At 52.1% G+C, this 922746-nt stretch carries 830 protein-coding genes, 18 tRNA genes, 3 rRNA genes, 3 other RNA genes, 31 pseudogenes and 1 other annotated feature (2 of these 886 only partly in view); of the genes and pseudogenes, 359 read left to right on the top strand and 526 right to left on the bottom strand.

Annotated elements, in window-relative coordinates:
• From ackA to yfcC, 3 genes are all read left to right on the top strand, one after another.
• Positions 1-865, top strand: the 3' portion of a protein-coding gene (gene ackA / locus I6L54_RS09190; protein ID WP_005129491.1) for an acetate kinase. The gene continues 338 nt to the left of window position 1, outside the view; 865 of the gene's 1203 nt are visible here — the last part of the coding sequence; its start codon lies off the left edge, out of view; its stop codon occupies positions 863-865.
• 76 nt (positions 866-941) lie between these two features.
• Complete coding sequence (gene pta, locus I6L54_RS09185) at positions 942-3083, top strand: phosphate acetyltransferase (protein ID WP_005129493.1); 2142 nt, start codon at positions 942-944, stop codon at positions 3081-3083.
• Between the two features lie 201 nt (positions 3084-3284).
• Positions 3285-4805, top strand: coding sequence for a putative basic amino acid antiporter YfcC (gene yfcC / locus I6L54_RS09180; protein ID WP_040230135.1), 1521 nt, complete (start codon positions 3285-3287; stop codon positions 4803-4805).
• 56 nt (positions 4806-4861) lie between these two features.
• On the opposite strand, the gene yfcD is transcribed toward yfcC, so the two are convergent.
• The 3 genes from yfcD to yfcF are packed head-to-tail and all read right to left on the bottom strand — an operon-like array spanning position 4862 to position 6724.
• On the bottom strand, positions 4862-5416 hold the full coding sequence (gene yfcD / locus I6L54_RS09175) for an NUDIX hydrolase YfcD (protein ID WP_040230136.1): 555 nt from the start codon (positions 5414-5416) through the stop codon (positions 4862-4864).
• A 56-nt stretch (positions 5417-5472) separates the two neighbouring features.
• Positions 5473-6024 (bottom strand): phosphodiesterase, encoded by a 552-nt coding sequence (gene yfcE, locus I6L54_RS09170; protein WP_005129499.1) that lies wholly within the window; start codon positions 6022-6024, stop codon positions 5473-5475.
• 55 nt (positions 6025-6079) lie between these two features.
• Positions 6080-6724, bottom strand: a complete 645-nt coding sequence (gene yfcF / locus I6L54_RS09165) for a glutathione transferase (RefSeq protein ID WP_005129502.1) — start codon at positions 6722-6724, stop codon at positions 6080-6082.
• Positions 6725-6858: 134 nt separating this feature from the next.
• Here yfcF and yfcG point away from each other — a divergent pair, with 134 nt between their 5' ends.
• The 4 genes from yfcG to I6L54_RS09145 all read left to right on the top strand — a co-directional run bounded on the left by yfcG (position 6859) and on the right by I6L54_RS09145 (position 9402).
• Positions 6859-7494, top strand: coding sequence for a GSH-dependent disulfide bond oxidoreductase (yfcG, locus tag I6L54_RS09160; protein WP_005129504.1), 636 nt, complete (start codon positions 6859-6861; stop codon positions 7492-7494).
• Positions 7495-7548: 54 nt separating this feature from the next.
• Positions 7549-7911: a dihydroneopterin triphosphate 2'-epimerase gene (gene folX, locus I6L54_RS09155; RefSeq protein ID WP_005129505.1), complete on the top strand. Its 363-nt coding sequence runs from the start codon at positions 7549-7551 to the stop codon at positions 7909-7911.
• Between the two features lie 19 nt (positions 7912-7930).
• Positions 7931-8824, top strand: coding sequence for a TIGR01777 family oxidoreductase (locus tag I6L54_RS09150; protein WP_040230138.1), 894 nt, complete (start codon positions 7931-7933; stop codon positions 8822-8824).
• 71 nt (positions 8825-8895) lie between these two features.
• Entirely contained in the window at positions 8896-9402 is a 507-nt protein-coding gene (locus tag I6L54_RS09145; protein WP_072041406.1) for a GNAT family N-acetyltransferase, read from the top strand.
• Between the two features lie 42 nt (positions 9403-9444).
• On the opposite strand, the gene hisP is transcribed toward I6L54_RS09145, so the two are convergent.
• The 10 genes from hisP to dokD form a co-directional block, all read right to left on the bottom strand.
• Positions 9445-10218: a histidine ABC transporter ATP-binding protein HisP gene (hisP, locus tag I6L54_RS09140; RefSeq protein WP_005129511.1), complete on the bottom strand. Its 774-nt coding sequence runs from the start codon at positions 10216-10218 to the stop codon at positions 9445-9447.
• Positions 10219-10231: 13 nt separating this feature from the next.
• Positions 10232-10939, bottom strand: a complete 708-nt coding sequence (gene hisM, locus I6L54_RS09135; protein ID WP_005129513.1) for a histidine ABC transporter permease HisM — start codon at positions 10937-10939, stop codon at positions 10232-10234.
• On the bottom strand, positions 10936-11622 hold the full coding sequence (locus I6L54_RS09130; RefSeq protein WP_005120213.1) for a histidine ABC transporter permease HisQ: 687 nt from the start codon (positions 11620-11622) through the stop codon (positions 10936-10938). The genes hisM and I6L54_RS09130 overlap by 4 nt, the downstream gene beginning before the upstream one ends.
• A 186-nt stretch (positions 11623-11808) precedes the next feature.
• The gene (gene hisJ / locus I6L54_RS09125) at positions 11809-12591 is read right to left on the bottom strand and encodes a histidine ABC transporter substrate-binding protein HisJ (RefSeq protein WP_003028120.1); all 783 of its coding nucleotides are present in this window, start codon (positions 12589-12591) and stop codon (positions 11809-11811) included.
• A gap of 247 nt (positions 12592-12838) precedes the next feature.
• Positions 12839-13621: a lysine/arginine/ornithine ABC transporter substrate-binding protein ArgT gene (gene argT, locus I6L54_RS09120; RefSeq protein ID WP_040231361.1), complete on the bottom strand. Its 783-nt coding sequence runs from the start codon at positions 13619-13621 to the stop codon at positions 12839-12841.
• Positions 13622-13908: 287 nt separating this feature from the next.
• A complete protein-coding gene (locus I6L54_RS09115; protein ID WP_005120208.1) occupies positions 13909-14478 on the bottom strand; it encodes a UbiX family flavin prenyltransferase in 570 nt (189 codons plus the stop codon).
• On the bottom strand, positions 14475-15941 hold the full coding sequence (locus I6L54_RS09110) for an amino acid permease (RefSeq protein WP_075551357.1): 1467 nt from the start codon (positions 15939-15941) through the stop codon (positions 14475-14477). Before I6L54_RS09110 ends, I6L54_RS09115 begins: the two co-directional genes overlap by 4 nt.
• Positions 15942-16007: 66 nt before the next feature.
• Complete coding sequence (locus tag I6L54_RS09105; protein WP_005120206.1) at positions 16008-17111, bottom strand: alanine/ornithine racemase family PLP-dependent enzyme; 1104 nt, start codon at positions 17109-17111, stop codon at positions 16008-16010.
• A gap of 1 nt (position 17112) precedes the next feature.
• Entirely contained in the window at positions 17113-18534 is a 1422-nt protein-coding gene (locus I6L54_RS09100) for an APC family permease (protein ID WP_040231362.1), read from the bottom strand.
• 94 nt (positions 18535-18628) lie between these two features.
• Positions 18629-20026 carry an ornithine/lysine decarboxylase DokD gene (gene dokD / locus I6L54_RS09095; protein ID WP_005129673.1) on the bottom strand — a complete coding sequence of 466 codons (1398 nt, stop codon included), beginning with the start codon at positions 20024-20026 and terminating at the stop codon, positions 18629-18631.
• A 213-nt stretch (positions 20027-20239) separates the two neighbouring features.
• Between dokD and I6L54_RS09090 the strand changes: the two genes are divergently transcribed.
• A complete protein-coding gene (locus tag I6L54_RS09090; protein WP_005129674.1) occupies positions 20240-21667 on the top strand; it encodes a sigma-54 interaction domain-containing protein in 1428 nt (475 codons plus the stop codon).
• A 35-nt stretch (positions 21668-21702) separates the two neighbouring features.
• Here I6L54_RS09090 and purF read toward each other — a convergent pair whose 3' ends face one another.
• The 9 genes from purF to pdxB all read right to left on the bottom strand — a co-directional run bounded on the left by purF (position 21703) and on the right by pdxB (position 30845).
• On the bottom strand, positions 21703-23220 hold the full coding sequence (gene purF, locus I6L54_RS09085) for an amidophosphoribosyltransferase (protein WP_040231365.1): 1518 nt from the start codon (positions 23218-23220) through the stop codon (positions 21703-21705).
• Between the two features lie 33 nt (positions 23221-23253).
• Positions 23254-23742 carry a colicin V production protein gene (gene cvpA, locus I6L54_RS09080; RefSeq protein WP_005129678.1) on the bottom strand — a complete coding sequence of 163 codons (489 nt, stop codon included), beginning with the start codon at positions 23740-23742 and terminating at the stop codon, positions 23254-23256.
• Between the two features lie 200 nt (positions 23743-23942).
• A complete protein-coding gene (gene dedD, locus I6L54_RS09075; protein ID WP_040231367.1) occupies positions 23943-24617 on the bottom strand; it encodes a cell division protein DedD in 675 nt (224 codons plus the stop codon).
• Complete coding sequence (gene folC / locus I6L54_RS09070; RefSeq protein ID WP_005129680.1) at positions 24607-25875, bottom strand: bifunctional tetrahydrofolate synthase/dihydrofolate synthase; 1269 nt, start codon at positions 25873-25875, stop codon at positions 24607-24609. The genes dedD and folC overlap by 11 nt, the downstream gene beginning before the upstream one ends.
• A 192-nt stretch (positions 25876-26067) precedes the next feature.
• A complete protein-coding gene (gene accD, locus I6L54_RS09065; RefSeq protein ID WP_005129681.1) occupies positions 26068-26982 on the bottom strand; it encodes an acetyl-CoA carboxylase, carboxyltransferase subunit beta in 915 nt (304 codons plus the stop codon).
• Between the two features lie 149 nt (positions 26983-27131).
• Positions 27132-27791 carry a DedA family protein gene (locus tag I6L54_RS09060; protein ID WP_040231369.1) on the bottom strand — a complete coding sequence of 220 codons (660 nt, stop codon included), beginning with the start codon at positions 27789-27791 and terminating at the stop codon, positions 27132-27134.
• A 24-nt stretch (positions 27792-27815) separates the two neighbouring features.
• Positions 27816-28628 (bottom strand): tRNA pseudouridine(38-40) synthase TruA, encoded by an 813-nt coding sequence (gene truA / locus I6L54_RS09055; RefSeq protein ID WP_005129692.1) that lies wholly within the window; start codon positions 28626-28628, stop codon positions 27816-27818.
• On the bottom strand, positions 28628-29641 hold the full coding sequence (locus I6L54_RS09050; RefSeq protein ID WP_040231370.1) for an aspartate-semialdehyde dehydrogenase: 1014 nt from the start codon (positions 29639-29641) through the stop codon (positions 28628-28630). The genes truA and I6L54_RS09050 overlap by 1 nt, the downstream gene beginning before the upstream one ends.
• A 67-nt stretch (positions 29642-29708) precedes the next feature.
• On the bottom strand, positions 29709-30845 hold the full coding sequence (pdxB, locus tag I6L54_RS09045; RefSeq protein ID WP_005129701.1) for a 4-phosphoerythronate dehydrogenase PdxB: 1137 nt from the start codon (positions 30843-30845) through the stop codon (positions 29709-29711).
• Between the two features lie 108 nt (positions 30846-30953).
• Between pdxB and flk the strand changes: the two genes are divergently transcribed.
• Complete coding sequence (flk, locus tag I6L54_RS09040) at positions 30954-31961, top strand: flagella biosynthesis regulator Flk (protein WP_040231473.1); 1008 nt, start codon at positions 30954-30956, stop codon at positions 31959-31961.
• On the opposite strand, the gene I6L54_RS09035 is transcribed toward flk, so the two are convergent.
• Both I6L54_RS09035 and I6L54_RS09030 read right to left on the bottom strand, forming a co-directional pair.
• Positions 31958-33136, bottom strand: coding sequence for an MFS transporter (locus I6L54_RS09035; protein ID WP_040231372.1), 1179 nt, complete (start codon positions 33134-33136; stop codon positions 31958-31960). The two genes, flk and I6L54_RS09035, sit on opposite strands and share 4 nt — an antisense overlap.
• Before the next feature lie 179 nt (positions 33137-33315).
• Positions 33316-33690 (bottom strand): MerR family transcriptional regulator, encoded by a 375-nt coding sequence (locus tag I6L54_RS09030; protein WP_040231475.1) that lies wholly within the window; start codon positions 33688-33690, stop codon positions 33316-33318.
• Positions 33691-33862: 172 nt separating this feature from the next.
• Here I6L54_RS09030 and I6L54_RS09025 point away from each other — a divergent pair, with 172 nt between their 5' ends.
• From I6L54_RS09025 to I6L54_RS09015, 3 genes are all read left to right on the top strand, one after another.
• On the top strand, positions 33863-34120 hold the full coding sequence (locus tag I6L54_RS09025; RefSeq protein WP_005129710.1) for a helix-turn-helix domain-containing protein: 258 nt from the start codon (positions 33863-33865) through the stop codon (positions 34118-34120).
• Between the two features lie 150 nt (positions 34121-34270).
• Positions 34271-34639, top strand: a complete 369-nt coding sequence (locus I6L54_RS09020) for an NlpC/P60 family protein (protein ID WP_040231374.1) — start codon at positions 34271-34273, stop codon at positions 34637-34639.
• The gene (locus I6L54_RS09015) at positions 34639-35157 is read left to right on the top strand and encodes a YqhG/Tai3 family protein (RefSeq protein ID WP_005129713.1); all 519 of its coding nucleotides are present in this window, start codon (positions 34639-34641) and stop codon (positions 35155-35157) included. Before I6L54_RS09020 ends, I6L54_RS09015 begins: the two co-directional genes overlap by 1 nt.
• 47 nt (positions 35158-35204) lie before the next feature.
• On the opposite strand, the gene fabB is transcribed toward I6L54_RS09015, so the two are convergent.
• Positions 35205-36425 carry a beta-ketoacyl-ACP synthase I gene (gene fabB / locus I6L54_RS09010; RefSeq protein ID WP_005129715.1) on the bottom strand — a complete coding sequence of 407 codons (1221 nt, stop codon included), beginning with the start codon at positions 36423-36425 and terminating at the stop codon, positions 35205-35207.
• Positions 36426-36584: 159 nt separating this feature from the next.
• Here fabB and mnmC point away from each other — a divergent pair, with 159 nt between their 5' ends.
• Positions 36585-38585: a bifunctional tRNA (5-methylaminomethyl-2-thiouridine)(34)-methyltransferase MnmC2/FAD-dependent 5-carboxymethylaminomethyl-2-thiouridine(34) oxidoreductase MnmC1 gene (gene mnmC, locus I6L54_RS09005; protein WP_040231375.1), complete on the top strand. Its 2001-nt coding sequence runs from the start codon at positions 36585-36587 to the stop codon at positions 38583-38585.
• Between the two features lie 123 nt (positions 38586-38708).
• On the opposite strand, the gene I6L54_RS09000 is transcribed toward mnmC, so the two are convergent.
• The 6 genes from I6L54_RS09000 to prmB are packed head-to-tail and all read right to left on the bottom strand — an operon-like array spanning position 38709 to position 43263.
• Positions 38709-38984 carry a YfcL family protein gene (locus tag I6L54_RS09000; protein WP_005129722.1) on the bottom strand — a complete coding sequence of 92 codons (276 nt, stop codon included), beginning with the start codon at positions 38982-38984 and terminating at the stop codon, positions 38709-38711.
• A gap of 32 nt (positions 38985-39016) precedes the next feature.
• Entirely contained in the window at positions 39017-39565 is a 549-nt protein-coding gene (locus tag I6L54_RS08995) for an elongation factor P hydroxylase (RefSeq protein ID WP_005129723.1), read from the bottom strand.
• On the bottom strand, positions 39565-40374 hold the full coding sequence (locus I6L54_RS08990) for a sulfite exporter TauE/SafE family protein (RefSeq protein ID WP_040231377.1): 810 nt from the start codon (positions 40372-40374) through the stop codon (positions 39565-39567). Before I6L54_RS08990 ends, I6L54_RS08995 begins: the two co-directional genes overlap by 1 nt.
• Entirely contained in the window at positions 40374-41198 is an 825-nt protein-coding gene (gene mepA, locus I6L54_RS08985) for a penicillin-insensitive murein endopeptidase (RefSeq protein WP_005129730.1), read from the bottom strand. Before mepA ends, I6L54_RS08990 begins: the two co-directional genes overlap by 1 nt.
• A gap of 3 nt (positions 41199-41201) precedes the next feature.
• On the bottom strand, positions 41202-42287 hold the full coding sequence (gene aroC, locus I6L54_RS08980) for a chorismate synthase (protein ID WP_040231378.1): 1086 nt from the start codon (positions 42285-42287) through the stop codon (positions 41202-41204).
• Between the two features lie 43 nt (positions 42288-42330).
• Positions 42331-43263: a 50S ribosomal protein L3 N(5)-glutamine methyltransferase gene (gene prmB / locus I6L54_RS08975; RefSeq protein WP_005129736.1), complete on the bottom strand. Its 933-nt coding sequence runs from the start codon at positions 43261-43263 to the stop codon at positions 42331-42333.
• A 166-nt stretch (positions 43264-43429) separates the two neighbouring features.
• Here prmB and smrB point away from each other — a divergent pair, with 166 nt between their 5' ends.
• Positions 43430-43981 (top strand): endonuclease SmrB, encoded by a 552-nt coding sequence (gene smrB / locus I6L54_RS08970; protein WP_040231380.1) that lies wholly within the window; start codon positions 43430-43432, stop codon positions 43979-43981.
• A gap of 79 nt (positions 43982-44060) precedes the next feature.
• Here smrB and sixA read toward each other — a convergent pair whose 3' ends face one another.
• From sixA to I6L54_RS08950, 4 genes are all read right to left on the bottom strand, one after another.
• Complete coding sequence (sixA, locus tag I6L54_RS08965) at positions 44061-44546, bottom strand: phosphohistidine phosphatase SixA (RefSeq protein WP_040231381.1); 486 nt, start codon at positions 44544-44546, stop codon at positions 44061-44063.
• A 208-nt stretch (positions 44547-44754) separates the two neighbouring features.
• A complete protein-coding gene (gene fadJ, locus I6L54_RS08960) occupies positions 44755-46902 on the bottom strand; it encodes a fatty acid oxidation complex subunit alpha FadJ (RefSeq protein ID WP_040231382.1) in 2148 nt (715 codons plus the stop codon).
• Positions 46902-48212 carry an acetyl-CoA C-acyltransferase FadI gene (fadI, locus tag I6L54_RS08955; protein ID WP_040231385.1) on the bottom strand — a complete coding sequence of 437 codons (1311 nt, stop codon included), beginning with the start codon at positions 48210-48212 and terminating at the stop codon, positions 46902-46904. Before fadI ends, fadJ begins: the two co-directional genes overlap by 1 nt.
• 176 nt (positions 48213-48388) lie before the next feature.
• Complete coding sequence (locus I6L54_RS08950; RefSeq protein ID WP_005129756.1) at positions 48389-48673, bottom strand: YfcZ/YiiS family protein; 285 nt, start codon at positions 48671-48673, stop codon at positions 48389-48391.
• Positions 48674-49044: 371 nt separating this feature from the next.
• Between I6L54_RS08950 and fadL the strand changes: the two genes are divergently transcribed.
• Positions 49045-50376: a long-chain fatty acid transporter FadL gene (gene fadL, locus I6L54_RS08945; protein ID WP_005129763.1), complete on the top strand. Its 1332-nt coding sequence runs from the start codon at positions 49045-49047 to the stop codon at positions 50374-50376.
• 60 nt (positions 50377-50436) lie between these two features.
• On the opposite strand, the gene mlaA is transcribed toward fadL, so the two are convergent.
• Positions 50437-51192, bottom strand: coding sequence for a phospholipid-binding lipoprotein MlaA (gene mlaA, locus I6L54_RS08940; RefSeq protein WP_005129765.1), 756 nt, complete (start codon positions 51190-51192; stop codon positions 50437-50439).
• A 286-nt stretch (positions 51193-51478) separates the two neighbouring features.
• On the opposite strand from mlaA, the gene I6L54_RS08935 reads away from it, so the two are divergent.
• The 3 genes from I6L54_RS08935 to I6L54_RS08925 all read left to right on the top strand — a co-directional run bounded on the left by I6L54_RS08935 (position 51479) and on the right by I6L54_RS08925 (position 53861).
• Complete coding sequence (locus tag I6L54_RS08935) at positions 51479-52420, top strand: formate/nitrite transporter family protein (protein WP_005129767.1); 942 nt, start codon at positions 51479-51481, stop codon at positions 52418-52420.
• A gap of 75 nt (positions 52421-52495) precedes the next feature.
• A tRNA-Arg gene (locus I6L54_RS08930) sits at positions 52496-52567 on the top strand.
• Between the two features lie 166 nt (positions 52568-52733).
• A complete protein-coding gene (locus I6L54_RS08925) occupies positions 52734-53861 on the top strand; it encodes a tyrosine-type recombinase/integrase (protein ID WP_082031731.1) in 1128 nt (375 codons plus the stop codon).
• 705 nt (positions 53862-54566) lie between these two features.
• On the opposite strand, the gene I6L54_RS08920 is transcribed toward I6L54_RS08925, so the two are convergent.
• Positions 54567-54800, bottom strand: coding sequence for a pyocin activator PrtN family protein (locus I6L54_RS08920; protein WP_343216778.1), 234 nt, complete (start codon positions 54798-54800; stop codon positions 54567-54569).
• 172 nt (positions 54801-54972) lie between these two features.
• On the opposite strand from I6L54_RS08920, the gene I6L54_RS08915 reads away from it, so the two are divergent.
• The 4 genes and pseudogenes from I6L54_RS08915 to I6L54_RS24670 form a co-directional block, all read left to right on the top strand.
• Entirely contained in the window at positions 54973-55545 is a 573-nt protein-coding gene (locus I6L54_RS08915) for a recombinase family protein (protein ID WP_040231387.1), read from the top strand.
• 35 nt (positions 55546-55580) lie between these two features.
• Positions 55581-56468 (top strand): hypothetical protein, encoded by an 888-nt coding sequence (locus tag I6L54_RS08910; RefSeq protein WP_217124639.1) that lies wholly within the window; start codon positions 55581-55583, stop codon positions 56466-56468.
• The gene (locus I6L54_RS08905) at positions 56465-57199 is read left to right on the top strand and encodes a DUF2971 domain-containing protein (protein ID WP_040231390.1); all 735 of its coding nucleotides are present in this window, start codon (positions 56465-56467) and stop codon (positions 57197-57199) included. The genes I6L54_RS08910 and I6L54_RS08905 overlap by 4 nt, the downstream gene beginning before the upstream one ends.
• A 309-nt stretch (positions 57200-57508) precedes the next feature.
• A pseudogene (locus I6L54_RS24670) lies at positions 57509-57580 on the top strand (Arm DNA-binding domain-containing protein); the annotation flags it as partial.
• Positions 57581-57608: 28 nt separating this feature from the next.
• On the opposite strand, the pseudogene tnpC reads toward I6L54_RS24670, so the two are convergent.
• The 29 genes and pseudogenes from tnpC to I6L54_RS08765 all read right to left on the bottom strand — a co-directional run bounded on the left by tnpC (position 57609) and on the right by I6L54_RS08765 (position 91441).
• A pseudogene (gene tnpC / locus I6L54_RS08900) lies at positions 57609-58752 on the bottom strand (IS66 family transposase).
• A 29-nt stretch (positions 58753-58781) separates the two neighbouring features.
• Positions 58782-59139: pseudogene (gene tnpB, locus I6L54_RS08895) on the bottom strand (IS66 family insertion sequence element accessory protein TnpB).
• On the bottom strand, positions 59136-59552 hold the full coding sequence (locus tag I6L54_RS08890; protein WP_040231392.1) for a transposase: 417 nt from the start codon (positions 59550-59552) through the stop codon (positions 59136-59138). Before I6L54_RS08890 ends, tnpB begins: the two are co-directional and overlap by 4 nt.
• 31 nt (positions 59553-59583) lie before the next feature.
• Positions 59584-59922 carry a hypothetical protein gene (locus I6L54_RS08885; RefSeq protein ID WP_040231394.1) on the bottom strand — a complete coding sequence of 113 codons (339 nt, stop codon included), beginning with the start codon at positions 59920-59922 and terminating at the stop codon, positions 59584-59586.
• A gap of 3 nt (positions 59923-59925) precedes the next feature.
• Positions 59926-60168 carry a hypothetical protein gene (locus I6L54_RS08880; RefSeq protein ID WP_052463756.1) on the bottom strand — a complete coding sequence of 81 codons (243 nt, stop codon included), beginning with the start codon at positions 60166-60168 and terminating at the stop codon, positions 59926-59928.
• Positions 60169-60185: 17 nt separating this feature from the next.
• Positions 60186-61446, bottom strand: a pseudogene (locus I6L54_RS08875) (VasL domain-containing protein).
• Between the two features lie 100 nt (positions 61447-61546).
• Positions 61547-61876 carry a ricin-type beta-trefoil lectin domain protein gene (locus I6L54_RS08870; protein ID WP_245163436.1) on the bottom strand — a complete coding sequence of 110 codons (330 nt, stop codon included), beginning with the start codon at positions 61874-61876 and terminating at the stop codon, positions 61547-61549.
• A gap of 3 nt (positions 61877-61879) precedes the next feature.
• Positions 61880-62017, bottom strand: coding sequence for a hypothetical protein (locus I6L54_RS24270; protein ID WP_245163437.1), 138 nt, complete (start codon positions 62015-62017; stop codon positions 61880-61882).
• Between the two features lie 14 nt (positions 62018-62031).
• On the bottom strand, positions 62032-62487 hold the full coding sequence (gene tssE, locus I6L54_RS08865) for a type VI secretion system baseplate subunit TssE (protein WP_040231395.1): 456 nt from the start codon (positions 62485-62487) through the stop codon (positions 62032-62034).
• Positions 62487-63023 carry a type VI secretion system lipoprotein TssJ gene (gene tssJ / locus I6L54_RS08860; protein ID WP_040231396.1) on the bottom strand — a complete coding sequence of 179 codons (537 nt, stop codon included), beginning with the start codon at positions 63021-63023 and terminating at the stop codon, positions 62487-62489. The genes tssE (I6L54_RS08865) and tssJ (I6L54_RS08860) overlap by 1 nt, the downstream gene beginning before the upstream one ends.
• Positions 63001-64086 (bottom strand): type VI secretion system baseplate subunit TssG, encoded by a 1086-nt coding sequence (gene tssG, locus I6L54_RS08855; protein ID WP_040231398.1) that lies wholly within the window; start codon positions 64084-64086, stop codon positions 63001-63003. Before tssG (I6L54_RS08855) ends, tssJ (I6L54_RS08860) begins: the two co-directional genes overlap by 23 nt.
• Complete coding sequence (tssF, locus tag I6L54_RS08850) at positions 64050-65804, bottom strand: type VI secretion system baseplate subunit TssF (RefSeq protein WP_040231400.1); 1755 nt, start codon at positions 65802-65804, stop codon at positions 64050-64052. The genes tssG (I6L54_RS08855) and tssF (I6L54_RS08850) overlap by 37 nt, the downstream gene beginning before the upstream one ends.
• 217 nt (positions 65805-66021) lie before the next feature.
• Positions 66022-66447 carry a DUF1240 domain-containing protein gene (locus I6L54_RS08845; protein ID WP_040231401.1) on the bottom strand — a complete coding sequence of 142 codons (426 nt, stop codon included), beginning with the start codon at positions 66445-66447 and terminating at the stop codon, positions 66022-66024.
• On the bottom strand, positions 66444-67721 hold the full coding sequence (locus tag I6L54_RS08840; RefSeq protein WP_040231402.1) for a PAAR domain-containing protein: 1278 nt from the start codon (positions 67719-67721) through the stop codon (positions 66444-66446). The genes I6L54_RS08845 and I6L54_RS08840 overlap by 4 nt, the downstream gene beginning before the upstream one ends.
• A 31-nt stretch (positions 67722-67752) precedes the next feature.
• A pseudogene (locus I6L54_RS08835) lies at positions 67753-69257 on the bottom strand (TssA family type VI secretion system protein).
• Positions 69258-69261: 4 nt separating this feature from the next.
• A complete protein-coding gene (locus I6L54_RS08830) occupies positions 69262-72735 on the bottom strand; it encodes an ImcF-related family protein (protein WP_040231479.1) in 3474 nt (1157 codons plus the stop codon).
• Positions 72736-72737: 2 nt separating this feature from the next.
• Positions 72738-73946, bottom strand: a complete 1209-nt coding sequence (locus tag I6L54_RS08825; protein ID WP_040231403.1) for a KPHS_23130 family T6SS system protein — start codon at positions 73944-73946, stop codon at positions 72738-72740.
• A 31-nt stretch (positions 73947-73977) separates the two neighbouring features.
• Positions 73978-74724: a hypothetical protein gene (locus tag I6L54_RS08820; RefSeq protein ID WP_137378521.1), complete on the bottom strand. Its 747-nt coding sequence runs from the start codon at positions 74722-74724 to the stop codon at positions 73978-73980.
• Positions 74725-74986: 262 nt separating this feature from the next.
• Entirely contained in the window at positions 74987-75754 is a 768-nt protein-coding gene (locus I6L54_RS08815) for a LamG domain-containing protein (RefSeq protein WP_040231408.1), read from the bottom strand.
• Positions 75744-77939: a M23 family metallopeptidase gene (locus I6L54_RS08810; RefSeq protein WP_040231410.1), complete on the bottom strand. Its 2196-nt coding sequence runs from the start codon at positions 77937-77939 to the stop codon at positions 75744-75746. Before I6L54_RS08810 ends, I6L54_RS08815 begins: the two co-directional genes overlap by 11 nt.
• Positions 77940-77953: 14 nt before the next feature.
• Positions 77954-80305: a type VI secretion system Vgr family protein gene (locus I6L54_RS08805; RefSeq protein WP_040231412.1), complete on the bottom strand. Its 2352-nt coding sequence runs from the start codon at positions 80303-80305 to the stop codon at positions 77954-77956.
• A complete protein-coding gene (gene tssH, locus I6L54_RS08800; RefSeq protein WP_040231413.1) occupies positions 80302-82965 on the bottom strand; it encodes a type VI secretion system ATPase TssH in 2664 nt (887 codons plus the stop codon). Before tssH (I6L54_RS08800) ends, I6L54_RS08805 begins: the two co-directional genes overlap by 4 nt.
• 177 nt (positions 82966-83142) lie before the next feature.
• Positions 83143-83634, bottom strand: coding sequence for a type VI secretion system effector Hcp (hcp, locus tag I6L54_RS08795; RefSeq protein WP_040231414.1), 492 nt, complete (start codon positions 83632-83634; stop codon positions 83143-83145).
• A 5-nt stretch (positions 83635-83639) separates the two neighbouring features.
• Positions 83640-85349: an OmpA family protein gene (locus tag I6L54_RS08790; protein WP_040231416.1), complete on the bottom strand. Its 1710-nt coding sequence runs from the start codon at positions 85347-85349 to the stop codon at positions 83640-83642.
• Positions 85346-86035, bottom strand: coding sequence for a type VI secretion system protein TssL, short form (gene tssL / locus I6L54_RS08785; RefSeq protein ID WP_040231418.1), 690 nt, complete (start codon positions 86033-86035; stop codon positions 85346-85348). Before tssL (I6L54_RS08785) ends, I6L54_RS08790 begins: the two co-directional genes overlap by 4 nt.
• Positions 86032-87372 carry a type VI secretion system baseplate subunit TssK gene (gene tssK / locus I6L54_RS08780; protein ID WP_040231420.1) on the bottom strand — a complete coding sequence of 447 codons (1341 nt, stop codon included), beginning with the start codon at positions 87370-87372 and terminating at the stop codon, positions 86032-86034. The genes tssL (I6L54_RS08785) and tssK (I6L54_RS08780) overlap by 4 nt, the downstream gene beginning before the upstream one ends.
• 16 nt (positions 87373-87388) lie before the next feature.
• Positions 87389-88936, bottom strand: coding sequence for a type VI secretion system contractile sheath large subunit (gene tssC / locus I6L54_RS08775; protein ID WP_040231421.1), 1548 nt, complete (start codon positions 88934-88936; stop codon positions 87389-87391).
• Positions 88937-88969: 33 nt separating this feature from the next.
• Positions 88970-89470 carry a type VI secretion system contractile sheath small subunit gene (tssB, locus tag I6L54_RS08770; RefSeq protein ID WP_040231423.1) on the bottom strand — a complete coding sequence of 167 codons (501 nt, stop codon included), beginning with the start codon at positions 89468-89470 and terminating at the stop codon, positions 88970-88972.
• A 793-nt stretch (positions 89471-90263) separates the two neighbouring features.
• A protein-coding gene (locus I6L54_RS08765) for an IS3 family transposase (RefSeq protein ID WP_167335597.1) occupies positions 90264-91441 on the bottom strand; the annotation gives its coding sequence in 2 pieces (ribosomal slippage) (positions 90264-91183 and positions 91183-91441; 1179 coding nt in all).
• Between the two features lie 155 nt (positions 91442-91596).
• On the opposite strand from I6L54_RS08765, the gene I6L54_RS08760 reads away from it, so the two are divergent.
• Positions 91597-92136 (top strand): DUF2058 domain-containing protein, encoded by a 540-nt coding sequence (locus I6L54_RS08760; RefSeq protein ID WP_040231426.1) that lies wholly within the window; start codon positions 91597-91599, stop codon positions 92134-92136.
• A 100-nt stretch (positions 92137-92236) separates the two neighbouring features.
• Here the strand turns inward: I6L54_RS08760 and pgtA are convergent, their stop codons facing one another.
• The 3 genes from pgtA to pgtC are packed head-to-tail and all read right to left on the bottom strand — an operon-like array spanning position 92237 to position 96679.
• Complete coding sequence (gene pgtA / locus I6L54_RS08755; RefSeq protein ID WP_040231427.1) at positions 92237-93484, bottom strand: two-component system response regulator PgtA; 1248 nt, start codon at positions 93482-93484, stop codon at positions 92237-92239.
• On the bottom strand, positions 93474-95483 hold the full coding sequence (gene pgtB / locus I6L54_RS08750; RefSeq protein WP_040231429.1) for a two-component system sensor histidine kinase PgtB: 2010 nt from the start codon (positions 95481-95483) through the stop codon (positions 93474-93476). Before pgtB ends, pgtA begins: the two co-directional genes overlap by 11 nt.
• Positions 95480-96679, bottom strand: a complete 1200-nt coding sequence (pgtC, locus tag I6L54_RS08745) for a phosphoglycerate transport regulator PgtC (protein ID WP_137378438.1) — start codon at positions 96677-96679, stop codon at positions 95480-95482. Before pgtC ends, pgtB begins: the two co-directional genes overlap by 4 nt.
• A gap of 415 nt (positions 96680-97094) precedes the next feature.
• On the opposite strand from pgtC, the gene pgtP reads away from it, so the two are divergent.
• On the top strand, positions 97095-98486 hold the full coding sequence (gene pgtP / locus I6L54_RS08740; RefSeq protein ID WP_040231431.1) for a phosphoglycerate transporter PgtP: 1392 nt from the start codon (positions 97095-97097) through the stop codon (positions 98484-98486).
• Between the two features lie 115 nt (positions 98487-98601).
• Here pgtP and I6L54_RS08735 read toward each other — a convergent pair whose 3' ends face one another.
• Positions 98602-98844, bottom strand: a complete 243-nt coding sequence (locus I6L54_RS08735) for a YfdY family protein (RefSeq protein ID WP_005129778.1) — start codon at positions 98842-98844, stop codon at positions 98602-98604.
• A gap of 440 nt (positions 98845-99284) precedes the next feature.
• On the opposite strand from I6L54_RS08735, the gene lpxP reads away from it, so the two are divergent.
• Positions 99285-100205, top strand: a complete 921-nt coding sequence (lpxP, locus tag I6L54_RS08730; RefSeq protein WP_005129779.1) for a kdo(2)-lipid IV(A) palmitoleoyltransferase — start codon at positions 99285-99287, stop codon at positions 100203-100205.
• Positions 100206-100246: 41 nt separating this feature from the next.
• Here the strand turns inward: lpxP and I6L54_RS08725 are convergent, their stop codons facing one another.
• Entirely contained in the window at positions 100247-100861 is a 615-nt protein-coding gene (locus tag I6L54_RS08725; protein WP_040231432.1) for a lysozyme inhibitor LprI family protein, read from the bottom strand.
• Between the two features lie 344 nt (positions 100862-101205).
• Between I6L54_RS08725 and ypdK the strand changes: the two genes are divergently transcribed.
• On the top strand, positions 101206-101277 hold the full coding sequence (gene ypdK, locus I6L54_RS08720; protein ID WP_010723117.1) for a membrane protein YpdK: 72 nt from the start codon (positions 101206-101208) through the stop codon (positions 101275-101277).
• A 68-nt stretch (positions 101278-101345) separates the two neighbouring features.
• Here ypdK and alaC read toward each other — a convergent pair whose 3' ends face one another.
• A complete protein-coding gene (gene alaC, locus I6L54_RS08715; protein WP_005129786.1) occupies positions 101346-102584 on the bottom strand; it encodes an alanine transaminase in 1239 nt (412 codons plus the stop codon).
• Between the two features lie 387 nt (positions 102585-102971).
• On the opposite strand from alaC, the gene I6L54_RS08710 reads away from it, so the two are divergent.
• From I6L54_RS08710 to I6L54_RS08695, 4 genes are read left to right on the top strand one after another with little or no spacing between them, the layout of a single operon-like run.
• Positions 102972-104669, top strand: coding sequence for a sensor histidine kinase (locus tag I6L54_RS08710; protein ID WP_086523807.1), 1698 nt, complete (start codon positions 102972-102974; stop codon positions 104667-104669).
• A 14-nt stretch (positions 104670-104683) separates the two neighbouring features.
• Positions 104684-105415, top strand: coding sequence for a two-component system response regulator YpdB (ypdB, locus tag I6L54_RS08705; protein WP_040231434.1), 732 nt, complete (start codon positions 104684-104686; stop codon positions 105413-105415).
• Between the two features lie 15 nt (positions 105416-105430).
• Positions 105431-106294, top strand: coding sequence for an AraC family transcriptional regulator (locus I6L54_RS08700; RefSeq protein ID WP_040231435.1), 864 nt, complete (start codon positions 105431-105433; stop codon positions 106292-106294).
• Between the two features lie 59 nt (positions 106295-106353).
• A complete protein-coding gene (locus tag I6L54_RS08695) occupies positions 106354-106533 on the top strand; it encodes a hypothetical protein (protein WP_040231437.1) in 180 nt (59 codons plus the stop codon).
• A gap of 42 nt (positions 106534-106575) precedes the next feature.
• Here I6L54_RS08695 and ptsP (I6L54_RS08690) read toward each other — a convergent pair whose 3' ends face one another.
• The 6 genes from ptsP (I6L54_RS08690) to glk form a co-directional block, all read right to left on the bottom strand.
• Complete coding sequence (gene ptsP, locus I6L54_RS08690; protein WP_040231439.1) at positions 106576-109071, bottom strand: phosphoenolpyruvate--protein phosphotransferase; 2496 nt, start codon at positions 109069-109071, stop codon at positions 106576-106578.
• Between the two features lie 23 nt (positions 109072-109094).
• Positions 109095-110135: an aminopeptidase gene (gene ypdE / locus I6L54_RS08685; RefSeq protein ID WP_040231440.1), complete on the bottom strand. Its 1041-nt coding sequence runs from the start codon at positions 110133-110135 to the stop codon at positions 109095-109097.
• Complete coding sequence (gene ypdF, locus I6L54_RS08680; RefSeq protein ID WP_040231441.1) at positions 110135-111220, bottom strand: aminopeptidase; 1086 nt, start codon at positions 111218-111220, stop codon at positions 110135-110137. Before ypdF ends, ypdE begins: the two co-directional genes overlap by 1 nt.
• Positions 111221-111237: 17 nt before the next feature.
• Positions 111238-112485, bottom strand: coding sequence for a PTS fructose transporter subunit IIC (locus I6L54_RS08675; RefSeq protein WP_003834874.1), 1248 nt, complete (start codon positions 112483-112485; stop codon positions 111238-111240).
• 20 nt (positions 112486-112505) lie between these two features.
• The gene (locus I6L54_RS08670; RefSeq protein WP_003028254.1) at positions 112506-112832 is read right to left on the bottom strand and encodes a PTS fructose transporter subunit IIB; all 327 of its coding nucleotides are present in this window, start codon (positions 112830-112832) and stop codon (positions 112506-112508) included.
• A gap of 191 nt (positions 112833-113023) precedes the next feature.
• A complete protein-coding gene (glk, locus tag I6L54_RS08665) occupies positions 113024-113989 on the bottom strand; it encodes a glucokinase (RefSeq protein WP_040231443.1) in 966 nt (321 codons plus the stop codon).
• Between the two features lie 204 nt (positions 113990-114193).
• Here glk and I6L54_RS08660 point away from each other — a divergent pair, with 204 nt between their 5' ends.
• Entirely contained in the window at positions 114194-115429 is a 1236-nt protein-coding gene (locus tag I6L54_RS08660) for an ion channel protein (protein WP_005122370.1), read from the top strand.
• Here I6L54_RS08660 and I6L54_RS08655 read toward each other — a convergent pair whose 3' ends face one another.
• On the bottom strand, positions 115430-117082 hold the full coding sequence (locus I6L54_RS08655) for an alpha-keto acid decarboxylase family protein (RefSeq protein WP_040231445.1): 1653 nt from the start codon (positions 117080-117082) through the stop codon (positions 115430-115432).
• 183 nt (positions 117083-117265) lie between these two features.
• On the opposite strand from I6L54_RS08655, the gene mgrA reads away from it, so the two are divergent.
• From mgrA to I6L54_RS08625, 6 genes are all read left to right on the top strand, one after another.
• A complete protein-coding gene (gene mgrA / locus I6L54_RS08650; protein ID WP_040231446.1) occupies positions 117266-118255 on the top strand; it encodes an L-glyceraldehyde 3-phosphate reductase in 990 nt (329 codons plus the stop codon).
• Between the two features lie 137 nt (positions 118256-118392).
• Entirely contained in the window at positions 118393-118719 is a 327-nt protein-coding gene (gene ypeC / locus I6L54_RS08645) for a DUF2502 domain-containing protein YpeC (RefSeq protein WP_005122377.1), read from the top strand.
• 277 nt (positions 118720-118996) lie between these two features.
• Positions 118997-120202, top strand: a complete 1206-nt coding sequence (locus tag I6L54_RS08640; RefSeq protein ID WP_040231447.1) for a PfkB family carbohydrate kinase — start codon at positions 118997-118999, stop codon at positions 120200-120202.
• Between the two features lie 45 nt (positions 120203-120247).
• Positions 120248-121210 (top strand): sugar ABC transporter substrate-binding protein, encoded by a 963-nt coding sequence (locus I6L54_RS08635; protein WP_040231449.1) that lies wholly within the window; start codon positions 120248-120250, stop codon positions 121208-121210.
• Between the two features lie 73 nt (positions 121211-121283).
• Complete coding sequence (locus tag I6L54_RS08630; RefSeq protein WP_040231451.1) at positions 121284-122810, top strand: sugar ABC transporter ATP-binding protein; 1527 nt, start codon at positions 121284-121286, stop codon at positions 122808-122810.
• Between the two features lie 13 nt (positions 122811-122823).
• Complete coding sequence (locus tag I6L54_RS08625) at positions 122824-123816, top strand: ABC transporter permease (protein WP_040231452.1); 993 nt, start codon at positions 122824-122826, stop codon at positions 123814-123816.
• 51 nt (positions 123817-123867) lie between these two features.
• On the opposite strand, the gene I6L54_RS08620 is transcribed toward I6L54_RS08625, so the two are convergent.
• On the bottom strand, positions 123868-125106 hold the full coding sequence (locus I6L54_RS08620; RefSeq protein WP_005130002.1) for an Nramp family divalent metal transporter: 1239 nt from the start codon (positions 125104-125106) through the stop codon (positions 123868-123870).
• Positions 125103-125177, bottom strand: coding sequence for a hypothetical protein (locus tag I6L54_RS24555; protein ID WP_420808581.1), 75 nt, complete (start codon positions 125175-125177; stop codon positions 125103-125105). Before I6L54_RS24555 ends, I6L54_RS08620 begins: the two co-directional genes overlap by 4 nt.
• 273 nt (positions 125178-125450) lie before the next feature.
• Here I6L54_RS24555 and nupC point away from each other — a divergent pair, with 273 nt between their 5' ends.
• The gene (gene nupC, locus I6L54_RS08615) at positions 125451-126653 is read left to right on the top strand and encodes a nucleoside permease NupC (protein ID WP_040231453.1); all 1203 of its coding nucleotides are present in this window, start codon (positions 125451-125453) and stop codon (positions 126651-126653) included.
• 147 nt (positions 126654-126800) lie between these two features.
• Here the strand turns inward: nupC and I6L54_RS08610 are convergent.
• Positions 126801-126876 (bottom strand) — tRNA-Ala (locus tag I6L54_RS08610).
• A gap of 38 nt (positions 126877-126914) precedes the next feature.
• Positions 126915-126990 (bottom strand) — tRNA-Ala (locus I6L54_RS08605).
• Between the two features lie 221 nt (positions 126991-127211).
• Here I6L54_RS08605 and I6L54_RS08600 point away from each other — a divergent pair.
• Positions 127212-127574: a YfeC-like transcriptional regulator gene (locus tag I6L54_RS08600; protein WP_003028277.1), complete on the top strand. Its 363-nt coding sequence runs from the start codon at positions 127212-127214 to the stop codon at positions 127572-127574.
• A 1-nt stretch (position 127575) separates the two neighbouring features.
• Positions 127576-127968, top strand: coding sequence for a MerR family transcriptional regulator (locus I6L54_RS08595; RefSeq protein ID WP_040231455.1), 393 nt, complete (start codon positions 127576-127578; stop codon positions 127966-127968).
• Between the two features lie 56 nt (positions 127969-128024).
• On the opposite strand, the gene gltX is transcribed toward I6L54_RS08595, so the two are convergent.
• A complete protein-coding gene (gene gltX / locus I6L54_RS08590) occupies positions 128025-129440 on the bottom strand; it encodes a glutamate--tRNA ligase (protein ID WP_005130009.1) in 1416 nt (471 codons plus the stop codon).
• A 258-nt stretch (positions 129441-129698) separates the two neighbouring features.
• On the opposite strand from gltX, the gene I6L54_RS08585 reads away from it, so the two are divergent.
• From I6L54_RS08585 to I6L54_RS08565, 5 genes are all read left to right on the top strand, one after another.
• Positions 129699-129774, top strand: a tRNA-Val gene (locus I6L54_RS08585).
• Between the two features lie 46 nt (positions 129775-129820).
• A tRNA-Val gene (locus I6L54_RS08580) sits at positions 129821-129896 on the top strand.
• 47 nt (positions 129897-129943) lie between these two features.
• Positions 129944-130019 (top strand) — tRNA-Val (locus tag I6L54_RS08575).
• Between the two features lie 4 nt (positions 130020-130023).
• Positions 130024-130099: transfer RNA gene (locus tag I6L54_RS08570), tRNA-Lys, on the top strand.
• A gap of 29 nt (positions 130100-130128) precedes the next feature.
• Positions 130129-130255: non-coding RNA, RtT sRNA (locus I6L54_RS08565), on the top strand.
• Between the two features lie 52 nt (positions 130256-130307).
• On the opposite strand, the gene I6L54_RS08560 is transcribed toward I6L54_RS08565, so the two are convergent.
• Genes I6L54_RS08560 through xapA form a run of 4 tightly spaced genes read right to left on the bottom strand, consistent with a single transcriptional unit; the run spans position 130308 to position 133595 of the window.
• On the bottom strand, positions 130308-131192 hold the full coding sequence (locus tag I6L54_RS08560) for a LysR family transcriptional regulator (RefSeq protein ID WP_040231456.1): 885 nt from the start codon (positions 131190-131192) through the stop codon (positions 130308-130310).
• A 41-nt stretch (positions 131193-131233) separates the two neighbouring features.
• Complete coding sequence (locus tag I6L54_RS08555; protein WP_005121292.1) at positions 131234-131392, bottom strand: XapX domain-containing protein; 159 nt, start codon at positions 131390-131392, stop codon at positions 131234-131236.
• 54 nt (positions 131393-131446) lie between these two features.
• On the bottom strand, positions 131447-132703 hold the full coding sequence (locus I6L54_RS08550; protein ID WP_040231457.1) for a nucleoside permease: 1257 nt from the start codon (positions 132701-132703) through the stop codon (positions 131447-131449).
• A gap of 58 nt (positions 132704-132761) precedes the next feature.
• Positions 132762-133595 carry a xanthosine phosphorylase gene (gene xapA / locus I6L54_RS08545; protein ID WP_005121289.1) on the bottom strand — a complete coding sequence of 278 codons (834 nt, stop codon included), beginning with the start codon at positions 133593-133595 and terminating at the stop codon, positions 132762-132764.
• Between the two features lie 256 nt (positions 133596-133851).
• Between xapA and I6L54_RS08540 the strand changes: the two genes are divergently transcribed.
• Positions 133852-134616, top strand: a complete 765-nt coding sequence (locus I6L54_RS08540; protein WP_005121288.1) for a nucleoside-specific channel-forming Tsx family protein — start codon at positions 133852-133854, stop codon at positions 134614-134616.
• Between the two features lie 21 nt (positions 134617-134637).
• On the opposite strand, the gene I6L54_RS08535 is transcribed toward I6L54_RS08540, so the two are convergent.
• Positions 134638-135564 (bottom strand): LysR family transcriptional regulator, encoded by a 927-nt coding sequence (locus I6L54_RS08535; protein ID WP_040231458.1) that lies wholly within the window; start codon positions 135562-135564, stop codon positions 134638-134640.
• 89 nt (positions 135565-135653) lie between these two features.
• Between I6L54_RS08535 and I6L54_RS08530 the strand changes: the two genes are divergently transcribed.
• Positions 135654-136655, top strand: a complete 1002-nt coding sequence (locus I6L54_RS08530) for a bile acid:sodium symporter family protein (protein ID WP_005121286.1) — start codon at positions 135654-135656, stop codon at positions 136653-136655.
• On the opposite strand, the gene I6L54_RS08525 is transcribed toward I6L54_RS08530, so the two are convergent.
• From I6L54_RS08525 to zipA, 3 genes are all read right to left on the bottom strand, one after another.
• Positions 136652-136870: a DUF3820 family protein gene (locus I6L54_RS08525; protein WP_003038102.1), complete on the bottom strand. Its 219-nt coding sequence runs from the start codon at positions 136868-136870 to the stop codon at positions 136652-136654. The two genes, I6L54_RS08530 and I6L54_RS08525, sit on opposite strands and share 4 nt — an antisense overlap.
• 1 nt (position 136871) lies before the next feature.
• The gene (gene ligA / locus I6L54_RS08520) at positions 136872-138887 is read right to left on the bottom strand and encodes an NAD-dependent DNA ligase LigA (protein WP_040231460.1); all 2016 of its coding nucleotides are present in this window, start codon (positions 138885-138887) and stop codon (positions 136872-136874) included.
• A gap of 71 nt (positions 138888-138958) precedes the next feature.
• Complete coding sequence (zipA, locus tag I6L54_RS08515) at positions 138959-139969, bottom strand: cell division protein ZipA (RefSeq protein WP_040231463.1); 1011 nt, start codon at positions 139967-139969, stop codon at positions 138959-138961.
• 230 nt (positions 139970-140199) lie between these two features.
• On the opposite strand from zipA, the gene cysZ reads away from it, so the two are divergent.
• From cysZ to crr, 5 genes are all read left to right on the top strand, one after another.
• Positions 140200-140961: a sulfate transporter CysZ gene (gene cysZ / locus I6L54_RS08510; RefSeq protein ID WP_005121960.1), complete on the top strand. Its 762-nt coding sequence runs from the start codon at positions 140200-140202 to the stop codon at positions 140959-140961.
• Between the two features lie 164 nt (positions 140962-141125).
• A complete protein-coding gene (cysK, locus tag I6L54_RS08505; RefSeq protein WP_005121957.1) occupies positions 141126-142097 on the top strand; it encodes a cysteine synthase A in 972 nt (323 codons plus the stop codon).
• A 383-nt stretch (positions 142098-142480) separates the two neighbouring features.
• Positions 142481-142738: a phosphocarrier protein Hpr gene (ptsH, locus tag I6L54_RS08500; RefSeq protein WP_002913505.1), complete on the top strand. Its 258-nt coding sequence runs from the start codon at positions 142481-142483 to the stop codon at positions 142736-142738.
• Between the two features lie 45 nt (positions 142739-142783).
• Positions 142784-144511, top strand: coding sequence for a phosphoenolpyruvate-protein phosphotransferase PtsI (ptsI, locus tag I6L54_RS08495; RefSeq protein ID WP_040231467.1), 1728 nt, complete (start codon positions 142784-142786; stop codon positions 144509-144511).
• Positions 144512-144551: 40 nt separating this feature from the next.
• On the top strand, positions 144552-145061 hold the full coding sequence (gene crr, locus I6L54_RS08490; RefSeq protein ID WP_000522253.1) for a PTS glucose transporter subunit IIA: 510 nt from the start codon (positions 144552-144554) through the stop codon (positions 145059-145061).
• A 134-nt stretch (positions 145062-145195) separates the two neighbouring features.
• Here the strand turns inward: crr and I6L54_RS08485 are convergent, their stop codons facing one another.
• Together I6L54_RS08485 and pdxK are read right to left on the bottom strand one after the other, a co-directional pair.
• Positions 145196-145435 (bottom strand): hypothetical protein, encoded by a 240-nt coding sequence (locus I6L54_RS08485; protein ID WP_005121950.1) that lies wholly within the window; start codon positions 145433-145435, stop codon positions 145196-145198.
• A pseudogene (pdxK, locus tag I6L54_RS08480) lies at positions 145432-146311 on the bottom strand (pyridoxine/pyridoxal/pyridoxamine kinase). Before pdxK ends, I6L54_RS08485 begins: the two are co-directional and overlap by 4 nt.
• A gap of 82 nt (positions 146312-146393) precedes the next feature.
• Here pdxK and ptsJ point away from each other — a divergent pair.
• Positions 146394-147686 carry a MocR-like B6 salvage transcription factor PtsJ gene (ptsJ, locus tag I6L54_RS08475; RefSeq protein WP_040233517.1) on the top strand — a complete coding sequence of 431 codons (1293 nt, stop codon included), beginning with the start codon at positions 146394-146396 and terminating at the stop codon, positions 147684-147686.
• A 13-nt stretch (positions 147687-147699) separates the two neighbouring features.
• A complete protein-coding gene (locus I6L54_RS08470; RefSeq protein WP_040233515.1) occupies positions 147700-148434 on the top strand; it encodes a type 1 glutamine amidotransferase in 735 nt (244 codons plus the stop codon).
• Positions 148435-148506: 72 nt separating this feature from the next.
• Here I6L54_RS08470 and cysM read toward each other — a convergent pair whose 3' ends face one another.
• The 10 genes from cysM to I6L54_RS08420 form a co-directional block, all read right to left on the bottom strand.
• On the bottom strand, positions 148507-149418 hold the full coding sequence (gene cysM, locus I6L54_RS08465) for a cysteine synthase CysM (protein ID WP_040233513.1): 912 nt from the start codon (positions 149416-149418) through the stop codon (positions 148507-148509).
• 119 nt (positions 149419-149537) lie between these two features.
• Entirely contained in the window at positions 149538-150635 is a 1098-nt protein-coding gene (gene cysA / locus I6L54_RS08460) for a sulfate/thiosulfate ABC transporter ATP-binding protein CysA (protein WP_005121940.1), read from the bottom strand.
• Positions 150625-151500 carry a sulfate/thiosulfate ABC transporter permease CysW gene (cysW, locus tag I6L54_RS08455; RefSeq protein ID WP_005121938.1) on the bottom strand — a complete coding sequence of 292 codons (876 nt, stop codon included), beginning with the start codon at positions 151498-151500 and terminating at the stop codon, positions 150625-150627. Before cysW ends, cysA begins: the two co-directional genes overlap by 11 nt.
• Positions 151500-152333 carry a sulfate/thiosulfate ABC transporter permease CysT gene (gene cysT, locus I6L54_RS08450; RefSeq protein WP_003038061.1) on the bottom strand — a complete coding sequence of 278 codons (834 nt, stop codon included), beginning with the start codon at positions 152331-152333 and terminating at the stop codon, positions 151500-151502. The genes cysW and cysT overlap by 1 nt, the downstream gene beginning before the upstream one ends.
• Positions 152334-153350, bottom strand: a complete 1017-nt coding sequence (cysP, locus tag I6L54_RS08445) for a thiosulfate/sulfate ABC transporter substrate-binding protein CysP (protein WP_005121936.1) — start codon at positions 153348-153350, stop codon at positions 152334-152336.
• A gap of 159 nt (positions 153351-153509) precedes the next feature.
• Complete coding sequence (gene ucpA / locus I6L54_RS08440) at positions 153510-154301, bottom strand: SDR family oxidoreductase UcpA (protein ID WP_005121934.1); 792 nt, start codon at positions 154299-154301, stop codon at positions 153510-153512.
• Between the two features lie 205 nt (positions 154302-154506).
• Positions 154507-155406, bottom strand: a complete 900-nt coding sequence (yfeX, locus tag I6L54_RS08435) for a porphyrinogen peroxidase (protein WP_003838547.1) — start codon at positions 155404-155406, stop codon at positions 154507-154509.
• A gap of 93 nt (positions 155407-155499) precedes the next feature.
• Positions 155500-156075 carry an RpoE-regulated lipoprotein gene (locus I6L54_RS08430; RefSeq protein WP_005121928.1) on the bottom strand — a complete coding sequence of 192 codons (576 nt, stop codon included), beginning with the start codon at positions 156073-156075 and terminating at the stop codon, positions 155500-155502.
• A gap of 59 nt (positions 156076-156134) precedes the next feature.
• Positions 156135-156584, bottom strand: coding sequence for a DUF2919 domain-containing protein (locus I6L54_RS08425; protein WP_005121926.1), 450 nt, complete (start codon positions 156582-156584; stop codon positions 156135-156137).
• Positions 156571-156996: a GNAT family acetyltransferase gene (locus tag I6L54_RS08420; RefSeq protein WP_003038048.1), complete on the bottom strand. Its 426-nt coding sequence runs from the start codon at positions 156994-156996 to the stop codon at positions 156571-156573. Before I6L54_RS08420 ends, I6L54_RS08425 begins: the two co-directional genes overlap by 14 nt.
• A gap of 211 nt (positions 156997-157207) precedes the next feature.
• Between I6L54_RS08420 and amiA the strand changes: the two genes are divergently transcribed.
• The gene (gene amiA, locus I6L54_RS08415; RefSeq protein WP_005121924.1) at positions 157208-158077 is read left to right on the top strand and encodes an N-acetylmuramoyl-L-alanine amidase AmiA; all 870 of its coding nucleotides are present in this window, start codon (positions 157208-157210) and stop codon (positions 158075-158077) included.
• A 2-nt stretch (positions 158078-158079) separates the two neighbouring features.
• Positions 158080-158979, top strand: a complete 900-nt coding sequence (gene hemF / locus I6L54_RS08410) for an oxygen-dependent coproporphyrinogen oxidase (RefSeq protein ID WP_005121922.1) — start codon at positions 158080-158082, stop codon at positions 158977-158979.
• 122 nt (positions 158980-159101) lie between these two features.
• Here the strand turns inward: hemF and eutR are convergent, their stop codons facing one another.
• The 18 genes from eutR to maeB all read right to left on the bottom strand — a co-directional run bounded on the left by eutR (position 159102) and on the right by maeB (position 176442).
• Positions 159102-160154, bottom strand: coding sequence for an HTH-type transcriptional regulator EutR (eutR, locus tag I6L54_RS08405; RefSeq protein ID WP_005121920.1), 1053 nt, complete (start codon positions 160152-160154; stop codon positions 159102-159104).
• A 48-nt stretch (positions 160155-160202) separates the two neighbouring features.
• On the bottom strand, positions 160203-160748 hold the full coding sequence (locus I6L54_RS08400) for an ethanolamine utilization microcompartment protein EutK (protein ID WP_005121919.1): 546 nt from the start codon (positions 160746-160748) through the stop codon (positions 160203-160205).
• Between the two features lie 11 nt (positions 160749-160759).
• Positions 160760-161419, bottom strand: a complete 660-nt coding sequence (gene eutL, locus I6L54_RS08395; RefSeq protein WP_040233508.1) for an ethanolamine utilization microcompartment protein EutL — start codon at positions 161417-161419, stop codon at positions 160760-160762.
• 9 nt (positions 161420-161428) lie between these two features.
• Positions 161429-162325 carry an ethanolamine ammonia-lyase subunit EutC gene (gene eutC / locus I6L54_RS08390; RefSeq protein ID WP_005121916.1) on the bottom strand — a complete coding sequence of 299 codons (897 nt, stop codon included), beginning with the start codon at positions 162323-162325 and terminating at the stop codon, positions 161429-161431.
• Between the two features lie 20 nt (positions 162326-162345).
• Positions 162346-163707 carry an ethanolamine ammonia-lyase subunit alpha gene (gene eutB / locus I6L54_RS08385; protein ID WP_005121914.1) on the bottom strand — a complete coding sequence of 454 codons (1362 nt, stop codon included), beginning with the start codon at positions 163705-163707 and terminating at the stop codon, positions 162346-162348.
• 11 nt (positions 163708-163718) lie between these two features.
• Complete coding sequence (gene eutA, locus I6L54_RS08380; protein WP_005121913.1) at positions 163719-165122, bottom strand: ethanolamine ammonia-lyase reactivating factor EutA; 1404 nt, start codon at positions 165120-165122, stop codon at positions 163719-163721.
• Positions 165119-166351: an ethanolamine utilization protein EutH gene (gene eutH / locus I6L54_RS08375; RefSeq protein WP_003038023.1), complete on the bottom strand. Its 1233-nt coding sequence runs from the start codon at positions 166349-166351 to the stop codon at positions 165119-165121. The genes eutA and eutH overlap by 4 nt, the downstream gene beginning before the upstream one ends.
• Positions 166352-166470: 119 nt before the next feature.
• A complete protein-coding gene (gene eutG, locus I6L54_RS08370; RefSeq protein WP_005121912.1) occupies positions 166471-167658 on the bottom strand; it encodes an ethanolamine utilization ethanol dehydrogenase EutG in 1188 nt (395 codons plus the stop codon).
• Positions 167648-168487: an ethanolamine utilization protein EutJ gene (eutJ, locus tag I6L54_RS08365; protein WP_005121911.1), complete on the bottom strand. Its 840-nt coding sequence runs from the start codon at positions 168485-168487 to the stop codon at positions 167648-167650. The genes eutG and eutJ overlap by 11 nt, the downstream gene beginning before the upstream one ends.
• Positions 168488-168499: 12 nt before the next feature.
• The gene (locus I6L54_RS08360; protein ID WP_005121910.1) at positions 168500-169903 is read right to left on the bottom strand and encodes an aldehyde dehydrogenase family protein; all 1404 of its coding nucleotides are present in this window, start codon (positions 169901-169903) and stop codon (positions 168500-168502) included.
• A gap of 11 nt (positions 169904-169914) precedes the next feature.
• On the bottom strand, positions 169915-170202 hold the full coding sequence (gene eutN / locus I6L54_RS08355) for an ethanolamine utilization microcompartment protein EutN (RefSeq protein ID WP_005121909.1): 288 nt from the start codon (positions 170200-170202) through the stop codon (positions 169915-169917).
• A gap of 121 nt (positions 170203-170323) precedes the next feature.
• Positions 170324-170617 (bottom strand): ethanolamine utilization microcompartment protein EutM, encoded by a 294-nt coding sequence (gene eutM, locus I6L54_RS08350; protein WP_005121908.1) that lies wholly within the window; start codon positions 170615-170617, stop codon positions 170324-170326.
• Between the two features lie 41 nt (positions 170618-170658).
• A complete protein-coding gene (gene pta, locus I6L54_RS08345) occupies positions 170659-171675 on the bottom strand; it encodes a phosphate acetyltransferase (protein WP_005121907.1) in 1017 nt (338 codons plus the stop codon).
• A complete protein-coding gene (gene eutT / locus I6L54_RS08340) occupies positions 171672-172475 on the bottom strand; it encodes an ethanolamine utilization cob(I)yrinic acid a,c-diamide adenosyltransferase EutT (protein WP_005121906.1) in 804 nt (267 codons plus the stop codon). The genes pta (I6L54_RS08345) and eutT overlap by 4 nt, the downstream gene beginning before the upstream one ends.
• A 9-nt stretch (positions 172476-172484) precedes the next feature.
• Positions 172485-173198: an ethanolamine utilization acetate kinase EutQ gene (gene eutQ, locus I6L54_RS08335; protein ID WP_005121905.1), complete on the bottom strand. Its 714-nt coding sequence runs from the start codon at positions 173196-173198 to the stop codon at positions 172485-172487.
• Positions 173176-173655, bottom strand: coding sequence for an ethanolamine utilization acetate kinase EutP (gene eutP / locus I6L54_RS08330; protein ID WP_005121904.1), 480 nt, complete (start codon positions 173653-173655; stop codon positions 173176-173178). The genes eutQ and eutP overlap by 23 nt, the downstream gene beginning before the upstream one ends.
• 12 nt (positions 173656-173667) lie before the next feature.
• Positions 173668-174003, bottom strand: coding sequence for an ethanolamine utilization microcompartment protein EutS (eutS, locus tag I6L54_RS08325; protein ID WP_003037995.1), 336 nt, complete (start codon positions 174001-174003; stop codon positions 173668-173670).
• A gap of 159 nt (positions 174004-174162) precedes the next feature.
• Positions 174163-176442, bottom strand: coding sequence for an NADP-dependent oxaloacetate-decarboxylating malate dehydrogenase (gene maeB, locus I6L54_RS08320; protein ID WP_005121903.1), 2280 nt, complete (start codon positions 176440-176442; stop codon positions 174163-174165).
• Between the two features lie 279 nt (positions 176443-176721).
• Here maeB and tkt (I6L54_RS08315) point away from each other — a divergent pair, with 279 nt between their 5' ends.
• Positions 176722-178716, top strand: coding sequence for a transketolase (tkt, locus tag I6L54_RS08315; RefSeq protein ID WP_040233504.1), 1995 nt, complete (start codon positions 176722-176724; stop codon positions 178714-178716).
• 82 nt (positions 178717-178798) lie between these two features.
• Here tkt (I6L54_RS08315) and I6L54_RS08310 read toward each other — a convergent pair whose 3' ends face one another.
• From I6L54_RS08310 to aegA, 3 genes are all read right to left on the bottom strand, one after another.
• Complete coding sequence (locus tag I6L54_RS08310; RefSeq protein WP_040233524.1) at positions 178799-179842, bottom strand: DUF1176 domain-containing protein; 1044 nt, start codon at positions 179840-179842, stop codon at positions 178799-178801.
• Positions 179843-179966: 124 nt separating this feature from the next.
• Positions 179967-180542, bottom strand: a complete 576-nt coding sequence (nudK, locus tag I6L54_RS08305) for a GDP-mannose pyrophosphatase NudK (protein WP_005121900.1) — start codon at positions 180540-180542, stop codon at positions 179967-179969.
• A gap of 164 nt (positions 180543-180706) precedes the next feature.
• Entirely contained in the window at positions 180707-182686 is a 1980-nt protein-coding gene (aegA, locus tag I6L54_RS08300) for a formate-dependent uric acid utilization protein AegA (RefSeq protein WP_040233503.1), read from the bottom strand.
• A gap of 260 nt (positions 182687-182946) precedes the next feature.
• Between aegA and narQ the strand changes: the two genes are divergently transcribed.
• Entirely contained in the window at positions 182947-184644 is a 1698-nt protein-coding gene (gene narQ / locus I6L54_RS08295) for a nitrate/nitrite two-component system sensor histidine kinase NarQ (protein WP_005121896.1), read from the top strand.
• A gap of 184 nt (positions 184645-184828) precedes the next feature.
• The gene (gene acrD, locus I6L54_RS08290; protein ID WP_040233500.1) at positions 184829-187942 is read left to right on the top strand and encodes a multidrug efflux RND transporter permease AcrD; all 3114 of its coding nucleotides are present in this window, start codon (positions 184829-184831) and stop codon (positions 187940-187942) included.
• A gap of 75 nt (positions 187943-188017) precedes the next feature.
• Here acrD and ypfM read toward each other — a convergent pair whose 3' ends face one another.
• On the bottom strand, positions 188018-188077 hold the full coding sequence (ypfM, locus tag I6L54_RS08285; protein ID WP_001386977.1) for a protein YpfM: 60 nt from the start codon (positions 188075-188077) through the stop codon (positions 188018-188020).
• A 386-nt stretch (positions 188078-188463) separates the two neighbouring features.
• Between ypfM and I6L54_RS08280 the strand changes: the two genes are divergently transcribed.
• Genes I6L54_RS08280 through I6L54_RS08270 form a run of 3 tightly spaced genes read left to right on the top strand, consistent with a single transcriptional unit; the run spans position 188464 to position 190179 of the window.
• Positions 188464-188820 carry an ArsC family reductase gene (locus I6L54_RS08280; RefSeq protein WP_040233499.1) on the top strand — a complete coding sequence of 119 codons (357 nt, stop codon included), beginning with the start codon at positions 188464-188466 and terminating at the stop codon, positions 188818-188820.
• 3 nt (positions 188821-188823) lie between these two features.
• Complete coding sequence (gene dapE, locus I6L54_RS08275) at positions 188824-189951, top strand: succinyl-diaminopimelate desuccinylase (RefSeq protein ID WP_005121892.1); 1128 nt, start codon at positions 188824-188826, stop codon at positions 189949-189951.
• Between the two features lie 27 nt (positions 189952-189978).
• The gene (locus tag I6L54_RS08270; RefSeq protein ID WP_003037974.1) at positions 189979-190179 is read left to right on the top strand and encodes a membrane protein; all 201 of its coding nucleotides are present in this window, start codon (positions 189979-189981) and stop codon (positions 190177-190179) included.
• A gap of 104 nt (positions 190180-190283) precedes the next feature.
• On the opposite strand, the gene ypfH is transcribed toward I6L54_RS08270, so the two are convergent.
• The 6 genes from ypfH to dapA all read right to left on the bottom strand — a co-directional run bounded on the left by ypfH (position 190284) and on the right by dapA (position 196837).
• The gene (gene ypfH, locus I6L54_RS08265) at positions 190284-190982 is read right to left on the bottom strand and encodes an esterase (protein ID WP_005121890.1); all 699 of its coding nucleotides are present in this window, start codon (positions 190980-190982) and stop codon (positions 190284-190286) included.
• 73 nt (positions 190983-191055) lie between these two features.
• Positions 191056-193071 (bottom strand): tRNA(Met) cytidine acetyltransferase TmcA, encoded by a 2016-nt coding sequence (locus I6L54_RS08260; protein ID WP_005121888.1) that lies wholly within the window; start codon positions 193069-193071, stop codon positions 191056-191058.
• Positions 193072-193086: 15 nt separating this feature from the next.
• Positions 193087-193953, bottom strand: coding sequence for a KPN_02809 family neutral zinc metallopeptidase (ypfJ, locus tag I6L54_RS08255; protein WP_005121887.1), 867 nt, complete (start codon positions 193951-193953; stop codon positions 193087-193089).
• Positions 193954-194082: 129 nt separating this feature from the next.
• On the bottom strand, positions 194083-194796 hold the full coding sequence (gene purC / locus I6L54_RS08250) for a phosphoribosylaminoimidazolesuccinocarboxamide synthase (protein WP_003835086.1): 714 nt from the start codon (positions 194794-194796) through the stop codon (positions 194083-194085).
• 111 nt (positions 194797-194907) lie between these two features.
• Positions 194908-195942, bottom strand: coding sequence for an outer membrane protein assembly factor BamC (gene bamC, locus I6L54_RS08245; protein WP_005121886.1), 1035 nt, complete (start codon positions 195940-195942; stop codon positions 194908-194910).
• 16 nt (positions 195943-195958) lie between these two features.
• Complete coding sequence (dapA, locus tag I6L54_RS08240; protein ID WP_005121885.1) at positions 195959-196837, bottom strand: 4-hydroxy-tetrahydrodipicolinate synthase; 879 nt, start codon at positions 196835-196837, stop codon at positions 195959-195961.
• 145 nt (positions 196838-196982) lie between these two features.
• Between dapA and I6L54_RS08235 the strand changes: the two genes are divergently transcribed.
• Both I6L54_RS08235 and bcp read left to right on the top strand, forming a co-directional pair.
• Entirely contained in the window at positions 196983-197555 is a 573-nt protein-coding gene (locus I6L54_RS08235; RefSeq protein WP_005121884.1) for a glycine cleavage system transcriptional repressor, read from the top strand.
• Complete coding sequence (gene bcp / locus I6L54_RS08230) at positions 197555-198025, top strand: thioredoxin-dependent thiol peroxidase (RefSeq protein ID WP_005121883.1); 471 nt, start codon at positions 197555-197557, stop codon at positions 198023-198025. The genes I6L54_RS08235 and bcp overlap by 1 nt, the downstream gene beginning before the upstream one ends.
• A 153-nt stretch (positions 198026-198178) precedes the next feature.
• Here the strand turns inward: bcp and iadA are convergent, their stop codons facing one another.
• From iadA to I6L54_RS08210, 4 genes are all read right to left on the bottom strand, one after another.
• Positions 198179-199342, bottom strand: a complete 1164-nt coding sequence (iadA, locus tag I6L54_RS08225) for a beta-aspartyl-peptidase (RefSeq protein WP_040233493.1) — start codon at positions 199340-199342, stop codon at positions 198179-198181.
• Positions 199343-199353: 11 nt separating this feature from the next.
• Positions 199354-199815 (bottom strand): YjiG family protein, encoded by a 462-nt coding sequence (locus tag I6L54_RS08220; protein WP_005121881.1) that lies wholly within the window; start codon positions 199813-199815, stop codon positions 199354-199356.
• Position 199816: 1 nt separating this feature from the next.
• Entirely contained in the window at positions 199817-200476 is a 660-nt protein-coding gene (locus tag I6L54_RS08215; protein WP_040233492.1) for a nucleoside recognition domain-containing protein, read from the bottom strand.
• A gap of 166 nt (positions 200477-200642) precedes the next feature.
• A complete protein-coding gene (locus tag I6L54_RS08210; RefSeq protein ID WP_005121878.1) occupies positions 200643-201707 on the bottom strand; it encodes an AI-2E family transporter in 1065 nt (354 codons plus the stop codon).
• A 226-nt stretch (positions 201708-201933) separates the two neighbouring features.
• Between I6L54_RS08210 and bepA the strand changes: the two genes are divergently transcribed.
• Together bepA and arsC (I6L54_RS08200) are read left to right on the top strand one after the other, a co-directional pair.
• Complete coding sequence (gene bepA, locus I6L54_RS08205) at positions 201934-203397, top strand: beta-barrel assembly-enhancing protease (protein WP_040233490.1); 1464 nt, start codon at positions 201934-201936, stop codon at positions 203395-203397.
• 122 nt (positions 203398-203519) lie between these two features.
• Positions 203520-203879, top strand: coding sequence for an arsenate reductase (glutaredoxin) (arsC, locus tag I6L54_RS08200; RefSeq protein WP_040233488.1), 360 nt, complete (start codon positions 203520-203522; stop codon positions 203877-203879).
• Between the two features lie 34 nt (positions 203880-203913).
• Here arsC (I6L54_RS08200) and I6L54_RS08195 read toward each other — a convergent pair whose 3' ends face one another.
• From I6L54_RS08195 to I6L54_RS08180, 4 genes are all read right to left on the bottom strand, one after another.
• The gene (locus I6L54_RS08195; RefSeq protein ID WP_211924219.1) at positions 203914-204615 is read right to left on the bottom strand and encodes a DnaA inactivator Hda; all 702 of its coding nucleotides are present in this window, start codon (positions 204613-204615) and stop codon (positions 203914-203916) included.
• A gap of 95 nt (positions 204616-204710) precedes the next feature.
• Positions 204711-206000, bottom strand: coding sequence for a uracil permease (gene uraA, locus I6L54_RS08190; protein WP_005121873.1), 1290 nt, complete (start codon positions 205998-206000; stop codon positions 204711-204713).
• A 96-nt stretch (positions 206001-206096) separates the two neighbouring features.
• A complete protein-coding gene (gene upp, locus I6L54_RS08185) occupies positions 206097-206723 on the bottom strand; it encodes a uracil phosphoribosyltransferase (RefSeq protein WP_003037929.1) in 627 nt (208 codons plus the stop codon).
• Between the two features lie 182 nt (positions 206724-206905).
• A complete protein-coding gene (locus I6L54_RS08180; protein WP_040233486.1) occupies positions 206906-208336 on the bottom strand; it encodes a 6-phospho-beta-glucosidase in 1431 nt (476 codons plus the stop codon).
• A 295-nt stretch (positions 208337-208631) separates the two neighbouring features.
• Here I6L54_RS08180 and purM point away from each other — a divergent pair, with 295 nt between their 5' ends.
• The 4 genes from purM (at position 208632) to ppx (ending at position 214134) form a co-directional block, all read left to right on the top strand.
• The gene (gene purM, locus I6L54_RS08175) at positions 208632-209669 is read left to right on the top strand and encodes a phosphoribosylformylglycinamidine cyclo-ligase (RefSeq protein ID WP_040233483.1); all 1038 of its coding nucleotides are present in this window, start codon (positions 208632-208634) and stop codon (positions 209667-209669) included.
• On the top strand, positions 209666-210307 hold the full coding sequence (gene purN / locus I6L54_RS08170) for a phosphoribosylglycinamide formyltransferase (RefSeq protein WP_040233482.1): 642 nt from the start codon (positions 209666-209668) through the stop codon (positions 210305-210307). Before purM ends, purN begins: the two co-directional genes overlap by 4 nt.
• 214 nt (positions 210308-210521) lie before the next feature.
• A complete protein-coding gene (ppk1, locus tag I6L54_RS08165) occupies positions 210522-212588 on the top strand; it encodes a polyphosphate kinase 1 (RefSeq protein WP_005121867.1) in 2067 nt (688 codons plus the stop codon).
• 4 nt (positions 212589-212592) lie between these two features.
• Positions 212593-214134 (top strand): exopolyphosphatase, encoded by a 1542-nt coding sequence (ppx, locus tag I6L54_RS08160; protein WP_040233481.1) that lies wholly within the window; start codon positions 212593-212595, stop codon positions 214132-214134.
• On the opposite strand, the gene I6L54_RS08155 is transcribed toward ppx, so the two are convergent.
• Positions 214114-216384, bottom strand: a complete 2271-nt coding sequence (locus tag I6L54_RS08155) for a sensor domain-containing phosphodiesterase (protein ID WP_040233480.1) — start codon at positions 216382-216384, stop codon at positions 214114-214116. The two genes, ppx and I6L54_RS08155, sit on opposite strands and share 21 nt — an antisense overlap.
• A gap of 350 nt (positions 216385-216734) precedes the next feature.
• On the opposite strand from I6L54_RS08155, the gene I6L54_RS08150 reads away from it, so the two are divergent.
• The gene (locus I6L54_RS08150) at positions 216735-216938 is read left to right on the top strand and encodes a YfgG family protein (protein WP_072033354.1); all 204 of its coding nucleotides are present in this window, start codon (positions 216735-216737) and stop codon (positions 216936-216938) included.
• A 365-nt stretch (positions 216939-217303) separates the two neighbouring features.
• Entirely contained in the window at positions 217304-218182 is an 879-nt protein-coding gene (gene mscS, locus I6L54_RS08145) for a small-conductance mechanosensitive channel MscS (protein ID WP_040233477.1), read from the top strand.
• A 93-nt stretch (positions 218183-218275) separates the two neighbouring features.
• Here mscS and guaA read toward each other — a convergent pair whose 3' ends face one another.
• Positions 218276-219853, bottom strand: coding sequence for a glutamine-hydrolyzing GMP synthase (guaA, locus tag I6L54_RS08140; protein WP_005120440.1), 1578 nt, complete (start codon positions 219851-219853; stop codon positions 218276-218278).
• 63 nt (positions 219854-219916) lie between these two features.
• The gene (gene guaB, locus I6L54_RS08135) at positions 219917-221383 is read right to left on the bottom strand and encodes an IMP dehydrogenase (RefSeq protein WP_040233522.1); all 1467 of its coding nucleotides are present in this window, start codon (positions 221381-221383) and stop codon (positions 219917-219919) included.
• Positions 221384-221543: 160 nt separating this feature from the next.
• On the opposite strand from guaB, the gene xseA reads away from it, so the two are divergent.
• Positions 221544-222917 carry an exodeoxyribonuclease VII large subunit gene (gene xseA / locus I6L54_RS08130; RefSeq protein ID WP_040233476.1) on the top strand — a complete coding sequence of 458 codons (1374 nt, stop codon included), beginning with the start codon at positions 221544-221546 and terminating at the stop codon, positions 222915-222917.
• Here xseA and I6L54_RS08125 read toward each other — a convergent pair.
• The 13 genes from I6L54_RS08125 to I6L54_RS08065 form a co-directional block, all read right to left on the bottom strand.
• A complete protein-coding gene (locus I6L54_RS08125; protein ID WP_005120435.1) occupies positions 222914-223129 on the bottom strand; it encodes a zinc ribbon domain-containing protein in 216 nt (71 codons plus the stop codon). The genes xseA and I6L54_RS08125 overlap by 4 nt on opposite strands.
• Positions 223130-223181: 52 nt before the next feature.
• Positions 223182-224264: a Gfo/Idh/MocA family oxidoreductase gene (locus I6L54_RS08120; RefSeq protein ID WP_040233475.1), complete on the bottom strand. Its 1083-nt coding sequence runs from the start codon at positions 224262-224264 to the stop codon at positions 223182-223184.
• Between the two features lie 63 nt (positions 224265-224327).
• Positions 224328-225869, bottom strand: coding sequence for a peptide MFS transporter (locus I6L54_RS08115; protein ID WP_040233473.1), 1542 nt, complete (start codon positions 225867-225869; stop codon positions 224328-224330).
• A gap of 288 nt (positions 225870-226157) precedes the next feature.
• Positions 226158-227630: a ribosome biogenesis GTPase Der gene (gene der, locus I6L54_RS08110; protein ID WP_005120431.1), complete on the bottom strand. Its 1473-nt coding sequence runs from the start codon at positions 227628-227630 to the stop codon at positions 226158-226160.
• Between the two features lie 118 nt (positions 227631-227748).
• A complete protein-coding gene (gene bamB, locus I6L54_RS08105; protein WP_005120430.1) occupies positions 227749-228927 on the bottom strand; it encodes an outer membrane protein assembly factor BamB in 1179 nt (392 codons plus the stop codon).
• A 10-nt stretch (positions 228928-228937) separates the two neighbouring features.
• On the bottom strand, positions 228938-229558 hold the full coding sequence (locus tag I6L54_RS08100) for a YfgM family protein (RefSeq protein ID WP_005120429.1): 621 nt from the start codon (positions 229556-229558) through the stop codon (positions 228938-228940).
• Positions 229559-229571: 13 nt separating this feature from the next.
• On the bottom strand, positions 229572-230846 hold the full coding sequence (hisS, locus tag I6L54_RS08095) for a histidine--tRNA ligase (protein ID WP_005120428.1): 1275 nt from the start codon (positions 230844-230846) through the stop codon (positions 229572-229574).
• Between the two features lie 110 nt (positions 230847-230956).
• Positions 230957-232075, bottom strand: coding sequence for a flavodoxin-dependent (E)-4-hydroxy-3-methylbut-2-enyl-diphosphate synthase (gene ispG, locus I6L54_RS08090; RefSeq protein ID WP_040233471.1), 1119 nt, complete (start codon positions 232073-232075; stop codon positions 230957-230959).
• A 26-nt stretch (positions 232076-232101) separates the two neighbouring features.
• Positions 232102-233091 carry a cytoskeleton protein RodZ gene (gene rodZ / locus I6L54_RS08085; RefSeq protein ID WP_040233469.1) on the bottom strand — a complete coding sequence of 330 codons (990 nt, stop codon included), beginning with the start codon at positions 233089-233091 and terminating at the stop codon, positions 232102-232104.
• Between the two features lie 284 nt (positions 233092-233375).
• Entirely contained in the window at positions 233376-234542 is a 1167-nt protein-coding gene (gene rlmN / locus I6L54_RS08080) for a dual-specificity RNA methyltransferase RlmN (protein WP_003037713.1), read from the bottom strand.
• 252 nt (positions 234543-234794) lie between these two features.
• Positions 234795-235226 (bottom strand): nucleoside-diphosphate kinase, encoded by a 432-nt coding sequence (gene ndk, locus I6L54_RS08075; protein WP_003037710.1) that lies wholly within the window; start codon positions 235224-235226, stop codon positions 234795-234797.
• 137 nt (positions 235227-235363) lie between these two features.
• Positions 235364-237676 (bottom strand): peptidoglycan glycosyltransferase PbpC, encoded by a 2313-nt coding sequence (gene pbpC, locus I6L54_RS08070; protein WP_040233466.1) that lies wholly within the window; start codon positions 237674-237676, stop codon positions 235364-235366.
• Positions 237677-242608: an alpha-2-macroglobulin family protein gene (locus tag I6L54_RS08065; protein WP_040233465.1), complete on the bottom strand. Its 4932-nt coding sequence runs from the start codon at positions 242606-242608 to the stop codon at positions 237677-237679.
• A 206-nt stretch (positions 242609-242814) separates the two neighbouring features.
• On the opposite strand from I6L54_RS08065, the gene sseA reads away from it, so the two are divergent.
• The gene (sseA, locus tag I6L54_RS08060; RefSeq protein WP_040233464.1) at positions 242815-243666 is read left to right on the top strand and encodes a 3-mercaptopyruvate sulfurtransferase; all 852 of its coding nucleotides are present in this window, start codon (positions 242815-242817) and stop codon (positions 243664-243666) included.
• Positions 243667-244004: 338 nt separating this feature from the next.
• Complete coding sequence (gene timP / locus I6L54_RS24265) at positions 244005-244133, top strand: small toxic inner membrane protein TimP (protein ID WP_342446913.1); 129 nt, start codon at positions 244005-244007, stop codon at positions 244131-244133.
• A 36-nt stretch (positions 244134-244169) separates the two neighbouring features.
• Here the strand turns inward: timP and sseB are convergent, their stop codons facing one another.
• The 11 genes from sseB to trmJ form a co-directional block, all read right to left on the bottom strand.
• Positions 244170-244946, bottom strand: coding sequence for an enhanced serine sensitivity protein SseB (gene sseB, locus I6L54_RS08055; RefSeq protein ID WP_005120414.1), 777 nt, complete (start codon positions 244944-244946; stop codon positions 244170-244172).
• 111 nt (positions 244947-245057) lie between these two features.
• Positions 245058-246341, bottom strand: a complete 1284-nt coding sequence (gene pepB / locus I6L54_RS08050; protein WP_040233462.1) for an aminopeptidase PepB — start codon at positions 246339-246341, stop codon at positions 245058-245060.
• A gap of 61 nt (positions 246342-246402) precedes the next feature.
• Entirely contained in the window at positions 246403-246603 is a 201-nt protein-coding gene (gene iscX, locus I6L54_RS08045) for a Fe-S cluster assembly protein IscX (RefSeq protein ID WP_003037694.1), read from the bottom strand.
• An 11-nt stretch (positions 246604-246614) separates the two neighbouring features.
• On the bottom strand, positions 246615-246950 hold the full coding sequence (gene fdx, locus I6L54_RS08040; protein ID WP_003037690.1) for an ISC system 2Fe-2S type ferredoxin: 336 nt from the start codon (positions 246948-246950) through the stop codon (positions 246615-246617).
• Position 246951: 1 nt separating this feature from the next.
• Complete coding sequence (gene hscA, locus I6L54_RS08035; RefSeq protein WP_005120411.1) at positions 246952-248802, bottom strand: Fe-S protein assembly chaperone HscA; 1851 nt, start codon at positions 248800-248802, stop codon at positions 246952-246954.
• Positions 248803-248817: 15 nt separating this feature from the next.
• Positions 248818-249333, bottom strand: a complete 516-nt coding sequence (gene hscB / locus I6L54_RS08030) for a co-chaperone HscB (protein WP_005120410.1) — start codon at positions 249331-249333, stop codon at positions 248818-248820.
• A gap of 75 nt (positions 249334-249408) precedes the next feature.
• Positions 249409-249732: an iron-sulfur cluster assembly protein IscA gene (gene iscA / locus I6L54_RS08025; RefSeq protein WP_003037681.1), complete on the bottom strand. Its 324-nt coding sequence runs from the start codon at positions 249730-249732 to the stop codon at positions 249409-249411.
• A gap of 20 nt (positions 249733-249752) precedes the next feature.
• Positions 249753-250139 (bottom strand): Fe-S cluster assembly scaffold IscU, encoded by a 387-nt coding sequence (gene iscU / locus I6L54_RS08020; protein ID WP_002913991.1) that lies wholly within the window; start codon positions 250137-250139, stop codon positions 249753-249755.
• Between the two features lie 25 nt (positions 250140-250164).
• Positions 250165-251379 carry a cysteine desulfurase gene (iscS, locus tag I6L54_RS08015; RefSeq protein ID WP_040233460.1) on the bottom strand — a complete coding sequence of 405 codons (1215 nt, stop codon included), beginning with the start codon at positions 251377-251379 and terminating at the stop codon, positions 250165-250167.
• 242 nt (positions 251380-251621) lie between these two features.
• Positions 251622-252113 carry a Fe-S cluster assembly transcriptional regulator IscR gene (gene iscR, locus I6L54_RS08010; RefSeq protein ID WP_040233457.1) on the bottom strand — a complete coding sequence of 164 codons (492 nt, stop codon included), beginning with the start codon at positions 252111-252113 and terminating at the stop codon, positions 251622-251624.
• A 239-nt stretch (positions 252114-252352) separates the two neighbouring features.
• Positions 252353-253090, bottom strand: coding sequence for a tRNA (cytosine(32)/uridine(32)-2'-O)-methyltransferase TrmJ (trmJ, locus tag I6L54_RS08005; protein ID WP_005120404.1), 738 nt, complete (start codon positions 253088-253090; stop codon positions 252353-252355).
• Positions 253091-253208: 118 nt separating this feature from the next.
• Here trmJ and suhB point away from each other — a divergent pair, with 118 nt between their 5' ends.
• Positions 253209-254012, top strand: a complete 804-nt coding sequence (suhB, locus tag I6L54_RS08000; RefSeq protein WP_003037670.1) for an inositol-1-monophosphatase — start codon at positions 253209-253211, stop codon at positions 254010-254012.
• Between the two features lie 104 nt (positions 254013-254116).
• Here the strand turns inward: suhB and I6L54_RS07995 are convergent, their stop codons facing one another.
• Positions 254117-255097: a nickel/cobalt transporter gene (locus I6L54_RS07995; RefSeq protein WP_040233456.1), complete on the bottom strand. Its 981-nt coding sequence runs from the start codon at positions 255095-255097 to the stop codon at positions 254117-254119.
• Positions 255088-255726: a DUF1007 family protein gene (locus I6L54_RS07990; RefSeq protein WP_040233453.1), complete on the bottom strand. Its 639-nt coding sequence runs from the start codon at positions 255724-255726 to the stop codon at positions 255088-255090. The genes I6L54_RS07995 and I6L54_RS07990 overlap by 10 nt, the downstream gene beginning before the upstream one ends.
• 420 nt (positions 255727-256146) lie before the next feature.
• Between I6L54_RS07990 and I6L54_RS07985 the strand changes: the two genes are divergently transcribed.
• The 7 genes from I6L54_RS07985 (at position 256147) to csiE (ending at position 264956) form a co-directional block, all read left to right on the top strand.
• Positions 256147-257130 carry an autoinducer 2 ABC transporter substrate-binding protein gene (locus I6L54_RS07985; RefSeq protein ID WP_032949791.1) on the top strand — a complete coding sequence of 328 codons (984 nt, stop codon included), beginning with the start codon at positions 256147-256149 and terminating at the stop codon, positions 257128-257130.
• A 104-nt stretch (positions 257131-257234) separates the two neighbouring features.
• A complete protein-coding gene (locus I6L54_RS07980) occupies positions 257235-258743 on the top strand; it encodes a sugar ABC transporter ATP-binding protein (RefSeq protein ID WP_040233452.1) in 1509 nt (502 codons plus the stop codon).
• Complete coding sequence (locus I6L54_RS07975; RefSeq protein ID WP_040233450.1) at positions 258736-259725, top strand: ABC transporter permease; 990 nt, start codon at positions 258736-258738, stop codon at positions 259723-259725. The genes I6L54_RS07980 and I6L54_RS07975 overlap by 8 nt, the downstream gene beginning before the upstream one ends.
• Before the next feature lies 1 nt (position 259726).
• A complete protein-coding gene (locus tag I6L54_RS07970; RefSeq protein ID WP_005130284.1) occupies positions 259727-260680 on the top strand; it encodes an ABC transporter permease in 954 nt (317 codons plus the stop codon).
• A gap of 17 nt (positions 260681-260697) precedes the next feature.
• On the top strand, positions 260698-262335 hold the full coding sequence (locus tag I6L54_RS07965) for an FGGY-family carbohydrate kinase (RefSeq protein ID WP_005130285.1): 1638 nt from the start codon (positions 260698-260700) through the stop codon (positions 262333-262335).
• Positions 262332-262931 (top strand): KpsF/GutQ family sugar-phosphate isomerase, encoded by a 600-nt coding sequence (locus I6L54_RS07960; protein WP_005130287.1) that lies wholly within the window; start codon positions 262332-262334, stop codon positions 262929-262931. The genes I6L54_RS07965 and I6L54_RS07960 overlap by 4 nt, the downstream gene beginning before the upstream one ends.
• A 747-nt stretch (positions 262932-263678) precedes the next feature.
• Positions 263679-264956, top strand: coding sequence for a stationary phase inducible protein CsiE (csiE, locus tag I6L54_RS07955; RefSeq protein WP_003037652.1), 1278 nt, complete (start codon positions 263679-263681; stop codon positions 264954-264956).
• Here csiE and I6L54_RS07950 read toward each other — a convergent pair.
• From I6L54_RS07950 to I6L54_RS07935, 4 genes are all read right to left on the bottom strand, one after another.
• Positions 264951-266099: a 3-phenylpropionate MFS transporter gene (locus I6L54_RS07950; RefSeq protein WP_005130290.1), complete on the bottom strand. Its 1149-nt coding sequence runs from the start codon at positions 266097-266099 to the stop codon at positions 264951-264953. The genes csiE and I6L54_RS07950 overlap by 6 nt on opposite strands.
• 88 nt (positions 266100-266187) lie before the next feature.
• Positions 266188-267030, bottom strand: coding sequence for an aldose 1-epimerase (locus I6L54_RS07945; RefSeq protein ID WP_005130292.1), 843 nt, complete (start codon positions 267028-267030; stop codon positions 266188-266190).
• Positions 267030-268469 (bottom strand): sugar porter family MFS transporter, encoded by a 1440-nt coding sequence (locus I6L54_RS07940; protein ID WP_040233448.1) that lies wholly within the window; start codon positions 268467-268469, stop codon positions 267030-267032. Before I6L54_RS07940 ends, I6L54_RS07945 begins: the two co-directional genes overlap by 1 nt.
• Before the next feature lie 72 nt (positions 268470-268541).
• Positions 268542-271808 carry a DUF5107 domain-containing protein gene (locus I6L54_RS07935; RefSeq protein WP_040233446.1) on the bottom strand — a complete coding sequence of 1089 codons (3267 nt, stop codon included), beginning with the start codon at positions 271806-271808 and terminating at the stop codon, positions 268542-268544.
• A 114-nt stretch (positions 271809-271922) separates the two neighbouring features.
• Here I6L54_RS07935 and I6L54_RS07930 point away from each other — a divergent pair, with 114 nt between their 5' ends.
• Positions 271923-273116, top strand: coding sequence for an ROK family transcriptional regulator (locus I6L54_RS07930; protein WP_040233445.1), 1194 nt, complete (start codon positions 271923-271925; stop codon positions 273114-273116).
• Positions 273117-273119: 3 nt separating this feature from the next.
• On the opposite strand, the gene hcaR is transcribed toward I6L54_RS07930, so the two are convergent.
• Positions 273120-274013: a DNA-binding transcriptional regulator HcaR gene (gene hcaR, locus I6L54_RS07925; protein ID WP_040233442.1), complete on the bottom strand. Its 894-nt coding sequence runs from the start codon at positions 274011-274013 to the stop codon at positions 273120-273122.
• A gap of 135 nt (positions 274014-274148) precedes the next feature.
• On the opposite strand from hcaR, the gene hcaE reads away from it, so the two are divergent.
• Genes hcaE through hcaD form a run of 5 tightly spaced genes read left to right on the top strand, consistent with a single transcriptional unit; the run spans position 274149 to position 278366 of the window.
• Positions 274149-275510, top strand: a complete 1362-nt coding sequence (hcaE, locus tag I6L54_RS07920; RefSeq protein WP_003847087.1) for a 3-phenylpropionate/cinnamic acid dioxygenase subunit alpha — start codon at positions 274149-274151, stop codon at positions 275508-275510.
• The gene (gene hcaF, locus I6L54_RS07915; protein ID WP_003847085.1) at positions 275507-276025 is read left to right on the top strand and encodes a 3-phenylpropionate/cinnamic acid dioxygenase subunit beta; all 519 of its coding nucleotides are present in this window, start codon (positions 275507-275509) and stop codon (positions 276023-276025) included. Before hcaE ends, hcaF begins: the two co-directional genes overlap by 4 nt.
• Positions 276025-276345, top strand: coding sequence for a 3-phenylpropionate/cinnamic acid dioxygenase ferredoxin subunit (hcaC, locus tag I6L54_RS07910; protein WP_005130299.1), 321 nt, complete (start codon positions 276025-276027; stop codon positions 276343-276345). Before hcaF ends, hcaC begins: the two co-directional genes overlap by 1 nt.
• Complete coding sequence (hcaB, locus tag I6L54_RS07905; RefSeq protein WP_040233439.1) at positions 276342-277154, top strand: 3-phenylpropionate-dihydrodiol/cinnamic acid-dihydrodiol dehydrogenase; 813 nt, start codon at positions 276342-276344, stop codon at positions 277152-277154. The genes hcaC and hcaB overlap by 4 nt, the downstream gene beginning before the upstream one ends.
• Before the next feature lie 9 nt (positions 277155-277163).
• Positions 277164-278366, top strand: a complete 1203-nt coding sequence (hcaD, locus tag I6L54_RS07900) for a phenylpropionate dioxygenase ferredoxin reductase subunit (protein WP_040233436.1) — start codon at positions 277164-277166, stop codon at positions 278364-278366.
• 92 nt (positions 278367-278458) lie between these two features.
• On the opposite strand, the gene glyA is transcribed toward hcaD, so the two are convergent.
• A complete protein-coding gene (gene glyA / locus I6L54_RS07895) occupies positions 278459-279712 on the bottom strand; it encodes a serine hydroxymethyltransferase (protein WP_003037627.1) in 1254 nt (417 codons plus the stop codon).
• A 325-nt stretch (positions 279713-280037) separates the two neighbouring features.
• Between glyA and hmpA the strand changes: the two genes are divergently transcribed.
• Positions 280038-281228, top strand: coding sequence for an NO-inducible flavohemoprotein (hmpA, locus tag I6L54_RS07890; RefSeq protein ID WP_005130303.1), 1191 nt, complete (start codon positions 280038-280040; stop codon positions 281226-281228).
• A gap of 101 nt (positions 281229-281329) precedes the next feature.
• On the opposite strand, the gene glnB is transcribed toward hmpA, so the two are convergent.
• The 5 genes from glnB to purL all read right to left on the bottom strand — a co-directional run bounded on the left by glnB (position 281330) and on the right by purL (position 289782).
• On the bottom strand, positions 281330-281668 hold the full coding sequence (glnB, locus tag I6L54_RS07885; RefSeq protein WP_002914032.1) for a nitrogen regulatory protein P-II: 339 nt from the start codon (positions 281666-281668) through the stop codon (positions 281330-281332).
• A 60-nt stretch (positions 281669-281728) separates the two neighbouring features.
• Positions 281729-283063 carry a two-component system response regulator GlrR gene (glrR, locus tag I6L54_RS07880; RefSeq protein ID WP_305764162.1) on the bottom strand — a complete coding sequence of 445 codons (1335 nt, stop codon included), beginning with the start codon at positions 283061-283063 and terminating at the stop codon, positions 281729-281731.
• Positions 283063-283806: a two-component system QseEF-associated lipoprotein QseG gene (qseG, locus tag I6L54_RS07875; RefSeq protein WP_040233432.1), complete on the bottom strand. Its 744-nt coding sequence runs from the start codon at positions 283804-283806 to the stop codon at positions 283063-283065. Before qseG ends, glrR begins: the two co-directional genes overlap by 1 nt.
• A gap of 22 nt (positions 283807-283828) precedes the next feature.
• Positions 283829-285259, bottom strand: coding sequence for a two component system sensor histidine kinase QseE/GlrK (qseE, locus tag I6L54_RS07870; protein ID WP_137378424.1), 1431 nt, complete (start codon positions 285257-285259; stop codon positions 283829-283831).
• A 635-nt stretch (positions 285260-285894) separates the two neighbouring features.
• A complete protein-coding gene (gene purL / locus I6L54_RS07865) occupies positions 285895-289782 on the bottom strand; it encodes a phosphoribosylformylglycinamidine synthase (protein ID WP_040233430.1) in 3888 nt (1295 codons plus the stop codon).
• 257 nt (positions 289783-290039) lie between these two features.
• Here purL and mltF point away from each other — a divergent pair, with 257 nt between their 5' ends.
• Positions 290040-291590 (top strand): membrane-bound lytic murein transglycosylase MltF, encoded by a 1551-nt coding sequence (mltF, locus tag I6L54_RS07860; RefSeq protein WP_040233426.1) that lies wholly within the window; start codon positions 290040-290042, stop codon positions 291588-291590.
• Positions 291591-291602: 12 nt separating this feature from the next.
• Here mltF and tadA read toward each other — a convergent pair whose 3' ends face one another.
• The 4 genes from tadA to murQ form a co-directional block, all read right to left on the bottom strand.
• Positions 291603-292067, bottom strand: a complete 465-nt coding sequence (tadA, locus tag I6L54_RS07855) for a tRNA adenosine(34) deaminase TadA (protein ID WP_229235875.1) — start codon at positions 292065-292067, stop codon at positions 291603-291605.
• Positions 292068-292156: 89 nt separating this feature from the next.
• Positions 292157-292792, bottom strand: a complete 636-nt coding sequence (gene yfhb, locus I6L54_RS07850; RefSeq protein WP_040233423.1) for a phosphatidylglycerophosphatase C — start codon at positions 292790-292792, stop codon at positions 292157-292159.
• 3 nt (positions 292793-292795) lie between these two features.
• Entirely contained in the window at positions 292796-294160 is a 1365-nt protein-coding gene (locus I6L54_RS07845) for a PTS transporter subunit EIIC (protein ID WP_040233421.1), read from the bottom strand.
• A gap of 9 nt (positions 294161-294169) precedes the next feature.
• Positions 294170-295063, bottom strand: a complete 894-nt coding sequence (murQ, locus tag I6L54_RS07840) for an N-acetylmuramic acid 6-phosphate etherase (protein ID WP_040233419.1) — start codon at positions 295061-295063, stop codon at positions 294170-294172.
• A 117-nt stretch (positions 295064-295180) separates the two neighbouring features.
• Between murQ and I6L54_RS07835 the strand changes: the two genes are divergently transcribed.
• A complete protein-coding gene (locus I6L54_RS07835) occupies positions 295181-296029 on the top strand; it encodes a MurR/RpiR family transcriptional regulator (RefSeq protein ID WP_005130317.1) in 849 nt (282 codons plus the stop codon).
• 55 nt (positions 296030-296084) lie between these two features.
• Complete coding sequence (locus I6L54_RS07830; protein WP_003037590.1) at positions 296085-296345, top strand: YfhL family 4Fe-4S dicluster ferredoxin; 261 nt, start codon at positions 296085-296087, stop codon at positions 296343-296345.
• Between the two features lie 129 nt (positions 296346-296474).
• Here I6L54_RS07830 and acpS read toward each other — a convergent pair whose 3' ends face one another.
• The 12 genes from acpS to rseD all read right to left on the bottom strand — a co-directional run bounded on the left by acpS (position 296475) and on the right by rseD (position 306070).
• Positions 296475-296855 carry a holo-ACP synthase gene (acpS, locus tag I6L54_RS07825; RefSeq protein WP_005130319.1) on the bottom strand — a complete coding sequence of 127 codons (381 nt, stop codon included), beginning with the start codon at positions 296853-296855 and terminating at the stop codon, positions 296475-296477.
• Entirely contained in the window at positions 296855-297586 is a 732-nt protein-coding gene (pdxJ, locus tag I6L54_RS07820) for a pyridoxine 5'-phosphate synthase (protein ID WP_040233418.1), read from the bottom strand. The genes acpS and pdxJ overlap by 1 nt, the downstream gene beginning before the upstream one ends.
• An 11-nt stretch (positions 297587-297597) precedes the next feature.
• Complete coding sequence (gene recO, locus I6L54_RS07815) at positions 297598-298326, bottom strand: DNA repair protein RecO (RefSeq protein ID WP_040233414.1); 729 nt, start codon at positions 298324-298326, stop codon at positions 297598-297600.
• Between the two features lie 27 nt (positions 298327-298353).
• Entirely contained in the window at positions 298354-299259 is a 906-nt protein-coding gene (gene era, locus I6L54_RS07810) for a GTPase Era (RefSeq protein WP_005130325.1), read from the bottom strand.
• A complete protein-coding gene (gene rnc, locus I6L54_RS07805; RefSeq protein ID WP_003037579.1) occupies positions 299256-299936 on the bottom strand; it encodes a ribonuclease III in 681 nt (226 codons plus the stop codon). The genes era and rnc overlap by 4 nt, the downstream gene beginning before the upstream one ends.
• Before the next feature lie 238 nt (positions 299937-300174).
• On the bottom strand, positions 300175-301149 hold the full coding sequence (gene lepB / locus I6L54_RS07800; RefSeq protein WP_040233412.1) for a signal peptidase I: 975 nt from the start codon (positions 301147-301149) through the stop codon (positions 300175-300177).
• A gap of 15 nt (positions 301150-301164) precedes the next feature.
• Positions 301165-302964, bottom strand: a complete 1800-nt coding sequence (gene lepA / locus I6L54_RS07795; protein WP_005130327.1) for a translation elongation factor 4 — start codon at positions 302962-302964, stop codon at positions 301165-301167.
• A 270-nt stretch (positions 302965-303234) separates the two neighbouring features.
• Positions 303235-303699: a SoxR-reducing system protein RseC gene (gene rseC, locus I6L54_RS07790; RefSeq protein WP_005130330.1), complete on the bottom strand. Its 465-nt coding sequence runs from the start codon at positions 303697-303699 to the stop codon at positions 303235-303237.
• A complete protein-coding gene (gene rseB / locus I6L54_RS07785; protein WP_005130331.1) occupies positions 303696-304652 on the bottom strand; it encodes a sigma-E factor regulatory protein RseB in 957 nt (318 codons plus the stop codon). The genes rseC and rseB overlap by 4 nt, the downstream gene beginning before the upstream one ends.
• Positions 304652-305302: an anti-sigma-E factor RseA gene (rseA, locus tag I6L54_RS07780; RefSeq protein WP_005130332.1), complete on the bottom strand. Its 651-nt coding sequence runs from the start codon at positions 305300-305302 to the stop codon at positions 304652-304654. Before rseA ends, rseB begins: the two co-directional genes overlap by 1 nt.
• A 31-nt stretch (positions 305303-305333) precedes the next feature.
• Entirely contained in the window at positions 305334-305909 is a 576-nt protein-coding gene (rpoE, locus tag I6L54_RS07775; protein WP_003037573.1) for an RNA polymerase sigma factor RpoE, read from the bottom strand.
• Positions 305906-306070, bottom strand: coding sequence for a rpoE leader peptide RseD (rseD, locus tag I6L54_RS07770; protein WP_124022090.1), 165 nt, complete (start codon positions 306068-306070; stop codon positions 305906-305908). Before rseD ends, rpoE begins: the two co-directional genes overlap by 4 nt.
• Before the next feature lie 263 nt (positions 306071-306333).
• Between rseD and nadB the strand changes: the two genes are divergently transcribed.
• On the top strand, positions 306334-307956 hold the full coding sequence (gene nadB / locus I6L54_RS07765) for an L-aspartate oxidase (RefSeq protein WP_040233409.1): 1623 nt from the start codon (positions 306334-306336) through the stop codon (positions 307954-307956).
• On the opposite strand, the gene trmN is transcribed toward nadB, so the two are convergent.
• Positions 307941-308678: a tRNA(1)(Val) (adenine(37)-N(6))-methyltransferase TrmN gene (gene trmN, locus I6L54_RS07760; protein ID WP_040233407.1), complete on the bottom strand. Its 738-nt coding sequence runs from the start codon at positions 308676-308678 to the stop codon at positions 307941-307943. The two genes, nadB and trmN, sit on opposite strands and share 16 nt — an antisense overlap.
• Before the next feature lie 130 nt (positions 308679-308808).
• Between trmN and srmB the strand changes: the two genes are divergently transcribed.
• Entirely contained in the window at positions 308809-310137 is a 1329-nt protein-coding gene (gene srmB, locus I6L54_RS07755; protein WP_003037569.1) for an ATP-dependent RNA helicase SrmB, read from the top strand.
• Between the two features lie 17 nt (positions 310138-310154).
• Here srmB and I6L54_RS07750 read toward each other — a convergent pair whose 3' ends face one another.
• A complete protein-coding gene (locus I6L54_RS07750; protein WP_137378420.1) occupies positions 310155-311051 on the bottom strand; it encodes a LysR family transcriptional regulator in 897 nt (298 codons plus the stop codon).
• 102 nt (positions 311052-311153) lie between these two features.
• On the opposite strand from I6L54_RS07750, the gene eamB (I6L54_RS07745) reads away from it, so the two are divergent.
• Positions 311154-311741, top strand: a complete 588-nt coding sequence (gene eamB, locus I6L54_RS07745; protein ID WP_040233404.1) for a cysteine/O-acetylserine transporter — start codon at positions 311154-311156, stop codon at positions 311739-311741.
• A 79-nt stretch (positions 311742-311820) separates the two neighbouring features.
• Here eamB (I6L54_RS07745) and grcA read toward each other — a convergent pair whose 3' ends face one another.
• Positions 311821-312204 carry an autonomous glycyl radical cofactor GrcA gene (grcA, locus tag I6L54_RS07740; RefSeq protein WP_005121223.1) on the bottom strand — a complete coding sequence of 128 codons (384 nt, stop codon included), beginning with the start codon at positions 312202-312204 and terminating at the stop codon, positions 311821-311823.
• Positions 312205-312521: 317 nt separating this feature from the next.
• On the opposite strand from grcA, the gene ung reads away from it, so the two are divergent.
• Positions 312522-313211 (top strand): uracil-DNA glycosylase, encoded by a 690-nt coding sequence (gene ung, locus I6L54_RS07735; RefSeq protein WP_003037561.1) that lies wholly within the window; start codon positions 312522-312524, stop codon positions 313209-313211.
• Between the two features lie 33 nt (positions 313212-313244).
• Here the strand turns inward: ung and I6L54_RS07730 are convergent, their stop codons facing one another.
• On the bottom strand, positions 313245-314324 hold the full coding sequence (locus I6L54_RS07730) for a tRNA/rRNA methyltransferase (protein WP_005121221.1): 1080 nt from the start codon (positions 314322-314324) through the stop codon (positions 313245-313247).
• A gap of 207 nt (positions 314325-314531) precedes the next feature.
• On the opposite strand from I6L54_RS07730, the gene trxC reads away from it, so the two are divergent.
• The 5 genes from trxC to I6L54_RS07700 all read left to right on the top strand — a co-directional run bounded on the left by trxC (position 314532) and on the right by I6L54_RS07700 (position 320254).
• Entirely contained in the window at positions 314532-314951 is a 420-nt protein-coding gene (gene trxC / locus I6L54_RS07725; RefSeq protein WP_003037559.1) for a thioredoxin TrxC, read from the top strand.
• Between the two features lie 69 nt (positions 314952-315020).
• Positions 315021-315719 (top strand): tRNA-uridine aminocarboxypropyltransferase, encoded by a 699-nt coding sequence (gene tapT / locus I6L54_RS07720; RefSeq protein WP_005121220.1) that lies wholly within the window; start codon positions 315021-315023, stop codon positions 315717-315719.
• Positions 315720-315755: 36 nt separating this feature from the next.
• A complete protein-coding gene (locus I6L54_RS07715; protein WP_040233403.1) occupies positions 315756-318416 on the top strand; it encodes a bifunctional acetate--CoA ligase family protein/GNAT family N-acetyltransferase in 2661 nt (886 codons plus the stop codon).
• Positions 318417-318530: 114 nt separating this feature from the next.
• Positions 318531-319886: a CDP-diacylglycerol--serine O-phosphatidyltransferase gene (gene pssA / locus I6L54_RS07705; protein ID WP_005121216.1), complete on the top strand. Its 1356-nt coding sequence runs from the start codon at positions 318531-318533 to the stop codon at positions 319884-319886.
• Between the two features lie 44 nt (positions 319887-319930).
• Positions 319931-320254: a YfiM family lipoprotein gene (locus tag I6L54_RS07700; RefSeq protein ID WP_040233521.1), complete on the top strand. Its 324-nt coding sequence runs from the start codon at positions 319931-319933 to the stop codon at positions 320252-320254.
• Here I6L54_RS07700 and I6L54_RS07695 read toward each other — a convergent pair.
• The 8 genes from I6L54_RS07695 to rluD all read right to left on the bottom strand — a co-directional run bounded on the left by I6L54_RS07695 (position 320251) and on the right by rluD (position 331860).
• Positions 320251-321549 (bottom strand): MFS transporter, encoded by a 1299-nt coding sequence (locus I6L54_RS07695; RefSeq protein WP_040233401.1) that lies wholly within the window; start codon positions 321547-321549, stop codon positions 320251-320253. The genes I6L54_RS07700 and I6L54_RS07695 overlap by 4 nt on opposite strands.
• Positions 321550-321875: 326 nt before the next feature.
• A 5S ribosomal RNA gene (gene rrf / locus I6L54_RS07690) occupies positions 321876-321991 on the bottom strand.
• A 198-nt stretch (positions 321992-322189) separates the two neighbouring features.
• Positions 322190-325096: ribosomal RNA gene (locus I6L54_RS07685) — 23S ribosomal RNA — on the bottom strand.
• A 211-nt stretch (positions 325097-325307) separates the two neighbouring features.
• Positions 325308-325383 (bottom strand) — tRNA-Glu (locus I6L54_RS07680).
• Positions 325384-325468: 85 nt separating this feature from the next.
• Positions 325469-327010, bottom strand: a 16S ribosomal RNA gene (locus I6L54_RS07675).
• Together the 16S, 23S and 5S rRNA genes with 1 tRNA gene alongside form the textbook arrangement of a ribosomal RNA operon.
• 438 nt (positions 327011-327448) lie before the next feature.
• Positions 327449-330022, bottom strand: coding sequence for an ATP-dependent chaperone ClpB (gene clpB, locus I6L54_RS07670; protein ID WP_040234074.1), 2574 nt, complete (start codon positions 330020-330022; stop codon positions 327449-327451).
• Between the two features lie 129 nt (positions 330023-330151).
• The gene (gene yfiH / locus I6L54_RS07665) at positions 330152-330883 is read right to left on the bottom strand and encodes a purine nucleoside phosphorylase YfiH (RefSeq protein WP_005130413.1); all 732 of its coding nucleotides are present in this window, start codon (positions 330881-330883) and stop codon (positions 330152-330154) included.
• A complete protein-coding gene (gene rluD, locus I6L54_RS07660) occupies positions 330880-331860 on the bottom strand; it encodes a 23S rRNA pseudouridine(1911/1915/1917) synthase RluD (RefSeq protein ID WP_005130415.1) in 981 nt (326 codons plus the stop codon). Before rluD ends, yfiH begins: the two co-directional genes overlap by 4 nt.
• Before the next feature lie 131 nt (positions 331861-331991).
• Here rluD and bamD point away from each other — a divergent pair, with 131 nt between their 5' ends.
• From bamD to pheA, 4 genes are all read left to right on the top strand, one after another.
• A complete protein-coding gene (gene bamD / locus I6L54_RS07655) occupies positions 331992-332729 on the top strand; it encodes an outer membrane protein assembly factor BamD (RefSeq protein ID WP_005130417.1) in 738 nt (245 codons plus the stop codon).
• A gap of 270 nt (positions 332730-332999) precedes the next feature.
• Positions 333000-333338 (top strand): ribosome-associated translation inhibitor RaiA, encoded by a 339-nt coding sequence (raiA, locus tag I6L54_RS07650; RefSeq protein WP_005130418.1) that lies wholly within the window; start codon positions 333000-333002, stop codon positions 333336-333338.
• 102 nt (positions 333339-333440) lie between these two features.
• Positions 333441-333566: a sequence feature (Phe leader region), on the top strand.
• Complete coding sequence (gene pheL / locus I6L54_RS07645) at positions 333442-333489, top strand: pheA operon leader peptide PheL (RefSeq protein WP_100250063.1); 48 nt, start codon at positions 333442-333444, stop codon at positions 333487-333489. (Overlaps the previous feature by 48 nt.)
• 22 nt (positions 333567-333588) lie before the next feature.
• Entirely contained in the window at positions 333589-334749 is a 1161-nt protein-coding gene (gene pheA, locus I6L54_RS07640) for a bifunctional chorismate mutase/prephenate dehydratase (RefSeq protein WP_005130419.1), read from the top strand.
• A 95-nt stretch (positions 334750-334844) separates the two neighbouring features.
• Here the strand turns inward: pheA and tyrA are convergent, their stop codons facing one another.
• Together tyrA and aroF are read right to left on the bottom strand one after the other, a co-directional pair.
• The gene (tyrA, locus tag I6L54_RS07635) at positions 334845-335966 is read right to left on the bottom strand and encodes a bifunctional chorismate mutase/prephenate dehydrogenase (RefSeq protein ID WP_040234072.1); all 1122 of its coding nucleotides are present in this window, start codon (positions 335964-335966) and stop codon (positions 334845-334847) included.
• A 10-nt stretch (positions 335967-335976) separates the two neighbouring features.
• On the bottom strand, positions 335977-337047 hold the full coding sequence (gene aroF / locus I6L54_RS07630) for a 3-deoxy-7-phosphoheptulonate synthase AroF (RefSeq protein ID WP_040234071.1): 1071 nt from the start codon (positions 337045-337047) through the stop codon (positions 335977-335979).
• Between the two features lie 214 nt (positions 337048-337261).
• On the opposite strand from aroF, the gene I6L54_RS07625 reads away from it, so the two are divergent.
• From I6L54_RS07625 to I6L54_RS07610, 4 genes are all read left to right on the top strand, one after another.
• Positions 337262-337636: a DUF2799 domain-containing protein gene (locus tag I6L54_RS07625; RefSeq protein WP_040234070.1), complete on the top strand. Its 375-nt coding sequence runs from the start codon at positions 337262-337264 to the stop codon at positions 337634-337636.
• A 158-nt stretch (positions 337637-337794) separates the two neighbouring features.
• Positions 337795-338313: a regulatory sequestration protein YfiR gene (gene yfiR, locus I6L54_RS07620; RefSeq protein ID WP_040234078.1), complete on the top strand. Its 519-nt coding sequence runs from the start codon at positions 337795-337797 to the stop codon at positions 338311-338313.
• Complete coding sequence (dgcN, locus tag I6L54_RS07615; protein ID WP_005130426.1) at positions 338306-339532, top strand: diguanylate cyclase DgcN/YfiN; 1227 nt, start codon at positions 338306-338308, stop codon at positions 339530-339532. Before yfiR ends, dgcN begins: the two co-directional genes overlap by 8 nt.
• 12 nt (positions 339533-339544) lie before the next feature.
• Positions 339545-340027, top strand: a complete 483-nt coding sequence (locus I6L54_RS07610; protein ID WP_005130427.1) for an OmpA family protein — start codon at positions 339545-339547, stop codon at positions 340025-340027.
• Positions 340028-340152: 125 nt separating this feature from the next.
• Here the strand turns inward: I6L54_RS07610 and rplS are convergent, their stop codons facing one another.
• The 5 genes from rplS to ffh all read right to left on the bottom strand — a co-directional run bounded on the left by rplS (position 340153) and on the right by ffh (position 343777).
• The gene (gene rplS / locus I6L54_RS07605) at positions 340153-340500 is read right to left on the bottom strand and encodes a 50S ribosomal protein L19 (protein WP_002914145.1); all 348 of its coding nucleotides are present in this window, start codon (positions 340498-340500) and stop codon (positions 340153-340155) included.
• Positions 340501-340540: 40 nt separating this feature from the next.
• Entirely contained in the window at positions 340541-341308 is a 768-nt protein-coding gene (gene trmD / locus I6L54_RS07600) for a tRNA (guanosine(37)-N1)-methyltransferase TrmD (RefSeq protein WP_005130430.1), read from the bottom strand.
• A gap of 44 nt (positions 341309-341352) precedes the next feature.
• Positions 341353-341901, bottom strand: coding sequence for a ribosome maturation factor RimM (gene rimM, locus I6L54_RS07595; protein WP_003031230.1), 549 nt, complete (start codon positions 341899-341901; stop codon positions 341353-341355).
• 18 nt (positions 341902-341919) lie between these two features.
• Positions 341920-342168, bottom strand: coding sequence for a 30S ribosomal protein S16 (rpsP, locus tag I6L54_RS07590; RefSeq protein ID WP_003031228.1), 249 nt, complete (start codon positions 342166-342168; stop codon positions 341920-341922).
• Positions 342169-342415: 247 nt separating this feature from the next.
• Positions 342416-343777 (bottom strand): signal recognition particle protein, encoded by a 1362-nt coding sequence (gene ffh, locus I6L54_RS07585; protein ID WP_005130432.1) that lies wholly within the window; start codon positions 343775-343777, stop codon positions 342416-342418.
• Between the two features lie 165 nt (positions 343778-343942).
• Here ffh and I6L54_RS07580 point away from each other — a divergent pair, with 165 nt between their 5' ends.
• Positions 343943-344734 carry a cytochrome C assembly family protein gene (locus I6L54_RS07580; protein ID WP_040234068.1) on the top strand — a complete coding sequence of 264 codons (792 nt, stop codon included), beginning with the start codon at positions 343943-343945 and terminating at the stop codon, positions 344732-344734.
• Positions 344735-344752: 18 nt separating this feature from the next.
• Positions 344753-346042: an HlyC/CorC family transporter gene (locus I6L54_RS07575; protein ID WP_005130434.1), complete on the top strand. Its 1290-nt coding sequence runs from the start codon at positions 344753-344755 to the stop codon at positions 346040-346042.
• A gap of 49 nt (positions 346043-346091) precedes the next feature.
• Here the strand turns inward: I6L54_RS07575 and grpE are convergent, their stop codons facing one another.
• A complete protein-coding gene (gene grpE / locus I6L54_RS07570; protein ID WP_005130435.1) occupies positions 346092-346685 on the bottom strand; it encodes a nucleotide exchange factor GrpE in 594 nt (197 codons plus the stop codon).
• A 122-nt stretch (positions 346686-346807) separates the two neighbouring features.
• On the opposite strand from grpE, the gene nadK reads away from it, so the two are divergent.
• The 3 genes from nadK (at position 346808) to bamE (ending at position 349927) form a co-directional block, all read left to right on the top strand.
• The gene (gene nadK / locus I6L54_RS07565; protein WP_005130436.1) at positions 346808-347686 is read left to right on the top strand and encodes an NAD(+) kinase; all 879 of its coding nucleotides are present in this window, start codon (positions 346808-346810) and stop codon (positions 347684-347686) included.
• A gap of 85 nt (positions 347687-347771) precedes the next feature.
• On the top strand, positions 347772-349433 hold the full coding sequence (recN, locus tag I6L54_RS07560) for a DNA repair protein RecN (protein ID WP_040234065.1): 1662 nt from the start codon (positions 347772-347774) through the stop codon (positions 349431-349433).
• A gap of 149 nt (positions 349434-349582) precedes the next feature.
• Positions 349583-349927, top strand: a complete 345-nt coding sequence (gene bamE, locus I6L54_RS07555; protein ID WP_003826401.1) for an outer membrane protein assembly factor BamE — start codon at positions 349583-349585, stop codon at positions 349925-349927.
• A gap of 50 nt (positions 349928-349977) precedes the next feature.
• On the opposite strand, the gene I6L54_RS07550 is transcribed toward bamE, so the two are convergent.
• Both I6L54_RS07550 and ratA read right to left on the bottom strand, forming a co-directional pair.
• Entirely contained in the window at positions 349978-350274 is a 297-nt protein-coding gene (locus tag I6L54_RS07550; RefSeq protein ID WP_003839823.1) for an RnfH family protein, read from the bottom strand.
• Complete coding sequence (ratA, locus tag I6L54_RS07545) at positions 350258-350701, bottom strand: type II toxin-antitoxin system toxin RatA (RefSeq protein WP_040234063.1); 444 nt, start codon at positions 350699-350701, stop codon at positions 350258-350260. Before ratA ends, I6L54_RS07550 begins: the two co-directional genes overlap by 17 nt.
• A 154-nt stretch (positions 350702-350855) precedes the next feature.
• Here ratA and smpB point away from each other — a divergent pair, with 154 nt between their 5' ends.
• The 7 genes from smpB to I6L54_RS07510 all read left to right on the top strand — a co-directional run bounded on the left by smpB (position 350856) and on the right by I6L54_RS07510 (position 368765).
• Positions 350856-351338 carry an SsrA-binding protein SmpB gene (gene smpB / locus I6L54_RS07540; RefSeq protein ID WP_003031211.1) on the top strand — a complete coding sequence of 161 codons (483 nt, stop codon included), beginning with the start codon at positions 350856-350858 and terminating at the stop codon, positions 351336-351338.
• Positions 351339-351919: 581 nt separating this feature from the next.
• On the top strand, positions 351920-362857 hold the full coding sequence (locus tag I6L54_RS07535) for a BapA/Bap/LapF family large adhesin (RefSeq protein ID WP_040234061.1): 10938 nt from the start codon (positions 351920-351922) through the stop codon (positions 362855-362857).
• A gap of 101 nt (positions 362858-362958) precedes the next feature.
• The gene (locus tag I6L54_RS07530) at positions 362959-364368 is read left to right on the top strand and encodes a TolC family outer membrane protein (RefSeq protein ID WP_040234060.1); all 1410 of its coding nucleotides are present in this window, start codon (positions 362959-362961) and stop codon (positions 364366-364368) included.
• Complete coding sequence (locus I6L54_RS07525) at positions 364365-366551, top strand: type I secretion system permease/ATPase (protein ID WP_040234059.1); 2187 nt, start codon at positions 364365-364367, stop codon at positions 366549-366551. The genes I6L54_RS07530 and I6L54_RS07525 overlap by 4 nt, the downstream gene beginning before the upstream one ends.
• A gap of 7 nt (positions 366552-366558) precedes the next feature.
• Positions 366559-367722 carry a beta-barrel domain-containing protein gene (locus tag I6L54_RS07520; protein ID WP_137378404.1) on the top strand — a complete coding sequence of 388 codons (1164 nt, stop codon included), beginning with the start codon at positions 366559-366561 and terminating at the stop codon, positions 367720-367722.
• Positions 367723-367794: 72 nt separating this feature from the next.
• Positions 367795-368158: a transfer-messenger RNA gene (ssrA, locus tag I6L54_RS07515) on the top strand.
• Between the two features lie 124 nt (positions 368159-368282).
• Positions 368283-368765: a BRCT domain-containing protein gene (locus I6L54_RS07510; protein ID WP_040234076.1), complete on the top strand. Its 483-nt coding sequence runs from the start codon at positions 368283-368285 to the stop codon at positions 368763-368765.
• Between the two features lie 26 nt (positions 368766-368791).
• Here I6L54_RS07510 and I6L54_RS07505 read toward each other — a convergent pair whose 3' ends face one another.
• From I6L54_RS07505 to I6L54_RS07465, 9 genes are all read right to left on the bottom strand, one after another.
• On the bottom strand, positions 368792-369010 hold the full coding sequence (locus tag I6L54_RS07505; RefSeq protein WP_023184674.1) for an ogr/Delta-like zinc finger family protein: 219 nt from the start codon (positions 369008-369010) through the stop codon (positions 368792-368794).
• Between the two features lie 66 nt (positions 369011-369076).
• Positions 369077-370174, bottom strand: a complete 1098-nt coding sequence (locus I6L54_RS07500) for a phage late control D family protein (protein ID WP_040234056.1) — start codon at positions 370172-370174, stop codon at positions 369077-369079.
• On the bottom strand, positions 370171-370656 hold the full coding sequence (locus tag I6L54_RS07495) for a phage tail protein (RefSeq protein ID WP_040234055.1): 486 nt from the start codon (positions 370654-370656) through the stop codon (positions 370171-370173). Before I6L54_RS07495 ends, I6L54_RS07500 begins: the two co-directional genes overlap by 4 nt.
• Entirely contained in the window at positions 370653-373448 is a 2796-nt protein-coding gene (locus tag I6L54_RS07490; protein ID WP_040234054.1) for a phage tail tape measure protein, read from the bottom strand. Before I6L54_RS07490 ends, I6L54_RS07495 begins: the two co-directional genes overlap by 4 nt.
• Positions 373438-373560 carry a GpE family phage tail protein gene (locus tag I6L54_RS07485; RefSeq protein ID WP_032300013.1) on the bottom strand — a complete coding sequence of 41 codons (123 nt, stop codon included), beginning with the start codon at positions 373558-373560 and terminating at the stop codon, positions 373438-373440. Before I6L54_RS07485 ends, I6L54_RS07490 begins: the two co-directional genes overlap by 11 nt.
• A gap of 14 nt (positions 373561-373574) precedes the next feature.
• Positions 373575-373877 carry a phage tail assembly protein gene (locus tag I6L54_RS07480; RefSeq protein ID WP_040234052.1) on the bottom strand — a complete coding sequence of 101 codons (303 nt, stop codon included), beginning with the start codon at positions 373875-373877 and terminating at the stop codon, positions 373575-373577.
• A gap of 54 nt (positions 373878-373931) precedes the next feature.
• Complete coding sequence (locus I6L54_RS07475; protein ID WP_040234050.1) at positions 373932-374447, bottom strand: phage major tail tube protein; 516 nt, start codon at positions 374445-374447, stop codon at positions 373932-373934.
• Between the two features lie 9 nt (positions 374448-374456).
• Positions 374457-375629, bottom strand: a complete 1173-nt coding sequence (locus tag I6L54_RS07470) for a phage tail sheath protein (protein ID WP_040234048.1) — start codon at positions 375627-375629, stop codon at positions 374457-374459.
• Positions 375630-375731: 102 nt separating this feature from the next.
• Positions 375732-376289, bottom strand: coding sequence for a recombinase family protein (locus I6L54_RS07465; RefSeq protein WP_040234046.1), 558 nt, complete (start codon positions 376287-376289; stop codon positions 375732-375734).
• A 53-nt stretch (positions 376290-376342) separates the two neighbouring features.
• On the opposite strand from I6L54_RS07465, the gene I6L54_RS24550 reads away from it, so the two are divergent.
• On the top strand, positions 376343-376660 hold the full coding sequence (locus I6L54_RS24550; protein WP_425514912.1) for a gp53-like domain-containing protein: 318 nt from the start codon (positions 376343-376345) through the stop codon (positions 376658-376660).
• Positions 376657-377055 carry a tail fiber assembly protein gene (locus tag I6L54_RS07460; RefSeq protein WP_082031729.1) on the top strand — a complete coding sequence of 133 codons (399 nt, stop codon included), beginning with the start codon at positions 376657-376659 and terminating at the stop codon, positions 377053-377055. Before I6L54_RS24550 ends, I6L54_RS07460 begins: the two co-directional genes overlap by 4 nt.
• Before the next feature lie 202 nt (positions 377056-377257).
• Here the strand turns inward: I6L54_RS07460 and I6L54_RS07455 are convergent, their stop codons facing one another.
• From I6L54_RS07455 to I6L54_RS07380, 17 genes are all read right to left on the bottom strand, one after another.
• Positions 377258-378433 carry a phage tail protein gene (locus I6L54_RS07455; protein ID WP_425514904.1) on the bottom strand — a complete coding sequence of 392 codons (1176 nt, stop codon included), beginning with the start codon at positions 378431-378433 and terminating at the stop codon, positions 377258-377260.
• Complete coding sequence (locus tag I6L54_RS07450) at positions 378430-379035, bottom strand: phage tail protein I (protein ID WP_040233390.1); 606 nt, start codon at positions 379033-379035, stop codon at positions 378430-378432. Before I6L54_RS07450 ends, I6L54_RS07455 begins: the two co-directional genes overlap by 4 nt.
• Complete coding sequence (locus I6L54_RS07445; RefSeq protein ID WP_040233388.1) at positions 379028-379936, bottom strand: baseplate assembly protein; 909 nt, start codon at positions 379934-379936, stop codon at positions 379028-379030. The genes I6L54_RS07450 and I6L54_RS07445 overlap by 8 nt, the downstream gene beginning before the upstream one ends.
• On the bottom strand, positions 379923-380282 hold the full coding sequence (locus tag I6L54_RS07440) for a GPW/gp25 family protein (RefSeq protein ID WP_040233387.1): 360 nt from the start codon (positions 380280-380282) through the stop codon (positions 379923-379925). Before I6L54_RS07440 ends, I6L54_RS07445 begins: the two co-directional genes overlap by 14 nt.
• Positions 380279-380857, bottom strand: a complete 579-nt coding sequence (locus tag I6L54_RS07435) for a phage baseplate assembly protein V (RefSeq protein WP_040233386.1) — start codon at positions 380855-380857, stop codon at positions 380279-380281. Before I6L54_RS07435 ends, I6L54_RS07440 begins: the two co-directional genes overlap by 4 nt.
• 68 nt (positions 380858-380925) lie before the next feature.
• Positions 380926-381372, bottom strand: coding sequence for a phage virion morphogenesis protein (locus I6L54_RS07430; RefSeq protein WP_040233382.1), 447 nt, complete (start codon positions 381370-381372; stop codon positions 380926-380928).
• Positions 381365-381796 (bottom strand): phage tail protein, encoded by a 432-nt coding sequence (locus I6L54_RS07425; RefSeq protein ID WP_040233380.1) that lies wholly within the window; start codon positions 381794-381796, stop codon positions 381365-381367. Before I6L54_RS07425 ends, I6L54_RS07430 begins: the two co-directional genes overlap by 8 nt.
• The gene (gene lysC / locus I6L54_RS07420; protein ID WP_226794656.1) at positions 381759-382007 is read right to left on the bottom strand and encodes an Rz1-like lysis system protein LysC; all 249 of its coding nucleotides are present in this window, start codon (positions 382005-382007) and stop codon (positions 381759-381761) included. Before lysC ends, I6L54_RS07425 begins: the two co-directional genes overlap by 38 nt.
• Positions 381892-382320 (bottom strand): Rz-like lysis system protein LysB, encoded by a 429-nt coding sequence (gene lysB, locus I6L54_RS24260; protein ID WP_040233379.1) that lies wholly within the window; start codon positions 382318-382320, stop codon positions 381892-381894. Before lysB ends, lysC begins: the two co-directional genes overlap by 116 nt.
• Entirely contained in the window at positions 382317-382691 is a 375-nt protein-coding gene (locus I6L54_RS07415; RefSeq protein WP_040233376.1) for a DNZ54_00345 family protein, read from the bottom strand. Before I6L54_RS07415 ends, lysB begins: the two co-directional genes overlap by 4 nt.
• A 1-nt stretch (position 382692) precedes the next feature.
• Positions 382693-383205 carry a lysozyme gene (locus I6L54_RS07410; protein ID WP_040233372.1) on the bottom strand — a complete coding sequence of 171 codons (513 nt, stop codon included), beginning with the start codon at positions 383203-383205 and terminating at the stop codon, positions 382693-382695.
• Positions 383186-383401, bottom strand: coding sequence for an HP1 family phage holin (locus I6L54_RS07405; protein ID WP_040233371.1), 216 nt, complete (start codon positions 383399-383401; stop codon positions 383186-383188). The genes I6L54_RS07410 and I6L54_RS07405 overlap by 20 nt, the downstream gene beginning before the upstream one ends.
• Positions 383402-383404: 3 nt before the next feature.
• Positions 383405-383608: a tail protein X gene (locus tag I6L54_RS07400; RefSeq protein WP_001397651.1), complete on the bottom strand. Its 204-nt coding sequence runs from the start codon at positions 383606-383608 to the stop codon at positions 383405-383407.
• A complete protein-coding gene (locus I6L54_RS07395; RefSeq protein ID WP_040233370.1) occupies positions 383608-384072 on the bottom strand; it encodes a head completion/stabilization protein in 465 nt (154 codons plus the stop codon). Before I6L54_RS07395 ends, I6L54_RS07400 begins: the two co-directional genes overlap by 1 nt.
• Positions 384073-384165: 93 nt before the next feature.
• Complete coding sequence (gene gpM / locus I6L54_RS07390; protein WP_024552863.1) at positions 384166-384816, bottom strand: phage terminase small subunit; 651 nt, start codon at positions 384814-384816, stop codon at positions 384166-384168.
• A 3-nt stretch (positions 384817-384819) separates the two neighbouring features.
• On the bottom strand, positions 384820-385884 hold the full coding sequence (locus I6L54_RS07385) for a phage major capsid protein, P2 family (RefSeq protein WP_040233366.1): 1065 nt from the start codon (positions 385882-385884) through the stop codon (positions 384820-384822).
• A gap of 16 nt (positions 385885-385900) precedes the next feature.
• Positions 385901-386734: a GPO family capsid scaffolding protein gene (locus tag I6L54_RS07380; protein WP_040233365.1), complete on the bottom strand. Its 834-nt coding sequence runs from the start codon at positions 386732-386734 to the stop codon at positions 385901-385903.
• Positions 386735-386876: 142 nt separating this feature from the next.
• Here I6L54_RS07380 and I6L54_RS07375 point away from each other — a divergent pair, with 142 nt between their 5' ends.
• Both I6L54_RS07375 and I6L54_RS07370 read left to right on the top strand, forming a co-directional pair.
• Positions 386877-388643 (top strand): terminase ATPase subunit family protein, encoded by a 1767-nt coding sequence (locus I6L54_RS07375; RefSeq protein ID WP_040233363.1) that lies wholly within the window; start codon positions 386877-386879, stop codon positions 388641-388643.
• On the top strand, positions 388643-389683 hold the full coding sequence (locus tag I6L54_RS07370; RefSeq protein ID WP_040233361.1) for a phage portal protein: 1041 nt from the start codon (positions 388643-388645) through the stop codon (positions 389681-389683). Before I6L54_RS07375 ends, I6L54_RS07370 begins: the two co-directional genes overlap by 1 nt.
• Positions 389684-389731: 48 nt before the next feature.
• Here the strand turns inward: I6L54_RS07370 and I6L54_RS07365 are convergent, their stop codons facing one another.
• Genes I6L54_RS07365 through I6L54_RS07355 form a run of 3 tightly spaced genes read right to left on the bottom strand, consistent with a single transcriptional unit; the run spans position 389732 to position 392047 of the window.
• A complete protein-coding gene (locus tag I6L54_RS07365) occupies positions 389732-390571 on the bottom strand; it encodes a hypothetical protein (protein ID WP_040233360.1) in 840 nt (279 codons plus the stop codon).
• Positions 390572-390581: 10 nt separating this feature from the next.
• The gene (locus I6L54_RS07360; protein ID WP_052463784.1) at positions 390582-391223 is read right to left on the bottom strand and encodes a helix-turn-helix domain-containing protein; all 642 of its coding nucleotides are present in this window, start codon (positions 391221-391223) and stop codon (positions 390582-390584) included.
• A 17-nt stretch (positions 391224-391240) separates the two neighbouring features.
• Positions 391241-392047 (bottom strand): TIGR04255 family protein, encoded by an 807-nt coding sequence (locus tag I6L54_RS07355; RefSeq protein ID WP_040233359.1) that lies wholly within the window; start codon positions 392045-392047, stop codon positions 391241-391243.
• A gap of 547 nt (positions 392048-392594) precedes the next feature.
• Here I6L54_RS07355 and I6L54_RS07350 point away from each other — a divergent pair.
• Both I6L54_RS07350 and I6L54_RS07345 read left to right on the top strand, forming a co-directional pair.
• The gene (locus I6L54_RS07350; protein ID WP_040233356.1) at positions 392595-393083 is read left to right on the top strand and encodes a helix-turn-helix domain-containing protein; all 489 of its coding nucleotides are present in this window, start codon (positions 392595-392597) and stop codon (positions 393081-393083) included.
• A 124-nt stretch (positions 393084-393207) separates the two neighbouring features.
• A complete protein-coding gene (locus I6L54_RS07345; protein WP_209442488.1) occupies positions 393208-393852 on the top strand; it encodes an Abi family protein in 645 nt (214 codons plus the stop codon).
• A 392-nt stretch (positions 393853-394244) separates the two neighbouring features.
• Here I6L54_RS07345 and I6L54_RS07340 read toward each other — a convergent pair whose 3' ends face one another.
• The 10 genes from I6L54_RS07340 to I6L54_RS07295 all read right to left on the bottom strand — a co-directional run bounded on the left by I6L54_RS07340 (position 394245) and on the right by I6L54_RS07295 (position 399915).
• Entirely contained in the window at positions 394245-394478 is a 234-nt protein-coding gene (locus I6L54_RS07340) for a DinI family protein (RefSeq protein ID WP_019077494.1), read from the bottom strand.
• Between the two features lie 11 nt (positions 394479-394489).
• The gene (locus I6L54_RS07335; RefSeq protein WP_001154444.1) at positions 394490-394678 is read right to left on the bottom strand and encodes a hypothetical protein; all 189 of its coding nucleotides are present in this window, start codon (positions 394676-394678) and stop codon (positions 394490-394492) included.
• Between the two features lie 158 nt (positions 394679-394836).
• Complete coding sequence (locus tag I6L54_RS07330; protein ID WP_040233353.1) at positions 394837-397245, bottom strand: replication endonuclease; 2409 nt, start codon at positions 397243-397245, stop codon at positions 394837-394839.
• Positions 397236-398093, bottom strand: a complete 858-nt coding sequence (locus I6L54_RS07325) for a DNA adenine methylase (protein WP_040233352.1) — start codon at positions 398091-398093, stop codon at positions 397236-397238. The genes I6L54_RS07330 and I6L54_RS07325 overlap by 10 nt, the downstream gene beginning before the upstream one ends.
• Entirely contained in the window at positions 398090-398317 is a 228-nt protein-coding gene (locus tag I6L54_RS07320) for a TraR/DksA family transcriptional regulator (protein ID WP_016150819.1), read from the bottom strand. Before I6L54_RS07320 ends, I6L54_RS07325 begins: the two co-directional genes overlap by 4 nt.
• Complete coding sequence (locus I6L54_RS07315) at positions 398317-398550, bottom strand: DUF2732 family protein (RefSeq protein WP_040233350.1); 234 nt, start codon at positions 398548-398550, stop codon at positions 398317-398319. The genes I6L54_RS07320 and I6L54_RS07315 overlap by 1 nt, the downstream gene beginning before the upstream one ends.
• A gap of 67 nt (positions 398551-398617) precedes the next feature.
• Entirely contained in the window at positions 398618-398959 is a 342-nt protein-coding gene (locus I6L54_RS07310) for a DUF5347 family protein (protein WP_040233349.1), read from the bottom strand.
• On the bottom strand, positions 398935-399123 hold the full coding sequence (locus I6L54_RS07305; protein ID WP_072041498.1) for a phage filamentation protein Fil family protein: 189 nt from the start codon (positions 399121-399123) through the stop codon (positions 398935-398937). Before I6L54_RS07305 ends, I6L54_RS07310 begins: the two co-directional genes overlap by 25 nt.
• Positions 399124-399130: 7 nt before the next feature.
• Complete coding sequence (locus I6L54_RS07300; protein ID WP_040233348.1) at positions 399131-399640, bottom strand: phage regulatory CII family protein; 510 nt, start codon at positions 399638-399640, stop codon at positions 399131-399133.
• Between the two features lie 32 nt (positions 399641-399672).
• On the bottom strand, positions 399673-399915 hold the full coding sequence (locus I6L54_RS07295) for a Rha family transcriptional regulator (RefSeq protein WP_000102106.1): 243 nt from the start codon (positions 399913-399915) through the stop codon (positions 399673-399675).
• Between the two features lie 119 nt (positions 399916-400034).
• On the opposite strand from I6L54_RS07295, the gene I6L54_RS07290 reads away from it, so the two are divergent.
• Genes I6L54_RS07290 through I6L54_RS07280 form a run of 3 tightly spaced genes read left to right on the top strand, consistent with a single transcriptional unit; the run spans position 400035 to position 402964 of the window.
• Positions 400035-400667 (top strand): phage repressor protein CI, encoded by a 633-nt coding sequence (locus I6L54_RS07290; RefSeq protein ID WP_040233347.1) that lies wholly within the window; start codon positions 400035-400037, stop codon positions 400665-400667.
• Between the two features lies 1 nt (position 400668).
• Entirely contained in the window at positions 400669-401688 is a 1020-nt protein-coding gene (locus tag I6L54_RS07285) for a site-specific integrase (protein ID WP_040233345.1), read from the top strand.
• 1 nt (position 401689) lies between these two features.
• Positions 401690-402964 (top strand): hypothetical protein, encoded by a 1275-nt coding sequence (locus tag I6L54_RS07280; protein WP_040233343.1) that lies wholly within the window; start codon positions 401690-401692, stop codon positions 402962-402964.
• Positions 402965-403250: 286 nt separating this feature from the next.
• On the opposite strand, the pseudogene I6L54_RS07275 reads toward I6L54_RS07280, so the two are convergent.
• Positions 403251-403403 (bottom strand): annotated as a pseudogene (locus tag I6L54_RS07275) (phage polarity suppression protein); the annotation flags it as partial.
• Between the two features lie 415 nt (positions 403404-403818).
• Between I6L54_RS07275 and I6L54_RS07270 the strand changes: the two are divergent.
• Entirely contained in the window at positions 403819-405240 is a 1422-nt protein-coding gene (locus tag I6L54_RS07270) for a DUF262 domain-containing protein (RefSeq protein WP_040233339.1), read from the top strand.
• A complete protein-coding gene (locus I6L54_RS07265) occupies positions 405233-407272 on the top strand; it encodes a DUF262 domain-containing protein (protein WP_040233338.1) in 2040 nt (679 codons plus the stop codon). The genes I6L54_RS07270 and I6L54_RS07265 overlap by 8 nt, the downstream gene beginning before the upstream one ends.
• A 73-nt stretch (positions 407273-407345) precedes the next feature.
• Here I6L54_RS07265 and I6L54_RS07260 read toward each other — a convergent pair whose 3' ends face one another.
• Both I6L54_RS07260 and pdxR (I6L54_RS07255) read right to left on the bottom strand, forming a co-directional pair.
• Entirely contained in the window at positions 407346-408071 is a 726-nt protein-coding gene (locus tag I6L54_RS07260) for a GNAT family N-acetyltransferase (protein WP_005123004.1), read from the bottom strand.
• Between the two features lie 237 nt (positions 408072-408308).
• Entirely contained in the window at positions 408309-409778 is a 1470-nt protein-coding gene (gene pdxR / locus I6L54_RS07255; RefSeq protein ID WP_005123002.1) for a MocR-like pyridoxine biosynthesis transcription factor PdxR, read from the bottom strand.
• A 126-nt stretch (positions 409779-409904) separates the two neighbouring features.
• On the opposite strand from pdxR (I6L54_RS07255), the gene I6L54_RS07250 reads away from it, so the two are divergent.
• Positions 409905-410363 (top strand): GNAT family N-acetyltransferase, encoded by a 459-nt coding sequence (locus I6L54_RS07250; protein ID WP_005123001.1) that lies wholly within the window; start codon positions 409905-409907, stop codon positions 410361-410363.
• A 635-nt stretch (positions 410364-410998) separates the two neighbouring features.
• On the opposite strand, the gene I6L54_RS07245 is transcribed toward I6L54_RS07250, so the two are convergent.
• From I6L54_RS07245 to dpaL, 4 genes are all read right to left on the bottom strand, one after another.
• Complete coding sequence (locus I6L54_RS07245) at positions 410999-412285, bottom strand: MFS transporter (RefSeq protein WP_005123000.1); 1287 nt, start codon at positions 412283-412285, stop codon at positions 410999-411001.
• A gap of 78 nt (positions 412286-412363) precedes the next feature.
• Complete coding sequence (locus tag I6L54_RS07240; RefSeq protein WP_005122999.1) at positions 412364-413956, bottom strand: N-acyl-D-amino-acid deacylase family protein; 1593 nt, start codon at positions 413954-413956, stop codon at positions 412364-412366.
• 68 nt (positions 413957-414024) lie between these two features.
• Positions 414025-415209 (bottom strand): YgeY family selenium metabolism-linked hydrolase, encoded by a 1185-nt coding sequence (locus tag I6L54_RS07235; protein WP_005122998.1) that lies wholly within the window; start codon positions 415207-415209, stop codon positions 414025-414027.
• A gap of 33 nt (positions 415210-415242) precedes the next feature.
• Positions 415243-416457, bottom strand: coding sequence for a diaminopropionate ammonia-lyase (gene dpaL, locus I6L54_RS07230; RefSeq protein WP_040233393.1), 1215 nt, complete (start codon positions 416455-416457; stop codon positions 415243-415245).
• A gap of 380 nt (positions 416458-416837) precedes the next feature.
• Here dpaL and I6L54_RS07225 point away from each other — a divergent pair, with 380 nt between their 5' ends.
• Positions 416838-418586: a sigma-54 interaction domain-containing protein gene (locus tag I6L54_RS07225; protein ID WP_005122995.1), complete on the top strand. Its 1749-nt coding sequence runs from the start codon at positions 416838-416840 to the stop codon at positions 418584-418586.
• A 128-nt stretch (positions 418587-418714) separates the two neighbouring features.
• Here I6L54_RS07225 and I6L54_RS07220 read toward each other — a convergent pair whose 3' ends face one another.
• Positions 418715-419188, bottom strand: coding sequence for an anti-virulence regulator CigR family protein (locus tag I6L54_RS07220; RefSeq protein ID WP_040233336.1), 474 nt, complete (start codon positions 419186-419188; stop codon positions 418715-418717).
• Between the two features lie 241 nt (positions 419189-419429).
• Here I6L54_RS07220 and I6L54_RS24250 point away from each other — a divergent pair, with 241 nt between their 5' ends.
• The 5 genes from I6L54_RS24250 (at position 419430) to galE (ending at position 423088) form a co-directional block, all read left to right on the top strand.
• Positions 419430-419696 carry an aminotransferase class I/II-fold pyridoxal phosphate-dependent enzyme gene (locus tag I6L54_RS24250; protein WP_005122992.1) on the top strand — a complete coding sequence of 89 codons (267 nt, stop codon included), beginning with the start codon at positions 419430-419432 and terminating at the stop codon, positions 419694-419696.
• Between the two features lie 142 nt (positions 419697-419838).
• Positions 419839-420123, top strand: coding sequence for a beta C-S lyase family protein (locus I6L54_RS24245; RefSeq protein ID WP_223237016.1), 285 nt, complete (start codon positions 419839-419841; stop codon positions 420121-420123).
• A 155-nt stretch (positions 420124-420278) separates the two neighbouring features.
• The gene (locus tag I6L54_RS07210; RefSeq protein WP_005122990.1) at positions 420279-420914 is read left to right on the top strand and encodes a carbonic anhydrase; all 636 of its coding nucleotides are present in this window, start codon (positions 420279-420281) and stop codon (positions 420912-420914) included.
• Positions 420915-421067: 153 nt separating this feature from the next.
• Entirely contained in the window at positions 421068-422006 is a 939-nt protein-coding gene (locus I6L54_RS07205; RefSeq protein ID WP_040233332.1) for a glucosamine inositolphosphorylceramide transferase family protein, read from the top strand.
• 65 nt (positions 422007-422071) lie between these two features.
• Entirely contained in the window at positions 422072-423088 is a 1017-nt protein-coding gene (gene galE, locus I6L54_RS07200) for a UDP-glucose 4-epimerase GalE (protein WP_005122986.1), read from the top strand.
• A 47-nt stretch (positions 423089-423135) separates the two neighbouring features.
• On the opposite strand, the gene I6L54_RS07195 is transcribed toward galE, so the two are convergent.
• The 13 genes and pseudogenes from I6L54_RS07195 to I6L54_RS07135 all read right to left on the bottom strand — a co-directional run.
• Positions 423136-424527, bottom strand: coding sequence for a DUF4832 domain-containing protein (locus tag I6L54_RS07195; RefSeq protein WP_040233331.1), 1392 nt, complete (start codon positions 424525-424527; stop codon positions 423136-423138).
• Between the two features lie 31 nt (positions 424528-424558).
• On the bottom strand, positions 424559-424966 hold the full coding sequence (locus I6L54_RS07190) for a membrane protein (RefSeq protein ID WP_040233329.1): 408 nt from the start codon (positions 424964-424966) through the stop codon (positions 424559-424561).
• Positions 424967-424968: 2 nt separating this feature from the next.
• Complete coding sequence (locus tag I6L54_RS07185) at positions 424969-426081, bottom strand: glycosyltransferase family 4 protein (RefSeq protein WP_040233326.1); 1113 nt, start codon at positions 426079-426081, stop codon at positions 424969-424971.
• Between the two features lies 1 nt (position 426082).
• Positions 426083-427294 (bottom strand): glycosyltransferase family 4 protein, encoded by a 1212-nt coding sequence (locus I6L54_RS07180; RefSeq protein WP_040233325.1) that lies wholly within the window; start codon positions 427292-427294, stop codon positions 426083-426085.
• Between the two features lie 14 nt (positions 427295-427308).
• Positions 427309-428298: a glycosyltransferase family 2 protein gene (locus I6L54_RS07175; RefSeq protein ID WP_040233324.1), complete on the bottom strand. Its 990-nt coding sequence runs from the start codon at positions 428296-428298 to the stop codon at positions 427309-427311.
• Positions 428288-429673 carry a hypothetical protein gene (locus I6L54_RS07170; protein WP_005122979.1) on the bottom strand — a complete coding sequence of 462 codons (1386 nt, stop codon included), beginning with the start codon at positions 429671-429673 and terminating at the stop codon, positions 428288-428290. Before I6L54_RS07170 ends, I6L54_RS07175 begins: the two co-directional genes overlap by 11 nt.
• Positions 429670-430881: a lipopolysaccharide biosynthesis protein gene (locus tag I6L54_RS07165; protein WP_040233323.1), complete on the bottom strand. Its 1212-nt coding sequence runs from the start codon at positions 430879-430881 to the stop codon at positions 429670-429672. Before I6L54_RS07165 ends, I6L54_RS07170 begins: the two co-directional genes overlap by 4 nt.
• Positions 430878-432995 carry a GumC family protein gene (locus I6L54_RS07160; protein WP_040233321.1) on the bottom strand — a complete coding sequence of 706 codons (2118 nt, stop codon included), beginning with the start codon at positions 432993-432995 and terminating at the stop codon, positions 430878-430880. The genes I6L54_RS07165 and I6L54_RS07160 overlap by 4 nt, the downstream gene beginning before the upstream one ends.
• A 2-nt stretch (positions 432996-432997) precedes the next feature.
• Positions 432998-433555 carry a polysaccharide biosynthesis/export family protein gene (locus I6L54_RS07155; protein WP_040233320.1) on the bottom strand — a complete coding sequence of 186 codons (558 nt, stop codon included), beginning with the start codon at positions 433553-433555 and terminating at the stop codon, positions 432998-433000.
• A 1-nt stretch (position 433556) separates the two neighbouring features.
• Positions 433557-434843: an outer membrane beta-barrel protein gene (locus I6L54_RS07150; protein WP_040233319.1), complete on the bottom strand. Its 1287-nt coding sequence runs from the start codon at positions 434841-434843 to the stop codon at positions 433557-433559.
• On the bottom strand, positions 434833-436248 hold the full coding sequence (locus tag I6L54_RS07145; RefSeq protein WP_040233318.1) for an undecaprenyl-phosphate glucose phosphotransferase: 1416 nt from the start codon (positions 436246-436248) through the stop codon (positions 434833-434835). Before I6L54_RS07145 ends, I6L54_RS07150 begins: the two co-directional genes overlap by 11 nt.
• A 451-nt stretch (positions 436249-436699) precedes the next feature.
• Positions 436700-438034: a sensor histidine kinase gene (locus I6L54_RS07140; RefSeq protein WP_040233316.1), complete on the bottom strand. Its 1335-nt coding sequence runs from the start codon at positions 438032-438034 to the stop codon at positions 436700-436702.
• Positions 437994-438359, bottom strand: a pseudogene (locus tag I6L54_RS07135) (response regulator); the annotation flags it as partial. The gene I6L54_RS07140 and the pseudogene I6L54_RS07135, both read right to left, overlap by 41 nt.
• Positions 438360-438511: 152 nt before the next feature.
• Here I6L54_RS07135 and I6L54_RS07130 point away from each other — a divergent pair.
• Genes I6L54_RS07130 through I6L54_RS07120 form a run of 3 tightly spaced genes read left to right on the top strand, consistent with a single transcriptional unit; the run spans position 438512 to position 441463 of the window.
• The gene (locus tag I6L54_RS07130; RefSeq protein WP_040233315.1) at positions 438512-439489 is read left to right on the top strand and encodes a Bug family tripartite tricarboxylate transporter substrate binding protein; all 978 of its coding nucleotides are present in this window, start codon (positions 438512-438514) and stop codon (positions 439487-439489) included.
• A 14-nt stretch (positions 439490-439503) separates the two neighbouring features.
• Complete coding sequence (locus tag I6L54_RS07125; RefSeq protein ID WP_137378462.1) at positions 439504-439938, top strand: tripartite tricarboxylate transporter TctB family protein; 435 nt, start codon at positions 439504-439506, stop codon at positions 439936-439938.
• Positions 439939-439948: 10 nt separating this feature from the next.
• Positions 439949-441463, top strand: a complete 1515-nt coding sequence (locus I6L54_RS07120; protein WP_040233312.1) for a tripartite tricarboxylate transporter permease — start codon at positions 439949-439951, stop codon at positions 441461-441463.
• Between the two features lie 48 nt (positions 441464-441511).
• Here I6L54_RS07120 and I6L54_RS07115 read toward each other — a convergent pair whose 3' ends face one another.
• Entirely contained in the window at positions 441512-442396 is an 885-nt protein-coding gene (locus I6L54_RS07115; RefSeq protein WP_040233309.1) for a LysR substrate-binding domain-containing protein, read from the bottom strand.
• Between the two features lie 98 nt (positions 442397-442494).
• On the opposite strand from I6L54_RS07115, the gene I6L54_RS07110 reads away from it, so the two are divergent.
• The 7 genes from I6L54_RS07110 to csiR all read left to right on the top strand — a co-directional run bounded on the left by I6L54_RS07110 (position 442495) and on the right by csiR (position 450722).
• Positions 442495-443097 (top strand): short chain dehydrogenase, encoded by a 603-nt coding sequence (locus I6L54_RS07110; protein WP_005122963.1) that lies wholly within the window; start codon positions 442495-442497, stop codon positions 443095-443097.
• Between the two features lie 260 nt (positions 443098-443357).
• A complete protein-coding gene (gene glaH, locus I6L54_RS07105; protein WP_040233308.1) occupies positions 443358-444335 on the top strand; it encodes a glutarate dioxygenase GlaH in 978 nt (325 codons plus the stop codon).
• Between the two features lie 19 nt (positions 444336-444354).
• A complete protein-coding gene (gene lhgO / locus I6L54_RS07100; RefSeq protein WP_040233307.1) occupies positions 444355-445623 on the top strand; it encodes an L-2-hydroxyglutarate dehydrogenase in 1269 nt (422 codons plus the stop codon).
• Between the two features lie 23 nt (positions 445624-445646).
• Positions 445647-447095 (top strand): NADP-dependent succinate-semialdehyde dehydrogenase, encoded by a 1449-nt coding sequence (gene gabD / locus I6L54_RS07095; protein ID WP_040233304.1) that lies wholly within the window; start codon positions 445647-445649, stop codon positions 447093-447095.
• Positions 447096-447120: 25 nt separating this feature from the next.
• Entirely contained in the window at positions 447121-448404 is a 1284-nt protein-coding gene (gene gabT / locus I6L54_RS07090; RefSeq protein ID WP_040233302.1) for a 4-aminobutyrate--2-oxoglutarate transaminase, read from the top strand.
• Positions 448405-448589: 185 nt separating this feature from the next.
• Positions 448590-449990, top strand: coding sequence for a GABA permease (gene gabP, locus I6L54_RS07085; RefSeq protein ID WP_040233301.1), 1401 nt, complete (start codon positions 448590-448592; stop codon positions 449988-449990).
• 45 nt (positions 449991-450035) lie between these two features.
• The gene (gene csiR / locus I6L54_RS07080; RefSeq protein WP_005122955.1) at positions 450036-450722 is read left to right on the top strand and encodes a DNA-binding transcriptional regulator CsiR; all 687 of its coding nucleotides are present in this window, start codon (positions 450036-450038) and stop codon (positions 450720-450722) included.
• 12 nt (positions 450723-450734) lie between these two features.
• Here csiR and lysM read toward each other — a convergent pair whose 3' ends face one another.
• Positions 450735-451184 (bottom strand): peptidoglycan-binding protein LysM, encoded by a 450-nt coding sequence (gene lysM / locus I6L54_RS07075; RefSeq protein WP_005122954.1) that lies wholly within the window; start codon positions 451182-451184, stop codon positions 450735-450737.
• Positions 451185-451279: 95 nt separating this feature from the next.
• Entirely contained in the window at positions 451280-451438 is a 159-nt protein-coding gene (locus I6L54_RS07070) for a YqaE/Pmp3 family membrane protein (RefSeq protein ID WP_003037242.1), read from the bottom strand.
• A 182-nt stretch (positions 451439-451620) separates the two neighbouring features.
• Here I6L54_RS07070 and I6L54_RS07065 point away from each other — a divergent pair, with 182 nt between their 5' ends.
• From I6L54_RS07065 to I6L54_RS07055, 3 genes are all read left to right on the top strand, one after another.
• The gene (locus tag I6L54_RS07065) at positions 451621-451920 is read left to right on the top strand and encodes an ArsR/SmtB family transcription factor (RefSeq protein ID WP_005122952.1); all 300 of its coding nucleotides are present in this window, start codon (positions 451621-451623) and stop codon (positions 451918-451920) included.
• A gap of 9 nt (positions 451921-451929) precedes the next feature.
• Complete coding sequence (locus I6L54_RS07060; RefSeq protein WP_005122951.1) at positions 451930-452457, top strand: rhodanese family protein; 528 nt, start codon at positions 451930-451932, stop codon at positions 452455-452457.
• 80 nt (positions 452458-452537) lie between these two features.
• A complete protein-coding gene (locus I6L54_RS07055; protein WP_005122950.1) occupies positions 452538-452717 on the top strand; it encodes a GDFGVC terminal motif YodC-like protein in 180 nt (59 codons plus the stop codon).
• A 35-nt stretch (positions 452718-452752) separates the two neighbouring features.
• Here I6L54_RS07055 and stpA read toward each other — a convergent pair whose 3' ends face one another.
• The gene (gene stpA / locus I6L54_RS07050; RefSeq protein WP_040233298.1) at positions 452753-453154 is read right to left on the bottom strand and encodes a DNA-binding protein StpA; all 402 of its coding nucleotides are present in this window, start codon (positions 453152-453154) and stop codon (positions 452753-452755) included.
• Between the two features lie 556 nt (positions 453155-453710).
• Here stpA and alaE point away from each other — a divergent pair.
• Positions 453711-454160, top strand: coding sequence for an L-alanine exporter AlaE (alaE, locus tag I6L54_RS07045; protein WP_005122945.1), 450 nt, complete (start codon positions 453711-453713; stop codon positions 454158-454160).
• A gap of 37 nt (positions 454161-454197) precedes the next feature.
• On the opposite strand, the gene I6L54_RS07040 is transcribed toward alaE, so the two are convergent.
• Both I6L54_RS07040 and pdxR (I6L54_RS07035) read right to left on the bottom strand, forming a co-directional pair.
• On the bottom strand, positions 454198-454548 hold the full coding sequence (locus I6L54_RS07040; RefSeq protein ID WP_005122944.1) for a DUF2002 family protein: 351 nt from the start codon (positions 454546-454548) through the stop codon (positions 454198-454200).
• Positions 454549-454671: 123 nt separating this feature from the next.
• Positions 454672-456006: a MocR-like pyridoxine biosynthesis transcription factor PdxR gene (pdxR, locus tag I6L54_RS07035; protein ID WP_040233296.1), complete on the bottom strand. Its 1335-nt coding sequence runs from the start codon at positions 456004-456006 to the stop codon at positions 454672-454674.
• 90 nt (positions 456007-456096) lie between these two features.
• Between pdxR (I6L54_RS07035) and I6L54_RS07030 the strand changes: the two genes are divergently transcribed.
• The 14 genes from I6L54_RS07030 (at position 456097) to emrB (ending at position 470290) form a co-directional block, all read left to right on the top strand.
• Positions 456097-456528 carry a carboxymuconolactone decarboxylase family protein gene (locus tag I6L54_RS07030; RefSeq protein ID WP_005122942.1) on the top strand — a complete coding sequence of 144 codons (432 nt, stop codon included), beginning with the start codon at positions 456097-456099 and terminating at the stop codon, positions 456526-456528.
• Between the two features lie 279 nt (positions 456529-456807).
• A complete protein-coding gene (nrdH, locus tag I6L54_RS07025) occupies positions 456808-457053 on the top strand; it encodes a glutaredoxin-like protein NrdH (protein ID WP_040233295.1) in 246 nt (81 codons plus the stop codon).
• Entirely contained in the window at positions 457050-457460 is a 411-nt protein-coding gene (gene nrdI, locus I6L54_RS07020) for a class Ib ribonucleoside-diphosphate reductase assembly flavoprotein NrdI (RefSeq protein WP_040233293.1), read from the top strand. Before nrdH ends, nrdI begins: the two co-directional genes overlap by 4 nt.
• Entirely contained in the window at positions 457433-459577 is a 2145-nt protein-coding gene (nrdE, locus tag I6L54_RS07015) for a class 1b ribonucleoside-diphosphate reductase subunit alpha (RefSeq protein WP_040233291.1), read from the top strand. The genes nrdI and nrdE overlap by 28 nt, the downstream gene beginning before the upstream one ends.
• A 10-nt stretch (positions 459578-459587) precedes the next feature.
• Positions 459588-460547, top strand: a complete 960-nt coding sequence (gene nrdF, locus I6L54_RS07010) for a class 1b ribonucleoside-diphosphate reductase subunit beta (protein ID WP_040233290.1) — start codon at positions 459588-459590, stop codon at positions 460545-460547.
• 354 nt (positions 460548-460901) lie between these two features.
• Complete coding sequence (proV, locus tag I6L54_RS07005) at positions 460902-462104, top strand: glycine betaine/L-proline ABC transporter ATP-binding protein ProV (RefSeq protein ID WP_003037282.1); 1203 nt, start codon at positions 460902-460904, stop codon at positions 462102-462104.
• Entirely contained in the window at positions 462097-463161 is a 1065-nt protein-coding gene (gene proW, locus I6L54_RS07000) for a glycine betaine/L-proline ABC transporter permease ProW (protein WP_040233289.1), read from the top strand. The genes proV and proW overlap by 8 nt, the downstream gene beginning before the upstream one ends.
• 93 nt (positions 463162-463254) lie before the next feature.
• Positions 463255-464250 carry a glycine betaine/L-proline ABC transporter substrate-binding protein ProX gene (gene proX / locus I6L54_RS06995; RefSeq protein ID WP_005122935.1) on the top strand — a complete coding sequence of 332 codons (996 nt, stop codon included), beginning with the start codon at positions 463255-463257 and terminating at the stop codon, positions 464248-464250.
• A gap of 191 nt (positions 464251-464441) precedes the next feature.
• Positions 464442-465626: an MFS transporter gene (locus tag I6L54_RS06990; protein ID WP_040233287.1), complete on the top strand. Its 1185-nt coding sequence runs from the start codon at positions 464442-464444 to the stop codon at positions 465624-465626.
• A 122-nt stretch (positions 465627-465748) separates the two neighbouring features.
• Positions 465749-466486, top strand: a complete 738-nt coding sequence (locus I6L54_RS06985; protein ID WP_005122932.1) for an AzlC family ABC transporter permease — start codon at positions 465749-465751, stop codon at positions 466484-466486.
• Positions 466476-466811, top strand: coding sequence for an L-valine transporter subunit YgaH (gene ygaH, locus I6L54_RS06980; RefSeq protein WP_040233284.1), 336 nt, complete (start codon positions 466476-466478; stop codon positions 466809-466811). The genes I6L54_RS06985 and ygaH overlap by 11 nt, the downstream gene beginning before the upstream one ends.
• A 90-nt stretch (positions 466812-466901) precedes the next feature.
• Positions 466902-467432: a transcriptional repressor MprA gene (gene mprA / locus I6L54_RS06975; protein ID WP_005122929.1), complete on the top strand. Its 531-nt coding sequence runs from the start codon at positions 466902-466904 to the stop codon at positions 467430-467432.
• Between the two features lie 130 nt (positions 467433-467562).
• Entirely contained in the window at positions 467563-468735 is a 1173-nt protein-coding gene (emrA, locus tag I6L54_RS06970; RefSeq protein WP_040233282.1) for a multidrug efflux MFS transporter periplasmic adaptor subunit EmrA, read from the top strand.
• 16 nt (positions 468736-468751) lie between these two features.
• Positions 468752-470290, top strand: a complete 1539-nt coding sequence (gene emrB / locus I6L54_RS06965; RefSeq protein WP_005122927.1) for a multidrug efflux MFS transporter permease subunit EmrB — start codon at positions 468752-468754, stop codon at positions 470288-470290.
• A gap of 98 nt (positions 470291-470388) precedes the next feature.
• Here the strand turns inward: emrB and I6L54_RS06960 are convergent, their stop codons facing one another.
• Both I6L54_RS06960 and I6L54_RS06955 read right to left on the bottom strand, forming a co-directional pair.
• Positions 470389-474144, bottom strand: a complete 3756-nt coding sequence (locus I6L54_RS06960; RefSeq protein WP_217124638.1) for a hypothetical protein — start codon at positions 474142-474144, stop codon at positions 470389-470391.
• Between the two features lie 662 nt (positions 474145-474806).
• Entirely contained in the window at positions 474807-475163 is a 357-nt protein-coding gene (locus tag I6L54_RS06955) for a YuaE family lipoprotein (RefSeq protein WP_137378392.1), read from the bottom strand.
• Between the two features lie 293 nt (positions 475164-475456).
• Here I6L54_RS06955 and I6L54_RS06950 point away from each other — a divergent pair.
• The 4 genes and pseudogenes from I6L54_RS06950 to I6L54_RS06940 all read left to right on the top strand — a co-directional run.
• Positions 475457-476017 (top strand): annotated as a pseudogene (locus I6L54_RS06950) (IS4 family transposase); the annotation flags it as partial.
• Between the two features lie 51 nt (positions 476018-476068).
• Positions 476069-476204, top strand: a pseudogene (locus I6L54_RS24240) (hypothetical protein); the annotation flags it as partial.
• A 178-nt stretch (positions 476205-476382) separates the two neighbouring features.
• Complete coding sequence (locus I6L54_RS06945; protein ID WP_052463766.1) at positions 476383-477411, top strand: pentapeptide repeat-containing protein; 1029 nt, start codon at positions 476383-476385, stop codon at positions 477409-477411.
• 188 nt (positions 477412-477599) lie between these two features.
• Positions 477600-477740, top strand: coding sequence for a hypothetical protein (locus tag I6L54_RS06940; RefSeq protein ID WP_188232192.1), 141 nt, complete (start codon positions 477600-477602; stop codon positions 477738-477740).
• 175 nt (positions 477741-477915) lie between these two features.
• Here the strand turns inward: I6L54_RS06940 and luxS are convergent, their stop codons facing one another.
• From luxS to mltB, 15 genes are all read right to left on the bottom strand, one after another.
• A complete protein-coding gene (gene luxS, locus I6L54_RS06935; protein ID WP_005130532.1) occupies positions 477916-478431 on the bottom strand; it encodes an S-ribosylhomocysteine lyase in 516 nt (171 codons plus the stop codon).
• 149 nt (positions 478432-478580) lie between these two features.
• Complete coding sequence (gene gshA, locus I6L54_RS06930; RefSeq protein WP_005130535.1) at positions 478581-480140, bottom strand: glutamate--cysteine ligase; 1560 nt, start codon at positions 480138-480140, stop codon at positions 478581-478583.
• Positions 480141-480217: 77 nt separating this feature from the next.
• On the bottom strand, positions 480218-480646 hold the full coding sequence (locus I6L54_RS06925; protein WP_072041465.1) for a YqaA family protein: 429 nt from the start codon (positions 480644-480646) through the stop codon (positions 480218-480220).
• Positions 480643-481209 carry a fructose-1-phosphate/6-phosphogluconate phosphatase gene (gene yqaB / locus I6L54_RS06920; RefSeq protein WP_040232255.1) on the bottom strand — a complete coding sequence of 189 codons (567 nt, stop codon included), beginning with the start codon at positions 481207-481209 and terminating at the stop codon, positions 480643-480645. Before yqaB ends, I6L54_RS06925 begins: the two co-directional genes overlap by 4 nt.
• A 114-nt stretch (positions 481210-481323) precedes the next feature.
• Positions 481324-481400, bottom strand: a tRNA-Arg gene (locus I6L54_RS06915).
• Positions 481401-481591: 191 nt separating this feature from the next.
• Positions 481592-481668, bottom strand: a tRNA-Arg gene (locus I6L54_RS06910).
• A gap of 192 nt (positions 481669-481860) precedes the next feature.
• A tRNA-Arg gene (locus I6L54_RS06905) sits at positions 481861-481937 on the bottom strand.
• Positions 481938-481997: 60 nt separating this feature from the next.
• Positions 481998-482074 (bottom strand) — tRNA-Arg (locus I6L54_RS06900).
• A gap of 3 nt (positions 482075-482077) precedes the next feature.
• Positions 482078-482170, bottom strand: a tRNA-Ser gene (locus I6L54_RS06895).
• A gap of 346 nt (positions 482171-482516) precedes the next feature.
• Positions 482517-482702 (bottom strand): carbon storage regulator CsrA, encoded by a 186-nt coding sequence (gene csrA, locus I6L54_RS06890; RefSeq protein WP_000906486.1) that lies wholly within the window; start codon positions 482700-482702, stop codon positions 482517-482519.
• A gap of 238 nt (positions 482703-482940) precedes the next feature.
• The gene (gene alaS / locus I6L54_RS06885; RefSeq protein ID WP_040232253.1) at positions 482941-485568 is read right to left on the bottom strand and encodes an alanine--tRNA ligase; all 2628 of its coding nucleotides are present in this window, start codon (positions 485566-485568) and stop codon (positions 482941-482943) included.
• 128 nt (positions 485569-485696) lie between these two features.
• On the bottom strand, positions 485697-486197 hold the full coding sequence (gene recX / locus I6L54_RS06880; RefSeq protein ID WP_040232251.1) for a recombination regulator RecX: 501 nt from the start codon (positions 486195-486197) through the stop codon (positions 485697-485699).
• Positions 486198-486266: 69 nt separating this feature from the next.
• Positions 486267-487331 (bottom strand): recombinase RecA, encoded by a 1065-nt coding sequence (gene recA / locus I6L54_RS06875; protein WP_005130545.1) that lies wholly within the window; start codon positions 487329-487331, stop codon positions 486267-486269.
• A 92-nt stretch (positions 487332-487423) separates the two neighbouring features.
• Positions 487424-487921, bottom strand: coding sequence for a nicotinamide-nucleotide amidase (pncC, locus tag I6L54_RS06870; protein ID WP_005130547.1), 498 nt, complete (start codon positions 487919-487921; stop codon positions 487424-487426).
• Between the two features lie 194 nt (positions 487922-488115).
• Entirely contained in the window at positions 488116-489195 is a 1080-nt protein-coding gene (gene mltB, locus I6L54_RS06865) for a lytic murein transglycosylase B (RefSeq protein ID WP_005130548.1), read from the bottom strand.
• A 265-nt stretch (positions 489196-489460) separates the two neighbouring features.
• On the opposite strand from mltB, the gene srlA reads away from it, so the two are divergent.
• The 7 genes from srlA (at position 489461) to gutQ (ending at position 494449) form a co-directional block, all read left to right on the top strand.
• Entirely contained in the window at positions 489461-490024 is a 564-nt protein-coding gene (gene srlA, locus I6L54_RS06860) for a PTS glucitol/sorbitol transporter subunit IIC (RefSeq protein ID WP_003037339.1), read from the top strand.
• Positions 490021-490992, top strand: a complete 972-nt coding sequence (gene srlE, locus I6L54_RS06855) for a PTS glucitol/sorbitol transporter subunit IIB (protein WP_040232249.1) — start codon at positions 490021-490023, stop codon at positions 490990-490992. Before srlA ends, srlE begins: the two co-directional genes overlap by 4 nt.
• A gap of 13 nt (positions 490993-491005) precedes the next feature.
• The gene (srlB, locus tag I6L54_RS06850; protein WP_005130554.1) at positions 491006-491368 is read left to right on the top strand and encodes a PTS glucitol/sorbitol transporter subunit IIA; all 363 of its coding nucleotides are present in this window, start codon (positions 491006-491008) and stop codon (positions 491366-491368) included.
• 17 nt (positions 491369-491385) lie between these two features.
• Positions 491386-492165: a sorbitol-6-phosphate dehydrogenase gene (gene srlD / locus I6L54_RS06845; protein WP_005130555.1), complete on the top strand. Its 780-nt coding sequence runs from the start codon at positions 491386-491388 to the stop codon at positions 492163-492165.
• Between the two features lie 55 nt (positions 492166-492220).
• Positions 492221-492580, top strand: coding sequence for a transcriptional regulator GutM (gene gutM / locus I6L54_RS06840; RefSeq protein WP_005130557.1), 360 nt, complete (start codon positions 492221-492223; stop codon positions 492578-492580).
• A 137-nt stretch (positions 492581-492717) separates the two neighbouring features.
• Entirely contained in the window at positions 492718-493491 is a 774-nt protein-coding gene (srlR, locus tag I6L54_RS06835) for a glucitol operon DNA-binding transcriptional repressor SrlR (RefSeq protein WP_005130558.1), read from the top strand.
• Positions 493484-494449: an arabinose-5-phosphate isomerase GutQ gene (gene gutQ, locus I6L54_RS06830; protein ID WP_040232248.1), complete on the top strand. Its 966-nt coding sequence runs from the start codon at positions 493484-493486 to the stop codon at positions 494447-494449. Before srlR ends, gutQ begins: the two co-directional genes overlap by 8 nt.
• On the opposite strand, the gene norR is transcribed toward gutQ, so the two are convergent.
• Positions 494446-495963 (bottom strand): nitric oxide reductase transcriptional regulator NorR, encoded by a 1518-nt coding sequence (gene norR, locus I6L54_RS06825; RefSeq protein ID WP_040232246.1) that lies wholly within the window; start codon positions 495961-495963, stop codon positions 494446-494448. The genes gutQ and norR overlap by 4 nt on opposite strands.
• 187 nt (positions 495964-496150) lie before the next feature.
• Here norR and norV point away from each other — a divergent pair, with 187 nt between their 5' ends.
• Both norV and norW read left to right on the top strand, forming a co-directional pair.
• Positions 496151-497599: an anaerobic nitric oxide reductase flavorubredoxin gene (gene norV / locus I6L54_RS06820; RefSeq protein ID WP_040232245.1), complete on the top strand. Its 1449-nt coding sequence runs from the start codon at positions 496151-496153 to the stop codon at positions 497597-497599.
• On the top strand, positions 497596-498729 hold the full coding sequence (gene norW, locus I6L54_RS06815) for an NADH:flavorubredoxin reductase NorW (protein ID WP_040232244.1): 1134 nt from the start codon (positions 497596-497598) through the stop codon (positions 498727-498729). Before norV ends, norW begins: the two co-directional genes overlap by 4 nt.
• A 96-nt stretch (positions 498730-498825) precedes the next feature.
• On the opposite strand, the gene hypF is transcribed toward norW, so the two are convergent.
• The 3 genes from hypF to I6L54_RS06800 form a co-directional block, all read right to left on the bottom strand.
• Complete coding sequence (hypF, locus tag I6L54_RS06810; RefSeq protein WP_040232242.1) at positions 498826-501066, bottom strand: carbamoyltransferase HypF; 2241 nt, start codon at positions 501064-501066, stop codon at positions 498826-498828.
• 143 nt (positions 501067-501209) lie between these two features.
• Positions 501210-501755 carry an electron transport protein HydN gene (gene hydN / locus I6L54_RS06805; RefSeq protein ID WP_003037366.1) on the bottom strand — a complete coding sequence of 182 codons (546 nt, stop codon included), beginning with the start codon at positions 501753-501755 and terminating at the stop codon, positions 501210-501212.
• 145 nt (positions 501756-501900) lie between these two features.
• Positions 501901-502914, bottom strand: coding sequence for a LacI family DNA-binding transcriptional regulator (locus tag I6L54_RS06800; protein ID WP_040232241.1), 1014 nt, complete (start codon positions 502912-502914; stop codon positions 501901-501903).
• A gap of 264 nt (positions 502915-503178) precedes the next feature.
• Between I6L54_RS06800 and ascF the strand changes: the two genes are divergently transcribed.
• The 3 genes from ascF to I6L54_RS06785 all read left to right on the top strand — a co-directional run bounded on the left by ascF (position 503179) and on the right by I6L54_RS06785 (position 506492).
• Positions 503179-504633 (top strand): PTS cellobiose/arbutin/salicin transporter subunit IIBC, encoded by a 1455-nt coding sequence (gene ascF / locus I6L54_RS06795; protein WP_040232239.1) that lies wholly within the window; start codon positions 503179-503181, stop codon positions 504631-504633.
• Between the two features lie 22 nt (positions 504634-504655).
• Positions 504656-506080: a 6-phospho-beta-glucosidase gene (locus I6L54_RS06790; protein WP_040232279.1), complete on the top strand. Its 1425-nt coding sequence runs from the start codon at positions 504656-504658 to the stop codon at positions 506078-506080.
• Between the two features lie 172 nt (positions 506081-506252).
• Positions 506253-506492, top strand: coding sequence for a SymE family type I addiction module toxin (locus tag I6L54_RS06785; RefSeq protein WP_005130577.1), 240 nt, complete (start codon positions 506253-506255; stop codon positions 506490-506492).
• 53 nt (positions 506493-506545) lie between these two features.
• Here the strand turns inward: I6L54_RS06785 and hycI are convergent, their stop codons facing one another.
• The 9 genes from hycI to hycA form a co-directional block, all read right to left on the bottom strand.
• Positions 506546-507016 (bottom strand): hydrogenase maturation peptidase HycI, encoded by a 471-nt coding sequence (gene hycI, locus I6L54_RS06780; RefSeq protein ID WP_005130581.1) that lies wholly within the window; start codon positions 507014-507016, stop codon positions 506546-506548.
• Positions 507009-507419: a formate hydrogenlyase maturation HycH family protein gene (locus I6L54_RS06775; RefSeq protein WP_005130585.1), complete on the bottom strand. Its 411-nt coding sequence runs from the start codon at positions 507417-507419 to the stop codon at positions 507009-507011. The genes hycI and I6L54_RS06775 overlap by 8 nt, the downstream gene beginning before the upstream one ends.
• Positions 507416-508183: a formate hydrogenlyase subunit HycG gene (gene hycG, locus I6L54_RS06770; RefSeq protein WP_005130587.1), complete on the bottom strand. Its 768-nt coding sequence runs from the start codon at positions 508181-508183 to the stop codon at positions 507416-507418. Before hycG ends, I6L54_RS06775 begins: the two co-directional genes overlap by 4 nt.
• Positions 508183-508725 (bottom strand): formate hydrogenlyase complex iron-sulfur subunit, encoded by a 543-nt coding sequence (locus I6L54_RS06765; protein WP_005130589.1) that lies wholly within the window; start codon positions 508723-508725, stop codon positions 508183-508185. The genes hycG and I6L54_RS06765 overlap by 1 nt, the downstream gene beginning before the upstream one ends.
• 9 nt (positions 508726-508734) lie before the next feature.
• Entirely contained in the window at positions 508735-510444 is a 1710-nt protein-coding gene (gene hycE / locus I6L54_RS06760) for a formate hydrogenlyase subunit HycE (protein WP_005130590.1), read from the bottom strand.
• A 17-nt stretch (positions 510445-510461) separates the two neighbouring features.
• Positions 510462-511385 carry a respiratory chain complex I subunit 1 family protein gene (locus tag I6L54_RS06755; protein WP_005130594.1) on the bottom strand — a complete coding sequence of 308 codons (924 nt, stop codon included), beginning with the start codon at positions 511383-511385 and terminating at the stop codon, positions 510462-510464.
• 2 nt (positions 511386-511387) lie between these two features.
• On the bottom strand, positions 511388-513214 hold the full coding sequence (hycC, locus tag I6L54_RS06750) for a formate hydrogenlyase subunit 3 (protein WP_005130598.1): 1827 nt from the start codon (positions 513212-513214) through the stop codon (positions 511388-511390).
• Positions 513211-513822, bottom strand: a complete 612-nt coding sequence (hycB, locus tag I6L54_RS06745) for a formate hydrogenlyase subunit HycB (protein WP_005130602.1) — start codon at positions 513820-513822, stop codon at positions 513211-513213. Before hycB ends, hycC begins: the two co-directional genes overlap by 4 nt.
• Before the next feature lie 143 nt (positions 513823-513965).
• Positions 513966-514424: a formate hydrogenlyase regulator HycA gene (gene hycA / locus I6L54_RS06740; protein ID WP_005130603.1), complete on the bottom strand. Its 459-nt coding sequence runs from the start codon at positions 514422-514424 to the stop codon at positions 513966-513968.
• Between the two features lie 198 nt (positions 514425-514622).
• Here hycA and hypA (I6L54_RS06735) point away from each other — a divergent pair, with 198 nt between their 5' ends.
• The 7 genes from hypA (I6L54_RS06735) (at position 514623) to I6L54_RS06705 (ending at position 521132) form a co-directional block, all read left to right on the top strand.
• Positions 514623-514994 carry a hydrogenase maturation nickel metallochaperone HypA gene (gene hypA, locus I6L54_RS06735; RefSeq protein ID WP_005130604.1) on the top strand — a complete coding sequence of 124 codons (372 nt, stop codon included), beginning with the start codon at positions 514623-514625 and terminating at the stop codon, positions 514992-514994.
• A gap of 103 nt (positions 514995-515097) precedes the next feature.
• On the top strand, positions 515098-515970 hold the full coding sequence (gene hypB / locus I6L54_RS06730; RefSeq protein ID WP_005130606.1) for a hydrogenase nickel incorporation protein HypB: 873 nt from the start codon (positions 515098-515100) through the stop codon (positions 515968-515970).
• Positions 515961-516233: a hydrogenase 3 maturation protein HypC gene (gene hypC, locus I6L54_RS06725; protein ID WP_003037411.1), complete on the top strand. Its 273-nt coding sequence runs from the start codon at positions 515961-515963 to the stop codon at positions 516231-516233. The genes hypB and hypC overlap by 10 nt, the downstream gene beginning before the upstream one ends.
• Entirely contained in the window at positions 516233-517354 is a 1122-nt protein-coding gene (gene hypD / locus I6L54_RS06720; RefSeq protein ID WP_005130611.1) for a hydrogenase formation protein HypD, read from the top strand. Before hypC ends, hypD begins: the two co-directional genes overlap by 1 nt.
• Complete coding sequence (hypE, locus tag I6L54_RS06715) at positions 517351-518361, top strand: hydrogenase maturation carbamoyl dehydratase HypE (RefSeq protein ID WP_005130612.1); 1011 nt, start codon at positions 517351-517353, stop codon at positions 518359-518361. The genes hypD and hypE overlap by 4 nt, the downstream gene beginning before the upstream one ends.
• 219 nt (positions 518362-518580) lie before the next feature.
• Positions 518581-520659, top strand: coding sequence for a formate hydrogenlyase transcriptional activator FlhA (gene flhA, locus I6L54_RS06710; protein WP_005130613.1), 2079 nt, complete (start codon positions 518581-518583; stop codon positions 520657-520659).
• A 44-nt stretch (positions 520660-520703) separates the two neighbouring features.
• Positions 520704-521132 carry a TOBE domain-containing protein gene (locus I6L54_RS06705; protein ID WP_005130615.1) on the top strand — a complete coding sequence of 143 codons (429 nt, stop codon included), beginning with the start codon at positions 520704-520706 and terminating at the stop codon, positions 521130-521132.
• Between the two features lie 118 nt (positions 521133-521250).
• Here the strand turns inward: I6L54_RS06705 and I6L54_RS06700 are convergent, their stop codons facing one another.
• The gene (locus I6L54_RS06700) at positions 521251-521595 is read right to left on the bottom strand and encodes a nitrous oxide-stimulated promoter family protein (RefSeq protein WP_005130616.1); all 345 of its coding nucleotides are present in this window, start codon (positions 521593-521595) and stop codon (positions 521251-521253) included.
• Between the two features lie 184 nt (positions 521596-521779).
• Between I6L54_RS06700 and sitA the strand changes: the two genes are divergently transcribed.
• The 15 genes and pseudogenes from sitA (at position 521780) to mutS (ending at position 539372) form a co-directional block, all read left to right on the top strand.
• Positions 521780-522697: an iron/manganese ABC transporter substrate-binding protein SitA gene (sitA, locus tag I6L54_RS06695; protein WP_040232237.1), complete on the top strand. Its 918-nt coding sequence runs from the start codon at positions 521780-521782 to the stop codon at positions 522695-522697.
• Positions 522694-523509 (top strand): iron/manganese ABC transporter ATP-binding protein SitB, encoded by an 816-nt coding sequence (gene sitB, locus I6L54_RS06690; RefSeq protein ID WP_040232236.1) that lies wholly within the window; start codon positions 522694-522696, stop codon positions 523507-523509. Before sitA ends, sitB begins: the two co-directional genes overlap by 4 nt.
• 2 nt (positions 523510-523511) lie before the next feature.
• Positions 523512-524369 carry an iron/manganese ABC transporter permease subunit SitC gene (gene sitC / locus I6L54_RS06685; protein WP_040232234.1) on the top strand — a complete coding sequence of 286 codons (858 nt, stop codon included), beginning with the start codon at positions 523512-523514 and terminating at the stop codon, positions 524367-524369.
• The gene (gene sitD / locus I6L54_RS06680) at positions 524366-525217 is read left to right on the top strand and encodes an iron/manganese ABC transporter permease subunit SitD (RefSeq protein ID WP_040232233.1); all 852 of its coding nucleotides are present in this window, start codon (positions 524366-524368) and stop codon (positions 525215-525217) included. The genes sitC and sitD overlap by 4 nt, the downstream gene beginning before the upstream one ends.
• A gap of 768 nt (positions 525218-525985) precedes the next feature.
• A complete protein-coding gene (locus I6L54_RS06675; RefSeq protein ID WP_245163444.1) occupies positions 525986-526315 on the top strand; it encodes a DMT family transporter in 330 nt (109 codons plus the stop codon).
• Positions 526312-526641: a DMT family transporter gene (locus I6L54_RS06670; RefSeq protein ID WP_040232230.1), complete on the top strand. Its 330-nt coding sequence runs from the start codon at positions 526312-526314 to the stop codon at positions 526639-526641. Before I6L54_RS06675 ends, I6L54_RS06670 begins: the two co-directional genes overlap by 4 nt.
• A 13-nt stretch (positions 526642-526654) precedes the next feature.
• Positions 526655-526819 carry a hypothetical protein gene (locus I6L54_RS24235; protein WP_245163443.1) on the top strand — a complete coding sequence of 55 codons (165 nt, stop codon included), beginning with the start codon at positions 526655-526657 and terminating at the stop codon, positions 526817-526819.
• 15 nt (positions 526820-526834) lie between these two features.
• Positions 526835-529033, top strand: a pseudogene (gene cutC, locus I6L54_RS06665) (choline trimethylamine-lyase); the annotation flags it as partial.
• Positions 528996-529970, top strand: a complete 975-nt coding sequence (locus I6L54_RS06660; protein WP_040232229.1) for a glycyl-radical enzyme activating protein — start codon at positions 528996-528998, stop codon at positions 529968-529970. The pseudogene cutC and the gene I6L54_RS06660, both read left to right, overlap by 38 nt.
• Positions 529971-530254: 284 nt before the next feature.
• Entirely contained in the window at positions 530255-531022 is a 768-nt protein-coding gene (locus I6L54_RS06655) for a winged helix-turn-helix domain-containing protein (protein ID WP_040232227.1), read from the top strand.
• Positions 531019-531498 (top strand): FidL-like protein, encoded by a 480-nt coding sequence (locus I6L54_RS06650; protein ID WP_040232226.1) that lies wholly within the window; start codon positions 531019-531021, stop codon positions 531496-531498. The genes I6L54_RS06655 and I6L54_RS06650 overlap by 4 nt, the downstream gene beginning before the upstream one ends.
• A gap of 418 nt (positions 531499-531916) precedes the next feature.
• Positions 531917-533002: an efflux RND transporter periplasmic adaptor subunit gene (locus I6L54_RS06645; RefSeq protein ID WP_040232224.1), complete on the top strand. Its 1086-nt coding sequence runs from the start codon at positions 531917-531919 to the stop codon at positions 533000-533002.
• A complete protein-coding gene (locus tag I6L54_RS06640; protein ID WP_040232223.1) occupies positions 533002-536055 on the top strand; it encodes an efflux RND transporter permease subunit in 3054 nt (1017 codons plus the stop codon). The genes I6L54_RS06645 and I6L54_RS06640 overlap by 1 nt, the downstream gene beginning before the upstream one ends.
• A 41-nt stretch (positions 536056-536096) precedes the next feature.
• A pseudogene (locus tag I6L54_RS06635) lies at positions 536097-536483 on the top strand (AI-2E family transporter); the annotation flags it as partial.
• A 327-nt stretch (positions 536484-536810) separates the two neighbouring features.
• The gene (gene mutS / locus I6L54_RS06630) at positions 536811-539372 is read left to right on the top strand and encodes a DNA mismatch repair protein MutS (protein WP_040232222.1); all 2562 of its coding nucleotides are present in this window, start codon (positions 536811-536813) and stop codon (positions 539370-539372) included.
• A gap of 109 nt (positions 539373-539481) precedes the next feature.
• On the opposite strand, the gene I6L54_RS06625 is transcribed toward mutS, so the two are convergent.
• From I6L54_RS06625 to I6L54_RS06610, 4 genes are all read right to left on the bottom strand, one after another.
• Complete coding sequence (locus I6L54_RS06625) at positions 539482-539634, bottom strand: Hok/Gef family protein (RefSeq protein ID WP_003034202.1); 153 nt, start codon at positions 539632-539634, stop codon at positions 539482-539484.
• Positions 539635-539973: 339 nt separating this feature from the next.
• On the bottom strand, positions 539974-540210 hold the full coding sequence (locus I6L54_RS06620; protein ID WP_005130838.1) for a non-oxidative hydroxyarylic acid decarboxylases subunit D: 237 nt from the start codon (positions 540208-540210) through the stop codon (positions 539974-539976).
• Positions 540211-540220: 10 nt separating this feature from the next.
• The gene (locus I6L54_RS06615) at positions 540221-541648 is read right to left on the bottom strand and encodes a non-oxidative hydroxyarylic acid decarboxylases subunit C (RefSeq protein ID WP_040232221.1); all 1428 of its coding nucleotides are present in this window, start codon (positions 541646-541648) and stop codon (positions 540221-540223) included.
• Positions 541648-542241, bottom strand: a complete 594-nt coding sequence (locus I6L54_RS06610) for a non-oxidative hydroxyarylic acid decarboxylases subunit B (protein ID WP_040232219.1) — start codon at positions 542239-542241, stop codon at positions 541648-541650. The genes I6L54_RS06615 and I6L54_RS06610 overlap by 1 nt, the downstream gene beginning before the upstream one ends.
• 158 nt (positions 542242-542399) lie before the next feature.
• On the opposite strand from I6L54_RS06610, the gene I6L54_RS06605 reads away from it, so the two are divergent.
• Positions 542400-542804: a MarR family winged helix-turn-helix transcriptional regulator gene (locus tag I6L54_RS06605; RefSeq protein WP_005130843.1), complete on the top strand. Its 405-nt coding sequence runs from the start codon at positions 542400-542402 to the stop codon at positions 542802-542804.
• A gap of 142 nt (positions 542805-542946) precedes the next feature.
• Here the strand turns inward: I6L54_RS06605 and rpoS are convergent, their stop codons facing one another.
• The 12 genes from rpoS to cysD form a co-directional block, all read right to left on the bottom strand.
• On the bottom strand, positions 542947-543939 hold the full coding sequence (gene rpoS, locus I6L54_RS06600; RefSeq protein WP_000081498.1) for an RNA polymerase sigma factor RpoS: 993 nt from the start codon (positions 543937-543939) through the stop codon (positions 542947-542949).
• Positions 543940-544000: 61 nt separating this feature from the next.
• Entirely contained in the window at positions 544001-545083 is a 1083-nt protein-coding gene (gene nlpD, locus I6L54_RS06595) for a murein hydrolase activator NlpD (RefSeq protein WP_338079053.1), read from the bottom strand.
• 186 nt (positions 545084-545269) lie between these two features.
• Entirely contained in the window at positions 545270-545896 is a 627-nt protein-coding gene (locus I6L54_RS06590; RefSeq protein ID WP_005130872.1) for a protein-L-isoaspartate(D-aspartate) O-methyltransferase, read from the bottom strand.
• Entirely contained in the window at positions 545890-546651 is a 762-nt protein-coding gene (surE, locus tag I6L54_RS06585) for a 5'/3'-nucleotidase SurE (protein WP_040232216.1), read from the bottom strand. The genes I6L54_RS06590 and surE overlap by 7 nt, the downstream gene beginning before the upstream one ends.
• On the bottom strand, positions 546632-547681 hold the full coding sequence (gene truD / locus I6L54_RS06580; protein ID WP_040232214.1) for a tRNA pseudouridine(13) synthase TruD: 1050 nt from the start codon (positions 547679-547681) through the stop codon (positions 546632-546634). The genes surE and truD overlap by 20 nt, the downstream gene beginning before the upstream one ends.
• Entirely contained in the window at positions 547678-548157 is a 480-nt protein-coding gene (gene ispF, locus I6L54_RS06575; RefSeq protein ID WP_005130881.1) for a 2-C-methyl-D-erythritol 2,4-cyclodiphosphate synthase, read from the bottom strand. Before ispF ends, truD begins: the two co-directional genes overlap by 4 nt.
• 139 nt (positions 548158-548296) lie before the next feature.
• On the bottom strand, positions 548297-548992 hold the full coding sequence (gene ispD, locus I6L54_RS06570) for a 2-C-methyl-D-erythritol 4-phosphate cytidylyltransferase (RefSeq protein WP_005130882.1): 696 nt from the start codon (positions 548990-548992) through the stop codon (positions 548297-548299).
• An 18-nt stretch (positions 548993-549010) separates the two neighbouring features.
• Positions 549011-549322 (bottom strand): cell division protein FtsB, encoded by a 312-nt coding sequence (ftsB, locus tag I6L54_RS06565; RefSeq protein ID WP_003034163.1) that lies wholly within the window; start codon positions 549320-549322, stop codon positions 549011-549013.
• Positions 549323-549537: 215 nt separating this feature from the next.
• Positions 549538-549861 (bottom strand): DUF3561 family protein, encoded by a 324-nt coding sequence (locus I6L54_RS06560; protein WP_040232213.1) that lies wholly within the window; start codon positions 549859-549861, stop codon positions 549538-549540.
• Between the two features lie 47 nt (positions 549862-549908).
• Entirely contained in the window at positions 549909-550514 is a 606-nt protein-coding gene (cysC, locus tag I6L54_RS06555; protein ID WP_005130888.1) for an adenylyl-sulfate kinase, read from the bottom strand.
• Positions 550514-551941, bottom strand: coding sequence for a sulfate adenylyltransferase subunit CysN (gene cysN, locus I6L54_RS06550; protein ID WP_040232211.1), 1428 nt, complete (start codon positions 551939-551941; stop codon positions 550514-550516). Before cysN ends, cysC begins: the two co-directional genes overlap by 1 nt.
• A 9-nt stretch (positions 551942-551950) precedes the next feature.
• Positions 551951-552859: a sulfate adenylyltransferase subunit CysD gene (gene cysD, locus I6L54_RS06545; protein WP_040232210.1), complete on the bottom strand. Its 909-nt coding sequence runs from the start codon at positions 552857-552859 to the stop codon at positions 551951-551953.
• 254 nt (positions 552860-553113) lie between these two features.
• Between cysD and I6L54_RS06540 the strand changes: the two genes are divergently transcribed.
• Positions 553114-554157, top strand: a complete 1044-nt coding sequence (locus I6L54_RS06540) for an aminopeptidase (RefSeq protein WP_005130892.1) — start codon at positions 553114-553116, stop codon at positions 554155-554157.
• A 44-nt stretch (positions 554158-554201) separates the two neighbouring features.
• On the opposite strand, the gene cysH is transcribed toward I6L54_RS06540, so the two are convergent.
• The 3 genes from cysH to cysJ form a co-directional block, all read right to left on the bottom strand.
• Positions 554202-554936, bottom strand: a complete 735-nt coding sequence (gene cysH, locus I6L54_RS06535; RefSeq protein WP_040232208.1) for a phosphoadenosine phosphosulfate reductase — start codon at positions 554934-554936, stop codon at positions 554202-554204.
• Positions 554937-555037: 101 nt separating this feature from the next.
• Positions 555038-556750 (bottom strand): assimilatory sulfite reductase (NADPH) hemoprotein subunit, encoded by a 1713-nt coding sequence (gene cysI / locus I6L54_RS06530; protein WP_040232207.1) that lies wholly within the window; start codon positions 556748-556750, stop codon positions 555038-555040.
• A complete protein-coding gene (gene cysJ / locus I6L54_RS06525) occupies positions 556750-558549 on the bottom strand; it encodes an NADPH-dependent assimilatory sulfite reductase flavoprotein subunit (protein ID WP_040232205.1) in 1800 nt (599 codons plus the stop codon). The genes cysI and cysJ overlap by 1 nt, the downstream gene beginning before the upstream one ends.
• 304 nt (positions 558550-558853) lie before the next feature.
• On the opposite strand from cysJ, the gene queD reads away from it, so the two are divergent.
• A complete protein-coding gene (queD, locus tag I6L54_RS06520) occupies positions 558854-559216 on the top strand; it encodes a 6-carboxytetrahydropterin synthase QueD (RefSeq protein WP_005130904.1) in 363 nt (120 codons plus the stop codon).
• A 96-nt stretch (positions 559217-559312) separates the two neighbouring features.
• On the opposite strand, the gene queE is transcribed toward queD, so the two are convergent.
• Positions 559313-559984, bottom strand: a complete 672-nt coding sequence (gene queE, locus I6L54_RS06515; RefSeq protein WP_040232204.1) for a 7-carboxy-7-deazaguanine synthase QueE — start codon at positions 559982-559984, stop codon at positions 559313-559315.
• Between the two features lie 428 nt (positions 559985-560412).
• Between queE and I6L54_RS06510 the strand changes: the two genes are divergently transcribed.
• The gene (locus I6L54_RS06510) at positions 560413-561522 is read left to right on the top strand and encodes an SDR family oxidoreductase (protein ID WP_005130908.1); all 1110 of its coding nucleotides are present in this window, start codon (positions 560413-560415) and stop codon (positions 561520-561522) included.
• 69 nt (positions 561523-561591) lie between these two features.
• Here I6L54_RS06510 and eno read toward each other — a convergent pair whose 3' ends face one another.
• From eno to rlmD, 5 genes are all read right to left on the bottom strand, one after another.
• Positions 561592-562890 carry a phosphopyruvate hydratase gene (eno, locus tag I6L54_RS06505; RefSeq protein ID WP_005130911.1) on the bottom strand — a complete coding sequence of 433 codons (1299 nt, stop codon included), beginning with the start codon at positions 562888-562890 and terminating at the stop codon, positions 561592-561594.
• An 86-nt stretch (positions 562891-562976) separates the two neighbouring features.
• Entirely contained in the window at positions 562977-564614 is a 1638-nt protein-coding gene (gene pyrG / locus I6L54_RS06500) for a glutamine hydrolyzing CTP synthase (RefSeq protein ID WP_005130912.1), read from the bottom strand.
• A 224-nt stretch (positions 564615-564838) separates the two neighbouring features.
• Positions 564839-565630 carry a nucleoside triphosphate pyrophosphohydrolase gene (gene mazG / locus I6L54_RS06495; RefSeq protein WP_005130914.1) on the bottom strand — a complete coding sequence of 264 codons (792 nt, stop codon included), beginning with the start codon at positions 565628-565630 and terminating at the stop codon, positions 564839-564841.
• Positions 565631-565734: 104 nt separating this feature from the next.
• Positions 565735-567969, bottom strand: a complete 2235-nt coding sequence (relA, locus tag I6L54_RS06490) for a GTP diphosphokinase (RefSeq protein ID WP_005130916.1) — start codon at positions 567967-567969, stop codon at positions 565735-565737.
• Between the two features lie 100 nt (positions 567970-568069).
• Positions 568070-569368, bottom strand: coding sequence for a 23S rRNA (uracil(1939)-C(5))-methyltransferase RlmD (gene rlmD / locus I6L54_RS06485; protein WP_040232202.1), 1299 nt, complete (start codon positions 569366-569368; stop codon positions 568070-568072).
• A gap of 57 nt (positions 569369-569425) precedes the next feature.
• On the opposite strand from rlmD, the gene barA reads away from it, so the two are divergent.
• A complete protein-coding gene (barA, locus tag I6L54_RS06480; protein WP_040232201.1) occupies positions 569426-572182 on the top strand; it encodes a two-component sensor histidine kinase BarA in 2757 nt (918 codons plus the stop codon).
• Positions 572183-572310: 128 nt separating this feature from the next.
• Here barA and I6L54_RS06475 read toward each other — a convergent pair whose 3' ends face one another.
• The 8 genes from I6L54_RS06475 to syd form a co-directional block, all read right to left on the bottom strand.
• A complete protein-coding gene (locus I6L54_RS06475; protein ID WP_005130920.1) occupies positions 572311-573453 on the bottom strand; it encodes a glycerate kinase in 1143 nt (380 codons plus the stop codon).
• A 78-nt stretch (positions 573454-573531) separates the two neighbouring features.
• On the bottom strand, positions 573532-574872 hold the full coding sequence (gudD, locus tag I6L54_RS06470; RefSeq protein ID WP_040232200.1) for a glucarate dehydratase: 1341 nt from the start codon (positions 574870-574872) through the stop codon (positions 573532-573534).
• 20 nt (positions 574873-574892) lie between these two features.
• Positions 574893-576233, bottom strand: a complete 1341-nt coding sequence (locus I6L54_RS06465) for an enolase C-terminal domain-like protein (protein WP_040232199.1) — start codon at positions 576231-576233, stop codon at positions 574893-574895.
• Positions 576234-576235: 2 nt separating this feature from the next.
• Entirely contained in the window at positions 576236-577588 is a 1353-nt protein-coding gene (gene gudP / locus I6L54_RS06460; protein WP_040232198.1) for a galactarate/glucarate/glycerate transporter GudP, read from the bottom strand.
• A gap of 352 nt (positions 577589-577940) precedes the next feature.
• Positions 577941-578390, bottom strand: coding sequence for a flavodoxin (locus I6L54_RS06455; RefSeq protein WP_003034096.1), 450 nt, complete (start codon positions 578388-578390; stop codon positions 577941-577943).
• 19 nt (positions 578391-578409) lie between these two features.
• The gene (gene truC, locus I6L54_RS06450; RefSeq protein ID WP_040232197.1) at positions 578410-579192 is read right to left on the bottom strand and encodes a tRNA pseudouridine(65) synthase TruC; all 783 of its coding nucleotides are present in this window, start codon (positions 579190-579192) and stop codon (positions 578410-578412) included.
• Positions 579192-579521 carry a YqcC family protein gene (locus I6L54_RS06445; RefSeq protein WP_005130936.1) on the bottom strand — a complete coding sequence of 110 codons (330 nt, stop codon included), beginning with the start codon at positions 579519-579521 and terminating at the stop codon, positions 579192-579194. The genes truC and I6L54_RS06445 overlap by 1 nt, the downstream gene beginning before the upstream one ends.
• Before the next feature lie 633 nt (positions 579522-580154).
• Entirely contained in the window at positions 580155-580700 is a 546-nt protein-coding gene (gene syd, locus I6L54_RS06440; protein WP_005130939.1) for a SecY-interacting protein, read from the bottom strand.
• Positions 580701-580768: 68 nt separating this feature from the next.
• On the opposite strand from syd, the gene queF reads away from it, so the two are divergent.
• From queF to xni, 5 genes are all read left to right on the top strand, one after another.
• On the top strand, positions 580769-581617 hold the full coding sequence (gene queF / locus I6L54_RS06435) for an NADPH-dependent 7-cyano-7-deazaguanine reductase QueF (protein WP_005130940.1): 849 nt from the start codon (positions 580769-580771) through the stop codon (positions 581615-581617).
• A 113-nt stretch (positions 581618-581730) separates the two neighbouring features.
• Positions 581731-583095, top strand: a complete 1365-nt coding sequence (gene ppnN, locus I6L54_RS06430; protein WP_005130941.1) for a nucleotide 5'-monophosphate nucleosidase PpnN — start codon at positions 581731-581733, stop codon at positions 583093-583095.
• A gap of 560 nt (positions 583096-583655) precedes the next feature.
• Complete coding sequence (locus tag I6L54_RS06425; RefSeq protein ID WP_005130942.1) at positions 583656-584945, top strand: HAAAP family serine/threonine permease; 1290 nt, start codon at positions 583656-583658, stop codon at positions 584943-584945.
• Between the two features lie 53 nt (positions 584946-584998).
• Positions 584999-586366: an L-serine ammonia-lyase gene (locus tag I6L54_RS06420; protein ID WP_005130943.1), complete on the top strand. Its 1368-nt coding sequence runs from the start codon at positions 584999-585001 to the stop codon at positions 586364-586366.
• Positions 586367-586536: 170 nt separating this feature from the next.
• The gene (gene xni, locus I6L54_RS06415) at positions 586537-587292 is read left to right on the top strand and encodes a flap endonuclease Xni (protein ID WP_005130944.1); all 756 of its coding nucleotides are present in this window, start codon (positions 586537-586539) and stop codon (positions 587290-587292) included.
• 76 nt (positions 587293-587368) lie between these two features.
• Here xni and fucO read toward each other — a convergent pair whose 3' ends face one another.
• The 7 genes from fucO to I6L54_RS06380 all read right to left on the bottom strand — a co-directional run bounded on the left by fucO (position 587369) and on the right by I6L54_RS06380 (position 595544).
• Positions 587369-588517: a lactaldehyde reductase gene (fucO, locus tag I6L54_RS06410; protein WP_005130945.1), complete on the bottom strand. Its 1149-nt coding sequence runs from the start codon at positions 588515-588517 to the stop codon at positions 587369-587371.
• Positions 588518-588544: 27 nt separating this feature from the next.
• Positions 588545-589192 (bottom strand): L-fuculose-phosphate aldolase, encoded by a 648-nt coding sequence (gene fucA / locus I6L54_RS06405; protein ID WP_040232194.1) that lies wholly within the window; start codon positions 589190-589192, stop codon positions 588545-588547.
• 142 nt (positions 589193-589334) lie between these two features.
• Positions 589335-590333 carry a LacI family DNA-binding transcriptional regulator gene (locus I6L54_RS06400; protein WP_005130949.1) on the bottom strand — a complete coding sequence of 333 codons (999 nt, stop codon included), beginning with the start codon at positions 590331-590333 and terminating at the stop codon, positions 589335-589337.
• Positions 590334-590399: 66 nt separating this feature from the next.
• A complete protein-coding gene (locus I6L54_RS06395) occupies positions 590400-591980 on the bottom strand; it encodes an FGGY-family carbohydrate kinase (RefSeq protein ID WP_040232193.1) in 1581 nt (526 codons plus the stop codon).
• A gap of 53 nt (positions 591981-592033) precedes the next feature.
• Positions 592034-592984 (bottom strand): ABC transporter substrate-binding protein, encoded by a 951-nt coding sequence (locus tag I6L54_RS06390; protein WP_005130953.1) that lies wholly within the window; start codon positions 592982-592984, stop codon positions 592034-592036.
• Between the two features lie 73 nt (positions 592985-593057).
• The gene (locus tag I6L54_RS06385) at positions 593058-594041 is read right to left on the bottom strand and encodes an ABC transporter permease (protein WP_003034055.1); all 984 of its coding nucleotides are present in this window, start codon (positions 594039-594041) and stop codon (positions 593058-593060) included.
• A gap of 3 nt (positions 594042-594044) precedes the next feature.
• Complete coding sequence (locus tag I6L54_RS06380) at positions 594045-595544, bottom strand: sugar ABC transporter ATP-binding protein (RefSeq protein ID WP_040232191.1); 1500 nt, start codon at positions 595542-595544, stop codon at positions 594045-594047.
• A 464-nt stretch (positions 595545-596008) separates the two neighbouring features.
• Here I6L54_RS06380 and fucI point away from each other — a divergent pair, with 464 nt between their 5' ends.
• The 4 genes from fucI (at position 596009) to fucR (ending at position 600536) form a co-directional block, all read left to right on the top strand.
• Positions 596009-597784 carry an L-fucose isomerase gene (fucI, locus tag I6L54_RS06375; RefSeq protein WP_040232190.1) on the top strand — a complete coding sequence of 592 codons (1776 nt, stop codon included), beginning with the start codon at positions 596009-596011 and terminating at the stop codon, positions 597782-597784.
• Between the two features lie 122 nt (positions 597785-597906).
• A complete protein-coding gene (gene fucK / locus I6L54_RS06370; RefSeq protein ID WP_040232188.1) occupies positions 597907-599325 on the top strand; it encodes an L-fuculokinase in 1419 nt (472 codons plus the stop codon).
• Position 599326: 1 nt separating this feature from the next.
• On the top strand, positions 599327-599749 hold the full coding sequence (gene fucU, locus I6L54_RS06365) for an L-fucose mutarotase (protein ID WP_005130966.1): 423 nt from the start codon (positions 599327-599329) through the stop codon (positions 599747-599749).
• A gap of 58 nt (positions 599750-599807) precedes the next feature.
• On the top strand, positions 599808-600536 hold the full coding sequence (gene fucR / locus I6L54_RS06360) for an L-fucose operon activator (RefSeq protein ID WP_005130967.1): 729 nt from the start codon (positions 599808-599810) through the stop codon (positions 600534-600536).
• A 31-nt stretch (positions 600537-600567) separates the two neighbouring features.
• Here fucR and rlmM read toward each other — a convergent pair whose 3' ends face one another.
• From rlmM to I6L54_RS06340, 4 genes are all read right to left on the bottom strand, one after another.
• On the bottom strand, positions 600568-601668 hold the full coding sequence (gene rlmM / locus I6L54_RS06355; protein WP_040232187.1) for a 23S rRNA (cytidine(2498)-2'-O)-methyltransferase RlmM: 1101 nt from the start codon (positions 601666-601668) through the stop codon (positions 600568-600570).
• Positions 601661-602056 (bottom strand): DUF423 domain-containing protein, encoded by a 396-nt coding sequence (locus tag I6L54_RS06350; protein ID WP_005130969.1) that lies wholly within the window; start codon positions 602054-602056, stop codon positions 601661-601663. Before I6L54_RS06350 ends, rlmM begins: the two co-directional genes overlap by 8 nt.
• An 18-nt stretch (positions 602057-602074) precedes the next feature.
• On the bottom strand, positions 602075-602992 hold the full coding sequence (gene gcvA / locus I6L54_RS06345; RefSeq protein ID WP_005130970.1) for a glycine cleavage system transcriptional regulator GcvA: 918 nt from the start codon (positions 602990-602992) through the stop codon (positions 602075-602077).
• Between the two features lie 362 nt (positions 602993-603354).
• Positions 603355-603582 carry a YgdI/YgdR family lipoprotein gene (locus I6L54_RS06340; RefSeq protein ID WP_005130971.1) on the bottom strand — a complete coding sequence of 76 codons (228 nt, stop codon included), beginning with the start codon at positions 603580-603582 and terminating at the stop codon, positions 603355-603357.
• Between the two features lie 192 nt (positions 603583-603774).
• On the opposite strand from I6L54_RS06340, the gene csdA reads away from it, so the two are divergent.
• Together csdA and csdE are read left to right on the top strand one after the other, a co-directional pair.
• Positions 603775-604980 (top strand): cysteine desulfurase CsdA, encoded by a 1206-nt coding sequence (csdA, locus tag I6L54_RS06335; protein WP_040232184.1) that lies wholly within the window; start codon positions 603775-603777, stop codon positions 604978-604980.
• Positions 604980-605426, top strand: a complete 447-nt coding sequence (gene csdE, locus I6L54_RS06330) for a cysteine desulfurase sulfur acceptor subunit CsdE (protein WP_005121982.1) — start codon at positions 604980-604982, stop codon at positions 605424-605426. The genes csdA and csdE overlap by 1 nt, the downstream gene beginning before the upstream one ends.
• A 77-nt stretch (positions 605427-605503) precedes the next feature.
• On the opposite strand, the gene tcdA is transcribed toward csdE, so the two are convergent.
• Both tcdA and mltA read right to left on the bottom strand, forming a co-directional pair.
• Positions 605504-606310, bottom strand: coding sequence for a tRNA cyclic N6-threonylcarbamoyladenosine(37) synthase TcdA (gene tcdA, locus I6L54_RS06325; protein ID WP_005121979.1), 807 nt, complete (start codon positions 606308-606310; stop codon positions 605504-605506).
• A 108-nt stretch (positions 606311-606418) separates the two neighbouring features.
• Positions 606419-607516: a murein transglycosylase A gene (gene mltA / locus I6L54_RS06320; RefSeq protein WP_003034021.1), complete on the bottom strand. Its 1098-nt coding sequence runs from the start codon at positions 607514-607516 to the stop codon at positions 606419-606421.
• 205 nt (positions 607517-607721) lie between these two features.
• On the opposite strand from mltA, the gene I6L54_RS06315 reads away from it, so the two are divergent.
• From I6L54_RS06315 to I6L54_RS06305, 3 genes are all read left to right on the top strand, one after another.
• Positions 607722-607798, top strand: a tRNA-Met gene (locus I6L54_RS06315).
• A gap of 48 nt (positions 607799-607846) precedes the next feature.
• Positions 607847-607923 (top strand) — tRNA-Met (locus tag I6L54_RS06310).
• Between the two features lie 58 nt (positions 607924-607981).
• Positions 607982-608058: transfer RNA gene (locus I6L54_RS06305), tRNA-Met, on the top strand.
• Positions 608059-608132: 74 nt separating this feature from the next.
• Here the strand turns inward: I6L54_RS06305 and amiC are convergent.
• Positions 608133-609386, bottom strand: a complete 1254-nt coding sequence (gene amiC / locus I6L54_RS06300) for an N-acetylmuramoyl-L-alanine amidase AmiC (protein WP_040232182.1) — start codon at positions 609384-609386, stop codon at positions 608133-608135.
• Positions 609387-609620: 234 nt separating this feature from the next.
• On the opposite strand from amiC, the gene argA reads away from it, so the two are divergent.
• Complete coding sequence (gene argA / locus I6L54_RS06295) at positions 609621-610952, top strand: amino-acid N-acetyltransferase (protein ID WP_040232180.1); 1332 nt, start codon at positions 609621-609623, stop codon at positions 610950-610952.
• A gap of 124 nt (positions 610953-611076) precedes the next feature.
• On the opposite strand, the gene recD is transcribed toward argA, so the two are convergent.
• The 12 genes from recD to rppH all read right to left on the bottom strand — a co-directional run bounded on the left by recD (position 611077) and on the right by rppH (position 629466).
• Positions 611077-612906 (bottom strand): exodeoxyribonuclease V subunit alpha, encoded by a 1830-nt coding sequence (gene recD, locus I6L54_RS06290; RefSeq protein ID WP_040232178.1) that lies wholly within the window; start codon positions 612904-612906, stop codon positions 611077-611079.
• Positions 612903-616448, bottom strand: coding sequence for an exodeoxyribonuclease V subunit beta (recB, locus tag I6L54_RS06285; protein WP_040232177.1), 3546 nt, complete (start codon positions 616446-616448; stop codon positions 612903-612905). The genes recD and recB overlap by 4 nt, the downstream gene beginning before the upstream one ends.
• Entirely contained in the window at positions 616441-619329 is a 2889-nt protein-coding gene (gene ptrA, locus I6L54_RS06280; protein WP_040232175.1) for a pitrilysin, read from the bottom strand. The genes recB and ptrA overlap by 8 nt, the downstream gene beginning before the upstream one ends.
• A gap of 178 nt (positions 619330-619507) precedes the next feature.
• Positions 619508-622876 carry an exodeoxyribonuclease V subunit gamma gene (gene recC / locus I6L54_RS06275; protein WP_040232174.1) on the bottom strand — a complete coding sequence of 1123 codons (3369 nt, stop codon included), beginning with the start codon at positions 622874-622876 and terminating at the stop codon, positions 619508-619510.
• Positions 622877-622888: 12 nt separating this feature from the next.
• Positions 622889-623212, bottom strand: coding sequence for a prepilin-type N-terminal cleavage/methylation domain-containing protein (locus tag I6L54_RS06270; RefSeq protein WP_005123424.1), 324 nt, complete (start codon positions 623210-623212; stop codon positions 622889-622891).
• Positions 623197-623604, bottom strand: a complete 408-nt coding sequence (locus I6L54_RS06265; protein ID WP_040232173.1) for a DUF2509 family protein — start codon at positions 623602-623604, stop codon at positions 623197-623199. The genes I6L54_RS06270 and I6L54_RS06265 overlap by 16 nt, the downstream gene beginning before the upstream one ends.
• On the bottom strand, positions 623601-624164 hold the full coding sequence (locus I6L54_RS06260; protein ID WP_040232171.1) for a prepilin peptidase-dependent protein: 564 nt from the start codon (positions 624162-624164) through the stop codon (positions 623601-623603). Before I6L54_RS06260 ends, I6L54_RS06265 begins: the two co-directional genes overlap by 4 nt.
• Entirely contained in the window at positions 624155-624625 is a 471-nt protein-coding gene (locus I6L54_RS06255; protein WP_040232170.1) for a prepilin peptidase-dependent protein, read from the bottom strand. Before I6L54_RS06255 ends, I6L54_RS06260 begins: the two co-directional genes overlap by 10 nt.
• 184 nt (positions 624626-624809) lie before the next feature.
• Positions 624810-625604: a thymidylate synthase gene (gene thyA, locus I6L54_RS06250; protein WP_005123418.1), complete on the bottom strand. Its 795-nt coding sequence runs from the start codon at positions 625602-625604 to the stop codon at positions 624810-624812.
• A 6-nt stretch (positions 625605-625610) separates the two neighbouring features.
• Positions 625611-626486, bottom strand: coding sequence for a prolipoprotein diacylglyceryl transferase (lgt, locus tag I6L54_RS06245; RefSeq protein WP_005123417.1), 876 nt, complete (start codon positions 626484-626486; stop codon positions 625611-625613).
• A 190-nt stretch (positions 626487-626676) separates the two neighbouring features.
• A complete protein-coding gene (gene ptsP, locus I6L54_RS06240; protein ID WP_005123415.1) occupies positions 626677-628923 on the bottom strand; it encodes a phosphoenolpyruvate--protein phosphotransferase in 2247 nt (748 codons plus the stop codon).
• A gap of 12 nt (positions 628924-628935) precedes the next feature.
• Entirely contained in the window at positions 628936-629466 is a 531-nt protein-coding gene (rppH, locus tag I6L54_RS06235; protein ID WP_003825602.1) for an RNA pyrophosphohydrolase, read from the bottom strand.
• A 684-nt stretch (positions 629467-630150) separates the two neighbouring features.
• Here rppH and mutH point away from each other — a divergent pair.
• The 4 genes from mutH (at position 630151) to I6L54_RS06215 (ending at position 633146) form a co-directional block, all read left to right on the top strand.
• Positions 630151-630846, top strand: coding sequence for a DNA mismatch repair endonuclease MutH (gene mutH, locus I6L54_RS06230; protein ID WP_005123413.1), 696 nt, complete (start codon positions 630151-630153; stop codon positions 630844-630846).
• Positions 630847-630920: 74 nt separating this feature from the next.
• Positions 630921-631634 (top strand): TerC family protein, encoded by a 714-nt coding sequence (locus I6L54_RS06225; protein ID WP_040232169.1) that lies wholly within the window; start codon positions 630921-630923, stop codon positions 631632-631634.
• A 145-nt stretch (positions 631635-631779) separates the two neighbouring features.
• Complete coding sequence (ygdR, locus tag I6L54_RS06220; protein ID WP_005123410.1) at positions 631780-631998, top strand: lipoprotein YgdR; 219 nt, start codon at positions 631780-631782, stop codon at positions 631996-631998.
• A 107-nt stretch (positions 631999-632105) separates the two neighbouring features.
• The gene (locus I6L54_RS06215) at positions 632106-633146 is read left to right on the top strand and encodes an NADP(H)-dependent aldo-keto reductase (protein WP_040232167.1); all 1041 of its coding nucleotides are present in this window, start codon (positions 632106-632108) and stop codon (positions 633144-633146) included.
• 91 nt (positions 633147-633237) lie between these two features.
• On the opposite strand, the gene lplT is transcribed toward I6L54_RS06215, so the two are convergent.
• A complete protein-coding gene (gene lplT, locus I6L54_RS06210; protein WP_040232166.1) occupies positions 633238-634431 on the bottom strand; it encodes a lysophospholipid transporter LplT in 1194 nt (397 codons plus the stop codon).
• The gene (gene aas / locus I6L54_RS06205) at positions 634424-636583 is read right to left on the bottom strand and encodes a bifunctional acyl-ACP--phospholipid O-acyltransferase/long-chain-fatty-acid--ACP ligase (protein WP_040232164.1); all 2160 of its coding nucleotides are present in this window, start codon (positions 636581-636583) and stop codon (positions 634424-634426) included. The genes lplT and aas overlap by 8 nt, the downstream gene beginning before the upstream one ends.
• Positions 636584-636773: 190 nt before the next feature.
• On the opposite strand from aas, the gene I6L54_RS24225 reads away from it, so the two are divergent.
• The 3 genes from I6L54_RS24225 to I6L54_RS06190 are packed head-to-tail and all read left to right on the top strand — an operon-like array spanning position 636774 to position 639232.
• Positions 636774-637154: a hypothetical protein gene (locus I6L54_RS24225; protein WP_245163442.1), complete on the top strand. Its 381-nt coding sequence runs from the start codon at positions 636774-636776 to the stop codon at positions 637152-637154.
• A gap of 25 nt (positions 637155-637179) precedes the next feature.
• Entirely contained in the window at positions 637180-638208 is a 1029-nt protein-coding gene (gene galR / locus I6L54_RS06195) for an HTH-type transcriptional regulator GalR (RefSeq protein WP_040232163.1), read from the top strand.
• Positions 638209-638221: 13 nt separating this feature from the next.
• Positions 638222-639232 (top strand): LacI family DNA-binding transcriptional regulator, encoded by a 1011-nt coding sequence (locus tag I6L54_RS06190; RefSeq protein ID WP_040232162.1) that lies wholly within the window; start codon positions 638222-638224, stop codon positions 639230-639232.
• Between the two features lie 100 nt (positions 639233-639332).
• On the opposite strand, the gene lysA is transcribed toward I6L54_RS06190, so the two are convergent.
• On the bottom strand, positions 639333-640589 hold the full coding sequence (gene lysA, locus I6L54_RS06185) for a diaminopimelate decarboxylase (RefSeq protein WP_005123401.1): 1257 nt from the start codon (positions 640587-640589) through the stop codon (positions 639333-639335).
• Between the two features lie 117 nt (positions 640590-640706).
• Between lysA and I6L54_RS06180 the strand changes: the two genes are divergently transcribed.
• A complete protein-coding gene (locus I6L54_RS06180; protein WP_040232160.1) occupies positions 640707-641642 on the top strand; it encodes a LysR family transcriptional regulator in 936 nt (311 codons plus the stop codon).
• Here I6L54_RS06180 and I6L54_RS06175 read toward each other — a convergent pair.
• Positions 641614-642321 carry an aspartate/glutamate racemase gene (locus I6L54_RS06175; RefSeq protein WP_005123397.1) on the bottom strand — a complete coding sequence of 236 codons (708 nt, stop codon included), beginning with the start codon at positions 642319-642321 and terminating at the stop codon, positions 641614-641616. The two genes, I6L54_RS06180 and I6L54_RS06175, sit on opposite strands and share 29 nt — an antisense overlap.
• A gap of 141 nt (positions 642322-642462) precedes the next feature.
• Between I6L54_RS06175 and I6L54_RS06170 the strand changes: the two genes are divergently transcribed.
• Positions 642463-642789: a cupin domain-containing protein gene (locus I6L54_RS06170; RefSeq protein ID WP_005123396.1), complete on the top strand. Its 327-nt coding sequence runs from the start codon at positions 642463-642465 to the stop codon at positions 642787-642789.
• A gap of 96 nt (positions 642790-642885) precedes the next feature.
• On the opposite strand, the gene araE is transcribed toward I6L54_RS06170, so the two are convergent.
• The gene (gene araE, locus I6L54_RS06165) at positions 642886-644304 is read right to left on the bottom strand and encodes an arabinose-proton symporter AraE (RefSeq protein ID WP_005123395.1); all 1419 of its coding nucleotides are present in this window, start codon (positions 644302-644304) and stop codon (positions 642886-642888) included.
• A gap of 85 nt (positions 644305-644389) precedes the next feature.
• Here araE and I6L54_RS06160 point away from each other — a divergent pair, with 85 nt between their 5' ends.
• Positions 644390-644536 carry a hypothetical protein gene (locus I6L54_RS06160; RefSeq protein ID WP_156135321.1) on the top strand — a complete coding sequence of 49 codons (147 nt, stop codon included), beginning with the start codon at positions 644390-644392 and terminating at the stop codon, positions 644534-644536.
• Positions 644537-644622: 86 nt separating this feature from the next.
• Here the strand turns inward: I6L54_RS06160 and kduD are convergent, their stop codons facing one another.
• The 4 genes from kduD to I6L54_RS06140 all read right to left on the bottom strand — a co-directional run bounded on the left by kduD (position 644623) and on the right by I6L54_RS06140 (position 648914).
• Positions 644623-645384, bottom strand: coding sequence for a 2-dehydro-3-deoxy-D-gluconate 5-dehydrogenase KduD (gene kduD, locus I6L54_RS06155; protein ID WP_005123393.1), 762 nt, complete (start codon positions 645382-645384; stop codon positions 644623-644625).
• A gap of 57 nt (positions 645385-645441) precedes the next feature.
• Positions 645442-646278 (bottom strand): 5-dehydro-4-deoxy-D-glucuronate isomerase, encoded by an 837-nt coding sequence (gene kduI / locus I6L54_RS06150; protein ID WP_005123391.1) that lies wholly within the window; start codon positions 646276-646278, stop codon positions 645442-645444.
• Positions 646279-646748: 470 nt separating this feature from the next.
• On the bottom strand, positions 646749-647927 hold the full coding sequence (locus I6L54_RS06145) for an acetyl-CoA C-acetyltransferase (protein ID WP_005123390.1): 1179 nt from the start codon (positions 647925-647927) through the stop codon (positions 646749-646751).
• 102 nt (positions 647928-648029) lie between these two features.
• Positions 648030-648914 (bottom strand): LysR family transcriptional regulator, encoded by an 885-nt coding sequence (locus I6L54_RS06140; protein WP_005123388.1) that lies wholly within the window; start codon positions 648912-648914, stop codon positions 648030-648032.
• 100 nt (positions 648915-649014) lie between these two features.
• Here I6L54_RS06140 and I6L54_RS06135 point away from each other — a divergent pair, with 100 nt between their 5' ends.
• On the top strand, positions 649015-649470 hold the full coding sequence (locus I6L54_RS06135) for a multidrug/biocide efflux PACE transporter (protein ID WP_040232158.1): 456 nt from the start codon (positions 649015-649017) through the stop codon (positions 649468-649470).
• 142 nt (positions 649471-649612) lie between these two features.
• Positions 649613-650842: an amino acid permease gene (locus tag I6L54_RS06130; protein ID WP_040232157.1), complete on the top strand. Its 1230-nt coding sequence runs from the start codon at positions 649613-649615 to the stop codon at positions 650840-650842.
• A 52-nt stretch (positions 650843-650894) separates the two neighbouring features.
• Here the strand turns inward: I6L54_RS06130 and rcnR are convergent, their stop codons facing one another.
• Positions 650895-651167, bottom strand: a complete 273-nt coding sequence (gene rcnR / locus I6L54_RS06125) for a Ni(II)/Co(II)-binding transcriptional repressor RcnR (protein WP_005123385.1) — start codon at positions 651165-651167, stop codon at positions 650895-650897.
• 121 nt (positions 651168-651288) lie between these two features.
• Between rcnR and I6L54_RS06120 the strand changes: the two genes are divergently transcribed.
• Entirely contained in the window at positions 651289-652149 is an 861-nt protein-coding gene (locus I6L54_RS06120; protein WP_040232155.1) for a nickel/cobalt efflux protein RcnA, read from the top strand.
• A gap of 53 nt (positions 652150-652202) precedes the next feature.
• Here the strand turns inward: I6L54_RS06120 and I6L54_RS06115 are convergent, their stop codons facing one another.
• The 7 genes from I6L54_RS06115 to I6L54_RS06085 form a co-directional block, all read right to left on the bottom strand.
• Complete coding sequence (locus tag I6L54_RS06115) at positions 652203-653585, bottom strand: amidohydrolase family protein (protein WP_040232154.1); 1383 nt, start codon at positions 653583-653585, stop codon at positions 652203-652205.
• Positions 653586-653597: 12 nt separating this feature from the next.
• The gene (locus I6L54_RS06110; RefSeq protein WP_005123380.1) at positions 653598-654548 is read right to left on the bottom strand and encodes a carbamate kinase family protein; all 951 of its coding nucleotides are present in this window, start codon (positions 654546-654548) and stop codon (positions 653598-653600) included.
• Positions 654549-654574: 26 nt separating this feature from the next.
• Complete coding sequence (locus tag I6L54_RS06105) at positions 654575-656125, bottom strand: hypothetical protein (RefSeq protein WP_040232153.1); 1551 nt, start codon at positions 656123-656125, stop codon at positions 654575-654577.
• 117 nt (positions 656126-656242) lie between these two features.
• A complete protein-coding gene (locus I6L54_RS06100; RefSeq protein WP_040232151.1) occupies positions 656243-657661 on the bottom strand; it encodes a YlbE family protein in 1419 nt (472 codons plus the stop codon).
• Positions 657661-659208 carry an acyl-CoA synthetase FdrA gene (fdrA, locus tag I6L54_RS06095; protein WP_040232148.1) on the bottom strand — a complete coding sequence of 516 codons (1548 nt, stop codon included), beginning with the start codon at positions 659206-659208 and terminating at the stop codon, positions 657661-657663. Before fdrA ends, I6L54_RS06100 begins: the two co-directional genes overlap by 1 nt.
• Positions 659186-659983 carry an oxamate carbamoyltransferase subunit AllH family protein gene (locus tag I6L54_RS06090; RefSeq protein WP_040232146.1) on the bottom strand — a complete coding sequence of 266 codons (798 nt, stop codon included), beginning with the start codon at positions 659981-659983 and terminating at the stop codon, positions 659186-659188. The genes fdrA and I6L54_RS06090 overlap by 23 nt, the downstream gene beginning before the upstream one ends.
• 117 nt (positions 659984-660100) lie before the next feature.
• Positions 660101-660706 carry an ankyrin repeat domain-containing protein gene (locus tag I6L54_RS06085; RefSeq protein ID WP_005123373.1) on the bottom strand — a complete coding sequence of 202 codons (606 nt, stop codon included), beginning with the start codon at positions 660704-660706 and terminating at the stop codon, positions 660101-660103.
• A 392-nt stretch (positions 660707-661098) separates the two neighbouring features.
• On the opposite strand from I6L54_RS06085, the gene I6L54_RS06080 reads away from it, so the two are divergent.
• Positions 661099-662028, top strand: coding sequence for a LysR substrate-binding domain-containing protein (locus I6L54_RS06080; RefSeq protein WP_005123372.1), 930 nt, complete (start codon positions 661099-661101; stop codon positions 662026-662028).
• Between the two features lie 35 nt (positions 662029-662063).
• On the opposite strand, the gene I6L54_RS06075 is transcribed toward I6L54_RS06080, so the two are convergent.
• From I6L54_RS06075 to pgaA, 6 genes are all read right to left on the bottom strand, one after another.
• On the bottom strand, positions 662064-662336 hold the full coding sequence (locus I6L54_RS06075; RefSeq protein ID WP_005123370.1) for a GNAT family N-acetyltransferase: 273 nt from the start codon (positions 662334-662336) through the stop codon (positions 662064-662066).
• Positions 662337-662347: 11 nt separating this feature from the next.
• Positions 662348-662578, bottom strand: a complete 231-nt coding sequence (gene yjdI / locus I6L54_RS06070) for a 4Fe-4S mono-cluster protein YjdI (protein WP_005123368.1) — start codon at positions 662576-662578, stop codon at positions 662348-662350.
• Positions 662579-662660: 82 nt separating this feature from the next.
• On the bottom strand, positions 662661-663167 hold the full coding sequence (pgaD, locus tag I6L54_RS06065; protein ID WP_005123367.1) for a poly-beta-1,6-N-acetyl-D-glucosamine biosynthesis protein PgaD: 507 nt from the start codon (positions 663165-663167) through the stop codon (positions 662661-662663).
• Entirely contained in the window at positions 663164-664498 is a 1335-nt protein-coding gene (pgaC, locus tag I6L54_RS06060) for a poly-beta-1,6-N-acetyl-D-glucosamine synthase (RefSeq protein WP_040232145.1), read from the bottom strand. Before pgaC ends, pgaD begins: the two co-directional genes overlap by 4 nt.
• Complete coding sequence (pgaB, locus tag I6L54_RS06055) at positions 664495-666516, bottom strand: poly-beta-1,6-N-acetyl-D-glucosamine N-deacetylase PgaB (protein WP_040232143.1); 2022 nt, start codon at positions 666514-666516, stop codon at positions 664495-664497. Before pgaB ends, pgaC begins: the two co-directional genes overlap by 4 nt.
• Positions 666517-666525: 9 nt before the next feature.
• Positions 666526-668988 (bottom strand): poly-beta-1,6 N-acetyl-D-glucosamine export porin PgaA, encoded by a 2463-nt coding sequence (pgaA, locus tag I6L54_RS06050; protein WP_040232142.1) that lies wholly within the window; start codon positions 668986-668988, stop codon positions 666526-666528.
• A gap of 848 nt (positions 668989-669836) precedes the next feature.
• On the opposite strand from pgaA, the gene I6L54_RS06045 reads away from it, so the two are divergent.
• Together I6L54_RS06045 and I6L54_RS06040 are read left to right on the top strand one after the other, a co-directional pair.
• Positions 669837-670373: a GNAT family N-acetyltransferase gene (locus I6L54_RS06045; RefSeq protein WP_005123363.1), complete on the top strand. Its 537-nt coding sequence runs from the start codon at positions 669837-669839 to the stop codon at positions 670371-670373.
• Positions 670374-670814: 441 nt separating this feature from the next.
• Positions 670815-670958, top strand: a complete 144-nt coding sequence (locus I6L54_RS06040) for a hypothetical protein (RefSeq protein ID WP_338079054.1) — start codon at positions 670815-670817, stop codon at positions 670956-670958.
• Positions 670959-670975: 17 nt separating this feature from the next.
• Here I6L54_RS06040 and I6L54_RS06035 read toward each other — a convergent pair whose 3' ends face one another.
• The 4 genes and pseudogenes from I6L54_RS06035 to I6L54_RS24220 form a co-directional block, all read right to left on the bottom strand.
• Entirely contained in the window at positions 670976-671371 is a 396-nt protein-coding gene (locus tag I6L54_RS06035; RefSeq protein WP_082031738.1) for a superinfection immunity protein, read from the bottom strand.
• 447 nt (positions 671372-671818) lie between these two features.
• Positions 671819-671892, bottom strand: a tRNA-Gly gene (locus I6L54_RS06030).
• A gap of 80 nt (positions 671893-671972) precedes the next feature.
• Complete coding sequence (gene actS / locus I6L54_RS06025) at positions 671973-672695, bottom strand: amidase activator ActS (protein ID WP_040232139.1); 723 nt, start codon at positions 672693-672695, stop codon at positions 671973-671975.
• 89 nt (positions 672696-672784) lie between these two features.
• A pseudogene (locus I6L54_RS24220) lies at positions 672785-673043 on the bottom strand (LysR family transcriptional regulator); the annotation flags it as partial.
• Between the two features lie 2 nt (positions 673044-673045).
• Between I6L54_RS24220 and I6L54_RS06020 the strand changes: the two are divergent.
• A pseudogene (locus tag I6L54_RS06020) lies at positions 673046-673272 on the top strand (DUF554 family protein); the annotation flags it as partial.
• A gap of 53 nt (positions 673273-673325) precedes the next feature.
• A complete protein-coding gene (gene idi, locus I6L54_RS06015) occupies positions 673326-673874 on the top strand; it encodes an isopentenyl-diphosphate Delta-isomerase (protein WP_005123358.1) in 549 nt (182 codons plus the stop codon).
• A 100-nt stretch (positions 673875-673974) separates the two neighbouring features.
• Here the strand turns inward: idi and lysS are convergent, their stop codons facing one another.
• The 5 genes from lysS to xerD all read right to left on the bottom strand — a co-directional run bounded on the left by lysS (position 673975) and on the right by xerD (position 680064).
• Positions 673975-675492, bottom strand: a complete 1518-nt coding sequence (gene lysS, locus I6L54_RS06010) for a lysine--tRNA ligase (RefSeq protein WP_005123357.1) — start codon at positions 675490-675492, stop codon at positions 673975-673977.
• A gap of 9 nt (positions 675493-675501) precedes the next feature.
• A protein-coding gene (prfB, locus tag I6L54_RS06005) for a peptide chain release factor 2 (RefSeq protein ID WP_096878465.1) occupies positions 675502-676600 on the bottom strand; the annotation gives its coding sequence in 2 pieces (ribosomal slippage) (positions 675502-676524 and positions 676526-676600; 1098 coding nt in all).
• A 91-nt stretch (positions 676601-676691) separates the two neighbouring features.
• On the bottom strand, positions 676692-678425 hold the full coding sequence (recJ, locus tag I6L54_RS06000; RefSeq protein ID WP_005123356.1) for a single-stranded-DNA-specific exonuclease RecJ: 1734 nt from the start codon (positions 678423-678425) through the stop codon (positions 676692-676694).
• A 5-nt stretch (positions 678426-678430) separates the two neighbouring features.
• Positions 678431-679144, bottom strand: coding sequence for a bifunctional protein-disulfide isomerase/oxidoreductase DsbC (gene dsbC, locus I6L54_RS05995; RefSeq protein ID WP_040232137.1), 714 nt, complete (start codon positions 679142-679144; stop codon positions 678431-678433).
• Between the two features lie 23 nt (positions 679145-679167).
• Positions 679168-680064: a site-specific tyrosine recombinase XerD gene (gene xerD / locus I6L54_RS05990; RefSeq protein WP_005123354.1), complete on the bottom strand. Its 897-nt coding sequence runs from the start codon at positions 680062-680064 to the stop codon at positions 679168-679170.
• Between the two features lie 113 nt (positions 680065-680177).
• On the opposite strand from xerD, the gene fldB reads away from it, so the two are divergent.
• The gene (gene fldB / locus I6L54_RS05985) at positions 680178-680699 is read left to right on the top strand and encodes a flavodoxin FldB (protein WP_040232135.1); all 522 of its coding nucleotides are present in this window, start codon (positions 680178-680180) and stop codon (positions 680697-680699) included.
• 91 nt (positions 680700-680790) lie between these two features.
• Here the strand turns inward: fldB and I6L54_RS05980 are convergent, their stop codons facing one another.
• Entirely contained in the window at positions 680791-681198 is a 408-nt protein-coding gene (locus I6L54_RS05980; RefSeq protein ID WP_005123352.1) for a protein YgfX, read from the bottom strand.
• Positions 681179-681445, bottom strand: coding sequence for an FAD assembly factor SdhE (gene sdhE / locus I6L54_RS05975; protein ID WP_005123351.1), 267 nt, complete (start codon positions 681443-681445; stop codon positions 681179-681181). The genes I6L54_RS05980 and sdhE overlap by 20 nt, the downstream gene beginning before the upstream one ends.
• Positions 681446-681700: 255 nt before the next feature.
• Here sdhE and ygfZ point away from each other — a divergent pair, with 255 nt between their 5' ends.
• Complete coding sequence (ygfZ, locus tag I6L54_RS05970; protein WP_005123350.1) at positions 681701-682681, top strand: tRNA-modifying protein YgfZ; 981 nt, start codon at positions 681701-681703, stop codon at positions 682679-682681.
• Between the two features lie 91 nt (positions 682682-682772).
• Here the strand turns inward: ygfZ and trhA are convergent, their stop codons facing one another.
• Both trhA and yqfB read right to left on the bottom strand, forming a co-directional pair.
• The gene (gene trhA, locus I6L54_RS05965) at positions 682773-683432 is read right to left on the bottom strand and encodes a PAQR family membrane homeostasis protein TrhA (RefSeq protein ID WP_003838267.1); all 660 of its coding nucleotides are present in this window, start codon (positions 683430-683432) and stop codon (positions 682773-682775) included.
• A 163-nt stretch (positions 683433-683595) separates the two neighbouring features.
• On the bottom strand, positions 683596-683907 hold the full coding sequence (gene yqfB / locus I6L54_RS05960) for a N(4)-acetylcytidine aminohydrolase (RefSeq protein WP_040232132.1): 312 nt from the start codon (positions 683905-683907) through the stop codon (positions 683596-683598).
• A gap of 52 nt (positions 683908-683959) precedes the next feature.
• Here yqfB and I6L54_RS05955 point away from each other — a divergent pair, with 52 nt between their 5' ends.
• Together I6L54_RS05955 and bglA are read left to right on the top strand one after the other, a co-directional pair.
• Positions 683960-684688 (top strand): MurR/RpiR family transcriptional regulator, encoded by a 729-nt coding sequence (locus I6L54_RS05955; protein ID WP_003838265.1) that lies wholly within the window; start codon positions 683960-683962, stop codon positions 684686-684688.
• Positions 684689-684808: 120 nt separating this feature from the next.
• Positions 684809-686242 carry a 6-phospho-beta-glucosidase BglA gene (bglA, locus tag I6L54_RS05950; protein ID WP_040232131.1) on the top strand — a complete coding sequence of 478 codons (1434 nt, stop codon included), beginning with the start codon at positions 684809-684811 and terminating at the stop codon, positions 686240-686242.
• 94 nt (positions 686243-686336) lie between these two features.
• On the opposite strand, the gene I6L54_RS05945 is transcribed toward bglA, so the two are convergent.
• The 8 genes from I6L54_RS05945 to I6L54_RS05910 form a co-directional block, all read right to left on the bottom strand.
• The gene (locus I6L54_RS05945) at positions 686337-687080 is read right to left on the bottom strand and encodes an SDR family oxidoreductase (protein WP_040232130.1); all 744 of its coding nucleotides are present in this window, start codon (positions 687078-687080) and stop codon (positions 686337-686339) included.
• A gap of 61 nt (positions 687081-687141) precedes the next feature.
• Positions 687142-690015, bottom strand: coding sequence for an aminomethyl-transferring glycine dehydrogenase (gene gcvP / locus I6L54_RS05940; RefSeq protein WP_040232129.1), 2874 nt, complete (start codon positions 690013-690015; stop codon positions 687142-687144).
• Between the two features lie 131 nt (positions 690016-690146).
• Positions 690147-690536: a glycine cleavage system protein GcvH gene (gcvH, locus tag I6L54_RS05935; protein WP_005123344.1), complete on the bottom strand. Its 390-nt coding sequence runs from the start codon at positions 690534-690536 to the stop codon at positions 690147-690149.
• Between the two features lie 25 nt (positions 690537-690561).
• The gene (gcvT, locus tag I6L54_RS05930; RefSeq protein ID WP_040232126.1) at positions 690562-691656 is read right to left on the bottom strand and encodes a glycine cleavage system aminomethyltransferase GcvT; all 1095 of its coding nucleotides are present in this window, start codon (positions 691654-691656) and stop codon (positions 690562-690564) included.
• Positions 691657-692108: 452 nt separating this feature from the next.
• Positions 692109-693311 (bottom strand): FAD-dependent 2-octaprenylphenol hydroxylase, encoded by a 1203-nt coding sequence (ubiI, locus tag I6L54_RS05925; RefSeq protein ID WP_005123341.1) that lies wholly within the window; start codon positions 693309-693311, stop codon positions 692109-692111.
• A gap of 115 nt (positions 693312-693426) precedes the next feature.
• Complete coding sequence (gene ubiH / locus I6L54_RS05920; RefSeq protein WP_005123340.1) at positions 693427-694605, bottom strand: 2-octaprenyl-6-methoxyphenyl hydroxylase; 1179 nt, start codon at positions 694603-694605, stop codon at positions 693427-693429.
• Complete coding sequence (gene pepP, locus I6L54_RS05915) at positions 694602-695927, bottom strand: Xaa-Pro aminopeptidase (protein ID WP_040232124.1); 1326 nt, start codon at positions 695925-695927, stop codon at positions 694602-694604. The genes ubiH and pepP overlap by 4 nt, the downstream gene beginning before the upstream one ends.
• Positions 695928-695951: 24 nt before the next feature.
• Positions 695952-696530 carry a YecA/YgfB family protein gene (locus tag I6L54_RS05910; RefSeq protein WP_003026978.1) on the bottom strand — a complete coding sequence of 193 codons (579 nt, stop codon included), beginning with the start codon at positions 696528-696530 and terminating at the stop codon, positions 695952-695954.
• A 166-nt stretch (positions 696531-696696) separates the two neighbouring features.
• On the opposite strand from I6L54_RS05910, the gene zapA reads away from it, so the two are divergent.
• The 3 genes from zapA to I6L54_RS05895 all read left to right on the top strand — a co-directional run bounded on the left by zapA (position 696697) and on the right by I6L54_RS05895 (position 697867).
• On the top strand, positions 696697-697026 hold the full coding sequence (gene zapA, locus I6L54_RS05905; protein ID WP_003026980.1) for a cell division protein ZapA: 330 nt from the start codon (positions 696697-696699) through the stop codon (positions 697024-697026).
• A 41-nt stretch (positions 697027-697067) separates the two neighbouring features.
• Positions 697068-697251: non-coding RNA, 6S RNA (gene ssrS, locus I6L54_RS05900), on the top strand.
• 19 nt (positions 697252-697270) lie between these two features.
• Positions 697271-697867, top strand: coding sequence for a 5-formyltetrahydrofolate cyclo-ligase (locus I6L54_RS05895; RefSeq protein ID WP_040232121.1), 597 nt, complete (start codon positions 697271-697273; stop codon positions 697865-697867).
• A gap of 379 nt (positions 697868-698246) precedes the next feature.
• Here I6L54_RS05895 and serA read toward each other — a convergent pair whose 3' ends face one another.
• Positions 698247-699479, bottom strand: a complete 1233-nt coding sequence (gene serA / locus I6L54_RS05890; protein ID WP_005123335.1) for a phosphoglycerate dehydrogenase — start codon at positions 699477-699479, stop codon at positions 698247-698249.
• 270 nt (positions 699480-699749) lie between these two features.
• Positions 699750-700409: a ribose-5-phosphate isomerase RpiA gene (rpiA, locus tag I6L54_RS05885; protein WP_003026986.1), complete on the bottom strand. Its 660-nt coding sequence runs from the start codon at positions 700407-700409 to the stop codon at positions 699750-699752.
• A 170-nt stretch (positions 700410-700579) separates the two neighbouring features.
• Between rpiA and argP the strand changes: the two genes are divergently transcribed.
• The 5 genes from argP to scpC all read left to right on the top strand — a co-directional run bounded on the left by argP (position 700580) and on the right by scpC (position 707114).
• On the top strand, positions 700580-701473 hold the full coding sequence (argP, locus tag I6L54_RS05880; protein ID WP_003026988.1) for a DNA-binding transcriptional regulator ArgP: 894 nt from the start codon (positions 700580-700582) through the stop codon (positions 701471-701473).
• 221 nt (positions 701474-701694) lie between these two features.
• On the top strand, positions 701695-703839 hold the full coding sequence (scpA, locus tag I6L54_RS05875) for a methylmalonyl-CoA mutase (protein WP_005123334.1): 2145 nt from the start codon (positions 701695-701697) through the stop codon (positions 703837-703839).
• Positions 703832-704827, top strand: coding sequence for a methylmalonyl Co-A mutase-associated GTPase MeaB (gene meaB / locus I6L54_RS05870; protein WP_005123333.1), 996 nt, complete (start codon positions 703832-703834; stop codon positions 704825-704827). The genes scpA and meaB overlap by 8 nt, the downstream gene beginning before the upstream one ends.
• A 10-nt stretch (positions 704828-704837) precedes the next feature.
• Positions 704838-705623 carry a methylmalonyl-CoA decarboxylase gene (gene scpB / locus I6L54_RS05865; RefSeq protein ID WP_005123332.1) on the top strand — a complete coding sequence of 262 codons (786 nt, stop codon included), beginning with the start codon at positions 704838-704840 and terminating at the stop codon, positions 705621-705623.
• A 24-nt stretch (positions 705624-705647) separates the two neighbouring features.
• Positions 705648-707114, top strand: a complete 1467-nt coding sequence (gene scpC / locus I6L54_RS05860) for a succinyl-CoA:acetate CoA-transferase ScpC (RefSeq protein WP_040232117.1) — start codon at positions 705648-705650, stop codon at positions 707112-707114.
• Here the strand turns inward: scpC and srsR are convergent.
• The 7 genes from srsR to epd form a co-directional block, all read right to left on the bottom strand.
• On the bottom strand, positions 707111-708007 hold the full coding sequence (gene srsR, locus I6L54_RS05855; protein WP_040232116.1) for a LysR family transcriptional regulator SrsR: 897 nt from the start codon (positions 708005-708007) through the stop codon (positions 707111-707113). The genes scpC and srsR overlap by 4 nt on opposite strands.
• Before the next feature lie 123 nt (positions 708008-708130).
• Positions 708131-708877: an oxidative stress defense protein gene (locus I6L54_RS05850; protein WP_005123328.1), complete on the bottom strand. Its 747-nt coding sequence runs from the start codon at positions 708875-708877 to the stop codon at positions 708131-708133.
• A gap of 93 nt (positions 708878-708970) precedes the next feature.
• Positions 708971-709606 carry an arginine exporter ArgO gene (gene argO / locus I6L54_RS05845; RefSeq protein ID WP_040232272.1) on the bottom strand — a complete coding sequence of 212 codons (636 nt, stop codon included), beginning with the start codon at positions 709604-709606 and terminating at the stop codon, positions 708971-708973.
• 149 nt (positions 709607-709755) lie between these two features.
• Positions 709756-710616 carry a small-conductance mechanosensitive channel MscS gene (locus tag I6L54_RS05840; RefSeq protein WP_040232115.1) on the bottom strand — a complete coding sequence of 287 codons (861 nt, stop codon included), beginning with the start codon at positions 710614-710616 and terminating at the stop codon, positions 709756-709758.
• Positions 710617-710807: 191 nt separating this feature from the next.
• On the bottom strand, positions 710808-711887 hold the full coding sequence (fbaA, locus tag I6L54_RS05835) for a class II fructose-bisphosphate aldolase (protein WP_003027029.1): 1080 nt from the start codon (positions 711885-711887) through the stop codon (positions 710808-710810).
• A gap of 88 nt (positions 711888-711975) precedes the next feature.
• Positions 711976-713139 (bottom strand): phosphoglycerate kinase, encoded by a 1164-nt coding sequence (gene pgk, locus I6L54_RS05830; RefSeq protein WP_003027032.1) that lies wholly within the window; start codon positions 713137-713139, stop codon positions 711976-711978.
• A gap of 39 nt (positions 713140-713178) precedes the next feature.
• Positions 713179-714207 carry an erythrose-4-phosphate dehydrogenase gene (epd, locus tag I6L54_RS05825; RefSeq protein ID WP_003027035.1) on the bottom strand — a complete coding sequence of 343 codons (1029 nt, stop codon included), beginning with the start codon at positions 714205-714207 and terminating at the stop codon, positions 713179-713181.
• A 374-nt stretch (positions 714208-714581) separates the two neighbouring features.
• Between epd and I6L54_RS05820 the strand changes: the two genes are divergently transcribed.
• From I6L54_RS05820 to I6L54_RS05800, 5 genes are read left to right on the top strand one after another with little or no spacing between them, the layout of a single operon-like run.
• Positions 714582-715007 carry a PPC domain-containing DNA-binding protein gene (locus I6L54_RS05820; protein ID WP_005123323.1) on the top strand — a complete coding sequence of 142 codons (426 nt, stop codon included), beginning with the start codon at positions 714582-714584 and terminating at the stop codon, positions 715005-715007.
• 24 nt (positions 715008-715031) lie between these two features.
• Positions 715032-715610 carry an ECF transporter S component gene (locus tag I6L54_RS05815; protein ID WP_005123322.1) on the top strand — a complete coding sequence of 193 codons (579 nt, stop codon included), beginning with the start codon at positions 715032-715034 and terminating at the stop codon, positions 715608-715610.
• Positions 715611-716318, top strand: coding sequence for an energy-coupling factor transporter transmembrane component T (locus I6L54_RS05810; RefSeq protein ID WP_040232113.1), 708 nt, complete (start codon positions 715611-715613; stop codon positions 716316-716318). It abuts the gene before it with no gap.
• Positions 716306-716983 (top strand): ABC transporter ATP-binding protein, encoded by a 678-nt coding sequence (locus I6L54_RS05805; protein WP_040232112.1) that lies wholly within the window; start codon positions 716306-716308, stop codon positions 716981-716983. Before I6L54_RS05810 ends, I6L54_RS05805 begins: the two co-directional genes overlap by 13 nt.
• Positions 716977-717660: an ABC transporter ATP-binding protein gene (locus I6L54_RS05800; protein WP_040232111.1), complete on the top strand. Its 684-nt coding sequence runs from the start codon at positions 716977-716979 to the stop codon at positions 717658-717660. The genes I6L54_RS05805 and I6L54_RS05800 overlap by 7 nt, the downstream gene beginning before the upstream one ends.
• On the opposite strand, the gene I6L54_RS05795 is transcribed toward I6L54_RS05800, so the two are convergent.
• The 7 genes from I6L54_RS05795 to tkt (I6L54_RS05765) form a co-directional block, all read right to left on the bottom strand.
• Positions 717617-718327 (bottom strand): nucleoside/nucleotide kinase family protein, encoded by a 711-nt coding sequence (locus I6L54_RS05795; protein ID WP_040232110.1) that lies wholly within the window; start codon positions 718325-718327, stop codon positions 717617-717619. The genes I6L54_RS05800 and I6L54_RS05795 overlap by 44 nt on opposite strands.
• Entirely contained in the window at positions 718324-718833 is a 510-nt protein-coding gene (locus I6L54_RS05790; RefSeq protein ID WP_040232109.1) for an MltR family transcriptional regulator, read from the bottom strand. Before I6L54_RS05790 ends, I6L54_RS05795 begins: the two co-directional genes overlap by 4 nt.
• Positions 718834-718848: 15 nt before the next feature.
• Entirely contained in the window at positions 718849-719820 is a 972-nt protein-coding gene (gene glpX / locus I6L54_RS05785; protein WP_040232106.1) for a class II fructose-bisphosphatase, read from the bottom strand.
• A complete protein-coding gene (locus tag I6L54_RS05780; protein ID WP_040232104.1) occupies positions 719817-721094 on the bottom strand; it encodes a zinc-binding dehydrogenase in 1278 nt (425 codons plus the stop codon). The genes glpX and I6L54_RS05780 overlap by 4 nt, the downstream gene beginning before the upstream one ends.
• Positions 721095-721118: 24 nt before the next feature.
• Positions 721119-722498, bottom strand: a complete 1380-nt coding sequence (locus I6L54_RS05775; protein WP_040232102.1) for a PTS mannitol transporter subunit IIBC — start codon at positions 722496-722498, stop codon at positions 721119-721121.
• A 27-nt stretch (positions 722499-722525) separates the two neighbouring features.
• On the bottom strand, positions 722526-722969 hold the full coding sequence (gene cmtB / locus I6L54_RS05770; protein WP_040232101.1) for a PTS mannitol transporter subunit IIA: 444 nt from the start codon (positions 722967-722969) through the stop codon (positions 722526-722528).
• Positions 722970-723284: 315 nt separating this feature from the next.
• A complete protein-coding gene (gene tkt / locus I6L54_RS05765) occupies positions 723285-725276 on the bottom strand; it encodes a transketolase (protein ID WP_040232100.1) in 1992 nt (663 codons plus the stop codon).
• Between the two features lie 279 nt (positions 725277-725555).
• Here tkt (I6L54_RS05765) and loiP point away from each other — a divergent pair, with 279 nt between their 5' ends.
• Complete coding sequence (loiP, locus tag I6L54_RS05760; protein ID WP_005123315.1) at positions 725556-726314, top strand: metalloprotease LoiP; 759 nt, start codon at positions 725556-725558, stop codon at positions 726312-726314.
• A gap of 102 nt (positions 726315-726416) precedes the next feature.
• Here loiP and speB read toward each other — a convergent pair whose 3' ends face one another.
• From speB to I6L54_RS24460, 4 genes are all read right to left on the bottom strand, one after another.
• Positions 726417-727337: an agmatinase gene (gene speB, locus I6L54_RS05755; protein WP_005123314.1), complete on the bottom strand. Its 921-nt coding sequence runs from the start codon at positions 727335-727337 to the stop codon at positions 726417-726419.
• A gap of 142 nt (positions 727338-727479) precedes the next feature.
• Positions 727480-729456, bottom strand: a complete 1977-nt coding sequence (speA, locus tag I6L54_RS05750) for a biosynthetic arginine decarboxylase (protein ID WP_072041463.1) — start codon at positions 729454-729456, stop codon at positions 727480-727482.
• Positions 729449-729595: an acid stress response protein YqgB gene (yqgB, locus tag I6L54_RS05745; RefSeq protein WP_005123310.1), complete on the bottom strand. Its 147-nt coding sequence runs from the start codon at positions 729593-729595 to the stop codon at positions 729449-729451. The genes speA and yqgB overlap by 8 nt, the downstream gene beginning before the upstream one ends.
• Positions 729596-729686: 91 nt before the next feature.
• On the bottom strand, positions 729687-729824 hold the full coding sequence (locus I6L54_RS24460) for a small protein YqgG (protein WP_269149342.1): 138 nt from the start codon (positions 729822-729824) through the stop codon (positions 729687-729689).
• Between the two features lie 540 nt (positions 729825-730364).
• Between I6L54_RS24460 and metK the strand changes: the two genes are divergently transcribed.
• From metK to ruvX, 8 genes are all read left to right on the top strand, one after another.
• The gene (gene metK, locus I6L54_RS05735; RefSeq protein ID WP_040232098.1) at positions 730365-731519 is read left to right on the top strand and encodes a methionine adenosyltransferase; all 1155 of its coding nucleotides are present in this window, start codon (positions 730365-730367) and stop codon (positions 731517-731519) included.
• Positions 731520-731920: 401 nt separating this feature from the next.
• Positions 731921-733315: a galactose/proton symporter gene (galP, locus tag I6L54_RS05730; protein ID WP_005123305.1), complete on the top strand. Its 1395-nt coding sequence runs from the start codon at positions 731921-731923 to the stop codon at positions 733313-733315.
• A 77-nt stretch (positions 733316-733392) separates the two neighbouring features.
• Positions 733393-733890, top strand: a complete 498-nt coding sequence (locus tag I6L54_RS05725; protein WP_040232095.1) for a SprT family zinc-dependent metalloprotease — start codon at positions 733393-733395, stop codon at positions 733888-733890.
• 94 nt (positions 733891-733984) lie between these two features.
• A complete protein-coding gene (gene endA, locus I6L54_RS05720; RefSeq protein WP_005123302.1) occupies positions 733985-734692 on the top strand; it encodes a deoxyribonuclease I in 708 nt (235 codons plus the stop codon).
• Positions 734693-734766: 74 nt separating this feature from the next.
• Positions 734767-735498 (top strand): 16S rRNA (uracil(1498)-N(3))-methyltransferase, encoded by a 732-nt coding sequence (gene rsmE, locus I6L54_RS05715; RefSeq protein WP_040232093.1) that lies wholly within the window; start codon positions 734767-734769, stop codon positions 735496-735498.
• A 19-nt stretch (positions 735499-735517) separates the two neighbouring features.
• Positions 735518-736465: a glutathione synthase gene (gene gshB, locus I6L54_RS05710; protein WP_005123297.1), complete on the top strand. Its 948-nt coding sequence runs from the start codon at positions 735518-735520 to the stop codon at positions 736463-736465.
• A gap of 175 nt (positions 736466-736640) precedes the next feature.
• Entirely contained in the window at positions 736641-737204 is a 564-nt protein-coding gene (locus I6L54_RS05705) for a YqgE/AlgH family protein (RefSeq protein WP_003027086.1), read from the top strand.
• Complete coding sequence (gene ruvX, locus I6L54_RS05700) at positions 737204-737620, top strand: Holliday junction resolvase RuvX (RefSeq protein ID WP_006686843.1); 417 nt, start codon at positions 737204-737206, stop codon at positions 737618-737620. Before I6L54_RS05705 ends, ruvX begins: the two co-directional genes overlap by 1 nt.
• Here ruvX and I6L54_RS05695 read toward each other — a convergent pair.
• A complete protein-coding gene (locus I6L54_RS05695; RefSeq protein WP_040232091.1) occupies positions 737617-738597 on the bottom strand; it encodes a type IV pilus twitching motility protein PilT in 981 nt (326 codons plus the stop codon). The two genes, ruvX and I6L54_RS05695, sit on opposite strands and share 4 nt — an antisense overlap.
• A gap of 17 nt (positions 738598-738614) precedes the next feature.
• Between I6L54_RS05695 and I6L54_RS05690 the strand changes: the two genes are divergently transcribed.
• From I6L54_RS05690 to hemW, 5 genes are read left to right on the top strand one after another with little or no spacing between them, the layout of a single operon-like run.
• Positions 738615-739319 carry a YggS family pyridoxal phosphate-dependent enzyme gene (locus tag I6L54_RS05690; protein ID WP_005123290.1) on the top strand — a complete coding sequence of 235 codons (705 nt, stop codon included), beginning with the start codon at positions 738615-738617 and terminating at the stop codon, positions 739317-739319.
• 18 nt (positions 739320-739337) lie between these two features.
• On the top strand, positions 739338-739904 hold the full coding sequence (locus tag I6L54_RS05685) for a YggT family protein (RefSeq protein WP_003825417.1): 567 nt from the start codon (positions 739338-739340) through the stop codon (positions 739902-739904).
• The gene (yggU, locus tag I6L54_RS05680) at positions 739901-740191 is read left to right on the top strand and encodes a DUF167 family protein YggU (protein WP_040232087.1); all 291 of its coding nucleotides are present in this window, start codon (positions 739901-739903) and stop codon (positions 740189-740191) included. The genes I6L54_RS05685 and yggU overlap by 4 nt, the downstream gene beginning before the upstream one ends.
• A gap of 7 nt (positions 740192-740198) precedes the next feature.
• The gene (locus I6L54_RS05675; RefSeq protein WP_005123283.1) at positions 740199-740792 is read left to right on the top strand and encodes an XTP/dITP diphosphatase; all 594 of its coding nucleotides are present in this window, start codon (positions 740199-740201) and stop codon (positions 740790-740792) included.
• The gene (gene hemW, locus I6L54_RS05670; protein WP_040232085.1) at positions 740785-741921 is read left to right on the top strand and encodes a radical SAM family heme chaperone HemW; all 1137 of its coding nucleotides are present in this window, start codon (positions 740785-740787) and stop codon (positions 741919-741921) included. Before I6L54_RS05675 ends, hemW begins: the two co-directional genes overlap by 8 nt.
• Before the next feature lie 114 nt (positions 741922-742035).
• Here the strand turns inward: hemW and ansB are convergent, their stop codons facing one another.
• The 4 genes from ansB to trmB form a co-directional block, all read right to left on the bottom strand.
• On the bottom strand, positions 742036-743082 hold the full coding sequence (gene ansB / locus I6L54_RS05665; protein WP_040232083.1) for an L-asparaginase 2: 1047 nt from the start codon (positions 743080-743082) through the stop codon (positions 742036-742038).
• Between the two features lie 189 nt (positions 743083-743271).
• A complete protein-coding gene (locus tag I6L54_RS05660; RefSeq protein WP_005123277.1) occupies positions 743272-743991 on the bottom strand; it encodes a YggN family protein in 720 nt (239 codons plus the stop codon).
• A gap of 49 nt (positions 743992-744040) precedes the next feature.
• Positions 744041-744367 carry a YggL family protein gene (locus I6L54_RS05655; protein ID WP_040232081.1) on the bottom strand — a complete coding sequence of 109 codons (327 nt, stop codon included), beginning with the start codon at positions 744365-744367 and terminating at the stop codon, positions 744041-744043.
• On the bottom strand, positions 744367-745086 hold the full coding sequence (gene trmB, locus I6L54_RS05650; protein ID WP_003027117.1) for a tRNA (guanosine(46)-N7)-methyltransferase TrmB: 720 nt from the start codon (positions 745084-745086) through the stop codon (positions 744367-744369). The genes I6L54_RS05655 and trmB overlap by 1 nt, the downstream gene beginning before the upstream one ends.
• A gap of 160 nt (positions 745087-745246) precedes the next feature.
• On the opposite strand from trmB, the gene mutY reads away from it, so the two are divergent.
• From mutY to I6L54_RS05630, 4 genes are all read left to right on the top strand, one after another.
• Positions 745247-746299 (top strand): A/G-specific adenine glycosylase, encoded by a 1053-nt coding sequence (gene mutY / locus I6L54_RS05645; protein WP_040232270.1) that lies wholly within the window; start codon positions 745247-745249, stop codon positions 746297-746299.
• Between the two features lie 27 nt (positions 746300-746326).
• Positions 746327-746596, top strand: a complete 270-nt coding sequence (locus I6L54_RS05640) for an oxidative damage protection protein (RefSeq protein ID WP_040232080.1) — start codon at positions 746327-746329, stop codon at positions 746594-746596.
• A gap of 86 nt (positions 746597-746682) precedes the next feature.
• Positions 746683-747768 carry a membrane-bound lytic murein transglycosylase MltC gene (gene mltC, locus I6L54_RS05635; protein ID WP_049001609.1) on the top strand — a complete coding sequence of 362 codons (1086 nt, stop codon included), beginning with the start codon at positions 746683-746685 and terminating at the stop codon, positions 747766-747768.
• Between the two features lie 210 nt (positions 747769-747978).
• On the top strand, positions 747979-749235 hold the full coding sequence (locus tag I6L54_RS05630) for a nucleoside permease (RefSeq protein WP_005123262.1): 1257 nt from the start codon (positions 747979-747981) through the stop codon (positions 749233-749235).
• A 52-nt stretch (positions 749236-749287) separates the two neighbouring features.
• Here I6L54_RS05630 and I6L54_RS05625 read toward each other — a convergent pair whose 3' ends face one another.
• Positions 749288-751423, bottom strand: coding sequence for an ornithine decarboxylase (locus tag I6L54_RS05625; protein ID WP_040232269.1), 2136 nt, complete (start codon positions 751421-751423; stop codon positions 749288-749290).
• A gap of 468 nt (positions 751424-751891) precedes the next feature.
• On the opposite strand from I6L54_RS05625, the gene I6L54_RS05620 reads away from it, so the two are divergent.
• From I6L54_RS05620 to I6L54_RS05540, 17 genes are all read left to right on the top strand, one after another.
• Positions 751892-752599, top strand: coding sequence for a DUF554 domain-containing protein (locus tag I6L54_RS05620; protein ID WP_040232079.1), 708 nt, complete (start codon positions 751892-751894; stop codon positions 752597-752599).
• A 105-nt stretch (positions 752600-752704) separates the two neighbouring features.
• Positions 752705-752780 (top strand) — tRNA-Phe (locus I6L54_RS05615).
• Positions 752781-752975: 195 nt separating this feature from the next.
• Positions 752976-754229 (top strand): tyrosine-type recombinase/integrase, encoded by a 1254-nt coding sequence (locus tag I6L54_RS05610; protein ID WP_040232077.1) that lies wholly within the window; start codon positions 752976-752978, stop codon positions 754227-754229.
• 206 nt (positions 754230-754435) lie between these two features.
• Complete coding sequence (locus I6L54_RS05605; RefSeq protein WP_040232076.1) at positions 754436-755497, top strand: nucleoid-associated protein; 1062 nt, start codon at positions 754436-754438, stop codon at positions 755495-755497.
• The gene (locus I6L54_RS05600) at positions 755469-756953 is read left to right on the top strand and encodes a hypothetical protein (protein WP_040232075.1); all 1485 of its coding nucleotides are present in this window, start codon (positions 755469-755471) and stop codon (positions 756951-756953) included. The genes I6L54_RS05605 and I6L54_RS05600 overlap by 29 nt, the downstream gene beginning before the upstream one ends.
• Positions 756954-758247: 1294 nt before the next feature.
• Positions 758248-758985: a coiled-coil domain-containing protein gene (locus I6L54_RS05595; protein WP_040232073.1), complete on the top strand. Its 738-nt coding sequence runs from the start codon at positions 758248-758250 to the stop codon at positions 758983-758985.
• A 79-nt stretch (positions 758986-759064) separates the two neighbouring features.
• On the top strand, positions 759065-759547 hold the full coding sequence (locus I6L54_RS05590; RefSeq protein ID WP_023288353.1) for a hypothetical protein: 483 nt from the start codon (positions 759065-759067) through the stop codon (positions 759545-759547).
• An 81-nt stretch (positions 759548-759628) separates the two neighbouring features.
• Positions 759629-760741 carry a tellurite resistance domain protein gene (locus I6L54_RS05585; RefSeq protein ID WP_073970863.1) on the top strand — a complete coding sequence of 371 codons (1113 nt, stop codon included), beginning with the start codon at positions 759629-759631 and terminating at the stop codon, positions 760739-760741.
• Positions 760742-760790: 49 nt separating this feature from the next.
• Entirely contained in the window at positions 760791-762236 is a 1446-nt protein-coding gene (locus I6L54_RS05580) for an SrfA family protein (RefSeq protein ID WP_040232068.1), read from the top strand.
• Between the two features lie 17 nt (positions 762237-762253).
• Positions 762254-765322: a virulence factor SrfB gene (locus I6L54_RS05575; protein ID WP_040232067.1), complete on the top strand. Its 3069-nt coding sequence runs from the start codon at positions 762254-762256 to the stop codon at positions 765320-765322.
• Complete coding sequence (locus I6L54_RS05570) at positions 765322-768036, top strand: putative virulence factor (RefSeq protein ID WP_040232065.1); 2715 nt, start codon at positions 765322-765324, stop codon at positions 768034-768036. The genes I6L54_RS05575 and I6L54_RS05570 overlap by 1 nt, the downstream gene beginning before the upstream one ends.
• Positions 768030-769049 (top strand): hypothetical protein, encoded by a 1020-nt coding sequence (locus I6L54_RS05565; protein WP_040232063.1) that lies wholly within the window; start codon positions 768030-768032, stop codon positions 769047-769049. The genes I6L54_RS05570 and I6L54_RS05565 overlap by 7 nt, the downstream gene beginning before the upstream one ends.
• Complete coding sequence (locus I6L54_RS05560) at positions 769046-771013, top strand: vWA domain-containing protein (protein WP_040232062.1); 1968 nt, start codon at positions 769046-769048, stop codon at positions 771011-771013. Before I6L54_RS05565 ends, I6L54_RS05560 begins: the two co-directional genes overlap by 4 nt.
• On the top strand, positions 771013-771738 hold the full coding sequence (locus I6L54_RS05555) for an ABC transporter ATP-binding protein (RefSeq protein ID WP_040232060.1): 726 nt from the start codon (positions 771013-771015) through the stop codon (positions 771736-771738). The genes I6L54_RS05560 and I6L54_RS05555 overlap by 1 nt, the downstream gene beginning before the upstream one ends.
• Positions 771728-772942 carry an ABC transporter permease gene (locus tag I6L54_RS05550; protein ID WP_040232058.1) on the top strand — a complete coding sequence of 405 codons (1215 nt, stop codon included), beginning with the start codon at positions 771728-771730 and terminating at the stop codon, positions 772940-772942. The genes I6L54_RS05555 and I6L54_RS05550 overlap by 11 nt, the downstream gene beginning before the upstream one ends.
• A 50-nt stretch (positions 772943-772992) precedes the next feature.
• Positions 772993-774561: a formylglycine-generating enzyme family protein gene (locus tag I6L54_RS05545; protein WP_040232056.1), complete on the top strand. Its 1569-nt coding sequence runs from the start codon at positions 772993-772995 to the stop codon at positions 774559-774561.
• Between the two features lie 35 nt (positions 774562-774596).
• A complete protein-coding gene (locus tag I6L54_RS05540; RefSeq protein ID WP_040232055.1) occupies positions 774597-775100 on the top strand; it encodes a hypothetical protein in 504 nt (167 codons plus the stop codon).
• A gap of 59 nt (positions 775101-775159) precedes the next feature.
• Here I6L54_RS05540 and I6L54_RS05535 read toward each other — a convergent pair whose 3' ends face one another.
• Positions 775160-775615, bottom strand: coding sequence for an IrmA family protein (locus tag I6L54_RS05535; RefSeq protein ID WP_047363966.1), 456 nt, complete (start codon positions 775613-775615; stop codon positions 775160-775162).
• Positions 775616-776148: 533 nt separating this feature from the next.
• Here I6L54_RS05535 and I6L54_RS05530 point away from each other — a divergent pair.
• Positions 776149-776397 (top strand): annotated as a pseudogene (locus I6L54_RS05530) (transposase); the annotation flags it as partial.
• Between the two features lie 9 nt (positions 776398-776406).
• On the opposite strand, the gene I6L54_RS05525 reads toward I6L54_RS05530, so the two are convergent.
• The gene (locus I6L54_RS05525) at positions 776407-777558 is read right to left on the bottom strand and encodes an IS30 family transposase (protein ID WP_040063370.1); all 1152 of its coding nucleotides are present in this window, start codon (positions 777556-777558) and stop codon (positions 776407-776409) included.
• 64 nt (positions 777559-777622) lie between these two features.
• Here I6L54_RS05525 and I6L54_RS05520 point away from each other — a divergent pair.
• A pseudogene (locus tag I6L54_RS05520) lies at positions 777623-778227 on the top strand (IS3 family transposase); the annotation flags it as partial.
• Between the two features lie 165 nt (positions 778228-778392).
• Here the strand turns inward: I6L54_RS05520 and I6L54_RS05515 are convergent.
• From I6L54_RS05515 to I6L54_RS05490, 6 genes and pseudogenes are all read right to left on the bottom strand, one after another.
• Positions 778393-779397, bottom strand: coding sequence for a LacI family DNA-binding transcriptional regulator (locus I6L54_RS05515; protein WP_003029591.1), 1005 nt, complete (start codon positions 779395-779397; stop codon positions 778393-778395).
• Positions 779398-779426: 29 nt separating this feature from the next.
• Positions 779427-780827 carry a sucrose-6-phosphate hydrolase gene (locus I6L54_RS05510; protein WP_040232051.1) on the bottom strand — a complete coding sequence of 467 codons (1401 nt, stop codon included), beginning with the start codon at positions 780825-780827 and terminating at the stop codon, positions 779427-779429.
• On the bottom strand, positions 780827-782197 hold the full coding sequence (locus I6L54_RS05505) for a sucrose-specific PTS transporter subunit IIBC (protein WP_040232049.1): 1371 nt from the start codon (positions 782195-782197) through the stop codon (positions 780827-780829). The genes I6L54_RS05510 and I6L54_RS05505 overlap by 1 nt, the downstream gene beginning before the upstream one ends.
• A 137-nt stretch (positions 782198-782334) precedes the next feature.
• The gene (locus I6L54_RS05500) at positions 782335-783852 is read right to left on the bottom strand and encodes a carbohydrate porin (protein WP_040232047.1); all 1518 of its coding nucleotides are present in this window, start codon (positions 783850-783852) and stop codon (positions 782335-782337) included.
• Positions 783853-784017: 165 nt separating this feature from the next.
• Positions 784018-784941 (bottom strand): fructokinase, encoded by a 924-nt coding sequence (locus tag I6L54_RS05495; RefSeq protein ID WP_040232046.1) that lies wholly within the window; start codon positions 784939-784941, stop codon positions 784018-784020.
• Positions 784942-785190: 249 nt separating this feature from the next.
• Positions 785191-785637: pseudogene (locus I6L54_RS05490) on the bottom strand (IS3 family transposase); the annotation flags it as partial.
• 80 nt (positions 785638-785717) lie between these two features.
• Here I6L54_RS05490 and I6L54_RS05485 point away from each other — a divergent pair.
• From I6L54_RS05485 to I6L54_RS05445, 9 genes and pseudogenes are all read left to right on the top strand, one after another.
• Positions 785718-786828, top strand: a pseudogene (locus I6L54_RS05485) (IS3 family transposase).
• Between the two features lie 210 nt (positions 786829-787038).
• Positions 787039-787389, top strand: coding sequence for an As(III)-sensing metalloregulatory transcriptional repressor ArsR (gene arsR, locus I6L54_RS05480; RefSeq protein WP_000060257.1), 351 nt, complete (start codon positions 787039-787041; stop codon positions 787387-787389).
• Between the two features lie 47 nt (positions 787390-787436).
• Positions 787437-787661, top strand: a pseudogene (gene arsD, locus I6L54_RS05475) (arsenite efflux transporter metallochaperone ArsD); the annotation flags it as partial.
• Between the two features lie 121 nt (positions 787662-787782).
• Positions 787783-789072, top strand: coding sequence for an arsenite efflux transporter membrane subunit ArsB (gene arsB / locus I6L54_RS05470; protein WP_040232041.1), 1290 nt, complete (start codon positions 787783-787785; stop codon positions 789070-789072).
• Positions 789073-789084: 12 nt separating this feature from the next.
• Positions 789085-789510 (top strand): glutaredoxin-dependent arsenate reductase, encoded by a 426-nt coding sequence (arsC, locus tag I6L54_RS05465; protein WP_040232040.1) that lies wholly within the window; start codon positions 789085-789087, stop codon positions 789508-789510.
• Between the two features lie 300 nt (positions 789511-789810).
• Entirely contained in the window at positions 789811-790626 is an 816-nt protein-coding gene (locus I6L54_RS05460; RefSeq protein ID WP_040232038.1) for an SDR family NAD(P)-dependent oxidoreductase, read from the top strand.
• A gap of 29 nt (positions 790627-790655) precedes the next feature.
• A complete protein-coding gene (locus tag I6L54_RS05455; protein WP_040232036.1) occupies positions 790656-791417 on the top strand; it encodes an SDR family oxidoreductase in 762 nt (253 codons plus the stop codon).
• A gap of 42 nt (positions 791418-791459) precedes the next feature.
• The gene (locus tag I6L54_RS05450; RefSeq protein WP_040232035.1) at positions 791460-792659 is read left to right on the top strand and encodes an MFS transporter; all 1200 of its coding nucleotides are present in this window, start codon (positions 791460-791462) and stop codon (positions 792657-792659) included.
• A 10-nt stretch (positions 792660-792669) separates the two neighbouring features.
• Positions 792670-793605, top strand: coding sequence for a GlxA family transcriptional regulator (locus I6L54_RS05445; protein WP_040232034.1), 936 nt, complete (start codon positions 792670-792672; stop codon positions 793603-793605).
• Between the two features lie 18 nt (positions 793606-793623).
• Here the strand turns inward: I6L54_RS05445 and I6L54_RS05440 are convergent, their stop codons facing one another.
• Positions 793624-794532: an AraC family transcriptional regulator gene (locus tag I6L54_RS05440; RefSeq protein WP_040232032.1), complete on the bottom strand. Its 909-nt coding sequence runs from the start codon at positions 794530-794532 to the stop codon at positions 793624-793626.
• 121 nt (positions 794533-794653) lie between these two features.
• On the opposite strand from I6L54_RS05440, the gene I6L54_RS05435 reads away from it, so the two are divergent.
• Positions 794654-795187, top strand: coding sequence for a carboxymuconolactone decarboxylase family protein (locus I6L54_RS05435; RefSeq protein WP_040232031.1), 534 nt, complete (start codon positions 794654-794656; stop codon positions 795185-795187).
• 239 nt (positions 795188-795426) lie between these two features.
• On the opposite strand, the gene I6L54_RS05430 is transcribed toward I6L54_RS05435, so the two are convergent.
• Complete coding sequence (locus I6L54_RS05430) at positions 795427-796815, bottom strand: MFS transporter (protein WP_052463763.1); 1389 nt, start codon at positions 796813-796815, stop codon at positions 795427-795429.
• Between the two features lie 237 nt (positions 796816-797052).
• On the opposite strand from I6L54_RS05430, the gene I6L54_RS05425 reads away from it, so the two are divergent.
• Positions 797053-797454 carry a MarR family winged helix-turn-helix transcriptional regulator gene (locus I6L54_RS05425; protein WP_024906927.1) on the top strand — a complete coding sequence of 134 codons (402 nt, stop codon included), beginning with the start codon at positions 797053-797055 and terminating at the stop codon, positions 797452-797454.
• Positions 797455-797564: 110 nt separating this feature from the next.
• On the top strand, positions 797565-798575 hold the full coding sequence (locus I6L54_RS05420) for an aldo/keto reductase (RefSeq protein ID WP_024906928.1): 1011 nt from the start codon (positions 797565-797567) through the stop codon (positions 798573-798575).
• 99 nt (positions 798576-798674) lie between these two features.
• Here I6L54_RS05420 and eamB (I6L54_RS05415) read toward each other — a convergent pair whose 3' ends face one another.
• A complete protein-coding gene (gene eamB, locus I6L54_RS05415) occupies positions 798675-799262 on the bottom strand; it encodes a cysteine/O-acetylserine transporter (RefSeq protein ID WP_024906929.1) in 588 nt (195 codons plus the stop codon).
• A 104-nt stretch (positions 799263-799366) separates the two neighbouring features.
• Between eamB (I6L54_RS05415) and I6L54_RS05410 the strand changes: the two genes are divergently transcribed.
• Complete coding sequence (locus I6L54_RS05410) at positions 799367-800245, top strand: LysR family transcriptional regulator (RefSeq protein ID WP_040232029.1); 879 nt, start codon at positions 799367-799369, stop codon at positions 800243-800245.
• 84 nt (positions 800246-800329) lie between these two features.
• Here I6L54_RS05410 and I6L54_RS05405 read toward each other — a convergent pair whose 3' ends face one another.
• Complete coding sequence (locus tag I6L54_RS05405; protein ID WP_137378403.1) at positions 800330-801211, bottom strand: AraC family transcriptional regulator; 882 nt, start codon at positions 801209-801211, stop codon at positions 800330-800332.
• A 233-nt stretch (positions 801212-801444) separates the two neighbouring features.
• Here I6L54_RS05405 and I6L54_RS05400 point away from each other — a divergent pair, with 233 nt between their 5' ends.
• The 8 genes and pseudogenes from I6L54_RS05400 to I6L54_RS05365 all read left to right on the top strand — a co-directional run bounded on the left by I6L54_RS05400 (position 801445) and on the right by I6L54_RS05365 (position 808637).
• Positions 801445-802047: a DUF6448 family protein gene (locus I6L54_RS05400; RefSeq protein ID WP_050489007.1), complete on the top strand. Its 603-nt coding sequence runs from the start codon at positions 801445-801447 to the stop codon at positions 802045-802047.
• A gap of 203 nt (positions 802048-802250) precedes the next feature.
• Positions 802251-802676 (top strand): annotated as a pseudogene (locus I6L54_RS05395) (IS6-like element IS26 family transposase); the annotation flags it as partial.
• A gap of 54 nt (positions 802677-802730) precedes the next feature.
• Positions 802731-803428, top strand: a pseudogene (locus I6L54_RS05390) (IS1-like element IS1B family transposase).
• 188 nt (positions 803429-803616) lie between these two features.
• Positions 803617-806058, top strand: a complete 2442-nt coding sequence (locus I6L54_RS05385; protein WP_044268523.1) for a DMSO/selenate family reductase complex A subunit — start codon at positions 803617-803619, stop codon at positions 806056-806058.
• A gap of 13 nt (positions 806059-806071) precedes the next feature.
• Entirely contained in the window at positions 806072-806698 is a 627-nt protein-coding gene (locus I6L54_RS05380; RefSeq protein WP_023063502.1) for a DMSO/selenate family reductase complex B subunit, read from the top strand.
• Positions 806691-807464, top strand: a complete 774-nt coding sequence (locus I6L54_RS05375) for a dimethyl sulfoxide reductase anchor subunit family protein (protein ID WP_023063503.1) — start codon at positions 806691-806693, stop codon at positions 807462-807464. The genes I6L54_RS05380 and I6L54_RS05375 overlap by 8 nt, the downstream gene beginning before the upstream one ends.
• A 43-nt stretch (positions 807465-807507) precedes the next feature.
• On the top strand, positions 807508-808104 hold the full coding sequence (locus tag I6L54_RS05370) for a molecular chaperone TorD family protein (protein WP_040229970.1): 597 nt from the start codon (positions 807508-807510) through the stop codon (positions 808102-808104).
• A 29-nt stretch (positions 808105-808133) separates the two neighbouring features.
• A complete protein-coding gene (locus I6L54_RS05365) occupies positions 808134-808637 on the top strand; it encodes a 4Fe-4S binding protein (RefSeq protein WP_226792351.1) in 504 nt (167 codons plus the stop codon).
• Positions 808638-808850: 213 nt separating this feature from the next.
• On the opposite strand, the gene I6L54_RS05360 is transcribed toward I6L54_RS05365, so the two are convergent.
• Both I6L54_RS05360 and I6L54_RS05355 read right to left on the bottom strand, forming a co-directional pair.
• Positions 808851-810056: a MalY/PatB family protein gene (locus tag I6L54_RS05360; protein ID WP_023063506.1), complete on the bottom strand. Its 1206-nt coding sequence runs from the start codon at positions 810054-810056 to the stop codon at positions 808851-808853.
• A 31-nt stretch (positions 810057-810087) separates the two neighbouring features.
• Positions 810088-811395 carry an aromatic amino acid transport family protein gene (locus I6L54_RS05355; RefSeq protein ID WP_040229971.1) on the bottom strand — a complete coding sequence of 436 codons (1308 nt, stop codon included), beginning with the start codon at positions 811393-811395 and terminating at the stop codon, positions 810088-810090.
• A 208-nt stretch (positions 811396-811603) separates the two neighbouring features.
• Here I6L54_RS05355 and I6L54_RS05350 point away from each other — a divergent pair, with 208 nt between their 5' ends.
• Complete coding sequence (locus I6L54_RS05350; RefSeq protein ID WP_040229972.1) at positions 811604-812065, top strand: Lrp/AsnC family transcriptional regulator; 462 nt, start codon at positions 811604-811606, stop codon at positions 812063-812065.
• Positions 812066-812076: 11 nt separating this feature from the next.
• Here I6L54_RS05350 and I6L54_RS05345 read toward each other — a convergent pair.
• A pseudogene (locus I6L54_RS05345) lies at positions 812077-812202 on the bottom strand (IS3 family transposase); the annotation flags it as partial.
• A 62-nt stretch (positions 812203-812264) separates the two neighbouring features.
• Between I6L54_RS05345 and I6L54_RS05340 the strand changes: the two are divergent.
• Positions 812265-812962, top strand: a pseudogene (locus tag I6L54_RS05340) (IS1-like element IS1B family transposase).
• A 167-nt stretch (positions 812963-813129) separates the two neighbouring features.
• On the opposite strand, the gene I6L54_RS05335 reads toward I6L54_RS05340, so the two are convergent.
• The 4 genes and pseudogenes from I6L54_RS05335 to I6L54_RS05320 all read right to left on the bottom strand — a co-directional run bounded on the left by I6L54_RS05335 (position 813130) and on the right by I6L54_RS05320 (position 819415).
• Entirely contained in the window at positions 813130-813270 is a 141-nt protein-coding gene (locus I6L54_RS05335; RefSeq protein ID WP_193145862.1) for a hypothetical protein, read from the bottom strand.
• A gap of 113 nt (positions 813271-813383) precedes the next feature.
• Positions 813384-814279, bottom strand: a pseudogene (locus I6L54_RS05330) (DUF1281 domain-containing protein).
• Positions 814280-814316: 37 nt separating this feature from the next.
• A pseudogene (locus I6L54_RS05325) lies at positions 814317-816347 on the bottom strand (Tn3 family transposase); the annotation flags it as partial.
• Between the two features lie 83 nt (positions 816348-816430).
• On the bottom strand, positions 816431-819415 hold the full coding sequence (locus I6L54_RS05320; RefSeq protein WP_040233163.1) for a Tn3 family transposase: 2985 nt from the start codon (positions 819413-819415) through the stop codon (positions 816431-816433).
• A 159-nt stretch (positions 819416-819574) separates the two neighbouring features.
• On the opposite strand from I6L54_RS05320, the gene I6L54_RS05315 reads away from it, so the two are divergent.
• The 4 genes from I6L54_RS05315 (at position 819575) to I6L54_RS05300 (ending at position 821967) form a co-directional block, all read left to right on the top strand.
• Positions 819575-820159, top strand: a complete 585-nt coding sequence (locus I6L54_RS05315; RefSeq protein WP_012695450.1) for a recombinase family protein — start codon at positions 819575-819577, stop codon at positions 820157-820159.
• A gap of 184 nt (positions 820160-820343) precedes the next feature.
• On the top strand, positions 820344-820901 hold the full coding sequence (locus tag I6L54_RS05310) for an OsmC family protein (protein WP_000108589.1): 558 nt from the start codon (positions 820344-820346) through the stop codon (positions 820899-820901).
• Between the two features lie 141 nt (positions 820902-821042).
• Positions 821043-821624, top strand: a complete 582-nt coding sequence (locus tag I6L54_RS05305; RefSeq protein WP_000210409.1) for a TetR/AcrR family transcriptional regulator — start codon at positions 821043-821045, stop codon at positions 821622-821624.
• Between the two features lie 4 nt (positions 821625-821628).
• Positions 821629-821967: a carboxymuconolactone decarboxylase family protein gene (locus I6L54_RS05300; RefSeq protein WP_000888080.1), complete on the top strand. Its 339-nt coding sequence runs from the start codon at positions 821629-821631 to the stop codon at positions 821965-821967.
• Positions 821968-821996: 29 nt separating this feature from the next.
• Here I6L54_RS05300 and I6L54_RS05295 read toward each other — a convergent pair whose 3' ends face one another.
• Positions 821997-822326, bottom strand: a complete 330-nt coding sequence (locus I6L54_RS05295; RefSeq protein WP_002431133.1) for a thioredoxin family protein — start codon at positions 822324-822326, stop codon at positions 821997-821999.
• A gap of 213 nt (positions 822327-822539) precedes the next feature.
• Between I6L54_RS05295 and I6L54_RS05290 the strand changes: the two genes are divergently transcribed.
• The 3 genes from I6L54_RS05290 to I6L54_RS05280 all read left to right on the top strand — a co-directional run bounded on the left by I6L54_RS05290 (position 822540) and on the right by I6L54_RS05280 (position 825252).
• On the top strand, positions 822540-823646 hold the full coding sequence (locus I6L54_RS05290; RefSeq protein WP_006687059.1) for an alkene reductase: 1107 nt from the start codon (positions 822540-822542) through the stop codon (positions 823644-823646).
• A 65-nt stretch (positions 823647-823711) separates the two neighbouring features.
• Positions 823712-824413: a DsbA family oxidoreductase gene (locus I6L54_RS05285; protein WP_001194072.1), complete on the top strand. Its 702-nt coding sequence runs from the start codon at positions 823712-823714 to the stop codon at positions 824411-824413.
• 65 nt (positions 824414-824478) lie between these two features.
• Positions 824479-825252 carry an SDR family NAD(P)-dependent oxidoreductase gene (locus tag I6L54_RS05280; protein ID WP_004729618.1) on the top strand — a complete coding sequence of 258 codons (774 nt, stop codon included), beginning with the start codon at positions 824479-824481 and terminating at the stop codon, positions 825250-825252.
• Positions 825253-825437: 185 nt separating this feature from the next.
• On the opposite strand, the gene I6L54_RS05275 is transcribed toward I6L54_RS05280, so the two are convergent.
• Together I6L54_RS05275 and I6L54_RS05270 are read right to left on the bottom strand one after the other, a co-directional pair.
• Entirely contained in the window at positions 825438-826661 is a 1224-nt protein-coding gene (locus tag I6L54_RS05275; RefSeq protein WP_023287190.1) for a MalY/PatB family protein, read from the bottom strand.
• A 133-nt stretch (positions 826662-826794) separates the two neighbouring features.
• Positions 826795-827664: pseudogene (locus I6L54_RS05270) on the bottom strand (DMT family transporter).
• Between the two features lie 240 nt (positions 827665-827904).
• On the opposite strand from I6L54_RS05270, the gene I6L54_RS05265 reads away from it, so the two are divergent.
• The gene (locus tag I6L54_RS05265; RefSeq protein ID WP_040233173.1) at positions 827905-828648 is read left to right on the top strand and encodes an alpha/beta hydrolase family protein; all 744 of its coding nucleotides are present in this window, start codon (positions 827905-827907) and stop codon (positions 828646-828648) included.
• 10 nt (positions 828649-828658) lie between these two features.
• On the opposite strand, the pseudogene I6L54_RS05260 reads toward I6L54_RS05265, so the two are convergent.
• Positions 828659-829356, bottom strand: a pseudogene (locus tag I6L54_RS05260) (IS1-like element IS1B family transposase).
• Positions 829357-829613: 257 nt separating this feature from the next.
• Complete coding sequence (locus I6L54_RS05255; protein WP_000545262.1) at positions 829614-831167, bottom strand: L-lactate permease; 1554 nt, start codon at positions 831165-831167, stop codon at positions 829614-829616.
• 436 nt (positions 831168-831603) lie between these two features.
• Here I6L54_RS05255 and dld point away from each other — a divergent pair, with 436 nt between their 5' ends.
• From dld to I6L54_RS05235, 4 genes are all read left to right on the top strand, one after another.
• Positions 831604-833301, top strand: coding sequence for a D-lactate dehydrogenase (dld, locus tag I6L54_RS05250; protein WP_040229899.1), 1698 nt, complete (start codon positions 831604-831606; stop codon positions 833299-833301).
• 74 nt (positions 833302-833375) lie between these two features.
• Positions 833376-834095, top strand: a complete 720-nt coding sequence (locus I6L54_RS05245; RefSeq protein ID WP_001102107.1) for a (Fe-S)-binding protein — start codon at positions 833376-833378, stop codon at positions 834093-834095.
• Between the two features lie 10 nt (positions 834096-834105).
• Positions 834106-835533, top strand: a complete 1428-nt coding sequence (locus I6L54_RS05240; RefSeq protein WP_003830092.1) for a LutB/LldF family L-lactate oxidation iron-sulfur protein — start codon at positions 834106-834108, stop codon at positions 835531-835533.
• A complete protein-coding gene (locus I6L54_RS05235) occupies positions 835526-836221 on the top strand; it encodes a LutC/YkgG family protein (RefSeq protein WP_040229902.1) in 696 nt (231 codons plus the stop codon). The genes I6L54_RS05240 and I6L54_RS05235 overlap by 8 nt, the downstream gene beginning before the upstream one ends.
• A 49-nt stretch (positions 836222-836270) precedes the next feature.
• On the opposite strand, the pseudogene I6L54_RS05230 reads toward I6L54_RS05235, so the two are convergent.
• From I6L54_RS05230 to I6L54_RS05220, 3 genes and pseudogenes are all read right to left on the bottom strand, one after another.
• Positions 836271-836684: pseudogene (locus I6L54_RS05230) on the bottom strand (GntT/GntP/DsdX family permease); the annotation flags it as partial.
• Between the two features lie 236 nt (positions 836685-836920).
• The gene (locus I6L54_RS05225) at positions 836921-838177 is read right to left on the bottom strand and encodes a GTPase (protein ID WP_040229904.1); all 1257 of its coding nucleotides are present in this window, start codon (positions 838175-838177) and stop codon (positions 836921-836923) included.
• Between the two features lie 61 nt (positions 838178-838238).
• Positions 838239-838604: a hypothetical protein gene (locus I6L54_RS05220; RefSeq protein WP_040229907.1), complete on the bottom strand. Its 366-nt coding sequence runs from the start codon at positions 838602-838604 to the stop codon at positions 838239-838241.
• 130 nt (positions 838605-838734) lie between these two features.
• Between I6L54_RS05220 and I6L54_RS05215 the strand changes: the two genes are divergently transcribed.
• Positions 838735-840438, top strand: coding sequence for a sigma 54-interacting transcriptional regulator (locus I6L54_RS05215; protein WP_040229908.1), 1704 nt, complete (start codon positions 838735-838737; stop codon positions 840436-840438).
• Between the two features lie 110 nt (positions 840439-840548).
• Here I6L54_RS05215 and I6L54_RS05210 read toward each other — a convergent pair whose 3' ends face one another.
• From I6L54_RS05210 to I6L54_RS05195, 4 genes and pseudogenes are all read right to left on the bottom strand, one after another.
• Entirely contained in the window at positions 840549-840935 is a 387-nt protein-coding gene (locus I6L54_RS05210) for a putative zinc ribbon protein (RefSeq protein WP_040229910.1), read from the bottom strand.
• 63 nt (positions 840936-840998) lie between these two features.
• Positions 840999-841348 (bottom strand): annotated as a pseudogene (locus I6L54_RS24665) (DUF7828 domain-containing protein); the annotation flags it as partial.
• A 117-nt stretch (positions 841349-841465) separates the two neighbouring features.
• Positions 841466-841672 (bottom strand): helix-turn-helix transcriptional regulator, encoded by a 207-nt coding sequence (locus I6L54_RS05200; protein WP_040229911.1) that lies wholly within the window; start codon positions 841670-841672, stop codon positions 841466-841468.
• 102 nt (positions 841673-841774) lie between these two features.
• Positions 841775-842350 carry an inovirus-type Gp2 protein gene (locus I6L54_RS05195; protein WP_040229913.1) on the bottom strand — a complete coding sequence of 192 codons (576 nt, stop codon included), beginning with the start codon at positions 842348-842350 and terminating at the stop codon, positions 841775-841777.
• A gap of 1195 nt (positions 842351-843545) precedes the next feature.
• On the opposite strand from I6L54_RS05195, the gene I6L54_RS05190 reads away from it, so the two are divergent.
• The 15 genes and pseudogenes from I6L54_RS05190 to I6L54_RS05120 all read left to right on the top strand — a co-directional run bounded on the left by I6L54_RS05190 (position 843546) and on the right by I6L54_RS05120 (position 852205).
• A complete protein-coding gene (locus I6L54_RS05190; RefSeq protein WP_040229915.1) occupies positions 843546-844649 on the top strand; it encodes a hypothetical protein in 1104 nt (367 codons plus the stop codon).
• 166 nt (positions 844650-844815) lie between these two features.
• Positions 844816-845703: a GTPase family protein gene (locus tag I6L54_RS05185; protein WP_040229917.1), complete on the top strand. Its 888-nt coding sequence runs from the start codon at positions 844816-844818 to the stop codon at positions 845701-845703.
• A 205-nt stretch (positions 845704-845908) separates the two neighbouring features.
• Positions 845909-846310 (top strand): hypothetical protein, encoded by a 402-nt coding sequence (locus I6L54_RS05180; RefSeq protein ID WP_000819262.1) that lies wholly within the window; start codon positions 845909-845911, stop codon positions 846308-846310.
• A gap of 96 nt (positions 846311-846406) precedes the next feature.
• The gene (locus I6L54_RS05175; RefSeq protein ID WP_000727137.1) at positions 846407-846874 is read left to right on the top strand and encodes a YfjT/YkfB family phage-associated protein; all 468 of its coding nucleotides are present in this window, start codon (positions 846407-846409) and stop codon (positions 846872-846874) included.
• A 190-nt stretch (positions 846875-847064) separates the two neighbouring features.
• A pseudogene (locus tag I6L54_RS05170) lies at positions 847065-847315 on the top strand (DUF905 family protein).
• Between the two features lie 115 nt (positions 847316-847430).
• A complete protein-coding gene (locus I6L54_RS05165; RefSeq protein ID WP_040229920.1) occupies positions 847431-848249 on the top strand; it encodes a DUF932 domain-containing protein in 819 nt (272 codons plus the stop codon).
• The gene (locus tag I6L54_RS05160; RefSeq protein ID WP_001149870.1) at positions 848249-848512 is read left to right on the top strand and encodes a hypothetical protein; all 264 of its coding nucleotides are present in this window, start codon (positions 848249-848251) and stop codon (positions 848510-848512) included. Before I6L54_RS05165 ends, I6L54_RS05160 begins: the two co-directional genes overlap by 1 nt.
• 77 nt (positions 848513-848589) lie before the next feature.
• Entirely contained in the window at positions 848590-848985 is a 396-nt protein-coding gene (locus I6L54_RS05155) for an antirestriction protein (protein WP_044268460.1), read from the top strand.
• Positions 848986-849037: 52 nt separating this feature from the next.
• Entirely contained in the window at positions 849038-849523 is a 486-nt protein-coding gene (gene radC, locus I6L54_RS05150) for a RadC family protein (protein ID WP_040229951.1), read from the top strand.
• A gap of 11 nt (positions 849524-849534) precedes the next feature.
• Complete coding sequence (locus I6L54_RS05145; protein ID WP_038633763.1) at positions 849535-849756, top strand: DUF987 domain-containing protein; 222 nt, start codon at positions 849535-849537, stop codon at positions 849754-849756.
• 22 nt (positions 849757-849778) lie between these two features.
• Entirely contained in the window at positions 849779-850138 is a 360-nt protein-coding gene (locus I6L54_RS05140) for a type IV toxin-antitoxin system YeeU family antitoxin (RefSeq protein ID WP_038633768.1), read from the top strand.
• A gap of 48 nt (positions 850139-850186) precedes the next feature.
• Positions 850187-850564: a TA system toxin CbtA family protein gene (locus I6L54_RS05135; protein WP_040063377.1), complete on the top strand. Its 378-nt coding sequence runs from the start codon at positions 850187-850189 to the stop codon at positions 850562-850564.
• A complete protein-coding gene (locus I6L54_RS05130; RefSeq protein ID WP_040063379.1) occupies positions 850561-851052 on the top strand; it encodes a DUF5983 family protein in 492 nt (163 codons plus the stop codon). The genes I6L54_RS05135 and I6L54_RS05130 overlap by 4 nt, the downstream gene beginning before the upstream one ends.
• Positions 851053-851081: 29 nt before the next feature.
• Complete coding sequence (locus I6L54_RS05125; protein ID WP_038633777.1) at positions 851082-851276, top strand: DUF957 domain-containing protein; 195 nt, start codon at positions 851082-851084, stop codon at positions 851274-851276.
• An 80-nt stretch (positions 851277-851356) separates the two neighbouring features.
• Complete coding sequence (locus I6L54_RS05120; protein ID WP_040229927.1) at positions 851357-852205, top strand: DUF4942 domain-containing protein; 849 nt, start codon at positions 851357-851359, stop codon at positions 852203-852205.
• A gap of 414 nt (positions 852206-852619) precedes the next feature.
• Here I6L54_RS05120 and I6L54_RS05115 read toward each other — a convergent pair whose 3' ends face one another.
• The 5 genes from I6L54_RS05115 to I6L54_RS05090 all read right to left on the bottom strand — a co-directional run bounded on the left by I6L54_RS05115 (position 852620) and on the right by I6L54_RS05090 (position 857384).
• Positions 852620-852841, bottom strand: coding sequence for a helix-turn-helix domain-containing protein (locus tag I6L54_RS05115; protein WP_040229952.1), 222 nt, complete (start codon positions 852839-852841; stop codon positions 852620-852622).
• A 2-nt stretch (positions 852842-852843) separates the two neighbouring features.
• Complete coding sequence (locus I6L54_RS05110) at positions 852844-853305, bottom strand: hypothetical protein (protein WP_040229929.1); 462 nt, start codon at positions 853303-853305, stop codon at positions 852844-852846.
• Between the two features lie 394 nt (positions 853306-853699).
• Entirely contained in the window at positions 853700-855676 is a 1977-nt protein-coding gene (locus tag I6L54_RS05100) for an AAA family ATPase (protein WP_040229931.1), read from the bottom strand.
• Positions 855673-856182 (bottom strand): ABC-three component system middle component 4, encoded by a 510-nt coding sequence (locus tag I6L54_RS05095; protein WP_040229932.1) that lies wholly within the window; start codon positions 856180-856182, stop codon positions 855673-855675. Before I6L54_RS05095 ends, I6L54_RS05100 begins: the two co-directional genes overlap by 4 nt.
• A complete protein-coding gene (locus tag I6L54_RS05090) occupies positions 856179-857384 on the bottom strand; it encodes an ABC-three component system protein (protein ID WP_040229934.1) in 1206 nt (401 codons plus the stop codon). The genes I6L54_RS05095 and I6L54_RS05090 overlap by 4 nt, the downstream gene beginning before the upstream one ends.
• 230 nt (positions 857385-857614) lie before the next feature.
• Between I6L54_RS05090 and I6L54_RS05085 the strand changes: the two genes are divergently transcribed.
• Complete coding sequence (locus tag I6L54_RS05085) at positions 857615-858397, top strand: type IV toxin-antitoxin system AbiEi family antitoxin domain-containing protein (protein WP_040229937.1); 783 nt, start codon at positions 857615-857617, stop codon at positions 858395-858397.
• Complete coding sequence (locus I6L54_RS05080) at positions 858384-859313, top strand: nucleotidyl transferase AbiEii/AbiGii toxin family protein (protein ID WP_040229939.1); 930 nt, start codon at positions 858384-858386, stop codon at positions 859311-859313. Before I6L54_RS05085 ends, I6L54_RS05080 begins: the two co-directional genes overlap by 14 nt.
• Before the next feature lie 488 nt (positions 859314-859801).
• Here I6L54_RS05080 and I6L54_RS05075 read toward each other — a convergent pair whose 3' ends face one another.
• The 31 genes and pseudogenes from I6L54_RS05075 to I6L54_RS04925 all read right to left on the bottom strand — a co-directional run bounded on the left by I6L54_RS05075 (position 859802) and on the right by I6L54_RS04925 (position 902888).
• Positions 859802-861142 carry an ImpA domain-containing protein gene (locus I6L54_RS05075; protein ID WP_040229940.1) on the bottom strand — a complete coding sequence of 447 codons (1341 nt, stop codon included), beginning with the start codon at positions 861140-861142 and terminating at the stop codon, positions 859802-859804.
• A 1-nt stretch (position 861143) separates the two neighbouring features.
• Entirely contained in the window at positions 861144-861587 is a 444-nt protein-coding gene (tssE, locus tag I6L54_RS05070) for a type VI secretion system baseplate subunit TssE (RefSeq protein ID WP_040229942.1), read from the bottom strand.
• Positions 861584-862120 carry a type VI secretion system lipoprotein TssJ gene (gene tssJ, locus I6L54_RS05065; RefSeq protein WP_040229943.1) on the bottom strand — a complete coding sequence of 179 codons (537 nt, stop codon included), beginning with the start codon at positions 862118-862120 and terminating at the stop codon, positions 861584-861586. Before tssJ (I6L54_RS05065) ends, tssE (I6L54_RS05070) begins: the two co-directional genes overlap by 4 nt.
• Positions 862095-863183, bottom strand: coding sequence for a type VI secretion system baseplate subunit TssG (gene tssG / locus I6L54_RS05060; protein WP_040229944.1), 1089 nt, complete (start codon positions 863181-863183; stop codon positions 862095-862097). The genes tssJ (I6L54_RS05065) and tssG (I6L54_RS05060) overlap by 26 nt, the downstream gene beginning before the upstream one ends.
• Positions 863144-864910 (bottom strand): type VI secretion system baseplate subunit TssF, encoded by a 1767-nt coding sequence (gene tssF / locus I6L54_RS05055; protein ID WP_040229946.1) that lies wholly within the window; start codon positions 864908-864910, stop codon positions 863144-863146. Before tssF (I6L54_RS05055) ends, tssG (I6L54_RS05060) begins: the two co-directional genes overlap by 40 nt.
• Before the next feature lie 22 nt (positions 864911-864932).
• Positions 864933-866531 carry a type VI secretion system protein TssA gene (tssA, locus tag I6L54_RS05050; RefSeq protein WP_040229947.1) on the bottom strand — a complete coding sequence of 533 codons (1599 nt, stop codon included), beginning with the start codon at positions 866529-866531 and terminating at the stop codon, positions 864933-864935.
• Complete coding sequence (locus I6L54_RS05045) at positions 866528-869944, bottom strand: ImcF-related family protein (protein ID WP_040229948.1); 3417 nt, start codon at positions 869942-869944, stop codon at positions 866528-866530. The genes tssA and I6L54_RS05045 overlap by 4 nt, the downstream gene beginning before the upstream one ends.
• A gap of 4 nt (positions 869945-869948) precedes the next feature.
• Entirely contained in the window at positions 869949-871100 is a 1152-nt protein-coding gene (locus I6L54_RS05040; protein ID WP_040229949.1) for a KPHS_23130 family T6SS system protein, read from the bottom strand.
• Positions 871101-871106: 6 nt separating this feature from the next.
• Positions 871107-871373, bottom strand: a complete 267-nt coding sequence (locus I6L54_RS05035; RefSeq protein ID WP_008321243.1) for a PAAR domain-containing protein — start codon at positions 871371-871373, stop codon at positions 871107-871109.
• Between the two features lie 146 nt (positions 871374-871519).
• Positions 871520-872581, bottom strand: coding sequence for a putative type VI secretion system effector (locus tag I6L54_RS05030; RefSeq protein ID WP_246600990.1), 1062 nt, complete (start codon positions 872579-872581; stop codon positions 871520-871522).
• Positions 872560-873576 carry a putative type VI secretion system effector gene (locus I6L54_RS05025; RefSeq protein ID WP_040232922.1) on the bottom strand — a complete coding sequence of 339 codons (1017 nt, stop codon included), beginning with the start codon at positions 873574-873576 and terminating at the stop codon, positions 872560-872562. The genes I6L54_RS05030 and I6L54_RS05025 overlap by 22 nt, the downstream gene beginning before the upstream one ends.
• Before the next feature lie 23 nt (positions 873577-873599).
• Positions 873600-874616 carry a putative type VI secretion system effector gene (locus I6L54_RS05020; RefSeq protein WP_040232920.1) on the bottom strand — a complete coding sequence of 339 codons (1017 nt, stop codon included), beginning with the start codon at positions 874614-874616 and terminating at the stop codon, positions 873600-873602.
• 20 nt (positions 874617-874636) lie between these two features.
• Positions 874637-877420, bottom strand: a complete 2784-nt coding sequence (locus tag I6L54_RS05015; RefSeq protein ID WP_217124637.1) for a T6SS effector BTH_I2691 family protein — start codon at positions 877418-877420, stop codon at positions 874637-874639.
• A 38-nt stretch (positions 877421-877458) separates the two neighbouring features.
• Positions 877459-878493 (bottom strand): putative type VI secretion system effector, encoded by a 1035-nt coding sequence (locus I6L54_RS05010; RefSeq protein ID WP_217124636.1) that lies wholly within the window; start codon positions 878491-878493, stop codon positions 877459-877461.
• A gap of 38 nt (positions 878494-878531) precedes the next feature.
• On the bottom strand, positions 878532-879563 hold the full coding sequence (locus tag I6L54_RS05005) for a putative type VI secretion system effector (protein WP_137378480.1): 1032 nt from the start codon (positions 879561-879563) through the stop codon (positions 878532-878534).
• A 38-nt stretch (positions 879564-879601) separates the two neighbouring features.
• Positions 879602-880636 carry a putative type VI secretion system effector gene (locus I6L54_RS05000; protein ID WP_217124635.1) on the bottom strand — a complete coding sequence of 345 codons (1035 nt, stop codon included), beginning with the start codon at positions 880634-880636 and terminating at the stop codon, positions 879602-879604.
• 38 nt (positions 880637-880674) lie between these two features.
• Positions 880675-881709: a putative type VI secretion system effector gene (locus tag I6L54_RS04995; RefSeq protein WP_052463714.1), complete on the bottom strand. Its 1035-nt coding sequence runs from the start codon at positions 881707-881709 to the stop codon at positions 880675-880677.
• 76 nt (positions 881710-881785) lie between these two features.
• On the bottom strand, positions 881786-884467 hold the full coding sequence (locus I6L54_RS04990) for a T6SS effector BTH_I2691 family protein (RefSeq protein ID WP_217124634.1): 2682 nt from the start codon (positions 884465-884467) through the stop codon (positions 881786-881788).
• Positions 884468-884529: 62 nt separating this feature from the next.
• Positions 884530-885504 carry a DUF4123 domain-containing protein gene (locus tag I6L54_RS04985; protein WP_040234002.1) on the bottom strand — a complete coding sequence of 325 codons (975 nt, stop codon included), beginning with the start codon at positions 885502-885504 and terminating at the stop codon, positions 884530-884532.
• Positions 885505-885517: 13 nt separating this feature from the next.
• Positions 885518-887910 (bottom strand): annotated as a pseudogene (locus I6L54_RS04980) (type VI secretion system Vgr family protein).
• 54 nt (positions 887911-887964) lie between these two features.
• On the bottom strand, positions 887965-888366 hold the full coding sequence (locus tag I6L54_RS04975) for a hypothetical protein (RefSeq protein ID WP_052463797.1): 402 nt from the start codon (positions 888364-888366) through the stop codon (positions 887965-887967).
• Positions 888367-888372: 6 nt separating this feature from the next.
• A complete protein-coding gene (locus I6L54_RS04970; protein ID WP_040234000.1) occupies positions 888373-889065 on the bottom strand; it encodes a hypothetical protein in 693 nt (230 codons plus the stop codon).
• Positions 889058-891682 carry a type VI secretion system ATPase TssH gene (gene tssH, locus I6L54_RS04965; RefSeq protein ID WP_040233998.1) on the bottom strand — a complete coding sequence of 875 codons (2625 nt, stop codon included), beginning with the start codon at positions 891680-891682 and terminating at the stop codon, positions 889058-889060. The genes I6L54_RS04970 and tssH (I6L54_RS04965) overlap by 8 nt, the downstream gene beginning before the upstream one ends.
• A gap of 162 nt (positions 891683-891844) precedes the next feature.
• Positions 891845-892336, bottom strand: a complete 492-nt coding sequence (tssD, locus tag I6L54_RS04960) for a type VI secretion system tube protein TssD (protein ID WP_040233996.1) — start codon at positions 892334-892336, stop codon at positions 891845-891847.
• A 16-nt stretch (positions 892337-892352) separates the two neighbouring features.
• On the bottom strand, positions 892353-894017 hold the full coding sequence (locus I6L54_RS04955) for an OmpA family protein (RefSeq protein ID WP_040233995.1): 1665 nt from the start codon (positions 894015-894017) through the stop codon (positions 892353-892355).
• Positions 894018-894020: 3 nt separating this feature from the next.
• Entirely contained in the window at positions 894021-894662 is a 642-nt protein-coding gene (tssL, locus tag I6L54_RS04950; RefSeq protein WP_040233993.1) for a type VI secretion system protein TssL, short form, read from the bottom strand.
• 1 nt (position 894663) lies between these two features.
• Complete coding sequence (gene tssK, locus I6L54_RS04945; RefSeq protein WP_040233991.1) at positions 894664-896001, bottom strand: type VI secretion system baseplate subunit TssK; 1338 nt, start codon at positions 895999-896001, stop codon at positions 894664-894666.
• A gap of 23 nt (positions 896002-896024) precedes the next feature.
• Positions 896025-897554, bottom strand: a complete 1530-nt coding sequence (gene tssC / locus I6L54_RS04940) for a type VI secretion system contractile sheath large subunit (protein WP_040233990.1) — start codon at positions 897552-897554, stop codon at positions 896025-896027.
• A gap of 65 nt (positions 897555-897619) precedes the next feature.
• On the bottom strand, positions 897620-898117 hold the full coding sequence (gene tssB / locus I6L54_RS04935) for a type VI secretion system contractile sheath small subunit (RefSeq protein ID WP_040233988.1): 498 nt from the start codon (positions 898115-898117) through the stop codon (positions 897620-897622).
• A 466-nt stretch (positions 898118-898583) separates the two neighbouring features.
• Entirely contained in the window at positions 898584-900446 is a 1863-nt protein-coding gene (gene gss / locus I6L54_RS04930; protein ID WP_040233986.1) for a bifunctional glutathionylspermidine amidase/synthase, read from the bottom strand.
• Between the two features lie 153 nt (positions 900447-900599).
• On the bottom strand, positions 900600-902888 hold the full coding sequence (locus tag I6L54_RS04925; RefSeq protein ID WP_005123153.1) for an FdhF/YdeP family oxidoreductase: 2289 nt from the start codon (positions 902886-902888) through the stop codon (positions 900600-900602).
• Positions 902889-903105: 217 nt separating this feature from the next.
• Here I6L54_RS04925 and yghU point away from each other — a divergent pair, with 217 nt between their 5' ends.
• On the top strand, positions 903106-903972 hold the full coding sequence (gene yghU / locus I6L54_RS04920) for a glutathione-dependent disulfide-bond oxidoreductase (protein ID WP_005123150.1): 867 nt from the start codon (positions 903106-903108) through the stop codon (positions 903970-903972).
• A gap of 95 nt (positions 903973-904067) precedes the next feature.
• Here yghU and hybG read toward each other — a convergent pair whose 3' ends face one another.
• From hybG to yghX, 11 genes are all read right to left on the bottom strand, one after another.
• On the bottom strand, positions 904068-904316 hold the full coding sequence (gene hybG, locus I6L54_RS04915) for a hydrogenase maturation factor HybG (protein ID WP_005123149.1): 249 nt from the start codon (positions 904314-904316) through the stop codon (positions 904068-904070).
• A gap of 30 nt (positions 904317-904346) precedes the next feature.
• Entirely contained in the window at positions 904347-904688 is a 342-nt protein-coding gene (gene hypA, locus I6L54_RS04910) for a hydrogenase maturation nickel metallochaperone HypA (protein ID WP_003024462.1), read from the bottom strand.
• On the bottom strand, positions 904681-905169 hold the full coding sequence (gene hybE, locus I6L54_RS04905; RefSeq protein WP_005123148.1) for a hydrogenase-2 assembly chaperone: 489 nt from the start codon (positions 905167-905169) through the stop codon (positions 904681-904683). The genes hypA (I6L54_RS04910) and hybE overlap by 8 nt, the downstream gene beginning before the upstream one ends.
• Positions 905162-905656: a HyaD/HybD family hydrogenase maturation endopeptidase gene (locus I6L54_RS04900; RefSeq protein ID WP_005123147.1), complete on the bottom strand. Its 495-nt coding sequence runs from the start codon at positions 905654-905656 to the stop codon at positions 905162-905164. Before I6L54_RS04900 ends, hybE begins: the two co-directional genes overlap by 8 nt.
• Complete coding sequence (gene hybC, locus I6L54_RS04895) at positions 905656-907359, bottom strand: hydrogenase 2 large subunit (RefSeq protein ID WP_005123146.1); 1704 nt, start codon at positions 907357-907359, stop codon at positions 905656-905658. Before hybC ends, I6L54_RS04900 begins: the two co-directional genes overlap by 1 nt.
• Complete coding sequence (hybB, locus tag I6L54_RS04890) at positions 907356-908534, bottom strand: Ni/Fe-hydrogenase cytochrome b subunit (protein WP_005123144.1); 1179 nt, start codon at positions 908532-908534, stop codon at positions 907356-907358. Before hybB ends, hybC begins: the two co-directional genes overlap by 4 nt.
• Positions 908524-909510, bottom strand: coding sequence for a hydrogenase 2 operon protein HybA (gene hybA, locus I6L54_RS04885; protein WP_005123143.1), 987 nt, complete (start codon positions 909508-909510; stop codon positions 908524-908526). The genes hybB and hybA overlap by 11 nt, the downstream gene beginning before the upstream one ends.
• Positions 909511-909512: 2 nt before the next feature.
• Positions 909513-910631 carry a hydrogenase 2 small subunit gene (hybO, locus tag I6L54_RS04880; RefSeq protein WP_040233985.1) on the bottom strand — a complete coding sequence of 373 codons (1119 nt, stop codon included), beginning with the start codon at positions 910629-910631 and terminating at the stop codon, positions 909513-909515.
• A gap of 188 nt (positions 910632-910819) precedes the next feature.
• Positions 910820-911107, bottom strand: coding sequence for a DUF2623 family protein (locus I6L54_RS04875; protein WP_003024490.1), 288 nt, complete (start codon positions 911105-911107; stop codon positions 910820-910822).
• An 85-nt stretch (positions 911108-911192) separates the two neighbouring features.
• Positions 911193-912833 (bottom strand): methyl-accepting chemotaxis protein, encoded by a 1641-nt coding sequence (locus I6L54_RS04870; RefSeq protein WP_005123140.1) that lies wholly within the window; start codon positions 912831-912833, stop codon positions 911193-911195.
• Positions 912834-913048: 215 nt separating this feature from the next.
• Complete coding sequence (gene yghX / locus I6L54_RS04865) at positions 913049-913936, bottom strand: YghX family hydrolase (protein WP_040233983.1); 888 nt, start codon at positions 913934-913936, stop codon at positions 913049-913051.
• A gap of 155 nt (positions 913937-914091) precedes the next feature.
• On the opposite strand from yghX, the gene I6L54_RS04860 reads away from it, so the two are divergent.
• On the top strand, positions 914092-915132 hold the full coding sequence (locus tag I6L54_RS04860; RefSeq protein WP_005123138.1) for an aldo/keto reductase: 1041 nt from the start codon (positions 914092-914094) through the stop codon (positions 915130-915132).
• 77 nt (positions 915133-915209) lie between these two features.
• Here the strand turns inward: I6L54_RS04860 and I6L54_RS04855 are convergent, their stop codons facing one another.
• On the bottom strand, positions 915210-915713 hold the full coding sequence (locus I6L54_RS04855) for an ESA_00282 family adhesion-associated protein (protein WP_005123136.1): 504 nt from the start codon (positions 915711-915713) through the stop codon (positions 915210-915212).
• Between the two features lie 103 nt (positions 915714-915816).
• Here I6L54_RS04855 and I6L54_RS04850 point away from each other — a divergent pair, with 103 nt between their 5' ends.
• On the top strand, positions 915817-916221 hold the full coding sequence (locus I6L54_RS04850) for a hypothetical protein (RefSeq protein ID WP_040233982.1): 405 nt from the start codon (positions 915817-915819) through the stop codon (positions 916219-916221).
• Position 916222: 1 nt separating this feature from the next.
• A complete protein-coding gene (locus I6L54_RS04845) occupies positions 916223-916630 on the top strand; it encodes a hypothetical protein (RefSeq protein WP_005123132.1) in 408 nt (135 codons plus the stop codon).
• Positions 916631-916705: 75 nt separating this feature from the next.
• Here I6L54_RS04845 and exbD read toward each other — a convergent pair whose 3' ends face one another.
• Positions 916706-917131: a TonB system transport protein ExbD gene (gene exbD / locus I6L54_RS04840; RefSeq protein ID WP_005123131.1), complete on the bottom strand. Its 426-nt coding sequence runs from the start codon at positions 917129-917131 to the stop codon at positions 916706-916708.
• A gap of 6 nt (positions 917132-917137) precedes the next feature.
• Complete coding sequence (gene exbB / locus I6L54_RS04835; RefSeq protein WP_040233981.1) at positions 917138-917872, bottom strand: tol-pal system-associated acyl-CoA thioesterase; 735 nt, start codon at positions 917870-917872, stop codon at positions 917138-917140.
• Positions 917873-918123: 251 nt separating this feature from the next.
• Here exbB and metC point away from each other — a divergent pair, with 251 nt between their 5' ends.
• Both metC and yghB read left to right on the top strand, forming a co-directional pair.
• On the top strand, positions 918124-919311 hold the full coding sequence (gene metC / locus I6L54_RS04830) for a cystathionine beta-lyase (RefSeq protein ID WP_040234005.1): 1188 nt from the start codon (positions 918124-918126) through the stop codon (positions 919309-919311).
• Between the two features lie 131 nt (positions 919312-919442).
• Positions 919443-920102 carry a DedA family general envelope maintenance protein YghB gene (gene yghB, locus I6L54_RS04825; RefSeq protein ID WP_003024510.1) on the top strand — a complete coding sequence of 220 codons (660 nt, stop codon included), beginning with the start codon at positions 919443-919445 and terminating at the stop codon, positions 920100-920102.
• 90 nt (positions 920103-920192) lie between these two features.
• Here the strand turns inward: yghB and I6L54_RS04820 are convergent, their stop codons facing one another.
• A complete protein-coding gene (locus I6L54_RS04820; RefSeq protein ID WP_005123124.1) occupies positions 920193-921092 on the bottom strand; it encodes an AraC family transcriptional regulator in 900 nt (299 codons plus the stop codon).
• Between the two features lie 193 nt (positions 921093-921285).
• Between I6L54_RS04820 and yqhD the strand changes: the two genes are divergently transcribed.
• Both yqhD and dkgA read left to right on the top strand, forming a co-directional pair.
• Positions 921286-922449 carry an alcohol dehydrogenase gene (gene yqhD / locus I6L54_RS04815; protein WP_005123120.1) on the top strand — a complete coding sequence of 388 codons (1164 nt, stop codon included), beginning with the start codon at positions 921286-921288 and terminating at the stop codon, positions 922447-922449.
• 224 nt (positions 922450-922673) lie between these two features.
• Positions 922674-922746, top strand: partial view of a 2,5-didehydrogluconate reductase DkgA gene (gene dkgA / locus I6L54_RS04810; RefSeq protein WP_040233977.1) — the 5' end (the start) only. It continues 755 nt past the right edge of the window; only the first 73 of its 828 coding nucleotides appear in the window; it begins with the start codon at positions 922674-922676; the stop codon falls past the right edge of the window.

Here is a 922746-nt window from a genome sequence, read left to right as displayed (position 1 = left end):
CAAAGATGCAGCCTCTTTTGCACCGCTGCACAACCCTGCACACCTGATCGGTATCGCAGAAGCGCTGAAATCCTTCCCGCATCTGAAAGACAAAAACGTGGCCGTATTCGACACCGCGTTCCATCAGACTATGCCGGAAGAATCTTACCTCTATGCTCTGCCGTACAGCCTGTACAAAGAACACGGTGTACGTCGTTACGGCGCACACGGTACCAGCCACTTCTTCGTCACGCAGGAAGCGGCTAAAGTGCTGAACAAACCGGTTGATGAGCTGAACATCATCACTTGCCACCTGGGCAACGGCGGTTCTGTATCTGCTATCCGTAACGGTAAATGTGTTGATACCTCCATGGGTCTGACCCCGCTGGAAGGTCTGGTGATGGGTACGCGTTCCGGTGACATCGACCCGGCGATCATCTTCCACCTGCACGACACCCTGGGCATGAGCGTTGACCAGATCAACAAAATGCTGACTAAAGAGTCTGGCCTGCTGGGTCTGACCGAAGTCACCAGCGACTGCCGTTATGTTGAAGATAACTATGCGACTAAAGAAGACGCTAAACGTGCAATGGACGTTTACTGCCACCGTCTGGCGAAATATATCGGTTCTTACACTGCGCTGATGGATGGTCGTCTGGATGCCGTTGTCTTCACCGGTGGTATCGGTGAAAACGCCGCGATGGTTCGTGAACTGTCTCTGGGCAAACTGGGCGTTCTGGGCTTTGAAGTTGACCATGAACGTAACCTGGCCGCACGTTTCGGCAAATCTGGTTTCATCAACAAAGAAGGTACCCGTCCTGCGGTGGTTATCCCAACCAACGAAGAACTGGTTATCGCGCAAGACGCGAGCCGTCTGACCGCCTGATTTCACACCGCCAGCCTAGCTGGCGGTGCTGTTTTGTAACCCGCCTGAAACGGGCGGTAACGAAAGAGGATAAACCGTGTCCCGTATTATTATGCTGATCCCTACCGGAACCAGCGTCGGTCTGACCAGCGTCAGCCTTGGCGTGATCCGCGCAATGGAACGCAAAGGCGTTCGTCTGAGCGTCTTCAAGCCGATCGCTCAACCGCGTGCCGGTGGCGATGCGCCAGACCAGACTACCAGCATCGTGCGTGCTAACTCTTCTCTGCCAGCCGCTGAGCCGCTGAAGATGAGCCACGTTGAATCTCTGCTGTCCAGCAATCAGAAAGATGTGCTGATGGAAGAGATCATCGCGAACTACCACGCGAACACTAAAGACGCTGAAGTTGTACTGGTTGAAGGCCTGGTCCCAACCCGTAAACATCAGTTCGCGCAGTCTCTGAACTACGAAATCGCGAAAACGCTGAACGCGGAAATCGTCTTCGTTATGTCTCAGGGTACCGATACACCGGAACAGCTGAACGAGCGTATTGAACTGACTCGCAGCAGCTTCGGCGGCGCGAAAAACACCAACATCACTGGCGTAATCGTTAATAAACTGAACGCACCGGTTGATGAGCAGGGCCGTACTCGCCCGGATCTGTCTGAAATTTTCGACGACTCTTCCAAAGCGAAAGTGATCAAAGTTGATCCGGCTAAACTGCAGGAATCCAGCCCGCTGCCGGTTCTGGGCGCGGTGCCATGGAGCTTCGATCTGATCGCCACCCGTGCAATCGATATGGCGCGTCACCTGAACGCCACCATCGTAAACGAAGGCGATATCAATACCCGCCGCGTGAAGTCTGTGACTTTCTGCGCACGCAGCATTCCGCACATGCTGGAACACTTCCGCGCAGGTTCTCTGCTGGTGACTTCCGCTGACCGTCCGGACGTGCTGGTTGCTGCATGCCTGGCAGCGATGAACGGCGTAGAAATTGGCGCCCTGCTGCTGACCGGCGGCTACGAAATGGACGCGCGCATTACCAAACTGTGCGAACGTGCATTCGAAACCGGCCTGCCGGTATTCATGGTAAACACCAACACCTGGCAGACCTCTCTGAGCCTGCAGAGCTTCAACCTGGAAGTTCCGGTTGACGACCACGAGCGTATCGAAAAAGTTCAGGAATACGTTGCTAACTTCATCAACGCTGACTGGATTGAATCTCTGACCGCAACGTCTGAGCGCAGCCGCCGTCTGTCTCCACCAGCGTTCCGTTATCAGTTGACCGAGCTAGCGCGTAAAGCGGGCAAACGCGTTGTTCTGCCAGAAGGCGACGAACCGCGTACCGTTAAAGCTGCGGCTATCTGTGCTGAACGTGGTATCGCAACCTGCGTACTGTTGGGTAACCCGGATGAGATCACCCGCGTTGCGGCCTCTCAGGGCGTTGAACTGGGCGCTGGCGTAGAAATCGTTGACCCGGATGTGGTTCGCGAAAGCTATGTTGCTCGCCTGGTCGAACTGCGTAAAAACAAAGGTATGACCGAAACCGTTGCCCGCGAACAGCTGGAAGACAACGTGGTTCTCGGTACCCTGATGCTGGAACAGGACGACGTTGACGGCCTGGTTTCTGGTGCAGTTCACACCACCGCGAATACCATTCGTCCGCCGCTGCAGCTGATCAAAACTGCACCGGGCAGTTCACTGGTATCTTCCGTGTTCTTCATGCTGCTGCCGGATCAGGTTTACGTCTACGGCGACTGCGCGATCAACCCGGATCCAACCGCAGAGCAGCTGGCAGAGATCGCGATTCAGTCCGCTGATTCCGCAACGGCTTTCGGTATCGAACCGCGCGTAGCAATGCTCTCCTACTCCACCGGTACTTCTGGTGCAGGTAGCGACGTAGAGAAAGTTCGCGAAGCGACTCGTCTGGCGCAGGAAAAACGTCCTGACCTGATGATCGACGGTCCGCTGCAGTATGACGCCGCCGTTATGGCTGACGTAGCAAAATCTAAAGCGCCAAACTCTCCGGTTGCCGGCCGCGCTACCGTGTTCATCTTCCCGGATCTGAACACCGGTAACACCACCTACAAAGCGGTACAGCGTTCTGCCGACCTGATCTCCATCGGGCCGATGCTGCAGGGTATGCGCAAGCCGGTGAACGACCTGTCTCGTGGCGCGCTGGTAGACGATATCGTCTACACCATCGCTCTGACCGCGATCCAGTCTTCCCAGCAGCAGTAATTTGCTGCGTGTGCCGGATACTTTATCCGGCAACACATCCTGCTTATCAAACCGGAAATAGCTAATATTTCCGGTTTTTTTATCTCTGTTTTTCCCGTTTGCATAATCTGAAACATTTGCCAGGATGCGCTGCATCAATGAATAACTATTCTCCTGTTTGCATACTTACTCTCTTTTGCATTGCAACAGGGATAGTCTTTCATGTCAGCAGTAACAGAAACACGGCCAGCCAAAAAGTGGGCTATGCCCGACACGCTGGTGATTATTTTTTTCGTCGCCATTTTAACCAGCCTGGCAACCTGGGTTGTTCCCGTCGGGATGTTCGACAGCCAGGAAGTACAGTATCAGGTTGATGGGCAAACCAAGACTCGTAAGGTCGTTGATCCCCACTCTTTCCGTATTCTGACCAATGAAGCCGGTGAAGAGCAGTATCACCCGGTTAAGTTCTTTACCACCGGTGATGAAAGTCCTGGTCTGATGAACTTCCCGTTCGAAGGCTTAACCTCCGGCTCCAAATTTGGCACCGCTGTCGGCATCATCATGTTTATGCTGGTCATTGGCGGTGCATTCGGCATCGTAATGCGCACCGGAACCATTGACAACGGCATCCTGGCGCTCATCCGCCATACCCGGGGTAACGAAGTCTTATTTATCCCGGTGCTGTTTATTCTCTTCTCATTGGGTGGTGCGGTATTTGGCATGGGGGAAGAGGCTGTCGCCTTTGCGATAATCATCGCACCGCTGATGGTACGCTTAGGTTACGACAGCATTACTACCGTGCTGGTGACCTACATTGCCACCCAAATCGGTTTTGCCAGTTCGTGGATGAATCCGTTCTGCGTGGTTGTCGCACAGGGCATTGCGGGCGTTCCGGTGCTCTCCGGCTCCGGTTTGCGTATCGTGGTGTGGGTCGTTGCCACGATGATTGGCCTGACCTTCACGCTGGCCTACGCGGCACGCATCAAAAAGAATCCGCTGCTTTCGCGCGTGCATGAATCAGACCGTTTCTTCCGCGAACAGCAAGATGAGGTCATTGAGCGCCGCTTCACGCTCGGCGACTGGCTGGTACTGATGGTGCTGACGGGCGTGATCGTGTGGGTCATTTGGGGCGTTATCGTTCACGCATGGTTTATTCCTGAGATTGCCAGCCAATTCTTCACTATGGGTTTGCTGATAGGCATTATCGGCGTCGTCTTTCGGCTCAACGGCATGACGGTCAACATCATGGCGTCCTCATTTACTGAGGGGGCGCGCATGATGATTGCCCCTGCCCTGCTGGTTGGTTTTGCCAAGGGGATATTGCTGCTGGTAGGCAATGGTGAGTCGGGCGATGCCAGCGTGCTGAATACCCTGCTGCACAGCATCGCCAACGGTATCAGCGGTCTGGATAACGCCATCGCGGCATGGTTTATGCTGCTGTTCCAGGCCGTGTTTAATTTCTTTGTTACTTCCGGCTCCGGTCAGGCTGCGTTGACCATGCCGCTGCTGGCACCGTTGGGCGATCTGGTTGGCGTAAACCGCCAGGTCACTGTTCTGGCTTTCCAGTTTGGTGACGGATTCAGCCATATTATCTATCCTACGTCGGCATCACTGATGGCGACATTAGGCGTTTGCCGGGTCGATTTCCGCAACTGGCTGAAGGTGGGAGCAACCTTGCTGGGACTGCTGTTTATTATGTCCAGCGTGGTGGTGATTGGCGCGCAGATAATGGGATACCATTAAGAATAGATTGCCCGGCCTACACGATTTCTTGACGCTGTAGGCCGGATGAGCCGATTTTATTCAGCTTCTTCCTGCTTTTCGGCTTTCGCCCCTTCATTCTTGGCGTTGCGTGTCATCCACAGCGCCAGGGCTTTCAGTGAGTCCGGTGTAAATTCATCACAGCGCGCGGTGATTTCTTCAGGCGTCAGCCAGCACACTTCACTAATCTCTTCTTCCTGCAGCGCAAACGGTCCGTGGGAAACACAGCTAAACAGCCCACCCCAGACGCGACAGTTCTGGTCTTCAAAATAAAACTGACCATGCTCGGCAAACGGGACACCGGCAATGCCCAATTCTTCTTCCGCTTCACGACGCGCGGAGTCCAGAAGCTGCTCATCAGCCTGCACAACCCCCCCCGCGGTAGCATCCAGCATACCGGGCATAAAGTCCTTTGTCTCAGTGCGACGCTGAACCAAAATTTTACCCATACCATCGTGTACAACGATATACGTTGCACGGTGGCGCAAGCATTGTGCCCGCATTTGTTCCCGGCTGGATTGTGCGATGACTTCATTGTCTTCATTCACAATATCCACCCATTCAGTACTTGCCAAACGACGCTGTTCCACCATCAGGAAACCTTCTTTTTTCTAGCGCTCTTACGGCGCGTTTACGTTTGTGGGGTAACTTACGGATTAATCTCGACCTGTGCAATAACACTTTGATCATTGAGTGCCATCACGCTGAGAACATTATCATCCAGAATCCCGTAACTTGCCGTAAATCCCCCTTTCGGGATGCTTACCGAACCGGGGTTAAACTGGTAGATATCCCCACGTCGCTCGGCCACCGGCAGATGCGTATGCCCATAAACCAGCACATCACCGGCGTTTAGCGCTGGTAAGTTATCCGGACCAAAAAGATGTCCGTGCGTCAGAAAGAGTCGCTGGCTGTCAGTCAGAATTTGCTGCCACGGCGCGGTTATTGGAAAATGCAGGAGCATCTGATCCACTTCGCTGTCGCAATTACCGCGTACTGCAATTATCCTCGACGCCTGCTCATTCAAACGCTCGGCGACCTGCGCTGGCGCGTAGCCCTCTGGCAGCGCATTACGCGGCCCATGATTCAATACATCGCCCAGTATCACCAGCCATTGCGCACCGCTTTGGGCAAACCGTTCAAGTACGCATTCTGTAGCCGGCAACGAACCATGAATGTCCGATGCGAACATCAGTTTCATCACACACCCCTCGTTGAAAAATACCTTTCAATGATACTGGATTACGCCCCTACTTTCAGCAGGAACGCTTCGCTGAAAGCGCGATAAAACGTTGTACCGAAGCGCGCTGCCACTGGAAGGTGGCATACTCCGCGAGCTGTTCTGGTACATCATCGCCATTCAGAACCAGGCGATTAAGCATTAGCGCTAAATCGCTGTCTGCGATACACCATTCACCAAACAAATTCTGCTTACCGTGCGCCAGTAAACTGCCCGCTGTAGCAAACAATTTTTCCGCACTGGCCCTTCCAGCTTTCGTCAACGGACCTTTCTGCACGCCAGCAAAAACCACATCCGTCGAACGCTCTTCCCGGATAGGCATCAGATCGCTACGGAGCCAGGCCTGAACCTGGCGGGCGCGAGCCCGTTTTTGTAGATCGTGCGGGTAAATGCGCTCCCATTGCGGCGGAGCGAAACGCTCTTCCAGAAATTCGGCAATCGCCGAAGATTCACTCAGTTCAAAACCGTCAATGTCCAGAACCGGTACGCGCCGCGTCAGCGCATAGCCTTGCCATGAAGGTTGCAAGTGTTCACCACTATTGAGGTCGACAGTTTTCAGCGTAAAAGGTAGCCCTTTCTCTTGCAGAGCGACATAAACAGACAGCACATAAGGGGAGAAAAAGTTGGCATCTGACCACAGCGTAATTGCAGGTTTGCTCATAATGTCCTCTGAGGTGTATTGGCTTGCTTTCAAAATATAGAGTCTTTCTCTCACTGTCACTTGATGAAAACTCACGCACGTCGGCAGCTTCTATACTTGTAGTGACCCGGTTCATGACAAAACGGACGCTGAAAATGATCGACCTCTACTACACCCCATCGCCAAACGGGCACAAAATCACGCTGTTTCTCGAAGAGGCGCAGTTAAAATACCGTCTGATTCATGTAGATATCAGCAGAGGTAGCCAGTTCCGCCCTGACTTTTTGCTAATTTCACCGAATAATAAAATCCCGGCCATCATCGACTGCGCCCCGGTGGATGGCGGAAAACCCATTAGCCTGTTTGAGTCTGGCGAGATTTTACTCTACCTGGCGGAAAAGAGCGGAAAGCTACTCAGCGGCGAATTACGCGAGCGCCACACCACGCTGCAGTGGCTCTTCTGGCAGGTTAGCGGACTTGGGCCAATGCTGGGACAAAATCATCACTTCAGCCACTTCGCACCGCAGACGATTCCCTACGCCATTGAACGGTATCAGGTGGAAACCCAGCGACTGTACAACGTCATGAATAAACGCCTGGAAATATCACCCTGGCTGGGTGGCGATCATTACAGCATTGCCGACATTGCCTGTTGGCCGTGGATTAATCTCCACCAGCGCCAGCGTATCGACCTCGACAACTATCCGGCGGTCAATAACTGGTATGAACGTATCCGTACTCGTCCCGCAACAGAACGGGCGATGCAGCAAGCACAAAGCGAGAAAAGTTAACGCGATTCAGTTCTCGTGTATCATGAAAAGGTTCATACATGGAGGAAACCTGCAATGTCACAACCTGACGCAATTATTCGTATAAAAAACCTTCGTCTGCGCACTTTTATCGGCATCAAAGAAGAGGAGATCCTTAACCGACAGGATATCGTCATCAATATTGCCATTCACTATCCAGCAGACAAAGCCCGGACCAGTGAAGATATCAACGACGCGCTGAATTATCGCACCATCACCAAGAGCATCATTTCGCACGTTGAGAGTAACCGCTTCTCATTGTTGGAAAAATTAACGCAAGATGTGCTCGATATCGCACGCGAACATCACTGGGTCACTTATGCTGAAGTGGAGATCGATAAACTTCACGCATTGCGTTACGCCGACTCCGTTTCCATGACATTGAGCTGGCAGCGCTAAATGTAACCCGGGAGGCGACATGCAGATTCTGATTACCGGCGGTACTGGCCTGATTGGACGTCATTTGATCCCCTGCCTGCTGGAACTGGGGCATCAGATTACCGTAGTGACACGTACTCCTGATAAGGCTCGTCAGATTCTGGGCTCCCGGGTCACGCTATGGAAAGGGCTGGAAGAGCAGCAAAACCTTGATGGCATTAATGCTGTCATCAACCTTGCCGGAGAGCCTATCGCTGACAAACGCTGGAGCGCTGAGCAAAAAGAGCGTTTGTGCCAGAGCCGCTGGGGGATTACGCAGAAACTGGTCGATTTAATCAAGGTCAGCGACACGCCGCCTGCCGTACTCATCTCCGGTTCCGCTACGGGATACTACGGCGATTTGGGCGAGGTTGTAGTCACGGAAGAAGAGCCGCCGCATAATGAATTCACCCATAAGTTGTGCGCCCGGTGGGAACAGATCGCCAGCGCTGCGCAAGGCGACAGAACGCGCGTATGTTTGCTGCGTACTGGCGTTGTATTGGCCTCTACAGGCGGGATCCTCGCAAAGATGGTTCCACCGTTTCGTCTGGGGCTTGGCGGTCCTATCGGCAATGGGCGTCAATACCTGGCCTGGATCCATGTTGACGATATGGTCAACGGGATTATCTGGCTGCTGGATAACGATCTGCGCGGTCCCTTCAATATGGTTTCGCCATACCCGGTTCGCAATGAACAGTTTGCCCATGCGCTGGGTCATGCCCTAAACCGCCCGGCAATCCTGCGCGTTCCGGCGGCCGCTATGCGACTGCTGATGGGCGAATCCTCGGTGCTGGTTCTCGGGGGGCAGCGCGCGTTGCCCAAGCGACTGGAGGCGGCCGGTTTTGCATTTCGTTGGTACGATTTGGAAGAAGCGCTGGCCGATGTCATCAGATAATGTCTGATATCCCTTCACTGTTGCCATTGTGGTGGTATGGTTAAAAAACCGAATACCACAATGGCGACGTTATGGCGATAATATCAACACCCCGACTTACCCTCTCTTTGTACCAACTCGCTGACTGGCCTTTTTTCCAGCGGCTACGAGAAAATCCAGACGTCATGCGTTTCATGGGCGATATCGCCCCAACCAAAGATACTCGCCTGCTCTTCGCCAGACGCCTTTCCGCTCGACATACCTTTGTTATCCGGGAGCACAACAACACGGTGCAACTGGGCGATATTGGCTTACAGATAAGCCATCTTTATCCTCAGGAAGCTGATATTGGCTATGCCATCACGCCGCGGGCGCAGGGAAAAGGTATTGCCAGCGAAGCCGTACGTGCCGTGTGTGATTATGCTTTTCAACAGGCTGGCGTAACGGCGATAAATGCCTATGTATTAGCCGGGAATACCGGGTCGATACGCGTTCTGGAAAAAACAGGGTTTATACGCACTCAGGTGCTTGAAAAAGCCTATGAAGTGAACGGTATAGCGCATGATGACTGGGTTTATCGTCTGGAGTACAGCGCGTGAAAGCGGTAGGCCCGGAAAGCGTGGCGCCTCCGGGCAACTAAATTACTTCAGTGATCCTTTAAGGAACTGCTGTAAACGCGGGCTTTGTGGGTTCCCAAACACCTGCTCCGGATTGCCCTCTTCTTCGATTTTTCCCTGATGCAGGAAAATAACGTGTGAGGAAACGTGGCGGGCAAACCCCATTTCATGCGTCACGACCACCATGGTTTTCCCTTCCTCAGCCAGCTGTTGCATGATGCGCAGCACTTCGCCCACCAACTCCGGATCAAGCGCCGAGGTTGGCTCATCAAACAGTAAAACCTCCGGCTCCATCGCCAGCGCACGGGCAATTGACACACGCTGCTGCTGACCACCGGACAGGTGCACCGGATATTTACCCTGCGCACGCTCATCAATACCCACTTTAGCCAGATACTTCACCGCACGCTCGCGGGCTTCATGCTTGCTCAGCCCCAGCACCTGAATCGGCGCTTCCATGACGTTTTCCAGCACCGTCATGTGACTCCACAGGTTGAAGTGCTGAAAAACCATCGTCAGCCTCGTACGTAACAGACGCAGCTGATTTTTATCTGCAACCTTCAACTGACCGTCTTTGTCGCGCACCAGGCCAATATTCTGGCCGCTAACCACAATCGTTCCAGCGCTCGGCTTTTCCAGAAAGTTTATGCAGCGCAGGAAGGTACTTTTACCCGAACCTGACGAACCAATAATGCTGATAACATCACCCGCGTTGGCCTGCAGCGATACCCCTTTCAGCACTTCATGTTCGCCGTAGTGCTTATGTAAATCGATAACGTTTAATTTATTTTCAGACATCGTGTTACTCGAATCATTTAGAGGATACATGCTGCAACCAGCGTTTTTCCGCTTTACGGAACAAGCTAATCAGGACATACGAAATAATCAAATACAGAACAGCGGCAATACCGAAGGCGGTAAACGGCTGATACGTTGCCGAGTTGATATCGCGGGCGATCTTCAACAAATCAGGCACCGTGGCGGTAAATGCCAGCGCCGTGGAGTGCAGCATTAAAATCACTTCATTGCTGTATGCCGGCAGCGCAATACGCAGCGCGGAAGGTAAAATAATGCATCGATACAGTTTAAACGACGAGAAACCGTAAGCCCGCGCGGCTTCAATCTCACCATGGGGTACGGAACGAATAGCCCCGGCGAAAATCTCCGTGGTATAGGCGCAGGTATTCAGCGTCAATGCCAGCACGGTACAATTCAGCCCGCTGCGGAAAAACGCGTTGAGGAAATCGGTTCCTTTCACGATCTCCAGCGTATACATCCCGGAATAAAACACCAGCAGTTGAACGTACAGCGGCGTGCCACGAAAAATATAGGTAAACAGCCAGATGGGAAACTGGATAAATTTATTATTGGAAACGCGACCAATCGCCAAAAACAGCGCCAGTATCCCGCCCATCACCACCGACGAAATCAGCAACCACAATGTGATCGCCACGCCGGTGTAGCGATAGCCGTCGGTCCACAGCAGGGACTTCCAGTACTCCTGAATAATCTCAATCACAGGTCAGCCCTCTTCACACCCACGGAGTAGCGGCGCTCAAGGTACAGCAGCACACCATTAGACACAGTGGTAAACACCAGATAGATGACCCCGCACACCACGGCAAAATAGAACGGCTCCCAGGTACTCTTCCCGGCAAGCTGAGTGGCTTTCACTACGTCTTCAAGTCCGAGCAACGACACCAGCGCCGTGGCCTTCAGAATCACCTGCCAGTTATTGCCAATCCCCGGCAAGGCAAAACGCATCATTGCCGGAAACATAATGCGACGAAATATTTGTGAGCTGGTAAAGCCAAATGCCGTCGCGGCCTCAATATGACCTTTCGGTACCGCCATAAACGCACCACGGAACGTTTCGGTAAAATAGGCCCCGTAGATAAATCCAAGCGTAATAATCCCTGCGACCATCGGATCGATATCAATCTGGCCGATACCGATTGCATCGGTAATGGTATTCAGCGCGATTTGTAACCCGTAGAAGATGAGCAGCATTAAGACCAGATCGGGAACCCCGCGGATAAGCGTGGTGTACCCTTCGAAAATAAGCTCCATTGCCCGGTTTTGCGAAAGCTTCGCTGCCGCGCCGACAAGGCCTATCAGGACCGCCAGCACTACCGAGCTGAGAGCCAGCTCCAGCGTAACAATCGCGCCCTGTAAAATAACACCTGAAAAGCCATACAACATGCTGCCTGTCCTGTCGTGTGTGGTGGAGTAATAAGCCTCTTTTGATTTCAGACTAACCGTTAAATGCCGGATGGCGGCTTTGCCTTATCCGGCCTACAAAATCACCGTAGGCCTGATAAGCGCAGCGCCATCAAGCATAAATTCAACGCGTCAAAAATCTACGGGCTTTATCAGCACCTGCGGTGATTAACCGCCGTAAACATCAAAATCGAAATACTTTTTCGCCAGCTTCTCGTAAGTACCGTCAGCACGCATCTCTGCAAATGCTTTATTCAGTGCTTCACGCAGTTCGTTATCGTCCTTGCGCAGCCCCATACCGGTACCGACGCCAAACAGTTTCTCGTCTTTCACTGACGGGCCGCCGAATTTGTAATCTTTACCTACTGGCTGCTTCAGGAAGCCTTCGCTGGCCGCGACTTCATCCTGGAATGCGGCGTCAATACGCCCGGCAGTCAGGTCAGAATAGATATTGTCTTGCCCCTGATAAGAGACGATTTCAATGCCTTTTGGCGCCCAATGTTCGTTGCCGAACGTTTCCTGAGTCGTGCCCTGTAGCACACCGACACGTTTACCTTTCAGAGACTCAATGGTCGGCTGAATAGCGGAATCTTTAGCAACCACCAGACGAGAGTCGGCTGCATAAAGCTTGTCGGTAAAGGCAATCTCTTGCTGACGTTTTTCAGTAATGGAAAGCGACGACATGATGGCATCGATCTTCTTCGCTTTTAACGAAGGGATCAGCGCATCCAACGGGTTTTCCACGAAGGTACATTGTGTATTGATGCGTTTGCAGAGTTCTTTAGCCAGATCGATATCAAAACCGACCAATTCACCCTGCGCATTTTTCGATTCGAACGGCGCATAAGTAGGATCGGTACCGATACGAATTTTTTGCGGGATGGCTGCAAATGCTGCGGTAGCACTGGAGAAAGCCAGAACCAGAGAAAGAGACAACACCAGTTTTTTCATAACTATCCTCAACAGACTGTCTTTTATAGGGGATCTTTACAGGACCAGGTGCAGTTATCGTGCCATTAATCAGGCCGACAAGGCAAAGCATTCTACCCTGTCGGCGGTATTTATTTGCATGAAAAGCGCTTAAGTATGCAATCATACCTATTAAAGCCACGATAAAAGCACCAAAACAGTGCACTGAAATCATTATGCACCGTAATGGTTAACCCCTATGGTGCAGTCAATTCCCCGCTGCGACGTATTAATCGCCGTAGACATTGAAGTTAAAATACTTACTCGCCATTTTGTCGTAGGTGCCATCTTTACGCAGTTCGCCCAACGCTTTATCAAACGCCGCTTTCAGCTCGACATCGTCTTTGCGTAAGCCAATCCCGGTTCCGTCGCCAAAGTATTTTTTATCTTTTACCGAAGGACCTGCAAAGTCGTAGTCCTTACCGGCAGGCTGCTTCAGGAAGCCTTCGCTGGCCGCGACTTCATCCTGCAATGCCGCATCCAGACGGCCCGCCGTCAGGTCAGAATAGATCAGATCCTGGTTCGCATAAGCCACCACATCCACGCCTTTGCTACGCCAGTTGTCATTGGCATAGGCTTCCTGCGTCGAACCTTGCAGTACGCCAACATGTTTACCCTTGAGTGAATCCAGGGTCGGTTGAATTGGGGAGCCTTTCGCCGCGATCAGACGTGAGTCTGCTGCGTAAAGTTTGTCTGAGAACGCAATCTCTTGCTGACGCTTCTCGGTGATAGAAAGCGAGGAGATAATGGCATCAATTTTTTTCGCTTTCAGCGACGGGATCAGCGCATCAAAGTCGCTGGCAACCCAGGTACATTTGATCTGCATGCGCTTACACATCTCATTTCCCAGATCGATATCAAAACCGACAAAATCGCCTTTGGCATCTTTAGAGGAAAAAGGTGCATACGTGGTGTCCGTACCGATACGAACTGTCTGCGGAAGTGCTGCGTAGCTGGCCGCGGTGGCACAGAGTCCTACCAGCAAAGACAAAGCAAGAACCGTCTTCTTCATACATAACCCTCAAGTGGCGTAATTTTATTATGTTTTACGTTGTGTTGTGTGTTTGCAGACTTTTTCATGCAGGTCTTATGCCATTTTCGCATCGATGAGGATATTCGACGTTAAATATGTTAATAAAACGTTGCAATATTGTCCTGATTTTGAAGATAGCAGGTCTGACGGTTGAACCGCAGCGTTTCGTTGCGTTTTAACGAATTAAATGTTGAGGATATGATCGCGGTTACAAAATTGCCCTGAAACAGGGCAACGAATGTTTATTTGCACGTTGATGGAACGACTTATGCGCCCTGCCAGCGAGTGAACAGATCCTGCGGAAGGGTGATATCAAACTGGTCAAGTACGCGATTAACCGTTTGATTAATCACATCATCAAGCGTCTGTGGCCGATGATAGAAGGCGGGAACGGGTGGCATAATCACCGCGCCAATTTCTGCCGCCTGCGTCATCAGACGCAAGTGTCCGAGATGCAGCGGCGTTTCGCGCACGCACAGCACCAGCGGGCGGCGTTCTTTCAACACCACATCTGCCGCACGGGTAAGCAACCCATCGGTGTAGCTGTGAACAATACCTGAAAGCGTTTTAATTGAGCATGGCAGGATAACCATTCCCGCCGTCTGGAAAGAGCCAGATGAAATACTGGCGGCAATATCACGCGTATCGTGTGTCACATTCGCCAGCGCCTGCACATCGCGCACGGAGAGATCCGTTTCCAGCGCCAGCGTCTGCCGGGCCGCGGCACTCATCACCAGATGGGTTTCCACATCGGTAACGTCACGCAAAACCTGCAGCAGGCGCACGCCGTAAATTGCCCCGCTTGCGCCGCTAATCCCTACAATGAGTCGTTTCATTTTATCTTTCCATCACTTGATGGGCTAACTGTGCCGTATTTCTTTACCACAGACAACCTGGAATCACCCACCTCTTCAGTCCGCAAAGCAGGTTTGAGCACAAACCATGAAATCAGAATACAAACCATAAAGGCCAGTTCTACCAGCATAATCACGCCCCCTTTTTCACTGAACCAGGTTCCCACCATAATGGCAACGTTAGTGACGATAACAAACCTGGCTATCCAGGGAAAAAACGGTGAACGATAGCGCAGTAAATCAGGGGAATACTTCCCGTCATTCACAGCCTTGCGAAACCGATACTGACACCAGCCAATGGTTATCCATGCCAGACAGCCCACCTGCCCGGTACTGGCAATCAACAAAATATAGAATTTCTGTGCAGGAATATATCGGGTCAGCATCGATACCAGAGCCAGAATCACCGTTATCAGAATAGCGTAAACAGGCACGCCGCTGGCGTTAGTCCTGGCGAAAAAACGAGGGGCGAAACGGTCGCCAGACATTGACCATAGCATGCGTGAACTGGCATAGATTGCGGAATTCGCTGCTGACACAGCAGCAGAGAAGATGACTAGCGTCATCAGTAAATCTGCGCCAGGCATACCGACACGTGAGAATACCCACACGAAGGGGCTGGTTCCATCAGGTATCTTTCCCTGCGGATAAACCAGCGCCAGAACGGCAATCGCCAGACCGTAAAACAGAATAATACGCAGACCGATACCCAGAATCACCCTGGGTAAGACGATGTGTGGCGACTCCGTTTCGCCTGCCGCATTGCCAACCAGCTCAACGCCCTGGAACGAATAGATGACGATTGTCATACAAACCAGAATTTGCTCCCATCCGTGAGGAAACCACAACCCTGCACTTTTTAACGTTGGATGCCAGCTCGTGTCTCCTGACAGCGAGAAGATCATTACCCCGCCCGCCGCGATAAAAAGCACTATCGCGAAAACCTTTATCGCAGATAACCAGTATTCACATTCGCCGAAACTTTTCGCCGAACAGAGATTGATAAGCATTAGCACGACAAGAATGATAAGGCAGAAGAAGTGGACGGGAATAACGGGGAAAAATTGATGGGCAATGAAGCCCGCGGCAGTCAGATCCGCCGCCAGGGAAAACACCCAACTCAGCCAATACAGCCAGCCAATGGTATAGCTCCAGATGGGATTGGGCAGGAACATCAACGCATAATGTTGAAAAGAGCCCGAGTGGGGAAATGCGCAGGACAGTTCGCCAAGGCACATCATGGTAGCCAGCATAATCGCGCCAGCAAACAAATAAGCCAGCAATGTTCCCGCTGGCCCAACACTATTCAGCGGTTCGGCAATGCCGATAAACAAACCCGTGCCAATGGTCCCGCCGAGCGACATCATCAGCAAATGGCGCTTTTTAAGGTTTCGTCGTAGCCCATTTTCGGGTTCGGCGGGGGATTGCGCTTGCAGGGTACTCATGGTCACTCCCTGTCTCAGAAAGGGTCAGAGACGCCGCCACAGACGCATCACTGTGGCGGCAGTGGCTTAACGAATAAACCGCGTGGCAACGCCCTTCGTCTGACAGGCCATCAGAAGCCCTGTGTAGTCGAGTTCAAAGCGGATGACATCCCCGACTTTCAGCGGCTGCTCGCATGCTTCAATATCCACCAGCGTATGATCGCTGGTCTGTCCCAGGATGGTGATATTGTCGTCGCAGGGCACGCAGTTATCGGAAGGGACGTCCTGTCGACCAAACGCCAACAACGCCCGCTTGCGAGTACCATGATCAACAAAGGTTTTTGTTTGCAGGAAGGCGTCTACACCAAGCTCTCCAACGGGTATTGTCGGCTTGCTGTTCAGCTCAATAATCTCTGCCTCAAGGACATACATATCGGAACAGGCTTTTTCCACCGGCTTTGCAGAGTGATGAAATTCGTTCAGATACTTCATCTCGACATATTCAATGCCGAACTCATGTAGCCCCCCGATCCGCAGGTGGTTTAACCCCTTAGGCCAAATGCCTTTATCCAGTAAATGGTAGCTGGTGCAATTACCGGCAGAGAGTCGGCGAACTGCCACACCGCTGTCCTGCTCGACTCGTGCGGCCAGTGCCAGAAAATCTTCACCATTTTTCACCGTCGGCAGGACGGTGCCATAGCAGTTGAAGTTGGTTCCCAGACCATACAGTTCCAGGCAAGGCAATTCCTGAATGAGTCGGATGGTGCTGAGAATGTGTGAATACTCGGTGAACCAGATACCTTCGCGTAAATCCCCCATATCAACCATCAGCAATACCTGATGCGTTTTCCCCTGGCGTTGGGCTTCCTGCGATAATGCCTGCAAAATGATGGGTTCGCTGTTCAGACTGATATCGGCATAGCGGATAACATCTTCAATCTCACTCAGACAAGGACTGCGGAGCAGACAGGTTGTACAGCCGATTTCACGGATTTTTTTCAGGTTATAGGTCCGCGATTCTGCAATCACCTTAATGCCGCCATCAAATACCGCCTGTGCGGTTTCAACACAACCATCAAAAACTTTATTGACAGCCATGACCTCAATCCCACTGCTGGCTAACAGCGCTTTTTCCGTTCGGGCATTTTCTTCCAGCTTGCGTAAATTGATTTCCAGGATTGGCATATACATTTTATTTCCCTCCTGCCACGCTCAGACGAGCATTACGTTTCTGGGCCCGGTGATAGATACATTCAGCAACGATAACGGCCAGCAACGCGCCACCGACGATCTTGCCGGCGTACTGGAAATAGCCTCCCATATCAATTTGTGAAGGCGGGATAAACAGCAGCGCGACAGCAAAAGCGATGGAGATAAATCCAAGTGCAGGCAGTACGGCAGGTAAGATTTTCCCTGGGATTTTGAAGCTTCTTGGCGTATCCGGTTGCGTCTGACGCAAACGCCAGAATGCCGGGAACATCACCAGATAAGGAATGAAATAGGTGATGGTCGTCAGGGCAGTCAACATCCAGTACGCCGCGGCGACACTCGGGGAAATAAAGGTTGAGAAACACAGTACCGTGACGATTATTGCCTGCACGATCAGCGCAAAGGCTGGCGTTTTCCAGACCGGATGCAACCGGGCAATTTTATCCCCTAACAGATTATCCTCACGTGAGGCTTCCTGAAGCATGTAGATAGGACCTACCAGCCAGGAATTGATCTGACCTAACGCGCCAAAAAACATACAGATTGCCATTACCGGGATCAGCCAGGGCATATGTAACGTATCCGCCGCGGCATGCATGGCCTGCATCACGCCCGCCACAATATCGGTTTTTCCCGCAGGCAACAGGGTGTTCAGCGCCCAGGTACCGACCATATAAATCCCAACAATAACGGCTGCAGAAACCGCCATCGCGCGCGGGAAATCACGTTGCGGATTGCGCGTACGTCCGGCAATCATCGGCGCGACTTCCAGCCCGGCGAAAGCAAACATCATGCTCGACAGAAAGACGATAGTATCCCAATGGCTCAGATCGGGAACCCAGTTCGCCGCCGTCGCATAATCGGTTTGCATCTCATGCCCGGTCGCCAACCACACAATAGCCAGGATAATCAAAATGGCGGATGGAATGAACACGCCGCACCAGGCGCTGACGCTGTTAATAATTTTGGTCCACTCCATGCCGCGAATATTCATTAGCGTCAGCAACCAAAAAATCACCGCCGAACCAATACCAATAAAGGCTTTATTCTCCGCGAGGCCCCCGCCTATCATGTAACCCAACGCCGTAAAACCGAACTGCAGCATCAAAGGGAAAAACAACACGCAGGAAAAGAGGAAGCACACCACCACTATCCACGCGATACGTTTCCCAAACGCCTCTTTAATCCAGACGAATATCCCACCATCTTTCGGCCATCCGGTCGACAGCTCGCCGCACACCATCGCCAGCGGAAAGAACAGACAGAATGCAGCTATCACCCACAGCAACATTGCTGAAGCGCCGTAGGGCGCGACATTGGGTATTTGCCGCAAACTCAGAATGGCAATGACATTCATAAAGACAATGTCTTTGATGCCAAGTAAGCCAGAACTATTGTTACTCATGGCCATCTCCTGTTATGCACTCAGGGGCATCACTGCCCTCTTCGAATCACCTGACTCACGGACTCCAGCCGATGCCGGAGTCCACAAATGAGATTTAATAAATGTCGTACTTGACCATGTCTTCGTAACTGTCTTCCCGACGGATTAAGCGGTCTTTACCCTCTTTGTCTATCATCACAACAGCTGAGCGTGGGCGGTTGTTATAGACGGTTTGGCTTTCGATGGTATAAGCGCCCGCATCCAGAAACGCGACGATATCGCCGATTTGCGTGTTCTGCGGCATCAGGAATTCTTCCCCCTTCACCCCCATATGGAAGTAATCGCCGCCATCACACAGTGGTCCGGCGAGTTTGATCCACGCATCGTGCGAATCAGTCATTCTGGAGGCGTTGTAGACGTAGAAGAACCAGTCAAAATGCTGGCTGTCTGACAGCACGCTGTATCCGGCATCAACAAATTTCCATTCAACATGGCATTCGACATTGCCGTTCAGGTCGTAGTTTGTTTTACGTTTTTCACAGGCAACTTCGGTTAACAGGACAGCAGCCGAGCCGGTCACTTTACGCCCAGGCTCAATGCAGATCTCCACATCCGTACGCCATTTATGAACTTCACGAATAACCGCATCAGCAAAGTCCTGCGCCGTTATCCCGGCATACATGTTGTCTTTCAGCGGATCGCCATTCTCTTCGTCATATTTGTAGGGTACTGGAATACCGCCGCCTACATTGATGAGATCAAATTTAATGCCCAGAACCTCTTCCAGACGCCGGGATTCATCCACCAGTACTTTGGTCGCTTTGGCAAAAGGTTCCGATTCCGGCACCTGGTCACCCACATGCATGTGCAATCCGCGCAGATGGACATAAGGCATTTCCAGGATCCGCCGACAGGTTTCTTCCGCTTGCTCCAGATCCAGTCCCGATTTAGCGTGAAAGGCCGTCACCAGCTCTGCGTGCGTCGCAGAAGGAACGTTTGGTTCCACGCGAACACAGACATTGGCGACTTTCTTCAATTTACGGGAGATCGCGTCGATATGATCCAGTTCATACAGGCTGTCAACGTTGATCAGGTACAGATCGTTGGCAATGGCATATTCCAGATCTGCAGGTTTTTTCACTACGCCGTTAAAAACGATCTGATCGCCACGAAAGCCAATTTCCAGACATTTACGCACTTCGTACTGTGAATTTGCCTCTGCACAAATTCCTGCGTCACGAATGGCCTGAAGAACGCCCATTACTGAACAGGTTTTAGAAGCAAAAAAGGTTTTGGTGTTTTGGTGGGCAGCGAACGCCTGCTGGATTTCGTTGATATTACGAATGATCTCTGACTCAGAGAACACATAAAACGGGGTTGGATACTTGCGTGCTAACGCATCCAGATCCACGCCATCAAAACACAAGTGCCCCTCTTTTTGTTGGAAACGGCGATCGTTCTCTATCACCTGCTCACGTACCCGGTTGTAGTTTTGAATAATCGAATCAGTCATAACATCCTCTGCTTATTTTCATTGTAAGAGTCCACATTCTTTTAATGGATATATAGCAACAGGCATGCCATGTTTTTATTGATTAAAAATCAACTAGTTATAAATAATCGCGAATTATATTTTTTGTCATTTAGCGAGTTATTCATCACAACGACGAAAATTCGTCATATTTATAATGATGCAGCGAAAAACAGGAAAAGAAGGAATCTGGCTATGGCTTCAACCAACGAAGAGCTGGCTGCGGCACTTAAAATGTTCTCCCGCTTCTTCGACCTCATCCATCAACCCCTGGCGGTGATCAATGAACGTGGCGAGTATGTCTACTACAACCAGGAAAGCGCGGATCTGGATGGATACAGCATTGAGCAGGCATTGGGAAAACATATGCTGGATGTCTATCCGAGCATGAAAGAGACGCAAAGCACCATGCTTTCATCATTGAAAAAGGGCGTGGAGTATATCGGTCACTACCAGATTTACTATAACGCACGCGGCCAGGCGGTGGATTATCAACATACCACCGCCCCACTCTGGTCAAGCGATGGCAGCATGATTGGCGTGATTGAGATTGGCAGAAATATGTCCGGCGTCAGGCGACTGCAGGAGCAGGTTGTTGAACTTAACCATCTACTCTATGCCGATCGCCATGAAAAACACCACGCTATCATCACTGAGAATGCGGAAATGCTGCACAACATTGCGAAGGCAAAACGCCTGGCAGCCAGCAATATTCCCGTGACCATCGTTGGAGAAACAGGAACCGGTAAAGAGCTTTTTTCTCGCCTCATTCATCAATGCAGTAAACGCGCTGATAAGCCTTTCATTGCCCTGAACTGTGGCGCACTCCCGCCGACACTCATTGAAAGTACACTTTTCGGTACTGTCCGCGGTGCGTACACCGGAGCAGAAAATAGTCAGGGGTATCTGGAACTGGCCAACGGAGGAACGCTCTTTCTGGATGAACTAAACGCGATGCCCATTGAGATGCAAAGTAAGCTCCTGCGTTTTCTCCAGGATAAAACGTTCTGGCGGCTGGGCGGTCAACAGCAGATCCATTCTGATGTACGTATCGTTGCAGCAATGAATGAAACGCCCGCACGGCTGATCCAAACAGGTAAACTACGCGCAGATCTGTTTTATCGTCTGAATGTGGGCATGCTCACCCTTCCGCCTTTACGCAAACGTCCGGAAGATATTGCGCTACTGGCTAATTATTTCATCGATAAATACCGTAATGATGTGCCGCAAGATATTCATGGATTGAGCGAAGCCGCACGCATTGCCTTGCTTCATCATACCTGGCCCGGCAATGTCAGGATGCTGGAAAATGCCATCGTGCGCAGCATGATTATGCAGGAAAACGACGGAATGCTAAAAAAGATTGTCTTCGAAGAGGAGGAATTAAGCTTAGGCGTTACGGATATCCCAACCGTTGTCAGCCGCCCAGTAAGCGCGGAGTCGGAGGGAGATGGATCCCTCGACGTGCAGGTAGCCAGGTTCGAAAAAAGCCTGATTGAAACGGCACTAAATACCTGTCAGGGAAATATTGCCGCTGCGGCACGCAGTCTCAATATTTCCCGAACGACGCTGCAATACAAGGTACAGAAATACGCCATTCGCTTCGGCGTGGTTAGTGACTGATGAAAGCCAGCGACATTTTGCCGCTGGCGATATCATTAACCTTCGTTGTGCATCTCAAGGTTTTCCGCTTCGTTCTGGCGCAAAATCGCTTTGGCGTCGTCATTACGCAGGGAGTCGAGGAAATCGAGATACTGCTGGTCGACGTCTTTAGTGACGTATACGCCGTTAAACACTGAACATTCAAACTGCTGAATATCCGGGTTCTCAGCGCGGACGGCTTCAATCAGATCGTTCAGATCCTGGAAGATAAGACCATCTGCGCCAATTATCTGGCGAATCTCGTCCACTTCGCGACCATGAGCAATCAGTTCCGTCGCCGTAGGCATATCGATACCATAAACGTTCGGGAAGCGAATTTCCGGGGCAGCAGAGGCCAGATACACCTTCTTCGCTCCGGCTTCACGCGCCATCTCGATAATCTGTTCTGAGGTGGTACCGCGCACGATAGAATCATCCACCAGCAGCACGTTTTTATCACGAAATTCCGCACGGTTGGCGTTCAGCTTGCGACGCACGGATTTACGGCGCAGCTGCTGGCCTGGCATGATAAAGGTACGGCCCACGTAGCGGTTTTTCACAAAACCCTGACGGTACGGCTTACCGAGAATACGGGCAATTTCCAGCGCGATATCACAGGAGGTTTCCGGAATCGGGATCACCACGTCGATGTCCAGCTCTTCCCACTCACGAGCAATTTTTTCGCCAAGCTTGGTACCCATGTTTACACGGGCGCTATAGACGGAAATCTTGTCGATAAAGGAGTCAGGACGTGCGAAGTAAACGTATTCAAACAGGCACGGATTGCTGACCGGGTTATCGGCACACTGGCGGGTAAACAACTGACCTTTTTCGGTGATATAGACCGCTTCACCAGGGGCAACGTCGCGCAGGAATTCAAAGCCCAGCGTATCCAGCGCTACGCTCTCAGAGGCCACCATGTATTCGGTACGACCATCGCCAATATCACGTTTACCCAGCACCAGCGGGCGGATGCCGTTAGGGTCGCGGAAGGCAACCATACCGTGACCGATAATCATCGCCACGCAGGCATAGGCGCCGCGGATCTGGCGGTTGGTTGCGGCAATAGCAGCAAAAATATTGTCGGCTTCCAGCGGATAGTGGCGGAAATTATCCAGCTCGCTGGCGAAAATATTCAGCAGAATTTCAGAATCTGAAGTGGTATTGATGTGGCGGCGCTTTTCTTCGAACAGCTTTTTACGCAGCTCATGCGCGTTGGTCAGGTTGCCGTTGTGGGCAAGCGTGATGCCATACGGTGAGTTGACGTAGAAAGGTTGGGCCTCAGAGGCGCTGGAGCTGCCAGCCGTTGGGTAACGCACATGACCAATGCCCATGTTGCCCTGCAAACGCTGCATGTGGCGCGCTTCAAAAATGTCGCTCACCATTCCGTTCGCTTTACGCAAGCGGAAGCAGTTGTTGGCATCAATGGTGATGATGCCAGCGGCATCCTGGCCACGATGCTGGAGCACCGTTAACGCGTCATAAATCGACTGGTTTACCGGCATAACACCGGCGATACCGACAATACCGCACATACGTCTTTTCCTCGTTCAGCAACAACCCAAAGTTTATACTTTGGGCAAGAAACTTGACGAGCTTTGCAGATAGTCAAAGAACCATCTGATGATGAAACTGAACTGCGGGATCAGCTGCGACTTACTCCAGTCTTCACTTTTCGACAGACCGGTAAACGTATCGAGAAAGAACAGTATGGCGGCGACGATCAGCGCCCCTCTCAGGGCACCGAAGCAGATCCCCAACACCCTGTCAGTACCCGACAGGCCTGTTTTCTCCACCAGCTGGCCTATCACGAAGTTAACGATAGCGCCGACGATAAGTGTCGCGATAAACAGTATCGCGATAGCAATCCCATTCCGAACCAGTTCGTCTTCAAAGCCCGTAAACCAGACAGACAGGTAAGTGTAGTAATGGCTGGCGACAAAGAAAGCACAACCCCAAGTCACCAACGATAATGCTTCACGTACAAAGCCACGGATCAGGCTAACCAGACAGGAAAAACCAATCACCGCGATAATGGCGTAATCAATCCAGACCATAAGTGTCCCACGATTTTACGCCCTGTCGTCCTGTTCGGGGCGCATTCTAACAGAAAAAGAAAACGTTTGCGTAGGGATTTCCTTTCCACGCGTAAATAAAAATGGCGCTGAAAAAATCTTCAACGCCATACCGTTTTATGCCTCTTCGGGCACTGCCGGACAGCGGTGTTTACCGTATCCGGCCTACATGAGCCCCCCCTTTAATTAGGGGTATATCCCATCACAACCCCACTCAGACCGGAGATTTTTTGCAGTTCTCCCAGCGAGTTTTTCAGCTTATCTCTGGACGCATCAGGCCCAACGAGAATGCGGGTTATTTTACCCTGTACCGGCGTTGACGGGGAAGTATATACCCGGAAGCCCGCACCACGTAACTTACCGACGATCTCATTGACCTTATCCGCATTTTTCAACGCACCAAGCTGCACAACGTAGGCTTTCCCGGTTGGTGCCGGCGCGTCTTCGACGACCGGTTTCGGTGCTGGTGCAGGAACGGGCGTCGGCGCCGGAGCAGCGGCAACAGGTTGCGGCTTCGGTTTAGGTTTAGGTTTTGGCGGCTCCACAGGCGCAGGGATAGGATCGAACTCTGCGTTGTTTGCCGTCGTCAAACGTGAAGGATCCAACGATGGCGCGGCAGCATCACCGGCACGCACTTCTTCTGCGGCACCTTCCGGTGGTTGCGTCGGCAGTGCCTGCGTCGCCGCAGGCATCATGTCCGGTTCATCGCGATCGCCGGGTTTCGGCACCAGCGGGATCGCCGCAAACTCATCCTGATAATGCTTTTTCTGCCCGTCAAGCAGCCCGGGGAGCACAATCACCCCCAGCGCGACCAGCACAATTGTGCCGACTAATCGATTCTGAAACTTACTCGCCACCGCTTCTCCCCACGTCTATTACTTCCATGACATGTGCGACAGTGTGAAACGATCCACACACCAACACGGTATCTTCTGGCTTCGCCTCAGCCAGGGCCGCAGACCATGCCTGCGCCACGCTGTCGTAGGCTTCGCCATTACCCAAGTGCTCCAGCAGTTGTTCTGCCGTTGCACCACGCGGGCCTTCCAGAGGCGCACAATACCAGTCGTCAACCACGCTTTTCAACCAGGCTAACGTACCGGCAATGTCTTTATCATGTAGCATACCGATAACGGCAAGTACGCGCCCTCTTTTCACTAACTTTTTCAGACGTTCAGTCAAATATTCCGCCGCATGCGGATTATGAGCAACATCAAAAATCACCCGCGGTGACTCGCTCACAATCTGAAAACGCCCCGGTAAAATCGCGTGTTCGATGCCGTCACGAATCGCCTGCTCACTGACGTTAAGCCCGCTGGCGCGCAGCGCGGCCAGTGCGGTAGCAGCGTTAGGTTGGGGAACCTGCGGCAACGGCAGTTGGGTCAGCGTACCGTGGCTATCGGTGAATGACCAGTCGTTCTCCGTAACCGAATAGCGCCAGTCCACACCACGGCGCTGCAGTATCGCCCCAGTCTCTTGCGCCACATCCGCGATGGTATAGGGCATTTCCGGCTCACCGACGACGGCCGGTTTCTCTGCACGAAAGATCCCCGCCTTCTCGCGGCCAATGCTTTCACGATCGGGCCCCAGCCAGTCAGTATGGTCAAGCGCAATGCTGGTGACCACCGCGACATCGGCATCGACGATATTGGTGGCGTCAAGACGCCCGCCCAGCCCCACTTCCAGAATCACCACATCAAGCTGCGCCTGTTTAAACAGCCATAATGCTGACAGCGTGCCGTATTCAAAGTAGGTCAGGGAAATATCACCACGCGCCGCTTCAATCTCAGCAAATGAGGCGGTATGCGCAGATTCCGGCAACTCCCCCCCCTGCACGCGGACACGTTCCGTGTAGCGCACCAGATGGGGAGAACTGTATACACCGACTTTATATCCTGCTGCGGTCAACACAGATTCCAGCGTACGGCAGGTCGTGCCTTTTCCGTTGGTTCCCGCGACGGTGAAAACAAACGGCGCAGGTTTTAATACGCCCAGTTTTTGCGCCACCAGACTCACGCGTTCAAGACCTAAATCAATGGTTTTACTGTGCAGGTTTTCCAGATAAGAAAGCCACGAGGCCAGGGGCGACGTGGCTTGGGGAATACGTTTATTGTCCATGTTGCCTGTAGATTCGTTATGTTGAGAAAAGCAAAAAGGCAGCGCCAACCGGCCTGCCCTTTTGTACTCGTCATCATTCAAGTTGCAGGTGTGTTGGCTGCGCTCGCTCACCCGAATCAATTAGCAGCGTAAACTCATCGGGATGAATTCTCTTGCCACTGGCCTGCAACCCGAAATCCATAGAGTAAACTATCAGACCTCTGATTCCTGATCAGCTGCCGGAGGCACCACCTCGCCTTCACGCGGCTCATCCGGATTCGGCGCAGGAAGATTCATCAGCTTCGCCAGAACGCTTGCCAGTTTCAGACGCATTTCCGGACGGCGGACGATCATATCGATAGCGCCTTTTTCAATCAGGAACTCGCTGCGCTGGAATCCCGGCGGCAGTTTCTCACGTACGGTCTGCTCGATCACACGCGGCCCCGCAAAGCCAATCAGTGCTTTCGGTTCGGCAATGTTGAGATCGCCCAGCATCGCGAAGCTTGCGGAAACACCGCCCATCGTTGGGTCAGTCAGTACAGAAATATACGGTAAACCGCGTTCCTGCATTTTCGCCAGCGCGGCAGAGGTTTTCGCCATCTGCATCAGAGACATCAGCGCTTCCTGCATACGCGCTCCGCCAGAAGCGGAGAAGCAGATCAGCGGACAGTTATCTTCCAGCGCCTGTTCAACGGCACGGACAAAACGCGCGCCGACGACAGAGCCCATGGAGCCGCCCATAAACGCGAACTCGAATGCCGCAGCAACAACCGGCATACCATGCAGCGTGCCTTTCATTACTACCAACGCGTCTTTCTCACCGGTCTCTTTTTGCGCAGAAGCCAGTCTGTCTTTGTATTTTTTGGAATCACGAAACTTCAGCACATCTTTCGGCTCAAGCTCGCTACCCAGTTCCACAAGAGAACCTTCATCTAACAGGCTATGCAGGCGATTACGCGCCGACATGCGCATGTGATGGTCACACTTCGGACAGACCTCAAGATTACGTTCCAGCTCAGCACGGTATAAAACCTGACCGCAGCTATCACACTTGGTCCACACCCCTTCAGGAATGCTTGCCTTGCGGGTGGGAGTAATGTTGCTTTTAATTCGTTCAATCCAGCTCATTGGTGACCTTTCTGCCTGAACCCTAGTCAGCTTTGTTATAAGGGGCGCATAATGCCATTTTTGCCCCTAACAGACCATGAATGTTGCACATTAAAACATAACAGCCCGAAACTTTGGATAAAAAAGTGGTCGAACCGCTGAGTTACTTTCTATTTTGCAGCCCGTGACGCAGCACGCTTATGGCGAATCACTTCAATCACTCCCGGCAATACGGAAAGAATGATAATCGCCACAATCAATAATTTCAGGTTTTCCTGAACGATCGGCAGATCGCCGAACAGGTAGCCTGCGTAGGTGAATAACAATACCCACAGCAGAGCGCCGACGACGTTATACATCGCAAAATGACGGTAGGACATGTGTCCCATCCCGGCAACAAACGGCGCAAATGTACGCACGATAGGCACGAAACGCGCAAGAATAATGGTTTTACCGCCATGACGCTCATAGAACGCATGGGTTTTATCCAGATAGCTGCGGCGAAAAATTTTGGAATTGGGGTTGCTGAACAGCTTCTCGCCAAACAATCGCCCGATGGTGTAATTCACCGCATCGCCCACAATCGCCGCCACTATCATTAACGCCACCATCAGATGGACATTAAGATCGTTCGTTGGCAGCGCAGAAAGCGCACCAGCAACAAACAGCAGCGAATCTCCTGGCAGGAACGGCGTGACCACCAGTCCCGTTTCACAGAACAGAATCAAAAACAGAATAGCGTATACCCAGATACCGTATTCCGCGACCAGCTCCGCCAGGTGCACATCAATGTGCAGGATAAAATCGATGAGGAAGTAAATCAGATCCATAATTTTGCCTTTATACGACTCAAATTAGTCCGCCAGAAATAGCGGGCCCATTGGCGGTTTTGGCAGGTCGAACCGATCCGGGTAATCTACTGCAACCAGATACAGTCCTTCCGCTTTCGCCGTTGCCGCTGCCAGCGTTCTGTCCTTCGCCGCTAACAGTTCTGCTATCCAGCTCTCCGGCTGGTTGTGGGTGCCTACTTCCATCAGGCTGCCGACAATATTCCTGACCATATGATGTACAAAGGCATTCGCTTTAATATCCACCACCACATACGCACCGAAACGTTCGACGTTAATGTGCATCACGTTACGCCACGGTGTGCGCGACTGACACTGCACCGCCCGAAACGAGGTAAAATCATTTTCGCCAATCAGACACTGGGCCGCACGATGCATACGCTCAGCGTCCAGCGGCTCATAGTAATGGGTTACCCCTTTACCTAAAACCGCAGGGCGCAACCGATGATTGTAGATGATGTAGCGATAACGGCGAGCCGTGGCGCTGAATCGGGCGTGAAAATCATCGGGTACAGCTTTCACCCAACGTACGGCGATGTCACCAGGTAAATTCGCATTTACCCCCAATGTCCAGGCCGCATCTTTACGCTGGGCAGTCGTTTCAAAGTGCACAACCTGCCCTGTGCCATGAACGCCCGCATCCGTGCGTCCCGCACAAAAGACATTAATGCGTTCATTCGCCACCTGAGAGAGCGCTTTTTCCAGTTTTTCCTGAACACTACGCACTTCGTTCTGGCGCTGCCAGCCATAATATTTGCTGCCGTCGTACTCGATGCCCAGCGCAATTTTATGGGTTGACGGCTGTTGCAGGTCAGACATTAGTACAGGTACTCCTGCACCAGTTTTTCCGCAATTTTCACCGCCATCAATGCCCCGCCAAAGCGTACGTTGTCTGCCACTGACCAGAACTGAACCTGCTCCGGCATGCCGTAATCGTTATGCACGCAGCCAATGGAAAGGTGCGGAGAGCCTGACGCATCGCCAACCTGAGTCGGGAAATCGGTCTCTTCTGACAACACCACATCTTCACCGCGTGAAAACGCGTCACGTGCTTCTTCCGCCGCCAACGGACGCAGGGCTTCAAAATTCACCATCTGCGCATGACCGTAGAATACCGGTGACTGCACGATGCTGGCTGAAATTAACAGGCCATCATCCTGCATAATTTTACGGACTTCATCGACGATACGACGTTCTTCGCGCACACTGCCTTCGCGATCGGGCAACAGCGGTAGCATATTGAACGCCAGTTGGCGGCCAAAGAAGTCATCCTCGTCAATCGGGATGCCATTAAGCAATTTCGCACTCTGTCCGGCCAGTGCGTCTACGGCTTTTTTACCGTGAGCGGAAGCCGAGATAATGTTGGTTACCGTAATACGTGAGAGGCCACCGTCATCGATCAGCGGTTTCAGCGCGGAAAGCAGTTGACTGGTCAGGCTGTTTGGCACCGCGATAACGTTACGATTGCGGTAATCCGCCAGTACAAATGGGTTAACGTCCGGGACGACCAGCGGAACGTCAGGCTCGAGCGCAAACAGACCACTGCTGTCAATCACCAGACAACCGGCATTGGTTGCTTCTTCCGCCCATGCGGCAGTGGCTTCAACGCCCGCGACAAAAAATGCCAGTTGAGCCTGGGTCCAGTCAAAGTCAGCAACATCCTGGACAATGACCGATTTACCGTTAAAACGCAGGTGTTCACCGGCGCTTTCATTGCGTGCCAGCGCATAGATTTCACCGACCGGGAACTGGCGTTCAGCCAGCGTATCGAGCAGGGCTTCGCCTACGGCGCCCGTTGCGCCCAGAATGGCAATATTCCAGCCTTCAGACATGGTGATTTACTCCAGAAATACATAAGCGTCCCTGTCGTATTATTCGACAGGGAGCATTAAGAAGACATTAATGTGCCGGATGATGAACGGCGTTAAAACCCAGCTTACACAGCAGGGCTGCGGCAGCAGCATCGTCACACATTACGTATAAAGACGACCATTCGCGACGTTCAAGATAATTCTTGCGCAGTTTATCAAATTCACCCGGAATTCCAGCAACTTTGCGCAGCGGCGCATCATCGCGGCGCACATCATACACTAAATGAACCAGCCTTTTCAGTGTTGGCTGATCTAACGGGCCATGCAGGGTGATACGACCAAATTCCGGCGCGGGCAACAGGGTACTGAGCGCAACGTGCTGCTCGTGACCAATAAACTTACTATAGGCCTCAAAGACCTGCGTGGTGCCACGCGCTTTCCCTTCCAGGGTATACCCGGCAATGTGCGCCGTGCCGATATCGGCTTTCTCCAGCAACGCCACGTTGAGATCCGGCTCTCCTTCCCAGACATCCAGCACAACGCTCAGCGGCTGCCCGGCATTCAATCGGTTCAGCAATGCCGTATTATCCACGACCGGCCCGCGGCAGGCATTAATCAGAATGGTGCCCGGTTTCAGGCGGCTAATCAGCGCCTCATCGGCCAGGTGCAACGTTTTGTAGGATCCGTCTTTAAACAACGGCGTGTGGAAGGTCAACACGTCTGCTTGCTCAACCAGATCCTCCAGCGCGCGGAAATCGCCCTCGTCACCGCGATCGGCACGCGGCGGATCGCACAGCAAGGTGCGGATCCCTAATGCTTCCAGGCGCGCCTGTAAACGCCCCCCCACATTACCTACGCCAACAATACCGACCGTACGGTCACGTAAGGTAAAACCGTCGCGCTCAGCCAGCATCAGCAGCGCAGAGAAGACATATTCCACTACCGCAATCGCATTGCAGCCGGGAGCAGCAGAAAAACCAATGCCTGACTGCGCAAGCCAGGCATCATCCACATGATCAGTGCCTGCCGTTGCCGTACCAACAAACTTTACCGGTTTTCCACTGAGTAGCGATGCGTTTACTTTCGTCACCGAACGCACCATTAGAGCATCCGCATCATCCAGTTCTGTGACGGGAATCGGGCGACCGGGAACCGCTTTGACCTCCCCCAAACGACTGAACAGTTCGCGGGCATAGGGCATATTTTCATCAACGAGGATTTTCACGTCTTTCGCACCTGTTTGAGAACGAGAGTTAACCGGGCAAGTGTGCCATAATCTCGCCGCCAGGCATACTGCGAGACCTGGTTAGCACAGATTTAAGGAACAGAGATGATGCAGCCCATTTCAGGTACGCCCGCCCGCCCTCCCGGCGAAGGCCAAAATGCCCCTTCCGCTGCGGGTGAACAACCGTTATCCACGCAACAACGTACCGTACTGGAACGACTGATTACCCGTTTGATTTCGCTTACCCAACAGCAAAGCGCTGAGGTGTGGGCCGGAATGAAGCACGATCTGGGCGTCAAAAGTGATACGCCATTGCAGTCACGTCACTTTCCTGCCGCGGAGCAAAACCTGAACCAGCGACTGGAGGTTGCTCAGCAAAATCATGCCAATCGTCAGGTGCTGTCACAGCTCACGGAATTACTGAGTCAGGGAAATAACCGCCAGGCGGTGAGTGATTTTATCCGTCAGCAGTTTGGGCAAACGGCGCTCAGCCAGCTCACGCCAGAGCAGTTGAAGAACGTGCTCACGCTGTTGCAGCAGGGGCAGCTTTCGATACCGCAACCGCAGCAGCGGCCGGCCACCGACCGTCCGCTATTACCTGCAGAGCACAATACGCTGAACCAGTTGGTGACTAAACTGGCGGCGGCTACCGGAGAATCCGGCAAGATGATCTGGCAGTCGATGCTGGAGCTGTCTGGTGTAAAAAGCGGCGAGCTGATCCCCGCCAAACAGTTTACGCATCTGGTGACATGGCTGCAGGCGCGTCAGACCCTCAGTCAGCAAAATGCGCCGACGCTGCAAACGTTGCAGGCGGCGCTAAAACAGCCGCTGGAGCCAAATGAGCTAACGGTCATAAAAGAGTATGCGCAGCAAACGTACCAGATCCAGCCGCAAACGATCCTGACAGCGGTACAAGTGCAGGACTTGCTGAATCAAATCTTCCTGCGCCGCGTGGAACGTGACCGGGAGCAGGAATTAAACGATCCGCGTCATCTTCAACCCATTTTCAGCCCGTTCGCACCGGTGATTGAAACGGTAAAAACACTGTCGGCACGACCGGGGCTGATGTTTGTCGCCTTGCTGATCGCATTAGCCCTGTTCTGGTTGCTTGCTTAACCTTTCCGCAGGGTCAGCAGCGTCACGAAAATGCCCACCACCGCGGAAATCGCCCCGGCAAGGAATACCGAGGAGTAACCGTATGCAGTGGCCAGAACCCCGGCGACAGGGCCGCTTATGCCGTAGGAGATATCCTGAAATGCGGCGTAACCGCCTAGCGCCGTACCACGAACCTGGGCAGGCACTCGCTTCACGACCTCCACGCCCAGCGCCGGGAAGATCAGCGAACACCCGGCCCCGGTTAATGCCGCTCCCAGCAACGCAATCCAGGCAGAGGGAGCCTGCCACAGCAAAATCAGACCCGCGGTTTCAACCAGCAACGAAACAACAGCAACCTTCACACCGCCAAACCTGTCCGGCATCCAGCCAAACAGAATGCGCATCAGCACAAATGTCCCGCCAAATGCGGTCAGAGTGAAACCCGCCATCGTCCAGCCGTTGCTGACAAAATAGAGCGAAATAAAGGTACCGATTACCGCAAAGCCCACGCCCTGCAGCGCCAGGCCCAGACCCGGTTTCCAGATAAGCCCTACCACACTCCATAACGAAGGGCGTTCTCCTGCATGTGCAGGCACTTTGCGCACGGTGCCATTGAATGCCCATGCCAGCAGCGGTAATACCATTGTGGTTCCTGCCAGCGCCGCAAAGCCAAAGTGGCCGTGGATCAAAAGCCCCAGCGGCGCCCCCGCGGCCAGCGCGCCGTAAATCGCCATTCCGTTCCACGACATCACCTTACCGGAACGCGTTGGCCCAACCAGCCCCAGCCCCCAGGTCAGCGTTCCGGTGAGCAACTGGCTTTCGCCAAAACCAAGGATCAAACGCCCGACAATCAACAACGCAAACTTCACCGGAACGGAAACGGGCAATAGCGCGGCTAACAGCCACGCCGCGCCCGCCAGCGCACAGGCAAACATCCCCTGTAGCGCCGAACGTTTAGCACCATATTGATCGGCTAAGCGCCCGGCGTAGCCGCGCGTTAATACCGTTGCCAGAAACTGTACGCCTACGGCGATACCGACCATGGTGTTGCCATAGCCCAGCTCCTGATGCACAAACAGAGGAATGACGGGCAGAGGTAAACCGACCGTCATATAGGTCAGGAAAACCGCAAAAGCGATACGAAACAGCGAAAAATTCGCCGAAGATGTTTTTTCTTGTTGGGTTACAACTGTCATGCGTTACTCCAAAATGCAGAGTAAGGCGAGGAATGTCCACGCCCCCTCTACCTGACTATCAGGATTAAGGTGCGTTGGATAACGTTAAACGCTTACGCATTATCAAGAGGATAATGTTGAAGCTGGAGTCTGCCTGCGAGTGGCCCTGGCTGTCAACTGTGAAAGCATAGCAGTGCGTTTCAAAGCGATGACTTCTCTACGAACAAAAAGGGAAATACCGCATCAATGCCTTTCGCTCTGAATCGCCCGGTTACCTGTTCACGCTGCTGCGGCGTCAGGAGCAGGAACATCATATCCCAAATCTCTTTGGGTCCTGCTTCCTGCACGATGTTGCGATCTGATGCTTCTGTTTTCTCATTTTCATTCAGATACGAGCGTACATACAGTGGGAACACAGAAATATGAAATTCCTCGGCCTTAGATTTCGCACGCTTACGCTTAACGCCCTCTTTCCCTGCACTGTAGGTATTTAAGCGCAGGCGTACAGCGGGTGCGCTTCCAGGAAACCCCGGTAATTCAAGACACTCCTTTACCGTGAACCACTCTTTTACCATCAGTTTCTTTCCTTTCTGCTGATGAAATAAAAATATTTTTTCTTTTTCGCGAAATTTCAAATTAATTCTGGCAATATTCCTACGACAAAAAAGAAAGTAACGTTCTTTTGTCTTTCTAATTTTCAACCTGAAAAATATCGGTGCCGATAACACATCTTCTTAGGATTACAGAATGGAACAAAAAAGCCAAGACTGGCATCGTGCAGATATTAAAAGTGCACTGGAAAAAAGAGGCATTACACTAAGAGAGTTGTCACGTGCGGCGGGCTTATCTCCTGACTCGCTGCGTAATGTATTTACCCGCAGTTGGCCCCGGGCAGAACAGCTCATCGCACAGGCGCTGGAAACCACGCCGGACGTAATTTGGCCGTCACGCTATCTCTCAAAATCAGCCAAAAAAGCCGTTACAAAGAATAATCACCAATTATAAATACATTAGCCATAATTTACCCAGCAGATTAATTAATATCTCAATCAAATATATTTACGATATTAATAGCACTATCGGCTATTTCCATCAGATTAAATCCTGTTAAAGCAATACACGAACTTATTACATATTCCATTAACAGGAGTCATGATGAGCTGGAATAAAACAACAGCAGTTAATCACGCTAAATCACACGCGGGTTCACATTCTCAAGGACGCTGCGCGGAATTTACCCGCAAAGCCATTCAGGCTGGAGGTATCACTCTTGGGAATACCTATCATGCTAAAGATTATGGCCCCATGCTAAAAAATGCCGGTTTCAGCCCCATCGGCACATTTGAACAACCCCGGGAAGGAGATGTCGTCATCATTCAGCCTTATGAAGGAGGAAACCCAAGCGGGCATATGGCGATATTTGACGGTCAGGCGTGGTACTCCGATTTTAGACAACGTGATATGTGGGCGGGGCCTGGCTATCGGGCGGCAAAACCGTCATACACTATTTACAGGAAACCGTAATGAAAGCGTTCTCGTTGATTGCTGTGGTTTTGTTACTTTGTGGCTGTTCTTCATCCCACCGTGACAGCACTCAGGATGTTCAACAATTCTATCTCGCGTGGATGTCCGCATACACACAAGATCGGGATACGTCCGCGCTCATGCAACGCTATGTAGCGAAAGACGTTATCAATCGTCTGGCGCTGATTGCTAGTCTTTACGAGCAGGAAATACTGGATTCTGACTACTTTATGTACGTGCAGGATTACGACCCAGAATGGATCCCGCTGCTACGGGTTGGAGCGGCTCAACCCTTTCTCGGTGGCGAAAAGGTGGAAGTACAATTAGGTGGGCCGACAGGCGAAACCCCCATGCTGCTGGAAGTGTATACGCGTTGGGAAGACAGGCGCTGGAAAATTTATCGCGTTCGCAATATTAGCGATCATTATGAACAGCCCATCTACAGTGCCGGGGATATTACCCGTGCGAAAGCATGGTCTGCGGAGATCTCACCGGAGTATGAAAAGATGAATAAGTAAAAAAGGGAGCCTGACGGCTCCCTTTCGTGTGCTGCATGAGCCGAGACTTATGCTTTCAGCTTACGCATAACCAGCGTGGCGTTGGTGCCGCCAAAACCGAAGCTGTTAGACATAACAGTCGTCAACGCTTGCTCGGTCGGTTTAGTCACGATATTCAGACCTGCAGCCTGCTCGTCCAGCTCTTCAATGTTGATGCTTGGCGCGATAAAACCGTGTTCCAGCATCAGCAGAGAGTAGATAGCTTCCTGAACGCCAGCCGCACCCAGTGAGTGACCGGTCATGGCTTTGGTTGCAGAAATGGCCGGGCTGTTATCGCCAAAGACTTCGCGGATTGCGCCCAGTTCCTTCACGTCGCCTACCGGAGTAGAAGTACCGTGGGAGTTCAGGTAGTCAATCGGGGTATCAACACCGTGCATCGCCATCTGCATGCAGCGAACTGCACCTTCACCTGACGGAGCAACCATGTCTGCGCCATCAGACGTTGCGCCGTAACCGACGATTTCCGCATAGATGTGCGCGCCACGAGCCAGAGCGTGTTCCAGTTCTTCGACAACAACCATACCGCCGCCGCCTGCGATAACAAAACCGTCACGGTGTGCATCATAAGTACGGGAAGCTTGAGACGGGTTGTCGTTATATTTGGTAGACAGCGCGCCCATTGCGTCGAACTCGCACGCCATTTCCCAGCACAACTCTTCGCCGCCGCCTGCAAAAACGATGTCCTGCTTGCCCAACTGAATTTGTTCAACAGCGTTGCCGATACAGTGTGCAGAAGTTGCACAGGCAGAGCTGATGGAGTAGTTGACGCCGTGGATTTTGAACGGTGTCGCGAGGCAGGCAGAAACGCCGGACGCCATCGCTTTGGTGACCACATACGGGCCAACCGCTTTCAGACCGCGCGGGCTGCGCATTGCGTCAGCGCCGAATACCTGAAAACGCGGGGAGCCGCCGCCGGAACCTGCAATCAGGCCAACGCGCGGATTGTTCTGGTAATCTTCTGCAGCCAGGCCGGCATCAGCCACTGCCTGCTCCATAGAAAGGAAAGCATAGATGGATGCGTCGCTCATAAAGCGCACTACTTTGCGGTCAATGAGGCCAGTGGTATCCAGTTTTACGTTGCCCCAAACGTGGCTACGCATGCCGGAGTCCTTCAGCTCCTGAGAGAAAGTGATCCCTGAACGTCCTTCACGCAGAGATGCCAGGACTTCCTGCTGGTTATTACCGATGCTGGAAACGATGCCCAAGCCAGTAATCACTGCACGTTTCATTCAATACCTCTGTAAGTCGCACTATTTTAAAGTTTCGAGTGGCACAATAGCGTACACTTGTACGCCGAACAAGTCCGATCAGCCATTTAATGTGGAAATTTGCGCAGCCAGGCACTCCTCGTTAAGATCGGGGCACAGCCTGCCAGACGAGTAACTTACGTGAAACAATACGCAATACAACCTGCCAACCTTGAATTCAACGCTGAGGGTACACCTGTTTCCCGAGATTTTGACGATGTCTATTTTTCCAATGATAACGGGCTGGAAGAGACACGTTACGTCTTCCTTGGCGGCAACCACCTCGCCGAACGTTTTCCTGTGCACCCACGCCCGGTGTTCGTGGTGGCAGAAAGTGGCTTTGGCACCGGACTTAACTTCCTCACGCTCTGGCAGGCATTCGCCGCCTTTCGCGCTACCCACCCTGAAGCTATCCTGGAAAGATTACATTTCATCAGTTTTGAAAAATTTCCGCTGACGCGTGAGGATCTGACATTAGCGCATCAGCGCTGGCCGGAACTGGCGTCGTGGGCAGAGCAACTCCAGGCACAGTGGCCACTGCCGCTGGCGGGTTGCCATCGTCTACTGCTTGATGAGGGGCGGGTTACTCTGGATCTGTGGTTCGGCGACATCAACGAACTCACCGATAAGCTGGACGAGTCCCTGAACCAACAGGTTGATGCCTGGTTCCTGGACGGCTTCGCCCCGGCAAAAAATCCGGATATGTGGACGCCAACACTCTTTAACGCCATGGCCAGACTAGCCCGACCAGGTGGTACGCTGGCAACTTTCACTTCGGCTGGTTTTGTACGCCGGGGATTGCAGGAAGCCGGATTTACAATGCAGAAGTGCAAAGGTTTTGGTCGTAAACGTGAAATGCTGTGTGGCGTGATGGAACAGACGATGACGCCCCCTTCATCAGCCCCGTGGTTTTTGCGTACAGGAACGGAGAAACGTGAAGCGGCCATTATTGGCGGTGGTATTGCCAGTGCATTACTGTCTCTGGCGCTACTGCGTAGAGGCTGGCAGGTCACGCTCTACTGCGCTGACGATAAACCTGCGCAGGGTGCTTCCGGCAATCGTCAGGGCGCACTCTATCCGTTGCTCAGTAAACATGATGTGGCGATTACGCTTTTCTTCCCTACCGCATTTACCTTTGCTCGTCGCCTGTACGACGCACTACCCGTTAATTTTGCCCATGACTGGTGTGGCGTAACACAGCTCGCCTGGGATGAGAAAAGCCAGCAGAAAATCAGCCAAATGCTATCACTTGAACTCCCCAGGGCGCTCGCCGTCGGGGTAGACGCAGATCAAATTTTGCAAACAACAGGCGTAGCAACCGAATGTGATGGCATCCAGTACCCGGCCGGCGGATGGCTGTGTCCGGCACAGCTTACCACTGCCGTTCTTGACTATGCGACAACGCTTGGGTTACGTACCCACTACCAACACACACTGACCTCACTTGCTCATCAAACCGCCAGCTGGCAGCTGCAGTTCGCCAGTGGAAAAACGGCAACACATGAGGTCGTGGTTCTGGCAAATGGGCATTGTATTCACCGTTTTGAACAGACTCAGTCACTACCGGTGTATTCCGTTGGCGGTCAGGTAAGTCACATTCCCACGACGCCTTCGCTTTCCGCGCTGCGTCAGGTACTGTGCTACGACGGCTACCTTACCCCGCAAAACCCGGAAAATCAGCAGCACTGTATTGGCGCCAGCTATCATCGGGGTTCTGAAGAGACGTCGTTCCGTCATGATGACCAGCGACAAAACCGTCAACGTTTGATCGACTGCTTGCCGGCTGCGGCATGGGCAAAAGAAGTGAATGTCAGTGATAATGCTGCCCGTTGCGGCGTCCGTTGTGCCACGCGCGATCATTTACCGATGGTCGGTAATGTGCCGGACTATAACACCACACTCGATCAGTATGCCCGGCTTGCAGAAGACAAAGAGCATGCTTTAAGCGCACCGGTATACCCGGATTTGTTCATGTTGGGCGCGCTGGGGTCACGTGGGCTATGTTCTGCCCCGCTATGTGCAGAAATTCTGGCCGCGCAAATGAGCGATGAACCTATTCCCATGGATGCCAGCACGCTGGCGGCGCTGAATCCGAATCGTCTGTGGGTACGGAAGTTATTGAAGGGTAAAACGGTGAAATAAAAGGATGGGGGGTCATCCGATCATTGCCTGATGGCGCTACGCTTATCAGGCCTACAAACACCCGCCCACGTGGGCCGGATAAGACACCTCCGTGTCGCCATCCGGCACAATCTCCTGCAATTATTATTTTGTCGCCTTCTGGAACAAAGTGTCCCACATCTCTTTCACTAACGCCTGGTCACGCGGCGAGAGTTCGCCCGCGCTGATGGCTTTCTCCAGACTGCTGGTCACATTGGCGTACAATGCCTCAGCGGAATGGTCCTCACCACCGTCCAGTTCAGCAACGGCCAGCGTCAGGTGCCCACGCAAATAACCACTGGCAAACAACTCATCATCGCTGGCGTGCTCTACCATATCGTCGATTAATGCCAGAATGCGTGATTCAAACTCCGCGATCATCTTCTTTCCTCATTGTAAACGTGGCATAGGCGTCAGTTGAGCGCTTCGGGCCACGGGAATTGTTCCGCCTTAAGTTCAGGCGTGTGATAATAATTCTGTAGTGCGTTAATGAAACGCGCCGGGCGTTCGGGGATCCCCTTATCCAGATACTCCATCACCTGGGCATGAACACGGCGCTGGAATACCACGCGATCCGGTTCAAAGTCCCCTTCCAGGTTGTCGCAACTGACGTTAAACGGGTAGCCCGCCGCCATGCAAAACAGCCAGTCAAACGCCTGCGGCTTCACTTCCACATCTTCAAACTGGCATTGCGTCTTCGCGTCGCGCCCATCGGGGCAGTACCAGTAACCGAAATCGACCAGCTCACGACGCGCCTTACCGGCGATGCACCAGTGTGAGATTTCGTGTAACGCGCTGGCGTAATAACCATGCGCAAAAACGATACGGTGATACGGTAATTCCGCATCAGCAGGAAGATAGATCGGTTCGTCGTCGCCTTTAATCAGACGGGTATTAAATTCATCGGCAAAACAGCCGTTAAAAATCTCAATTAACTGTTCGTAGTGATGGGTATTATTCATTAGTTCATCCCCAGCCAGTGGAGAATCTCCTGTCCATGATTATCATAAAGTAGCTTGGCGCTCATCACGGCGGAGACGATGACAATCATTGGCCGAATGAGTTTTTGTCCTTTGCTGAGCACCAGCCGTGAGCCCATCCGTGCGCCAATAAACTGGCCAATGAGCATCACAAATCCGGTCGCCCAAATCACTTTGCCGCCGAGAGCAAACAACAGCAGCCCACCGATATTCGAAGTGGCATTTAATACTTTGGCGTGGGCCGTCGATTTCGCCAGGTTATAGCCACACAGCATGACAAAGGCCAGCGCGTAGAACGACCCCGCCGCCGGGCCAAAAAAGCCATCGTAAAAGCCGACGCAGCCCCCGGCCACCAGCGCGAAAGGCAATCCGTGCAGTCGACGCTGCCGATCTTCTTCGCCCACTTTCGGCATTAACAGAAAGTAAAGGCCAATACAGATAACCAGTATTGGCAGGATCTGGCGCAAAATGTCTGACTGCACGTGCTGAACCAATAGCGCGCCGCTCATTGATCCGACAAACGTCATGAAGATATTGAGCTTCTGATCCGCCAGATTAACCACTCCCCGGCGAATGAAATAGAGGGAGGAAGAGATAGACCCCCCGCAGGCCTGCAATTTATTGGTGGCCAGAGCTTGCGCAGGTGGCATCCCGGCCGCCATCAATGCCGGGATGGTGAGTAAACCACCGCCTCCGGCCAGAGAATCAATAAAACCTGCCAGCATCGCCACAAAAAAAAGCACACCTAACAGCAGTGGCGTCACCATAAACAGAGAGGCAAAATGATCCATTAGAGTACATGCTCGTCCAGTAGCGCCTGGCAGGAAGGCGGCAACGGCGGCGGTGTCTTCTTCTCAGGCTTGGTGGTTCCAGGTTTTGGAGGTTCGAACCAGCTTTGCAGCTCTGCGCCACAGCCGTCACCCGGTGGCGGTAACGGTTGATCTTCGCACTCAAGACTGTCGGCAGGACAACGTAACCGGACGTGCATATGCGCACGGTGCTGGAACCACGGCCGCACTTTACGCAACCAGTCCCTGTCGGTCCCTGCATCCAGACAAAGTTGTTGCTTAATCGCCGGATTCACGAAAATACGCGTTACTTCATTATCTTTTGCCGCCAGCCTTACCAGGCTGAAAATCTCCGGTTTCCACAGTGATGGCACAACACGTTTGCCGTCCTGTGAGACCAGATCTAACGCCTGCGGCCGCAGCAGTTGTGACTGGGTCCAGCGCGTTTTCGGCAGTTGCAGGAAAATATCCACATCCAGTCCCGTCTGGTGGCTGGCGTGACCGCCATTGAATCGCCCACCGGCTGGCATGCCCATATCACCAATTAACACCGTGCCCAGCCCCTGACTATTAGCCTGATTACTCAGACGCTGGATAAACCTCACCAGGTCCGGATGGCCAAAGTAACGACGCTGATCGGTGCGCATCACCTGATAATATTCTGACTGTACAGGCAGCGTATCTGCGCCAACAATACAGCCATTGGAAAACGCGCCGATAGACTGCGCGCTGCCTGCAACCGGGTGGGTAATTTTCTGCCAGGGCGTCGCCGCCAGACAGGCGGTACTGGCAAACAGAGCCAGCGCCGCAAGTGCCGTTTTTTTCATCTCTTACCAGCGTGGAATATCGGTCTTCACATCCGCATTTTGCGCCCGCTGACGCAACAGGTGATCCATCAACACGATCGCCAGCATTGCTTCAGCGATCGGTACGGCGCGGATCCCAACACACGGATCGTGACGACCTTTAGTGATCATGTCGACTTCTTCACCAAAGCGGTTAATGGTGCGCCCTGGAACGGTAATACTGGACGTCGGTTTCAGCGCCATATGAGCAATGATTTGTTGCCCGCTGCTGATCCCGCCCAGAATGCCGCCCGCATGGTTGCTCTGAAAACCTTCTTTGGTGATCTCATCGCGGTTCTGACTGCCGCGCAGCGCAACAACGTCAAAACCGTCGCCAATCTCAACGCCCTTAACGGCGTTAATACTCATCAGCGCATGGGCGATGTCGGCATCCAGACGGTCGAATACAGGTTCGCCGAGACCCGCCGGTACGCCGCTTGCAACAACGGTCACTTTTGCCCCGATGGAGTCGCCCTCTTTCTTCAGCCCGCGCATCAGTTCGTCCAGCGCTTCGAGTTTATCCGGGTCCGGACAAAAGAACGGGTTAAGTTCCACCTGGGACCAGTCTTTGATCTCCAGCGGAATATCACCCATCTGCGTCAGACAGCCGCGAATTTCAACGCCGAATTTTTCCGCCAGATATTTTTTGGCAATCGCGCCAGCCGCAACGCGCATCGCCGTTTCACGCGCGGATGAACGTCCGCCGCCACGGTAGTCGCGCAGGCCATATTTCTGCTCATAGGTATAGTCAGCGTGTCCTGGACGGAAAACATCCTTGATGGCGCCATAATCCTGTGAACGTTGATCGGTATTTTCGATCAGCAGGCCAATACTCGTACCGGTAGTGACGCCCTCGAACACGCCGGAGAGGATCTTCACCTGATCCGGCTCACGGCGCTGCGTAGTGTAACGTGAAGTACCAGGACGACGTCTGTCGAGATCGTGCTGCAGGTCAGCTTCTGTCAGAGAAATGCCCGGCGGAACACCATCGACAATACAACCGAGCGCCAGCCCGTGTGATTCGCCGAAAGTGGTTACGCGAAAGAGTTGCCCAATTGTGTTTCCTGCCATCACGGCTCCGTTATGCGTGTTGTGTATGTGCGTGCGCGTGTAGTTAGTCTTTATAAATGCTGAAGTGCTCACGAGCAGCAACTAACTGCTCTTTGGTCAGCATGAATACACCGTCTCCACCATTGTCGAATTCCAGCCAGGTAAACGGCACATCAGGGTATTGCTCTATCAGATGTACCATGCTGTTTCCGACTTCACAAATCAGAATACCGTTATCTGACAGGTAGTCCGGGGCGTTACCCAAAATGCGGCGAGTCAGCTTCAGTCCATCACTACCGGATGCCAGACCCAGTTCAGGCTCATGACGGTATTCATTCGGCAGGTCCGACATGTCTTCCGCATCAACATACGGCGGGTTAGTGACAATCAGGTCATACTGGATTTTCACCAGATCGCGGAACAGGTCGGAACGGATTGGCGTGACGTGATGAATCAGGCCGTGCTCTTCAATATTGTGTTCGGTCACCGCCAGCGCGTCAGTGGAGATATCCACCGCATCAACTTCGGCTTCCGGGAAGGCATACGCGCAGGCGATAGCAATACAGCCGCTGCCGGTGCACATATCGAGGATATGCTGCGGCTGCTCATTAATCAGGCCCGCAAAGCGGTTATTGATAAGCTCGCCAATCGGTGAACGCGGAACCAGCACGCGCTCATCAACATAGAATTCATGCCCGCAGAACCAGGCTTTGTTGGTCAAGTAAGCCACCGGAATACGCTCGTTGACGCGGCGAATCACGCGTTCAACAATACGATGGCGCTCGCTGGAGGTCAGACGCGCAGTGCGCATATCTTCTGGGATATCCAGCGGCAAATAAAGCGACGGCAGCACCAGCTGTACGGCCTCGTCCCATGGGTTATCCGTGCCATGCCCATACCAGATATTCGCCGCGCTAAAACGGCTGACCGCCCAACGCAACATGTCCTGAATGGTATGCAGTTCACTCACGGCTTCATCGACGAAAATTTTATCCACGTATTTCTCCAGGGCATGCTCGCATTAAATTCGGCGGCTAGTTTGCCACGAAGACGGCGATAAATCAGCATTCACGCGGAGCCTGAGCGCGAAAATTGCGTTTTAAGCGATCGGATGCCCGTCGAGTCGGGTTAAACTAAGGGAAAATAAAAGATGAGACACTCGAATGAAAAAGAAAACATCGCTCAGCGAGGAGGATCAGACGCTGTTTCGCCAGCTGATGACCGGCACCCGGCAAATTAAGCAGGACACTATTGTTCATCGGCCGCCACGTAAAAAAATTGCCGAGGTTCCGGTTAAAAGACTGCTACAGGAGCAGGCTGATGCCAGCCACTATTTCTCGGATGAGTTTCAGCCGCTGCTGAATACGGACGGCCCGGTAAGATACCTGCGTGCCGACGTCAGCCATTTCGAACTGAAGAAAATGCGCCGTGGTGATTACTCCCCGGAGCTGTTTCTCGATCTGCATGGGCTGACCCAGCAGCAGGCCAAACAGGAGTTAGGCGCGCTGATTGCCGCCTGTCGTCGTGAGCATGTGTTTTGCGCCTGCGTAATGCATGGCCACGGGAAGCATATTCTTAAGCAGCAAACACCGCTCTGGCTGGCACAACATCCGCATGTGATGGCCTTCCATCAGGCACCGAAAGAGTACGGTGGTGATGCCGCGCTGCTGGTACTGATCGAAGTGGAAGAGTGGTTGCCGCCTGAACTCCCCTGATGCAGGAAACAGAAAGAGCCGCATTTGCGGCTCTTTGATTTTCCGGATGGCAGCTGTGCCTTATCCGATACCAACCTTTTCAAATCGCTTTTGCCATTTTCAGGTTACACGGGCTCATCTGCCAGTTAAAAGTACCCTTCCCGCTCTCATCAAGCGTTACGCTGGCAATCGCTGATGTGGTAAACATCGGCGGTGTTTCACCTGGGCAAAGCTCAGACACCAGATACCCCACTAAAGGCAAGTGAGAGATAACCAGTGCCGTGGCGATACCTTCATTGGCCAGAGCCTGTAAATAGGCACTGACCAGACCGACATCGCCGCAGGGAGTCAGCTCCGGCAAAACATCCACACCGGCTGGCAGGTTCATACACTCTCCCACCACGTCCAGCGTCTGTTCGGCTCGTAGGAACGGGCTCACCAGAACACGTTCGATATCCACTTTTTGACCTTTAAGCCAGTTCGCCATCAGGCGAGATTCGTCACAACCACAAGAGGTTAAAGGACGAACCGAATCACTGGCGGCATCGAGGGCCGCGTCGCCGTGACGCATGATAAAAACTTGCATATTGCACCGCTTTTGTTAACCAGAATCACCAACACCTTTATTCACAGCCCCTATTGACCGTGGTAACGATGTGGTGGCCGGCATTGTGCCTTATCCATTCACCGAATGAAACGCTGTTTTTTACCTCAACGGCGTAAGTATAGTCAATCTCTGTTTACATTTTGAGCGCGACCCATACATTCAGTGCGGATTCATCCTACCTTTGACCTCATGAATTCAGGTCAGTTTCCCCGATATCCCAGAATCTTTCACCACGTTCCGCCATCTGCAATAACTGTTCACACGGTGTAAACCGTGAACCATATTGCGTGGACAGTCGTTGCAGAACAGCAACCACTTCACCCGCACCGAGAGAATCCATATACCGGAACGGGCCGCCGAGGAATGGCGGAAAACCAATACCAAATACAGCGCCGATATCACCATCACGTGCGCTGCGGACGACCTGCTCACCAAAACAGCGTGCTGCTTCGTTAAGCATTAACATGACACACCGCTCTGCAATTTGCTGGGCTGCGAGTTGGCCCTGACCCTGGACGCCAATAAGCGTATAAATTGCGGGGTCGACCTGTTTTTTGCTTTTACGCCCTTTCGCGCCATAAAGATAGAAACCCCGACCATTTTTTCTGCCTTTGCGATCGTCATTCAAAATTGAAGCAACAACATTTGCAGGCGCGCTAAAACGTTCTCCATAGGCGGCCTCAAGCACTGGTATAATTTTAGTGCCCGTATCAATTCCGACCTCATCCAAAAGTTGGATTGGCCCTACCGGAAAACCAAACTTAACCAGCGCGGCATCAATCGTGTCGACACGTTCGCCTTCAGTCAGCATGCGAATCGCTTCGTTGATGTAAGGCGCTAAAATACGGTTAACGTAAAAGCCAGCCTTATCCTGGACAACAATCGGCGTTTTGCCTTGTTTTTTCGCTAACTTAACGGTTGTGGCAATCGTCTGCTCAGAGGTTGTTGCATGCGGAATCACTTCCACAAGTGGCATTTTTTCTACCGGGCTAAAGAAGTGCAGACCAATTACCTGTTCAGGTCTGGCTGCGTTCGCCGCAATATCGCCAATTGGCAAAGACGAGGTGTTAGACGCAAAAATGGTATGAGTGGCACAGTTCTGCTCAATTTCTGCCACCATCTGTTGTTTTAATGACAGATCTTCGAATACCGCTTCAATAATCAGATCGCGATGAGCAAAACCGCGATAATCGGTGGTTCCCGAAATCAGCGCCAGCTGTTTATCACGCTCGCTCGCTTTAATATGACGGCGGCGAACCTTCGTTTCAAGCTGCTCCCAGCTGTACTTCAGCGCGTGGTTGATTCCCTTAGCGTTAATATCTTTGATGCGCACCGGCAAGCCACCTTTACAGGCCGTGACGTAAGCAATACCGCCGCCCATCAGGCCACCGCCCAAAATACCGACGCTATTCAGCGGGCCGGGCTTCGCTTCGCTACCGGGATCTTTTTTCACGTCGGTGTTGGCAAAAAAGATGTTCCGTAGCGCCTTAGACTGCGAAGTCATCGCCAGCTCGCCAAACGCGCGGGCTTCCGCCTCATAGCCGCTGCTGCTGCCCTGCGCGAGACCGGTTTCGATGACCTCAAGAATACGATCCGTCGCAGGGTAGTTGCCCAGCGTTTTTTGCGCCGTCTTTTTACTGACCATACGAAACAGCAGCGCACGTCCCAGCGGCCCCGCCAACACGCGTTCACGTACGGGCAGAACCCGGTGCGCCGAACTGTCTTTTTTGGCCAGTTCTACAGCCGCTTCCAGCAAAATGGTCTGTGGTACTACTTCATCCACCAACCCCACTTTTAGCGCCTGTTTTGCCCGGAGCTGTTTTCCTGTCAGGATCATATCCAGTGCAGTACTGACACCAATAAGGCGGGGCAATCGCTGGGTGCCACCGGAACCGGGAAGCAGGCCTAACTGCACTTCCGGTAAACCCAGCACGGTTTTAGCATCATCGGTACAAATACGGTTGTGGCACGCCAGTGCCATTTCCAGGCCACCGCCCAGACAGGCACCATGAATAGCGGCAACAACCGGGATCGGCAATGCATTAATTTCCGCCATGATCTGCTGCCCCTGACGGGCCAGCGTTTCAGCTTCCTGTGCGCTGCGACAACTACCAATCATGTTGATATCCGCCCCGGCGATAAAGTTATCGGGTTTCGCCGAAATAAACACCACGCCGCGCAATGCTTTGTTGTCGCGAATTTGTTTCAGAATGGCCCGAACCTGGGAAGCGAACTCCGCTTTCAGGGTATTCATTTTCTCGCCGGGCACATCAATGGAGACAACGGCGACGTTATCCAGACGCACGTTGAGCGTAAAAGCCGATGTCATTTCCATTATTCTGCCTCCAGAACCATTGCCGCACCCAGACCACCCGCCGCACAGGCTGTCACTAAACCAAACCCACCGCCACGACGGCGTAGTTCATGGAGGGTTTGAGTGATCATGCGTGCACCGGTGGCGGCGAATGGGTGCCCATAGGCAATTGAGCCACCCAGCACGTTAAATTTACTGTCATCGACTTCGCCAGTGGCGTGGGAGCGCCCAAGCACTTCGCGGGCAAAACGCTCGCTGCCCAGCAACTGGAGGTTCGCCAGCGTTTGTGCGGCAAAGGCTTCATGCATATCAATAAGCGTTAAATCCGCCATGGTTAACCCTGCGCGCTCCAGGGCAAGCGGTGTCGACCACGCCGGCCCCAGCAGCATGTCCTGCCAGACATCGATGCCGGTGAAGGCAAAACTACGCAGGTATCCCAGCGGCACCAGCCCCAGTTCTTTCGCGCGCGACTCCGTCATCATAATCACGGCGGCTGCGCCATCCGTCAGCGGGGTGCTGTTGGCCGCGGTAACGGTACCGTGTTTTCTGTCAAATGCCGGACGCAGTTTGGCGTAATCCGCCAGCGTAGAGTTACCACGAATATTGTTATCTTCTGAAAAAGGATCTTTAAAGGGGGGGATGTAGGTCGTCATCACCTCATCTGCCAGTTTTCCTTCAGCCCACGCCTGAGCTGCTCGCTGATGAGAACGGTGCGCCAGCGCATCCTGCTGCTCACGCGTGATGCCATAAGTTTTAGCCATTTGCTCGGCGGTATCTCCCATGCGTAAACCGGTGGAATATTCAGCCACTGCAGGTGGCACAGGCATCAGGTCGCGCAAGCGTAGCCGGGCAAAGAGCTTCAGACGTTGCCCGGTTGTGCGGGCTTTATTGACATCCACCAGTACTCGCGCCAGCTTTTTGCTGACGCCAATAGGCAGAACGGAAGAGGAGTCTGCGCCACCGGCAATCCCAGCTCGAATAGTACCGACCATCAGGCTTTCAGCGACATTCGCCACGGCCTGAAAGCTGGTTGCACAAGCCCGGCTTACGCTGTAAGCATCTGTATGCACATTCATCCCGGTTCCCAGAACGATTTCCCGGGCAATGTTGGGGGCTTCCGGCATTTGCACCACCTGGCCAAAAACCAGCTGTTCAATCACATCAGCAGGTATTTCGCTGCGGGCCAGCAATTCACCAACAACCATTTTTCCCAAATCAACGGCGGGAATGCCATGAAACGCGGTAGCCTGACGAGCAAATGGCGTACGCAATCCGCTCACGATGGCGATACGGTCGCCCTGGCGGGTAACCAGCGGTAAAGCCTGACTCATAACACTCCCCTGTAAAAAATAATAATAAGTGGTCTGACCTGATCACAGTCTTAACCAATTTTTTACATTTAGCCAAGCGGGGAGAAAAGAAAGTGAGAGCTATGACACAGTGAATAGTCACTGACTGTTACGAAAATGCCCTTGCCACCAGGTGGCAAGGGCATGAGCAGAAGGGATTAACGCAGGCCCAGCTGGAAAATCAGCGTTTCAGCTTCACAGGCAAAAACAAAATCGATATCCAGACGCACACCCTCTGACTCTTCAGTGAAAGTCGGGGTGATTTTGCAAGGTTCAGATTCCACGCTACGTGCCTTCTCAGTCAGAGCGGCCAGCGTTTCTTCTGCCTCTGCGCGATTCGCGAACACGCGGCTGTAGGAAGCGGTGCAATCGGAGTTGTCCATGATGGTGCCAACATCCATACAGCAGCAAACCGGGGTTTCATCAGCACTGCATTTACTCATTGTAGATTTCCTCTGTATTCGCACCCGAGGTGCCAGATAAACGATAGGGACATTTTACGCTCCCATTATTCGCCTCTCCAGTCGTTAATTGTGCGAAATGAGATAAGTGACAGAAATCACACTTAAAAATGATCTAAAACAAAAATCGCCCAAACAGGTGAGTGCGTACACCCGCAATTTTGCCAGCTGGATCGCGTTTCTTAGATCAGAATTGAAAATATTTATAAACATACTTGCAACATTCTGGCTGGTCAGACCTATACTCTCGCCACTGGTCTGATTTCTATGTGGTACCTCAGACCCTACACTTCGCGCTCCTGTTACGGCATGTAACATAGTTTGTATAAAAATAAATCTATGAGGTTATGGTCATGAGCCAGAAAACCCTGTTTACAAAGTCTGCTCTCGCAGTCGCAGTGGCAATTATCTCCACACAGGCCTGGTCTGCAGGCTTTCAGTTAAACGAATTTTCTTCCTCTGGCCTTGGCCGGGCATATTCGGGTGAAGGCGCTATTGCAGATGATGCTGGTAACGCCAGTCGTAACCCCGCGTTGATCATGATGTTTGATCGCCCTACTTTCTCTGCGGGTGCGATTTTCGTTGACCCGGATGTCGATATTTCCGGGCGTTCGCGCATTGGTAATGACGCCAGCCAGGATAATATCGCCCCAACCGCCTGGATACCGAACGTGCACTTTGTTGCCCCGATTAACGATCAGTTTGGTTGGGGGGCGTCAGTTACCTCTAATTATGGTCTGGCAACGGAGTTTAACAATAATTATGCAGCCGGCTCGATGGGCGGAAAAACCGATCTGGAAACGCTGAACTTAAACCTGAGCGGCGCCTACCGTCTGAATAATCATTTTAGCTTCGGCCTCGGTTTTAACGCCGTCTATGCCAAAGCGAAGCTTGAGCGTTATGCGGGCGATCTGCCGCAGCAGATCGTTGCAGGCTCTGGTGGCCGGGTTCCTCCCGCACTGGCCGCACAATACCCGGCAGATACGCAGATTGCGCGCCTGAAGGGTGACGAATGGGGCTTCGGCTGGAACGCCGGTATTCTTTATGAAGTGGATAAAGATAACCGTTACGGTTTCACCTACCGTTCGGAAGTAAAAGTTGACTTCGACGGTGATTACCGCAGCAGCCTGCCATCAATGGACCGTATTCCTGCGCAGTTGCGCCCGGTGTTCGCTAGCCTGCCTGCTGGCACTAACGGCAACACAATCGACGGATCACTTGATCTGAATCTGCCAGAAATGTGGGAGTTCTCAGGTTATAACCGCGTTGCACCACAGTGGGCGGTTCACTACAGCATGGCATATACCAGTTGGAGTCAGTTCCAGGAACTTAAAGCGAAAGGCAGCAACGGCCAGACGCTGTTCTATAAAGAAGAAGGTTTCAAAGACTCTTACCGCATCGCGCTGGGTACTACCTACTACTACGATGATACCTGGACATTCCGTACCGGTATCGCCTTCGATGATAGCCCGGTTCCAGCTAACCGCCGTTCCATCTCTATTCCGGATCAGGATCGCTTCTGGCTGAGTGCGGGTACAACCTACGCGTTTAATAAAGATGCTTCATTGGATGTCGGCATTTCTTATATGCACGGTCAGAAAGTGAAATTCGAAGAAGGCCCATACTCCTTCGAATCAGAAGGGAAAGCCTGGCTGTACGGTATGAACCTGAACTACGCATTCTGATTTTCATCAAACGTAAAAAAGGTGAGCTTTTTAGCTCACCTTTTTATTTGCTTCAATTCCTTACTCAGAATCGATCTCTTTTAACTCATCCTGAATATCTTTTGCGTTCGGGTTTTCTTCTGGTTTGAGTTTACCGCCATTCGCAATAAAGTCATGGCGCTGGAAGTAAGCTTCACGCACCATGATGTAAGGATCTGAAGATTGACGCAGCAGACCGTCAGAATCGAGCAGTTGCGCACGCGTTTCAATTCCTTCAACCGTCCATTTACCTATCGACAACGGCCAGGTTAACCAGGACAGAACCGGATACAGCGTATCCACCATATCGCCGCCATCATCACGCAGCGTGAAGCTGCCGTAGAACGGAAGCTGCATATATGGACCGTAACCGACATCATAATGGCCTAATGTGCTGCCGAAGCGGTGTGGTTCAACACGCTGCAACTTCGGATTCGCCATCCCCGCCACATCAATAAACCCGCCCATACCTAACAAGGTGTTGAGGAAGAAACGGGTAAAATGCACCATCCCCTGATAGGGATCGCCTTGCAGAAAATAGTTAACCATGACAGCCGGTTCTTCAAGGTTGCCAGTAAAGTTGCTCAAACCATTACGGGCCGGCTGCGGAACATAATCACGCCAGGCTACAGCCACCGGGCGAACAACGTATGGATCCAACACATTAAAGTTGAAGTTGTACATGGTGCGGTTGAACCCTTCAAATGGGTCCGAACGCCCCTGCTGTTCAGTACCGGAGCTCGCACACCCCACCAAAAGTGTGGTTCCCAGCGCAAGCGCCGACAGGCGAAGCTTCATAAGTGTCTCCCTGTGTATTATGGCTATCGCTGATTGCCATCCATGACGGAACGATGATGTATCCGCCTGATTAGATGTGAGCGATTGTAACAGCACGTCAATCGATGTCTATATGCCCTAACTTACTGATTTGATCATAGCCTGGTAATACAGGCACAGTGATGGTTCATTTTAACGAAGCCAATAAAAACATGCGTTACCATTTTTGCGATTTCAAGCTTTATCCACCAGCCTTCAAATAAAAACCGCTACGCTTTAGCAATACGTGCTTATTCAGGATCCAGGTATGAATGACATCGAAAAAGAGAAGATTGATCGCCACAGCGACGAGCTCCAGGTGGAAAGCGAAGAAAAGCGGAGCGGAAAAAAGATAGAGCTCAATGAGGACAGGCTCCCCTCACGTGCAATGGCGATCCACGAGCATATCCGCCAGGACGGAGAAAAAGAGATGGAACGTGACGCGATGGCGCTATTGTGGTCAGCCATCGCTGCCGGACTGTCAATGGGTGCATCGTTGCTGGCAAAGGGAATCTTTCACGTACAGCTGGAGGGTGTTCCCGGCGGATTTTTGCTGGAGAATCTTGGTTATACCTTCGGCTTTATTATTGTGATTATGGCCCGCCAACAGCTCTTTACGGAAAATACCGTCACCGCCGTCTTACCCGTTATGCAAAACCCTACCCTCGGCAATTTTGGTCTGTTGATGCGTCTGTGGAGCGTAGTACTACTGGGTAATATTCTCGGCACCGGGATTGCGGCATGGGCGTTTGAATACATGCCGATTTTTGATGAGGCGACCCGCGACGCTTTCGTCAAAATAGGCATGGATGTTATGAAAAATAGCCCGACGGAGATGTTTGCCAATGCCATTGTCTCCGGCTGGTTGATTGCCACAATGGTCTGGATGTTTCCCGCCGCCGGAGCCGCAAAGATTGTCGTCATTGTCCTGATGACCTGGCTGATTGCCTTAGGCGATACCACACATATCGTCGTGGGTTCAGTTGAAATTCTCTATCTGGTCTTTACTGGCACACTGCACTGGGGCGACTTTTTCTGGCCTTTTGCCTTGCCGACACTGGCCGGGAATATCTGTGGCGGGACGTTTATCTTTGCGCTGATGAGCCACGCGCAGATCCGCAACGATATGAGCAATAAACGCAAGGAAGAAGCCCGGTTGCAAGCAAAGCGGGAAGCACAACCGCAGAAAAACCAGAAAAAACAGACCTGAGTGGCGACTGTTTGAGCAGTCAGGCAGCCTGAGACTTACCGTTGGGAGTAAAAAACGCTATACTCGTGCCGCTTCGTCCCCTTAGTTAAATGGATATAACGAGCCCCTCCTAAGGGCTAGTTGCAGGTTCGATTCCTGCAGGGGACATTATGACCATTTTTTACCACCTCCAACAAACCCCACTAAACCCGCGCCACACAAGGCTTAGAGCCATAATTTATATCCAACCATTTCCACCAAATAGCATCCATAAACACAACTAAAAGTGTCCCCGTAATGTACCCTCCCGCTATTAGATCTCCGGGAGGTACACGTGCCACTGACCAACGTCGAAATAAAGAACGCCCAGCCCAAAGACCGGGAATACATCATGTCCGACAGTGGCGGCTTGGTAATACTCATCAAGCCATCTGGGGCTAAACTATGGCGTTACCGTTATTCCATCAATGCCAAAAAACAAAAGCTGTCGTTAGGTTCTTATCCTGAAATATCACTTGCTCAGGCTCGCATCCGCGCCGCTGATGCAAGGGCCAAAGTAGCCCAAGGTATCAGTCCAGTTACCGAGCGCCGAGAAAAGAAAGAAGCCAACAAGGTGACGAACTCATTCGAGGGTGTCTGCCTTGAATGGCAGGCAACCCGTTTACCTCAATGGTCAGAAGTTTACGCCGCCGATACCAAGCGCCTGTTTGAGCGTGATGTATTCCCCGTTCTGGGTAAGCGCCCTATTGGTGACATTCAACCACTGGAGCTGTTAGAGCTGCTGCGCAAGATAGAGGATCGCGGCGCAAACGAACTTGCCACCAAGGTTCGCCGCCGCTGTGGTGAGGTGTACGCCTACGCCATTGTGACCGGGAGAGCTAAATATAACCCTGCGCGTGATCTCGCCACTGCTATGCAACGTTTCCAACGCGGGCATTACGCTTCCCTTGATGCTTCGGAGCTGCCTGCATTCCTGACAGCACTGGAGACAACCACTGGAAACATCATGGTTAACTTTGCTGTTCGTCTGCTGATGCTGACCGGATTACGTCCTGGCGAGCTGCGCAAAGGCGAATGGCGTGAAATCGATTTCGATAACGCCTTGTGGGAAATACCCGCAGAACGCATGAAAGCACGCCGTCCGCATCTTGTCCCGCTGTCGAAACAGGCTATCGAGCTGCTTCGTTCCGTTCACGCCATTAGCGGCAACTACGGGCTGATGTTTCCTGGAAGGAATGACGTTACCCGTCCAATGTCCAATATGGCAATGAATCAGCTTATTAATCGATGCGGATACGGAGAGAAACTTACCGGGCATGGATTCCGGCACATGATGAGCACCATCTTGCACGAAAAGGGTTTTAATAGCGCGTGGATACAGGTATGGGTAAAAAATGGAGGGGCTAGCACAAGAACCAGACTCATAAAAATATCAGCCCCAGAGGAAATACCAGGGGTTTAACCATCTGTCTTGTAAGCAAGCTCCCCTAACAACCTCACCTCTATAAAACACCCAAAAGAAAAATACAGCCCTAACGGAATGGGGCTGTATTTTCGCGCTGCGCCACACCCATATCTGAACGGTTTGCTAAAAAATATTTTTTTCGGTCACTCTATGTACAAAATAGTGAACGGTGCTGTTCATTTGATAAGCACTTGTCTCCAAATTCAAGAATTTGTCTCCGCAATGTCTCCGCAAAAAAACACATAACATGATGTTTTATATATATATACATGGTAACGGAGACAAAGAGACAACGGAGACATGTGTTTTTCCGTGTGCGAGAAAACACGACGCACGCACGCTGTGCGTGTTTAATACAGCGCCACGGCATCGTGTGTACGTATATAGGTATTTTTTGTTGTCTCCGTTGTCTCTTTGTCTCCAAGTGGAAATGCCTGTGATTCAAAAGATCTCTCTGGAAATCATTTCTCGGAGACAAAACAGCCATCTACGGAGACAAATATGTAAATTCTGAGACAAAAGCCGGATTAGTCGCACACACTTGCGATCATCTAGAGGCATGGCGACTCCGCAGCGACGATGGCAAAACCAATAACCCAGCCTGTTAACCCGGCTCTGATTAACCCGCCCCTTTCCGTCATCGCAACTGAGTTAACGTGTAATCGTGGCGTTGAGTTTCGGCGCTGTGCTCGGGTGTGAGGATTACCGATGCATATATTCAAGAAACTCTTTTGCCTCTTTCCTCTTCCGGTCAATCAGTTCGGCTAAATCCTGTAGGTGAACCAATCGGGGCGACTTCTGACTCTCTCCAAGCCTGAATGTAGGTAGGGATAGCTGACCGAGTGACGCTTTGCTCTCCGCTGTAGATGGTTTTATGCCGAGATACTTCTCGCAGATCTCTGAAAGTGGAACCGCTGGCGTTTCGTATTCAGCCATGAGTAAAAACATTGTGTTCATAGAACCTCGCTTGGTGGATTTTTAATTGTTCGCAAAGGAACCCCTTTACGAACAGCACAATAACATTCGAATGATACGTTCAAAAAGGTTGTTTTATGATTTATGAACACATACAATTTACGGAATGACTTTATGAACAAAAGGCACCGAAATGGCTGTTATCTCCTATCTGCGCGTATCCACTGACGAGCAAAACGCAAAAAACCAGATCCAACAAATAGAAGCTGCGGGTTACGCAGTCGAGAAAGATTTTCAATTCTGCGATGAGGGGATAAGCGGTAGCGTTCCTGCCAGCAAGCGCCATGCCCTAAATGACGCGATGAAAATGGCGCGTAAAGGTGATGTGTTCGTGGTGGTTGCAATTGACCGCCTCGGGCGTGATGCCGTTGACGTGCTGACAACGGTCAAGACGTTGGCAGATAAGGGCGTGAAAGTTGTTAGCCTCCGCGAAGGTTTCGATCTCAGTACGCCAGCCGGAAAGATGATGCTTCACATGATGGCTGGTTTTGCTGAGATGGAAAAAAGTATCATTGCAGAACGCCGTGATGCAGGGATCGCTCGCGCGAAGGCCGAGGGGGTTCATTGTGGTCGGCCTCAATTCGAACATGGTGACTTAATTGCTTCTCTTTGGGCTGATGGCCTGAGCTATCAGCAAATCGTTTCCGAGCTGTCGTCCAAAGGCATTAAAGCAGGTAAGACTACCATTTACCGCTTTAAGAATTGAACGCCCTTTCCCGTTACCGCCAAGGAATTACCAGGTTGACTAATAACCCCCAATATATGACCGATACTAAATTCACTAACACTGCTCAAAAACTTAACGCCGCTATGCGGCGCCTCCGCGAACATCAGGATGAGAGTCGGATGTTTGCCGTACCCGAAGAGTTTGATCCTTCACCAACAAACGCGCTGGGTTTTCGCGCCCACGCAATCAAAAAATTTTACAGCAACCTACCAACTGAAATGCTAACCGGATACCTTCAAGGGTTGGGTTACGTCAGAAAGCAGCTTATTACTGCGCGTGACGTCCTTAACACTGATGGTAAAAAGAAATACGAGGCCTACATCAAAAACTCCGTAGAAACGCTACCAGCAAGATTCTATGGCCTAAGGCCGTATTATCTCGGCATTCTTACCGGCTTGATGGCGATCCCCTTCAGGAGAAGCGCAGAGAAGGACAGGAGAGAGATTTCGGATTCACTATGCCTGATTGCCAACTGTATTGAGAAATACCGCTATAAAGGCGCAAACGAACAATATAGAGATTATGCGCAGACTATTATTACTGGCATTGACACTGAACAGCTTCCACCAATGATTGCCGGACTGATAATTCAGGAGTTAACCTCGTTGGTATCCGTAGCTTGCGCCACGAACATTATGTCATATACCAAATCTGGCATAACCCATGAGGAGCTCTGGAGATACCATAATCCAAACGAGTATAACGAAGTATACCAAGACGGCAACATTCCTAAAGGTGCCTCCCCACTCGAAGCACTCGATATTTACCCGCCGCATGAAGGAATCGCGCGGCAATCTCTTTGGTGGGGACTGGATGATGAAGTGGATTGTTTTATAACATCTCTTACTGGCGGCTTACTCATAAACAACCTCAAACAAATCAGTATGGATACATTAAGATGAAATCTCTCATGCCAAGAAGTAGGATCCTTTTCAAATATCGTAAATTTGATAAAAGCTGCTTAGAGCTACTCCTGAACCGAGAGCTTTGGTTCGCTTCTCCAGCAACTTTAAACGACCCATTTGAAGCACAATCATCACTCGATGAAGTTCTAGATGCGGTATGGGCTCGTTATCCCTTGCCGCAAACAGAGCGTGAGACTTACGAAGACTACCTCCAAAAAAAACTAAGCTCAGCGGGTATCTGTTCGTTCAGCAGGGCTCGAAAAAATCAGTTAATGTGGGCTCATTATGCTGATGAACATAAAGGGGTATGCATAGGATTCAAAGAACACAAAATCAGGCCTGAAGGCTCACATATCTTCCCTTTAGACGTAACTTACCAGGATAATTATCCCTTTGACGGCATCATTGAGCGCTTCAACCACTTTGAGCATGAGCCTGGCATGAACGACTGGAATACCATAACTGGCGATATTCTTTACTCTGTCCTCGGAACTAAGTACACAAGTTGGAATTATGAACGAGAGCGGAGATTGCTCTTTTTCACGTCAGGTGCTCAAAAATTTGAAACAGAAGCAGTTAACTCTATTGCTTTTGGGCTCAGAACCAGTGAGAGGGATAAACAGACATTGCGAACTTTGTTAGCTGGAGCAGAATGGGAGCATGTAAAATGGTTTCAAGCAGTTAAGTCTCCTACGAAGTACTCACTAGAATTCGAGCGTATAAAGTAATCATTCCTTCGCTTAAGACATCTTTGAGGGAAAAGGAAAAGTATATCCCTCAAAGTATCCCTTTCTATGTAGTACAAAATGTATATAAATTAAAATCAATAAATTATCATCAAACATGATTCCTGCAGGGGACATATACGCTTCTCCTGATATCTACCAAATTCAATAAAACCCCCTTATAATCAGTGATAAACCCTCTGCTCTGGCTATATGACGTCAACTGATGTTTACCCATTTCAACGTGAATCAATAAACGTTTGGGGGCCTTAGTGGGGTTTATCTTGTTCAATTAAAAATGAGGCCCCCAAAATGCCCTTAAATGCGCGTCAGGTCGAGACTTCAAAGCCCAGAGACAAAGCCTATAAGCTCGCTGACGGCGGTAAGCGTTAAGTGAGCGCCGTATTGACGGCTATTTATTGGTGAGATCCACGTTCCATGGCAGGAGTTCTGCCACTTTGTTCGACGGCCACTCCGGCAACACGCTAAGGGTATATATGAGGTAGGCTTCCGGATCGATACCGTTCAGCCTGCATGTTCCGATCAGACCGTACAGCAGCGCACCACGCTCACCACCATGATCGCTGCCGAAGAAGATGTAATTCTTTTTACCCAGGCATACCGCCCGTAACGCCCGTTCTGCTGCGTTGTTATCAGGTTCTGCCAGACCGTCATCACAGTAGTAACACAGGGCATTCCACTGATTGAGTACATAAGCGAACGCTTCCCCCAGCCGGGATTTTTTCGACAGTGCCGCGCTTTTCTCCATCAACCACTCATGCAACGAAGCCAGTAGCGGTTTGCTCCGGGATTGCCTGACTGCCAGACGCTCTGCCACTGGCATGCCACGTATTTCCTCTTCCACCGCGTACAGCTCACCGATACGTTTCAGGGCTTCCTCTACTGTCGCAGTCTGAGTACTTATATAGACGTCGTGGATTTTGCGGCGCGCGTGGGCCCAACATGCGGCTTCTGTTAACGGACCACCATCACGCTCTGCGCTGAACAACCGATCGTAGCCTGCGAAGGCATCCGCCTGCAGCACACCATGATAGTGGCGAAGGTGTTGCTGAGGATGTTTCCCCTGCCGGTCCGGCGAGAAGGCGAACCACGCTGACTTCGCCGAGGTATTCCATTCCGTTGCCGCATTCCGGACAACGGGTTTCCGCTGGCTCCAGCCGATGTATCTCACGGGGAAGGTGTTCCGGTAAGGGGCGACGATGGCGTGACTGACGAAGCTGGCGGGGAACCTGCGGATCGTTATCCCGGCCGTTGTAACGATCGCTTTGCTGTTCCTGTTGTTTGAGCAGCGCTTCGGCCTCTTCAACCTGGCGACGCAGCTTTTCAGAGCGTGTACCGAACAGCATGCGGCGTAGTTTTTCCAGCTGTGCCCGCAGATGTTCTATTTCGCGTTCTTCATTCTCGATTTTCTCTTCAGCGCGGGCCAGCGCCGAACGCAGGAACGACTCAGTCTCTGCAACGAGGCTGAGTTGATTATCTTTCTGACAGAGCGCGTCTTCCAGCGCGGCGATACGGGCGAGATAGTCCTGACTCATGACCACACTTATAATGCGGTTATGTTTTTTTACAACATTGTCAGTGAGTTAAAACGGGCTGCTTTTTGCTGACGCCAGTCCAGCTTATCGAGAAGCATGGCGAGTTGTGAACGGGTAATACCCACTTTTCCGTCGCGGACGGCGGGCCAGAGGAACTGGCCATCTTCCAGTCGTTTGGTAAACAGGCACAGACCGTCTGTATCCGCCCAGAGTATTTTCACCGTATCGCCGCGACGTCCGCGGAAGATGAACAGATGACCGGAGAACGGAGAACGGATTATCATCAAGAACATGCTGGACCAGCTCGCCCAGACGATTGAAGGATTTACGCATATCGGTGACCCCGGCAACGAGCCAGATACGGGCACCTGATGGAAGGTTAATCATCCTGGTGCTCTCCCGGTCAGCTCACGCAACAACACGGCAAGCAGCTCCGGCGAGGGATTTTCGAGGCTTATTTTACCGTGGCGGAACTCAACACAGCAGGAGGTGGCATTCAACACCGGGAACTGGCCCGGGTCTGTATTCGTCCCACCTTTTGGCGTTGGGTCAGGTATCACCTCAACTGGCAGCATCATCGGTGGTGGTGGAGATTTAACGGTTGCTGGAAGGCGACGCGATATGCGGCCTTCTTCCTGCCAGAGCCGCAGCCATTTGAAGATGACGTTATCATTGACGCCATTTTCACGGGCAATCTGAGCAACGCAGGCTCCGGGACGGGAAGCCAGTATAACCATATGGAGCTTGAAGTCATTCGAATAATTCTTACGGGGTTCTTTTCGCCAGGATTGGGATTCCATACTTAGATGTCCGTCTGTATCAGGTGGGCGTCTAAGTTACCAGCACTGGCTTAATGGCTACATACGGCGCTGGCTTTACGCTTACCGTCATGCCGTCAATTCCTTTTTTATAATGTACCCTCATCAGAGCCAGCTCCGCCTCCGTCCAGGGGACGTTATGCCCTGTTCCAAGGTCAAATTTGACCACTGCCGCCCTCACCGCACTGATGCTTCTGCCCAGTCTGGTGACAATTTCTTTTGTAGGCAGATTTCCGTAATGCTTTTCCAGAAAGGCCTTATCTTCACGGCTCCAGCCACTGCGACTAGTGAGCCCGGCAAGGGACGCCTGCTGGCAGATAGCTTTGCGTGAACGCCCAGGTAACAGTGACATGACTTACTCTATACCTTCTGTATAGTGGGTCCGGAGCAATACCAGTTCCTCTTCCGACCTGGGTGGCGGCATACCCCGGGACAGACCGGAAAGCTGAGCAATCCGGGCCACCCCATTGGCAGACCGGCCAAGCCGCTCCCCAATTTCACGGGCAAACAGCTGATCATAGTGTTGTTCCACAAACGTAATTTCATCGACCGTCCACTGTACCCAGTGATTTCGGAGGGCTCCCTTTTTATCTGACATGCCCGACATCCCTGCTGTCAGTCACGCTTTTTTTCCTGTGCCAGAGTAGATATTTGCGCCCGGAGTCGCTGCTCAGCCTGTTGGACCTGCTGCTGACGATGCAACGAGTCTTCAGGGAGCAGCTTCAACTGCCGTAGCTGTTCTTCCACCGGCACGGTCTGCCGGAAGCTTGTCAGCATGCCAAAGACCTGCGATTTAAGTTCACTGACGGTAATGTATTTTCCTCTCTGACCATCAAGCGCATTCAGTTTATCGGCAAGTGCCTGAAGCTGCGTCATACCTTCATGCCAGCCGTTCATTGTATCGACAGGAAGTACTGAGACATTAATCTGCTGCCGCCACTGTTGTACCAGGGGCCTAGCCTGTTCCGGCCACAGCGCCTGAGCCTGTTCTGTAAGTTTTCTGGCGTAAGTTATATTCCAGTCAGGCGGCAACCTATCCAACTGGGCAAGTTTCTGCTTTGTCCGGGTGATAAGGTCCTCCGGTAACGGAGTCTGCTGACGCAACATCCCCAGTTGTTCAGGCGAGAGCGTTGCCGGGAACGGAGCCAGTGAAGCAGTAAGCTGAGTCTGTAGCGGGTCTGGCCGGTGGAGATACTGCCTGCTCCACACTGCGATGGCGCTTACTATCAGCATGGTGCACATTCCGGCGGCAAAGGATTTCCACTTTTTAACCGGAGCAGGCATTACCGCCAGCACCTCCACGTTCGGCTGCGATTCCGGTTGCGCAACGTAAACCCACTTCACAGCACTCTCTGGCGTATCTTCAGCAGGGCTACCAGTAAGGTCTCTCGCGGATGCTGTAGCCTCATTCATCACGGAGGCAGGCAACACAATACCAGGCTGAATGTTCGATCTGGTGCTGGTTGTGTTATCACTGTTTTCCAGCCGGACAGCACTGTTGTGCATCAAAGTACGCAGGGCATCGAACTGGCTGAGATGTTTAAGCTCCAGGCACTGTAGCACCTCTCCCAGACCGGTAAGCAGTTGCTGCGCCCGGTACAACTGGCTGAGGTCGCTGTAATTAAGCGGCAGCGAGCGCATCCGTTGCTGCAGACGCTGACTCAGACTGCTGAGGATTTCCACGCGGGCATGGACTAGCTGTGGCCACAGCACTCCCCACTGATGGCTTATCAAAGCCACCAGAATCGCCAGACCTTCATTGAGGCCGAACAGCCCGGCAAGTTGCATTCGGGCAAGCGTATACCAGGGCGGCATAATCCGGCAGCGCCCTGGGGTCGCCACCGGTTTTAATTTTTCGTGGGTTGATGTCATTCATGACCAGTCGTCCATTTGGCGTATCAGGAACTATTGAAAGTTATCGTTTAGCAGCTTCGCTTTCTGCATATTCAGGGAGACAGGTACTGCAATACCCGCAACTATGGCAGAAGCGCCAGGATCAAACTAAAAAATGTACTTTCATCAAAACACTGCCCAAGGAGAGATAATGTACCTGGAGGAGTAAAGGTCCAGTTGTTCGCGGTACCTGACCGCATGAATAAACGCCCCAGTGACGTCACATTCCCTCCATCATGAAAAGTCACCTCCACACACCCGGTCACGCCCTGACCGTACAAAAATACCGGCATAAACTTTACGGCCCGGTCGTCGACACGCAGGACGATACCGGAAATATCAAAAGTCCTCCCCTCCACCAGCAGGTCCGTGACGGATGCCGTGAACGTCTCCACACTCAGTCCGGTATCCACCAGCTACGTGTCCATCTGTTCCTGAAGTTGCGTTATTCGCAGGCGAAATTCTGCGATATCGGCCTGAGTCTTGCTGGCAAACGAGACCGGGGCAGACTGTCTGGCCTGCAGTTTTTTGAGGAACTGTGATTTTACTGACATGGTGTTCTCTGGCCTTACAGACGGGTTGTCGTGTCAAGATACTGCTGTTGCTTAAGATGTCGCAGGAGAACCCGCCCTTCCGGCATAAACTCGGTGCCATAACGCACGAGGCCAATGCCCTTCAGCTCAGCATCAATGGCATAACGCAGCTCGCCGGGAACGTTCTGCTCCAGCAAGACAACGATTATTTTCTTCAGGCGTGGCTCATATTTGAGCAGAACAGCGGACAGGGTGCCCATCAGCTCATGGGCGGTACCCGGCATGCCCTGCAAAATTTTAGTCATATCGGGCAGGCCAAAGTCCGGCAAATGCGCCAGTGTGCCGGCGCGGCAGTTAAGGATACGCTGCATGTTATCGAGCACAGACAGAATAACCTGGTTCTGCTCACTGACCTGTGACAGCGGAAGACCGCCGGTAAAATGGCCGGTGAGCATTTCATACAGCGAGGGTGTGTTGTGTCCCTGGGGCATCAGTCATCCTTAAGAGGTTGCAGCGTCAGGTGGTTGTTGCCCGCTTCGAGAATGCGCGGCTTATCCGGATCCAGGTCGTCACGCTGAATAACCTGCTTCCAGGTGTTATTCACCATATCCGGATGGCGGAACAGTCCCACCACAGCCACGAACTGAGCGTCTTCTTCCATTGGCATATTGAGGTTTGCGTCACCGCCGGGCTTCACCACCACGTCACGACGGGCCAGCAGGTCAGCTTTCAGAACGGTCTCACCATCTTTGAGCAACTGCTGATAGACCGTTTTGTCAAAGGTCTTGCGGTCTTTGAGCTGGTAGACACGGACCACAACGGATTCGGATAACGAGTTGCTTTCCCGGGCATCGGTGTTCAGCGCTTCACGGGCGGTAAAATCCAGATGCAGCACCTTAATCTTCTTGTGGAAAATGGCAGTGTAAGCTGATTTGGTGCCATCGGAGATGCCCTGCGTGACACCACAACCGGTCAGGCTTAATGCCAGCAGGCAGCATGCAGATTTAATCAAACTTGTACGTAACACGTCGGTTTCCTTGTTGTGGGGTGGCGGGCTCCAGCCCCGTGTAATAACCCAGCTCGGTGGTAAAGGTCTGCGGAATATCTTCCGCCAGCTCTCCTTCTTCCGCGCCCAGCACGCCATTCATGCCAAGCCAGAACGGCCCTTCGCCCAGCGGCGGAACGGCCAACAGGCGGGTGCTGGTTGTCAGGGTGATTTTTGCCTTGAAGCGCCAGCCCAGATAAACCCGCAGCATCACCAGAAAATCCTGGTACAGCAGGCCGTCCGGCTTCCAGCCCTGCGATTCCTTCTCATCGTTAGTGGTCAGCGCAATCAACAGCTGGCTGTTGGCGTCCATCGCCTCATCGCCAAGCGGTGTGTTGCCGTCCAGAAGAAAATCTTCCTCGCCGTAAAAACCCAGCGGCTGGCTAATTTCCACCGGGCGCAGGCAGTACGGGCTGACCTGTACCCGGGTATGCGGTGCCAGCAGGCTGACCAGTGCCTGCATGCCCTGCTGGGTTTTTCCGGGCTGTTGCAGAACACCAAGCAGCGCCAGAAATCGCGAGACGGGTGTGGCGATATTCTTAGCCGTTCCGGGAATGCCCAGCCCCACCAGTCCCAGCAGCGACTGAGATATGCTGTCCGAGCCGCCGGGCTCGAAGCTTGCCGGGTAAGAGTATTTACGCCAGATGCGGTAAAACTGGGTCAGTATGCGGTGGCTGAAAATATCGAGAAAACCCTGCAGCGCTTCATGTCCGTCAGCCCGCAGCGTGATGTCATCGAGATACGCTGTCGGTAATGGCGAATCAACGCCGTACATGCCCAGAAAGGTGGTGCGGATAACCGGCGGTTTACGATCATCATCCTCGTCGTATTCGACGGCCTTCATCTCACTGGCCGGAAAGCCCATCCCCGGATGCGGAGCAAAGCGCACCGGATCATCAGCCGGATGGCTGGTTGAGCCCATCAGCGGTTTATCCGGATTCAGTTTCTCCAGCAGCTGACACAAGCGGTAAAAGTTAATGCGGTGCAGGTCGGCTTCCAGCCGCGGGGTCAGCCGGGAATGCGGCGATTGTGCTTCTCTTCCCATTCCAGGCGCTCTCCGGTCGGTTGCAGAATGATAATCAGGCGATTAAACAGATAGATGTCGGTGTAGAGCGCAAAGAAGCGGCTCAGCATTTCCCCAAACAAGCAGATATCGCCACGCCCGGCAAAGCCATGGCTGTCGAGCGTCACTTCAATCTGCACGCCACGCACCAGGTAGCCCTGCTCAAAACGCTCGGTTTCGCTGTGCTTCACCTCGATGATGGCTTCCAGTCGACGCCGGTTCATCTCGCTGTTGGTCCATTCATACAGGGCCAGGGTACCGCGCAGCACTTCGGCGTTGTCCATCATCGAGAGAAAACTGCTGCCAAGATGGCTCAGCACACGCCAGTGGAAACGGTCCTGAGCTGGCGGATAACAGGGCAACGTCGGGGCGCAAAGATTACGCACGGTAATACTGGTGGAGGTGGTTTTCATCACCGTATCCAGCACCGTGCTTTGCAGAGCGCGACGCGGCAGCTGACCGTTAGTGCCGGTCAGCGTCAGCGACAGGTGTTCATCTTCCGGGACGGTGTGGTTATCAAAGGTTTCACCGCCCAGGATAAGCCAGGTGTTATGCAGCCCCGACGGGCCCCGCCGCACGCGGGTGTGATAGTAATACTCGGGGGCTTCGTGACGCATCATACCGCCTTTGTGGCGGAAGCTTGAGAACGGCACGTAGGCATGCTGGCCTGAAGACATCACTGAATCCACAGCGTAAATCTCGGTATGGCCATCCTGTACTCGCATCGGACGCAGCATGTACTCTGTCTGCAACGAGTTCAGCGTCAGCGGATCTGATTCCAGCGGGAACAGGTTAATCACCGGCACGCAGTTCATGCGCAGATGTTTTTCCGTAAAGCTGAAGTCATGCTCCCAGCGCTCCGCCAGTACCACGTCGATTTCAAACCAGGGGAGCTCAGCCGGGAAGGCCACGGCCTCCAGACCACACAGCCCGGTGAACATAAATTTCTCGCGAAACGTAAAGTACTCCAGCAGCAGCTGATAGCCAATGAAACTACTGTTTCCCGTCGGCCACAGCGCATCGTCATCACCAAACCCGAGCGCAGTAAAGTGGCCGTCAAACGGTCTTCTGTCCACATCTCCGGGAAGTCGCAGCCACATCCGTGCCACGTTCATGGTAAAGGCTTCGTGCATGGCACAGGCCAGGGGTGCATCAGCGTTGAGATAGAGCGGAATATGGCTGAGGTCAACACGGCTCCAGTCCGCAAGGTTGCTGCAACTGAAACGCAGCGTCACGACTGAGCGGCCATTCGGATCGGTTGCCAGACTCGCCCTCGCAAGCGACAGCGGCTGGAGGTTGATTTCTTTTGTGGTGGTATAGCGGCAGCACGTGCCCTTCTCACCAATCGGCCGGGAATGGACCTCGAAGCCTTTGGCTACCCGCATCGGCTCCTTCATCTGGATCCAGTCCGGGGAGAATTCGACCACGGACAAGGACGGGATGGTACGCAGATAATGCGGCCACAGCAGACTGACCAGCCCTTCAGTCAGTTCCGGCAGATCGTCGTCGAGCTTCTCACGAAGCCGCCCCATCAGGAAGGCAAAGCCCTCGAACAGACGTTCGACATACGGGTCGCGCGCACCCGCTTTATCAAGATTGAGCATTGCTGCCTGCTCAGGGTGTGCCTGAGCAAATTCTTCACCCGCTTCGAGCAGGTAGCGCATTTCGGCGTCGTAATAACGCAGGGTTAAGTCGTCCATAATTACCTGAATGTTATTTTGTTTTAGCTCTGGTGCATGCGTTCGCACGCCATCATCCGCACAGTACTGCGCTTTTTGCCGGATCGAGTGTGATAAGGCCGGTCAGAGGTTGACTAACCTCTGACCGGAACTGGAGTTTATCGGTTCCACTTCGAGTGGCTTTCATACACAGCAGCCGCAAGAAAAATCAACTGGCTAGAAAGCATTGTGACAAAGTTCAATCATTCAACATCCCGCATGTCATGGGAGGGAGGACATATTCTGTTGCCATTCCAGGCATCCACCCATCAGGGCGTTGGGTACATTTCTGATATCCTTTCCCCTCCAGAACGGAGGTATATGCAAATGTAAACGCAATAGCGCCAATGAAAAAAACACCAATAAGGCCTATAAACCCTCGGTAGATGTTTTTACATCTGAGGACCGCCATTTTTTCCCCATGTCTCATAGCCATAAACCAGTAAATACAGGGAAAGAGCAAAACTACTGGGAGCATAATCAGAGCAGAAGCGAATGGCGAAAATGTTATATTCATTCCAAATGCAAAATATTCACCAAATATCTCCTTGGCGAACCATATTGAACCTAGTGAAAAAATACACCATATAACTAATGTTCCGAAAAACCTACGTTTCGCACTCATAATTTAATTACCTGAGAAGTAAGATCACCAATATATTTTTTTACATACTGCTTTATTTCCGACTCAACAACCTGGCGCCCCTTTCTTAGCACACCATCCATATACATAGCTCCGAGGTCAAGAATATCATTCGAAACCTCTCTCGATTTTTCAACAAATTCTTGCTGAGCTGATTCTATATACGGCGAAATGAAATCAACTAAACTATCCGTCACGTGATATTTCTTATCAAGATAGTTAAGTACAACGGCAATACCGACTCCTGCAATAACTACTATAGCCAGATTCAGCACAACGAATGACGTCATTGTGTACAAGCCCACGCCATAAAGCGCTGCCGATGAAATCCCTACCTTTGCAAGATCGGTTGCTAGTGTTCCAATAAATTGTGAAAGTGAGGTTTCATCATTCAATATGAAATCAATCGTATCGATAACAGATACATACACAAAACCTAGGATCGTGCCTTCGACGATGGATTTCTGCAACCCAAATTTACCTATCCCTGCCTCGATGATTTTTGGGTTCATCTCTGCAAAGACTGGGGCGTTTAGCGTTTTCCTGATTGCTGCATAACCACTAATTTTTATCAGACGTGTTCCTTTGTGGTTAACAAACACCGTCGCGGTAATACCTATACTTCCTAGTTTATAAACCATCGTAGAAGCGCTGGCTGCATCATTGATATTCGTTGCATATGTTTTGACAGTATTTCCGACCGGATTTGTTGTAGCGTTTTTCCATGTTTTTTTAACAAAATCCCAGCCATCAATAATCCGCCGGCATTCCTCCAGCGTCAGCAAGAGGAAATCATGCCTGTTACGTCTTAGCATCCCTCGAACGTTGTCATCCGGAACGGTATGAGTATTGATCAATTGTGGATAGCCAGGAGCCAACATTGTGTCGCTCTGAGAGCCAGCAAGGAATGCCATGGAAAGAGCATCAGCGACAGGTGTTTTTTCTGTTTCGGGAGTATCTGAACTAGATGCCCCTGAACTCTTCTCATATGTATCATTCCACATCGACGGAATAAATTTTGCTTTGCAGGGGCAGGTGCTGTAACTGTCGAGGGTGCCAGCCATACGCCGGTCGTGAATGGTGTCGTTATCGATGCCGCCGGCAATTTTATAAAGCCCGGGATGCTGACCGCAGGTCACACTGTCCTGCTCCCTGGCAACGGGTTTATCAAAAAGGGTGTGATCCTCTGCACCCGTCGTTATTCTCCCGCCACAGGTGGTTTTATCACCCTGTACCAGATAGTTACCTTCTGCCATGAGTGGCTCTCCTTGATAAATTCAGTCCTGATTATCCGCACAGTACCGCGCTGCTTGCCGGGTCGAGCGCAATAAGACCCGCCAGAAGCAGATCCATCTCCGGCAGTAGTCGTGATTTGTCGGTTTCACTGCGGGTGGCTTTCATACGCAGCAGCCGGAGGCGACGTGATTTGACCTCAAACAGCAACTCAGGCGTCCACTGTGTCAGGGTGATGGACTGTGCAGCCCCATCGAGTTCACCCAGCAGATGCAGGGCCAGTTCATTCTTCCCCTTCTGCTCGGCCACGCGGGCCATCAGCAGGCGCAGCAGCCATTTATCACGGATGCTGTCTGTACCCGGGCGGGTCTGAAGCCACTGCAGTGTGACATCAAGGCCTTCACTGTCCGCTTTCTCCAGCGCTTCCGGCTCCAGGGCCAGAATATCGTTGTCCATGGCACTGACGGCGGTGACGGGCTCATCTTTCCAGCCCGGCATATCGTCCAGCACGCTTTCGTTTATCCAGTTCAGCGTGACTTCATCGGCAAACGGCGTCCCGTCATTAAAGGCCAGGGTTTCCAGCCCGGTGAGACGACGAAGCAGCCCTTTCAGGTCGGCCACGATAATCTCTGCGAGGACGTTCTGCCCGGATTTGAATACCATTGCAGATCCAGCCAGAGATGGTTGGCACCACGGGAAAAGGCACTGTCTGCCTGTTCCAGCATTTCTGACCAGCTTTTCTGCAGATACAGGCGCTTGAGCATGGCCCGTTGATCGGCGCGCGGCGGTTCGATGCACGTTTTCCCTTCCGCGTCCGGAGCCGGGATCGCCCCCAGCGTGTCATGACGCAGGCTTTTCATCAGCCGGTGGGCGGCAAGCCAGCCATCAGGCTGTTCACGCAGGTAGCCCGTCAGCGTGCGGGCCTGTGCCAGCAGATCCTGCCCGGACGTGATGCGGGTCAGCACGGGAGCCGTGCTCCCTGTCGTGTCAGGTGCGGATGCTGGCGTGCTGCTGGCGTGCTGCGGGACAACCGCATCCACGCCGCCAGCTTTTATCAGACAGGATCCCAGTGCGCTGTAAAGCGCATTCAGCTCTGGCCGGGAGGCTTCCGGATACAGCGACAGGCTGTCGAGCACGCGGGAGCCCGCCAGCCACTCCAGGGCGGCCTTACGACTTCGGTCGCGCTGCGGATACAGCTGCGTGCCAAAGTGTTGCAGCATCCCGGCCAGCAGCTCCAGCCCTTCGGCGAACCCGGACTCACCCTCCTGATGCAGCCGCGCCCAGCAGTAATAGGTGGCAACACGAATGTCCTGGGCCGTGGTGGTGAGAAGCTTTTCCGCCAGTTGGCAAATCAGTGCAGTATCGATGCCGGAGAGTTTATTGACCTCTTCCCGGATGCGCTGGAAATCATCGTCGTATCCGGGATCTTCACCGGTTGGTTGACTGTCGCTGACGGGGGCAGTCCAGTGATGCCAGCTTTCCGTTCGCGCCTGTGCCTGTTGCTTCAGTTGGGTTTCATCAGCCTGACAGGCCGTCACAAGGTTTTGCAGTGCGCTCATTGTGTTATTCCACTCCGTCCATGTCACTGTTTCCTGAACTCATCAGTGCCTGCGCCGTGGCGGCGCTGTCCACACTGAAAATCTGGTCCGGTAAGGTGAATCCCCGAAGATCAAGCAACGCCAGCGGGCCTTTGCCCAGTTGGGAACGCAGCACCCACTGCAGTGTGCGACCGTCTGGTGCAGTAAAGCTCATCATCCACTGACTGCGGTCAAGTTGCTGACGTTTACCCTGTTCCAGCCAGCGGATGAAGCCCCAGGTCCCGCTGTAATCCCCGAACAGCCGCGCACCAGCGCTGGTTGAGGTCCAGGTCAGCATGGTGCCCGGTTTATAGGTCTCGCCCGGCCAGCGGAAGGTCTGCCAGTCGGTCATCTGGTTAAAGTAGTGCAGCTGCTGGCCGTCAATGGTCAGTTGGGTTTCCACCACCTGCGGCACAGGCCGGGCCTGCAGTTCGAAACTGATGCCCTGGCTGCCGTCGGTAAACAGAATATCCGACAGCTGACTCAGCTGGTTGATGGCTTTGAGGAACGCAGGGTTAAAAGTCAGTCCCTGGCTGTTCACTTTATCCGGCACCCATTGACTACCCTCTTTGTGCAGCACCCCACTGAGCTCCGTGGTCAGGAAGCGCTCAATACGTCCGCTGTCCTTACGTAAAAATTCGGCGATCATCGGCAACGAGGCTTCGCTTTTACTGGCGGCAAACGGATAGCGACCATCAAAGGCCGTGTGCCAGTTGGCCACCACTGAACGACTCCACTTGTCATTGAGGCTCGCCGCAGACGGTTGCAGAACCGTTTCCCAGGCCTGGGTCAGCGGCTGCACGAACATCGTGCTGCCAAAGCCACTCCATTCTTCACCGAGGCTGGCAGAAATCAGGCTACCGTACTGCTGAGTATCGGTCAGGTCGACACTTTTGCCCTGGAACACCGTCTGGGCCAGGGTCTGCATCATCTCCTGCGGGTCAGAGGCGCTGGCGACCTGCTGCAGACGCAGGCGAACACGGGTAATGCGCGTCAGATAAGTCTGCAGGCTGAGCGATGTATCAGCCGACATCACGTTGCTGCCGGTGTTTTTGCCCATCAGGGTCAGCAGCGGACCAAAGGTTTCATCCATCGGCCCCTGTTGACCGGATGCCGTCTGGTCAATGGCAGGCTTCTCACTTCCGCCCACCAGGTCTTTGGCTGACCTGATGATGGAGTCGGACAGCCCTTCACTTTTCTGGCCGGTCTGCCCCTGCCAGGCAATGGTGTTCATCAGCGCAATCAGCGGGGACTGGCGCACATCGCTCATCAGGGTGAGCTGGTCGGTAACATCCGCGATATTGTTCGCCGGATTAAGCCGCAGGTTGTTGAGGAAACTCAGCCAACTGTCGGCAAAGTCGGTGAAATAGCGTTGCGTCAGACGCGCTTTCAGGGCTTCCGGCGACAGGTCAGCAGACACGGCCTTATGACTGTCACTCAGCACCCAGTCGATTTCATCCCGGCGGGAAGTTGCTGCTTTCTCAATCGCCTGCTGAATGCCACCTTCCCAGGCCTGGCGGGTGAACATGCCAGGCACCACTTCTTCAGTGGTGAAAAGACGGCGGGCATCGGTGCCGCTGGTCATGTCTTCAAGTGTTACATCCCCAAAGTTGCGGCGAACGGATTTCAGCATGTTTTCATACAGCGTGCTTTCAGCGTTACGGCGGCCAATCTGCTGGAGCAGCACCTGACGGCTCTGGCTGACCAGCTGCGCGTCCGGGGTGATTTTCCACTGCGGCTGTTTCGGCAGTTCGTAGAGATAGAAGGCCCACAAATCCGGTGACAGGCTCTGCCACAATCCGGTGGAAATCCCGGTACGGGTCGGCTGCACGGATTTCATCGTTTCGGCATAGAACACGCCGTCAACCTTATCCAGACGTGACATCATCAGCCAGGCCTTGAGCTGGCCATACCCCGGCTTTGCCAGTTGCGCGCGCTGGTCACTGTTCGGTGCCGAGTTTGCGAGCGCACTGAGCTTCTGCTGCAGAGCCTGGTTCGCCGGGTCCAGAATAAGGCGGTTATTCGCTATGCCGTACCACGGCAGCATGGCATTGAGTAATGGCTGATTATGGTCGAGGCCAAAACGCTGGTACCACGGCGAACCTTCGCTGATGTTATGCTTCAGGCGGCCCGCATGGTTACGCAGGGTATGCAGAGCGGTCAGCTGATAATCAGAAACGGAAGGGTGTTCCACCAGGGCATGAGCCTGTTCAGCAACAGACACAATCTGCAGGCGGTTTACCGCAAACGACAGCAGCGTTCCCGCACCCCAAACGCCGATGACAGCCATCAGCGACCAGGCCAGCGTCTGCTCCCAGGCCATCCCGACCCGGCGACCGCGTACCCGGGTACAGTCGTCCACAATCCCCTGCCAGGTGGCTGGCAGCGTCAGGGCATGGCGCTGTGATGCCGGAATGTACTTCTCTTCTCCGGCAGTCACCGGTGTGGCTCCCTCCGGGTCTTCTGCAGGCTGGCTCTGTGGCAGACTAAACATCAGGCCACGTAACGGGATGCGTTGCTGAGTGGTATACATCCAGGGGGCCAGTTGCTCTGCCCAGCGACGGATACCATCAGCCTTCAGGGACTGGCCCAGACGCAGCAGAAAGTCGTTTTGCCGGTGTTGAGCAATCTGACTCACGCCCTGTACCCTTAGCCCGGAGAGCATCGACTCCAGCTGATGGGTCACATCGTCAGTCCTGGCACGCAGCGGGAACGACGCCCCCACGGCCTGTTCGGTGCGGTTCATTTGCGACCAGTCACTGTCGCACAGCTTCCATATCCAGACGGGAGCCGAATAGCGCAACAGCTCGCTGATTTTTTCCAGCCCACGCAGGTCGTTGTCACTGATTTGTGGCGTGAGATTCAGCGTCTGTGGCAGTACCCGGACAATACCGTCCAGAGGGCGGCCCCGGCGCAGTTTGCGCAGGGCGGTATATTTTTCTTTGTCGTGTTCGGCGGTCAGACTGCCACCATAAATCAGCACCGTGCGGTTCCCCTCCAGCCACTGATTTTCCTGCAGGCCGGGGACCAGTTGCTCAATGGCTTCTTCGTTACCCGTGACCAGCAACAGGCGGACCTTACGGCGCCAGAAAAGGCCAAAACGTGAATGCAAATGGCGGCGAAGAGCGTTGCACATCGCTACGGCCGGATGAACAGCAACCTTCTCAGTTTCTCTTTTCTTTTTTTCATCATCGCCGTTTGTGCCATCCACCAGGTCATCAAATTCAGCCTTCCCGGCACTGCGAACTGCGACCAAAAGCAACAGTGAAGCAAGCAATGCACATCCTGTGACACAGCCTCCGGCAATCAGCCAGTAAGTCTGTTGCTCGCTGCCAGGGTGAAGACCTGCCATGTCCGGGTGTTTCCAGATGATAAATGTCATGGCCGCCAGCAGGACTAAGAAGAACACGGCGACAGCAAGGTAGCGACCTTCCGTTGTTTTCGGTAATAAAGCTTTCAGCCTCACGCGTCCATCTCCTGTCGGGAAGCAATCGGGGTAACGAGGGTGCTCCACAGCACATCCTGTGTGGTGTCACCGCTGATGATCATCTGCGGTAATTGAGTTTGCCGGGCAATTTCTGTGGCTGCCGCGATGGCCAGCCAGGGAGCGGCTGCACCTGCATGTCCCATTGATACGTCAAGGTTTGCTACAGCGTCGTCTTCAACGGACTGAGCAGGATGCTTGTTCTGGCTCTCGACCACTTCTGCGCGTTGCTCTTTCGTTAATCCGGCAAGCCACAGGTGTTTTACGATATTTTCTTTGAGCGGGACGTTATAGGCGGCCATTCGCATCCCAGCATCCAGCCCTCCTGGTGGGGCGGGGTCCGGCCTATGCAGCAGTGCAACAGGCTCGAGAGCCTCCTGTGTCAGGCGATTGCCGAGAAGAATGACCACTGCCGCTTCAGCAGAGTTATTTGAAACCACTGGTGCAATCTGCAGTGATACGATAAGCAGCATTGCAGACTCTTTAAAACGATTATTCATCCAGCTATCAATGACGCCGGAACCTGAACCGTCGAGATACTCAACAGCGCACGCTATGCCACTTTCCTGCCATTCCTGCTGCCAGATATCACGAACAGCACCGAGCGACACTGATGATGAAATATCAAGAACAACAACCAGTGAGGCATGTTCCGGGAACTGATCAACAGGCAGACCGGTAATCAATTCTGAAAACAGGCGTGAGATAAGCGACTCAGGTGTATCCTCAGGCTCTACTACAATGCGGCTCACCCTTTTACTTTTTTCTCCCTTCCAGTCAGCCTGGGAGGCGATGATGCTTTGATTGTTCAACATCGCGGCAGCGGCGATATCCTTATCCATTTCGGTATGTGCAGTTATAAAGGTTGTGTTCAGTATCTGAAGCGCGCGCCGTGCCCTTTGGGTTTCGCGTAGAATCCATTGTTCCCGACGTCTGTCAAAACCATTCGCTTTACTGTCCTGTAATGACCAGACCCACATTCGAATAACGAAACTCACAGTCCATGCAGCTATGGGTGTGCCAATAGCAATTAACCAGAAGTGCCTGTTATCGATGTAGCGTCCAAATATACGCATGAGGATCACACTAATGACCAGCATTAACGCCAGAACAGCAAACCACCGGAATGTCTTTGGTGGGGCTGGTCGAGGGTAACGTTCAGGAAGATGCTTAAGGGAATACGGCATTCAAACTCTCATATCTCAATATTTATAAAAATCAACTAAAATAGAAAGATCGTTTGGTTTTCTCGGGGTATCTATCAAAGAGCACCTTATCTTTTTTAAAATCTCTATTTTTAATTTCAATAAATGCCACATCACCATTCCGATCATAAATCACATGAACGCCTTCCTCTACATAGTTCCCTTTTATGTAAACATAATTAATCTCTTCATTAAGACGGCCTTTCTCAATGCCTGACTCAAAATATCTTCGGCATTTCATTGTTTTACCATCAAGTGAACAAACGCCAAATTTCGCAAATGCAACCCCATTCTTTTCAAATGTATAAATAATGGTTACATCTCCCTTGTAGAAGAAAAATTTATTTTCTAAGCGGGGGGGATAATCATAACCCAAATATAATTTATTGCTTTTGTCATTATCTATACCTGCTGGAGGCATACCATATCCAGCCCTGTCAATTTTTGAAAAGTAAATTTCACCTATTTCTTTCTGTCTTGAGCAAGTTTTTTCATTCACAAATTCAACTTTTGTTATCCCGCGAATGTATTCTTCATTCTCAGATTTATAAGACATACATGCGCATGAGTATTTTTTCGACATTAACCGTTTATCTTTCATTCCTGTTTCGAATTCTTTAACACCATTCTTATCATAAAATAATAATGTATCGCCTCCAGAGTTGATAAGTACCCCACATGATCTTTTCAGATTGCCTGCTGCAAAAGTTGACCAAGAAATAACCAAGAATAAAAGTAAACCTAAACTTTTAACATTCATACCCTATCCCCAAATACGACCAATAAAAAACACCATCCAATTCAGATACCTATGGATTGTTAACGATAATTAATCGGTCAGAGAATTGGCCAAATGTTCATGGTGAAGATTAGCTGTTTCTTGCTGAAAATATAAAAGAGTAAATTTACTGAGGATTGATAATCCATAGCTTACATCTCTTGAAAAAGTAAGATTGTGATCAATTACTGATGACTCACAAGAAAATTGATGCCCTGATAATAAATAGCCATTTGTAATAGCATCATTTCGTATTGATAAGCTTCCCATCCAACTCATCAAGTGTTTTATCACCCGAAAAAAGCTTTTTGCATTTACTGTCAATCACAGCATAATCTTTATCATCAGGGAATGTCACCTTCATTTTTTTGATTATATCCCACACACCAGGAAAAGAATCTACAGAACAATCAAGATCGTTAGGAGCAACGTACATTCCATTAGCTGATATTTTCCCGATGTAAAAGTCATCGGTTACAGGAAATGTATCATCCGAAATATTCACATCCTTTACACGTGGATTCCAAAAACCTTTCCCAGAGATAACATTCTTTTTCCCATCAAAACTTGATATTATCGCTTGATGCGCTCCTGATTGGGCATCAATGGGAATTAAAGCGAGAATCAGTTTTTTATCGAAATTAACATCGACAAGAGTAGATAATTTTTGGTCTAAATAATCTACGCTATATAAATTTACGGATTTGTTATTACAATCCTCCAACTCCTTTGTTTTTAAAAACATATTGCTTCCAGCAACAATCACACCAACCTTATCGCTTGTTAAAGAGAGTATTCCAGCCCCTAAATAGTACTTGCCATTCCAATTTTTAATTTTACATGAAGCGGAAACTTTCGAGGCGTCACTATGTACATCAACCACCCCTTGGTTATTTTTATTGAGACCAATCATATAACCATCAACTTTAATGGTATTGTAATATGCCCCCCAAGAGCTAAACGTAGCCATAAAGTACATCATTGAAGTTAAAAATGCTTTATTAAACGTCATCACCAATCACCTCCTTAGCTCTTTTCGTAAAGATTTTTCTCTCTGCAAGACCTTTGTCAGCACCATTTATTGCAGAGGTAACATTTTCAATAACCTGATCATCATCTGCTTTGCCATTTTTATCCCCATCCATTATTTTCACCGTTTTACCTTTAAACCCAACGATGAAGAAACCGCCAGTATCAATGCAATTATAACTACTTTCTGTTATTTTTTGTGGTGAGTCTATCTGAGGACTACGTTTTTTCATTTTTGCTGCATTTTTCTTTTTGTATTGAGGGTCATCCCACCAATATCGATCAAAGTCACTTACTGAGAGCCACCCTCGATATACCCAATAGCTAGAATAAGTATCGAGCCCAGTGAGCATTTTAAAACCACGCCCTCTGTATTTCTGGGCATCAACATCACCACAATTCCCATTAATCCAGCTGTAGGACCCTGTGATAACATTCCCTTTTGAATTGTATTTTTCACCAGAAAAATAATCGTCTTTTTCTTCTGTCAACTCTCCATACCAATGCCCGAGCTCCGCTTCATTTTTGGTTGATAGGTCAACAATTCCACCACCTTTGTGGACACCGTTCTCTATCAGTTGTTGCTGACTAACCTCCTGCATTGACAGCAAACTTCCGGATTCAACAGCCCCCTGCCCAAGAAAATGACATTTTCTATTGGCACTATAAAGATTGTATTTATTAAGTATGGCATTTATATCACCGTAATATTCAGTTACCTTCTTACTTATCTTACTGATTTGCAACTTTGCCGTTGGCTTAGTATTTGCCACCATTATTTTTTCAATTACTTCACTATCAAGCCAGCCACATTTTCTAAATTGCCGAATAAATGCCTTTGGCTCAAAGTGCCACAAACGCCCCGATGCCAAAGAACCAGAATCAAAGCACAGCGATTCAGCGTGAGCCTTAAACCTCGCATAATTCTCTTCAGACATCAGATCATGCTCATCACTGCCGGTCTTTAGCCATGAGAACCGGGCATCTACGGTGCTTATTTCCCACTCAAACGGGAAATGACATATCAATTTTCCGCACTGATTGTCATAGTCGCCATTTTCATTCAGTGCAGCAATCGCTGCGGAATTACACTGGCTATTGGAGTCCGTGTCATCGTCAACCAGCTGCCAGCCAGTCCAGTGGGGAAAATCTGCGTCACTGAACTTCTTGATATTCGGATCCGCGAGGTTAACCACTCCTTGCCCGCCCGGATAATTGACCGTCATCCACAGTGGCGCATCTGCTGGCACCAGAGTCTCATGGTCGGTATTGATGACCCGCCCAAAACGAAGCAGTTCAAATCCCGCGCTAGGGCTGTCCTGGTATTTGGCCATGGCGGTTTTATAGAGGTTGTACTCGTAATCCTTTCCATCCGCATCAACTAAAGGTTCTCCCACCAGGAGGTATTTTCCTTCAATTTGAGCATCCTTCTGTCGGGTCACCATGGTGCAGCTTCCCTTCTCAAGGGTCATACTGGCATACAGGTGAACAGTGCTGATACATCGCTCAGTCAGCCCGTCAGTGGACGTGCCGTTATGTGCCGGGGCTTTGTCGTAAAATTTAGTTCCGGATGGAAGATAAAAATGAATATCCCCGTATACGGCATCGGTTCGGCCATCTTTCGACACTTCAAGCTCACGGGTCTTCCTGCCCGTCAATTTGCTGATGTTGTCATCGTCGCAGAATATCTGGAAATGGAAGGCATTCACCGCATCAACCATCCCGGAAGTACCGAGCGGATCTTTCCGGTACACCTTCTCGCCGGCTTTCACTGTCGATTCAAGCGACTTCAGGTGCATGTAAAGCGAATAAAAGACCACTTTCGCCTCGTCACCACTGCCGATCTCCGTTTCGTGCTTCAGCAGCACATAACCGTCATCGCTGCCTTTAACACCTGGCTTATCTGCATTGAGGTTCAATGGTGCCAGGTCTCGTTTAGCGATACCCGAGCTTTGACGCAAGGACACGACTGAGCCATCGGCTATTGCCCGCACGCTTTCTGCAGGCCTGCCGCCATCGGTGTGTCGGATATGGATCCCACCATGCCATGAACCATGTGCGTTGGTTGGAAAACCGCGGCGTTCAGCCACAGTCATTACTCTTTCAATCCACGTCGCATCGGTTTCAGTCGCGTCTTTCGCTTTCAGGAGCGGAGGGCTGATAATCATGTTAGGACTCCTTGTCAGGAAAAGCTGAAGGTGTTGGTCGGTTCAGTGGTTTCAGGGGCGACACTCGGGAATTGTGCGGTATTGTTGGCTTTATCTTTGCGGCCGTAATGCCCGGCCCTGGTCCTGTACTCACCAAGTGTGGCGGATTCAATCCCGTTGGCATCCAGGTTGATGTAGCTCCCGCCGCCATTGATCACCACGCGCTTATTTGCCGTAATGTGGATCTCATTCTCAGTACTGGTAATGCTCAGCTCGCCGCGCGCGACCAGTTCCATCAGGTCATTTTGCGCCTGAATTTTTACTGGTCCCTGATTAGCAATGAGCTTTATACCGAGCTTACGCACAAACACGCTGAGCGCATTACCAACACCCACAAACAAATTCTTCACCACGCTGACGTCCGCATTCTTACCGGCTGTGGCGATCAGGTTCTGACTGGCGGAGAGCTGCAGATGCTCTCCGCTGGTCAGCGCGATGCCGTCCGGCGCGCTCATCAGCAGCACCGATTTCCTGAGCTCCGCTAATTGCTGCTCCAGCAGTTTGATTTGTGCCTGCAGGTCAGCGGGATTCGCCGTTGCTTTCTGCGCATCCTCTGAGATGGACGTCATCTGCTCCCGGGCATCGTCCAGATTGCTGACAGCTGGCTGCATCTCCAGCACCTGGCCCTGCGCCTTCGCCTGGCCGTCTGCCGTAATGAATATCCCTTTCTGCGCACGTATCGCGCCCCAGCTGTCGCTTCTGAGCTCAAAGCCTTCCCCACGCTTCTGACGCTCAGCGTCCACGAGATGGCCAAGGTTCAGCTGGCTCTTGCCGCCATACTCTGTTGAGAGCTTGATATGTTCCTGATTTTCCGAGTCATCCAGGCGGAGTTTGTTGTTTTTTGGGGTACGCAGGACGTTGCGTTTGTAGTTCTGGATGGTGACGTGGTCGCCGTGCGCCGAATCGTGCAGCACGCCAGAGATATACGGCCGGTCAGGGTTGCCATCTTCAAAACCGATGGCCACTTCAGTGCCTGCCAGCAGCGGCAGGTGCAGACCATAGGTATCACCGGCATACGGGCGGGACTGGCGCACCCACAGGCTTTCAAAACCGGTCTCCCAGTTATCGCGGTCGAACAGCATGTTGACGCGGTAGCGGCCATCACGGTCGATGTGCCCGTAGGTATCGTTCTCTTTGGTACTGGTGACGCGCGCCGGTAGTGTGCCGGCCATCACCGGGCGGTCACCGGGCTCAGGACGAAAACCAAAATCGGGGCTGTCCGGGATACCTTCAAAATTCACACCAAAATCTTCGTCACGACGGGCGTGAGTGTGCATCGTCGTGATGGCCACACCATGCGCAAACACCTCTGCCACCTCATAGCCGCCGGTGACCTTTAACAGCATCCCCGGAAAGAGCGTCGGACAGCTGGTGATGGCGCGGGTTTGTGTCTGACCATTCAGGTAACGTTCGTGGCGAATACGGGCATAGAACGCCCCGGATTCCGGTGCAGGATGACGGTCATATTTACTGCCCGGTGTCAGGTAATTGTCGGCATAGTGATAGGCATCACCGTAGGTGGTGGCGTCCCCCCGGGTCGCATCGACCTGGGTGTTCATATCTTCGTTTGCCGTGCGGTAGTTGTAATCGCGGGTGCTGACCTGCTTTTGCACCACAGCGTGGTGGCATTCCATGCCCCAGACGGAGTCCACCCCTTTTGAGTGCTGGCCGGACGGCGGCACCGATGGCAGGGTCAGCCCTTTCTCATAGCCCTGCTGGCTGTCGTAAAATTCCACCACATCGATATTGAGGCGCGTGTCGGTGGTAAAGCGGAACCAGATGCCCACTTCGCCCAGCAGGCGGGTGATGAACTTCAGGTCATTCTCACCGTACTGCATGACCTGCTCACGGCGCGGATACTCCTGAGTCAGTGAGAACAGAAAATCCTGGCCGCGCATATTGTGGCGCTCGCGCAGGATTTTTTCCACAATCTGCGGCACCGACATGTCCTGATAGATAGCGTTCTGGTGTGAACGGCTGAGCAACGCCAGACGTGGGGTCAGCGTCAGGGCATAGTGCGTTTCATCTTTTGAGGTACTGAGACGTTCAAAACCGCTGACGACCCCCTGAATAACGCGAACGGCCTGTTGCACCTTGATGCCGTAGCCCTGATCCACCGGTGCCTGCAGCGTCAGGGAAGCGGCTTTCATCAGCATCATTTCTTTGCTGATGGCATGATCGCCACTGGTAAACTCAATACGGTAGCTGAACGGTTTGCTCAGGGCTTCGTGCCCCTCAAAGGCCAGAACGTCCAGCCCGGACTCACAGCCTTTTACCGCCAACAGGTGGTGATTGTGGCTGAAGCGGATTTTAAGATTCGTGCTCATGCGTCAGTTCCTTCTGGTTCAGTGGCTGGGGTATCAAACTCCAGCACAATGCCCTCATCGTCGGTCCACTCCAGGGTCAGTAATTTGGGCTTCTGCTTGGCGGCCATATGGGTCAGCAACTGCTGACTCAGCACCGGCAGGATTTGCTGGTTGAGCAGACTGTCAACGTTGCGCGCGCCAGTATCGGGTAACAGGCAGGCAGCAGTCAGCGTGTCATACAGGCTGTCACCAATCTGCGTGGTCAGGCCGTAGTGACGCTTCAGACGCTGGCTCACCTGACTGAGCTTCATCTCCACGATGGTGCGCATGGCAGATTCTGCCAGTGGGCGATAAATCACCGTCTGGAAACGGGCCAGCAGTGCGGGCTGGAAGTGGTCACGCAGGATCGGACGCAGCAGTTCGTGCAGGTCGGTTTCGCTGGCGTCTGGTTGTTCCTCCAGCAACTGCATGAGGTGGTCGCTGCCGAGGTTAGAGGTCATCAGGATGACGGTGTTACGGAAGTCGATTTCACGCCCCTCGCCGTCGCGCATAAAGCCGCGGTCGAAGACCTGATAGAACAGGTTCATCACGTCACGGTGGGCTTTTTCCACTTCATCGAGCAGCACCACGCTGTACGGACGCTTGCGCACCGCTTCGGTCAGAATACCACCCTGGCCGTAACCGACGTAACCCGGAGGGGAACCCTTCAGTTGGGAAACGGTGTGCGGCTCCTGGTATTCGGACAGGTTGACGGTGATAAGGGATTTCTCGCCACCATAGAGCACATCGGCCAGCGCCAGCGCGGTCTCGGTTTTACCGACACCACTCGGGCCGACCAGAAGGAACACGCCCTGAGGGCCGTTCTCAGACGTCAGACCGGTTTTCGCCGCGCGCAGACGCTGGGCAATGGCATTCAGGGACATGTCCTGACCCACCACGCGCTTACCGATTTCAGCTTCCAGGGTCAGCAGTTCAGTCTGCTCATCCTTCATCAGCGAGGAGAGCGGCACGCCGGTCCAGTCGGCAATCACGTTGGCCACAGTGCGGGTGTCCACATCCATAGAGAGCAGCGGCGTGCTGCCCTGCAACGCGGAGAGCTGATTCTGCAGATTGTTGATATCGGTCTGTCGGCTGATATCCTGGCGCACTTCAAGCAGCTGTTCCGTCAGGCTCAGCTCGTGGCCATACTGGCTTTCCAGCACATCGAGTTCGACAATCAGGTCGTTTTGCTGCTGTTCAATCGCTGCCAGGCGTTCGCCGTGACGATGGTTGCCCAGCGCGATATCTTCCAGTAGCGCCTGCTTCTCAATGTCCAGCGCGGTGAGCTGCGCGCGATACTGCGTCAGTGCTTCGGGCACGGTGTCGAGACTCATGCGCACACGGGCAGAGGCCGTATCGAGCAGATCAACGGCTTTATCCGGCAGCTGACGTCCGGTCAGGTAGCGGCGGGAAAGCGTGACGGCAGCACGAACTGCGTCGTCGGTGATGTGCACGCCGTGGTGTTCGGCGTAGCGGGATTTCAGGCCTCTGAGCATCAGACAGGCTGTGTCGTCGTCAGGTTCATCCACTTTTACCATCTGGAAACGACGCTCCAGAGCCGCATCACGCTCAAAATACTGCTTGTACTCGCTCCAGGTAGTGGCCGCGATGGTTCGCAGTTCGCCACGCGCCAGCGCCGGTTTCAGCAGATTGGCCGCATCCGCACCCCCGGCTGAATTCCCCGCGCCGATGATGGTATGCGCTTCATCGATAAACAGCAGGACAGGCACCGGCGACTGTTGCACGGCATCGATGACATTTTTCAGGCGCTGTTCGAACTCGCCCTTTACGCCCGCGCCCGCCTGCAGGAGGCCGAGATCGAGGGTACGCAGAACGACTGTTTTCAGGCTTTCCGGCACGTTGCCCTCATGAATGCGCTGCGCCAGCCCTTCCACCAGGGCCGTTTTTCCGACACCCGGCTCGCCAACCAGGAGCGGGTTGTTTTTACGGCGACGGGAGAGGATGTCCACCATCTGGCGAATTTCGGTATCACGACCAAACACCGGGTCGATTTTGCCGTCTTTCGCTTTGGCGGTGACATCGAGGGTGAATTTATCCAGCGCGTTCTGCAGCGCAGGCGACAACTCGCCTTCTTTGACCTCAGAAACGCTGACCGGGCGACCCACGAACTCAACCGCATCGCTTTTCGCTAATTCTTCACCCAGCTGCCTGGCCGGACACTCGTCAGACTGCGTATCCAGCAACGGACGCAGTCGCTCAAGCTGGCTCTGGCCCAGCGTCAGCAATGGCCACAGGCCATCGCAGCGCGCCAGTTTTGGCTGAGCAACCAGCGCCATCAGCAGATGGACACTGCGGATCTGTTCTTCCCCGGCAAGGGATGCCAGTATCCAGGCTTCCTGCAGGAGGGTCTGAATGCTGGCGGACAGCTGTGGACGCTGATGAACTGAGCGGGGCTGATTATCCAGCCAGGCAAGCATGTCCTGCCACAGCGCATCGATATCCCACTCATAACGGCGGGCCAGCACCGTCAGGTCACCTTCACCCTGCTCAAGCAGCTTCAGCAGCCAGTGCTCAGGCAAAATTTCTGCATGCGCCCGGGTCTGGCAGAGCGAAGCCGCCCCTTCCATCGCTCGGGCACAGTAAGGGTTCAGACGTCGCAGCAGAATGGCTGGATTTTCCATGACTTTCTCTCTTTGTCGTTTCCTGGACACGCTACCGCCCATCGCTGTTTCCCGGGAAGGGGACCAAAGCGCATACGGTCAGGCTGGCAGTTTGTGGGGTTCTTTGCTCAACGCCCGCACGGGCAGACGTTCAGCAAAAACAAAAAAGCGGGCAGGATGCGCTGCCCGCTTCTGGTCTTACGCGGTGGCGCGTTCGTTCCAGGAATCGGAATGAATGATGTTGCCGTCTTTGTAGGTCCAGGTGATTTTTTCGTAGCGCAGTTCAATGCGCTCAAGGTGGTTGTGCTTCTCTTTAGACGGATCCTTGATGTCGTACATTTCAGGATTCACCTTCACCACTTTCACGTTCTCAAGCTTGGTGTTGAAGTACTCGACTTCCTGACCCGCGTCGTTGATTTTGTACCACTTGAATTCCGCAGACTTCAGGGTCTGACCGGTGGTCACCGCCTTGTACAGGTACGGACTGGAGGAGTCGATCTCCTTGGTGAACAGGAACGGGGTGTGGATACGGGTACCGGTCAGCTTGCCGGTGTTGTTGTCGGTCGGGATGTACAGGCAGTGTTGCTGTGCCACCACTTCGATGCTGCCTTCGCGATCCTGAACGTCCACAGACCCTTTGATGTCCGCGCCGCCGTCGTCTTTCAGCCAAAGATAAACAGGAATTGCCATGTGATTTACTCCATTACAGTTTTATCTGCGCCATCATCCGATGACGCCTGGGGATTGCCCGGTATCTGACAGGCGTCTGCCTGCGGAACCAGACTGATTTCGACACGACGGTTAAGTGCGCGCCCTTCCGGAGTGTCGTTCGTTGCGACCGGGCGACTTGCGCCATAGCCCTGCACCGCAAAACAGCTTTCCGGTACATCACCGGTATCACGCATCCAGTTGCGTACCGCTTCGGCACGCCTCAGGGACAGCGTCTGATTCAGTTGGGGGTTGCCGGTGTTATCGGTGTGACCACTGACCACAATCAGCCAGCCCGGTTTGGCTTTGATGCCCACCAGGGAGGTCACCAGCATTTTGGTGGAGCCCGATTTCAGTTCAGATTTACCGGAATCGAACAGCGACATGCTGTCGAGGCGAACGATTTTCGGAACCGGTTTGGGTTTCGGCTGCGGTTTGGGCGGCGGCGGCGGAGGCACATACGAGCGGATCGCTTCCAGCACCGGCATGCGCAGATGCCCGCCCTGATACAGTCCCAGACTCATGTTCAGCGGTTCACCGTTACGCGACCAGTTATCCAGCAAGGCGCCGTCCTGACGCAGCACCTTCACGGCCTCTGCCTTCAGGTCGTAATCATCCATCGAAATGCGGTCATAGTGGGCGATGTCGAAGGCCACACGCTGCAGCAGTTGATGATTGTTCCAGCCACTGCTGAGCAGTGCCGCCATCGTCGCCAGGGTGAACATCCCGAGAGCACAACGCAACGTTCTGCCCCGCGGTGTCAGCCCCTGGCCTTCTGGCAGTAGCGGCAGAACAAAGTCCGGAAACAGTGACATCACCGTGCTGTCGGTGCCGACAGGCTGCCATCCGGTGACGTGTTGCATCGCGGTGTGGCGGGATAATGAGGCAGTCCAGAGGGATGAGGCCAGGCTGCCGGCCAGAATGGGCCCTGTTCCCCACAGTACGGCGGTCGGGACAATGGCCGGGATATCCGGATCCTTATCCATAAAGACGGATTTAACGTGGCGGTGAAACCAACTCATCAGGCTGTTCATCAGCACCTGTTGCTGCATCGCCATCGCACCACAGGTGGTGACCCAACTGGCAACCGAGCAGGGCGCCGACGATCCTCGCCAGACGCTGACTCCCTCCCCGGGTATTGCCGCCTGCCAGAGCATGTCGTTCATCATGGCGCTGCCCGCCTGACCGTTCAGAACCAGCGGGATGGAATGACAACTCTCCTTACGCAGCTGGCTGATTTGCCAGCGCAGGGCCAGCAGGCGACTGGTAAGGCGCTCGACGTCCGCATGCTTCTGCGGGCAGACGCTAACCATCACCGACAGCTGACGCCCCCAGTCCGGACGAAGCCATAACAGCTGACGTGCCACCTGCTCCAGGTCCTGATGGTCTTCCACCCGGATCCAGCATCCCTGGGTGACGGTCAGAACCTGAGACGGCTGTGACCAGGCCTGTGGCAGATCGCCGCAGACCAGCACCACCGGCTGGCGGTAAGTGGCGTCAGGCAGGTCATCCAGATTCAGAGTATTGCCCTGCTTCTGGCGACGGATTGCCACAATCCAGCACGCCAGGATACCCCCTAGCGTTGCCAGCAGGATAAGCATGGAGACCAGCCGGGAGAACGGCAGAAACGCCAGGCACACCACGGCACTCAGTAGCGCAGCCCACAATGCCAGCCCACGCTGTTGTGCAGGACTCATTTCACCGCTCCCGGCAACAGGGCTTTCAGGGTCTGGTCAAGCCAGCAGTCCAGCCCCCACCAGAGCGCCACCACCACGAGCAGGCTCAGGCCGATACGCACCGGCCAGGAGGCCAGCCCCCCCCCCATGCCCCGTCCGGCACGACTTTCTGCCAGTACCGGGTGGGTCTGCGGATAGCTGAAGGGGGCGACGTGTTCATTGAGCGCACTGACGAGGGACTGCCGCGCCGGATCGTTCAGAGAGCGGTAGCTGCCGAGGAACCCCAGCATCATCACCCGCTGAAAACAGGTCAGTACTGCCGCATCGGGGGCGGGTTCACGCAGCACATCACGCATCCGATCGCAAAGCGTATCGCCTGCATCCATGGTCCCCAGGAAATGCCCCTGCAGCGGAATGTTGTACCACTGCACGCAGGCGTCATCCTCCACGCCCCGACCTTTCACCGCCTCATCGAGCAGGGCACACTGCGCGGCAAGAATGTGCTGACAACCCGCCTCGTCCAGCTCACGCGCTTTCAGCTCTTGCCGGACCCGCTCCACATCGGCAATACAGCGCACCCACAGGACCCGCCCCTCACCGTCCTGAAACGTCGGGCCGTGGCGCAGGCTGATGACCTGCAGCCAGGTATCCTGCAGCAGGTCATCAATATCGATGGACGCGGCCGTACCGCGTTTATGCTCACTCATGTTCTCAGTACCGCAAAGAGTTCAAGTTCAGGCTCGCCGAGCATCCCCGGGACATAAAATATGCAGCTGCCGCTTTGCAGCATCTCGGTGGCCAGTGGGTGTGTCACATCGAGGCTGAAATACTGATTTTCCAGGCGCAGCGGAATGGCGGCCGGCACATGACGCAGTGGCGTCAGCGGCACCCCCACGCGGGAGGAGTTGACGATACTGCGAACGTGATCAGGACTGCCGACCTTGCACTGGCGCGGGAACTGCTCCTGCAGCTGTGCCACCGACATCGGCGAACGAACGGAGAGGTAATAATCGGCCCCTTCGCGCAGACGCGGATCGTGCAGACGGGCCTGCCAGAAATGCAGACGCGGATCGTAATCCAGTTCAATGGACACCACCCGCGACGGCAGACTGGCTTCCAGCAGATCGCCCAGCAAATCAAACAGCGGCGGGAAGACGTTATTCAGCTGTTCATGCTGCCAGGCCGGAATGGCACTGACCTGGTGCTCCAGCGAGAAGGTCAGCAGGCTGCCCGCGAGCCGTGCCAGCTCTGGATACAGACGCTCAGGCGGACTTTGCGGGTGACGCTGGAACTGCCCCAGTACCGGCTCAGCACTGTTCAGCGCATTGAGCAACCAGAACAGGGACACATCGGCCACGGCAAAATCGGCCATCCGCTCATTGCTTTCACGGCGCATGGCCATCAGACGAATCAGACGCGCGCGCAGTTGCGTCATCAGCTGGTCCAGTTGGGTGACCAGCCAGCGGCTGCCCTGCAGCGCTAACAGAGGAGGAAGAAAGGCCTCATCGGGTGCCCAGTTGCCCTGAGAATCCTGCTGCAGGCGGGCAACCGGACAGGTCAGGTAATCGCTGTTGTTCTGATGGGCAAAGCGCAGCGTCAGTTCAGGCTGAATGACCGCAATCTGGCGGGTATCTTCACCAAAGCGGTTGCGGACATCCCGCCAGCGCTGGCGGAAACGTACCGGGCGTTCAGCCACTTCATCAGGCTTCAGGCAGTTGCCACCATTGGCCCGCAGCAGCGGCAGGGCGAGCACCACCGTCACGGCCTGCGACTCGCTCTCAAGCGACAGCACCGGTGGCAGGTCGTCCGCATTATCCGTATCGATAAGCGTCCCGTCAGGGAAGCGGATATGCAGATGACGGGCCTGCAGACGGCCCAGCTTCAGTGCATCCGGCTCAAACGTGGCCTCGATCATTCCCCAGGGCTGGGCAAGACCCAGCCGGGCGATACATTCCGCAGACCAGGCCGCATACGCGGCCTGTTGCTGGAAGTGCTGGGGCGAGACCATCTGGCCTCTGCCCCATAACGGTTGTTCCGTTTTCATGGGCTTCCTGCCTTACTTAGGATTTCGCCTTCGGCATCTGGGAAACCAGTGACAGGTTGACGTCCATGCCTTCCACCTGGAAGTGCGGTACCGCATACAGCTTCACACGGAAGAAGCCCGGGTTATCTTCGATATCTTCCACCACCACTTTGGCATCGCGCAGCGGGTGCGACGCCTGCAGCTCGTCGCCCGGATCGGTCATTTCCGTCACCAGACTTTTCACCCAGGTGTTGAGCTCGAGCTCCAGCAAACGGCGGTCCTTGGTGGTGCCGATGTTTTCACGCTGGATAAGCTTCAGGTAGTGCGCAATACGGGACAGCAGGAAGATGTACGGCAGACGGGCATTGATGCGGCTGTTTGCCGTGGCATCCGCGGTATCGTAAATCGCCGGTTTCTGGGTGGAGTTGGCACTGAAGAAACAGGAATAATCTCTGTTCTTATAATAACTTAGTGGAATAAATCCCAGGTTCGCAAACTCAAACTCACGGGTTTCCGGGATCATCACTTCTGACGGGATCTTCACCTGGTTGCCGGTACCCAGGTCATACAGATGAATAGGCAGGTCCTGAACGGCACCACCGGCCTGTGGGCCACGGATTTGCACACACCAGCCGTTGTTAATGAAGCTCCGTACCATGTTGGATGCAAAGGCAAACGAGGCGTTGGTCCACAGGTATTTATCGTGATCGGGGCCTTTCACTTCTTCCACGTAGTTGAAGCTACGAACCGGCACAGTATCCGGGCCATACGGCAGGCGACCCAGCACGCGCGGCATCACCAGACCGATATAACGGGCATCGTCCGTCTCACGGAAGGATTTCCACTTGATGTACTCCGCACGGTCGAAGTAGTTACCAATGTCCTTGATGGCCGCCACTTCCTCCATCGAATCCTTGAGAAAAAATTTCGGGCCGGCAGAGCCGATAAACGGCATATGCGCTGCGGCAGACACTTTTGAAATGTTGCGCAGCAGAGCAACATCCTGCGCAGACGCATCAAACTCGTAGGCAGAAATCAGCGCGGCAATCGACTCTCCACCCGGTGTATCATACTCATCGATATATGTATGTTTATACAGCCCACTCTGGATGATTTCCGGGCTGTCTTCGAAGTCCTGACGCAGGTCTTCTTTGGACATATCCAGCAGCTCAACCTTCACGTTCTGGCGAAAATCGGTTTTGTCAACCAGGGACTTAACACCACGCCACAGGCTCTCCACCGCCTGGAATTCTTCGCTATGCATGACCGCATCCAGTTGACGGCTAATCTGGTAGTCCAGCTCCGCGATATGGTAGTCAATCAGGTTTTTGTCGAGTTTTTCAACTTTTGCGCCTGCTTTCGTCAGACACTCCAGGAACACCTGCATCCCCGCCGTTAAACGTTCATCCGCAGTCGCATCCGACATCGCCTGTGCGTCCTGCCAGATGTCCAGCGCGCTCAACTCGGATACCGGGTTCAGGTTGATTTTTTCAAACAGGGATGCATAAACCCCACCTGCCGCTGGACGCTCCAGCAACACGCTTTCGCCACCAGCCGCATTCTCATTTTTTACAGACATCAGCATCTTCCTTTTTAATCCGTTAAATCATCGTGACCGTTATGGCTGTTTAGGTGCGAGAGCAGACAGCTCTGAGCGGAGTTCTGCGCTTAATGCCGGGTCGAGCAGAATTTTTTCCAGTTCCTTTCGGAATGCCTGGTTATCCAGAAGGTTGGCCTTGAGATCACGGAGTAAATTGCGCATGGAAAGCATGGCCTTCAGCTGAGGGATTTGCCGGGAGACCTGCTCCGGGGTGAAATCCTTCATGCTCCGGAAGGTCAGGCTGATGTTGTCTGCGCTGCCGTCATCAGCAAGCGTGTTTTTAACGGTCAGATTGACGTTTGGGGAATATTCGGACAGCACAGAATCAAAATTATTTTTATTCAAATCAACTTTTTTGCGCTCAGACAGGGAGGCAGACTCCTGGCCATTACTGAAGTCGCCTGCTACGAGCAATTTCAGGGGGAGCTCCGTTTTCTTGCTCGCGCCACCAGTGTGCAAATCAAGTTTTAAATTAATACGCGCTTTAGGGATTTCGGACTGAAAGGAAGAGTTAGACATGGCTGTCCCTGTTCTTAATGGAATAATAGAAACGGTCAATGCCAGTGAGAAATAAATAAGAAAAAATTACCCTGCCAGAACAACTTTCCGGTTCGCGTCATCCGACGTAAATAAAAATACCGGAACTAAAAAGCGGGCGCATTCCATCCACCAGCATGCCGACACTGTACTTTGAGTATTTGTCTGAAATGAAAAAATTTCGGATAAGACCCGATAGCCGGAGTGTAGGAACGTTCCCTGCCAGATCGGAAACAAAAAAATGTAACAACACCTTACATGTTCAGCTTTTAATAATAAAAGATCATCATTCTGATTTATAAGGATTTTCTTACATAACCCCTTCAAGCCTTATGGGATAAGGGTGTGCAACAAATGATCAATTTAGCTTAGGGAGTGGATCTGTACGAAATACCACCAATCACGTGAAATATCTGATTTTGTACTTTTATCAAAAATGAGAAGCAGGATGTGACTGAGCCAGTGAAAGATTGACGACATTTCCAAGTTTTCATCATTTCTTATTTTTCATTTAAGCAGGGCTTATTTGTTTTCGTCAGAAGAAAGGAAATTTCACGACAGCCCTTTACACATGCTTCAATACCAGGAGGTGAGCACGATCTGGATACCTGCCATTCAGGGAATTTCAGATTAACTGATGCGTTGAGAATATTTGTCCTATTGCTCAGGTTGTAATGCGATCCGGTTCGATGCCATCATGACAGACGGGAGGAGATGGGCCTGAAAAACCTCTGTACATGCTGACAGGTTGCCCGTCACCAGAAACTCGTAGTGGTCAAGTAATATTGGCCACGGTTTTACAGTAAAAATGGTACCTGTTCTCGGACTCTTCCGGCGTCAACCCTCCGTTATAATGGTGAGGTCTGACGCTATTGTAGTAGTTCAGTATGTAATCATTAATTTGCTGTCTTGCCTCGTCCCTACCTGCGTAACCCTCCGTCGGCACCCATTCTGTTTTCAGACTGCGGAAGAAGCGTTCCATCGGGCCATTATCCCAGCAGTTTCCCCTCCGACTGACGCTTTGCTTTATTCTGTGACGCCAGAGAAGTTGTTGATATTTCAGGCCTGTATACTGGCTACCCTGGTCGCTATGGAACATGACATCTCGCGGTTGACCACGCGTTTCACAGGCCATCCGCAGGGCGCTGCTTATCAGTGCGGTATCGGCATCCGCTGACAGACTCCAGCCGATAACCCTGCGGGCAAAAAGATCCATAACGACCGCCAGATAGCACCAGCGATTTCCTGCCCAGATATACGTAATGTCTCCGCACCATACCCGGTCTGGCTCGGGCACAGCGAACTGACGCTCAAGCAGGTTCGGCAGGCAGGTATGCGCCTGACGGGCATTTTTGTACTGATGTTTTCCGGGCTGACAACTGCTCAGGTTCAGATATTTCATCAGACGCCCGGCACGGTAACGGCTCATCGGGACGCCATTTTGGACCAGCATCTCAGCTATAGTGCGCGCCCCCGCAGAGCCCCGGCTCTGGTTCCACGCCCGTCGTATTTCGCTGTACAGCCTGACACGCGCCGGATTAACCGTATCGCGTCGTTTTAGCCAGTACCGGTAACTGCTGCGGTGTATTCCCAGAGCAGAACAAAGGTTGACAACCGTATGGCTGTCACTCAGTCTGGCGGCTATCGTGAACCGTTCAGCGAGTCGGACATCAAGAGTGCGGTAGCCTTTTTTAATATCGTATTCTGTCCCTCCAGGCGGCGAACCTGCTTTTCCAGCTCGCGGATACGTTGCTGCTCTGCAGTAATGGGGGTTGCAGTGGGCGTAATCCCCTGGCGCTCTCGCCTGAGCTGGCGCACCCAGCTCTCAAGCGTGGTAGAACCGACATTCATCGCTTCACTGGCTTGTCGATATGAGTAGCCCTTATCAACAATCAGTTGTGCACATTCCAGCCTGAACTCAGGGGTGAATGTACGTTTGGTTTTCTTGTTCATTAAGTCACCTGTTTTGTGTTGAGATGAGAATGTCACCTTAAATCAGGTGGCCAAATTTACTGTGCCACTACAGTTTGGCAAACCCCGTATTCTGGCATCCCGTTGGACGTTAAGGTTATAATCCTGACAACGATTTTATTGGATCAGATGCAAAAATGACAAAACTCACCCTACAAGAACAGATGCTGAAAGCTGGCTTAGTCTCCAGCAAAAAAATGGCGAAAGTGCAGAGAACAGCGAAAAAATCACGCGTTCAGGCCCGTGAAGCCAGAGAAGCGGTTGAAGAGAATAAAAAAGCACAAATTGAACGGGATAAGCAGTTAAGCGATCAACAGAAACAAGCGACGCTGTCGAAAGAATACAAAGCGCAGATTAAGCAGCTTATTGAAATGAACAAAATCACCATTTCCAAAGGTGATATTGGGTATAACTTCACCGATAATAATCTGATTAAAAAAATCTACGTGGATAAGGTGACACAGGCGCAATTGATTAAAGGGCGTCTGGCTATTGCCCGGCTGACTGCAGAAAGCGACCGTGACAGCGAATATGCTATTATCCCAGCCGTCGTTGCCGATAAAATTGCACAGCGCGACGACAGCTACATCGTCTTAAATTGCGAGCTGAGTCAGGAAGCGAAAGACGAAGACGATCCGTATGCTGACTTCGTCGTACCTGACGATTTAATGTGGTAAGCGAAAAATGCCGGATAATAAGTCCGGCATTTTTTCTAATAATGAGGTGACGACTCAGATGTTCATTCAATTACCCTTATCATAACCGCACCTCATCTCTCTAGAACTTATAATGCTCTTTACTTAGCCCGTATTTTCTCATCCGCAAATACAGTTTTTTACGCGGAATTTGCAGATATTCTGCCACTTCATTAATACGCCCTTGATGAATATTTAGCGCTTCGGTAATGATTTGCCGCTCATACTCTTCAACCCGGCGATCCAACGGTGTCGGTTCCGGCATGTGCAACTGCGGATTAGCGGTCTCCGCCAATGGCAGCAACCCAACGGCAAAAAGCTCTGCGGCGTTTGCCAGCTCTCGCACATTACTTAACCACACACGACGTCGCATGCCTTTTAGCAATTCCCCGTCGACCTCCGGAATGGGGTGGTTCAGACGCAGACAGGCTTTTTGCAGGTAATGGCGAAATAGCGGTTCAATATCGTCCGGGCGCATGGATAGAGGCTGGCAGGCGATTTGTGTCATGGCGAAACAGTAATAGAGTTCGGCCACGATCTGGTTTGTTGCCGCCAGCTCCACCAGCGATGTCGTGCCAACACCAATTAACCGAAAAGGACGCCGCTCCTGACTTTGCAGGTGAACCAACTTGTGCTGCTGCTCGCGCGTCAAACACGCTATATGGCTTAATACCAGCGTCCCACCTTGCGCTTGAGCAATCAGCTCATCGAGCTGAGCCGTGTTCCCGGCGGTGAGTTCTGCGCGGATAAACGGCCCCTGGGCGCTACGTCCCAGCTGATGCAAATAACGGGCTCCCGTCATACGTCCCGTCCCGGGTTCCCCATAAAACCAGACGGCAAGATCCGTTTCTGCCAGTTGCTGCAGCCGTTGACGGTACTGATTTATCCAGTCGCTGTAGCCAACCAGTTCAACCTGCAGCTTTTGCTGGCAGTAATGACGACGGGCAATCACAGATTTTCGCTGCTGCAACGCCTGTGCAACCAGCAACAGCAGCTTACCGGGATCGACCGGTTTTTGCAGAAAATCCCATGCCCCTTTTTTCACCGCATCCACCGCCATCGGCACATCACCATGTCCGGTAATCAGCAGGATCGGCAGCTGGCTATCATCCTGATGAAAAAGAGCCATCAGTTCGATACCGTTACAGCCAGGCATACACACGTCACTCAGGACGATACCGGGCCAGTCAGCCTGTAGCCAATTTCGGGCATCGTAGGGGTTATTGCACGCGCATACCCGATAGCCTGCCTGCTCAAGCAACAAGGTGTAAGCATCAAGGACATCGGTATCATCATCAATCAGCAGAACAGAATATTCATCACTCAACATCTTCTACATCCGTCAGGTTGAATTGCAGTACCACGCAGGCATTGCGCCCCAGCGTCGACGCCAGGCGTAGCTCGCCGTTCATCTGCGTCATTAATGAGACACAAATTGATAGCCCAATACCGAGACCAACATCCTTACTGGTGGTAAACGGTTTTAATAGCGACGGTAGCAGCGCACCAGGCCAGCCGGGGCCATTATCGCTGACAAATACACACACCGTGCTGCCCTCAACCTGCCAGTGAACGTCAATCTTCGCGGCAACCGGGCAGGCATCCAGCGCATTTGCCAGTATGTTTACCAGAACTTGCTGAATTCTCACCTCATCGCCCGTAACCCACACGCGCTCAATTGGCAGCGAAAGCGTACCCTGCTGCGGTTTATGCCGCATAGCCAATAGTTCCCAGGCCGCGCTGAAGGTCTGCCGTAAATCGACCGGATGCAGCGGTGCCCCTGGCTCGGCTCGGCGTGCAAACTGTCGCAATGAGCGGATAATGGCATCGATACGGGTAATGAGTCCTTCGGCTTTGGTTAACGTGCTTCTGGCCTGCGCCAACTGCTCTTGTTCAATTGCTCTGCCCGCAGTAAACAGATACATCGACAACGCATTCAGTGGTTGATTGATTTCGTGGGCCAGCGTGGTCATGGTCTGTCCGACCACCGCCAATTTCGCCGTCTGAATCAATTCGCCCTGGGTCGCTCGCAGATCGGCCTCAATCTCCTTACGCTCTGCCACTTCCTGTTCAAGCTGACTTTTTTGCGTATTGAGCTGACCCAGCGTATGGCGCAGTAACCCTGCAATGCGCCCTAGCTCATCACGACCATAAACCGGGATCGAGGCATCGGTTCTGCCAAGACCAATTTGCACCACGGCCTGGTTGAGCGCGGTAAAACGCTTCACCAACCGTGAACGGATAAAGTAGTGGTTGAGTCCCCAGGCAAGAAGCAGCGCCAACAGCGTCGCCAGCAGAATAAGCCCACCGCTGACGCGAACAATCTGCTCCAGTCGCTGGTTAAACATCTGCATTTGTTGATGGCTACTTCCCAACTGAGCCTCAAGCAACGTTCGGAAACGTCCAAGTGTAGCTTCTCTGGCATGGCTGGCATCAACCAGCGCTTTTTGCGCCGCGACATAATCACGCATCGTATCGGGCATTTTGTTTTTCATCATCCCGATTTCCAGCAATTCGTCGATGGTTTGTCGCAACGTGATAGTACTGGGCCAGTCGTCCAGGGTGCGGATATTTTCATCCGCCGTTTTCTTCAGATTTTCCAGATAGCGAATATGATTCTCGACCAGCATGCCGTCGTCGCTACCTGACTTCAGTTCATTCAACCTGTCGCGTAAATCATCGACAATCTGGTTTTCAATTCTTGCCAGCGTGTACACCTGTTGCTGCTCATTCTGCACCTCCCTGGCGCGTTTCAGGTACAACGCCGCGTCGCCATTTTTCGCTTCAATTTGATCCAACAACGTTCCCTGCTGCCAGGTGAAATCCTGCACCAGAGAGTTCAGTTCGGTCGTGAAATCATCATGTAACCAGTCGATTCGCGCGGAAAGTTCGCTGACTTTTTCGCGTACCAGGAACATGTTGTAGAGCACCCGGTCCAGCTCGGTCATCAATGCCCGACTATCCTGCAAAATCACCGCCAGCTGTTGTTGTTCCGCGGGTTGCAATCCCCGGCTCAGCAGTTCAATTTTGTCCAGATGTTCTATGATCTGATTGCGCAATTGCAGCCGTACGGTCGTATTGGGGGCAAGCAGGAATTCATTAAGCTGATCGACAACCAGATTAAGATTCCCTTCAATCAAAAAAGCGGAATGCACGCGCGGGAAATAGTCATCGAGCGAATAGCGGATTTGCGAGCTTTGCTCATGCCAGGAATACAAACTGACACAGCTCACGCTCAGCGTCAGTAAAGCCCCCGTCAGAAAAGCCCCCCGCAAACTGCTGCTGATGCTGAGCTGACGAAGACGTTGCCATAGCGAACCGCCTTTCATTGTAGTTCTTCCAGTTTTGATATCGCCAGCCGCTGGTTTTTAAGAAACCAGAGTTGCCACTCCATCATTTGCTGTTCAGCAAAACTTTTGTTATCGAATTGAGCAAGCCAGGCTTCATCTTCGCTGCTCCTGGCGTCGATTGGGACCTGGGTTAACAGCGCTCTGATTTCGGGTAACGGGTGTTTCAGACGAGCTTCCGCACTGTACAGCGCTCGCCAGGCATCCTTAAGCTGCGCGAGGCGGAAACTGATGGCCGTATCAAACATTCGCTGGACCAGCTGTTGACGCTTCAGGATCAGACGGTAATTAAGCGGTGGCTGTTTCATCAAAATGGCCTGTTGGGCTGCACGCGGGTTATCTGCTGCCAGCGACGTTACCGGATATTTACCGGTATTCGCATCTGCAAGGATCCGCTGCCCTTCCGGGCTCAATAAATAGCGGATAAAACGTTGTGCTTCATTGGCACGCGGGCTGTTTTTCAGCACGGCTACGTAGGTCGGCGAGACCGCAGAGTGTGGAAAGTAATTAAAGGTCAGATTGGGGTCATTGAGCAGCAGATTGGCATAGTTATCAATAACCGGTCCCGCAACGCCCAATCCGCTCTTAATTTTGTCCGCAACACCAAAGCTGCGTGATGAAATGGTCACCAGGTTCCCGGCACTGGCCAGCAATGTCGCCCAACCTTCTTGCCATCCTTTTTGTTGCAGCAATGATTCAACCATCAGGTGATTGGTATCGGAGCGCGATGGGCTACTCATCAGCAGGGCATTTTGATATTTAGGATGCGTTAAATCCCCCCAGTCCGTCGGTGGAGGCAGATGTCGCGCCGTCAGTGCTGAACGATTAATCAGTAGACCAAATCCCGAGATCGCCACGGCTACAGACGTCGACCGTATTGACTCAGGCACCAGACGCTGGCTTTCCGGCAATGCATTATCAAAAGGAGCAAGTTTCTGATGCTCCTGAAGATGCTGCAGTAGCATCGGCGAAGAGGTCAAAATCAGGTCAACGTTTTCCGCATTCGCGGTATCGAGCAGTTGTTCGAGAGAAGAACTGGTGCGGTTTAGCGTGCGGATCATCACTGACCCCGGCTCCGTTTGCCAGCGCTGAATAATCCAGGCCGTTGCCCCCGGGGAAAACGTCGTCGCCATCACCAGTTCCTTCCCCTGTGCCAGACAGGTCGCCGACAGCGACATAAAACACAGTGAGAGCGCCAACAAACTACCCCGACAGAAAAGTCTGTTTGTGATCCTGCTCATAAATACCAACATCTTCAAAAAATAATATTGAGACAAAATTTACCCGTTTATCGCGACACATGGAAAAGATAAAACTGCTATCAAAATAACCAGACGGAATACGATAACAGAGATAAAGAATACCTGAAAATGTCGTTTGAATTTGTTAATACCCGCACATGCTGATGATAAAAACGCATTAAGAATAATAGCTCTGGCCTCACCATAATTCAAAAGAGTCAAAGTCAGCCCCATTTTCAGCAAATTGAGTCAATAGTGACACATTTCTTCAATTTGAATTTCTTAGCCATCTATTTCACTCTTCTCTGCGAAAAATCCTGATATTCACATCAATATAAATTTAGGTGATGATATGTTATCAATATTTAAGACAGGGCCATCGGCAAATAAAGTCCCGGAAGAGAAAATTCAGGAGACTTATGGTCGATACCGCATTCAGGCGTTACTTAGCGTATTTCTTGGCTATCTTGCGTATTATATTGTACGTAATAACTTCACCCTCTCTACCCCGTACCTGAAAGAACATCTGGATCTCAGCGCAACACAGATTGGTTTACTCAGCAGTTGTATGCTAATTGCCTATGGGATCAGTAAAGGCATCATGAGCAGCCTGGCAGACAAAGCCAGCCCGAAAGTCTTTATGGCTTGCGGCCTGATCCTGTGCGCTATCGTCAACGTTGGCTTAGGGTTCAGCACCGGATTCTGGATTTTTGCCGCACTGGTGGTCTTCAACGGACTATTCCAGGGGATGGGCGTCGGTCCCTCGTTTATTACCATCGCCAACTGGTTCCCACGCAAAGAGCGCGGACGCGTTGGCGCATTCTGGAATATCTCACACAACGTCGGCGGCGGTATTGTCGCCCCTATTGTTGGCGCCGCTTTTGCAATTCTCGGCAGCGAACACTGGCAAAGCGCCAGCTATATCGTCCCAGCCTGTGTTGCGGTGCTGTTTGCTTTTATTGTTCTGATGTTGGGGAAAGGCTCACCGCGCGAAGAAGGCTTGCCTGCTCTGGAACAGATGATGCCGGAAGAAAAAGTCGTGTTGAATGCCCGGCACGTAACCCAGGCGCCGGAAAACATGAGCGCCTTTCAAATTTTTTGCACCTACGTGCTGCGTAACAAAAATGCCTGGTATGTTTCATTGGTAGATGTTTTTGTCTATATGGTGCGTTTTGGCATGATCAGTTGGTTACCGATTTATCTGTTAACTGAAAAACATTTCTCGAAAGAACAAATGAGTGTGGCGTTCCTGTTTTTCGAATGGGCCGCAATTCCTTCCACACTGCTGGCGGGCTGGTTGACCGATAAACTGTTTAAAGGTCGTCGCATGCCGTTGGCCATGATTTGTATGGCGCTGATCTTCGTCTGCCTGATCGGTTACTGGAAAAGTGAATCCCTGCTGATGGTCACTATTTTTGCCGCCATCGTCGGGTGCCTGATCTATGTGCCCCAGTTCCTGGCGTCTGTTCAGACCATGGAAATCGTCCCCAGCTTTGCCGTCGGTTCGGCGGTCGGATTACGCGGTTTTATGAGCTACATTTTTGGTGCATCGCTGGGAACCAGTCTGTTTGGTGTCATGGTCGATAAAATGGGATGGCATGGCGGTTTCTATCTGCTGATGGGCGGGATTGTCTGCTGCATACTGTTCTGCTATCTGTCCCACCGCGGAGCGCTGGAACTCGAACAACAACGAAAAAATGCCCAACAACAGGACACGGAGCTGCAGCTTGCTGATGCCAGGTAATCGGCTTTAGAGAGAAAAAAGTGCCAGCGATGCTGGCACTTTAGTTTGTCCAGATGGAAGCCAGAAAATCAGTCAATGTGGTACACAATTGCGTTTTCCGTTATGAACCTGTGATTTAATTCTTATTGTCCCCTACCATAAAGCGAATGATCAATCCGCATGCCGGGGCAAGAAAAAGAAACAGTCCCGTTACCATTTCGTTTCCGTCAGTCAACCGTATGGTAAAGAAATAAATTAATGCCGTAAGGATAGCCATGCCGAAAAAAGAACTAATTGACGCGGCAGCGCCCATTACCTGCCAAATATAGCAACTAACGCACAGAATGCTCAATGCGAGGAAAGTCCAAAAATAGAACATAGCGTTACCTCCTGTCTGCCGTAAAAATCGACGTAAGTCCTTACACTTCCTTGATTTTATAGTCTAAGACAATTCCTATCCGTTCGCAATTCAAGCAACATTTTCGCTACAATAACTGTTCATCTTCTGAACTGCACATTCTCCGTTGACCTTTATTTAATCGTCATAAAAACAACAAATTATCTATAAGTCTATTCTTGCTTTTTATCGACCAAAAAACATTTACGAAACTTGAGGAATTATTTCTGGATGACATTAATCTTCGGGTGTACATTGAGCGTCCGATCATTCATACCCCTCGTGGTTTGTCCTGACTCAGTTTTACACTCTTTACAGGAACCATTGTCGCTAATAGTGACCTAACTGTTCAGTGTCAGAGAGTAACGCTGTAGGCAAAGAATCTTCGCGATACATTATTTTCGTACCAACAACAGGTGCTTATGTTCCCCCAATGTAAATTTTCACGCGCGTTTTTGCATCCGCGCTACTGGCTCACATGGTTCGGTGTCGGTGTGCTCTGGTTACTGGTGCAGCTCCCTTATCCTGTTTTATGTTTTCTGGGCACCCGTACAGGTACGCTGGCGCGCCCATTTTTAAAGCGCCGGGAATCCATTGCCCATAAAAATCTCGAACTCTGTTTCCCGAATCTGTCACAAGAAGAAAGAAACAAACTGGTCGACGAGAACTTCCGCTCACTCGGCATGGCACTGCTTGAAACCGGTATGGCCTGGTTCTGGCCAGATCGCCGGGTGCGCAAATGGTTTGATGTTGAAGGTCTGGACAACCTGCAACGCGCTCAGGCACATAACCGTGGCGTAATGGTAGTCGGCGTGCATTTTATGTCGCTGGAACTGGGGGGCCGCGTGATGGGTCTTTGCCAGCCAATGATGGCAACCTACCGCCCGCACAACAACAAATTAATGGAGTGGATACAAACCCGCGGCCGTATGCGCTCGAACAAAGCCATGATCGGCAGAAATAATCTGCGCGGCATTGTCGGCGCACTGAAAAAAGGGGAAGCCGTATGGTTTGCACCCGATCAGGATTATGGCCGTAAAGGCAGTTCATTTGCGCCATTCTTCGCCGTCAAAGATGTTGCGACAACCAACGGCACCTACGTGCTGTCACGCTTGTCGGGGGCGAAAATGCTGACCGTCACCATGGTGAGAAAATCTGATAACTCCGGCTACCGTCTGTTTATCACGCCAGAAATGGAAGGTTACCCGGAAGATGAAAACCAGGCCGCGGCCTATATGAACAAAATTATTGAGAAAGAGATCATGCGGGCACCCGAGCAGTATCTCTGGATCCATCGTCGTTTCAAAACCCGCCCGATGGGTGAAGCCTCGCTATATGTCTAAAAAGAAAGGCCGAATGGCCTTTCTTTATTTCTGCGCTTGAATTACTTAACCCCCCACTTGTTCTGTAGTTCAGTCATTCGTTCGCTATATTCTCTGCCAAGGCAGGCGGGTTTATCCTGCTCTTTCCAGCATTCATTACGTCCTTTGATCCAACCTCGTTGCTCTGCTTTTAGCGTCGGGTCATTTTTCGATTTAGCCAGCGCCTGTTTGTAGACCTCGTTCAATCGTAAATCCATTGCGGAGAGCGATGGGCTCAGACAGATAATCTCTTCCATGCTTCCCTTTTCCACTGCAGAACAGGAGAATGATGGGCCAGCATGAGTCGATTTTTTCGCCACAGAGAAATCAACATTATCTTCAGGCTGACAAATCCTATGCTTGCGGTTTGGGCCAGCCCAGGACACTTCCGGGTTTCCGTCATCTTTTCTGGAAATTGAGACGGTATTTTTACCGCTCTTTGCCTCCCAGTAATTTTCATTGAAGGTCTTAATGGTCGCTTTTGTGCCATTAATCCATACATTGCCTTTACCATCACTATTCACACCACCAATACTTGCGCAACTGAAATTGAACGCTTGTGGTGCAGCCGCCATCGACGCCAATGGCGCAAGAACAAGTGCTAACATCATTAATCTGGTCATTTTTAACCTTTTCATTATCAAATTCCGCGAGGAAATTAACCGCATTAACCTCAAGGTAATATGAGAATTCTCTGAGTAACAGCCACGTCGCTCAATAGCAATTTATTACCGTCGGAAATTAAACTGTCGCCGAATCACGACACTTGTAAGTTACTAAAATTAAATAAAAAAACGCCTCTTGTTTCACCTCATTTTTAGGCGTACATTAGCGCCGTCTGGAGCATTAAAGCTCAGAATTCTGGGGTGATGCAGCCAAGCAAACGCGGGGTATTCTCCCTTTCGTTTATGCTCGCATCAGCTCTCTGTCAGGTAAGCAGATGTTCATTTAGGCGTACTCATCGTATGCGGAGAGATGAAAAGTGAAATATTTCTTTATGGGCATTTCTTTTATGGTCATCGTGTGGGCCGGTACTTTTGCCCTGATGATCTAAATTGAAAGATGCAGCAAAAAAACAGGAGCCATTTGGCTCCTGTTTGCATGTGTGAGGTGAAGGTTTTGTTAGTCGGTACTTTCAGTGGCTGATTTCGGACTGGCCGGCAGTAAACCATCTGCGCGGAACATGGCTTTGATTCCGCGGATTGCCTGGCGGGTACGGTCGCGGTTCTCAATCAACGCAAAACGCACGTGTGTATCACCATAGTCCCCAAAGCCAATCCCCGGCGAAACACAGACCTTCGCCTCATTCAGCAATTTTTTGGCAAATTCAAGCGACCCCATTGCGGCGTACTGCTCCGGAATTTTTGCCCACACGTACATCGACGCTTTTGGCATTTCAACCATCCAGCCCGCTTCATGCAGCCCCTTGACCAGCACATCGCGACGGCGTTTATATTGCTCCGCAATATCTCGCACGCACTGCTGATCGCCTTCCAGCGCTGCAATAGCGGCTACCTGCAGCGGTGTAAACGTTCCGTAATCGTGATAGCTCTTAATGCGCGCCAGTGCGTTTACCAGCGTTTTATTGCCAACCATAAAGCCAATGCGCCACCCCGCCATGTTATAGCTTTTCGACAAGGTGAAAAATTCAACGGCAACATCACGGGCACCCGGAACCTGCATAATCGATGGCGCTTTCCAGCCATCGTAGACAATATCGGCATAGGCCAGGTCATGAACCACCAGCACGTCGTAGCGTTTAGCCAGTGCGACGACCTTTTCGAAAAACGCCAGCTCGACACACTGTGCCGTCGGGTTGGACGGGAAGCCTAAGATCATCATCTTCGGTTTCGGGTAGCTTTCGCGAATCGCACGCTCCAGTTCATTAAAGAAGTCGACCCCTTCCACCAGCGGCACGGAACGCACCTGTGCACCGGCGATAACGGCACCATAAATATGGATGGGGTAACTGGGATTCGGCACCAGGACCGTGTCGCCGTGATCCAATGTCGCCAACATCAGGTGAGCCAGCCCCTCTTTGGAGCCAATCGTTACAATCGCTTCGGATTCAGGATCGATCTCGACGTCATAGCGTTCCTGATACCAGCGAGAAATCGCCCGACGTAAACGAGGAATACCGCGCGACGTTGAATAACCGTGGGTATCCGGGCGCTGCGCCACGGTACACAGTTTTTCGACAATGTGAGGAGGCGTGGCACCATCCGGATTCCCCATGCTGAAATCGATAATATCTTCGCCGCGCCGACGCGCAGCCATCTTCAGTTCAGCGGTAATGTTAAAAACGTAAGGGGGAAGACGATCAATACGCGTAAAACGACGTTCAGGGCGGGAATCAGCCATAATATCCTCAGATGTACGTTAGCGCCCGGACCGTCCGAGCGACGCTGCCACGATGGTGGCACGTTTAGAAAATAGCCTGATTAATTTCCTTCTGTCGAGAGGTACAGCAAAATATTTTTTATCGGCATAAAAGAGGAACAACGTTTCTAAAACGGGAAATTCATGAATATCCACTCCTTATGAAATCACCAATTTTTAACATTTTGTTATTAAATACATTACGTTGAAGTTCGCCTTCTCTGGAGAGGTATTGTAAATACAACAATCATGCAACAATCCCCTTTTAATATTGTGGTTTTTCCTCATTAGCCCATGCTGACAGGGATGCTGGTCATCCTGCCTCGGGTTACCTATCATAGAGGTTTAACCCCTTCGCAAGAGTCACCTGTGCACGAAATATTCAATATGCTGCTGGCGGTCTTTGATCGGGCAGCGCTGATGCTTTTTTGTCTGTTTTTCCTGATTCGTATCCGCCTGTTCCGCGAACTGTTGCACAAGTCAGCTCACTCGGTGAAAGAGCTGCTCGCCGTTACTGCCATTTTCTCCATGTTTGCCCTGTTCAGCACCTGGTCTGGTGTACCGGTAGAAGGCTCACTGGTGAACGTGCGAATTATCGCCGTGATGTCAGGAGGAATTCTGTTCGGCCCATGGGTCGGTATCATTACCGGACTCATCGCGGGCACACACCGTTATCTGATTGATATTGGGGGTGTTACCGCCCTTCCCTGTTTTATTACCAGTATCCTTGCTGGCTGTATTGCGGGTTGGATCAACCGAAAAATCCCTAAGGCGCAACACTGGCGCGCCGGTATTTTAGGCGGGATGCTGTGCGAGTCATTGACCATGATTCTGGTGGTCGCCTGGGCCCCCACTACCGAACTGGGGCTGGATATTGTCTCGAAAATCGGTATCCCAATGATCCTTGGCAGCGTCTGTATCGGCTTTATCGTCATGCTGGTACAAAGCGTGGAAGGAGAGAAAGAAGCCAGTGCGGCAAAACAGGCTAAACTGGCGCTGGATATCGCTAACAAAACCCTGCCGCTTTTTCGTCAGGTCAATAGCGAGTCGCTACGCCAGGTGTGCGAAATTATTCGCCATGATATTCATGCCGATGCCGTCGCGATCACCAATACCCAGCACGTTCTGGCCTATGTCGGCGTTGGCGAACTGAACTACCGCGATAACGATGATTTCGTTAGCCCTACCACCCAGCAGGCGATAAATTACGGAAAAATCATCATAAAGAACAATGATGAAGCACATCGCACGCCGGAAATACACTCCATGCTGGTAATACCGTTGTGGGAAAAAGGTGTGGTCACCGGTACGCTGAAAATCTACTACTGCCATGCCCACCAGATCACCTCTTCATTACAAGAAATGGCTATCGGTCTGTCACAAATTATCTCGACTCAGCTTGAGGTTTCCCGCGCCGAGCAGCTACGTGAAATGGCAAATAAGGCAGAGTTGCGGGCACTACAAAGTAAAATAAATCCCCATTTCCTGTTTAATGCGTTAAACGCGATCTCATCGTCAGTGCGGCTAAACCCGGACACTGCACGCCAGCTCATTTTTAATTTATCTCGCTATCTTCGCTATAATATTGAATTAAAAGATGATGAGCAGATCGATATCAAGAAAGAGCTGTATCAAATTAAGGATTACATTGCCATTGAGCAGGCCCGTTTTGGCGATAAATTGACGGTTATTTATGATATTGATGAAGAGGTCAGCTGTTTTATTCCCAGCCTGCTGATTCAGCCATTGGTTGAAAATGCCATCGTCCATGGGATCCAACCCTGCAAAGGGAAAGGTGTGGTCACTATCAGCGTGGCGGAATGTGGTAATCGGGTACGCATTGCCGTCAGAGATACCGGTCATGGTATCGATCCGAAAGTCATTGAACGCGTTGAGTCCAATGAAATGCCGGGCAATAAAATTGGCCTGTTGAATGTGCATCACCGCGTTAAACTCCTGTACGGCGAAGGGCTACATATCCGCCGTCTTGAGCCTGGCACAGAGATTGCCTTTTACGTGCCAAACCAGCACTCACCTGCAGCAGCCCCGGCCACATTATTGCTTTAACCAGGAGTTAAGTTGTGAAAGTCATCATTGTTGAAGATGAATTCCTAGCCCAACAGGAACTTAGCTGGCTGATAAAAGAGCACAGCCAGATGGAGATTGTCGGCACATTTGACGACGGTCTGGATGTACTTAAATACCTGCAGCACAACCGCGTTGACGCTATTTTTCTGGATATTAATATTCCGTCACTGGATGGTGTGCTGCTGGCGCAAAACATCAGTCAGTTCGCGCATAAACCCTTTATTGTGTTTATTACTGCCTGGAAAGAACACGCTGTTGAAGCCTTTGAACTGGAAGCGTTTGACTACATTCTGAAACCGTACCAGGAATCACGGATTGTCGGCATGTTGCAAAAACTGGAGGCGGCCTGGCAGCAGCAAACAGGAACCCCCCTTACCAGCCAGGTGACGCGTGAAAACGATACGATCAACCTGATCAAAGACGAGCGGATCATCGTTACGCCAATCAACGATATTTACTACGCTGAAGCCCATGAAAAGATGACCTTCGTCTACACGCGACGCGAATCGTATGTCATGCCGATGAACATCACCGAATTTTGCAGTAAACTGCCTGCCTCACATTTTTTCCGCTGCCACCGCTCATTCTGCGTAAACCTGAACAAAATCCGCGAGATCGAACCATGGTTTAACAACACCTATATTTTACGATTAAAAGATCTGGAATTTGAAATCCCGGTTAGCCGGAGTAAAGTGAAAGAGTTCAGACAGTTAATGCATTTATAGCGCAGAGAAAGAGCGATGAAAGAGCCAGGCCTACCCGCAGACCAACAGTTTTTCGCCGATCTGTTCAGCGGCCTGGTATTAAACCCGCAGCGCCTGGGGCGCGTATGGTTCGCGACCCAGCCCACCACGCTACCAGGCGGTAGTTTATGTATTGATCTTCCACGCCTCGATATCGTTTTGCGTGGCGAATACAGCAATCGGCTGGAAACCAAGCAGCATAGTCTGCCAGAAGGCGACATGCTGTTTATCCCGGCGAAAGCGGCAAATCTACCCGGCAGCGACAAGCCCGTGATGCTGCTGAGCCTGGTGTTTTCTCCGGCCTGGCTGGGGCTCTCATTTTACGATAACCGAACCGCATCGCTGTTGCGCCCGCTGCGCCGCATTGAGTTACCGCATCCGCAGCGCGGCGAAGGTGAGGCGATGCTGACCGCATTAACGCATTTAAGCCGCTCTCCTCAGGCTCAGGATATCATTCAGCCGTTGGTGCTTAGTCTGCTGCATCTGTGTCGTAGCGTGGTGAATACGCGCCCTGAGACAGAGCGCCCGCGCACTGAATTTCTCTATCACAGTATGTGTAATTGGGTACAGGATAACTATGCCCAACCGCTGACCCGGGAAAGCGTAGCGCAGTTTTTTAATATCACCCCCAATCACCTGTCAAAAGTGTTTGCCCAGCACGGCACTATGGGGTTTGTCGAGTATCTGCGGTGGGTCAGAATGGCGAAAGCGCGCATCATCTTACAGAAATACCATCTGTCTATTAGCGAGGTCGCGCAGCGGTGTGGGTATCAGGACAGTGATTATTTCTGCCGCCTGTTCCGGCGTCAGTTTGGTCTGACGCCGGGAGAGTACGGCGCACGTTTTCAGTCTGCACGTTGATTGAGACAGCATCAACGGGTTTAATACCCCACAGGCTTACTCAATAAAGTGAATATACGATGAAAAACAGACGTGCACTCTCCCTGATGTGTTTTCAGATGCTGGAATCAGGTGCGGATCGTCGGACCGTGAAAAAGGCTCTCACCACCCACCGTGTAAAGGGACGCGAAGCGGTGGTGCTGCTCTGCAAACAAGAGATGACGTTGTTGAGGGCCGGGAAACTACCGTTGTCTGATTGATAATTTCCCTTCTGACCCTCTTATCCACTCTTGCTGTCAAACTTAAAACGTCAGTTCCGCCTCCAGCAGCGCCAGAATACTGTCAGCATTTTCAGCGGCAAACAGCGACTGGCGGAACTGCTTGTTCACCAGCTTGCGCGCCAGCTGTGAGAAGACCTTCACGTGGTTAATGCCTTCATCGGCACCCAGCGTCAGCATGATCACCAGTTCCACGTCCCCCATCTCAGACTGCCAGTCAACAGGCTGCAGAAGCCGGGCAATGCTGATGCTGGAGTGGCTGATCCACTGGGATTTGGTGTGCGGGATAGCCACGCCAAAGCCGACGGCGGTGGTGACGATCTCTTCGCGCTGCCAGACATCTTCTTCCAGCTCAAACGGATGTTCAGTCCGCCCATTAACGCCAAGATTGCCGCACAGAAACTGAATCACCTGCTCTTTGTTGGTCAGTGGCTCGCCAACGAAAATATTCTCCAGCGCCAGCAGCGGACGCACATCTTTCTGCGGCGCAAACAGGTTGAGCAGATCTTCTATCTCCTGAGCGCTACGACACTCGCAGGCGCGCATGGCAAGTTCACGGCATGCGTGACTGTCCAGTTGACGAAGCTGACTTTTCACCGCCGGAATACGCGGACTGCTCATGCTCAGCTCGTCGAGTCCTAAACCCAGCAGCAGCGGTAAATAGCGACCTTCCCCGCCCAGTTCCCCACAAATGCCCACCCATTTACCGCGTTCGTGCGCCACGCGGACAATCTGCTGCAACATACGCAGAAACGACGGCGTAATCGGGTTGTACAGCGGCGAAACGCGCGGATTATTACGATCGACGGCGTACAGATACTGGGTCATATCGTTTGAGCCAATACTGAAGAAATCCACCTCATCGCAGAAATGGTCGATGATGTAACACACCGACGGCACTTCAACCATAATCCCCAGCGGGATAGTTGAGGCATTGCGTAAACCGTCGGTGTTTAGCTCAACCATCGCCTTCTGCAGTTCGCTTTTTACCCACAAAATCTGGTCGAGACTGTGTACCATCGGGATCATCAGTTGCGCATTACCGAAGGTCGCCGCACGTAAAATGGCGCGTAACTGCGTGCGAAACAGTCCGGCAAACTCCGGATAAATCCGCACCGCACGATAGCCCAGGAACGGGTTTTCTTCCTGCGGAATATTGAGATAGCGAATGTTCTTATCGCCGCCGATATCCATGGTGCGAAAGATAACCGGCTTGTCCCCCGCGGCTAATAAGACCTGCTGATAGGCTTCAAACTGTTCCTGCTCATCAGGCGCGCTGTCGCGGTCCATAAACAGCATTTCAGTACGAAACAGGCCAATCCCTTCCGCGCCATTGGCAAACGCTCCCGGCGCTTCCAGCGCGGTACCGATATTCGCCGCAACGTCAATACGCTGATTATCTTTGGTCAGCGCGGGCTGGGCGGCATCAAGCGCCTGCTGCCGCTGGCATTCATCGGCCAGCCTCTGCGCAATCGCGTAATAGCCGCGAACCGCATCATCCGGATTGATGGCCAGAACCCCACAGCGGGCATCCAGCACCGCCTGCTGTCCAGCATACCGGCTGATAGCTTCCAGCGGCAAGCCGCTAAGCACCGGAATAGCCGACGCGCGAGCGAGGATCAGGGTATGCGAGGTGCGCCCTGTTTTCTCGAGGATCATGCCAGACAGATGTTGCAAATCGAGGCTTAAAAACTGGCTGGGCGTCAAGTCCTCAGCAACCAGAATCGTCGATTTATTCAGCACCAGCGCATTACGCGGTCGTCTTTCAGGCCAGGTGATGTGCAGCAGCTGTTCGCTGATATCACGAATATCGCTGACGCGCTCGCGCAGATAATCGCTACCGGAGGCCGACAGCTTGTCGCACACCTGTTCCATATTGGCGATAATCGCCGTGCCTAGCCCCAGATGGTGCTCCAGCATTAAGCGGCGAATATTCCCGGCAAACTCGTCGTCCTGAATCAGAGACAGATGCGCGCTAAGGATGGCTTTACTCTGTCCATCGCGCTCGCGCAGCTGCTGATTGAGCTGTTCGGCAAGCGTCGCCAGACTGTGCTCCAGCCGGGTATTATCTTCCGCACTCGCCTCAATCGCGCGATAGCTTTCCAGATTATCGCTCTGCCACAGCGTGAGCTGACCTGCCCCCACGCCGCCTGCCAGCACGGTGCCATAAAGAAGGTCTGGGTTGAGGCGAATCAACGAACGCGGCAACGGATGCGCCGCCAGTTCCGCCTGCGTCGGCTGAACGCTGTCGCTGTCAATAAACTGGTGCTGGAGATACTCCTCCAGCGCTCGCCGGGCCTGTTCTTCATCACGACCGCTAATAGTCAGGCTACAGCTGTCGTTAAACAGCGTCCCGGTACCGATCAGCGCCAGCGAGCTTTTCGCATCCGCCCTCGCATTCTGGCGATGGTTAATCAATATCACCTCACTTTGCCACTGGCTGCACTGCTCTTTCAGCTCCCACGCAGGGCGCGCATGCAGGCCATTGGGTAACGGGCAAAGAAATTGAATCGTTAGCATAACAACTCCTGATTAGCGCGAAATCAGCACCTGAAATCCGTCAGATGAGCCACGGTTTCGCACGTAAGATGTGAAATAAGAGCCGACAATAACTGCTGCGTCTGAATGATGTCACGACAGTCGGCAATCGACGCCGCGCAGTGCCCATGACGCGTGGCAGGTCCCATAACAACCGTTGGGATCCCTGTGCCGCTGACGTGCACCGCCCCACCGTCGGTGCCGCCATTACTGAACATATCGAGCTGCAGGGAAATGCCCGCGTCAGCGGCCACGCTTTCAACCCAAGCCGTCAGCTTTGGCGGTGCAATCAGCGATTTATCACTTAACACCAGCATCGGACCTTTACCGAGCTGCCGATGGTTGGCCGTACCATAATCAAAGTTTTTGGCCCAGCAGGCGGTATCCAGCACGATCGCCACATCCGGCGCGACCGCGCGTGCTGCCGTTTGTCCTCCGCGCAGCCCCACTTCTTCGCTGGAGCTGGCTACCAGCCAAACCTCACAAGGGAGAGTGGCGTCATGCCATTCGCGCAGCAGCGCCACCAGCAAATAACATCCAAGCCGGTCATCAAAGGCTTTGCCCATCACTCGTTGGTGCGGCAAAACCTGAAAGGTGGTATCAAAGGTGACGCGATCGCCCGGGCGCACACCGGCCTGAAGCACCTCTTCATAAGAGCGCGCGCCAATGTCCACCCGCAGCGCGCCGACCTCGTTGCCGTTACGCTCTCCGTCAAGCAGACCGGGGATTTTGCTCTCTTCGCGGGTGGTGATCCGCACCGGCTGCAGTTGTCTGGCCGCCATGCGCACATTTCCCACCGGTAAGACATCAATCGCCCCTTCGCTGGAAATACTGCGCACGATAAATCCCACTTCATCCATGTGCGCGCAAATCATTACCTTCGGACCGGTTGATTCATTCAGACGGATCAGCACCGATCCCAGACCATCAAAGCGCACTTCTTTGTGCAGACGATCCGCTTCCTCAAGCAAGATCTGCCGCACATCCTGTTCTGCAGAGGCGATCGCGTCCGCCTCGCTCAGCGCCTTTAGTAACGATAAATCCATTACGCCTCTCCCGTGTGTAGCAATGTTTTCGCCATGGTATAGAGCACCTCGCCGCCGTCAGGCGTCACCAGCACCACATCCTCAATCCGCACGCCGCCCTGCCCCGGCAGATAAATACCCGGCTCAACGGTGAGCAGCATGCCAGCCGCCAGAGGAGTCGCGTCAGAGGGAGAAAAACGGGGATTTTCATGCACCTCAATGCCGATTGCGTGTCCGGTATTGTGGCCGAAATTATCGCCGTAGCCTGCCTGCGCAATCACCCGGCGAGCAGCCTCGTCCACTTCATGACAGCGCCGCCCGGGTCGAATTGCCGCCACCGCCGCACGCTGCGCCGCCAACACAATCTGATACACGGCAAACAGAGGGCTCTCTTCCGCGGGCTGGCTGGCGTCCGGGATGCGAAAGGTTCGCGTCATATCCGAACAATAGCCCTGATACTGTGCGCCAAAATCCAGCGTGATGAACTCACCCGCCTCGACACGCTTGTCGCTGGCTTTTCCGTGCGGCAGCGCACCGCGCCAGCCGCTGGCGACAATGGTGTCAAAAGACGCTTTTTCCGCGCCACGCGTACGCATATACCACTCCAGTTCGGCGGCGATTTCGCGCTCACTGAGACCGGGTTGAATAAAGCGGCGAATATGTTCAGCGCTAAGGTCCGCAATTCGGCAGGCCTCGCGAATGCAGGCTATCTCCTGCACCGTTTTCACCTGCCGGAGCACATCCGGTACGGCGCTCACCAACCGGGCACACAGTTTGCCTGACCAGGCTTGCGCCGTTGCCCAGCTAACCTGCTCGCCTTCGAACCCTATCGTTTGCAGCTTTTCGTCGGCAATGATGTGATTTACCTGCGAATACAGCGTCTGCGTTCCATCGAGCCGATGGATCTGATAGCCACGCGTGCGCGTTGAAACATCCGTGTAGTAACGGGAATCAACCAGGATGTGCGCGCTGTTATGGCTGATAAACACATACCCGGAACTGCTGGAGATCCCCATATACGACTGTTTATTCTGCCGCGATGACAGCAGCATCGCGTCGAGGTGTTGTACCGTTAGCCAGTCACGCAGTGAGGCAAGTAAGCTCATGGTCACAATCCTTTTAATCAGAGGCTTTCAATCAGCAATTTGCCTTTGCGATACATCATGTTACGTAGGAACACCACCATCAGAGCCGTAATCACCGCGCCTAACAGGATCCCCGCCATATAGACGCCGAGGTTAGTCACCAGCGGCCATGCCCAGATAGCCGATTCCGGGAACCACTGCACTGCCCCCAGCCAGACGGCAGCCGTCGATCCGACAATGGCGCCAACCATATACGAAGGAATTGCCGTGATGGGGCTTTCCAGCGCAAACGGGATCGCCCCTTCGCTGATGCCCATGAACGCGAGGAACATTGCTGTTTTTCCCTGCGGGTAGAGCTGTGCGCTGAACAGGCGTTTGCCGGTTAAGCGACGGTCAATAAGCGTGGCCAGCCCGAGGCCAATCGGGGGGATCACAATCGCAATAGAGCGCGCGGTGACCGGCAGAACGTGATCGGTGGTAAAGCTAAAGGCGACGAATCCTGCTGCCTTATTGATAGGACCGCCGAGGTCAATCGCCGTTGCTGCGGAAATACCCATTGCATACATCAGCGTGCCTTTCTCCCCGGCCGCCGTTAGCAGAGTACGAATTCCGCCGTTAATCCAGCCGCCAAACGGCGTTATCACGTAATACATCGCCAGCATGACGAAGATGGCGGAAAGAATGGGCAGTAAAAAGGTGGTTTTGAACGCCAACAGGAAATCAGGTAGCTGGATTTTTTGGTTCATCCACTTCACCAGATACCCGGCGACAATCGAGATAATCAGCGCGCCAATAAAGGTTGACGGAACGGGAGCACTGGTTGCCCATTGCAGCGTCGCTGGGTCAAAATTCAGTATCTGCGTGGGCTGGGTGGACATCAGACCACCGATGAACCCCGCCGGAAATGCCAGCTTGCCGCCGATAGAGTTGGCGACGAACGCGGCAAACATCGGGATAGCAAAGCCAAACAGCACGCCGCCAAAAGATTGCGACAGCCAGGCAAATTTCAGTAATGAGAGATTAAAACCGGTGAATTTTCCGCTGTTCAGCGCATCCATGATGCCGGTGTCAGCAGGTATATCGAGCCAGCTATAAGCGATCAGTTGCGAGAAGGCGAGAATGACCCCGCCCATAATTAACGTCGGCACCATGCGTGAAATACCCGACATCACATGTTGCGGAAGTTCGCCCCAGAAGCTATTGCGGGAGGCCGGTGGATTTTTTATTGCCGCTGCCGCACCAGATGCGCCAGGCACAACGGTTGCACTGCGTTTTTTAATGGCCATACGTGATTCCCTGTCGATGATTATTGTTGTTCAGCGGCAACCATCTCTTCGATCTCTTTAATGATGCCAGCCGCATTTTTTATCGCGTCCTGTAACGTAATTTCGTAGACGTCACGCGACTCGAAACGCTCGTTATCTTCCGGGGTGACGGCGACAGAATGGATGATTAACGTCGCCTCCGCGATATCCTGCGCCGTCAGACGATTTTGAATTCCGTCCGCGCCCTGGGTTTCAATTTTCACTTCATAACCCGCTTCAACCGCCGCTTCTTCCAGCGCCTGAGCCGCCATAAAGGTGTGGGCCAGGCCCATCGGACATGCACAAACAGCAATCAGTTTTTTGCTCATATTAATTTCCTCGTAATAGTTAACGAGTGAAATTATGGTCTGAGGAAAGGAACAACCGTTACCAGAGAAATGATGCTTTTACTGGACAAATAATCCCGCAATCAGGAAGTGTGACGAAAGTCGGAAAGGCGGGCAGCAGGCATAAAAAAACCGCGTGATATACGCGGTTTTGCAGATTTTTTGCGATACAATTACAAAATATGCCCCAGTGTCTGGCGCATATGTGCGCCGGAACCCAGCAGACCTGGATTATCATGCACAATCAGATATACCGGGATATCCTGCACATAGGCTTTAAAACGCCCTTTATCCTCAAAACCACCGCGAAAACCCGACGCTTTAAAGAATTCCAGGAAGCGCGGCACTATGCCTCCGGCAATGTACACCCCGCCAAACGTCCCCAGCGTTAATGCCAGATCGCCGCCAAACCGCCCCATGATGACGCAGAACAGCGACAGTGCACGACGACAGTCAATACAGGAATCGGCCAGGGCGCGTTCCGTAATATCTTTCGGTTGCAGATTTTCCGGCAAACGTCCGTCGGATTTCACAATCGCGCGATACAGATTTACCAGCCCAGGACCGGACAGCACGCGCTCCGCCGAAACGTGACCAATCTCAGCCCGCAGCACTTCCAGGATAATCGCTTCTTCCTCGCTGTTCGGCGCAAAATCTACATGCCCCCCCTCGCCTGGCAGGCTCACCCAGCGTTTATCCACATGTACCAGATGCGCCACGCCGAGACCGGTGCCTGCGCCATAGACCGCAATGGGTTTGCCCTCGACAGGCTCAGCGCCGCCAAACTGGATCAAATGCTCTTTTTTCAGCATTGGGATTGCCATTGATACGGCTGTGAAATCATTGATAATTTCCAGATGGCTAAAGCCCAGATTCTTTTTCATCTCGGCAATAGAGAATGCCCAGGTATGGTTGGTCATGGCCACCCAGTCGCCGGTTATTGGACAGGCAATGGCGATACAGCCATCTTTGACGCTAACGCTATGCTCATCCAGGTATACGCGCACAACGGCCTCAAGGCTTGGGTAATCCAGTCCTGAATAGGTTTTCGCCTGCGAAATCTCGCCACTGGCAATATCGCACAGAGCAAGACGCGCATTGGTGCCGCCAACATCACCTACTAAAGCATATTTTGTCATTCTTTCACGGCTCCGCTAAAGTCAGAATAAATCTTTGCCACACTGTAAATTCATGGGGGCATAACAACAACGCCCTGAAGGCTGATGCCCGTGGAATATCGATCCAGGTCACAGAATTACTTTATCGTTTCAGCACCTTTTGCAGCGATGCTGTTAGGCAGGCTGTGCAAACTACGTCTATGACTCTGTATTAAGGAATAGAAAATGCTCCATCCGCGAGCCAGAACAATGCTCTTGCTATCAATGCCTGCGCTGCTGATTGGTGTAGCGTCCAGTCTGGTGCTGATTGCTGTGATGAAAGTTGCTTCCGTTTTACAGCAATTTTTGTGGGAACGTCTGCCCATAAGCATCGGTATTGCCCAGGATTCTCCATTCTGGATTATTGCTATGCTCACGCTTACCGGGGGCATGGTCGGGCTCATCATCCGCTACAGTCATGGTCATGCTGGCCCTGACCCAGCCTGCGAACCCTTAATCGGTATGCCCGTCTCGACGTCTGCGTTGCCAGGACTGCTGGCCGCCCTGATTGTTGGCCTCGCGGGTGGCGTCAGTTTGGGTCCAGAGCACCCCATCATGACCGTTAACATTGCGCTGGCAGTGGCGATTGGTAGCCGCATGTTTCCGCGAATTGCAAAGCTGGACTGGACCATCCTCGCCTCTGCTGGCACCATCGGGGCGCTATTTGGTACCCCGGTTGCCGCTGCGCTGGTCTTTTCGCAAACGCTGAACAGCTCCAACGATGCCCCCCTATGGGATCGTCTGTTCGCACCGTTAATGGCCGCCGCGGCAGGTTCACTCACCACCAGCCTGTTCTTTCATCCCCACTTTTCATTGCCTATCGCGCACTATACGCAGATGCATCTGGTCGATATCTTCAGCGGCGCGGTCGTTGCTGCCATTGCTATCGCGGCGGGGATGGTGGCCGTATGGTGCCTGCCTCGTTTGCACCATCTGATGCATCGCCTGAAACACCCGGTGCTGATCCTCGGCGTTGGAGGCTTTATCCTCGGTATTCTGGGTGTTATCGGGGGACCACTAACCCTGTTTAAGGGCCTGGATGAGATGCAACAAATGGCATTTAGCCAGACGCTGGGAGCCTCGGACTATTTCATGCTGGCGGTGATAAAGCTGGCAGCGCTGGTCGTGGCTGCAGCGAGTGGTTTTCGCGGTGGGCGGATTTTCCCCGCGGTATTCGTTGGCGTCGCGCTGGGGCTGATGCTGCACGCCCATGTCGAAGCCGTTCCTGCCGCGATTACGGTCTCCTGCGCCATTCTGGGATTGGTACTGGTCGTCACTCGTGATGCATGGCTGAGCCTGTTTATGGCGGCAGTGGTGGTGCCGGACACCACCCTACTACCGCTGTTGTGCATCGTTATGCTTCCGGCCTGGCTGCTATTAGCCGGAAAACCAATGATGATTGCTGACCGTCCCGATAAGTAGCTATCCCCCATTGCGGGATTCCAGCGCACGGGTCACCGTGCGCAAGAGTTCTGGAAGGTCAGCCTTCGGCAACACCACTTCTATCAACGAGAGGCGTTGCGGTTTTGCCAGACGAGCCAGAACCTCTTCCAGTTGGACAGCCTGCTTCACGCGCCAGCATTCCGCCTGACATTCACGACTTAACGCCTGTGGCACCAGCGTCCAGCTCCATCCGGCTATATCATTGTATCGTTGGTTCGCACCATGAATGGCACGTTCCACGGTATAACCGTCATTATTGAGCAGTAAAATAACTGGAGTTTGCCCGTCTCTCAGCATGGTTCCCAATTCCTGAATGGTGAGCTGTGCCGCACCATCGCCAATAATCAGGATCACCCTACGGTGCGGGAAGGCTGTTTGCGCCCCGAATGCAGCAGGCAAAGCGTAACCGATTGACCCCCACAGCGGCTGGACCAGTACCTCCGCCCCGGCAGGAAGTGACAGCGCAGCTGCGCCAAATGCTGCGGTGCCCTGATCGACAAGAATAATGTCGTTGGGGGCCAGATACTGTTGCATCGTATGCCAGAAATTTTCCTGCGTCAGAGGGCCTTTCTCAACCTGCAGACGCCCGGCATAAGGACGTTCAGGCGGCAGTGAAAACGACATTTCCAGGCACAGTTCCCGTAGCGTAGTAACCGCTTGTTCCATAGGGATGTTAAACCAGCTTCCCCCAACCCGCGACGCATGGGGTTGAACCTCAATAGTTCGCTCGAGAGGCAAGTTTTGCGTAAACCCGGCGGTCAGCGTGTCAACAAACCGGGTGCCGACGCAAATAATCGTACCGGCATCCTCTATCGCCTGGCGCACATAATCACTGCTCGCCCCCGCACTGTATGTGCCCACAAACGCAGGATGTCGTTCGTCAAACAATCCTTTGCCCATCAACAGCGTGGCATGAGCCATCGGCGTTTCCGTCATCCAGCGTTGTAAAACGGGCTGCAAGCCAAAGCGTAGCGCGAGAAAATCGGCTAATAGCGACACGCGCGAACTGTCCAGCAACTGCTCACGCGCATGATAGCGAAACGCAGCAGCTACACTACTTTCCGGCTCGCTCAAGGGAACAATGAGTATGTCACTCGGTGGTGTAGCAGGTTGCTTCGCAACATCAGCAGGTAGCATCAGGTAACCCGGTCGTCTTTCGGTTAACATCGCCTGCAACACGCGGTCAATTTCATAGCAGGCATTTTGTTCATCCAGCACTGCACTGGCGACCGTCACTGACTGTTGCATACGGTAGAAATGCTGAAAGTCACCGTCGCCGAGGGTGTGATGCATTAACTCGCCACGACGCTGAGCGCTGCGACATGGGGCCCCGACAATATGCAGGACAGGAACGTATTCCGCGTAACTTCCTGCAATACCATTAATTGCGCTTAACTCGCCCACACCAAAAGTGGTAAGCAGCGCTCCCGCTCCGGCTACCCGGGCATAGCCATCCGCGGCATACGCTGCATTCAATTCATTCGCACACCCGACCCAACGCACGCTTGAGTGGTCAATGACGTGGTCAAGAAACTGCAAATTGTAATCGCCCGGCACACCAAACAGATGGTCAATGCCACAGCCTGCCAGCCTGTCCAGCAGATAATCAGCAACGGAATACGGGGTTTGCATGACAGCTATCCTTCTGACGGTAACCTCATGTTGAGTATCGAAGAACTGCGATGACTGTCCAGGAATGTCGCTGCGAAGGAGGTGGAAAGCAGGATGTACAGTTTTGGCGATTTAAATTTCCTTGAAGAATCGATTGTGTAACCGTATACACTGAAAGGCACATATGTTCTGGAAGGAGGCGACATGGTTTATCAGGCTAACGAAAATCGCTATCACACAATGGAATACCGCCGCTGCGGTCAGAGTGGGCTCAAACTACCGATTGTCTCTCTGGGCCTGTGGCACAATTTTGGTGATACCACGCAGGTCGAAAACAGTCGGGCATTGTTACAGCGCGCATTCGATCTGGGGATCAACCATTTTGATCTGGCGAATAATTACGGCCCGCCGCCGGGTTCGGCTGAACGCAACTTCGGTCGCATCCTGCAGGAAGATTTTTTATCGTACCGGGATGAACTGATAATCTCGACCAAAGCGGGCTATACCATGTGGGAAGGTCCCTACGGTGATTGGGGATCGCGCAAGTACCTGATTGCCAGCCTCGATCAAAGCCTGAAACGTATAGGGCTGGAGTATGTTGATATCTTCTATCATCACCGCCTCGATCCCCAAACACCGCTCAGAGAGACCATGAACGCGCTGGATCATATTGTGCGTCAGGGGAAAGCGTTGTACGTAGGACTCTCTAACTATCCGACTGATCTCGCCAGGCAGGCGATCGAAATACTCGATGATTTAGGGACGCCATGTCTCATCCACCAGCCAAAATATTCCATGTTTGAGCGCGAGGTTGAGAGGGGCCTGCTATCACTCTTGCAGGAAAAAGGGGTTGGCAGTATCGCCTTTTCCCCACTGGCTGGCGGGCAATTAACTGACCGTTATCTGAACGGTATTCCGGCGGATTCGCGGGCAGCGAGCGCCAGTCGTTTTCTCAACCCAGACCAGATCACCCCACAAAAACTGGAAAAAGTCCGTGCCCTTAATGCGCTGGCCGGGCGCCGGGGACAAAAACTGTCCCAGATGGCGTTAGCCTGGGTTCTCCGCGATGATAAGGTGACGTCAGTACTGATTGGCGCCAGCAAACCTGCGCAAATTGAAGATGCCGTTGGCATGCTGGCAAACCGTCATTTCTCTCCCGAAGAGTGTGCGGAGATCGACGCCATCCTGGGTTGATGGAAATAAAGACACATTTATTAACAAAAAGTGCGCTCTCTGACGATTTAAGAGTTAAGGCGATGAAACGGGGCTTTACTGCCCCGTAATATTGCGTTAACAGGCCGGCTACGGCTCGATCGTGAAGGAGAGAAAGAATGTTCAGGTCACTGATTCTGGCGGCTGTGTTATTGGCTTTTGCACCGCTGGCCGCAAACGCTGGCGAAATCACCCTGCTGCCGTCAATTAAATTACAAATTGGCGATCGCGATAACTACGGCAACTACTGGGACGGTGGGCGCTGGCGTGACCGGGATTACTGGCACCATAATTATGAATGGCGTAAAAATCGTTGGTGGCGTCATGACAACGGCTATCATCGCGGCTGGGATAAGCGCAAAGCTTATGAGCGTGGCTATCGTGAAGGCTGGAACGATCGCGATGACCATCGCGGGCGTGGACGTGGCCACGGGCACCGCCATTAATGTAACAAATCCCCATCATGCGGGGAGTACTGTTCACACAAATCATCGAGTTACTCAGGGCCTGTGTCTATACCCAGGCCCTTTTTGCATTACGCTTCGCCAATCGCCAGATGACGAGCAGTCACATCCGCTCCCCCCTGTTTTCCCGTAAATTTCCTGTTCATTTCACAAATTCGCAAAATCGGAAAAAAAAATTCCGATTTATCGTGTTTTTTTTGAACTTTGCGCGATAAATATTAACATTAATTTAATACTATAAAACCTGGGGTGAGCGCTAATGAAAAAACAAGAAAGACAAAAGGCCATTCGGGTTAAGTTAGTAACCGATAAAAAGGTTTATGTTAGCGAATTAGCAAAGGAATTGTCTGTCACAACTCGCACGATCCGTAATGACTTAAATGAATTAAGTCAGAATAGTCTTTTCTCGTTATTCCATGGTGGTGCACAATTAAAAAGCGCACCTGATGAATCATTATTTGAGCAGTCTTTCACCAACACAATATTGAATGGGTTCAAAAGCCACAAAGAAATTACATCGATTTCTGCTCATGCCAGGCAAAACAGCTATATTGATGATAGCATTTACATACTTGGTTCATTTAATATAGATATTGTTTCTGAAACGACGACATTTCCTCAGATTGGCCAGACTATCCGGGCGTCTGCAACCCGTTTTTATGCCGGAGGAAAAGGCACAAACCAGGCCGTTGCCGCGGCTAAAATCAATAATAATGTTCATCTTACCGTTAAGTTAGGAGCCGATGAGTTTTCAAAAAAAGCCAAAAGATATTTAACCAATACTGAAATTTCTTCTTTTTCTTTTTTTGAAAATGAAATGTCATCCACGGGCATTGCGATGGTATGGGTTTCAGGTGCCACGGGTGACAATATGATCAGTATCGATCTTGGAGCCAATGAAACATTTACCCAGGAAGATATTCTATTGGATATTGATACCATCCGTAATTGCAAAGTTTTTTTAACTCAGCTGGAGAATAATTTTCCGATCACACGCTTCGCTATCATGCAGGCAAAACTGGGAAAATCGCTGGTTGTCCTGAACCCGGCGCCTTATGTTTCAGAGATCAAAGAAATATTGCATTTAATTGACATTATTACGCCGAACAAAATTGAAGCTGAGGCGTTATCTGGTATCAACATTGTTGATATCTATTCGGCCAAAAATGCCGCCAGGAGCATTTATGTGCAAGGCGCAAAATGCGTCATTATCACGTTAGGTAGCGACGGTTGTCTGATCTTTGATGGCACAGTTTTCACTCATATTCCTGCCTATAAATCAGCCGTTGTCGATACCAGTGGAGCAGGCGATGCCTTTACCGGGGCACTGGCTGCATGCATTGCAAACGGTAAAGGACTCATCAATGCGGCGCAGTACGCTTCTGCGTTTGCCTCGTTGAAAGTTGAACGTAAAGGTGCATCAAACATGCCCAACAATTCACTCGTTTATCATCGTATGCAGTAGCTGTTTAGAGCATCATTCAGCCCCCTACACCTATAGGATAATTTCATGAAAAATAAAATGTTTTATCGTTTTATCGGTGCCACAGTCGGTTTAGCGCTTTCCGCCACTTTCACCGCCCCCGCTTTTGCCGCCGATACTCAGACGCATAAACCTAAAGTCGCGCTGGTGATGAAGTCACTGGCAAATGAGTTTTTCCTGACCATGGAAAACGGAGCAAAAGAGTATCAGAAAAAAAATGCCGACAAGTTTGATTTGATTTCTAACGGCATCAAAAACGAGACAGATACGGCAAATCAAATCCAGATCGTTGAACAAATGATTGTCTCGAAAGCCGATGCGATTATCATTGCGCCATCAGACTCGAAAGCCCTTGTACCGGTCATTAAGAAGGCAATTGATGCAGGTATTATTGTCATCAATATTGATAACAAATTTGATGACGGTGTACTTAAAGATAAAAATCTGAATATTCCTTTTGTTGGCCCGGATAACCAAAAAGGTGCAAAAGAAATTGGCGATTATTTAGCGAAGCATCTTAAGGCCGGCGATCAGGTTGGCATTATTGAAGGCATCCCTACCTCCAGCAACTCTCAGCAACGTACTCTGGGCTTCCAAAATGCAATGGCGCAGGGCGGCATGAAAGTCGTTTCTGTTCAATCTGGCCAGTGGGAAATTAACAACGCCAATGCGGTCGCGGCGGCAATGTTAAGTGAGTATCCTGATATCAAAGCACTGTTAGCCGATAACGATAATATGGCATTAGGTGCCGTTTCCGCCATCCGCTCTGCCGGGAAAAAAGGACAGGTTCTGGTTGTCGGGTATGACAATATCGAAGCGATTAAGCCTATGTTAAATGACGGCCGTGTTTTAGCAACTGCGGACCAATTTGCCTCTCAACAAGCTGTATTTGGTATTGATGCCGCCCTTGATGCCTTAAAAAATGGCAAAAAACAGAGTGAGCTCTCCAGCAACGTAGAAACGCCAATAAAACTGATCGTCAAACAATAAGCGGAAAACAGTGCGCCGCTGTGGTACTGCCATCAGTTGAGTATCAGAGCGGCTTACCGGATAAGGCCAGAATATGAAAAGTAGGCAAGAAATCCTCTCAATACAGGGGGTAGGTAAAACCTACAGTGAACCTGTTCTGGTGGATGTGACGCTAGCATTATATCCAGGAAAAGTCCTGGCCCTGACGGGAGAAAACGGTGCAGGGAAAAGTACGTTATCAAAAATTATTGGCGGGTTAACCAACGCAACGACCGGGAAAATGGTTTATCAGGGGCAGCCTTACGCACCTGCGAGCCGAAAAGAGGCGGAAAAGCTGGGTGTTCGCATGGTTATGCAAGAACTCAATTTACTGCCTACGTTGTCGGTTGCAGAAAACTTATTTCTCGAACAACTTCCGCATCGATTCGGCTGGATCGATCGAAAAAAGCTAGCAGAAATGGCCCGTCCGGTGATGGCAATGGTTGGGCTGCAATCAGTCGATCCAAATACGCTGGTGGGCGAATTGGGTATTGGTCACCAACAGATGATCGAAATCGCCAGAAACCTGATTGGTGAAAGCCGGGTACTGATTCTGGATGAACCAACGGCCATGCTCAGTAGCCGTGAGGTCGAACTGCTGTTTAAACAAATAGCGCTCTTCAAAGCCCGAGGCGTTTCAATAATTTATATTTCTCACCGACTGGATGAGCTTGCGATGATTGCTGATGACATCGCGGTGCTACGTGATGGTCATTTGGTTTGCGTGGACGATATTAAACGCTATACCCGCGATCAACTTGTTTCGTTGATGGTCGGCCGCGATTTAGAAAGTTCATTTGATTTAAGTGGACGCCAGGCAGGTCAACCCATTCTGAAAGTGGAAAATTTTAAGCGTGGGAAAATCATTCGGGACACGTCGTTTACCTTGCACAGTGGCGAAGTGCTCGGCATTAGTGGCCTTGTTGGCTCTGGCAGAACAGAGCTGCTACGCGCTATTTTTGGCGCAGACAAAATAGACAGTGGCACATTACTGATTGGTACTCCACTTAAACCGGTGGTGATCCGTTCGCCTGCACAGGCTATCCGACACGGTATTGCATTAGTCACGGAGGATCGTAAAGGTGAAGGGCTTCTGTTACCACAGTCGGTTGCCGCAAATATCTCGTTGGGTAACAGCGACAAAATTAGCCATTTGTCGGTCGTTAACACATTGAGTGAAACCACATTAGCGAATAAACACATTAAAAGTTTAGGCGTTCGTACAACGAACACTTCACAGGCCGTGGAAAGCCTGTCAGGTGGTAATCAGCAGAAAGTTCTCATTAGCCGGTGGCTGGAACGAGACTGTGAAGTCGTCTTATTTGATGAGCCGACTCGCGGTATTGATGTGGGTGCCAAGCAAGATATTTATCAATTGCTGAATACGTTAACAGCTAAGGGAAAAGGCGTTGTTGTCGTTTCCAGTGACCTACGTGAACTGATGCTGGTTTGCGATCGTATTGCGGTCATTTCCGATGGCAAGTTAGTGAACACATTTACACGTGATAACTGGAGCCAGGATCGCATTTTAGCGGCTGCATTTTCAGCCTATCAGCATTCAGAAGAGACTGTCAGCGAGTAGCCGGGGATAAAAAATGAAAAACAATTTTGCGACAAAACAAACGGCAGCAGAGAAAAGAAATACACCGACGTCATGGAAAGGGCTAAGTAGCTATATCGGGTTGCTCGGGGCGTTAGCCGCAATGATCGTCCTATTTTCATGCCTCAGTTCTCATTTCTGGAGCATGAACACTTTCAGCACTATTGCGAATCAGATCCCCGATTTAATCGTCATGTCGGTGGGGATGACATTTATCTTAATCATTGCTGGCATCGATCTTTCCGTTGGATCGTTGCTGGCGCTTGCTGCTGCAGTCGTCAGCGTCACCTATTTAAATTTTCATTGGACGCCCTGGCTGGCCGCGCTTTCAGGCGTAGCACTCGCCACATTTGTTGGGGCGCTAACAGGCCTGATTACCGTTGCCTGGCGTATCCCGGCGTTTATCGTCTCACTGGGCGTACTGGAAATGGCCCGCGGAGCAGCGTATCAGTTAACTGACTCGCGGACCGCGTATCTCGGTTCTATTTATGATTATTTAGCCGACCCCATTCTCTTTGGCGTCTCCCCATCTTTTATTATCGCGATCGTTGTCATTGTTGCCGGGCATCTGGTGCTGACGCGAACCGTATTTGGCCGCCATTTGATCGGTATTGGCACCAATGAAGAAGCCGTTCGATTATCAGGTATAAATCCAGGTCCTTATAAGATCGCAGTCTTTGCCTTGATGGGGGGATTATCCGGTCTGGCGTCGCTGTTTCAGGTTGCCCGCCTTGAAGCCGCAGACCCCAATAGCGGCGTTGGCATGGAACTACAGGTGATTGCCGCAGTTGTGATTGGTGGCACGAGCCTGATGGGAGGACGTGGCTCTATTATCTGTACGTTTCTTGGCGCGTTGATTATTTCCGTTCTGGCTGCGGGACTGGCGCAAGTTGGCGCGAGCGAACCGACAAAACGTTTTATAACTGGAGCCGTGATAATCGTTGCAGTGGTACTTGATACATACCGTAGCCACTTAAATAAAAAATAATCATGAGGGTTACCCGGTTTGACCGGGTAACCACAACAGATGAAAGCCTTGCTACAATCCGAGCGCGGTCCCGACCAGCAGCCAGATATTCAGTGCCACGACCAGCACCACAATCACCCAACCAACCTGTTTCACCCAACGGCTATTAACTAAATCCCCCATCAGTTGGCTGTTGCTGGTAAAAATCAGTAGTGGTACCAGCGCCAGGGCGATACCAAAGCTGAGTAATACCTGACTCATCACCAGTATCCGGGTGGGATCAAGCCCCATTAAAATCACAATAAATGACGGCATCATGGTGACGCTACGGCGCACCCAGAGCGGGATATGAAAGCGGATAAACCCTTGCATAACCACCTGCCCCGCCAGCGTACCAACCACGGTAGAGGAAAGCCCGGCCGCCACCAGGCTTAAACCAAACACGGTTGCAGCAGCATGACTCAGCAGCGGTTCAAGCGTCAGATAGGCCTGGTCCAGGTCTGCGATACCGGTATGCCCGCTAAAGTGAAACGCGGCTGCTGCGGTCGCCATCATTGCCAGATTCACAAATCCGGCAATCGTCATAGCGATAGCCACATCCCATTTCGTCGCTGCGTAACGCTGCTGGCGCGTACCACCGTGCAAATGCTGGGTTAAGGAGGAGTGCAGATAAATGACGTGCGGCATGATGGTGGCACCAAGCACACCGGCCGCCAGGAACACCGCTTCAGAATTGGGCAGGCTCGGTATAACCATCCCTTTGCTAAGCTGCGCAAGGTTCGGTTGGGAAAAAATCAGCTCGACAATATATGCCGCTGCCACGAACAACAACAAACCGCCGATCACTTTTTCCAGGGGTTTCTGTCCGCGACGCTGCAGCATCAGAATTAAAAATGTCGCAATACCAGTGAGCACAGCCCCCTGCAGCAGCGAAACGCCAAGGATGAGTTTAAAGCCAATCGCAGCGCCAATAAATTCTGCAAGATCGGTCGCCATCGCAATAATTTCGGCCTGTACCCAGTAAAACCAAACTACTGGACGAGGATAGTGATCACGGATCTGTTCCGCCAGGTTTTTGCCGGTGGCAATACCAAGCTTGGCCGACAGCACCTGAATCAGCATCGCCATCAGGTTTGCCCAGACCACTACCCACAACAGTTTGTAGCCAAAGCTAGCCCCTGCCTGAATATTCGTAGCAAAGTTACCGGGATCGATATATCCGATTGCCGCGATGAACGCAGGTCCCATTAATGCGAGCTTCAACTTGCGCGCTGCCCGTCCACTGCTACTCTCAACGCGATCGTTAGTCATTTTAGTGCCTCAGAAACATAGCCTTTGCTATGTTTCAAGCTACGCTTATTGAGAATGATTATCAAATTCATTTTAATGGGTGAAGTTGATTTCTCTGATAGCGTTTGTCTATGGAACGGTAAGAAATTTAGAAATGCCGCTAAGATGTTTGATTATTGTTATGAGATTAGCACAGTGACATAACTTTTCACTTCCATACTAAACATAACGGAAGTGTATCACCGATCACTAATTTTGAATCTCGTCACAGGTCCTTATTATAGTGTGTGTTTGATCTCGTTTTCTTTACTGTTGTTACATAGAATGTGCACGAAAACTAAATCTGCCTCAAATTTGGAGCAAATATGGATCGTGTCCTTCACTTTGTCCTGGCCCTTGCCGTGGTTGCGGTACTCGCACTGCTGGTAAGCAGTGACCGTAAAAAAATCCGCATTCGTTATGTTATTCAATTGCTTGTTATCGAAGTGTTACTGGCATGGTTCTTCCTGAACTCTGATGTCGGCCTGGGCTTTGTAAGAGGCTTCTCCGAGATGTTTGAGAAACTGCTCGGATTCGCTAATGAAGGGACTAACTTTGTCTTCGGCAGCATGAACGATAAAGGCCTGGCATTCTTCTTCCTGAAAGTGCTGTGCCCTATCGTCTTTATCTCCGCCCTGATCGGTATTCTTCAGCATATCCGTGTGCTGCCGGTTATCATCCGCGCAATTGGCTTCCTGCTTTCCAAAGTGAACGGTATGGGCAAGCTGGAATCCTTCAACGCCGTCAGCTCTCTGATCCTGGGTCAGTCCGAGAACTTTATCGCCTATAAAGATATCCTCGGTAAAATGTCTCGCAACCGCATGTACACCATGGCAGCAACGGCGATGTCTACCGTTTCCATGTCTATCGTCGGCGCGTACATGACCATGCTGGAGCCGAAGTACGTTGTTGCGGCGCTGGTTCTGAACATGTTCAGCACCTTTATCGTTCTGTCACTGATCAACCCTTATACCGTTGATGCCAGCGAAGAAAATATTCAGATGTCCAATCTGCACGAAGGTCAGAGCTTCTTCGAAATGTTGGGTGAATACATTCTGGCAGGTTTCAAAGTTGCGATTATCGTTGCTGCAATGCTGATTGGTTTCATCGCGCTGATCGCTGCCCTGAACGCCCTGTTCGCTACCGTTACCGGTTGGTTTGGCTACAGCATTTCCTTCCAGGGCATCCTGGGTTACATCTTCTACCCGATTGCGTGGGTGATGGGTGTGCCGTCCAGCGAAGCGCTGCAGGTGGGCAGTATCATGGCAACCAAACTGGTTTCCAACGAATTCGTCGCAATGATGGACCTGCAGAAAATCGCCGCTACGCTCTCTCCGCGTGCTGAAGGCATTATCTCTGTGTTCCTGGTTTCCTTCGCGAACTTCTCTTCCATCGGTATCATTGCAGGTGCAATTAAAGGCCTGAACGAAGAGCAAGGTAACGTGGTTTCCCGCTTTGGTCTGAAACTGGTATACGGTTCTACGCTGGTCAGCGTACTGTCTGCTTCCATTGCAGCACTGGTGCTGTAAGACGACATCAATACAGCCGTTACCAAACCGGGGAGATTCTCCCCGGTTTTTTTATGTCTGTTATCCAGCAATCTAAGCAAATAAACGAGAAACGCAGGCAGGAACCAAATGCAAAAAACCCCCGCTTTTCAGCGAGGGTTTCAATTTTGGTGGAGCTAAGCGGGATCGAACCGCTGACCTCTTGCATGCCATGCAAGCGCTCTCCCAGCTGAGCTATAGCCCCACGATGCGTTTACGTACCAAATTCATTGGGATTAAATTTGGTGGAGCTAAGCGGGATCGAACCGCTGACCTCTTGCATGCCATGCAAGCGCTCTCCCAGCTGAGCTATAGCCCCGTCACGTAAAGCTTGTCGAGTTGACGGGCGGCATCATATGAATTCCCTTCGCGTGTGTCAACGGCAAAATTAACTCATAGAATTCAATCGCTGAAAAAGCAGGCAAATGAAGAACATTGCGCAACAACTCGCATTCAGTAGTTAAACGCGTCACGGTTTCTACTAAAATGGTGCTATAAAATGAGCCACTAATTAACCCCACGACCATTCAGGGAATCGTTATGTTCAAGGAACGGATGACGCCAGAAGAACTTGCTAATCTGACCGGATACAGCCGACAGACCATCAATAAATGGGTGCGCAAGGAAGGTTGGGCTACCTCACCCAAACCCGGTGTTCAGGGCGGTAAAGCCCGTCTGGTTCACGTTACCGAACAAGTTCGTGAATACATTCGCAGCGCTGAGCGTTCAGCGGAAGGCTTATCAGATAATTTATCTTTATCCGGTGACACCTCCATCGAAGCTCTACTGATAAGGCTCGCCAAAGAAATGACGCCATCAGAACAGAAAATGTTTACGTCGCTGATCCTACGTGAAGGCATTACGGGTTTGTTACAACGCTTAGGGATTCGCGACAACAAATAATATGAAAAAATTACGCAGTAAAATGACCACCGAAGAGCTGGCTGAATGCCTCGGGGTCGCCAAACAAACCGTCAATCGTTGGATCAGAGAGCAAAACTGGACAACCGAAAAGTTTCCCGGTGTTAAAGGTGGTCGCGCAAGGCTTATTCATATTGATGCCGGCGTCCGAGAGTTTCTTCTCAATATTCCAGCTTTTCGCAAGGTGCCGGAATTTTATCAGGTAGAAGAACCGCTTGCCGAGTATACACACGTGGTTCGCAGTCACGCCTGCCGTCAGATAATCAGCGCACTGGATAACATGTCGCCAACAGAACAGGAAAAGCTGGCGATGTATATATCGCGCGAAGGTATTCGCACTTTCCTGACCCGTCTGGGCATTGATGAGTCTGAATAAATGCCAAAAAAAACGGCAGGGTATGCGCCTGCCGTTTTATCATATCTTAACCCGTCTTACTGCTGACTTTCACGCTCAGCAATGAACGCGAGCGCCTTGTTAATACGTTCAATGCTGCGAGATTTACCAATCGCATGCACAGTAACGTCTAACGCCGGAGACTGACCCGCACCGGTTACGGCTACGCGCAGCGGCATCCCGACTTTACCCATCCCCACTTCCAGCTCATCTGCGGTTGCCTGAATCGCGTGGTGCACGTTTTCTGCCGTCCACTCGCTAATCGCAGCCAGTTTGTCGCGAACCACTTCCAGCGGCTGACGCGCAACCGGACGCAGGTGTTTTTTCGCGGCGTCAGCATCAAACTCAGCAAAGTCTTCGTAGAAGTAGCGGCAGCTCTGCGCCATCTCTTTCAGCGTTTTGCAGCGCTCACCCAGCAGCTTGACCAGCTCTGACAGCTGCGGCCCAACGCGGGTATCAATATTTTCCTGCTCAATGTGCCATTGCAGATGCGTCGCCACATATTCTGGCGCCAGCGCATTAATGTAGTGATGGTTCAGCCACTGCAGTTTTTCAGTGTTGAACGCACTCGCAGACTTGCTCACCGCCCCCAGAGAGAACAGTTTGATCATCTCTTCACGGGTGAAGATCTCCTGATCGCCGCTGGACCAACCCAGACGTACCAGATAGTTCAGCAGCGCTTCCGGCAGGTAGCCGTCGTCGCGATACTGCATAACGCTGACCGCACCGTGACGTTTGGAGAGTTTTTTGCCGTCGTCGCCGTTGATCATCGATACGTGAGCATAAACCGGGACCGGTGCGTTCAACGCTTTCAGGATGTTGATCTGACGCGGGGTGTTGTTGATATGGTCTTCACCACGAATAACGTGGGTGATTTCCATATCCCAGTCATCAACAACGACACAGAAGTTGTAGGTCGGGGAACCGTCGGTACGGCGGATGATCAGGTCGTCCAGCTCCTGGTTGCTGAATTCGATCGGCCCACGGATCTGGTCATCAAAAATAACGGAACCGTCCTGTGGGTTGGCAAAACGCACCACGCAAGGTTCATCAGCAGCGTGATGTTCGTGGCCGTGACGGCAGCGCCCGTCGTAACGCGGTTTCTCGCCATTGGCCATCTGCTCTTCGCGCAGCGCGTCCAGACGCTCTTTGGAGCAGTAGCATTTATACGCGGTACCCGCTTCCAGCATCTCATCAATCACCGCATTGTAGCGATCAAAACGTTTGGTCTGAAAGTATGGGCCTTCATCCCATTCCAGATTCAGCCAGTTCATGCCATCCATAATGGCTTCAATAGCTTCCGGAGTGGAGCGTTCGAGATCGGTGTCTTCAATACGCAGCACAAACTCACCGCCATGGTTGCGTGCAAAAAGCCAGGAATAAAGAGCAGTACGCGCACCGCCGACGTGCAGGTAGCCTGTCGGGCTTGGCGCGAAGCGAGTTTTGATTTTCATGAAATGGCCTTACGTTTATAAAGATGCCGACAACCGGCAAATCCTGGGAAGATTATCAGGCTGGTATTCTATCACCGTGGTCTGATTCCTCAATGTTGTTCAGGCTGGAACATCACGCTTTGCCATTTTCGTATACAAATCATGCGGCATGGATTGTTTTGCGATCGTTTTGCTTAAATTTACGACGAACGAACAATTTCTTTAGAAAATGCGTTGACTCATTTTCAACTCTCCCTATAATGCGACTCCACACAGCGGGGGTGATTAGCTCAGCTGGGAGAGCACCTCCCTTACAAGGAGGGGGTCGGCGGTTCGAACCCGTCATCACCCACCAACTACTTTATGTAGTCTCCGCCGTGTAGAGTAAGAAATTGAGAAGTGGGTGATTAGCTCAGCTGGGAGAGCACCTCCCTTACAAGGAGGGGGTCGGCGGTTCGATCCCGTCATCACCCACCACTTTCTCGCCAGCTGGATTTCTTACAATAAAATTGAAGTACCGAAGTGGGTGATTAGCTCAGCTGGGAGAGCACCTCCCTTACAAGGAGGGGGTCGGCGGTTCGATCCCGTCATCACCCACCACTTCGGGTCGTTAGCTCAGTTGGTAGAGCAGTTGACTTTTAATCAATTGGTCGCAGGTTCGAATCCTGCACGACCCACCAATGTAAAAAAGCGCCCTAAAGGCGCTTTTTTGCTATCTGCAATTTGTAAGATTCGAACCTGCCGCAGGTTCGGTGTTGAGCGCAGCGAAACAACGGAGCCGTTTACGGCGACGGCCCGAGGGGCGAGCAAAGCGAGTCATCCTGCACGACCCACCAATGCAAAAAAGGGCGCTGGCGGCGCTTTTTTGCTATCTGCGATTTATACAAATCATGTTGTTAATGCTGTAACCAGTCTATTCAACGCCGGTGTAGCCTGCTGCTGCTCATAGACAATATACAAATCTGCCGGAATACGTTCCTCTAATGGCCGGAATACCACGCCAGGCCAGTTCATTTGCGCATAACCATCAGCCATCAGCGTAATGCCAATCCCCATACTGATCATCGCCAGCACCGTCTGCGGTTCGACCACTTCACGTGCTATCATCGGTGAAAATCCAGCCTGCTGACAAATTCGCTGTAAAAAAGCCCAATCTGAATGCACGGAAGGTAATGTGACAAAATATTCATTGCGCAGCGCCGCCAGTGGCACAGCCTGACATGCAGCCAGGTGATGCTCTTGTGGCACTGCGACTAAAAATGACGATTCGTGCAAACGCAGGCTGGCAAACCCCTCGGAGGGTTCAATCGCCATTCGCCAAATCCCGGCATCAAGTTCCCGACGCTCTAACAGCGCCATCTGCATACCTGGAGATTTCTCGCGAAACAGTACCTCAACATTGGGGTTTGCTTTCAAAAAATGGTGCATTGCAGGGCGCATTCTGCCCCACAGCGCCGTACCGACTACGCCGAGTTCAATGCGCCCAGCTTCACCGCGACCAATCTGCTCCACCCGCGCCAGCGCTTGATTTGCACTGGCCAGCAAACGGCGCGACTCCTCCATCAAAACTTTCCCCGCATGGGTTAACGCCACGCTGCGAGAATGGCGAATAAAAAGCAATGTACCCAGTTGGTTTTCCAGTTCCTTAATGTGAACACTAAGCGGTGGCTGAGACATATTCAGACGCGCTGCAGCGCGCCCAAAATGGAGTTCTTCCGCTACGGCAAGAAAATAACGTAACAACTTAAGGTCTGTTCGATATACACGTTCTATGGTTAAGCACTCCGCAGCGGTGATAAGGGTCCATCACGTTATCATGGCATAAAGTACTTCACCACCAGATAACCTATATACATAAATACAATTGATAATATTCCCGGTAATACATTTGGAGCAGGAATAGGTAATCGTAATAATGTAAAAATGGCCCCAATGCCAAAACCAACACCCGAAGAGAAAAATATTTCTTTCACGCACTATCCTTTATAATTTAAAGCAGCCCTGACAACCAGAGCTGCTAATCCTTTTTAATGTGCAACCGCACGATTCGCTATTTTATCCGGGTCATGTTTGTATCTAAACCCGAAGAAAAATAGCACAGCGAGAAATAATGCATACCCCGCAAATACCAGCCAGATAGTTTGCCAATCCTTGACGCCATCGACAGAAAAATAGTCCACCGCCATCCCGCTCAGGATTGACCCCACCCACGCACCAACGCCGTTTACCATGGTCATAAACAGCCCCTGAGCGCTGGCGCGAATGCTGGAGTCCACTTCCTGCTCAACAAACACTGACCCCGAGATATTGAAAAAGTCAAATGCACAACCGTAGACAATCATCGACATAAGCAGCAGGATGAAACCGATTGGTGACGGGTCGCCAAAAGCAAAGAAACCAAAGCGCAGCGTCCATGCCAGCATGCTCATCAGCATCACCGTTTTAATACCAAACCGCTTCAGGAAGAACGGGATGGTAAGAATAAATCCGACCTCAGCCATTTGCGAAACGGACAGTAAAATAGACGGATATTTCACCACAAAGCTGTTGGCAAACTCAGGGTTACGGGCAAAATCATGTAAGAACGGATTGCCAAAGACGTTGGTGATTTGCAATACCGCGCCCAGCATCATGGCAAAGAGAAAGAAAATGGCCATACGCGGATTTTTAAATAATACAAACGCATCCAGCCCGAGTTTACTGGCAAGCGTTGCAGTGGCTTTTTTCTCTACTACCGGAATTTTTGGTAACGTCAACGCATAACCCGCCAGCACTAACGAGGCCCCGGAGGCAATATAAAGTTGCAGGTTACTCAGCTCAAGATGCAGCAGACTGACCGACCACATAGCAATGATAAAGCCTATCGTGCCAAACACGCGGATGGGGGGAAAACGAGTCACCGGGTCAAGACCCGCCTGCGCGAGGCAGGAGTAAGAGACGCTATTGGATAAGGCAATGGTTGGCATAAAGGCCATCGCATTGATAAGCATCACCCAAAACATCATATCGGCGTCGGTGACCGAGGCGGAGTAGAAAAGTACGCCAGCACAAACCAAATGGCAGAGCATATAAGCGCGCTCCGCTCTGAGCCATTTATCAGCAATAATCCCCATAATACCGGGCATAATAATCGCCGCGATACCTTTGGAGCTATACACCATACCAACGTCTGCACCGGTAAAACTCAGGGTATTAATCATGTAAGATCCGAGGGTCGTCAGCCAACTTCCCCAGATAAAATATTGCAAAAAGGACATTACCTTTAAGCGAGAAGTGATGCTCATCATCGTTTCCTTATCGCATCAATAGACCTCATCTCCGAGGTCTTTTATGTTGTTTTTATCAGGCAATTTTGCGCAGAAAGCCGCAAATAAGATTGATAAAGTTCTGTCGCGAAAGTTCCGCCGCAGCCAGCGTTTGCGCATGGGAGAGTTTTACATCGCCCAGTCCTTCCGCCAGGTTGGTAATCGCGGATACGGCAACGACTTTAAGACCGCAATGACGAGCAGTTATCACTTCCGGCACAACGGACATCCCTACCACGTCGCCACCAATAATCTGCATCATGCGAATTTCTGCCGCCGTTTCAAAATTTGGCCCCGGATAAGAGACAAATACGCCTTCGCTCAGCGGGAAACCTTCTTCTGCGGCAACGGTTTGCAGGATTGCACGATAGTCAGCATCATAGGCATTCGCCAGCGAAAAGAATCGCTCGCCAAAACGATCATCATTCGCACCTACCATCGGCGTACCTGGCATGGTGTTGATATGATCGTGTAACGCCACCAGACTCCCCGGACCGACTTCTGGACGCAAAGACCCCGCCGCATTGGTGCAGAACAGCACTTCACAACCCAGCAATTTTAAAGTACGAATCGCGTCGGTCATGATGGTCATACCCCGGCCTTCATAGAAATGACCACGACCTTTCATACAGGCAACAGGCACACCGGCCAGATGACCGAGCACCAGCTCTCCTGCGTGTCCGTGGACGGTGCTGACAGGAAAGCCAGGTAGTTTTTCATAGGAAATGGCGACCGCATTCTCAATTTGCTCCGCCAGCGCACCAAGCCCGGAACCTAAAATAAACGCCACCCGAGGGGTAAAACCCAGTTTGTACGCGCGAATAATATCAACACAATACTCAGGATTATGAGAAAAGAGAGCGTGAGGCATAAATATCCTTTTTCTATCAGGTTAAATTTGACTCCTTTTTATAACGACGTTCACACCATGCTGACCAATACACTTTTCGTACCTTATCAATAGTCATTCGATATCGGTGGATTTAGATCCATCCTGTATTAATACCCGGACAAAACAGTATTGGTGGTTGTTTGTTTTCCGCATTAACAATATGCCGATTTTATTCTTATAAATTACTCACTTGTTCGTTAAACCATTAATAAAAATCGGCATAGGAAAATATGCGATGAAAAAACAGCTTCTCACTCTGGCACTCTCTTCTTTACTCATTATTCCCGCACTATCCCATGCGGAATTTAAAGGCGGATTCGCCGATATTGGCCTGCATTACCTCGACTGGACCTCAGAGACTACAGAAAAAACCAGTAAAAAATCACACAAAGATGATTTTGGTTATCTGGAACTTGAAGGCGGTGCAAACTTTAGCTGGGGGGAAATGTACGGATTCTTCGACTGGGAGAATTTCTACAATGCTCGTCACGCAAAACCCGGTAGCGAACAACGCTACACCTTCAAAAATACCAACCGTATCTATCTGGGGGATACGGGGCTAAACCTCTATCTCCATGCCTACGGAACTTACGGCTCACCGAATCGCGCTAACTTTCATGATGATATGTTTCTCTATGGTTTGGGCTATAACTTCACAGGTAACGGCTACTGGTTTAAACCCTTCTTTGCCAAGCGCTATACCGACCAGACCTATTACACAGGGGATAACGGTTATGTGATGGGTTGGGTGGCTGGATATAGCTTCTTGCTGGGCAGTGAGAAATTCAGTGTGACGAACTGGAATGAGTACGAATTTGATCGCGATGCAACCTACGCCGCAGGTAATGGTGGTAAAGACGGCATTAATGGCGCGGTCGCATTCTGGTGGAACGCCACCCCGCATCTGACCGCCGGCATTCAATACCGCTACGCCGATAATAAACTGGGGGAATCCTTCTTGCAGGACGGTATTATTTACTCCATCAAATACCTGTTTTAACGCATTACATCAGCCAGATAGTTAGATTTGATACAACGGATCGCGGGCACGACCAGCGGTTAATTCACTGGCCTGCATGCGCACCACGTCCCACAGCGCCTGAGCAGCGGTTGATAAAGAGCGGTTCTTACGTCGAGCCAGCATCAGTTGTCGTTCCACAACCGGCGTCAGGCGCTTAACCTGCAAGTGGCTACCCTGCGGTAAGGGGAGCGCCAGTGCGGGTAACACGCTGATGCCAATCCCCGCTTCAACCATCGGGAACAGCGTGGCGGGATGACCAATCTCCTGAACAATATTGGCATCAATGGAAAAATGGGCCAACGCTGCATCGATCAGCGGTTGGCTACCGGAGGCATAATCCTGCAAAACCAGGCGCTCATGCTGCAGATCCTGCCAGTTAATCCATTCCCGATGAGCGAGCGGGTGATCCTGACGACACAACAACAAAAACGGCTCCGATAGCACCGCTTCACACTGCAGATCGGTCACGGCTCCCGGGTCAATCACAATGCCAAAATCCACCTCTCCCTGACGAATACTCTCCAGTACCCATTGTTGTGGCCTGTCGTGCAGGACAAAATCGATTGCCGGATAAAGCTGGTTGCTCTGCGCAATACACTGCGGAATGAGATGCGCGGAAATCGTCTGGCTGGCAGCCACACGCACCGTACCGGTTAACTGCGTACCAACCTGACCGGCTTCGCGCAGCGTACCGTGCAGTTCATCCAGAATGCGTTCCAGCCGTGCCGCCAGTTGCTGTCCGGCTTCCGTCAGCACCACCTCGCGCGTTGTACGATCCAGTAACCGGACCCCCGTCTGCCCTTCCAGCTCTTTTACACTATGACTAACCGCCGACTGGCTTAAGCCGATGATATCCCCCGCCCGGCTAAAACTTTTGGCCTGAGCGACGGTGACAAAGATGCGTAATTGGCGCAAAGAATAATTCATCGATTCGATTCATATATAGATGCAATAAATCAATTTTATTTCTCAAATGGAAAAACGCAAAATGTGAGTACCGAATTTCAGGAGCTTTTATGAAACTTTTTCGTATCCTTGATCCGTTCACGATTACGCTGATTACCGTCGTTTTGCTGGCGTCATTTTTCCCGGCCGAGGGCGGCTTTGTTCCTTTCTTTGAAGGCCTAACCACCGCCGCTATTGCGCTGCTCTTTTTTATGCACGGCGCAAAGCTCTCGCGTGAAGCCATTATTGCCGGCGGTAGCCACTGGCGTTTACATCTGTGGGTCATGTGCAGCACCTTTGTGGTCTTCCCCGTGCTGGGCGTCCTGTTTGCCTGGTGGGCACCGGTCAACGTTGATCCGATGCTCTACACGGGTTTCTTGTACCTGTGCATTTTGCCTGCCACGGTGCAATCGGCAATTGCCTTTACGTCACTGGCGGGCGGTAACGTTGCCGCCGCCGTGTGCTCCGCCTCTGCCTCCAGCCTGTTGGGTATTTTCCTCTCGCCGCTGTTGGTCGGACTGGTGATGAATATGCATGGTGCAGAGGGCAGCCTGGAGCAGGTAGGGAAAATCATGCTGCAACTGCTGCTGCCGTTCGTACTCGGGCATCTTTCACGTCCATGGATTGGCGACTGGGTATCGCGCCATAAAAAATGGATCGCCAAAACGGACCAGTCATCCATTCTGCTGGTGGTTTACTCCGCTTTCAGTGAGGCGGTCGTGAACGGGATCTGGCACAAAGTTGGGGTCGGTTCACTGCTGTTTATTGTGATTGTGAGCCTTGTATTACTGGCCATCGTAATTGGTATCAACGTCTTTGTGGCGCGTAAATGCGGCTTCAACACAGCCGATGAAATTACCATTGTCTTCTGTGGGTCGAAAAAGAGCCTGGCGAACGGGATCCCCATGGCCAATATTCTGTTCCCGACTTCGGTGATTGGTATGATGGTGCTGCCGTTGATGATCTTCCATCAAATTCAGCTGATGGTCTGTGCGGTTCTGGCGCGTCGTTATAAGCGCCAGACGGACGCATTACAGGCGGCGCAGCAGAATACCCGCGCCGCGAAGGCTTAAAGCGGGCGTTTCAGGGGCTGTACCAACTGTGTCAGCCCCTCGGTTTTAATCAGCAGCGTGATTTGCATTAGCTCACCCAGTTTGCCCGGTGGAAATTCATCTTTACGGGCAAACCACAGCAGATACTCTTCCGGCACGTCAATCAGCCGACGCCCCTTATATTTTCCAAAAGGCATCACGGTATTGGCGATTTCAACCAGCTGCTCTTTTTCCATCTCAAGCACCCAGCAAGCGGATCATTTCAGCTTCGTCGATCACGGCAATGCCCAACTCCTGCGCTTTTGCCAGTTTAGAGCCCGCCGCTTCCCCCGCAATCACCAGATCGGTTTTCTTCGACACGCTCCCCGCCACTTTCGCACCCAGCTCGATCAGACGCGCTTTGGCATCATCGCGCGACATCAGACTCAGGCTACCGGTCAGCACAATCGTTTTACCGGCAAACGGGCTGTCGATTTCTTCAGCGTTGATAACCACCGGCGCTGGCCAGTGAATACCCTGCGCCAGTAACTGAACGATCACCTCGCGGTTGCTCTCTTCGGCAAAGAAGTTAAACACGTGAGTGGCCACTACAATGCCCACATCCGGTACTTTTTGCAGCTCTTCAATGGAAGCCGCTTCCAGCGCATCCAGCGTACCGAAGTATGCAGCCAGACCTGCAGCCGTCGCTTCGCCGACTTCACGAATACCCAGCGCGTAGAGGAAACGGGCAAACGTGGTCTCTTTCGCTTTTTCTAGCGCATTCACTACGTTTTGCGCCGACTTCGGCCCCATTCGATCAAGGCCGGTCAGCTTACCTGCAGTCAACGTGAACAGATCCGCTGGTGTGTGCACGTACTCTTTCTCGACCAGTTGATCGATAATTTTGTCGCCCATGCCGTCAACGTCCAGCGCACGACGGGAAACGAAGTGTTTGAGCGACTCTTTACGCTGCGCACCACAGATTAAACCGCCAGTGCAGCGAGTAACGGCTTCGCCTTCCACGCGTTCAACGTCAGAGTTACACACCGGACAATGAGTGGGGAACTCGATTTCACACGTATCTTCCGGGCGTTCGGAAAGTACAACGTTCACCACCTGCGGGATGACATCACCCGCACGGCGAATAACGACTTTGTCGCCAATCCGCAAACCCAGCCGCTCGATTTCGTCAGCGTTATGCAGCGTTGCGTTACTAACAAGCACGCCAGCCACCTGCACCGGCTCAAGGCGGGCGACGGGCGTAATCGCGCCGGTACGACCGACCTGAAACTCAACGTCACGAACAAAAGTCATCTGTTCCTGCGCCGGGAACTTAAAGGCTACCGCCCAGCGCGGTGCGCGGGCAACAAAGCCCAGTTGCTCCTGCAGCGCCATGGAGTTGACTTTGACAACCACGCCGTCAATATCGAATCCCAGCGTCGGTCGGTCTTCTTCAACCTTATGATAGTAAGCAAGTACTTCCTCCGGAGAGTCGCAAAGCGCCACTCTGTCGCTCACCGGCAGCCCCCACGCTTTAAATTGCAGCAGGCGACCCAGATGGGTATCAGGCAACTCGCCGCCTTCCAGTACGCCGACGCCATAGCAGAAGAAAGTAAGCGGTCGCTTCGCTGTAATACGTGGATCGAGCTGACGCAGTGACCCGGCCGCCGCGTTACGCGGGTTAGCAAACACTTTGTTGCCAGTGCGGCGTGCTTCTTCGTTGATTTTTTCAAACCCGGCCTGTGGCATAAACACTTCGCCGCGCACTTCCAGGCGAGCCGGAATATTATCTCCGCGCAGCTTCAGCGGAATGGCACGAATAGTGCGGACGTTCGAAGTGATGTCTTCGCCGGTGGTGCCGTCACCGCGCGTCGCGGCGCTGACGAACATACCGTTTTCATACAGGATACTGACCGCCAGGCCGTCCAGCTTAAGCTCGCAGCACCAGGTCAGTTTATCCGTGCTCTTCAGTCTGTCCTGAACGCGCTTGTTAAAAGCAAGGAAGCTCTCTTCGTCAAAAACGTTGTCCAACGACAGCATCGGCACTTCATGGCGAATCTGGCTGAACGCCGCCAGCGGCTCGGCACCTACGCGCTGGGTGGGTGAATCGGGCGTGACAAGTTCAGGATGCTGCACTTCCAGTTCACGCAGTTCACGCATCAGGCGGTCATACTCCGCGTCCGGCAGTTCCGGGGCATCTAAAACATGATACAGATATTCATGATGGCGAAGCGTCGCTCGCAGTTCATTCAGTTGTTGTTCTATAGATTGCATATCACACCATCAATGATAAAAAACCCCCGACAGGCGGGGGTTCAGAAAGGAGAGGTCACGCCAGAGGAAAATCAGGCGTGAGATTCTTTAACTTCGCGGATGCGGTCCTGATACTCGCGCAGTTTCTGCGGCGTCATCATACGACGTTGATCGTCGAGCACCACACCGCCCACTTCATCGGCAATGTGCTGTGCGGACTGCAGCATCAGCTTGAAGTTTTGCAACTCGTCGCCATAGGACGGAACCTGCATAAAGATAGTGACGCCCGGCGTGCTGAAATCGCCGGTCATCTCAGGGTCAAACGTCCCTGGGTTAACCATATTGGCAAGACTGAACAGCGACGGGCCACTACCATCCGGGCTGAGATGACGATGGAAAATGTTCATATCGCCAAATTTAAAACCAGCCTGCTGAATGCTGTTGAGCAACACTTCACCGTTGAGCTCGCTGCCATGATGCGCCGCAACGTTCATAATGATGACCGCTTCTTTACGCTGCGGTTTTTCAGCAACGGGCGCTTCTTCAACAACCGGTTCAGGCTGCAGTTGATGTTCAACGGCAGGCTCTGCGGGCTGGAAGGTCTGTGGCGCAGATTGCGGTGCTTGCTGCACGGGCTGCTGAACCTGCGGGGCGACGGGCTGATGTTGCATCGGCTGCTGCGCAGGTTGCTGCTGAACAGGCTGATGTTGCACTGGCTGCTGCGGTTGTACGGGCTGCTGCGGCTGCTGAACATGCGGCGGTACCGGCGCTTGTGCAGGCTGCTGCGCGTGTTGACGCGGCTGAGCAGACGCATAAGGCGGCTGGTACTGGTGTTGCGGCGACTGAGGAGGAACACCATGTTCCTGCACGTTACCGGGAGCATGATTCACACGATGCACGCGGACTTCGCCCACGCCTTCGTCTTCCTCGACGTTGTCGTCGTAGGAGTCCTCGTCATCACGTTTAGACTTCATGCGTTTCAGTGGGCGATCGCGGAATATAGAAGACCGCTCTTTACGGCTAGTCCAAAAACCATGTACCAGTAAAGCGATTATGGCGATCGCGCCAACAATGATTAATATCAGACGCAAATCCTGCATCATTATATTCTCTGTTGTTCTAACACCTTGCCACCACGGCAAACATTTACTCACTAAGAGTATTTGTCGATTACGCCAAGTGCAAGTGTACTCTTGGCTTTCACAGCATAAAGATGAACAAAATTGTGCTTTTTGCTGTTTTTTCGAACATTTCCGAACAGCTTAACGCTCAACAACCCGGTAAGATACGCAAAGTTTACCAGAGCTTATATAACAAGGAGTATGTCCTGACCATGGTTTCATCATCTGCAGTTGTACCTCGCAGCGGTTTTTACTACTTTTCTCAGGGATGGAAACTCATCACTCAACCGGGAATTCGTCGCTTTGTTATCCTGCCTTTACTGGTGAATATTCTGCTGATGGGCGGCGCATTCTGGTGGCTGTTTACGCAACTTGACAGTTGGATCCCCGCGCTGATGAGCCACGTCCCGAACTGGCTACAGTGGCTTAGCTATTTGCTCTGGCCGATTGTCACGATCTCCGTGCTACTGGTGTTTGGCTACCTGTTCTCTACCATCGCCAACTGGATTGCCGCACCGTTTAACGGCTTATTGGCAGAACAACTCGAAGCCCGCCTGACAGGCGCGACGCCGCCTGACACTGGCGTTCTTGGCATCATGAAAGACGTGCCGCGTATTATGAAGCGCGAATGGCAAAAGCTGGCGTGGTATCTCCCGCGCGCCTTTGTGTTACTGCTCCTCTATTTTATCCCCGGCGTGGGGCAGACCGTCGCACCTGTACTGTGGTTCCTGTTCAGCGCGTGGATGCTGGCTATTCAATATTGTGATTATCCGTTCGACAACCACAAAGTGCCCTTTAAAGAGATGCGTATCGCCCTGCGCACACACAAAGTCACCAACATGCAGTTCGGTGCGCTAACCAGTCTGTTTACGATGATCCCGGTGCTCAATCTGTTCATCATGCCAGTCGCGGTTTGTGGTGCCACGGCGATGTGGGTAGACTGCTACCGTGCTAAACACGCGTTATGGAAGTAATGCAAAAATGTGTAAAACAGGGGGGGGCTTATGCCGTCCCTTATTCCATACTGACGTCGAATATTTCCTTTCTGAATATAGATATGCTAAATCCTTACTTCCCCATACTTTCTCAACAGGTATGCTGAAGCGGTATCCCAATTTCATACAGTTAAGGACAGGCCATGAGTAAGATTTTTGAAGACAACTCGCTGACTATCGGTCATACGCCGCTGGTTCGACTGAACCGTATCGGTAACGGACGCATTCTGGCGAAGGTGGAGTCACGTAACCCGAGCTTCAGCGTCAAATGCCGTATCGGTGCCAATATGATTTGGGATGCCGAAAAACGTGGTGTACTGAAGCCGGGCGTTGAGTTGGTCGAACCGACCAGCGGTAACACCGGGATCGCGCTGGCCTACGTTGCTGCCGCCCGTGGTTACAAACTCACCCTGACGATGCCTGAAACCATGAGCATTGAGCGCCGCAAGTTGCTGAAGGCATTGGGTGCAAACCTGGTGCTGACCGAAGGCGCGAAAGGCATGAAGGGCGCGATTCAAAAGGCAGAAGAGATTGTTGCCAGCGACCCAGAAAAATTCCTGCTGCTGCAGCAGTTCAGCAACCCGGCTAACCCGGAAATCCACGAGAAAACCACCGGCCCGGAAATCTGGGAAGATACTGATGGTCAGGTTGATGTGTTTATCTCAGGCGTAGGTACCGGCGGTACGCTGACCGGGGTGACTCGCTACATTAAAGGAACCAAGGGCAAAACGGACCTCATCACCGTTGCCGTTGAGCCGACAGATTCTCCGGTTATAGCCCAGGCGCTGGCGGGCGAAGAGCTGAAACCGGGTCCGCACAAAATTCAGGGCATTGGCGCAGGCTTCATTCCTGGTAACCTTGACCTGAAGCTTATCGATAAAGTGGTTGCCATCACCAATGATGAAGCGATTTCCACGGCGCGCCGCCTGATGGAAGAAGAAGGTATTCTGGCAGGTATCTCTTCAGGTGCTGCGGTTGCTGCCGCGCTTAAGCTCCAGGAAGATGAATCCTTTACCAATAAGAATATAGTGGTTATTCTACCGTCATCGGGTGAGCGTTATCTGAGCACAGCACTGTTTGCCGATCTCTTCACTGAGAAAGAACTGCAACAGTAATGCCAGCATGTTAAAAAGGCGTAAAAAAGCACCCTTTTGGGTGCTTTTTTGTGGCCTGCTTCAAAGTTTCAATCCACCTGGCATTGATTCAACCCGCCGGAACTGGTATTTAACCAAACTAATTATTTTGATGCGCGAAATTAATCGTTACAGGAAAAGCGCTAGCTGAATCGATTTTATGATTTGGTTCAACTCTTCCTTTCGCGGCATAATGTTTAATGACGAACGAAACGTCAGCGGCAAGAAGTTGCCAGCAACGGATTGCACCGAACTCCTTTTGTGTCGCGTCCTGTTTACGTCGGCGCTAACAATACAGGCTAAAGTTGAACCGCCAGGCTAGACTTTAGTTCCACAACACTAAACCTATAAGTTGGGGAAATATAATGTTCCAGCAAGAAGTTACCATTACCGCTCCGAACGGTCTGCATACTCGCCCTGCTGCTCAATTTGTTAAAGAAGCAAAAGGCTTTACATCTGAAATCACTGTGACTTCCAACGGCAAAAGCGCTAGCGCAAAAAGCCTGTTTAAGCTGCAGACTCTGGGCCTGACTCAGGGCACCGTTGTTACCCTTTCCGCAGAAGGCGAAGACGAGCAGAAAGCAGTTGAGCATCTGGTTAAACTGATGGCTGAACTCGAGTAAGTTCAACGAGTTCTTTTAAATATCAGTCACAAGTAAGGTAGGGTTATGATTTCAGGCATTTTAGCATCCCCGGGTATCGCTTTCGGCAAGGCACTGCTGCTGAAAGAAGACGAAATCGTCATTGACCGGAAAAAAATTTCTGCCGACAAGGTTGATCAGGAAGTTGAACGTTTTCTGAGCGGTCGTGCCAAGGCATCTGCGCAACTGGAAGCGATCAAAACCAAAGCTGGTGAAACATTCGGTGAAGAAAAAGAAGCCATCTTTGAAGGGCATATCATGCTGCTCGAAGATGAGGAGCTGGAGCAGGAAATCATAGCCCTGATTAAAGATAAGCACATGACGGCTGACGCAGCTGCACATGAGATTATCGAAGGTCAGGCCACAGCCCTGGAAGAGCTGGATGATGAATACCTGAAAGAACGTGCGGCTGACGTACGTGACATCGGTAAACGCCTGCTGCGTAACATCCTGGGTCTGGCAATTATCGACCTGAGCGCTATCCAGGAAGAAGTTATCCTGGTTGCCGCTGACTTGACCCCGTCAGAAACCGCACAGCTGAACCTCGAAAAGGTGCTGGGTTTCATTACTGACGCAGGTGGACGTACCTCTCATACCTCAATTATGGCGCGTTCTTTGGAACTGCCTGCCATCGTCGGTACCGGTAGCGTCACCTCTCAGGTGAAAAACGACGACTATCTGATTCTGGATGCCGTAAACAATCAGGTTTACGTCAATCCGACCAACGACGTTATCGAACAACTGCGTACCGTTCAGGAGCAGGTTGCTACCGAGAAAGCGGAACTCGCTAAGCTGAAAGATCTGCCGGCTATCACGCTGGACGGTCACCAGGTTGAAGTGTGTGCCAACATCGGTACCGTTCGTGACGTTGAAGGCGCTGAGCGTAATGGCGCTGAAGGCGTAGGTCTGTATCGCACCGAATTCCTGTTCATGGATCGTGAATCGCTGCCGACTGAAGAAGAACAGTTTGCTGCGTATAAAGCCGTGGCTGAAGCCTGTGGCTCTCAGGCGGTCATCGTCCGTACCATGGACATCGGCGGCGATAAAGAGCTGCCGTACATGAACTTCCCGAAAGAAGAGAACCCGTTCCTGGGCTGGCGTGCCGTACGTATCGCCATGGATCGTAAAGAGATCCTGCGTGACCAGGTTCGCGCTATCCTGCGTGCCTCTGCTTTCGGCAAACTGCGCATCATGTTCCCAATGATCATCTCTGTTGAAGAAGTGCGCGCACTGCGCAAAGAGATCGAAATCTACAAACAGGAACTGCGCGACGAAGGTAAAGCATTTGACGAAAGCATTGAGATTGGCGTGATGGTGGAAACACCGGCTGCGGCAACCATTGCGCGTCACTTAGCCAAAGAAGTTGATTTCTTTAGTATCGGCACCAATGATTTAACGCAGTACACCCTGGCAGTTGACCGTGGTAATGATATGATTTCACACCTTTACCAACCAATGTCGCCATCTGTGCTGACGCTGATCAAGCAAGTTATTGATGCTTCTCATGCTGAAGGCAAATGGACTGGCATGTGTGGTGAGCTTGCAGGCGACGAACGTGCTACACTTCTGTTGCTGGGGATGGGTCTGGACGAATTCTCTATGAGCGCCATTTCTATCCCGCGCATTAAGAAGATTATCCGTAACACGAACTTCGAAGATGCGAAGGTGTTAGCAGAGCAGGCTCTTGCTCAACCGACAACGGACGAGTTAATGACGCTGGTTAACAAGTTCATTGAAGAAAAAACAATCTGCTAATCCACGAGATGCGGCCCAATTTACTGCTTAGGAGAAGATCATGGGTTTGTTCGATAAACTGAAATCTCTGGTTTCTGATGATAAGAAAGACACCGGAACTATTGAGATTGTTGCTCCGCTCTCTGGCGAGATCGTCAACATCGAAGACGTGCCGGATGTAGTTTTTGCTGAAAAAATCGTTGGTGATGGCATCGCTATCAAACCAACCGGTAACAAAATGGTTGCTCCTGTTGACGGCACCATCGGCAAAATCTTTGAAACCAACCACGCTTTCTCTATCGAATCCGACAGCGGCATTGAGCTGTTTGTTCACTTCGGTATTGATACCGTTGAACTAAAAGGCGAAGGCTTTAAGCGTATCGCTGAAGAAGGTCAGCGCGTGAAAGTGGGCGACCCGGTTATTGAATTCGATCTGCCGCTGCTGGAAGAAAAAGCCAAGTCTACCCTGACTCCGGTTGTTATCTCCAACATGGACGAAATCAAAGAACTGATCAAACTGTCCGGTAGCGTGACCGTGGGTGAAACCCCGGTTATCCGCATCAAGAAGTAATTCTTGCGTAGGCCGGATAAGGCGTTTACGCCGCCATCCGGCAATCAGGCAATACCTTGCCGGATGGCGCTACGCTTATCCGGCCTACAAAGAATCTCGTATCGTAGGCCGGATAAGCGTAGCGCCATCCGCCATTAAATGTGCGCGGTCATCGGTCGATAATACGCCTCACGCATCAGGATTTTCATGCCCTCCGGCCCGCTCTCCAGCATCCGCCGTTCCGAATCCGCCACCAACAACTCACAGTCGTAACCACCTGCAATACCAAACATGGCTCGCGCCACGCAGATATCTTCCAGCGCCGTTGTCCCGCTGGTGTCAAAATGTCCAACCATACGCCCATTCTGGCGAACCACCAGCCGGTAACTCTTCATCGCGCCTCCCCTGCCGGTGGCAGAATTAACTCATCACAACCGCACTGGTTGGTCCACGTCATCACTTCCAGCACGCGCTGTGCAGCATCGTGCGTGGCAGCAGTAAGTGATTTTCCCAACACGATACCGCTCACCAGTTCAGCGCAGAACAGATCGCCGGTCCCCTTCAGGTCTGTTTTTCAGGTCTGTTTTCACCCGCGGATGGGCTAGCACCTCAACCGTTTCAGCTGTCACGACGGCAACCTGAATGACCTCCTCGGTTTCTCCCGGTGCGCTGGTGATTACCACCCATTTCAGCGTATCGGTGAGCAGCGATTTGGCTGCCGATATCGCTTCATCCAGCGTGCGACAAGGTTTACCGCTCAATATCTGCAGCTCAAACACGTTTGGCGTCAGTCCCTGTGCCAGCGGTAGCAGATGCTTGCGATACGCCTGCGGTATTTCGGCCTTTACGTACATGCCGCTGTCCGTATCGCCAATCACCGGATCGACCAGAATACACAGTTCCGGATGCGTGGCCCGAACGGTCTCCAGCCACTGTGCCAGCAGAGCGATTTGTTCCGCACTTCCCATATACCCCGTGGTCACCGCTTTTAACTCACGTAACGCATCGCGTTCATTTAAGGCGCGAAGATAGCCGCTAAACCAGTCGGCCGGGATAACACCACCATAAAAGGTCTCATAATGCGGTGTATTGCTGAACAGTACCGTTGGGATCGCAGTGACGCGTAATCCCTGCGCTTTGATGGCTGGGACGGCGATACTGTTGCCTACGCTGCCATACACCACCTGTGACTGGACGGCGACGATATCGGTTTGTAACGCCCGATGCTTGTCGTCGAAGAGCACTGACTGTATTTCACTCTCCTGCTGCATAAACTTCTCCTCTCGCTGGACAGCGGGCTATCGCCTCACTATTATCGTCATATGCTAAAATTCATTTTGTCATAGGTCAATAATGATCGACGGAAAAACCGCTAACGAAATTTTTGACAGTATTCGTCAACATGTCGCTACAGGCACGTTGGCAGCAGGAGAAACGTTGCCGCCGGTGCGTGAACTAGCAACAGCATTGAACGTTAACCGTAATACTGTCGCGGCGGCTTATAAACGCCTTGTCACCTCCGGACTGGCGCAGAGCCTCGGACGCAATGGCACAGTGATCAAAGAAATATCTGCCCCCGGTGCGCTGGAAGGTGGCAATCCGGATACCGCGCTCGTCGATCTTTCCGGCGGTAATCCAGCGCCTTCGCGTCTTCCAGACCTCAGCCGTTATTTCGTGCAAATAAATAAGAATCCGCGTTTATACGGCGATGCCGCCGTATCACCCGGTCTTAAAGCGTGGGCCGCGCAATGGATGCAGGACGCAATGCCAGGCAAGGGAGAAATCGATATCACCAGCGGCGCTATTGACGCCATTGAACGTCTGCTATGCGCCCATTTACTGCCTGGCGATAGCGTTGTCGTAGAAGATCCGTGCTTTTTGAGCAGCATCAATATGCTGCGGTATGCCGGATTCTCAGCAAATCCTGTCAACGTTGACCACGAAGGCATGCAGCCAGAGATGCTGGAAATTGCGCTACAAAAAGGTGCGCGGGCGGTGATTATGACGCCGCGCGCCCATAACCCGACGGGATGCAGCCTGAGCGCATCCCGCGCGGCGCAATTGCAGGAAATCCTGGCCCGTTATCCGCAAACGCTGGTTATTGTCGACGACCACTTTGCGCTGCTGTCCGCTTGCCGCTGGTATCCGGTGATAGCAAAAGAAACCACCCACTGGGCCGTCATCCGTTCGATGTCTAAAACATTAGGCCCGGACTTACGCCTTGCCATCGTTGCCAGCGATCCGGTTACTTCAGCAAAACTGCGGTTGCGACTCAACTCCGGCAGTCAGTGGGTCAGCCATCTGCTTCAGGATTTAGCCTGCGCCTGCCTGAGCGACGAAGAATATCAACATAAGCTGGTGCAGACTCAGCAGTTTTACGCAACACAGCAGCAAAAACTGACCACCGCTCTCAGAGGATATGGCATTGATCTGCCCGTCGCTGATGGTCTGAATCTGTGGCTGCCTCTGTCGCACCACAGTCAATCACTTGCTTTTGCCCTGGCAAAATCCGGTTGGCTGGTACGCGAAGGTGAGGTGTTTGGTGTGAATACACCATCGCACGGTCTGCGCATTACGCTGTCGACCTTAAACGACAGCGATATTCATAAGCTGGCGGCTGATATTCATCAGGCGCAAAAGCGCTAACAGGAGAGAAAAAGTGCGAGTTCATTTTGTTATTCATGAGTCTTTTGAATCTGCTGGCGCGTATCTGCCGTGGGCAGAACAACGTGGCTATACCATCAGTTGGTCACAGGTTTACGCCGGAGAATCGGTTCCCGCCAATGCCGATGGCTTCGATATGCTGGTCGTCTTTGGCGGTCCGCAGTCTCCACGCACCACGCTGGCAGAGTGCCCGTATTTTGACTCTCAGGCTGAACAGCACCTGATCAATCAGGCGATTTCAGCACGCAAAATTGTGGTGGGGATCTGTTTGGGGTCGCAGTTAATCGGTGAAGCGCTGGGTGCGAAAGTATGCCAGAGCCCGGAAAAAGAGATTGGCCACTACCCGATCGCTCTGACCGAAGCAGGCCAACAGCATCCGTTGTTCAGCCATTTTGGTTCACCGCTTACCGTCGGTCACTGGCACAACGATATGCCGGGATTAACCGATCAGGCGACAATTCTTGCCGCCAGCGAGGGCTGCCCGCGACAAATCGTACAATACGGTAATTTCGTTTATGGTTTTCAGTGTCATATGGAATTCACCGCCGAAGCAATCGAGGGGCTGATTCAGCATTCAGAACAAGAGTTAGCAGAGGCCAAAGGAAAACGTTTTATCCGCTCTGTCGCTGAAATGCGCGAATGGGATTACCAGCAGATGAATGAAAAACTGTGGCAGTTCCTGGATAAACTGGTAGAGAACCGTAACGATTCATCATTGAAGGCCGGATAAAACACGTAACGTCTTATCCGGTGATCGTGTCGTATGTTTGCCTGATGGCGCTACGCTTATCAGGCAAACAAATTAGATCCCTGCGCCCTGGTTAAAGTGCTCCTCGCCAAAAACGCCGGTCGAAAGGTAGCGATCGCCGCGATCGCAGATGATCGCCACCACCACGGCTCCAGGTGTAGCACGTGCCACGCGTAACGCCCCCGCCACCGCGCCGCCAGAGCTGACACCGCAGAAAATGCCTTCACGAACGGCCAGCTCACGCATAGTGTTTTCCGCATCGTTCTGATGAATATCCAGCACTTCATCCACCAGCGAGGCGTTAAAAATGCCTGGCATATACTCCGCTGGCCAGCGGCGAATTCCCGGAATACTGCTGCCCTCTTCCGGCTGCAGACCCACGATTGTGACCGATTTTTCCTGTTCACGCAGAAAACGCGACACGCCGGTAATGGTGCCCGTTGTTCCCATACTGGAAACGAAATGGGTAACGCGGCCTGACGTCTGCTGCCAGATTTCCGGGCCGGTTGTGGTGTAATGCGCGTATGGGTTATCCGGGTTGTTGAACTGGTCCAGAAGTTTTCCTTCGCCGCGTTGCGCCATTTCCAGAGCTAAATCACGCGCTCCTTCCATCCCCTGCTCTTTGGTCACCAGAACCAGTTCAGCCCCGTAGGCACGCATCGCCGCACGGCGTTCCTGACTCATGTTGTCCGGCATTAACAGCTTCATGCGATAGCCTTTCAGCGCGGCGATCATCGCCAGCGCAATCCCGGTGTTGCCGCTGGTTGCCTCGATCAGCACATCACCCGGCTGAATTTCTCCACGCTTTTCCGCTTCGACGATCATCGACAGCGCGGCGCGGTCTTTCACCGAACCCGCAGGATTATTGCCTTCCAGCTTGACCCAAATTTCACTGCCGTTATCCGGCGTCAGACGTTGTAATTTCACCAGAGGCGTATTGCCAATCGTTTGTTCTAATGTGTTCATGAGTGCTGTCCAATAAAAAGCCGGGTGGCGCTGCGCTTACCCGGCCTACAAAATCACGGCATATGCGGTAGGCCCGGTAAGCATAGCGCCACCGGGCGATAAACCTGCAAATTAACCTATCAGGCAGATTCCGCCAGAGCAAGCTCCGCTTCGCGCGTTTCAATGCGCTGTTCGCCGTTATACAGACGTGCATTTTGCAGCCCAACAAACAGGCGCTCACCGCGACTCGGGGGATTATCGCCCTGCATTACTACCGTCAGCGGTTCGTTATACCACCCCAGCGGCTGCACAACTAATTGGGTGTAGTGACCTTTCGGACTGGCTTCCAGTACCTGAACAGGCAGCGGTGAATCCAGGCTGGTACGGCGGCTGACGTCCACTTCCCACGGACGCAGGAACAGATCCACCGGTCCCTGATAGCCTGGCGTATAGCCCAGCGGCCAGCGGTGTGCGCCGACGTGGAATTGTCCACCGCGAATCGTCCCTTGCAGTCGGTTAACCTCACCCATAAACTCCAGCACAAAGCGGGTAGCCGGTTCGCGCCATACCTGATCGGGCGCATCGGCCTGTTCGATATGGCCCTGGCTCATCACCACCACGCGGTCTGCGACTTCTGTCGCTTCTTCCTGATCGTGAGTAACAAACACGCTGGTGAACTTCAGCTCTTCATGCAACTGACGCAGCCAGCGACGCAACTCTTTACGTACCTGAGCATCGAGCGCGCCAAACGGCTCATCGAGCAGCAGGATCTGCGGTTCCACCGCTAACGCTCGTGCCAGCGCCACGCGCTGTTTTTGCCCACCGGAAAGTTGCGCCGGAAAGCGATCCGCCAGATGGGCAAGCTGCACCATCTCCAGCAATTTGGTGACTTTCGCTTTGATGGTCACCGCATTTGGACGCTCGCGACGCGGTAACACCGTCAGGCCAAAGGCGATGTTGTCGAAAACGGTCATATGGCGAAACAGCGCGTAGTGCTGAAATACGAAGCCAACTTTACGATCACGCGCATGTAAGCGACTGACGTCAGTACCATGAAAGCGAATATGCCCGCTGGACTGATGTTCCAGCCCGGCAATAATGCGCAGCAGCGTGGTTTTGCCCGAGCCAGATGGCCCCAGCAACGCGACCATCTGACCTGAAGGAATATCCAGCGAGATATCGTTCAGCACCTGGGTGCGACCAAAAGACTTCTTAATATTGGCAATCTCAATGCTCATGATTTTCCTCCTGCTGCGCGCGTTTCTCCTGGTTCTCCAGACGCCATTGCAACATGCTCTTCAAAAACAGGGTAATAATCGCCATCAGCGTTAACAGCGCCGCGGCGGTAAAGGAGCCGACCGTGTTGTAGTCTTGCTCCAGTAATTCAATTTGTAGCGGCAGAGACAAGGTTTCGCCGCGAATCGAGCCGGAAACCACCGACACCGCGCCAAATTCGCCAATCGCACGGGCATTAGTCAGCACCACGCCGTACAGCAACGCCCAACGAATATTCGGCAGCGTCACACGGCGGAACATCTGCCAACCGGATGCGCCAAGCAGAACCGCCGCTTCGTCTTCGTTACTGCCCTGACTCAACATCACCGGCACCAGTTCGCGCACCACAAACGGACAGGTCACGAACACCGTGACCAGCACCATTCCCGGCCAGGCAAACATAATTTGCAGATTGTGTTCATCCAGCCATCCGCCCAGCGGACCGTTAGAGCCGTAAAACAGCAGATACACCAGGCCGGCGACCACAGGCGACACAGCAAACGGAATATCCAGCAGCGTCAACAGCAACTGGCGTCCAGGGAAGTTAAAACGGGTCACCAGCCAGGCCAGCATCACGCCAAACACCAGATTCACCGGCACCGCAATCAGCGCAATCAGCACCGTTAACCAGATAGCGTGCAGCATGTCCGGGTCGGCCAGGTTCTGTAATACCGGCATTAATCCCTTGCTGAACGCCTGCACGAAGATGTAAATCATCGGCACCAGCAAAATAAACGCGGACACCAGCATGCCTGTGCCGATCAGAAACCATTTCCCCCAGTTAATACGGGGCGCGCCATAGCGTTTCAATTGGGTAATCTCTGCCATCAGTGACCTACCACGCGTCGACCAAAGCGACTTTGCAGGGTGTTAATCGAAAACAGCAGCAACAGCGACGCCCCGAGGATCACAGAGGCAATCGCACTGGCAGCCGGATAGTCAAACTCCTGCAAGCGAACAAAAATCATCAACGAGGTCACTTCCGTTTTCCATGCGATATTTCCGGCGATAAAGATAACGGCGCCAAACTCACCGAGGCTGCGGGTAAACGAAAGCGCAACCCCCGCCACCAGCGCGGGAGACAGCTCCGGTAACACCACTTTACGAAAGCTCTGCCAGCGCGTGGCACCGAGCGTTTCCGCCGCTTCTTCATATTCCGGGCCTAACTCTTCCAGCACCGGCTGCACAGTTCGCACCACAAACGGAATACTGGTAAACGCCATCGCCACCGCGATACCGAGCCAGGTGTAAGTCACCTTAATATCCAGCTTCGCCAGCCACTCGCCGTAGAAACCGTTGACCGAAAACAGCGACGCCAGCGTCAGACCCGCCACCGCCGTAGGCAGCGCGAATGGCAGATCCATCAGCGCATCCAGCAGCGTCCGACCCGGAAAACGATAGCGGGTTAAGATCCACGCCATCAGCAGGCCAAACACGCCGTTAAAAATCGATGCCACAAACGCCGACAGCAGCGTCACTTTATACGCCGCCACCACCTGCGGGTTGGTAATCACATCCCAGTATTGCGCCCAGCTCATTTGCGCCAGTTGCATCACCAGCGCGCTAAGCGGCAGCAGCAATATCAGGCAGACAAACAGTAGGCTGGTGCCCAGGCTTAAGGTGAAGCCGGGCAACACGCGTCGGGAAGAAACAGCAAACATTTACTTGCGCCCCGCCGCCAACAGCTTGTCCAGCTCACCACCGCTGACAAAGTGTGTCTTCATCACTTCAGGCCAGGAGCCGAACTTGTCTTCTACGCGGAACAATTCAGTCTGCGGGAATTTATCTTGCTGTTTGTCCATCACCTGCGGGTTATTCACGCGGTAGTAGAAATCGGTAATGATGGTTTGCGCCTGCGGGCTGTACAGCCAGTTCAGATACGCTTTAGCCGCTTTTTCAGTCCCGTTGGCCTGCACGTTTTTATCTACCCAGGCTACCGGGAATTCGGCGAGGATATTGGTTTTCGGGATAACCACTTCAAAACCCTGCGCTTCATACTGTTTGCGAATGTTGTTCACTTCTGATTCGAAGCTGATCAGCACATCGCCCAGGCCGCGCTCTGCAAAGGTGGTGGTAGCACCGCGGCCGCCGGTATCAAACACTTCGACGTTTTTCAGAAACTGGGTCATGAACTGTTCAGTTTTGGCTTTATCGCCACCGTCAGCTTTATCCGCAGCACCCCACGCCGCCAGATAGGTATAGCGCGCGTTACCGGAGGTTTTTGGGTTCGGGAAAATCAGTTTCACATCAGAACGCACAAGGTCATTCCAGTCATGAATATTCTTCGGGTTCCCCTTACGCACCAGGAAGCCCATGGTGGAATAGAACGGCGAGCTGTTATTCGGCAGACGACTTTGCCAGTCGGCCGGGATCAGCTTGCCTTTGTCATGCAGGATCTGCACATCGGTGACCTGGTTATAGGTCACCACATCGGCTTTCAGCCCTTGCAGAATCGCCAGTGCCTGTTTTGATGACCCGGCATGAGATTGTTTAATCGTCAGTTTGTCACCGCCGTTATCCTTCGCCCATTGCTGTTCAAACGGCGGATTAAGGGCGGCAAACAGCTCGCGAGACACATCGTATGAACTGTTCAGCAGTTCCGTTGCCTGCGCCTGACCCACCAGCAACAACATTGCAGCCAGCGTCAGGGTTCTTTTTTTCAGTAAGTTAACGGCCATTGCGCACCCTTATAAATTTAATGACTTTCTTATGGTCATCATATTTATAACCGGCACTAAAGGAGTAACGGTTTTATATACCGTTTGATGATTTGAAAGTTGAAAAGAGAATAAGGGGAAACCCCTCCCCAGGTTCACCGGGGAGGAGACAGGCATCAATCAGATGCCGACGCTGATGCTTTCAGGCAGGGTGCTGCCGCCATCAATCACGTTTTGCGTGCCAGTTAAATAGCTGGACTCATCCGACGCGAGGAACGCCGCCAGTTCACCCACTTCAAGCGGACAGGCCAGACGACGCATCGGGATCGCTTTCGCCATGTCGACTAATACGGATTCAGGATCGTCCGGGTTAGACTGACGCGCGATATTCTCTGCCATCGGCGTACGAACGTAGCCTGGGCAAATGGCATTTACGCGAATGCCGGACTGCGCGTATTCAACCGCCAGGGACTTGGTTAAGCCGATAATAGCGGCTTTCGACAGCGCATACGCCGTTTCGCCCGGGTCGGCTACCATATCGCCTGTTACCGATGACATCATCACGATGCGCCCGTCTTTGCGCGCAATCATCTCCGGCAGAACGGCCTTCGTCACGTTCCAGACGCCTTTAATGTTGACATCAATGTGGAAGTCGCGATCTTCATCGCTCATTTCAAGGAAGTTGCCAAGGCGACATACGCCTGCATTGTTGACCAGAATGTCGATTTTGCCTTCAATTTTCTTCGCGCGTTTTACCGCTTCCGTGACCGACGCAAAATCTCTGACGTCTGCGTGAACCGCTGTGCAGCGATGCCCGCGCCCAGCCAGTTCATCCGCCAGCTTTTCAATCTCATCGGAGATATCCAGCAGGATTAAGTTCGCGCCATGGCGGGCAAACGTTCTGGCGATCCCCTCGCCAATACCCTGAGATGCGCCCGTAATCAATGCTGTTTTGCCCGTGAGTTTTCCCATTTCAATATTCTCCTTTTGAATATGAAGCCTTCACTTCATTCACGCAGAAGATACAGCATTAACAAATTCATGCTGAGGAATAGCTCACTAAATCAGGTTAATTTCAGGTAAAAAAAATCCCCGTCGGGGCGGGGATTTTCAATTTCATGACAGATAAGAACGCGGTAGGCCTGGTAAGCGTGAGCGCAACCAGGCAACACTGGGGTTACAGCGCCATCAGTCGATCCAGCGACGGTGCAAAGTAATAGCCACCGGTGACCGGTTTGGTGAAGCGCAGCATTGCATCACGTTTGCCGTCGGTATCGCCAAACATGCTCAGCAACTGTTGTTCAATGTTGTGCAGACGGGCGCAGTAGGCGCAGAAATAGAGACCATGCGTGCCGCTGGCAGTGCCGTATGGCAGGCTCTGGCGCACAATTTTCAGCCCTTTACCGTCTTCTTTGAGGTCAACACGGCTCAGGTGGGATGTTACCGGACGATCGTCACCATCGATCTCTTCGTTGGCTTCCTTGGTGCGGCCAATCATCATTTCCTGGTCATGGATGCTCATGCGATTAAGCTGCTTCAGGTTATGTTCCCAACGCTGCACAAACACATAGCTGCCACCGGCATCCACACCATCTTTGATAACGGCGACTTCACGGCGCGTTTCTTCGCCTGCCGGGTTTTCCGTACCGTCAACAAAGCCACTGAGGTCACGCTCTTCGACCCAACGGAAACCGTGGATTTCTTCTTTGACTTCAATACAGTCGCCAAATGCTTCCATTGCCGCCTGCGCAACGGAGAAATTCACGTCATGACGCAAAGAGAGAATATGGATCAACACGTCATATTGGGTTGCTGGTGCCAGACCTTTACCGTAAGGGATAAAGTCTTTTAACTCTTCAGCACCGACGCCGCCGCTCAATGCACGCCAGGTGTTGTTGCCAAAAGCGACAACCGCGCCCAGATGCGCATCCGGGAACTTAGCTTCAAAGGTCGCCAGCTTATCGGCGAAGGTTTTGCTGGCCGCACGCAGGGCCTCAACGTCGCCTTTAACATTGGCTTCAATCCAAATCGCCGCACGGCAATGTTCTGGCAAAATGCCACTCTGAACCTGAGACATTGTTCCTCCTGAAAAAAAGATGCCACGACACCGTGGCATTGATGGGCGCTATTCTACCTCTTTTTTTAACAAGCCGATTTGTTCAGACGCAAATTAACGCCGCCAGATAATTTTGCTTACTTTCCACGCTTTCAGCGTGTCGTCAGACGGCATTATATCCTCAGGCCCGCTCCATTCACCGGAAAAAATATAGCTAATATGTTGACTTCCTTCAGCTTTACACTCAACGCCCGCGCTGTCATCGCCGGTTGCCTTTTGGCAATTACCGAAAGCTTTAGTGTAAAGGTCGCTAAACGGTGTACCGATTTCGACACCCGCGACTGACGAAATATCGTGGTCTAACACATCAATACGACTAATGGTTCCCTGGCTGCCATTGATGACTATCGCCAGCTTGTCGTCTTTCAGCGCTTCATAGAAGCGCACCACATTTCCGTTATCAGTCTTCATCCCGCTACGCAGGCGGTAATCACCGTCCAGCGCATCAGCAATGGCTTTTTCATCCAGCGGTGTCGCGCCCGTTAACACTCCGACGCCCTGCTCTGTGACCTGCGTTGAAGAACCAAACCAGTTCCACGGATTGGCGGCAGACCAGTTCACCGAGGACAACGTTGAACACCCGGTCAGTAGCAGCGGCATCGCGCATAAAGTCAAACGCAGTGATTTCATTTCACTTCCTTCCTTATTTATCAACGTTGCTTGGAGTCCGGTTTCCCCAAAAAGTGCCGTTATTCTTTCTCAAGGGAAAAACAGGCACGCAAACGTTGATTGGTTAACAGCCCGACCAGTGCGACGATATCCGCCACCAGCAGCGCCAGCCCGACACCGTTGAGCGGATCGCCTGCCAGCCACATCACCGGCTGCCAGCACAGCAGCACCAGTTGAGCGAGAATCAATAATCCGCGCAGCCTGTGCCACAAAACGGGGAACGCAAAACGCCGCCCGCTGAGTAAAAACGCCAGTACGGCGGGAACGCCGGGGAGCAAACCCAGCCAGAATGCGTCATGATCGGGATAAAACAGATTCAGCAATGTGTTGCCCTGCTCACGGGAAGAACCGGCAATCACAAACAAAACCCAGGTGCGTGCCTGCAACAACAGTACGCACCAGAAGAGAAAAGGCAGGCGCAGACGCCCATGACCGTCATAGTCGGCCGGATGAAACTCAGTACTCTTCATCTTCAATCAAACGCTTGCCCAGATTGAGTACATCCGCATGTTCATAGCCCAGACGTTCATACATGCCCTGGACGACATCGTTATCGTCACGCACCATGATTTGAATCTTCGGGCAACCGCGGGCAATGAGCTTTTTCTCCAACCGGTTGAGTAGCGCATTAGCGATACCGCGACCGCGAAACTCAGGATGCACGCCGAGATAATAGGCCGAACCGCGATGTCCGTCGTAGCCGCCCATCACTGTGCCGACAACTTCACCGTTCACTTCTGCGACCAGAAACAAGCTGACGTCATGATTGACTTTGCGTTCAATGTCCATTTCCGGGTCATTCCATGGACGCAGCAAATCACAGCGCTCCCAGAGGGTGATCACCTCTTCGAAATCTTCCTGGCGAAAAACGCGTATTTCCATGGTATTGGTTACCTTTTCAGGACGTTAAAAAGCGATTATGGCGCGAACCACTGATTTAGCCAATATCTGACGCGAAGCGGCGGAAAAAATGGCATAATACGGAATTGTCACGTATTGAAATGAAAAGTAAAACAATTCTTATCCCGATCCGTCGCAACGGACAACGCGATACGATATAACGTTTAGAACCTTTTTTTACAACTCAGGCCGTATGAGCACTTTTAAACCACTAAAAACACTCACATCGCGCCGCCAGGTGTTGAAAGCCGGGCTGGCCGCCCTGACGCTGTCAGGCATGTCGCAAGCCATCGCTAAAGAAGAAGCGCTTAAGACCAGCAATGGGCACAGCAAACCGAAAGCGAAAAAAGCCGGCGCTAAGCGCGTAGTTGTCCTCGATCCGGGTCACGGCGGGATTGATACCGGCGCAATTGGTCGCAACGGTTCGAAGGAGAAGCACGTGGTGCTGGCGATTGCCAAAAACGTGCGCTCGATTCTACGCAACCAGGGCATTGATGCGCGCCTGACCCGCTCCGGCGATACGTTTATTCCGCTGTACGATCGCGTCGAGATAGCCCACAAGCATGGCGCCGATCTGTTTATGTCAATTCACGCCGACGGCTTCACCAATCCGAGTGCGGCAGGGGCATCGGTCTTTGCGCTGTCTAATCGCGGCGCCAGTAGCGCCATGGCGAAATATCTGTCCGATCGTGAAAACCGGGCCGATGAAGTGGCCGGAAAGAAGACCACTGATAAAGACCATTTGCTGCAGCAGGTACTGTTCGATCTGGTGCAAACCGACACCATTAAAAACAGCCTGACCTTAGGGTCGCATATTCTCAAAAAGATTAAGCCGGTACACCGTCTGCACAGTCGTAGCACTGAACAGGCCGCCTTCGTGGTGCTAAAATCACCTTCGATTCCGTCGGTACTGGTCGAAACCTCGTTCATTACCAATCCGGAAGAAGAGCGACTGCTCGGCACGACGGCATTTCGTCAAAAAATCGCTACCGCTATCGCCAATGGCATCATTAGCTATTTCCACTGGTTTGATAACCAGAAAGCACACTCGAAGAAACGTTAATCATGAAGCCCGATGCACAGCGCGTAAAACAGTTCCTGCTCAGCCTGCAGGATGATATTTGTCAGCAGTTATCCGCCGTAGATGGCGCCGGGTTCGTTGAAGATAACTGGCAGCGCGAAGCGGGCGGCGGCGGGCGCAGCCGGGTGCTGCGTAACGGTGGTATTTTCGAGCAAGCGGGCGTCAACTTCTCCCACGTCTACGGCGATGCAATGCCGGCCTCGGCTACCGCCCATCGCCCGGAGCTTGCCGGGCGCAGTTTTGAGGCCATGGGCGTCTCGCTGGTGGTGCATCCGCAGAATCCTTACATTCCGACCAGCCATGCCAACGTGCGTTTTTTTATCGCGGAAAAACCGGACGCCGAGCCGGTGTGGTGGTTTGGCGGCGGCTTTGACTTAACACCCTACTACGGCTTTGATGAGGATGCGGTGCACTGGCACCGCACGGCGCGTGATCTGTGCCAGCCGTTCGGTGATGACGTGTACCCGCGTTACAAAAAATGGTGCGATGACTACTTCTTTCTCAAGCACCGTAACGAGCAGCGCGGCATCGGCGGGCTGTTTTTCGATGACTTAAATACGCCGGATTTCGATCACTGCTTCGCCTTTATGCAGGCGGTTGGCGCAGGCTACACCGACGCATATCTGCCGATCGTCGAACGCCGCAAAGCGATGATATGGGGTGAGCGCGAGCGTAACTTCCAGCTTTATCGCCGTGGGCGCTACGTGGAGTTCAACCTGGTGTGGGATCGCGGCACGCTGTTTGGCTTACAAACCGGCGGACGCACGGAATCGATTTTGATGTCGATGCCGCCGCTGGTGCGTTGGGAATATGATTACCACCCGGATGACGGCAGCCCGGAAGCCGCCCTTAGCGAGTTTATTCAGGTGCGCGACTGGGTGTAATGGCCTGATGGCGGAACAATTCGTAGGCCGGATAAGACGCAAGGCGTCGCCATCCGGCAGCGCAGCAACCACAATTGCCTGATGGCGGCGAACGCCTTATCAGGCCTACTCAAGCTATACCATCACGCCCACTGGCGCATGCGCTGATGCAGCGTCAGCGACGGTTTCTCCGCAAACAACTGCTGGTAGTCGGTCGCAAACTGCCCTAAATGCCAGAATCCCCACTGCATGGCAGCGTCTTTCACCGTGGTACTTTGCGACCACGGGCTTATCAGCTCGCGACGCACGGCGTTCAGGCGAATGCGTTTTAACCAGGCATTCGGTCCAATGCCGAGGATTGCGTGAAAAGCGTTTTGCAACGTCCGGCGGCTGACGTGCAGCTGGTTACACAGGTCGAGCACGGTCAGCGGTTCTGACATATTTTCCAGCACGTATTCGCGCGCCCGCGACAGTAGGCGGCGATAGCTCTGATGGCTGATGCTCTCAGCCGTGATTATCGGCTGCGCTTCCTCCAGCATGGTGCCCATCGCCAGCAGCAGGTTATCGCCCAACACTTTGCGCACCGCAGGCTGATGAAGATTCGCCGGATTTTCGCTGAACGTTGCCAGCGCCTGCTGCACAAAGCCCCAAAGGGCGGCTTTATGTTGTTCTTTCACCTCCAGCGCCGACTGGTTGCGCAGCATATGCAGCACCCTTTCCGGGTTATGCAGGAAGTTAGCCTGACGGGCAATCGCCTCTTCCGAAATAACGACACCCAGAATGGTGTAATCGTCCGGCGTACTCAGTTCAAACTCTGTCCCACCTGGACGGGTAGCGATTTCAGCGCTACCCAGACACTGGGTACCAATAAATCCCTGTTCGCCACGGGTGGCCGGAATACCAAACCAGAACGAGTTCGGCCAGACCAGACACGACTGACGCAGCGCCAGACCGGTGTATTCACGGAACACCTGAATATCGTCGAGCAGGATTTCCGTGAACTCGCCATGAAATTTTCCCGGATGTAATTGGTCGTAGATCTGCTGCCAGGCGGTAATCGTCAGCGCATGCTCATACACATCCGTTGTTCGCCGCTGGTGAACGTTGTCCACCTCCACTTTCGGCGTAAGTTTAACGTCTTCGGGTAATGCTTCATGATAAAGATGGTGCAGGTTTGCAGTACGGGTCTTTTTCATGATCTTTTAAGCCGGAAGCTTCAACGAAGCCCCCGGCCCTCCGACAGGTTAATTTTTTAAGCGATAGCGACTACTGCGTTTACGCAACGCTCCGTCAGAAAAGAGCTGTTCCAGCGCCTTTCTGGCTTCATCAAGTGACCAGCCAAAGTGGGCAGCCACTTCCCCTGCCGTCACTCCCTGACGGACCGATGTTAACAGCGCCAGCAATTCATCAGAGGATTCAGATGACACAGATGCTTCCTGCGTCTTCTCTGGGGCCTCATCTGACTTCACTTCAGGCTTCTGCTCTGGTTTCTTCGGTTCTGGTTTCTTCGGCTGGCGCGTAAAACCGCCGATCAGCCACTGGGTGTCATCATCCGGCCGCCCTATCTCCTTGCGGCTGACAACACGTCCTGTACGCGCTGCGGCTGCGCTTCCGGCATCCAGCGCTGCACGACACGCGGCCAGATCGCCTTCCACCACCAGAGTCAGCCTGCCAGGATCCAACACCTGGTGACTGAGCAGACGCACGTTCGCGGCTTTCAGCATGGCATCCGCCGCGTCTACGGCAGCCACCATGCCATCCACTTCCAGTAATCCCAGTGCATTGATCATTGCAACCTCTCTTACGCGCGCTGGACAGGATTACGGGCAATATCCAGAACAGCATCAGCGAAAGCATTACAGGCAGCTTTACAGGCAGCCTGGCTACCGGTTAAAAACGCCGCTGAGTAGTTGGTTTCTGACGGCGGCGGCACATAGGTGACAATCTGTACATCGGCAGATTTAAGCGCAGCATCAATACCAAATGTTGCTTCCAGCGGCGGTGCCACCAGATACGCCATCGGATCGCCAAGTCGGCATCCTGCGGTCGCCGAGAGATACGAACCGGTACGCGAAACCACGTGCGCAAGGAAGGCGGTATCTTCTGCGTCATTGGCCCACTGGAACGCCGCGCCGCTTTCGATATTGGCGACCATGGCGTCCAGGCCGGCGCGAACTTCGGCCGGGTTCGGCCCGCCGAGCATGATCAGCACTTCGCCCGAGGTTGGAGAGGGACTGTGCGCCGCGCCGGCATACAGCGAGCGGCCATAAACCACTTCCACCATCGCCTGTTTTGTCGCTTCGTCTGCGGCAATATACGCCACGTCATCAGAATCTGCTGTGATGAGTCCGAGACTACGTATATGTGGCGGTAATTTAAGTTCACGGGCAAAACCGTCATTTACCGAGGCAATCACGCGCATTGCGGTGACTGAAGGTCTAATCAAATCTAATGCTGGCATGATGCCTCCTTAACGGGTCATATTGATGCCGGACGCTTTTTGCTCCAGCATGCGCTTGGCCAAATCCACGATCACCGCCGCCGCTTCAACCGGTGGCGTACCGCCCTGGTGAATATTGGAGATACAGGTACGATCAGCTTCAACGGTCGTCGCCACGCGTGGCGAATAGACGGCATAGCAGGACAGACTTTCCGACTGGCCGAGGCCCGGACGTTCCCCAACCAGCAGGATCACTGCTTTCGCTCCGAGCAGTTCACCGATCTGATCTTCGATTTTCACGCGGCCATAGCGAACAAAGAACGGTGTCCCGACTTTTAATCCGGCCTGTTTTAAGCCTGACAACAGCGGCGGCAGGATCTCTTCGTAGTTAGCGGTGATGGCGTCGGTAGACAGACCATCAGAGATAATCACCTGCACATCCGGGTTCATTACACACTGTGATTTCAGCGCTTCAATGGCTTCTGCGCTCAGACGACGCCCCATGTCCGGGCGCGTCAGATACAGATTTTTGTCGCTGATTTCTGAGCGTACTTCCAGCAAGCCTTGCGCTTTCACCCACTCTTCCGGTACTTCTTTCAACACTGTATCTTTTGAACGCGAGTGGTCAGCCAGGAAGCGCAGCAGCGCCTGAGTGCGCGGACGCGGACCGGCACGACCGGTACATACACGCGCGGCGGTGCTGCGGCGCAGCTCGGTCAGCACTTCTGCGCGATGCGGGTTCTCAACGCCAATCCACGCTTTCGCTTCGGCTGAACCTAAGTCCATCGCACAGCTTTCACCCGTTGGTGCGGCGCACTGCGTAGTGCTGCATTTCGTTTCTGGTGACGGCGCTTGAGCCTGCGGCTGTGACTCCCCCATTGACGCCATTACACTGCGTACAATTTCTTCAATCTGTTTTTGATCCATCGTATGTCATCCCCGCGTCATCAGAAGAACAGTGACGGATCGCCCGCCCGTTTGGTCAGGCGACCGTTTGCCATAATGCCCATGGTTTCCAGCCAGCGTTCAAACTCCGGTGACGGACGCAGGTTCAGCAACTGGCGCACGGTCGCGGTGTCGTGGAAGGCGGTGGTCTGGTAGTTGAGCATGATGTCGTCACCGAGCGGCATGCCCATGATGTAGTTGCAGCCAGCGGTGGCGAGCAGAATCATCAGGTTTTCGTTGAGGTTCTGGTCAGCATCAGCATGGTTGGTGTAACAGCAGTCGCAGCCCATTGAGATGCCGCTCAGCTTGCCCATGAAGTGATCTTCTAAGCCCGCGCGAATAATCTGACGGTCGTTGTAGAGATATTCCGGCCCGATAAAGCCCACCACGGTGTTCACCAGGAACGGATCGTAGTGACGCGCCAGCCCGTAGTTACGCGCTTCCATCGTCACCTGATCGGCGCCGAAGTTAGCGCCAGCGGAGAGCGCAGACCCTTGCCCGGTTTCAAAGTACAGGCAGTTTTCCCCGGCGATACGATTGAACTCCGCGCCCACTGCACGCGCCTCATCCAGCATCGCCAGCTCAACGCCAAACTCTTTTAAGCCTTTCTCACTGCCGCAGATACTCTGGAAAATCAGCCCGCCCGGCGCACCGCGACGAATTGCTTCGATCTGGGTGGTGACGTGCGCCAGTACGCAGCCCTGGGTCGGAATATTGAACTTGTCGATAACGCCATACACGGTATCGAGCACGCGGCTTAAGTTTTCCACGTCATCCGTTACCGGGTTAACGCCGATCACCGCATCACCTGCACCGAAGGACAACCCTTCGTAGATTTGCGCGGCAATACTCTGCACGTCGTCACGGGTATCGTTCGGCTGTAAACGACAGCTGAAGGTGCCCGGCAAGCCAATGGTGGTGTTGGCTTTTTTGATCACCGGCATTTTTTTGCCACCGTAGATCAGATCCGCGTTGGAGCAAATTTTAGCCACGCCTGCGACCACTTCTGACGTTAACCCTTTGCGCATAAACGCAATGTCATCGACAGAGGTTTCATCACTCAACACGTACTCGCGCAGCTCACTGATGCTCCAGTTTTTGATGCGGTTATAGGCCGTTTCGTTGACGTCATCCTGAATCAGACGCGTGACGCAGTCCTCTTCATAGGAAATCACCGGGTTATTGCGAATATCCGCCACCGTCATTTCCGACAACACCTGTTTGGCCGCCACGCGCTCCTGCGAACTGGTTGCAGCTACCCCTGCCAGCACATCCCCCGAACGCAGTTCGTTGGCTTTTGCCAGCACCTCTTTTACATCCTTAAACTGATAAACATTGCCGAACAATGTGGTCTTTAGTTTCATAAGTCGTTCCCTCAGGAAGGAAATGCGAGTGATTTCACCGTCACCGGCACAACCGATCCGCCAAAAAGAGGCGTACCAATGTCGATATAGTCCCCCGCCCGGACAACCACCTCATCGATGACCGCCAGCGGGTGTTGCTGTAACTGTGGGCGTAACAGCATGCCCAGGGCTTTACCAAAATCCTGCTCGGCTACCACCAGCAGGGGATGCGGATTCGGATAGCGCGCGACAAAGGCCAGCAGTGCATCAATCACCGTTAACAGCGCGGCGTAGCGCACCGGTAACGAACCTGGCAGCGCCAGCACGTAGGCGTCGGTTTTCGGGTCAAGGTCGAGCTGCAGCAGCGCCTGCTGCCAGGCCGCCACCAGATCAGCCTCATCAACCGGAATCGCCACCGGCAGATTGCGCAGCGGAAGCGCCACACCCTCCAGCCAGATAGTGCTGCCCGAAAGCGACAGCGTATGCGCCCCGGCGCCAATCACCGTGGCGCGCACGGTTTGCGCCGGAAACTGCACGTTCATCTCACGCAGGCGCGGATGTTCATGCAGCGCCGTTGCTAACAGCGGCCCAATGTCGGAAAAACAGAACGGATCGGCAGGTTGGTTGCGGTAGCACTCACCCACCCCGCCGGACAACGTAATCACTTCAGGCTTCACGCCAACGGGCAGCAGACCGGTTTGCATCAGCGCCTGCGCCAGCGGTGAAAGCGTGCCATCAATCACCTCCACAATCAGCGCAGCCATCCGTCGCGCCACCTGAACAAGCTGCGCCGCATTGAGAGTTCGGGCATCAGTGCCTGGACCAAATACGTCATCAACAATCATTTGTCCTGGCTGATGCGCGTGAACCACGCGCCCCTGGCCGTCCGTTTCCAGTAGCCGTCCGCCGACGTTCAGACAGGCCGAGCCGCTGACTTTTCCCGCGTCGAACAGCACGTAGTTCGACGTCCCCCCGCCGATGTCGATATTCAGTACACGGCACAACTTCTGCTCTGACAGAGTCTGGGCACCCGCACCATGACCAGCAATCACCGATTCCAGATGTGGGCCAGCGCTTGCCACCACGAAGTCGCCCAGCGACTGGGAGAGCGTCATCACCGCCGGACGAGCATTGCGGGTTTTGGCGCTTTCTCCGGTAATGATGATCGCGCCGGAATCGACGCTCTCTGGCGCAATCCCTGCCGCCTGATACTGGGCGAGGATCAGTGCTTTCAGTTCGGCCTCTTTCAACCCGCCCTGCTTATCAACGGGGGTAAAGAACACCGGGCTTTGCCAGCTAATTTCGCGTTTGATGAATTCGTAGCGCGGCACCTGCGACACTGCCGCACGGTTAACCAGCTCAAGGCGCGAGAAGATCACCTGAGTAGTTGTGGTGCCGATATCGATACCGACGCTCAGTAGCTGGCGAGTGTTCACGATTGCGCCTCCGGATTGGTTTCTGCTGGTGCCGGAACATCTTCGTCTTTCGGTACTAACAGCATAGCCACGCCAATCGCCGTCACGCCGCCGATCAGCTTGCCGACAATCATCGGGAAGATCATGGCGTTCATGTTGGCAGCGGCGAAGCCTAAGTGGTCACCCAGAGCGAAGGCCGCTGAGACCGCGAACGCGCAGTTGATCACTTTGCCGCGGGTATCCATGTTTTTCATCATGCCGAACATTGGGATGTTGTTGGCAAGCGTTGCCACCATACCCGCAGCCGCAATGTTATTAACTTTCAACAGGTTGCCGACACTCATCAGCGGTTTTTCAAACCAGCGGGTCAGCAGCAGCACCATCGGATAGGCACCCAGCAGCACACAGGAGATAGAACCGATAACTTCGATGGCGCGCATCACTTCACCCGGCTTATCGCCTGGCGCCATGAAAATAGGATCAAGACCCGGGATCAGCTCCCAGCCGAGCAGGAATTTAATCACCGCAGCCGCCAGACCAAGGGTGATCAGCGCTACCAGGAACTTGGCGAAGATCTGGAAGCCGTTGATCATTTTTTCCGGGATGAATTTCAGTCCCAGCGCCACCAACACGGCCACGATCAGCACCGGGATCATGTTCATCAGGATCAACGCAAAGGTGAACTCCACCGGCTGACCGTTGATTTCCACGCCGGAGTACATCGCGACCAGACCACCCGCAATACAGCCAATCGGAATGGTGACGATACCGGCCAGCACGCCCAGCGCCAGATAACGACGGTCAGACGGTTCAATAATTCCCAGCGCAACCGGAATGGAGAACACCAGCGTCGGTCCCATCATCGCGCCGAGGATCAGGCCAGAGTACAGCCATGCCGCAACGTCGCCGCCCGCCAGTTCTTTCGCCAGGAAGAAGCCGCCCATATCGCACGCCAGCAGCGTTCCGGCAAACATCGACGGGTTCGCGCCCAACATTTCGTACAGCGGAATAATCACCGGCCCGAGCACATGCGCAAGTACCGGCGCCAGCGCGGTCATACCGACCATCGCCAGGCCCAGCGCGCCCATTGCCATAAAGCCTTCTTCAAACTGACCGCCCGATCCCTCAATGCTCTTACCGAACTTACCGAGGAAGCGCGCCGAACCGCCGAACTGCGACAGGATCCTGTCCACGGCGGCAATCAGCATAAAGAACATCATGATGTACATGATGATTTCGTTAATTCCCATAGCCCCTACTCCCTGTCATTTGTGATTTGTAGGCCGGATAAGACGTTTACGTCGCCTCCGGCATTAACGCCGTGTTATTGCCGGATGGCGGTGCGAGCACCTTATCCGGCCTACAGGCATTACCCGGCAGCCGCGTACAGGTCGATAATCTGTGCCTGCGTGGCGGTGCGTGGGTTACTGCGAATACAAATATCCTCCAGCGCGGCGTGTGCCCATGCGCTGTAATGCTCGGGTTTTGCCCCAACGTCAGAGAGGCGTTTGGTCTGGCCCACTTCGCTAATCAGCTCGCTGACGGCGTTGATGGCATCACGATCGTCCGACTTCTTGTTGGTTAACGCCCTGCCGATATGGCTGAAACGCTCACGACACACCATGCGGTTGAATCCCATTACCGTGGGCAGCAGCATGGCGTTAGCCTGTCCGTGCGGGATATGCAGCGTCGCACCCGGTTGGTGCGCCATCGCGTGACACAGGCCCAGCCCCGCGCTGGAAAACGCCATTCCCGCCATGCAGGACGCCAGTAACATGCTTTCCCGCGCCGCCAGATCATGGCCGTATCCGACGGCCTTCGGCAGCGATTTACCAATCATCGCAATCGCGCCAATCGCCAGGCTGTCGGTAAACGGCGTCGCGTTCAGCGCGCTGTACGCTTCAACGGCATGGGTCAGCGCGTCAATACCAGTCATTGCCGTCACGTGCGCGGGAACGCCCTCCGTTACAGCGGCATCCAGAATGGCGACGTCCGGCATCAGGGTTGCATGCGCCAGCACTTTTTTAAGTCCGGTGGCGGCGTCGATAATCACCGTAACGTTGGTGGTTTCTGACCCGGTTCCGGCGGTGGTTGGCACGGCAATCAGCGGCAGACGCGGGCGCAGCACGCTGTGCTCCGTCATGTCAGCCAGCGTTTGCGTCGGGTTGGTCACCAGCAGCGCCACTGCTTTAGCGGCATCCAGTACAGAGCCGCCGCCAAAGGCCACCACGCCGTCACATTTTGATTCGCGCAGTTGCGCGACCGCCGCGCAGACGTCCGTAATACACGGCTCGCCGACCGGACATGGCCACAGCGTCATTGCCACGCCTTTCATCGCCAGGCTACGTTCCAGAGCGGCGGTCATCCCCGCCTGATGCAGGAAGCTGTCAACCATGACGAACATATGCGTCAGTCCGCGCGTTTGCGCTTCCTGTCCGCAGGTGCTGAGCGCTCCCAGTCCGCATAATGTGACCGGTGGAACGCTGAACGTTTTTACGCGTTGCAGATTCAGGGCATCGAATGCCTGAAAGAGCGCGGTCTGCAATTCAGCTTGCATAGATTCCTTCCGCTTTTACTTTTCCGCTATTGGCAATCGCCAGCGGGGTCATAAACAGACTGTGCTGCGGTAAATGCACCTGCAGCTCCGGGAAACGCTTACGAAAAAGCTCATCAACACCCGGCTGCATACAGGACCCACCGGCCAGCCATAAATCCGTAATCCCTTGTCCGGCAATATGATGGGCGACGATTTCCGCCATCTTTTCGTAAACCGGCTTAACCACCGGCCAGATTTCTTTGCCATTGCTGCGTTTGAACTGCTCGGCTTCTTCCAGTTGAATACGACGGTTCCCGGCGAGCGTCAGGGAAATGTGGTGCCCACCGGTCGCTTCGTCAGCGGAGTAAGTCACTTTGCCCTTTTTCACAATGGCGATACCGGTCGTACCACCGCCGATATCGACGACTCCGGCGTTATCAAGCGCCAGCAGATCCGCCACGGCGGTTGGCTCATCCAGCACACGGCTCACCTCAAGCCCGGCGGACTCCAGCACGTTGATGGAGATACGCGGATCAGTGCCCGGCGGGAATGAGGTAGCCGCATGAGTAAAGCGGCAACCCAGTTGTTGCTCGAGCGTATCGAGATGGCGACGAACAATGGTCACAGCACCGAAGAAATCCCAGACGATGCCATCACGCACGACGTCAGCCCAGTCCAGACAAACCGCAACCGGCTGCCCATCGCTGTCGACAACCATCGACACTACATCACAGGTTCCCAAATCAACGCCCAGCCACAGCGGTGAATCGCTTACGGCAGGCGTCTGGTTACACAGCGATGCCGCTTTTTGCAGTCTGGGTGTGAGCCACAGTTGTTCGTCATGCGCCATCTCTTTCACTCCTTATACGATGCGAAACGCATCCACCAGCACACAGCGACGCAGGCGTACAAACGTGCGCGCACTGGTCACCCCTTCCCCGGTTGGCGTGGTAATGGTCATGGTCGTCCAGCCTTCGCCGCCAAGCCCAAGACCGGCAATGCACGGTCCGTTCTTGACGAAAATGCTGGTGTCGATGGCGTTAGCCATACGGTTCATGTTGTCGATGTTGCGTGAGTGCATCGCCGCCGTATGGTGACAACCACCTTCGAGCGTAACGGCCAGCGCAATGGCTTCGTCAACGTTAGCCACCCGCACCACCGGCAGCACCGGCATCATCAGTTCAGTCACAGCAAACGGATGCGTGGCGGAGGTTTCGACGAACAACAAGCGGGTTTGCTCCGGAACGTTCAGGCCGATCGCCGCGGCGATTTTTGCCGCATCGCGCCCGACCCAGTCACGGCTGACCGTGCCTTTACCACGCTCATCGACATTTTTCAGCAGTACCGGTTGTAGCTGTTCAGCCTGGGCGGTCGTCAGTTTGACCGCGTGCTGGCCCTCCATCAGACGCATCAGTTCATCAGCAACGCTATCCACGACGATCAGCACTTTTTCATCGGCACAGATAATGTTGTTATCAAACGACGCGCCTTTGACGATGGACTGCGCGGCGCGAGTCAGATCGGCCGTTTCATCCACCACCACCGGCGGGTTACCGGCACCTGCGGCAATCAGACGCTTGTTGGTATGCTTACGCGCAGACTCCACCACCGCTTCACCACCGGTGACGACCAGCAGTCCGATGCCCGGGTACTTGAACAAACGCTGGGCGGTTTCGATATCCGGGTTAGCAACGGTAACCAGCAGGTTCGCCGGACCACCTGCGGCGACTACCGCCTGGTTAAGCAGGCCGATCGCGCGCTGAGAAACGCCTTTTGCTGCCGGATGCGGCGCAAAGACGACGCTGTTACCCGCGGCAATCAGGCTGATGGCGTTGTTAATGACGGTCGCCGCCGGGTTGGTGGACGGCGTTACCGAAGCCACCACGCCCCACGGTGCGTTTTCAATCAGCGTCAGGCCGTTATCGCCGGTCAATACCTGTGGAGACAGGCATTCCACGCCCGGTGTGCCGCGAGCCTGCGCCACGTTTTTGGCAAATTTATCTTCAACGCGTCCCATGCCTGTTTCACTGACGGCAAATTCCGCTAATTCTCTGGCGTGTTTTTCACCCGCTTCACGAATGGCGTGAATGGCCAGTTGGCGCATAGCAACGCTTTTCAGCCCCTGCTGGGCCACTTTTGCTGCCGCCACTGCGTCATCCAGGGAGGCAAAGACGCCCATTTCTTGAACGGCACTGACGGGTTGACTGCTGTCTTTCATTTTCAGCAGCACCGCTTTCACGACCTGTTCAATATCCTGTTGATTCATGATTTTCTGCCTTATTTGTGAAATACCACTTTCCCACCTGCCACCACTTCATCGACGATGCCAATCACGCACAGATCGACAGGCGATGAGTCGTTATGGTGCGCCTGGCGGGCTGAGCTTCCACTGACCAGCAGCACCCACTCTCCGGTTCCCGCCCCGATGCTGTCTATCGCAACAGCGCACTGCCCGTCGGGATTTCCCTGGGCATCAATCATTTCCACCATCAGTAACTTGTCGTGCGCGAGCCCCTGATGGCGAACGGTACAAACAATTTGTCCTGTGACGATTGCCAGTTTCATACCCGCCTCCGTGGCATATTTCAGGTAAAACCTCCCCCTACCCTCCGCAGAAGGTAATGTGAAAAGGAGAGAGGGTGACGCCAGCTTTCTCTCAACGATCCAGTGGCGTCACATGGACGACTTACATATCGTTGCTGTCGCCTTTGAAGCTGATCGGGAACACTTCTTCCAGATCGCCATGCGGACGCGGGATAACGTGTACAGAAACCAGTTCACCGATACGCTGCGCGGCAGCAGCGCCGGCATCCGTAGCCGCTTTGCAGGCTGCCACGTCACCACGAACCATGGCAGTACACAGGCCGCCACCGATTTGCTTCACGCCAACCAGTTTCACGCGCGCCGCTTTAACCATCGCGTCAGAAGCCTCAATCAGTGCAACCAGGCCCCGGGTTTCAATCATTCCTAATGCTTCCATTGTGCTTTCCTCTTAATCAAAGGGGTCCAGAACGGGACCGTTCATTCAACCAGTGTTTGCGAGACGCTTTCACGGCTCACGTCAGTCTGGCGCGGCACAGCTGCCACCAACGCCAGTTCGATAATTTCCTGTACGCTACAGCCGCGAGAGAGGTCGTGAAGCGGTGCGGCAAGTCCCTGAATCAAGGGACCAACGGCACGATAACCTCCCAAACGCTGGGCGATTTTATAACCAATATTGCCTGCCTCCAGCGATGGGAAAACCATCACATTGGCATTGCCCTTTAACGGACTGGCGGGCGCTTTTTGCGCAGCGACATCCGGCACAAAGGCAGCATCAAACTGCAGTTCCCCATCCACGGTGAGCTGTGGGGCACGCTCACGAACGATCTCCGTAGCCTGCTGCACGTTAGCGACATTGGGATGACGAGCACTGCCGTTGCTGGAAAACGACAGCATGGCCACGCGCGGCTCTTCACCTGTGATCGCCTTCCAGGTTTCAGCGCTGGCGATGGCGATGTCCGCCAGCTGTGCCGCGGTGGGCTGCGGCACAACGCTACAGTCTGCAAATCCTAATGACGGCCCGAGATACTGCGGCAGCATCAGGAAAATTGACGACAGCGTTTTGCAGCCAGGCTGTAATCCAATAATGCGCAATCCTGCACGCAGTACGTTTGCCGTTGACGACAGGTTGCCCGCAATACATACATCGGCTTTACCCGCACTGACCATCGCGGCGGCAAACATCAGCGGATCGTTGAGCTTCTCGCGCGCATCCGGCGGCGTTTTTTCGCCCGCGCGGGCCAGCCAGCGTAGGGCAAACTCTTCACGCATCTGTACATTGCTTTGTGGATCAATAACCTGAATACCGTCCATGGCTACGCGATGGCTGAGCGCAAACTGGCGTAGCGCAAACGGGCTGGCGACGAGAATCGGGCGCGCCAGACCGTGCTGGTGCAGGTAATTAGCGGCTTTCAGCACCCGTACATCCAGCGCATCCGGGAACACCACCCGAGCCGGCTTTTGTTTAGCGAGTTGGCGAGCACGTTCAATGATCATGACTTCTCCCCCAGTCGCTGTTGGATTTGGCTGACGCTTAGCGGATGCTTCGCCACGCTCAGAATCATCATTACGTAAACCGTGCTTGAAAGACGGTTGAGCGCCTGCAGAATGTCCGGTCGCAAGACTTCAAAACTGCGGGTGATAAACACCTGAGCGGCCACCGTTTCCGTTTCGCGGACTTTAGTGCGCAGCAGATTGAGCAACGCGCAATCACGTCCGTGGCTGGCTTCCGGCACCAGATGATCGTGGTCCAGGTAACGCAGCGGCTGATGCGAGAGCCGGTGTAAATCTTCGTCGCTCAAGCCAACAATAGCTTGTGCGGCCAGCGGTTCGTCCACAGCATCAGCACGCATAATGTTGCCCAGGCGCGAGCGAATATCCGCCAGCCACGGCTGCCAGGGTTCCGCCAGTTCAATTTGTAACCACACGGCCAGACCAATGGTGCTGTCCAGCGCGGCGCGAAATCCAAGTCTGGGGTCACTTTTGGCGACCATTTTGTCCGCCGTCAGATGCGTCAGCGTGTCAGGTTTCTTCGCCACCGGTTGATGACACAGTTCACAGGTCGCCTGCGGATGTGTATCGCTGCTGGTTAAACCATGCACCGGCTGCGGCTGCTGTTCCTCGTCGTCAACAAACAAGCTTCCCTGCTCGTCGATATACTTAATGCGCAGACGACGGCTTTCCAGCAACTCCCGGGCAGACGGCGTCAGGCGGGCATCAGCGGGGAGATGAATTTCAGCCCCTTCGCTGAGCGTATGATTCGCTCTGAGCCATGCTTCGGTAATGAAATCCTTCATACATCCGCCTTAGCAGGACTGCCAGTTCGCAGGCCAGGCCACATACAGGAACTTCACTGTTGATGGCGTACCAAATTCGATGCTGGAGCCTTTCGGGATAAACATCACGTCCCCGGCTTTGGCAATCATGGTTTCGCCTTCATGGCGAACGTGTAGCTCGCCTTCCAGAATCATGTCGATTTCGTCGTAGTTCAGCGTCCATGGGAAAAAGGCGTTATCCCACTGCATAAACCCGGCGGCCATGCTGCTACCGTCCTGGTCGGTCACCAGATCGGTTAAGCCGACGCAGTGCGGTTGCGCGCCATCAAAACGGCCAAACTTCACGCTGCTGCCGTCGATGACTTTCACACCGCCTTTGCCGGTCACCGAGTTAAAACTCGGCTGCATTCCGCCCTGCTCCAGCGACTGCTTTTCCTTCATCACTTTGTCCATCAGCTGCGCGACCAGGCTTTCGGTAAACTGTCCTTCCGGCAGTTGTGCAATGATGGTTTCGCGAATACGCTGGCTTTCCGTCTTGCCGTCATCCATCGCAGCAGGCGCTGCGGTTGTGGCCGACATAGTGGCCGGAGCGGATTCATCGCATTCAGTGATAGTGACGCCGAGCAGCGCCGCAACTTCGCGCGCCTCCGGGGTGATGATGCTGGCGCGCAGAACAACCGATATGTCCTGTTCGCCGCGTGCGTGGGCCGCACGAATATCGTTAGCTGTGATGAGTTTTTTCACCTGCCCTTTCCTCCTTTTGGCTGAGCTCAGTCAGATAATCCACCAGGTGCTGCACACTGCTTGGGTCGTGGCTATTGAGCTCAAAAATCGGCTCCTGAAACCCTATCCCGCGAAGTAATTGTCGCGTTGCGGCGACATCGGCATCCGGCACATCCGTTTTGCTGATAACGGCGATTTGTCGTTTACTGGCGCCGATATCCAACAGCCCGGCAGGTAAGCGACTTTCTAGATCATTTGCCGCATGTATATAAATCAACGTATCGACATCCTGCAGCGTGGTAATTAAGGCGTGATACCAGCGCGGATGGCTAAAATATTCTCCTGGCGTATCGATATCGCCGTTTTCATTAAACTCCACGGCCTGTGTTTTTCTGGCGAGGGAGTAATTCCCCTGTAGCGCATTAAAGAGCGTTGTTTTCCCCGCCCCTACCGTGCCGACAAACGCAATACGTTTCATCGCCGCCTCTGATTAACTTTTTGTCAGGTTGCACAACGTGAAATTTAATAACCGACCCAGACCGCTTACCGTCTGTAATAACGCTTCTTCAACCGCGCCTACCGAGCCGTAGATCACCAGCGCGCCGCTGAATCTATCGAGAAAGCCGATGTGTACATCCGCCGCTTTCATCGCTAAGTCACCGGCAATCATCGCGGTTTCACCTGGCGTCAGCGTCATAATGCCGATGGCGCCCGCTTCGGGAACGCCGATCTTTTTCGCCAGTTCCTCACCGGGGTGCGCAATGAGATGCGCCAGCGTGACCTGTTTCCCCGGCACAAATTCCTGAATAATGCGTTCTTTTTCCATTGCTCACCGCCTCCGCTAAAACTGCCCTCATCGTGGCAATTTTTTGTCAGAGTAAATAACAAAATTCGGCAACCAGGTTTAAAAGGTGAAGTGGATCACTAAGAAAAGAGAAATAAAAAGGCGCGGGAGAAACCCGCGCCGGAATTAATTAAAGTGAAATTACAGCGGCTGAGTCTGTGCTTCTACAACCGCCAGCGCCACCATATTCACGATACGACGAACAGAGGCGATCGGCGTTAATACGTGAACCGGTTTCGCTACGCCCATCAGCACCGGGCCGACCGTTACGCCTTCGGAACTTGAAACGCGGAGTAAGTTGTAACTAATACGCGCGGCTTCCATATTCGGCATCACCAGAATATTGGCGGAGCCTTTCAGCGGGCTGTCCGGCATCCGATCATTACGAATACTTTCCACCAGCGCGGCGTCACCGTGCATTTCACCGTCAATCATCAGTTCTGGCGCACGCGCCTTAATCAGCGCCAGCGCTTCACGCATTTTGCTGGCCGACGGGCAGTTAGATGAACCAAAGTTGGAGTGCGACAGCAGCGCCACTTTCGGTTCGATACCAAAACGGCGCACGGTTTCTGCCGCCATAATAGCGATTTCAGCGAGTTGATCCGGCGTCGGGTCGTCGTTGACGTAGGTATCGGCGATAAAGGTATTACCGCTTGGCAGCAGCAGCGCGTTCATTGCCCCTGCCGTATGGACGCCTTCACGGTGACCAAATACCGCGTTCACCACGCTGAAATGCTCATGGTAGTCGCCGATCGTACCGCAGATCATCGCATCCGCTTCACCGCGCTGCACCATGATCGCGCCGATCACCGTGGTATTAGCAATCACCGCCCGCTGCGCCTGCTCCTGGGTGATCCCACGGCGCTTCATGATCTGGTAATACTCACTCCAGTACTCTTTAAAGCGCGGATCGGATTCATTGTTGACTATTTCAAAATCAACGCCCGCTTTGATCTGCAGACCCAGTTTCTGGATGCGCATCTCGATCACGCTCGGACGACCAATCAGGATCGGCTTCGCCAGACCTAAAGTGATCAATTCCTGGGTAGCGTGCAGCACGCGCGCCTCTTCCCCTTCCGTCAACACCACGCGCTTCGGCGCTTTGCGTGCCAGCGAGAAAATCGGCTTCATGAACAGGTTAGTTTTGTAGACGAACTCACTCAGCTTATCGATGTAAGCATCAAAGTCGGCAATCGGGCGCGTCGCCACGCCAGAGTCCATCGCCGCCTTCGCCACCGCAGGCGCAATTTTGACAATCAGGCGCGGGTCGAACGGCTTAGGAATAATGTATTCCGGGCCAAAGCTCAGGTCCTGATCGCCATAGGCAGAGGCCACAACTTCGCTCTGCTCGGCATGCGCCAGCTCCGCAATGGCATGTACCGCAGCCAGCTTCATCTCTTCGTTGATGGCGGTTGCACCGACGTCCAGCGCGCCGCGGAAGATGAACGGGAAGCACAGTACGTTATTAACCTGGTTAGGATAGTCGGAGCGGCCGGTACAGATGATGGCGTCGGGACGCACCTCTTTTGCCAGCGGCGGCAGGATTTCCGGTTCCGGGTTCGCCAGCGCCAGGATCATCGGCGCACGCGCCATTTTCTTGACCATTTCCTGGGTCAGCACTTTCGGGCCGGAGCAACCGAGGAAAATGTCTGCGCCATCAATCACGTCGTCCAGCGTGCGCTTACCGTCATCCACCACCGCGTAGGCCGCTTTGGTTTCGGCCATATTCGGTTCACGATCTTTATAAATCACGCCTTTGGAGTCGCAGACCACAATGTTGTGTTTCTGCATCCCCAGCGCCACCAGCAGGTTCATACAGGCAATCGCCGCTGCGCCTGCGCCGGACACCACCATGCGCACATCAGAGATATTTTTCTCCACCACCCGCAGACCGTTAAGAATTGCGGCGGTACTGATGATTGCCGTGCCGTGCTGATCGTCGTGGAAAACCGGAATATTCATGCGCTCACGCAGCTTTTGCTCAATGTAGAAGCATTCCGGCGCTTTGATATCTTCGAGGTTGATGCCGCCAAACGTCGGCTCAAGAGCCGCGACTACGTTGATAAATTTATCCGGATCGAGTTCATCAACTTCGATGTCAAACACGTCAATCCCGGCGAATTTCTTAAACAGAACGCCTTTCCCTTCCATCACCGGCTTGCCAGCCAGCGCGCCAATGTTGCCCAGCCCCAGCACCGCCGTACCGTTGGAAATAACCGCAACCAGATTACCGCGCGCGGTGTATTTGTAGGCGGCCAGCGGGTCTTTTTCAATTTCCAGACACGGAGCTGCAACACCGGGTGAATAGGCCAGCGCAAGGTCACGTTGAGTGGCAAGCGGTTTGGTCGGAGAAACCTGAATTTTACCTGGTACTGGAAATTCGTGGAAATCGAGGGCGCTTTGTTTTAACTGGTCATCCATCTTGTTGTTCCTTTCACGTATCGATCAAAAAAGTGTCGCAGGTAACCCTTCTATTGAGCCGCACATTATCACCTCTGTCAGCGGCGCAAACTTTGAAGGCCCCCAAACTCTCACTACTCAAAGAAAGAATTTGTTATCAATTTATAACAACCATGTTACCTGCTTAAGCCAGCAATACCATGCCTGTCTGCTATGCTTTTTGCTGACAACGCCTGCAAATTCTCCAAAAGTGTGAATTAACACACGCTCTAACGCTTTACTTTTCAAGGAGTATTTCCTATGACCCGTAAAGAGCTTGCCAATGCCATTCGTGCGCTGAGTATGGATGCCGTCCAAAAAGCCAACTCAGGCCATCCCGGCGCACCGATGGGGATGGCTGATATCGCCGAAGTGCTGTGGAACGATTTTCTCCGCCATAATCCGAGCGATCCTCACTGGTACGATCGCGATCGGTTTGTTTTGTCCAACGGCCATGCCTCAATGCTGCTTTACAGCCTGCTGCATCTTTCCGGCTATGACCTGAAGCTGGAAGAATTAAAGAACTTCCGCCAGCTGCATTCAAAAACGCCCGGCCACCCGGAGCTTGGCTACACGCCGGGCGTGGAAACCACCACCGGGCCGCTGGGCCAGGGTTTAGCCAACGCTGTCGGAATGGCGATTGCCGAACGCACACTGGCGGCGCAGTTTAACCAGCCGGACCATGAGATTGTCGACCACTTCACCTGGGTTTTTATGGGCGACGGTTGTCTGATGGAGGGGATTTCCCACGAAGTCTGTTCGCTGGCGGGCACGCTGGGGCTTGGCAAACTCATCGGCTTCTACGATCACAACGGCATCTCAATTGATGGCGAAACCGACGGCTGGTTTACCGACGATACTGCGAAACGCTTCGAGGCCTATCACTGGCATGTGATACACGACATTGACGGTCATGATCCTGAAGCGGTGAAAAAAGCGATTCAGGAAGCGCAAAGCGTTACCGACAAGCCGTCGCTGATTATCTGCCGCACGGTGATAGGTTTTGGATCGCCGAATAAAGCCGGGAAAGAGGAAGCGCACGGTGCGCCGTTAGGTGAAGAAGAAGTGGCGCTGGCCCGACAGAAACTGGGCTGGCATCATCCTGCTTTTGAGATCCCCAAAGAGATTTATCGGGCGTGGGACGCGCGTGAGAAAGGCGAAAAAGCGCAACAGGGCTGGAATGAGAAATTCGCGGCGTATCGACAAGCGCATCCAGAACTGGCGGCAGAGTTTACCCGCCGGATGAGCGGAGAACTGCCGGAAGCATGGGAAGAAACGACCCAGAAATATATTACCAACCTGCAGGCCAACCCGGCCAAAATCGCCACCCGTAAGGCCTCGCAAAATACCCTGAACGCCTACGGGCCGATACTGCCCGAACTGCTTGGCGGCTCCGCCGATCTCGCCCCCAGCAACCTGACTATCTGGAAAGGATCAACGCCCCTGAAAGACGACCCGGCAGGCAACTATATTCACTACGGCGTGCGTGAATTTGGCATGACCGCCATTGCCAACGGTATCGCGCACCACGGTGGCTTCGTGCCGTACACCGCAACATTCCTGATGTTTGTCGAATACGCCCGTAACGCCGCGCGCATGGCGGCGCTGATGAAGGCCCGACAAATCATGGTTTATACCCACGACTCGATTGGTCTGGGGGAAGATGGCCCCACGCACCAGGCCGTCGAACAGCTCGCCAGCCTGCGACTGACGCCGAATTTCAGCACCTGGCGTCCGTGCGATCAGGTTGAGGCGGCGGTGGGTTGGAAGCTGGCAGTAGAGCGGCATAACGGCCCTACGGCGCTGATCCTCTCCAGGCAGAATCTGGCGCAGATTGAACGCACGCCTGAGCAGGTAAAAGAGATTGCTCGCGGCGGCTACGTGCTGAAAGACGGCGGCGGCAAGCCGGATGTGATCCTGATTGCCACCGGGTCAGAAATGGAAATCACGCTGCTGGCGGCGGAAAAACTGACGGGGGAAGGTCGTAACGTCCGCGTAGTCTCCTTACCTTCAACGGATATTTTCGACGCTCAGGATGAGGCGTACCGGGAATCAGTCCTGCCAGCAAACGTCAGCGCGCGGGTGGCGGTCGAAGCGGGCATTGCCGACTACTGGTACAAATACGTCGGGCTGAAAGGCGCAATTGTCGGTATGACCGGCTACGGGGAATCCGCCCCTGCGGACAAGCTGTTCCCGTTCTTCGGCTTTACGGTGGAGAACATCGTCAATAAAGCGCATAAGGTGCTGAACGCCTGATGGCGACGCTCACGCGTCTTATCAGGCCTACGACATCTATCACCATCAGGCCGTATAAGGCGCAGTCGCATCCGGCATTAAATTAACGCGTGATCCACAGCGTGGGCCAGGCATCTGGCCCATGCCAGTTATCGCAGCTTGGCTCCTGGGCATAACGCACCAGACGAAAACGCTGGCCGTCAAACCGCCAGCGTGTCTGGATCCCGCAGTCCGATAAACCTCGCCCTTTGGCGAGAGTGACCAACTCCCGCGACTTCTCGTCAAACGTAGCGTTGGTCAGCTCCATGTCGGTACTGTCAGCATCGGTTTTAAATGGCAGATTCAGACGTACTGCGCGAGAGGTAAACGGTGTGGCACGAGAAACAATCCATGCCAGATCGATAGTGTTATACGCCCCGGCCTCACAACCGATCATCAGCAGCGCTTTATCATCCGTTAAGGCCGTGACGCGTATCTCGCGACGCAGCGGATCGATCGAGCAGCGAATACCGTTGATCCGCCAGTTACCGTAGTCCAGCAGTTCACTGCGCTCTTGCTGCGTGAGAGGCGTTGGCGTTGGGTTAATGACAGCCACGCCTTTTAAAGCGGGAGCCGGCGGTACGCTGAGCGGTGGCTCGTCGCCTTTTTCGATCCATGCGGTTTCGTTACCGACCCGTTTTTGCTGGGCGTCGATAAACAATAGCGCAGCTTTTAGCCCAACCAGTGACAGGGTTTGCGTCCCTTTTTGCAGGGTTATCGCCTTCGCATCCTGTACAGTCTGTAAAAATGCACTGATGGTGGCCGGATCATCGGTCATCAGTTGCCAGAGGGTAATACGCCAGTGTTCACCGGCCAGTGGGAGTGGCGCGCCGTCCAGCAGCAAGCGCGGCGCAATATCAGCCTCTTTGACATCAGGAGAATCCATACCGCCAAGTTCAATACGCAACACAGCATCGGTATGCGCCCCGGCACTGCGGCTCAGGGTCATCACCAGACCGTGATGATCTCCGGTATTGCGCGCTACGCAAAAATTTTGATTGTTGCAGGTCACCTGCCAATCAGAAAATGCCTGCTGCGCAGGCGCCGCCCACAGCAAGCGGGCCGGTAGCAGGCCGAGCAGGAATACGAAAATAATGCGATAGCGCATGGACGGTACAACCCCAAAATCAAAACACACAGCCCAGGCGGTATCTTCCTTGCGCGACTGATGAGGCTCAATAAGAATCGTCGGATTGGCCTGTATCTTTGTAAAGAAATATAAACCCTGACCGCTAATCCATAAGATGCGACGATTGCAGGTAGTTAAGTAATAGCACCGTTTTCCCGTCGCGAATCTCGCCCGTTTTGATCATCGATAGTGCCTGTTCAAAAGGCAATTCCAGTACTTCAATATCCTCATCTTCAATACCGCCACCCGCATTTGCCCGTTGGCTGTCACTGTATTGTGCGATAAAAAAATGGATAAGCTCCGTTACGCCCCCCGGCGACATGTATAACTCAAACAGTTTACGCACCTCGCCCACTTCAAAGCCGGTTTCTTCAATGGCCTCTTTGCGAATGCAAACTTCCGGCTCATCGTTGTCCAGCAACCCGGCGCAGGCTTCAATCAGTTGTCCACTTTCATTGCCGTTAACCCAGGTCGCAATACGAAACTGACGAGTCAGCACGACGGTTTTCTTCTCCGGATTATACAACAGGATAGTGGCACCGTTGCCGCGATCGTAAACCTCGCGTTTGTGACGAATCACCTCACCGTTGCTACGGGTCAGATCATAGGTGATGTTGCGCAGGATGAAGTAGTTATCGGAGAGGACTTTATCTTTGATGAGGGTGATTTTTTGTGACATACCGGCTCCACAGCAAGAAGTGAGAAATAATACTACGCCGTGAAACCGGGTTTGTCCTGGAGCAATGTAGGCCTGATAAGCAAAGCGCCATCAGGCATTCATGCGGCACATTGCCGGATGGCAACGCTAACGCGTTTTATCCGGCCTACTCGATTGAGCTCAGGCTAGTGAGATTTGGCTGATTTTACGCCCAGCCAGTCAACGATCCCCTGTGCGGCATGTCGCCCTTCCGCCATCGCCGTGACCACCAGGTCCGCACCACGAACCGCATCGCCACCGGCAAAGATTTTCGGGTTGCTGGTTTGATAACGGTATGCGCTTTCAACATCGGCGGCAATACGCCCCCAGTTATCGACCTTAACACCATGCTTCTCAAGCCACGGCATGCCGTGCGGATGAAAACCAAACGCCATGATCACCGCATCTGCTGGCATGACAAACTCACTCCCGGCGATGGGAACCGGGCGACGACGCCCCTGCGCATCAGGCTCACCGAGTTGGGTACGTAAGAAACGCACACCGCTGACGCGACCGTCGGCATTCAGCACCAGCTCCACCGGCTGGACGTTAAATTCAAAGTTTGCCCCCTCTTCCCGGGCATTCTTCACCTCTTTTTTCGAACCCGGCATGTTGGCCTCATCACGACGATAGGCGCAGGTCACCTGGCTTGCGCCGTGACGCAGCGCAGTACGTACGCAGTCCATGGCCGTGTCGCCCCCGCCCAGGACGACCACGTTCAGCCCGGCGGTGTCGATAAACGGCTCGTCAGGCAGCTCTTCCAGCCCCATCACCTGTTTGGTGTTGGCAATCAGGAATGGCAGCGCGTCATACACGCCAGGCGCGTCTTCATTCGGCAGATCCGCCTTCATGGAGCGGTAGGTTCCCACGCCCACGAACACTGCATCGTAGTCCTCGAGTAACGCGGTCAGCGCAACGTCCTTGCCGACCTCACAGTTCAGCTCGAAATGAATACCCATGGCGCTGAAGATTTCACGGCGACGCGTCAACAGCGATTTGTCCAGCTTGAAGGCCGGAATGCCGAACGTCAGCAAACCGCCGATTTCAGGGTGGCGATCGTACACGGTTGCGCTGATACCGCTGCGCGCCAGCACATCCGCGCAGGCCAGACCCGCCGGACCTGCGCCGATGATGGCAACACGTTTGTCCACTTTCTGCACATGGCTTAAGTCCGGTCGCCATCCTTTGCTTAGCGCCCGATCGGAGATGTAACGCTCAATATTACCGATAGTCACCGCGCCATGCTCGTTACGAACGGTACAGGCCCCTTCACAGAGTCGGTCCTGCGGGCACACGCGCCCGGTCACTTCCGGCAAGCAGTTGGTCTGGTGAGAAAGCTCAACCGCCGCGTCAATATTCCCGGCTTTGACCAGTTCAATCCACTGCGGAATATGGTTATGCAGTGGACAGGTCCATTCGCAAATACTGTGGTCGCCGCATTTCAGGCAGCGGGACGCTTCCCGTTTCGCCTGCACTGTGCGAAACGGCAGATAGATCTCTTCAAAACTGGTTTTACGCGCCTCAATCGGCAGTTTATCCGGCTCGCCACGCGCAGGCGTCGCCTGCATTTGTTCACGTTTGGTGGTGACATGTGGCACGAAATCGGTAGCGCTGGCATGCCAGGGCTGGCTTTCCAGACTGGCGGTACGCAACCTGCGCGCTTTTGACAGGCCGGTAAGCGAATTTTCCGTCACCAGTTGTAGCGCCTGCGCCGGACAGTTCTCTACGCAGGCGGGCCCCTGTTCACGCCCCTGGCACAGATCGCATTTGTGCGCGGTGGCTTTCACCTTCCCTTTGGCGACGGGAGTGAGTACGATCTGCATGGTGCCGAAAGGACAGGCCACAACGCACGATTTACAGCCAATGCACTTTTGCGGGTTCACCTGAACGCTGTCGTTATCATGGCTAATTGCCCCATTTGGGCAACTTCTGGCGCAGGGTGCATCTTCGCAGTGATGGCAGGTCACCGCGCTGCGCTGCTGCTGATGCTTGATGACGGTAATTCGGGGCTGAAAATGCCGTTGGCTAAGGACATGCTGTTCGCCATTGTGAGCCATGACGCAGGCGACCTCACAGGCATGGCATCCCAGGCACTGCTGGCTATTGACCATAATAAAACGATTCATGGCTTCCTTCTTTTTTGGTTGCAAAAACCTTATTCTTTATAAGAGTGTTATTAACCGACACGGAAGGAAGCGGCAATGTTCATTTGCCCAGGAAGCACAACTATTTATCCAGAACCTGTGGCAGATCAATTTATTTCATCGCATATGAAATTGTGTTTTAGTTACCATTCAGTTTCATGGCGTTTTATTAACATTTATCAAATACACCGTATCGTTCACGCTGTTTTAAGGCGCGACGTGTATTGTGTGAGGATGCACAAGTGACGGTAAAGCGTCCGGTCTCGGCCAGTCTGGCTAAAGCTTTTTTCTACATAGTGTTGCTGTCGATTCTCTCAACGGGTATTGCGCTGCTCACGCTGACCAGCAGCTTGCGGGATGCTGAAGCCATCAACGTTGCGGGCTCATTGCGCATGCAAAGCTACCGTTTGGGGTACGATCTGCAAAGCCAAAGCCCACAGCTCAACGCTCACCGCCAGCTTTTCCAGCAGGCGTTAAACTCACCCGCATTGCAAAATCTGAACGCGTGGTATGTTCCGCAAGCGGTAAAAAGCCGCTATGGACATCTGCATGCCAACTGGCTGGAAATGAACGCCCGTCTGATCGATGGCGATTTAAAATGGTACCAGGCCAATATCAATAGTTATGTCGATCAAATCGATCTCTTCGTACTGGCGCTGCAGCATTATGCCGAACGCAAAGTGATGTTAGTTTTCGGTATTTCGCTGGCAGGCGGGATCGGCATATTCACTCTCGTCTTCTTTACCTTGCGGCGTATTCGCCAGCAGGTGGTACGCCCACTGAATAAGCTGGTGATGGCCAGCCAGCACATTGAACACGGTCAGTTTGATATCCCGTCGCTGGATACCGGTTTACCCAATGAACTAGGGTTGCTGGGCAAGACCTTTAGCCAGATGTCGAGTGAGTTGCATAAGCTTTATCGCTCGCTGGAAGCCTCCGTTGCGGAGAAAACGCACGATCTCCACGAAGCTAATCGTCGCCTGGAGGTGCTGTATCAGTGTTCTCAGGCGCTGAATACCAGCCAAATTGACGTGTACTGCTTCCGCCACATTTTACAGATTGTCCGCGAACATGACGCCGCATATTTCCTGGAACTGACTGTCGGCGATAACTGGCGTATCAGCGAAGGGACGAAAAGCCCCGATCTGCCGATGCAGATCCTGCCGGTCACGATGCAGGAGACCGTTTACGGTGAACTGCACTGGCAAAGCCCGAATGTGAATGCTTCCACACCACTGCTCAACAGCGTTTCCTCAATGCTGGGACGCGGGTTGTACTTCAATCAGGCGCAAAAACATTTTCAGCAGTTGTTGTTAATGGAGGAGCGGGCGACGATTGCGCGCGAGCTGCACGACTCGCTGGCGCAGGTGCTCTCTTATTTACGCATTCAGCTTACGTTGCTGAAGCGCTCGATCCCGGAAGATAACGCCCCGGCACAAAGTATTATGGCCGATTTTTCTCAGGCGCTGAACGATGCCTACCGTCAGTTGCGCGAACTGCTCACCACCTTCCGCCTGACCTTACAGCAGGCCGATCTGCCCTCAGCTTTGCATGAAATGCTGGAAACGCTGCAAAATCAGACGTCGGCTAAACTGACGCTCGACTGCCGGTTACCTACGCTGGCGCTGGACGCGCAAATGCAGGTGCATCTGTTACAGATCGTCCGTGAAGCGGTGCTGAATGCCATTAAGCATGCCAATGCCAGCGAAATTGCCGTCAGCTGCGTCACCGCGCCGGATGGTAATCATACCGTTTATATCCGTGATAACGGTGTCGGTATCGGTGAGCCTCATGAGCCTACGGGGCACTACGGTCTGAATATCATGCGTGAGCGTGCAGAGAGACTCAGCGGCACGTTGACCTTCTCGCAACCCTCCGGAGGAGGCACGCTGGTGAGCATCAGTTTTCGTTCGGCAGAGACCGACAGCGGGCTAACGTAAAGAACCGCAAAGCGCCGTTGGGTCTGACTCCAGGCCTGACGGCGTTGGCACAAAAGGTACGCTGTAAACGGGCATGATAATTTACATTATCTTCTTTTTTTCTCCACGTTTGCCCCGTACCTTGCCGCTACAGTGAAGCAAGTCATACGCATAAATATACGCAGAAACACGAGGTCCCCTTTTAATGGCGAATTTTTTCATCGATCGCCCCATTTTTGCCTGGGTGTTAGCTATCCTGTTATGCCTGACAGGAGCCCTGGCTATTTTTTCGCTGCCCGTTGAGCAATATCCCGACCTGGCGCCACCCAACGTGCGGGTAACCGCAAACTATCCTGGCGCATCTGCACAAACGCTGGAAAATACCGTTACCCAGGTTATCGAGCAGAACATGACCGGTCTCGATAATCTGATGTATATGTCATCCCAAAGCAGCGGGACGGGCCAGGCGACGGTGACGCTGAGCTTTGTCGCCGGAACCGATCCTGACGAAGCCGTCCAGCAGGTGCAAAACCAGCTGCAATCGGCAATGCGTAAACTGCCGCAGGCGGTACAGGATCAGGGGGTCACGGTGCGAAAAACCGGGGATACCAATATTCTGACCATCGCCTTCGTCTCCACCGATGGCTCAATGGATAAGCAGGACATCGCCGACTATGTGGCGAGTAATATTCAGGACCCGCTTAGCCGTATTAACGGTGTAGGGGATATTGATGCTTACGGTTCACAGTACTCGATGCGTATCTGGCTCGATCCGGCCAAACTCAACAGCTTCCAGATGACCGCCAAAGACGTGACCGATGCTATCGAGTCACAAAATGCGCAGATAGCCGTCGGACAGCTTGGCGGTACGCCTTCGGTGGACAAACAGGCGCTAAATGCGACGATCAACGCCCAGTCCCTGCTGCAGACCCCGGATGAATTCCGTGCGATTACACTTCGCGTCAACCAGGACGGTTCAGAAGTTAAACTGGGCGACGTCGCCACGGTTGAAATGGGTGCAGAAAAGTATGACTACCTCAGCCGTTTTAACGGTAACCCGGCTTCCGGCCTGGGAGTGAAACTGGCCTCCGGCGCCAATGAAATGGCAACGGCAGAGCTGGTGCTTAACCGTCTTGACGAACTGTCACAGTATTTCCCGCACGGGCTGGAATACAAGGTCGCGTATGAAACCACCTCCTTTGTTAAAGCCTCAATTATCGACGTGGTGAAAACGCTGCTGGAAGCCATCGCGCTGGTATTCCTCGTGATGTACCTGTTCCTGCAAAACTTCCGCGCCACGCTTATCCCGACCATCGCCGTCCCGGTGGTGTTAATGGGCACCTTCTCCGTGCTTTACGCCTTTGGCTACAGCGTTAACACCTTAACAATGTTTGCGATGGTGCTGGCAATCGGTCTGCTGGTCGATGACGCCATTGTGGTGGTGGAAAACGTCGAGCGCATTATGAGTGAGGAAGGGCTCACGCCGCGTCAGGCAACGCGGAAATCGATGGGGCAAATTCAGGGCGCGCTGGTCGGTATCGCTATGGTACTGTCGGCGGTGTTTATTCCGATGGCCTTCTTCGGCGGCACGACAGGGGCTATTTACCGCCAGTTCTCAATTACCATCGTCTCCGCGATGGTGCTGTCCGTTCTGGTGGCGATGATCCTCACCCCCGCCCTGTGCGCCACCTTGCTCAAACCCCTGCATAAGGGTGAACATCACGGACAAACGGGTTTCTTCGGCTGGTTTAACCGGATGTTTAATCGCAACGCCGAGCGCTACGAAAAAGGCGTCGCCAAAATTTTGCACCGTAGTCTGCGCTGGATCCTGATCTACGGCCTGCTGCTCGGCGGTATGGTGTTCCTGTTCCTGCGCCTGCCCACCTCCTTCCTGCCGCTGGAAGATCGCGGCATGTTTACCACCTCGGTACAGTTGCCCAGCGGCTCCACGCAGCAGCAAACGTTGAAAGTGGTGCAAGAAGTGGAGAAGTATTACTTCACCCATGAGAAAGACAACATTATGTCGGTCTTTTCCACGGTTGGTTCCGGCCCGGGCGGGAACGGTCAAAACGTAGCGCGTATGTTTGTCCGCTTAAAAGACTGGGATGAGCGCGACACTACCACCGGAACCTCTTTCGCTATCATCGAACGTGCGACTAAAGCCTTTAATAAGATTAAAGAGGCCCGCGTCTTCGCCAGCAGTCCTCCGGCGATTAGCGGCCTCGGAAGCTCTGCCGGTTTCGATATGGAACTGCAGGATCACGCTGGTGCCGGTCATGACGCGTTAATGGCCGCGCGCGACAAGCTGATTGAGCTGGCCGGGAAGGACGCATCCCTGACCCGCGTTCGTCATAACGGTCTGGACGACAGTCCGCAGTTGCAAATTGATATCGATCAGCGCAAAGCCCAGGCGCTGGGTGTTTCCATTGACGATATCAACGACACATTGCAAACGGCCTGGGGCTCCAGTTACGTTAATGACTTTATGGACCGGGGTCGCGTGAAGAAGGTCTACGTGCAGGCGGCGGCAAAATATCGCATGCTCCCTGACGATATCAACCTGTGGTACGTCCGCAACAATAGCGGCGGCATGGTGCCTTTCTCTGCCTTTGCCACGTCGCGTTGGGAGACCGGTTCACCGCGTCTGGAACGCTATAACGGCTACTCCGCCGTCGAGATCGTCGGTGAAGCCGCGCCCGGCGTCAGTACTGGTACGGCAATGGACGTGATGGAGTCGCTGGTTCGCCAGTTACCAACCGGGTTTGGCCTTGAATGGACGGCGATGTCTTATCAGGAACGGCTGTCGGGATCTCAGGCTCCTGCCCTGTACGCTATTTCACTGCTGGTGGTGTTCCTTTGTCTGGCTGCGCTGTACGAGAGCTGGTCGGTTCCCTTCTCCGTTATGCTGGTCGTACCGCTGGGGGTCATTGGCGCGCTGCTCGCCACCTGGATGCGTGGTCTGGAAAACGATGTGTATTTCCAGGTCGGGTTACTCACCGTTATCGGGCTGTCGGCAAAGAACGCGATATTGATTGTTGAATTCGCCAATGAGATGAACGAGAAAGGACACGATCTGCTCGACGCCACGCTGCATGCCTGTCGCCAGCGCTTGCGTCCAATTCTGATGACGTCGCTGGCGTTTATCTTCGGGGTCCTGCCGATGACCATCAGCAGTGGCGCGGGCTCCGGCGGTCAACATGCGGTGGGGACTGGCGTAATGGGCGGGATGATTTCAGCCACTACCCTGGCGATTTACTTCGTGCCCCTGTTCTTTGTGCTGGTACGCAGACGCTTCCCGTTGAAACCACGCCCGGAATAACCGGGCACAAAAAAGGCGACTTACGTTGAGTCGCCTTTTTTTATCCTTTGCAGGATATGAATTTCTTCCAGAAAATTATTTACGAAGCATCACTTCGATAAAGTCTTTCCAGTTCCCCAGTTCACGTTCAATCATAACAACCTCTCTTATTATTATGAGCATTCTACAAAATCATCATCATCAAAAAAAGAACATTTAACCGATGGTTGTGATTACATCCTCCCGTGTTCGGGGTTTATGTAATCATGCGCCATACCCATAAATTTTATGTGACTTACTGCAATATTTTGAAATATTCATACACTATCTACTACTTTGCTAATTCTGATTGAAAAACAGGCTGATGCAAACAGGTCAATTCTGAAATACCGATCGACGTGAAATTTTGGAACTTTCAGGAATCATTATTCACCGTTGTTCAACAATGTTATATTTTTCTATAACGAATGAATGACAATATGTATTATCAGAAACACGAGAATACAAGAATAAGTATTCAAAATACGTCAATAAGGATTCACATGATCACCCTCTACGGCATTAAGAATTGCGATACAATTAAAAAGGCCCGACGCTGGCTGGAAGAAAATGGGGTCGACTACCGCTTTCATGATTATCGCGTCGATGGTCTGGACAACACGCTATTACACACTTTTATCAGCGAGTTAGGTTGGGAGGCGCTGCTCAATACGCGTGGCACGACCTGGCGTAAACTGGATGAATCCACTCGCAGTCAAATCACCGATGCGACTTCCGCCGCCGCGTTGATGATTGAAATGCCTGCAATTATCAAACGCCCATTGCTCTGCGCGCCGGGTAAGCCTATGCTGCTTGGTTTCAGTGAATCCAGTTATACTCTGTTTTTTAATGAGGTGTAATCTATGTCGTGCCCGGTTATTGAGCTGACACAGCAGCTTATTCGCCGTCCTTCTCTGAGCCCGGATGATGCCGGGTGCCAGGCGTTGATGATCGAACGTCTGCGCGCGGTAGGTTTTACCGTTGAGCGTATGGATTTTGGTGACACACAGAATTTTTGGGCATGGCGCGGTACAGGTGAGACCCTGGCATTTGCCGGTCACACTGACGTAGTGCCCGCAGGCGATGTTGATCGCTGGATCAATCCGCCGTTTGAACCGACCATTCGCGATGGCATGTTGTTCGGGCGTGGCGCTGCCGATATGAAAGGCTCGCTGGCAGCGATGGTCGTGGCCGCAGAGCGTTTTGTCGCCCAGCATCCAAACCATCAGGGCCGTCTGGCGTTTTTGATAACCTCTGACGAAGAAGCCAGCGCCAAAAACGGCACCGTGAAGGTGGTTGAAGCGCTGATGGCGCGTAACGAACGACTGGATTATTGCCTGGTCGGCGAACCGTCCAGCACCGAAATCGTTGGCGACGTGGTCAAGAATGGACGTCGTGGTTCACTGACCTGCAACCTGACCATTCACGGTGTGCAGGGCCACGTAGCCTACCCACATCTGGCCGATAATCCGGTACACCGGGCAGCGCCAATGCTCAACGAACTGGTGGCGATTGAGTGGGACCAGGGGAACGAATTCTTCCCGGCGACCAGCATGCAGATTGCCAATATTCAGGCTGGCACTGGCAGCAACAACGTTATCCCCGGCGAACTGTTTATCCAGTTCAACTTCCGTTTCAGCACAGAGCTGACCGATGAGATGATTAAAGCACGGGTTCACGCGCTGCTGGAAAAACATCAGTTGCGTTATACCGTCGACTGGTGGCTTTCCGGTCAGCCGTTCCTGACCGAACGCGGTAAACTGGTGGATGCAGTAGTGAACGCCATTGAGCACTATAATGAGATTAAACCGCAGTTACTGACTACAGGCGGGACGTCCGACGGGCGCTTTATTGCCCGCATGGGGGCACAGGTCGTCGAGCTTGGGCCGGTCAACGCCACCATTCATAAAATAAATGAATGTGTTAATGCCGCCGACCTGCAGCTGCTTGCCCGTATGTATCAACGTATCATGGAGCAACTCGTCGCCTGATGAGTACTCCTGCAAGAGGAAAAATGCATGGACTGGCTAGCAAAATATTGGTGGATTTTAGTGTTGGTGTTTTTGGTAGGCGTGTTGCTTAACGTTATCAAAGATCTCAAGCGCGTCGATCCAAAGAAATATCTGGCCAACAAGCCGGAGCTTCCCCCGCATCGCGACTTTAACGATAAATGGGACGATGATGACGATTGGCCGAACAAGGATCAACCGAAGAAATAATTTCCAGGCCGGATAAGTCCCGTAGGCCCGGTAAGCGTTAGCGCCACCGGGCATTAAGTGCCGGATGGCAACGCTTCGCGTTTTATCCGGCCTACGGTTATCAATCAGATCATCTGAATCACATCATCATCATGAGGCTTACCGCCGCTCAGCGCTTCATCAAAATAATGCTTCGGTACGGTAAAACGCAGATGATCGAGCGCAAACTGCATGCTGCGTTCATCAATGGCGTGCCCCAGGTTTTCGACGATATCCAGCGTCACATCCCCACCCGCAGCAATTAATGCTTCCTGCGCGGCAACGGCATGGGAGAGTTCTATCACCCGGTCTTCACCACCGTGAATCAAATGCACCGTCGTTGCGGTAGTTGCAACCTGCGGTAAGGTGGCATAGCGACCATTGAAGGCAATGACCCGCGATGCCAGCCCCGGCTCGGCTTTGATGCTCTCAAGCGACATAATCGAACCCTGAGAAAAGCCAATCAGCGCGGTAGCCTGCGGTGAAACGCCGCTTTGTTTTTGCCAGTAGCGAACGGTTTCGATAAACACCGGCATAATCGCGTCAATACGCGCCTGGCGGTTCTCTTCCGTTACGCCCTGTACCGAAAACCACTGACGTCCGGAAGTCGTACCGTAAGGCTCTGCCCCGCCAATGCTGACGATTAGCGCATCCGGAAACAGCGGCGCAAACCAGGAGCCAATTTCGCCCATGGCAACCGGGTTATCGCCGACGCCATGAAACAGCAACAATAGCTGTTGAGCGGGTTTATCGGGACTTTGAACAACAAAATGGTCATGTTTCATGGCGATCTCCTTAACTGATGAGAATCATTCTACGCCGCTTAACCGCAATGACCATGCCAGGAAATTGAAGAAGTTAGTGAAAAAATTGCCATTGCATAATGCGATTATGTAGCCGCTGTTCACGCTCAGCATCCAACTGATTTAAGGCCTGTGCCGCTTCAGCGCGCTGAATGACCAGCAGTGCTTTACGACCTGAGACCTTCAGCTGTTGGCACAATTCGGCATCGCTGCGTTTAGCCTGTATACGTCCGCGCAATGCCGGAAGGGGTAACTCGCTGTACTCAAGCAGACGGCTCAGACAGCCCAGTGATGTTAATAGTGGTCGATGCGCGAAGGCAAACCCAGCCAGCTCATCCCAGTCATCCTCATTAAGCGTAGTCTCTTTCAACGGGGTAAGCGGGATGCGCTCATCGATCCACTGCGCCAGGATTTCCGCATCCCGGCGCAAACGCTGATGCTCTCGCCCGGCGAGGCGCTTTCCCGCTTCGCTGATGGGTAGCAACGCCATGGCGGTATAACAACCGCTGCTGGCTTCGCGATGGTTGCCCATCCGCACCAGCACAAAACCACAGCGTTGCCAGAAACGCCAAAGTTCAGCCGTATAACCAAAACTGACGGACAGATAGTCACACTGCGTGCAATAGCGCCGGGCCTGCATAATCAGCTGTTGCCCAATACCTTCCCGTTGTCGCGCGGGGTGAACCGCAATTCGACTGACCCGTCGCCCGACGAGCGTCGCCGCCAGGGGGTCACCGCCGTGCGCCGCCAGCGACTGCGCAACAAGATTACCTCTGGGTCGGCGATATCCGGCCCAGACGGCCTGGCTTAATTCTGCGGATAATCCCCCTTCATCGACCAGCCAGACGGCTCCCGCGACCGAATCAACAGCCGAAGCCTGCAGAAAATGCTGCCCCGGCGCGTCCATCATGCGTCGCAGATCCAGCGGTGAGGTACGGTAATGCGCCCCGGAAAGCAGCTGATATACCGCTAACGGCAGCGCCGGGTTTGTATGCCAGGCGTGTTGCTCAAACGCCGGGAAGTGCAACCCCCCCGATGGGGCATGCGTAAACGTTTCGTCATCAAACACCAGTGCATCGCTGACAATTTTCTCCAGCGGACATCCCTGCGCCCAGCGCACGGGCTGTTGCAACTCATAGCGTCGCAAATTGGGAAAGCGGGCGCAGAATTTCAGCAAAAACCCTCTGCCGGTTCCTTCATAGCCCTGAACGGTTGTCGTTAACAGCGTGCGGGGAAAACGCGCCACCAGTTGTAGCAGCAGCGGCGCGGGTATCGCGGCGGCTTCATCAACAACGAGCCAGTCAGCCGTTTCAGCACTGGCTAACAGCGCGTCCGGCGCCATAAAGCAGTAGCGTTCCCCAGCAAATTGCGCCAGTACATCGGTTGCCACTTTCGCCGGAGCGGTAACGATAGCCGTCCCCGTCATACGAGAAATCAACTGCCCGGCCAGCGCGGATTTGCCCCGACCCCGTGCGGCCGTCACCGCAACCACACCGGGAGGCATAGCCAGCAAATGATTTAATATCATCGCCTGTTCTGGTTGGGGTTCGCCGGTTGCCGCGAGCCAGGCTGCGCGAGCAGGAAAGTGCGGACAGGAAACCGGCTGATGCTGCTGCCAGTGTAGAGCCTGTCTATCGAGGGAAATCACCCGTTTGAGGTGTTCAACAAAGTGCGGTGTAGGAATGGGTTCTGCACAGTCGCTCCAGCGCAGTGAGTCTGCATCAGGATGCGTGTGCCAGGTATGCCACGACGGAGTCAGCAACACCAGCCAGCTCCCGGCGATCAGCGTACCGCTTAAGGCGGCAAACGCCGCAGCGTCAAATCCCTGCCCGGCGTCGAAAACCGCATGATGAAACTCGCGCCCCAGTAACGTTTGCAGCGCCTGTGGCGTACAGTTCGGTTCAGCAGGGGCATGCGCCCCTACCCACAACCAGTCGCCGGGTAATATGTCGCGTAGTGCTAACGCCTGCCCCTGACACCAGTTCTCCTCGCCGCTAATAATCAGCAGACGACGAATACCCTCGCGAGCCATCTGTTCGGTTAACGCGCTCAGTGCTGTGTTATCAGACATCCCTGCCCCAGTATCTTAAATGCCTTTACCAAACGTATTACATTGTCCCGGATCGCCGCTGTCAAAACCGCGTTTGAACCAGGTAAAACGCTGTTCAGAAGTACCGTGGGTAAAGCTGTCCGGTACAACGCGCCCTTGCCCTTGCTGCTGCAGGCGATCATCGCCAATGGCCTGAGCGGCGTTCAGCGCTTCTTCCAGGTCACCAGACTCCAGCACGCCCTGCTGCTGCATGCTGTGGCCCCAGACGCCGGCAAAGCAGTCCGCCTGCAGTTCCATACGCACGGAAAGACGATTTACCTCAGCCTGTGAGGCATTCTGCTGCATCTGGCGAACTTTCGGTTCAATACCCAGCAGTTTCTGCACATGGTGACCCACTTCATGGGCGATAACATAACCCTGAGCAAAATCACCATCGGCACCCAGTTTGTTTTTCATGTCATCATAGAATGAGAGGTCGATATATACCGTGCCATCTGCCGGGCAATAAAACGGTCCCATCACGGACTGGCCCGCGCCGCAGCCGGTTCGCGTTGCTCCGCGATACATCACCAGCTTCGGTTGTTGGTAGGTCCGCCCCATTTTTTCAAACTGCTGTCCCCAGGTATCTTCCGTGGTGGCCAAAATTACCGAGGTAAATTTCGCTGCTTCATCATCATTTGGGCTGATGGAGTGTGATGATTGCTGTTGGGAAACAGGCTGACCGGTCATTAATCCGGTGAGATCCACGCCATAATAACCTGCGACAAGCACCACGATTAGCAGGATGATGCCGCCTTTACCACTGGGCAAACGAAAACCAGGGCCGCCCATAGAGGGGCCACCGCCGGAGCTGTTTCGTCTGTCTTCCACATTGTCACTTTCACGACGCCCTTGCCAGCGCATAATCACCTCAACTTTTTATTCATTATGATGATGATCGTAGGCGGTTCGGAACAGGATTACCATAAGAAACAGTAATCAAAATCAGCGGGATTGATGAGCCGGAGAGCGATCGCCGGCTCAGAGGGAGGATTAGTCTAACTTCACACCCAGACGATGCGCGACGGCTTCATAGGCTTCGATCAACCCGCCCAAGCTCTGGCGGAAGCGATCTTTGTCCATTTTATCCAGCGTTTCTTTGTCCCACAGACGACTGCCGTCCGGTGAGAATTCATCACCCAGCACCACTTCACCTTTATACAAACCAAACTCAAGTTTGAAGTCGACCAGAATCAGACCTGCGTCATCAAACATTTTTTTCAGCACGTCGTTAGCTTTGTAGGTCAGCTCTTTCATACGCGCCAGATTCTCTTTGCTCACCCAACCAAAGGTTTCGCAATAGGAATCGTTAATCATTGGATCGTGCATAGCATCGTTTTTCAGGAACAGATCAAACAGCGGCGGATTCAGTTCAATACCTTCCTCAACGCCTAAACGCTTAACCAGTGAGCCTGCCGCGCGGTTACGTACCACACATTCAACCGGTACCATCTCCAGTTTTTTCACCAGACATTCGGTATCAGAAAGCAGTCGCTCCATCTGGGTAGGAATGCCCGCTTCTTGCAGTTTAGTCATAATGAAATGGTTGAACTTGTTGTTCACCATGCCTTTACGGTCAAACTGTTCAATGCGCGCGCCATCCCCTGCTGACGTATCATTGCGGAATTCGAGCACCAACAGGTCCGGGTTTTCCGTGCTGTATACGGTCTTCGCTTTACCACGATACAACTCAGCTTGCTTTTGCATCTTTATTACTCCTGGGTGTGAATTAACGATAAATATTGCGTTTTTCTGCCGACGCACACGTTTGCGTATCATATCAGAAAAAAAGGGCTGGAGTTATCCAGCCCTTTTTTTTTACTTACTGAACGCTGCCTGGAAGACGGCGACCAGCGCGTCGTTCTGGCTTTGCGTCAGGGTATGCCCCTTCGGATCGATAAACTGCAAACTACTGCGGTTGTCTAAATCACCGACCTGCAGTTTGTAGTCGCCGGATACCAGACCCGGATCGCTCGCGCCCAGCTCCTGCCAGTTACTGTCTGACAGTGGTTTGTAAGTCACAGCGATGCTGCCCTGAGAACGGGTGCTGTCGGTCACTTTCATGCCCACTTTTTCCAGCGCTGCCGGCAGACGCTGCCATACCACGTTGAACGGTCCACGTACCACCAGCATCGGTAAACCGGTGTCATCGGCGGCGCTCTGAACGTCCATAGTCGCGGCAGAACGGTTCTGCGCGGCATTCGCGGCGTCAGTGGCGTTCTTATCCAGACCAGCAGAGATAACGTTCATCATCTCAGCGCTGTAACGCTGCATTGATGCCGCATCGGCTACCGGTTTACCCGCCTGCTCGAGGTTAAGCAGCTTCACCGTCACCGCCTGCTGATAGCCCTGCGGTTTAACCGAGATTTGATAACGTCCACGGTACTGTTCGTCTTCATCCAGACGGTTCCAGTCAACCCAATCGGTGGTCAGCGTTTGGCTGGCATCATCACGTTTCGCGATGGTGTAGTTTTTAGACTGAACAACGCTCACGACCTGCGGCCACAGCGTGTTGCCACGACCATTTTCGACCAACAATGTCGCTGTATCGCCCGCGATCTGAGTACGGGTGCCAGTAACTAATGCTAACGGCTGAGCCGGTGGGCGAATATCCAACGTTTTACCCACGGCACCGCTGCCGTTGGTTACCGGGATGTTATAATCACCCGACATAACCGGTAGAATCATCCCAGCTGGCGCGTGAAGCTCAGCAAGCGGTGCGGCCTCCAGATAGGATTCATCACCGCTCACCTGGCGCTTATAGCGCGAGTCAGAACTACAGGCCGCGAGCAACATAACAAGCGAAACACCCGCAACCTTGGCCAGGCGCGACTTTTGTACTGAGTAAGCCATCAAATCTCCCTAAACTTTACAGCAAACCGGCATGCTTAAGCGCCGCTTTGACGATATCACGAGCATTGTCCGTGATTGGCGTCATCGGCAAACGTAGTGTATCGGTCGCCACAAGTCCCAACTCCTTACATGCCCATTTCACTGGGATAGGATTGGGTTCGACAAATAGTTTGTTGTGTAACGGCATCAGACGTTGGTTGATCACCCGCGCCTCGGCAAAATGCCCTTCTGCCGCCAGTTTGCACATTTCGGCCATATCACGTGCCGCAACGTTAGCCGTTACGGAAATCACGCCATGACCACCAAGCTGCATGAAGTCCAGTCCGGTCGCATCATCACCGCTAAGCAGAATAAAATCGTCTGAAACCAGCTCTTTGATCTGGTGAACACGACTTAAGTTCCCTGTGGCCTCTTTGATAGCGACAATATTTTTTACCTTCGCCAGGCGACCCACGGTTTCCGGCAGCATATCGCAGCCAGTACGGGACGGCACATTATACAGAATTTGCGGCAGGTCAGTATGTTCCGCGATGGCTTTGAAATGCTGGAACAAACCTTCCTGAGTTGGGCGGTTGTAATAAGGCGTCACCGTCAGGCAGCCGACAACACCGCTGTCGTTAAAACGCTGCGTCAGACTAATGCCTTCTGCGGTCGCATTGGCGCCCGTTCCGGCAATAACCGGAATACGCCCATCGGCCAGCTCCAGCGTCATCATTACCACATCGCCATGTTCATCATGACTCAGGGTAGCGGACTCACCGGTGGTGCCAACCGAAACGATCGCCGAGGTGCCACTGGCGACATGATAATCAATCAGTTTTTTCAGGCTCGACCGGCAGACTTTACCTTTCTCATCCATCGGCGTAATAAGCGCGACAATACTTCCCGTGAACATGGGCCATCCTCTGTGCAAACAAGTGTCTCAATGGTACGTTTGGTACGACAATAAAAGCAAGCGACCATAGCCCTTCTGATTGTTGTATGCATGTTTTTTTTATGCTTTCCTTATGATTACCTCACCGCTCAAAGGAAGAACAGGTTTGACATCGCCATCGCAACACTATCTGGTCATTACTGCGCTGGGTGCTGACCGCCCGGGAATTGTGAACACTATCACCCGTCATGTCAGCAGTTGTGGCTGTAATATCGAAGACAGCCGACTGGCCATGCTGGGTGACGAGTTTACGTTTATCATGCTGTTATCCGGAACCTGGAATGCCATCACCCTGATTGAATCAACCTTGCCTTTGAAAGGCGCAGAGCTGGATTTATTGATTGTGATGAAGCGTACGACCGCGCGTCCCCGCCCGGCGATGCCCGCCACGGTATGGGTACAGGTCGATGTCCCCGACTCGCCTCATTTGATTGAGCGCTTTACCGCCCTGTTTGACAGCCACCAAATGAATATTGCGGAACTGGTTTCGCGCACACAGCCGGCTGAAAACGGCAAGGCTGCACAGTTGTTTATTCAAATTACCGCACATAGTCCTGCGTCACATGATTCGGCAAATATTGAGGATGCGTTTAAAGCACTCTGTACAGAACTCAATGCGCAAGGCAGTATTAACGTCGTCAATTACTCACAGCATGATGAACAGGATGGAGTTAAGTAATGAACCCACTGAAAGCCGGTGATATCGCACCGAAATTTAGCTTGCCGGATCAAGACGGAGAACAAGTAAATTTAACCGACTTCCAGGGACAGCGTGTTCTGGTTTATTTCTACCCGAAAGCCATGACGCCCGGCTGTACTGTACAGGCCTGTGGCTTGCGCGATAACATGGATCAGTTAAAAAAAGCCGGTGTTGAAGTGCTGGGTATAAGCACCGATAAACCAGAAAAGCTTTCCCGATTTGCGGAGAAAGAAGTGCTTAACTTCACGCTCCTGTCTGATGAAGATCATCAGGTTTGCGAGCAGTTTGGCGTCTGGGGTGAAAAGTCATTTATGGGTAAGACCTACGATGGCATCCACCGCATCAGCTTCCTGATTAATGCCGAAGGCAAAATTGAACATGTGTTTGATGATTTCAAAACCAGTAATCACCACGACGTGGTACTGAACTGGCTGAAAGAGAACGCCTGATTTACGTTTTGCTGGAAAAAGCCTGATGGCGCTTCGCTTATCAGGCCTGGGCAGTTTATTAATATTGCGAAACTTGTAGGCCGGGTAAGGCGTAGCCGCCACCCGGCATAAACATGAATCTGTACTTTTTCAGGCTGACATCCGCATAAGCGTTTATTCAAACGTCCCTTTTACGCAGGCTTTCTTCTCTCTGACCACAGCTTTTCCCTTCGCCCACAGGTGATTAACCTCCAGCGCATCGTTAAGCACCAGAATGTCCGCATCGCATCCCGCCGCCAGACGCCCCTTATGTTCGAGCCCCAAAAATTCTGCGACCGTACGCGTCAGCGGACACAGCGCCTGTTCCAGCGGCACAGCATGCACCTTCACTAACTGGCGCACCGTTTCAGCCAGAGATTCAAACCCTGCGACACCAATGCCGGTGAGATTACCAAACGTATCAAATTCCGGCTGACTTCCGTTGCCGTCCGAACTCAGGGTAATGCGTGACAATGGCACATTCTGGCGCAGCGCCGTGGCAATGGCCATGGCCGGATCGACTGGCTCATCAATGCTGCTGGTAATATCGATATAACCGCCCTGGCGGGCATACTCCAGCGCCGCCTGGAACAACGGTTGTGCACGGTTAACGTGTGTCGGCAACAGTTTGGTAATCGGGACATCACAGCACTCGAGGATGTTGTACAACGGCTCCAGCATGCGCGGGCTGTCACCCATGTGGAAAACGCTGATCCCCGGCTTGCGCCCTAACAATCCACCAACCCGCGACTGCGCCGCCATGTTCGCCAGCGCCGAGGTGTCCGGGGCAGAGGAACGATGGTCCGAAACCGCACATTTCACGCCAATAACTTTATCGATCAGCGCCACGTCGCGATCGATACTGCCGGTGATGGTCGGAGATGGCAGAGAATAGGCCCCGGTCAGCATCCATGCGCTGATGCCTTCAAACTCCAGCGCACGTGTTTTCGCCAGCAACGACTCAGGATGACGGGTAATCCCGTCCGTTCCCAATAATCCCACGACGGAAGTGATACCGGCTTCAACCAGTCGCGACAAGCGCACTTCAGGCGTACGGGTATGTGGCCCTGCCTCTCCGCCGCCGCCAATCAGATGGACGTGCTGATCGATAAACCCCGGGCACACAATCGCACCGTCAAGATGGATGCACTCGCAGCCGGGGAAGTCTTCAGGAGAAATCGACGGCGCGATGGCAACAATTGTACTGCCAGACACCAGAATATCCTGGCGGCCTAAATCTTCCGGCGCGTACACGTGTCCCTGCTGGAACAACGTCAAATTAAGAATGGAACAGTTCATAACCTTCCTTGTCAGGCAATTACCTGCATAACCCAAATAGAGAGCAGCGCATTAATAACGCATACCGCAATAATCAGCGAGTAATAACGAGGATGGACCCCCGCAGTCCCCAGACAGCGTCCCACATTTTGCACCGGATTGCCCATCAGGTAGATAGCCGGCAGCAATACAGTCGCATCATGTCCCGAAAGCGTACCAGCAACAACCAGACTGGCACAAACGCCGACGCCGCCTCCCATACTCATCACCGCCGCCAGCAGCACGGTGGCAGATTCCCCCGGTAGCCCCCACAGCGCCATCACCGGTTCGCACACCCGCCCGACAATCTCGAGCAATCCCGTCACCTTCAGCGCCTGAATAATCACAAACGCCATCACCACGTTAGGTAACAGGCTGGTTGTAGCAATTGTAAACCCGCGCCGTGCGCCATCGATAAACATATCCATGACGTTTTTACGTACCTGCGTTGTCATCTCAGACCTCCTGCTGCAGACGGCGGTTTTCCAGCTGCGCTATCCACAGACGCAGCAGATTCGCCCCCACAAATTTGAAGACAAGGATCACCGCCAGCGGCGTAATCACCGGCACGGTAACCATCGTAAACAGCGCAGCACCCGAGGAAAAATAGTTGGTAATACACGCGCTGCCGCTGGTTTGCCAGCAGGCAAATATGGCGCGTTCCTGTTCAGTAATAATGCCCTCTTCCGCCATCTCTTTGGTCATCCCTGCTGCAGCATCGGTATTTTGCAAATTCGCAATCAGCGCCAGCGAACAAACACCCGGAATACCGAGTAACGGGCGCAGGACCGGCGTCATCAACTGTTGCGCCGCGCGCAAACCGCCCAGCCCTTCAGTGACGGAGATTATCCCGAGAGAAAGAATGACGGAAGGTGCCAGCTCAAGCGCGAATAAGAAGCCGTCTTTGGCCCCCATCCCTCCAGAGCCGCGAAAAGAGACCGCCGTATCGCCTGCGGCATTAATCGACCCAAACGCGCCGTTGAGGACGGTGAAGTCAAAAACTCGCCACCATTCGGTACTTTTCGCAAACATGCCGGAAAAAAGAATAATCGTAATAAAAAAAGCGAGATAACCGCCCCATCCCGCCTTTTGCTGCGTGTGTGTGTTGTGACCCATGTTGTTCTCCTGTTGGCCTTATTCCTTGCGTGACGAAAAAACATCACGAGGGCCAAATTAAAGACAAACACGGAGAAAAACGATACCGGAGGAAATTATTCAGAAAGTGAGGATAGAGGTCAGACAAGTTCAGTTCCGACGGCATGGCGCCATCGGAACTGATGGACTAGCGATCGTCAACCGTCTGACCATCCGGCCAGGCATGCACCACGGCTTTGATTAGCGTCGCCAGCGGAATGGCAAAGAATACCCCCCAGAATCCCCACAGACCGCCGAAAATAACAACCGACAGAATAATCACCAGTGGGTGCAGGTTTACGGCTTCGGAGAAGAGTACGGGAACCAGCAGATTGCCGTCCAACGCCTGGATTATCAGGTACACGGCGAAACAGCTCCAGAACTCCGTTCCGAGTCCAAACTGAAACAACGCCACACCAACAACCGGAATCGTTACCACAAACGCGCCGATGTACGGGATTAGCACAGAGAACCCCACCAGCACCGCCAGCAGCAGAGAGTAGTTAAGGCCAAACATCAGGAAGCCCAGCCAGGTTGCAACACCGACCACCACCATCTCCAGTACTTTACCGCGGATATAGTTGGTGATTTGCTGGTTCATTTCTTTCCAGACTTGTCCTGCCAGTCCACGATTTCGCGGCAGCACCCGGCGCACAGCATTCAACATCTGGCTCTTATCCTTCACCAAAAAGAATACCATCAGTGGGACAAGCACCAGATACACCGCCAGCGTCAGTAAACCGACCAGTGAAGCCAGCGAATATTTCACCACCGAATCGCCCATGGTGAGCATTCGCGAGCGCATATTCTCCGCCATCGCATCAATGATGCCCGCATCCATCAGCGCCGGATAACGTCGCGGTAAGGTAGCGGCAAAGTCAGACAACTTGTTGAGCATGCCAGGCATATCGCGGATCAGATAGATGCCTTGCTGCCATGCGACCGGCATTACCACAAACGCCATCAGCAGTAAAATGCCGACAAACACCACCAGCACAATTGACGTCGCCCAACGCCGCGAGCAACCGATATTTTCCAGCCGGGCGGTAGGCCATTCCAGCAGATAAGCCAGCACAATCGCGACCAGCAGCGGCGCTAACAGACCACTAAAGAAGAACAGGATGCCAAAACCGGCAACCAGAATAATCAGCAAGGCAATAGCCTCAGGGTCGCTAAAGCGGCGGCGATACCATTGCGTCAACATTTCGAGCATAAAACCTTCCCTGAACCTCAATAGCGGGATTGCGATCCCGAATTGTATCGAAATGTCACAAAAAAGACTTCGCTTTTTATGGCTGATTACGCAAAGTGAAAAGACATTTTTCCTGGGTGTTCATCGTCAGGTTTCGCAGTTACACTCGCTAAGCTTGCGGAGTGTGAACGATACTTCACGGCATTGGTCAAATGGCTATCTCAAAAAAGAATACAGGACAGAGGTTATGTTCAGGCAGTTGAAAAAAAACCTGGTTGCTACCCTCATTGCTGCACTGACCGTCGGTCAGGTTGCGCCCGCATTTGCTGATACTGCGGACACCCTGCCTGATATGGGAACGTCGGCAGGCAGTACGCTTTCAATTGGACAAGAAATGCAGATGGGCGATTATTACGTTCGCCAGCTGCGCGGTAGTGCGCCGTTAATTAACGATCCGTTGCTGACCCAATACATTAATGCTCTGGGGATGCGCCTGGTTTCGCATGCAGATTCGGTAAAAACACCCTTCACTTTCTTTTTAATTAACAACGATGAAATAAACGCCTTCGCTTTTTTTGGCGGCAACGTTGTATTGCACTCCGCACTGTTCCGCTATTCCGATAACGAAAGCCAACTGGCGTCGGTAATGGCGCACGAAATTTCTCACGTCACGCAGCGCCACCTGGCGCGCGCGATGGAAGATCAGAAACGTAGCGCACCGCTGACATGGGTTGGCGCATTAGGCTCGATTTTATTAGCGATGGCCAGCCCGCAGGCAGGGATGGCGGCGCTAACCGGTACGCTGGCGGGTACGCGCCAGGGAATGATTAGCTTTACTCAGCAGAACGAACAGGAAGCAGATCGCATCGGTATTCAGGTGCTGCAACGTTCGGGATTCGATCCCCAGGCCATGCCGACGTTCCTCGAAAAACTGCTCGATCAGGCCCGTTACTCTTCGCGTCCGCCGGAAATTTTGCTGACTCACCCCCTGCCTGAAAGCCGCCTGTCGGATGCCCGTAACCGCGCCAACCAGATGCGCCCGGTCGTAGTACAATCTTCAGAAGATTTCTATTTGGCCAAAGCGCGCACCCTGGGCATGTACAATTCAGGCCGCAACCAGTTAACCAGCGATCTACTGGATAACTGGTCGAAAGGTAACGTGCGCGAACAGCGCGCTGCGCAGTATGGCCGGGCGCTGCAAGCGATGGAAGCCAGCAAATACGACGAAGCACGTAAAGCGCTACAGCCGCTGCTCGCGGCAGATCCGAATAATGCATGGTATCTCGACCTGGCAACAGATATCGATCTCGGCCAGAAGAAAACCAGCGATGCCATTAATCGCCTGAAAAACGCCCGTGACCTGCGTACCAATCCGGTACTGCAGCTCAACCTGGCGAATGCCTATTTACAGGGCGGACAAGCCAAAGAGGCGGCAACCATCCTGAATCGCTATACGTTTAATCATAAAGATGACACCAACGGCTGGGATCTGTTAGCCCAAACGGAAGCCAATCTGAATAACCGCGATCAGGAACTGGCGGCGCGCGCGGAAGGGTATGCCCTCGCCGGACGTCTTGATCAGGCGATCTCGATGCTCAGCAACGCCAGTGCTCAGGTGAAACTAGGCAGCCAGCAGCAGGCCAGATACGATGCCCGTATCGACCAACTGCGCCAACTGCAAGAGCGCTTTAAACCGTACACCAAGATGTAATTATCGAACCCTTGCCGGATGGCGACGCTGTAGCGTCTTATCCGGCCTATATCAGACGCGATTGTAGGCCGGATAAGGCCTTTAGGCCGCCATCCGGCAGTATTGTTATGCAAGGAGAAGTCATGTCAGACGCGATTAAAATCTACCATAACCCACGCTGCTCCAAGAGCCGTGAAACGCTGGAATTACTGAAGTCCAACGGCGTGGACCCGGAAGTGGTGTTGTATCTGGAAACGCCGGCTGATGCAGCAACCCTGCGTGAACTTCTGCAGATGCTGGGTATGTCCAGCGCGCGTGAGCTAATGCGCCAGAAAGAAGATCTCTATAAGTCGCTTAACCTGGCGGACAAAAATCTGAGCGAAGATGCGCTGATTCAGGCAATGGTAGAAAACCCAAAACTGATGGAGCGCCCGATTGTGGTAGCGAAAGGTCAGGCACGGATTGGTCGCCCACCTGAGCAAGTGCTGGAAATTATTGGTTAATCTTAAGACTGCCGCAGTTTTTCGGCTGCGGCACTTACAGCTTCAGTATCTCTTTTACGAACGGAATGGTCAGCTTACGCTGGGCGGTGATCGATGCGTGATCAAGCTGATCCAGCGTCATAAACAGCGTACGCATTTCCCGATCCAGACGCTTAAGCAGGAAGCGGCCCACATCTTCCGGCAGTTCAAACCCACGTAGCCTTGCGCGTAATTGCAACGCCTGCAGTTTATCTTCATCAGAAAGCGGCTGTAGCTTGTAGATTTGTCCCCAGTCCAGACGCGAAGCGAGATCTGGCAATCCCAGATTCAGCTGTCTTGGTGGACGATCGCCGGTGATCAGCAGGCGTGTTTTCCCCGACTCCAGGATACGGTTGTAGAGATCAAAGATCGCCATTTCCCACAGCGAATCACCGGCCACACATTCGATGTTATCGATGCATACCAGCGATAAATGCTCCATCCCGTCGAGCACCTCGGGGACGAACCAGGTGCGTTTGTCGAGCGGCACATAGCCTACCGCATCGCCGCGCGCGGACAGTTCCGCACAGGCTGCATGCAGCAAATGACTACGGCCAGCACCTTCACGCGACCAGAGATAAATATACCCGCTATGTTCCTGACGCAGCACGTTTTGCAGTGCAGCCAGTAAAGAGGAGTTATCCCCCGGCCAGAAACTTGCGAAAGTTTCGTCATCAGGAAGATAAAGTGGCAAAGAGAGCTGTGCCGGTGTGTTCAGAGATACCTCAACCCAGGATTTCATAAAATCGCGTTGAGTTTAACACAGAAATGCGTCGCGATAGAACCGGGCAGCATTGCTACCCGGTCAGAGACTTAGTGTTGCGGGCTGTCAGCATCTTCAGCATCGAGGACAACTTCTTCCGGGCGCAGCAGGCTGATCACTTTGAAAATCAGGCTCAGACAGACACCCACAATGGTCGCCAGCGCCATGCCTTTCAGCTCAGCAGCACCGATGTGAACTTTCGCGCCGCTGACGCCGATGATCAAAATGACCGAGGTCAGGATCAGGTTCTGTGCTTTGTTATAGTCAACTTTTGACTCGATCAACACGCGAATACCGGAAGCGCCAATCACGCCGTACAACAGCAGAGATACACCGCCCATGACCGGCAGTGGAATGATTTGGATCGCCGCCGCCAGTTTACCGACGCAGGAGAGCAGAATGGCGAAAATCGCCGCGCCGCCAATAACCCAGGTACTGTAAACGCGGGTAATCGCCATAACGCCGATGTTCTCGCCGTACGTGGTGTTCGGCGTAGAACCGAAGAAGCCGGAGATCACCGTCGACAGACCGTTAGCAAACATAGATCGATGCAGGCCAGGATCGCGAATCAAATCTTTTTTCACGATATTCGCCGTTACCACCAGGTGCCCGACGTGTTCAGCAATAACCACCAGCGCCGCAGGCAGAATGGTCAGAATAGCGACCCATTCAAAGCGCGGCGTGTAAAACGTTGGCAGAGCAAACCAGTGAGCCTGCGCTATCGGCGTGGTGTCCACAACGCCCATCACGAAGGAGAGCGCGTACCCAGCCAGCACCCCAATCAAAATCGGGATAATCGCCATAAAGCCACGGAACAGTACGGAACCAAATACCGTCACCGCCAGCGTCACCATTGAGATGATGATGGTTGTTGAGTCTGGCGCTTGTCCTTCAGCAGGCAGTAATCCCGCCATACCCGCAGCGACACCCGCCAGCTCCAGACCGATGACGGCAACGATTGCGCCCATCGCCGCAGGCGGGAACATGACATCCAGCCAACCAGTACCGGCCTTCTTAACGATGAACGAAACCAGGCAGAACAGGATGCCACACATAATGAAACCGCCCAGCGCCACTTCATATCCTAGCGGCAGCAGCAGCAGAACCGGGGAGATAAACGCAAAGCTTGAACCGAGGTAAGCCGGAATTTTACCTTTACAAATAAAGAGATACAGTAACGTACCAATGCCGTTAAACAGCAGAACGGTAGCTGGGTTGATATGAAACAGGACTGGCACCAGTACCGTTGCGCCAAACATGGCGAACAGGTGCTGCAAACTAAGCGGGATTGTCTGTAAAAGCGGCGGTCTTTCACTCACCCCGATAGCACGGCGCGTCATAGTGTTTTCCTCTGAGTGTTGTTTGTTATTAGCGATTGGGTTGTTTTATTCAAAAAAAAGCCGACTCTTAAAGTCGGCTTTTTTTTATTTATTCATTTACTTGGTACCAAAAATCTTATCGCCGGCATCGCCGAGCCCAGGAATAATGTATCCGTGCTCGTTCAGTCCCTGATCGATGGAGGCGGTGTACAGCTCGACATCCGGGTGCGCTTTTTCCAGCGCCGCGATACCTTCCGGCGCGGCAACCAGTACCAGTACTTTAATGCTGCTGCAGCCTGCTTTTTTCAGCAGGTCGATGGTAGCGATAACGGAACCGCCGGTTGCCAGCATCGGGTCAACGATCAGCGCCATACGCTCATCAATGTTAGAGACCAGCTTCTGGAAGTACGGAACCGGCTCCAGCGTCTCTTCATTGCGGTACATACCCACCACACTGATACGCGCGCTCGGAACGTTTTCCAGTACGCCTTCCATCATGCCCAGGCCCGCACGCAGGATTGGCACAACGGTGATTTTTTTGCCTTTGATTTGGTCAACTTCAACCGGACCGTTCCAGCCTTCGATGGTCACCTTTTCGGTTTCCAGACCAGCGGTTGCTTCATAAGTCAGCAGACTGCCAACTTCCGAGGCGAGTTCACGAAAGCGTTTAGTGCTGATGTCGTTTTCACGCATCAGTCCCAGCTTGTGTTTGACGAGTGGGTGTTTGACTTCCACGATCTTCATACTCTTCTCCTTTCCTCAGACGAGTGGCAACCACAAAAAAATCGCCGGATTATACCGCTTTTCGTCTCTGGCGCAACACTGGATACGCTTGATATGGATCAACCAAAATCGTTTGCGTCCGGATGATGAGTATAAAACAAGCCCCGCTATAAGTGCGGGGCTTGTTATCAATGCTATGAATTTTATAGGTTTTCAGCATTAGTTTGGATGACGTTTCGATACCAGGAAAAAGATTTCTTCGGCGAGCGTGCTAATGTCCCACTCCCGTCATTATTTTTATCAACATAGATAAAGCCGTAGCGTTTTTTCATCTCCCCCGTCCCGGCCGAGACTAAATCAATACAGCCCCACGGGGTATAGCCCATCAGATCCACGCCATCTTCCACCACCGCTTTTTTCATTTCGCGGATATGCGCGGCCATATAGTCAATACGATAGGAATCATCCACCGAGCCGTCGGCCTGCTGCACGTCAATCGCACCAAAGCCGTTTTCTACAATAAACAGCGGCAACTGATAATGGTCCCAGAACCAGTTCAGCGAATAGCGCAGACCGACGGGATCAATCTGCCAGCCCCAGTCCGATTTCTGCACGTACGGGTTAGAAACCAGACTTTTCGACTCGTCGTAATCCAGCTGTGGGTTGTCCGCCGTTGCCTGGGTCGCGAAAGACATATAATAGCTAAAGCCGATGTAATCAACGCAGCCCTCGGTCAGCGCCTGACGGTCTTCCTCGGTGATATCCAGTTCAAAGCCACGACGGGCAAAGTAATTGAGAAGATGCTGCGGGTATTTGCCGCGCACGTGTACGTCAGTGAACCAGTAGCGGCGATGCATGGCGTTCATCGCCATCATCATGTCGTTCGGCGCACAGGTCAGCGGATAAATTGGGCACATCGCAATCATGCAGCCAATTTGCAGCGTCGGGTTAATCTCGCGTGCGGCCTTTACTGCCAGCGCGCTGGCTACCAGCTCATAGTGCGCCGCCTGGTACATGACCGGTTCGCGATCTTCACCGGGCAGGTATTTCAGACCAGAGTTAGTAAAGGGCGCGAAGTCTTCGTGATAATTTGCCTGATTGTTAATCTCATTAAACGTCATCCAGTACTTCACTTTGTGCTGATAACGAGTGAAAACCACCCGGGCAAAACGGACAAAAAAGTCGATCAGCTTACGGTTGCGCCAGCCGCCATATTCCGTCACCAGATGGTAGGGCATCTCGAAGTGCGACAACGTAATCACCGGCTCAATGCCATATTTCAGGCATTCGTCGAACAGATCATCATAGAACTGCAGGCCAGCTTCATTAGGTTGCGCGTCGTCGCCTAAAGGGAAAATCCGCGTCCAGGCAATGGAAGTGCGAAAACATTTAAACCCCATTTCAGCAAACAGCTTGATGTCGTCTTTATAGCGATGATAAAAATCGATGGCATCGTGGTTAGGATAGTTTTTACCGGCAATCACACCGTCAGTAATTTCACGCGCTACGCCGTGTGCCCCCGCCGTCATGACATCGGCAACGCTAATACCTTTACCGCCCTCCCGCCAGCCACCTTCCAGTTGATGAGCGGCGACAGCTCCACCCCACATGAAATCTGCTTTAAATCCTGACATCCCCTTCCCCTATCGTGATGAGTCTGCGCAAAACACTCTCAGTGAGGTTCGTAACAGAAAACAGAAACCGGTTTCAGTACGATACTGTGCATTCGGCTGGCAGGTTTCAAGCACAAGACTGTACCCGGTTTCATTTTCGTGGCGCAGTTCAAACAAATAGATAAATGATTGTAAAATGCTGAAAAAATCAGCAGATAAAACTTGATGCAGAGCAGGCTCGCAAACGTTTGCTTTCCCTGTTAGAATTGCGCCGAATTTAACTTTTACTGCAAGTAAACATGTGGGGAAGCAGGCAGTGACCGATAAAACCTCTCTTAGCTACAAAGATGCCGGTGTTGATATTGATGCAGGTAATGCTCTGGTTGATCGAATCAAAGGCGTAGTAAAGAAAACGCGTCGTCCGGAAGTTATGGGTGGTCTGGGTGGCTTCGGTGCGCTGTGCGCATTGCCGCAAAAATATCGTGAACCGGTACTGGTTTCCGGCACTGATGGCGTTGGCACAAAACTGCGTCTGGCGATGGATCTGAAACGCCACGACACTATCGGCATTGACCTCGTCGCAATGTGCGTCAACGACCTCGTGGTTCAGGGCGCTGAGCCGCTGTTCTTCCTCGACTACTATGCAACCGGCAAACTGGATGTGGACACCGCAGCCAGCGTCATTAACGGGATTGCCGAAGGCTGCCTGCAGTCTGGCTGTGCGCTGGTCGGTGGGGAAACAGCTGAAATGCCGGGGATGTACCATGGCGAAGATTACGACGTGGCAGGTTTCTGCGTCGGCGTCGTCGAAAAATCAGAGATTATCGACGGTTCTAAAGTGGCTGACGGCGACGTACTGATTGCGCTCGGCTCCAGCGGTCCGCACTCCAACGGCTACTCTCTGGTGCGTAAAATTGTTGAAGTCAGCGGTTGTGACCCGGAAACCACCGAGCTTGCAGGCAAATCGCTGGCCGATCACTTGCTGGCTCCGACCCGCATTTACGTAAAATCCATTCTGGAACTGATCGAGAAGGTTGATGTGCATGCCATTGCCCATCTGACCGGCGGCGGCTTCTGGGAAAATATTCCACGCGTTCTGCCGGACAACACGCAGGCCGTGATCGACGAATCTTCATGGCAGTGGCCAGCCGTCTTCAACTGGCTACAAACGGCGGGTAACGTCAGCCAGCATGAAATGTATCGCACCTTTAACTGCGGCGTAGGCATGGTTATTGCCCTGCCAGCTCCGGAAGTGGACAAAGCCCTGGCTTTGCTCAATAAGAAAGGTGAAAACGCATGGAAAATCGGTATCATCAAAGCTTCTGATTCCGAACAGCGTGTGGTCATTGAATGAAAAACATTGTGGTGCTCATTTCCGGCAACGGAAGCAATTTGCAGGCGATGATCGACGCCTGCGAACAGAAAAAAATCAATGGCACCCTACGTGCAGTATTCAGTAACAAGGCCGATGCGTTCGGCCTTGAGCGTGCACGCGAAGCGAATATTCCGGCGCACTCGCTGGAAGCCGCCCAGTTTGCCAGTCGCGAAGCCTTCGACCGCCAGCTGATTCAGGAAATTGACGCTTATTCACCTGATGTCGTGGTGCTGGCCGGTTATATGCGCATCCTCAGCCCGGCGTTTGTCGCGCACTATTCTGAGCGATTGCTGAATATCCACCCGTCTTTATTGCCGAAGTATCCAGGCCTGCATACGCACCGCCAGGTGCTGGAAAATGGCGATGAAGAACATGGAACCTCCGTCCACTTCGTCACCGATGAACTGGACGGTGGGCCGGTTATTCTCCAGGCTAAGGTTCCGGTATTTGAAGGCGACAGCGAAGATGATGTCACGGCACGGGTTCAGGCCCAGGAACATACCATTTACCCGCTGGTGGTAAGCTGGTTTACCGATGGTCGCCTGAAGATGCGTGATAACGCAGCATGGCTGGACGGCGTTCGTCTGCCGCCACAAGGCTACGCCGCCGACGAATAATAAAATCCGACCTGTAAACCGGATCTCACCCTCCGGTCTACAGGCATAAATACCTTTTCCGGTTAACATCTCCGGTATTCATCTACGCTCCCCCTTTCTCTTTGCTATCAGACGGTTTATTGTCATATTTTTCTGGCACAGTTGGACATCTGAGAGCAATGCTCGCCATAATAAATCGGTAGTGTCCCGTGAATGAAACGGAGTAAAAGTGGTAATGGGTCAGGAAAAGCTATACATCGAGAAAGAACTCAGTTGGTTAGCGTTCAACGAACGCGTACTCCAGGAAGCTGCTGATAAATCAAACCCGTTGATCGAACGGATGCGTTTCTTAGGCATCTATTCCAACAACCTCGACGAATTTTACAAGGTTCGCTTTGCCGAACTGAAGCGCCGAATCATTATTAGCGAAGAACAGGGTTCAAACTCTCACTCCCGCCACCTTTTAGGCAAAATCCAGGCTCGCGTATTAAAAGCCGATCAGGAATTTGACGGCCTGTACAACGAGTTGCTGCTGGAGATGGCGCGCAACCAGATTTTCCTCATCAACGAACGTCAGCTATCGGCCAATCAACAGAGCTGGTTACGCCATTACTTCAAGCAATATCTTCGCCAGCACATTACGCCGATCCTGATTAACCGCGAGACGGATTTAGTTCAGTTCCTGAAAGACGACTACACCTATCTGGCGGTGGAAATTATCCGCGGCGATACAATCCGCTACGCGCTGCTGGAAATCCCTTCTGATAAGGTTCCCCGTTTTGTGAACCTGCCGCCGGAAACCCCGCGGCGTCGCAAACCGATGATCCTGCTGGACAACATCTTACGTTACTGCCTTGACGACATTTTCAAAGGGTTCTTTGATTACGATGCGCTGAACGCCTATTCGATGAAAATGACCCGTGACGCCGAATACGATTTGGTGCACGAGATGGAATCGAGCCTGATGGAGCTGATGTCATCCAGCCTGAAACAGCGTCTGACCGCAGAGCCTGTACGCTTCGTCTATCAGCGCGACATGCCCAATGCGCTGGTTGAGGTACTGCGTGAAAAACTGACAATTTCTCGCTACGATTCGATTGTGCCCGGCGGGCGTTATCATAACTTCAAAGACTTTATTAACTTTCCCAACGTTGGCAAAGCTAACCTGGTGAACAAACCCCTGCCGCGTCTGCGCCATATCTGGTTCGATAAAGAGAAGTTCCGTAACGGCTTTGATGCAATCCGCGAGCGCGATGTACTGCTGTATTACCCGTATCACACCTTTGAGCACGTTCTTGAACTGTTGCGTCAGGCTTCTTTCGACCCGAGCGTGCTGGCGATAAAGATCAACATCTACCGTGTGGCAAAAGACTCGCGCATCATCGACGCAATGATCCATGCCGCGCATAACGGTAAAAAAGTCACCGTAGTGGTGGAATTGCAGGCGCGCTTTGATGAAGAAGCCAACATTCACTGGGCCAAGCGTTTGACTGAAGCGGGCGTTCACGTCATCTTCTCCGCGCCGGGCCTGAAAATTCACGCCAAACTGTTCCTTATCTCGCGTAAAGAAGGTGATGAAGTCGTGCGCTATGCGCATATCGGGACGGGCAACTTCAACGAAAAAACAGCGCGCCTGTACACCGACTACTCTTTGCTGACCGCTGATTCGCGTATCACCAACGAGGTTCGTCGGGTGTTTAACTTCATCGAAAACCCGTATCGTCCGGTGACGTTCGATTATCTGCTGGTTTCTCCGCAGAACTCACGCCGTCTGCTGTACGCGATGATCGACAAAGAGATCGCCAATGCGCAGCAAGGGCAGCCTTCCGGTATCACGCTAAAACTGAACAACCTGGTCGATAAGGGCCTGGTTGATCGTCTCTATGCGGCCTCAAGCTCAGGCGTACCGGTTAATTTGTTGATTCGCGGTATGTGTTCTCTGATCCCAAATCTGGAAGGTATCAGCGACAACATTCGCGTGATAAGCATTGTCGACCGCTACCTTGAACACGACCGGGTTTATATTTTCGAAAACGGTGGCGATAAGCAGGTATACCTCTCCTCCGCAGACTGGATGACCCGCAATATCGACTATCGCATCGAAGTCGCCACCCCGCTGCTTGACCCTCGCCTCAAACAGCGCGTGCTGGATATTATCGATATCCTGTTCAGCGACACGGTGAAGGCTCGCTTCATCGATAAAGAACTCAGTAATCGCTACGTACCGCGCGGAAACCGCCGCAAAGTTCAGTCACAATTGGCGATTTACGACTACATCAAATCACTCGAGCAACCTGACTAACGCTATGCCAATACACGACAAGACTCCACGACCGCAGGAATTTGCTGCGGTCGACCTTGGTTCAAACAGTTTCCATATGGTCATTGCCCGCGTGGTTGATGGCGCAATGCAGATTATCGGACGACTGAAACAACGCGTTCATCTGGCGGATGGCCTCGGCGAAGATAACAAGCTGAGCGAAGAGGCAATGGAGCGCGGATTAAGCTGCCTGTCCCTGTTCGCCGAACGTCTGCAGGGCTTTCCCCCGTCAAGCGTATGCATCGTGGGAACCCATACTTTGCGTCAGGCGCTGAATGCGACCGATTTTCTCAAGCGAGCGGAAAAAGTCATTCCCTACCCGATTGAGATTATCTCCGGTAACGAAGAAGCCCGACTGATTTTTATGGGCGTGGAACACACTCAGCCGGAAAAAGGCCGCAAGCTGGTTATCGATATCGGCGGCGGTTCAACAGAACTGGTGATCGGCGAAGATTTCGAACCCAAGCTGGTCGAAAGCCGCCGTATGGGCTGCGTCAGTTTTGCCCAGATGTATTTCCCGGGCGGTGTCATCAGCCGGGAAAACTTTCAGCGTGCCCGCATGGCGGCAGCGCAAAAGCTCGAAACCTTAACGTGGCAGTTTCGCATTCAGGGCTGGAATGTCGCAATGGGCGCGTCAGGCACGATTAAAGCGGCACACGAAGTGCTGCTGGAGATGGGTGAAAAAGACGGTTTTATCACCCCTGAACGCCTGGACAAACTGACATCTGAAGTGCTGAAGCATGCCTCATTTGATGCGCTCAGCCTGCCGGGGCTGTCAGAAGAGCGAAAAGCGGTATTTGTTCCCGGGCTCGCGATTCTGTGCGGCGTGTTTGACGCGCTGGCGATCCGCGAACTTCGCCTTTCTGATGGCGCACTACGCGAAGGCGTACTGTACGAGATGGAAGGACGTTTTCGCCACCAGGACGTTCGCAGCCGTACCGCCAGCAGTCTGGCGAACCAGTACAACATTGACAGTGAACAGGCCCGGCGCGTGCTGGAAACAACGATGCAAATGTACGACCAGTGGCATACGCAACAGCCCAAACTGGCCAATCCTCAACTGGAAGCATTACTGCGCTGGGCAGCGATGCTGCATGAGGTTGGGCTGAACATCAACCACAGCGGCTTACATCGCCACTCTGCTTATATCTTACAAAACAGCGATTTACCGGGGTTTAATCAGGAACAACAACTGATGATGGCAACATTAGTTCGTTATCATCGCAAAGCGGTGAAACTGGATGACCTGCCTCGCTTTACGTTGTTCAAGAAAAAACAGTTTCTGCCGTTAATTCAGCTATTGCGCCTGGGCGTACTGCTGAATAATCAGCGCCAGGCGACCACCACGCCACCAACCCTGACTCTGATAACTGATGACAACCACTGGACCTTACGCTTCCCGCATGACTGGTTTAGCCAAAATGCGCTGGTGCTGCTCGATCTGGAAAAAGAGCAGCAATACTGGGAGGGCGTAACCGGCTGGCGTCTCAAAATTGAAGAAGAAAGCTCACCCGATATCGCCGCATAAACTCTCAGCAGGTGCCAGTTCAGCTGGCACCTGTTCTTCCAGCGTTTCATGCAATGGCAGGGGTTTACCAATCAAATATCCTTGCAGGTAATCAATTCCCAGCGAAATCACCGCACTGCGTATTTCTTCAGTTTCGACATACTCCGCAACCACCTGCATTCTTTTCATCCTCGCCAGGTGGCAAATAGAGGCCACAATTTGATAGTCGAGGCTGTTCGAAACGATATTGCGAATAAAGCTGCCGTCAATTTTCAGGATATCGGCACTCACATTCTTCAGTCGCGCATAGCTGGCGTATCCGGTGCCAAAATCATCAATCGCAATCTGACAGCCCATAGATTGCAGTTGCAGTAACGTTGCCTGTGCCTGTTCCGCATTGGTTAAGGCGTTGCTTTCCGTAACTTCAAAAATCAACTGCCACGCTTCAACCTTGTACTTAACCAGTAACTGATTGATATCATGTGGAAGTCGGGCGCGACATATCGACGTAGGTGATAAGTTAATGGCAAACCGACGGGCAGGCATTTTTTCCCGATTCTGCGCCATAAACTTCAGCGTGTTTTCAATCACCCACATATCGATGCTGGACGACAAGCCAAACTCATGCGCGATCGGCAAGAAGCAATCAGGAGGGATGGTTTCACCGTCATCTCCTGCAAGGCGCAGCAGGATTTCATGATAAACGTCGCCGCGTACGCCAGAAATCGGCTGCGCCATCAGGAAAAAGCGATTGTGCTCCAGCGCCTGCTGTAGACGATTCATCATCGCCACTTTATCTTTCAGATCCCGCTGCAAGTGCATTACGCCTCGGCGCTGCAAGTTCTCTGGCGCATTAGTCGCCAGAGAAAGCTCGGCAATGGTGCTTAACTCCCCCAGTAACAGATAGATATGGTTAACAGGAGAACGGACATAGCAAAAACTGATCCCCACCTGCGGCTGTAAAGGCATGCCATCCCAAATAAAACGGAACTGTTTGATATGCCTGTCCAGGGCTTCAATGCGCTCCTGATGCGACTCGGTGTTAAAACGCAAAACTAAGTCATTACCCGATAACTGATAGACATGCTCATCCTGTTCCAACAGTGGCGTTATCCACTGTGAGAGTTTTTGCTTGTACTGGATACGCAGCATAATGCCGTAATTTTTTACCAGTAGTCCCATGCCCGGAACACGCAAAAAGCAGAGCACTGACCATGGCGTTTTTTTCAAATCCCGGTTCAATGCGCGCAAATTCGGCAGATGCACCATCGGATCAAAGTATGCCAGGCGATGGTTGCGCCGGGTAACAAAGCGTTGGCGCGTTGCCAGTACGGCAATGAAGTTCACGATGAAGGAAAAAACCAGGTAACTCGACGAGGTAATGGCAAGCTGTGTGTCATAACTCGAATACCAGGGCATATAGCGCTGATAATAATGGATTGCGATAATCAGTACGACAGACCATATCAGCGAAATAAATCTAAAACCGTATCGCATTGCTCCCCATAACATGGCAGGGAGCAATAACGACAAGGTATAATTTGTGCTAAATATTGAGCTGTGCTCATCTAGTGGTAGACACAACAATGTCATTATTGTGGTCAAAACAATCAGCCAGACCGCAAACTCTATTTTGGTAACTTTGGCGTCAAACTGTTGCTTTAATTGAGAAAAATAGCCTCTGATATGCAACGGATTACGAATCGTTCGAATAATGAAGTAACACAGTGGAACCCCAACCAGATTCCCGGTCAGCATGGCCTGATAGTTGATCAACGTGCCAGTATTAAAGGGCATAACCCCCACCATAACGGATTTGCTCTCATAGACGCCGACAAACGCGGCAAACTGGAAGAGTATCAGAAACAGGGTTGCCGGACAGAAGACCTGCCAAAACATGCGCTGAAACATCAGGCGAGAGTCACCGTGAGATACGTTGTTCCGCCGGGGAGCAAATACTTTATACCCTCCCCAACTCAGCACTATCGTAACAATAAAGTGCGTAATAATTGACAGCGTTTCAAATAACCCAACCTGTGGATATTTGTAGCAGATAATGGAAATGATAATTCCCGGCAATGCCGCCCAGCTAAAAAATAGCATCAGGCTAATCATCAACGCCAAAGGCATGTAGAAAAGAATTACGGTCCCAGTACTAATATGGGCATAGGTATTGGCAGCGCTCAATATAGGCAACAGCAAAGATGGTAAGATGAGAGGTAACGCCCACCATCTATCTCTCATACCAATATAATTTTTATTGAGTTTCATAGATGCTCAGTAGAATCCCGCACATCCTGCAGGGGGTATTCAGACAGGCATCCCACCTGACTCTAAAACGGTAAAGTTAAATACATCACTATGCCTCATCGATTTTAGTTGTCAGCAAAAGGTGACGTTTGACATATATCAAAAAAAAAGCCCCTCATTAATCAATTATTACTCTTTTCATTGTTTTTTATCGTTATTTCATTATTAATGCAAATAATAATATTAATATTCATAACATATGAGGATGAAACAACTGAAGCAATTTTACATAATGAAAAATTGACCATTTCCTCACAGTATGCCTTAATGTGAGTATCGCCCTCAGTTGGGTACACTACAAGGAACCTTTTGTGAGCCAGGTTACCAGCCTACGCAAACGACACCGATTTAATAGTCGCATGATCCGGATCGTACTGCTTATCAGTTTTCTCTTCTTCTTCGGACGCTTTGTCTACTCCGCCATTGGTGCGTGGCACCACCACCAGAACAAAAAAGAATCTCAGCAGATCACCCAGCCGCAACAGGCATCTCCTGCTCAAACCGACGTGCGCTGATCGCTCGCGCCTGTGATATCTCAGCATTAAGATTCCTTACCGGATGGCTAAGTGCCAGACATTTAACCATCCGGTAAGGGATTTGAGTGATGAAACATTACGCAGTCTTACCCACCACACGCACTGAATTATCGGATAACAGACTGCGTTTTTCGCACAAATGCACAATCTTTTAATCCCACTTCACCGCACTATTCGCGCTGATTTTCACATTTCGATTTACTGGGTATAAAAAAGACACACAGTGTTCAAATAGACGTCAATTAATATCGTCAGAAAATATCACAGGCGAAAGTATTAACATTACGTATGGAATTAAATATTTATTTGAATTGTTACCATTTTAAATTCTACAGGGTAATACCATGAGTGGTTTTTCATTATTTCCGAAAATACGAAGCGGTGTTGAATGGATCTCCGGGCATAGCGACGCGGTTATTCAATTCGGCTGGAATATTGTTGCCGCCGTGATTTTACTGTTTGTCGGTAAATTTATCGCTCGCCTGCTCTCCCGTGGACTGGAAAAGTTACTGTTAAAACGTAAAGTCGACAGAACCATCATTCAATTTTTCACTGCGCTGGTACGTTACATTACCCTCGCCTTTGCCGTGGTAGCCGCATTAGGGCGCGTGGGTATTGAAACATCATCTATTATTGCCGTCATTGGCGCTGCTGGGTTGGCCATTGGCCTTGCGCTACAAGGGTCACTCTCCAACTTTGCCGCTGGCGTACTATTGGTCTCCCTGCGCCCATTCCGCGCCGGAGAAGTGGTACAAATTGGGGCAGTCACCGGAACGGTGGAAAAGGTGCATATTTTCTCCACCACCCTGCTCACCGCCGACAGCAAAGAAGTGGTCATTCCAAACGGTAAGATCATCGCTGACAATATCATTAACTATTCCCGCCACCCTTTCCGCCGTATCGATCTGGTGATTGGCGTGGGCTATCAGAGCCGGATAGCTGACGTTAAGCGCGTGATTAACCATATTATCGGGCAAGATACCCGCATCGATAAGCAACGTGGGGTGACCGTTCGTCTGGGTGAACTGGGCGCTTCAGCATTGAATTTTTACGTCCGCGTATGGGTACCCAACATCGAATACTGGAATACCTATTACGATCTGTTGGAAAACATTAAAGAAGCCCTGGACGCCAACCATATTGCCCTGCCGTATCCGCAGATGGATATCCGCGTTGAGAACGTAGCCCCCCAATCTCACCCCCAGCTACAGTTAGTTGATTAATAGGCTGTTCTTCGGTGTGAGCGCAATAAAAAACCCTCTGTTAAAGAGGGTTTGACATATTACCGTTTCAAAAACCACTAACGGAGAGAGATATTATTCCCACTCGATGGTAGCTGGCGGCTTACCGCTGATGTCATACACCACGCGGGAAATACCGTTCACTTCGTTGATGATGCGGTTAGAGACGCGGCCCAGGAAGTCATACGGCAGATGCGCCCAGTGGGCGGTCATAAAGTCGATGGTCTCAACTGCACGCAGGGAAACAACCCAGTCGTATTTACGGCCATCGCCCATGACGCCAACGGAACGTACCGGCAGGAACACGGTGAACGCCTGACTGACTTTGTTGTACAGGTCAGCTTTGTGCAGTTCTTCGATGAAGATAGCATCTGCACGACGCAACAAATCGCAGTACTCTTTCTTCACTTCGCCCAGTACGCGCACGCCCAGACCCGGCCCCGGGAACGGGTGACGGTACAGCATGTCGTACGGCAGACCCAGCTCCAGACCAATCTTACGCACTTCGTCTTTGAACAGCTCACGCAGCGGTTCAACCAGACCCATCTTCATCTCTTTCGGCAGGCCGCCCACATTGTGGTGAGATTTGATAACGTGTGCTTTACCGGTGGCGGAAGCCGCGGATTCAATCACGTCCGGATAGATAGTGCCCTGCGCCAGCCATTTAACGTCTTCCAGTTTCAGTGCTTCTTCATCGAACACTTCAACGAACACACGACCGATGATTTTACGTTTGGCTTCCGGATCGCTCTCGCCTTTCAGCGCATCCAGGAAACGCTGCTCGCCTTCAACATGAACAATATTCAGACCGAAGTGGTCACCAAACATATCCATCACCTGCTGAGCTTCATTCAGGCGCAGCAGACCGTTGTCAACGAATACACAGGTCAGATTTTTGCCGATCGCACGGTGCAACAGCATCGCGGTGACGGAGGAGTCAACGCCACCGGACAGACCGAGGATCACTTTATCGTCGCCAACCTGCTCACGGATACGTGCAACAGCGTCGTCGATGATTTTTTCCGGCGTCCACAGCGCTTCACACTGGCAGATGTCACGCACAAAGCGCTCCAGCATACGCATGCCCTGACGGGTGTGGGTTACTTCCGGGTGGAACTGTACGCCGTAGAAGCGTTTTTCTTCGTGCGCCATAATGGCGAACGGGCAGCTGTCGGTGCTGGCGACAGTGACGAAACCTTCAGGAATGGCGGTCACTTTGTCACCGTGGCTCATCCATACGTCCAGCAGCGGTTTGCCGTCGGCGGTCAGGGAGTCTTCAATACCACGCACCAGCGCACTGTCAGTCTGAACCTCTACCTGCGCATAGCCGAATTCACGTTCGTTAGACCCTTCAACGTGGCCACCGAGCTGCATTGCCATGGTCTGCATGCCGTAGCAGACGCCGAACACCGGCACACCGGCATTGAAAACGTATTCTGGCGCACGCGGGCTGTTTTCTTCAGTGGTGCTTTCCGGACCACCGGAAAGAATGATACCGCTTGGGTTGAATTCGCGAATTTGTGCTTCCGTAACATCCCATGCCCACAGTTCACAGTAGACGCCCAGTTCACGTACGCGACGTGCAACCAGCTGAGTATACTGCGATCCGAAATCGAGGATGAGAATGCGATGTTTATGAATATTGTCTGTCATTGACGCTAATTCCGAGGCAAGTGAAACAAATTCGCCCGGCATAGAGCCGGGCGCGGAAACTTATCAGGAGCCCATGCGGTAGTTAGGGGACTCTTTGGTGATGGTCACATCGTGAACGTGACTTTCCTGGATACCCGCACCGCTGATACGGACAAATTCAGCCTGAGTACGCAGCGCGTCGATAGTACCACAGCCGGTCAGCCCCATACAGGAGCGCAGGCCGCCCATCTGCTGGTGAATGATCTCTTTCAGGCGGCCTTTATACGCTACGCGGCCTTCAATACCTTCCGGGACCAGTTTGTCGGCGGCGTTATCGCTCTGGAAGTAACGGTCGGAGGAGCCTTTGGACATCGCACCCAGAGAGCCCATACCGCGGTATGATTTGTAAGAACGACCCTGGTACAGTTCGATTTCGCCCGGGGATTCTTCGGTACCCGCCAGCATGGAGCCCACCATGACTGCAGCAGCACCGGCAGCGATTGCTTTCGCGATGTCGCCAGAGAAACGAATACCGCCATCGGCGATAACCGGAATACCGGTGCCTTCCAGCGCTTCAACGGCGTCAGAAACAGCGGTGATCTGCGGAACGCCCACACCGGTAACGATACGGGTGGTACAGATGGAGCCAGGGCCGATACCCACTTTAACAGCGCTGCAGCCGGCTTCAGCCAGAGCGCGAGCGCCAGCGCCCGTTGCGACGTTACCACCGATGATCTGCAGATCCGGATATTTAGCGCGAGTTTCACGAATACGCTGCAATACGCCTTCAGAGTGACCGTGAGAGGAGTCAATCAGCAGTACATCAACGCCCGCGGCAACCAGCGCGTCAACGCGCTCTTCGTTACCAGCACCCGCGCCGACAGCAGCACCAACGCGCAGACGACCATGCTCGTCTTTACAGGCGTTAGGTTTACGTTCTGCTTTCTGAAAATCCTTAACCGTGATCATGCCGAGAAGATGGAAGCTGTCATCAACGACCAGCGCTTTCTCAACACGTTTTTCGTGCATTTTTGCAAACACAACATCACGCGCTTCGCCTTCGCGTACAGTTACCAGACGCTCTTTCGGCGTCATATAAACGCTAACCGGTTGGCTGAGGTCGGTAACAAAGCGTACGTCACGACCGGTGATGATACCGACCAGTTCGTTGTCTTCCGTTACAACCGGATAGCCTGCAAAGCCATTACGCTCGGTCAGTTCTTTCACTTCACGCAGCGTGGTGGTGGGCAGTACGGTCTGCGGATCGGTCACCACGCCAGATTCGTGTTTTTTCACACGTTTAACTTCTTCGGCCTGGCGCTCGATGGACATGTTTTTGTGGATAAAACCGATGCCGCCTTCCTGAGCCAGGGCAATTGCCAGGCGAGCTTCCGTCACGGTGTCCATAGCCGCAGAGAGCATAGGAATGTTCAGGCGAATGGTTTTCGTCAACTGGGTGCTGAGATCAGCAGTATTCGGCAGAACGGTAGAATGAGCGGGAACGAGGAGGACGTCGTCAAACGTCAGGGCTTCTTTAGCGATACGTAGCATGGGCAATATCTCACCTGGGAGGTTATTAAATATTGCCGCGGCATTATACAGAGCGTAACCGATTGCATCCACACTTTTTTGCAAAAAAACCTTGCGCTCCTCTGTGAGCATGTTACTTTCGATTGAATAACCTGCTGATTTAGAATTTGATCCCGCTCACATGTTATCCTCTCAAACCACCTCAATTTTTACCGTAAGCCGCCTGAATCAGACGGTTCGTCTGCTGCTTGAGCAGGAAATGGGACACGTGTGGATCAGCGGCGAAATTTCGAATTTCACCCAGCCCTCTTCAGGCCACTGGTATTTCACGCTTAAAGATGACACCGCCCAGGTACGTTGCGCGATGTTCCGCAACAGTAACCGCCGGGTGACCTTCCGCCCGCAGCATGGACAGCAGGTGCTGGTACGCGCCAACATTACGCTGTACGAGCCGCGCGGCGACTACCAGATAATCGTCGAGAGCATGCAGCCTGCGGGCGAAGGATTGTTGCAGCAAAAATATGAACAGCTGAAAGCCAAATTACAGGCTGAAGGTTTGTTCGATCAGCAATACAAACAACCGTTGCCCTCACCGGCCCATTGCGTCGGGGTGATCACCTCGAAAACCGGGGCTGCGCTGCACGATATCCTCCATGTTCTGAAACGTCGTGACCCTTCCCTGCCCGTGATAATTTACCCAACCGCCGTGCAGGGTGATGATGCGCCGGGGCAGATTGTTCATGCCATTGAACTGGCTAACGCACGTCAGGAGTGCGATGTTTTAATCGTCGGGCGTGGTGGTGGATCGCTGGAGGATTTATGGAGCTTTAACGACGAACGCGTGGCGCGGGCAATATTTAACAGTGCCATTCCGGTCGTTAGCGCCGTTGGCCATGAAACCGATGTCACTATTGCTGACTTCGTCGGCGACTTGCGCGCGCCTACGCCGTCTGCGGCGGCGGAAATTGTCAGCCGCAATCAACAGGAGCTGTTACGCCAGATTCAGTCTGTGCAGCAGCGTCTGGGTATGGCGATGGATTACTACATCGCGAACCGCAACCGCCGTTTCACTCAGATGTTCCACCGTCTACAACAGCAGCACCCTCAGTTGCGTCTGGCCCGTCAGCAAACAGTGCTGGAGCGGCTGCGGCAGAGAATGAACTTCGCACTTGAGAATAAGATTAAGCAAGCCAACCAGCGCCAACAGCGCGTAAGTCAACGCCTGAACCAACAAAACCCACAGTCGCACATTTATCGGGCGCAAACCCGTATTCAGCAACTGGAATATCGTCTGGCGGAGAATATCCGCGCGCGTTTAAGCGAGCAGCGAGAACGCTTTGGTAATGTGGTGACGCATCTTGAAGCCGTAAGTCCGCTTTCCACGCTGGCGCGCGGCTATAGCGTCACTACCGCGACGGACGGCAAAGTGCTGAAGCAGACCAAACAGGTGAAGGCCGGTGATGTGCTCACGACCCGACTGTCAGATGGTTGGGTAGAGAGTGAAGTGAAAGGCGTAACGGCGGCAAAGAAAACGCGTAAGAAAAAGCCGGATTAAACCGGCGCAAACTCCACGCGTTTCTTCGAAATCAACCCATGGCCATTCTGACAGAAGTAATCCACCGCTCCGCAGGCTTTTAATACCTGGAGCGGTTGATGGCACTCCGGACAGCGCGCTTCTAACGGAATATCTTTTTTGCAGTTTTCACAGTGCGCCACACCGTTTTGCAGTTCCAGTTCTGCGTGACAATCCGGGCAGTTCATTGACATGGTGACTCCTCTAAAGGGCATTCAGCTCTGCATTAATTTTACCACGATACGCTTAGTGTGGGCCACGCAGCTGTTGCTGCAAGGTGAGTAATCGTTCAACCTCCTCCAGTCTGCGCTGCGTTGTGCACCTCACCTCCTGTGGGTTGCGTTCAAACAGACTTTGCGCCCCCAGAATATGTTCCGCCAGACAATGGGCATAAATCGTACCGGGAAGCCTCCAGCGACGCACAGCATCACCGTCAATCACTTCAAGCACATCCTCGGCCCCGCGCCGGTCATGGCTGATGATACGACCATCGCTCAGATACAGGCGCAAACCTTTTTGACCGCCAGTTGGACCCGCGTATTTATTCAGCCAGATATCCAGCGGTATACTGCTAATCTGCCCCTGAAGATGAGCTTCACCCTCTGCCGTAGTCAGGTCACCGCGGGAGATATCACGCCCCAGGCGGTCTTTAGCCCGCTTCACCTGCAAAGTCATACTGTCATTGCCGCCCAGGCAACGTACCGTTTCACGCAACATTGCCAGCACGTGCGTACCGATATCCAGAATCACGCCATCCGGGTGGCGCAGCTCGCGCGCATCCGGCTCACCGGTGGCAAAGTTAAGCGCTATAGGCTCCCCTGCGGCGTTAAACCCGCTTGGCTCCTGCAAGAAACCTTCGATTTTAACAATGTCCGAAAAGTGGGAAACCAGTGTCGGTTGTGGGTTATCGCCCTGCCACTGCGCCCCGAGTTTCCCTAATGCCAGCTGCATTGCGCCATTACGCGCCATCCAATGGTCTAGCGCCAGTACGCGATCAGCGACGCCGGGTTGAACCATCAGCATTTTCAGTTTTTCAATTTGGGAAAGCGTGGCGACAATCGGTTTTTCGACCACGATACGTGCGATGGGAGCGGCCAGCGCCTGTTCCAGCACCTCAAGATGGTGCAGGGATGCGGTGGTGATAAACAGGGTATCAAGCGGTGTTGCCAGAAGTTCAGCGAGCGATGCGCAGCGTGTCACATCTGCAGGCTGTTTTGCGGGTTGCACATCAAATCCCACACAGCGGAATGAATCACCGAACATATGACGTAATGCGGGCAAGTATGCCGTTTCAACCACCGCGCCAAGCCCCACAAACCCTAACAACATACTTTTACCTCGTTGATTGAATTGCCGGAGCAGAATGCCCGCCCCGGCAATGTCGAGGTGTTATCAGGCGCTGGTAACCGGTTTAGTCTGCGCATTCTCCAGCATACGGCGTACCGGAACAATGAGGACTACCAATACCGCAGCACAGATTATCAACGCGATAGAACAACGCGCAAACAGATCCGGCAGCATATCCAACTGGTCGGCTTTCACGTGACCGCCGATCAAACCCGCGGCCAGGTTACCCAGCGCACTGGCGCAGAACCACAGACCCATCATCTGCCCACGCATTCTTTCCGGTGCCAACAGCGTCATCGTCGCCAGACCAATCGGACTCAGACACAGTTCGCCAAGCGTCAGCATCAGGATGCTTCCCACCAGCCAGAAAGGCGAAACGCCTGCACCACCATTATTCAGCACGTTTTGCGCTGCCAGCATCATCAGGCCAAAACCCGCTGCGGCACACAGAATACCGATAACAAATTTAGTAATACTGCTCGGGCGAATGTTCATGCTGGCAAGCTTCGGCCACGCCCAGCTAAAGACCGGGGCCAGCAGGATGATAAACAGCGCGTTAATCGACTGGAACCAGACTGCCGGGATTTCAAAACCGCCGATCATACGATTAGTGTAGTCGTTAGCGAACAGGTTAAACGACGTTGGTTTTTGCTCAAATGCCGACCAGAAGAAGGCAGCGGAAACCAGCAGAATAAAGCAGACCAACAGTCTGGCTCGCTCTTTACGGTTCAGCCCTGCAAAGACAAACAGGTAGATGAAGTAGAGGGCTACGGATGCCGCAATCACATACACCAACACGCTGGCTACCGCGACCGGGTTAATCACAATCACACCTTGAGCAATCAGGGTAACAATGACTGCCACACCTACCGCCAGCGCCAACAACCACGTGCCTACGCCCTTTCTTTTGACTACCGGGCTGTTCCAGGTCGAGTCCAGACCGACTTCGCTGTCGTAGCGTTTCATCGCCGGAACAGCAAATACGCGGAAGATAATCAACGCGACCAGCATCCCGATGCCACCGATTCCAAAACCCCAATGCCAGCCATGAGATTTAATCAGCCACCCGGAGATCAACGGAGCAATGAAGGAGCCCATATTGATACCCATGTAGAACAGCGAGAAACCGCCATCACGACGCGCATCGCCTTTTTTATACAGCGTACCCACCATCACCGAGATACAGGTCTTAAACAGACCAGAGCCGAGCACGATAAACATCAGGCCGATAAAGAACAGGTTGTCACCCATGATGGCCGAGAGCGCAATCGACAGGTGACCAAGCGCAATCAGGATGGAGCCATACCATACCGCTTTTTGTTGGCCGAGCCAGTTATCCGCCAGCCACCCACCCGGCAACGCAGCAAGATACATCGTACCAGCAAAGATACCGACAATCGCCGACGCATTTTCACGCGCCAGCCCCATGCCGCCGTCATAAACGGTAGCCGCCATAAACAGGATCAGTAACGGGCGAATGCCATAAAACGAGAAACGCTCCCACATCTCTGTGAAGAACAATGAGCCGAGCGGATAAGGATGACCGAAGAAAGTTCGGCTTTCTTTTTGATTAACAGAGGATTGCATAATTCTCCCGAAAAGATATGTCGTGTGCTTGTAAACACCGTGATGTACGCCGGCCAGGTACGTAGCTGGTCGATTTTTTACATACGGCGAAGAGTTATTTAACCATTTGATAACCTGACAGTAGTTTTGTCTAGTACCAACCGGGTGACTTTAAGATGAAAATTCGACAATTGTCTACTTTCTTAGATTTAAACTTGGTAAAAAGCGAATAGTCATTGACAGCAAACAGACAGGTACAGGCGAAAAAAAGCCCGCGATTTACGCGGGCCTCTATCGCCATCAGCAAACTTACTTGCTTTTTTTGATGTGCTTAATCAAACGCTTACGCTTACGCATCTGAGTTGGTGTCAGTGTATTACGTTTGTTGGCAAACGGGTTTTCCCCTTCTTTGAACTGAATACGGATTGGTGTACCCATGACTTCCAGTGATTTGCGGAAGTAGTTCATCAGATAGCGCTTGTATGAATCCGGCAGGTCTTTCACCTGGTTACCATGAATCACCACAATCGGTGGGTTATAACCACCGGCGTGTGCATACTTAAGCTTCACACGGCGACCACGTACCAGCGGCGGCTGATGATCTTCTGCCGCCATGGTCATGATGCGAGTCAGCATCGCGGTGCTGACGCGGCGGGTCGAGCTGTCATACGCTTCGCGCACGGATTCGAACAGGTTACCTACACCGCTGCCGTGCAGCGCAGAGATAAAGTGAACGCGGGCAAAGTCGATAAAGCCCAGACGGAAGTCCAGTGTCTCTTTTACCTGTTCTTTCACTTCCTGTGTCAGGCCGTCCCATTTGTTGACGACGATAACAAGTGAGCGCCCACTATTGAGGATAAAGCCCAACAGCGAGAGGTCCTGATCGGAGATCCCTTCGCGTGCGTCAATCACCAGCATCACCACGTTGGCATCTTCAATTGCCTGCAACGTTTTGATTACGGAAAATTTTTCTACCGCTTCGGTAATTTTACCGCGCTTGCGCACGCCTGCGGTATCGATGAGCACATATTCGCGTTCATCACGCTGCATTGGGATATAAATACTGTCACGCGTGGTCCCCGGCATGTCGTAAACCACCACACGATCTTCGCCAAGAATACGGTTAGTAAGCGTGGACTTACCTACGTTCGGACGACCAACAATCGCCAGTTTGATCGGCAGATCCTGCGGGTTGAAGTCGTCTTCAGGCTCTTCTTCGCCATTTTCTTTGGCTTCCAGTTGCGCCCAATATTCCGCGTCTTCGTCCACTTCTTCCTGCGGAGCGACGTCATCCATCCACGGCAGCAGAACATGCTCCAACAGGCTGAGAACACCACGACCATGGGACGCCGCGATGGGGTAAATTTCGCCCAGCCCCAGCGAGTAAAAATCAACAACCGCCTGATCCGGATCGAGTCCGTCAGTTTTGTTGGCAACGAGGAAGGTTGGTTTCTGGCGCGCACGCAGATGCTTGGCAATGGCTTCATCTGCCGGCATCAGACCAGCACGCGCATCCACCATGAACAGCACAACGTCCGCTTCTTCGATAGCCAGCAACGACTGCTCAGCCATACGGGTTTCAACACCGTCTTCGGTGCCATCAATACCGCCAGTATCAATGCAGATAAACTCGCGGCCTTCAATTTCCGCACGACCGTACTTACGGTCACGAGTCAGACCCGGGAAATCCGCAACCAGCGCATCTCGGGTGCGAGTTAGACGGTTAAATAACGTGGATTTGCCAACGTTAGGGCGCCCGACAAGCGCGACCACAGGTACCATGTTTAAAGCCTCATTTAAAAAATCATCAGACAACGGACGCTATTTTTGCGCCATTGTTAAAAACAGTAAAACGGCCCCTGCACCAGGAGCCGTTTTTCAAAGCGAGCGGCCGCGACGATTAACGCGTAATGGAGTACAGCGTACCGTCTTTCGCCTGGATCAGCAGTTTACCATCAGCAGAGACCGGCTCTGTCAGGAAACCTGAGCTGTCGACTTTCTGCTGAGCGACAAAGCGACCATCTTCAACGTTAATCCAGTGCAGGTAGCCTTCGCTATCGCCTACGACCAGGTTGCCGTTATACAGAGCCGGAGACGTCAGCAGACGGTGCAGCAGATCGCTTTGCGTCCACAGCGTCACGCCGCCGTCGGTAGTCAGCGCCAGCACACGGTCATTCTGATCAACCAGATAGATACGATTACCATCGACGATGAAATCATTCACCGAGCCGAGCTCACGTTTCCACATGATCTGGCCGCTGCGCAGATCCAGCGCCGTCAGGTTACCATTATAAGCCAGTGCGTAAACTACGCCATTGACGATAACCGGCGTGGTATCGACATCACTCAGACGATCGATTTCGGTTGGGCCAGTGGCCTGAGAAATACGCTGCTGCCAAATCATCTGGCCCTGCTGCATCAGTACGGCACTTACGCGACCATTATCGCCACCCACAATAGCTGCGCCAAAGGCGGTCGCCGGAGCGGATTCACCACGTAAGGAAAGTGATGGCATGTCGAGGTTCACGGTCCATTTGATGGCGCCGTCAGCTTCGTTCAATGCCTGCAACTGGCCGTTGCTGGTGTGGATCAACACCATGCCATCGCTAACAACCGGACGAGACAGCGCTTCGCCGGCAACTTTCGTTTGCCATGCGGTGGTCCCGTCGCTGGTGTTAAGCGCATAAACCTGTGCTTTTTCGCTGCCAATATAAACATGGCCGCCCGACACGGTGACACCGCCAGAAAGCTGTGCAGATGCACGGGAGAACCAACCGTCTTTCTCACCCAGATTAACAGACCAGACTTCTTTGCCGTCGTCTGCGTTCAGCGCTTTCACCACACCGGCGCGAGAGGCTGCATAGACCACGTTATCCGCCAGCGCAGGATGAAGGTTGGAGTAGAAATCACCAATACCGTTACCTACAGAAGTGCTCCAGGCAGTAGACGGAGTAAACTGGTTTTCAACCACCGGTAACGGGGACATCTTAACGACATCTTCTTCGCCACTAAACAGTGAACAGCCGCTCAATAGGGTAACGGAAAGCAGCCCTGGCAGAAGTAATTTACGCAATTGCATCGGGTCCCTCTCAGATGGACAAATTATTGATTTTCATCTGCATCATTTCGCTCAGAGCAGGAGAGGCATCGCTTTTCACGCCCGCTTCCCATGCGCTACGCGCACCTTGTTTATCGCCTTTGCTCAGCAACGCTTCACCACGCAGATCGGCCACAATTGCCGCCCACCCTTCACCTTTAATGGTATCGAGTGTTTTCAGCGCGGTATCAGCCTGCTTAAGCTGAACCTGAACACGAGCAAGACGCAGATTAAGCACCGCTTTGAGATTCTCATCGCTGGTGGCGGCCAGACCTTGTTGTAACTGGGCCGCGGCTTTCTCTAGTTCGTTTTGGTCAACAAACTGCTGTGCCAGTTCCATTGACGCTAATGCGCCATAGGTGTTTTTGTTTTCCGCGGCAAATTTCTCTGCAGCAGGAATGCTATCAGGCTTACCTGCGCTAACCGCAGTCACCGTATTTTGATATGCCAGAGAAGCAGAGCGTGCGGACTCCGTCTGATGACTGGTCCAGTAACGCCAGCCGACCAGCGCGCCAACCCCTAAAATTACCCCAACAACCAGCGCTTTGCCGTTTTCAGCAAAGAAGCGTTTTACCGCATCAACCTGGTCGTGTTCGTTCTCGTAAATTTCCACGCTGTCCTTCTCCTTAGCCCAGTAGAGTGCGCAAATGCGCGGCAACGCTATCCTGCGCTACTGCCGTTTGCTCACCAGAGCGCAAATCCTTCACTACAACAGTACCGTCAGCCACTTCGGACTCACCCAGTACCAGTGCAACGCGGGCGCCCCACTTATCGGCGCGAGCAAACTGTTTCTTAAAGTTGCCGCCACCGTGGTTAGTCATCAGTTTCACACCAGGAACTTCATCGCGCAGACGTTCTGCAAGCCGCATTGCCGCCGACTGCGTGTCCGCCCCTGAAGCAACCAGGTATATATCGACAACAGGGGAGGCAATAAATTCCGAATTAACTGCCTGAACTAACAAAACAAGTCGTTCCAGGCCCATAGCAAAGCCTACAGCCGGCGTTGCGCGGCCGCCAAGTTGCTCTACCAGACCGTCATAACGACCACCTGCACACACGGTACCCTGTGAGCCCAGGCTGGTGGTGACCCACTCAAATACGGTGCGGTTGTAGTAATCAAGACCACGAACCAGACGCTGATTGACGGTGTAGGCAATACCTGCGGATTCCAGCAGTTTGCACAAACCCGCAAAATGCTCGCGCGAGTCGTCATCCAGATAGTCGCCCAGCGCAGGCGCGTCGTTGAGCAGCGCCTGTACTTCCGGGTTTTTGGAGTCGAGCACGCGCAGCGGGTTGGTGTACATGCGGCGCTTACAGTCTTCGTCCAGTTTATCTTTATACTGTTCCAGATAAGCCACCAGCGCATCACGGTAGTTCGCACGAGCTTCCAGCGACCCAATGGAGTTCAGCTCAAGTCTGACATGCTGGGAAATACCCAGCGCACGCCACCAGCGGGCGGTCAGCAGAATGAGTTCAGCATCAATATCCGGGCCTTGCAGGCCAAAAACTTCGCAACCCAACTGATGGAATTGACGATAGCGTCCTTTTTGCGGACGTTCGTGGCGGAACATCGGCCCGATATACCACAGACGCTGTTCCTGATTGTACAGGAGACCATGTTCGATGCCGGCGCGTACGCAGCCCGCAGTCCCTTCAGGACGCAACGTCAGGCTGTCGCCATTGCGGTCCTCAAAGGTATACATCTCTTTTTCAACCACGTCGGTGACTTCACCGATCGCGCGTTTGAATAACGGGGTCTGCTCTACAATCGGCAAGCGGATTTCACTGTAACCATAGCTGCCGAGCACGTTTTTGAGAGTGCCTTCAATGCGCTGCCAGATGGCGGTTTCGCCAGGCAGATAATCGTTCATGCCGCGAATGGCTTGAATGTTTTTTGCCACGTTTATTCTCTTTATGAATATAAAAATGAACCCTCAGCGCTAACCCGAACAATGCGGGCGCCATGCGGGTTCAATCATACACGGGAAGCATGCCGCTTCCCATCACGTTGTTATTTTTCAAGCTGCTGCACGTCGATACGACGCGCTTCGTCCAGAATACTTGCTTTAGCACGAATGCGGGCTTCAAGCTGCGTAATCATGTCGTCGTTATCGAGTCTGTCCTTACGCACGCCGTCTTCATACAGACCGCTTTTCTTGTTACCGCCCGTCACGCCCAGCGTAGAAACCAGCGCTTCACCAGGGCCGTTTACCACGCAGCCGATGATCGATACATCCATTGGCGTAATGATATCTTCCAGGCGTTGCTCCAGCGCGTTCACTGTACCGATAACGTCAAACTCCTGACGCGAGCAGGTTGGGCAAGCGATAAAGTTGATCCCGCGCGCACGAATGCGCAGTGATTTCAGAATATCAAAGCCCACTTTGATCTCTTCCACCGGATCCGCCGCCAGAGAAACACGCAGCGTATCGCCGATCCCTTCAGATAACAGCAGGCCGAGGCCGATCGCGGACTTCACGGAACCACTACGCAGGCCACCGGCTTCGGTGATCCCCAGATGCAGCGGCTGATCGATCTGTTTCGCCAGCAGGCGATAAGATTCCACGGCGAGGAAAACGTCAGACGCTTTCACGCTGACTTTGAACTGATCGAAGTTCAGTCGATCGAGATGATCCACATGGCGCATCGCAGATTCCAGCAGCGCCTGCGGCGTCGGCTCACCGTATTTTTCCTGCAGATCTTTTTCCAGCGATCCGGCATTGACGCCGATGCGGATAGGAATATTTTTATCACGAGCGCAATCCACCACCATGCGAATACGCTCTTCATTACCGATATTACCTGGGTTGATACGCAGGCAATCAACGCCGTATTCCGCCACCTTCAGCGCGATACGATAGTCGAAGTGAATATCAGCAACCAGCGGGACGTTAACCTGCTGTTTGATAAGCTTGAACGCTTCTGCGGCATCCATTGTCGGTACAGAGACACGAACAATGTCTGCGCCTACGCGTTCCAGCGCTTTAATCTGATTAACCGTTGCTTCCACATCCGTGGTACGCGTATTGGTCATCGACTGTACGGCGATGGGCGCGCCATCGCCGATCGGCACGTTCCCAACGTAAATGCGTGTCGATTTTCTACGTTGAATTGGAGCCTGGTTATGCATTAAAAAATCTCCCGCATTGCCGTCTGTTACTGAGCCGTTGATTGTTCGGCATTAACGGTCAGACGCGCAACCTGGTTAGTTCTGATAAAACGACTTAGATCGACAGGTTTACCCTGGAACTGAATCTGCACTGCCGCCGGAGCGCCAATTTTCAGTTTATATGGCGCCTGACCGACCAGATTCAGATTGCCATCTTTACGCTGCATCCCGCTGAACAGTTTCTTGCCGGTCGCATCGGTGACTTCCAGCCAGCAGTCGGCAGTAAAGTTCATCACCAGCGCGTTAGGATCGCCAGCCGGTGTCGTGACGCCAGCCTGGTCAGTCGGCAGCGGTGCTGCAACGGCCGGTGCGGTTGCGGTATCAACGTTAGCCTGAGAAGGCGCCACAACGGCGTTCTGTTGCGCATCAGCAGCCGGAGCCTGAGTCGCGGCGGCATTTTGTTGCGCTGGCGCTGCATCCGTTACCGCGCCATTGTCAGCAGCCGACGTGGTATCCGGGCTTGCTGCAGCGCTGGTATCTAACGGTACATTCTGCGCACCCTCTTTACCGGCATTCAACTCAGCGGAGGATTGATCGGCCATGGTGGTGATCTCTTCCTGCTGCGCCTTATGGTTCTGCCACCACCAGGCGCCTGTCAGTCCGACAACGACAAACAGTACCAGCCAGGTAAAGGTCATTAACCAACCATCGCGTTTCTTACGACGCTTACCGAGCGAAAAGCTCTGCATCGGTGCGACTTTGGCAGGACGAATCGGAGCCTGTTTTTCCAACCCTGGCAACAGTTCTTCTTCAGGAATATGCACCAGACGCGCATAAGAACGGATATACCCGCGCAGAAATGTTGAAGCGAGATCGGCTGGCGCCTTATCTTCTTCAATATCGCGTACCGTGGAAACCTTCAGGCAGAGTCGTTCCGCGACCACCTGCTGGCTGAATCCGAGTTGTTCACGGGCATTGCGCAGACGAACGCCGGTGGAGAGTGCTTCATTTTTGTCGTGCGTGGCTTCAGTATTCATTCGCTACAGCTGCGTAAATTTGGGTTCTGATGCCGGCGAGCCACAATGCTCACCCACACCGCGAAACATCTGGTCAGTTAACCTTCGTCAGACAGTATAAAACGGTCAGACTATCAATGACAAAACAGCGTAAACCTGAGGGCTAAACGCTTGTTGAACCGCTACATACTGCCTTAAAGTCGACTAAAACGCACCGTTATTATTGCTCAGACGACTACAACAAAGGACCTTATGTAACTTACATTGCACTACGGTACATTATTTATACCGTAGTGCATTCGGCATCAAACGGTTTTGATATCGATAGCATCGCCTTGCATACGCTTGCGCAGAGTACGCTTAGTACGGTCAATAACGTCGCCCGCCAGCTGACCACAGGCTGCATCGATGTCATCGCCACGTGTTTTGCGCACGATGGTGGTGAAACCATAGCTCATCAGCACTTTGGAGAAACGATCGATACGGCTGTTAGAACTACGGCCATACGGCGCGCCCGGGAACGGGTTCCACGGGATCAGGTTGATCTTACACGGCGTATCTTTCAGCAGTTCAGCAAGCTGATGAGCATGCTCAGTGCCATCGTTGATGTGATCCAACATCACATACTCGATGGTTACACGACCCTGATTCGCATTGGATTTCTCCAGATAGCGGCGCACAGCCCCGAGGAACGTTTCGATATTGTACTTCTTGTTGATAGGCACAATTTCGTCACGAATTTCATCATTTGGCGCATGCAGAGAAATCGCCAGTGCGACATCAATCATATCGCCCAGTTTATCCAGCGCAGGGACAACGCCTGAGGTGGAGAGCGTAACGCGACGCTTGGACAGCCCGAACCCAAAGTCATCCAGCATGATTTCCATCGCCGGCACCACGTTGGTCAGGTTGAGCAGTGGCTCACCCATCCCCATCATCACCACGTTGGTGATAGGACGCACGCCCGTTGCTTTCACCGCGCCGACGATTTTCGCCGCACGCCAGACCTGACCAATGATTTCCGACACCCGCAGGTTACGGTTAAAGCCCTGCTGCGCCGTAGAGCAGAATTTACACTCTAATGCGCAACCGACCTGTGAAGAAACACACAAGGTGGCACGATCGTCTTCCGGGATATACACGGTTTCGACACGCTGATCGCCAACCGCGATGGCCCATTTGATCGTACCGTCAGAGGAACGCTGCTCTTCCACCACTTCCGGGGCGCGAATTTCAGCCACTTCTTTCAGCTTGTTACGCAGAACCTTATTGATGTCAGTCATGTCATCAAAGTTGTCGCTGCAATAGTGGTACATCCACTTCATGACCTGATCGGCACGAAACGGTTTTTCGCCCATTTCTTTGAAGAATTCGCGCATTTGCTGACGGTTCAGATCCAGCAGGTTAATTTTTCCATTTTTATTTGGAACCGCAGGAATGACGACTTCAGAGGTGTTAACTAATTCAGACATAATTTTTTCCGGCCTCGTTGTTACACGTTGTGGCCCGTGGAGGGTTAAAAAGAAACGCCCCGGCAAGCGATCTGCTCTTCCGGGGCGTTGCATTGTACAAAGTCTGGCGCAGGGATGCCACGTTTGCACGAAGCATTAGCGAAAATAATATGTAAAGAAAGAACGTAGGCTTGATAAGACGCCTCGCGTCGCCATCAGGCAAAGCAGTGCCGGATGCGCTAAACGCTTATCCGGCCTACAGGACGAGCTTTATTAGCGAGTGCGCGGGCAAACCTCGCCTTCACCAAAGAAATAGGCGATTTCACGCGCCGCAGACTCAACGGAGTCAGAACCATGGGTGCCGTTCTCAGTAAAGCTGTCAGCATAATCTGCGCGCAGAGTACCAGCCAGCGCATTTGCCGGGTTGGTTGCACCCAGCAGATCGCGATGGCGCTGTACGGCATTTTCGCTTTCCAGAACAGAAACAACGATTGGACCAGAGGTCATGAATTCAACCAGACCGTCAAAGAACGGCTTGCCATCATGCTCGGCGTAGAAGCCGCGCGCCTGCTCAACGGTCAGGTGCAGCATTTTAGTACCGACAATTTTGAACCCTGCTGCTTCAAAGCGCGCAAAGATGCTCCCAATAACGTTTTTTGCCACCGCGTTTGGTTTGATGATGGAAAAAGTACGTTCAATAGCCATGATTACCTCTGAAAAAGATGTTTTGTTGTGGTTTACCTGGCGCGGATTATAAAGAGCATCCCGGCAATTGACTATTGACGAAGATAACATTTCTTTAAAATAAGATGAATTTTAGCAACAAACAGTGACCAACTGGTCTACTGCAACGAAAATCTCACCGTCGCCACCTGGCCTGCGTCATCCATCACCAGCAGTTGATAATCCCCTTTGGTCGCCAACTGTAGCGTCAGACGACGTCCGCGTTCATCCAGCCGTTCACCGTTAAGAAACCACCAGCGATCGCCAGACCCGCCGCTGGTTTGTACCGGCAATGAGGCCAGCGCAGAGCCAGGTAAACGCCTCACAATCGCGCCATCGCGAACGCCTGTCAACTGCAACGGCAGGGAAGCATCCTGTCCCAGTGGCGGGCACGTGGCAGAAACCGGCGGTAGCCTTGCCCCACGGCGCTCTGACTCCGGTAACCATTGCTCCAGCGGCAAAGGCCAGACGATTAACGTTTGCTCGTGCGCCTGTGGGCAATCCGCCGCCACACGTTTGCCTTCATCGTCCAGCCAGATGGGGAAACGAATGCCACTCACGCCTTCCTGTTCGGGCAATAACAACGTTGGCGGCTGGCTACCGTCCAGTAGCCAGGTCGCTAAGCGGCGACGGCAGTTGCCGTCTCCGTCTGGCAAAAATTGCCCGCCAGGCCAGCACACTACGCCCCGACTGACCGACTCTGGTCGCGGGTCTTCCGGCTGATTTGTCCCGCGAGAGAGCAAAAGATTGTTGACCTGATTGAGCAACGGCACAGCGCTGGCAAAACCAAACTGCCCCACCACCGGCGTACCGTCGGGCCTGCCGGTCCAGATGCCAATCACATAACGGGCGTTAACGCCAATCGCCCACGCGTCGCGATAGCCATAGCTGGTACCCGTTTTCCATGCCAATGGCACCACGTGGCTCAGTGCGTTATCCGGCAGCGGCTGTGCTTCGTCAGCCATAATGCGGCGAATAATCCACGCCGCACCTGCTGACATCAACGGACGCTCCAGCAGCGGGTCGTCTGGCTGCAGGCGCAGTTTTCCCGCGTTCCCCTGGCGGGCAAAGGCGCTGTACGCTGCGGCCATATCTTCAAGTCTCGCCCCCGCGCCGCCCAAAATCAGCGACAGATTCGGCGCGGCTCCTGCGGGTAAGTACAACGGCAAGCCCACATTACGTAATTTTGCGGCAAAACGCTTCGGGCCATAGGCTTCGAGTACCTGCACGGCGGGTAAATTCAGCGAACGCACCAGCGCTTCGCTCATACTCACCGGGCCATGAAAACCACTGTCAAAATTCCCTGGTCGATAATCCCCGGTGCGACGCGGTACATCTTGCAACAATGAAGCCGGATGGATGAGTCCGTCATCCAACGCCAGACCATAGATGAACGGCTTCAGCACCGAGCCCGGCGAACGAATCGCATTCACCATATCCACATGACCAAAGCGGGAGTCGTCATTCATATCTACCGAGCCGACCCAGCCACGCACGCTCATGTCGGTGTGATCGACCACAATCATCGCCAGCGAACTGCGCGCAGGTAAGCGCCCCTTCCAGTTTTGCGCCAGCTCTTCCAGCTGGCGCTGCAATCCGGCGTCAAGGGTGGTCACGATTTTATCGCTCCGGCTTTTTCCCAGCATCATGCGCGAGAATAACGGCGCGAGCTGCGGCATTTGTCGGGGCGCCAGCCAGACCGGTTCTTCGCGTGATTCCTGCACTTGTCTGGCTGGCCAAATACCCTGCGTTGCCATGCGTTCGAGAACTTTATTTCGCGCGGCTTCGGCGCGATCCGGCCAACGATCCGGGCGCAGGCGACTCGGTGCCTGCGGCAGCACGGCCAGCAGCGCGGCATCGGAATAACTCAATTGCGCGGGTGATTTCCCAAGATAGGCCCAGCTTGCGGCTCCCACCCCTTGCAGCGTACCGCCGAACGGCGCGCGGTTAAGATACAGCGTCAGGATGTCGCGCTTGGAGAGATGCCATTCCAGCTGCAATGCGCGCCAGAGTTGGCGGAATTTGCCGCCGAAGGTGCGCGGATGGGGATCGAGCAATCGTGCGACCTGCATGGTGAGCGTGCTACCGCCCGAAACCACGCGCCCGGAGGAGAGATCCTGCCATGCCGCACGCAGCACTGAAAAAGGATTAACGCCAGGATGTTTCCAGAACCAGCGGTCTTCGTAGTTAATTAACGCCTCAAGGTACCGGGGGGACACTTCATCAATTGTCACCGGATAGCGCCAGATGCCATCCGCGTCGGCGAAGCGCCAGAGCGGCGTACCATCATAGGCCACCACGACACGCGCCGGATCGACTTCGTGCAGCGGCAGCGGCCAGATTTTATCTGCCGCCCAAACCGCCGCCGCAAGCAATAACGTAGCTGCTGCCAGCCAGAGCCAGCAGCCGTGTTTACCCAACCCACGCATCATTTACGGTCTGACAATCAACAGTCCCTCTGTCGCACCGGTCGCGCGCCACTGCGGAACGTACATTGACTCCACCTGCGGCACAGGAACCTGATACGTTCCCGGCGTTACCGCCCGCGCCAGATACACCAGCGTCACCGGCTGTCCTTCGTTGACCGCCACCGCGGCGACAAAGCGATCGTCGCGGAACTCAACGTGCTGGATATTCGCCTGCTGCATCTGATTGAGCAGATTAGCCACCTCGCTGCCGCTGTCCTGCAGGCTGGCGCTGCCGTTGGCCAGATTCTGGTTTTCCAGTTCCAGGCCCGCTGGCAGTAAGTCGACCACCAGCGCATCCGGTACGTTCTGGCTGGCTTTCACCTCCAGCCAGACCAGCACCAGTTCGCCGCTGCGCAGAGAATCCAGCGATTTGCTGTTCCCGTCGAGCCCCAGGATCTGACGCTCAATATGCAGAACGTTGCTGACAGGCGTTGGCGAGGTTTGCGGGTAACCGCTCACATCCAGACGCAACCACAGAGGCAGATTACCGGTATTGGTCACGCTCAGCGTAGACAGCGCGTCGGCATCCAGATTACGCGTCTGTGATTTCTCTGCGGCTAACGGCTGTTCAGAGAGTGACGTTTGCGCCTGCCACGAGCCAGGTAAATCCTGTAACGTACGCGCGGCAAGGAACAGCGCATTATTTTCCTGGGTAGAGAGCCAGCGCTGCCCAAAGGCCTGTTCTGACAAGGTGTTCAGCAGCGTATTCTGTACCTCAGGTTTAAGTTTGTTTTCTTCCAGCAAGGCCAGCATCAACGCGTTGTCGCGCAGCTGGCTGCCGTAATCCGCCATCCACTGCTGCGCATCGCGGCGTGGCGTATTCAACGCCAGGGTCAACGCCTGTTCACTACGGTTAGCATCGCCCATATTTTTCAGCGCAATACCCAGTTGCAATAGCGGTAAACCCGAAGCCGCCTGCGTACGGCGCTCCCAGATCTCACGCAGCGCGCCGAGCGGGGCTTTCTGCTGACGAGCCAGTACCAGCGCGGCGTAGGCCTGGACGGCAAACCGGCTCGCTGATGCGTCGTCGGTATAACGAATCGACATCATGCCCGGATCCTGCAAGTAGCGCAGAAGTCGCTCGTTGCCCCGGTTAATGACCTCTACCGGCACGCTGTAGCCCTGTTCATTCGCCCGAACGAGGAAATCCATCACATACGCGGTCAGCCAGTACTCTTCCGCTCCGTTCTTATCCCACAGCGCAAACCCGCCGTTGTCACGCTGCATTTGCAGTAAACGAGAGATACCAATCTCTACTGCCGCACGGCGTTTTTCATCGCTGTCGCCCGCGATACCCAACGCCTTCAGTTGCGCGGCGTTGGTGTATAAAGACGGGAACAACCCGCTCGCCGTTTGCTCAAGGCAACCGTAAGGATAAGCTTTCAGTTCACGGATGTAGCGCGCCAGATTCAGCGGCGGTTTACCGCTGAACAGCAGTTGTCCCTGCATTGTCGCTGGGGAGAAATTCGTCAGTTCTTCACCCGGAAGCTGCCAGGTTGCGCCCGGCTGAAGTGCGACCCCGGTGTTAACGGTTTGCGCCGGGAACGCCGGACGCACGCCAATCTTCCACTGTTTATGCTGAACAGGCAGCGTTTCACCCGGCAAAGTCAGACCGCTAATCTGCGCCTGAATTTCGCCATCGCCAAAGCCCTCCCGCGCACGCACCGGAATAAACAACGTAGTCCGTACGCCAGGCGCCAGATTTACCGGCGCGGGATCTTGTCCCATCAGCTCCAGTAAACCGCTGGCTACGAGCTTAATGTCCAGCGTTTGCGGTTTGTCAGTCAGGTTGGTCACATCCAGCGTCAGGCGCGACGTATCTCCCCCTGCCAGAAAGCGCGGCATATTCAGTTCAGCAATCACCGGCGCGGCGACAATCACTTTGCTTTCATTACTGCCAAAGTCTTCCGCCGTCCAGGCTTGCGCCATGACCCGCAGCTCACCGTTGAAATCGCCAATCGGTAACGTCACCGCCCCCTCGCCCTGCTCGTTGAGCGTGACCGGCAACGCCTGTTGCGCCACGATGTTAACATGATTGACCGGCGGTTTGCCGCCGCGTTTTAACTCATCGCCATCACCACCAAAGCGCAATGCCGCCAGACGCCCCTGACCTTCGATTACCTGGCCGTAAATATCATAAATATCCGCGCCATAGCGTTTTTGCCCGAAAAACGCCTGCCACGGATCCGGCGTGACGTAATCCGTAATATTCAGGACCCCGCTGTCAACGGCAGAGACCAGTACATTAACCTGTTTTGGCACGTCACCATTTTTAACGCTGGCTTTAATCTTGACGGTCAACGGCTGATTGGGCCGTATTTTCGCCGGACTTTCCAGCGCCAGCCCCAGACGACGGTTTTCATCACCTAACGGTAAATGCAGTAACCCGACCGCCCGTTTTGGCGTTGCTGAGCGGGATTTATCGCCAGGGCGTATCACTAAAGCGCTGAGATACAGGTCATGGCGGTTCCAGCTTTTATCGACCGGGATGGAGAGATCAAGACCCTCCGTCGGCACGTCGATCTCTTGCCACCACAGCGGACCTTCGCTGGATTCAACCATCGCATAGCCTTTGCCAGCGGCGGGCGCGGCAATGTGCAGCGTCATAGTATCGCCGGGACGGTAATTGGGTTTGTCCAGTTTCAACGTCACGCGATCGGGACGTACTGACCCGCTGCCGTCGCTGTTATCCTGCCAGCTATAACCGGCCCAGAAGCGCACGCTGCTCACCGCATCATTCGGTGCTTTCACTTCCAGGCGATAGGCGCCCCACTCAACCGGGAAACTGACTTTACCGGTTTCATCGGCCTTAAGCTCCAGGGTCTGCTCACCTTCCACCAGATCTTTTTGATCAAACTGTGATTGCCAGCCCTCGCCTTCAGACCAGTTCCAGTAATAATCACGGCGTTCACGGATCAAACGCACCTGCAAACCGGACACCGCTTTTTTCTCGCCTTGCGCATCGGCATACACAATGTCGAAAGCGGCGTTGCTGTTTTCATCAACGATAGGCTGATTCACGGTGGTATCGGTGCGGTAGTCATAAACGGCTTTTGCCGCAAACTGCGGACGAATACCCGGCAGCGTATCCGCAGGCCAGATGGCTTGTTCAACCCGACGCGTCACCGGACGGCCGCCCGACTCCAGCAGGCTGGCTTGCAGAATGACCTGTAACGGGGAATGCGTCTCCTGCCACTGGCTGTTGGTGGTCACTTCGCCGCGACCGTGGTCATCCAGCGTGAGCTGAACTTCATCGAGGCTGCGGGAAAGGTTTTCTTCGGCGATATTCCCAAACTGGAAGCCCGGCAATGCCTGAACCGCATCCCGCAATGGACGCAGATAAAGCTGTCCTTGCAGCGCATTGCCGTTGGCGGGCGCGCCGTACAGGTAGTAGCCCACCACCGAGAACTTCACTTCATCAGTTGGTGCCACTGGCCTCTTGTTTGCGGTGAGATTGAGCGCCATTCGCTCCGGCATAAAGTCTTCGACGTGGAAATCCCACATCCGCGACTGGTTATCACCGGTATTAGCCCGAATATGCCACATGCCGGTTGGCGCGCTGCTGTCCAGCGGCCAGCTAAAGCGGTACAAGCCGTTTTCCGGTTGGCTAACTACCGAGCGTAAAACCTGTCCGTCGGGTTTCACGATCTCCAGCTTCACCGGCTGGTCGGGCAACGTTTTACCATCGCTGTCGCGCAGTAATCCGTTGAGGATCACCGTTTCGCCAGGACGATAGAGATCGCGTGGGCCGAACATAAAGAACTGTTTGCTGTATCCCGGCGCGCCAGCGATATCAAATTCAGCCAGATCCAACGCCGGGAGCTTCAGATCCAGCAGCGTGGTTTGCCCGTCTTTGCGGGCCAGCAATAAGGCGGCGTCTTTATCCGTCTCGAGCTTCACGTGCCCCTGAGCGTCGCTGGTCGCCTGTGCCAGCGTCTGTCCTTTTTCATTGAGTAAGGTAACATCAATCCCCTGCTGCGCGGCGCCGTTTTCCAGACTCTGCGTAAAGACATCCAGTTGATTATGGTAACGGTGTGCAGACACACCAATATCGCTGAGCGTGAACAACGTCGCGGCATTGCTGTAGTTGTAATGTCCGGCCTGATTCATCACCGCCACGTACACGCCCGCCTGCTGCAGCGGCTTGATATCGCTCAGCGGCAGCAGCAGTTTCTCGCGGGTATTGCGCGCAGGATTGAGGTCAAAGCGCCCGGTATACACCAGTTCCGCCATTTTCAGCAGATTGTCGGACTCCCAGTTAGACAACGAATTGCGGTATTCCCACTGGCTGACAAACGCACCGAGCGACTCAGGCTTCACGCGAAAGAAGTTCACATCCACGCTATTGACGTTAAGAGCCATCACCGGCAGCCCTTCAATCACTTTTCCCGGCAGCAGCGAGCCGCGACTGGCGAAGCCTACGCTTGGCTGGACGTCGCGGGTGGTAATATTTTTTTCATAGTCGATAGCGAACGTCGCTTTATTCAGTGCCAATAAATCACGCTCAATGGTCACCACCAGCTCGCGGTTAGGTTCGAGGTGGCGTAAGCGTAGCTCTTTCAGATTTGGCGCCAGCTCCCAGGCCCCATCCACTTTGCCGCTTTTTTTATCGACAACATGCAGTACGCGAGAAAAATCTTGTTCAGGATCGAGAGGAATAGAAAAAGTCAGCACCAGCGTCGCCGCACCATCCAACTGGACTTCTGAGGCATCCAGCAGCGTCAACGGCTTGCCCTGGCTTTGCTGCATCAGCTTTTGTAATTGCCCCGGATCTTTTGCCGGCGTGGTCTGTGGGGCGGGCGTATCATTTTTTGCCGCCACCGACGGCTTATCGTTATTATCGCACCCCGCCAGCGCCAACATCAGCATACAGGCCACTACGCGTAAATGTTTCATTTTTCATCCCTGGCCTGAGTGGCCCGTTAGCTACGTAGAACAACTATTATGCGTCAGATTTCAACAGGTGGAAGTCAGTAATAGGATGTTGTTGTCTGAATTTTCGTGATTAATGTGGGTCCACCTGACAAATCAGCCTCTTTTACTTGTCGCTTTACGGTAAACAGCCGACAATTCGCCGAAACCTGGTAAAAATGGAGATGCCTATGACCACCGCCTTCTTTGTCGCTGCCGACTGGCTTATCGAACACATTGACGATCCGGAAATACAAATTCTTGATGCCCGGATGGCTCCTCCAGGACAGGAAGATCGCGATGTTGGCGAGGAGTATCGCGCGGGCCATATTCCTGGTGCAGTCTTTTTTGATATTGAAGCGCTTTCCGACCATACCTCGTCATTGCCACACATGATGCCGCGCCCGGAAGCCTTTGCCGTAGCTATGCGCGAGCTGGGGGTTCATCAGGATAAGCATCTGGTTGTCTACGATGATGGCAACCTGTTTTCTGCCCCGCGTGCCTGGTGGATGCTGCGCGCATTTGGCGTGGAAAATGTCTCCATTCTGGCAGGCGGTTTTGCGAGCTGGCAGCGTGATGCGTTACCGTTGCAGAAAGGGAACGTTGATTTGCCCGAAGGCGAGTTTCACGCCGCGTTTACGCCAGAGGCCGTAGTGCGGGTGACCGATGTCCTGCTGGCCAGCCATGAAAAAACCGCACAGATTGTCGATGCGCGACCGGCTGCGCGTTTTAACGCCGAAGTTGACGAGCCGAGGCCAGGCCTGAAGCGTGGTCATGTGCCCGGTGCGCTGAACGTACCGTGGACAGAGTTGGTTCGTGACGGTGAATTAAAAACCACCGATGAGCTGGATGCTATCTTCTTCAGCCACGGCGTGAGTTTTGACCGCCCTATTATCGCCAGTTGCGGCTCCGGCGTAACGGCTGCCGTGGTGGTGCTCGCACTTGCCACGCTGGGCGTTTCCAACGTCGCGTTGTATGACGGCGCATGGAGCGAATGGGGAGCGCGCAACGATTTACCGGTAGAACCCGCCGAGACTAAATAAAATCTGATTTACACCTCTTTTTCGCCCACAAAAAAACCGCTCATTGAGCGGTTTTTTTGTGCCAGTCCGGTTCGCGGCCTTCCCAGCAGGCTGTGTTGCCATAGCAACGCAGGCGCACCTCAGTAGCTAAATATTCCGGTTTAATAGAATAAAAGTCAAGTTAATTAACAGGGAAACTATTCAACATTTAATGTATTATTCTGAGCGGCCCTTTCCGCTGTCTCGCAAACAGGCACTGGCTTTAGGGAAGGTCATTGTATGGCCGTATACGCAGGTGCACCTCAGCGCTTGCTATCACGGCATGATCGCCAGTGGTGCTGTCGTGATGCGGTCTTCGCATGGACCGCGCAATGAAGATACGGTACTTCTGTATCGTGCTTGTTGTATCTGGAACGTTGTGTCTTCACGGGGATCGGAGTTACTCAGGTAATTCTGTACGCGTGACGCTCAGCGCCCAGGGCAAGTAAGCCAGGTAGCCGCCCTATGGGACGGCTTTCCTTTACTCAGATAATCCTGTTCTGTTTGAAATCCCGCAGGAATCCGCCCCAGCGACGCTCGTAGAAAGGCGCGATGTGTTCGGTAATAAAGTGGCTGACCCCTTTCTCACCTTTCACCACCTGGCAGATATCAATAGGTTCATCGCCCGGTAACGTGTCCGTTGCAACACTCCCCGTGGCATGAATAATCTCTTCGATATCGCCATCGGCTTCAATGCCAATCAGCAGGTTGGGTTGGGCATCCGGACTTTCTTTGATCGAGCAGAGAAACGCGCGTTTTACCGGCTTAATGGTTTTAAACAGCGTAGTCAGCGAGTCAATCATCTGCGCCGGAGGTTCAGCGACTTCAGAGAGGATCAACGATTCACCGCCTTCCAGTACTTCCTGGGTGCTGAGCGGATTCCCCTCTTCTCCCATCAGCAGGCTGATTTCACGCGGCATAAATTCTTTGCCGGTCGGCAGTTTCGCGTTGAGAAACAGCGTTTCGCCGAGCGTCATTTCAAACAATGTACGCACCGGCATGACGACAAATGCCTGCTCATCTTCAACCGCCTGCTGCAGGGCTTCCAGGGAGGTAAAGAACGGGATCACGGTGGTGCCGTCTTCCTTTTCCCAGTGCTGAAGGTCGAGGGCGCTGTCTTCAACCACCGCCTCGCCTTCTGCGGCAGTACCCGGCACCCAGACGGTAGACTCCAGTAAAGTACGGAAAAATGCCGGGCGATGCGCAGGCTCTGTCGCCGCTTGCTCCAGCAGGGTTTCTAATTCGTTTTTCGTTTCGGACATAGAGATCACAAATTATGAATATATGAGTTGTAGGCCTGATAAGACGCACCGCGTCGCCATCAGGCACAATGCCGGGTGGCACTTCGCTTACCCGGCCTACAAAAACACCTTTCAGGCAGTCAACAGATTCGCGATAGTACGCACACCTAAACCGGTTGCGCCCGCAGACCACTGCTCAACTGGCGCTTTGCGATAGGTTGCAGAGCAGTCAATATGCAGCCAGCCCTGCTGATAGTTTTCCACGAAATGGGACAGGAAGCCCGCCGCGGTGCTGGCACCCGCCGGATAGGCCGCGCTGCCGGTATTATTCAGCTCGGCAAAGTTAGACGGCAACTGGCTACGGTGGAACTCTGCCAACGGCAGACGCCAGAACGGTTCGTTTTCTTGCGCCGCACTTGCCAGCAGACGGGCAGCCAGTTGATCGTCAAAGCTAAACAGCGCGTGGTAATCGTTGCCCAGCGCCGTTTTTGCCGCGCCGGTCAGCGTGGCGGCATCAATAATCAGTTCCGGTTTCTGCGCGCTGGCGTCGATCAGGCCATCAGCCAGCACCAGACGCCCTTCGGCATCGGTATTCATTACTTCAACCTTTTTACCATTGCGATAGTGAATAATATCGCCGAGCTTAAAGGCGTTGCCGCTGATCAGGTTATCCGCGCAGCACAGATACAGCTTCACGCGCTTGTTCAGACCACGGGTGATGGCGAACGCCAGCGCGCCGGTGACCGTTGCCGCACCGCCCATATCAGACTTCATTGAGTCCATAAATGCGCTTTGCTTGATGCTGTATCCGCCGGAGTCAAAGGTAATTCCCTTGCCAACCAGACAGGCATAAACCGAGGCTTCTTTATCGCCAGTTGGATTGTAATCCAGCGCCAGCAGCACCGGAGGACGTTCGGAGCCACGACCTACGGTATGCAATCCCATGTAGTTCTGCTCGCGCAGATCTTCGCCTTTAGTGATGCGGTAAGAGACGTTATCGCAGGCAACAGAACACAGCAGGTCTACTGCGCGTTGCGCCAGCTGTTCCGGGCCCAGCTCTTCTGCCGGGGCGTTAATGGTATCGCGCACCCAGTCAATAATTTTCAGACGGTTATCCAGCTCTTTGCGCTGTGCCTCATCCAGAGCAGCCCACTCAACTTTGCGGGTGCCTTTTGGTCCTTTGTAGCCCTGCCAGAACGCCCAGCTACGTTCGGTATCCCAGCCTTCACCATCCAGTTGGACATGTTTAATACCCAGACCGTCAATTTTACGCGCAGCGCGCTGGATAAGGCCGAGGTCATCTTTTCCGTTCAGGTGCAGGGTAATGCCATCATTATTAATGCTGTATGTCGCCTTTTCACCCCAGCGGGCATCGGCAGGTTGCGTGGAAAGCGTAATTTTCATGGCTTCTGTCATTGTATTTATCCTTATTTTCGCGCATACAGGAAAACGGGCCACCCGTGGGCAGCCCGTTGACTTATTCGGCTTCGTCCAGCCAGACCAGCAAAATGGCCTCAAGGATTTTTTCGTTCGATGCCTGTGGATCATCATCGAACTCTTCCAGGTCACAGATCCACTGGTGCAGATCGGTGAAACGAACGGTCTTGGGGTCGAGATCGGGGAACGCGTCGTACAACGCCTCGCCGATTTCGCGGCTATCGGTCCACTTCAGTCCCATACTACCCTCTGTTAATGCTCACGCGCATGATTGATTGTGTAACGTGGGATTTCGACCACTAAATCGTCCTCGGTGACGCGCGCCTGACAGCTTAAACGGCTCTCCGGCTCCAGTCCCCAGGCTTTATCCAGCATGTCGTCTTCTTCTTCTGTGCTTTCCGGCAAAGAATCAAAACCTTCACGTACGATGCAGTGGCAGGTTGTGCAGGCACAGGATTTTTCACAGGCGTGTTCAATCTCGATACCGTTACGCAGGGCAACGTCAAGAATGGTTTCGCCGGTCTCAGCTTCCAGAACTGCACCATCGGGACAGAGATCCTGATGAGGCAAAATAACAATCTTTGGCATATTAAACCTCGTCCACGGAATGGCCTTTCAGCGCGCTACGGACGGACTTGTCCATGCGGCGAGCGGCGAACTCCTGGGTTTGTTTGTCTACGTTTTTAATGGCTTGTTCTATCGCGTCAACATCGTCACCCTGTGCAACCTCGCTCAAGTGCGCGGCGGCGGTGTCGATAGCCTGACGTTCTGCGGCGCTTAACAGCGCGGCATCAGCGTTCAGCGCACCGGATAAACTTTCCAGTACGCGTGCCGCTTCGACTTTCTGTTCTGCCAGCATACGGGCTTTAACGTCCTGCTCGGCAAAACTCATCGAATCCTGAATCATGGAGGCGATTTCACTGTCGGTCAGACCGTAGGACGGTTTAACCTGAATTGAGGACTCAACGCCGGTGGATTTTTCCATCGCGGTGACGCTCAGCAGGCCATCGGCGTCCACCTGGAAGGTCACGCGGATGTGTGCGCCGCCAGCTGGCAATGCCGGGATGCCGCGCAGCGCAAAACGCGCCAGTGAACGGCAGTCCTGCACCAGCTCACGCTCGCCTTGCATCACGTGAATGGACATCGCGGTTTGGCCATCTTTAAAGGTGGTAAAATCCTGCGCGCGCGCCACCGGAATCGTGGTGTTACGCGGGATCACTTTCTCCACCAGACCGCCCATCGTTTCAAGGCCGAGCGACAGCGGGATAACGTCCAGCAGCAGCATTTCGCTGTCCGGTTTGTTCCCGACCAGAATATCCGCCTGGATTGCCGCTCCGATAGCCACCACTTTATCCGGGTCGATAGAAGTCAGTGGTGTACGGCCAAAAAATTCACCGACGCGTTCACGCACCAATGGCACGCGCGTTGAACCACCGACCATCACCACTTCCAGCACATCCTGCGGCTCCACGCCCGCATCTTTCAGCGCGCGACGGCAGGCCAGCAGCGTACGCTTGACCAGTGCGGAAATGAGTTCATTAAAGGTTTCACGGGTGATTTCACCCTGCCATCCCGCCACGTTAACCGTCACAGAATCGGCATCGCTGAGCGCGATTTTCGCGGCAATCGCGGCATCCAGCAGTTCGCGCTGTACGCGGTTATCGCTACGATCGGTCACGCCAGCCTGCTGGCGAATATAATCGGCCAGCAGATGGTCAAAATCGTCGCCGCCGAGCGCGGAATCACCGCCGGTCGCCAGCACTTCAAACACGCCGCGGCTCAGGCGCAGAATAGAAATATCAAAAGTACCGCCGCCAAGATCGTAGACCGCAATCACGCCTTCCTGACCGGAGTCCAGACCATAGGCAATCGCAGCTGCGGTCGGTTCGTTCAACAGACGCAATACGTGAAGGCCCGCCAGACGCGCGGCGTCTTTGGTCCCCTGACGCTGTGCATCGTCAAAGTAAGCCGGAACGGTGATTACCACGCCGTCCAGTTCGCCGGACAGTGATTCGGTCGCCCGCGCGGCCAGCGCTTTCAGAATATCCGCGGAGACGCGCACCGGATTAAGCAAACCGGCAGCGGTTTCAATCATCGGCAAGCCGTTTTCGCTTGCCTGGAACGTATATGGCAGATGCGGGTAACGCGCCTGGATATCCGCCAGAGAGCGGCCCATCATGCGTTTTACCGAACTGACGGTGTTTGCCGTATCCAGCGCAGCATTGGCGCGGGCATCGTAACCGACAGAATAACCCTGCTGCTGATAGTGAACCACTGACGGCAACAGGTGGCGACCTTCATGGTCTGCCAACGTTTCGGCCTGGCCGCTGCGTACGGTCGCAACCAGGGAGTTGGTGGTGCCTAAATCGATACCTACCGCCAGACGACGCTGGTGCGGCGCGGCGCTCAGACCAGGCTCACTAATTTGTAATAAGGCCATTTTCGCTTCCGGAAATTAAAAATCGAGCAGTTTTTCTTCGAGTTGTTCTGCACTGCTTCGCAGTTTATCGAGAAAACGCAGCTTACGCACGGTATCTGCCGCTGCGTCCCACGTCTCGCTATCCAGCTGTTCCACCATCAGTTGATGACGAACGTTATACATTTCGCTGACGCGTTGCATAAACGTATCCAGACGTTGACTGTCCTTCGCCTGTTCAATTTCGTCCAGCTCTTCACGCAGTTCCAGTTGTTCCATCAGGAACGCGGTATCGCGCACCGTGTGCTGCTCGCTACGGATATCAAAACCGTGTAAAGACAATAAGTATTCGGCGCGCATCAAAGGATGACGCAGCGTTTGCCAGGCCTGGTTGATCGTGGCGGACTGCGAAACCGCAGCAAGTTGTTCCGCCTGAGAGCCGCTGGCAAATTTATCAGGATGATACTGACGTTGTAGATCCTGAAAACGGAGGCTCAGCGCCTGAGTATCGAGCTGATAACGGGCCGGTAAGCCAAAGAGGGTGAAGTAGTCCATAACATTCTCAGGGTAGCCTGTTAGAACAAACCCCACACGTAGCAAAGCCACGGTGGGGTTTTCGGGTGACGCGCGTTACACGTGGAAGCTTTCGCCGCATCCACATTCGTCTTTCACGTTCGGGTTAGTGAACTTAAACCCTTCGTTCAGACCTTCTTTGACGAAGTCTAACTGCGTACCGTCGAGGAATTGCAGGCTCTTACCGTCGACCACAACTTTAACGCCTTTGTCTTCAAACACGGTATCTTCAGCCGCCGGCTCGTCAACAAATTCCAGTACATAGGCCATACCTGAGCAGCCGGAGGTTCTCACGCCCAGACGCAGACCAAACCCTTTACCGCGGTTTGCCAGGAAGGTATTTACACGCGCTGCTGCACTGTCGCTTAAGGTAATCGACATAATAAAACCTCAACTCTTAATTATTTTGCTTCACGTTTGCTTTTGTAATCCGCAATCGCGGCTTTAATCGCGTCTTCAGCCAGAATAGAGCAGTGAATTTTCACCGGTGGCAGTTCAAGCTCGTCGGCGATATCGGTGTTTTTAATCGCCTGTGCTTCGTCCAGAGATTTCCCTTTTACCCATTCGGTAACCAGAGAGCTGGAAGCAATAGCGGAACCGCAGCCGTAAGTCTTGAAACGCGCGTCTTCAATGATACCTTCATTGTTGACTTTAATCTGCAACTTCATCACGTCGCCACAGGCTGGTGCACCCACCATGCCGCTGCCCACGTTCTCGTCGCTGTTGTCAAAAGAACCCACGTTACGTGGATTCTCATAATGATCGATTACTTTTTCGCTGTAAGCCATGCTGAATTCTCCTTATCGGTACCGATTAGTGATGTGACCATTCAATGCTGTTCAGATCCACGCCCTGTTTGTACATTTCCCACAGCGGAGAAAGGTCACGCAGGCGGCCGATGGAGTTGCGAACCAGATTAATGGCGTAGTCAATCTCTTCTTCGGTAGTGAAACGACCTAAAGAGAAACGAATTGAGCTGTGTGCCAGCTCGTCGGTCATCCCCAGCGCGCGCAGCACGTAGGATGGCTCCAGGCTTGCAGAAGTACATGCAGAACCGGAGGATACAGCCAGATCTTTCAGCGCCATAATCAGCGATTCGCCTTCAACATAGTTGAAGCTAACGTTGAGAATGTTCGGTGCGCCCTGCTCGAGATCGCCGTTAAGATACACTTCTTCCATATCTTTCACGCCGTCCCACAGACGGTTACGCAGACTGCGCAGGCGCGCCATCTCGGTTTCCATCTCTTCTTTGGCGATGCGATATGCTTCACCCATCCCAACGATCTGGTGCACAGGCAGCGTACCGGAACGCATGCCGCGCTCGTGACCGCCGCCGTGCATCTGGGCTTCAATACGAATACGCGGTTTACGACGCACGTACAGCGCACCGATGCCTTTCGGGCCATAGATTTTGTGACCGGAGAAGGACATCAGGTCAACTTTCAGTTGGCTCAGATCGATAGGCAGTTTGCCCACGCTCTGGGTCGCATCAACGTGATAGATGATGCCGCGCGCACGGCACATTTCGCCGATAGTCGCGATATCCTGCACCACGCCGATTTCGTTATTCACGTGCATGATGGAGACGAGGATGGTGTCGTCACGCATTGCCGCTTCAAGTTCTTTCAGGTCGATAATGCCGTTACGCTGCGGGGCGAGGTAGGTAACCTCAAACCCTTCGCGCTCCAGCTGACGACAGGTGTCCAGCACGGCTTTGTGTTCGGTTTTGCTGGTGATGATGTGCTTGCCTTTTTTCTGATAAAAGTTGGCTGCACCTTTAATCGCCAGGTTATCGGATTCAGTCGCACCGGAGGTAAAGACGATTTCACGCGGGTCGGCACCCACAAGATCGGCAATCTGGTTACGGGCGATATCTACCGCCTCTTCAGCATGCCAGCCGAAACGGTGTGAACGAGACGCTGGGTTACCAAAGTTTCCGTCCAGGGTCAGACACTGCATCATTTTCTCGGCAACACGCGGGTCCACCGGCGTGGTTGCGGAGTAGTCGAGATAGATCGGTAATTTCATTGCTCTATAAACTCCGTACATCGCTTCAATGCAAGGAATCAGGCAACCGGCTGGATGTACGACCGAGTTAACGGGGCGTCTAACACCCCGGCCTGATTCTAATATCTTATTATCTTTGCCCTAAATAGTTCGTGTTGCAGCAAGGCGGCAAACTTGAGAGTGCCCAGGAGCTTACATCAAGTAAGTGACTGGGGCGAGCAAGTGTGGCCAACGCAGTTGCGGCACGAAATATAACGGGCAAATTATGCGCGTAACTTAACGTCGATCGCGTCTTGTGCACGATTAGTGCGTGGAGCGTCATGCGTGTGCTGGCGACCAGACACATCCAGGACTTCCTGATTATTCACCAGTTCACCCAACGTAATGTTGTTGAGGAAACCGGTCAGACGATCGCTCAGATCGCGCCAAAGCGCGTGGGTCAGGCATTTATCGCCGCCCTGACAACCGCCTTTGCCCTGGCAACGGGTCGCATCTACAGACTCGTCCACAGCGCTGATGACTTCACCTACTGCGATGCTGCTGGCATCTTTACCCAGCAGATACCCGCCGCCCGGTCCACGTACGCTGGAAACCAGACCGTTTTTACGCAAACGGGAAAATAGCTGCTCCAGATATGACAGGGAAATGCCCTGACGTTCAGAAATATCAGCCAACGGTACCGGGCCCGTTTCGGAGTTGAGCGCAACGTCCAACATTGCGGTCACGGCATAACGCCCTTTTGATGTCAGTCTCATGTCTTACTTAGCCTCAAACTCGCCCCTGCCCGGGGTTTTTTATTGTAAAATGGGGGTATTGCATAGCAGGGGCAAGTCTGACATTCCCGACTAAATCAGTCAACTATTTACTTGACTAATTTAGTCAGGTATTTGACGTTCCGTGCGGTATTCGTTTGCCGGATGCGCTTCGCTTATCCGGCCTACAGGCCGCACGATTCGTAGGCCGGATAAGCGAAGCGCATCCGGCATTAGTACAGTTACTTGCTTTTATTCTGTTGCTCAATTGAAGCTAAAATTCCGCGCAAAATGTTCAGCTCCTGGCTCTCAGGACGCGCACGCGTAAACAGACGGCGCAGCTTGTTCATCACCTGTCCCGGATGCCCTTCACGGATAAAACCGGTCGACAGCAGCGTTTGTTCCAGATGACCGTAAAAACGCTCTAAATCATCGACCAGCGGGTACTCAGCTTCTTCGTATTCGTATTCTGCGGTCTTCTCGCTTTCCTGCGTTGCCAGCCAGGCCATGCGCACTTCATAAGAGATGACCTGCACCGCCATCGCCAGGTTCAGCGAACTGTATTCCGGGTTCGCAGCAATAGCGACGTGGTAATGGCACTTCTGCAGTTCTTCATTCGTCAGGCCAACGCGTTCACGACCAAACACCAGCGCTACGGGCGAATTCGTCGCTTCAGAGACGCTTTTTAAACCACATTCACGCGGATCCAGCATCGGCCACGGCAGCGTACGGGAGCGCGCGCTGGTGCCTACCACCAGGCTGCAACCTGCCAGCGCTTCATCAAGAGTATCGACGATCTGCGCGCTGCCGATTACATCACTGGCACCTGCCGCCAGAGCGATGGCCTGAGAGTCCGGTTTAACCAGAGGATTTACCAGCCACAGATTGGTTAAACCCATGGTTTTCATTGCGCGGGCTACAGAGCCCATGTTGCCAGTGTGAGAGGTTTCCACCAGCACGATTCGAATATTTTGCAGCATTGTATTTCTTCGGCTAAAGATTATTCGGGCATATTATCATAAAACGAAGACATATTCCGAACTCGCTGCTATACTCTGCGCCGTTTTCCCGTTCTTTAACATCCAGTGAGAGAGACCGATGCATCCGATGCTGACCATCGCCGTGCGCGCAGCGCGCAAGGCGGGTAATGTAATTGCCAAACACTACGAAACCCCAGACTCTGTAGAAACCAGCCAGAAAGGCAGCAATGATTTCGTGACTAACGTCGATAAAGCCGCCGAAGCGATTATTATCGAAACTATTCGCAAATCTTACCCACAGCACACCATCATCACCGAAGAAAGCGGTGAGCACGCAGGTGAAGATCAGGATGTTCAATGGGTTATCGATCCACTGGATGGCACTACCAACTTCGTAAAACGTCTGCCGCACTTCGCGGTATCTATCGCAGTACGCATTAAAGGCCGTACTGAAGTCGCCGTTGTTTACGATCCGATGCGTAACGAACTATTCACCGCAACCCGCGGCCAGGGCGCACAGCTGAACGGCTATCGTCTGCGTGGCAGCACCGCCCGCGATCTGGACGGCACCATCATCGCCACCGGTTTCCCGTTCAAAGCGAAGCAGCACGCCGCTTCTTACATGAAAATTCTTGGCAAAATGTTTACCGAGTGCGCTGACTTCCGCCGCACAGGTTCTGCTGCGCTGGATCTGGCTTACGTTGCCGCGGCGCGCGTTGACGGTTACTTCGAAATTGGTCTGAAACCTTGGGATTTCGCCGCAGGCGAGCTGATTGCGCGTGAAGCTGGCGCACTGGTTTGCGACTTCACCGGTGGTCATAACTACCTGGCGACTGGCAACATCGTTGCAGGTAACCCGCGCGTTGTTAAAGCCATGTTGGCTAACATGCGTGACGAACTGAGCGATGCGCTGAAGCGTTAATCGTTTGATGCCGGATGGCGGCTTGCGCCTTATCCGGCCTACCTGGGGAGTTCCCCGTAGGCCTGATCAGCGAAGCGCCATCAGGCATTCATCCGACAACAGTGCTAAAACGGTCTTATCCCTCGCCCTACCGGCACCGCGCTCATCCACATCACTACCGCAGCAGCAATCAGCACCGCCCCACCGGCTAATGCCAGCGTGGTCCATCCGATTTGCCGCCACAGCACCGGCGCTTTATGTCCGCTAATTCTCACCGCCAGCGAGCGAAAACTGTGTACCAGCAGAGCCAGTGACGTAATCGTCAAAGAGGTTCCTGCCGCCATCGCCATCGCCGACGCCATGCCCCAGCTAAAAACGCCAACCACTTTACTGAACAGCAGCACCATAATTGCGCCAGAGCAGGGACGCATGCCCATGGAGAGAATAATCATCAGCCGGGCGCGCCAGTCATCGCCGCTTTGCAGTTGTTCCGGGTTGGGCAAGTGCTGATGCCCGCAGCCGCAGCCTTCGTGATGTACATGGTGCGGCGTAAAGGCGGTGAATTTCGGGCGCATCAGCAGCTGGCGCAATTTCTTTAGCGCACGGACACACAATAAAACGCCCAACACGCCAACCAGCGCATAACTTCCTTTCTCCAGCCAGAAACTGCTCATATGCAGTTGTCGGGCAGGCAGTTGCAAGATGGTGAGTACCACAACCACCAGCCCTATTGCCACCAGCCCCTGCAATAGGGAAGACGCCAGCGTCAGCCCGATGCTCGACTTGAGCTTCGACGGATGCGTCGCAAGCCAGGTCGTGATGACGATTTTGCCGTGCCCCGGCCCCAATGCGTGCAATACCCCATAAATAAAGCTAAACAGCAGCAGAGATCCGCCCGCACGAGTGGGATTCGCGGCAACCGCTTTCAGCAACCCGCTCATCTGCTGGTTAACGTCACGCTGCCAGACGACACTTTGCATCATCACCTGCGGCCAGGCCTGCCATAGCCACAGCACCCCGCCTGTCGCCAGCAGCAAAAAGACCGCCAGCGGCCATAGCGTGAGCCAACGGCGTCTGGCTGCGCGTTGTTGATAAACTACTGACATTGCAGCGTCACCGTCTGTGCAAACTGTTTACCCAACTCCATATCCTCCGGCGGTGCGTCTTCTTTATCCAGCGACTGCGCAAAACTCAACATGTGTTCATTCGGCGTCGGCGTATGCATTGAAATATGGCATTGCTGGCTTATGGCCTGTGAAAGCCAGGCATCGCTGTCTTTGTCATAGCTCATATCAACGTAGTAGGTCGGGTCGAAGGTTGAAATAGTATATTTTTGACCGCTCAGCGGCTGAGCTTCGGCCAGCGGCAGAACGAACGTCAGCACTGCCTGGTGTTCCTCACGCTCCATGCCATATTCCGTCGGTCTGTTTTTAAACTTTACCTTTTTCCCTTCGTGCCACACTTCGGTGAAATAGTGCTGCCCGAGAACGTTGGCCATCACTTCCGCCGCCAGTTTTTTCCAAACTTCATCGCCAGGTTTAGCATTCCCCGCGTCGTAAAGCAGATCCGCCGACGTGATTTCATCCATCGTCCAGCGCATTTTTAGCGCGACGAACCGATCATTCTCGCTCACGACTTCGGTTTTCAGATGAATAAAGCTGTGGGGATGCGCACCTGCGCCAAAGGACAGAACAGCGAGAAACCACGTCATAATGATACGTTTAACGCCTTGCATGAGTTCTCCACGATAAAAATCAACACCGCCACAAATAATGATGCCGTATTTGGCGCAAGTATGCCGAGGATACCATTGAACGAAAAAATGTTGAGCACCGTTTTCCGGTATCGATTCAGTTCTCAATTTAGACAATTTATTGTTCATCAATGCCAGAGCAAATCCCTTTTTATCGCCAGAACTTAAGTCAAATGAAAATAAAATGTTAAATATTAGTTTCATTTTAATGGTTTTTTAACTTTTAATTCATTCAACTTATTATAAATCTGCTCAAGTTTAACCATTATTTAACCATTTATTTCCTATAAATTAACATTAACGGGCATAGATCACATTCATCAAACTTGTGATTCATTCCCTCTTCCATTCGTTGTTAACTTCACGCCGTGACATGTCCTGCCCCCTACGAAAGGTACAACTATGAAATTCAAACTCGCATTACTCAGTGCAACCCTGGTTTCTGCATGCATGTTGTCCGGCACGTCCTTTGCGGCGGAAAAATATGAAATTGCTGTGGTTGCCAAAGTCACCGGTATTCCGTGGTTTAACCGCATGGAAACCGGTGTTAACGAAGCAGCAAAAAAACTGGATGTGAACGCTTACCAGACCGGTCCGTCTACGCCGGATCCGGCACAGCAGGTCAAAGTCATTGAGGATCTGATCGCCAAAAACGTCAACGCGATCATCGTGGTACCAAACGATGCCAAGGTTCTTGAGCCAGTACTGAAAAAGGCGCGCGAGAAAGGCATTGTGGTTCTGACGCACGAATCCCCGGACGAGCAAATCGGTCAGTGGGATATCGAAACCATCGACAGTGAAAAATACGCACAGGCCAACGTTGATGAGCTGGCAAAAAACATGGGCGGCAAAGGGGGTTATGCCATCTATGTCGGTTCGCTGACGGTGCCACTGCATAACGCGTGGGCGGATTATGCAATCAAGTACCAGAAAGAAAAATATCCGGAAATGTTCGAGGTCACTTCACGTCTGCCGGTTGCGGAAAGCATCGATAAATCCTACGCCACGACGCTGGATCTGATGAAAACCTATCCGCAGATGAAGGGGATTATCGGTTTCGGCTCGCTGGGTCCAATCGGTGCGGGTCAGGCTGTACAGAAAAAACGCGCCAAAGATAAAATTGCCGTTGTCGGGATCGCCATGCCAGCACAAGCTGCGCCTTACCTGATGCGCGGTGATATCAAAAAAGCGCTGCTGTGGGATCCAAAAGATGCGGGCTATGCGCTGGTAACGGTTGCCGATCAGCTGTTGCAGGGCAAAGAAGTCAATGCCGATCTGAGTATCGACGGTTTAGGGAAAGCCGATATCGACACGGAGAAGAAAGTGATCCGCTTTAACAAGATCCTCGAAGTCACCAAAGACAACGCACAGTCACTCGGTTTCTAAGGCTTTTGCCAACACCAGGGAAACCATAACGCCGACCGTCTGGTCGGCGCTATCCACCAAACTAACACTCAGCGTCCGTCAGGACGCTCGCAGGGGTATTGTCCATGACAGACACCACCGCATTTATCACTCTTGAGAATATCAGCAAACAATTCCCGGGCGTGCTGGCGCTGGATAACGTGAATCTGACGCTGAGAAAAGGCGAAGTTCACTGTCTGGCGGGTCAAAACGGCTGTGGTAAAAGCACCATTATTAAAGTGATCTCCGGGGTATATCACCCGGAAAAAGGCGCGCAGATTTTACTCGATGGCAAACTGTTCCATCACCTGACGCCGCAGCTTTCGTCCCACTACGGCATTCAGGTTATCTACCAGGACCTGTCGCTGTTTCCTAACTTTAGCGTCGCAGAAAATATTGCGGTTAACCGCTACCTTCCCGGCGGCGATATCTGGGTGCGTCGCGGTTCCATGAAACAGCAGGCGCTGGCCGCCATGAAGCGTATTGGTGTGAACATCGATCCCGATAAAAAAGTTGAAAAACTCTCGATTGCCGACCGACAGCTGGTCGCTATTTGTCGGGCGATTGCCGCCGACGCGCGCCTGGTCATTATGGATGAACCCACCGCCTCGCTGACCCGTCAGGAGGTCAATGGCCTGCTGAAGGTGGTTAACGAACTGAAAGCGGCCGGCATTTGCGTAGTGTTTGTCAGCCATCGTCTGGATGAAGTAATGGAAGTGGCAGACCGTATCAGCGTGATGCGCGACGGCAAACTGGTGGGCACATATCCTGCCAGCGAACTGGACAGTCACGAGCTGGCTTTCCTGATGACCGGACAACGCTTCCACTACAGCCCGCTGCCGGAGAAATCATTCGACGATCGAGAGCCCCTGCTGGAACTGCGCAACCTCAGCCGCAGAGGCAAATACCAGAACATTAATCTGTCGCTGCATGGCGGCGAGATTGTCTCGATTGTCGGCCTGCTGGGCGCCGGGCGCACCGAGCTTTGCCTGAGCCTGTTCGGCATGACCCACCCGGAAAGCGGCGAGATGCGTATTAACGGTCAGCCGGTCACGCTGCGTAATAACCACGACGCCATTAAGCACGGGATCGGCTACGTCTCAGAAGATCGCCTGACGCAGGGGCTGATCATGGAGCAATCGATCTACGACAACACCATCGTCACGGTCTTTGATCAACTGCATACCGGCAGCGGCCTGCTCAATCATCATAAAGCGCAAAAGCTGGTCGCCGATTTAATCCGCGAGCTCAATATCAAGGTGTCCGATCCTCATCTCCCGGTCAAAACGCTTTCCGGCGGGAATGCCCAGCGTATCGCCATTGCCAAATGGGTGGCGACGAATCCCCGCATTCTGATCCTCGACTCGCCTACCGTAGGCGTGGATATCGCCAACAAAGAGGGTATTTACCAGATCGCCCGCGATCTGGCGGAACAGGGGATGGCGGTGCTGATGATTTGCGATGAAATTCCGGAAGCGTATTACAACAGCCACCGCGTGCTGGTGATGCGTCGCGGCAGGCTGGTGGCGGAATTTAATCCTCATCACTGCCGTGAAGAGGAGATTGCTGAAGTGGTCGAGGTAATCAATGAATAAGATGCTTCTGTCCCGTTTAATCGGGCAACATGAATTCTGGCTGGGCCTGCTGGTCGTGGCGCTGGCGGTTGGGCTAAGTGTCAGCACCGATGAGTTCCTCTCGCTCGGCAATCTGACAGATGTGGCCACCAGCTACGCGATTCTCGGCATTCTCGCCTGCGGGTTGTTTGTGGTGCTGATTTCCGGTGGGATCGATATCTCATTTCCGGCGATGACCGCGATTGCCCAGTATGCGATGGCCAGTTGGGTGATCGGCCACGGCGGCAACTTCGCTCTGGCGTTAACCATTGCGATTGCGGTGGGCCTGCTGCTTGGACTGATTAATGGCTTCCTGGTCTACTGGCTGCGCGTTCCGGCAATCATCATTACCATCGCCACGCTGAACGTCTACTACGGCCTTCTGGTTTACGCCACCAAAGGCACCTGGCTGTACGGTTTCCCTGACTGGTTTATGAACGGCATTAACTGGTTCTCCTTCACCGCGGCAGATGGCTACGACTACGGCCTCACTCTGCCCCTGCTGTGCCTGGCGGCGGTGATCATCTTTACCGCTGTGCTGATGAACTATACCCGTCTTGGCCGACAGGTTTACGCTATGGGCGGTAACCGCGACGCGGCCTCGCGTCTGGGGTTAAATCTGCTGAAACTGCATTTCTACGTGTATGGCTATATGGGCATTCTGGCAGGTGTTGCCGCCGTGGTGCAGGCGCAAATCACTCAGTCAGTTGCGCCCAATTCGCTGCTCGGCTTTGAGCTGACGGTGCTGGCGGCGGTCGTACTCGGCGGAACCAGCATGAGCGGTGGGCGCGGAACGTTGACCGGAACCCTGCTCGGCGTTGTCCTGCTGGCCTTCTTACAAAATGGTCTGACGCTACTCAGCGTCTCCTCTTACTGGCACACCGTATTCAGCGGCGCCATTATCCTGGTCAGCATCAGTGCCACGGCCTGGAACGAAAAACGCAAACTGGCAAGGGAGCTTTGAGATGAAAACAATCGCCAGATTTTTACCCGGTGATGCCATCATTCGTCTGCAATGCGTCATTATTGTGGTCGTCGCCCTGGTTTTCTCAGCCCTGCTCGGCAGCCGTTTTTTCAGCGTCGCTAACTTCCAGTCGATAGGCTCACAGTTACCGATCCTCGGCATGCTGGCCCTCGGAATGGGTATGACCATGCTGACCGGCGGCATTAACCTGTCAATTATTGCCGGGGCGAACGCCTGCTCGCTGGTGATGGCGGCGATTATCGTCACCCATCCGGATAACCCGCTGTTTCTGGCGCTGGCGCTGCTGGCGGGCGCTGCCGTGGCGGTGGCTATCGGTACGCTCAACGGCGCGCTGATTGCCTGGGTCGGCGTCTCACCGATTCTCGCCACCCTCGGCACGATGACGCTTATCTCCGGGCTGAATATTCTGCTTTCCAACGGGACAGTGATTTCGGGTTTCCCGACCGCAATTCAGTACCTTGGCAACGCCACGATTGCGGGTATTCCGGTGGCGCTGTTGCTCTTTTTCCTGGTGGCAATCCTGCTGTGGGTACTGCTGGAGCACACCACACTGGGGCGCAGCCTGTATCTCGTCGGCTCCAATGAACAGGCTACCCGCTACAGTGGTGTGAATACCGTACGGGTGCAAATTTCCGTGTACGTGATTTCAGCCCTGCTCGGCTGGGTCGCCGCCATTCTGATGATGGCGAAATTCAACTCGGCAAAAGCCGGATACGGCGAGTCCTACCTGCTGGTCACCATCCTTGCTTCCGTACTCGGCGGCATCAATCCGGATGGCGGCTTCGGACGCATTATCGGCCTGGTACTGGCGCTGATTGTGCTGCAAATGCTGGAAAGCGGCCTTAACTTGCTGGGGGTCAGCAGCTATCTGACGATGGCGCTGTGGGGCGCGGTGCTGATCCTCTTTATCGCATTACAGAATCGTAAAGCCTGATTTCAGGAGAAAAAATTATGGCAAGTTACTTTATTGGTGTGGATGTCGGAACCGGAAGCGCCCGTGCTGGCGTGTTTGATCTCAACGGCAGAATGGTCGGACAGGCCAGTCGGGCCATCGAGATTTACCGTCCGCAGGCCGATTTTGTTGAGCAGTCTTCCGATAACATCTGGCAGGCGGTGTGTAACGCGGTTCGCGATGCGATTAACCAGTCGGATATCAACCCTATCCAGGTGAAAGGTCTGGGTTTTGACGCCACCTGTTCACTGGTGGTGCTGGATAAAGAAGGTAAACCGCTGACCATCAGTTCGTCCGGGCGCAGCGAACAGAACATCATTGTGTGGATGGATCACCGCGCCATTACCCAGGCCGAACGCATCAACGCCCTGCACCACCGGGTGCTGGACTACGTTGGCGGCATTATCTCACCGGAAATGCAAACGCCAAAGCTGCTGTGGCTGAAGCAACATATGCCTAACACCTGGGCCAATGCCGGTTATTACTTTGACCTGCCCGATTTCCTGACCTGGCGCGCAACGGGCGATGACACGCGCTCATTGTGCTCGACGGTGTGTAAATGGACTTATATGGGCCATGAAGACAAGTGGGATGCCAGCTATTTCCGCCAGATTGGGCTGGAAGATCTGCTGGAACACGATGCTGCCAAAATTGGCCGTTACGTGAAAACCATGGGCGAACCGCTTGGTCATGGTCTTTCTGCGCGCGCCGCCAGCGAAATGGGGCTGATTCCGGGAACCGCTGTCAGCGTCTCTATCATCGATGCCCATGCCGGTACGCTCGGCACGCTTGGCGCCTGCGGTGTCTCCGGCGAGGTGGCTGATTTCGATCGCCGCGTCGCACTAATTGGCGGCACCTCCACCGGTCATATGGCGATTTCCAAAGAGCCGCGCTTTATCGGCGGCGTCTGGGGGCCTTACTACTCCGCCGTGCTGCCGGAGTACTGGCTCAACGAAGGTGGGCAGTCGGCAACCGGGGCGTTAATCGACCACGTTATTCAGTCCCATCCATGTTACGAAACCTTGTTGACCCAGGCGAAATCTCAAGGGCAGACCATTTATGAAGTGCTGAATGCGCTGCTGCGTAAAATGGCCGGAGAGCCGGAAGATATCGCCTTTCTGACCCGCGATATGCACATCCTGCCCTATTTCCACGGCAACCGCTCGCCGCGCGCCAACCCAACGCTCACAGGCGCTATCACTGGACTGAAGCTGTCGCGCACGCCGGAAGATATGGCGTTACAGTACCTCGCGACCATTCAGGCCATTGCGCTGGGAACCCGTCATATCATTGAAACGATGAATCAAAGCGGCTACACCATCGATACCATTATGGCCAGCGGCGGCGGGACGAAAAACCCGATCTTCGTTCAGGAGCATGCCAACGCCACCGGCTGTGCGATGCTGCTGCCTGAAGAGAGCGAAGCCATGCTGCTGGGCGGCGCCATGATGGGAACTATCGCCGCGGGCGTGTTCGATACCTTCCCGGAAGCAATGTCAGCGATGAGCCGGATTGGTAAAACGGTTACCCCGCAGACTAATCGCATTAAGCAGTACTACGATCGCAAATATCGGGTGTTCCACGAGATGTATCAGGACCATATGAAATACCGCCAGTTGATGCAGGAGGACGCATGAGTGATTCATGGTCTCAGGCCAGCGGCGTATTCCAGCTCTATAGCGATGCCCTTGCTGGTCTGGGGCAGCATCTCACCGAACCTGTCTGGCAGTTGCTGATGGCGGAGCTGCGCGGTTGTCAGGGCAAAATCGTCGTCACCGGCGTCGGTACCTCTGGCATTGCAGCGCGTAAAGTCGCGCATATGCTTGCCTGCGTGGAACGTCCGGCGATTTACCTCAACGCGACTGACGCAGCACATGGCGATTTGGGCTTCTTACGCGCTAACGATCTGGTGATTATGCTGTCGCGCGGGGGCAATTCAGACGAACTCACCCGGCTGCTGCCAGGGCTGACAGCGAGAAATGTGCCAATCCTGAGCGTGACTGAAAACGCGGATTCGGCCATCGCGAAAGCGTCGAGGCTGGTGATTTCCACCGGCGTACAGCGAGAGGCTGACCCGCTGAACATGTTGGCTACCACCTCGATTTTACTGGTGCTGGCTATCTTTGACGCCGCCTGCGCCTGTCTGATGAGCGAGAGCGGCTACTCAAAGGAGACGCTGTTGTCTGTGCATCCGGGCGGCGATGTGGGATTAACGCTGAGTCGTGAGCAGTAACGCCATCCGGCGTATTGTTACGTTCACCTTATGTTTTTCACTTCTCTGAAACGATACTGCCTGTGAACGTGTTAAGGGTACTATCGCCGTACCCTTAACAATCCCGGCTCCCGGCCTTTCGGAAACACGTCGGCAATTTTCAGCCGGACCAGCCCGCACCTGACCACCTGTATTTTTATTTGAATATATCTGAACAGCAACGCAGATTTAACTGGAAGTCAGAGCGTTGCAGCGATGACCCCGGTCCGGCTGAAAATCGATGAGGCGTTGACGGCTGACCGGGTCTGCCCGCAGGGATGCGGGCAGAGGGGACGGCCTGCAGGGACGCAGGCTCGACCCCGACCCGACAGGCAGACGGAATAAGACGAATACATCGCGTAGCGACGATTTTCCCGCCGGGAGCCTGGGTTGCAAGGGAGGCGGCGGTGAGCCTCCCTTGCACGTTCACGGGTATCAGTGCTTCAGAGAAATGACGCTGCTGAGGTGAACGGAACCCTTTCTCTGCGATAGCATGTTCATACTTCCCTCCGCCAGCATTCCCCCCTCTGGCATTTTTTTATATCTCAACAAAAAGATAAAACAGTGAAAAAGCGGATTAACGCGCTGCGTTCCACTCCCGCTATCTGTTCCGCACGTTAAAAATTCTGTGACGCTCTCCAGCATTCCTGGTGGAAAGCATTCCATTCCTCAAATCTATGAGCAAACTTTAGCTATTCTTATCAAACATACTTACGGGAGACCCTACAGATGATGTCAACGCTTGCTCCGCCATCTGTACTTTCCGCTCCCCAGCGCCGTTGCCAGGTTCTGCTGACGCTTTTCCTGCCAGGGCAAATCGCGACTACACAAACCTTCAGCAGCCTCAATGGTGTCGATGATGCCACGGTTCAGGAAGATATTATTGGCGCAGGGCTCGAAATCCAGCGCTATCACCGGCTCACGATAGCCACCGCGCAGAATGGTGGCTATGCGATCGAAGGAACCCCGCTAAATCAGCGTCTGTGTCTGTTGCAGTGGCTGCGCCGTGGCCTGCGGATTTGCCCGACTTTTATCGCTCAGCATTTCACGCCCACTTTAAAAATTGCTCTTAAACAACAAGGTATCGCACGTACTCTGTATGACGACACCAATCTGCATGCGCTCATCAATCTGTGCTCCCGGCGCTTACAGAAGCCGTTTGAATGTCGTGACATCCAGTTCCTGCGCTTGTATTTACAATATTGTCTGCTACAGCACCACGCGGGGATCACCCCGGAGTTTAATCCACTCCAGCAACGGTGGGCGCAATCCTGCGCGGAGTATCCGCTCGCCGAGGAAATTGGCCGCCACTGGCAGCGCCACGTCATGCAAAGTGCGCCGCTGGGCGAATCGCTGTTTATGGCGTTGTTATTCTCCATGATCCGCATCCCCGACCCGATCCGCGATAATCACCAGCAGGATCGCCGCCTGCGCCTTGCTATTGCGCGGCTGGTGCTGCGTTTTCGCGAGTATGGCAACGTGCGCTTCAGCGACGAGCAAGGGCTGAATGACCAGTTGTATATCCACCTGGCCCAGGCACTGAACCGCAGCGTGTTTGCCATCGGCATTGATAACACGCTACCGGAGGAGTTCAGCCGACTTTATCCCCGGCTGGTTCGAACTACCCGCGAGGCGATTCACGGCTTTGAAGCGGAATACGATGTCCAGTTTTCCGAAGAAGAGATCGGCCTGGTCGCCGTTATTTTCGGCGCCTGGCTGATGCAGGAGAAGGATTTGCACGAAAAACAGATTATCCTGCTGACCGGTAGTAACGAACAACTTGAAGCGCATATAGAACAACAGCTGCGCGAACTGACGCTGCTGCCGCTCAACGTAAAACACATGCCGATGCAGGACTTTCAAAAAGAGGGAGCGCCGCGTGGCGTAACGCTGATTATTACACCGTACACCACGCCGCTACCGCTGTTTTCTCCCCCGCTGATTCATGCGGATCTGGCGCTTACGTCTCACCAGCAGCAGCAAATCCGCAAAATCCTCGAATCATAACGTTGCAGGCTGCGCCGCCACCTTCGGACGCAGAAAGATTGCCGGAAGTGCCACCAGCGCCATCACCCAGAATACGCCGCTGCCCAGGTTCTGGTACAGATAGCCGGCGAAAACGGTCATGATGGCGATACTGCCGCCCATCGCCACCGCAGAATATACCGCCTGGAGACGAATCACCTCACTGCCCTGTCGCGCAGCAATGTAACGCATCGCCGCCAGGTGGCAGACGGTAAACGTTCCGCAATGCAGGATTTGCACCACAATCAGCCATGGTAGCGCTGTGCTCCAGCCCATCAGACCCCAACGCGCCACGCCGCAAACGGCGGAAAGCAGCAGAAGATCGCGAGCGCTAAAGCGGCGGAACAGCTTGTGGCTAAGCGCAAAAATAATCACTTCCGCCACCACGCCTAAAGACCATAAATAACCCACCGCCGAAGCGGAATACCCGGCAGACTGCCAGTAAATAGCGCTGAAACCGTAATAAGCGGCATGCGCGCCTTGCAACAGACTCACGCAAGCCAGAAAACGCCAGCTTTGGGTTATTAGCGCGCGCCAGGCGGGCCATCCCGCGCTCTCCTGCTGACGGTTCTCCCCCGCTGGCTGTACGCTTGGGCGGATCATCATCCCCAGCAGCATTGATGCCACACCAAGCGACAGCAGGACCAGGATAATCCGATAGTCAAACAGGCTCACCAGCTTGCCGGTCAACGCAGAGCCGATCACAAAGGCCACGGATCCCCACAGCCGTACCCGACCGTAGTCCATGGTTATCTGTTTTTGCCAGGTGTTGGCCAGTGCGTCGGTCAGCGGCACCAGCGGCGAGAAAAACAGGTTAAAGCCGACCATCACCACCATCAGCCACGCCACGTTAGTCCCCGCCCAGAAGGCCAGCGCAAACATCAGCGTCAACAAGGCCAGAATACGTAACGCTGAGATCAGACGAGAGGGATCGCTTACGCGCGGCGCAATCAGTAAACTGCCGAGAAAACGGGCAATCAGCCCAGTCCCCAACAGTAAACCAATCGTTTCCGGCGTCAGCCCCAGCCCTTCGAGCCAAACGCTCCAGAAAGGCAGAAAAATACCGTAGCTAAAGAAGTAGGTGAAATAACCGAGCGCCAGCCAGCGCGTGGAATGCAAAGCCATGAATCCCTCCCGTTTGGTGGCGATAGTCTGGCGACAAACGCAGGCTGGCGCAAGAGAGCATTAACAGGCAGATAACATGATATTTGCCCTATTCGACGCAAATTTGCATCGCAAAATGACAGCGTTCACCCTGCGCTAAAACCTGCAACCCCGGCTGCCCCGGCATGTGGTGGGCATTCACCGGATGCGTCTGCGGCTCCAGACACAGGAACGGCTCACCCGACATTCTGAACAGCATCAACCATGGAGTTTGCGCTAAAATCGTGACTTTCATCACATCTCGCTGAATAACGGCCCGTCCGCTCCAGCCGGAATAGCCGACGTTCAGCCAGCTATCCTCACCGTATTGCGCACGCATGAAATCCGCCGCAGGTGGAATGACACGTTGCCATTCCTGCGGCAGATGCTGTTCTCCCTCCGGCCAAAAGCCGCTGGCGGTGAACTGCGCCGTACTGCGTTTATCAAAGGCGAAAAACGGATGAAATCCACAGCCATAGATCATCGGCTGCTCACCGCAATGGGTAAGCGTCAACGAGGCGTGCAGGCTGGACGCTTCCAGTTGATAACACAGCTGCGCCGTATAGTCGTAGCCGCAGGGGTGCCAACTACGCAACTGCAGCAAACAGCCGCTTTGGGTCGCGGTAACCACCTCCCAGCGCTTCAGCCAGCCGTCGCCGTGCAGGAAGAAGGTGTCGTCTGCATCATGCTGAGGTAAAACCACCTGTTCACCACGCAGCAGGAAGCGATTGCCCACCACCCGATTAGCCAGCGGCAGCATAGGGAACATACCGCAATCATCCGGTCGCTGCCCCAGGCCTTCGCGTAAAACGGCCTGTTGATGTTGTACCGACACCAGACTCAGTAGCGAACCGCCCTGCGGATCGACGCACATCCGCAGATGTGCGTTTTGTAGCGTTAACAGACCCTCCATTAGCGGGCGCTTCGCGGTTGGGCTGATGCGACAACTTTCGTATGCTGCGCCGCCAGCTGTTCCTCCAGCGCTTCCAGCGTCACGCCTTTGGTTTCCGGTACATTACGCAGAACATAGATGAAGCCCATCGCGCAAATCACACCGTACAGCAGGAAGCTTCCCGACGCGCCCAGGCTCGCATTGAGCAGCGGGAAGGTATAGGTCAACAGGAAGCAGGCAATCCACAGCGCCAGTGTACCGAGCGACATTGCCAGCCCGCGCACGCGGTTGGGAAAAATTTCTGATAGCAGCACCCAGGTCACCGGCGCCAGCGTCAGAGCATAAATCGCGATTGCCGCCAGCACCAGAACCAGAACCGGCCAGCCCATAATGCCCAACCCGTACGCCCCGGCAATCAGTACGTAGATAACCGTCAATCCTGACGCGCCGAACAGCATCAATTTACGACGGCCAATTTTGTCCACTAACGGCAGAGCGGCAAGGGTAAAGACCAGATTGATGATCCCCGTCGCCACGATCGATTTTAACGTACCGTTGATGTCGAATCCGGCAGAGGCGAAGATCTCCTGCGCATAGTTGAAAATAACGTTGATCCCACACCACTGCTGGAACACCGCCAGCACCATGCCAATAATCACAATCGGCTTGATCTGCGGTTGTAACAGCGTTGACCACGCGACCTTGTGGTTATCTTTTTGCAGCGTATGTTCAATCTCTTTCAGCGTTTGCCCGGCATATTCCGCCGAACCAATGCGCTGCAGCATGGCACGCGCACGATCGACTTTGCCTGCTTTCACCAGCCAGCGCGGCGATTCAGGTACAAAGAACATCAGCACCAGGAAAATTACCGCAGGCACTAATTCAGCACCAAACATCCAGCGCCAGCCTGTCTGACCGTTCCAGCTTTCAACAATTGCCTGCTGCGTAGCGCCTGTGGCAACAGGTTCGGCAATCATCAGGTTGATAAGCTGCGCCGCCAGCACGCCAATGACGATGGTGAGCTGGTTAACGGCAACAAAGCGACCTCGCTTTTCAGCGGGGCTGACCTCGGCGATATACAGCGGACTTAGCGCAGACGCCAGACCAATCCCCACGCCGCCCACAATGCGATAGACAATAAACATATCGAAGTTACTGGCGACGGCAGTTCCCCATGCAGAAGCGCTAAAGAGGATCGCTGAAAGAATTAGCGGCATTTTTCGGCCAAATTTATCGGCGCACCAGCCGGAAATCAGTGCGCCAAAGATACAACCAACCAGCGCGGAACTCATCGCCCAGCCGGATTGCGCCGGATCGGTAATCGAGAAATATGCTTCATAGAAGGGTTTTGCCCCGCCGATCACCACCCAGTCATAGCCAAACAGTAAACCTCCGCAGGCCGCAACCAGGCAGATAGTCCAGACATAACCAATCTTTAAATGTGTCTGCGCGTTATTCATTATGATTCCTCTTTCAGGGAAACGCAGGGTACAGAGTGTTTTGGGTGAGGTCGCCCCCACCCGTTTAGGGTGTTACTGGAAAAGCCTTACGTTAATGGCGTGACGCAGCAGTAATGCCTTGTCATGTGCCGGATTGAGTTGCAGGAGTTCATCAAGTTCACGCTGACAGGCGGCGCTATTTCCTAGCCCCAGATGCCCAAGCGCATTGATAAACAGGCAGTGTTGCTGGTGTTTTGCTTGTGCTGAGGTATCCAGCACCACCAGATCGGGTAGCGATACGGCAAAGAAATCAACATCCGGTACGTTGTCGTGATGCGACTCAACCCATTGCAGGAAGCTGTTGAACAGAGCGTCCGCCTCTGCATCATCGCCAAGTTTTCTCTGCGCCATACCCTGCCAGAAGAGATAGTCCACTGGCTGGTCGTTGTAGTAACGTCCGGCATCCAGTGAGCTTCCGCCGCGCGTCGCACGGGAGAAGTAGCGCTGAGATTCTTCGAAATGGCCTTGCAACTGCGCGCAATACCCCAGCAAATACCAGATGTCGTTATCCGTTTGCCCTGGCAAACGGCCTTCCCCGAGGTTTTGCGGATAGTGCAGCGCCTGTTGCAGTTGCGTAATAGCAGTTTGCGGGTCGCCGGACTGCACGGCAGCCAGCGCGCGATGCAATTGATTAAGCAGGTATTGCCCGGTAGCTTTGCCTTCACCGCCTTCCCACGGATGGAACACCCGCTCACGTAACACTGCGGCGGCATCGTCATAGCGCCCCAACCCATTCCACAAGCTGAGCAGCTCCACCGTCAGATCATCACGCAGGAAGACAATCTCTTTGCTGGCTTCCAGCCGCTGCAGGCGCTGTTCAGCCGGTTGTGCCATCAGCTTGTTGAGATAGTCGAGTTCAAACAGGAAGCGGGCATTTTGCGGCTCCAGTGCAACAGCCTGCGACAGATACTGTTTCGCCTGCTGCGCATCGTGCAGTTTGTTCCAGGCGTAGATCCCCAGTAAACGATGCGCTGGAGCGAAATCCGCTTCCTGCGCAAGCGTGAACTGCCAGCAGGAAACCGCCTCGGCATAACGCCGTTTGCTGTACCAGAAACAGCCGAGTAAATAGCGAGCAAAAGCGCTTTGCTCAAGAGTTTGCAGCATCTGCACTTCATCCAGCGTATTCGGGAAACGCACGCGGTTTTGCAGACACTCACGAGCACGTTCAATGAAGGGTTGTGGATTATCGCTCAGCGAGGCGCGCCACAGCATCGGCAGCGTTTCCTGGCTGTCGAGCAGTTCCAGCACGCCACGGGCAGCATCCTTTTGCCCCAAAGAGGTCAGCCAGCCTGCCAGTTCACACGCGTTGGTCCCACGCCGCCCGGTAATCGTGATCAGCGCAAGCGCTGTCGCTTCATCCTGGCAGATAGCCCAGCGCGCATAGTGCAGGGTATAGCTCAGCGGATAATCCACCAGCTGTTGGCGAATGTAGTCCAGCGCTTGCGCATTGCGATCAAGCTTTGCCAGCGCCAGCGCTTTTAGCCCCATCGCCAGGTTGTTACTGCCGTTAAAGCGTAAGCTCTGCTCGACCTTTTCCAGTGCACCGGCGTAGTCCTGACGCTTCATCGCCAAACGCGCTAACGACCAGAAAGCCGCATCCCGGCAGTTGCCGCTCCAGCTGGCCTTATAATAATTATCCCACGCGCTGTCATCATCGCCCTGACGTTCCTGTGCGGCGGCCAGCAGCATACTCGCCTCGCCATCACGCGGGTTTTTATTGAGCTTATGCGCCCGCTCCAGCGCTTTGTCCGCGCAATGTTCTGCCAACGCCCAGTCCGCGCGGTTTAGCGCCAGCGTCCCCAGGGCCACATTATTGCGGTAATCGAGCGGGTCAACCTCCAGCCCGCGGCGATAATAATCTTCGGCATAGCGGCTGGCGTGGTTGTACTGCTCCAGATGCTGGCCAATAAAATAGAGTTCGTCGGTATTAGACAGCGCTTCTGGTCGTGCTGGCGCGACGGCCGCTGAAGGCAGTGGTAACTCTTGCGCGATGTGCTCTTTGTACTGCAAAAGCGCAGTGCCATCGGCGCCAGTGACAGTCATCGTTACCCGCGCATGGTTATTGTCAGACACATCAGCCAGCCAGCTTTGTCCGGGCTCCAGGGTCAGCGTATGCTCATAGAACGGTTGCCCATCGGCAGAAAGCGTAATCTGCACGTCGCACAGCGGCGCAATGGCATAAACGCCCACAGAAAGCTGGTTACTCTCACGTACCAGGCGCAGCGCCAGCTGCGTGCTGGCGTTTTGCACCATGCCCAGTTCGCTGTAGGGCAGGAAATTTTGTACGAAGACTTTCTCTTCATACGGCGCAAGCCAGGTGAAATCCGGCTGGTTATCGGTAAAGACCCCGGTCATCAGTTCAATATACGGACCGTTGTCATCGGTAAGGTTACGATCCCAGGCAACGCCAAAGTCGCCATAGCCCCAGGTCCACTGTTTTTTCCCCGGCGAAACGTGGTGATCGGCCACATGCAGCAGCCCGCCTCGCTCACCGTGATGCCATGCGCCAACAAAATCATAATCTGATTTTTCAGCCATGTAGGAGGTCGGTACCGGAACATTTTTGTAGCGCGAGATATCCACGCCAGCCGAGTAGTCCACTTTATAGTATGTGCCGGTGGCGATGGGAAACGCAGAAACATCGCGCTTACCGTGGTCGAATACTGCGGTCACATCTGGCGGAAACACGCTCTGGTGATCGTCGCCGCCCTTCACCGCTGGATTCGCCCACCATAAAAAATGGCGCGGCGTGGCGTTACCGTTAAACACCTTCCCGGTTATCTCGATCAGGGCGCGATCCGGATACAGCGTAAATCCGGTCATTACCTGTAAACCGCGCATAGGTTCTATCTCACCCATCCATACGGTATATTCGCCGTGTTCACCCTGTTGCTGCGTAAAATCGACCGGCATAAAAGTGGTTGGGCGATGATGCTGTGGCCAGTTAAATTCAATGCCGCCAGAGATCCACGGCCCAAGCAGGCCGACCAGAGCGGGTTTCACCACTTCGTTGTAGTAGACAAAATCGCGCTGCTGTACTTTGTCATACGCTCGATGAATACGCCCGCCTAACTCCGGCAACAGCATGACGCGAATGAAGTCATTCTCCATCCACACCGCCTTGTAGTCGCGCATTTCACGTTTGCCGGTCAGCGTATCAATCACGCCATACGGGTACACCGCGCCAGAAGATCCCTGATAAACCCTTTTCTCCAGAAACATGGGGTTAGCGTCTTCTTCACCCGCCGTCCACGTTGGGAGGGTGATCGTTTCTTGCCAGACTTTAACTGAACCGTACATGCCGCTCTCCACTCAATAAACAAAAGTAAAAATTCAACTTGATGCTATTCTGCGGCAGTTAAGTGGCGTTAAAATGCGCAATGCTCACGCAATATAGTTAAGAGAGTTAAGTGAATGCAGCGTTCGGGGTTCAACAACGCCAGGGTTCGTCAGGCGAATAAGCAGATCTTTTTGTCGCACCTGTGGCGGGAAAAGCAGCTCAGCAAGTCACAGTTGGCGCAGCTCACCAGCCTGTCGATCCCGGCGGTCAGTAATATCCTCGAAGAGCTGATGGATGAAGGGAGAATCAGTCATTCGCGAGAAACCTTAAGCCAGCGCGGTTTGAGCAGCGGCAGCTATCATTTGCCAGAAAAAGGCGCATGGACGCTATGTATCAACGTCACCCCTACCAGTATCACCAGCCAACTGGCGGACGCGCGGCTGGTTGCCATCGGCGACTGGCGTCATGAGGTCATTAAACCGGAAACCCCCAAAGCGCTGCTGTCGGCCCTGGCTGCACACTGGCGGGAATACCGTCGACAATTTCCCGAGGTCACGATTAATCTGGCGCTCGGGGTTCACGGTCAGGTTGATCCGATCACCGGCGCATCAAAAACCATGCCCCAGGCTCCGTGGAAAACACCGGTGGAGATAAAATATCTGCTGGAAGAGATGCTCGGCGTACAGGTCCGCCTGGACAATGACTGCGTAATGCTGGCGCTGGCCGAAAAATGGCAAAACCCAGCGGCTAACGGTGATTTTTGCGTGATTAACGTTGATTACGGCATTGGTTCATCGTTTGTGATTAACGACAATATCTGGCGCGGTAGTCTGTATGGCAGCGGTCAGATTGGACACACCATCATTCATCCCGATGGAGTTGCCTGTGACTGCGGTCGCTATGGCTGTCTGGAAACGGTAGCGTCATTAAGCGCGTTGAAAAAGCAGGCTCGCGTGTGGATGAAATCGCAGCCGACGCCCCTTTACGATCCGGAAACGCTCACCACCGACCAGCTTATTACTGCCTGGCAGAACGGTGATGTTCGTATTCAGGCCTGGGCCGAGCATGCCGCCAGCGCCATCGGGTTAAGTTTATATAACTTTCTGAATATACTGAATATTAACCAGATATGGTTGTACGGTCGTAGCTGCGCTTTTGGCGATAGCTGGCTCAATACCTTGGTGCAGCAAACTGGGTTTAACCCGTTTGATCACGGTGATAACCCGCGCGCCAGAGCGACTCAGATAAGCTTCGGCCAGCTCAATCGCGCCCAACAACTCATGGGAATTGGCTATCTGTATGTCGAGTCGCAGCTCAGCGAGTTGTAGCCATTACGCCGTCAGGCTCACGGCCAAACGTTCATGTACCGTGGCGATAAAATCGGTCAGTGCCGGTTTGAGCGGTCCTTTTTTCCACGCCATCAGCAACGCAATGGTTGGGGCATCGCCAACAATAGGGCGAAAAACCACCTGCCCGGTATTAAAATTATTCATATAACCGGGTATCAAAGTCACTCCCAGTCCCATACCGACCAGGTTCATCGTCACCAGAATATTGGTCGCCACCTGCACAATATTGGGCTGGCTTTTCTGCTGCTGAAACCAGTTTTTGACAATCTTCGCTAATGCGCCGGAATACGCGGGATCGGTGCTGACAAAGTTCACTCCGTGCAGTTGCTCTGCGGAGATCGCTGGCTCATTGGCTAACGGATGATTCACCGGCAACACCACCACCAACGGCTCATGAATGAGCTCCAGATAGTCCAACTCCGGGCTGTATACCGGGTGGCGCATTAAGCCAACGTCCAGCTCACCGCGCAGGATCCTCTCCTCCTGCTCGGTGGTTATCAAACTCACCAGTTCAATGTGCGTATCCGGCTGCTTTAAACGAAACAAAGGCAGCACCTTCGGTAGCAAATTCACCTCTGCGGAAGGGACAAAACCAATGGAGAAATGATTATCTTCCTGCACCGTTTTACGGGCGCGAACTTTGGCGTTTTCCGCCTGTTCGAGGATCGCCAGCGCATCCTGTAAAAAGCATTCTCCCGCCGCCGTCAGCGCAACTTTTCGCTTATCCCGCACCAGTAACGAAACGCCTACGCAGGTTTCCAGATCGCGGATCTGACTGCTTAACGACGGCTGGGAGGTATGCAATTTTTCTGCCGCTCGGGTGAAATTCAGCGCCTGCGCCACCGCCACAAAATAGCGTAAGTGCCTCAGTTCCATGCCCTGCTCCTTGTTATCGAAAAAATGTCTCAACTGGTAGAAATTTACTATTTCACAGATTGATAACTAACCAGCAACATCCTTATGGCACAAAAAATGAAGGTCAATACATCTTAGCTTTCAGGATTAAAAAATATGACCACACCCTCAAATTTAGACATCTACCAACTGATCGACACGCAAAACGGTCGCGTTACCCCACGAATTTATACCGACCCTGAAATTTACCAACTGGAGCTGGAACGCATCTTCGGGCGCTGCTGGCTGTTTCTCGCCCACGAAAGCCAAATCCCCAAACCCGGTGATTTTTTTAACACTTACATGGGCGAAGATGCCGTGGTAGTCGTCCGCCAGAAAGACGGCAGCATCAAAGCGTTTCTCAACCAGTGCCGCCACCGCGCGATGCGCGTCAGCTACGCCGACTGCGGCAATACCCGCGCCTTCACCTGCCCGTATCACGGCTGGTCTTACGGTATTAACGGCGAGCTGATCGACGTCCCGCTGGAGCCGCGCGCTTATCCGCAAGGTTTATGCAAATCCCACTGGGGGCTGAACGAAGTGCCTGGCGTAGAGAGCTACAAGGGACTGATTTTCGGTAACTGGGATACCTCCGCGCCTGCGCTTGGCGATTATCTCGGCGACATCGCCTGGTATCTCGACGGCGTACTCGATCGTCGTGAAGGCGGCACCGAAATCGTCGGTGGCGTCCAGAAGTGGACCATCGATTGTAACTGGAAATTCCCCGCCGAACAGTTTGCCAGCGACCAGTATCACGCGCTGTTCAGCCATGCCTCTGCGGTGCAGGTGCTGGGAGCGAAAGACGACGGTAGCGATAAGCGCCTCGGCGATGGTCAGACCGCCCGCCCGGTGTGGGAAACCGCCAAAGACGCGCTACAGTTCGGTCAGGACGGGCACGGCAGCGGATTTTTCTTTACTGAGAATCCTGATGCCAACGTCTGGGTCGATGGTGAGGTCTCCAGCTACTACCGCGACACCTACGCGGAAGCCGAACAACGCTTGGGCAAGGTTCGCGCCCTGCGTCTGGCCGGTCACAACAACATTTTCCCCACGCTTTCCTGGCTCAACGGTACCGCCACGCTGCGCGTCTGGCACCCGCGTGGGCCGGACCAGGTTGAGGTGTGGGCGTTCTGTATTACCGATAAAGCCGCCTCTGATGAAGTGAAAGCCGCGTTTGAAAACAGCGCCACGCGGGCTTTTGGCCCCGCCGGGTTCCTGGAGCAGGACGACTCGGAAAACTGGTGTGAAATTCAAAAACTGCTGAAAGGTCATCGCGCACGCAACACGAAATTGTGTCTGGAAATGGGGCTTGGCCAGGAGAAACGTCGTGAAGACGGCATTCCGGGGATCACCAACTACATCTTTTCGGAAACCGCCGCGCGTGGCATGTACCAACGCTGGGCCGATTTGCTCAGCAGCGAAAGCTGGCAGGAAGTGCACGAGAAAACCGCCGCTTACCAGCAGGAGGTGATGAAATGAGCACGTTAGTTTCTCTCGAACTGCATCATCGCATCAGCCAGTTTCTGTATGAAGAAGCGCGTATGCTCGACGACTGGCAGTTTCGCGACTGGCTGGCGCAACTGGATGACGACATTCGCTACACCATGCGTACCACGGTCAATGCCCAGACGCGCGACCGTCGCAAAGGCGTGCAGCCGCCGACCACCTGGATTTTCAACGACAACAAAGACCAGCTTGAGCGCCGCATCGCGCGGCTGGAAACCGGCATGGCCTGGGCAGAAGAACCGCCGTCGCGTACCCGTCATCTGATTAGTAACTTACAAATCAGCGAAACTGACGTGCCCGACGTGTTCGCGGTGCGCCTCAACTATCTGCTGTATCGCGCGCAAAAAGAGCGCGATGAAACCTTTTACGTCGGCACGCGCGTGGACAAAGTCCGTCATTTGCCCGGCGATGAGTGGCGCTTACTGGCGCGTGAGATCGTGCTGGATCAAGCGGTGATCACCTCCCATAACCTGAGTGTACTGTTCTGATGAGTCGTGTATTTGCCTGCCCTGTAGGGGATTTGCCGGAGGGTGAAGCGCTCCGGCTGGAAACCTCGCCCGTCATCGCGCTGTTCAATGTTGGCGGCGAGTTCTATGCCATTAACGATCGCTGTAGCCACGGTAACGCCTCGATGTCGGAAGGTTATCTGGAAGACGACGCTACGGTGGAATGCCCACTGCATGCCGCCAGCTTCTGCCTGAAAACCGGCAAGGCGTTATGTTTACCCGCCACCGATCCGCTGACCACCTACGCAGTATATGTGGACGGTAGCGATGTGTTTGTTGATATTCCGGAGGACGCCAGATGAGCGATTTACGCGATAACGTGGTCTTTATCACTGGCGGCGGCTCCGGCCTTGGTCTGGCGCTGGTCGAGCGTTTCATCGAAGAAGGTGCGCAGGTCGCCACGCTCGAACTGTCGCCAGCTAAAGTTGCCAGTCTGCGTCAGCGCTTTGGCGAACATGTACTGGCAATCGAAGGCAACGTCACCTGCTACGCCGACTATCAGCGTGCGGTCGATCAGATCCTCACCGCGTTTGGCAAGCTGGACTGTTTTATCGGTAATGCGGGCATATGGGATCACAACGCCTCGCTGGTCAATACGCCTGCAGACGTACTGGAGAGCGGCTTTCATGAGCTGTTTAACGTCAACGTGCTGGGTTATCTGCTGGGCGCGAAAGCCTGTGCCCCGGCACTGATCGCCAGCGAAGGCAGCATCATCTTTACTCTGTCCAACGCCGCATGGTATCCCGGCGGCGGCGGGCCGTTGTATACCGCCAGTAAGCACGCGGCCACCGGGCTGATTCGCCAGTTAGCCTACGAACTGGCGCCGAAAGTGCGGGTGAACGGCGTCGGTCCATGCGGCATGGCGACCGATCTGCGCGGCCCACAGGCGCTGGGGCAAAGCGATACCTCAATTATGCAGTCACTGACGCCGGAAAAAATCGCCGCCATTCTGCCGCTCCAGTTCTTCCCCGACCCAGCCGACTTTACCGGGCCATACGTGATGCTGGCGTCGCGTCGCAACAACCGCACATTAAGTGGCGTGATGATCAATGCCGATGCCGGGCTGGGTATTCGCGGTATTCGCCACGTCGCCGCTGGTCTGGATCTCTGAGGAGGCGTTATGAACAAAAAAACTATCGCTATCGTCGGCGGCGGTCAGGCTGCTGCTATGGCTGCCGCCGCACTGCGCCAGCAGGGATTTGACGGCGAATTACACCTGTTTTCCGATGAGCCGCATCAGCCGTACGAACGCCCGCCATTGTCCAAAGCTATGCTGCTGGACGACGCCCCGCAGCTACAGCCGGTGCTAAACACGGCCTGGTGGCAGGAAAATAATGTTCATCTGCATCTGAACGTGACTATCCAGACGCTCGGTCGCCAGACACATCAGCTAGTGCTGGCTGACGGCCAGGTTTATCCGTGGGATCAGCTACTGATTGCCACGGGAGCGGCTGCTCGTCCTCTTCCACTGCTGGATAAACTGGGCGATCGCTGCTTTACTCTGCGCCATGCTGGAGACGCCGAACGCCTGCGCGATGTGCTACAGCCGGGTAAGGCTATCGTGATCGTCGGTGCGGGCACCATTGGCCTGGAACTGGCGGCCAGTGCGACCCAGCGCGCCTGCCGGGTAACCGTGGTCGAGATGGCGTCGTCGGTGATGGGCCGCAACGCCCCTGCTCCTGTGCGCGATTACCTGCTTGCCCGCCACCAGCAGGCGGGCGTGCGGGTGTTACTTAACAGCGCCATTGAACACGCCGAAGCGGGAGAGTTTCTCTCGCTGACGCTGCAAAACGGCGAGACGCTGCTGGCCGATGCCGTAGTTTACGGCATCGGTATCGTGGCGAATGATGTACTGGCTTGCGAAGCAGGGCTGGAGACGGCTAATGGCATTATCGTTGATACCGCCTGCACCACGACCGACCCGGACATTTTCGCCGCCGGTGACGTGGCACTCACTCGCCAACCGGACGGTTCGCTACGCCGGGTGGAAAGCTGGGAAAATGCCAATAACCAGGCACAGATTGCCGCCGCCGCAATGCTAAATCTGCCGTTGCCGGAAAAGACACCAGACTGGTTCTGGACCGACCAATTTAATGACAATCTACAACTTGTTGGCGATATGCAGGGAGAAAGCTGGCTCATACGCGGTAATTCAGATGCGCATAAAGCAATATGGTTTAACCTACAGGATGGCGTGATTGTCGGCGCAGTAACGTTGAATCAGGGGCGAGAAATACGTTTATTGAGAAAATGGATTCAGGCAAAGAAAAAGCCACCAATGGCGGCTTTAGTCGATGAAACAATGTTGCTTAAGTCAATATAACTGCCGGATGGCACGTCGTTTATCTGGCCTACATGTGAGTTACCTGTAGGCCGGATAAGGTGTTTACACCGCCATCCAGCAATCAGTATGGCTTACGCGTAAACCGGGAAGCGTGCGCAGATATCCAGAACTTTACCTTTGACGCGCTCGATTACGGCTTCGTCATTGATGTTGTCCAGCACGTCACACATCCAGCCAGCCAGCTCTTTCGCTTCCGCTTCTTTGAAGCCACGGCGAGTGATTGCCGGAGAACCGATACGGATACCGGAAGTCACAAACGGGCTCTTCGGATCGTTCGGCACGCTGTTTTTGTTGACGGTGATGTTAGCGCGGCCCAGCGCGGCATCAGCTTCTTTACCGGTCAGGTTTTTATCAACCAGATCCAGCAGGAACAGGTGGTTTTCAGTACCGCCAGAAACCACTTTGTAGCCACGGTTCAGGAACACTTCCACCATCGCTTTGGCGTTTTTAGCAACCTGCTGCTGGTAAACCTTGAACTCAGGCTCCATTGCTTCTTTCAGCGCCACGGCTTTCGCCGCGATCACGTGCATCAACGGGCCGCCCTGCGCGCTTGGGAACACCGCAGAGTTGAGTTTTTTGTACAGCTCTTCATCACCGCCTTTCGCCAGGATCAGGCCGCCGCGCGGACCCGCCAGCGTTTTGTGGGTGGTGGTGGTGACAACGTGTGCGTGTGGAACCGGGTTCGGGTAAACGCCTGCGGCAATCAGACCCGCAACGTGCGCCATGTCAACGAACAGGTATGCGCCGATGCTGTCAGCAATTTCACGCATTTTGGCCCAGTCAACCACGCCAGAGTAAGCAGAGAAACCGCCGATGATCATCTTCGGCTTGTGCTCTTTGGCCTGCTTCGCCATGTCTTCGTAGTCAATTTTACCGGACTCATCAATACCGTAAGGGATGATGTTGTACAGTTTGCCGGAGAAGTTAACCGGGGAGCCGTGAGTCAGGTGGCCGCCTTGTGCCAGGTTCATACCCAGAACGGTATCGCCCGGTTGCAGCAGAGCGGTGTAAACAGCGAAGTTAGCCTGAGAACCAGAGTGCGGCTGTACGTTAGCGTAGTCAGCGCCAAACAGCTCTTTGGCACGATCGATAGCCAGTTGCTCAACGATATCAACGTACTCGCAACCGCCGTAGTAGCGCTTGCCCGGATAACCTTCAGCATATTTGTTGGTCAGCTGAGAACCCTGCGCCTGCATAACACGCGGGCTGGTGTAGTTTTCGGAGGCGATCAGTTCGATGTGCTCTTCCTGACGTACTTTTTCCTGCTCCATAGCCTGCCACAGTTCGGCATCATAATCGGCAATGTTCATTTCACGCTTTAACATCCGCATCTCCTGACTCAGCTAACAATAGAATTTCGGCCTAAAAAGGCAGTCCCTAGGACTTCGGCCAACAGTATAACCGAATCATTCTTCGATAACAGGTCTTGACAAAGGATTTTACGCAAACGATTACCTTCACGGCACGCAAGGCTTTGGAGAACAAAGGTCTGCTGAATTTCAACGGATTTCTTTTCAGGTTTGTGATGCAGATTTTTCACGATGTAACCTTTACAACGCAAAGTTACAAAGAACCATTTACAATGCAGGGGTATTTTTTATAAGATGTATTTGACATACATCATTAAAGTCTCAGATAAAGGAAGACCGTATGCTTGACGCACAAACCATCGCTACAGTGAAAGCCACCATTCCCCTGCTGGTTGAAACAGGTCCGAAGCTGACCGCCCATTTCTACGATCGCATGTTTACGCATAACCCAGAGCTGAAAGAAATTTTCAACATGAGTAACCAGCGTAATGGCGATCAGCGCGAGGCGCTGTTTAACGCGATTGCCGCGTATGCCAGCAATATCGAAAACCTGGCGGCGCTGTTGCCAGCGGTTGAGAAAATCGCGCAAAAGCATACCAGCTTCCAGATTAAACCAGAGCAGTACAACATCGTGGGTGGTCATTTGCTGGCAACGCTGGACGAAATGTTCAGCCCAGGCCAGGAAGTGCTGGATGCGTGGGGTAAAGCGTATGGTGTGCTGGCGAACGTTTTCATCAACCGTGAAGCGCAAATCTATAGCGAAAATGCCAATAAAAATGGCGGCTGGGAAGGTACTCGTCCTTTCCGCATCGTGGCAAAAACCCCACGCAGTGCACTGATCACCAGCTTTGAGTTTGAACCTGTCGATGGTGGCGCAGTAGCTGAATATCATCCGGGACAATACCTGGGCGTCTGGTTAAAGCCGGAAGGTTTCCCGCATCAGGAAATTCGTCAGTACTCACTGACCCGTAAACCTGATGGCAAAGGCTATCGTATTGCCGTTAAGCGTGAAGACGGTGGTCAGGTTTCCACCTGGCTGCACAACCATGCGAATGTTGGCGACGTTGTTCACCTGGCCGCACCTGCGGGCGATTTCTTTATGGACGTTGCGACCGACACCCCGGTATCTCTGATCTCCGCGGGCGTGGGACAAACCCCAATGCTGGCGATGCTGGACACGTTGGCAAAAGCGAAGCATACGGCGCAGGTTAACTGGTTCCACGCGGCAGAAAATGGCGATGTACATGCCTTCGCTGATGAAGTAAATGAACTCGGCAAAACGCTGCCACGCTTTAGTGCACACACCTGGTATCGTGAGCCAACCGAAGCCGATCGCGCGAAAGGTGCGTTTGATAGCGTAGGTCTGATGGATTTGAACAAGCTGGAAAGCGCAATCAGCGATCCGGCGATGCAGTTTTATCTGTGCGGTCCGGTTAGCTTTATGCAGTTTGCCGCAAAGCAGCTGGTTGGTCTGGGCGTAAAAAACGAGAACATTCATTACGAATGCTTCGGCCCGCATAAAGTCTTGTAATGTATTACGCGAGTAGGCCGGATAAGGCGTTTATGCCGCCATCCGGCAACCACCCTGCCTGATGCGTTACGCTTATCAGGCCTACAAATTAACGGCGTGGCTTAGATTGCCGCGTCGTCTTCTTCGCCGGTACGGATACGAATAACACGCGCCACATCGAAGACAAAAATCTTACCATCGCCGATCTTGCCGGTCTGGGCAGTACGAATAATGGTGTCGACGCAAGTATCGACAATATCGTCGGTAACCACAATTTCAATTTTTACCTTCGGCAGAAAATCCACCATATATTCCGCGCCACGGTACAGCTCGGTATGGCCTTTCTGACGGCCAAAGCCTTTCACTTCCGTTACCGTCATACCGGTAATGCCGACTTCGGCCAGAGCTTCGCGGACGTCGTCCAGCTTGAAGGGTTTAATAATCGCATCAATCTTTTTCATGCTATTCCTTGAAAAGGTCGCCTGTCTTTTGATCGAATAAAGCTAACATAATCCGCAGATTTATTCTTTGAAATCGTTTGCATCCAGCTCATGACGAGAGAGCAGCTTGTAGAACTCGGTGCGGTTGCGTCCCGCCATTCGCGCCGCATGGGTTACATTGCCCTTGGTGATTTGCAGCAGCTTACGCAGGTAGTTGAGTTCAAACTGGTTGCGCGCCTCAACAAAGGTCGGCAGCGCGGTATTCTCCCCTTCCAGTGCCTGCTCCACCAGCGCATCGCTGATCACTGGCGAAGAGGTCAACGCCACGCACTGCTCAATTACGTTGACCAGCTGACGCACGTTGCCCGGCCAGCTGGCGGTCATTAACCGCTTCATGGCATCGGTTGAAAAGGCGCGTACGAACGGTTTGTGCCGTTCAGCAGACTGGCGTAGCAGATGGTTTGCCAGCAGCGGAATATCTTCCGTACGTTCAGCCAGCGCCGGGATCTTCAGGCTCACTACGTTGAGGCGATAGTACAAATCCTCACGAAATTCCCCCCGCGCCATTGCTTTGGGTAAATCGCGGTGGGTCGCAGAAACGATCCGCACATCAATGTCGATATCGCGGTTACTGCCCAACGGTCTGACTTTTCGTTCCTGCAATACGCGCAGCAGTTTCACCTGTAACGGCGCAGGCATATCGCCAATCTCATCGAGAAACAGCGTGCCGCCTTCCGCGGCCTGAAACAGCCCTTCACGATTACTCACCGCGCCGGTAAAAGCGCCACGCGCATGACCAAACAGTTCAGACTCCAGCAGTTGTTCCGGCAGCGCGCCACAGTTAATGGCAATAAAGGGCTTGTGGTTGCGCGGGCTGGCGTTGTGAATAGCCTGGGCGAAAACTTCTTTCCCGGTTCCGCTTTGGCCGTTGATCAAGACACTAACATCCGATTGCGCCACCATTCGCGCCTGTTCCAGCAGACGTAGCATCAGCGGGCTGCGGGTGACAATGGACTCACGCCAACTGTCATCAGTAGCAGGCGCAGACTGTTCCAGCGCCCCGTCAATCGCGTGATATAACGCATCCTTGTCGACTGGCTTAGTGAGAAAACTGAAGACCCCTTGCTGGGTCGCCGCAACGGCATCCGGGATGGAGCCGTGAGCGGTCAGGATAATCACCGGCATGCCCGGCTGCACTTTCTGGATTTCAGTAAACAGCTGCATGCCGTCCATTTCATCCATGCGCAGATCGCTAATAACCAGATCCACTTTTTCGCGATTCAGCACCCGTAGCCCTTCCTGCCCGCTTTCCGCGGTCACGACGCTGTAGCCTTCACTGGTCAGTCGCATTCCAAGTAATTTCAACAGACCCGGGTCATCATCCACCAGCAGCAGATGCGCAGGCTTACGGCTTATCATGGCGTTACCTCATCGGCTGGCGGCGTGGCGCCATTCTCGTCATCGGGCGTGGTGAGTTTATCGTTCCCGTGCGGCGCATCAGGATTGTAGCTCCCGGCGGGTTTGCGCGTGGAAAGCTGGCGCTCAATATCGGTCAGATTCTCCAGCTTGCGGGTCGTGAGATCGAGCTGGGACTGCAAATGCTGTTGCTGTTGACGCAGCGTATCGAGATCGCTGTCTGACGACTGCTGGAGTTTACTGTAGCGCAGGCGCTCTTCGGCAAGCTGTAACTGCAACATTTGATTACGGAACCAGGCCTGATAAAGCGGTCGAACCTGAGTCGGAATTTGTGGGTTTAACGCGTCGAGACGCGTAACTACCTCCCGCCGTTCAGGCGGGGTAATACGGGCGTTATCAAGCAGGATCCCGCGTTTGAAAGCGCCCTGCCAGGAATCTGTGAGTTGAGCACTGGCTTCACTGCGCGCCTGCACCGGCATCATGCGATCGGCACAGTCCATCGCCCGCAGCCAGTACAGCGGGTTGGTTTCTGTGGACTGGCCAGACAGCGACCAGATATCCGTACAGTCGGTTGCAAGGTAGTCCGCCAGTTGATGCGGCGGAATTTTCTCCTGAGAAGGATCGCCGATGATATGATTCACCGCGTTCGGAACGCAGCCAACCAGCGCCAGACACGGCAGGCTTGCGAGGATAACGCGACGGAAAAAATGTCGTTTAAGCATTCGAACAACAACGTAAGGCATACTCACCAGACTTAGGTTTATTTTAGTGATTTTTCGCAGCAGCTAGCGGCAGCTCTATGCGAAAACAAACGTTTTGCGCATGGTCATCAACCAGATACAGTTTGCCCCGCATACGGCGGATGCAATCTCTGGCAATGCTCAGCCCCAATCCGCTTCCTTTTACCGCCCCTTTTCGCTGATGGCTTCCCTGGAAAAAAGGCTCGAAGATCATGGTCTGTTCCGCTTCTGGAATCGGTGTGCCGGTATTCATTACATCAATATATACCGTTGAGCCATGCAAACTGCTGCGGATCCAAATGTTACCGGATTCAGCGCCGTAGTGCACCGCATTGGAATAAAGATTGTCCAGCACGCTCATCAACAGCATCGGTTCCGCCAGGCAGGCGTTCACCGCAAGCGCAACATCAGTATGTATCATTTTGGCGCGAGCGGGCAGGCTATGCGCAGAAACCACGCTTTCCACCAGCGGCGCGATTTCTACACTTTCAAGCTCAACCTCATCATCCGCCAGCTTGCGGTTGTAATCGAGAAGCTGCTCAATCAGTTTTTGCAAGTTGCGGCTGCTGTCATCGAGGATGCCGACCACCTCTTTTTGCTCCGGTGTTAACGGGCCCACTACCTGATCGGCCAGCAATTCGGTACCTTCGCGCATACTCGCCAGCGGTGTTTTCAGCTCATGAGAAAGATGGCGTAAAAACTGATGCCGCTGCGACTCAAGCCAGGAAAGACGTTCGCTCAGCCAGATAATGCGCTGCCCCACGGATCGCAGCTCACGGGGCCCGGTAAATAATACGCTATCGCCCAGTGAGCGCCCTTCCCCCAGACGGTTGATCATCCGCTCGATGCCCTTCACCGGGCCGATAATCATGCGGGTAAACAGCAGCACCATCGCCAGGCTAACGAGAAACAGCAGCAGCGCCTGCCAGCCAAAGAACTGACCACGTTCGGCAATTTCTTGTTGTAACTGCTGACCACGCGAGAAAACCACGGTACGTGTGGCCTGCACCATGTCGGTATTCGCATTAGCGAAGGCTTCCAGGTGGGCTGCTGCCACGCTGTCAGGGCCGCTGTTACGACACTGCAATTGGGCGAGATCGTTGAGATCCTGCCGCAACGCCTGGTAGAGCTTGTTGTCCGGCAACACGCCCGCATGTGCATCCAGCATGTCGCTATAACGTTTACGCTGGCTCTGGTAAACCTTTGCCAGCGTCGGATCATCCAGCACACAATACTGTCGGTAGCTACGCTCCATCTCGAGGGCAGCATTGGTCATCGCTTCACTGCGTCGGGCGTCAATCAACGTAGTTCGGTTAGTCAGCGCTGCCTGCGCGCTCAGGGCATTCAGACTTTGCCACGCCTGCCAGGCCAAAACTAACAACGGCAGCAGGATCAGCAAAAATGCCAGCGTCACCAATTGACGTAAAGATCGGGGGAAAACAGACAAGCGCTTCAAGGCGTTACTCTCAATGGACGGAAATAGATTGATGCTAACTGAGGGGAACGTCAGATACAACAAAGCCGGGATTAACCCGGCTTTGTTATGGAATAAGGCGGTGCCTAACTCGACGTTTCGCCCGAAGGTTGATATGAGCTTCGCTAATATCAGATGTTGGACGGCAGGCACCTTGTTGTGCGTCATTCGAAGTTTATGTAGCACGTCCCGAAGGGGCTGACATAAGAAGGTGAATGAGCCACTGGTTAATATTATGCAGCATCTGTGCCAATATTCAAAACACTTTATTAACACAATGATAAATATAGAAAATATGATTATTTATTTGAGAAATGATTTTGACCATTTTTCACCCACACCGTCGCCAATCAGCAACACCTGTAGCATTTAAAAACAAATTCTTTATAAATCAAAAAATTAAATGTCTCTTTTTGACGACAACGCCACCTCACCTATGTCGGCATTTCCCGACACTTTACTTTTAGGTGCAAACGCTGAGTTTATTGCCGGATAGCGGCGTGAACGCCTTATCCGGCCTACAACCGCATTTCCCCGTAAGCCTGATAAGCGTAGCGTCATCAGACGGCAGACAAAAAAAAGCCCCTCACGAGAGGGGCTTGATGATCATAGGCTAATTATCCAAGCTGTTTACGCGCGTTGCGGAAGATACGCATCCACGGGCTATCCTCGCCCCAGTTTTCCGGGTGCCAGGAGTTGCTCACGGTACGGAACACGCGTTCCGGGTGTGGCATCATAATGGTGACGCGACCATTTTCAGTGGTCACAGCAGTAATACCGTTCGGCGAACCGTTCGGGTTAGCCGGGTAAGCCTCGGTCACCTTACCGAAGTTATCAACGTAGCGCAGTGCCACCAGACCTTTGCTCTCAAGCTGAGCCAGATGCGCACCGTCACGCACTTCCACACGACCTTCACCGTGAGAAACGGCAATCGGCATCATCGACCCCACCATATCGGCAAGCAGTAAAGATGGGCTTTGCGTCACTTCGACTAGGCTGAAGCGGGCTTCAAAGCGGTCGGAGTGGTTACGCACAAAGCGCGGCCACAGGTCGCTTCCGGGGATTAGCTCACGCAGGTTAGACATCATCTGGCAACCGTTACACACGCCGAGTGCCAGCGTTTGCGGGCGATGGAAGAAGGTTTCGAACTCATCACGCACACGGTTGTTGAACAGAATTGACTTCGCCCAACCTTCGCCTGCGCCAAGCACATCGCCGTAAGAGAAGCCACCACAAGCCACCAGCGCCTGGAAGTTACCCAGGCCGATGCGTCCGCCCAGCAGGTCGCTCATGTGTACATCGATGGCGTCAAAGCCCGCACGGTGGAAAGCCGCCGCCATTTCGACGTGGGAGTTAACGCCCTGCTCGCGCAGCACGGCCACTTTCGGACGCGCGCCAGTGGCGATGTACGGCGCGGCAATATCTTCGTTGATATCAAACGACAGTTTAACGTTAAGGCCTGGGTCGGCATCGTTGGTTTTAGCGTCGTGTTCCTGATCGGCACACTCCGGGTTGTCGCGCAGACGCTGCATCTGCCAGGTGGTTTCCGCCCACCACATACGCATCGTGGTGCGGCTTTCGCTGAACACCGCATGACCGTCTGCTTCAACCACAAAGCGGTCGCCCTGCACGGCTTGACCCAGATAGTGCACGCAATCGGCCAGGCCATGTTGAGCCAGCAACGCCTCAACCGCGTCACGATCGGCTGCCCGAACCTGAATCACCGCGCCCAGCTCTTCGTTAAACAGCGCCGCCAGACGATCGTCACCCAGAGAGTGAATATCAGCTTCAATACCGCAGTGACCGGTGAAAGCCATTTCCGCCAGCGTAACCAGCAGTCCGCCGTCGGAACGGTCATGGTAGGCCAGCAGCTTACGCTGTGCGACCAGCGCCTGAATGGCGTCGTAGAAGCCTTTCAGCTGCTCTACGTTACGCACATCGGCAGGCTTATCCCCCAGTTGACGGTAAACCTGCGCCAGCGCCGTCGCGCCCAACGCGTTGTGACCAAGACCAAGGTCAATCAGCAACAGGGCGTTGTCTTCAGTAGAAAGCTGCGGGGTAATCGTGTGGCGCACGTCTTCCACGCGGGCAAAGGCGGTGATCACCAGCGACAGCGGCGAGGTCATTTCACGCTGTTCGTTGCCTTCCTGCCAGCGGGTTTTCATCGACATAGAGTCTTTGCCCACCGGAATGGTCAGGCCAAGCGCCGGACATAATTCTTCCCCAACGGCTTTTACCGCTTCGTACAGTCCGGCGTCTTCGCCAGGGTGACCTGCAGCCGCCATCCAGTTGGCCGACAGTTTAATACGTTTGATATCGCCAATCTGCGTTGCCGCAATGTTGGTCAGCGCCTCACCTACAGCCAGACGCGCAGAGGCTGAGAAGTCGAGCAATGCGACTGGCGCGCGCTCGCCGAGAGACATCGCTTCGCCGTAGTAGCTATCGAGGCTTGCGGTAGTGACCGCGCAGTTGGCGACCGGGATCTGCCATGGACCAACCATCTGATCACGCGCCACCATACCGGTAACGGTACGGTCACCGATAGTCACGAGGAACGTTTTCTCCGCGACAGTTGGCAGATGCAGCACGCGGTTAACCGCATCTGCAATCGAGATTTCACTACGATTCAGGGCATCGCCTTTGGCTTTCAGCGTCTGCACATCGCGGGTCATTTTCGGTGTTTTACCCAGCAGCACATCGAGTGGCATGTCGATCGGCTGGTTGTCGAAGTGGCTGTCGCTCAAGGTCAGATGCTGTTCTTCGGTGGCTTCACCGATCACCGCGTACGGCGCGCGCTCGCGCTTACACAGTTCGTCAAACAGCGGTAGCTGATCGGCAGCAACCGCCAGCACGTAGCGCTCCTGGGATTCGTTACACCAGATTTCCAGCGGGCTCATGCCCGGCTCGTCGCTGAGGATGTCACGCAGCTGGAACTTACCGCCGCGGCCGCCATCGCTGACCAGCTCCGGCATGGCGTTAGACAGGCCACCCGCGCCAACGTCATGGATAAACAGGATCGGGTTGGCATCGCCCATCTGCCAGCAGCGGTCGATAACTTCCTGGCAACGACGTTCCATTTCCGGGTTATCACGCTGTACAGAAGCGAAATCAAGATCGGCATCAGACTGGCCAGAAGCCATAGAGGAGGCTGCCCCGCCGCCAAGGCCAATGTTCATCGCCGGGCCGCCGAGGACGATCAGCTTGGCGCCAACGACGATCTCGCCCTTCTGCACGTGATCGGCACGGATGTTACCGATCCCGCCTGCCAGCATGATCGGTTTATGGTAACCGCGCAGCTCTTCGCCGTTATGGCTGTTGACCTTTTCTTCATAGGTGCGGAAGTAGCCGGTCAGCGCCGGGCGACCAAATTCGTTGTTAAACGCCGCGCCGCCCAGCGGGCCTTCAGTCATGATGTCGAGCGCGGTGACAATACGATCCGGCTTACCAAAGTCCTCTTCCCAAGGCTGTTCAAAGCCAGGAATACGCAGGTTGGAGACGGAGAAGCCTACCAGCCCGGCTTTCGGTTTTGCACCACGACCAGTTGCACCCTCATCGCGGATTTCTCCGCCGGAGCCGGTTGCCGCACCTGGCCACGGAGAGATAGCCGTCGGGTGGTTATGAGTTTCTACCTTCATCAGGATGTGGGCTGGTTCCTGATGGAAATCGTAGCGGCCGGTTTTGTGATCGGCAAAATAGCGGCCCACTTCAGAACCTTCCATTACCGCGGCGTTGTCTTTATAGGCAGACAACACGTGGTCCGGCGTGGTTTCGAAGGTATTCTTGATCATCTTGAACAGCGACTTAGGCTGTTGTTTACCGTCGATAATCCAGTCAGCGTTAAAAATCTTGTGGCGGCAGTGCTCGGAGTTAGCCTGCGCAAACATATACAGTTCAATGTCGTTCGGGTTGCGTCCCAGTTTGGTGAACGCATCCTGCAGATAGTCGATTTCGTCTTCCGCCAGCGCCAAACCCAGACGCAGGTTAGCGTCGATCAGCGCCTGACGTCCCTCACCCAGCAGATCAACGCTTAAGACCGGTGCTGGCTGGTGATGAACAAACAGTTTTTCGGCATCGTTCAGCGCAGGGAAAACCGTTTCCATCATGCGATCGTGCAGTTCGTCGGCAACCATCTGCCACTGCTCAGCGGTCAGCGTAGAGGCCTCAACATACCAGGCAATGCCACGTTCCAGACGGCTAATCTGCTGCAGGCCACAGTTGTGGGCAATATCAGTCGCTTTAGAAGACCACGGGGAGATGGTGCCAGGGCGAGGCGTAACCAGCAGCAGTTTGCCTTCAGGGGCGTGGCTGTGAAGAGCAGGACCATATTTCAGCAGACGTGCTAGCTGCGCGTGCTCATCCTCATTCAACGGTGCATTCAGATCGGCAAAATGGACGTACTCGGCGTAAATATTGTGGACCTGGAGGTTGGCAGCCTGAAAACGTGCCAGCAGTTTGTTAATACGGAATGCAGACAGTGCAGGTGAACCACGCAGAATTTCCATCATAAGTCTCTCGTCTTCTAAGCTTTCGGTGTGCCCAAGTGGGGGAAACGGGCGTCATTATAAAGAATCTGGCGCGTCGACGAAACCGTTTGCGTCGAAATAAAATCACAACCATTTCTTATCATCAAATGCGGTCTGGTTTCTGAATAAGTTGCCAACTGGCGCAAGTTTAAGCAAAATGCCGCTCATTAATGACAACTTCACTTCTTAATCAGCACCACAGCAGGCAGAGAAAACGTACGGTTCAGAGAATTAACTAATTGAAAAAATTAAAGATTAATTATCTGTTCATCGGCATATTAACGCTGTTGTTGGCAGCGGCCCTTTGGCCATCTATCCCCTGGTTCGGTAAAGCCGACAATCGTATCGCCGCCATTCAGTCGCGGGGAGAGCTGCGCGTCAGTACCATCGACTCACCGCTCACTTATGCCACGCTTAATGGGAAAAAGTTTGGCCTGGATTACGAACTGACTAAAGCCTTCGCCAACTACCTGGGTGTGAAGCTGAAAATCACCGTACGCCAGAACATCAGCCAGCTTTTTGACGACCTGGATAACGGTAATGCCGATCTGTTAGCCGCAGGCCTGGTCTATAACAGCGAGCGCGTTAAAAATTATCAGCCGGGTCCGACCTACTATTCCGTATCGCAACAACTGGTGTATCGGGTTGGGCAATATCGCCCTCGCAGCCTTGCCAGTGTGACCGATAATCAGCTGACCATAGCCCCGGGACACGTGGTGATAAACGACCTCCAGCAGTTAAAAGAAAAAAAATACCCGGACCTGAGCTGGAACGTTGATGAGAAAAAGGGCACCACTGAACTGCTTGATGATGTTATCGCCGGAAAGCTGGATTACACCATTGCCGATTCCGTTGCCATCAGCTTATACCAGCGCGTTCATCCTGAGCTGGCCGTGGCGCTGGACGTCTCCGACGAACAGCCGGTGACCTGGTTTAGTCGTCTGGACGACGACAACACGCTATCTGCCGCGCTGTTGGATTTCTTTAATACCATGAATGAAGATGGTTCTTTGGCGCGACTGGAAGAGAAGTATCTTGGGCATGGCGATGATTTTGACTATGTCGATACCCGCACCTTTTTGCGCGCCGTAGACAGCGTATTACCGGACCTCAAGCCGCTCTTTGAGAAGTATGCGCAAGAGATAGACTGGCGACTGCTCGCGGCAATATCCTATCAGGAGTCACACTGGGACGCGCAGGCGACTTCCCCGACCGGTGTACGCGGGCTGATGATGCTGACCAAAAATACCGCCCAGAGTCTCGGGCTAACTGATCGTACCGACGCCGAACAAAGCATCAGCGGCGGCGCGCGGTATTTGCAGGACATGATGAGTAAAGTGCCGGATACCGTCCCCGAAGGAGAACGCATCTGGTTTGCACTTGCGGCCTACAACATGGGGTATGCGCACATGCTGGATGCCCGGGCGCTAACGGTGAAAACCAAAGGCAATCCGAACAGTTGGTCCGACGTAAAACAGCGGCTACCGCTGCTCAGCCAAAAGCCGTATTACAACAAGCTGACCTATGGCTATGCGCGTGGCCACGAAGCTTACGCCTATGTGGAAAACATCCGTAAATACCAGATTAGCCTGGTGGGGTATCTGCAGGAGAAAGAAAAACAGGCGCAGGAAACGCAGCAACTGGCTCAGAATTACCCTGCGGTGTCACCGACTGAGCTGTTGGGTAAAGATAAATTTCCACTTTCAGCCTTTCTGACTCAGACGTCGTCAAACTATCTGTCGCACTCCCCTTCTCTGCTGTTTTCAGCACAGAAGAAAGAGGACAAGTAGTCTGGTTGGTATTTACTGATTGGCGGATTTTTTCAGCGCTTTGATTTCCTGCCGACGCATGCGGAAAAAATCACTGAGCAGCGTGGCGCATTCATCCCGTAACACCCCTTCGGTCACCTCAACCCGATGATTCATTCCAGGGTGATGCAGCACATCCATTAATGACCCGGCAGCGCCCGTTTTCGCATCGCGTGCGCCAAAAACCACCCGGCCAATACGACTATGGACCATCGCGCCTGCACACATCACGCACGGCTCCAGAGTGACGTACAGCGTGGCATCTAACAGACGGTAGTTTTGTAGTACCAGGCCGCCCTGACGCAGCGCCATAATCTCAGCGTGAGCAGTCGGATCATGGTGGCCGATCGGACGGTTCCAGCCTTCGCCAATCACGCGGTTGTTATGCACTAATACTGCACCCACCGGGACTTCACGCTCATCCCAGGCGCGTTTAGCCAGCGTTAAGGCGTGACGCATCCAGTATTCGTGGCTAAATTCAACTTCAGACAAAGGGGTTACTCCACCAATAAAAGCGGGCGCATTATACACAGACGCTATCGTTTACTCTATTCGAGTTGTTGCAGCTCTCCGCGCGGCGTGACGCGCCAGCGATGCTGGCAAAAAGAGAGCAACGGATTGTCCTGCTTACTGTCGCTATAGCCGCTGTAAAGAGACAGCGGTGCGCCAATCTGCCGCTCCAGTTGAGTGACTTTCTCATGGCCCAGGCAGCGCAGCGTCAGTACCCACCCGCCGTATCCCCGCGCCATTTTGCTGGCGATCAAATTGACACGCGGTAGCCACGGCGTATCAAAGTAAACCTGCTCGACCAGCGACTGCGGAGAGCCGGTGATAAGCCAAATGTCAGCGTCAGAGCTTAACAGGTAGGTTGTCAGCCGCTGCTGCACGAGCGGAAAGGCCGTCACGTTACTGCGAAACCAGCGCACAAAGTTAGACTGATGCGCTTTCAGACGCGCCTCGCTGCGGCCAAAAGTGCATCCCCACAACAGCAGACTCATTGGCCAGCGGGCGGCTCGCCCTTGTATCAGCAACGCCAGCGCAATCACCGGTAGCAGAGGCAGCACCAGCAACGCGTTCAGCGGCTGGCGGCGCAGCAGATAACGTATAAAACTACCGAACATATCCTGCTGGTGTAACGTGCCATCCAAATCAAAAAAGACAACGCGGCGCTGGTGATTGGTCAAACCTTAGTCCTCTGGATCGTTGAACCCCAATAGCCAGGTAAACAGGAACCCGGCGATAACTGCTACCAAATAGCCTAACAGATAGAACATCACTTTTCCGGCAACAATCGTCAGTGCCAGCGGTAATCCAGAGATGCCAAAGGTGATAACCGTCGCCACCTTCCAGTAGCTAATCAGCGCCCCACCTACCGCTCCGCCAAGGCAGGCACCGATAAACGGTCTACCTAACGGCAGCGTGACGCCAAAAATCAGCGGCTCGCCAATGCCCAGCAACCCAACCGGCAGCGCACCTTTGATCACTTTTTTAAGCCGTGCGTTACGGGTTTTCATCAGTACGGCAATGGAAGCACCAATTTGTCCGACGCCAGCCATCGCCAGGATAGGAAAGAGCGCGTTATAACCATGCGCCTGTACCAGTTCAACGTGGATCGGCACCAACCCCTGATGAAGTCCGGTGAGCACCAACGGCAGGAAAGTCCCAGCCAGCACAGCGCCTACCAGGAAACCGCCGCGATCGATAGCCCAGGATGCGCCGTGAGCAATAGACTCAGAAATCCAGCCGCCAAGCGGTTGCAGCGCCACAATGGCGATTGTCCCGGTAATAAGGGTGGTCAGCAGTGGGTTGAGGATTAGCTCCAGCGATTCCGGCAACAGCTCGCGGAATTTGCGTTCGATCCAACACATCAACGCCACCACCAGCAGCACCGCGATCACCCCGCCGCGCCCCGGCTGCAACGCTTCGCCAAACAGCGTGATTTGCGCCAGTTGCGGACTGGAGAGGATCCCCGCCATCACCCCGCCCATCGCCAGGGAACCACCGAAAACTTTGGCGGTATTTACCCCGACCAGAATATTCATAATGGCAAACACGGCGCTGCCAAATATGCCCATCAACCCCAGCATATTCGGATAGTGGGTCGCAAAATCCCTCACGATGTCCGGGCGCTTAAGGATGTTAATAATGCCGGTAATCAAACCGGAGGCAATAAATGCCGGAATAAGAGGGATAAAGACGTTCGCCAGCTTGCGCAGCGCATCGCTCATGGGCGCTTTGTACTTCGCTTTGGCCTCTGACTTCGTGCGCTCGATATCATTCGTATCTGCACCTTCGCCACTATCGGCAATCAGAGAGCGCATAGCATCCACCACCTTGGCCGCTTTACCGGGGCCGACAATGATCTGGTGCTGCGCGCCCTGCTTCACGTAGCCGCTGACACCGGGCAGTTGCCTGAGACGAGGGATATCGAGCTGTCCATCATCCTGAACTTCCACCCTGACGCGGGTCATACAGTTTTCCAGGCGCAGAATATTTTTCTCTCCGCCAACGCCCAGCAGAATATCGCTGGCCAGCACCGCCGTCTTATCCATATACACCTCTTAGTGTTCTAACGCCGCGCGTAAAAAACCCTGGTGAGCGGCAAGCTTTTCGCGGGCGGCAGCGGCATCCAGGCCTGTGAGCGCCATTAAAATAGCCGGCTTGACGTCAAAATCAGTCTGCTTTAGCAGCGCTTGCGCCTGTTCACGCGCAATGCCCGTGGCTTCAACCACCATACGGCACGCCCGATCGACCAGTTTGACGTTGGTTGCCTGCATGTCCACCATCAGGTTCTGATAAACCTTGCCAAACTTCACCATCGCCCCGGTGGAGATCATATTGAGCACCAGCTTTTGCGCGGTACCGGATTTCAGTCGCGTTGAGCCCGTCAGCGCCTCCGGCCCCACCACCGGGGAGATGGCAATATCCGCTTCATGTGCAATAGGTGAATCCGGATTGCAGGAAATAGCCGCCGTCGTACAACCTACCGAACGCGCATATTTCAGCCCGCCAATCACATACGGCGTACGACCTGAAGCCGCCAGTCCCACCACCAGATCCTGTGCGGTAAGATTGAGCGCACGCAGATCGTCTTCACCTAGCTGTGGGTTATCTTCCGCACCCTCAACCGCCTTCAGCAGCGCGCCCGGCCCACCGGCAATCAGCCCAACCACCAGACCGTGTGGAACGCCGAAGGTCGGTGGGCATTCAGACGCATCCAGTACCCCGAGACGCCCGCTGGTCCCCGCTCCCATGTAAATAATGCGGCCACCTGCTTTTAGCGCGTTAGCTGCCGCATCGACCGCGCACGCAACTTGAGGCAGAGTTGCTTTTACTGCTTCGGCTACCAGCGTATCCTGTTGATTAAAACGATGAACCAACTCCAGCGTGGAGAGCGCATCCAGGTCCATGGTCTGTGGATTGCGGGTTTCTGAAACTAATGCACCGAGATTCATTTTTTGTTCCTTAGGAATTTTTAATTCATAATAATCTGCCATAATGGAATATTATATTCATCCAGGCGAATGAAATTTTGTTTTGTAATCGCCATCACGTTTTCGCCAGGAGACAGCATGAACTGTTTAATTCGCATTCGTCAGCGTTACCCGGACCTCGCGCAAAGCGATAAAAAATTGGCGGATTATCTCCTTGCCCAGCCGGATACTGCGCGTCATCTCAGTTCGCAGCAGTTGGCCGCGGAGGCGGGTGTCAGTCAGTCCAGCGTGGTGAAGTTCGCGCAAAAGATGGGTTTTAAAGGATTTCCGGCACTCAAACTGGCGATCAGCGAAGCGCTGGCCAGCAATCCCAACCCCCATTCCATTCCGGTGCATAATCAGATTCGCGGTGACGATCCTATGCGCCTGGTGGGGGAAAAGTTGATTCAGGAGAACGTGGCGGCGATGCATGCGACGCTGGACGTCAACAGCGAAGAGAAACTGATGGAGAGCGTCACAATGCTGCGTTCAGCCCGGCGCATTATCGTGACCGGGATTGGCGCATCGGGTCTGGTGGCGCAGAATTTTGCCTGGAAACTGCTAAAGATTGGTTTTAACGCGGTGGTTGAACGCGATATGCATGCCCTGTTGGCGGCAGTGCAGGCGCTTTCGCCCAACGATCTGCTGCTGGCCATTTCGTATACCGGCGAACGCCGTGAGCTCAACCTGGCTGCGGATGAAACGTTGCGCGCCGGAGCCAAAATTCTCGCCATCACCGGATTTACACCGAACGCCCTGCAGCAGCGCGCAAGCCATTGTCTGTACACGATTGCCGAGGAGCAGGCCACGCGTAGCGCAGCGATTTCCTCCACCCACGCGCAAATGATGCTGACTGATTTACTGTTTATGGCGCTGGTGCAGCAGGATCTTGAGCACGCCCCGGAACGCATTCGCCACAGCGAAGCACTGGTAAAAAAACTGGTCTGAGCAAAGAATGCGCGTATAATGCCCGCCCGATTTGTGATGTTTTGAGAGTTTCCTGATGGCCCTGTTAATCACTAAAAAGTGTATCAATTGCGATATGTGCGAGCCCGAATGCCCGAATGAGGCAATTTCGATGGGTGACAGCATTTACGAGATTAACAGCGACAAATGTACGGAATGCGTAGGCCATTACGACACGCCAACCTGCCAGAAGGTGTGCCCGATCCCCAATACTATTTTGAAAGATCCGGCACATGTCGAAACGGAAGAGCAGTTGTGGGATAAGTTTGTGCTGATGCACCACGCCGATAAACTTTAACCACGTCGCCATCCGGCGATGAAGCCTGATGGCGCTAATGCTTATCAGGCCTACCCAGCCCCCGCAATAATCGTATAACCCGTAGGCCGGATAAGACGCTACGCGTCGCCATCCGGCAACGTGCAGAATCTAACTCTCGATAATCACCGTAGCGCAGGCGTAGTGACGCTCATCGGCCAGCGTCACATGCATATGCGCGACACCCAGTTTTTCCGCCAGTTTTAACGCCTCGCCCCATAACCGCAAACGCGGCTTACCAAGTTCATCGTTAAAAACTTCAAACTGATTAAACGCCAGACCGTTGCGAATACCCGTCCCGAAGGCTTTTGCTGCGGCCTCTTTTACCGCAAAGCGCTTTGCCAGAAAACGCACCGGTTGCTGATGCGTTTCCCAGATGGCCCATTCATTGTCACTCAGGACCCGTCTGGCCAGGCGTTCACCGGAGCGGGAGATCACCGCCTCGATCCGCGCAATCTCCACGATATCCGTGCCTAAACCCAGAATCGCCATTAGCCACGCGCTTCCAGCATCAGGCGTTTCATTTCCACCACGGCATCTTTCAGACCGCTCATCACCGCGCGTCCGATAATGGCATGGCCAATGTTCAACTCATGCATTTCCGGGATCCGCGCAATGGCTTTAACGTTGTGGTATGTCAGGCCGTGACCCGCATTCACCTTCAGGCCAAGGCTGGCGGCAAAAGTTGCCGCTTTGGCGATACGCGCCAGTTCGCTGGCCTGCTCTGCGTCGGTTTTCGCATCGGCGTAACAGCCGGTGTGAATTTCGATATACGGCGCGCCGACTTCGGCTGCGGCCTTAATCTGTTCTTCGTCGGCATCGATAAACAGCGAAACCAGAATGCCTGCGTCCGCCAGGCGTTTGCAGGCATCGCGCATCTTGTCTCGCTGGCCGGCGACGTCCAGACCACCTTCCGTCGTGACTTCCTGACGTTTTTCCGGCACCAGGCAGCAAAAATGCGGCTTAGTCTCAACGGCAATCGCCAGCATCTCTTCGGTGACAGCCATTTCCAGATTCATGCGTGTATCCAGCGTCTGGCGCAAAATACATACGTCGCGGTCGGTGATATGACGACGGTCTTCACGCAGGTGTACGGTAATACCGTCCGCGCCCGCCTGTTCAACGATAAACGCCGCCTGAACCGGATCCGGGTATGCGGTACCGCGTGCATTACGTAACGTGGCAATGTGGTCAATATTGACGCCTAACAGTAATTCAGCCATGACAATCCTCATTAATCATTATTTGTTTTTATTGCGCGTTTTGGCATAAATTGCCGGAACAGTTCCCGGCTTTTTAACGGCTTACCACCAAGATACGGCTTTAACGCCATGCGGGTAAAGCGTTTCGCGGCGCGTAACGTATCGACATCGGGAAATTCACGCGACTCAAGCGCTTTGAGATGGCGTCCGGTAAACGTGTTGTTATCAATAACAACGCTGGCAATAAACCCTTTTTCTTCCCGGTAACGATAGGTCATGGTGTCGTCTACCGGCTCGCCGCTGCCCGCACAGTGGGTAAAATCGACGCCGTATCCCAGATGTCCAAGTAAGGCCAGCTCAAAGCGACGCAGCGCAGGCTCTGGCGAACCTGTCGCACCAGCCAGCGCCTGAATACAGTTCAGATAATCGAAAAAGAGTTCAGAAAAGCGGGTCTCGTATTCAAGGACGCGCGAGACAAGCTCGTTGATATACAAGCCGCTGTACAGCGTGATACCGCTAAGAGGGAGTGCCAGAGAAACGGCTTCAGCACTACGTAGAGTTTTGACCTCACCACGTCCACCAAAGCGAAGCAACAACGGGGTAAAAGGCTGGAGTGCGCCTTTCAGATTGGAACGTTTAGAACGTGCGCCTTTGGCGACAAGGCGCACGCGACCCGACTCTTCCGTGAAGACGTCCAGCACGAGACTGGTTTCGCTCCAGGGGCGACTATGCAAGACAAAGGCTCGTTGCCATCCTTCCATATACTCGCCGTGTTTCAGAAGATGGGTTTAGACGTCGTCGCCGTAACCGAGGCTACGCAGCGCGCGTTCGTCATCGGCCCAGCCAGATTTTACTTTCACCCACAGTTCGAGGTGAACGGGCGCTTCGAACATCTCCTGCATGTCTTTACGCGCTTCGATGCCGATGGTTTTAATTTTGGCCCCTTTGTTGCCAATAACCATCTTCTTCTGCCCTTCACGTTCAACGAGGATCAGACCGTTAATATCGTAGCCACCACGCTCGTTGGAGATAAAACGCTCAATCTCAACGGTTACGGAATACGGCAATTCAGCGCCGAGGAAACGCATCAGCTTTTCGCGGATGATTTCAGAAGCCATAAACCGCTGAGAACGGTCAGTGATGTAATCTTCCGGGAAGTGATGAATAGCTTCCGGCAGATGCTTACGTACGATGCCCGCAACGGTATCAACATTCAGGCCAGTCTCGGCAGAGATCGGGACGATATCGAGGAAGTTCATCTGGCTTGCCAGGAACTGCAGGTGCGGCAGCAGATCGGCTTTTTCCTGAACGTTGTCAACTTTGTTCACGGCCAGAATTACCGGCGCTTTACCGTCGCGCAGCTTGTTAAGCACCATTTCGTCGTCCGGCGTCCAGCGCGTGCCTTCGACAACGAAAATAACCAGTTCAACATCACCAATCGAGCTGCTCGCTGCTTTATTCATCAGGCGGTTGATGGCGCGCTTTTCTTCCATGTGCAGGCCCGGGGTATCAACATAAATCGCCTGATACGCACCTTCGGTATGAATACCGACAATGCGGTGACGTGTTGTCTGCGCCTTACGTGAGGTGATGGAAATCTTCTGCCCAAGCAGATTATTCAACAGGGTGGATTTGCCGACGTTCGGGCGACCGACGATGGCAATAAATCCGCAGTAAGTTGTATCGATGCTCATTCCAGCTCCAGTTTTTTCAACGCCTGTTCGGCGGCAGCCTGCTCAGCCTTACGACGGCTCGAACCTGTGCCAACCACCGGTTCACTCAGGCCGCTGACCTGGCAGTGGATAGTAAATTCTTGATCGTGTGCTTCACCACGAACCTGCACCACCAGATAAGACGGCAGCGGCAAGTGGCGACCCTGCAAATATTCCTGCAGGCGCGTTTTCGGATCTTTTTGTTTATCACCTGGGCTAATTTCATCCAGACGAGTCTGATACCAGTTCAGGATCAGCTGTTCAACGGTTTGAATATCGCTGTCGAGGAAGACGCCGCCGATCAACGCTTCGACGGTATCGGCCAGAATTGATTCGCGACGAAAACCGCCGCTTTTCAGCTCGCCCGGTCCCAGGCGTAAACATTCACCGAGGTCAAATTCACGGGCTAATTCAGCCAGCGTATTTCCACGCACCAGCGTGGCGCGCATGCGGCTCATGTCACCTTCGTCCACACGCGGGAAACGGTGATACAGCGCATTCGCAATAACAAAGCTCAAAATAGAGTCGCCCAGAAATTCTAAACGCTCGTTATGTTTGCTGCTGGCACTACGGTGAGTTAATGCCTGCTGCAACAGCTCCTGATGATTAAAAGTGTAGCCCAGCTTCCGTTGAAGCCGATTAATTACGATGGGATTCATGCGATACCAATAAATGAATGCGTCAACAATTCAGCACACGAAACAGACCTGATATACATCCGTCATTAGAGAAACCAACGCTGTTTCGTGTGCCGTGGCAACCTGACGGTGCCAACCTAAAACTTCGGGGGAATATTCTATACACAACGACAAGGGATGTCGTTAGTCTGAGGGAATTAATCCGAGAAATAATTCACGCTGTTGTTATTAAGACAACAGCGTGAACCATTATCAGCAATTAGTGGATGCCACCAATGCGGCTCAAACGAACGCCTGTTGGCCACTCACCTTCTTGTTTGTCGAAACTCATCCAGATAGCGGTCGCTTTACCCACCAGATTTGCTTCCGGTACAAATCCCCAATAACGGCTGTCCGCGCTGTTGTCACGGTTATCGCCCATCATGAAGTAATGCCCCGGAGGAACGATCCAGGTGGCTAACTGCTGACCCGGCTGACGGTAATACATCCCCACCTGATCCTGCGCGATTGGCACAATCAGAATGCGGTGTGTTACCTCACCCAGCGTTTCTTTACGCTCGGTCAGGCGAATACCGTTGTCTTTCGTTTCATTCAGCGGAACGTCAAAGAAACCGCTGGTCGCTTCCCCGCCGTTGCGGCGAGCAAACGTCTGTACAAAATCACTTGGCTGAACATCAGAGTACGTTACCGGCAGCGCGTTTTCACACGCCTGACCAGAACTGCATCCAGGCTGAATCGTCACCTCTTTCGCCACCGGATCATACGTCACTTTGTCTCCCGGTAAACCGACAGCGCGTTTGATGTAGTCCAGACGCGGATCTTCCGGGTATTTAAATACCACGATATCACCGCGTTTCGGATGGCCGGTTTCGATCAGCGTTTTCTGATAAATAGGATCTTTAATTCCGTAGGCAAATTTCTCTACCAGAATAAAATCACCAATCAACAGTGTTGGCATCATCGAACCCGACGGGATCTGGAACGGCTCATAAATAAATGAACGCACCACCAGCACAATAGCCAGTACCGGGAAAACAGACGCACCGGTTTCCAGCCAGCCCGGCTTAGGGGCAACTTTTTTCAGCGTTGCTTTATCCAGTGAATCGCCTGCAGCGGCCTGTGCCGCAGCCTGGCGCTCCCGGCGTTTTGGCGCGAAGACAAACTTATCTACACACCATAAAATGCCCGTCACCAGTGTGGCAATCACCAGAATCAGGGCAAACATGTTCGCCATGCCAACTCCTTAAGATTATTTGCTGTCTTTACCGACATGCAGAATAGCGAGGAAGGCTTCCTGCGGCAGTTCGACGTTACCGATCTGCTTCATTCGCTTTTTACCCTCTTTCTGTTTTTGCAGCAGCTTTTTCTTACGGCTGATATCGCCACCGTAGCACTTAGCCAGAACGTTTTTACGCAGCTGCTTCACCGTTGAACGCGCAATGATGTGCGTACCAATGGCCGCCTGAATTGCGATATCAAACTGTTGGCGAGGGATCAGATCTTTCATCTTCTCGACCAGTTCACGGCCACGGCTCTGGGAGTTATCGCGGTGGGTAATCAGTGCCAGTGCATCGACGCGTTCGTTGTTGATGAGAACATCAACGCGCACCATGTCAGACGCCTGGAAGCGTTTGAAGTTATAATCCAGCGACGCGTAACCACGAGAGGTCGACTTCAGACGATCGAAGAAGTCGAGCACCACTTCCGCCATCGGGATTTCATAGGTCAACGCAACCTGGTTACCGTGGTAAACCATGTTGGTCTGTACACCACGCTTCTCGATACACAGCGTAATAACGTTGCCGAGGTATGCCTGCGGCAGCAGCATATGACATTCAGCAATCGGCTCGCGCAGTTCGTAAATGTTATTCAGCGGCGGCAGCTTGGACGGGCTATCGACGTAGATAGTCTCTTTCGCGGTGGTTTCCACTTCGTAAACTACGGTCGGCGCAGTGGTGATCAGATCCAGATCGTATTCACGTTCCAGACGCTCCTGAATGATCTCCATGTGCAGCAGCCCCAGGAAGCCACAGCGGAAGCCGAAGCCCAGCGCGGTAGAACTCTCCGGCTCGTAGAACAGGGAAGCATCGTTGAGGCTCAGCTTACCAAGCGCATCACGGAAGTTTTCGTAGTCGTCGGAGCTGACCGGGAACAGACCCGCATATACCTGCGGCTTCACTTTTTTAAAGCCAGGCAGGGGTTTATCTGCCGGGTTACGAGCCAGCGTCAGGGTATCGCCTACCGGTGCGCCGAGGATGTCTTTAATAGCGCAAACTAACCAACCTACCTCGCCACACTTCAGTTCTGTACGGTCAACCTGCTTCGGCGTAAAGATCCCCAGGCGGTCGGCGTTGTAAACCTGCCCGGTGCTCATCACTTTAATTTTGTCGCCTTTACGCATGGTGCCGTTTTTAATACGCACCAGCGAGACCACACCGAGATAGTTGTCGAACCAGGAGTCGATAATCAGCGCTTGTAACGGGCCTTCCGGGTCGCCTTCCGGCGGCGGAATATCACGCACCAGACGTTCAAGAACGTCGGTCACGCCAACGCCGGTTTTCGCCGAGCAACGGACAGCGTCAGCCGCATCGATACCGACGATATCTTCAATCTCTTCCGCCACACGCTCTGGATCGGCGGCTGGCAGGTCAATTTTGTTCAGTACCGGCACCACTTCCAGATCCATTTCCATGGCGGTATAGCAGTTAGCCAGTGTTTGCGCTTCAACACCCTGCCCGGCATCAACGACCAACAGTGCGCCTTCACAGGCGGCAAGCGAGCGTGAAACTTCATAAGAGAAGTCAACGTGGCCCGGGGTGTCGATAAAGTTAAGCTGGTAGGTTTCACCATCAGATGCTTTAAAATCGAGCGTCACGCTCTGCGCTTTGATAGTAATACCGCGCTCACGCTCAAGATCCATCGAGTCGAGAACCTGCGCTTCCATTTCACGGTCAGACAGGCCACCGCAGATCTGGATAATACGGTCAGACAGCGTCGATTTACCGTGGTCGATGTGAGCTATGATTGAAAAGTTACGTATGTTCTTCATATAGTGTAATTATTGTGCCTTACGCCTGCCTGGGCAGGCTCTGAGAAGTCGCTGTTCTGAGCTTAACGTCTGTTTTAGTGAAACGCCGCATTCTACACTACATCGCTGAGGCGAGGAAATGTTCATAGAGCAAGGATAGCGGGAACTGGAAACAACTTTGCAAAGTCAGTGAAACTTTTGCCGGATGGCGGCATAAACGCCTTATCCGGCCTACCTCTGCATCTGAGGACGCTGTCGGCCTGATAAGCGCAGCGCCATCAGGCAAAGATATCACTGCTGGGTTTCAACACGAATCAGATCAGGCGGGAGAGCTACGTTGAGAATAACCGGTTGCCAGGCTTTGCGCTCAGCAAGCTTACGGGAATATCCTCGCGCAATCAGGAATCCCCCCACGCCGCCCAGTATCGCCCCGCTGAGTGCGGCGATATCACTGCCAAACAGCACCTGAAACAGCGCAGCAAAAATAAAGAGTCCCGCCAGCGGAGACATATAAACCAGCATCGCCGAGCCTAACAGGCTCCCTTCGGCAATACCCAGTTCAACTTTCTGCCCTGGCGTCAGCGGTTCATCGCTGGGTACCACGATAGTATGCGTTGTTTGCGGCCCCAGTTTGTTCAGCACTCGACTGCCGCATCCAGCCCGCGAGGCGCAGCTGCTACACGATGCTTTAACATCGCAGCTGACCGTTGCCAGACCATTTTGCCAGGAAACAACCGTTGCCCATTCTTTAATCATTGCGCGGCCCTGAACTTGATATTGTCTGCAATACGCTTCGCCGTTTGCGGCGGAAGCTCACCGACGATAGTGATTTCGGCATTATCCCGCACGGTAGTACTGACCGTTCGACGTCCGGTACGCAGCAGCTGATCGGCGCTGTTTTGCGACGCACGGTTCACGTTCACAGAAAAACTGAACAGGCCATCAGAATACAGGCGCGATTCAATCGGCATGTTATCCATTGTCGGCAGTGGACGTCGGCTGCTGGAGACCTCACTGAATCCTTGTGGTAACCACGATGGACTCCAGTTGAAGTTCGTTTTCTCCCCCGCAGGAACTGACAGTAACGGCGGCAGATTGGCTTTCGCCAGCGTCTGCATGCTGTCGCTGACACCGTTGTTAACAGTAAAGGCGATAACGCGGAACTGTTCCAGCGTTTCGCCATCCCGATCGAGGAGATCGACACGCATTGGCAGCTTGGTTTCGGTGTCCATCCAGACGATGTAGCTGTAACGCGTACCGTCACGCGCTACCACGCGGATAACTTCGCAGAGTCGGTCTGCAATACGCGTGCGTCCTACCGCGATAAAATCATAGTAAGGTGCAAGACGTTTAAAGTCGGTGTAAATCAGGGATGGCAGAGAATCAACGATATAGTCGCCATTCAGCGTGAACGGTTCAAGTCCTGGCTCAAAGTAACTGATTTCGTTGCCACGTTGCACCACTTCCCGGCGCGGTCCATCCATTTGCAACAGTTGCGCGAGCGGACGGTTATCCAGGCGGGCATGGCGATAACGTAGGGATTCAACACCCTGCTTATTGATGCTGACAAATGACAGCTCATAGGTGAGCGACTGGCTGGCCAGATTCATCTGCTGCAACAACGCCCCGGACGCAGGATTGGCCGAGGCGTTTACAGAGAAGAACAGGCTACCAGCCACAAGTGACATGGCAAACCAAAGTTGCTTCATTACTGCGATTGCGTTCCTAAAGTTTGAATTCCTGGCACCTGGACAGCGGCTTGCTGTGTTTGCGCCTGCTCAAACTGAAGCTGTTCGGAGTGCAGTCGACGTTGCAGTTCGTAATCCTGCAACATGGCATTAATACGACGACGCTGCTCCTGTACCTGCTGTTGCTGACCGCCGCTGGCCGTCGCGTCAGAAGGTACACCCAGGCTCACCGGACTGGCTTTACCCATCATCGGTAATGTATTAAATACCGGCGTTTCGGGCTGCTGGGACGTTTCAGATTGTCCATTATAGTGCTGGACGCCAACAATAACTGCAAGTGATACACACGCGGCCACACCCATTTGGGTAAGCTGCGCGGCCCACGGACGCATTTTCTTCCAGAATGGCATCTTCTGCCACTGATGCGGTGCTGGCTGGGCCTCAGGAATCAATGGCACCGCCTGACGTACTGGCTCATCTGCGATAGCAGCCATTACGCGGTCGGAAATATCGAAATGGAGAACGTCGGCGGTATCACCTCGCATGGAATCGCGAATCAGGTGATAACTCTCCCAGGTTTTTTGCATTTCCGGGTCATGAGCCAGCTCTTTGAGTAACTCAGTGTCCAGCGTTTCGCCATCCATTAAAGCGGAAAGTTTTTCTTTCTGCATGCCTAATACCTTTTCCAGTATCCCGCTATCGTCAACGCCTGATAAGCGGTTGAACTTTATTATCAATAGCTTCCCTCGCTCGGAAGATACGTGAACGCACCGTACCCACCGGACAATCCATGATAGCGGCTATCTCTTCATAGCTCAGGCCATCCAGCTCCCGCAAGGTTATTGCCATGCGTAAATCTTCCGGGAGGGACTCAATAGTTCGGAAAACTATCTGTCTCAGTTCTTCTGACAACATTAAGTTCTCAGGGTTCGAAATTTCTTTCAGCGCACCGCCACTTTCGTAATTTTCTGCTTCAATCGCATCTATATCACTGGACGGTGGACGACGCCCCTGAGCGACCAGGTAATTCTTCGCTGTATTGACTGCAATACGATACAGCCAGGTATAAAAAGCACTATCTCCCCGGAACGAGTCCAGCGCACGATAGGCCTTAATAAATGCTTCTTGTACAACATCGGGAACATCGCCCGATGGTACATAGCGGGAAACCAGACTCGCCACTTTATGCTGGTAGCGAACCACCAGTAAGTTAAAGGCTTTCTGATCTCCCTTCTGGACCCGTTCAACCAGGACCTGGTCCGTTAACTGCTCGCTCATCCGAGGTAAAGTCTCCCCAAACCAAATTTCCACGCGCTTTCGAAACGCCACTCCATAAGCTTCACTATGAGCAAGCAAAAGCTTAGAGTGCTCAAGTTTCGTAAAGTTCCGTTACGCATTTGTTTTTGTTTGTCATGTTGTAGACAGGTCTTATCTCTCATTATAAGTCTACATAACCCGATCAACGCACTATCTGTATAGAAATGCCCATTTCACCGCCTGCAGAGTAACCCAACAGCCACTTTATTTCACCTCATAATCTGATGCTAACGGCCTGCTTCACAAAATATTTTTGCTCTTTCACTCATCCACATGCCTTTCCTCTGTGTTTAGCCATTGCAACACGCTTAAAAATAAAACGTGCAGTGTCGCGCAATGTGGTGCTATGGTGACCAAACACTGTTTAGTAAATTAAACAAAAATCATGAATACGACTCCTGAATTATCCTGTGACGTGCTGATTATTGGCAGCGGGGCTGCCGGACTCTCACTGGCTCTGCGGCTGGCTGAAAAACATCAGGTTATTGTTCTGAGCAAGGGGCCTGTCAGTGAAGGCTCGACATTTTATGCCCAGGGCGGTATTGCCGCGGTTTTCGATGAAACCGACAGCATTGACTCCCACGTTGAAGATACGCTGATTGCCGGGGCCGGGCTGTGCGATCGCCATGCGGTGGAATTTGTCGCCAGCAATGCGCGTACCTGCGTTCAATGGCTTATCGATCAGGGCGTCTTATTTGATACGCAGGTTCAGCCCAACGGTGAAGAGAGCTATCACCTGACCCGTGAAGGCGGTCACAGCCATCGACGCATTCTGCACGCTGCGGATGCCACCGGCAAAGAAGTTGAAACCACCCTCGTCAGCCAGGCACAAAATCATCCCAACATCCGGGTTCTCGAACGCAGTAATGCCGTCGACCTGATTGTCTCCGATAAAATCGGTCTGCCGGGAACGCGTCGGGTTGTCGGCGCATGGATCTGGAATCGTAATAAAGAAGCCGTCGAAACCTGCCATGCGAAGTCGGTAGTGCTGGCCACCGGCGGCGCGTCAAAGGTGTATCAATACACCACCAATCCGGATATTTCCTCGGGTGACGGAATTGCAATGGCCTGGCGCGCAGGGTGCCGTGTCGCCAATCTGGAATTTAACCAGTTTCACCCGACGGCGCTGTATCATCCGCAGGCACGCAATTTTCTGCTGACCGAGGCGCTACGTGGCGAAGGCGCACACCTGAAGCGCCCGGACGGTTCACGCTTTATGCCCGACTTTGACAAACGCGGCGAGCTTGCCCCACGTGATATTGTCGCCCGTGCCATCGACCATGAGATGAAGCGTTTGGGTGCTGACTGCATGTTCCTCGACATCAGCCATAAGCCAGAAGAATTTGTTCGTCAGCATTTCCCGATGATTTACGAAAAATTGCTGGGACTGGGCATCGATCTGACCAAAGAGCCGGTCCCTATCGTTCCTGCCGCGCACTATACCTGCGGCGGCGTGATGGTTGATGACTTTGGTCGTACAGATGTCGACGGGCTGTATGCGATCGGCGAAGTGAGTTATACCGGCCTGCATGGCGCCAACCGCATGGCGTCGAACTCATTGCTGGAGTGCCTGGTTTACGGCTGGTCCGCGGCCGAAGATATCGACAGGCGTATGCCTTATGCACGCGGCGTCAGCACGCTCCCGGGCTGGGATGAAAGCCGGGTAGAAAACCCGGATGAGTTGGTTGTCATTCAGCATAACTGGCATGAGCTGCGGCTGTTTATGTGGGATTACGTCGGTATTGTGCGCACCACTAAACGTCTGGAACGCGCCCTGCGTCGTATCACCATGCTGCAACAGGAAATCGACGAGTATTACGCCCATTTCCGTGTGTCGAACAACCTATTGGAGCTGCGCAATCTGGTGCAGGTTGCCGAGCTGATTGTCCGCTGCGCGATGATGCGCAAAGAGAGTCGGGGCCTGCACTACACGCTGGATTATCCAGAACAACTTCCAGAGGCGGGCCCGTCAATTCTCTCGCCGCTCAGTCATCACATAAACAGATAGAACGCCTGGGTCAGCGCCGTGTAGCCTTCAGAATAACGCTGGTCTGACCCACGGATAACCAACCTGTCACTAAAGCACTCCCCGGCCTGCGGGGAGAATGCCAGCAAAACCCGATGTGGTAGACGAGCCTCGGTTTCTGCTACATCCGTGCGCAATCGCAGATGCCAGCCCATGCTAAGTGCCTGCTGGGTAAACGCGTTACCAATCTGCTCCGGTAGCACCACACAAAAAAAACCTTCTTCCGTAATGCTGTCAGCCGCCAGGGTGAGCAATGCTTCGTGATCGAGCGTGGTCGTGTAGCGCGCCTGTTCACGTTGCGGGGTTGCGCATTCCACACCCTGTTCATAATAGGGTGGATTGCTGATAATCAGGTCAAAACGTACGGTCTGGCGCGGTACCCATTGCTGAGCATCCTCTGAATGTACCCTCACACGATGCATCCACGGAGATTGCGCGATGTTATCCTGTGCCTGCTGCGCGGCGTCAACATCAAGCTCAACAGCATCAATGATGACGTTTTTATCTGTACGTTGGGCCAACATCAGCGCCAGCAGACCGCTCCCGGTACCAATATCAAGGATCCGTTTTACACCAGCCACAGGAGCCCAGGCACCCAATAAAATGCCGTCCGTTCCGACTTTCATTGCACAACGATCATGTGCCACAAAAAACTGCTTAAAAGTAAATCCATTACGCCGAAGTACGGATGTAGACTGGGGCATGAAGAACAACCTTCCTGGAAAAAAAACGATAACATAGGATAAAAACAATACCTGAGAAGGTATATCCATACAAACAGATGAAGATTGCAGCCGTAACGTCTATAATCAGCGCCCCACTCAGAGGTAGAACATGACTGTAACGACTTTTTCCGAACTTGAACTCGATGAAAGCCTTCTGGATGCCCTCCAGGAAAAAGGTTTCACTCGCCCGACCGCCATTCAGGCTGCCGCCATTCCGCCTGCGCTCGATGGCCGTGATGTACTCGGTTCTGCGCCGACAGGCACCGGTAAAACGGCGGCATATTTGCTGCCAGCGTTGCAGCACCTGCTCGACTTCCCGCGCAAGAAATCCGGTCCACCGCGCATTTTAATCCTGACACCGACGCGCGAACTGGCGATGCAGGTTGCCGAACACGCCCGTGAATTGGCCAAAAATACGCATCTGGATATCGCCACCATTACCGGTGGCGTGGCTTACATGAACCACATGGAAGTCTTTAGCGAAAACCAGGACATCGTGGTCGCCACCACTGGTCGTCTGCTGCAATACATTAAAGAAGAGAACTTCGACTGCCATGCAGTTGAAACGCTGATCCTCGATGAAGCAGACCGTATGCTGGATATGGGCTTTGCCCAGGACATCGAGCATATTGCCGGTGAAACCCGTTGGCGTAAGCAAACCATGCTGTTCTCCGCCACGCTGGAAGGCGATGCGATCAAAGATTTTGCCGAGCGTCTGCTGGAAGATCCTGTCGAAGTCTCGGCGGATCCGTCCACCCGCGAACGCAAGAAGATCCATCAGTTTTACTACCGTGCCGATGATATCGAGCACAAAACTGCCCTGCTGATCCATCTGTTAAAACAGCCGGAAGCGACCCGCTCAATTGTCTTTGTACGCAAACGCGAACGTGTGCACGAGCTGGCAGGCTGGCTGCGCCAGGCAGGCATTAATAACTGCTATCTCGAAGGCGAGATGGTGCAGAACAAACGTAACGAAGCGATCAAGCGCCTGACCGATGGTCGCGTGAACGTGCTGGTAGCAACTGACGTTGCCGCACGCGGGATCGATATTCCTGACGTCAGCCACGTATTTAACTTCGACATGCCGCGCAGTGGCGATGCCTATCTGCACCGCATTGGTCGTACCGGTCGTGCCGGGCGTAAAGGTACTGCAATCTCTTTGGTTGAAGCGCATGACCACCTGCTGCTCGGCAAAGCGAGCCGCTATATTGACGAGCCGCTGAAAGCACGCGTCATCGACGAACTGCGTCCAACCACGCGCGCGCCAAGTGAGAAATCCAACGGTAAGCCATCCAAGAAAGTGCTGGCGAAGCGCGCCGAGAAAAAAGCGAAAGAGAAAGAGAAGCCACGGGTGAAAAAACGTCACCGCGACGCCAAAAATATCGGCAAACGTCGTAAGCCAAGTGGAGCTGCTACCCAGCAGTCCGACAAAGAGTAAACCGAGTGCCGGGCCGTTTAGCCCGGCATTTTTTCATGCGCAACAAAGCTCTCTGTAATACATTCCATAAAAACCCGCATCGCCGGGCTAACGACTTTTCCGGCATGATGTGCGCACAATGCGGTAATCAGTTCCGGCTTTTCACTGAACGGCAACTCGATTAATTCTCCTGAGTGTAATTCCTTCTCAACGGTAAACCGCGGTAAAAAACTGACACCAAGATTCGCAGAGACACACTGCTTGATGCTTTCGATACTCCATAGCTCAATAGTATTTTCCAGCGTTATCTGCCGCTTACGCAGCAGACTTTCAAAACGCTGTCTAAAAATACATTGCGGTTCATTAATGATAAAACTGCAGGGAATATGCTGATTATGCTGAGTGAAATCAACATTCTGAAGAGCCGGAGAGGCGACCAGCGCCAGTGACTGTTCACCCAGTGACAGCATCTCAAGCGCCTCATCATTCCCAACCCGATAAAATACCCCCAGATCAACCTCATCACCCAGCAGAGCATCACGAATGACATAACAATTGAGCGACTGTAGGGACAACCGAACATTGGGAGCGCGCTGTTTAAAGCGCTGTAAAACCTGCGGCATTTTATAGGCCAGCAACGTTTCTCCGGTGGCGACGCGGAGATCACCGCTCGGCTGTGCATCTTGTTGCGCCGTCTGACGGATCGATGCCATCACACGAGTCAGGTCATGTATATGCGGCATCAGCCGTTTGCCCTCACTGGTGAGACACATCCGCCGGCCAATTTTTTCAAACAGCTGCACCGAGAGCTCTTGCTCAAGCTGTTGAATATGAAAGGTAACCGTTGACTGCGTACAGCAAAGTTTCTGCGACGCCCGCAGGAATGAACCTTCTTCCACCACCGTTTTTAGCGTAATAAACCGACGTAAATCCATCCGCACTAACCCATCGAAAATATCGAACTTAGAATGCAAAAACATTCATTTTTTTAAATGTTTTGTCTCGAGTACTGTCTGCTAAAACAGAGGAGATAACAAGTGACCCCCATGCTTTTAAGTGCATTCTGGACCTATACACTGATTACTGCGCTAACACCCGGCCCGAATAATATCCTCGCGCTCAGTGCCGCAACGTCACATGGCTTACGCCAAAGCACGCGTGTTCTGGCCGGAATGAGTCTGGGCTTTTTAATCGTCATGCTGCTGTGCGCCGGGATCTCGTTTTCGCTGGTCGTCCTGGATCCGGCTATTATTCATTGGCTGAGTTGGGCAGGGGCAGCCTACATTTTATGGCTGGCGCTGAAAATCGCCACCAGCCCAGCCTCAAACGATAGCCTGCAGGCGGAACCGATTAGCTTTTGGGCGAGTTTTGGTTTGCAGTTTGTGAACGTCAAAATCATTTTGTACGGCATTACCGCGTTATCCACATTTGTATTGCCGTATACCCAGGACGCGCACTGGTTGATTGGAGTGAGTATTCTGCTGGCGTTGATTGGAACCTTTGGCAATGCCTGTTGGGCGCTGGCAGGCCATCTTTTTCAGCGCGTTTTTCGTCGTTACGGTCGGCAGTTGAATATCATTCTGGCATTACTGTTGGTGTATTGTGCGGTGAGGATTTTTTACTAACGGATATAAAAAAGCGGAAGACGCACTGGCATCTTCCGCTTTTAGATTCTCTGCTGGGCGGGGTTATTCCCCGCGAGCCTTACAGGCTCTCAGTAAAGGTACGAGCAATAACGTCGCGCTGCTGTTCTGGGGTCAGAGAGTTAAAGCGCACTGCATAACCAGAAACACGGATGGTCAGTTGCGGATATTTTTCCGGGTGCTTAACTGCATCTTCCAGTGTTTCACGACGCAGAACGTTAACGTTCAGGTGCTGACCACCTTCTACACGAACTTCTGGCTGTACATCTACCGGTACTTCACGGTATTCGATTTCGCCCAGTTTGCTGACGGCAACGACGTCATCAGCATTGAAACCTGCTTTCGCAACGATGCAGCGTGCTTCGCCTTTTTCGCTGTCCAGCAGCCAGAAAGAGTTCAGCAGGTCGTCGTTTGCAGCTTTAGTAATCTGGATACCTGTAATCATGTTGATGCCTCCCCGGCAAAATTATTTGATTTCGGTTGGCCGCATCCGGCCAATTGGTAAAACCATTGTTGCTTGAGTGTATATATACCCCTCACCCACCCTTGAATCTTTGATTTAAATCAATAAAAACCACACATCAAAAGTGGTGATAGGTGGATTTTATTGTTTTACATCAACTTACGCCATACAAACAGATAAACTTTTTACATAAATTTTCAACTATCTTTAAGGGGTAGCCCCTTGAGAAACGTACAGAATTTTGCGACGTCGAAAGAAGCAGTTAAGCTAGGGGGATTGAAAATTCGCAGGAGAGCGAGATGGCCACCGAATTAACCTGGCACGATGTGCTGGCTGAAGAAAAACAGCAGCCTTATTTTGTTAACACACTGCATACTGTTGCCGGCGAGCGTCAGTCAGGAATGACAATTTATCCGCCGCAAAAAGATGTGTTTAACGCGTTTCGCTTTACCGAACTTGGCGACGTGAAAGTCGTCATTCTGGGACAAGATCCCTACCACGGTCCAGGCCAGGCACACGGTCTCGCGTTCTCTGTTCGTCCGGGGATTGCCACTCCGCCTTCGTTGCTGAACATGTACAAAGAGCTGGAAGCAACAATTCCCGGCTTCACCCGCCCAACGCACGGATATCTGGAAAGTTGGGCACGCCAGGGGGTGTTGCTACTGAACACCGTGCTCACCGTTCGGGCGGGTCAGGCGCATTCGCATGCCAGTCTGGGTTGGGAAACCTTTACCGATAAAGTCATCAGCCTGATTAACCAACATCGGGAAGGGGTTGTTTTCCTGCTTTGGGGTTCTCACGCGCAGAAGAAAGGCGCGATTATTGATGCACAGCGCCACCATGTGCTGAAAGCACCGCACCCGTCCCCTCTTTCTGCCCATCGCGGTTTCTTTGGCTGCAATCACTTTGTGCTGGCTAATGAATGGCTGGAACAACGGGGAGAAAAGCCGATCGACTGGATGCCGGTATTGCCGGCGGAGAGCGAGTAAAAAAATGCCAGCGAATCGCTGGCATTTTTATTATCAGGCTTTGTTCTGACGCCACCACTCCGCGAGCAGTACACCTGTCGCAACGGAGACGTTAAGCGTTTCTACGTTGCCAGTACCATCAATCGCAACGCACAGATCGTCTGCTGAGCAAGCTGCTTCTGGCAGAGCTTCACGTTCGCGGCCTAACACCAGCACCATTTTTTCTGGCAGCGTGGTTGTAAACAGCGGTTTGCCTTTCACGCTTGAGGTCATCACTACCGTGTAACCCGCGTTACGGAAATCATCCAGCACGTCGACAATACTGTCACCGGTAATCGGCTGAACGTGCTCTGCTCCACCTTCAGCGGTACGGATAGCCGCACCCGATTCCAGTAATGCTGCGTCCTGTACCACTACGCCTTTCACGCCGAAGTGCGCACAGCTACGCATCATACCGCCCAGGTTATGCGGGTTGGCGATATCTTCCAGCGCCAGCACACAATCCTGCGCTCCGGCCTGACCAACCCACTGCTTAACGGTGGTACCGTTACGCTTTTTGATCAGGAAGCAGACACCACCATGGTGCTCGGTACCAGATGCTTTCGCCAGTTCGGCCTCATCAACCACGTGATAGGCTTTGCGGTTTGCCGCCATCCAGCGTAATGCTTCTTTAAAGCGCGGGGTGACGCTCTGAACAAACCAGGCGCGGACAATGGCGTCCGGGCGGCTCTGGAACAACGCCTGGCACGCATTTTCGCCATAAACGCGGGTTTCTTCCGCGCGCTGACGACGCAGTACTTCAGGATCGATAAAGCTCTTACCGCTGATGCCACCATGATCGGCTTTATCCGCAGTATCATCACTCGGTGCGCGGGATACGGTACGCCACGGTGAATCTTCACGTTTACGGTCGCGTTCAACATCGCGGTCACGACCACGTTCACGACCGCGTTCGCTGTTCGGCCCCTTTCTGTCATCACGGGCAGGGCGACGACCGCCTTCGGCTCGGGAAGTACCGGGGCGACCGCCGCCTTTACCAGTACGTGGATTTTGGGTGCGTTTATCCGAGTCATCGTCACTGCGGACGTACATCACTTTGACCTTGCCGTTTTTGTTCTTCAGTTCGTCGCTCATGTTTTTCTCCACCTGCTCTGCGCGAAGCGCGCAGATTACCCGATGTGCACGTCGTTAGCCATTATTTCATTTAAAAGCTAAGGACTATTGTACTCATTGAATAAAACGCATTGTTGTTTAGAACAGACTCCCCGATAATATGTAACATAATAGAAACATACTGGCGTTACTGCCGTGAAGTCCACTCCATTCATCCAGAGGTTAGTTATGAATACCGTTTGTACCAGCTGCCAGGCTATCAACCGCATCCCCGACGATCGTGTCCAGGAAGCGGCTAAATGCGGACGCTGTGGTCACGACCTGTTTGATGGGGAGGTGATCAATGCGACCGGTGAAACACTGGATAAACTGTTAAAAGACGATCTCCCAGTGGTGGTTGATTTTTGGGCCCCCTGGTGTGGCCCATGCCGCAACTTCGCGCCAATTTTTGAAGATGTCGCGGAAGAACGTAGCGGTAAAGTACGTTTTGTTAAAGTGAATACGGAAGCCGAACGTGAGCTCAGCGCCCGCTTCGGTATCCGCAGCATCCCGACCATCATGATCTTCAGAAAAGGTGAAATCGTCGACATGCTTAATGGCGCCGTACCTAAGGCCCCGTTTGATAGCTGGCTTAACGAATCATTATAAACTCTGCGGGGCACATCTTGTGCCCCGTTTTGTCCTCTGAGACAATAGCATTTTTCAACGTGCTTCCCGATGACCAATAACGCCGTTCTCCAGTTACGTGCCGAGCGTCTTGCGCGCGCCACGCGCCCTTTTCTTGCCCGAGGTAACCGCATTCGTCGCTGTCAGCGCTGCCTGCTACCGCTGAAACTGTGCCTGTGTGAAACGCTGACGCCAGCTCAGGCGAAAAGTCGTTTTTGCCTGGTGATGTTTGATACCGAACCGATGAAACCCAGCAATACCGGGCGTTTAATTGCCGATATACTGCCTGATACCGCTGCGTTTCAGTGGTCACGTACCGAACCGCCGTCAGCATTGCTTGAGCTGGTGAAAAATCCGGATTATCAGCCGATGGTCGTATTCCCGGCATCTTATGCCGACGAGGGGCGTGAGGTCATTTTCACACCACCGGCGGGTAAACCACCGCTGTTCATTATGCTTGATGGCACCTGGCCGGAAGCACGCAAAATGTTCCGCAAAAGCCCGTACCTTGATAACCTGCCGGTGATCTCCGTCGATCTATCACGCCTCTCCGCTTACCATCTGCGCGAAGTCCATGCCGAGGGGCAATATTGCACTGCCGAAGTGGCAATCGCTTTACTGGATCTGGCAGGCGATAAGCAGGCAGCCGAAGGATTAGGTGAACACTTCACGCGCTTTAAAACACGCTACCTGGCAGGAAAAACGCAACATCAGGGAAGCGTCACAGCAGACTCGCCAGAAAGCGTGTAAAATCATTCGGTCACTGGAGTCATTAAGGAAGCCGATATGAGTCAGCGTGGTCTGGAAGCACTACTGCGACCGAAATCCATTGCTGTGATTGGGGCGTCAATGAAGCCCAATCGAGCAGGATACCTGATGATGCGTAACCTGCTGGCAGGAGGGTTCAACGGCCCCGTTTTACCAGTGACCCCCGCCTGGAAAGCGGTGTTGGGCGTACTGGCCTGGCCCAATATCAGCAGCCTGCCTTTTAGCCCCGATCTCGCCGTATTGTGCACCAATGCCAGCCGCAACCTGACGTTGCTCGAAGCGCTTGGCGAGAAAGGTTGTAAAACCTGCATTATTCTCTCGGCTCCTACGGCGCAACACGCGGAGCTGTTGGCCTGCGCATCACGCTACAACATACGTCTGCTGGGTCCCAACAGTCTGGGGCTTCTCGCTCCCTGGCAGGGGCTTAACGCCAGCTTTTCCCCCGTCCCGATTAAGCGCGGCAAGCTGGCTTTCATCTCTCAATCCGCCGCCGTATCCAATACCATACTCGACTGGGCACAGCAGAGAGAAATGGGCTTTTCTTACTTTATCGCGCTGGGTGACAGCCTGGATATCGACGTTGATGAGCTACTGGATTACCTGGCACGCGACAGTAAAACCAGCGCGATATTGCTGTATCTCGAACATTTAAGCGATGCCCGCCGCTTTGTCTCCGCCGCCCGTAGCGCCTCACGCAACAAACCCATTTTGGTGATCAAAAGTGGTCGCAGTCCGGCTGCTCAGCGCCTGCTGCATACCAGTGCTGGGATGGATCCCGCGTGGGATGCGGCTATTCAGCGCGCCGGTTTATTACGCGTACAAGACACTCACGAGCTGTTCTCAGCGGTGGAAACCCTGAGCCACATGCGCCCGCTGCGTGGCGACAGGCTGATGATCATCAGCAATGGAGCCGCACCTGCCGCACTGGCATTAGATGAGCTATGGTCAAAAAATGGCAAGCTGGCGACATTGAGTGAAGATACCTGCCAGAAATTACGCGATGCCCTACCTGAACACGTTGATATCGCCAACCCGCTGGATCTGCGGGACGACGCCAGCAGTGAGCACTATGTTAAGACACTGGATATTTTGCTCGCCAGCCAGGATTTCGACGCGCTAATGGTGATTCACTCACCCAGCGCAGCCGCCCCCGGAACCGAAAGCGCGCAAGCATTGATCGAAGCGGTAAAGCGTCATCCGCGCGGCAAGTTCGTCTCGTTGCTGACCAACTGGTGCGGCGAGTTTTCATCCCAGGAAGCACGCAGACTGTTTAGCGAAGCCGGATTACCGACTTACCGCACACCTGAAGGCACCATCACCGCCTTTATGCATATGGTGGAATATCGACGTAACCAGAAGCAACTACGGGAAACGCCTGCGCTGCCCGACTCTCTGACCACCAACACCGCCGAGGCGCATAATCTGTTACAGCAGGCGATTGCCGAAGGCGCAACGTCGCTGGATACCCATGAAGTACAGCCGATTTTACACGCCTATGGCTTACACACGCTGCCGACATGGATCGCCAGCGACAGTGCAGAAGCCGTACACATCGCAGAACAAATCGGTTACCCGGTAGCACTGAAGCTGCGCTCTCCTGATATCCCGCATAAGTCGGAAGTTCAGGGGGTTATGTTGTACCTGCGTACGGCAACAGAAGTGCAGCAGGCAGCCAATGCGATTTTTGATCGGGTAAAAATGGCCTGGCCACAGGCACGTATCCACGGTTTGTTAGTACAAAGTATGGCTAACCGCGCCGGCGCTCAGGAGCTGCGCGTCGTCGTCGAACAGGACCCGGTATTTGGCCCGTTGATTATGCTGGGCGAAGGCGGAGTTGAGTGGCGTCCTGAAGAGCAAGCTGTTGTCGCATTGCCGCCACTCAACATGAACCTGGCGCGTTATCTGGTGATCCAGGGGATCAAAAACAAAAAGATCCGCGCTCGCAGCGCACTACGTCCCTTAGATATTGCAGGCTTAAGCCAACTGTTGGTCCAGGTCTCCAACCTGATCGTCGATTGTCCGGAAATTCAGCGCCTGGATATCCACCCTCTACTGGCCTCTGCTGGGGAATTTACTGCACTGGACGTCACACTGGATATTGCCCCTTTCACGGGCGATAACGAAAGCAGGCTGGCGGTACGCCCTTATCCCCATCAGCTTGAAGAGTGGGTGGAGTTGAAAAACGGGGAGCGCTGCCTGTTCCGTCCCATTTTGCCAGAGGATGAACCTCATCTGCAGCAGTTCATATCTCAGGTAACGAAAGAAGATCTTTATTATCGCTATTTCAGTGAGATCAACGAATTCACCCATGAAGATTTAGCCAATATGACGCAGATCGACTACGATCGGGAAATGGCCTTTGTGGCGGTACGCTGTAAAGATAATCAGCAAGAGATCCTCGGCGTAACGCGAGCAATCTCGGATCCTGATAACGTTGATGCCGAGTTTGCCGTGCTGGTTCGTTCCGATCTCAAAGGGCTTGGATTGGGTCGCCGGTTGATGGAAAAATTAATCGCATATACGCGAGATCACGGACTTATACGTTTGAATGGTATTACGATGCCAAACAATCGTGGGATGGTCGCCCTGGCCCGAAAACTCGGGTTTGTCGTTGACGTCCAGCTCGAAGAGGGAATTGTTGGGCTATCGCTTAATCTGGCCCAATTCGAGGAATCGTGAGTAAGGTACTGGAAATGTTGACCACATTAATGGGGACTGGTGGTATCATTGCCCGCTTATGTCGTCTGCAAAGCACAGAGGACCCTTCAATGAACAGAGAAGAAATGCACTGTGATGTTGTCAAAATTTAAGCGTAATAAACATCAACAACACCTTGCCCAACTACCTAAGATTTCTCAGTCAGTTGATGATGTAGATTTCTTTTATGCTCCCGCTAATTTCAGGGAGACTCTGCTGGAAAAAATAGCCAGCGCGACGCGACGGATCTGCATCATTGCACTGTACCTGGAACAGGATGACGGTGGCAAAGGCATTCTCGATGCGCTCTATGCGGCAAAACGGCAGCGTCCAGAGCTAGATGTACGGGTGCTTGTCGACTGGCACCGAGCCCAGCGTGGACGTATTGGCGCCGCGGCATCGAATACCAACGCTGACTGGTATTGTCGAATGGCGCAGGAAAACCCGGGTATCGATATCCCTGTCTACGGCGTGCCAATTAACACCCGCGAAGCGCTTGGTGTTCTGCATTTTAAAGGCTTTATCATTGATGATAGCGTCCTGTATAGCGGGGCCAGTCTGAACGATGTTTACTTACACCAACATGATAAATACCGCTATGACCGCTATCAGCTGATTCGCAACGCGAAGATGGCCGATATCATGTACGATTGGGTTACGCAGAACCTGATGAATGGGCGCGGCGTTAATCGTCTCGATGATATCCATCGTCCTAAAAGCCCGGAAATTAAAAATGATATCCGCCTGTACCGTCAGGAATTGCGCGATGCATCCTTCCATTTTCAGGGTGATGCGGATAATGAACAGCTTTCGGTCACGCCGCTGGTTGGACTTGGAAAATCCAGTCTGTTAAATAAGACTATTTTCCACCTCATGCCCTGCGCGGAGCACAAGCTGACAATCTGTACCCCTTATTTCAACCTGCCCGCTATCCTGGTACGCAATATCATTCAACTACTGCGTGAAGGGAAAAAGGTCGAAATTATTGTCGGTGATAAAACCGCCAACGACTTTTTCATTCCGGAAGATGAGCCATTCAAGATCATCGGTGCGCTGCCTTATCTGTATGAAATAAATCTGCGCCGTTTCCTGAGCAGACTGCAGTATTACGTGAATACCGACCAGCTGGTCGTGCGCTTATGGAAAGATGATGACAACACTTATCATCTGAAAGGCATGTGGGTTGATGATAAATGGATGCTGCTGACTGGCAACAACCTTAACCCTCGCGCCTGGCGTCTGGATCTGGAAAACGCCATCCTTATCCACGATCCTCAGCAAGAGCTGACTCCCCAGCGCGATAAAGAGCTGGAGCTCATCCGCACGCATACCACCGTCGTGAAGCACTATCGCGACCTGCAGAGCATTGCCGACTATCCAGTCAAAGTACGTAAGCTTATCCGTCGATTACGCCGTATTCGTATCGACAGATTAATTAGCCGTATTCTGTAACCAAGACCCCGTCCAGTGACGGGGTTTTTCCTATGGAGGCCACGGTGCGTCTGTTTATTCTTACCAGTGTTTTGCTTCTTTCCGGTTGTAGCCACATGGCTAACGACAGCTGGAGTGGGCAAGACAAAGCTCAACACTTTATCGCCTCCGCCATGCTTGCCGCAGCCGGAAACGAATATGCCCAACATCAGGGCAACAGCCGCGATCGCAGTGCGGTTATCGGCCTGATGTTCTCAGTCAGCCTGGGCGCGTCAAAAGAGCTGTGGGACAGCCGCCCCGCCGGGAGCGGCTGGAGCTGGAAGGACTTCGCCTGGGATGTGGCTGGCGCGTCTACCGGCTATGCGGTCTGGCAATTGGCACATTACTAGAGGCGCAGGCCTTTCCCCTTCCCATGCAGCATCAGTGATACCAAAAATGCGACGACTGCCAGCGCTGTAACGTACCAGAAGAATGTCGTTTCCATACCGACAGACTTCAGGGATAACGCAACATATTCGGCTGAACCACCAAACAAAGCATTAGCCACCGCATAAGATAACCCAACCCCCAGAGCACGCACCTGCGCCGGGAACATTTCGGCCTTCAGAATACCGCTAATTGACGTATAGAAACTCACGATCAACAAGGCACACATCACCAGAGCAAACGCCATGTAAGGAGACGTCACGCTTTGCAACGCGGTCAAAATGGGAACAGTGAAAATCGCGGCTAACGCGCCAAAACACAGCATTGAAGTCCGTCGGCCTATTTTATCTGACAACGCACCGAACAGCGGTTGCACTAGCATAAACACGCACAATGCAGCTGTCATAATGCCGCTGGCCACGTTGGCATGCATACCAGCCGTATTAACCAGATATTTCTGCATGTAGGTCGTAAACGTATAAAAACACAGCGAGCCAGCAGCGGTGAATCCCAGTACCATAAGAAAGGCTTTGCGGTTACGCCACAGCCCTTTCAGAGAACCCGCTTCTTTCAGCGCGCGAACGTCCTGTTTCGAGGTTTCATCCAACTGGCGACGCAACCATAGCGCAACAATAGCCAGCACGGCTCCCAGCACAAAGGGAATACGCCAGCCCCACGCTCTTAGCGCTGAGTCTTCTAACGTTTGCTGTAATATGACCACAACCAGCAATGCCAGTAACTGCCCGCCGATTAACGTCACATACTGGAATGAAGCGTAAAAACCTTTCTTACCTTCAACGGCTACTTCACTCATATAGGTAGCGCTGGTTCCATATTCCCCCCCGACAGACAGTCCCTGAAATAGTCTGGCCAGCAGTAATAGCGCTGGAGCCCATGTGCCGATGGTTTCATATCCCGGAAGACAAGCGATCACCAACGATCCCATGCACATCATACAAACGGACAGCAGCATAGACTTTTTACGCCCGTGTTTATCCGCAATACGACCAAAAAGCCATCCCCCGATTGGCCGCATCAGAAATCCTGCAGCAAAAACGCCGGCAGTTTGTAAGAGTTGCGTGGTGGTGTTTCCAGATGGAAAAAAGATATGAGCAAAGTAGAGAGAGCAGAAAGAGTAAATATAGAAATCAAACCATTCGACCAGGTTCCCTGACGATGCTCCGACAATCGCCCATATACGACGACGGGTGTCGCCATCTGCCAGCGCCCCGTTCTCAGTTACACTGCTATCAGCCATTAAAATTGTACCCCTGCCAGGATCTTATGAATCTATCAATGATGTTTCGTGTCTGTTTTGGTAAATTAAATGTTATATAATTGTTATAATTTATTATGGGAGATAGATCACGATTTTAATTAGCAGGAAAAGGATTAAGAAATGTTCGAAGGAAGAGAACCAGGTTGGCTGTCAGAATTGCCTGATGCGCTGCGCTTATCAGGCCTACAAAATACGTTCAGCCCGGCGCAGGCCGGATAAGGCGGGACGCTGCATCCGGCGGTTTTTACCCCGCACAAACGCAAAAAAGCCCATCCGGCAGGATGGGCTTCTTCACTTTAATTAATGCCTGGCAGTTCCCTACTCTCGCATGGGGAGACCCCACACTACCATCGGCGCTACGGCGTTTCACTTCTGAGTTCGGCATGGGGTCAGGTGGGACCACCGCGCTACAGCCGCCAGGCAAATTCTTTGTGCTCTGTACGCAATACTTTATCGCATCCGCCGCGTTGGCTGCTTTCGCGAACCTCAGTCACATACTTCTGTATGCTCCTTCCGTCGCTTCACTTGCCGCCTTGCTGCTGCGCAAACTATTGCGTACTACAATCTGTAATCAATGCTGAAAATCGTCTCAATTCCGCCAAAACATCTTCGGCGTTGTAAGGTTAAGCCTCACGGTTCATTAGTATCGGTTAGCTCAACGTATCGCTACGCTTACACACCCGACCTATCAACGTCATCGTCTTTAACGTTCCTTCAGGAGACTTATAGTCTCAGGGAGAACTCATCTCGGGGCAAGTTTCGTGCTTAGATGCTTTCAGCACTTATCTCTTCCGCATTTAGCTACCGGGCAATGCCATTGGCATGACAACCCGAACACCAGTGATGCGTCCACTCCGGTCCTCTCGTACTAGGAGCAGCCCCCCTCAATTCTCCAGCGCCCACGGCAGATAGGGACCGAACTGTCTCACGACGTTCTAAACCCAGCTCGCGTACCACTTTAAATGGCGAACAGCCATACCCTTGGGACCTACTTCAGCCCCAGGATGTGATGAGCCGACATCGAGGTGCCAAACACCGCCGTCGATATGAACTCTTGGGCGGTATCAGCCTGTTATCCCCGGAGTACCTTTTATCCGTTGAGCGATGGCCCTTCCATTCAGAACCACCGGATCACTAAGACCTGCTTTCGCACCTGCTCGAGCCGTCACTCTCGCAGTCAAGCTAGCTTATGCCTTTGCACTAACCTCCTGATGTCCGACCAGGATTAGCTAACCTTCGTGCTCCTCCGTTACTCTTTAGGAGGAGACCGCCCCAGTCAAACTACCCACCAGACACTGTCCGCAACCCGGATTACGGGCCCACGTTAGAACACCAGCCATTAAAGGGTGGTATTTCAAGGTTGGCTCCATGCAGACTGGCGTCCACACTTCAAAGCCTCCCACCTATCCTACACATCAAGGACCAGTGTTCAGTGTCAAGCTATAGTAAAGGTTCACGGGGTCTTTCCGTCTTGCCGCGGGTACACTGCATCTTCACAGCGAGTTCAATTTCACTGAGTCTCGGGTGGAGACAGCCTGGCCATCATTACGCCATTCGTGCAGGTCGGAACTTACCCGACAAGGAATTTCGCTACCTTAGGACCGTTATAGTTACGGCCGCCGTTTACCGGGGCTTCGATCAAGAGCTTCTCCTTACGGATAACCCCATCAATTAACCTTCCGGCACCGGGCAGGCGTCACACCGTATACGTCCACTTTCGTGTTTGCACAGTGCTGTGTTTTTAATAAACAGTTGCAGCCAGCTGGTATCTTCGACTGATTTCAGCTCCATGAGTAAATCACTTCACCTACATATCAGCGTGCCTTCTCCCGAAGTTACGGCACCATTTTGCCTAGTTCCTTCACCCGAGTTCTCTCAAGCGCCTTGGTATTCTCTACCTGACCACCTGTGTCGGTTTGGGGTACGATTTCGTGTTACCTGATGCTTAGAGGCTTTTCCTGGAAGCAGGGCATTTGTTACTTCAGCACCGTAGTGCCTCGTCATCACACCTCAGCGTTAATAAGGTACCGGATTTACCTGGAACCTCCGCCTACATGCTTAAACCGGGACAACCGTCGCCCGGCTAACATAGCCTTCTCCGTCCCCCCTTCGCAGTAACACCAAGTACAGGAATATTAACCTGTTTCCCATCGACTACGCCTTTCGGCCTCGCCTTAGGGGTCGACTCACCCTGCCCCGATTAACGTTGGACAGGAACCCTTGGTCTTCCGGCGTGCGGGTTTTTCACCCGCATTATCGTTACTTATGTCAGCATTCGCACTTCTGATACCTCCAGCATGCCTCACGACACACCTTCAACGGCTTACAGAACGCTCCCCTACCCAACAACACATAGTGTCGCTGCCGCAGCTTCGGTGCACAGTTTAGCCCCGTTACATCTTCCGCGCAGGCCGACTCGACCAGTGAGCTATTACGCTTTCTTTAAATGATGGCTGCTTCTAAGCCAACATCCTGGCTGTCTGTGCCTTCCCACATCGTTTCCCACTTAACTGTGACTTTGGGACCTTAGCTGGCGGTCTGGGTTGTTTCCCTCTTCACGACGGACGTTAGCACCCGCCGTGTGTCTCCCGTGATAACATTCTTCGGTATTCGCAGTTTGCATCGGGTTGGTAAGTCGGGATGACCCCCTAGCCGAAACAGTGCTCTACCCCCGAAGATGAATTCACGAGGCGCTACCTAAATAGCTTTCGGGGAGAACCAGCTATCTCCCGGTTTGATTGGCCTTTCACCCCCAGCCACAAGTCATCCGCTAATTTTTCAACATTAGTCGGTTCGGTCCTCCAGTTAGTGTTACCCAACCTTCAACCTGCCCATGGCTAGATCACCGGGTTTCGGGTCTATACCCTGCAACTTAACGCCCAGTTAAGACTCGGTTTCCCTTCGGCTCCCCTATGCGGTTAACCTTGCTACAGAATATAAGTCGCTGACCCATTATACAAAAGGTACGCAGTCACCCCATTAAGAGGCTCCCACTGCTTGTACGTACACGGTTTCAGGTTCTTTTTCACTCCCCTCGCCGGGGTTCTTTTCGCCTTTCCCTCACGGTACTGGTTCACTATCGGTCAGTCAGGAGTATTTAGCCTTGGAGGATGGTCCCCCCATATTCAGACAGGATACCACGTGTCCCGCCCTACTCTTCGAGTTCACAGCCTGTGCATTTTGGTGTACGGGACTATCACCCTGTACCGTCGGACTTTCCAGACCGTTCCACTAACACACAAGCTGATTCAGACTCTGGGCTGCTCCCCGTTCGCTCGCCGCTACTGGGGGAATCTCGGTTGATTTCTTTTCCTCGGGGTACTTAGATGTTTCAGTTCCCCCGGTTCGCTTCATTACGCTATGTATTCACGTAATGATAGTGTGACGAATCACACTGGGTTTCCCCATTCGGAAATCGCCGGTTATAACGGTTCATATCACCTTACCGACGCTTATCGCAGATTAGCACGTCCTTCATCGCCTCTGACTGCCAGGGCATCCACCGTGTACGCTTAGTCGCTTAACCTCACAACCCGAAGATGTTTCACTTCTGATTGCGAAAATTTGAGAGACTCGAACACACCGCTTTTCATTTCTTATTACGGAGAAATGAAACAGTGTGTCGTTTCAATTTTCAGCTTGATCCAGATTTTTAAAGAGCAAATATCTCAAACGTCACCCGAAGGTAAGTTTTGAGATATTGGGGTCGGCGACTTTCACTCACACAAACCAGCAAGTGGCGTCCCCTAGGGGATTCGAACCCCTGTTACCGCCGTGAAAGGGCGGTGTCCTGGGCCTCTAGACGAAGGGGACGTGTCAGTCTCAATCGCAAGACGCCTTGCTATTTACTTTTCATCAGACAATCTGTGTGAGCACTACAAAGAACGCTTCTTTAAGGTAAGGAGGTGATCCAACCGCAGGTTCCCCTACGGTTACCTTGTTACGACTTCACCCCAGTCATGAATCACAAAGTGGTAAGCGCCCTCCCGAAGGTTAAGCTACCTACTTCTTTTGCAACCCACTCCCATGGTGTGACGGGCGGTGTGTACAAGGCCCGGGAACGTATTCACCGTGGCATTCTGATCCACGATTACTAGCGATTCCGACTTCATGGAGTCGAGTTGCAGACTCCAATCCGGACTACGACATACTTTATGAGGTCCGCTTGCTCTCGCGAGGTCGCTTCTCTTTGTATATGCCATTGTAGCACGTGTGTAGCCCTACTCGTAAGGGCCATGATGACTTGACGTCATCCCCACCTTCCTCCAGTTTATCACTGGCAGTCTCCTTTGAGTTCCCGGCCGGACCGCTGGCAACAAAGGATAAGGGTTGCGCTCGTTGCGGGACTTAACCCAACATTTCACAACACGAGCTGACGACAGCCATGCAGCACCTGTCTCACGGTTCCCGAAGGCACTAAAGCATCTCTGCTAAATTCCGTGGATGTCAAGAGTAGGTAAGGTTCTTCGCGTTGCATCGAATTAAACCACATGCTCCACCGCTTGTGCGGGCCCCCGTCAATTCATTTGAGTTTTAACCTTGCGGCCGTACTCCCCAGGCGGTCGACTTAACGCGTTAGCTCCGGAAGCCACGCCTCAAGGGCACAACCTCCAAGTCGACATCGTTTACGGCGTGGACTACCAGGGTATCTAATCCTGTTTGCTCCCCACGCTTTCGCACCTGAGCGTCAGTCTTTGTCCAGGGGGCCGCCTTCGCCACCGGTATTCCTCCAGATCTCTACGCATTTCACCGCTACACCTGGAATTCTACCCCCCTCTACAAGACTCTAGCCTGCCAGTTTCGGATGCAGTTCCCAGGTTGAGCCCGGGGATTTCACATCCGACTTGACAGACCGCCTGCGTGCGCTTTACGCCCAGTAATTCCGATTAACGCTTGCACCCTCCGTATTACCGCGGCTGCTGGCACGGAGTTAGCCGGTGCTTCTTCTGCGAGTAACGTCAATTGCTGAGGTTATTAACCTCAACACCTTCCTCCTCGCTGAAAGTACTTTACAACCCGAAGGCCTTCTTCATACACGCGGCATGGCTGCATCAGGCTTGCGCCCATTGTGCAATATTCCCCACTGCTGCCTCCCGTAGGAGTCTGGACCGTGTCTCAGTTCCAGTGTGGCTGGTCATCCTCTCAGACCAGCTAGGGATCGTCGCCTAGGTGAGCCGTTACCCCACCTACTAGCTAATCCCATCTGGGCACATCCGATGGCAAGAGGCCCGAAGGTCCCCCTCTTTGGTCTTGCGACGTTATGCGGTATTAGCTACCGTTTCCAGTAGTTATCCCCCTCCATCGGGCAGTTTCCCAGACATTACTCACCCGTCCGCCACTCGTCACCCAAGGAGCAAGCTCCTCTGTGCTACCGTTCGACTTGCATGTGTTAGGCCTGCCGCCAGCGTTCAATCTGAGCCATGATCAAACTCTTCAATTTAAGTTTGATGCTCGTGAATTAAACTTCGTAATGAATTACGTGTTCACTCAGAGACTTGGTATTCATTTTTCGTCTTGCGACGTTAAGAATCCGTATCTTCGAGTGCCCACACAGATTGTCTGATAAATTGTTAAAGAGCAGTGCCGCTTCGCTTTTTCTCAGCGGCGCGGGGTGTGCATAATACGCCATCCCGCTACGAAGTCAAGCATTTAATTTCGCTTTCTTCGCCGGAGTTCTCAGTGGAACCCCGCTGACCCGGCGGCTTGCGTGCCGTTGTTCCGTGTCAGTGGAGGCGCATTATAGGGAGTTATTTCAGACTGACAAGTTAAAAATACAAAAAACTTATCAAGCGATTACTTTTCAATCAACAACTCTATTCTTGCCTGGTTATTAAACAAAAACGAGCCCCGCAGGGCCCGTTTATTGAGGTTTTGTGACTTACTGCACTGCCACAATGCGATCGTCATTCACTTCCAGACGAATCGTTTTGCCTGGAATCAGCTCACCAGACAAGATTTGCTGTGCCAGTGGGTTTTCGATCTGCTGCTGGATAGCACGTTTCAATGGACGTGCACCATATACAGGATCATAACCATTCACACTCAGCAATTTAAGCGCCTCGTCAGAGATGTGAATTTCATAGCCACGCTCTTCCAGACGTTTATACAGACGCTGCAGCTGAATTTTGGCAATAGAGGCAATGTGTTTCTCACCCAATGGATGGAATACAACAACCTCATCTATACGGTTGATGAATTCCGGGCGGAAGTTCTGGCTCACGACACCCAGCACCATATCTTTCATATGGCTGTAATCCAGCTCACCGAAACGCTCCTGAATCAGATCAGAGCCCAGATTCGAGGTCATGATGACAACCGTATTACGGAAATCGACCGTTCTCCCCTGCCCGTCAGTCAGACGACCATCGTCAAGCACCTGCAACAGAATGTTGAAGACATCCGGATGTGCTTTTTCCACTTCATCCAGCAGAATGACCGAATAAGGACGACGACGCACCGCTTCCGTCAGGTACCCACCTTCTTCATAACCGACATATCCCGGAGGCGCACCTACCAGGCGAGATACCGAGTGTTTCTCCATAAACTCGGACATATCGATACGGACCATCGCATCGTCACTGTCGAACATAAAGTTCGCCAGTGCTTTGCACAGCTCGGTTTTACCGACACCGGTTGGCCCCAGGAACAAGAATGAACCAATCGGACGATTCGGATCAGACAATCCTGCACGGCTACGACGGATGGCGTTAGATACCGCTTCTACCGCTTCGTTCTGGCCAATCACGCGGCTGTGCAGATCCTGCTCCATCCGCAATAATTTTTCCCGCTCGCCTTCCAGCATACGAGCCACCGGGATACCGGTCCAGCGCGCCAGCACTTCAGCGATTTCTGCATCCGTCACTTTATTACGCAGCAGACGCATAGTTTTACCTTCAGACTGGGTCGCTGCTTCCAGCTGTTTTTCCAGTTCCGGAATTTTGCCGTACTGCAGTTCAGACATGCGCGCCAGATCACCGACACGACGTGCCTGTTCGATAGCGATTTTTGCCTGTTCCAGCTCTGCCTTGATAGTTTGCGTGCCGGAGAGGGACGCTTTTTCAGCTTTCCACTCTTCTTCTAACTCAGAGTACTGGCGCTCTTTGTCGTCCAGCTCTTCATTAAGCATATCAAGACGTTTTTTGCTCGCCTCATCAGACTCTTTCATTAACGCCTGCTGTTCCAGTTTGAGCTGGATAATACGACGGTCGAGTCTGTCGAGTTCCTCCGGCTTGGAGTCAATCTGCATACGAATGCTGGATGCCGCTTCGTCAATGAGGTCGATAGCTTTATCCGGCAACTGACGATCGGCAATATAGCGGTGAGACAGCGTAGCTGCCGCAACAATTGCCGGGTCAGTAATCTGTACATGGTGGTGCAGCTCGTAACGTTCTTTCAGTCCACGCAAAATGGCAATGGTGTCTTCTACTGATGGCTCAGCCACAAACACTTTCTGGAAACGACGTTCCAGCGCCGCATCTTTTTCGATGTACTGGCGGTATTCATCAAGCGTGGTGGCCCCTACGCAGTGCAGCTCCCCGCGCGCCAGCGCTGGTTTCAACATGTTGCCGGCGTCCATCGCGCCATCGGCTTTACCTGCACCGACCATTGTATGCAACTCATCGATGAACAGAATGACGTTGCCTTCCTGTTTCGAGAGATCGTTGAGCACACCTTTTAAACGTTCTTCAAATTCACCGCGATACTTCGCCCCGGCCACCAGCGCGCCCATATCCAGCGCCAGCACGCGACGACCTTTTAACCCTTCAGGTACTTCACCGTTAATGATTCGCTGTGCCAGCCCTTCGACGATAGCGGTTTTACCAACACCTGGCTCACCGATCAAAACCGGGTTATTTTTAGTACGACGTTGCAGCACCTGAATAGTGCGGCGAATTTCTTCATCACGACCAATAACCGGATCGAGTTTGCCTTGTTCGGCGCGTTCGGTCAGGTCGACGGTATATTTTTTCAAGGCCTGACGTTGGTCTTCAGCCCCCTGGTCATTCACGCTTTCACCTCCACGCATTTGTTCAATTGCCTGAGTGATATTGGCGGTTGTCGCTCCAGTTGATTTTAATAAATCGGTCAGCGTACCGCGTGACTCAAGCGCCGCCAGAACGAACAGTTCTGACGAAATGAAATTGTCTCCACGTTTTTGCGCCAGCTTGTCGCAAAGATTCAGTACACGCACCAGCTCCTGAGAAGGCTGAACATCACCACCGGTACCTTCTACCTGCGGCAAGCGGCTCAACGCCTGGTCAATCGCTGTGCGTAACTGGCCAGCATTAATGCCAGCGGACGTTAACAAAGGACGAACCGATCCCCCTTCCTGATTCAGCAAGGCGCTCATTAGATGAAGTGGTTCGATGAATTGATTGTCGTGCCCCAATGCGAGTGACTGGGCATCGGCAAGAGCAAGCTGGAATTTATTGGTAAGACGATCCAGACGCATAACTCCTCCCATAACAGGTCAAAATTGCTACTGGAGATTAAATGAGGTCATCCCTCAATTATTCAAGGTGAATGACCTGAATTATGTGAAAAGAAAATTACACGTACCGGATCGTCTTGATTCTTTAGGTTATATCAGCCAAATAAAACTTGCCATACGACCCGTGGTATTGTCGCGACGATAAGAGAAGAACGTCTCACTTTCGCTGAAGGTGCAATGGTCACCACCGTAGACGTTCTCAACCCCCACATTTGCCAGACGCTGGCGCGCAAGCTGGTAGATATCCGCCAGATATTTTTCACCACGCGGCACAAATGCACTGTCAGCGTGCGGATCTTTTGCCATAAACGCTTCGCGGACTTCTGCTCCCACTTCAAACGCGTCCGGGCCAATCGCCGGTCCTAACCAGGCAATAATGTTTTCCGGTTTATCGGCAAAGCACGCCACCGTTTCTTCCAGCACACCTTCACATAACCCGCGCCAGCCCGCATGGGCCGCCGCCACCTCTGTTCCAGCACGATTACAAAACAGCACCGGCAGACAGTCCGCCGTCATCACCGCACATACGGTGCCCGGCGTATTACTGTAGGACGCATCTGCACGTTTAGATAAGTATGGCCCGCCGCTCAATTTCAGGACGTCTTTACCGTGTACCTGTTCAAGCCAGACGGGTTTCGAAGGCAGATTGCCCGCAGCAAACAGCCGCTTGCGGTTCTCTTCCACATGCTCCGGGTTATCACCACAATGGGCACCCAGGTTAAGCGAATCATAGGGCGACAGACTGACGCCGCCAATGCGGGTAGAACTACAGGCCGCGACACCCTGAGGTATCGGCCACTGCGGGACAATTAGCTTACTCATAGCCAGGCAACATCATCCTTATGCTCTTCGAAATCAGCGCGCATCACTTCGATAAGCTCTACCATATCTTGCGGAATCGGCGCATGCCATTCCATCTCAATACCGGAAATCGGGTGATACAAACGCAACATGGTCGCGTGCAGCGCCTGACGGTCAAACTTACGCAGCACGGAGATAAACTCGTCAGAAGCGCCTTTCGGTGGGCGCGGACGACCACCGTAGACCTGGTCGCCCACCAGCGGATGGGTAATATGCGCCATGTGCACGCGGATCTGGTGCGTACGTCCGGTTTCCAGACGCAGCCGCAGACGCGTGTGCACACGGAAATGCTCCATAATGCGATAGTGAGTTACCGCAGGTTTCCCCATTGGATGCACTGACATATGCGTACGTTTGGTTGGATGACGGCTGATCGGTTCTTCGACTGTACCGCCCGCTGTCATGTGACCAATCGCCACGGCTTCATACTCACGAGTGATTTCGCGCAGCTGCAGTGACTCCACCAGACGCGTTTGCGCCGGGACAGTTTTCGCCACAACCATAAGTCCGGTTGTGTCTTTATCCAGACGGTGTACGATACCGGCACGAGGAACATCCGCGATTGGCGGGTAGTAATGCAGTAACGCATTCAATACCGTACCATCAGGATTACCTGCGCCCGGATGTACCACCAGGTCACGAGGTTTGTTGATGACAAGAATGTCGTCATCTTCATAAACGATATCCAGTGGGATATCCTGAGCTTCAAAACGAACCTCTTCATCAATTTCAGCATTGATGGAGACACGCTCTCCACCTAACACTTTTTCTTTCGGCTTATCGCAAAGATTGCCATTTACCAGTACGCGCTGGTCGAGGATCCATTCTTTTATGCGCGATCGCGAATAATCAGGGAACAATTCGGCCAAAGCCTGATCTAAGCGTTGACCAAGCTGATTTTCGGAGACTGTTGCGGTGAGTTCTACTCGTTGTGCCATAAACTGCTTCTTCGTTTAACGTTGGGTTTTACGGCTTTGCCGTTTAATATAGTGTGCTATTGTAGCTGGTCTTAACCGGGAGCAGGAACAGAGAATCTCCCGTATTACATTTTGAGGAAAGTCAAAACGTCATGACGCGCATGAAATATCTGGTGGCAGCAGCCACGTTGAGCCTGTTTTTGGCGGGTTGCTCTGGTTCAAAGGAAGAGGTGCCCGATAATCCGCCAAATGAAATCTACGCGACTGCTCAGCAAAAGCTGCAGGACGGTAACTGGAAACAGGCAATAACGCAATTGGAAGCGTTGGATAACCGCTATCCATTTGGACCGTATTCTCAGCAGGTGCAATTAGATCTCATCTACGCCTACTACAAAAACGCCGATCTGCCACTTGCTCAGGCTGCCATCGATCGTTTTATCCGTCTTAATCCGACACACCCTAATATTGATTATGTCATGTATATGCGTGGCCTGACCAATATGGCGTTGGACGATAGCGCGCTGCAAGGATTCTTTGGCGTCGATCGTAGCGATCGCGATCCACAGCATGCCCGAGCTGCGTTTAATGACTTTTCCAAACTGGTACGTGGCTATCCGAACAGCCAGTACACCACCGATGCCACGAAGCGTCTGGTGTTCCTGAAAGATCGTCTGGCGAAGTATGAATACTCTGTTGCTGAGTATTATACCGCCCGTGGCGCATGGGTTGCAGTCGTGAACCGTGTGGAAGGTATGCTGCGTGACTATCCGGATACCCAGGCAACGCGTGATGCCCTGCCGTTGATGGAAAACGCTTATCGCCAAATGCAGATGAATGCCCAGGCAGAAAAAGTAGCGAAAATCATTGCCGCTAACAGCAGCAACACCTGATTGACCTCAGAATGCACAACGGCAGCCTTTGGGCTGCCGTTTTTTTTATCCGTTAACACCACAACTGAAGCGGTTTAGCTGCGACGCATCCTATCAAATATGGCCTGCTTTCAGGTATTCCTCAAGTAAAAAATCGCCTGTTCCTGCGGTGCCTCACAAAAAGGTTTTCTTGACAAAAAGCGACAAAAATATGTGATTTAGATCACATATTTTGACATTAGGAACGGTATGCTGGAATCACCAAGACGGGAAAGACAAGAGGTAAAATTTATGACAATGAACATTACCAGTAAACAAATGGAAATTACTCCGGCAATTCGCCAGCATGTCGCAGACCGTCTCGCCAAACTGGATAAATGGCAAACTCATCTGATTAATCCACATATCATTCTGTCTAAGGAGCCACAGGGTTTCATTGCTGATGCCACCATCAATACACCGAACGGACATCTGGTCGCCAGCGCAAAACACGAGGATATGTACACCGCCATTAACGATTTGATCAACAAGCTGGAACGGCAGCTCAATAAAGTGCAGCACAAAGGCGAAGCCCGTCGTGCAACAACTTCAGTAAAAGACGCCAACTTCGTCGAAGCAGAAGAAGAGTAGTCCCTTACATTGAGTGTATCGCCAACGCGCCTTCGGGCGCGTTTTTTGTTGACAGGGTGAAAACAGTACGGGTACTTTACTGATATAGCCTAAGGAAAATTATATGAAACTTGTCCCGTTCTTCTTCGCATTCTTTTTTACCTTCCCCTGAATGGGAGGCGTTTCGTCGTGTGATAAAGAATGCGAAGACGAACAATAAGGCCTCCCACAACGGGGGGCCTTTTTTATTGATAACAAGAAAGGCAACACTATGACATCGGAAAACCCATTGCTGGCGCTGCGCGATAAGATAAGCACGCTGGATGAAAAATTACTGGCCCTGCTGGCAGAACGACGTGGTCTGGCGGTAGAGGTCGGCAAAGCCAAGTTGCTGTCTCATCGCCCAGTACGCGATATTGATCGGGAACGCGATCTGCTGGACCGTTTAATTCAGCTTGGTAAAGCGCATCACCTCGATGCCCACTACATCACGCGCCTGTTCCAACTGATTATCGAAGACTCCGTCCTGACGCAACAGGCACTGCTGCAGCAGCACCTGAACAAAATCAATCCGCACTCTGCACGCGTAGCCTTCCTGGGACCAAAAGGCTCTTACTCACACCTCGCCGCCCGTCAGTACGCCGCACGTCATTTTGAGCAGTTTATTGAAAGCGGCTGCGCGAAATTTGCCGATATCTTTAATCAGGTTGAGACCGGACAGGCAGACTACGCGGTAGTGCCTATTGAAAACACCAGCTCCGGCGGGATCAACGACGTTTACGACCTGCTACAGCACACCAGCTTGTCTATCGTTGGCGAGATGACCATCACGATTGACCACTGTGTACTGGTGTCCGGCACAACAGATCTCGAGACTATTGAAACGGTTTACAGCCATCCGCAGCCGTTCCAGCAGTGCAGCAAATTCCTGAATCGCCATCCACACTGGAAGATTGAGTACACCGAAAGCACCTCTGCAGCAATGGAAAAAGTTGCGCAGGCTAACTCGCCGCGCGTGGCGGCTCTTGGGAGCGAAGCCGGAGGCGTGCTGTATGGTTTGCAGGTTCTTGAGCACATTGAAGCTAACCAGACGCAAAACATTACCCGCTTCGTGGTACTGGCACGTAAAGCAATCAATGTTTCCGACCAGGTTCCAGCGAAAACAACGTTGCTGATGGCGACAGGGCAACAGGCCGGTGCTCTGGTAGAAGCATTGCTGGTGCTGCGTAACCATAATCTGATTATGACTAAACTGGAGTCACGCCCGATTCACGGCAATCCGTGGGAAGAGATGTTTTATCTTGATATCCAGGCCAATCTGGAATCGCCCCAAATGCAAAAAGCATTGAAAGAGCTGGGTGAGATTACGCGTTCGATGAAAGTATTGGGATGTTATCCGAGTGAAAACGTGGTGCCGGTCGATCCAAGCTAACGTTTGACAATACCGGAGGCACTACGCTTATCCGGCCTACAATTCATGCGATTTTTGTAGGCCGGATAAGGCGAAGCCGCCATCCGGCGTCTTAATTAAGGACGGCTGTCATTCGCCTGGCGCAACAGAGTGCGGCTTTCACTCTGGAAGCGCTGCGCATAATCGCCAAACCAATGTTCTACCTTACGGAAGCTGTCGATAAACGCTTGCTTATCGCCCTGCTCCAGTAAACCGATCGCCTCACCAAAACGTTGGTAGTAGCGCTTGATCAGCGCAAGGTTGCTCTCAGACGACATAATAATATCGGCATAGAGCTGAGGATCCTGGGCAAACAGACGGCCAACCATTGCCAGTTCAAGACGGTAAATAGGTGAAGAAAGAGCCAGCAACTGCTCCAGTTGCACATTCTCCTCCGCTAAATGCAGCCCATAAGCAAATGTCGCAAAGTGGCGTAGCGCCTGAATGAACGCCATATTCTGGTCGTGTTCAACGGCGCTGATCCGATGCAGCCGCGCCCCCCATACCTGAATCTGTTCCAGAAACCACTGATAGGCTTCCGGCTGCCGCCCATCACACCAGACGACGACCTGCTTGGCCAGACTGCCGCTGTCCGGACCAAACATCGGATGCAATCCCACCACCGGGCCATCGTGTGACGCCAGCATCGCCTGTAAAGGACCGTTTTTCACCGATGCCAAATCGACCAGGATACAGTCAGAAGGCAAACGCGGTAATTTGGCGATCACCTGCTCGGTGACGTGGATCGGCACACTGACGATCACCATGCCGGCATCAGAGACGATCTCCGGCGCACGCTCCCAGTCCTGTTGTTCCAGGATCCGCACCTGGTAACCTGACAGGGTGAGCATTTTCTCGAACAGGCGCCCCATCTGACCACCGCCACCGACGATTACCACCGGGCGCAGAGAAGGACAAAGCGTTTTAAACCCTTTGTCATTTTCACTGGAGTAGGACTCGCGCATCACCCGACGCAACACATCCTCAATCAGATCCGGCGGTACGCCCAGGGCTTCCGCCTCTGCCCTGCGGGAGGCCAGCATAGAGGCTTCCCGCTCCGGCACGTAGATCGGTAGCCCAAAGCGACTTTTTACTTCACCGACTTCGGCAACCAGCTCCAGACGGCGTGCCAGTAAATCCAGCAACGCCTTGTCGACTTCATCAATTTGATCGCGTAATGCGGTCAATTCAGCAACCATAACCAACCTCTTATGCTACACGCGCCGTCAGTTGGCCGTTTAAATCCAGGCTAATTTCACGCAGTAGCGCATCCGTCATTTCCCAGCTAATGCAGGCATCAGTTACGGAGACGCCGTATTTCATTTCGCTACGCGGCTGTTCGGAGGACTGGTTGCCTTCGTGAATATTACTTTCAATCATCAAGCCAATGATCGAGCGATTGCCATCTTTGATTTGTGCAATCACGGATTCAGCCACGGCTGGCTGGCGACGGTAATCTTTATTGGAATTACCATGACTGCAATCTACCATCAGAGAAGGTCGTAGTCCTGCCTGCTCCATCTCTTTTTCACACTGGGCGACATCCGCCGGGCTGTAGTTCGGCGCTTTACCGCCACGCAGGATCACGTGACCATCTGGATTACCCTGCGTTTGCAGCAGTGCAACCTGCCCGGCCTGGTTAATACCAACAAAGCGGTGCGACTGTGCCGCCGCTCGCATGGCATTAATGGCGGTTGCCAGACTCCCATCTGTACCATTCTTAAAACCAACCGGCATGGAAAGACCAGAAGCCATTTCACGATGCGTCTGTGATTCAGTGGTACGCGCACCGATAGCAGACCAGCTAAACAGATCGCCCAGGTATTGCGGGCTGTTTGGATCTAACGCTTCTGTTGCCAGCGGTAGCCCCATATTCACCAATTCAAGCAGCAACTGACGCGCAATTTTCAGACCCGCTTCAACATCAAAAGAGCCATCCATATGAGGATCGTTAATCAACCCTTTCCAGCCGACGGTGGTACGGGGCTTTTCAAAGTAGACGCGCATCACCAGGTAGAGGCTATCGCTGACCTCTGCGGCAAGGGCTTTAAATCGACGAGCGTACTCAATAGCCGCTTCAGGATCGTGAATCGAGCATGGACCACACACCACCAGCAGTCGCGGGTCGCGCCCAGAGATAATGTCTGAAATGGTTTTACGCGACTGAGCGATTTGCGCCTCCTGTGCGAGGCTCAGCGGAAATTCCGCTTTAAGCTGCTCTGGGGTCATCAGAACCTGTTCGTCGGTAATGTGTACGTTGTTCAGCGCGTCTTTTTGCATGATGGTGATCCTGTTTAGCTCGTTTGCGATAGTTTTCCTCTGCGAGGAGGTAATCACGATAACACAACGGGTAAAGATTTCAATCCACATTCCGTAAATTTTTATTTACGGAATGCCATTTTACAGCAAAAAAACCGCAAAATTCCGTACAATTAAATTTACACTCTTCTATATATGAATCCGCTATGCTTTAAAAAAACGGGGAGAACAGGCAATGAAGCAACTCATCTGTACCTTATTTGTATTATTTCTCAGCGGATGTCAGATAGATCCCTATGCTTTTACTCCTACCTGGACAGGTACCGACTGGTTTGATGCCGGGATACAGGATGCCATTTCAGGCCATGTCGTTAAAGATAACGAGACACTTGCCGACAACTACAATGACCCAGAGGTCGATCGTGCCCAATATCTTAAGGGGTACGCCGAAGGACAAAGGAAAACCTGTCAGCAGGACTTTGTTTACGCGAGAGGATTGACCGGCAAAACCTTCCCCGCCAGTTGTGACACGGTAGACAATGTCAGTCGGTTACATGAGGCATGGCAAAAAGGAGCAAACGAAGGAGCGGCCTCAACAAGGTTAAATTAAACAAGAGCTTAAATTTTATAAATTAATGAGATTTAACTTAAATACTCAATACGCTCATTCCAGGAATAATGACGCCCTGGGAAAATAATGTTATTTTGTTGCAAACAATCTTGAATGTATATCGACGCAATACGGCAAACGCTGGTAGGTACCTATTCATGAGCTTTTCTTACCGACTCATACTTCTACTGGCACTGCTTCTGACCGGATTACCTCTGTACGCTCACAGCGTCACGGAAGAGGCAAAATCTGTGCGCTCTATGGTTTCCGGTATCGTCAGTTATACACGCTGGCCAGCACTTTCAGGGCCACCAAAACTGTGTATATTCTCTTCTTCGCGCTTTTCCAGCGTGCTGGAAGATACCCGAGCAGGAGCACTACCCTATCTTCCTGTCATCATTCATACGGAACAAGAAGTTTTAGTTGCGCAGTGTGATGGTTTTTATTTTGGAAAAGAAAGCCCCACATATCAGGCTGAACTAAAGAATAAATATCCTACTAAGGCATTGTTATTAATTGCCGAACAGAATCCCGAATGCGTTATTGGCAGCGCTTTTTGCCTCATAATTAAAGATGAAGACGTGAGATTTTCCGTAAATATGGATTCCCTGTCACGCAGCGGTGTAAGGGTGAGTCCAGACGTATTGATGCTTGCGCGGAATAAAAAGCATGAATAAGGGTCCTTCTCCCATAAAACGCCCAACGTTCAAGCGGACGCTGCGGCGTATCAGCATCGTCAGCGTACTGGTAACCATGACGCTGATTTGGCTGCTGCTTAGCATTTCGTCTGTGCTGGCTTTGAAGCAATACGCACAAAAGAACCTGGATCTCACAGCAGCAACCATGACCCGCACGCTCGAAGCAGCATTAGTCTTTTCGGATAGCGTTGCAGCGTCGGAAACGCTGGCGGCACTGGGACAGCAAGGGCAATTTTCAGTTGCAGAAGTCCGCAATCAAAAGCAGAAAGTGATCGCCACCTGGCGCTATGACGCGCAGGATACTACTGACAAAATCAGCGGTATCATCAGCCACTGGCTATTCCCGCAACCGGTAACTCAGCCCATTTTGCACAATGGCGACGTTATTGGTGAAGTGCGCCTGATTGCTCGCGACAGCGTTATTAGCCATTTCATTTATTTGTCGCTGGCCGTTCTTACCGGATGCATTTTACTGGCATCGGGTATTGCATTAATGCTTACTCGTTATTTACACAATGGTGTCGTGGACGCCCTGCAAAATATTACTGAGGTGGTACATGATGTTCGTACCAATCGTAATTTCTCACGGCGCGTATCTGAAGAACGGATTGAAGAATTTCATCTGTTTGCGCAGGACTTTAATAGCCTGCTGGATGAGATGGAAGAGTGGCAACTACGTCTCCAGGCAAAGAATGCCCAACTGTTGCGTACCGCGCTACATGACCCTTTGACTGGTCTTGCGAACCGTGCCGCATTTCGTAGCAGTATTAACGCACTGATGAACGACGACGCGGCCCACAGCAGCTCTGCGTTGTTATTCCTTGATGGCGATAATTTTAAATTTATTAATGATACCTGGGGACACGCTGCGGGCGATCGAGTCCTGATTGAAGTCGCAAAAAGGCTGGCCGAATTTGGTGGTAATCGGCATCACCCATACCGACTTGGCGGCGATGAATTTGCCATGGTGCTTTACAGCGTCCATTCTGAATACGAAGTTCAACGTATCTGCACGGCGTTGTCGCAAGAGTTTAATCGACCTTTTGACCTGCATAACGGTCATCTGGCAAGCATGACACTCAGTATTGGTTTTGCGCTGACGTGGGAACATGCCTCTGCCGAGAAATTACAAGAACTTGCCGATCACAATATGTATCAGGCTAAAAATTTGCGCGCTGAGCGCATTATTAAAAAATAAGGAATTACACACATGCTAAAACGTTTATTATCCCCGTTTATTCTCATCATGCTGATTCTGGCCGGTTGTCAGGCACCTCAGGGGAAATTTACCCCAGAGCAAATTGCAGCGATGAAATCGTACGGATTCACTGAAGCTTCAGGAGACTGGTCGCTGGGTTTGTCTGACACTATCCTGTTTGACAAAAACGACTATAAACTCCGCCCTGAAAGTGAAAAGCAAATCCAGGAAATGGCGTCCAAACTGGCTGCTACCGGGTTAAACCATGCTCGTCTGGATGGTCACACCGATAACTATGGTGAGGACAGCTACAACGAAGCTCTGTCACTCAAACGCGCCAATGTGGTTGCAGACGCCTGGGCTCAGGGTGCCAATATTCCACGTACTAACCTGACAACCCAAGGGCTCGGGAAGAAATACCCGCTTGCCAGCAACCAGACTTCAAAAGGCCGTGCCGAAAACCGCCGCGTTGCAGTCGTGATCTCGACACCGTAATCAATATCCAACTGGCTGCGCGTCGCGCAGTCATCTAATAAAAAAACAAAAAATAAAGGTCGGAATAAAAAAAGGGCCAGCCTTTCGGCCAGCCCTTTTCTAACAGGATGTCGCTTGCGCGAATCTTAGTTAAGACGCTCTTTGATACGAGCAGACTTACCAGTACGCTCACGCAGGTAGTACAGTTTAGCTTTACGAACAGCACCACGACGTTTAACAGCAATGCTGTCAACTACCGGAGAGTGAGTCTGGAAGACACGCTCAACGCCTTCGCCGTTGGAAATTTTACGAACAGTGAATGCAGAGTGCAGACCGCGGTTACGAATAGCGATAACCACGCCCTCGAATGCCTGCAGACGTTTTTTGGAACCTTCAACAACCCATACTTTCACTTCCACGGTATCACCCGGACGGAAGGAAGGTACGTCCTGCTTCATCTGTTCTTGTTCAAGTTGCTTAATAATGTTGCTCATAATTTAATCTCTTATCCTGGGTAAACTGATATTGGGGGTCTCAGACCAGCCCATCATGTTTATGTTGCTGTTGTGCGTGTTCCTTTTTGAACTCCGCCAGCAACCTTGCTTGCTCTTCAGTCAGAGCCAGGTTTTCCAGAAGTTCAGGTCTTCTAAGCCAGGTCCGGCCCAGCGACTGTTTCAAACGCCAGCGACGTATCTCAGCGTGGTTTCCCGACAGTAATACCGCCGGTACCTCCATCTGCTCTAACACTTCAGGTCGGGTATAGTGTGGACAGTCCAGCAACCCGTCAGCAAACGAATCTTCGATTGCTGATGCTTCATGACCCAGAACGCCCGGAATAAACCGGGAAACGGAATCGATCAGCGTCATTGCCGGTAACTCACCACCGCTGAGGACGTAATCGCCGATTGACCATTCTTCGTCAATTTCGGTTTGAATCACGCGCTCATCTATTCCTTCATAGCGACCGCACACCAGAATCAACTTTTGATTCGTTGCCAGTTCGCTAACGCCCGCCTGATCAAGCTTGCGTCCCTGAGGTGACAGATAAATCACCTTTGCGCCTTCACCAGCCGCAGCTTTTGCTGCATGAATGGCATCCCGTAAAGGTTGCACCATCATTAACATCCCCGGTCCGCCGCCGTAAGGACGATCGTCCACGGTACGGTGCCGGTCATGCGTAAAGTCACGAGGACTCCAGCTCTGGATGTTCAGCAGGCCATTTTTTACTGCCCGGCCAGTTACCCCGTAATCGGTAATTGCACGGAACATTTCTGGAAACAGGCTAACGATACCTATAAACACAAGCCAATCCCCATAACGCCGACTTTTACCGTTTATCCGGTGGTTTAAAAACCAGGATCCCAATCTACTTCAATAGTACGAGTAGCGAGATCGACTTTCTTGATAACCTGCCCATCGAGGAACGGCACAAGACGTTCCTTGATACCAAACGCATCTTTCAGGTTTGCCTTGATGACGATAACGTCATTCGAACCGGTTTCCATCATATCGACGACTTTACCGAGATCGTAGCCCTCAGTGGTCACTACCTGGCAGCCCATAAGGTCTTTCCAGTAGTAGGAACCATCTTCCAGCGCTGGCAACTGCGAGGAATCCACGACAATTTCACAATTAGTCAGTAGATTCGCCGAATCACGATCGTCAACGCCTTTCAGCTTGATGATCAGATCCTGATTGTGGTGCTTCCAGCTTTCCAGCTGTACTTGCTGCCACTGACCCGCCTTCTGGATAAACCAGGGCTGATAGTCAAAAATGCTTTCGGCGTCTTCAGTGGAAGAAAACACTCTGAGCCAACCACGGATACCGTAAGAAGACCCCATTTTCCCCAAAACAATGGGTTCCACAGGAGCCTGTGCGGCGAGTTGCTTGCTCATCATGACCACCGTGACAGATTAAGCTGCTTTGTTTGCTGCTTTGATCAGCGTAGCTACGCGATCAGAAATAGTCGCGCCCTGGCCAACCCAGTGAGCGATGCGATCCAGATCCAGGCGAGTGCCTTCTTCTTTTTCGCTAGCGATTGGGTTAAAGAAGCCAACGCGCTCGATGAAGCGACCGTTGCGTGCATTACGGCTGTCGGTAACAACAACCTGGTAGAACGGACGCTTTTTAGCGCCGTGACGAGCTAAACGAATAGTAACCATAACATCCTCTTGTGTGAATAAAACACCGGGCCCCATCGAGGGAAGGGACCCGGTGTCATATTAAAAGCCCGAAAATTTTACTGATTTCTGGGGAAAATGCAATCAGCAGTTGATAACTCTGCTATAAAAGGTCGTCGGCGGTGCCGTCAGTTCGGTACCGGCGTGCGCGCAGCCACCGGAGCGTACACGCAGTACGTGAGGATGGCGAGCACACCCCGGTGCCGAAATGGCAAACAAGCCAGGCCTATTAGCGACCAGGAAAACCGGGCGGCATCATCCCCTTCATACCACGCATCATCTTCGCCATACCGCCCTTCTTCATTTTCTTCATCATGCGCTGCATGTCGTCGAACTGTTTCAGAAGACGGTTAACGTCCTGTACCTGCATCCCGCAGCCCAGTGCGATACGACGTTTGCGGGAGCCTTTGATGATTTCCGGCTTAGCGCGTTCTTTCATCGTCATCGAGTTGATGATGGCTTCCATACGCACCAGCACTTTATCGTCCATCTGCGATTTCACGTTGTCAGGGATTTGCCCCATGCCCGGCAGCTTGCCCATCAGGCTGGCCATGCCGCCCATGTTTTTCATCTGCTTAAGCTGTTCAAGGAAATCGTTCAGATCGAAGCCGTCGCCTTTTTTCAGCTTGCTGGCTAATTTCTCTGCCTGTGCACGGTCAACTTTGCTTTCGATATCTTCGATCAGCGACAGCACATCACCCATGCCGAGAATACGTGAGGCAATCCTGTCCGGGTGGAACGGCTCCAGCGCTTCCGTTTTCTCACCAACACCGAGGAACTTAATCGGCTTACCGGTGATATGACGAATAGACAATGCTGCACCGCCACGGGCGTCACCGTCGACTTTAGTCAGTACCACACCGGTCAGCGGCAGTGCTTCGTTAAACGCTTTCGCAGTATTCGCAGCATCCTGACCGGTCATGGCATCGACAACAAACAGCGTTTCTACCGGATTGATAGACGCGTGGACCTGTTTGATTTCGTCCATCATCGCTTCATCAACGTGCAGACGACCGGCGGTATCCACCAGTAGCACGTCGTAGAATTTGAGCTTAGCTTCTTTCAGCGCGGCATTAACGATATCAATCGGCTTCTGACCGACGTCAGAAGGGAAGAAGTCCACACCGACCTGTTCGGCCAACGTTTCCAACTGTTTGATCGCCGCCGGGCGATAGACGTCCGCAGAAACCACCAGTACTTTCTTCTTGTGCTTCTCGCGCAGGAATTTACCCAGCTTACCGACGCTCGTGGTTTTACCCGCACCCTGCAGGCCCGCCATCAGCACCACGGCCGGTGGCTGTGCCGCCAGGTTTAGCGTCTGGTTCTCTTCGCCCATCGCCGAAACCAGTTCGCTACGAACGATTTTGACGAACTCCTGACCCGGGGTCAGGCTCTTGTTAACTTCGTGACCAACCGCTTTCTCTTTTACGCGATTGATAAACTCACGCACTACCGGCAGCGCTACGTCAGCCTCCAGCAGCGCCATGCGCACTTCGCGCAGCGTCTCTTTAACGTTGTCTTCAGTAAGGCGTCCACGGCCACTGATATTGCGCAGCGTGCGCGACAAACGATCGGTTAAATTATCAAACATTGTCTCTCGCCTGGGGTGGAAACGGTCGGTCGCAACAGCGACACATCAACAGAAATTTGTCGCAGTATAACATGAAGCCGCCTTTGTTGTTATGCAACGGTTGGAGCAGCGGTCACGTAACGCTATACTGCTTTTCTTTATTACTGGCCAACTGTCGACACCCATATGCCCGTTTTTGCTCTGTTAGCCCTTGTCGCCTATTCCATCAGCCTTGCGCTGATCGTTCCCGCCCTGCTGCAAAAAAACAGCGGCTGGCGGCGTATGGCTATTCTTTCTGCGGTTATCGCGCTGGTCTGTCACGCGTTTGCCCTGGAAGCACGTATTCTGCCAGGTGGTGAAAGCGGGCAAAACCTGAGCCTGTTGAACGTCGGTTCTCTGGTTAGCCTGATGATCTGTACCGTCATGACCATTGTGGCCTCGCGTAACCGCGGCTGGCTATTGCTACCGATCGTCTATGCGTTTGCATTAATCAATCTGGCATGCGCTACGTTTATGCCCAACGAATACATCACCCACCTTGAAGCCACACCGGGCATGATGATTCACATCGGGCTATCGCTCTTATCCTATGCCACCTTGATTATTGCCGCGCTGTATGCGCTGCAGTTGGCATGGATCGATTATCAGCTCAAAAATAAAAGACTGGCGTTCAACAATGAAATGCCGCCATTGATGAGCATTGAGCGCAAAATGTTTCATATCACCCAGATAGGCGTGGTTCTGCTGACGCTGACGCTGTGTACTGGCCTGTTTTATATGCACAACCTGTTCAGCACAGAAAATATTGATAAAGCCGTTCTGTCTATTGTGGCATGGTTTGTCTATATCGTTCTGCTGTGGGGACATTACCATGAAGGCTGGCGCGGACGTCGTGTCGTCTGGTTTAACGTCGCAGGCGCAGGCATTCTGACGCTGGCCTATTTCGGTAGCCGCATCCTGCAGCAGTTTGTGAGTTAAGTCTTTTAAGGAACCTACGTGGAACACATCTCCACCACCACGCTTATTGTTACGCTTCTCATCATGGTGGTTATTTCCGCCTATTTTTCCGGTTCCGAAACCGGAATGATGACCCTGAACCGCTACCGTCTGCGACACCGGGCAAAACAGGGAAATCGTCAGGCAAAACGCGTTGAGAAATTACTCCGTAAGCCTGACCGTCTGATAAGCCTGGTCCTCATTGGCAACAACCTGGTGAATATACTGGCCTCCGCGCTCGGTACCATTGTCGGTATGCGCCTGTATGGCGATGCGGGCGTCGCTATTGCCACCGGGGTATTGACGTTTGTGGTGCTGGTTTTTGCGGAAGTGCTGCCAAAAACCATCGCCGCGCTGTATCCGGAAAAAGTCGCCTATCCAAGCAGCGTCCTGCTGGCCCCGCTGCAGATTCTGATGATGCCGCTTGTCTGGTTACTGAATACCATCACGCGTCTGCTGATGCGTATGATGGGCATCAAAACGGATATCGTGGTGAGCGGTTCGCTGAGTAAAGATGAACTACGAACGCTGGTGAATGAATCGCGCTCGCAAATCTCTCGCCGTAACCAGGATATGCTGCTGTCAGTGCTGGATCTGGAAAAAGTCAGCGTCGATGACATCATGATCCCGCGTAATGAAATTATCGGCATTGATATTAACGATGACTGGAAATCAATCGTGCGTCAGCTTTCGCACTCTCCGCACGGTCGTATTGTGCTGTATCGTGACTCGCTGGACGACGCTATCAGTATGCTACGCGTCCGTGAAGCGTGGCGACTCATGGCCGAGAAAAAGGAGTTCACCAAAGAGACCATGCTACGCGCCGCCGACGAGATCTACTTTGTCCCGGAAGGTACCCCACTCAGCACTCAGTTGATCAAATTTCAGCGTAATAAGAAGAAGGTCGGCCTGGTGGTCAACGAATATGGCGATATTCAGGGGTTGGTCACCGTTGAAGATATTCTGGAGGAGATTGTCGGTGACTTCACCACGTCAATGTCCCCGACGCTTGCCGAAGAAGTCACGCCCCAGAATGACGGCTCAGTGATTATTGATGGCAGCGCCAACGTTCGTGAAATCAATAAGGCGTTTAACTGGCATTTGCCGGAAGATGATGCGCGAACGGTAAACGGAATAATTCTTGAAGCACTGGAAGAGATCCCCGTTGCCGGCACGCGAGTGCGCATTGGTCAGTACGATATCGATATTCTCGACGTACAGGACAATATGATTAAGCAGGTACAGGTATTGCCGGTCAAACCACTTCGCGAGAGCGTATCTGACCAGTGAGGATAATCCAGACCGGGTAACGCATCAGCACTACCCGGTCTGAAGCTGATTAGCTTTTTGCTTTCGCCACAGACACCATTGCGGCGCGAATGGTACGTCCGTTCAGGGTATAACCTTTCTGCATGACCATCAGCACATTACCGGCAGCAACTTCATCAGACTCAACCATGGCAATCGCCTGGTGCACGTTCGGGTCCATCGGCACATCAATATCCGCAACCACCTGCACGCCAAACTTCGCCACGACATCCAGCATCGACTTGCGGGTCAGCTCAATACCCTCAACCATCGCCGCCATCGCGTCATTATCTTTGTCCGCCACTTCCAGCGCGCGGTCCAGGCTATCCAGCACCGGCAGCAGTTCGTTGACGAATTTTTCCAGCGCGAACTTATGCGCTTTTTCTACGTCCAGTTCGGTACGACGACGCAGGTTTTCCATTTCCGCTTTGATACGCAACACGCTGTCGCGCTCGCGAGTTTCGGCTTCAGCAAGCTGAGCTTCCAGATTCGCAATTTTTTCATCGCGCGGATCCACCTGCTCAGCAGAAGCGTCTGATTCAACCGCCTCAACTTCTTCGTGCTGATCCATGATAATTTCTTCCGGGGCTTGCCCCTCAGGCGTTTTCTGTTCTTTACTACTCATGAATTTCTCCGCGTTTTTTTCGCATTCATCTCGCTAACCTGGATTATTATGGGGATAAGATTCAGGGTTTCAAGGGAAGTACTCACATTGTCACTAATCTTCATTACAAGGACCTCGAGAAAATGAACAAACATTTCAAGTGTATTGGCATTGTGGGGCATCCACGTCACCCCACTGCACTGACCACACATGAAATGCTCTACCGCTGGCTGTGCGTCAAAGGTTATGAGGTTATCGTTGAGCAACAAATCGCCCACGAGCTGCAGTTGAAAAATGTGAAAACCGGTACGCTCGCAGAAATTGGTCAGCAGGCAGACCTCGCCGTGGTAGTCGGCGGCGATGGTAATATGCTGGGAGCTGCACGCACCCTGGCACGTTATGACATCAAAGTTATCGGGATTAACCGCGGCAATCTCGGTTTCCTGACCGATTTAGATCCGGACAATGCCCAACAGCAATTAGCTGACGTACTGGAAGGCCACTACATCAGCGAAAAGCGCTTTTTACTCGAAGCCCAGGTGTGCCAGCAGGATTGCCAGAAGCGCATTAGCACGGCCATCAATGAAGTTGTGCTGCACCCTGGTAAAGTGGCGCACATGATTGAATTTGAAGTCTATATCGATGAAATCTTTGCCTTCTCCCAGCGTTCAGACGGGCTAATCATCTCCACCCCGACCGGCTCTACCGCCTATTCGCTCTCTGCCGGAGGCCCGATTCTGACACCTTCTCTGGATGCTATTACGCTGGTACCGATGTTCCCGCATACGCTTTCCGCGCGACCGCTGGTGATCAACAGTAGCAGCACCATTCGCCTGCGCTTTTCTCATCGCCGCAACGATCTTGAGATCAGCTGTGACAGCCAGATCGCCCTGCCTATCCAGGAAGGTGAAGACGTATTGATTCGCCGCTGTGATTATCATCTGAACCTGATACACCCCAAAGATTACAGCTATTTCAATACATTAAGCACTAAATTAGGCTGGTCAAAAAAATTATTCTAATTTAACGCCAACCTCTTTACTGTATAAAAAACCAGTTTATACTGTATGCAATTACAGTTATGGTTTTTCATACAGGAAAACAGCTATGTTGGCACAACTGACCATCAGCAATTTTGCTATCGTTCGTGAACTTGAGATCGATTTTCAGAGCGGAATGACCGTTATTACCGGTGAGACCGGTGCGGGTAAGTCCATTGCCATTGATGCTCTCGGTTTATGCCTGGGCGGCAGAGCCGATGCCGACATGGTGCGTACAGATGCCACACGCGCCGATTTGTGTGCGCGTTTCTCTTTAAAAGACACCCCTGCGGCGCTACGCTGGCTGGAAGAAAACCAGCTTGAGGAAGGTCGTGAGTGTTTGCTGCGTCGCGTTATCAGCAGCGACGGCCGCACCCGAGGCTTTATTAACGGTACCGCCGTTCCGCTGTCGCAACTGCGCGAGCTGGGACAGTTGCTTATTCAAATCCACGGCCAGCACGCGCACCAACTCCTGACGAAATCTGAACACCAAAAATCGCTGCTTGATGGTTATGCCAATGAAGTGACCCTGACTCAGGAAATGGCCGCGCGCTACCGGCTTTGGCACCAAAGCTGCCGCGACCTGGCGCATCATCAGCAACAAAGCCAGGAACGTGCGGCCCGGGCGGAACTGTTGCAATATCAGTTAAAAGAGCTGAACGAATTCAACCCCCAGGCGGGCGAGTTTGAGCAAATTGATGAAGAGTACAAGCGCCTGGCTAACAGCGGGCAGTTGCTCACCACCAGCCAGCAAGCGCTGGCTATCATGGCAGACGGCGAAGACATTAACCTGCAAAGCCAGCTGTACACCGCAAAACAGCTGGTTAGTGAACTGGCGGGAATGGACGGTAAGCTCTCCGGTATTCTGGACATGCTGGAAGAGGCGACCATCCAGCTCAGTGAAGCCAGCGACGAGCTGCGCCACTATTGCGATCGTCTGGATTTAGACCCTAACCGCTTGTTCGAACTGGAACAGCGAATTTCTAAGCAAATCTCGCTGGCGCGTAAACATCATGTTGCCCCTGAAGTACTACCACAGTTCTATCAGTCATTGCTGGATGAACAACAGCAACTGGACGATCAGGCCGACTCACTCGAAACGTTAACCCTGGCGGTGAACAATCATCACCAGCAGGCGCTGGAAACGGCAAAAATGCTGCACCAGCAGCGCTGGCATTACGCTCAGGAATTGGGGAAACTCATCACAGAAAGTATGCATGCACTCTCAATGCCGCACGGTCTCTTTTGCATCGATGTGAAGTTTGATGAACACCATCTGGGCATGGACGGAGCCGATCGCGTGGAATTCAAAGTTACCACTAACCCGGGGCAGCCGTTACAACCCATTGCGAAAGTCGCTTCCGGCGGCGAGCTGTCGCGCATTGCGCTGGCTATTCAGGTTATTACCGCACGTAAAATGGAAACCCCGGCGCTGATTTTCGATGAAGTGGATGTCGGCATCAGCGGCCCGACGGCAGCGGTTGTGGGTAAACTACTGCGCCAGTTGGGTGAATCAACCCAGGTGATGTGCGTCACCCACCTGCCGCAGGTTGCTGGCTGCGGCCATCAGCATTTCTATGTCAGCAAAGAAACTGACGGTGCGATGACTGAAACACACATGCAGCCGCTTGATAAACGCGCTCGCCTGCAGGAATTAGCCCGCCTGCTTGGCGGTAGCGAAGTGACGCGCAATACCCTCGCAAATGCAAAAGAACTGCTGGCGGCATAAACTTTTTTACCTTGTGAAGGTCTGAGTTCAACATAAAATCGCCGACCGACCCGACAGCAAAAGGTTTTAAAGTGGTGAAAGGTCTATTATCATCGGCATATTACATATGAGCCGCGTACTGCTCGGGCCCGAAAAGGAATCAAATCACTATGCGCTGTAAAACGCTGACTGCTGCTGCAGCAGTACTACTGATGTTGACTGCAGGCTGTTCCACTCTGGAGCGAGTGGTTTACCGCCCTGACATCAACCAGGGAAACTATCTGACACCTACCGATGTCGCCAAAGTGCGTACAGGTATGACGCAACAGCAAGTTGCTTATGCACTGGGTACACCAATGATGTCCGATCCTTTTGGTACTAACACCTGGTTTTATGTGTTCCGTCAGCAGCCAGGGCATGAAGGCGTTACTCAGCAAACGCTGACGCTGACCTTTAACAGCAGCGGCGTATTGACCAACATTGATAACAAACCCGCTCTGACCGACAACAAGTAGGTCTAAAAGATCAAAAAAAGGTGCTCAATGAGCACCTTTTTTATTGTCTGTTATTTTTTAGCGGATTTCTCTGCTCGCTGCCTACGCAGTTCTTTCGGATCGGCAATCAGCGGCCGATAAATTTCCACCCGATCGCCGTCATGCAGAACATCAGCAAGCTTAACCGGACGGCTGTAGATGCCTACTTTATTTTTACTGAGATCGATATCGGTACGTAATTCCAGCAGCCCGGAAGCGCGGATAGCCTCTTCAACGGTTGCACCCTGCTGCAGCGTGACGCGCTGTAAATACTGTTTCTCGGGCAGCGCGTATGCTACTTCAACGACAATTTTAGCCGACGCTGACACTGTAAACCTCTTTTGCACGAACCGTGAAAGCCTGCACCATATTCGACGCCAGCTCTTTAAATATACGGCCAAATGCCAGTTCGATCAGTTTATTCGTGAACTCAAAATCAAGATGAAATTCAATGCGACACGCTTCCTGGCTCAGCGGCGTAAACTTCCAGCCGCCAATGAGTTTTTTGAACGGTCCATCGACCAGATGCATGAGGATGCTCTGGTTACTGGTCAGTTGATTACGTGTGGTGAACGTTTTGCTAATCCCTGCTTTAGAAACATCCACAGCCGCTGTCATCTGCCCCGGAGTCGACTCCAGGACACGGCTTCCGGTGCAACCCGGTAAAAACTGAGGATAGGATTTAACATCATTCACTAACTGATACATCTGTTCCGCACTGTAAGGTACTAAAGCGGTCCGGCTAATCTGAGGCATAACAATTTCCATCAATATCAATCGTGCAAATAATACCATTTATCATCCGCTAAAAAAAACGCTAAAGCCCAACTCGTGCTAAGATAGCGCCTTGCGCCCCGCTGGATGAAATGGGGTGTTTTTCAATTCCAGATTACCTATACTGAGCGGCATTATGACGAAGAAAAAAGCACACAAACCTGGCTCAGCCACAATCGCGCTCAACAAGCGCGCACGACACGAATACTTTATTGAAGAAGAGTTCGAAGCTGGGCTCGCATTACAAGGCTGGGAAGTCAAATCCCTGCGCGCAGGAAAGGCCAATATTGGCGATAGCTATGTCATTCTCAAAGACGGCGAAGCGTTCCTGTTTGGCGCCAACTTCACGCCGATGGCCGTTGCCTCAACGCACGTCGTGTGTGACCCTACTCGCACCCGTAAGCTTCTGTTAAACCAACGCGAACTTGACTCCTTATATGGACGCATGAATCGTGACGGTTACACCGTCGTGGCACTTTCGCTGTACTGGAAGAATGCCTGGTGCAAAGTCAAAATTGGCGTTGCAAAAGGGAAGAAACAGCACGACAAGCGTTCCGATGTAAAAGAACGTGAGTGGCAGTTGGACAAAGCTCGTATTATGAAAAATGCAGGCCGTTAAACACAATTTCCCTGTGACCAGTCTCTCCTCCTGAGGCTGGTTCTTATTTTTTAGTTATTGAAACCCACACAATACATTCACCAGATTTATAATTTATTTGTGCTGAATCGTTCAGGTATGAAATAAACCTCTCTAACGTTACCATAGCAGTCCATAGTCTAATAAAATAAAATCTCAAGACTATGTCGCTCATATTTTTCACTTATTTAATAACACTATTGTTACTGGTGTTTATTATATCAACGTGCATTTACAGTAAAACAAAGACATTAATATACAACAAGTTACAACAACATCAATTGTTAAAAGCATACTGAAAAGTATCTTTTTCAAATGACTAAGTATTTTTTAATATGGATAAGTTGCAGAATGCTTTCTTTCTGACTATATCATCTAATACGAAAGAACTATTCAATCCAAAGGACCCGAGCGTAATTAATCAATAAAATAACATCTGCTTGATCTAATCAATGAAATTACAAGTATAAATTCATTTTTATGATGAACGGACCCCTGTCTGCTCATTTTCCCAACGCGCTGTTGCGGATTAATACTCCCGGCATGCCATCAGGAGTGAACATATGCGTCTACTCGCCGTTGTATCAAAATTAACTGGCGTTTCCACAAATGTTGAATCCTCTGAAGTAACGCTAAGTTCGCCTTCTATCGTGAAACTGTCGGTATCGCGTGAGGAGATGAGCCAACTCGCACGCGTTAATCAGGATTTGGTTGTCACACTCCGCTCAGGTGAAACCATCACCATTAAAAACTTCTATGTCGGAAAAGGTGATGCGCAAAACCAGCTTGTCCTGGAAGACAGCAATGGCGCGCTATGGTGGGTTCAGGATACTGATGGGGCATTCCACTATCAGCATCTGGACGATCTCACCCCATTAATGGCGAGCGAAGGCAGTCATGAAGGCGGCGCAGTTTGGCCCTGGGTTCTTGGCGGGATCACCGTGGCTGGGGGAATCGGCCTCGCCGCCGGTGGTGGTGGTGGCGGTGGCGGTGGTAGCAGTAGTGGCGAAAATGGTAATAATGCTGGCAATGGCAATGGCAATGGCAATGGCAATGGCAATGGCAATGAAGGAAATGGTGCTGGCGACGGAAATGGCAACGAAGTAAATGGTGATGACGGCTCGCCACCCACGACAACGCCCACGATGCCAAGCGTACCGATTATTACCAGCGTCACTGACAATCAGGCTCCCATTACTGGCATTGTCAATCAACAGATATCCACTAATGATAATACGCCAGAACTTCAGGGCACTGGCCCCGCGAATGCCACCTTACATATTTTTGATAACGGTGTCGAAATAGGTCAGGTCCCTATCGATGCTAACGGGAACTGGACGTTTACTCCATCTTCCCCGCTCGCGGAAGGCACTCACCAGTTTACGGTCAGCGCATCAAACAATGCGGGCAGCAGCGCAATCTCAGACAGTTGGGTCATTACCGTCGATACCACCCCACCTGCCGCCGCAGTAATTTCTTCAGTGAATCAGGAAGGCACCACGGTGACGGGTAGTGCAGAGCCCGGAAGCACTGTCACCATCATTGGCAGTAACAACCAGGTTCTGGGTTCAGCCATCGCCGGTTCAGGCGGCACCTTCACTATTAGCATATCGCCCTCGCAAACACATGGTGAAACGCTGACAGCAAAGATTCAGGATGAAGCAGGCAATATCGGGCCAGATACCTCATTCAGTGCCTCAGATTCCGGTTTTCCAGGCGTACCCGTGATTGTCAGCGTTATAGATGATGTCGCGCCCTCCGTTGGGTCATTGACCAACAATCAGTCCACTAATGATGCGACCCCAACGCTTTCCGGGACAGCTGACGCTCACAGTACGGTTAAAATTTACAATTACGGGGTATATGTCGACAGCGTTGTCGCCGACAGCAACGGTAGTTGGGACTGGACCTCCAGCACAAACTTGCGGGATGACTCATACGCTTTCACCGCTACGGCAACCAACCACCTGGGTACGGGGGGAATATCGACGGTATTCAATATCAATATCGATACTCAGCCGCCGTTATCACCAGACGATCTGAATGTATCTGCCGATGGCGCTGTCGTCACTGGTACGGCTGAACCCGGCAGTACCGTGACTATAACCGACAATAATAATCATTTAATCGGCAGTGGTGTTACCGGGCCAGATGGCTCGTTTACCATCACCATAAACCCACCACAAACCAATGGCGAAACCATAACCGCTATCGCTACCGATCCAGCAGGAAACCCGAGTTTGCCAGAAACAGCACTCGCTCCCGATATCACCGCCCCGCAACCGCCCACAAACCTGACAATCAATAACGCGGGCGATCAGGTTTCCGGCATGGCAGAGCCCAACAGTACCGTACATATTCTCAATCCTGGTGGCACTATCATTGGCACGACCACCGCTGATGCAGACGGAGATTTCACCGCCACACTGGTTCCGCCACAAACGAACGGCGAACATCTTGTCGCCAACGCAACGGATGCAGCAGGTAATACCAGCGATAACACAGCAGTCACCGCGCCAGACAGCACCGCACCTGACGCACCAACAGGGGTGATTGTCGCCGGGGATGGTGGTTCAGTCAGTGGACATGCTGAAATCGGCAGCACTATCACCGTAAAAGACGGCAACGGGAATACGATTGGCGTGGGTCAGGCAGACAGCGGTGGCCACTTTGCCGTGTCGATCACCCCGTCACAAAACAAGGGTGAAACGGTAAAAGTGACTGCAACGGACAGCGCAGGCAACGAAAGTCTGCCCGCTTCCGCGCTGGCTCCGGATATTACCGCACCAGACCAACCGATTATTATTGCCGTCTTAGACGATGTTCCCGACGTCATCGGAAAAATTGATAACAACACGCTGACAAACGACGATAAACCGGAAATTAAAGGCACCGCCGAAGCGGGCTCGCAGGTAAAAATTTATGATAATGGCACCCTGCTTACCACCGTTACCGCCGATATCAATGGTAACTGGGACTACACGCCGACCACCGCGCTGAGCCAGGGCGCACACGTATTTACGGTTACGGCAACCGATGCCGCCAACAACACCAGTAGCGCCGCCAACTGGAAAATCATTGTCGATAGCGTCGCGCCGACCGTCCCGGTCATTACTCTGATTAACGATGACGTAGGAACCATCACGGGTAACATCGCGAATAACAACTGGATAACCAACGACAACACGCCGACCCTCTCCGGGACCGGCGAGCCAGGCTCGCTGGTGAACCTGTATGATAACGGTTTGCTGATAACGGTGATGCTCATCGACAAGTCAGGTACCTGGAGCTATACCGTCCCGGACAACAAGCAGCTCGCCGATCGCGACCATCATTTTACAGTATCCGCAACGGATGCCGCCGGTAACGTCGTCACCTCCCCCGTCGCGGTCACCATTACCGTTGACACCCAGCCTCCAGCGACTCCTGTCATTTCAGCCGCCACAGATGACATCGGCAATGCGCCCGTTGACTTGCCTTCTGGTAGAAGCTCAAACGATAACCTGCCGCCACTGAAGGGGACCGGAGAAGTTGGCTCCACCATCACTATCTACGATGGTGCCACACCGATTGGAACGACCACCGTTGTGGCCGGAGGAAGCTGGAGTTTCCCGGTCGCCCAGCCACTTAGTGAAGGTTCGCACACATTGTCAGCTATCGCGACAGATGCGGCGGGTAACGCCAGTACCGCCGGAAGTTTCATGCTGACTGTCGACACAACGCCCCCCGCGGCCCCGATCATCACCTCTGCGGAAGGACTTATTGGCATTGAAACTAAAGCACTGAGTAATGGCGGCAGCACGAAAAGCGACAACCCTAAACTATCCGGAACAGGTGAACCGGGTGCGACAATTACGATTTATGAGAATGGCGGCCTCGCCGGCATCACTACCGTACAGCCAGACGGCACCTGGACATTTACCCCGACCTCACTTGCCGATGGGCCGCATAAATTCACCGCCACGGCGACCGACGCTGCGGGCAACACAGGGATCCCATCGGCGGGCTTTACGTTGACGGTGGATAATCTGCCGCCAACGCAACCGCTCCCCCCCACCATTACGGACGACGTCAATCCGATAACCGGGGTCGTGACAAACGGCATGACTAACGACACCACGCCAACGTTCAGCGGCACGGGGAGTGTCGGCGATCTCATTACCCTCTATCTTAATGGCAACTCTTCGTCGCAGGGTACCGCGACGGTTGGGGCAGACGGTAGCTGGAGCTTTACACCATCAGTGCCACTTCCCCAGGATGTTTATCAGGTGACCATTACGGCGACCGATCCTGCTGGCAACGTCAGCCCGCCATCAAATGCCATCCTCCTGGAGATCGATACAACGCCCTCTGTCCCCCCTGTTATTCTTGTCGTCAATGATAATGTCGGTGGTTTCCAGGGCGATCTTGCGCCTGGCGCAATAACAGATGATACGACGCCAACTATTCACGGAACCGGCACTGACGGCGACACGATCACGCTGTACAACGGCAGTACGATTATCGGTACCACAACGGTGGTTGGCACCACCTGGAGTATTACTCCAGGGACGGCACTGGCAAACGGAAGTTATACGCTAACAGCCATTGCAACCGATGCGGCGGGGAACGCCAGTGCCCCATCAAACAGCGTCGCGTTTACGGTTAGCAGCACCGTGCTGACCTTACCGCAGGTTACGGATATTGAAGATGACGCTGGCGTCATTATCGGTTCATTGACCAACGGTAGCGTTACGGATGATACCACCCCAACAATCAGCGGAACCGGTGCGCCGGGCAGTACGGTCGTCATTTTCGATGGTGGCAATCCTATTGCCGAAACCCTCGTTGCGGCGAATGGTAGCTGGAGTATTGAGATTACGCTGACGGGAGATGGCCCGCACACGCTGACGTTCGGCGCCAGGGATGCCGCGGGCAATTCCCTGGCGGCAGGAAACCCTGTAATGTTGATACTCGATACGCAGCCTCCCGCCGCGCCAATCGTCACCAATGTTGACCCGAACGGCACGCTGGTGAGCGGGACAGCCGAGCCCGGCAGCACCGTCATCATCAGAAATGGTACCACGGTACTGGGTCAGGGTATTGCGAATAGCGTTACAGGTGTCTACACCGTCTCGATTTCACCCGCACAAACTACGGGGCAGAATCTGAATGCAATCGCCCTGGATCAGGCGGGCAATAGCAGCGACTCTACGCCGTTTAACGCGGCTACTTCCAGCATTCCGCATCCGCCAACTCTCGAAATCATTGATGATGTCTCGCCCGTTACAGGAGTGATTGGCAACGGTAAAACCACCAATGACACCTTACCGCTGTTACAAGGAACCGCCACGGCAGGAGCAACGGTTAAAATTTATCAGGATGGGAATGTAATCGGTACGGTCACCGCCGATGCAGTCTCCGGCGCATGGAGCTATCCATTATTCACCCCGCTGACAAACGGCACGACCTACAATTTCACCGTATCGCAAACTGTAAACACAGAACCCAGTGGGTTGTCGCCCAATTACGCCATTACTATCGATACTAGCGCCCCACCAGCACCCGCGATCATCAGCGTGATTGACGACGTATTACCGGGCACAGGATCGTTAGATACCGGACAAATTACCAACGATGCACGCCCGACCTTCAATGGAACCGGCGAAGTGGGTGCGACTATCACCCTTTACGATAAAGGTATCGCGATTGGCACAACAACCGTGAGTGGCAGCGGATACTGGAGCTATACCCCGACAAATGGGTTGGGAGAAGGCGAGCATATCTTTACCGCACGCGCAACGGATGCGGCTGGCAACCAGGGCGATCCCTCCAACAGCTTCCGGATTATTGTCGATACGTTAATCCCAGGCGCGCCCTCTATTGTGACGGTAACGGACGACGTCGGTACCCCGCAGTCCCTTACATCCGGACAGCTAACCAACGACAACACCCCAACGCTTGCTGGTGTCACCGAGGCCGATTCAGTGGTTACCATTAGCGATAATGGCGCGGTAATTGGCACAACCACCAGTGATGAAAACGGCAACTGGAGCTTTACGCCAACTCCAGCACTTAGTGAAGGCAATCATTCGTTAACCGCAACCATCATGGACGGTGCTGGCAATATCAGCCCGGCAAGCCCACCTTTCGTTCTGGTAGTTGATACGCTGCCGCCCGCGGCGCCGAGCATTACCTCGGTGATTGACGATCAACCCGGCAACACATCGCTGACTAACGGACAATTGACTAACGATGCACAACCCACGCTGAACGGCAAAGGAGAGATCGGCGCATCTATCACCATCCGCGATAAAGGCGTTGATATTGGTACAACCCAGGTTAATGAATCCGGCAACTGGAGCTTCACGCCAGATGCCCCACTGACTCAGGGGCAACACATCTTTACCGCCGTTGCCACCGACCTGGCGGGCAATATGGGTGGGGTATCTTCATCCTTTACCCTCGAACTGGATTCCATCGCCCCGCAGCCCCCCATCATTAGCACGGTGCTGGACAATACGGCTCCCACAACAGGCGCGATAACCAATGGGCAGACGACAAACGAAACACGCCCGGCACTGAGCGGCACGGGCGAAGTGGGAGCGACCATTACCGTTCTGAGCGATGGTCAACCCATTGGCACCACCACCGTGGGTGCGGGAGGTATCTGGAACTTTACCCCAACGGATGCACTGAGCAACGGCCCGCATACATTGACCGTCACCGCGACCGACAGTGCAGGTAACACCAGCCTTGCGTCGAACGGCTTTGGGCTCATCGTTGATACGGTATCGCCGGGTATACCCATCATTTCTCAGGTCGCAGATGATATCAGCCCGCTGACGGGCAGTCTGAACAACGGCCAGACCACAAATGATGCGCAACCCACGCTCAGTGGTAGGGCAGAAGCCAATTCCACGATCATAATTTATGACAATGGCACCTATCTCGGTACCGCTCCGGTAGACGCCAATGGAGCCTGGAACTTCACGCCAACAGGCGGACTTGGAAATGGTAACCATGCGCTCACGGTGACCGCCACGGACGCAGCCGGAAACGTCAGTCAACCATCCGCCACATTTAACATCATTGTGGATACCGTTGCCCCGCTTGCCCCCACCATTATCCAGGCCGTCGATGATGTACAGCCCGGCACCGGGACTCTGTCCAGTGGAGCCTGGACCAATGACACCCGTCCGCTGCTCAGTGGCTCAACGGAAGCGAATGCCCGGGTCGCGATTTACGATAACGGCACGTTACTGGGGACGGTAACAGCCACAATAGATGGGACGTGGGAATATCTGCCACCCACACTGAGCAACGGTCAACATACATTCACTGCCATCGCCACAGACGCCGCAGGCAATATCGGTGCCACCTCAAGCGGATTTATTATTAATGTCGATACGAACCCACCGCCAATCCCACAACTGATCTCGGTCATAGATGACATCGCAGGGGGAGTTTTCAATGCAGCGCTGAACAATGGGCAGCTAACCAACGATGCCCGCCCAACGCTCAACGGTACCGCCGAAGCCGGTAGCACTGTCAGTATCTATGACGGGAACACTCTGCTTGGTACTGCGCTGGTGCAAAGCAATAATAGCTGGACATTTACCCCGACCACGCCGCTCGCGATCGGATCCCATACCTTCACTGTGACCGCTACCGATGCGGCAGGTAATACCAGCGGCGCAACAACAGGTTTTACCGTGGTGGTGGACACCGCTGCTCCGGCACAGCCTTCAATAAGTAGCATTATTGATGATGTTGGCCCCAACACCGGTGCGATTGGCAGCAACCAGCCCACCAATGACTCACGCCCAACCCTGAACGGATCCACAGAGGCCAACGCGCGAGTCGATATTTATGATAATGGCAGTTTTGTCATCAGCGTAACGGCTGACAGCACCGGCAACTGGAGTTACACGCCGTCCTCTGCTCTGGCTCAAGGGGCACATTCTTTTACCATCACGGCGACAGATGCAGCGGGGAATACCAGTGGATTATCGTCTGCAGCAGCCATTGTGGTCGATACCATCGCCCCCGGTGTTCCAACCGGGCTGGCGGTCAATGCCAATGGAACGGCGTTAACCGGCGTGGCCGAAGCGAACAGCACGGTCATTATCACCTCCGGTAGCGGAACGGTACTCGGCACCACAACAGCGAATGCTTCCGGTAACTTCACCTTTACCCTGAATCCACCGCAAATTAGTGGGCAAACGCTGCTGGTCAGCGCACAGGATGCCGCTGGCAATACCGGCATCACAGGAAACGTGCTGGCCCCATTTACCGGTGTTCCTCCCGCACCAGTGATCTCCAGCGTATTCGATGATGTCGGCACCATCACGGGTCTGGTCACCGCCGGGAAAACCACGAATGATACCCGCCCAACACTGAGCGGAACTGCGCAGGCAAACGCCGTTATCAACCTGTATAACAACGGCACGTTGATGGGTAGCACAACCGCTGACGGGAATGGGATCTGGAGTTTTACGCCAGGCAGCGCCCTGAGCGAAGGCAACCACGCGTTTACTGCCAACGCCACAAATGCCAACGGCTCGAGCGTTTTGTCTGGCTCGTTCAGCGTCATTGTGGATACCACGCCACCGCCACCCCCTACGATTTTGATCAGCGCCGATGGCGGAACAGTGAGCGGCATCGCCGAAGCCGGCAGTACGGTTACGATATCCCTGCCTGGTGGCAGCAGCGTGACAGCGGTCGCCAACAGCAGTGGGGTCTACAGTGCCACCTTGCCTGTACGCCAGATTGAAGGTCAGTCGTTATCTGCAACGGCAACCGACGCGGCAGGCAACACGTCATCGCCTGCCAGCATCATCGCGCCGGTACTCCCCCTGCTGGCAGAAGATAATGTCACCCGTTTGCCGCTACAGACTGACGTGACAATCAGCACTGAGCATCAAAGCGATTACGGTTTCCTGCTGGTGAACGCACTGGGTAATGTCGCCAACGTGCTGGGTAACAACACAGCAAGTGTTAATTTCAGCATCCAGTCTGGCGGTAGTGGCTCCATCACCATCAACGCCGCGGCGACCGGCATTGTGCTGTCACTATTAAGCTCAATGGAGATTGTTATCCAGCGCTATGACACCTTGCTCAACACCTGGATAACCGTGGTCGATACCTCGAAACCCAATTTTGCCAGTTTGCTAACCATCGGAGCCTCTGGAGTGACGCTCAATTATGATGGGCTGACAGGTGGGGATTATCGCGTGGTTAGCTTCAACACTAACCTGCTGGCGACCGGCGCTTACACCAGCCTGGACGTTGCCGTGGTGAAAACCAACGGCGGAACCATCACCGGGGGAACCACAGAATCCGGTAACATCATCACCGATACCGATCCAACTCACGGTCAAGATAACGCCCCTTCCGGCACGCTGGTCACCACTATCACTGACGGTAACGGCAACGTCGTGAACGTCCCGGCGGGCGGCATTGATGTGCAGGGGAAATACGGCATTCTGCATATCAATCAGAATGGTAGCTACACCTATACCCTGACCAATACGTCAATCTCAGTGTATGGCCGTTCCGAAAGTTTCACTTACACGCTGACGCATGGTAGCGATCACTCCTCGGCAAAACTGGTGGTCACGCTGGGTCAGGCCCCAACCACCAGCACGGTAACGGCAGCAGACGATGTGGCTGCGCTGACTTACGGGACGCAGGCCATCGCAGTCGACAACCATCCATCACAACAAACCGGCTTCACGCTCGCCAGTGTTGGTTTGGGACAATTGCTGGATGTCAGCCTGGTCAACGGTTTGACCAACCCGATTAAATTCAACGTTGATGACGGCGCGACCCGAACGATAACGGTTCAGGCCAGCGTACTTGGCGTAACGCTGGGCGGCTTTGATCTCTATGTCTACCGCTTCAACGAGTCTATTCAGCAGTATGAGCAGTACCGGGTACAGCCGAACTGGATCACCGCCCTACTGAGCGGCAATTCACCGGCGTATACCATTACGCTGCCGGGCGGTGACTATCTGTTCCTACTAAACGCTTCCGGCGGCCTGACGCTGCTGACCAGCTATACCCTGAATATTCAGGCCGATCACACCTACGCCGTCGACAGCCTGAGCGCGGTAACCAACGGTAATATTCTGGTCAATGACTCGGCTCCGATAAACAGCGTCATCACCGAAGTGAATGGTGTTGCGATTAACGGGACGGGCACCACCAGTATTAACGGACAATACGGCACCCTGACTATTGATGCGAAGGGGAACTATACCTACACCCTGAAAAGCGGACTGGGCGCAGACGGTATCAGCACACCGGACAGTTTCGTCTATACGGTCAAAGCCCCCAATGGCGATACAGGTAGCGCCTCGCTGAACATTACGGCGACCCCGCAGGCGCTGGACGCAGTAAATGATGTCAGCAGCATGATGGCGGTGAGTACCGTTCAGGACTCTGCGGCATACGGAAGCGGCGCGCTGGGCACAGCGACGATTCCGACGCTGGGGAGCAAAGCAACTGGTTCAGGTTCGTTTGATATCGCAACAAATGACGTACTGAAAGGCGCCACGCTCAACTTCAGCATCGGCACACTTATCACCGTCGGTACGCTGGGCGTAACCTGGACAATCACCGGTCCTGACGGATTCTCGCTTTCAGGCTCTGTACCCGCCAGCTCTATCAGCCTGTTAGGCAGTTCAATTGCCGTCTCGCTGGGTAATGCCGAGCTAGCCGCTGGTCATTACAGCATCAGTTTCACAGGAACGATGGGGGGACTGGCCGTTGGCAACGTCAGCATTACGCCGAACGTCACGGGCACGACATGGCACCTCAATACCTGGGACGTTAACACCACGACGATGAATGGCAATATTTTTGATGGCAGTGATGCCGCTGGCACGCACGATCAGCTCTCAACCGTCCATACCCAGCTCACTATCACCGGCTTTAACGGCAGTACCGCCACACTCAATCTGACCGGCAGCATCAGTAGCACAACAATCCAGGGTCATTATGGTTCACTGACCATGAATCTGGATGGCTCATACATCTATACGCTGAAACCGGGTACAACCGTGGCATCGATGACCAGCAAAGAGACATTCACCTACACGCTTAACGACCAAAACGGGCATACGGACACCGCGACGCTGACCATCAATATGAATCCGCAGATGGCAAGCACCGCACAGCATGACGTGATCACCGGCTCGGTCTACGGCGATACGCTGATTTATCACCTGCTTAAGGCCAGCGATACAACGGGTGGTAACGGAACGACAGACACCTGGACCAACTTTTCACTGGCTCAGGGCGACAAAATCGACATCGGCGACCTGCTGGTAGGCTGGAACGGACAAAACGCCACGCTCGGCAACTACCTCACAGTGACCACCAGCGGTAACAACACCATCGTTTCCATTGATCGCGACGGTACAGGCAGCACGTACCACACCACTAACCTCGTAACACTGGAGAACGTCCACACCACGCTCGATGAGCTGGTGCAACAAAATCACATTGTGACCTGAAACGAACGCCATACCGCTATAACGATATAACAACAGCCCCGGATGCCATGACGTCCGGGGCAATAACAGTCGTCACGGCCCTATTTTGCAAGGGATAAACTATGAGAAATGTCGCCCCTGTCGCTGTAATGCTGGCATTAACGTTTTGTTCCGTTCGTGCGAATGCCGAAGATGAACCGCAAGTTATTACGCCGGAAGGGCTGGCAGCCAGTCAGATGCTTCCCTCTCTGGATGGTTCTGTGGCCGATCTACCGTTGAGCGTTGCCGCTCCCGGAAGCCTGACGCTTAACGACGCGGTGAGCCGCGCCGTGAGCTGGCATCCTTCTATTCGTGAATCCATTGGCAAACTGCTCTCGCAAAATGAGCAGATAGACGTGGCGAAAGCGAAATATTATCCGCAAGTTACAGCCGGAATGAACAACGGCTACAGCAATACCTACACTGACCATGGCTTCAGCCCTGCACTGGTCATTTCGGTGTCACAAATGCTGTATGACTTCGGCAAAGTCGCCAGCCAGGTGCGCGCCGAAACTGCCGGCTCGGCGCAGCAACAGGCAAACGTATTACTCAGCATCGATACTGTCGCCCACGCCACCGCCAATGCCATCGTCCAGGTTCAGACATGGCAACAGATGGTGGATGCCGCCGAAGAGCAACTGGTCGCGCTAAACGGTATTGGTCGGCTGACCAGAGAACGTAATGATGAAGGGGCGACCTCGCTGTCAGATGTAGTGCAAACCGATGCGCGTATTGAGTCTGCTCGTTCACAGCTGGCGCAATATCAGGCCAATCTCGACAGTAGCAAAGCGACATTGATGAGCTATCTCGGCTGGAACTCGCTTAACGGCATCAGCAATGAGTTTCCGGTAAAACTGGATAGCAGTTGCGATGTGGTAAAACCGGAGGATAAGTTAGTTCCCGCGGTGCTGGCGGCATGGGCGCAGGCGAACGTCGCGCAGGCCAACCTGGATTACGCCAACGCACAGATGACGCCAACCATCTCTCTGGAGCCATCGGTTCAACACTATCTCAACGACAAATACCCCAGTCATGAGGTGCTCGACAAAACGCAGTACTCAGCGTGGGTAAAAGTCGAAATGCCGCTGTATCAGGGCGGCGGTCTCACCGCCCGACGCAACGCCGCCAGCTACGCGGTAGAGTCCGCACAGTACTCTATTCAGCGCACTCGACTCGAAGTACGACAGAAATTACTGGAATCCCGCAGTCAGGCGATGAGTCTCGCGACTGCCCTGCAGATCCTGCGCCGCCAGCAGCGGCTGAGCGAACGCACTCGTGAACTGTATCAACAGCAGTATCTGGATCTCGGCTCACGCCCATTACTTGATGTTCTTAACGCCGAACAGGAGGTGTACCAGGCCCGTTTTGCCGAACTTCAGACCCAAAGCCAGCTTCGCCAGTTACAACTGAACTGCCTCTACAACACCGGAGCGTTGCGCCAGGCGTTCGCCTTAAATAACCGCAGTATTCAATCGGTGGAGATCCAGCTATGAGCGACGTCGAGCCGGTTATTGAAGATGCTATTGGCGAACCCGCCCTGAGGCAGTGGGCACAAGCAGTTACCCACATTGCCGGTCACTATCGCCTCACTTGCTCGCCTGGTGCTATTCAGGCTAACGCCCCATGGTTCGAGGGGAAAAACAGAACCCTTGCTTTGACGCAATTAGCACGCCAGGCGGGACTTTCCTTTCATACGCTGGATACCGCAAAGCAGGTACTTAACCAATGGCGTTTGCCGGTGGTGGCGGAACTGCACGACGGCCAAATCATGGTGTTAGAACATTTCAACGGTGAAGACGCACTGGATGTCTTTATTATTACCGACGAGGGACAACGCAACCGGCTGGCGGTGGCTGAGCTTCTGCCAGAAATCCATACTATCACCGCACTGCGCCCGTTATCGGCGTTAAAAGACAGTCGGGTTGATCGCTATATTTCGCGCTTTAGACCCGACTGGATACGCGAGCTGGTTTTACAAGATATCCGCCCTTACCTGCCCGTCATGATTGCCGCCTTTCTGATTAATGTCCTGTCGCTTGCCGGGATTATTTTTTCGATGCAGGTTTACGACCGGGTGATCCCCGCCCAGTCGTATCCGACACTCTATGTTCTCTCGACCGGCGTCCTGGTCGCGGTATTGTTTGGCTTTTTGCTTCGCGAAGCGCGTACCCACATTATGGATCTGCTCGGCAAACGCGCCGATATGCGCATTTCCGATCGCGTGTTTAGCCACGCATTGCGGCTGCGCAACAGCGCCGTCCCCCGCTCAACGGGGAGTTTTATTTCCCAACTCCGCGAGCTGGAGCAAATCCGGGAGATGATCACATCCTCAACCATGTCGACCATCGTCGACCTGCCGTTTTTCTTTCTGTTTATCGTGGTGCTGGCCTGTATTGCCCCGCCATTGGCGTGGATAGCCCCCGTCGCCGCCCTGCTGATGATCCTGCCTGGCTTGCTGTTACAGAAGAAGCTGGCGGTACTTGCTAACCAGGCCACGCATGAATCCACTCTGCGCAACGCGGTACTGGTCGAAAGCGTTCAGGGGCTGGAAGACATCAAGCTGATGCAGGCGGAAAACCGCTTTCTACAGCAGTGGAACAGCTACATCCGTATTACTGGCGAGTCAGGGCTGCGCACGCGCAGGCTGACTCAAGGGCTAATTGGTTGGGGCATGTCAGTGCAAAGCCTGGTCTACGCCGCCATCATTATGTTCGGCGCGCCGATGGTTATTGAAGGCACGATGACCACCGGGGCCGTGGTGGCGGCGTCGATGCTCGGTTCCAGAATGATTGCCCCAATGGCTAACCTGTGTGGTGTGCTGGCTCGCTGGCAGCAGGTCAAAGCGGCCAAAATGGGGCTGGACAGCATTATGCAACTTCCCACCGAGACGCAGCACGATAAAGACCGGGTACACCAGGAAATCTTCCGTGGCCACTATCTGTTTGAAAATGCGCACTTTCGCTACCACAGTGACGACCAGCGCGTACCGTTACGCATCTCGCGTCTGGAAGTGATGCCCGGAGAGCGGATTGCTATTCTCGGGCGTAATGGCGCGGGTAAATCAACCCTGCTACAGGCTATGGCGGGCGGCGTGGAGATTATTCAGGGAGATGTCCGACTCGATAACCTGAGCCTGGCGCAAATCGATATGGCTGATTTACGCCGTAATATCGGCTTTCTCAGCCAGAACGCACGGCTTTTTTTCGGTACGTTACGCGAGAACCTGACACTCGGCGCACCGCATGCCAGCGACACGCAGATATTCGACGCGCTGGAGGTCAGTGGCGCGTCAGCATTCGTCAAACAGCTCGCCAAAGGGTTGGCGCACCCCATTATGGAAGGCGGTAATGGACTTTCCGGCGGGCAGCGTCAGTCAATTCTGCTCGCAAGAATGTTACTGCGATCGCCCAATATCGTACTGCTCGACGAACCCAGTGCCGCGTTGGATGAACACACCGAACGGGAATTTATACAACGGTTAAACCAGTGGCTGGGCAACCGCACACTGGTTGTCGCCACGCATCGCGTTCCGGTTCTGGAGCTGGTCGAGCGCGTGGTGGTGCTCAAAGAAGGTCAACTGGTCATGGATGCCCCAAAAGCGCAGGCGCTAAATGCAAATCGAGCACCTGCACAGACTCACGGTCGGGAGTGGAAAAATGAAAACCAATCCGCATGACGCCGCCATGGACGACCTCGATATCCGCCAGGAACACCGTTTTTCCGGCGCCAGTCGCCTTATTCTGCTCAGCACACTGCTGTTTGCTGTCCTGGGGATCTGGGCGTATTTCGGCAAGCTGGATGAAGTCTCTACCGGCAGTGGGAAAGTCATCCCCAGCTCTCGCGAACAGGTATTGCAGTCGCTTGACGGAGGGATCCTCGCCGAACTCAGCGTGCACGAAGGTGATAAAGTTCAGGCCAACCAGATTGTCGCCCGCCTCGACCCAACGCGTTCTGAATCCAACGTTGGGGAAAGCGCCGCCCGATACCGTGCATCTTTAGCGTCAAGCGCCAGACTGAATGCCGAAGTCAACGATTTGCAGCTAACGTTCCCCAGCTCGCTGCAAGCCTGGCCGGATCTTATCGCCTCTGAAACGCGGCTGTATAAAAGCCGTCGCGCGCAGGTTGCTGATTCTATGGCGGAACTGCAGGATGCGCTGGTCTCGGTAAATAAAGAACTGGCCATTACCCAACGGCTGGAGAAGAGTGGTGCCGCCAGCCATGTGGAAGTGCTGCGCCTGCAACGCCAAAAAAGCGATCTGGGATTAAAAATCACCGATCTGCGCTCGCAATATTACGTGCAGGCGCGTGAAGCGCTGTCGAAGGCCAACGCCGAGGTAGATATGCTGGCGGCCATCTTAAAAGGTCGCGAAGATTCCGTCACCCGCCTGACCGTTCGCGCCCCGATGCGCGGTATCGTAAAAAACATCCAGGTCACCACGATTGGCGGCGTTATCCCTCCTAACGGCGAAATGATGGAGATTGTCCCGGTAGACGATCATTTGCTGATTGAAACCCGCCTGTCACCGCGCGATATCGCGTTTATCCACCCCGGACAGCGGGCACTGGTAAAGATTACTGCCTATGACTACGCCATTTACGGAGGGCTGGAGGGCGTGGTCGAAACCATCTCCCCAGATACCATTCAGGACAAAGTGAAGCCGGAGATCTTTTACTATCGCGTTTTCATACGAACCCATCAGGACTTTTTGCAGAACAAGCTGGGACGCCATTTTTCTATCGTACCGGGCATGATTGCTACTGTGGATATAAAAACAGGTGAAAAAACCATCGTCGACTATTTAATCAAACCATTTAATCGTGCAAAAGAAGCACTGCGCGAGCGGTAAATCCTTGCGGTTAAAGGGTTGTGGGGGCTGGTCACGCGTGTCACAAGTCTGTTATACTTGCTCTAACACATTGGGGCTGATTCTGGATTCGACGGGATTCGCGAAACCCAAGGTGCATGCCGAGGGGCGGTTGGCCTCGTAAAAAGCCGCAAAAAAATAGTCGCAAACGACGAAAACTACGCTTTAGCAGCTTAATAACCTGCTCTGAGCCCTCTCTCCCTAGCTTCCGCTCTTAAGACGGGGATCAAAGAGAGGTCAAACCCAAAAGAGATCGCGTGGATGCCCTGCCTGGGGTTGAAGCGTTAAAACTAATCAGGCTAGTCTGGTAGTGGCGTGTCTGTCCGCAGGTGCCAGGCGAATGTAAAGACTGACTAAGCATGTAGTACCGAGGATGTAGGAATTTCGGACGCGGGTTCAACTCCCGCCAGCTCCACCAAATAAAACAAGGGGTTACGTGAAAACGTAACCCCTTTTTGTTTGGCTGTGGCGGCAAAATGGCGGCAGCCAATTTGCCCACCGTTCATAACGTCTTAGCCGTTTGTGTAATAAAGGTGATTCACATGGAAGAAATGCACTTTGTTTACATCAATGCGAATGCGCGCATTGGTGCCCATTCAATAAGCAGTGTTAGCCACAGCGATAACCACATTCAGGGTATATGCCAATCAGCCCATTCAATAAGAACGTTTCGTAAAGATAGAATACTTCAAGAATGCACATCTGCTGATGAAGCACAGCAAGCCTGTCAGTCCTTCCTACCAGAAAATTACATCCATCTAACCAAGGCGACCAAGCCCAAAACCCTAACTTTTGACGTCTGTTTTACAGGTTTCAAAAAGGCAGATAAAGAGCGTTTGATTGAAGTTGCCGAGGCGCACAGCATGACAGTGAGAAGTTCCGTTACTCAAAATCTGCAGATGCTCTGTTGCGGATACAATGCCGGTCCTTCCAAAGTAAATGCTGCACGCATGAAGGGTACGATCATCATTGATGAAGAAAGTTTTGTGCATTTTATAGAAACGGGTGAAATTCCTGACGCATAAAAAACCTGCCGCAGCAGGTTCTTGTTTTAAAAATTCATGTGCCCTTGACCACCCGGTGTAGGGTGCGGCGGGGCATTATTGATTATTGTCGGGGTAACGATAAATCGTACAACCGTTTCATGGGTGACAAATGTACTGCCGCAATTAATGTTCTGGCACTGGCAGTAACGCTCCTTCGTGCTATCAGTAACCTGAAAGCTGCTCCGGGTGTGCGCCGCATGTCCACACTTTGGGCAATTCATCATTTTTTATTCTCCGCCACCATTAAAATCTCAATAATGATACACAAAGAATCAATATTGAGAACTTATTTATTCCATTTCTAAATCATCAATCTTTACTTCAAGCTCCATGCTGGTCGTAAATCCATTACCCGGGCTGACAGAATGCGTCAGGGTGGTAATGGTCCATTCTGCATCATCAATCTGCTTTTTGAACCCCTGCACCTTTACCGGCATTTCCGTATAGAGATCTGCGCGCCCTTCTGCCAGCTGCATAGAGAATGAGGCCACACCACGCTGCAGGCGCTCCCATTGCATTTTTGCGGCCCGTTCCGCGTTGCTGCGGTTCGCATAGGTCCGACTGAGTACCAGCACGTTTTCATCCGTACCGACGAGGTAATCTCCCTGTTTCTCCTCCGCCGTTTTTGTCGTTGTAGTTTTCCGCTTCCGCTTTACCTTTACCGCTTCTTTTTTTACCGGTTCCCGCGTATGCAACCAACTGGCAATAACACCGGTATAGGCACCACGATCAGCAAGGGTGAACCGATGACCGTCACCATCTTTGCGGGTAATAGTAACAACCGGCAGCGCCTTGCCGCTGGCTGTTTTGCCCTGGCCCTGGCGGAGAAACAGCAGATTGCCATCTTTCACGGACGCAATGGCGCCATACTGGCGCGCCAGCCGCATCAGGAAACTGGCGTCACTCTCATTGGTCTGGTCGATGTGATCGACGGCTTTGTCGGTCATGTCTTTACCCAGCGCCATTTTCAGGTTGTGGCGCCCGGCTATCTCCTTAACGACTTCCCCCACGGTAGTCTGGTGCCATGACTTTTCACGCCGGGTATTCAGGGTTTCCCGGAAGTCAGCGCTGCGGGCACGGATGGTCAGACGGTCAGGCGCGCCGCTGTGCTCAATCTCATCAACGGTATACCCCCCCTTTGGAAACAATGGCTGCCCTTTCCAGCCCAATGCTACCGTTATCACCGCCCCACGGCGCGGCAGCACAATCAGGCCGTCCGCGTCGTCCAGCTCCAGATCAAGCTGGTCAGCCTCAAATCCCCGGTTATCGGTCAGGGTCAGGCTCATAAGGCGCTTATCCAGCACCGTTGTAATATCCTTTCCCTCAATCGTGACGCTGAATGCAGGCGTTTTGCTGCCGGTATTCAGCAGCGCTGAATCTAAATTCATGACAGCAGCCCTCCCACTGTTCCGCTGATACTGCCAATCGCTGACGTTGCCGAATCCTGCAGGATGCCTAGTTGATCGCTCAGGCTGCCAAACATTTCAGACAGTGATTCATCCACCCTTTTCAGCGACAATGAAAACTCAATCCGGCGCGGCATCCCATCACGGAAAAACTCTGCTTTCGTCTGGTTCAGCCCCTCAATCACGTACATGCCATAAATCGTGCCACTGCCCTCGATCAGGGGCCACGCCTTGCCCAGCTCCGCCATCTGTTCCAGCGCCAGCATAGACAGCCTGCCGCCGGTAATTTCTGGCAACAGCACCCCGGATAGCGTCAGCGTGTCATTATCCGGCCCCAGAAATTGCGTGGTGGCGCGGCGGTTTACGCGGCTGTTTGTCGCATGGCGCCAGCTGCGCTGATACTGCAGCTCCTGATAAGGGACCGTGCGCAGCTCGAAAACAAATAATCCCAGCACCATCATCATGAGTCATAGCCCCCCTGATCGCTGTAGTTACTCCGGGCCTTCGCCCTGATCCGGCGGTCACGCTCATCGAGCTGCCGCGCCACCTCTCGCGCAATATCCTGCGCATTCTGTCCTGGCTGCGCCTGGATAATAATCTGCGTGGGGGCGTCCACATTGATAACCGGCTGCACGCTGGCGCCCTGGCCCATCATTGCGCCGCCTGATTTTACCGGCAGGCTAAATGGATGTAGCGGGGCCGCATCAACCGGCGCCGCAGCGGCCCCCATCATTCCTGCCACCACCGAGGCCAGCGCCGCTGTGCGTCGCCTGCTGGTCACATTTACCGGGCCGTTTACAATCTCCGGCCCGTTCTCCCCCACAATGCCAAACTGCCCGCGAGGAATGTTTCCGCCGGTATCATACATCCCCGCGTAAGCCGGGAACCCGCCTGTCGGTAACATCACACTGCCGTTACCGCTTACCGTGGCTGGCGTCTGATTTGGCAACCTGGCGCTGGCGGCCTCCTTATTGACCAGGCCCAGTTTTTCCAGCAACCAGACCACGCCTGATTTCAGAGACTCCAGCGGATGCAGCGCCATGTTCAGCCCTTCCGCCAGCATTTCACCGAACAAACGCCCCATTGATGCCGCACTCTGCAACTCTGCCGCCGTCGATTTGACCGGCGTCAGCAAATTAGTAAACCAGCCCCACAACTCCCGGACCTTATCCCCTACCCATTGAAAAATGGGCATTAACGGGGCAAAAGCTGACAGGATAGGCGCTGCCGCCGCTTTGAACCCCTCTACTACTCCGCCCAGAAAGGCGCTGATAGGCTGCCAGTATTTCCAGACCACCAGTGCCACCCCAGCCAGCGCCGCTACAACAAGACCGATCGGACTCAGCAACGCCCCAAGCAAACTCCCCACGGTGAACAGCGCCACGCGCAGCACTGCCAGCGGACCAGAAGCCAGTAAACGTAGCACCCCGCCCGTGCGGGTCGCTGCTGCTGCGGTGGAAGGTAAAACCTTAACCGACAGCATCGACAGCGCGAACCGGATCACCGCAATCGGCCCCAGCACTGCAGCCACCGCCACCGCCAGAGTACCCAGCCCGACTGTGATCGCCGCCGTCGCCGCTGCCACTTTCATCAGCGCGCCAGCCAGTACGGGATTCTGCTCAACCCAGCGCCGAAGCGCCCCGGTCACGCCTTTAACCATGCTCATGATATCCATCAGCGGCTGGCGCAGCGTTTCCCCCAGGCTACTGAAAGCGTTCTGCGCGCCCGTCTTAACCAGCAACCACTGCGCAGACAATGAATCCTTGTTGATGTCGGATTCTTTCTGCATGGAGCCATTAGCATCGCTGCCTGCAGTGAGTTTCAGCTGGCGCTGCAGCTCCGGCAGGTTGTTTGCCAGTTTTGCGGCATCATCGCCAAACTCTTTGCCAAAAATCATCGTCATTGCAGACAGGCGCTTATCCTGCGGCAGCTTGTTGACCTTCTCCAGTACGCGCTGAATAGTGCCCATGGCATCCGTGGTCATCTGCTTTTCAATCTCTTCTGGATTGAGTTTCAGCAGGTCCATACCTTCAAAAAAGCGTTTGCTTTGCATGGTGGCAATGGAAAGTTCACGCACCATGGCATTTGAAGCACTGGCGGCAATTTCAGGTGCCGCGCCCAGAGAAAGGAAGGTTGAACCCAGCGCCGCCGCTTTGCGGAAGTCGAGGCGGTCAGCCACGCCGCCCATGCGCTGCAGGACGTTGATAATATCCCCGCCCTTTGACATGGCATTATCGTCCAGGTAGTTCAGCGCATCGCCCAGCTGCTCAATATTGCGCGTCGGTACTTTATACAGCTGCGCAATTTTCCCTAACCCCTCCGCCAGCTCATCTGCAGGCAGTTCAAAAGCGGTTGCTGCTTTCGCTGCAGTTGAGGCAAAGGCCAGTAAATCGCGCTTCTGGTCCTCAAAGGGATCATCCTGATTGGTCACGCCCATGCGGGCGCCACCCTCAACCAGTGCCGCGTAGTCAATCGCTCCGTTCTCCATCGGCAGCTGCTCACTGGCAGCTTTGATGGCATCCTGCATTTCATAAAATTGCTTTGTGCGGTTGCCGTTGTCGTCACGCAGTCCGTTAACCTGTTTTGCCACACCTTTCATGGCATCTTCCATGCTGGCGTAACTCCTGACCGCAGCCACAACCGGCGCCCCCATCGCAGCACCGGCGGCTGCCGTAGTCGCCCCGGCGCCCGCAATGCGATCACGGACCTCAAGACGGCGTGAATACTGCTCACGGACAGCATTGATCCGCGCCTGCTGTTCACCCAGGCGTTTGAGTGATTTCTGCTGTCGGTCAAGCGCCTGCCTGGTTTCATCGGCATTCTGCCGCAGCACGCGCTGGGCGGAACTCAGGTTTTTAGTGTTGATACCTGCAGCACTTAATTCATCGCGTTGCCGCTGGGCTGACTGCCGCAGCCCGTCGAAGGTATCTTTTAGCTGGCTGGCCCGGCGTTTTGCCTGCTCCAGCTCCTTCGCCTGTTTTTTCGTGGGATTGCTGGCTGCAGCAAACGCATTCGCCAGTTCAGACACTTTCTGACGCGCAGCTGTAAGATCGTTTTTTGCTCCCTCAAGCTGGGTGCGAACCTTGCGGAATCCGTCGATACGGGTGGCCTGTGAATCAAACGCTTTAAGGCTGGCACGGCTTTGCTGGATTGCGGCTGCCAGCTCCTTAGAGCTGGCCTGCGCAGAACGGAATGGGCGGGTGAGTTTATCCACCGCGTTCAGAATGACCTGCAGGCGCAGGTTGTTATCGCTCATCGCTGGCTCCGCTTCTCTGTATCGCTTTATACCGCCATTCCAGCACTTCGGTCAGCGGCATAACGTCAGTGACAGAGGGCGGCCAGTGAAAAATGGTGGCAATATCTGCCACCAAATCATCTACCGTCAGGCTGTCGGTAAACCGGCAAGTACCGACTTCTTCAACAAAAAAGTGACCACCTCTACCGACAGCGAGGTGAGATCGGCGGGGTCCAGTTCTGCCATTTCCTGTGCGGTCAGCGTCGGAGTGGAGATACGCGGGATCACTGTCATCATAGCCCCCACGTCCATATCCATAATGGCCTGCAGGCGGGTGCCGCGCAGCGCACCGGACTGAGGTTTACGCAGCACAATTTCGGTAATTTGGGTTTTACCGCGCATGATGGGCGTATCCAGTTGTACGGTTTTTTCAGTCAGCTTATTGCTCATGTTCGTTTCCTGTTAATCAGATACTGGCGCGGATCACCGCGCCGTTAAGTTAAATCAGAGGCCAATGGCGTTGCGGTGCGCTTCCATCAGGTCCACGCCGTCAACAATTTCAATCATGTTGACCAGATCAACCTCATAGAGCACCTCACCGTTAATGGTCAGCTTCGCGTAGCTGTTGGTGCTGCTGACTTTGGTGGTGCTGCTCTCGCCTGTTTTCCACTCGCCGGAATCCACTTCTTTGTGACGCCCACGCACAACCAGCTCAACGGCCTGCACTTCGCCGGTATCGTCTCGCTGAATGGAGCCGGTGAAACGCAGCTGGATGCCGTCAACAGTGGCCTTGCCCATCTGCCTGAATAACAGCAATTCGGTGCCGCCAATTGAGAATTCCGTATCCAGTGCACCGTCATCCAGCCCCATATCCACATCCACCGCGCCCGGCATACCGCCGCCGCGATACTTCTCAAACTTGCGAGTGAATTTCGGCAGGGTCAGGGACTCAACGATCCCCTGCCAGTTGTTCCCGTCGTTGAACAGGTTCAGGTGTTTTAACTTGCGTGGTAATGCCATGTATCCCCCTTATGCACTGACACGGCTGGCAAAATCGACCAGGTAGCGATCGGTGATGCGCTGGCGCAGCATCAGATTTTCAAGCGGCGGCACAGGCGTGTAATCGTAGTCGATGGTGAGTTTCCCGGCTTTCAGGGTGTCTTTATCGTTCACTGACTCATCCAGCCAGCAGTCAGCCCCGATGAGGTATCCCTGATTCACCAGACTGCGCATTTTGGCGCGGATACCTTCGATAATGTCGCGGGCCAGTGATGGATTCAGCGGCTTATCAACTGCCCACATATGCGCTTCCGCCATGGTGTCAGCCAGCACCTGCGCCGTGCGGGTGTAGTTTTCAAACTGGAACAGTGGATCGTCACTGAGGCAACGGGAACCCCAGAAGCGGAAGCCATCTTTACGAATCAGAGTGGTGATATCGTTCTGGTTAAGCAGCCCCGCATCCGTTGCCGGGTCCTGCAGATCCCAGGACACATCAGCGGACAGGCCAGTGACACCATTCACACCCACGTTCGAAAGGGTTTTGTGCCAGCCAGTCTGCTGGTCGATTTTGGCGCGCATACCCAGAGCGCGAGCAGTGGCAAAAGCCGCCGCATCCGCCTGTAGCACAGTGTCAAAGTTGATGAAGTCAGGCCAAATCAACATTCCTTCACGCTGGCTGAAATTCTCACGGTAGGTGATAGCCTCAGACACCGTTTTGCAGCCATAGGCGGAAAGGTAGGCAAACCCGCGCAGACTCTGCGCCACGCTAAGCAGTTCAGTGGAAACCGCCTGCGTATCATGGCCCGGCACACCGAGGATGCGTGGCTTAACGCCCAGCTGCGACTGCGCAGACAGCAGCGCTTTGATGCCCGTTTTTTTACCGTCTGCCGTGACGCCGCCGATAATATTGGCGGTGGTTTCTGCTTCGGTTTCACCCTGGGCCACGCGGATAACCACGGTGACAGGCTTAGCCTGATCTGCAATGGCATCCAGCGAGCGGGCCAGCGTGCCGGACTCGCCTGCTTTGCCGCTGGCGGTCAGCACATCCGTCAGAAGAACCGGCTTATTGAGGGGAAATACGGACGCATCAGCATCATCGCCGGTGCAGACCATGCCCACGATGGCGGTGCTCACCGTGGCAATTGTTCGGGTGCCTTCGTCGATTTCGACAACGCGCACGCCGTGGTGGTAATCCTGAGCCATAAGGCATTATCTCCGGTTGACAGGGATGCCTTATGTTCTGGTTGATACGCACACGGCGCACGTGTTTCTGCCTGTACCATCACTGACACAATAACAGGGTTTTCAGCCTGGCTGGCTGGCGGGAAATTTCTTATACAGCGTGGAAATACCCACATCGAAAAGCAGCGCCACGCGCTGACGTGTTTCACCTGCAGCCAGTAGCCGCCCGGCCTGCGCCCATTGTTCCGGCGACAACTTTGGACGGCGCCCGCCGATTCTCCCTTGCGCCCTTGCTGCAGCCAATCCCGCACGGGTTCTTTCCACAATCAGTTCACGTTCCATTTCAGCCAGGGCGCCCATGATGTGGAAAAAAAAGCGCCCCATGGGTGTCGAGGTATCAATGCTATCCGTCAAACTGCGGAAATTAACAGCCCGCTGCCGCAACTCCTCAACGAGAACCACCAGATGCCGCATACTGCGCCCAAGTCGATCAAGCTTCCAGACAACCAGCGTGTCCCCCGGCGACAGGGTTTTAAGCAGCTTTTTTAACCCTGGACGTTCTGACGTTTTACCGCTCATTTTATCTTCAAAAATCAGCTCACATCCTGACCGTTCCAGCGCATCACGCTGCAGCGCCGTGTTTTGCTCATTTGTTGATACACGCACATACCCAACCAGCATTCACTTTCCCTTATGCAAAAGCCCAAATGATGCCAGTCAGACTGTAAAACTGCATTTTCTTAAACCTTGGTCTACGAGAAAGTGTTTCTGAGTCTGGTTTTTTCCAGCTAGGGGATTTTCAATTTGTATGGGGGCGCGGTTCAACGGGCAGCAACGGTATAGGCAATGTTCAGTTTCCACATGCTTTTGTTGGCACACCATATCTGGTTGCACCGTCAGATATTTCTTCAGGTCCTGAAGGAGTGAATGCTGTCGGGTGGGATTTATTAAATAGCACAGCAGCGGGGGCCAGAATTTTTTCTGCAGACTCTAAATCTTCTGGTATCTCTACCAGCTTTTCTTATATCGCAATCGGTAAGGGGGTTGTATGAAGTATTGCGCGTTGAATAACGGATTTTATGGCGACAATACTCCAGTTGACAAAATTCCGGGGAGTTTTGTGCATATCAGCGACGACGAAGGCCTGAGAATTTTAGACAGCCAAATTAATGGTCAGATTCAGCCCGATGATAATGGTTTTCCTGTTCTGGTGCCGTATCCAGAATTAACAAAAGATGAGCAGCAGGAGCGCGCCGAGCAGAAACGACAGACACTGAAATCAGTCGCTGATACCGAAATTTCATGGCGGCAGGATGCCGTTGATGCAGAGATCGCGACGGAAGAAGAAACCGCCGCGTTGTCTGAATGGAAGAAGTACCGGGTGCGGTTAATGCGCGTAGATACATCAAAAGCCCCCGATATCAAATGGCCTGAACTGTCCGTTTAGTTTGCCATTCCCCACATGGGTAGCCCATTGCTACCCACAACTCGCTTCATTCCCTCCGGTGGTACACCTAAAAACTCCAGTGCCATATCGTCATCGACTGGACTGGCATCCTCAGGCAAAGCGTTATTTGCACAGTATGCGTCGAGTAACACTGTCGGAAAAAATTGATTCGTTGACGCGCTATAAAAGTAAATAGTCATTATCACCACCCCCTCGCATACCAGTTACATGTCAAATTTGCCGGATTAACGCTATTACCTTCAGCGGTTGCACAACCTACTCTGAACTTTGAATTACTGACTGGGAATGCCTGACTAATCTCAGCGTAGGTCGTGTCATTAGGATCTGAGCTAATCAAAACGAACGCACAACGGTTCGGGAACGGGATAACGAAATCCCCATCACCATTTCCATAATTACCGCGCCCCCACTGCTCCAGAAAACCGTCTGGGGTCAAACGCCACCCGTAATCCGCTTTCAGCGATGTCCATTTGCTCATGTCGGGGATCTGGTTTGTCCCGGTTCCTACATCCCTTTTTGCCGCTTCTCGCAGACCAAGGTTTTTGAGAAACTCTGAAACATCAGCAATGTCTTTTCCATTGGCTGCCTTGTCCATCTTTCCGGCAAGCGCATTTGTCATGGTGGTGGCAAAATTAGGATCGTTTCCCAGCGCCGCCGCCAGTTCGTTAAGCGTATCGAGTGCAGCTGGAGAAGATGCCACCAGTGCAGCAATTGCCGCCTGCACAAAAGCCGTGTTAGCAAGTTGCGTGGAATTATTGCCTGCCGCTGCCGTCGGTGCTTTTGGCGTGCCAGTGAATGTCGGACTGTCTTTTGGCGCATATTGCGTATGTGGATCTGCAGCAGCAAGATGTTTTGCCATCAGGTCATCCACATACACCTTAAGCTCCAGCACCTTGTCATCCACATATTTGCGGGTTGCCAGAACCACAGCAGGGTCAATTTTCAGAGTGATGTTATCGGTGCTGCTGGTAATCAGCACCATGCGTACGGTCTGCGTGCGTCCGCTGCCCTCAACGAGCTGCGGCTTATAGCTTTCCGGGCAATTCCCGACGGCAATCAGTGCGCCGTTTTCATCAAACAGGCCGACTTCACGAATCCACCAACCGCCCTCAGTTTCAGGGATCACCTGCTCAGCAATAATCTGGCTGCTGTTCTGGGGATCGATATACAGCATATTCAGTGCTGCGCGGCGCTTTTCAGCCACTAACGCGGTCTGTTGTGCGCAGGGAGTGGGCAGTGCTCCACCACCGTCACCCACCGCCATATGGGTAATTTTAAGCGGGATACCGAGCGCGGCGGCGCTAGCCAGTTTCGCCGCGCCGATATCCGTCAGCAGGGTGTAAAATTTTGCGCTCATGGGTTCACTCTCATCGTGTCAATAACATGGACCGCTCCGCCCTCATAAGCGGTGCCGCCGGAAATAATGGTTTCGTTGATGTACGGGTAGATCGTGATTTCTTCACCGGTGTAGGTGGCTGCACCCACAAAATACGGGCCGCCTGTCTGCAGGTTGATGGACATGCCAACCAGATGACGGCTGCACGGTTTGGCGTCACCGATCAGGCGCTCCAGCTCCAGATAGGTTTCTTCTGTTATACCCTGGTCCTGCACGCCAATATCCAGACGGAACGTCCCCGGCGTTTCGCCGGTCTGCCACCACTCAATGATGCGGATCAGGAAGCCGAACGGCTCCACCACACGCCGCACGGCGCTGGTTGTCCCCTTGTGCTGATGGATATAAAACGCGTCCTGCACAACGCGGCGCTTGACGCTTTCTGTCCAGCTTTCATCCCAGCGGTCAACAGAAAACGCCCAGGCCAGATAAGGCAGGAACCTGATCGGGCAGGTTGCCGGGTTCCATAAATCACGCAACGATACCTGCAGATCGGAAATCCCGCTGCAGGTCTGCGCCAGTCGGCGTTCAAGCGGCGACGAACCCGGCGGCAACAGACTACTCATCCGTGCCCCCGTTGGTGACGCTCCACTCTGTGCAGGACGCTGCCTGCGTCTTATCCAGCACCACATCATCCAGCGGGGACGCCAGCTCCACACGCTGGACGCCCTCTACGTGCAACGCGGCATAAATGGCGCTGCGGCGGATATCACGTCCCAGCCGCGTCTGACTGGCGATGTATCTCTGCAGGCTGGCTTTTGCTTCTGCCATCACCGGCTCAGCCTCCGGCCCCGGATAAAGGAAGATCGTCGCATCCACGCTGTACGGAATAATTTCAGCGCTGCGCACCGTCAGGCGGTCTGCCACCGGGCGAACCTTTTCACTGTTAAGCGCCAGCTCAACCACCGCCAGCAGGTCAGCCCCTGCCGTACCGTCACCCTCGCGACTCAGCACGGTAAGCACCACCTCTGCCGGTGCCGGACTGGTTGCGCTGGCATCAGCCACGCGCCCGTCGGCGCTTCTGGCGTGGAACTCATAGGCTCCCGTCGGCCCTGCAACGGACAGCCCCTCAAATGCTGCAGGAATGCGCTGACGTAATGCTTCATCACTTTCCATCACTGCGGCGACCGGCGGCACCGCATCATTATCGGCAGGGACTACCGTCAGGCGCTTCACGTTGCAGTTGCCTGCCAGTTGCTCAAGGTCATTTCCCATGGAGTAGGCCACCATGACAGCCTGCGCAGCCTCATTAATTCGCTGGCGCAGCAGGATTTCGCGGTAAGTATTCTCCTGCAGCAGTTTGGTGACAGGTTCTGACTCCAGCGCTAACGTGCGCATAACGGCCTCCTGTTCATCAGCCGGATGGAGGGCCACAAAGGAGGCCTTGCGTTCTGCCAGCAATGCCTCAAAGTCCGGCACGTCCACAATCTGCGGCGGCGGTAGTCGGGAAAGATCAATGACTGCCATTGTCTGCTCCTGTTGATACGGAAAGGGAAACTGGCGCACCGTTATTGCTGTGTCCGGTAAGCTCAACCACCATAGAGCCGTCAAAATTGCCGTTGATGGTGATGGAGTCCAGCGTAAGGCGCGGCTCCCAACGGTTCAGCGCCACATAAACCGCAGACATAATCTGCAGGCGCAGCGCCGGGTTCTGCGGCTGGTCAATCAGGGCAGACAGCAGGGAGCCATATTCCCGGCGGGCAAGACGGCTGCCCTGCGGCGTCAGCAGAATATCCCGCACCGACTGGCGCAGATGGTCTGTATCTGAAATGGCCTGCCCGTCATTCCTGCTCATACCGATATACAACGTCATACCGGACCTCCCGTGTTATCGCCGCCTTTCAGAACACCAGTATGCTCATGGTCATCAACTACGATCCCGTTGGAACTCATCGCGCCACCGCCCTGAGTGACGCCACCATTGATCACCACCTCGCTGTTAATGCGCGTGGTGTCAGCCTCCACCACAAACTCACCGGTTTTGAGGGTGATATTGTCCACCGCTTCGATCACCATGGATTTGATGCCCCTGACATGCCACCGTCCGGTGGCAGGTTCATACTCAAACCAGCCCCCGTCCGGGTACTCCGTCACGCAGCCGTCCACAGAATCCGACGGCGGCGGAAACTGATTGGAGTAGATAGCGGGCAGCACAAAAGCGGTTTCCAGATTGCCCCCCATGCTCAGCACCACCACCTGCTCATCCGGCGACGGGCACCACCATGTACGGGCACCACCGGCACGCAGCGTCAGCCAGTTAATCCAGTTGGTTTCAAGGTCGCCCACTTTCACCCGACACAGCCACTTTTTCCGGTCCACTTCGGTCACAGTACCGGTGCGGATCAGATTGGTGATAAGGCGCATGATTTCGGTTATTTGTGCATTCATAACGAAAGGTTGCCATCAGAGGGAAAAGGTAGGCAGTTCTGGCGGTTGTACCAGCGATGAAACAAAGATCACCCCGCCAGCCAGCGCAACAGAGTGTCACGGGTAACGGTTTCCACCTCATCATTCACACCCAGCAGGCGGCGCTCAGCGTAGCGGACCTCCGGGCCTTTACGGCTGACGCGGTCACGCAGGCCGTAGTGGTGAACACGGGCAATGCGCTGCACCTTGCCTTCAAACTGCACGCTGGCAGAGTCGGCACTGGCTGCAATTTTCAGGTATTTTGTGGTGCGAAGCTTTGCAAACATCTGGCGTTTGATGCGTCCCTTCTTGCTGCGGGCTGTCACCCGGCGCGGCTCATAGCCGCTGCCGTCAGGATTACGCTGCAGCCTGATGTTCTGCTGCTGCGTCCGGCGCAGTTGTTGCGCCAGTTGCCGCATCATACGGCTGCGCGCGGCAGGCTCCAGATTCGCCAATAGCGCCGTCAGCCAGTCATCCACCCTCTGTAGCTCATCCATGTTTCACCGTCCACATTTCCTCGAATCCATCAGGCTCCGGCACCGCTTCAACGCTCGACACATTACCGTCAGTGCTGACCAGTACACGCTCCGTCAGTTGCAGATTCAGGCTGATATCGCACACATCATTGCGCAGAATATCCACTTCAAAGGTGAACAGTTTTTCGCGCAGCTCCGGGTTGTTGATGGCGTCCGGCTGGTTTTCTCTGAGCCACAGCAACACGGGAGCCATCAGCAGATTCTGGTCGCCGCTGAAATCCTCGATCACCACGTTCAGGGTGTAGCGGTATTCCCATGACATAGAGCTGGCACCGGTTGCCACCAGTGAGCCGTTATCAACGAAAAGGTGCAGCTTATCTGGGTTGTTGCGGACATACGCCACCGCTTTATTCAGGGCGCTGCGCAGGGACTGCGGTTTGTTCACTCTCTCGCTCCTGACACGCAACTATCGTGTCGACTTTGTCAGCACAGACCGCCCAGGCGGCCTCTGTTTCATCCAGCGCCGTATTCAGATCACCGTTACTGCGCGGCGCTGATCTTTCCAGGCGGCACTGCGTCACTCTGGGACAGCCATTCACGGTAAGCAACACCTCCGGCAAGGGCCGGACGTTCGCGCAGCCTGATAATGTCAGCAGGCAAAGGAGCGTCAGCCCAGCGGCGCAAATCCTCGTTTTCACGTTTCAGTTCCTCGATCCGGCGCTGGCGGCTTCGCAGCAGTGCGGTGGTCTGTTCCGCTGCCGCATAAAGCCGCGTCTGCTCCCGGCTGTTGGTTTCGGTCAGAATGGACAGGCCGATCAACTGACTGTTTTTCTTCGTCAGTTCCTGCGTTTTACTTTTCAGCGCCGCGCCCTGCGTCTCAATGGTGTGACTGGCATTGTTAAGCCGCCACGACTGCCAGCCCAGCGCCACAAGAACCAGCGCCAGCCCTAACATCAGTGCGCGATTCATTCCCGCAATGCCTTTAATTCATCCTTGATTGCCAGGCCAATGGCAACGGTAGATACATAAACCAGCCCCGTCAGTTTCCACCCGGCAAGCAACACCACAAAGGCAGTAGCCAGGCGCAGATACCAGGAGAGAGAGATTGCGTCCATCACCCTTAATACCCTGCCCAGAAGGAATCTGACCTTTAGCCGGTCATTACCTGTCAGAGTGCAAGAATAAAGCCCGGTGAAGCAGACCAGAGAAAACGCGGCAAACTCAAACCACATGATCAGCGCCAGCGGGAAAAGCGCATGGGAGGCAGGAAAAATCACATCAACCATCACAAGAAGCGCCAGAACCGAAAGCGGCAGCCAGTAACTTTTTAACCATTTCATTTCAGGACGCTCCTTTTAAGCACCAGGCCATTTCCCGCGCGCGGCGGTTCTCCAGACCTTTATTTTTCACACCGTTAACGTAAATCCAGCGCGGTAGCTGGTTGCATGCCTGCCACCACTGCTGGCGATTGATATATGACACCATGGTTGACCTGCAGATCGCGCCGGTCCCCACATTGAAGCCAATACTCACCAGCGCATCGTAGACATGTTGTGGGGGCTTAACCGTCAGGCAGGCCTCCAGCCTTTTTTCAGTCAGCAACACATTGTTTATTAACCCCTGCGCTGCCTGCCGTTCCGTGATAGCTTTCCCCGGCACCACCCCGGATGTATTGCCGATCCCGTCAGTCCAGACACCTGCGCTGCACTGATACGGCTGCAGACGACATCCCTCGTAATCGGCAATCAGTTTCAGCCCTTCAACGGAGGTTTTGAGCGACTGAAAACCGGGCAGCGTGGCGGCGACAGCCAGCACAGCCCCAACAAGGCAGCGCTTAACGATTGAAGGATTCATATTCCCCCCGTGAAATTTTGCCATCGCGCAGCAACCTGAAAGAATGGTGTTTGTAGTACCAGTTGATAGCCAGCATCAGCACACCAATCAGCACGCCGCCAACCGTTGATGCATCCTTGAGCGACAGATCACCCAGCCATGCCAGCAGCACGGCGATGCAGTAAGTAATAAAGGCGCTGATTCGTTCAAGCGTCATAATTCAGTCCCATAGCTGGACGGTCTGCGCCGTGGTTGACGCCGTAATGTCCGGCAGTTCCACCTGCAGCCCGTGCGGTAAAAATGGGCCGTACTCTGCCAGCCCCGGATTTGCCTTCAGAACCTGCTCAGTGACCCCCTGCGTGCGCCCGTAATGACGCCAGCAAAGCGCGTCCACCGTGTCATACTGATGCGCACGCACTTTCATCAGATAAGCTCCACTGTACAGTGCGGTGCATCCTGCACCCGGCTGATAGCCCATCGGGCATCACGCCACAGATCGCCGCTGGCCTCCGACAGCTCCGCCCCCCGTTTCACACCTGACGCCGTGGCGTCATAGTCCTGATAACGCTCATTGAGTACGGCACGCGTCCAGCAAAAAACGGCGTTATGGTAGTGCCGGATACGCTCGCTTTTACCGTCCAGCATGTCCGCCGGAACCTCAGCCAGTGCCCGGTAGCCCAGCAACTGCTGGCGGTTGCGGAAGTCGTACAGCTCAGCGTTAACCTCAGAAATAGCCGTCAGCACAACCTGCTTTAAACGCGGCTGCGTCACCGTGCCGTCAGTTCGCATCACACTGCGAAATTCCAACAGGTCCACATCAGGCCAGAACGGCGTATTTTTGATGACCTCCGCCTGTTCCGGTGCCTGTTCGGGCGCAACAAACTTCATGCGGCTTTCTCCTGAATAAGTGGGCGGTGGACGGAATTTTGATATGGCAGTGCCTTTCGCCATCCCGTGCCGCCCGTGCGCGGGGCACGTTCTTTAGCGGCTGTCATTGCGCAGTCTGCGCTCCAGCTGCTGCTTTTCTTTTTTCACACCGCAGCGGGGATCAAGCTGCAGCGCATGGGTAAGGTGATTCAGGGCAGACGCCGGGTTGCTTTCGCTCAGTACAGCGCCGATGGCTTTATGCAGGCGCGCCCGCGACTGGTCCGGCATATCCAGATCGGTGGTCAGGTCCAGCGTCTGCAGAAGCAGATCGGCATCAAAACCGGCAGCGGCAAGCAGAGCGCTTTGCGCCGCGTCTGCCATTTCTTCTGCCAGCACGGTCTGCACGTTACGGTTGCCCAGCGGCATCACCCAGCCATGGCGCAACGCATGGCGCCCGATTTCGAGCGCACCGGCATAATCACCGGCGTCGATACGCCACAGCATCACGTACATCAGCACGTCATCCTGCTGTGCACCTCCGGCTGCCAGCACGCCCTCCGCCCAGGCGGAATATTTCGGCAGCAGCTCCACCTTGATTTCCGCCTTTTTCACCGTGGACTGGACGCCCTTGAGGCGGCGGCGGTCTTCTGCCAGTTGCAGCAGCATCAGGTCATACCCCGACGCATGGCGAACACTGCCGCCCTCACGGGCGGCCTGTTCGGCCTGAATGCGCAGGCGGTGTTGCCGTGCGGGACTCAGGCTCATGCGTTATTCCCCACCTTCCGGTGCGGCAGGCACTCTGAAATCACCGATTTCGATGTTTTCTACCAGCGCCGCGCAGCGGTAGTCCTCGACCACATACGCCTCGTTGACGGATTCAAAGTTTTCAATCCGGTCGCGTTTCGGGTTGTCGATAACAGAACGGCGGCGGGTGTCTTCCTGCCAGTAGATGGACAGGTTATCCAGACGGGTGATCAGCAGGGCATTTGCCGGGAAGAAAGGCGCGCGCACAGCCTGCAGGCCGCCCATGCGTTTCTGGCTGATGATCAGATCGGCGGCGATTTTCTCGCTGTTGTCCTGCTCTTTGTTGACCAGCGGGAAATACTTGTCAGACAACAGTTCACGTCCGCAGACAACAACCAGCTCGTCATCATCCTGATACTCGACATCGATCAGCTCGTTGACGGTATCCATCACCACCGCGTCAAGATTTAGATACTTACCACCCGGACCTACTTTTACTGGTTCTGCAGTAGTGGTGCCGTCTTCTGCGGTTTTGCTGCCCATGACGTGATCCGGCGCGTCTTCGCGGATTTTCTGCAACCATCCTTTATTGACGTCCTGCAGCAGCGGGTTTTCAGCACGGTTGGAGGTTTTGGCGCGCTTCACGCCGTTAAAGCCGATCATGATGCGGTCCAGCGCCTGACGCTTGACGATGGCGTTGCGAATACGCACCTGGAAGTCCTGGAATTTCGCCCACAGGTCCAGTTTTGCGTAGGTCAGCACCGTATCAAAGTTGGTCTGCTCGCATTTGTATTCCACGTCTTCCATCAGCGTCGGATCGGTAGGCTCGCGCTCTTTGGTGGTGGTATCGGTGGTTCCTGCAATGGTGCTGCCCACGCCCAGCCCCAGCAACTGACCGGACTGCTCAGTGACCGGCGTGATGTTAATCAGCGTCAGGAAAGCGGCGGACTGCTGGATCTGGTCTTCCAGCGTCTGCTGCACGGACGGCTCCACGGTAAACTTGCTGGACAGTTCTTCAACTTCCACACCGTTCAGGCGCGCCAGTTGCTGCAGGTAAGCGTTAAAGGCAAAGCGGGTTTTCTTTTTCATCGGGTTTTATGCTCCATCAGCAATTGGTCAGGGTGCCTGCCGGTGCGTCACCGCCCGGCGCGCGCTGGCGGTAATCTTTGCGGCTGTCTTCACGGCTCAGCTGCTGCTGTAACTCGGCAAAGGCGGTCTGCTGCTCCTGCAGGGAGGACTCCAGCTCAGAAAGGCGCTGGTCCTGATCGGACAGGGATTTATCAGTGCGCTCGCTCAGGATCTGCTGCTCAGTAGCGACCAGCTCCACGGCTTTATGCACATCAGAGAATCGCGCATCGTCGGTCTGCTCTTTTTTGGTGAACAGCGCGGTGACGCGGGCAAAGAGGGACGGCTTTTCGTCCTGGGCTTCTTCCAGTTCAATCAGCGTTTCAACCGCTTCCGAAAACAGGTTTTCAGGGTTCAGCTTACGGTTTGCCAGCGGGTTATGTGCTGCACTGGCGCTGAAAGCCAGCATTTCGGTGCCCAGGCTCGCAGGATCGTCCGTCGCACCCAGCCCCACAAGATAGGCTTTGCCGGTGTCGGCAAACTTCGTGCTGACCTCCATGGAGGTGAAAAGCTTCTGGCCTTTTTTCACCAGTTCCACCAGGGCGTCAGTGGGTTCGATATCGGCATAAAGTGCCATCTTGCCCGCCAGCGGGCCGTCCTGGATTTCTTCTGCAACCAGCCCCGTCACCCTGCCATAGCGGTTAAAAGTGCTCTCCGGCAGATAAGACTTGATGTGCTCAAGGTTAATCAGCGCGGTATAGACCGTCGGGTTGTAGCTGGCAGCCATCTGTACCAGCCATTCACGCTGGATCTCGCGCCCGTCAGTGGTGGCACCTTCCACCCCGATACGGAAACGCTTTGCTTTCACTGTCATGAGCCATGCTCCGTTAGAAATAACTTACTGGAGCCTTATGTTTGCGGTGATGGGGGGAGTGAGACAACGCGCTGTATTTGTACGGTAAACCACACAAAACGCAGCCGGGGAAAGCCGCCATACAAGGCCGTATGTTTGGGCCATGAACACGACACTGACCCCCGCAGACCTCGATCCCCGTCGGCAGGCCATGCTGCTGTACTTTCAGGGATACCGCGTAGCCCGCATTGCTGAAATGCTGGGCGAAAAAGTTGCAACCGTTCACAGCTGGAAAAAACGCGACAAGTGGGGCGACTATGGGCCGCTGGATCAAATGCAGCTCACCACCGCCGCACGTTACTGCCAGCTCATCATGAAGGAGCAGAAAGAAGGGAAAGACTTCAAGGAAATTGACCTGCTGGCGCGCCAGTCAGAGCGCCATGCCCGGATCGGAAAATTTAACGATGGCGGGAACGAAGCTGATTTAAACCCGAAAGTTGCCAACCGTAACAAAGGTCCGCGCAGGCAGCCGGAAAAAAACGTTTTCACCGACGAACAGATCGAAAAGCTGGAAGAAGTCTTCCACGCCTCTATGTTCGACTATCAGCGTCACTGGTTTGAAGCAGGGAAAACAAACCGCATCCGCAATCTGCTCAAGTCGCGCCAGATTGGCGCCACGTTTTATTTTGCCCGTGAAGCATTGATTGACGCTCTGCTGACCGGACGCAACCAGATTTTCCTTTCTGCCAGTAAGGCACAGGCGCACGTCTTTAAGCAGTACATCATCGACTTTGCCAAAGAAGTTGAGGTGGAGCTGAAAGGCGATCCCATGGTGTTGCCCAATGGTGCAGCTTTGTACTTTCTCGGCACCAACGCCCGCACGGCGCAGAGCTACCACGGCAACCTGTATCTGGATGAATATTTCTGGATACCGAAATTCCAGGAGCTGCGCAAGGTTGCCTCCGGTATGGCCATTCACAAGAAATGGCGACAAACCTACTTTTCCACGCCGTCCAGCCTGACCCACAGCGCGTATCCGTTCTGGTCCGGCGCGCTGTTTAACCGGGGCCGCGCCAAAGCGGACAAGGTGGATATTGACCTGACCCACAGCAACCTTGCGCGCGGCCTGCTCTGCCCTGACGGACAGTACCGCCAGATCGTCACCGTGGAGGATGCGGTGCGCGGCGGCTGTAACCTGTTCGATCTCGACCAGCTGCGCATGGAGTACAGCCCGGACGAATACCAGAACCTGCTGATGTGCGAATTTATTGACGATCTGGCGTCAGTATTCCCGCTCAGCGAGCTGCAGGCGTGCATGGTGGACAGCTGGGAAGTCTGGACTGATTTTCACGCACTGGCGCTGCGACCGTTTGGCTGGCGAGAAGTCTGGATCGGCTATGACCCGGCGAAAGGTACGCAGAACGGTGACAGCGCAGGCTGCGTTGTTATGGCTCCACCCACTGTACCGGGCGGAAAGTTCCGCATTCTGGAGCGTCATCAGTGGCGTGGGATGGACTTTCGCGCCCAGGCGGACGCTATCAAAAAACTAACGCAGCAGTACAACGTGACCTATATCGGCATCGACTCGACCGGCGTCGGGCACGGTGTTTATGAGAACGTAAAAGCGTTCTTTCCCGCTGTCCGGGAGTTTGTCTACAACCCCAACGTCAAAAACGCCCTGGTGCTCAAGGCGTACGACATTATCAGCCACCGCCGTCTGGAGTTTGACGCCGGACACACCGACATTGCGCAGTCTTTCATGGCAATCCGCCGGGCCACTACCGCCAGCGGCAACCGCCCTACCTACGAAGCCAGCCGCAGCGAAGAAGCCAGCCACGCAGATTTGGCCTGGGCAACGATGCACGCACTGTTTAACGAACCGCTGCAGGGCGAATCCGCCAATACCAGCAATATTGTGGAGATTTTTTGATGAGTGAACACGACGCCCTGACCAGCACCGCGCCAGTGCAGGAGGCCGAACAGCAGAAGAATACAACTCACGCCGAAGCGTTCAGCTTTGGCGATCCGATCCCGGTACTGGACCGCCGCGGACTGCTGGACTATGTGGAATGCGTACAGATGGAGAGATGGTATGAACCTCCGGTGAGTTTTGACGGGCTGGCGCGCACCTATCGCGCCGCCGTGCATCACAGCTCACCCATTGCGGTAAAACGCAACATTCTGACCAGCACGTTTATCCCCCACCCGCTGCTCAGCCAGCAGGCATTCAGCCGGTTCGTGCAGGATTATCTGGTGTTTGGTAACGCCTATCTGGAGAAACGCACCAACCGCCTCGGCGGCATTCTGTCGCTGGAGCCGTCGCTGGCGAAATACACTCGCCGTGGCGTGGATCTGAATACCTACTGGTTTGTGCAGTATGGCATGACCACGCAGCCCTACGAGTTCACCAAAGGCAGTATCTTTCACCTGATGGAACCGGATTTAAACCAGGAGATTTACGGTCTGCCGGAATATCTGTCCGCGATTCCCTCCGCCCTGCTGAACGAGTCCGCTACACTGTTCCGCCGCAAGTACTACATCAACGGCAGCCACGCTGGCTTCATCATGTACATGACTGACGCAGCGCAGAACCAAGAGGACGTGAACAACATCCGCCAGGCCATGAAAAGCGCCAAAGGTCCGGGTAACTTCCGCAACCTGTTTATGTACTCGCCGAACGGTAAAAAGGACGGCATCCAGATCATCCCGTTATCAGAGGTTGCGGCGAAAGACGAGTTTCTGAACATCAAGAACGTCAGCCGCGATGACATGATGGCAGCGCACCGCGTACCGCCGCAGATGATGGGTATCATCCCAAACAACACTGGTGGGTTTGGTGACGTAGAAAAAGCTAGTAAAGTGTTTGTCCGAAATGAATTAATTCCGCTTCAGAAGCGACTGCAAGAAGTTAACAAGTGGGTTGGCGAAGAGGTAATTCGCTTTGAACCATACAGCCTAGATGCAGGTTAATATATGAACTGCGAGCCCAGATTGGACTCACAGCGCACATGAATCTTTTTAGATGGCTGGGTTGATATAATCACCTACGCCATCTCCTTGTAAACTAATATACTCAACTCGCCACTGATCCATTCGTCTTAATGCATACAAACTAAATTCAATGTCTGGCACTGCATTACAGGACATGAGCGCAATAAGCTCACTTTCAGCCGGATCACCGTGATACTCTGTAAATAGCGCTTGGATTTGTTCCGCCGCCTGTTCAGCTTCTTCTCTTGCCGCCGGCCCTCCAACTATAGCGTCGTAGACCAGATGAATATTCAGTTCATAAGGAACGCCTTCCTCTAAGTCATTACAGCGATCTTCACCTAAATCGAAGAAAACGCCGATCAAAAAGACTGAGTGCGCACTCACCACTTTTGCTAGTTCTTTTTCAAACCTAAATTTCCTCGTGTCGAAAGCCCTAAGCCGACTCTCAAACACATCAGGAAAAGCTGGCCGCCCATAACGAGCAGCAAGCCATTGCTTTAACCCTTGTTTTTCTTCAGCAGAGATTTCACATGCCGGATCACACTCTACACATGTGAATCGTTCTTTATCTATCCACTGCTTGTTGTCATGCTTCAATTCAATAGCATTTTGATTTGCGTCTTGCGCATGTTCAAAATGTAAGTGCAAAACTCTGGGATGTTTCGCACGTGCATAATTGCCAGCCCCCTTAATGAGAGGGCCAGCTATAAGTTCAACACGGGGTTCAGAAGAACTTTGCAAGTCACAATCATGACTGATCACGACAACCTTAACGCCGGTTTGCTCTTCGGCTAGTATACCCAAAGAAACAGCATCCTCATGCTTAAGAACCTGGCCTTGGCGCCATGCTGAAGCGATATCAACCATAAATGACTTTCTACTCCTTCATTCCTGAACCCGGTATAGAAACAGACGACATCCACCCGTCAGTCGGTGTGCTTTTGCTTCCAGTTAAATTCGCTTTGATTCCAGCATTTTTAAGCTGACGAGCTTCTTCAATTAAGAGATTTACCGACGGTTTCCAGTCATCACCTCGTTGAATCAGATCAACAATAGATAATCCATCAAACGCCTTCATTTTCGACATTAACTTAGCATTTTCGACCCCCGCTTCGTTAAAACGATCGGCTAACCTGCTAAGTTCAATGATATAGCTGGCCTTCCCTATATCATCCGGCTGACTCTCACCTGATAACCATTTATACAGAGCTTGCCTAGTAATGCCCAATTCTTTAGCCAACTCTGACATTGATGGAGAAAGAGTGTCCCGAACATTATTTAAATGCTCTGAGATCGTCCTAATATCAACAGGCTCGTTATCAGATTCACCATGAGTTTCAAGTTTAGATAACCCAAACTGAACTTTTGGTTGTACAAAACCGCGCCACTGGTTTACATCCTTTACAGAATAGCTCGCTCCAGTTCCACTCAGGAACATTGAGGTGGCAACGATTATCGCTCCAGCAAAGGGCGCTAATCCTGGAGTTTCGTAGTAACTACCTGTCATGGATTGACGCATATCACACCTCCTCGGTGTTATACCCACCTATTAATAGCATGCTCAGATACCATCTTATTAAAGGTCCCCTTAACAACGCCATGCAGTGAATTGAATTGTTGTTCAATTAAGTCTATCGCTGGCGGTAAGTTTCCTTCAACGTAATGATCCGTATCAATAATCCCATGCCATAGAGCTTTTTCGCTCCTGAACCGCTCGAGCATATCAACCCCAGTGGGCAAGATATCCGGCGGGAAACCCAGTTGACCATGCATTTTATGTAAGCGAGTTACTAAAAATCCATGATTTATCACAGGGCCAACATTTGTCTGGAAAACCATCTCATTAACCGACTGTATAGGAGATAAATCCAAGTCGACTCCATGCAAACCATTGCATAGATACTGCTCAATGGATTCCCCCTCACTAGGTATAACGGCATCCAGATACCGTAAACCAAGTCTGGTCAAAAGGGCTGGGTTAGCGTGTTGTAGAACAACTGACAACCCTTCTATCAATGCCTGAAAGAACGGACCATGTTCTTTGTAATCAGTCGTCTGGAACGTAATAAAGTCATTACCCAGGACAAAACCAGAGGTTTTATTAATGTTAGACATGTACCACTGTTGGACCGTTTCAAACGATGGTTGAGGCGGCTCACCAGGCGTACTAACATCAAACATCATTTGCATTGCTTCTTTTCTTTCAAAGAGCGGATAGCCCTTTAAACGCAATGCATCCTGAATATCATCAACATACTTTTTCATCGCCTTTATCGGCGTAAACTTAACTTGCGCCAGCGCATAGTATACGGGTGCATTGGACATGCGGTTGCTGTCGCTCATGTCGCCCTCCTAATTGTAATATCCATAAATAACGTTCTTCTTAATCTAGTTTACATCTTGGTTGACACATTAACCATCACAAAGTTCCACTAAGACATTTTTTGATAATGCCCACGATTAAACCACGACGCGCGCGCTCGTATCCCCGCCACGCCTGCCCGCTTTATGCAGTGGTTTTCATGCACCTGCATGACATAAACAAAAGCCCGCCATTCCTGGCGGGCTTCAGCTAAAACGATCCTTAAACGATCATGCAGATTCATGCGGCATAGACATGCACGTTCATTTGGTTCTGGTAAAGGAATGGGGAAAAGAATTTTTTAGCTTGCCCTGTAGACATCTACGACTAGTCCCCCAGTATATCCTCATTGGTATCTTTCCGATTATCCTGGTTTCCCGATTATCCTTATTAGGGAGACGTTTCCGCCTAGAGGATATGAGACATTTTCACCCCCTGCCCTATGGACATCTGCGACCAGTGGTAAATACTATAACTTACTGCAATAAGGGTATAAAGTGTGATTATTGAAAATCACGGAGAACTTAGATGAATATAGTTACAAGCGATAATGAAAGCAACGACGACGTTACCGTTTCAGGCAGCCCAGCCAAAGCAAAGTCTAGCCGGGTAGCCGATGAAAAATGGGGAAAAGAAGTGATGAAGGCCGGGTTCTGCATAATCCCATCGCTTTTACTACGATGCCAGCAACGCTTAGGTCTAAACCCTTCCCAACTCGCAGTTCTGTTGCAACTGGCAGATTTTTGGTGGGAGGCAGGCCGAAAGCCATATCCAAGCAAGCAAACGCTATCTGACAGATTAGGGCTAAGCACACGCCAGATTCAACGATATATGGCAGAGCTTGAGCAGGCAGGTCTACTCGTCAGGATCGTTCGTTCTGCGGATGATAATGGAAAACTCAGTAACGAATACGATCTGTCAGGATTAGTTAAGAAGCTCCGGGAACTCGCGCCCGAAGTTTTGAAAGCCAAAGAAGATACCAAGCAGGTAACACGCAAAGGTGGGTTAAAGAAATGATGGGCGTAAAAAAACCCGCAAAGCGGGTTTCTTTAGTACTGCTGTATTCTTATGTCCCGGGAGGAGGCTTTCGCCCGCAAGGCCCGTGGCTCTCAGGGAAGATAGTATACGCTTGGAGGATAGGATGTCAATTATGACTCAAGAGGACATGGAATCCGTTCGTTTCGCACTATCACATGCCCGCATGTCTACCTACGAGGCTGCAATGGCGCATGATTATATGTCAGCACTCAGATTGTACGCCTGGAATGCCCAAGTGTCCGCAGCATTGTTTGCGTCTATACAAATCTGCGAAGTGGTTATTCGCAATGCTGTATCTGATGCGCTGGAAGAGATTTACGGTCAACAGTGGGCATGGAATGCAACATTCATTAAAAGTTTACCTTTTCGCAGAAGGCAGGAATTAGAGACAGCGAGAGAAGGCTTACAAACGGTGGGCCAAGTTATACCGGAATTAAGCTTTTATTTCTGGCAGCAAATGTTCACTAGCCGACACTTTGGGCGAATCTGGGAAAACCACATTGAGCGCATTTTCCCTAATATGGATAAAAAAATGGAAAAACAGCTTAAGCGTATCCATATCCATGACGAACTTGAACATATTAGGAATCTGCGTAATCGAATAGCTCACCATGAACCGATTTTTCGGAGTGATCTTGAAGCTGACTTCCAAAGGATTGTTAACTTGGTGATGTTGAAGTGCTCCACGTCAGCACAGTGGCTGGTGCAGAACAACTTATTCACTACTATCTATTCGCAAAAACCTTAGTCGCATATGCCATGCACTGCAGGCTCAGAATCACCCATCCTAGTCTGAGCCCAGGCATTTAATCAAAGGGGGAGTAATTCGCGTCACACTCATCACTTCTCTGCTCAACCCTGGTGACCTCTATCAAAAACCCCAGGCCGTCATGCAACGAAACAGGGAAATCCAGCTCAAGTCAGAAACAATCCTCATAGATGCGGCCCAACCAAAAACCCCCGCTGCACTCCTTTGGACGCTGAAAAAAGACCCATCCGCCAGTGGTAAACCGTTCCAGCACCTTGCCCCGATAGATAATCTGGTGATTAATGTCTTTTTTACCCATGGCTAACGCCTCGCTACTCTCGTTGTTCAACCTCGCAGGCGTCACAATAAAGTTCTGACGCCTGCAACGTTTCTTAATGCAACCAGCTGTCGTCCTCCCAGACCTGCTGCATAATTTCCATCACTCGCTTTTTGTCTTCATCCAGTTTTAACCCGCTCAGTTCAACACCATTGGCACTGCCCTTACGGATACGAATTGCTGTTTTGGGATACAGAGGGCGCAAATTACGGTAAAGCTCGGATTCAAGGGCTTCCAGTGTGGCCTGGCTAATCTTCTGCTCTTTATCGATCATTATTTCAATGCGCATACAGATTCCCTTTAACTGGTAACGTCCATTGACCGGCTGTATTCATGGCTGCGAATTTTCGCCATCAACTCGTCTGTCAGTTCGGACACCCACTGGATAGCCAGCCGCTTTTCTTCGTCGCTGCACTCACTAGCCGCTACAAGCTTGATAAAAAAATCAATACGCTGGAGCTTCAATGACTCTAAAAGATAGTCCTGCATCTTCCCTCCTATCATTACACGGATACACAAATACTGTATATATACCCACTGTTTATATAAACAGTACAATAGGAAAGAAAAAATGTAAAACTCTTTTTTGTCAGTTAATTGGATGTACTGGCGCCAGTCAATAAAGCACGAAATGTTAAACAGCATTCTTAGTACCATTGACGCCATTTGTCATCTTCCTGCAGCCTCTGGTTACGGTAAAAAATACGTAAACCGGCACCGGATGGAATGCTGCCGCCACGCAGAAGCAAATCAATCTCAGATGCACTACCTTCAAACCCTCTGGCAGTCAGTTCTGCCTCAAGCTGCCGGCGCTGCTGCTCCGAAATACTCTGTATGTATGCTTTTTTCCGCTTCGGTTTTACCAGTCTCAACCAGGCTGTCAGCTCCCGCCGTTCCTTCTGGCCCATGTTGTGGAGATATTCCTGCAGCTCTTTCTCATCCATGGTTTTAATATCGGGTAAATCACCCCCTGATTTGTTCAGATTTTCAACAGGGGGACAGTTATTGCCACGAGTCCAAGGGGCGCAAGCGCCCTGGTCGGCTGCCGCCTCCTGAACGTCAACGGCCTTACGAACCTTTTTCCACTTCATCGCGTGCGTGCAAATCTTGCCCTCTACAATCGGGGACCAGATGCCATAGATACGGATACCGTGATCGCCGTAGGCGCTCGGTTCGTCGTTAAGCTCATAAGCCGTGCGGACAAGGTGATGTTTGCGGGGAACCAGTACACCGCCCTGCTTCATGATGTAAGTGGCAAAGCAACCCGCATCTGCAGCTGCCAGTACCGCATCCAGACGCGGGTTATCCAGTACCGGCGCACCCGCTTTGCGTTCGCCCTGCACTCTCGCCGCCTGACCAGCAAGCAAGCGCAGCTCGCGGTATGCCTGACGCCCAGGAATACCAAAGAAACGAAATTGCTGAACACGGTGCAGTGACGCCCAGGCGCTGACATGCTCGGCGCTGTCACGCAGTGATCTGCCGGTTTCTTTGCTGATTTCTTTAGCCAGCCCACGCCCGTCGATGTTCTTACTGATGTATTTGGCGATATAGCTAGTCGGCGTTCCCTTGCGCGGATTGATTAGCTCGGACTTGAAGCGCGGCCCGGTATTGGTGCCCAGCTCCTCGCGGTCTTCACGGATGGCAAACTTACGCAGCAGTGCGGTGATGGAACGGCGGTCTTTTTTGCGCATGAAGCACAGAAGATGCCAGTGCACGGTGCCGTCATGGTGCGGCTCTGCAACGCGGACGCCGTACCAGCGCAGCCCGGCCTTGTGCATGGCCTTGCGGAAAGCGGCGAACGTATCAACCAGATAATCACTGCTCTGCCGGACAGTGGCGCTGGTCCATTTCGGATTAGGTCTGCCATTGTTGAGGGTTGCGTGGAAGCGTGACGGGCAGGTGATGGTATAGAACACCGCGCAGTCTCCGCGCATTTCCGCGATCAGCTCCAGCCCTTTAACACAGGCCATCATTTCATTACGGCGGTGCGCCGGGTTGCTGTTGCTGGCGTTCACCACATCTTCCATATCCAGCGTGTCACCGTCTTCGTTGACCAGCTCATGCGAGCGGAAGAACTCCAGCGATTTGCGGCGCTGCTCGCGTTTGTGAATCACGGCTTCGTAGCTGACATACGGGGACGCTTTCTTGTTGACCAGGCAGACAGCACGCAGTTGCTCCTCCCGCCACTCGCAGCGCATCTGCCACAATTTGCGATACCACCAGTCCGCACACAACATGCGCGCCAGCGACGGTGGGATCAGTTCATAAGGCACCGGCTTGCGGCGGCGCTTTTTGCGGCGTAACTGCTCAAAGGCAGGCGGGATGACCTCAAGGCGCATGGCTTCTGAAGCAACCCTTTCCCATGCCTGGCGGATTTCTTCTGGTTTAACATCGTCACTGGCAAACAGATCACCGCAGGCCGCATCAAGACACATGCTCATATGCGCCGCAACCAGCGTGGAAAGGCGCTTAACCTGATCCTGATTCATTTCAGGCAGTACCAGCAGCCCCTCCAACCCTTCTTGGCTCGCCATGAACCGGAAAGACGCAGACACCTGGCTGTCACGCACGTGCTCCAGCCGCTCAAGACACGGTCTGATTGTTTCGCGCAGATAGCGGGAATAAGCTTTAGCCCTGCCCAGGCTATGGAAGTATTTAATCCGCTCCAGCAGAGGCTTGCTGATATGGGCAGGCATGGCGCTTACATCGGCAATAATCACCAAATCTGGATTAACGCGCTGCTGTTCGCGGGCCATTTTGGCATGGCTAATCAGCCGATCCTGCTCCATTTCACGCTGGACAGGATCACGGGATTCATTAAAGAAATAGCGTTCCCAAACCTCATCACTCAACGCCTCACGGCGCAGATGCCCATGCTCGTTATCCGCTGCGTACAGAGTGATGAGGTTTGAAAGCGCAGACTCCGGCGCTACTTCCGCTGGGTCCAGATACGGGTTAACCGCTTTTTTTGGGGCATTCCATGGAAAAGCCACGGCGGCCTCATTCGAGCCGCCGGTGGTTTGTGCATGATGTAATGTGAATTTACTCACTGCCACGCCCGCACCTCAGCTTCCACCGAGATATCAGGACCAGACGCCAAATCAACACCAAACCAGCATGCTGATTTTGTGGCGATGATTTCTACTGCAGTTTTACTATCACCAGCAGCCACGCCCATGCTGCGCTTAGCGGTTATACGATGGCGAGTAAAATCACGATAAAGCGAACGTGTCAGAGACGTATCGCTGTTGGACACGATAACCGGATGACCTTCTAATGACCGGCGTTCAAGAATAGACGCCAGATGGTACTGATCATCCTCTGTAAAACCAGCTGTGTGATATCCGTTAAACGTGCCGTCATATGGTGGATCGCAATAGACAACATCACCCGTTTGCAGCAGTGCCAGTGTCTCGTCATAGCTGGCGCAGATAAACGTTGCGCGTTTTGCTTTGTCTGCAAATGCGCGTATTTCGTTTTCAGGGAAGTACGGCTTTTTATAATTACCGTAAGGAACATTAAAATAACCGTCCAAGTTATAGCGACACAGTCCGCGATAACCATGGCGATTTAAATATAAGAAATACAATGCGCGTTCAATTGCGCCACCATGGCGCAAGTTAAACTCCTGTCTCGTCTTATAATATGCCTCTGGTTCATTACGGGCTTCAAAAAGATATCTGCCCTCATTGATGAAGTATTCAACATCATTCTTAATCACCTGATAGAGATTAATCAGGTCTGGATTAATATCCGCGACAAGATAATGAGGATAGTCTGTCGCCATCATTACAGCGCAGGAACCCGCGAAAGGTTCAACCAGTCGCGGGCCAGCAGGAAGGTGCTTAATCAGTTCCGGCATGATGGCGGTTTTATTTCCCGCCCATTTCAAGATAGTGCTCATACAGCACCCCCTACGTAATGTTTGCCTTTCAGCTCCGCAATCTCCTGACAAGTGACACAGCACTGCACGCCCGGAATGGCTCGGCGACGTGCTGGCGGGATCGGTGCATCGCAATCAATGCAGAGCACACGGGAAACGCCCGGTGTTCTGTTGCGGGCGGTGTGGATGTGGCGCTGACGTTCTTCTTCAACGCGTTGCTGTACAAGGTCCATTGAATCAGCCATCAGTGGATCTCCTGCGCTTCGTTCTGAATGTTTTCAGCCGCAATACGCAACAGCTCCGCCGCTTCAACGTGGTTAAGCTGACGTGACGTGATATGGCAAGCTAGGCTATCAAGACGGGCTGCCATTGCCGCGGCACGTGCCCGGCGTTCTTCCATGCGTGCATCCGTCAGCATCTGGTTAAGGCCAGCATCATCTGATCCTGTTTTGGTGATACGGGTTTCAATATTTCGCATTGTTGTTTCTCCTGAATTTGGGCAATAAGAAGCCCGGCGGGTTTACGCCTTTAATTTCGGTTGTTGGTTAATTCGGCATGGCTAGCCGATTTGGAAATAAACTCACCACTGTACGGAAATGGTTCATTGCTTTAATCAGCTCCCGCTTTTCGTCAGTCGTCAGCCCACTAACATTGACGCTATGACGTTCCGCCGGAATCTTTGCCATAAAGAATATTGCGGCTAGTGCGCGTTTATTCTGCTCATGGTTAATATCCCGTTGGTCCCGCATATCGCTAATAAAGCGCTCCAGTTCTGAATCAATATTTAAGCCAAACACTTTCGCCCTTAATTCCGCGATGTGGTTTAACCCATTAAGGCGGAGGCCAGCGCTTAGCGGAACAGTCACAGCATCGCCTTCAATAGCCATGGTTTCCCCTGCTTTTTAGTCGACAGTTCTTCCAGCAGCGCATCCTGAGAGCGGCATGGATGCCAGCGCTTGCCATCCTTCCCCATAATCCATCCATGACCGCAGTGCATTGCAGGACTTTGCTTAACGAGCAGTGATGCAAAAGATGGTTCTTTAGTCAGCATAACCACCTCAGATCAGACCGAACGAAGCGCCCAGGCCCGTCACGGTATCTACCGCGCTTGCCATCGCCGGATTCGCCTGCAAACGCGCATGTAATGAAACTGCGGTGAGTGCCATCAGGCGCGTGACAGAGTTGATGCTGTTGATAACATCGCGGCGGCCCGCACTGGTTTTTACATCACCGGAAACTGCGCCTGCAGCTACTCGCCCAATCTCCGCAGTTGCACTCATGACGTAATGCGGCAGGTTCTCTTTTGCCACTTCATTCAGTGGCACACAGGGCAGGCAATGGATTTGAGCCAGAAACCCATCAACCAGCGTTGAGTCCTCTGTGATATCAGTCAGCAGCCAGATCTCCGGCGGAGTGAGTTGATGTGGTTGGTCCGGGTTCAGTTTGTTGCGCAGAGTCTGGACGTTCATTCCTGCACGCTCTGCCAGCTTCGCCATGTTATGACGCAGCGCGAAAGCCCGGCAGGCTTCGTCAAAGTGTGGATGTTTGGAAATCTTATAATCAAACATGTGCCCCTCTCAAAAAGTTCTCATAATTGAACTTACTGACCAACAATGACGCGGAAGTTGGAATGACCGAGGGATTCACGAACCTGGTCGGTTTTGTACATCAGATAACGAAGGCTTACGCGACCTTTGTTTTTTTCTTTCTTAACCATGTACTTGGCAAGCTGACCATGGTGAATTTTCTGGTAAACAGAGCCACGGGAGATACCTTCCCATTCAGCGAACTCTGCAGGTGTAGCCATCTCTTTTGGTACACGAATTGAAATATCAGTGCTCATAGTGCAATATCTCTCGGTTAAGGTTTGGTTTACGTCGTTTTATCTTGTTTTATTTGATTCAATAATTGATACATCGAGATACTACGATCCAATATTTGATACGTCAATAGGATTAAAAAATGATACAAGTGAAAGCTGGCGAGAATACCGGGGGAAGAGAGGCTATCCATAGGCTAATGGCCGCCTATGATTTCAAGTCCAGACAGCAACTGTGTGATCACCTGGGCGCATCAAAAAGCACTATGGCAAACAGATACTTAAGAGATAGTTTTCCGGCAGAATGGGTGATTCAGTGTGCTTTGGAGACTGGGGTTTCTTTACTGTGGCTCACTACTGGACAGGGCGAGACAGGTTCAAATATCGAACACAAAAAAGATATCAATTTCGTGAACTCTAGCAAAGTTAAACCCCTTTCTGAGCTTGTTTCCCCCGAAATTGACAAGGCAACTCTCAACGGTGGCTTATTGGTCGATGCTGGAAAAGCAATCATTGATAGCAGTCTACTCCCCTCGGACTCAGGCAACCTATTGCTGGTGAATACTTCTGGAGATTCTTATTTAGTGGACCGCAGCCAAACGCCTCCAGTTAACGGTATGTGGTTGGTAGATATCGACGGAATAAAAAGCATCGTGAAGTTAACACGGCTACCAGGAAACAGATTGGTGGTCCATCAAGACGAATCATCCTTTGAGTGCAGCCTTGATGATATTGAGGTAGTAGGCCGCGCATTAAAAATAATTAAGAGCCTTTGATATGACCATCAGAAAGCAGCCAAACGGAAAATGGTTGTGTGAATGCTACCCGAACGGGCGCGACGGCAAGCGTGTGCGCAAACAATTTGCGACGAAAGGCGAAGCCGTAGCATTCGAAAACTTCACCATGGATGAAGTAAACAAAAAACCATGGCTAGGGGAAAAGGAGGATCGGCGGCATCTGTCAGAAGTGATAGAGCAATGGCACTCACTCTACGGGCAGACGCTTGCAGATCCCAAACGCCTGATGGCGAAACTTAGAATTATCTGTAATGGCCTCGGCGATCCCATCGCCTCAGAACTGACCGCCGGTGACTTTACGAAATACCGCGAAGCACGGCTAAAAGGTGAAGTGCGAAATGAAGATGGCGCGCTTATGTCGCCCGTTAAACCCCGCACTGTAAACCTTGAACAGCGCAACCTATCATCGGTTTTTGGCACACTGAAAAAGCTGGGCCACTGGTCAGCCCCCAACCCGCTTGCCGGGCTGCCAACATTTAAAATCGCAGAGGGCGAACTGGCGTTCCTGACCCCGGAAGAAATTAAACGCCTGCTTGATGCTTGCGCAGATTCTCAAAGCTCCAGCCTGTTGATGATTGCAAAAATATGCCTAGCCACCGGCGCGCGTTGGAGCGAAGCCGAAAACCTACAGGGCCACCAATTATCGAAATACCGGATCACCTACACAAAGACCAAAGGCAAGAAAAATCGAACCGTGCCAATATCTCAGGATCTGTACAACGAACTACCCAAAAACCGAGGGAAGTTATTCACGCCATGCAGAAAAGCTTTTGAGCGAGCAGTGAAGCGGGCTGGCATAGATTTACCTGAAGGCCAATGTACTCATGTGCTGCGTCACACATTTGCCAGTCATTTCATGATGAACGGCGGAAATATACTCGTTCTTAAAGAAATCCTTGGTCATGCCGATATAAAAATGACAATGGTTTACTCGCATTTCTCTCCTGACCACTTGGAAGATGCTGTTACGAAAAATCCACTTTCGACTTTAGGATATTAAAATGAAGCTAATAGATGAACTTATTGATATATACGACACCTTAAACAAACACCCTTTATTACAACCACCTTATGAACATAAAGGAAATTTGATAGATGATTTTAACGAGCGTATTGAATGTTATTTAAGAGCCATTGATGAAATAGCTTTTAACTACCCTAACAACAACTTAATAAAACAAATCAAGAGAAGAAAAATAACAATCACAACATTTTCAGAAAAAATAACAGATACTTTAACGCAGTATTTGAGAGGAAATATTAGAGAAGCATACTCAACTTTTGACCAAGCCATCACACGCACAGCAATGAATACTCACATATATAATATGACAAGACCTTTATCTAAAATAGGTAATGAAGACAATCTATTATTTCGAGTCAGAAGCAGTGACACCATATTGAAAGAGCGCAAAGAACTATTTCATATACCTTTTGAGGATAGACATAGAGTCGGTGCGATGCGCTTTTCTGTTTCTGGATTGCCGTGTCTTTATCTTGGTTCATCGATATTTGTTTGCTGGCAAGAAATGGGAAAACCTGACTTTGACAAACTTTATATTTCATCGTTTAAGACTGATGAAGAAACAGATGATTTAAGAATATTAGATCTTGGTTATAACTTAACATCAGCAGTAAGAACAAAACCATTAGATCGATTCTTCCATTATGATATCAATTATAATGAAGAGAGTGAACTAGAAGAAATCACCGATATTGAAGCCGATAATCAGGAATCAAATGGAAATTATGGCTCTTGGGGAATCAATAATATTATTTCCAAGCTGTTAGCATGGCCTTTAGTTCTCGCGTGTAACTATAGTAAATATCACACCACCGCTAACTTTCACAAAGAATACATCATTCCTAATCTTTTAATGCAGTGGATAAGCAGTGACAAAAACAAAAATATTTCGGGCATATCATATCGCTCTACAAAAATACTTAATCAAAAAAATAAAAGCATCGGTATAAACGTGATAATCCCTCCTAAAATGGAAGCGTTACCTGTTGATTTTTCAGGCCATTGCCCTGTACTCAAAAGAACATTTTTAATGACAAATCCAGTATCATGGACCGTATTCAGTACTCTGGACATCATTCCAGACAAATACAAGGGAGATAGTGCTAATACCATAGACGATGAACATCGATTGAGTTCCAACACTAAAATTGAAAGCTTAGATGAATCTTTAGTTGAACTCTATGAAAGATCAACATTCAAAAAGGTAGAGCTTCTGATAGATCAAAAAATGAACTACAAGCGGATATCCTAATGGCGACATTTTGGCGGCAGAGCATTAAAAATAGATAAAACGGTCAAAAACCACATAATACTAATTCATTGTTTTTAAACATAAATCATTGTTTTCGCTGTAACAAAAATGGTATGTAGGAATTTCGGACGCGGGTTCAACTCCCGCCAGCTCCACCAAAATTCTCCATCGGTGATTACCAGAGTCATCCGATGAAGTCCTAAGAGCCCGCATGGCGCAAGCCCTGCGGGCTTTTTTGTGCCCGTTACAGACCGAGAACATCCGGCTAAATCCAGAGAAAATTGGGCACCGCCTCATGTGAGCGGATATAGCGACCGACTGTCTGATTAATCTCCCATTTTGTCACGTCGATATTGTTGCGCAACCCTTGCATTCTGCGCAGGCTCGGTTCATCACCGGCAAGGAGCTGCTCGCGATATTTCCATTCAAGGTCGGCCAGCCCACCAAACACCGGTGACAAGCCCTTGGCGTAAGCTGAGGGCATTTTGTATCTGTTCGGTTTAACCCTAGCCCCACGAAAATTGGATTAGAACAACACCAAATTGCATCTGGACAACATATCATCTGCTTACTGTCATTCAATTGGGTGAATAAAATAGAATTAATACATCCGATTTTAATATATATATCCACAAAAAATAAAAACCGCATGGCACAATAGAAAAAAAAATCAAAACATCTAAAAAATAATGGTAAAATCCTTAGTAAATTTAATAATAAATAAGAAACCACGAGCCATAAAAATTTAGCTTTAGTCAGCCAATAACAATAAGTTAGACCATCATTGATTGCATTAATAGAACGTTTCAGGGACAATAAAAAACTGTTCTCCATTTTAAATTCATGCAGGAGGCATGATGGAGCAGCTTGATAAACAGGTCATACCCATTCGTCAATTACTTTCTGTTAAGCAATTAGCGATTCCGAGTTACCAGCGCCCTTATCGCTGGAATAGCAAAAATATAGCTGACCTTTTTTCCGATCTGGGATCACATCGTGATAAAACGGCCTATCGACTAGGCTCCGTTGTTTTCCATAAGCACTCGGAAGAAGAAAAAACGTGGCTGGATATTGTTGATGGTCAACAACGAACCCTGACCTTAATGCTGGCAGTCAAAGCATTGACAGAAACTCGCCTGCACAACCTCAAACGCAAAGACCTGGTCGAGCAACTTACCAAACTCAAACCTGATGTCGATGCTTTTATGGCACGTCAGCGTTTTACCAGTCTGGATTCACAAGCCAATCTTCGACGTAATTACCTGGAGTTACTCAGGCTTGTTGAACGCACCGAGTTCAGCGAAGAACTTATCGACTTTATGCTGAACCGCTGCGAAGTTGTCACTTTCGTGTTGAATGAAGTTTCAGAAGCATTTCAGTTCTTCGATTCACAAAATGCACGCGGTAAAGATCTGGCTCCCCACGATCTACTTAAAGCCTTCCACTTACGTGAGTTTTCCTCTGATGAAGCTGGGCTAAAAGCTAAAGCCGTCGCTCACTGGGAGAGGTTGCCTAGCGAAAGGCTGGCAACGCTCTTTGCCAATTACCTGTTCCGGGTTCGTCAGTGGGCAGAGGGTAAATCAGCCCGCTTCTTTGGCAAAGGTGAAGTTGACCTGTTTAAAGGGATCAATATTTCTCAGATCGCGCATTTCCCGTATGTGGGTTCATTGCGGATCGCCCACCACTATGTCGATGATTACAACAGTCAATACCAACGCAAAATTGACGGTCAGAGCCTAAGCTTCCCCTTCAGTCTGGATCAGATGATCATCAATGGCCGCCGTTTCTTTGAAATGGCCGAACATTATCAAAAGCAGGTCGCCGTTATTATCAACAGAGAAAAAGATGCTGATGAGAATAAGCCAATTACTCTATTGAATGAAGTGCTGGAACCCTGCGCAAGCAATATTCTATACACCCTGAACAGCTATGTCAGGCGCACCCGCACTGGCGATCGCTATGTCCGGGCGATGTTCGATTGCGCTCTGATTTTTTATATTGATAAATTCGGGACTCAGGAACTGTCTCTGGCGATAGAAAAATGCTTTATCTGGGCATATACCTGCCGTATTGGTCAGCAGGTGGTTCAATTAGCTACCGTCGATAACTATGTGCTACATAACAACCTACTACGTACTATCCGCGATGCACGTCACCCCAAAGATCTACATGCTTTCCCCCTGCGCACACTCGGCATCCAGGATAATAAAAATAATCGCAATGGAACTGAAGATGAGCTAATCATGCTATTCAGGAAGATGAGATATTATGAGTAATTCCCACGTACGGCCTTTTTTTATAAACGATTTACTTAGCGACCGCGCAAAATATTTGATTCCAATGTACCAGCGTAATTACGCCTGGGGCCAGGGCGAAATCACTCAGCTTTTACAGGATGTGCTGGATTATCAGAAAAAATCCACTTCCGCCAGGCACCCGCAGACTTATTACATCGGTACATTAGTGGTGTTTTCCCGGGGTGATGACTGCTATGAAGTTATTGACGGGCAACAACGCTTTACAACGCTCTCCCTACTTGCTAACTGGCTCAAATGCCACGCAGATAAATCTGTTGATATGCAGTGGTATCAAAAACTCAATCTCACTTTCGAAAGTCGTCCTGTCTCTACCCTCACCTTCGAAAAGTTATGGCAAGGCGTAGATGTGCAACATATGCGCGGTGACGATTATAACGAAGGTTTGATCAGAGGTTACGAAATGATCGGCAAAGCATTGGCTGAGCTTCAGCTTAAAGGCCGCGCGTTGAAGGTGTTTTGCACGTATCTGTTCAATCACGTGCAGATTTCTCGTATCGAAGTGCCAGCAGATACCGATCTTAATCATTTTTTTGAGGCGATGAACAATCGCGGCGAACAGCTCGAAAAACACGAAATCGTCAAAGCGCGTCTGATGAATGTCCTGAATGGGATTAGGAATACCAAAGAGCGGCACAAAAGTCTTGATACTCTGGCCAGGGTATGGGATGCGTGTTCGAATATGGAACGTTACATCCAATACGGTTTTACGCCAAAAGAACGTCAACAACTGTTTGGCAAAAAGCATATACATCAATTTAATCCGACCAGTTTCTCAAATTTGGTTGAATTGCTGGATCAAGCTGGCTCATTTCCAGATACCGACGCCACAGAAGCGCAACATCAACGCCAGGGGCAAACTCTGGAAGAAATATTGTGTGACACTCGTCTGGACAGTACTCTCCAGCAAGAGGAAGACAGCGCAGGCTCAGAGCGTTTTAACAGCGTGATAAATTTTTCAAATTTCCTTCTTCATGTACTCCGTCTTGTCTGCAGAGACCCGGGGACAACTGAGGGAGTGCCACTTGATGACAAGCAACTCGTTGAGCAATTTGAGTCACGCCTGCTGAAGCAGGAAAAGCCAATCGCCGCGGTAAAATCTTTCATTTATAGTTTACTGAAATGCAAATATCTTTTTGATCGCTATATTATTAAGCGAGAATTCACTCAGGGCACTGACGGATGGAGCCTGAAACGCTTGTATCAATACTCGCCCCAAAGTGTAGGTTATGTTAATACCTTTGATAATAACGAGGGAGAGTTTGATGATATAAACCGCCAGGTCCTGATGTTGCTATCAGCTTTCCATGTCTCAACGCCAACACTGGTTTATAAACACTGGCTCAATGGTGCGCTGACATATTTGTTTGATGAGCACAGTCCGGAAGATGAAATTGATGCTGGAGACTACCTGGCATATCTTGAGAACATGGCTCGCCGCTTTGTCTTTATGCGATTTTTAGCCCAGGATGAAACTGTATCATATTACAATATGATCTTTGGTGATGATGATTTTCTTCCAGAGATCATCTGCGACAAACGTTGGTCGCAGGCTATCAACGCTAAATTACGATTCGGGACTATCGAAAACAACTTTGTTTTTAACTATCTTGACTATTTACTTTGGAAAAAACAAAACACGAGTAACGATATTGCCCGCCGTTTTGAGTTTACCTTCCGAAGCTCGGTGGAACATTTTTATCCTCAGCACCCTATAGATGGCCACCCCAAAATGGATGAAGAGCAGTTACATGATTTTGGGAATCTCTGCCTGATTAGCCACAGTAAAAACTCGCGGCTAAGTAATTTCCAACCCCAGCAAAAGAGAGAACATTTTGAAGCCAGCCTGGCTCGTAAAGAGATCGACAGTCTGAAACTTCTGGCGATGCTCGAGCTGATGAAGCGCAATAAGCAGTGGAGCGAGAAAGAGATTATCAGTCATGGTAAGGAGATGGTAGCGCTGCTGGCCGAGGAAGTGGAAGAGATGTATTAATGCAGAAAGCCGCTCCCGGCAAGGTGTCGCGAGCGGATATAACGTTGTCGGCGTGTTATGGCGGTGCGGGCACCTATGCCGTCATTCTTTCATTGTTTATCAGCGTTGCCAGGCGCTTAATCTGTTGTCCTTCGCTATCAAAATTACCCTCATCAAGCCAAAGGGTGAACGCTTCGCGTAGCGCTGGGTATTCACTATCAATGATCGAATACCACGCGGTGTCCCGATTACGCTGGTGTACAACAACGGCCTGACGGAATATGCCTTCAAAGGTAAAACCAAAGCGTGTTGCTGCCGCACGAGAAGGCGCATTAAGCGCATCGCATTTCCATTCAACGCGACGATACCCCAGCCCCTCAAAAACATAATCTAACAGCAGCGACATGACCTCCGTTGAAACCCGCGAACGTTTCATGCGTGATGAATAGGTCACCCAACCCACTTCTATTACGCCATTCGATGCATCAATGCGCATAAGTGCCAGCGTGCCGACAGCCTGCATACTGGCCAAATCGATTACGGCAAAATGCATGGGGTCGGTCTGCGCCGCAATCTTCGTTAAATAGTTTAAGAAAGAATCAAAGGTCGCGAATGGCCCTGACGCGAGATAGGTCCAGTCGCGAGAGTCAGGCGTATCGCAATAGGCTTCATAAAGTGCCTTTGCGTGGCGTTCGACGTTAATACGCTCAAGTTTGCAATAATGACCGGTGATGTGCTGAGCCGCGGGAAATCGCGCACCTTGCCAGTCCGGTAACGCTAAACCAACGGGTTGCTGGAATTCATTAAACGTGGATGACATGCTATTTACCTCTCATAATAGAGTGTCAAATGACTGCAGAATAAGAGACATCTGACGGGGTAAAAAGAACCACAATGGATGTTTTTAACAGATCCACATGGCAATGCTATACCGAATACCAGCACCGTATTGCTTATGCGCAATTAAAAAATACCGGTCATGCAACTGTGGTGGAAATAAGAAACACTGCTATTAATGACATTATTATGCGCCATCGCTATCAGCATCAAAGCGACGCTACATGGCATGGGCAAGACGACGAATACCCTCAACAATAACCTCTGGTGGATGATTCGCAAAACCGATCAAAATCCCCTGTCGGGAGGTATCCCCATGATAATAATGACTCAATGATTGAATCCCCAGCCCCAGCATTCTGGCTTTCTGTTCGACCTCATCGCCAGTCAACCCGTCATGCAACCAGCAGACAATATGCACCCCAGAATCAGAAGGCTGAACGGTCATTTTATCGGCAAGATAGCATTGAATAGCATTGACCAACGCCGTTCGCCGCTCGTAGCATGCCTTACGAACCCGTCGCACATGGCTGGCGTAATGTCCTTCTTCAATAAAACTCGCCAGTACCGCCTGCTCAAGATAACTGGAGCCAATATCGGAAAAATATTTTGTCACGATAAACTGTTCTTTTAATCCTGGCGGAACAACTAAAAAACCTAAACGAAATTCTGGATACATCATTTTTGAAAATGTCCCTGAATATATTACCCGCTGATGCTGATCTAATCCCTGCAAGGCTTGCAAAGAGCGTGCGGCATAACGAAACTCACTATTGTAATCATCTTCAAATATCCATGCCCGGTTAACCCGAGCCCATTCCAGTAACTCAAGTCGTCGGGATAAACTGAGTGTTCCGCTAAGCGGGTACTGATCGGAAGGAACAACATAGGCCAGTTTCGCATGAGGGAAATGATCAATGCCGTATTGAACATTCATTCCTTTGCTATCCACCGGCACAGGTCTCACAATTGCCCCTGTTGACATAAATACCCCGCGCGCACCTTTATAACCAGGGTCGTCCAGCCAAACGTCATTTCCTTTTGTAAGTAACGCCCGGGCAGTAATATTTAACGCCTGCTGAATACCGTTTACGATAATTATCTGATCTTCACTACAGTTAACCCCTCGCGTTGTTTTCACGTAGTGAAAAATTGCTTTTCGTAAGGGATAAAAACCGCAGGGGCTGGTATGAGAGCCGAGTTGATGCCGGGATTGTCTCCAGACTCGTCCCAGTAACTTGCCCCATAATGAATGAGGAAAGAGATCAGTACAGCCCACACCGACGGCGAACAGACGGTTCATTTCACGCCCTTCAACATCACCAGACCATAGACCACGAACGGATACGATATCCGCATTTAGCTGCCCATCGGCGGGCAGTTCATCTCCTTGCTGCGATTCAGGATAGAGCCCGCTGATGCTGCGGTCAGGAAGACTTGGCGTGACAAAGGTTCCAGCGCCTTTGCGCGTTTGAATATACCCTTCGTCTAACAGTCGGTCATAACCCGCAATTACCGAGTTCCGTGAAATTGACATCATTTCGGACAGCCCCCGGGTTGAGGGTATCTTTGTCCCTGGCGGCAGACGGCCTTCTACGATTGCGTTGCGTAGCGCATGGTACACCTGTTCCTTAATAACGCCTTGCTCTAAGAAAAGCTCCTGAAATAAAGGTGCACTATTTTTTTTCATTGCACTCACTCTTACGTTAAAAGTGGATCCTGGAAATATATGCAAAGTGTCTCTTTGCGATGGCTTAAGCAATATTTAGGATAACCGTCATAGCAAACCACTCTGACTAAAATTATCAGGAGACCTATGAGTAACCAAAACACAACTACGCCGATTACCATCGAACCCGTCACCCAGCAAGACTACGCGGACTGGCTACCGCTTTGGATAAATTACCAGATTTTTTATCGTACTGAAATTTCAGACAAGGTCACACAATTAACCTGGGGCCGTTTTCTCAATCCTGTGGAGCCTGTTTTCTGTGCTGTCGCAAAATCTGACGGTAAAATTGTCGGTCTGGTGCATTATCTCTTTCATCGCTCAACCTGGGCGGAGTCTGATTATTGCTATCTGGAGGACTTATTCGTTAGTGAAGAAACCCGGGGCAAACACATCGGCAAGCAGCTTATCGAGTATGTTCAAAAACACGCCCGCAAGCGCCATGCTGCAAGATTATACTGGCACACACATGAAACAAACCTCCGCGGTCAGCGCCTTTATGACTGGGTTGCCAGCAAGAGTGGGATGATCGAGTATCGTATGTAAAATAAATAATACCCATTAAATCGGGTAGTTCTAAGTAAACATCCCCCCGTACTGTACCTTCATTTTTCAACACTTCGTCTGCGGCTCTGTTTCGCAAAGCCGCAGAATCCGAAATCGTCAGATTTCCGAGGCCAAATACCCGCTACGCTGAAAAGTGACATATTCATATATATTCTAAACTTGCCATCAATAAACAAGCATTACTTTTCAACACGTTGTACATATCTTATTACTCATGGTTTTTATTCCCACATAAAATTACCCTACACTTGTTTCTACATCTCTATATTGATGGAGCGTTCTCTAAACAAGCCGCCGGGTTGCATTTAATTGATGGAGTGCCAATGCAATTGTTCTAAATGTAGTTTATTCACCAGAGAAGTATATAAAAGAGCCAGACCATTAAATGCCGATGTTTTAAATTACCTTGACGTCTATACAAATTGTGTCCCTAATAACAATGTTATACGCACCTATCCTGAACTGGATGAAATAAATAGTAAGACATCTTATTTTTGCAGTTTAAAAAATCCGCTATTGTTTTCCTTAGAGAGAACGATTAACGGTTTAATTTAACAGCATAACTATAAATCCTGTGGCTCTGGAACAGCAGAGCCACAGACATTTGACACTAATCAGGCTTTACTGGGTATTGCACCTACGGCATGCGAACCTTTTACGGTCAACGTCACCACGGCGGAACATAACAGTGCGGCGATCATAAAGATAAATGCACTGTTGTAACTTCCGCCGCTGCTTTGGATCAGCCAGCCAATAATCGGTGCAGAAACTACCCCCGCCATCTGACCGCCAAAGTTAACGATACCGGAAGCCCGCCCCATGATATTGCTGGGGATGGTATCCATTAAAATGCCCCAAAATGTCGCCATGGCAAAAAACATAAACAGCGCAGAGATACACTGATAAACCACCGCCATATCCGCACTGCTCACGCTGAAGGTCAGATACAGGAAGCCCGCCGCAATAACCGACGTCGCGACATACAACGTCTTGCGCATCGGTTTGAATTTATCTGAGCAATATCCACCGATTAATGTCCCACCCGCGCCAAACAGGAACGGAATTGCCGCCATCACCCCCGTCTTCGCCAGTGAGAATTCACGCACCGTGATCAGGTAGCTTGGCAACCAGGTTGAAAACCCCCAGAAGGTGATATCAAACAAGAACCAGATACTGGCCATCTGCCAGAGCACCGGCATCTTGAGCACATCTTTAAACGCGATAGCGCTCGTATTTTGCAGACCCCCCTGATCGTCAGCTGCTAAATCAGCCAGATCCTGTTGCGTAATCGCAGGGTGATCTTTCGGGTTGTCACGTGTGAATAAGTAGATACCCGCAGCAATAAACAGGCCCGGGATCCCCAGCACAATAAAGACCATGTGCCAGCCAAACGCCCCGATAATACTTGCAGCAACCACCACCGCCAGTGCGGGGCCTAAGGTATTTACCGTTGACTGAATTGCTGTAGCTCGACCGCGTTCTTTCGAAGGGAAATAGGTGGAAATCATTTTCCAGGAAGCTGACGGGAAGCACCCTTCGCCAATACCGAAGAAGAAGCGAACAGCCAGCATCAACGGCAGCGTTAATACCGCACCGGTTAAGCTGGTGAAGACAGACCACCAGGCAATACCAATGGCCATAATTTTACGTGAGCCAAACTTATCCGCCAGTAAACCACCGGGGATTTGGAACGCAGCGTAACCAATGAAAAAGGCGCTAATAATTAAACCTTGTTGGGTTGTATCAAGATTTAAATCTTTGCCGATATAAGGCAACGAAACGCTCATGACCATTCTGTCGAGGAACGAGAGCAGCCATGCCAACCAGATTAATGTCAGGACGGTATATCTTGCTTTCCAGGTCTTAGGTTTACCTGAAGGTAAAGATGTTTGTAGGTTCATTGTGATGTCCTTGGGGTGTAGTGATCTACCGCGGCCATAAATGGTCGCGATAGATCCATGCGTGTTTAGCGTTATTTATTAATATTGTTTTCTGATAACAGTACCGCTACAGGCATAACTTTCCGTGCCATTAATTAAGGCTATGCGTCCATTAACCATCACGATTTCAATCCCTTCCGGATACTGATTAGGTTCAACAAATGTCCCCTTATCCGCAATAGTATTGGGATCGAACATCACAATATCCGCCGCATACCCTACCTTCAGTAACCCGCGATCCTGCAGGCCCAACACCTCAGCGGGTTTGCCTGTCATCTTGCGGATTGCCGCTTCCCAGCTCAGGCATCCTTCTTCACGCACGTATTTACCCAGCACGCGCGGGAAGGCGCCAAACACACGTGGATGTGGTTTACCCGCGCCCATCAGTCCGTCAGTGCACACGTTTTGTTCCGGCCGGCAGAGAAATTTAATGACGTGCTCTTCAGTGCCGTAGAAATCGACCATGCCAACGGCATTTTCTTCTTCAAACAACAGATCGAAGGTGGCGTTGTACGGATCTTTACCGCGCAATTCCCCCAGTTGAACAAGGTTCAGACCAACAGCATCCTGATTTTTCTCTGTCTTGACGCTGGTGACAAAAATCTGATCCAGGCCTGCAAAATCAATGAAGTTATCCCAGCCAGGAATACCCTGCTGGATATCCTCTATCATTTTGGCGCGCAAATCAGGCGAGGCCAGACGCTCAAGTAATTTGTCCGTCCCGCCAGAGTGAACCCACGGTGGCAGGATCACGCCGAGCATGGTGCTTCCCGCCACGTACGGATACTGGTCGAAAGAGATACGGATCCCCTCTTCCTGGGCCTGCTCCAGCATGCCCAACATCTGGTCAATCAGCCCCCAGTTTTTCTTCCCACAGACTTTCATATGTGAAATATGCAACCAGACGCCGGTGGCTTTAGCGATATCGATCAGTTCCTGCGTTGAACTGATGATATCGTCAGCCTCACTGCGCTGGTGTACCACAAAGATCCCGTCATATTTCGCCGTGACCTTGCACAACTCAATCATTTCAGCGGTATCACCAAAAGCACACGGCATATAGATAAGCCCGGTAGAAAGACCAAACGCGCCGGCTTTTAGCTCACGCTCAAGGACTTCACACATCTTCGCCACATCTTCACGTGTGGAAGGGCGTCCATCCAGGCCCATCGCTTCCATGCGTACGTTACCGTGTGGCACCAGATACGCCAGGTTTGTCGCCGGATGTCGGGATGCCAACAGATTGAGATAACCGTCCGTGTTTTTATATTTCCAGTCAATTTTGTCGGTATCGCCGTCCAGTCCGGCAATATTTTTACGCCATGCCGGAATATACTCCTCCGGCAATGGTGCCAGCGCTACGCCATCCTGCCCCAGCAATTCGGTAGTAATTCCCTGGCGGATTTTCGCTGACAACGCAGGATTAATAATGGCTGACAGGTCAGAGTGTGTGTGAGTATCAATAAAGCCCGGACAAATAATTTTTCCTGTTGCATCAATAACCTGTTCATTGACGCCAACATCAATTTGACCAATTTCGACAATATGCCCTTCATCAACCATTACATCAGCAATTCGGCCTGGATTACCCGTTCCATCAATCACATTTCCGTTTTTAAAAATGGTTTTCATCGTTATTCTCCATTGCGGTGCCGCGAAGCAGCGCCACCTGTAAGGTAAGAGGTATTTATCTTTATTTTTTAACGGCGATAGAGTGTCTGGATGATGCTGTAATAGCCGCGGGCCGATCCGGTCAACTGATCGATCTCAATATACTCGTCGATGGTATGCGCCAGGTTTTCACGCGACGGCCCAAATCCGATGGTTTTGATCCCCGCTTCCCCCGCGTAGTGGCTGCCGTTAGTGCAAAATGAGTACTGAGTAATCGTTGGCGAGAAACCCGCTTCACGAACGCCCGCCAGAGCGGCCTGCACGAACTCGTCGGACTCGTCATAAACCCAGCCAGGGAAGAAACGCTCACCCTCAATGGTGGCGCCGGTATAGCAAGACTCCTTGCCAACGGCGTAAGAGACGCGGGCTTTGAACTGTGGGTTCTGAGCGGTTAGCTCCGCAAGTGCATTTTCCAGTGGCGCAATAACGCTTTCTTTGGTTTCGCCCACCAGCAAGCGGCGATCGTAAGTGGCACGGCAGTAATCCGGCACCACTGATGCGCCTGGATACGGCGACGATTTAATGTCTGTCAGTTCCAGGATTCCAGGGCCAAGAACCGGGTGGGTTGGCGGAGTAATGGTGCGAATTTTGTCGATCAACTGCGCCATTTTGTACACCGCGTTAATTCCTGCCTGCGGGTTAGCAGAGTGGGCAGGTTTACCAAAGGTTTCAACCACAATTTCAGCACGCCCACGCTGGCCGATTTTCAGATTCAGTTCAGAAGCTTCGCCAATAATGACGTAATCAGGCTGATAGCGCTCACTGACCAGACGAGCGGCAATGCCTTCAAAACACTCTTCATGAACGATACAGGCGACGTAAATTTTCCCAGCGAAATTACGCTGATTATCCTGGCCGAAAAAACCTACGGCTGAGATCATCGCAGCAACAGCACCTTTCATATCGGTGGTGCCACGGCCATAAATTTTGCCATCGTCAATATCCCCGCCGTACGGGTTGCGGGTCCACTTCTCCTCGTTCACCGGCACAGTATCGATATGACCATCCAGAACCAGCGTTTTCCCCGGCTGATTTCCCACAATACCGCCGACGATATTGCCGTATTTATCAACATGGATGTCGTCGAACTGGTAATGCTGCATCATTATTTTTATGGCATTTACCACGTCCCCTTCCTGACCGGAATAACTTTTTTGCTGGATCAGCGCCTGGCAATTTTTAATAACTTCTTCAATACGGGTTGCAGATAACATGGGGTTTCTCCGTTAATACTCTCAATCAGGAAATTATTTATTGATGCCCGGGTACTGACCGCCCCAGACAATATCCAAATACTGTTGCGGGTCGGTATCACCTTCGGTACTTATCAGCAACACGCGGGAATGCTCATCCAGACCCAGTTGCTCACGGGTTTGGGCCAAATCAGGGGAGGTCATCAACAGCGCCAGAAGACCTGTCGTGACGGCCCCAGACTCACCTGAAATAATTTGTGGATCGCCCGCCAGCGGATTACCCAACATACGCATGCCCAGCGCCGCGACTTCATCAGGGCAGGAAGCAAATGCGGTGGCATAATCACGCAGTAACTTCCAGCCAATGCTGTTTGCCTCACCACAGGCCAGACCCGCCATCACGGTCTGTAAATCGCCGCCTACCGCAACAGCATCCCCCTCTTTTGCACGGGCTGAACGATAGAGACAGTCGGCAATTAACGCTTCGGCGACGATCACTTTCGGACGATTTTCGCCCCACGCGGCCGTCACCATGCCCTGCACCATTCCCGCAAATGACCCCACACCGGCCTGAACGAAAACATGCGTCGGGGCGACCTGATGGAGTTGATCAATCGCCTCCAGCATCAGCGTGCCGTAGCCCTGCATAATCCACTGCGGAATCTTTTCGTACCCTTCCCAGGCCGTGTCCTGTACAACGATCCAGCCATACTTTTGCGCCTGATCCGCGGTCATACGCACGGCATCGTCATAGTTCATATCCACGATTTCAGCGGTAGCGCCTTCATTGCGGATAGATGCCAGCCGCTGCTGTGAAGACCCTTTCGGCATGTAAACCACTGCATTTTGCTTGAGCTGGCGCGCCATCCACGCCACTCCACGCCCGTGGTTACCGTCGGTGGTGGTGGCAAACGTCACGGTCTTCAGGTCATGACGTACAGCTTCACTGGTCATGACATCAAACGGCAATTCGCTGATATCCTTCCCCACTAATTCCGCGATATGGCATGCCATCGCGTAGGCGCCGCCCAGCGCTTTGAACGCTTTCAGGCCAAAACGCTGAGACTCATCTTTGAGGTAAATATTTTTTACGCCCAGTTTTTGTGAAAGTGCCGGCAACGTATACAGCGGCGTTGGAGCGTATCCCGGAATAGACCGATGAAAATTCAACGCTTTTACCAGTTCCTGGCGACTAAAGGGTGCCAGCGGTGCGTTAGGGTGCTCGGTAAACGGCGTCTGGTTGATAAAAAATGATAAGTTTTGCTGCATCATAAAACCTCATTATCCTGGTAATTCATTCCCTGTAATCGGTGTAATACAGAGTTATTTACGCTATCGGTAATCCATAAAAGCAAAATGCTTACCAGTTTTTTAGAAAATGAGGGAAAACTTAAAAATAATTTAATAAGTTCTTTTATTTCAATGTATTAATCAATTTTCAATAATAGCAAGGTAAAAACAGCCGTCGTTAGTTTATCGCCAGATTTTGATAAATTCTCATAAATGATAAATAGTGTGATCACGAAGGATAAAATTAAAAAAACATCCAAAAACAATGCGGTAGATTGATTTTTCGCAAATCAATTTTGCAATAGTTCGCCTATTTATCATTTTCCTTGAGAAATGAGACACCTTACCGGAGAAGTATCATGATTTCAGTACTGAGCAATATCCAGGATGATATATGCAATTATGCCGACGCTATTTCCGGCATTACCGGGACTGATGTAGAAATCATTGATGAATCTTTAATGCGCATTGCTGGCACCGGTAAATACCGGCATATGCTCAATGAGAACGTGGCAAAAAATGGTTATATCTATCGGCATGTTTTGCAGGTCCGTGAGACGGTATTGATCAAAAACCCCGGTGAACATCCTCTATGTCAGCTGTGTGAAAAACACCATTACTGCTCTGAAATGCTGGATTTGAACGCCCCTATTTTTCTCAATAACCGCGTCATTGGGGTGATCGGCATTATTTGCTCAACGCAAACACAGCGTGACACTTTGCTAAGCCAGATCGATAAATTTGTCACGTTTATAGAGCAAATCGCCGTCATGATCTCCAGTAAGGTCTTTGAATGCCTGGAACGCTTACGCGCGCAGGAGACGCTCGGTGCCTTTCGTCGTCTGATTGATGCAATGGATCGCGGCGTTGTGGCCATCGATGGCAAGGGCCGCATCTGGCATGCCAACCATTCAGCAGATCGCATACTTAACCGTGAGGTTCAGGGATTACCCCTGACCATTGAAACGACCGGAGACAGTTTGTATGGCGATGAGGAAGCATGGCTGACGCTTGAAGGGCAAAAACACCATGTGCTGTGTAAACAAATCTCGCTCTCGTCACTGGATAACGACCGATTAACCATGGTTATCTTTCGCGATGCGTACGACTACCTGAGCACGATTGCCCCCTCACCCTATGAGTCTGACACACAGGTACGTCTTATTGGCCATTCCCCCTCAATGGAACAACTCAGAAGTACCATTAGCAAAATCGCCAACAGCTATGCCAGTGTACTGATCACCGGGGAAAGTGGTTCAGGTAAAGAAGTTGTGGCATTTGCTATTCATCAGAGCAGTCCGCGTAAAGCCGCCCCCTTCGTGACCATCAACTGCGCCGCTATCCCTGAACAACTCCTGGAAAGCGAACTGTTTGGCTACGTACGCGGCGCATTCAGCGGTGCCGATCCCAAAGGACGCGTGGGGAAATTTGAGCTGGCCAATGGAGGGAGTCTGTTCCTCGACGAGATTGGTGATATGCCACTGCATTTGCAGGCCAAGCTGCTCAGGGTACTGCAGGAAAAAGCCATCACCCGTGTGGGGTCTAACAACACCATCAATATTGACGTGCGGATTATTGCCGCAACCAACAAAAACATCAGCGCGATGGTCGAGAATAATCAGTTTCGTGAAGATCTTTTCTATCGCCTGAACGTGGTGCCATTGGTTCTCCCTTCCCTGCGCGAGCGACGGGCGGATATCGCCGTCCTGGCACAATATTTTGCCGATGAATTTTCGCTAAGCTACCAGCGACCGCCGCAAAAACTTCCCGATGATGTTATTAACCGCCTTTATGCCTGGCACTGGCCGGGCAACATCCGTGAACTGCGCAACGTCATCGAGTACATTTTTGTCATGCGCGGAGAAGCCGCCGGGATCAACGCCAGCCATCTGCCCCCTTACCTGCTTACCGCAGCCGATGGCAGAAAAAGCACAATGATGGCGCAACCTCGCCAGCTTGCCCACCAGGGCAAACAAGCAGAAAGAGATGCCATTGAAAACGTCATACAGCGATTTGGTTCAAGCGTTGAGGGTAAGAAACAAGCCGCGACAGAACTGGGGATCAGCATTGCGACGCTGTACCGAAAAATAAAACTGTACGGGTTATGATTTCCCCTTGCGTCCGCCACGGGCAATCAATGTCTGATGGCGCCCCGCTTATCAGGCCTACGTCTTACAAGCTTTAGTAGGCCGGATAAGGCATCAGCGCCGCCATCGGGCAGTTACGGCTAAGCTTCTTAATCAAACACACCATTAATAATGGCGGTGACGACAGCGGTGCTCAGTGCAATCAACACCAGATTGTCACCGATAACCTGCCATTCATAGCCAGGATAATACGGGAGTTGATTCAGCATAGAGGGTGGGACGCTCTTCTTCGCAATTCCAGGAGGGAGTGGTTTTCCTCGAGCCAGATTTTTTGCAATGCCCGGTGGCAGTGATTTATACCCCGTCAAACCATATCGGACAGCGTATTGCCTTGCCACGTGATAGCTGATGTCACTATCGACGTGATCAGGTTTGCCATAATTTTTACGCTGATCTGACTGCTGATTACCTTTGTGACCTGAATTTCCTTTCTGACTATTACCATGATTGCCGCTGTTACCATTCCCATTACCATTTCCGGGGTTAGCAAATGCAGGCGTGACACATATCGTCATCGCGGCAACAGCGACTAAAGCCGTTGCTAAAGTACGGAGCATGGACATGATGATTCCTTTATCAGTGGTTACCCCTAAAAATGTACGATATGGCGTGAATTTGAGCCATTGCTATAACTCCGATTTGTACACCTCTGCATGCCAGGAGTTCTGATGTCTCGCGCTTATTAGAGCGAGGTGGCGCAATCTCTATGTTCAGCTGTTTTGTGACCGTCTTCAGCGCCTTTAGTTTTGCTGACGCCATGAATTTGACTGGCAAGATTTCAGCGAGAAACTTAAACAGTGCAAAATGTTTCTTTTTCCCTCGCCACATAATCCTGGTGGAATGGTGTGGTCACGGGAAACGCTTGAAAAAATCAGTCACTATTGCCAGCAGGCCGGCGTCATCATTCTATCCGATGAAGTGCATAGCGATTTAACCCTGCCAGGTAAGCAACACCTGCCCTTTTTTACCCTCGATGACGCAGCAGGAAGTCAGTCAATCGTACTGACCTCTGTCAGCAAGACCTTCAACACGGCGGCGATCCAGGGGGGGGATAGCCATTATAAAGAATGATGAACTGCGTCACCGGTTCTATCATTTTCTCGATAACTGTTATCTTGCAGAGACTCACTCACTGCAACAGGCAACGATTTATAGCGCCTATACCCATTGCGGTGACTGGCACCGGGAATTATTGGCTTATCTGGCTGATAACGTGACATTTGTTAGAAATGAAATCGAAATTCACTGTCCGTTGATCTCAATTGTCTATGGCGGCGCATCCTATCTGCTCTTTCTGAATGCCGAAAAAATGGCGCTTAGCGAGACGCAGCTAAGCGATTTTTTTGTCCATGAAGCCAGACCAGGCCTGTCACCAGGGTCACAATATGGTCCTGGCGGAGAGGGGCACATGCGTCTGAACGTTGGCTGCCCGCGCGCCTTACTGGTAGAGGCGATGAACAGACTAAAAGCGGCATACCAGAAACGGCTGAACGCATAACGCAGGCCGCTACGCTTGCCCTGCTTCGTCAGGGCAAAATGGCCCAAAGATATTGACCGAACTGCTATAAAGTCTTTCCCTTCTGTCGGCGGGTGTTAAACTGGAAAGTGTGATCTTCATCATAACCTGCTTAAACAGAGAAAAGAGACACTGCTATGCAACATATCATTGAGGGCTTCCTCAACTTCCAAAAAGAGATTTTCCCTCAACGTAAGGAACTCTTCCGCAGCCTGGCGTCCAGCCAGAATCCTAAAGCGCTTTTCATTTCCTGTTCTGACAGCCGTCTGGTGCCAGAGTTAGTGACGCAGCAAGAGCCAGGACAGCTTTTCGTTATCCGTAACGCCGGTAATATCGTACCGTCTTTTGGCCCGGAGCCTGGCGGCGTGTCTGCTACCATTGAGTACGCGGTCGTTGCTTTAGGCGTGACTGATATCGTTATCTGTGGTCACTCCAACTGCGGCGCGATGAAAGCCATCGCAGAAAGCCAACCCCTGGATCCGATGCCTGCTGTCGCCCACTGGCTGCACTATGCCGATGCCGCAAAAGCCGTGGTTGAAAAGAAAACCTGGGCTAACGAAATCGATAAAGTGAATGCCATGGTGGAAGAAAACGTAATTGCCCAGTTGAACAACATTAAAACGCATCCTTGCGTGGCTGTTGGCCTGCGCAACAACGCGATTCGTCTGCACGGCTGGGTCTACGACATCGAAAGTGGAGAAATTCGTACTCTGGATAAGAACAGCAAAACTTACGTTTCGCTGGCCGATAATCCACACGTCCATTTCGAGTAAAACTGCACTGGAGCACGGATGCTCTGGCAATCCTCCCACTACGATTTCTGTTAGTAGACAAACACCCCTCATGCGACTAGCTTTTAAACTAGCCATCAGTGTGGCTGTCGTGGAACCCGCAATAGATTAAGCGATAAAAAGGAGCAGGTACGCATGCGAACGAAAAATAACAGACTGATTAATATGTTATTTTTTCATGAGTCGTGGGATATTATGATCCTGAAAAATAATGGTTCGCATACCTTTCCCACTAACACGCTGGAAATTCTGAACCGCACTCGGGCCCAGCAGCTCAAAAAGAAATATACCTTTCAGGCCGATCCTTTCATTATTGAAAAAGACAATAAAGTTTATGTTTTTTATGAAGCATTAAGCTTTCGTAATTCGCAAGGTATCCTGCGCTGCCGTATCCTTGATGCTAACCTGGTTGAGCTTGAGGATGTGAAACTCGACGGTTTTGATAACCTAAAATGCCATTTATCATTTCCTTTTTTATTTTACAACAACGATCAGCTTTTCATGATCCCGGAGTCTTCTGAAAGGAAAGAGGTTATCTTATTCCAGTCGATAGATTTCCCTACGCGCTGGAAACAGGTAAAAGTAATAGTGCCTGACCAGGCGCTCACCGATAACGTCGTCGTTTCGTTACATGAAAATTTTTATCTTTTATCCACCACGATGGAAGATAAGTTAGTTATCCATACGGCCAGTAATGTAACCGGGCCATGGCAAAAAATAGTGCCAACGCTTAACCTGTCTAATCAACACCCCCGAGGCGCTGGCGCACCACATTGCGTTGAGAATAGACTCTATTTTCTCACCCAGGAATGCACACCAGAGACGTACGGAAAGTCAGTTTATATCAAAGAGTTAATCACGCTTAACGCATCCAGCTTTGATGAGCGTTTGATTGCGCAGATCAATGCCAGCATCAACCAAAGCGAGGGCGTCCACACGCTGAACTTTACCGATAACTATATCGTGTATGATAGTAAGATAAGCAAATTCAGCCTGTTTTCTATACTTAAAAAAATATCTTATAAATGCAGGGTGAAATACCGGAATTATTACCTTAACCGACGCCACCAATAACGTTTATTTATGCCGGTGGCATTAATAAATTAATGATAGTTTGCAAAAATATATCTGGAGACTGTATGGCAATTTTAGTCACTGGCGGTGCTGGTTATATTGGTTCACATACCGTGCTGACGCTTCTGGAAAGAGGTGATGACGTTGTGGTCATCGATAACCTTTCCAACTCCTCACAAACATCCCTGGACAGGGTTGCGGAACTGGCCGGCAAAGCACCCATCGTTTATATTGCCGATGTGCTGAACAACGATGTTCTGAAAACGATTTTCTCTAACCATAACATCACCGACGTCATTCATTTCGCTGGATTAAAATCAGTTTCAGAATCAATAAAAGAGCCGCTTGCCTACTATGACAATAATGTCACCGGCACGCTGGTTTTACTGCGTGAGATGTTAGCTGCGGGAGTGAAGCACTTTATTTTCAGCTCTTCCGCCACGGTATACGGCAACCCGGAAAGCGTTCCATTAAGTGAACAATCGCCAACCGGTGGTACCACCAATCCGTATGGCACATCAAAATTCATGGTCGAGCAAATTCTGGCAGACTTTTCCCGCGCACAGCCCGATTTCCGAATCACCTGCCTACGCTACTTTAACCCAGTCGGCGCACATCCATCGGGCAGGATTGGCGAAGATCCGAATGGTATCCCCAACAATCTGGTACCGTATATTTCTCAGGTGGCGATTGGCAAGCTGGAAAGCGTTTCGGTCTATGGAAATGACTATCCAACCCCCGACGGTACCGGTGTGCGTGATTACATCCATGTGATGGATCTGGCAACTGGCCATTTAGCGGCACTGGATTGCCAGGAAAAAGGTGCGGCATACAAAGTCATCAATCTCGGTACCGGTATCGGGTATTCCGTACTTAACCTGATCGCAGCCTTCGAGAAAGCGGCGCAAACCCGAATTAATTATAAGATTGTGGCCAGAAGGCCCGGGGATATTGCCGAATGTTGGTCAGACCCGTCGTTAGCACGAAAAGAGTTAGGATGGCAGGCCATCTACAATCTGGATGAAATGATACGCGATACCTGGAACTGGCAAAAAAACAATCCGGATGGCTATCACGTTTAATTTTTAACGCTAAGGAGCCTGATTGCCAGGCTCCTGACTACGGCAGGCTATTTCACCGTGACCGCGGAGACGCGATACCAACCGTTGCTCTGCTTCCCTTCATTGGCAAAGTTAATTCTTGCCGCACCGGTTTTATCCACTATCGCCGCCTCAATAGCATACTTCCCTTTCGGCAGCGTCCCGGGCATCGGCATCGGGTAACTCAGTGAGTGCTTTCCGGGCAGCCAGTGGCGTATATCTTCCGGGGCATTCCCTTGTGCCACCACCTTATTGGCCTCATCAACCAGACGAAATGCCAGCGTGTAGGGCAGGTAAATCGGCGCGTTCCCCTCATTATACCAGGTGCTTGTCAGGGTGAATTCTTGTCCACCTTCCCAGACTGACTCGTGGCTCAGGGATGCTAAGCGAAACCGATAGCCCAGTTTTGTCAGTGCCTCGTCGACAATCGGACGATACTCACGAGGCACTGTTCTCGATTTCAGGTTAATCGTACTGGTATGTTGCTTCACCGCCCAGTCAAAAATCCCCTGCACTTCCTCTCGCGTATAGTGAAAAGTATTTTTCCAGTCCTGCATGTACGAGCAGATCTCAAAGCTCACTGGCGCATGTTTCCAGGCATCATTAAATCCTGAATAGCTTTTCCGTGCGGCCTGCAGCCGTTGCGGATAATCATCCGCCATATGATTCCAGGAAGCAGAAAACACGCGGAGATCGCCCAGGCAGTCCGCACGCCAGCCCGCCCCGCGCGCGACCGCATTCGCCAGACTTTGCCCACCACTCATCAACATGATTTTTGGCGTACTGGGGAAAGCAGTGAAATGCATCGTCACATAGCGGTCCAACTGCGCCGTGGTGTAGCGCTCCAGCAATGGCTTCAGCATCGGGAAGTTGCTGTTATGCCACTCTCCCCACGACCCCACCATACCGATATCGACGAAAGCCAGGTTCTCGTTACCATCATAGCGTTTACCCATCGCGTTCAGCAGGCGCTGGCTATATTCAATAAATAAGGGATCGTCTAAATCAGGGATAAAGGTTTTTTTGTCAGGCGTCCAGGTTCCCTTTACACCTTTGTTAATCAACCAGTCGGGAATTTGTGAACCGGTTTCCGGCTCAGCAAGCGCCATAAACCGCAGTCCGACGTTCATCGCCGGTCGATGCGCCGCGGCATACTTGAAAGCGTCATCAACCAGTGCAAAATTGTACTGGCCTTCGACAGGCTCAAGGTCACGCCAGTAAAAGCGCTCATATTCAAAGCCGGTGTCGGGATAATCCGCCAGTCCAAGCGTTTCACCATATCCCTGATGAAAACTGGCGATCCCGATACCTGGGTTTGTCAGTGGGCCCGTCATTGCCTTGGGGGTTACGGTCGTTACTGCGGCCAATACCGTCAGCGGACAGAACAGACACAACAGCGCAGAAAACCATTTACACTTCATCGCAGTGACGCCCTCCACAGGTTTGTTAACACTAGCGGTCTTTCAGGCTTAACCACCAGTCCCAGATACCAACGTGAAAATGTTGGAATACATCAATACCCAATGCGGACTTGATCATATACAGCGTCAGTAATACGCAGCAGGAGACAAACAGCGTGCCTAGCAGCAGCAAAAAAGTGAGTAACATGGTCGATAAGGTCGACTCCTGACGATGCCGCTGACGTAAGTCTCTGCCGAATAAAAAAACCAGATAAAAGCGTTTACCGAAAAATGGAAAACTTCTGCGAATATCGATCCGATGTCTTGATGCCAGCGTGCTGGCGACGATCGCTTTCTCGATCCCATCTTTTTGTTCCGGAGTCAGTCCCTCCGATATATGCTCATCAAGTTGCGCATAAAATCGTTCGATGACGGGGGGGCGATTCTGAGGACTGGTCAAAATTAACCTATATCTTTATCAATTGAGTGATAGACATTGACTGTTTTTCTGGCAATTTCCTGCCAGTCATAATTTTGCAAATATACACGATAGTCCACGCTATTTGCGCTGGCCCAGGCAGTTAATTTCTCAGCAAGACTGGACAATGAGCCGACCCGAAAATAGGTCTCAGACGGCAACTGCACTTCCAAATTTGCGGGAATGTCGCTCACCACCGCCGGGAGGGAATACGACATCGCCTCCAGAAGCGCAATCGGTAGCCCTTCATGGTAGGAAGGCATAACGAACAGCCTGGCCTGCGAAAACACCGCCTGAAGTTCATCTCCCCTTAAAAATCCGGTCATCACCACGCCAGGGGTATCAGCGGCAAGTTGCTTGAGTCGAATACTGTATTCCGTTGGGTGATCGGCATCGCCAATGAGCACTAGCGGCTGTTGCAAACCACTTTGTTTGTACGCGGAGATGGCATCATGCATCCCCTTTTCTTCCACAAACCGTCCGACCACCACGAAATAGTTTTTCGCCTCGAGTCCAAAGCGGGAAAGCGTGGCATGAAGGGTTTGATCTGACAACGGACGAGGCTTATTGACGCCGTTGAAAATCAAATGCGCATCATAGCGAGCATGTTTTTTCTGAATCAGTTGGTTAATGACCTCAGAAATCACTATCACCTCATTGGCATATCTCACCGCCCAGCGTTCGCCCAGCAGCAATATTTTTTTGGCGACAAATCCCCATTTTTGACGATCGTAATCAGGCCCGTGGTGGGTAAAAACCACCTTCTTACCTAACACGCGTAATAATGGGATCACCAAACCCGGCCCTATAGCATGGACATGCACAATATCAGAACGGTCGACACAGGTTCTAAACGCCGCTAAAACGGAGTGCACAATCGCTTCCAGTGACCGTTTTTTGGGTGCCCACAGCGCATAGGTCTCAACTTTCTTATAAGAAGATCGTTTGTAGCTAACATACGGCGAGCGGGCGATAACACAAATATCAACGTCAAACTGTTGTTTAATCGCCGGATAAAGATTCTGACAGTGGGTTTCCACCCCGCCCAAGACATCCGGAATACCGCGGGTACCAAAAACCGTTATTTTTTTACTCATTCTATGGCCTGCTCAGAAGTTCTTTATATAGCGCCTGTAAGGTGTCCATATGTTTGCTAAGCGCATATTTTTCACTCAGGCGCGCGCGACCCCGTAAACCCATGACACGTGCTTTATCCGGATCATCAACCAGAGCATCCATCGCCTTCGCCAGTTCCTGCGCATTACCCGGCTCAAATAAAATCCCTTCAATACCGTCGCGTATTTGTTCGGGGATCCCGCCAATGCGCGCCCCGATCACTGGTTTCGCGAAAGACATCGCCTCCAGCACCGCCATTGAGCAGTTTTCATAACATTCAGAGGGGAGGATCACCACACGGGCATGCTTAATGAGCGTATTGAGGGCATCCCCTTGTTGTACATAACCTAAAAACTCAGCTTCCGGGTATTTCGCCACTAACTCGTCATGCAACGGACCGTGCCCCACTATTTTCAGCGGAGTCGGGTTACGCATTTTCTGATGAGCGGCCAGCAACGTTGCCACCCCCTTTTCACGACTCAGGCGGCCGACGTACAGTATATAACCGTCATCGACGACCTCATCGATGGGCTGGCTATCATCAACACCATTGACGATCACATCGATCCGCGATTTCGGCAACGTTCGGAGTAACACGCCGCGTAGAAAAACGCTGGGTGAAACAATCACATCCAGAGCCTGATAATTTTGGGCAATGTATTGCCAGGTCGCTTCTAACGAGAGCAGCAAGCTTTTAGAGGCAGAGCCTTCCTGACAGCGATAGCGGAAGGCATTGAAAACGGTACCGGTGATACAGGCATCACACACCTTCCCATCGCGTAACATGGAGTATGCAGGACAGACAATCTTATAGTCGTGCGCCGTCAACACCGTTTTACAGCCAAAATTGCGCGCCACTTTAATCAACGCCGGCGTCAACTGATGGTAAATATTATGAAAGTGAACGATATCAGGGCGTTCTTTTTGTAAAAGCGCCAGCATTTTTTTGCAGGCCTGGGTGTTATGAATAAAGTTAACCGCGGTTTTGATGCCCCCCAACAGATTACTCTCTTTATGGTAATCGACATTGCTGACGAAATAATCCGCATAATCAGAGGGGAAATTTTTCTCATGCTGCATGGAAAAATCAATGACCTGGACACCAGCCTGTTTCAGCATGTCGCGTTCTTGAAAATAAACCGTTTCCGCGCCGCCTTTGATGAAAAAAAACTTGTTAACTAATAATACTTTCATGGCGCCTGCCCCGGTTATTCATGAATGATTTTACTGTTGGGCGGAGTCAGCGGATCGCGTACCGGATAAAAAATACCTTTGATCAACCCCGCTGAACGTACGATTAAATTAATAACGCTTTGCAGCCCATCTGTTAACGAGCGGTTTTGCACAATCTTCAACAAGGCAAATGCCAGTAAGGGTAGAAGCGCAACGGCAAACACATTGATATTAAAGGTAAGCAGCGCAACAAATAAGAGAATAAGGTAGAGCGCAAATACCGCCTCATTCTTCACGATATTGAATGACTGGGAAAACCAGGGTTTTCCCCAACTACAACGCAAAAGCTCACCCGGAGCCTGGTAATAACCGCTGGTCCAGCGGCGCGCCAGCATCTTAAACGTCGGCAGCGTATGTGACGTATGGCTGAAGTAAGGAATATCCAGACGTCGCAGTTTATAGCCCGCTTCGCTTAAACGCAGACCCAGCTCAGCCTCTTCATAAGCGTGCAAATTACGGTTGGTCAGATAACCAATTTTTTCAATTGCCGACCGACGATACAGTCCGCCGCCCCCCAGATGATCGCTATCGCCAAGAGGATAGATTTTATTGATCCGCTGCTTACGAGACTTAAATTCATAGTTAACGGCATCATCCATTTCGACGGTACCGGCCACCCCGGCATAGTCCGGTTCCGCCTGCAAAAAGGCAACAGCCTGGTCAATGAAGCCATCCTCCAGCTCCATATCTCCATCCATCAGTAATAAATATTCCCCTTCGCTATACAGATAGCCCAACTGATGGCCCACCCCACAACAGCGATCGCCAGGATCGGTGAGTGACACTACCGTGACGCCTTTATTGGCTGCCAACTGTTGGGTGTTATCTGTCGACAGACTGTCAGCCACAATAATTTTATGCGGATACCCGACCAACTGACGCCGAATGCTGTCGATCGTTTTCTCAATACCTTTAGATTCGTTGAGCGTCTTAATACTCACGGAAATAAATGGCTTATTGTCCATGCCAGCCCCCTGCACTGCGAAGTACGGTTCGACGAATCACTAAGCTCGCCCCCAGCGATAAATAGAATAAGAACTGTAACATCGGCGTAATCATCAATATCTGGCTGTAAGGTAAGCTGATTAAACAACTGATAGCAAAAGCGTTAAACGCTGGCGCAAAGCTCAGTAACTGCAGATCCTGTTTATCCAACTGTTCAAGCATCAATATTGGTTTTGGCTGGCATACTTTCAGAATATAAATAAACAAGCCAATAAACAGCAGCGTGCCAATAATGCCAACTTCCCACAGCAGCATACTCAGCGCAGTCGAGTCTAAAATCAGGTTATAGATAATGTTCAAAAACCCAGGAGAGACCGTACTACCACTGTTTGTGGCATTAAGCCCGTAGCCAAATAATGTGCCCGACAGTCCCCATAGATCGTTATTTTTTAACCAGAACAGAAACGTTGTGAAACGCCCCAACTCTCCGGTCGACATGATGTAGTTCGGATCAAAAATATAGCTCAATGAATCAATAAAAATGCTTAATGAGCCTTTCGTCGGATCGCTGCCAAAAGCAGAAGAGTAGTACCAGGCCAGTATCATAATCGACAGGCCGATGAGCACCAGCATTCCTGCCACAATGATAAATAACGTCTTCAGGTTTACCTTACTGACATCTTTAACATAGCTCGGCGATATCCACACCCACGCCAAAAATATCGGTGACAGCAGGATGACAAACTTGACCTCACCAATGATGCATAACCCTATTCCAAGGATGATATGCAGCGCTGCGGATTTAAACGTCGTAAGCCCATGCTTATATTCAGAGAGTTTCAGCAACATAATTAACAGGCAAAATAACCCCATCGCCGCCGTATTGCCGCCACCCATTGGATCTCCGCCGAATGTTCCGACCACGGAGTCCCATTTTTCATCTTCCCCGCGTACGGCCACACGCTGAGGAACAACCAGCAAAACCTGATAAATCATCACCGGGATTTGCGCATAGAACACCCAGTACAGATAGCGCGTCGCCCGATATATCTGCGATTCACGGCAAAAACCTAACAGCAAACAAACCATCACCAGTGATAACGCGATTTCGTTTTTGAAGGCCACAATTGCCACGGTGACCCCGCCCTGAATCAGGGTCGATGTTCCCGCCAGCACCAGAAAGGAAAAATACAGCGCAAGGATAATGGTTTCCTGTGCATCCAGACGCAGCGCCCCGTCTCGCGTCTGCATCACCAGTAATCCCACCATCAGCAATGTCAGGAAAAACGGGATCCACAACACGGACTGCATGCCGGTGAAATACTGCACCAGACCACACAGGATCAGCGTTATAAAGGTGTAGACCTGTAAATAATTTCCGGTATTCAGTGTCATGGCGTCACCGGCTTGTTTTTCAGGAGATTGGCCCGCTTGTTCATTTTCAGGTAAATGAACGCATAGCGAATAAATGTCAGTGAAGAGAACAATATTACTGATGCCGCATAATCATGGTAAAAATAGGGAACGACCACAAACGCCAGTAGCACAATCGCCAACTGTTCAAGTTGGATACGCAGAAAATAGCGGTGCGAACCAAAAATAAGCTCAATCACCGTTAAAGGACTTATCGCCAGCGCCGGGAACAAATAGGGCAGCATGTAGCGCGACGTTTCAATGGAGTTAATCCAGTCTTCGCTAAAACCCAGGCGCATCACAATGGGATAGAAAATAAAGACGCCTAAGGTACAGATAACCCCCAGCACTAGCAGCAGCATACGTACCTTCGTATACTCCTGATAATTGAAGGTGTTATTTCTGAAGTCGATGGACCATTTAGAAAAAATGGTATTGCGTACCGCGTTGCCGATAATCACTACCGGTGCCAGACAGAACCGGCTGACAACGGAAAAATACCCCGCCGTCAGCGCCGAAAACCAGAAGTTAATCAGCATAATAGGCAAGTTACTGCTCGCCATTGCCAGCACCTCAGCACTACCAACTTTGGTGATATGATGAATATTCTGTTTAAAAAATCGCAAATTACTTGCCGGGCGCAAATGCTGCGACGTCACCGAGCGAATATCAAACGAATGAAAAATACAGCTAGTGGTCAGTAATATCATGGCGCAGGCCCACGACCAGTAAAATGTCTGTACCTGGTGCGTGAGCAGTACCGAGAGCACCACCACCACGGAGACAGAAATACGCTGAAAGATTAGAAAATAAAAGTTGGCTGTCCGCAGCGATAAGTTTTCCGATATTAACGCCCACGCCGTTGAAAGCGTCAGCAAATAGAGAAACAGTATGTTCTGGTGAAACAACCACGCGGTCAGGACGGCATACGGTAACGCAATGAGCGCGCTTTGCAGCAAACAAAACACCACATTTTGCGCCAGCTCGTCATCCTGCTGTTTGGGAATCAACAGCTGGGAGGCAAAGGTACACACCTGCGCCCCCACCACCGCGATGCTGTAATTGAGCGCATACAGCCCAACCTCTGCCATATTGTACTTATGTGAGATCAACCAGATAGACAGCGCACCAATCAGCTGCGAAACGACTGATGAACTGGCTATCGTAGAAGCGCTCTTCAGTAAACTCATACACGACCTGGCGTAGTCATCAGTTGGTCAGTATTGAAGTTCAATGAGCGCAACCCCTCCTGCGTTTCAAGGTTTTTTTCCTCGACCGCATTCAACACTGCGCCAATCACCACGCCCTGATTATCCTCAATCTTATCCAGTGCGCCGGCAATATTCTCCGCAGAACCGGTCCCGGCTTTCACGATAAAGATAACCCCATCAACGGCTCGTTTGATCAGTTGGATATCCTGACTTTGATTCACCGCTGCAACGTCAATAATAATGCGTTGATACTGCGACTTCAGTTCGCGCATCACGGGTTCAACGTGCTCTGACGACAGCATCAGTAAAGAGGAAATGGTCATCTTACCGTGGGGGATGAAATCAAGATTTTCAGTGATCTTAACCCGTGCCTTTTCAAGCGGAGCCTCTCCCCGCAACAGCTCCGCCACACCAGCAGAAGTCGCTGATGCCAGTTCAGAAGACAGCCCGTTGGTATTGAAGAAATCAGCATCAATAAGCAACGTTTTCTGATCGAAGCTGAATGAACTGGCCAACAAATTCGCCAGCAGAGAGCGCCCTTCACCCTGCTCCGCCGAAGCAATAGCGACCGTTTGCAGCGGCCGATTATCCAGCATAATTCGGGTGCGAATACCGTGGATGATATCGGCATTCAGCGGGTTCTTCAGTATCATATCCCGCACCTGTGCGCGTGCCGAAGTACCGGTAAATCGACGAATTTCGCCCAATGGCTCGACATTGAGACGTTTCTTCAGACGGCTCAGGGTGCTAATTGAATTATCCATTGCCGCTTTGACGATGAAATACATGATGCTGAATACCACAACCAACATCACCACCATCACGAGCAGCAGCGATTTATTCGGCTTAGACGGCTTTAACGGAGGAACGGCTGGATCATACAGCACCGCATCCGCATTAACCCCGGACAGCGACAATTCCTGAGTCCGCTGATAAAGCGTCTTATATAGATCTTCCATTTTATCTAACGCCAATTTTTGGCTGTTCCAGGCATCCCGTTTTGATGCCATCTTCTGGAAGATCTCTTTTTGCTCAGCAACCTGCTGCTGGTAATTCTTTTCGTCGGCCAGCGCAGCCAAATACTGCTGACGTAAGCCAAGTTTTAATTCACCCAGTACCCGACCCGTTTGATTTTGGATTGATTGCACATCGGCTTCTGCTTTTAAAATATTGGCACTTTTAGGCCCATACACTTTGCGCAGTTCCGACAACGTGCGCTGCGCCTGAATCAGCGCAATGCGTAAATCCTGAATCTGCGCATGGTCAGAAACTGATGGCAGCGAAATGATATCGCCTGAAGATTTCCCTCGGCTATTTACTTCATTGTAAACAGACTCCGCGGCGACACGACGTTGGGTCGCATCGGCAAGACGGTTGGTCACAATGCTTAACTGCTCTGTTTCAAAACCATCAATACCACGGAAAGTCAGCAGCCCAGAGTTTTTCAGGTAGCTATCCATTTCCTCTTTTTGTTTCGCTATCGATTTCTGAATCTCTTCCATTTTTTCAAAGTTGAGATTGCGAGCCTGCTCTGCTTTCAGACGCTTTTGATCGACCGTGTAGTTGATAAAGGCCTGAGCGACGCCATTGGCTATCTCAGCTGAAAGTTGAGGCGAGGAAGATTCATAAGAAATAGAGGCCAGATTAGTGGTACGGATACCGATGACCTTCAGATCTTTCGACAATGTTTTCAGCGCCTGATCAACCCTCAGTTGCTGATCTTCACTGCCAGAGCCGGGCTTCACCCCGGTAAAATCCGGGTTTTTATCCAGCTTCAGATCGCGGACCGCCTGCTCGAGGATAATGCGTGACTGCATCAGCGCATATTGCGTTTCGTAATATCCACTACGCGTTGAATCAAAACCATCCACCTGTGGAAACGGCGAAACGTTATCGGCTTGTGCCTTAATCAGCACCGTTGCCGTCGAGACATATTTTGATGACATCATGCTGATCAAGGGATACGCCACTACCCCGGCAATAATGCCGGCCAGCGCGATTTTCCAGGCATTCTTTTTCAGTTCTTTGGCAAAGCGGGAGAAATCGACGGAGTTTTCTCGTTGCTTGCCGTTTTCCACTATAGATAGTTTCATCGTTAGAAGAACCCCATGCCAATAATCACGACATCCCCAGGACGAACAGAGTGCGTTAAATCAACATTCTCAAGTAGCTGATTGCTACCGGAGAGGCGAATGTTGATATCTTTGCGATCTGCACGGTCAGTAAATCCCCCCGCCTGAGCAATAGCTTTCTCTACGGTAAGTCCCGGCTCCCAGGCGAATCCATTCGGGCTTTTCACTTCCCCTGACGCGTAGAATTTGCGGAACTCGGCAATACTCACTGTCACCATGGGATTAACCATATACCCATTGCGCAAGCGTTGAGTTAATTCAATATTCACCTGTTCTGGTGTTTTATCTTTTAAACCCAGCACGCCGATATAAGGGAAGTTTATTGTTCCACTCTTATCCACGATAAACTTCATCGTCATTTCGGGTTCCCCGTAAACAACGATATTGACAGTATCCCCCGCCCCAATTCGGTAATCCTCTGCCACCGCAGCAGGATCGTCCATTAATGGTGGCCTGGACGTTGTGCATCCGACCAACAGGATACTGAGTAGCAAAAACGCGCACAGTTCTATTATTTTCATTTTAGATCTGAACCTTAGCTTTAAGCATAATCATAGAATTATCATAACCCAACGTTCTAATGACTTCCTGACTGTCGTCGGGACCGATATAAAACGAATCAGTATCCTTATTCGAATTTAAGGTATCTAATTGATATTTAATCTCAAAATTGACAGACGGCGTGTAGTCATAGCTCATGGTTACGCTAAATACACCATTTTTATCATGTCGATCCTTGTTCTGTTTTTTATAGTCTTCCGTGGTGTATGAGTAGTCCAGCAAAGTAGAAAAACGATTGCCCAGCCAGAAATGCTGATAAGAAATCCCATACTCAGTCACTAAGATATACCCCCCAACTTCCGAAGGGTCTTTAATACTTTGAGCAGAATGGGCGGTGAAGACTGACTGATTTAACGGCTTCCACTCCCCCTTTATATCCCAGTTTAGACCATTAAAATCACTCGAGTTTGCGGCATTTTCAAATGTTTTGTACAGCCATGAAATATTCATGTCGACGTTGGTTTTCCCCGTCAACTGCGATTTCAGACCGTAAAGCAAATAGTATTCATTACTGTCTTTTTCTGAGTTGTTATCATAGTGACGCTGATTAGTAATAAAACTATAGCGAAAGCGCGTTCTGGATGTGTATTGGTCAAAAACTTCAGCCACCAGACTATTTTCATGCCATTCCTGCTGCTGAATATAATTGTAAAAATCCGGGCTGGTATCCTGCACATCCGAGGTATTCCCGAACGTCAGTTTTTTATACAACAGTGCCAGTTCCGCTTTGCCGCGTCCATCTGGTGCGCCATAGCTATAGCGCAACTCACTGTTGATAAAATTATTCGTCAGCGGAGAGTTAATTCCATACTGGCGGAACTGGTTCGGCAAAAAGCCCTCTGTGATATCGCGGCCGCGAGATTCATGTCCAATTGAATCTTCCAGATTCAGGGTTAAGCCGTGCATTTGCCCGTAACGCCAGGCACCGTTAAAACGGAAAAAATGGTCGTTATAGTTATCGGCAGAATCGCTTGAGTAGTTACGATAATCACCTGAATACATTAGCAAATACTTATCCTGGCCGCGCTCACCGATCATACTAAACACAGGCGCCGCGCTCTGGAAAGCTGAACCTATCGCATCGCGGTTATGGGGCTGATAAGTCACGTTATCATCATAACCGTAATCCACAGCAGCTTGGCCCTGGAAGTCGATCCCCGCAAAGCCAATGTGTGATTTCGGCGTTAGATCAGCCCATGCGGACTGCGATATCACGATTCCGGTAATAACTATTAATTTAGTATGCATTCTTACCGACAAATCCTTTGAAAATAGTTTTAATAATAATTTTTATATCCAGCCATAACGACCAGTTCTGAATATATTCAATATCATACTGAACGCGCTTTTCCATCTTATAAAGTGCATCGATTTCCCCACGGAAACCGTTAATCTGCGCAAGCCCGGTGATCCCCGGCTTAACTTTATGGCGGATCATGTAGTTTTCGACCTGTTTGCGGTACTGTTCATTATGCGTAACCGCATGAGGTCTGGGGCCGACAATAGACATACTTCCCTGCAATACATTAATGAATTGCGGGAGTTCATCAAGAGAGGTGCGTCGCAAGAAACTACCAAATTTTGTCACGCGCGGATCATTCTTAGTGGCCTGGATAACCGTATCGGAATTCTCCATAACTCGCATCGAGCGAAACTTCCATACCTTAATTTTTTGTCCGCTCAGGCCGTATCGATCTTGTTTGAAAAACACCGGGCCACGGGAGGTAAGTTTAATACCAATAGCAATCGCTAACATCAGTGAGGAGATCATCACCATAATGATGCTACCGAGAATCAGGTCTTCCGCACGTTTAATAAATGAACCGGCTCCTTCAAACGGTGAGCTAAAGATGCCAATGGTTTGCAGATTGTGGATCGAGCGCAACTTGGACATATTGTTACTGTAGGTATAAAAATCAGGAACAATATAGGTATCTACCGTGGTATCTGACATCATGGCCAAAAAGTGACGGATACGATGTAATGCCACCATCGGCAATGCGATATAGATCTCGTCGATATTCCCTTGCTTAGCCTCTTCAACAAGATTAATGACAGGGCCGCGAAAGGGACTTTTAATCTTATCCACGATATCACCACAGCGGGACAACGCACGTTCGTCATAAAAAGCTAAATCTAATTTGATATTGGAATATTCAGCTATCAATGCATTTTCTGCTGCCACACCGTTGTCGGTCAGACCAATAATCGCCACACGAATGTTTTTTTTCGTTGAATATTTAAAAATGAAAAAACGAATAAAATAAAGAAAAGGTAAAGGAATGAAATACCAGTAAACAATAGGGGATAAAAATGACGGAGTCAGACTTGCCAGGTATCCAAGTGACTCTGGTTCGGCCACCGTCATGCTGATCACTTCGTTGAACGAGATTGCCAGCAGCGTACAGAAAAGTAGCCGTTTTTGGTTACGTATGCCGATGGTTTTTATCTTCTGCTGATACATTTTGGTGTATTCAGCAAGCAACAGGAAAAACACTGAGAAGAGGATACTCAGAATGACAATGGTCTTAAACGGCACCATATCTAACAGATGGGCGCTAAAAATTAACGTAATATTGATTACAATAAAATCGACCAGCTTTAAAAAGACTGGATATCCTTGACTGCTAATCTTTAGCGAATTTTTAAGCATATCTCAGCCCATTATTTATTGATATTTAATTATTTTTTTCTCTTTTCATGTTGCTAATTATATCACAAGTCTAAAAAACGCAATGGTACATTGTCAGTAAATGTAAAAAATAATGTTGACTAGTGTGACTATCACCCACGTTTCATTTATATCATTATGATTTTTATCATTAATTTCTGATTGGGCGTTTTATCGCCACCACCAAAAAAGATGATAATTTACAACACAACCGTTATTGACAGATAACAATTAGTAGACTATGAAAAGCCGCTATATGTATGATGAATAGCATAAAATCGTTTCTCTTTTTCCCCTAAATAGCCGTTAAAAATAATTAACTGCCCTGCAATACAAATAAAATCAATAAATCACATAGCGTTATTATTAATAATGATCAGCTTTCTTATTTGTAATTTTATTAAGAAAAATCTGCACCTGAGAAATAAATATATCAGTTCGTGATGCTTAAAAATCGTACTCGTACGCTCAGTCCCCCTAACGTATCGCTGCGCGACAACTGTGGGTGTGTACGGTGCAGACGAGCAATATCATTGACCAGCGCCAGCCCAATCCCCGCCCCGGGGACGTTGCCCACGTTTTCCAGACGATGAAACGGTAACAGCGCCTGATGCACCATTTGTTCATCAATGCCGGGCCCGCTGTCTTCAACCATCAGCACTACGGCCTCCCCTTCTCGCAATAGTCGGGCGGTCACCATCCCCCGCGCAGGCGTGTATTTCAGCGCATTATCCAGCAGATTCCCGCACAGCTCGCCGAGCAGGACATCATCCCCTTCAATCCACACCGCGTCCTGCTCCCCTTCATAGCCGAGATCGATAGCTTTGCTGCGCGCCTGCGCCAGGCGGGTAAAACAACTGGTTTGCACCACCTCAAACAGATTGACCGGTGAAAAGTGCCTTTCCCCCTGCTCTTTGCGCTTCACAGCCGAAAGTTGTAATAACCTTTCCGTCAGATGAATGGTGCTATCCAGCGTGGTACTCATGGCCTGTAAACTCTCATACCACTGCTGCGGTTGCGGGCTGGCGAGGGCGACCGCCGCCTGGGTTTTCAGCACCGCCAGCGGAGTTTTTAACTGATGAGAGGCATCAGCGCTGAAACGTTCCTGGCGCGAAATAAGCGCACGTAGCCGATCAATGTAGCGGTTGAATGCCACAATCAGCAGACGAGTCTCTGACCACGGCAGTATCTCCGGCAGCGGTGTCAGCAACCCCGGCTCGCGGCGTACCATCAGCGATGACAACTGGCGCATCGGGCGTAACACCCGGCGCAGCAGCCAGCCAACCAGCACCAGCGTGAGCAGTACCAACAGCCCTTGCGAAACCCACGAGGAAAACAGCAACTGTCGCGCCAGATAGCGACGCGATTGCAGCGTTTCGGCGACATAAATCTCCGCCATACCGACAATCCCGCCTTCATTCACCGGCTGGAGCAGACGCGCCACGCGAATGGCCTCGCCGCGATATTCGGTGTGATAAAACCACGCCAGCGCCGGGTATAATTGGGTGCGCGAAGTGGCAGGCGGCATCTGCGGTAAATCGTCATAGCCTGAAATCACTTTCCCCGCCGGGTCCACCACCTTGTAGTACAGCCTGTCGTTCATGTTCAGTTCAAAGCTGTCCAGCACCACCCACGGCACGTTGACTTCCAGGTGTTTATTGCGCACCACCAGCCGCTCGGACACCGTTCTGGCCGATGAGAGCAGCGTCCGGTCATACGCCTGCGTCGCGGCCTGTAATGCGCCGCAGCAGAGCCCGCAGCCGGGCATCAAGTTCTTCGATTTCAAATGGCTTCGCCAGATAGTCATCAGCGCCTGCGTTGAGTCCCTTCACCCGATCCGCCACCGCGCTGCGTGCCGTCAACAGCAGAACGGGGAGCGTCTGCCCACGCTTACGCAGCCGCTGAACCACCTCAAGGCCGTCCAGTCCCGGCATATTGATGTCCAGTACCGCCAGCGCGTAGGTTTCGCTATGTAAAAGGTGATCGGCTGCCAAACCGTCAAAAACGCAGTCAACGGCAAAACCGTTTTGTACCAGCGCTTTCTCCAGCCAGTGAGCAAGTTCACGGTTATCTTCCGCTAATAAGAGACGCATATCACATCCTGTAAAGTTTCTGCCGCATTGAAAGGGAATTGAAAGGTTAATGTTTTAACAATCACGCAACCGAACTGCTACACATCGGCTCACATAATCACAAAAATAATCTTCCGTACCCGAAATCCGGTCATCCGGCGTGAGGATAAATAATGAAAAAACAATTATTTCGTACCCTTACTGCAAGCATGTTACTGATGAGTACCTCTGTTCTGGCGGAACAAGCGCCCTCGCGCACCGAATGTATCGCCCCGGCGAAACCCGGCGGAGGTTTTGATCTCACCTGTAAGCTGATTCAGGTGAGCATGATGGAAACCGGCGCCATCGAAAAACCGATGCGCGTGACCTATATGCCTGGCGGCGTGGGAGCCGTGGCGTATAACGCCATCGTCGCGCAACGCCCTGCCGAAGCCGGCACCGTGGTGGCCTTCTCCGGCGGCTCGCTGCTGAACCTGTCGCAGGGCAAATTTGGCCGCTACGGCGTCGATGATGTGCGCTGGCTGGCGAGTGTGGGCACCGACTACGGCATGATTGCCGTGCGCAACGATTCCCCGTGGAAGACGCTGAAAGACCTGCTGACGGCGATGGAGAAAGATCCCAACAGCGTGGTGATTGGCGCAGGTGCCTCTATTGGCAGTCAGGACTGGATGAAGTCGGCGCTGCTGGCGCAAAAGGCCAACGTCGATCCGCACAAGATGCGTTATGTGGCGTTTGAGGGCGGCGGCGAGCCGGTCACCGCGCTGATGGGCAATCACGTGCAGGTGGTCTCCGGCGATCTCAGTGAAATGGTGCCGTATCTCAGCGGAGACAAAATCCGCGTACTGGCAGTGTTCTCCGACCAGCGCCTGCCGGGTCAGTTAGCCAATGTGCCCACCGCCAAAGAGCAGGGGTATGACCTCGTGTGGCCGATCATCCGTGGCTTCTATGTCGGACCAAAAGTTAGCGACGCCGAATATCAATGGTGGGTGGACGCCTTTAACAAACTCCAGCAGTCCGATGAGTTTAAAAAACAGCGCGATCTCCGTGGCCTGTTCGAGTTCAACATGAGCGGGAAGCAACTCGACGCCTACGTGAAGAAGCAGGTCACCGATTATCGTGAGCAGGCGAAAGCCTTCGGTCTGGCGAAATAAGCATTGAGGCAAAGATGATGAGCGATCGTATTTTTGCGGGTATCTGGCTGTTGCTCTGTATAGCCGGGCTATTCATAGCCTGGCAAATCACCAGCGAATACAGCTATGAGCCCGTTGGGCCGCGTCCCTTTCCGCTGGGCATTATCGGTCTGATGCTACTGTGCGCCGTAGCGCTGTTACTGCGCCACCCGGACACCATCAGTTGGCCCCGCCGTCACGTGCTGCAAAAGCTGCTGACGATGGTGATTATTCTGTTTATGTACGCCTGGGGTTTCGAATGGCTGGGCTTCCCCATCGCCACCGCCATTCTCACCGTGGTGATCGGCATGCTGTTTGGGGCCACCATCCCGGCTGCGGGTATTTCCGGGTCGGTTCTCGGCATTCTGTTGTGGTATGCCTTCGACCGACTGCTTGACGTCACCTTACCACTCGGCGCCTGGCTGGGTTAACGGAGAAACGATGGATACCTGGATTTATCTTTCTCAGGGTTTCGCGGTGGCGATGACGCCGGAAAACCTGGTTATTGCCTTGATCGGCTGCTTTGTCGGCACCATCGTTGGGTTGCTGCCTGGCCTGGGGCCGATCAACGGCGTGGCGATCCTGCTGCCGCTGGCCTTCGCTTTGCATCTCCCTGCGGAGTCTGCGCTGATCCTGTTGGCAACTGTTTATATCGGCTGCGAGTACGGCGGGCGCATCTCCTCTATCCTGCTCAATGTTCCTGGCGATGCGGCAGCCATTATGACCGCCCTTGACGGCTATCCAATGGCCCAACAGGGACGCGGCGGCGTGGCGCTTTCTATCTCAGCAGTCAATTCTTTCTTCGGTTCGCTTATCGCTATCGGCGGCATCATTCTGTTTGCCCCGGCGTTAGCCCAGTGGTCGCTGGCCTTCGGTCCGGCGGAATACTTTGCCTTAATGGTCTTTGCCATTGCCTGTCTCGGCAGCATGATGGCGCAGAACCCACTGAAATCATTTCTGGCAGCGCTGATCGGTCTCGGCCTTGCGACCGTCGGCGTAGACGCCAACACCGGGGTTTATCGCTTCACCTTTGACAGTGTTCATCTCTCCGACGGTGTGCAATTTATCGTAGTAGTGATTGGGCTGTTCTCTGTCTCAGAAATATTATTAATGCTGGAACATACCAGCAGTGGCCAGACGCTGGTGCGTAAAACGGGCCGTATGCTGTTCAATGCCAAAGAAGGTATGCAGTGCGTGGGCGCAACGCTGCGCTCATCGGTGATTGGCTTTTTCGTCGGCGTCCTGCCCGGCGCCGGGGCCACCATCGCCAGTGCTATCACCTACATGACCGAGAAAAAGCTCAGCGGTAACAGCGACAGCTTTGGGAAAGGGGACATTCGTGGTGTTGCCGCACCTGAGGCGGCCAACAACGCCTCGGCCTGCGGCTCGTTTATCCCAATGCTGACGCTCGGCGTGCCAGGTTCGGGCACCACGGCGGTAATGATGGGGGCGCTGACGCTGTACAACATCACGCCGGGGCCGGCAATGTTCACCGAACAACCGGATATCGTCTGGGGACTGATCGCGGCGCTGCTGATTGCCAACGTGATGCTGCTGGTGATGAACATCCCGTTAATCGGTCTGTTCACCCGCATGCTGACCATTCCGCTGTGGTTCCTGGTTCCGGCCATTGCGGCGGTTTCGGCGGTCGGTGTGTATGCCGTCCACAGCACGACCTTCGATCTGGTACTGATGGTCGGTCTCGGCGTACTGGGATACATTTTGCGTAAAATGCACTTCCCGATGTCGCCATTGATTCTGGGCTTCGTTCTGGGAGAAATGCTGGAGCAGAACCTGCGTCGTGCCCTGTCCATCAGTAATGGCAGCATGGATATTCTGTGGGCCAGCGGCGTGGCGAAAGTCCTGCTGGTGATGGCGGTCATGGTTATCGTTATCCCGCCAGTGCTGCGCCTGATCCGCAAACGCAACAATAAGCCGCAGGTGGATATCGGCTAACAAATTGCCGGATGGCGCAGTTCACAACGCCATCCGGCATTTTCATCTTCATTCCTGAAATGCACTGAGTACGTGTTCGACAAACTGCGTCAGTTTCGGCAATGGGCGTAAATCCTGGCGCCACAGCAGATGAATCGGTCGCGGCTCTGGCGTAAACCCTTCCAGCACCCGGACCAGTTTGCCGCTGGCAAGCTCTTCCGCCAGTAACACCTCTGGTTGTAACAACAAACCCGCGCCCGCCACTGCCGCCATACGCAGGCCATGACCATCATTACAGCGTAGAATCGCATCACGTTTCCACCTGACCTCACCCGCCACACCCGGCAGTTTCCATTCATTACGTGCCGTCCACACGGTATGCGACAAACACAGATGATCCACCAGATCCACGGGCGTTCGAGGAGTGCCGTATCGGGCAAGATAGTCCGGCGACGCACAGATAGCCATACGGTACGGACACAGATATTTCGCCACCACATCGGTCTGATGAATATCGCCAATGCGGATCGCCAGATCGATACCTTCATCCACCAGATCGACCATTCGGTTGGTCAGATCTAACTCAATGCGTACCTCTGGCCAGGTTTGCAAAAAATCTGCGGCCAGCGGCGAGATAACACAGGCCCCAAAGGAAGTAGGCGCGCTGATGCGCAACGTGCCCGCAGGAGCCAGCCGCAAACGCTCTACCGAGCGTTCGGCTATCGACACTTGTTCCAACACTCGCCGGGCTTCCTCAAAATAGACACGCCCGGCATCGGTCAGACTCTGACGGCGTGTGTTACGTTCCAGCAAACGCGTACCGAGCTGCGCTTCCAGCAGGGAGATATATTTCCCCACCATCACCGCAGATATCTCCAGTCGCGTAGCCGCACCGGTAAAGCTTCCACTTTCCACCACCGCGATAAACGTTTCCATGCCGCGCAGCTTATCCATATTGCAAACCTCTGGTTAGTAATCATCTAACTTTTAGCCAGTTTATCTGATTTCATTTTCATTAAAGAATAGCGGCTCACACTATTGCGGAGGTGGTTATGAAAATCGTCATTATTGGTGCCAGCGGTACAGTGGGTCGTGCAGTCACAGAGACGTTGAGCCGTAAACATGAGGTTATCCGCGTGGGCCGCACGCAGGGTGATTACCTGGTCGATATCACCTCACAAGAGAGCGTACAGGCGCTATTTGAAAAAACAGGACGCGTGGATGCAATTGTTTCCGCCACCGGCAATCTGTTCTTTGGGCCGTTGTCGACGATGACCGACGAAGACTTTAATCAGGGGTTACAGGATAAACTGTTAGGTCAGATACGCCTGGCCTTAACGGGACAGCATTTTCTCAACGATGGCGGCTCGATTACGCTGATTAGCGGCATTATCGCCCATGAGCCCATTGCCCAGGGGGCAAATGCGGCAACGATCAATGCCGGTCTGGAAGGATTTGTGCGCGCGGCTGCCTGTGAGCTGGAACGTGGTCAGCGTATTAACCTGATAAGCCCGACCGTTCTCAGTGAATCTGCTGAAGCCTACGACGGTTTCTTCCCGGGCTTTGAAAGCGTGCCAGCGGCAACTGTGGCCAACGCTTACCGCCGCAGCGTGGAAGGCATTCAAACGGGACGTATTTATAAAGTCGGTTACTAACATTTTTACTGCCGCTGTGCCCCAGCGGCGGCAGTATTATTAATCCTCTGTTTTTAAATAATATTCTCCTGTTTATCTCCCGCGCTTTTCATTTAACCCCACCCTTTATAATGTTAAATATTTGTTGCTTTTGATCACAAATAATAAACAAACAAGCTCGTTCTGTGCGCGCTTTCCAAAAATGTAGATATTTTTAATTTATGGCTACGAAACGAGCATCGCCATGTCTCCCTGACAATCTACTGAGAGGATCGATTCTGATGAACGCACTGACTGCCGTACAACCGAACGCTGAAGATCCAGCCCAGCACTACAGCGGTTTCACGTTGAAACCATCAGCCCAGTCTCCACGCTTACTGGAGCTGACTTTCTGTGCTGAAACTACGGAGCAATTTCTGCAAGCCGTCGCACAGTGGCCGGTGCAGGCACTGGAATACAAATCCTTCTTGCGCTTCAAAGTCGGCAAAATCCTCGATGACCTGTGCGGCAATCAGTTGCAGCCTCTGCTACTAAAAACCTTGCTGGAACGTGCTGAAGGCGCACTGCTGATCAATGCCGTGGGCGTGGATGATGTGGCGCAGGCGGAAGAGATGGTCAAGCTGGCGACGGCGGTAGCGCATCTTATCGGGCGCTCCAATTTTGATGCGATGAGCGGGCAATACTACGCGCGATTTGTGGTGAAAAACGTCGATAACTCCGACAGCTACCTGCGCCAGCCGCACCGCGTGATGGAGCTACACAACGACGGTACCTACCTCGAAGAGGTAACCGACTACGTACTGATGATGAAAATCGACGAGCAGAACATGACCGGCGGTAACTCGCTGCTGCTGCACCTCGACGACTGGGAACATCTGGATCAGTACTTTACCCATCCGCTGGCACGTCGTCCCATGCGCTTTGCCGCACCGCCTAGCAAAAACGTGAGCCAGGACGTGTTCCATCCGGTGTTTGACGTTGACCAGCAGGGCCGTCCGGTGATGCGTTACATCGATCAGTTCGTCCAGCCAAAAGACTATGAAGAAGGCGTCTGGCTGAGCGACCTGTCCGACGCGCTGGAAACCAGCAAGAACATTCTTTCCGTTCCGGTTTCAGTGGGTAAATTCCTGCTGATCAACAACCTGTTCTGGCTGCACGGTCGCGATCGTTTCACCTCGCATCCTGACCTGCGCCGTGAACTGATGCGTCAGCGTGGTTATTTCGCTTACGCGACAAACCACTACCAGACCCATCAGTAAGCGCGAAGGAAAAAAGCGGATGTATGATTTTGTGATTATTGGCGGCGGCATTATTGGCATGTCGACCGCCATGCAGCTGATTGATGTCTACCCGGATGCCAGAATCGCGCTACTGGAAAAAGAGTCCGGCCCGGCCTGCCACCAGACGGGCCACAACAGCGGCGTAATTCATGCCGGGGTCTATTACACTCCCGGTAGCCTGAAGGCGCAGTTTTGCCTGGCCGGAAATCGCGCCACCAAAGCCTTTTGCGACCAAAACGGCATCCGCTATGACGTTTGCGGAAAAATGCTGGTTGCCACCTCGGCGCTGGAAATGGAGCGGATGCGCGCGTTATGGGATCGCACTGCCGCTAACGGTTTAGAGCGCGAGTGGTTAAACGCCGAAGAACTGCGTGAGCGTGAGCCAAACATTACCGGACTGGGCGGTATTTTTGTCCCGTCGAGCGGGATCGTCAGCTACCGCGAAGTCACCGCCGCGATGGCGAAGATTTTCCAGGCCAGGGGCGGTGAGATTGTTTACAACGCCGAAGTCAGCGCGCTGAAAGAGCACGCGGCGGGCGTTATCGTGCAGACCCGCCAGGGCCTGGAATATGAGGGCGCAACGCTGATTACCTGCTCTGGCCTGATGGCGGATCGACTGGTGAAAATGCTTGGCATCGACCCCGGATTCATCATCTGCCCGTTCCGCGGCGAATACTTCCGCCTGGCGTCAGAACATAACCAGATAGTCAATCATCTGATCTACCCGATCCCCGATCCAGCGATGCCATTCCTTGGTGTGCATCTGACCCGGATGATTGACGGCAGCGTCACGGTCGGCCCCAACGCGGTGCTGGCATTTAAACGCGAAGGCTACCGTAAACGCGACTTCTCGCTCAGCGATACGCTGGAGATCTTCGGCTCTTCCGGCATCCGCCGCGTGCTGCAAAACAACCTGCGTTCCGGGCTTGGTGAAATGAAGAATTCGCTGTGCAAGAGCGGTTATCTGCGACTGGTGCAAAAGTACTGCCCGAGCCTGACGCAAAACGATCTGCAGCCGTGGCCTGCAGGTGTGCGGGCACAGGCGGTGTCACCGGACGGCAAACTGATCGATGATTTTCTGTTTGTCACCACGCCACGCTCAATTCATACCTGTAATGCCCCGTCTCCTGCGGCAACGTCAGCAATCCCTATCGGCGCACATATCGTCAGCAAAGTTCACGCCCTGCTGGAGAACCAGAGTAATCCCGGACGCACGCTGCGTGCGGCACGTAGCGTGGAGACATTACACGCCGCATTCACCCGTTAAAACGATGAAGACAGGAAGCAATTATGCAACTTAACGATCCCACCTTATTTCGCCAGCAGGCACTGATCGACGGCAACTGGCGTAACGCCAACAGCGGCGAGACCCTCGCGGTGACCAACCCCGCTAACGGTCAGCAATTGGGTAGCGTACCGAAAATGGGGGCGGATGAAACCCGCGAAGCCATTAACGCCGCGAATCGCGCCCTACCCGCGTGGCGGGCGCTGACCGCCAAAGAGCGGGCCAATATCCTGCGCCGCTGGTTCAACCTGATGATTGAACATCAGGACGATCTCGCCCGTCTGATGACACTGGAACAGGGCAAACCGCTGGCGGAGGCCAAAGGCGAAATCACCTACGCCGCTTCCTTTATTGAGTGGTTTGCCGAAGAGGGCAAACGCATTTATGGCGATACGATCCCTGGCCATCAGGCCGACAAACGTCTGATCGTCATCAAGCAGCCGATCGGCGTGACCGCCGCGATTACGCCGTGGAACTTCCCGGCGGCGATGATCACCCGCAAAGCCGGTCCGGCGCTGGCAGCAGGTTGCACCATGGTGCTTAAACCCGCCAGCCAGACGCCATTCTCTGCGCTGGCGCTGGCAGAGCTTGCTAATCGCGCCGGGATCCCGGCAGGCGTTTTCAGCGTGGTGACGGGGTCAGCCAGTGCTGTTGGTAATGAGCTGACCGGCAACCCGCTGGTGCGCAAGCTGTCATTTACCGGCTCCACTGAGATTGGACGCCAGCTAATGCAGCAGTGCGCCAAAGATATCAAGAAGGTGTCGCTGGAGCTGGGCGGCAATGCGCCGTTTATCGTCTTTGATGATGCCGACCTTGATAAAGCCGTGGAAGGCGCGCTGGCCTCGAAGTTTCGTAACGCCGGGCAGACCTGCGTCTGCGCCAACCGTCTGTATGTTCAGGACAGCGTGTATGAGCAGTTTGCCGACAAGCTCCAGCAGGCGGTGAACAAACTGCACCTCGGCGATGGTCTGCAACCTGACGTCACCACCGGGCCGCTGATCGATGAAAAAGCTGTCGCCAAGGTGCAGGAGCACATCGCCGATGCCCTGGATAAAGGCGCACGCATTATCACGGGCGGTAAACCTCACGCGCTCGGCGGAAATTTCTTCCAGCCCACCATTCTGGTGGATGTGCCTGCCAACGCGAAGGTCGCCAAAGAAGAGACGTTTGGCCCGCTGGCGCCGCTGTTTCGCTTTAAAGACGAAGCGGACGTCATCGCTCAGGCCAACGACACCGAGTTTGGTCTGGCAGCCTATTTCTACGCCCGTGATTTAAGCCGGGTATTCCGCGTTGGTGAAGCGCTGGAGTACGGCATTGTCGGCATTAATACCGGCATCATCTCCAACGAAGTCGCCCCGTTTGGCGGCATTAAAGCCTCTGGTCTTGGCCGCGAAGGTTCGAAGTACGGCATCGAAGACTACTTAGAAATCAAATATATGTGTATTGGCCTTTAATAAAATAAATACTGGAGAACACCTGATGAGCACCAATAAAGAACTCATGCAACGTCGCAGCAACGCCGTTCCCCGTGGCGTAGGACAGATCCACCCGATTTTTGCCGAACGCGCAGAAAACTGCCGGGTCTGGGACGTTGAAGGCCGTGAGTTCCTCGATTTTGCTGGCGGTATTGCGGTGTTGAATACCGGTCACCTGCACCCGCAGATTGTCTCTGCGGTGGAAACGCAGTTAAAAAAGCTGTCCCATACCTGTTTCCAGGTACTGGCCTATGAGCCGTACCTCGAGCTGTGCGAAATGATGAACAAGAAAGTGCCGGGCGATTTCGCCAAGAAAACCCTGCTGGTAACGACCGGCTCCGAAGCGGTGGAAAACGCGGTAAAAATCGCCCGCGCTGCCACCAGGCGAACCGGCACCATCGCCTTTAGCGGTGCCTATCATGGCCGTACCCACTACACCCTCTCATTAACCGGGAAAGTAAACCCCTACTCTGCCGGAATGGGGCTGATGCCAGGCCATGTGTATCGCGCGCTTTACCCGTGCCCGCTGCACGGCATCAGTGACGACGATGCGATTGCCAGCATTCATCGCATCTTCAAAAATGATGCCGCGCCGGAAGACGTTGCCGCCATCGTGATTGAACCCGTTCAGGGCGAGGGGGGTTTTTACGCCGCCTCGCCTGCTTTTATGCAACGGCTGCGCGCCATTTGTGATGAGCACGGCATCATGCTGATTGCCGATGAAGTACAGAGCGGCGCGGGCCGTACCGGTACATTGTTTGCCATGGAGCAGATGGGCGTTGCGCCCGATCTCACCACTTTCGCTAAATCCATCGCCGGAGGTTTCCCGCTGGCGGGCGTGACCGGACGCGCCGACGTCATGGACGCTATTCCACCGGGTGGGCTGGGCGGTACCTATGCCGGTAACCCGATTGCCTGTGCTGCCGCGCTGGCGGTACTGAACATTTTCGAGCAGGAAAATCTACTGCAAAAAGCCAACGATCTGGGGCAAACCCTGCGTGAAGGCCTGCTGGCTATTGCGGAAACCCACCGCGAGATTGGCGACGTACGCGGGCTGGGGGCGATGATTGCTATCGAACTGTTCGAAGATGGCGACCATACGAAACCAGACGCCAAACTGACCGCCGAAATTGTCGCGCGTGCACGTGACAAAGGGTTGATCCTGCTCTCCTGCGGGCCTTACTACAATGTGCTGCGCATCCTTGTTCCACTGACCATTGAAGATGCGCAAATCCGCCAGGGGTTGGACATCATCGCGCAATGTTTTGCCGAGGCGAAGCAAGGTTAACACTCCTGCATCCGAGCCGGATGGCGACGCAAATGCGTCTTATCCGGCCTACAAAAAACGCAATCCGTAGGCCGGATAAGGCGGAGCCGCCATCCGGCAAACAGATCAATAACAATAATACGCGTGCCCCGGCGCGGGAATGCCGGGGTGCTCTCCCAAGTGCAATACTTTCGAGAGGTTTAAAGATGGGGCAACTGTCACAATCACATGATTTAGGGGGCGGGCTGAAATCACGCCATGTCACCATGCTGTCTATTGCCGGCGTTATCGGCGCAAGTTTATTTGTCGGTTCAAGCGTGGCGATAGCAGAAGCCGGTCCCGCTGTACTATTAGCGTACCTGTTCGCCGGGTTACTGGTGGTGATGATTATGCGTATGCTGGCCGAAATGGCCGTCGCCACCCCGGATACCGGATCGTTTTCCACCTACGCCGATAAAGCCATCGGCCCGTGGGCAGGTTATACCATCGGTTGGTTGTACTGGTGGTTCTGGGTGTTGGTTATCCCACTGGAAGCGAATATTGCCGCCATCATTCTGCACTCCTGGGTCCCTGGCATCCCCATCTGGCTGTTTTCTTTGGTTATCACGCTGGCATTAACCGGCAGTAATTTGCTGAGCGTCAAAAATTATGGTGAGTTCGAGTTCTGGCTGGCGCTGTGCAAAGTGATTGCCATTCTGGCGTTTATCACCCTCGGCGCAGCGGCGATTAGTGGTTTCTACCCTTATGCCGACGTCAGCGGGGTTTCGCGCCTGTGGGATCATGGCGGCTTCATGCCCAACGGTTTTGGCGCTGTACTCAGCGCGATGCTAATCACCATGTTCTCCTTTATGGGCGCGGAGATTGTCACCATCGCCGCCGCCGAATCAGACACCCCGGATAAACACATCGTCCGCGCCACCAACTCGGTTATCTGGCGTATCTCCATTTTCTATCTGTGCTCTATTTTCGTGGTGGTAGCACTGATCCCGTGGAACATGCCGGGACTGAAAGAAGTGGGCTCTTACCGTTCGGTGCTGGAATTACTGCATATCCCACACGCGAAGCTGATCATGGACTGCGTCATTTTGTTGTCGGTGACCAGTTGTCTGAACTCCGCGCTGTATACCTCATCACGCATGCTCTACTCCCTGAGTCGTCGCGGCGATGCCCCCGCTTTTATGGGCAAAACAAACCGCAGTAAAACGCCTTATGTCGCGGTATTGCTGTCAACCGGCGCGGCGTTTCTCACCGTGATCGTCAACTATTACGCCCCGGCCAAGGTGTTTAAATTCCTGATCGACAGCTCCGGCGCCATCGCGTTGTTGGTTTATCTGGTGATTGCGATTTCCCAACTGCGGATGCGTAAAATCCTGCTGGCGCAAGGCGGTGAAATCAAACTGAAAATGTGGCTCTATCCGTGGCTCACCTGGGTGGTCATCGCGTTTATTATCTTTGTGCTGGTGGTGATGCTGTTTCGCCCGGCACAACAGCTGGAAGTTATCTCTACCGGGTTGTTAGCCATAGGAATTATTTGTACCGTGCCTATTATGTCGCGCTGGAAAAAACTGCTATCGTGGCAAAAAGCACCGTTGCAAAATACGCATTAAACCTGTTCCCGGCGCAGGCCGGGAAATCCTTTCTGGAGTAAGACCATGACCGCCATTCCCCAACCGACGGCCATTGATGGATACCGCTGGCTGAAGAACGACATCATCCGCGGTGTGTATCAGCCTGATGAAAAACTGCGTATGAGCCTGCTGACTTCACGTTATGAACTGGGCGTTGGGCCACTGCGTGAAGCGCTTTCGCAACTGGTTGCCGAGCGGCTGGTCACGGTGGTCAATCAGAAAGGGTATCGTGTCGCCCCAATGTCTGAGCAGGAGTTGCTCGATATTTTCGATGCCCGCGCCAATATGGAAGCCATGCTGGTCGCGCTGGCCATTGAACGCGGCGGTGACGCCTGGGAAGCAGAGATTCTGGCGCGGGCGCATATGCTCGCTAAGCTTGAAGCCGTAGATGCCAGCGAACAGATGCTCGACGAGTGGGATCTGCGCCATCAGGCGTTTCACACGGCAATTGTCGCCGGCTGCGGTTCACAATATTTACTGCAAATGCGCGAACGACTGTTCGATTTGGCGGCGCGCTACCGGTTTATCTGGCTGCGAAAAACGGTGCTGTCGGTGGAAATGCTGGAAGATAAACACGATCAGCACCAAACGCTGACCGAAGCAATTCTGGCACGCGATGCCGCGCGCGCCAGCGAGCTAATGCGCCAGCACCTGCTGACGCCAATTCCGATTATTCAACAGGCGATGTCCGGCAAATTGCTGACGCAATAAACCTGAACATCATCATTGTTGCGGAATACGTAAAACCTGCCCGGGATAAATTTTATCCGGGCTTTTAAGCATCGGTTTATTGGCTTCAAATATTTGATTATACAGATTGGCGTTACCGTAAACCTGTTTGGCAATCGCGCTCAGGGTATCCCCTGATTTCACGGTATAAAACTGGCTTTCGCTCGCTGGCGCAGAGGTTGTAACCTGATCGTCGACGCTGGCGATACCGGAGATATTACCAATCGCAATCAGGATTTTTTCTTTCGCTTCCTGACTTAATCCATCGCCAGAAACGGTGGCTTTGCCTTCGTTAATTTGGACGTCCACTTTATCCGCATCCGGAATACCGGTTTTATTCAGGTGTTCCTGCACTTTTTTTGCCAGATCGGCTGTGTCATGATTTCCAGTGACCGCATCCCACAGTTTTTCACCCGCATCTTTTACAAAATTGAAGAGTCCCATATCCACCTCGGTAATTAACAATCAACCCCAAAAGTGTAGCAGAGGAGAAAGGTGCACAACGAAAACGGCGCAAATGCGCCGTTGTAGAAGGGGAATTAGTTACGCGTCTGTATCCAGAAGGCGTGGATCAGACCAGGGATGTAGCCCAGCAGCGTCAGAACAATATTGAGGATGAACGCCCAACCGAATCCTTTACCCAGCAACACGCCGAGCGGAGGCAAAATAATAGTAAAAACGATTCTCCAGAAACCCATACACACTCCATACAAGCAAAAAAATAATCATTTCTTAGAAATCTAAGGTTAGTGAGTTTATCCAACTCTGCCTGGCTTACCCTGCGGTTTTACCCTCCTTTACGCTCTTTACGCTCTTTACGCTGGCGTACGATGCTTATTTACTTTAGAATAATCTTAACTTAGCAAACACTAAAATACATATGACTGAACTTGAACAACTGCAGGCCAGCGCAGAACAGGCTGCCGCCCTGCTCAAAGCGATGAGTAATCCAAAGCGGTTACTGATTTTGTGCATGCTCTGCGGTTCACCCGGCACCAGCGCAGGCGAGTTAGCCCGTATTACCGGCCTCAGCCCCTCCGCCACTTCGCAGCACCTGGCGCGTATGCGAGAAGAAGGCCTGATAGACAGCCAACGCGATGCCCAGCGCATCCTGTACTCCATTAAAAATACGGCCGTGAATTCGCTGATCGCCACATTAAAAACACTGTATTGCCCATAAGGAGCCATCATGACTATTGGGACGATTTCCCCGCGCGAGGCGCAGGCGCTGGTCGCGCAAGGCGCAAAACTGATTGATATCCGCGACACTGACGAGTATCTGTACGAGCATATCCCCGAGGCGCATCTGGCACCGTTATCCACCCTGGAGCAGGGTTCACTCCCCGCAAACTTACGGGCTGAGCGCATTATTTTTCACTGCCAGTCAGGCAAGCGTACACAAAACGCGGCGGCAAAATTGAATGCCGCCGCCGCGCCGGCACAGGTCTGGCTGCTGGAGGGCGGAATCGACGGCTGGAAAGCGGAAGGTCTGCCGGTTGCAAAAGATAGCTCACAACCGTTGCCGCTAATGCGTCAGGTGCAGATTGCCGCAGGCAGCCTTGCCCTGCTTGGCGTCATTCTCGGTTACGCCGTTAACAGCGGCTTCTTCTTACTTAGCGGTTTTGTCGGTGCTGGGCTGATGCTTGCGGGTGTAACTGGCTTCTGCGGTATGGCGCGACTGCTCGACAAAATGCCCTGGAACCGACGTACTCATTAAGCGGTAATAGAAGAAACAGCGCTGTACCCGCCGATTGACGTGATCTATGGTGGGCTTTGTGATTAAGAAAGGAGCGCAATATGTTTAAACCTGGCGATCTGGTGCAACCGCGTATGGGTGGACCAAAACTGAAAGTTGTCGAAGTGAAAGACGAACAAATTGTGGCGGTACAAGCCAGCAATGAAAGCGGCGAAAAATACACCCTAAAAGCGGCTGATGTCACACGATATTCTGAAGAAGGCGATTTCGGCGTCTGCTGAAAATAAGCGGTGAGGTTCCCCTCACCGCATTGATATTAGATCAAAAAATCATCGAGAGATTTACCGGCAGCCAGCGCCTGCGCAATCGGCTTTGGCGTGCGGCCTTGTCCAGTCCATGTTTTTGTTTCACCATTGGTATCCGTAAAACGATATTTCGCCGGACGTGGCTGACGTTTTTTAACCGAACGCGATGTTGCCGCCGACATGCTCAACAGTTCTTCAGGATCAATCCCATCGGCTCTCATCATCGCCAGCAGTGTATTAATTTTTTCCTGCTGTTCTGCACGTTGGCGCTGTAGCTGTTCTTCTTCGTCACGTCGTTCTTTGGTGACTACCCGGAGTTTTTCCAGCATATCTTCCAGAACCTCGACGGATAATTCACGTGCCATGACACGTAGCGATCGAATATTATTTAAGTTTTTTAACATTGAACTCATATTAATAAAACCTCTTTAACGCAAAAACAGAAATCGGTATTACGAAGCAAATTGTATGCGAGTATTTTTTCTTTTTCCAGTCTCTTTTTTGTCGCAAGATATTAAAACAACAATCGCTATTATTATTTATCTTGTCATACGGTGATCTTTAGTCAGCGATATTTTATATTTGGCCAGAAACCAGAATAAATAGACTTTGGGATATCTCGCTGCCGCACCAGATAAACCAATACCGGCATCGCGCAGGCGTTGCGGTAGATATGCGAAATTTTCGTCAACATTCGAAAAGGAGCGCAAAAAGTTCAGAAAAACAAGTCAAAATAACCTGTTGATTTTTAATGATTTTAAGTTGCATGACAACGAAAATGCCAAAACGAACAAAAAACAAACCATCACAGAGCATTTTATCGACAAAAAGGCAATAAATAAAAATTTTAAGCTAGTTGATAGTTATTATGCAGGCAGATATCCTATTAAAACGCGAAAGCGACAAGACAAATCACTAGCAGAAAAGGTATTGAAAACCTTTTTTCCCCTTTTTACAAGGAGCATTAACATGTTCTCTCCGCAGTCACGCTTGCGTCATGCTGTAGCAGACACGTTCGCGATGGTTGTTTATTGTTCTGTCGTGAACATGTTGATCGAGATATTCCTTTCAGGAATGAGTTTCGAACAGTCACTGTACTCCAGACTGGTCGCTATCCCCATCAACATCCTGATCGCCTGGCCATACGGTATGTACCGCGATTTGTTTATGCGCGCGGCACGCAAAGCCACGCAGGCAGGATGGGCAAAAAATCTGGCGGATGTGCTGGCCTATGTCACGTTCCAGTCACCGGTGTATGTGATTATTCTGCTGACGGTTGGCGCTGACTGGCACCAGATCACGGCTGCGGTAAGCTCCAACATCGTGGTCTCAATGCTGATGGGTGCAGTATATGGCTACTTCCTTGATTATTGCCGCCGCCTGTTTAAGGTCAGCAGCTACCACCAGGCTAAAGCGTAAAAACATCTCATCGCGACTGGCACCGCCAGTCGCGTTATCAGTTTGAACTCACGTCGCCAAACAATCCATTCAGATAACGTTCCAGCGCGATACGCGAGCTAAAGCCGTGTGGAATACCATAATGTTCATGCGTATCGCCGGCTAAATAAAGCGGGAATTGCTGATAGTGATCGCAGGTTTTAATATCCGTAGCCGGTTCTGCCAGTGAAGAACTACGCTCTTTTAGCGTGGGATGGATCACCAATGCGGTACGCCCCATCCGCGCTTCACGGTTTACATATACATAATTCTCACCACGTCGATAACCGTATGTTTTCTGTGTGACTACATCAACGGTAAAGCCCACTTTTTCAAGTACGCGCGCCACCTCATCAGGTCGTAAATACATATTATTTTCCTCGTTATCTTTTACTGCGGGCTTACCTTACCTGATTCAGCATTAGCAACGCTTTCAGAAAAGTCCATAAACGAGTGAACACGATGGGACGAATATCTTAAGAACCGTACAGATTTATGTCAGCGCCATCCGCAGTTGGTACGCCGCCTGTTGCGCCATTTCCGCCGAGCTGATATTGGTAAATGACAGCAATATTCCCCCCTTTCCTTCTGACGTTATTCGCCAGCGGCTTAACGCCTGAACAGCTAACCCGGCCTGATTCGCTTTACGCACCAGCGCAACATCATCTCCGTCCACACTCATCACCAGTTGAATCCCCCCTTCCTGAGGAATGACGCTAAATCCTTGTTCGGTCAGGGCGTTTTCCATCCACTGACGCCGCTCGGCATAATGCTGGCGCATGCGTTTTAAGTGCCGCCAGAAGTGGCCGTCTTGCATAAAATCCGCCAGCGTTTGCTGCCATAAAACCGGAACGCTACAGGCCGTTAGCGCCGCCTGCTGACGAAAATGTTCGACCTGAGTCAGAGGCACCACCAGCCATGCCGTGCGCAACGCCGGAAACATCGATTTGCTGAACGTGCCGGCATAAATTACCCGCTGCGGCGCATCCAGACTTTTGAGCGGTGGTAACGGTTTGCCGTGGTAACGAAACTCACTGTCGTAGTCATCTTCGATTACCCACGCCTGTGCGCGATCGGCCCATTCCAGCAACTGGTGACGGCGGGCCAGAGAAAGCGCCACGCCCAGTGGGCTTTGGTGTGCAGGTGTCAGCATGACAAAACGAGCCTGTGGAAAGTCGCGGATCCCCGCGCTGACATCAAGGCCATCGGCATCAACCGCTACAGGCATCAGCTCGATGCGTTCCTGGGTGACTACGGGCCGAATCAATGGAAAGCCGGGATCTTCAACCCACATTCCCTCGCCGGGTGTGGCCAGCGCGCGCAGGATCAACATCATCGATGCCGCATAACCCGACGTAATAAAAACCTGCTCCGGAAGACATTCAATGCTGCGCGACACGCGCAGGTAATCGACTATCGCCTGGCGTAACAGCAGTTCACCGCAAACATCCCCCACCGCAAGATCAAAACGTGTTTGGGTACGCAAACGTCGCCCCATGACCCGTGCCCAGATATCGCGCGGAAAAAGATCGAGAGCTGGCAATCCCATCTGAAAAAGCTGTGGTGTGCCGTTTTCTCCGGCGAATACAGCAGGGGTTGCAGGCGAGGTTTCCAGTCGCAATTGCTCGCTGACAAAGGTTCCCGCCTGCCCGCGTCGCGTAAGCCAGCCCTGCGCCACCAGCTCAGCATAAGCGTTTTCTACCGTAGAACGTGAAATCCCCAGTTCCTGGGACCAGGTTCGGCTGGAGGGTAATCTTGCGCCCGGCTTAAGATCGCCTTTCTCAATAGCGGTTTTTAACTGACGGGCAATTTGCTGGTAGCGCGGCATTTATGGTCTGCTTTTTAAGTAAAAATATGGCTCTCTTTAGCAGACCATTATAGTGCTACATTGCAGGTCATCCAAATGAGGAGCAATACCATGACCATGTTACGCCAGCCCTATTATGAACTCAGCCCTGAAATCTATACCGCTCTGGTTCAGGCAAGCAAAGCACTGGAGAACTGCGCGCTGGAACCTACGCTGACGGAACTGATTTACCTGCGGGTCTCGCAAATCAACGGCTGCGCCTTTTGTCTGGAAATGCACAGTAAAGCGCTGCGAAAAGCCGGTGTTGCGCAGGCTAAACTGGACGCGCTGGCAGGCTGGCGGGTGAGTCACCACTTCAGCGCGCAGGAACGTGCGGCGCTGGCGTGGGCCGAATCCGTCACCGATATCGCCAGCAGCCATGCCGGAGATGATGTTTATCTGCCGCTGCTTGACCATTTTAGCGCCAAAGAAATAAGCGACCTGACCTTCGCAATCAGCCTGATGAACTGCTTTAACCGCCTGGCTGTGGGAATGCGCATGTAATTCTGCGCTGCCGGATGGCGGCATAAATGCCTTATCCGGCCTACGTTGTGCTCTCCTGTTGCCCGTAGGCCCGATAAGCTTAGCGCCATCGGGCAATTTATAACCACCAGTAAGCCTTCCCCCGCCACGTTCATCACCCGGCCCTCATCAATCTAAAATTCCCATATCTTGTATGGTTGAATCTTTTCAAAACTACATCTAGTATCTTCTGTATCAAATGCACACAACCTGACGCTGTCTATCGCGTCACTCTTTCATCTTTTAATGGAAATACGAATCATGCGCATTGTTATTTACACTCGCAATAACTGTGTTCAGTGCCACGCCACCAAACGGGCGATGGAAAGCCGTGGTTTTGACTTTGAGATGGTAAACGTCGATTTACAGCCCGATCTGGCTGATAGCCTGCGCGAGCAAGGTTTTCGTCAGTTGCCTGTCGTGGTGGCAGGTGAAACCCGTTGGTCAGGGTTTCGCCCGGACATGATCAATCGCCTGCGCCCACAACCCCACGTGGCCAGCGCATGAGCACCCTCGTCTACTTCTCCAGCAGCTCCGAAAATACGCACCGATTTATGCAGCGTCTGGGGGTGCCTGCCATCCGCATCCCGCTTAATGAACGCGAGCGGATCCGGGTAGACGAACCTTACATTTTAATCGTGCCATCCTACGGTGGCGGCGGCACGGCTGGCGCTGTTCCGCGACAGGTGATCCGCTTTTTAAACGATACGCATAACCGGGCATTAATCCGTGGCGTAATCGCCTCCGGCAATCGCAATTTCGGTGATGCATACGGTCGCGCGGGTGATGTCATTTCACAAAAATGCGGCGTGCCGTGGCTCTATCGCTTTGAGCTGATGGGCACCCAAAGCGATATCGACAACGTTCGAAAAGGAGTGAGCGAATTTTGGCAACGACAACCGCAGAACGTGTAATGCAGCCAACGCTGGATTATCACGCCCTGAACGCCATGCTGAATCTGTACGATAAAGCCGGGCGCATTCAGTTCGACAAAGACCACCAGGCGGTGGAGGCTTTCTTTGCCGCCCACGTCCGCCCCAATTCGGTGGTGTTTGCCAGCCAGCAGGCGCGTCTCGAAACATTGGTGGATGAAGGCTATTACGATGCCAGCGTGTTAAGCCGCTACAATCGCGCGTTCGTGCTGAAGCTATTTGACCACGCCCACGCCAGCGGATTCCGTTTCCAGACGTTCCTCGGCGCATGGAAGTTCTACACCAGCTATACGCTGAAAACGTTCGATGGTAAGCGCTATCTCGAAGATTTTGAGGATCGGGTGACGATGGTGGCGCTCACGCTGGCGCAAGGCGATGAAGCACTTGCGACGCAACTGGCCGATGAAATGCTCTCCGGGCGCTTTCAACCCGCCACGCCAACCTTTTTAAACTGCGGTAAACAGCAACGCGGCGAGCTGGTCTCCTGTTTCCTGTTACGCATTGAAGACAACATGGAGTCAATTGGTCGGGCGGTAAACTCGGCGCTACAGCTTTCTAAACGCGGCGGCGGCGTGGCATTTTTGCTCTCTAACCTGCGCGAGGCAGGTGCGCCCATTAAACGCATTGAGAACCAGTCCTCTGGGGTGATCCCGGTAATGAAAATGCTGGAAGATGCGTTTTCTTATGCGAATCAACTCGGGGCACGTCAGGGCGCAGGCGCGGTGTATCTGCACGCACACCATCCGGATATTTTACGTTTTCTCGATACTAAGCGCGAAAACGCCGACGAGAAAATCCGTATCAAAACGCTCTCGCTTGGCGTGGTGATCCCGGATGTTACCTTTCGACTGGCGAAAGAAAATGCCCGGATGGCGCTGTTCTCACCTTATGACGTGGAACGGATTTACGGCAAACCGTTCGGTGATATCGCCGTGAGTGAGCGGTATGACGAATTGGTGGCCGACGAACGCGTGCGCAAAAAATACATTAACGCCCGCGAATTCTTCCAGCGGCTGGCCGAGATCCAGTTTGAGTCTGGTTATCCTTACATCATGTTTGAAGATACGGTGAATCGCGCCAATCCGATTGCCGGTCGGATCAATATGAGCAACCTGTGCTCGGAGATTTTGCAGGTTAACAGTGCCTCCACCTACGATGAAAATCTCAATTACGCGCAGACAGGACACGATATCTCCTGCAATCTCGGCTCCTTGAACATTGCCCATACCATGGATTCACCCGACTTTGGCCGCACCGTTGAAACAGCCGTGCGCGGCTTAACCGCCGTTTCGGACATGAGCCACATCCGCAGCGTGCCCTCGATTGAAGCCGGGAACAGCGCGTCGCACGCGATTGGCCTTGGACAGATGAACCTGCACGGGTATCTGGCACGGGAAGGGATTGCCTACGGTTCGCCAGAAGGGCTGGATTTCACCAATCTCTATTTCTACACCATCACCTGGCATGCGCTGAATACATCGATGAAGCTCGCCCGCGAGCGCGGTAAAACCTTTGCCGGATTCCAGCAGTCCCGCTACGCCAGCGGCGAGTATTTTAACCAGTATCTGCAGGGCGACTGGCAGCCAAAAACCGACAAGGTCCGCACACTGTTTGCCGCCAGCGGCATTACGCTGCCGACGCGCGAGATGTGGGCGCAACTGCGTGAAGATGTGATGCGCTACGGTATTTATAACCAGAATTTACAGGCGGTTCCGCCCACCGGTTCTATCTCCTACATCAACCATGCCACGTCAAGCATTCACCCGATCGTGTCGAAGGTGGAGATTCGCAAAGAGGGCAAAACCGGGCGCGTTTACTACCCTGCCCCGTTTATGACCAATGAGAATCTGGCCTTGTATCAGGATGCCTACGAGATTGGTCCGCAAAAAATCATCGATACCTACGCTGAGGCAACGCGCCATGTCGATCAAGGGCTTTCACTGACGCTCTTTTTCCCCGATACCGCCACCACTCGCGATATCAACAAAGCGCAGATTTACGCCTGGCGTAAGGGCATCAAATCGCTGTATTACATCCGACTACGTCAGCTGGCGCTGGAAGGGACTGAAATAGAAGGCTGCGTGTCATGCGCACTGTAAGGAGAACAAAATGGCATTATCACGCGTGAGCGCCATCAACTGGAACAAGATTGAGGATGATAAAGATCTCGAAGTCTGGAATCGCCTGACCAGTAACTTCTGGCTACCGGAAAAGGTTCCGCTTTCCAATGACATCCCGGCCTGGCAAACGTTGAACGCTGCCGAGCAGCAGCTCACCATCCGCGTATTTACCGGCCTGACGCTGCTCGACACCATTCAGAATATTGCCGGAGCACCAGCGTTAATGACTGATTCGTTAACGCCGCATGAAGAGGCGGTACTGTCGAATATCAGCTTTATGGAGGCGGTGCACGCCCGTTCCTATAGCTCTATTTTCTCCACCCTTTGCCAGACCAAAGATGTGGATGCAGCTTACGCCTGGAGTGAAGAAAATACCCCACTCCAGCGCAAGGCGCAGATCATTTTGGCACATTACGCCAGCGACGAACCGTTGAAGAAAAAAATAGCCAGCGTGTTTCTGGAATCCTTCCTGTTCTATTCCGGTTTCTGGTTGCCGATGTATTTTTCCAGCCGCGGCAAATTGACCAATACTGCCGATCTTATTCGTCTGATCATTCGTGATGAAGCGGTTCATGGTTATTACATTGGCTATAAATACCAAAAAGGTCTGGAGCATATTTCCGAATCCGCACGCGAGGAGTTAAAGAATTTTGCCTTCGACCTGCTGATGGAATTGTATGATAACGAAGCGCGTTATACGGAAGAATTGTATGCAGAGACCGGCTGGGTGGAGGACGTCAAAGCCTTCCTTTGCTACAACGCCAATAAGGCATTAATGAATTTGGGATATGAGGCATTATTCCCGCCAGAAATGGCGGATGTGAACCCGGCAATCCTTGCCGCGCTGTCGCCCAATGCTGACGAAAACCACGATTTTTTCTCGGGTTCAGGGTCATCTTATGTGATGGGTAAAGCCGTCGAAACAGAAGATGACGACTGGAGTTTCTAGCGCTCATTTTCGCGAAAAATACCGTACAATTTTCGCGGAAATATTTTAACAGGATCACACTTTTATCGCACAAATATAATTGTGTGATCTACACTCAATACCAGCCGCATTATTCGCCTGCATTTCATCAATTCAGGCGATTTTCCCTTGCCATTTACAAAAAATATCAGACAACTCACATTCGCGCTCAGCCCTTATATCATGGGAAATCCCGCCGCCTGGCCTTCGGCAATATTCGTGCCACAACCAAATTCAGGGTTGTCTCAGATTCTCAGTATGTTAGGGTAGAAAAAGGTCACTATTTCCATCAGGTAATATATCGATATAAACAAATAACAGGAATCATTCTATTGCATGGCAATTAAATTAGAAGTTAAAAATCTCTATAAGATATTTGGCGAGCATCCGCAGAGAGCTTTCAAATATATTGAAAAAGGACTTTCAAAAGAGCAGATTCTGGATAAAACAGGGCTATCGCTTGGCGTTAAGAACGCCAGTCTGGCCATTGAAGAAGGCGAGATATTTGTCATCATGGGATTATCCGGTTCGGGTAAATCCACAATGGTACGCCTTCTCAATCGCCTGATTGAACCCACCCGCGGACAGGTATTGATTGACGGCGTAGACATCGCCCGGATATCCGATGCCGAGCTTCGCGAGGTGCGCAGAAAAAAGATTGCGATGGTCTTCCAGTCCTTTGCCCTGATGCCGCACATGACGGTGCTGGACAATACGGCATTCGGTATGGAACTAGCCGGTGTTGGCGCCGATGAACGTCGTGAAAAAGCGTTAGATGCGCTACGTCAGGTTGGTCTGGAGAATTATGCTCACGGCTACCCGGATGAACTTTCCGGGGGGATGCGGCAGCGTGTGGGACTCGCCCGTGCGTTAGCCATTAACCCTGACATCTTATTAATGGATGAGGCTTTCTCAGCCCTCGATCCCTTAATTCGTACCGAAATGCAGGATGAGCTGGTAAAACTACAAGCGAAGCATCAGCGTACCGTGGTCTTTATTTCGCACGACCTCGACGAAGCCATGCGTATTGGCGACAGAATTGCCATTATGCAAAACGGTGAAGTGGTGCAGGTCGGTACGCCGGATGAAATTCTGAATAATCCGGCCAATGATTATGTCCGCACCTTCTTCCGCGGCGTTGATATTAGCCAGGTCTTCAGTGCGAAAGATATTTCACGCCGTAGCCCCGAAGGTTTAATTCGTAAAACGCCCGGGGTGGGTCCACGTTCGGCGCTGCAATTATTGCAGGACAAAGATCGCGAATATGGTTATGTGATCGAGCGCGGCAACAAATTCGTCGGCGTTGTTTCTATCGACTCATTAAAAACAGCGTTAAGTCAGGCGCAAGGTATTGAAGCGGCATTGATCGATGAGCCGCTAGCCGTCGATGCGCAAACTCCTCTCAGCGAGTTGCTTTCTCATGTCGGCCAGGCTCCGTGCGCGGTGCCGGTTGTTGATGAGGAACAGCAGTATGTGGGCGTCATTTCAAAACGCATGCTGTTACAGGCTTTGGATCGTGAGGGGGTAAACAATGGCTGATCAAACTAATCCGTGGGATACCACACCAGCGGCCGACAGCGCCGCACAAACTGCCGATGCCTGGGGTACGCCATCAGGTACGCCAGCCGACGGTGGTAGCGCAGACTGGCTGACCAGCGCCCCCGCGCCGGCGCCAGAGCACTTCAATATTATGGATCCGTTTCATAAGACGCTGATCCCGCTCGATAGCTGGGTCACTGAGGGGATCGACTGGGTTGTTACCCATTTCCGTCCGGTCTTCCAGGGCATTCGTGTCCCGGTTGATTACATTCTCAACGGCTTCCAGCAGCTTCTGTTAGGTATGCCTGCCCCCGTGGCGATTATCCTGTTCGCCCTGATTGCCTGGCAGATTTCTGGCGTTGGAATGGGTGTCGCTACGCTGGTTTCATTGATTGCGATCGGTGCCATCGGCGCATGGTCCCAAGCCATGATCACCCTGGCACTGGTGCTGACCGCGCTGTTGTTCTGCGTGGTGATCGGCCTGCCGATGGGGATCTGGTTAGCGCGTAGCCCTCGGGCAGCAAAAATAGTTCGCCCGCTGCTGGATGCGATGCAAACCACACCTGCGTTCGTCTATCTGGTGCCGATTGTCATGCTGTTCGGTATTGGCAACGTCCCGGGCGTGGTGGTGACGATTATCTTCGCCCTGCCGCCAATTGTGCGTCTGACCATTCTGGGGATTAATCAGGTGCCCGCCGATCTGATTGAAGCCTCGCGCTCGTTTGGTGCCAGCCCGCGTCAGATGCTGTTTAAAGTGCAGCTCCCGCTGGCGATGCCCACCATTATGGCCGGGGTGAACCAGACGCTGATGCTGGCACTCTCCATGGTGGTTATCGCATCGATGATAGCCGTCGGCGGGCTGGGTCAGATGGTTCTGCGCGGAATTGGTCGTCTGGACATGGGGCTGGCTACCGTTGGCGGTGTGGGTATCGTGATCCTCGCCATCATTCTCGACCGTCTGACGCAGGCCGTAGGCCGTGACTCGCGTAGCCGTGGTAACCGCCGCTGGTACACCACAGGTCCTGTTGGGCTTCTCACCCGCCCTTTCACTAAGTAGTTCACCCGTTGCCCGGTGGCGCTGCGCTTACCGGGCCTACAATTCATCAACTTACACAAAATCATTCAGGATGAAGTGTAATAAGGAACAACGATGCGACAGAAAGTAATTATTGCCACAGCGTTTGCCACCCTTGTCTCCACCAGCGCTTTCGCTTCTGACCTGCCGGGCAAAGGCATCACTGTACAACCTATCCAGAGCACCATCTCTGAAGAGTCCTTCCAGACGCAGTTAGTTAGCCGTGCGCTGGAGAAACTGGGCTACACCGTAAATAAGACAAGCGAAGTCGACTACAACGTCGGCTATACCTCTATTGCCTCTGGCGATGCGACGTTTACCGCCGTGAACTGGCAGCCGCTACATGATGATATGTATGCCGCTGCAGGCGGAGATAAAAAATTCTATCGCGAGGGGGTATTCGTAACAGGCGCTGCACAGGGTTATCTGATCGATAAGAAAACCGCTGAGCAGTACAAAATCACCAATATTGCCCAGCTAAAAGATCCGAAAATCGCCAAAATCTTTGATACCAACGGCGATGGTAAAGCTGACATGATGGGTTGCTCGCCGGGCTGGGGTTGTGAAGCGGTGATTAACCACCAGAACAAAGCGTTCGATCTGGAAAAAACAGTCGAGGTCAGCCACGGTAACTATGCAGCAATGATGGCTGACACCATTACCCGCTTTAAAGAAGGCAAACCGATCCTGTACTACACCTGGACACCATACTGGGTCAGTGACGTGATGAAACCGGGCAAAGATGTCGTCTGGCTACAGGTCCCGTTCTCTTCTCTGCCAGGTGAACAGAAAGATATTGATACCAAACTGCCGAACGGCGCGAACTATGGCTTCCCGGTAAACACCATGCACATCGTCGCTAATAAAGCCTGGGCGGAGAAAAACCCGGCGGCGGCGAAACTGTTTGCCATCATGAAATTACCACTGGCAGATATCAATGCGCAGAACGCAATGATGCATGATGGTAAAGCCTCAGAAGCTGACGTTCAGGGCCACGTTGACGGCTGGATCAAAGCCCACCAGCAGCAGTTCGACGGCTGGGTGAAAGAAGCGCTGGCTGCGCAGAAATAACCCACTCGCAGGCCTGATAAGCATAACGCTATCAGGCCCAGTAACCACACCAATGCCGGATGGTGGCGCGATGCGCCTTATCCGGCCTACACGCCCTTCCCTCACCGCACAATCCATCACCCAACAAATCAGCAACATTTAATCACTTCCGTTATGATTGTTTTCTGCACCCCATTATTCAGTTGAAAACAATGACCAAACCCACTCACGGGCTTAGCCCGGCACTGATTGTATTAATGTCTGTGGCGACCGGCCTCGCCGTTGCCAGTAACTATTACGCCCAGCCGCTGCTCGACACCATCGCGCGAAACTTTTCGCTGTCGGCCAGTACTGCGGGCTTTATCGTCACTGCAGCCCAGCTTGGCTACGCTGCAGGGCTCCTGTTTCTGGTACCGCTTGGCGATATGTTTGAGCGTCGGATGCTAATCGTCTCCATGACGTTGCTCGCAGCAGGCGGCATGTTGATTACCGCCAGCAGCCAGTCGCTGGGGATGCTGATCCTCGGCACTGCGCTAACCGGGTTGTTCTCAGTTGTGGCACAGATCCTGGTTCCGCTGGCGGCGACGCTCGCCACGCCTGACAAGCGCGGTAAAGTCGTTGGTACGATTATGAGCGGCCTGTTGCTGGGGATTTTGCTGGCACGAACGGTTGCAGGGTTGCTGGCGAATCTCGGCGGCTGGCGCACCGTGTTTTGGGTGGCCTCAGTACTGATGGCGTTGATGGCGATTGCCCTGTGGCGTGGTTTGCCGAAGATGAAATCAGAGACCCATCTTAACTACCCGCAGCTATTGGGTTCTGTGTTTAGCCTGTTTATCCACGATAAATTACTCCGCACCCGCGCGATGTTGGGTTGCCTGACCTTTGCCAACTTCAGTATCCTCTGGACATCAATGGCATTTTTACTCGCCGCACCACCGTTTAACTATTCAGAGGGGATGATTGGCCTGTTCGGTCTGGCCGGAGCCGCCGGTGCGTTAGGCGCTCGTCCGGCGGGCGGTTTTGCCGATAAGGGTAAATCACACCTCACGACTACCGCAGGCCTGCTGCTACTGTTGTTCTCCTGGCTGGCTATCTGGTTCGGACATACTTCAGTGCCGATGCTGATTATCGGTATTCTGGTACTGGATCTGACCGTTCAGGGGGTACATATCACCAACCAGACCGTTATCTATCGCATTCACCCGGACGCACGTAATCGCCTGACTGCCGGATACATGACCAGCTATTTCATTGGTGGTGCGGCAGGTTCACTGATTTCAGCTTCAGCCTGGCAGCATGCCAGCTGGGCTGGCGTTTGTCTGGCAGGTGTGACTGTTGCCGTACTCAACCTGCTGGTCTGGTGGCGAGGTTTTCACCGCCAGGAAGCCGTAAATTAGGCGTATAACGTCTGTTTATCTTTGATTGGGCTCCTCAGGGTGTTAAGGAGCCCATCAGTCTGCTAAGGTTATAACGCATTGAGCCAGGTTATTTTAATTTCGGTAATGAAGCCTATAATCCTATGGAAAGCCCTGTTCCCCAGTCTGAATCCCGTTCTGCAACGTTAACTGAAGGATTCAAAGACAGCCTACCGATAGTTATCAGTTATATTCCGGTCGCATTTGCATTTGGTATGAATGCGACTCGCCTGGGCTTTACTCCCGTTGAAAGCGTTTTTTTCTCCTGCATCATTTACGCCGGCGCCAGCCAGTTTGTCATCACAACCATGCTCGCCGCAGGCAGCTCACTGTGGGTCGCGGCTCTGACCGTCATGGCGATGGATGTTCGCCATGTTTTGTACGGCCCTTCTCTGCGCAGCCGTATCGCCCGACAGCTGAGCAAACCTAAAAGCGCGCTATGGGCCTTTGGCCTCACCGACGAAGTCTTTGCCGCGGCAACGGCCAAGCTGGTGCGGGATAACCGGCGCTGGAGTGAAAACTGGATGATCGGCATCGCGCTATGCTCCTGGGCTTCCTGGGTACTTGGTACGGTTATCGGCGCATTTTCCGGCACTGGTTTACTGAAGGGATTCCCGGCGGTAGAAGCGGCGCTGGGGTTTATGCTCCCGGCGCTGTTTATGAGTTTTCTGCTGGCCTCTTTCCAGCGTAATCAAACGCTATGCGTCACGGCGGCTTTAGCCGGTGCGCTGGCTGGCGTGACGCTGTTTTCTATCCCGGCAGCCATCCTCGCAGGCATAGTCTGCGGATGCCTGACCGCGCTCATTCAGTCGTTCTGGCAGGGAGGTCCTGATGAGTTATGAGGTTCTGCTGCTCGGCCTGCTGGTCGGCTGCGTCAATTACTGTTTTCGCTATTTACCACTGCGTCTGCGAATGGGGAATGTGCGCCCGACAAAACGCGGAGCCACTGGAATATTACTCGACACCATCGGTATTGCATCAATTTGCGCCCTGCTGGTGGTGTCTACTGCGCCAGAAGTGATGCACGATGCCCGTCGTTTTGTGCCTACGCTGGTGGGGTTTGTGGTACTGGGTGCAAGCTTCTATAAGACCCGCAGCATCATCATTCCGACCTTACTGAGTGCCCTGGGCTATGGATTAGCCTGGAAAATGCCGTTTGTCTTATAGATTAAAATAATCATTTTAAATAAATAATACATTTACTTTATTTGTCACTGTCGTTACTATATCGGCTGAAATTAATGAGGTTATACCCAAATGGATAGTTCGTTTACGCCCATTGAACAAATGCTAAAATTTCGCGCCAGCCGCTACGAAGAGTTCCCTTATCAGGAAGTGCTTCTGACTCGTCTTTGCATGCATATGCAGGGCAAGCTGCTGGAAAACCGCAATAAGATGCTGAAAGCTCAAGGGATTAACGAGACGTTGTTTATGGCGTTGATTACGCTGGAGTCTCAGGAAAACCACAGTATTCAGCCTTCTGAACTGAGTTGCGCACTTGGCTCGTCACGGACTAACGCCACCCGTATCGCGGATGAGTTAGAAAAGCGTGGCTGGATCGAGCGCCGCGAAAGCGATAACGATCGCCGCTGTCTGCATCTGCAATTGACCGAAAAAGGCCATGCTTTTTTGCAGGAGGTATTACCGCCTCAGCATAACTGCCTTCATCAGCTTTGGTCATCTCTCAGCACCACCGAAAAAGATCAACTTGAGCATATCACCCGTAAACTTCTGACCCGTCTTGATCAGATGGAGCAGGATGGCGCGGTGTTAGAAGCGCTGCGCTAACGCGCTGACTCGCTCAGAAATCCAGATTTATAAATGAAAAACCGACAGGCCAGCACGCATACTGCTGGCCTGTCTGATAAACAGGTCGGCTTCAGCCGATGTGAAAAAAAATAAGATCGTGGAGAACAACATGAGCGCAAATGCGGAGACTCAAACCCCGCAGCAACCGGTCAAGAAGAATGGCAAACGTAAAAGTATGCTGCTCCTGCTGACCTTGCTCTTTATTATCATTGCCGTGGCATATGGGATTTATTGGTTTTTAGTACTGCGTCATATCGAAGAGACAGACGATGCGTACGTGGCAGGGAACCAGGTTCAAATTATGGCGCAGGTATCAGGCAGCGTGACGAAAGTCTGGGCTGATAACACTGACTTTGTAAAACAGGGCGATGTCCTGGTCACTCTCGATCAGACAGATGCCAGGCAGGCATTTGAAAAAGCCAAAACTGCGCTGGCGTCCAGCGTGCGCCAGACGCACCAGTTGATGATCAACAGCAAGCAACTGCAGGCCAGCATTGAAGTGCAGAGAACTGCGCTGGCCCAGGCACAAAGCGACTTTAATCGCCGTGTCCCGCTGGGTAATGCCAACCTGATTGGCCGCGAAGAACTGCAACATGCCCGCGATGCCGTCGCCAGCGCTCAGGCTCAGCTTGATGTCGCAATCCAACAATATAATGCGAATCAGGCAATGATTCTGGGCAGCAAGCTGGAAGATCAACCTGCTGTACAACAGGCTGCCACCGAAGTGCGTAATGCCTGGCTGGCGCTGGAACGTACCAAAATTGTCAGCCCGATGACCGGCTATGTTTCCCGTCGTGCCGTGCAGCCTGGCGCGCAAATTAGCCCGACTACGCCGCTGATGGCGGTTGTTCCGGCCACTAACCTGTGGGTGGATGCCAACTTCAAAGAAACACAGCTGGCGCACATGCGTATTGGTCAACCGGCGACCGTTATCAGTGATATTTACGGCGATGACGTGAAATACACCGGGAAAGTCGTCGGCCTGGATATGGGTACGGGCAGCGCGTTCTCCCTGCTGCCGGCGCAAAACGCAACCGGTAACTGGATCAAAGTTGTCCAGCGTTTACCGGTACGTATCGAACTGGATGCGCAGCAACTGGCACAACATCCACTGCGTATTGGTTTGTCGACATTGGTTACGGTAGATACCGCTAATCGTGACGGGCAGATCCTGGCAAGCCAGGTCCGCACGACGCCAGTATCAGAAAGTAATGCACGTGAAATCAACCTTGATCCGGTCAATAAGATGATCGAAGAGATCGTGCAGGCCAACGCGGGCTAATTCAAAGGTGCGTGTGATGCAACAGCAAAAACCGCTGGAAGGCGCGCAGCTCGTCATTATGACGATTGCGCTGTCCCTGGCGACATTCATGCAGGTGCTGGACTCCACCATTGCTAACGTGGCGATCCCCACTATCGCCGGGAACCTCGGCTCTTCACTGAGCCAGGGAACCTGGGTGATCACCTCATTCGGGGTGGCGAATGCTATCTCTATTCCGATCACCGGCTGGCTGGCCAAACGCGTTGGTGAAGTAAGACTATTCATGTGGTCAACTATCGCCTTCGTCATTGCCTCATGGGCATGTGGGATGTCCACCAGCCTGAACATGCTGATTTTCTTCCGCGTCATTCAGGGTATTGTCGCCGGTCCGTTAATCCCGCTCTCGCAAAGCCTGTTACTGAATAACTATCCTCCCGCCAAACGCTCCATTGCCCTCGCGCTATGGTCGATGACGGTGATTGTTGCCCCGATATGTGGCCCCATTCTTGGGGGCTATATCAGCGACAACTATCACTGGGGCTGGATATTTTTCATCAACGTGCCAATCGGTGCTGTAGTGGTATTAATGACGTTGCAAACCCTGCGAGGTCGGGAAACCAAAACCGAGCAGCGGCGTATCGACGCCATTGGTCTGGCACTGCTGGTCATTGGTATCGGCAGTTTGCAGATTATGCTCGACCGCGGCAAAGAATTGGACTGGTTCGCCTCGCAGGAAATTATCATCCTGACGGTGGTCGCCGTGGTGGCAATCAGCTTCCTCATCGTCTGGGAGCTTACCGACGAGCACCCCATTGTCGATCTCTCGCTGTTTAAGTCGCGCAACTTTACCATCGGCTGTCTGTGTATCAGTCTGGCCTATATGCTCTACTTCGGCGCAATCGTTCTGTTGCCGCAGTTATTGCAGGAGGTGTACGGATATACGGCAACCTGGGCAGGTCTGGCGTCTGCGCCGGTTGGGGTGATTCCGGTGATCCTGTCGCCGATTATCGGCCGTTTCGCACACAAGCTGGATATGCGTCGGCTGGTCACTTTCAGCTTCATCATGTATGCCGTCTGTTTCTACTGGCGTGCGTGGACATTCGAACCCGGTATGGATTTTGGCGCATCGGCCTGGCCGCAGTTTATTCAGGGGTTCGCGGTAGCCTGCTTCTTTATGCCACTGACCACCATCACGCTATCGGGTTTACCGCCTGAACGTATGGCGGCAGCATCGAGCCTGTCTAACTTTACGCGAACGCTGGCGGGTTCTATTGGCACATCGATCACCACAACGATGTGGACTAGCCGTGAGTCGCTGCACCATGCGCAACTAACGGAGTCAGTAAACCCTTACAACCCTAATGCACAGGCGATGTATGACCAGTTGCAAGGGCTGGGAATGAGCAAGGAGCAGGCCTCCGGATGGCTGGCACAGCAAATCACCAACCAGGGGCTGATTATTTCTGCTAACGAAATCTTCTGGATGTCTGCAGGGATTTTCCTCGTGCTACTCGGCCTGGTATGGTTTGCCAAACCGCCATTCGGTGCAGGCAGTGGCGGCGGCGGCGCGCACTAATACGTTAATAATTAATTAGAGTTTATAATATAAAAAGCAGCAAAGATTATCTTTGCTGCTTTTAAGTGCCATATTACATACCCGCAAGAGGAATATGCTTATGGCTTCAAGCCAGTAACATCTACCGTTAATATTGAAACAATACCTGAAGGTGCAATATTGGGAATACCCTTACCACCATATGCTAAATCAGGCGGTATATATATTTTCACGCGCCCCTTTGTGCCTACAAGAGTAACGGCCTTACTAAGTAATTCAGGTAATTTATCAACCTTGCTGTTAATATTAACATTATTTGATATAACTGCGCCCGTACTAACCTCTTCTTTCATTACAAACTGTATATAATCTTTTTTCTTCGCTTTCCGCTTTGCGCCTTTGCTTTCCACAACATAAATAACACCATCGGATTGCTGAATAGCTCCTTTTATCGCCTTAACTGAACGCATCAATTCCTCTGACTGTTCTTTAACAGAAGGCGAAGTTATTATCGTTTGTGAGTTTTGTTGCTGTTGCAATAACGGTTTTTTGACAACCGCATTACCACCAGGTGTGGCATTCTCTGGCACGTTAGCTGCCTTTCTGGTACTCAAATTCATCTGTCGTATTGATGCTTCAAGCTCAATATTTTTTTGAGTATTTTTAGACAACTCTTGCTCAAGCACGCCAATTCGCGATGATTTTTCACCTATTGAAACATTCAATCTAGAAATCAAGGTATTAAGTTCAATATTTTTCCTTCTTTCCTCCGCAACTAACTTTGACAGAGTCTCAGAATTTCGCAATGACTCAGCCATTTTAACCATATTTGATTTTTGCTCACTATTCTGAGCGATCAAACTGACGTTCTGAGATTCCAGATATTCTTTTACTTTTTTCGTATCTTCTATTACGTTGACAAGCTTCAAAACCTGTTGAGCAAGTAATGTAGATTTTGCTGCTGCTTTAGCTTTGTCTTTCTCCAGTGCCGCCAGTTGAGCCGTCTGTTTCTCCAGTCTCGCCGCATCAGCGCTGCCGGATTTGTTCAGGTCGGCTATCTGCTTCGCCAGCACGCCCTTGTCTTTCTCCAGTGCCGCCAGCTGAGCTGTCTGTTTCTCCAGTTTCGCCGCATCAGCGCTGCCGGATTTGTTCAGGTCTGCTATCTGCTTCGTCAGCACACCCTTGTCTTTCTCCAGCGCCGCCAGCTGAGCCGTCTGTTTCTCCAGTTTCGCCGCATCAGCGCTGCCGGATTTATTCAGGTCGGCTATCTGCTTCGCCAGCGTGGCTTTGTCTTTCTCCAGCACTGCCAGCTGAGCCGTCTGTTTCTCCAGTTTCGCCGCATCAGCGCTGCCGGATTTGTTCAGGTCGGCTATCTGCTTCGCCAGCACGCCCTTGTCTTTCTCCAGTGCCGCCAGCTGAGCCGTCTGTTTCTCCAGTTTCGCCGCATCAGCGCTGCCGGATTTGTTCAGGTCTGCTATCTGCTTCGTCAGCACGCCCTTGTCTTTCTCCAGTGCCGCCAGCTGAGCCGTCTGTTTTTCCAGTCTCGCCGTATCAGCGCTGCCGGATTTATTCAGGTCGGCTACCTGCTTCGCCAGCGTGGCTTTGTCTTTCTCCAGTGCCGCCAGCTGAGCCGTCTGTTTCTCCAGTTTCGCCGCATCAGCGCTGCCGGATTTGTTCAGGTCTGCTATCTGCTTCGTCAGCACACCCTTGTCTTTCTCCAGCGCCGCCAGCTGAGCCGTCTGTTTTTCCAGTCTCGCCGTATCAGCGCTGGCGGATTTATTCAGATCGGCTATCTGCTTCGCCAGCGTGGCTTTGTCTTTCTCCAGCACGGCCAGTTGAGCCGTCTGTTTCTCCAGTTTCGCCGCATCAGCGCTGGCGGATTTGTTCAGGTCGGCTATCTGCTTCGCCAGCACGCCCTTGTCTTTCTCCAGTGCCGCCAGCTGAGCCGTCTGTTTTTCCAGTCTCGCCGTATCAGCGCTGGCGGATTTGTTCAGGTCGGCTATCTGCTTCGCCAGCGTGACTTTGTCTTTCTCCAGCACGGCCAGCTGAGCCGTCTGTTTTTCCAGTCTCGCCGCATCAGCGCTGGCGGATTTGTTCAGGTCGGCTATCTGCTTCGCCAGCACGCCCTTGTCTTTCTCCAGTGCCGCCAGCTGAGCTGTCTGTTTCTCCAGTTTCGCCGCATCAGCGCTGCCGGATTTATTCAGGTCGGCTATCTGCTTCGTCAGCGTGACTTTGTCTTTCTCCAGCGCCGCCAGCTGAGCCGTCTGTTTTTCCAGTCTCGCCGTATCAGCGCTGGCGGATTTATTCAGATCGGCTATCTGCTTCGCCAGCGTGGCTTTGTCTTTCTCCAGCGCCGCCAGCTGAGCCGTCTGTTTTTCCAGTCTCGCCGTATCAGCGCTGGCGGATTTATTCAGATCGGCTATCTGCTTCGCCAGCGTGGCTTTGTCTTTCTCCAGCACTGCCAGCTGAGCCGTCTGTTGTCCCAGCGCTAATTTCTGTTTCAACGCATCAGCGCTGCCGGATTTGTTCAGGTCGGCTATCTGCTTCGCCAGCACGCCCTTGTCTTTCTCCAGTGCCGCCAGCTGAGCCGTCTGTTTTTCCAGTCTCGCCGCATCAGCGCTGGCGGATTTGTTCAGGTCGGCTATCTGCTTCGCCAGCACGCCCTTGTCTTTCTCCAGTGCCGCCAGCTGAGCTGTCTGTTTTTCCAGTCTCGCCGTATCAGCGCTGCCGGATTTATTCAGGTCGGCTATCTGCTTCGTCAGCGTGACTTTGTCTTTCTCCAGCACTGCCAGCTGAGCCGTCTGTTTCTCCAGTTTCGCCGCATCAGCGCTGCCGGATTTGTTCAGGTCGGCTATCTGCTTCGTCAGCACGCCCTTGTCTTTCTCCAGTGCCGCCAGCTGAGCTGTCTGTTTCTCCAGTTTCGCCGCATCAGCGCTGCCGGATTTATTCAGGTCGGCTATCTGCTTCGTCAGCGTGACTTTGTCTTTCTCCAGCACTGCCAGCTGAGCCGTCTGTTTTTCCAGTCTCGCCGCATCAGCGCTGCCGGATTTGTTCAGGTCGGCTATCTGCTTCGCCAGCACGCCCTTGTCTTTCTCCAGTGCCGCCAGCTGAGCCGTCTGTTTCTCCAGTTTCGCCGCATCAGCGCTGCCGGATTTGTTCAGGTCGGCTATCTGCTTCGTCAGCACGCCCTTGTCTTTCTCCAGTGCCGCCAGCTGAGCCGTCTGTTTCTCCAGTTTCGCCGCATCAGCGCTGCCGGATTTGTTCAGGTCGGCTATCTGCTTCGCCAGCACGCCCTTGTCTTTCTCCAGTGCCGCCAGCTGAGCCGTCTGTTTTTCCAGTCTCGCCGTATCAGCGCTGGCGGATTTATTCAGATCGGCTATCTGCTTCGCCAGCGTGACTTTGTCTTTCTCCAGCACGGCCAGCTGAGCCGTCTGTTTTTCCAGTCTCGCCGTATCAGCGCTGGCGGATTTATTCAGATCGGCTATCTGCTTCGCCAGCACGCCCTTGTCTTTCTCCAGTGCCGCCAGCTGAGCCGTCTGTTTTTCCAGTCTCGCCGTATCAGCGCTGGCGGATTTATTCAGATCGGCTATCTGCTTCGCCAGCGTGACTTTGTCTTTCTCCAGCACGGCCAGCTGAGCCGTCTGTTTTTCCAGTCTCGCCGTATCAGCGCTGGCGGATTTATTCAGATCGGCTATCTGCTTCGCCAGCGTGGCTTTGTCTTTCTCCAGCACTGCCAGCTGAGCCGTCTGTTGTCCCAGCGCTAATTTCTGTTTCAACGCATCAGCGCTGCCGGATTTGTTCAGATCCGCTATCTGCTTAATCAGATCAGCTTTATCTTTCTCTAGTGCAATTTTGTCTTTTTCTAGCAATGCCAACTGAGCTATTTTTTGCTCTGAACTTACTTTCTGTTTTAAAAGTTTTGCTTTTTCCGTTTCCAAATAGCTAAGCTTTTTGGTCTGCTGTTCCAATAAAAATCTTTGTTTAGGTGCCTCTTTTGAACTCGCCGCTAATACCGTTAATTGTTTTGATAAATCATATTTTTCTTTTTCTAAAACAGCCAACTTTGCAGTCTGTTGCTCTAGTTTTTCTTTCTGGTTAGTCACATCCGCGAGTTCTTTTTCAAGACCAGAAATCTTTTTATTTAATATTATTGATTGGTTATTTAACTCACTTTTAACATCAACAGCGATAGATTTATTGGTTGTTTTTTTGTCCTGGGAATTGACACCTTCAGCAAAGGATGCTTCAAGCTTCCTCTTTAACTCCTTATTTTTTTCGAGGGCGATACGATACTGCGCCTCCCGGAGACGATTAACTCTCTCCAGAGCTGTAATTTTTCCCTGCAGGTCATTCGCGCGTATCTGTGTAGTCGGTTCTGCAATAACTACGCTATTGGGAATACCACTATTACTGATAACCTTATCCTCAGATAACTTCTCTAAAAGCATAGAGTGTTCTTTGGAAAGGAAATCTTCTGAAAAAACAGAATCAGACAGCAACATGAGGAAACATGAAGCTGCAATCAGCGATATTTTTCTCATAGTTTGTCCAATTCACTCGCCTGTTGGTTCATTACGTTAAATACAGCATTGCGCACACGAGAGCAAACTACCATTAACTTACTATTAACTTCGAGTTTAATAATTTCCGCAGATTCACTATCCAGCTGCGACTTTTGCTTATTGTAAAAGACATATAATTCATTAATTTTATCAAATTGCTTTTTATACACATCAAAAGATTTTTTATCTAACACTTTCAATGCGTTTATATTCTGATAACAACTCACCTGCCCTTGGGGTGGTTTTTTTACAACATCAGGAATATTTTTTGCACAACCTGACATTAGAAAACATGCACAAATGATAATCCTTGAAATATTCATACGTTCCATACATTAACATCCCTGATCATTATTGAATAATAAGTAAAACAGCCATCTAAAAATCTCAAGAAAAATATCATTACAAAAAAATAAAAACAAGATCACGCCTGGCAAAAAACACAAATATAAAAACAAAAAAAATAACAGATAATAAAAAAGAACGTAATCACCAAATCAATCAATCTATTAAATAACAAAGGTGAATATTATAAATATAAGCCAAATGAAAATATAATATATAAATAATATTAGTGAAAAAAGTAGGTGCCCCCGCCAGACATATGGCGGGAATCCGACTGTAGATGCTCCTTCTCAAAAAGGGAACGCAGTATAAAGAGATCAGAAAACGGGGTAAAGGCACGAAAAAAGTAGCCGGGTCTGGGAAATAAGATGACAACCAGCCTGCTGACCGCGGCGTATAAAGGAAGAGTCTGCCATCTACTGACATCGATGACGGACGCCATGCGCTACCCCGGAGGGGAAATGGCGGACCTGTATAACCATCTCAGGGAGATCGACCCAGGTTGCAGAGAGATAAAACAAACGATGCAACTGAGCTGGCTGACTCTGAGAAGTAAAAAGCCAGAGCTTTCGGAGCAGGTACTGTGGGGAGTGTTACTGGCTTATTATCTGGTGAGATATCAGATAATTAAAATGACGGAAAAGCTGAAAGGATGCTGGCCAAACCAGCTGAGCTTTTCAGAATCATGCGGAATGATAATGAGACTGCTGGTGACGCTGCAGGGCGCTTCACCGGGGCGTAGACCGGAACTGATGCGCGATCCTGAAAGTATGGGACACTGGTGAAGTTGCCAACCAGACGGGAAAGCATCTTCCAGAGGGTGGTGAAGGAGGAGCCATAGAAATACACCACAGCCCCGAAAAAGAGCCAGTCAGTTGCTTAACTGACTGGCATTACTCACCAGGGGCTGATTATTTCTGCTAACGAAATCTTCTGGATGTCTGCAAGGATTTTCCTCGTGCTACTCGGCCTGGTATCGGTTTGCCAAACCGCCATTCGGTGCAGGGAGTGGCGACGGCGCACACTAATAGCGATTTGTCGGTACTGAGAATCAAAACCCAATATAGATATTGAATCTATATTTTGCTCAATTCATTGATGCCTTCAATATAAATTAATGCCAAACCGGAGCATTTTTTGATATTTTTCGTTGTCTCTTAGTAAGAGAATCGCCTTAGCGATAAACCAATCAATAAGGAGATGTCAATGGACAACATTAATGCTTTAGCACAAAAACATATGGATATACTGGTAAACGCTGCAATGAGCCCAGGTGATAAAACTTTGCACAAAGAAGCAACTAAACTGCATGGCGTAGGCGAGTGTCTGAAGTACATTTTTACTTTGGGAATTAAAGACTCAGGAGAGAAGCGGCTTAAGTCTGTCATCAATAGTCTCTCGCGTTCTTTGGCTTCAGAGAATATATCCCCGCGAAAAACACTGAACAGTATTATTGATAACTCCGACTCCAACATGTCTATTAGATTCACTATTGATGAGTCAGAAAAATCGCTACAAGGTGAATATGAACTATGTATAACTAAGGACACGGATGGAGCATACTCACTGAAGATTAGTGAAGAAAACGTATCGGAACCATTAGAATTACAATTAAGTGAAGCGCAGTTCATATCAGGAGCCAGATATTTTAATACCATATATTTTTTGGATGAATACAACCTATCAGAAGCCAGACAAAAATATATTGATACGGGATGCCTCGATCTATCAGGGGAAGATTTAAGCGGACGTGATATGAGCGATTTGGATTTGAGTAATGCTGACCTTTCCGGGGCAAATCTAAGTAGAACAAGTATAGAAGCTGAGCAACTACTTGGTACTAGTTTAATACGTGACAATTTTAGCGAAGATAATCAGCTTGAAGCAGCAAAAAAGTTGAGTGAGATAATGTTGTTGGAAACAAATAACTTCAATAAGAATGATAAATTATTCGAATCCACTAAGAACATGGCTAAACCAGAGTGTCAACATAATCAGCTTGACGCAGCAGAAAAGTTGAGTAAGATGTTGAGTGGGATAATGTTGTCCGAAACAAATGACTTCGATAGATCCAGTAAGGATGGTAAATTATTCGAATCCATTAAACACATGGCTAAACCAGAGTGTCAACAATTGTTTAATAAGACATTGGAAGAACATGGTGTGTTCATGATGGATTCATATTCAATCGCAGGAAACATTATTCTAATGATTCAATCCTTTACAGAACAATAACTCCAGATGAATGGAATGAAGCCGTAAAATCCGGTTACTTTGATGCAGATAAAATGGCACTACTTTCGAGAGGACTCAGTACGACCACAGAGTACAAGGATTTCATCAAGGATCTAAAAGATTATCTGGAATCCCTTAACATCACTAGCCAAGAGAGTTATTGTAAAATACTGGACAAAGGTGAGATTATGATGGGAAAACATGACTATTGTACCAATGTCAGTGTAATAACCCCAGAAATCTTAGAAGACGTAGAAATCTTTGGACAATATACATCTTTTTATAGAGAGTTTGGCAAATTAATTGATGTTATTTTTAATAAAAAATAAAGATAAAATTCAATAGCGCTCACAACAACATTCTGACGATGTCATTTAAAGGTGCGATGGCCACGCGCATTGATAAAAAAAAGCCAGTTCATCTGAACTGGCTTTTTTATACCGGCTGGAGCCTATTATTTGTAGACCAGATGAGAAGCGTGACCTTCACCATCCAGCATGACAACTAAATATGCAGTTCCTGCAGTTTGTCTTTTGGCAGCGCCAGCTCTTCATTGCTGTTAACGCGAACATCACGTTCCAGAATATGACGTGCAATGTCCTGCGCTTCGCTGAGGGAGTGCATCTGATACGTACCGCACTGGTAGACGTTCAGTTCCGGGATCTGATTCTGATCCTGCACTTTCAACACATCTGCCATTGCCGCTTTCCAGGCATCAGCTACGCGTTGTTCGTCCGGCGTTCCAATCAGGCTCATGTAGAAGCCGGTACGGCAACCCATTGGCGAAATATCGATAATCTCGACACCGTTGCCATTCAGGTGGTTACGCATAAAACCAGCAAACAAGTGTTCCAGCGTATGAATACCTTTCTCAGGCATCACTTCTTTGTTCGGAATGCAGAAACGCAGATCAAACACGGTGATAGCGTCGCCATGTGGGGTGTTCATCGTTTTTGCAACCCGGACTGCAGGAGCTTCCATCCGGGTGTGATCGACAGTAAAACTATCTAACAACGGCATTTAGCCACCTCCGATAAATTTTTTTAAAATATTCTGAACTCTTTGTTCCGGGGCGAGTCTGAGTATATGAAAGACGCGCATTTGTTATCATCATCCCTGTTTTCAGAGATGAAATTTTGGCCACTCCCGAGTGGCCTTTTTCTTTTGTATCAGGCGTGCTTTTCCAGCCACACACCAAACGGCTCAGTATCTGCCGCTTCAATCTCCTGCTGACGGCGCTTAGAAGCCACACTTTCAGCAATAAATTCTTCTTCCTGCAGCAGTTCCAACGGCTCTTCGCGCAACAAGTTACGGTACGCTTCACCCAACGCTTTACCCGTGCCACCGATACCTGTATCAATCATAGACCGCAGGATCCGCGCTGAGAATGTCAGCTCAGGATTATCAAAGCAGGCAACCAGTTCGTCACATACTTTTTGATATTCCTCTCCCCCGTGAATGCCGTCCAGCGTTTGCGCCACACGTTTCAGATCACGGAACAGATCTTTACCCACTTTAGGCAATGGGAACTGAGCCGTTTCACAACCAATACCTAACGTCAGGCCTGGCTTGCGCCCTTCCAGAATAACGCGATTCCAGTTAGTACGCGTACACAGCAGCTCGTCGCTACTCATTTCCGGGGCATCAGCCAGAACGCACCAAACCATGAACAAATCGAGGAAGCGCACCTGCTGTTCATCTACGCCGATTGGCGAGAATGGGTTGATGTCGAGCGAACGCACTTCGATGTACTCAATGCCGCCGCGTAGAAGCGCATCAGACGGCGTTTCACCGCTGCGAGTCACGCGTTTCGGACGAATTGGCGCATACAGTTCATTTTCGATCTGCAAAACGTTGCTGTTGATTTGCAGGCGCTTACCGTCTTTCTCCAGACCGATCGCCGCATACTCCTCTGAAGGCGTTTTAATCGCGCGCTTCAATCCTGCCACATACTCATGCAAATCGTTAAACGTAATTCCGAGATTACTTTGCGACTTATTGGTATAACCCAGGTCACTCAGACGCAGCGACGTGGCATAAGGCAGGTAATACATACCACAATCGGTTTTTTCAAACGGCAGCGTTGTCGGCTTTCCTTGCAGGAAGGAGGAACAAATTGCGGGTGAGGCGCCAAACAGATACGGGATCACCCACCCGAAACGGTAGTAGTTGCGGATCAGACGGAAATACCCTGCTGACACTTTTTCTTTAGCGTCTTCATCGCCATCTGTTACGCCACATTTCGCCTGCCAGAAAGCCATCGGCAACGAGAAGTTGTAGTGTACGCCGGAGATAGTCTGCATCAACGCGCCGTAACGGTTTTTAAGGCCTTCACGGTAAAGGGTTTTCAGACGACCGATATTCGACGTACCGTACTGCGCCAGCTCGATATCCTGACCTTCGGCAATATAGCAAGGCATGCTCAACGGCCACATACGCTCATCGCCAAGATTCCTGGCAGTATAGCGATGCAGATCGCGCATGAACGTGAGCATTTTGTGAATGCCATCGCCCGGTGGAGTAATAAACTCCAGCAGTGTTTCGGCAAAGTCAGTGGTTATCCATTTATGCGTTAGCGCTGAGCCTAACACTTCAGGATGGCCTGTCGTTGCCAATGAACCATCAGCATTAACACGCAGCGTTTCGCGCTCGAGCCCGCGTTGAATCCCCTCTAACGCATGAGGATGTTTTTCCAGCCAGGCCAGCGCCTGTGATACGTCCGGGATCAAATTGACCTCCCGCCTGTCAAAATCGTTTTAATTAGCATAATGGTATTGGTCACCCTGAAGGTTATTCCACAACACTATTAGTGCCACCACATAATGCCTTGCGTCGTAACCGCCGCGACCACAACATAGCGCAGCGTTTTGCCAAGGCATAAGAAAAAGAGAACTGGCCCCCACGAGATGCGCATCCATCCCGCTAACAAGCACAGTAAATCACCCACAACCGGCATCCAGCTTAATAATAGTGTGACAGCGCCATAGCGCCTCAGCCAGCCAGTAGCTTTCTCTTGCCAGCGCGATGTTTTACGCAACGGAAAGAAACGCCCAAGGATAACGTTAGTTAACCCTCCAAGGCTATTACCCATTGTTGCTGTTAAAACTAAGACCCAGGGATGACTCGCTCCAGAAACCAGTAAGGCAACTAAAACAACTTCAGAATTTCCAGGTAATAGCGTGGCGCTGAGAAAGCTGCTGGCAAACAACGAGAGGAGCGACAGTCCATCACTCACAATAACCGGACATCCACGGCATCCATTCCCGCGGCACGCGCTGCCTGTAGCCCAAAATCGGCATCTTCAAACACAACGCAGCGAGCCGGAACGACGCCCATACGCTCAGCACATAACAAGAAGGTATCAGGAGCCGGTTTATGGCGTTGTACGTGATCGGCCGCCACCACGGCATCAAAATAACGACGCAGCCCAAGGTGAGTAAGCAGAGCTTCTGCAATGGCACTTTCGCTCCCTGTGCCTACTGACATAGGACGGCGACCATACCAGGCCTTCACAACATCGACCAACGGTAAAGGCTGGACGCTATCCAGCAACATGCTTTTAACCTTATCGGTTTTTTCACGCGCCAGTGCATGAGGGTCAAGATCGGCATGGTTCAGTTCAATCACCGATTGGGCAATACGCCACGTTGGGGAGCCGTTGAGAGCAACCATAGCCTGCTCATCAAAACGTAGCCCATAGCGTCCTAATACCTCATGCCACGCTTTACGGTGCGTAGGTTCGGTATCCAGGATGGTACCATCCATATCAAAAATTAAACCTGCATAACGTTCGTACATCGTCTTCTCACAAGCCGATTAACCAGACGTTATTTTATCGTAATTGATTGATTTTGTCGCTGACAGCGAATTGAGGATTGTTCAGGGAAGACAAGGAAATAATTCAGGAGAAGATGGTGCATCCGGGAGGATTCGAACCTCCGACCGCTCGGTTCGTAGCCGAGTACTCTATCCAGCTGAGCTACGGATGCATCGGAAAACTTGCTTACTGCCGATATTGATATCGTAATAAGCGATACCAAGTAAGAGATGGTGCATCCGGGAGGATTACTCGGCTGCGCCTCGCCCTGCGGGCCGTTGCTGAAGCAACGTTATCCTCCCTGGTGCTCGCGATTATCTCGCAGACCATGAAATAACAGTTTCGCTGTTATCTCGGAGAAGATGGTGCATCCGGGAGGATTCGAACCTCCGACCGCTCGGTTCGTAGCCGAGTACTCTATCCAGCTGAGCTACGGATGCATCGGAAAACTTGCTTTACTGCCGATATTGATATCGTGAGAAGCGATATCAAGTAAGAGATGGTGCATCCGGGAGGATTACTCGGCTGCGCCTCGCCCTGCGGGCCGTTGCTGAAGCAACGTTATCCTCCCTGGTGCTCGCGATTATCTCGCAGACCATGAAATAACAGTTTCGCTGTTATCTCGGAGAAGATGGTGCATCCGGGAGGATTCGAACCTCCGACCGCTCGGTTCGTAGCCGAGTACTCTATCCAGCTGAGCTACGGATGCATCAGGGAAACTTACTTTACTGCAGATTTGACGTCGCTGCTAAAGCGCTATCAAGTAATATGGTGCATCCGGGAGGATTCGAACCTCCGACCGCTCGGTTCGTAGCCGAGTACTCTATCCAGCTGAGCTACGGATGCAAATGGCGGTGAGGCGGGGATTCGAACCCCGGATGCAGCTTTTGACCGCATACTCCCTTAGCAGGGGAGCGCCTTCAGCCTCTCGGCCACCTCACCAACACGCCTCTTGCGAGTGCTTCGAAGAACTTGTTTCTGCTCATCGTCGCTGCGTGGCGCACATATTACTTTCTGGGACTTATAAGTCAAACAATTTTTCCAGAGCTTTTATCGTTTGCACATTTCACGCGCAATTAGTCTGCAAAAACGGCAAAAAGAGTGTTTTATCAACAGATAAATTGGCGATTTCCTGAAGGAGTGAACAAACGGAAACTTCGCAGGAAAAGGCATTACGCGCAGTGGAATCGAAAAAATGGGGAAGACGAAGAAGAAAAGAGAAGAAAAGAGAAGAAAAAGAGTAACTCAATCAGGTTGCGCCTCACCAGACAGGTGAGACGCGGAAACCTTAGTAACTGGACTGCTGGGATTTTTCAGCCTGGATACGCTGGTAGATCTCTTCACGATGGACAGAAACTTCTTTCGGGGCGTTGACGCCAATGCGCACCTGGTTGCCCTTCACCCCTAAAACTGTCACGGTGACCTCATCGCCTATCATGAGGGTCTCACCAACTCGACGAGTCAGAATCAGCATTCTTTGCTCCTTGAAAGATTAAAAGAGTCGGGTCTCTCTGTATCCCGGCATTATCCATCATATAACGCCAAAAAGTAAGCGATGACAAACACCTAAGTGTAAGCAGTCACGGCATCACATTCTGTTAAACCTAAGTTTAGCCGATATACACAACTTCAACCTGACTTTATCGTTGTCGATAGCGTTGATGCAAACGCTGCGGATTGAAGTCCGCAGCGTCGACTTACGCTTATAATTTTTACAGTTTTGCGCTAACCCAGCCTTTCACACTGGCTAACGCTGCCGGCAGAGCAGCAGCATCCGTACCACCGGCTTGCGCCATGTCCGGACGACCACCACCCTTGCCGCCTACCTGCTGAGCGACCATCCCAATCAGTTCCCCTGCTTTCACGCGGTCTGTCACATCCTTAGACACGCCCGCAATCAGAGAAACCTTACCTTCAGCAACTGTTGCCAGTACGACAACAGTAGAACCCAGCTGATTTTTCAGATCATCAACCATGGTACGCAGCATTTTCGGTTCAACGTCCGCAAGCTCGCTGACCAACAGCTTCACGCCGTTGATATCAACTGCTTTGCTGGAAAGGTTCGCACTTTCCTGCGCTGCGGCCTGTTCCTTCAATTGCTGCAATTCTTTTTCGAGCTGACGCGTACGTTCCAGTACGGAACGAACTTTGTCACCGATAGTCTGGCTATCACCTTTCAGCAGCTGCGCAATATCGCTTAAGCGATCGCTCTCAGCATGCACGGTATTCAGCGCGCCTTCACCGGTCACGGCTTCGATACGACGAACGCCCGCAGCGGTGCCAGACTCGGAGATAATACGGAACAGACCGATATCGCCCGTACGGCTGGCGTGAGTACCACCACACAGTTCGGTAGAGAAATCACCCATACTCAGAACACGCACGTGGTCATCGTATTTCTCACCAAACAGCGCCATTGCACCTTTGGCTTTCGCCGCCTCGAGATCCATGATGTTCGTTTCAATCGGCAGGTTGCGACGAATTTGCGCATTCACCAGATCTTCAACGGCACGGATTTCGGCAGGCTTCATCGCTTCGGTATGCGAGAAGTCGAAGCGCAGCACTTTATCGTTAACCAGTGAGCCTTTCTGCGCCACGTGCGTGCCCAGAACCTCGCGCAGCGCCGCATGCATCAGGTGCGTTGCGGAGTGATTGAGACGGATCCGCGCACGACGCGCTTCATCCACATCAGCCTGCACCGCATCGCCCACTTTCAGAGAACCCGCAGACAGTTTGCCGATGTGACCAATCGCCTGACCATATTTTTGCGTGTCATTCACGGCAAATGCAAAACCAGCACCTTTCAGTTCGCCTTTATCGCCAACCTGACCACCGGACTCTGCATAGAATGGCGTCTGGTCCAGAACAACGACAGCGTCCTGACCGGCGTTAATGGCATCTACCGCTTTACCATCAACAAACAGCGCGGTGACTTTGCCGTTCAGTTCCAGGTACTCGTAGCCTTTAAATTCAGAAGCACCATCAACGCGAATCATCGCATTGTAGTCTGCACCAAAGCCGCTGGCTTCACGCGCACGACGGCGCTGTTCTTCCATTGCAGCTTCAAAGCCAGCTTCATCAACCTTAATGTTACGCTCGCGGCAAACGTCTGCCGTCAGATCAACCGGGAAACCGTAGGTGTCATACAGACGGAATGCGGTTTCGCCGTCCAGCGTATCGCCGGACAGTTTCGCCAGTTCTTCATCCAGCAGCGCCAGACCACGCTCCAGCGTACGCGCAAACTGCTCTTCTTCGGTTTTCAGAACCTGCTCAACCATAGCCTGTTGACGCTTCAGCTCTTCGCCCGCAGACCCCATCACGTCTACCAGTGGACCAACCAACTTGTAGAAGAAGGTATCTTTCGCACCCAGCATGTTGCCATGACGTACCGCGCGACGAATGATACGACGCAGCACATAGCCACGGTTTTCATTCGACGGAACAACGCCATCGGCAATCAGGAACGCACAGGAACGGATATGGTCGGCGATAACGCGCAGTGACTTGTTGCTCAGATCGGTCGCGCCGGTGACTTTCGCCACGGACTCAATCAGTGAACGGAACAGGTCAATTTCATAGTTGGAGTTAACGTGTTGCAGCACGGCCGCAATACGCTCCAGACCCATACCGGTATCCACGGACGGTTTCGGCAGCGGTTCCATGGTGCCGTCAGCCTGACGGTTGAACTGCATGAAGACGATGTTCCAAATCTCAATGTAGCGATCGCCATCTTCTTCTGCGCTTCCCGGAGGCCCACCCCAAATGTGGTCGCCGTGGTCATAGAAAATTTCGGTGCACGGACCGCAAGGACCGGTATCACCCATCTGCCAGAAGTTGTCGGAAGCATAAGCTGCGCCTTTGTTATCACCAATGCGGATGATACGTTCGCGCGGAATACCGACTTCTTTTTCCCAGATTTCATAGGCTTCATCGTCAGTTTCATAGACGGTGACCCACAGACGTTCTTTTGGCAGGGCAAACCAGTTTTCACCGGTCAACAGTTCCCATGCGTATTGAATGGCGTCGTGTTTGAAGTAATCGCCGAAGCTGAAGTTGCCCAGCATTTCGAAAAAGGTATGGTGACGTGCAGTGTAACCGACGTTTTCCAGGTCGTTGTGCTTACCGCCCGCCCGCACGCAACGCTGCGAGGTGGTTGCGCGGGAATAATTACGCTTGTCGAGGCCAAGGAAAACATCCTTGAACTGGTTCATCCCGGCGTTGGTAAACAACAAAGTAGGGTCATTGTTCGGTACCAGGGAGCTGCTGGCAACTACCTGATGTCCTTTACTATGGAAAAAATCGAGAAACGCCTGACGGATCTCAGCGGTGCTCTTGCTCATAATTATCCTGAAGAAATCAAGCTAACGAAATGTCATTACCAGCATCGGCATGCAAACTGCGCCTCTGGCAATCGAAAAGTGGGAATAAGATAAGTTTTCTTTACTGGGAAGTAAAATCCCGTATGCGCTCAATCGTCAAAATTTCGCCATATTGCCTGAATATCTTCCATCAGATAGCCGCGATAGAGCAAAAAACGCTGGACCTTTATCTTATCTGAAAAATCCACAGGTAAAGGTTCTCCGTATTTCCGGACGGCCTGCTCACGCGCAAGCAGCGCCCAGTCAATTTCACATTCGCACATAGCACGCTCAATGGCCTCACGCGCGATCCCTTTCTGATTTAGTTCCTGGCGCACGCGGGCAGGTCCGTAGCCCTTACGGCTACGGCTGGCGATAAACTGCTGAACAAATCGGTCATCATCAAGATAACGGCTTTCAATACACCAGGCGATGACCTTGTCATAATCCTCCGGCGTAGCATCAATGTCTTCCGGTCCATTTTTTCCCATCACCGGAGCGGCCAGCTTGCGCCGCAGTTCCTGCTCGCTGTGATCGCGCATCGCAAGTATTCGCACGGCGCGGTCAAGTAATCGGGAGTAAGCAGAGCGGCGGGAAGTTGAATCTGTCATATTGAGCCTTCAGAAATGGAAAAGGGCTGCATGATATGCAGCCCTTTTGTATGCGATTGCGTCAGACTATCAGAAATCTTCGTTGGTTTCTGCTACGTCTTCACCACTGTCATCAACGGAGAAATCGGGCGTTGAATCCTGGTTATTGAGCAGTAACTCGCGTAATTTTTTCTCAATTTCTTTTGCGGCAGCCGGGTTTTCTTTCAGCCAATTGGTTGCGTTCGCTTTACCCTGACCGATTTTCTCACCGTTATAGCTGTACCATGCACCGGCTTTTTCAATCAGCTTCTCTTTCACGCCCAGGTCAACCAGTTCGCCGTAGAAGTTGATACCTTCGCCGTAAAGAATCTGGAATTCAGCCTGTTTAAACGGTGCTGCAATTTTGTTTTTCACGACCTTAACGCGGGTTTCGCTACCGACCACGTTATCGCCCTCTTTCACCGCGCCAATACGACGGATATCCAGACGGACGGAGGCGTAAAATTTCAGGGCATTACCACCGGTAGTGGTTTCCGGGTTACCGAACATAACGCCAATCTTCATACGAATCTGGTTGATGAAAATCAGCAGCGTGTTGGACTGCTTCAGGTTACCGGCCAGCTTACGCATTGCCTGGCTCATCATACGTGCCGCAAGACCCATATGAGAGTCACCGATCTCACCTTCGATTTCAGCCTTCGGCGTCAGTGCAGCAACGGAGTCAACAACGATAACGTCGACTGCGCCAGAACGCGCCAGCGCGTCACAGATTTCCAGAGCTTGTTCACCCGTATCCGGCTGAGAACACAGCAGGTTATCAATATCAACGCCAAGCTTACGCGCATAGACAGGATCCAGCGCGTGTTCTGCATCGATGAACGCACAGGTTTTACCTTCGCGCTGTGCGGCGGCAATAACCTGTAATGTCAGCGTTGTTTTACCGGAGGATTCTGGCCCGTAGATTTCGACGATACGGCCCATTGGCAAACCGCCCGCGCCCAATGCGATATCCAGAGAAAGCGAACCGGTGGAGATGGTTTCCACGTCCATGGAACGGTCTTCACCGAGGCGCATGATGGAGCCTTTACCGAATTGCTTTTCGATCTGGCCCAGCGCTGCCGCCAACGCTTTCTGTTTGTTTTCGTCGATAGCCATTAATTACTCCTGTCATGCCGCTTTCGGGTTAAACCGCGAAACGTGATAGATAAAGTTCTGTTGAGGCAATTATACTGTATGCTCATACAGTATCAAGTATTTTGTAGAAATTGTTGCCACAGGGTGTGTAACGCATACGCAGTCGCCTGACGGCGTACCGACTCACGGTCGCCGCTAAAGCATTCCCGGCGGGTAATCCCCTCGCCGCTTGCGCTGGCAAAGGCAAACCATACCGTCCCCACAGGCTTTTCTTCGCTACCGCCATCGGGTCCTGCGATACCGCTAATCGAGACGGCGAAGTCTGCACGGGCGGCTTTTAGCGCGCCAATCGCCATTTCAACGACCACCGGTTCACTCACCGCCCCATGCTGAGCCAGCGTTTCTTCGCGCACGCCAATCATCTGCGCTTTGGCTTGGTTGCTGTAAGTGACAAACCCGCGTTCAAACCAGGCGGAGCTTCCGGCAATATCCGTAATAACTTTAGCCACCCAGCCGCCGGTGCAGGATTCCGCCGTCGTCACGGTTGCACCGCGCGTTTTCAGCGCCAGGCCAACCTGCTCGCTTAACTGCATCAGTTCACTGTCGGTCATTTCAGCCTCTGTCAGTTAAAAAAATATGCCGGACAAGATAGCACTTTCATAACCAATGTGGGGATGAGGAGAACGTTTTACGAGGGGGATTCCAAAAATTGCTCCGTTGCAGAAATAAGACCTGCCGGATAGCGATGCCAGAGCATCTTATCCGGCCTGCAAGTAAAATCTTCCTGTAGGCCGGTAACGCGCGATTACTGCACACGCGCCAGCGCCACCGCCTGGCCCAATTGCCACACGGCCATTGCGTAATGCGTGCTGTGGTTGTAACGGGTGATGGTGTAGAAGTTCGGCAGTCCATACCAGTACTGGTAGCCGGTGCCAACATCCAGACGCAGCAGGCTGGCCTGCTGATGATTCCCCAACGACTGCTGCGGTGTCAGGCCAGCAGCGGCAAGCTGAGAAATGCTGTATTGGGTTTTAAAGCCATTCGCAAGACCCGGTGCCTGTCCATTTGCAGGTACTGCCACGGTATCGCCTTTCACCCAGCCGTGCCCTTTGAAATAGTTCGCCACGCTACCGATGGCATCAACCGGATCCCACAGGTTAATGTGACCATCGCCATTGAAATCAACGGCATATTGTTTATAGGAAGACGGCATAAACTGGCCGTAGCCCATTGCCCCCGCGAAAGAACCTTTCAAATCGAGCGGATCGTCGCTTTCATCCCGCGCCATCAGCAGGAAGGTTTCCAGTTCGCCAGAGAAGTATTCCGCCCGACGAGGATAGTTAAACGACAGCGTCGCCAGCGCATCCAGAATCCGCGTTTTGCCCATCACGCGGCCCCAGCGCGTTTCAACGCCGATAATGCCGACGATAATTTCTGGTGGTACTCCGTATACCTGCCACGCGCGGTTCAGGGCATCTTCATATTGGTTCCAGAACGCCACGCCATTTTGCACGTTATCCGGCGTGATGAACTGTTTGCGATAGCGCAGCCATGCGCCGTTAGGTCCGGCTGGCGGCTGCGTTGTGGGTGCCTGGCGATCCATCAGACGCAATACTGAGTCCAGGCGCTTGGCCTGCGACAGGATTTCCTGCAACTGCTGGCGGTCAAAACCATGCTTGTTCACCATTTTCTCAATGAACTGCTGCGCGTTCGGATTATTGGCAAAATCGCCGCCCGTTTGCATGACATTGTGCTGCGGCTCAAGCAGGAATCCGCCGGATGGCGTACCCGTAGTCGTTTGAGTCTCTGAAGGTTTAGGTTTGCTGCTACAGGCAGCGAGCAATACGAAAAGGGGAAGTAACGCTACATAACGACGCTTGAACATGAGACATCCATTAAACAAATTCAGCCTGGGGGAAGTATGGTAAAGCATCCTCCGTCACACAAGGAAGCAGTTGTCGCTCTCCTTCACAGAATTTCCCCCCTCTTGCACTTCCGCCCGGCACAATTGCGAGCCTTCACGCATTATCTTTCAAATTAAAATATTTATCTTTCATTTTGAGATCAAAATAACACTTTTAAATCTTTCGATCTGATTAAAATTAATTACCGTTTGGCAAGATAACTAAAAACCCCTACAGGAGAGAATAATGATCGACACCATCACACTCGGTGCTGAGTGGTTTATCGGGTTGTTCCAGAAAGGCGGAGAGGTCTTTACCGGCATGGTGACCGGTATTCTCCCCCTGCTGATCAGTTTGCTGGTCATCATGAATGCGCTGATTAACTTTATCGGTCAGCAGCGTATTGAACGTTTTGCCCAGCGCTGCGCCGGAAACCCGCTGTCCCGCTACCTGCTACTGCCGTGCATCGGCACATTCGTTTTTTGTAACCCTATGACGCTGAGCCTGGGCCGCTTTATGCCGGAAAAATACAAGCCCAGCTACTACGCCGCCGCCTCTTACAGTTGCCATTCAATGAACGGCTTGTTCCCACACATTAACCCCGGCGAACTGTTTGTTTATCTGGGGATCGCCAGCGGACTGACTACGCTGGGCCTGCCGCTCGGCCCGCTCGCGGTGAGCTATTTGCTGGTCGGTCTGGTAACCAACTTCTTCCGCGGCTGGGTAACCGATTTCACTACCACCATCTTTGAGAAAAAAATGGGCATCCAACTTGAGCAGAAAGTCCATCTGGCGGGGGCAACATCATGACGCATATTCGTATTGAAAAAGGTACCGGCGGCTGGGGCGGCCCGCTTGAACTGGATGCCGTTCCGGGCAAGAAAATTGTCTATATCACTGCCGGAACGCGCCCGGCGATTGTCGACAAACTGGCGAATCTGACCGGTTGGCAGGCCGTTGATGGCTTCAAAGAAGGTGAACCGCCGGAGAATGAAATTGGCGTGGCGATCATCGACTGCGGCGGCACGCTGCGCTGCGGGATCTATCCAAAACGTCGTATCCCGACGGTGAATATTCACGCTACGGGTAAATCCGGCCCGCTGGCTCAATACATTATCGAAGATATCTATGTCTCTGGCGTAAAAGAAGAAAACATTACCGTTGTCGGTGAAGCGTCCGCTACACCAACGCCGACAAGCAGCACTATCGGTCGCGATTACGACACCAGCAAAAAAATCACTGAACAGAGCGATGGCCTGCTGGCAAAAGTTGGGATGGGTATGGGTTCCGCCGTTGCGGTACTGTTCCAGTCCGGACGCGACACGATTGATACGGTGCTGAAAACCATTCTGCCGTTTATGGCATTCGTCTCGGCGCTGATTGGCATCATTATGGCTTCTGGTCTGGGAGACTGGATCGCCCATGGACTCGCGCCACTGGCCAGCCATCCTCTGGGACTGGTGACGCTGGCCCTGATTTGTTCTTTCCCGCTGCTGTCGCCTTTCCTCGGCCCCGGTGCGGTCATCGCCCAGGTTATCGGGGTACTGATCGGCGTGCAAATTGGTCTGGGAAATATCCCGCCACATCTGGCGCTACCGGCCCTGTTCGCCATTAACGCCCAGGCTGCATGCGACTTTATTCCTGTCGGGCTGTCGCTGGCCGAAGCGCGCCAGGACACGGTTCGCGTCGGCGTGCCATCGGTTCTGGTGAGTCGTTTTCTGACCGGCGCGCCTACCGTTCTCATCGCCTGGTTTGTTTCCGGCTTTATTTACCAATAAGAGGCACCCAAAAATGACCGTGATTTATCAGACCACCATCACCCGCATCGGCCAGAGCGCCCCGGATGCACTCAGCGACCAGATGTTGATTACCTTTCGTGAAGGCGCGCCCGCGGATATCGAGGAGTTTTGCTTCATTCATTGCCACGGCGAGCTGAACGGTTCGTTGCAAGCTGGGATCCAGTTCGAACTAGGCCAGCATCACTATCCGGTCACGGCCGTTGGCAGCGTGGCGGAACAAAACTTACGTGAACTGGGACATATCACCCTGCGTTTTGACGGACTGAGTGAAGCGGAATTCCCCGGCACCGTACACGTTGCAGGCCCCGTACCGGACGGTATCGTGCCGGGCTGTATTTTGAAGTTTGTTGCTTAAGATTGAAGGAGATAAAGATGAATCAGGTTGCCGTTGTCATTGGTGGAGGCCAGACCCTTGGCGCATTCCTTTGCCGTGGGCTTGCGACAGAAGGATACCGCGTCGCGGTGGTGGATATTCAAAGCGATAAAGCCGCCAACGTGGCGCAGGAAATTAACGCCGAATTTGGCGATGGCACCGCCTACGGTTTTGGCGCCGATGCCACCAGCGAGCAGAGCGTGCTGGCTCTGTCGCGCGGAGTGGATGAAATATTTGGCCGCGTCGATCTGCTGGTTTACAGCGCGGGTATCGCTAAAGCCGCGTTTATCAGCGACTTTCAGCTTGGGGATTTCGACCGCTCGCTGCAGGTGAATCTGGTTGGCTACTTCCTCTGCGCACGTGAGTTCTCACGCCTGATGATTCGCGATGGCGTTCAGGGACGCATTATCCAGATCAACTCCAAATCAGGGAAAGTGGGCAGTAAACACAACTCAGGCTATAGCGCGGCAAAATTTGGCGGCGTGGGCTTAACCCAGTCACTGGCGCTGGATCTGGCGGAATACGGCATTACCGTGCATTCACTGATGCTCGGCAATCTACTGAAATCACCGATGTTCCAGTCGTTATTACCGCAATATGCAACCAAGCTTGGCCTCAAGCCAGACGAAGTGGAGCAGTACTACATTGATAAAGTGCCACTCAAACGCGGCTGCGATTATCAGGACGTGCTGAACATGCTGCTGTTTTACGCCAGTCCAAAAGCCTCTTACTGCACCGGGCAGTCCATCAACGTGACCGGCGGTCAGGTGATGTTTTAATGTTGAATTGCCGGATGGCGGCTGTGCTTATCCGGCAAAATCAAAGGAGTACATTATGGTTTCAGCACTGATTACCGTCGCCGCTATCGCCTGGTGTCTGCAACTGGCGCTCGGTGGCTGGCAAATATCCCGCTTTAATCGGGCTTTCGATAAGCTCTGCCAACGGGGTCGGGTTGGCGTGGGGCGCTCCGGCGGACGTTTTAAACCCCGCGTGGTGATCGCCATTGCGTTAGATGAGCAGCAGCGGATTACCGATACGTTATTTATGAAAGGTCTTACGGTATTCGCCAGACCGGGCAAAATTGCCACAATAATGGGCAAACATCTTGATGAATTACAGCCTGATGTGATCTTTCCCCATGATCCGCTTTCGCAGAATGCACTATCATTGGCGCTTAAACTGAAACATGGGTAATTTCGTTGTGAATGCTAATAGCTTGCGAAATTATCATTTTGCAACCTATACCCTAAATAATTCGAGTTGCAGGACGGCCAACGCACATGCAACTTGAAGTATGACGGGTATATACATAAGTCAGGGTAATCACGCCTATGAAACCTCGTCAGCGTCAGGCTGCCATACTGGAGCACCTGCAAAAGCAGGGAAAATGCTCAGTTGAAGAACTGGCCCACTACTTTGACACCACCGGTACGACCATTCGCAAAGATCTGGTCACTCTGGAAAATGCCGGAACCGTCATTCGCACCTATGGCGGCGTAGTATTGAATAAAGACGAATCCGACCCGCCAATCGATCACAAAACGCTGATCAATACGCATAAAAAAGAGCAAATTGCCGAAGCCGCCGTTCGCTTTATTCACGATGGCGACTCCATTATTCTGGATGCGGGCAGTACGGTGCTGCAGATGGTGCCGATGCTCAGCCGCTTTAGCAACATCACCGTCATGACCAACAGCCTGCACATTGTCAACGCGCTTTCAGAGCTGGACAACGAGCAAACCATCCTGATGCCCGGCGGGACATTCCGTAAAAAATCTGCGTCATTTCACGGTCAGCTGGCAGAAAACGCCTTTGAGCAGTTCAGCTTTGATAAACTCTTCATGGGCACCGACGGCATCGATCTTAATGCCGGTGTGACCACATTTAATGAGGTGTTTAGCGTCAGTAAAGCGATGTGCAATGCCGCTCGCGAAGTCATTCTGATGGCTGACTCGTCAAAATTTGGGCGCAAAAGTCCCAATGTTGTGTGCAGTCTGGAAAGCGTCGACAAATTGATTACCGATGCGGGTATCGACCCTGCATTTCGTCAGGCGCTGGAAGCAAAAGGGATTGAAGTAATCATAACCGGAGAAACCAATGAGTGATGCACTACTGAACGCGGGCCGTCAGACGTTAATGCTGGAGCTACAGGAAGCCAGCCGACTACCAGAACGACTGGGCGATGATTTTGTCCGCGCTGCCAATACTATCATCCACTGTGAAGGCAAAGTGATTGTTTCCGGGATTGGCAAGTCAGGCCATATTGGCAAAAAAATCGCGGCAACCCTCGCCAGCACCGGCACACCCGCCTTTTTTGTGCATCCGGCAGAAGCGCTGCACGGCGACTTAGGCATGATTGAAAGCCGCGATGTCATGCTGTTTATCTCCTACTCCGGCGGGGCTAAAGAGCTGGATCTCATCATTCCACGCCTGGAAGACAAATCCGTCACCCTGCTGGCAATGACCGGAAAACCGACCTCGCCGCTGGGTCTGGCAGCCAAAGCGGTGCTGGATATTTCAGTAGAGCGTGAAGCCTGCCCGATGCGCCTGGCGCCAACCTCCAGCACCGTCAACACGCTGATGATGGGCGATGCGCTGGCCATCGCCGTGATGCAGGCGCGCGGGTTTAACGAAGAAGATTTCGCCCGTTCCCATCCGGCAGGTGCACTGGGCGCGCGCCTGTTAAATAAAGTGCATCACCTGATGCGCCGTGACGATGCTGTACCACAGGTAACGCTCACCACCAGCGTCATGGATGCGATGCTGGAACTTAGCCGTACGGGTCTTGGCCTGGTGGCAGTCTGCGACGATGCCTCGCTGGTAAAAGGCGTCTTTACCGACGGCGACCTGCGCCGCTGGCTGGTTGCCGGTGGGGCGCTCACCACTGAGGTTAGCGAGGCGATGACCCACAATGGCGTTACGCTGCAGGCGCAGAGCCGCGCCATTGACGCCAAAGAAGTCCTGATGAAGCGCAAAATCACCGCCGCACCAGTGGTCGATGAAAACGGTAAACTCACCGGTGCTATCAACCTGCAGGATTTCTATCAGGCCGGTATTATCTAATCCTTCAGCCCCAGACGTTTCGCCAGCCGGTGCAGGTTGGCGACGTCTGTTTCCAGCGCCCGCGCGCTCGCCGCCCAACTGTGATTATTTTGCGCCATCGCCCGGCGGATCATCTCCCGCTGGAATGACTCCGTTGCTTCACGCAAGTTATGATGCAGCGGAACCTCAGGAAGAACCTCCGGCGGCGGGACAGAACTGTCATCCTGTAAAGCAAAATGCTGCGTTTCCAGAACCACTTCACCCCCTGCCCTTGTCGCCCTTGCCAGAACCACCGCCCGGTGAATGGCATGTTCCAGTTCGCGCACGTTTCCGGGCCAGCCGTAACTCAACAGATGGCTACGCGCACCGGGGCTTAACACTACGCGGGAAAGTCCCAGCCGCAGCCGACATTGCTCGCAAAAATAGCCGGCCAGCAGCACCACATCTTCGCCGCGTTCACGCAGCGGCGGCACGAAAAGGGGAAAGACGCTCAGCCGGTGGAACAAATCCGCACGGAAATTTCCGGCCAGCACCTCTTCGCGTAAATCACGGTTGGTTGCTGCCAACACGCGTACGTCAACGCGCAGGCTGCGATCGTCACCCACGCGCTGAATATCACCGTACTGCAACACGCGCAGCAGCTTAGCCTGTAGCGCCAGCGAGAGTTCGCCAATCTCATCTAAAAACAGCGTCCCGTTGTCGGCCATTTCAAACTTACCGCTCCGATTGCTGATAGCCCCGGTAAAAGCGCCTTTTACGTGACCAAACAGTTCGCTTTCCGCTACGCTTTCCGGCAACGCCGCACAGTTCAGATACACCAGCGGATTCACCGCGCGGGGTGAACCTTCATGGATTGCTTTGGCTACCAGCTCCTTCCCGGTCCCCGTTTCACCGCTAATCAGTACGTTGAGATCGGACCCTGCCACAATCTCAATTTCTTTTTTCAGTTGCATCATATTGGGCGACAGGCCAATCATCTGCGTTTCCGTCACCTGCTCGAAAGCCGTTGACGAACCCGGCAGCATATTCTGGCTTTCCAGCTGTTCAATCAGCAGCGCATTGCTCAACGCGCCAGCCGCCAGCGCGGCAATCAGCCTGAGTTCTTCATCGCTGAAAACATCGAACTGATCCGGCTCCATGCCATCCAGCGTTAACGCACCAATCAAATTTTGACCGGCGAAAAGCGGTAAGCCAATGCAGGCGTGGACCTTCAGACTCTCCTGGCCTGGGATCAGCCCATCGTAAGGATCGGGCAAATCGCTGTCGGCAGGAAAACGTACCACGTCTCCGGCACGGGCAATCGCCTCCAGACGCGGATGCCCTTCCAGCGTAAAGCGCCTGCCGAGAACATCCTGCGCCAGCCCATCGATCGCCAGCGGAATAAACTGTCGTGATTCGTAGCGCAGCAGTGCCGACGCGTCGCACTCCAGCACCTGACGCAAGGTGGTGATCAGGCGTTGAAAACGATCCTGATGTCCAATACCGCTTTGTAATTCAATGGCGATGCCCGCCAGCACGTCTACGGAAAAGCTCATGGCTACCTCATTGTCATTTTGACAATTCATATTGTCATATTGACAATAAAATACATAGTCATTTTGACTACCACCTTATAGGCAATAAACAGTAAACACTTTAAAATCAAATAAATACAAAGTTGGCACACAACCTGCATTTAGCAAAACATCTTTTTTGAAAAACGCTGAATTAATTGAGGTTGCTATGTCTATTCTGGTTAAAAATAACATTCATTGGGTTGGCCAACGTGACTGGGAAGTGCGTGATTTCCACGGAACTGAATACAAAACACTGCGCGGCAGCAGCTACAACAGCTATCTCATCCGTGAAGAAAAAAATGTCCTGATTGATACCGTAGACCACAAGTTTAGCCGTGAATTCGTGCAGAACCTGCGCAGTGAAATTGACCTGGCAGATATCGACTACATCATCATTAACCATGCGGAAGAAGACCATGCCGGTGCGCTGACCGAGCTGATGTCCTGCATTCCGGACACGCCGATTTACTGCACCGCTAACGCCATTGACTCCATCACCGGCCACCACCACCACCCGGAATGGAACTTCAACATCGTAAAAACCGGTGACTCACTGGACATCGGCAACGGCAAACAGCTGATCTTCGTTGAAACGCCCATGCTGCACTGGCCGGACAGTATGATGACCTATATGACCGGCGATGCGGTGCTGTTCAGTAACGATGCCTTCGGCCAGCACTACTGCGACGAACGTCTGTTTAACGACGAAGTTGACCAGACCGAGCTGTTCGAACAGTGCCAGCGTTACTACGCCAATATCCTGACGCCGTTCAGCCGTCTGGTGACGCCGAAAATTACTGAGATCCTCGGCTTCAACCTGCCGGTCGATATGATTGCCACTTCCCACGGCGTGGTGTGGCGCGACAACCCGACACAAATCGTTGAGCTGTACCTGAAATGGGCGGCGGATTATCAGGAAGACCGCATCACCATTTTCTACGACACCATGTCCAATAACACCCGCATGATGGCGGACGCAATTGCCCAGGGCATCAACGAAGTCGACCCAAATGTAGCGGTGAAAATCTTTAACGTCGCCCGTAGCGACAAAAACGAAGTCCTGACCAACGTCTTCCGCTCTAAAGGCGTGCTGGTCGGTACTTCCACAATGAACAACGTGATGATGCCGAAAATCGCCGGTCTGGTGGAAGAGATGACCGGCCTGCGTTTTCGTAACAAGCGTGCCAGCGCCTTTGGTTCACACGGCTGGAGCGGCGGTGCAGTAGACCGTTTGTCCACACGTTTGCAGGATGCCGGTTTCGAGATGTCGCTGAGCCTGAAGGCCAAATGGCGTCCGGACCTCGATGCGCTGGAACTGTGCCGCCAGCATGGCCGCGAAATTGCACGTCAGTGGGCGCTTGCTCCACTGCCGGAAACGCCCGTCAAAGCCGCCTCCAAAGAGGAAGAGTGCGCCTGCGCCGCTGCGGCTGCCGCCGATCTTGGTCCAAGTATGCAGTGCAGCGTGTGCCAGTGGATTTACGATCCGGCGAAAGGCGAACCGCTGCAGGACGTTGCACCGGGTACGCCGTGGAGCGACGTACCGGACAACTTCCTGTGCCCGGAATGTTCATTAGGTAAAGACGTCTTCGACGTATTGGCAACGGAGGCAAAATGAGCCACGGAATTGTCATTATTGGTTCGGGCTTCGCCGCCCGCCAGTTAGTCAAAAATATCCGTAAGCAGGATGCGGCTGTTCCGCTGACCCTGATTGCCGCGGACAGCATGGATGAGTACAACAAGCCCGATCTCAGCCATGTTATCAGTCAGTCGCAGCGTGCAGACGACCTCACCCGCCAGTCAGCGGGGGAGTTTGCTGAACAGTTTAATTTGCGCCTGTTCCCACATACCTGGATTTCCGACATCGACGCCGATGCCCACGTAGTGAAAAGTCAGGACAAGCAGTGGCAGTACGACAAACTGGTGCTGGCGACGGGGGCTTCAGCCTTTGTACCACCGGTTAGCGGGCGTGAGTTAATGCTCACTTTGAACAGCCAACAAGAGTATCGCGCCTGTGAAACGCAGCTGCATGACGCCCAGCGAGTGCTGATTGTTGGCGGTGGCCTGATTGGCAGCGAGCTGGCGATGGATTTCTGTCGGGCCGGTAAAGCGGTGACGCTTATCGACAACGCCGCCAGCATTCTGGCCTCACTGATGCCGCCGGAAGTCAGCAGTCGATTACAGCATCGTCTGACCGATATGGGTGTCCATCTGCTGCTGAAATCTCAGCTTCAGGGGCTGGAAAAAACGGCCTCGGGTATTCGCGCCACGCTCGATCGTAGCCGCAACGTAGAAGTCGATGCGGTGATTGCCGCCACAGGCCTGCGCCCGGAAACCGCACTGGCGCGTCGCGCCGGATTGAACATCAATCGTGGCGTCTGCGTCGACAGCTACCTGCAAACCAGCCACCCGGACATTTATGCCCTCGGCGACTGTGCGGAAATTAATGGTCAGGTTCTGCCGTTCCTGCAGCCGATTCAGCTGAGCGCCATGTATCTGGCGAAGAACCTGCTCGGCGGCAATGCGCCATTAAAGCTGCCAGCGATGCTGGTAAAAGTCAAAACGCCAGAGTTGCCATTGCATCTGGCCGGGGAAACCCAGCGCCGCGATCTAAACTGGCATATTGCCGCCGAAGCGCAGGGTATGGTAGCCCGAGGGATGAACGACGAAGGTCAATTGTGTGCCTTCGTCGTCAGTGAAGACCGGATGAAAGAGGCCTTTGCGCTGCTGAAAACGTTGCCCGTGTAAGTCTGTGATGCCGGGTGGCGCCGCTTCTCGTCTTATCCGGCCTACGAGTGAGTATCTATTTGTAGGCCGGATAAGGCGCAGCCGCCATCCGGCATTCTACGCTTCACTTAACACCCGCGCTGCAGCAATCACGCCCTGCCCCAATGACAATCCACCGTCGCCCGCCGGTAAACGCTGCGGGAACAATAAGGTAAAATCATGCAGATAAAATGCCAGCCGGGATGACAATAAGCGGTTATGCATCACGCCGCCGCTGAATACTAACGTTTCAATTCCGCGCATTTCGGCCTGCTCACGCATCAGCGTGGCAAAACCGCGCGCCAGCGCATCGTGAAACGCCCACGCTCTTTCTGCAGGGGCGGTCTGCCAGGTCAGCCATTGCTGCCAAAAAACCGCTAAGTCCAGTTGATTGCCATTAAGCGGCACCGTAACAGGGTGATCAACGCCTGCACACTGCGATGCCAGCGCCTCCAGCGCGCAGGCAGCCTCACCTTCATAACTCAACGATTCCGGCGCACAACGCAGCGCGGCGGCAACCGCATCAAACAAGCGCCCGCACGACGATGCCAGTGGGGCATTGATTCCCCGCTCGATGGCGCGCGCCAGTACGTTCCAGTTTTGCCGTTGCAGCGCCGATGTTTCCGGGTAACCCTGCCAGTCAGGAACAAAGCGCAGGCACTGCGCGAGCAGATTACGCCACGGCTGCTTTGCCGCCAGATCGCCGCCCGCCAGCGCTACCGCCGGTAAGCCGCCAAGATGTTCGCATTCACGATAATTGACCCGCAGACATTCGCCGCCCCACAGCTCGCCATTTTCCCCCATGCCGATACCGTCCAGCGTCAGAGCAATCACATCGCCGCCATCGAGCGGCCAGCCGTGCTCGGCCAGACATGCCGCAGCATGCGCATGGTGATGCAGTACCGTTTCGGTTGGCAGATTCATTTCGCTGGCCCACTGGCTGGAAACATAGCCAGGGTGCGCATCATGCACGATACGCTGTGGCGTAAAATCATAAACATTCTGGATCAGGCGTAGCGCATCACGCCACTGCTGCTGAATGCCGTCATCGCTGAGATCGCCTAAATGCTGGCTGATAACCGCCTGTTCGCCACGCACCAGGCAGAAGGTATTTTTCAGATCCGCGCCTAAGCACAGCACTGGCGGCACGTCACGAAATCCCGGCGGCAGTGCTATCGCATCCGGCACGTAACCCCGGGAACGACGCAGCATTTCCCCGCTGTCACGCACCACGGAGTCATCCATCCGCTGCACAATTTCGCGGTTATGCAGCAGAAAACCATCGGCAATCTCACGTAAATCTTCCAGCGCCTGCGCATTGGTAATAGCAGGTGGCCTACCGCTAAGATTGCCGGAGGTCATTACCAGCGGACAATTCATCTCTTGTAAGAGCAGATGCTGCAACGGATTCGCGGGCAGCATGACGCCTACTTCCGTTAACCCTGGCGCAATGCCCTCGCTCAATGCAGCGACATAGCATTTCTGCACCAGCACGATTGGCGCCGCAGGCGTTGTCAGCAAACGACGCGCGGGTTCAGGTAATCCGTCATCAGCAGGCAGCATTACCGCCAGCGGTTTCGCCGGACGGTGTTTACGCAACCTGAGCAGCGCGACGGCGTCATCATTGCGCGCATCGCACACCAGATGAAACCCACCAATCCCTTTAACGGCCACAATGCCGCCTGCTTTCAGCTGTGCCACCGCCGCCTGCAGGGCGTCTTCTTTTTCAGCCCGCACGTCAGTACTGATCCATTCCAGATGCGGGCCGCATGCCGGACAGGCAACGGGCTGGGCGTGGAAGCGACGGTCATACGGATCGCGATACTCTTTGTCGCACTGCGGACAGAGCGGGAATGACGCCATCACGGTCAGCGGACGGTCATACGGCATGGCGCGGATAATGGTAAAACGTGGACCACAGTGGGTACAGTTGATAAAGGGATAACGATAGCGGCGTTCGTCGGGGGTGTTCATTTCAATCAGACATTCGGGACAGGTCGCGGCGTCCGGAACGATCTGCGTATTCATCGTACCGCCTGCGCTTTGGCGAATAGTGAAATCGGCAGGCTGTTGCGTCCAGGCGAAAGGTTCGCGCTCAACGCTATCAATGCGCGCCAGCGGCGGGCAGTGTTGGTGCAACTGCGCAATAAACTCCGCCGGATCTTCTTGTAAGCGCACAACCACACCGTCACCGTCGTTACACACGTCGCCATGTAGCTGTAACCGTTGCGCCAGTTGCCAGACGTAAGGGCGAAATCCGACGCCCTGTACCTTGCCGCGAATACGCAACTGTACGCCGGAGGGGGTGTTTATTGTCATTAGATTATTCCCGCAGTCATCAATCCCGGTTAGCCTGATGGCGCGATGCTTATCAGGCCTACGGGGATGCGAACAGTAGGCCGGATAAGGCGAAGCCGCCATCCGGCATAAGTACTACCGTATTTTACGCGGAATTTCAGATATCAGAACAGCAAAGATGCGGTGGAATCCAGCGCCGCGCGACGGCGTTTTTCAGCGCTCAGTTGCTCAAGTTTATTGCGATCCACATAAATCAGCGCGTGAGTCGGGCAGACTTCCATACAGGCAGGACCGGCCTCACGGTGGTGGCACAGATCGCACTTATTGGCTTCGGCTTTTTCTGCGCGGACGTTCAGACCTGCCCCACTATTACGTACAACCGGGCGCACAACCACTTCCATTGCGCCATAAGGGCAGGCCACAACGCAGGTTTTACAGCCAATACAGCGTTCCTGCATTACGTGGACAAAGCCTTTATCACGGCTGATTGCACCGTTCGGACAGACATTAGCGCACGGCGCGTCTTCACACTGGCGGCACAACGTCGCCGTGGAGACATTAACGCCTTTGATGACGTGAATGCGGGGTAAAAAGGTTTCAGGGGTCAGCGATGCGCAGTCCTGGTTATCCTGATGGGATACCACGCAGGCCACTTCACAGGTACGGCAACCAATGCATTTATTGGCGTCAGCAATGATGAAACGGTTCATCAATTTCTCCAGCAATGACAGATTATCTGCCGAAGCATTCATAAATCGTGCCAGCTTTTAATTTACTGTTATTAAAGGTTTTTTATTTTGATGAACACAAGGAGGACGTGTCATCGTCACTAGTGACGATGACTAATGACAGCCGTCAGGACGAAACGGGCGACGCAACAGAGTCACGTTGAATGAGTTCACCGGTGAAGGTTTTTGGCGGGGTAAACGCCCCGTCCCCTAGCATAAAAATCAGCCGTCCAATCGTTTCCTGGATCATTTCCGTCACCGGGATCTTGACGCTGGAAAGCGCAGGAATCGTATATGGCGCGAGGACGATATCATCGAAGCCAATCACCGACACCTGTAAAGGCACGCGCACACCATGGGCGTGTAACTGCTTCATCGCGCCAATCGCCATATCGTCATTGCTGGCCACCAGCGCTGTAAAATTGACCTTACGTGAAAGCAAAGCCTCAACGCCCGCAGCACCGCAGGCCGGCGTCCACTTTCCTTTAACAATCAAGTCATTATTAAGCGAAATACCATGATGCGCCAGCGCATCTTTATAGCCTGAAAGTCGCTCCACGCCGGTAGGTGAATCCATCGAGCCGGTAATAAAACCAATCTCTTTGTGCCCGGCGGCAATGAGCTGAGTAACGGCGTTAAAGCTGGTCTGCTTTTGATCGCACCACACGCAGTGGCTGGTGTTTTTCCGCAGTCGTCGGTTAAGCACCATAATCGGCTGACTATGGGCGTCGATGATATCGTCTATCTCATCCACGCTGAGAAAACGCGGATAAATCATAATCGCGTCGCAGCGTAAGTCCAGAAGGTATTGGATCGCCTGGCGTTCTTCCTCAGCGCTATGCTTACCATCAGCCAGCAACAGCTGACGTCCCTTATCCTCCGCCATGCGTGCGGTATGAAACAACAGTTCGCTGAAATAGACGCCGTGATAAAGGGTGTTCGTCACCACCAGTCCCAGCGTCTGCGTGGTTTTCGCCGCCAGACTGCGCGCCAGCAAGTTAGGGCGATAACCACTCTCTTCAATGGCCTGAAACACGCGGTCTTTGGTCTCCTGGCTGACGTAGCCGTTCCCGGAAAGCACCCGGGAAACCGTCGCTTTCGACACACCGGCACGCTTCGCCACCTCCAGCATCGTGGTCATATTACTCATCCCTTTTTTCTCAATGTGACGCAGTGTACTGCACCGTTTCGCCGCTGTCCTTGCTGCTAAATCGCAGACGCTGACATCTGGTGATCGGAGTCACAATTACAAAAAATGATCAAAATTAAATCTTGCTCATTACTCATAAATTAAACATGATTTTGTGGAACCGGTTTCCTATCTGCATTTCATAACCCAGAAAAGCGACCCAACGTAAACGGATAAAACATAACGTACCCTACTGATAAAACAGGATTAAATCCGATGTCCAAGAATTATGCAGCGCTGGCGCGCTCCGTTGTGACGGCTCTGGGAGGCGTCGACAACATCACAGCAGTGACCCACTGTATGACCCGTTTGCGTTTCGTTATCAAAGATGACTCGCAGGTCGACAGCGCGACGCTGAAGACGCTTTCTGGCGTGCTTGGCGTGGTGCGTAGCGATAACCAGTGCCAGGTGATCATCGGCAACACCGTTTCACAAGCGTATCGCGAAGTGGTCAGCCTGTTGCCTGCCAATATGCAGCCCGCTGAGCCGCAAACCAAACCCCGACTGACGCTGAAGCGGATTGGCGCGGGGATCCTTGACGCGCTGATCGGCACCATGTCCCCGTTGATCCCGGCGATTATCGGCGGATCAATGCTCAAGCTGCTGGCAATGATCCTCGAAATGACCGGCGTGCTGGAGAAAGGATCGTCCACGCTCACTATTCTGACCGTTATCGGCGACGGCGCATTTTTCTTCCTGCCGCTGATGGTCGCCGCGTCGGCAGCCATCAAATTCAAAACCAACATGTCGCTGGCAATCGCCATCGCAGGTGTATTGGTGCATCCCAGCTTCATCGATCTGATGGCGAAGGCCGCACAGGGCGAACACGTTGAGTTTGCCCTGATCCCGGTGACGGCGGTGAAATACACCTACACGGTGATCCCGGCGCTGGTGATGACCTGGTGCCTGTCATACATCGAACGTTGGGTTGATCGCATCACTCCAGCGGTAACCAAAAACTTCCTGAAACCGATGCTGATCGTGCTGATCGCCGCGCCGCTCGCCATCGTCATCATTGGCCCGATCGGCATCTGGATCGGTAGCGCAATTTCAGCGCTGGTGTATACCATTCACGGCTATCTCGGCTGGCTGTCGGTGGCCATTATGGGCGCATTGTGGCCGCTGCTGGTGATGACCGGTATGCATCGCGTCTTCACGCCAACCATTATTCAGACCATTGCCGAAACCGGAAAAGAAGGCATGGTGATGCCGTCTGAAATCGGCGCCAACTTGTCGTTAGGCGGTTCATCACTGGCAGTGGCATGGAAAACCAAAAACCCGGAACTGCGTCAGACGGCATTAGCGGCCGCCGCCTCTGCCATCATGGCGGGGATTTCCGAACCCGCGCTGTATGGCGTGGCTGTCCGCCTGAAACGACCACTGATTGCGAGTCTTATCAGCGGTTTTATCTGCGGTGCCGTTGCCGGCATGGCCGGGCTGGCGAGCCACTCCATGGCGGCTCCGGGCCTGTTTACCAGCGTACAGTTTTTCGATCCGGCCAATCCGATGACTATCGTCTGGGTGTTTGGCGTGATGGCGCTGGCGGTGGTGCTTTCCTTTGTATTAACACTGATTCTCGGCTTTGAAGATATTCCTGTCGAAGATGCCGCCGCGCAGGCCAGAAAAAACCAGGCCGCACAACCGGGCAATATCAATGGAGCCAGCATTTGACTGGTATGAACTGAGGTTAATTATGTCTGTTTTTCCGCAAGGATTTTTATGGGGCGGCGCACTGGCCGCCAACCAGTCTGAAGGGGCGTACCGGGAAGGTGGCAAAGGGCTGACCACCGTCGATATGATCCCCCATGGCACAAACCGCATGCCCGTCAAACTGGGACAGGAAAAGCGCTTTACGTTGCGGGATGACGAATTTTATCCCAGCCATCAGGCGATCGACTTTTATCATCGCTATAAAGAAGATATCGCGCTGATGGCGGAAATGGGGTTTACCGTTTTCCGTACTTCCATTGCCTGGAGCCGCCTCTACCCCAACGGTGATGAGCTGACGCCGAATGCAGAGGGTATCGCGTTTTACCGGGCGGTGTTTGCCGAGTGTAAAAAATACGGTATTGAGCCATTAGTCACGCTGTGTCACTTCGATGTGCCGATGCATCTGGTCACCGAGTACGGTTCATGGCGCAACCGTAAAATGGTGGAGTTCTTTACCCGCTACGCCCGTACCTGCTTCGAGGCCTTTGACGGGCTGGTGAAGTACTGGCTGACATTCAACGAAATCAACATCATGCTGCACAGCCCTTTTTCAGGTGCCGGACTGGTGTTTGAAGAAGGCGAAAATCAGGATCAGGTGAAATACCAGTCCGCCCACCACGAACTGGTAGCCAGCGCGCTGGCGACGAAAATTGCCCATGACGTTAATCCGCACAACCAGGTCGGATGCATGCTGGCGGGCGGTAATTTTTATCCTTATTCCTGTAAACCAGAAGATGTGTGGACCGCGCTGGAAAAAGACCGCGAAAACCTGTTCTTTATTGATGTGCAGGCGCGCGGGGCTTATCCCGCATACTCAGCCCGCGTGTTTCGCGAAAAAGGCGTTGTGATTGAAAAAGCCCCGGAAGATGACGATATCCTGAAAAACACCGTCGATTTTGTCTCGTTTAGCTATTACGCATCGCGCTGCGCCTCGGCGGAAATGAACACCGGCAATACCAGTGCTGCCAACGTGGTGAAATCGCTACGTAATCCATACATTGCCGCCAGCGAATGGGGCTGGGGCATCGATCCGCTCGGTCTGCGCATTACCATGAATATGATGTATGACCGCTACCAGAAGCCGTTGTTTCTGGTGGAAAACGGGCTGGGGGCGAAAGATGAAATTGATGCTAACGGTGAGATCAATGACGATTATCGCATCAGCTATTTACGCGAGCACATTCGCGCCATGGCCGACGCGATTGAAGATGGCGTGCCGCTGATGGGTTACACCACCTGGGGCTGTATTGATCTGGTTTCAGCCTCGACCGGTGAGATGAGTAAGCGTTACGGTTTTGTGTATGTGGATCGCGATGATGCGGGCAATGGCACACTGGCGCGCACCCGTAAGAAATCATTCTGGTGGTACAAAAAAGTGATCGCCAGTAACGGCGCCGATCTGGCGTGACGGAGCTGCCGGAGGGGTCCACTGCCCTCCGGCAGACGTGCGTATTTTCATTTCATTTATTGCATTCAAAATGTGGAATCGTCCTTCCAGTTTCAGGTTTGCCCCCACGCGTTTTTACTGGCATTTTATTCAGTAGTTTTTAATCCTGGTCGTTCACCACAAGGAAACGTGCATGTCTGATAAAAATGGCACAACAGCAGTGGCTATAACCAAACCCGTACGTCGATTGAAAGTTGGCTATGTCAGAAAACGCCATGAAGATCCCAAAACGGGTTACACGCGACGAATCAGTCGGCACGCTTCACTCACGCTGAATGGCGACTGGCTGGAACAAGCTGGGTTTCCTACCGGTACGGCAGTGAGTGTGTCAGTGATGCAGGGGAAATTAATTATTGAGCAGGTCATTGAGTAACGAGGAAGGCGGGAAACAGGCCGGATGTCACTCACATCCGGCACTGATACGGTTTACTCTTCCGGCGCTTCAAGCTCGGAGAATCCACCGTGTCCTTCCCAGTCGGCTAATCGCTGATAGACGGTATCGACCGCATCTTTGATCGGTTGTGTCATCGGGTAGTAAAAACCGACAATATCCGGCTGAATGCCAAGGAAAATCACCTCGCCAACGTCATCTCTCAGCTGATCGACCAGGTAGTTCAGCGGCATGTTGTGGGTGGTCATCATGAACATCTCGGCAATATCATCAGGATCGATAATACGGATTTCACCGGGGTTGAGGCCCATGTCGGTGGCATCCACAATCAACAGACGCTGCGGGCGCAGTTCACGGATCGCGACGATGTCGTTTTCCGGCGCGCTGCCGCCGTCAATGACCACCCAGTTGCCTTGAGGGTTTGCGGCACACATTTCGGCCAGCAGGGGACCCGCACCGTCGTCGCCCATCATGCTGTTACCCACACATAATAAAACGTCAGTCACGGTGTCTCCTCACCATCAGATAGATGGCGCTTTCCTGGTGAATGTCGTGCAGCATGCTGAGCATCAGTTTGCTCCACTCCTGCTGCTGCGGGGTCTGCACGGCACGCGCATCGTCGAACGCGCGCGCCAGCATTTGCACATGGTTGAAATCGATGACGATCTCGCCGTACTTCGGCACGCCTTCCATTTTCCGGCGGGCTTCACTGCCTTCGGCAAGCGTGGCAATCCACGCCAGATAGTCATCCCACGGACAGGTCAACGCCGCTTCCAGGCAATCGATGATCCCAAGGTGGTGACCAATCGCCAGGCTGTAATAGACAACCTGCTGCGCCTCGGCGGGCGTCGCATCGTTCTCATCAATAAACTTACGGCTCAGTTGGCTGAACACCACCGTTTCACTCATCGGATACGTGCCTCTTCAACAACATGGTTAAGATGCGTGACGATCTCGGTCAGACGCGGATCGTTTTCCGCTTCCAGCCAGCGCGTCACCTGGTGCTCGCCCTGCCCTAACTGCGTCATATAGTCATCAGCAATCTGACGACCGTAGCGATAACCCGCCAGACGGCGAGCTTCGCGATCAACCTTCACGCGCAGTGGTTGAACCATATCCGGATGCAGAATTTCGGCAGGCTGCCCATCCAGTTCACCTGGCGCTCGCGCGTGAATTTTCTGTTCCAGCAGACCCAGCGCCATGGCAAAACCGTACAGCGTGGCTGCAGGCGTTGGCGGGCAGCCAGGGATATACACATCCACCGGTACGATTTTGTCCGTGCCGCCCCATACGCAGTATAAGTCGTGGAAGATACCGCCGCTGTTGCCGCAGGCACCGTAAGAGATACAAATCTTCGGGTCTGGCGCAGACTGCCAGGCGCGCAGCGCCGGAGAACGCATGGCACGGGTTACCGCGCCGGTAAACAGCAGGATATCCGCATGGCGTGGGGACGGTACCACTTTGATGCCAAAACGTTCGGCGTCAAACAACGGAGACAGCGTGGCGAAGATTTCGATTTCGCAACCGTTGCAGCCGCCGCAGTCCACACGGTAAACGTACGCTGAACGCTTGATGCTTTTTAGCAGCGACGCTTTCATGCTGGCAATGGATTCATCCACCGTCATCGGTACCGGAATACCGTTGGCGTCACGTGGGCCTAATAAATTGCTCATCAGCTGGCCTCTTTCATATGGCGAGTCAGTTCAATACGGTCAGACGGCACCAGACATTTCTGGCGCTTACAATCCGGGCAGGTCTCAAAACTTTCACGGTGGTTTTCCGCACGGGAATCGCCGTTGTGCTTCAGCAACGCAATGGCGTAATCAATCTCTTTTTGTACCGCAAACGGGCGGTTACATACGTGACAATGACACAGCGCAAAGCGAGACTGCTGCAGGAAATCCTCTTTCTTCCACACCGCCAGCTCATATTCCTGCGACAGCTTGATTGCCGCCGTCGGGCAAACTTCTTCGCAGCGGGCGCAGAAGATGCAGCGACCGAGATTGAACTGCCACGCCAGTTCATTGGTGACCAGATCGGTTTCAACCGTCAGCGCATTCGACGGGCACGCATTCACACAGGCTGCGCAGCCAATGCACTGCTGCGGATTGTGTTCCGGTTTGCCACGGAAGTTTTTATCGACCGCAATCGGCTCCAGCGGATACGACGACGTCGGTGCCCCGGTTTTGATGACTTTTTTGATAAAGGTAAACATGGCGATTCCTTATTTCAGCGGCGAGTTTTTACGCTCGATGCTGTAGCGCTCAAGTTCTTTGTACGGCACGACTTTGCTCTTCTTCTTACGCACATCAACCACGGTCATACGGTCAGTACAGGAGTAGCAAGGATCGAGACTACCGATAATCAGCGGCGCATCGGAAACGGTATTGCCACGCAGCATGTAGCGCAGCGTCGGCCAGTTGGCGTAGGTCGCCGCACGGCAGCGCCAGCGATACAGTTTCTGGTTGTCGCCGGTCATGCTCCAGTGGATGTCATCTCCACGCGGCGCTTCAGCAAAGCCCAATGCGAAACGGTGAGGAATATAGGTAAAGCCTTCTACCATCAGCGGACCGCCCGGCAGGTTATCCAGACCAAAGTCGATCATATTCAGTGCGGTGTAGACTTCATTAATACGAACTTTCAGACGAGAAATAACGTCGCAGCCCTGTTCGCTATGAACTTCCATCGGCAGCAGACCATAGCCGACAAACGGGTGATCGGCGCGGGTATCACGCGCGTGGCCGCTGGCGCGTACCATCGGGCCGACGTTACTGAAGTCGCGGGCAATTTCCGGATCCAGACGACCAATACCGACAGTACGCTGTTCCATGTTCGGCGTGCTGAGCAGCATATCGACCAGTTCCTGCACGTCACGACGCATCTGCTGCGCCAGTTGACGGGTCTGGATCATATCTTCTTTCAGCAGATCACGACGGATACCGCCGATCAGGTTCAGACCGTAGGTTTTACGTGCCCCGGTGAGGATCTCCGCCATTTTCATCGACGTTTCACGCACGCGGAAGAACTGCATAAAGCCGGAGTCAAAACCGGTGAAATGGCAGGCCAGACCGAGGTTCAGCAGATGCGAGTGCAGACGTTCCACTTCCAGCAGAATGGCGCGGATCATCTGCGCACGCTCCGGCACCACGATGCCCATCGCATTCTCAACGGAGGTGGTATAGGCGGTGCTGTGGGCAAAGCCGCAAATGCCGCACACACGGTCGGACAGGAACGTGACTTCGTTGTAACCCATGCGGGTTTCCGCCAGTTTCTCCATGCCGCGGTGGACATAGAACAGGCGGTAATCGGCGTCGATGATGTTCTCGCCGTCAACAAACAGACGGAAGTGGCCTGGTTCATCGGAGGTGACGTGCAGCGGACCGATCGGCACCACATTGTTTTTCTTGTCGCCCAGCTCGTTGATGAACTCGTAGGTTTCCGCATCGGTGGTCGGCGCCGGACGCTGACGATAATCCATGCTGTCTTTACGCAGCGGATAGAGTTCGTCCGGCCAGTCATCCGGCAGTACCAGGCGACGCTCATCCGGCAAACCAACTGGGATCAAACCGTACATATCGCGCACTTCGCGCTCGCCCCAGACCGCAGCCGGAACGCGCGGCGTGACGGACGGGAACTCCAGTTTATTGGCATCCACTTCAACGCGGACGGTTATCCAGCACTTGGTGCCCTGCTCCATCGACATCACGTAGTAAACGGCATAATGGCCGCACAGCTGGCGCTCGTCGTTACCAAACAACACGGACAACCAGCCGCCCTGTTTGTAGTACAGGAATTCCACCACTTCCGGCAGGTAATTCACCTTGACGGTGATCGTCAGTTGATCTTTGGTCTGCCAGGCTTCATCCAGCACCACACCCGGGAAGGCCTGGTGCAGCGCAGCGAGATAGTGTTGACCTAATTTTTCTTCAGACATGCTCAAACTCTCTTAAATCACGCCACCAGCAAGGAGACGAACGCTAAAAACGCAAACCCAAAACCGGCCCAGGTCACGCGTGAAGTGGCGCAAAAACGCAGACGCGCCATGCTGTTTTCGAACAGGGCGATGACCAGCACGCCGAGAACCAGCTTGACGACGGCAATCACCAGCGCCAACAGCAGTCCACCTGCGGTAAAGGTTTCCATCTGCCCCCACGGCAAGAACACGCCGACGAACATTTGCAGAACGACCAGTTGTTTAAGGCTGATGCCCCATTTCAGCACCGCAAAACCGCTGCCACTGTATTCGGTCAATGGACCTTCCTGCAGTTCCTGCTCGGCCTCTGCCAGATCGAATGGCAGTTTACCCATTTCGATAAAGGTGGCGAAAGCACAGGCGCACAGCGCCAGAATCAGCGGGATGCTATACGCGGCAGGCCAGTGATAAACGGTATCGGCAATGTTGCTGATATGGGTCGAACCGGCAACCTGCGCCGCGACCCACAGCCCCAGCAGCAGGATAGGTTCAACCAGCACGCCGAGCATCGCTTCACGGCTGGCACCAATGGCGGTAAACGGGCTACCGGTATCCAGTCCCGCGATAGAGAAGAAGAAACGGGCAATGGCGAACAGGTAAATTAAGGTGATCAGATCGCCCAGTTGCGGCAGCGGCGAACCCACGGTCACCACCGGCAACGCGGTGGCAATAGTCAGCATCACGCCCACCATCACAAACGGCGTCAGGCGGAAGACCCAACTGGAATCCGCAGGCGCAATGCTCTGACGACCCAGCAGTTTGATAATGTCGCGGTATTCCTGCAAAACGCCCGGACCCCGGCGATTGTGCAAGCGCGCACGCGCCACACGGGTAACGCCGGACAGCAGCGGCGCAACGGCAAACAGCACCAGCGCCTGAATTAACGGATATAAAACACTCATTCTCAGGCTCCTCGTGAAACCACAATCACCACCAGCACCGCCAGCTCAATCAGCGCCAGGCGACGGAACAGCACCGGCGCAGCCGCATTCTGCCAGCCCGGAACCAGTGATACCGGATTCAGCCATTTACGCAGTTTGAGTACTGGTGCAAAGGCTTCTTTCACCGGCATGGCAAAACCGTGCGCGGTAATGACCATTGACTGCTCGTGATCGTAACCACAGACCCATGCCGCACCGCGTGAACGTGACGGCAGACGGTTGCCTTTGAAAATCGCCATGATGATGAACGGCAGTAGCGGACACGCGATCAGCAGCAGCGTGATCATCGGCTGAGAAACGGTGGTGTTCGCGGTTTCCAGCGGCAGCGGAACAGCAGAGGAGATCATCGGCAGCAGCCACGGCGCAGCGACGCCGCCAATCACGCAGCAGATAGCCAGCGCAACGACGCTCACGCCCATCAGGATTGGTGCGCAGCAGGCATTCTCAGCTTCCTTCGTACGCGGCGCGCCAAGGAACGTAACGCCATAGACTTTCGCCATACACATCACCGCCAGCGCGCCGGTAATTGCCAGCCCAACCGCCAGCAACGGCCCTAACAGACGACCGACAAACGCGCCGCTGTTACCCAGTTTGAAGAAGGATTGATAGATAACCCACTCACCGGCAAAACCGTTCAGCGGCGGCAGCGCGGCCATCGCCATCAGGCCAACCAGCATCGCCAGAGAAATCACCGGCATACGTTTACCGATCCCGCCCAGTTTTTCGATATCACGATGACCGGTACGGAACCAGATGCTGCCCGCGCCCAGGAACAGAACGCTTTTGAACAGGCTGTGGTTGACCAGATGGTACAGACCGCCGGTTAAACCCAGCGCAATCAGCGCAGGTTGATTCAGGGAAATTCCGGTCACGCCAGCCCCCAGACCCAGCAGAATAATGCCGATGTTTTCCAGGGTGTGGTACGCCAGCAGACGCTGGATGTTGTGCTCCATCAGCGCATACAGACCGCCGACAAACGCGGTGATCATGCCCAGTACCAGCAGCGTTATGCCCCACCACAGCGGCGCGTTACCGCCCAGCAGCGACAGCGACAGAATACCCAGCAGACCCACCTTCATGACGACGGTAGAGAACAGCGCCGCAGCCGGTGCGCTGGCGTTGGCGTGTGCCTGCGGCACCCATCCGTGCAGCGGAATAATTCCGGCCAGCAGGCCAAAACCCGCCACGCCCAGCAGCCAGATGTCAGCGCCGAGCGGCAACTCCTGAGTACGCAGGTCAAGCAGACGCAGCTCCAGGGTGCCGTAGCGTTGCCACACCAGGTAGCAGGCAATCGCCAACAGCAGCGTACCGATACGCCCCAGTGCAAACCACAGTTTGCCCTCTTTGCTGCAGCCGGTGAGAAACACGGCACACAGCGCCATGATTTCCGCCATCACCACCAGCGTCCCGAGGTTGCTGGCTACCACCGCACATACCGCCGCGGCCATCAGCAGATTGACCAGCAGGCCGTTAGCTAAAACCAGCGGGTGACGATGCCAGTCAATGTTGTACAGGCTGACAAACAGGCCGCACAGACCCAGCGTAATCAGCCAGATAGCGTTCAGCGGCGTCATTTGCAGACTGTGACCAATAAACGGCATCACACCACTTACCGCCAGCCCATTAATCAGCACGCTAAAACCCGCAGCCGCCGTACACAGGCTGCCGACCGCGCCGCCAACCCCGGCAATCCAACCGCTCAACGATTTATGAAACGAAAACAGAAATGCCAGAACCGCCGCCGCTGTAAACCAGGCCACGCCGCTGTTAATTAGTGAAATTGCGCTCATTTTGCATCCCCACTCTGAGCCTGCTGAAACAAGGTGAGATCGCCGAAATCGGTGTTGAAAGTCAGCTCACGCTTACGTTTGCTGGCGCGGGCGATATCCATGTTGCTCACCAGGTGCAGGGCTTTGGTTGGGCACATGCGCACGCAGGCCGGACCTTGTTCGTCAAAACTGCACAGATCGCATTTCACCGCGATGGCGCGAACGCCCGGAACCCAGTCCAGCAGCGTGCTCACGCGAGCAGGCGCTGGCGGAGCCGGAGGCGCTTTTGGCGTGTTGGCGTTTGCCGGGATATGCAGCGGACGGCTACCGGAAAACTCAATTGCACCGAATGGACAGGCAATCCCGCACAATTTACAACTGACGCACAGGCTTTCATTCAGCTGCACGGCACCGTCAACACGATTAATCGCATTAACCGGACAAACGGTGGCGCAAGGCGCATCTTCGCACTGGTGGCAAAGCTGCGGCGCGGATTCTTTTTCATTTAACATCACTTTCAGGCGCGGCATTGACTGCAGGCCATGCTGGCGATGTGTCTCTGAGCAGGCGGCTTCACAGGTGTGGCAGCCGATACAAAGAGTGGAGTCAGCAATTACAAAACGATTCACCAGGCATTCCTCAGGTGATAGTCATTTTTGACGAAAACATGTCTGCGAAATGTCATTTCGACATTTTTCGACATGCCCATTCCCTAAACTGTCGTGACGCAGAATGAAAACGCATCATGACAAAAGTGGGCGGCACCCGAGGCTTAAGCCGGGCTTTGTCCCTCAACCAGCTGGCTTAAATTCACCGGCATATTGTTCTCAACCGCGGTGTACAGGCTGTCGTAGACGGTGGCGATTTTTTCGAGGTAGTGCTCCAGCACCTGTTCACGATCGCGGTTGCTGATGCGCTCATCGACTTTACCGTCGAGGGTCAACTGTGCCTGTGCAATCAGTTGCTTATCATCACCGTCTTTCGTTTCAACGTAGTACTCGATGGTATGGCTATTGAAGCCATCTGCCAGCGTGACGTAGATAGTGAAGTGTTCAAAAAGGACGAAGCAGAGATCTTTGTCCGGTGCACAGCTCATTGCATGATGCAAACGCGCTTTCGACAGGGTGATTCCCTGAACCAGCGAGTTACAGTAAATACGCCACTGGTCCTGTAGGCGACGATGCCGTTCAGCGATGTAATCGGCTTTTTCGCTTATTTCCCAAATAGTCATGTCAGGTTACCCGTTTAGCAGAGATGAACAGCCTTAAGCACATTTCATGCCAAAATTAAAATCATTTATTTTCATATAGTTATGAATTCACAGTGCGGTGACGACATGTCATTTCGTCATCGTCGACATTGTCACGAACGTGAAAATTCAACCTGGCATGTTTATTGCTTTTAAAACGGCGACATCTTAGGAGGCGATATGCACGAAATAACCCTCTGCCAACGGGCACTGGAATTGATTGAACAACAGGCCACCCAACACGGCGCAAAGCGGGTAACTGGGGTCTGGCTCAAAATTGGCGCATTTTCTTGCGTAGAAACCAGCGCTCTCGCCTTTTGTTTTGATCTGGTATGCCGTGGCACCCTTGCAGAAGGTTGTAAACTCCACCTCGAAGAACAAGAAGCCGAATGTTGGTGCGAATCTTGTCAGCAATACGTCACCTTACTGACGCAACGTGTGCGCCGTTGTCCGCAATGTCATAGCGATATGCTGAGGATCGTGGCCGATGACGGCCTACAGATTCGACGAATTGAAATTGATAATAATCCAACGCCGGATGGCGACGCGTAAGCGTCTTATCCAGCCTACAGGAATGGTCTGAGTTGTAGGCCGGATAAGGCGAAGCCGCCATCCGGCAACAGATATACCGCAAGATAAAGATCAGGAGTGAGCGATGTGTACGACATGTGGTTGCGCTGAAGGCAACCTATATATAGAGGGTGATGAACATAACCCCCACTCGGCGTTTCGCAGCGCGCCATTTGCCCCGGCGGCTCGCCCGGCACTGAATATTACCGGTGTGAAAACCTCCAGTTTCACGCCGAGCCAGACCGAAGAAGGCGACTTGCACTACGGTCACGGTGAAGCAGGCACCCACGCGCCAGGCATGAGCCAGCGCCGCATGCTGGAAGTGGAAATTGACGTACTGGATAAAAACAACCGTCTGGCCGAACGCAACCGCGCCCGCTTTGCCGCCCGTCAGCATCTGGTACTGAACCTTGTCTCAAGCCCGGGTTCCGGTAAAACCACGCTGCTGACCGAAACGCTGATGAAGCTCAAAGACAGCGTGCCATGTGCCGTCATTGAAGGCGACCAGCAAACGGTTAACGATGCCGCACGTATTCGCGCTACGGGCACGCCCGCCATCCAGGTCAACACCGGCAAAGGTTGCCACCTCGACGCGCAAATGATTGCTGACGCCGCGCCGCGTTTGCCGCTTGAAGACAACGGCATTTTGTTCATTGAAAACGTCGGCAACCTGGTTTGCCCGGCCAGTTTCGACCTCGGCGAACGCCATAAAGTCGCCGTGCTTTCCGTCACCGAGGGTGAAGACAAACCGCTGAAATACCCGCATATGTTTGCCGCCGCCTCGCTGATGCTGCTCAACAAAGTGGATCTGCTGCCGTACCTCAATTTTGATGTAGATAAGTGCATCGCCAGCGCCCGGGAAGTGAACCCGGAAATTGAGATCATCCTGATTTCCGCCACCAGCGGCGAAGGGATGGACCAATGGCTCTCCTGGCTGGAGACGCAGCGATGTGCATAGGTGTTCCGGGTCAAATCCGCACCATTGACGGCAACCAGGCTAAAGTCGACGTTTGCGGTATTCAGCGCGACGTCGATCTAACGCTGGTCGGTAGCTGCGATGAGCATGGTCAACCCCGTTTGGGCCAGTGGGTACTGGTTCACGTCGGCTTTGCCATGAGCATCATTAATGAAGCAGAAGCGCGCGACACGCTCGATGCGCTACAAAACATGTTTGACGTTGAGCCGGATGTCGGCGCGTTGCTGTATGGCGAGGAAAAATAATGCGTTTTGTTGACGAATACCGCGCACCAGAACAGGTGATGCAGTTGATAGAGCACCTGTGTGAACGTGCTGCACTCCTCCCCTACACAGCTGAACGCCCGCTGCGCATCATGGAAGTTTGTGGGGGTCATACCCACGCAATCTTCAAGTTCGGTCTCGATCAGTTACTGCCTGAAAACGTCGAGTTTATTCATGGTCCAGGCTGCCCGGTTTGTGTGCTGCCAATGGGCAGAATCGACAGCTGTGTAGAAATTGCCAGCCATCCGGAAGTAATTTTCTGCACCTTTGGCGATGCGATGCGCGTCCCGGGTAAACAAGGTTCCCTGCTACAAGCCAAAGCGCGCGGCGCGGATGTCCGTATCGTCTATTCACCGATGGATGCGCTGAAGCTGGCGCAGGAAAACCCAACGCGTAAGGTGGTGTTCTTTGGCCTGGGTTTTGAAACCACCATGCCAACCACCGCCATCACTCTGCAGCAGGCCAAACAGCGCGATGTGCAGAACTTTTACTTTTTCTGCCAGCACATCACCTTGATCCCAACGCTGCGCAGCCTGCTGGAACAGCCGGACAACGGTATCGACGCCTTTTTGGCGCCGGGTCACGTCAGTATGGTGATTGGCACTGACGCCTATAATTTCATTGCCTCAGATTTCCATCGCCCACTGGTGGTCGCCGGTTTCGAACCGCTCGATCTCCTGCAGGGCGTGGTGATGTTGATTGAGCAGAAAATTGCCGCGCACAGCCAGGTAGAAAATCAGTATCGCCGCGTGGTACCCGACGCCGGTAACGCGCTAGCGCAGCAGGCGATCGCCGACGTGTTCTGCGTCAATGGCGACAGCGAATGGCGCGGTCTGGGCGTCATTGAATCATCAGGCGTTCACCTGACGCCTGACTATCAGCGTTTTGACGCCGAAGCGCATTTCCAGCCAGCGCCGCAGCAGGTGTATGACGATCCGCGTGCGCGTTGCGGAGAGGTATTGACCGGCAGATGCAAACCGCATCAGTGCCCGCTATTTGGCAAAACCTGTAACCCGGAGACCGCATTTGGTGCCCTGATGGTCTCCTCAGAAGGCGCATGTGCCGCCTGGTATCAGTATCGTCAGCAGGAGTGTGAAGCATGAACAGCGTACAACTCGCCCACGGTAGCGGCGGTCAGGCTATGCAGCAGTTGATCAACAGTCTGTTTATGGAGGCATTTGCGAATCCGTGGCTGGCGGAACAGGAAGATCAGGCACGTCTGGAACTGGCGCAACTGGTCGCTGAAGGCGACCGTCTGGCGTTTTCAACCGACAGCTATGTTATCGATCCGTTGTTCTTCCCGGGCGGTAATATCGGCAAGCTGGCTATCTGTGGTACAGCTAACGACGTGGCGGTCAGCGGCGCGATCCCGCGCTATCTCTCCTGCGGTTTTATCCTCGAAGAAGGTTTACCAATGGAGACGCTGAAAACCGTCGTTAACAGCATGGCGGCAACCGCGCGCGAAGCGGGAATTGCCATCGTCACCGGCGACACCAAGGTTGTACAGCGCGGCGCGGCGGACAAGCTGTTTATCAACACCGCTGGAATGGGCGCGATCCCCGCCAACATTCACTGGGGCGCACAGACCCTGAGCGTGGGCGATGTGCTGCTGGTCAGCGGTACGCTTGGCGATCATGGCGCAACTATCCTTAACCTGCGTGAACAGCTGGGGCTTGATGGCGAACTGGTCAGCGACTGCGCGGTATTGACGCCGCTTATCCAGACGCTACGTGATATCCCCGGCGTGAAGGCGCTGCGTGACGCGACCCGTGGCGGCGTGAATGCGGTAACGCATGAATTTGCCGCATCATGCGGGTTTGGCATTGAGCTGTCTGAAGCGGCCCTGCCCGTGAAGCCCGCGGTGCGTGGCGTTTGCGAACTGCTGGGTCTGGATGCGCTCAACTTTGCTAACGAAGGTAAGCTGGTGATTGCCGTTGAGCGTCAGGCAGCTGAAACGGCGCTTGCCGCACTGCGCGCGCATCCGTTAGGACGCGATGCCGCAATGATTGGCGAAGTGGTAGAACGCAAAGGTGTGCGTCTGGCCGGACTTTACGGCGTGAAACGAACTCTCGATTTACCACACGCCGAACCCTTACCTCGTATATGCTAGCAGCCAGTTGGCAGCATACTGTAGGCCGGATAAGACGCATTTGCGTCGACATCCGGCATTAACGCTGCATTATCGCCTGATGGCGCTTTGCTTATCAGGCCTACGGATTGCGTGACCAGCGAGTTCGCGGTCAGCTATCCGGCAATAATTTACGACTAATACCTATAATTCATTTACCGTTTTCGCACCGTTCTGCGGTGCTTTTCCTGGAAAAGCAATATGTCGTATACACCGATGAGTGACCTCGGGCAGCAAGGCCTGTTCGATATTACTCGTACATTATTACAGCAGCCCGATCTCCCGTCTCTCAGCGAGGCGCTTTCGCAGCTGGTCAAGCGTTCAGCGCTGGCCGACTGTGCGGCTATTGTCTTATGGCAGGCACAAACGCAGCGTGCGCGTTATTTTGCGGCGCGTGAAAATGGTAAACCCATCGATTATGAAGACGAAACGGTACTGGCCCATGGCCCGGTACGCCGTATTTTGTCTCGTCCCGATGCGCTGCACTGCAACTATCACGAGTTTACTGAAACCTGGCCACAGCTGGCCTCTGGCGGATTGTATTCTGAATTTGGCCACTACTGCCTACTGCCGCTGGCGGCGGATGGGCGTATCTTTGGCGGCTGTGAATTCATCCGTAACGAAGATCGTCCGTGGAGTGAAAAAGAGTACAACCGGCTGCAGACCTTCACCCAGATAGTCGGCGTCGTTGCTGAACAAATTCAAAGCAGGGTCAGCAACAACGTCGATTACGATCTGCTGTGTCGCGAGCGTGATAACTTTCGCATCCTGGTCGCCATCACCAATGCGGTGCTCTCCCGTCTGGACATTGACGAACTGGTCAGCGAAGTCGCCAAAGAGATCCACCACTATTTCGACATTGATGCCATCAGCATCGTGTTACGCAGCGATCACAAAAACAAGCTCAGCATTTATTCCACCCACTATCTGGATGAACATCATCCGGCGCACGAACAAAGTGAAGTGGATGAAGCGGGTACGCTTTCTGAACGCGTTTTCAAAAGCAAAGAGATGCTGCTGATTAATCTGAGCGAACGCGATACGCTCGCCCCTTACGAACGGATGCTGTTCGAAACCTGGGGCAACCACCTACAGACTCTGTGCCTGCTGCCGCTGATGTCCGGCAATACTATGCTCGGCGTCCTTAAGTTAGCGCAGTGCGAAGAGAAAGTGTTCACCACTGCCAATCTGAAACTGTTGCGCCAAATCGCCGAACGCGTGGCGATCGCCGTGGATAACGCCCTCGCCTATCAGGAAATTCACCGTCTGAAAGAGCGCCTGGTCGATGAAAACCTGGCGCTGACAGAACAACTCAACAACGTGGAGAGCGAGTTCGGTGAAATCATTGGCCGCAGCGAAGCCATGTACAGCGTGCTCAAGCAGGTCGAAATGGTGGCGCAAAGCGACAGCACCGTCCTGATTCTCGGCGAGACCGGAACCGGTAAGGAGCTGATCGCACGCGCAATCCACAACCTGAGTGGACGTAACGCCCGCCGGATGGTGAAAATGAACTGCGCGGCAATGCCTGCCGGATTACTGGAAAGCGATCTGTTTGGTCACGAGCGCGGCGCGTTTACCGGTGCCAGCACGCAGCGGATTGGTCGTTTCGAGCTGGCGGATAAAAGCTCGCTGTTCCTCGATGAAGTCGGTGACATGCCGCTGGAGCTTCAGCCCAAACTGCTGCGCGTACTGCAAGAGCAGGAGTTTGAACGTCTGGGCAGCAATAAACTGATCCAGACCGACGTTCGCTTGATCGCCGCCACTAACCGCGATCTGAAAAAGATGGTCGCCGATCGCGAGTTTCGTAACGATCTCTACTATCGACTGAACGTCTTCCCGATCCATCTGCCGCCACTGCGCGAGCGCCCGGAAGATATTCCGCTGCTGGTTAAAGCTTTCACCTTTAAAATTGCTCGTCGGATGGGGCGCAATATCGACAGCATTCCCGCCGAGGCGCTGCGTACGTTGAGCAGCATGGAGTGGCCGGGCAACGTGCGCGAACTGGAAAACGTGGTGGAGCGCGCAGTTCTGCTTACCCGAGGCAACGTGCTGCAGCTGTCCCTGCCGGATATTGCCGCGTTGACGCCGTCTGCACCACCGGTAGCCACCGAAGTTGCGCAGGATGGCGAGGACGAATACCAGTTGATCATGCGCGTTCTGAAAGAGACCAACGGCGTGGTTGCCGGTCCTAAAGGCGCGGCGCAGCGCCTGGGACTGAAGCGCACCACGTTACTCTCGCGCATGAAGCGATTGGGCATCGATAAGGATGCGCTGGTTTAGCCAGTGAGACTATACTGGGTGATAACTCAACGAAAGGAGGCAGTATGGCGGTATCAGCACGTAATCAATTAACCGGTACAGTCAGTGCAGTTGCCACTGGCGCAGTAAATGATGAAGTTGAACTGACGCTGGCTGGCGGCGCAAAACTGGTCGCAATTGTGACCCATAGCAGTCAGCAGGCACTGGGTCTGGCGAAAGGAAAAGAAGCCATTGCGCTGATCAAAGCGCCGTGGGTGACGCTGGCGACTGAAGACTGTGGCCTGAAATTCTCTGCCCGTAACCAATTTGCCGGTAGCGTTTCACAGGTAACCGAAGGCGCCGTTAACGCCACCGTACACATCGAAACTGATGCCGGTTTTGACATTGTTGCGGTCGTGACGAACGAAAGTCAGCAAGAGATGAAACTGAGCCAGGGAAGCCGCGTTATTGCGCTGATCAAAGCCTCAGCCATTCTGATTGCCACCAAAGCGTAATATCCATTCATCATCGCATGGCAAGATTGCCCGATGGCGCTACGCTTATCGGGCCTACGCACAGGTGAGCTTGCTGGCCGGATAAGGCATCGCCGCCATCCGGCACAAAATAACCAGATTACTTCTTGCGCTGATATTTCTCAGGTAATTCCGGGACAGGACGCTTGTCATCAATCAGATGGCGAACGGTCAGAACCGGGTGACGCCAGAGCATTCTCGGCCCGGCCCAACGCATAATTTGCTTCATCTCTTCGCGTTTGGCAGATTGATAGCAGTGCACCGGACACTGCTTACAGGCCGGTTTTTCCTCACCAAATACGCACTTATCGAGGCGCTTTTGCGCATAAGCAAACAACGTATCGTAATGCCCTGGCTCGTCTGAAGCTTCCGGACACTGGCTTTCGTACAGCGAGATCATCTTTTGGATCGTCATTTTTTCACGAGCAATACGTTTGCCGGACATGATGCCTCCATAGCTAAGTTGCATAAATAATACACCTTAAAAATACGCAGCACTATTACCTGAAGGTGATACATCCTCACCCCATGCAAATAAGAATTATTTTCATTTATTTATGCCATGTGCTATATAACATAGCAAAGGCTATATTCGATGATAAATTAACCATTTTGTTGTGAGGGATACTATGCCGCATCTGCCCCATCTGAAATCGTTTCTCCTTGCCAGCGTAATCACGGCGCTGACGCTGTCTCCTGCCTGGGCGAAAGATAAATTTAAGGTAATAACCACCTTTACGGTGATTGCCGATATGGCGAGCAACGTGGCTGGCGACGCAGCAGAGGTCAGTTCCATCACCAAACCCGGCGCAGAAATTCACGAATATCAGCCCACACCAGGGGATATTAAACGCGCACAGGGTGCACAACTGATCCTCTCCAACGGCCTCAATCTGGAGCTGTGGTTTACCCGCTTCTACCAACATCTGTCCGGCGTACCGGAAGTGATGGTCTCAAATGGCGTACAACCAATGGGTATCAGCGAAGGGCCGTACAACGGCAAACCGAACCCACATGCCTGGATGTCAGCGGAGAACGCACTCATCTACGTGGATAACATTCGCGATGCGCTGATGAAATACGATCCAGACAATGCCGCCACCTACCAGAAAAATGCGGAGAATTATAAAGCAAAAATCCAGCAGACCCTGGCGCCGCTGCGTGCTGAACTGGCAAAGCTCCCCGCCGATAAACGCTGGCTGGTCACCAGCGAAGGCGCATTCTCTTATCTCGCGCGTGATAACGGCCTGAAAGAGCTGTATCTGTGGCCGATCAATGCCGATCAGCAAGGTACGCCCAAACAGGTACGTAAAGTGATCGACGCGATCAGGGAGCATCATATCCCCACCGTATTTAGCGAAAGCACCGTGTCCGACAAGCCTGCGCGTCAGGTCGCCCGTGAGTCTGGCGCACATTACGGCGGCGTGCTGTATGTTGATTCGCTCAGTGCTGCCGACGGTCCGGTACCGACCTATCTGGATTTACTGCGCGTGACGACAGAAACCATCGTCAGCGGCATCAACGACGGGTTAAGGAGCCAAAAATGAGTCAATCTGCGATTACCGTGAATCAGGTTACGGTGACGTATCGCAACGGGCACACCGCACTGCGGGACGCCACTTTTCAGGTTCCGGGCGGCTCAATTGCCGCCCTGGTCGGCGTCAACGGTTCGGGGAAATCAACGCTATTTAAAGCGCTGATGGGGTTTGTCCGTCTGGCGAAGGGGGAAATATCTATTCTGCAGCAACCGGTGAATAAGGCGCTCAAACAGAATCTGATCGCCTATGTCCCCCAGTCAGAAGAGGTGGACTGGTCGTTTCCGGTACTGGTGGAAGATGTGGTGATGATGGGACGCTTTGGCCATATGGGCTGGTTGCGTCGGCCAAAACAGATCGACCACGACTGCGTGGATGCGGCGCTGGCGCGGGTTGACATGCTGGACTATCGCCACCGCCAGATTGGTGAACTCTCTGGTGGGCAGAAAAAACGCGTCTTTCTGGCGCGCGCCATTGCACAGGACGGCCAGGTTATTTTACTGGATGAACCCTTCACCGGTGTGGATGTAAAAACCGAGGCGCGTATCATCGACCTGCTGCGCGAATTGCGTGATGAGGGCCGGACGATGCTGGTCTCCACCCATAACCTGGGCTCGGTCACCGAGTTTTGTGATTACACGGTAATGATTAAAGGCACCGTGCTGGCAAGCGGCCCAACCGAAACCACCTTTACCACCGAGAACCTTGAACAGGCATTTAGCGGCGTTCTGCGTCACGTTGCCCTGAGCGGCGGCGAACAACACGTGATTACCGATGATGAACGTCCGTTTATTTCGCGACGCCCGGCAAGCGAGGGGGAATAATCATGAACTGGCTGACAGAGCCGTTTGGTTACCAGTATATGCTCAACGCCATGTGGGTCTCGGCGATGGTCGGTGGCCTGTGCGCGTTTCTCTCCTGCTATCTGATGCTTAAAGGCTGGTCGCTGATTGGCGATGCGCTATCGCACTCTATCGTGCCGGGCGTGGCCGGAGCCTATATGCTAGGGCTTCCCTTCGCGCTGGGTGCATTTCTTTCCGGTGGACTGGCTGCGGGCAGCATGCTGTTTCTCAATCAACGTTCACGCCTGAAGGAAGATGCGATTATCGGGCTGATTTTTTCGTCTTTTTTCGGTATCGGGCTTTTTATGGTGTCGCTCAATCCGATGTCGGTGAACATCCAGACCATTATTCTCGGTAATATCCTGGCAATTGCGCCGGAAGATATTCTGCAACTGGCGATCATCGGCGTGGTATCGCTGACCATCCTGCTATTGAAGTGGAAAGATTTGATGGTGGTCTTTTTTGATGAAAACCACGCCCGGTCTATCGGTCTGAATCCAGGTCGGCTGAAGCTGCTGTTTTTTACCCTGCTCTCCGTTTCAACGGTAGCCGCCCTGCAAACCGTCGGCGCCTTTCTGGTGATTTGCCTGGTAGTCACTCCCGGCGCCACAGCCTGGCTGTTGACCGATCGTTTTCCTCGCCTGCTGGCGATCGCCGTGGCTATCGGTAGCCTGACCAGCTTTTTCGGCGCCTGGCTGAGCTACTGGCTGGATGGTGCAACCGGCGGAATTATCGTCGTACTGCAAACGCTGCTGTTCCTGCTGGCGTTTGTCTTCGCCCCCAAACACGGTCTGCTGGCGAATCGCCGCCGCGCCCGCCAGGTCAATAAGGAGCTGGTATGATCTTAACAACGCTGCTGGAACCCTTTCAGTTTAGCTTTATGGTCAATGCGCTGGTCATCTCCACTATTGTGGCTATCCCCTGCGCGTTGCTATCGGTTTTTTTGGTGCTCAAGGGTTGGGCGTTGATGGGTGATGCCATGAGCCATGCGGTTTTTCCAGGGATCGTTCTGGCGTATATCGCAGGCATCCCGCTGGCAATTGGCGCATTTATCGCTGGATTGTTCTGCGCGATAGCAACCGGATACCTCGACGATAACAGCCGCATTAAGCGCGACACCATCATGGGCATTGTTTTCTCCGGGATGTTTGGTGCGGGACTGGTGCTGTATGTTTCCATTCAGTCGGAAGTGCATCTGGATCATATTCTGTTCGGCGATATGCTCGGCATATCACTGAGCGATATCGTGCAAACAACGGCGATTGCTTTGGGGATCGCGCTTATCATCGGGCTGAAGTGGAAAGATCTGCTGCTGCATGCGTTCGACCCACATCAGGCCAAGGCCAGTGGGCTTAACACCGCCCTGCTGCACTACGGCCTGTTGTGCATGATCGCCCTGACGATTGTCGCCACGCTAAAATCAGTTGGGATTATTTTGTCGATTTCTTTACTGATTGCGCCCGGCGCCATCGCGATTTTAATGACGCGAAAATTTTCTCACGCCTTGTGGCTGGCGGTGGTGATGTCGGTCATTACCTCATTTATGGGGGTGTATCTGTCATTTTTCATCGACAGCGCACCGGCTCCCACCATCGTCGTATTATTTTCCCTGCTGTTTGTGATTACTTTTATTTATGCAACCCTGCGCGATCGGCGTTTAGAGAATCAACTTCAGCTGCATGATGTATAAATAATGCTTCATGGTATGTCAGCTAATGATGTTTATGCCTCTAAAGCCTCGTTTCCACATCCTGACGGGTATTATCGTTATTCCATAACGATAAAAAGAGCAACCACGAAATGAAAGAGTAATTTGATACAAACTTCACCAGCCACACCTCAATGGTAAATTAGGGTGTGGCATTGATATTTGAATTTCACCTATTAAAGATAAAGAAAATCGACTCATTAACCGGTGTTTTATTAACCATCTAACTTTATGATCATTGTTTCGATACTCACTGAAGAAGGATAAGTTGCAGGTTTATAGATAAACCCATACAACATCGGCAAAATTCATATCACACACAAAAAAAATAATTAATAATTTCTTATTAAGCCATACTACTGGCGGGTTATGGCTCCAAAACCCTTCGCCGCCCCCCCCCCCCATAACTGAGCCGTATATGCACTCTGAGCATTCAGCCACGCTCTTTGAGCAGCCTGGACAGACATTAATCTCAAAGGTTAAATCACATCAACATCATTATTTAGCCTGCACTTCTGAAAATGATATCAGGCATAAAAGCAATGCTGAGAGGGACTCGTCCCACACCATTAAAAATTGAAATTTAACCCTTCACAATCAAACAATCAAAGAATAAAAAACTATAATAATCAATTTTTATGAATTACATGGCTAGAAAAATAAAAATACTGTTTCATATCAGTCATCCAATCCGACCTGTAACCAGGCTCATTAATCAGGAAAGTTAATATGACGTTAAGAAAGACATACATGAAACTTGCGCTGGCTATTTTGTTCGAAATATTTGCAACAACTATGCTAGTCCTTTCTGAAGGATTTACCCGCATCCTTCCTTCTGTTTTAGCCATAATAGGATATGGGCTTTGCTATTATATTCTAACTTATGTGTTTCGCAGAATGCACCTTGGCGTTGCTTATGCGATCTGGTCTGGTGTGGGTATCGTCGCAGTAAATATAATTGGCATGTTAAATTTCGGCCATTCAATAAGTGGGGGCCACTTACTGGGCATGTGGTTAATCGTTGCCGGAGTTATTGTTATTAATTTTTCCGCAAAATATAAAACGATGGAAAACACATGATTCAAATAATACTCATGAGTACAACGTGGTTATTTATTGCCATTCTTACTGAGGTTTTTGGCACTGCCATGCTACCCAAAACCCGACATTTTCAGAGACTCGTCCCAACCATATTTTGTGCGTTAAGTTACGTAGTCTGTTTTTATGCCCTGGGGCAGGCAATGAAATTAATGACACCAGGTATCGCTTACGCAATCTGGTGTGGTATGGGCACAGTATTAATTACTGTGATAAGTAGTATTTATTACGACATGCATACCAGCATATTTGAAAAAGCAGGTATTGCACTGATCCTGAGTGGCACGCTGCTGATGGGATTTGCATAAAAGGAGTTATTAAATGGAAAAGCAACTTACCGATCGTATTGACGCCCTGAAAGTCCAATATTTCAGCGCAAAGCCGTTTATCTCTGTTTCAAGGGCACAGGCGGTTACAGAAGTCTATAAAAACAACCCCGGGCTGGATCTGATTATGTTACGGGCACTGGCCTTTCGGCGCGCCTGAGAACAGGCACCTTTATGGATTGCCGAGAATGAGCTTATTATCAGCCACCCGGCAGGCGGTCCGCGCGGTGGAGAAGTATCACCAGAGCTCAGCTGGCGCTGGGTGGCTGAAGAACTGGATACCGTAAAAGAGCGTAAACAGGATCCCTATCAGATAAGTGACAGCGCAAAGCGTATTCTCAGAGAAGAAATCTTCCCTTTTTGGCGCGGTCGCTCGCTGGATGAAATCGCAGAAACGCAACTCCGTCATGCAGGCCTCTGGGAATGGTGCAATGAGTACGGCGTCTGCGACGTGACCATTAAAACCCAGAATGGCGGTGGTGATACCTGTCCGGGTTACGACACGTTATTACTGACAGAAGGTATGGGCGGTTTACGTGACAGGGCTATTCACGCAATTGAACAGCTAAGTTTAACCTGCGCAGAAGATATGGAACGCCACCAATTCTATCTGGCAATGAAAGAGACCTGCGATGCGGTGATCCATTACGCCCATCGTTACAGCGACTACGCCGCACAACTGGCTGCTGAACAAACCGATCCTCAACGCAGAGTAGAGTTGAACCGTCTCGCTGACATTTGTCGCCGTGTACCGGAACACGCGCCGCGTAATTTTTATGAGGCGCTTCAGTCCCTGTGGTTTGTACAGTCTCTGTTTTGTCTTGAAGAAAACCAGACCGGTATTTCACTGGGACGCGTCGATCAGTATCTCTGGCCATTACTGGAGCGTGACCTGGCAGAAGGGACATTGACTCATGCCCAGGCAGAAGAGTTACTGTGTTGCTGGATGATTAAAATGGCAGAGAGTTTGTGGATTTGTAGTGAGTCTACAGCAAAATATTTCGCTGGGTATCAACCATTTATCAATATGGTTGTTGGCGGGCAAAAACGTGAGGGCGGCGATGCCACCAATCCGCTGACAATGATGATTATGGCCTGCTCACGCAAGTTGAAAATTTATCAACCCAGCCTGGCTGTAAGGATACATAACCAGTCACCGTGGCACTATCTGCGCGAAATTGTGGAAGTTATCCGCGGGGGAACAGGTTTTCCGGCCTGCCATTTCGATGACGCGCATATCAAAATGATGCTGCGCAAGGGATTTGATTATGAAGATGCCCGTGATTATTGCCTGATGGGCTGTGTTGAGCCTCAAAAGTCCGGGAAAATGTATCAATGGACATCTGTAGGCTATACCACGTTTACTCGGCCGCTGGAACTGGCGTTTAGTAATGGTTATGGGCCGCAAGGTGAGCGTATCGGTCCGCAGACCGGCGAACTGACAGAGATGACCACTTACAACGATTTTGAAGCGGCAGTAAAACAGCAACTGGCGGCTATTACGGCTAAAGCGGCCCAAGCCACACTCATCATCCAGAAGTTGCACAGACAGTATGCGCCAAAACCGCTTATTTCCTGCCTGATTGAGGGATGCCTGGAAAAAGGTCGCGATGTTACCGCGGGCGGAGCGTGGTTAAACAACGGCCCCGGGCTTATCTGGACAGGTCTGGCTGATTTAGCGAATGGGTTGATGGCCATTAAAAAAGTGGTGTATGAGCAGGAGCAGGTCACTCTGACTGAGCTGAATGAAGCGTTGAAAGCCGATTTTGTTGGGCATGAAGCGCTTCGCCAGCGCTGCCTGCGAGCACCGAAATACGGCAATGATATTGCAGAAGTTGACGAACTGGCGCGTTCCCTAATTCATTACACTGAACAAGAGCATCGCCGCTATCACATGCTTTATGGCCGCTTCACGCACGGTACGCTATCTATTTCAAATAATACGCCGTTCGGACTGGCAACCGGTGCGTTGCCTGGCGGCAGACTGGCTCATAAACCTCTGGCCGACGGGATAAGCCCATCGCAGCAAACCGATATCAATGGCCCGACGGCAGTGATTAACTCGGTGAGCAGGATAAACGTTGAAGAGATGGAAATCGGCATGGTGCATAACCTCAAACTAATGCACGGTATGCTGGAAAGCGATGAAGGCATTAATCAGCTGATTAACCTGCTTCGTACCGCCAGTATGCTTGGTAATGGGCAAATGCAGTTTAGCTACGTCGATAATGAAGAGCTGAAGCGTGCGCAGGCACGCCCGGAGGAGTATCCGAATTTGATGATTCGTGTGGCCGGATACAGCGCATTTTTTGTTGAACTCAGCCGTGAGGTGCAGGATGAAATCATTAGCCGAACCGTTCAACATGAATGCTGAGCCGCTAACAGGCCGCGTCTTTAATATTCAGCGCTTCTCGTTACATGATGGCCCGGGTATTCGCAGCGTCGTATTCCTTAAAGGATGTCAGATGAGCTGTATTTGGTGCGCGAATCCCGAAGGGCTGCGACAGGATAATGACGTGCTGTGGCGTACCAGTAGTTGCCAGCACTGCGGGGCCTGCGTTGATGCCTGCCAGAACGGCATTCATCAGTGGAGTAATAAGCGTCACGTTATTGATCCCAGTATGTCGTGTGATGGCTGCCGTCTTTGTGAAGACGCTTGCCCATCCCAGGCACTTAAGATTGTCGGGCGCCAGATGTCAGCTGATGAGGTACATCAAGAGGTTGTAAAAGATGTGGCTTATTATCAGTTATCAGGAGGAGGCGTTACGCTCAGCGGCGGTGAAGTGATGCTTCAACCGGATTTTGCAGTCCAGGTACTACAAAACTTACGCCGGGAGGGTATCCATACCGCGGTGGAAACGGCAGGGTTCGCCCCCTGGTCAGCGGTTGATAAAGTCAGCACGGTGGCTGATCTGGTGCTCTATGATCTCAAGCTGGCGGATGACACACTTCATCAACGATTTACCGGGGTCAGTAATATCCGTATTTTACGCAATCTTGAAAAATTACTGACGTTGAATACTCCAGTGCGCCTGAGGATCCCAGTGATTCCCGGCGTTAACGATTCATCACATGAAATAAATAATATGCTCCAGCTTATCAGCAATCTTACTGCCGAAAAGACATCCTTTCAGGGTATTGATTTATTGCCTTACCATGCTTACGGCGTACAAAAATACTCACTGCTGGGACGCGATTACCCGGCCAGTACTATTATCAGGAAGGGTACAGAAAGTAATGGCGCAACATTCCTTCAGATTGCAAAAGACAGAGGAATCTCCGCTACGCTTTCAACCAGCCTGGTGGGTTAAAAGAACTGTGCCGCAATTGCACAACTTTGGTTTAACAACATTACTCATTTTTTCAGCAAACTGTCTGTTATCTGTAGTAATTTTGCTGATAAGCTAATAACAGAGAATATTACCACTTCGGGCTAAATTCATTAGCGACTGTTAAATTCGTTAATAATTACCAGTTATATTGATGAGAAATTTCATAAATGTAACCAATGTACGGGAGGCAATTTAGCGCATAATCACCCGGATATCTGTGTTATAATTTTCTGTAATAACGCAGGTATCTGGTAATTGCCAATATGATTTTTTTAATTGCGGAGAAAATAAAGTTTAATCCAGAGGATGGATCGCTAACCCATTGTGCCACACAGGAAACGGTAAAACTCACCCTAACGGCCAGTCGCTTGCTGGAAACCCTATTAGGGGCGTCTGAAGGGATACTATCACGTGAGAAATTATTAACTATGGTATGGGACGATTATGGCTTACAGGCGTCCAATAGCAGCCTTAATCAGTATATCAGCATCTTACGTCGCGCATTATCTGCATTCGGCTGTGAAGAACTGATAATTACTGTACCGAAGATGGGGTTCAGGCTAAATCCCGACATCACGCTTCAGTTAACCCAGACAGTGCCGTTCAGTATACCTGAACAGGTCAATTCTCAACGTGCCGGGAAACTGTTTTCTTTAAAAAATGCGTATCTCACGGTGATTATCGTTCTGACATTATTCATTTGCGGTGCGATCGTTTTTTTTAATACCGTCTCATCGGTCAGTACCAGCCACTACCCGTTGTATAAAGACAGTCTGGCGACCGGGTGCGAGGTGGTGTATATGAAAAATCTGAGTGAGCGAGATCGGGAGAAAGCCAGGCAGAATATTGCTGCCATTCTTAAGGACAATGCTGCCACCTGCGGCCCTGAACAAAAGGTGATATTTGACAGTAATGACTCCTTTACCGCGCGAAGCGCCGGGCGCACCCTTTTTTCGCTTTGCACAGCAGGAAAAAATAATCAAATTATCGCGTGTGACAACGTCTACTACCACAACTGGAAGCAATCATGAAAATTAAATGGATAGTGTGCATGGGTCTTGTCCTGATTGCTGTCTGCCTGGGTGTTTCATTTAACTATGCCCATGGTATCAGTAACTTCAAATGTACGAATCAGTCACGCTATCGTATAACAAGAAATTCAGTGGTATATGATTTCTATGTTAAGCAAACCATTCAATTATATGAAGATAATACGGGATTTATTTCATTTAATGGTAAGGTCGTGGGAGGCGCTGTAACACAAAGCGTGAGCCGTAAAATTCTTCTGCGGGATGGCCGTCAGAGAGATAACCATACTCTCCAATACCAGAATGACGGCGTTCGCAGATTACCAGCAGACCATGTTGAGGATGATATTTTTCAGATCTTACTGGCAGAAGTCGGCGGTGATGACGCAACCCTGATTTTTGAGCGTGAAAGAATTGATAACCACGCCTGGCTTATCGGTAATCCGGATGCCTGGGTTCTGACTTGTGTTGAATATTAAAACAATAAAAGCGTGACTACAGAGTTAAATAATTAAACCTGCAATGACATTAAGTCACCGCCCTTGTTTTAATATTAAATTATAGCAGTATTAAACAACATCCTGAATTTATCATACCGTGTACCAATGGCTACCCCTCATTACGGTTGCGGGTACACAGTGATATTGAATGCGGTGACTGAACTTTTACCAATAAGCATTTGAATTAACTCGTCCATGCCTCCGGAGTAAGGACCATGTTGTATCTGTTTCTTCTTGTACGACAAGAATACGTGTAACTAGCGGAAAAATAAAGGAAGTTATATACCAACCAAACTGAGTCTGCATTGTGCCAGCCTCTGGCTGGCATTCTGTTTTCGTCCGCTCACATATATAACCCTACAAAATTAATTACATCATTATCGCTGAGGATATAAAATTGTTTCGTTATTTACCCCTGATTATCTTTGCCGCTTTTTTAATTACAGCGTGCGAGCAGAAAGAAATAGATTTACCCATTCAACCTCGCACAATTAAAGTTGTGGAGGTGGGAAAGTCTGAAAAGGCCCGTCAACGTATTCTCCCCGCAAGAATTGAGTACAGCGATTCCACTGCACTATCTTTTGAACGCTCCGGCCGTATTGAATGGCTTGATATCCGCCAGGGAACTCCAGTGGCGAAAGGACAAGTGATCGCCCGACTCTCTACCGATGAAGCTCGGCAACGGGTAAAAGAACGGCAGACTACAGCCGACCTTGCACAGCGACAGTTTGAACGCTTCCAGGCATTGTCTGCGCGCCATGCCGTCTCGCGTGATGAGATGGATGTACAACGTGCCAGAAGAGATGCTGCAAACGCGGCGCTACAGATCGCTCGCGAAGAACTGAACCAAATGATACTCACCGCCCCGTTCTCCGGTATCGCTGTCAGTGTAAATGCTCGAAACCATCAGGTTGTGGCAGCCGGACAGGCTATCGCCACTCTGGCTCGCAACGACATGCTCGATGTGGCATTCAGCGTGCCGGAAAACCTGTTTACCGCAATGGACATTCGCAATATGGCCTATCGACCACTGGTGCACATCACTGCACTGCCGGGCCGCCAGTTTCAGGCTGATTACAAAGAGCACTCGGCTAGCAGCAACAATAACACGCTCACCTGGAAGATGATTTTAACCATGCCACGACCGTCTGACTTCCCTGCTGTTGCTGGGGTCAGTGGTACGGTCACCATCGATCTATCAAAACTGCCAGCCAGTACCTTGCGTGAAAAGCTGGTCGTGCCAGTTGAAGCTGTGTTTAACCCGGACAACAGCCCACTCAATCACCCCCACGTCTGGGTGGTAAAGGGCAGCGGCGAGCAGCTTACGCTGGAAGAACGCAGTGTAACCACTGGTGAACTCACCGAGGGCGGTATCGTAATAACACACGGTCTAACAAACGGTGAACGGGTGGTCGCTGCCGGGGTGAATGAAATACATGCTCAGCAGCAGGTTCGTATCTGGACACGTGAGGGGGGACTGTAATGGATATCTCCCGACAGTTTATTAATAATCCCGTCCGTGTCTGGCTGCTCATTCTGTTACTAGGTATCGGCGGTATTTTTGCACTACTTAACATCGGTCGTCTTGAAGATCCAGAGTTTGCGATTAAAAGCGCCGTGGTTGTTACCCTCTATCCTGGGGCATCCGCCGAGCAAGTAGAAGAAGAAGTAACACTGCCACTGGAAAAAGCCCTGCAGCAACTGCCCTATCTGGATAACATCAGTTCGATTTCATCCAACGGGATGTCGCAAATCACAGTGAACATCGCTTCGCACTACCACTCGGATAAATTACCCCAAATCTGGGACGAATTACGTCGTCGGGTAGGTGATGCAGGACGCGTATTTCCGCCTGGTGTCATGCAGCCCTTCGTAAACGATGATTTTGGCGATGTTTTTGGCTTTTTCTTCTCAATTTCCGGTGACAATTTCAGCAATAAAGAGCTTGCACAATATGCCGAACAGCTGCGACGTGAGCTGGTACTGGTACCTGGCGTAGGCAAGGTCATGACCGGAGGAATCATAACGTCACAGATCAATGTAGAGGTGTCACTGATAAAAATGGCTGCGCGCGGCATCACGCCGGCTCAGCTATCCGCTGCGCTGAGTCGACTGAATATTGTGTCAAACGCAGGGGTGATAAAATCTGGTACAGAATCAATCCGTATACATTCCACCGGCGAATTCGAAAATCTTGATGAACTGGGCCATCTGCTTGTTAGCCCAGCGGGTGACAGCGCCAGCACACGCCTGAAAGATATAGCCACACTCACGCGCGGTCTCGCTGATTCACCCTCCAGCATTTATCACGCCAATGGTCAACCCGCCGTGATGATGGGGGTATCATTTATACCCGGTGTTAATGTGATTGACGTGGGACAAGCGCTGAAATCTAAGTTACTACAGATGTCTGAGGAAAAACCCGCCGGTCTGCAGATCGGTGTATTTTACGACCAGTCTGCTGAAGTGGCATCTTCAGTAAATGGCTTTCTTACTAATTTTCTAATGGCGCTGACGATAGTCATCGGAATTTTGGTGATATTCATGGGTCTGCGCAGCGGCATTATTATAGCCCTGTCATTAGCGCTCAATGTGCTGGGCACGTTGTTTATTATGTATCTGTGGGGACTTGAGCTTCAGCGCATCTCCCTGGGGGCGCTGATAATCGCGCTGAGTATGCTGGTAGATAATGCGATAGTGATTGTGGAGGGATTACTCATTTCGCGTCAGCAGGGCGCGTCAGGGGTAAAAGCGCTAAACTTTATTATTCGGCGATCCGCACTTCCACTGTTGGGAGCCACAATTATTGCTATCCTGGCATTTGCTCCTATTGGCCTGTCACAGGACTCAACGGGCGAATACTGTAAATCGCTGTTTCAGGTATTGTTAATTTCACTGATGCTGAGTTGGTTCACAGCCCTAACCATTACGCCGGCACTGGTTAAATGGTGGCTATTTAAAACCGAGTCCCCTCTTAAGCAGCCATCAGGATTCGCTCTCTATAGTGGCAGTTCTTACCGACTCTATCAGCGCATCCTGAATACTCTGTTGGCACACAAAACAGTCACACTTTCAGTCATGGCAGTACTGCTGGCGTTGGCAATCTGGGGCTTTGGCTCGGTACGACAAAATTTCTTTCCTTCAGCCAGTACACCGATTTTTTTTGTGGATCTGTGGCTACCTTATGGTACAGACATCACCTCCACGGAAAAGATGGCTAGTGATATTGAAAAAATAATTAACGGTCGCCCGGGCGTGGTTTCCACGGTGTCAACGATTGGTCATGGCAGCATGCGGTTTATCCTGACTTACAACGGTCAGCGCCAGTACAGCAATTATGCACAAATCATGGTAAGAATGGACAATGAGCGCAATATTGGGGCACTGGCGAGCCAGTTGGATACCGTTATCGCGCAGGATTACCCGCAGGTCAATGCCAGTACCAATCGCGTGATGTTTGGCCCTTCGGGCAGTAGCAGTATTGAGGTACGCATCAGAGGGACAGCGCCCGATATCATGCGCCAGATTGCCAGCAAAGTAAGTACTATTCTGACCGACAATCGCGATACCAGTAGTGTAAGTAACGACTGGCAAAACCGCAGTAAAGTCATTCGCCCGCAATATAATCCAGTGCTCGGTCAAGAGTTAGGTGTGGATAAAAAAGAAGTAGATGACGCGCTGGAAATGAATTTTTCCGGCAGTCGCATCGGACTATATCGCGAAGGCACGGATATGATGCCGATAGTGGTGCGTCCGCCCGAAAACGAGCGGCATGACATTAATCATCTTAATAATGTCCAGGTCTGGAGCCAAAATCAGCAACGCTATATTCCACTCAGTAACGTGGTCGATGGGTTCGTATTGCAATGGGAAAATCCACTGATTCTGCGTCGCGATCGCAGCAGGGTTATGACCGTCATGACCAACCCTGACCCACTGAGCAATGCCACTTCCGCCGATATTCTGGCGCGCGTTCGCCCACAGATTGAACAGATTCCGTTGCCGCACGGTTACAACATTACGTGGGGAGGAGATGCGGAAAGTTCAAGCGAGGCACAGCAAGGCCTGTTCTCTACCCTGCCGTTAGGTTATCTGGTGATGTTCACCATTACCGTGTTGATGTTTAGTTCGCTGAAAAATGCTTTCGCCATCTGGCTTACCGTGCCGCTGGCATTAATTGGCGTTACAGCGGGGTTTTTACTTATCGACATTCCGTTTGGCTTTATGGCCCTGATAGGTTTGCTGAGTCTGAGTGGAATGTTGATCCGTAACGGGATTGTCCTGGTTGAGGAGATTGAGCATCAGAAACAGGTGAAGCCGCAACATGAAGCGATTATATCCGCCGCCACTTCACGTTTACGTCCTGTTCTGCTCACAACCTTCACCACTGTACTGGGTTTCGCGCCACTGCTGAGGGATGTCTTTTTTCAGAGTATGGCCGTGGTTGTTATGTTTGGTCTGGGTTTTGCGACGATCCTTACCTTAATGGTTCTGCCGGTCATCTATGACTGCCTGCACCGTGCGGAGACACCATGAAACATCACGGGGTAAATGTTAAAAATCGACAGACTGCTTGTCGGTTTGCTTTTTTCTGGGGCATGCTGATGTTTGTTTTCAATTATGTACCAGCGCTCGGCTCCTTACTTGCCGCGATTCCGCCGGTCCTTCAGACGCTGATCTTTTTCGATATACAGGCCGGCCTGTTGGTCGCCGGATTTTTCGTGATGCTAAACCTTTCTCTGAGTTCAGTGATGGAGCCACTTATACTCGGCAAACGGCTGAATTTACCACTGACGGTTCAACTACTGGCATTCCTGATCTGGCAGGCACTACCTGGCATAACTGGAACGATACTGGCCATACTCACCTTTTTACTGAAAAAAGTGTGGCGAGCATTACGTGAACTGGAATGGCGTATATCAGCAGACGAGAGAAGTCGTGGAAAGTTACCAATTTTAACCTGAACAAGTTTACCAGTCGGGGACTCGCGTAACGGTAGAAAAAAGAATTCATCCCGGTGGCACCACATGAGAGACGTAAACCACGATTTTCGCCTACGTCAGCTTCATCTTTGCCACCAGGCTTCATCATTTTTACCGCTTTAAACGAAAGTGGCTTTCCCTCTTGTTTTCCTGCCATAAAGACTCCGTTATCATGCACCTTATGCAGTCATGAATTCCTACTGTTAACTGTAGGATTTCATGATATTCGATGAGACAACGTGAAACCTAATGATAACCATAAAATTCACTAACTCATTAAAAATTAAGAAATATGGATATCACACTCCAATGAGTACAATAGAAAATCTAGACTCTCACACGCCGATGATGCAGCAGTATCTCAAGCTGAAGGCTCAGCATCCGGAAATACTGCTGTTTTACCGCATGGGCGACTTTTATGAACTGTTTTATGACGATGCGAAACGCGCGTCTCAGCTGCTTGATATCTCCCTGACCAAACGCGGTGCATCCGCAGGTGAGCCGATCCCGATGGCGGGCATTCCTCACCATGCGGTCGAGAACTACCTCGCCAAGCTGGTCAATCAGGGTGAATCTGTCGCTATTTGTGAGCAGATTGGCGATCCGGCGACCAGCAAAGGGCCGGTTGAACGCAAAGTGGTACGCATTGTCACGCCGGGTACCATCAGCGATGAAGCACTTTTACAGGAACGTCAGGACAACCTGCTGGCCGCCGTCTGGCAGGACAGTAAAGGCTTTGGCTACGCTACGCTGGACATCAGTTCCGGGCGTTTTCGCGTCAGTGAACCCGCAGACCGTGAGACAATGGCTGCGGAACTACAGCGTACCAACCCCGCCGAATTGCTGTATGCCGAGGATTTCGCTGAAACTTCACTGATTGAAGGACGCCGCGGCCTGCGTCGTCGTCCGCTGTGGGAATTTGAAATTGATACCGCCCGCCAACAGTTGAACCTGCAGTTTGGCACGCGAGATCTGATTGGCTTTGGCGTGGAAAATGCCCCGCGTGGATTATGCGCCGCCGGCTGTCTGCTGCAATACGTCAAAGATACCCAGCGCACTTCGCTGCCGCATATTCGTTCCATCACCATGGAACGTCAGCAGGACAGCATCATTATGGATGCCGCCACGCGCCGCAATCTGGAAATTACCCAGAACCTGGCGGGCGGCGTTGAAAACACGCTGGCGTCAGTACTCGACTGCACCGTGACGCCAATGGGCAGCCGTATGCTCAAGCGCTGGCTGCATATGCCTGTGCGCGACACTAAAATCCTCACCGAGCGCCAACAAACCATCGGCGCGCTGCAGGATGCCACCAGCGAATTACAACCCGTGCTGCGTCAGGTGGGCGATCTGGAACGTATTCTGGCACGTCTGGCACTGCGTACCGCGCGTCCACGCGATCTGGCACGCATGCGCCATGCCTTCCAGCAATTACCGGAACTGCGCGCGCAGCTGGAAAGCGTAGACAGTGCCCCCGTGCAAATGCTGCGCGAAAAAATGGGCGAATTTAGCGAACTACGTGAACTGCTGGAACGCGCCGTCGTCGAAGCACCACCCGTGCTTGTACGCGACGGCGGCGTCATTGCCCCGGGCTACAATGAAGAGCTGGACGAGTGGCGAGCGCTGGCTGATGGCGCAACTGACTATCTGGACAGACTGGAAATCCGTGAGCGCGAGCGCACCGGTCTGGATACGCTGAAGGTTGGGTTTAACGCCGTTCATGGCTACTACATTCAGATCAGCCGTGGGCAGAGTCATCTGGCACCGATTAACTACGTGCGTCGCCAGACGTTGAAAAACGCCGAACGCTACATTATTCCGGAACTGAAAGAGTACGAAGACAAAGTTCTGACGTCAAAAGGCAAAGCGCTGGCGCTGGAAAAACAGCTGTATGACGAGCTGTTCGACATGCTGTTGCCGCATCTGGCAGATTTACAGCAGAGCGCCAGCGCGCTGGCGGAGTTGGACGTACTGGTCAACCTGGCCGAACGCGCTTATACCCTGAACTACACCTGCCCGACCTTCACCAATAAACCCGGTATCCGTATTACTGAGGGTCGTCATCCGGTGGTTGAACAGGTGCTGAGTGAGCCGTTTATCGCCAACCCGCTCAACCTCTCGCCCCAACGACGGATGCTAATTATCACCGGGCCGAACATGGGCGGTAAAAGTACCTATATGCGCCAGACTGCGTTGATTGCGCTACTGGCCTACATCGGCAGCTACGTTCCGGCGCAGAAAGTGGAAATAGGCCCGATCGATCGGATCTTTACCCGCGTGGGCGCGGCGGATGATCTGGCATCCGGTCGTTCTACCTTTATGGTAGAAATGACCGAAACCGCCAACATTCTGCATAACGCCACCGAGAACAGCCTGGTGCTGATGGATGAGATTGGGCGCGGCACCTCCACTTATGACGGTCTGTCGCTGGCATGGGCGTGCGCGGAAAACCTGGCTAATAAAATCAAAGCATTAACCTTGTTTGCCACCCACTACTTCGAACTGACTCAGTTACCGGAAAAAATGGAGGGCGTCGCGAATGTGCATCTGGATGCGTTAGAGCACGGCGATACCATCGCCTTCATGCATAGCGTGCAGGATGGCGCGGCGAGCAAGAGCTATGGTCTGGCAGTAGCCGCCCTGGCAGGGGTGCCGAAAGAGGTTATTAAACGCGCGCGGCAAAAACTGCGCGAACTGGAAAGCATTGCGCCAAACGTTGCCGCGACCCAGGTCGATGGTACGCAGATGTCACTGCTTTCAGTGCCTGAAGAGATCTCGCCCGCCGTTGAAGCGCTGGAAAACCTCGACCCGGATTCGCTAACACCGCGCCAGGCGCTGGAGTGGATCTACCGGTTGAAAAGTCTGGTGTAACGTTGTAATGCCCGATGGCGCTTTGCTTATCGGGCCTACAGCAACGCGAGAATGGGTGCAAGAGGACGAAACCAGACCATCAAGACGCGGGGTTTCCCCCGCGTTGTTGCTACTTCTTCGGTTCGTAAGCGAGAACAGCTTTAAACTCCATACCACGTTCTTTAATACTTAACTCGCACAACGAATCTCGCACCATTAACGTGAATCCCAGCGCCGTGAAACACAGCACTACAATTGCCACAAGGGCATATTTTGTCAGCATGTCTTGCCTCCCTGCAAAGAAGAGACTAACATCCAAGTGGTCTAGGTTTGAACGCTAGCCTCAGGTTGATAGAACTATCTCCTGGGGCTTTTGTCTTTCCGGGACCTAACAAATGCTCAAACCCCAAAAAGCCTCAAGCACCCGCCGCTATTCTATTTCAGGTGTCATCTCTTCAAATAAATTAAGCCATTCGCTACGAGCTTGCTCGCAAAATAACAAGCCCCGGATATTCCGAGGCTTAATATTGGTGTGTCCTTCCCGATGGCGCTATGCTTATCGGGCCTACAAAATACCGCTATATGTAGGTCGGGTAAGGCGAAGCCGCACCCGGCGTGTTGATTAGCGCTTATCTTCTGCCAGCAGCGGTGGAATACTCGGCACCATCGGTGCGTCATCCATATCTTTTTGCGTCATACGAAACGCCTGCGGGTAGTGCTCGCGGCTGGTGCGGCGTAGCGGTTCGGTATTACGCCAGGTGTACAGACAATGCTGGCACTGATATACCGTCCAGACGCCTTTTACCGGCGAGTTCGCCATCACTTCAATATGTTCATCGGCACAACGTGGACAAATCATCTGCAACTCCTTATTTACGGTTAGCCAGCATGGCGGTCAGCTTTTCAGCCCAGGCTTTCGTTTCCGGTAAATCACATACCGGCTGGCTGTAGTGCCCACGGTTATCCGGTGCAACCGGCGTGGTGGCATCAATGATTAACTTGTCGGTAATCCCCGCCGGACTGGAACCCGGATCAAGCTCCAGCACCGACATATTCGGCAATTGCACCAGATCCCCCGCCGGATTAACTTTCGACGACAGCGCCCACATCACCTGCGGCAGATTGAACGGGTCAACGTCCTCATCAACCATAATCACCATTTTCACGTAACCCAGACCATGCGGCGTGGTCATCGCCCGCAACCCTACCGCACGGGCGAAGCCGCCGTAGCGTTTTTTGGTGGAGATAATCGCCAGCAAACCGTGGGTGTACATAGCGTTCACCGCCTGTACTTCCGGGAATTCGGCTTTCAGCTGTTGATAAAGCGGTACGCAAGTTGCTGGCCCCATCAGATAGTCGATTTCCGTCCACGGCATCCCAAGATACAGCGATTCAAAAATCGGTTTACTGCGATAAGAGACTTTATCGATACGCACGACAGTCATGTTACGTCCACCGGAGTAGTGACCGGTAAACTCGCCAAACGGCCCTTCGATTTCACGCTTACGGCTTTCAATGACGCCTTCGAGGATCACTTCTGAACCCCACGGTACGTCAAAGCCAGTGAGTGGTGCGGTAGCGATCGGATACGGGCTTTCACGCAGCGCGCCCGCCATTTCGTATTCCGACTGATCGTACTTCAGCGGCGTAGCCCCCATCAGGGTAATAATAGGATCGTTACCCAGGGTGATGGCAATCGGCAGGTCTTCACCACGCTCTTCCGCTTTATGCAGATGCAGCGCGATATCGTGCATCGGCACCGGTTGCAGGCCCAGCTTACGCTTGCCTTTTACTTCCATACGATAAATACCGACGTTCTGCTTACCAAAGTTATCCGGATCCAGCGGATCGCGCGACACCACACAGGCCTTATCGAGATAGAACCCTCCATCGCCATCGTTCAGGCGAAACAGCGGCAGAATATCAAACAGGTTGATCTCCTCACCATCAACACAGTTTTCAGCCCACGCCGGGTTAGCGCGGCGTTCTGGCGCAATCGGGAAGTGGTCCCAGCGGCGAATAAACTCATCAATCTGTTTTTTCACCGGCGTATTGGGCGGCAGGCCTAATGAAATGGCATGATTCTGCCACGAGCCGATGGTATTCATCGCCACGCGGGCGTCGGTAAAACCACGAATATTGTCAAACCACAGCGCTGGCGCACCGTCGCCAATACGTCCGGTCGCGTTAGCCGCCGCAGCCAGATCCGGCTCAGCGTTGACCTCTTCACCGATTTTCAGCAATTGCCCCTGGTCGTCCAGCGCCTGTAAAAAGCTGCGCAAATCATCAAATGCCATTATTCATTCTCCTGTGCAAAATTCTTCGCCTGTCGTAATCCCTGCCAGCGACGGGCGTTGGGGTGTTCCAGACCAAACTGATCGAGCACGCGAGCCACAATGTGTTGCGTGATGTCATCAACCGTTTGCGGGTGGTTATAAAACGCGGGCATCGGCGGGACCATCGCGACGCCCATGCGGGAAAGTGCGAGCATATTTTCCAGATGAATAGTGCTCAGCGGCATTTCACGCGGAACCAGCACCAGCTTGCGCCCTTCTTTCAGCACCACATCAGCGGCACGCCCCACCAACCCTTCCGCATAGCCTGCACGAATACCGGCCAGGGTTTTCATACTGCAGGGGATAATGATCATGCCGTCAGTACGAAACGATCCGGAGGAGATGGTCGCCGCCTGGTCAGCCGGGTTGTGGCAATAATCGGCCAGCGCTGACACATCGCGGACGTTGTACGGCGTTTCCAGTTCAATGGTGGTTTTGGCCCACTTTGACAGCACCAGATGAGTTTCCACCCCCGACATTTCCCGCAGCGCCTGCAGTAGCGACACACCAAGCGGTGCGCCAGTCGCCCCGGTCATTCCTACAATCAGTCTCATTTCATCCTCAAAATTGTTCGTATGCGAACATTTTTATTAAAATACTCCCTCAAGGCATTCCGGGCAAGGGTACCTCGCACAGATTGTTAAAGCAGCAATGGTTAAACTATGACGCATTACCCGTTAAGATAGAGACTAACAGAAATTCCGGAGCTCTCATGCCGTTACGAAATACCGCCTTCCACCTTTTACGCCAGCTTTTTCAACAGCATACGGCTCGCTGGCAACATGAATTACCGGAACTGACCAAACCGCAGTATGCGGTGATGCGCGCCATTGCCGAACAGCCTGGCATTGAGCAGGTTACCCTGACCGAGGCTGCGGTCTGTACCAAGGCGACGCTTGCGGAAATGCTGAGCCGGATGGAAAAACGCGATCTGGTCAGGCGTGAGCACGACCCGGCGGATAAGCGTCGGCGGTTTGTTTATTTGACCGCGCAAGGAGAAGCGTTACTGGCCAGCGCAACCCCGCTGGGAAATAGCGTAGATGATGAGTTTTTGGGGCGATTATCTGATGAAGAACGTGAGCAGTTCACACGTCTGGTGCGTAAGATGATGAACTAATTTGCCGGATGGCGACATAAATGTCCGATCCGACCTACAAAGTCCTGCTCCCCGTAGGCCTGATAAACGCAGTGCCATCAGGCAACAAACATAGAAAAAGGCCAGCCTCACCGAGACTGGCCTTTCTTGATAGAACTTGTGCTTACTCGCGGAACAGCGCTTCGATGTTCAGCCCCTGCGTCTGCAGGATTTCACGCAGACGACGCAGACCTTCAACCTGAATCTGACGAACACGTTCACGGGTCAGGCCAATTTCACGGCCCACATCTTCCAGTGTCGCAGCTTCGTACCCCAGCAGACCAAAACGACGTGCCAGCACCTCACGCTGTTTGGCGTTCAGTTCGAACAGCCATTTGACGATGCTCTGTTTCATATCATCGTCTTGCGTGGTGTCTTCCGGACCGTTTTCCTTTTCATCGGCCAGAATATCCAGCAACGCTTTTTCGGAATCGCCACCCAGCGGGGTGTCTACCGAGGTAATACGCTCGTTGAGTCGGAGCATACGGCTGACGTCATCAACCGGTTTATCCAGTTGTTCCGCAATCTCTTCTGCGCTCGGTTCGTGGTCCAGTTTATGCGACAACTCACGCGCGGTACGCAGATAGACGTTCAGCTCTTTTACAATGTGAATCGGCAGTCGGATCGTACGGGTTTGATTCATAATCGCCCGTTCGATCGTCTGGCGGATCCACCAGGTTGCGTATGTTGAGAAGCGGAACCCGCGCTCAGGGTCAAACTTCTCGACGGCACGGATAAGCCCCAGATTGCCCTCTTCAATCAGGTCCAGCAATGCCAGACCACGATTGCCATAACGACGAGCAATTTTCACCACCAGACGCAGGTTACTTTCAATCATGCGGCGGCGAGAAGCGACATCTCCACGCAGTGCGCGACGCGCAAAATAAACTTCTTCTTCGGCTGTTAACAGTGGCGAATAACCAATCTCACCAAGGTAAAGCTGAGTCGCGTCCAACACACGCTGTGTGGCCCCCTGCGATAACAGCTCTTCTTCAGCCAGGTCGTTATCACTGGGTTCCTCTTCACTCAAGGCTTTCTCATCAAAAGCCTCTACTCCGTTCTCATCAAATTCCGCATCTTCATTTAAATCATGAACTTTCAGCGTATTCTGACTCATAAGGTGGCTCCTACCCGTGATCCCTAACGGAACTAGCACGTGAAAGCCTGGTTCCGCCGAATTATCGCTGCGGTAAATAGCGCAGCGGGTTTACGGATTTCCCCTTGTAACGAATTTCAAAATGCAAGCGTGTAGAACTGGTTCCGGTGCTACCCATGGTAGCTATCTTCTGCCCCGCCTTGATTTCTTGTTGTTCCCGGACCAGCATTGTATCGTTATGGGCGTAGGCACTCAGGTAATCATCGTTGTGTTTGATGATAATAAGATTACCGTAACCACGCAGCGCGTTACCGGCATACACGACGCGTCCATCTGCGGTCGCGACAATAGCCTGTCCTTTGCTGCCTGCAATGTCGATCCCTTTATTGCCACCTTCGGTAGCTGCGAAGTTTTCGATCACTTTGCCGTCAGTCGGCCAGCGCCAGGTAGAAATCGGCGAACTGGTAGAAGTTGAGCTTGCAGTCGATTCGGTTGCACTAACTGCCGGAGCCGTTACAGGCGCTGTGACAACGGTCCCAGCAGGCTTGTTGTTCGGCAACATTTTGTTAGCACTTTGTTCACCTGAATCCTCAGAATACGTAATTGTTGGTTTCGAAGCAACAGCAACGGTGGAATTTTGTGCAGGGTTGGTCACAACTCCTTGCTGTGCTGCATCCGCCTGGGTGATGGCATTACCACCGGTAATCGGTGCACCCGACGCGTTGCCCACTTGCAGAGTTTGTCCGACATTCAGGCCATACGGGGCCGGAACGTTATTGCGTTGTGCGAGGTCACGGAAATCGTTCCCGGTAATCCAGGCAATATAGAAAAGCGTGTCGCCTTTCTTAACAGTATAGGTACTGCCACCCGTATAGCTACCTTTCGGAATATTCCCGTACTGACGATTGTACACAATCCGCCCGTTTTCCATCTGGACAGGCTGTTCTGCAACCGGCTGAATCTGTGTTGGCTGAGTCGCCGGGCGTTGCACCGGTTGGATCTGTGGCGTTTGTTGTACTGTCGCCGTTGATCCCATTTTTGGTGGAGGCGTAATCAGCATGCCGGAGCTGGTGTTCGATGATGCATTGCCGCCAACAGAGCTGACCGGCGCTGGCGGATTCGAGGTGTTTGAACAACCTGCCAGCCATAACGAAACCAGTGACAATGCCGCAATACGGCGAACGGTAAATTTGTGGCTTCCCGCGCTCATTTATCCCCCAGGAAAATTTGGTTAATACCCAGTGACGTAATCACCGTGCAAGGCATCGGGCTGGACACTGGAAAACGTGACCACGATACGCTTACTAATTCCAGAATATCCAGGAAAACTCCAGGTATTCAGCAGCGTTAGCTACGCCAGCTCCCCCTTGACTAAGGGAACAAAGCGTACGGCCTCCACGGTGTCGATAATAAATTCGCCTCCCCGACGACGAACCCGTTTCAAAAACTGGTGCTCATCGCCCACGGGCAAGACGAGAACGCCGCCTTCATCCAACTGCATCATCAATGCCGTTGGGATCTCAGGCGGTGCTGCCGTCACAATGATAGCGTCAAACGGCGCTCGAGCCTGCCAACCTTGCCATCCATCACCATGACGGGTCGAAACATTATGTAAATCAAGCTGTTTCAGGCGACGACGCGCCTGCCATTGCAAACCTTTAATGCGCTCAACAGAGCACACATGATGCACCAGATGCGCCAGGATAGCCGTCTGGTAGCCAGAGCCGGTACCAATTTCCAGAACCCGCGATTGCGGCGTTAGCTCCAGCAGCTCGGTCATGCGAGCCACCATATAGGGCTGTGAGATGGTCTGCCCCTGGCCAATCGGCAGGGCGATATTATCCCAGGCCTTATGTTCAAACGCCTCATCAACGAACTTTTCACGCGGCACTGCGGCGAGCGCATCCAGGACATGCTCATCTCTGATGCCCTGCGCACGTAATTGTTCAAGAAGAGTGTGTACGCGTCTGCTTACCATTGCGTGTCGACTCCCACGCTGTCTAACCAGTCAGAAACAACCTCATGCGCACCGTATGCGGTTAAATCAACATGCAGCGGCGTGATGGAAACATAACCTTCATCAACGGCAGCAAAATCCGTATCCGGACCGGCATCGCACTTTTCGCCCGGCGGGCCAATCCAATACAGCGTATTGCCACGCGGATCCTGCTGTGGAATCACCTGATCCGCAGGATGACGGCTGCCGCAGCGGGTGACGCGGACCCCTTTAATCTGATCCAGCGGTAAATCCGGCACGTTGATATTCAAAATGCGTCCGGTGCGCAGCGGTTCACGACTCAGCGCCCGTAAGATACGACAGGTTACTGCGGCAGCGGTATCGTAGTGTTTATGACCATCAAGTGAAACAGCCAGCGCAGGGAACCCGAGGTGACGACCTTCCATCGCCGCCGCCACGGTACCGGAATAGATGACATCATCACCCAGATTTGGACCCGCATTAATACCAGAAACAACAATGTCCGGACGCGGACGCATTAATGCGTTCACGCCCAGATAGACGCAGTCGGTAGGCGTACCCATTTGTATGGCAATATCGCCGTTATCATAGGTAAACGTGCGAAGCGAGGACTCCAGCGTCAGCGAATTAGACGCGCCACTGCGGTTACGATCCGGGGCAACCACCTGTACGTCAGCAAACTCACGCAGCGCTTTCGCCAGCGTTTGTATACCGGGTGCGTGGACCCCATCATCGTTACTCAGCAATATACGCATAATCACCCATTGTGTTAATAAGTTCCCTTACAACACTGGTGGCGAAGCTACCTGCCGGTAGCCAGAAGCGCAACTCAACGGTTACGTCATCCCACCAGTTCCAGCTTAATTGTTGTGGATACAGCAATATAGCGCGGCGCGATGCCTCAACTTTCTCGCGCAATAACAGAGACTGTAGCGCGGTTTCGTCAGCAATAGCGGCCTCTTCAAACGCCAGAGCATCGCGCTGAGTTCCCCACTCACCGCTGCCCGGCAATGCCGCTGTTATCATCAATTCTTTCTCATCGACGCGACGCTGTAATTCGGTCTGTTCTTCCCGTGTGGCAACAAACCAGCTTCCGCGTCCCGACAATTGTAGCGCATCGCCGTCAACAACTTGATTAAAGTCTGTTTTTTTCAGGCGTTCATTGACTATCTGATTAAACAACGCGCTACGGGCCGCCGACAACCAAAAACTGCGTTTATTGCGATCGCGCACCGGCGCATCGCTTTGCGCCCAGCGTAACGCCCCTTGCAGGTTGCTACCGCCGATACCAAAACGTTGAGCGCCAAAATAGTTCGGTACACCGCGCTCGCTAATCGCCTGTAAACGCGCTTCAACATCATCACGCTCGCTCACTTCACGCAACACCAGCGTAAACGCGTTGCCTTTCAGTGCGCCTAAACGCAGCTTACGCTTGTGGCGGGCGTACTCCAGCACTTTACAGCCTTCAAGCTCAAATTTGCTTAAATCGGGCATTGCATTGCCCGGTACGCGCGCGCACAGCCACTGTTCCGTGACCGCATGCTTATCTTTCTGCCCGGCAAAGCTGACTTCGCGGGCGTGGATTTTAAGGAATTTGGCCAGCGCGTCAGCCACAAAACGGGTGTTACAACCGTTTTTCAGAATACGCACCAGAACGTGCTCGCCTTCGCCATCCGGTTCGAAGCCTAAATCTTCGACGACGACAAAGTCTTCCGGATTGGCTTTCAGAACTCCGTGGCCGAGTGGTTTACCATGGAGATAGGTCAGATCTTCAAACGCTGTCATTTCGTTGCCTTAATGAGTAACGCCACCGCTTCACAGGCAATCCCTTCCCCACGCCCGGTAAAACCGAGTTTTTCCGTGGTGGTCGCTTTCACGTTAACATCATCCATATGGCAGCCGAGATCCTCGGCAATAAACACCCGCATTTGCGGAATGTGCGGCAGCATCTTCGGCGCCTGAGCAATAATAGTGACATCCACATTACCAAGCGTATAGCCTTTAGCCTGAATACGCCGCCAGGCCTCACGCAATAACTCGCGGCTATCGGCACCCTTGAACGCTGCATCGGTATCCGGGAAGAGTTTACCGATATCACCCAACGCCGCAGCCCCCAGCAGGGCATCGGTTAGCGCATGTAATGCCACATCGCCATCAGAATGCGCCAGCAATCCTTTTTCGTATGGGATGCGCACACCACCAATGATAATTGGGCCAACACCGCCAAAGGCGTGTACGTCAAAACCGTGTCCAATTCGCATTATGTCTTCTCCTGGTATACACATCATCCTTCAAGCTGCTTCTTTGTTGGCTACCTTTGTTCACCCCAGCCACTTACTTATGTAAGCTCCAGGGGATTCACTCAGTTGCCGCCTTGATGCAGCTTGAATGATTTTGTGTCTAGATTCTTCGGGTCAGATAAAATTCCGCCAGTGCCAGATCTTCCGGACGGGTGACTTTAATGTTGTCAGCGCGTCCTTCAACCAGCAGCGGATGAAAGCCGCAATATTCCAGTGCCGAAGCCTCATCCGTAATGGTTGCGCCTTCGTTTAGAGCTCGGGTCAGGCAATCGTGTAACAGCTCACGTGGGAAATACTGCGGTGTCAACGCATGCCATAAATCGGTGCGTTCGACCGTATGAGCAATCTCAGTCTTACCTGGCTCGGCACGTTTCATGGTGTCGCGTACGGGAGTCGCCAGGATACCGCCGATACGGCTGGTTTCACTTATTGCCAGTAAGCGGGCTAAATCATCCTGATGCAGACATGGCCGCGCGGCATCATGCACCAGTACCCACTGAGCGTCTCCAGCGGCTTGCAAACCGGCAAGGACAGAATCGGCACGCTCATCGCCGCCATCCACCACGGTAATTTGCGGATGCGCTGCAAGTGGTAGTTGGGCAAAGCGGCTGTCGCCGGGACTGATCGCGATAACGACACGCGTCACCCGGGGATGCGCCAGCAGCGCATCAACCGAGTGTTCAAGAATGGTTTTATTGCCAATTGAGAGGTACTGCTTAGGACACTCCGCCTGCATTCGGCGGCCAAATCCGGCAGCCGGCACCACGGCGCAAACGTCCAATAAAGAGGCTGCCATGTTAAATCCTTGGCTGGTTTATCGATTGTTTTGCCCTGCGGTCTGTGCGCGTTTAGACGCGTCAGGGACCAGGCGATAAAACGTTTCGCCCGGCTTAGTCATGCTGAGTTCGTTGCGTGCGCGTTCCTCGATAGCTTCCTGACCGCCATTGAGATCGTCAATTTCAGCAAAGAGCTGATCGTTACGCGCTTTAAGTTTCGCGTTTGTAGCTTGCTGCGCAGCAACATCATCGTTGACGCGACTATAGTCATGTATGCCGTTCTTACCGAACCACAGCGAATACTGCAGCCAGACTAATAAAGCCAGCAACAGCAGCGTTAGTTTACCCATCCTGCCCCCTGAAAAACGGCATTAACATCCCATAACTTCCGCAGACAACTTTACATCAACGGTCGGGAATGCCGCGACAACGCGGGCAAATGTACCACATTTGCCCGTTGTTACGTATACCTCGTGTAAGGAGAACATAATCTCATTGTTGGTTACGGTTTGAATTAGAGCTGTCGGTATGCAGCACCACTCGCCATGAAAAAAGGGAAGTAAACCTAGCCCAGCAGCCACAGGAACAATGCGCCAAACATCGACCCAACCACCAGCAGGGTAAACGTAACGCTTAGCAGCAGCCGTCCCTGCATAAGCGAATGCAGGGCAATACCCGCCACAATGGCGACGGGCAGCAACGCGAGGAAAAAAGGCCAGGTATAAAGGAAAAAAAATAGCGTATTAGGGCCATACATCAGGCATGGGAACCCCAGCGCCAGCAACCACGCAGCAAAACCGACAACGGCACCCGGTAGTGACCAGGTGGTTTCGTCGTCGGCGGCGAAGGTATCTGAGTCTGTAATGGTAATGTTATGGCTGTTACGCATATCGAATCCTGTGACCGTGACTGACCGGGCATACAAGCTCGGGTGTCTCAGGATCTGATAATATCTTCCTGCCTCAGCAGGTCTAATAATTGGGGTACCAAATTTGTTACCAATTGTTCACCATCAAGATGAATCTCTGGCGATTCAGGCGCTTCGTATACCGAGTCGATTCCGGTGAAATTGCGCAACTCCCCCGCCCGCGCTTTTTTATACAGCCCTTTTGGATCGCGTGCTTCACACGTTGCTAATGGCGTATCGACAAACACCTCTATAAAACGCCCATGACCCACACGTTCGCGAACCATCTGTCGTTCAGCACGATGAGGGGAAATAAAGGCCGTCAGTACCACCAGCCCCGCATCCACCATCAGGTTAGCCACTTCGCCAACCCGACGAATATTCTCCTTACGATCGGCATCGCTAAATCCGAGATCGCTGCACAAGCCGTGGCGCACGTTATCACCGTCCAGCAGATAAGTGCTAACCCCCTGCTTGTGCAATGCTTCTTCCAGCGCCCCTGCTACCGTGGATTTACCGGAACCAGAGAGTCCGGTAAACCACAGCACAACACCACGATGACCGTGGCGTTGTTCCCGCTGTTGCGGCGTAACAGGATGGGCATGCCAGACGACGTTTTCGTCATGCAGCGCCATTATTTTCCTCCCAGCAGATCGCGCGCACCCCAATGTGGAAAGTGGCGACGCACCAGCGCATTAAGCTCCAGTTCAAACGCGCTGAACTGGGATGCCATGGCCTGCTCCTGGACGATCGGCTCGCGTACCAGTCCAGCACCGACGGTGACGTTGGTCAGACGGTCAATGATAATCAGGCCGCCCGTCACCGGATTATGCTGATAGGTGTCCAGCACCAGCGGCTCATCAAAGGTCAGATTAACCAGACCGATGCCGTTTAGCGGCAGCGCTTCAACGTCACGTTGGGTCAGGTTATTAATATCGACCTGATACTCCACGCTATCAACACGCGCACGCGTCTTCTTGCCTGCGACTTTGATGTCGTAGCTCTGCCCTGGTGACAGCGGTTGTTCCGCCATCCACACCACATCAACGGCAGCGCGTTGCACCGTCGACAGCGTTTCCTGGGCATCAAGCAGCAGATCGCCCCGGCTGATGTCGATCTCATCTTTTAGCACCAGGGTAATGGCTTCACCTGCATGTGCTTCCTGCAAGTCGCCATCAAACGTGACAATCCGGGCGACGCTGGACTCAACGCCGGATGGCAGCACTTTGACGCGCTGTCCCACCTTCACACTACCGGAGGCCAACGTTCCGGCATAACCACGAAAATCAAGATTTGGGCGGTTCACATACTGCACCGGGAATCGCATCGGCTGAGTATCGACAACGCGCTGGATTTCAACAGTTTCAAGCACTTCCAGCAGCGTCGGGCCGCTGTACCACGGCATGCTGAAACTTTGCGACGCCACGTTGTCACCTTCCAGTGCTGAAAGCGGTACAAAACGGATATCCAGGTTGCCCGGCAACTGCTCTGCAAAGGTCAGATAATCTTCACGAATCCGGTTAAATGTCTCTTCGCTAAAATCCACCAGATCCATTTTGTTGATCGCAACGATCAGATGTTTTATTCCCAACAGCGTGGAGATAAAGCTGTGACGACGCGTCTGATCCAGCACGCCTTTACGTGCATCGATCAGCAGGATCGCCAGATCGCAGGTCGACGCGCCAGTGGCCATGTTACGGGTGTACTGCTCATGGCCGGGGGTATCCGCAATGATAAATTTACGCTTCTCGGTAGAGAAATAACGGTAGGCCACGTCGATGGTGATGCCCTGCTCGCGCTCGGCCTGCAAACCATCAACCAACAACGCCAGATCGAGCTTTTCGCCCTGGGTACCGTGACGTTTGCTGTCGTTGTGCAGCGATGAGAGCTGATCTTCGTAGATCTGTCGGGTATCATGCAACAGACGTCCAATCAGAGTACTTTTCCCATCATCCACGCTACCGCAGGTTAAAAAACGCAGCAGGCTTTTGTGTTGTTGGGCAATCATCCAGGCTTCAACGCCGCCTTCATTAGCAATTTGTTGTGCAAGTGTCGTGTTCATGGCGGCTCCTTAGAAATACCCCTGACGTTTCTTCAGCTCCATGGAGCCCGCCTGGTCGCGGTCAATCACGCGGCCCTGACGTTCACTGGTGGTTGAAACCAGCATCTCTTCGATGATTTCCGGTAGCGTCTGCGCGTCCGACTCCACCGCGCCAGTGAGCGGCCAGCAGCCGAGAGTACGGAAACGCACCATACGTTTTTTGATAACCTCACCAGGCTGCAGATCGATTCTGTCGTCATCAATCATCATCAACATGCCATCGCGCTCAAGCACCGGACGCTCTGCGGCAAGGTACAGCGGAACAATGTCGATGTTTTCCAGCCAGATGTACTGCCAGATATCCTGTTCCGTCCAGTTAGAGAGCGGGAATACGCGAATGCTTTCGCCTTTGTTAATCTGGCCGTTGTAGTTATGCCACAGTTCCGGACGCTGGTTTTTCGGGTCCCAGCGATGAAAACGATCGCGGAAGGAATAGATGCGCTCTTTCGCGCGCGATTTCTCTTCATCACGGCGTGCGCCGCCGAATGCTGCGTCAAAACTGTATTTGTTCAGCGCTTGCTTCAACCCCTCGGTTTTCATAATGTCGGTATGCTTGGCGCTACCGTGGACAAATGGGTTGATCCCCATCGCCACCCCTTCCGGGTTTTTATGCACCAGCAGTTCGCAGCCGTAGGCTTTTGCCGTGCGGTCACGAAACTCATACATCTCACTGAATTTCCAGCCGGTATCAACGTGCAGCAGAGGAAACGGCAGTGAACCAGGATAAAACGCTTTGCGCGCCAGATGCAGCATTACGCTGGAATCCTTGCCGATGGAATACATCATCACCGGATTCGAAAACTCGGCGGCCACCTCACGAATGATATGGATGCTCTCCGCTTCCAGTTGCCGCAGGTGGGTAAGTCGTTTTTGATCCATAACCGTTCCTATGTATTGCCGTTATTTTGCTAACGAAGTTCAGATAACCTGACTATAGGGAGGGCAAGAGAGCGAATGAAATTACGAATTGGAATGAGTAGTTCCTCAAAGGAATAACGATTTGGAAAAGCAAAGTTCAAAAAGTGCTTAAGCCGCCGGATTTCGGGCATTTAGGAGCAAATGAAATTGTTTTACCTCGATCACAGTTTCATACTAGCGGCTGAAAATTTCTGCTTGGTATTTAAGGACTCACTATGTTTTCCGCATTGCGCCACCTGACTACCGCCCTGGCGCTCGGCGCGTGCTTTATCCTTCCCGCACAGGCAACCTCTTCGAAGCCCGGAGATATGGCAAATACTCAGGCCCGATATATCGCAACATTCTTCCCTGGCCGCGTGACGGGCTCTCCGGCAGAAATGCTATCTGCTGATTATTTACGTCAGCAATTTCAGCAGATGGGCTATCGCAGTGATATTCGGACGTTTAATAGCCGTTATGTTTATACCGCCAAAGACAACCGTAAGAACTGGCATAACGTTACGGGCAGCACCGTCATTGCAGCGCATGAAGGCAAAGCGCCGCAGCAGATTATTATCATGGCGCACCTCGACACTTACGCCGCGCAGAGCGATGCCGATTCCGATGCTAATCTGGGCGGATTAACCTTGCAGGGCATCGACGATAACGCCGCAGGTTTGGGTGTCATGCTGGAATTGGCTGAAAAACTTAAAAATGTGCCGACACAGTATGGCATTCGGTTTATCGCCACCAGCGGCGAGGAAGAAGGCAAACTGGGTGCAGAAAATATCCTCAAGCGCATGAGTGCGGCTGAGAAGAAGAATACCCTGCTGGTTATCAACCTCGATAACCTGATCGTCGGGGATAAGCTCTACTTCAATAGTGGGAAAAGAACCCCGGAAGCCGTACGAAAACTGACGCGCGACCGGGCGCTGGCAATTGCACACAGCCGCGGTATCGTCGCCAGTACCAACCCGGGCCTGAACAAAGACTATCCGAAAGGAACCGGATGTTGTAACGATGCCGAGGTCTTCGACAAAGCGGGAATCGCCGTGCTCTCGGTAGAAGCAACCAACTGGAACCTGGGTAAAAAAGACGGCTATCAGCAACGCGCCAAAACTGCCTCTTTCCCCGCCGGTAACAGCTGGCATGATGTGCGGCTGGATAACCAACAGCATATCGATAAAGCGCTTCCAGGCCGGATTGAACATCGCAGCCGCGACGTGGTACGCATTATGCTGCCGCTGGTAAAAGAACTGGCGAAAGCAGGTAAATCCTAAAGAAGAAGCCCGGTAATATGTAAATGTTACCGGGCTTTTAGCCGTTACCCTTCGTGCAATCCGCACTCTCTTTTCAGCCCAAAGAACCGCGTCTCTTCTTCCGCCATCCCCGGCTCCCATTTGCGGGTGGTATGGGTATCGCCGACTGACAGATAGCCTTGATCCCACAGTGGATGGTATTTCAGGCCGTGTTTTTGCAGATACTGGTATACCGTACGGTTGTCCCAGTCGATAATCGGCAGCACTTTAAATACGCCACGCTGAATAGCCAATACCGGTAAATGTGCACGGCTACCGGACTGCTCGCGGCGCAGACCCGCAAACCAGGTTTGCGCGTCGAGTTCCTGTAGCGCCCGGTTCATCGGTTCGACTTTGTTGATGTCATTGTATTTCTCAATGCCTTCAACACCTTGTTCCCACAGCTTGCCGTAGCGCGCTTCCTGCCAGGCCGCGCTCTCTTTCGCCCGGTAGACCTGCAGGTTGAGTTTGAGTTTGTCCGTTAACGCATCGATAAACTGGTAGGTTTCCGGGAATAAATAGCCAGTATCGGTGAGGATCACCGGGATATCCGGGCGAACCTGGTTCACGAGATGCAGGCTGACCGCCGCCTGAATGCCAAAACTTGATGAAAGGACATATTCGCCGGGCAGGTTTTCCAGCGCCCACGCCACGCGATCCTCGGCACTCAGTTTTTCCAGTTCGGCGTTGGTTTCTGCCAGAGCTAATACGCGTTCGACTTTCGGCAGTTCATTCAGCGTGTTTAGATCGAGTTGGGACATAAGTTCCTCACTGTGTGCCTTGCCTGATGGCGCTTCGCTTATCAGGCCTACGCAGACGGTAGGCCGGATAAGGCATGTATGGCGCCATCCGGCAATTCATGTTATTCCCAGAAATCACGCGCTGGATCGAGCACCGGGCGAATGATGCCCGCACGCACCGTAAAGTCACCGAAGCCTTCACCCGCTTCGCGCTCTTTCGCCCAGCGCCCAATCAGTTCGTCAACGACGTCGAGAATTTCCGATTCCGTAATATTTTCGCGATACATACGCGGGATGCGCGTGCCCATGCGGTTACCGCCCAGATGCACGTTGTAGCGTCCCGGCGCTTTGCCCACCAGGCCCAGTTCCGCCAGCATCGCGCGGCCACAGCCGTTCGGGCAGCCGGTGACGCGCATCACGATATGTTCGTCAGGAATGCCGTGTTTTTCCAGAATCGCTTCCACTTTATCAGTGAACGATGGCAGGAAGCGTTCGGCTTCAGCCATCGCCAGCGGACAGGTCGGGAACGACACGCAGGCCATCGAGTTTTCACGCTGCGGTTTTACCGCATTCATCAGACCATGATCGCGTGCCAGCTTCTCAATCTTCGCCTTATCACTCTCCGGGACACCAGCAATGATCAGGTTCTGGTTGGCCGTGATACGGAACTCGCCTTTGTGGATCTTCGCGATCTCCAGCAAGCCGGTTTTCAGCGGACGCCCCGGATAATCCAGAATACGGCCGTTTTCAATAAACAGCGTCAGGTGCCAGTTATTGTCGATCCCCTTCACCCAACCGATCCTGTCGCCACGACCGGTGAACTCGTACGGACGGATCGGCTCAAACTTGATCCCCGCACGGCGTTCAACTTCCTCTTTAAACGTCTCGACACCTACCCGCTCCAGCGTGTATTTGGTTTTGGCGTTTTTACGATCGGTACGGTTACCCCAGTCGCGTTGGGTCGTGACCACCGCTTCCGCCACCGCCAGGGTGTGTTCCAGCGGCAGATAACCAAACTCACTCGCCGTACGGGCGTAGGTTTTCTTGTTGCCATGCTCAATCGACAAACCGCCGCCGACCAGCAGGTTAAAGCCTACCAGCTTGCCGTTTTCGGCAATCGCCACGAAGTTCATATCGTTAGCGTGCAGATCGATATCGTTCTGCGGCGGGATCACCACTGTGGTTTTAAACTTACGCGGCAGATAGGTCGCCCCGAGGATCGGCTCTTCATCCGTCGTCGCGACTTTTTCCTGATCGAGCCAGATCTCAGCATAAGCGCGAGTGCGCGGCAGCAAGTGTTCGGAGATCTTTTTCGCCCACTCGTAGGCTTCCGCATGCAGCTGCGACTCATATGGATTGGAGGTACACAGCACGTTACGGTTCATGTCGTTGGCGGTCGCCAGCGCGTCCAGCCCCACTGAATGCAGCATCTGATGCACCGGCTTCACGTTCTTCTTCAGAATGCCGTGGAACTGAAAGGTCTGACGGTTGGTCAGACGAATGCTGCCGTAAATGGTGTTGTCATGGGCGAACTTGTCGATCGCCTGCCATTGTTTGGTGGTGATGACTCCCCCTGGCAGGCGGCAGCGTAGCAGCATCGCATGACGCGGCTCCAGCTTCTGTTCCGCACGTTCGGCACGAATATCGCGGTCGTCCTGCTGGTACATACCGTGAAAACGGATCAGCAGGAAGTTGTCACCGTGGAAGCCGCCGGTCAGGCCGTCGTTCAGGTCTTCCGCGATGGTGCCGCGCAGGAAATTACTTTCACGCTTCATGCGCTCGGCGTCAGTCAGTTTGCCTTCGACCACTAAAGGCCCTGGGTATTTTTCGCTCATTAGTAGACATCTCGCTGATAACGGCGCTCAACGCGCAGCTCACTTAAAAATTCATCCGCCGCTTCGATGTCCATTGCACCGAATTCAGCAATCACTTCCAGCAGTGCCTGCTCAACGTCTTTCGCCATGCGATTGGCGTCGCCGCAGACATAAATGTGCGCACCGTCGTTAATCCAGCGCCACAGTTCCGCGCCCTGTTCGCGCAGTTTGTCTTGTACGTAGATTTTTTCTTTTTGATCGCGAGACCAGGCCAGATCGATTCGGCTCAACACGCCCTCTTTCACGTAGCGCTGCCATTCCACCTGATACAGGAAATCTTCGGTAAAGTGTGGGTTACCAAAAAACAGCCAGTTTTTCCCTTCTGCACCGTCTGCCGCACGTTGCTGCATAAAGGCGCGGAACGGCGCAATCCCCGTTCCTGGCCCGATCATAATTACCGGTGTTTGCGGATTTTCTGGCAGGCGGAAGTTGTCGTTATGTTCGATGAAGACGCGGACTTCGCCCTCTTCTTCCACGCGATCGGCAAGGAAGCCGGAGGCCCCGCCTGCACGCGCACGGCCTTCAACCTCAAAACGCACGGCACCAACGGTGATATGTACTTCGCTTTCCACTTCCGCCTGGGATGAGGCAATGGAGTACAACCGTGGCGTCAGCGGACGCAGAAGATCAACTAACGCCTGAGCGTCCAGTTGCGCCGGGGAGAAACGCACCATATCAACGATTGGCGTGGTGGCGGCGTAATGCTGTAATTGTGCTTTATCGCCTACCAACGGCAACAGCGTTTCGCTGCGCGTCAGGGTGGCATAGTTTTCCACGATATTGGCCGTATTGACGGTCAATTCGAAATGCCACTCCAGCGCGTCAGCGAGCGGCAGCGTTTTGCCCTCAACAGTGACCGGCTCAGTACCTTTCAGCCACAGCAGTTCCACAATTTCTTTGACCAGGGCTGGATCGTTCTGATACCAGACCCCCAGTGCGTCGCCTGGCTGATAGCGCAGACCAGAATCGCCGAGATCAATTTCGATATGGCGTACATCTTTTTCAGAGTCGCGACCGGTAATTTTCTGGTTCACCGCAAGTGTTGCACTCAGCGGTGCTTCTTTGGTGTAAGGACTGGTGTGCAACTCGTTCACCGCACCGCTCGCTGCCGCCTGTGCAGACGGTGCAACAGGCGCGCGAGCCTTCAGTACATCAACCAGGCGGGCACGCCATTCTGCCGCCGCCGATTGATACTCAACATCAGCATCAACGCGGTCCAGCAGGCGTTCACCACCCAACTCTGCCAGTTTCGCATCAAAGTCTTTACCTGACTGGCAGAAAAATTCATAAGACGTATCGCCAAGGCCAAATACGGCGAAGGCCGTGTTTTCAAGCTTCGGCGCTTTTTTAGAGAACAAGTATTTATGCAACGCCACGGCTTCTTCTGCCGGTTCACCTTCCCCTTGCGTTGACGCCACCACAATCAGCAACTTTTCATTGGCGATTTGTTTGAATTTATAGTCGCCAGCGTTGATCAGAGTGACGTTGAGCTTCGCAGCGATCAGATCATCGCGCAGGGCTTCCGCCACACGACGCGCATTACCGGTTTGCGAGGCGGAAATCAGCGTAATGCCTGGCATTTCAGCAGCAGGCGCAGGCGCTGCAGCATTCGTTCCTGGCTGCTGATTCAGCACGCCCCAGAAATAGCCAGAAACCCACGCGAGCTGTGCGGGAGTGAGGTCGGTCGTGGCTGCCTGAAGGCGTGCCAGTTGCTCCGGGTTTAGCGGTAGCAGAGTGGAAGGTGGGGCCTGTGTCGTCATGCGTTGTCATGTTCCAGTAAGCAAAGCGGATTTCAGCAATAAAACCCAAACTGAAGATAAGGTTAACGGTGGGGATAGTAACAATTAAAGAAGGGATGGAAATAACAAATAACCAAATGGACTAACCTGTTTTAGTTATAGTTATTAACAGCAAAAGCGATTTAATAACTGTATGATATATAAATAATTATCAAACATTCTCCTAACAAATATGTCGTTCTGGTACCCAGCGCCCTTTTAACTAATGATAAAATTTGCTCTTTACGGTACCCTACGGCGTTTTTTGCATTCTTGAGAGTAAATAATGTCCACCACCTTGTTTAAAGATTTCACCTTCGAAGCCGCTCACCACCTGCCGCACGTACCGGAAGGACACAAGTGTGGCCGTCTGCATGGTCACTCATTTATGGTGCGTCTTGAAATTACCGGTGAAGTCGATCCACATACCGGTTGGATCATGGATTTTGCCGAATTAAAAGCGGCGTTTAAGCCGACTTACGACAGGCTTGATCACTACTACCTGAACGATATCCCGGGCCTTGAAAACCCAACCAGCGAAGTCTTGTCCCGCTGGATTTGGGAACAGGTAAAACCGGTTGTTCCTCTGCTGAGCGCAGTGATGGTAAAAGAGACCTGCACAGCAGGTTGCGTTTATCGCGGAGAGTGATCCCGACCTTGCCGGATGGCGACGCACCGCGTCTGCTCCCGGCCTACCTTATTAACAAGCGTAGGCCGGGCAAGCGAAGCGCCCCGGCAAAACTTGTCAGGCAATATTCAGGTACTTATGCGTCTGCATCGACAAACGCCAGTTACGCGCAATACAGGTATCAATACACAAACGCGTCGCATCTTCTTTCTGACTGATTGGCTGCAGCGCAATAATGCGTGGTTTATCATCGCTTAACGTAGCCAGCAGTTCATCCAGCGCTTCAATATCGCGAACGCGACCCACCGGATGCTTGATTTCATTGGCTCGTTCCAGCGCCTGTGACAGTACGTCATAGCCGCCACGCATATTCACCTTCGGTGATACCGTCACCCAGGTATTCGGCGTACAGCGCACTTCGTGGGTGCCGCTGGTTTCAATCTGGCAGCTAAAGCCGTTCTTTTCCAGCAGGTCAGTCAGCGGCATCAGGTCATGAATGCAGGGCTCACCGCCGGTTATCACCACATGACGGGCGGTATAGCCCTGGCGCTGAATAACAGCCAGCAGATCTTCACTGCTCGCCGCGCCCCATTTATCACTCTCTTTCGTCTTGGCCAGGATGCTATATAAGGAGACTTCCCGATCCTCAAGCTTATCCCAGGTGTGTTTGGTATCGCACCAGGCACAGCCAACCGGGCATCCCTGTAAACGAATAAAAATGGCGGGGACGCCGGTAAAGTAACCCTCACCTTGCAGGGTCTGGAACATCTCGTTAATCGGGTACTGCATAGTCATCTCTGTTTAGGGTTATGAACGCGTATTATCGCAGATTTACACTCTCAGGTCTTGCCCCCGGCTGCGCTGTCCCGTGAGTTAAAAATCATGAAACGTGATCTCGTGTTTACGCCTGCAATGATCGAATAGCTGTGATTTAATTTCATAGCTATGAAGGCAGCGTTTTGATGTAACAAAATATTTTTGATAATAACCTTATAAAAATAGTATAAACATTTTAAAAGTAAAATATTTCAAGCATGTACAAACGGATACATGAAATTATGAATTTATTAGCATCACGCATAGTCAAATTCGATCTGCGGTATCTTTTTATATTAAAATAGGCTTAAGAAACTTAAAGTTACGCTAATTTTCCATTTAATCTCCGTTTAATTATCCGCGCCTAGAATCCAGTCCCCCCCCCTGATGAGACTGCATTCATGAATACACTATTAATTACTGGCGCAACCGGTTTTTTGGGCGGAGCCGTTTTAGAAAACATTCTGAATCAGACAAATGGATTTAATCTGCTGCTTTTAGTTCGTGGCGATAATGATGTATCTGCGCTGGAACGGATAAAGGAAAATCTGCGCAAATTCAATATTGCAGAAGAAAAACTGGCCGCACTTAGCCCGCGAAATATCCTGTTGGGTGATTTGGTGGAACCTGAAGCGTTTCTTAACGACCCGCGTCTGGACCAGGTTACTCATGTCATCAACTGTGCCGCCGTCGCCTCTTTTGGCAACAACCCGCTTATCTGGAAAGTAAATGTCGCAGGAACGCTGAAGTTCGCCCAGAAAATGGCCTGTGTCGGCAGCCTGCAGCGTTTTCTTCACGTTGGTACAGCGATGTCATGCTCCCCAGAGCCCGACTCACTGGTGGCAGAAAGTGCAGAATTTTGCGAACGTGCTGAGCACCTGGTTGAGTATACGCACTCTAAATCCACGATAGAGCGTCTGATGCAACAGGAATGCCCAACATTACCATTGGTTATCGCGCGGCCTTCGATCGTTGTTGGCCACACTCATCATGGCTGCCAACCCTCCAGCAGTATTTTCTGGGTATTCAGCATGGGTCTGATGTTACAAAAATTTATGTGTTCGATGGAAGACCGTATTGACGTGATCCCGGTTGATTACTGCGCCGATGCCTTGCTGATGTTACTGAGCTGTCCGCTCGCTCGCGGTGAAGTGGTGCACATCTCAGCCGGAGAAGAAAATAGCGTGAGGTTTGCAGATATTGATAGCGCGATGGCATCTGCGCTGGAACAAGCTCCCGTCGGTAATAAATACGCACAGGTCAGGTATGAAACGCTGGTCAAAATGCGCCGCGAACTGAAGAATATTTTTGGCCCCTGCAACGAACGGCTGATGCTGAAAGCCATGCGTCTGTACGGCGCGTTTGCTACGCTGAACGTGCGATTCAGCAATGATAAGCTGCTCAGCATGGGGATGCCGAAGCCGCCGCGTTTCACCGATTACATTGAGCGCTGTGTACAGACGACACGTGGGCTGACTATTCCACAGCAAATGGCGGTGGACTTTAAATAGGTTGCTATTGTGCAGGCAAAAAAATGCCAGCCTGAAGGCTGGCATTTTTAAATCAGAGAAAGAACAGGATTACGCCTGACCTTTGATCTCTTTACGACCATTGTACGGTGCTTGTTCACCCAGAGCTTCTTCGATACGAATCAGCTGGTTGTACTTAGCAACACGGTCAGAACGGCTCATAGAACCCGTTTTGATCTGGCCTGCAGCGGTACCAACAGCCAGGTCAGCGATGGTAGCATCTTCAGTTTCGCCAGAACGGTGAGAGATGACAGCAGTGTAGCCAGCGTCTTTCGCCATTTTGATCGCAGCCAGAGTTTCGGTCAGAGAACCGATCTGGTTGAATTTGATCAGGATGGAGTTAACGATGCCTTTTTCGATGCCTTCTTTCAGGATCTTGGTGTTGGTTACGAACAGGTCGTCACCAACCAGCTGGATTTTGTCGCCCAGTACTTTAGTCTGGTATGCGAAACCATCCCAGTCAGACTCGTCCAGACCATCTTCGATGGACACGATCGGGTACTGTTTGGTCAGTTCTTCCAGGAAGTGAGTGAATTCTTCGGAGGTGAATGCTTTGTTGCCTTCGCCAGCCAGAACGTATTTACCGTCTTTGTAGAATTCAGATGCTGCACAGTCCATCGCCAGGGTGATGTCTTTGCCCAGCTCGTAGCCAGCTGCTTTAACCGCTTCAGCGATTACAGCCAGAGCTTCAGCGTTGGAACCCAGGTTCGGCGCATAGCCGCCTTCGTCACCCACTGCAGTGTTCATACCTTTAGCTTTCAGAACTTTAGCCAGGTTGTGGAACACTTCAGAACCCATACGTACAGCTTCTTTCAGGGTTTTAGCGCCAACAGGCTGAATCATGAATTCCTGGATGTCGACGTTGTTGTCAGCGTGCTCACCACCGTTGATGATGTTCATCATCGGAACCGGCATGGAGTATTTGCCCGGAGTGCCGTTCAGTTCAGCGATGTGAGCATACAGCGGCAGGCCTTTAGCGGCAGCAGCAGCTTTAGCAGCAGCCAGAGAAACGGCCAGGATGGCGTTTGCACCGAAGTTGGATTTGTTTTCAGTACCGTCCAGATCGATCATGATCTTGTCGATGCCAGCCTGATCTTTAGCATCTTTACCCAGCAGAGCCTGAGCAATCGGGCCATTCACAGCTGCAACAGCTTTCAGTACGCCTTTACCCATGAAACGGGATTTGTCGCCATCGCGCAGTTCCAGTGCTTCGCGGGAACCAGTAGAAGCACCTGACGGAGCTGCTGCCATACCAACGAAACCACCTTCCAGGTGTACTTCGGCTTCAACAGTCGGGTTACCACGGGAGTCGATGATTTCACGACCGATGATTTTAACGATTTTGGACATTAGGTTTTCCTCAGTACAAGTTAAACTAAAACTCCAGACAAACAATGCACCCTGATGGGTGCATTGCCGTTCTAACTTTTTACTTCTTACTTCGCCTGACGCTTCTGATGTTCACTGGCGGCTTTCACAAAGCCGGCAAACAGCGGGTGCCCATCACGTGGCGTGGAAGTAAATTCCGGATGGAACTGACAGGCCACGAACCACGGATGATTCGGTACCTCAATGATCTCGACCAACTGATCATCACCGGAACGGCCTGCAACACGCAGACCCGCAGCTTCAATCTGTTTCAACAGCATATTGTTGACTTCGTAGCGGTGGCGATGGCGTTCAACAATCGTCGGTGTACCGTACAGTTGACGAACCAGACTCTCATCGCTCAGCTGACACTGTTGCGCACCAAGACGCATTGTGCCACCCAGATCGCTCTTCTCGGTACGGACTTCGACATTGCCGTCTTCATCACGCCATTCAGTAATCAGGGCCACCACTGGGTACTTACAGTCTGGCACAAATTCTGTGGAGTTGGCGTTGTCCATTCCCACGACGTTACGAGCAAACTCAATCAACGCAACCTGCATACCCAGGCAAATGCCCAGATAAGGAATATTGTTCTCACGCGCAAAGCGTGCTGTCGCGATTTTCCCTTCAACACCACGGTAGCCGAAGCCGCCGGGGATTAGGATGGCATCAAGACCTTTCAGGATCTCAACACCGCGCGTTTCAACATCTTGCGAATCAATCAGCTTGATGTTGACGGTGACACGATTCTTCAGACCACCGTGCTTCAGCGCTTCGATAACTGACTTATAGGCATCCGGCAGTTCAATGTACTTGCCAACCATACCGATAGTCACTTCGCCTGCCGGATTCGCTTCTTCGTAGATAACCTGTTCCCATTCTGACAGATTCGCTTCCGGACAGTTCAAGCTGAATCGTTTACAAATATAATCGTCAAGGCCCTGGGATTTCAACAGGCCCGGAATTTTATAGATGGAATCGACATCTTTCAGAGAAATCACCGCTTTTTCCGGAACGTTACAGAACAATGCAATTTTTGCACGTTCATTAGCCGGAACTGCGCGATCGGAGCGGCAAATCAGGATATCTGGCTGAATACCGATAGAAAGCAGCTCTTTTACAGAGTGCTGAGTCGGTTTAGTTTTGACTTCACCTGCCGCCGCCATGTACGGAACCAGCGTCAGATGCATAAACAGCGTGTGCTCGCGGCCAATTTCTACAGCCATCTGGCGAATCGCTTCAAGGAACGGCAGAGATTCGATATCCCCAACGGTTCCGCCGATCTCGACCAGAACAACATCATGACCTTCACCGCCTTCCAGAACGCGCTCTTTAATGGCATTCGTGATGTGCGGAATGACCTGAACGGTAGCGCCCAGATAGTCACCACGGCGTTCTTTACGCAGAACGTCGGAGTAGATACGACCCGTGGTGAAGTTGTTACGGCGGCTCATTTTAGTGCGGATGAAACGCTCATAGTGACCCAGGTCCAGGTCGGTTTCAGCGCCGTCTTCGGTAACGAACACTTCCCCGTGTTGGATAGGGCTCATAGTACCTGGATCGACGTTGATGTACGGATCCAGTTTCATCATGGTCACATTGAGGCCACGGGCTTCAAGAATGGCTGCCAGGGAGGCTGCGGCAATGCCTTTTCCCAGAGAGGATACGACCCCGCCGGTCACAAAAATATAGTTCGTTGTCATGCTGGACCTGAGAAGTTAGGGTGAAACGATGGAATTACCAAGACGGGAAAGTAGTATACCCGAACATGACGAGCGCCACAAACTTTCATTATTCCTCCTCTTCACCAGGCTCACATTAACATCGGGAGTGAGAAAATAGCCCCTTTGGGGTAAATGTTTTTGACGTAAATCAAGCGCTTGTTATTTAAAAAATCACACAAATCGCCCTTGACCGACGAAATCCCTTAGAGATCAATTTCCTGTCGTTTTACCTGTTGCCAGACTTCTTCCATTGTTTCCAGATCAACACCAGTCATTTCCAGGCCTCGGGCTGCCACAATTCGCTCAACCTCACGAAAACGGCGCTCGAATTTTTCATTCGCTTTCTGCAATGCCGTCTCTGCTTTTGTCCCTAAATGACGGGCCATATTGACCGTGGCAAACAGCAGATCGCCCATTTCCTCCTCCAGTTTAGCCTGATCAACGACAGCCTGCTTCGCCTCGAACATGACTTCGTCAATCTCTTCATAAACTTTGTCGACAACCGGTCCTAATGTCTTCCAGTCAAAACCAACATTGGAGCAACGTTTCTGGATTTTCTGAGCGCGCATTAGCGCCGGTAAACTACGGGGAATATCGTCCAGCGCGGAATGTTGTGACTTCTCGGCACGTTCTTCGGTTTTGATTTGTTCCCAGCGGGTTAGCACTTCGCGACTAGTGCTGGCAGAAACATCTGCAAATACATGCGGATGCCGACGTTCGAGCTTATCGCTAATCGCGGCGCAGATGTCATTAAAATCGAAGCGCCCTTCTTCCTGCGCCATCTGGGCGTAAAACACCACCTGGAACAACAGATCGCCCAGCTCTCCACGCAGGTCATCGAAGTCTTCACGCGCAATCGCGTCCAGCACTTCATAGGTTTCTTCGAGGGTGTAAGGAGCAATAGTGGTGAAAGTCTGCTCTTTATCCCACGGACAGCCGTTTTCCGGGTCGCGCAGGCGCTGCATAATACCGAGCAGCCGATCGATTTGATTCATTGGATTGTCCTGAAAAAAACAGGCCCGATGAACGGAGCGCCATCGGGCAAATAATAATGCCTGATGGCGACGCAAACGCGTCTTATCAGGCCTACAAATTGTCGTTAATTACCGTGCAAGCGACGCGCGTCGATCACATCCGGCACCTGGTTCAGTTTGCCGAGCACGCGCCCGAGCACCTGTAAGTTGTAAATTTCGATGGTCATATCGATGGTGGCAAGCTGCTGTTTGGTATCGCTACGGCTGGCAACGCCCAGCACGTTTACCTTCTCGTTGGCGAGAATGGTGGTGATATCACGTAATAAACCGCTACGATCGTTCGCCTGGACGCGAACCACCAGCGAATATCCTGCCGAGTAGCTTTCGCCCCAAACCGCGTCAACAATACGCTCCGGTGCATGCGAGCGTAGTTCATTCAGCTGTTCACAATCCGCCCGGTGCACGGAAATGCCGCGTCCCTGAGTGATAAACCCGACAATTTCATCACCTGGAATCGGCTGGCAGCAACGCGCGATGTGGTGCATCAGGTTACCCACCCCTTCTACCACCACGCGACCATCGTCTTTACGGCGACTCTGCGGAGCCTGCGTTTTCTGCTGAAGTTGTTTCAGCGCAGCGGCATCCTGTTCAGCTGCGCTGGGTTTATTAAACTGCGCTTGCAGGAAGTTGACCATCTGGTTGAGGCGGATGTCGCCGCCGCCGATCGCCGCCAGCAGCTCTTCCAGCTCATTAAAGCTGTAACGCGGAAGCAGGTGTTTTTCAGCCTCTTTCAGGCTAATACCCAGGTGCGCCAGTTCATCATCGAGGATCTGACGACCAGCCAGAATATTCTTGTCCCGGTCTTGTTTACGGAACCAGGCGTGGATCTTCGAGCGCCCCCGGCTGGTCGTCACGTAGCCCAGATTAGGATTCAGCCAGTCACGGCTTGGGTTTGGCTGTTTCTGGGTGATGATTTCAATTTGATCGCCCATCTGCAGCTGATAGGTAAACGGTACGATGCGCCCGCCAATTTTCGCGCCAATGCAACGATGCCCCACATCACTGTGGATGTGATAAGCAAAATCGAGCGGCGTTGAGCCCGCCGGTAAGTCCACAACATCGCCTTTTGGCGTAAAGACGTAAACTCTGTCGTCAAAGACCTGGCTACGCACTTCATCCAGCATTTCACCGGAATCAGCCATCTCTTCCTGCCAGGCTATCAGTTTACGCAGCCACGCAATGCGGTCTTCATGACCAGAACGCGCAGCGCCTGAAGCGGTACCTTCTTTGTACTTCCAGTGTGCGGCAACGCCCAGCTCGGCATCTTCGTGCATCTGTTTGGTACGGATCTGGATTTCAATGGTTTTACCACCAGGCCCCAGAACAACCGTATGGATTGACTGGTAACCGTTAGGCTTTGGATTGGCAACGTAGTCATCGAACTCATCAGGCAGATGGCGATAGTGGGTATGCACAATCCCCAGCGCGGCATAGCAATCCTGTAAACGCTCAGCCACGATACGCACCGCGCGCACATCGAACAGTTCGTCAAAAGCTAACTGCTTTTTCTGCATTTTGCGCCAGATACTGTAAATATGCTTCGGACGCCCGTACACCTCGGCTTTTACACCTTCGGTTTTCATCTCTGAACGCAGATGCCCCACAAACTCGTCGATATAGTGTTCCCTGTCGATACGACGTTCATGCAGCAGTTTAGCAATGCGTTTGTATTCGGCTGGGTGTAGGTAGCGGAAGCAGTAATCTTCCAGCTCCCATTTTAATTGCCCGATGCCTAATCGGTTAGCCAGCGGGGCATAGATATTGGTGCACTCTTTTGCCGCCAGTACGCGTTCATCTTCCGGCGCATCTTTCACTTCTCGCAGATGGGCAATACGTTCCGCCAGCTTGATGACCACACAGCGGAAGTCGTCGACCATTGCCAGCAGCATGCGACGAACGTTATCAACCTGCTCGGAAGAGACGGAGTCGGTATGCGTGGCTTTTAGCTGGCGTATTGCCGCCATATCACGCACACCATGGATAAGGTTAACGATTGACGTGCCTACGCTCTCGCGCAGGATGTCTTCACTCACCACATTGGCATCCGCCAGAGGGAACAGCATCGCCGCTCGTAGCGTGTCGATATCCATACTCAGCATGGAGAGTATTTCCACCATTTCGACGCCACGCCACAGCAGCAGATCCGCATCCGGATGACCCTGTGTCTGCTGCAGGCAATACGCCCAGGTTTCGGCTAAGCGTTCACACGACTGCTGGCTGGAGATCCCAAGACTCGCGATCCATTTCTTTGGATCAAACTCACCAGCTTTATTTATATGTGCACTTCTTACCGCAACCATCGTCCTCTCCTTAAGGGGCATGGCCTGTCGAAGTCGACAAGCCGTACCCATTGTCTTTCACGCTGCGTTACAACCCGAAATCCAATGGGTATAAAATTCATTACGAACGCTCAAACAGGGCCATCGATTCCAGATGTCCAGTGTGCGGGAACATATCGAGCATCGCCAGTCGCCGAACGGTATATCCTGCATTGAGTAACGCTTCGCTGTCACGAGCCAGCGTAGCAGGATTACAGGATACATAAACAACGCGCCCAGGGTTTAACTTTATAATATGTTGCATCACTCCGGCAGCCCCCGCACGCGCAGGATCGAGCAATACTTTGTCAAATCCGTTTTTTGCCCATGGTTGTTTAGTGACATCTTCTTCAAGGTTTTCATGAAAGAATGTCACATTGTGTAGTCCGTTATTCCGCGCATTTTCCCGGCCTTTTTCCACCAGCGCAGGGACACCTTCAACTCCCACAACGCTCGCTGCTCGTACGGCTAACGGCAACGTAAAATTCCCCATACCACAGAACAAATCGAGCACCCGGTCCTCTGGCTGCACATCCAGCCATTCCAGCGCACAGGAAACCATTTTTTGGTTTACCCCTTCATTGACCTGGATAAAATCACGCGGGCTGAAGGTTAAACGTAGTCCATTTGAATCATACCAGGGCGATTCTTCTGAATTTGATTCCAGTATCTCGCTTTGCGGAGCCAGAAACAAAGACAGTCCCTGAGAATGCGAAAAGCGTTCCAGTTTTTCTTTATCCGCGGCACTCAGTGGTGCAGTGTGGCGCAAAATCATCAGAGTTCCACTTCCAGCCTGCACCAATTCGACATGCCCCAAGTGACGCAACCCCTGCAGACTCTGCAGGCATGCCCGAATTTCAGGCAGCAACGCCTCAAGTTGGGGCACCAAAATAGGGCATTGTTTTACATCGATAATGTCGCTGGAGCCGGACTTGCGAAATCCGATCTGCAATTGCTGCTCTTTCGAGCGATAGTTCAGACTTAAACGCGCGCGGCGTCGATAACCCCACAGGGTATCGGCGATAACTTCTGTCACCTCACATTTCATTAAACGCGATAACGCTGCACTTTTGCTACGCTGCTGCAACGAGATGCTGGCGTGCTGCTGTTGACAGCCACCACAGACCCCAAAATGTGGACAACGTGGCACTTCACGTTCCGAGCTGTCGTTTAAACGACGTTTGACTTGCGCACGGGCAAACTGTTTTTTATCTTCAGTTATCACCACTTCTGCGCTTTCCTGAGGCAGCAATTCCGGTATAAACAGGGCTTTCCCGTTATGACGAGCAACGCCCTGACCAAAAGAATCAAGGTCATTGACGGTAACGGTTATGATCTGACGCGTCGTCACGCGTCGTTTTGCAGAGTAGAATTGCGCCATCGACGAGATATTTCTCTATTTAACAGTGTGACCCTAATTGTCCCATAACGGAACTCCATGACCAACTACAGCCTGCGCGCACGCATGATGATTCTGATCCTGGCCCCGACCGTCCTGATAGGTTTGCTGCTCAGTATCTTTTTTGTTGTGCATCGCTATAACGACTTGCAGCGTCAACTGGAAGATGCTGGTGCCAGCATCATCGAGCCACTCGCGGTTTCCAGCGAATACGGCATGAACTTGCAAAACCGGGAATCCATCGGCCAGCTTATCAGCGTGTTGCATCGTCGCCATTCCGATATTGTGCGGGCAATTTCCGTCTATGACGAAAATAACCGACTGTTCGTCACCTCTAATTTTCATCTCGATCCGTCTGAAATGCAGTTGGCGACAGGTTCACCGTTTCCCCGTAAGCTAAGCGTCACCCGGCACGGGGATATCATGATCCTGCGTACCCCGATTATATCGGAAAGCTATTCACCGGATGAATCTGCCGTTAGCGATGCCAAAAACGCCAAAAATATGTTGGGGTATGTGGCGCTTGAGTTGGATCTCAAGTCCGTGCGATTACAGCAGTACAAAGAGATCTTTATCTCCAGCGTCATGATGCTGTTTTGTATTGGCATTGCGTTAATTTTCGGCTGGCGTCTGATGCGTGACGTGACCGGACCAATTCGCAACATGGTGAATACCGTTGACCGAATACGTAGAGGTCAGCTCGATAGCCGCGTGGAAGGTTTCATGTTGGGCGAACTGGATATGCTGAAGAATGGCATCAACTCGATGGCAATGTCTCTCGCCGCCTACCATGAAGAGATGCAGCACAATATCGATCAGGCGACGTCAGATCTGCGCGAAACGCTGGAGCAGATGGAAATCCAGAACGTCGAACTGGATTTGGCGAAGAAACGCGCCCAGGAAGCGGCGCGTATTAAGTCTGAGTTTCTGGCTAACATGTCGCACGAGCTGCGTACACCCCTAAACGGTGTCATTGGCTTTACACGCCTGACACTGAAAACCGAGTTAAATACCACCCAGCGCGATCACCTGAATACGATTGAACGCTCTGCCAACAACCTGCTCGCTATCATCAATGATGTGCTCGACTTCTCTAAACTGGAAGCGGGTAAACTGATTCTGGAAAGCATACCGTTCCCACTGCGCAGCACACTGGATGACGTCGTAACGCTGTTAGCGCACTCCTCCCATGACAAAGGGCTGGAGCTAACACTGAATATTAAAAATGACGTTCCGGACAATGTGATTGGCGATCCGCTACGCCTGCAACAGGTCATTACCAACCTGGTCGGCAATGCCATCAAATTTACCGAGAGCGGCAATATCGACATTCTGGTTGAAAAACGCGCCCTCAGTAACACCAAAGTGCAGATTGAAGTACAAATCCGCGATACCGGTATTGGTATCCCGGAACGCGATCAGTCACGTCTGTTCCAGGCTTTCCGTCAGGCTGATGCCAGCATTTCGCGCCGTCACGGTGGTACCGGACTTGGCCTTGTGATCACACAAAAACTGGTCAATGAAATGGGTGGGGATATCTCGTTCCATAGCCAACCAAATCGCGGTTCCACTTTCTGGTTCCATATCAGTCTTGATCTCAATCCTAATGTTATCAGCGATCGTTCAACCACCCGCTGTCTGGCCGGTAAACGACTGGCTTACGTTGAACCAAATGCTACCGCCGCGCAATGCACGTTAGATATCTTGAGTGAAACGCCGCTGGAGGTGATTTACAGTCCGTCATTCTCTGCATTACCGGCTGAACACTACGATATCCTGCTACTTGGTGTACCCGTTACTTTCCACGAGCCACTCACCATGCAGCATGAACGTCTGGCAAGCGCAGCCGCGATGACCGATTTCCTGTTGCTGGCGCTGCCTTGCCATGCGCAGATTAACGCTGAAAAATTAAAACAAGGCGGCGCGGCGGCATGTCTGTTAAAACCGCTCACCTCAACCCGATTGCTGCCTGCGTTAACCGAATATTGCCACCTGAACCAGGGGGCAGAACTCCAGTTGCCAGATGAAAGCAAGATTGCGATGACCGTGATGGCGGTGGACGACAACCCGGCGAACCTGAAGCTTATCGGCGCATTGCTTGAAGATAAGGTTCAGCACGTCGAGCTGTGCGACAGCGGGCAGCAGGCGATGGACAGAGCCAAACAAATGCAGTTTGATCTGATCCTGATGGATATTCAGATGCCAGACATGGACGGTATTCGTGCCTGCGAACTGATCCATCAGCTTCCACACCAGCAGCAGACACCGGTTATTGCGGTAACGGCGCATGCCATGGCAGGGCAAAAAGAGAAGTTACTCAGCGCCGGAATGAATGACTACCTGGCTAAGCCAATTGAAGAAGATAAATTGCACAGTTTGCTGTTGCGCTATAAGCCCGGTACCGGCACATCAGCCCGGACTATCGTGCCGGCCCCCCCTGAACCCGTGATCAACCCGAATACGACCCTCGACTGGCAGCTGGCGTTGAGACAGGCTGCCGGTAAAAACGATCTGGCACGAGATATGCTGCAAATGCTGATCGATTTCTTGCCGGAAGTGCGCAACAAAATCGAAGAACAACTGGTGGGTGAAAATCCTGAAGGGTTGGTGGATTTGATTCATAAACTACACGGCAGCTGCGGTTACAGCGGGGTTCCCCGCATGAAAAACCTGTGTCAGCTTATTGAACAGCAGTTACGTAACGGGACCAAAGAAGAAGAGCTGGAACCAGAGTTTTTAGAGCTTCTTGATGAGATGGACAACGTCGGGCGGGAAGCGAAACGGATATTGGGGTGATATTCGCCGAATGCGGCGTAAACGCCTTATCCGGCCTACAAGTTTTGCTGTTTATCGTAGGTCCGACAGGCGTCGCGCCATCGGGCACATCGCCAGAGGCGGCGTAAGCGCCTTCTCCGACCTACAACTCAGCGTAATTGCTGCCCTGCTTTAAGCGTTGCGGCCACGTTTCGTGCCGTCATCCGCACATTTTCACTCGCATTATCCAGCGCCTCATCCAGCGTGCAAATGGTATAAATCACACTAAAAACAGCATCAATTCCATGCTCATGCACCACACCAACATCTGGCGTCAGGCTGCCTGCAATACCAATGACGGGCTTATTATATCGCTTTGCAACGTTCGCTACGCCTACCGGGACTTTGCCATGGATCGTCTGACTGTCAATACGCCCTTCCCCGGTCACAACCAGATCTGCATCCGCAACGCAGTCGTCGAGGTGTAACGCATCCGTCACGATCTCGATACCACGGCGTAACTGCGCGCCGCAAAACGCATACAGTGCAGCCCCCATGCCTCCGGCAGCGCCTCCACCGGCCAGATCCAGCACGTTAATGTCCAGATCGCGGGCAATCAGTTGCGCATAGTGCGTCAGCGCATTATCCAGACGGGTAATCATTTCTGGCGTTGCCCCTTTTTGTGGACCAAATACTGCAGAAGCGCCCTCTTTACCGGTCAGCGGATTCGTGACATCGCAGGCCACTTCGATACGACAGGTGGCAAGGCGTTTATCTAACGCTGAAATATCTATCCTGGTGAGCGCTTCCAGACCGATCCCGCCTTGCGCAATCTGGTTATTCTGCGCATCCAGCAATTTGGCGCCCAGTGCCTGCACCATACCGGCGCCACCATCATTAGTCGCGCTACCGCCAATCCCGATGATGATGTGTTCTACACCCGCATTCAGCGCATGGCGAATCAACTCTCCGGTCCCCCATGAGGTGGTTTTCAGCGGGTCGCGTAACCCTGCCGGAACCCGCTCTAACCCACTGGCGGCCGCCATCTCGATAAACGCTGAGCGCTCATCTCCCGATAACCCATAAAATGCCTGTACCTTACTTCCCAGGGGACCCGTAACATCAACATGCACAAGGTGGCCCGCCGTAGCGGCAACCATCGCCTCGACCGTTCCTTCACCACCATCAGCGACCGGTATCTTTACGTAATCCGCATCAGGCCAGATCTCACGAAAACCCTGCTCAATGGCAGTTGCCACCTCAAGCGCACTCAAACTCTCTTTATAAGAATCCGGTGCAATTACTATTTTCATAAGCCGTCCTTACGCATGTTGATTCTGTTAATCATACACCTGGAGATGTGCCGGTTCCTGTCAGAACCGGCATAACGCTTAGCGCACCATGCATGGGCGTTTATTATCGAAGGTCCAGTTCGGGATCAGGTACTGCATTCCCATCGCGTCATCACGCGCTCCCAGGCCATGTTGCTGGTACAGCTCGTGTGCTTTCATCACCTGGTCCATATCCAGTTCTACACCCAAACCCGGCTTCGCTGGTACCTGTACCATGCCGCCTTTAATATCGAACGGTTCTTTGGTCAGGCGTTGGTTACCTTCCTGCCAGATCCAGTGGGTATCAATGGCCGTAATTTTACCCGGCGCCGCCGCCGCCACATGAGTGAACATCGCCAGCGAAATATCAAAGTGATTGTTAGAGTGTGAACCCCAGGTGAGGCCAAACTCATGACACATCTGCGCCACGCGAACAGACCCCTGCATGGTCCAGAAATGCGGGTCAGCCAGCGGAATATCCACAGACTGCAATGACAGCGTGTGCCCCATCTGACGCCAGTCGGTAGCGATCATATTGGTCGCCGTCGGCAGGCCAGTAGCGCGGCGGAATTCCGCCATCACTTCACGCCCAGAGAAACCCTGCTCCGCGCCACACGGATCTTCAGCATAAGCCAGCGATCCTTTCAGATACTTACCGATCTTGATCGCTTCATTCAACGACCATGCACCATTGGGATCGAGCGTTACGCGAGCCTGCGGGAAACGCTTCGCCAACGCGACGATAGATTCCGCTTCCTCTTCCCCTGCCAGCACGCCACCTTTCAGTTTAAAGTCGTTGAAACCATACTTCTCATACGCAGCTTCCGCCAGGCGCACTACCGCATCCGGGGTCATAGCTTCTTCATGGCGCAGACGATACCAGTCGCACTTCTCATCCGGCTGACTCTGATACGGCAGCGGCGTCGCTTTACGGTTGCCAACGAAGAACAGATACCCCAACATTTCCACTTCGCTACGCTGCTGACCATCACCCAGCAGAGACGCGACATTCACCCCCAGATGCTGACCTAACAGATCCAACATGGCCGCTTCGATCCCAGTAACCACATGAATAGTGGTACGTAAATCAAAGGTCTGCAAACCGCGACCGCCCGCATCACGATCGGCAAAAGTATTGCGTACCGCATTCAGCACGTTTTTGTATTCACCTAACGTTTTGCCTACCACCAGCGGGATCGCATCTTCCAGCGTTTTGCGGATTTTTTCTCCGCCGGGAATTTCACCCACGCCGGTATGACCGGAATTATCTTTAATAATCACAATATTGCGCGTGAAGAACGGAGCATGTGCACCGCTCAGGTTCATCAGCATGCTGTCATGACCCGCAACCGGAATAACCTGCATAGAGGTAACCAATGGGGTAGAAAATTGTGCGCTCATAATTAAGTCCTTATCCAAAATTAGTGGCGGCCGAAAACGGGACGTTTACGGTCAAAAGTCCATCCAGGGATCAGATACTGCATTGGGCCTGCGTCATTACGCGCGCCGCCGGGCAGTCTCTTGTAGGCTTCATGAGCCTTGTTAACCTGATCCCAGTCCAGCTCTACGCCCAGTCCAGGCGCGTCAGGAACAGCAATTTTCCCGTTCTTAATCTCCAGCGGATTTTTGGTCAGACGGCAATCGCCCTCCTGCCAAATCCAGTGCGTATCGATGGCCGTCGGATTGCCCGGCGCTGCCGCACCGACGTGAGTAAACATTGCCAGCGAAATATCAAAGTGGTTATTGGAATGGCATCCCCAGGTCAGTCCCCAGTCATCGCATAACTGTGCCACGCGCACCGCGCCGGAAAGGGTCCAGAAGTGCGGATCGGCCAGCGGAATATCGACCGCATTCAGCATTACCGCGTGGCCCATTTCACGCCAGTTGGTGGCTATCATGTTGGTTGCTACCGGTAGACCGGTTGCGCGGCGGAACTCGGCCATCACTTCGCGGCCAGAAAAACCCTGTTCAGCGCCGCATGGATCTTCGGCGTAGGTCAGCACATCATTCAGGCCTTTACACAGGGAGATAGCTTCATCCAGCAGCCAGGCACCGTTTGGATCGACGGTAATACGCGCATCCGGGAAGCATTTTTTCAGCGCACGAGCGGTTTCGATTTCCTGCTCGCCAGGCAGTACACCGCCTTTGAGTTTGAAATCTTTAAAACCGTAGCGATCCTGCGAAGCCTGAGCCAGACGTACCACAGCCTCACTGTTCATCGCTTGCTGGTGACGCAGGTGATACCACTCATGGTTTCCCGGCGTACTTTCCAGATACGGCAAATCGGTTTTGCTGCGATCGCCTACGTAGAACAGATAGCCGAGTACGGTGACCGCATCGCGCTGCTTGCCCGGCCCTAACAGTTCACAGACCGGTACGTTGAGCGCCTTACCCAGCAGATCGAGCAGCGCAGCTTCCAGCGCCGCCACCGCATTGACGCGCAGTTCAAACGTCCAGGCGCCTTTGCCGAAGGTATCAAAATCGGCAGCCTGGTTGCCTTTATGCACCTGCTGAACCACTTTATTCAGGCGCGCGACCTCCTGACCCAATACCATCGGGATAGCGTCAACCAGCGTCTGATAAATCACTTCACCGCCCGGCGCTTCACCGACGCCTGTATTGCCGGCGTTATCGGTAAGGATCACGATATTGCGGGTAAACCAGGCGTTATGCGCGCCACCAATATTGAGCAGCATGCTGTCATGACCGGCCACCGGGATGACCTTCATGTCGGTAATAACGGGACTCGATTGTGTTGTCATCATTATTGTCCTGCGACAGGTTTCAGTTCGATACGTTTAATATCACCGACCAGCACCAGATAGCTCACCACCGCAATCAGCGCATGTACACCTACGTAAATCAACGCGCCGTTAAACGAGCCGGTGGTCCCTACGATGTAGCCGATAGCAATTGGCGTCACGATGCCGGAGATGTTGCCGAACATATTGAACAGACCGCCGCTCAAACCACTGATCTCTTTCGGCGCGGTATCGGCCATCACGGCCCAACCCAGGGCACCTATACCTTTACCGAAGAAGGCCAGCGCCATAAAACCGATGATCATCCACTCCACGTTGACGTAGTTACAGAACACCATCACCATCGACAACAGCATGCCCATGACGATCGGCGTTTTACGGGCGATATTCAGCGAACCGGTACGACGCATCAGCCAGTCGGAAATAATGCCGCCGAGCACACCGCCTGCGAATCCGCAAATGGCCGGGACCGAAGCCACAAACCCCGCTTTCAGAATCGACATACCGCGCGCCTGTACCAGATAGACCGGGAACCAGGTGATAAAGAAGTAGGTCAGCGCGTTAATACAGTACTGGCCGATGTAGATACCGATCATCATGCGGGAACCCAACAACTGTTTGATTTGTCCCCATTTCACGCTGAACGGAACTTTAGCTTTAGCTGCTGCCTGATCCATGTTGATCAGTGCGCCACCTTCGGCAATGTAGTCCAGCTCTTTTTGGTTGACGCCCGGATGCTGGTTCGGTTCGTGAATCACTTTCAGCCAGACAAAGCTGATGATGATCCCGAGTCCACCCATAAAGAAGAACACGTGCGACCAGCCCACTTCGTGGGTCAGCCAGCCCATGATTGGCGCGAAGATAACGGTGGCAAAGTACTGCGCAGAGTTAAAGATTGCGACCGCCGTGCCCCTCTCCTGTGCCGGGAACCATGCCGCAACTATCCGACTATTGCCGGGGAAGGAAGGTGCTTCAGCTAAACCGACAAGGAAGCGCAGGGTAAACAGCGCAACGATAATGCCGAAGCCGCTAAAGATATCGACGAAGCCCTGCAGCAGGGTAAACATGGACCAGATAAAGATGGACCAGAAATAAACACGTTTTGAACCGAAGCGGTCGAGCAACCAGCCGCCAGGGATCTGACCGATAACATAGGCCCATGAGAATGCGGAGAAGACGTACCCCATCCCGACGGCATCAAGGCCAATGTCTTTGGCCATCTCTGAGCCGGCAATGGATAAAGTGGCGCGGTCGCCGTAGTTGAAGGATGTGACGATAAACAACATCACCACTATCCAGTAGCGAGCGTTAGTGCGTTTTTCCGCGCTGCTCGCCGCCTGACTTAATGAACTCATTGTTGCACTCCTGAATCTTGGCTGTCGCCAGTTCATTCTGTACAGCACCTGTAGGGTGATCAGAATGAGAGGTTAGTGTGTGGCAGTTTTGGTACAGCTCAGGGCCGTTTTATTCTGACTCGCTGCCTTTTCGGGAACTGACGGGAAAAGTATATGAAGGAGTGGCTCTTACCCTCACCGTGCAAAAACACAACATTGCGAGGGGTGAATAAGGTTGTTTATGGCATAAGCCTAAGGGAATGGAAGATGCTTCACGAAATTGGCGTTTGAGGGGGTTTTATTGCCGGGCGGCGGCTTCGCCTGACCCGGCCTACGGTTCAAATGGGGGTTGTATGCCCGTGCGGGGGAGAGGTTATTTCAGCAAGGTTCCCCAGTTTTCTACCCAGGGGTTGGATTCGCTTTCCGGTTCAGGATGTTCGCTGGCGTCAATCAGCAACATTTCACCCACGCGCTGCGCGCTTTGCTCCTGTAACAGCGCATCAAACTGTTTGCCACCATTGCAGAAATTAACGTAGCTGCTGTCGCCCAGCGCAATTACCCCATAATGCAGATTTGGCTGGAAACCGAGATTATCTTTGATCCCCTGAAACAGCGGCACGATGCTATCGGGCAGATCGCCCTGCCCGGTCGTTGAGGTCACCACCAGGACATATTTGTCCTGATATGCCTGCCAGTCGCTGAGCTCGGGATCTTCAAACACCGTGGCTTTATGACCTTGTGCCGTCAAAATAGCCTCCGCCTCTTCAGCAACCAGCAGCGCGTTTCCATACATTGTGCCGACAAAAATTCCAATTTCCGCCATAACCGTAATCTCCTGGGACTTAAGAATCTATCTGCTCATCCTGACCTGACCGCTCGACGAACTCAACCCTTTCATTCTCAGGGAGAAGTCCACGCCAGCCAAATTGTGACAATGCTTGCATCCAGACGTCATCCAGCCCGGCGCGAATTACCAGCGGCTCACCGGTGAACGGATGCGTCAGCTCAAGCTGGCTGGCATGAAGCATTAATCGCTGACAGCCAAAATGCTCTGCGGCGCTGCGGTTTTGTCGCAAATCACCGTGCTTACTATCGCCAATAATCGGATGACGCAAATGCGCCAGGTGACGTCTGAGCTGATGTTTACGGCCGGTTTTAGGATCCAGCTCCACCAGCCCGTAACGGGTGGTTGGATAGCGACCGGTTGCCACGGGCATTTCTACCGTAGCCAGCCCGCGATAGTGGGTTACCGCAGGCTGTGGACCTTTGTCGTCACGGGCAAATTTATCGGCAATCTTGTCCAGCTCTTCCACCAACGGATAATCCAGCACGGCATCATCCATCAGCCAGCCACGCACAATCGCATGATAGCGTTTTTGGATTTGATGCTGCTCAAACTGCTGTGCCAGCCGTCGTCCGGCCTCGCTGGACAGTCCCATCAACAGCACACCGGAGGTCGGTCTGTCGAGTCGGTGGGCGGTAAAAACGTGCTGACCAATCTGGTCGCGCACCGTTTGCATTACCACCACTTTCTCATCGCGGTCGAGCCAGCTACGATGAACCAGCCAGCCCGAAGGTTTGTTGACTGCAACCAGCCATTGGTCTTGATAGAGAATTTCCAGCATCAGGCGTCATCACGGGTAAATAGCGCATCCAGATCCTGCAATGCAATCAGGATCACATCGCGCTGTGGATGATCGGCTGCCAGCGCCATTTCATAATATGGCGTAATAGCGAACGCTTCTGGAAGTGGCTGCGCATTATCAAGCAACGCATGCATGCGGGGAATCAACACCCACTGCAGCCATTCAACCGGTTCCATGGTATCCATACAAAAAGGCTGCGTGCTGGAAAACAGATGCGCTTCTGGCTCATCCATCCGCCAGTGATTATGTTCACGCAGCAGTGCTTCAAGCGCATGCAACTGCTCGCGCACACGGTCATGAGTCGTCATGAAATTAACCTCAATGATGAAAAATCTGGCGCGAAGAATAGCACCAGTAGAAAGGAAATAAAAAAAGGGAGCACTGTAAAAACAGTGCTCCCGGTTCGTTTCGCAGCATTCCAGCTACTTTTGGTGCTCCCTGCTCATCCGTGACAACTTTTCCTGTGGTCTTGCGACCTCGTTCATCCTGAACATTTGCATCCTGCTCACACCGCCCCCGATGTGAAAACTTCATCCTGAAGTGTCCCTGGCCATCCTGACCCGCCGAACATCCTGACCGGCTCTCGTTCTCCATCCTGGAGGTGTCCTTTAACGCATCCAGCGTTTTCCTCTTTGCTTCATCCTGAAACCTGTCCTTGCAGCACCGTCCTGGTGTGTCCTGCCGAAGCGTCATCATCCTGATGTTCACTTCGTTGTGCGACTCCTTGTCGACAGAGATAGAATCGCCTGTTTCGCATTGTCTTACAAGACACTTACAGACATACCTTAATGATTATTTTCGTATGAAAGTTGAAGATAAAACATTAACTAATTGAATTATAAATAGTTAACATTATATCGACCGATGAAGTCTTTACTGATCACCTGGCAATCTCCTACAGGGTTTGTAAGAGATCTCTCACACACCCAGGGCAAACTGGATTACAGAACAGGCTTAAGTTGAGTAAGAAATTCCGCAAGCGAGGCCGCCAGAACCGTTCGTTTACGGGTTCCCAGCGTTTCCTTGCAGACTTCCCCAGACAAGTTGCACACTGAAATAACATCAAGTTCATTGTCCAGTGTGGCAATAAAAAGCGTTGGAGAGAGCTTAAGTCGTTTTTGCGTAACCAGGTGGCCGATCTGGTTTTCCTGTACGCGTCTGAAGTCATCTTCAGACCAGGTTTGCAGAAGAGTCAGTTTCTCATCCGCAAATTGTGCGTGCATGTCCCCGGCAAACTGGGTGGTATAAAACGCATGAACAGCGGGTTGTACCACAATATCAAAGGCGCGTTCAACCGCGTTTACATTCGGCTCGCCCACAAAAGGCTGCGGTTGCCAGTACACCGCATCGTTCGTGGAGGAGATGATGCACGGAGACGGTACGCCATACAGCTCTTCACTCAGAGGCCAGCTGCCGTTTTTTTCATGCCATGCATCGCAATAACGCGTCGTAAAGGCTGTCAACGCCTGTGCTGTCAATTCGTCCACTGATTTCTCTCTTCACAAAAGCCAGGATACACTTGTCGCATAGTGTATCTGGTTTATGACGGTGAAACATGTCTTCTTATGAAAATCATCGGGCGCTTGACAGCCTGACTCTCGGAAAATCAACGGATTACCGGGATATTTACGACGCCAGCCTGCTGCAGGGTGTTCCGCGCAGCCTGAACCGCGACCCGCTGGATCTAAAGGCCGATAATCTGCCTTTTCACGGCGCGGATATCTGGACGCTGTATGAACTATCATGGCTGAATGCCAACGGCTTACCGCAGGTTGCGGTCGGCCATGTGGAGCTGGATTACACCAGCGTTAATTTGATTGAATCAAAAAGTTTTAAGCTGTATCTGAACAGTTTTAATCAGACGCGTTTTGACTCATGGGAACACGTCCGTCAGACGCTGGAACACGATCTACGCGCCTGCGCGCAAGGTGATGTCAGCGTAGCGCTTTATCGTCTTGACGAACAGGAAGGGCAGCCGATAGCCCACTTCAATGGCACCTGTATCGACAATCAGGATATCGTCATTGATAACTACCAGTTCAGCACCGACTATCTGGAAAACGCCGTGAGCGGCGACAAAGCAGTAGAAGAGACACTGGTCAGCCATCTGCTGAAATCCAACTGCCTGATCACCCACCAGCCTGACTGGGGTTCCATACAAATTCAGTATCGCGGTCGCAAAATCGACAGGGAAAAGTTGCTGCGCTATCTGGTCTCCTTCCGCCACCACAATGAATTTCACGAGCAGTGTGTGGAACGCATTTTCAATGACCTACTGCGTTTCTGTCAGCCGGAGAAACTGAGCGTATACGCACGCTATACGCGGCGCGGCGGCCTCGATATCAACCCATGGCGCACCAACACAGATTTCACCCCCGCAACAGGCAGACTGGTGCGTCAGTAATCTTTTTTCTCAATTTTGCGTGTCGGATTCCGCGCGCAAGGTTGTGAAAGGTCATAAGCCAGGGCTATTGTAATCAGTAGAGGATGATATCTCTCGTCCCGTAAGGAGTTTACTTGATTACACATATTAGCCCGCTTGGCTCAATGGACATGTTGTCGCAGCTGGAAGTCGATATGCTTAAACGCACGGCCAGCAGCGACCTGTATCAACTGTTTCGTAACTGTTCGCTTGCCGTTCTGAACTCCGGCAGTTTGACAGACAACAGCAAAGAGCTGTTGTCTCGTTTTGAAAGTTTCGACATTAACGTGCTGCGCCGTGAACGCGGTGTGAAGCTGGAACTGATCAACCCACCTGAAGACGCGTTTGTCGATGGGCGCATAATTCGCGCGCTGCAGGCCAACCTGTTTGCCGTACTGCGCGACATTCTTTTCGTCAATGGTCAGATCCATAACGCAGGTCGTTTTCAGCATCTGGATCTCGAAAGCTCGGTTCACATCACCAACCTGGTCTTCTCCATTCTGCGTAACGCCCGGGCACTTCACGTCGGTGAAGCGCCGAACATGGTCGTCTGCTGGGGCGGTCACTCCATCAACGAGAACGAATACTTGTATGCGCGTCGCGTGGGCACTCAGTTAGGTCTGCGTGAACTGAACATCTGCACCGGGTGTGGTCCGGGCGCGATGGAAGCTCCAATGAAAGGCGCCGCGGTCGGCCACGCTCAGCAGCGCTACAAAGACAGCCGCTTTATCGGTATGACCGAGCCGTCAATTATCGCGGCGGAACCACCAAACCCGCTGGTTAACGAACTGATCATCATGCCGGACATTGAAAAACGTCTGGAAGCGTTCGTGCGTATCGCTCACGGCATTATCATCTTCCCGGGCGGCGTAGGGACAGCAGAAGAGCTATTGTATCTGCTGGGTATCCTGATGAATCCGGCGAACAAAGATCAGGTTCTGCCATTGATCCTGACCGGGCCAAAAGAGAGCGCAGATTACTTCCGCGTGCTGGACGAATTTATCGTGCACACGCTGGGAGAAGAGGCGCGCCGTCACTATCGCATTATCATTGACGATGCAGCGGAAGTCGCTCGTCTGATGAAAAAAGCGATGCCGCTGGTGAAAGAGAACCGCCGGGACACTGGTGATGCCTACAGCTTTAACTGGTCAATTCGTATCGCGCCTGATTTGCAGATGCCGTTCGAACCGTCCCACGAAAACATGGCGAATCTGAAACTGTATCCAGACCAGCCTGTTGAAGTGCTGGCTGCAGACCTGCGTCGCGCATTCTCCGGTATTGTCGCGGGGAACGTGAAAGAAGTCGGCATTCGCGCCATTGAAGAGTTTGGCCCGTACAAAATCCACGGCGACCCTGAGATGATGCGCCGCATGGACGATCTCCTGCAGGGCTTTGTTGCACAACATCGTATGAAGTTGCCGGGCACTGCGTATATCCCGTGTTACGAGATCTGCGCATAACCTTCAACACCGGGTAGCTGATGCTACCTCGGTGACAGTTTTGTCCATATCAAAGCCGGATTTGGCACATCAGCCAACCGGCTTTTTTAGTGATACCAGTCACATAGCTCACGCAATAACATAAATATCAATTATCTTTCGTCTGACAAGCCCCGAAACGCAAACGATTACCCTCCAAAGGAAACCGTGATTTATCACCGCAAATTATAATTAGTCACCAGAATTCACTAAAAACAACAGTTTTTATAGCGCAACCCTCGTATCTTCGCGCCCTGCCTTTCATGCCATATGTCGTTAATGTTAGCCTTCACGCCCGTAAATTCGCTTTGACTATTTTTTAACAGATTAATGGTCCAAATTTATCCACATAAAAGGTGGATTATTGCATTTGAGATCGCGATCACTGATACATTCATTACTTAAATGTATCTTTCCGCCCGAAAATTATTACGGCGAAAAATTATATAAAAATCGCTAAACGAATTTCGTTTTACAGTCGGGTATTTTTTCATTGGATTGAACCCAAACCCGACTTTTTAAGCTTCCTCCAGGAGAAACAGATGGAAAACACGCAAACCAGCACTATCGTTACGGGCCAGACCCGCAGCGCATGGCGCAAGACAGACACCATGTGGATGCTGGGCCTTTACGGCACGGCGATTGGCGCAGGTGTATTATTCCTGCCAATTAACGCAGGCGTTGGCGGGATGATCCCGCTGATCATCATGGCCATTCTTGCCTTCCCAATGACCTTCTTTGCTCACCGTGGTCTGACCCGCTTCGTGTTGTCCGGTAAAAATCCGGGTGAAGACATCACTGAAGTTGTAGAAGAGCACTTTGGCGTTGGCGCAGGTAAACTGATTACCCTGCTCTACTTCTTCGCTATCTACCCGATTCTGTTGGTTTACAGCGTAGCAATCACCAATACCGTTGAAAGCTTCCTGACCCACCAGCTGGCGATTACGCCGCCGCCGCGCGCAATTCTGTCTCTGATCCTGATTGTTGGCATGATGACCATCGTGCGTTTCGGCGAGCAGATGATCGTGAAGGCGATGAGCATCCTGGTATTCCCGTTCGTTGCGGCTCTGATGCTGCTGGCGCTGTACCTGATCCCTCAGTGGAGCGGTGCGATTCTGGAAACCCTGTCCTTTGATTCTGCGGCAACCACCGGCAACGGCCTGCTGCTGACCCTGTGGCTGGCAATTCCGGTTATGGTGTTCTCCTTCAACCACTCCCCGATCATCTCCTCCTTCGCCGTGGCGAAGCGTGAAGAGTACGGTGATGAAGCAGAGAAGAAATGCTCCAAGATTCTGGCATTCGCTCACATCATGATGGTACTGACCGTTATGTTCTTCGTCTTCAGCTGCGTATTCAGCCTGACTCCGGCAGATCTGGCTGCAGCGAAAGAGCAGAACATCTCTATCCTGTCTTACCTGGCAAACCACTTTAACGCACCGATTATTGCCTGGATGGCACCGATCATCGCGATTATTGCTATCACCAAATCCTTCCTCGGCCACTACCTGGGCGCGCGTGAAGGTTTCAACGGTATGGTAATTAAGTCTCTGCGTGGCAAAGGCAAGTCCATCGAAATCAATAAACTGAACAAAATCACTGCACTGTTCATGCTGGTAACCACCTGGATTGTGGCGACGCTGAACCCGAGCATCCTCGGTATGATTGAAACCCTGGGTGGCCCGATCATCGCGATGATTCTGTTCCTGATGCCGATGTATGCGATTCAGAAAGTACCGGCAATGCGTAAATACAGCGGCCATATCAGCAACGTGTTCGTTGTGATTATGGGCCTGATCGCTATCTCCGCTATTTTCTACTCTCTGTTCAGTTAATTCCCTTGCGCCGCTCTTCGGGGCGGCGCACCTCGATACACAATGGACGCCTCATGATTAGCGTATTCGATATTTTCAAAATCGGCATTGGCCCTTCCAGCTCCCATACTGTTGGCCCGATGAAAGCAGGCAAACAATTCACGGATGACCTGATTGCACGCGGAATTCTCACTGACGTAACCCGCGTAGTGGTTGATGTCTATGGCTCTCTGTCCCTGACCGGGAAAGGTCACCATACCGACATCGCGATTATTATGGGCCTGGCGGGTAATCTGCCGGATACCGTAGACATTGATGCTATCCCGGCCTTTATCCAGGATGTGAATACCCATGGACGTTTGCTGCTGGCAGACGGTCAACATGAGGTCGAATTCCCGGTTGATAAGTGCATGAATTTCCATACGGATAATCTGTCACTGCATGAAAACGGGATGCGTATTACCGCGCTGGCAGGCGAAAAAGCCATTTACAGCCAGACGTACTATTCCATCGGCGGTGGATTTATCGTTGATGAAGAACACTTTGGTTTACCGAATAACAATCCGGTAAACGTGCCGTATCCGTATAAATCCGCAGCCGATTTGCAACGACACTGTCAGGAAACCGGCCTGTCACTTTCCGGCCTGATGATGCAGAACGAGCTAGCCCTGCACAGCAAAGAAGAGCTGGAACAGCACTTTGCAAACGTCTGGGAAGTGATGCGTAGTGGAATTGAACGCGGTATCACCACCGAAGGTGTATTGCCGGGCAAACTGCGCGTTCCGCGTCGTGCGGCAGCACTGCGTCGCATGCTGGTTAGCAGTGACAAAACCACGACTGACCCGATGGCAGTTGTAGACTGGATCAACATGTTTGCGCTGGCCGTGAACGAAGAGAACGCTGCCGGTGGACGTGTAGTTACCGCCCCGACGAACGGCGCATGCGGGATTGTTCCTGCAGTGCTGGCGTACTATGACAAGTTTATCCGCGAAGTGAACGCTAACTCACTGGCACGCTATATGCTGGTCGCGAGCGCCATCGGTTCCCTGTACAAGATGAATGCCTCAATTTCGGGTGCTGAAGTCGGCTGCCAGGGTGAAGTCGGCGTGGCGTGTTCTATGGCGGCAGCGGGTCTGGCAGAGCTGCTGGGCGGTAGCCCGACGCAGGTATGTATCGCCGCAGAAATCGGTATGGAACACAACCTTGGTCTGACCTGCGATCCAGTTGCCGGACAAGTTCAGGTTCCGTGCATTGAGCGTAACGCTATTGCATCGGTGAAAGCGGTTAACGCTGCTCGTATGGCGCTGCGCCGTACCAGCGAGCCTCGTGTATGCCTCGATAAAGTCATCGAGACCATGTACGAGACAGGTAAAGATATGAACGCCAAATACCGCGAAACCTCGCGTGGCGGTCTGGCGATGAAGATCGTTACCTGCGATTAATTCTCAGCACATTTTAGGATCTGTAGGCCGGATAAGGCGCTCGCTGCCATCCGGCTTTTATTGCCTGATGGCGCTTCGCTTATCAGACCTACGGATAGCGCTATTTCGCAATGCTCGCCTCCCCCCACTGTGAATGTTACCCTACAGCCTGATTTATCAGGGAGAACACCGTGGCCGTCCATCTGCTCATTGTCGATGCACTCAATCTCATTCGTCGCATTCACGCCGTCCAGGGGTCACCCTGCGTTGAGACATGCCAGCACGCACTCGATCAGCTGATTGTTCACGGCCAACCCACGCACGCCGTGGCGGTATTCGATGATGAGGCACGTAACAGCGGTTGGCGTCACCAACGGCTGCCTGACTACAAAGCAGGTCGCCCACCGATGCCCGACGAATTGCATCACGAAATGCCCGCCCTACGCGCCGCTTTTGAACAACACGGCGTCTGTTGTTGGGTCTCGAGCGGGAATGAAGCCGATGATTTAGCCGCAACGCTGGCGGTGAAAGTCATCCAGGCGGGACATCAGGCCACCATCGTTTCGACAGATAAAGGTTATTGCCAACTGCTCTCCCCAACATTACGCATTCGCGACTATTTCCAGAAGCGCTGGCTGGACGCGCCGTTCATTGAGAAAGAATTTGGCGTAATGCCTCAGCAGTTGCCAGATTATTGGGGACTGGCCGGGATCAGCAGCTCAAAAGTGCCGGGCGTTGCAGGTATTGGTCCCAAGAGCGCAACACAGCTACTCGTGCAGTTTCAGCATCTGGAAGGGATTTACGCACATCTGGAAGATGTGCCGGAAAAGTGGCGTAAGAAACTCGAAATACATAAAGAGATGGCGTTTCTGTGCCGTGATATCGCGCGGCTGCAAACGGACTTACATATTGACGGAAATCTCCAGCAGCTTCGGCTGGCACGGTAGTCTTATTGCCGGATGGCGCTGCGCCTATCCGGCCTACGCATCGTACCCTCCTGTAGGCCGGATAAACGTCAGGTGATTACCAGGCGGTGTGGTACAGCTCGACAATATCGGCAATGCTTGCTTCACGCGGATTACCGCCAGTGCAAACATCGTCAAATGCCGCCTGCGCCAGCGCAGGAATATCTTCCTTACGTACCCCCACATCACGTAAGTGCGGCGGGATCCCCACATCTCGGTTAAGCGCAAACACAGCATCTACCGCGGCCTTACGCGCCTCTTCCAGCGTCAAACCTTCCACTTTCACCCCCATAACCCGGGCGATATCGCGGAATTTCTCTCCGGTGAATTCGGCGTTGTAGTGCATCACGTGCGGTAACAAAATGGCATTGGCGACGCCGTGCGGAGTGTTATAAAAGGCCCCTAGCGGGTGCGCCATCCCATGCACGAGTCCTAGACCGACGTTTGAAAATCCCATCCCGGCAACGTACTGACCAAGCGCCATTGCCTCACCGGACTGGCTGTCACCATTAACAGAGCCGCGCAGCGCCCCGGCAATGATCTCAATGGCTTTGATGTGCAACGCGTCAGTGAGTGCCCACGCCGCCCGCGTAATATAACCTTCAATAGCATGGGTCAACGCATCGACCCCGGTCGCCGCTTTTAACGCGGCAGGCATACCGTCCATCATATCGGCATCAATAAACGCCACCTGCGGGATGTCATGCGGATCGACGCAGACAAATTTACGCCGATTTTCTTCGTCCGTGATCACGTAGTTAATGGTCACTTCCGCCGCCGTCCCTGCCGTCGTAGGGATAGCCATCACCGGTACGCTCGCAGCACGTGTTGGCGATAACCCTTCAAGGCTGCGTACATCGGCAAACTCAGGATTATTGTGGATAATGCCAATCGCTTTGCAGGTATCCTGTGGGGAGCCGCCGCCTATAGCTATCAGATAATCAGCACCACTTTGCTGAAAGACTCCCAATCCCTCCTTCACCACTGCAATTGTAGGATTTGGGATCACGCCGGAATAGATTTCCCACGGCAAACCGGCGGCATCCATACGGGATGTCACCTTATCGACAACGCCGCACTGTACCAGGTTTGCATCGGTGACAATCAAAGCCTTGCGATAACCCCGACGGATAACCTCATCCGTTAATGCCCCAACAGCTCCCCGGCCAAACCATGCCGTTTCATTCAGAATCATTCTGTTCGCCATCGTATTTCTCCTTTTCGCTATGCGAAATTACTCTTCAATTCGTAATCCGTAAGATTTGAATTTCTCCAGCACAATGGCGATCTCTTCGTCATCCAGCACAGGCACCGGGTCGACAATCGCCAGGGTGCTCAGATAAAGGCGGGCCAGGACTTCTACTTCATGCGCCAGCCATAGTGCTTTTTCCAGATTCGCTTCACAGGCAATCAACCCGTGGTGCTGCAACAACGTTGCCTTACGGCTTTTCAACGCGACGCTCACATGCTCTGACAGCTCTCGTGTACCAAACGTCGCATACGGCGCACACGGGATAGAGTTCCCCCCAGCCGCGGCAATCATGTAATGGATTGCCGGAATAGGACGGTTCAGAATCGACACGGCGGTGCAATGAATCGCATGGTTATGAACGACTGCATTGGCATCCGGGCGCGTCTGATAAGCCGCCAGGTGAAAACGCCATTCACTGGAAGGTAATTGTCCTTTATCATATTTGCCGTCGTTATCTACGAACACGATCATGTTTTCAGTGAGTCTTTCGTAAGTGATACCGCTGGGTGTGATCAGCATTCCATTTTCATAGCGCGCACTTACATTTCCTGCAGTCCCCTGATTCAACCCAAGCCGGGTCATTTCAAGGCAGGTTTCGATGATTTCACGTGATAAACGCATTCTTTCCATAATGATTCTCCGGGTACAGTTGCCCCTCGTCTTTATTGCGAAAAAATGCAGCCGCAGAGTAAGACGGGTCAGGTTTCAGGTATGAGCAGCCACTGAACATATTTATTCAGATTCAGTTGGCCGATTTAGTTAGTGCGACGAATTATTGTTGTCTTACACGCTTAATTAGTTTCATCTCAACTTTTACAGTTTCTTTAATTGGCTGGTCATCAATAGCACTCATCATCATAGCGAAGGCTTTTTCCGCCCAGACATTTTCATCCTGCTGCATTGACCAGACATTATTCGCGAGGAATCCCAGCATGGGATGTTCATCAAATGTCCCGATATTAATATCCGGTGGGATCACACCAAAACGATTGCGAATAGCAACAACGGCACCTTCCAGCACAGGTAATGATGAGGCAATAAACGCCTGCGGACAGCCCTGTTCGTTGATCAATTTATCCATCAACCGATAACCACCCTCCGGCGTATTATCCGGACCTTCACGCACCCAGTCACGATGAGAAATCCCATTATTGTTCAATGCGTTAAGATAACCTTTTAAACGATCGCCAATACTGGGCAATCCGGTATCCCCGACTAAAAACCAGATCGGAGATTTGCCTGCATCAAACAAACTTTGCGTCAGCTTTTCACCGCCTAAAATGTTATGACTTTCAACCAGCGCGTTATCGGTATACTTAAAATCCCTGTCGAGTAGCACCATCGGTTTTCTGACCTGACGCAAATGGTGTTGCTGATTCTCTAATGTTGAGGGAACAATAAAAAGACCGTCAACATTACGAGCTATTAACGCTTTCGTTAATTTGTTTTCATAATCAACATCATCGTAGGTACAACTAATCGTTAATTGATATCCAGAACGACGGCAACGTTGTTCAAGTTTCTCGGCCAGTGTGGCAAAAAAGACGTTAGATATATTGGGTACAATCAGCCCCAACGTATCTGTTTTATTCAGTTTCAGGCTGCGGGCTGAATGGTTTATGACATAACCATACCGTTCAACGTATTCATTAATACGCGTTTGGGTTTTGACACTGATACGATATTGCTCAGCCTTCCCGTTCAGCACCAGTCGCACGGTCGTCACCGATAAATTCAGATCGCTGGCTATCTGTTCTACTGTTTTAGCCATTTATATGTCCCAGTTCACATCCAAAAACGTCAATTCTCAATCATAAAAGTATTTTAAACTTTTGTCTTACTGCATAACCTGGTTAAGCGCTTGCTGTTGATCCCACATCATCAGATATACCTGGTATTTACGGTCATAGAAGTCCTGTCGTGCCGGATTCGCTTTAATCACCCCGCCTGGACGAACCATCGCCCGGCAGGCGGAGGGAACATCTGCCCACACCCCGCAGGCTACCGCACCGGTGATAGCCGCACCTAACGTCACCGCATCTTCTTCCTGGATAAGATGAATATCGCATCCGGTGGCGTCTGCATACTCTCGCAACCACAGTGGATTATGTGTTGCACCACCGCACAGCGTCAGTCGAGAAATGGTATGACCGTTGTCGCGCATCACTTCCATAATGTGTCGGGTACCGCAGGCAATCGCCTGTAATGTCGCCAGATACAGACGAGCAATCTGCTTCTCGCCTCGTTCAAGCGTCAAACCACAAACGCTGCCCCGGGCATCGGGTCGCGCACGCGGGGAACGGTTACCATGATGATCGGCCAGGACATGCAGATAACGACCAGGCTCTGACTCCTGCGCTTCCAATGCAGCCACCCATTCATTAACTAACGCTATCGGATGGCAACCCCGCGCCTCAGCCTGGTGATACAACTCAGCGCTGGCACCCGACTCCTGAAGCGTCCAGTCAACCAGCGCCCCAGCCGCGCTTTGCCCCCCTTCCGTCAGCCAGTAGCCAGGCAGCATGGCAGACCAGTACGGCCCCCATACACCCGGTGTATGAATCTCCTGCTCGCTGCACAACATATGGCAATTTGATGTTCCGCTGATCAACGCCAATGTTCCCGCAGGCTCGACACCGGCAAGCGCCACACCACCCGCATGCGCATCAATCATGCCACTGGCAACTACCACCGCTGTCGTCAGTCCCAGCGCCTGTGCCGCATCGGGGCTGAGCGTCCCAACGGCCGCGCCTGGGGGCAGGATCCGCGACGGAATTTTGTTCAGTAAATCAGTTAATTCAACCGCATCCAGCAGGGAGTGGCTAAAGCGTTGCTCATGTGCCAGATAGTTCCATTTACAGGTTAAAGTACACAGACCAGCAACATCACGAGCGGTGGCTTTCCAGACCAAAAAATCCGCCAGGTCGTAGAAGCGGTGTGCACTCTGCCAGGTCGCGGGGAAATGTTTTTTTAGCCACAACACTTTGGGTAGTTCCATTTCGACACTGACTTCACCACCGACATAACGCAACGCCGGATCCTGCGTAGCGTTGATACGCAGTGTCTCCTGCACCGCACGATGATCCATCCACATGATGATGTTGTGGTCTGACGGTTCACCAGGTGAAACCGCCAGACCCTGCCCCTGTTCATCCAGAGCCACTAACGAACAGGTGGCATCAAACCCCAACGAGCGGATCTCCTCAACGCCAACCCCGGCTGACGACACAGCCTCCTTCACGGCATGGCAAACCTGCTGCCAGATTTCGGCAGATGACTGCTCTACCCGCTCGGGTCCTGGTCGAAACTGCGAGATAGGGAATGTCGCAAAAGCCAGCCGTTTGCCACTGGCATCAAAAACACCAGCCCTGACACTGGCAGAACCGACATCCACTCCGAGGAAATATCCACTGCTCATAGTAGCTCCCTGACGCTGGCTAATAATGGGGCGAATGTACCGTCCCCGCGGTCTTATTTTTTACCGAATGGGTGCAACAGCTTGTCGATTTCCGGTGTATCAATGTTCTGCGCACTGACAAACTTCACCGGAATATCAATTTCTTTCGGCACAGACTGACCCGATACCGCTGCATTCAGCGTCTTGATGCCCTGATAGCCAATCTGATAAGCGTCCTGCACGACAAAGCCCTGAATAACCCCAGACTTCAGGAAGGCAATGATTGCCTCAGTGCTATCAAAACCAATCACCTTCACTTTGCCTTTCAGGTTCTGACTATCAATAGCGTTTGCTACGCCCAGCGTTGAACCTTCATTAGTGCCATAAATCCCCGCAATATCGGGGTTGGCCTGGATCATATCGATGGTTTTATCCATCGCTTTTTGCGGATCGCCATCACTGTACTGAACCGGCAATACTTTGATATCCGGATATTTTTCCTTCATGCGGGCAATAAACCCTTCCGAACGCTCAATCGCTGAGGAGGTCCCCGCCACGTGCGCAATAATGCCGACTTTCCCTTTGCTACCCACTTGTGCAGCGAGAGCATCTGCCGCTTCAGCCCCTGCTTTACGGTTATTCGTTGCCACAAAGCTGACAGGAATGTCAGAATTTACGCCTGAGTCAAACGTCACCACCTTGATGCCGCGTGAATTCGCTGTTTCCACTAATGGCGCAAGCGCATTGGCGTCCAATGCCGCCAACAGCAATCCATTAGGTTTTTGCGCCATTGCGTTTTCAACCAACTGAATCTGCTCGGCAATCTGAGTTTCATCGGCAGGCCCAACATAGCTGGTCTTATCGCCCAACTCTTTCGCTGCCGCTTCGGTACCCATTTTTACGGTCTGCCAGAATTCATGCTGGAAGCCTTTACTGACCACAGGAAGGTTCATATCTTTAGCCAGTGCGCTGGATGTCATGCAGGCCAGCAGGGATAACGCATAGACAAAATTCCTGGTTCTCATTGTTTTACTCCGTTCTGAGTGAGTCACCCTAAACGTCAGGGTTATGTTGTCCCGTGACTTCCGGGTGCGTAAATCAACGAATTTTTTTGCGTAAAGTATCGAGATAAACCGCGGCGATAACGACTACGCCCATGGCCACCATTTGCCAGAACTGCGAGACGCCCATCAGGTTCAGACCATTTTTCAACACGCTCATAATGAATGCGCCGATAATGGTGCCGCCAATAGTGCCAATCCCCCCCATCAGGCTGGTACCGCCAATGACCACCGCTGCAATGGCTTCCAGTTCATAGCCCACGCCGACGGTTGGCTGGCCCGAGTTCAAACGAGAGGCCAGAATGACCCCGGCAATCCCGGTCAGCAGACCACAAAATGCGTAGACGAAAATTTTCACGCGCTGGACTTTAATCCCGGAAAGATGCGCAGCAACCTCATTACTGCCCACGGCATAGACATAGCGACCAATCACCGTTTTCTTGAGGATATAGGCGGCGATCAGTGCGACAACCACGAGGTAGAAAACGGGGTAAGGCAGCACATCGAACAAGCGTCCCTGTGCCAGCATCTTGAAGGTGGGATAATCAGCAAAGTAAATTGCCCGGCCGTCAGTCATTACCATATTGATGCCTCTGACGGACATCATCAGACCCAGGGTGGCAATAAAGGGCGGAATAGTCATTTTAGTGACCAGCAAGCCATTGATATAGCCGCATAATCCACCCGCCAGCACACCCGCCAAAATACATACGGGCAGAGGTAATCCCAGCGTGGCGCTGATACCTACCGCAACACCAGAAAAGGCCACTACCGAGCCAAGAGAAAGGTCGATTCCTGAAGTGATAATGACGAAGGTAACGCCAATCGCCATGATGCCAATCACCGAGGTTTGCAGGGCAATTGTCATAATGTTTTCAGTGTTAAAGAAGAAAGGTGATCCAAAACTAAAAAATATCACCAGAATAATCAGACTCAAAAGCGGCGCCAGGCGCATTAAAAGCTCTTTGTTAATTTTTATTTTCTTATTATTGCTGTCTGAAGAGGTTACAGAGATAGTCATAAATTAGTCCTCTAACGTCGCATATTGCATGATTTTTTCTTGTGTGGCGTCATCAGAAGCTAACTCTCCGGTAATACGCCCATTACGCATAACTAAAATGCGATCGCACATACCCAGCACTTCCGGTAATTCAGAGGAAATCATGATGATTGATTTCCCTTTTGCCACCAGTCGATTCATTAATTCATAAATTTCAAGTTTGGCTCCCACATCAATACCGCGGGTAGGTTCATCAAAGATGAGAATGTCGGTGTCTTTGCATACCCATCTGGCAATAATAATTTTTTGCTGATTACCGCCACTTAAATTCAACGCAGCCTGTTCAAGATGCGGCGTCTTAATACGCAGTGCTTTCACCTGCTCTTCGCTGGTTTGCTGACAGCGTTTACTATCCACGTTGCCATATCGGTTGGAATATTCGGGGTAATTTCCTAGCATAATATTGCGTTCAACGGACAACCCTAATGCCAGCCCCTCTTTTTTTCTGTCCTCGGTTAAGTAGCTAATACCCTGCTGGATGGCATCAGGAATATCCTTGATTACCGTCTCTTTACCGTTCAACTTGATGGTTCCGCTGTCGATGGGATCGGCACCAAAGATAGCCCGTGCCAGCTCTGTTCTCCCGGCCCCCATCAGCCCGGCAAAACCTAAGATTTCCCCCTGATGCAAGGTAAAATCGATATTGTTCAGTACGCCTTTGCGCGTCAGGCCACTGACTTCCAGCACTGGTTTACGCTGGAGTTGCGGCTCCCGGCGGGGATAGATATTGCCAAGGTCACGCCCAACCATCATGGCAATCAGGTCGCTGATTTTGACCGAGTCATAATCCACTGTGGCAATAAACTGTCCATCCCGCATGACGGTAGCGCGGTCGGCGATCAGCGCCAACTCCTCCAGTCGGTGCGAGATATAAACGATGCCCGTTCCCTGTTCTTTTAGTAAACGTGTAACCCGGAATAAACTGTCAATTTCGGTTTCCGTCAACGCCGCCGTTGGCTCATCCATAATAAGAATCTTGGCATTCACCGATATCGCTTTCGCAATCTCAACCATTTGTTGCTGAGCAACAGTAAGATCGGCAACCAGCGTGTCTGGGGAGATATTCAGGTTTAATTTTTGCAAAATATCGATAGCAGCCTGCCGCTGTTGTTTCTCATCCAGACGCCAGCGATTATTTTTGCAAAACTCCCTGCCAATAAATATATTGTCTTCGACCGTCAGTTCAGGAAAAAGGTTAAACTCCTGATGAATAATGGTGATACCTACGCTTTGTGCGCTCAATGGGTTTGCAAACGAAACGGGTTGGCCCTCAAAAATAATATCCCCTTCATCAGGTTGATATACACCGGATAAAATTTTCATCAGGGTAGACTTTCCCGCGCCATTCTCCCCCAACAGCGCATGAACCTCACCTTTGCGTAAAGTAAAATCCACATTACTCAACGCTAATACGCCGGGAAAGCGTTTCGTAATATGACTCATCTGTAAAAATGTTTCAGACATTGCTGCTTTCCTCAATATACAGAAACTGTAATCAGTGAATCAGGCGAAAAACAGCGTTGCCAGGAAGCCATCGTCACCGTTAATGCGAATGTGCCTACAAGATCATATGCGTTTTATCAACAATGCTAACTCGAGTTAGCGATTGCCTTTTAAAGCTATTTTAGCTGCCAAAAATAGCCAAATCATTTGGTTTAAAATTGTGACACTGGACAGACAATTTATTTTATCTTATTAATTTAAAAAGAATTTAATTAAAAAGCCTGTATTTGTTTATTTGACGTAGATCGAATTTTAACCACTTCTCGTGAGGCTTCTCACAGTTCCATAACAAAAAAGTTGTGCAAAAAACTCTCTAATACCTAAGCTAACTCGAGTTAGCAAAAATGGGTAATTCAGCCAACTGCGACAGTGGTGTCCGACATCCGCTTTTGCAGCACGGCATAAAGTGAGATGAGGAACCTCGAATGAAAAAAAATAGTTTACCGAAAATCGGTATTCGTCCGGTGATTGATGGGCGTCGTATGGGTGTACGCGAGTCGCTCGAAGAACAAACCATGAACATGGCAAAAGCCACTGCCGCACTGATTTCCGAGAAACTTCGTCATGCCTGCGGGGCACAGATCGAGTGCGTTATCGCAGACACCTGTATTGCCGGATTGGCTGAATCTGCCGCCTGTGAAGAAAAATTCAGTAGCCTGAACGTCGGTGTGACAATTACCGTCACGCCGTGTTGGTGCTACGGCAGCGAAACTATCGACATGGATCCGATGCGCCCGAAAGCCATCTGGGGTTTCAACGGGACGGAGCGTCCAGGTGCCGTGTATCTGGCTGCCGCACTGGCTGCACATAATCAAAAAGGGCTTCCCGCCTTCTCTATTTACGGTCATGACGTGCAGGATGCAGGTGATACCACTATCCCTGCCGATGTTGAAGAAAAACTGCTGCGTTTCACTCGGGCAGGTTTAGCCGTTGCCAGCATGAAAGGTAAAAGCTATCTGTCCATCGGCGGCGTTTCAATGGGAATTGCAGGCTCTATTGTCGACCATAACTTCTTTGAATCCTGGCTGGGAATGAAGGTTCAACCTGTTGATATGACCGAATTGCGTCGTCGCATTGACCAGAAGATCTATGACGAAGCGGAGCTGGAAATTGCCCTGGCGTGGGCGGATAAACATTTCCGTTATGGCGAGGATCAGAACGCGCAACAGTATAAGCGAAATGAAGAACAGAGCCGTGCAGTGCTGAAAGAGAGCCTGCTGATGGCCATGTGCATCCGCGACATGATGCAGGGTAACCAGAAACTGGCAGAGAAAGGCCGGGTTGAAGAGTCGATGGGGTACAACGCGATTGCCGCCGGTTTCCAGGGCCAGCGCCACTGGACGGATCAATATCCGAATGGCGACACCGCCGAAGCGTTGCTGAATAGCTCATTTGACTGGAATGGCGTGCGCGAACCGTATGTCGTCGCCACCGAGAACGACAGCCTGAACGGCGTGGCGATGCTGTTCGGTCATCAACTTACCGGCACGGCGCAGGTCTTTGCTGATGTACGGACCTACTGGTCACCGGAAGCAGTAGAACGCGTCACAGGTAAACCGCTGACCGGTCTTGCGGAGCACGGCATTATTCACCTGATTAACTCCGGCTCTGCGGCACTGGATGGTTCCTGCAAACAGCGCGACGGCGAAGGGAACCCCACCATGAAGCCGCACTGGGAAATCTCGCAGAAAGAAGCGGATGATTGCCTGGCGGCAACCGAATGGTGTCCCGCAATTCACGAATACTTCCGCGGGGGCGGCTACTCTTCCCGTTTTCTTACCGAAGGTGGCGTACCGTTCACCATGACCCGCATCAATATCATCAAAGGCCTGGGCCCAGTGCTACAAATTGCGGAAGGCTGGAGTGTGGAATTACCGAAAGAGGTACATGCTCAGCTTGATGCTCGCACCAACTCTACCTGGCCAACAACCTGGTTTGCCCCGCGTTTAACCGGCAAAGGTCCGTTCAGCGATGTCTATTCCGTAATGGCTAACTGGGGTGCCAACCACGGTGTGCTGACGATTGGTCACGTCGGCGCGGACTTTATCACCCTTGCTGCCATGCTACGTATCCCGGTGTGTATGCACAACGTGGAAGAAGAGAAGATCTATCGCCCTTCCGCATGGGCTGCCCACGGTATGGACAGCGAGGGCCAGGATTATCGCGCCTGCCAAAACTACGGCCCGCTGTATAAACGTTAAACATCGAGCGATTGCCTGATGGCGACGCTTACGCATCTTATCAGGCCTACGAAGCGCACGGTTTTGTAGGCTGGATAAGGCGAAGCCGCCATCCGGCAATAGGTAATATCCCAGGAGCAATTATGAAACAAGAGGTTATCCTGGTCCTTGACTGTGGCGCGACTAACGTGCGGGCAATCGCCGTTGACCGCCAGGGAAAGATTGTCGCCCGCGCAGCGACCCCGAACGCCAGTGACATCGCCATAGAGAACGCTGGCTGGCATCAGTGGTCCCTCGACGCCATTGTGCAACGCTTTGCCGATTGCTGCCAACGACTCACAACGGAACTGACCGCCTGTAACATTCGAGGGATAACGGTCACCACATTTGGCGTTGATGGCGCGCTGGTTGATGCGTATGGCAAACTGCTTTATCCGGTTATCAGTTGGAAATGTCCACGTACTGCCGCCGTCATGGCTTCTATCAGCCAACGGATATCACCTCGGCAATTGCAGGATATATCCGGCGTCGGCGCGTTCAGCTTCAATACGCTGTACAAGCTGGTATGGCTTAAAGAGAATCACCCGCAATTGCTGGAACAGGCACACGCCTGGCTATTTATTTCATCACTGCTCAACCATCGCCTCACCGGTGAGTTCACCACAGATATCACCATGGCCGGTACCAGTCAGATGCTGGATATTCATCAGCGAGATTTCAGTGTTGATATTTTGCAGGCAACCGGGATACCACGCCGACTGTTTCCACGTTTAGTTGAAGCGGGAGAGCAGATCGGAACGTTGAAAAATGACGCGGCAAAGCAACTTGGGCTCACAGCGGGCATTCCGGTTATCTCTGCCGGCCACGACACGCAGTTTGCGCTCTTTGGCGCAGGCGCGCAGCCAGATGAACCCGTGCTCTCTTCCGGTACATGGGAAATACTGATGGTACGCAGCGCACAGGTCAATACTGCCTTACTCAGCGACTATGTGGGTTCTACCTGTGAACTGGACAGCCAGCCGGGTCTCTATAACCCCGGTATGCAGTGGCTGGCATCCGGCGTGCTTGAGTGGGTACGCAAGTTGCTGTGGACACCCGACACCCCCTGGCAAACGCTCATTGATGAAGCACAAGCCATCCCGGCGGGCGCTGAAGGGATAATCATGCACTGCGATCTGCTCGCCAGCCCACGTGCCGGCTGGCAGGGTGTCACACTCAACAGTACCCGTGGACACTTCTACCGCGCGGCGCTGGAAGGATTGACAGCCCAGCTGCAGCACAATCTACACACACTAGAAACCATCGGTCATTTCAACGCGACAGAGCTACTTCTGGTTGGAGGAGGAAGTCGTAATGCACTATGGAATCAGATAAAAGCGAACGTTCTGGGTATTCCCATCAAAGTGCTGGATGATGCCGAAACGACGGTTGCCGGTGCAGCGATGTTTGCCTGGTCCGGTATTGGCGAATTTGCCTCTCCGGAGCTGGCTCGCGCGCAGGTGGACTATCAATATCGTTACTTCTATCCACAAACGGAACCCGTATTCACAGGAGTCGAGTGACATGCTCAAAACGATTTCCCCCTTAATTTCCCCAGATCTGTTAAAGGTGCTGGCTGAAATGGGTCACGGTGATGAGATTATCTTTTCCGACGCCCACTTTCCGGCCCACAGTATGGGCCCGCAGGTTATCCGGGCCGATGGTCTGCAGGTCAGCGACCTGTTGCGGGCGATTATTCCGCTGTTTGAACTGGACAGTTACGCCCCACCACTGGTGATGATGGCCGCCGTCGAAGGAGACTCGCTCGACCTCGACGTAGAAGCGCGATATCGGCAAGCACTGTCATTACAAACACCTTGCCCGGACATCACGCGCATTGACCGTTATGCATTTTATGAACGCGCACAAAAAGTATTCGCAATCGTTATAACAGGGGAGCGGGCAAAGTACGGAAATATCCTGTTAAAAAAAGGGGTAACACCATAATCTCTTACCTGAATGCCCGGCAGGTACGGGCATTCATCGCATGATGGGGTGAGAAAACATGAAAGCAGCACGCCTGCAAGCAATTCTGGATCTGTTGAGCAACTATAAAAGTCTGACAACTGAAACCTTATCCTTACAGCTCAATGTCAGTAAAGAAACTATCCGTCGCGATCTTACGCAACTGCAGGCGCAGGGTAAGGTACTGCGTAATCACGGGCGCGCCAAAGTGATACATCGGGTAAACCAGGACTGCGGCGAGCCGTTTCATATCAGACTGAAAAGCCATTATTCCCACAAAGCAGATATCGCCAGAGACGCGTTAACGTGGATAGAGGAAGGCATGGTGATCGCGCTGGATGCCAGTTCTACTTGCTGGTACCTGGCTCGCCTGTTGCCAGACATTAACATTCACGTATTTACGAATAGCCAACCGATTTGCCTCGAATTGGGAAAACGTGAAAATATTCAGTTGATCAGTTCCGGTGGTCGACTTGAGCGTAAATACGGTTGCTACGTTAATCCATCGCTCATCTCACAGCTAAAGTCACTTGATATCGACCTGTTCATCTTTTCCTGCGAGGGGATCGACCGCGGCGGTACACTCTGGGATTCAAATGCTACCAACGCCGATTTTAAATCCATTCTGCTTAAGCGTGCGGCGCAGTCATTATTATTGATTGATAAGAGTAAATTTAATCGCTCGGGTGAGGCGCAGATTGGGCATCTGGAAAATGTAACGCATATTATTTCAGATACAGAAATGATTGAAGCAACCCACGCCGGATGAGGCGTTCACGCCACCATCCGGCATATAAGTATTATCGTTCGTCGCGACGACCACCGACGGCAGCCCACAGACGACGCACGTGCACGGTGACTTCTTCACGGTCGTGATAAAGCTGACGCGCCTGAATCTGCGCATTCACGCCATGCTCATCGAGCTGTGCCTGAATATAAGCCAGGTTTTGCGACACTTCCTCGTAGCGCTTTTTCATCGGCAGCTTAAGGTTAAAAATCGTCTCGCGGCACCAGCCGTTCACCAGCCATTGCGCCATCAGCGCAGCAACTTTGGCCGGTTTCTCCACCATATCGCAGACCATCCACGAGATGTTGTTACGATTCGGGCGATACTTAAATCCATCTTCCCGCAGCCAGGTAACCTGCCCGGTATCCATCAGGCTTTGCGCCATCGGACCATTATCCACCGAGTACACCCACATATTGCGTTTAACCAGTTGGTAGGTCCAGCCGCCAGGACATGCTCCTAAATCAACGGCATACATTCCATTGGCCAGACGCTCATCCCACTCATCGGCAGGAATAAACACATGCAGCGCCTCTTCCAGCTTCAGCGTTGAACGGCTCGGCGCATCAGCCGGGAATTTCAGTCGCGGAATCCCCATATAGAACGGCGAGTTATTATCAGGGCAGGAGTAGCCGGTGTAGCAACAGCCAGGTGCAATAAAGAAGACGTGCACTACCGGACGTTTTGGCGTTTCATGTTTTGCCAGCACACCCGCTTCACGCAGCGCGGCGCGCAGCGGTACGGTAAACTTGCGGCAAAATTTAACCAGTTCTTTGCTTTCATTGGTGTCGGCGACTTCGACACGCAAATCACCGCCTTTCTCCACCACGCCCTGCAGCATACCGACGATCGGTGTGATGCGGTCTTCCGGCGGCAAATATTGCAGTAGCTCGCCGACAACAAACATTTGGCGAGCAAAAATCAGCGAGCTGAACGGCAACTCTTTAACTAGCTTTTCCGCATCTTCCTGCTGATAGCATTCAAAGATGACATAACCCGCATTTTCTTTGACGCGGGCGAAACCAAAGATTTCGCGACGCCCTGCTTTATCCGTAATTTCTGCGGCGCACTCTTTTTCAAAACCCGGGCGACACAACAACACAACCTTATTCATGGCTAACGCCCTTACGTTTCAATCGAATAGCGCCCACTAACATCAGTGCCCAGCCTACAAGGAAGCTAAAACCACCGACAGGGGTAACAAACGCCCACAGGCGTAAATGAGAAAGCGCGAGGCAATACAGACTGCCGCTAAACAGCACGGTCCCTAATGCCAGAAACACGCTACTCCAGTAAAACCAAATACTAATACGTCGCTGCATGGCGACGGCCAGACCAAAAATAGCCAGCGTATGAAATGCCTGATACTCAAGGCCAGTCTGGATCCACCCCATTTCAACAACGCCGAGGGTTTTACTCAGAACATGTGCCCCAAAGGCTCCCAGAGCTACAAAGATAAAGCCACTGATGGCGGCAAAAATCAGCATAAAACGGCTGGTCATGTTAATACCCTACGTAAATTATTGTTCATAACGAAAGCGGAATTTTTCTTGTTCCGTGGCCGCTTTCGCCAGTATCCACTGACGGAAGGCGGCTATTTTACCCAGTTCTGCCTGACTGTCATGACAAACCAGATAAAATGCGTTTTTGCTGACCAGAACATCATTAAATGGGCAAACCAGACGTCCGGCTTCAATTTCGGACTGCGCCATAACGTTATTGGCCAACGCAACGCCCTGTCCATGGATAGCAGCCTGTAGCACCATGGCGCTATGGCTGAAGATAGGTCCCTGCTGTACGTTAATATGATTCAGCCCGAGCTGGCGTGTATAAGCTTGCCAGTCACGCCGTGACGCATCGTGCAATAACGTATGTTTTGCCAGATCCTCAGGCGTCTTCAGCGGTTTATCGCCGGTAAGTAATAGCGGCGAGCAAACCGGCAATAAATATTCTGCGTACAATTTTTCAACGCGCAGACCCGGCCAGTTGCCGCGCCCGTAGAAAATCGCCACATCAACATCATCAGCCAGTTTGTCTTCCTGACGGTCAACCGCCTGGATCCTGACATCGATTCCCGGATAAGCTGAGTTAAAGCTAGAGAGTCTGGGCACCAGCCATTGAATCGCAAAACTGGGCAATAAACTGACGGTAAGCGCGCCTTTTGCACTGCGTGCCTGAAGTTTACGCGTCGCATCGGTTAATTGCGAAAAAATCTCTTTGATGTCGAGGAAATAGCTTTGACCTTCTTCCGTCAACAACAGCGATCGATTGCGCCGACGAAACAGCTTCAGCCCCAAAAAATCCTCAAGTGACTTGATTTGGTGACTTACTGCGGCCTGCGTCACAAAAAGTTCTTCTGCTGCGCGCGTAAAGCTTAAATGGCGCGCGGCAGCATCAAAAACACGTAACGCATTTAAGGGTGGTAATCGTTTTGACATGACTTTTAGGCTTTGATGTTAAATGAATTTAACAATTACCTAACAGGCTGTAACCTATTAGTTTTTTTAATCTGAGCCATTATAAATTGTCCGTTGAGGTTCTACCAGCAAATACCTATAGTGGCGGCACTTCCTGAAGCCGGAACGAAAAGTTTTATCGGAATGCGTGTTCTGGTGGGCTTTTGGCTTACGGTTGTGATGTTGTGTTGTTGTGTTTGCAATTGGTCTGCGATTCAGACCATGGTAGCAAAGCTACCCTTTTTCACTTCCTGTACATTTACCCTGTCTGTCCATAGTGATTAATGTAGCACCGCCAAATTGCGGTGCTTTTTTTTGTCCAAGTGTCAGCCAATGACGGTCGGCTATTTCTCCAGTTCTACCATCTCTTTCACATCGGTACGGTTAATCTGCTGTTTGTTGCCGTTAGCGTCTTTATACGAAATCATCCCCGTATCATCATCGGTCTTTGGCTTACCGTCAGACACGATTGTCCTACCATCGTTGGTGTGCATCACGTAATTCGGACCGGAACAGGCGCTCAGGGCAAAAGTCAGCATACAGGCAGAGATTATGGCGGTAGTCTTTTTCATCTTCTTCTCCTCACAGCAATTTATGCCAGATAAAACGAATTCCATAACAGGCAAAATTATTCGCCTAACACTATTTAGCATAAGACACTGCACAGACTTTGCCGGGATATCCAGAGGATTCCGATGGTTAGCACAACCCTTGTGTCTGCGCCCTTTTTGCGCCACGATCCGTTTACTGAACTGAGGAATACCATGAACGCTTTTAACCCCACGCAGTTTCGCGCACAATTTCCCGCACTCAACGATGCAGGTGTCTATCTCGACAGCGCCGCGACGGCATTGAAGCCGCAGGCGGTGATTGAGGCGACCCATCAGTTTTATAGTCTGAGCGCCGGGAACGTCCATCGCAGCCAGTTTGCTGAAGCCCAGCGTCTGACCGCGCGCTACGAAGCCGCGCGGGAAAAAGTCGCACGGCTGATTAACGCGCCGGATGACAAAACAATCGTCTGGACCCGTGGCACGACGGAAGCTATCAATATGGTTGCCCAAAGTTATGCGCGTCCACGCTTACAACCGGGCGACGAGATTATCGTCAGCGTAGCGGAGCATCATGCCAACCTGGTTCCCTGGCTGATGGTGGCGGAGCAAACGGGGGCCAAAGTCATCAAGCTTCCGCTCAATGCCCATTTGCTGCCTGACACTGAGCGCCTGGCGGATCTCATCACCCCACGCAGTCGCGTTCTGGCTCTCGGTCAGATGTCGAACGTCACCGGTGGCTGCCCTGACTTAGCCCGCGCGATTACGCTTGCTCATGCAGCAGGCATGGTGGTGATGGTGGATGGCGCTCAGGGTGTTGTACATTTCCCCGCAGACGTTCAGCAGTTAGATATTGATTTCTATGCGTTCTCGGGCCACAAGCTGTATGGCCCCACCGGCATTGGCGTGCTGTACGGTAAGCCTGAATTACTGGAAGCCATGTCCCCCTGGCTCGGCGGCGGTAAGATGATTAGTGAAGTCAGTTTTGACGGTTTCACCACCCAGGCTGCGCCATGGAAGCTTGAGGCCGGTACGCCTAACGTTGCTGGCGTAATCGGACTAAGCGCAGCGCTCGAATGGCTGGATGAGGTTGATGTTGCACAGGCTGAAAACTGGAGCCGTGGTCTGGCGACGCTGGCAGAAGATGCGTTGGCGAAACGCCCCGGCTTTCGTTCCTTCCGCTGCCAGGACTCCAGTCTGTTAGCCTTTAATTTCGCAGGCGTTCACCACAGCGACATGGTGACGCTGCTGGCCGAATATGGCATTGCGTTGCGAGCGGGGCAGCACTGCGCACAACCGCTGCTGGCGGATCTGGGCGTCTCCGGGACGCTGCGCGCCTCATTTGCACCTTATAATACGCAAAGTGATGTGGATGCGTTGGTTACTGCCGTTGACCGCGCGCTGGAAATATTGGTGGATTAATGACAAGCCTTCTGCTCGCCGGACACCCGTTTGGCACAACCGTAACGGAAGAGACGTTACGCAATACCTTTATCCCACTCACCCAGTGGGAAGATAAATATCGTCAACTTATTTTACTGGGTAAGCAACTTCCGCCCCTTTCGGATGATCTGAAAGCGCAGGCAAAAGAGATTGCCGGATGTGAAAACCGCGTCTGGCTGGGGCATACCCTTCATGAGAATGGCACTCTGCATTTCTTCGGCGACAGCGAAGGTCGCATTGTGCGCGGACTGTTGGCCGTATTACTCACGGCTGTCGAAGGTAAAACGGCCGCCGAGTTACTGGCGCATTCGCCAATGGAATTATTTGACGAGCTAGGTTTACGCACGCAGCTCAGCGCCTCGCGTAGCCAGGGGCTGCATGCTCTGAACGAGGCGATTCTTGAGGCTGCTCAGAAAGCCGGATGACGACGCTGATGCGTCTTATCCGGCCTACAACACCGCACAAACCGTAGGTCGGATAAGCATAGCGCCATCCGACACAATCAATGCTGGCGCGCCGCTTTGGCCATCATCTTCTTCAAAGCGTGTGAGACGGCAACAAAACCAAAGGTCGCCGTCACCATGGTGGCAGCGCCAAACCCGGATGCGCAATCCATACGCTTCGGCCCTTCCGCCGTCGCTTTCATCGCACATACCGAGCCATCTGCCTGCGGGTACACCAGCGCTTCGGTCGAAAACACGCAGTCCACGCCCAACTTGCCTTTGCTGTTTTTCACCACCCCAAAATCACTTTTCAGCCGCTCACGTAGCTTGGCCGCCAGCGGATCCTGGATGGTTTTTGCCAAATCAACGACCTGTATCTGCGTCGGGTCGATCTGCCCGCCCGCACCACCGGTGGTCACCAGCGGAATTTTGTTACGCCGACAGTAAGCGATCAGCGCCGCTTTTGGGCGCACGCTGTCAATCGCATCAATGACATACGCATAACCCACACTCATATACTCAGCAACGTTATCCGGCGTGACAAAATCATCGACCACGTTAACCCGGCACTCCGGGTTAATCTGACGGATACGTTCAGCCATCACTTCAGCTTTTGCCAGACCGACGTTATCGCGCAGAGCATGGATCTGGCGGTTAGTATTGGTGACGCACACATCATCCATATCGATGAGCGTGATGGCACCAATGCCAGTGCGCGCCAGTGCTTCCGCCGCCCACGATCCCACGCCGCCAATCCCGACCACGCAAACGTGCGATTGGGCAAACAGTTGCAGCGCATTTTCACCATACAGACGCGCCGTACCGCCAAAACGCTGACGCCATGCATCGCTAATAACCACAGACATAACACCTCAAATTCATTAATACTGAGCAGTATGGCTGCCGGATGGCGCTTCGCTTATCCGGCCTACATTATGGACCAGGCCTAATAAGGCGCAGCCGCCATCCGAAAATTAACCGCTGAACACGTTACCCGCACCCGGCGCGGTTTTCAGTACCCACACGCGGCCGTAGTGATTATACCACCCCGCACGGTGTCCAGCGTCGGCTCCAATGCCCTGGTAGATATCGAAGTGCTGTCCTTTTATCGCCCCGCCGACATCCAACGCCACCATCAGACGTAATTCATACTGACCGGTGAATTTCCCGTTATTGTCCAGCAGCGGAACTTCCGCCAGTAACGTTGTGCCCGCAGGAATGATGCTGCGATCAGAAGCCACGGATGCGCGACCAATCAGCGGTACCGCGCTGGCCCCTTTGACCGGCGCAAAAGATTGCGGTTTAAAGAAGACAAACGATGGGTTCTGCTCCAGAAGCTCACGCACTTCAGCTTCGCTGTGCGTTTCACCCCAATGGCGAATGGCCTGCATCGACATATCTTCTTTTTTCACTTCACCACGGTCGATAAGCACCTTACCGATGCTGCGATAGGCGTGACCGTTTTTCCCGGAATAGCTAAAAAAGTTCAGCGGACTGCCATCGCCGAAATCGATGTAACCACTGCCCTGAACATCCATAATGAAGTTATCCATTAGGGAGTTGCTGTACGCCAGAATATAATTGTCGCTCAGGGCGCCCGCATAAATCTCGGCACGGCTTGGTAAGCGCCCACGTTTTGGCGGCATGCGGTAGATAGGGTACTGAAATTCGCCCTGACGCGTATGGCGCGCCTGGATAACCGGCGTGTAGTAGCCCGTAAACTGGACGTTACCGTAGTTGTCCGCCCCTTCCATTTGCCAGGCATCAATACCAAACTGGCGCATACTGCGCGTATCGCCACCCGCTCGTAACCACTGCTGGATAGCGTTGTAAACGTTGCTCTGGTTACCGTACAAACGTGGCGATGCGCTGCGAATTTGATTAACCTGCTCGGCGAAATCACCGGCATTGATTGGTGCGCCAACCGCATCAGGCTGGTTCACCAGTGAGAAAGGCTGGGTAAATTTCCCGTCTTTATACTGCTGCCCACGATCGGTGGGTTTTGAGGAACACGCGGCGAGCATCGCGACGACTGCTCCCGCCAGAAGATATTTTGCCCAACGTCCTTTCATTGTTCTCGTCTTATGTTGCCTGAATGCGAGACGAAGATAACAAACCCCCGAACCTAATGAAATGCGTATACCTACCCGAACGCAAATTTTGCGCAAAAAACAATCCAGAGTGCGTTGTTTTTGTTCATTTTCACCCTAAAAACGTGATCAAGGTGAAAAAAGGGTTGCATGAAAATGCGAGCAGAGTATAGTGCGCATCCACGGACGCGGGGTGGAGCAGCCTGGTAGCTCGTCGGGCTCATAACCCGAAGGTCGTCAGTTCAAATCTGGCCCCCGCAACCAATTAAAATCAGAAGCAGTAACGTTACTCGATGGAAGAGTAATGACGGACGCGGGGTGGAGCAGCCTGGTAGCTCGTCGGGCTCATAACCCGAAGGTCGTCGGTTCAAATCCGGCCCCCGCAACCAATTAAAATCTGATGTAATATTTTTGCAAAGTGTTTGAAATACGAAGCAAAAAGACGGACGCGGGGTGGAGCAGCCTGGTAGCTCGTCGGGCTCATAACCCGAAGGTCGTCGGTTCAAATCCGGCCCCCGCAACCAACACATTAAACACCTTAACGGGTGTTTTTTTGTATCTGCGATCCGTAAAAAAAGCGCTTTTCAGCGCTTTTTTGTTATCCCCTTCTCGCCAGCGTCGCCCCATCGGCAAAGTAGGCTTTAATCCCCGCCAGAATCGACTCTGCAACTTCCTGCTGGAAGGTCGCCGTTTTGAGTTTGCGCTCTTCCTCAACGTTACTGATAAACGCTGTTTCTACCAGAATGGACGGAATATCCGGCGCTTTTAGCACCGCAAACCCGGCTTGTTCAACCTGATTCTTATGCAGATTGTTGACTTTACCAAGCTTATTCAATACCGCTTTACCAAACTTCAGGCTGTCGGCGATGGTCAGCGACTGCACCATATCGAACATGGTATGGTCGACGTAGCGGTCGCCACTCTTGCTGACGCCACCGATGAGATCCGAGGCGTTCTGGGTCTGCGCCAGATATTTCGCTGCGGTACTGGTCGCGCCTTTGGTCGAGAGCGCAAACACCGACGAACCGCTGGGCTGTCGACTGGTAAAGGCATCGGCGTGAATAGAGACAAACAGGTCTGCGCGCTGCTTCTGCGCTTTCGCCACGCGGACTTTAAGCGGAATGAAGATATCTTCATTTCGCGTCATAAAGACCTTCATGTTGCCCTCTTTCTCTATGAGAGCTCGCAGGCGGCGGGCAATCTGCAGTACCACATCTTTTTCACGCGTCTTGTATTTCCCCACCGCACCGGAGTCTTCCCCGCCGTGGCCCGGATCCAGCATAATAACAATGGGGCGATCGCGTCCCGCTTTGCCCGGCTGTGGGCCACTCTGCGCAGGTGGTACCTGTTTATCCAGATCGCCCCTGTTGTAATCTTCCAGCAATGCCAGCAGCGGATCCTGAACATCCTGGGCATTTGCGGGATAGAGATCCATCACCAGACGTTCTTTAAAGCCCGCCACCGGCGCCAGGGCAAAAAGTTGCGGCTTCACATTCTGTTTCAGCTCGAACACCATTCGCACGGTCTGTGGATCAAACTGGCCAACGCGCGCCGACTTAATATACGGATCGTCAGGACGAATCTGCGCTCCCATGCCCTTGAGCACCGAGTTCAGATTAACGTCTTCAATATCCACAACCACACGCTCAGGATTACTCAGGGCAAACTGTTTGTATTTCAGCAGACGGTTAGATTCTACCGTGACGCGGGTATAGCTGGACGCAGGCCAGATACGTACGGCAACGACCTGACTCGCAGCAGCCAGACCAACCTGGCTGACGCTTAAAAGCCACATAGCACCCGCACCTTGCAGTAAACGGCGGCGACTGATTGCTGAGTTGGATCCCGACATGCTTCTCCCGAGCAAAAGAAATCTGTATTGAGGTAATACGTAAAACGTCCGAATTGACCGGAAACTTTAGCGAATGACGCATAATCTGTCATCTATAAAAGGGTAAACATTCTTTTTATATTCACGGTATTACTGATAAAAATCTTCGGCATGGGTAAAAATTACGCTTGCGCACAGAACAAAAACAGAATAAAAATACACAAATTACGAATAATCATGCAATGAGGGTGTGCCGTGGTGAAGGAGCGTAGAACCGAACTGGTACAGGGATTCCGCCATTCTGTTCCCTATATCAATACCCATCGGGGAAAAACGTTTGTCATTATGCTGGGCGGCGAAGCCATCGAGCATGAAAACTTTTCCAGTATCGTCAATGACATTGGTCTTCTTCATAGCCTCGGCATCCGCCTGGTCGTGGTCTATGGCGCACGACCGCAGATTGATGCCAATCTCGCGGCGCATCATCATGAACCGGTGTACCACAAAAACACACGCGTCACCGATGCGAAAACCCTGGAGCTGGTCAAACAGGCTGCGGGGCTACTTCAGCTTGATATTACCGCCCGCCTGTCGATGAGCCTGAATAATACGCCGTTGCAGGGGGCACATATCAATGTGGTCAGCGGCAATTTTATTATCTCGCAACCGTTGGGTGTGGATGACGGCGTCGATTACTGCCATAGCGGGCGTATTCGTCGTATTGATGAAGAGGCGATTCACCGCCAGTTAGACAGCGGCGCGATTGTGCTGATGGGACCGGTCGCCGTTTCCGTCACCGGTGAGAGCTTTAACCTGACGTCAGAAGAGGTCGCCACGCAGTTGGCTATCAAACTGAAGGCGGAGAAGATGATCGGCTTTTGCTCCTCTCAGGGCGTCACCAACGATGATGGCGATATTATTTCCGAGCTGTTTCCCAACGAAGCCCAGGCTCGCGTTGAATTGCAGGAAGAGAAAGGTGATTACAGCTCCGGCACGGTGCGCTTCCTACGCGGCGCAGTGAAAGCCTGTCGCAGTGGCGTACGCCGTTGCCATCTGATCAGCTATCAGGAAGATGGCGCATTACTGCAGGAACTGTTCTCCCGCGACGGGATCGGGACGCAGATCGTAATGGAAAGCGCCGAGCAGATCCGCCGCGCCACCATTAACGATATCGGTGGGATTCTGGAGCTGATCCGCCCACTGGAGCAGCAAGGCATTCTGGTCCGCCGCTCCCGCGAACAGCTGGAAATGGAGATCGACAAATTCACCATTATTCAGCGCGATAATCTGACCATCGCCTGTGCCGCTCTGTACCCTTTTCCGGAGGAGAAGATTGGCGAAATGGCGTGCGTGGCAGTGCATCCGGACTACCGTAGCTCATCACGCGGCGAAGTTTTGCTGGAGCGGATTGCTGTGCAGGCCAGACAAATGGGACTCAGCAAGCTGTTCGTGCTGACGACGCGCAGCATTCACTGGTTCCAGGAGCGCGGCTTCACGCCGGTGGATATCGACCTGCTGCCGGAAAGCAAAAAAGAGATGTACAACTATCAGCGGCGGTCAAAAGTGCTGATGGCGGATTTGGGATAGCGATCGTTGCCGGATACGGCCTACAATTCGCTGGCACATCTTTGGTATGCAGATCGTAGGCCTGATCAGACGCGATAGCGTCGCCATCAGGCACACAGCCGGATGGCGCTGACGCTTATCCGGCCTACATCATGCCATCATTAAACAACGCCGACAGCCCGCTTCGGCGTTCGGTTCGGGTGGCAATGGCGCTACTCAATATCCGTTCATCGGCATACAACGACAAACGACGGCGGGCACGGGTGACGGCGGTATAGACCAGCTCACGGGTCACCACGGGTGAGTGCTGGCTGGGCAAAATCAACGCCGCATGGTCAAACTCAGATCCCTGCGATTTGTGCACGGTCATTGCCCAGGTGGTTTCATGTTCAGGCAAGCGACTGGGCTGGACCGATTTGATAGAACCGTCCGGCAGCGCAAACCACACTCTCAGACCCTGCCCACGATCGAGGGCAATGCCAATATCACCGTTAAATAATCCCAACGAACTGTCATTGCGCGCGATCATTACCGGTCTTCCCTCATACCAGCGGCTATGCGTCGAACGGTGAATTTTGCGTTTTTGCGCCATCACCTGCTCAATGCATTCATTCACCCCCCCCACGCCAAACGGACCTTCCCGCAGGGCGCACAATAGCTGATACTCATTGAAGGCCTGAATGACAGCATCCGGCTCGGCGCGCTCGCGCAGTAAATCGAGATAGTGTCCATAACCCGCCAGCGCTTCCTCCAGCATCGCGGCGTAATCTTCGCTGTTGTGTAACGTGCGTTTTTCGATATCGCTAAATCCCTGTTGGAAGACCGTTTTTATCGCAGTTTTATCACCACGATTAATCGCCGCAGCCAACTGACCGATTCCGGAATCGCTACCGAAACGGTAACTCTTTTGCAGCAAGCATAAACTGTCACGTAAAGACGCGGCCTGAGTTCCGGTTCCCGCTGGAATGGGACTACCGGTCAGTCGACTGAGTTGTTTGGCACGTTCCGGAGTAAAGCCATCACCGACGAAAGCACAGATATCCCCCAGCACCGCCCCCGCTTCAACGGAAGCGAGCTGGTCGCGATCGCCAAGAAAAATCACCCGCCCGTGTGGCGGCAGCGCATCGATAAGGCGCGACATCATCGGCAAATCGATCATCGAGGCTTCATCCACTACCAGCACGTCCAGATGCAGCGGGTTTCCTGCATGATGTCGCAGGCGTTGGCTTCCAGGCTGAGCGCCCAATAAGCGGTGCAACGTACTGGCATCATCGGGAATGCGCTTCTTTTGCTCATCGGTCAGCGGCAGTTCTCGCAGCGCCGCGCCCAACGAGGCGGTCAGACGTGCAGCCGCTTTTCCCGTGGGTGCCGCCAGACGAATACGACAGCGTTCACCGTCCGCCATCTGAATCAACGCCGCCAGAAGCCTCGCCACCGTTGTCGTTTTTCCGGTCCCCGGCCCACCAGAGATCACCGATATACGGCGGGTCAGCGCTACGGCAGCAGCCACTTTTTGCCAGTTCACGCCCTCCGATGGTGGGAAAAGCGCTTCCAGCGTGCGGATCAACCGTGGCTCGTCCACATCAATGGCGTAGTTAACTTCACCGAAAAAACGGGCCACCGTGCGTTCGTTATGCCACATCCGGTTCAGATACAAGCGATCGCCGTACAGCACCAGCGGCGTAGGCTGCTCGCCACGGCTTACCGCCCCGGAGGCCAGCAGACACTCCGCCCAGTCTTCGGGCTCTCCCGCTTCAGCGAGCCAGGCGTTCAACAGCGGATGAGCATCTTCGCGTAAAGATAACCGGGAAAGCGGTAAGCAAACGTGCCCCTCGCCCGCCTCACGGCTAAGCAGAGCCGCCGCCAGCGTAACGGCAGGGTTGTCGTTTCCGGCAACCGCCAGCGCGAACTGGGCATCCAGAGGCCGGAACTGCTTTTGCTCAACGGCTTCCAGTAATCGTTTCTGGATTGTCATGACATCTCCTCCAGCGGCACTCCGGCAAACAACTCGTCCATCAACGCGATCAATTCCCCATCGGGTCGGGTGGCGTAAATTCCCTGCTGCGGATTGTCACTGTCAACGCCACGCAGGAAAAGATAGATAACGCCGCCAAAATGGTGTTCATAATCGTAACCAGCAATGCGATGGCGCAAGTAGCGATGCAACGCCAGGGTATAAAGTTGATACTGCAGGTCATAGCGATGCGCCTGCATGGCAGAGGCCATTGCCTGCTGGGTATACGCAGAACTGTCTTCACCCAGCCAGTTTGACTTGTAGTCGAGCAGGTAATAACGCCCCTGGTGGCGGAATACCAGGTCAATAAACCCTTTCAGCATGCCGCGCACCTGCATAAAATCCAACGCAGGGCACCCTGCCGAGAGCGGATCGTATTGGCGGATCAATGCATCAAGTTGGCTGGCCATCAGCGGCTGCGAAATAGGCAGATAAAACTCCATCTCCACCTGTTTTTCACGCGCGGAAAGCTGACTCAAACTCACGCCGGTTTCGTTGAGAGGCGCCTGCAAAATGGCATCCAGCCATGCGGTCAAAACCGGCGTCCAGTGTGCGTCATAACCGCCCAACGCCAGTTTTTCTTCGACCCAATGCGGCTCTACCGGTTGGGTGAAGTCGAGATCTTCAAACAAGCTATGCAAGAATGTACCCGGCGAAGCGCCGCGCGGGAACTGATGCGGCGTGAGTCCGGGCTCCTCAATAACCTCACCGACGCCTGCGGCATCGATGTCCAGTCGCGGGATCAGATCCTGCGCAATACCATGCCCGCGCTGTTGCAAGCCGGAATAGCTGGTCACGCGCCAGCTGTCGCCGGGCGTACGCTGCAGTATTTTCGCGCTCAGTTCTCCGCTGACGTTCTGCGCAACCTGCCAGAGTTCACCGTCAGGCTGTGCAGGCGTCTGGCAGGCAATATCATCGCAGCACAGCGCTTCAATCGCGCCACGCAAACCCGCGGCATCCATCGGCTCGCCTTTTTGCAACAGGCGGCCAAGGGCGCTCTGATGCACATCGGTATCCCCTTTCTTATCGCCCCGACGGCGCACCAACGGCGCCACGCCAAGGCTGCAGTGCCATACCGAACGGGTCAGCGCGACATAGAGCAAGCGCAAATCTTCTGCCAGACGTTCCGCTTCGGCCAGCTCAACGCTCTCCGCGGCATCGCTGAGATCCAGCACCGCTTCAAAGGAGCTGCGATCGTGGTAGAACGCCTGATCCTGGACGCGGAAATTAGTGATAAACGGCAGCCAGACCAGTGGATATTCCAGCCCTTTCGATTTATGAATAGTGACGATTTTGACCAGATGCTTATCACTTTCCAGCCTGAGCTGCTGACTGGAGGCATTGCTGTCGGGTTCAAGAATATGCTGAGATAGCCAGCGCACCAGCGCATGCTCGCTTTCCAGTTGCGATCCCGCTTCCTGGAGCAGTTCGCTGATATGTAAAATGTCAGTCAGGCGGCGTTCACCCCCCGCCGTCGCCAGCAGGTTTTCCGCAATCTGGCGGGCAGCCATCAGCGCGCGCAGCATCGGCATCACGCCGCGTTTATGCCAGATCTGACGATAACCATCGAACTCCTCGACCACCGCATCCCAGGCATTTTCGTCGTTATTTAACGCTTCAAGATCCTGCGCATTCAGCCCCATCATTGAAGTCGCCAGCGCGCTACGCAGCGTGTTCTCACGCTCCGGCGTCATCACTGCCTGCAGAACCCACAGCAGCTCCTGTGCTTCGAGCGTTTCAAACACGCTGTCACGGTTGGAGAGATAAACAGAGGGAATGGCCAGTTGCGTCAGCGCATCGCGGACCAGCGCCGCCTCCTGGCGGCTACGAACCAGTACGCTGATATCCGAGGCGCGTACCGGCCTGGACGCTTTACCGCTGACCAGTTGCGCAGCGCCAGAATGCCCGGCCTTAAGCCAGTCGCGAATTTGCGTGGCGCACACCTGCGCCATGTAGTTCTGATAGTCGCCCACGCCACAACTGTCCCCTTCCATCAGCCACATACTCATGGCAGGCTGCGTTTCACCGTGTATAACAAACCGTAGCGACTGATTTTTCTCTGCGGATCTCACCGGGCTAAAAGGAATTTCGCGGAACATAAAGGCGTCGTTCATCTGGCTGAAAATCGTATTCACGCCATTGACCATGCCAGGAGCCGAACGCCAGTTAGTATCAAGCGTATAGTGCGCGCTGACTTCGCTACGCGCCTTCATGTAGGTAAAAATATCCGCGCCGCGAAAGGCGTAAATAGCTTGTTTAGGATCGCCTATCAACAACAACGCTGTATCCGGTTGATGCTGCCAGATACGGCGGAAAATACGGTATTGCTGCGGGTCGGTATCCTGGAATTCATCAATCATTGCCACCGGGAAACGGGTACGAATAGCCGCCGCCAGCGCATCGCCGCTTTCGCTACGCAGCGCCGCGTCCAGGCGGCTGAGCATATCGTCAAAACCAAGCTCACCACGTCGGCGTTTTTCCTGTGCGACCGCCTCGCGGATTTCCGACAATGCCCGGGTGATCACCAGATCGCGGATTGTCAGCGGTTCACTCAGCAGTTCATCAATCGCGACAAACAGCGGATGTTGAGGGGTTACACCACCCGCTTTGGTGCGGTCTTCCAGAAAACGCTGAGAGAATTTCTCCAGCGCATCAGGAAGCTGGTAGCTTCGGGTTTCTTCCTGCGCCCACGCGCTGATCTTTTCGATCCACTTCCCCTGATTACCACGATTAAATTTACGTCTGTCGATCCCGGAGGCTTCCAGCAGGCCATCCAGCTCATCAACGGCATCACGCCATTGCTGCTTAATCTGGTCGATACACGCCAGAATTTTTTCGTGCCGGGCTGCCAGCGTTTCATCAGCTGGCGGTGGGGCTTTAATCACCGGGGATTCACCCTGCAGGTAGCGATCAATATCCCTTAGCAGCGCCTGTGGACCTTTCCACGTTTCAAAAACAACCTGAGCAATGTCGCGAGACAGCGGGTAACAATGTCGACGCCAGAAATCTGCGCAGGCCTGATAGCGCAACAGCGACTCATCCTCAATCAACTGCTGTTCAAACAACATGCCTGACTCAAATGCGTTGAGGCTGAGCATACGCTGACAAAAACCATGAATGGTAAACACCGCGGCTTCATCCATCTGCCTTTCAGCCAATAGCAGCCACTGGGCGGCCTGCTTTTTATCGGCAATTTCATCTAACAGACGAGCGTATAGCGGGTTGTCGGTGGTTTCACGCAGGCAGGCAATGCGCAGTTCATGGATGTTGCTACGAATACGACCGCGCAGCTCTTCAGTAGCCGCCTCGGTGAAGGTGACCACTAACAGTTCTTCGACGGTCAGCGGACGGGGAAAGGCGGCAGAGCCGCCCAGCCCAAGCAGTAAACGTAAATACAGGGCGGCGATGGTAAAGGTTTTACCGGTGCCCGCAGAGGCTTCAATCAGGCGCTCGCCCGTCAGGGGCAAGCGCAGTGGATCAAGGGACTCAGCGGCATCATTCATTCTTATCACTCATCAGGGGTAAGGTTTGCTGCAACGCGCTGACGGTCTGCCACACTTTCCAGCCTTCCGGGTGCACATATTCTGCTTTCCCGTTCTGACTGCCGGAAACCTGTGACAGTATCGCCATGCCTTGCGGCTCAACCACCGCCTGATGGAAGAAGTCGGCAAGCTTTTGCGGCGTCAGCAGTTTAATCTGAGCCACGATTTTATCACGTGAATCGAAGCGCATATTGCCGCGATCGAAATCTTTGCTTAGCTGAGAGGCTTCGGCTCCCAAAGTTTGCGGCGCCTGCAGCATTTGCGCGATGATCGCTTGCTGAATTTGTGCGAACTCATCAGCTTTCATCGCCCGCAGCTTCGCTTCCGCCGTCGGGAAAAACGCTTTATAACGTTCCCAGAGATAGGACGGTTGCTTGTCGCTGCTTTGCAACAGGAAGCCCATTCCCCACTGACGGCCAACGCTCATTGGGAAAGCAAAGACGGCATAACCTAATTGCTCTTCAGTACGCAGTTGATTGTAGAACCACGGTTGAACAATCTGTCCTAGCATTGCGCTGTAAGCCGAGCTGGTGTACTCGTCATAGCCGGTAGGTACAAATACCGCCGCCAGCGCTGAATCCGTACTGCTGCCCGCTTTTTCAAAGATGGCAGACTGCTTCTTGTCTACCACAACATCTTTGTTTCGGCACCACTGTGAGCCGTTCGCACCAAGCTGCTTCTGGATATCCCGAGCCATGGTTTTCGCCTGAGTTTCACTCATATTGCCGACCACCAGGAATTCGGGACGCGCACCGGCTTTTAAGGTGTCACGGTAGGTCATCACTTCTTTCAACGTAATAGATGGCAACATCTCACGCCGTTCATCACGTGAGAAGTACGGTACCTGAGACAGCATCTGAACCGGCATAATCGCCTGATCGTAGGCTTTGCCTTTCTCCGCAGAGTCCATCATCTGGGCGTACCAGGATTTCGCCTGTTCCAGCTGTTCATCTGTTGAGGTGTAACTGAAATAACCGCTCAGCAGCGCCTGAAAAAGCTGTGGCAAACGTTGGGTGTAGCCGTTGGCATTGAGCATCAGGCCGTTATTAGCGTTAGTAGAAAAACCAATCCCCCCCACTGCGGCCTGGTTACTTAACTGGTCGAGTGCAATACCCGCCAGATAATCGTTCAGGGCGAATAAGACCTGGTTTCTGGCACTGTCCATCGCTTTCGGGTTACGCAGTATCACGCTGACATCAACCTTTGGCTCGCTGGCAAAATATTGACTCGGGGCATACACCACGCGTAAATCAGGCTCATCAACGATCAGTTCCGGATGAGCATATTTTTTATCCGTCTTAATCAGCGTGAAATCATCTGGAATATACGGGTTCAGCTCCGGTAACGACAGAGCAATGCCCTGCGCTTTTTGCTGCCAGTCGGCGAATGTTTTCTCGCTGATTTTATCTACCTGATAAGGCGCATTGACAAAATAAGCGGTTTTATTGTGTGGCTCTTTCTCACTGATATACCAGATGCGCGCATTCTGCGGTGTCATCATCGCTAACCGTTGCTCAACGGCCTTCGCATCGTATTGATCGGCAATATTCACGGCATCCAGAGTATGCTCGACGGGAACGCGAATCATGGTATCAGCCAGCCATTCCACGTAGTCCATATCACGAGTGATGGAAGGATAACGGAAATCGAGATCCAGCACGTGCGCCAGTTCGTCAAAATAGCGTTTATCGACACCTTTCTCTCGTAACAGATTGAGATAGCTAAAGATTGCAGCAACAACTTCATCACGGTTAGCCAGACCTTTGTCGGTCAACGTCGCGGAAATGGCTAACACGCCGCTATTCCCATTAACCACCGGATCGGAGTCCGCACGAATACCTTCAACCAGCCCCTGCTTTTGCAACCAGTCAGACAATGTGCCCGGACTACGATTGCCAATCAGGTAAGTCACCAGCTCATCGGTTTTACTGCGGAACTGCGCGCTATTGTTATCAATACGAAACTCGACGCGCAGCACTTTACGCGGCATTGCCGGAACATAGTGGATAATGACGCCCTTTTGCGCGTCAGTGACTACCGGTACAGTAATTTCAGGCTTGTCGATATTTCTGTTCGGCACGCGTCCAAACGTGTCAGCCGCTATCCGCGCCAGCTCTGGCAATGGTTTATTGCTATAAATCACCGCCTTCATCAGGTTCGCGGAGTAATACTTTTCATGAAATTTTTGTAAAGCCTGCACCACCGGATTGCCCGGTTTATCGCTTAATGTCTCGAGATTTCCGCCGGAGAAACGCGAACCAGGGTGCGCCGGGTTAATGGTCTCAGCACTCACCTGCGCCATACGCATCCCGTCCCGGGTACGCGCCAGCGTCAGCTCGGAGTTAACCGCGTTACGCTCGCGATCGGCATATTTTTTATCCAGCAACGGATCGGCAATTGCATCCGCCAGACGATCTACCGCCCCGACCAGCGCGTCATTTTCGACTTCAAGATAGAAAGCGGTGCGGTAAGGCGCGGTGCTGGCATTATGGCTGCCGCCGTGCATTTTCAGGAACTCGGCCAGGCTGTCCGGCTGTGGGTATTTTTTCGACCCCATCAGACACATATGTTCAAGGTAATGTGCCAGCCCCTGATGATCGTCCGGATCTTCCAGCGAGCCGACAGGCACCACCAGTGCAGAGAGGGATTTCACAGCCTGAGGATCGGATACCAACAACACGACCATGCCATTATCAAGGCGCACGGCCTGATACTGGCGGGTATCTTTATCGCTTTTACGGATGGTTTCAGCTAAAGGCTGCCAACCGGTATCTGCCTGACTTACGGGCGCCCAAAAGGCGACGAACAACAGTAATGCGCTGAACCAGGTGCTGCGGGGCATTCACAAACCTCATCATTAACGTATTCACCTGTTCACTGCAAACAACGCATTTAGCGTGGTCTGAACAGGGCAAGACACTGTGCTGAACGCGTCAGCCTCTTCTCTTTGTAAGAATCAGTCCGTGACAGAAAGCGCATCATAGTGGAAGCCATCAAATTGCGCAATTTTTATACAATCATCACGACTGATTAAATCGAAAAATCGGTAACAGATAACGCTGAGACTGTAAAACAATGGTCTCCAGTGTTTCAGCATCCAGTTGGCGCCAAAGACGCTGATACCAGATGTCATCACCTTCACCGCGTACCATCATATTGCCTTCATAGGCCTGCAAAAACTTACTGCGCGCTTTTTGCAACGTATCATCGTCATCTAACATGGCATCATTTACGGCGTCATAACAGGTTTTTATCCACGCCCCACCACTTTCCGGTAATACCAGTAACGGCGATGACATGCCTTCCCGATATCCCTCAATAAGTTGCGACAGATACTGTAACGCCTGTTCGGCCTCCAGTGGAGGGAAACGCCACTCGCCGTCTTTGCGTAAGAACAACCGGCTTTCTCCCGTGCCGCCACTGGCACAATAGACAAGATGTTCCAGCCAAAGTTGCACGCCCTGCGCAATGCTGATCAAAGATGGGCGCCAGCGCAACAATCCGTCTTCCTGTACCTGCGGGAGCCAACCCGTAATTTGTACGCCATTACAGGTCAGGTCAATTTCCATGCTTTGGCTGGGCTGACGACAGGCAATAATGCGCTCAGCCAGCGACTGCATCTCCTGGTGTTGTGTATCCCAGAGAATTTCACCAAATGCACCATAGGGAAGCGACCCCGCAGCGCGGAAGCGGCGGAACAAACGTTCAGCATCGTGTTCTTCGACCAGCGTGTTAAGCAACTGCTGATTAAGCTGATAGCGGCTGAGCCCTTCAAGGATAAAGGGTTCAGTTTCCGGGATCTCGCTCTCTTCTGAGCGGAAATTTACCCTCAGGCGCATCTGGAAAAACGCCCGCACCGGATGAGCCCAAAAGCGTTGCAGCGTTTCCAGCGTCAGGGTTTCAGGCATTGTAAAGGGGAGCGGCTGGACAAAATCCGTGTGCGCTTTGCCTGACAGGTTTGCCGCTGGCAACCACTCGCGCGCATAACTTTGCTGCTCACCTGGCAGATAGTTTTGTGCATCAAAGGGCATCCGGGTATGTAAACGGGTAATGTACGCTTTTACTTTCGCTTCACTTTGATCGCTAGTGAGGAATTCATCGCCCGGCAAATAGTGGCTTTGCCCAATGTAATCCATAAGTTCCTGCACCAGCACCGACGGGAAGCGTTCACTGTTATCCTGGATTGAGCGGCCGATATAGCTGATATAGAGCGTTTGCTGCGCTGAGATCAATGCTTCAAGGAACAGATAGCGGTCATCATCACGGCGGCTTCGGTCACCACGCCTCGGTTTTTGGCTCATCAGATCAAAGCCCAGCGGCGCAAGCTGGCGCGGATAAACACCATCGTTCATCCCAAGCAGACACACCACCTTGAACGGAATGGAGCGCATCGGCATCAGCGTACAGATATTGACAGGCCCTGCCAGGAAACGCTGGCTGATTCGTTCCTGATCGAGTCGCTGTGCCAGCTCATCACGCAACAACGAAAGCGGAATGGCACCGTCATACTTGGCTCCCAAACCTTCGCCAATAATGGCCTGCCACTGCTGTTCAATCAGCGTCATCGCCGCTTCGGTATCCGCGTCCGGCAGGAAGAAATCATTAAGCATGTCCCGGCAAACGGGTAGCCACGCCTCCAACGGACGCTCTACTGCCAGCTCCCGGCGCCAGAGATTAAGCTGCATTAGCAGCGAGGCCAAATGCCCGACTAACTCGGCAATCAAACCGCTGGACTCATCATAGGGCAATACCGACTGCCACTCACCCTGTGCGCTTTCCATCGCATAGCCCAGCAGCATACGTGTTAAACCAAATTGCCAGGTATGCTGGCCAGTTGGAGGAAGCGCGAGTTCGCGCACGTTGTCGTCGTCAATGCCCCAGCGAATTCCAGACTCATTGACCCACAAACGAAGATAGCGCAACCCTTCTTCATTGATGTTGAAACGCGCAGCCAGCACAGGCACATCCAGTAATGCCAGCACATCCTCCGAGATAAAGCGGCTGTCCGGTAGCGAAAGCAGGCTAATAAAGGCCTGTAAGACGGGATGAGACTGACGCGCCCGGCGATCGGAAATAGCATACGGCAGGTAACGATCGGCCGGTGCGCTGCCAAAGACCGACTGAATGAATGGGCTGTAGCTGTCGATATCCGCCACCATCACGATGATGTCGCGCGGCGTCAGCGTTGGATCCGCCTCCAGCATTGCCAGCAGGCGGTCATGGAGTACTTCCACTTCGCGTTGTGGGCTATGACAGACATGGAACGTCACACTGGTGTCGTTCAGATCCAGCCTTCGTTTATTGTCGCTACGGGAATACTCCTCCAGCGTAACACCCGCCACCGCATGGTTTTCGAGCTCCAGAATATCCGCTTGAATATTATGCAAAAGGTTATCAGGGGTGATATCGACAAACGCATCCAGCTCCTGGCTGTTTTCCAGTTCCGAAAGCAGATATATGTAGTCGCGTCCTAGTTTTCCCCATGAGGCCAACATCGGATTCCCTACATCCTGCTCACCATCGCTGTTAAACAGTCCTTCAGCATTCTGACTATCGCGAAACAGCGGTAAATGTCGTTCTTCAAAGCTATGCCGACGCTGACGCGCCAACAGTTTAGCCAGATAAGCGGGGTCTTTAATATCCCCCCAGTAGTAACGACAGGGATTGGTAAAAAGCAGATGAATATCAATGTGTTTACCCAGCGCTTGCAATGCCTGCAGATACACGGGCGGTAGCGCGGAGATACCACAAATAAAGACGCGCGAGGGCAGACCTTGTGGGCAGTCAGACGTACTTTCCAGGGTCTGAATAAACCGCTGATATAAATTGGCACGATGCCAGCGTGGCTGCCCCAGTTCAGCCGTATATTCCACCAGTGCTTTCCACAATGGCGCTTGCCAGGCCTGAGCGTCTTCTAACCCCTCCACCTGCTGTCCCGCCTCCCACTGCGTCAGCCATTCTGGGCGGTAGACTAAATACTGGTCGAACAGATCCGCGGCGCGTGATGAAAGCTGAAACAGCTTACGTTTGTCTGTGTCGTCGGTGAGATAGTGGCGTAGCAGTGCGAAATCATCGTTATCCAGCAATTGGGGTAGCAGCGTCATCAGCTTCCAGCTCATGCTCTGTTTGCTGAATGCGCTCTCTTTTGGGATATCCGGCAATACGCGCACAAACATATCCCAGATAAAACTCGCTGGCAGCGGGAAATCAATGTTAGCGGCAATACCAAACTTCTGTGCCAGAGTCATTTGCAACCACTGCGCCATACCGGTGCTTTGAACCAGGATCATCTCGGGTTCAAAGGGGTCGTCCAGCCGCTCGCGCTCAACGATATATTCCATCAACGCTTCCAGCACATCCAGACGATTGGAGTGGTAGACCCTTAACATAGCGACTCCTGACTACTGACGATTTGGGCAGTGCAGTCGTGTCATCTGACCCTGCCTGCCCAGAGGGGAAGTAATTTTAACATTGATGCTGACACATCCCGCTACCGTTGTCTGCATTCGGTTAATTTGCCAGTTCAAAGGTGGTGAATACATACGCAACTGTGTTTGCTGCCAGGCGTGATGCCACAATTGTTGGTACTGGCTTCTGACTAAAAAGCTCTTCATCAGCGCCCGCTGATATCCCGAAAGCGCGGTCACGATCATAATCATCAGCACCATTGCCAGCATCACTTCCGGCAAGCTAAAACCACGCTGTCTGTTCAGGGTATCAGACATAGCTCCAGCACCTTTAACGGGCAGAAATCGCTCCAGCCATGCGCTGAGAATTCGATAGTACCCTCGATAATCATCCCCTGACGCCATAGTGATATACCTTCATATTGCGCAATAAGCAGCACAAGATCGTCGTCGAGCACACGCAGGCAGACCGTCGCACCCTGCGTGGAATAGCGTCGACACTGCGTTGCCATCTGCAAGCTCCAGGGCTGCATACGTGCCCATTCCATGGCGGATTGCACCACTGCCTGATGTTGTAGCGACTGGCTTTCCGTTGCCACCCGCGACGCAAAACTCGCCTCCTGTCGGCTCACGCCTTGCAGCAACAGACTGCCGAGTACCAGGAGTAAAAGCACCATTGCAAGCGATGAAACACCTCTCTCACTGTTCACAGGTTGAATCCTGTGACGTCATAGAATGCCTCAATGACCTTTTGAGGCTCGGCGTTGCTTCTCCCGCGCAGGTGCAACGAAAGCACAGGCGCAAATCCGCTGATATTCAGGCGCTCCACCTGAAATACCTCAATCTGAATAGAATCCGGATCGGTCATTTTATCCCAACCTTTTCCCACGCAGGTTGTTGCGCCACGCAAGGTTTCCAGCACCTTATCTTGAACACGAAACCCAACGACATCGGCCTCCTTCGCCGGAATATCGTCCCAGACACCGTTGCTGTTGGCATCCCAGCGTACAATCACACAGTCTCCCGCGGCTGATATCATCAGCCCTTCTCCGATACAGTTTCCCCGACAATAGCCAGCCCGTTGGAGATGCTTCGCCACGGTATAGATCCGCTGCCAGAGCTCATCTTCAAGCACCAGCTGACGAGTGTTATGCAAAATCTCTCGCTGCAGCGCAGGTAAAAATCGCGCAGCGCTGAGGAGTAAAATACTGCTTATCACCATAGCGATAAGCACCTCAAGCAGTGAAAAGCCACGTTCACTTACCGACATTGATCCGCCTCACTGCGTTCGCAAAGCCTGATTCGTCCCCAACCAGACACCACCACACGCCATTCACCTGCAGCATTCTTCAGGTAGATATGCCCGGCCCATGCGGTATTACGTAAGCCAAAAAAAGCCAGTGACGGTGTTATCTCTACCATCTCGACATCAGCCCAGAGCGGCGTAAAAATCAACGGTGAAACCGGCTGACACGAAGTTTGTGACGTCGCTGAGCTTGCCAGACACCATGTTCCTCCTTCGCGGAGCACGTTGATGACGTGATCACGATTACGCCAGTTAGCATCTTCGCGCAATTGCAGCAGGTAATCCCGCACCTGGCTGGCTGTTTGCCATAACCGCTGCTGTTGTTGCCAGCGCTGCCAACCGTATAACCCCGATGCGCCAAGCGCCGCGACAATCAGCATTGCAATCAGGGTTTCGAGAAGCGTGTAGCCTTGTTGTTTTTTCATGTCGCCAGTATGGCGTGAGAGAAATTAATAACGAGGGGGAAATTCAGCTTCTTCGGCAAGCTACGGAGAATATTTAGCGCATTGCATCACGTTGCAAAATTTCAGGAATCAACGCCGCAGAATGGAATGTAAGGCAAAAAAAAACCGACGCGTAAGGCGCCGGTTGTGACAGGATTAGTCTCGATCAAATAGCGACCGGTGCTTTAATGCCTGGGTGCGGATCGTAACCCTCAATTTCGAAGTCGTCGAAACGATAGTCGAAAATTGAATCTGGTTTACGCTTGATAACCAGCTTCGGCAGCGCGCGTGGCTCGCGGCTAAGCTGCAGATGTGTTTGATCCATATGGTTGCTGTACAGGTGCGTGTCACCGCCTGTCCAGACAAAATCACCGACTTCAAGATCGCACTGCTGCGCCATCATGTGAACCAGTAAGGCGTAGCTGGCGATGTTGAACGGCAGACCGAGGAATACATCGCATGAACGCTGATACAGTTGACAAGAGAGTTTGCCATCCGCCACGTAGAACTGGAAGAACGCATGACACGGCGCCAACGCCATCTTATCCAGTTCGCCTACGTTCCACGCGGAAACGATAATACGACGAGAATCCGGGTCGTTTTTCAACTGGTTCAGCACTGTCGTGATCTGGTCAATATGGCGGCCATCCGGTGTTGGCCATGCACGCCACTGTTTGCCGTAAACCGGACCTAAATTACCGTTCTCGTCAGCCCATTCATCCCAGATTGAGACATTGTTTTCATGCAGGTAGGCAACGTTGGTGTCGCCCTGCAAAAACCACAACAGCTCATGGATGATCGAGCGTAAATGGCAGCGTTTAGTCGTAACCAGCGGAAACCCTTCCTGCAGATTAAAACGCATCTGATGACCAAAAATGGAAAGCGTTCCGGTTCCGGTGCGGTCGTTTTTCTGTGTGCCTTCATCCAGCACTTTTTGCATCAGTTCTAAATACTGTTTCATGGTTCCTCAGGAAACGTGTTGCTGCGGGCTGCGACGGTACGCCCAGACCATCATAATAATACCTGCGACAATCATCGGGATAGACAGGATCTGTCCCATGCTGATGTACTGGACCCATGTGCCGGTAAACTGCGCATCCGGCTGGCGGAAGAATTCGACGATAATACGAAACGCGCCATAGCCAATCAGGAACAGACCGGAAACCGAGCCCATCGGACGAGGTTTGCGAATGTACAGGTTAAGAATGATAAACAGCACAACCCCTTCCAGCGCCATCTCATAAAGCTGTGAGGCATGGCGCGGCAACGAGCCATAGGTATCAAAAATAGACTGCCATTGCGGATTAGTTTGCAGCAATAAAATATCTTCAGTGCGGGAGCCAGGGAACAACATGGCATACTTGAAGTTCGGGTCGACGCGCCCCCACAGTTCACCGTTAATAAAGTTACCCAGGCGGCCTGCGCCCAAACCAAACGGAATCAGTGGAGCAATAAAATCAGAGACCTGGAAGAATGTACGCTTGGTGCGTTTGGCGAAGATAATCATCACCAGAATCACCCCAATAAGCCCGCCATGGAAGGACATGCCCCCATCCCAGACGCGGAACAGATATAGCGGGTTATCAAGGAACAGCGGGAAGTTATAGAACAGCACGTAGCCAATACGCCCGCCGAGGAAGACCCCGAGGAAGCCTGCATAAAGTAAGTTTTCGACTTCGTTTTTGGTCCAGCCACTGCCCGGGCGATTAGCCCGGCGCGTCGCCAGCCACATCGCGAAAATAAACCCCACCAGGTACATCATGCCGTACCAGTGAAGCGCGACGGGTCCAATTGAGAAAATGACCGGATCGAAATCCGGAAAATGCAGATAGCTACTGGTCATCTGTCACCACAAGTTCTTGTTATTTCGCTGAAGTCAGACAGCAATTGATAAGCGCGCCAGCATAATGCAGGCGCTCCAAAGGTGCGAATGATAGCACAAGGGGATCGCAGCGGATGCCGGGAAGATGTAAAAGATCTGTATAGGTAATCTTTACTCACCGTATTGCCTGATGGCGCTACGCTTATCAGGCCTACAATCCTCCGCGAATCAATCCTCCCATGCCACGGCGCTCCATAAAGGCCGCCACCTGATGGCGTACTTCTGTCGCCATCTGCGCTTCCAGGCTGCGCTGAGCCAGCGTTTGCGCCTCATCAAAATCGATGTGGCGCAGTAGATATTTAACGCGAGCCACTGAACGACCGTTCATTGATAAATGGCGAAAGCCCAGGCCAATTAGAATGGCCACGCACATCGGGTCGCCCGCCATTTCACCGCACAAGCGCAAATCGATGCCGCTTCTTTCGGCTTCCTGTGCAATCATCGCCAGTGCGCGTAACATCCCCGGATGCAGGCTGTCATAAATGCTGGCTACCCGCGTATTGTTACGATCGACAGCCAGAATGTACTGGGTGAGATCGTTGGTCCCAACCGAGATAAAATCGATCCTGTTTGCTAAATGCGGCAGCATAAACACCATCGACGGGACTTCCAGCATGATGCCAATGCGTGGTTTTGGGATCTCGTAGCCGATCATCTCTTCCACTTCGCGTCCGGCACGTTCTATCAGGCGTCGCGCTTCATCCACTTCATCAATACTGGTCACCATCGGCAGTAAAATGCTCAGGTTTCCGGTTGCCGCATTCGCGCGCAGCATGGCGCGAACCTGGATCAAAAAGATCTCCGGTTGATCGAGCGTTATACGGATCCCCCGCCAGCCAAGGCACGGGTTTTCTTCGCTGATGGGCATGTACGGCAGTTGTTTATCGGCCCCGACATCCAGCGTACGCAGAGTTACGGGCTTATCGTTAAACATCTGCAGCATTCCCTGATACTGCGCAACCTGCTCTTCTTCAGATGGAAAGCCGCTTTGCAGCATGAACGGGATTTCAGTACGATACAGCCCGATACCGTCAATTCGGCTACCCAGCTTCTCTTCATGTTCCGGGCTTAGCCCCGCGTTGAGCATCACCTTCACGCGCTCGCCGCTTTTTAACTGTGCTGGCTGGTTGACGTCATCTTCCGCCAGGCGGCTCAGTTCAACTTCTTCACTGATAAGACGCTGGTATTCCTGGATCAATACCGGTTCCGGATCGACCAACAGTTCGCCACGATAGCCATCCACCACCAACGTGCGGCGGTGCAACACAGACGGCTGGATATCAGCCCCCATTACGGTCGGGATCCCCAGCGCACGGACCATAATCGCCGCGTGAGAGTTGGCGGCACCATCCCTGACGACAACCCCTACCAACCGGTCCTGGGGAAGTTCCGCCAGCGTAGTGGCAGACAGCTCATCCGCCACCAGAACGAAACGTTCCGGCCAGGCGTTCGGTCCCTGGATCGCGTCATCAAGATGGAACAGCAGACGCTGGCCCAGCGCGCGCAAATCCCCGGCTCGCTCTTTGAGATAGTTATCGCTCAGCGCGGCGAACTGTTCGGCAAACTTTTCGATAATCGTTTTAACGGCCCACTCGGCCACCGAACCATTATCCACTTCCGCAAATAACTCGCGGCGCAAACGGGTATCGGAGAGCAGGTGCGAATAGAGATCAAAAATTGCCGCTGTCTCTTTCTGTGCCCCGGCAGCAAAACGCTTACTATAGCGGCGAAATTCATTCGCGGCTTCTTCCAGTGCGCCAGTCAGACGTTCACGCTCAAGCACCGGATCCAACGTTGAAGCCTGATACACCTGCTCCATCAGCGGCAGCGTGGCATCCTGCCAGCCTTCCGCGATCGCCACACCGGGTGCTGCAGGCAATGCGCGGATACGCGTTTGCCGGTATTGCCCAAATAGCGCGGTTAACTGCGACTGAGACAGAATAGCGGCCATTTGTGTGGCAAGCGTGACCAGAAATGATTCTTCGCTTTCGTCGTACTGGCGCAACTCACGTTGCTGTACCACCAGGACGCCTAATAACTGGCGTCGCTGGATGATCGGTACGCCTAAGAACGCACGAAAGCGTTCTTCTTTCACCGAAGGAATATATTTAAAGCTGGGGTGTTTTTGCGCATCGGCAAGGTTGATAGGTTCCGCCAGCCTGCCAACCAGGCCAACGATCCCTTCATCAAACGCCAGTGCAACAGTGCGACCGCGTGGTTTTTTCAGTCCTCGGGTCGCCATGAGGTAATAACAGCGTCGGTCGTGATCGGCCAGGTAGACCGAGCAGACCTCTGTATCCATCGCAAGACAGATGTCAGTAACCAGAATATTCAACGCCTCATTGAGACGTGGAGCACTGGCCACCTTTTCGACTATTTCGCGCAGGCGGGTGAGCATAATTTGCGTAGCTTAACCTCTTTTACGTCTGTACGCAGGTGCGCTTTGCGGCTTAGGAGTGCTCTCCTGAAGCGCCATCACAACACTTGCGAATTCTTTCATCACCCTGCGATAGACATCGCGTTTAAATGACACCACCTGTCGAACCGGATACCAGTAACTCACCCAGCGCCAGCCGTCGAACTCAGGTGTACTGCTGGTTTGCATATTGATTTCAGCATCGCTGCTGACCAACTGCAGAAGAAACCATTTTTGTTTCTGGCCGATACAAACCGGCTTTGTGTCCCAACGCACCAAACGTTTCGGTAACTTGTAACGCAACCAGTTACGAGTAGAAGCAAGGATCCGCACATCTTTACGGCTCAGACCTACTTCTTCAAAGAGTTCCCGGTACATCGCCTGCTCTGCTGTCTCTCCTGCATTTATCCCGCCTTGCGGGAATTGCCAGGAGTGCTGACCAAATCGCCGGGCCCACATGACCTGCCCCTGGCGGTTACAAATTACTATCCCTACATTCGGGCGGTAGCCATCGTCATCAATCACCGGACTACCTCAACATAAACCTTATATACAAACGATTGTTTCACACTCCAGAGGGGCGGTAAACCACTCTGTTAAGAGCGCGATATTCTAATAACAATTGAATAACTCACAGCAAAGGGCCGAGTTATAAACAGAAGATACGCTACATAGGCGATTTTATTCACCTTTTCTGTGGATATAGTTGTGAAGAAGTACGGAATTACTATGGGAAAACCCGGAACAGTCTGAATAAGACATCCGTCACAATCCAAAAATAGTCTTATATATTCATTAAGTTAAAAGTAATAACTGTAGCTAAACCTGCAGAAGTGTGATGCACATCACGCATACGATCTTCGAGCTGATGAAAGATCGACCAGCGTTGGTTTTATCCACAGATTATGCCAATAAGTTAGGCACAATTTGTGTGAAAATTCGATTTTCGTCGCACGTCAAGGCTGTAAATTGAAACAGTAGTGGGGGTTTTTCACAGTTATCCCATCTTTCTGTGGATAACATGGTGTAAGATCCTGTTCATTGTCAGTGACCAGAATTGGAAAACCCGGCTTTCTGTTGCGCAACCCTCTACATCAAAATATAAAAACCACTATAAATCATGCAATTGGATAAAATATGTGGAAAAAGATAAACTCTGTCCACACGGTGTAAAATCATTGCTCGTTTTTTAACCCAAGGGTAACCCTGATGCCAGAACTCCATCCATTGCTTTCTCCTCCAGAATCCGAAGCCCAGTTGCTGCACCAGGCACGGCAACTTTCGGGCTACACGCTGGGAGAACTGGCGGCGATGGCAGGACTCGCCACGCCAAAGGATCTGAAGCGGGACAAAGGTTGGATTGGCGTGCTGCTGGAAATTTGGCTTGGGGCCAGTGCGGGCAGTAAACCGGAGCAGGATTTTGCCGCGCTGGGCGTGGAGTTAAAAACGATCCCTGTAGATAGCCTTGGCAAACCGTTGGAAACGACCTTTGTCTGCGTAGCACCGTTAACCGGCAATACTGGCGTGACCTGGGAAACCAGCCATGTTCGACACAAGCTTAAACGCGTGTTGTGGATACCCGTAGAAGGTGAACGCAGCATCCCTGTGGCTGAACGGCGCGTTGGCTCTCCACTACTGTGGAGTCCGAATGAAGAGGAAGATCGACAGTTACGTCTGGACTGGGAAGAGTTGATGGACATGATAGTGTTAGGCCACGTCGAACGTATCACCGCCCGTCATGGTGAAGTTTTACAACTACGCCCAAAAGCCGCCAACGCCCGGGCGCTTACCGAGGCCATTGGCGCTCATGGCGAACCCATCCTCACCCTGCCCCGCGGTTTTTACCTGAAAAAGAACTTCACCCGCGCATTGCTGGAACGGCATTTTCTATTCCAGGCTCAATAACACACCCTGACCTTTCGCCCGTCGCGTTACGCGCCTATAATTACCGCTTCTTTTTTTTGGCAGGACTTTGTTCGATGTTATTTGCATGGATAACCGATCCTAACGCCTGGCTGGCGCTCGGTACGCTGACGCTGCTGGAGATCGTTCTCGGGATCGACAATATTATTTTCCTTTCTCTGGTTGTAGCAAAACTCCCAACAGCACAACGCAATCATGCCCGACGAATCGGGCTGGCGGCAGCGATGGTGATGCGTCTGGCGCTGCTGGCATCCATCGCATGGGTAACGCGGCTCACGAACCCGTTATTCGAACTGTTTGGCGAGGCGATTTCAGCGCGCGATCTGATCCTTCTGCTCGGCGGATTGTTCCTGATCTGGAAAGCGAGTAAAGAGATCCACGAGTCCATTGAGGGTGAAGAGGAAGGGCTGAAAACCCGCGTCTCTTCTTTCCTGGGCGCGATTGTGCAGATCATGCTGTTGGATATTATCTTCAGTCTGGACTCTGTAATCACCGCAGTAGGCTTGTCCGATCATCTGTTTATTATGATGGCAGCCGTCGTGATTGCCGTGGGCGTAATGATGTTTGCAGCCCGCCCAATCGGTGAGTTTGTTGATCGTCACCCTTCGGTAAAAATGCTGGCGCTCTCTTTCCTGATACTGGTTGGCTTCACGCTAATCCTGGAAAGCTTCGATGTCCATGTGCCGAAAGGATACATTTACTTCGCTATGTTCTTCTCTATCGCTGTAGAGACCCTGAACCTGTGGCGCAATAAAAAAAATCCGCTCTGACTGACACTCTCGCTCCCCGCATGGGGAGCGAATACTCCCCGCGCACCTTCCTTCTCTCACAGATTAAGATTTTACTGCTTTCGCCCTGCACAACTTCGCGTTATTACTAAACTAGTGTCAGACGCAGGCCATTGAGGATAAGCAGATGAAAAAATGGGCAGTTTTAATTTCCGCCGTCGGGCTGGCTTTTGCCGTTTCCGGATGCAGCAGCGATTATGTGATGGCAACAAAAGATGGGCGAATGATCCTGACCGATGGTAAACCAGAAATTGACGATGATACCGGTCTGGTGAGTTACCACGATCAGCAAGGCAATGCGATGCAAATTAACCGCGACGAAGTCTCTCAAATCATTGAGCGTTGATGGTTAAGGTCAGCCACGCTGCTGGCCTTAACAATTTTGCTTCCCTTTTTCCCTTCCCTCAGCCATTTTTATAATCCTTATGTCGTGATTATAAAAAGGAAACGGCTATGCAATATCACCGTATACCCCACAGCTCGCTGGAAGTCAGTACACTGGGGCTGGGCACAATGACGTTTGGTGAACAAAACAGCGAAGCCGACGCACATGCACAGCTCGACTATGCCGTTGCACAAGGCATAAATTTAATCGACGTTGCCGAGATGTATCCGGTACCGCCGCGTCCAGAAACCCAGGGACTCACCGAAACTTACGTGGGCAACTGGCTCGCCAAACACGGCAGCCGCGAAAAACTGATCGTTGCCTCTAAAGTTAGCGGCCCGGCGCGTAACAATGACAGCGGTATTCGACCGAATCAGGCGCTGGATCGTAAAAACATCCGTGAAGCACTGCACGACAGTCTGAAAAGACTGCAGACCGATTATCTCGATCTCTATCAGGTCCACTGGCCGCAGCGTCCGACAAACTGCTTTGGTAAGCTGGGATATAGCTGGGCGGATTCCGCGCCGGTCGTTTCCCTGCTGGATACGCTGGACGCGCTGGCAGAGTTTCAGCGTGCAGGTAAGATTCGTTACATCGGTGTTTCCAACGAAACGGCGTTTGGTGTAATGCGTTACCTGCACCTGGCAGACAAACATGACCTGCCGCGTATCGCCACCATCCAGAACCCGTACAGCCTGCTAAACCGCAGCTTTGAAGTTGGACTGGCCGAAGTGAGCCAGTATGAAGGCGTTGAGCTACTGGCCTACTCGTGCCTTGGTTTTGGCACCTTAACCGGTAAATACCTGAACGGTGCGAAACCTGCCGGCGCACGCAATACGTTGTTTAGCCGCTTCACGCGCTACAGCGGCGAGCAAACGCAAAAAGCCGTCGCAGCCTATGTGGATATCGCCAAACGCCATAACCTCGATCCTGCGCAGATGGCGCTGGCATTCGTGCGTCGTCAGCCGTTTGTCGCCAGCACCCTGCTGGGCGCCACGACGATGGAGCAGCTAAAAACCAACGTTGAAAGCCTGTATCTGGAGTTGAGTGAAGAAGTACTTGCAGAGATTGAAGCGGTGCATCAGGTGTATACCTATCCTGCACCATAATTTTTAGTGCCTGATGACGCAGCGTTTATCAGGCCTACAAATTGTTCGTCCTGTAGGCCGGATAAGACGCTTGCGTCGCCATCCGGCAATGTTACCGGCGGCGCTGCCAAATCCACAGCGCCGCAATCGCCAGCGCAAACAGCGCCCCAAACCCAATACCAATTGCGACCGCCGGGATCCCCACCAGCACCGCCAGTGAGTAAATACCCAGCATCAGCAACATCGCACTGTTTTCGGCCAGGTTTTGCACCGCAATCGCATTGCCCGCGCCGACGCTTTTCTTGCCCCGCTCCTGCAGTAACGCATTTAGCGGCACAACAAAGAACCCACCACACACGCCGATAAGCAGCAGCAACACGTAGGCCGGAAGCAGCGAATGTTGAAGAGAGAAAATCAGCACCACGATGCCGATCAGTATCCCCGCAGGCATACAGCGCGACACGGTTTCCAGCGTCACCAGTTTCGCAGCCGCCCCCGCGCCGACAACAATCCCGATCGCGACCATGGCATTAAGGTAGGTCGGCGTGGCGTTATCGGTGATGCCGAGCGCCACCGGAACCCACAGCACCAGCAGAAAACGCAGCGTAACACCCGCGCCCCAGAAAAGGCTGGTTCCGACCAATGAGAAACGCGTTTCACCGTTGCGCCACAGTGAGGAGGCGGCACAGAAAAAACTGCGCGTCATTTTGCCCAGATGCCACGACTGACCGGGGCGAGCCGCAGCCAGTTTCGGGATATACAGGTTAGCCACCACGGCACCAGCATAAGCCAGGGCGCAGGCGGAAAGCGCAGCAATGACATGCCAGTCGGCCAGCACACCACCAGCAACAGAACCCAACAAGATAGCGGCAATGGTTGACGCCTCCATCAGGCCATTCGCTTTCACCAGTTTATCGCCGGTCGTCAACTCACCCAGGATGCCATACTTGGCCGGAGAATAAGCCGCTGCACCAATACCCACCAGCGTATACCCCAGAAATGGGTTAACGCCAAAACAGATACTCGCCGCCCCCAGTAGCTTGAGACCGTTGGCGAACATCATCACTCTGCCTTTCGCAAAGCTATCCGCGACCTGCCCGACAAAAGGAGCAAATAGAATGTAAGCACCCACAAACACCATTTGCAGGATTGGCTGGCTCCAGTCCGGGTAGAACTGCGCCTTGAGCAAAGCCAGGGTAGCAAACAACAACGCGTTATCGCCAAACGCTGACAAAAACTGCGCGGCGATAACGGACATCATCCCTTTTGACCAGATTGAAGTGCTAGTGTGTACTGACTCACGCATGTTGTTTTTCCGGTTCATCGACCCAGTTTTTCAGTGTCACAAAATCTGGCTTACCGCTGCCGAGCAGAGGGAGTTGTTTCAGGTGGCGGATATCACGCGGTACGGCAAGCTCTGGAATGCCGTGGATGCGCGCATACTGGAGTAATTTTTCACGGGTCAGCTCGCCGTCGGTAGTAAACAGCACCAGCGCTTCCCCTTTATTGGCATCGCTCTTGATAGCCGTGGCATGCATTTTTTCAGCAGATACCGCCAGCGCCAGCTGTTCAACCATCTCCAGTGACACCATCTCACCGGCAATTTTGGCAAAGCGCTTGGCACGTCCCTGAATCTGTACAAAGCCATTTTCATCAAAGCGTACAACATCACCGGTGTCGTACCAGCCGTGTTCTATCTGACCCTGCGCATTTTCTGCGGTTGGGACTTCCAGTACACCAGGTTTTTCGACGCGCAGATAGCCGCTCATAATATTAGGGCCTTTCAACTGTAAACGCCCGCCATCTTCAATACCAGGCACCGCCAACAGTCGGGCATCCATACCAGGCAGAATGCGCCCTACCGTTCCCGATTTCGCCGCCATCGGTACGTTGATAGACACCACCGGCGCACATTCCGTCACGCCATAGCCTTCAAGGACGCGCAGGCCAAATTTCTCCTGCCACAACTGTTTCGTGCTGTCCTGCAGTTTTTCCGCTCCCGCTACCACATAGCGCAGACGGTGGAAATCGTACGGATGAGCAAACCGCGCGTAGTTGCCGAGGAACGTTGACGTACCAAACAACACGGTGCAGTTCCTGTCGTAGACCAGCTCCGGCACAATGCGGTAATGCAGCGGACTGGGGTACAAAAACACTTCAGCACCGGTCAGTAATGGCGTGAACAATCCTACCGTCAGGCCAAAAGAGTGGAACAGCGGCAGCGCCGACATAAAGCGGTCATCGGCGGTGAAATCGGCAATCGTCTTAATCTGCTCGACGTTCGCCAGAATGCTCTTATGGCTGTGTACGACACCTTTCGGGTGGCCTTCTGATCCCGAGGTAAAGAGGATCACCGCAGCCTCTTCCGGCTGCTGCTTCACCTGTGCCAGGTGTGGAGCCAGCAGATGTGAAAAAATCCACAGCTTATCGCCAAAGGTCACATCGGCCTTCAAGTCCTCCAGATACACCCAGCGCACTTGAGTAAGTTGTTCCGGTAAATGCCAGAGTTTGCCTTTATCGAGAAACTGCCGGGAAGTGAAGATCGTTTTGATTTCAGAGGCAGTAATGGCGCTGGTCAATCCCTTCACGCCCGCGGTGTAATTCATCATGGCCGGAATGCGTCGACGCGCAATGGCGCCAAAAATAACCGCCGCGCTGATTCCCGCATTTGGCAGCATCAGGCCGATTCTTTCACCCTCGGTGCTGTATTTTTCCAGAATACGCGCGACAAACAGCGTTTTCGTCAGCAGTTTGCGATAGCTGTCCGGAGTGAAATTAATATCTTCAATGCAGTTTTTGCCTGCGCCAAACCGATATTTTGCCGCCAGCAGAGACTCGTATAACGTTTCACGCGGGCGTACCGCCATACGCGCTTCCATCATAATCTGGTGCAACATTTCACCGGCGATTTTGCGGCGTTCGCGCGCGCGCGGCGCTTCCGGCATCGGCAATACCGTTGGCGGTAGAATATGGAGTCTGATTTGCGGAAAGAAGCGCTGTTTAACCAAACCTTTCAGACGGCTGAAATGGGTCAGTTCTGCACCTTCTATACGCACAGGCACCACCGTCGCCTTTGATTTTGCGGCAACGAACCCGGCACCGTCGTAGATTTTCATCAGTGAACCGGTGGTAGAAATACGTCCTTCCGGGAAAATAACCACCGGGCGCCCCTGTTCGACCAGACGAACCAGATGCTTAATCGACATCGGTTTGGTTGGGTCTAACGGCACGAAATCAATCAGCGGGGTTAGCCAGCGCATATACCATTGCTGACTAATAGAGGTGTAAACGGCAAACACAGGGCGAATCGGTAAAAAGAGCGCCAGCAGGATACCATCGATAAATGAGACATGGTTGGGCGTGATTAAGACGCGTTCTCCCCGTAGCGCGCTGACATCGCCCGTAACGCGAACACGAAACAGCACGCGAAACAGATTTCGAAAAAAGCCAAATAGCATCTCAACTCCCTGTGCCATTAATTATATAACCATCAATGGTGGGAGAGTATACGAGTTGGAGAAGGGGCGCGACAGATAACGGGTAAATAGAGTCCGAAAAAAAACCTGCGCATCCGCGCAGGTCGGTGCAAGAGACAGGTACGAAGTGCGTACCGAATAATCTCACCAATCAATACCTCTGGGATCTTGATTGTGGTCGTCACCGCGCCGTTCCGCCAGTTGGAAAACGCAAAGGAATGAACCCAAGTGCAACGAGTTGTGTAAATTATCGGTTACTGTTACAGATACGCTGGACGCAAAAAAAACCTGCGCATCTGCGCAGGCTGGTGTAAATTTTGTGATCAACCCGAAAGTTGATTTCACCTATCAATACCTCTGGGATCTCAACTCTATCAATCCGCTCTCTCACCTCACCAGCGAACAATCGCAACAGCACATCGCAAAGTGTAAGCAAAGGTTTTCATTTTCTATTTTCTGTCTTACTTCGCTCGTGTCCGCTCACATTTGCGACGTCCTGACGGGCAATCTGCTTGAACAGGCAGCCGTTTTCCGTAACACTGGCGGGATGTAAGCGTTTACCCACAACAGGTACTATCATGGCGACCATAAAGGATGTAGCCCGACTAGCTGGTGTATCAGTCGCCACCGTTTCTCGAGTGATCAATGACTCCCCCAAAGCCAGCGACGCATCGCGTCTGGCTGTAACGAGTGCAATGGAATCTCTCAGCTACCACCCCAACGCCAATGCGCGTGCGCTGGCACAACAATCCACAGAGACCATCGGTCTGGTCGTTGGTGATGTGTCCGATCCATTCTTTGGGGCAATGGTTAAAGCTGTCGAGCAGGTGGCCTATAACACCGGTAATTTTTTACTGATTGGCAACGGCTACCATAACGAACAGAAGGAACGACAGGCGATTGAACAGCTCATTCGCCACCGCTGCGCAGCCCTTGTTGTCCACGCAAAAATCATCCCGGATGCTGAGCTGGCATCACTAATGAAGCAAATCCCCGGCATGGTATTAATTAACCGAATTCTGCCAGGATTCGAACAACGCTGCGTTGCCCTTGATGACCGTTTCGGCGCATGGCTGGCGACCCGCCACCTCATTCAGCAGGGCCATACGCGCATCGGTTATCTGTGTTCCAACCACAGCATTTCAGATGCGGAAGATCGTTTGCAAGGCTATTACGACGCGCTGGCGGAAAGCAATATTCCGGTAAACGATCGACTGGTCACGTTTGGCGAGCCCGATGAAAGCGGCGGCGAGCAGGCAATGACTGAGCTGCTTGGTCGCGGCAAAAACTTCACGGCTATCGCCTGCTATAACGACTCAATGGCGGCGGGCGCTATGGGTGTGTTAAACGATAATGGCATTGATGTACCGGGCGAAATCTCGCTGATTGGTTTTGATGATGTACTGGTTTCACGCTACGTGCGTCCACGGCTGACGACGGTACGCTACCCTATCGTGACGATGGCAACCCAGGCCGCCGAACTGGCGCTGGCGCTGGCCGAAAAACGCCCGGTCCCGGAAATCACTCACGTCTTTAACCCAACGCTGGTACGCCGGCATTCCGTTTCGGCGCTGACTGAGCCGGGAAATTCTTCGTCAAACGATTAATCAGGATTGCGTCATGACAACGATGTTAGACGTTTCACGACATGCTGGCGTATCGAAAGCGACCGTTTCACGCGTACTTAATGGTACGGGGCAGGTAAAAGAAAGCACGCGCCAGAAAGTCTTCAACGCCATGCAGGCACTCGATTATCGGCCCAATTTTTTAGCGCGCTCACTGGCAAACCGCACCAGCAACAGCATTGGTCTGGTGGTATCTACATTTGATGGATTCTACTTTGGTCGTTTGCTGCAACAGGCATCGCGCCAGACGGAGTCTCACGGCAAACAGCTGATTGTCACCGACGGTCATGACACACCAGAGCGAGAGCAGGAAGCCGTTCAAATGTTGGCCGACCGACAGTGCGGCGCCATTATTCTCTACACTCGCTACATGAGCGAAAAGGCGATTATGTCGCTGATGACCCGCATTGATATGCCCTTGCTGGTCATTAACCGCGACGTCAGCCAGGCCCGCGACCGCGCGATTTTCTTTGAACAGGAAGACGCGGCGTTTCAGGCAGTCGATTACCTCATCTCGCAAGGACATCGTGATATTGCCTGCATCACCGTACCCGGCCATACGCCAACCGGTAAATCCCGGTTGATGGGATATCGTAAAGCGCTGGAAAAAAACGGTATTCCCTGGGAACCCGCCAGGGTCAAATACGGTGATTCAACGATGACCAGAGGCTATGAAGCCTGTCGTGAACTATTGGATGAAGGGGTGATATTCAGCGCGCTGTTCGCCTGTAACGATGATATGGCGTTAGGTGCATCGAAAGCATTACATCAGGCTGGACTAAAGATCCCCGAAGATGTTTCGTTGTTTGGTTTTGATGATGCGCCCAGCGCCAAATGGCTGGAGCCAGGACTCTCTACCGTCTATCTGCCGATCGATACCATGATAACCACGGCAATCGATCAGGCTATTCGTCTGGCTAATGACGAAGACGTAGAACCCATTCCGCCGTTTACGGGCACCCTGGTGTTGCGGGAATCGGTGACAACAGGGCCGTATTATAAGTAATTCTTAATCAGATGCCGGATGGCGGCTTCGCCTTATCCGGCCTAAAGACCCCACCGTTAATTTCGTAGGCCGGATAAGCGTAGCACCATCCGGCATGCAATCAGATAAGCTCCAGCGCTAACAGCTCTTCAATGGTCTGACGACGACGAATCAGTCGCGCCACGCCGTTATCAAACAGCACTTCCGGTAACAGCGGGCGGCTATTGTAGTTCGACGACATCGACGCGCCATACGCACCGGTATCATGCAATACCAGGTAATCTCCCGGCACTACCGCAGGTAATAGACGGGTTTCGACTTTACCGCCTTCCTGTTGGGTAAAAACATCGCCCGATTCGCACAGTGGACCGGCAACCACCGTCTCAATCTGCGCCGCATTATCCAGCGAGCGGCCATCCCCGGCCAATGCGGAGATATGGTGATAGCTGCCGTACATTGCTGGCCGCATCAGATCGTTAAAGCCAGCGTCGATCAACACGAAGTGGCGACTGCCCATCTCTTTCACACTGCGCACCTGCGCCACCAGCACACCCGCTTCCGCCACCAGAAAACGTCCTGGCTCAATCTCAAGCTTCACCGGATGCCCCAGATGTTTGGCTATTTGATCGCGTGCCGCGCTCCACAAACCAACGTAGTGATCGGTGTTGATCGCCTCTTCTCCTTCGCGATACGGGATCGACAAACCTCCACCCGCAGATATAGCTTCCAGATCCTGACCTAATTCAACAACCTGACGCACCATCGCGCCACACACTTGCTCCAGATGGCCGTAGTCCACACCGGAGCCGATATGCATGTGAATGCCCACCAGTTTCAGTTGATAACGCTGAATCACCTCCAGCGCCGCCGGAAGGTCGCTATACCAGATACCGTGCTTGCTGTTCTCGCCGCCGGTATTGGTTTTCTGGCTATGCCCGTGACCAAAACCCGGGTTGACGCGCAGCCATACACGATGCCCTGGCGAAACCTGGCCCAGTTGTTCCAGCATATCAACCGACCCGGCGTTTACTGGAATACGTAGCTCATGCACCCGGGCCAGCGTCGCCTGGTCAATCATATCGGCGGTAAAGACGATCTCATCATTCTCCGGCACAAAACCTGCCGCCAGCGCACGTTCAATCTCACCCAGCGAGACGGAATCCACCTTCACGCCCTGCTCACGCATCAGACGCAAAATATGAATATTCGAGCAGGCCTTTTGGGCAAAACGCACCACATCAAACTGACTCAGTTTGGCTATCTGCGCGCGGATAATCTGTGCATCGTAAACCCATACCGGACAGCCGAATTCGGCGGGCAGACGCAGTAGGTTATCTGCGGTCAGGTCAGTATCAGTGCTGTTGAGTGGACGTGGCATGGTGTGCTCCGGTATTGGCTTTTTTATGATTACGCCACAGCACGAAGAGAATAAAAAATATCGTTTTATCGCGAGTCTATGCAAAAATGATATGGGATGTTTATTTGAGGATCGCCAATGCCCGCCGTTAACTTGCGCCACATTGAAATTTTTCACGCCATTATGACAGCAGGCAACCTGACGGAAGCCGCACGGATGCTGCACACGTCGCAGCCTACCGTCAGTCGCGAGCTGGCAAGATTTGAAAAAGTTCTGGGGTTAACACTGTTCGAACGTACGCGAGGCCGGCTGCATCCTACAGTGCAAGGGCTACGCCTGTTTGAAGAGGTGCAGCGATCCTGGTATGGCCTGGACCGGATCGTCAGCGCCGCCGAAAGCCTGCGTGAATTTCGTCAGGGCGAGCTGTCGATTGTCTGCCTGCCAGTGTTCTCACAGTCCTTTTTACCGCCGTTGCTGCAACCCTTCCTCACCCGCTACCCGCAGGTTAACATTCAGATTGTGCCGCAGGAGTCGCCGCTGCTGGAAGAGTGGCTATCAGCACAACGTCACGATCTCGGGTTAACTGAGACCCTGCATACCCCCGCCGGGACTAAACGCACTGAATTACTGTCGCTGGATGAAGTTTGCGTGCTGCCGCAGGGACATCCGCTGACCGGGAAAGCAGTATTAACACCGCAGGATTTTCAGGGGGAAAACTATATCAGCCTGTCGCGCACCGACAGCTATCGCCAGTTGCTGGATACCCTGTTTAATGATCATCAGGTCAAGCGCCGAATGGTCATAGAAACGCACAGTGCCGCATCAATTTGTGCGATGGTACGTGCCGGCGTGGGGATCTCAGTAGTAAACCCGCTGACCGCCCTGGATTACGCAGGCAGCGGGATTGTAATCCGGCGTTTTAGTGTTTCGGTGCCTTTTACCGTCAGCCTGATTCATCCACTGCATCGCCCGGCATCCGCGCTGGTTGATACTTTTACAGCACATCTACAGTCCCATCTCCACCGGCTTACCGACCCGCTGGAGGCTATTTTGCAGTCTCAGGTGAAAGCATAAACGTCACGGCATCCTGCGCATGGATCGCCGCGGTATCGAAGACCGGCAACGGGCTCATTTCAGTGGGAACCAGCAGGCCAATTTCGGTGCAGCCGAAGATCACTCCTTGTGCCCCCTGACGGGCCAGTTGCTCAATCACGCTCAGGTAATAATCACGGGATGTTTCGCTAAATTCACCAAGGCACAGTTCCTCGAAAATAATCTGGTTTATTTTCTGTCGGTCGTCAGCATCAGGGATTAGCGTGCTAATGCCAAATTCCGTCTGTAAACGCCCACGATAGAAATCCTGTTCCATGGTGTAACGCGTGCCCAACAGCGCGACGTTACTCATCTTCTGCTGTTGTATGGCTCGTCCTGTTGCATCGGCAATGTGCAAAAACGGGACATCGCAGGCCGTTTCAATGGCCTCGGCCACTTTATGCATGGTGTTGGTACACAGCACAATTCCCTCAGCCCCCGCTTGCTGTAGCCCCACCGCCGCCTGCGCCAGGATCTCCCCTGCCCGCGGCCAGTCACCGTTCGACTGACACGCTTCAATCTCATGGAAATCGACGCTATGCAGCAGAATTTTCGCAGAATGCAGACCGCCCAGACTCTGCTTAACCCCTTCATTAATCAGACGATAATAGGGAATAGTGGATTCCCAGCTCATTCCGCCTAACAGACCGATCGTTTTCATCATTTGCCCTTATTCGTGGTTGTCCTCCCAGTGAACCAAAGATGTGATCAACTTTCCACATCTGTCGGCGCACATTTCCTTTTTTCATTTTCTGATATAAATTTAATGAAATAATGTTTCATTTTACTGCGGGAATACCGAATGTTTATTTTTCATAAAGAAACCGCGCTTGAAGATCTGGGTAACGGCGTTACCCGGCGTATTCTGGCTCACGATGGCAAAATGATGGCCGTGGAAGTTAATTTCGAGCAGGGCGCAGTTGGCCCAATGCACAACCATCCGCATGAACAACTCACGTACGTTTTATCGGGTGAGTTTGAATTTACGATTGGGGAAGAAAAGCATGTCGTCCATGCAGGTGACACCCTGTACAAGCAACCCAATATCATGCACGGCTGCGTCTGTTTACAGCCGGGGACATTGCTCGATACCTTCACCCCGGTGCGCGAAGACTTCCTGCAGGCGTAATCTCTCTATTCTCAAACCTTGTTATACAAAAATGCCGGGTATCGCTTACGCTTACCCGGCCTGCACAAGACGTCATCCGACACTGCGTCTCACTATTTACACCCCAATATCTCTTAACTTCTCGCCAGCCATCAGCTTACGTTCGATATGCTCAAGCGTAACGTTTTTGGTTTCAGGAATAAGCCAGAAGGTAATACCAATAAATACGACGTTCAGTGCGGTATAAAGCCAGAACGTACCCGCGGCGCCAATACTATCGAGCAGCGTCAGGAACGTTGCACCAATGATCATGTTCGACACCCAGTTGGTGGTGGTGGAGCAGGTAATACCAAAATCACGGCATTTCAGCGGCTGAATTTCCGAACACAGGATCCACACCACCGGCGCGGCGCTCATCGCATAGCCTGCAATACACATCATGGTCATGCCGACTGACAGCCAGGAAAGTCCACTGGATGCGGTGCCGTTATCAAACTGCATCAGGCAATAGCCGAGCACCAGCGTCCCAATGGCCATCACGCTGAAACCAATTTTCAGCGCCGGTTTACGCCCGGCTTTATCTACTGTAAAGACAGCGATAAAAGTCGCAAACATAAACGTTAAACCGACCACCAGTGTGGCAATCATCTGCTGCTCTGTGGTGGTAAAACCGGCCATTTTAAAAATGCGCGGCGCGTAATACATAATGATGTTCATCCCGGTGAACTGCTGCATTGCCTGCAACAACATCCCGAGGAAAACCGCGCGCCGTACGTTACGGTTAATTTTAAACAACGCCCAACCGCCCTGCTTCAGCTTCAGGCTTTCACGAATTTCATTCAGCTCATCGCGGGCTTTTTCTGACGTATCACGCAGCATACGTAATACTTCTTCGGCTTCGATGTGGCGGCCTTTCTCCGCCAGCCAGCGCGGGCTGTTAGGTAAGAAAACGACCAGAACAATCAGCAACACCGCCGGGAGCGCCAATACACCCAGCATAGCGCGCCAGTTACCGCTGTAGCTAAACGCGGTATCGGATAAAAAGGCCAGCACAATGCCCAACGTAACCATCAGTTGATACATACTGATCATCTTGCCACGCACATTCTCACTGGCCATTTCAGACAAATAGAGTGGCGCAGTGTAGGAGGCGATACCTACGGCAACGCCCAGTACCACGCGGGCAAAAATGAGCATTTCCACGCTGGAAGCAAATGCCGACCCCAGGGAACCGACGACAAACAGGATCGCCCCGGCCATCAGGCTGTATTTGCGTCCCAGTCGGAATGACAACCAGCCGTTAAACAGCGCACCAATCGCCGCGCCAAGCATCATACTGCTCACCACCCACTCCTGCAGACGGCTGGTCAATACAAAGTGATCGGTGATAAAAGGCAACGCGCCGGCAATTACGCCGATATCGAGGCCAAATAACAACCCTGCGACAGCCGCAGAGATCGAAACAAACATATTCATACGTCGCGTATCGCGCACAGTGCGCGGCGCTAAAGCAGCATCATTATTTATTGAGACCATTTTTTCCTGCCAGATACAGAGTAAGCCATGTCGATGAAAGTAAGGGATCCCTTGCAGGAAGCGTCAGGCGGGAAACGGCAAAAACATGGATAAAATTGCTGCACCACATCGTTATGTGATGGATATTCCAATTTTAAAATTTACCGCTAATTACTCAATTAAATTTAAAGCAATGATATTAAAGAATATTAAAAATAAAGAATCCATATACAGGGAAATAAATATGGAATAATTTATAACCACAATATGGATTTTAATGATCCGAATATGAAAAAAAACCCTGCCAGATGGCAGGGTTTATCGGTGCTGGAAGGCGGATTAACGCGCCAGCCAGCCGCCGTCTACCGCTACGGTATAACCGTTGATGTAGTCAGAGGCGCTGGATGCCAGGAACACGACAGGCCCCATCAGGTCACTCGGCAGCCCCCAACGACCCGCCGGGATACGATCGAGGATTTCGGCGCTACGCTGTTCATCAGCACGCAGCTGTTGAGTGTTGTTCGTCGCCATGTAACCCGGGGCGATCGCATTCACGTTGATATTATGTTTTGCCCACTCGTTGGCCATCAGACGCGTCACGCCCATTACGCCGCTTTTTGACGCGGTGTAAGACGGCACACGGATGCCGCCCTGGAAGGAGAGCATAGAGGCGATATTAATAATTTTACCGCCGTTACCCTGGGCAATGAAGTGCTTCGCCGCCGCCTGAGACATGAAGAACACGCTCTTAATGTTCAGGTTCATTACGTCGTCCCAGTCTTTTTCGCTGAAGTCGATCGCATCTTCACGACGGATAAGACCGGCGTTGTTCACCAGAATGTCGATATGACCGAATTCTGCGACCGCACGCTCCAGCAGTGCCGGAATACCATCAATTTGACGCAGATCGGCGGTCAGGCTTAAAAAACGGCGGCCCAGTGCGGTAACACGTTCGATGGTTTCAGTCGGCTCAACAATGTTGATACCCACGATATCACAACCTGCTTCCGCCAGACCCAGCGCCATCCCCTGACCCAAACCGGTGTCACAACCCGTCACAACGGCGACTTTACCTTCAAGAGAGAATGCATTCAAAATCATTGTAAATCCTTATTTTTTATAATGCCCGTCACAGACAGGCTGAGTAGCCGCCCGCGACTAGCGCAGATCTTTGACTGCAACGTGGTCCATATCATCAAAGACCTGATTTTCGCCAACCATACCCCAAATGAAGGTATAGGCTTTCGTACCAACGCCAGAATGGATAGACCAGCTCGGAGAAATTACCGCCTGCTCATTGTGCATCACAATATGACGCGTTTCCTGAGGTTGCCCCATCATGTGGAAGACACAGGTGTCTTCTTCCATATTGAAGTAGAAATAGACTTCCATACGGCGTTCATGGGTATGGCACGGCATGGTGTTCCACAGGTTGCCCGGCGCCAGTTCGGTCAGGCCCATGCTCAGTTGGCAGGTTTCCAGTACGTCCGGCACAAAATACTTGTTGATGGTACGGCGATTACTCGTGAGATCATCACCCAACGTCACTGGCGCAACGTCGGCTGGGGTCACTTTTTTGGTTGGATAAGTCATGTGTGCCGGCGCGCAGTTATAATAGAACTTGGCGGGTTTTGCTGGGTCAATGCTTGCAAAAACAACTTCTTTGGCCCCTTTACCGACATACAGCGCATCGCGATGACCAATTTCATAGCACTGGCCGTCAACAGTAATCGTGCCCGGTCCACCGATGTTGATCACGCCTAACTCACGACGCTCGAGGAAGTAGGTTACGCCCAGCTGTTTGCCAACTTCACCACCTACAGAGACGGTTTTACCCACTGGCATAATGCCGCCAACAATAATGCGGTCAATGTGGCTGTAGACCATGGTGTATTCGTCAGCAACAAACACTTCTTCTACCAAAAACTCATTACGCAGCGCCTGGGTATCCAGGGTTTTAGCATGCGCACTATGGATGCTTTGTCTTACGTCCACATTTACCTCCAGTGATAAATTGACCGTGAATTCTTGAGCGATAGCAAAACGCCGTTCCATTTTACCTAATGCGTTCATGATATCCCTCCCGGAACGGGTTTTCAATTATAACTAAAACGATGTTTCACTTTTTCCGCATCTTATTATCAAAAGTGTAAGTGCGATCACGTCAGCGCGTATAAATAGCGAAATGTGTTTAAATAAAATGATTTAATAACAATAAGATAAATTGATTCATTCATTAGAGGTGGGGATAAAAAATGAAAAATTCAGCCGAGATCATCGGCCGATAAGACACCTTTTCTAACAAAGTGCGCAGTTAATCACATGAAATGAAACAATGTTTTGATAAGTTAACGGTGTTTAGAGTGTATGTTTCTGTAACTGGCCTTGCCCTCCTGCTGGAGGGCTTTTTTACAGGTGCAGCGAAAACACTTAGAAAGGCGTTTAAGACGGTAAATCTAAGATCGTTAATCTCGTTCGATAGCGAGTGCCACACCCTGGCCACCGCCGATACACAGCGTTGCCAGGCCTTTGTGCGCCCGACGTTTCACCATTTCATGCACCAGTGAAACCAGAATCCGGCAGCCTGATGCGCCAATCGGGTGACCGAGCGCAATGGCTCCGCCGTTCACATTCACCCGCCGTTCATCCCACTCCAGCATTTTCCCAACGGATAATGCCTGCGCGGCGAAGGCTTCATTGGCTTCAATCAAATCGACATCCGCCAGTTGCCAGCCGACGCGCTCAAGGCAGCGACGCGTCGCGTACACTGGCGCAATCCCCATGAGCGCGGGGTCAACACCGACACTGGCAAAGGCGCGAATGCGCGCCAGTATGGGTAAATTCAGCGCCTGTGCTTTGGCTTCGCTCATCATCATCACCGCGGCGGCACCATCATTGATAGATGACGCGTTGCCCGCCGTAACCGAACCAAGTCTGTCGAAGGTAGGATCCAGGCGCGCCAGCCCTTCGGCGCTGGCATCGGTGCGCGGCTGCTCGTCGGTATCCACCACAAAGGATTGCCCATTACGCTGGGTCACCACCGGCACGATCTCATCTTTAAAGCGCCCGGCATCAATTGCCATCCGCGCTTTATGCTGCGAATGAAGCGCGTAGGCGTCCTGTAATTCGCGGCTGATACCATATTCCCGCGCCAGATTTTCTGCGGTGACGCCCATATGATAATCGTTGAAAGCATCCCACAGCCCATCATGCACCAGGCTGTCGACCAGTTGGCTGTTACCCAGTTGCGCCCCGGTGCGGCTGTCGGTGAGGACATGCGGCGCGCGGCTCATATTCTCTTGCCCGCCCGCAATCACAATGTCAGCTTCGCCGCACTGGATAGCCTGGGTCGCCAGATGCAGCGCTTTCAGACCCGAACCGCAAACATCGTTAATGGTGATAGCGGAAACGGTATTGGGCAACCCACCATTGATGGCGGACTGACGCGCCGGGTTCTGCCCGGCACCTGCGGTAAGCACCTGACCGAGGATCACTTCATCCACAGCGTGAACGTCCACGCCCGTGCGTTCCAGTAACGCCCTGACCACCATACTACCTAATTCAACGGCAGAGTGGCGCGCCAGTGTCCCCTGGAAGCAGCCAATCGGTGTCCTTAACGCCCCGACTATCACAACCTCTTTCATCACCACCTCAGCGCAAAATAACACCGCAATAGTAGATGATTGTTAAAAAGAGTTATCAAGGTTGTTTAAAAACGGTGATTTTTATCACAAAGGAAATTCGTATCATTTATTGGTCATCTGAACGCCACTCTGCTGTAAATGGTCGCGCAGCCAACTTCCCGCCACGCCAGGCGGGGATTTCTTATTCCACAACAGATCGATAGAGATAGCCTTTGGCCAACCGGGCAGCGTCAATGGAACCAGCGGCTTTTCTGCCGCAAATTCTTCTACCAGCGCGCAAGGCAGCGCGCACCAGCCGAATCCCTGAACCGCCATACTCAGCAGTAACAAATAGTTGGGAGCAGACCATACGGGGCCGCGCGCCACGTTGGTGCGGCTTTCCAGATAGGTATTCAGACGCAGCTCGCGCCAGGTGTGGAGCTGTTCCCACTGCAGTTTTTCCTGGCCCGCCAGCGGATGCGAAGCCGCGACATATAATCCCATCCAGGTTTGCATCGGCAGACGCGTGACGCCCATGTCGGTCGGGTAATCCTGCCGCGCTTCGATCAACCCCACCTGAGCACGTCCTTTTTGCAGCAGATCGATCACGTCCTCGTCTTCACCAATCAGACATTCAAACTCGGTATGGGGAAACTTGCGGTCAAACTGCACCATCAGTTCTTCCAGCACATCCGGATGCAGCGTATCTGACAACACGAAGGTCAGACGCGCTTCCGTTTCACCCGACAGCGAAATCGCCGCTTCGTCCAGACGATCGCTCGCCGACAGAATCGCCTGCACATAACCCAGCACCCGCTTACCTTCTTCGGTCAGCGTTGGCTGGCGTGATGAACGGTCAAACAGCGCAAAACCAAGGTCGGCTTCCAGATGCGCAATGGCCGTACTGATGGTGGACTGGCTTTTGCGCAGTCGCCGGGCCGCAGCCGAAAATGAGCCGCAGGAGACGGTCTCTACAAATGCCGTCAACGCTTCAGGAGAGTAACGCATGAACTATCTACTTTATCGATGGATACTATCTTTTAGATATCACATAAAACGATAAAATTGCCACCATTCCGTTATCCAGGCATCAAAGAAGGTTTAGGTTATGCAACACGATACAGTCCAACGTCGCTCGTTAATGGAGCGCATTTTTCATGCCGTCTGCTTTGAAGGCATTGCCACCGCGATCCTCGCACCAACCACCGCATGGTTAATGCAGCGCTCGGTGCTGGAAATGGGCGGACTGACTATTATTCTCGCTACCACGGCGATGATCTGGAATATCATTTATAACGCCCTGTTTGACCGCTTATGGCCGTCACATCTGGTGAAACGTACGGCAAAAGTCCGCGCATTCCACGCCTTAGGTTTCGAGAGTGGTTTTATCGTCATCGGGGTAAGCATCGTGGCGTATGTGCTGAACGTCAGCCTGCTTCAGGCATTCACGTTGGAAATAGGTTTCTTCCTCTTCTTCCTGCCGTACACCATGTTCTATAACTGGGCGTATGACACATTGCGCGAGCGCGTAATGAAGCGTCGTCAGCAGCGCGTTACTGCCTGATAATTCAAACAATAGTCGGAATTTTCTCAATTCCGGCTATTCATCCATTCACCAGCCCACTTGTTCACACTTCCCCCAGCCCCTCTCATTTGTGGTAAATTGCGCTTCTTTTTGTTTATTTTATAGTTGATACGTTCAAATAATGTCGAAATTTTGGTCAAAAGAAGAGACTCTCTGGAGCTTCGCACTATATGGGACTGCCGTCGGCGCAGGAACCCTCTTCCTTCCCATACAGCTGGGTTCTGCAGGCGCGGTGGTGCTGTTTATCACCGCACTCGTCGCCTGGCCTTTAACCTACTGGCCGCACAAGGCGCTGTGCCAGTTTATCCTGTCATCAAAAACCTCTGCAGGTGAAGGGATCACCGGCGCGGTCACCCACTATTACGGCAAAAAGATAGGTAGCCTGATTACCACCCTCTATTTTGTTGCTTTCTTTGTGGTGGTGCTGATCTACGCCGTGGCGATAACCAATTCACTCACCGAGCAGCTGGCAAAACATATCGCGATAGATCTTCGCGTGCGTATGCTGGTCAGTCTGGGCGTGGTGCTGGTACTGAATTTAATTTTTCTGATGGGTCGACAAGCCACCATCCGGGTGATGGGCTTTCTGGTGTTCCCGCTCATCGCGTATTTTTTATTCCTTTCGCTGTACCTGACCGGAAGCTGGCAGCCGACGCTACTCACCGGCCAGATGTCTTTCGATCAGCACACGTTACATCAGGTATGGATCTCTATCCCCGTGATGGTTTTCGCTTTTAGCCATACGCCCATTATCTCCACGTTTGCCATCGACAGACGCGAGAAATACGGCGAGCAGGCCATGGGTAAATGCAAAAAAATCATGAAGGTCGCCTACGTCATCATCTGTCTGAGCGTACTGTTTTTCGTCTTTAGCTGTCTGCTTTCGATTCCGACAAACTATATCGAGGATGCAAAGAATGAAGGCGTGACCATCCTGTCAGCACTGTCGATGATGCCAAACGCGCCGGCCTGGCTGTCAATCTCCGGGATTATTGTTGCCGTCGTGGCGATGTCAAAATCGTTCCTCGGCACCTACTTTGGCGTGATTGAAGGGGCGACAGAAGTCGTAAAAACGTCGCTGCATCAGGTGGGTGTGAAGAAAAGCCGGGCCTTTAACCGCGCCCTGTCCATTATGTTGGTCTCAAGCATCACGTTTATCATCTGCTGCATTAACCCTAATGCCATTTCAATGATTTACGCGATCAGTGGGCCGCTGATTGCCATGATTCTGTTTATCATGCCGACGTTATCGACCTATCTGATCCCGGCGCTGAAGCCGTACCGTTCAGTGGGTAACCTGATAACGTTGATTGTCGGTCTGTTGTGCGTATCCGTGATGTTTTTTGGCTAAATGACGTTATCAACGGCTCATTCATCAGCGCGTGGATGAGCCGCACTCCGCCTTACTTGATGTAAGAATCCAATACCTTCAGGACCACGTCCAAATCCTCTTCACGCTTTATTTCATCGCCCTGATGCACAATATGCTCGGTCAGATGACCTTTAATCACCTCACGCATTAATCCGTTTACCGCACCGCGGATCGCCGCAATTTGCTGCAATACAGCCGCGCATTCATGCGGTTCATCCAGCATGGTTTTCAACGCCACTACCTGGCCCTGAATCTTACTGGCACGGGCTTTGAGCTTCTGTTTGTCGCGGATCGTATGTGACATAGCATTACCTTAATTAACGTAAATCCGTAGCGACAATACCATCGACATTCTACTGGGGGGTAGTATTTGATACTGGGGGGGAGTAGAATCAGGCAAAATTAGACAACTAAGAATCATTCTCATGGGTGAATTTTCTACGCTTCTTCAGCAAGGCAACGCCTGGTTCTTCATTCCCAGTGCAATTTTATTGGGGGTGTTACACGGCCTGGAACCGGGGCATTCGAAGACAATGATGGCGGCGTTTATTATTGCCATAAAGGGGACTATCAAGCAGGCGGTGATGCTGGGGCTGGCGGCTACCCTGTCGCATACGGCCATAGTATGGCTGATTGCACTTGGCGGAATGTATATCAGTAAAGCGTTCACGGCCCAGGCCGTCGAACCCTGGCTACAGTTTGTCTCGGCGATCATTATTTTAGGCACTGCATTCTGGATGTTCTGGCGGACATGGCAAGGCGAGCAGAACTGGCTGACTCAGACACATCATGACCATGACCATGACCATGACCACGATCACAATCATCATCACGAACATGACCACAACCACGACCACGATCATAACCATGCCGCGTTGGCAGGGCTGAGCGAGGGTTCGAAAGAGTATCAGGACGCGCACGAACGCGCACATGCCAACGATATCCAGCGCCGCTTTGCGGGCAAAGAGGTCACCAACGGGCAAATTTTGCTGTTTGGTCTGACCGGTGGTCTGATCCCGTGTCCTGCGGCTATTACCGTCTTACTGATTTGTATCCAGCTCAAAGCCTTTACGCTGGGGGCAACGATGGTGCTGTGCTTTAGCCTCGGACTGGCGATAACGCTGGTAACGGTAGGGGTTGGCGCGGCTATCAGCGTACAGCAGGCGGCAAAACGCTGGAGCGGATTTAACACGCTGGCGCGTAAAGCACCCTATTTTTCCAGTGCACTCATCGGCATGGTCGGCATATATATGGGGATTCACGGCTATCTGGGGATCGCCGGTTAACAGCCAACAGAGGGAAACGCGCAGCAACCTGTGCCGCTGCGCGTGTAGCAGGACTAGCTTGCGACGCTTCCCCACACTAATTGCCCTTTGTGGAAGGTCGCGGTGCGAGGGGAAATCCTCGCGACCGCTTCCGCAGAGCAGGAGGCATCGACCAGCACAAAACTCGCGTCATCCTGTGCTTTCGGCCAGACACGTTCACCTTTATCGTTGAGCGGCAGCACATCGCCTGTGGCGAGGAACAGCGCCCGCGACAGGTTGAGTTCGTTCGGGCGAATATACAGCTGAGCATACAGATTGGCTTTCTCCAGCATATCCCCCAGGCCATACGGCGACCAGTGGTCAATCACGCTGTCGGTCCCGGTTATCACCACCACGCCTTTATCGCGCAGCTGTTTCAGCGGCATGTGCATCGTGCCAATCGGCACCGTCGAAGCAATGGTAATTTGCTGCGCCGCCATGCGGGTTGCCAGTTCATCCACCTGCTGCTCGTTCAGCGTGGACAGCGCAAACGCATGGCTGATGGTCAGCTTGCCTTTCAGTTGCGGGGTTTTCTCCACCGTTTCCACCATATAATTCACCGCCGCCACGCCCGCTGGACTGGTTTCATGTAGATGGATATCCACGCCTTTATCGTAATCCAGCGCAATCTGGAACATGGTATCGAGTGATTTTTCCATCGCCCCGTCCACGCTGGTTGGGTCCAGGCCGCCGACGTAATGCGCCCCCGCCTGCATCGCTTCGCGCATCAGCGGTTCAGACTTCGATAGCAACAGGCCATGTTGTGGAAACGCCACGATTTCGCAGGCAAAACCCGGCTGGCGACGCGCCAGTACCGCCTGCAGGTTTTCCAGGTTTTTCAGCCCGGAAACTGGCTCAATATTGCAGTGGCTGCGGGCAATCGATGTCCCTTTTGATTGCAGCAGATCGATAAGCTTTTCCGCCCGCTCCTGAGTATAAGGCTGCAGTTCGGGTAGCAGCTTTTGCTCCAGGCGGATCATATCCTGAATGGTGGTGCCCGCCGGACGGTTCAGAGAACGCCAGGGGCCACCGTAAAAGGTTTTATCCAGATGAATGTGCATATCGCGCATCGCGGGTAGCATGAGCTTTCCACCCGCATCGTAGTGCGGCAGCGTCGCATCCGGATGCTGCTTATTCTCGCGTAGCGCAACAATCTTCCCATCCTGAATTTCAACGGTTTGCAGTGCAGTACGGGTATGTACCACCACGGCATTTTCGTAATCAAATCCCGCTTCCAGCAGAACGTTATCGAGGTAGTAGTGTTTATCGTTAATCGTCATCGTGCTCTTCGACCCGCAGGTGTTCCCGACAGGATTAGCAGCATACGTGACCGGAGCCACTGCGCCAAACAGCGCAGCAGCAGTGACCATTTTTCCGCTCTGACTTAAAAACTCGCGGCGGCTGTTACTTTCCTTCATTCGCATCTCCTCTCAGGAATGGACAATGTGGGTACCCGTTTCACCGCGCAGTGCGGCGGGCAGGCATTCCGGCGTAGTGATGATCACCCGCTTACCGCCACGTGCCAGGAACGTCAGGCTGGCGATAATTTTGGGTAGCATGCTGCCCGGCGGGAAGTGACCTTCCTGCATGTAGCGGGTCATTGTCGCAATATCCACAGTATCCAGCGCCTGCTGGTTGGGCTTACCGAAGTGAATACACACTTTCTCTACGCCAGTAGTGATCACCAGAATGTCAGCGCGGATCTCCTGCGCCAGCAGCGCAGTGGAGAGATCTTTATCAATCACCGCATCCACGCTGTGATAATCCCCGTGCTCGCTACGTACAACCGGGATCCCACCGCCGCCCGCGCCAATCACCACAAAACCTTGCTGAGTCAGCGTTTTGATCGCCTCTGCTTCAACAATACGTTTTGGTTCAGGGGAGGCCACAACCCGGCGGTAGCCGCGTCCGGAATCCTCCACAAAATGCCAGCCCGGATTGACCCGCAGCAGCTCATCGCGCTGCGCTGCGCTAAAGAAGGCGCCAATCGGCTTGGTTGGATTCGCAAACCCTGGATCGTTCTTATCGACCTCTACCTGCGTGACCACCGTCACCGCCTTCTGCTCACCGCGTCGCGCCAGGCGGTTATTCAGCGCCTGTTGGATCAGGTAGCCAATACCGCCCTGAGTATCAGCGACGCAGTTTGCCAGCGGAGTGAGCGGCAAACCTTCACGTTCGTGCGCGATTTCAGCACGCCGGAGATCCAGCCCCACCTGCGGTCCGTTACCGTGTGTCAGCACAATGTTGTAGTCCGATGCCAACATCTCCAGCACCGTGTCCGCCACCGCTTTTACCGCTTCAGCCTGGTGCTCAATCGACTGGCTGGCGTTATCTTTGATAATGCTGTTGCCGCCAATGGCAACGACCACAAGTTCTTTCATAGTGTTATCTTCCGCTTACAGGCGATTCAGGTCGTTTTCGTCGGTTCCTGCTCAGGCGCAGTCACCGCTTCACGGCTATCAAGAACATGCTTGAGGACAAACATGCCGCTCATCATCAGGTAGGCCACAACAAACATCATCGAGCTGCCCTCAGCAAAGCCGACTGCCGGGGAGTGAATCACACCAAACAGCGACAGCAGTGCACCGAAGGCAGCGGCAATCACCCCACGTAACGGCTTGTTCATGATGGCGAAGATAGCGACGCAGCCCCACAGCATACTGGCCAGCGGCGCACCGCTTCCCAGATGCACCAGTCCGTCGTAATAGACACCTTTGCTGTGCAGCAGATCGCTCCCCAGTTTCCCCGCAGAGGTTCCGGCGGCCCCCATCACGCTGTTAACGATGGTCAATGCCCAGTTGGCAATCCACGGGAACAAGCAGATGAAGATAACGGGAACCTCGACTTTGGGCGTTTCTCGTACCACCTGGTTAGCGGTCACCACGCCGATAAACACCAGAATCGGCACGATCGCGGTCATCGGAATAATGGCGAGCATAAATGCGCCCAGCCCAAACAGCGGTACCAGGAACATGGTGATACCAGATGCCAGGGTATAACCGATGCTGGCGCCCATTGCTTTCCAGCCCGCATGCCCAACATACACGGTCACCGGGAAAGGGTTGCCCAGCATGCAGCCAAGCATGGAGGCAAAACCGTTCGCCATCATCACCTTACGGGTGTTGTACTCATCCCCCGCCGCGTGCGCACTTTCAATGTTCTCAAGGTCAAAAATATAGTTCGCCAGACCCAGCGGAACTGCAGAAGCCAGATACGGCAACGCATGCGGTAATCCTTGCAGGAAGCTGTCGACATGGATTTCTGGCGGGTTAAAGCCAAAAGACGACATCGACGCTTTAATGGCCTCCGGGCTTTGTAAACCGGAGATCCACGCCAGGGCCGTACCGGCAATCAGCAACAGCAAACCGGTAGGAATACGAGCAAAAATCGGCTTCTTACCGAACCAGTTGATGAAAATCAGCAACAGGACGATGAAAGAAACGGTCGGCGCTTCAAACGCCTGCAGCATGGGGTTCATCGCCAACAGCAGCAGACCCAGACCGGATAAACAGGAGAGCAGTACCGTACGCGGGATCATCTTGCGGATGGTCTCGCCCAGGAAGGAGCCGCCCACCAGGATCAACGCTTCCACAAAGCACCATACCAGTGCTATCTGGATGGCGAAGTTCGCATCTTTGGTTTGCTGATAAACCGGCATCAGCACCAGGAACGTCACGGTAAAGATTGACGGTGCGCTGGGCCCGGACGGCAGCGCCGTCACATCATTACGGCCGGTGTGTTTTGCCATCTGCAAACCAAACCAGGCGTAACAGATACTGGCCACCAGCACCGCCAGACCAAAGGCTGGCGCAATGCGGCCGTAAACTATTTCAGTCGGGATGCCGACAACAAAAATGAGCAGCCCCATCATTGTCAGCAGGTTAGTCAGGTTGTTGGTCATCAGCCCGAAGTAAGCCGCCCAGTCACCACGTTTCCATTCTAGTTTTATGCTGTTCATGGAATATCCTTCACAGGTTAAGCATCGTTTGCGATCCCAGGGATCGCCCAGCCCTGCAGGTAAGCAACGTTTTTCGCTTCGCTACTGTGGGGCTAACGGCGTTAGCCCCGGTTATTGTTATTGGCAGTAGCGGTCGCGCCAGTTGAGGATCGCCTTTTCAAAACAGGCAAACGGCGGGTGAACTATTCCGGCGCCGATCATGCCGATCCCCGCGTCTTTGTGCGCAATGGCGGTGTTAATCACTGGCAGAATACCGGTGCTGCACACGCGCGTAATATCTATCGCGGTCGGTACGCCCATAAAACCCAGCAGTGGAATGGTGACGTTGGGGTTTTCACCGAGGGTGATTTCACGCATCTGGCGAGAGAAATCGACCGCTTCTTCAACTGTTCCCCCCACCAGCGCCACGATAGCTGGTGCCGTCGCCATGGCGAAACCGCCAATGCCGTAGGTTTCGGTAATCGCGCTATCGCCGATGTCACGACCGGAATCTTCCGGCTTATAGCCCGCAAACATCGGACCTATCACCTGTTGCGCCGGACCGGTAAACCACTGACCCGGTAAGCCGCTGATGCGCAGACCAAACTCAACGCCGTTACGCGCCATCGTCGTCACCACGGTGCTGTATTCGATACCGTGGGCGGCGTCCATCGCCGCTTTACACATCGCCATCCAGGTCGGCCCGGAGAAGTAATCGCTGCTGAGGACGAATTCAAACACTTCCCGCTGTTGCTCAACCGGATAACCGGTCTGAATGATCCACGGCGTCAGCGCCTGAATCAGTAGCGCAGTCCCGGCATTGTTGCGGTTATGGCATTCATCCCCCATGTGCAGCGCCTGCGCCAACATCAGACGCAGATCGATTTCTCCCGCCAGCTTCATGGCATCGCGCAGCATTGGGCCCATCACATCACGCATCCAGTTCAGACGATCGATAACGCTTTGATCGTTCGCCCCCATGCGCAGGATCTTCGCCATCTGCTCGCTCATATTGGTATATGCGCGGTTGCCGTAGGTTTTGTTCTCAACGACGTGCATAAACATGGATGCTGACGTAACACCCGCCATCGAGCCAACGCAGTCATGCTCGTGGCACGGAGAGAAGATGATTTCGCCAGAAGCCGCCAGTTCTGCGGCTGCATCCAGATCTTTCGCCAGCCCTTCAAACACCAACGCACCGGTGACTGCGCCCTTCATTGCGCCGCACATGTTTTCCCAGCGGATCGGCGGCCCGGCATGCAGGATGGTGTTGCGGGTCATCCCCGGCACGACATTGATTGCCTGGTCATAGCCAATCAGCACCGGATGCGACTGGATAATGCGTTCCAGCGCCTGCTGATTAGCGGCAGTAATTTTGTCTGCCAGCGGAGAATCGGCAATCTGATCCAGTGCAGCAACCACCTGCATGTTGCCCTGGCCCGGCGGCGTCCAGTCGAGTTGGGTCACAGGTACGTTTTGCTTTTTCAGGTCATCGCTGAACATCGCAATGCCAACGTTAATCACATTCAGCGGCTGGTTAAACAGCGTCTGGCTCATCAGGCTTCCTCCCCTTTACAGATAAATTCACGCGCCAGCAATCCGGTGTTGGTGCTACTGCTCGCCCAGATAACCCCGGCATCGGTCAGCATCTGGCACTGTTTTTCCAGCGACGGCGTATCCTGATCGGTTCCCAGCACATAGCCGAGGATCTCCAGCGGACGCCCCTCTGCAGCGGCGATCGCTTTGGCTTCAACGATCGCGTCGAGCATCACGCCGACCGGATCTTCATGCGATCCAAAGCCGAGGACGAAATCCATCACGATCACGCCGACGTCAGGATCGCGCGCCTCCTGCAACAGACGACTAATGCGGTTGGTGGGATCGATCATCGGGTGCGGTTTACCGTTGGTGAAATCATCATCACCGAAATCGAGGAAGGTATGCGCGACGCTGCGGTTAAGATCCTGCAGGCGGAACGCCGGATCCGGATGGATGTTGCTGTACACTTCAGCATGTTTTTCCATCGCGGCAAACATCGCTTCATCGCACAGTGTGCCGCCGCAGAACAGCCCACGAATGTACTTTTGCTGTGGCGTCAGACGGGCGCGAACCTCTTCAATCAGCGGCCAGTTGAGCGGATGCAGATCCAGGCTCTCTTTTTTCACGCCGGTCAGCAGCACTGCTTTCAACGCCGCCTCTTTAGTACCGCGTGCAAACTGCAGGCCTTTTTCATCCGCAGGCGCAGCTTCACGTCCAAGGAAACACACCACAACAGGCTTATGGCAAGCGCGCGCGCGTTCCAGCACCTTGCGAGCCACCGCTGGCGCAGGCGGTTTGGAGATAAGCGCAATGATCTCGGTTTGTGGATCGGCTTCCAACATGCCAATCGCGTCAAGCATCATCAGACCACCAATTTTCTCGCTTAGATCGCGTCCACCCGTGCCGATCAGTTGGGAAACACCGCCGCCAAACTCATGAATACGCACGCTCAGTTCCTGGCTACCGGTACCGGATGCCCCCACAATACCAATGTTGCCGCGACGTACTGCATTACCAAAACACAGCGCCGCGCCGTTAATAATGGCGGTCCCGCAGTCTGGCCCCATCATCAACAGTCCTTTTTCGTGTGCCAGCTGCTTAAGCGCCAGTTCGTCCTCAAGAGAAACGTTGTCCGAGAACAGCATCACATTGAGGTTATTTTGCAGTGCCTGACGTGCCTCACGTGCGGCAAACAGACCGTTAACCGAGATAACCGCCAGGTTACTGTCAGGTACGTGCTTTTTAGCACTGGCAAGCGTGGCGTAGCGCGCTTCATGCTGGCCGCCCTGCTCTTTATGCGTGAACAGATCCTCAATCGCTACCAGCGTCTGCTCGTTCGCCGCTTCACTCGCGCCTTTAATGACAATCATCAGATCGCCACTCTTCGCGTCTTCCAGCTCAGGCGTGAGCAAGCCAAGATTCTTCAGCACGCCCTTGTTCATTTCTGTCGCCATTGCCACGAACGCCTGCTCCACACCATCGAGCTTATTTGCGCGTGTTGAAATAGACATCAGTGAGACAGAATCAAAATACGTATTCTTTTTAACAACTATCCTGATCGACATAATTCCCTCCGGACCTGTGGCTCAGGGCGCAGGCATCCGCCATGCCGTATAGCATGTCGCAGCCAGAACTTGAGCCGATATTTTTAATATCAGTTATATATTGCGTAGAAACGGGTTGTTGCTCATTAATAATATGGTTCAGCAGTCGTGCGACACTTTCCCGATAGCGCTGATGAAAAGCCTCCTCCAGCGTAATTTTACTGAGCAATGTCGTATTATTTCCGTCACGCTGCAAGGCGGCGAAAAACTCTCCCCGATATTTTCCCAGCGGGTGTCCTGGAATAAATAAGATGGTACTTAGACCCACTAAATAATCATCGGATGATGGCGTCAGCCCAATACCCAGGCCAATTAAACGGCTGACGGCAGCAGAGATATTTTCTCCTGTGTTCAGCGCCGTCATTAATGTCTGGCGACGCTGGAGTAGTTCACGGGTGATTTCCTGATAAAACGGGTTGTCACCCTGGTACAGAAATAAGGTGTCGTCGTTTTTAAGCTGTTGGCGGAGACACTCTTCCCAGCGATGCCACCGAATAGCCGCAAACGCTGTTGCATCTGGCGTCCACTGTGGCATTCGCCACGGCAGGCACCCGGAAGTCTCTATCCACTTATCCTTACCAACGACAATCCCTGATTCGGTAAAACTGACCGGCTGACCGGGATGAAACAGGTCTTCACAATGCGTCAGCGCCAGCCGACAGCTATTGGGCGCGTTATCACAGCCTTCACTCAGTAACGTCAATAATCGCTGCTGCTCGGGTATGAACAGATTCACCGCGCGGGAAAAAACCTGTTCGACTCGCCCGGTACCCCGGAATGAAAGAAACGCGCCGTCAGCGGTTAGCGCCCGAACGCATCGCCGTGATGGCGTGGCGATAGCGGCGCTCCTCTGTCAGGCTCCGGCGGCAATCAGCAGCTCGGCGATTTCGTGATACCCCTTTTCCCTCGCCAGCTCTAGCGGGGTTTTACCGTATTTATCCGTCATGTGCGGGTTCGCGCCATGGTCGAGCAGCAGCTTGACGATCTCCTGCTGCTTCGCGCCACCGTCGTTAAGTACGATAGCTTCCAGCAGCGGCGTCCAGCCAACGAAATTGGTGTGGTTGACGTTAATATCGGTACGCAGCAGCAGCTCGCGCACGATCTCTACATGACCTTTCTCACTGGCAGGCGTAATGCCGACACCGCCAAAACGGCTCAGGCGCTCAAGATCCGGGTTAGCCGGTAATACCGTGCGCAGCAGTGTTAAATCATTTGTCAGGCAGCTAATCAGAAATGGATTAAAACAGGTTTGATCTTGTTTATTAATATCAGCACCGGCAGCAATCAATAAAGAAACGCAGTCATAATGTTTATTCAGGCTGGCAATAATAATGGCAGTACGGCCCTGGCGGTTGGTGGCATTAATATCCACATTTTTTTCCAGACAGGATTTTAATCCTTCGGCGTTACCCTGTTCTGCCGCCAGCAGAAATTCAGTAATAAGTTCTTTCTCTGACATAATCACTCTCCTGCAGTTTTTTAGACTCTTCATATTTCCGATAACCTGAGAATAGCAACAGAGTTTAGAGAATAACATCCGCTTAAATTTCATTCATCGTAAGCGTGTCGATTGTTGAATCAAATTTAATAATGAGGGTAAAACGTGCTGTAGTGCAATCTTTCCCTTATGACGGAAGCCGTTTTAGCGATGAATCAGAGCCTGGGGAAATCAGGCGGTATGCAGCACGGATAGTGGGTCGCAACTAAAATACAGAAGTGTGATTGCCTTCAAATCAAATGTAACTCTAGTGTTAAATTCTGTTCAAAACTGATTGCTCTCGATAAGGATTACAAATACATTCAACAATCATCGTATCGTGGGCATCGCAGCATGGCCTGAGGGGAGAACGGATGAATTCAATTTTTACCGAGGAAAACCTGCTGGCCTTTACGATGGCAGCGCGCTATAGCAGTTTCAGCAAGGCCGCAGAGGAGCTTGGCTTAACAACGTCGGCCATCAGCTACACCATCAAACGCATGGAGATGGGGCTCGATGTGGTACTGTTTACTCGCAGTACCCGCAGCATTGAGCTCACCGAGTCCGGTCGCTACTTCTTTCGCAAAGCAACCGACCTGCTGAATGACTTCCACGCCATCAAGCGCAGCATCGATACCATCGCCCAGGGTATTGAAGCCAGGGTACGCATTTGCATTAACCAGTTGTTGTATACCCCACAGCATACTGCACGGCTGTTACAGGTACTCAAAAAGCAGTTTCCGACCTGCCAGATAACCGTCACCACCGAGGTGTATAACGGCGTCTGGGATTCGATCATCAACAACCTCGCCAACATCGCTATTGGCGCGCCCGATACCCTGCTGGACGGCGGCGGGATTGATTACACCGAAATCGGTGCGATCCGCTGGTCGTTCGCTATCGCACCGGATCACCCACTGGCGTTTATGCCTGAGCCGATTTCAGAAAGTCAGTTGCGTCTGTACCCGAACATTATGGTGGAGGACACCGCGCACACCATCAACAAGAAGGTCGGCTGGTTGCTGCACGGGCAGGAGTCGATTCTGGTTCCTGATTTTAATACCAAGTGTCAGTGCCAGATTCTGGGTGAAGGCATCGGTTTTCTGCCGGACTATATGGTGCGCGAGGCCATGGAAAAGTCGCTGCTGGTCACGCGACAGATCCATAACCCTCGTCAGGATTCACGCATGCTGTTGGCAACCCAGCACGCGGCAACCGGTCGCGTAACGCAGTGGATTAAAAAAGAGTTTGGCCCACAAGGGGTACTGACGGGGATTTATCAGGATCTGCTGCATCGGCAGTGATGTGCCGGATAAGACTATCCGGCGAAAATCAGTCTTCAGGCGCGAATATCGTCGTACTCGCGAGTTTTATCAAACTCATGCCGGGCAAACGGACACAGCGGGATCACTTTGCGGTTTTCGGCGCGCATTTTCTCCACCACCTTCGCTACCAGCAGCTTACCCACGCCCTGACCTTTCAGACTAGGGTCGACATCAGTATGCTCAATGATGCTCAGATGCTCGCCCGTCGGCACAAAAACAATCTCGGCGACCTGCCTGCCTTCAGCATCGTTAACATAAAATTTGTTGTGGCCTGCAAGAATTTCCATGGTTCCCTCACTTATTTCTGGCGATATTTCAGTGCACCACTCGGACAGGTATCAATAACCCTGATAACCGTCGCAACATCGACTTCATCCGGGATGATCCACGGTTTACGCTTCAGGTTGAAAAGTTTTGCGCTTCCTCGTACGCAATTGCCTGAATGTTGGCACATCCCCGTGTTGAAATAGACATCAATCTTCTCGCCGGTATAGGCCCGGTAACCTGCATCCAGTAGTTCCTTATCCACGACATTGCCTCACATTTTTTTATTGTCTGGGTCTAATCATAGACCGATGCGAGGCTGAAGGAAGCCGCTGAAAGCAGAAATATCACTCAGACCGTCTCTGCCACGACGGCTGCTGCTCTGGTGGCAAATACTCCAGCATCGCAGGCGTCGGTGGCGGCAGACGGTTATCGGCGATATCCCTGTCCACATCGATATGACTGATCTCACCACTTTCATGATGGTGAACCGTCAGCACCCTCGCCTTGTTCAGCTCTGTCACCAGCTCGCGGGTAATGCGTAAACTTTCCGCCAGCTCATGATCTTCCAGACCCGGTCTGCGACTGCGGCGTTCCACCCGGAAACGAAACTGGTTGTACTTAGCCCAACCAATAAGCACCAGACCATTGACCAGGGCAATAAGAATGTAAAACGTCACCGTATCCAGGGTCGTGAAAAAGGGGCGAACCCCCATATGCGGTGAATGCGCCAGTGCGACGATCAACCCTTTATAAATCAGGTATAAGAACCCAATCCAGGCAACAAGCGTCAACACGACGTCGATCACCCGCGGCAGCAGACGCCGTTCGGTAAAAATCAGCGGTTGGTTCATGATTCAATCCTCCCGATACCACGATCAGGACTGACCCAGCGTGCCCTGCCGCGTTTGCGTTTGAGCATCACTTTGGGGAACGCCACCAGCGTGGTGAACAGACTCAGCATCCAGTACACCACCGGGAACCAGATGATCCAGAACAATGAGGCCCCAATCCCTTTTTCATAGCGCCGTTCAATCATCAGGCTCACCGCGAACTGCAACAAGCAGACTACGCCGAGGATAAGCCCAGTGAAGGCTGGCGGGAACAGATGCTGAACATACAGCGTGTCTGGCATCGGGAATAGCAGCCCTAACAGGAACAGCACGATACTAACCGCATACGCAAATGCCCAGGCGGTAGAGAAACAGAACTCAAGGAACAGTGGCCACATACGGCGGAATTCCCACGACCACAGGCGGCGCATGTTAACGATAAACACCTCCGCACCACCTTGTGCCCAGCGCAGGCGCTGTTTCCACAGTCCTTTCAATGTTTCAGGCATCAGGATCCAGCACAGGGCACGCGGCTCAAAGAATACCGACCAGTGGCGCAATTGCAGCTTCCAACTGATGTCGATATCTTCGGTGATCATGTCCGGGCTCCAGTAGCCAACTTCAGCCAACGCCCGGCGACGAAACGCGGCAACAACACCTGAAACGGTAAATATCTGCCCGTAGACTCGCTGAGTTCGCTTGATCAAGCCGATAATCGACGAGAACTCGCCGACCTGTACACGGCCAATTAACGTCGAGCGGGTACGAATACGCGGGTTACCGGTCACCGCACCAACGCGCGGGAACTGGATCAACGGGGCCACGATATAGGCGACAGCATCACGATCCAGTAACGCATCCCCATCGATGCAGACCAGGTAATCACTGCGCGCTGCAGCTGCACCGGTTTTAAGAGCCAAGGCTTTCCCCTGGTTTTCCGCTAAGTGAATCACTCGCAGGCTTGGGTACTCTGTTGCCAGCTGTTCCAGAACATCGTGCGTGTCATCTGTCGAACCATCATTGATGGCAATAACTTCAATATTCTTATATCGCTGAGCCAATGCAGCCTCGATCGTCTCGCGCGCGTTGATCCCTTCGTTAAAACACGGGATCAAAATCGAGACCAGCGGATTTCCCTCCAGAGTTGGCGGCGGCGTTTCATCTCCCCATTTCCAGTGACGCTCACGGTAAAACCAGAAATAGACCCCGCCGCTTATCCACAATGCAGACATGAACAAGGGCCAGAAGAAGACAAAGTTCAACATCACTTCACCCGTGAAGACAACAGCCACGCCAAACGGCAGGCTGAACATCAGGCAAAGTATCAGGAAAGCAATTATGCGATCGGTCATTTTTGCGGGTACCAGTATGAGGAGAACGTCGAACGAATCTCTGACATCTCAGGTTTATCGCTGATGAAATCATCCGGGTAATAGCCGTAGTTGCCTGCGCCGCTTAACTTAAGCTGACGCATCCATTCGGCGAGTTGTTTACCGCTGATTTCGGCCTGTTCCCCGGATTTACGCCAGTCGCGTGCCTGCAGTTCAAACACGGTTTTATCCAGCGCGCCGGGCGTCTGTGCGACAGCATTCACCAGTCGATCAAGCCAGGCATTAGCATCATTGGCCGGAATTTTCTCCATGAATGGCATCGCCATGGGGGCTGTCCAGTCATAGGTATTCAGGAAATCATTCAGGTTTTGCGCAAACCAGGCTTCACTTTCAGGTTCCAGTACCGGCATAGCATAGATATTACGGGCGGTTTGTACCTGCGGACCGCGAATATTGCGTACCGATTGCGTCAACTGCTTAGTGAAGTCGATCAACATCTTACTTTTCAGGCGAGTCCAGCGCTCAAACGCCTGAGGGTTATTACGGATTTGCTCAATGCTTCCCGGAAGTCCTGCGGCACGGTAGGCGGCTAACGCCTCCGGCGACGCATCTTCAAAATCCGTCAGGAAGGCATCGTCATGGAACAAGATGCCTTTGAAGCTGGCGTGCTTCGCCAGGTCTTCGTAGATCTCGGTAATGCGCTGACGCGCTTCACTGCTCCAGGGTGAAAGACGGACATAGTTCTCGCGGTTGATCGCGGTACGTCCGGTTTTCGGATCCCATGCCGTTACACGCGGAATTGAGGCGTCCAGATCGAAAGCCAGCACCGGCATCCAGGCGTACACGGTAACCCCTGCACGGGTTTGTAACTGCCAGGAGATATAGTTAAACAGATCGGCGCGCATCGGCAGCCAGCGGTTAGGGAAATAGACCTCGCGAATATTCCCGTCGCCCTGCGGATCGGCATACGCCTGCAGGAAGACATGAGAGATACGCATGTCATAGACACGCTGAATCAGCTTATCGATGTTTCTCTTTTGCTGGGCGGGGTCTTTGTCATAGACGTAATCCAGATCGACATGCATCACGCGCATCGTCTGCGGCTCACGCACCTGAGCAACCTGACTGGCAAAACGCTTGAGCGATGGGTTATCAGAAATCAGTACACGCGGGATATCATCAAGGAATGCCGCATTCGCCAGCCCTTCATTGAGCGTAAACGCCATCTTATAACCTTGCTCTTTGGCCAGATTTAAGGTTGTACCGCTGGCGGCACCGTAAGGCCAGACCCACGCACGTGGCGATTTCCCCGTTACCGCTTTAATTTTATTGGTGATCAAAGAGATATCGGTATTAATACGGCGATAGTATTGCTCGTCCGTTTCGTAATTGCCGGTTTTCTTATCGTAAAGACGGTTTGCCACAGCAGGTTCTTTACTTCCTTGCGGGTTCGCCTCAGCACCGAAGTGCGAGTTCCAGGTATGCGCGCCGATTTCCACCAACGGCGATTTGCCCATTTCCTCGACCATCTTCCAGGTGGCGAATTTGTCGCGCGCCGTCATCAGGCCACCAAAATCGACTTTTTTGTCCGCAGGGGCATCCACCCAACTTCCAACAGGTGCCCAAAGGGCTGGCCAGTTGTAGGCTTTCAGCAGCGGCCAGACACGGGTATAGAAACTGCTATATCCATCATCAAAGGTGAGCAGCACCGCTTTTTCCGGCAACACGATTTTACCGTCATGAGCATCCAGAATTTGCTGAACGCTGATCGGGTTATAGCCATTATCACGGAGCCAGGCTATTTGATCGCTCAGCGCGCTGGTACGCACAGAGAGGTAGCGCTGATCGGCTGCATCATCTTCTACATCGTGATAGCCCAGAACCAAAAAACTATTTTTCGGCCACGGGTGATCAGCCGTCAGCGGCGTTCTCTCATCAGGAGGAACATAGCGAGGCGTCGTATTGTGCGCACTGCTGCACGCGGTAATCATCAACCAGCCAGCGATGAGTGCGCTAAGCCATAGGCATCTTTTCAGCATGAACAATCCTTAAAACCTGACATTCAAATCGAAAGCGAGGGAGATATTCCGCTCACGTTTACCGTCGTAGGGGCGTTTATCCCACACCAGCATCACCCCGCCATCTACGACGTTGTTCCATTTAAGCCGTTGACCGTAACCCAACTGGACGATAGCCCCCGCGTCTTCACCTTGTTGCCAGTAGCCGCCCACGCCAGCCACTCCCTGCTGTGTCCACACGGTGTCATAGTGTCGGTAAAGCACCTGCTCCGCGGTTAAGCCAGGTACCACGGAGAAATCACTTTTGGGGTTGTAATACGGCACATTCTCTTTGGTGTTGGTGCTACCGCCGATACCCGGGGTAAAGTCCAGCGTGAAGCGCGGTGTCGTCCACATACGCTCTTTTCCGCTAAGCCCGTATTCGATACGATCGTTACCATCCGAGAAATGTGAGGCTGCAAACGACAATTGATACTCTCGCCGTTCGTTTTGGTACCAGCGGACATACATATCGCCGCCGTTTGCATATACGCCGCTACGCAGCGCACGCAGTGGCGTATTGCGGGAAAGACGCTCTGCTGACCCACCCACACGCCAGTTATCATTGAAGTCATGCCAGGCTGAAAGACGGCCCCCCATTTTCTGCCCGTCGCCATAATTACGGCCAGACAGTTCCATTTCGGCCCAGTAATCACGTGAAGTCCATTCAGCACCAGCCGCCAGATCGCGGCTGATGCCTTTTCCTTCTTCAAACTCGCCGGTGGCAAAGTTGAAACCGGTAAACAGTCGCCAGTTGTCATTAATCGGCGGGCTGTAAATCGCAGTATTGATGTTAAAGTCATTCTTACCGCTGACCGGACTATCGGAGGAAATCCCCTGCGTACCGCTGATACGCAATTCCGACATTTTGTGCACATCACGAATACGCGCCAGACGCAGGGTCGCTTCATCATCCGGGCTACGGACGATGACATCATCGGTCAGCTCGTCGGCCTGCTTCCACTCCTGAAGATCCAGCGCCACATAGGCCTGCTGACGCTCCAGCTCCAGGTTGCTGGGCTCAATCACTTCCGCAAGCTTTAGCTCTTTTTCCGCCGCATGTGGCAATCCACGGGCTTCCAAAACGGAGGCATAAGTTATGCGCAGCCCCTGGTTACCGGACCCCGTTCGTGCCAGATGTTCTGAGAGTTTTTCTGCCTCTGGCAGTTCATTGGCAGCAAGATGATATTGCGTCAGCAGCGTCTGCCCGAGCAGCCAGTTATCGTTAGGCTGTGGCGTTGGCGAGCCATAGATACGGCGCAGGTACGGGCTCTCTTTGATCAAGTCATCGACTTGTTTTCTAGCGGCATCAAAGTTTTCATTATCAATATGCGCATAGAACAGATCCTGTTGATCTTCAGGACTGAGCGGCGTCACAGGGATAGGTCCGTTCGGGTAATAGATGCTCGTCAGCATTGCTTCGGTCTTTTCCGGCTGACGTTCGCTGAGCCACGCCGAAGCCACCCAACGTTTGGCATAGTTGGGCACTTTACCGTCCGCTGAAAGGGATTCGTACTCCTGAATCACGTCGGCAGTACGCTTACGCACCAGCAGGGCGCCCATGCGGTCAATTCTCGCCCGACGCACATCGCCCTGGGCTGCGGGATCATCTTTCCAGGCTGCCAGCAACTGGTCATAGCGAGCAAGCGCTTTATCCGCCACGATAAAACGCTCATCTTCATTTCGTGCAGAGGTATAAGAAGCGCGCACCTTTTCGGCTGCAGCATCAAGCGCCAGACGCCGCTTAACGGGATCAGATGTCGGAACCACTTCCGTCAGCCCCAACGCCGGTTCAGCTACACGGTTGGCTGACAGCGCTGACAACAGCGTGGATTTCGCATTTTTGTTACCCGGATCGACTTCATCCGCCTCGCTGGCGACTAACAGCGCATCCCAGTTTTTACCCTGTGAATGATACACATAGGCAAGCAGTGCATCAGATTCAGCCCCCGGATGCGCGCGTGCCCATTTATTCGCTTCAGTCAGGGCCTGCTGATTGTAACGTGCATCCGCCAGCGTCATGATCCAGCCAGTACGCACATCGGCGTTTTCAGGCTCTTCCTGTACAACGCTTTCCCAGAGGGCTAATGATTCATTCCAGCTCTTCTGATTGCGGTACGCACGTGCAGCGGCCACTTTGCCACGTGCGGGCACTTCCATCTGCCCATGATACCTTTGCCAGATATCAATGGTTGCTTTATCGTTGTTATCAACCCAACTGGATACCTGCAGCCAGCCAGCCACCTGATTTGGCGTTAACGCACTTTTCTTTCCCTGCTCCTCAAGGTAGCGCAATAGCGGTGTGCTATTACCACCTCGCGCTTCAATAATCAACGCATCATAATCTGATACTGCTGCAGAGGCTTGCATTGGGAAAAGAACGCTTGCCGTAAATAAACAGGTTACTGACTTGAAGCGTTTAATAAAGTTGGCATGTCGACGCATACTGAACATATCTGCCCTTATATCTTACATCATAGTAAAAATAAGCGTTTTCAATAAGTTATAGTCATTCCCTGACGGTTGCCGACCATGTAAAGTGCACTGCCGCTTATTTCGTAATATGGCTAAAAATCATTTAATTCTTTCGCCTTATTGACTCCCTGTGACTCGTCCACTCGTCGTTGAGAGGCTGGCGAAAGCTCAGGAATTTTATCACTCAGTGTGGGGTCTTGCTATGTTATAAGAAAACTCTTAGGCAAAAAAAGTATTTTAAACCAAATTATCCTAATACTCTTGGGATCGAATACTGGATTTAGATTAAGTTTCCGTGACGAAACCACGTAACGATGATAACTATTATCAGCAAATATAGAAACACCAGGTAACTGTTTGCCTGATAAGCATTTTGAAAATTGACAGGAAAAAACTGATAATTAACAGTAACTGATAACACTATAAATAACATCAGTTAATTTTAAACGGCTAAGTTTCAGGGTTAAATGGGCAACATGACACCAGGCAAAAAGAATTAGATAAAGATATAACAAAATGAAACTAAAGGGCTTTATGAACAGTAAGTTTATCACCTACCAAAAATGGCATTGTGGAATACCTCAATGAACGACCACAGGTAATTGTTAATTCCACTACGCCCTGGTGTATTTATCATTCCGCAAAACTGTACTTATCTATTTGTTAAATTATTGGCGATATCAACGACAATCAATTTTTACCCTTACAAAATACAAGCCTAATACTATTGAATGATGTCCATTGAACCATAAGCTTTTACGCTTACCCTTTGCGCATTCTTTCAGGTAATCTGGCAAAAGACGCCAATGGGAGCTGGGAGCTGGTCAATGAAAATCGTTAACGCAGAAGAAAAGCACATCCCCGCTATCCATACTATCTACGCACATCATGTTCTTCACGGGACGGCCAGCTTTGAGACTGACCCGCCAGATACTCGCGAAATGCTTGTTCGCCTGACTAAGATCCGCGAGCTGGGGTTGCCGTGGGTTGTGGCCCTGCAGGACGAAAAAGTCATCGGTTACTGTTATCTCACCCGCTACCGTGAACGCTATGCCTATCGTTATACGCTCGAAGACTCGATTTATATTGATCCGACAGCACAACGTCAGGGCGCGGGCAAAGCGCTACTACACCATGTTATTACATGGGCAGAAATACACGGCTACCGACAGATGATTGCCATCGTCGGCGACAGCAATAATCAGGGATCGCTGAAAGTCCACCAACAGGTCGGATTTACGGAGGTCGGCACGCTAAAGAATATTGGCTTCAAGCATGGTCGTTGGCTCGATACCGTATTGCTACAACGTAATCTGGGTGAAGGTAACAGCACACTGCCGCCCGATACTGGCGTGATACTTTGAGGGAAAACGGAGGCCCCCCCCTTAATACTTATTTCAGTCGTTTACCTGCTTTATCTACCAGCTACTCGCCATCTTCCTTTACGAAAGTGCCTTTTTGCGCATTCGGGAGGATTTCCAGCACTGAAGTGGTTTACTGAATTTGGCCACCTGAATAGAGGTGATATGCTAAATCTTCGCATTGCAGCCCACAGCCCCGCAAGAACCAGGGCTACCATGCTCTGAAACGTGGGGTAAGGGCATAGCTCACAGGCTGTTACGCTGGCATACTGCGGGATTATGGAAAAGATATTGAAGACGTATTCCAGACTATCGACTACTGATGACCGTTTACGATTTTGCTATGCAAATCGCAACGCGACTATTGAGACTACTACTTTGAAGAAAATTTTACTTTTTGTGCTGGTCCTGCTGCCGCTGGCGGCTCATGCAGGAAAAATAACCATGAGCAACCCAGACGAACAGGAATTACAGGGAGGGAAGCGTCTTTGCACTTATGAAAACAGCATTTACCTGTTTACGCTGGTGACGCGCTCGCAGTCCTGCCCGTACTCTCGCACGTTCTCCACCTCGGACAGCGAAAAGTAAATGGCACAATGCCCGACTTAGTCAGGCAGTATTACGAGAAAATCCATACCACCTTCAGAGTTTTTGTTCACTTTATCTACAGAAAATCCTTTTTCATCGATAAACTTCAATAAGCCTTCATCAGTATAAAACCCCTGAATTCGTTCTTTGGTCTCAGCACTGACTAAGAAGAATTTCTTGGCTATATTTTGAGTCTCGTTCTCCGCAACTTTTTTAGGTTGAGTATTTGATGAGAGAGACCAAACCAAACAGACTAACCAACCAAGAAAGGTCCAGCCAAGGAAGATATTTAAAGCAAAAATAGGCTTAAAGTTTCTGTGCCATCTTCTGTAAGCAATAACAGATGGGATGAGATAAAGAACCAGCAGTACAGCAAGAAACATAAATCCATTAAGCGAAGAATAATCGTTCATCCAAAAAATCTCGTCAAATTATGTTATCAAGTATTAGCTTACTTAATTTCTCTTAGTTGCAACAGCATCATTTGCTGATGATGTGGCTACAGGCTTTGAGAGGATAGTCGTGAACGTTTCAAGGGTGTGTTACGAATTTCAGGGTGTTAAGAAATGTTGTAACAGATAGATTGGATAGCAGCGTTCATGATAAACCACTCCGGCGCATCAAATCTCCTGGCAATAATTTAAGGTTTGGTATTGGACATTTTGTTACCCTCAACCATTTGCCAGATCAGACACTATGAAGAAGGTTTAAAAAGAATTTGGGGTACTGCTACCTTTTTTGAGCTGTCCAAAACTTAGGCCGGTGCGGGCGTAGAACAATGGGTAGTTTAAGTTGTACCTGCTAAGGTGGGGTAAACGTTACTAACTGATAAATCATAACTTGTTGATTTATCAGGAAATTGGAGCGGGCGAAGGGAATCGAACCCTCGTATAGAGCTTGGGAAGCTCTCGTTCTACCATTGAACTACGCCCGCGAAGAGGTGCGTGGGTCATTATAGACCTTACGCACCCTCTGACAAGCCCAAACTATGCTAACTGCTGATAAAATAGCCTTTTAGCACTTAGGTTTACTCCCCTGCGGCGGTAAATAACGCAGCGGATCAATCGCCGTTGCACGATAGCGAATCTGGAAATGCAGGCGTACAGATGCCGCATCTGTACTACCCATGGTGGCAATTTTCTGCCCAGCCTTCACGCTCTGCCCGTTGTTCACCAGTAGCGTATCATTATGCGCATAAGCGGTAATGTAATCCTCGCTGTGCTTAATCATGATGAGGTTGCCATAGCCCCGCAACTGGTTGCCGACATATACTACCTTCCCTGCCCCCGCCGCATAAACCGGTGTGCCGCGCGCAGCTGAGATATCAATACCCTTGTTGCCGCCATCCGCCGTTGAATAAGGCAGGATCACTTTTCCGCTGGCTGGCCACAACCAGCAGCGTTGTCCCACCGGCGGCCAGGATGACTGCGGTACGGAGGACGACGGTCTGACTGCCGCTGTTTTTGTGGAAGATTTTGTGGTGGTCTTGCCGGAAGTCGGGCTGGTTTTCGTGCTACCGCTAAGCTTCAGCCTTTGCCCTACTTCGATGGTATAGGGAGGAGATATATTGTTGAGACGGGCGAGATCCCTGACGCTGGTACCGGTAGAGCGCGAAATCGCGTACAGCGTGTCACCACGCTTCACGGTATACGTAGAGCCGGAATTAGATGAACTGGAACATCCTGCAACGATCAGGCTGCCCACAAACATTATCAAGATAGAAAAGCGTTTACTCATCAGACATTCTGCACTAAACACGAACGTTCACCTCCAAACCAGAGGCAATTATCATACCAGCCAGCCGGACGATCCCCAATCGCTTCGGTTCAACCTGGTGTATTAAACGGATATCCCTGCGCAATAATATCCATCAGCGCGGGTAAATCAGGCATGGACGGTAATTTCACTAGCGTCGGATAAAATATTTATGGCGAAGGGAATACATCCACCACATAGCACTGGCCGAATTTATCCGCGTCGACTTCTGAAGAGGGTAGCAATGCCGCGGCTTCCAGGCCGGACTCCAGCCAGTCGAGGATCACCCCGGCAGTGGATATGCATGATCATCCAGGCGTTCACACCAGAGTTACACGGTGATGACCATTGCTATCCCGCAAATTATTATCCAGGTCGCGCTGGCGATGCTGGCAGTGGTTATTCTGCCGATGATCGCCCCAGACATGATGGCGGATTGCTAATGGTCGCGACCGGATTGCGCATCTGCAACATTAAACTATTTCCGGTCGCCAACATGCTGCCAGGGCTTGTTTTGATAATGCCTTTGTCCCATTTATGGGCTACCCTAGTGGCCTGAGTACATGACCCGGCGGGTTTGTACCGGGTTATTTTTTCTTTTCAGGAGTTGTCATGGCCGGGGAACATGTCGTTTTGCTGGATGAGCAAGATATACCTTCAGGTATACTCGAGAAGTATGCCGCCCACACCCACAATACCCCTCTACATCTCGCGTTTTCCTGTTGGATTTTTAACGACCAGGGCCAGCTGTTAGTTACCCGTCGTTCACTGCACAAAAAAGCCTGGCCAGGTGTCTGGACAAACTCGGTGTGCGGTCATCCACAATCAGGGGAAACAACTGAAGATGCTATTATCCGTCGCGCCCGCTTCGAGTTGGGTGCTGATATTCGCGCACTCACGCCCGTATACGCGGATTTTCGCTATTGCGCAGCAGATCCGAGTGGAATTGTGGAAAATGAAGTTTGTCCGGTATATGCCGCACAGCTAATCAGCACGCTGCAGCCGAATGCGGAGGAAGTGATGGATTATCGGTGGAGCAATCTTGAGGATGTGTTATGCGGGATTGACGCTACACCGTGGGCCTTCAGCCCATGGATGGTAATGCAGGTTTCAGACGATAAGGCGCGAAAATTGTTGCGCGCATTTTCCAGCGGCCATTAATTAATTGCCGGATGACAACGCAAACGCGTTTTATCCGGCCTACGAATAGTCTTCCCCGTAGGCCGGACAAGGCATCAGCCGCCATCCGGCAGTTCACATCTTACTTAACCGGACGCATTGCCGGGAACAGGATCACATCGCGGATGGTGTGGCTGTTGGTGAACAGCATAACCATACGGTCGATACCAATACCCAGGCCCGCAGTCGGCGGTAAACCGTGTTCCAGAGCGGTAACGTAGTCTTCGTCGTAGAACATCGCTTCGTCATCACCCGCATCTTTGGCGTTAACCTGATCCTGGAAACGCTGCGCCTGATCTTCGGCATCGTTCAGCTCGCTGAAGCCGTTACCGATCTCACGTCCGCCGATGAAGAATTCGAAGCGATCGGTGATTTCCGGGTTTTCATCATTACGACGCGCCAGCGGAGAAACCTCTGCCGGATACTCGGTAATGAAGGTTGGTTGAATCAGGTGCGCTTCTGCAACTTCTTCAAAGATCTCGGTCACAATACGACCCAGACCCCAGCTCTTCTCAACTTTGATGCCGATAGATTCAGCAATCGCTTTTGCAGAGTCGAAGTTATCCAGATCGGCCATGTTGGTTTCCGGACGGTATTTCTGAATCGCTTCGCGCATGGTCAGTTTTTCAAACGGCTTACCGAAGTCGAAGACTTCTTCACCGTAAGGCACTTCAGTCGTTCCCAGAACGTTCTGCGCCAACGTACGGAACAGAGATTCAGTCAGTTCGATCAGATCTTTGTAGTCCGCATAAGCCATGTAGAGTTCCATCATGGTGAACTCTGGGTTATGGCGAACAGAGATGCCTTCATTACGGAAGTTACGGTTAATTTCAAATACGCGTTCGAAACCGCCCACCACCAGACGCTTGAGGTACAGTTCCGGCGCAATACGCAGGTACATGTCCAGATCCAGCGCGTTATGGTGGGTGATGAACGGACGTGCTGCCGCACCGCCGGGGATCACCTGCATCATCGGGGTTTCAACTTCCATAAAGCCACGGCCCACCATGAACTGACGGATACCCGCCATGATCTGTGAACGCACTTTAAAGGTGTTGCGGGATTCATCGTTAGAGATGAGATCCAGGTAACGCTGGCGATAGCGCGCTTCCTGATCCTGCAGACCATGGAATTTATCCGGCAGCGGACGCAGGGCTTTGGTCAGCAGACGCAGTTCGGTGCAGTGGATAGACAGCTCACCGGTCTTGGTCTTGAACAACTTACCTTTCGCGCCGAGGATATCGCCCAGATCCCATTTTTTGAACTGCTCGTTGTAGACGCCTTCCGGCAGGTCATCGCGAGCAACGTACAGCTGAATACGGCCGCCAACATCCTGCAGCGTAACGAATGATGCTTTACCCATAATACGACGGGTCATCATGCGGCCAGCAACGGATACCTCAATGTTCAGCGCTTCCAGCTCTTCGTTTTCTTTCGCGTCGAAGTCAGCGTGCAGTTGGTCTGAGGTATGATCGCGACGGAAATCGTTCGGGAACGGGATCCCCTGCTCACGCAGGCTCGCCAGCTTCTCACGGCGCGTTTTCAGTTCATTGTTAAGGTCGGCTACCGCGTCAGCGCCCTGTACGTGTTGTTCAGACATGTTGGTTCCTCATAACCCTGCTTTCAAACTTGCTTCGATAAATTGATCCAGGCTGCCATCCAGCACCGCCTGCGTGTTACGGGTTTCAACCCCGGTACGCAGATCTTTGATGCGGGAGTCATCAAGGACATAAGAACGAATCTGGCTACCCCAGCCGATATCTGACTTGGTGTCTTCCATCGCCTGTTTCTCGGCATTCTTCTTCTGCATTTCCAGTTCATAAAGCTTCGCTTTCATCTGCTTCATGGCCTGGTCTTTGTTCTTGTGCTGGGAACGGTCGTTCTGGCACTGCGTCACAATCCCGGTCGGGATGTGGGTAATACGCACCGCAGATTCCGTACGGTTAACGTGCTGACCGCCCGCACCCGAGGCGCGGTAAACGTCAATACGCAGATCCGCTGGGTTGATATCGATATCGATATCATCGTCAACTTCCGGATAGACAAACGCAGAACTGAACGACGTATGGCGACGGCCGCCGGAATCGAACGGGCTCTTACGTACCAGACGATGTACACCAGTTTCCGTGCGCAACCAACCGTAAGCATATTCTCCAGCGATTCTGATGGTCACGGATTTAATACCCGCCACTTCACCTTCAGACTCTTCAATAATTTCGGTCTTAAAGCCGCGCGCTTCAGCCCAACGCAGATACATACGCATCAGCATGCTGGCCCAATCCTGCGCTTCGGTACCGCCGGAGCCAGCCTGAATATCGAGATAGCAATCCGCGCTGTCATATTCACCGGAGAACATACGACGGAATTCCAGCTGGGCCAGCTTATCTTCCAGCGTATCGAGTTCTGCTACGGCTTCGTTAAAGGTTTCTTCGTCGTCGGCTTCTACAGCCAGTTCCAGCAGGCCGGAGACATCTTCCAGGCCCTGGCTCATCTGATCGAGCGTATCAACGATGGCCTCAAGGGAAGAACGTTCTTTACCCAGCGCCTGAGCGCGTTCGGGTTCGTTCCACACGTCCGGCTGTTCCAGCTCGGCGTTTACTTCTTCCAGACGCTCTTTCTTGGCATCATAGTCAAAGATACCCCCTAAGAACGTCTGAGCGCTCCGTGAGGTCCTGAATGCGGTTATTTACCGGATTAATTTCAAACATGGTCTGATTTCTTTTATTGGACTAGTCAAAATGCGGTGATAAGAGCGGGATTGTACCGGATCCCGGCTCAATTTTATACACACTAAATTCGTCAAACTGGCCAGATATTATCGATAATAATCTGCAGGCTGCGGTTGCCACGAAACTCGTTAATATCCAGTTTGTAGGCAAGCTGAACTTCGCGAACACCGTTATCCGGCCAGCAGGTGGTATCGACATTAAACGCAATTCCGTCCAGCAGTGGGCCGCCGCCAACAGGCTCCACCATCACTTTCAAGTGACGCTCACCGACCAGGCGCTGCTGAAGCAGTCGGAAGTGCCCGTCAAACAGCGGCTCCGGGAACATTTGTCCCCACGGACCGGCATCGCGCAGCATTTGCGCGACCTCCATGGTCATCTCTGCCACACTCAGCGGACCATCAGAGACTACCTCACCCTGTAATAAAGCGGGGTCAAGCCACTCGGTTACCAGTTCGCCAAAACGCTGCTGGAAATGCTCGAACTGCGCTTCTTCCAGCGACAGACCTGCTGCCATCGCATGTCCACCAAACTTAATGATCATGCCGGGATAAAGCGTGTCCAGACGCTCCAGCACATCACGCATATGCAGTCCCTGGATCGAACGTCCGGAACCTTTTAAGGTGCCATCCCCCGCAGGAGCAAAGGCGATTACCGGACGATGGAAACGCTCTTTAATACGCGATGCCAGAATGCCGACCACCCCCTGGTGCCATTCGGGATGATACATCGCCAGGCCCCCCGGGAGTGTGTCACTACTGCGCTCCAGTTTTTCACACAGGGCCAGTGCTTCTGCCTGCATACCCTGTTCAATCTCTTTTCGCGTCTGGTTGAGAGCATCCAGTTCATTGGCCAGCATACGCGCTTCACCAATGTTGTCGCACAGCAGCAGCGCCACGCCGACGGACATATCATCCAGACGACCTGCCGCGTTCAGCCGAGGGCCAAGCGCAAAACCTAAATCACTGGCGGCCAGTTTGAGCGGGTCACGATTGGAAATCTCCAGCAGCGCTTTAATGCCAGGGCGGCACTTTCCAGCACGAATGCGGCTTAAACCTTGCCACGTCAGGATACGGTTATTGGCATCCAGCGGCACCACGTCTGCTACTGTGCCCAAAGCAACCAGATCAAGCAAATCGGCCAGGTTCGGCGGTGCAATGCCGCGTTCATCAAACCAGCCTTTGTCACGCAGGAAGGTGCGCAACGCCAGCATCAGGTAGAAGGCCACACCAACGCCTGCCAGCGATTTCGACGGGAATTCACAGTCGGGCAGGTTAGGGTTGATGATAGCCTCTGCGCCCGGCAGCGTGTCACCGGGCAGGTGGTGATCGGTCACAACGACCGGGATCCCCAACGTTCGGGCATGTTCAACGCCCGCGTGGGACGAGATACCGTTGTCCACAGTAACGATCAGCTGAGCGCCCCGGGCATAGGCCTGATCCACCACTTCCGGGCTTAAACCATAGCCGTCTTCAAAACGATTAGGCACCAGGTAGTCAACGTTGCTGCAGCCCAACGCACGCATCGCCAGGATGCTCAGCGCCGTGCTGGTCGCACCATCGGCATCGAAATCCCCCACCACAATGATGCGGGTTCCTTCGCGAAAGGCGTTATAGAGGATCTCAACCGCTTTTTCGACGCCGTTCAAATGCTGCCACGGCAACATCCCTTTCACGCTACGTTCAAGCTCCTGCGCATTGCGCACGCCACGACCAGCGTACAAACGACGCAACAAGGGAGGCAAATCCGCTGGCAGTTCGGCTGTCTCGTCGGCTTCGCGCCGACGGAGTTGTATCTGTTGTTTCACGCGAATTATTTACCGCTGGTCTGTTTTTCGTGTGCGTCGAGGAATTCTTTCATCTCTTTCGGCCCCTGATAGCCCGGAACAACATAGCCGTTGCTCAGGACAATCGCCGGTGTGCCACTGACGCCAAACTGCACGCCCAGTGCATAATGATTCGCGATATCCACATCACAGGTCGCCGCTTTCACGTCTTTGCCCGCCATTGCATCGTCAAAGGCTTTGTTTTTGTCCTTCGCACACCAGATAGACTTCATGTCCTGCTCCGCCTGGCTTTCCAGCCCTTGTCGAGGGAAGGCCAGATAACGGACGGTGATCCCTAACGCATTGTAGTCTTTCATCTCTTCATGCAGCTTGTGGCAGTAGCCACAGGTGATGTCGGTGAAAACGGTGATGACGTGTTTTTCTTGCGGCGCTTTGTAGACGATCATCTCTTTTTCCAACGCATTCAGATGCTTCATCAGCAGTTGATTAGTGACATTCACCGGGCTTACGCCACTTACGTCATACATCGGCCCCTGAATAATATGCTTGCCGTCTTCAGTCACGTACAGCACACCGCTATTGGTCAGTACGGTTTTCATGCCCGCAACCGGAGCAGGTTGAATTTCGGTGCTCTGCACGCCCAGCTTCGCTAATGACTGGCGAATAGCTGCATCGTCTGCATGCACCATGCCTGAAAACGCTGTGGCCAGCAGGGTGAGCATCATAAAACGTTTCTTCATAACCTATCCTTTACTGTCAGCACTCACGCTCGTGGGTGATGCTGTTGATGTAGTTGACGCAAGCGCTCCGTTGCGACATGTGTATAAATCTGCGTAGTCGAGAGATCGCTATGCCCCAGCAGCATCTGCACCACGCGCAGGTCAGCGCCGTGATTGAGCAGATGCGTGGCAAAAGCATGCCGCAATACGTGCGGTGACAGTTTCTCGCTGTCGATCCCTGCTAACACAGCATAGTGTTTAATACGATGCCAGAAAGTCTGACGGGTCATCTGCTGCGCACGCTGGCTGGGAAACAGTACGTCAATCGATACGCCGTTGAGCAACCACGGACGACCGTGTTCCAGGTATGTTTCCAGCCAGTACACGGCTTCTTCGCCCAACGGCACAAGCCGCTCTTTGTTGCCTTTACCAATCACCCGCACAACGCCCTGGCGCAGACTAATATCGCTCATCGTCAGCCCCACCAACTCTGATACGCGCAACCCCGTAGCGTACAAAACCTCCAGCATCGCTTTGTCGCGTAGCTCAAGCGGTTGGTCAATAAGCGGAGCCTGCAGCAGCCGTTCTACCTGCGCTTCGCTGAGATCTTTTGGCAAACGCTGCGGAAGTTTAGGTGAAGCAAGCGAGGCGCTTGGATCGTCTTCGCGAAATTTTTCGCCGTAAAGATGCTGAAAAAAACGCCGCATGGCACTGAGCAAACGTGCTGAACTGGTGGCTTTATACCCGCCATCCATCCGCTCAGCCAGCAATGCCTGCAAATCATCGCTTTGCGCCGTCGCCAGTGAAATGCCACGATGGTGCAACCATTCAACAAGCATTGTCAGATCGCGACGATACGCACTTAACGTGTTCTCTGCCAGATTTCGTTCCAGCCACAGTGCATCAAGAAACTGCTCGATGCGCGCCAGATCCTGTTCCACTCGCGCCCCTTATTCCACTCTCATTTTTGATGCATTATGCCTCATTGTGCCGGGATTGCGGCGATTCTGTTACACTACCCGCAACGCTACAGCAGAATTGAGATGTTTACGTCATGAACATGGGTCTTTTTTACGGTTCCAGCACCTGCTACACCGAAATGGCAGCAGAAAAAATCCGCGATATCCTGGGTCCCGAACTGGTGACACTGCACAATCTCAAGGATGATTCCCCGGCTCTAATGGAGCAGTATGATGTGCTCATTTTGGGTATTCCAACCTGGGATTTCGGTGAAATTCAGGAAGACTGGGAAGTGGTCTGGGATCAACTGGACAACCTCAACCTGGAAGGCAAGATTGTCGCGCTTTACGGCATGGGCGATCAACTGGGGTACGGTGAGTGGTTCCTTGATGCACTGGGTATGCTGCATGATAAACTGGTCACCAAAGGCGTTAAGTTTGTCGGTTACTGGCCAACAGAAGGTTATGAATTCACCAGTGATAAACCCGTGATTGCCGATGGGCAGTTGTTTGTCGGTTTAGCACTGGATGAAACTAACCAATACGACCTCAGCGATGAACGTATCCAGGCATGGTGTGAGCAAATTCTCGGTGAAATGGCCGAACACTGGTCCTGATAACTGTGTTGCCGGATGACGGCGTGAATGCTTTCTCCGGCTTACATAGCGCGCTAAACCGTAGCTGCTCGCCATCAGTCATTTGCCGGCGTTAACCCTGCTTCGCCTGTTGCAGCATTAACCGCCGCAAATCCCGCCACTCTGCGTCATCCATGCTGTCCGCTGCCAGCCACAAATGCTGACGTTTTCCCGCATCGGAACGCAAACGCAGCATCATGCCCGTTTTAATCATCCAGGGTGTACAAACGATAGACCACTCCTGCCCCTGCCAGCGCAGGCGACCGTCCATTAACAGTCTAATATCTCCCTGACAAGCGTTAATGCGACGCTGACTGCGTACGCTATCAAACACCACCAGAGAGAGCAGAACCAACCATAATGGAGTGTAGCTCAATGGCCAGGGCATCAATAAAATGAATACCGCAACCAGCCCATGAATGAGCAGAGAGAGCCACTGTGCGCGCCATGAAACGCGTAAATCAGATTGCCACTGGACCACGTTCCCGATTCCGTGTCTGGATGAGTCGCACCATCTGCTCCAGCTGCTCATCAGCCGGTTTCCCATGATTCATCAACCAGTTAAATAAGTCTGGATCATCACATTCCAGCAGACGGATAAAGATGCGTTTTTCTTCGTCACTTAAGTTGTCATACTCATGTTCGAAAAACGGCATGATAGAGATATCCAGTTCACGCATACCGCGGCGGCATGCCCAATGAATACGTGCTTTGTTGTTAATATCCATGTTCTTTTCCCTGTCTCGCGAAAACGAAGTATCCGGCTATTGTAACGTGTTTTTCACGCTCTTTTACGGGAATATCAGTAAACGGAAGCGCGATCGCTAAATAAAACCACATTAAGTCAAAGGGTTCACTTTTTTGGATGTCTCCTCGCAAAGCTTAATATAAGGCACAAACAGGATGTTTAAACCGCTTGCAATAGCCCATAGCTCTTTTACCATTAGTCATTATTACCGCGTTAAGCAAATCAGGACATTATTATGGCTTTTACATCGTTTCCTCCTCGCCAGCCGTTTGCGTCGGCACGTTTGCCTCTGACGCTAATGACGCTCGACGACTGGGCTCTCGCCATCATTACCGGTGTCGACAGTGAAAAGTACATCCAGGGCCAGGTCACCGCTGATGTCAGCCAGATGACCGAACAGCAACACCTGCTGGCAGCTCACTGCGATGCCAAAGGTAAAATGTGGAGCAACCTGCGCCTCTTCCGTCAGGCTGATGGTTTTGCCTGGCTTGAACGCCGTAGCCTGCGTGATGCCCAATTGACCGAACTGAAAAAATACGCCGTCTTCTCGAAGGTCGTGATTGCCCCGGATGACGAGCGTGTCCTGCTGGGCGTGGCGGGCTTCCAGGCGCGTGCTGCACTAGCTAATCTCTTTAGCGAACTGCCAACCAGCGATAAGCAGGTCGTTACCCACGGCGCTTCCACCCTTCTGTGGTTCGAGCATCCATCTGAACGCTTCCTGCTGATCGTTGATGTCGCAACAGCTGAGATGATTACAGAGAAACTGCGTGGTGAAGCTGAGTTAAATAACAGCCAACAGTGGCTGGCGCTGGATATCGAAGCAGGTATCCCGGTGATCGACACCGCCAACAGCGGTCAGTTTATTCCTCAGGCCACTAACCTTCAGGCTCTGGGGGGTATTAGCTTCAAAAAAGGCTGTTACACCGGCCAGGAAATGGTTGCCCGCGCAAAATTTCGCGGTGCCAATAAGCGCGCAATGTGGACCCTGGCGGGTACTGCCAGCCGGGTACCAGAAGCGGGTGAAGATCTGGAACTAAAAATGGGTGAGAACTGGCGTCGTACCGGTACCGTTCTTGCTGCCGTGCAGCTGGCCGATGGTCAGGTGTTAGTACAGGTCGTGATGAATAACGATATGGAAGCAGACAGCGTGTTCCGCGTGCGTGATGATGCGAAAACGCTGCATATTGTGCCGCTGCCGTATTCACTGGAAGAGTAAAAGATTAACGCCGGATAGCGCTACGCTTATCCGGCCTACAGGCACATTTTGTAGGCCGGATAAGGCGTTAGCCGCCATCCGGCATCAAGGGTTACGCCTGTCCAACATACAAATAAATCGCCAGGAAGTGGCAAACGCTGCCACCCAGCACAAATCCATGCCAGATCGCGTGGTTGTAGGGAATGCGCTTACAGACGTAGAAAATTACGCCCAGCGAATACACGACGCCGCCAACGGCCAGCAACGTCACACCACCCGCCGCCAGTTTAACCGCCAGTTGATACACCACAATCAGCGATAGCCAGCCCATTGTCAGGTAGGTTACCAGCGACAGAACCTTAAAGCGGTGCGCAATAGTCAGTTTGAATAAAATACCGATTAGCGCCAGGCTCCAGATAACAATCATCAGTCCGCGTGCCAGCGGCGAATCCAGCCCCACCAGCAGAAACGGCGTGTAGGTCCCGGCAATCAGCAGATAAATCGCGCAATGGTCGAATTTTTTCAGCCAGATTTTCGCTCTCTGATGGGGGATCGCATGATACAAGGTTGAGGCAAGGAACAGCAGGATCATGCTGCCGCCGTACAGGCTATAGCTGGTAATGGCCATAGCGCTGGCGTTGGTATCCACTGCCTGAACCAGCAACAGCACCAGTCCGACAATCCCAAACACCAACCCGATACCATGGCTGATGCTGTTGGCTATTTCCTCTGCCAGCGAATATCCCTGCGCGATTAATGGCTTCTGAACCATAAGTTACTCCCCAGAAACGAACACTTTCGTTATTGCGTCTCTAGCGTAACTGAGAATAGTTCCAGTGAACACCTGTTAGCTAAAATATTTATCAAAAATAAAATAATTAATTAAAATCATATAATTATATTTTACATTTCAGCTAACAGCTGTACCTGTAAAGTTAAAGGCATTTAAAATCAATCACATAAAATTGCGTTTGATCCGGGTAAATCTCGGCAATCACCTGTTTAAGTTCTTCAAGCGTCATGTTTTCCTGCTGGGCATGTTTATCCGTTAGCGTATCCAGCGTGACGGTTGAGGTACCAACAACCTCAATCGTGCAGAAGTAACCCTCATCTTCAAAGCGTCCGACCCGCAGAATGTCCCCGGCTTTGAAGTGTGATTCGGACTCGTCACGAATGGTGATGGTTTTGCGTCCGGCCAGAATGTCATCCTGGAAACGCTGAAAAAAAGTGATGTCATTTGGCTGCATGTTATTATTCCCTGTAGATGAAGTCTGATGAGTGAGTTTTGCCATTGTGAGTATGTTCTCCCACGCTGCCATCGCCAGTCTCAACAATCTTGAGATGCTGGTCTACAACTATGTCATCAAAAACCGTGACAAAGTCATGTACATGACCATTCGCGAACTGGCTGATGCCGTGGGCGTTTCCACTACCACCGTACTGCGCTTTTGCCGCAAGCTTAAGTGTGAAGGTTACTCAGAATTTCGCGTACGCTTCAAATTATATTTAGAGCAGAATGAACCGCAACAGGCTAATTTCGGTGCCAGCGAAATTATCAGTTTCTTTAAAGGCGTCAATAACGACGAGTTCGATAAACTGCTCGATCAGGCTGTTGATATTATATTATCGTCCGAACGTATTATATTCGTCGGAGCGGGAACGTCTGGAGCGCTGGCGAAATATGGCGCACGTTTTTTCTCAAACGTCGGTAAATTCAGTAATCACATTGATGATCCTTATTTCCCGGTAACCAACGATATGGCCAGGAACGCGCTGGCGATCGTGCTTTCCGTTTCTGGTGAAACAGAAGAGATCCTGCGCTTTGCCAGTCAGTTCAGCCTGCACAACTGTAAGGTTCTGTCGGTCACCAGCCATGAACACTCTCGTCTGGCGAAGCTGGCCGACTTTAACCTCTCCTGGCACGTACCGCAAACCCGCATAGCGGGGGTCTATGATATTACCACGCAAATCCCTGTTATTTATATTCTGGAATCACTCGGCCGCAAGCTGGCGAAAAGAATAGCGTAAAAAAACAATCTGTTTTTTTGATGTAACAAATCACATTTACGCTATTTTGTTATATCGTGACATTTATCTTTCCTTTGTTAGACTCAAAATCAGATTGTATTAATTTGAGACTGAGCGCAGATGAAAAAACTTACCTTACCAAACGATTTTTTATGGGGCGGCGCGGTGGCGGCGCATCAGGTTGAAGGCGGCTGGAACAAAGGTGGCAAAGGCCCCAGCATTTGCGACGTCCTGACCGGTGGGGCACACGGCGTTCCGCGAGAAATCACTCAGGAAGTTGAGTCCGGTAAGTACTACCCCAACCACGAAGCTGTCGATTTTTACAGTCATTACAAAGAAGACATCAAGCTGTTTGCCGAGATGGGATTCAAATGCTTCCGTACCTCAATCGCCTGGACCCGTATCTTCCCCAAAGGGGACGAAACCCAACCGAATGAAGAAGGGCTAAAGTTCTACGACGACATGTTCGATGAACTGCTGAAGTACAACATTGAACCAGTCATCACCCTTTCCCACTTTGAAATGCCGCTGAACCTGGTTCAACAGTACGGTAGCTGGACCAATCGTAAAGTCGTCGATTTCTTTGTCCGTTTTGCTGAAGTCGTTTTTGAGCGCTATAAGCACAAGGTCAAATACTGGATGACCTTCAATGAGATCAACAACCAGCGTAACTGGCGCGCACCGCTGTTTGGTTATTGCTGCTCCGGCGTGGTGTATACCGAGCATAAAAACCCGGAAGAGACTATGTACCAGGTGCTGCACCACCAGTTCGTGGCCAGCGCGCTGGCGGTAAAGGCGGCACGTCGCATCAACCCGGAAATGAAAGTCGGCTGCATGCTGGCGATGGTGCCACTGTACCCGTTCTCCTGTAAGCCTGAAGATGTGATGTTCGCGCAGGAATCGATGCGTGAGCGCTACGTTTTCACTGACGTTCAGCTGCGCGGCTACTATCCATCATATGTACTGAACGAGTGGGAACGCCGCGAATTCAACATCCGAATGGAGGCCGGCGATGAGCAAATCCTGCGCGAAGGAACCTGCGACTATCTCGGCTTCAGCTATTACATGACTAACGCAGTAAAAGCAGAAGGCGGCAGCGGTGATGCGATTTCCGGCTTTGAGGGTAGCGTACCGAACCCGCACGTCAAAGCATCCGACTGGGGCTGGCAGATTGATCCTGTCGGTCTGCGCTATGCTTTATGTGAGCTGTATGAACGCTACCAGAAGCCGCTGTTTATCGTTGAAAACGGGTTTGGCGCTTATGACAAAGTGGAAGAAGACGGCAGCATCAACGACGACTATCGCATCGACTATCTGCGCGCCCACATCGAAGAAATGATGAAAGCGGTGACCTATGATGGCGTAGACCTGATGGGCTACACGCCATGGGGCTGCATCGACTGCGTATCGTTTACCACCGGTCAGTACAGCAAACGTTACGGCTTTATCTACGTGAACAAACATGACGACGGCACCGGCGATATGTCGCGTTCACGAAAGAAGAGTTTTGACTGGTACAAAGAGGTGATTGCCAGCAACGGCGAGAATCTGTGATTTTTTGCCGGATGGCGCTGCGCTGATCCGGCCTACGGAGACTTCATCTGTAGGCCGGATCAGGCGTTTACGCCGCCATCCGGCAAACAACTCATTACCTTCCGCCAGCCAGTTCCAGAAAACTCCCCGTCACGTAAGACGCTTTCTCGCTCAACAGCCAGATAATCGCCTGCGCGACCTCCTCCGGCTGTCCGCCGCGCTGCATAGGTAACAGTGATTTCACGCGATCGACTCTTCCCGGCTCGCCGCCTGACGCATGCATTTCAGTGTAGATCAGACCAGGTCGCACGCAGTTTACGCGGATCCCTTGTGCCGCAACCTCCAGCGCCAGGCCGGTGGTGAGCGTGTCCACAGCCCCTTTCGATGCGGCATAATCAACATATTCGAAAGGTGCGCCAAGCCGTGAGGCCGCTGAAGAAACATTAACAATCGCCCCACCTTGCCCCCCGTGCTTGAATGACATCCGTTTTACTGCTTCGCGACAGCACAGAAAATAGCCGGTAACATTAGTCGCCAGAACGCGATTAATTCTTTCGGCGGTTAGGCTTTCCACCGTGCTCTGTTCAAACAAAATCCCGGCATTATTCACCAGGGCAGTCAGCGGCTCGCCTTCACGGTCAATAGACTCAAACATTGCTACCACCTGGCTTTCATCGCTGATATCTGCCCGCAAAGCAAACGCTTTCCCGCCTGCAGCGACGATGCTGTTCACCACCTCCGTTGCCGCACGAATGTTGTGATGAAAGTTCACCGCGACCGTGTAGCCCTCTTGCGCCAGTTGCAGCGCGGTTGCCCGACCAATGCCACGACTGCCGCCCGTCACCAATGCGATTGCCATAACGTTTATCCCAAAAAATAAAGGCGCCGAAGCGCCTTTAAAAGATAGTTGAATCAGCAGATTACTGATATTCGCTCATCGGTACGCAGGAGCAGAACAGGTTACGGTCACCGTAAACGTCATCAAGGCGTTTCACGGTTGGCCAGTATTTGTTCGCCACACCCGCCGGGAAGACGGCGATTTCGCGGCTATAACCGTGATTCCACTCCACGACCAGCTCGTTTTGCGTGTGCGGTGAGTTAACCAGCGGGTTATCTTCCAGTGACCATTCACCGGCTTTCACGCGATCGATCTCAGCGCGGATGGCCAGCATCGCATTGATAAAGCGATCCAGTTCCACTTTGCTTTCCGATTCGGTCGGTTCAACCATCAGCGTACCCGCTACCGGGAACGACATGGTCGGCGCATGGAAACCGTAGTCAATCAGACGCTTGGCAATATCCAGTTCGCTGATGCCGGTTTCTTCTTTCAGTGGGCGAATGTCGAGAATACATTCATGCGCCACGCGACCATCACGACCGGTATACAGCACCGGATAGGCATCTTTCAGACGGCTGGCAATGTAGTTGGCATTCAGAATAGCTACCTGGCTTGCCTGCTTCAGACCTTCTGCGCCCATCATACGGATGTACATCCAGCTGATTGGCAGAATAGATGCGCTACCGAACGGAGCGGCAGAAACTGCGCCCTGACGGGTGAGCATCCCTTCAATCTGTACCACACTGTGACCCGGAACGAACGGTGCCAGATGCGATTTCACGCCGATCGGTCCCATGCCCGGGCCGCCGCCGCCGTGCGGAATGCAGAATGTTTTATGCAGGTTGAGGTGCGAGACATCCGCGCCGATAAAGCCCGGCGTAGTGATCCCAACCTGAGCGTTCATGTTCGCGCCATCAAGGTAAACCTGACCGCCAAACTGGTGCACAACGTCGCACACTTCACGGATCGTTTCTTCATACACGCCGTGGGTGGATGGGTAGGTCACCATGATGCAAGAGAGGTTGTCGGCATGTTGCTCTGCTTTTGCACGCAGATCGTCCAGGTCGATGTTGCCATTCTTATCACAGGCGACTACCACCACCTGCATCCCCGCCATTTGTGCGGAAGCCGGGTTAGTACCGTGGGCGGACGCCGGGATCAGGCAGATATCACGATGGCCTTCGTTACGGCTTTGGTGATAATGGCGAATCGCCAGCAGCCCCGCATACTCACCCTGCGCACCGGAGTTCGGCTGCATACAGACTGCGTCATAACCGGTCAGTTTAACCAGCCACTCGGAAAGTTGGCCGATCATCTGGTGATAACCTTCCGCTTGCTCAGGTGGGCAGAACGGGTGCAGTTCGGCAAATTCCGGCCAGGTGATTGGAATCATCTCAGCTGCCGCATTCAGCTTCATGGTGCAGGAGCCCAGCGGGATCATCGCCTGGTTCAGCGCCAGATCTTTACGCTCCAGCGAGTGCATATAGCGCATCATTTCGGTTTCGCTATGGTAGCGATTAAATACCGGATGGCTGAGGATTGCGTCATCACGCAGCATACTGTCCTGAATGGAACGGCTGTCGAGCGCCACATCTTTATCCAGGGTGTCGATGTTCAGGCCGTGGCTGTCACCCAGCAGAACATTGAACAATTGCACCACATTTTCACGGGTGGTGGTTTCGTCGAGAGTAATTCCTACCGCATTATGAATATCGCTACGCAGATTGATTTCTGCCGCTTCAGCACGCGCCAGTACTGCGGCTTTATCGGCCACTTCTACACACAGGGTGTCGAAGTAGTGCGCATGACGCAGCTTCAATCCTTTCTGTTGCAGACCGGCTGCCAGAATATCGGCCAGGCGGTGGATGCGGTTAGCGATGCGTTTCAGGCCTACCGGACCATGATAAACGGCATACAGGCTGGCGATGTTGGCCAGCAGAACCTGCGAGGTACAAATGTTGGAGTTCGCTTTCTCGCGGCGGATATGCTGCTCACGAGTCTGCATCGCCATACGCAGTGCGGTATTGCCCGCCGCATCTTTCGATACGCCGATAATACGGCCAGGCATAGAGCGTTTGAATTCATCTTTAGCGGCAAAGAACGCGGCATGCGGACCGCCGTAGCCCATCGGTACGCCGAAACGCTGCGCAGAGCCGAACACAATGTCTGCGCCCTGTTTACCCGGAGCGGTCAGCAGAACCAGCGCCATAAAATCAGCCGCGACACTGACCACAACTTTACGGGATTTCAGCTCGGTAATCAGTTTGCTGTAGTCATGCACTTCACCGGTGGTGCCAACCTGCTGCAACAGCACACCAAACACATCCTGGTGATCCAGTGCTTTCGCCGCGTCATCAACAATGACGTCAAAACCAAAGGTTTGTGCACGAGTACGCACAACATCCAGCGTTTGCGGATGAACATCAGCGGCCACAAAGAAGCGGTTGGCGTTTTTCAGTTTGCTGACGCGTTTTGCCATCGCCATGGCTTCAGCAGCAGCGGTAGCTTCATCCAGCAGAGAAGCGGAGGCCATGTCCAGGCCGGTCAGATCCAGCGTCACCTGCTGGAAGTTGAGCAGCGCTTCCAGGCGACCCTGAGAAACTTCTGGCTGATACGGCGTGTACGCAGTGTACCAGCCCGGGTTTTCCAGCATGTTGCGCAGGATAACCGGTGGCAACTGCACGGCGGTGTAGCCCATGCCAATGTAGGACGTGAAGCGCTTGTTACGCCCGGCGATGGCTTTTAATTCAGCCAGCGCAGCGTATTCGGTCGCCGCCTCACCCACCTGTGGCGGGGTTGCGAGCTGAATGTCTTTCGGCACAATCTGGCCGATCAGCGCATTTAACGACTCGGCGCCAACCGCATGCAGCATCTCTTGCTGCTGTGCGGCGTCCGGTCCGATGTGGCGTTCAATGAAAGCGCCGCTGTTTTCAAGCTGGCTTAACGTCTGTGTCATGGGCGATGGTTCCTGAAACGTGCAGTGAATCGTGATTGTCTCTGTTTACGAGTCCGGCAGCGCTAGCGCTTACCGGGCCTACGCATGCTTTGTAGGCCGGATAAGCGCAGCGCCATCCGGCAAAAGCGTATTTACTCGTCTTCTAACAATGCTTCATATGCGGTCGCATCCAGCAGCGATTCAATTTCGCTTTCATCGCTGGCTTTGATTTTGAAAATCCAGCCGCCCGCATACGGCTCGCTGTTGACCAGTTCCGGGGAGTCGCTGAGCGCGTCGTTAACCGCCACAATCTCACCGCCTACTGGCGCATAGATATCGGAGGCCGCTTTTACGGACTCCGCAACGGCGCAGTCATCGCCCGCGCTAACGGTTGAGCCAACTTCTGGCAGGTCAACGAAAACCATGTCACCTAACAGCTCCTGAGCGTGTTCGGTGATACCCACGGTGTAAGAGCCGTCAGCTTCTTTGCGCAGCCATTCGTGTTCTTTGCTGTATTTCAGTTCTGCAGGTACGTTGCTCATCAATCAATCTCCAAAAAAGGATGAATTACGCGACGGCTTTGCCGTTACGCACAAAAACAGGTTTAGTCACTTTTACAGGCATTTCGCGGTTACGGATCTGGACGATCGCGGTCTCACCGATGCCCTCCGGGACACGTGCCAGCGCGATGCTGTAACCCAGGGTTGGGGAGAATGTCCCGCTGGTGATAATTCCTTCCTGCTGGTTGCCGGAAGCATCGGTGAAACGCACCGGCAGTTCATTACGCAGCACGCCTTTCTCAGTCATTACCAGCCCGACCAGCTGTTCGTGGCCTTTTTCACGCTGCATTTCCAGCGCATCCCGACCGATAAAGTCGCGATCGGTCGGTTCCCACGCTATAGTCCAGCCCATGTTGGCCGCCAGCGGCGAAATGCCTTCGTCCATCTCCTGACCGTACAGGTTCATGCCTGCTTCCAGACGCAGCGTGTCACGCGCCCCCAGACCACAAGGTTTAACGCCTGCTTGTACCAGCGCATGCCAGAAATCTGCCGCCTTTTCATTCGGCATGGCAATTTCATATCCCGCTTCGCCGGTATAACCCGTGGTCGCGATAAATAAATCACCCGCCTGAACGCCGAAGAACGGTTTCATACCTTCAACAGCATGGCGTTGTTCGTCAGTAAACAGGGTGGCAGCTTTTGCCTGCGCGTTTGGTCCCTGCACCGCGATCAGTGACAGGTCATCACGAACAGTGATGTCAATGGCGTAAGGTTCAGCGTGTTGGGTAATCCAGGAGAGGTCTTTTTCACGGGTGGCGGAGTTTACAACGAGGCGGAAGAAATCTTCAGTGAAGTAATAGACAATCAGGTCATCTATCACGCCGCCCGACGCATTGAGCATGCCGGAGTAAAGGGCTTTACCCGTCTTCGTTAGCTTCGCGACGTCGTTTGCCAGCAGATAACGCAAGAACTCCCGGGTGCGGCTGCCGCGCAGGTCGACGATGGTCATATGCGACACATCAAACATACCGGCATCGGTGCGGACAGCATGGTGCTCATCGAGCTGAGAACCGTAATGCAGTGGCATCATCCAGCCATGGAAATCGACCATGCGCGCGCCACATAGCGTGTGTTGTTCGTACAAAGGAGTCTGTTGAGCCATCTTTTCCTCGTTGAATAAGCGGGGCTATCAACTCTTTCGTGGTGAAATCTTCGCCACGAAACCCAGCACCACAGCCGCTCCAGGGGCTGCGACGCAAACGTTCTCTTTGTCCTGAACTTACCACCGAAACAGACGCTAAACCATAAGGCAAAATTAACCATCACATTAGCTTATGACCAAAAACAGCCAGATCGTCGACAGAATAAAAATCCAGAACTATGGCAACAAATCAGAATAACAAATAAAGACAAGCTGAAATTAGCCGCATCAACCAACATTAAATGTGGAAAAAATGTCAAAAATGGCGTTATGAAAAAAACGTAATATAAAAAAAACTAATGCGAAAAAAGGCGTGGAATTAGATTATTTCAAATGAGAGAAGCATCCCGGCGCGCAGGCCGGGAGAGGAAAGTGTGACGGGTCTCAAACTCTTAAGATTGTCCTTACGGACGCTAGCGCAACCACTCAGGAAGATCGTTCAGTCCCATCGCCTGGCGGATGAGCTGTGGTTTTACGCCTGGCAGGGTATCGGCCAGTTTCAGACCAATATCACGCAGTAATTTCTTCGCCGGATTTTCCCCGGCAAACAGTTCACGGAACCCTTGCATTCCAGCCAGCATCAGCGCAGCACTGTGCTTACGGCTACGCTCATAACGGCGCAGATAGAGGTACTGACCGATGTCTTTCCCCTGGCGTTGCAGGCGCTTAAGTTCATCAATCAACTCCGCCGCATCCATAAAACCGAGGTTCACGCCCTGTCCTGCCAGCGGATGAATGGTATGCGCCGCATCACCCACAAGGGCCATACGATGGGCGGCAAACTGACGAGCATAGCGTCCAGTCAGCGGAAACGTCTGGCGTTCGCTTTCAAGCTGGCATAACCCCAGGCGATTATCAAAAGCGATATTCAGCGCCTGATTGAATTCGTCTACACTTACCTGCTGCATACGTTCAGCATCCTGCGGCGAGAGCGACCAGACAATAGAGCACAGGTTCGGGTCACTGAGCGGCAGAAATGCCAGGATCCCCTCACCGTGAAACACCTGACGCGCAACCGCGCCGTGGGCTTCCTGCGTACGGACAGTCGCTACCAGCGCATGATGACGGTAATCCCAGAACGTCAGCGGAATATCCGCTTTGTTGCGCAGCCACGAGTTTGCACCGTCAGCACCGACGACCAGGCGAGCGGTCAGCATAGAGCCATCTTTCAGCGTCAGGAACGCCTCGTTTTCTCCCCAGGCCACCTGCTGTAACTCAGCCGGTGCCATCAGCGCGATATCCGCTGAACGCTGCGCTTTTTGCCACAGTGCGTAGTGAATCACCGAGTTTTCGACGATATGCCCCAAATGACTGTAACCCATACTCTGGTCATCAAACGCAATTCGTCCAAAGCTGTCTTTGTCCCAGACTTCCATGCCGTGGTAGCAGCAAGCGCGACGGGCGACAATATCGGACCAGACGCCAAGACGGGTCAGCAGTTTTTCGCTGGCGGCATTAATAGCCGATACGCGAAGCTGAGGAGGTGCATCCGCCGCCAAAGGCTGCGGAACATGTTGTTCCAACACCGCAACGCGCAACCCGCTGCCCAGCAAGCCGCAGGCAACCGCCAGCCCCACCATGCCGCCACCCACAATTGCTACATCAACACTTTGCACTGTTTATACCTCGAAACCTGTAATCCGTAGGCCTGATAAGCGCAGCGCCATCAGGCATTTTTGCGGAGACCCTTGCCGGATGGCGGCGTTGCCTTATCCGGCCTACAGGTCATATTTATCGCGCAACCCAACCGAGGGTTCGCTCCGCCAACGCATCGCGCGCGGGTGTGAATAATTCCATCGCCATCAGCCCGGCATTACGCCCAACGACCAGCGGAGCCCAGCGATTGGCAAACAGATACACCAAATTGTTGGTCACGCCAATCGTCGTTTCGCGATCGCGTTCGCGGCGCTGCTGATAGCGTGCCAGCACCGCATAATCACCGACATCTTCCGCGCTGTTCTGCGCCTGGGCCAACGTTTCAGCCAGGCTCATCACATCACGCAGACCAAGGTTGAAACCTTGTCCGGCAATGGGATGCAGCGTCTGGGCTGCGTTCCCTACCAGCACGGTACGATGGGTAATCGCTTTTTGCGCCGAGGTTAACGAAAGTGGATAGGCGCTGCGTTTACCAGCATGGGTAATACGTCCCAGTCGCCAGCCAAAAGCGGTTTGTAGTTCACGGCAAAAACGTTCGTCGGACCAGGCCATAATCTCATCACGCTGCTCCAGCGGATGGCACCACACCAGCGAGCAGCGACCGTCAGACATCGGCAGCATTGCCAGCGGGCCATATTGCGTGAAGCGTTCAAACGCTCGACCCTCGTGCGCAACGGAGGTCGTGACGTTGGCAATTACCGCCAGTTGCTCATAGGGCTGTTGCAGCCAGTCAACGCCGCAGGCGGTAGCCAGTGCGGAGCGCGTACCGTCGGCGGCCACCAGCAGGCGACCATCGATCATTTCGCCATTTTCCAGCGTAACTTCTACGCGCTCCTGCGTGCGTGACACGCTGGCTACGCGGTCGGGGCAGTGCAGCGTGACGCCCGGCGCTTTACGCAGCAGCGCAAACAGACGTAGCCCCACATCATGCAGTTCTACCACCTGACCGAGCGCTGAAATATGGTATTCCTGCGCATCCAGCGTTACAAATCCGGCATGGCCACGATCGCTGACGTGAACGGTTTTGATCGCCGTTGCGCAATCGGCAATCGCCTGCCATATGCCAATTCGCGCCAGCTGTTGGCAGGTCCCTGCCGCCAGCGCGATCGCCCGGGCATCAAACCCGGGATGGCGATCATTGTCAGGCGCGCTCGCTTCTATCAGATGAACCGGCAGCGTCCCATGGCTAAGCTCGGAAATAGCCAACGCCAGCGTCGCACCAACCATACCACCACCGACGATAATCACGCTCATTGCAGTCGCGCCGTAGCCATCAGAGCTTCAATGTCATCCGCCTTCTTCACCACGCTGGCGGTCAGATTTTCATTACCGTCTTCGGTAATAAGGATGTCATCTTCAATTCGAATGCCGATACCACGGTAGGCAGGCGGTACATCGGCGTCGGGCGCGATATAGAGCCCCGGTTCAACCGTGAGCACCATTCCCGGCTCCAGAATACGCGAACGATCCTGACCATAAACGCCAACGTCATGGACATCCAGACCCAGCCAGTGGCTAAGACCATGCATAAAGAATGGGCGATGCGCATTTTCGGTAATCAGTTGATCGACCTCGCCGTGCAGAATGCCAAGCCTCACCAGACCCGTAATCATGATACGCACTACTTCGCTGGTGACTTCCTGGATGGACGTCCCGGGACGATACAGGCGCAGGCTGGTCTCTAAGGATTCCAGTACGATATCGTAGATTTCACGCTGTGCTGGGGTAAATTTACCATTTACCGGGAAGGTACGCGTAATGTCGCCCGCATAGCCTTTGTATTCGCATCCGGCATCAATCAGCACAAGATCGCCATCGCGCATTTCACTTTCATTTTCGGTGTAATGCAGGATACAGCCGTTTGCACCGCTGCCAACGATGGTGTTATAGGATGGGTAACGCGCGCCGTGGCGGGTAAATTCGTGATGAATTTCCCCTTCCAACTGGTACTCAAACATCCCCGGACGGCATTTTTCCATCGCTCGGGTATGCGCCAGCGCGGTGATCTCTCCGGCACGGCGCATGACCGCTATTTCTTCCGCTGATTTGAACAGGCGCATTTCATGCACCATAGGACGCCAGTCGATGATCGCGGCGGGCGCGTGCAGATTTTGTCTGGAACCTTTACGCAGTTTATCCAGCGCCGTACAGACAATCTCGTCTGCCCAGGCATATTCGCCCTGTGCGTGATACACCGCGTCCAGGCCATTGAGTAAAAGGTGCAGCTGTTGGTTGATTTCGCTGAAAGCCAGCGCCCGGTCAACGCCGAGTTTTGCCGGTGCGGCATCCTGGCCAAGACGGCGGCCAAACCAGATTTCCGCCGTCAGATCGCGAACCCGATTGAACAAAACGCTATGGTTATGAGTGTCATCGCTTTTAATCAGCACCAGCACGGCTTCAGGTTCGTTAAAACCGGTGAAGTACCAGAAATCACTGCTTTGGCGGTACGGGTATTCACTGTCCGCGCTGCGCGTCGCTTCAGGCGCGGCAAAAATCAGCGCGGCGCTGCCGGGCTGCATTTGTGCCAGTAAAGCCTGGCGGCGGCGCTGGAATTCTAGCTGAGATATTTCGCTCATCACACTCTCCTTGGCGTTTTGTTCTTAATGCAGAGTCGGTTTACGGACTTCAGGCGCGGTCGGCTGCTGACGCGTAAACGTGTCATGGCACAGCAAGGCGGCTACGCGCACGTATTCGATGATCTCTTCGAGCGACATTTCCAGCTCTTCCTGATCTTCGTCTTCGTCATATCCCAACTGAGCGATATTGCGCAGGTCGTCAATCGCTTCCCCGGTTTCACCTGTCACCTTGTCGAGCTTCGGTTGTGTCACACCGAGGCCCAGCAAAAAGTGGTTAACCCACCCCGCCAGCGCATCGGCGCGATCAAACACGCTAACGTCATCGCCTTCAGGCAGATAAAGCTGAAAAAGGAAGCCATCATCTTCCAGCGCATCGCTGGTGGCAGAGTGCATTTTCAGCAGCGCCTGAGCCAGCTCGTGACCGAAGGCCAGACCTTCGTTCGTCAGGTCGTGCAACAGCGGCTGCCATGAGCTGTCGTTGTTGCCACCGCAAATCATCCCGCTGATCAAACCGTGCATTTCGGCGGGGGTCAATCCGGCCCCTTGTTGGTTCAAAAACTGGCTAACTTCGTTGTAACCAGGCATTTCGTTCTGTATAGACATAAGCATTCGTCATCAAAGGGAGGATATTCATGATATGCTACCACTTTGGACCCTGGTGAACCAGAAAAGGGCTTGTATCTTGATACCAGGGTAGCTATAGTGTCGCCCCTTCGCGGACTCACGGTCTGGAGACGAAGGCAGCGCAGTCAATCAGCAGGAAGGTGGCATGTCTGCACAACCCGTCGATATCCAAATATTTGGCCGTTCACTGCGAGTGAATTGCCCGCCTGAACAAAGGGATGCGTTGAATCAGGCTGCGGACGATCTGAATCAGCGATTGCAAGATCTGAAAGTTCGCACTAGAGTCACAAATACTGAGCAGTTGGTTTTCATCGCCGCGTTGAACATCAGCTATGAATTAACTCAGGAAAAAGCGAAGACGCGTGAGTACGCGGCGAGCATGGAACAACGTATTCGGATGCTACAACAGACCATCGAACAAGCGTTGCTTGATCAGGGTCGCATAACCGAAAAAACGGGCCAAAACTTTGAATAACACTTTTCGGTTTACTGTGGTAGAGTGACCGTGAAGACAAAATTTCTCTGAGATGTTTGCAAGCGGGCCAGTCCCCTGAGCCGATATTTCATACCACAAGAATGTGGCGCTCCACGGTTGGTGAGCATGCTCGGCTCGTCCGAGAAGCCTTAAAACTGTGACGACGCATTCACCTTGAACCAAGGGTTCAAGGGTTACAGCCTGCGGCGGCATCTCGGAGATTCCCTTCTACCTGGCAACAGCCATGACACTACTTTCTGAACTCCCTTTATCCCGGCAAGAAATTCGTCAACTGATTCGTCAGCGTCGACGTGCGCTTACCTCTGAGCAGCAGCATCAGTACGGTCAGCAGGCCGCGACCCGAATGCTCAGCTTTCCCCCTGTTGTACTCGCTCATACGGTGGCAGTATTCCTCTCGTTCGATGGCGAACTCGATACCCAGCCGCTAATAGATCAGCTGTGGCGAGCGGGCAAGCGCGTTTATCTTCCGGTTCTTCATCCCTTCAGCGCCGGTAATTTGCTGTTCCTGCACTATCATCCGCATAGCGACCTGGTAACCAATCGCTTAAAGATCCAGGAACCACGACTTGATGTACGTGACGTATTACCGCTGTCACGGCTGGATGTACTGATTACGCCGTTAGTGGCGTTTGATGAATATGGGCAACGCCTGGGCATGGGCGGCGGATTTTATGACCGCACGCTACAAAACTGGCAGCAGCATAAGATCCAGCCCGTAGGCTACGCGCACGATTGTCAGCGAGTAGAAAAGCTGCCTGTTGAAGAATGGGATATCCCGCTGCCTGCGGTGGTGACGCCATCAAAAGTATGGGAATGGTAGCTTTTTTGTCGATTGACAGCGCCGTTTTTTTAAACTAGCTTTCTCGGTGAAGGGTGAGGGAGGCGAACCTCCCTCCTGCGTACTCTCTGTTAATATGCTGGCGAAGCGATGATTAACAGGATCAGCAGCATGATGACGTATCTCATCATCGTCCCTTTCCTTTTTAAAGCCCCTGCTTCGGTAGGGGCTTTCCCGTTTCAGCACGATGCTGAGCCCCTGGCGTAAATTCCTTTTATTGATGTACAACGCAGAGCGCAGCCTTTAATTACAAATTGCGGCAAGGCTCGAAAACGGAATGTATGCGTTACACAAAGAGATAGTAAGGCAGGATAATCAGAGGAAAGATGGGCAGGCCAGCAGCCTGCCCGTTAAAAGGAAATCAGTACAGCAGACGAGCGCGAATGGTTCCCGGAAGAGCTTTCATCGCCAGCAACGCTTTCTCCGCCACATCTTCATCCGCTTCAATATCAATAACCACGTAACCTACCTGTGCGGAAGTCTGCAGATACTGCGCGGCAATGTTGACGCCCTGCTCGGCAAAAATCTGGTTCAGCGCCGTCAGTACGCCGGGACGGTTTTCGTGAATGTGCATCAGACGACGACCACCATGCAGCGGCAGCGATACTTCCGGGAAGTTCACGGCAGACAGCGTAGAACCGTTGTCGGAATACTTCGTCAGCTTACCCGCTACTTCAAGGCCGATGTTTTCCTGCGCTTCCAGCGTTGAACCACCAATATGCGGCGTCAGGATCACGTTATCAAAATCACACAACGGCGAGGTGAAAGGATCGCTGTTAGAAGCTGGCTCCGTTGGGAAGACGTCGATGGCCGCTCCCGCCAGATGTTTCGTTGCCAGCGCATCACACAGCGCAGGAATATCGACAACCGTACCGCGTGCGGCGTTGATCAGCAGTGCACCTGGTTTCATCAGCGCAATCTCATGCGCACCCATCAGATTTTTGGTGGAGGCATTTTCCGGCACGTGGAGGCTAACCACATCGCTCATATTCAGCAGGTCGGAAAGATGCTGTACCTGCGTGGCGTTGCCCAGCGGTAGTTTATTTTCAATATCATAGAAGTAGACGTGCATCCCCAGCGATTCCGCCAGAATGCCCAACTGAGTACCAATGTGGCCGTAGCCGATAATCCCCAGTTTCTTGCCACGCGCTTCAAACGAGCCGGTAGCCAGTTTATTCCACACGCCGCGGTGCGCTTTGGCGTTCGCTTCGGGTACACCGCGTAGCAGTAGAAGCAGTTCGCCAATCACCAGTTCGGCAACAGAACGCGTGTTAGAGAATGGCGCGTTAAACACAGGGATCCCGCGCTTTGCCGCAGCGGTCAGATCAACCTGGTTGGTGCCGATACAGAAGCAGCCAATCGCGACCAGTTTCTCTGCGGCGTCAATCACATCTTCAGTCAGATGGGTACGGGATCGCAGGCCAATGAAGTGGGCATCACGGATGGACTCTTTCAGCTGTTCAGTGTCCAGAGCGCCTTTATGAAACTCGATGTTGGTATAACCTGCTGCACGAAGGCTTTCGAGTGCTTTTTGATGCACGCCTTCAACCAGCAGAAATTTAATCTTCTCTTTCTCCAGTGATACCTTTGCCATTTCCCCGACCCTGTCTTTTTTGTTCAAACTAATGTGTTGTGTGTGGGATTTTCATCCTCCTCTTCAACATATCAAAAAATAATATTGCGGCAATATGAACGTTTGCGTCGTCATGCTGAGGAAATGTCATTCAGCGGGAATTGTCAGAGGAAAATACTGGCGATAAGTTTTTCTTTGGAGGGATCGGCAGGACAATATTATAAACGTGACACAAGTCACCAAATTTGCCCTGCCAAAATTTTTTTAACGGGAGAAGACGCTCCCGTCAGATCATTTTACGATAGTTTTCACGCCGTCCGGTGTGCCAATCAGCGCCACATCCGCACCACGATTGGCGAACAGACCTACGGTTACTACGCCCGGAATCGCATTGATGGCGTTTTCCATGGCCACAGCGTCAAGGATCTCCAGGCCGTGCACATCGAGGATCACGTTACCGTTGTCCGTCACCACGCCCTGACGGTATTCAGGACGGCCGCCCAACTTCACCAGTTGACGCGCGACTGCGCTGCGCGCCATTGGGATCACTTCCACCGGCAGCGGGAAGTTACCAAGAATATCGACTTCTTTGGACGCATCGGCAATGCAGATAAATTTCTTCGCCACCGAAGCAATGATTTTTTCACGGGTCAGCGCTGCACCGCCGCCCTTGATCATCTGCATGTGGCCGTTGATTTCATCCGCGCCGTCAACGTATACGCCAAGGCTGTCCACCTCGTTAAGATCGAACACGTGGATACCGAGGCTTTTGAGTTTTTCGGTCGAGGCGTCCGAGCTTGACACTGCGCCTTCAATCTGACCTTTCATTGTGCCCAGCGCATCAATAAAGTGTGCGGCTGTTGAACCGGTACCTACGCCCACAATGGTGCCGGGCTGTACATACTGAAGTGCCGCCCATCCTACTGCTTTTTTCAGTTCATCCTGCGTCATGATCGTTTCGCCTGTGGTGTGAATATGGTGGAAAAATTCATGCGCATTATAGAACATTGTGCAGAAAAATGTCCCCACACCCGCTCGCAAGCGGCGGATTTCGTCTTTACCCAACCTAAATTTGTGTCATAGTGCAGAACAAGCAAAAATTTCAGGAGTGCGTCAAAGCAATGAAACGTCCGGACTACAGAACACTACAAGCACTGGATGCGGTTATTCGTGAACGGGGATTTGAGCGCGCGGCGCAAAAGCTGTGCATCACGCAATCCGCAGTTTCACAACGCATAAAACAGCTTGAGAATATGTTCGGACAACCGCTGCTGGTGCGTACCGTACCACCACGCCCTACCGAACAGGGGCAGAAACTGCTGGCACTTTTGCGTCAGGTTGAACTGCTGGAAGACGAGTGGTTGGGCGATGAACAAACCGGCTCGACGCCACTGCTGCTCTCGCTGGCGGTGAACGCCGACAGTCTGGCGACGTGGTTACTTCCGGCGCTGGCCCCGGTACTGGCCAATTCACCGATTCGCCTGAACCTGCAGGTTGAAGATGAAACGCGCACCCAGGAACGTCTGCGTCGTGGTGAAGTGGTCGGTGCGGTGAGTATTCAACATCAGGCGCTGCCAAGCTGTCTGGTGGATAAACTTGGCGCGCTGGACTACCTGTTTGTTGGCTCTAAACCATTCGCCGAGCGTTATTTCCCTAACGGCGTCACCCGCTCCGCCCTGCTGAAAGCCCCGGCGGTAGCGTTTGACCATCTTGATGATATGCATCAGGCGTTCTTACAACAAAACTTCGACCTGCCGCCGGGCAGCGTGCCGTGCCACATCGTTAACTCGTCTGAAGCTTTCGTCCAGTTGGCGCGTCAGGGCACTACCTGCTGCATGATCCCACACTTACAGATTGAGAAAGAGCTGGAAAGCGGCGAGCTGATCGACTTAACGCCAGGCCTGTTCCAGCGGCGGATGCTGTACTGGCACCGCTTTGCGCCGGAAAGCCGCATGATGCGCAACGTTACCGACGCGCTGCTGGAATACGGACACAAGGTGTTGCGTCAGGATTAATTCATCGCACGAATGCCGGATCGGCTTTGCCAATCCGGCATGTATGACTCTATCGACTTTTCATGCTATTCCCGCCACGTCTTTGAAATAAATCACAAAATAAAACACGCCACGCGGCAAAAAACGACGTCCTGTTGGCTATTTTTTGCTGGCGACAAGCCAAATGAAAAAGCACACCGTATTCGCAAAGATTCAACTTATTGCGTAATACGGAGCAGAAAATGGCAAACGTGCAGGAGTGGCAAACACTCGCCAACAAAGAACTCAGTCGACGGGAAAAAACCGTTGAGTCGCTGGAAAGACAGACGGCGGAAGGGATTGCCATCAAGCCGCTGTACACCGAAGCGGACCTCGATAATCTGGAAGTAACAGGCACCCTCCCCGGTCTGCCGCCTTACGTGCGCGGCCCACGCGCCACCATGTATACCGCGCAGCCGTGGACCATTCGCCAATACGCCGGTTTCTCTACCGCCAAAGAGTCCAACGCCTTTTACCGCCGCAACCTCGCCGCCGGGCAAAAAGGGCTTTCCGTCGCCTTTGACCTTGCCACCCATCGCGGTTATGACTCAGACAACCCGCGCGTGGCGGGTGACGTCGGCAAAGCGGGTGTGGCGATCGATACCGTCGAAGATATGAAGGTGCTGTTCGATCAGATCCCGCTGGATAAGATGTCGGTATCGATGACCATGAACGGCGCGGTGCTGCCGGTGCTGGCGTTTTATATCGTCGCTGCTGAAGAACAAGGCGTAACGCCGGAACAGCTCACCGGAACCATTCAGAACGATATTCTGAAAGAGTACCTGTGCCGCAACACCTATATTTATCCACCAAAACCCTCCATGCGCATTATCGCTGACATCATCGCCTGGTGCTCCGGCAACATGCCGCGTTTTAACACCATCAGCATCAGCGGTTACCACATGGGTGAAGCTGGGGCGAACTGCGTACAGCAGGTGGCATTTACGCTGGCAGACGGAATTGAATACATCAAGGCCGCGCTTTCCGCCGGGCTGAAAATTGATGACTTCGCCCCACGCCTGTCGTTCTTCTTCGGCATCGGTATGGATCTGTTTATGAACGTCGCCATGCTGCGCGCGGCGCGGTATTTGTGGAGCGAAGCGGTCAGCAGTTTTGGTGCGACTAACCCGAAATCTCTCGCTCTGCGTACCCATTGCCAGACGTCCGGCTGGAGTCTGACTGAGCAGGACCCGTACAACAACGTGGTGCGTACCACCATTGAAGCGCTCGGCGCCACGCTTGGTGGCACTCAGTCCCTGCATACCAACGCCTTTGATGAGGCGCTCGGTCTGCCCACCGATTTTTCCGCCCGTATTGCGCGTAATACGCAGATCATCATTCAGGAAGAGTCAGAGATCTGCCGCACTGTTGATCCGCTGGCCGGATCGTATTACGTGGAGTCTCTGACCGATCAAATCGTGAAGCAGGCGCGCACGATCATCAAGCAGATAGATGAGGCTGGCGGCATGGCGAAGGCGATCGAAGCCGGATTGCCTAAACGGATGATCGAAGAAGCCTCCGCGCGTGAACAATCGCTGATCGACCAGGGTAAACGCGTCATCGTCGGCGTGAATAAGTACAAGCTGGATAAAGAAGACGAGACGTCGGTGCTGGAGATCGACAACGTGAAGGTGCGCAACGAGCAGATTGCCTCACTGCAGCATATCCGCGCCACCCGCGACAGTGATGCCGTTAACGCCGCGCTATCCGCGCTGACCCACGCCGCGCAGCATAATGAAAACCTGCTGGCAGCCGCCGTCAACGCCGCCCGCGTTCGCGCCACGCTCGGTGAAATCTCCGACGCGCTGGAAGCCGCCTTTGATCGCTATCTGGTTCCCAGCCAGTGCGTCACCGGGGTGATTGCGCAAAGCTATCACCAGTCTGATAAATCCGCCGATGAGTTCGACGCCATTGTTGCGCAAACCGAACAGTTCCTCGCAGAAAATGGCCGCCGCCCGCGCATTCTGATCGCCAAGATGGGTCAGGATGGCCACGATCGCGGCGCAAAAGTGATCGCCAGCGCCTACTCCGATCTCGGTTTCGATGTCGACCTCAGCCCGATGTTCTCCACTCCAGAGGAAATTGCCCGTCTGGCGGTAGAAAACGATGTCCATGTGGTTGGCGCATCATCGCTGGCGGCGGGTCATAAAACATTGATCCCAGAGCTGGTCACCGCGCTCAAAAGCTGGGGACGCGAGGATATTTGCGTCATCGCCGGAGGGGTAATTCCGCCACAGGATTACGCTTTCCTGCACGAGCATGGCGTGGCCGCTATTTATGGCCCCGGCACGCCAATGCTCGACAGCGTCCGCGATGTGTTAACCCGTATCAGTCAGCATCATGATTAACGCCGCCACGCTTGAGGATACCGTCCGTCGGTTGCGACTTGGCGAACGGGCTACGCTCGCCCAGGCGATGACGCTGATCGAAAGCAGCCACCCGCGCCACCAGCCGCTCAGTACGCAATTGCTCGACGCGATTATGCCGTTCACCGGTAACGCCCTGCGTTTGGGGATAACCGGTACGCCGGGCGCGGGGAAAAGCACCTTTCTGGAAGCCTTCGGCATGCTGTTGATTCGCCAGGGGTTACGCGTGGCGGTGATCGCCGTCGATCCCAGCAGCCCGGTCAGCGGCGGCAGTATTCTCGGTGATAAAACCCGCATGACGGAACTGGCACGCGCCGAATCTGCGTTTATTCGCCCGGTACCTTCCAGCGGGCATTTAGGTGGCGCCAGCCAGCGCGCCCGCGAATTAATGCTGCTGTGCGAAGCGGCGGGCTTTGACGTGGTGATTGTGGAAACCGTCGGCGTTGGACAGTCAGAAACCGAAGTCGCAGGTATGGTGGATTGCTTTATCTCACTGCAAATCGCCGGCGGTGGTGACGATTTGCAGGGCATCAAAAAAGGCCTGATGGAAATGGCTGATCTGGTCGTCATCAACAAAGACGACGGTGATAACCATACCAACGTTGCCATCGCTCGCCATATGTACGAATCCGCCCTGCATATTCTGCGCCGCAAATATGACGAGTGGCTGCCGCAGGTTCTGACCTGTAGTGCGCTGGAAAAACGCGGTATTGAGGAAGTTTGGCAGACGATAACCGACTTTAAAACGTGCCTTACCGCCAGCGGTCGACTTGAAAAAGTCCGCCAGCAGCAGGCGGTGGACTGGTTACATCGTCAGGCTGAAGAAGAAGCACTGCATCTGCTGTTTGCCCGTACTGATTTCGACCGTTATTTCCAGCAGACGCTACAGGCCGTCAAAAATAACGATCTGTCGCCGCGTACCGGTCTGCGGCACATCAGCGAATTTATCCAGCATCATTACTTTCACTAAAGAGAACATTATGTCTTATCAATACGTCAACGTGGTCATCATCCAGAAAGTCGCGGTTATTGAGTTCAACTACGCCCGCAAGCTCAACGCCCTGAGCAAAGTGTTTATTGACGATCTGATGCAGGCGCTGAGCGACCTCAATCGTGCGGAAATTCGCTGCATTATTCTGCGCGCCCCGAGCGGGGCCAAAGTGTTCTCTGCCGGGCATGATATTCATGAACTCCCCACCGGACGCCGCGATCCGCTCTCTTATGACGATCCGCTGCGTCAGATAACCCGCATGATCCAAAAATATCCGAAGCCGGTGATCTCTATGGTCGAAGGCAGCGTTTGGGGCGGCGCATTTGAGATGATCATGAGTTCCGATCTGATCATCGCTGCTGAAACGTCCACCTTCTCGATGACCCCGGTCAACCTCGGCGTGCCGTATAACCTGGTCGGCATCCACAACCTGACCCGCGACGCCGGTTTTCACATCGTGAAAGAGCTGATTTTTACCGCTTCGCCCATCACCGCTCAACGCGCCATGGCGGTCGGGATCCTCAACCATGTTGTTCCCGCCGAGGAACTGGAAGATTTCACCCTGCAAATGGCGCACCACATCTCGGAAAAAGCGCCGCTGGCAATCGCCGTCATCAAAGAAGAACTGCGCGTGCTGGGGGAAGCTCACACCATGAACTCAGACGAATTTGAGCGCATTCAGGGTATGCGTCGCGCGGTATACGACAGCGAGGATTATCAGGAAGGGATGAACGCGTTTATGGAAAAACGTAAACCTAATTTTGTCGGCCATTAATCACGTCCGAGGAAGGAGACGGCCATGAAACGGATGAACGCCGAACAGGCGGCAGAAATTATCCAGCACGATGATATGGTGGCGTTCAGCGGCTTTACCCCCGCGGGTTCGCCAAAAGCGTTACCCAGCGCAATTGCCCAACGCGCCTGCGAGCAACATCAAACCGGGCAGCCTTTTCAGATCCGTCTGCTGACCGGGGCATCAATTGGCGCCGCCGCTGATGATGCCCTGTCTGCGGCGGATGCCGTTTCCTGGCGTGCGCCTTATCAAACATCATCTGGCCTGCGTGAGAAAATTAATCAGGGCCAGGTGAGGTTTGTCGATCTCCATTTGAGCGAGGTCGCACAGATGGTTAATTACGGCTTTTTTGGCGAGATCGACGTTGCCGTTATTGAAGCCTCCGCGATTGCGCCAGACGGCCGGATTTGGCTTTCCAGCGGCATTGGTAACGCGCCCACCTGGCTGCTGCGGGCGAAAAAAGTCATTATTGAGTTGAATCATTATCACAATCCCCGCGTGGCAGAGTTTGCCGACATCGTGATACCTGGCGCGCCACCGCGGCGTAACAGCGTACCCATTTTTCATACCATGGATCGCGTAGGTAGCCAGTGTGTGCAGATAGACCCCAGGAAAGTGGTCGCGGTGGTGGATACCGAACTGCCCGATGCCGGAAATGCGTCGGATAAAACCAATCCGGTCAGCCAACAAATTGCCGATAACGTGGTCACCTTTCTGCTGGCAGAAATGGCGCACAAACGCATTCCAGCTGAGTTTCTGCCCTTACAAAGCGGCGTGGGTAATATCAACAACGCGGTGATGGCGCGACTGGGGGAGAATCCGGATATCCCGCCCTTTATGATGTATTCGGAGGTGCTACAGGAGTCGGTGGTGCATCTGCTGGAAACGGGCAAGATAACCGGTGCCAGCGCTTCCAGTCTGACCATTTCAGCCCCGTCGCTACAGAAGATTTACGACAACATGGACTTCTTCGCCAGCCGGATTGTGCTGCGCCCGCAGGAGATCTCCAATAACCCGGAAATCATTCGTCGGTTGGGCGTCATTGCGCTCAATGTTGGTCTGGAGTTTGATATCTACGGCCATGCTAATTCCACGCACGTTGCGGGCGTCAACCTGATGAACGGCATCGGCGGTAGCGGCGATTTCGAGCGTAACGCCTATCTGTCGATTTTTATGGCTCCGTCGATTGCCAAAGGCGGGAAAATATCCACTATCGTGCCGATGTGCAGCCATGTCGATCACAGCGAGCATAGTGTGAAAGTGATCGTCACTGAACAGGGCATTGCCGATCTGCGTGGTTTATCTCCGATGCAGCGGGCGCACACGATTATCGATAACTGTGCGCATCCGCTTTACCGGGACTACCTGCACCGCTATCTGGAAAAAGCGCCCGGCGGGCATATCCATCACGATCTCAGCCATGCGTTCGATCTGCATCGCAATCTTCTCGAAACAGGCTCGATGCTCGGTTAACTTGCCGTACCGTCACGATCTTCAGCAATATGCTGGAGCATGGTGGCGGTATAGCGATGATTTTTCAGCGAATACAGAAACTCCTGCATATACATTGGGTTACCGGGCGCATCGAAATATTTCAGCGTCGACGGGTTCACCAGGCGCCAGGCGAAATACGGGATCACCGTCAAAAACTGCCCACGCTCCACCGCGCTAATCTTCGCCATAAAGCTGTACGGACGATAGATAATCGTCGGGTTGATCCCACAGGGTCGCATGTAAGCATCCAGCATCGCCTCAAAGTTGGCGCGATTCTGGAAACGCATTTGCAGCCAGGGCAGCTCGCGCAACAGATCCTGCGGCTGTTTTTCTTCGTAGCGCCGGGAAACGAGAAAGCCCAGACGCAGCGGAGGCAGTTCGCTGATCGCCATATTTTCCAGCCCCTGCACGCGGGGGGAAACGTGCTGCGGCGAGATAATAAAATCCAGTTTGCGATCGAACAGGTTATCAATCACCCCATTTTCGCTGAATTCAACGGCCTGAGCCGTCACGCCGTCATACTTATCGCCAAGGCTGATCAACTGGTCAAAAATAATCGTTGGGTAGGTATTGTCGATGCCGATGACGATTTCCCGCGAGCGGCGAGAGGTGTTATGGATTTCGTTATCAATGGCAGAAAGGCGCTGATAGACGGGAAACAGCTTCTGATACAACTCTTGTCCGGCTTTATTCAGGCTGATGTTGTTATCTTTGCGGGTAAATAACGTATAGCCGATTTGATCTTCCAGTGCGGCAATGCTTTTACCGAAAGGTGATGCGGTCATATGTATTTTTTCTGCCGCTCTGGCGATGTTATTGGTTTGCGCCAGCAGAATGAAATTACGCATCTTTTTTGAGATAAAAATATCCATAGCGTCCCCTTAAAAATCGCTATGGCCTATCCTCATTACGGCGAAAAAAAAGACCGGATGTGAAGTCTCATTTTTACAGTTGCTCACAGAAAAAACCCGGCTGGAAAGCCGGGTCTGAAAAGATTACTGCGTTTTGGCAGGCGCTGCTGCTGGCTGACCCGCCGCGGGTTCGAGCTGGAAGACCACATCAACCTGATCGTCAAACTGAATAACTGGCTGTTCGTAGGTTTCCTGAGCAGAGGCAGCAGGTGCGGCATCTGCTTTCATCATCCGAACCATCGGGCTCGGCTGATAATTGGAAACGTGGTAGCGCACGCTGTAAACGGGACCCAGTTTACTGTTAAAGCCCGCGGCCAGCTGTTCAGCCTGATGAATTGCATCATCAATTGCCGCTTTACGCGCTTTATCTTTGTAAGCATCCGGTTGGGCAACGCCCAGTGATACCGAACGGATCTCATTCAGACCCGCTTTCAGCGCGCCATCGAGCAGAGCGTTAAGTTTGTCCAGTTGGCGCAGCGTGACTTCAACGGTGCGCACTGCACGATACCCTTTGAGGATACTTTTACCATTCTGGTAGTCGTAGTCCGGTTGGGTACGCAGGTTGGCCGCGCTAATGTCTTTCTTCGCTATCTGGTTCTGTTCAAGGAAAGACAGATATTGCGCCACGCGCTCATCAGCCTGCTTCTTCGCTGACGCCGCATCCTTGGCAGCAACGTTCACTTCAATTGCCAGCGTGGCGATGTCTGGTGTCGCATCCACGCTTGCCGTTCCGGAAGTCACGATGTGCGGTCCATTTGGCAACTCATTTGCCTGTACCGATAGTGCGCTGAATCCGATTAATGCCGCCAGGGCCATTATTTTGAACTTCACGGTCGTTCCTCCATGTTTCAATAATTACCCCGAAACTCAGGGCACATGCAGGCAAGCTTAGCCGATCTCGCTGCGTTGTCCATCAGACAACACTTAGTTGAACAACGCTTGAACGTGCGCAACACCTTCTTTTGCCAGTTGAAAAGCAATAAACCACATCACTAATCCTACCAGCGTATTGATGATGCGCTGCGCTTTAGCAGTGCGCAGACGCGGAGCCAGCCAGGCCGCCAACAATGCCAGACCGAAGAACCACAGGAACGAAGCGCTGACGGTTCCTAGCGCAAACCAGCGCTTCGGCTCAACGTCCAGTTGCCCCCCCAGACTCCCCAGCACCACAAAGGTATCCAGGTAAACATGGGGATTGAGCCAGGTCACCGCCAGCATAGTAGCGATGATTTTCCAGCGCCCCTGCTTCATTACTTCAGCGCTGGCCAGTTCCAGATTGCTGCTCATCGCCGTTTTTAACGCACCAAAACCGTACCAGAGCAGAAACGCCACTCCGCCCCAGGTGACCAGCGCCATCAACCACGGCGACTGCATCAGCAAGGCGCTACCGCCAAAGATCCCGGCACAAATCAGCACTAAATCGCTGATAGCACAGAGTAAAGCAATCATGATGTGATACTGGCGGCGAATGCCCTGGTTCATCACGAAGGCGTTTTGCGGGCCAAGCGGAAGTATCATGGCTGCACCAAGCACAAGCCCTTGAAAGTAATACGATAACACGTTAATCATCCCGAACTGTTTCTCTTAGGAGCAGACTATAGCGCGGGAAAATCATTAGCGGAAATTGATAATTTTAATCGCAGATTAGGGAAATTAATGGAAAGGACGTTTTGTCGGCCCGGAAAGCGATAGCGCCTCCGGGCGCGTAATTACTCTGCCGTACTCTCTTTCACACGCTTGAAGTTCACATCCATCTGCGGATACGGGAAGCTGATGCCGTTGGCATCGAACTCACGCTTAATGCGTTCCAGTACATCCCAGTAGACACTTTGCAGATCGCTGCTGTTGCTCCAGACGCGTACGACAAAATTAATTGAGGAAGCCCCCAGTTCATTCAGGCGCACCGTCATTTCACGGTCTTTAAGAATGCGATCTTCCGACTGGATAATATCGGTGAGGATTTTTTTCACTTGATCGATATCGGAATCGTAGGCTACACCGATAATAAATTCGTTACGACGAACCGGTTCACGAGAGAAGTTAATGATGTTCCCGGCGATGATTTTACCGTTCGGGATCACGACAATCTTACCGTCAACGGTGCGCATAGTGGTGGAGAAAATCTGCACATTGAGCACGGTTCCGGCCACGCCACCGAGATCGACATACTCACCTGCACGGAACGGACGGAACATTACCAGCAGGACACCTGCGGCGAGGTTAGACAGCGAGCCTTGCAGCGCCAAACCGACGGCTAAACCTGCGGCACCGAGCACGGCGATCACGGAGGCCGTTTGCACCCCAACGCGGCCCAGAGCGGCAATCAGCGTGAAAGCGATAATACCGTAACGCACCAGTGCAGAGAGGAAGTCGGCAACGGTGGCATCAATTTTACGCGCCAGCATCAGGCGGTTAACGGTATTTGATACAATGCGCGCCACGATCATACCGATAATGACAATCGCGATGGCCGCAACGATGTTGACGGCATAGCTCAACAGCAGTTCCTGGTTACGCACCAGCCAGGTGCCCGCACCGTTTATGCTGTCGACAACATTCAAATCTTCCATTCACTATTCCTTTTTTGCTTACCCAAACGGGAGAAATAAAGCCGCCCTGACGGGACTGGCAACCTGACAAGGGTAAACAATAAACCTGGATTTTGCCAAACAGATCACAGAATTCTCTGCCAGCAGCACGTTGACATAACAATAAAAAAGGCCCGCATTTGCGGGCCTCATGTCACGTGGAACGACGTAAATTACAGAACGTCAACCGCGTTCAGTTCTTTGAAAGCCTGTTCCAGACGGGTGATCATGGTTGCCTGACCAGCACGCAGCCATACGCGCGGATCGTAGTATTTCTTGTTCGGCTGATCTTCGCCTTTCGGGTTACCCAACTGGCCCTGCAGGTAAGCTTCGTTTGCTTTGTAGTAGTTCAGAACGCCTTCCCAGGTAGCCCATTGGGTATCGGTGTCGATGTTCATTTTCACTACGCCGTAGCTTACGGAGTCTTTGATTTCCTGAGCAGTAGAACCGGAACCGCCGTGGAAGACGAAGTTCAGGCTGTTGTGCGGCAGGTTATGTTTCTTAGAAACATAGTCCTGAGAGTCGCGCAGGATGGTCGGGGTCAGAACGACGTTACCCGGCTTGTAAACGCCGTGTACGTTACCGAAGGAAGCTGCGATGGTGAAACGCGGGCTGATTTTGCTCAGCTCGGTGTATGCGTAATCAACGTCTTCCGGCTGGGTGTACAGTGCAGAAGCGTCCATGTGGCTGTTGTCCACGCCATCTTCTTCGCCACCGGTGCAACCCAGTTCGATTTCCAGAGTCATGCCCATTTTGGACATGCGCGCCAGGTATTTGGAGCAGATTTCGATGTTCTCTTCCAGAGACTCTTCAGACAGGTCGATCATGTGAGAAGAGAACAGCGGTTTGCCGGTTGCTGCGAAGTGTTTTTCACCCGCGTCCAGCAGACCGTCGATCCACGGCAGCAGTTTCTTCGCGCAGTGGTCAGTGTGCAGGATAACCGGAACACCGTAGTGTTCAGCCATCTGGTGAACGTGATGCGCGCCAGAGATAGCACCCAGGATTGCAGCGCCCTGAGGAACGTCGGACTTCACGCCTTTACCCGCGATGAAAGAAGCACCACCGTTGGAGAATTGTACGATTACCGGCGCTTTAACTTTTGCAGCAGTTTCCAAAACGGCGTTGATGGAGTCGGTACCCACGCAGTTAACAGCTGGCAGAGCAAAGTTGTTTTCTTTAGCTACCTGGAAAACTTTCTGTACGTCATCACCAGTGATTACGCCTGGTTTTACGAAATCAAAAATTTTAGACATTTTACGAGTCCTGTATCTTCGGCCTTGGAAAGGGCGCGCGCCCTAAAGCGCGCTAAAATAAGGGCAGGTTTCCCTGCCCATTAAATTCTTACTTTTTAGCACGCTCTTCGAGCATGGCTACTGCTGGCAGCACTTTGCCTTCCACGAATTCGAGGAACGCGCCGCCGCCAGTAGAGATGTAGGAGATTTTGTCAGCAATGCCGAACAGGTCGATTGCTGCCAGGGTGTCACCGCCGCCTGCGATAGAGAATGCTTCGCTGTCTGCGATGGCATTAGCAACGATTTCAGTACCTTTGCGGAAGTTCGGGAATTCGAACACGCCAACCGGGCCGTTCCACAGAATGGTTTTCGCATTCTTCAGGATGTCAGCCAGTTGCTGTGCAGAAGCGTCGCCGATATCCAGGATCTGCTCGTCTTCTTTTACATCGCTAACGGATTTCAGGGTAGCCGGTGCGGTTTCAGAGAATTCAGTCGCTACGCGAACGTCGGTCGGAACCGGGATGTCGCAAGTGGTCAGCAGACGCTTAGCTTCGTCAACGAGATCTGCTTCGTACAGGGATTTACCCACGTTGTGACCTTGAGCAGCAACGAAGGTGTTCGCGATACCACCGCCAACGATCAGCTGGTCAGCGATTTTTGACAGAGAGTCCAGAACAGTCAGTTTGGTAGAAACTTTAGAACCACCAACGATAGCAACCATCGGACGAGCAGGTTCTTTCAGCGCTTTACCCAGTGCATCCAGCTCGGCAGCGAGCAGCGGACCTGCACAAGCGACATCGGCGAATTTACCGATACCGTGAGTAGACGCCTGCGCACGGTGAGCAGTACCGAAAGCGTCCATAACGAATACGTCGCACAAAGCAGCATATTTTTTGGACAGCGCTTCGTCGTCTTTCTTCTCGCCTTTGTTGAAGCGAACGTTTTCCAGAACAACCAGTTCACCGGCAGCGACTTCAACGCCGTCCAGGTAATCTTTTACCAGGCGAACCGGCGCAGACAGTTTGTCTTTCAGGTAGTTAACAACCGGCAGCAGAGAGAATTCTTCGTTGTACTCGCCTTCGGTAGGACGACCCAGGTGGGAAGTTACCATCACTTTAGCACCCTGTTTCAGTGCCAGTTCGATGGTCGGCAGGGAAGCACGGATACGTGCATCGCTGGTTACTTTCCCTTCTTTAACTGGTACGTTCAGGTCCGCACGGATAAAAACGCGTTTACCAGCCAGATCCAGATCGGTCATCTTAATTACAGACATGGTGAATCCTCTCGTTGATTCATAAAGTTTTGTCGACGCTCAAGCGTCGAGCCTGAAACCAATAGCAGCCATCGCTAACGTCGTGTCGAGCATACGGTTAGCAAAGCCCCATTCATTATCACACCAGACCAGCGTTTTGATCAGGTGAGCGCCACTCACGCGCGTTTGCGTGCCATCAACGATGGCGCTGTGCGGGTCGTGGTTAAAATCTACTGAGACCAACGGTAATTCCGTATAGTCAACTATACCATGAAATGCACCTTGTGCTGCTTTTTGCAGCAACTGGTTGACTTCACTGGCTTTTACTGGTTTTTTCACCGTCACGCTTAAGTCGATCGCCGTCACATTTATGGTCGGTACACGCACCGCTATCGCCTCAAAACGATCGTTAAACTGCGGGAAAATTCGCGTGATGCCCGCCGCCAGTTTGGTATCAACCGGAATGATCGACTGGCTGGCCGCTCGCGTGCGACGCAGGTCAGGATGATAAGCATCAATAACCTGCTGATCGTGCATCGCGGAGTGGATCGTGGTGACGGTACCAGACTCAATGCCGTAAGCATCATCCAGCAATTTGATGACGGGTATTATGCAATTCGTGGTGCAGGAGGCATTGGAAACGATCCGGTGCTCAGCGCGCAGCTGATCCTGATTAACGCCAAACACAACGGTTGCGTCGATGTCGTGACTACCAGGATGTGAAAAGAGCACTTTCTTTGCGCCGGCGGCAATATGCGCCTCGCCGTGTTCGCGACTGCCGAAGACCCCTGTACAATCCAGCACAACGTCGACACCCAGTTCGCGCCATGGAAGCGCATCGAGCGTTCGCTCATGCAGAATGCGGATCGCGTCATCGCCAACGATGAGCTGGTCTCGTTCCTGACGAACATCCCAGGCAAAACGCCCATGGCTGGTGTCATATTTCAACAAATGCGCCATGCCTGCAGCATCCGCCAGTTCGTTGATTGCCACCACGGTGATTTCCGCCCGACGCCCGGATTCATACAAAGCACGAACCACGTTGCGTCCGATGCGACCGAAACCATTAATCGCTACGCGTACGGTCATAGGTCTCCTGCAAGGATTTCTCAGAAACGATGTGGCAGACAGAGTAATGCAGCAAATCGCTCAGGGAAACCTTACCTGTCGCAAACTGCGACTAATTGGTTAATTGTCGAACATTTAGTCTACTGAAACGCTTCAGCTAGAATAAGCGAAACGAGGAATAAAAGGAATGATTGTCCAGCAACAGAACACAGTTATCTGACTTACGTCACATTTTAATGTCCTTCAACACGACTTTTATTCCATATTCCAGAATTACGAATAACCGTAGCAAGATTATTTCGTTGCCATGTCACAAATCCTGATTAATATCAGAAAGCTCCCTAAACCGCGTCTATATTATCAGCGCAACGTCCGAGTCTCGGAGTCCCTCAACTATGGCAACATTCTATCCCCAACCATCTGAAGCTCGCTTTCATGCGCTGCGTTTATTACCGGGCCAGGAAGTCTTTTCAGCGCTACACGCGTTTATCCAGCAGCATCAACTCCAGGCAGCCTGGATAGCGGGTTGTACCGGCAGTTTGACCAATATTGCTCTGCGCTTCGCCGGACGTGAAGAAACCACACTACTTACGGGTACGTGGGAAATTATCTCTCTGAACGGCACGCTGGAACTTACCGGCGAGCATCTCCATCTGGCGGTTGCTGACCCACGCGGCGCAATGCTGGGCGGGCACATGATGCCGGGCTGTACCGTGCGAACCACGCTGGAACTGGTGATTGGCGAGTTGACGTCTCTGGCATTCAGCCGTCAGCCCTGCGCCGTTTCCGGTTATGACGAACTGGTTATTTCATCCCGCTAACGCTTCACTTATACGAGGTCTTTTATGGCGCGTCGCCAATTTTCCAGCCAGTCTCTGGTACTTATTGTCATTGCTATCGCCATCAACATGATCGGTGGGCAGCTTATCAGCATGTTGAAATTGCCTATTTTTCTCGACTCGATTGGCACGTTGATCAGCGCGGTGCTGTTAGGTCCGGTTGTGGGGATGCTAACCGGATTACTCACTAACCTGTTGTGGGGGTTACTGACCGATCCGATCGCCGCCGCCTTTGCGCCCGTCGCCATGGTTATTGGACTGGTTGCCGGTTGGCTGGCACGAGCGGGATGGTTTCGCACCTTACCCAAAGTCGTGGTCAGCGGCGTAATTATCACGCTTGCCGTGACCCTCGTTGCCGTGCCGATTCGCACGACTCTGTTTGGCGGTGTCACTGGCAGCGGCGCCGATCTTTTTGTCGCCTGGATGCACTCGGTCGGTCAGAACCTGGTGGAGTCCGTCGCCATCACCGTCATCGGTGCGAATCTGGTCGATAAAATCCTCACGGCAATCATCGTCTGGGTGCTGCTGCGACAACTTCCGCTGCGCACCACGCGCCATTTCCCTACGATGTCTGCCGTGCGCTAAATGCATCCGTTTACGTCGTTAACTCTGTGGGCGCTTGCCGCCTGCTCCACGCTCCTGCTGCCAGCCGGAGTGCCGCTGAGCTTGTACAGCGCCGCGACGTTTGTCGGTTTGCTATGTATGAAGGCTACGCGGTCGCGGGCGAAATACGTACTCTGGCTGATGATCCCCTTAGGACTGGGGCTATGGCTGGTGCACGGCGGATGGCTTACCGAGTGGATTAGCGGGCAGCCACGCGCACCAGAACGCTGGGCCGATGCCGTTACGCTCTGGCTGCGGATCCTGGCCATTGTGTCGACATCGCAGATGTGGATGCAGTACGTACCGGTTTCGCGCTTTATGCGCGCCCTGTTCGCATCTCGCCTGCCGCCAGGCGTTGCCTATTTGTTCGCAGGCCCGCTGCTGGTGGTTGAACAACTCAAACGCCAATTGGCGATTATTCACGAGGCTCAGCGCGCACGCGGCATACCGCTGGATGAGTCCTGGTACCAACGTTTACGCGCCATGCCTGCATTGATTGTGCCGCTCACCCATAATGCGCTCAATGACTTAGCCGTTCGCGGTGCAGCGCTCGATATGCGCGGATTTCGACTGCATCGCACTCGCACCACGCTGTGGGCGCCGCCAGACAGCACCCTACAACGTCTGGCCCGCTACGGTATGGTGGTTCTGATGGCAGTTGAGACAGGAGTCTGGATATGGTTACGTTAGAGCAGTTTCGCTATATTCCGACGCACGCTATGCGGCCATCCGCCTGTTACAACTTCCATTACGCCAGGCCTGGTATGGTGGCTATTTTTGGTGAGAACGGCAGCGGGAAAAGTACGCTGGCACAGCTGATGGCTGGCTGGTACCCCGATTTCCTTCCGGGAGAAATTGAGGGCGCAGGCACGCTGCTGGGTAATCCCATCGGGCGACTGTCGCTGGTCGAGCAGTCGAGTACCATCCAGCTTGTGCAGCAGTCACCTTACCTGCAGCTTTCAGGTTGTACTTTCAGCGTGGAAGAAGAAGTGGCGTTTGGCCCGGAAAACCTCTGTCTGGACGAGGCTGAAATTATGCAGCGCATAGATGCCGCCCTGACGCTGACGGAATGTCAGCCCCTGCGTCATCGTCATCCCGGCACCCTTTCCGGCGGGGAAACCCAGCGGGTAGTCATTGCCAGCGCACTCGCCATGCAGCCGAAAATATTGATTCTGGATGAAGCGTTCAGTCGCCTGACGGCGCAAGCCACGGCAATGCTGCTGGCGCGACTGCAACAGTGGGCACAGGAACAGCATGCTTTGGTAATACTTTTCGAACGCAACCCTTCACCTTTTCTCAGCTACTGCCAGCAGGCATGGCAGCAGCGCGACGGAGCATTGTCACCACTATGCTAACGCTAAACCAGGTCAGTTATCGCTGGCCGAACGCCGCCGATGACTGTTTACGCAATATTTCGCTGGAACTCCAGGAGGGGGAATGGCTGGCACTAACGGGCGATAATGGCGCAGGAAAATCCACGCTTTTGCGCATCATGGCCGGGCTACTGACGCCTTCATCCGGCACAATAACCCTGCAGAGCCGTCCGATTGCGCAACTGAAAAACCGGGAGCGTGCCAGGGTGCTCGGCGTCCTGTTTCAGGAAGCTGAAAATCAACTTTTTCACAGCAAGGTGGCAGAGGAAGTGGCTTTTGGATTACGGCTACAGAAGCATCCGGCGACTGAAATTGCGCAACGCACGATGGCGGCGCTGCGATTATGTCAATTAGAGGATGTCGCCGACGCGCACCCGCTCGATCTGCATACTGCACAGCGACGTATGGTTGCCGTCGCCAGTCTGGAAGCCCTCGAACCTGCTATTCTACTGCTGGATGAGCCCAGCCGGGACTTTGATGCGCACTGGCTTGGCGTCTTCGAAAACTGGCTGGCAGTGTGTCGTACGCGTGGCGCCAGCGTTGTAGCGATCAGTCATGACGCTGCATTTACGCAGCGCCATTTTTCGCGCGTAGTACGGCTACACAACAAAAATCTCATGCCGTCCGATATGCCCCCTCAAGCGTCATCTCCAGCATAAGGTCTGCTGGCAGGCTATCTTCCAGCACCCGACGAACATTCGGTCCGTCGGTACGCTCATAAAATGCCTCAGCGTCAACTTGTGAGAGTCCGCCAGCCAGTTTACGGCCTACCAGTCGCGTACGCAGCGCATTGGCTGGAGCGCGAATAAACAACGAGTAATCACAAAACTCAGCTAACGCTCGCCATCTTTCATCATCGCGCAATAGCCAGTTTCCCTCCACAATCACCATCGGCGCAGTCACCCGTATGGCCTCTTCGACCGGATCGTGTTTTTGCCGATCGTATTGCGGCCAGAAGCCTTCCCCTTCCCTTATCTGGCGTAGATTCTGCGCAAGCTTATCCACATCAAAGGTTTCCGGCGCACCTTTGTATGTCCGCAGATTATGGGCATCCAGCCAGTTGTTGTAGTGATGGAAGCCATCCATCGGCAGCGTCTGGATCTTCGGCAGACAAGGATCCTGAGCGCAGAGATATTCCCAGAAGGTGGTCAGCGTCGATTTACCCGTACCCGGTGGCGCGCAGAGAAAAACTATCGTACGTCGCTGCGGGTTAGCGGCCTGTATTTTTGCCAGTTGCTGTAATAACGGTTTGTGGACGTTCTCTATCTCATCATCATGGTAATGTGCTTCAACCTGGAGCCCATTCACCGTTAGTTCGATTTTCACGGCGTTAATTCCTTTAAAATCGCCGTCACCGCCAGCGTCATTGCCGTCTTGACCATTGCGCTAAAGCGCACCTCGGACCACGCAGCAAAGTCGGCAAATTTCATTGACTCCAGCGCGCCGTAGAGCGTTGCGTTGCGGGTAATACTGTTCACGTTGCTAACAAAATCCCAGGTGATGTCATCGGCAAAACCGGGGATAGTATCCTGCCCGTTTAAGTACTGATAAAACTGGGAAAAATGGGTGATATCGGCGTAAAGCCATTTATCCATTTTTCCCAGCGCATAAATCAGACGTAGCGCAACGTCGATATCGTCAAGCGGTCCACTCTGGGCGAGCAACGGCTTCACTGCATATTCCACGATCTCTTCATCGTTATTAACGAACAGCGACGGCAGAAAGCGCTTAATGCCCTGGAGCAAAATGTTATGTGCCGTCGTCATAAACGAAAGTAAATTATTTTGAGCATCCAGTTGCTCAAGCACATCGTCTTCTGTCAGCGTCGTCATTAGTTACCCGATAAATCACCATGAATGCAGAGAGTCTATTATATTACACGTTCGATCCGCGCCGCCGATCAGTAAAGTTTGCGTGCGCACACCATTCGCAACCTGTTGGATCCCTTTCACAAGATCGCCGCCCGTAACACCCGTCGCGCTGAAGAGGATCTTATTTCCCCCTACCAGTTCGTCGAGCTCATAGATACGGTTGATCTCAACGCCCATTTCCATGCAGCGCTGACGTTCCTGTGCCGCAATCAGACGATTATCTGCGCTATCACCTTTCGCCTCGCAAAAATCAATCAGTTCAGCCTGCATGTCGCCCCCCAGCGCTTTAACTGCGCAAGCTGAAATAACCCCTTCAGGTGCCCCGCCAATGGTGTACATCAGGTCATAGGGATTTTCCTGCATACAGGCCAACACGCTGGCAGCCACATCGCCATCGGGCAGCGCAAAGACTTTGACGCCCAGTCGTGTCGCTTCGGCAATCGCCGGTTGAAGACGCGGTTTATCCAGCGTCACCATCCGCAGTCGCTCCAGCGGTTTGCCCAGTGCCTCAGCCACATTGCGCAGATTGTCTGCCAACGGCAGTGCCAGATTAATCGCCCCTTTTGCATACCGATTAACAACCAGTTTTTTCATGTACATATCAGGGGCGTGTAACAAACTGCCGCGAGGGGCAAACGCCATGACAGCCAGCGCATTGCATTGCCCCATCGCCACCATTCGTGTGCCTTCAATAGGATCGACGGCGATATCGACCTCAGGTCCGGCGCCGGTTCCCACTTCCTCACCAATCCACAGCATCGGGGCACGATCAATCTCCCCTTCGCCAATGACGATTCGCCCGCGGATGGCAATACGGTTCAATGCTTCGCGCATTGCCGTCACGGCCAGACCATCTATCTTGTTTTTATCGCCGCACCCGGTTTGCGGCCAGGCTGCCAGCGCAGCCTGCTCCGTGATACGAAATAGCGGCCATGCCAGCGACATCATATCGCCGCCTCCCCGATATCAACGCCGAAGTGTGCTAGCAGGTATTTTTCTGCCTTTTCATTCCAGATGCCGTGAGTTTCCTCCACCAGCAGCGCCAGCTCTTTGAATAATGGGTCAGTTTTCCCTTTCTCGGCAAAATCAGCAATAGCGGTTAGCGGCATGGTAACGCCGTTATAAATCAGCTTTTTACCGCCGGGAATTGCCGGTAAATTCAATACGGTTTCCGGAACCGCATCAAGGCCGCCAATGTGCGTTACCATAAACGACGGCTGTAGCTGTCCGGTTGCACTGAGTGCAATAGCCTCTTTCATATCATCCGTTGATCCGCCGGAGGTCCCGACCACGTGAGTGCTGTTGTAGTGCACGTTATAAAAATTAAACGGCACTTTGAAGTTGCTGTCCGTCGGCCCGGCAAAGAAATTCAGGCAACCATCTTCCGCAAGTAAATCGTCAGCCATTTCAATGACGGCTGGCACTGCCGCATACACAAAGACATCATCAAAACCTGCGTCATTGGTAAGGGCGCGCAGCATCACGGTCGGAGAGTCCATGCCGGAGGTATTCACATAGATAAGCTCAATCCCTTTTTCTGCCGCCAGCTCAATCGGCAACAGTTTTTTAGCCTGCGCCAGTCGTGCTTCATCAATGTCAACCACCACCACGCGTGACGGCTGAATACTGCCGTTAATGGCATAATCTATTGCGCCGATACCCATCGGCCCGGCGCAGGCCAGAAGCGCAATGCTTCCCCCCGGCTTAATCCCCATGCGATGCTCATAAACGTAAGGCGTGGTATGAAAATTCGCGTTATACGCACCAATAATGCAGCACATCGGCTCTGCCAATGAGGCGGCGGCAAAATAAGAGCCGTGGTAAGGTAGAACGCATCCCAGGTTAATCGCCACTTCCGGGATAATCATATATGTCGCATTGCCGCCAAAATATTCGTAGCTGTATCCCGCGGAATATCCACTTGGCAATCCCATCGCGGGTTGCAACACAAAACGCTGACCTTTCTTATATTTATCCGTCAGGTTTTTTCCTACCTCAACAATGATACCTGCACATTCATGTCCGGTAATAACCGGATGATTTTCCAGATCGTCCGGTACGCGTTTATGATCGCTCCCCAATGCCGCCGCTTTCCAGGTGGATAAACAAACGCTATCGGATATTACGCTTACTAACAATTCATTATCTGTAATTGCAGGCAGTTCAAATTCGCGGATACGAATATCCTGCTTGCCATATATGGCAGCCACTTTCGTTTTCATACTTACTCCAAAAATAGAAGAAGGCTAGTTCGCAGTGATGCGTTTAAATAAATCGTCCAACAGTGGGTCACCAATATAGTTCTTAATCAGCACTAATGGCTTTTCACTCACTCGTTTAACACGACCTTCAAGACTGGCGTGGGTGACAATAATATCGGCATCTTGCGGAACGTTTTCGATGGCATAATGCGTGACATTAATATTCAATCCCGCTTTCTCCAGACGCTTACGAAACGTGGTTGCCCCCATCGCGCTGGAACCCATTCCCGCATCACAGACGAAAGCGACGCGTTTAATATTTTTATAAGAGAACTTTCCTTCCTGCTTCATCACTTTGACGGTTCTGGCTGATTCAGCAAAGTCATCCTCACTTTCCGTTTCTACGCTCTTTTCCATTTTCAGGATTACAGAGGTAATCACAAAAGTAACAACGGTTCCCGCTGTAACGCCTGCAATGGTCGCGAGGAAAGAACCTTTTGGCGTTAATGCCAGATAGGCGAATATTGATCCTGGGCTCGGTCCTGCAACCAACCCACCGTCCAGCAGGTGAAATACCCACGTCCCGGTCATTCCCCCGGCAATCATCCCAATCAGGGTTAAAGGCTTCATCAGCACATACGGGAAATACAGTTCATGAATACCACCGAGGAAGTGGATAATCATGGCGCCTGGCGCGGATTTTTTACTCATCCCTTTGCCAAAGATGGCAAAGCCGAGTAACAGGCCTAATCCCGGCCCCGGGTTGGATGCCACCATGAAGAAAATCGATTTTCCCGTTTCAGAGGCTTGCTGCATTCCCAACGGATAATAGACGCCCTGATCGATAGCATTATTCAGAAAGAGGATTTTCGCAGGCTCATTGATTACAGATAGCAACGGCAGATAACCTGCATGAACCAACGCTTCAATACACTCCTTCACAAAATTATTGGCAATGAGAACCGCCGGGCCAATAACTTCGAACCCCAGCAAACATAAGAGCATTCCCGCAATACCCAGGGAGAAGTTATTGATAACCATCTCGAAACCAGCGGGGATGCGTTTTTCCAGCAGGCGGTCGATATGCTTAATCACCCAGCCGCCAAGCGGCCCCATCACCATCGCGCCAAGGAACATTGGGATATCCGCGCCCACAATAACGCCAATAGAACCAATGCCTCCCATTACCGCGCCACGTTTTCCGCCAACCAGATGCCCCCCTGTGGAGCCAATCATGACGGGCAGTAAATAGGTAATCATCGGACCGACAATTTTGGCGAAATGCTCATTCGGCATCCAACCGGTAGGAATAAACAATGCGGTTATAAAACCCCAGGCAATAAAGGCACCGATATTGGGAATGACCATTGCAGTCAAAAACCCACCAAAAGCCTGGACTTTGGCACGAGCAGACCTGTTTTCCATAATAATATCCTGAAAGGAAACGATGAATTATGCGAAGGCGATAATATCCGCCAGTTGTTTTTCTGATTTAGCCGCTAACAAAGCGGTTAGCGCTTCCTCTTCACATAATAATTCGCTTAAGGCCTGAATAGCGCCAATGTGAGAGTCAGCATTTGCCGCCGACAACCCGATTAATAATTTGATACCTTCATCATCATCGGCAAATTTCACTTCCTGTTTAAAAAGCGTTAATGACATTCCGGTTTTTAACGCGCCACATTCCGGCCGAGCGTGTGGCATGGCGACGCCAGGCGCTAAAATATAATAAGGGCCATTGTTAATCGTTGAGTCTTTGATCGCCTGAATATAATCTGAATTGACATAATGATTGGCGAGTAAGGATGACATAGAAAAGTCAATTGCTTCCTGCCAGTTCTTTGCTGAATCTTTTATTGAGATAGATGATTCGGGAAAGTAATCAATCAACCGCATACATTTTCCTCATTTTATTATTAGGGTACGAGTTAGCGTTAAAAATAAAATACGCGTGCGGCAACATGAAATCAATCGAGGGGGGAAATACGTATGGTGCGGAATGTCTTTTCGTGAAGTCTTTAAAAACAATAAATTGAGACATTAAAAATAAAAAGCAACACTAATTGTGTGACTCATGCTGCAAATATCAGATAACACTAAATATCACATTTGTGATACAGATCTACAATTACAGGTTGCGCGGAGTAAATTAAATTCAATCAAATTAAAAAACGGGCCGCCTGAGCGACCCGTTTTCACCTGTAATCGAAATTACAGCAGTTCTTTTGCTTTCGCGACTACGTTGTCGACGGTGAAGCCGAACTCTTCAAACAGCAGTTCTGCCGGTGCAGACTCACCGAAGGTGGTCATCCCGACGATTGCGCCATTCAGACCCACGTATTTGAACCAGTAGTCCGCAATGCCTGCTTCGATAGCGATGCGAGCAGAGACGGCTTTCGGCAGTACGGATTCACGGTAAGCCGCATCCTGCTTGTCGAATGCATCGGTAGACGGCATGGAAACCACACGCGCTTTCACGCCTTCAGCGGTCAGTTTGTCCCACGCAACCACAGCCAGTTCAACTTCAGAACCAGTAGCGATGAAGATCAGTTCCGGCTGACCGTCGCAGTCTTTCAGCACGTAACCACCGCGAGCGATGTTTGCCAGTTGCTCGGCGGTACGTTCCTGCTGCGCCAGGTTCTGGCGAGAGAGGATCAGCGCGGTCGGGCCGTCCTGACGTTCAACGCCGTATTTCCACGCAACGGCGGATTCAACCTGGTCACACGGACGCCATGTGCTCATGTTCGGGGTCACACGCAGAGAAGCAACCTGCTCTACCGGCTGGTGAGTCGGGCCATCTTCGCCCAGACCGATGGAGTCGTGGGTATAGACCATCACCTGACGCTGTTTCATCAGCGCAGCCATACGCACCGCGTTACGGGCATATTCCACGAACATCAGGAAGGTAGAGGTGTACGGCAGGAAACCACCGTGCAGGGAAATACCGTTTGCGATAGCGGTCATACCGAATTCACGTACACCGTAATGGATGTAATTACCGGCAGTATCTTCGTTGATGGCCTTAGAACCAGACCACAGAGTCAGGTTAGAAGGTGCCAGGTCAGCGGAGCCGCCGAGGAATTCAGGCAGCAAAGGACCGAAGGCTTCAATCGCGTTCTGAGACGCTTTACGGCTGGCGATTTTCGCCGGATTAGCCTGCAGCTTAGCAATGAACTCGTTGGCTTTCGCGTCGAAGTCAGACGGCATTTCACCTTTCATACGACGGGTGAATTCAGCAGCTTCCTGCGGGAAAGCTTTGGCATAAGCAGCGAACTTCTCGTTCCATGCGGCTTCTTTTGCCTGGCCGGCTTCTTTCGCATCCCACTGTGCGTAGATTTCAGACGGGATTTCGAACGGCGCGTATTTCCAGCCCAGCTGTTCGCGGGTCAGTGCGATTTCTGCATCGCCCAGCGGCGCACCGTGAGAGTCGTGAGTACCGGCTTTGTTCGGGGAACCGAAACCGATGATGGTTTTGCACATCAGCAGGGACGGTTTGTCAGTCACTGCGCGTGCTTCTTCAACGGCGCGTTTAATCGCGTCAGCATCGTGACCATCTACGCCACGAACCACATGCCAGCCGTAAGCTTCGAAACGCTTCGCGGTGTCATCGGTGAACCAGCCTTCAACGTGACCATCGATAGAGATGCCATTGTCATCATAGAACGCAACCAGTTTACCCAGCTTCAGCGTACCGGCCAGGGAACATACCTCGTGAGAGATACCTTCCATCATGCAGCCGTCGCCCATGAACGCATAGGTGAAGTGGTCAACGATGTCGTGACCAGGACGGTTAAACTGCGCCGCCAGCGTTTTTTCAGCGATAGCCATACCCACTGCATTCGCAATGCCCTGACCCAGAGGACCGGTCGTGGTTTCAACACCCGCGGTGTAACCCACTTCAGGGTGACCCGGCGTTTTGGAGTGCAGCTGACGGAAGTTCTGCAGCTCGGACATCGGCAGATCGTAGCCGGTGAGGTGCAGCAGGCTGTAAATCAGCATTGAGCCGTGGCCGTTAGACAGCACGAAGCGGTCACGGTCAGCCCAGGACGGGTTAGTCGGGTTGTGGTTCAGGAAATCACGCCACAGGACTTCGGCAATGTCAGCCATGCCCATCGGGGCACCCGGGTGACCGGATTTGGCTTTCTGTACTGCGTCCATGCTCAGCGCACGAATAGCATTGGCAAGCTCTTTACGTGAGGACATTTTGACTCCAGATCGGATAATGAAGGCCACGCCCTAAACGACTTGACGACAGCGCGTTTTGGGCTACGCCGGAAAAAAGTGCCAACAATGTAACCCAAGCCGCGTGTCATGTACATGGAGCATCCTTTTGCCGCTTCAGAAATCTCTGGATCATGCGCGCAAGTTGCGCAATCTTCTCGCCCGCTTATTGTTCTTTTCTTTATACTTAGGCCGAGCGTCGGTTCACCTGTAAACGACGCATTTTTTAGAATAATCCTGACCTTGTGCGGAAGAGAAAAAATGAAAATTCGCGCTTTACTGCTTGCTACGAGCATGGCAGCGGCTTTGACCGGCTGCCAGAACATGGACTCAAACGGGCTACTTTCTTCGGGCGCGGAGGCTTTTCAGGCCTACAGTCTGAGCGATGCTCAGGTAAAAGCGCTGAGCGATCAGGCCTGTAAAGATATGGACAGCAAGGCTACTATCGCCCCGAGCGGCAGCGAGTATGCTACGCGCCTTGGCAAAATAGCCGCCGCGCTTGGCGATAACATTAACGGCCAGCCGGTGAACTACAAAGTGTATATGGCGAAAGATGTGAATGCCTTTGCCATGGCGAACGGCTGTATTCGTGTATACAGCGGCCTGATGGATATGATGACCGACAACGAAGTCGAAGCGGTGATCGGCCACGAAATGGGTCACGTTGCGCTGGGTCACGTGAAAAAAGGAATGCAGGTTGCGCTGGGTACGAACGCCGTGCGGGCAGCTGCGGCTTCCGCTGGCGGTATTGTCGGCAGCCTGTCGCAGTCGCAATTGGGCGATCTTGGCGAAAAACTGGTGAACTCGCAGTTCTCTCAGCGTCAGGAATCCGAAGCGGATGATTACTCGTATGATCTGTTGCGCAAACGTGGGATCAATCCGGCTGGCTTAGCCACCAGCTTTGAGAAACTGGCAAAACTGGAAGCAGGACGCCAAAGCTCAATGTTTGACGATCACCCGGCATCCGCAGAACGTGCGCAACATATTCGCGATCGCATGAGCGCAGACGGGATCAAATAATCTTAGAACAGTGTCGGATGGCGGCGCGAACGCCTTATCCGGCCTACAAATTCAGCAACAATGTAGGCCGGATAAGCGCAGCGCCATCCGGCAAAAAACAGCTTACTCGCCTTTTTTCGCCGCCTGGATATAGAGCATTTCTAATGCCAGCGTTGCCGCCGCCAGTGCGGTGATCTCTGACTGGTCGTAGGCCGGAGCCACCTCAACGACATCCATCCCGACGATGTTCAGATCTTTCAGACCACGTACCAGTTTAATCGCGCGATCGGAAGTCAGGCCGCCGATCACTGGCGTACCGGTACCTGGGGCAAACGCCGGATCCAGACAGTCGATATCAAAAGTCAGATACACCGGCATATCGCCAACGATCTGCTTAACCTGGGCGATAATGTCATCTACGCCGCGATCGTTGACCTGGCACGCATCCAGCACGGTAAAGCCGTTGTCTTTGTCGAACTCGGTACGAATACCGATCTGCACAGAGTGATTCGGATCGATCAGACCTTCGTTCGGCGCAGTGTAGAACATGGTGCCATGGTCGAATTCACAGCCGTTAGCGTAGGTGTCGGTGTGGGCATCAAAGTGCACCAGCGCCATTTTACCAAAGTGCTTCGCGTGCGCGCGCAGCAGCGGCAACGTAACAAAGTGGTCGCCGCCAAAGGAGAGCATACGCTTACCGGCAGACAGCAGCTTCTCAGCATGCGCCTGCAGTTTTTCACTCATTTCACGGGCATCGCCGAACGCATAAACCAGATCGCCGCAGTCCACCACATTCAGGCGCTCGCGCATATCGAAGTTCCACGGGAAGCGGTTGTGTTCCCAGGCCAGGTTTGTGGAAACCTGACGGATCGCCGCAGGACCATGGCGACCACCCGCGCGACCTGACGTTGCCATATCAAACGGTACGCCGGTGATCACCCAATCGGCGTCGCTGTCGTAAGGCATGAAGTTCATCGGCAGACGCAAAAAACCAAAGGCGTTAGAAACCAGGGAGTTGTCGTATTGATGACCTAAGGTGCTCATGTACTGACCTCTTATAAAATCGGTGAAAAAAAATCCCCTCCGCGTCGTTAAGCCCGACGAGGAAGGGATTGATTTACGAGACTACTTGTATGGGCGAATTATCGCCGTTAATTTGCCCAGGTTCAAGCGAACCCGAGCAGCCTTACTCGTCTTCGAGATAAGTGTATCCGTACAACCCTGCTTCGAACTCTTCGAGGAATTGCTGTTGCAGCTCAGCATCCAGATCGGTTTTTTTCACCTGGTCACGGAACTGCGTCAGCAGAGTGTTCGGATCCAACTGCACATACTGCAGCATATCCGCCACGGTATCGCCTTCATCAGAAAGCTCTACTTCCACGCTGCCGTCAGGGAAGACGAACACGTCAACCGCTTCGGTATCGCCGAACAGGTTGTGCATGTTACCGAGGATCTCCTGATACGCCCCCACCATAAAGAAGCCCAGCATCGGCGGGTTTTCCGGGTCGTATTCCGGCATCGGCATGGTCGTCGCAATCCCGTCGCCGTCAACGTAATGGTCGATAGCACCATCGGAGTCACAGGTAATGTCCAATAGCACCGCACGACGCTCTGGCACCTGATTCAGTCCTTCGAGCGGCAGTACCGGGAACAGCTGATCGATCCCCCATGCATCCGGCATCGACTGGAACAGGGAGAAGTTGACGTAGATCTTATCCGCCATACGCTCTTGCAGCTCGTCGATAATCGGACGGTGCGCGCGGTTGCTCGGGTCGAGCTGTTTCTGCACGTCATGGCACATGTTCAGATAGAGCTGCTCTGCCCACGCACGCTCCTGCAGACTGAAGGAGCCTGAAGAGTAGCCCACATGTATATCATGCAGATCCATCTGGCTGTCGTGCAGCCATTCGCGCAGCGAACGACGGGTTCCCGGCTCGTGCATCTCTTGCCAGGTTTCCCACATGCTTTGCAGGGCGCGCGGAGCATCTTCAGCCGGAGGTGTGGCTTCGGTGTGTTCGCTACGCTCAACGCCGATAATGTTCGACACCAGCACAGTATGATGCGCGGTAACCGCGCGACCAGACTCGGTGATTACCGTCGGATGCGGCAGACCATGTTCTTCACAAGCATCGCCAATGGCCCAAATGATATTGTTCGCGTATTCGTTCAGGCCGTAGTTTACGGAGCAGTCAGACTGCGAACGGGTACCTTCGTAGTCCACGCCCAGACCACCGCCAACGTCGAAGCACTGGATATTCACGCCCAGCTTGTGCAGCTCAACGTAGAAACGCGCTGATTCACGTACGCCGGTGGCAATATCACGAATGTTCGCCATCTGCGAGCCGAGGTGGAAGTGCAGCAACTGAATGCTGTCCAGACGACCGCGCTCGCGCAGAATTTCCACCAGTTGCAGCACCTGATTCGCCGCCAGGCCGAATTTTGATTTCTCGCCGCCGGAGGACTGCCACTTGCCGGACCCCTGCGATGCCAGACGCGCACGCACGCCCAGACGCGGAACCACATTCAGACGTTCAGCTTCATCCAGCACGATAGCGATTTCAGACATCTTCTCGATGACCAGATAGACCTTATGGCCCATCTTCTCGCCAATCAACGCCAGACGGATGTATTCACGGTCTTTATAGCCGTTACACACGATCACGCTACGGGTCATTCCGGCATGGGCCAAAACGGCCATCAGTTCAGCTTTGGAACCGGCTTCCAGCCCCAGCGGTTCGCCGGAGTGGATCAGCGATTCAATCACGCGACGATGCTGGTTGACCTTGATCGGGTAAACGAGGAAATAGTCGCCGTTGTAACCGTAAGATTCACGGGCGCGTTTAAACGCGGCGTTAATCGAACGCAGTCGGTGTTGCAGGATCTGCGGGAAGCAGAATAATGCAGGCAGACGCTGGCCCTGCGCTTCACGGGCTTTCACCAACTCAGCAAGGTCAACGCGCGCTTCTGGTACGTCCGGATCCGGGCACACGCTGATGTGGCCCAGCTCATTGACGTCATAGTAGTTATTACCCCACCAGGCAATATTGTAAGTACGCAGCATCTTGCTGGCTTCCTCGGAACTCATTGCAACCTCCTGCATGGAGCGTAGTACACCGTGTTCGCCTGCTGACGAAGGCGAACCCAAAGAAATGTCGTCAGACATAGCGAACCTCAATTTTATTAACAAGTGTAAAACAGTTGACTACTATCGCAATCCATAGACGCGATAACAACCCAAATACAGGCAGAATTTCCAGCAGATAGTGCTGACGCTCCGACTGTGCGACCGGTTTCTTTTTCATATCAATGTAAACACGTAACCGAACTTAATGCTGACGGTTCGGCGAAACCACGAGAAAACTCTTGTTTACCAAGAGCGCCCTTGTTCAGTTCTTAGTGACCGTTACCGGCTCTTGAGTCCTGAGAAGCGCCGAGATGGGTATAACATCGGCAGGTATGCAAGATGCAGATTGCGGGGGACATATGTACACCAGAACGGTGCGACAGATTCAGCAGAATACAACGGTTCATTATCTCGTATCACCTCCACGGTTGCTCCTGACGGAACGAACCCACAAGCCAAAGCTAAAGTGTTAACCCGGCTGGAAGTGGCAACACGATGAAAACGTCGTGTGCTTTTGTCTATCCTAAATAATTCGAGTTGTGGGAAGGCGGCAACGCAGGGAGTCCCCCGGAGCTTACATGAGTAAGTGACTGGGGCGAGCGAGGAAGCCAACGCACATGCAACTTGAAGTATGACGGATATGAGCCGCGCGCCGCGTTTTATACCGACAACAGTACGAAAATGCAAAAGATAAATACGTACATTGCCAGCACCGTCAGGAAAAATTTCCAGTTACATTTTCAGTACAATGCGACCTCAATCAAAAAAAGCTGGAAATCAGGCGAAGAACTGTCCTAAAATAGCCATCCAGATGTTAATCCATCTATACCGATTAACACTCAGACTGCCAGTGTCCGTCATCTGCAGACTCATGGTAGAATCTTCTACACATGGCTATTCCACTCGACAGTTTGAGCTAACTAAATATTCCTTAGGTGAAATTAAATATGGCAAAACACCTTTTTACGTCCGAGTCCGTATCAGAAGGGCATCCTGACAAAATCGCTGACCAAATCTCTGATGCCGTGCTGGATGCAATCCTCGAGCAGGATCCGAAAGCACGCGTAGCCTGCGAAACCTATGTCAAAACCGGTATGGTTTTAGTTGGAGGTGAGATCACTACCAGCGCCTGGGTAGATATCGAAGAGATCACGCGTAACACGGTTCGCGAAATTGGCTATGTGCATTCCGACATGGGCTTTGACGCCAACTCCTGCGCGGTTCTGAGCGCCATCGGTAAGCAGTCTCCGGATATCAACCAGGGTGTTGACCGCGCGGATCCGCTGGAACAAGGCGCTGGCGACCAGGGCCTGATGTTTGGTTATGCAACCAATGAAACCGACGTGCTGATGCCTGCGCCAATCACCTACGCGCATCGTCTGGTACAGCGTCAGGCTGAAGTACGCAAAAACGGTACTCTGCCGTGGCTGCGCCCGGATGCAAAAAGCCAGGTCACTTTCCAGTATGACGACGGTAAAATTGTAGGTATTGATGCCGTGGTTCTGTCGACTCAGCATGCTGAAGATATCGACCAGAAATCTCTGCAAGAAGCCGTCATGGAAGAGATCATCAAGCCGGTACTGCCGACTGAATGGCTGAGCGCTGCGACCAAATTCTTCATCAACCCGACGGGTCGTTTTGTGATCGGCGGCCCGATGGGCGACTGCGGTCTGACCGGTCGTAAAATCATCGTTGATACCTACGGCGGCATGGCGCGTCACGGCGGCGGTGCATTCTCTGGTAAGGATCCATCTAAAGTTGACCGTTCTGCAGCCTATGCAGCTCGTTACGTCGCGAAAAACATTGTTGCCGCTGGTCTGGCTGACCGTTGTGAGATTCAGGTTTCCTACGCCATCGGCGTGGCTGAACCGACCTCTATCATGGTAGAAACGTTCGGTACTGAAAAAGTGCCTTCTGAGCAACTGACCCTGCTGGTGCGCGAGTTCTTCGACCTGCGTCCGTATGGCCTGATTCAGATGCTGGATCTGCTGCACCCGATCTACAAAGAAACCGCAGCTTACGGTCACTTTGGCCGCGAACATTTCCCATGGGAAAAAACAGACAAGGCGCAGTTGCTGCGTGACGCTGCCGGTCTGAAGTAATTAACTGAAGACTGTCCGCTTAGTAAGACCAGCCTCGTGCTGGTCTTTTTTTATACCCCAATTTCCCCCCTACGCCTCGTCACCTGAACAATGCAGTGAAGCTTTCCTTTTAACAATAATGGAAGCGATTACATAGCTCCGTTTTTCTATCCACAACAAGTTAACATCTCTTTTCCGTCACGCTTGCGCCAATGTTACATTACTTTTCAGGATTGTCTTAATTTCAGGCAATTAACCATATTTAGTCGTATTATAAAGTGTTAATTTTCAAACAGTTAATTAATATTAGTTATGAATGCTAGTGTAACCGATTACACTAATGTGATGTGATTCGCATTTTTTTACCCCGTACTCACCTACCCTTAACATCAACAAAACTAGTTACCCAACCGGAGGGCATCATGCCTGACTATAAAAAAGCGGGGCGTTCCAACAAAGCCATGACATTCTTTGTCTGCTTCCTTGCCGCCCTGGCAGGATTACTTTTTGGCCTGGATATCGGTGTTATTGCGGGTGCTTTACCTTTCATCACCGATGAGTTCCAAATTACCGCACACACTCAGGAATGGGTGGTGAGCTCCATGATGTTTGGTGCAGCTGTCGGCGCTATCGGTAGCGGTTGGCTCTCCTTCAAACTGGGTCGTAAAAAGAGTCTGATGATCGGCGCAATCCTGTTTGTTGCCGGTTCACTGTTCTCTGCCGCGGCGCCTAACGTGGAAGTACTGCTGGTTTCTCGCGTACTGCTGGGCCTGGCTGTCGGCGTTGCGTCTTACACCGCGCCGCTGTACCTGTCTGAAATTGCCCCGGAAAAAATTCGCGGCAGCATGATCTCCATGTATCAGTTGATGATCACCATCGGTATTTTGGGTGCGTATCTTTCCGATACCGCGTTTAGCTACAGCGGCGCATGGCGCTGGATGCTGGGCGTTATCATCATACCGGCGTTATTACTGCTGGTTGGCGTTATCTTCCTGCCGGACAGCCCGCGCTGGTTTGCTGCTAAACGTCGCTTTGTCGATGCCGAGCGCGTCCTGTTGCGTCTGCGTGACACCAGCGCAGAAGCCAAACGCGAGCTGGATGAAATCCGTGAAAGCCTGCAGGTAAAACAGAGTGGCTGGGCGCTGTTTAAAGAAAACAGCAACTTCCGCCGCGCGGTGTTCCTGGGCGTACTGTTACAGGTGATGCAGCAGTTCACCGGGATGAACGTCATCATGTATTACGCACCAAAAATCTTTGAGCTGGCGGGTTACACCAACACCACCGAACAGATGTGGGGGACGGTTATTGTTGGTCTGACCAACGTGCTGGCAACCTTTATCGCCATTGGTCTGGTTGACCGCTGGGGCCGCAAACCTACACTGATCCTCGGCTTTATCGTCATGGCCGTCGGTATGGGCGTGCTGGGTACGATGATGCACGTGGGTATTCACTCGGCGGCCGCGCAATACTTCGCTGTACTGATGCTGCTGATGTTTATCGTTGGTTTCGCCATGAGTGCCGGTCCGCTGATTTGGGTACTGTGCTCTGAAATCCAACCGCTGAAAGGCCGCGATTTCGGTATCACCTGCTCTACCGCAACCAACTGGATTGCCAATATGATCGTCGGTGCAACCTTCCTGACGATGCTGAACTCGCTGGGAAGCGCCAATACTTTCTGGGTCTACGGTGGTCTGAACGTCCTGTTCATCTTCCTGACCCTGTGGCTGATTCCGGAAACAAAAAATGTCTCTCTGGAACACATTGAACGTAACCTGATGAAAGGTCGTAAACTGCGCGAAATTGGCGCACACGATTAATCACCTCATCGCTTCCTCCCGCTGGGAGGAAGCCTTCCTCTTGCAGTCCCTTCCCTGTCGCACTATCCTCTGGCGTTATGAAAACCTCCCGTCTTCCCATCGCCATCCAGCAAGCCGTTATGCGCAGCCTGCGGGAAAAACTCGCTCAGGCCAACCTCAAGCTCGAACGCAATTACCCGGAGCCAAAGCTGGTTTACCAACAGCGCGGCACCGCCGCGGGTACCGCGTGGCTACAAACCTACGAAATTCGTCTGAACCCCGTCCTGCTGATGGAGAACGTTGACGCGTTCATTAACGAAGTGGTGCCCCATGAACTGGCGCATTTACTGGTGTGGAAATACTTTGGCCGCGTGCCGCCGCACGGCAAAGAGTGGAAATGGATGATGGAGAGCGTGCTGGGCGTGCCAGCCCGACGTACGCATCAGTTCGAACTGCAATCCGTGCAGCGTAAGACCTTTACTTACCGCTGCTCGTGTCAGGAACACCAACTGACCGTTCGTCGCCATAACCGCGTGGTACGTGGCGAAGCCATCTACCGCTGCGTCCACTGCGGTGAGCCGCTGGTTGCAGAATAATCTTCAGAATTATCAGGAACTTTTCTGATCTAACTGATTGCATACAGGAATAACTTTCGCTACGTTGCGGGCTCGTTTTGACACGGAGCTCGTGATGTACCGTAATCTTTCATTTGCAGCAGCCTTGTTGGCCGCTGCGTTCTCAGGCACGGTGTTCGCCGAAGGTATCAACAGTTTTTCTCAGGCAAAAGCCGCTGGCGTCAAAGTTAACGCCGATGCGCCAGGCGATTTCTATTGTGGTTGCAAAATTAACTGGCAAGGCAAAAAAGGGGTCGTGGACCTCGAATCCTGCGGCTATAAAGTGCGAAAAAACGAAAACCGCGCCAGTCGAATTGAATGGGAACACGTTGTCCCCGCCTGGCAATTTGGCCATCAGCGCCAGTGCTGGCAGGACGGAGGGCGTAAAAACTGTGCGAAGGATCCGGTCTATCGCAAGATGGAAAGTGATATGCATAACCTGCAGCCTGCGGTAGGTGAAGTGAATGGCGATCGCGCAAACTTTATGTACAGCCAGTGGAACGGCGGCGAAGGCCAGTATGGACAGTGCGCGATGAAGGTTGATTTCAAAGAGAAAGTTGCCGAGCCGCCTGCCCGCGCCCGTGGCGCCATCGCGCGTACCTATTTTTATATGCGCGACCAGTACAACCTGACGCTCTCCCGCCAGCAAACCCAGCTTTTTAACGCCTGGAATAAGCTGTATCCGGTCACCGACTGGGAGTGTGAGCGCGACGAACGCATCGCGAAGGTACAGGGGAATCATAACCCCTATGTGCAACGCGCTTGCCAGGCGCAAAAGAGCTAACCTACACTAGCGGCAATATTTTTAACCATGCCCTGGCCTGTTGCAGCCCAGGGCCATGACGCGGATGTTTAACTATGCGCATTCCTCGCATTTATCACCCACAGCCACTCGCTTCCGGTAGCCAAATTTCACTATGTGAAGATGCTGCCAACCATATCGGCCGCGTACTACGTATGGGGCCAGGCCAGGCGCTGCAGCTATTTGACGGCAGTAATCAGGTATTTGACGCCGAAATCACCCACGCCAGTAAGAAAAGCGTGGAGGTGAAGGTGCTTAACGCTGAACCCGACGATCGGGAATCGCCGTTGCATATCCACCTGGGCCAGGTGATGTCGCGCGGTGAAAAAATGGAATTTACTATCCAGAAATCGATCGAACTGGGTGTAAGCCTCATTACGCCACTTTTTTCTGAGCGTTGCGGCGTTAAACTGGACAATGAACGCCTGAACAAGAAGCTCCAGCAGTGGCAGAAAATCGCCATTGCCGCCTGCGAACAGTGCGGTCGTAATCGGGTGCCTGAAATTCGCCCGGCAATGGATCTGGAAGCATGGTGCGCAGAACAGGACGAAGGACTGAAGCTCAATCTGCATCCTCGCGCCAGCGCCAGCATCAACACGCTGCCGCTCCCGGTGGAGCGCATCCGCTTGCTGATTGGCCCGGAAGGTGGGTTGTCGGCAGATGAAATTGCCATGACCGCACGGTATCAGTTTACTGATATTCTGTTAGGACCTCGCGTTCTGCGTACTGAGACAACTGCGCTCACCGCCATTACCGCGCTACAGGTGCGTTTTGGCGATCTGGGCTAAGGCATAAACGGAGAAGAACATGATCAAGCTCGGCATCGTGATGGATCCCATCGCAAGCATTAACATCAAGAAAGATTCCAGCTTCGCTATGCTGCTGGAAGCACAACGTCGCGGTTATGAACTTCACTATATGGAGATGGCCGATCTTTATCTTATCAACGGTGAAGCCCGCGCCCATACGCGTACCCTGAGCGTAGAGCAGAACTACGACAAATGGTATGAATTTAAGAGCGAACAGGATCTCCCGCTGGCAGACCTGGACGTTATTCTGATGCGTAAGGATCCGCCGTTTGATACCGAGTTCATCTACGCGACCTATATTCTGGAACGTGCAGAAGAGAAAGGAACGCTGATCGTCAACAAACCGCAGAGCCTGCGCGATTGCAACGAAAAGCTGTTCACCGCATGGTTTGCCGACCTGACGCCGGAAACGCTGGTCACGCGTAACAAAGCGCAACTGAAAGCCTTCTGGCAAAAACACAACGACATCATTCTCAAACCGCTGGACGGCATGGGCGGGGCCTCTATTTTCCGCGTGAAGGAAGGCGATCCAAACCTTGGCGTTATTGCGGAAACGCTGACCGAGCACGGTACCCGCTACTGCATGGCGCAGAACTATCTGCCAGCCATTAAAGACGGCGATAAACGCGTGCTGGTGGTCGATGGCGAACCTGTTCCATATTGCCTGGCGCGTATTCCACAGGGCGGAGAAACCCGTGGCAACCTGGCCGCTGGTGGTCGTGGCGAACCGCGTCCATTAACCGACAGTGACTGGGAAATTGCCCGTCGCATTGGGCCGACGCTGAAAGCGAAAGGTTTGATTTTTGTCGGTCTGGATATCATTGGCGATCGCCTGACGGAAATTAACGTCACCAGCCCAACCTGTATTCGCGAGATTGAAGCGGAGTTCCCGGTTTCGATTACCGGTATGCTGATGGACGCCATTGAGGCCCGTCTGCAGAAGTAAATACGTTGCCGGATGGCGACGACTTCGCGTCTAATCCGGCCTACAATTGCACCCCGTAGGCCGGATTAGGCAAAGCCGACATCCGGCAAGCTATTTTCAGAGGGTGACATCTTCGCACTTTGCCCACATACTGGGCGCTGTTGCTTTTTTGAACCAGGAAACAGAACCTCTGACAATGAATTTACAGCATCACTTTCTAATTGCCATGCCTGCTCTCCAGGATCCAATTTTCCGCCGTTCCGTGGTGTATATCTGCGAACACAATGAGAACGGAGCAATGGGGATTATCGTCAATAAGCCTCTGGAAAACTTACAAATTGAAGGGATTCTGGAAAAGCTGAAGATTACTCCAGAAGAACGCGATCCGGCCATTCGTCTGGATAAGCCCGTGATGCTCGGCGGCCCGCTGGCAGAAGACCGTGGATTTATTCTCCATACCCCACCGTCGCGCTTTGCGTCCAGTATTCGCATTTCTGATAACACCATCATCACAACTTCCCGCGATGTATTAGAAACGCTGGGCACGCAGGAGCAACCGTCCGAAGTGCTGGTGGCATTAGGCTATTCATCATGGGAAAAAGGCCAACTGGAACAAGAGCTACTGGATAACGCCTGGCTCACCGCCCCCGCCGATCTCAACATTTTGTTTAAAACACCGATCGCCGATCGCTGGCGCGACGCAGCCAAACTTATCGGGATAGATATTCAGACCATGCCCGGCGTGGCGGGGCATGCCTGATGAGCGGAACATTACTCTCTTTTGATTTTGGTACGAAAAGTATTGGCGTCGCCGTGGGTCAGCGCATTACCGGCACCGCCAGGCCGCTGCCTGCCATCAAAGCGCAGGACGGTACGCCAGACTGGAATCTGATTGAACGTCTGCTGAAAGAGTGGCAACCGGACGAAATCATTGTCGGCCTGCCGCTCAACATGGATGGCACCGAACAACCCCTTACCGCGCGCGCGCGTAAATTCGCCAACCGCATTCATGGTCGCTTTGGTGTAACCGTAACGCTACACGATGAACGTTTGAGCACCGTCGAAGCCCGCTCAGGCCTGTTTGAACAGGGTGGATACCGGGCGTTGAATAAAGGCAAAGTGGACTCCGCTTCTGCCGTTATTATCCTGGAAAGCTATTTCGAGCAGGGCTATTAAAGCCGCCCCTGCGCCTGGCGCTGCTGCAAACTTTGTGCAAACGTCTGCATACCTGTCTGCTGCCCGGTTTGTATCACGCCGGGTAGCTGATGCGTTTTCCCTTCGCGGATCAAATTGCCCACGGCGGGCGTGTTGACGAGCAGCTCGAATAGCGCCACGCGTCCCCCCTGCTTATCCTCCTCCAGTTTTTGCGAAATAACCGCCCGCAGGCTATCCGCCAGTTGATTACGCACGGGATCTTTTTCTGATGCCGCAAAGGTGTCTACCAGCCGCGCGATGGCCTGCGCCGCACCTCGCGTATGTAACGTTGCCAGCACCAGATGTCCGGTCTCCGCCGCCGTCAATGCCAGCCGAATGGTTTCCACGTCGCGCAGCTCGCCCAGCAAAATAACGTCGGGATCTTCGCGTAGCGCACCGCGCAAACCGGCGGCAAAAGAGGTGCAGTGTACGCCCACCTCCCGCTGTTGAATCAGACAACGTCGGCTGGTGTAGCGATATTCAATAGGATCTTCCAGCGTCAGAATATGCCCCTCAATGTGTTGATTGAGATAGTTCACCATCGCCGCCAGGGTCGTAGATTTACCGCTGCCGGTAGCGCCCGTCACCAGAATCAATCCGTTTTCACTGTGCAGCAGTTCAGGTATGACCGCGGGAGGCTGGAGATCGTCTAAAAGAGGACATTCCAGCGGTAGCAGTCTTAGCGCCAGCGACATTCCCTGTTGATGGGTAAATGCGCTGGCGCGCAGCCGTCGGGAGTCCATTAGGGTAACGGCAAAATCAATCTGCCCTTGCTCCCGCCACTGTACCTGTTGTTGCTCACTGAGCCAGCACATCAGCAGATTCTCTACGTCAGGCGCGGTAAACGGTGCGCTTTCGACTTTTCCGCGTATGCGCCAACGCGCAGGCCATGCATTGCACAGGTGTAGATCCGACACGTTATGCTTTACACTAAGGGCCACTATTTCTTCCATATTCATATGAACATCCTCGGAAAATGAACGATATCGCGCATAACCTGGCACATGTCCGGGACAAAATCTCAGCCGCCGCGACGCGTTGCGGGCGGTCTTCAGAAGAAGTTACGTTGCTTGCAGTCAGCAAAACCAAACCTGCGAGCGCCATCGAAGAAGCCATTACCGCAGGGCAGCGTGCCTTCGGTGAAAACTATGTCCAGGAAGGGGTGGATAAAATCCGCTACTTTCAGGAAAAAGGCGTCAACGATCTGCAGTGGCACTTTATCGGCCCGCTGCAGTCCAACAAAAGTCGTCTGGTCGCTGAACATTTTGACTGGTGCCATACGATTGATCGTCTGCGCATCGCTGCCCGTCTGAGCGAACAGCGCCCGGCAGACCTGCCGCCGCTGAATGTGCTGATCCAGATTAATATCAGCGATGAGAACAGTAAGTCAGGGATTCCGCTGGCAGAGCTTGATGCCCTGGCCGCTGAAGTCGCTGCGCTGCCGCGCATTACCCTGCGTGGTTTGATGGCGATTCCCGCGCCTGAGTCAGATTATGTAAGGCAGTTTGAAGTTGCCCAGCAAATGGCGGTAGCATTTGCCGGGTTGAAAACACGCAACCCAAATATCGATACGCTCTCACTGGGGATGTCTGATGATATGGATGCCGCTATCGCGGCGGGTAGCACGATGGTGCGCATCGGCACTGCCATTTTTGGTGCTCGTGATTACACTAAAAAATAAGGAAAATTAAGGAACACCATGAATACGTTGACCTTCCTGCTCTCAACGGTAATTGAGCTGTATACCATGGCGCTGCTGCTACGCGTGTGGATGCAGTGGTCTCGCTGCGATTTCTACAACCCGTTCTCGCAGTTTATTGTGAAAATCACTCAGCCCATTATTGGGCCGTTACGCCGTATTATTCCTCCGATGGGGCCCATTGACAGCGCATCAGCATTAGTCGCGCTCGTTCTCAGCTTTATCAAAGCCATCGTGCTGTTTAAGGTGGTCACGTTCCAGCCGATCATCTGGATCGCCGCCGTGCTGATTGTCCTGAAGACCATTGGACTGCTGATTTTCTGGGTGCTGCTGGTGATGGCGATTATGAGCTGGGTCAGCCAGGGTCGCAGCCCGGTGGAGTACGTGCTGATTCAACTGGCGGATCCGCTGCTGCGCCCTATCCGTCGTATTCTTCCGGGAATGGGTGGGATCGATTTCTCTCCAATGATCCTGGTTCTGCTGCTCTATGTTATCAACATGGGGATCGCGGAAGTGTTACAGGCGACAGGCAACATGCTGCTGCCGGGGCTGTGGATGGCGCTATGAGTGCCGTAACCCCCTGCGATGACGGTCTGGTTTTGCGGCTCTACATTCAGCCGAAAGCCAGCCGTGACAGTATTGTGGGTTTACATGGCGACGAGCTAAAAGTCGCCATTACCGCCCCGCCGGTTGATGGACAAGCCAACAGCCATCTGGTGAAGTTTCTCGGCAAACAGTTCCGCGTAGCGAAAAGCCATGTCGTTATTGAGAAGGGCGAGCTTGGTCGTCACAAACAGGTTAAAATTATTCATCCGCAACAGATCCCGCCCGAAATTGCGGCGCTAACTGATTAGGTATCCCATGCAAAAAGTTGTCCTCGCGACCGGCAATGCCGGTAAAGTGCGTGAACTCGCCTCTCTTCTGAGTGATTTCGGTCTTGATGTTGTTGCCCAAACGGATCTGGGTGTTGATTCCGCAGAAGAGACCGGACTGACGTTTATTGAGAACGCCATTCTGAAGGCGCGTCATGCCGCGCAAATTACAGGTTTGCCAGCCATTGCTGATGACTCCGGTCTGGCGGTTAACGCCCTTGGCGGCGCGCCGGGAATTTATTCGGCCCGCTATTCCGGTGAAGATGCGACTGACAAACAGAACCTGGAAAAACTGCTGCACACCCTGCGGGATGTCCCGGATGACCAGCGTCAGGCGCAATTCCACTGCGTGCTGGTGTATATGCGCCATGCAGACGATCCCACGCCTTTAGTGTGTCACGGAAGCTGGCCGGGTGTGATTACCCGTGAACCGGCCGGAAACGGTGGTTTTGGTTACGACCCCATCTTTTTTGTGCCGTCGGAAGGGAAAACCGCTGCTGAGCTGACCCGCGAAGAAAAAAGTGCGATTTCTCACCGCGGGCAGGCGCTGAAGCTGCTGCTGGATGCCCTGCGTAATGGTTAAGCTTCCGCCGTTAAGTCTTTATATTCACATCCCGTGGTGCGTGCAGAAATGCCCGTACTGCGACTTTAACTCGCATGCGCTCAAGGGCGAGGTTCCTCATGACGACTACGTGCAACATCTGCTGAGCGATCTGGATACCGAGGTAGCCCACGCTCAGGGACGTGAAATAAAGACGATCTTTATTGGTGGCGGTACGCCGAGCCTGCTCTCTGGCCCGGCGATGCAAACGCTGCTGGATGGCGTGCGTGCGCGCCTGAATCTGGCGGCAGATGCAGAAATCACGATGGAAGCGAACCCCGGAACTGTTGAAGCCGATCGCTTTGTCGATTATCAACGCGCCGGGGTCAACCGGATATCTATTGGTGTACAGAGCTTTAGCTCCGCCAAGCTCGAACGTCTGGGACGTATCCACGGGCCGGAAGAAGCTAAACGAGCGGCAAACCTGGCGAGCGGTCTGGGGCTACGCAGCTTTAACCTCGACCTGATGCATGGTTTACCGGATCAGACGCTGGAAGAAGCTTTGGGCGACTTACAGCAGGCCATCGCACTCAACCCGCCGCATCTTTCCTGGTATCAACTGACTATTGAACCCAACACGCTGTTCGGATCTCGTCCTCCCGTATTACCAGACGATGACGCGCTGTGGGATATTTTTGAACAAGGTCACCAGTTGCTGACCGCTGCCGGATATCAGCAGTATGAGACCTCAGCTTATGCAAAGCCGGGCTATCAATGTCAGCACAACCTGAACTACTGGCGCTTTGGTGACTATCTTGGCATTGGCTGCGGCGCACACGGTAAAGTCACCTTCCCGGACGGGCGCATCCTGCGCACCACCAAAACGCGGCATCCACGCGGCTATATGCAAGGGCGTTATCTCGAAAGCCAGCGTGATGTTGCTGAAGCCGATAAGCCGTTCGAATTCTTTATGAATCGTTTCCGGCTGCTGGAAGCCGCGCCACGCGCTGAATTCACGCAGTACACCGGGCTTCGCGAAGAGGTTATTCGTCAACAGATTGAAGAGGCTATTGCGCAGGGCTATTTGAGCGAGTGCGATGAGTACTGGCAGATTACCCAGCACGGTAAGCTGTTTTTAAACTCACTGCTGGAGCTGTTTCTGGCGGAGTAACACGCTTACGATGTAGCCGGATAAGGCCTTGAGCCGTATCCGGCAAATTGCCTGATGACGCTACGCTTATCAGGCCTACAGGGTTAGGACGATAAGCGCAGCCATCTTCAGCCATTAATACTGATTAAACATTTCCTGAATCTGCTTAGGATCTTTGGTTTCGGTCAGCGCCAGCTGCAGCAGAACACGCGCCTTTTGCGGGTTCAGCGAGCCTGACGCCACAAATCCGTATTTCGCATCATCCACTTCCGCATCCTGGGTAGTTGCCCCCGTCGGTACACGAGATGAACGTACGACTACCGTACCTTTATGCGCGGCAGTTGCCAGCGTATCAAAAATGGTTTTATACAGGTTGCCGTTACCAACACCCGCACTGACGATCCCGGCGTAACCGGCATCAACCAGCGCTTTTGCCGGCAGGTCAGAAGCATTCGCGTAGTTGTAAACAATCCCCACTTTCGGCAGCTCGGTCAGCTTAGACACATCAAACGGAGTCGATGTGGTGTGCTTACGCGCAGGCGTACGCTGGTAATCGATTTTTCCGTTATGGATATAACCCAGCGGGCCATAGTTAACGGATTTGAAGGTAGCGACATCGGTGGTATTGGTTTTGGTCACGTCGCGACCATCCATAACGGTGTCGTTCATCACCACCAGCACACCGCGGTTAGCTGAGGCTTTATCTGCGGCGGTTACCACTGCGTTATACAGGTTGAACGGGCCATCGGCGCTCATACCCGTAGACGGACGCATTGCGCCGACCAGTACCACCGGCTTGTTGCACTTGACGGTCAGGTCGAGGAAATAGGCGGTTTCTTCCATGGTATCCGTACCATGCGTTACCACGAAGCCGTCGGTTTTATCACACTCGGTATTAATCTTCTTCGCCAGCGTTAACCAGACTTCGTCATTCATATCCTGGGAGCCGATGTTCACCACCTGCTCACCTTTCACGACCGCAATGTCTTTCAGCTGAGGCACTGCATCTACCAGGTTTTCTACACCAACTTTACCCGCCGTGTAGTTAGATTTTGTCGCGGAATCACCACCGCCGGCAATCGTCCCGCCAGTCGCTAAAATGGTGATATTAGGTAATGCCAGCGCTGCACCGCTGAAACCCATAACCAGTGCTGCCAGTGCCGTTTTTCTGAAAAACTCCATGTTATTTCTCCAGTTACTTGAATTTGCTGCATTATGTCCATCCCACAGATGAATAATGTGATGCAATCCAATTAACCAGATTTATATCTCCATCAAATTGTCATTCTTAGAGATGGATATCAAAAAAGAAGATAAACACAAAATAAAACGGCACAGAAATGTTTCTGTGCCGTTAAAAAGAGGTGAAGATTATTTCAGACTACTAACCAGCGTTTTACGATCGTTTTCCAGCGTCACGACGCGGGCGCAAACATCTTTGCCAAACTGCTGGAAGTCTTGTTCCTGATTCTTCCACTCATTCTGAATTGACGTTTGCAAACCGCCCAGACTACCGAGCACACCCTGCAGCGGATTACCGCCGCCTTTGAGCACGGCTTTAGCACCCATTTCGTTAATGCTATCCTGCAAAATGCCGCCCATCGCCTGATTGACCAACTGTTGGCCATCAGCACGCACCTGATCGATTGCCTTATAATGAAAGGTCAGACCGTCTGTACGGTGCTCGATGATACGATTCATCTGCTCTTTTAATTGCGCATCAAGCTTGGTTAAGCGGCCGCGCATGTTGCTGCTTTCACCCACTTCTTTGGCGATGATTTTATCCAGCGCCACGCGTCCTTTTTCCACACGCGCTCTGGCTCCCTCATCAATCCATGGCAGACTGCTTCGCAATGCCGCCTGATAATCTTTGGCCTGCTCACGCTGTGCAGCATTCAGGGTGTACTGTTTGCCGTTGAAGGTGACGTTGCCAGCCGGCGTGATAACCAGATCGCCGTTTTCGCCTTTCACCTGCACCGTTTGCGGGCTCAAAATCACATCGTCACGTGGGGTGACGCTGCACTGATAATCTGCATGTGCGGCCATCGCCGTGAACGTGAGGACTGCCGCCAGCAGCGTTTTGCGCATCATATCTATCCCTCAATACAAATCGGGCCGGCATTTGCCGACCCTGTGCTACTTAGTCCCACCAAACATCGAAAAGTTCGCTGGTGCGCACTTCTTCGAGTTTGTGCTCTTCCAGCCACTTACGCACGATTGCCTGATGTTCTTCGGTGCATTTGCCGATTTCCTGCAGACAGATCAGACCTTCCCAGGCCAGATAGCCGCTGCCGTCAAAAGCCAGCTTGTTCGGTTCGATAACTTCATTGATAAAGTCATCAACGATTTGATCGACCTGCTCTCCAGATGTACCTTCCGGGAAACGCCATGCAACCGAAAATCCTACTTCCTGGAATTCTTCGATGTGCATCTTTTTACGCAGACGACGGCTACGGTTCTTTGCCATTATTTCACCCTCTCGAACATTAAGTCCCATACGCCGTGGCCAAGACGATGACCACGTTGTTCAAATTTGGTTACCGGGCGCGATTGTGGGCGCGGTACATAATCGTTACTCTCGGACTGGTTTTTATACCCGTCAATGGAGGACATCACTTCCAGCATATGTTCCGCATACGCTTCCCAGTCGGTTGCCATGTGGAACACTCCGCCCAGCTTCAGCTTACTTAAGATATGCTCAGCAAACGGTACCTGAACGATACGGCGTTTATTATGACGTGCTTTATGCCACGGGTCAGGGAAAAACAGCTGAACCATAGATAAAGAATTGTCAGGAATCATTTTATGCAGGACTTCAACGGCATCATGGCACATGACGCGCAGGTTCTCGACACCCTCTTCATGGGCTGAAGCCAGACACGCACCAACGCCCGGCGAGTGAACCTCAATGCCGAGGAAATTCTGTTCCGGACGCGCTTTCGCCATTGCGACCAGCGACGCACCCATACCAAAACCGATTTCCAGCGTGACTGGCGCATCACGGCCAAACAGTTCTGCGAAATTTACAGGCTCTTCGCTGAACTCAACGCCCATCACCGGCCAGTAGTTTTCCAGCGCGTGTTCCTGCCCTTTCGTCAGTCGCCCCTGGCGACGAACAAAACTACGAATCCGGCGCAGAGGGCGGCCGTTTTCATCAAATTCCGGTGAAATGACGTCGTTCTTCATAAAAGTTTAGTCTGCTGTGTTTGAGTTCTGAAAACGGGCATTATCCAAAGTTAGTTGCCGGATGCAAGTAAAGGAAGAAAGTGAGCAGCGGAAAGTTCCGGTTTACACCCCGTTGCCGCTGTGCTGCAATCTTGCCCCCGGCAATAATGAAACGGTAATCATGCAAGCGTCTCAATTCTCGGCTCAGGTTTTGAGCTGGTACGACAAATACGGGCGGAAAACGCTACCCTGGCAAATTGACAAGACGCCTTACAAAGTATGGCTCTCTGAGGTAATGCTGCAACAAACTCAGGTTGCGACCGTTATCCCTTATTTTGAGCGTTTTATGGTGCGCTTCCCAACGGTAAGCGATTTAGCTCATGCGCCGCTGGATGAAGTTCTGCATTTATGGACAGGGCTGGGCTATTACGCCCGGGCGCGTAATCTGCATAAAGCCGCACAGCAGGTTGTGACGCTGCATGGCGGCACATTCCCACAAACCTTTGATGAGGTGGCTGCTCTGCCAGGCGTAGGACGTTCAACCGCAGGCGCGATCCTTTCTCTTTCTCTGGGTCAGCATTTTCCGATTCTCGACGGTAACGTCAAACGCGTGCTGGCTCGCTGTTATGCTGTAAGCGGCTGGCCGGGTAAAAAAGAGGTCGAAAAGAAGCTGTGGGAGTTGAGCGAGCAGGTTACACCTGCCCATGGCGTTGAGCGGTTTAATCAGGCGATGATGGATTTAGGCGCCATGGTCTGTACGCGCTCAAAACCTAAATGTTCGCTGTGTCCGTTGGATAATGGCTGTGTGGCCAGCGCCAATGCAAGCTGGGCGCTGTACCCGGGTAAAAAACCCAAGCAAACGCTGCCGGAACGGACGGGCTATTTTTTACTGATGCAGCATAATGACGAAGTATTGCTCGCACAGCGACCGCCCAGCGGCTTATGGGGTGGTTTATACTGTTTTCCGCAGTTTGACGATGAAAACGGACTGCGCAACTGGCTGGCGCAACGACAAATTAACGCAGATAATCTGACCCAACTTAATGCGTTTCGCCATACCTTTAGCCATTTCCACTTAGACATTGTGCCTATGTGGCTTCCAGTGTCTTCATTCGGCTCATGCATGGATGAAGGCAACGCGCTCTGGTATAACTTAGCGCAACCGCCGTCGGTCGGACTGGCGGCTCCCGTGGAGCGTTTGTTACAGCAATTACGTGCCGGTACACACGTTTAACGTACCGGTCGAAAGAGAGGATTTTATATGAGCAGAACGATTTTTTGCACTTTCCTGCAACGCGAAGCAGAAGGCCAGGACTTCCAGCTGTACCCGGGCGAGCTGGGGAAACGCATCTACAACGAGATTTCTAAAGAAGCATGGGCGCAATGGCAGCATAAGCAAACCATGCTGATTAACGAGAAGAAGCTCAATATGATGAACGTTGAGCATCGTAAGTTACTGGAACAGGAGATGATTAACTTCCTGTTTGAAGGCAAAGATGTGCATATTGAAGGCTATACACCAGAGTCTTAAGAACCGTTGCCGGATGGCGCTGCGCTTATCCGGCCTACGATTTGATCTGGTCCTTGCAAATAACAAACACAACACGCACTCCCGGAATGATGAAAAAATTTCTCGCGCTTGCCGTTATTGCGCCGTTGCTCATCTCCTGTTCCAGTTCGACCAAAAAAGGCGATTCCTATAACGAAGCCTGGGTCAAGGATACCAACGGTTTTGATATTCTGATGGGGCAATTTGCCCATAACATTGAGAATCTGTGGGGGTTTAAGGAAGTGCTGATTGCGGGTCCGAAGGACTACGTAAAGTATACCGATCAGTATCAAACCCGCAGCCATATCAACTTTGATGACGGTACAATCACCGTCGAGACCATTGCCGGGACAGATCCCGCCGGGCACCTGCGTCGGGCGATTATCAAGACATTGCTGATGGGTGATGATCCGGGTTCTATCGACCTCTATTCCGATGTCGACGACATTAAGATTTCCAAAGAGCCGTTCCTGTACGGGCAGGTGGTCGATAATACTGGCCAGCCAATTCGTTGGGAGGGACGCGCCACCAATTTCGCTGACTATCTGCTGAAAACACGCCTGAAAAGCCGCAGCAACGGTATTCGCATCATCTATAGCGTGACCATCAACCTGGTACCGAACCACCTTGATAAGCGCGCGCATAAATACGTCGGCATGGTGCGTCAGGCTTCGCGTAAGTATGGCGTCGATGAGTCGCTGATTCTGGCCATCATGCAAACCGAATCCTCATTTAACCCGTATGCGGTCAGCCATGCCGATGCGCTGGGGTTGATGCAGGTGGTGCAACACAGCGCCGGGAAAGATGTGTTTCGTTCGCAGGGGCGCTCCGGCACGCCGAGCCGTAGCTTCCTGTTTGACCCGGCCAGCAACATTGATACCGGTACCGCTTATCTGGCAATGCTTAACAACGTCTATCTGGGCGGTATTGATAATCCAACCTCCCGTCGCTATGCGGTCATCACGGCATATAACGGCGGTGCGGGCAGCGTGCTGCGCGTTTTCTCGAACGATAAAATTCAGGCCGCGAATATTATCAACAGCATGACCCCGGGGGACGTTTATCAAACGCTGACTACCCGACATCCGTCTGCTGAATCACGCCGATACCTTTACAAGGTCAATTCCGCGCAAAAATCATATCGACGCCGCTAATATATCCCTCTTCTGTCCCGGTAAACGGGGCCCGGAAGAGGGCAAAGTGTTAACCCCGTCACTATTTTGCTTTGCAATTAGAAATTGTTTGCAAATATTTGTCACAGGTAACAAAAAAAGAGTGTCCCTCGTTGATAGAATCACATCATCAAGCCCCGGCAAATGTGCCTTTTAAAACATTCATCCGCATTACGGTGTGAGGAAATTAACATGAATCTTAAGCTGCAGCTGAAAGTGCTCTCGTTTCTGCAGTTCTGCTTATGGGGTAGTTGGCTCACTACCCTCGGCTCCTATATGTTTGTCACCCTAAAATTCGATGGTGCATCCATTGGCGCAGTGTATAGCTCGCTGGGGATCGCCGCCGTGTTTATGCCTACGCTGTTAGGGATTGTGGCCGACAAATGGATCAGTGCGAAATGGGTGTACGCCATTTGTCACCTGGTCGGCGCAGCAACACTGTTCGCCGCAGCCGAAGTCACCACCCCAGGCGCCATGTTCTTTGTGATCTTGCTTAACTCTTTGGCCTATATGCCAACGCTCGGGTTAATCAACACCATCTCTTACTATCGCCTGCAGTCAGCCGGGATGGATATTGTCACCGACTTCCCGCCAATCCGTATCTGGGGCACCATCGGCTTTATCATGGCGATGTGGGGCGTGAGCTTCTCCGGCTTCGAGCTGAGCCATATGCAGCTGTATATCGGTGCAACGCTGTCCGTTGTTTTGGCACTGTTCACGCTGACGCTGCCGCATATTCCGGTGGCTAACCAGCAGAAAAACCAGAGCTGGACATCCATGCTCGGTCTGGACGCCTTCGCGCTGTTTAAAAACAAGCGCATGGCGATTTTCTTTATCTTCTCAATGATGCTGGGCGCTGAGCTGCAGATTACCAATATGTTCGGTAATACCTTCCTGCACAGCTTCGATAACAACCCGCTGTTCTCCGGTAGCTTCATCGTTGAACACGCCTCGGTGATGATGTCGATCTCGCAGATTTCCGAGACGCTGTTTATCCTGACCATCCCGTTCTTCTTGAGCCGTTACGGTATTAAGAATGTGATGCTTATCAGTATTGTGGCGTGGATGTTGCGCTTCGGCCTGTTTGCCTACGGCGATCCAACGCCGTTCGGTACCGTGCTGCTGGTTCTGTCGATGATTGTTTACGGCTGCGCCTTCGACTTCTTCAACATCTCGGGCTCGGTGTTCGTGGAGAAAGAAGTTCGCCCTGAAATCCGCGCCAGCGCACAGGGTATGTTCCTGATGATGACCAACGGCTTCGGTTGTATTCTGGGTGGTCTGGTGAGCGGTAAAGTGGTTGAGTACTACACGCTGAACGGTATTACCGACTGGCAGACCGTGTGGCTGATCTTCGCTGGCTACTCGCTGGTACTGGCTTTTGCCTTCGTGGCGCTGTTTAAATACAAACACGTACGCGTTCCGACAGGCACGCACACTATCGCACACTAACGTTTACACAGAGAAAAGCGGGTTGCCAAAAGGTAACCCGCTTTTTTTGCGCTTACTTCACAACATATCCATACAGACGCTTAATACCGTCCGCATCAGTCTCACTGTAAACGCCCTGCAACTCCGGCGAAAAGCCCGGCAGCAGGTTTACGCCCTCTTCCAGCGCCAGGAAATAACGTTGCACCGCCCCGCCCCAGACTTCACCCGGTACCACGCACAGCACGCCCGGAGGATAAGGCAGCGCACCTTCTGCCGCAACGCGGCCAGCGGCATCACAGATCCGAACCAGCTCAACATCACCACGGATAAAGGCGCTGTTCGCATCCTGCGGGTTCATCGCCACGGCAGGCAAACTCTCCTGGCGGAACATCGCTTTTTGCAGATCCTTGACACCAAAGCTGACGTATAAATCGTGCATTTCCTGACACAGTTCACGCAGCGTGTAATCCCGGTAACGTACCGGATACTTGTTGAAGATGGAGGGCAACACGTCCGCCAGCGGCGTATCGTCCTCAATGTGCTGCTCAAACTGCGCCAGCATTGCCACCAGTTGCGCCAGTTTCTCGGTGCTTTCTGCCGGGGTCAGCAGGAACAAAATCGAGTTAAGGTCGCATTTCTCCGGAACAATGCCGTTTTCACGCAGGTAATGCGCCAGAATCGTCGCCGGAATACCAAACTCAGTATATTGCCCGGTTTGCGCATCAATGCCCGGAGTGGTTAACAACAGCTTGCAGGGATCAACGAAATACTGGTCGCGCGCGTAGCCGGAAAAACCATGCCATTTAGCACCCGGTTCAAAGCTAAAGAAGCGGCGCTCGCTGGCAATCACCGGCGTTGGATAGCTTTCCCACGGTTTGCCATCGACTACCGGGGGAATAAACGGCTGAATCATCTTACAGCGGGCAATAATCGCTTTACGGGCCTCGATCCCCAGCGCCACACACTCCGCCCATAGCCGACGACCGCTCTCGCCTTCATGGATTTTGGCGTTCACGTCCAGCGCCGCAAACAGCGGGTAAAACGGACTGGTGGAAGCATGCAGCATAAACGCATTGTTCAGACGCTTATGCGGGCAGAATCTCGCCTGCCCACGAATATGGTTATCCTTTTTGTGGATCTGCGAAGTTTGTGAGAATCCGGCCTGTTGTTTGTGTACCGACTGGGTGACAAAGATCCCCGGATCGTTAGCATTAAGCTCCAGTAGCAGCGGTGACCCATCGGCCATCATTGGGATGAATTGCTCGTAGCCAACCCAGGCAGAATCAAACAGGATGTAATCGCACAGGCTACCGATCTTGTCGATCACCTGCCGGGCGTTGTAGATCGTCCCGTCATAGGTACCGAGCTGAATGATCGCCAGACGGAAAGGACGCGGCTGGTCAGCCTTGTGCGGCGCAACTTCACGCAGTTGCTGGCGCAGATACGCCTCATCAAAGCAGTGCTCGTCAATGCCGCCAATAAAGCCAAACGGATTACGCGCCGCTTCCAGATAAACCGGCGTCGCGCCCGCCTGGATCAGCGCGCCGTGGTGGTTGGACTTATGGTTGTTGCGGTCAAACAACACCAGATCGCCACGCGTCAGCAGCGCATTGGTGACCACTTTATTCGCCGCAGAGGTCCCGTTCAGCACAAAGTAGGTTTTATCCGCGTGGAAAACTTTCGCGGCAAATTTCTGCGCATGTTTCGCTGATCCCTCATGAATCAGCAGATCGCCCAACTTAACGTCAGCGTTGCACATATCCGCGCGGAACAGGTTCTCGCCAAAGAACTCATAGAAATGTCTGCCCGCCGGATGCTTCTTAAAAAACTCACCGTGCTGGTGCCCCGGGCAGGCAAACGTGCTGTTCCCCATTTCGACATACTGGGTAAGCGTGTCATAGAACGGCGGCAGCAACTCTTCCTCATACTGACAGGCAGCAGACTCCAGCTCCAGCCAGTCCTGAGCCTGACCGCGAATCACCGCGTTAACGCCCGCAGGTACATCGACATCAGACTCTGCGAACAAAAACACCGGTATATGAAAACCAGTGCGTTTCAGCAAAGCCAGGATCCCACTGCGGCTGTCCGCAACGGTAATGACGACTGCCGCGACGTCAGTAAAATCGGTGCTGTCCAGTGACACCACCTGACGATGGCTGGAAAGACGAGAAACCAGTTCACTACTGGCGGCAATTTTCATTGATTTCATAAGCGCAATAACCCGTTTCGGGAAAATCAAAAGTCCCGGACAAAGCCACATTGCTTTGCCCACGAAATGACAGGTCAAACTGGTTACCAGCCCCGACCGCCAGACATCAGTAAAAGCAGATAGCCTCTGATTTTACTGTTATCCTGCAGTGAGCGTGCGCTGCCCTCACCGCATGGTGAGAGCGTGAAGATAAGTTGCAGAAAGGGGCAAACGTCGCGCAAAAAGGCGATGTTGAAGGCGATGTAGGGGGAGTAATATCATCCCAGGCAACCCCATTCAGACAGGAGAAAATTCGCGCAATCATGGCACCTTTCACCTACAGGCGCAAGATAAAATCCTGTGCTTAAACCTCACAGATAAACAAACATTTCGTCTGAAAATAGCGGCATAATAATGCAATCTGAAACATAATTTCACCCAGCCAATTGCCTTTAGCATCAAGACGATAATGGGTATGCAGGAGCTAACGTGGTAATCGGACCCTTTATTAATGCCAGCGCCATTTTATTCGGTGGTGTTCTCGGCGCGCTGCTCAGCCAGCACTTACCTGAACGCATTCGGATCTCCATGACCTCAATATTCGGGTTGTGCTCGTTGGGGATAGGTATTCTGTTGGTGTTGAAATGCGTTAACTTGCCGGTAATGGTTCTGGCAACGCTGGTGGGCGCATTAATTGGCGAGTTCTGCCATCTGGAAAAAGGAATCAATGCCGCGGTTGCCAAAGCGCAGCAGCTTTTCACCCGGTCAGACGCCAACGCTACGCACGAATCCTTTATTCAAAGCTATGTGGCCATCATCGTGCTGTTTTGCGCCAGCGGTACCGGGATCTTTGGCGCGATACATGAAGGGATGACCGGCGACCCGAATATTTTAATCGCCAAGTCATTTCTGGATTTCTTCACGGCCATCATTTTTGCCTGTTCATTAGGAATCGCGGTATCGGCAATTTGCGTGCCGATGCTGGCAATCCAGCTAACGCTTGCCACCTGTGCTGCACTGATTTTGCCTCTGACGACGCCCGCCATGATGGCTGATTTCAGCGCCGTAGGCGGACTGTTGCTGCTGGCAACCGGTTTGCGGATTTGCGGCATCAAAATGTTTGCGGTGGTGAATATGCTTCCGGCCCTGCTGCTGGCAATGCCGCTTTCCGCTGCGTGGATGGCATTTTTTGCCTGAGAATGCGTGCAATTGCAGCAATCTGGTGATAGATTGTGCAGTCTGCATTGATTTGAAGAAATTTCGTTGACGAAGCGAAGCGAATCGGGTTTAATGCGCCTCGTTGCCCGGATAGCTCAGTCGGTAGAGCAGGGGATTGAAAATCCCCGTGTCCTTGGTTCGATTCCGAGTCCGGGCACCAAATTCATATCAACGGACCTCCACGGAGGTCCGTTTTTGCATTCTGAACCCGCGAAAATCAACACATCCACAATACGTTAACTCCACCCAACTCAATCAAATTCAACCCGCTTCAAGTCCCTTGCGAGGGTACAACTGAGGGTATAGTCTGATTCGATAAAATTTATACCCCTTTTACTATCAGGAGACCCCACCAATGGCGCTCACTGACGCTAAAATCCGGGCAGCTAAACCGGATGAAAAACCTTATAAACTTGCTGACAGCGGCAACATGTTTTTGCTCGTTCACCCTAACGGCTCGCGTTACTGGCGACTCCGCTATCGGTTTCTGGGCAAAGAGAAAACGCTCGCTCTGGGCGTCTATCCTGAAGTCTCATTATCAGAAGCAAGGGAAAAGCGCGATGCGGCAAGGAAACAGATAACGGAGGGAATTGATCCGTGCGAACAGAAACGAGTAAAGAAAGCAGTACAGGAGGCCAGCAATACGTTCGAGCTTGTTGCACGTCAGTGGCACAAGAGCAACAAAAAATGGTCCGAAGCTCACAGCGAGAAGGTGCTCAAAAGTCTTGAGAGTCACGTATTTCCTCTTATCGGCTCACGTGATATTACCACCCTCAGAACTCCCGATTTACTTGTCCCCGTTAAAACAGCCGAATCCAAAGAGATATATGAGATTGCAGCCCGCCTTCAGCAGCGTATCACTGCCATCATGCGCTATGCTGCCCAGTCCGGCATTATCAGCTATAACCCTGCCGTGGATATGGCTGGTGCTTTAACGACGGTGAAGCGCCAGCATCGCCCTGCCCTCGCCTTAAATCGCATTTCAGAGCTGCTTGAACGACTGGACAACTACAGAGGACAACCTCTCACCCGGCTGGCAACCAAACTTACCCTGCTTATCTTCATACGTTCCAGTGAACTACGCTTTGCTAGGTGGTCTGAGATCGACTTCAAGAAAGCCATGTGGACCATTCCTCCCGAGCGGAAACCTATTGAAGGGGTCAAGTACTCGCATCGAGGCTCTAAAATGCGTACAGAGCATCTGGTCCCGCTATCAACTCAGGCACTGGATATTCTCAAACAAATCCAAGCCATCAGCGGGGAATATGAACTGATTTTCACTGGCGATCACAATCCATGGAAACCCATGAGTGAAAATACAGTGAATAACGCACTACGTCTTATGGGCTACGATACAAAGGTCGATGTCTGTGGTCACGGCTTCCGGGCAATGGCCTGTAGTTCGTTGATTGAGTCAGGATTATGGTCGAGAGATGCTGTGGAGCGCCAGATGAGCCATCAGGAACGTAATGGCGTACGTGCGGCCTACATTCATAAAGCTGAGTTCTTAGATGAACGCAAATTGATGCTGCAATGGTGGGCAGATTTTCTCGATGCGAATAGTGAAAATCCGGTCTCACCTTTCGATTACGCCAGACAACAATTATAATCTATTCTCCCGGCAGAAATGCCGGGAGAATGTTTACTTATTCTTTCCCTGTATACATTTATTCACAGAGGGGTTGATGGCAAGCTGCCGCCTGTCCTTGTGATGAACTATTTTACGTAGGTACAGGTGATTACCTATACTACCCGCTTTAAAGCATGTCACAGCAATTAACGATAAAATAAGACACGAAATAACGGGGTGTCACTATGAGTTTTTTAACGGATGAAGAAATTAATGCACTGACAATAAAACGAATGATTTTTCATGTCGTTGGTGGGGAACTGGAGATCCCAGTGCTGCTCAGCGAAATATCACCACCTGAACACGTCGATTTTTTTCTGGAACGGATTAAGTCTGCATTAAGCGGTAACATGTTCCGGTTTACGGAATTGTCCAATACCGAGCGTATTCTGCGGCTCATAAGGAACAATGCCGATACCGACGCTAGTTGCTTCACCGAACAGTCCACCTTTCTGGCAAACGATTTTCAGTCTCATCACCACACAAAAAATGCCAGCATGGGGGTATTTTTTCTTTTTGAGCTTCACACCCTCAATGATGAAAAACTGTTTGCCCTCATTAAATATGATAACGAGGACGTGGTACGTTACGTGCTGGATGCGGAGGGAGACGAGTTTCAGGTTCCCAGACTCGAACGTTTCCGCGAAAGCTTCGTCAAGAAAGCTGAAGCCATGCAGAAAATTGCTCTGGTCCGCCTGACGGCAGATGCTCAGGGTGGGCGGGTTGTCGTTCGGGATCGCAGCAAACGAACCAATATCTCCGTTTATTTTGAGCGTTTTTTACAGGTACAGCGCGTCAACAGTACAACCGATCTCAGCGACAAACTGGTTGCCGCACTCAAGGATGTCTTCAAAAAGCATCGAGACCTGTTACCGGACGACATCAGACGCAGCGGTGTTAACAAGATTTATGAAACGTTACATCACGGGGCGCAGGATTTTAACACCGATGAACCCCTTTCCCTGCTTAACCAGATTTTTGGACCAATGGAAGAAGATCATCCGCTGGTCAAATCCTTTACCCGTAAAATAAAAGACCTGGGAATTTCAGGTGAATCTTTCCGGATCACCCCTGAGAACATTCCTAAGCCACGGAAAAGAAAACTGGTAACTCTGGAAGATGTTATTGTTATCTACGATGAGGATAATGCACCGGATATCCAAACGATGGAAGACGGGCGAAAACGTATAGTGATAGTGACTGCAGGGCTGGTGACAGATGACATCGATACTGGAAAAAATCGGTAAGGCAATTGACTGCTCACGCCGCACATCTGATCTGGTGATCACTGAAGATCAGCAAACCACCACCCGGAAATTGTTCATTTCTGGAACCATGGATAATGACACCCTTCAGTTATGGGGGGAAGTAATGGATACCGATGCCGAAAATCTCAGGATCACCTTTGTTGATGATAGTCGAGATGATATCCACCCCGCACAAGGTATCCCCGGTCAGAAGCACTTTATCACCATCATCAGCGATGAACTCCCCGGAATTTTGCGCCTCTTCACCTTGGAAGGTTGGCGTTCGTTTTTACTCCAGGATCCCAGGCTCTGTCAGTATCACCGCATCTACGCCCTGTTTATCAACGAAGCATTTGAAACACAACAATGGAAGGTCGCGCCGTGGAAAAAAATGCTCCCGGATGAGAGTGAAAGCGACGTCCCAACTCAGACGGCCTCCGTCACAAAAAGCATTATCCGTTGTTTTTCAACTGACTTTCTTCCCCCAGATACCATTGCACCTTGGATCCTGATATCCGGCGATACAGTGATCGACGAATCAATGAGACTCTGGGAGTCACTCGCTTGTCGGGAGTTGTTGAAATGTTTCGTCAATGAGCTTTTTGCTGCCGAAATAAAAAAGGTCGGACTGTCAGGAAAACCGCCGCGGAAAATCCCTTTCGGGGAAGAACATGCGGCTCTGCCCGCCTTTGACGTCATTCAGGAAACAGCAAAATGGATTTTTCTGGAAGGAAACGAAACCGAGCTTAAACATACCTTTTTGTCCAGTGAACTGGCCAGAGAATGGCCTGAGGGCGTTACGTTTTGTGAAGGCATTGTGTATCGACTCTCCCCGGCACTGGAGTCAGCCCGACTTCTCTACAAGGCCCATATCCGGACAGGGGGAAAAGACACCCTGAAATCGCTGGGCGATTTGCGAAAAAGTCTGACAGAGGACACACAAAAAATTCTGCAGCAGTCGCGTGACCTGTCTTCCACGTTGTGGAAAGATATGGCCCTGGTTATCAGCACTCTGATCCTTCGCTACAGTCTGGAGGCCCTAAAGGCAAGTGGTCCGCAAAAAGTGTATGCTCTGGCATTTTGTGCACTGGCCCTGTATATCGCCATCTCATACGGGATGTCGGTCTATATCAACCGGAATGCCCTTTCACTGCTGGAACAAAACAGAATAACCTGGAGAAGTAAGTTATATGGTTTTCTGGATGAACAAGATTATCAGGAGCTTGCGGGTCTTCCCATTAATACCGCAATGTGGTCATATCGCCGGGTTGAGCGAATAACGTCGGCCATTATGCTCGTACTGGTTACGCTATTACTCACGGCAGCAGCAAGTGAATTCTGGTCGCTAAGTATGATCATGCATTCTGGATACACTTGGGTTATGAGTGCGCTGCAGTTTCTGACATCCACGGCCCTGCGAGGCCCGAACGATTTCCAGTGTGTCCTTCAAGGCTGAAATGAAACAATCAGAGATCATAGCAGGCTCTGGTAATGAGCAACTCTCATGGTTATCTGCTTTCAGGTAACTAAACAGAAATTCATTTTGCCCTGTCGGTCATCTCGCAACTGCTTTCCCCATCGCGTCATGGTAGAAAGAACCACCCCCATAGCACTGTCCGCAGTTGCAATGGTGTAGTTCTACTCAAGGACCATTTGTGCGGATTCGTATTTAAATTCAGCACTGAAATTTCTTTTTTTTCATTGGGATGCCTGTATTGTTCTGAGATGAGCGTATCACCTTTGTTCAGGTGGTAAAATTCTGTAAACCACTACAGTTATCGCTGAAGCTAATCCTGAGTAAAACGGTGGATCAATATTAGAATGTAGGTGGAGATGTAAGTGGATCACTTTTCACCCGTCGTTGACATCCTAGCCCTGTACTAAAAAGTCTTCCAATTTAATCGTGCGCGGAATCGATTCATAAAATGATTTTAACAAACATTGATGGATGAACAAAACCACATTGTATATTCCGTTAGAAAAAATTCACTACACCCTTTTTTAGATTCATAGATACTTGCATCAGATCACGGACATATAATCAAGAAGGTGATAGTAAATGAAAATTTCATGCATATTAAATTAAACCCCCCCCTATCTCCCAAAAGTATATTTCAAGGTTTCCATTAACATTCCCGCCTGCCACTTTACGTACACTCATCCTTCCACGCATACACAAAACACTGCAACTAATAAACAACTACATTAAGGTATCAAATACAGATTACATCGGCGAAAACAAGAACTGTAACCCTACCTACATCACAAGCAAAGACGGCAGCATACTTGTGATTTATCGGCATTTCTGGCATGATCTTTAGTGTGTTTAATACAGATTAATCAGTTGAATCAACATCCTAATTGTACACACTGGAAAAATGTCAGACGTTGAGATACATTCACGGAATGTATGTTTTATGTGGAGATATCCTCCCATGTTTCATGGTAAGGCCTACGAATTCGAAAATGTCGATTATTTTTAAAAAAGATGTGTTTCAGCAGCAAGGCCAACATAAAGTGATACGAAAACACAAAATTGCATAAGCTGTCAGTGCGGGATACCTACGAACACATAATAACGCATTGCAATTAATTTATTGCTTATTATTTAAATACTCTTTGAATAGCTCTTTTGACATCTTATAACTAATACAATAATCAGTAATGTCGGACAAAATCATTACTAATTCTAAATTTTTAGTTGATACAGCTTGCTTGTCGTTACTTAATTATTTTTAAGGAAAAAGATTGTGAATACATTTAACCGAACTACCACATGCATCGTGATTTCCGCAGCATTGTTACTTGGAGGCTGTGCCAATACAGGAAGCTCTCTCCTGTCTGGGACAAAGCCGGATCCTCGCCTTACCACCACAGAACAATCACAGTTCTTTAGCGCTTCTGGTGCACAAGGTTGTGGCGTAGGCGCCGTATCCGGCGCAGCTCTCGGCGCGTTAGTAGGGGCGTTAGCAGGTGACTCGAAGAAAGCGCTTGCCGGCGCTGCAATTGGTGGCGCAGCTGGCTGTGCTGCAGGTATGACCGCTAACTACTATCTTGATGGCCTGAAAAAAGATTATGCCTCTACAGCCGATCGTCTGCAGGCTATGGATAATGACATCAGCAAAGATACCGCAGCGGTTGAAAAATCGACGCTGGCGATGAAACAAGTTATTAGCGAAAACCAGGCCACCTTAACCAAAATCAGCATCCAAAAAGATAAAGCTGGATTTGATAAAGTCGGTGCGAAAACCCAGCTGGCGCAAATTGATGCCAACATCAGCAAGATGAAAGAGACCATGAAAGGCATGAAGGATAAAGAATCTGCCTATAAGGTCGCTTTACAAGGTCAAACGACCACCACAAGTGCAGAGAAAAGCAAGCTGGCAAATTTGAACAAAGAATATGCCAATCTCAATAGCAAGATTGCTGCTCTGGAACAAGAAACCAACGAGCTGTATGAACAGCGCCAGGCGATCTCCCTTGGTTAACCCTTTCGGCCGATAGCATTATCGGCCGGTTTAAGACTGCTTAAAGCAGCGTTATTCGACGCTAATGATGGATTATTTGATGAGAAAATACGCACTTCTTGCCGCCCTTGTCCTTACGGGTTGTACTACGTCCCCCCAGGACTGTGATTTACACGCACAAGATCCAAGCTTTATTACCAAACTGAGCTGCGCCACGTCGGGTGGTTATCGTCAGCAGGTTGATCAAAAAGAACAGCAGGTTCGTCTGAGCCAATATCAAAATGAATCGGCCAGGCAACAGCAGGATTATACCCAAAACAGACAGCAGACCTTAAATCAAAAGCTGGCAGATGAACAAGCAAGGCTAAATGCCGTGCGTTCGGATCTGTCGCAGACTCTCGCAAAACTGAAATCAAGCAAGATTCAAAGCCGCGAACGCCAGCAGGAAATTGCCAAATTGCAGGAGCTGCAGCGCCAGTCACAAACGGCAACGAGCGCCAGCGAAATTTCAGCGATTGAGAAAAAGGTCGCCGAAGCCAAGCACAAAATTAAAGTTCTCGAAGAAGCAAATACGCTCCGCTAAAAGCGCAGAAAACGTTCCGGCTGTCTGAGATGCGATGATACACATCTCATGCATATCATCCACAACAATAATGATTTGCTTATGCAACGATTAACAACTGCCGCGCCGATTGATGAAGCAACGCTGACAACCTATGAAGAGACGGTCGGTATCATACATCGTCATCTTCCTCCTTCACTGGCGCTGCTGTATGCCACCGCGCGTCGCAATGCTGAAGGACGCCTGGAGTGGTGGACAGCACGTCAGGGGCTGGCTAAACCTTTTTCCGCACTGAATGACGCCGAACGGCTGACTGTTGAGAATAAACGTCAGCAATATCAGGACATTCTGGCGGGGTTAATCAGCCAGCTGGCCGCGCGCGGCGAAGATAAGTCAGCACATGCGTTGCAAACGCTGCTCACCCAATCGCACCACCTCGACGGCTATAGCGTCGGCGGCGAACCGGTGTTGGTCAATTGGGCCACAGCCAGCACAGCGGCCCCCCTCCATACAGTAGTGGTTATCCCCTGGTGGCGCGGTTTTCTTCCTTGGCTGGCATTATTGCTACTGCTGCTCCTGCTCGTCGGTGTCTGGTGGTGGTTTACACATCGCCCGGCCGTGAAGCTCCCCGTTGTTACACCAACCCATACCGAATTAACTGACACCAATCCCAGCGTGAAGCTTGAGAAACGTCAGGATTTTGGCCGGATAAAAATCAATCTGCAGTGGAAGCAGGGGGACCACAAAGAGCCTGTCGATCTCGATATTGCCGCCTTTGTGCGCTTAAAAAACGGTGAAATCAGCGGCGCTGAGGCGCTGAGTCATTTGCCCGGCAACTATGACCAGCCACCGTATCTGCTGCTGCAGGAAGATCTGCGTGAAGGCAATGACGTGGATGGCGAATGGCTTTTCGTCAACGGCAGCCACTGGCAGGACATTGATGAGGTGTTGATTTATAGCTTCATTTACGCTGGCACCGATAACTGGCAAGGGACAAACGCCTCCGTCACCCTCTATGTCCCCGAACAGCAGCCGATTACATCCATGCTCACGGATAGCGACCAGCGTAATAATGTCGCCGCCATCGCCAGGCTCAAAAATGTCGATGGCAATATTCAGGTTGAACGCCTTGACCGTTTCTTCCCCGACCGCGAGTCGATGGATAAGCACTATGGCTGGGGTTTCAAATGGACGCCCGGCGCGACCAAAAATTAGCCTGTACCACTGTGGCTTTAGTCAAATTACAGCCTTTAAGGGTTAGATAATGCGAAATTCGATTCAGGGACCACTACTTCGTACCGGAAATAACTCTTCATTCAAGGCGCTGGGTGAAACGGGCTATCCTGTTTTCAAGATGGCCTTCCAGCTACGCGAAGCCATCTATCGTCTTGATGCAGGGCGCGATCTGGCCCGTCATCTGGCTATCCCGCAAAACGATCAGGGCGGTGACAGAACCGACTGGTACAGCAGTTTTCCCGGCGATGTTATCCCGTGGAGCGGCGCAAGCGAAGCGGAGCGAGAATCGGCGCGCCAGCAATTTAATGCGTTTCAAATGGCAGTGCAGTCACTAAGCGAACAGCTGCTCAACGCGGAGCAAAGCGGAACCGGCGGCGATCGTCGGGTCTTTGCCCAGTTGCTTAAATCTGTGACCCATTTCCCCGATTATGAGTTTGTCTATCTCGTTAATGGAACGCTGGTGATCACCTTTTGGGGGTTTGTCCACCCGGAAGGGGAACAACGTCACCCGATGCATTGGCTGAGTTCATCGTCCGTTCCCGCCGCCGCCCTCGCGGCCGTTCCGCCGCAGGCCAGCGCCACGGAAAAAACCGTCGAACCCGCTCCCGCGCCCTTTGTTGATATTCGAACGCGCCGCTGGCGCTGGCGTTGGTTGCTATGGCTACTTTTGGCGTTACTGCTGCTGGCGCTGCTGTTAGGGCTGCTCCGCGGCTGCGCTCCTTCTCTTTCCCTGCCGGGCCTCCCTGGTCTTTCTGCGGATAAAACCACGGTCACCGCTGAAACTGTGGCTACGCACCCGGCCGCCAGCACCCATGACGTGGCGATCAGGGGGTCAGAAACCGCCGTTGGCGCTCGCGCCGTACCCGGCATTGTGGAAGGGTCAACCGCGGACGCGCATCCTGCGCTGGATTCAACGGTGCCCGCGATGCCTGCCGACACATCTGACAGAGCGGTAGACGGCGATGCGCCGCCGCCGGCTAACGCAAATGAAGCCAGCGTAGAACCGCCACTGCCGCCCGGCGTACAGGATACCCACGACGAGCAGACGCCTCCGGGCGTGACTCCGGTAACCGCTCCGCCGCTCGTTGCGCCGCAGGGCGAACCGTTAACCCTCCCGGCCACGCTGCCGGACGGCCCGGCGAAGTTTCTTAACGGCGAATGGCGCGTGAATGGCGGTATTCAGGACAAGCACACCGGACGCCCGCTCCAGCTGCAATATAATTTTGACCAGGGCAACGGCACCGTCAGCGTCCGCCAGTCCAGCGGCGTAACGTGCCGTGGCCCAGCCAACGGTAACGTGCAGCAGGGGGCGCTCAACATTACCAACCCTGAGCAAATGACCTGCAGCGATGGCTCAAACTTTATTGTGCCGACCATCGAGTGCAAATCACCTTCCGCGGGTCATGCCGATTGTATTGGCAGCAACGATGGGGAAAAAACCTTCCCGATTCGTATGCTTCAACCTAATTCCTGAACAGGGACGAGATAACTATGTTGCCCGAGATTGTATCTTTTGATCGTCAAGTAACCCTGGTAGGCGACTCCGGGATCCAGTTTATGGATTTTGGTTTGTCTCCAGGACGTTTGCCCGCCGGTGAATTTGTTAAATTAGCCAATGGCGTATTGACCCGTTTAATCTACAACGAACAGCGTGATTACTATTTTTATCAGCCCAGCCCGGCAAATATCGAGAAGGCTAAAAGCCAGTACGATATTCCCGTTGAGCAGAGTCTTAAGCTGTTTGACGGGACATGGTTGCCGCTTCCCCTACTCCGTTTTAGCCCGCCTGACGTCTATCAGGAAGGGCCGCTAAACTGGGCGCGTTTTCGTATCGTCAAGCTGGACAAGCCTGATATGGATGGGCATAGCCATCGAATGACGTTGGCTATCGATACTCGCGTAATGGCCAAACAGCAGGCCGCCGCCGACCTCAGCCCGAACCAGGAAGATGTCAATGCCGGGGCAACCTTTGCGGTGGCGACAGCCACCTATGCCCTTAACTGGTATCTCACGCAAGAGTGGATTGTCGACTGGCTGAAAGAGGTATTTAAAGAGGCGAGCAAAGGCCGGGATATCGACGAACGCGAGCAGGAGCTTAACCAGCAGTATCCGCTGGCGCACTACCTTAACCTTCTTTCACTGATGGCGATTCCCGTCGAAGGTTTGCAAAGTCAGACCGCCCCCATCATTGAATTGCCGCATTTCAGGGTCATCGCCAATCGGGAAACTAACGCTATCAAGCCTATTCCCGTTGATTTGATCCTCGATGTCGGTAACTCACGCACCTGCGGTATTCTCATTGAAGATCATGGGCAATCAGGTTCAGGTATGCAGCACAACTATGTGCTCAAATTGCGCGATCTTAGCGCGCCGGAACATGTTTATACCGAACCCTTTGAAAGCCGGGTCGAATTTTCACAGGCCTTCTTCGGCAAAGATCACTGCTCGGTGCGTAGCGGCCGCCACGATGCCTTCCAGTGGCCGACGATCGCTCGTATCGGCGGAGAAGCGGGTCGTTTAGCGGCGCGCCGAAAAGGCAGCGAAGGTTCAACCGGCCTCTCCAGCCCTAAACGTTATCTTTGGGATGAAAAATATTACGGTCAGGGCTGGCGATTTAACGGTAGTTACGTGCAGGACAGTAATCCACTCGCCACCGCTGCGCCGTTCGCGAATCTGATCGATGAACGGGGCGAGGCGTTACACACCATCGAAGATGAGATGGATCGCATCCCGGTCTTTACGCCACGCTATTCTCGCAGTTCTCTGATGACCTTTATGCTCGCGGAAGTATTAACCCAGGCGATTAGTCAGATTAATAGCCCGGAACAGCGCATACGTCAGGGACACGCAGGTATTCCGCGTCAGCTACGCCATATTATTCTGACCGTGCCGCCCGGTATGCCGATGGCTGAACGTTGCGTACTGGATGACCGTATGCGTCAGGCGGTCGGTTTAGTCTGGAAAGCGCTACGCTGGCACAACGGCGAAAACGATCCTTATGAGGATGAGCAAGAAGATCATAGTCAGACAAACATTAAAATTCCGCTGCCAAAAATCAGGGTCGAGTGGGATGAAGCGTCCTGCGCGCAGTTGGTTTATCTCTACACCGAGATAAACCAAAACTTTGCCGGTCACCCGGAGTCGTTTTTCGACGCCCTTAGCCGACCCGACAGCACGCAACGTGAAAGAATATCCATCGCATCTATCGATATCGGCGGCGGCACCACCGATCTGGTCATCACCGATTATCATCTCGATCGCAATGGTCATAGTGGGGGCGGCGCTAACGTCCATATCATCCCGCAGCAGCGTTTTCGCGACAGTTTTAAAATTGCCGGCGACGATATTCTGCTAGATGTCATCCAGTCCTATGTGCTTCCAGCCTTTGAGCAGGCGCTGCGTGAAACGGGGGTCATATCCGTTGAGACGCTGATGTCTCAACTGTGCGGCTCGCAAAATATTAGCGCGGCGGAATCCGTGCTGCGCCAGCAGCTCACCCTGCAACTCTTCGTTCCCCTCGCGTTGCACATTCTGGGTAAATACGAGCAATTCGATCCGCTGGACGAGCAAACGCATATCGTGATTAACCAACGTGTCGGCGATCTACTGCCGGTAGGTTCTCTGCGTGATGAAGTCGAGGGCTTTGTTCGCCGCGAAGTACAAAAAGCTGGTGGCCCGACCGATTTCAAACTGGCTGAGGTAATGCTCACTCTGCCGCTCGCCAGAGTGCATAACGATTTGTGCTCGGGTAAGTTCAACATTGATAAAGTGCTAACCGCGCTGTGCGAAGTGCTGAGCTATTATCATTGCGACCTGCTACTGCTGACGGGCCGCCCTTCGCAGCTGCCGGGCATTCAGGCAATTATCCGTCGCAACCTGCCATTGCCGCCGGGGCGTATTTTACCGCTGCACGGTTATCAGACCGGCACCTGGTATCCGTTCCATAAAAATGGCCATATCGACGATCCGAAGAGCACCGCCTCCGTTGGCGCGATGCTCACACAGCTGTGCGCAAATCACAGCATTCCTAACTTCCATTTCCGTACCTCGGCGCTGAAGCCTTACTCAACGATTCGCCATATTGGCACCATTGATATGGATAACCTGATTCGCAGTGCCGATATCGTTTATCGCCATATCGAATCGGAGAACGGGCAGATAAAACTGCCGACATTCACCGACGAAAATGGCGAGAACACCACGCAAAGTATCATCATGCGTGGCGATTTGCGGCTGGGTTATCGTCAACTGGATGCCGAACGTTGGGCCGCCGCACCGCTTTATACCTTACGTTTTAGCGAAGAAGGCCGTAAGAAGTTTTCCGCCGCCTTCTCCGTGGATAACGGTTCACCGTACCTGAAAGTGAGACTGGCTATCGACAAAGGCAAACGGGCGCGCCAACTGGGCTTAATCAGCGATCGGCTGATGATTGCGGATATCACCAGCAACACCGATAAGTCATTCAGCAAGCGTGATGTAGATCTGGAACTCAATACTATGCCCGATACGGGGCTCATTGATAGCCGACACTGGCTCGATAGCGGGAGTGTTAAAAAATAATGAATAGCGATCAAAAATCTCTCACTCAGGGTTGGGCAGCTATCGCTCAGGGCTGTCAGGACGCACTTGGCTGGGTTGATGCAGTGCGTTCCGGTTCACGTCGCCTCGACAACGAGGCGGATAAACTCAACCTTAGCTTGCTCCGCACGCGTAACCAGGCCAATAGCCTGACGTTGGTCGCCAGAACGCCAATGACCGTCGGTTTTTTTGGCATTTCTCAGGCCGGGAAATCCTATCTCATCTCCGCGCTGGCAGCGGGCAGCAATGGTTCACTGGAAGCCCTTTATGGCGAACGGCGCGTCGACTTTATCAAAGAAGTGAATCCCGTCGGCGGCGGTAAAGAGGCCACCGGCCTGGTCACCCGCTTCACCCGCCAGGCCCCCGCTGCGCCTGCGGGCTATCCTGTGCCTCTGCGCCTGTTCAGTGAAATCGATCTGGCCAAAATTCTTGCAAACGCCTGGTTTAATGATTTCAACCACGAGCAGCTGAGCTTTCAACTTGATGAAGCCAGGGTTGAAGAGCGACTGCGCCCCTTCCTACAACTCGCCACACAAGCAAAAAGCTATAACGGCGTGAGCCAGGAAGATGTGGTTGCCTTATGGGATTACCTGAACGCCTCGTTCAGAAAATCGGTTGAAAAACTTGAACACGCCTATTGGCCGCAGGTGTTGAAAATTGCCCCTGCGCTGAGTCCTGGTGAACGCGCAGAGCTATTTTCTTTATTGTGGGGAGAACTGCCGGCCCTCACCGAGACCTATCGTTCATTAGCCAATGTGCTGACCAAACTCAATCATGCCCGGACGGTGTTCGCCCCGCTGGAGACGCTGATCGATCACAGTAATGGCAGCATTATGAACGTCGACAGCCTTAACCGGCTAGGCTCCAGCCAGGATCGCCACGTGGAGATCCGCTACTGGAAAGAGGAACAGCAAATCGGCAGCGCCAGCTTAACCCAGGCGGAACTGGCAGCGTTAACCACCGAGCTTATCTTCCCGTTAGCGGAAGTCGAGGCCGACAGCGTCGTGGAGCAGGTCGATCTGCTTGACTTCCCTGGGTATCGCGGGCGTCTTAAAATTACCGCACTGGAAGAGGCCGGTAGAGAGGGGCTTAATCCCATTTGCCAGCTTCTGCTGCGCGGTAAAGTCGCCTATCTGTTTGAACGTTACACCGATAATCAAGAGATGAACGCGCTGGTCGTGTGCGCCAGCTCCGCCAAACAGAGCGATGTTGCTGACGTCGGTCCGGTATTAAACCGCTGGGTAGAAAAAACGCAGGGTAAAAGCGCCGAAGAACGTCAGGGCCGTAACCCTGGGCTGTTCTGGGCCATCACCATGTGCGATATGCGCATCAACAGCAGTCTGCAACTCACCACCGAACAGTTAAAAGAAGGCTGGGAAGGTATGCTGCACATGACCTTGCTGGAGCGTTTCGCCCAATATGATTGGCTGCAGCAATGGGCGCCCGGCCAGGCGTTTAATAACTGTTTCCTGGTGCGAAAACCGGGGCTGGATAATCCGTTCATCGACCTAAAAGACGGTACAGAACAGGAGCGAAACAAGGAAGCGTGCATCGCCGAGCGCTATCGCCAGAAGCTCGACGAAATGGGCAGCACCTTCATTAGCGCTAAAAACGTGCTGCAACACGTCACCGAGCCGAGCAAAGCCTGGCACGCGATGCTCGAGCTCAACGATGGCGGCATGGGACGCTTAACCAAAGCGCTGCGCGGCGTCGCGCATCTGGAATTCAAGCTGGCACGTTTGCAGCAACAACTTGAGCAGTGTCGCGAGGAGACCGGCAATCGCCGCCTGGGCCGCTGGTACGAAAAAGACGGCGACGGGCAGCTCGTGAAAAAACAGGCCATCGCGAAAGAGCTATGGCAGGGGCTGTCCGCCTGCTCCCACAGTATGGGAGAGCTAATTAATCGTCTGGATCTGCCGACGCAGGAGCTTAATAACATCTATTTAAGCATTCGCGACCGCAACCCGGAACCGTCAAGCGATGGCGACAGCCTGGCGGCAAACGCGTTTACCGCCAGCCCATTTGGCAACAACCCCTTCGGTGATAACCCGTTTGGCAGCGATCCATTCGCCGCCGCACCGGCTGAAATCGCCGTGGTTGACGCGCCAGCGTCAACTGCCCAGGAAAGAGTCGGCCAGGACGATGATTTCGCCCATCAGGCGTTTAAAGCCTGGGTCGCGCATCTGCGTGAACTGCCGCAGCAAGCGCCGCAGTGGCATCAGTTGGGGATGAACAGCGAACTGATTAATCATCTCAGCGAAGAATTGATCACCGCAGCCACGCGCCTCGATCTGGAAGGCACGCTGAAACGCGCGCTGGCGGGTCAGGAGCAAGCGGGTACGCGGCGTGAACATCTTATGGCACGCCAGGTTCTGCGAGCCCAACTGACTATGCGTGATTTTATCGCCTGGTTTGGTTATCTCACTCTACCGCCTGAAAAGGTGCCCAACAGCTACGTTGGCGAGAAAAATAAAGTTTTCCTGCGCCAGAAACCGCTGATGAACGACGAGCTGCCGCAGCTCGCCGCCGTTGCGCCGCAGCCGGGTGTCTCTTATCTGGGAGACTGGCTATCCGCCCTGATGAGCGTCGTACTTGATAACGCTGGTCATAGCGCCACGCGCGATATTTCCGTCGAACATAATCGCCAACTTGGTCAGATTATCAGCCAATTAAAACAAGAGAACATGCCATGCTAGCTAAAATCATCGCCTGCCAACCGGCAGAGCCGGGTACCGCACAATTGATGGTTCGCCTGCGCGGCGAAACTGCGGTGCTGCCCGATCTGACCTTTACGCTTTGTAATAACGAGCAGAACTATCTGCAGCCCGATGGCAGCTGGAGCCCTGCACAGCACTGGTTTACTGTCAACGGCGGTTACTCCCTGGCCAACGGCAGCGGCTTTCGTATCGGCCCTACTCTACTTGACCCTTTGCTGGCAAACGCAAGCCAGGTCCAGATTCAGATCAAGCTGGCTTCAGGAGAAGTGCGCAATACCACCCTCCAATTGGTGCGTGATGAGTTGCTCTCTTCTGAAGCCAGGGGCGCGACGGGTAATTACAGCAGCAGCAGTATGCTGGCAACCCCAGAAACCGACTCCGCACCAGTGGCCATCGTAGAAGCGCCCGTCGCAGAATCTGAAACCATTGCGCCGACCATTCATGCCGAGCCGCAGCCGCAACAAAAACCTGCGGCTTCCCGCCTCCCGCTCATCATCGCCGCCATCCTGCTTTTAGTGGTGATTGCTGGCGCGCTTTGGTGGTTCATGGGCCGGGACAAAGGTCAGGAGGTGGTCCCGGCGGTACAAGCTCAGCAAGCCCCCGCCGCCGCCGCCCCTGAAGCGACGAACACCGAGCCTAAAGCCCCGGCTGGCTGTTCCGCACAGAGTTTAGACACGCTGAGCGAGCTTGAATTCGTGCAGACGTGCGTTCAGGAAAAACTCGATAGCGATAAACTGCTGGCCATTATCCAGTCAGCGAAAGAGGCGAAGAAATGCGGCGTCGCCCAGCGCCTGTACGCAAATCGCGCGCAGGGCGGCGATACCAAAATCGCCCTGATTTACGCCGGTGAGTACGATCCGAAATACCATCAGGCAAGCGAATGTTTCAAAGAGGCGGATAAAGATACCGCGGCCTATTGGTACGAAACGGTACTACAATCAGAACCCGAGAACCAAACGGCTAAGCAGCACCTTGAGGAGCTAGCAAAATGACCCGGACTTTTTTTTGCCGTCTGGCGCTGCCATTATGCGGCCTGTTGTTCAGCGGGCACCTCTTTGCCGCCGAGGGCGATAAACCGCTGCTTCAGGAAGGGAAGAAAACGCTATACCAGCGCATCCTGACGACGCCAGGCTGTAAGCTTAGCGACAACGCCGGGGATGAAAATGGGCAGCTTCAGCCTGCCTTTAGCAGCCTTTATGTTTATCAAAAGGAAGAGGCTAAGGGGCAAAGCTGGCTTAAAGTCGGGCCGGATAGCTATGGCAAAACCCTTGGCTGGTTGCCGAAATCCTGTACCGTAGACTGGAAAATGCAGCTGACGCTGGCGTTTACCAACCCGGCCAACCGCGATCGGTTACTCTTTTTCAAAGAGAAAGAAAGTCTGGATAACATTCTTTCTGCCCCCGATCCTGTCTCTCTGGTGGCGCCGCTGCGCGCCAAATTGAAGCGTGACGGCCACGCTGAAGGTATTCAGGCCCAGGAGCCGGAATATTTTGTCGATCTGCAAAAGCAATTTTATCTGCTGCCAATCCTGAGCGGCGAAGAGGTCATGACCGAAGATGGCTTCTATACGCGCCTGCTCAACGTGGCCTCCGTCAGCAAGGCGGATGATAACGCAGCGGCAAAACAAGATAACGACGTAAACCAGTTGAAAGGCTTTAACGCTTCGGTGGTGTTCGTTATCGATTCAACCATTTCAATGGGGCCGTATATTGAGCGCACTAAAGAGGCGGTCAATAAGATCTACGACAAAATTAAACAAGAGCATCTGGATGGGCAGGTCAAGTTTGGTTTGGTCTCTTATCGTTCAAATACCAAAGCCGTACCGGGACTTGAATATAACACCCGCATTTTCGCCGACCCTAACCAGGTCAAGGACGGCGCGGATTTTCTGCAGAAAGTCGCCGATCTTAAAGAAGCGAAGGTCTCAAGCTCTTTATACGACGAGGATGCCTATTCCGGCGTGTTATCAGCTATTGATGACATTGACTGGAGTCCATTCGGCGCCCGCTATATGGTGCTGATTACCGATGCTGGCGCGATTGAGGGCAGCAATAAACTTTCAGGAACCGGCCTTGATGCCAGCCAGCTCCGTCTGGAAGCCGGTAACCGCGGCATTGCTATTTATACGTTGCACCTGAAAACCGCCAGCGGCAAAGCAAACCATACCAAAGCCGAGGGCCAGTACCGCGATCTCTCCAATTTTGATAGCACGCAATCTAACCTTTATCAGGCGGTGAATGCAGGCGATATCAAAATGTTCGGTCAGCAGGTTGATGCCCTGGCGTCAGCCATTACGGAACAGGTGAAAGCCGCCTATATGGGGGATGCCGCCATTGGCAGCGCGCTGTATGCCAAAGATGAGGGGCAAAAGCTCACGGCGGAGCAGAAATTGCTCCAGGATACGGCGTTAATCGGGCATGCGATGCAGTTAGCCTATTTGGGCAAACGCAACAGCACCCAAGCCCCGTTGGTGTTCCAGGCCTGGATTAGCGATCGCGATCTGATTAAGCAGAACATCCCCACAACAGATGTTCGCGTGCTCTTAACCAAGGGACAGCTGAGCGATTTAAGCGATGCCGTCAGCCAGATTCTGAAAGCCGCTAATGAAGGGATGATCTCGCCCACTAAGATGTTTGAACAACTGCGCACCGTTGCGGCAACAATGGGGACCGATCCTAACCAGTTGAAACAGCAAGACAGCGCGAGCATCGGCGATCTTGGCGTGCTGGGCGAGTATCTGGCCGATCTTCCCTACAAAAGCGATGTGCTGAATCTCGATGAAGAAACGTGGAAAAGCTGGGATGGGCTGTCACAGGAGAAATTTATCCGCACACTGTCATCCAAGCTGCGTCACTATCAAAAATATAATGCAGATGTCGACCGTTGGGTCGAGCTGGCGCAAGGTAGCGATCCGCGCGATCGCGTGTATCCCATCCCACTGGAAATGATGCCCTGATGCTGCACATTGAAGACTTGTGCGTGGTTCGTGGTCAGGATCATCAGGCTCACCGTGTTTACCTGCCGCAGCTTTCGCTGCGGCCAGGCGAGGTGGTGGCGGTAACGGGTGAAAGCGGCTGCGGTAAAAGCACGCTTCTGGAAGCCATTGGTTTAGTGTTGCATCCCAGCAAAATTGGGCGTTTCACGCTCAGCAAAGGGGCACAGCAGCAGGATATTGCCGCGTTGCTTCTGGGCGAGCGACATAATACACTCGCTGCGATTCGGGCACGCGAACTTGGCTTTGTATTACAAAACGGTGGCCTCCTTCCCTACCTGAACGTCAAAGATAATATTCTCTTGCCGTGCCAGCTGCTGGGAGCCCGCCCTGACAGCACCATGCTGGATAGGGTCATCGACACGCTAAAACTGTCGCCACTACTGGCAAAATATCCTACCCAGCTCTCCTTTGGCGAACGGCAGCGCACCGCTTTTGCGCGCGCGATATTACATCGCCCGGCGCTGGTACTGGCAGATGAACCGACGGCGGCGCTCGATCCCTACAATGCCCAGAAATTATTTAGCCTGTTTATCGAACTAGTCCGTCAGGAAGAAATGATGGCGCTGGTCGTTTGCCATGACTGGCCTCTGGTCAAACACTTCAATTTACCCTGTTTAGCTGCGCAGCCAGAATCGCTGACGGCGTCATCACAGAGCGAACGGGGAGGTACTTACTTTGTCCTTTAATCGTGCAAGACTGCTCGGTCGCCTTGCAATGCAAGACCTGTGGCACGATCGCATCATCTCTTTTTGCATCGTCTCCTCTCTTGTTGCGGTCATCGCCCCTTTACTGCTCCTTTTTGGCCTGCGCTTTGGCATTGTGAACCAGTTACAAAACGATCTGGCCAACGATCCCCGCAATCTGGAGATCCGCATGTTGAGCAGCGGAAGCTACGATCAGCACTGGATCACGCAGCTACGGCAGCGGCCTGATGTCGGCTTCGCCATCGGGCAAACGCGCTCGCTCAATACGCTGACTGACTTGCAGACGGACAGCACACATTTTATTGAAAATGCGGAAGTCATTCCGACAGAGGCTGGCGATCCTTTGCTCGGCACGCAGGTGCTCCATCATGACCATGAAGTTGTTATTACTCAGGAAGCGGCACGCAAGCTGGCGGTGAAAACCGGTGATACGCTCACGCTACGCGTGAGTCGTATGCTCGATGAACGCCGCGAATGGGGACGTAAGCGCGTGACCGTGGTGGGGATTTTGCCAGCCACCTATTTTAATCGCCCCGCTATCTTTACCCGCCCCGCGTTATTAATGGCTCTTGAACATTTTCGCGATGGCTATGCGGTAACAGCGTTAGGGGTCGCCAGCGGCGCTCAGCTTAACGGTAACGCGCCGCGCTACGCCCGCGCAAGGTTGTACGCACGCGATATTGACCATGTCGCCAGCCTTGAACGCGATTTGCGCGCCCAACGCATCGAAACTACCAGTCGGCTGGCGGATATTGAGAATGTAAAAAGCATTAACCGTGTGTTGGGCATCATCTTTAACACGATCGCCATCACCGCGCTCATTGGCTGTATCGCCTCGTTAATCGGCTCGTTTATCGCCAATGTCGATCGTAAACGTAAGCATATTGCTGTACTTCGTCTGCTGGGCTTCACGCGACCAGCCGTAGGCGTTTACGTCATTAGTCAGGGCACTTTGCTCAGCCTGATGGCCTATATAGGCGGTTTTGGCATCTATTTTTTAGCCAGCCAGATATTTAACCGGGCGCTGTCCACAAGCCAGGCCACCGGTCAGATGATTTGCAAGATAACGCCCTTACACGGCCTTATCGCCCTCTTACTGACGCTGGTTGTGGCGACGCTGGTTGCCGGTATCGGTGCCTGGCGCGCGATCCATATTGAACCTGCGCAGAGCCTGCGCGAGGCATAACCCTTATTTTTTTAATTTGCCCTAAGCATCTATTTTAGCGGAGATCGTTCATGGCCTTTACTCCTTCCACATTATCGCGCTGCCTGGCGCTAGCCCTGCTGGTGAAGATCTCCCCCGCGCTGGCAGAACCGTGGGCAGAGAAAACCTATAATCCGAAGCCGGATAGCGATGACGTGATTTTGCCTATGCCCTGCGAAGGTTCGATGGTATTTCGTCGGGTAGAAATTCCAGTAGCCGGTCCTCTGGATGATATTCCCATCACCTTAGGGGAAGATGGCGGTGAATGGGGCTTTGTGGAACACAGTTATCCCACGTTTATCGCCGGTAGCTTTACTGAAACGCCCCAAAATAAAGGCCGTTATTATTTAATGGCGAAATATGAGCTGACGGCATTGCAATATCAGGCATTAACTTCCGATACTTGCCCGACACCATCGCGTAAACTTAGCCTCCCTCAAACCAGCATCAGTTGGTTTGAGGCCGTTAATTTCTCCGATAAATATAACCAGTGGTTACGCGCAAACGCGCTCGACAAGCTGCCGAAAGAAGATAACAAGCCAGGTTTTTTACGACTGCCCACCGAAGTAGAGTGGGAGTTTGCCGCGCGCGGCGGTCTGAAAGTGGATACCGCACAGTTTCGTGATTCCCGTTATCCGATGGACGACATCAAAAATTATGAGTGGTATTCCGGTTCGCAGTCCTCAAACGGGAAACTTCAGCTCATCGGTCTGTTAAATCCTAACCCGCTCGGCCTGTACGATATGTTAGGCAACGTCTCTGAGATGATGTTTACCCCCTTCTACCTCAATAAAATTAATCGATTGCATGGCCAGGCTGGCGGTTTTGTGGTGCGTGGCGGCAGCGTGATGTCCAGTGAGTCGGATATCCGCAGCGCTAGCCGTAAAGAAATTAACTATTACGATAATGCCCAGCCTTTTACCAGTAAAACAATGGGCCTGCGGTTGGTGCTGGTTTCCCAGGCAATTACCTCAACGGACCGGGTCAAACTTCTTGAGAAAAACTGGTCGACTCTCGGTGATGATAAAACGGGCGCAGAGAGCAGCAAATCCGGGTCCAATGATACGGCGAAAGCGTTAGGTAGCCTGGCTTCTGGCGTTGAAGACGGCGAGCTGAAGAAAAAGCTGAAAGATCTGGAAAACCAACTTCGTGCCAGCAACCAGCAGCAGCAAGAAGAAAGAGCACAGTCTATCCGCGCCAGCCTGAATCTGGGCTCTTTTCTCTGTACCAAATTACAGGACGATGGTCGTTTCCTTGACTTCCTCAATCACAATTATGAGCTGCTGTGCAAAGATAAAGACAGCAGCGATGCCAACTGTGCCATCCGCAAAAATAAGCTGGCGGAACAAACCGATCGTCTACAGCAGCTAACGAGCTACTACGCCAGCAGTCTGGTGGATTCCGGCACCCTGTATGGGCAAGCAGGGCTAAAAGGCGAAGTGAACGTGTTCAATCAGATGCTGACGCTGAATAAACGTCTTTCCGGTCTTAAGCCGTTCCTCGCTGCTCATTGGCAGAATCAGCAAAAATACCTAGCGAACGGCAAAATTGATACAGCTGGCTGGCTGGATACCTGCAAACAAGTAAAGAACGGCCACTAATCTTAAACATGTCAGTTTATAAAGGAGTAAGGAACGTGAAATTAACTCTACGAATTGCAGCGTTGACCATTGTCTGTATGTCACTCAGCCAGACAGCTTTAGCTGCGTCTTACAGTGCGGAGGATCAGGAACAATTAACGCTGGAATGCCTGCTCACCAATAATAAATACGCCAGCGCCTTTATTGCGCAGGATAGCGCGGGATATGCCCTGGGAACCCAGTCTGCTCCGACTGCTGAGCTGAATCTTGTCACTAATCAACCGGGGGTTAACGCCTACTATAATTCTCAGATGATCGCCGGTGGCTCGCTTTACTGGATACGTGTCGTCAAAGGCCCCTATGAATATATTGTTTACGATAAAGAGCAGCACGGCGATATGTCAGGTGTGGTTGTCACAAAAAAAGGGAAAAGAATCTTCCACAAAGATTGCAAGGAACCTATCAAGGTGGGTACACAAAACGATGGCAGCATCTTTAGCCGAGTTGCGCAAGAAGATACAGAAGGCGATCGTATTATCGATTTAATCAACAAAGCATAAACGCTTATTTCGTCGTAATGGGGATGTATATCTATCATCCCCATAGAAGGCAGCTAAAGCTATCCGCTTTTTTGTACGCTCATTTTTAATGGTTGATAATATTGCGGATCAAACATCGACAGTGGCAGAGCATGGACTGAACCATCCGAAGACGTTTCCTCAACGTGGGTAATCACGATGTTGGCTGTATTTTCAACCGCATCACAGCTGAATTCAGTTGCCGAAAGGGTTGAGCGAGTTGCACTGCTATCGCCAAACGGCTGAACATCAAGAGTTCCTTTTTCCAGAACGGCTCCCGATTTATCAGTTAATTGTAAGCTGACTGTCAGGTTATTGAATGTCCCATCACCGCCGTTACCCAGCCGGAATACCAAAGAACACACGCCCTGCACCCAACTGCTATCCGTATTACGAATACTAATATACCGATGGTCATTCTCCGCACTCACTGCGGGGCCAACCATGCCGCCACAAAGTACGGCCAGCAATAAGCTGCATAATGTTTTCTTAATCATAATCTTCTACGCCCTCATTCCTCACGCCGCCTCACAAAATTCTGTTCTCTTCCCCGATACGTATGTCGGTTTTAGCCTATTTCAGTGCCAACTCAATCTGTTCTATTGCTTTCTAAGCATATTGTAATGAGCTATATGGTTAAAAAATAGTAATACACTAAACAAACTAGCACTTCAATTTAAAAGCGTTACTCACGAAAAAAAATTAGAGCGATAATTAGTTCGTTAAAAATAATAACATTACAAAATTAGTAATATCTATTCTTTCTTGTTGCTTGTAGAAAAAACAGCCTAATCAATAGACCCTATGCAAAATTCATTGAGATGGACCATTTTAGTATATGAACGGTTTTGCTAACGTCATTAATCGTTATTATATAAAACGTTGTTTTGTTTTCCTACGTATACCTAATGCGGAATATAAGGAAATAGCATTCTATAAAGATATTGGTGAAGAATAATTAATGAGTTGAATCGCCACGGGTTTAACAGACACCTCAGAGTCATTTAAGATGGCTTAAAGAGAGGTGCCCATGAGCGGTAAGCGTTATCCCGAAGAGTTTAAAACTGAAGCAGTCAAACAGGTTGTCGATCGCGGTTATTCTGTTGCCAGCGTTGCAACACGTCTCGATATCACCACTCACAGCCTTTACGCCTGGATAAAGAAGTACGGTCCGGATTCTTCCGCTAATAAAGAACAGTCAGTTGCTCAGACCGAGATCCGCCGTCTCCAGAAAGAGCTGAAGCGGGTTACCGACGAACGGGACATATTAAAAAAAGCCGTTGTAGATTCAATCTGTCAACGCAACACTCCTTTCAATTATCTCTTTCGGTGTTTTGAACTTCAGTGTCTTTCTTGGCCTGTTGTTTAGCTGAGTTGCGACTTTATCCAGCTCATGTTGAGTATATTGGGCAAGGCAGGTTTTTTTGGGAAAGTACTGTCGGATTAATCCATTAGTGTTTTCGTTTGTTCCTCGCTGCCAGGGACTCTGAGGATCGCAGAAGTAAACTTTAACGCCCGTGCTACCAGTAAATTCCAGATGCCTAGCCAGCTCCATTCCTCTGTCCCATGTCAGTGATTGCCGGAGTTCAGGTGGCAAGCTCAGGAATTTTTCTGTAAGAGCCTGATTCACTGAGAAAGCGTCTTTTCCTCTGAGTTTCAGGATGATCGTATAACGTGATTTTCGGTCTACAAGTGTGGCGATATGCGAGTTTTTTGTACCTGACACCAAATCGCCTTCCCAGTGCCCCAGAGAGCGTCTGTTATCGATATGCCGCGAGCGTTCGTGGATTGGCGTTCCGTTTACTATGTTGATGGTGCCTCTTTCACCTTTACGAGTATGGCGTCTGCCATGACGTAGGCTGTGCGATCGGCGCAGATGCTGTACATTCAGGTGGTGTAGCGCTTCACGACTACGAAAATACAGCGTTTTATAAATTGTCTCTGGCGATATTCTCAGTGTTTTTTGACGCGGCTTCGTTCGTCTTAACCATCCTGATATTTGCTCTGGCGACCACTTCATCTCCAGCTTTTCCAGAACAAGCTCTCGCAACGGTAAATTCTGATCCAGTAAGCACGGTTTTGGTCTTCTCGCCATCCTGTTGGCCCGGTTATTAGCATCTACAGCTTTGTAATAGCGCCTGCCTCGATTGCGCTGAACTTCACGTGAGATCGTCGAAGGACTACGATTTAGTGCAGTAGCTATCGCACGAATGCTCATTTTGGCTGACAAACCGGCTCGTATTTCCTCGCGCTCAGATAGCGTCAGGTGAGCCACAGCCCGCTTGCGCTCATTGGGTTTTATACCGCCAGTATCCCTTAACATAGTGAAGATGGTTCCTGGTTTCGAACCCAGGATATTAGCTATCTCGCTGAAGCCTGTTCCGTTCTTCCACAGTTCAAAAACAGATGCTTTTTCCTTTGCTGTAAATGTCCGTCTCATCCAAAGATCCTCCGCAACCTCATGTTTTCACATAACTGTTGCGCTGACCAATTGAATCTACAACCGCGCTCTTGATGTCAGACTCCCTGAACAGTTCTCATTAATCAGGAAACTCAGAGCGCAGTATCCTGTGGTCACACTTTGCCACGTGTTCGGGGTTCATCGCAGCAGCTACAAATACTGGGGAAAAAGCCCCGAAAAGCCAGACGGCATGCGAGCTGTGTTACGCAGTCAGGTTCTGGAACTGCATAACATCAGCCATGGCTCTGCTGGCGCAAGAAGTATCGCGATTATGGCAACCCTGAAAGGCTTCAGAATGGGACGCTGGCTTGCCGGAAGGCTCATGAAAGAACCGGGTCTGGTGAGTTGTCAGCAGCCTACCCACCGGTATAAACGTGGTGGTCATGAACACACCGCTATCCCGAATCGCCTTGAGCGACAGTTTGCAGTGACAGAACCGAATCAGGTGTGGTGCGGCGATGTGACGTATATCTGGACAGGCAAGCGTTGGGCTTACCTTGCTGTTGTTCTCGATCTGTTCGCAAGGAAACCTGAGGGTTGGGCAATGTCATTCTCACCGGACAGCAAGCTGACATCAAAGCGCTGGAAATTGCGTGGGAAGCTCGCGGTAAACCCGCCGGAGTGATGTTCCACAGTGACAGTAATAATGCCGGTGTCAGTCTTTACCACCACTCAGTTTGCCGTTTAAACCGATTGGTGTGATTACTGATGCAGTGAAGACCTATCCGCATCACATCACTACAAATATTGATTTTTGATTGTTGGATTCGCACCAGATTTCACCTCTGTAGGGTATTCAAAAATGCTCAGTTATTACTGATGCCTAAACTGCAGCGTTGCGGGCAGGTAGCGTTGTAGCGTTTCGGGCGTATCGCCCTCGATCAATTGGCTTATCAGATCATAGCAGTGCCAGGCCAACTGGCGGTTATCCTGCTGTACGGTATCGATACGCAGCGACAGCGAATCATAAAGATAGTGATCGTCAAAGCTCGTCAGATGGATATCTGAGTCGAGTAAATGGTGCTGGCTCATATAGCGCAGTACCCCTTCGAGCAGTCCACAGGCGGCAGTGAACAGCGCCTTAGGCGGCCGCCCAAGTCGCGCGCAGAGTGCGGCGAACATCTCATAGCCTGAGCTCGGGTGGTAGTTACCGTTAATCACCCATTCCGGGCGCAGTGCAATACCCGCCTGAGCCAAACCCTGCGTGAAGCCGGTCAGACGATCGCGTGAAGGCGACAGACGCGACTGACCGCCTAAAAACCAGAACTCATCGCTATGCTTAGGTGCAATGCGGGAAATCAGTTCCGCCGTTGGGGTAATCGAATCAGTCATCACCAGCGGCAGCAGGCTTTCATTAGGACAACGGTCAAACAGCACTACTGGCAGTTGTTGGCTGAGCTTAAGATAGTCGGCATCGTTGTGCATACATGAAGCGACGATCAGACCGTCAACCTGGCGGGAAATCATGTTATTGACCACCACGCTCTCCTGACCGGGGTTTTCATCAGTACAAGAGATCAATAGCTGGACGCCTGCTTCGCGGCACAGCATTTCCAGCTCATGTGAAAAGACCGCAAAGCCGTGGTTGGTGATCTCCGGCACCACCAGTCCGATGGTGTGGCTGCGGTTGTCGCGCAGCGAGCGGGCGTGAATGCTTGGCTGATAGTGCTGCTCACGGGCAATCGCCAGTACTCGCTCACGCGTTTCCTGCGCCACACGCAGCTCCTTACCACGACCGTTCAGTACTAGGCTGGCGGTCGCTTTTGAGACGCCAGCCTGTTCGGCGATATCTTTAATGGTTACGCGTTTAGTTTTCATTACGACGCCATGAGCTTGAGGCAAAACGCTTATTCTACCATGCAAGTTCGCAGCGGCCAGTAGCAGAATGCGTCCGGTGTGATGCCGGAGAACATTAGCTGCCCTGAACAGGCCGGGAAGTAGCGGCAGCTCATCACTCCTTCGCCGCCGTTGATGAAAATCTCCACGCTAGACTGGTCGATGAAAATATGCAGCGAGCGGACGTCTCCGCGCCAGTAACGATAATGCTTCTCGTCGCTGGCCAGACTGGGTCGGGCCAGGCGGATCCCGCTGGCATCGCGTTCAAGGGTTAATGCGCCGTCAAAATCGAGGCTCAAAATATCGTCCCCAGTGGTTTGTAGAACGATTTCCATCGGTGCCAGCGGCAGGGAGTTCCCTGCCCAGCCGTGCGCTTCGCCGCGCAGGGCGCTCAGCTCTCGTAGAGGACGTTGGTATAGCTGACCATCGATAAACTCCAGCTCACGCAGGCAGGTCATCTGATGGATCCAGCCGTTGGTGAGGGTCGGTTGAAGCATCTCTTCGCCCTCCGGCACGCCCATCCAGCCGACCAGCAGACGGCGGCCATCACTGGTAAGCATGGTTTGCGGGGCGTAGAACTCAAACCCTGCGTCCAATTCGTGCAGTTCGCCATGCTCGAAGGCCGCGCGGTGGTAGTCGAAATCGCCGCTCATCCACACTGCCGGGTAGGTGTTGAGATAGCGCTCTTTCTCACGAGGCACGCCCTGCGGGCAGCAAATCAGGACATGCTGGTCGCCGAGGGCAAACAGGTCCGGGCATTCCCACATATAGCCCGCGTCGTCCAGGCCATTGATGCCATAACCGGCGATTTCGCCCTGACTCGTCCACTCATGAAGGTCCGCTGAGCTGAATAACAACACCTTGCCACGCTTTTGCAAATCCTGTGCGCCCAGCACCATGTACCAGCGACCTTCGTGCTGCCAGACTTTCGGGTCACGCACGTGGCCGGTATAGCCCTCCGGCAGCGGTAATACCGGGCCGAGTTTGGTAAACGTGCCGTCGGCATTTTCCGTCGCCAGGCACTGCCACGCGGTTCGGCTGCCGTCGTCAAATTTTACGTTGCCGGTATAGCACAGGGTGAGCGTGCCCTGACTATCCACGGCGCTGCCGGAGTAGCAGCCGTTGCGGTCATACTCTTCATCCGGCATGAGCGCGATCGGCTCATGTTGCCAGTGCAGCAGGTCGGCAGAGCTCCAGTGCCCCCAGCACTTGAACTTATGATCGCAGGCGAGCGGGTTCCACTGATAAAACAGGTGATAACGTCCGGCAAATTCAATAAAGCCGTTGGGATCGTTCATCAGCCCGGTCACCGGCGCATGGTGCCAGCGGGGATAGTGGCTGTCGGTCAGCGCGCGCGGCTGGCCCTGCATAACAGCCTGCAAAATCGCAGGCAGGCGTGATGGATGTGACATTATTCAGCGTCCGTTTTGTATTTCAGTACCAGGGAGACGACAAAGGCGACGCCAAAGGCGATAACCATCCCGATAATGTAGTTCAGCAGCGAGCTGGCCTGCACGATAGCCATGCCAGGGATAGCCGTCAGGCCCACCGCGGTCATGTAAACATGCATGGATGCCACCCACGCGCCGCCCACCGCGCCGCCAATCAGGGCTGCGATAAACGGTTTTACAAAGCGTAAGTTAATACCAAAAATCGCCGCTTCGGTGATGCCGAGCATGGCAGAAAACGCCGAGGGCAGGGTAATGGCTTTGATTTTGGCATCTTTCGTTTTGAACCACACCGCCAGACAAGCACCGCCCTGAGCGACGTTGGCCATCGCCCAAATCGGCAGCAGGAAGTTGACGCCGATGGATGGGTTGCCCAGCAGTCCCGCTTCGATGGCGTGGAAGCTGTGGTGAATACCGGTAATGACGATAACCGAATAGAGACCGCCAAACAGCAGTCCGGCCAGCCAACCGGCGTGGGTAATCAGGGTGCTGAGGACAAACGAAATACCGTCGCCAAGCGCGCGACCAGCCGGGCCGATAATCAGCAGGGCGATAAAACCGGAAATGATCACCGTCAGGAACGGCGTCAGGATCAGATCCAGTGCATCGGGGATCACGCGACGTAGCTGTTTCTCAACGATGCTCATAAACCACACCGCCAGCAGCACCGGGAACACCGTGCCCTGATAGCCGATCATGGCAATCTCAAGGCCGAAGAAGTTCATGGTGTGGAAACCGGCGGCCACACCCCAGGCGTTGGTGAGCGCCGGGTGAGTCAGGATGCCGCCAAGCGTCGCGCCAAGATAAGGATTACCACCGAACTCGCGGGCGGCGGTGAAGCCAATCAGAATCGGCAGAATAATAAACGCCGCTGAGCTGCACATATCCAGCATGATGTAGATGGCGTTACCCGGGTCGACCCAGCCGTACGTTTTAACCATCCCCAGAAGGCCCATCAACAGGCCGGAGGCGACGATAGCCGGGATGATCGGCACAAAGATGTTCGACAACAGGCGGGCAATGCGCTGGAAAGGATTCAGTTTTTTCGCCGCAATGTCGGCAGCTTCCGATTTGCTGGATTCGCCAATCCCTGCCGCCTGGATAAAGGCGGCGTAGACTTTGTTCACCACCCCGGTGCCGAAGATAATCTGCATCTGTCCGGCGTTACGGAAACAGCCCTTCACCCCATCAATTTTGCCGATGGCCTGCTGATCGGCCAGTGAGTCATCGACCAGCACCAGGCGCAGGCGTGTGGCACAGTGCGCGGCGCTGGCGATATTTTCCTTGCCTCCCAGAAGCGGAAGTAGCGAGCGGGAAATCTGTTCAAAATCCATAGTACCCTCTGAATGCGTATTGATTTTCGAGTTGTCGTCCCGTGGTAGCCGGGGCGCATTCTCTTCGTTGTTATTGTGTCCGGGGCGACGAAACGTATTTTGTCGCCCCGGCGGTTACTGTCGCCAGGTGTTAACCATCAAAACCAGGTTTCCATCTGCATCCCGAACGACCATTCGCCGCCCGATTTAAAACCACTGCTGCCCAGCGCGTCATCGCTGGCGTAATTATTGAGTTTTTTGCTCCAGTCCATCCACGAGGTGTAAAGACGGATTTCAGGACGGCTGAAGAAATCGCCGATGTCGCCAACCTTAAAGGTCGGGGCGAAGGTGAGCTTGTAGAAGCTGCCGTTTACCGCATGGCGATCGTTATAACCTTCAGGTTTGAGATCCATATACTGGTAACTGCCTTCATAAGCGAGGGCGAAGTTTTGATTGATCTCCTGGATCAGACGCATGTTGAGGGTTGCCCACTGGTAGCTGTCGCCATCGACATAACGGTCTTTACTGGTTTGTGCCAGTATCGCCGGAGCGATAAACCAGTTCTTGCTCAGTGGCGTGGTGCCGTAGCTGGCGAAGCGCCAGGTGTTAGCCCCCGAGCGTAACGCGCCGTCAGAGCCGACACCTTTAACTTCGGCACCCAGTCCGTGACCGTAGAGCAGGGCGGTTTTGCTGGCACCTTCACGCAGGCCGTAAAAACTGTCGTTGTGCAACCCGAGCAGCGCATGTACACCGGTATTTGCCGCATCGCCTTTGACCGGATTACCGTTGGTATCCTGGCGTTCGTCGTTGTCTTTTGCCCGCATCCCGCTGACCATCATCTGCACCGGCCCGATGAAATTGTTCATGCTGACGATGTAGTTCTGCACACTGTTGCTGGTATCAGCAATATCGCCGAAGTTACGCCCGTAAAGAGAGAAGTTGCTGCGAACGCTGTCGTTCCACCTGACATCATAAATACCGCCGCCGGTACCGGCGAGGAACACGACATCCGAGTCGATCCAGTGAATGTCAAAGTTATCCCGGTCAAAGCGTTTCCCGGCCCACAGGGTGGAGCCTTTAAACGGCCCGTCGAAGGTGGGCAAGTTGCCCAGTTCAACAAAGGCCTGACGCACGTTCAAATCACTGGTGCTCGCCGTCCAGTCGTTATAAGTGGTTTGACCGTCGGCGACCATGACTTTGAAGCGGGTCGTTGCCCCGTTATCCAGGGTCTGCTTATGTTCAAGATTCATTTCAACATAGGTATCGGCCTGGTTTCCCAGGCGGCCAATAGCCCCACCGGTTTCCCCTGCTGGCGTCATGTAGGCTCCGGATTTGGTGCTGGCGCCGGAGTCATTCATTATCACGCCGGAGCGGGCGTAGCCGTGGAACTCAAACCCGCTTTTCTCATCGGCTTTTTTCTCCAGTTTGGCGGTACGCTGAGCCACTTCCTGAGTGCTGTCCTGGGTTTTTTGTTGCTGTGTCGTGAGCTGCTGTACTTTCTTCTCTGCCGACTCTGCGCGGGTTTCTGCCGTTTGCGCTCTGTTTTCGGCATCCTGTAAGCGTTTTTCCAGCGCAATTAAACGGGCTTCGATACTGCTGAGATCCGTTTGTGCATGGGCTGAGGCGGCGCCGGTTAGCAAAGCGATAAGAGCCGCGAGTGTGCTTTTTCTGAACATATTGATTGCATCCCAAAAGGAAAATAAAACATTGTGTGCTTTTGCTAAACCGGTTTAGTTGCTATGTTAAGCACGACATTTAACATTTTGAAATTGATTTTGCTAAACCGGTTTAATAAGTGTGATGGATGCAACAAAGTGGACCGCGTACGACGGTATTTAGGATCAAATCTGGAGGTGTAGATCGCGCTGGTATGGCAGGGCAGTCATCGCGCCTTTCGCCAGGGTTGCCAGGGCACCGCAGGTTTGCGCCAGAGCGAGCGTTGGCTCCAGGGCATTGATATCCGCCGGCATCCCGTTGGCAGCAAGGCTGGCAAGCAGTCCGGCGACAAACGCATCGCCCGCACCGGTGGTATCCACGCTGACAACCGGTTTAGCGCTGAAATGGGTACACTTCTGCTGAAAAGCGGCAAGCACCCCCGCTTTGCCCCGCGTCACCAGTAGCAATTCCGGCTGATAGCGCTCTGTTACGCTGGCGATTCCGTATGCTAAATCTTTACTGCCGCTGATGAAGACCAGCTCCTCTTCCGATAGCTTTACCACGTTTGCCATGGACAAAGCGCGATCGAGGCAGGCTTGCAGCAAAGCCTGATCCTGCCAGAGATCAGGACGAATATTAGGGTCAAAGCTGATCCGACCGCCGACAGACTTGATGTTCTCCATAGCCGCGAAGGTAGCACTGCGGCTGGGCTCGGCGCTGAGCGCGATGGAGCAGACGTGCAACCACTGTCCGGCGGCAAACTGTGGCAGGTCTTCTTCAGCCAGGAACAGGTCAGCGCTGGGGCGTACCATAAAGGTAAAGGTGCGTTCACCTTGGTCATCAAGGTCGACCACCACAGTGGACGTGCGGTGATGATCGTCAAGATACATATGGCTGACGTCGACCTGCTCCTGTTGCAGGGTATGACGCATGTAGCGGCCAAACGGGTCACCGCCGACGCGGCCGATAAATCCGCTGTTGCCGCCAAGGCGGGCAACCCCTACCGCCACGTTAGCCGGCGCGCCTCCAGGGCACTGTAGCAAGCGCCCTTCACTCTCCGGTAGCAGGTCCACCACTGCGTCGCCCAGAACCCAAACTTTTGCTTTCATGCTAAAACCCTCCAAGGCTAAACTTAATTAAACCGGTTTAGCATATTAAATCACAATGAATGAGTGGGTGGAAAGTTCCAGCCGGAAAAGCGCTGCTCAGGGCATAAAAACGTGAGCCGCCTTACGAAATAGAATTGATTCGACAGCTGTGAAGACTTACGTCCTGGACACAAATGGATCCTGGATAAATTACCATGCAACTTGATGAAATTATTATGTTTTATCTTATTTTGAATAGACCTCAGTTTCCTAGACGGTTCCGTGCCTCATGAACCAGGCACTTTCATAAATTGCAGGGGGTTGATCCTCACAGGCACTGTGGCGGCGTTTAGCATTATAAAACATCTCTACATAATCGAAGATATCTGCCTTCGCTTCTTCCCTGTTTTTATAGATCCGTCTCTTTATGCGTTCCCGTTTTAGCAACTGGAAAAAGCTTTCTGCCACTGCGTTGTCATGGCAATTACCCCGACGACTCATGCTGCTTTTCAAATTGTGAGATGCCATAAAATGCTGGCACCTTTCGCTGGTATATTGAGAACCCTGATCTGAATGGATTAATACTTCTGCTGTCGGTTTACGTCGCCATTCCGCCATCAATAATGCATCCATCACTAATTCAGCGGTCATTCGTCCTCCCATGCTCCAGCCTATAACCCGACGTGAGAAGAGATCGAGAACAACAGCCAGATATAACTGTAAGTATCCCGCATAATCGTGCCATTCACATTTAGAGACCCTCCGGCATAATCACTCTGCCAACAAAGGAGATCGCTATGCGTAAAGCCCGTTTTACTGAGCATCAGATCATTGCTGTAATTAAATCGGTTGAAGCCGGACGAACCGTTAAAGATGTCTGCCGGGAGGCCGGTATCTCTGAAGCCACCTACTACAACTGGAAGTCCAGATACGGCGCATGGAGGCTTCTGATATTAAAAAGATCAAGGATCTTGAGGACGAGAATCGACGTCTCAAACAGATGTTTGCCGACCTGAGCCTTGAGAACCGGGCGCTGAAAGACGTTATCGAAAAAAAGCTTTAAAACCAGCCTTTAAGCGTGAGCTGGTCACTCATCTGATAACGACATTTGGACTCAGTATCCGTCAGGCCTGCCGGAGTCTGAACCTGAGCAGAACGGTTTACCATTACCGTCCGGATACCACGCGTGACGAACCCGTTATTGTCGCGTTACAGGCAGTGGCAGAGCGATACCCACGGTACGGTTTTCCAAAACTTTTCCAGGTTCTGCGGCGGCAGGGATACCCGTGGAATCACAAAAGGATCCATCGTATTTATTGTCTGCTGAAGCTGAATTTTCGCCGTAAAGGCAAACAACGGTTGCCGGTGCGTAATCCCTCGCCACTGGCCACACCGGAAGCGCTGAACCAGAGCTGGTCTGTCGATTTTATGCATGATGCTCTGGTCTGTGGCCGTCGTTTTCGCACGTTCAATGTCGTTGATGACTTTAACCGTGAGGCATTGTCGATTGAAATCGATCTGAATCTGCCAGCTTTGCGCGTGGTCCGTGTACTCGACAGGATCGCGGCAAATCGCGGCTATACGGTCATGCTACGCATGGATAATGGTCCGGAATTTATCTCACTTGCACTGGCTGAATGGGCAGAGCAACATGCAGTAAAACTGGAATTTATTCAGCCGGGTAAGCCGACGCAGAACGCTTTTATTGAGCGCTTTAACCGAACATACCGTACAGAAATACTCGATTTTTATCTGTTCAGAACGCTGAATGAAGTGCGGGAAATCACGGAAAGATGGGTGTCAGAATATAACTGTGAACGCCCGCATGAATCACTGAACAATATGACGCCGGAGGAATATCGGCAACACAATCATTTGGCCGGGATCTCAAAAAATGCCTGGAACTAAAACGGGTCTATTTACACCAGCTAAACCAATAATGAAGTGTGTATTCTAGGAACTGTATAACACTTTAATTCACTAGATTTTAGTGTGTTAGTCGTAATTATTGATCGTTAGTAAAAAAATCCTTCTAAATAACACATATGTTTTTTCGAATGTAAATATTGATTTTGGTCCTTATGGGAGTATCCTAGCTTCAATAGGACAGGAGGCCAGATGTCACTAACATCCTTACAACTCTTCAAAAACCTTTCCGATGAAACCCGTCTGGGCATCGTGCTGCTGCTCAGGGAGATGGGAGAGCTGTGCGTGTGCGATCTCTGTACGGCGCTGGAACAGTCGCAGCCAAAGATCTCCCGTCATCTGGCAATGCTCCGGGAAAGTGGTCTATTGCTGGATCGCAAGCAGGGCAAGTGGGTTCACTATCGCTTATCTCCGCATATTCCTTCCTGGGCTGCTCAGGTGATTGAACAGGCTTGGTTAAGCCAACAGGACGACGTACAGGCCATCGCCCGTAAGCTGGCATCGGCAAACTGCTCTGGTAGCGGTAAGGCTGTTTGCATCTAAAAAATTTGCCTGAACATATATGATTTTTCGAATGTGATGTATTTGGAGTGAAAACGTTAACGGTGTTTGACCCGGCAATGTGCTGCAGTACCGGCGTATGTGGTTCAGATATCGATCAGGTTCTGGTTCATTTCTCTGCTGATGTGCAGTGGCTGAAAGGACGTGGCGTACAGGTTGAACGTTACAAACTGGCGCAGCAGCCCATGAGCTTTGTTCAGAATGAGAAAGCGAAAGTATTCGTCGAAGCATCTGGAACAGAAGGGCATCCGCTGACCGTATAGCGCTTGTTCCTGTGCTGGCGTCAGAGCCCGCCGGTATTGAAAAGCTCAGAGAGTTGATGAGTTAATTTTTTGGCATATACAGGGCGACAAAGTCGCCCTGTCAGGAGGTTTTATGTTACTGGCAAGCGCTATTTTTGTCCTGACCATCGTGTTGGTTATCTGGCAACCGAAGGGATTAGGGATCGGCTGGAGTGCGACATTGGGCGCAGTACTGGCGTTGATCTCTGGCGTAGTCCATTTTGGTGATATCTCTGTTGTATGGAATATCGTCTGGAATGCGACGGCGACCTTTATTGCCGTGATTATTATCAGCCTGCTGCTCGATGAATCCGGCTTTTTCGAATGGGCGGCGCTGCACGTTTCACGTTGGGGTAACGGTCGGGGGCGTTTGCTGTTTACCTATATCGTCTTGCTAGGCGCAGCGGTGGCGGCATTGTTTGCCAACGATGGTGCGGCATTGATTCTTACTCCAATTGTCATCGCCATGCTGCTTACATTAGGTTTCAGTAAAGGTACTACGCTGGCATTTGTCATGGCCGCCGGGTTTATTGCGGATACGGCCAGCCTGCCGCTTATCGTGTCCAACCTGGTTAATATCGTTTCTGCAGACTTCTTTGGGCTGGGTTTCACTGAGTATGCGTCGGTAATGGTGCCGGTGGATATCGCCGCCATTATCGCCACGCTGGTGATGCTGCATCTGTTCTTCCGCAAAGATATTCCATCAACTTACGACCTGGATCTCCTTAAAGCACCGGCAAAAGCGATTAAAGATCTGGCAACCTTCAGAACCGGATGGATAGTGTTGATCCTTCTTCTGGTTGGCTTTTTCGTCCTTGAGCCGTTGGGTATCCCGGTCAGCGCGATTGCTGCTGTTGGGGCTGTCATTCTGTTTGCGGTGGCGAAACGAGGCCATGCCATTAACACTGGCAAAGTGCTTCGCGGTGCGCCATGGCAGATCGTCATCTTCTCTCTGGGGATGTATCTGGTGGTCTATGGCCTGCGTAACGCCGGTCTAACAGAATATCTCTCTGGCGTACTGAACGTGCTGGCAGATAAAGGGCTTTGGGCTGCGTCGTTTGGTACCGGCTTCCTGACGGCTCTCCTGTCTTCCATTATGAACAACATGCCTACCGTGCTGGTTGGCGCTCTATCTATTGATGGCAGCACCGCAACAGGTGTTATCAAAGAGGCGATGCTTTATGCCAATGTGATTGGCTGCGATCTGGGACCGAAAATTACACCTATTGGTAGCCTGGCAACGCTGCTCTGGCTGCATGTCCTTTCACAGAAGAACATGACCATCACTTGGGGATACTATTTCCGCACCGGGATCGTCATGACTCTGCCTGTGCTGTTTGTAACGCTGGCCGCGCTGGCGTTACGTCTCTCTTTCACTTTGTAATGAGATACTGATATGAGCAACATCACCATTTATCACAACCCAGCCTGCGGCACGTCGCGTAATACGCTGGAGATGATCCGCAACAGCGGTACTGAACCGACCGTTATTCTTTACCTCGAAAACCCACCTTCACGCGATGAGCTGGTCAAACTCATTGTGGATATGGGCATTTCCGTCCGTGCTTTGCTACGTAAGAACGTCGAGTCGTATGAGGAACTGGGTCTTGCAGAAGATAAATTTACTGACGACCAGCTAATCGACTTTATGCTGCAACATCCGATTCTGATTAATCGCCCGATTGTGGTTACATCTTTGGGAACGCGTCTGTGCCGCCCTTCCGAAGAGGTACTGGATATTCTTCCGGAACGTCAGAAAGGAGCGTTTACCAAAGAGGATGGCGAGAAGGTCATTGGCGAAACGGGGAAGTGGGTTAAGTAATCTGCCAGTTCAAAATATCGGACGCCTGTTAACGCTATGAGGGTGCCCGCCTTTCGCTCATAGCAGGCCTCGCAACACTTCAGGCGGTCCGCTTTGTGCCAAAAGCGGACATTACTGCACACCGTAAGTAGTCTTATGTGTCTGAAATGAAACCGCAGCCCGATAGTTACTTTCTCTCCTGCCCGTTATTTGAACTGAAATACGCAATGTCCTAAATAACTACCATAATCGTCATTTACGACATTACTTTCTCACTTATGATTCTCTCATCGAATCAATGGTGATCGAAAGGAGTCTGCAATGAGTCTCGCAACGCAATCAGGTAAAGGCACTGCCGTCATCACTGGTGCATCCACCGGCATTGGTGCTGTTTACGCCAGTCGACTGGCGCGCATGGGATACGACCTGATCATTATCGCCCGTAATCATAACCGCCTGAATCAGATGGCCAGCCACATTACTGCTGACACCGCCCGCAATGTGGAAGTGCTGGCAACCGATCTGGGTGATGCCCAACAGTTTGCTGCTCTGGAGAAAAAACTGCGTGACGATGCCAGCATTACCCTGCTGGTGAACAATGCCGGTGTCGGAACTCATACGCCGTTGTTGTCGAGCGATGTCGATCAAATGCAGGCGATGATTAATCTCAATGTCGTTGCTCTGACCCGTCTGACTTACAGCGTGGTTCCCGGATTTGTCGCGCGAGGTGTGGGTGCCATCATCAACATCTCATCGATTGTCAGCCTTGCGCCGGAACTGCTTAACGGCGTGTATGGCGGCACAAAGGCCTTTGTGCTGGCATTCACTCAGTCACTGCACCATGAACTCTCCGAAAAGGGCATCCACATTCAGGCCGTGCTGCCGGGAGCGACAGCAACGCCGTTCTGGGATAACGGCGGTTTACCCCTTGACCAACTCGATAAGTCAATAGTAATGAGCGCTTACGACCTGGTGGACGCGGCGCTGACGGGTTTTCTTAACGGGGAACTTGTCACCATCCCGTCACTGCATAACGACGTTTACTGGCAGGCGATGGAAAGTAGTCGCCAGGCCATGATCCCGCACCTCTCCAGTAATGTACCCGCCGGCCGTTATCGCGCCGGACTTACTCACTAACCTTATATTTAGCCAACAGGAATAACCGTATGAAACTGACAGGCAACACTATTTTTATCACTGGCGGCACGTCGGGTATTGGCCGCGCGATGGCAGAAAAATTTCATCAACTGGGTAATCAGGTGATCATTTCAGGCCGTCGTAAAGCTCTTCTTGACTCGGTCACGGCTGCCAATCCGGGAATGAATTCCGTGGTGCTGGATGTCACCGATGTATCCAGCATTAAATCGGCGGCGAAAGAGGTGCTCTCCCGCTATCCGGCACTGAATGTGGTGATCAATAACGCTGGCATTATGCCCTTCGATAATGCCGCAGCCGAACTGGATGACGATATGGCCACCACCTTACTGGACACGAACCTGTTGGGCACTGTTCGGGTCAGTTCAGCCTTTGTTGAGCACCTGAAACAACAACCGGATGCGGTATTGATCAACAACAGTTCGATTCTGGCTTTTTTACCCCTGGTGACGAATGCACTCTACTCAGCAACCAAAGCAGCGATTCATTCTTACACCCTGTCGCAGCGTTTTTTACTGCGCGATGCCGGTGTGAATGTGATCGAGATTTCACCGCCCTGGGTCGATACCGATTTGATCTACAAAAGCGGTGATTCCCGCGCAATGCCATTAGCCGATTTTATCCAGCAGACCTTTGACAAACTGGCGACAGACGCCATTGAAGCGATTGTCGACAGTGTGCTGCCAGCCCGTGCGAATCAGGGTGTTAATGAACACGAGATGGTGAACGCGTTTAATCAGTCGATGGTGGATAACCCAATACCGGTTGCCTGACCTGCTCTGGGGCAGGCAACTGCCCCTTCTCTGGAGTTAATGATGCAAAATCACCTGTCCACGTCTCAAAGACGTGCATTATGGGCACTTAGCCTGGCGTATTTTATTCAGGCGACCGGTTCACTTTCTGTGGCGGGTAGTCTGGTCCCGATTTCTCAGGAATGGGGGATCAGTGATGCACAAAGTGCCCGTCTTCTGTCTATTTTCGGTCTGACATTTGCGCTGGGTGCGCCGCTGGCGCAGGTTATATTCGGCAAGCTCATGCGCAGAACACAGGTGCTGGCAGGTATGCTGGTATTTGGGCTGGGAGCTCTGATTTTTGCCATCGCTCCTGACTACAGGGTACTGGTGGCTTCGCGGATTGTAATGGGGCTGGGCGCTTCCCTGATCGGTCCGGTACTGATTGCGCTCGGCGCAGAATTAGTCGCCCCTGAAGAGCGTGGCAGCGCCATTGCCATGATCCTGCTGGGTGTATCAATGGCCAGTATGGTCGGTATTCCGCTAGCGGCATGGCTGGCCACGGTCCTGGGCGCGCGTATGTTATTCACGATTATCGCGCTGGTGAGTATCCTCACTGCAGGTGCCGTATTTCTGCTGGTACCGGACGTCGTCAAAGGTGTTGATATCCGCTTACGCCAGGTCGGCATGGTACTCAGGGAGGGCAAATCACTGGCAGCCTTTCTGGTCGTCTTTTTTATCACCTCTGGTGTGTACGATATGTACGCCTTTATCTCGCCGATGATCCGCGATCGCTGGCTGGGTGATACGTCGGCCACCTCCATCGCTCTGGCTGTTATCGGTGTGGCGGGTATTGTGGGGAATCTTTTTGTTGCCCGGGCAGCACGTCACTACAGCGCGGAACACTTACTGGTTACCGGTCTGACGTTACTGGTGGCGGATATGCTGCTCGTCATGCTGCTACCGGCCCGGCTGTCATTGCTGTATCTCCTGCTGGTCGTCTGGGCCTTTTCCACTGACCTGTTATGGCCTACTCAACAGCGGCGTATTGTGGAGATCTCGACAGCGGAAACACGTGGAATTTCGCTGGCATTAACCAGTGCCTTTATGTTCTGTGGCATTGGTTTTGGATCGGCTGTGGCATCATGGCTTTATCCACTGTCGGGCTTTTACGGAGTAATGATAAGCTCAGTCCTGTTCCTGCTTCTGGCATTGACCAGCCTGTGGACTTCTGAGCGGTTACGGGCCCGCGCCGCGAAATATCAGGCGGTCCGCCTGTCATAAAGGAGTTGCGATGCACCGTATAGGATTAATCATTGCCGATCATTTTCAGATGCTGGCGTTGTCTACGCTGACGGTATTTGAGTTTGCCAATCTGGTGGCTGAACGCCCATTTTACCAGCCTGTGGTCTACTCCGAACACGGCGGAACCGTACGTTCTTCTTCGGGTATCGGCGTGGATTCGGTAAAGTTGAGCGAGGAAACGCGGGTGGACACCTGGCTGGTGGCAGGCGTGCTTTCACCCATGGAGGAACCCGCCAGTCCTGGGGTGGTCCATTTTCTGCAAACCACTGCCCGCCAGACACGCCGGATTGCAGGGATCTGTACCGGTGCATTTGTGCTGGCACAGGCCGGGCTGCTGGAGCAAAAACGTGCCACTACGCACTGGGCGCACTCACAGAGTCTGGCCTCGCAGCATCCCACGATTCAGCTTGAAGATGATCGTATTTTTATCATTGATGACACAATCTGGACATCAGCAGGCATGACTGCGGGGCTGGATATGGCGCTCGGTATGGTGGAGAAAGATCTCGGTGCAGACATTGCCCGTACGGTAGCACACCGTCTGGTGATGAATCAGCGTCGCTCCGGCGGTCAGACACAACACTCGGAAATGCTGGCCCTGGCACCCCGCTCCGATCGTCTGCAAACAGCGCTGGAATATGCCCGCCACAATCTGCGCAAAACGCTGACGGTGGAAATCCTTGCCGATGCGGTGCATGTCAGCGCTCGCCAGCTCAGCCGCCTGTTTCGTCAGGAGACGGGCAAATCTCCGGCAAAAGCCATTGAAGGACTGCGGCTTGAGGCCGCGCGCTTAATGATTGAGCAAAGCCGTCTGTCACTGGATGCCATTGCCCGCGAGTCCGGTTTTCGCGACAGACGGCATATGCGGGAGGTGTTTATTCGCGGGTATGGCATTCCACCTCAGTCGCTTCGCGCAGGGCGTTAATATACGGCGTGGTTCACTCTACCCACGTTTACGGTGCAGGGCAGGCGTTATGCCCCAGGTTTTTTTGAACGCTTTAGAAAAAGACGACAGAGACAAAAAACCACACTGTTCAGCCACTCTCTCTGCTGTCAGGTTTTTCTCTTCTGAAAGCAGTCTTGCTGCTAACACCATACGTAACTGGTTGAGCCAGACCTGGGGCGTCTGATGATAGCTGTGTGAAAAGTGGCGGGCGAAGGTGGCGCGTGACAGAAAACAGCGTTGCGCCATCGACGCCATCGTCCATGGAAATGCAGGATCAGCGATGACGGCCAGAACGGCAGGAGCAAGACGTTTGTCGCTCAGTAGCCGTAAAACACCCGCAGGAGGCTCGTGCAGCGACAGCAAAATACGCAGGATTAGCGCAAGCAACGTATCTGCCAGCCCCTTAACGATACTCGCACTGCCCGGTAAACCGCCCAGACTTTCGCGTACCAGCATTACCAGCAGCGTTTCCAGTTCAGGGCAATCGTGTTGATCATCGGTACGGAGGTGGATCAGTGTTGTTTCATCGGCGAACATCCAGCGATAACCCGGCCCGAAATGGAACTCTCCACACAATACCTCGACCGCAGGCCCCGGCCCTTCCGTCCACACTTCAGTGACGATGCCATTATTGTTGACCTGAGCAGGAACGACCTGCCCCCAGTCCACCAGGCTTTGCAATAAATGCGGGGATCCGTGCGGGAACAGAATGATATCACCGGCGCGCACATCGAACGTCTTCCCTTCAACAATCAGCCGCGTTTCGCCACGAAGAATGACATGCCAGGGCACAATACCGGCGGCTTGTTGCGGGTGGTCGGCATCCCAGCGCCCGGCAAAACGGCAGTGAAGATTGACACTACATGCTGGCGTAAGTAAGGAAAGCAAACGACTGAGGTTGTCCACTCTGACTCCTGAGACGATAAGACAAATAATCGAGACGATACGGCCTGCATGCCTGCCTGCAGCGCCCTATTATGTGCTCATCGCCGATATGGCGAAACCCTTAAACTGAAAGGAAAAAATGATGAGCCGTTTAACTTCCGTACAACCTGAAAATGCTACTGGCAATACTGCAGATCTCTTCAGCGCCATTAAACGAGCGATGGGTAAAGTCCCGAATGCCTACCAGACCATCGGGATCGCCCCCGACATTCTGGGTCAGGCATTGCAACACAACGCCACGCTGGCGAAAAGCCAGCTGAATAAACAGGAAATTGAAGCCGTTAACCTTGTGGTCAGTGAAGTGTCTGGATGTGATTACTGTCTGGCGGCGCATACGTTGACCGGGAAAATGGCAGGTTACAGCGTTGAGCAAATTCAGGCATTACGCCGGGGAGAGTTCCCGGAAGATCCGCATATTGATGCACTGGTCAAATTTGTAAAAACTCTGGTGACGACCCGCAACACCTTACCAGAAGAAACCGTCAGTCGTTTTCTGGCAGCAGGCTTTAGCGATAGACAGGTAGTGGAAGTCATCAGTGCAGTCAGTGCGATTCTGTTTACGAATATGATCAACCGTGTGAATGACACCGTGGTGGATTTTCCAAAAGTAAACTGACCCCGTATGTGGCAGAAAAACATTCCTTTCTGCCACAGCAATTATGATAAATGGGCGATGTAGCCTCAGTCTTCGGCGAGAATTGTATCTGAGTAACAATAAAATATCTCGTGACCTGGCAACTGTTAATTGTAATCTGCCATCGTCCGCTTCTCGCTCATTGCATACCTTCAGTTCCAGGAGGCTGTCCGCTTCGTGCCAGGAGCGGACATTGACTTGCTCCCGTGTTGCTGAGGCATTTACTTTTTCGGGGAAATTTTTCGGCGCAGGTAATTCGCCGACAGCGCCGCAATAAGGCCGCACAGGCTCATCAGCAGCCAGGCTGCATGGAAGGATTCGGGTGCAGCAGCTTTACCGCTTAGAGCAACAAAAAGCGCAACGCCGATCGCCGCACCAATCTGGCGTGAGGTGTTGATCAGCCCTGTTCCTGTCGAATACATATGGGCCGGAAGCCCGGAAACCGCACCTGCCATAAAGCCCGTCTGCGCGATACCCGCACCGAGTCCGGTCATAATCAGTCCGGGCAAATAGTTCAGTAACCAGGCATTATCGGTATGGTCGCTGAGCGTTAAAAACCACCAGAGTCCACTCAGGAAGTACAGTACGGAGCCTGCGACAGCAAGGTTCTGTGGAGTGGCCTTTACCCTCCCGATAAGCAGCGAGGCGACAACGGCGGTGCCGGGTCCCGCAGCAAAAGCAAGACCTGCCTGTGCGGCGGTCAGGTGCCATGCCTGGGTCAGAAACATCGTGCCGCCAAGTAACATAACGGCAAAACTCATATAAAAACATCCCATGCCTATTGTTGCCGTTGTGAAAGCCCGGGAATGGAACAGACTCAGGTCGAGAAGAGGACGGGAGGATTTCAGGCAGTGGTACACAAATACCGTCAGAACGACGATGGCTCCCATACTTCCCGCGAAAATAGCGGCTTTGTGGGTGGCCCATTCCGAAGTATGAGCTATGGTGGCGGTGAGGAGAGCTATTCCTGACGTCAGGAGTACGCTTCCAGCAATATCGGGGGCAGGCCCGTTATGCGGTGCACTTTCTTTCAGGTATCGGGTACAGATGAGAGCCCCAATCACGATGGGCACGTTGATGAAGAAAATCAGATGCCAGTCCGCCTGAACCAGAAAGCCACCCAGGACAGGGCCCGCCGCGGCCGCAACCGAGCCGGTGGCTGCCCAGAACCCGATCATCTGCTTATGCTTCTCCTGAGGATATGCACCCAGTAGTAGCCCAAGGCTTGTCGGGATGAGCATGGCCGCAGCAACCCCCTGTATTGCCCGCGCGGCGATGAGTATCCAGAGCGTGGGCGCCAGCCCGCAGAGCAGGCTCGACAGACCAAACAGGGCCAGACCTACCGAGAAAATAGTCCGTCGGCCGTACCGGTCAGCAAAACGGCCGCTCAGCACCAGAGTGGAGGCAAAACAGACTGAGAAGATCGTCAGAATCAGTGACAGTGTGGCCTCGGGGTGTTCGGGAAAACTTCGGCTGATCGACGGGAAGGCAAGATTGACGACAAATAAGTCCAGTGAGCTCAGGATGCTGCCCAGCCCGATTGAAAGCAGGCCAGCCGGGTGAATACGTGACGGTGAACTCGATGCTATGGTTGATGAATTAATGGCCATGTTTCCTCTCTGAACAAAGCGCTGTCCGCTGACTACGGGTATAACAATATACGTGTATATACCCACATATTGCGATCAGCGTCAACGCTTTCCAGCAGGTCAATAAACCTTCGGGTTCAGCCAGGGAGTCACTGCATCAAATGTTTATTTTCCGGTGTCGCATTCTGGACTCAGATCTAATGCGGGTATATGCTCTTAAATCCCTTTTGTTATCTGATCTTGATATGGGCACTGGATATGAGTTCTCCCTGCTACTGTAAAAATCTGCGTGATTTCACACGTAAGATGACCGCGATTTACGATGCCGAGTTGGATGCCTATGGCATCAATATTGCTCAGTATTCGTTGATGAGGCTGGTGATAAACAATAATCCCGTAAGCCTTACCCGGCTCGGTGATATCGCCGGGCTGGATCGTTCTACGGTAGGACGAAACGTCACCGTTCTGGCGCGTCAGGGGTGGTTGCAGGTTGACCGTGATGGTATGGACAAAAGGCAGCAGCAGGTCTCTATCACCCCTGAGGGTGAAGCGCTTATCAGAGACGCGTTTCCGTCCTGGCAGCGCTGCCAGCACATCATTGAAGAACGTCTTGGCGCGGACAACGTCATGGCGCTGCAGAACATTTTTCACCAAATCTGAATTGCAGGTTGTCAGCGTAAAAGAATAAGATGATATACGGGCATATACCCGCTAATCCAGGTCTCCTTCAAAGACATGGTAAATCATAAACATAAGCAAGAGGTGACAATGTGAAATATCAGATCCTTGGCAATACAGGCGTTCGAGTCTCTTCAGTAGCCCTGGGAACGGCAAATTTTGGCATGCGGTGGGGATACGGCGCATCGTTAGACGAAAGTCGGGCGATTTTAGATGCTTTTGCAGAGGATGGCGGTAACTTTATAGATACGGCTGATGTGTATCAGTTCGGTGAATCAGAAGAGTTTCTGGGGGCCCTCCTTCAGGGACGCAGAGAGAATTTCTTTCTTGCGACAAAATATTCGAGCGGCGCATCTAAAGCAGCTGGCGGGCTGGTTACAGGCAACAGTCGCCGGGCGATGGTGTCTTCGGTGGAGTCGAGTCTGAAGCGGCTTAAAACCGATCGTATCGATTTATACTGGGTTCATCATCCTGACGATATTACGCCGTCAGAAGAACTGGTACGGGGGCTTGAAGATCTGTCCAGAGCCGGAAAAATTCTTTACGCCGGTTTGTCCAATTTTTCGGCCTGGCGGCTGGCACGCGCAGCAACGCTTGCCGAGCTGTCTCGCGCGGTGCCGATTGTCGCCTCTCAGTTCCAGTACAGTCTGGTTTCACGTCAGCCCGAACGTGACATGCTGAAAGCCTGTCAGGCGCTGCAGATAACACCCATAACCTGGTCCCCGCTGGGCGGTGGAATGCTCACAGGCAAATACCGCGCCGGTGAAAAAGGCAGGGCAGAAGGGATGGGCGGAAAGGTATTCCAGGCGGAAAACAACGAACAGCGGAGCGCCATTCTCGACGAAGTTCTGGCTATAGCCACTGAAAACGGGGCAAGCCCGGACCAGGTAGCTATTGCCTGGGTTGCTGCACAGGAATGTATCCCTATTATTGGCCCCCGGACCCAGGCGCAGTACGTCAGTAATGTGGGGTTTTCAGGGGCGAATCTCACAGAGGCACAAATCGACAGGCTGAACAGCGTCAGCCAGTTTGACAATGACATTAAAACTGCCCCCGTGCAGGCATTACTGGGGCATGTTATACCGGGTAAACCCGTGGCATAACATTAGGGCTATAGCCCTGGGGGATAAACTGACATCAGAACTGTTGTCAGTTTATCCGACTGAAATGACGGGAACAGGATCAAGCGAACTGTATGTGTTTCACAACAACATATCCACTGCGACCAGTACCAGTGCCCCTGCAAGGATCCTATTGACCAGGCGACCGTGCTGGCGAAGAAGCGCCTGAAAAAGGTGTCCTGCTGCCGCCCAGCAGAGGTTGCCAAAAACACCGATCAAAGCCAGCAGAACGCTGATCAGAATAATCCAGACCTGACTGCTGGTATAGGGAATGACGAAAGTAGAGAGCGCCGTTACTCCATAAAGGATGATTTTTACATTCGCAAACTGCAGTAAAAAACTGGTTCTGAAGCTCAGTGGGACGTCAGAACGGGTGTTATTTGCAGGCTGGCTTCGGGCTATTTTCAGTGCCAGCCAGAGAATATAAATCACGCCTAACCAGGTCAGCCAGTGGGTTACGGAAGGCAGTGTCCGGGTTATCGCCACGGTAAATAAGGCGCACAGAAGCATAATAATGAGAAATCCAGCCCCCATGCCAGCCAGTGGACGTAGGCTTTTATGAAACCCGTGAGTATGCACGCAGCTCAGAGCCAGAATGTTATTAGGACCTGGGGTAAGTGCAGTGATGAAAGTATAAGCCAGAAAAGCGCCAGCAATTGAAAGTGACATAATAACTCCTCTTTTTTTTTAATTTAGAGGATGCCAATAAGAAAAAATATTGAATGTTTTCGCATTCATGATTCAACATTATGAATACTTCACAGGAGACAATCTTGAACTTACGTCGTTTGTTAACCCTCAGGACCATTCTGGAAGAAGGATCGTTTGCCAAAGCAGCCAGTAAACTTTGCTGTACGCAGTCAACGGTTACATTTCAGATCAGACAACTTGAGGCCGAATACGGCGTTCAGCTGTTTGAAAAAATTGGTCGCCGCATGGTGCCAACGGATGCCGCCAGGAATATGATGCCCCATATTCATGAAATGATGGTCGTTATAAATAGCATTAAGCAGGCTGTCCAGCGAAACGATGAACCGGAAGGTGAATTGCGCCTTGCCGTGGGCGAGACGCTGCTCTCCTACAAGATCCCGCAGGTGCTGAAGAGTTTTAAGAAAAGAGCGCCGAATGTGTTGCTGTCTCTGCAATCCCAGAACTGTTATACAATCCGTGACAGCTTGCTGGCCAATGAAATTGATTTGGGGATTTTCTATCGTGTGGGCAATGATGCTTCTCTCATTATGGAAAACTATGGCGAACATCCTCTCGTGCTCGTTGCCTCTCCCGAATTAGCACTGGTTGATTTCACTCGGGGAAATCAGCATATCCCCGTTAGTTTCATTATTAATGAAAAACAATGTGTATTCCGTCTGATGTTTGAATCTGTCCTCAGACAAAGAAAAATAACGATTGACTCCACCATTGAACTCATCAGCATTGAAAGCATTAAGCAGTGCGTGATGGCTAATACAGGCGTGACGTACTTACCGCGATTCACGGTGGAGAAAGAGCTGCGTGCCGGACTGTTGCAAGAACTTCCTCTGTCACCACGCCCTGAAACCCTTTCTGCAGTGTGTGCTCATCACTCAGGTAAGGTCATTACGCCAGCAATGGAGCTGTTTATTCAGTCCTTACGGGAGAGTCTGGATGCCTGATCGCTGCCCTCGTATTGCTTTGCAGGATTGCCCTGTCGGTTTTAGCAGTAGACAGGGCTGACAATGATTAACGGCCAAACGATGTCACGTTGGGCCGGCTCCCCGGAAGTCCAGAAACGGCTGATTCCGACGCATAAAATCCACCACGTTATCTACCTGTTTTGACTCCGGTAACAACAGTGTTTTAACCGGCTGAATATCCACCAGCAGGGTTTCATCTTCCTGCGTTAGCCCCATAAACGCAGCGGGCTGTCGCAGTGCGCAGATCAGCAATGTATTAATGAACGCAAACCCCGCCATACTGACAACAGGCAGTATCCAGGTGGTTTGATCGGTTAGCCTGAACAGATAGAAAAACAGGCAGCAAATGATACTGACGATCCACAGCCCCGCGTAACCCGACAGCAGGAAGCGGAGCCAGAGTATTTGCTGGCGGGCGATATCAGAATAAAGACGCTGGATATCCGAATTAAATGACTGCAAGCGGCCGAGCGAATAGCCCAACCAACCGAGAAATACCCCGTGATAGACCAACGCAAGGGGCAGAGGTTCCGGCATTCCTGGTAAATCCTGTTGTTGTAATATTGTTATTTTTTCCGACTCAGGTAGCGGAACATATAGTGTGGAAAACACAATCAGGCCAGCCGCGAACGGGATTAAGTGTACGGCATGAATGAGCCGAATTTGAAAACGGCAATACATCAGCGATCGGGTATACAGATAGATAGCTGGCGGCTGAAGCAGAGAGATGAGCGTACCGATATAAGCGTAGTTTGGGTGTGAAAAACTTACACCGCTTCCGTAAAGTAAAAGCTCGCCAAAACCGGCGGCGACGGTCAGCAGGACGACCACCAATAGCCGGTTGCTGGTTTGTACAATGTTGGACGGCAAAAGTAGAAAAACAGAAAGCAATACAGCCTGCATTATTCCTGCTGCCAGAAGAAAAACGGATAGCTCAATCAGCATGTATTACCGCCACCAATCATTCAAAACGAGACATAAAGAACGGGTTCCGCTCTGCCTCTTGTTAGCGGAACGTTCGACTTTGCGCTTTGTAGGTTCGACTTTACCAATTCGAACGACGCCCTGATTTCACGCCAGTACTCTGATGTCAAATCGGCAGAGGGTCTGAAATCCTACGTCGATTAACATCCCCAAAAAGCAGATGAACAGGTCGAAAAAGACCCGGGAGCATTATTGTGAAAAAGCAGAAAAACATCAGAACTACCCTGTGCGCGAGCATCGTGATCCTTGCGGGAATGACGATAAGCACAACGGCGTTCGCCCACTGCGACGGCATGGATGGACCGGTGATTACCGAGGCTAAAAGCGCGCTCCAGGCGCATGATGTTACCCCGTTATTAAAATGGGTGCCAGAAAACCGTGAAGATACCGTCAGGAAGGCGTTTGACGAGGCAATAAGCAAACAAGGTGGCAGTCAGGCCGCTCAGGAGAAGGCCGATCAGCAGCTCTTCACCACTCTGGTACGTGTTCACCGTGAGGCGGAAGGCGCGCCCTTTACCGGTGTAAAACCGGCAGGCCATATTCCCGTGGTTGTACAAGAGGCAGATGCCGCACTCAACGCCGGCAATGTTGATAGCCTGGTGGCGAAGGTGACTGCCAATGTTGAGCATGCTCTCCGGGAAAAATTTGCTAAAGCTGAACAAAGTAAGCAACAAGTGAATCAATCGGTTAAACAGGGACGTGGATATGTGAATGACTACGTTCACTACATACATTTTGTCGAAGAAGTGAACGGAATGGCGGCAGGAGGATCGCCTGAGATGGAACATCAGCACTAATTATCATGTCCGCCAGAGATGCCCTTGCGGCATCTCTGAATCACCACGATAACGCCCAGCGGGATTTGGAGGATTGTAATTAAAATTATGTAATTACCTGTTTTTGATATGTTCATTCCGACAACGGATGTAAGTAAATTGGCACTGTTGCAAATAGTCGGTGGTGATAAACTTATCATCCCCTTTTGCTGATGGAGCTGCACATGAACCCATTCAAAGGCCGGCATTTTCAGCGTGACATCATTCTGTGGGCCGTACGCTGGTACTGCAAATACGGCATCAGTTACCGTGAGCTGCAGGAGATGCTGGCTGAACGCGGAGTGAATGTCGATCACTCCACGATTTACCGCTGGGTTCAGCGTTATGCGCCTGAAATGGAAAAACGGCTGCGCTGGTACTGGCGTAACCCTTCCGATCTTTGCCCGTGGCAAATGGATGAAACCTACGTGAAGGTCAATGGCCGCTGGGCGTATCTGTACCGGGCCGTCGACAGCCGGGGCCGCACTGTCGATTTTTATCTCTCCTCCCGTCGTAACAGCAAAGCTGCATACCGGTTTCTGGGTAAAATCCTCAACAACGTGAAGAAGTGGCAGATCCCGCGATTCATCAACACGGATAAAGCGCCCGCGGTGATGCTGCCAACTTACTGATTTAGTGTATGATGGTGTTTTTGAGGTGCTCCAGTGGCTTCTGTTTCTATCAGCTGTCCCTCCTGTTCAGCTACTGACGGGGTGGTGCGTAACGGCAAAAGCACTGCCGGACATCAGCGCTATCTCTGCTCTCACTGCCGTAAAACATGGCAACTGTAGTTCACTTACACCGCTTCTCAACCCGGTACGCACCAGAAAATCATTGATATGGCCATGAATGGCGTTGGATGCCGGGCAACCGCCCGCATTATGGGCGTTGGCCTCAACACGATTTTCCGCCATTTAAAAAACTCAGGCCGCAGTCGGTAACCTCGCGCATACAGCCGGGCAGTGACGTCATCGTCTGCGCGGAAATGGACGAACAGTGGGGATACGTCGGGGCTAAATCGCGCCAGCGCTGGCTGTTTTACGCGTATGACAGGCTCCGGAAGACGGTTGTTGCGCACGTATTCGGTGAACGCACTATGGCGACGCTGGGGCGTCTTATGAGCCTGCTGTCACCCTTTGACGTGGTGATATGGATGACGGATGGCTGGCCGCTGTATGAATCCCGCCTGAAGGGAAAGCTGCACGTAATCAGCAAGCGATATACGCAGCGAATTGAGCGGCATAACCTGAATCTGAGGCAGCACCTGGCACGGCTGGGACGGAAGTCGCTGTCGTTCTCAAAATCGGTGGAGCTGCATGACAAAGTCATCGGGCATTATCTGAACATAAAACACTATCAATAAGTTGGAGTCATTACCCGCTGGGTAGTATGAACATACGACAACTTCTTTGAAAGTTACCGGTCTGTCTTTCTCAGTAATAAAAATTATATCTTCGTGATTGTGTATTAATTGATCATTGTCAATAACACTCTTATAACCCAATGTAATGTCATATATCAGGAAGCTATTTCAGAGGTTATGGGAATTACATGAAAACAATAATTAATGAGCTATTACAACAGGACCTGTCCCGCAGACAGGTTATTGTGAACACAACCAAAATTAGTGCTGCGGTTGCAGCATCAAGCACACTGCCCCTGCCGTTTACTCTCAATGCAGCTGATACTGCATTGGTTTCGGGGAAGGAGGGGGTTGAAATCATAAGACATAGTGCCTGCTTAGTAAACTGTGGCAGCCGCTGTGCACTGAAAGTCATAGTTAAAGATGATCGGATTGTGCGAATTGAACCGGAAGATGCTAAGGATGATTCGGTATTCGGTGAACACCAAATCCGTCCCTGTCTGCGAGGTCGTTCCAGCCGCTGGCGAGTTTACAGCCCTGACCGGATTAAATATCCGATGAAACGTGTTGGTAAACGCGGAGAAGGGAAATTTAAACGTATTTCATGGGATGAGGCCACAGCCTTTATTGCCGCTGAATTAAAGCGCGTTTCTGAAAAATATGGAAATGAAGCAATCTATTTTAATTATCAATCTGGCGCGTATTATCATAACCAAGGAACACCCGCATGGAAAAGGTTATTGAACCTGAATGGCGGTTTTCTGCAGTATTACAATAATTACTCAAACGCTCAAAACTTAACCGCCACATCTTACACGTATGGTGCTACAGGAGTACAGTTTGCCAGTCATTTTAGCCAGATTGCGCATTCTGATCTTGTGGTTTTTTTTGGTCTGAATTTATCTGAGACTCGGATGTCCGGTGGTGGGCAAGTTGAAGAACTGCGCCGTGCGCTGGAAATATCAGGCGCCCGGGTGATTATCATCGATCCGCGCTATACAGACTCTGTTGTTACAGAACATGCTGAATGGTTACCAATTCGCCCTACAACCGATGCTGCACTGGTAGCAGCTATTGCACACACGTTGATAAAAGAAAATCTGATCGACGAAGAACGAGTCAATACTTATTGTGTCGGTTATGATCGTAGCACCCTTCCGGAAACGGCGAAACCAAATGCCAGTTATAAAGACTATGTTCTGGGTAACGGTGATGACGGCGTCGAAAAAACACCTGAATGGGCGGCAGATATCTGTGGCATCCCGGCTATTCGTATTCGCCAGTTGGCACGTGAAATGGCCGAAGCTCGGGCCTGTTTCATTGCCCAGGGATGGGGGCCACAGCGTCATGCAAATGGTGAACAGACTTCCAGAGCGGTTCAGATACTTCCTGCCCTGACGGGTCATTTTGGATTGCCAGGAACCAACAATGGGAACTGGACATACGGAACACCTTATGGTGTTCCTGCTCTGCCGATTGGTGAAAATCCCGTTAAGGTGTCAATCCCCTGCTATCTGTGGACAGATGCGATTCAAAGTCCGGAAAAAATGACAGCCACCACTATGGGGGTTAAAGGCGCGGATAAACTGAAAACCGGTATTAAACTGTTCTTCAACCAGGCCGGGAATGCACTTCTGAATCAACATGGAAATATCAATCGTACACGCAAAATACTTGAAGATGACAGCCTGTGCGAAACTATCGTGGTTATTGATAATCATATGACTGCCAGTGCCCGCTTTGCCGATATCCTTCTTCCAGAAACTAGCTACTTAGAAGCCGAGGATCTGGTGGACAGTTCCTATGCAGCCGGTTCTCACCATTACATGATTGCAATGCAAAAAACGATCACACCGATGTGGGAAGTACGCAGTACCTATGATATCTGTGCAGATATTGCGGGGCATCTTGGGGTAAGAGAGCGTTTTACTGAGGGGCGTACTCAGGCAGAGTGGATGGCGAAGCATTACGGACAAGTTAAAGAGAAGCGATCATATCTGCCTGAATGGGAAGTTGCAATGAATATGGGGGTTATCGATCAGCAAGGTACTCGTGATGAGGACAGTATTATCCTTGCTGATTTCCGCCATGATCCGGTTGCCAGTCCACTGACGACACCTTCCGGGAAGATTGAGATTTACTCGCACACTCTGGCGGAACTGGCTAAAGCCTGGACACTACCGGAAGGAGATCGCATTCCGGCTGTTCCTGAATTTTGTATAGTGACAGAGTCCCATCTGAACAAGAGTCTGACAGCAAAGTATCCGCTACAGATGAGCGGTTTTCACACCAAAGGTCACACGCACTCAACATATGCCAGTGTGCTGATGCTGCATGAAGCGGTACCGGATGAAGTCTGGATCAACCCGATAGACGCCAGCGTGCGTCAGTTGAAATCAGGCGATATGGTCCATGTATTCAACGATCGCGGTGTGGTGGAGATCCCCTGCAAGGTGACACAGCGCATCCTGCCGGGCGTGGTGGCAATGCCGCAAGGCGCGTGGACCCGACTGGACAGCAACGGTGTGGACGTGGGTGGATGTATTAACACATTGACCAGCCACCTGCCGTCGCCGCTGGCGAAAGGGAACCCGCAACATACCAACCTGGTTGAAATCAAACGCGCTTAGGGAGTGATCCGCAATGAAACAGTATGGCTTTTATGTTGACTCCTCGCGTTGCTCAGGCTGCAAAACCTGCCAGGTCAGTTGCAAGGATAATAAAGATCTGGACGTGGGCCCGAAATTCCGTCGGGTATATGAATATGGTGGCGGAAGTTGGGCGAAAGAAGGAGAAAGCTGGCACAACGACACTTTTACCTACTACCTCTCTATTGCCTGTAACCACTGTGATGAACCGGTTTGTGTCTCCGGATGTCCTACCGGAGCGATGCACAAACGTGAAGAGGACGGACTGGTGCTGGTCGATGACAATATTTGTGTCGGATGCCGTTATTGCGAAATGCGCTGCCCGTATGGCGCGCCACAATTTGATGCTCAGGCCAAAGTGATGCGTAAGTGCGATGGTTGCCTTGATCGACTGGAGAAAAATCTGCGACCAATTTGCGTGGACTCTTGTCCACAGCGCGCGCTGGATTTCGGGCCGATCGATGAGTTACGGAAGAAGTATGGCACTGAGAATGAAATCGCGCCGCTGCCCGCCGCGTCGTTTACTCATCCTAACCTTATTATTAAACCCCATCCGAAGGCCCGCCCGACGGGAGACAAGGAAGGGGCCATCATGAACATGAGTGAGGTGCGCAATGCATGAGTTACCTCTGGTCTTTTTTACCGTCTTTACTCAGAGCGCAGTTGGCGCGTTTATTCTGTTGCTGATTGGCGGCACCCTGGGGCAGATTGACAGGCAGCGTATGGCCGTTGGTCTTTTCTCCGCGATGTGTCTGTTTGGCGTTGGGGTGTTGCTGGGCATTTTCCATGTAGGCCAGCCTTTACGAGCATTGAATATGTTGCTGCGAGTGGGCCATTCACCGATGAGCAACGAAATCGTGTTATCGGCAGTGTTTGCGACACTTGGCGGGCTGGGCGCACTGGGGTTGCTTCTCAATCGTGGAGCGGCTTCGTTATGTAAAGGACTGGTGTGGCTGGCGGCCGCGGTGGGGGTGGTTTTTATCTTCGCCATCCCGCAAATCTATCAGTTGCCGACGGTGGTCACCTGGCGGACATCTTACACTACGGTGATGATGGTACTGACTCCGATGATCGGAGGTGGCATTCTGGCCGGACTGTTTGGTCTGCGCCTGGGGTTGCTGGTGAGTGTGCTGGCGATTCTGGTCAGCTTCTGCCTGCGTCCAGGCTATATTTTGACGCTTATGGATGCTGATGGGGTGCTAACTGCGGCTCAATCCAGTTGGTTCACTGCTCAGGTTGTACTGCTAGCTGTCGGCATTGTCGGTGTGGTGGCCTGGGTACGACTCAAAACTAATGTGGCCGTTCTGGCGACCACGTCACTGGTGGTTATCGCTGCGGAACTGGTGGGTAGGATCGCATTCTACAACCTGTGGACGTTGCCGATGTAATCTGTGAGCGGCTGTAGCCGCTCTGTTTTCAGGAGAACTCAGGATGTCCCCCAATATTGTATTACCGAGGATCCTCGGTGCACTGTTTTACTACTCTCCGGAACGACCAGAGGTGAAAGCACTTTTCGATTGTCTGCCCACTCTGTCGGAGCTGTACCCATCGAGCGACCCTGCGGGAACAGCTTCACTGTGCGCAGACTGGCCGTTTCCCGATAATGACGAACTGGCATGGCAATTCTCCGTGCTGTTTGAAGGGCAGGGCGAGATGCCCGTGCCACCCTGGGGATCTGTCTGGCTGGAACGCGATAACCTGCTAATGGGCAATACCACCGCTAAGTACCGGGCGTTTCTGCAGTCTCAGGGAATGACTTTTAATTCGGGTCAAAATGAGCCGGAAGATCAGTTTGGGCTGATGTTGTTAGCCTGCAGTGCGATACTTGATGCTGGAAAAGATGCGGCAGTTAATCAGCTGTTAGAGGTTTATTTGTTACCGTGGGGATATCGCTATCTTGAACGTCTGCAGGGCAACAGGATGAGTCCGTTCTATGCTCGCCTTGCCGCCGTGACCACGCGCTATTTGCAGGATTTGCAACAGCAACGGGCGTTGCAACCTGCGGTGAAGCGGCTGTATTTCGGATGAACAAATCAGAGAAATATTATCATGAATTGATGGCTCACCGGCACGTCAGTCGGCGCGGACTGTTTCGTGCGTTTGTCAGCGCGGCAAAGCACACAACGCCAGAAGTACTGTCTACCCGGCTGGGACATTCGTTGCCGCCAGGGGCGGTTCCTGATGCGGAGTTCATAACCCAGTGTACCCAATGTAGTCAGTGCATTGATGTCTGCCCAATGGGAGTCCTGTCCAGACATGAAGACGGTTACCCGCAACTGATGATTGAATATGCCAGTTGTGATGGCTGTGGTTTGTGTATCGCAGCATGTTCGAGTGACGCGCTACGCGTGCAGTCTCGTTTTGATACCGGACTGCGCCCGGTGTTCTGTAACTCTGCCTGTGTGAATCCTGTCAGACAGTGTAAACAGTGCGTGGATGTATGCCCACGACAGGCTTGCTTTATTAATGAGTCTGGACGGATGTCGGCTGACAACGAACGCTGTGATGGTTGTGGCGAATGCGTTGTCCAGTGCCCTCACAATGCTGTGACACTATATTAATGAGTCAGGGTGTCATGAAGAGAGGAAACGAGGTATTAACAGGCTATTTATATCCCTGATATTATTTTTCAGGCGACAATGTACATGCAGAGCCGTCCAGCGCGATAGAGAGTCTCCGAAAATCGGTTCAACATGCTAAATTATCCGGTATAAAGGTCGCATTGTTTAAACTGCGACCTTTTGGACGATCAGGCTGAAATTTTCAGGGATTTACTATTTCAGTGCTTTTCTTATTCTCTCTAATCCTTCTTGTATCACGGCGCGTGGACAGGCAAGATTAATCCGTATGTAACCCTCTCCATTGCTTACAAACATGTTCCCGCCTTCAAGCAGTATTCCCGTCTGGTTGGCGAAATAGAGAGAAAGCTGTTGTCTGTCTACCTGCGGTGGCAGGTATTTCTCAATATTTATCCATGCCAGATAAGTTGCATCGGGAATTTTAAAGTTTGCGTCAGGAAAGTGTTCCTGGGTAAATTTTTCTACCAGTCTGAAGTTATCATCAAGATAGTGTTTTAATTGTTCCAGCCACTCGTCGCACCGGGACCAGGCCGCTTTGGTCGCAGCCAGACTCAGTGGTGAAAGAAACTCATCATAAAGACGTAACCATTCTTTTCTGACCTTTTCATTTTTAATAAAAATATGGGACATCAGATTTCCGGCAAGATTAAAGGTTTTGCTTGGTGCCATACAGGTGATGATCTTATCAGTGTCTGGGAACAGTTTTGCCATCGGGATATGATTGATCCCATTTCTCAGTAAATCACAATGTATTTCGTCTGAAATGATCCAGACATTGTTTTTAAGGCACAACTGCCCCATTCTCATTAATTCTTGTTCTGACCAGACCTTCCCGGTTGGATTTTGCGGATTGGATAAAATGAACAGCTTAATATTTAGAGAAGGATCGGTTAGTTTTTTCTCCATATCGTTGAAGTCAATAATGTATTCATTGTCCTGTTTCAGCAAATCAGAACAGATCACTCGACGATAGCTATAGTCTCCAGCCTGCTTAAACGGCGTATAGGATGGTGTATTGATCAACACACTTTCATCCTGTTGTGTCAGTAACGGTACCAGACGGTTAAGTGCAGGAATAATGCCCGGTGAAAGCACGATCTCTGTGGTATCTATATTCCAGTCATAGCGTCTCTGGCACCAGTTGTGGAAAATATGATAGTACTCATCATCGTAAACTTTTGTGTAACCGAGTATTTTTTTATCAAGCCTCTCCTGAATCGCTGCAAGGATTTCCGGAGGTGTCGCAAAATCCATATCAGCGACCCACATTCTGACAAATTCATCGTCCTTAAAGTCAAAGCGGGCACTCTTGTCGGCCTTGAATATATATTGTCTCCACCCATCGTAGTTCAGGGCATCAGTATTTTTTCTGTTGATAATTTCATCAAAATTGTACTTCATAATTTAACCTTCTTTGGACATATATGTTTGTTTAAATGAATTTCAGGAACGGAGAAATACAGAGCAGGATGCCAGTAAAGATGATCAGATACAGAGAAAACCCTTTATATCGGTGAAGGGAGGGTACCTTGTAAACCAGATAAGCAGGGATTAAGCAACCAACAATGCCGAAAATGGGGCTGCAGATTGAGGTGAATAGCAGAACCGGCAGGTTCAGAACGATTGCCCCCCAGGCGATGGCAATAGTGAAAATGACAATACCAACATTAAGCGTTTTTTTATTGATTTTCTCTGAAGGTATAAAACGGGTCAATGCGTTCATCGTCAGTCCCTGTACAGCCTCTTTGAACCCGAGGTAAACGCCGAAGAAGGCAGTCATCAGGGCAAAGATATTCAATGCAACACCAACTGGCGTCACATACTTTGCTGCATCTCCTTCAATAAACTGTGCGGCAATAGCCAGTGCTGAAATATTTTGCTCGTAGGCTTTGACAGCTTCATCGTGACCGAGGGCGAAAGTGAATGATAATGCATAAAAGAAAACAACGATGAATAGTGTACCAAAAGCGATATTCATTGCTCTTAGCGCTTTATATCTTGCCACTTCTATAGATTTGTTTTTTGCACGATATGAAATTACCATCGGACTCAAAGACTGAATAAACAGGATTGATGTCAACGTAAATGGCAAGGTGATAATGGCGTTTTTGATTAAAATACTAAAAGAAGGGAATGAACCGATGTTTTTGGAGAGGTCCCACATGCTGACCATCATCAACCCCAGGATAAGCACTACCACCAGTTTTGATAACACCATGAAAGAGGAAATCCTGAACAAGAGCTCTTCACTACGTGAAGCAATAAGCACAAGAAATGTAATAAGAATTAGGCCATAGAAAGGGTTCTCTGATAAAAGACCCTCAGTTAAGCCAAACGTGTGTAAATACGACGCTGTATCGTTAGTCAACGCCGTAGGGTAGGCGAATATCCAGATGACCAGCATGAGAAAGTAGAGCAGACCGAGGAGCATTCCCCAGTTTTTTCCCAGATAGCCCTCGATGACACCGGGATAGTCTTTACACTCTCGTGAATCTGCCAGCGTATTGATAAACAATCTTTGAAACAGGTACATGGCCGGATAACCAATGATGGAAGAAAGCAGGAATACCCACAATCCAATAAGCCCCACCTGGACCGGTAAAAACACAATCCCGGCGCCGATAGCCATACCTATGCTTATGATAATCCATCCTACATCTGTACTGTCAAATCGGGTTAGTTTTTTCCACTCTTCTGGCGATAATGAGGCCCTGTCGATGTTCTGTTCCAATATGGTCATAGGTATATTCCTGTGTGAGGATATTTTATGGTAATTATTTACAGAGGTTTGCACTTCATAAATGATTCTACCCGGTAAGTATATTAATTATCTTTTTAAAATTAACTATTTTTACAATTTATGGCTTATATTATTTCTTGTTTTTATTGATTTGGTTAATTTTATTTCATAAAATTACGAATATGATTGCTATCACAGGAGGTTGAACATGGTAAAGCTTGACAAAGTTGATATGCAGATTTTAAAGCTCTTGCAGGAAGATGGCAGGCTGAACAACGCTGAGATTGCCAAGCGTGTTTTTCTTTCCCCTCCAGCCTGCTGGAAACGGCTAAAGTTTTTAGAGCAGGAAGTGATAAAAAACTATCGGGCTTTTATCGAACCGAAAAGCCTTGGATACAATTTTTATGCATTCATGAATATTACATTAGATCTTCATTCCGAGGAGTGCATGCAATATTTTGAGGCAGAAATAATGAAGATTGATAATGTAATTGCCTGTCATAATATCTCCGGAAGATACGACTATCTTCTGCATCTTGTAGTAAAAGATATGGATGATTTTCACAACGTATCAATGATAAGGATACGAAAAATTGGGAATATAAAGGAGATGAATACCAGTTTCAGTATCAAGGAGATTAAATCTTTTAAGGGGTTACCTATAAAATAGATGTGTAGTGGTCAACAATAGTTGGCCACGGCTTTAGAGTTTTTCCAGAGCAATCGTTCTGATTCATTCCGCGTCAAACTACCGTTATATTGATGAGGTCTGAGCTGGCTGTAATATCCCGTTATGTAATTCGTTATCGCTGTGGGTGATGCTGCCAACTTACTGATTTAGTGTATGATGGTGTTTTTGAGGTGCTCCAGTGGCTTCTGTTTCTATCAGCTGTCCCTCCTGTTCAGCTACTGACGGGGTGGTGCGTAACGGCAAAAGCACTGCCGGACATCAGCGCTATCTCTGCTCTCACTGCCGTAAAACATGGCAACTGTAGTTCACTTACACCGCTTCTCAACCCGGTACGCACCAGAAAATCATTGATATGGCCATGAATGGCGTTGGATGCCGGGCAACCGCCCGCATTATGGGCGTTGGCCTCAACACGATTTTCCGCCATTTAAAAAACTCAGGCCGCAGTCGGTAACCTCGCGCATACAGCCGGGCAGTGACGTCATCGTCTGCGCGGAAATGGACGAACAGTGGGGATACGTCGGGGCTAAATCGCGCCAGCGCTGGCTGTTTTACGCGTATGACAGGCTCCGGAAGACGGTTGTTGCGCACGTATTCGGTGAACGCACTATGGCGACGCTGGGGCGTCTTATGAGCCTGCTGTCACCCTTTGACGTGGTGATATGGATGACGGATGGCTGGCCGCTGTATGAATCCCGCCTGAAGGGAAAGCTGCACGTAATCAGCAAGCGATATACGCAGCGAATTGAGCGGCATAACCTGAATCTGAGGCAGCACCTGGCACGGCTGGGACGGAAGTCGCTGTCGTTCTCAAAATCGGTGGAGCTGCATGACAAAGTCATCGGGCATTATCTGAACATAAAACACTATCAATAAGTTGGAGTCATTACCATCGCTGTGCTGGCTTCGCTAAAATTAGCGTATCCATTATCCGGCACCCATTCTGTTTTCAGACTTCTAAAAAAACGTTCCATCAGGGTGTTGAGGGGTTTGAGGGCCAATGGGACGGTAACGTACGCTAAGAAGGTAATTCTTTGTTTATATTAAAATTTAATGTTCTCAGCTCTCCCTTTAAAATATCCTCCGGTAGCGTGAACGTATAATGCCCCAGCATATTGATGGTAGTGTGCCGTTTGGCCAAAGAGGCCGATGAATTGTTTTTGTGCTTCAGTAAACGTCAACATGGTGAACTCCTTTAACAAGGGAGTTCACCCACAGTGGGGGAACTCCCCCACGGGAAAAAAAAGACCACCGAACATCAGTGGCCATAAGTTAATGCGTTAACAAAAGTCGGTGATTAGCCGGCTGCTGCATTCGGCGCCAACGGCATCGAATCCTTGTCGGCGTAGGTCAGGTGGATCACCTCACCTGCCTCAACCTCAGCCGCTATTCGTCCGCCGTCGACATGCTCGCCGCGGTCGTAGCGATCGTAACCACTGCGTTCCGCATCAGCATATACCAGGTATGTTCCACCTGGCAACTGAACCGCTCCGACACTGTCCCGATAACCTCGCCGGCGGGCTGGTACCACGGGGAATCAAAGTGTACCGTCAACGTGTTGATGCCGTCCCGCACACAACCGACATGATGGCCTGATGGCCATTCGACGCCGTACTGTCGACCATAGAGATCGGCCGTGGTCGGCACATCACGTAACAAAGCGCCTGAACCATTCAGTTCGGTCGCCAGACGCGTCGGGATCAGCATCAGCATATCGCACGGTGCGGTATACTCAGGCATCATGCCCAAACGTTCCCAGCAAAGGCCGGCATCGATATCAGGGCTCACCCCCACCAGGCCGAACCAGTCCACATACTGGCGAGACAGCACATCCGTCATACGCTCCTTCGCGACGTTGGGGATGTTCTCCCATTTCACGGCGTCAATGTCCGACTGGCGATACAGACGCTCAATCAGGCGAATGCTCTCGGCCGTTAACGGGACATCCGCCTTCAGCAACCCGAACCAGTGTTCAAAGGCCAGATTCTGAGGTGATGCGATACCCGGATGCGTTAATAAACCCGGGTAAGGCACGTAAACGCCGGGTTTTGTCGTGGCCGGCTTCAGTATGCCGGCGCAGCCGGCCAGGAATAGCCGGCAGCTCTGTTGAATGGCGTGCCGGTAGTCAGGCACAACATGGCCATTGACCCATTGCTGCAGTTCATCCACAAAAACGGATTGGCCCGTGATCACTAAACGGGGTTCTACGCCGGAACCGCCGAAATTTCCGTTACCCCAGTTTCAGCCCGGCAACCAGCGTATCCAGGTCAATAATTTCACTGCTGCTCTGGAAGGTATAATGTCCGTTCAGCAAAATGTGCTGCCAGGCCACCGGCGATATCCGGGTCAGCGCCTCAATGCCCCTGTCGTTGCCTTCTGCTTCCAGCCGCTCCAGTAATCGCGACAGGATCGCGGAGTTGTAATAAACGATCGCGTTGCAGATCAGCCGCCCGCACTGATTACTGATGTCTGTTTCAATGTCGTTTTTCCCGGTTAACTCTTTCTTTCCGCCGACTTTGGCGACGGCGGCACGAAGCTGGTGATAAGATTCAATCCGGTTCTGGGAACGGCGGATATTGCGTTCCAGCTGAGGATCGCGCAGATACATCAGTGTGTAAATACTGCGAACCAGCCGGTCATATTCAAATACTGCCTGTCTTGTCGGATTAACCGTTGTATATGTGCATAATTTGCGGATCAGCGTTCCCTGCGTCATTTCCTTCATCCCCAGTGTGGCGACGATGCGCTCGAGATTGCTTTTTTCACGGGTGATAAGGTCCAGGTCAATCTGTCCGGCAGGCTGAATCAGGCACTTCTTATATGTCGAGGGCTCTCTGGTACAGTATAGCTCCGACAACTGCCTGTTCAGGTCGGTAAAATGAGGTTCAAATCGAAGGCCAAACCAGTGAAGGATCGCAAAGTTGGCCTTGTTGATGCTGTGCATGTCTCCGGTAATGGCCCCAGGCTTCACGGCTGAAGTGTTGCGGTACCAGATATCAAAGACATGATGGCCTTCGTAGTAGTTTGTGCCAATCAGGTATCCGTTGACTGGGATGTGGTTACACAGCAGTGTGTAAGCCACCATGCCTTTACCGCGACCAAAATATTTACGTGAATACCGGGCTTTCACTGTCGGACGCTCAACACCAAATTTCTGCCCGTCAACGGCGCCATAAAGGGTCTCCGGATCAAACGAATAGAGTGGAAATACCGGTAGTGCTTCTATGGCATCGGTGATGCAGTCATTGGCCGTCAGCAACGACGCCAGACGAAGGTACTGTTCGTAAGTGGTCTCCAGCACATGGAACGGAATATCGCTGGTTCTCGCCATGACATGATTGCCATGGTTCATCGCCTGGGCAACGATAACCGCCATCAGGCTGTCTGCATCCGCTTCTTTTTTGGCATAACGGGGTTGTAGTGGCTTCATGGCGGGGAGGAACCGGCATTGTTCGTTAACAAAGCGGAAAACGTCGGTCACGTCACAGAATTCTAGTTGCTCATAAAAACGCTTCTCCTGTGCCTTATGACGGCTGATCACCGATTTATGCCAGGTCAGCTTTTGCGTGTCTTTATCGTATTCCAGATGTTTCAGCTTCCCCTGCTTCAGCTCCCGGTTGAACGCCTTCCACTGCCGGTGCAGTTCGGATGACAGCGCTTTTAGCTGCGTTTTGATGGACTTTTGCAGAAAGGGGATCTTCATTTCAGCCAGCACTGAGGCCTGTTCCCCTTCCTGGACCAGTTCATCAGAAAGATGGCGGTGCCGGAGACTGTCATTGAGGTGGAATTCACCCGCCTGAAAACGCTTTCTTATCTGACGGTAGAGCCAGAACTCATAGCGCCCGGCATTCAGGCCTGTGGGCTCACCATCCTCACCGTATTCCAGCAGGTACGGACGCAGCCGTGCGGGTAACGTTTCTGGCGGGCATTCCTCAAGTGACCGCTGCGAAAGCGTCTGCTTTTTGCCAAACACCACTCTGAGCCAGTTCAGCGCCTCAGCCCAGGGGCTATCCCGGACCACGCTGGTGAGATCGAGTGACAGGTATAATGGTCGCAGATGACGCCGGATTAATGCCGTCATACTGTCCACTGCCTGCCACTGTAGCGCCAGTCTGCTGACGGGTTTTACACTCATGCGCTGTGCGGTACTTTTCAGTGCCTCCCGTGGCATGATTTTCCAGGCGCGGCGGCGGACTTCACCAAAGGTCGTGGGGTCGGGAACACTGTCATCAACATAAAGCGACAGCAGACGCCCGATTTTGGACGTTTCGCGTCGGTGTTTTTCCTGTACATCAGCCATAAGCTGTTTAGGGGGTCCGCTTGGAAAACGGAAATTATCCCACGCTAAGACTGTTTTTTGTACAAAGCGGTATCGACTGTACGTAATGAGCGGTATTTTCCGGATCCCAGCTTAAGATTATTACGCCAGACGTAATCTCCACTCAGATTGATATGTTCCCAGCCCAGGGGAGAAAGATGAGAGACCAGTTGCTCATTTATCGGGATACCCTTTCGTTTTAGTGACTCAATAGCTCTTTCTATATATACCGTGTTCCACAACGTGATCGCTGCTGTCAGTAATGTCAGCCCGCTGGCGCGATAACTCTGATTCTCCAGCCCACGATCCCTTATTTCACCCAGACGGTGCAAAAAGACCGCTCGCGCAAGGGCATTACGGGCCTCACCCTTATTCAGCCCCGCCTGCACGCGTCGGCGCAGACCGGGATCACGGAACCAGTCCAGCATAAATAGTGTCCGTTCGATGCGGCCAATCTCTCTCAGCGCTTTGGCAAGTCCATTCTGTTTTGGGTAACTGGCTAACTTTTTCATCATCAGTGATGCGGTGACTGTCCCCTGCTTAATCGAGGTTGCCAGGCGCAATACCTCATCCCAGTGCGACTCAATGTCTTTGATATTCAGGCAGGTTGTTGATATGACAGACTGAAGCCCCGGATAGCGCTCGGCCTTTCCATGAATAAACAGCCGCTTGTCATGAAGATCACGGATCCTTGGCGCAAAAGCGAATCCCAGCAGGTGCATCAGGGTGAAAACATGTTCAGTGAAGCCTGCGGTATCGGTGTAATGCTCGGTAATTTCCAGATCGCTTTCATGGTACAGCAGGCCATCAAGCACGTGGGTTGAGTCGCGCACCCGGCTGATCACTTTGGCGTAGAACGGGCTGTATTGGTCTGAGATATGCGTATAAATCTGCACGCCCGGCTCCTGACCATATTTAAGATTGACCTGACCGGCATAACGTCCGTGACTGCCTACCCGAAAGTTCTGCCCGTCTGACGACGATGTTGTCCCGTCGCCCCAGAATGCGGCCAGAGGCCGCTCTTTCTGTGCGTTGACCAGCTCGGCCAGTGCCGCTGAATAAGTTTCATCCCTGATGTACCATGTCTGAATACCTTCGAGTGACGATCTTGTGGCCCCAGGGCAGGATTCCGCCATTTTTGTCAGCCCAAGGTTGATGCCGTCAGCCAGAATGGTGGTCAGCAACAGTCTTCCGTCTTTTGGTCTGACGTTATTATTTTTGAGGTGCGCGAAGTGACGCGTAAATCCCGTCCAGCTATCAACTTCTTCCAGTATCTCCGTAATTTTCGGATGGGGAAGCATGCCATAGACCAAATCTGCAAAGGGCGAAACACCTGAAGGAACGCTGTTCTCCAGTGGAGTGATTTTTACGCCTTTATCTGAGATATCTACATCGGGCAAATCACCGGCAAGCGCCATCGCGTTAACTTCTTCCAGCCGAGATGCAAGAAGAGTCATACGGGCCTGAAGGTATGCCTGGCTATCGGTCTGAACGGCCAACTGTAACTGGTCATTATGTCGGGATTTCTCAAACTCAGCAGTCGGGATGAGATAATCATCAAAATTTTTGTAGCGGCGCGATCCTTTTACCCAGATATCACCGGAACGTAATGCACCCTTGAGTTCATTCAGTACGCAAAACTCGTAGTACTTGCGGTCGATGCCTGAAGGCGTGAGCACCAGTTTTCGCCAGCTTTCAGGGATAAACCCTGTTGGCGCTGATGGCGGCACTTTACGAAGTTGTTTACGGTACATTTCCGTTATGGTGTCCAGCGCATCGCTGAGCGCCTGCGCCGCAGGTGTCGCCATGAACTGCAATGCTGACAGCATACGCGGGGCATATTTACGCAACGTACTGTATTTTTCGGTGATCAGATGAAGCGCGTCGAAATTGCCCTTACGGGAAAGAAACCGCGTTTCTTCCACGCTGTTGATGAATTCCTGCCAGGGAAGGACATCTTCTATTGCAGTCCAGGGATCTTCCCCGGATTCTCTGGCGTTAAGTAACGCCTGCCCGACGGTAACGTACTGCTTCAGCTTGCTCTGAATAAGCTTTCCCGTTTGCTGGAGCCGTTCGGCCTGCGTGCGTTTTGCCCTGCTGAACAGACTACCCAGGATACGCTCGTGCAGATCAATCACTTCGTCAGTCAGGGTGGCCCTGGCCTCTGTTATTATACAAACCAGCGTAGCGTAACGTCTGACATCGGTGAATTTTGCCAGGTCCCTGCTGCTCATTTTCCGGCCCTCACGCGCCAGTTTAAGCAACCTGTTCTGGTGAACGGAAAGTGCAATACCATCAGGCAACCCCAGCGCAGCGATGGAATTAAGCCGGTCGATATGTTGCAGCACATTTTTACCGTTTATTTTACCCGGAGGCTGTAGCAGCCATGCCAGACGGGAAGGTTGTTCACCCTCTGATATGAGCAGGCTGTCGAGTGCTGATTTATGCTGCTTTTCCAGTTGCACGGTAAGTGTCGAAAATACCGATCTGTTAGCGAGCGTGACGACTTCGGCAAGCGTCCGTTCGATCACTTCAACAGAAGGGAAAATAACATTATTGTTATGTAGCCAGCTGAGCATTTCTTCCGCCAGCATAAATCCTTTGTCAGTTCGCATGGCATAGGGGTGCAGATGACGGATACAGTCTTTTTGCATTGACCGGCTGAACGGGGATAGTTCCAGGTAGCGATAAAGTTCGGTCAGATGTTCCCAGCGGGTTTGCTCTCTGGATGCATATTCCGGCCATAAATCAGGCTGAAGTTTCAGTCGGGAAGCAACCCTGGATACAACGCCATTGTGAGGAGCACTGCTTTTGTCCGGAATAAATCCAGGTCCACGCAGATAACAGAGTAATACAGCAAAGCCCAGGCGATTCGCTGGCCTTCGGTGCTTATTAATGAGCGCAATATCCGGTTCGTTCAGAAAACACATTCGGGTCAGAATAATTTCATCATCTGGTATAACCAGTAAGCATTCCTGCTCTTCGCTGCTCAGTATCTGTCGCCGTGGCATAAATGCCTCCCTCGCGTATAGTTTTCATCTGTTATTTGTTCGCTGTGACCGAAACCGGTCGGTTTCGTACACCACTTACAGCACATGTCCGAAACTTAGTGAAATTAATTTCGGACACACGTTATAATTCGGACATCCATTTCGTACGGAAAGTTTCCCATGTCACGTGTTTTTGCCTACTGCAGGGTCTCAACTCTGGAACAGACCACAGAAAACCAGCGTCGTGAAATTGAAGCGGCGGGTTTTGCCATCAGATCCCAACGACTTATTGAGGAGCATATCAGTGGCTCGGTTGCTGCCAGCGAACGCCCCGGATTTATCCGGTTGCTAGATCGCATGGAAAATGGGGATGTACTGATTGTCACCAAACTTGACCGTCTGGGTCGTAATGCGATGGATATCCGAAAAACAGTAGAGCAACTGGCGGCTTTAGATATTCGCGTTCATTGTCTCGCACTCGGAGGCGTTGACTTGACCAGTCCGGCCGGAAAAATGACTATGCAGGTAATTTCTGCTGTAGCGGAGTTTGAGCGGGATTTGCTGCTTGAGCGAACGTATTCAGGTATTGCGAGGGCAAAAGCGGCTGGAAAACGCTTCGGTCGCCCCCCCATCCTGAGCGAGGAACAAAAGCAAACAGTGACAGAGCGCCTAAATGCTGGCATCAGTATCAGTGCTATTGCCCGGGAATTTAATACCACCCGCCAGACTATCCTTCGGGTAAAAGCTGGATTGCTGCAAGAGTGAGCAGCTGGGAAGATTATAAAAAAATCAAATGGTTATTATGAAATAAAACAGCCTGCTGGGTTCTTTTCCCCCTATTTTTTATAAAAGAGTAGACAAAAGAGGTTCGCGATATTAATCTACCAACTAGATGGTTGGTACTGATTACACCAGCTATACCTTTTATCAAGAAATTACAGGAGCCATTATGTCTACTACCGTTAAACCTTCTGCAGACGCAGCTGCGATCCACAATACCCGTGAAGCAGTTCGCAGCCAGCCTGGCCTGGGTAACCTGACTTTCCAGATGAAAGCCCGTTCCAGCGGCGGGTTAACCGTTCGCACAGAGACCGGCGCCACAATCCAGAACGGCGTTATCGATACCAGCCGTGTGGGGAAATTTTCTAATATCGGTGATGAACCCGCAGGTTTACTCGGCACCGATACCGGCATGAGCCCGACTGAATACATCATGCAGGCGCTGGCTGGCTGTTATACCGCCACCCTTACCATGATGGCTGCTGAAAAAGGGATCGACCTGGACGGTATCGAGCTGGATCTTAATTTCGATATCAACCTCAACGGCTTCCTTGGGCTGGACAGCAACGTGCGTAAAGGTGCGAAATCTATTCGCGTCGATGTTCACCTTACGAGCAAGACCGCCAGTCGCGAGGAGTTAGAAGCGCTGGTCAGCGAAATGCAAAAGAATTCGCCAATCCACGATACTCTGGCTAATCCGGTTGAAATGATTACACGCCTGGCGTGATGTCAGAGATGTAATGCTGCCATTCAGAATGCAGGATGGCAGTGACGTTCAGCTCTGCACGATACTGAGTCAGTGATACAACTTGCTACGGAAAAATAGCAACAATATAATCTATCAACTAGTAGATTATATGGAGTAATTATGACAACCATGACACGGGAACGGCTGCTCAGCGAAGCAGAACACCTGATGCGCGAAAAAGGGTATTCAGCATTCAGCTATGCTGATTTATCAAAAATAGTGGGTATCACCAAGGCCAGTATTCATCACCATTTCCCGACCAAAGATATTCTGGGTGAGCAGGTGGTAATACAGGCGTTCTCTGATACACAACGCGTATTTGAGCAGATAGAGGCGACTGAGAAAAGCGCGGAGAGAAGAATTGCGGCTTACATCGATATCTTCGCGCAAAGCCATAAAGCTTCGCTACTGCCACTGTGTTGTGCGTTGTCAGCAGAGACCGCCAATCTGCCTCAGGCAATTACTGTACAGACATCACTTTATTTCGATATGCAAATCGAGTGGCTCACAAAAGTCGTCAGGGCGGGCATGGAGTCAGGTGAGTTTTCATCCCATGCCGAACCATCAGATATTGCTTTGATGATCATTAATGTCTGTGAAGGCTCAAGCGTAGTGGCGCATGCAACGGCCAGACCCGAAGTCTTCGCCAACAGCCTTAAGTATATAAAACTGCTTCTTAATACCCCTCATTCAGGAGAATGACACTATGCTGGACTGGAACAACTATCGCTCAGAGTTAATGCAACGTTTAGGCGAGTTGGGCAAACTGACCCCCGAGACCATGAAAGGCGTGGTTGCCCTGGGCAACGCAGGTAACAAAACTGACCTTTTGGGCGCAAAAGTGCGTGAACTCATTGCCCTGGCGTGCGCAGTCACAACCCGCTGCGACGGCTGTATTGCTTTTCACGCCGACGCCGCTGTGAAAGCCGGTGCAACCGACGCTGAAATTGCTGAAGCGCTGGGCGTGGCGATTAACCTCAACGCTGGCGCGGCGGTCATTTATTCAGCCCGCACTCTGGATGCCGTCGGTCAGGCACGCGGTTAAGCATTAATAAATTCCACGTTAAAAGGGCATTACTGCCCTTTTTTTATGTCCGCAATAGCCTGAGCATATACCGATGCAGGTTTCACACCCGGTATGCGTTTAACTAATTGCCCTTCATGAAATATCAGCACAGACGGCAGCCCCCAGATCTCGTATTTGGTTGTCAGCACCGGCGCCTGATCTACATTGACTTTCCCCACCTGAATATCTCTATCGAGCCGGTCTGCAAACTGACTGAACATTTCTTCGCTGGCCTGACAGGGCGGACACCAGGGTGCAGAGAAACGTACCACCGATATTCCTTTGTACTGCTCTATCTGGCGGAAATTATCTTCGTTATAAGCTGTTAATGTACGCATGGTGATGACCTCGCAAAATGAGTGACAATTCAGAAATGGCTGCGTTATGACAAAAAAATACGACACACCCATTGACCTACCTACTAGATGGTTGGTATATTGCCACCCATCAGATGTTTATGCAACTCCAGTGCGCGACGTCCAGTCGATGATACTGCCGGGCTGTGCAAATCCCTGCCGGGATACTCCTTTTTGTTTTTTGTGAGGTATACGATGAGTAAGCTTTTCACCCCCTACAATCTGTCTGGCCTGGCGTTAAAAAACCGTGTAGTCATGGCACCGATGACCCGCACCCGCACCATGAATGACGTGCCGGATGAGGTCGTGGCTTTGTACTATGCACAGCGTGCTTCTGCTGGCCTGCTCATCACCGAAGGGATGCCGGTTTCAGAAGAAGGCCGGGGTTACCTTTATACCCCTGGTATCTACAACGACGAACACGTCCAGGGCTGGCGTAAGGTGACACAAGCGGTTCACGCCAAAGGTGGCCGTATTTTCGCGCAGCTCTGGCACGTCGGCCGTATGTCTCACGTCTCTCTTCAGCCAGGCCACATAGCGCCGGTTTCAGCGGGCACCGTTCAGGCGGTCAATACCACCGTTTTTGCGCTGACCGAATCCGGAGAACCGGGCCCGGTTGTACCAAGCCAGCCACGCGCGCTGGAAACGCATGAAGTTAAACGCATCACTGCAGACTTCGTGCACTCCGCACGCCTGGCGATGGAAGCCGGCTTTGACGGCGTGGAAATCATGGCGGCAAACGGATTCATCTTTGACCAGTTCCTCAGTAGCGAACTGAACACCCGCACCGACGAATACGGCGGCTCGGTGGAAAATCGTCAGCGTTTCCTGCTGGAGACCATTGACGCCGTGGCGGAAGCCGTGGGTAACAGCCACGTTGCCGTGCGCCTGTCACCGTTCGGCCGCATTTATGACCTCGCGCCGTATGAAGGTGAAGAGCAAACCTGGTCAGCCATCACCGACGCGCTCGGTCAGCGGGAACTGGCCTACGTACACCTTTACTATCAGCCGGTGTACACCAAAGCGCCACTTCCGGAAGGCTTCCGCCGCCGTTTTCGCAACACGTTTAAAGGCACCATCATCGCTGCCGGCGGTTTTACCCGTGATATCGCAGAGCAGGCTCTGGAAGATGATGAGCTGGATCTGGTGGCATTTGGTGTGCCCTACATCGCTAACCCGGATCTGGTTGAAAGAATGCAAAACGGCTGGCCACTGGCAGAAAGTGACCGCGCCACCTACTACGGCGTCAGTGGTTCCCCGGAAAAAGGCTATACCGATTACCCGGTCTGGCAGGCGCAATAAATCCCATACGGTCGCGGTTCTCTGATAAGTGAGATCCGACCGCCCAACGTCTTTGAGGAATCATTATGCAAACGCTGAAACCCACCCTTACCATCGATATCTGGTCAGATTTGGTCTGCCCGTGGTGCTGGATTGCTAAAAAAAGATTTGAACAGGGTCTGAATCGCTTTGAATTTCGCGACCAGGTGGTGATCCGCCATCACAGCTACCGTCTGGCCGGTGGTACTCCCGCGATGCCTTTTAAGGATGCCATCGTTAAAAAGCTGGGCAGTCAGCATTCAGCGGAGCTGATGATGAATCAGGTGGGCACCGCCGGTAAATCTGAAGGTCTGATCTACAACTTCGACGGCATGATGTTTGGTGATACAGAAGATGCACACACCCTGCTGGTTGCCGCGCGTAAGGCCGGAATTGCGGACGCGGTGGAAGAACGTTTTTATCATGGCAGTATCACCGAAGGTCGCTCTCTCTTTGACCGTCAGCAGCTCGTTGCCATGGCCGTAGAAGCCGGTATGCCGAAAGCTGACGCTGAAGCCGCCCTGGAAAATGACGATTTTCGCGCCACCGTTTCCGACGATGAAGCCCACGCACAGTCTATTGGCCTCAGCGGCGTTCCGGTTTTTGTGATGAACGAAAAATATGCCATCAGCGGGGCTCAGGCAGCAGATAACTTTTTGAATGCCCTGCGTCAGGTCTGGGATGAACAGCAAACCGAATTTTCAGCCACTGCGGGTCAGACCTGCGGAACGGATGGCTGCAGTATTTAATCCGTCAACCGCCGGCAGTTTCACGCTGCCGGCAACGTCTTACCCACCAGTAATGGAGTCAGAAAATGAACACTTTTTTCAAAGGTAAAAAACTGCTCGTCGTCGGCGGTACCAGCGGCATGGGCCTGGCCGTGGCACGCATGGTACTGGAAGCGGGCGGCAGTGTCGTGCTGACCGGGAATAAAAAAGACAAAGCCGAAGCGGTGCAAAAAGAACTGAGCCCTCTGGGACCGGTTGCGGTCATCGCGGCGAACCTGATGACCGAAGAAGGTATGGAAACTATCCGTCAGGAAATTAATGCTCACCATCGCGATATCAGCCTGATGGTGAATGCCGCCGGTATCTTCATGCCCAAAGGATTTACCGAGCACAGCTTTGCCGATTATGACATGTATCTTTCGCTGAACCGAGCCACGTTCTTTATTACACAGGATGTCGTGAAGAACATGCTCGCCGCGAAGCTCGAAGGGTCTATCGTCAACGTCGGTTCGATTGGTGCTCAGGCTGCACTGGGTGACTCGCCGGCCTCGGCCTATTCAATGGCAAAAGCGGGTCTGCATGCCCTGACGCGTAATCTGGCGATTGAGCTGGCCAGCGCGGGTATTCGTGTCAACGCGGTGTCTCCCGGGATTGTTCATACGCCGATATACGAAGGCTTCATGGACAAAGCGGATATCGCAGATGCTATGAAGTCGCTGAACGATTTCCACCCGCTGGGACGCGTCGGAACTGCCGAAGATGTGGCAAACACTATTCTCTTCCTGTTGTCTGACAAAACCTCATGGGTGACGGGCGCTATCTGGGATGTCGATGCGGGCATCATGGCGGTCAGACGATAACCCCGTGACGCTGGCATAAGCCGCCCCTTAAGGGCGGCATTTTTTTGTCGCCAGACATGTCATCAGCAGGCTTCACTAAGAATATTCACGACCTGTTCATCCGTGCCTTTTGTGTTCCCGGCACAGGGTGTTATGCCGGGTTCTGACGACATCCTGACAGGACAAAACGGCCAGAGAGAAAGGGGTTATACACGATGAGGAGCCGGTATCCGCAGTACCTGTGAAATTCTTTTCATCCCTGCTGTCAGCATACTCCGTGGGCAGGCCAGATTTAACCGGATATATCCGTCCCCATTGTCGACAAACAGCAAGCCCCCTTCAAGAAGGACCCCTGACTCCCGGGCAAAATACAGCGATAAATCCTCACCTGCGGTGTCGGGCAGGTAGCGGCTAATATCTATCCAGGCCAGATATGTCCCTTCGGGGATCGAGAACCTGGTTTCGGGTAAATAGCTTTTGAGATAGTCGTGCAGGTACTGGAAATTGCCGTCAATATATTCCCTCAGATGGACAAGCCAGTCATCACATTCACTCCACGCCGCTTTGTTTGCTGCCAGGCTCAGTGGAGAGATGAACTCGTCGTGTCTGAGACGCCACTCGCTTCTGACACCGGGATCCGGAATAATAATATTTGCCAACAAATTCCCGGCCAGATTGAATGTTTTACTCGAGGACATGCAGGTAATAATGCGTGTAGAATCAGGGAAAAGAGAGGCGGCCGGTGTATGACCGATACCGCTTCGGGACAGGTCGCAGTGAATTTCGTCAGATATCACCCAGATGTCATTGGCCAGGCAAATTTCAATAATCCGCTTAAGTTCATCAGGCCGCCAGACTCGTCCGGTCGGGTTATGCGGATTACACAGGAAAAGAATTTTCACACGTAAATCGGCCTGACTGGCTTTGCGTGCAAAGTCTTCCCAGTCAGGTTCCCAGCCGCCTGCTGATTTTTTTAACGCCGAGTACACCACGCGACGCTGACTGTATTCACCCGCCTTTTTAAACGGGCCATATGAAGGCGTCATAATAAGAATACTGTCATCCATGTCGGTCAGAAGCGGGACGAGACGGTTCAGCGCGGGAATAATGCCCGGAGACAGCACAATGTCTTCCGTTTTGAAACGGTGACCATATTGTCGCTCACACCAGCTGCCAAAGATCTCATAGTATTCTTCGTCGTAGATTTTAGTGTAGCCGAGTATTTTTCTATCCAGACGGTCTCTGATGGCCTGAAGAATCGGCTCTGGTGTGGCAAAAGCCATGTCAGCAACCCAGAGGTTGATTAGCCCTTCTGCCGGATACCGCATTGCAAATTCGGACTGTCCCGAAAACAGGTATTCCCGCCAGCCGTCCACGGTGAGACTGTCTGTTTTCTCTCTGCTTACGTACTCATCAAAATCATATTTCATTTCATAAACCTGCCTTAGGTGTAGTCAGAAACGTCGACCTCAGTATTACTGTCAGTCTGATGCCGGAGCGGGAAAACTGGCTCGTGTGATTAACATAAGAGAATCATCACAACTGCATGAATTAATTGCGTTATTAAGGTTCTCTCGCCTTTGTCATCGACTGACGGGGGGATTTCTCGCGTGTCACCATCACAATGCCAGTCAGCACCGCCAGGGCAGAAAATATCGTTCTGACCGTCAGTGATTCATCCAGGAATACCACACCCCCTAGCATTGCCAGACAGGGAACGCTGAGCTGAAGGGTACTGGCGGTGATAGAGCCGAGAGAGGGTAAAAGGGTATACCACAATACATATGCACCGGCTGAGGCGGCGGCACCGGACAGCAATGACAAAGCAATGCCCGCAGCATCATAGTGACCCTGCTTCATAAACAGCAACGAAAGAGCGAGAGCCATCGGCGTGGCGAGTACAAAATTTGCCGCCGTTGAAGCCCCGGCCGCCTGGCCCGCCCTCCCCCTGACGGAATAGGCGGCCCAGGCTAATCCGGCAACGATCATCATAAGTGCACTGTAAAGCGGCGGTGCCTTCGCCCCGGGTAACAGCAGGGCAGCAATTCCTGCCAGAGCAATAACTAAACCGCAAGCCCGCATAACGGAGAGTGATTCCCCTTTAAATAATCCGTGGATCACCATCGTAAACTGTACGGCACCAAAAAGTAACAGCGCACCTGCCCCGGTATCGAGATGGATATAGGCGACAGAGAAGAGCACTGCGTACACCATGAGGTAAAATCCGCTCAGCGGACGCTACAGCGATAATGTAGTTTTTGCGTGATAAAACAAGAAAGGTGACAGGACGAGTGCACCACTGGCCAGCCTGAGGCTGCTGAATGAAAGGGGATCAATGTGGCCCCCCAGCAGGGCCAGACGGCACAGAATAGAGTTTGCAGCAAACGCCAGCATTGCCAGGGATATTTTAAGAATGAGCGCGCAATTGGCCATTCAGTGAGACCTCATAAAATTCTTGTAAACTACCATCTAGTTGGTAGCATAGCGTAAGTGATCACCGAACAGGAAGCAATAATCAGCTTTCAAACTGGAAGGTGAGGACAGGCATTCGGAATGAATTCTGTTTCACATCCCCAGTAGAGGAAGGAAAACGCGTAATGCCAGATGCAGAGCAGAAGATTATTTTTCCCTGCGATCAAACATATGAAATCAGTTTAAGACCTGGAATATCCTATGAAAAAACTAAAATTTACGTTCAAAAATGCGGCTGGTGAAGAACTGGCCGGATTGCTTGAACTTCCTGAAAATCCTAAAGCGTTTGCGCTGTTAGCTCATTGTTTTACGTGTGGCAAAGACCTCAAAGGCGCGGCGCGTATTGCGCGGAAACTGACAGAGAATGCTATCGCCGTTCTCCGGTTTGATTTTACTGGTCTGGGAAACAGCGAAGGGGATTTTTCCAACACCAACTTCTCATCCAATATTTCGGACCTGCTTTGCGCGGTAGATTATCTCCGCCGACAGTACGAAGCGCCTTCTTTGCTCATCGGCCATAGCCTGGGGGGATCGGCCATTCTGTCTATTGCCGGCGAAGTTCCTGAGGCAAAGGCCGTTGTCACCATAGGATCACCCGGAGAACTGACACACGTAAAACGTCTTTTTAAGGATGATGTTGAAAACATTAACCAGCATGGAGCCTATCCCGTTGAGCTGGCCGGGCGGGTATTTACCTTAAAGAAACAGATGCTGGACAATATTCAGGAACACAAAATCGCTCATAAGGTGTTCGCCATGAACAAGCCTCTGCTTATTTTTCATGCGACTGAAGATGATACTGTGTTAATTGAGCAGGCCGAAAAAATATTCAAAGCAGCAAAGCATCCCAAGAGTTTCATTTCGTTGGGTAAGGCGGATCACCTTCTGACTCATGCTCAGGATGCTGAATACGTTGCCGATATCATTATATCGTGGAGCGGGTAATGACTCCAACTTATTGATAGTGTTTTATGTTCAGATAATGCCCGATGACTTTGTCATGCAGCTCCACCGATTTTGAGAACGACAGCGACTTCCGTCCCAGCCGTGCCAGGTGCTGCCTCAGATTCAGGTTATGCCGCTCAATTCGCTGCGTATATCGCTTGCTGATTACGTGCAGCTTTCCCTTCAGGCGGGATTCATACAGCGGCCAGCCATCCGTCATCCATATCACCACGTCAAAGGGTGACAGCAGGCTCATAAGACGCCCCAGCGTCGCCATAGTGCGTTCACCGAATACGTGCGCAACAACCGTCTTCCGGAGCCTGTCATACGCGTAAAACAGCCAGCGCTGGCGCGATTTAGCCCCGACGTATCCCCACTGTTCGTCCATTTCCGCGCAGACGATGACGTCACTGCCCGGCTGTATGCGCGAGGTTACCGACTGCGGCCTGAGTTTTTTAAATGGCGGAAAATCGTGTTGAGGCCAACGCCCATAATGCGGGCGGTTGCCCGGCATCCAACGCCATTCATGGCCATATCAATGATTTTCTGGTGCGTACCGGGTTGAGAAGCGGTGTAAGTGAACTACAGTTGCCATGTTTTACGGCAGTGAGAGCAGAGATAGCGCTGATGTCCGGCAGTGCTTTTGCCGTTACGCACCACCCCGTCAGTAGCTGAACAGGAGGGACAGCTGATAGAAACAGAAGCCACTGGAGCACCTCAAAAACACCATCATACACTAAATCAGTAAGTTGGCAGCATCACCGGAAAAGGCGTCGAACTTCTTCACCATCTTTTTCCAGAACAACATAACAACAATCCTCGATTTGAAACATCGGCGCTATTTTAGTCAGCGCCGACAAATCGTAAAGTCTGTTGCCTCGTTCCGTTCCCGGGGCGGTGTCAACCTTTTTGGTCACTATGTCGTCAAATTCGATTGCCGCGAATTTGACGGGGTTGACAATGGTTTACGCCATAAACCAGTAATAAAACAGACCGACTTTCAGGCCGAGGATCACAATGTAGGCGCAGCAGTATTTCATGGTGCCAGACATAATCTGGTTGGCCTGACCGTCCATTTTGGTGGCAGAAACTGCGATGGCGATGCTTTGCGGCGAAATCATTTTCCCCCCCGTAGCGCCAGAGGTATTGGCCGCCGCCAGCCAGTTAGGATCGATATGTAACTTGCTGGCGGCAATGGTTTGCAGCTTGCCGAACAGAATGTTCGAGTTGGTATCGCTGCCGGTCACGAACGTGCCCAGCGCGCCAATCACCGGGGCGAGGAAGACGTACGAGCTGCCGGTCAGATCGACAATCGACTGGGCCAGCGTGGAGATAATCCCGCTGAGATCCATCACCGTGGCCAGCGCGACGATCGCCATAATTGCGACGATAGAGTTTTTAAGCTGGAAAATCGTTTTGATAAATACTTCCAGCATCCCACGTGCGGACGCTCCCTGAATAAAACCGCCGATAATGGTCGCAAAGATGATCAGCATCCCCGGTGTGGTCGCCCATTCAACTTTCAGCGCCATCGTTTTGCCGTCAGCCAACGTGAAATGCAGCACCGAAGCCAGTTGGGATGCCGCGCCTTTTATTGTCGGGAACAGCGGCGAACACAGCAGGATAAACACAAAAATAAACAGATAAATAGAGCCAACCCGGAACAACACTTTTGCCGAGCGCGGCGTGGTTTCGCGGGTATGGCTGACCTCAATGCGCCACTCGGGATCGGTTTTCCCTTTGCGCAGGCGACTGACCATCGCCACGGCAAACAGGCTGACCAGGCTACCGGCAAAGGCGGGTAATTCCGCGCCAAGATGGATGGCGACAAAATATTGCGGAACCAGCGTGGAAATGCCGCAAATCAACGTGATCAGAAATACGCCGCGAATGGCTTTCAGGCCACCGCCAATAATGCAGACAATCACAAACGGCAGCAGGATATTAAACAGCGCGAGCTGCAAAATAATGGTTCCGCCTAAGGTATAAACCGGCAGATTAACCTGCTCTGCCAGAATAGAAACCGGGATCCCAACCGCGCCAAATGCGGTCGGAACGGTATTTGCTACGAGGGAAGCAATCGCCGCCTTCAACGGGTTGAATCCCAGCGCAATGAGAATACCGATCGGAATAGCGACCGCCGTGCCATAGCCCGCAGCGGCTTCAAGAAATCCACCAAAACACCATGAAATCAGCAGCACCTGAATACGCTTATCTTCGCTAATGCTGGCGAGAATATCGCGCAGAATATCCAGCGCTTTGGTCGCCTGCATGACGTTATAACTGAAGATAGCGCCGAGGATAACAATTACGATCGGCCATAGTCCCTTCAGTGCACCATAGCCTATCGCGGCTTTCAGATTCTGTGTGGGCATTTCCCAGAATATTGCCGATAGTGCAGCGGTGAATACCAAAGAGATCAGTACGGAATAATGGATGGGCATTTTTAATTTCAGTATTAAAAATACCATCAGCAGCAAAGGAGAGAGTGCCAGAGCAAACATTAAATATTCGTGCATTACAATTCCCGATTTACTTTTTTAGACTGAACTATATTTAGGGGGAAGGAAACTACCTGAATAATAAAATAAAAAATGCAAACTGAATCGCTTCAGTGAAATAAAGTTATAAAGGTTAATAATTGTATAAATAATGTTATTTTTTTATTAAATATGAATAACCACTAAATATTACAACACCCATTAGAGTTAATCATTAATAGGTATGAGATGATCTTTGCAATAAATGAAATAAGTGTTTTGGCATCCCCTCAAAGGGCGAGGTATGAATTATATGGCGGTGGTAATTTCATTAAAAAAATGTGAGCGGTACCGAAAGAAATAAAATGGGGTATTGCATGTGGATATTGATTGAGGGAATATTCTGTTTTGTCATACAAATGAACTTATAGCCATTTTCACTGGCCCTGATATAAGGAGCGGAGAGCCGCCCTCCATGAAACATACTGATAATAAGACCTTTTTGACGACTCTTACCCAATTGGTTGGCCCTGCTCATATCCTCACCGAACCGTCAAAAACTGCGCGTTACCGTAAGGGATTCCGCTCGGGTCAGGGTGATGCTCTGGCGGTGGTTATCCCCGGCTCTTTGCTTGAACTCTGGAAAGTCCTCAGCGCCTGCGTTGAGGCCGATAAAATAATCCTGATGCAGGCGTCGAACACAGGCCTGACCGAGGGTTCGACGCCAAATGGTAATGACTACGACCGCGAGATCGTCATTATCAGCACGCTGCGGCTGGACAGTCTGCATGTGCTGGATGAGGGCAAGCAGGTGCTGGCTTATCCGGGCACCACGCTGTACTCGCTGGAAAAGGCGCTGAAGCCGTTTGGCCGTGAGCCGCATTCGGTGATCGGCTCTTCGTGCATCGGCGCGTCGGTTATCGGCGGTATCTGTAATAACTCGGGCGGTTCTCTGGTCCAGCGAGGCCCGGCTTACACCGAGATGTCGCTGTTTGCCCGCATTGATGAACAGGGACGCTTGCAGCTGGTCAATCACCTTGGCATTGAGCTAGGTCAGACGCCAGAGCAAATCCTTGCCCGGCTGGATAACAATGCGATTGAAGCCGCGCTCGTCAACCATGACGGGCGTCACGCGCACGATCACGACTATGTTAGCCGCGTGCGGGACATCAATGCCGACACGCCAGCACGTTACAACGCTGACCCGGATCGCTTGTTTGAATCCTCTGGCTGCGCGGGCAAGTTAGCGGTGTTTGCCGTACGTCTGGATACCTTTGAAGCCGAGAAGAACCAGCAGGTCTTTTATATCGGTACCAATCAGACTGATGTCCTGACCGAGATTCGCCGCCACATCCTGGCGAATTTTACAAACCTGCCGGTAGCTGGGGAGTATATGCACCGCGATATCTATGATATTGCAGAGAAATACAGCAAAGATACCTTCCTGATGATCGACAAACTTGGTACGGACAAAATGCCGTTCTTCTTCAACCTGAAGGGGCGTACCGAGGCCATACTTGAGAAGGTGAAGATTTTTCGTCCGCACTTTACCGACCGCGCTATGCAGGCTTTTAGCCATCTGTTCCCGAGCCATCTCCCGGCGCGGATGAAGACCTGGCGCGATAACTATGAACACCATCTGATGCTGAAAATGTCAGGCGATGGTGTGGCCGAAGCCCTGGCATGGTTAACGGACTATTTTAAATCGGCCGAGGGCGCGTTCTTTACCTGTACCGCGGAAGAGGGCAGTAAGGCGTTTCTGCATCGTTTTGCCGCTGCGGGCGCTGCCATTCGTTATCAGGCCGTTCATTCCGATGAGGTTGAGGATATTCTCGCGCTGGATATTGCATTACGCCGTAATGATACCGAATGGTATGAGCATTTACCGGCAGAAATTGATAGTCAGTTGGTGCATAAACTCTATTACGGTCATTTTATGTGCTATGTCTTCCATCAGGATTATATCGTTAAAAAAGGCGTAGATGCCCACGCGTTAAAAGAACAGATGCTGGAATTACTGCGCCAACGCGGAGCGCAATATCCGGCGGAACACAATGTCGGTCATCTGTATAAAGCGCCGGAAAATTTGGCGCGTTTTTATCAGGAGAATGATCCGACCAACACTATGAACCCAGGCATTGGTAAAACCAGTAAACAGAAAAACTGGGCATGAAATATGAATGAACATTTTTTTGATATCGCGATATCAAGCGCAATAAACAGAAATGAAGCAATGGAGTAGTTATTGTGAATGTAAATTTCTTTGTTACCTGCATTGGTGACGCACTGAAATCACGGATGGCACGAGACTCCGTATTGCTGCTGGAAAAACTGGGTTGTCGCGTGAATTTCCCCGAGAAGCAAGGGTGTTGCGGTCAGCCAGCCATCAACAGCGGTTACATCAAAGAGGCGATCCCTGGGATGAAAAACCTGATCGCCGCGCTGGAAGACAACGACGATCCGATTATCTCCCCTGCGGGCTCCTGCACCTACGCGGTAAAAAGCTACCCGACGTATCTGGCCGATGAACCGGAATGGGCGCTACGTGCTGAGAAAGTTTCCGCGCGTATGCAGGATCTCACCTCCTTTATCGTCAACAAACTGGGCGTGGTGGACGTTGGGGCCAGCCTGCAGGGCCGCGCTGTGTATCATCCTTCCTGTAGCTTGACCCGCAAACTGGGGGTGAAGGAAGAGCCGCTTACGCTGCTGAAAAACGTGCGCGGACTGGAGCTGTTGACGTTTGCCGATCAGGATACCTGCTGCGGCTTTGGCGGAACGTTCTCGGTCAAGATGGCCGAAATATCCGGTGAGATGGTGAAAGAGAAAGTCTTACATCTGATGGATGCAAAGCCGGAATATTTGATTGGCGCAGACGTCAGCTGCCTGCTGAACATTGGCGGCCGACTGCAACGGGAAGGCCAGCCGGTCAAAGTGATGCATATTGCTGAAGTGCTGATGAGCCGCTGAGGGGAAAGAGATGTCGATAAAAACCAGCGATGTAGAATTTAAACTGCGCATTCGTCAGCAGATAGAAGATCCGATCATGCGCAAAGCCGTGGCTAATGCGCAGGAGCGTATCGGCGCAAATCGGCAAAAAATGGTCGATGAGTTAGGCCACTGGGAAGACTGGCGCGATCGTGCCAGTCAGATCCGCGATCACGTTCTGAGCAACCTCGACGCTTACCTGTACCAACTCTCCGAGAAAGTGACGGAAAACGGCGGACACGTCTATTTCGCCAAAACCAAAGAAGACGCCACTCGCTACATTTTGCAGGTCGCGCAGAGTAAAAATGCGCAGAAGGTGGTGAAGTCCAAGTCGATGGTGACCGAAGAGATCGGCGTCAACCATGTGCTGCAGGATGCCGGAATCCAGGTGATCGAAACCGATCTCGGGGAATATATCCTGCAACTGGATCAGGATCCGCCTTCGCACGTCGTGGTCCCGGCGATTCATAAAGATCGCTATCAGATCCGCCGCGTGCTGAACGAACGTCTGGGGTATGACGGCCCGGAAACCCCGGAAGCCATGACCTTGTTCATTCGTCAGAAGATCCGTGAGGATTTCCTCAGTGCCGAAATCGGTATTACCGGCTGTAACTTTGCCGTGGCGGAAACCGGCTCGGTGTGTCTGGTGACCAACGAAGGCAACGCGCGCATGTGCACCACGCTGCCGAAAACGCACATTGCGGTGATGGGCATGGAGCGTATCGCGCCGACCTTTGCCGAGGTGGATGTGCTGATCACCATGCTGGCGCGCAGCGCCGTGGGTGCACGTCTGACGGGCTACAACACCTGGCTGACCGGCCCGCGCGAGGCGGATAACGTTGACGGACCGGAAGAGTTCCATCTGGTGATTGTCGATAACGGTCGCTCGCAGGTGCTGGGCTCAGAGTTTCGCGATGTGCTGCGCTGCATCCGCTGCGGAGCCTGTATGAACACCTGTCCGGCATACCGCCACATCGGCGGACACGGCTATGGCTCTATCTATCCTGGACCTATCGGCGCGGTGATTTCTCCGCTGCTCGGCGGCTATAAAGATTTTAAAGACCTGCCGTACGCCTGTTCTTTATGCACGGCCTGTGACAGCGTCTGCCCGGTGCGCATTCCTCTGTCAAAACTAATCCTGCGTCATCGCCGGGTGATGGCCGAGGAGGGCATTACGCCGAAAGCTGAGCGACGGGCGATCAAAATGTTCGCTTATGCCAATAGCCATCCGGGGCTGTGGAAAGTGGGGATGATGGCGGGCGCGCATGCGGCGAGCTGGTTTATTAATGGCGGCAAAACCCCGCTCAAAGTTGGCGCGATTGGTGACTGGATGGAGGCGCGCGATCTGCCTGATGCTGACGGTGAGAGCTTCCGTAGTTGGTTTAAGAAACATCAGGCGCAGGAGAAAAAGAATGGATAACCGTACCGCGTTTTTAAACACCATCGCCCAGGCGCTGGGTCGCCCGCTGCGCTTCGAACCGCAAGCAGATGCCGCGCCGGTTAACAACTATGCCAACGAGCGCCTGACCGAGCTTAGCCCCGAGCAGCGCTGCGATGCGTTTGTCCAGTTTGCCAGCGAAGTGATGCTGGCTCGCTGCGAGCTCACTCGCGAGGACCAGGCCGCAGACGCGGCGTTACGCCTGTGTGAAGAGTTGGGTCGACAGCCAGTGGTGTTGAGCGGCGACAGTCGGCTGGTGGATCTGGGTATCACCGAACGCTTGCAGCAGGAATGCAACGCCGTGGTTTGGGACCCAGCGCGAGGTAGCGAAAATATTACCCAGGCCGAACAGGCGAAAGTCGGCGTGGTGTATGCCGAATATGGCCTGACGGAGTCCGGCGGCGTGGTGCTGTTTTCTGCGCCCGAGCGTGGGCGTTCCCTGAGCCTGTTGCCAGAGTCCTCGATTTTCGTGCTGCGTAAAAGCTCCATTCTGCCGCGCGTGGCGCAGCTGGCAGAAAAACTGCATCAGAAAGCACAGGCCGGTGAGCGTATGCCATCGTGCATTAATATCATCAGTGGACCCAGCTCGACGGCGGATATTGAGCTTATCAAGGTGGTTGGGGTACATGGCCCGGTGAAGGCGGTGTATCTGATTATTGAGGATTGTTGAGGCAGGATGGAAAACCGCTCTGGCGCTATAGGCCAGAGCGGTATCGACGTTATGCAATCATGCTGATGATCAACACGATAATCAGGCCAACCACGGAGTTTACCAGCTCCAGCAGACCCCAGGTTTTCAGCGTATCCTTCACCGACAGGTCAAAGTAGCCTTTGAACAGCCAGAACGAAGCATCGTTGATATGGGTCAGTGTGTTGGAACCCGCCGCTGTTGCCAGTACCAGCAACGCCGGGTCGACGCCCACCAGTTGACCGGTTGCCGGGTCGAGGATTGCTGCGCTAATAATCCCCGCCGCCGTCATGGCTGAGACCACGCCCTGACCCGTTGCCAGACGGATCAGCACGGTTATCAACCACGCCATGATGTAGGGAGAAATATTGCCGTGTGACATCAGCATGCCGATGGTATCGCCGATGCCGGTATCGATAATGGTTTGCTTCAGTACGCCGCCTGCCACTGACTGCCGGAGCAGGGACTGCGCTGACTCTGTAAATCCGCCGCTCTGTACGTTGGGATTGTTAATCCGAGTAACTAAGTAACACGCTATACCTTGACTCCTTATGCTTACATGCTTGCACATCGTTACGGCACAAAATTCAACTGTGGCAAAGCAAGTGCGCTGTTGCGTTCTCTTGAGTCCGAAGAAAATGACGAAACCAGGAGCATGCCCCTGGCTTAGTTATATCGACGTTATTTCTGCTCGGCTTTCAGGTGTGCGGTCTCTTTACCCTGCGCCTCTAACTGATTTACCACCCAGTCAAACACGACCTGTGTGCCGATCGGACCATCCTGCGACAAGCGCGGATCAGGGTCAAAGGCCGTTTCAATCACATAGGGGTTCTGAAGGCGTGTTTTGGCGACGTGAACCATCCTATCTTTATCATTCGGGCGCAGCATATCCACCTTGTTCAGACAGACCAACACAGGCTTGCCCTCCGCCTTTAACTTCTCCAGTGTCTGCACATCATGACCTGACACACCACGGTTGACGTCTACCACCAGCAGGAACAGATCGGTATGCTTGATATTATCATTCACCAAGTCATTGACCTCGGAACGCACGTCGTGAAATCCAGGGAAGTTAATAAGTTTAATAGTACCTGTGTGACCAAGGTCATACACCTTAGTATCGGATGTAGAGCCAGCAATAGGATTGATATTGCCGGTATCAACACCGAATACGCTTTTAAAGAGCGCATCTTTGCCGACGGAACCATCTCCCACTACGCTGATAGTCAGGCGTTTTAATACGTTCTGACGCAGCATCGCGATATGTACGATCGCCGGAACCGTCTTACGAAACGCAGGGCCTGCAATTTCTACCGCCAGCCATGCACCGGAAGCTATCCAACCAATTGGCCCCAGGAATGCACCGACACCGCGTACCAGAGCAGCATTTGCCGCAAAGTTGAGGCCATTACCCATCAGCGAGCGGGCCAGCATGTTGGCCAGAATAACGGACATCCGATACACCGCAAAGCCGCCAAACTGGTTCAGCATCACCTGTGAGGCCATTAATGTACCCGCCAGAATTGCCCCCTGATCTTTCTCGGAAAGGTTCATCGAACGCATTAACGCACTGCGTTCTTCATCACTCATTTTTTTCAGTGCATCGGAAAAGAGATGCTGAATGATGAACTCTTCGTTGAGCTCTACCGACATGTTTTTGTTGACCCCTTTAACCTTAAGCTTTTCGCCAACATCACAGACGATTTCTTCATATTCCACACCTTCGCCACTGCGAAACAGGCTGGCAATATCATTGCTGCCCATTTTGCGCAGGTAATGGGCAATTTTTTCAGCATCGGAACGGGTGCTGCTGCGCTCCATCTGTACCTTCAATTCTTCCTTGGTGGTGCTAAGATAGCCAAGCAGTGGCGTAATATCTTCTTTGTTCTGTGCCAGCGAGCGTTGTAATACATCAACGAGTGAAAGAGTTTTGTTCATTATTTTTTCCTTTTAAACAGGTACTGCGCCATACCGCTGCACCTGCGTTCACTGTATAAAGTTAGGCTAATGCCAAGACAAGATTATCGCTACCCGCTACCGGATAAATGGTAATACGCATCTGCGCTAAAGCTGCGCCTGCCGCACTCCCGAGCAGCGCGCCGGTCAACGCGCCAAGCATGCCGCCGCACATCGCCCCCACCACCGTTCCGGTTGCCGCCCCTGCGGCACAAAAAACAATCACACGCCCGGTTGAAGCATCTTTAAACTGAACCGTAATACGGTGCGCTTTGCAGAAATCACGCAGTTCGCTTTCAACGTTTTGCAGCAAGCTAGCCGGGATTTCGAAGCGTGTCCCTTTGGCTTTCACGGCAATAAAGGCTAACAGTTTACTGATCTGGTCTGGACTCGCAATTTGGATATTCATCGTTTTATCTCTTCGTTTGTGTGTAGTGATATAACTAATGCGAATTGCGTGCCAACTTTCAAATAAAAAATTAATCGTTACTTATCAAATAATTATAAATTTCATGTTATGTTGACTTCATTGTCTAGTGATGAAAACATTATTTAATATTTTACTTAATGATGAAATCGACACTGTGGATATTCGAATTATCAATTTTAGCGAAGAGAAACGTCCCGCCGATTTGGCGCTGTATTGGTATCAGGCCGGCTTGAAATCATCCCGCCAACAGACGGTTTCACTTACCGGTGATATCACAGACATGATTTCGCAGGCCGTAATGGATGAATGGAAGCAGGCGCTGAATCTGCTTGTGAAACAGGAAAATATCAAAGCACTGGAGAAAAGATATCCGAACTTTATGCAGTGGATCGCGTTAATTACCGCTCAAGGACCCGGTGTTGTATTACAAAATGAACATAACCTATTTTCCGACTTAGCGATAACGGATCCCTACGATCAGGTTAATGACCGCCTCTTTGTCAGTCAGGCGCGAACTATCGTGACGCGCAAAACGGTTTTTTTGTTGCCAGACAGCTCGCCATCAAGCTCAGCGCTGTATCGGGAGGATGACCGTAACGAATTTATCCGTTCCCTTTCTGCATTCCTCAGCGCAGGAAATACCTCTATTGCACTGGCAAAATCCGGAAATAAAACCGGCGGAGATGTTTCAATTTTCAACACCGTGCTGGCGTCGCTGTTTGCCAGGACTTCGCAATTACGGTTGGATGAAGACACAGGTATTCACATCAAGCATGGCCCCTTGCTTATCGAGGGAGATACCGGCACTGGAAAAAGCGCGGCGGCTAAACATCTGGCTACGAAGATGGGTAAAGCAATGGTTGAAATTAACCTTGCCGCAGTCAGTGAAACATTGCTGGAAACCCGCATGCGGGGATCAACGAAAGGTGCATTTACCGACGCGATCGACAAAAATGGCTTTTTTGAAGAAGCACATAATGGTGTGCTCTTCCTGGATGAATTGCAAAGCGCAAGTTTGGCCTCACAAACACAGTTACTGGATTTATTGTCCGCTATCAGTAACGACGTCTGGATCAGCAAAGTGGGGGAGGATGCGTCGAAGACAAAATACGATGTCAAAGTGGTACTCGCGGTCAATGAGCCTGTCTCGCGCCTGCTGGCCGAAGGTCGGTTACGCCGCGATTTGTTTCACCGTATCCGAGACGTAGTGAAATTCAAATCACTCAACGAGCTGTTTGCTGAGGACCGTGCTCACGCGTTGTTAACACTCATCCTCACGCTCTACCGATGGAAATCCTTTAACCAGCCCGTTTTTGCCAGCGATGGAAAATCGATGCAGGCGCTGTCGCAGCTTTTTACGGTTTATGAAGAGGGTGTTATAGATAAAATATTGTGCGCTCCTTGGCCAGGAAACTTTCGCCAACTAGAACGCTTTGCGTGGGATCTCTTCTTTGTCCTCGGTGACAGAACCAGAGTGACCAACGAGATTATTGACAGTCTGCTCAAAGAGGAAGCAAATCGTATTCCTGCCTCGTTTATTGAAGCACAGCAAATCAACAACGAGCAAACTGCCCCCACAATATTCAGCGAAGTGGAAAACATTATCAAAAAAAACCATTTCAACTTGAAAGCCTCACTGCCTGAACTCGGTGTGTATCGTCTGCGAACCTACAATGCTCTGAAAGGATTCATTCGCGAAAACAGAGCTCAGTTCAGTAAGGGATTTCTGGCTGACTCCAAAATTACGAAGATCATCACCTCCGAGATTGCAGGACGGAAGGGACCTGAAAACTATAAGCCGATCACTTCTTAAGGGCGGGCTGAAATGGTCTGATGAACTGTGACAAACTTCCGGAAATATCACTAAAGCAACTGGATAGAGCATTAATGTTACCAGCGGTACGTCAACAAAGAATCTGATGTTTATTTTTTGCGCATATGCTGTCCGCACTCCGGACAGCAGCGAATACCATAATCTTCATGCTGACAGAGCACGCAGAAGTAATCCTTTTTTGAAGGCGCTGTGGCGTATATATCATCACGTTCCACCAGTGCATTCACAGCCTGGTCAAAAGTGGATACCGATTTATCCTGGGTAATGCTCCGGTACTCACAATGCGTTAACCTGCGTTCGTCAGCGTCTTCCAAGTTATGTTCGAAATAACCTCCGCTGTTATGCGTCCAGTGCAGACGCAGGGGATTGTTGCAGGAACGGTAGAACCAGATCCCCCGTGAATGCGGAGCCAAATCCCAGAGGTGAGTGACTACGCCCTCGTGGTCAAGGGCGGTACGAATAGTGCGAAATTGCATGGTGTAAATACTGTCATGGGATCCTGATTGCAGGTGGAAGATAACGCAGGTGTATTCTGCGCAACGTTCGGTACTGTGGTCACCGGTACGACAAGGCAGGCAGTAGCGCTCGCTGAAGCAACCAAGGCGGTGCCCGTCGGCCTTGCGTACCAATGGTAACGACGCAGCATGCGTTTCCGTCGCGCCTCCAGCGGCTCACGGGGCACATACGGGCAGTGGCGTCCGTTCTCCGCCAGATCTTCCCATGTGTGCTAGAACCACGGGTGGTTGGAGGCCCATTCAGGGTGGAATGCCAGCGCACTGCTGCAGAGGTGGCAAGAGTAGCGGTCGTAAGGGGAAATCTGTGCAGTGGTGGCGCCTGTAAGAAGCTGATTGCCATCAAGCGCGATAAAAGATTTGGCGTAAATCGTCATAGTATTGGTCCTTTGCCATGCGATGCGCAGGCGTAAGCCGTCCCGGGGAGGGCAGCACTGTGGGTCATACGGTCGTTAGAGTTAAATCAGGTGGGAGATGTGACTGCGTTCGATAGGTTACCGCCGGGACTGAGCAATGCGTTGCTGCAGCCAGGCTTCCACTTCGCTCTGCAACCAGCGGGAGCTACGCCCAAGCTTAATGGGTTTTGGGAATTCACCCAATGAAATCAATTTGTAGAACCATTTGTCGGTTAAGCCGGTGAGCTGCGTAATGAAGGCCATATCGACAAACTTATCGTTAAGCAGGCGGTTTGGTGTGGTCATCGTTTGTTCTCCGTTGGTGATAGGGGAGAAGAAGCCAGGTATTCGAATGGTGCAGACTTCTTCAAACGATGACGCACTGGCGTGATTTTTTACCGGATAGATTCAGCTCCGCTTACGCCGCCTGCCACTGACTGCCGGAGCAGGGACTGCGCTGACTCTGTAAATCCGGCGCTCTGTACGCTGCGACTGTTTACCCAGATAGCTCAGGATGTACTGCATACCTTCCCTTCCTCTGCGATCTGAAAAGTTGATTACTCGTTCACCTCGCACCCGGTAATGTCCCTTAGGCTCACACCGGTGCGCGTAGCCTTCTCCGTCCGTGATGTCTTCCCACAGCGACTGGATGGCTTTCCAGAAGCACCAGGCCTTCCGGTGGCTCTGACCATTGATATAAAACGCCGCATGAATGTGGTAACGGTGATCTCCCCCATATTCCATTACCCAGGCATATCCCTCCAGACCAGATATCTCTGCGCATTGCTCAGTCAGCCATGTCATCTCAGCCACCAGTTGATGAATATCACCATACGCGTATGAATCAGAGTTTTTCCTGTATGCAAAATCCACCCGAAGCAGGAGTAATTTCGAATGACAGTCAAATAACCGGTCCTGATGGTTAAATAATACTGACTGAAGAGAACAGTCTGGTTTGTGGTTTGAGTTGATTACGTATTCCATGATAAATATCCCATAACAGTTATTGGTCATGAGATTACGGGAGAGATTAATTTTTTATGCAGAATACCGATTCAGGCTTTCAGCCATTAAAGTATGTTTCTTGAGTATCATTTTTCACACGTGCTGTAACAGTAATTTCTTATCGTGCAATGGAATGGATGTTCATCACACAGAAAAGTCTGACAATCATTATGATTTACGGCAAAGAATAAACAATGATGTTAGTAATCATTGAACGTACCGGGATGTCTGAAAAGAAATCATCACCCGGTAGACGAAGGAATACTGTACTTACTGAAGAGTCAGTATTCATGGATACAAAGGTGTAAGCAGTTGGATAAATAACACATCTTTTATAAAATAACACTAATAACCTTAATGTTTCTTTTCACACCGTCAGTAACCTCCAGAGAATACACACACTACGCAGGTTTAAGTTATTCACACCCTGGTGTTAAAATGATATTAGCCACCATTTCTGTCTTCCGGACTTGATACCTGTACAGGCATGTGTTCATGAAAGATTTGTATACGCACACTTTTTGACTCCCGGAACTGGTCACCCTGCCACTGTAATATTTACTGCAATAGTATCTTGCCGTTATTTATACCGATACGGGGTTTATTTTCTGATTACTCCCCCGGTATATTCAGGCACAAAAAACGTGGAAGTAAGAGAGTAATTATTGGTTACTCAGGAAAAACATTCCATGCGCGGCCCGGAAAACATGAAAAAAGGTAAATTCATGACGGGCTAACGTATTTATTTTCGAGGGGAAACTGCATTCTCCCCGGCGATAACAATCAGACCACAGAATGCTCTGCAACTGGATGACAGGATAAGATACTCCCTGACCAGGTAAACACAGTCGGAAAAACAGTCTCGCTGTAAGACGCTGATCGGAAGTAACGGAACACCCTCAGTCGCCTGAAAAGACAGTCAGAATCGTTTTCACCTTAAAATCATGTCATAACAATCTGAAACAACAGAAAAAAACAAACACAAAAAAAATGACAAGCAAAGTATATATAATTCATTTAATTCAATGAATTAATAGGAAATCATAAGCTCTGAATAATGCTTAAAAGGCTATGTTTTACCATGCCGGTACTGTGATCCAATCACTCTTAATTCAGAGCTTTATACGATATAATTCGGAGGTATAAAAACAGAACCAGTATTCGGGAGAGCAGAATGAGAAGGGACGGACTGAATGATTTTTATGAAGTGAACTTTCTGAGGTTAAGGGAGATAGATGCCACGTATCCATCGGAACCCATACGTTACGTGGACCTGGCTGACATATACAGCTTCATCAGCTTTAAAGATGCAGAATGTGAAAAAATACCGCCTGATAAACTTTCCACTAAAAAAAGAAAAACGCAGGTAACAGACGGCTACGCATGCAATCTTTTGTCGGACATTCTTAAATATGAGAATTCATTACGCCCTGGCTCATCCCGTTCTCTCGCGGGAACGCATAAATATTTGAAGCTTCATTGCGAAGCAACCCCAGAATATAAAGAAGAACTGAAGAAAAATCTTATTCACAAAGAAGATGTGCTACTTAAAATCCAGACTGAATATAACAAAATAAAAAATAAAGCATCCGGAAAAATCACAATAATCCCAATCAGCTTTCACCTCAACTGCAAGACAAATGGAATACTTGAACACATCATCGATGACTTAACCATAATTAACATAGCCTTTTCCTCGATGATGAGTAAAATAAAACATCGCACAATGTACAGCCGGATAGCCGGACATGTAAGACTGGGCATGCTGGACGAGAATTTTGAGCCTTTCGCCCATGTGTTATTTTTTATTCAGGACGGGGCTGTCAGTCATGACTTTATCAGGGAAATTATTGAGGTCTGGTACTCTTTCATCCCTGAAGACATTGAATGCCTGGTGGGTGTTTCTGGTTTTGACTTTAATTTCTTACTCAACTTCCAGCGTGAAGTCATCAACAAACAAAAAAGTTCTCCCACGCCAGGAGGAATAGACTTTTTCATATCCGACATACTGAATCCGTTCCCTGATGTCACTGCACCTGGCTATCGGCGTCATGAACCCTGCACATTATTCTCCCGTCTGCTCAGAAGAACAGAAAGGGAAGATAACATCAACAGACCCCACCGACGACGTCTTGCTGACAGGGAGGCAGAAATCAGTGCGACTAAAAAAAAGAGTGGTTATGACAAACTGAAAAACACACCAGCAATTCACAGGGAATATTTTTTAAGAATTGCAAAAAAAATCAACAAAATTCCTTTTATGCGTACCATAAACTGAATCAACATATCTGTGGGGGGCGCTCGCCCCTGCTGATATCTGGATTAAATGCTATATCCGCATTTTTAAATTTTTCTCAGTTATATATCACCTCAGTGAATTCCCTCCCGTTTACGTCAGTCAGGCCATCCATCCGTGATGGCCATTTTATTATGCCGAGGCTTATATGAAACATCCTTCGGGCTATGCCCTTATCCGTCGCCATCTGCGGCGCTATCCCCGTATTCTGCGGCAGCATCTTCTCCGGGAGCTCAGCCGCCTCGTCGCGTATGAACCCGTGATTGGCATCATGGGCAAGACCGGCGTCGGCAAATCCTCGCTGTGTAATGCGTTGTTCCGGAGTGAAGTCTGTGCGGTGAATGCCGTGGAGGCCTGTACCCGTCAGCCTCAGCGTGTACGTCTGCGCTTCGGTAACCATTACCTGACGCTGGTGGATTTACCCGGTGCGGGAGAGAGCATCAGCCGTGACAACGAATACCGTGAGCTGTACCGCGAACTCATGCCACAACTCGATATGGTGCTGTGGGTGCTCAAGGCCGATGACCGCGCATTCTCGGTGGAAGAGCTTTTTTATCAGGAGGTATTCGCACAATACAGCGGACCGCTGCCACCGGTGTTATGGGTCCTCAACCAGGTGGATAAAACCGAACCTGCAGCGCACTGGAACTGGTTATCGGCGCAGCCATCAGCATTGCAGGCTGAACGTATTATACAGAAACAACAGACCGTGGCCCGTCAGATGGGAACCGCAGAGACGAATATTCTTCCGGTGTCAGTCAGGGGGCGGTACCACCTTCCCCGTCTGGTGGAGGCGATGATTACCCGTCTCCCAAAGCAGGCCCGCAGCCCGCTGGTGCCTCACCTGCAAAGCGGGTACCACACCCCCGGCATTATCACTACCGCCCGCAACAGCTTTGGCGATGCCGTGGTGGAAGTGATTGACGCGGTCATCGACCTGGCCCCGTTGCCGCAGGTTGCACGTTGCGCGCTCCGGACAGTCACACACACCGTGGCCCGTGCTGCCCGGACCGTCTGGTCCTTCTTCTTTGGCTGACTTCCGCATCGATAAGCCTGTCTTCCGTTTCGATAAATAATCTGGCTCTGTCACGATCGATTTTGTCGATCGACCCGATCGGTTTTATTCATTTTTCATGATGAATTTCCGGTTATAGAATCCCTCAGGGATACTGTATTCAGCCATTTACTGATTAAAAATCAATGCGATGAATTGCAGGAATGCCTTCATCCGGAGAAAAGTAATGAAAAGGTTTTTTATGGCGCTGACCGCCAGTCTGTTGTTCACCTCACTTCCCTCCCTGGCCGGTAGCGATATGCCCGTTAAAGTGGAGGTCAGCCATGCCGGCCATGAGTGCTATGGCTGCATCTATGTCACCGTGACAGCAAAAACCGACACCGTTCTGATAAAGAAAATCGATGTTAACAGGGGAAAATGCCCGATGCTGACACACCGAAAAATAGCCTACAGGGGCCGGAATGTGGATGGCTGGTGGCCCACAGATAAACCGTTCACACCCCGTAAAATGACCTTCGCTGAGAGTGTCTTCTGGAAATTTGGTCACACTTTGGATTTTGGTAAAGCCTGCAATTTTGTTGAGGCCCGGGTGTTCACCGATCAGGGCACATTCACCGTCAGCCAGTGATATCGCCAGTATCACTTATCAGCCCTCTTTCTTAACGCGTCTCAATGTCTTCAGGAGAGACCCGTATCGTCTTAACCATCACCCTCAGGGAATACTATGAAAAAGAAAATACTGCTTTTCACTCTTCTGATATCTGCTCTGACTCCGGCAGTGTCACAGGCCTTCGGTAACCGTGATACCTGGGCCAGCGGCTGGGGTCAGGGCGTGTCTGAGTTTGTAATTCTGGGGAAAGGACAGTCACAGCTTTACCTGACCTGCGAAGACACCGGCTCACAAGCGGCCACCCTGACCTTCACCGACGCAAACGGTCATCAGGTCAGGATGGATAACGGCCAGTCGCTGGACATGAAAATTGACGATGAGGAGCCTGTCAGCGTCAGTGACAGCGAGTCACATGTGGGCTCAGACAACGTGGCATGGGCATGGGATAAACTGCGCACCGGTAAGCGGGTCATTGTGTCCGGGGAGGGCGTAAAGGCAGCCGTGTTTACGCTTAACGGTGCGGGGAAGGTCCTTCCCGCGTTCGGGGACAGCGGCTGTCTGCCGAAATATGCCCTGCCGTAATAAAGACAGGTAACGCCTTTTTTCTGAATTCATTCACGCTCACGACAACAGGAACCTCAGTCCATGACGCATATCCCGGTTCAGGCAGCACACACCCGCCAGCCCTGACCACTGCATCAGTATTTCACACCGCCGACGCCCTGCTCATTTGAGCGGGGCGTTTTCTTTTGTTTCTCATCAGGGATCAGATATGCAGACCACTGATAATGCGTCGCTGCCACCCGGCCCCTTCACCCGCCGACAGGCGGAAGCCATGGCCGCACGCTATCTCAACGTCACCGTCGAAGACGACCAGGGCCCCATTTTCGTCTGGTCATCCGCGACTGCCGTGGCATGCTGATATGGCGGGACTGGAATTTTGCCCCGCAGGCCGGAGAGATGCTGAACCGCTATCTCATCAGCGACGGTATTCCTGTGTCACCACAGCCACTGAGCCACTGAGCGGCGAAGTCCTGCTCATTTTTCAACAGAACACAGTCCCCCACAGGCCATGCACCTTCCGGAGCATGGCCTTTCTGCTTTTATGCCCTTTAACCCGATATCAGAGGTATTAACCATGCGCTTAGCCAGCCGTTTTGGTGCGGCCAGTCTCGTACGCCGCGACCGCCCACTGACCCGTGATGAACTGGCACACTATGTGCCCAGCGTATTCAGTGAAGAAAAGCACGAATCACGCTCAGAACGTTATACGTATATCCCGACCATCACACTGCTTGATAATCTGCAGCGGGAAGGCTTCCAGCCGTTCTTTGCCTGCCAGACCCGCGTTCGCGACCTGAATAAACGCGACCACACAAAGCACATGCTGCGTCTGCGGCGTGAGGGGCAAATCACCGGCAAACAGGTCCCCGAAATCATCCTGCTTAACAGCCACGACGGCTCCAGCTCATACCAGATGCTGCCGGGCCTGTTTCGCTTTGTCTGCCAGAACGGACTTGTCTGTGGCGAAACCTTTGGTGAGGTTCGCGTACCGCACAAGGGGAATGTGGTGGATAAAGTCATTGAAGGGGCTTATGAGGTGCTGGGGATATTTGACCGGGTGGAGGAGAAGCGGGATGCCATGCAGTCACTGCTACTTCCTCCGCCGGCACAACAGCCGTTTGCCAGAGCCGCCCTGACGTACCGCTTTGGGGAAGAGCACCAGCCGGTGACGGAAGCACAGATTCTGTCTGCGCGACGCTGGCAGGATGAAAGTTCCGACCTGTGGACCACCTACCAGCGTATCCAGGAAAACCTGATTAAAGGCGGTCTGCCGGGCAGAACAACGAAAGGTAAACGGGCCCACACCCGTGCGGTTAACGGCATTGACGGCGACGTGAAGCTCAACCGCGCCCTGTGGGTAATGGCGGAAAGCCTGCTCGGGAGCCTGAAGTAATGCAGTGTATTCCTGGCGGCGTGATTCAGGTTTCGCCACATCCGTTCTCCCTGATCAGTGAGCAAAGCTGCCGCTACATCTCTGATGACGACCTGTGCGCCTGGTGCTCTCACCTTCTTTATCGTCCCGGTGAACTCAGCCAGTGCGGCATAAGTATCCCTGAGGGGCACTGGCCTTCACGCTGTGATGATGATGGCTATGTGCAGTTCTGTCCGTCACTTTGTCACAACAACCCACATGAAAATACAAAGGAAATCAAATGAACAACATACTCACCCTGACCAGTCCGGTGACTGAATCTCTCACCTCACCACGTACTGATACAGACCGCATCGAATGCATGCCCGTACCCGATGAACAGCGTGCCGCCTTCTGGCCGCAGCAGTTTGGCAGCATACCGCAGTGGATAACCCTTGAACACCACATTTTTGGCTGGATGGACCGGTTTTGCAGGGACTACAGCGGCGGGATATGGAATTTCTTTACCCTCAGCAATGGCGGTGCATTTATGGCCCCGGAGAACGAAAACGATGAGAAATGGACACTGTTTAACAGCATGAACGGTAACGGCGCAGAGATGAGCGCTGAGGCTGCCGGGATAGCCGTCTGCCTTATCGCTTACAGTCATCACGCCTGCCGCACCGAATGCAATACCATGACGGAGCACTATTATCGCCTGCGGGACTATGCCCTGCTGCACCCGGACTGCCACGCAATTATGCGTATCATTGATTAGGGGAATAACCATGACGAATCCGGCCCCCTTACCCACGTCATCGCAGCCTGATATGTTCCCGTCACTGACCTCACCACACCAGGAAGTCCCCCTGTCCCCTTATGCCCGGCGAACGTTACGGCGGGCAATGAACCTGCTGGAGCGCCAGTTGCGTGAACCCGGTGTGGCCTTCACCTCCGCCGGTGCCACCCGGGACTGGCTGCGTATGCGCCTGGCAGGGGAAGAGCGCGAAGTGTTTATGGTGCTGTTCCTCGACAACCAGAACCGCCTCATTGCCCACGAGATACTGTTCACCGGCACTATCAGTCATACCGAAGTCCATCCCCGGGAAGTGGTGAAAGCCGCCCTGAAACATAACGCAGCCGCCGTCATCGTTGCCCATAACCATCCGTCAGGCCTGGCGGAGCCCAGCCAGGCTGACCGCCGCCTCACGGAACGTCTTAAGCAGGCACTGGACCTGGTGGATATCCGCCTGCCGGACCATCTGGTGGTTGGCGGCATGGAAGTAGTGTCATTCGCTGAACGCGGCTGGCTGTAAGGAGAGCAGCGATGAAGATTATCAGCAAACGTCAGGCGATGGCGCTATATCGCCAGCATCCTGAGTCCAGGCTGTTTCGCTTCTGTTCCGGAAAATACGCCTGGTCCGGCAGCGTCTGCCACTATGCAGGGAAGGAGGTCCAGGATATCAGCGGCGTCCTGGCCGTGTTCGCTGAACGTCGCCAGGACCGCAACGGCCCGTATGTCGTTCTGCGCAGCGTCACCCTCAGTTAACTCATATTCAAGGAGCACGACCTTGTTGAATAAAACACTGCCGGCAAATCATCATATTTCTGAACCGTGGTGGGGACTGAAACGTAATATCACCCCGTGCTTCGGTGCACGGCTGGTACAGGAAGGCAACCGGCTGCATTATCTGGCCGACCGCGCCAGCATCACCGGGACATTCACCGACGCGGATTTGCGCCATCTCGACCAAGCGTTTCCGGTACTGCTGAAGCAAATGGAACTGATGCTGGTTTCCGGCGAACTCAGTCCCCGCCATCAGCACTGCGTCACGCTGTATGCAAAGGGACTGACCTGCGAGGCTGACTCACTCGGATCGCATGGCTATATCTATATAGCGATTTATCCGACACCATCAGTAACGTCATAACCCCCGCAACACCTTTCTTTTTACCCCTTCAACAACGAGATACCCCTTATGCAAACACAACCCGTATCCCCGGCACGGGAGGCTTCTCCACGTCTGTCACCCGTGGAGATTTGGCAGCGACTTCTGAGCCACCTGCTGGATCATCACTACGGTCTGGCGCTAAACGACACGCCGTTTGGCAACGACGACGTGATTCAGGAGCACATTGACGCCGGTATTTCCCTGTGTGATGCCGTCAATTTTATCGTCGAAAAATACGATCTGGTACGCACTGACCGTTACGGATCCAGCACTACAGAGCAGTCACCGCTTATCAGCAGTATCGATATTCTCCGCGCCCGTAAGGCCTGTGGACTGATGACACGTAACGGCTACAGAGCGGTGACAGATATCACTACAGGCAAATACAGCAAGATGACCCGATGAAGCTGTCTCTCAACGTGGAAGCTGATGCCATCAACGTTCTGGCCCTCAACATGGGGCGTATCGCAGTGGATGTCGATGGTATTGAATTGTCCGAACTGATCGCCGCGGTAAACCAGAACGGCTGCTCACTGCGGATCGCGGATGAACCTGGGAAGATCGCCGTTGAATTCCCACGGCCCCCTTTTACATCATTACCGGGGATGTGCTGCAGTACTGCGCACCTCACGGAGGAAGACAATTCACTGTTGTACGCCCTGTCACATCAGCGCGAAGACTTCGGCGAGTCGGAATGGATTATGTACACTGGTTCAGGTTATCTGATTCGCCTGTATGCCTGGTCGTTTCCGGTATTACGGCTCAAACGCCTCGGACTGTCGAAAGCCTGCCGCCGGTTAGTGATAACGCTTATCCGTCGCTACGCCGTTGGCATTGTTCATCTGGATGCCTTTGGCGAAGTGCTGCCCGGCTTTGACGTTTTCGACTGGTAACCCCACCTCAATCACCACAAGGTTTTCACATGCCAGAATTAACCACTGAAACCGCTCTCGATATTTTGATTTGCTTGCTGCAGGACAACATCTGTTGCGACAACGGGATTATCTTCGATAACGACGAAGTAAATACCGATTCAGCCGTGCTGTTGCCATGGATTGAACAGGCACTCAGGGATGTTCGCGATCTTCAGCGTCTGCAGCAGACCAGTACAGATTAATTACCTGTCCGTACTCATCACTTACCCATAAGCGCCAGCCCTCACCGACTGGCACTTTGCTTTATATAAGGAAATAAATGATGTCAGACCTTACTCTTAACGAACCCGAAGTATTAACCGGCCACACAGACGTTATTTGCTCCACCAGCATTGAGCGCATCGTCACCGGACGTAATGCGGCGCTGGCGCAGATTGAAGTGCTCATGCAACAACTTAGCGATATTGCAACACTGACCCGCAGTATTGGCGGTAAAACCGCTCTGGACTGGGCCATGAAGCAGGAATTCCGCCGTGGTTGCTGGTTGATGGAAAAACCAGAAACAGCGATGAAAGCCATTACCCGTAATCTCGATCGTGGTATATGGCGCGATTTAATGAAAAAGTCAGGGATGCTTTCCATCATGGACGCTCAGGCTCGTGATCAGTGGTACAGAAATCTTGGGGGGGAGAACATTCCTGCAGTCAGCGAAGCCAACATTCTGAGCACTTTTGAGCAACTGTATCTGAATAAAGGTGATGTGTTTGAGCGGGGTGTCATTAACGTCTTCAAAGGGTTGAGCTGGGATTTTAAGACGAACAGCCCCTGTAAATTTGGAGGGAAAATCATCGTCAGTGGGCTAGTCAAATGTGACCGGTGGGGATTTGGGCTTCTCTGGGGCTGGCAACGCGATCGGTTAGCTGACCTTGAGCGGATGCTGATGCTTCTGGACGGAAAACCGGTTCCCGACAACCGTGCCGACGTCACCCGTCGTCTCGCCAATCATATCCATGAAAACAGGCACAGCAATCGTTACGAGGATGAGATGTTTGCAATCAAATACTTTCAGAAGGGAACTGCTCATATCACCTTTAAGCGGCAAGAACTGGTCGATAAGCTGAATGACATCATCGCACGTCACTACCCTGGAATGCTGGCATCCGGACAGTAATCAGGGGCCTGCACATATGTGAAATGTCAGTATCAGTGCAGAGTTAAACAAACCCCTTGCCAGGTTCGCCTGCTTATGGACAATATGATACTGACGTTCCTGGTGCTTTTCTTCTGGTGGTTTGTTACTGGATTCTGTAACGCACCAGGAGCGTCACCAGACAAAGGACCATCATAAAGTATCAACACATCAGCCTGAGGCGAGTATCCCACTTATCGTCACCGATTCGGGTTTCGGATTCATACCAATCGGGAATGAGGGTACAAATGAGGGCACAAATATAATCACATCAAAAATTTTACTTATAAATCATAAAGATAAAACAAAAGATCGATTCCGAGTCCGGCACCACTATTTAGAAAAACCAGCCCTAGGGCTGGTTTTTTGCTTTTGGGGATTCGACAATTCGGATCCTTATCTCTTATCTGGCTGGGCATAGCGCGAAGGCCAGATTTTTTCCGGCGCAACATCCAACTCCTCCGCGATCAATCTTTCTCCCTTCGGCCAGTGTTTTATCAACGCGTTTGCTAAAGTAGAGGACGCCAGCCCAGATTTGCGGGAAACGGCGGATAACGACGTTCCGCGTTTTTTCAGCGCCGCGATAATGTCGGCGGGATGCCAGTCCAGTTGCATCATGCTCATGCCGCTACCCCGTCAATAAATTTTACGCCATCAGGAGTACGCAGCCAGCGCGGGGCTTTCATTTCTGCCGCGAAGTAGTTGATCAGGTCATACAACAGCCAGCTAAGCAATTTCTCCGTTTCCGAGGAAAATCCCTGCCCCGCCAGCGTCTGTGTCAGGGCAAGGCAGTAGCTGCAAAGTTCGGTACATTCTGGCCCAAACTGAGGGGCGTTTGCGGGGAGGGTATCAACGGTCAGGCTTTCAATAAGATGCGACGGGACGGGTTCTAACAGCGTGGGCTGGAGCAGCGTCAAAGCGGCGTTGAGTCTGCCGCAGAGCGCCATTTTTAACGCGATATCTTTGCTTTCAATCAGGGTTTCGGCGAAGTTTTCGCAGTGGCTGGCAAGGACGGTGAAGTCCGTGGCGGCATTGAAGGGAACGGAAAGTAACGGGTGAGTCTGGGTGGGGATCGTAGCCATAGTGGCAGCCTCCTGTAACGGGTTATATTCCCACCACTGGAAATGCCAATTTCACAGGTGGTGGAACCGGACGGGGTTGGCATTACCGGCGTTACAGGAAACCGGCGCGTCTTGCGACGCCCCCGCCCAGCCCACCATTGAGGTGTAGCCGAACGCACGACATAAAAAAAGACGCGGGCGCGTCATATATCGCCTGTAACAGTTTTCAGGATGCCAATCCCGGCACCTGATTTTGCAGGTGCGGGTAAAAGATACCGCGATTTGTTACCTACGACAAGAGAGATTTTCTGGCGGTAGATCGCAGGAAATAAAAAAGATAGCTCAACGAAATACAAAACTCATCAAATCATGCTTCTATACTTTTTATTATGCCCCTTATTAAAAGGGGCATACATCACGCATAGCTAATATCGTCAATAAGTCCCGGAGGGAGATTATTCTCACCAGTTGAACTAAATTGAGCAACTGTTATAGCCTTCAAACGTCCAGCTAACTTCTCAGGGACATCATTATCAACAACAATAATTTGGCATGGTATTGATTTTTGCTGAGCATAATTACTTATATCAATTAAATTATTAAATATTTGCTCATATTTTTCCGGATCTGATGTTCCTTCCTTAAGATCTTCGGTCGAATCCGTCTCGCTCAAATACTTATATTTAGTACTCTTCCCTAAATATTTACCTACCGTGTCTAATAATAAAAATCTCGGATGATTAATATCATTCACTATAGAGTATTTTAACAAAGAGGAAATATAACCTATTGAAATTAAAGTTCTTAAACCACCAGAGGTTATATTGAAATAATCCCTATTTCTTACAATAGCAGAATATGTTGACGGACTTATACTAATCCCAGTTCTGTTTTTAATATTTATCTTAACCAAGAAATCATTCAAATAATCGCCAAGCGATGATAGAATTCCAGAGATATCAGGAGCATCTTTTCTAAGTCGTTCCAATTGTTCACTTAATTTAGAAAGATTCTCTTTTAACTTAGCTTGTAAAGTTAAAATATCATCTTGATGATTTCTTACCCTTAAGCTGGAAACAAGATTCCCTCTTCTGTTTCGGATGTCTGCCAACTCTTTAACAAGAGCATCACGCTGTGTTAAGAATGGAGTAATCATTTCCTCAGCTTCAGTATCAATCATTTCGGCGACCTTAGCAAGGTCGCCCTCTAACACAGATCTCTCTTGTGCCAGAGATTGTCCTTCTGTAGCAAGATTAACAATTAACTCATCTATAGACTTAACGCGCCTCAATAATGAATTTAGTTCCTCATCGAGTTTTTCTGTTTTTGAATTTAAAAAAACAGAGTCATCGTTATTAATTGTGATGATATTATCACAGATGGGACAATTACATTTCACGTTAGTTAATTGACCAATTTTGCTGTTTGCTGTATGAATCGCCTGAATTTTATTTATATCATTCTTGTAATCATTTTTTAGGCGAACATATTGTTCTCTTTTATAAGAAACATCCGCAATCTTTTTTAATAGCCCTTTAATTTTCAAATTAAACTCAGCATGATATGCTTTCAGTTCGTTATATACCTCAGAATCCGCTTTCATTGAACTATTAAGGTCACTAAGTTTTTCTTCAAGATCTTCAATGGTTAGATCACATTTGTCTATTTCCATATCTAATGATGCAATAGATTCATAACCTGTTTCTCTCAAGAACTCAGAAACATTTTCATATTTCTTAACTAACCGATTAAACTCTGTTGTTTTCTCGGAAATTTGGGATTCAATATCAGAAATATCAGCATCAAATAGATTAAATATATATTTAAAGACTTCTTTTGTATGAGCATACCTTGCCCACTCCGTTAATCCAAGCAGAGATTTACTCCCCATATCATCCTGATCAACATAACAAAATTTAATTATATCACGAAAACTAATTCTTCTGAATTTAGATATTTCTTGAGAAGGAGATACCTTTAATTTCAACTTTGGAAAACTCAAAGAATCCATCAAAAAATCCGAAAAAAATCCATCCGGTGCACTTGTTATATTAAATTTTGGAGCATATTTCTTAGGGATATAACTACCAACATTTTCAAAGTTACAGCTATACACCTCAATTAATTCGTTTGGTTTAAATATATTTCTAATGATAGTATAAGGTTCATCATTGATGATTATTTCTAAAGCAGCATAGTCAACAGAAGAAATGATTTCATCGGCAAGTTCAATACTACTTCCACCTAATAAGTAGTCAATAAACTCAAGAATGCTTGATTTTCCTGTATCTGAATCACCATGAATAATATTCAGCCCATCTTCAAATTCCACAAAATAATTTTTTCTAGAACCCACCAAAATAAGACGCTCTATCCTAAGATAAGATTTCATTCCGCCTCCATAAATACTTCATTTAATATTTTATATAACTTTGAAGATGGCAAAGATTTTAGAGAGCCTAACGATTCTGAATAATTCCTAATCGAAACGAAAAAATCACCATTAAGAGACCTAGCGAAATCTTCACCAGTTCCAGACAACTTGAGATAACTTTTTTCCTCATATCGTTCAACGTCCAACAGACCTCTAATCGCCATAGTCTTTAAAATTGTCTTTATCTTTTTATTATCAAAAAGAATATCGACGTTATTGGACAAGCTTTTTATAGTATGAGTTTCTTTTTCATCTATAACAGGAATTTTCTTCCCCAAAAATAGCATTACCTTCTCAATTTTAGCTGGGTTTTTCATGAGATACATGAAAAACTGAGCCTTATCAATATCCAGGACAGCGTTTCCATTCCTGTTTTTACTAAGATTTTCCAGAATAATCGCAAGAATACCAATATTGAGAGAAAACTCTTCATCCAACGGGATATAAGGTAAAGAATTCATCATTTCGCTCTTAATTCGCTAATAGAGTTGACGGTTGTATCTGGAGACCAGATAACATCCCTATTCAATTTATTAGCTAACTGATGGAGCATACCTTTTTTATGTAAATTATCCAGACTTGCAAGTAAAGATACTAGTTCACTTTTATCTTCGTTATCTATTTTACTATGAATTGCCGCGAGTAATTGATCCGAAGATAATCGTTCTGATATCGCTATCTGATATTGAGTCTGATAAAGATTTTTAATTTTTCGATAGAGATTATCAAGAATTGCACGATCGTGATCGCTGGTAAATAGATTTCTCGCCAATTCAGCATTATAATAATATTCTTTGGCATGATTGGTTATATCTTCATGAACATCAGCTATAATCATTTTCAATACAAAATATTCATTATCATACTGCTTATCATCCTTAAACTCAGTAGGACAAATTATTTCATTTACAGTATTACTAATCTCAAGGACAAATTTTTTAACAACTTTATAAACATTATTTTCAATACTATCTGGCTTGCATATAGTTATATGATCTTCATGCACTGCCACAGAATCTTTAGCAAGGACTTGTACAGGCAAAGCACTTTGTTTTGCAACTATAATGTCATTTGTTCCATACACGAATTTTGACTTAGGTAAACTATCTATAGTTAACCACTCACGATTCAGCGCATCCGTTTCATTACTAAAAACGCTTAAATCTTTTATCTGAACATTTGATGTAATCATTGAGGACATTACGGAAGCCAATCCGGCTCCTGAATGTGGCACGGCCAATGAGATAAAACCAGCCAAATTATTAGCTCTGCCATATTTTATCATTTTTAATATACAGGATTTTGCAACCAGACCGCCCATACTATGAGCTACAAATATAACATTCTTATAATCTGAAAGGTTTACATCCATCTCAGTAACTAACAATTCAGATAGTTCACTTACTGGCAGGTTGATTTCTTTTTTCTTTGTACATTGAAACAATCGTCTCAAGAGATTTTTTGTTTTTCCGTAGAAATTAGTAAAATTTGTGAAATACTCAAAGCAAGCAACATCATAGTGTTCAAAATCAGGATCTGATGACAGAAGTTTAGGAAAGGATACTGTATTGCTATAAGACCAAGTATCACTTCCTCCCTTCAAACCGTGAATAAAAAGAATTAAATTTGGCGCACCATCTCTTTTACTCCATTGAAGCATACTCATAGTCTTCCCCTTGATGCACTTAGTTACGTGTCACCCAGTTATTCAATTAGCTTTGTTGCTCATATACCATACAAATCCATAAAGATCAAATTTAAACAATGAAAACAAAAAGTTATATAAACGCTTTGGATATCACTATTCAAAATGATTCCAAAATCACCTGTACCAGCGAGAGTACGAGAACTATAATGGTTTAATAATTTTCGAAATTGTCCATCAAGAGGCGACATTTGCCAAACTATATAAACTGGCTGATGCAAAACACCCAACCCGGTCAGGTGTTGCTCCAGTCATGGCTTACCCGCAACGGCATAGATCGTAAGCTCTCTTATCTCTATGTCCAGAATGGCTGGATCAGGCGGATCGCGCACGGCGTATACTGCCGGATGGGCCGTGAGCCGGACTGGGTGGACGCGGTTTATTGCCTGCAAACACAGTGGGAAAAGCCGGTTCGTGTGGCAGGGCTAACCAGCCTTGCGCTACAGGGCCATGCCCACTATACCGAACCGGGCAGACAACAGATCTGGCTGGCGCTTCCGGCTTACGTCAAACTGCCGGGGTGGTTCGCCGCCTTTGAGCAATCCGCGAAGTTTGTCACGCTGTATACCTCTGGCCTCACCGTCGATGTGACACCATTCACGACAAAGCTGAATATCGGCGACCGACAGTTAACGGGCAGTATCCCGGAACTGGCCGCGTATGAGATCGCCTGCGGCGTTCCTTCGTTGATCTCGTTCGAACATGCCGATGCCCTGTTTCAGGGAATGAACCTTCTCAGCCCGCGTAAATTACAAACACTGCTCTGCGCCAGTCATTCGGTTAAAACCAACCGGGTGATGCTCTATCTTGCCCGACGCAATGCGCATCCTTACTTTCAGTATCTCTATCAACGCGGTATAGAAACAGGCACGGGAAAGCGGCAAATCATTCCCGGCGGCTGGCTGGAGCCGGATTATCAAATTACCGTTCCCCGCGCATTTAAACCGGAAGGAGTCGAAGATGGATCTGCGTGATAGTTATGCCCGACAGGTTAGGCTATTAATGACTGCCCTGCCGCATGTGGCAAAGGAGTCCTGCTTCGCCCTGAAAGGCGGCACGGCAATCAATTTGTTTGTACAAGATTTCCCTCGCCTGTCGGTAGATATCGATCTGGCGTATAAGACCTATGTGGATCGCGATACCGATCTGGCTGCCATCAATGACGCCTTGATGCGTATTACTGAATCGCTGAACGGCAGACTGGGGATCACCGCTATCCGGCAGGAGAATAAAGCGGATGAAAAGCGCATCATCGTTAACACCGCCGATGCACAAATAAAGATTGAGGTCAGCCCGGTGTGGCGTGGGCTACTGCTGCCATCAACAGAAATGCCGGTATGCGAACAGGTGGAAATGGAGTATGGCTTCACCACCATGAATGTCGTCTCGCTGGCAGACCTTTACGGCGGTAAAATCTGCGCCGCGCTCGATCGCCAGCATCCGCGCGATCTGTTCGACGTGCTGAATATGCTGGATAAACCGGGCCTGACGCGCGAGATTTTTGACGGTTTTCTTTGCTATCTGGCAGGGCATCCCCGCCCCATTGCCGAGCTGCTGGCGCCAAACTGGGATACAGCGCAGATCGCCACGCTGTACGCTCAGGAATTTTCAGGCATGACGCAACGGGAAACGTCGCTGGAGTCGCTTCTGTCGGTAACGACCTTGCTGCCACAAGCGCTGAAATCGCATCTTACGGAGCGGGATCGCCAGTTCTTGCTCAGTTATAAGCAAAATAACCCTGACTGGTCGCTGTATCGCTACCCTGAGATTCAACATCTCCCGGCTATTCGCTGGAAGTTGCGTAATCTGGCAGTGCTGAATGATAAGAATCCGGCCAAGTATGCGGCGGCGGTGAGCAAGTTAGAGGGGGTTCTGGCGCAGTATATTTAGCCCTGGTTCTGAGAGATTGAATTGAGCCATGATGCTTGGTTATCTCAACGGCCTCATGGCTACATCTCAAAAACAGATGAAAATATTTATGTAATTCAATAAATAATAATCAACACTGTCAAATATTATCTCAAAAGTGCCTAATCCAACATATCAACAAAAAGCGCAATGTAGGGGTAACGGATCAACCCCCTACGAGCGAGGTGGATGTGTTTTTCACACCGTTATATGTGGACCTCAGACTGTTATGTGTGAACCTAACTCCACACATAACGAAGCCCCCATTCGCAAAATGACGATTTTTCGTGATAACCCTCACAAAAATAGAGCGATTTTTTATGGGGGCTTTAGTGGGGGCGCTGTTTACGAGAAATACCAACAAAACCAATAACAAACAGCACCTTAATCGTGGATGTGATTCCGAGTCCGGCACCACTAATTTAAAGAACCCGCCCATAAGGCGGGTTTTTGCTTTTGTTTGATATAATTTACCCCCTCCCCATGGCGCTTTGTTTCAATAGCGCATAACGATTAAGAAGCTGATTAAGCCGCATATCGAGCTGCTGATACAACGCGGGTGATACACTCCCCTGCTGGCTTAATTCCTCATCGATTTGACGCAATAACTCTTCTGTCGGCGGTGTTTGGTCAAGCTGGCGGCGGATAGTGAAAATGGCTGATTTCAGCTCCGACCCCGTCAGATATTTCCCTTTGCGTTCATCGAGTGCATTTAGCTGAGTGGTTAACGCTTCCAGCCCCTGCTGGGCATGATGCCAGTTTTGCAGTGCGCTTTCCGGCAACGCTTCCGTGATTAACTGTTTTTGTAATCCGCTTGAGAATTCCGTCGTCAGCGATTCTTCCGGCCACAGGGTGGCTAACTGCTGCGCTAATGATGCGGCATACTCCCTCGACCATAGAGGTGACAGGTCATGTAAAACGTCCAATTGCCCTTGCGTTGCGGCAATTATTTCCTGTTTCTGCTCCTTCAAATCTGAAGATTGTCTCAACGTGGACAATTGCTCTGGCGACAGCATCTGCGGCAATGGCTTCACCAGTTCATATCCGTCGGCGCGCATATGCATAATACCAAGAAAAGCGCCTGTAGTTACGCACGCAGTCACCATGGCACCGATAGCAAACCCCAGCCACATCCGTCGGGTTCCATGACCGGTTTGAGTAGCAAAAACCGTTGCGCTCGATTGCTCTGGTGACACGGGTTCATTAACCACAAAGACCAACTGTGGCAAAGACGTCTCAACGTTAATGGTCGCACCTGAAGCCGGTATCATCACAGCGCCCGCTCCCGAATCCGCTTCAGCTTTCTCCAGACGCAAAGCAGCATTGTGCATCCAGGTAACAACCGCCTCCAGTTTACTCAGCGCTTTCAACTCAAGCCGTTGCAGCACTTCGCAGACATGTTTTAAACTCTGCTCAACCCGATACACCATTGATAAATCAGCATATGACAGCGTCAGCGTACGCAATTCTTGCTGTAAACGGGCTGACAGCCATGCCAGAATCTCAACGCGGACATGCGTCTGCTGCGGCCATATAGCACTCCAGTGGTGCGTCAATAAGGCTTCCATGAGTTCTGCGCCTTCAGCAAGCCCCATCAGACCCGTATTACGTGTTCTGCCGACGGTATACCAGGCCAGGGTTTGCAGTTCGACGCCGTTATGACGAAACAATGTCAGGCTTAACTGTTCAACTTGGTGCCAGTCAACATCCGGGCGCGCGGGGTGAGTCAGTTTGCTGATTTCATCGCGTAACTGCCCGAACTCCGTAAAAGCACGCGGGTCGCCACCGGTGGTGATGCGAATCTTTTCCATGTCAGTACACTCTCGTCTCAAGCCAGCCCTGCTTTTTAAGATGACGAATAAGAACCCGCCCCTCAGGGGTAAAGTCAGTGCCATAGCGAACAATGCCAACGTCCTGCAGTTCAGCATCAATTGCATAACGCAAATGCCCCGGCGTTTCCTGCTCCTGCATCGTTACCTGAATACCTTTTAGTCGCGGTTCATACTTCAACAAAACCTGAGAAAGCGTGCTGATAAGCTGATGCGCCGTACCTGGCATCCCCTGGAGGATTTTTGTCATATCCGGCAGACCGTAGTCGGGTAAATGTTTGAGGCTACCGGCACGCGTATTCAAAATGCGCTGCATATTATCCAGGACGGACAAGATGACCTGTGTGTTTTCGCTAACTTCGTGCAAAGGAAAACCACCGGAAAAATTACCCAACAAGATGTCATAAAGAGAAGGCCGTTTAATCATGACTCGTCCTCCTGCATCAGAAGAACCAGAGCCTGAGAATTTAATTCAATCACTCGCGCTTTATCAGAATCGAGATCTTCACGACCTAATACTACACGCCATGAATCCTCAGACTGTTCGGGAGAAATGAACATTCCCGCCACGCCAACATATTGCGCTTCTATTTCAAGTGGAATATCGACAGTTACGCTTTCACCAGGACGTACCCGAATATCTTTCTGAGCCAGTAAATCTGCTTTCACCACCGTGCTGTCTTGCGCAAATAAAGACTGATAATTCGCTGAGTCAAATGCTTTACGATCTTTGAGTTGGTAAATACGTACGACTGTTGAAAGCGCGATGCCCTGCGCATTTTTATTAGCGGCTTCTCTGGCGTAAAGATCCAAATGCAATGTTTTAATTTCCTTATAAAAAATTGACTTTGTTAATGACACCGTGCCTTCAGATACTTTTTGTGTCAGGCCACATCCGGTAATCAGACTGGTCATTGCGGTTATTACGGCAAAATTAATAGCGATAATCGCCAGTCTCATCGGCTTCCCTCCGCTGATCGTGTTGACTAAGGCTCTGCCAGAGCCCAAGTTTAATCGTTATGAGTTGATTCTTAATTTCCGGATTATCCAGACGCATTACAGCCGTGCGACCGAGCTGTACTGCGCGTTCGCTTTTATTGCTGGTAAGTTGAGCATCCGGAAGCGCCGAGCGAGGAATACGTAATTGCAGCCTCGCATTCACTCTGCCACCTAAATAAACGTGCATCAGCACAAGAAAATCATGGTAAAGCTGACCACCGGGCAACCAGTCGCGAACCTCATCGGGAACATCCGTTGTCAGCGTAATTAGCACCTGACTGTTAATATCTACGGCGCTATGCCCCATCACCGGACGAGAATGGAGACTAACGGGTTGCCGCGTACTCATTTTTAACGCCTTATCCAACAGGATTAAGCGTTTATCATGAGGGGTCACGGTGATATTTGTTATTGGCGATAATAAAGAAACCAGCGCGGATATTCCTTCCGCCGTACGCGTTGGCATTCTCATTATTCCTAACAGCGCCAAAAAACGCGATAACGGAGCCTCCGTTTGTGCGGCGCATCCTGGAATCCCCAACCCGGTTAACCCCAGTAAATATTGCGATGTTTCATCTGTACCGCCGGGGCGAAAGGTCGCTGGATAACTGTATTTACGCCAGATTCGATAAAACTGCGTAATTAAGCGGTGATTAAAAATATCAAGAAACTCAGCGGCAACGTCCGAACCTTCCTGACGCTGGGCGATATCATCCTGATAAGTTGTCGGCAGCGGCGATTCCACGCCATACAACCCCATAAAAGTGACACGAACCGTTGGCGGTAGTGTGGGATGCTGTGGATCATATTCTGCACTTTTTAGCTCACCCGCCGGGAACCCCATCCCCGGATGAGGACGAAAACGAATGGCATCGAAGCGCGGACTTTGTTGGCTTCCTGGAGCTGGCGCTTGCGGGTTCCCCTGTTCCAACAACTGGCAGAAACGATAAAAATTGGTACGTGGCAGGTTTTCGCCAAGGCTATTTAGCAGCCGGGTAGCCGCTGATTGTGATTCTCTTTCCATCGCAAGCTTTTCCCTGCCGGCTGTATGATTAAAGTAAGCTGATTAAACAAATGAATATCCGCATATAATGCAAAAAAGCGGTTAAGCATTTCTCCAAACAGATGAATATCGCCCTCACCGGTAAATCCGTTCTCATCAAGCGTTATTTCGATGTCCACGCCACGGAGTAAAAATCCTTTTTCAAAGCGCTGTATTTCATGTTGTTGAACATCCATGATCGCATCCAGACGATGATAATTAAGCTCATCATCCTGCCAGTTATAGAGAGACAACGTTCCTTTGAGCACTTCAGCGCTGGCCATCATATTCAGAAAGCTGGATCCCAGGTGGCTCAACACGCGCCAGTGAAAACGATCCTCGGCGGGAGGATAAGCGGGGAGAGTCGGTTTACACAGATTGCGCACGGCAAGCGGCGTCTGGAGGATCTGCTCACAACGATTAAGCAATGAACTCTGCAAAGCTCGTCTGGGTAGCTGACCGTTTGTGCCAGTCACTTTCAATGACACGGTTTCATACTCAGCAAGATGCTCCCGCTCCCAGGCCTCACCGCCGAGGATCAGCCAGGTATCATACAATCCGGATACGCCGCGTCTGACGCGAGTATGGTAGTAACGTTCGGGTGTATTACGGCGCATCATTCCTCCCTTGTGGCGAAAGCTGGTGAATGGGGCATAGGCGGCATTACGCGCCCGCTGCGAACCTGAAACCGCATCCACCGAATAAATTTCCGTGTGACCATCCTGCAATCTGCGCGGACGCAGCAAATATTCGCTTTCAAGCCCATTCACCACCAGCGGATCGGCTTCCAGAGTGAAGAGATTAATAACCGGAACGCAATGAAGGCGGATATTTTCACTCCCCAGAGGAAGCTCAGAATTCCACTGTTGAGCCAATACCGCTTCAATTTCAAAGCAGTCGATACCCGCAGGAAAGGTTATCTTTTCCAGACCGTTAAGATGGACAAACATAAATTTTTCGCGAAACGTAAAATACTCAAGCAATAATTGCCAGCCGCCAAACGCCGCATCGCCTTTTGGCCATAAACTGTCTTCACTGGCAAATCCGCCCGGGGAAAAGAAACCCTCCAGTCGAATACGTTCTACGCTGTTGGGGAGTCTCAAATAAAGAGAGGCCAGACGCTTTGTCAAAGCAAGGTGCAGCGTGTGGGCCACCGGCGCGTCACCGCTCAGGTAAAGGCTGAGACGCGTCAGATCGGTTTGCGACCAGTCCATCTGTGGATTGCACTTTAATCGCATACGGATGACCGAGCGTCCGTCAGGTTCGGCATCGATATTCACCGCCGTAACAGACAGTGGGCTGAGCGTGACGGGCTGTGTAGTACGATACTGACATACCGTTTTTTTAGGACCGACGGGCTGGGACAATACGCCAAACCCCGCATTAATCCGTTCGCTCATTTTCAGCACATCAGTATCCGGTAAAAGTTCGACAATGCTTAAGGAGGGAATAGTGCGTAAATAATGTGGCCATAGCAGACTCATCAAGCCTTCGGTAAATTCAGGAAGATGATCGTCAATTTTGGCGCGCAATCGCCCCATTGAAAATGCAAAACCTTCAAATAATCGTTCCACATAGGGATCGGGGATACCGGCTTTGTCCAGATCCAACATGGCAGCACGATCCGGATGCGCCTGCGCAAACTCTTTTGCCGCTTCCCTTAAATAACGCATTTCCGCGTCATAATAACGCAGAGTTAAATCATCCATTTTACAGTTCGCTTATTTAGTTTTAGCCACACAAGACGGCAGCTCTGGCGGGATCAATGGCGACCAAACCGGACAACAGGGAGTCCATCTCTGGCGCCAGACGCGCTTTGTCACTTTCACTGCGGTTGGCTTTTAAACGCAGAAGTTTCAGCCGTCGCGCTTTGACTTCAAACAGCAATTCAGGCTCCCATTGTTTGAGAGTGAGAGAGTGCGCAGTCGTATTCAACTCGCCAAGCAAATGCAGCGCGAGATCGTTGCGCCCACACTGTTCCGTCAGACGGGCCATTAACAGCTGGCGTAACCAACACTGTCGACGTGAAATAATGCCGGGGCGAGTCTGAAGCCAGGCAAGCGCAGCCTCAACGCCTTCGCTATCCGCCAGCGCCAGCGCCTCGTTTTCAAGTAGCAGAATATCGTCGTTCGCCCCTGCGGTAGTCGCAGCGACTTTTTCCGTCTGCCAGTCGCTTTCCTGCAGCACGTCACGGACTATCCACTCGCGGGTGACGTCATCAGCAAAGGGAGTTCCATCGTTAAATGCCAGCGTTTCCAGACCCGGCATCCGATGTAGCAGCATTTTCAAATCGCTGATGATAATGGCGGCATTTTTATCCCATGGCGAACCCGCCCTGCTTAACGCCTGATGAAGATACCACTGCACGTCCAGCCAGAAATGATTCACTCCCTCAACAAATAGGCTGTCGGTTAACTCAATCAGTTCAGTCCAGTTTTGCTGCAAATACAGACGCTTGAGCTGCGCGCGGTAATCACTCTTGGGCGATTCCAGGCGTGTACGTCCGGTGCCATCTGGCGGAGGAAGCTGGCTGACCGTATCGAGCCGCACGCTTTTCATCAAATGATGCGCCGCCAGCCAGCCATCCGGCTGATCGCTTAAGTATTTCGCCAACAACCGTGCCTGTTCCAGCAGCTCACGGCCAGAAGCAATACTTTTGAGGACAACGGCTTCTGCGCTGTGCCGGCTGGGTTGAGCACTGATATTTTGCGGTACCAATGCCTGAGCGCCGCCAGACTGCGCCAGCCGATTCTCCAGCGCGCTATACAACGCCCCAAGCCCTGGACGAATGCTCTCCTCTCGCTGACTAAACTGCTGCTCCAGCAACATCAGCGCACCGGCGATCCGTTGCGTGTCAGGTCGTGAAACCTCGGGAAAACGCGCCAGACTATCCAGCATTCGTCCGCCTGCCAGCCATTCAAGGGCGGCCTTATGGCTGTTGGCTCTTAAGGGGTGGAGAGAATCGCCATATTGCTGCATCAGACCAGCCAGCAAAATCAGACCATCCGCCAGGCCGGACTCACCATCCTGATGCAAACGCGCCCATGTGTAGTAGGTGACAACACGGACATCTTTACAGCTATGGGTCAGAATTTTTTCCGCGAGCTCAATGATGAGATCCGTTTGTGCGCCAGAAAGTTTATTCACCTCCTCTCGCATGCGCTGAAAATCATCATCATAGACCGGATCTTCCCCGCCTGGGTTGGCTGCTGAAACTGGCAATAGCCAGTTTTGCCATAGCACAGTCTGCGTTTGCGCTTGTTCCATTAGTTGCCGTTGTTCATCTGGCGAAGCCGCGCTGGCGGCCAGTAGACGTTTCAAAGCGCTCATTCTTCTTCCTCTGAGGAAATCTTGCCGCTAACAACAAAAATTGCTTCTGGTAGTTCAAAGTCGCGGAGTTTAAGTAATGCGAGCGGGCCTTCACCCGCTTCCGTTCGCAGGGTGTAGTTCAGCGGCAATCCATCCTGCGCAGTCCAGCGCAGGTTAAAACCGCTGCTCACGCCAGCGTTGTCGGTTATCTCCGCTTTCTCAAGCAGTCTTATCCACCCCCAGGTACCAGGGTTATCTGAGTAGATTCGGGTTCCCGTATTTGTACTCACCCAGCTTAGGGTTGCCCCTGATGCTGGCGTATCAGCTGGCCAGACAAGGTTTTTCCACGCTGGCATCTGATTAACGTAGGTGAGTTTTTGCCCATCCAGCACGAGGTCAGTCTGCATCACATCCCGCGCCGTTCCAGGACGCAGTTCAAAACGCATCCCGGCTTCGCCACGAATAAATGCGACATCCGCAATTTGGCTGAGCTGGTCTATCGCCTCGAGGAACGCCGGATTAAACACCAGTCCCTGCGCATTCACCGTGTCAGCAACCCAGTGGCTTCCCTGTTTATGCAGCACACCGCTTAAATGGCTTTCGAGAAAATGCGGGATCCGGCCATTATCGCTTCGCAGATATTGCGCCAGCAGCGGCAGAGAAGCCTCGCTGCCGACATCGCGAAACGGATAACGTCCGCCGAATGCGCTGTTCCAGTCATTCACAATCAGCGCCTTCCATTGCGCATTCAGGCCCGACGCGGTCGGTTGCAACACCTGCTGCCATGACTGCTCCAGCGGCTGAACAAACATAGTTTGACCAAATCCACTCCATGCTTGCCCCAGACTGGCCGCCACCAGATTGCCATAGTCACGCGTGGTGGTGAGATCGATGGTTTTGCCCTGAAACACCGTTTGCGCCAGAGCCTGACTCATTCCCTGCGGATCGGCAGCGTTAGTAATCTGCTGGAGTTTCAGTCTGACCTGCGTTACCCGGGTCAGGTAGGTTTGCAGACTCAGGTGACTGATATCCTGGCCAGCCGATTGTTCATCCATCAATGCCAGGATTGGCGAGAAGGTACTCACCATAGGGCCTTCTTCCCGCGCATGCTGGTCAATGGTCTGATTTTCTTTGGTGTTAAACAGATCCTTTGCCGACTTTACCAGCGAGTCCGACAGCGCTTCACCGGTTAACCCTGTGCGTCCCTGAACGGCGAGGGTATTCATTAACGCAACCAGAGGTGACTGACGAATATCGGCAATCAACGTGAGTTGATCGATGGCATCGCTTAGCGTCTGGGTGCGCTTCCAGCGAATACTGTTGAGAAAATCCAGCCAGTTGTCGGCAAAATCCGTGAAGTAACGCTCGCTAAGATGCGCCTTTAACGCCAGTGGAGAGAGAGGGTCGCTTGCTGAATGCGTATCATCTCCCAGTACCTGATCCATTTCTTCCTGGCGGTTATTTACAATTTTTTCTATGGCGGGCAAAACCTCCCCTTCCCAGGCTTTGCGGGTATATACGCCAGCAACCGAACTCTGGGTATAAAATACGTGCTCTGCCCGGGTATCGCCGGTCATGTCTTCCAGACGAAGCTCGGTATAATGCGGAGTCACCTGTTCAATAATTTTCTGATACAAAGCTGCTTCGCCATTGCGGATCCCCATCTGACGAATTAACAGCGTTCGCACCTGGCTAATAAGATTTTTATCCGCTGCTATTTTCCATTCAGGATGCGCCTGAAGGTGTTCTCCCCAGAATTGCCAGAGTCCTGGCCCCACGCCCTGCCATGATGCGCGCGAAATACCCGCGCGATCCGGCCAGTCTTGCATCAACGCCTGACTAAAAAACGATGACTCCATCTGCTCAGGCCGGGAGAGCATCAGATACATTTTCAGTTGGTTGTAGGCGATCTTTGCCCGAGCGGCAAACTGCGGGCTATCTGGAGCCAGCCGGGTTAAAGTCGTTAATTCCTGAGTGAGATGTTGATCGGCTTCATCACGCAGGAGCGGAATAGCGATACGCGTATAACGCGGCCATAGCGCATCCAGCAGAGCATCATTTTGGCTTAAGCCGAAGCGGTAGTACCACGGCACCCCATTCTGCTGACGCCAGCGAAGCTGACCTGGCGTTTGCTGAAGCGAGGATAGCGCCGTAAGACGCTCGGTGAGCGGTTCATCCGCACCGCCTGCCAGTCTCGCCTGGTCCAGACTTTCGCCGATCAGATTGCGGTTCGCCAAAAAAGACACCACCATTCCTGCGCCCCATAGCAGCATCAAACCAGCGGTACCGACGGCCAACACGCGCATCCCTGAACGGCCTGTGCGCTGTGCCCTAAGTTCAGCAGGTAACGCAGGGAGCGAATCAAGCAGCGCACGCCAGCGCTCATCACGCATCCAGGCATGCGCGACGCGCGATGAGGTACTTTCCGCATACTGGCTCAAGATGACCGCCGCCAGCGGCAGAGGCCGGTGCGGGCTAAAAAAAGTGGACAACGATTCGCTGATGGCTTCTGCGCCAGGCATCAGCAAATTAGCCATTTTCAGTAAGAAGTTATCGCGGATATTGCACGTAACCTGCTGCGTGCCCTGCTCCGCCATCTGCATTGCCAGCGAGGTCAACTGCGAACGACATAAAGCTGTAGTGCATCCTGCAGGGAACAAACACGTCGCAGAGTGCAGGGTTACGTCATCCAGGACGAATTGAGCGCCATGCAGCGACCAAAGGTATAACGGTACTCGCCAGCGAAGCGTGGTAAAAACAGTCTGAAGATGGCGAGCGGCATTATCTATTTGTTCTGCGGTTAAAGAGACAACAGGTGCAGATTGAGCCAATGCCTGCTGGTGCTGAAAAGTGGGGGTTACCCATATAATTCCATCCAGCGGGCGCCGATGCAGCTTGCGTATCGCCTCACACAACGAAACATCTGGCGGTTCAGTGAGCGAACCTCCCCAGATTAACACCACGCCATCCCCTTCAACCCAGCGCTGAGTGGCGAGTTTAGGTACCAGTAGATCAACCTGAGAGGCATCTCCCATCACCAGCAGGATATGCGTTTTGGCGCGCCAGCGGCGGCCGTAATTATCTTTAAGTGTAGAATGGAAGTTAATGAATATATTACTATCCAATGTGGTGGTTATATTATTCCCAACATTTGTCTTATCAACTGATTTCCATGGCAAAAAAGAATAAACAATTGATTTATATTTTAACAATGGAACATACGATATCAACACTGATTTCAGCGCATTCAACTGCCATAATTTAAAAATATAACATAGTGCTATTAAAACAGTTGTAACGACTATTATCCTTGTTGATTGGGTCCTCACCCCCAAATACTCTCCGTAGTAAAAAAGAACTACATAGCATATCAAACCAACGACAACTAAAATACATAACCGACCAAATAGCAGCAACAAGGTGGACTTCTTCATATATCTATTCCTGATTTCTAATTTTTTTAACCCTCGACAATATAATTCTTCCATCCGATTCCGATAATATTAGATCAACAGCACTCACATTTTGTCCATTTAACAAAGAGAACATTAACATCATCCATATATCAAACTCTCCGTGAATGCCGATATATAACTCTGCATAATATTGCTCAAGGTTGTTATTATGCTCATTAAGAAGAACTGCCACCTTAGCCACATCTTTTTTATCGCTATGTTTGCCTATCAATAAATTGTCAATTATCCCAACCCTGGCTTGATAAAAAATAAGATCGTTAAGGTCTTTGAGCAGTTCATCATCATTCGTAGAGATAGACCTATACAACCTTGCTTTCTCGACAATATTATTCTGATTAACTAACATCGGTGCAGCAAAAAGAAAAGCACACATCCCATCACCCGTTTTATGGTGATTATCTTTGGTATCCGTTGATTTCTCCCCTACAATAATTAACCTGAATATATCCTCCGTAACGCTTAACCATTCATTAATATTTAATACATAATCGTGCAAAATAAATTCACTATTTTTAATTATATTATCAGAGAGCCCAAGTCGTTTCCAGGCCAATAAAAAAGACTGCCATGCTGAAGTTCCTGACATCTGACCAACAATAAAGTTAATAACTAAACCTTTTCCAGAAGGAATATCAATTAATCTGGCTCTTATAGGAGCTAATAACTCATGGAATAAAGCCGTATAGTCAATCGATTCTGGAAAATGTAATGCCCTGGCCCCAATGGCATTGAACTCATTTCCTTCAAGTAAACTGGGTATCTGTGATTCTTCAGGAAAGAGATAGCTGTAATCTACAATACTTATATAACTTGATGCCCATTCAGACCACTCATAATCAATATTAGAACTTTCCGTTGATATCATTTCATTTCTTTCAAGAGATACGCCGACCTGAAATAATCGAAGCCCTATATATATAATGAATACTAAAAAAATACTTAGCGATATTACAAAAGCATAATAAAAACAGTCATTATTATGAGTAATATAATAAAATAAACTAAATAGCAGAACAACAGTTATTAACAATGAGAAAAAAACACCACTATCGCGGCCCCACCTAATAGAACGTACAGGTTGCATTGTCTTTTTATCAGGAATATTCCAACTCATTTTAACTTACCAGATCCCCGTACAGGGAAGTGTTGAAATAACATAGCAACCGCATTGACACATACATTTATGCACAGCTACTGGTTTTCCATCTGAGATCCACTCAGTAGAACCCTGGATTATCTTATTTACGCCATGAAATGGTATTGGGCATATAACAGTATCCCCAAGTAATGCAACACCTAAACCATCGATAATCATCGTTGACGAAACAGAAATTACTTTGCCACCACTACTTAATGGATCATTGAGCCTGACCAAACCTAGAAACATAAATCCTCACTATAAAACAATATAACTATCCAGATGTGATTTTTTGAAAAAACAAAAAATTATCCAGCATATTTATATAATCAGATAATAATATCTCACCTAGTAATAAACATTAACTTTTAAATTAAACCCCATATAAAATTAGTCTAATAGTAAAAAAACCACCATCCTGATTTAAGTAATCGAATAGATCGCCCTTGTTTCTTAAATTCTTTTATTCTTCTGCGTTTTAATCTTCGCAAATCGATATTGGTCACATTATCCCAGCCAGCAACAGTCAATATCTCCTCCGTCAGCTGTTCTTTCGGAAAGGGATGTCGTCGCCAGATCGTCCATATTGCGGGGAGGATATACAAAAAGGTTCCCATGGTCAGGAACATCGTTACCCCACTCACTATTTTTTCAGTAACAACCCAGCCGTCCTGATAAATAAACACTATCAACATCATAATAATTAAAAAAATAACGATCGAAATGGGGACTTTCATCGCGTCTATTCGCGCCCGTCGTATTCCCTGGTAGCACCACGGTGGCATGGTCAGCGAACGTGCATGCGGCCGGACAAGGGCATATACCAGGTACTCCTCTCCCACCGGCGCGGCAATCAGTTCCACTTCCTCACCTTCCCGGCAATAAGGCGCGCCCAGCCACCCTGAAAAGGGCCGGCTGTTGATTTCCCCAGTAACGTACCACGCCGAAGAAGGAACTCTGTCTTCATTGCTCGCCACCATGCCCTGTGCCGTTGCCGCTGACCCCGTCGAGGCCAGCACCATCGCGGCAGACGCCATGTTCTCATCCTGCCTGCTGAAATATTCCCACGTCTGCGGATAGGCTTTAGTGTCAAAATAGTGCGTCAGGCAGCGCTGGTGGTAGTTTGTCACCACACCCCTGACCTTTATCAGCGGGGCTGGCGGGGGCAGTACCGGGTCCGGTGGCATATCGGCCAGCGCTTTTGCCAGCTGCTTTTCTTCGCGATACAGTTCTGCCAGCCGTTTTTTATGCTTCTTCCTGCCGTCCGATTCATAGTGCGCAATGGTTTGTCTTAATTTTATCCACTCCCTGCGCTCCCGGAGATAGTTCTCTTCCACATACCCTTTTCCCTTCTCCAGACCCCGGATATAGGCCCTGGGCATATCGGCGAACAGTTCGTCATCTTCTGTCATAGTATTTAATCTTTTAATTCCAGCTAATAGTAATAAAACCACCATCCTGATTTAAGTAATCGAATAGATCGCCCTTGCTTCTTAAATTCTTTTATTTTTTTCTTGTCGTGTTTCAGAAGGTCAATATTGGTCACATTATCCCAGCCAGCAACAGTCAATATCTCCTCCGTCAGCTGTTCTTTCGGAAAGGGATGTCGTCGCCAGATCGTCCATATTGCGGGGAGGATATACAGAAAGGTTCCCATGGTCAGGAACATCGTTACCCCACTCACTATTTTTTCAGTAACAACCCAGCCGTCCTGATAAATAAACACTATCAACATCATAATAATTAAAAAAATAACGATCGAAATGGGGACTTTCATCGCGTCTATTCGCGCCCGTCGTATTCCCTGGTAGCACCACGGTGGCATGGTCAGCGAACGCGCATGCGGCCGGACAAGGGCATATACCAGATACTCCTCTCCTACCGGCGCGGCAATCAGTTCCACTTCCTCACCTTCCCGGCAATAGGGTGCGCCCAGCCACCCTGAAAACTGCCGGCCATTGATTTCGCCCGTGACGTACCACGCCGCAGCTGGAACCCTGTCTTCATTGCTCGCCACCATGCCCTGTGCCGTTGCCGCTGACCCCGTCGAGGCCAGCACCATCGCGGCAGACGCCATGTTCTCATCCTGCCTGCTGAAATATTCCCACGTCTGCGGATAGGCTTTAGTGTCAAAATAATGCGTCAGGCAGCGCTGGTGGTAGTTTGTCACCACACCCCTGACCTTTATCAGCGGAGCTGGCGGGGGCAGTACCGGGTCCGGTGGCATATCGGCCAGCGCTTTTGCCAGCTGCTTTTCTTCACGATACAGTTCCGCCAGCCGTTTTTTATGCTTCTTCCTGCCGTCCGATTCATAGTGCGCAATGGTTTGTCTTAATTTTATCCACTCCCTGCGCTCCCGGAGATAGTTTTCTTTCACATACCCTTTTCCCTTCTCCAGTCCCCGGATATAGGCCCTGGGCATATCGGCGAACAGTTCGTCATCTTCTGTCATAGTATTTAATCTTTTAATTCCAGCTAATAGTAATAAAACCACCATCCTGATGTCATTACTCGAACAGATTTCCCGTTCTTTTTGAATTCTTTAATTCTTCTGCGCTTTAATCTCCGCAAATCAATATTGGTCACATTATCCCAGCCAGCAACAGTCAATATCTCCTCCGTCAGCTGTTCTTTCGGAAAGGGATGCCGTCGCCAGATCGTCCATATTGCGGGGAGGATATACAGAAAGGTTCCCGTAACCAAAAATATCGTTATCACTTGTCGTAATCCTTCACTAAGGACCCAATCTTCTTTATACAACCCCACTACCAGCAGCAGAATAGCCAGAAGAATAACGATCGAAATGGGGACTTTCATCGCGTCTATTCGTGCCCGTCGTATTCCCTGGTAGCACCACGGTGGCATGGTCAGCGAACGCGCATGCGGCCGGACAAGGGCATATACCAGATACTCCTCTCCCACCGGCGCGGCAATCAGTTCCACTTCCTCACCTTCCCGGCAATAGGGCGCGCCCAGCCACCCTGAAAAGGGCCGGCTGTTGATTTCGCCCGTGACGTACCACGCCGCAGCTGTAACCCTGTCTTCATTGCTCGCCACCATGCCCTGTGCCGTTGCCGCTGACCCCGTCGAGGCCAGCACCATCGCGGCAGACGCCATGTTCTCATCCTGCCTGCTGAAATAATCCCACGTCTGCGGATAGGCTTTGGTGTCAAAATAGTGCGTCAGGCAGCGCTGGTGGTAGTTTGTCACCACACCCCTGACCTTTATCAGCGGGGCTGGCGGGGGCAGTACCGGGTCCGGTGGCATATCGGCCAGCGCTTTTGCCAGCTGCTTTTCTTCGCGATACAGTTCTGCCAGCCGTTTTTTATGCTTCTTCCTGCCGTCCGATTCATAGTGCGCAATGGTTTGTCTTAATTTTATCCACTCCCTGCGCTCCCGGAGATAGTTTTCTTTCACATACCCTTTTCCCTTCTCCAGTCCCCGGATATAGGTCCGTGGCATATCAGCAAACAGTTCGTCATCTTCTGTCATAGTATTTCGCTGCTCCACAATTAAACCACAACAGGGACTTCCGGCTCATCATAGATAATAAATGGCCAGTAAATTATTGGTTTCCCACGTTGTGTTTTTTTACCTGAAGATAATTGACGTAAGCTTTCTTGCAGTGAATTTCGGGTCTCATCAATAAACATATTGATTCTTTCCGGCGAATAACTGTCGATATCAATCGAACAATCATCACCAAACAAGCTATTCTCAATCCACGACTGTAACGCATCACGTGAATAATATTCCGTCAAAATATATTCAGCGACCATCAATAACAGGGCTACCTCCCACGAGGCCAACAGTCCCACCCATTCGACGCCTAATTTTGTTAATTGAGGCGCAGCTGCCCTCCCCAGCCATACGGCTAATTCCCCTTCAGCGGTATCCCAGCCAAAGCGTTCAATCAGCACCGACATCAATTTTCCTTCCGCTTTGGCAATAATGGCGACATCACTAAGAGTCTTGATTGAATATAAGCCCGTAAATGCCCATTTTTTACTGGAATTCGGTAAATTAACTTTATTCAATAATGTTGAAATATCTAATCCCAGCGAAAGGCCAGCACTTATCAACGAGCATCCTGCGCCAAACATTTTCATGTAATGGAGACTATTTCTCTCTTTAAGAATGATCTCCATCGCAGGGGTTGCAATATCAATTATCCCGCTTGCCGTTGCCGATATTGCGCTGACTACCTTCGCGTAGTTAGCAGGTTCATTTTTAAAATTATCGAGTTGGTTATACAACTCAGCAACATTGAAAAATAAAACAAAAATTCTAATACTTGTCACCGCATAACCAGAAGATCCCGCAGGCTGGCTAAGATAATTGGCATACGCTTTTTCAAGTGCGGTATATTTCTTACTCGCCCCCCGGAGAAGATCAGCCCGAATGGCTCTTTGCGGGCTGTAAAAAACAGTGCCGGTAATGTAAGCCCTGCGTTCCGTGGCCCAGCCAAAATATTTGCTGAACAATATTTTGGTTTCTAACTCTGACTTTCCAGAAGATAGCGAGAAAAGGGTTCGAACAATGAGGTCATTCATGGTGTTGAGAACTGGTCCAATCCGTGATACGGAAAAAAACCTGGCCCCTACGGTTGCCATGTGCTGATCCATTTGATACAGCACTCTTTTCGAGAATACGACATTGCCAGCCAGAGGTTTTGAAATTTCACTCGTTGCTTTTTCAAAACCTTTAAATATTTTATTAAGTTTAGCGCCATTCTTCTCAAAAAAGTAGAGCACATCATTTTCAGAAACCGGCGCTATGCTACACTGACGCAAGCTAGCCAATAATGACTCCGCATCTGCCATGATCTCTGGATTATTATAAAAATGTGTTCTCCAGACGAGATTAGCTTCACTTGTCGTGGTATATGCGCCTATCCAGTCATCCAGCAATTTTGCACCTGATGGCGACTCACCAAGACCAGCCATCGCGAAGGCAGCTATTTCACGATAGTACGCATTATCAACAGGGTCATTAGAGAAAAAATCCTGTAATATTGTTATGAATAACGAAGCCTGTAACCATTCACAACGATAGGTGATCAATTTAGCGAGCTGTTCATCAATTTTTGGTGTTAGATCAGCACAACATTGATTAAAAGAGTCCCATTTACTCTGATTAATCATTCGGGCATATTTGGACCAATCATTAGCTACCTGTTGTTTTTTATAAACCTCGTTTTGTTTTCCCTTTACCTGCTTTTCGAATTCTTCGCGAGTTAGTATATTCTTCGAGTCTGTTTCTTTAGATTTCTCATTCTGGACATACATATCATAAGAATAATCCATTGCCGGTGGAGAAATATATGTTTCCTGCGGTAATTCAGCAAGTTGGGCTGCAACATTCTGTTCCGAGCTTTTGTTAACAATCTCCTTAACACCGTTTATCAGGCTCTGGGTGCAGAACTCCAGGGCACGTTCTTCACCAAATATCTTCGCCATCGCCAGGACATCATTCGTCCATCCCGTCAGCTCATGCGTTATCCCTGTCGCATCATGCAGCGCCATCAGCAACGGTGTAACGGGGGAACCGTCTGGCTTCACACCCCGTTCCTTCATCTGCCGGATTGTGTTTCCGGCCACTCCGCTCTTCCACGGATACAATGTCTCCTGCGGCCCCGGCTCTTTCACTATTGCATAGCGTTCACTCACACACTGGCTGACGCGGATTTTTGTATGGGTGCCATATGGTAACAGCATTGCCGGACTCAGCTGGCTTCCCTGCGGCGCGATGTAATCCAGAACGCCTGCAAGATTGCCTGTCGTTGCTTCTGTCGTTTGCTCTGAAGTCTGCGGTGATGTCCAGTTCGATGCACTCAGGCGCTGCATTCTGCGCTGCCGTTGACCGTCATCGCCCGCGTAACGCTCCATCGTTTTTTCCGTCCAGGGACACTGCGTGAATGCTATCCAGATATCATTCTCCAGGACTTCATAAGGCAGCGTCAGAAAATCCTTTCCGCCATCACTGTACGTTCCCTGCCGACAGTCTGGCTCTGATTTCTCCAGAACATTTTTCGCCGACAGCTGTTTCCACAAACTGCCGTCATCACACACCGACCACGCTTCCCAGTCCGTCAGGTACGGATAATAGATATAGATATATCCCCTGCGCATCGCGCGTAGCGCATAGTGATAGTTTTCGTTTTCCGCCGGGTAAGCTGATATTCCAGATTTTGCCCACGCCGGCAATGGTTCTTTAATATATTCAGGAACCACCGCATAGCGTACAGGTAGTAATGCCGGTCCCTGTGACATACAGTCACATTTATGATTTGCCATAATTTATCCATGCCGTTAAGAACCATTCAACATCCGTATTAATAATAAAAAAAACAATGCGTCCCCCCTGAATAATCAAAGGGAGTACCTTTGCGCAGAGGGTTTGGCGGGATCCCCGTTCGCTTCCACTCTTTTTTTCGCCGTTTATGGAGCGTGTCCAGGTTAATATCCGCCACGTTTTCCCAGCCCAGCAGGGTGAATATCTCCTCTGACAGCGTTTCTTCCGGTAACGGTTTATGTTTATAAATTGACCAGGCCGCGGGAAGCAGACACAACCCCAGTAAGGCCAGAAAAGCTACTGCCATAAGTGAATAAAAATATGGATTTGAGAATGCCTCCCATCCATTATATACATGTATATATAATGGGATAATAATAACCAGGCACAAATAGCAAACCCGTAGCGGGATACGCACTGCCGCCCGGCGCGCCTGATTCTTTCCCCGGTAGCACCCCGGCGTCATGCACAGGGACTGCTCCTCCGGCTTGTGGATGGCATACACCAGATACTCCTCGCCAACCGGGGCCGCCAGCAGTTCCACCTCCTCCCCTTCATAGCACCAGTGGCATCCCAGCCAGCCGGTAAAACGCCTGCCGTTAATGCGCCCGGTCAGATACCAGGCCCCGCACAGCGGTCTGTCATAGTCCTGCAGCAGGGCCGAGGCTGTCCCTCCCGAGCCGCTGGCCGCCCAGACCACCGCCGACGCCGCCATCTTCTTTTTATAGCGGGCGTAGTAGGCGCTTCCTTCCGGGTAGGACAGAACGTCGAAATGCTGCACCACCCGCCGCTGCGTCAGTTTTTCAATGCCCCCCCGAACTTTAATCAGCGGTGCCGGAGGCGGCAGCACCGGGTCCGGCGGGGCGTTTTTCAGTGCTTCCAGCAGCTCTTTCTCTTTCAGGCGAAAATGTGCCAGCCATTTTCCTTTTTCATTTCTGGCCTCGATATTACGCAGAATTTCCTGCGTTCGCACCAGCTCACTTTTTTGCTGCAGATAGTTATGCAGCGGATATTTTTTATTGCTGCCTTCGAGGCTTCTTCGCAATCCGTCCGAGAATTTCAGTTCTTTTTCCATAATTTATCCATGCCATTAAGAACCATTCAACATCCGTATTAATAATAAAAAAAACAATGTGTCCCCCCTGAATAATCAAAGGGGGTTCCTTTGCGCAGAGGATTTGGCGGGATCCCCGTTCGCTTCCACTCTTTTTTTCGCCGTTTATGGAGCGTGTCCAGGTTAATATCCGCCACGTTTTTCCAGCCCAGCAGGGTGAATATCTCCTCTGACAGCGTTTCTTCCGGTAACGGTTTATGTTTGTAAATTGACCACGTTGCGGGAAGCAGACACATCACCAGCAGAAAAATTATTGCTTCAACTATAAATAAATAGAACATAGGATCATAAAATGATGCTAAACCATCACCACATAGCAACGCAGCGATGGAAATGGCAAAACATAAGTAACAAACCCGCAGCGGGATACGCACTGCCGCGCGGCGCGCCTGATTCTTTCCCCGGTAGCACCCCGGCGTCATGCACAGGGACTGCTCCTCCGGTTTGTGGATGGCATACACCAGATACTCCTCGCCGACCGGGGCCGCCAGCAGTTCCACCTCCTCCCCTTCATAGCACCAGTGGCATCCCAGCCAGCCGGTAAAACGCCTGCCGTTAATGCGCCCGGTCAGATACCAGGCCCCGCACAGCGGTCTGTCATAGTCCTGCAGCAGGGCCGAGGCTGTCCCTCCCGAGCCGCTGGCCGCCCAGACCACCGCCGACGCCGCCATCTTCTTTTTATAGCGGGCGTAGTAGGCGCTTCCTTCCGGGTAGGACAGAACGTCGAAATGCTGCACCACCCGCCGCTGCGTCAGTTTTTCAATGACCCCCCGAACTTTAATCAGCGGCGCCGGAGGCGGCAGCACCGGGTCCGGCGGGGCGTTTTTCAGCGCTTCCAGCAACTCTTTCTCTTTCAGGCTAAAATGCGCCAGCCATTTTCCTTTTTCATTTCTGGCCTCGATATTGCGCAGAATTTCCTGCGTTCGCACCAGCTCACTTTTTTGCTGCAGATAGTTATGCAGCGGATATTTTTTATTGCTGCCTTCGAGGCTTCTTCGCAATCCGTCCGAGAATTTCAGCTCTTTTTCCATAATTTATCCATGCCATTAAGAACCATTCAACATCCGTATTAATAATAAAAAAAACAATGTGTCCCCCCTGAATAATCAAAGGGGGTTCCTTTGCGCAGAGGATTTGGCGGGATCCCCGTTCGCTTCCACTCTTTTTTTCGCCGTTTATGGAGCGTGTCCAGGTTAATATCCGCCACGTTTTTCCAGCCCAGCAGGGTGAATATCTCCTCTGACAGCGTTTCTTCCGGTAACGGTTTATGTTTGTAAATTGACCAGGCCGCAGGAAGCAGACACAACCCCAATGACATAAGACAAAACACAGCCAACATCATGTAAAATTCCGGATCAGAAAATGCCTCCCATCCATTATGAATATGTATAACTGCAGGAGTCACTACTGCCAGGCTCAGATAGCATACCCGCAACGGGATACGCACTGCCGCCCGGCGCGCCTGATTCTTCCCCCGGTAACACCCCGGCGTCATGCACAGGGACTGCTCCTCCGGCTTGTGGATGGCATACACCAGATACTCCTCACCGACCGGGGCCGCCAGCAGCTCCACCTCCTCCCCTTCATAGCACCAGTGGCATCCCAGCCAGCCGGTAAAACGCCTGCCGTTAATGCGCCCGGTCAGATACCAGGCCCCGCACAGCGGTCTGTCATAGTCCTGCAGCAGGGCCGAGGCTGTCCCTCCCGAGCCGCTGGCCGCCCAGACCACCGCCGACGCCGCCATCTTCTTTTTATAGCGGGCGTAGTAGGCGCTTCCTTCCGGGTAGGACAGAACGTCGAAATGCTGCACCACCCGCCGCTGCGTCAGTTTTTCAATGACCCCCCGAACTTTAATCAGCGGCGCCGGAGGCGGCAGCACCGGGTCCGGCGGGGCGTTTTTCAGCGCTTCCAGCAACTCTTTCTCTTTCAGGCTAAAATGCGCCAGCCATTTTCCTTTTTCATTTCTGGCCTCGATATTGCGCAGAATTTCCTGCGTTCGCACCAGCTCACTTTTTTGCTGCAGATAGTTATGCAGCGGATATTTTTTATTGCTGCCTTCGAGGCTTCTTCGCAATCCGTCCGAGAATTTCAGCTCTTTTTCCATAATTTATCCATGCCATTAAGAACCATTCAACATCCGTATTAATAATAAAAAAAACAATGTGTCCCCCCTGAATAATCAAAGGGGGTTCCTTTGCGCAGAGGATTTGGCGGGATCCCCGTTCGCTTCCACTCTTTTTTTCGCCGTTTATGGAGCGTGTCCAGGTTAATATCCGCCACGTTTTTCCAGCCCAGCAGGGTGAATATCTCCTCTGACAGCGTTTCTTCCGGTAACGGTTTATGTTTGTAAATTGACCAGGCCGCAGGAAGCAGACACAACCCCAATGACATAAGACAAAACACAGCCAACATCATGTAAAATTCCGGATCAGAAAATGCCTCCCATCCATTATGAATATGTATAACTGCAGGAGTCACTACTGCCAGGCTCAGATAGCATACCCGCAACGGGATACGCACTGCCGCCCGGCGCGCCTGATTCTTCCCCCGGTAACACCCCGGCGTCATGCACAGGGACTGCTCCTCCGGCTTGTGGATGGCATACACCAGATACTCCTCACCGACCGGGGCCGCCAGCAGCTCCACCTCCTCCCCTTCATAGCACCAGTGGCATCCCAGCCAGCCGGTAAAACGCCTGCCGTTAATGCGCCCGGTCAGATACCAGGCCCCGCACAGCGGTCTGTCATAGTCCTGCAGCAGGGCCGAGGCTGTCCCTCCCGAGCCGCTGGCCGCCCAGACCACCGCCGACGCCGCCATCTTCTTTTTATAGCGGGCGTAGTAGGCGCTTCCTTCCGGGTAGGACAGAACGTCGAAATGCTGCACCACCCGCCGCTGCGTCAGTTTTTCAATGCCCCCCCGAACTTTAATCAGCGGCGCCGGAGGCGGCAGCACCGGGTCCGGCGGGGCGTTTTTCAGTGCTTCCAGCAGTTCTTTCTCTTTCAGGCGAAAATGCGCCAGCCATTTTCCTTTTTCATTGCTGGCCTCGATATTACGCAGAATTTCCTGCGTTCGCACCAGCTCACTTTTTTGCTGCAGATAGTTATGCAGCGGATATTTTTTATTGCTGCCTTCGAGGCTTCTTCGCAATCCGTCCGAGAATTTCAGCTCTTTTTTCATAATTGACTCTTACAATATGTGAATACGACCATGTTGATATTTCTTAAATATCTTTACTGGAAAATATAATTCATTCTTATTTGCTGGAAGATTCTATTTTACGTAAGCATTCCGTCAGCGATTTTCCACATTTCACTATAAGTTCTGCTTTTTTTTCTTCTGAGCAGCTATCAATATCTGTCGAGAATTTTTCGCCAAACAGCGTGTTCTGCAGCCAGATTTGAATTTCATCTTCAAAAAAATACTCTTTCAGCGCATAGTCTGCTACCACCAGAAACAAAGCGAACTGCCAGGACGAGAGAACACCAATCCACTCAATACCCAGCGCATAAAATGCTGGTATCGCTGCGCGCCCCAGCCACACTTCTATACTGCCGACAGCCGTGCTCCAGCCAAATTTTGACATTAAAGCAGGCAAAACTTTGCCGCTGACTGAAATAATGGTTGTAACATCATTAAGAACCTTTCCAAAATACAACAATCTATATGCATTTTTTTTACTTCCTGCTTTCTCATATTTTAAAAGATATAAATCTGAAAAATCAGCCCCCAACGATGCAATAGCATTGAGCATCGAGCAACTGGCACCCACCCATTTCAGTTTTGGAAACGATTTATCATCTTTTTTTATGACATCCATCATTTTACTGACAATATCAATCGCGCCTCCCGTGGTGGCAAATCCCGCCGCGACCAGTTTGGCATAACTGGAAAAGTCATCTCGTTTAAAATGATCTGCCTGGTTATATAGCTCCACCATATTAAAAAAGAGCACCAGAAAATTGATACTTGTCGCACGATAAGCATTTTTTTTCGCCCCCGTGATACTGAAGTCTGCAGTCGCCTTTTCCAGATCGGAGAACCGTACCTGAGCGACTTTTAACCGTCCTGACACTCTGTCTTTCTGAGGATTAACAAAGAGCATTTCGTTTATATAGTAGCTGCGCTCGGTCGCCCAGCCAAAATATTTACTCGAGAAAGACTTTATTTCCGCTACTGTTTTACCTGCCGAAAGAGAACAGAGCGTTTTAATGACAAGATCGTTTATGGTATCCAGTTTCGGTCCCACCCCAGAAACTGAGAATAAGCGGGAACCCAGCGTTGCCATATGTTGATCAGCTTGATACAACACCCGCTTTGACCAGACTGCATCATTTCCAGGTGGTTCATCCAGCGCAGCTGTTGCTTTACTAAATCCTTCGAATAATTTAACCAGGTCACCGGATTTTGATTCAAAAAATGCCAACAAACTTTGTTCTGTAACCGGCTGACTCACTCCTTTGCGCACGCTGGCAAGCAAGGGTTCGGCAACCGTCATTAACTCAGGTGCATTATAAAAATGAGTACGCCAGACGAGGTTGTTTTCATCAGTAGTAGAATAATCTTTTATCCAGTCATCCAGTAAACTCACACCAGATTTCGCCGCCCCTACCCCAGACATTGCAAAAGCTGCAACCTCACGAAAATGCAAATTATCCTGTGGAAGATCAGAATAAAAATCCTGCAGCGTACGAATAAAACCTGGAGATTTAAGCCATTGGCAGCGGAAATCGATTATCACTTCGAGTTGGTTATCGATTTTGTGCGTCAGGTCCTCACCACATTTAATAAACGAATCCAGACACTCTTGCTTTATCTTTCTTTTATATCTACGCAGGTTATTTGCCACCCGCGAACTTTTCAGGCTCTGCTCCTGTCTTTTCTTCGCCTGTCGCTCAAATTCTTCCCGACTTAAAATATCCGTATTACCTTTCCGTCCCTCATTCCAGACATACATTCCATATGCGTAATCCATATCACGAGATGTTGAAAGTGCCCCCCCCATTGCCGAGAGCTGCTGTTCCACATCCTGCTCAGCACTCTTTTTTATAATATTCTCAACACCGTTTATCAGACCCTGGGTGCAGAACTCCAGGGCACGTTCTTCACCAAATATCTTCGCCATCGCCAGGACATCATTCGTCCATCCCGTCAGCTCATGCGTTATCCCTGTCGCATCATGCAGCGCCATCAGCAACGGTGTAACGGGGGAACCGTCTGGCTTCACACCCCGTTCCTTCATCTGCCGGATTGTGTTTCCGGCCACTCCGCTCTTCCACGGATACAATGTCTCCTGCGGCCCCGGCTCTTTCACTATTGCATAGCGTTCACTCACACACTGGCTGACGCGGATTTTTGTATGGGTGCCATATGGTAACAGCATTGCCGGACTCAGCTGGCTTCCCTGCGGCGCGATGTAATCCAGAACGCCTGCAAGATTGCCTGTCGTTGCTTCTGTCGTTTGCTCTGAAGTCTGCGGTGATGTCCAGTTCGATGCACTCAGGCGCTGCATTCTGCGCTGCCGTTGACCGTCATCGCCCGCGTAACGCTCCATCGTTTTTTCCGTCCAGGGACACTGCGTGAATGCTATCCAGATATCATTCTCCAGGACTTCATAAGGCAGCGTCAGAAAATCCTTTCCGCCATCACTGTACGTTCCCTGCCGACAGTCTGGCTCTGATTTCTCCAGAACATTTTTCGCCGACAGCTGTTTCCACAAACTGCCGTCATCACACACCGACCACGCTTCCCAGTCCGTCTGGTACGGATAGTAGATATAGATATATCCCCTGCGCATCGCGCGTAGCGCATAGTGGTAGTTTTCGTTTTCCGCCGGGTAAGCTGATATTCCAGGTTTTGCCCACGCCGGCAATGGCTCTTTAATATATTCAGGAACCACCGCATAGCGTACGGGTAGTAATGCCGGTCCCTGTGACATACAGTCACATTTATGATTTATCATCCCTGTTCTCCCACATATTCGAACTGTAAATTGCTTAATTAACGCTCACGCTCTACTCGAATTTCATTCCATTGTTGTTCTGTGACATGAGATATGATTTGAGTAAATTTTCCCTTCTCACTTAACTTATTTAGTTCAAGCAAGTTTTTAATAAAACTGTGATTATAAAATTCCGGAGCAACATTAATTGAACACTCGCCCCACTTGATAAGATCTTCTTGATCAGAAAAAGTATATAATACAGCTCTTTTAAGTGACTGCTGCAATAGCTTAAACACCGTGGGCTCTGAACACCGTTCACGACTCAAATTAGCCAGACGATAATTACAGATAACTCTATTTTTTATCCCTGCAAAATTTATATCACGCCAATTGTCAGCACTCAGAGATAAAGTGTATGAAAGTCGTACTTGATTATTCGACTGATTTATTTTATTGATAAACTGACCATCGCCATCAATAAAAATCCACACTTCAATTGGCCCTAACAAACGTCGTTGTTGCCAGTCATCCAGAATAGATAAAAGAGAGATCATAATTGCCGGATCATAATACCGAAGCAAAACATCTTTTCCATCATGCTGCTGGATTGCCACCTTTCCCAGATAATCTGCGAGATTTACAATGTTTTCTTCGCAAGAAAGCCAACCACATACCATCCTGCCCTTACCCAGCAGTATTTCATTAGGCTCTATCTCTTTCAGAGCCTGGATAATACTTTCATTTAGTATTTTACAATCCTCAGGCAAAGATAAATCCAGTGAAACCAAACAAGGCTCAAATTCAGATGATAGATAACGAGTAGCGACAGGCACCCTAACAATATTTCTATTTATTATTTGATTATAGAATGGCGAGTTTTTACTTCTCAATCGTATAATTGCAGCATCAATCATTAATATGCAATTTCTATTTAACGCTCTAAAATGATTAAATATTTTCTCACCAATATAATCCCCCTGTTTTTGCATTGTCTGTAAGGAGTAATCATAAGTTATTAATGATTCCTTCATTATTGGTCCTCCATCAACCCAGCGTCACTGTAGGGCTTTGCGTACCACCAGCAGCATCAATAGCTGTGGCGCAAGGATCCGGTAACTCGATACTGGCATTCAATGTCGCAGGAGCCATTTTCTGAATCCCAATGCTCTTTACGCGTACATTACCAGGCGCCCCTACTTCTATTTCACCATCTTTAAGCCTGATATACGCGCCACCACAACTGAGTACTAACTCTGTCGCTGCGGTAATGATCACCTGCTCATCCTTACTGGCTATACTCAACGTTTTCTTTGCCAGCAGATCCATTGCATCTCCCTGAGCCTGAATTTCCACTTTTCCTTTGCTGGCGAAAATTTTAATTCCCATCCACTGAGCGAAAAGACTTATTGTTTCTTTCACACCAAGGCGGAATTTTTTAGCGACACTCACATCCGTGTCCGCTCCGGAAGTTACAATGACATTCTCACCTGATGAGAGTTGGATGCTGGCAGAAGTCACCTGCGCAATGCCAGCAGGAGCAGAAAAAAGTAAAGCCTGTTTCTTGAGGTCTGCCACAGACTCCATTAACAATGCTTTTTGCCTCTCGATATCAGCCAGTTCTGCTTTCGCTTTTTCTGCTGCAGAGCGAATACCTTTCGCATCCTGAAGCGCAGCTTGTAAGTTAGCTACTGCTTCATGCATATCTAACTGCAAACCTCCAGCTAATTCCTGGCGATCGGCACTGATAAAGATCCCTTTCCCAGCCCGAATAGCTCCCCACTGGTCTGTACGCAGTTCAAACCCCTCACCCCGCAGCGCACGCTGTGCATCCACGTTATGCCCCAGGTTCAGCTGCGTCTTGCCGCCGTACTCGGTGCTGAGCTTGACGTGCTCCTCGCCCCGTTTGTCTTCCATCCGCAGTTTGTTGTTGGCCGGAGTTCGAATGACGTTACGGGTGTGGTTTGCCTGTGTCACGTGGTCCGGATGCCGGGAGTCGTGCAGCGCATGGGCGATATAGGGCCGGTCCGGGTCCCCTTCATGGAACGCCACCGCCACTTCTGTACCCTGTATCAGCGGGAAGTGAATACCGTAGGTGTTGCCGCCGTAGGGTTTGGCCAGGCGTACTGGCATGCTCTCGTAACCCTGCTGTTTATCATCGCGATCCGCATCAAACTTAACCCAATAAAGCCCGCTCTGATTTAAATGAGCATATTCATCATTCTTTTTCGGGCTTGAAACACGCGCCATTAGCGTGCCGCTAATCACTGGCCGAGGTTTTAGCGGTGGTCTCCAGCAGCGGGTTTCACTGTAAACGGTCGCCATCAACACCACCTGTAGCGCTTCCTTTCGGCTTGCGCTGAATGAAACCGCCGTAACCAGCAAGTTGTTACGCACACTGGCAGGAAGCGTTGGGACAGGTGTGGATTCCGTAATATTCAGGACCTGAGCCGGGCTGAGGCTAACATCGGTCGATAATCCCGTGATTGTCGCTTGTGAGGAGAGGTAACGTTCATGTTCCAGACGCGCCCAAAAATTCCCTGTCTCAGGCGATGGTGAAACCTTATCACCCGTTTCAAGATGGCGTGGACGATGTGGTAAACATCCCCGTAAGTCACCCCATCACCTTCACCGTAAGTCATATCGGTTTGTGCAGAAAATAATATTTTCTGAGCCTGGCGATGGTTATAGTCCCCGGCAGTAACCGATGCCTGCACCGTAGACTGTTGGAACTGAATATCCCAGACTGAGTCGATGCCATTGTCATTCATTCCGGAAGGGCTATTCAGCGGTAATGTTTTGCCAAACTCCCATGCGCTTTGTTTGTCAGCAAAATAGATGACCTCAGTGCCAGCATCAGGTTGAAGCCTGAAGAAGAAGAAAATTCCAACTTCAGAAAGCAGACGTTCAATAAAAACCAGATCGCTCTCCTGATACTGATTAATTTGCTCTCTTTTGGGATATTCCATTGCCAAATCAAAATTATATTCCCAGTCTTTTAAACCATGTTCCTGTAAAATTTTAGTAACAACTTCAGGAACTGACATATTAATAAAGAAGCGGTGTGTGCGAAATTGGTTTTTCAACAACGCGACAAAAGGTTCAATGATTATCTGATAGATTGCCTGGTCTTTTGAACCACTGATACGATGGAAAGATGTCACAATACCATGTACCATTTTGCGGGCAGTTAACTCACTTAACTTCCCCATTCCCATGGTCAATATCGTTGATTTTCCAAGTATCGATTCGGCCGCAATGTCTTTATCCTGGCTGGAAAAATGTACTACATATCGATACAGCGAACTCATTTCCTCTGTACCATTAAAGTTAATAACATCCAGCACTGACTTGCATGAAGGGATATACAATTGATAACGATTCAACGTATTTTCAGATATAAATGACATCCCACCGCCAAGTGATTCATCCATTCCCATATATTTAACCCCTGTAATTTTATAAAGAGTCACTTCCAGAACGAAAACTTACCCTCAACGCATTATCTTTATTAAACTGACTAAATCTTTTTTCTTGTTAGTGACAATGGAAAAAGTAAATCGACGATTATCATTTGATATCCAAAGTTCTTCTCTTCCATTATCACTATAATCATAAAGATGAAAGCCAAGACCTGTTAGATAATCACGAATAACTCCCACATCACCACCGTGAAAAACAATAAGATTTGTTTCCCGTGTACTGCCATCAGGAGAAATATATTCAAAGAGATAATTATTTGATATCCTTGGAGCCTGTTTGATATCAACATCAGTGTAGAAATAGTAGTTAAAAAGATCGCTTTCCCGATATTCTAATTTATCAGGCCAGGGTATTAACAGCGGTGACAAGAAAATCAAAAAAATCGTCACCAGTATTATTTTACAGTAGTTCATTACCATTCACCTCGACAAGAATGAATAATAACCGCCATCCCCGGTCATAATTTCTACCCGACCAGAAGTGAAATCACTCCACGGTTGCACCCATGTCATAAATGAAGGCAGGCTTCCTTTATAGGGTTTATGGACAGCACAGTTATCCAGGGGATCTGGAAACAGTAATGGTAAAAATCCTTTATTCTTATAATTACCTATCGGCCCATAAAAATCCCATCTACTCAGTGCCCGCTCTTTACTGACTAAGCTCAGTCTTGACGGGTAGTTTGAGGGAAGGATTGCCCGGTAGAAGCCTAAAAGATCGGATGTAAGATCCTCACCGCTAAATCCACTGTCGGTATACCAACTAAAACACCAATTAGATTGCAAACTTTCAAACAAGCGCGCCGTCATCATCATCATAGCTAACGCAACGCTACTTTTCTCACATGCAGATAAACCTTGTTTGATACGCCACTTAACAAATTTTCCTGTACCAAACTGGCGATGATATACAAACATCTTTTGGCTATAGGTGACTTCATAATAACCATCACGACTTGATTCACCTCGTTTTATATCTAACAGTAGGTTTTCAATATCGCTTCCCTGCGCATGGCCTATATCTATCCATCCCAATATTTCGCTATAAACGAGCCCCGTTTTACGATCCGATGTCCACTCGTAAGGTTCAATAATATCGTTACGTTTACTCATCATTAAATTCCAGCATCATTCCCTCTTCATCACGCCAACTTAAAGTAAGTTGCTGAGGTTTTTGCTGCCGGGAAAGATACGTTAACAACTGCTGACTAAGCACTGGCAAGATTTGTTGGTTCAGCAGACTGTCAATATTCCTCGCCCCCGTATCCGGTAGCAGACAAGCGGCTGTCAGGGCATCAAAAAGGTTATCGGATATCGTCGTGGTGATGCCGTAGTGGCGCTGTAATCGCTGGCTAACCTGATCCAGTTTCATTTGTACAATCGTACGTAACGCTGTTTCACCGAGCGGGTGGTAGATAATCGTCTGGAAGCGGGCCAGTAGCGCTGGCTGAAAATGGTCGCGCAAAAGGGGGCGCAGCAGTTCGTGCAGATCGGGCTCTGTCGCTTCCGGCTGTTCTGCCAGCAGCTGCATCACGGAATCGCCGCCAAGATTGGAAGTCATCAAAATAATGGTATTGCGAAAATCAATTTCACGGCCTTCGCCGTCACGCATGAAGCCACGGTCAAATACCTGGTAAAACAGGTTCATGACGTCGCGATGTGCTTTTTCTACTTCATCCAGCAGCACCACGCTATAGGGGCGTTTTCGCACGGCTTCGGTCAGGATCCCTCCCTGACCATAACCCACGTATCCCGGAGGCGAGCCCTTGAGCTGGCTCACGGTGTGCGGCTCCTGATACTCAGACAGATTAATGGTGATCAGCGATTTTTCACCGCCAAACAGAATGTCGGCCAGCGCCAGCGCCGTCTGCGTTTTGCCAGTTCCGCTTGGCCCGGTAAGCAGAAACACACCCTGTGGGCCGTTTTCCGGCGTAAGACCCGTTTTTGATGCCCGCAGTCGTTGCGCGATGGCATTAAGCGCATAATCCTGCCCGACAACGCGTTTTCCCATCTGGGTTTCAAGCGTCAGCAAGTCTGCCTGGGAGTCCTTCATCAATGAAGATAAGGGTACACCAGTCCAGTCGGCGATCACCGTAGCAACGGTGCGCGCGTCTACATCCGGAAACAGTAAAGGATGCCCCTGCTGAAGCACACTAAGCTGCTGCTGCAATTCAACCGTTTCCGCCTGACGAGAAATATCAAGACGACTGGCCAGCAGTTGCTCAGTGAGCGCTAATTCCTGACCGTACTGGGTTTCGCGTTCATCCAGCTCGACAAGCAGACGATTTTCATGCTGTTCAATGCTGGCCAGCCTTTCACCATGCTGACCATTTCCTAGCGCGAGGTCTGCAAGCAACGCCTGCTTTTCAATTTCAAGCGCGGTGATCTCCGACTTCAAACGCGTCAGTGGTTCCGGAACGGTATCAAGGCTCATCCGCACTCTTGCACCTGCGGTGTCCAGCAGATCGACGGCTTTGTCGGGTAATTGCCGCCCGGTAAGATAGCGGCGAGAGAGCGTAACAGCAGTTTTAACCGCGTCGTCGGTGATGTGAACACCATGGTGTTCTGCATAGCGTGATTTCAGACCACGCAGCATTAAACAGGCTGTGTCATCATCGGGTTCGTCCACTTTCACCATCTGAAAACGCCGCTCCAGCGCAGCATCACGCTCAAAATACTGTTTATATTCGCTCCATGTGGTCGCCGCGATGGTCCGCAATTCACCTCGGGCCAGAGCGGGTTTTAGCAGGTTGGCTGCGTCAGCGCCCCCCGCCTGATTACCGGCCCCAATGATGGTGTGTGCTTCATCGATAAAAAGCAGAATCGGTATTGGCGATTGTTGAACGGCATCAATGATATTTTTCAACCGCTGCTCAAACTCACCTTTCACTCCAGCGCCGGCTTGAAGCAGCCCAAGATCCAGCGTGCGTAACGTCACCGCTTTCAGGCTATCCGGCACGTTACCTTCCGCAATACGCAGCGCCAGCCCCTCCACCAGAGCGGTCTTGCCGACGCCGGGTTCCCCGACCAGAATAGGATTATTTTTTCGCCGACGGGACAGCACATCCACCATTTGCCGGATTTCATTATCGCGACCAAATATCGGGTCGATATCGCCAGCACGCGCTTTCGCGGTCACGTCCAGCGTAAATTTATCGAGCACGCCTTGTAATGCTGGCGACAACGTCGATTGAGCCAGGCCAGGACGCACTTCGTCATCTGGAGAAATCTGCGCCAGAGCGGCTTCTTGCTGCCTTTCCGGACACTCATCCGACTGGACATTTAATAGCGGCAGAAGCCGTTCCAGTTGAGTATGTCCGGCGCTCAAAAGAGGCCACAGGCCGTCACACTTCAATAGTGAAGGCTTTCCTACCAGCGCCATCAGCAGATGTACACCACGTATCTGCGAATGTTCATCCGTTGCGGCACACAGCCACGCTTGTTGCATTAAAGAAAGGAGCGCATCAGACAACTGCGGGCGGCTTTTCACGGAATGAGGCTGAACATCCAGATGCGTCAGCAGCGACTGCCAGAGATTGTCAATATCCCATTCATAACGACGAGCAATGACAGTAATATCACCCTCCCCCTGCTCCAGCAGCTTGAGTAACCAATGTTCGGGCGTAATTTCTGCATGCGCACGCGTCTGGCATAACGATGCCGCCGCTTCAAGCGCCTGAGCACAATAGGGGTTGAGACGTCGTAATAACACTGCTGACTGGTGTTCCATTTGGTTCCTGACTCCCTGTATTCAGGCACGCTACCGCCCGTGGCCGTAATCCAATGCCCATAAGGTAATAAGTGACGTTGATACTCTCTGCTTAACCCCCACTCCGGACGCTCAGCAGAGGGCATAAAAAAACGGATGAGGAAATCCTCATCCGTTAGTGCATTACGCGGTGGTACGCTCGTTCCAGGCGTCAGAATGGATAATGTTGCCATCCTTATACGTCCAGACGATCTTCTCGTAGCGCAGTTCAATCCGTTCCAGGTGGTTATGCTTCTCTTTAGATTGTTCTTTGATGTCGTACATCACAGGGTTTACTTTCACCACTTTCACGTTGTGCAGAGTGGTATTGAAGTATTCCACTTCCTGACCAGCATCATTGATGCGGTACCATTTGAACTCTGCCTGGCGCAGGGTCTGACCGGTGGTTACAGCCTTGTACAGATACGGGCTGGAAGCATCGATTTCCTTCGTGAAAAGGAACGGGGTATGGATGCGCGTTCCGGTCAACTTACCGGTGTTGTTATCGGTAGGGATGTACAGGTTATGTTCCTGGGCCACTACTTCGATACTGCCCACACGGTCTTTCACATCAACAGAACCTTTAATATCCGCGCCGCCGTCGTCTTTCAGCCAAAGGTAGACTGGAATTGCCATAACTCTTTCTCCATTTTTACTTCGCTAATGCGTCACCGCCTTCCGGTGACGGTTCCTTCATGCCCGGCACCCGACAGGCATCAGCCTGCGGTACCAGACTGATCTCCACACGACGGTTGGCAGCCCGCCCCTCCGGCGTATCGTTGGTTTTGTAGGGACGTAATTCGCCATAGCCCTGAACGGCAAAACAGCTCTCCGCAACATCACCGGTATCGCGCATCCAGTCGCGAACAGATTCCGCACGTTTGAGAGAGAGCTGTTGATTAGATTTATCGTCACCCACATCATCGGTATGTCCGGTGATGACGATCAGCCAACCGGGCTTAGCTTTGATATTGACCAAAGCCGCAATGAGTACTTTTGTTGAGCCCGCTTTTAACGCCCATTTGCCCGTATCAAACAGCGACATACTGTCCAGACGTACGGTTTGCGGGGAGGTCACTTTCAGTTTTTCAGATGGTAGCCAGTCACTGAGGGCGACCAGCAGAGGCGGGATCAATCTCATCCCCTGATACAATCCCATTGAAAGGGAAAGGGGTTCACCACGCTGATACCAGCGATCTAGCCGCTGCGCATCCCGACGAAGTTGATCCTGAGCCTGAATCTTTGGCTCGACAGGATTACCGCTAAGATGACGGTATACCGTCAAATGATCGTTGGTGATCCTGATGAGGTGTTGGTTATTGATAAAACTGCACGTCATCGCCATTCCAACAAAAATGCCGCATAGCAGACCACTTATGCCCACCGTTCGTTGAAATGCTGTCAGCGCCCGACGGCGAGATAAAAAAGGCAGCGCTAAATCAGGAAAAGGCAGCAGCCCGGACACTGCTGACGCCGCAGAGGAAAGGGTTGTTTGCGCCGTGGCATACCGTTGCCACAGATTATTTTCGCAGACCGCTAATGAGGTGAAACACACTACCCGTAAAGCAGAGAAAACAGGCGGAGCATGGCGCTCGGTGTCGCCTTGTAACTTCTGCAGCCATTCCAGTAAATTATCTAACCACACTGCATGTGTAAGATGAGAATGGCGAGCCGGGCGCTCTTGCGAAGAGAAAGGCGCAAAGTCGTCTAATCCCGTAGCCGACTGCACTTCCGCATCCTGAGGCGTACGGATAAACCAACGTACAGTCTCATTGCATTGAGGAGAATTCAGCCAACAGCACAGCCAAAATGGCGGTATACCTGATAACCAACGCCGACTCTGGGCCACCACACGCCGCCAACTGAGCAGCATGTGCTTGAGCGCGTCTTCATCATTATGCCGTTCCGGGATCAATGCCAGCATCACGGAAACGCGCATAAGAAGTCCTGGACGTTGCACTGCTATCTGACGAACCAGAGCAATATAATGCTCCGGGGACTGGACAGATAAATACCAGCCCTGCGAACTTTCGCAAGAATCGCCGCGTCCGGCAAACAAGGGGGCATTATCGCCACACACCAGCACAACAGGCCCACTGAAACTCTCCGGAGGGAGCGGAACGTCATGAGCAGAATGAGCAGACTTCAACCGACCATATTGACGCCAGCCATAAACGATCCCTGGAATAGAAAACAGTAAAATAATGACGGTAAGGCCGCCCCGGACACCCGCACTTAACGGACTGAATCCCCAGACCAGCAACAAAGCCAGCACGGTTGCCAGCACATAGTTAACGATCCCTCGCAACTGTGCCATGTCTTAACCCTGCCCAATAAGCTGAGCGATCTGCCCTTGTAAGACATGAGAAAATGTTAACCACAAAGCACCCAACGCCACCGCGCCGACAATCCATGCCAGCCACCAGCGGCGCTTACCGCCAGAAAAGCCGGAAGCCTGCATGATGACTGGCGCATCGTGCATTAACTTAAAAGGCATCGCCTGAATCGCCAGCGCTTCAAGAACATCTTCACGACGCTCGTCACCTTGCTCACGATAGCGCCCAACAAAACCGAGCGTGATTGCACGATAAAAGCAGGTTAATACGGCGGTATCAGGAACGGGCTCGCGCAGAACGGTACGAATGCGTTCCCAGAGATCTTCCCCGGCATTGGTAGTGTTGAAAAAGCGGGCCTGTAAAGGTGTCGCAAGCCAGGTAATGTAACCGCTATCCTGCCGGTTGCGGTTCAACACGCTTTCATCCAGTAACGCACATTGCGTATAGAGCATGTGTTCAACGCTGTGTTCGCTGTACCCCATGTCACGCAATGTCTCACGCGCAGAATCAACCCATTGGCAGGCCCGGCGATAGAAAGCTGCCCCATCTTCAACTTCCGCCCCGCCACGTAACTGGCTGACAGCAAGCCAGGTTGGCCAGAATACCTGATCAATATCCTTATTCATTTCAATCCCTTAATACTGCGAATAACTCAAGTTGAATCTCTCCAAGCGTTCCCGGCACATAGAAAGCGCAATTACCAGCGCCCAGCATGGCCTGGGCTGCTGGATGATTAATCTCCAGAGCAAAGTATTGATTTTCCAGGCGTAGCGGGATGGCTGCGGGTACATGCGTCAGCGGTTTTAATGGGATGCCGCTAAGTGCCACATTGACGACATCTGACACATCTGCCCGACTCCCTGCTTTACAGAGCTGTGGAAATTGCGTCAGGAGAACATGCGCAGGGAGATCCGAACGAACGGACAGGTAAAAATCAGCGCCTTCACGCAGGCGGGCATCTGACAGAGCGCCATACCAGAACTGTCGCTCCTGCGTCAGTTCAATAGCGACAACGCGAGATGGCAGGCTGGCTTCCAGCAGTTCCACCAGCAGCGCAAACAGGGGCGGAAATACCTGCTGCGGATTTGCGTGCTGGTATGGAGGCACAACGCTGACATCGTTTTCTAATGAAAAGGTCAGCAGGCTGCCCGCTAACCGCGCCAGCTCACGCCACAAAAGTTCGGGGTGACGGCCTGGGTTTTGCAGCATTTCTTTCAGAACGGGCTCCGAGCTATTAAGCGCATTCAGCAGCCAAAACAACGAAACATCTGCTACCGCAAAATCTGCCATTCGTTCGTTACTTTCTCGGCGCAAGGCCATCAGGCGGCGACAACGAGCCTGGATACGATGCACCAAATCACTGAGCGAATTAATTAATAAGGGGCTGGCTGAGAGTGAAAGCGATGGCGGTAAAAAATCGCGTCCCAGCTCCCATTGCCCCTGAACATTACGAATAAGGCAAGCTACCGGACAAGTCAGGTAAGCGCTGTTATCGTCATGGGCATAGCGGAGGGTGATAGCATGCCGCAGCACCGCCATATCAGTCCGTTCCTGGCCTGCGAGATCCTGCACTGGCAGCCATTCCTGCTGCCAGCGACACGGACGGCTAATGCCGTTGCCTGATGAAAGATTGCCGCCATTAGCTGAAAGCAGCGGCAACGCCAGCACGATATCAACGCTGCTGTAACCAGTAAGATGCGATAAATCACACGCCGGAGGCAGGTTATCTGAAATACCTGTATCCACTAACGTACCGTCAGGAAAGCGCACAACCAGATTAACGGGATTCAAACGGGAAACCGTTAGCGCACTTTCATCAAACTCCGCGCTGATGACGCCCCACGGCGATGAAAGCGACATGTGAGCAACAACGTCAGCTACCCAGGCATCCCAACGTGTCTGTTGCTGAAACTGCTGGGGAGCCAGAAAGGCCCCCTCGCTCCATAACGGACGATAGATCTTCATCGCACCTCCTGTGCGCTGCGTCGTTAAGATTTCGACTTAGGCATTTGTGAAACTAACGACAGACTGACGTCCATACCTTCAACCTGGAAATGCGGAATGGCGTACAGGCGCACGCGGAAGAAACCGGGGTTATCCTCAATGTCCTCCACCACGACACGCCCATCACGCAGCGGGTGTGATGCCTGCAAGTCATCGCCAGGATCGGTCATTTCGGTTACCAGACTGCGCAACCAGTTATTAAGTTCAAGCTCAAGCAAGCGGCGATCTTTGGTCGTACCAATATTTTCTCGCTGCAGGATTTTCAGGTAGTGAGCGATACGAGAAAGCAGGAAGATATACGGCAGACGTGAGTTAATCCGGCTGTTAGCCGTCGCTTCCGGAGTATCAAACTGCGCAGGTTTCTGAGCCGAGTTAGCAGAGAAGAAGCAGGCGTAATCACGATTCTTATAATAAGAAAGCGGAATAAAGCCAAGGTTGGCGAATTCAAACTCCCGGGTTTCCGGAATCATCACCTCAGACGGGATCTTCACCTGATTACCGGTACCCAGATCGTACAAATGGATAGGCAAATCTTTCACCGCGCCGCCCGCCTGCGGCCCACGGATCTGGACGCACCAGCCATTCTTGATAAAGCTTTTCACCATATTCACAGCGAAAGAGAAAGATGCGCTGGTCCACAGATATTTTTCGTGATCCGGCCCCTTAACTTCTTCAACATAGTTAAAACTGCGTACCGGCACGGTATCAGGACCATACGGCAGACGACCCAGCACACGCGGCATAGTCAGCCCGATATAGCGTGAATCGTCGCTATCACGAAATGCTTTCCACTTGATGTATTCAGCACGTTCAAAATAATCATTGATATCTTTTATGGCCGCGACTTCTTCCATATTTTCTTTCAGGAAAAATGTCGGCCCAACGGAACCAATGAACGGCATATGACAGGCTGCCGACACGCCAGAAATATTGCGCAGCAGTGAAATATCCTGCGGGCTGTTATCAAATTCGTACGCTGAAATCATTGCCGCAATGGGTTCACCGCCTGGCTGATCATATTCTTCAATATAAACATGGCGGTATAACCCGCTCTGGATAAGCTCCGGCGCGTCGTCAAAATCATCACGTAACGCATCCTTGCTGATATCCATCATTTCTACCCGGACATTTCGACGAAAATCGATGCCAGTGATCATCGAATGTAAACCGCGCCAGAGCGATTCTTGCTTCTGAAACTCCGCATGATGCATGACTTCATTTACCTGATCGCTAATCTGCTTATCAAGGCGAGCAATTTGTTCATCAAGCAGCGTTTTATCCAGGCGCTCTACTGGCTGTGCGGCGTCCGCCAGACATGAAACCAGAACCTGAATAGCGGCGGTCACGCGTTCAGCCGGAGCGGCATCAGATAGCGCTTCATCGCTCTGCCACGCATCGACATTTTTTAATATCGAAACCGGGGCAAGATTAATTTTATCAAAGAGGGATTGATAAACGCTACGTTCACTGGTCGTGGTGGTCGCGGCTGAAGAGGTATGTTCCTGAACAGACATCAACATATTCCTTTTATGATCCTTTACTATTCCTGCCGATTAAGCGGAGGAAACCCTGTATAGCTTTAAATCTCTTCCGGCATCATAGTTGCCAGCTCACCACGCAGTTCCTGACTCAGGGCTGGATCCTTAAGGATGGTTTCCAGCTCGCGACGAAAAGCCGCGTTATCGAGTAAGTTAGATTTCAGGTCACGAAGTAAGTTACGCATAGCCAACAGAACGCGTAATTGTGGGATATTCCTGGCTACCTGCTCGGGCTCAAAATCGCGGATATTTTTAAAGGTAAGATTAATATCGTCTTTTCTACCATCACCAGATAACGTATTTTTAACATTCAGATTAACTACTGGCGAGAACTTAGCTAACACATCATTGAAATTATTTTTATTAATATCAACCTTTTCGCGTTCCGATAGTGGTCGTTGTTCTCTACCATTACTGAAATCACCCACGGTCAAAAGTTTTAACGGCAATTCAACCTTTTTCTGAACGCCTCCGGTATGTAAATCTAACTTGATATTAACACGTGCCGTCGGCACTTCATTCTGAAAACTGTCACCCATACATCCCTCTCAGACCGGCGATTCCTGCCGATATTTTGCATTTCCTAACGGAGCATTTTCCAATCGCTCAACGAGTTTCATACAACGTCATTTCTGTGGGCAGTCAACAACGACTGTTAATGACAATTAATGATTATAATTAGTGTGGCGATGCAATCCGATATATTCTCTAATATAAAACATGATCAATATCATCGATTAACCAAATAATACATCAGTATTATTTATTTAAAAGCGAGATCAAGAAGCTCTTTGTCTAATACAAATAACAGGAATTAATTAATGTTAAATACATTCACTAAATAAATATATTTTTATTATGAAATATCACCAAGGGGAATATCCATCATTATACATATAGACCACGTCATTTATTAAAACATAATCGAAATCAATTTAACTATAAATAAAAAAGCCGAAGATATACTTCGGCTTTTCGCACCTCATTCCTGAGCACGCAGAAAGATTACGCTTCCTTCACCACAATCAACGGCTCAATATCGCTCTCTTTTTTAATCACCAGCGACTCATCGCCGCGCAGGCAGGTACCGCCGTAGTTACCGCCTACGGTGAAGGTACAAACCTGAATATATTTACCGGCAACGTTTGGCAGACACCAAAGCTGCTGATAAATGTTCTTCTGCTCGGCAAACTTACCACTGGTTTTATCCAGCAGCTCTTCCTGATGACTCACCAGATCGATGTTGCTGCCACAACGTCCTGCAATAGGTTTCACCGCATAACCGGTTTGCGCCAGCTCTTCATTAACAGTGAAATCGGTATCAAGCAGATAGCGGTGGTGCGGGAAAAGCTGCCAGAGGATCGGCAAAATCGCTTTGTTGCCTGGGATCACCGTCCACAGAGGTTCGAACACCAACACTTCCGGGCGCAGCAACACGTCGATTAAACGCACTTCCTGCTGGGTATGCCCGGTACGAATCGGCACCGCGGCATATTCAGTTTCACTCACCTCACGCACCTGCTCAATCGCAGTTTCCCACGCCCAGGTTTTCCAGACGCAGTTCACCAGGCGACCGTCACCGTCAATCAGTTGGCCGGCGTCATCCCAACGTAGCTCATCGAGGCCACGCAGAATTTTGCTGTCAAACCCGGCCTGACGCAGCGCCTGCTGCATAAACTGCGCGTGATAGTTTTCTTCGATATCCTTATCCTGCATGATGTGGACAAACGGACGTGCGCGGCTGTGCTTCCAGGCACCCGCCAGTTCGTTGATCAACCCTTCAGCCGGGTTGTGTCCCTGCCCTGCGTAGCCCCGCTCAGCCCATCTTTCGAGGATCAAACCGGCTTCGGTATGGCACGATGCGGAATCGGCGTTGTACTCATACACCTTCAGTCCGCGTTCATCCATACAGAAATCCATACGACCCGTAATCATATGATGCCGACGCCGCTGCCAGGAAAGGCGCAGACGCGGCCAGAGGATTTTCGGGATATCGAACAGCGCCAGCAGATTATCGTCTTTCAGCACCTTGTCGGTCGCGTGCAGATACATCAGGTGCAGCTCGTTGGTCGCTTTAATCAGCTCCTGCTCGGCACTTTCGGTAATCGTGAAGTACTGATGCGGATCCTGATTAATGACGTGGCCGTTCGCCAGCACGTAGGCTTTTTGCAGCGGATCCTGCTCATCGAGCCACTTACCGTCAAACTGTCCGTTATCTTCCAGTCGGGCGCTGCCAATTTTCAGCGAGTCATTGGCGATCTCCGGCTGCGGCAGGCTGTAACGGGTATCCTCGGTCTGGATCATCCAGCCAAGGATGGTGGTGTCGTCAAAGGTATCCCGCAGGGTGTAGCAACCGTTTTCAACCACCATCTCCAGCTCGCGGGTCCACTGCTGCCCTGGCGGCAGCGGCGTATGGAGCACGTTCTGTTCGGCAATACGGATTTTGTTTTCCAGCAACTGGGTGACGACCGCCACATGACCGGTGTCTTTAAATTCGCCGCCTTTCTGCCAGATAAGCAGAGCACCTGCAACCGGCGCACGGGGCGAACCATTCGGAAATGCCTGTAACGGCAGGATATTGTCATTCACCACTTCACGCAGGAAGCGCAAGGAGAAGATCTCCCATGCCATGCCCACATCGGTGAAGACCATGCCATAGTTTAGGAAGAGAAAGCGGCGTGCAAATTCTACGCACTGCCATTTGTGGCCCATGTATTCGTCGTCGATATAGCTACGAAAAGCAGCATCATCGTCGTAGTCCCGTGGGTCGAGGGAGCTGTAATCTGAAGAGTAGATTGCTACGCCGCCTGGGGCGTAGCCCAATAATGTCCCGAATGGGGCATCCTGACTGGTCGTTCCTTTGCTCATGCACCTTACCTCAAAACAATACAGCCTGAGCAGGTTGGCGTGAATTTTTCGCTCTGATTGCCTGCTCTGCGACACTAACCGGACAGAGGATGACATCATCATACACCTCAACGCAGCGGCTGGCGCTCAGAGGCGAAAAATTCACAGCAGGAACTACGCCTGGGTAAGGATGACCGGCACGCTTTTATACGCCGGAGTTAAGCTTTGTGTGTCCACCGCATCCAGCGACAGCAGGACATTCGCTTCCGGCAGATACGCCCCAATTGAACCCGCCGCCATGTTGTAAATCACCACCGTTAACCCGTACATCACGCGATCGGCACAGGGAAGCCCGTTATCGTCCAGCGCCTGAACGTTGACCACATCCCCCTGACTCAGCCCGCGAGCCGCTGCTTCCTGGGCACTCAAAAACACCACGTCGCGCCGACCGGTAATGCCACGATAGCGGTCGTTCATGCCATAGATAGTCGTATTATATTGATCGTGACTGCGCAACGTAGCCAGAACCAGCGCATCCGCAGGTTGGTTTTCCCGCACCACGGCCCGTTGGCGGCTGACGATAAAGTTGGCTTTGCCATTCTCCGTTCGCCATTCACGCCGCGAAGCAGGCGTATCCATACGAAATCCGCCTGGCTCGGCAATACGCGTGTTGTAGTTGTGGAATGCCGGAATCACAGCTTCAATGGCATCGCGGATCAGCGCGTAGTTCCCGGCTAACGTCTCCCAGTTGACCGGCGAGTGAGGCAGAGTGGCGCGTGCCATTGCCGCCACAATTGCCGGTTCAGACTTTAACCACCGCGAAGCGGGTTTCAGCCCACCACAGGAAGCGTGAACCATCGACATCGAATCTTCGACGGTGACTGACTGAATCCCCGTCGCCTGCATGTCGCGCTCGGTTCTGCCCAACGCGGGGAGCAGGTAGTTATGTTTTGCCAGCAGCAGGTGTGATCTGTTCAGTTTGGTCGCAACGTGAACCTGCAGATCCAGCTTTTTCATCGCCGCAAAGGTACGCTGCGGCTGCGGCATCGCCACCGCAAGGTTTCCCCCCATGCAGATAAGCGCTTTTGCCTCTCCCCGCTCGATGGCCCGAATACTCTCCACACTGGAACGGCCATGTTTGCGCGGAACACGGATAGAAAAATACGTCTCAAGGCGTTGCAGGAAATCTTCGGATGCCGCTTCGTTGATCCCTACCGAACGATCTCCCTGCACGTTAGAATGACCGCGCAACGGGCAAATCCCCGCCCCCAGCTTACCTATATTGCCTTTCAGCAGCAGCAGGTTTACCAGCTGCTGGACGTTCTCAGTGCCGTTTTTATGCTGGGTGATGCCCAGACCATAGCAAACAATCGTGGCGCGGGATTTACTGTAGCTGTGCGCCAGATCTTCCATCTGACTACGCATCAGTCCCGAGTCCTGTTCCAGCTCCGCCCAACTACGCTGGCGTAAGTCATCATACAGCGCGGCATATCCGGCGGTGTGCTCATCGATAAACGCATGATCGAGCGTCGGCTGCTGATCCAATAAGATCCGCGCTTCATCCATCTCGATCAGCGCCTTCATGATGCCTTTGAGCAGCGAGGCGTCACCGCCCATTTTGACCTGGTAGTAGTCGCTGCTCAGTTCCGTCGCCTGACCGGTAAACATCTCTTTCGGACTTTGCGGGAAGCTAAAGCGCTCAAGCCCCCTTTCGTTCAGCGGATTAATGGAGATAATTTTAGCCCCGCGTCTGGCAACGTCGCGTAAGGTAGTCAGCATGCGCGGATGGTTGGTGCCAGGGTTATGCCCGATACAAATCACCAGATCGCAGTGGTCAAAATCCTCAAGTTCAACGGTTCCTTTTCCAAGGCCAATGGCCGGCGTTAGTCCTGCACTGGTCGGCCCGTGGCACATGTTTGAGCAATCAGGGAAGTTGCTGCTGCCATATTCGCGGGCAAACAGCTGATACAAAAACGCTGCCTCATTTGACGTTCTGCCGGAGGTGTAAAACTCAACCTGCCGGGCTGAATCATAACTGCGCAGACGCTCACCGATCTCATGGAAGGCGGTATCCCAATCCACCGCCTGCCAGGTATCTGACGCTGCATCGTATTTCATCGGATGCGTCAAACGACCGATGTTTTCCAGCTCATAATCGCTGTAGTGCCAGAGTGTGGAAACCGGGTGACGGCTGAAAAATTCCGGTGACGCTTTCTTGCGGGTTGTCTCCCAGGAGACCGCCTTAACGCCGTTTTCGCACAGCTCCATTGGCGCGCGATGACCCGGGTCCGGCCACGCACAGCCCGGACAATCGAACCCTTTCACCTGGTTCATTTTGAACATCGCGATAATGTCGCGTACAACAGCCTTTTGCGAAAACACCGAAGCAGTGACGGCTTTTACCGCGCCCCACCCACCCGCCGGGCCCTGATAACCGCTTACTCCTGGAACACCCTTTTTCATTATTACTGCTTATTCACCGCCAATTTTTGATGGTGAATACGGTAGCAATTTCCGTCCAACATTGATTTCCTCTTCATGGAGTACGGGCCAGGTACAATGAACGGGTTAGATTTATCTTCCCCTTTCAGCACAAAACGGCATAAAGTCCCAATCTGTTAAATTGAGTTCTACCTGGCTGCTACACTGCATCAAACAACCACTCAGAAGGCAGGTCACTATGTCAGACAATACCTATCAGCCCGCGAAAGTCTGGACGTGGGAAAAATCGAACGGCGGCGCATTCGCCAATATCAACCGCCCGGTTTCCGGCGCTACACACGAGAAAACGCTGCCGGTTGGCAAGCATCCGCTGCAGCTCTATTCTCTGGGTACGCCAAACGGGCAGAAAGTGACGATTATGCTGGAGGAGCTGCTGGCGCAGGGCGTGAAGGGCGCGGAATACGATGCCTGGATCATCCGTATTGGCGACGGCGATCAGTTTTCCAGCGGCTTTGTGGAGGTGAATCCGAACTCGAAGATCCCGGCGCTACGCGATCACTCGCAAAACCCACCGGTTCGCGTATTCGAATCTGGCGCAATCCTGCTCTATCTGGCAGAAAAATATGGTTATTTCCTGCCGCAGGATTTGGCTAAACGCACCGAAACGCTGAACTGGTTATTCTGGCTACAAGGCGCAGCCCCATTCCTCGGCGGTGGCTTTGGCCACTTCTACAACTATGCGCCAGTGAAGATTGAGTACGCGATTAATCGCTTCACCATGGAAGCCAAGCGCTTACTCGACGTGTTGGATAAACAGTTAGCGCAGCATCAGTTTGTCGCCGGAGATGAATACACCATTGCCGATATGGCGGTCTGGCCGTGGTTTGGCAATGTGGTATTGGGCAACGTGTACGACGCGGCAGAGTTCCTTGACGCCGGAAGTTACAAGCACGTGCAGCGCTGGGCAAAAGAGGTGGCAGCGCGTCCGGCGGTTAAACGTGGTCGGATTGTAAACCGCACTAACGGACCGCTGAACGAGCAGCTTCATGAACGCCATGACGCCAGCGACTTCGATACCCATACCGAAGATAAGCGCCAGGCTTAAAATGCCTGATGGCGACGCCGGGGTGTCTTATCAGGCCTACAAAGACGCCCTGGCGTAGGCCGGATAAGGCGTTTGCGCCGCCATCCGGCATAAAATCATGCGCTGGTGACGTCATACTCCATGCGGCGAAGTGCATCCAATGTGAATTTAGCTTCATCTTCATCAATGATGCTCATGGCGAACCCTACGTGCACCAGCACCCATTGCCCGACCAGTTCGGCAGGCTCGCCTTCACATATCAGGGCAATATTGACATCACGCTTGATGCCGCACACTTCAACCTGCGCAAGCTGGTGAATATCTTCACCAACGGCCAGAATCTGACCAGGGACTCCAATACACATATCTGACTCCGCCCCATAGCAACCTATGGGCTATTCGACTTCAATACTTTTCACTTTCAGTGAATCGCCCGCATCAACTCGCAGACGATCCCCCTGACAATGTGGACACTGCGCATCATGCTGGGTGATTTCCACAACCTGACTGCAATCCCAGCACCACGCCTGGGCAGGTTTGTAATCAATATGCAGCTCACATCCTTGCGCCAGCGTCCCCTGACAGACGATGTCGAAACTGAAACGGACGGCACTCTCCTCAACGCAGGAGAGCGCGCCAATTTCCAGCCAAACGCCGGTTACACGTTTGACACCGTGCTGCTCTGCCTGCTGTTGAACAATCTCAACCGCGCTCTGACACAGGGACAGCTCATGCATTTTCGCAGTTCCGCCGGCCCAGCAGCAGCGCGCGGCGGTTGAGCTGCGGCGCATTTGGATCGCTCACCGGCAGCGATAACAGCATTCGCGCACAATCGTCAGTCAGGCGCACACCTTCTTGCGCAGACATGCTGTGCGAAAGCGGCGACATCAGCGAGCAGGAGAGGTATTGCGATACACCCTCCAGTTCACCCACGGTAAAGGTCATTTCGCCATAAGGCAGACGCAACCCGATTTTTTCGCTGACTTTACGCACCGGCCAGACCTGATCCGGCCCAGGGAAAATCAGCGCGCTGAGCATCCAGGGTGTGATAACACACCCCGTCCACTGTCCTTCAAACAGCGTAAAATCAGAGACATACACCGGCATATTCGGATGCAGAAAAGAAAGATCGTGCATCGAACGCCGGGCAACCTCTTCAAACGCGGCCTGAATTTGCTGCTTCGGGGCTGTCTGAAAGCCTAAGAACTCCTCAGACATGTGCCTTCTCCCGTGGAATCGCTTCAACGCCAGACTCGCGCAGCGCAGCAAGAACCTGCTCAAGCGCAGGTTCAATCATCGCTTCAACCGTTGGCGTTAGCCCGATATGCGGCTCCAGCGATTCCGGAATAACGCCGACTAAAGTCAGCTTTGTCGGGAACTCGCCGGTGAAACGCAGGGCCGACAAAACGTCGGCCAGGCCAAGCTGGTGCGGTGAGATTTTGTTGGTAAACAGCGCCGGGATCTCTTCATCCCGCAGGACCATCATCGTTCCTGGCGTGTTTTTCTTCGACACAATGGCGTCAGCAATGATCAGATGATCTCTGTTCGCCATATCGCCAAGAAGCTCCATCCCAGCCGTACCACCGTCCAGAACATCAACAAAGTCTGGCAGGATGTACCGTTGCTCTAATGCCTCAACGATACGTACCCCGATGGCTTCGTCGGTCAGCAAAATATTGCCGACCCCTAAGACTAATATCCGCATTACAGAACCTTAACTGAGACCACTTCGTTCCCGTCAACGTCCACCACATGCACCGCACATGACATACAAGGGTCGAAGGAGTGAATGGTACGAACCACTTCCAGCGGTTTGTTTGGATCGGCAATCGGCGTACCTACCAGCGAGCGCTCATACGGTCCCACTTCATCATTAAAGTTACGTGGGCCAGAGTTCCATGTTGACGGTACAACCGCCTGGTAGTTGCTGATAATGCCATCTTTAATCACCATCCAGTGAGACAGCATACCGCGCGGTGCTTCGAGGAAACCAACACCTTTGAATTCGCCTGTTGCCGGAATATCCGGTTTCACGAAGGTGGTGTGGTCGCCTTTACCGATGTTCACGATCAGCGCGTTGTACTGATCCTGCAGAACGTTCTGCAGTTCACAGCAGTGAACGGTACGACCAATGATACGGCCCAGCGTAGAGTGCAGCTGCGACACTTCGATAGTTTTACCGGTCAGCCTGGTGTAAATCGCGATGATTTCATTCAGCTTGGCATGGGTAGACTCGCGTTTGGCCGCCAGTTTACACAGCATGTTAGCCAGCGGACCCACTTCAACCGTTTTACCGTAGAAGGTCGGCGCTTTAACCCAGGAGTACTTGCCGTCATCTGACCAACCGGTGTAATCAGGAACCGTTGTGCCTTCCCACGGAGCCTGCGGCGCTTCGTCTTTGTACCACGCGTGTTTCGCACTCTCCTGAATCCCTTTGATCAGGTACTCATCGGAGTGAGAGGTGATCGGACGATAGGTCGACAGATCTTCATTAGTGATGTAACCGCCCGGGAACAGGAAGCTGCCGTTTTTACCGTCAGTCGGGAATTCCGGCGCGCTCAGATAGTTAACCGCGCCCTGACCACGTTCCAGCCACTCCGGATAGAACGCAGCAATGACCGCGGTATCAACCTTGTAAACCTGCTCAACGAAGTCGCTCAGCTTATCAATGAAAGACTTGATGTACATCAGGCGTTCAAGGTTCAGCACACCAAGACCGTCGAGGTTAATCGGGTTAGCAACCCCACCTACCGCCAGGTTCTGGATGTGCGGCGTTTTACCGCCCAACAGCGCCACAACGCGGTTGGCATCACGCTGGCATTCCAGCGCCTGCAGGTAGTGAGCGACCGCAATCAGGTTCACTTCCGGCGGCAGCTGCATTGCCGGGTGACCCCAGCAACCGTTGGCAAAAATACCTAACTGACCGCTGGCAACAAGGTCTTTGATCTTGTTCTGAACCTTAGTGAACTCTTCTGCACTGTTCAGGTGCCAGGAGGACACGCCGTTCAGCATGGCAGACGCTTTCGCTGGATCGGCCTTCAGCGCAGAGGTGATATCCACCCAGTCCAGCGCAGACAGCTGATAGAAGTGAACAATGTGGTCATGCGTGGTGTGCGCGGCCAGAATGATGTTACGGATGTACTGTGCGTTTACCGGAACATCAATATTCAGCGCGCTTTCAGCTGCACGAACAGAAGAGATAGCGTGAGTGGTCGTACAAACACCACAAATACGCTGCACAATCATCCAGGCATCGCGCGGATCGCGATTTTTCACGATCTCTTCCATGCCGCGCCACATGGTACCGGAAGCCCATGCTTTAGATACCACGCCATTTTCGATTTCGCAGTCGATGCGTAAATGACCCTCAATACGGGTTACCGGATCAATAGTAATTCTCTGGCTCATGCTTTGCTCGCCTCATGACGATTTTGATCGTTTTGTTTTAAAGGAGGAAGTATCGGCAGTAGACGAATGAGTACGATGTATGCACAAATCTCAATAGCCACAAAACCAATAGAAATCAACAGTTCTTCCCAGGTCGGGAAGTAGTGGTAGCCACCACCAGGATTGAATGCCACCAGCGAATAGGACAGACGCCATGTTGCACAACCCAGCAATGCGCTCAACGCGGACAGATACAGCATACGCGAGTCATTGCGCAGCTTCGTGACACGCAGCACCACCAGCGGGAAGACCATCAGCACGACTTCAATCCAGAACATCACGGAGTAAAGATCGCCTGCAAACGCATACGACAACTTGTCGCGGTAGATCAACTCGCCAAAGCGCAGGACCACGAAAATTGCCAGCAGCACGCTAATCGTATTTGTCAGCTTAATGAACAGACTTTTCTCGTCCGGACCGTTACCTTTCAGACCCGCTTGTACCAGTGAGCCTTCAAAGATGACGATCGAGAAGCCCATAATAAAGGCGGTTAATACCGAGAAAAGCGGCAACATTTCATAAGCTTGCCATAGCGGATGTACTTTATAGCCCGCAGAAATCATCAATGAACCCATTGAAGACTGGTGCATGGTCGGCAGCAGCGCGCCGAGAGCGATAATAAAGAACATCACTTTATTCAAACGTTTGAGCGATACTTTCCAGCCCAGACGTTCAAACAAGGCCGGAGCAAATTCCAGCGCCATGATACCGATATAGATGGTCATACAGACCGCCGTTTCAAACAGTACCGAGTTCACGTTGAAGTGACCCGGAATGTAGAAATACGGCAGGTTCCAGTAACGACCGACGTCAATGGTGATCGACAAACCACCCAGCGAGTAACCAAACAGGCTGGCCAGCAGCGCCGGACGTACCAGTGGATGGTATTGTCCTCTGTTGAAAACATACACCGCCCACGCCAGCGCCCAACCACCACACGCGAAACCGGTACCGATCAACAGGTCAAACGCGATCCATACGCCCCACGGAAAACCGCCGTTCAGATCGGAGACTGAACCCAGTCCGAAGACCAGACGTTTTACGATCAGGAGCATACACAGGACGATTAACGGCCCAAAAATAATGACCGGTTTGCTGATTATTCTTCCGCCCAGCGGTTTAGGATCATGACTCATGATCGTCTCCTCCATCGTGATGGTCGTTTTTCGTATTACGACGAACCAGCACGGTTAAGCCCGCCAGCGCTGCCAGGGGTAAAATCATGCCCTTATACAGGGAATGTTGAACATGTTCGGAACGCGCACCGGTTGACAGGTCATCCAGTTTTGGCAGATCCAAATCCTCGTAAGGAACACCCGTCAGCACCATAACCTGCGTACCACCGCCTTCCTTTTCACCGTACAGGTGCGGGTAGTACTTCGGTACCGTATGCAGATAGGTATCACCAGCGTTCACTGTCTGACGCGGATAGTGGTATTCGCTGCCAGGCTTCAGTGCGAGACGTTTTTTCGCCTCAGCCATCAGCTCTTCACGCGTACCAAAAATCACTGCACCGGCAGGACACACTTCAACACACCCCGGTAAACCACCTTTGTCCAGACGTTCAACGCCTTTCTGGTTACACAGTTCACATTTATGCAGCGCACCAAACGGGTTGTTGTAGTCGTATTTAGGGACGTTGTACGGGCAGGCAACCATGCAATAACGGCAGCCGGTACAGACATCTTTGTCATAGTGGACGATGCCGGTTTTCGGGTCTTTCTTCAGCGCGGAAACCGGGCAAACGGAGACGCAGTTCGGATCGACACAGTGCATGCACTGTTTCTTAATGTATGCGTAGCCATTTTCTTCCTGGTCTTTGTTAACGCCAGTTCCGCTACGCCATACCTGGATGATGTTATTGGTATACGGAGACAACTTGTCGTTGTTCGACCAGGTCTGCTCGCCTTCCGGATTACGCGCCGGGAAGTTGATATCCTGACACTTGGTGACGCAGGCCTGGCAGCCTACGCACAGCGTCGAATCATAGAGCATCCCAAGAGAACCCGGGATCGGCGGACGGTTTTCTGCAGCCGCATGGCTGATGGACGGCGCGGCGCCCAACAGCAATGCCCCGCTGGAGGCTGCTTTAATAAAGTTACGTCTGTTCACGGTTATTCTCCCCGTGAGTCAGCGTTATCTTTCTTCTGCTGACGCCCCAGTTCACGAACCGCCATCACGCTGACACCGGCAACCAGTCCTACTACGCCACCAAGCAGCCCAATCGCTCCGGCAGAAACATTGCCGCCTTCTTTCATATTGACATCTGGCTTCTCGGAACGCGGCGTTTGGTTTTCCACATGAGCAAGCTGGTGAATACCTTTATGGAAACCGACGCCTTCTTCGTTACAGCCGTAGCAAGGGTGACCAATAGCCACCGGCCATACGCCGCCAACGTCGCAGAATTGCAGCGTTGAACAGTTGCCGTAGGTTTCGGGTCCTTTACAGCCCAGATGGTAGAGGCACCAACCTTCACGGTGGCCTTCATCGCCGAACTCTTTCGCAAAACGACCGGCATCAAAGTGCGGGCGACGTTCGCAGTGTTCATGAATCAAACGGCCATAGGCGAATGTCGGACGGTTTTTGGTATCCAGCTTCGGCGGCTTACCGTAAGTGATGATATGCGCGACAGTCGCGAGGAAGTTATGCGGGTTAGGCGGACAGCCTGGGATGTTGATGATGGTTTTGCCTGGCAGAACTTCTTGCAAGCCGACTGCCCCCGTTGGGTTCACGCCAGCGGCAGCTACACCACCCCATGCGGCACAAGAGCCGATAGCGATGATAGCTGCTGCACCTTCGGCCGCTCTGCGGATGTGATCCACAATTGGCTCACCGGCAACCATGCAGTAAATACCATTATCTTTTAGTGGTATAGAACCATCTACCACCAGAACATATTGCCCTTTGTACTTCTCCAGAGCGTTATGTTTGTTCTCTTCGACCTGGTGGCCAAAGGCGGCAGAGAGCACCTCATGATATTCAAGAGAGATCGTCTCCAGAACGAGGTTTTCCACTGTAGGGTGTGTCGCACGAAGCAGCGATTCAGTACAACCCGTACACTCCTGAGCACCAATCCAGATAACCGGTGGGCGCTGAGGACGAGAAACTGATTCGGCCATTTCTGCGGCGGCTTTGCTACTGAGCCCCATGGTAGCGGCCAGTGCTGCACAAAGCTTCATGAAATCACGGCGATTGATGCCGTTCGAATTGATGAGAGAATTATCTCCAGTCATTTTATTGTTATTCCGTTGCGAAGACCTGGCTTTTATTTTGCACCATTCGCATGTTGCTTATTGCGATCGGCGCGCCATTACCACACTTTTTATATGGTTATGTGCATTATAATACTTCGGCGGAGCAACAAAACGAAGGCGTAGGTCAATAGTGTAATTAATTAAAGCAAGATAATACCCCTTTTGGATCAAGCTTCGAGCCGATAGCCGGCCATGAAAAAACGAATTGTTGTACTCGACTGGTTCTCTTTGAAGAAATCCATCACCATCTCTTTATCCAGCCCGTAACGACGCGTCAGGATCCCCGCTTCCCACGCGCTGAGCTGTCGGTCACCCGTTTTTTCAAACATTCGATGTGAAAAACCCAGAACAAAACCGCGCTTATAATCTGCACAAAAATTCGCCACTGAACGAGCACTGTCCGCACTTGAGGCGTTCAATCCGGCCATCAGGCCCTTACCAAAATGGTTGTCCATGCATAACCTCCAATCGCTATATAATAAATTATATAGCGATTTTTTAAGCAAAGGCCAGAGGTATCACGCACTTTTTTGTGCCAGATTAAAAGGACACCCACTCGTCCGTTTTAGGCGCTGCAGCGGTTCTGTCTTCAGCGGAAGGGGAAGCAGTATTGGCAGCGGCGTATTGCACATCGTTGGCTGAAAGCCGGAATTGTTGTACAGAGCGTTGCAGCTCTTCCGTTTGCCGTTCCAGCGCCACTGCAGCAGCGGATACTTGTTCTACCAACGCGGCATTCTGTTGCGTCACGCTGTCCATCTGAGTGATCGCAACACTGACCTGCGAGATACCTTTATTTTGCTCTTCAGAAGCAGAGGCAATTTGTTTCATGATAACGGTCACTTCGGTCGCGCCGCGCAGAATTGCCTCCATCGTTAACCCGGTCTCTTTAACCAGACGAGCGCCCTGATCGACACGACGCGACGATTCACCAATCAGCGTCTCAATCTCTTTTGCCGCACCGGCGCTACGGCTGGCAAGGTTACGTACTTCACCAGCAACGACGGCAAAACCACGTCCCTGTTCACCAGCCCTGGCCGCTTCAACGGCGGCGTTGAGCGCCAGAATGTTGGTCTGGAAAGCAATGCTATTAATGACGGAGGTAATTTCTGCGATCTGTTTAGAACTGGCAGCAATACCGTCCATGGTGTCAACCACTTCAGAAACCAGGGTGCTGCCTTTACCCGCCGTCTCTGTCGCCGTATCGGCAAGCTGGCTGGCCTCACGCGCATTTTCGGCGTTAAGTTTTACCGTGGCGGTCAGTTGCTCCATGCTGGCAGCGGTCTCTTCCAGCGCCGCGGCCTGCTCCTCAGTACGGGAAGAGAGATCGTTATTACCGCTGGAAATCTCCGTTGCGCCTCGCCAGATATTGTCACTGCCTGAACGAATCGTACTTACGGCTTCACGCAGGCTGTCCTGCATTGCGCACAATAAAGGGACCAGTTGGCCCACGCAGTTACGCCCAAAATCTTCAATCGGATGGCTGAGATCGCCCTGGGCAATCTGGCGGAACTGCTGGCGAATGCGATCGAGAGGTTTCACCATCATGGTAACGAGGTAACGATCGGTGAAGAACAGGAGGGCGATCCCGAGGATAACGGCAGTAATAATCAGTGTCCGAATGATCGACGTTTTACCGTCTACCATAATACGCGTCGCATCAAGTCTCTTTCCGGCGGTGGCATCAAACCGTTCAGCGCTGGCACCAAATTCACGGCTCAGTGCGGGCGTAATCGTGCTGGCATGTTCCGAAAACGCCGTAAGCGAGCCCTGCTGCGCCAGTTGCATTTGCGGTATCACACCTTTATCCAGCAAAGCTTGCCACCTGGCCAGCACTGCTGCTGAAATTTCCGGGTCCATGGGGCCTGGAGACAATGTTTTCATCTCCTGGAGCTTTTGGCTCAGATTATCCAGCGATTGCTGGGCAGGTGTAAAATCAGGCGTTCCACCGCCAATTTTGACATCCACAGCACGGCTCAGGCGTGTCACAAAGCGAAAGTACTGATCGTTCCCCTGACTCAGCACCGTCATCTGTTTGACGAGATGGCGGTCAATATCATTCCCTTCTGATATTTTTGATAAAGCATGCAGACTGAATAAACCCACGCCCGACCAGAGCAGGCAAAAAAGTCCCAGTATTGCCAGCATGACAATACGAATAGTGAAGTTTTTCAGCAAATACATAATAATTTCCTTGCCATTGATGAGGAATTCGCCATCAGGCGATACTTCCCCTTGTTATCGGCAGGCAATGAAGAAGATATAATACGTTCTTTATTTTTTTACTTTTTTAAGTCTATCTATTATTCCTGCTGGTCATATCAATATGAATGTTAATGAAATTAGGTAGCATTATTATTCAGATAATTAACCTAAAGCTGTAAATAATGCGTTGTTTTTCATAACAAATATTTATCAAACCAGGCAAGAGTGCGTTCCCAGGCTAAATCAGCAGCTGCTTTATCATAACGGGGGGTCGAATCGTTATGAAAACCATGATTAACACCGGGATAGATATATGCTTGATAGATTTTCTTATTCGCTTTGAGTGCGGCTTCATAAGCGGGCCAGCCTTCATTAATTCGTGTATCTAGTTCTGCATAGTGTAATAATAAAGGCGCATTAATTTTAGGGACATCGGAAGCAGGAACCTGACGCCCATAAAAGGGCACCGCACAGGCCAGTTCAGGGAAAGCAACAGCCGCTGCATTCGCCACACCACCACCGTAGCAAAATCCGGTGATCCCCACCTTTTCTGTCGCCATCGAATAACGCTGCATAAACTCAATAGCGGCAAAAAAATCATTCATCAGCTTAACGGGATCAACCTGCTGCTGTAATTCCCGGCCTTTATCATCATTGCCGGGATAACCGCCCAGTGAACTTAATCCATCGGGTGCCAGCGCAATATAACCCGCCTTCGCCACCCGCCGTGCTACATCCTCAATATACGGATTCAGCCCACGATTCTCATGTACCACTACCACCGCCGGAACCTTCCCCGTCACCTTCGCGGATTTCACCAGATAACCTCGCACATCACCATGCCCATCAGGCGATGGATAGGTAATGTATTCTGCCAGAATATCGGGATCGGTAAATTCGACCTGCGTTGCCAGGGCATAGTTCGGTTTCAGCAAATTGAATAGCGCCAGTGCCGTCATACCACCTACCGCATATTTCGCCGCCAGATTCAGAAACTCGCGTTTCGTAATTTTGCCATGGGCGTAATAGTCATAGTAAGCGAGTAACTCCTGCGGAAAGTCTTTAGCAGTCAAACGCGGCATGGTCGCACTCCTGAGTGATGTTTTTTTAAGCAAAGCACAGTGATCTGTTTTTGCCCAGTTTTTCATCCCAGTGTGACCTGGTGAACGGGATATTCAGTGGGAACTCGCTAGAATAGAAACGTTGTTTCGAAATTCACCTGCACTAAGGAGATCTCATGGCCTGGTTTGCCAATCCTGAACGTTATGAGCAAATGCTCTATCGCTACTGTGGGCGCAGCGGCTTGCGCCTGCCCGCGCTGTCGCTGGGCTTATGGCACAGTTTTGGACACGTTCACGCTCTGGATTCACAACGAGCACTGCTGCGAAAAGCATTTGATTTAGGGATAACACATTTTGATTTAGCCAATAACTACGGGCCGCCTCCGGGCAGTGCTGAAGAGAATTTTGGTCGATTGTTGCGCGAGGATTTTGCACAATATCGTGATGAATTGATCATCTCAACCAAAGCGGGTTACGACATGTGGCCGGGGCCGTACGGTTCTGGCGGCTCACGCAAGTATCTGCTGGCCAGCCTCGACCAGAGCCTCAAGCGCATGGGTCTCGACTACGTCGATATCTTCTATTCGCACCGCGTTGACGAAAATACACCGATGGAAGAGACTGCTTCCGCGCTGGCCCATGCCGTGCAAAGTGGCAAAGCACTGTATGTCGGCATCTCATCTTATTCGCCAGAGCGCACGCAGAAGATGGCCGAACTGCTGCGGGAATGGAAAATTCCGCTGCTTATCCACCAGCCATCCTACAACCTGCTTAACCGCTGGGTAGACAGCAGCGGCTTGCTGGATACGCTGGAATCCAACGGGATGGGCTGTATTGCCTTCACCCCGTTGGCGCAGGGGCTCCTGACAGGGAAATACCTCAACGGTATTCCTGATGGTTCCCGTATGCAGCGTGAAGGGAAAAAAGTCCGTGGACTGACGGAAAATATGCTAACGGAAGCAAATCTTAACAGTCTGCGTTTGCTCAATGAGATGGCCCAACAACGTGGGCAGTCGATGGCGCAAATGGCGTTAAGCTGGCTACTAAAAGATAACCGGGTCACATCGGTATTAATTGGCGCCAGCCGACCTGAGCAGTTGGAAGAGAACGTTCAGGCACTGGCAAACCTGACTTTCAGTGCCGAAGAACTGGCACAGATCGATAAACATGTCGCGGACGGTAAGCTCAATCTGTGGCAAGCCTCATCAGACAAGTAACGATCTGACCATTACGCCGGGTGTAGTCCTACCCGGCGTAATGGCCTGCTGATGAGAGTGGGCAAGTAAATCTCGCATCACACCTCGTCCTCTTTAATCAACGGACGCTGGTATTCCGGCCATACCAGGGCGACAAGTGCAGGATAGGCTTCAAGGCTGAACTCCCTGAAGCACTGCCGCAAGTTAAGCACATCCAGATCGGCGTGCGGGACTTTCTCCCCGCTGAGGCAGCGCTTTTTAATATTGTCATAATACTTATAAACCGCAGAGTTAAGATCGCTACAGCGCCGCTGCGCGTCAAAGAGCCCCGGCGTTTCATTCAGCTCCACCATTGTCATCCGCTTGACTGTGGAGTGGATAAAATCAATATATTCGTGATTGACTCGCCAATACCATACCGGAGTAATCGAATTCATCAGGGCAGAAAAATGATCTTCTCCCTCTTCTTTACTTAGCATTTCTGGCTGGTACTGTGCGTTAACATCTTCTGTATAACGGTTTTTATTTGCACTACGCATTAGCAAAAGTACCCCGCAGGTCAGCAATAGCAGGGTAATAACAGAATAAAATATACTGTTCATAGCGGGCTCCATTTTTTTTGATTTTAAAATTACCCCATGCTATTGTCAACGCGGCCTACCTTATTAAAAACATCATATTATTGGCAGCAAAGGATATTTCAACATGCTTCCCGAGCATCTTGTTCCCTCTCGTTTTCATTTATCCGCAACCCCGAACAATACAAACACCACAGAAAATAGTGAAAATTTGACTCAGGGGAAGATAACGCTAAGTGATTACGAATCAGAAATTTTGATTAGTTCCGCAGCTACCGGCCAGTCCCGGAATATGTTATTTGAAGAGTGCGATCGTCATTTAAAAGAGCGTCTTTTCCGCGCCGCAAAAATTGAGTCATTTACTCGTCTGCTCAATTCATTACAGGCGGAAGGCGACATTAACGCCCAGGAATTAAGTAAAATTTTGGCCAAAAAAACAGCCATGATAAATGAACAAGGCAACAAAATTTGGCTTAATTTAATTACTCGCGAAACCAACGATCCTATTTTTTATTCTCTGGAAGAGAAATAAAATGAAAGATGTTGAAGATAATAATGTTTATTTGGCTTTAGATAACCACAAAAGCGATGAGTTTGTCTTAAAACAAAATCTGTCTGTGTTGATAGCCAATAAAAACGCGACGCTGGAAAGCCTTGCTCAAGAGATGGTTTCTATACCCGCCGCGCTGGTGCGGATGAAATGGCAAAATCGTCATGAAATCTACGCACTGCAAGCCAAAGAAGAGATTTACGGTGCCACTATCGAGGCCATCATCGCTCAGCAACCAGAATTGCGGGACAAAATCATGGCCCGTCTGGAAAGCACATACCAGCATCTGCTTGCACGTGAAACTGCCACACTGCGCCTGACCCGTAAGCTATCCGAAGGGAATTACGAACCCACAAAAATCACTACGGTAGCGCTGGACGAGAACAGATAAGGCAAGAGACTTGCAGGGAAGTGATATCAGGAGAAGCTTGCCGGGTAAGGTCAAACCTGTACCCGGCAACAAGGATTATTTGGCTTTCACGGTCTCTTCACCGACCAAACCAATCTTCAGGTAGCCCGCCTGATGCAGCGTATCCATAACCTTCATCATGGTTTCGTAGTCAACGGTTTTATCTGCCCGGAAGAAGACAGTGGTGTCTTTCTTGCCTTCAGTTAGCGCGTTTAGCTCGTTAATCATCGTCTCATCGGTGACCTGATCGTTACCAATAAACATGGTGTTATCGGCTTTTACTGACAGGTAAACCGGTTTTTCCGGACGCGGTTGCGGCGTACTGGTGGATGCAGGAAGATTGACCTTCACATCCACGGTTGCCAGTGGCGCTGCCACCATAAAGATGATCAATAATACCAACATGACGTCGATAAACGGTGTCACGTTGATATCATGCATTTCACCGTTATCGTCCAGGTTTTCATTAAAGCTCATTGCCATGGAACATTATCCTACACGTAATTTCTGCGCAGCACGTACCGGGTGTGCAGACGCGCTTGCACTCAGGTCCAGGTCACGACTTTGCAGCAACAGCACCTGCGCAGCGACATCGCCCAGCATCGCTTTATAGCTGCCAATCTGACGAGCAAAAATGTTGTAGATAACCACAGCAGGGATTGCCGCGACCAGACCGATCGCCGTCGCTAACAGAGCTTCTGCAATACCCGGCGCAACAACAGCCAGGTTGGTGGTTTGGGTTTGCGCGATACCGATGAAGCTATTCATGATGCCCCATACTGTACCAAACAACCCGACAAATGGAGAGATAGCCCCGATGGTTGCCAGGTATCCATTACCCCGCCCCATCTGACGTCCAACGGCGGCAACGCGACGTTCCAGACGGAAACCGGTACGCTCTTTGATCCCTTCGTTGTCATCACTGCCTGCTGACAGTTCCAGTTCATTCTGCGCTTCATTAATCAGCAGAGAACCCAGGCTTTTGCCATCGAATCCTGCGGCAATCTCACTTGCCTGATCTAAAGAGCGGGCTTCCGCCAGCAGTTGCTGTTCACGCTTAAGGCGGCGCTTCTGCGTAAAGAACTCAAGGCTCTTACTAAAGAAGATAGCCCAGGTGACCACTGACGCCAAAATCAGCCCAATCATCACGCACTTAACCACGATATCGGCGTGCTGATACATACCCCAGACGGAAAGATCCGTCTGCATCAAATTATTACCCACTCTGTATCTCCAGGACGCAAATCACAAAATCTGAGCGTAATGATATCAAAACGACGTCGAATTGATAGTCGTTCTCATTACTATTTACATAGTGCCGCACCTTTGGTTTCTTTTCCTTGCGCTCACGCAGTAAAAAAGTTACCAGAAATCGATTTGAGAATATTTTGTACTTTATGGCTATTCTGCAGGACGCGGCAGATGCGATTCATGCTAGTTTAGACATCCAGACGTATAAAAACAGGTCGAACAACATGGCAGATAAACAACTTGAAACCAAACTCGTGCACGCAGGACGCAGTAAAAAGTACACGCTGGGTTCGGTAAATAGCGTGATCCAGCGCGCTTCTTCGCTGGTTTTTGACTCCGTAGAGGCCAAAAAACAAGCCACCCATAACCGTGCTAACGGCGCGCTTTTCTATGGACGTCGCGGAACCCTGACGCATTTCTCTCTGCAGGAAGCGATGTGCGAACTGGAAGGCGGCGCGGGCTGCGCCTTGTTCCCTTGTGGTGCGGCTGCCGTTGCCAACACCATCCTCGCTTTTGTGGAGCAAGGCGATCATGTGCTGATGACCAATACCGCCTATGAACCCAGTCAGGATTTCTGCACCAAAATTCTCGGCAAGCTTGGCGTGACAACCGGCTGGTTCGATCCGCTGGTCGGCGCGGATATTGTGAAGCATATACAACCGAATACTAAAGTCGTTTTTCTTGAGTCTCCAGGTTCTGTCACCATGGAAGTTCATGATGTTCCAGCCATTGTTGCCGCAGTCAGAAGCGTAGTGCCTGACGCGATCATCATGATTGATAACACCTGGGCTGCCGGGGTGCTGTTCAAGGCGCTGGATTTTGGCATCGATATTTCTATTCAGGCAGGCACCAAATATCTGATTGGTCATTCTGACGGCATGGTTGGGACAGCGGTATCCAATGCCCGTTGCTGGGATCAACTGCGTGAAAACGCCTATCTGATGGGACAAATGCTGGATGCCGATACCGCCTATATGACCAGCCGCGGATTGCGGACGTTAAGCGTTCGCCTGCGCCAACACCATGAAAGCAGTTTAAAAGTCGCCGAGTGGTTGGCTGACCATCCGCAGGTTTCCCGCGTGAATCACCCGGCACTTCCCGGCAGCAAGGGACACGAGTTCTGGAAACGCGACTTTACCGGTAGCAGCGGTCTGTTCTCATTTGTTTTGAATAAGAAGCTAGATAGTGCAGAACTGTCTGCTTACCTGGATCACTTCAGCCTGTTCAGCATGGCCTATTCCTGGGGCGGTTTTGAATCACTGATTCTGGCTAACCAACCGGAACATATCGCGGCAATCCGTCCGCAAGGCAAAGTGGACTTCAGCGGAACGCTCATCCGTTTACACATCGGTTTAGAAAATGTTGACGATCTGATTGCTGATTTAGCCGCAGGATTTGCCCGAATCGAGTAAAATTGCCATAGATGGACATATATGCAGACACTTCTGGTGGAAAAGTCTGCAATTGTTGCGTCCGGGATCAAGGCATCCCGGACAATTCAGGAGTACAATCCACCCATAAACGCTGTTCCACAGGAAAGTCCATGGTAGTCATTCAAGATATTGTCTCCGCGCTCTGGCAACACGATTTTGCCGCGCTGGCGGATCCGCATGTTGTGAGCGTAGTGTACTTCGTTATGTTCGCCACACTGTTTTTAGAAAATGGCCTGCTGCCCGCCTCCTTTTTACCCGGAGACAGCCTGTTATTGCTGGCAGGGGCGCTGATCGCTCAGGACGTGATGAGTTTTTTACCTACCATAGCTATTCTGACTGCCGCCGCCAGTCTCGGTTGCTGGCTGAGCTACATTCAGGGACGCTGGCTGGGCAACACACGGACGGTAAAAGGCTGGCTGGCGCAATTACCTGAAAAGTATCATCAGCGCGCCACCTGTATGTTTGACCAACACGGGCTGATGGCGCTGCTGGCCGGACGTTTCCTGGCATTCGTTCGTACCTTGCTGCCAACCATGGCGGGGATTTCGGGGCTGCCTAACCGTCGCTTCCAGTTTTTTAACTGGCTGAGCGGTCTGCTGTGGGTCACTGTGGTCACCAGTTTCGGCTATGCGCTCAGTATGATCCCGTTTGTTAAACGCCACGAAGATCAGGTAATGACCTTTTTAATGATCCTGCCAATCGCCCTGTTAACCGCAGGTCTGTTGGGAACGCTGTTTGTGGTGATCAAAAAAAAATACTGTAGCGCCTGAACCGCATCCGTAGGCCGGATACTCTCCGGCATTTCGCCATATGGCGCACAGCGTTTAGGCCTACGGTGTACCTGTCAGGCCGACAAGAAATCAACTCCCCTGCATCATCCGAATTCTGGCTGCATCCTCTCCAGGCGTTACGCCAAAGTAACGTTTGAACTCCCGACTAAACTGCGATGCACTCTCATAACCCACGCGCATTGCCGCCGCACTGGCTTTCATCCCGTCATGAATCATCATCATCCGCGCTTTATGCAATCGATAGCTCTTCAGATACTGCAACGGTGAAGTACTGGTCACCGATTTAAAATTATGATGGAACGCCGACACGCTCATATTGGCTTCTGCCGCCAGCTGTTCTACATTGAGATTTTCGGTGTATTTGGTTTCAATCCGCTTCAGCACACGGCTTATCAAACTGAAATGTGTCTGGCGACTGACCAGCGCCAATAACGCCCCTCCACGCGGCCCGGTCAGCACATGGTAGAGGATCTCACGAATAATTTGTTTTCCCAGAATACGTGCATCCAATGGCCGTTCCATCACATCCAGCAGGCGTTCCGCTGCACAGAGAATTTCATCGGATAGCGTCGCGGAGTTGATCCCGCTTGCCGCCATTGCGGGCTGGAACAGTTCATCCTCCCCAATATCCATCAGCAATTCCTGCAATTGCAGGATATCGACGTTCAGGCGGATACCAGCCAACGGAACGTCCGGTGTCGCATAAGTTTCACATTCAAAGGGTAAAGGTACTGTGAGCAGTAAGTATTCGTTGGCATCATAGCGAAAGACACGCTCGTTGATATAACCAATTTTATATCCTGAAAAGAGAAATATAATGCCAGGCTGATACATCACTGGTGTGCGCCCCCCAGGTTCAGAGCCATACAGTAAGCGAATATCAGGCAGCAGATCATTTAATTTATTTTCATTATTTTTCAGCTGGTTAATTTTATCTGTCAGCAGGAGACAGATCTCATCACGGTTCATAGGGCACCATTTCATCATTGATTTGCAACCCTGATATAGTGCGCACTTTTATCCATTTTCTCCAGTAGTCTGTAGAAATGGGCAAGACATCGGCAGAAATGAGCATTGAGAGGAACGCTTCTGACGACCACAATGTTCACCATCAGGCAGGCACTCGCCTACCCTCTTTTTTACCCACACAAGGTAACGAGCAATGAACAACTTTAATCTCCATACCCCAACCCGCATTCTGTTTGGTAAAGGCGCGATTGCAGAACTGCGCGACCAAATCCCACAGAATGCTCGCGTACTGATTACCTACGGCGGTGGTAGCGTGAAAAAAACCGGCGTTCTGGCACAGGTTCAGGATGCACTGAAAGGCCTGGACGTGCTGGAATTTGGCGGTATTGAGCCGAACCCGTCTTATGAAACGCTGATGAACGCGGTAAAAATTGTCCATGATGAGAAGGTGACATTCCTGCTGGCGGTAGGCGGCGGTTCTGTTCTTGATGGCACAAAATTCATCGCCGCAGCGGCACATTATGCTGACGGTGTTGACCCGTGGCGCATTCTGGAAACCCACGGTAACGACGTACAAAGCGCCATCCCAATGGGCTCGGTACTGACCCTGCCGGCAACCGGCTCTGAATCTAACTCCGGCGCGGTAATTTCGCGCAAAACGACTGGCGACAAACTGGCCTTCATGACCCCGTTTGTCCAGCCCGTATTTGCTGTGCTCGATCCGGTTTACACCTATACCCTGCCACCGCGTCAGGTTGCCAACGGCGTGGTAGATGCTTTTGTTCATACTGTAGAACAATATGTGACTTATCCGGTAGACGGGAAAATTCAGGATCGCTTTGCCGAAGGCATTCTGCTGACGCTGATAGAAGACGGTCCAAAAGCGTTGCAGGAGCCGGAAAATTACAACGTACGTGCAAACGTCATGTGGGCGGCAACCCAGGCGCTGAACGGCCTGATCGGCGCAGGCGTACCGCAGGACTGGGCAACCCATATGCTGGGTCACGAGCTGACGGCGATGCACGGACTTGACCACGCTCAGACGCTGGCAATCGTCCTGCCTGCATTGTGGAATGAAAAACGCGATACCAAGCGTGCCAAACTGCTGCAATACGCAGAGCGCATCTGGAATATCACCGAAGGTTCCGAAGACCAGCGCATTGATGCCGCGATTGCCGCCACCCGTCAGTTCTTCGAACAAATGGGTGTACCGACTCGCCTGTCTGACTACGGTCTGGATGGCAGCTCCATCCCGGCACTGCTGGAAAAACTGCAAGCGCATGGCGGCACGAAACTGGGTGAACATCAGGACATTACTCTGGACGTCAGCCGCCGGATTTACGAAGCTGCCCGCTAAGGTTTTTTAACCTCCGACTTTCGTTTTTGGCTATTTATACCAGGCTTAAGTCACACCTAACTCACCGGGGGCTGCTCCGGTGAACTCAATTTACACCCAATCATTCATGATGCATCGAGGCGGCAATTGAGTGAATCCCCGGGAGCGTACATAAGTACGTGACTGGGGTAAACGCAAGCAGCCAACAAAGAGGCAGCCTGAAGGATTAAGTGTAGGGGGGAATTATGACCGGTCCAACCATTATCAAGCTACAGGATGGTAACGTCATGCCGCAACTGGGCCTGGGGGTCTGGAAGG

It is taken from the genome of Citrobacter pasteurii (assembly GCF_019047765.1).
GTDB classification, from domain to species: Bacteria; Pseudomonadota; Gammaproteobacteria; order Enterobacterales; family Enterobacteriaceae; genus Citrobacter; species Citrobacter pasteurii.
This window is presented reverse-complemented; position numbering and strand designations above follow the sequence as displayed.

What these genes read in the sequence shown, in the direction of transcription:
- I6L54_RS07290 (WP_040233347.1), top strand. Translation starts at nt 400,035, where the DNA reads ATGATACAAGTGAAAGCTGGCGAGAATACCGGGGGAAGAGAGGCTATC.
- I6L54_RS08280 (WP_040233499.1), top strand. Translation starts at nt 188,464, where the DNA reads ATGATCACCCTCTACGGCATTAAGAATTGCGATACAATTAAAAAGGCC.
- I6L54_RS08420 (WP_003038048.1), bottom strand. Translation starts at nt 156,996, where the DNA reads ATGGAAATACGCGTTTTTCGCCAGGAAGATTTCGAAGAGGTGATCACC.
- ypeC (WP_005122377.1), top strand. Translation starts at nt 118,393, where the DNA reads ATGTTCAGGTCACTGATTCTGGCGGCTGTGTTATTGGCTTTTGCACCG.
- I6L54_RS05000 (WP_217124635.1), bottom strand. Translation starts at nt 880,636, where the DNA reads ATGGAAAAAGAGCTGAAATTCTCGGACGGATTGCGAAGAAGCCTCGAA.
- I6L54_RS05555 (WP_040232060.1), top strand. Translation starts at nt 771,013, where the DNA reads ATGCTGCACATTGAAGACTTGTGCGTGGTTCGTGGTCAGGATCATCAG.
- I6L54_RS06540 (WP_005130892.1), top strand. Translation starts at nt 553,114, where the DNA reads ATGTTTTCCGCATTGCGCCACCTGACTACCGCCCTGGCGCTCGGCGCG.
- I6L54_RS07395 (WP_040233370.1), bottom strand. Translation starts at nt 384,072, where the DNA reads ATGAAGTTTGTTGCGCCCGAACAGGCACCGGAACAGGCGGAGGTCATC.
- yfcD (WP_040230136.1), bottom strand. Translation starts at nt 5,416, where the DNA reads ATGGTGGAACAGCGTCGTTTGGCAAGTACTGAATGGGTGGATATTGTG.
- I6L54_RS07460 (WP_082031729.1), top strand. Translation starts at nt 376,657, where the DNA reads ATGAAGTATTGCGCGTTGAATAACGGATTTTATGGCGACAATACTCCA.
- I6L54_RS07995 (WP_040233456.1), bottom strand. Translation starts at nt 255,097, where the DNA reads ATGTCAGTAGTTTATCAACAACGCGCAGCCAGACGCCGTTGGCTCACG.
- I6L54_RS07610 (WP_005130427.1), top strand. Translation starts at nt 339,545, where the DNA reads ATGCTAAAACGTTTATTATCCCCGTTTATTCTCATCATGCTGATTCTG.
- eutJ (WP_005121911.1), bottom strand. Translation starts at nt 168,487, where the DNA reads ATGGCGCATGACGAACAACTGTGGCTCACACCCAGACTGCAAAAAGCG.
- I6L54_RS08260 (WP_005121888.1), bottom strand. Translation starts at nt 193,071, where the DNA reads ATGTCTGATAACACAGCACTGAGCGCGTTAACCGAACAGATGGCTCGC.
- hcaD (WP_040233436.1), top strand. Translation starts at nt 277,164, where the DNA reads ATGAACAAAAAAACTATCGCTATCGTCGGCGGCGGTCAGGCTGCTGCT.
- I6L54_RS07205 (WP_040233332.1), top strand. Translation starts at nt 421,068, where the DNA reads ATGCGAACGAAAAATAACAGACTGATTAATATGTTATTTTTTCATGAG.
- cysI (WP_040232207.1), bottom strand. Translation starts at nt 556,750, where the DNA reads ATGAGCGAAAAATACCCAGGGCCTTTAGTGGTCGAAGGCAAACTGACT.
- pheA (WP_005130419.1), top strand. Translation starts at nt 333,589, where the DNA reads ATGACATCGGAAAACCCATTGCTGGCGCTGCGCGATAAGATAAGCACG.
- lepA (WP_005130327.1), bottom strand. Translation starts at nt 302,964, where the DNA reads ATGAAGAACATACGTAACTTTTCAATCATAGCTCACATCGACCACGGT.
- I6L54_RS06255 (WP_040232170.1), bottom strand. Translation starts at nt 624,625, where the DNA reads ATGAAAAAACAACAAGGCTACACGCTTCTCGAAACCCTGATTGCAATG.
- I6L54_RS08935 (WP_005129767.1), top strand. Translation starts at nt 51,479, where the DNA reads ATGAATGACATCGAAAAAGAGAAGATTGATCGCCACAGCGACGAGCTC.
- tssE (WP_040229942.1), bottom strand. Translation starts at nt 861,587, where the DNA reads ATGATTAAACGGCCTTCTCTTTATGACATCTTGTTGGGTAATTTTTCC.
- I6L54_RS05115 (WP_040229952.1), bottom strand. Translation starts at nt 852,841, where the DNA reads ATGATGCAACTGGACTGGCATCCCGCCGACATTATCGCGGCGCTGAAA.
- I6L54_RS06605 (WP_005130843.1), top strand. Translation starts at nt 542,400, where the DNA reads ATGCCGTTACGAAATACCGCCTTCCACCTTTTACGCCAGCTTTTTCAA.
- lpxP (WP_005129779.1), top strand. Translation starts at nt 99,285, where the DNA reads ATGTTCCCCCAATGTAAATTTTCACGCGCGTTTTTGCATCCGCGCTAC.
- gpM (WP_024552863.1), bottom strand. Translation starts at nt 384,816, where the DNA reads ATGAGCCTGAGTCCCGCACGGCAACACCGCCTGCGCATTCAGGCCGAA.
- I6L54_RS05080 (WP_040229939.1), top strand. Translation starts at nt 858,384, where the DNA reads ATGGATCTGCGTGATAGTTATGCCCGACAGGTTAGGCTATTAATGACT.
- actS (WP_040232139.1), bottom strand. Translation starts at nt 672,695, where the DNA reads ATGAGTAAACGCTTTTCTATCTTGATAATGTTTGTGGGCAGCCTGATC.
- rpoE (WP_003037573.1), bottom strand. Translation starts at nt 305,909, where the DNA reads ATGAGCGAGCAGTTAACGGACCAGGTCCTGGTTGAACGGGTCCAGAAG.
- I6L54_RS05610 (WP_040232077.1), top strand. Translation starts at nt 752,976, where the DNA reads ATGGCGCTCACTGACGCTAAAATCCGGGCAGCTAAACCGGATGAAAAA.
- iscX (WP_003037694.1), bottom strand. Translation starts at nt 246,603, where the DNA reads ATGGGACTGAAGTGGACCGATAGCCGCGAAATCGGCGAGGCGTTGTAC.
- I6L54_RS08845 (WP_040231401.1), bottom strand. Translation starts at nt 66,447, where the DNA reads ATGAGTGCGAAACGTAGGTTTTTCGGAACATTAGTTATATGGTGTATT.
- I6L54_RS08595 (WP_040231455.1), top strand. Translation starts at nt 127,576, where the DNA reads ATGAAAAAATTACGCAGTAAAATGACCACCGAAGAGCTGGCTGAATGC.
- xseA (WP_040233476.1), top strand. Translation starts at nt 221,544, where the DNA reads ATGTTATCCTCTCAAACCACCTCAATTTTTACCGTAAGCCGCCTGAAT.
- I6L54_RS05375 (WP_023063503.1), top strand. Translation starts at nt 806,691, where the DNA reads ATGCATGAGTTACCTCTGGTCTTTTTTACCGTCTTTACTCAGAGCGCA.
- I6L54_RS08210 (WP_005121878.1), bottom strand. Translation starts at nt 201,707, where the DNA reads ATGCTCGAAATGTTGACGCAATGGTATCGCCGCCGCTTTAGCGACCCT.
- I6L54_RS06775 (WP_005130585.1), bottom strand. Translation starts at nt 507,419, where the DNA reads ATGAGTGAAACGGTGGTGTTCAGCCAACTGAGCCGTAAGTTTATTGAT.
- I6L54_RS05040 (WP_040229949.1), bottom strand. Translation starts at nt 871,100, where the DNA reads ATGAGTTGGAATATTCCTGATAAAAAGACAATGCAACCTGTACGTTCT.
- I6L54_RS06110 (WP_005123380.1), bottom strand. Translation starts at nt 654,548, where the DNA reads ATGAAAGAACTTGTGGTCGTTGCCATTGGCGGCAACAGCATTATCAAA.
- I6L54_RS07430 (WP_040233382.1), bottom strand. Translation starts at nt 381,372, where the DNA reads ATGGATGAGCTACAGAGGGTGGATGACTGGCTGACGGCGCTATTGGCG.
- eutC (WP_005121916.1), bottom strand. Translation starts at nt 162,325, where the DNA reads ATGGATCAAAAACAGATTGAAGAAATTGTACGCAGTGTAATGGCGTCA.
- hycE (WP_005130590.1), bottom strand. Translation starts at nt 510,444, where the DNA reads ATGTCTGAAGAAAAATTAGGTCAACACTATCTCGCTGCGCTGCACCAG.
- pgk (WP_003027032.1), bottom strand. Translation starts at nt 713,139, where the DNA reads ATGTCTGTAATTAAGATGACCGATCTGGATCTGGCTGGTAAACGCGTT.
- I6L54_RS08815 (WP_040231408.1), bottom strand. Translation starts at nt 75,754, where the DNA reads ATGACGTTTAATAAAGCATTTTTAACTTCAATGATGTACTTTATGGCT.
- I6L54_RS06270 (WP_005123424.1), bottom strand. Translation starts at nt 623,212, where the DNA reads ATGTCTGATACCCTGAACAGACAGCGTGGTTTTAGCTTGCCGGAAGTG.
- fucR (WP_005130967.1), top strand. Translation starts at nt 599,808, where the DNA reads ATGAAAGCAGCACGCCTGCAAGCAATTCTGGATCTGTTGAGCAACTAT.
- I6L54_RS07475 (WP_040234050.1), bottom strand. Translation starts at nt 374,447, where the DNA reads ATGGCATTACCACGCAAGTTAAAACACCTGAACCTGTTCAACGACGGG.
- I6L54_RS08825 (WP_040231403.1), bottom strand. Translation starts at nt 73,946, where the DNA reads ATGCCGTATTCCCTTAAGCATCTTCCTGAACGTTACCCTCGACCAGCC.
- I6L54_RS08640 (WP_040231447.1), top strand. Translation starts at nt 118,997, where the DNA reads ATGAAAAAACAAGAAAGACAAAAGGCCATTCGGGTTAAGTTAGTAACC.
- I6L54_RS07380 (WP_040233365.1), bottom strand. Translation starts at nt 386,734, where the DNA reads ATGACAGTGAAAGCAAAGCGTTTCCGTATCGGGGTGGAAGGTGCCACC.
- pbpC (WP_040233466.1), bottom strand. Translation starts at nt 237,676, where the DNA reads ATGATGCGTGGGTTGGGTAAACACGGCTGCTGGCTCTGGCTGGCAGCA.
- I6L54_RS07300 (WP_040233348.1), bottom strand. Translation starts at nt 399,640, where the DNA reads ATGTTTGATTATAAGATTTCCAAACATCCACACTTTGACGAAGCCTGC.
- der (WP_005120431.1), bottom strand. Translation starts at nt 227,630, where the DNA reads ATGGTACCTGTGGTCGCGCTTGTCGGGCGCCCTAACGTTGGCAAATCC.
- exbD (WP_005123131.1), bottom strand. Translation starts at nt 917,131, where the DNA reads ATGGCAATGAGCTTTAATGAAAACCTGGACGATAACGGTGAAATGCAT.
- fucU (WP_005130966.1), top strand. Translation starts at nt 599,327, where the DNA reads ATGCTCAAAACGATTTCCCCCTTAATTTCCCCAGATCTGTTAAAGGTG.
- I6L54_RS06075 (WP_005123370.1), bottom strand. Translation starts at nt 662,336, where the DNA reads ATGGAAATTCTTGCAGGCCACAACAAATTTTATGTTAACGATGCTGAA.
- I6L54_RS07960 (WP_005130287.1), top strand. Translation starts at nt 262,332, where the DNA reads ATGAGTGATTCATGGTCTCAGGCCAGCGGCGTATTCCAGCTCTATAGC.
- I6L54_RS06400 (WP_005130949.1), bottom strand. Translation starts at nt 590,333, where the DNA reads ATGGCTAAAACAGTAGAACAGATAGCCAGCGATCTGAATTTATCGGTG.
- ispF (WP_005130881.1), bottom strand. Translation starts at nt 548,157, where the DNA reads ATGCGAATTGGACACGGTTTTGACGTACACGCCTTTGGCGGTGTTGGC.
- I6L54_RS07370 (WP_040233361.1), top strand. Translation starts at nt 388,643, where the DNA reads ATGAGTGAACACGACGCCCTGACCAGCACCGCGCCAGTGCAGGAGGCC.
- yfcF (WP_005129502.1), bottom strand. Translation starts at nt 6,724, where the DNA reads ATGAGCAAACCTGCAATTACGCTGTGGTCAGATGCCAACTTTTTCTCC.
- luxS (WP_005130532.1), bottom strand. Translation starts at nt 478,431, where the DNA reads ATGCCGTTGTTAGATAGTTTTACTGTCGATCACACCCGGATGGAAGCT.
- glpX (WP_040232106.1), bottom strand. Translation starts at nt 719,820, where the DNA reads ATGATGTCGCTGGCATGGCCGCTATTTCGTATCACGGAGCAGGCTGCG.
- I6L54_RS05585 (WP_073970863.1), top strand. Translation starts at nt 759,629, where the DNA reads ATGCAACGATTAACAACTGCCGCGCCGATTGATGAAGCAACGCTGACA.
- glyA (WP_003037627.1), bottom strand. Translation starts at nt 279,712, where the DNA reads ATGTTAAAGCGTGAAATGAACATTGCCGATTATGATGCCGAACTGTGG.
- hcaC (WP_005130299.1), top strand. Translation starts at nt 276,025, where the DNA reads ATGAGTCGTGTATTTGCCTGCCCTGTAGGGGATTTGCCGGAGGGTGAA.
- I6L54_RS05445 (WP_040232034.1), top strand. Translation starts at nt 792,670, where the DNA reads ATGCACCGTATAGGATTAATCATTGCCGATCATTTTCAGATGCTGGCG.
- I6L54_RS09130 (WP_005120213.1), bottom strand. Translation starts at nt 11,622, where the DNA reads ATGTTGTATGGCTTTTCAGGTGTTATTTTACAGGGCGCGATTGTTACG.
- I6L54_RS05100 (WP_040229931.1), bottom strand. Translation starts at nt 855,676, where the DNA reads ATGAAATCTTATCTTAGGATAGAGCGTCTTATTTTGGTGGGTTCTAGA.
- pepB (WP_040233462.1), bottom strand. Translation starts at nt 246,341, where the DNA reads ATGACAGAAGCCATGAAAATTACGCTTTCCACGCAACCTGCCGATGCC.
- I6L54_RS05450 (WP_040232035.1), top strand. Translation starts at nt 791,460, where the DNA reads ATGCAAAATCACCTGTCCACGTCTCAAAGACGTGCATTATGGGCACTT.
- xapA (WP_005121289.1), bottom strand. Translation starts at nt 133,595, where the DNA reads ATGCCTCACGCTCTCTTTTCTCATAATCCTGAGTATTGTGTTGATATT.
- yghU (WP_005123150.1), top strand. Translation starts at nt 903,106, where the DNA reads ATGTCAGACAATACCTATCAGCCCGCGAAAGTCTGGACGTGGGAAAAA.
- I6L54_RS05455 (WP_040232036.1), top strand. Translation starts at nt 790,656, where the DNA reads ATGAAACTGACAGGCAACACTATTTTTATCACTGGCGGCACGTCGGGT.
- eutS (WP_003037995.1), bottom strand. Translation starts at nt 174,003, where the DNA reads ATGGAAAAAGAACGCATTATTCAGGAATTTGTGCCGGGGAAACAGGTC.
- I6L54_RS08655 (WP_040231445.1), bottom strand. Translation starts at nt 117,082, where the DNA reads ATGCAAACCCCGTATTCCGTTGCTGATTATCTGCTGGACAGGCTGGCA.
- I6L54_RS07695 (WP_040233401.1), bottom strand. Translation starts at nt 321,549, where the DNA reads ATGGCTGATAGCAGTGTAACTGAGAACGGGGCGCTGGCAGATGGCGAC.
- hypE (WP_005130612.1), top strand. Translation starts at nt 517,351, where the DNA reads ATGAACAGCGTACAACTCGCCCACGGTAGCGGCGGTCAGGCTATGCAG.
- rplS (WP_002914145.1), bottom strand. Translation starts at nt 340,500, where the DNA reads ATGAGCAACATTATTAAGCAACTTGAACAAGAACAGATGAAGCAGGAC.
- proX (WP_005122935.1), top strand. Translation starts at nt 463,255, where the DNA reads ATGCGACAGAAAGTAATTATTGCCACAGCGTTTGCCACCCTTGTCTCC.
- cmtB (WP_040232101.1), bottom strand. Translation starts at nt 722,969, where the DNA reads ATGCGGTTGATTGATTACTTTCCCGAATCATCTATCTCAATAAAAGAT.
- I6L54_RS06390 (WP_005130953.1), bottom strand. Translation starts at nt 592,984, where the DNA reads ATGAGAACCAGGAATTTTGTCTATGCGTTATCCCTGCTGGCCTGCATG.
- pncC (WP_005130547.1), bottom strand. Translation starts at nt 487,921, where the DNA reads ATGACCGACAGTGAACTGATGCAGTTAAGCGAGCAGGTTGGCCTGGCG.
- I6L54_RS07130 (WP_040233315.1), top strand. Translation starts at nt 438,512, where the DNA reads ATGAAAAAACAATTATTTCGTACCCTTACTGCAAGCATGTTACTGATG.
- I6L54_RS06700 (WP_005130616.1), bottom strand. Translation starts at nt 521,595, where the DNA reads ATGTCCGGCAAACGTATTGCTCGTGAAAAAATGACGATCCAAAAGATG.
- I6L54_RS07335 (WP_001154444.1), bottom strand. Translation starts at nt 394,678, where the DNA reads ATGCAGGACTATCTTTTAGAGTCATTGAAGCTCCAGCGTATTGATTTT.
- arsR (WP_000060257.1), top strand. Translation starts at nt 787,039, where the DNA reads ATGTCACTAACATCCTTACAACTCTTCAAAAACCTTTCCGATGAAACC.
- I6L54_RS05045 (WP_040229948.1), bottom strand. Translation starts at nt 869,944, where the DNA reads ATGAAGAAGTCCACCTTGTTGCTGCTATTTGGTCGGTTATGTATTTTA.
- I6L54_RS08425 (WP_005121926.1), bottom strand. Translation starts at nt 156,584, where the DNA reads ATGAAGAGTACTGAGTTTCATCCGGCCGACTATGACGGTCATGGGCGT.
- tssH (WP_040231413.1), bottom strand. Translation starts at nt 82,965, where the DNA reads ATGGAAAATCCAGCCATTCTGCTGCGACGTCTGAACCCTTACTGTGCC.
- cysC (WP_005130888.1), bottom strand. Translation starts at nt 550,514, where the DNA reads ATGGCGCTGCATGACGAAAACGTCGTCTGGCATGCCCATCCTGTTACG.
- I6L54_RS05360 (WP_023063506.1), bottom strand. Translation starts at nt 810,056, where the DNA reads ATGAAGTACAATTTTGATGAAATTATCAACAGAAAAAATACTGATGCC.
- I6L54_RS09110 (WP_075551357.1), bottom strand. Translation starts at nt 15,941, where the DNA reads ATGAGTACCCTGCAAGCGCAATCCCCCGCCGAACCCGAAAATGGGCTA.
- I6L54_RS08820 (WP_137378521.1), bottom strand. Translation starts at nt 74,724, where the DNA reads ATGAATGTTAAAAGTTTAGGTTTACTTTTATTCTTGGTTATTTCTTGG.
- I6L54_RS05095 (WP_040229932.1), bottom strand. Translation starts at nt 856,182, where the DNA reads ATGATGAATTCTTTACCTTATATCCCGTTGGATGAAGAGTTTTCTCTC.
- emrA (WP_040233282.1), top strand. Translation starts at nt 467,563, where the DNA reads ATGAGCGCAAATGCGGAGACTCAAACCCCGCAGCAACCGGTCAAGAAG.
- I6L54_RS06800 (WP_040232241.1), bottom strand. Translation starts at nt 502,914, where the DNA reads ATGACCACGATGCTGGAGGTGGCGAAGCGTGCCGGTGTGTCGAAAGCG.
- aroF (WP_040234071.1), bottom strand. Translation starts at nt 337,047, where the DNA reads ATGCAAAAAGACGCGCTGAACAACGTACACATTACCGACGAACAGGTT.
- rsmE (WP_040232093.1), top strand. Translation starts at nt 734,767, where the DNA reads ATGCGCATTCCTCGCATTTATCACCCACAGCCACTCGCTTCCGGTAGC.
- hmpA (WP_005130303.1), top strand. Translation starts at nt 280,038, where the DNA reads ATGCTTGACGCACAAACCATCGCTACAGTGAAAGCCACCATTCCCCTG.
- alaE (WP_005122945.1), top strand. Translation starts at nt 453,711, where the DNA reads ATGTTCTCTCCGCAGTCACGCTTGCGTCATGCTGTAGCAGACACGTTC.
- I6L54_RS05280 (WP_004729618.1), top strand. Translation starts at nt 824,479, where the DNA reads ATGAACACTTTTTTCAAAGGTAAAAAACTGCTCGTCGTCGGCGGTACC.
- I6L54_RS05275 (WP_023287190.1), bottom strand. Translation starts at nt 826,661, where the DNA reads ATGAAATATGATTTTGATGAGTACGTAAGCAGAGAGAAAACAGACAGT.
- flhA (WP_005130613.1), top strand. Translation starts at nt 518,581, where the DNA reads ATGTCGTATACACCGATGAGTGACCTCGGGCAGCAAGGCCTGTTCGAT.
- yqaB (WP_040232255.1), bottom strand. Translation starts at nt 481,209, where the DNA reads ATGTACGAACGTTATGCAGGTTTAATTTTTGATATGGATGGTACCATC.
- hcaE (WP_003847087.1), top strand. Translation starts at nt 274,149, where the DNA reads ATGACCACACCCTCAAATTTAGACATCTACCAACTGATCGACACGCAA.
- raiA (WP_005130418.1), top strand. Translation starts at nt 333,000, where the DNA reads ATGACAATGAACATTACCAGTAAACAAATGGAAATTACTCCGGCAATT.
- I6L54_RS05255 (WP_000545262.1), bottom strand. Translation starts at nt 831,167, where the DNA reads ATGCACGAATATTTAATGTTTGCTCTGGCACTCTCTCCTTTGCTGCTG.
- I6L54_RS06340 (WP_005130971.1), bottom strand. Translation starts at nt 603,582, where the DNA reads ATGAAAAAGACTACCGCCATAATCTCTGCCTGTATGCTGACTTTTGCC.
- I6L54_RS06610 (WP_040232219.1), bottom strand. Translation starts at nt 542,241, where the DNA reads ATGAGACTGATTGTAGGAATGACCGGGGCGACTGGCGCACCGCTTGGT.
- I6L54_RS05705 (WP_003027086.1), top strand. Translation starts at nt 736,641, where the DNA reads ATGAATTTACAGCATCACTTTCTAATTGCCATGCCTGCTCTCCAGGAT.
- I6L54_RS08805 (WP_040231412.1), bottom strand. Translation starts at nt 80,305, where the DNA reads ATGAGCACGAATCTTAAAATCCGCTTCAGCCACAATCACCACCTGTTG.
- sitA (WP_040232237.1), top strand. Translation starts at nt 521,780, where the DNA reads ATGCCGCATCTGCCCCATCTGAAATCGTTTCTCCTTGCCAGCGTAATC.
- relA (WP_005130916.1), bottom strand. Translation starts at nt 567,969, where the DNA reads ATGGTTGCGGTAAGAAGTGCACATATAAATAAAGCTGGTGAGTTTGAT.
- I6L54_RS05320 (WP_040233163.1), bottom strand. Translation starts at nt 819,415, where the DNA reads ATGCCACGGCGACAGATACTGAGCAGCGAAGAGCAGGAATGCTTACTG.
- gshB (WP_005123297.1), top strand. Translation starts at nt 735,518, where the DNA reads ATGATCAAGCTCGGCATCGTGATGGATCCCATCGCAAGCATTAACATC.
- sseB (WP_005120414.1), bottom strand. Translation starts at nt 244,946, where the DNA reads ATGTCCGAAACGAAAAACGAATTAGAAACCCTGCTGGAGCAAGCGGCG.
- I6L54_RS07480 (WP_040234052.1), bottom strand. Translation starts at nt 373,877, where the DNA reads ATGAGCAATAAGCTGACTGAAAAAACCGTACAACTGGATACGCCCATC.
- I6L54_RS07065 (WP_005122952.1), top strand. Translation starts at nt 451,621, where the DNA reads ATGACTGAACTTGAACAACTGCAGGCCAGCGCAGAACAGGCTGCCGCC.
- I6L54_RS05790 (WP_040232109.1), bottom strand. Translation starts at nt 718,833, where the DNA reads ATGACGACGCTGACAGAAGACGATGTGCTTGAGCAACTGGATGCTCAA.
- I6L54_RS05435 (WP_040232031.1), top strand. Translation starts at nt 794,654, where the DNA reads ATGAGCCGTTTAACTTCCGTACAACCTGAAAATGCTACTGGCAATACT.
- fucA (WP_040232194.1), bottom strand. Translation starts at nt 589,192, where the DNA reads ATGGAAAGAATGCGTTTATCACGTGAAATCATCGAAACCTGCCTTGAA.
- I6L54_RS08550 (WP_040231457.1), bottom strand. Translation starts at nt 132,703, where the DNA reads ATGAGCATCACTTCTCGCTTAAAGGTAATGTCCTTTTTGCAATATTTT.
- speA (WP_072041463.1), bottom strand. Translation starts at nt 729,456, where the DNA reads ATGTCTGACGACATTTCTTTGGGTTCGCCTTCGTCAGCAGGCGAACAC.
- zipA (WP_040231463.1), bottom strand. Translation starts at nt 139,969, where the DNA reads ATGATGCAGGATTTGCGTCTGATATTAATCATTGTTGGCGCGATCGCC.
- I6L54_RS08760 (WP_040231426.1), top strand. Translation starts at nt 91,597, where the DNA reads ATGACAAAACTCACCCTACAAGAACAGATGCTGAAAGCTGGCTTAGTC.
- clpB (WP_040234074.1), bottom strand. Translation starts at nt 330,022, where the DNA reads ATGCGTCTGGATCGTCTTACCAATAAATTCCAGCTTGCTCTTGCCGAT.
- I6L54_RS06175 (WP_005123397.1), bottom strand. Translation starts at nt 642,321, where the DNA reads ATGAAAACGATCGGTCTGTTAGGCGGAATGAGCTGGGAATCCACTATT.
- ucpA (WP_005121934.1), bottom strand. Translation starts at nt 154,301, where the DNA reads ATGGGAAAACTCACGGGCAAAACAGCATTGATTACGGGCGCATCTCAG.
- alaC (WP_005129786.1), bottom strand. Translation starts at nt 102,584, where the DNA reads ATGGCTGATTCCCGCCCTGAACGTCGTTTTACGCGTATTGATCGTCTT.
- I6L54_RS08675 (WP_003834874.1), bottom strand. Translation starts at nt 112,485, where the DNA reads ATGGCCATTAAAAAACGCAGTGCAACCGTTGTGCCTGGCGCATCTGGT.
- eutM (WP_005121908.1), bottom strand. Translation starts at nt 170,617, where the DNA reads ATGGAAGCATTAGGAATGATTGAAACCCGGGGCCTGGTTGCACTGATT.
- I6L54_RS06475 (WP_005130920.1), bottom strand. Translation starts at nt 573,453, where the DNA reads ATGAAAATAGTAATTGCACCGGATTCTTATAAAGAGAGTTTGAGTGCG.
- I6L54_RS06045 (WP_005123363.1), top strand. Translation starts at nt 669,837, where the DNA reads ATGAAAATCGTTAACGCAGAAGAAAAGCACATCCCCGCTATCCATACT.
- ispG (WP_040233471.1), bottom strand. Translation starts at nt 232,075, where the DNA reads ATGCATAACCAGGCTCCAATTCAACGTAGAAAATCGACACGCATTTAC.
- zapA (WP_003026980.1), top strand. Translation starts at nt 696,697, where the DNA reads ATGTCTGCACAACCCGTCGATATCCAAATATTTGGCCGTTCACTGCGA.
- galP (WP_005123305.1), top strand. Translation starts at nt 731,921, where the DNA reads ATGCCTGACTATAAAAAAGCGGGGCGTTCCAACAAAGCCATGACATTC.
- mazG (WP_005130914.1), bottom strand. Translation starts at nt 565,630, where the DNA reads ATGAATCAAATCGATCGGCTGCTCGGTATTATGCAGCGCCTGCGCGAC.
- hypD (WP_005130611.1), top strand. Translation starts at nt 516,233, where the DNA reads ATGCGTTTTGTTGACGAATACCGCGCACCAGAACAGGTGATGCAGTTG.
- I6L54_RS08885 (WP_040231394.1), bottom strand. Translation starts at nt 59,922, where the DNA reads ATGTCACTGTTACCTGGGCGTTCACGCAAAGCTATCTGCCAGCAGGCG.
- csdA (WP_040232184.1), top strand. Translation starts at nt 603,775, where the DNA reads ATGAACGCTTTTAACCCCACGCAGTTTCGCGCACAATTTCCCGCACTC.
- rlmM (WP_040232187.1), bottom strand. Translation starts at nt 601,668, where the DNA reads ATGAATAAGGTTGTGTTGTTGTGTCGCCCGGGTTTTGAAAAAGAGTGC.
- iscS (WP_040233460.1), bottom strand. Translation starts at nt 251,379, where the DNA reads ATGAAATTACCGATCTATCTCGACTACTCCGCAACCACGCCGGTGGAC.
- I6L54_RS07985 (WP_032949791.1), top strand. Translation starts at nt 256,147, where the DNA reads ATGAAATTCAAACTCGCATTACTCAGTGCAACCCTGGTTTCTGCATGC.
- I6L54_RS08995 (WP_005129723.1), bottom strand. Translation starts at nt 39,565, where the DNA reads ATGAATAATACCCATCACTACGAACAGTTAATTGAGATTTTTAACGGC.
- folC (WP_005129680.1), bottom strand. Translation starts at nt 25,875, where the DNA reads ATGGACAATAAACGTATTCCCCAAGCCACGTCGCCCCTGGCCTCGTGG.
- I6L54_RS06655 (WP_040232227.1), top strand. Translation starts at nt 530,255, where the DNA reads ATGATTTTTTTAATTGCGGAGAAAATAAAGTTTAATCCAGAGGATGGA.
- I6L54_RS07040 (WP_005122944.1), bottom strand. Translation starts at nt 454,548, where the DNA reads ATGTATTTACGACCTGATGAGGTGGCGCGCGTACTTGAAAAAGTGGGC.
- dapA (WP_005121885.1), bottom strand. Translation starts at nt 196,837, where the DNA reads ATGTTCACGGGAAGTATTGTCGCGCTTATTACGCCGATGGATGAGAAA.
- mscS (WP_040233477.1), top strand. Translation starts at nt 217,304, where the DNA reads ATGAGTGGTTTTTCATTATTTCCGAAAATACGAAGCGGTGTTGAATGG.
- I6L54_RS09115 (WP_005120208.1), bottom strand. Translation starts at nt 14,478, where the DNA reads ATGAAACGACTCATTGTAGGGATTAGCGGCGCAAGCGGGGCAATTTAC.
- eutG (WP_005121912.1), bottom strand. Translation starts at nt 167,658, where the DNA reads ATGCAAGCTGAATTGCAGACCGCGCTCTTTCAGGCATTCGATGCCCTG.
- I6L54_RS06170 (WP_005123396.1), top strand. Translation starts at nt 642,463, where the DNA reads ATGTTTATTTTTCATAAAGAAACCGCGCTTGAAGATCTGGGTAACGGC.
- I6L54_RS05030 (WP_246600990.1), bottom strand. Translation starts at nt 872,581, where the DNA reads ATGGTGGTTTTATTACTATTAGCTGGAATTAAAAGATTAAATACTATG.
- sitC (WP_040232234.1), top strand. Translation starts at nt 523,512, where the DNA reads ATGAACTGGCTGACAGAGCCGTTTGGTTACCAGTATATGCTCAACGCC.
- I6L54_RS05185 (WP_040229917.1), top strand. Translation starts at nt 844,816, where the DNA reads ATGAAACATCCTTCGGGCTATGCCCTTATCCGTCGCCATCTGCGGCGC.
- I6L54_RS08540 (WP_005121288.1), top strand. Translation starts at nt 133,852, where the DNA reads ATGAAAAAACAGCTTCTCACTCTGGCACTCTCTTCTTTACTCATTATT.
- I6L54_RS05175 (WP_000727137.1), top strand. Translation starts at nt 846,407, where the DNA reads ATGAAAAAGAAAATACTGCTTTTCACTCTTCTGATATCTGCTCTGACT.
- fdx (WP_003037690.1), bottom strand. Translation starts at nt 246,950, where the DNA reads ATGCCAAAGATTGTTATTTTGCCTCATCAGGATCTCTGTCCCGATGGT.
- I6L54_RS06650 (WP_040232226.1), top strand. Translation starts at nt 531,019, where the DNA reads ATGAAAATTAAATGGATAGTGTGCATGGGTCTTGTCCTGATTGCTGTC.
- I6L54_RS07295 (WP_000102106.1), bottom strand. Translation starts at nt 399,915, where the DNA reads ATGAGCACTGATATTTCAATTCGTGTACCAAAAGAGATGGCTACACCT.
- I6L54_RS08880 (WP_052463756.1), bottom strand. Translation starts at nt 60,168, where the DNA reads ATGTCAGATAAAAAGGGAGCCCTCCGAAATCACTGGGTACAGTGGACG.
- I6L54_RS05130 (WP_040063379.1), top strand. Translation starts at nt 850,561, where the DNA reads ATGAAGCTGTCTCTCAACGTGGAAGCTGATGCCATCAACGTTCTGGCC.
- recX (WP_040232251.1), bottom strand. Translation starts at nt 486,197, where the DNA reads ATGACAGATTCAACTTCCCGCCGCTCTGCTTACTCCCGATTACTTGAC.
- I6L54_RS07950 (WP_005130290.1), bottom strand. Translation starts at nt 266,099, where the DNA reads ATGGCTTTGCATTCCACGCGCTGGCTGGCGCTCGGTTATTTCACCTAC.
- I6L54_RS07845 (WP_040233421.1), bottom strand. Translation starts at nt 294,160, where the DNA reads ATGGATAAGACGGCGGTGCTGGCCAGCGATATTCTGCTGGGCGTTGGC.
- truA (WP_005129692.1), bottom strand. Translation starts at nt 28,628, where the DNA reads ATGTCTGACCTGCAACAGCCGTCAACCCATAAAATTGCGCTGGGCATC.
- tssG (WP_040231398.1), bottom strand. Translation starts at nt 64,086, where the DNA reads ATGGGAAGAGAAGCACAATCGCCGCATTCCCGGCTGACCCCGCGGCTG.
- I6L54_RS06660 (WP_040232229.1), top strand. Translation starts at nt 528,996, where the DNA reads ATGAAATCATTAGCCGAACCGTTCAACATGAATGCTGAGCCGCTAACA.
- tadA (WP_229235875.1), bottom strand. Translation starts at nt 292,067, where the DNA reads ATGCGTCACGCCTTAACGCTGGCTAAACGCGCCTGGGATGAGCGTGAA.
- serA (WP_005123335.1), bottom strand. Translation starts at nt 699,479, where the DNA reads ATGGCAAAGGTATCACTGGAGAAAGAGAAGATTAAATTTCTGCTGGTT.
- iadA (WP_040233493.1), bottom strand. Translation starts at nt 199,342, where the DNA reads ATGAACTGTTCCATTCTTAATTTGACGTTGTTCCAGCAGGGACACGTG.
- rcnR (WP_005123385.1), bottom strand. Translation starts at nt 651,167, where the DNA reads ATGTCACATACGATCCGCGACAAACAGAAGCTCAAAGCCCGTGCCAGT.
- I6L54_RS05135 (WP_040063377.1), top strand. Translation starts at nt 850,187, where the DNA reads ATGCAAACACAACCCGTATCCCCGGCACGGGAGGCTTCTCCACGTCTG.
- I6L54_RS07280 (WP_040233343.1), top strand. Translation starts at nt 401,690, where the DNA reads ATGAAGCTAATAGATGAACTTATTGATATATACGACACCTTAAACAAA.
- dgcN (WP_005130426.1), top strand. Translation starts at nt 338,306, where the DNA reads ATGAATAAGGGTCCTTCTCCCATAAAACGCCCAACGTTCAAGCGGACG.
- hcaB (WP_040233439.1), top strand. Translation starts at nt 276,342, where the DNA reads ATGAGCGATTTACGCGATAACGTGGTCTTTATCACTGGCGGCGGCTCC.
- ygdR (WP_005123410.1), top strand. Translation starts at nt 631,780, where the DNA reads ATGAAAAAATGGGCAGTTTTAATTTCCGCCGTCGGGCTGGCTTTTGCC.
- uraA (WP_005121873.1), bottom strand. Translation starts at nt 206,000, where the DNA reads ATGACGCGCCGTGCTATCGGGGTGAGTGAAAGACCGCCGCTTTTACAG.
- lysS (WP_005123357.1), bottom strand. Translation starts at nt 675,492, where the DNA reads ATGTCTGAACAACACGTACAGGGCGCTGACGCGGTAGCCGACCTTAAC.
- I6L54_RS05225 (WP_040229904.1), bottom strand. Translation starts at nt 838,177, where the DNA reads ATGAACAAAACTCTTTCACTCGTTGATGTATTACAACGCTCGCTGGCA.
- dokD (WP_005129673.1), bottom strand. Translation starts at nt 20,026, where the DNA reads ATGACTGATTCGATTATTCAAAACTACAACCGGGTACGTGAGCAGGTG.
- I6L54_RS07235 (WP_005122998.1), bottom strand. Translation starts at nt 415,209, where the DNA reads ATGTTATCTGCAACCCGTATTGAAGAAGTTATTAAAAATTGCCAGGCG.
- srlB (WP_005130554.1), top strand. Translation starts at nt 491,006, where the DNA reads ATGACCGTGATTTATCAGACCACCATCACCCGCATCGGCCAGAGCGCC.
- I6L54_RS06675 (WP_245163444.1), top strand. Translation starts at nt 525,986, where the DNA reads ATGAAACTTGCGCTGGCTATTTTGTTCGAAATATTTGCAACAACTATG.
- trmB (WP_003027117.1), bottom strand. Translation starts at nt 745,086, where the DNA reads ATGAAGAACGACGTCATTTCACCGGAATTTGATGAAAACGGCCGCCCT.
- folX (WP_005129505.1), top strand. Translation starts at nt 7,549, where the DNA reads ATGTCACAACCTGACGCAATTATTCGTATAAAAAACCTTCGTCTGCGC.
- gutM (WP_005130557.1), top strand. Translation starts at nt 492,221, where the DNA reads ATGGTTTCAGCACTGATTACCGTCGCCGCTATCGCCTGGTGTCTGCAA.
- srlR (WP_005130558.1), top strand. Translation starts at nt 492,718, where the DNA reads ATGAAACCTCGTCAGCGTCAGGCTGCCATACTGGAGCACCTGCAAAAG.
- nadK (WP_005130436.1), top strand. Translation starts at nt 346,808, where the DNA reads ATGAACAAACATTTCAAGTGTATTGGCATTGTGGGGCATCCACGTCAC.
- I6L54_RS05820 (WP_005123323.1), top strand. Translation starts at nt 714,582, where the DNA reads ATGGCAACATTCTATCCCCAACCATCTGAAGCTCGCTTTCATGCGCTG.
- guaB (WP_040233522.1), bottom strand. Translation starts at nt 221,383, where the DNA reads ATGCTACGTATCGCTAAAGAAGCCCTGACGTTTGACGACGTCCTCCTC.
- I6L54_RS08725 (WP_040231432.1), bottom strand. Translation starts at nt 100,861, where the DNA reads ATGAAAAGGTTAAAAATGACCAGATTAATGATGTTAGCACTTGTTCTT.
- pgtC (WP_137378438.1), bottom strand. Translation starts at nt 96,679, where the DNA reads ATGTCGCTGTCGGCGACCTGTCTGGCACAGGGGAAGGAACTGGTGATG.
- I6L54_RS07445 (WP_040233388.1), bottom strand. Translation starts at nt 379,936, where the DNA reads ATGGCAGTCATTGATCTTTCCCGACTACCGCCGCCGCAGATTGTGGAC.
- yfeX (WP_003838547.1), bottom strand. Translation starts at nt 155,406, where the DNA reads ATGTCTCAGGTTCAGAGTGGCATTTTGCCAGAACATTGCCGTGCGGCG.
- amiC (WP_040232182.1), bottom strand. Translation starts at nt 609,386, where the DNA reads ATGTCGGGATCCAACTCAGCAATCAGTCGCCGCCGTTTACTGCAAGGT.
- I6L54_RS07510 (WP_040234076.1), top strand. Translation starts at nt 368,283, where the DNA reads ATGGAAGAAATGCACTTTGTTTACATCAATGCGAATGCGCGCATTGGT.
- tssJ (WP_040229943.1), bottom strand. Translation starts at nt 862,120, where the DNA reads ATGAGACTGGCGATTATCGCTATTAATTTTGCCGTAATAACCGCAATG.
- I6L54_RS09145 (WP_072041406.1), top strand. Translation starts at nt 8,896, where the DNA reads ATGGCGATAATATCAACACCCCGACTTACCCTCTCTTTGTACCAACTC.
- I6L54_RS07160 (WP_040233321.1), bottom strand. Translation starts at nt 432,995, where the DNA reads ATGAAACTATCTATAGTGGAAAACGGCAAGCAACGAGAAAACTCCGTC.
- qseG (WP_040233432.1), bottom strand. Translation starts at nt 283,806, where the DNA reads ATGCCTTACGTTGTTGTTCGAATGCTTAAACGACATTTTTTCCGTCGC.
- I6L54_RS05430 (WP_052463763.1), bottom strand. Translation starts at nt 796,815, where the DNA reads ATGGCCATTAATTCATCAACCATAGCATCGAGTTCACCGTCACGTATT.
- radC (WP_040229951.1), top strand. Translation starts at nt 849,038, where the DNA reads ATGTTCCCGTCACTGACCTCACCACACCAGGAAGTCCCCCTGTCCCCT.
- pgtB (WP_040231429.1), bottom strand. Translation starts at nt 95,483, where the DNA reads ATGAAAGGCGGTTCGCTATGGCAACGTCTTCGTCAGCTCAGCATCAGC.
- I6L54_RS08220 (WP_005121881.1), bottom strand. Translation starts at nt 199,815, where the DNA reads ATGACAACGCAGGTACGTAAAAACGTCATGGATATGTTTATCGATGGC.
- mlaA (WP_005129765.1), bottom strand. Translation starts at nt 51,192, where the DNA reads ATGAAGCTTCGCCTGTCGGCGCTTGCGCTGGGAACCACACTTTTGGTG.
- hscB (WP_005120410.1), bottom strand. Translation starts at nt 249,333, where the DNA reads ATGGACTACTTCACCCTCTTTGGCTTACCGGCCCGTTATCAGCTCGAT.
- I6L54_RS06955 (WP_137378392.1), bottom strand. Translation starts at nt 475,163, where the DNA reads ATGGAACGTATGAATATTTCAAGGATTATCATTTGTGCATGTTTTCTA.
- cysJ (WP_040232205.1), bottom strand. Translation starts at nt 558,549, where the DNA reads ATGACGACACAGGCCCCACCTTCCACTCTGCTACCGCTAAACCCGGAG.
- eutB (WP_005121914.1), bottom strand. Translation starts at nt 163,707, where the DNA reads ATGAAACTAAAGACCACATTGTTCGGCAATGTTTATCAGTTTAAGGAT.
- I6L54_RS06785 (WP_005130577.1), top strand. Translation starts at nt 506,253, where the DNA reads ATGTCTGATAAAAATGGCACAACAGCAGTGGCTATAACCAAACCCGTA.
- I6L54_RS05570 (WP_040232065.1), top strand. Translation starts at nt 765,322, where the DNA reads ATGAATAGCGATCAAAAATCTCTCACTCAGGGTTGGGCAGCTATCGCT.
- pssA (WP_005121216.1), top strand. Translation starts at nt 318,531, where the DNA reads ATGTTGTCAAAATTTAAGCGTAATAAACATCAACAACACCTTGCCCAA.
- I6L54_RS05510 (WP_040232051.1), bottom strand. Translation starts at nt 780,827, where the DNA reads ATGTCACATCCATCACGCCTGCCTGCGATTTTGCAGGCTGTTATGCAG.
- eutR (WP_005121920.1), bottom strand. Translation starts at nt 160,154, where the DNA reads ATGAAAAAGACCCGTACTGCAAACCTGCACCATCTTTATCATGAAGCA.
- I6L54_RS05805 (WP_040232112.1), top strand. Translation starts at nt 716,306, where the DNA reads ATGGTTACGTTAGAGCAGTTTCGCTATATTCCGACGCACGCTATGCGG.
- I6L54_RS06425 (WP_005130942.1), top strand. Translation starts at nt 583,656, where the DNA reads ATGGAAAACACGCAAACCAGCACTATCGTTACGGGCCAGACCCGCAGC.
- I6L54_RS08600 (WP_003028277.1), top strand. Translation starts at nt 127,212, where the DNA reads ATGTTCAAGGAACGGATGACGCCAGAAGAACTTGCTAATCTGACCGGA.
- I6L54_RS06560 (WP_040232213.1), bottom strand. Translation starts at nt 549,861, where the DNA reads ATGCGTAACAGCCATAACATTACCATTACAGACTCAGATACCTTCGCC.
- hypC (WP_003037411.1), top strand. Translation starts at nt 515,961, where the DNA reads ATGTGCATAGGTGTTCCGGGTCAAATCCGCACCATTGACGGCAACCAG.
- aas (WP_040232164.1), bottom strand. Translation starts at nt 636,583, where the DNA reads ATGCTATTTGGCTTTTTTCGAAATCTGTTTCGCGTGCTGTTTCGTGTT.
- I6L54_RS06115 (WP_040232154.1), bottom strand. Translation starts at nt 653,585, where the DNA reads ATGAAGGAAAGTAACAGCCGCCGCGAGTTTTTAAGTCAGAGCGGAAAA.
- pgaC (WP_040232145.1), bottom strand. Translation starts at nt 664,498, where the DNA reads ATGACCGATCGCATAATTGCTTTCCTGATACTTTGCCTGATGTTCAGC.
- argP (WP_003026988.1), top strand. Translation starts at nt 700,580, where the DNA reads ATGAAACGTCCGGACTACAGAACACTACAAGCACTGGATGCGGTTATT.
- recA (WP_005130545.1), bottom strand. Translation starts at nt 487,331, where the DNA reads ATGGCTATCGACGAAAACAAACAGAAAGCGTTGGCGGCAGCGCTGGGC.
- thyA (WP_005123418.1), bottom strand. Translation starts at nt 625,604, where the DNA reads ATGAAACAGTATTTAGAACTGATGCAAAAAGTGCTGGATGAAGGCACA.
- hycA (WP_005130603.1), bottom strand. Translation starts at nt 514,424, where the DNA reads ATGACTATTTGGGAAATAAGCGAAAAAGCCGATTACATCGCTGAACGG.
- sitD (WP_040232233.1), top strand. Translation starts at nt 524,366, where the DNA reads ATGATCTTAACAACGCTGCTGGAACCCTTTCAGTTTAGCTTTATGGTC.
- endA (WP_005123302.1), top strand. Translation starts at nt 733,985, where the DNA reads ATGTACCGTAATCTTTCATTTGCAGCAGCCTTGTTGGCCGCTGCGTTC.
- hcaR (WP_040233442.1), bottom strand. Translation starts at nt 274,013, where the DNA reads ATGGAACTGAGGCACTTACGCTATTTTGTGGCGGTGGCGCAGGCGCTG.
- rimM (WP_003031230.1), bottom strand. Translation starts at nt 341,901, where the DNA reads ATGAGCAAGCAACTCGCCGCACAGGCTCCTGTGGAACCCATTGTTTTG.
- I6L54_RS07385 (WP_040233366.1), bottom strand. Translation starts at nt 385,884, where the DNA reads ATGAAAAAGAAAACCCGCTTTGCCTTTAACGCTTACCTGCAGCAACTG.
- I6L54_RS07350 (WP_040233356.1), top strand. Translation starts at nt 392,595, where the DNA reads ATGAATATAGTTACAAGCGATAATGAAAGCAACGACGACGTTACCGTT.
- glnB (WP_002914032.1), bottom strand. Translation starts at nt 281,668, where the DNA reads ATGAAAAAGATTGATGCGATTATTAAACCCTTCAAGCTGGACGACGTC.
- I6L54_RS06620 (WP_005130838.1), bottom strand. Translation starts at nt 540,210, where the DNA reads ATGATTTGTCCACGTTGTGCCGATGAACATATTGAAGTGATGGCGAAC.
- I6L54_RS05780 (WP_040232104.1), bottom strand. Translation starts at nt 721,094, where the DNA reads ATGAAAACGAAAGTGGCTGCCATATATGGCAAGCAGGATATTCGTATC.
- I6L54_RS07415 (WP_040233376.1), bottom strand. Translation starts at nt 382,691, where the DNA reads ATGAAATGGTTAAAAAGTTACTGGCTGCCGCTTTCGGTTCTGGCGCTT.
- ptsJ (WP_040233517.1), top strand. Translation starts at nt 146,394, where the DNA reads ATGATCGACGGAAAAACCGCTAACGAAATTTTTGACAGTATTCGTCAA.
- proW (WP_040233289.1), top strand. Translation starts at nt 462,097, where the DNA reads ATGGCTGATCAAACTAATCCGTGGGATACCACACCAGCGGCCGACAGC.
- sitB (WP_040232236.1), top strand. Translation starts at nt 522,694, where the DNA reads ATGAGTCAATCTGCGATTACCGTGAATCAGGTTACGGTGACGTATCGC.
- I6L54_RS08430 (WP_005121928.1), bottom strand. Translation starts at nt 156,075, where the DNA reads ATGAAATCACTGCGTTTGACTTTATGCGCGATGCCGCTGCTACTGACC.
- I6L54_RS05300 (WP_000888080.1), top strand. Translation starts at nt 821,629, where the DNA reads ATGCTGGACTGGAACAACTATCGCTCAGAGTTAATGCAACGTTTAGGC.
- gudD (WP_040232200.1), bottom strand. Translation starts at nt 574,872, where the DNA reads ATGAGCGCACAATTTTCTACCCCATTGGTTACCTCTATGCAGGTTATT.
- yfiR (WP_040234078.1), top strand. Translation starts at nt 337,795, where the DNA reads ATGAGCTTTTCTTACCGACTCATACTTCTACTGGCACTGCTTCTGACC.
- I6L54_RS07835 (WP_005130317.1), top strand. Translation starts at nt 295,181, where the DNA reads ATGAACTGTTTAATTCGCATTCGTCAGCGTTACCCGGACCTCGCGCAA.
- hypA (WP_005130604.1), top strand. Translation starts at nt 514,623, where the DNA reads ATGCACGAAATAACCCTCTGCCAACGGGCACTGGAATTGATTGAACAA.
- sseA (WP_040233464.1), top strand. Translation starts at nt 242,815, where the DNA reads ATGACCACCGCCTTCTTTGTCGCTGCCGACTGGCTTATCGAACACATT.
- I6L54_RS04850 (WP_040233982.1), top strand. Translation starts at nt 915,817, where the DNA reads ATGCTTCCCGAGCATCTTGTTCCCTCTCGTTTTCATTTATCCGCAACC.
- hisJ (WP_003028120.1), bottom strand. Translation starts at nt 12,591, where the DNA reads ATGAAAAAACTGGTGTTGTCTCTTTCTCTGGTTCTGGCTTTCTCCAGT.
- I6L54_RS05295 (WP_002431133.1), bottom strand. Translation starts at nt 822,326, where the DNA reads ATGCGTACATTAACAGCTTATAACGAAGATAATTTCCGCCAGATAGAG.
- I6L54_RS07495 (WP_040234055.1), bottom strand. Translation starts at nt 370,656, where the DNA reads ATGATGATGGTGCTGGGATTATTTGTTTTCGAGCTGCGCACGGTCCCT.
- I6L54_RS08310 (WP_040233524.1), bottom strand. Translation starts at nt 179,842, where the DNA reads ATGCGCTATCGCATTATTTTCGTATTCCTGCTCGGCCTGCTACCGGCC.
- tssF (WP_040231400.1), bottom strand. Translation starts at nt 65,804, where the DNA reads ATGGACGACTTAACCCTGCGTTATTACGACGCCGAAATGCGCTACCTG.
- alaS (WP_040232253.1), bottom strand. Translation starts at nt 485,568, where the DNA reads ATGAGCAAGAGCACCGCTGAGATCCGTCAGGCGTTTCTCGATTTTTTC.
- I6L54_RS07125 (WP_137378462.1), top strand. Translation starts at nt 439,504, where the DNA reads ATGATGAGCGATCGTATTTTTGCGGGTATCTGGCTGTTGCTCTGTATA.
- I6L54_RS05800 (WP_040232111.1), top strand. Translation starts at nt 716,977, where the DNA reads ATGCTAACGCTAAACCAGGTCAGTTATCGCTGGCCGAACGCCGCCGAT.
- yqfB (WP_040232132.1), bottom strand. Translation starts at nt 683,907, where the DNA reads ATGCAGCCAAATGACATCACTTTTTTTCAGCGTTTCCAGGATGACATT.
- cysP (WP_005121936.1), bottom strand. Translation starts at nt 153,350, where the DNA reads ATGGCCGTTAACTTACTGAAAAAAAGAACCCTGACGCTGGCTGCAATG.
- I6L54_RS07625 (WP_040234070.1), top strand. Translation starts at nt 337,262, where the DNA reads ATGAAGCAACTCATCTGTACCTTATTTGTATTATTTCTCAGCGGATGT.
- queE (WP_040232204.1), bottom strand. Translation starts at nt 559,984, where the DNA reads ATGCAGTACCCGATTAACGAGATGTTCCAGACCCTGCAAGGTGAGGGT.
- hybE (WP_005123148.1), bottom strand. Translation starts at nt 905,169, where the DNA reads ATGTCTGAGGAGTTCTTAGGCTTTCAGACAGCCCCGAAGCAGCAAATT.
- recB (WP_040232177.1), bottom strand. Translation starts at nt 616,448, where the DNA reads ATGAATGATGCCGCTGAGTCCCTTGATCCACTGCGCTTGCCCCTGACG.
- scpC (WP_040232117.1), top strand. Translation starts at nt 705,648, where the DNA reads ATGAAACGGATGAACGCCGAACAGGCGGCAGAAATTATCCAGCACGAT.
- I6L54_RS05125 (WP_038633777.1), top strand. Translation starts at nt 851,082, where the DNA reads ATGCCAGAATTAACCACTGAAACCGCTCTCGATATTTTGATTTGCTTG.
- I6L54_RS06035 (WP_082031738.1), bottom strand. Translation starts at nt 671,371, where the DNA reads ATGAACGATTATTCTTCGCTTAATGGATTTATGTTTCTTGCTGTACTG.
- ppx (WP_040233481.1), top strand. Translation starts at nt 212,593, where the DNA reads ATGCCAATACACGACAAGACTCCACGACCGCAGGAATTTGCTGCGGTC.
- I6L54_RS08180 (WP_040233486.1), bottom strand. Translation starts at nt 208,336, where the DNA reads ATGTCAGGATTTAAAGCAGATTTCATGTGGGGTGGAGCTGTCGCCGCT.
- I6L54_RS06100 (WP_040232151.1), bottom strand. Translation starts at nt 657,661, where the DNA reads ATGAGCCAGACGCTGTTTAACCAGCCGCTGAATGTGATTAACGTTGGC.
- I6L54_RS06385 (WP_003034055.1), bottom strand. Translation starts at nt 594,041, where the DNA reads ATGACTATCTCTGTAACCTCTTCAGACAGCAATAATAAGAAAATAAAA.
- I6L54_RS08530 (WP_005121286.1), top strand. Translation starts at nt 135,654, where the DNA reads ATGAAACTTTTTCGTATCCTTGATCCGTTCACGATTACGCTGATTACC.
- I6L54_RS05725 (WP_040232095.1), top strand. Translation starts at nt 733,393, where the DNA reads ATGAAAACCTCCCGTCTTCCCATCGCCATCCAGCAAGCCGTTATGCGC.
- I6L54_RS07305 (WP_072041498.1), bottom strand. Translation starts at nt 399,123, where the DNA reads ATGCTGACTAAAGAACCATCTTTTGCATCACTGCTCGTTAAGCAAAGT.
- csrA (WP_000906486.1), bottom strand. Translation starts at nt 482,702, where the DNA reads ATGCTGATTCTGACTCGTCGAGTTGGTGAGACCCTCATGATAGGCGAT.
- I6L54_RS07940 (WP_040233448.1), bottom strand. Translation starts at nt 268,469, where the DNA reads ATGAATAACGCGCAGACACATTTAAAGATTGGTTATGTCTGGACTATC.
- I6L54_RS05265 (WP_040233173.1), top strand. Translation starts at nt 827,905, where the DNA reads ATGAAAAAACTAAAATTTACGTTCAAAAATGCGGCTGGTGAAGAACTG.
- rseB (WP_005130331.1), bottom strand. Translation starts at nt 304,652, where the DNA reads ATGAAGCAACTTTGGTTTGCCATGTCACTTGTGGCTGGTAGCCTGTTC.
- lepB (WP_040233412.1), bottom strand. Translation starts at nt 301,149, where the DNA reads ATGGCGAACATGTTTGCCCTGATTCTGGTGATTGCCACACTGGTGACG.
- I6L54_RS06225 (WP_040232169.1), top strand. Translation starts at nt 630,921, where the DNA reads ATGTTATTTGCATGGATAACCGATCCTAACGCCTGGCTGGCGCTCGGT.
- I6L54_RS05495 (WP_040232046.1), bottom strand. Translation starts at nt 784,941, where the DNA reads ATGAAAGCAAAAGTTTGGGTTCTGGGCGACGCAGTGGTGGACCTGCTA.
- I6L54_RS04845 (WP_005123132.1), top strand. Translation starts at nt 916,223, where the DNA reads ATGAAAGATGTTGAAGATAATAATGTTTATTTGGCTTTAGATAACCAC.
- hcaF (WP_003847085.1), top strand. Translation starts at nt 275,507, where the DNA reads ATGAGCACGTTAGTTTCTCTCGAACTGCATCATCGCATCAGCCAGTTT.
- recO (WP_040233414.1), bottom strand. Translation starts at nt 298,326, where the DNA reads ATGGAAGGATGGCAACGAGCCTTTGTCTTGCATAGTCGCCCCTGGAGC.
- lplT (WP_040232166.1), bottom strand. Translation starts at nt 634,431, where the DNA reads ATGCGTGAGTCAGTACACACTAGCACTTCAATCTGGTCAAAAGGGATG.
- I6L54_RS09150 (WP_040230138.1), top strand. Translation starts at nt 7,931, where the DNA reads ATGCAGATTCTGATTACCGGCGGTACTGGCCTGATTGGACGTCATTTG.
- I6L54_RS04900 (WP_005123147.1), bottom strand. Translation starts at nt 905,656, where the DNA reads ATGCGGATATTAGTCTTAGGGGTCGGCAATATTTTGCTGACCGACGAA.
- nrdH (WP_040233295.1), top strand. Translation starts at nt 456,808, where the DNA reads ATGCGCATTGTTATTTACACTCGCAATAACTGTGTTCAGTGCCACGCC.
- cvpA (WP_005129678.1), bottom strand. Translation starts at nt 23,742, where the DNA reads ATGGTCTGGATTGATTACGCCATTATCGCGGTGATTGGTTTTTCCTGT.
- I6L54_RS08485 (WP_005121950.1), bottom strand. Translation starts at nt 145,435, where the DNA reads ATGAAGAGTTACCGGCTGGTGGTTCGCCAGAATGGGCGTATGGTTGGA.
- I6L54_RS07265 (WP_040233338.1), top strand. Translation starts at nt 405,233, where the DNA reads ATGAGTAATTCCCACGTACGGCCTTTTTTTATAAACGATTTACTTAGC.
- upp (WP_003037929.1), bottom strand. Translation starts at nt 206,723, where the DNA reads ATGAAGATCGTGGAAGTCAAACACCCACTCGTCAAACACAAGCTGGGA.
- scpB (WP_005123332.1), top strand. Translation starts at nt 704,838, where the DNA reads ATGTCTTATCAATACGTCAACGTGGTCATCATCCAGAAAGTCGCGGTT.
- galE (WP_005122986.1), top strand. Translation starts at nt 422,072, where the DNA reads ATGGCAATTTTAGTCACTGGCGGTGCTGGTTATATTGGTTCACATACC.
- ligA (WP_040231460.1), bottom strand. Translation starts at nt 138,887, where the DNA reads ATGCAATCTATAGAACAACAACTGAATGAACTGCGAGCGACGCTTCGC.
- bamD (WP_005130417.1), top strand. Translation starts at nt 331,992, where the DNA reads ATGACGCGCATGAAATATCTGGTGGCAGCAGCCACGTTGAGCCTGTTT.
- I6L54_RS05560 (WP_040232062.1), top strand. Translation starts at nt 769,046, where the DNA reads ATGACCCGGACTTTTTTTTGCCGTCTGGCGCTGCCATTATGCGGCCTG.
- I6L54_RS05505 (WP_040232049.1), bottom strand. Translation starts at nt 782,197, where the DNA reads ATGGATTTTGAACAGATTTCCCGCTCGCTACTTCCGCTTCTGGGAGGC.
- I6L54_RS05035 (WP_008321243.1), bottom strand. Translation starts at nt 871,373, where the DNA reads ATGTTTCTAGGTTTGGTCAGGCTCAATGATCCATTAAGTAGTGGTGGC.
- ratA (WP_040234063.1), bottom strand. Translation starts at nt 350,701, where the DNA reads ATGCCTCAGATTAGCCGGACCGCTTTAGTACCTTACAGTGCGGAACAG.
- gabD (WP_040233304.1), top strand. Translation starts at nt 445,647, where the DNA reads ATGCAACTTAACGATCCCACCTTATTTCGCCAGCAGGCACTGATCGAC.
- I6L54_RS24270 (WP_245163437.1), bottom strand. Translation starts at nt 62,017, where the DNA reads ATGTCAGTAAAATCACAGTTCCTCAAAAAACTGCAGGCCAGACAGTCT.
- gss (WP_040233986.1), bottom strand. Translation starts at nt 900,446, where the DNA reads ATGAGCAAAGGAACGACCAGTCAGGATGCCCCATTCGGGACATTATTG.
- I6L54_RS05200 (WP_040229911.1), bottom strand. Translation starts at nt 841,672, where the DNA reads ATGACCACACCAAACCGCCTGCTTAACGATAAGTTTGTCGATATGGCC.
- ispD (WP_005130882.1), bottom strand. Translation starts at nt 548,992, where the DNA reads ATGGCAGCCTCTTTATTGGACGTTTGCGCCGTGGTGCCGGCTGCCGGA.
- rnc (WP_003037579.1), bottom strand. Translation starts at nt 299,936, where the DNA reads ATGAATCCCATCGTAATTAATCGGCTTCAACGGAAGCTGGGCTACACT.
- I6L54_RS05180 (WP_000819262.1), top strand. Translation starts at nt 845,909, where the DNA reads ATGAAAAGGTTTTTTATGGCGCTGACCGCCAGTCTGTTGTTCACCTCA.
- mltC (WP_049001609.1), top strand. Translation starts at nt 746,683, where the DNA reads ATGATGAAAAAATTTCTCGCGCTTGCCGTTATTGCGCCGTTGCTCATC.
- I6L54_RS07965 (WP_005130285.1), top strand. Translation starts at nt 260,698, where the DNA reads ATGGCAAGTTACTTTATTGGTGTGGATGTCGGAACCGGAAGCGCCCGT.
- purL (WP_040233430.1), bottom strand. Translation starts at nt 289,782, where the DNA reads ATGATGGAAATTCTGCGTGGTTCACCTGCACTGTCTGCATTCCGTATT.
- I6L54_RS09050 (WP_040231370.1), bottom strand. Translation starts at nt 29,641, where the DNA reads ATGTCTGAAGGCTGGAATATTGCCATTCTGGGCGCAACGGGCGCCGTA.
- yqgB (WP_005123310.1), bottom strand. Translation starts at nt 729,595, where the DNA reads ATGAAAAAGAAACCGGTCGCACAGTCGGAGCGTCAGCACTATCTGCTG.
- I6L54_RS05350 (WP_040229972.1), top strand. Translation starts at nt 811,604, where the DNA reads ATGGTAAAGCTTGACAAAGTTGATATGCAGATTTTAAAGCTCTTGCAG.
- csiR (WP_005122955.1), top strand. Translation starts at nt 450,036, where the DNA reads ATGACCGCCATTCCCCAACCGACGGCCATTGATGGATACCGCTGGCTG.
- I6L54_RS04990 (WP_217124634.1), bottom strand. Translation starts at nt 884,467, where the DNA reads ATGTCACAGGGACCGGCATTACTACCCGTACGCTATGCGGTGGTTCCT.
- tssF (WP_040229946.1), bottom strand. Translation starts at nt 864,910, where the DNA reads ATGGATGATTTAACTCTGCGTTATTATGACGCGGAAATGCGTTATTTA.
- tssE (WP_040231395.1), bottom strand. Translation starts at nt 62,487, where the DNA reads ATGCCCCAGGGACACAACACACCCTCGCTGTATGAAATGCTCACCGGC.
- fabB (WP_005129715.1), bottom strand. Translation starts at nt 36,425, where the DNA reads ATGAAACGTGCAGTGATTACTGGCTTGGGCATCGTTTCCAGCATCGGT.
- tssG (WP_040229944.1), bottom strand. Translation starts at nt 863,183, where the DNA reads ATGGAAAGAGAATCACAATCAGCGGCTACCCGGCTGCTAAATAGCCTT.
- rluD (WP_005130415.1), bottom strand. Translation starts at nt 331,860, where the DNA reads ATGGCACAACGAGTAGAACTCACCGCAACAGTCTCCGAAAATCAGCTT.
- I6L54_RS07975 (WP_040233450.1), top strand. Translation starts at nt 258,736, where the DNA reads ATGAATAAGATGCTTCTGTCCCGTTTAATCGGGCAACATGAATTCTGG.
- rodZ (WP_040233469.1), bottom strand. Translation starts at nt 233,091, where the DNA reads ATGAATACTGAAGCCACGCACGACAAAAATGAAGCACTCTCCACCGGC.
- I6L54_RS05155 (WP_044268460.1), top strand. Translation starts at nt 848,590, where the DNA reads ATGCCCGTACCCGATGAACAGCGTGCCGCCTTCTGGCCGCAGCAGTTT.
- hydN (WP_003037366.1), bottom strand. Translation starts at nt 501,755, where the DNA reads ATGAACCGTTTCATCATTGCTGACGCCAATAAATGCATTGGTTGCCGT.
- cysT (WP_003038061.1), bottom strand. Translation starts at nt 152,333, where the DNA reads ATGTTTGCTGTTTCTTCCCGACGCGTGTTGCCCGGCTTCACCTTAAGC.
- trmJ (WP_005120404.1), bottom strand. Translation starts at nt 253,090, where the DNA reads ATGCTGCAAAATATTCGAATCGTGCTGGTGGAAACCTCTCACACTGGC.
- rpsP (WP_003031228.1), bottom strand. Translation starts at nt 342,168, where the DNA reads ATGGTTACTATTCGTTTAGCTCGTCACGGCGCTAAAAAGCGTCCGTTC.
- I6L54_RS06040 (WP_338079054.1), top strand. Translation starts at nt 670,815, where the DNA reads ATGAGCAACCCAGACGAACAGGAATTACAGGGAGGGAAGCGTCTTTGC.
- I6L54_RS08620 (WP_005130002.1), bottom strand. Translation starts at nt 125,106, where the DNA reads ATGACTAACGATCGCGTTGAGAGTAGCAGTGGACGGGCAGCGCGCAAG.
- I6L54_RS08915 (WP_040231387.1), top strand. Translation starts at nt 54,973, where the DNA reads ATGGCTGTTATCTCCTATCTGCGCGTATCCACTGACGAGCAAAACGCA.
- I6L54_RS06755 (WP_005130594.1), bottom strand. Translation starts at nt 511,385, where the DNA reads ATGAGTGTTTTATATCCGTTAATTCAGGCGCTGGTGCTGTTTGCCGTT.
- ftsB (WP_003034163.1), bottom strand. Translation starts at nt 549,322, where the DNA reads ATGGGTAAACTAACGCTGCTGTTGCTGGCTTTATTAGTCTGGCTGCAG.
- dsbC (WP_040232137.1), bottom strand. Translation starts at nt 679,144, where the DNA reads ATGAAGAAACGTTTTATGATGCTCACCCTGCTGGCCACAGCGTTTTCA.
- stpA (WP_040233298.1), bottom strand. Translation starts at nt 453,154, where the DNA reads ATGAGTTCAATGTTAAAAAACTTAAATAATATTCGATCGCTACGTGTC.
- loiP (WP_005123315.1), top strand. Translation starts at nt 725,556, where the DNA reads ATGAAAATTCGCGCTTTACTGCTTGCTACGAGCATGGCAGCGGCTTTG.
- I6L54_RS08065 (WP_040233465.1), bottom strand. Translation starts at nt 242,608, where the DNA reads ATGAAACATTTACGCGTAGTGGCCTGTATGCTGATGTTGGCGCTGGCG.
- I6L54_RS04955 (WP_040233995.1), bottom strand. Translation starts at nt 894,017, where the DNA reads ATGGCACAGTTGCGAGGGATCGTTAACTATGTGCTGGCAACCGTGCTG.
- I6L54_RS07580 (WP_040234068.1), top strand. Translation starts at nt 343,943, where the DNA reads ATGCCCGTTTTTGCTCTGTTAGCCCTTGTCGCCTATTCCATCAGCCTT.
- I6L54_RS06215 (WP_040232167.1), top strand. Translation starts at nt 632,106, where the DNA reads ATGCAATATCACCGTATACCCCACAGCTCGCTGGAAGTCAGTACACTG.
- eamB (WP_024906929.1), bottom strand. Translation starts at nt 799,262, where the DNA reads ATGTCACTTTCAATTGCTGGCGCTTTTCTGGCTTATACTTTCATCACT.
- I6L54_RS08625 (WP_040231452.1), top strand. Translation starts at nt 122,824, where the DNA reads ATGAAAAACAATTTTGCGACAAAACAAACGGCAGCAGAGAAAAGAAAT.
- ypdF (WP_040231441.1), bottom strand. Translation starts at nt 111,220, where the DNA reads ATGAGCTTACTTGCCTCACTGCGTGACTGGCTAACGGTACAACACCTC.
- I6L54_RS04970 (WP_040234000.1), bottom strand. Translation starts at nt 889,065, where the DNA reads ATGAGTAAACGTAACGATATTATTGAACCTTACGAGTGGACATCGGAT.
- I6L54_RS07500 (WP_040234056.1), bottom strand. Translation starts at nt 370,174, where the DNA reads ATGAATTTAGATTCAGCGCTGCTGAATACCGGCAGCAAAACGCCTGCA.
- fbaA (WP_003027029.1), bottom strand. Translation starts at nt 711,887, where the DNA reads ATGTCTAAAATTTTTGATTTCGTAAAACCAGGCGTAATCACTGGTGAT.
- I6L54_RS08890 (WP_040231392.1), bottom strand. Translation starts at nt 59,552, where the DNA reads ATGGAATCCCAATCCTGGCGAAAAGAACCCCGTAAGAATTATTCGAAT.
- gutQ (WP_040232248.1), top strand. Translation starts at nt 493,484, where the DNA reads ATGAGTGATGCACTACTGAACGCGGGCCGTCAGACGTTAATGCTGGAG.
- hcp (WP_040231414.1), bottom strand. Translation starts at nt 83,634, where the DNA reads ATGGCAATTCCTGTTTATCTTTGGCTGAAAGACGACGGCGGCGCGGAC.
- pgaA (WP_040232142.1), bottom strand. Translation starts at nt 668,988, where the DNA reads ATGTTCAGTATGCGTCGACATGCCAACTTTATTAAACGCTTCAAGTCA.
- dapE (WP_005121892.1), top strand. Translation starts at nt 188,824, where the DNA reads ATGTCGTGCCCGGTTATTGAGCTGACACAGCAGCTTATTCGCCGTCCT.
- I6L54_RS05945 (WP_040232130.1), bottom strand. Translation starts at nt 687,080, where the DNA reads ATGGCAATCGCATTGGTGACGGGCGGCAGTCGTGGCATTGGTCGGGCA.
- speB (WP_005123314.1), bottom strand. Translation starts at nt 727,337, where the DNA reads ATGAGCACCTTAGGTCATCAATACGACAACTCCCTGGTTTCTAACGCC.
- timP (WP_342446913.1), top strand. Translation starts at nt 244,005, where the DNA reads ATGGACCGCGCAATGAAGATACGGTACTTCTGTATCGTGCTTGTTGTA.
- iscU (WP_002913991.1), bottom strand. Translation starts at nt 250,139, where the DNA reads ATGGCTTACAGCGAAAAAGTAATCGATCATTATGAGAATCCACGTAAC.
- I6L54_RS06510 (WP_005130908.1), top strand. Translation starts at nt 560,413, where the DNA reads ATGAATACACTATTAATTACTGGCGCAACCGGTTTTTTGGGCGGAGCC.
- I6L54_RS08115 (WP_040233473.1), bottom strand. Translation starts at nt 225,869, where the DNA reads ATGCAATCCTCTGTTAATCAAAAAGAAAGCCGAACTTTCTTCGGTCAT.
- I6L54_RS05545 (WP_040232056.1), top strand. Translation starts at nt 772,993, where the DNA reads ATGGCCTTTACTCCTTCCACATTATCGCGCTGCCTGGCGCTAGCCCTG.
- fdrA (WP_040232148.1), bottom strand. Translation starts at nt 659,208, where the DNA reads ATGTCGATCAGGATAGTTGTTAAAAAGAATACGTATTTTGATTCTGTC.
- cysD (WP_040232210.1), bottom strand. Translation starts at nt 552,859, where the DNA reads ATGGATCAAAAACGACTTACCCACCTGCGGCAACTGGAAGCGGAGAGC.
- trxC (WP_003037559.1), top strand. Translation starts at nt 314,532, where the DNA reads ATGAATACCGTTTGTACCAGCTGCCAGGCTATCAACCGCATCCCCGAC.
- I6L54_RS05775 (WP_040232102.1), bottom strand. Translation starts at nt 722,498, where the DNA reads ATGGAAAACAGGTCTGCTCGTGCCAAAGTCCAGGCTTTTGGTGGGTTT.
- maeB (WP_005121903.1), bottom strand. Translation starts at nt 176,442, where the DNA reads ATGGATGACCAGTTAAAACAAAGCGCCCTCGATTTCCACGAATTTCCA.
- trmN (WP_040233407.1), bottom strand. Translation starts at nt 308,678, where the DNA reads ATGCCCCAGTCTACATCCGTACTTCGGCGTAATGGATTTACTTTTAAG.
- epd (WP_003027035.1), bottom strand. Translation starts at nt 714,207, where the DNA reads ATGACCGTACGCGTAGCGATTAATGGTTTCGGTCGCATCGGACGCAAC.
- cysA (WP_005121940.1), bottom strand. Translation starts at nt 150,635, where the DNA reads ATGAGCATTGAGATTGCCAATATTAAGAAGTCTTTTGGTCGCACCCAG.
- guaA (WP_005120440.1), bottom strand. Translation starts at nt 219,853, where the DNA reads ATGACAGACAATATTCATAAACATCGCATTCTCATCCTCGATTTCGGA.
- I6L54_RS08735 (WP_005129778.1), bottom strand. Translation starts at nt 98,844, where the DNA reads ATGTTCTATTTTTGGACTTTCCTCGCATTGAGCATTCTGTGCGTTAGT.
- I6L54_RS08810 (WP_040231410.1), bottom strand. Translation starts at nt 77,939, where the DNA reads ATGATTATCAGCCCTCCGCTCCTGAAAGCGAAAGACGCGACTGAAACC.
- acpS (WP_005130319.1), bottom strand. Translation starts at nt 296,855, where the DNA reads ATGGCGATTCTGGGTTTAGGCACGGATATCGTGGAGATTGCGCGGATC.
- accD (WP_005129681.1), bottom strand. Translation starts at nt 26,982, where the DNA reads ATGAGCTGGATTGAACGAATTAAAAGCAACATTACTCCCACCCGCAAG.
- I6L54_RS05385 (WP_044268523.1), top strand. Translation starts at nt 803,617, where the DNA reads ATGAAAACAATAATTAATGAGCTATTACAACAGGACCTGTCCCGCAGA.
- srlD (WP_005130555.1), top strand. Translation starts at nt 491,386, where the DNA reads ATGAATCAGGTTGCCGTTGTCATTGGTGGAGGCCAGACCCTTGGCGCA.
- I6L54_RS07935 (WP_040233446.1), bottom strand. Translation starts at nt 271,808, where the DNA reads ATGTACGGTTCAGTTAAAGTCTGGCAAGAAACGATCACCCTCCCAACG.
- I6L54_RS07355 (WP_040233359.1), bottom strand. Translation starts at nt 392,047, where the DNA reads ATGAGCGACAGCAACCGCATGTCCAATGCACCCGTATACTATGCGCTG.
- galR (WP_040232163.1), top strand. Translation starts at nt 637,180, where the DNA reads ATGGCGACCATAAAGGATGTAGCCCGACTAGCTGGTGTATCAGTCGCC.
- I6L54_RS06145 (WP_005123390.1), bottom strand. Translation starts at nt 647,927, where the DNA reads ATGAAAGAGGTTGTGATAGTCGGGGCGTTAAGGACACCGATTGGCTGC.
- fucK (WP_040232188.1), top strand. Translation starts at nt 597,907, where the DNA reads ATGAAACAAGAGGTTATCCTGGTCCTTGACTGTGGCGCGACTAACGTG.
- I6L54_RS05895 (WP_040232121.1), top strand. Translation starts at nt 697,271, where the DNA reads ATGACACTACTTTCTGAACTCCCTTTATCCCGGCAAGAAATTCGTCAA.
- acrD (WP_040233500.1), top strand. Translation starts at nt 184,829, where the DNA reads ATGGCGAATTTTTTCATCGATCGCCCCATTTTTGCCTGGGTGTTAGCT.
- recD (WP_040232178.1), bottom strand. Translation starts at nt 612,906, where the DNA reads ATGACAATCCAGAAACGATTACTGGAAGCCGTTGAGCAAAAGCAGTTC.
- tssK (WP_040233991.1), bottom strand. Translation starts at nt 896,001, where the DNA reads ATGAAGATCTATCGTCCGTTATGGAGCGAGGGGGCCTTTCTGGCTCCC.
- idi (WP_005123358.1), top strand. Translation starts at nt 673,326, where the DNA reads ATGGCCGGGGAACATGTCGTTTTGCTGGATGAGCAAGATATACCTTCA.
- yghX (WP_040233983.1), bottom strand. Translation starts at nt 913,936, where the DNA reads ATGCCGCGTTTGACTGCTAAAGACTTTCCGCAGGAGTTACTCGCTTAC.
- eutT (WP_005121906.1), bottom strand. Translation starts at nt 172,475, where the DNA reads ATGAAGGATTTCATTACCGAAGCATGGCTCAGAGCGAATCATACGCTC.
- I6L54_RS07260 (WP_005123004.1), bottom strand. Translation starts at nt 408,071, where the DNA reads ATGTCATCCACGTTTAATGAATTCCAGCAACCCGTTGGTTTAGCGTTA.
- I6L54_RS05425 (WP_024906927.1), top strand. Translation starts at nt 797,053, where the DNA reads ATGAGTTCTCCCTGCTACTGTAAAAATCTGCGTGATTTCACACGTAAG.
- bamC (WP_005121886.1), bottom strand. Translation starts at nt 195,942, where the DNA reads ATGGCTTACTCAGTACAAAAGTCGCGCCTGGCCAAGGTTGCGGGTGTT.
- hypB (WP_005130606.1), top strand. Translation starts at nt 515,098, where the DNA reads ATGTGTACGACATGTGGTTGCGCTGAAGGCAACCTATATATAGAGGGT.
- cysH (WP_040232208.1), bottom strand. Translation starts at nt 554,936, where the DNA reads ATGTCCCAACTCGATCTAAACACGCTGAATGAACTGCCGAAAGTCGAA.
- bepA (WP_040233490.1), top strand. Translation starts at nt 201,934, where the DNA reads ATGTTCAGGCAGTTGAAAAAAAACCTGGTTGCTACCCTCATTGCTGCA.
- I6L54_RS08400 (WP_005121919.1), bottom strand. Translation starts at nt 160,748, where the DNA reads ATGATCAATGCACTGGGATTACTGGAAGTGGATGGCATGGTGGCTGCC.
- I6L54_RS05235 (WP_040229902.1), top strand. Translation starts at nt 835,526, where the DNA reads ATGGATAACCGTACCGCGTTTTTAAACACCATCGCCCAGGCGCTGGGT.
- pgtP (WP_040231431.1), top strand. Translation starts at nt 97,095, where the DNA reads ATGTTATCAATATTTAAGACAGGGCCATCGGCAAATAAAGTCCCGGAA.
- I6L54_RS07165 (WP_040233323.1), bottom strand. Translation starts at nt 430,881, where the DNA reads ATGAGTTTACTGAAGAGCGCTTCTACGATAGCCAGTTCATCAGTCGTT.
- I6L54_RS06945 (WP_052463766.1), top strand. Translation starts at nt 476,383, where the DNA reads ATGGACAACATTAATGCTTTAGCACAAAAACATATGGATATACTGGTA.
- bglA (WP_040232131.1), top strand. Translation starts at nt 684,809, where the DNA reads ATGAAAAAACTTACCTTACCAAACGATTTTTTATGGGGCGGCGCGGTG.
- eutH (WP_003038023.1), bottom strand. Translation starts at nt 166,351, where the DNA reads ATGGGAATTAACGAAATCATCATGTACATCATGATGTTCTTTATGCTG.
- I6L54_RS05220 (WP_040229907.1), bottom strand. Translation starts at nt 838,604, where the DNA reads ATGAATATCCAAATTGCGAGTCCAGACCAGATCAGTAAACTGTTAGCC.
- I6L54_RS05910 (WP_003026978.1), bottom strand. Translation starts at nt 696,530, where the DNA reads ATGTCTATACAGAACGAAATGCCTGGTTACAACGAAGTTAGCCAGTTT.
- tssB (WP_040233988.1), bottom strand. Translation starts at nt 898,117, where the DNA reads ATGGGTGACAGTTTTCAGAATGAAGTGCCGACGGCACGTGTTAATATC.
- I6L54_RS07070 (WP_003037242.1), bottom strand. Translation starts at nt 451,438, where the DNA reads ATGGGTTTCTGGAGAATCGTTTTTACTATTATTTTGCCTCCGCTCGGC.
- I6L54_RS07170 (WP_005122979.1), bottom strand. Translation starts at nt 429,673, where the DNA reads ATGACACTGAATACCGGAAATTATTTACAGGTCTACACCTTTATAACG.
- I6L54_RS07505 (WP_023184674.1), bottom strand. Translation starts at nt 369,010, where the DNA reads ATGATGAATTGCCCAAAGTGTGGACATGCGGCGCACACCCGGAGCAGC.
- I6L54_RS07285 (WP_040233345.1), top strand. Translation starts at nt 400,669, where the DNA reads ATGACCATCAGAAAGCAGCCAAACGGAAAATGGTTGTGTGAATGCTAC.
- cysW (WP_005121938.1), bottom strand. Translation starts at nt 151,500, where the DNA reads ATGGCAGAGATTACCCAATTGAAACGCTATGGCGCGCCCCGTATTAAC.
- purC (WP_003835086.1), bottom strand. Translation starts at nt 194,796, where the DNA reads ATGCAAAAGCAAGCTGAGTTGTATCGTGGTAAAGCGAAGACCGTATAC.
- gabT (WP_040233302.1), top strand. Translation starts at nt 447,121, where the DNA reads ATGAGCACCAATAAAGAACTCATGCAACGTCGCAGCAACGCCGTTCCC.
- I6L54_RS07470 (WP_040234048.1), bottom strand. Translation starts at nt 375,629, where the DNA reads ATGGCTCAGGATTACCACCACGGCGTGCGCGTTGTCGAAATCGACGAA.
- yghB (WP_003024510.1), top strand. Translation starts at nt 919,443, where the DNA reads ATGGTAGTCATTCAAGATATTGTCTCCGCGCTCTGGCAACACGATTTT.
- I6L54_RS08990 (WP_040231377.1), bottom strand. Translation starts at nt 40,374, where the DNA reads ATGGATCATTTTGCCTCTCTGTTTATGGTGACGCCACTGCTGTTAGGT.
- ptsP (WP_005123415.1), bottom strand. Translation starts at nt 628,923, where the DNA reads ATGCTCACCCGCCTGCGCGAAATAGTCGAAAAGGTGGCCAGTGCTCCA.
- hybG (WP_005123149.1), bottom strand. Translation starts at nt 904,316, where the DNA reads ATGTGTATTGGAGTCCCTGGTCAGATTCTGGCCGTTGGTGAAGATATT.
- I6L54_RS08630 (WP_040231451.1), top strand. Translation starts at nt 121,284, where the DNA reads ATGAAAAGTAGGCAAGAAATCCTCTCAATACAGGGGGTAGGTAAAACC.
- eutL (WP_040233508.1), bottom strand. Translation starts at nt 161,419, where the DNA reads ATGCCAGCATTAGATTTGATTAGACCTTCAGTCACCGCAATGCGCGTG.
- I6L54_RS04875 (WP_003024490.1), bottom strand. Translation starts at nt 911,107, where the DNA reads ATGGACAACCATTTTGGTAAGGGCCTGATGGCCGGATTGAACGCCTCA.
- lgt (WP_005123417.1), bottom strand. Translation starts at nt 626,486, where the DNA reads ATGACCAGTAGCTATCTGCATTTTCCGGATTTCGATCCGGTCATTTTC.
- yggU (WP_040232087.1), top strand. Translation starts at nt 739,901, where the DNA reads ATGAGTGCCGTAACCCCCTGCGATGACGGTCTGGTTTTGCGGCTCTAC.
- I6L54_RS06160 (WP_156135321.1), top strand. Translation starts at nt 644,390, where the DNA reads ATGGATAAAATTGCTGCACCACATCGTTATGTGATGGATATTCCAATT.
- I6L54_RS05840 (WP_040232115.1), bottom strand. Translation starts at nt 710,616, where the DNA reads ATGGAAGATTTGAATGTTGTCGACAGCATAAACGGTGCGGGCACCTGG.
- I6L54_RS07520 (WP_137378404.1), top strand. Translation starts at nt 366,559, where the DNA reads ATGGACGACCTCGATATCCGCCAGGAACACCGTTTTTCCGGCGCCAGT.
- pgaD (WP_005123367.1), bottom strand. Translation starts at nt 663,167, where the DNA reads ATGAACCAACCGCTGATTTTTACCGAACGGCGTCTGCTGCCGCGGGTG.
- I6L54_RS09020 (WP_040231374.1), top strand. Translation starts at nt 34,271, where the DNA reads ATGAGCTGGAATAAAACAACAGCAGTTAATCACGCTAAATCACACGCG.
- lysA (WP_005123401.1), bottom strand. Translation starts at nt 640,589, where the DNA reads ATGCCACGTCCACTCAACAGCACTGATACTGACCTGACCGCAGATAAC.
- I6L54_RS07360 (WP_052463784.1), bottom strand. Translation starts at nt 391,223, where the DNA reads ATGCGTCAATCCATGACAGGTAGTTACTACGAAACTCCAGGATTAGCG.
- I6L54_RS05110 (WP_040229929.1), bottom strand. Translation starts at nt 853,305, where the DNA reads ATGGCTACGATCCCCACCCAGACTCACCCGTTACTTTCCGTTCCCTTC.
- gltX (WP_005130009.1), bottom strand. Translation starts at nt 129,440, where the DNA reads ATGAAAATCAAAACTCGCTTCGCGCCAAGCCCGACAGGCTACCTGCAC.
- I6L54_RS07525 (WP_040234059.1), top strand. Translation starts at nt 364,365, where the DNA reads ATGAGCGACGTCGAGCCGGTTATTGAAGATGCTATTGGCGAACCCGCC.
- csiE (WP_003037652.1), top strand. Translation starts at nt 263,679, where the DNA reads ATGATGTCAACGCTTGCTCCGCCATCTGTACTTTCCGCTCCCCAGCGC.
- I6L54_RS07210 (WP_005122990.1), top strand. Translation starts at nt 420,279, where the DNA reads ATGCAACATATCATTGAGGGCTTCCTCAACTTCCAAAAAGAGATTTTC.
- tssK (WP_040231420.1), bottom strand. Translation starts at nt 87,372, where the DNA reads ATGAAAACGGAACAACCGTTATGGGGCAGAGGCCAGATGGTCTCGCCC.
- purN (WP_040233482.1), top strand. Translation starts at nt 209,666, where the DNA reads ATGAAAAACATTGTGGTGCTCATTTCCGGCAACGGAAGCAATTTGCAG.
- mutS (WP_040232222.1), top strand. Translation starts at nt 536,811, where the DNA reads ATGAGTACAATAGAAAATCTAGACTCTCACACGCCGATGATGCAGCAG.
- I6L54_RS08950 (WP_005129756.1), bottom strand. Translation starts at nt 48,673, where the DNA reads ATGAGTAAATGCAGTGCTGATGAAACCCCGGTTTGCTGCTGTATGGAT.
- gudP (WP_040232198.1), bottom strand. Translation starts at nt 577,588, where the DNA reads ATGAGTTCATTAAGTCAGGCGGCGAGCAGCGCGGAAAAACGCACTAAC.
- sdhE (WP_005123351.1), bottom strand. Translation starts at nt 681,445, where the DNA reads ATGGATATTAACAACAAAGCACGTATTCATTGGGCATGCCGCCGCGGT.
- I6L54_RS07375 (WP_040233363.1), top strand. Translation starts at nt 386,877, where the DNA reads ATGAACACGACACTGACCCCCGCAGACCTCGATCCCCGTCGGCAGGCC.
- bcp (WP_005121883.1), top strand. Translation starts at nt 197,555, where the DNA reads ATGAACCCACTGAAAGCCGGTGATATCGCACCGAAATTTAGCTTGCCG.
- emrB (WP_005122927.1), top strand. Translation starts at nt 468,752, where the DNA reads ATGCAACAGCAAAAACCGCTGGAAGGCGCGCAGCTCGTCATTATGACG.
- I6L54_RS06135 (WP_040232158.1), top strand. Translation starts at nt 649,015, where the DNA reads ATGCAACACGATACAGTCCAACGTCGCTCGTTAATGGAGCGCATTTTT.
- ubiH (WP_005123340.1), bottom strand. Translation starts at nt 694,605, where the DNA reads ATGAGCGTGATTATCGTCGGTGGTGGTATGGTTGGTGCGACGCTGGCG.
- I6L54_RS05010 (WP_217124636.1), bottom strand. Translation starts at nt 878,493, where the DNA reads ATGGAAAAAGAACTGAAATTCTCGGACGGATTGCGAAGAAGCCTCGAA.
- aegA (WP_040233503.1), bottom strand. Translation starts at nt 182,686, where the DNA reads ATGAATCGTTTTATTATGGTCAATAGCCAGCAGTGCCTGGGATGCCAT.
- I6L54_RS07930 (WP_040233445.1), top strand. Translation starts at nt 271,923, where the DNA reads ATGCAGCGTTCGGGGTTCAACAACGCCAGGGTTCGTCAGGCGAATAAG.
- I6L54_RS09060 (WP_040231369.1), bottom strand. Translation starts at nt 27,791, where the DNA reads ATGGATCTGATTTACTTCCTCATCGATTTTATCCTGCACATTGATGTG.
- tkt (WP_040233504.1), top strand. Translation starts at nt 176,722, where the DNA reads ATGACCCGTAAAGAGCTTGCCAATGCCATTCGTGCGCTGAGTATGGAT.
- I6L54_RS06985 (WP_005122932.1), top strand. Translation starts at nt 465,749, where the DNA reads ATGGAAAGCCCTGTTCCCCAGTCTGAATCCCGTTCTGCAACGTTAACT.
- nrdI (WP_040233293.1), top strand. Translation starts at nt 457,050, where the DNA reads ATGAGCACCCTCGTCTACTTCTCCAGCAGCTCCGAAAATACGCACCGA.
- rlmD (WP_040232202.1), bottom strand. Translation starts at nt 569,368, where the DNA reads ATGGCGCAATTCTACTCTGCAAAACGACGCGTGACGACGCGTCAGATC.
- I6L54_RS06105 (WP_040232153.1), bottom strand. Translation starts at nt 656,125, where the DNA reads ATGAACAGCATAAAACTAGAATGGAAACGTGGTGACTGGGCGGCTTAC.
- I6L54_RS05600 (WP_040232075.1), top strand. Translation starts at nt 755,469, where the DNA reads ATGACATCGATACTGGAAAAAATCGGTAAGGCAATTGACTGCTCACGC.
- cysN (WP_040232211.1), bottom strand. Translation starts at nt 551,941, where the DNA reads ATGAACACGACACTTGCACAACAAATTGCTAATGAAGGCGGCGTTGAA.
- I6L54_RS06990 (WP_040233287.1), top strand. Translation starts at nt 464,442, where the DNA reads ATGACCAAACCCACTCACGGGCTTAGCCCGGCACTGATTGTATTAATG.
- ptsP (WP_040231439.1), bottom strand. Translation starts at nt 109,071, where the DNA reads ATGCTAACGATTCAATTTCTTTGCCCGTTACCCAATGGCCTGCATGCG.
- I6L54_RS08670 (WP_003028254.1), bottom strand. Translation starts at nt 112,832, where the DNA reads ATGAGCAAAAAACTGATTGCTGTTTGTGCATGTCCGATGGGCCTGGCC.
- amiA (WP_005121924.1), top strand. Translation starts at nt 157,208, where the DNA reads ATGAGCACTTTTAAACCACTAAAAACACTCACATCGCGCCGCCAGGTG.
- I6L54_RS06180 (WP_040232160.1), top strand. Translation starts at nt 640,707, where the DNA reads ATGCCCGCCGTTAACTTGCGCCACATTGAAATTTTTCACGCCATTATG.
- I6L54_RS05310 (WP_000108589.1), top strand. Translation starts at nt 820,344, where the DNA reads ATGTCTACTACCGTTAAACCTTCTGCAGACGCAGCTGCGATCCACAAT.
- I6L54_RS05500 (WP_040232047.1), bottom strand. Translation starts at nt 783,852, where the DNA reads ATGTTCAGAAAAAGCACACTCGCGGCTCTTATCGCTTTGCTAACCGGC.
- srlA (WP_003037339.1), top strand. Translation starts at nt 489,461, where the DNA reads ATGATCGACACCATCACACTCGGTGCTGAGTGGTTTATCGGGTTGTTC.
- glk (WP_040231443.1), bottom strand. Translation starts at nt 113,989, where the DNA reads ATGACAAAATATGCTTTAGTAGGTGATGTTGGCGGCACCAATGCGCGT.
- I6L54_RS07175 (WP_040233324.1), bottom strand. Translation starts at nt 428,298, where the DNA reads ATGGACAATAAGCCATTTATTTCCGTGAGTATTAAGACGCTCAACGAA.
- yqhD (WP_005123120.1), top strand. Translation starts at nt 921,286, where the DNA reads ATGAACAACTTTAATCTCCATACCCCAACCCGCATTCTGTTTGGTAAA.
- I6L54_RS07750 (WP_137378420.1), bottom strand. Translation starts at nt 311,051, where the DNA reads ATGGATTTACGTCGGTTTATTACGCTAAAAACGGTGGTGGAAGAAGGT.
- I6L54_RS06590 (WP_005130872.1), bottom strand. Translation starts at nt 545,896, where the DNA reads ATGGTAAGCAGACGCGTACACACTCTTCTTGAACAATTACGTGCGCAG.
- csdE (WP_005121982.1), top strand. Translation starts at nt 604,980, where the DNA reads ATGACAAGCCTTCTGCTCGCCGGACACCCGTTTGGCACAACCGTAACG.
- murQ (WP_040233419.1), bottom strand. Translation starts at nt 295,063, where the DNA reads ATGAATCTCGGTGCATTAGTTTCAGAAACCCGCAATCCACAGACCATG.
- tssB (WP_040231423.1), bottom strand. Translation starts at nt 89,470, where the DNA reads ATGTCTAACTCTTCCTTTCAGTCCGAAATCCCTAAAGCGCGTATTAAT.
- I6L54_RS05215 (WP_040229908.1), top strand. Translation starts at nt 838,735, where the DNA reads ATGAAAACATTATTTAATATTTTACTTAATGATGAAATCGACACTGTG.
- tssA (WP_040229947.1), bottom strand. Translation starts at nt 866,531, where the DNA reads ATGAGCGCTTTGAAACGTCTACTGGCCGCCAGCGCGGCTTCGCCAGAT.
- I6L54_RS05145 (WP_038633763.1), top strand. Translation starts at nt 849,535, where the DNA reads ATGAAGATTATCAGCAAACGTCAGGCGATGGCGCTATATCGCCAGCAT.
- I6L54_RS09015 (WP_005129713.1), top strand. Translation starts at nt 34,639, where the DNA reads ATGAAAGCGTTCTCGTTGATTGCTGTGGTTTTGTTACTTTGTGGCTGT.
- I6L54_RS07535 (WP_040234061.1), top strand. Translation starts at nt 351,920, where the DNA reads ATGCGTCTACTCGCCGTTGTATCAAAATTAACTGGCGTTTCCACAAAT.
- I6L54_RS05285 (WP_001194072.1), top strand. Translation starts at nt 823,712, where the DNA reads ATGCAAACGCTGAAACCCACCCTTACCATCGATATCTGGTCAGATTTG.
- gcvP (WP_040232129.1), bottom strand. Translation starts at nt 690,015, where the DNA reads ATGACACAGACGTTAAGCCAGCTTGAAAACAGCGGCGCTTTCATTGAA.
- I6L54_RS05075 (WP_040229940.1), bottom strand. Translation starts at nt 861,142, where the DNA reads ATGGAAAAGATTCGCATCACCACCGGTGGCGACCCGCGTGCTTTTACG.
- I6L54_RS06790 (WP_040232279.1), top strand. Translation starts at nt 504,656, where the DNA reads ATGTCTGTTTTTCCGCAAGGATTTTTATGGGGCGGCGCACTGGCCGCC.
- I6L54_RS05685 (WP_003825417.1), top strand. Translation starts at nt 739,338, where the DNA reads ATGAATACGTTGACCTTCCTGCTCTCAACGGTAATTGAGCTGTATACC.
- bamE (WP_003826401.1), top strand. Translation starts at nt 349,583, where the DNA reads ATGCGCTGTAAAACGCTGACTGCTGCTGCAGCAGTACTACTGATGTTG.
- kduD (WP_005123393.1), bottom strand. Translation starts at nt 645,384, where the DNA reads ATGATTTTGAATGCATTCTCTCTTGAAGGTAAAGTCGCCGTTGTGACG.
- I6L54_RS04985 (WP_040234002.1), bottom strand. Translation starts at nt 885,504, where the DNA reads ATGAAGGAATCATTAATAACTTATGATTACTCCTTACAGACAATGCAA.
- ffh (WP_005130432.1), bottom strand. Translation starts at nt 343,777, where the DNA reads ATGTTTGATAATTTAACCGATCGTTTGTCGCGCACGCTGCGCAATATC.
- ygfZ (WP_005123350.1), top strand. Translation starts at nt 681,701, where the DNA reads ATGGCTTTTACATCGTTTCCTCCTCGCCAGCCGTTTGCGTCGGCACGT.
- I6L54_RS05190 (WP_040229915.1), top strand. Translation starts at nt 843,546, where the DNA reads ATGAGAAGGGACGGACTGAATGATTTTTATGAAGTGAACTTTCTGAGG.
- I6L54_RS08660 (WP_005122370.1), top strand. Translation starts at nt 114,194, where the DNA reads ATGCTCCATCCGCGAGCCAGAACAATGCTCTTGCTATCAATGCCTGCG.
- I6L54_RS06465 (WP_040232199.1), bottom strand. Translation starts at nt 576,233, where the DNA reads ATGACAACACAATCGAGTCCCGTTATTACCGACATGAAGGTCATCCCG.
- tkt (WP_040232100.1), bottom strand. Translation starts at nt 725,276, where the DNA reads ATGTCCTCACGTAAAGAGCTTGCCAATGCTATTCGTGCGCTGAGCATG.
- hypA (WP_003024462.1), bottom strand. Translation starts at nt 904,688, where the DNA reads ATGCATGAGCTGTCCCTGTGTCAGAGCGCGGTTGAGATTGTTCAACAG.
- gcvA (WP_005130970.1), bottom strand. Translation starts at nt 602,992, where the DNA reads ATGTCAAAACGATTACCACCCTTAAATGCGTTACGTGTTTTTGATGCT.
- I6L54_RS05120 (WP_040229927.1), top strand. Translation starts at nt 851,357, where the DNA reads ATGTCAGACCTTACTCTTAACGAACCCGAAGTATTAACCGGCCACACA.
- recN (WP_040234065.1), top strand. Translation starts at nt 347,772, where the DNA reads ATGTTGGCACAACTGACCATCAGCAATTTTGCTATCGTTCGTGAACTT.
- yfcE (WP_005129499.1), bottom strand. Translation starts at nt 6,024, where the DNA reads ATGAAACTGATGTTCGCATCGGACATTCATGGTTCGTTGCCGGCTACA.
- tssD (WP_040233996.1), bottom strand. Translation starts at nt 892,336, where the DNA reads ATGGCAATTCCAGTCTACCTTTGGCTGAAAGACGACGGCGGCGCGGAT.
- lysB (WP_040233379.1), bottom strand. Translation starts at nt 382,320, where the DNA reads ATGAATCGCGCACTGATGTTAGGGCTGGCGCTGGTTCTTGTGGCGCTG.
- arsB (WP_040232041.1), top strand. Translation starts at nt 787,783, where the DNA reads ATGTTACTGGCAAGCGCTATTTTTGTCCTGACCATCGTGTTGGTTATC.
- I6L54_RS05290 (WP_006687059.1), top strand. Translation starts at nt 822,540, where the DNA reads ATGAGTAAGCTTTTCACCCCCTACAATCTGTCTGGCCTGGCGTTAAAA.
- I6L54_RS05675 (WP_005123283.1), top strand. Translation starts at nt 740,199, where the DNA reads ATGCAAAAAGTTGTCCTCGCGACCGGCAATGCCGGTAAAGTGCGTGAA.
- grpE (WP_005130435.1), bottom strand. Translation starts at nt 346,685, where the DNA reads ATGAGTAGTAAAGAACAGAAAACGCCTGAGGGGCAAGCCCCGGAAGAA.
- tssC (WP_040231421.1), bottom strand. Translation starts at nt 88,936, where the DNA reads ATGCTGATGTCTGTAAAAAATGAGAATGCGGCTGGTGGCGAAAGCGTG.
- nudK (WP_005121900.1), bottom strand. Translation starts at nt 180,542, where the DNA reads ATGTCACAAAAAATCACCCTCATCAAAGATAAAGTCCTCTCCGATAAC.
- I6L54_RS06625 (WP_003034202.1), bottom strand. Translation starts at nt 539,634, where the DNA reads ATGCTGACAAAATATGCCCTTGTGGCAATTGTAGTGCTGTGTTTCACG.
- I6L54_RS07150 (WP_040233319.1), bottom strand. Translation starts at nt 434,843, where the DNA reads ATGCATACTAAATTAATAGTTATTACCGGAATCGTGATATCGCAGTCC.
- hemW (WP_040232085.1), top strand. Translation starts at nt 740,785, where the DNA reads ATGGTTAAGCTTCCGCCGTTAAGTCTTTATATTCACATCCCGTGGTGC.
- I6L54_RS24250 (WP_005122992.1), top strand. Translation starts at nt 419,430, where the DNA reads ATGTTTCTTTTTCCCTCGCCACATAATCCTGGTGGAATGGTGTGGTCA.
- I6L54_RS05240 (WP_003830092.1), top strand. Translation starts at nt 834,106, where the DNA reads ATGTCGATAAAAACCAGCGATGTAGAATTTAAACTGCGCATTCGTCAG.
- I6L54_RS07435 (WP_040233386.1), bottom strand. Translation starts at nt 380,857, where the DNA reads ATGAATGCACAAATAACCGAAATCATGCGCCTTATCACCAATCTGATC.
- I6L54_RS07465 (WP_040234046.1), bottom strand. Translation starts at nt 376,289, where the DNA reads ATGCTGGTTGGGTATGTGCGTGTATCAACAAATGAGCAAAACACGGCG.
- I6L54_RS05160 (WP_001149870.1), top strand. Translation starts at nt 848,249, where the DNA reads ATGCAGTGTATTCCTGGCGGCGTGATTCAGGTTTCGCCACATCCGTTC.
- hisP (WP_005129511.1), bottom strand. Translation starts at nt 10,218, where the DNA reads ATGTCTGAAAATAAATTAAACGTTATCGATTTACATAAGCACTACGGC.
- smrB (WP_040231380.1), top strand. Translation starts at nt 43,430, where the DNA reads ATGAAAAAGAAAACATCGCTCAGCGAGGAGGATCAGACGCTGTTTCGC.
- mgrA (WP_040231446.1), top strand. Translation starts at nt 117,266, where the DNA reads ATGGTTTATCAGGCTAACGAAAATCGCTATCACACAATGGAATACCGC.
- I6L54_RS07325 (WP_040233352.1), bottom strand. Translation starts at nt 398,093, where the DNA reads ATGAGCACTATCTTGAAATGGGCGGGAAATAAAACCGCCATCATGCCG.
- cysZ (WP_005121960.1), top strand. Translation starts at nt 140,200, where the DNA reads ATGGTTTCATCATCTGCAGTTGTACCTCGCAGCGGTTTTTACTACTTT.
- I6L54_RS07030 (WP_005122942.1), top strand. Translation starts at nt 456,097, where the DNA reads ATGACCATGTTACGCCAGCCCTATTATGAACTCAGCCCTGAAATCTAT.
- I6L54_RS05590 (WP_023288353.1), top strand. Translation starts at nt 759,065, where the DNA reads ATGAGAAAATACGCACTTCTTGCCGCCCTTGTCCTTACGGGTTGTACT.
- mltB (WP_005130548.1), bottom strand. Translation starts at nt 489,195, where the DNA reads ATGTTCAAGCGTCGTTATGTAGCGTTACTTCCCCTTTTCGTATTGCTC.
- hycC (WP_005130598.1), bottom strand. Translation starts at nt 513,214, where the DNA reads ATGAGCGCAATTTCACTAATTAACAGCGGCGTGGCCTGGTTTACAGCG.
- I6L54_RS08695 (WP_040231437.1), top strand. Translation starts at nt 106,354, where the DNA reads ATGAAAAACAGACGTGCACTCTCCCTGATGTGTTTTCAGATGCTGGAA.
- metC (WP_040234005.1), top strand. Translation starts at nt 918,124, where the DNA reads ATGGCAGATAAACAACTTGAAACCAAACTCGTGCACGCAGGACGCAGT.
- surE (WP_040232216.1), bottom strand. Translation starts at nt 546,651, where the DNA reads ATGCGTATATTGCTGAGTAACGATGATGGGGTCCACGCACCCGGTATA.
- I6L54_RS07340 (WP_019077494.1), bottom strand. Translation starts at nt 394,478, where the DNA reads ATGCGCATTGAAATAATGATCGATAAAGAGCAGAAGATTAGCCAGGCC.
- pyrG (WP_005130912.1), bottom strand. Translation starts at nt 564,614, where the DNA reads ATGACAACGAACTATATTTTTGTGACCGGCGGGGTCGTATCCTCTCTG.
- rseA (WP_005130332.1), bottom strand. Translation starts at nt 305,302, where the DNA reads ATGCAGAAAGAAAAACTTTCCGCTTTAATGGATGGCGAAACGCTGGAC.
- tssL (WP_040231418.1), bottom strand. Translation starts at nt 86,035, where the DNA reads ATGAGTGAGCATAAACGCGGTACGGCCGCGTCCATCGATATTGATGAC.
- I6L54_RS07410 (WP_040233372.1), bottom strand. Translation starts at nt 383,205, where the DNA reads ATGAATCCTTCAATCGTTAAGCGCTGCCTTGTTGGGGCTGTGCTGGCT.
- I6L54_RS06420 (WP_005130943.1), top strand. Translation starts at nt 584,999, where the DNA reads ATGATTAGCGTATTCGATATTTTCAAAATCGGCATTGGCCCTTCCAGC.
- araE (WP_005123395.1), bottom strand. Translation starts at nt 644,304, where the DNA reads ATGGTCTCAATAAATAATGATGCTGCTTTAGCGCCGCGCACTGTGCGC.
- I6L54_RS06085 (WP_005123373.1), bottom strand. Translation starts at nt 660,706, where the DNA reads ATGTCAGAGAAAGAACTTATTACTGAATTTCTGCTGGCGGCAGAACAG.
- I6L54_RS06380 (WP_040232191.1), bottom strand. Translation starts at nt 595,544, where the DNA reads ATGTCTGAAACATTTTTACAGATGAGTCATATTACGAAACGCTTTCCC.
- ndk (WP_003037710.1), bottom strand. Translation starts at nt 235,226, where the DNA reads ATGGCTATTGAACGTACTTTTTCCATCATCAAACCAAACGCGGTGGCA.
- I6L54_RS04820 (WP_005123124.1), bottom strand. Translation starts at nt 921,092, where the DNA reads ATGAACCGTGATGAGATCTGTCTCCTGCTGACAGATAAAATTAACCAG.
- I6L54_RS07315 (WP_040233350.1), bottom strand. Translation starts at nt 398,550, where the DNA reads ATGCGAAATATTGAAACCCGTATCACCAAAACAGGATCAGATGATGCT.
- hycG (WP_005130587.1), bottom strand. Translation starts at nt 508,183, where the DNA reads ATGAGCAATTTATTAGGCCCACGTGACGCCAACGGTATTCCGGTACCG.
- I6L54_RS05955 (WP_003838265.1), top strand. Translation starts at nt 683,960, where the DNA reads ATGTTCTCCCACGCTGCCATCGCCAGTCTCAACAATCTTGAGATGCTG.
- I6L54_RS08215 (WP_040233492.1), bottom strand. Translation starts at nt 200,476, where the DNA reads ATGGGTCACAACACACACACGCAGCAAAAGGCGGGATGGGGCGGTTAT.
- flk (WP_040231473.1), top strand. Translation starts at nt 30,954, where the DNA reads ATGCAGCCCATTTCAGGTACGCCCGCCCGCCCTCCCGGCGAAGGCCAA.
- ypdE (WP_040231440.1), bottom strand. Translation starts at nt 110,135, where the DNA reads ATGGATTTATCGTTACTAAAGGCGCTGAGCGAGGCGGACGCGATCGCC.
- I6L54_RS07830 (WP_003037590.1), top strand. Translation starts at nt 296,085, where the DNA reads ATGGCCCTGTTAATCACTAAAAAGTGTATCAATTGCGATATGTGCGAG.
- I6L54_RS24235 (WP_245163443.1), top strand. Translation starts at nt 526,655, where the DNA reads ATGGAAAAGCAACTTACCGATCGTATTGACGCCCTGAAAGTCCAATAT.
- hscA (WP_005120411.1), bottom strand. Translation starts at nt 248,802, where the DNA reads ATGGCCTTATTACAAATTAGTGAGCCTGGTCTGAGCGCCGCGCCGCAC.
- I6L54_RS04925 (WP_005123153.1), bottom strand. Translation starts at nt 902,888, where the DNA reads ATGAAAAAGGGTGTTCCAGGAGTAAGCGGTTATCAGGGCCCGGCGGGT.
- I6L54_RS07055 (WP_005122950.1), top strand. Translation starts at nt 452,538, where the DNA reads ATGTTTAAACCTGGCGATCTGGTGCAACCGCGTATGGGTGGACCAAAA.
- I6L54_RS05605 (WP_040232076.1), top strand. Translation starts at nt 754,436, where the DNA reads ATGAGTTTTTTAACGGATGAAGAAATTAATGCACTGACAATAAAACGA.
- barA (WP_040232201.1), top strand. Translation starts at nt 569,426, where the DNA reads ATGACCAACTACAGCCTGCGCGCACGCATGATGATTCTGATCCTGGCC.
- eutN (WP_005121909.1), bottom strand. Translation starts at nt 170,202, where the DNA reads ATGAAACTGGCAATCGTCACAGGACAAATTGTTTGTACCGTTCGCCAT.
- pdxR (WP_005123002.1), bottom strand. Translation starts at nt 409,778, where the DNA reads ATGAAAAAAAATAGTGCACCTTTATTTCAGGAGCTTTTCTTAGAGCAA.
- argT (WP_040231361.1), bottom strand. Translation starts at nt 13,621, where the DNA reads ATGAAGAAGACGGTTCTTGCTTTGTCTTTGCTGGTAGGACTCTGTGCC.
- I6L54_RS06190 (WP_040232162.1), top strand. Translation starts at nt 638,222, where the DNA reads ATGACAACGATGTTAGACGTTTCACGACATGCTGGCGTATCGAAAGCG.
- tssL (WP_040233993.1), bottom strand. Translation starts at nt 894,662, where the DNA reads ATGAATAAGGATATTGATCAGGTATTCTGGCCAACCTGGCTTGCTGTC.
- glaH (WP_040233308.1), top strand. Translation starts at nt 443,358, where the DNA reads ATGAACGCACTGACTGCCGTACAACCGAACGCTGAAGATCCAGCCCAG.
- dld (WP_040229899.1), top strand. Translation starts at nt 831,604, where the DNA reads ATGAAACATACTGATAATAAGACCTTTTTGACGACTCTTACCCAATTG.
- I6L54_RS05515 (WP_003029591.1), bottom strand. Translation starts at nt 779,397, where the DNA reads ATGAAAACTAAACGCGTAACCATTAAAGATATCGCCGAACAGGCTGGC.
- norR (WP_040232246.1), bottom strand. Translation starts at nt 495,963, where the DNA reads ATGAGCTTTTCCGTAGACGTGCTGGCGGGCATCGCCATTGAATTACAA.
- I6L54_RS09035 (WP_040231372.1), bottom strand. Translation starts at nt 33,136, where the DNA reads ATGACAGTTGTAACCCAACAAGAAAAAACATCTTCGGCGAATTTTTCG.
- I6L54_RS05370 (WP_040229970.1), top strand. Translation starts at nt 807,508, where the DNA reads ATGTCCCCCAATATTGTATTACCGAGGATCCTCGGTGCACTGTTTTAC.
- I6L54_RS05315 (WP_012695450.1), top strand. Translation starts at nt 819,575, where the DNA reads ATGTCACGTGTTTTTGCCTACTGCAGGGTCTCAACTCTGGAACAGACC.
- I6L54_RS06080 (WP_005123372.1), top strand. Translation starts at nt 661,099, where the DNA reads ATGAATTCAATTTTTACCGAGGAAAACCTGCTGGCCTTTACGATGGCA.
- I6L54_RS05655 (WP_040232081.1), bottom strand. Translation starts at nt 744,367, where the DNA reads ATGGCAAAGAACCGTAGCCGTCGTCTGCGTAAAAAGATGCACATCGAA.
- iscR (WP_040233457.1), bottom strand. Translation starts at nt 252,113, where the DNA reads ATGAGACTGACATCAAAAGGGCGTTATGCCGTGACCGCAATGTTGGAC.
- fadL (WP_005129763.1), top strand. Translation starts at nt 49,045, where the DNA reads ATGAGCCAGAAAACCCTGTTTACAAAGTCTGCTCTCGCAGTCGCAGTG.
- I6L54_RS07980 (WP_040233452.1), top strand. Translation starts at nt 257,235, where the DNA reads ATGACAGACACCACCGCATTTATCACTCTTGAGAATATCAGCAAACAA.
- tapT (WP_005121220.1), top strand. Translation starts at nt 315,021, where the DNA reads ATGACCAATAACGCCGTTCTCCAGTTACGTGCCGAGCGTCTTGCGCGC.
- I6L54_RS07530 (WP_040234060.1), top strand. Translation starts at nt 362,959, where the DNA reads ATGAGAAATGTCGCCCCTGTCGCTGTAATGCTGGCATTAACGTTTTGT.
- I6L54_RS05575 (WP_040232067.1), top strand. Translation starts at nt 762,254, where the DNA reads ATGTTGCCCGAGATTGTATCTTTTGATCGTCAAGTAACCCTGGTAGGC.
- I6L54_RS05090 (WP_040229934.1), bottom strand. Translation starts at nt 857,384, where the DNA reads ATGAGTATGCTTCAATGGAGTAAAAGAGATGGTGCGCCAAATTTAATT.
- pepP (WP_040232124.1), bottom strand. Translation starts at nt 695,927, where the DNA reads ATGAGCGAAATATCTCAGCTAGAATTCCAGCGCCGCCGCCAGGCTTTA.
- I6L54_RS04870 (WP_005123140.1), bottom strand. Translation starts at nt 912,833, where the DNA reads ATGTATTTGCTGAAAAACTTCACTATTCGTATTGTCATGCTGGCAATA.
- nadB (WP_040233409.1), top strand. Translation starts at nt 306,334, where the DNA reads ATGAATACGACTCCTGAATTATCCTGTGACGTGCTGATTATTGGCAGC.
- I6L54_RS07345 (WP_209442488.1), top strand. Translation starts at nt 393,208, where the DNA reads ATGTCAATTATGACTCAAGAGGACATGGAATCCGTTCGTTTCGCACTA.
- I6L54_RS07310 (WP_040233349.1), bottom strand. Translation starts at nt 398,959, where the DNA reads ATGGCTATTGAAGGCGATGCTGTGACTGTTCCGCTAAGCGCTGGCCTC.
- ansB (WP_040232083.1), bottom strand. Translation starts at nt 743,082, where the DNA reads ATGGAGTTTTTCAGAAAAACGGCACTGGCAGCACTGGTTATGGGTTTC.
- I6L54_RS04860 (WP_005123138.1), top strand. Translation starts at nt 914,092, where the DNA reads ATGGCCTGGTTTGCCAATCCTGAACGTTATGAGCAAATGCTCTATCGC.
- era (WP_005130325.1), bottom strand. Translation starts at nt 299,259, where the DNA reads ATGAGCATCGATACAACTTACTGCGGATTTATTGCCATCGTCGGTCGC.
- I6L54_RS09105 (WP_005120206.1), bottom strand. Translation starts at nt 17,111, where the DNA reads ATGTATATGCCAATCCTGGAAATCAATTTACGCAAGCTGGAAGAAAAT.
- ptsH (WP_002913505.1), top strand. Translation starts at nt 142,481, where the DNA reads ATGTTCCAGCAAGAAGTTACCATTACCGCTCCGAACGGTCTGCATACT.
- dpaL (WP_040233393.1), bottom strand. Translation starts at nt 416,457, where the DNA reads ATGCAGCAAAACTTATCATTTTTTATCAACCAGACGCCGTTTACCGAG.
- fucO (WP_005130945.1), bottom strand. Translation starts at nt 588,517, where the DNA reads ATGGCGAACAGAATGATTCTGAATGAAACGGCATGGTTTGGCCGGGGA.
- I6L54_RS07145 (WP_040233318.1), bottom strand. Translation starts at nt 436,248, where the DNA reads ATGCTTAAAAATTCGCTAAAGATTAGCAGTCAAGGATATCCAGTCTTT.
- I6L54_RS07715 (WP_040233403.1), top strand. Translation starts at nt 315,756, where the DNA reads ATGAGTCAGCGTGGTCTGGAAGCACTACTGCGACCGAAATCCATTGCT.
- I6L54_RS04995 (WP_052463714.1), bottom strand. Translation starts at nt 881,709, where the DNA reads ATGAAAAAAGAGCTGAAATTCTCGGACGGATTGCGAAGAAGCCTCGAA.
- ppk1 (WP_005121867.1), top strand. Translation starts at nt 210,522, where the DNA reads ATGGGTCAGGAAAAGCTATACATCGAGAAAGAACTCAGTTGGTTAGCG.
- mepA (WP_005129730.1), bottom strand. Translation starts at nt 41,198, where the DNA reads ATGAAAAAAACGGCACTTGCGGCGCTGGCTCTGTTTGCCAGTACCGCC.
- I6L54_RS09025 (WP_005129710.1), top strand. Translation starts at nt 33,863, where the DNA reads ATGGAACAAAAAAGCCAAGACTGGCATCGTGCAGATATTAAAAGTGCA.
- rlmN (WP_003037713.1), bottom strand. Translation starts at nt 234,542, where the DNA reads ATGTCTGAATTAGTTAACACCTCTGAAGTCGTCATTCCTGCGGTTCCA.
- bamB (WP_005120430.1), bottom strand. Translation starts at nt 228,927, where the DNA reads ATGCAATTGCGTAAATTACTTCTGCCAGGGCTGCTTTCCGTTACCCTA.
- I6L54_RS07730 (WP_005121221.1), bottom strand. Translation starts at nt 314,324, where the DNA reads ATGAGCGACGAACTGAAGAACAAAAACGGCAAGGTCAAAGTGATGTAC.
- truC (WP_040232197.1), bottom strand. Translation starts at nt 579,192, where the DNA reads ATGCTGGAAATTCTCTATCAAGACCAATGGCTGGTTGCAGTCAACAAA.
- scpA (WP_005123334.1), top strand. Translation starts at nt 701,695, where the DNA reads ATGGCAAACGTGCAGGAGTGGCAAACACTCGCCAACAAAGAACTCAGT.
- I6L54_RS05565 (WP_040232063.1), top strand. Translation starts at nt 768,030, where the DNA reads ATGCTAGCTAAAATCATCGCCTGCCAACCGGCAGAGCCGGGTACCGCA.
- I6L54_RS08120 (WP_040233475.1), bottom strand. Translation starts at nt 224,264, where the DNA reads ATGTTGTTAGGGTTTGTGGGGCTTGGCGCGGTGGTTGAAACGGCATAC.
- nupC (WP_040231453.1), top strand. Translation starts at nt 125,451, where the DNA reads ATGGATCGTGTCCTTCACTTTGTCCTGGCCCTTGCCGTGGTTGCGGTA.
- I6L54_RS05305 (WP_000210409.1), top strand. Translation starts at nt 821,043, where the DNA reads ATGACAACCATGACACGGGAACGGCTGCTCAGCGAAGCAGAACACCTG.
- I6L54_RS05405 (WP_137378403.1), bottom strand. Translation starts at nt 801,211, where the DNA reads ATGCTGATTGAGCTATCCGTTTTTCTTCTGGCAGCAGGAATAATGCAG.
- pdxR (WP_040233296.1), bottom strand. Translation starts at nt 456,006, where the DNA reads ATGCCGCGCTACCAGCAAATTGCCCGTCAGTTAAAAACCGCTATTGAG.
- I6L54_RS07115 (WP_040233309.1), bottom strand. Translation starts at nt 442,396, where the DNA reads ATGGATAAGCTGCGCGGCATGGAAACGTTTATCGCGGTGGTGGAAAGT.
- I6L54_RS06670 (WP_040232230.1), top strand. Translation starts at nt 526,312, where the DNA reads ATGATTCAAATAATACTCATGAGTACAACGTGGTTATTTATTGCCATT.
- I6L54_RS07155 (WP_040233320.1), bottom strand. Translation starts at nt 433,555, where the DNA reads ATGAAAATAATAGAACTGTGCGCGTTTTTGCTACTCAGTATCCTGTTG.
- I6L54_RS07270 (WP_040233339.1), top strand. Translation starts at nt 403,819, where the DNA reads ATGATGGAGCAGCTTGATAAACAGGTCATACCCATTCGTCAATTACTT.
- I6L54_RS06640 (WP_040232223.1), top strand. Translation starts at nt 533,002, where the DNA reads ATGGATATCTCCCGACAGTTTATTAATAATCCCGTCCGTGTCTGGCTG.
- queD (WP_005130904.1), top strand. Translation starts at nt 558,854, where the DNA reads ATGTCCACCACCTTGTTTAAAGATTTCACCTTCGAAGCCGCTCACCAC.
- ascF (WP_040232239.1), top strand. Translation starts at nt 503,179, where the DNA reads ATGTCCAAGAATTATGCAGCGCTGGCGCGCTCCGTTGTGACGGCTCTG.
- I6L54_RS06260 (WP_040232171.1), bottom strand. Translation starts at nt 624,164, where the DNA reads ATGTCGGTAAGTGAACGTGGCTTTTCACTGCTTGAGGTGCTTATCGCT.
- I6L54_RS09000 (WP_005129722.1), bottom strand. Translation starts at nt 38,984, where the DNA reads ATGATCGCGGAGTTTGAATCACGCATTCTGGCATTAATCGACGATATG.
- ptsI (WP_040231467.1), top strand. Translation starts at nt 142,784, where the DNA reads ATGATTTCAGGCATTTTAGCATCCCCGGGTATCGCTTTCGGCAAGGCA.
- I6L54_RS07140 (WP_040233316.1), bottom strand. Translation starts at nt 438,034, where the DNA reads ATGCCCGGCTGCGGGCTCTGCTGCGGCGCATTACAGGCCGCGACGCAG.
- I6L54_RS07405 (WP_040233371.1), bottom strand. Translation starts at nt 383,401, where the DNA reads ATGACGCTTGAACGAATCAGCGCCTTTATTACTTACTGCATCGCCGTG.
- I6L54_RS05625 (WP_040232269.1), bottom strand. Translation starts at nt 751,423, where the DNA reads ATGAAATCAATGAAAATTGCCGCCAGTAGTGAACTGGTTTCTCGTCTT.
- I6L54_RS08155 (WP_040233480.1), bottom strand. Translation starts at nt 216,384, where the DNA reads ATGAAACTCAATAAAAATTATATTGGTATGAGAGATAGATGGTGGGCG.
- I6L54_RS05640 (WP_040232080.1), top strand. Translation starts at nt 746,327, where the DNA reads ATGAGCAGAACGATTTTTTGCACTTTCCTGCAACGCGAAGCAGAAGGC.
- hypF (WP_040232242.1), bottom strand. Translation starts at nt 501,066, where the DNA reads ATGACAATAAACACCCCCTCCGGCGTACAGTTGCGTATTCGCGGCAAG.
- cysK (WP_005121957.1), top strand. Translation starts at nt 141,126, where the DNA reads ATGAGTAAGATTTTTGAAGACAACTCGCTGACTATCGGTCATACGCCG.
- I6L54_RS08700 (WP_040231435.1), top strand. Translation starts at nt 105,431, where the DNA reads ATGAAAGAGCCAGGCCTACCCGCAGACCAACAGTTTTTCGCCGATCTG.
- I6L54_RS05355 (WP_040229971.1), bottom strand. Translation starts at nt 811,395, where the DNA reads ATGACCATATTGGAACAGAACATCGACAGGGCCTCATTATCGCCAGAA.
- pgaB (WP_040232143.1), bottom strand. Translation starts at nt 666,516, where the DNA reads ATGCTGAAAAGATGCCTATGGCTTAGCGCACTCATCGCTGGCTGGTTG.
- I6L54_RS09030 (WP_040231475.1), bottom strand. Translation starts at nt 33,690, where the DNA reads ATGGTAAAAGAGTGGTTCACGGTAAAGGAGTGTCTTGAATTACCGGGG.
- tssH (WP_040233998.1), bottom strand. Translation starts at nt 891,682, where the DNA reads ATGGAACACCAGTCAGCAGTGTTATTACGACGTCTCAACCCCTATTGT.
- rpoS (WP_000081498.1), bottom strand. Translation starts at nt 543,939, where the DNA reads ATGAGTCAGAATACGCTGAAAGTTCATGATTTAAATGAAGATGCGGAA.
- I6L54_RS08905 (WP_040231390.1), top strand. Translation starts at nt 56,465, where the DNA reads ATGAAATCTCTCATGCCAAGAAGTAGGATCCTTTTCAAATATCGTAAA.
- cysM (WP_040233513.1), bottom strand. Translation starts at nt 149,418, where the DNA reads ATGAACACATTAGAACAAACGATTGGCAATACGCCTCTGGTGAAATTA.
- I6L54_RS07220 (WP_040233336.1), bottom strand. Translation starts at nt 419,188, where the DNA reads ATGTCCATGCTCCGTACTTTAGCAACGGCTTTAGTCGCTGTTGCCGCG.
- tssC (WP_040233990.1), bottom strand. Translation starts at nt 897,554, where the DNA reads ATGTCTGTTCAGGAACATACCTCTTCAGCCGCGACCACCACGACCAGT.
- grcA (WP_005121223.1), bottom strand. Translation starts at nt 312,204, where the DNA reads ATGATTACAGGTATCCAGATTACTAAAGCTGCAAACGACGACCTGCTG.
- ypfJ (WP_005121887.1), bottom strand. Translation starts at nt 193,953, where the DNA reads ATGCGCTGGCAAGGGCGTCGTGAAAGTGACAATGTGGAAGACAGACGA.
- I6L54_RS06765 (WP_005130589.1), bottom strand. Translation starts at nt 508,725, where the DNA reads ATGTTTACCTTTATCAAAAAAGTCATCAAAACCGGGGCACCGACGTCG.
- queF (WP_005130940.1), top strand. Translation starts at nt 580,769, where the DNA reads ATGTCTTCTTATGAAAATCATCGGGCGCTTGACAGCCTGACTCTCGGA.
- I6L54_RS06940 (WP_188232192.1), top strand. Translation starts at nt 477,600, where the DNA reads ATGATGGGAAAACATGACTATTGTACCAATGTCAGTGTAATAACCCCA.
- metK (WP_040232098.1), top strand. Translation starts at nt 730,365, where the DNA reads ATGGCAAAACACCTTTTTACGTCCGAGTCCGTATCAGAAGGGCATCCT.
- I6L54_RS06615 (WP_040232221.1), bottom strand. Translation starts at nt 541,648, where the DNA reads ATGGCATTTGATGATTTGCGCAGCTTTTTACAGGCGCTGGACGACCAG.
- rseC (WP_005130330.1), bottom strand. Translation starts at nt 303,699, where the DNA reads ATGATTAAAGAATGGGCAACGGTTGTTTCCTGGCAAAATGGTCTGGCA.
- I6L54_RS05380 (WP_023063502.1), top strand. Translation starts at nt 806,072, where the DNA reads ATGAAACAGTATGGCTTTTATGTTGACTCCTCGCGTTGCTCAGGCTGC.
- truD (WP_040232214.1), bottom strand. Translation starts at nt 547,681, where the DNA reads ATGACAGCGTTTGAAGATCTGACCTATCTCCATGGTAAACCACTCGGC.
- iscA (WP_003037681.1), bottom strand. Translation starts at nt 249,732, where the DNA reads ATGTCGATTACCTTAAGCGACAGTGCAGCAGCGCGTGTAAATACCTTC.
- crr (WP_000522253.1), top strand. Translation starts at nt 144,552, where the DNA reads ATGGGTTTGTTCGATAAACTGAAATCTCTGGTTTCTGATGATAAGAAA.
- fadJ (WP_040231382.1), bottom strand. Translation starts at nt 46,902, where the DNA reads ATGGAAATGACATCGGCTTTTACGCTCAACGTGCGTCTGGATAACGTC.
- I6L54_RS05630 (WP_005123262.1), top strand. Translation starts at nt 747,979, where the DNA reads ATGAATCTTAAGCTGCAGCTGAAAGTGCTCTCGTTTCTGCAGTTCTGC.
- I6L54_RS06455 (WP_003034096.1), bottom strand. Translation starts at nt 578,390, where the DNA reads ATGGCGGAAATTGGAATTTTTGTCGGCACAATGTATGGAAACGCGCTG.
- srsR (WP_040232116.1), bottom strand. Translation starts at nt 708,007, where the DNA reads ATGGATATTTTTATCTCAAAAAAGATGCGTAATTTCATTCTGCTGGCG.
- I6L54_RS04975 (WP_052463797.1), bottom strand. Translation starts at nt 888,366, where the DNA reads ATGAACTACTGTAAAATAATACTGGTGACGATTTTTTTGATTTTCTTG.
- I6L54_RS05535 (WP_047363966.1), bottom strand. Translation starts at nt 775,615, where the DNA reads ATGATTAAGAAAACATTATGCAGCTTATTGCTGGCCGTACTTTGTGGC.
- mutH (WP_005123413.1), top strand. Translation starts at nt 630,151, where the DNA reads ATGCCAGAACTCCATCCATTGCTTTCTCCTCCAGAATCCGAAGCCCAG.
- pgtA (WP_040231427.1), bottom strand. Translation starts at nt 93,484, where the DNA reads ATGTTGAGTGATGAATATTCTGTTCTGCTGATTGATGATGATACCGAT.
- arsC (WP_040232040.1), top strand. Translation starts at nt 789,085, where the DNA reads ATGAGCAACATCACCATTTATCACAACCCAGCCTGCGGCACGTCGCGT.
- aroC (WP_040231378.1), bottom strand. Translation starts at nt 42,287, where the DNA reads ATGGCAGGAAACACAATTGGGCAACTCTTTCGCGTAACCACTTTCGGC.
- I6L54_RS05525 (WP_040063370.1), bottom strand. Translation starts at nt 777,558, where the DNA reads ATGAGACGGACATTTACAGCAAAGGAAAAAGCATCTGTTTTTGAACTG.
- rpiA (WP_003026986.1), bottom strand. Translation starts at nt 700,409, where the DNA reads ATGACGCAGGATGAACTGAAAAAAGCAGTAGGATGGGCGGCACTTCAG.
- I6L54_RS05460 (WP_040232038.1), top strand. Translation starts at nt 789,811, where the DNA reads ATGAGTCTCGCAACGCAATCAGGTAAAGGCACTGCCGTCATCACTGGT.
- lhgO (WP_040233307.1), top strand. Translation starts at nt 444,355, where the DNA reads ATGTATGATTTTGTGATTATTGGCGGCGGCATTATTGGCATGTCGACC.
- lysM (WP_005122954.1), bottom strand. Translation starts at nt 451,184, where the DNA reads ATGGGACTCTTCAATTTTGTAAAAGATGCGGGTGAAAAACTGTGGGAT.
- fadI (WP_040231385.1), bottom strand. Translation starts at nt 48,212, where the DNA reads ATGAGTCAGGCTTTACCGCTGGTTACCCGCCAGGGCGACCGTATCGCC.
- trhA (WP_003838267.1), bottom strand. Translation starts at nt 683,432, where the DNA reads ATGGTTCAGAAGCCATTAATCGCGCAGGGATATTCGCTGGCAGAGGAA.
- I6L54_RS05815 (WP_005123322.1), top strand. Translation starts at nt 715,032, where the DNA reads ATGGCGCGTCGCCAATTTTCCAGCCAGTCTCTGGTACTTATTGTCATT.
- I6L54_RS07450 (WP_040233390.1), bottom strand. Translation starts at nt 379,035, where the DNA reads ATGAGTAGTCTGTTGCCGCCGGGTTCGTCGCCGCTTGAACGCCGACTG.
- I6L54_RS07195 (WP_040233331.1), bottom strand. Translation starts at nt 424,527, where the DNA reads ATGAAGTGTAAATGGTTTTCTGCGCTGTTGTGTCTGTTCTGTCCGCTG.
- rseD (WP_124022090.1), bottom strand. Translation starts at nt 306,070, where the DNA reads ATGAGAGATAAGACCTGTCTACAACATGACAAACAAAAACAAATGCGT.
- yfiH (WP_005130413.1), bottom strand. Translation starts at nt 330,883, where the DNA reads ATGAGTAAGCTAATTGTCCCGCAGTGGCCGATACCTCAGGGTGTCGCG.
- I6L54_RS08525 (WP_003038102.1), bottom strand. Translation starts at nt 136,870, where the DNA reads ATGGAAAAAGAGCAGCTGGTTGAAATCGCCAATACCGTGATGCCTTTT.
- I6L54_RS06395 (WP_040232193.1), bottom strand. Translation starts at nt 591,980, where the DNA reads ATGAGCAGTGGATATTTCCTCGGAGTGGATGTCGGTTCTGCCAGTGTC.
- ruvX (WP_006686843.1), top strand. Translation starts at nt 737,204, where the DNA reads ATGAGCGGAACATTACTCTCTTTTGATTTTGGTACGAAAAGTATTGGC.
- I6L54_RS07945 (WP_005130292.1), bottom strand. Translation starts at nt 267,030, where the DNA reads ATGGAGGGTCTGTTAACGCTACAAAACGCACATCTGCGGATGTGCGTC.
- yfcG (WP_005129504.1), top strand. Translation starts at nt 6,859, where the DNA reads ATGATCGACCTCTACTACACCCCATCGCCAAACGGGCACAAAATCACG.
- I6L54_RS07240 (WP_005122999.1), bottom strand. Translation starts at nt 413,956, where the DNA reads ATGAAAACCATTTTTAAAAACGGAAATGTGATTGATGGAACGGGTAAT.
- I6L54_RS07180 (WP_040233325.1), bottom strand. Translation starts at nt 427,294, where the DNA reads ATGAAAGTATTATTAGTTAACAAGTTTTTTTTCATCAAAGGCGGCGCG.
- I6L54_RS09090 (WP_005129674.1), top strand. Translation starts at nt 20,240, where the DNA reads ATGGCTTCAACCAACGAAGAGCTGGCTGCGGCACTTAAAATGTTCTCC.
- hybC (WP_005123146.1), bottom strand. Translation starts at nt 907,359, where the DNA reads ATGAGCCAGAGAATTACTATTGATCCGGTAACCCGTATTGAGGGTCAT.
- fucI (WP_040232190.1), top strand. Translation starts at nt 596,009, where the DNA reads ATGAAAAAAAATAGTTTACCGAAAATCGGTATTCGTCCGGTGATTGAT.
- norW (WP_040232244.1), top strand. Translation starts at nt 497,596, where the DNA reads ATGAGCCACGGAATTGTCATTATTGGTTCGGGCTTCGCCGCCCGCCAG.
- pta (WP_005121907.1), bottom strand. Translation starts at nt 171,675, where the DNA reads ATGATCATTGAACGTGCTCGCCAACTCGCTAAACAAAAGCCGGCTCGG.
- I6L54_RS05210 (WP_040229910.1), bottom strand. Translation starts at nt 840,935, where the DNA reads ATGCAATTTCGCACTATTCGTACCGCCCTTGACCACGAGGGCGTAGTC.
- mprA (WP_005122929.1), top strand. Translation starts at nt 466,902, where the DNA reads ATGGATAGTTCGTTTACGCCCATTGAACAAATGCTAAAATTTCGCGCC.
- I6L54_RS07110 (WP_005122963.1), top strand. Translation starts at nt 442,495, where the DNA reads ATGAAAATCGTCATTATTGGTGCCAGCGGTACAGTGGGTCGTGCAGTC.
- I6L54_RS08270 (WP_003037974.1), top strand. Translation starts at nt 189,979, where the DNA reads ATGGACTGGCTAGCAAAATATTGGTGGATTTTAGTGTTGGTGTTTTTG.
- tcdA (WP_005121979.1), bottom strand. Translation starts at nt 606,310, where the DNA reads ATGTCTGTGGTTATTAGCGATGCATGGCGTCAGCGTTTTGGCGGTACG.
- hemF (WP_005121922.1), top strand. Translation starts at nt 158,080, where the DNA reads ATGAAGCCCGATGCACAGCGCGTAAAACAGTTCCTGCTCAGCCTGCAG.
- norV (WP_040232245.1), top strand. Translation starts at nt 496,151, where the DNA reads ATGTCTATTCTGGTTAAAAATAACATTCATTGGGTTGGCCAACGTGAC.
- recC (WP_040232174.1), bottom strand. Translation starts at nt 622,876, where the DNA reads ATGTTAAGGGTCTACCACTCCAATCGTCTGGATGTGCTGGAAGCGTTG.
- I6L54_RS05025 (WP_040232922.1), bottom strand. Translation starts at nt 873,576, where the DNA reads ATGACAGAAGATGACGAACTGTTCGCCGATATGCCCAGGGCCTATATC.
- I6L54_RS24460 (WP_269149342.1), bottom strand. Translation starts at nt 729,824, where the DNA reads ATGAACCGTTGTATTCTGCTGAATCTGTCGCACCGTTCTGGTGTACAT.
- I6L54_RS08360 (WP_005121910.1), bottom strand. Translation starts at nt 169,903, where the DNA reads ATGAATCAACAGGATATTGAACAGGTCGTGAAAGCGGTGCTGCTGAAA.
- gcvH (WP_005123344.1), bottom strand. Translation starts at nt 690,536, where the DNA reads ATGAGCAACGTACCTGCAGAACTGAAATACAGCAAAGAACACGAATGG.
- gcvT (WP_040232126.1), bottom strand. Translation starts at nt 691,656, where the DNA reads ATGGCTCAACAGACTCCTTTGTACGAACAACACACGCTATGTGGCGCG.
- I6L54_RS07400 (WP_001397651.1), bottom strand. Translation starts at nt 383,608, where the DNA reads ATGAAAGTGCGTGCGCATCAGTATGACACGGTGGACGCGCTTTGCTGG.
- I6L54_RS05365 (WP_226792351.1), top strand. Translation starts at nt 808,134, where the DNA reads ATGGCTCACCGGCACGTCAGTCGGCGCGGACTGTTTCGTGCGTTTGTC.
- purF (WP_040231365.1), bottom strand. Translation starts at nt 23,220, where the DNA reads ATGTGCGGTATTGTCGGTATCGCCGGTGTTATGCCGGTAAACCAGTCG.
- I6L54_RS05580 (WP_040232068.1), top strand. Translation starts at nt 760,791, where the DNA reads ATGCGAAATTCGATTCAGGGACCACTACTTCGTACCGGAAATAACTCT.
- I6L54_RS07970 (WP_005130284.1), top strand. Translation starts at nt 259,727, where the DNA reads ATGAAAACAATCGCCAGATTTTTACCCGGTGATGCCATCATTCGTCTG.
- ung (WP_003037561.1), top strand. Translation starts at nt 312,522, where the DNA reads ATGGCCACCGAATTAACCTGGCACGATGTGCTGGCTGAAGAAAAACAG.
- I6L54_RS08535 (WP_040231458.1), bottom strand. Translation starts at nt 135,564, where the DNA reads ATGAATTATTCTTTGCGCCAATTACGCATCTTTGTCACCGTCGCTCAG.
- I6L54_RS09100 (WP_040231362.1), bottom strand. Translation starts at nt 18,534, where the DNA reads ATGAGTAACAATAGTTCTGGCTTACTTGGCATCAAAGACATTGTCTTT.
- I6L54_RS06140 (WP_005123388.1), bottom strand. Translation starts at nt 648,914, where the DNA reads ATGCGTTACTCTCCTGAAGCGTTGACGGCATTTGTAGAGACCGTCTCC.
- I6L54_RS07990 (WP_040233453.1), bottom strand. Translation starts at nt 255,726, where the DNA reads ATGCAAGGCGTTAAACGTATCATTATGACGTGGTTTCTCGCTGTTCTG.
- I6L54_RS08840 (WP_040231402.1), bottom strand. Translation starts at nt 67,721, where the DNA reads ATGGCAGAAGGTAACTATCTGGTACAGGGTGATAAAACCACCTGTGGC.
- mutY (WP_040232270.1), top strand. Translation starts at nt 745,247, where the DNA reads ATGCAAGCGTCTCAATTCTCGGCTCAGGTTTTGAGCTGGTACGACAAA.
- pdxJ (WP_040233418.1), bottom strand. Translation starts at nt 297,586, where the DNA reads ATGGCTGAATTACTGTTAGGCGTCAATATTGACCACATTGCCACGTTA.
- I6L54_RS05020 (WP_040232920.1), bottom strand. Translation starts at nt 874,616, where the DNA reads ATGACAGAAGATGACGAACTGTTTGCTGATATGCCACGGACCTATATC.
- I6L54_RS07490 (WP_040234054.1), bottom strand. Translation starts at nt 373,448, where the DNA reads ATGAGCGATAACAACCTGCGCCTGCAGGTCATTCTGAACGCGGTGGAT.
- sixA (WP_040231381.1), bottom strand. Translation starts at nt 44,546, where the DNA reads ATGCAAGTTTTTATCATGCGTCACGGCGACGCGGCCCTCGATGCCGCC.
- I6L54_RS08920 (WP_343216778.1), bottom strand. Translation starts at nt 54,800, where the DNA reads ATGGCTGAATACGAAACGCCAGCGGTTCCACTTTCAGAGATCTGCGAG.
- I6L54_RS08125 (WP_005120435.1), bottom strand. Translation starts at nt 223,129, where the DNA reads ATGTCAATGAACTGCCCGGATTGTCACGCAGAACTGGAACTGCAAAAC.
- I6L54_RS07185 (WP_040233326.1), bottom strand. Translation starts at nt 426,081, where the DNA reads ATGAGTAAAAAAATAACGGTTTTTGGTACCCGCGGTATTCCGGATGTC.
- I6L54_RS05690 (WP_005123290.1), top strand. Translation starts at nt 738,615, where the DNA reads ATGAACGATATCGCGCATAACCTGGCACATGTCCGGGACAAAATCTCA.
- I6L54_RS05005 (WP_137378480.1), bottom strand. Translation starts at nt 879,563, where the DNA reads ATGGAAAAAGAGCTGAAATTCTCGGACGGATTGCGAAGAAGCCTCGAA.
- I6L54_RS07060 (WP_005122951.1), top strand. Translation starts at nt 451,930, where the DNA reads ATGACTATTGGGACGATTTCCCCGCGCGAGGCGCAGGCGCTGGTCGCG.
- I6L54_RS08790 (WP_040231416.1), bottom strand. Translation starts at nt 85,349, where the DNA reads ATGAGTCCTGCACAACAGCGTGGGCTGGCATTGTGGGCTGCGCTACTG.
- I6L54_RS05015 (WP_217124637.1), bottom strand. Translation starts at nt 877,420, where the DNA reads ATGGCAAATCATAAATGTGACTGTATGTCACAGGGACCGGCATTACTA.
- I6L54_RS07225 (WP_005122995.1), top strand. Translation starts at nt 416,838, where the DNA reads ATGATTTCAGTACTGAGCAATATCCAGGATGATATATGCAATTATGCC.
- ygaH (WP_040233284.1), top strand. Translation starts at nt 466,476, where the DNA reads ATGAGTTATGAGGTTCTGCTGCTCGGCCTGCTGGTCGGCTGCGTCAAT.
- ptrA (WP_040232175.1), bottom strand. Translation starts at nt 619,329, where the DNA reads ATGCCCCGCAGCACCTGGTTCAGCGCATTACTGTTGTTCGTCGCCTTT.
- smpB (WP_003031211.1), top strand. Translation starts at nt 350,856, where the DNA reads ATGACGAAGAAAAAAGCACACAAACCTGGCTCAGCCACAATCGCGCTC.
- gabP (WP_040233301.1), top strand. Translation starts at nt 448,590, where the DNA reads ATGGGGCAACTGTCACAATCACATGATTTAGGGGGCGGGCTGAAATCA.
- I6L54_RS05195 (WP_040229913.1), bottom strand. Translation starts at nt 842,350, where the DNA reads ATGGAATACGTAATCAACTCAAACCACAAACCAGACTGTTCTCTTCAG.
- ypfH (WP_005121890.1), bottom strand. Translation starts at nt 190,982, where the DNA reads ATGAAACATGACCATTTTGTTGTTCAAAGTCCCGATAAACCCGCTCAA.
- I6L54_RS07365 (WP_040233360.1), bottom strand. Translation starts at nt 390,571, where the DNA reads ATGGTTGATATCGCTTCAGCATGGCGCCAAGGCCAGGTTCTTAAGCAT.
- fldB (WP_040232135.1), top strand. Translation starts at nt 680,178, where the DNA reads ATGAACATGGGTCTTTTTTACGGTTCCAGCACCTGCTACACCGAAATG.
- suhB (WP_003037670.1), top strand. Translation starts at nt 253,209, where the DNA reads ATGCATCCGATGCTGACCATCGCCGTGCGCGCAGCGCGCAAGGCGGGT.
- I6L54_RS06705 (WP_005130615.1), top strand. Translation starts at nt 520,704, where the DNA reads ATGGCGGTATCAGCACGTAATCAATTAACCGGTACAGTCAGTGCAGTT.
- eno (WP_005130911.1), bottom strand. Translation starts at nt 562,890, where the DNA reads ATGTCCAAAATCGTTAAAATCATCGGTCGTGAAATCATCGACTCCCGT.
- eutP (WP_005121904.1), bottom strand. Translation starts at nt 173,655, where the DNA reads ATGAAACGTATTGCGTTTGTCGGCACGGTAGGGGCGGGGAAAACAACG.
- I6L54_RS07455 (WP_425514904.1), bottom strand. Translation starts at nt 378,433, where the DNA reads ATGAGCGCAAAATTTTACACCCTGCTGACGGATATCGGCGCGGCGAAA.
- I6L54_RS06130 (WP_040232157.1), top strand. Translation starts at nt 649,613, where the DNA reads ATGTCGAAATTTTGGTCAAAAGAAGAGACTCTCTGGAGCTTCGCACTA.
- arsC (WP_040233488.1), top strand. Translation starts at nt 203,520, where the DNA reads ATGTCAGACGCGATTAAAATCTACCATAACCCACGCTGCTCCAAGAGC.
- I6L54_RS07440 (WP_040233387.1), bottom strand. Translation starts at nt 380,282, where the DNA reads ATGACGTTGTATATCGGTATGAGCAGGAATGACGGGCAGGCCATTTCA.
- I6L54_RS06120 (WP_040232155.1), top strand. Translation starts at nt 651,289, where the DNA reads ATGGGTGAATTTTCTACGCTTCTTCAGCAAGGCAACGCCTGGTTCTTC.
- meaB (WP_005123333.1), top strand. Translation starts at nt 703,832, where the DNA reads ATGATTAACGCCGCCACGCTTGAGGATACCGTCCGTCGGTTGCGACTT.
- I6L54_RS05165 (WP_040229920.1), top strand. Translation starts at nt 847,431, where the DNA reads ATGCGCTTAGCCAGCCGTTTTGGTGCGGCCAGTCTCGTACGCCGCGAC.
- I6L54_RS06350 (WP_005130969.1), bottom strand. Translation starts at nt 602,056, where the DNA reads ATGACCAGCCGTTTTATGCTGATTTTTGCCGCCATCAGTGGCTTTATC.
- I6L54_RS07245 (WP_005123000.1), bottom strand. Translation starts at nt 412,285, where the DNA reads ATGAACCTACAAACATCTTTACCTTCAGGTAAACCTAAGACCTGGAAA.
- I6L54_RS06445 (WP_005130936.1), bottom strand. Translation starts at nt 579,521, where the DNA reads ATGACGACTCATGACCGTGTGCGCGAGCAGTTGCATGCGCTTGAAGCA.
- I6L54_RS07320 (WP_016150819.1), bottom strand. Translation starts at nt 398,317, where the DNA reads ATGGCTGATTCAATGGACCTTGTACAGCAACGCGTTGAAGAAGAACGT.
- srmB (WP_003037569.1), top strand. Translation starts at nt 308,809, where the DNA reads ATGACTGTAACGACTTTTTCCGAACTTGAACTCGATGAAAGCCTTCTG.
- hybO (WP_040233985.1), bottom strand. Translation starts at nt 910,631, where the DNA reads ATGACTGGAGATAATTCTCTCATCAATTCGAACGGCATCAATCGCCGT.
- I6L54_RS05335 (WP_193145862.1), bottom strand. Translation starts at nt 813,270, where the DNA reads ATGTTGACGTTTACTGAAGCACAAAAACAATTCATCGGCCTCTTTGGC.
- tyrA (WP_040234072.1), bottom strand. Translation starts at nt 335,966, where the DNA reads ATGGTTGCTGAATTGACCGCATTACGCGATCAAATTGATGAAGTCGAC.
- proV (WP_003037282.1), top strand. Translation starts at nt 460,902, where the DNA reads ATGGCAATTAAATTAGAAGTTAAAAATCTCTATAAGATATTTGGCGAG.
- I6L54_RS05810 (WP_040232113.1), top strand. Translation starts at nt 715,611, where the DNA reads ATGCATCCGTTTACGTCGTTAACTCTGTGGGCGCTTGCCGCCTGCTCC.
- I6L54_RS04855 (WP_005123136.1), bottom strand. Translation starts at nt 915,713, where the DNA reads ATGAACAGTATATTTTATTCTGTTATTACCCTGCTATTGCTGACCTGC.
- yfcC (WP_040230135.1), top strand. Translation starts at nt 3,285, where the DNA reads ATGTCAGCAGTAACAGAAACACGGCCAGCCAAAAAGTGGGCTATGCCC.
- I6L54_RS08635 (WP_040231449.1), top strand. Translation starts at nt 120,248, where the DNA reads ATGAAAAATAAAATGTTTTATCGTTTTATCGGTGCCACAGTCGGTTTA.
- mltA (WP_003034021.1), bottom strand. Translation starts at nt 607,516, where the DNA reads ATGAAAGGACGTTGGGCAAAATATCTTCTGGCGGGAGCAGTCGTCGCG.
- I6L54_RS07120 (WP_040233312.1), top strand. Translation starts at nt 439,949, where the DNA reads ATGGATACCTGGATTTATCTTTCTCAGGGTTTCGCGGTGGCGATGACG.
- hybB (WP_005123144.1), bottom strand. Translation starts at nt 908,534, where the DNA reads ATGAGTCATGATCCTAAACCGCTGGGCGGAAGAATAATCAGCAAACCG.
- srlE (WP_040232249.1), top strand. Translation starts at nt 490,021, where the DNA reads ATGACGCATATTCGTATTGAAAAAGGTACCGGCGGCTGGGGCGGCCCG.
- I6L54_RS05660 (WP_005123277.1), bottom strand. Translation starts at nt 743,991, where the DNA reads ATGATGCGCAAAACGCTGCTGGCGGCAGTCCTCACGTTCACGGCGATG.
- I6L54_RS07250 (WP_005123001.1), top strand. Translation starts at nt 409,905, where the DNA reads ATGAGTAACCAAAACACAACTACGCCGATTACCATCGAACCCGTCACC.
- I6L54_RS05695 (WP_040232091.1), bottom strand. Translation starts at nt 738,597, where the DNA reads ATGAATATGGAAGAAATAGTGGCCCTTAGTGTAAAGCATAACGTGTCG.
- nrdF (WP_040233290.1), top strand. Translation starts at nt 459,588, where the DNA reads ATGGCATTATCACGCGTGAGCGCCATCAACTGGAACAAGATTGAGGAT.